General features: G+C 67.2%; 653 protein-coding genes, 9 tRNA genes, 2 rRNA genes, 1 other RNA gene and 3 pseudogenes (2 of these 668 only partly in view). 403 read left to right on the top strand and 265 right to left on the bottom strand.

Translation table 11 applies throughout. The features are described 5' to 3' along the window. From ACF66B_RS11110 to ACF66B_RS11090, 5 genes are all read left to right on the top strand, one after another. Window positions 1–1,816: ribosomal RNA gene (locus tag ACF66B_RS11110) — 23S ribosomal RNA — on the top strand (it extends 1,021 nt beyond the left edge of the window). A 130-nt stretch (window positions 1,817–1,946) separates the two neighbouring features. Then, a 5S ribosomal RNA gene (gene rrf, locus ACF66B_RS11105) occupies window positions 1,947–2,062 on the top strand. Window positions 2,063–2,101: 39 nt separating this feature from the next. Then, window positions 2,102–2,178 (top strand) — tRNA-Met (locus ACF66B_RS11100). 566 nt (window positions 2,179–2,744) lie between these two features. Beyond that, window positions 2,745–2,981 (top strand): DUF6489 family protein, encoded by a 237-nt coding sequence (locus ACF66B_RS11095; protein ID WP_111431093.1) that lies wholly within the window; start codon window positions 2,745–2,747, stop codon window positions 2,979–2,981. A 241-nt stretch (window positions 2,982–3,222) separates the two neighbouring features. Further along, entirely contained in the window at window positions 3,223–3,372 is a 150-nt protein-coding gene (locus ACF66B_RS11090) for a hypothetical protein (RefSeq protein WP_162683367.1), read from the top strand. A 313-nt stretch (window positions 3,373–3,685) separates the two neighbouring features. On the opposite strand, the gene ACF66B_RS11085 is transcribed toward ACF66B_RS11090, so the two are convergent. Both ACF66B_RS11085 and ACF66B_RS11080 read right to left on the bottom strand, forming a co-directional pair. Continuing rightward, window positions 3,686–6,256, bottom strand: a complete 2,571-nt coding sequence (locus tag ACF66B_RS11085) for an AMP-binding protein (protein ID WP_111431094.1) — start codon at window positions 6,254–6,256, stop codon at window positions 3,686–3,688. 180 nt (window positions 6,257–6,436) lie between these two features. Further along, entirely contained in the window at window positions 6,437–7,486 is a 1,050-nt protein-coding gene (locus ACF66B_RS11080; RefSeq protein ID WP_111431095.1) for a LacI family DNA-binding transcriptional regulator, read from the bottom strand. Window positions 7,487–7,731: 245 nt separating this feature from the next. Between ACF66B_RS11080 and ACF66B_RS11075 the strand changes: the two genes are divergently transcribed. The 5 genes from ACF66B_RS11075 to ACF66B_RS11055 all read left to right on the top strand — a co-directional run bounded on the left by ACF66B_RS11075 (window position 7,732) and on the right by ACF66B_RS11055 (window position 13,338). Continuing rightward, window positions 7,732–8,781 carry a sugar ABC transporter substrate-binding protein gene (locus tag ACF66B_RS11075; protein WP_111431096.1) on the top strand — a complete coding sequence of 350 codons (1,050 nt, stop codon included), beginning with the start codon at window positions 7,732–7,734 and terminating at the stop codon, window positions 8,779–8,781. A 67-nt stretch (window positions 8,782–8,848) separates the two neighbouring features. Continuing rightward, a complete protein-coding gene (locus tag ACF66B_RS11070) occupies window positions 8,849–9,646 on the top strand; it encodes a sugar ABC transporter ATP-binding protein (protein ID WP_111431097.1) in 798 nt (265 codons plus the stop codon). A 2-nt stretch (window positions 9,647–9,648) separates the two neighbouring features. After that, on the top strand, window positions 9,649–10,893 hold the full coding sequence (locus tag ACF66B_RS11065) for a sugar ABC transporter permease (protein WP_111431199.1): 1,245 nt from the start codon (window positions 9,649–9,651) through the stop codon (window positions 10,891–10,893). A 22-nt stretch (window positions 10,894–10,915) separates the two neighbouring features. Then, the gene (locus ACF66B_RS11060; protein ID WP_111431098.1) at window positions 10,916–11,644 is read left to right on the top strand and encodes an SDR family oxidoreductase; all 729 of its coding nucleotides are present in this window, start codon (window positions 10,916–10,918) and stop codon (window positions 11,642–11,644) included. A 77-nt stretch (window positions 11,645–11,721) separates the two neighbouring features. Continuing rightward, the gene (locus tag ACF66B_RS11055) at window positions 11,722–13,338 is read left to right on the top strand and encodes an FGGY-family carbohydrate kinase (protein WP_111431099.1); all 1,617 of its coding nucleotides are present in this window, start codon (window positions 11,722–11,724) and stop codon (window positions 13,336–13,338) included. Window positions 13,339–13,345: 7 nt separating this feature from the next. Here the strand turns inward: ACF66B_RS11055 and ACF66B_RS11050 are convergent, their stop codons facing one another. After that, the gene (locus tag ACF66B_RS11050) at window positions 13,346–13,762 is read right to left on the bottom strand and encodes an Rrf2 family transcriptional regulator (RefSeq protein WP_111431100.1); all 417 of its coding nucleotides are present in this window, start codon (window positions 13,760–13,762) and stop codon (window positions 13,346–13,348) included. An 86-nt stretch (window positions 13,763–13,848) separates the two neighbouring features. Between ACF66B_RS11050 and ACF66B_RS11045 the strand changes: the two genes are divergently transcribed. Further along, window positions 13,849–14,322 carry a group III truncated hemoglobin gene (locus tag ACF66B_RS11045; RefSeq protein ID WP_111431101.1) on the top strand — a complete coding sequence of 158 codons (474 nt, stop codon included), beginning with the start codon at window positions 13,849–13,851 and terminating at the stop codon, window positions 14,320–14,322. 203 nt (window positions 14,323–14,525) lie between these two features. Next, window positions 14,526–15,620, top strand: a complete 1,095-nt coding sequence (locus ACF66B_RS11040; RefSeq protein WP_111431102.1) for an HPP family protein — start codon at window positions 14,526–14,528, stop codon at window positions 15,618–15,620. 12 nt (window positions 15,621–15,632) lie between these two features. Here ACF66B_RS11040 and ACF66B_RS11035 read toward each other — a convergent pair whose 3' ends face one another. The 32 genes from ACF66B_RS11035 to ACF66B_RS10880 form a co-directional block, all read right to left on the bottom strand. Further along, window positions 15,633–19,559 carry a DUF4157 domain-containing protein gene (locus ACF66B_RS11035; RefSeq protein ID WP_111431103.1) on the bottom strand — a complete coding sequence of 1,309 codons (3,927 nt, stop codon included), beginning with the start codon at window positions 19,557–19,559 and terminating at the stop codon, window positions 15,633–15,635. A gap of 8 nt (window positions 19,560–19,567) precedes the next feature. Next, entirely contained in the window at window positions 19,568–20,893 is a 1,326-nt protein-coding gene (locus ACF66B_RS11030; protein ID WP_111431104.1) for a DUF4157 domain-containing protein, read from the bottom strand. Between the two features lie 11 nt (window positions 20,894–20,904). After that, entirely contained in the window at window positions 20,905–24,231 is a 3,327-nt protein-coding gene (locus ACF66B_RS11025) for a DUF6519 domain-containing protein (RefSeq protein WP_111431105.1), read from the bottom strand. Between the two features lie 14 nt (window positions 24,232–24,245). Next, window positions 24,246–25,883 carry a hypothetical protein gene (locus ACF66B_RS11020; RefSeq protein WP_111431106.1) on the bottom strand — a complete coding sequence of 546 codons (1,638 nt, stop codon included), beginning with the start codon at window positions 25,881–25,883 and terminating at the stop codon, window positions 24,246–24,248. Further along, complete coding sequence (locus tag ACF66B_RS11015) at window positions 25,883–28,846, bottom strand: hypothetical protein (RefSeq protein WP_111431107.1); 2,964 nt, start codon at window positions 28,844–28,846, stop codon at window positions 25,883–25,885. The genes ACF66B_RS11020 and ACF66B_RS11015 overlap by 1 nt, the downstream gene beginning before the upstream one ends. Next, on the bottom strand, window positions 28,843–30,042 hold the full coding sequence (locus ACF66B_RS11010; RefSeq protein ID WP_111431108.1) for a hypothetical protein: 1,200 nt from the start codon (window positions 30,040–30,042) through the stop codon (window positions 28,843–28,845). The genes ACF66B_RS11015 and ACF66B_RS11010 overlap by 4 nt, the downstream gene beginning before the upstream one ends. Window positions 30,043–30,093: 51 nt before the next feature. Beyond that, complete coding sequence (locus tag ACF66B_RS11005) at window positions 30,094–30,492, bottom strand: GPW/gp25 family protein (RefSeq protein ID WP_111431109.1); 399 nt, start codon at window positions 30,490–30,492, stop codon at window positions 30,094–30,096. Further along, window positions 30,489–31,310: a phage baseplate assembly protein V gene (locus ACF66B_RS11000; RefSeq protein WP_111431110.1), complete on the bottom strand. Its 822-nt coding sequence runs from the start codon at window positions 31,308–31,310 to the stop codon at window positions 30,489–30,491. The genes ACF66B_RS11005 and ACF66B_RS11000 overlap by 4 nt, the downstream gene beginning before the upstream one ends. Window positions 31,311–31,325: 15 nt before the next feature. After that, on the bottom strand, window positions 31,326–32,504 hold the full coding sequence (locus ACF66B_RS10995; protein ID WP_111431111.1) for a hypothetical protein: 1,179 nt from the start codon (window positions 32,502–32,504) through the stop codon (window positions 31,326–31,328). Beyond that, on the bottom strand, window positions 32,504–32,848 hold the full coding sequence (locus tag ACF66B_RS10990; protein ID WP_111431112.1) for a hypothetical protein: 345 nt from the start codon (window positions 32,846–32,848) through the stop codon (window positions 32,504–32,506). The genes ACF66B_RS10995 and ACF66B_RS10990 overlap by 1 nt, the downstream gene beginning before the upstream one ends. 11 nt (window positions 32,849–32,859) lie before the next feature. After that, complete coding sequence (locus tag ACF66B_RS10985) at window positions 32,860–33,483, bottom strand: hypothetical protein (protein ID WP_111431113.1); 624 nt, start codon at window positions 33,481–33,483, stop codon at window positions 32,860–32,862. After that, window positions 33,483–33,704: a hypothetical protein gene (locus ACF66B_RS10980; protein ID WP_111431114.1), complete on the bottom strand. Its 222-nt coding sequence runs from the start codon at window positions 33,702–33,704 to the stop codon at window positions 33,483–33,485. The genes ACF66B_RS10985 and ACF66B_RS10980 overlap by 1 nt, the downstream gene beginning before the upstream one ends. Next, on the bottom strand, window positions 33,704–35,077 hold the full coding sequence (locus tag ACF66B_RS10975) for an ATP-binding protein (protein ID WP_111431115.1): 1,374 nt from the start codon (window positions 35,075–35,077) through the stop codon (window positions 33,704–33,706). The genes ACF66B_RS10980 and ACF66B_RS10975 overlap by 1 nt, the downstream gene beginning before the upstream one ends. 7 nt (window positions 35,078–35,084) lie before the next feature. After that, on the bottom strand, window positions 35,085–36,101 hold the full coding sequence (locus ACF66B_RS10970) for a Pvc16 family protein (protein WP_111431116.1): 1,017 nt from the start codon (window positions 36,099–36,101) through the stop codon (window positions 35,085–35,087). Between the two features lie 3 nt (window positions 36,102–36,104). Then, on the bottom strand, window positions 36,105–37,031 hold the full coding sequence (locus ACF66B_RS10965) for a hypothetical protein (protein WP_111431117.1): 927 nt from the start codon (window positions 37,029–37,031) through the stop codon (window positions 36,105–36,107). Further along, the gene (locus tag ACF66B_RS10960; RefSeq protein WP_111431118.1) at window positions 37,028–37,852 is read right to left on the bottom strand and encodes a hypothetical protein; all 825 of its coding nucleotides are present in this window, start codon (window positions 37,850–37,852) and stop codon (window positions 37,028–37,030) included. Before ACF66B_RS10960 ends, ACF66B_RS10965 begins: the two co-directional genes overlap by 4 nt. A 7-nt stretch (window positions 37,853–37,859) precedes the next feature. Further along, on the bottom strand, window positions 37,860–38,372 hold the full coding sequence (locus ACF66B_RS10955) for a phage tail protein (protein ID WP_111431119.1): 513 nt from the start codon (window positions 38,370–38,372) through the stop codon (window positions 37,860–37,862). Between the two features lie 37 nt (window positions 38,373–38,409). Further along, window positions 38,410–40,371 carry a phage tail sheath subtilisin-like domain-containing protein gene (locus ACF66B_RS10950; RefSeq protein WP_111431120.1) on the bottom strand — a complete coding sequence of 654 codons (1,962 nt, stop codon included), beginning with the start codon at window positions 40,369–40,371 and terminating at the stop codon, window positions 38,410–38,412. 275 nt (window positions 40,372–40,646) lie between these two features. Then, window positions 40,647–41,525, bottom strand: coding sequence for a BTAD domain-containing putative transcriptional regulator (locus ACF66B_RS10945; RefSeq protein ID WP_111431121.1), 879 nt, complete (start codon window positions 41,523–41,525; stop codon window positions 40,647–40,649). Window positions 41,526–41,694: 169 nt separating this feature from the next. After that, complete coding sequence (locus ACF66B_RS10940; RefSeq protein WP_392662587.1) at window positions 41,695–42,246, bottom strand: adenylate kinase; 552 nt, start codon at window positions 42,244–42,246, stop codon at window positions 41,695–41,697. 140 nt (window positions 42,247–42,386) lie between these two features. Further along, window positions 42,387–42,803 carry a hypothetical protein gene (locus ACF66B_RS10935; protein WP_111431123.1) on the bottom strand — a complete coding sequence of 139 codons (417 nt, stop codon included), beginning with the start codon at window positions 42,801–42,803 and terminating at the stop codon, window positions 42,387–42,389. Next, window positions 42,800–44,425 carry an acyl-CoA dehydrogenase family protein gene (locus tag ACF66B_RS10930; protein ID WP_111431124.1) on the bottom strand — a complete coding sequence of 542 codons (1,626 nt, stop codon included), beginning with the start codon at window positions 44,423–44,425 and terminating at the stop codon, window positions 42,800–42,802. The genes ACF66B_RS10935 and ACF66B_RS10930 overlap by 4 nt, the downstream gene beginning before the upstream one ends. A gap of 85 nt (window positions 44,426–44,510) precedes the next feature. Beyond that, window positions 44,511–45,020 carry a xanthine phosphoribosyltransferase gene (gene gpt, locus ACF66B_RS10925; RefSeq protein ID WP_111431125.1) on the bottom strand — a complete coding sequence of 170 codons (510 nt, stop codon included), beginning with the start codon at window positions 45,018–45,020 and terminating at the stop codon, window positions 44,511–44,513. Between the two features lie 5 nt (window positions 45,021–45,025). Continuing rightward, the gene (gene fabI / locus ACF66B_RS10920) at window positions 45,026–45,850 is read right to left on the bottom strand and encodes an enoyl-ACP reductase FabI (protein WP_111431126.1); all 825 of its coding nucleotides are present in this window, start codon (window positions 45,848–45,850) and stop codon (window positions 45,026–45,028) included. Between the two features lie 85 nt (window positions 45,851–45,935). Next, on the bottom strand, window positions 45,936–46,958 hold the full coding sequence (locus ACF66B_RS10915; RefSeq protein ID WP_111431127.1) for an endonuclease/exonuclease/phosphatase family protein: 1,023 nt from the start codon (window positions 46,956–46,958) through the stop codon (window positions 45,936–45,938). 144 nt (window positions 46,959–47,102) lie between these two features. Beyond that, window positions 47,103–47,717 carry a pyridoxamine 5'-phosphate oxidase gene (pdxH, locus tag ACF66B_RS10910; RefSeq protein WP_111431128.1) on the bottom strand — a complete coding sequence of 205 codons (615 nt, stop codon included), beginning with the start codon at window positions 47,715–47,717 and terminating at the stop codon, window positions 47,103–47,105. Between the two features lie 214 nt (window positions 47,718–47,931). Then, window positions 47,932–48,999 carry an ABC transporter ATP-binding protein gene (locus ACF66B_RS10905; RefSeq protein ID WP_111431129.1) on the bottom strand — a complete coding sequence of 356 codons (1,068 nt, stop codon included), beginning with the start codon at window positions 48,997–48,999 and terminating at the stop codon, window positions 47,932–47,934. Window positions 49,000–49,004: 5 nt separating this feature from the next. Beyond that, window positions 49,005–50,000, bottom strand: a complete 996-nt coding sequence (locus ACF66B_RS10900; RefSeq protein WP_111431130.1) for a levansucrase — start codon at window positions 49,998–50,000, stop codon at window positions 49,005–49,007. A gap of 9 nt (window positions 50,001–50,009) precedes the next feature. Further along, the gene (locus ACF66B_RS10895; RefSeq protein WP_111431131.1) at window positions 50,010–50,891 is read right to left on the bottom strand and encodes a carbohydrate ABC transporter permease; all 882 of its coding nucleotides are present in this window, start codon (window positions 50,889–50,891) and stop codon (window positions 50,010–50,012) included. Continuing rightward, window positions 50,891–51,961, bottom strand: a complete 1,071-nt coding sequence (locus ACF66B_RS10890) for a carbohydrate ABC transporter permease (RefSeq protein WP_111431132.1) — start codon at window positions 51,959–51,961, stop codon at window positions 50,891–50,893. Before ACF66B_RS10890 ends, ACF66B_RS10895 begins: the two co-directional genes overlap by 1 nt. A 78-nt stretch (window positions 51,962–52,039) precedes the next feature. After that, complete coding sequence (locus ACF66B_RS10885; protein ID WP_111431133.1) at window positions 52,040–53,305, bottom strand: sugar ABC transporter substrate-binding protein; 1,266 nt, start codon at window positions 53,303–53,305, stop codon at window positions 52,040–52,042. Continuing rightward, entirely contained in the window at window positions 53,302–54,378 is a 1,077-nt protein-coding gene (locus tag ACF66B_RS10880; RefSeq protein ID WP_111431134.1) for a LacI family DNA-binding transcriptional regulator, read from the bottom strand. The genes ACF66B_RS10885 and ACF66B_RS10880 overlap by 4 nt, the downstream gene beginning before the upstream one ends. Before the next feature lie 551 nt (window positions 54,379–54,929). Between ACF66B_RS10880 and ACF66B_RS10875 the strand changes: the two genes are divergently transcribed. Together ACF66B_RS10875 and ACF66B_RS10870 are read left to right on the top strand one after the other, a co-directional pair. Next, entirely contained in the window at window positions 54,930–60,596 is a 5,667-nt protein-coding gene (locus ACF66B_RS10875) for a hypothetical protein (protein WP_111431135.1), read from the top strand. Continuing rightward, on the top strand, window positions 60,593–61,675 hold the full coding sequence (locus ACF66B_RS10870) for a S8 family serine peptidase (RefSeq protein ID WP_162683369.1): 1,083 nt from the start codon (window positions 60,593–60,595) through the stop codon (window positions 61,673–61,675). The genes ACF66B_RS10875 and ACF66B_RS10870 overlap by 4 nt, the downstream gene beginning before the upstream one ends. Window positions 61,676–61,906: 231 nt before the next feature. Here the strand turns inward: ACF66B_RS10870 and ACF66B_RS10865 are convergent, their stop codons facing one another. From ACF66B_RS10865 to ACF66B_RS10855, 3 genes are all read right to left on the bottom strand, one after another. Next, window positions 61,907–63,223: a DEAD/DEAH box helicase gene (locus ACF66B_RS10865; RefSeq protein WP_111431137.1), complete on the bottom strand. Its 1,317-nt coding sequence runs from the start codon at window positions 63,221–63,223 to the stop codon at window positions 61,907–61,909. A gap of 262 nt (window positions 63,224–63,485) precedes the next feature. Further along, a complete protein-coding gene (locus ACF66B_RS10860; RefSeq protein WP_111431138.1) occupies window positions 63,486–64,586 on the bottom strand; it encodes an alkene reductase in 1,101 nt (366 codons plus the stop codon). 104 nt (window positions 64,587–64,690) lie between these two features. Continuing rightward, complete coding sequence (locus ACF66B_RS10855) at window positions 64,691–65,275, bottom strand: TetR/AcrR family transcriptional regulator (protein WP_111431139.1); 585 nt, start codon at window positions 65,273–65,275, stop codon at window positions 64,691–64,693. Between the two features lie 222 nt (window positions 65,276–65,497). Here ACF66B_RS10855 and ACF66B_RS10850 point away from each other — a divergent pair, with 222 nt between their 5' ends. From ACF66B_RS10850 to ACF66B_RS10830, 5 genes are all read left to right on the top strand, one after another. After that, window positions 65,498–65,824, top strand: coding sequence for a transporter (locus ACF66B_RS10850; RefSeq protein WP_111431140.1), 327 nt, complete (start codon window positions 65,498–65,500; stop codon window positions 65,822–65,824). A gap of 74 nt (window positions 65,825–65,898) precedes the next feature. Further along, entirely contained in the window at window positions 65,899–66,633 is a 735-nt protein-coding gene (locus ACF66B_RS10845) for an SDR family oxidoreductase (RefSeq protein ID WP_111431141.1), read from the top strand. 244 nt (window positions 66,634–66,877) lie between these two features. Further along, window positions 66,878–67,408: a cold shock domain-containing protein gene (locus ACF66B_RS10840; protein WP_111431142.1), complete on the top strand. Its 531-nt coding sequence runs from the start codon at window positions 66,878–66,880 to the stop codon at window positions 67,406–67,408. Beyond that, window positions 67,401–67,892: a DUF192 domain-containing protein gene (locus tag ACF66B_RS10835; protein ID WP_392662575.1), complete on the top strand. Its 492-nt coding sequence runs from the start codon at window positions 67,401–67,403 to the stop codon at window positions 67,890–67,892. Before ACF66B_RS10840 ends, ACF66B_RS10835 begins: the two co-directional genes overlap by 8 nt. 62 nt (window positions 67,893–67,954) lie before the next feature. Further along, window positions 67,955–68,031: transfer RNA gene (locus ACF66B_RS10830), tRNA-Pro, on the top strand. 122 nt (window positions 68,032–68,153) lie between these two features. Here the strand turns inward: ACF66B_RS10830 and ACF66B_RS10825 are convergent. Beyond that, window positions 68,154–68,375, bottom strand: coding sequence for a hypothetical protein (locus ACF66B_RS10825; RefSeq protein WP_111431144.1), 222 nt, complete (start codon window positions 68,373–68,375; stop codon window positions 68,154–68,156). A gap of 294 nt (window positions 68,376–68,669) precedes the next feature. On the opposite strand from ACF66B_RS10825, the gene ACF66B_RS10820 reads away from it, so the two are divergent. Then, window positions 68,670–70,427, top strand: coding sequence for a pentapeptide repeat-containing protein (locus ACF66B_RS10820; RefSeq protein ID WP_111431145.1), 1,758 nt, complete (start codon window positions 68,670–68,672; stop codon window positions 70,425–70,427). 93 nt (window positions 70,428–70,520) lie between these two features. On the opposite strand, the gene aspS is transcribed toward ACF66B_RS10820, so the two are convergent. Then, window positions 70,521–72,302 carry an aspartate--tRNA ligase gene (aspS, locus tag ACF66B_RS10815; RefSeq protein WP_111431146.1) on the bottom strand — a complete coding sequence of 594 codons (1,782 nt, stop codon included), beginning with the start codon at window positions 72,300–72,302 and terminating at the stop codon, window positions 70,521–70,523. A gap of 309 nt (window positions 72,303–72,611) precedes the next feature. Here aspS and ACF66B_RS10810 point away from each other — a divergent pair, with 309 nt between their 5' ends. Further along, window positions 72,612–73,895, top strand: a complete 1,284-nt coding sequence (locus tag ACF66B_RS10810; protein WP_111431147.1) for a cyclopropane-fatty-acyl-phospholipid synthase family protein — start codon at window positions 72,612–72,614, stop codon at window positions 73,893–73,895. Between the two features lie 12 nt (window positions 73,896–73,907). Here the strand turns inward: ACF66B_RS10810 and ACF66B_RS10805 are convergent, their stop codons facing one another. Further along, on the bottom strand, window positions 73,908–74,552 hold the full coding sequence (locus ACF66B_RS10805; RefSeq protein ID WP_162683371.1) for a type II CAAX endopeptidase family protein: 645 nt from the start codon (window positions 74,550–74,552) through the stop codon (window positions 73,908–73,910). Window positions 74,553–74,745: 193 nt separating this feature from the next. Here ACF66B_RS10805 and carB point away from each other — a divergent pair, with 193 nt between their 5' ends. Continuing rightward, window positions 74,746–78,003, top strand: a complete 3,258-nt coding sequence (gene carB / locus ACF66B_RS10800; RefSeq protein ID WP_111431149.1) for a carbamoyl-phosphate synthase large subunit — start codon at window positions 74,746–74,748, stop codon at window positions 78,001–78,003. Window positions 78,004–78,100: 97 nt separating this feature from the next. After that, window positions 78,101–78,628, top strand: coding sequence for a cell wall hydrolase (locus ACF66B_RS10795; protein WP_162683372.1), 528 nt, complete (start codon window positions 78,101–78,103; stop codon window positions 78,626–78,628). Between the two features lie 15 nt (window positions 78,629–78,643). Here ACF66B_RS10795 and ACF66B_RS10790 read toward each other — a convergent pair whose 3' ends face one another. The 3 genes and pseudogenes from ACF66B_RS10790 to ACF66B_RS10780 all read right to left on the bottom strand — a co-directional run. Continuing rightward, the gene (locus ACF66B_RS10790; RefSeq protein WP_111431151.1) at window positions 78,644–79,240 is read right to left on the bottom strand and encodes a HupE/UreJ family protein; all 597 of its coding nucleotides are present in this window, start codon (window positions 79,238–79,240) and stop codon (window positions 78,644–78,646) included. 104 nt (window positions 79,241–79,344) lie between these two features. Continuing rightward, a pseudogene (locus tag ACF66B_RS10785) lies at window positions 79,345–79,674 on the bottom strand (L-serine ammonia-lyase, iron-sulfur-dependent, subunit alpha); the annotation flags it as partial. Window positions 79,675–79,714: 40 nt separating this feature from the next. Further along, window positions 79,715–79,777 (bottom strand): annotated as a pseudogene (locus ACF66B_RS10780) (hypothetical protein); the annotation flags it as partial. 171 nt (window positions 79,778–79,948) lie between these two features. Between ACF66B_RS10780 and rpiA the strand changes: the two are divergent. The 5 genes from rpiA (at window position 79,949) to ACF66B_RS10755 (ending at window position 84,538) form a co-directional block, all read left to right on the top strand. Continuing rightward, on the top strand, window positions 79,949–80,710 hold the full coding sequence (gene rpiA / locus ACF66B_RS10775; protein ID WP_111431152.1) for a ribose-5-phosphate isomerase RpiA: 762 nt from the start codon (window positions 79,949–79,951) through the stop codon (window positions 80,708–80,710). Between the two features lie 22 nt (window positions 80,711–80,732). Next, window positions 80,733–82,085 carry a glutathione-disulfide reductase gene (gene gor / locus ACF66B_RS10770; protein WP_111431153.1) on the top strand — a complete coding sequence of 451 codons (1,353 nt, stop codon included), beginning with the start codon at window positions 80,733–80,735 and terminating at the stop codon, window positions 82,083–82,085. Between the two features lie 94 nt (window positions 82,086–82,179). Beyond that, entirely contained in the window at window positions 82,180–83,388 is a 1,209-nt protein-coding gene (hflK, locus tag ACF66B_RS10765) for an FtsH protease activity modulator HflK (protein WP_111431154.1), read from the top strand. Beyond that, window positions 83,388–84,353: a protease modulator HflC gene (gene hflC, locus ACF66B_RS10760; RefSeq protein ID WP_111431155.1), complete on the top strand. Its 966-nt coding sequence runs from the start codon at window positions 83,388–83,390 to the stop codon at window positions 84,351–84,353. The genes hflK and hflC overlap by 1 nt, the downstream gene beginning before the upstream one ends. Further along, the gene (locus ACF66B_RS10755; RefSeq protein ID WP_111431156.1) at window positions 84,350–84,538 is read left to right on the top strand and encodes a DUF2065 family protein; all 189 of its coding nucleotides are present in this window, start codon (window positions 84,350–84,352) and stop codon (window positions 84,536–84,538) included. The genes hflC and ACF66B_RS10755 overlap by 4 nt, the downstream gene beginning before the upstream one ends. An 85-nt stretch (window positions 84,539–84,623) precedes the next feature. Here the strand turns inward: ACF66B_RS10755 and ACF66B_RS10750 are convergent, their stop codons facing one another. The 7 genes from ACF66B_RS10750 to tkt all read right to left on the bottom strand — a co-directional run bounded on the left by ACF66B_RS10750 (window position 84,624) and on the right by tkt (window position 93,256). Beyond that, on the bottom strand, window positions 84,624–85,949 hold the full coding sequence (locus tag ACF66B_RS10750; RefSeq protein WP_111431157.1) for a pyruvate dehydrogenase complex dihydrolipoamide acetyltransferase: 1,326 nt from the start codon (window positions 85,947–85,949) through the stop codon (window positions 84,624–84,626). A gap of 13 nt (window positions 85,950–85,962) precedes the next feature. Then, entirely contained in the window at window positions 85,963–87,357 is a 1,395-nt protein-coding gene (locus tag ACF66B_RS10745; RefSeq protein WP_111431158.1) for a pyruvate dehydrogenase complex E1 component subunit beta, read from the bottom strand. Window positions 87,358–87,370: 13 nt separating this feature from the next. After that, window positions 87,371–88,363, bottom strand: a complete 993-nt coding sequence (gene pdhA, locus ACF66B_RS10740; RefSeq protein WP_111431159.1) for a pyruvate dehydrogenase (acetyl-transferring) E1 component subunit alpha — start codon at window positions 88,361–88,363, stop codon at window positions 87,371–87,373. Between the two features lie 261 nt (window positions 88,364–88,624). Next, window positions 88,625–88,933 (bottom strand): septum formation initiator family protein, encoded by a 309-nt coding sequence (locus tag ACF66B_RS10735; RefSeq protein WP_111431160.1) that lies wholly within the window; start codon window positions 88,931–88,933, stop codon window positions 88,625–88,627. Window positions 88,934–89,033: 100 nt separating this feature from the next. Further along, window positions 89,034–89,963: a class I fructose-bisphosphate aldolase gene (locus ACF66B_RS10730; RefSeq protein WP_111431161.1), complete on the bottom strand. Its 930-nt coding sequence runs from the start codon at window positions 89,961–89,963 to the stop codon at window positions 89,034–89,036. Window positions 89,964–89,993: 30 nt separating this feature from the next. Beyond that, window positions 89,994–91,187 carry a phosphoglycerate kinase gene (locus tag ACF66B_RS10725; protein ID WP_111431162.1) on the bottom strand — a complete coding sequence of 398 codons (1,194 nt, stop codon included), beginning with the start codon at window positions 91,185–91,187 and terminating at the stop codon, window positions 89,994–89,996. Window positions 91,188–91,237: 50 nt separating this feature from the next. Beyond that, window positions 91,238–93,256 (bottom strand): transketolase, encoded by a 2,019-nt coding sequence (tkt, locus tag ACF66B_RS10720; protein WP_111431163.1) that lies wholly within the window; start codon window positions 93,254–93,256, stop codon window positions 91,238–91,240. Between the two features lie 285 nt (window positions 93,257–93,541). On the opposite strand from tkt, the gene ACF66B_RS10715 reads away from it, so the two are divergent. The 3 genes from ACF66B_RS10715 (at window position 93,542) to ACF66B_RS10705 (ending at window position 94,603) form a co-directional block, all read left to right on the top strand. Continuing rightward, window positions 93,542–93,793 (top strand): hypothetical protein, encoded by a 252-nt coding sequence (locus tag ACF66B_RS10715; protein ID WP_111431164.1) that lies wholly within the window; start codon window positions 93,542–93,544, stop codon window positions 93,791–93,793. Between the two features lie 2 nt (window positions 93,794–93,795). Then, window positions 93,796–94,239 carry a cell division protein ZapA gene (locus tag ACF66B_RS10710; RefSeq protein WP_111431165.1) on the top strand — a complete coding sequence of 148 codons (444 nt, stop codon included), beginning with the start codon at window positions 93,796–93,798 and terminating at the stop codon, window positions 94,237–94,239. A gap of 76 nt (window positions 94,240–94,315) precedes the next feature. After that, complete coding sequence (locus tag ACF66B_RS10705) at window positions 94,316–94,603, top strand: hypothetical protein (protein ID WP_162683374.1); 288 nt, start codon at window positions 94,316–94,318, stop codon at window positions 94,601–94,603. A 93-nt stretch (window positions 94,604–94,696) separates the two neighbouring features. On the opposite strand, the gene grxD is transcribed toward ACF66B_RS10705, so the two are convergent. The 5 genes from grxD to ACF66B_RS10680 form a co-directional block, all read right to left on the bottom strand. After that, window positions 94,697–95,062 (bottom strand): Grx4 family monothiol glutaredoxin, encoded by a 366-nt coding sequence (gene grxD, locus ACF66B_RS10700; RefSeq protein ID WP_111431167.1) that lies wholly within the window; start codon window positions 95,060–95,062, stop codon window positions 94,697–94,699. 7 nt (window positions 95,063–95,069) lie between these two features. Then, window positions 95,070–95,312, bottom strand: a complete 243-nt coding sequence (locus ACF66B_RS10695; protein WP_111431168.1) for a BolA family transcriptional regulator — start codon at window positions 95,310–95,312, stop codon at window positions 95,070–95,072. Between the two features lie 68 nt (window positions 95,313–95,380). After that, window positions 95,381–97,576, bottom strand: a complete 2,196-nt coding sequence (purL, locus tag ACF66B_RS10690; RefSeq protein ID WP_111431169.1) for a phosphoribosylformylglycinamidine synthase subunit PurL — start codon at window positions 97,574–97,576, stop codon at window positions 95,381–95,383. Window positions 97,577–97,783: 207 nt separating this feature from the next. Further along, window positions 97,784–98,653 (bottom strand): ParB N-terminal domain-containing protein, encoded by an 870-nt coding sequence (locus ACF66B_RS10685; protein ID WP_111431170.1) that lies wholly within the window; start codon window positions 98,651–98,653, stop codon window positions 97,784–97,786. A gap of 96 nt (window positions 98,654–98,749) precedes the next feature. Beyond that, on the bottom strand, window positions 98,750–99,112 hold the full coding sequence (locus ACF66B_RS10680; protein WP_111431171.1) for a MerR family transcriptional regulator: 363 nt from the start codon (window positions 99,110–99,112) through the stop codon (window positions 98,750–98,752). Window positions 99,113–99,190: 78 nt separating this feature from the next. Between ACF66B_RS10680 and ACF66B_RS10675 the strand changes: the two genes are divergently transcribed. Then, window positions 99,191–99,985 carry an alpha/beta fold hydrolase gene (locus ACF66B_RS10675; protein ID WP_111431172.1) on the top strand — a complete coding sequence of 265 codons (795 nt, stop codon included), beginning with the start codon at window positions 99,191–99,193 and terminating at the stop codon, window positions 99,983–99,985. 39 nt (window positions 99,986–100,024) lie between these two features. Here the strand turns inward: ACF66B_RS10675 and pyrF are convergent, their stop codons facing one another. Beyond that, the gene (gene pyrF / locus ACF66B_RS10670; protein WP_111431173.1) at window positions 100,025–100,723 is read right to left on the bottom strand and encodes an orotidine-5'-phosphate decarboxylase; all 699 of its coding nucleotides are present in this window, start codon (window positions 100,721–100,723) and stop codon (window positions 100,025–100,027) included. Between the two features lie 217 nt (window positions 100,724–100,940). On the opposite strand from pyrF, the gene clpB reads away from it, so the two are divergent. Together clpB and ACF66B_RS10660 are read left to right on the top strand one after the other, a co-directional pair. Continuing rightward, window positions 100,941–103,553 (top strand): ATP-dependent chaperone ClpB, encoded by a 2,613-nt coding sequence (clpB, locus tag ACF66B_RS10665; protein WP_111431174.1) that lies wholly within the window; start codon window positions 100,941–100,943, stop codon window positions 103,551–103,553. A gap of 424 nt (window positions 103,554–103,977) precedes the next feature. Next, window positions 103,978–104,571, top strand: a complete 594-nt coding sequence (locus tag ACF66B_RS10660; RefSeq protein WP_162683375.1) for a hypothetical protein — start codon at window positions 103,978–103,980, stop codon at window positions 104,569–104,571. Window positions 104,572–104,581: 10 nt separating this feature from the next. On the opposite strand, the gene ACF66B_RS10655 is transcribed toward ACF66B_RS10660, so the two are convergent. Beyond that, on the bottom strand, window positions 104,582–105,340 hold the full coding sequence (locus ACF66B_RS10655) for an NAD(P)-binding domain-containing protein (RefSeq protein WP_111431176.1): 759 nt from the start codon (window positions 105,338–105,340) through the stop codon (window positions 104,582–104,584). A gap of 84 nt (window positions 105,341–105,424) precedes the next feature. Continuing rightward, window positions 105,425–105,829, bottom strand: a complete 405-nt coding sequence (locus ACF66B_RS10650) for a ketosteroid isomerase-related protein (RefSeq protein WP_111431177.1) — start codon at window positions 105,827–105,829, stop codon at window positions 105,425–105,427. Between the two features lie 152 nt (window positions 105,830–105,981). On the opposite strand from ACF66B_RS10650, the gene ACF66B_RS10645 reads away from it, so the two are divergent. Continuing rightward, window positions 105,982–106,494, top strand: a complete 513-nt coding sequence (locus tag ACF66B_RS10645; protein WP_111431178.1) for a hypothetical protein — start codon at window positions 105,982–105,984, stop codon at window positions 106,492–106,494. Between the two features lie 9 nt (window positions 106,495–106,503). On the opposite strand, the gene ACF66B_RS10640 is transcribed toward ACF66B_RS10645, so the two are convergent. Beyond that, window positions 106,504–107,763, bottom strand: coding sequence for a Na+/H+ antiporter NhaA (locus tag ACF66B_RS10640; protein ID WP_111431179.1), 1,260 nt, complete (start codon window positions 107,761–107,763; stop codon window positions 106,504–106,506). A 349-nt stretch (window positions 107,764–108,112) separates the two neighbouring features. Beyond that, window positions 108,113–109,723 (bottom strand): glucan biosynthesis protein, encoded by a 1,611-nt coding sequence (locus tag ACF66B_RS10635; RefSeq protein WP_111431180.1) that lies wholly within the window; start codon window positions 109,721–109,723, stop codon window positions 108,113–108,115. Between the two features lie 242 nt (window positions 109,724–109,965). On the opposite strand from ACF66B_RS10635, the gene ACF66B_RS10630 reads away from it, so the two are divergent. The 5 genes from ACF66B_RS10630 to ACF66B_RS10610 are packed head-to-tail and all read left to right on the top strand — an operon-like array spanning window position 109,966 to window position 115,363. Further along, complete coding sequence (locus ACF66B_RS10630; RefSeq protein WP_111431181.1) at window positions 109,966–110,637, top strand: SURF1 family protein; 672 nt, start codon at window positions 109,966–109,968, stop codon at window positions 110,635–110,637. A gap of 33 nt (window positions 110,638–110,670) precedes the next feature. After that, window positions 110,671–112,065 carry a threonine synthase gene (gene thrC, locus ACF66B_RS10625; RefSeq protein ID WP_111431182.1) on the top strand — a complete coding sequence of 465 codons (1,395 nt, stop codon included), beginning with the start codon at window positions 110,671–110,673 and terminating at the stop codon, window positions 112,063–112,065. Continuing rightward, entirely contained in the window at window positions 112,062–113,324 is a 1,263-nt protein-coding gene (locus ACF66B_RS10620; protein ID WP_111431183.1) for a pitrilysin family protein, read from the top strand. Before thrC ends, ACF66B_RS10620 begins: the two co-directional genes overlap by 4 nt. A gap of 15 nt (window positions 113,325–113,339) precedes the next feature. After that, window positions 113,340–113,936: a GNAT family N-acetyltransferase gene (locus tag ACF66B_RS10615; RefSeq protein ID WP_111431200.1), complete on the top strand. Its 597-nt coding sequence runs from the start codon at window positions 113,340–113,342 to the stop codon at window positions 113,934–113,936. Beyond that, the gene (locus ACF66B_RS10610; protein ID WP_111431184.1) at window positions 113,933–115,363 is read left to right on the top strand and encodes an FAD-binding oxidoreductase; all 1,431 of its coding nucleotides are present in this window, start codon (window positions 113,933–113,935) and stop codon (window positions 115,361–115,363) included. The genes ACF66B_RS10615 and ACF66B_RS10610 overlap by 4 nt, the downstream gene beginning before the upstream one ends. A 233-nt stretch (window positions 115,364–115,596) precedes the next feature. On the opposite strand, the gene ACF66B_RS10605 is transcribed toward ACF66B_RS10610, so the two are convergent. Next, complete coding sequence (locus ACF66B_RS10605) at window positions 115,597–116,208, bottom strand: flavin reductase family protein (RefSeq protein ID WP_111431185.1); 612 nt, start codon at window positions 116,206–116,208, stop codon at window positions 115,597–115,599. 131 nt (window positions 116,209–116,339) lie between these two features. On the opposite strand from ACF66B_RS10605, the gene ACF66B_RS10600 reads away from it, so the two are divergent. Beyond that, entirely contained in the window at window positions 116,340–116,873 is a 534-nt protein-coding gene (locus ACF66B_RS10600) for a GNAT family N-acetyltransferase (protein WP_111431186.1), read from the top strand. Window positions 116,874–116,883: 10 nt separating this feature from the next. Here ACF66B_RS10600 and ptsP (ACF66B_RS10595) read toward each other — a convergent pair whose 3' ends face one another. From ptsP (ACF66B_RS10595) to ACF66B_RS10585, 3 genes are all read right to left on the bottom strand, one after another. Beyond that, window positions 116,884–119,142 (bottom strand): phosphoenolpyruvate--protein phosphotransferase, encoded by a 2,259-nt coding sequence (gene ptsP, locus ACF66B_RS10595; RefSeq protein ID WP_111431187.1) that lies wholly within the window; start codon window positions 119,140–119,142, stop codon window positions 116,884–116,886. Window positions 119,143–119,165: 23 nt separating this feature from the next. Then, a complete protein-coding gene (locus ACF66B_RS10590) occupies window positions 119,166–120,392 on the bottom strand; it encodes an aspartate kinase (RefSeq protein ID WP_111431188.1) in 1,227 nt (408 codons plus the stop codon). A gap of 95 nt (window positions 120,393–120,487) precedes the next feature. Beyond that, a complete protein-coding gene (locus tag ACF66B_RS10585) occupies window positions 120,488–120,922 on the bottom strand; it encodes a DUF1178 family protein (RefSeq protein WP_111431189.1) in 435 nt (144 codons plus the stop codon). A 146-nt stretch (window positions 120,923–121,068) separates the two neighbouring features. Between ACF66B_RS10585 and ACF66B_RS10580 the strand changes: the two genes are divergently transcribed. From ACF66B_RS10580 to phoB, 3 genes are all read left to right on the top strand, one after another. Then, window positions 121,069–122,379 carry an ATP-binding protein gene (locus tag ACF66B_RS10580; RefSeq protein WP_111431190.1) on the top strand — a complete coding sequence of 437 codons (1,311 nt, stop codon included), beginning with the start codon at window positions 121,069–121,071 and terminating at the stop codon, window positions 122,377–122,379. A 196-nt stretch (window positions 122,380–122,575) separates the two neighbouring features. Next, complete coding sequence (gene phoU, locus ACF66B_RS10575; protein ID WP_111431191.1) at window positions 122,576–123,280, top strand: phosphate signaling complex protein PhoU; 705 nt, start codon at window positions 122,576–122,578, stop codon at window positions 123,278–123,280. A gap of 14 nt (window positions 123,281–123,294) precedes the next feature. After that, complete coding sequence (phoB, locus tag ACF66B_RS10570) at window positions 123,295–123,990, top strand: phosphate regulon transcriptional regulator PhoB (RefSeq protein WP_111431192.1); 696 nt, start codon at window positions 123,295–123,297, stop codon at window positions 123,988–123,990. Window positions 123,991–124,018: 28 nt separating this feature from the next. Here phoB and ACF66B_RS10565 read toward each other — a convergent pair whose 3' ends face one another. Continuing rightward, a complete protein-coding gene (locus ACF66B_RS10565) occupies window positions 124,019–125,176 on the bottom strand; it encodes an AI-2E family transporter (protein ID WP_392662551.1) in 1,158 nt (385 codons plus the stop codon). A gap of 277 nt (window positions 125,177–125,453) precedes the next feature. On the opposite strand from ACF66B_RS10565, the gene thrS reads away from it, so the two are divergent. Then, window positions 125,454–127,424, top strand: coding sequence for a threonine--tRNA ligase (gene thrS, locus ACF66B_RS10560; RefSeq protein WP_111431202.1), 1,971 nt, complete (start codon window positions 125,454–125,456; stop codon window positions 127,422–127,424). Between the two features lie 317 nt (window positions 127,425–127,741). Here thrS and ACF66B_RS10555 read toward each other — a convergent pair whose 3' ends face one another. After that, window positions 127,742–128,815 carry a trifunctional transcriptional activator/DNA repair protein Ada/methylated-DNA--[protein]-cysteine S-methyltransferase gene (locus tag ACF66B_RS10555; RefSeq protein ID WP_111431193.1) on the bottom strand — a complete coding sequence of 358 codons (1,074 nt, stop codon included), beginning with the start codon at window positions 128,813–128,815 and terminating at the stop codon, window positions 127,742–127,744. Between the two features lie 101 nt (window positions 128,816–128,916). Then, window positions 128,917–129,213, bottom strand: a complete 297-nt coding sequence (locus tag ACF66B_RS10550) for an acylphosphatase (RefSeq protein ID WP_392662548.1) — start codon at window positions 129,211–129,213, stop codon at window positions 128,917–128,919. A gap of 162 nt (window positions 129,214–129,375) precedes the next feature. Here ACF66B_RS10550 and ACF66B_RS10545 point away from each other — a divergent pair, with 162 nt between their 5' ends. Beyond that, window positions 129,376–129,687, top strand: a complete 312-nt coding sequence (locus ACF66B_RS10545; RefSeq protein ID WP_162683376.1) for a hypothetical protein — start codon at window positions 129,376–129,378, stop codon at window positions 129,685–129,687. Between the two features lie 88 nt (window positions 129,688–129,775). Here the strand turns inward: ACF66B_RS10545 and lipB are convergent, their stop codons facing one another. Continuing rightward, window positions 129,776–130,480: a lipoyl(octanoyl) transferase LipB gene (gene lipB / locus ACF66B_RS10540; RefSeq protein WP_111431195.1), complete on the bottom strand. Its 705-nt coding sequence runs from the start codon at window positions 130,478–130,480 to the stop codon at window positions 129,776–129,778. Between the two features lie 93 nt (window positions 130,481–130,573). On the opposite strand from lipB, the gene ACF66B_RS10535 reads away from it, so the two are divergent. Together ACF66B_RS10535 and ACF66B_RS10530 are read left to right on the top strand one after the other, a co-directional pair. Further along, window positions 130,574–132,046 (top strand): peptidoglycan-binding protein, encoded by a 1,473-nt coding sequence (locus tag ACF66B_RS10535; RefSeq protein ID WP_162683377.1) that lies wholly within the window; start codon window positions 130,574–130,576, stop codon window positions 132,044–132,046. Between the two features lie 98 nt (window positions 132,047–132,144). After that, window positions 132,145–132,231: transfer RNA gene (locus ACF66B_RS10530), tRNA-Leu, on the top strand. Between the two features lie 191 nt (window positions 132,232–132,422). Here the strand turns inward: ACF66B_RS10530 and ACF66B_RS10525 are convergent. Both ACF66B_RS10525 and ACF66B_RS10520 read right to left on the bottom strand, forming a co-directional pair. Further along, window positions 132,423–133,151, bottom strand: a complete 729-nt coding sequence (locus ACF66B_RS10525; protein WP_111431197.1) for a response regulator transcription factor — start codon at window positions 133,149–133,151, stop codon at window positions 132,423–132,425. Window positions 133,152–133,233: 82 nt separating this feature from the next. Beyond that, entirely contained in the window at window positions 133,234–134,757 is a 1,524-nt protein-coding gene (locus ACF66B_RS10520; RefSeq protein ID WP_111431198.1) for a PAS domain-containing sensor histidine kinase, read from the bottom strand. A gap of 438 nt (window positions 134,758–135,195) precedes the next feature. Between ACF66B_RS10520 and ACF66B_RS10515 the strand changes: the two genes are divergently transcribed. The 7 genes from ACF66B_RS10515 (at window position 135,196) to ACF66B_RS10485 (ending at window position 144,900) form a co-directional block, all read left to right on the top strand. After that, window positions 135,196–135,954 (top strand): electron transfer flavoprotein subunit beta/FixA family protein, encoded by a 759-nt coding sequence (locus ACF66B_RS10515; protein ID WP_111432147.1) that lies wholly within the window; start codon window positions 135,196–135,198, stop codon window positions 135,952–135,954. After that, window positions 135,954–136,880 (top strand): electron transfer flavoprotein subunit alpha/FixB family protein, encoded by a 927-nt coding sequence (locus ACF66B_RS10510; RefSeq protein ID WP_392662541.1) that lies wholly within the window; start codon window positions 135,954–135,956, stop codon window positions 136,878–136,880. Before ACF66B_RS10515 ends, ACF66B_RS10510 begins: the two co-directional genes overlap by 1 nt. A gap of 20 nt (window positions 136,881–136,900) precedes the next feature. Further along, on the top strand, window positions 136,901–138,700 hold the full coding sequence (locus ACF66B_RS10505) for an acyl-CoA dehydrogenase (RefSeq protein ID WP_111431924.1): 1,800 nt from the start codon (window positions 136,901–136,903) through the stop codon (window positions 138,698–138,700). Further along, the gene (locus ACF66B_RS10500) at window positions 138,700–140,352 is read left to right on the top strand and encodes an electron transfer flavoprotein-ubiquinone oxidoreductase (RefSeq protein ID WP_111431923.1); all 1,653 of its coding nucleotides are present in this window, start codon (window positions 138,700–138,702) and stop codon (window positions 140,350–140,352) included. Before ACF66B_RS10505 ends, ACF66B_RS10500 begins: the two co-directional genes overlap by 1 nt. A 44-nt stretch (window positions 140,353–140,396) precedes the next feature. Further along, on the top strand, window positions 140,397–140,843 hold the full coding sequence (locus ACF66B_RS10495) for a MaoC family dehydratase (protein WP_111431922.1): 447 nt from the start codon (window positions 140,397–140,399) through the stop codon (window positions 140,841–140,843). A 36-nt stretch (window positions 140,844–140,879) separates the two neighbouring features. Next, window positions 140,880–143,171, top strand: a complete 2,292-nt coding sequence (locus tag ACF66B_RS10490) for a 3-hydroxyacyl-CoA dehydrogenase/enoyl-CoA hydratase family protein (RefSeq protein WP_111431921.1) — start codon at window positions 140,880–140,882, stop codon at window positions 143,169–143,171. Window positions 143,172–143,259: 88 nt separating this feature from the next. Continuing rightward, a complete protein-coding gene (locus ACF66B_RS10485; protein WP_111431920.1) occupies window positions 143,260–144,900 on the top strand; it encodes an acyl-CoA synthetase in 1,641 nt (546 codons plus the stop codon). An 88-nt stretch (window positions 144,901–144,988) separates the two neighbouring features. Here the strand turns inward: ACF66B_RS10485 and ACF66B_RS10480 are convergent, their stop codons facing one another. The 5 genes from ACF66B_RS10480 to ACF66B_RS10460 form a co-directional block, all read right to left on the bottom strand. Then, entirely contained in the window at window positions 144,989–145,924 is a 936-nt protein-coding gene (locus ACF66B_RS10480) for a pirin family protein (protein ID WP_111431919.1), read from the bottom strand. A 105-nt stretch (window positions 145,925–146,029) separates the two neighbouring features. Beyond that, complete coding sequence (locus ACF66B_RS10475) at window positions 146,030–147,853, bottom strand: glycoside hydrolase family 15 protein (protein WP_111431918.1); 1,824 nt, start codon at window positions 147,851–147,853, stop codon at window positions 146,030–146,032. Window positions 147,854–147,999: 146 nt separating this feature from the next. Next, window positions 148,000–151,209, bottom strand: coding sequence for an efflux RND transporter permease subunit (locus ACF66B_RS10470; protein ID WP_111431917.1), 3,210 nt, complete (start codon window positions 151,207–151,209; stop codon window positions 148,000–148,002). Further along, a complete protein-coding gene (locus ACF66B_RS10465) occupies window positions 151,206–152,156 on the bottom strand; it encodes an efflux RND transporter periplasmic adaptor subunit (protein WP_111431916.1) in 951 nt (316 codons plus the stop codon). The genes ACF66B_RS10470 and ACF66B_RS10465 overlap by 4 nt, the downstream gene beginning before the upstream one ends. Window positions 152,157–152,158: 2 nt before the next feature. Next, window positions 152,159–152,359 (bottom strand): DUF2892 domain-containing protein, encoded by a 201-nt coding sequence (locus tag ACF66B_RS10460; protein WP_111431915.1) that lies wholly within the window; start codon window positions 152,357–152,359, stop codon window positions 152,159–152,161. 126 nt (window positions 152,360–152,485) lie between these two features. Between ACF66B_RS10460 and ACF66B_RS10455 the strand changes: the two genes are divergently transcribed. Further along, on the top strand, window positions 152,486–152,794 hold the full coding sequence (locus ACF66B_RS10455; RefSeq protein ID WP_111431914.1) for a metalloregulator ArsR/SmtB family transcription factor: 309 nt from the start codon (window positions 152,486–152,488) through the stop codon (window positions 152,792–152,794). Window positions 152,795–152,827: 33 nt separating this feature from the next. Here the strand turns inward: ACF66B_RS10455 and ACF66B_RS10450 are convergent, their stop codons facing one another. From ACF66B_RS10450 to ptsP (ACF66B_RS10415), 8 genes are all read right to left on the bottom strand, one after another. After that, complete coding sequence (locus ACF66B_RS10450; RefSeq protein ID WP_392664856.1) at window positions 152,828–153,826, bottom strand: HAD family hydrolase; 999 nt, start codon at window positions 153,824–153,826, stop codon at window positions 152,828–152,830. Between the two features lie 108 nt (window positions 153,827–153,934). Then, the gene (locus tag ACF66B_RS10445; RefSeq protein WP_111431913.1) at window positions 153,935–155,587 is read right to left on the bottom strand and encodes an arylsulfatase; all 1,653 of its coding nucleotides are present in this window, start codon (window positions 155,585–155,587) and stop codon (window positions 153,935–153,937) included. Window positions 155,588–155,877: 290 nt separating this feature from the next. Next, window positions 155,878–156,249 (bottom strand): response regulator, encoded by a 372-nt coding sequence (locus ACF66B_RS10440; RefSeq protein ID WP_111431912.1) that lies wholly within the window; start codon window positions 156,247–156,249, stop codon window positions 155,878–155,880. 71 nt (window positions 156,250–156,320) lie between these two features. Continuing rightward, window positions 156,321–156,926, bottom strand: coding sequence for a response regulator transcription factor (locus tag ACF66B_RS10435; RefSeq protein WP_111431911.1), 606 nt, complete (start codon window positions 156,924–156,926; stop codon window positions 156,321–156,323). A 41-nt stretch (window positions 156,927–156,967) separates the two neighbouring features. Next, complete coding sequence (locus ACF66B_RS10430) at window positions 156,968–158,902, bottom strand: ATP-binding protein (protein WP_111431910.1); 1,935 nt, start codon at window positions 158,900–158,902, stop codon at window positions 156,968–156,970. A gap of 249 nt (window positions 158,903–159,151) precedes the next feature. Further along, window positions 159,152–160,948 (bottom strand): PTS fructose-like transporter subunit IIB, encoded by a 1,797-nt coding sequence (locus tag ACF66B_RS10425; protein ID WP_111431909.1) that lies wholly within the window; start codon window positions 160,946–160,948, stop codon window positions 159,152–159,154. Next, window positions 160,945–161,931: a 1-phosphofructokinase gene (gene pfkB / locus ACF66B_RS10420; RefSeq protein WP_111431908.1), complete on the bottom strand. Its 987-nt coding sequence runs from the start codon at window positions 161,929–161,931 to the stop codon at window positions 160,945–160,947. Before pfkB ends, ACF66B_RS10425 begins: the two co-directional genes overlap by 4 nt. Before the next feature lie 10 nt (window positions 161,932–161,941). Continuing rightward, window positions 161,942–164,416 (bottom strand): phosphoenolpyruvate--protein phosphotransferase, encoded by a 2,475-nt coding sequence (ptsP, locus tag ACF66B_RS10415; protein WP_111431907.1) that lies wholly within the window; start codon window positions 164,414–164,416, stop codon window positions 161,942–161,944. Between the two features lie 70 nt (window positions 164,417–164,486). Here ptsP (ACF66B_RS10415) and ACF66B_RS10410 point away from each other — a divergent pair, with 70 nt between their 5' ends. Both ACF66B_RS10410 and ACF66B_RS10405 read left to right on the top strand, forming a co-directional pair. Continuing rightward, window positions 164,487–165,935 (top strand): extracellular solute-binding protein, encoded by a 1,449-nt coding sequence (locus ACF66B_RS10410; protein ID WP_111431906.1) that lies wholly within the window; start codon window positions 164,487–164,489, stop codon window positions 165,933–165,935. After that, window positions 165,935–168,652, top strand: coding sequence for a PAS-domain containing protein (locus ACF66B_RS10405; protein ID WP_111431905.1), 2,718 nt, complete (start codon window positions 165,935–165,937; stop codon window positions 168,650–168,652). Before ACF66B_RS10410 ends, ACF66B_RS10405 begins: the two co-directional genes overlap by 1 nt. On the opposite strand, the gene ACF66B_RS10400 is transcribed toward ACF66B_RS10405, so the two are convergent. From ACF66B_RS10400 to ACF66B_RS10385, 4 genes are all read right to left on the bottom strand, one after another. Next, complete coding sequence (locus tag ACF66B_RS10400) at window positions 168,619–169,350, bottom strand: response regulator (protein ID WP_111431904.1); 732 nt, start codon at window positions 169,348–169,350, stop codon at window positions 168,619–168,621. The genes ACF66B_RS10405 and ACF66B_RS10400 overlap by 34 nt on opposite strands. Window positions 169,351–169,498: 148 nt before the next feature. Beyond that, entirely contained in the window at window positions 169,499–170,869 is a 1,371-nt protein-coding gene (locus ACF66B_RS10395; protein WP_111431903.1) for an aspartate aminotransferase family protein, read from the bottom strand. A 223-nt stretch (window positions 170,870–171,092) separates the two neighbouring features. Next, a complete protein-coding gene (locus ACF66B_RS10390) occupies window positions 171,093–172,577 on the bottom strand; it encodes an NAD-dependent succinate-semialdehyde dehydrogenase (RefSeq protein WP_111431902.1) in 1,485 nt (494 codons plus the stop codon). A gap of 122 nt (window positions 172,578–172,699) precedes the next feature. After that, window positions 172,700–173,200 (bottom strand): Lrp/AsnC family transcriptional regulator, encoded by a 501-nt coding sequence (locus tag ACF66B_RS10385; RefSeq protein ID WP_111431901.1) that lies wholly within the window; start codon window positions 173,198–173,200, stop codon window positions 172,700–172,702. A gap of 172 nt (window positions 173,201–173,372) precedes the next feature. On the opposite strand from ACF66B_RS10385, the gene ACF66B_RS10380 reads away from it, so the two are divergent. From ACF66B_RS10380 to doeB, 10 genes are all read left to right on the top strand, one after another. Beyond that, window positions 173,373–174,764, top strand: a complete 1,392-nt coding sequence (locus ACF66B_RS10380) for a PLP-dependent aminotransferase family protein (protein WP_111431900.1) — start codon at window positions 173,373–173,375, stop codon at window positions 174,762–174,764. A gap of 244 nt (window positions 174,765–175,008) precedes the next feature. Beyond that, the gene (gene dctP, locus ACF66B_RS10375) at window positions 175,009–176,013 is read left to right on the top strand and encodes a TRAP transporter substrate-binding protein DctP (RefSeq protein WP_111431899.1); all 1,005 of its coding nucleotides are present in this window, start codon (window positions 175,009–175,011) and stop codon (window positions 176,011–176,013) included. A 90-nt stretch (window positions 176,014–176,103) separates the two neighbouring features. Beyond that, the gene (locus tag ACF66B_RS10370; RefSeq protein ID WP_392662527.1) at window positions 176,104–176,682 is read left to right on the top strand and encodes a TRAP transporter small permease; all 579 of its coding nucleotides are present in this window, start codon (window positions 176,104–176,106) and stop codon (window positions 176,680–176,682) included. Between the two features lie 12 nt (window positions 176,683–176,694). After that, entirely contained in the window at window positions 176,695–177,978 is a 1,284-nt protein-coding gene (locus tag ACF66B_RS10365) for a TRAP transporter large permease (RefSeq protein WP_111431898.1), read from the top strand. A 10-nt stretch (window positions 177,979–177,988) separates the two neighbouring features. Then, window positions 177,989–178,423 (top strand): universal stress protein, encoded by a 435-nt coding sequence (locus ACF66B_RS10360; protein WP_111431897.1) that lies wholly within the window; start codon window positions 177,989–177,991, stop codon window positions 178,421–178,423. After that, complete coding sequence (locus ACF66B_RS10355) at window positions 178,402–179,187, top strand: aspartate/glutamate racemase family protein (protein ID WP_111431896.1); 786 nt, start codon at window positions 178,402–178,404, stop codon at window positions 179,185–179,187. Before ACF66B_RS10360 ends, ACF66B_RS10355 begins: the two co-directional genes overlap by 22 nt. Next, window positions 179,184–180,176, top strand: coding sequence for a hydroxyectoine utilization dehydratase EutB (eutB, locus tag ACF66B_RS10350; protein ID WP_111431895.1), 993 nt, complete (start codon window positions 179,184–179,186; stop codon window positions 180,174–180,176). The genes ACF66B_RS10355 and eutB overlap by 4 nt, the downstream gene beginning before the upstream one ends. Window position 180,177: 1 nt before the next feature. Further along, entirely contained in the window at window positions 180,178–181,167 is a 990-nt protein-coding gene (eutC, locus tag ACF66B_RS10345) for an ectoine utilization protein EutC (RefSeq protein WP_111431894.1), read from the top strand. Window positions 181,168–181,257: 90 nt separating this feature from the next. Beyond that, window positions 181,258–182,445: an ectoine hydrolase DoeA gene (gene doeA / locus ACF66B_RS10340; RefSeq protein ID WP_111431893.1), complete on the top strand. Its 1,188-nt coding sequence runs from the start codon at window positions 181,258–181,260 to the stop codon at window positions 182,443–182,445. Beyond that, window positions 182,442–183,491, top strand: coding sequence for a N(2)-acetyl-L-2,4-diaminobutanoate deacetylase DoeB (gene doeB / locus ACF66B_RS10335; RefSeq protein ID WP_392664854.1), 1,050 nt, complete (start codon window positions 182,442–182,444; stop codon window positions 183,489–183,491). The genes doeA and doeB overlap by 4 nt, the downstream gene beginning before the upstream one ends. 20 nt (window positions 183,492–183,511) lie before the next feature. Here the strand turns inward: doeB and ACF66B_RS10330 are convergent, their stop codons facing one another. Next, window positions 183,512–184,495 (bottom strand): sugar-binding transcriptional regulator, encoded by a 984-nt coding sequence (locus tag ACF66B_RS10330; protein ID WP_111431891.1) that lies wholly within the window; start codon window positions 184,493–184,495, stop codon window positions 183,512–183,514. 172 nt (window positions 184,496–184,667) lie between these two features. Here ACF66B_RS10330 and ACF66B_RS10325 point away from each other — a divergent pair, with 172 nt between their 5' ends. From ACF66B_RS10325 to ACF66B_RS10280, 10 genes are all read left to right on the top strand, one after another. Beyond that, on the top strand, window positions 184,668–186,014 hold the full coding sequence (locus ACF66B_RS10325) for a sn-glycerol-1-phosphate dehydrogenase (protein ID WP_111431890.1): 1,347 nt from the start codon (window positions 184,668–184,670) through the stop codon (window positions 186,012–186,014). Further along, window positions 186,014–186,865 carry an HAD-IIB family hydrolase gene (locus ACF66B_RS10320; protein WP_111431926.1) on the top strand — a complete coding sequence of 284 codons (852 nt, stop codon included), beginning with the start codon at window positions 186,014–186,016 and terminating at the stop codon, window positions 186,863–186,865. Before ACF66B_RS10325 ends, ACF66B_RS10320 begins: the two co-directional genes overlap by 1 nt. Further along, window positions 186,858–188,387 carry a glycerol-3-phosphate dehydrogenase gene (gene glpD / locus ACF66B_RS10315; RefSeq protein ID WP_111431889.1) on the top strand — a complete coding sequence of 510 codons (1,530 nt, stop codon included), beginning with the start codon at window positions 186,858–186,860 and terminating at the stop codon, window positions 188,385–188,387. The genes ACF66B_RS10320 and glpD overlap by 8 nt, the downstream gene beginning before the upstream one ends. 103 nt (window positions 188,388–188,490) lie before the next feature. Next, window positions 188,491–189,969 carry a xylulokinase gene (gene xylB / locus ACF66B_RS10310; RefSeq protein WP_111431888.1) on the top strand — a complete coding sequence of 493 codons (1,479 nt, stop codon included), beginning with the start codon at window positions 188,491–188,493 and terminating at the stop codon, window positions 189,967–189,969. A 79-nt stretch (window positions 189,970–190,048) separates the two neighbouring features. After that, a complete protein-coding gene (locus tag ACF66B_RS10305) occupies window positions 190,049–191,053 on the top strand; it encodes a sugar ABC transporter substrate-binding protein (RefSeq protein ID WP_111431887.1) in 1,005 nt (334 codons plus the stop codon). 75 nt (window positions 191,054–191,128) lie between these two features. Next, window positions 191,129–192,643 carry a sugar ABC transporter ATP-binding protein gene (locus tag ACF66B_RS10300; protein WP_111431886.1) on the top strand — a complete coding sequence of 505 codons (1,515 nt, stop codon included), beginning with the start codon at window positions 191,129–191,131 and terminating at the stop codon, window positions 192,641–192,643. After that, entirely contained in the window at window positions 192,640–193,638 is a 999-nt protein-coding gene (locus ACF66B_RS10295) for an ABC transporter permease (RefSeq protein ID WP_392662518.1), read from the top strand. The genes ACF66B_RS10300 and ACF66B_RS10295 overlap by 4 nt, the downstream gene beginning before the upstream one ends. Continuing rightward, window positions 193,635–194,642, top strand: a complete 1,008-nt coding sequence (locus ACF66B_RS10290) for an ABC transporter permease (RefSeq protein ID WP_111431885.1) — start codon at window positions 193,635–193,637, stop codon at window positions 194,640–194,642. Before ACF66B_RS10295 ends, ACF66B_RS10290 begins: the two co-directional genes overlap by 4 nt. Further along, on the top strand, window positions 194,639–196,222 hold the full coding sequence (locus tag ACF66B_RS10285; RefSeq protein ID WP_111431884.1) for an FGGY-family carbohydrate kinase: 1,584 nt from the start codon (window positions 194,639–194,641) through the stop codon (window positions 196,220–196,222). Before ACF66B_RS10290 ends, ACF66B_RS10285 begins: the two co-directional genes overlap by 4 nt. A gap of 113 nt (window positions 196,223–196,335) precedes the next feature. Then, complete coding sequence (locus tag ACF66B_RS10280; RefSeq protein WP_111432145.1) at window positions 196,336–198,168, top strand: thiamine pyrophosphate-binding protein; 1,833 nt, start codon at window positions 196,336–196,338, stop codon at window positions 198,166–198,168. Window positions 198,169–198,378: 210 nt separating this feature from the next. Here the strand turns inward: ACF66B_RS10280 and pcaQ are convergent, their stop codons facing one another. After that, window positions 198,379–199,302, bottom strand: a complete 924-nt coding sequence (gene pcaQ / locus ACF66B_RS10275) for a pca operon transcription factor PcaQ (RefSeq protein WP_111431076.1) — start codon at window positions 199,300–199,302, stop codon at window positions 198,379–198,381. A gap of 107 nt (window positions 199,303–199,409) precedes the next feature. On the opposite strand from pcaQ, the gene pobA reads away from it, so the two are divergent. From pobA to ACF66B_RS10135, 28 genes are all read left to right on the top strand, one after another. Further along, window positions 199,410–200,579, top strand: a complete 1,170-nt coding sequence (gene pobA, locus ACF66B_RS10270; protein ID WP_111431075.1) for a 4-hydroxybenzoate 3-monooxygenase — start codon at window positions 199,410–199,412, stop codon at window positions 200,577–200,579. Next, window positions 200,579–201,370, top strand: a complete 792-nt coding sequence (gene pcaD, locus ACF66B_RS10265) for a 3-oxoadipate enol-lactonase (RefSeq protein WP_111431074.1) — start codon at window positions 200,579–200,581, stop codon at window positions 201,368–201,370. The genes pobA and pcaD (ACF66B_RS10265) overlap by 1 nt, the downstream gene beginning before the upstream one ends. Beyond that, window positions 201,354–201,746, top strand: coding sequence for a 4-carboxymuconolactone decarboxylase (gene pcaC / locus ACF66B_RS10260; protein WP_111431073.1), 393 nt, complete (start codon window positions 201,354–201,356; stop codon window positions 201,744–201,746). Before pcaD (ACF66B_RS10265) ends, pcaC begins: the two co-directional genes overlap by 17 nt. Next, complete coding sequence (gene pcaH, locus ACF66B_RS10255) at window positions 201,743–202,465, top strand: protocatechuate 3,4-dioxygenase subunit beta (RefSeq protein ID WP_111431072.1); 723 nt, start codon at window positions 201,743–201,745, stop codon at window positions 202,463–202,465. Before pcaC ends, pcaH begins: the two co-directional genes overlap by 4 nt. Window position 202,466: 1 nt before the next feature. Further along, a complete protein-coding gene (locus ACF66B_RS10250; protein WP_111431071.1) occupies window positions 202,467–203,159 on the top strand; it encodes a protocatechuate 3,4-dioxygenase subunit alpha in 693 nt (230 codons plus the stop codon). 9 nt (window positions 203,160–203,168) lie between these two features. After that, window positions 203,169–204,002, top strand: coding sequence for a 3-keto-5-aminohexanoate cleavage protein (locus tag ACF66B_RS10245; RefSeq protein ID WP_111431070.1), 834 nt, complete (start codon window positions 203,169–203,171; stop codon window positions 204,000–204,002). A gap of 10 nt (window positions 204,003–204,012) precedes the next feature. Next, window positions 204,013–205,332: a lyase family protein gene (locus ACF66B_RS10240; RefSeq protein WP_111431092.1), complete on the top strand. Its 1,320-nt coding sequence runs from the start codon at window positions 204,013–204,015 to the stop codon at window positions 205,330–205,332. Further along, entirely contained in the window at window positions 205,329–206,351 is a 1,023-nt protein-coding gene (locus ACF66B_RS10235) for a TRAP transporter substrate-binding protein (protein WP_111431069.1), read from the top strand. Before ACF66B_RS10240 ends, ACF66B_RS10235 begins: the two co-directional genes overlap by 4 nt. A 22-nt stretch (window positions 206,352–206,373) precedes the next feature. Further along, complete coding sequence (locus tag ACF66B_RS10230) at window positions 206,374–206,904, top strand: TRAP transporter small permease (protein ID WP_111431068.1); 531 nt, start codon at window positions 206,374–206,376, stop codon at window positions 206,902–206,904. Further along, complete coding sequence (locus ACF66B_RS10225; protein ID WP_111431067.1) at window positions 206,901–208,220, top strand: TRAP transporter large permease; 1,320 nt, start codon at window positions 206,901–206,903, stop codon at window positions 208,218–208,220. The genes ACF66B_RS10230 and ACF66B_RS10225 overlap by 4 nt, the downstream gene beginning before the upstream one ends. A gap of 172 nt (window positions 208,221–208,392) precedes the next feature. Further along, window positions 208,393–209,466, top strand: coding sequence for a cupin domain-containing protein (locus ACF66B_RS10220; protein WP_392662509.1), 1,074 nt, complete (start codon window positions 208,393–208,395; stop codon window positions 209,464–209,466). Next, the gene (locus ACF66B_RS10215) at window positions 209,466–210,065 is read left to right on the top strand and encodes a maleylpyruvate isomerase N-terminal domain-containing protein (protein WP_111431066.1); all 600 of its coding nucleotides are present in this window, start codon (window positions 209,466–209,468) and stop codon (window positions 210,063–210,065) included. The genes ACF66B_RS10220 and ACF66B_RS10215 overlap by 1 nt, the downstream gene beginning before the upstream one ends. Before the next feature lie 37 nt (window positions 210,066–210,102). Further along, window positions 210,103–210,801 carry a fumarylacetoacetate hydrolase family protein gene (locus ACF66B_RS10210; RefSeq protein WP_111431065.1) on the top strand — a complete coding sequence of 233 codons (699 nt, stop codon included), beginning with the start codon at window positions 210,103–210,105 and terminating at the stop codon, window positions 210,799–210,801. Next, on the top strand, window positions 210,798–211,439 hold the full coding sequence (maiA, locus tag ACF66B_RS10205; protein WP_111431064.1) for a maleylacetoacetate isomerase: 642 nt from the start codon (window positions 210,798–210,800) through the stop codon (window positions 211,437–211,439). The genes ACF66B_RS10210 and maiA overlap by 4 nt, the downstream gene beginning before the upstream one ends. A 32-nt stretch (window positions 211,440–211,471) precedes the next feature. Continuing rightward, window positions 211,472–212,476 (top strand): TRAP transporter substrate-binding protein, encoded by a 1,005-nt coding sequence (locus ACF66B_RS10200; RefSeq protein ID WP_111431063.1) that lies wholly within the window; start codon window positions 211,472–211,474, stop codon window positions 212,474–212,476. A 4-nt stretch (window positions 212,477–212,480) separates the two neighbouring features. Next, window positions 212,481–212,990 carry a TRAP transporter small permease gene (locus ACF66B_RS10195; RefSeq protein WP_111431062.1) on the top strand — a complete coding sequence of 170 codons (510 nt, stop codon included), beginning with the start codon at window positions 212,481–212,483 and terminating at the stop codon, window positions 212,988–212,990. Next, a complete protein-coding gene (locus ACF66B_RS10190; protein WP_111431061.1) occupies window positions 212,987–214,246 on the top strand; it encodes a TRAP transporter large permease in 1,260 nt (419 codons plus the stop codon). The genes ACF66B_RS10195 and ACF66B_RS10190 overlap by 4 nt, the downstream gene beginning before the upstream one ends. A gap of 83 nt (window positions 214,247–214,329) precedes the next feature. Beyond that, complete coding sequence (locus ACF66B_RS10185; RefSeq protein ID WP_111431060.1) at window positions 214,330–215,556, top strand: 3-hydroxybenzoate 6-monooxygenase; 1,227 nt, start codon at window positions 214,330–214,332, stop codon at window positions 215,554–215,556. Between the two features lie 174 nt (window positions 215,557–215,730). Then, window positions 215,731–216,207, top strand: a complete 477-nt coding sequence (locus ACF66B_RS10180) for a MarR family transcriptional regulator (RefSeq protein WP_111431059.1) — start codon at window positions 215,731–215,733, stop codon at window positions 216,205–216,207. Between the two features lie 52 nt (window positions 216,208–216,259). Next, window positions 216,260–217,363 carry a C4-dicarboxylate TRAP transporter substrate-binding protein gene (locus ACF66B_RS10175; RefSeq protein ID WP_111431058.1) on the top strand — a complete coding sequence of 368 codons (1,104 nt, stop codon included), beginning with the start codon at window positions 216,260–216,262 and terminating at the stop codon, window positions 217,361–217,363. 63 nt (window positions 217,364–217,426) lie between these two features. After that, complete coding sequence (locus tag ACF66B_RS10170; RefSeq protein WP_111431057.1) at window positions 217,427–217,966, top strand: TRAP transporter small permease; 540 nt, start codon at window positions 217,427–217,429, stop codon at window positions 217,964–217,966. Beyond that, window positions 217,966–219,246 (top strand): TRAP transporter large permease, encoded by a 1,281-nt coding sequence (locus ACF66B_RS10165; protein WP_111431056.1) that lies wholly within the window; start codon window positions 217,966–217,968, stop codon window positions 219,244–219,246. The genes ACF66B_RS10170 and ACF66B_RS10165 overlap by 1 nt, the downstream gene beginning before the upstream one ends. Window positions 219,247–219,258: 12 nt before the next feature. Next, the gene (locus ACF66B_RS10160) at window positions 219,259–220,026 is read left to right on the top strand and encodes an SDR family NAD(P)-dependent oxidoreductase (protein ID WP_111431055.1); all 768 of its coding nucleotides are present in this window, start codon (window positions 219,259–219,261) and stop codon (window positions 220,024–220,026) included. A gap of 13 nt (window positions 220,027–220,039) precedes the next feature. Continuing rightward, the gene (locus ACF66B_RS10155) at window positions 220,040–220,807 is read left to right on the top strand and encodes a crotonase/enoyl-CoA hydratase family protein (RefSeq protein ID WP_111431054.1); all 768 of its coding nucleotides are present in this window, start codon (window positions 220,040–220,042) and stop codon (window positions 220,805–220,807) included. Window positions 220,808–220,830: 23 nt separating this feature from the next. Further along, window positions 220,831–222,708, top strand: coding sequence for a feruloyl-CoA synthase (locus tag ACF66B_RS10150; protein WP_111431053.1), 1,878 nt, complete (start codon window positions 220,831–220,833; stop codon window positions 222,706–222,708). A gap of 10 nt (window positions 222,709–222,718) precedes the next feature. Then, entirely contained in the window at window positions 222,719–223,591 is an 873-nt protein-coding gene (locus tag ACF66B_RS10145; RefSeq protein WP_111431052.1) for an amidohydrolase family protein, read from the top strand. A 137-nt stretch (window positions 223,592–223,728) separates the two neighbouring features. After that, entirely contained in the window at window positions 223,729–224,427 is a 699-nt protein-coding gene (locus ACF66B_RS10140) for a hypothetical protein (RefSeq protein WP_111431051.1), read from the top strand. A gap of 42 nt (window positions 224,428–224,469) precedes the next feature. Further along, on the top strand, window positions 224,470–226,008 hold the full coding sequence (locus ACF66B_RS10135; RefSeq protein ID WP_111431050.1) for an acyl-CoA dehydrogenase family protein: 1,539 nt from the start codon (window positions 224,470–224,472) through the stop codon (window positions 226,006–226,008). Between the two features lie 22 nt (window positions 226,009–226,030). Here ACF66B_RS10135 and ACF66B_RS10130 read toward each other — a convergent pair whose 3' ends face one another. The 4 genes from ACF66B_RS10130 to ACF66B_RS10115 form a co-directional block, all read right to left on the bottom strand. Further along, a complete protein-coding gene (locus ACF66B_RS10130; protein WP_111431049.1) occupies window positions 226,031–227,662 on the bottom strand; it encodes a molybdopterin-binding/glycosyltransferase family 2 protein in 1,632 nt (543 codons plus the stop codon). Window position 227,663: 1 nt separating this feature from the next. Beyond that, window positions 227,664–228,671: an XdhC/CoxI family protein gene (locus ACF66B_RS10125; protein ID WP_111431048.1), complete on the bottom strand. Its 1,008-nt coding sequence runs from the start codon at window positions 228,669–228,671 to the stop codon at window positions 227,664–227,666. A gap of 86 nt (window positions 228,672–228,757) precedes the next feature. After that, window positions 228,758–229,522 (bottom strand): MauE/DoxX family redox-associated membrane protein, encoded by a 765-nt coding sequence (locus ACF66B_RS10120; protein ID WP_392662498.1) that lies wholly within the window; start codon window positions 229,520–229,522, stop codon window positions 228,758–228,760. A gap of 70 nt (window positions 229,523–229,592) precedes the next feature. Then, on the bottom strand, window positions 229,593–229,925 hold the full coding sequence (locus tag ACF66B_RS10115; RefSeq protein ID WP_111431047.1) for a hypothetical protein: 333 nt from the start codon (window positions 229,923–229,925) through the stop codon (window positions 229,593–229,595). A gap of 161 nt (window positions 229,926–230,086) precedes the next feature. Between ACF66B_RS10115 and ACF66B_RS10110 the strand changes: the two genes are divergently transcribed. From ACF66B_RS10110 to ACF66B_RS10100, 3 genes are all read left to right on the top strand, one after another. Next, on the top strand, window positions 230,087–230,998 hold the full coding sequence (locus tag ACF66B_RS10110; protein ID WP_111431046.1) for a MoxR family ATPase: 912 nt from the start codon (window positions 230,087–230,089) through the stop codon (window positions 230,996–230,998). Beyond that, entirely contained in the window at window positions 230,998–231,261 is a 264-nt protein-coding gene (locus tag ACF66B_RS10105) for a hypothetical protein (RefSeq protein WP_111431045.1), read from the top strand. The genes ACF66B_RS10110 and ACF66B_RS10105 overlap by 1 nt, the downstream gene beginning before the upstream one ends. Before the next feature lie 107 nt (window positions 231,262–231,368). After that, entirely contained in the window at window positions 231,369–232,622 is a 1,254-nt protein-coding gene (locus ACF66B_RS10100) for a VWA domain-containing protein (RefSeq protein ID WP_111431044.1), read from the top strand. Window positions 232,623–232,625: 3 nt separating this feature from the next. On the opposite strand, the gene ACF66B_RS10095 is transcribed toward ACF66B_RS10100, so the two are convergent. Further along, window positions 232,626–232,964 (bottom strand): SMR family transporter, encoded by a 339-nt coding sequence (locus tag ACF66B_RS10095; protein ID WP_111431089.1) that lies wholly within the window; start codon window positions 232,962–232,964, stop codon window positions 232,626–232,628. A gap of 401 nt (window positions 232,965–233,365) precedes the next feature. Here ACF66B_RS10095 and ACF66B_RS10090 point away from each other — a divergent pair, with 401 nt between their 5' ends. Continuing rightward, window positions 233,366–234,358, top strand: coding sequence for an LLM class flavin-dependent oxidoreductase (locus tag ACF66B_RS10090; protein ID WP_111431088.1), 993 nt, complete (start codon window positions 233,366–233,368; stop codon window positions 234,356–234,358). Window position 234,359: 1 nt separating this feature from the next. On the opposite strand, the gene ACF66B_RS10085 is transcribed toward ACF66B_RS10090, so the two are convergent. Next, window positions 234,360–234,893 carry a hypothetical protein gene (locus ACF66B_RS10085; protein ID WP_111431043.1) on the bottom strand — a complete coding sequence of 178 codons (534 nt, stop codon included), beginning with the start codon at window positions 234,891–234,893 and terminating at the stop codon, window positions 234,360–234,362. Between the two features lie 426 nt (window positions 234,894–235,319). Beyond that, a complete protein-coding gene (locus ACF66B_RS10080; RefSeq protein WP_162683364.1) occupies window positions 235,320–235,532 on the bottom strand; it encodes a hypothetical protein in 213 nt (70 codons plus the stop codon). Between the two features lie 296 nt (window positions 235,533–235,828). Between ACF66B_RS10080 and ACF66B_RS10075 the strand changes: the two genes are divergently transcribed. The 6 genes from ACF66B_RS10075 (at window position 235,829) to lexA (ending at window position 240,728) form a co-directional block, all read left to right on the top strand. After that, window positions 235,829–236,419, top strand: a complete 591-nt coding sequence (locus ACF66B_RS10075; RefSeq protein WP_111431041.1) for an aminodeoxychorismate/anthranilate synthase component II — start codon at window positions 235,829–235,831, stop codon at window positions 236,417–236,419. Beyond that, window positions 236,416–237,450 (top strand): anthranilate phosphoribosyltransferase, encoded by a 1,035-nt coding sequence (trpD, locus tag ACF66B_RS10070; protein ID WP_111431040.1) that lies wholly within the window; start codon window positions 236,416–236,418, stop codon window positions 237,448–237,450. Before ACF66B_RS10075 ends, trpD begins: the two co-directional genes overlap by 4 nt. After that, the gene (trpC, locus tag ACF66B_RS10065; protein WP_111431039.1) at window positions 237,447–238,256 is read left to right on the top strand and encodes an indole-3-glycerol phosphate synthase TrpC; all 810 of its coding nucleotides are present in this window, start codon (window positions 237,447–237,449) and stop codon (window positions 238,254–238,256) included. Before trpD ends, trpC begins: the two co-directional genes overlap by 4 nt. Before the next feature lie 10 nt (window positions 238,257–238,266). Continuing rightward, window positions 238,267–238,746 (top strand): cyclic pyranopterin monophosphate synthase MoaC, encoded by a 480-nt coding sequence (gene moaC, locus ACF66B_RS10060; protein WP_111431038.1) that lies wholly within the window; start codon window positions 238,267–238,269, stop codon window positions 238,744–238,746. Between the two features lie 9 nt (window positions 238,747–238,755). Further along, a complete protein-coding gene (gene glp, locus ACF66B_RS10055; RefSeq protein WP_392662489.1) occupies window positions 238,756–239,946 on the top strand; it encodes a gephyrin-like molybdotransferase Glp in 1,191 nt (396 codons plus the stop codon). An 89-nt stretch (window positions 239,947–240,035) separates the two neighbouring features. Continuing rightward, on the top strand, window positions 240,036–240,728 hold the full coding sequence (gene lexA, locus ACF66B_RS10050) for a transcriptional repressor LexA (RefSeq protein ID WP_111431037.1): 693 nt from the start codon (window positions 240,036–240,038) through the stop codon (window positions 240,726–240,728). Window positions 240,729–240,734: 6 nt separating this feature from the next. Here the strand turns inward: lexA and ACF66B_RS10045 are convergent, their stop codons facing one another. The 8 genes from ACF66B_RS10045 to ACF66B_RS10010 all read right to left on the bottom strand — a co-directional run bounded on the left by ACF66B_RS10045 (window position 240,735) and on the right by ACF66B_RS10010 (window position 249,727). Continuing rightward, the gene (locus ACF66B_RS10045) at window positions 240,735–241,196 is read right to left on the bottom strand and encodes a DCC1-like thiol-disulfide oxidoreductase family protein (protein ID WP_111431036.1); all 462 of its coding nucleotides are present in this window, start codon (window positions 241,194–241,196) and stop codon (window positions 240,735–240,737) included. Window positions 241,197–241,554: 358 nt separating this feature from the next. Continuing rightward, window positions 241,555–242,430 (bottom strand): response regulator transcription factor, encoded by an 876-nt coding sequence (locus tag ACF66B_RS10040; RefSeq protein ID WP_162683363.1) that lies wholly within the window; start codon window positions 242,428–242,430, stop codon window positions 241,555–241,557. Window positions 242,431–243,024: 594 nt separating this feature from the next. Further along, window positions 243,025–244,362 (bottom strand): HlyD family type I secretion periplasmic adaptor subunit, encoded by a 1,338-nt coding sequence (locus ACF66B_RS10035; RefSeq protein WP_111431033.1) that lies wholly within the window; start codon window positions 244,360–244,362, stop codon window positions 243,025–243,027. Window positions 244,363–244,383: 21 nt separating this feature from the next. Then, window positions 244,384–246,189 (bottom strand): type I secretion system permease/ATPase, encoded by a 1,806-nt coding sequence (locus ACF66B_RS10030; protein ID WP_111431032.1) that lies wholly within the window; start codon window positions 246,187–246,189, stop codon window positions 244,384–244,386. A gap of 28 nt (window positions 246,190–246,217) precedes the next feature. Next, entirely contained in the window at window positions 246,218–246,859 is a 642-nt protein-coding gene (locus ACF66B_RS10025; protein ID WP_162683362.1) for a hypothetical protein, read from the bottom strand. A 461-nt stretch (window positions 246,860–247,320) separates the two neighbouring features. Continuing rightward, complete coding sequence (locus tag ACF66B_RS10020) at window positions 247,321–247,674, bottom strand: hypothetical protein (RefSeq protein ID WP_111431030.1); 354 nt, start codon at window positions 247,672–247,674, stop codon at window positions 247,321–247,323. Window positions 247,675–247,919: 245 nt separating this feature from the next. Then, window positions 247,920–248,129 (bottom strand): hypothetical protein, encoded by a 210-nt coding sequence (locus ACF66B_RS10015; protein ID WP_111431029.1) that lies wholly within the window; start codon window positions 248,127–248,129, stop codon window positions 247,920–247,922. Window positions 248,130–248,911: 782 nt separating this feature from the next. Next, window positions 248,912–249,727, bottom strand: coding sequence for a hypothetical protein (locus ACF66B_RS10010; RefSeq protein WP_111431028.1), 816 nt, complete (start codon window positions 249,725–249,727; stop codon window positions 248,912–248,914). Window positions 249,728–249,971: 244 nt separating this feature from the next. Here ACF66B_RS10010 and ACF66B_RS10005 point away from each other — a divergent pair, with 244 nt between their 5' ends. The 10 genes from ACF66B_RS10005 to ACF66B_RS09960 all read left to right on the top strand — a co-directional run bounded on the left by ACF66B_RS10005 (window position 249,972) and on the right by ACF66B_RS09960 (window position 257,084). Next, window positions 249,972–250,505, top strand: a complete 534-nt coding sequence (locus tag ACF66B_RS10005; RefSeq protein WP_162683361.1) for a hypothetical protein — start codon at window positions 249,972–249,974, stop codon at window positions 250,503–250,505. Then, window positions 250,502–250,708 (top strand): hypothetical protein, encoded by a 207-nt coding sequence (locus ACF66B_RS10000; protein WP_111431026.1) that lies wholly within the window; start codon window positions 250,502–250,504, stop codon window positions 250,706–250,708. The genes ACF66B_RS10005 and ACF66B_RS10000 overlap by 4 nt, the downstream gene beginning before the upstream one ends. 458 nt (window positions 250,709–251,166) lie before the next feature. Next, entirely contained in the window at window positions 251,167–251,439 is a 273-nt protein-coding gene (locus ACF66B_RS09995) for a hypothetical protein (RefSeq protein ID WP_111431025.1), read from the top strand. Between the two features lie 88 nt (window positions 251,440–251,527). Further along, window positions 251,528–251,779, top strand: coding sequence for a hypothetical protein (locus ACF66B_RS09990; RefSeq protein WP_111431024.1), 252 nt, complete (start codon window positions 251,528–251,530; stop codon window positions 251,777–251,779). Continuing rightward, window positions 251,779–253,293, top strand: coding sequence for a terminase TerL endonuclease subunit (locus ACF66B_RS09985; RefSeq protein WP_392662482.1), 1,515 nt, complete (start codon window positions 251,779–251,781; stop codon window positions 253,291–253,293). Before ACF66B_RS09990 ends, ACF66B_RS09985 begins: the two co-directional genes overlap by 1 nt. Next, the gene (locus ACF66B_RS09980; protein WP_392662479.1) at window positions 253,290–253,616 is read left to right on the top strand and encodes an HNH endonuclease; all 327 of its coding nucleotides are present in this window, start codon (window positions 253,290–253,292) and stop codon (window positions 253,614–253,616) included. Before ACF66B_RS09985 ends, ACF66B_RS09980 begins: the two co-directional genes overlap by 4 nt. Continuing rightward, the gene (locus ACF66B_RS09975; RefSeq protein ID WP_111431022.1) at window positions 253,609–254,865 is read left to right on the top strand and encodes a phage major capsid protein; all 1,257 of its coding nucleotides are present in this window, start codon (window positions 253,609–253,611) and stop codon (window positions 254,863–254,865) included. The genes ACF66B_RS09980 and ACF66B_RS09975 overlap by 8 nt, the downstream gene beginning before the upstream one ends. Further along, the gene (locus ACF66B_RS09970; protein ID WP_111431021.1) at window positions 254,865–255,470 is read left to right on the top strand and encodes an HK97 family phage prohead protease; all 606 of its coding nucleotides are present in this window, start codon (window positions 254,865–254,867) and stop codon (window positions 255,468–255,470) included. The genes ACF66B_RS09975 and ACF66B_RS09970 overlap by 1 nt, the downstream gene beginning before the upstream one ends. Beyond that, window positions 255,470–256,000, top strand: coding sequence for a hypothetical protein (locus tag ACF66B_RS09965; RefSeq protein WP_111431020.1), 531 nt, complete (start codon window positions 255,470–255,472; stop codon window positions 255,998–256,000). Before ACF66B_RS09970 ends, ACF66B_RS09965 begins: the two co-directional genes overlap by 1 nt. 1 nt (window position 256,001) lies before the next feature. Further along, entirely contained in the window at window positions 256,002–257,084 is a 1,083-nt protein-coding gene (locus ACF66B_RS09960; RefSeq protein WP_111431019.1) for a phage portal protein, read from the top strand. A 22-nt stretch (window positions 257,085–257,106) separates the two neighbouring features. On the opposite strand, the gene ACF66B_RS09955 is transcribed toward ACF66B_RS09960, so the two are convergent. Further along, window positions 257,107–257,640: a hypothetical protein gene (locus tag ACF66B_RS09955; RefSeq protein WP_111431018.1), complete on the bottom strand. Its 534-nt coding sequence runs from the start codon at window positions 257,638–257,640 to the stop codon at window positions 257,107–257,109. 309 nt (window positions 257,641–257,949) lie between these two features. Beyond that, on the bottom strand, window positions 257,950–258,153 hold the full coding sequence (locus ACF66B_RS09950; RefSeq protein ID WP_392664851.1) for a multiprotein-bridging factor 1 family protein: 204 nt from the start codon (window positions 258,151–258,153) through the stop codon (window positions 257,950–257,952). A 107-nt stretch (window positions 258,154–258,260) separates the two neighbouring features. Here ACF66B_RS09950 and ACF66B_RS09945 point away from each other — a divergent pair, with 107 nt between their 5' ends. The 5 genes from ACF66B_RS09945 (at window position 258,261) to ACF66B_RS09925 (ending at window position 260,853) form a co-directional block, all read left to right on the top strand. After that, complete coding sequence (locus ACF66B_RS09945; protein WP_111431016.1) at window positions 258,261–258,485, top strand: hypothetical protein; 225 nt, start codon at window positions 258,261–258,263, stop codon at window positions 258,483–258,485. After that, a complete protein-coding gene (locus ACF66B_RS09940; RefSeq protein WP_111431015.1) occupies window positions 258,482–258,763 on the top strand; it encodes a hypothetical protein in 282 nt (93 codons plus the stop codon). The genes ACF66B_RS09945 and ACF66B_RS09940 overlap by 4 nt, the downstream gene beginning before the upstream one ends. A gap of 102 nt (window positions 258,764–258,865) precedes the next feature. Beyond that, the gene (locus tag ACF66B_RS09935; RefSeq protein ID WP_111431014.1) at window positions 258,866–259,552 is read left to right on the top strand and encodes a hypothetical protein; all 687 of its coding nucleotides are present in this window, start codon (window positions 258,866–258,868) and stop codon (window positions 259,550–259,552) included. Further along, on the top strand, window positions 259,545–259,784 hold the full coding sequence (locus ACF66B_RS09930; protein ID WP_111431013.1) for a transcriptional regulator: 240 nt from the start codon (window positions 259,545–259,547) through the stop codon (window positions 259,782–259,784). The genes ACF66B_RS09935 and ACF66B_RS09930 overlap by 8 nt, the downstream gene beginning before the upstream one ends. Continuing rightward, window positions 259,777–260,853 (top strand): integrase, encoded by a 1,077-nt coding sequence (locus tag ACF66B_RS09925; protein ID WP_111431012.1) that lies wholly within the window; start codon window positions 259,777–259,779, stop codon window positions 260,851–260,853. The genes ACF66B_RS09930 and ACF66B_RS09925 overlap by 8 nt, the downstream gene beginning before the upstream one ends. 33 nt (window positions 260,854–260,886) lie before the next feature. Here the strand turns inward: ACF66B_RS09925 and ssrA are convergent. From ssrA to ACF66B_RS09910, 3 genes are all read right to left on the bottom strand, one after another. Then, window positions 260,887–261,242: a transfer-messenger RNA gene (gene ssrA / locus ACF66B_RS09920) on the bottom strand. 26 nt (window positions 261,243–261,268) lie between these two features. Continuing rightward, entirely contained in the window at window positions 261,269–261,967 is a 699-nt protein-coding gene (locus ACF66B_RS09915; protein ID WP_111431011.1) for a DUF1194 domain-containing protein, read from the bottom strand. Window positions 261,968–261,972: 5 nt separating this feature from the next. Continuing rightward, a complete protein-coding gene (locus tag ACF66B_RS09910) occupies window positions 261,973–262,401 on the bottom strand; it encodes a VOC family protein (RefSeq protein WP_392662473.1) in 429 nt (142 codons plus the stop codon). Window positions 262,402–262,477: 76 nt separating this feature from the next. Here ACF66B_RS09910 and thyX point away from each other — a divergent pair, with 76 nt between their 5' ends. Beyond that, window positions 262,478–263,386, top strand: coding sequence for an FAD-dependent thymidylate synthase (gene thyX, locus ACF66B_RS09905; protein WP_111431010.1), 909 nt, complete (start codon window positions 262,478–262,480; stop codon window positions 263,384–263,386). 3 nt (window positions 263,387–263,389) lie between these two features. On the opposite strand, the gene ACF66B_RS09900 is transcribed toward thyX, so the two are convergent. After that, window positions 263,390–263,848, bottom strand: a complete 459-nt coding sequence (locus ACF66B_RS09900; RefSeq protein ID WP_111431009.1) for a hypothetical protein — start codon at window positions 263,846–263,848, stop codon at window positions 263,390–263,392. Window positions 263,849–264,205: 357 nt separating this feature from the next. Between ACF66B_RS09900 and ACF66B_RS09895 the strand changes: the two genes are divergently transcribed. Beyond that, a complete protein-coding gene (locus ACF66B_RS09895) occupies window positions 264,206–264,637 on the top strand; it encodes a Fur family transcriptional regulator (protein WP_111431008.1) in 432 nt (143 codons plus the stop codon). Window positions 264,638–264,652: 15 nt separating this feature from the next. On the opposite strand, the gene dnaE is transcribed toward ACF66B_RS09895, so the two are convergent. After that, window positions 264,653–268,108, bottom strand: a complete 3,456-nt coding sequence (dnaE, locus tag ACF66B_RS09890; protein WP_111431007.1) for a DNA polymerase III subunit alpha — start codon at window positions 268,106–268,108, stop codon at window positions 264,653–264,655. Between the two features lie 141 nt (window positions 268,109–268,249). Between dnaE and ACF66B_RS09885 the strand changes: the two genes are divergently transcribed. The 9 genes from ACF66B_RS09885 (at window position 268,250) to ACF66B_RS09845 (ending at window position 279,526) form a co-directional block, all read left to right on the top strand. Next, a complete protein-coding gene (locus ACF66B_RS09885; protein WP_392662470.1) occupies window positions 268,250–269,377 on the top strand; it encodes an aminodeoxychorismate synthase component I in 1,128 nt (375 codons plus the stop codon). Further along, on the top strand, window positions 269,338–269,973 hold the full coding sequence (locus ACF66B_RS09880; protein ID WP_111431006.1) for an aminotransferase class IV: 636 nt from the start codon (window positions 269,338–269,340) through the stop codon (window positions 269,971–269,973). Before ACF66B_RS09885 ends, ACF66B_RS09880 begins: the two co-directional genes overlap by 40 nt. 273 nt (window positions 269,974–270,246) lie before the next feature. Continuing rightward, window positions 270,247–271,593 (top strand): FAD binding domain-containing protein, encoded by a 1,347-nt coding sequence (locus ACF66B_RS09875; protein ID WP_111431083.1) that lies wholly within the window; start codon window positions 270,247–270,249, stop codon window positions 271,591–271,593. After that, window positions 271,590–273,881, top strand: coding sequence for a xanthine dehydrogenase molybdopterin binding subunit (xdhB, locus tag ACF66B_RS09870; protein WP_111431005.1), 2,292 nt, complete (start codon window positions 271,590–271,592; stop codon window positions 273,879–273,881). Before ACF66B_RS09875 ends, xdhB begins: the two co-directional genes overlap by 4 nt. Next, the gene (gene xdhC / locus ACF66B_RS09865) at window positions 273,875–274,849 is read left to right on the top strand and encodes a xanthine dehydrogenase accessory protein XdhC (RefSeq protein WP_111431004.1); all 975 of its coding nucleotides are present in this window, start codon (window positions 273,875–273,877) and stop codon (window positions 274,847–274,849) included. Before xdhB ends, xdhC begins: the two co-directional genes overlap by 7 nt. After that, window positions 274,846–276,375 carry an ABC transporter ATP-binding protein gene (locus ACF66B_RS09860; protein WP_111431003.1) on the top strand — a complete coding sequence of 510 codons (1,530 nt, stop codon included), beginning with the start codon at window positions 274,846–274,848 and terminating at the stop codon, window positions 276,373–276,375. The genes xdhC and ACF66B_RS09860 overlap by 4 nt, the downstream gene beginning before the upstream one ends. Beyond that, window positions 276,362–277,429: an ABC transporter permease gene (locus tag ACF66B_RS09855; protein WP_111431002.1), complete on the top strand. Its 1,068-nt coding sequence runs from the start codon at window positions 276,362–276,364 to the stop codon at window positions 277,427–277,429. Before ACF66B_RS09860 ends, ACF66B_RS09855 begins: the two co-directional genes overlap by 14 nt. Next, window positions 277,429–278,388 carry an ABC transporter permease gene (locus tag ACF66B_RS09850; RefSeq protein WP_111431001.1) on the top strand — a complete coding sequence of 320 codons (960 nt, stop codon included), beginning with the start codon at window positions 277,429–277,431 and terminating at the stop codon, window positions 278,386–278,388. Before ACF66B_RS09855 ends, ACF66B_RS09850 begins: the two co-directional genes overlap by 1 nt. A 58-nt stretch (window positions 278,389–278,446) precedes the next feature. Further along, window positions 278,447–279,526, top strand: coding sequence for a BMP family ABC transporter substrate-binding protein (locus tag ACF66B_RS09845; RefSeq protein WP_392662466.1), 1,080 nt, complete (start codon window positions 278,447–278,449; stop codon window positions 279,524–279,526). A gap of 152 nt (window positions 279,527–279,678) precedes the next feature. Here ACF66B_RS09845 and ykgO read toward each other — a convergent pair whose 3' ends face one another. Next, entirely contained in the window at window positions 279,679–279,804 is a 126-nt protein-coding gene (gene ykgO, locus ACF66B_RS09840) for a type B 50S ribosomal protein L36 (protein ID WP_007255499.1), read from the bottom strand. Between the two features lie 74 nt (window positions 279,805–279,878). Then, a tRNA-Val gene (locus tag ACF66B_RS09835) sits at window positions 279,879–279,953 on the bottom strand. 115 nt (window positions 279,954–280,068) lie between these two features. Between ACF66B_RS09835 and ACF66B_RS09830 the strand changes: the two genes are divergently transcribed. Then, window positions 280,069–280,944, top strand: coding sequence for an N-formylglutamate amidohydrolase (locus tag ACF66B_RS09830; RefSeq protein ID WP_392662462.1), 876 nt, complete (start codon window positions 280,069–280,071; stop codon window positions 280,942–280,944). Window positions 280,945–281,172: 228 nt separating this feature from the next. Here ACF66B_RS09830 and ACF66B_RS09825 read toward each other — a convergent pair whose 3' ends face one another. The 3 genes from ACF66B_RS09825 to ACF66B_RS09815 all read right to left on the bottom strand — a co-directional run bounded on the left by ACF66B_RS09825 (window position 281,173) and on the right by ACF66B_RS09815 (window position 284,879). Continuing rightward, window positions 281,173–282,438: a DNA polymerase IV gene (locus ACF66B_RS09825; RefSeq protein ID WP_111430998.1), complete on the bottom strand. Its 1,266-nt coding sequence runs from the start codon at window positions 282,436–282,438 to the stop codon at window positions 281,173–281,175. 45 nt (window positions 282,439–282,483) lie between these two features. Then, the gene (locus tag ACF66B_RS09820; protein WP_111430997.1) at window positions 282,484–283,656 is read right to left on the bottom strand and encodes a serine hydrolase domain-containing protein; all 1,173 of its coding nucleotides are present in this window, start codon (window positions 283,654–283,656) and stop codon (window positions 282,484–282,486) included. Between the two features lie 323 nt (window positions 283,657–283,979). Beyond that, window positions 283,980–284,879 carry a LysR family transcriptional regulator gene (locus tag ACF66B_RS09815; protein WP_111430996.1) on the bottom strand — a complete coding sequence of 300 codons (900 nt, stop codon included), beginning with the start codon at window positions 284,877–284,879 and terminating at the stop codon, window positions 283,980–283,982. Window positions 284,880–285,129: 250 nt separating this feature from the next. Between ACF66B_RS09815 and ACF66B_RS09810 the strand changes: the two genes are divergently transcribed. The 5 genes from ACF66B_RS09810 (at window position 285,130) to ACF66B_RS09790 (ending at window position 290,654) form a co-directional block, all read left to right on the top strand. Further along, entirely contained in the window at window positions 285,130–288,546 is a 3,417-nt protein-coding gene (locus ACF66B_RS09810; protein WP_111430995.1) for an indolepyruvate ferredoxin oxidoreductase family protein, read from the top strand. Between the two features lie 19 nt (window positions 288,547–288,565). Next, entirely contained in the window at window positions 288,566–289,045 is a 480-nt protein-coding gene (locus tag ACF66B_RS09805; protein WP_162683360.1) for a hypothetical protein, read from the top strand. Window positions 289,046–289,122: 77 nt separating this feature from the next. After that, window positions 289,123–289,710: an HdeD family acid-resistance protein gene (locus ACF66B_RS09800; protein ID WP_392662457.1), complete on the top strand. Its 588-nt coding sequence runs from the start codon at window positions 289,123–289,125 to the stop codon at window positions 289,708–289,710. 24 nt (window positions 289,711–289,734) lie between these two features. Continuing rightward, window positions 289,735–290,154: a hypothetical protein gene (locus tag ACF66B_RS09795; RefSeq protein WP_111430993.1), complete on the top strand. Its 420-nt coding sequence runs from the start codon at window positions 289,735–289,737 to the stop codon at window positions 290,152–290,154. Beyond that, complete coding sequence (locus ACF66B_RS09790) at window positions 290,154–290,654, top strand: hypothetical protein (RefSeq protein WP_111430992.1); 501 nt, start codon at window positions 290,154–290,156, stop codon at window positions 290,652–290,654. The genes ACF66B_RS09795 and ACF66B_RS09790 overlap by 1 nt, the downstream gene beginning before the upstream one ends. Window positions 290,655–290,699: 45 nt before the next feature. Here the strand turns inward: ACF66B_RS09790 and yecR are convergent, their stop codons facing one another. Continuing rightward, window positions 290,700–290,948 carry a YecR family lipoprotein gene (gene yecR / locus ACF66B_RS09785; RefSeq protein ID WP_162683359.1) on the bottom strand — a complete coding sequence of 83 codons (249 nt, stop codon included), beginning with the start codon at window positions 290,946–290,948 and terminating at the stop codon, window positions 290,700–290,702. Window positions 290,949–291,219: 271 nt separating this feature from the next. On the opposite strand from yecR, the gene ACF66B_RS09780 reads away from it, so the two are divergent. Beyond that, window positions 291,220–291,471 (top strand): hypothetical protein, encoded by a 252-nt coding sequence (locus tag ACF66B_RS09780; protein ID WP_162683358.1) that lies wholly within the window; start codon window positions 291,220–291,222, stop codon window positions 291,469–291,471. A 27-nt stretch (window positions 291,472–291,498) separates the two neighbouring features. Here the strand turns inward: ACF66B_RS09780 and ACF66B_RS09775 are convergent, their stop codons facing one another. Further along, window positions 291,499–291,954 (bottom strand): hypothetical protein, encoded by a 456-nt coding sequence (locus tag ACF66B_RS09775; RefSeq protein ID WP_111430989.1) that lies wholly within the window; start codon window positions 291,952–291,954, stop codon window positions 291,499–291,501. Between the two features lies 1 nt (window position 291,955). After that, window positions 291,956–292,393, bottom strand: coding sequence for a DUF1489 domain-containing protein (locus ACF66B_RS09770; protein WP_111430988.1), 438 nt, complete (start codon window positions 292,391–292,393; stop codon window positions 291,956–291,958). 152 nt (window positions 292,394–292,545) lie between these two features. Here ACF66B_RS09770 and ACF66B_RS09765 point away from each other — a divergent pair, with 152 nt between their 5' ends. Together ACF66B_RS09765 and ACF66B_RS09760 are read left to right on the top strand one after the other, a co-directional pair. Next, window positions 292,546–295,419: an adenosylcobalamin-dependent ribonucleoside-diphosphate reductase gene (locus tag ACF66B_RS09765; RefSeq protein WP_111430987.1), complete on the top strand. Its 2,874-nt coding sequence runs from the start codon at window positions 292,546–292,548 to the stop codon at window positions 295,417–295,419. Between the two features lie 73 nt (window positions 295,420–295,492). Next, complete coding sequence (locus tag ACF66B_RS09760; RefSeq protein WP_111430986.1) at window positions 295,493–295,837, top strand: metalloregulator ArsR/SmtB family transcription factor; 345 nt, start codon at window positions 295,493–295,495, stop codon at window positions 295,835–295,837. A gap of 31 nt (window positions 295,838–295,868) precedes the next feature. Here the strand turns inward: ACF66B_RS09760 and mazG are convergent, their stop codons facing one another. From mazG to ACF66B_RS09740, 4 genes are all read right to left on the bottom strand, one after another. Then, entirely contained in the window at window positions 295,869–296,711 is an 843-nt protein-coding gene (gene mazG / locus ACF66B_RS09755; RefSeq protein WP_111430985.1) for a nucleoside triphosphate pyrophosphohydrolase, read from the bottom strand. Window positions 296,712–296,991: 280 nt separating this feature from the next. Continuing rightward, window positions 296,992–297,702: an aquaporin Z gene (gene aqpZ / locus ACF66B_RS09750; protein WP_111430984.1), complete on the bottom strand. Its 711-nt coding sequence runs from the start codon at window positions 297,700–297,702 to the stop codon at window positions 296,992–296,994. 89 nt (window positions 297,703–297,791) lie between these two features. Continuing rightward, on the bottom strand, window positions 297,792–299,000 hold the full coding sequence (locus tag ACF66B_RS09745; protein ID WP_111430983.1) for a cytochrome P450: 1,209 nt from the start codon (window positions 298,998–299,000) through the stop codon (window positions 297,792–297,794). 89 nt (window positions 299,001–299,089) lie between these two features. Beyond that, window positions 299,090–300,835 carry a bifunctional diguanylate cyclase/phosphodiesterase gene (locus ACF66B_RS09740; RefSeq protein ID WP_111430982.1) on the bottom strand — a complete coding sequence of 582 codons (1,746 nt, stop codon included), beginning with the start codon at window positions 300,833–300,835 and terminating at the stop codon, window positions 299,090–299,092. Window positions 300,836–301,142: 307 nt separating this feature from the next. Here ACF66B_RS09740 and ACF66B_RS09735 point away from each other — a divergent pair. Continuing rightward, window positions 301,143–301,217: transfer RNA gene (locus ACF66B_RS09735), tRNA-Gly, on the top strand. A gap of 132 nt (window positions 301,218–301,349) precedes the next feature. Here the strand turns inward: ACF66B_RS09735 and ACF66B_RS09730 are convergent. From ACF66B_RS09730 to ACF66B_RS09710, 5 genes are all read right to left on the bottom strand, one after another. Next, complete coding sequence (locus tag ACF66B_RS09730) at window positions 301,350–302,084, bottom strand: ABC transporter ATP-binding protein (protein WP_111430981.1); 735 nt, start codon at window positions 302,082–302,084, stop codon at window positions 301,350–301,352. Further along, window positions 302,081–302,890 carry a sulfate ABC transporter permease subunit CysW gene (gene cysW, locus ACF66B_RS09725; protein WP_111431081.1) on the bottom strand — a complete coding sequence of 270 codons (810 nt, stop codon included), beginning with the start codon at window positions 302,888–302,890 and terminating at the stop codon, window positions 302,081–302,083. The genes ACF66B_RS09730 and cysW overlap by 4 nt, the downstream gene beginning before the upstream one ends. A gap of 13 nt (window positions 302,891–302,903) precedes the next feature. Next, window positions 302,904–303,749, bottom strand: a complete 846-nt coding sequence (gene cysT, locus ACF66B_RS09720) for a sulfate ABC transporter permease subunit CysT (RefSeq protein WP_111430980.1) — start codon at window positions 303,747–303,749, stop codon at window positions 302,904–302,906. Between the two features lie 69 nt (window positions 303,750–303,818). Then, a complete protein-coding gene (gene cysP, locus ACF66B_RS09715) occupies window positions 303,819–304,844 on the bottom strand; it encodes a thiosulfate ABC transporter substrate-binding protein CysP (protein ID WP_162683366.1) in 1,026 nt (341 codons plus the stop codon). Between the two features lie 408 nt (window positions 304,845–305,252). Further along, a complete protein-coding gene (locus ACF66B_RS09710) occupies window positions 305,253–306,212 on the bottom strand; it encodes a LysR family transcriptional regulator (protein WP_111430979.1) in 960 nt (319 codons plus the stop codon). 160 nt (window positions 306,213–306,372) lie between these two features. Between ACF66B_RS09710 and ACF66B_RS09705 the strand changes: the two genes are divergently transcribed. The 10 genes from ACF66B_RS09705 (at window position 306,373) to ACF66B_RS09660 (ending at window position 315,875) form a co-directional block, all read left to right on the top strand. Next, complete coding sequence (locus ACF66B_RS09705) at window positions 306,373–307,578, top strand: muconate/chloromuconate family cycloisomerase (RefSeq protein WP_111430978.1); 1,206 nt, start codon at window positions 306,373–306,375, stop codon at window positions 307,576–307,578. A gap of 2 nt (window positions 307,579–307,580) precedes the next feature. Beyond that, window positions 307,581–307,871 (top strand): muconolactone Delta-isomerase, encoded by a 291-nt coding sequence (gene catC, locus ACF66B_RS09700; protein WP_111430977.1) that lies wholly within the window; start codon window positions 307,581–307,583, stop codon window positions 307,869–307,871. A 70-nt stretch (window positions 307,872–307,941) separates the two neighbouring features. After that, entirely contained in the window at window positions 307,942–308,880 is a 939-nt protein-coding gene (gene catA, locus ACF66B_RS09695; RefSeq protein WP_111431079.1) for a catechol 1,2-dioxygenase, read from the top strand. A gap of 115 nt (window positions 308,881–308,995) precedes the next feature. Next, a complete protein-coding gene (locus ACF66B_RS09690) occupies window positions 308,996–310,366 on the top strand; it encodes a Rieske 2Fe-2S domain-containing protein (protein ID WP_111430976.1) in 1,371 nt (456 codons plus the stop codon). After that, window positions 310,363–310,878, top strand: coding sequence for a benzoate 1,2-dioxygenase small subunit (gene benB / locus ACF66B_RS09685; RefSeq protein ID WP_111430975.1), 516 nt, complete (start codon window positions 310,363–310,365; stop codon window positions 310,876–310,878). Before ACF66B_RS09690 ends, benB begins: the two co-directional genes overlap by 4 nt. 45 nt (window positions 310,879–310,923) lie before the next feature. Beyond that, window positions 310,924–311,952 carry a benzoate 1,2-dioxygenase electron transfer component BenC gene (gene benC, locus ACF66B_RS09680; protein ID WP_111430974.1) on the top strand — a complete coding sequence of 343 codons (1,029 nt, stop codon included), beginning with the start codon at window positions 310,924–310,926 and terminating at the stop codon, window positions 311,950–311,952. Further along, complete coding sequence (gene benD, locus ACF66B_RS09675; protein WP_111430973.1) at window positions 311,949–312,734, top strand: benzoate diol dehydrogenase BenD; 786 nt, start codon at window positions 311,949–311,951, stop codon at window positions 312,732–312,734. The genes benC and benD overlap by 4 nt, the downstream gene beginning before the upstream one ends. A gap of 37 nt (window positions 312,735–312,771) precedes the next feature. Further along, entirely contained in the window at window positions 312,772–314,100 is a 1,329-nt protein-coding gene (locus tag ACF66B_RS09670) for an MFS transporter (RefSeq protein ID WP_111430972.1), read from the top strand. Between the two features lie 60 nt (window positions 314,101–314,160). Then, entirely contained in the window at window positions 314,161–315,018 is an 858-nt protein-coding gene (pcaD, locus tag ACF66B_RS09665) for a 3-oxoadipate enol-lactonase (RefSeq protein ID WP_111430971.1), read from the top strand. Then, on the top strand, window positions 315,015–315,875 hold the full coding sequence (locus tag ACF66B_RS09660; protein ID WP_111430970.1) for a 3-keto-5-aminohexanoate cleavage protein: 861 nt from the start codon (window positions 315,015–315,017) through the stop codon (window positions 315,873–315,875). The genes pcaD (ACF66B_RS09665) and ACF66B_RS09660 overlap by 4 nt, the downstream gene beginning before the upstream one ends. Window positions 315,876–316,330: 455 nt before the next feature. On the opposite strand, the gene ACF66B_RS09655 is transcribed toward ACF66B_RS09660, so the two are convergent. After that, a tRNA-Gln gene (locus ACF66B_RS09655) sits at window positions 316,331–316,404 on the bottom strand. 197 nt (window positions 316,405–316,601) lie between these two features. Here ACF66B_RS09655 and typA point away from each other — a divergent pair. The 3 genes from typA (at window position 316,602) to hisN (ending at window position 320,036) form a co-directional block, all read left to right on the top strand. Next, a complete protein-coding gene (gene typA / locus ACF66B_RS09650; protein ID WP_111430969.1) occupies window positions 316,602–318,419 on the top strand; it encodes a translational GTPase TypA in 1,818 nt (605 codons plus the stop codon). 327 nt (window positions 318,420–318,746) lie between these two features. Beyond that, complete coding sequence (locus ACF66B_RS09645; protein ID WP_111430968.1) at window positions 318,747–319,133, top strand: helix-turn-helix transcriptional regulator; 387 nt, start codon at window positions 318,747–318,749, stop codon at window positions 319,131–319,133. 96 nt (window positions 319,134–319,229) lie between these two features. After that, on the top strand, window positions 319,230–320,036 hold the full coding sequence (gene hisN / locus ACF66B_RS09640; protein WP_111431078.1) for a histidinol-phosphatase: 807 nt from the start codon (window positions 319,230–319,232) through the stop codon (window positions 320,034–320,036). A gap of 12 nt (window positions 320,037–320,048) precedes the next feature. Here the strand turns inward: hisN and ACF66B_RS09635 are convergent, their stop codons facing one another. Both ACF66B_RS09635 and ACF66B_RS09630 read right to left on the bottom strand, forming a co-directional pair. Next, window positions 320,049–321,053, bottom strand: a complete 1,005-nt coding sequence (locus ACF66B_RS09635) for an alpha/beta hydrolase (RefSeq protein ID WP_111430967.1) — start codon at window positions 321,051–321,053, stop codon at window positions 320,049–320,051. Next, window positions 321,050–321,340, bottom strand: a complete 291-nt coding sequence (locus tag ACF66B_RS09630) for an SCP2 sterol-binding domain-containing protein (RefSeq protein ID WP_111430966.1) — start codon at window positions 321,338–321,340, stop codon at window positions 321,050–321,052. The genes ACF66B_RS09635 and ACF66B_RS09630 overlap by 4 nt, the downstream gene beginning before the upstream one ends. A 63-nt stretch (window positions 321,341–321,403) precedes the next feature. On the opposite strand from ACF66B_RS09630, the gene ACF66B_RS09625 reads away from it, so the two are divergent. From ACF66B_RS09625 to ACF66B_RS09575, 11 genes are all read left to right on the top strand, one after another. Continuing rightward, window positions 321,404–322,021 carry a tetratricopeptide repeat protein gene (locus ACF66B_RS09625; RefSeq protein WP_392662437.1) on the top strand — a complete coding sequence of 206 codons (618 nt, stop codon included), beginning with the start codon at window positions 321,404–321,406 and terminating at the stop codon, window positions 322,019–322,021. A 31-nt stretch (window positions 322,022–322,052) separates the two neighbouring features. Next, window positions 322,053–325,043, top strand: a complete 2,991-nt coding sequence (locus ACF66B_RS09620) for a helicase-related protein (RefSeq protein ID WP_111430965.1) — start codon at window positions 322,053–322,055, stop codon at window positions 325,041–325,043. 8 nt (window positions 325,044–325,051) lie between these two features. Further along, on the top strand, window positions 325,052–325,366 hold the full coding sequence (locus ACF66B_RS09615) for an RNA-binding S4 domain-containing protein (RefSeq protein WP_111430964.1): 315 nt from the start codon (window positions 325,052–325,054) through the stop codon (window positions 325,364–325,366). A gap of 55 nt (window positions 325,367–325,421) precedes the next feature. Then, entirely contained in the window at window positions 325,422–325,760 is a 339-nt protein-coding gene (gene fdxA / locus ACF66B_RS09610) for a ferredoxin FdxA (RefSeq protein WP_111430963.1), read from the top strand. Window positions 325,761–326,053: 293 nt separating this feature from the next. Further along, the gene (locus ACF66B_RS09605) at window positions 326,054–326,569 is read left to right on the top strand and encodes a CarD family transcriptional regulator (RefSeq protein WP_111430962.1); all 516 of its coding nucleotides are present in this window, start codon (window positions 326,054–326,056) and stop codon (window positions 326,567–326,569) included. 279 nt (window positions 326,570–326,848) lie between these two features. Continuing rightward, window positions 326,849–328,042, top strand: a complete 1,194-nt coding sequence (locus ACF66B_RS09600; protein ID WP_111430961.1) for an RsmB/NOP family class I SAM-dependent RNA methyltransferase — start codon at window positions 326,849–326,851, stop codon at window positions 328,040–328,042. Window positions 328,043–328,206: 164 nt separating this feature from the next. Further along, window positions 328,207–330,408 (top strand): ATP-binding protein, encoded by a 2,202-nt coding sequence (locus tag ACF66B_RS09595; RefSeq protein ID WP_392662430.1) that lies wholly within the window; start codon window positions 328,207–328,209, stop codon window positions 330,406–330,408. A 126-nt stretch (window positions 330,409–330,534) separates the two neighbouring features. Beyond that, window positions 330,535–331,104 carry a hypothetical protein gene (locus tag ACF66B_RS09590; protein WP_162683357.1) on the top strand — a complete coding sequence of 190 codons (570 nt, stop codon included), beginning with the start codon at window positions 330,535–330,537 and terminating at the stop codon, window positions 331,102–331,104. A 151-nt stretch (window positions 331,105–331,255) separates the two neighbouring features. Beyond that, window positions 331,256–332,320, top strand: a complete 1,065-nt coding sequence (recA, locus tag ACF66B_RS09585; RefSeq protein WP_111430958.1) for a recombinase RecA — start codon at window positions 331,256–331,258, stop codon at window positions 332,318–332,320. 148 nt (window positions 332,321–332,468) lie between these two features. Continuing rightward, window positions 332,469–335,129 (top strand): alanine--tRNA ligase, encoded by a 2,661-nt coding sequence (gene alaS, locus ACF66B_RS09580; protein WP_111430957.1) that lies wholly within the window; start codon window positions 332,469–332,471, stop codon window positions 335,127–335,129. Window positions 335,130–335,163: 34 nt separating this feature from the next. After that, entirely contained in the window at window positions 335,164–335,448 is a 285-nt protein-coding gene (locus ACF66B_RS09575; protein ID WP_111430956.1) for a DUF1330 domain-containing protein, read from the top strand. A 33-nt stretch (window positions 335,449–335,481) separates the two neighbouring features. On the opposite strand, the gene ACF66B_RS09570 is transcribed toward ACF66B_RS09575, so the two are convergent. Together ACF66B_RS09570 and ACF66B_RS09565 are read right to left on the bottom strand one after the other, a co-directional pair. Further along, entirely contained in the window at window positions 335,482–336,120 is a 639-nt protein-coding gene (locus ACF66B_RS09570; RefSeq protein ID WP_111430955.1) for a YitT family protein, read from the bottom strand. A 5-nt stretch (window positions 336,121–336,125) separates the two neighbouring features. Next, complete coding sequence (locus ACF66B_RS09565) at window positions 336,126–337,340, bottom strand: NADP-dependent isocitrate dehydrogenase (RefSeq protein ID WP_111430954.1); 1,215 nt, start codon at window positions 337,338–337,340, stop codon at window positions 336,126–336,128. Between the two features lie 312 nt (window positions 337,341–337,652). Between ACF66B_RS09565 and ACF66B_RS09560 the strand changes: the two genes are divergently transcribed. The 7 genes from ACF66B_RS09560 (at window position 337,653) to ACF66B_RS09530 (ending at window position 345,671) form a co-directional block, all read left to right on the top strand. Next, window positions 337,653–339,887, top strand: a complete 2,235-nt coding sequence (locus tag ACF66B_RS09560) for a TonB-dependent siderophore receptor (RefSeq protein ID WP_111430953.1) — start codon at window positions 337,653–337,655, stop codon at window positions 339,885–339,887. Between the two features lie 93 nt (window positions 339,888–339,980). Beyond that, entirely contained in the window at window positions 339,981–340,763 is a 783-nt protein-coding gene (locus ACF66B_RS09555) for an RNA methyltransferase (RefSeq protein ID WP_392662424.1), read from the top strand. A gap of 117 nt (window positions 340,764–340,880) precedes the next feature. After that, complete coding sequence (gene ctaA / locus ACF66B_RS09550) at window positions 340,881–342,023, top strand: heme A synthase (protein WP_111430952.1); 1,143 nt, start codon at window positions 340,881–340,883, stop codon at window positions 342,021–342,023. Between the two features lie 109 nt (window positions 342,024–342,132). Further along, window positions 342,133–342,915 carry an AraC family transcriptional regulator gene (locus ACF66B_RS09545; RefSeq protein ID WP_111430951.1) on the top strand — a complete coding sequence of 261 codons (783 nt, stop codon included), beginning with the start codon at window positions 342,133–342,135 and terminating at the stop codon, window positions 342,913–342,915. A 77-nt stretch (window positions 342,916–342,992) separates the two neighbouring features. After that, on the top strand, window positions 342,993–343,967 hold the full coding sequence (locus ACF66B_RS09540; RefSeq protein WP_111430950.1) for an EamA family transporter: 975 nt from the start codon (window positions 342,993–342,995) through the stop codon (window positions 343,965–343,967). Between the two features lie 207 nt (window positions 343,968–344,174). Continuing rightward, on the top strand, window positions 344,175–345,161 hold the full coding sequence (locus ACF66B_RS09535; RefSeq protein ID WP_111432150.1) for a hypothetical protein: 987 nt from the start codon (window positions 344,175–344,177) through the stop codon (window positions 345,159–345,161). 243 nt (window positions 345,162–345,404) lie between these two features. Continuing rightward, window positions 345,405–345,671: a hypothetical protein gene (locus ACF66B_RS09530; protein ID WP_111431482.1), complete on the top strand. Its 267-nt coding sequence runs from the start codon at window positions 345,405–345,407 to the stop codon at window positions 345,669–345,671. Between the two features lie 154 nt (window positions 345,672–345,825). Here ACF66B_RS09530 and ACF66B_RS09525 read toward each other — a convergent pair whose 3' ends face one another. Genes ACF66B_RS09525 through ACF66B_RS09515 form a run of 3 tightly spaced genes read right to left on the bottom strand, consistent with a single transcriptional unit; the run spans window position 345,826 to window position 349,173 of the window. Beyond that, complete coding sequence (locus tag ACF66B_RS09525; RefSeq protein WP_392662419.1) at window positions 345,826–347,460, bottom strand: TRAP transporter large permease subunit; 1,635 nt, start codon at window positions 347,458–347,460, stop codon at window positions 345,826–345,828. 15 nt (window positions 347,461–347,475) lie between these two features. Next, window positions 347,476–348,030 carry a TRAP transporter small permease subunit gene (locus ACF66B_RS09520; RefSeq protein WP_111431481.1) on the bottom strand — a complete coding sequence of 185 codons (555 nt, stop codon included), beginning with the start codon at window positions 348,028–348,030 and terminating at the stop codon, window positions 347,476–347,478. Between the two features lie 57 nt (window positions 348,031–348,087). After that, window positions 348,088–349,173, bottom strand: a complete 1,086-nt coding sequence (locus tag ACF66B_RS09515; RefSeq protein WP_111431480.1) for a TRAP transporter substrate-binding protein — start codon at window positions 349,171–349,173, stop codon at window positions 348,088–348,090. A gap of 824 nt (window positions 349,174–349,997) precedes the next feature. On the opposite strand from ACF66B_RS09515, the gene ACF66B_RS09510 reads away from it, so the two are divergent. Next, window positions 349,998–350,432, top strand: coding sequence for a universal stress protein (locus ACF66B_RS09510; RefSeq protein ID WP_111431479.1), 435 nt, complete (start codon window positions 349,998–350,000; stop codon window positions 350,430–350,432). A 17-nt stretch (window positions 350,433–350,449) separates the two neighbouring features. Continuing rightward, entirely contained in the window at window positions 350,450–352,021 is a 1,572-nt protein-coding gene (locus ACF66B_RS09505) for an alanine/glycine:cation symporter family protein (protein WP_111431478.1), read from the top strand. Window positions 352,022–352,099: 78 nt separating this feature from the next. On the opposite strand, the gene groL is transcribed toward ACF66B_RS09505, so the two are convergent. Together groL and groES are read right to left on the bottom strand one after the other, a co-directional pair. After that, a complete protein-coding gene (gene groL, locus ACF66B_RS09500; protein ID WP_111431477.1) occupies window positions 352,100–353,746 on the bottom strand; it encodes a chaperonin GroEL in 1,647 nt (548 codons plus the stop codon). A 49-nt stretch (window positions 353,747–353,795) separates the two neighbouring features. Then, window positions 353,796–354,107 (bottom strand): co-chaperone GroES, encoded by a 312-nt coding sequence (gene groES / locus ACF66B_RS09495; protein ID WP_111431476.1) that lies wholly within the window; start codon window positions 354,105–354,107, stop codon window positions 353,796–353,798. Between the two features lie 219 nt (window positions 354,108–354,326). On the opposite strand from groES, the gene ACF66B_RS09490 reads away from it, so the two are divergent. From ACF66B_RS09490 to ACF66B_RS09470, 5 genes are all read left to right on the top strand, one after another. Further along, window positions 354,327–355,205, top strand: coding sequence for a TIGR01459 family HAD-type hydrolase (locus ACF66B_RS09490; protein ID WP_111431475.1), 879 nt, complete (start codon window positions 354,327–354,329; stop codon window positions 355,203–355,205). 141 nt (window positions 355,206–355,346) lie between these two features. Beyond that, window positions 355,347–355,802, top strand: a complete 456-nt coding sequence (locus tag ACF66B_RS09485; RefSeq protein ID WP_111431474.1) for a MaoC family dehydratase — start codon at window positions 355,347–355,349, stop codon at window positions 355,800–355,802. 32 nt (window positions 355,803–355,834) lie between these two features. Then, window positions 355,835–356,791: a bifunctional riboflavin kinase/FAD synthetase gene (locus ACF66B_RS09480; RefSeq protein WP_111431473.1), complete on the top strand. Its 957-nt coding sequence runs from the start codon at window positions 355,835–355,837 to the stop codon at window positions 356,789–356,791. Beyond that, complete coding sequence (locus tag ACF66B_RS09475; RefSeq protein ID WP_111431472.1) at window positions 356,788–357,339, top strand: GNAT family N-acetyltransferase; 552 nt, start codon at window positions 356,788–356,790, stop codon at window positions 357,337–357,339. The genes ACF66B_RS09480 and ACF66B_RS09475 overlap by 4 nt, the downstream gene beginning before the upstream one ends. A 60-nt stretch (window positions 357,340–357,399) precedes the next feature. Continuing rightward, window positions 357,400–357,741 carry a DUF2853 family protein gene (locus tag ACF66B_RS09470; protein ID WP_111431471.1) on the top strand — a complete coding sequence of 114 codons (342 nt, stop codon included), beginning with the start codon at window positions 357,400–357,402 and terminating at the stop codon, window positions 357,739–357,741. A 7-nt stretch (window positions 357,742–357,748) separates the two neighbouring features. Here ACF66B_RS09470 and ACF66B_RS09465 read toward each other — a convergent pair whose 3' ends face one another. From ACF66B_RS09465 to ACF66B_RS09450, 4 genes are all read right to left on the bottom strand, one after another. Then, the gene (locus ACF66B_RS09465; protein ID WP_392662408.1) at window positions 357,749–358,198 is read right to left on the bottom strand and encodes an NUDIX domain-containing protein; all 450 of its coding nucleotides are present in this window, start codon (window positions 358,196–358,198) and stop codon (window positions 357,749–357,751) included. A 4-nt stretch (window positions 358,199–358,202) separates the two neighbouring features. After that, window positions 358,203–359,267 carry a 5-(carboxyamino)imidazole ribonucleotide synthase gene (locus ACF66B_RS09460; RefSeq protein ID WP_111431469.1) on the bottom strand — a complete coding sequence of 355 codons (1,065 nt, stop codon included), beginning with the start codon at window positions 359,265–359,267 and terminating at the stop codon, window positions 358,203–358,205. Continuing rightward, window positions 359,260–359,748 (bottom strand): 5-(carboxyamino)imidazole ribonucleotide mutase, encoded by a 489-nt coding sequence (gene purE / locus ACF66B_RS09455; protein WP_111431468.1) that lies wholly within the window; start codon window positions 359,746–359,748, stop codon window positions 359,260–359,262. The genes ACF66B_RS09460 and purE overlap by 8 nt, the downstream gene beginning before the upstream one ends. Window positions 359,749–359,812: 64 nt before the next feature. Then, complete coding sequence (locus ACF66B_RS09450; protein WP_111431467.1) at window positions 359,813–360,031, bottom strand: DUF465 domain-containing protein; 219 nt, start codon at window positions 360,029–360,031, stop codon at window positions 359,813–359,815. A gap of 172 nt (window positions 360,032–360,203) precedes the next feature. On the opposite strand from ACF66B_RS09450, the gene ACF66B_RS09445 reads away from it, so the two are divergent. Both ACF66B_RS09445 and ACF66B_RS09440 read left to right on the top strand, forming a co-directional pair. Continuing rightward, on the top strand, window positions 360,204–360,623 hold the full coding sequence (locus tag ACF66B_RS09445) for an Hsp20 family protein (protein WP_111431466.1): 420 nt from the start codon (window positions 360,204–360,206) through the stop codon (window positions 360,621–360,623). A 15-nt stretch (window positions 360,624–360,638) separates the two neighbouring features. Next, window positions 360,639–360,866 (top strand): DUF1150 family protein, encoded by a 228-nt coding sequence (locus ACF66B_RS09440; protein ID WP_111431465.1) that lies wholly within the window; start codon window positions 360,639–360,641, stop codon window positions 360,864–360,866. Window positions 360,867–361,032: 166 nt separating this feature from the next. On the opposite strand, the gene trxB is transcribed toward ACF66B_RS09440, so the two are convergent. Then, entirely contained in the window at window positions 361,033–362,016 is a 984-nt protein-coding gene (trxB, locus tag ACF66B_RS09435; protein ID WP_111431464.1) for a thioredoxin-disulfide reductase, read from the bottom strand. A gap of 172 nt (window positions 362,017–362,188) precedes the next feature. Between trxB and ACF66B_RS09430 the strand changes: the two genes are divergently transcribed. After that, window positions 362,189–362,689 (top strand): Lrp/AsnC family transcriptional regulator, encoded by a 501-nt coding sequence (locus tag ACF66B_RS09430; protein ID WP_111431489.1) that lies wholly within the window; start codon window positions 362,189–362,191, stop codon window positions 362,687–362,689. Between the two features lie 21 nt (window positions 362,690–362,710). Here ACF66B_RS09430 and pgeF read toward each other — a convergent pair whose 3' ends face one another. Genes pgeF through lgt form a run of 3 tightly spaced genes read right to left on the bottom strand, consistent with a single transcriptional unit; the run spans window position 362,711 to window position 365,420 of the window. Then, entirely contained in the window at window positions 362,711–363,472 is a 762-nt protein-coding gene (gene pgeF / locus ACF66B_RS09425) for a peptidoglycan editing factor PgeF (RefSeq protein WP_111431463.1), read from the bottom strand. Then, a complete protein-coding gene (locus tag ACF66B_RS09420; protein ID WP_111431462.1) occupies window positions 363,469–364,539 on the bottom strand; it encodes an SAM-dependent methyltransferase in 1,071 nt (356 codons plus the stop codon). Before ACF66B_RS09420 ends, pgeF begins: the two co-directional genes overlap by 4 nt. After that, window positions 364,536–365,420 (bottom strand): prolipoprotein diacylglyceryl transferase, encoded by an 885-nt coding sequence (lgt, locus tag ACF66B_RS09415; RefSeq protein WP_111431461.1) that lies wholly within the window; start codon window positions 365,418–365,420, stop codon window positions 364,536–364,538. Before lgt ends, ACF66B_RS09420 begins: the two co-directional genes overlap by 4 nt. Window positions 365,421–365,555: 135 nt before the next feature. Here lgt and ACF66B_RS09410 point away from each other — a divergent pair, with 135 nt between their 5' ends. The 6 genes from ACF66B_RS09410 (at window position 365,556) to ACF66B_RS09385 (ending at window position 369,377) form a co-directional block, all read left to right on the top strand. Beyond that, a complete protein-coding gene (locus tag ACF66B_RS09410) occupies window positions 365,556–365,801 on the top strand; it encodes an accessory factor UbiK family protein (RefSeq protein ID WP_111431488.1) in 246 nt (81 codons plus the stop codon). 208 nt (window positions 365,802–366,009) lie between these two features. Next, window positions 366,010–366,513, top strand: a complete 504-nt coding sequence (locus ACF66B_RS09405; protein ID WP_111431460.1) for a YbjN domain-containing protein — start codon at window positions 366,010–366,012, stop codon at window positions 366,511–366,513. A 58-nt stretch (window positions 366,514–366,571) separates the two neighbouring features. Beyond that, window positions 366,572–367,405, top strand: a complete 834-nt coding sequence (gene proC, locus ACF66B_RS09400) for a pyrroline-5-carboxylate reductase (protein ID WP_111431459.1) — start codon at window positions 366,572–366,574, stop codon at window positions 367,403–367,405. Between the two features lie 89 nt (window positions 367,406–367,494). Beyond that, window positions 367,495–367,965: a phasin family protein gene (locus ACF66B_RS09395; protein WP_111431458.1), complete on the top strand. Its 471-nt coding sequence runs from the start codon at window positions 367,495–367,497 to the stop codon at window positions 367,963–367,965. An 88-nt stretch (window positions 367,966–368,053) separates the two neighbouring features. Beyond that, window positions 368,054–368,392, top strand: a complete 339-nt coding sequence (locus ACF66B_RS09390; RefSeq protein WP_111431457.1) for a tRNA-binding protein — start codon at window positions 368,054–368,056, stop codon at window positions 368,390–368,392. 19 nt (window positions 368,393–368,411) lie between these two features. After that, window positions 368,412–369,377 (top strand): D-glycerate dehydrogenase, encoded by a 966-nt coding sequence (locus ACF66B_RS09385; RefSeq protein ID WP_111431456.1) that lies wholly within the window; start codon window positions 368,412–368,414, stop codon window positions 369,375–369,377. A 164-nt stretch (window positions 369,378–369,541) separates the two neighbouring features. Here the strand turns inward: ACF66B_RS09385 and ACF66B_RS09380 are convergent, their stop codons facing one another. Continuing rightward, window positions 369,542–371,548 (bottom strand): alpha/beta hydrolase, encoded by a 2,007-nt coding sequence (locus tag ACF66B_RS09380; RefSeq protein WP_111431455.1) that lies wholly within the window; start codon window positions 371,546–371,548, stop codon window positions 369,542–369,544. Between the two features lie 453 nt (window positions 371,549–372,001). Here ACF66B_RS09380 and ACF66B_RS09375 point away from each other — a divergent pair, with 453 nt between their 5' ends. Together ACF66B_RS09375 and ACF66B_RS09370 are read left to right on the top strand one after the other, a co-directional pair. Continuing rightward, the gene (locus tag ACF66B_RS09375) at window positions 372,002–373,816 is read left to right on the top strand and encodes a M3 family oligoendopeptidase (RefSeq protein ID WP_111431454.1); all 1,815 of its coding nucleotides are present in this window, start codon (window positions 372,002–372,004) and stop codon (window positions 373,814–373,816) included. Window positions 373,817–373,971: 155 nt separating this feature from the next. Next, window positions 373,972–374,793, top strand: coding sequence for a transglutaminase family protein (locus tag ACF66B_RS09370; RefSeq protein ID WP_111431453.1), 822 nt, complete (start codon window positions 373,972–373,974; stop codon window positions 374,791–374,793). 28 nt (window positions 374,794–374,821) lie between these two features. Here ACF66B_RS09370 and ACF66B_RS09365 read toward each other — a convergent pair whose 3' ends face one another. From ACF66B_RS09365 to cysK, 4 genes are all read right to left on the bottom strand, one after another. Further along, window positions 374,822–375,136: a muconolactone Delta-isomerase family protein gene (locus tag ACF66B_RS09365; RefSeq protein ID WP_111431452.1), complete on the bottom strand. Its 315-nt coding sequence runs from the start codon at window positions 375,134–375,136 to the stop codon at window positions 374,822–374,824. A gap of 105 nt (window positions 375,137–375,241) precedes the next feature. After that, window positions 375,242–378,427: an efflux RND transporter permease subunit gene (locus ACF66B_RS09360; protein ID WP_111431451.1), complete on the bottom strand. Its 3,186-nt coding sequence runs from the start codon at window positions 378,425–378,427 to the stop codon at window positions 375,242–375,244. 4 nt (window positions 378,428–378,431) lie between these two features. Continuing rightward, complete coding sequence (locus ACF66B_RS09355) at window positions 378,432–379,685, bottom strand: efflux RND transporter periplasmic adaptor subunit (protein ID WP_111431450.1); 1,254 nt, start codon at window positions 379,683–379,685, stop codon at window positions 378,432–378,434. Window positions 379,686–379,777: 92 nt separating this feature from the next. Continuing rightward, window positions 379,778–380,872 carry a cysteine synthase A gene (cysK, locus tag ACF66B_RS09350; protein WP_111431449.1) on the bottom strand — a complete coding sequence of 365 codons (1,095 nt, stop codon included), beginning with the start codon at window positions 380,870–380,872 and terminating at the stop codon, window positions 379,778–379,780. Between the two features lie 226 nt (window positions 380,873–381,098). On the opposite strand from cysK, the gene ACF66B_RS09345 reads away from it, so the two are divergent. Together ACF66B_RS09345 and ACF66B_RS09340 are read left to right on the top strand one after the other, a co-directional pair. Continuing rightward, the gene (locus ACF66B_RS09345; RefSeq protein ID WP_111431487.1) at window positions 381,099–381,587 is read left to right on the top strand and encodes an HPP family protein; all 489 of its coding nucleotides are present in this window, start codon (window positions 381,099–381,101) and stop codon (window positions 381,585–381,587) included. Beyond that, on the top strand, window positions 381,587–382,162 hold the full coding sequence (locus tag ACF66B_RS09340; protein WP_111431448.1) for a TetR/AcrR family transcriptional regulator: 576 nt from the start codon (window positions 381,587–381,589) through the stop codon (window positions 382,160–382,162). The genes ACF66B_RS09345 and ACF66B_RS09340 overlap by 1 nt, the downstream gene beginning before the upstream one ends. 44 nt (window positions 382,163–382,206) lie before the next feature. Here ACF66B_RS09340 and ACF66B_RS09335 read toward each other — a convergent pair whose 3' ends face one another. After that, window positions 382,207–383,565, bottom strand: a complete 1,359-nt coding sequence (locus ACF66B_RS09335; protein ID WP_111431486.1) for a Do family serine endopeptidase — start codon at window positions 383,563–383,565, stop codon at window positions 382,207–382,209. 381 nt (window positions 383,566–383,946) lie between these two features. On the opposite strand from ACF66B_RS09335, the gene ACF66B_RS09330 reads away from it, so the two are divergent. From ACF66B_RS09330 to ACF66B_RS09315, 4 genes are all read left to right on the top strand, one after another. Then, window positions 383,947–384,021, top strand: a tRNA-Glu gene (locus tag ACF66B_RS09330). Between the two features lie 181 nt (window positions 384,022–384,202). Further along, window positions 384,203–384,277: transfer RNA gene (locus ACF66B_RS09325), tRNA-Glu, on the top strand. A gap of 148 nt (window positions 384,278–384,425) precedes the next feature. Further along, window positions 384,426–385,250 carry an aspartate/glutamate racemase family protein gene (locus ACF66B_RS09320; RefSeq protein ID WP_111431447.1) on the top strand — a complete coding sequence of 275 codons (825 nt, stop codon included), beginning with the start codon at window positions 384,426–384,428 and terminating at the stop codon, window positions 385,248–385,250. Then, on the top strand, window positions 385,247–386,410 hold the full coding sequence (locus tag ACF66B_RS09315) for a serine hydrolase domain-containing protein (RefSeq protein ID WP_111431446.1): 1,164 nt from the start codon (window positions 385,247–385,249) through the stop codon (window positions 386,408–386,410). The genes ACF66B_RS09320 and ACF66B_RS09315 overlap by 4 nt, the downstream gene beginning before the upstream one ends. A gap of 59 nt (window positions 386,411–386,469) precedes the next feature. On the opposite strand, the gene ACF66B_RS09310 is transcribed toward ACF66B_RS09315, so the two are convergent. Then, entirely contained in the window at window positions 386,470–387,624 is a 1,155-nt protein-coding gene (locus tag ACF66B_RS09310) for a hypothetical protein (protein WP_111431445.1), read from the bottom strand. A 280-nt stretch (window positions 387,625–387,904) separates the two neighbouring features. After that, window positions 387,905–388,429: a MarR family transcriptional regulator gene (locus tag ACF66B_RS09305; protein ID WP_111431444.1), complete on the bottom strand. Its 525-nt coding sequence runs from the start codon at window positions 388,427–388,429 to the stop codon at window positions 387,905–387,907. Window positions 388,430–388,508: 79 nt separating this feature from the next. On the opposite strand from ACF66B_RS09305, the gene ACF66B_RS09300 reads away from it, so the two are divergent. From ACF66B_RS09300 to ACF66B_RS09260, 9 genes are all read left to right on the top strand, one after another. Further along, window positions 388,509–389,387 carry an EamA family transporter gene (locus tag ACF66B_RS09300; protein WP_111431443.1) on the top strand — a complete coding sequence of 293 codons (879 nt, stop codon included), beginning with the start codon at window positions 388,509–388,511 and terminating at the stop codon, window positions 389,385–389,387. 75 nt (window positions 389,388–389,462) lie between these two features. Then, window positions 389,463–390,494, top strand: a complete 1,032-nt coding sequence (argC, locus tag ACF66B_RS09295; protein ID WP_111431442.1) for an N-acetyl-gamma-glutamyl-phosphate reductase — start codon at window positions 389,463–389,465, stop codon at window positions 390,492–390,494. Beyond that, the gene (locus ACF66B_RS09290; protein ID WP_111431441.1) at window positions 390,491–391,339 is read left to right on the top strand and encodes a YihY/virulence factor BrkB family protein; all 849 of its coding nucleotides are present in this window, start codon (window positions 390,491–390,493) and stop codon (window positions 391,337–391,339) included. The genes argC and ACF66B_RS09290 overlap by 4 nt, the downstream gene beginning before the upstream one ends. Before the next feature lie 31 nt (window positions 391,340–391,370). Next, window positions 391,371–391,832, top strand: coding sequence for a cytochrome c maturation protein CcmE (ccmE, locus tag ACF66B_RS09285; protein WP_111431440.1), 462 nt, complete (start codon window positions 391,371–391,373; stop codon window positions 391,830–391,832). Between the two features lie 146 nt (window positions 391,833–391,978). Beyond that, the gene (locus tag ACF66B_RS09280; protein ID WP_111431439.1) at window positions 391,979–392,590 is read left to right on the top strand and encodes a holin-associated N-acetylmuramidase; all 612 of its coding nucleotides are present in this window, start codon (window positions 391,979–391,981) and stop codon (window positions 392,588–392,590) included. After that, window positions 392,581–393,186 (top strand): holin family protein, encoded by a 606-nt coding sequence (locus ACF66B_RS09275; protein ID WP_392664767.1) that lies wholly within the window; start codon window positions 392,581–392,583, stop codon window positions 393,184–393,186. The genes ACF66B_RS09280 and ACF66B_RS09275 overlap by 10 nt, the downstream gene beginning before the upstream one ends. Before the next feature lie 95 nt (window positions 393,187–393,281). Further along, on the top strand, window positions 393,282–395,270 hold the full coding sequence (locus ACF66B_RS09270; RefSeq protein WP_111431438.1) for a heme lyase CcmF/NrfE family subunit: 1,989 nt from the start codon (window positions 393,282–393,284) through the stop codon (window positions 395,268–395,270). A 5-nt stretch (window positions 395,271–395,275) separates the two neighbouring features. Further along, the gene (locus ACF66B_RS09265) at window positions 395,276–395,743 is read left to right on the top strand and encodes a cytochrome c-type biogenesis protein (RefSeq protein WP_111431437.1); all 468 of its coding nucleotides are present in this window, start codon (window positions 395,276–395,278) and stop codon (window positions 395,741–395,743) included. A gap of 79 nt (window positions 395,744–395,822) precedes the next feature. Then, window positions 395,823–398,192, top strand: coding sequence for a mechanosensitive ion channel domain-containing protein (locus tag ACF66B_RS09260; protein ID WP_111431436.1), 2,370 nt, complete (start codon window positions 395,823–395,825; stop codon window positions 398,190–398,192). Window positions 398,193–398,246: 54 nt separating this feature from the next. Here ACF66B_RS09260 and ACF66B_RS09255 read toward each other — a convergent pair whose 3' ends face one another. Next, a complete protein-coding gene (locus tag ACF66B_RS09255) occupies window positions 398,247–399,554 on the bottom strand; it encodes a calcium-binding protein (RefSeq protein WP_111431435.1) in 1,308 nt (435 codons plus the stop codon). 289 nt (window positions 399,555–399,843) lie between these two features. Here ACF66B_RS09255 and ACF66B_RS09250 point away from each other — a divergent pair, with 289 nt between their 5' ends. From ACF66B_RS09250 to ACF66B_RS09210, 9 genes are all read left to right on the top strand, one after another. Beyond that, window positions 399,844–400,632 carry a calcium-binding protein gene (locus ACF66B_RS09250; protein WP_111431434.1) on the top strand — a complete coding sequence of 263 codons (789 nt, stop codon included), beginning with the start codon at window positions 399,844–399,846 and terminating at the stop codon, window positions 400,630–400,632. A gap of 72 nt (window positions 400,633–400,704) precedes the next feature. Continuing rightward, on the top strand, window positions 400,705–402,852 hold the full coding sequence (locus ACF66B_RS09245) for a hypothetical protein (RefSeq protein WP_111431433.1): 2,148 nt from the start codon (window positions 400,705–400,707) through the stop codon (window positions 402,850–402,852). After that, window positions 402,849–404,102 carry a glycosyltransferase family 4 protein gene (locus ACF66B_RS09240; protein ID WP_111431432.1) on the top strand — a complete coding sequence of 418 codons (1,254 nt, stop codon included), beginning with the start codon at window positions 402,849–402,851 and terminating at the stop codon, window positions 404,100–404,102. Before ACF66B_RS09245 ends, ACF66B_RS09240 begins: the two co-directional genes overlap by 4 nt. Further along, on the top strand, window positions 404,099–406,309 hold the full coding sequence (locus ACF66B_RS09235) for a hypothetical protein (protein WP_111431431.1): 2,211 nt from the start codon (window positions 404,099–404,101) through the stop codon (window positions 406,307–406,309). The genes ACF66B_RS09240 and ACF66B_RS09235 overlap by 4 nt, the downstream gene beginning before the upstream one ends. After that, window positions 406,306–407,628, top strand: a complete 1,323-nt coding sequence (locus ACF66B_RS09230) for a glycosyltransferase family 4 protein (RefSeq protein ID WP_111431430.1) — start codon at window positions 406,306–406,308, stop codon at window positions 407,626–407,628. Before ACF66B_RS09235 ends, ACF66B_RS09230 begins: the two co-directional genes overlap by 4 nt. Next, window positions 407,625–409,358 (top strand): type I secretion system permease/ATPase, encoded by a 1,734-nt coding sequence (locus ACF66B_RS09225; protein WP_111431429.1) that lies wholly within the window; start codon window positions 407,625–407,627, stop codon window positions 409,356–409,358. The genes ACF66B_RS09230 and ACF66B_RS09225 overlap by 4 nt, the downstream gene beginning before the upstream one ends. Next, a complete protein-coding gene (locus ACF66B_RS09220; protein WP_111431428.1) occupies window positions 409,355–410,689 on the top strand; it encodes an HlyD family type I secretion periplasmic adaptor subunit in 1,335 nt (444 codons plus the stop codon). The genes ACF66B_RS09225 and ACF66B_RS09220 overlap by 4 nt, the downstream gene beginning before the upstream one ends. An 81-nt stretch (window positions 410,690–410,770) precedes the next feature. Continuing rightward, a complete protein-coding gene (locus ACF66B_RS09215; RefSeq protein ID WP_111431427.1) occupies window positions 410,771–412,192 on the top strand; it encodes a hypothetical protein in 1,422 nt (473 codons plus the stop codon). 30 nt (window positions 412,193–412,222) lie between these two features. Further along, entirely contained in the window at window positions 412,223–413,038 is an 816-nt protein-coding gene (locus tag ACF66B_RS09210) for a CatB-related O-acetyltransferase (RefSeq protein ID WP_392664759.1), read from the top strand. Here ACF66B_RS09210 and ACF66B_RS09205 read toward each other — a convergent pair. Continuing rightward, window positions 413,007–414,158 (bottom strand): hypothetical protein, encoded by a 1,152-nt coding sequence (locus ACF66B_RS09205; protein ID WP_162683396.1) that lies wholly within the window; start codon window positions 414,156–414,158, stop codon window positions 413,007–413,009. The genes ACF66B_RS09210 and ACF66B_RS09205 overlap by 32 nt on opposite strands. Before the next feature lie 123 nt (window positions 414,159–414,281). Here ACF66B_RS09205 and ACF66B_RS09200 point away from each other — a divergent pair, with 123 nt between their 5' ends. From ACF66B_RS09200 to ACF66B_RS09185, 4 genes are all read left to right on the top strand, one after another. Continuing rightward, the gene (locus ACF66B_RS09200; RefSeq protein WP_111431425.1) at window positions 414,282–414,974 is read left to right on the top strand and encodes a hypothetical protein; all 693 of its coding nucleotides are present in this window, start codon (window positions 414,282–414,284) and stop codon (window positions 414,972–414,974) included. 25 nt (window positions 414,975–414,999) lie between these two features. Continuing rightward, window positions 415,000–416,238 carry a glycosyltransferase gene (locus ACF66B_RS09195; RefSeq protein ID WP_111431424.1) on the top strand — a complete coding sequence of 413 codons (1,239 nt, stop codon included), beginning with the start codon at window positions 415,000–415,002 and terminating at the stop codon, window positions 416,236–416,238. 118 nt (window positions 416,239–416,356) lie between these two features. Then, entirely contained in the window at window positions 416,357–417,226 is an 870-nt protein-coding gene (locus tag ACF66B_RS09190) for a bifunctional allantoicase/(S)-ureidoglycine aminohydrolase (protein WP_111431423.1), read from the top strand. A gap of 102 nt (window positions 417,227–417,328) precedes the next feature. Further along, window positions 417,329–418,117: a nucleotidyltransferase domain-containing protein gene (locus ACF66B_RS09185; protein WP_111431422.1), complete on the top strand. Its 789-nt coding sequence runs from the start codon at window positions 417,329–417,331 to the stop codon at window positions 418,115–418,117. A 59-nt stretch (window positions 418,118–418,176) separates the two neighbouring features. Here ACF66B_RS09185 and ACF66B_RS09180 read toward each other — a convergent pair whose 3' ends face one another. Continuing rightward, a complete protein-coding gene (locus ACF66B_RS09180) occupies window positions 418,177–418,683 on the bottom strand; it encodes an ureidoglycolate lyase (protein ID WP_111431421.1) in 507 nt (168 codons plus the stop codon). Then, window positions 418,680–420,098: an allantoinase PuuE gene (gene puuE / locus ACF66B_RS09175; protein WP_111431483.1), complete on the bottom strand. Its 1,419-nt coding sequence runs from the start codon at window positions 420,096–420,098 to the stop codon at window positions 418,680–418,682. The genes ACF66B_RS09180 and puuE overlap by 4 nt, the downstream gene beginning before the upstream one ends. A 137-nt stretch (window positions 420,099–420,235) precedes the next feature. Between puuE and uraH the strand changes: the two genes are divergently transcribed. Further along, complete coding sequence (gene uraH, locus ACF66B_RS09170) at window positions 420,236–420,589, top strand: hydroxyisourate hydrolase (RefSeq protein WP_111431420.1); 354 nt, start codon at window positions 420,236–420,238, stop codon at window positions 420,587–420,589. A gap of 119 nt (window positions 420,590–420,708) precedes the next feature. Beyond that, window positions 420,709–421,944: a urate hydroxylase PuuD gene (locus ACF66B_RS09165; RefSeq protein WP_111431419.1), complete on the top strand. Its 1,236-nt coding sequence runs from the start codon at window positions 420,709–420,711 to the stop codon at window positions 421,942–421,944. Window positions 421,945–422,261: 317 nt separating this feature from the next. Here the strand turns inward: ACF66B_RS09165 and ruvB are convergent, their stop codons facing one another. The 3 genes from ruvB to ruvC are packed head-to-tail and all read right to left on the bottom strand — an operon-like array spanning window position 422,262 to window position 424,499. Next, window positions 422,262–423,290 (bottom strand): Holliday junction branch migration DNA helicase RuvB, encoded by a 1,029-nt coding sequence (gene ruvB, locus ACF66B_RS09160; protein ID WP_111431418.1) that lies wholly within the window; start codon window positions 423,288–423,290, stop codon window positions 422,262–422,264. A 4-nt stretch (window positions 423,291–423,294) separates the two neighbouring features. Next, on the bottom strand, window positions 423,295–423,996 hold the full coding sequence (gene ruvA, locus ACF66B_RS09155) for a Holliday junction branch migration protein RuvA (RefSeq protein ID WP_111431417.1): 702 nt from the start codon (window positions 423,994–423,996) through the stop codon (window positions 423,295–423,297). Further along, on the bottom strand, window positions 423,993–424,499 hold the full coding sequence (gene ruvC / locus ACF66B_RS09150) for a crossover junction endodeoxyribonuclease RuvC (RefSeq protein WP_111431416.1): 507 nt from the start codon (window positions 424,497–424,499) through the stop codon (window positions 423,993–423,995). The genes ruvA and ruvC overlap by 4 nt, the downstream gene beginning before the upstream one ends. Before the next feature lie 229 nt (window positions 424,500–424,728). On the opposite strand from ruvC, the gene ACF66B_RS09145 reads away from it, so the two are divergent. Continuing rightward, entirely contained in the window at window positions 424,729–424,944 is a 216-nt protein-coding gene (locus ACF66B_RS09145; protein ID WP_392664750.1) for a DUF1127 domain-containing protein, read from the top strand. 9 nt (window positions 424,945–424,953) lie between these two features. Here ACF66B_RS09145 and ACF66B_RS09140 read toward each other — a convergent pair whose 3' ends face one another. Then, window positions 424,954–425,832 carry a 50S ribosomal protein L11 methyltransferase gene (locus tag ACF66B_RS09140; protein ID WP_111431414.1) on the bottom strand — a complete coding sequence of 293 codons (879 nt, stop codon included), beginning with the start codon at window positions 425,830–425,832 and terminating at the stop codon, window positions 424,954–424,956. A gap of 166 nt (window positions 425,833–425,998) precedes the next feature. Between ACF66B_RS09140 and ACF66B_RS09135 the strand changes: the two genes are divergently transcribed. The 7 genes from ACF66B_RS09135 to ACF66B_RS09105 all read left to right on the top strand — a co-directional run bounded on the left by ACF66B_RS09135 (window position 425,999) and on the right by ACF66B_RS09105 (window position 434,717). After that, window positions 425,999–426,904 carry a metal ABC transporter substrate-binding protein gene (locus ACF66B_RS09135; protein WP_111431413.1) on the top strand — a complete coding sequence of 302 codons (906 nt, stop codon included), beginning with the start codon at window positions 425,999–426,001 and terminating at the stop codon, window positions 426,902–426,904. Window positions 426,905–426,939: 35 nt separating this feature from the next. Continuing rightward, the gene (locus ACF66B_RS09130; RefSeq protein ID WP_111431412.1) at window positions 426,940–427,833 is read left to right on the top strand and encodes a manganese/iron ABC transporter ATP-binding protein; all 894 of its coding nucleotides are present in this window, start codon (window positions 426,940–426,942) and stop codon (window positions 427,831–427,833) included. After that, on the top strand, window positions 427,833–428,726 hold the full coding sequence (locus tag ACF66B_RS09125) for a metal ABC transporter permease (RefSeq protein WP_111431411.1): 894 nt from the start codon (window positions 427,833–427,835) through the stop codon (window positions 428,724–428,726). Before ACF66B_RS09130 ends, ACF66B_RS09125 begins: the two co-directional genes overlap by 1 nt. Next, a complete protein-coding gene (locus ACF66B_RS09120) occupies window positions 428,723–429,559 on the top strand; it encodes a metal ABC transporter permease (protein WP_111431410.1) in 837 nt (278 codons plus the stop codon). Before ACF66B_RS09125 ends, ACF66B_RS09120 begins: the two co-directional genes overlap by 4 nt. 125 nt (window positions 429,560–429,684) lie before the next feature. Next, on the top strand, window positions 429,685–430,041 hold the full coding sequence (locus tag ACF66B_RS09115) for a CidA/LrgA family protein (protein WP_111431409.1): 357 nt from the start codon (window positions 429,685–429,687) through the stop codon (window positions 430,039–430,041). Next, window positions 430,038–430,763, top strand: coding sequence for an LrgB family protein (locus ACF66B_RS09110; RefSeq protein ID WP_111431408.1), 726 nt, complete (start codon window positions 430,038–430,040; stop codon window positions 430,761–430,763). Before ACF66B_RS09115 ends, ACF66B_RS09110 begins: the two co-directional genes overlap by 4 nt. Window positions 430,764–431,066: 303 nt before the next feature. After that, a complete protein-coding gene (locus ACF66B_RS09105; RefSeq protein ID WP_111431407.1) occupies window positions 431,067–434,717 on the top strand; it encodes a Calx-beta domain-containing protein in 3,651 nt (1,216 codons plus the stop codon). 38 nt (window positions 434,718–434,755) lie between these two features. Here ACF66B_RS09105 and ACF66B_RS09100 read toward each other — a convergent pair whose 3' ends face one another. Beyond that, complete coding sequence (locus ACF66B_RS09100) at window positions 434,756–436,243, bottom strand: glycosyltransferase family 39 protein (RefSeq protein WP_111431406.1); 1,488 nt, start codon at window positions 436,241–436,243, stop codon at window positions 434,756–434,758. A gap of 189 nt (window positions 436,244–436,432) precedes the next feature. Here ACF66B_RS09100 and ACF66B_RS09095 point away from each other — a divergent pair, with 189 nt between their 5' ends. The 8 genes from ACF66B_RS09095 (at window position 436,433) to ACF66B_RS09060 (ending at window position 444,260) form a co-directional block, all read left to right on the top strand. Further along, window positions 436,433–437,815 carry a GntP family permease gene (locus ACF66B_RS09095; protein WP_111431405.1) on the top strand — a complete coding sequence of 461 codons (1,383 nt, stop codon included), beginning with the start codon at window positions 436,433–436,435 and terminating at the stop codon, window positions 437,813–437,815. Window positions 437,816–437,959: 144 nt separating this feature from the next. Continuing rightward, window positions 437,960–439,480, top strand: coding sequence for a 2,3-bisphosphoglycerate-independent phosphoglycerate mutase (gene gpmI / locus ACF66B_RS09090; RefSeq protein WP_111431404.1), 1,521 nt, complete (start codon window positions 437,960–437,962; stop codon window positions 439,478–439,480). Beyond that, window positions 439,477–440,592 carry a peptidoglycan DD-metalloendopeptidase family protein gene (locus ACF66B_RS09085; protein ID WP_111431403.1) on the top strand — a complete coding sequence of 372 codons (1,116 nt, stop codon included), beginning with the start codon at window positions 439,477–439,479 and terminating at the stop codon, window positions 440,590–440,592. The genes gpmI and ACF66B_RS09085 overlap by 4 nt, the downstream gene beginning before the upstream one ends. Before the next feature lie 11 nt (window positions 440,593–440,603). Next, window positions 440,604–441,953 carry a S41 family peptidase gene (locus tag ACF66B_RS09080; protein WP_111431402.1) on the top strand — a complete coding sequence of 450 codons (1,350 nt, stop codon included), beginning with the start codon at window positions 440,604–440,606 and terminating at the stop codon, window positions 441,951–441,953. Between the two features lie 17 nt (window positions 441,954–441,970). Continuing rightward, window positions 441,971–442,456: an RNA pyrophosphohydrolase gene (locus ACF66B_RS09075; RefSeq protein ID WP_111431401.1), complete on the top strand. Its 486-nt coding sequence runs from the start codon at window positions 441,971–441,973 to the stop codon at window positions 442,454–442,456. A gap of 90 nt (window positions 442,457–442,546) precedes the next feature. After that, window positions 442,547–442,972: a hypothetical protein gene (locus tag ACF66B_RS09070; RefSeq protein ID WP_392664742.1), complete on the top strand. Its 426-nt coding sequence runs from the start codon at window positions 442,547–442,549 to the stop codon at window positions 442,970–442,972. Continuing rightward, entirely contained in the window at window positions 442,885–443,718 is an 834-nt protein-coding gene (locus ACF66B_RS09065; RefSeq protein ID WP_111432154.1) for an IS5 family transposase, read from the top strand. Before ACF66B_RS09070 ends, ACF66B_RS09065 begins: the two co-directional genes overlap by 88 nt. Before the next feature lie 11 nt (window positions 443,719–443,729). Continuing rightward, window positions 443,730–444,260, top strand: coding sequence for a hypothetical protein (locus tag ACF66B_RS09060; protein WP_392664846.1), 531 nt, complete (start codon window positions 443,730–443,732; stop codon window positions 444,258–444,260). A 7-nt stretch (window positions 444,261–444,267) separates the two neighbouring features. Here ACF66B_RS09060 and ACF66B_RS09055 read toward each other — a convergent pair whose 3' ends face one another. Next, window positions 444,268–444,879: a hypothetical protein gene (locus tag ACF66B_RS09055; protein ID WP_162683449.1), complete on the bottom strand. Its 612-nt coding sequence runs from the start codon at window positions 444,877–444,879 to the stop codon at window positions 444,268–444,270. Window positions 444,880–445,479: 600 nt separating this feature from the next. Between ACF66B_RS09055 and ACF66B_RS09050 the strand changes: the two genes are divergently transcribed. Continuing rightward, window positions 445,480–446,451, top strand: a complete 972-nt coding sequence (locus ACF66B_RS09050; RefSeq protein ID WP_111431973.1) for a YihY/virulence factor BrkB family protein — start codon at window positions 445,480–445,482, stop codon at window positions 446,449–446,451. A 279-nt stretch (window positions 446,452–446,730) separates the two neighbouring features. Here the strand turns inward: ACF66B_RS09050 and ACF66B_RS09045 are convergent, their stop codons facing one another. From ACF66B_RS09045 to ACF66B_RS09030, 4 genes are read right to left on the bottom strand one after another with little or no spacing between them, the layout of a single operon-like run. Further along, window positions 446,731–448,800 (bottom strand): hypothetical protein, encoded by a 2,070-nt coding sequence (locus tag ACF66B_RS09045; RefSeq protein WP_111431972.1) that lies wholly within the window; start codon window positions 448,798–448,800, stop codon window positions 446,731–446,733. A gap of 3 nt (window positions 448,801–448,803) precedes the next feature. Further along, window positions 448,804–451,602 carry a DUF4159 domain-containing protein gene (locus tag ACF66B_RS09040; RefSeq protein WP_111431971.1) on the bottom strand — a complete coding sequence of 933 codons (2,799 nt, stop codon included), beginning with the start codon at window positions 451,600–451,602 and terminating at the stop codon, window positions 448,804–448,806. Between the two features lie 55 nt (window positions 451,603–451,657). Further along, a complete protein-coding gene (locus ACF66B_RS09035; RefSeq protein ID WP_111431970.1) occupies window positions 451,658–452,548 on the bottom strand; it encodes a DUF58 domain-containing protein in 891 nt (296 codons plus the stop codon). Between the two features lie 23 nt (window positions 452,549–452,571). Further along, a complete protein-coding gene (locus ACF66B_RS09030; protein ID WP_111431969.1) occupies window positions 452,572–453,579 on the bottom strand; it encodes a MoxR family ATPase in 1,008 nt (335 codons plus the stop codon). Between the two features lie 122 nt (window positions 453,580–453,701). Here ACF66B_RS09030 and ACF66B_RS09025 point away from each other — a divergent pair, with 122 nt between their 5' ends. Continuing rightward, entirely contained in the window at window positions 453,702–454,295 is a 594-nt protein-coding gene (locus tag ACF66B_RS09025) for a DUF1285 domain-containing protein (RefSeq protein WP_111431980.1), read from the top strand. A 184-nt stretch (window positions 454,296–454,479) separates the two neighbouring features. Here the strand turns inward: ACF66B_RS09025 and hspQ are convergent, their stop codons facing one another. From hspQ to ACF66B_RS09000, 5 genes are all read right to left on the bottom strand, one after another. Then, on the bottom strand, window positions 454,480–454,809 hold the full coding sequence (hspQ, locus tag ACF66B_RS09020; protein ID WP_111431968.1) for a heat shock protein HspQ: 330 nt from the start codon (window positions 454,807–454,809) through the stop codon (window positions 454,480–454,482). Window positions 454,810–454,964: 155 nt separating this feature from the next. Then, complete coding sequence (gene aroC, locus ACF66B_RS09015; RefSeq protein ID WP_111431967.1) at window positions 454,965–456,080, bottom strand: chorismate synthase; 1,116 nt, start codon at window positions 456,078–456,080, stop codon at window positions 454,965–454,967. A 54-nt stretch (window positions 456,081–456,134) separates the two neighbouring features. After that, complete coding sequence (locus ACF66B_RS09010; protein WP_111431966.1) at window positions 456,135–458,015, bottom strand: hypothetical protein; 1,881 nt, start codon at window positions 458,013–458,015, stop codon at window positions 456,135–456,137. An 11-nt stretch (window positions 458,016–458,026) separates the two neighbouring features. Further along, window positions 458,027–459,175 carry a CCA tRNA nucleotidyltransferase gene (locus ACF66B_RS09005; RefSeq protein ID WP_111431965.1) on the bottom strand — a complete coding sequence of 383 codons (1,149 nt, stop codon included), beginning with the start codon at window positions 459,173–459,175 and terminating at the stop codon, window positions 458,027–458,029. Next, window positions 459,175–459,783 (bottom strand): CoA pyrophosphatase, encoded by a 609-nt coding sequence (locus ACF66B_RS09000; RefSeq protein WP_111431964.1) that lies wholly within the window; start codon window positions 459,781–459,783, stop codon window positions 459,175–459,177. Before ACF66B_RS09000 ends, ACF66B_RS09005 begins: the two co-directional genes overlap by 1 nt. A 269-nt stretch (window positions 459,784–460,052) precedes the next feature. Here ACF66B_RS09000 and mbhE point away from each other — a divergent pair, with 269 nt between their 5' ends. From mbhE to mnhG, 7 genes are read left to right on the top strand one after another with little or no spacing between them, the layout of a single operon-like run. Further along, window positions 460,053–462,293 (top strand): hydrogen gas-evolving membrane-bound hydrogenase subunit E, encoded by a 2,241-nt coding sequence (mbhE, locus tag ACF66B_RS08995; RefSeq protein ID WP_392664734.1) that lies wholly within the window; start codon window positions 460,053–460,055, stop codon window positions 462,291–462,293. A 49-nt stretch (window positions 462,294–462,342) separates the two neighbouring features. Beyond that, a complete protein-coding gene (locus ACF66B_RS08990; protein ID WP_111431963.1) occupies window positions 462,343–462,795 on the top strand; it encodes an MnhB domain-containing protein in 453 nt (150 codons plus the stop codon). 4 nt (window positions 462,796–462,799) lie between these two features. Then, entirely contained in the window at window positions 462,800–463,162 is a 363-nt protein-coding gene (locus ACF66B_RS08985; RefSeq protein ID WP_111431962.1) for an NADH-quinone oxidoreductase subunit K, read from the top strand. Next, a complete protein-coding gene (locus ACF66B_RS08980; RefSeq protein ID WP_111431961.1) occupies window positions 463,162–464,646 on the top strand; it encodes a proton-conducting transporter membrane subunit in 1,485 nt (494 codons plus the stop codon). Before ACF66B_RS08985 ends, ACF66B_RS08980 begins: the two co-directional genes overlap by 1 nt. After that, the gene (locus ACF66B_RS08975) at window positions 464,643–464,987 is read left to right on the top strand and encodes a Na+/H+ antiporter subunit E (RefSeq protein ID WP_111431960.1); all 345 of its coding nucleotides are present in this window, start codon (window positions 464,643–464,645) and stop codon (window positions 464,985–464,987) included. Before ACF66B_RS08980 ends, ACF66B_RS08975 begins: the two co-directional genes overlap by 4 nt. Continuing rightward, complete coding sequence (locus tag ACF66B_RS08970) at window positions 464,984–465,286, top strand: monovalent cation/H+ antiporter complex subunit F (protein WP_111431959.1); 303 nt, start codon at window positions 464,984–464,986, stop codon at window positions 465,284–465,286. The genes ACF66B_RS08975 and ACF66B_RS08970 overlap by 4 nt, the downstream gene beginning before the upstream one ends. Then, window positions 465,279–465,659 carry a monovalent cation/H(+) antiporter subunit G gene (mnhG, locus tag ACF66B_RS08965; RefSeq protein WP_111431958.1) on the top strand — a complete coding sequence of 127 codons (381 nt, stop codon included), beginning with the start codon at window positions 465,279–465,281 and terminating at the stop codon, window positions 465,657–465,659. The genes ACF66B_RS08970 and mnhG overlap by 8 nt, the downstream gene beginning before the upstream one ends. 15 nt (window positions 465,660–465,674) lie before the next feature. On the opposite strand, the gene ACF66B_RS08960 is transcribed toward mnhG, so the two are convergent. Then, window positions 465,675–466,292, bottom strand: coding sequence for a glutathione S-transferase family protein (locus ACF66B_RS08960; protein ID WP_111431957.1), 618 nt, complete (start codon window positions 466,290–466,292; stop codon window positions 465,675–465,677). A gap of 66 nt (window positions 466,293–466,358) precedes the next feature. Continuing rightward, entirely contained in the window at window positions 466,359–468,407 is a 2,049-nt protein-coding gene (locus ACF66B_RS08955; protein ID WP_111431956.1) for a lytic transglycosylase domain-containing protein, read from the bottom strand. A 156-nt stretch (window positions 468,408–468,563) separates the two neighbouring features. Here ACF66B_RS08955 and dapA point away from each other — a divergent pair, with 156 nt between their 5' ends. Further along, complete coding sequence (gene dapA / locus ACF66B_RS08950; protein WP_111431955.1) at window positions 468,564–469,439, top strand: 4-hydroxy-tetrahydrodipicolinate synthase; 876 nt, start codon at window positions 468,564–468,566, stop codon at window positions 469,437–469,439. 60 nt (window positions 469,440–469,499) lie between these two features. Here dapA and ACF66B_RS08945 read toward each other — a convergent pair whose 3' ends face one another. Then, the gene (locus tag ACF66B_RS08945; protein ID WP_392664727.1) at window positions 469,500–471,482 is read right to left on the bottom strand and encodes a pentapeptide repeat-containing protein; all 1,983 of its coding nucleotides are present in this window, start codon (window positions 471,480–471,482) and stop codon (window positions 469,500–469,502) included. A gap of 165 nt (window positions 471,483–471,647) precedes the next feature. On the opposite strand from ACF66B_RS08945, the gene ACF66B_RS08940 reads away from it, so the two are divergent. Continuing rightward, on the top strand, window positions 471,648–472,400 hold the full coding sequence (locus ACF66B_RS08940; protein ID WP_111431953.1) for a hypothetical protein: 753 nt from the start codon (window positions 471,648–471,650) through the stop codon (window positions 472,398–472,400). Between the two features lie 9 nt (window positions 472,401–472,409). Here ACF66B_RS08940 and ACF66B_RS08935 read toward each other — a convergent pair whose 3' ends face one another. Then, entirely contained in the window at window positions 472,410–472,913 is a 504-nt protein-coding gene (locus ACF66B_RS08935) for a hypothetical protein (protein WP_111431952.1), read from the bottom strand. Window positions 472,914–473,095: 182 nt separating this feature from the next. Between ACF66B_RS08935 and smpB the strand changes: the two genes are divergently transcribed. The 3 genes from smpB (at window position 473,096) to ACF66B_RS08920 (ending at window position 476,599) form a co-directional block, all read left to right on the top strand. Beyond that, window positions 473,096–473,569, top strand: a complete 474-nt coding sequence (gene smpB, locus ACF66B_RS08930; RefSeq protein ID WP_111431951.1) for an SsrA-binding protein SmpB — start codon at window positions 473,096–473,098, stop codon at window positions 473,567–473,569. A gap of 100 nt (window positions 473,570–473,669) precedes the next feature. Continuing rightward, window positions 473,670–474,404, top strand: coding sequence for a hypothetical protein (locus ACF66B_RS08925; protein ID WP_162683446.1), 735 nt, complete (start codon window positions 473,670–473,672; stop codon window positions 474,402–474,404). Window positions 474,405–474,421: 17 nt separating this feature from the next. Continuing rightward, window positions 474,422–476,599 carry an esterase-like activity of phytase family protein gene (locus tag ACF66B_RS08920; RefSeq protein ID WP_111431949.1) on the top strand — a complete coding sequence of 726 codons (2,178 nt, stop codon included), beginning with the start codon at window positions 474,422–474,424 and terminating at the stop codon, window positions 476,597–476,599. 138 nt (window positions 476,600–476,737) lie between these two features. Here ACF66B_RS08920 and ACF66B_RS08915 read toward each other — a convergent pair whose 3' ends face one another. Further along, window positions 476,738–477,202 (bottom strand): Hsp20 family protein, encoded by a 465-nt coding sequence (locus tag ACF66B_RS08915; RefSeq protein ID WP_111431978.1) that lies wholly within the window; start codon window positions 477,200–477,202, stop codon window positions 476,738–476,740. Window positions 477,203–477,436: 234 nt separating this feature from the next. On the opposite strand from ACF66B_RS08915, the gene ACF66B_RS08910 reads away from it, so the two are divergent. Further along, window positions 477,437–478,321 carry a DMT family transporter gene (locus ACF66B_RS08910; RefSeq protein WP_111431948.1) on the top strand — a complete coding sequence of 295 codons (885 nt, stop codon included), beginning with the start codon at window positions 477,437–477,439 and terminating at the stop codon, window positions 478,319–478,321. A gap of 2 nt (window positions 478,322–478,323) precedes the next feature. Here the strand turns inward: ACF66B_RS08910 and ACF66B_RS08905 are convergent, their stop codons facing one another. From ACF66B_RS08905 to ACF66B_RS08890, 4 genes are read right to left on the bottom strand one after another with little or no spacing between them, the layout of a single operon-like run. Beyond that, window positions 478,324–479,106 carry a trypsin-like serine protease gene (locus ACF66B_RS08905; RefSeq protein ID WP_111431947.1) on the bottom strand — a complete coding sequence of 261 codons (783 nt, stop codon included), beginning with the start codon at window positions 479,104–479,106 and terminating at the stop codon, window positions 478,324–478,326. Window positions 479,107–479,111: 5 nt separating this feature from the next. Beyond that, entirely contained in the window at window positions 479,112–480,407 is a 1,296-nt protein-coding gene (gene glcF, locus ACF66B_RS08900) for a glycolate oxidase subunit GlcF (protein ID WP_111431946.1), read from the bottom strand. 13 nt (window positions 480,408–480,420) lie between these two features. Then, window positions 480,421–481,572 (bottom strand): FAD-binding protein, encoded by a 1,152-nt coding sequence (locus ACF66B_RS08895; protein ID WP_392664843.1) that lies wholly within the window; start codon window positions 481,570–481,572, stop codon window positions 480,421–480,423. 13 nt (window positions 481,573–481,585) lie between these two features. Next, a complete protein-coding gene (locus ACF66B_RS08890) occupies window positions 481,586–483,037 on the bottom strand; it encodes an FAD-linked oxidase C-terminal domain-containing protein (RefSeq protein ID WP_111431944.1) in 1,452 nt (483 codons plus the stop codon). A 201-nt stretch (window positions 483,038–483,238) separates the two neighbouring features. On the opposite strand from ACF66B_RS08890, the gene ACF66B_RS08885 reads away from it, so the two are divergent. Further along, the gene (locus ACF66B_RS08885; protein WP_111431977.1) at window positions 483,239–483,577 is read left to right on the top strand and encodes a DUF2794 domain-containing protein; all 339 of its coding nucleotides are present in this window, start codon (window positions 483,239–483,241) and stop codon (window positions 483,575–483,577) included. Window positions 483,578–483,732: 155 nt separating this feature from the next. Here the strand turns inward: ACF66B_RS08885 and ACF66B_RS08880 are convergent, their stop codons facing one another. From ACF66B_RS08880 to ACF66B_RS08865, 4 genes are read right to left on the bottom strand one after another with little or no spacing between them, the layout of a single operon-like run. After that, complete coding sequence (locus tag ACF66B_RS08880) at window positions 483,733–485,196, bottom strand: aldehyde dehydrogenase family protein (protein ID WP_392664719.1); 1,464 nt, start codon at window positions 485,194–485,196, stop codon at window positions 483,733–483,735. A 12-nt stretch (window positions 485,197–485,208) separates the two neighbouring features. Continuing rightward, window positions 485,209–486,159: an agmatinase gene (gene speB / locus ACF66B_RS08875; protein ID WP_111431943.1), complete on the bottom strand. Its 951-nt coding sequence runs from the start codon at window positions 486,157–486,159 to the stop codon at window positions 485,209–485,211. Next, window positions 486,156–487,631 carry a cytosine permease gene (locus tag ACF66B_RS08870; RefSeq protein ID WP_162683445.1) on the bottom strand — a complete coding sequence of 492 codons (1,476 nt, stop codon included), beginning with the start codon at window positions 487,629–487,631 and terminating at the stop codon, window positions 486,156–486,158. Before ACF66B_RS08870 ends, speB begins: the two co-directional genes overlap by 4 nt. 26 nt (window positions 487,632–487,657) lie before the next feature. Further along, window positions 487,658–487,825: a hypothetical protein gene (locus ACF66B_RS08865; RefSeq protein WP_162683444.1), complete on the bottom strand. Its 168-nt coding sequence runs from the start codon at window positions 487,823–487,825 to the stop codon at window positions 487,658–487,660. 195 nt (window positions 487,826–488,020) lie between these two features. Between ACF66B_RS08865 and ACF66B_RS08860 the strand changes: the two genes are divergently transcribed. After that, a complete protein-coding gene (locus ACF66B_RS08860; protein ID WP_111431941.1) occupies window positions 488,021–488,932 on the top strand; it encodes a LysR family transcriptional regulator in 912 nt (303 codons plus the stop codon). A gap of 16 nt (window positions 488,933–488,948) precedes the next feature. Here ACF66B_RS08860 and ACF66B_RS08855 read toward each other — a convergent pair whose 3' ends face one another. Both ACF66B_RS08855 and ACF66B_RS08850 read right to left on the bottom strand, forming a co-directional pair. Further along, a complete protein-coding gene (locus ACF66B_RS08855) occupies window positions 488,949–489,746 on the bottom strand; it encodes a LytTR family DNA-binding domain-containing protein (RefSeq protein ID WP_111431940.1) in 798 nt (265 codons plus the stop codon). Then, window positions 489,743–490,825, bottom strand: a complete 1,083-nt coding sequence (locus tag ACF66B_RS08850; protein WP_111431939.1) for a histidine kinase — start codon at window positions 490,823–490,825, stop codon at window positions 489,743–489,745. Before ACF66B_RS08850 ends, ACF66B_RS08855 begins: the two co-directional genes overlap by 4 nt. Window positions 490,826–491,037: 212 nt before the next feature. On the opposite strand from ACF66B_RS08850, the gene ACF66B_RS08845 reads away from it, so the two are divergent. Together ACF66B_RS08845 and ACF66B_RS08840 are read left to right on the top strand one after the other, a co-directional pair. After that, a complete protein-coding gene (locus ACF66B_RS08845) occupies window positions 491,038–493,092 on the top strand; it encodes a calcium-binding protein (protein ID WP_162683443.1) in 2,055 nt (684 codons plus the stop codon). A gap of 59 nt (window positions 493,093–493,151) precedes the next feature. Further along, window positions 493,152–493,826, top strand: coding sequence for a helix-turn-helix domain-containing protein (locus ACF66B_RS08840; protein ID WP_111431937.1), 675 nt, complete (start codon window positions 493,152–493,154; stop codon window positions 493,824–493,826). On the opposite strand, the gene ACF66B_RS08835 is transcribed toward ACF66B_RS08840, so the two are convergent. From ACF66B_RS08835 to ACF66B_RS08810, 6 genes are all read right to left on the bottom strand, one after another. Beyond that, on the bottom strand, window positions 493,778–494,173 hold the full coding sequence (locus ACF66B_RS08835) for a VOC family protein (protein WP_111431936.1): 396 nt from the start codon (window positions 494,171–494,173) through the stop codon (window positions 493,778–493,780). The genes ACF66B_RS08840 and ACF66B_RS08835 overlap by 49 nt on opposite strands. Window positions 494,174–494,383: 210 nt before the next feature. After that, complete coding sequence (locus ACF66B_RS08830; RefSeq protein ID WP_111431975.1) at window positions 494,384–494,680, bottom strand: 4a-hydroxytetrahydrobiopterin dehydratase; 297 nt, start codon at window positions 494,678–494,680, stop codon at window positions 494,384–494,386. Further along, window positions 494,661–495,854 (bottom strand): GNAT family N-acetyltransferase, encoded by a 1,194-nt coding sequence (locus ACF66B_RS08825; RefSeq protein ID WP_111431935.1) that lies wholly within the window; start codon window positions 495,852–495,854, stop codon window positions 494,661–494,663. Before ACF66B_RS08825 ends, ACF66B_RS08830 begins: the two co-directional genes overlap by 20 nt. Window positions 495,855–495,909: 55 nt before the next feature. Further along, the gene (locus tag ACF66B_RS08820) at window positions 495,910–496,797 is read right to left on the bottom strand and encodes a glycerophosphodiester phosphodiesterase family protein (RefSeq protein WP_392664711.1); all 888 of its coding nucleotides are present in this window, start codon (window positions 496,795–496,797) and stop codon (window positions 495,910–495,912) included. Next, window positions 496,778–497,242 carry a RidA family protein gene (locus tag ACF66B_RS08815; RefSeq protein WP_111431933.1) on the bottom strand — a complete coding sequence of 155 codons (465 nt, stop codon included), beginning with the start codon at window positions 497,240–497,242 and terminating at the stop codon, window positions 496,778–496,780. The genes ACF66B_RS08820 and ACF66B_RS08815 overlap by 20 nt, the downstream gene beginning before the upstream one ends. Before the next feature lie 81 nt (window positions 497,243–497,323). Further along, window positions 497,324–498,265, bottom strand: a complete 942-nt coding sequence (locus ACF66B_RS08810; RefSeq protein ID WP_111431932.1) for a carbon-nitrogen hydrolase family protein — start codon at window positions 498,263–498,265, stop codon at window positions 497,324–497,326. A gap of 193 nt (window positions 498,266–498,458) precedes the next feature. On the opposite strand from ACF66B_RS08810, the gene ACF66B_RS08805 reads away from it, so the two are divergent. Together ACF66B_RS08805 and ACF66B_RS08800 are read left to right on the top strand one after the other, a co-directional pair. Continuing rightward, window positions 498,459–499,184 carry a VacJ family lipoprotein gene (locus ACF66B_RS08805; protein ID WP_392664840.1) on the top strand — a complete coding sequence of 242 codons (726 nt, stop codon included), beginning with the start codon at window positions 498,459–498,461 and terminating at the stop codon, window positions 499,182–499,184. Continuing rightward, entirely contained in the window at window positions 499,171–499,794 is a 624-nt protein-coding gene (locus ACF66B_RS08800; RefSeq protein ID WP_162683441.1) for an ABC transporter substrate-binding protein, read from the top strand. The genes ACF66B_RS08805 and ACF66B_RS08800 overlap by 14 nt, the downstream gene beginning before the upstream one ends. A 49-nt stretch (window positions 499,795–499,843) precedes the next feature. Here ACF66B_RS08800 and ACF66B_RS08795 read toward each other — a convergent pair whose 3' ends face one another. After that, window positions 499,844–501,733, bottom strand: a complete 1,890-nt coding sequence (locus tag ACF66B_RS08795) for a transglycosylase domain-containing protein (protein WP_392664709.1) — start codon at window positions 501,731–501,733, stop codon at window positions 499,844–499,846. Window positions 501,734–502,193: 460 nt separating this feature from the next. Between ACF66B_RS08795 and ACF66B_RS08790 the strand changes: the two genes are divergently transcribed. The 12 genes from ACF66B_RS08790 to cobC all read left to right on the top strand — a co-directional run bounded on the left by ACF66B_RS08790 (window position 502,194) and on the right by cobC (window position 514,015). Then, complete coding sequence (locus ACF66B_RS08790) at window positions 502,194–502,532, top strand: P-II family nitrogen regulator (protein ID WP_392664706.1); 339 nt, start codon at window positions 502,194–502,196, stop codon at window positions 502,530–502,532. Between the two features lie 404 nt (window positions 502,533–502,936). Next, window positions 502,937–503,275, top strand: a complete 339-nt coding sequence (locus tag ACF66B_RS08785) for a P-II family nitrogen regulator (protein ID WP_392664703.1) — start codon at window positions 502,937–502,939, stop codon at window positions 503,273–503,275. 28 nt (window positions 503,276–503,303) lie between these two features. Next, window positions 503,304–504,788 (top strand): ammonium transporter, encoded by a 1,485-nt coding sequence (locus tag ACF66B_RS08780; protein ID WP_392664838.1) that lies wholly within the window; start codon window positions 503,304–503,306, stop codon window positions 504,786–504,788. Window positions 504,789–504,957: 169 nt separating this feature from the next. Then, window positions 504,958–505,296, top strand: a complete 339-nt coding sequence (locus ACF66B_RS08775) for a P-II family nitrogen regulator (RefSeq protein ID WP_111431492.1) — start codon at window positions 504,958–504,960, stop codon at window positions 505,294–505,296. Between the two features lie 34 nt (window positions 505,297–505,330). Further along, entirely contained in the window at window positions 505,331–506,698 is a 1,368-nt protein-coding gene (locus ACF66B_RS08770; RefSeq protein ID WP_111431493.1) for an ammonium transporter, read from the top strand. Window positions 506,699–506,865: 167 nt separating this feature from the next. Further along, window positions 506,866–508,665: an adenine deaminase gene (gene ade, locus ACF66B_RS08765; protein WP_111431494.1), complete on the top strand. Its 1,800-nt coding sequence runs from the start codon at window positions 506,866–506,868 to the stop codon at window positions 508,663–508,665. Window positions 508,666–508,682: 17 nt separating this feature from the next. Next, entirely contained in the window at window positions 508,683–510,173 is a 1,491-nt protein-coding gene (locus ACF66B_RS08760; RefSeq protein WP_111431495.1) for an AMP nucleosidase, read from the top strand. A 196-nt stretch (window positions 510,174–510,369) separates the two neighbouring features. Then, window positions 510,370–510,660, top strand: coding sequence for an HU family DNA-binding protein (locus ACF66B_RS08755; protein WP_111431496.1), 291 nt, complete (start codon window positions 510,370–510,372; stop codon window positions 510,658–510,660). A gap of 117 nt (window positions 510,661–510,777) precedes the next feature. After that, complete coding sequence (locus tag ACF66B_RS08750) at window positions 510,778–511,641, top strand: DMT family transporter (protein WP_111431497.1); 864 nt, start codon at window positions 510,778–510,780, stop codon at window positions 511,639–511,641. Window positions 511,642–511,722: 81 nt separating this feature from the next. Then, window positions 511,723–512,742, top strand: a complete 1,020-nt coding sequence (gene cobT, locus ACF66B_RS08745) for a nicotinate-nucleotide--dimethylbenzimidazole phosphoribosyltransferase (protein ID WP_111431498.1) — start codon at window positions 511,723–511,725, stop codon at window positions 512,740–512,742. Next, the gene (gene cobS / locus ACF66B_RS08740) at window positions 512,739–513,509 is read left to right on the top strand and encodes an adenosylcobinamide-GDP ribazoletransferase (protein ID WP_111431499.1); all 771 of its coding nucleotides are present in this window, start codon (window positions 512,739–512,741) and stop codon (window positions 513,507–513,509) included. Before cobT ends, cobS begins: the two co-directional genes overlap by 4 nt. Then, complete coding sequence (gene cobC, locus ACF66B_RS08735; protein ID WP_111431500.1) at window positions 513,500–514,015, top strand: alpha-ribazole phosphatase family protein; 516 nt, start codon at window positions 513,500–513,502, stop codon at window positions 514,013–514,015. Before cobS ends, cobC begins: the two co-directional genes overlap by 10 nt. Window positions 514,016–514,029: 14 nt before the next feature. On the opposite strand, the gene ACF66B_RS08730 is transcribed toward cobC, so the two are convergent. Then, window positions 514,030–514,542, bottom strand: a complete 513-nt coding sequence (locus tag ACF66B_RS08730; protein WP_162683399.1) for a hypothetical protein — start codon at window positions 514,540–514,542, stop codon at window positions 514,030–514,032. Window positions 514,543–514,917: 375 nt separating this feature from the next. Here ACF66B_RS08730 and ACF66B_RS08725 point away from each other — a divergent pair, with 375 nt between their 5' ends. Continuing rightward, window positions 514,918–516,462, top strand: coding sequence for a CYTH and CHAD domain-containing protein (locus ACF66B_RS08725; RefSeq protein WP_111431502.1), 1,545 nt, complete (start codon window positions 514,918–514,920; stop codon window positions 516,460–516,462). A gap of 35 nt (window positions 516,463–516,497) precedes the next feature. Continuing rightward, window positions 516,498–517,721, top strand: coding sequence for a bifunctional alpha/beta hydrolase/OsmC family protein (locus ACF66B_RS08720; protein WP_111431503.1), 1,224 nt, complete (start codon window positions 516,498–516,500; stop codon window positions 517,719–517,721). A 15-nt stretch (window positions 517,722–517,736) separates the two neighbouring features. On the opposite strand, the gene hemN is transcribed toward ACF66B_RS08720, so the two are convergent. The 8 genes from hemN to ACF66B_RS08680 all read right to left on the bottom strand — a co-directional run bounded on the left by hemN (window position 517,737) and on the right by ACF66B_RS08680 (window position 527,277). Next, window positions 517,737–519,086 (bottom strand): oxygen-independent coproporphyrinogen III oxidase, encoded by a 1,350-nt coding sequence (gene hemN / locus ACF66B_RS08715; protein ID WP_111431504.1) that lies wholly within the window; start codon window positions 519,084–519,086, stop codon window positions 517,737–517,739. 91 nt (window positions 519,087–519,177) lie between these two features. Then, window positions 519,178–520,296, bottom strand: coding sequence for a LacI family DNA-binding transcriptional regulator (locus ACF66B_RS08710; RefSeq protein WP_111431505.1), 1,119 nt, complete (start codon window positions 520,294–520,296; stop codon window positions 519,178–519,180). 176 nt (window positions 520,297–520,472) lie between these two features. Further along, complete coding sequence (locus ACF66B_RS08705) at window positions 520,473–521,213, bottom strand: Bax inhibitor-1/YccA family protein (protein WP_111431506.1); 741 nt, start codon at window positions 521,211–521,213, stop codon at window positions 520,473–520,475. Between the two features lie 175 nt (window positions 521,214–521,388). Continuing rightward, the gene (locus ACF66B_RS08700; RefSeq protein WP_111431507.1) at window positions 521,389–522,279 is read right to left on the bottom strand and encodes an alpha/beta hydrolase; all 891 of its coding nucleotides are present in this window, start codon (window positions 522,277–522,279) and stop codon (window positions 521,389–521,391) included. 69 nt (window positions 522,280–522,348) lie between these two features. After that, window positions 522,349–524,067: a bifunctional serine/threonine-protein phosphatase/kinase gene (locus ACF66B_RS08695; RefSeq protein ID WP_111431508.1), complete on the bottom strand. Its 1,719-nt coding sequence runs from the start codon at window positions 524,065–524,067 to the stop codon at window positions 522,349–522,351. Window positions 524,068–524,135: 68 nt separating this feature from the next. Continuing rightward, on the bottom strand, window positions 524,136–524,972 hold the full coding sequence (locus ACF66B_RS08690; RefSeq protein WP_111431509.1) for a formate/nitrite transporter family protein: 837 nt from the start codon (window positions 524,970–524,972) through the stop codon (window positions 524,136–524,138). Between the two features lie 574 nt (window positions 524,973–525,546). Next, complete coding sequence (locus ACF66B_RS08685) at window positions 525,547–526,560, bottom strand: calcium-binding protein (protein WP_111431510.1); 1,014 nt, start codon at window positions 526,558–526,560, stop codon at window positions 525,547–525,549. Window positions 526,561–526,611: 51 nt separating this feature from the next. Further along, the gene (locus tag ACF66B_RS08680) at window positions 526,612–527,277 is read right to left on the bottom strand and encodes a ceramidase domain-containing protein (RefSeq protein ID WP_111431511.1); all 666 of its coding nucleotides are present in this window, start codon (window positions 527,275–527,277) and stop codon (window positions 526,612–526,614) included. Window positions 527,278–527,341: 64 nt separating this feature from the next. On the opposite strand from ACF66B_RS08680, the gene ACF66B_RS08675 reads away from it, so the two are divergent. Then, complete coding sequence (locus ACF66B_RS08675; protein ID WP_111431512.1) at window positions 527,342–528,034, top strand: metal-dependent hydrolase; 693 nt, start codon at window positions 527,342–527,344, stop codon at window positions 528,032–528,034. A gap of 42 nt (window positions 528,035–528,076) precedes the next feature. Here ACF66B_RS08675 and ACF66B_RS08670 read toward each other — a convergent pair whose 3' ends face one another. Next, window positions 528,077–528,550, bottom strand: a complete 474-nt coding sequence (locus tag ACF66B_RS08670) for a DsrE family protein (protein ID WP_111431513.1) — start codon at window positions 528,548–528,550, stop codon at window positions 528,077–528,079. Window positions 528,551–528,633: 83 nt separating this feature from the next. Continuing rightward, entirely contained in the window at window positions 528,634–529,086 is a 453-nt protein-coding gene (locus ACF66B_RS08665; RefSeq protein WP_111431514.1) for a nucleoside deaminase, read from the bottom strand. Window positions 529,087–529,204: 118 nt separating this feature from the next. Here ACF66B_RS08665 and ACF66B_RS08660 point away from each other — a divergent pair, with 118 nt between their 5' ends. Beyond that, on the top strand, window positions 529,205–530,113 hold the full coding sequence (locus ACF66B_RS08660) for a pseudouridine synthase (protein WP_111431515.1): 909 nt from the start codon (window positions 529,205–529,207) through the stop codon (window positions 530,111–530,113). On the opposite strand, the gene ACF66B_RS08655 is transcribed toward ACF66B_RS08660, so the two are convergent. After that, window positions 530,103–530,306: a cold-shock protein gene (locus ACF66B_RS08655; protein ID WP_111431516.1), complete on the bottom strand. Its 204-nt coding sequence runs from the start codon at window positions 530,304–530,306 to the stop codon at window positions 530,103–530,105. The genes ACF66B_RS08660 and ACF66B_RS08655 overlap by 11 nt on opposite strands. A 421-nt stretch (window positions 530,307–530,727) precedes the next feature. On the opposite strand from ACF66B_RS08655, the gene ACF66B_RS08650 reads away from it, so the two are divergent. The 3 genes from ACF66B_RS08650 to ACF66B_RS08640 all read left to right on the top strand — a co-directional run bounded on the left by ACF66B_RS08650 (window position 530,728) and on the right by ACF66B_RS08640 (window position 533,959). After that, window positions 530,728–531,639 (top strand): 5-bromo-4-chloroindolyl phosphate hydrolysis family protein, encoded by a 912-nt coding sequence (locus tag ACF66B_RS08650; RefSeq protein WP_111431517.1) that lies wholly within the window; start codon window positions 530,728–530,730, stop codon window positions 531,637–531,639. Window positions 531,640–531,678: 39 nt separating this feature from the next. Continuing rightward, window positions 531,679–532,869 (top strand): toxic anion resistance protein, encoded by a 1,191-nt coding sequence (locus ACF66B_RS08645; protein ID WP_111431518.1) that lies wholly within the window; start codon window positions 531,679–531,681, stop codon window positions 532,867–532,869. Between the two features lie 76 nt (window positions 532,870–532,945). Beyond that, a complete protein-coding gene (locus ACF66B_RS08640; RefSeq protein WP_111431519.1) occupies window positions 532,946–533,959 on the top strand; it encodes a DUF2927 domain-containing protein in 1,014 nt (337 codons plus the stop codon). Window positions 533,960–534,437: 478 nt separating this feature from the next. Here the strand turns inward: ACF66B_RS08640 and ACF66B_RS08635 are convergent, their stop codons facing one another. Further along, the gene (locus ACF66B_RS08635; protein ID WP_111431520.1) at window positions 534,438–535,652 is read right to left on the bottom strand and encodes a hypothetical protein; all 1,215 of its coding nucleotides are present in this window, start codon (window positions 535,650–535,652) and stop codon (window positions 534,438–534,440) included. Between the two features lie 297 nt (window positions 535,653–535,949). Here ACF66B_RS08635 and ACF66B_RS08630 point away from each other — a divergent pair, with 297 nt between their 5' ends. The 5 genes from ACF66B_RS08630 to serS all read left to right on the top strand — a co-directional run bounded on the left by ACF66B_RS08630 (window position 535,950) and on the right by serS (window position 542,975). Next, window positions 535,950–537,089 carry an SPFH domain-containing protein gene (locus tag ACF66B_RS08630; RefSeq protein WP_111431521.1) on the top strand — a complete coding sequence of 380 codons (1,140 nt, stop codon included), beginning with the start codon at window positions 535,950–535,952 and terminating at the stop codon, window positions 537,087–537,089. A gap of 154 nt (window positions 537,090–537,243) precedes the next feature. After that, window positions 537,244–538,359: a primosomal protein N' (replication factor Y) - superfamily II helicase gene (locus tag ACF66B_RS08625; RefSeq protein WP_111431522.1), complete on the top strand. Its 1,116-nt coding sequence runs from the start codon at window positions 537,244–537,246 to the stop codon at window positions 538,357–538,359. Between the two features lie 3 nt (window positions 538,360–538,362). Beyond that, window positions 538,363–539,307 carry a hypothetical protein gene (locus tag ACF66B_RS08620; RefSeq protein WP_162683401.1) on the top strand — a complete coding sequence of 315 codons (945 nt, stop codon included), beginning with the start codon at window positions 538,363–538,365 and terminating at the stop codon, window positions 539,305–539,307. 90 nt (window positions 539,308–539,397) lie between these two features. Further along, a complete protein-coding gene (locus ACF66B_RS08615) occupies window positions 539,398–541,437 on the top strand; it encodes a methyl-accepting chemotaxis protein (RefSeq protein ID WP_111431523.1) in 2,040 nt (679 codons plus the stop codon). Window positions 541,438–541,682: 245 nt separating this feature from the next. Further along, window positions 541,683–542,975 carry a serine--tRNA ligase gene (gene serS, locus ACF66B_RS08610; RefSeq protein ID WP_111431524.1) on the top strand — a complete coding sequence of 431 codons (1,293 nt, stop codon included), beginning with the start codon at window positions 541,683–541,685 and terminating at the stop codon, window positions 542,973–542,975. Window positions 542,976–542,978: 3 nt separating this feature from the next. Here serS and ACF66B_RS08605 read toward each other — a convergent pair whose 3' ends face one another. The 7 genes from ACF66B_RS08605 to hemP form a co-directional block, all read right to left on the bottom strand. Beyond that, a complete protein-coding gene (locus ACF66B_RS08605) occupies window positions 542,979–544,061 on the bottom strand; it encodes a DUF1513 domain-containing protein (RefSeq protein WP_111431525.1) in 1,083 nt (360 codons plus the stop codon). A gap of 4 nt (window positions 544,062–544,065) precedes the next feature. Beyond that, on the bottom strand, window positions 544,066–545,094 hold the full coding sequence (locus ACF66B_RS08600) for an imelysin family protein (RefSeq protein WP_392664681.1): 1,029 nt from the start codon (window positions 545,092–545,094) through the stop codon (window positions 544,066–544,068). After that, a complete protein-coding gene (locus tag ACF66B_RS08595) occupies window positions 545,094–546,641 on the bottom strand; it encodes a di-heme oxidoredictase family protein (RefSeq protein ID WP_111431527.1) in 1,548 nt (515 codons plus the stop codon). Before ACF66B_RS08595 ends, ACF66B_RS08600 begins: the two co-directional genes overlap by 1 nt. A 138-nt stretch (window positions 546,642–546,779) precedes the next feature. Next, a complete protein-coding gene (locus ACF66B_RS08590; protein WP_111431528.1) occupies window positions 546,780–547,052 on the bottom strand; it encodes a (2Fe-2S)-binding protein in 273 nt (90 codons plus the stop codon). Between the two features lie 79 nt (window positions 547,053–547,131). Then, window positions 547,132–548,394 carry an imelysin family protein gene (locus tag ACF66B_RS08585; RefSeq protein ID WP_111431529.1) on the bottom strand — a complete coding sequence of 421 codons (1,263 nt, stop codon included), beginning with the start codon at window positions 548,392–548,394 and terminating at the stop codon, window positions 547,132–547,134. A gap of 21 nt (window positions 548,395–548,415) precedes the next feature. Beyond that, window positions 548,416–548,913: a hypothetical protein gene (locus ACF66B_RS08580; RefSeq protein WP_111431530.1), complete on the bottom strand. Its 498-nt coding sequence runs from the start codon at window positions 548,911–548,913 to the stop codon at window positions 548,416–548,418. Then, a complete protein-coding gene (gene hemP, locus ACF66B_RS08575) occupies window positions 548,910–549,068 on the bottom strand; it encodes a hemin uptake protein HemP (protein ID WP_111431531.1) in 159 nt (52 codons plus the stop codon). The genes ACF66B_RS08580 and hemP overlap by 4 nt, the downstream gene beginning before the upstream one ends. Before the next feature lie 389 nt (window positions 549,069–549,457). Between hemP and ACF66B_RS08570 the strand changes: the two genes are divergently transcribed. Further along, window positions 549,458–550,321 carry an EAL domain-containing protein gene (locus ACF66B_RS08570; protein WP_111431532.1) on the top strand — a complete coding sequence of 288 codons (864 nt, stop codon included), beginning with the start codon at window positions 549,458–549,460 and terminating at the stop codon, window positions 550,319–550,321. Window positions 550,322–550,372: 51 nt separating this feature from the next. On the opposite strand, the gene phaR is transcribed toward ACF66B_RS08570, so the two are convergent. Beyond that, a complete protein-coding gene (gene phaR / locus ACF66B_RS08565) occupies window positions 550,373–550,963 on the bottom strand; it encodes a polyhydroxyalkanoate synthesis repressor PhaR (RefSeq protein ID WP_111431533.1) in 591 nt (196 codons plus the stop codon). A 335-nt stretch (window positions 550,964–551,298) separates the two neighbouring features. Here phaR and ACF66B_RS08560 point away from each other — a divergent pair, with 335 nt between their 5' ends. The 3 genes from ACF66B_RS08560 to phbB all read left to right on the top strand — a co-directional run bounded on the left by ACF66B_RS08560 (window position 551,299) and on the right by phbB (window position 554,672). Continuing rightward, window positions 551,299–552,534 (top strand): alpha/beta fold hydrolase, encoded by a 1,236-nt coding sequence (locus ACF66B_RS08560; protein WP_162683402.1) that lies wholly within the window; start codon window positions 551,299–551,301, stop codon window positions 552,532–552,534. Between the two features lie 136 nt (window positions 552,535–552,670). After that, a complete protein-coding gene (locus ACF66B_RS08555) occupies window positions 552,671–553,846 on the top strand; it encodes an acetyl-CoA C-acetyltransferase (RefSeq protein WP_111431535.1) in 1,176 nt (391 codons plus the stop codon). 103 nt (window positions 553,847–553,949) lie between these two features. After that, on the top strand, window positions 553,950–554,672 hold the full coding sequence (gene phbB, locus ACF66B_RS08550) for an acetoacetyl-CoA reductase (RefSeq protein ID WP_111431536.1): 723 nt from the start codon (window positions 553,950–553,952) through the stop codon (window positions 554,670–554,672). Between the two features lie 82 nt (window positions 554,673–554,754). On the opposite strand, the gene catB is transcribed toward phbB, so the two are convergent. Then, window positions 554,755–555,390 carry a type B chloramphenicol O-acetyltransferase gene (catB, locus tag ACF66B_RS08545; protein ID WP_111431537.1) on the bottom strand — a complete coding sequence of 212 codons (636 nt, stop codon included), beginning with the start codon at window positions 555,388–555,390 and terminating at the stop codon, window positions 554,755–554,757. A 203-nt stretch (window positions 555,391–555,593) separates the two neighbouring features. Next, a complete protein-coding gene (locus tag ACF66B_RS08540; RefSeq protein WP_392664673.1) occupies window positions 555,594–555,893 on the bottom strand; it encodes an alkylphosphonate utilization protein in 300 nt (99 codons plus the stop codon). Window positions 555,894–556,088: 195 nt separating this feature from the next. On the opposite strand from ACF66B_RS08540, the gene ACF66B_RS08535 reads away from it, so the two are divergent. Next, complete coding sequence (locus ACF66B_RS08535) at window positions 556,089–556,865, top strand: gamma-glutamyl-gamma-aminobutyrate hydrolase family protein (RefSeq protein WP_111431539.1); 777 nt, start codon at window positions 556,089–556,091, stop codon at window positions 556,863–556,865. Here ACF66B_RS08535 and ACF66B_RS08530 read toward each other — a convergent pair. The 3 genes from ACF66B_RS08530 to ACF66B_RS08520 all read right to left on the bottom strand — a co-directional run bounded on the left by ACF66B_RS08530 (window position 556,838) and on the right by ACF66B_RS08520 (window position 560,461). Next, entirely contained in the window at window positions 556,838–557,515 is a 678-nt protein-coding gene (locus tag ACF66B_RS08530; protein ID WP_111431540.1) for an SDR family oxidoreductase, read from the bottom strand. The two genes, ACF66B_RS08535 and ACF66B_RS08530, sit on opposite strands and share 28 nt — an antisense overlap. Before the next feature lie 111 nt (window positions 557,516–557,626). Beyond that, window positions 557,627–560,137 carry a nitrate- and nitrite sensing domain-containing protein gene (locus ACF66B_RS08525; RefSeq protein ID WP_111431541.1) on the bottom strand — a complete coding sequence of 837 codons (2,511 nt, stop codon included), beginning with the start codon at window positions 560,135–560,137 and terminating at the stop codon, window positions 557,627–557,629. 102 nt (window positions 560,138–560,239) lie between these two features. Further along, entirely contained in the window at window positions 560,240–560,461 is a 222-nt protein-coding gene (locus ACF66B_RS08520; RefSeq protein WP_162683403.1) for a hypothetical protein, read from the bottom strand. 98 nt (window positions 560,462–560,559) lie between these two features. On the opposite strand from ACF66B_RS08520, the gene ACF66B_RS08515 reads away from it, so the two are divergent. Together ACF66B_RS08515 and ACF66B_RS08510 are read left to right on the top strand one after the other, a co-directional pair. Then, entirely contained in the window at window positions 560,560–560,826 is a 267-nt protein-coding gene (locus ACF66B_RS08515; RefSeq protein WP_392664669.1) for a DUF2312 domain-containing protein, read from the top strand. A 351-nt stretch (window positions 560,827–561,177) separates the two neighbouring features. After that, window positions 561,178–561,363, top strand: a complete 186-nt coding sequence (locus ACF66B_RS08510) for a hypothetical protein (protein ID WP_111431542.1) — start codon at window positions 561,178–561,180, stop codon at window positions 561,361–561,363. Window positions 561,364–561,493: 130 nt separating this feature from the next. Here the strand turns inward: ACF66B_RS08510 and ACF66B_RS08505 are convergent, their stop codons facing one another. Continuing rightward, window positions 561,494–561,922 carry a secondary thiamine-phosphate synthase enzyme YjbQ gene (locus tag ACF66B_RS08505; protein WP_111431543.1) on the bottom strand — a complete coding sequence of 143 codons (429 nt, stop codon included), beginning with the start codon at window positions 561,920–561,922 and terminating at the stop codon, window positions 561,494–561,496. A 191-nt stretch (window positions 561,923–562,113) separates the two neighbouring features. Here ACF66B_RS08505 and cysE point away from each other — a divergent pair, with 191 nt between their 5' ends. Further along, window positions 562,114–562,986 carry a serine O-acetyltransferase gene (gene cysE / locus ACF66B_RS08500; RefSeq protein ID WP_111431544.1) on the top strand — a complete coding sequence of 291 codons (873 nt, stop codon included), beginning with the start codon at window positions 562,114–562,116 and terminating at the stop codon, window positions 562,984–562,986. 93 nt (window positions 562,987–563,079) lie between these two features. On the opposite strand, the gene ACF66B_RS08495 is transcribed toward cysE, so the two are convergent. Continuing rightward, window positions 563,080–563,772, bottom strand: a complete 693-nt coding sequence (locus ACF66B_RS08495; protein ID WP_111431545.1) for a DUF599 family protein — start codon at window positions 563,770–563,772, stop codon at window positions 563,080–563,082. Window positions 563,773–563,995: 223 nt separating this feature from the next. Beyond that, window positions 563,996–564,178 (bottom strand): hypothetical protein, encoded by a 183-nt coding sequence (locus tag ACF66B_RS08490; RefSeq protein ID WP_111431546.1) that lies wholly within the window; start codon window positions 564,176–564,178, stop codon window positions 563,996–563,998. Between the two features lie 193 nt (window positions 564,179–564,371). Between ACF66B_RS08490 and ACF66B_RS08485 the strand changes: the two genes are divergently transcribed. The 9 genes from ACF66B_RS08485 (at window position 564,372) to uppS (ending at window position 576,220) form a co-directional block, all read left to right on the top strand. After that, on the top strand, window positions 564,372–565,193 hold the full coding sequence (locus tag ACF66B_RS08485) for an alpha/beta fold hydrolase (RefSeq protein WP_111431547.1): 822 nt from the start codon (window positions 564,372–564,374) through the stop codon (window positions 565,191–565,193). A gap of 132 nt (window positions 565,194–565,325) precedes the next feature. Beyond that, entirely contained in the window at window positions 565,326–566,447 is a 1,122-nt protein-coding gene (locus ACF66B_RS08480) for a glycosyltransferase (RefSeq protein ID WP_111431548.1), read from the top strand. A 233-nt stretch (window positions 566,448–566,680) separates the two neighbouring features. Next, window positions 566,681–568,789 (top strand): exonuclease domain-containing protein, encoded by a 2,109-nt coding sequence (locus ACF66B_RS08475; protein WP_111431549.1) that lies wholly within the window; start codon window positions 566,681–566,683, stop codon window positions 568,787–568,789. 3 nt (window positions 568,790–568,792) lie between these two features. Then, window positions 568,793–570,727 (top strand): DUF294 nucleotidyltransferase-like domain-containing protein, encoded by a 1,935-nt coding sequence (locus ACF66B_RS08470; RefSeq protein WP_392664662.1) that lies wholly within the window; start codon window positions 568,793–568,795, stop codon window positions 570,725–570,727. Window positions 570,728–570,886: 159 nt separating this feature from the next. Then, window positions 570,887–571,207: a DUF485 domain-containing protein gene (locus ACF66B_RS08465; protein WP_111431550.1), complete on the top strand. Its 321-nt coding sequence runs from the start codon at window positions 570,887–570,889 to the stop codon at window positions 571,205–571,207. Next, complete coding sequence (locus ACF66B_RS08460; protein WP_111431551.1) at window positions 571,204–572,913, top strand: cation acetate symporter; 1,710 nt, start codon at window positions 571,204–571,206, stop codon at window positions 572,911–572,913. The genes ACF66B_RS08465 and ACF66B_RS08460 overlap by 4 nt, the downstream gene beginning before the upstream one ends. A 343-nt stretch (window positions 572,914–573,256) precedes the next feature. Continuing rightward, window positions 573,257–573,520 (top strand): DUF4212 domain-containing protein, encoded by a 264-nt coding sequence (locus ACF66B_RS08455; protein WP_111431552.1) that lies wholly within the window; start codon window positions 573,257–573,259, stop codon window positions 573,518–573,520. Between the two features lie 12 nt (window positions 573,521–573,532). Continuing rightward, window positions 573,533–575,302, top strand: coding sequence for a sodium:solute symporter family protein (locus ACF66B_RS08450; protein WP_111431553.1), 1,770 nt, complete (start codon window positions 573,533–573,535; stop codon window positions 575,300–575,302). A 165-nt stretch (window positions 575,303–575,467) separates the two neighbouring features. Next, window positions 575,468–576,220, top strand: a complete 753-nt coding sequence (uppS, locus tag ACF66B_RS08445; protein WP_111431554.1) for a polyprenyl diphosphate synthase — start codon at window positions 575,468–575,470, stop codon at window positions 576,218–576,220. A gap of 148 nt (window positions 576,221–576,368) precedes the next feature. On the opposite strand, the gene ACF66B_RS08440 is transcribed toward uppS, so the two are convergent. Together ACF66B_RS08440 and ACF66B_RS08435 are read right to left on the bottom strand one after the other, a co-directional pair. Next, window positions 576,369–577,727: a GH1 family beta-glucosidase gene (locus tag ACF66B_RS08440; RefSeq protein WP_111431555.1), complete on the bottom strand. Its 1,359-nt coding sequence runs from the start codon at window positions 577,725–577,727 to the stop codon at window positions 576,369–576,371. Then, window positions 577,720–578,757 (bottom strand): substrate-binding domain-containing protein, encoded by a 1,038-nt coding sequence (locus ACF66B_RS08435; protein ID WP_111431556.1) that lies wholly within the window; start codon window positions 578,755–578,757, stop codon window positions 577,720–577,722. Before ACF66B_RS08435 ends, ACF66B_RS08440 begins: the two co-directional genes overlap by 8 nt. A gap of 200 nt (window positions 578,758–578,957) precedes the next feature. Here ACF66B_RS08435 and ACF66B_RS08430 point away from each other — a divergent pair, with 200 nt between their 5' ends. From ACF66B_RS08430 to pgi, 10 genes are all read left to right on the top strand, one after another. Beyond that, window positions 578,958–580,301, top strand: coding sequence for an ABC transporter substrate-binding protein (locus ACF66B_RS08430; protein ID WP_111431557.1), 1,344 nt, complete (start codon window positions 578,958–578,960; stop codon window positions 580,299–580,301). An 87-nt stretch (window positions 580,302–580,388) separates the two neighbouring features. Continuing rightward, a complete protein-coding gene (locus tag ACF66B_RS08425; RefSeq protein WP_111431558.1) occupies window positions 580,389–581,381 on the top strand; it encodes a carbohydrate ABC transporter permease in 993 nt (330 codons plus the stop codon). A 1-nt stretch (window position 581,382) separates the two neighbouring features. Then, window positions 581,383–582,534, top strand: coding sequence for a carbohydrate ABC transporter permease (locus tag ACF66B_RS08420; protein WP_111431559.1), 1,152 nt, complete (start codon window positions 581,383–581,385; stop codon window positions 582,532–582,534). A gap of 122 nt (window positions 582,535–582,656) precedes the next feature. Continuing rightward, complete coding sequence (locus ACF66B_RS08415) at window positions 582,657–583,745, top strand: sn-glycerol-3-phosphate ABC transporter ATP-binding protein UgpC (protein ID WP_111431560.1); 1,089 nt, start codon at window positions 582,657–582,659, stop codon at window positions 583,743–583,745. 82 nt (window positions 583,746–583,827) lie between these two features. Then, window positions 583,828–584,757 carry a carbohydrate kinase gene (locus ACF66B_RS08410; protein WP_111431561.1) on the top strand — a complete coding sequence of 310 codons (930 nt, stop codon included), beginning with the start codon at window positions 583,828–583,830 and terminating at the stop codon, window positions 584,755–584,757. Between the two features lie 16 nt (window positions 584,758–584,773). Next, window positions 584,774–586,234, top strand: a complete 1,461-nt coding sequence (gene zwf / locus ACF66B_RS08405; RefSeq protein ID WP_111431562.1) for a glucose-6-phosphate dehydrogenase — start codon at window positions 584,774–584,776, stop codon at window positions 586,232–586,234. Then, window positions 586,231–586,920 carry a 6-phosphogluconolactonase gene (pgl, locus tag ACF66B_RS08400; protein WP_111431563.1) on the top strand — a complete coding sequence of 230 codons (690 nt, stop codon included), beginning with the start codon at window positions 586,231–586,233 and terminating at the stop codon, window positions 586,918–586,920. Before zwf ends, pgl begins: the two co-directional genes overlap by 4 nt. Window positions 586,921–586,941: 21 nt before the next feature. After that, on the top strand, window positions 586,942–588,762 hold the full coding sequence (gene edd, locus ACF66B_RS08395) for a phosphogluconate dehydratase (protein ID WP_111431564.1): 1,821 nt from the start codon (window positions 586,942–586,944) through the stop codon (window positions 588,760–588,762). Further along, the gene (gene eda, locus ACF66B_RS08390) at window positions 588,762–589,403 is read left to right on the top strand and encodes a bifunctional 4-hydroxy-2-oxoglutarate aldolase/2-dehydro-3-deoxy-phosphogluconate aldolase (protein WP_111431565.1); all 642 of its coding nucleotides are present in this window, start codon (window positions 588,762–588,764) and stop codon (window positions 589,401–589,403) included. Before edd ends, eda begins: the two co-directional genes overlap by 1 nt. 3 nt (window positions 589,404–589,406) lie before the next feature. Next, window positions 589,407–591,020 (top strand): glucose-6-phosphate isomerase, encoded by a 1,614-nt coding sequence (pgi, locus tag ACF66B_RS08385; protein WP_111431566.1) that lies wholly within the window; start codon window positions 589,407–589,409, stop codon window positions 591,018–591,020. Window positions 591,021–591,091: 71 nt separating this feature from the next. Here pgi and ACF66B_RS08380 read toward each other — a convergent pair whose 3' ends face one another. Further along, window positions 591,092–591,535 carry a universal stress protein gene (locus ACF66B_RS08380; RefSeq protein ID WP_111431567.1) on the bottom strand — a complete coding sequence of 148 codons (444 nt, stop codon included), beginning with the start codon at window positions 591,533–591,535 and terminating at the stop codon, window positions 591,092–591,094. Window positions 591,536–591,571: 36 nt separating this feature from the next. Between ACF66B_RS08380 and ACF66B_RS08375 the strand changes: the two genes are divergently transcribed. Both ACF66B_RS08375 and ACF66B_RS08370 read left to right on the top strand, forming a co-directional pair. Continuing rightward, entirely contained in the window at window positions 591,572–592,249 is a 678-nt protein-coding gene (locus ACF66B_RS08375; protein WP_111431571.1) for a pseudouridine synthase, read from the top strand. 382 nt (window positions 592,250–592,631) lie between these two features. After that, window positions 592,632–593,465, top strand: coding sequence for an IS5 family transposase (locus ACF66B_RS08370; protein WP_111432154.1), 834 nt, complete (start codon window positions 592,632–592,634; stop codon window positions 593,463–593,465). Here ACF66B_RS08370 and ACF66B_RS08365 read toward each other — a convergent pair. Beyond that, window positions 593,428–595,485, bottom strand: a complete 2,058-nt coding sequence (locus tag ACF66B_RS08365) for a hypothetical protein (RefSeq protein WP_392664651.1) — start codon at window positions 595,483–595,485, stop codon at window positions 593,428–593,430. The genes ACF66B_RS08370 and ACF66B_RS08365 overlap by 38 nt on opposite strands. Window positions 595,486–595,754: 269 nt before the next feature. Further along, complete coding sequence (gene hisI, locus ACF66B_RS08360) at window positions 595,755–596,114, bottom strand: phosphoribosyl-AMP cyclohydrolase (RefSeq protein ID WP_111431727.1); 360 nt, start codon at window positions 596,112–596,114, stop codon at window positions 595,755–595,757. An 88-nt stretch (window positions 596,115–596,202) separates the two neighbouring features. Between hisI and ACF66B_RS08355 the strand changes: the two genes are divergently transcribed. Beyond that, window positions 596,203–596,649 carry an iron-sulfur cluster assembly scaffold protein gene (locus tag ACF66B_RS08355; RefSeq protein WP_111431728.1) on the top strand — a complete coding sequence of 149 codons (447 nt, stop codon included), beginning with the start codon at window positions 596,203–596,205 and terminating at the stop codon, window positions 596,647–596,649. Between the two features lie 136 nt (window positions 596,650–596,785). On the opposite strand, the gene ACF66B_RS08350 is transcribed toward ACF66B_RS08355, so the two are convergent. The 4 genes from ACF66B_RS08350 to ligA form a co-directional block, all read right to left on the bottom strand. Next, a complete protein-coding gene (locus ACF66B_RS08350) occupies window positions 596,786–596,908 on the bottom strand; it encodes a hypothetical protein (RefSeq protein ID WP_392664648.1) in 123 nt (40 codons plus the stop codon). A 97-nt stretch (window positions 596,909–597,005) separates the two neighbouring features. After that, on the bottom strand, window positions 597,006–599,096 hold the full coding sequence (recG, locus tag ACF66B_RS08345) for an ATP-dependent DNA helicase RecG (protein WP_111431729.1): 2,091 nt from the start codon (window positions 599,094–599,096) through the stop codon (window positions 597,006–597,008). A gap of 108 nt (window positions 599,097–599,204) precedes the next feature. Next, window positions 599,205–600,257, bottom strand: a complete 1,053-nt coding sequence (locus tag ACF66B_RS08340) for an HWE histidine kinase domain-containing protein (RefSeq protein ID WP_392664645.1) — start codon at window positions 600,255–600,257, stop codon at window positions 599,205–599,207. Between the two features lie 114 nt (window positions 600,258–600,371). Next, a complete protein-coding gene (ligA, locus tag ACF66B_RS08335) occupies window positions 600,372–602,480 on the bottom strand; it encodes an NAD-dependent DNA ligase LigA (RefSeq protein WP_111431731.1) in 2,109 nt (702 codons plus the stop codon). A gap of 343 nt (window positions 602,481–602,823) precedes the next feature. Between ligA and ACF66B_RS08330 the strand changes: the two genes are divergently transcribed. Next, window positions 602,824–603,663 carry a LysR family transcriptional regulator gene (locus ACF66B_RS08330; protein WP_111431732.1) on the top strand — a complete coding sequence of 280 codons (840 nt, stop codon included), beginning with the start codon at window positions 602,824–602,826 and terminating at the stop codon, window positions 603,661–603,663. 586 nt (window positions 603,664–604,249) lie between these two features. Here ACF66B_RS08330 and ctrA read toward each other — a convergent pair. Together ctrA and ACF66B_RS08320 are read right to left on the bottom strand one after the other, a co-directional pair. Further along, window positions 604,250–604,963, bottom strand: coding sequence for a response regulator transcription factor CtrA (gene ctrA, locus ACF66B_RS08325; protein ID WP_111431733.1), 714 nt, complete (start codon window positions 604,961–604,963; stop codon window positions 604,250–604,252). A gap of 105 nt (window positions 604,964–605,068) precedes the next feature. Further along, on the bottom strand, window positions 605,069–605,347 hold the full coding sequence (locus tag ACF66B_RS08320) for a DUF1153 domain-containing protein (protein ID WP_111431734.1): 279 nt from the start codon (window positions 605,345–605,347) through the stop codon (window positions 605,069–605,071). A 131-nt stretch (window positions 605,348–605,478) separates the two neighbouring features. Here ACF66B_RS08320 and mnmA point away from each other — a divergent pair, with 131 nt between their 5' ends. The 3 genes from mnmA (at window position 605,479) to ACF66B_RS08305 (ending at window position 608,805) form a co-directional block, all read left to right on the top strand. Beyond that, entirely contained in the window at window positions 605,479–606,630 is a 1,152-nt protein-coding gene (mnmA, locus tag ACF66B_RS08315; protein WP_111431735.1) for a tRNA 2-thiouridine(34) synthase MnmA, read from the top strand. 231 nt (window positions 606,631–606,861) lie between these two features. Further along, window positions 606,862–607,278 (top strand): c-type cytochrome, encoded by a 417-nt coding sequence (locus ACF66B_RS08310; protein ID WP_111431736.1) that lies wholly within the window; start codon window positions 606,862–606,864, stop codon window positions 607,276–607,278. A 147-nt stretch (window positions 607,279–607,425) separates the two neighbouring features. Further along, complete coding sequence (locus ACF66B_RS08305) at window positions 607,426–608,805, top strand: dipeptidase (RefSeq protein ID WP_111431737.1); 1,380 nt, start codon at window positions 607,426–607,428, stop codon at window positions 608,803–608,805. A 4-nt stretch (window positions 608,806–608,809) separates the two neighbouring features. On the opposite strand, the gene ACF66B_RS08300 is transcribed toward ACF66B_RS08305, so the two are convergent. From ACF66B_RS08300 to ACF66B_RS08285, 4 genes are all read right to left on the bottom strand, one after another. Further along, window positions 608,810–609,088, bottom strand: coding sequence for a hypothetical protein (locus ACF66B_RS08300; RefSeq protein ID WP_392664639.1), 279 nt, complete (start codon window positions 609,086–609,088; stop codon window positions 608,810–608,812). A gap of 130 nt (window positions 609,089–609,218) precedes the next feature. Then, window positions 609,219–610,130, bottom strand: coding sequence for a histone deacetylase (locus ACF66B_RS08295; RefSeq protein ID WP_111431738.1), 912 nt, complete (start codon window positions 610,128–610,130; stop codon window positions 609,219–609,221). A 55-nt stretch (window positions 610,131–610,185) separates the two neighbouring features. Beyond that, window positions 610,186–613,005, bottom strand: a complete 2,820-nt coding sequence (locus tag ACF66B_RS08290) for a bifunctional [glutamine synthetase] adenylyltransferase/[glutamine synthetase]-adenylyl-L-tyrosine phosphorylase (protein WP_111431739.1) — start codon at window positions 613,003–613,005, stop codon at window positions 610,186–610,188. An 11-nt stretch (window positions 613,006–613,016) separates the two neighbouring features. Continuing rightward, on the bottom strand, window positions 613,017–613,793 hold the full coding sequence (locus tag ACF66B_RS08285; RefSeq protein WP_111431740.1) for an enoyl-CoA hydratase-related protein: 777 nt from the start codon (window positions 613,791–613,793) through the stop codon (window positions 613,017–613,019). Window positions 613,794–613,947: 154 nt separating this feature from the next. On the opposite strand from ACF66B_RS08285, the gene ACF66B_RS08280 reads away from it, so the two are divergent. After that, window positions 613,948–614,169, top strand: a complete 222-nt coding sequence (locus ACF66B_RS08280; protein WP_162683428.1) for a hypothetical protein — start codon at window positions 613,948–613,950, stop codon at window positions 614,167–614,169. A gap of 159 nt (window positions 614,170–614,328) precedes the next feature. On the opposite strand, the gene ACF66B_RS08275 is transcribed toward ACF66B_RS08280, so the two are convergent. Further along, the gene (locus ACF66B_RS08275) at window positions 614,329–615,228 is read right to left on the bottom strand and encodes a PhzF family phenazine biosynthesis protein (protein WP_111431796.1); all 900 of its coding nucleotides are present in this window, start codon (window positions 615,226–615,228) and stop codon (window positions 614,329–614,331) included. Window positions 615,229–615,325: 97 nt separating this feature from the next. Here ACF66B_RS08275 and ACF66B_RS08270 point away from each other — a divergent pair, with 97 nt between their 5' ends. From ACF66B_RS08270 to ACF66B_RS08255, 4 genes are all read left to right on the top strand, one after another. Then, the gene (locus ACF66B_RS08270) at window positions 615,326–615,682 is read left to right on the top strand and encodes an ArsR family transcriptional regulator (RefSeq protein ID WP_111431742.1); all 357 of its coding nucleotides are present in this window, start codon (window positions 615,326–615,328) and stop codon (window positions 615,680–615,682) included. A gap of 38 nt (window positions 615,683–615,720) precedes the next feature. Further along, a complete protein-coding gene (locus tag ACF66B_RS08265; protein WP_111431743.1) occupies window positions 615,721–616,194 on the top strand; it encodes a YcgN family cysteine cluster protein in 474 nt (157 codons plus the stop codon). Then, a complete protein-coding gene (locus tag ACF66B_RS08260; RefSeq protein ID WP_111431744.1) occupies window positions 616,194–617,249 on the top strand; it encodes a beta-eliminating lyase-related protein in 1,056 nt (351 codons plus the stop codon). The genes ACF66B_RS08265 and ACF66B_RS08260 overlap by 1 nt, the downstream gene beginning before the upstream one ends. Window positions 617,250–617,324: 75 nt before the next feature. Beyond that, window positions 617,325–618,260 (top strand): glutaminase, encoded by a 936-nt coding sequence (locus ACF66B_RS08255; RefSeq protein ID WP_111431745.1) that lies wholly within the window; start codon window positions 617,325–617,327, stop codon window positions 618,258–618,260. Window positions 618,261–618,317: 57 nt separating this feature from the next. On the opposite strand, the gene ACF66B_RS08250 is transcribed toward ACF66B_RS08255, so the two are convergent. Together ACF66B_RS08250 and ACF66B_RS08245 are read right to left on the bottom strand one after the other, a co-directional pair. After that, a complete protein-coding gene (locus tag ACF66B_RS08250) occupies window positions 618,318–619,148 on the bottom strand; it encodes an alpha/beta fold hydrolase (protein WP_111431746.1) in 831 nt (276 codons plus the stop codon). 8 nt (window positions 619,149–619,156) lie between these two features. Beyond that, entirely contained in the window at window positions 619,157–619,756 is a 600-nt protein-coding gene (locus tag ACF66B_RS08245; RefSeq protein ID WP_111431747.1) for a 2-hydroxychromene-2-carboxylate isomerase, read from the bottom strand. A gap of 124 nt (window positions 619,757–619,880) precedes the next feature. Here ACF66B_RS08245 and ACF66B_RS08240 point away from each other — a divergent pair, with 124 nt between their 5' ends. The 3 genes from ACF66B_RS08240 (at window position 619,881) to ACF66B_RS08230 (ending at window position 624,545) form a co-directional block, all read left to right on the top strand. After that, window positions 619,881–620,903 (top strand): ribose-phosphate pyrophosphokinase, encoded by a 1,023-nt coding sequence (locus ACF66B_RS08240; RefSeq protein ID WP_392664630.1) that lies wholly within the window; start codon window positions 619,881–619,883, stop codon window positions 620,901–620,903. 178 nt (window positions 620,904–621,081) lie between these two features. Continuing rightward, window positions 621,082–622,776 (top strand): c-type cytochrome, encoded by a 1,695-nt coding sequence (locus ACF66B_RS08235; RefSeq protein ID WP_162683429.1) that lies wholly within the window; start codon window positions 621,082–621,084, stop codon window positions 622,774–622,776. Window positions 622,777–623,015: 239 nt separating this feature from the next. Beyond that, the gene (locus ACF66B_RS08230) at window positions 623,016–624,545 is read left to right on the top strand and encodes a VOC family protein (protein ID WP_111431750.1); all 1,530 of its coding nucleotides are present in this window, start codon (window positions 623,016–623,018) and stop codon (window positions 624,543–624,545) included. Window positions 624,546–624,696: 151 nt separating this feature from the next. On the opposite strand, the gene ACF66B_RS08225 is transcribed toward ACF66B_RS08230, so the two are convergent. Continuing rightward, window positions 624,697–625,236 (bottom strand): NADPH-dependent FMN reductase, encoded by a 540-nt coding sequence (locus ACF66B_RS08225; RefSeq protein WP_111431751.1) that lies wholly within the window; start codon window positions 625,234–625,236, stop codon window positions 624,697–624,699. A 96-nt stretch (window positions 625,237–625,332) separates the two neighbouring features. Next, window positions 625,333–626,277, bottom strand: a complete 945-nt coding sequence (locus ACF66B_RS08220) for a ring-cleaving dioxygenase (protein WP_111431752.1) — start codon at window positions 626,275–626,277, stop codon at window positions 625,333–625,335. 180 nt (window positions 626,278–626,457) lie between these two features. Here ACF66B_RS08220 and ACF66B_RS08215 point away from each other — a divergent pair, with 180 nt between their 5' ends. Both ACF66B_RS08215 and ACF66B_RS08210 read left to right on the top strand, forming a co-directional pair. Next, a complete protein-coding gene (locus ACF66B_RS08215; protein ID WP_111431753.1) occupies window positions 626,458–627,369 on the top strand; it encodes a LysR family transcriptional regulator in 912 nt (303 codons plus the stop codon). 190 nt (window positions 627,370–627,559) lie between these two features. After that, on the top strand, window positions 627,560–628,042 hold the full coding sequence (locus ACF66B_RS08210) for a hypothetical protein (protein WP_111431754.1): 483 nt from the start codon (window positions 627,560–627,562) through the stop codon (window positions 628,040–628,042). 52 nt (window positions 628,043–628,094) lie between these two features. Here the strand turns inward: ACF66B_RS08210 and ACF66B_RS08205 are convergent, their stop codons facing one another. After that, the gene (locus tag ACF66B_RS08205) at window positions 628,095–629,597 is read right to left on the bottom strand and encodes a CoA-acylating methylmalonate-semialdehyde dehydrogenase (protein ID WP_111431755.1); all 1,503 of its coding nucleotides are present in this window, start codon (window positions 629,595–629,597) and stop codon (window positions 628,095–628,097) included. 107 nt (window positions 629,598–629,704) lie between these two features. Between ACF66B_RS08205 and ACF66B_RS08200 the strand changes: the two genes are divergently transcribed. Continuing rightward, window positions 629,705–630,682, top strand: a complete 978-nt coding sequence (locus tag ACF66B_RS08200; protein WP_392664623.1) for a LysR family transcriptional regulator — start codon at window positions 629,705–629,707, stop codon at window positions 630,680–630,682. Here ACF66B_RS08200 and ACF66B_RS08195 read toward each other — a convergent pair. After that, the gene (locus ACF66B_RS08195; RefSeq protein WP_162683430.1) at window positions 630,646–631,389 is read right to left on the bottom strand and encodes a sulfite exporter TauE/SafE family protein; all 744 of its coding nucleotides are present in this window, start codon (window positions 631,387–631,389) and stop codon (window positions 630,646–630,648) included. The genes ACF66B_RS08200 and ACF66B_RS08195 overlap by 37 nt on opposite strands. 25 nt (window positions 631,390–631,414) lie before the next feature. Next, complete coding sequence (locus tag ACF66B_RS08190; RefSeq protein WP_111431757.1) at window positions 631,415–632,428, bottom strand: LacI family DNA-binding transcriptional regulator; 1,014 nt, start codon at window positions 632,426–632,428, stop codon at window positions 631,415–631,417. Window positions 632,429–632,580: 152 nt separating this feature from the next. Between ACF66B_RS08190 and iolG the strand changes: the two genes are divergently transcribed. From iolG to iolB, 10 genes are all read left to right on the top strand, one after another. Further along, on the top strand, window positions 632,581–633,591 hold the full coding sequence (iolG, locus tag ACF66B_RS08185; protein WP_111431758.1) for an inositol 2-dehydrogenase: 1,011 nt from the start codon (window positions 632,581–632,583) through the stop codon (window positions 633,589–633,591). Next, a complete protein-coding gene (locus ACF66B_RS08180) occupies window positions 633,588–634,415 on the top strand; it encodes a sugar phosphate isomerase/epimerase family protein (protein WP_392664619.1) in 828 nt (275 codons plus the stop codon). Before iolG ends, ACF66B_RS08180 begins: the two co-directional genes overlap by 4 nt. 84 nt (window positions 634,416–634,499) lie before the next feature. After that, window positions 634,500–635,429 carry a sugar ABC transporter substrate-binding protein gene (locus ACF66B_RS08175; RefSeq protein ID WP_111431760.1) on the top strand — a complete coding sequence of 310 codons (930 nt, stop codon included), beginning with the start codon at window positions 634,500–634,502 and terminating at the stop codon, window positions 635,427–635,429. Window positions 635,430–635,502: 73 nt separating this feature from the next. Then, window positions 635,503–636,609, top strand: coding sequence for an ABC transporter permease (locus ACF66B_RS08170; RefSeq protein ID WP_111431761.1), 1,107 nt, complete (start codon window positions 635,503–635,505; stop codon window positions 636,607–636,609). A 1-nt stretch (window position 636,610) separates the two neighbouring features. Beyond that, a complete protein-coding gene (locus tag ACF66B_RS08165) occupies window positions 636,611–637,429 on the top strand; it encodes a sugar ABC transporter ATP-binding protein (RefSeq protein ID WP_111431762.1) in 819 nt (272 codons plus the stop codon). A 78-nt stretch (window positions 637,430–637,507) separates the two neighbouring features. Then, window positions 637,508–638,608, top strand: a complete 1,101-nt coding sequence (locus tag ACF66B_RS08160; protein WP_392664615.1) for a Gfo/Idh/MocA family protein — start codon at window positions 637,508–637,510, stop codon at window positions 638,606–638,608. Between the two features lie 18 nt (window positions 638,609–638,626). Beyond that, window positions 638,627–640,543, top strand: a complete 1,917-nt coding sequence (gene iolC, locus ACF66B_RS08155) for a 5-dehydro-2-deoxygluconokinase (RefSeq protein WP_111431764.1) — start codon at window positions 638,627–638,629, stop codon at window positions 640,541–640,543. Next, the gene (gene iolD, locus ACF66B_RS08150) at window positions 640,540–642,399 is read left to right on the top strand and encodes a 3D-(3,5/4)-trihydroxycyclohexane-1,2-dione acylhydrolase (decyclizing) (protein WP_111431765.1); all 1,860 of its coding nucleotides are present in this window, start codon (window positions 640,540–640,542) and stop codon (window positions 642,397–642,399) included. The genes iolC and iolD overlap by 4 nt, the downstream gene beginning before the upstream one ends. Before the next feature lie 23 nt (window positions 642,400–642,422). After that, complete coding sequence (gene iolE, locus ACF66B_RS08145; protein WP_111431766.1) at window positions 642,423–643,331, top strand: myo-inosose-2 dehydratase; 909 nt, start codon at window positions 642,423–642,425, stop codon at window positions 643,329–643,331. 4 nt (window positions 643,332–643,335) lie between these two features. Continuing rightward, window positions 643,336–644,142 (top strand): 5-deoxy-glucuronate isomerase, encoded by an 807-nt coding sequence (gene iolB / locus ACF66B_RS08140; protein ID WP_111431767.1) that lies wholly within the window; start codon window positions 643,336–643,338, stop codon window positions 644,140–644,142. Window positions 644,143–644,190: 48 nt separating this feature from the next. Here iolB and ACF66B_RS08135 read toward each other — a convergent pair whose 3' ends face one another. Beyond that, complete coding sequence (locus ACF66B_RS08135) at window positions 644,191–645,645, bottom strand: acetamidase/formamidase family protein (protein ID WP_111431768.1); 1,455 nt, start codon at window positions 645,643–645,645, stop codon at window positions 644,191–644,193. Window positions 645,646–645,845: 200 nt separating this feature from the next. Here ACF66B_RS08135 and ACF66B_RS08130 point away from each other — a divergent pair, with 200 nt between their 5' ends. Continuing rightward, window positions 645,846–648,155 carry an acetamidase/formamidase family protein gene (locus ACF66B_RS08130; protein WP_111431769.1) on the top strand — a complete coding sequence of 770 codons (2,310 nt, stop codon included), beginning with the start codon at window positions 645,846–645,848 and terminating at the stop codon, window positions 648,153–648,155. Between the two features lie 9 nt (window positions 648,156–648,164). On the opposite strand, the gene ACF66B_RS08125 is transcribed toward ACF66B_RS08130, so the two are convergent. Continuing rightward, window positions 648,165–649,058, bottom strand: a complete 894-nt coding sequence (locus ACF66B_RS08125) for a LysR family transcriptional regulator (RefSeq protein WP_111431770.1) — start codon at window positions 649,056–649,058, stop codon at window positions 648,165–648,167. Between the two features lie 143 nt (window positions 649,059–649,201). Here ACF66B_RS08125 and ACF66B_RS08120 point away from each other — a divergent pair, with 143 nt between their 5' ends. From ACF66B_RS08120 to ACF66B_RS08060, 13 genes are all read left to right on the top strand, one after another. After that, on the top strand, window positions 649,202–649,831 hold the full coding sequence (locus ACF66B_RS08120; protein ID WP_111431771.1) for an NAD(P)-binding domain-containing protein: 630 nt from the start codon (window positions 649,202–649,204) through the stop codon (window positions 649,829–649,831). Window positions 649,832–649,843: 12 nt separating this feature from the next. Then, complete coding sequence (locus ACF66B_RS08115; protein ID WP_111431772.1) at window positions 649,844–650,248, top strand: DoxX family protein; 405 nt, start codon at window positions 649,844–649,846, stop codon at window positions 650,246–650,248. A 95-nt stretch (window positions 650,249–650,343) separates the two neighbouring features. Next, entirely contained in the window at window positions 650,344–651,165 is an 822-nt protein-coding gene (locus ACF66B_RS08110) for a VOC family protein (RefSeq protein ID WP_111431773.1), read from the top strand. Window positions 651,166–651,511: 346 nt separating this feature from the next. Then, window positions 651,512–651,991 carry a hypothetical protein gene (locus ACF66B_RS08105; RefSeq protein ID WP_162683431.1) on the top strand — a complete coding sequence of 160 codons (480 nt, stop codon included), beginning with the start codon at window positions 651,512–651,514 and terminating at the stop codon, window positions 651,989–651,991. Continuing rightward, complete coding sequence (locus tag ACF66B_RS08100; protein WP_111431775.1) at window positions 651,981–653,666, top strand: thiamine pyrophosphate-dependent enzyme; 1,686 nt, start codon at window positions 651,981–651,983, stop codon at window positions 653,664–653,666. The genes ACF66B_RS08105 and ACF66B_RS08100 overlap by 11 nt, the downstream gene beginning before the upstream one ends. Before the next feature lie 54 nt (window positions 653,667–653,720). Next, the gene (locus ACF66B_RS08095) at window positions 653,721–654,191 is read left to right on the top strand and encodes a hypothetical protein (RefSeq protein ID WP_162683432.1); all 471 of its coding nucleotides are present in this window, start codon (window positions 653,721–653,723) and stop codon (window positions 654,189–654,191) included. Window positions 654,192–654,493: 302 nt separating this feature from the next. Then, window positions 654,494–654,655, top strand: coding sequence for a hypothetical protein (locus ACF66B_RS08090; protein ID WP_392664608.1), 162 nt, complete (start codon window positions 654,494–654,496; stop codon window positions 654,653–654,655). Next, entirely contained in the window at window positions 654,652–655,239 is a 588-nt protein-coding gene (locus ACF66B_RS08085; RefSeq protein WP_392664606.1) for a hypothetical protein, read from the top strand. Before ACF66B_RS08090 ends, ACF66B_RS08085 begins: the two co-directional genes overlap by 4 nt. 76 nt (window positions 655,240–655,315) lie before the next feature. After that, a complete protein-coding gene (locus tag ACF66B_RS08080) occupies window positions 655,316–655,462 on the top strand; it encodes a hypothetical protein (RefSeq protein WP_162683433.1) in 147 nt (48 codons plus the stop codon). Between the two features lie 15 nt (window positions 655,463–655,477). Further along, entirely contained in the window at window positions 655,478–656,296 is an 819-nt protein-coding gene (locus ACF66B_RS08075; protein WP_111431777.1) for an NAD(P)-dependent oxidoreductase, read from the top strand. Between the two features lie 334 nt (window positions 656,297–656,630). Beyond that, entirely contained in the window at window positions 656,631–656,891 is a 261-nt protein-coding gene (locus tag ACF66B_RS08070) for a hypothetical protein (protein WP_111431778.1), read from the top strand. 286 nt (window positions 656,892–657,177) lie between these two features. After that, window positions 657,178–657,267: transfer RNA gene (locus ACF66B_RS08065), tRNA-Ser, on the top strand. Window positions 657,268–657,761: 494 nt separating this feature from the next. After that, entirely contained in the window at window positions 657,762–662,117 is a 4,356-nt protein-coding gene (locus ACF66B_RS08060) for a hypothetical protein (protein WP_111431779.1), read from the top strand. A 58-nt stretch (window positions 662,118–662,175) separates the two neighbouring features. On the opposite strand, the gene ACF66B_RS08055 is transcribed toward ACF66B_RS08060, so the two are convergent. From ACF66B_RS08055 to ACF66B_RS08030, 6 genes are all read right to left on the bottom strand, one after another. After that, window positions 662,176–662,568 carry a hypothetical protein gene (locus tag ACF66B_RS08055; RefSeq protein WP_111431780.1) on the bottom strand — a complete coding sequence of 131 codons (393 nt, stop codon included), beginning with the start codon at window positions 662,566–662,568 and terminating at the stop codon, window positions 662,176–662,178. Then, window positions 662,565–663,902: a recombinase family protein gene (locus tag ACF66B_RS08050; protein WP_392664601.1), complete on the bottom strand. Its 1,338-nt coding sequence runs from the start codon at window positions 663,900–663,902 to the stop codon at window positions 662,565–662,567. Before ACF66B_RS08050 ends, ACF66B_RS08055 begins: the two co-directional genes overlap by 4 nt. Then, a complete protein-coding gene (locus ACF66B_RS08045; RefSeq protein ID WP_392664835.1) occupies window positions 663,899–664,330 on the bottom strand; it encodes a DUF2924 domain-containing protein in 432 nt (143 codons plus the stop codon). The genes ACF66B_RS08050 and ACF66B_RS08045 overlap by 4 nt, the downstream gene beginning before the upstream one ends. 459 nt (window positions 664,331–664,789) lie before the next feature. After that, on the bottom strand, window positions 664,790–665,557 hold the full coding sequence (locus tag ACF66B_RS08040) for an abortive infection family protein (protein WP_111431781.1): 768 nt from the start codon (window positions 665,555–665,557) through the stop codon (window positions 664,790–664,792). Between the two features lie 14 nt (window positions 665,558–665,571). Next, on the bottom strand, window positions 665,572–666,504 hold the full coding sequence (locus ACF66B_RS08035) for an ImmA/IrrE family metallo-endopeptidase (RefSeq protein ID WP_111431782.1): 933 nt from the start codon (window positions 666,502–666,504) through the stop codon (window positions 665,572–665,574). Further along, window positions 666,501–666,824, bottom strand: a complete 324-nt coding sequence (locus tag ACF66B_RS08030; RefSeq protein WP_092763676.1) for a helix-turn-helix domain-containing protein — start codon at window positions 666,822–666,824, stop codon at window positions 666,501–666,503. Before ACF66B_RS08030 ends, ACF66B_RS08035 begins: the two co-directional genes overlap by 4 nt. A 138-nt stretch (window positions 666,825–666,962) precedes the next feature. On the opposite strand from ACF66B_RS08030, the gene ACF66B_RS08025 reads away from it, so the two are divergent. From ACF66B_RS08025 to ACF66B_RS07935, 19 genes and pseudogenes are all read left to right on the top strand, one after another. Then, window positions 666,963–667,202, top strand: coding sequence for a DUF2188 domain-containing protein (locus ACF66B_RS08025; protein WP_092763678.1), 240 nt, complete (start codon window positions 666,963–666,965; stop codon window positions 667,200–667,202). A gap of 12 nt (window positions 667,203–667,214) precedes the next feature. Beyond that, the gene (locus tag ACF66B_RS08020; protein ID WP_111431783.1) at window positions 667,215–668,402 is read left to right on the top strand and encodes a hypothetical protein; all 1,188 of its coding nucleotides are present in this window, start codon (window positions 667,215–667,217) and stop codon (window positions 668,400–668,402) included. Continuing rightward, the gene (locus ACF66B_RS08015) at window positions 668,386–669,324 is read left to right on the top strand and encodes a hypothetical protein (RefSeq protein ID WP_111431784.1); all 939 of its coding nucleotides are present in this window, start codon (window positions 668,386–668,388) and stop codon (window positions 669,322–669,324) included. Before ACF66B_RS08020 ends, ACF66B_RS08015 begins: the two co-directional genes overlap by 17 nt. A gap of 167 nt (window positions 669,325–669,491) precedes the next feature. Continuing rightward, on the top strand, window positions 669,492–669,701 hold the full coding sequence (locus tag ACF66B_RS08010; protein WP_092763684.1) for an AlpA family transcriptional regulator: 210 nt from the start codon (window positions 669,492–669,494) through the stop codon (window positions 669,699–669,701). 10 nt (window positions 669,702–669,711) lie between these two features. Next, complete coding sequence (locus ACF66B_RS08005; protein WP_111431785.1) at window positions 669,712–670,200, top strand: hypothetical protein; 489 nt, start codon at window positions 669,712–669,714, stop codon at window positions 670,198–670,200. Continuing rightward, window positions 670,197–670,493 (top strand): hypothetical protein, encoded by a 297-nt coding sequence (locus ACF66B_RS08000; RefSeq protein WP_111431786.1) that lies wholly within the window; start codon window positions 670,197–670,199, stop codon window positions 670,491–670,493. Before ACF66B_RS08005 ends, ACF66B_RS08000 begins: the two co-directional genes overlap by 4 nt. Further along, window positions 670,493–671,380 carry an ATP-binding protein gene (locus tag ACF66B_RS07995; protein ID WP_111431787.1) on the top strand — a complete coding sequence of 296 codons (888 nt, stop codon included), beginning with the start codon at window positions 670,493–670,495 and terminating at the stop codon, window positions 671,378–671,380. The genes ACF66B_RS08000 and ACF66B_RS07995 overlap by 1 nt, the downstream gene beginning before the upstream one ends. A gap of 17 nt (window positions 671,381–671,397) precedes the next feature. Further along, on the top strand, window positions 671,398–672,021 hold the full coding sequence (locus tag ACF66B_RS07990; protein ID WP_111431788.1) for a hypothetical protein: 624 nt from the start codon (window positions 671,398–671,400) through the stop codon (window positions 672,019–672,021). 14 nt (window positions 672,022–672,035) lie between these two features. Continuing rightward, window positions 672,036–673,724: a DEAD/DEAH box helicase gene (locus ACF66B_RS07985; RefSeq protein WP_111431789.1), complete on the top strand. Its 1,689-nt coding sequence runs from the start codon at window positions 672,036–672,038 to the stop codon at window positions 673,722–673,724. A 207-nt stretch (window positions 673,725–673,931) separates the two neighbouring features. Continuing rightward, a complete protein-coding gene (locus ACF66B_RS07980) occupies window positions 673,932–674,138 on the top strand; it encodes a DUF6511 domain-containing protein (RefSeq protein ID WP_111431800.1) in 207 nt (68 codons plus the stop codon). Further along, window positions 674,135–674,905 carry a PD-(D/E)XK nuclease family protein gene (locus tag ACF66B_RS07975; protein ID WP_111431790.1) on the top strand — a complete coding sequence of 257 codons (771 nt, stop codon included), beginning with the start codon at window positions 674,135–674,137 and terminating at the stop codon, window positions 674,903–674,905. The genes ACF66B_RS07980 and ACF66B_RS07975 overlap by 4 nt, the downstream gene beginning before the upstream one ends. Continuing rightward, a complete protein-coding gene (locus ACF66B_RS07970; protein WP_392664592.1) occupies window positions 674,902–677,223 on the top strand; it encodes an AAA family ATPase in 2,322 nt (773 codons plus the stop codon). Before ACF66B_RS07975 ends, ACF66B_RS07970 begins: the two co-directional genes overlap by 4 nt. A 340-nt stretch (window positions 677,224–677,563) precedes the next feature. Next, the gene (locus ACF66B_RS07965) at window positions 677,564–678,103 is read left to right on the top strand and encodes a crossover junction endodeoxyribonuclease RuvC (RefSeq protein ID WP_392664590.1); all 540 of its coding nucleotides are present in this window, start codon (window positions 677,564–677,566) and stop codon (window positions 678,101–678,103) included. Continuing rightward, complete coding sequence (locus tag ACF66B_RS07960) at window positions 678,100–678,300, top strand: hypothetical protein (protein WP_111431792.1); 201 nt, start codon at window positions 678,100–678,102, stop codon at window positions 678,298–678,300. The genes ACF66B_RS07965 and ACF66B_RS07960 overlap by 4 nt, the downstream gene beginning before the upstream one ends. Further along, entirely contained in the window at window positions 678,293–678,721 is a 429-nt protein-coding gene (locus ACF66B_RS07955) for a DUF6362 family protein (RefSeq protein ID WP_111431793.1), read from the top strand. Before ACF66B_RS07960 ends, ACF66B_RS07955 begins: the two co-directional genes overlap by 8 nt. Window positions 678,722–679,181: 460 nt before the next feature. Next, complete coding sequence (locus ACF66B_RS07950) at window positions 679,182–680,558, top strand: site-specific DNA-methyltransferase (RefSeq protein WP_111431794.1); 1,377 nt, start codon at window positions 679,182–679,184, stop codon at window positions 680,556–680,558. Then, a pseudogene (locus ACF66B_RS07945) lies at window positions 680,482–681,069 on the top strand (DNA cytosine methyltransferase); the annotation flags it as partial. The gene ACF66B_RS07950 and the pseudogene ACF66B_RS07945, both read left to right, overlap by 77 nt. 202 nt (window positions 681,070–681,271) lie before the next feature. Next, a complete protein-coding gene (locus tag ACF66B_RS07940) occupies window positions 681,272–681,673 on the top strand; it encodes a hypothetical protein (RefSeq protein ID WP_051928509.1) in 402 nt (133 codons plus the stop codon). Continuing rightward, the gene (locus ACF66B_RS07935) at window positions 681,670–681,894 is read left to right on the top strand and encodes a hypothetical protein (protein ID WP_111432085.1); all 225 of its coding nucleotides are present in this window, start codon (window positions 681,670–681,672) and stop codon (window positions 681,892–681,894) included. The genes ACF66B_RS07940 and ACF66B_RS07935 overlap by 4 nt, the downstream gene beginning before the upstream one ends. Window positions 681,895–681,947: 53 nt before the next feature. Here ACF66B_RS07935 and ACF66B_RS07930 read toward each other — a convergent pair whose 3' ends face one another. Together ACF66B_RS07930 and ACF66B_RS07925 are read right to left on the bottom strand one after the other, a co-directional pair. Beyond that, window positions 681,948–682,520, bottom strand: coding sequence for a DUF3489 domain-containing protein (locus ACF66B_RS07930; RefSeq protein ID WP_111432086.1), 573 nt, complete (start codon window positions 682,518–682,520; stop codon window positions 681,948–681,950). A 95-nt stretch (window positions 682,521–682,615) separates the two neighbouring features. Next, complete coding sequence (locus ACF66B_RS07925; RefSeq protein ID WP_111432087.1) at window positions 682,616–682,888, bottom strand: hypothetical protein; 273 nt, start codon at window positions 682,886–682,888, stop codon at window positions 682,616–682,618. 111 nt (window positions 682,889–682,999) lie between these two features. Between ACF66B_RS07925 and ACF66B_RS07920 the strand changes: the two genes are divergently transcribed. The 22 genes from ACF66B_RS07920 to ACF66B_RS07815 all read left to right on the top strand — a co-directional run bounded on the left by ACF66B_RS07920 (window position 683,000) and on the right by ACF66B_RS07815 (window position 704,732). Further along, a complete protein-coding gene (locus tag ACF66B_RS07920; RefSeq protein WP_111432088.1) occupies window positions 683,000–683,596 on the top strand; it encodes a hypothetical protein in 597 nt (198 codons plus the stop codon). Then, on the top strand, window positions 683,544–685,550 hold the full coding sequence (locus ACF66B_RS07915) for a phage terminase large subunit family protein (protein WP_392664583.1): 2,007 nt from the start codon (window positions 683,544–683,546) through the stop codon (window positions 685,548–685,550). The genes ACF66B_RS07920 and ACF66B_RS07915 overlap by 53 nt, the downstream gene beginning before the upstream one ends. Continuing rightward, window positions 685,550–685,759: a phage head-tail joining protein gene (locus ACF66B_RS07910; protein ID WP_028030714.1), complete on the top strand. Its 210-nt coding sequence runs from the start codon at window positions 685,550–685,552 to the stop codon at window positions 685,757–685,759. The genes ACF66B_RS07915 and ACF66B_RS07910 overlap by 1 nt, the downstream gene beginning before the upstream one ends. After that, window positions 685,759–687,315 carry a phage portal protein gene (locus tag ACF66B_RS07905; RefSeq protein WP_111432089.1) on the top strand — a complete coding sequence of 519 codons (1,557 nt, stop codon included), beginning with the start codon at window positions 685,759–685,761 and terminating at the stop codon, window positions 687,313–687,315. The genes ACF66B_RS07910 and ACF66B_RS07905 overlap by 1 nt, the downstream gene beginning before the upstream one ends. Before the next feature lie 4 nt (window positions 687,316–687,319). After that, window positions 687,320–689,374, top strand: coding sequence for a prohead protease/major capsid protein fusion protein (locus ACF66B_RS07900; RefSeq protein WP_111432090.1), 2,055 nt, complete (start codon window positions 687,320–687,322; stop codon window positions 689,372–689,374). 80 nt (window positions 689,375–689,454) lie between these two features. Then, window positions 689,455–689,790 (top strand): DUF2190 family protein, encoded by a 336-nt coding sequence (locus tag ACF66B_RS07895; RefSeq protein ID WP_111432091.1) that lies wholly within the window; start codon window positions 689,455–689,457, stop codon window positions 689,788–689,790. Next, window positions 689,790–690,101, top strand: a complete 312-nt coding sequence (locus tag ACF66B_RS07890) for a hypothetical protein (protein WP_111432092.1) — start codon at window positions 689,790–689,792, stop codon at window positions 690,099–690,101. Before ACF66B_RS07895 ends, ACF66B_RS07890 begins: the two co-directional genes overlap by 1 nt. Window positions 690,102–690,106: 5 nt before the next feature. After that, complete coding sequence (locus ACF66B_RS07885) at window positions 690,107–690,742, top strand: DUF6441 family protein (RefSeq protein WP_111432095.1); 636 nt, start codon at window positions 690,107–690,109, stop codon at window positions 690,740–690,742. A 67-nt stretch (window positions 690,743–690,809) separates the two neighbouring features. Further along, window positions 690,810–691,886, top strand: a complete 1,077-nt coding sequence (locus ACF66B_RS07880) for a hypothetical protein (protein ID WP_162683474.1) — start codon at window positions 690,810–690,812, stop codon at window positions 691,884–691,886. A gap of 76 nt (window positions 691,887–691,962) precedes the next feature. Then, window positions 691,963–692,382 carry an acyl-CoA transferase gene (locus ACF66B_RS07875; RefSeq protein ID WP_111432096.1) on the top strand — a complete coding sequence of 140 codons (420 nt, stop codon included), beginning with the start codon at window positions 691,963–691,965 and terminating at the stop codon, window positions 692,380–692,382. A gap of 24 nt (window positions 692,383–692,406) precedes the next feature. Further along, entirely contained in the window at window positions 692,407–693,348 is a 942-nt protein-coding gene (locus ACF66B_RS07870; protein WP_392664577.1) for a phage tail tube protein, read from the top strand. Between the two features lie 2 nt (window positions 693,349–693,350). Further along, entirely contained in the window at window positions 693,351–693,788 is a 438-nt protein-coding gene (locus ACF66B_RS07865) for a hypothetical protein (protein ID WP_111432006.1), read from the top strand. 83 nt (window positions 693,789–693,871) lie between these two features. Further along, the gene (locus tag ACF66B_RS07860; RefSeq protein ID WP_392664575.1) at window positions 693,872–694,015 is read left to right on the top strand and encodes a hypothetical protein; all 144 of its coding nucleotides are present in this window, start codon (window positions 693,872–693,874) and stop codon (window positions 694,013–694,015) included. Further along, window positions 694,008–696,425, top strand: coding sequence for a phage tail tape measure C-terminal domain-containing protein (locus ACF66B_RS07855; RefSeq protein ID WP_111432008.1), 2,418 nt, complete (start codon window positions 694,008–694,010; stop codon window positions 696,423–696,425). The genes ACF66B_RS07860 and ACF66B_RS07855 overlap by 8 nt, the downstream gene beginning before the upstream one ends. Continuing rightward, window positions 696,425–697,051, top strand: coding sequence for a DUF2460 domain-containing protein (locus tag ACF66B_RS07850; protein ID WP_111432009.1), 627 nt, complete (start codon window positions 696,425–696,427; stop codon window positions 697,049–697,051). Before ACF66B_RS07855 ends, ACF66B_RS07850 begins: the two co-directional genes overlap by 1 nt. Next, window positions 697,048–697,932 carry a DUF2163 domain-containing protein gene (locus ACF66B_RS07845; RefSeq protein WP_111432010.1) on the top strand — a complete coding sequence of 295 codons (885 nt, stop codon included), beginning with the start codon at window positions 697,048–697,050 and terminating at the stop codon, window positions 697,930–697,932. Before ACF66B_RS07850 ends, ACF66B_RS07845 begins: the two co-directional genes overlap by 4 nt. After that, a complete protein-coding gene (locus ACF66B_RS07840) occupies window positions 697,929–698,363 on the top strand; it encodes an NlpC/P60 family protein (protein WP_111432011.1) in 435 nt (144 codons plus the stop codon). The genes ACF66B_RS07845 and ACF66B_RS07840 overlap by 4 nt, the downstream gene beginning before the upstream one ends. 9 nt (window positions 698,364–698,372) lie before the next feature. Then, window positions 698,373–702,338: a glycoside hydrolase/phage tail family protein gene (locus ACF66B_RS07835; RefSeq protein WP_111432012.1), complete on the top strand. Its 3,966-nt coding sequence runs from the start codon at window positions 698,373–698,375 to the stop codon at window positions 702,336–702,338. Between the two features lie 9 nt (window positions 702,339–702,347). After that, complete coding sequence (locus ACF66B_RS07830; protein ID WP_111432013.1) at window positions 702,348–703,424, top strand: DUF2793 domain-containing protein; 1,077 nt, start codon at window positions 702,348–702,350, stop codon at window positions 703,422–703,424. A 20-nt stretch (window positions 703,425–703,444) separates the two neighbouring features. Further along, entirely contained in the window at window positions 703,445–703,732 is a 288-nt protein-coding gene (locus tag ACF66B_RS07825; RefSeq protein ID WP_036708271.1) for a DUF6127 family protein, read from the top strand. Between the two features lie 71 nt (window positions 703,733–703,803). Then, window positions 703,804–704,478: a D-Ala-D-Ala carboxypeptidase family metallohydrolase gene (locus ACF66B_RS07820; RefSeq protein WP_111432014.1), complete on the top strand. Its 675-nt coding sequence runs from the start codon at window positions 703,804–703,806 to the stop codon at window positions 704,476–704,478. Next, window positions 704,475–704,732, top strand: a complete 258-nt coding sequence (locus tag ACF66B_RS07815) for a hypothetical protein (protein ID WP_111432015.1) — start codon at window positions 704,475–704,477, stop codon at window positions 704,730–704,732. The genes ACF66B_RS07820 and ACF66B_RS07815 overlap by 4 nt, the downstream gene beginning before the upstream one ends. Before the next feature lie 463 nt (window positions 704,733–705,195). Here ACF66B_RS07815 and ACF66B_RS07810 read toward each other — a convergent pair whose 3' ends face one another. From ACF66B_RS07810 to ACF66B_RS07780, 7 genes are all read right to left on the bottom strand, one after another. Further along, the gene (locus tag ACF66B_RS07810) at window positions 705,196–708,171 is read right to left on the bottom strand and encodes a type I restriction endonuclease subunit R (RefSeq protein ID WP_111432018.1); all 2,976 of its coding nucleotides are present in this window, start codon (window positions 708,169–708,171) and stop codon (window positions 705,196–705,198) included. Next, window positions 708,158–710,236, bottom strand: a complete 2,079-nt coding sequence (locus tag ACF66B_RS07805) for an NADAR domain-containing protein (RefSeq protein WP_111432019.1) — start codon at window positions 710,234–710,236, stop codon at window positions 708,158–708,160. Before ACF66B_RS07805 ends, ACF66B_RS07810 begins: the two co-directional genes overlap by 14 nt. Beyond that, window positions 710,236–711,267, bottom strand: a complete 1,032-nt coding sequence (locus tag ACF66B_RS07800; RefSeq protein WP_111432020.1) for a hypothetical protein — start codon at window positions 711,265–711,267, stop codon at window positions 710,236–710,238. Before ACF66B_RS07800 ends, ACF66B_RS07805 begins: the two co-directional genes overlap by 1 nt. A 41-nt stretch (window positions 711,268–711,308) precedes the next feature. Then, window positions 711,309–713,105, bottom strand: a complete 1,797-nt coding sequence (locus tag ACF66B_RS07795; RefSeq protein ID WP_111432021.1) for a DUF262 domain-containing protein — start codon at window positions 713,103–713,105, stop codon at window positions 711,309–711,311. A gap of 2 nt (window positions 713,106–713,107) precedes the next feature. Beyond that, on the bottom strand, window positions 713,108–715,240 hold the full coding sequence (locus tag ACF66B_RS07790; RefSeq protein WP_111432022.1) for a class I SAM-dependent DNA methyltransferase: 2,133 nt from the start codon (window positions 715,238–715,240) through the stop codon (window positions 713,108–713,110). A gap of 10 nt (window positions 715,241–715,250) precedes the next feature. After that, entirely contained in the window at window positions 715,251–715,448 is a 198-nt protein-coding gene (locus ACF66B_RS07785) for a helix-turn-helix domain-containing protein (protein WP_111432023.1), read from the bottom strand. 535 nt (window positions 715,449–715,983) lie between these two features. Beyond that, entirely contained in the window at window positions 715,984–717,315 is a 1,332-nt protein-coding gene (locus tag ACF66B_RS07780) for a hypothetical protein (RefSeq protein WP_111432024.1), read from the bottom strand. Between the two features lie 115 nt (window positions 717,316–717,430). Here ACF66B_RS07780 and ACF66B_RS07775 point away from each other — a divergent pair. Next, window positions 717,431–717,789 (top strand): IS3 family transposase gene (locus tag ACF66B_RS07775; protein ID WP_392664565.1). Its coding sequence is split into 2 segments (ribosomal slippage): window positions 717,431–717,725 and window positions 717,725–717,789, totalling 1,311 coding nucleotides; it runs 951 nt beyond the window's last position; the frame shifts between segments, so codons are not numbered across the junction.

Here is a 717,789-nt window from a genome sequence, read left to right as displayed (position 1 = left end):
AGGCCCCCAATTCGTGGCTAAGTGGGAAAGCATGTGGGACTTCCAAAACAACCAGGAGGTTGGCTTAGAAGCAGCCATCCTTTAAAGATAGCGTAACAGCTCACTGGTCTAAACAAGAGGTCCTGCGGCGAAGATGTAACGGGGCTCAAGCCACGAGCCGAAGCTCAGGGTGTGCACTTTGTGCACGCGGTAGCGGAGCGTTCTGTCTATAAACCCTATGTCTCTTCATGGTCCTGCAAGGGATCATGCGAAGACAGAGGGTTTGCGATGAAGCCGGCGCGTAAGCGATCCGGTGGAGCATTCAGAAGCGAGAATGTTGACATGAGTAGCGACAAAGAGTGTGAGAGACACTCTCGCCGAAAGTCCAAGGGTTCCTGCTTAAAGCTAATCTGAGCAGGGTGAGCCGACCCCTAAGGCGAGGCCGAAAGGCGTAGTCGATGGGAATCTGGTTAATATTCCAGAGCCAGGAGGAAGTGACGGATCGCGGCTGTTGTCTGATCTTATCGGATTGATCAGGCCTCGAAGTGGTTCCAGGAAATAGCCCTCCATAAGATCGTACCCGAAACCGACACAGGTGGACTGGTAGAGCATACCAAGGCGCTTGAGAGAACTGCATTGAAGGAACTCGGCAAAATGCCTCCGTAACTTCGGAAGAAGGAGGCCCCGTTGGCGCGCAAGCGTTGGCGGGGGGCACAGACCAGGGGGTGGCGACTGTTTACTAAAAACACAGGACTCTGCGAAGCCGCAAGGCGACGTATAGGGTCTGACGCCTGCCCGGTGCCGGAAGGTTAAAAGGAGATGTGCAAGCATTGAATTGAAGCCCCGGTAAACGGCGGCCGTAACTATAACGGTCCTAAGGTAGCGAAATTCCTTGTCGGGTAAGTTCCGACCTGCACGAATGGCGTAACGACTTCCCCGCTGTCTCCAATGCAGACTCAGCGAAATTGAATTCCCCGTGAAGATGCGGGGTTCCCGCGGTCAGACGGAAAGACCCCGTGCACCTTTACTACAGCTTCACACTGGCATCAGGCGCGCAATGTGCAGGATAGGTGGTAGGCTTCGAAGCGGGGACGCCAGTTCCCGTGGAGCCACCCTTGAGATACCACCCTTTGTTCGCTTGATGTCTAACCGCGGACCGTTATCCGGTTCCGGGACCCTGTGTGGCGGGTAGTTTGACTGGGGCGGTCGCCTCCCAAATAGTAACGGAGGCGCGCGATGGTGGGCTCAGAGCGGTCGGAAATCGCTCGTCGAGTGCAATGGCATAAGCCCGCCTGACTGCGAGACTGACAAGTCGAGCAGAGACGAAAGTCGGCCATAGTGATCCGGTGGTCCCGAGTGGAAGGGCCATCGCTCAACGGATAAAAGGTACGCCGGGGATAACAGGCTGATACTGCCCAAGAGTCCATATCGACGGCAGTGTTTGGCACCTCGATGTCGGCTCATCACATCCTGGGGCTGGAGAAGGTCCCAAGGGTACGGCTGTTCGCCGTTTAAAGTGGTACGTGAGCTGGGTTTAGAACGTCGTGAGACAGTTCGGTCCCTATCTGCCGTGGGTGTAGGAGACTTGAGAGGAGTTGCCCCTAGTACGAGAGGACCGGGGTGAACGCACCACTGGTGGACCTGTTGTCGTGCCAACGGCAGTGCAGGGTAGCTATGTGCGGACAGGATAACCGCTGAAGGCATCTAAGCGGGAAGCCCCCCTCAAAACCAGGTCTCCCTTGAGGGCCGTGGTAGACCACCACGTCGATAGGTCGGAGGTGTAAGTGCAGCAATGCACTCAGCTGACCGATACTAATCGCCCGACAGGCTTGATCCGATCCAGTGGAAGAGAGGCACGTGCCCCTTCCCGGACAGGAAGCCCTTGACCCGGAATACGACAGGAAAGACAGTCTCGTCTCACCGAAACGCAAGCCCGAAAGACTTGCGCATACGGTGCGTTTTACTGGCTTGGTGGCAACAGCTGCGAGCGAAACACCCGATCCCATCCCGAACTCGGCCGTTAAGCGCCACGGCGCCGATGGTACTGCGTCCCAAGACGTGGGAGAGTAGGTCACCGCCAGGCCTGTAAAACGCACCTTTCTCTCTCTTCACCATGCCCTGCCGCGGGGTGGAGCAGCCCGGTAGCTCGTCAGGCTCATAACCTGAAGGCCGCAGGTTCAAATCCTGCCCCCGCAACCAGATATACTGGCAAGAACCCCGCCCCTCCGGCGGGGTTTTGTCGTTTCAACGGAAAGCGGAAGAATTCCAGCAAGATTGCCGCCCTCCGGGGCGGCGTTTGCGTTTGGATCTGCCGTGGAAGCACTCTGGAAAAAAAGCAGGGCTTCCCTGATGTAGTCTTTCGAGCCGGTTGGAGGGCGAAGGAAGGCGGCAATCCCGCCTCGGCGGCGGGCCCCTGGAGCCGGATCGGGCTTCAGAGCGGGAGTGCCAGAACCTCACATCAGGTTATCCAACCAAGGGGTGCCGGTTGAACGGCGATCAGGTGCGCTGAAAGGGGGCGGCGGGCCGTCTGAGGTCGGCCTTCTCGGCTTTGCGTGCGGTGAGGCGGTCCACAAGAGCGTGGTTTCCCAGGCCCGGCTCGATCATGTCGAGAAGGCTGGCGATGTCGCCGTGGATGGAGGGTGGCGGGCGCATGAGGACTCGGGATCTGGAATAATATGTTGCATTGTCGGGGATCTTCTCGGCGCTCTGGACGGTGAGGGGCGGGATGGGCTGAACTGGCGACTGTCCTGAGGAGGAGACGGCATATGAAAGTCACCATCGAGATAGACTGCACGCCCGAGGAAGCCCGGGACTTTCTCGGGCTGCCGGATGTCAAGCCGCTGCATGACGAGGTGATGGGCGAGATCCGCAACAGGATGCTCGCGACTGTCAAGACGATGGATCCGGCCGAGATGTGGAAGGACTGGATGCCCGGTGCGAGCGGGTATGAGCAGATGCAGGATTTCTTTGCCCTGATGACCGGAGCGAAGCGCGGAAAGTGAGCGCCGCGGGGCGTGAAAGCAGGGCGTTTCACCGTGAAAATCGAAAAACGCCACTGAAATCATTGGATTTTCGTAGTTAACATATCATGAATGCGGCTTTGGCATCCGCGCGAAGGCGGGCGGTGCCGGACCGGGTTGGCTTGTAATCCGGGAAGGGCTTTCGCTCCGTCCGGCGGGTTGCACCGCGGGCCTCTGGGCCCGAGGGTTTACCGGTTTCAGGAGCCACGCCAAGGTAAAGGCGATGCTGAAACGGGACGTTCCCGGCAATCCGGGCCCGGAGAGGCTGCGCCATGCCTGGGAGGGGAGACCTTCCGATCTGCCTCCGGCGCTCTTTTTCGCCCATCAGGGGGATCTGCTGCTCGGTTTCGGCAAGGCCGCCGGGGCTCGATGACAAGAAGCCCGGCCACGGCGGGATGACCGACCTCGGAAGGGAATTTCATCGAGGGCATGGCCGCCGATCAGGTTGCCCGGGCGAGGCTTCCCGCCGCGAACGCCTTCCGGGAAGGTCCAGCGGGATGTCTATACCGTTACCGGTATCCAGCGCGCGTCCATAACGGGGGTCGCGGGCTTCCCTGGGGTGAACGCGCGGATCAGGGCGGGGATGACTACGGCAGGACGAGCGGCTTCTTCCACAAGCTGAGGGGCGACCTCGACGCCTTCCAGGCGGCGCCGCGGCGGTTTCCGCGCCCCGCGCGGGGGCGGGGTCAGGTGGCCTTGGAGATCGGGCCGGGGTCCTGCCCGAGACGGAAGCCGGGCTCCTCCTGCGCGCCCAGGCCCGGCGCCCAGCGGAGGTGCGTGAGCCAGTCGAGCCCGCGGGCGGCGAGAAGGCCGAGGGCAAGGCCGCCGAGGATGGCGATGGTGTTCTCGGCCACAGGCGGCAGACTGAGGCCGAGGCCGGGCATCAGGTGCTCCGGGACGAGGCGGTGGAGCAGGTAGATCGGGAAGGCGGCGTTCGCGAGATGCATGACGCCGCGCACGGCCGGACGCGGCAGCCGCACCGTCTCGACATGGAGCAGCAGGGCGACGAGCACAAGCAGGCTCATGTATTTCTCCCAGGAGCCGTACCAGTTGCCGCCGAGCCAGGCGACGAGCGGCATGATGAAGGCGGCGGCGGCGAGCACGGTGGTGCGCTGCGCCGCGCCTTGCGCCAGGGCGGTGCACCAGCCGAGGGCGAAGAGGTAGAAGACCCAGGGCACCGAGAATTGCGAGCGGCCGTCGGGCAGCGGCCAGAGCTCGGGCAGGGTCACCCGGAGCGCGACGCCGAGAGCGAGCAGCGCCAGCCCGACGGTGAAGGGCGATGCCGCAAGCCAGGCGCGCATCGGGGGCGGCCGGAACAGCAGGACGAGCATCAGGCAGATCTGCACATAGGCTTCGACGAACCAGTAGAGATAGGGCAGCATCAGGTGGGTCTCGGGCGAGGTGAGCGCGAGGTTTCCGACGAGAAACACCGAGGCCCAGGGCACCTGGTGCCAGGCGATCGCGAAGCCCGCCAGCACGAGCGCATAGGGCAGGAGGACGCGCTGCACGGGGGCGAGGAAGCCCAGGGCGTCGCCGCGGATCAGCGGGCCGCGCCGGTGCCGGGCGACGCTCATGCCGAGGAGGATGACCATTGCGGCCGCGCCGCCATAGACCGGCCAGTGGGTCTGGTGCGCGACGACGACCGCGAGGATGGCGAGCGCGCGGGCCAGCATCGGCATCGCCACGCGGGCGGCGCGCGCGGGCGCCGGGCGTTCGAGCTCCGCGATCGGGCGCTGCTCCCAGCCCGGCGGCAGGCCGCCGAGCCGCCGGTCGAGCAGCAGCGAGAGCGCGACATGCTGGAGCGAGTCGCCGCCGAGGCTCTCGAAGCTGTCGGTCGGGCGCACCGGGCGCGGGGCGAAGGTGCGGGCGAAGATGGCCTCGAGGCCGGGGTCGGCGGCGGGCGGCGCGGCGCGCTCCTTCAGCGCGGGATAGTCGATCTTGCCGTTGGCGCGGCGGGGAAACACGGCGCAGGGCACCAGCGTGACATGCTGGGCCCGGATGCCGGCGAGGCGGGCGGCGTCGGCCTGCAGCGTTGCGGCGGGTGCGCGGGCCGCGACCCAGATCGTTTCATCGTCGCCCCAGACCGCCACCTCGTGCCCGGCCTCGCCGAGCGCGCGTTCGAGCGCGTCATGGCCGATGCGCAGGCCCGCGATCTTCGACATGCGGGAGCGGCGGCCGGTGATGCGGTAGAAGCCGTCGGCGCCGCGCCGGGCGAGATCGCCCGTCGCGAGTTCGCCGAGCTCGCTGCCGCGGGCGAGGTCCGCCGCGCTGTCGGCATAGCCCATCATGACATTCGGGCCGCGGTAGATCAGCTCGCCCTCGGTTTCCGGCGCGGTGATCGGGCGCCCGGCCTCGTCGCGGAGCATGAGGCTTCCGCCGGGGATGGCGTCGCCGATGGCATCCGGGGCGGTCGTGGCGCATTCGGGGGGCAGGTAGGCGATGCGGGCGGTGGCCTCCGTCTGGCCGTACATCGGCACGAAGCGGCCGCGGCGCGCGGCCATCACGCCCGCCCAGTGCCGGACCTCGGCGGCAGGCATCGCGCCGCCGGCGACGGTCATGCAGCCGAGCGCGGCGGGGAGCTGCGCGTCGGCCCCGATGCTGCGGAGCATGCGGAAATGATGCGGGACGCCGGCGAAGCTGGTGGCGCCCGAGGCGGCGAGCGCGGGCAGGAAGCCCGGGTCGAGGACCGAGCCCTCACCGAGCCAGAGGCTGGCGCCGCGCGCGAGATGGGAGTGCAGGACGGAGAGGCCGTAGGAATAGTGGAGCGGCAGCACCAGGGCGGCGCGCTCCTGCGGCCCGATCTCCAGATAGTCCGCGATCGCCGCGGCATTTGCCGCCACCGCGGCGCGGGAGAGCCGGACGCCACGCCCCTGGCCGGTGCTGCCCGAGGTGGTGAGCAGCAGGAAGAGATCGGGGTGGAGGGCCGCGGGCCGCGGGTGATGGAGGAGGCGGACCCGGCCGCCGGTGGTGCGCCAGCTCGCGGCGGGGCGGAAGCGGGCCTCGAGCCCTCGGGCGAGCTCGGGCTCGCCGGCCGGCAGCGGCAGCACGGCGTGGCCCGCCTGCAGGGCGCCGAGATAGGCCGCGATCGTCGCCGGGGCGGGCGTCATCTCGATGGCGATGAGCCCGCGCGCCTGCGGGAGCCGGGCGGCGAACCGCTCCGCGGCCTCGGCGAGCCCGGCGTAGCTCATGACGGTGGCGCCGGTGATCAGGGCCGGGCTGTCGCCATGCCCCTGCAGGCTTTCAGCGGTGTGGAACATGCAGGCTTCCCCGGCGTCTCTTCTGGCTCGTACCTGCGCGGGTATGTTTATTCGAGTGGTTTTGTCAAGAATAACGCTGCGCGCTGCGGCGCGGAGTGTTGCCGCAGCGGCGGGGGAAGGGAAGGCCAATTCAACAGGATCGGGGTGTCAAAAGCCCGGCGCAGGGTTGGCGCGCGGATTTCAGCCGGGTTGGGCCTGCGCGGGCGCGGCGGGGGCCGGTATCGGGCGCAGGATGCAGGGCACCTCGATGCGGCGGGGGCTTTCGGGCCAGGCCTCGATCATGCCGAAGACCACGTCGAGCATGCCGTCGACATCCTGCTCGGTCATGCCGACATTCTCCGGCAGCAGCGCCGCGAACGGATCCCAGTCGAAGCAGCCGAAGCGCAGGAGGCGGGGGGCGGCGCGGTCGCCGCGCTTCATCCAGTGCACGACGCCTTCGAGGCTGATCGTCGAGTTGACGAAGATGCCGAGCCGTTCGGGCAGGGCGATGCGCTCGAGGGCGGCCTCGGTCTTGCCGGGGGCGTAGCCCGCGACGATCCGGAGCTCGGGCGGGCAGGCGAGGCCCATTTCGCGGTGCGCCTCGAGAAAGCCGCGCAGGCGCTCGGAGGTGTTGTTGTCCGCGGCGCGCCCGCCGACGAAGAGCAGCGGATCGGCCGCGCCGAACTCGCTGCGCATCCGCTCGAGGATCAGCCGGGTGAGATCGCGCGCGCCGCCGAAATTGTCCGAGACGACCGAGGGGGCGCGGGTGCCGGGGAGGTCGAGATTGATCGTCCGCACGCCGGCGGCGGCGCAGAAATCCGAGATGCGGTCGGGATCGGTGGTGCCGGTGGAAATCAGGCATTCGGCCTGGAAGGAGACGAGCTCGCGCGCGGCCTCGAATTCCAGCTCGGGATCGCGCCGGGTGCAGGTGATGACGGGGAAGAGGCCGCGGGCGCGGGCCATGGTCTCGAACCGCTCGGCGATCGCGCCGAAATAGCGGTTGTCGTATTTCGGCACGATCATCCCCACCACCTTCGAGCGCTCGCGCCGCAGCATGCTCGCCTGAAGGTTCACCGCGTAGCCCTGCTCCTCGGCGATCTGCGAGATCCGGCGGGCGAGCTTCTCGCTGATTCGACGCTTCTTCCAGGTGCCGTTCAGCACCGCGCTGACCGCGCTGGGGCTGGTGCCCGCGATCTGGGCGAGATCGTAGATCGTTGGCCTTCTTGGCGAATCTCCGGTCTCGGCGCCCATCCCGCTGGCTCTCCTGCATTCGTGCCGCCTTCCATCTTGACGGCATTCGATCTCGGGAGCAATAATGCTCCATCGATTGAGCAAACTTGCGCAATCGGTGGTGCACCCGAAAACGGGGCATGGGGAGGAAGATCGACGCGCCGCCGCATGACTGCGGCCGCCCGCATCCCGCAGAAGGATGCGGCCGTTTCCGTCTCTTCCCCTGTTCCGGCCGGCGGGCGCTCGAAACCTGTGGAGGAACAGACATGACCCGGAAATTCTCGCTGCTCGCGGCGTCGGCGCTCACATCCCTGCTGGGGGTTGGCCCGGCGTTTGCGCAGGACGCCGCCACGGTGGCCTTCCTGATGCCCGACCAGGCCTCGACCCGGTACGAGGAGCACGACTTCCCCGGCTTCAAGGAAGCGATGGGCGAGCTCTGCCCGGATTGCACGGTGATCTACCAGAACGCCAATGCCGATGTGTCGTTGCAGCAGCAGCAGTTCAACTCGGTCATCGCCCAGGGCGCCAAGGTGATCGTGCTCGACCCGGTGGATTCGGCCGCCGCCGCCGCCCTCGTCGAGATCGCCCATTCGCAGGACGTGAAGGTGATCGCCTATGACCGGCCGATCCCGGACGTTCCGGCGGATTACTATGTCTCCTTCGACAACAAGGGCATCGGCGAGGCGATCGCGCAGTCGCTGGTCGATCACCTGCACGATACCGGCGTGCCGGCGGGCTCGGGCGTGCTGCAGATCAACGGCTCGCCGACCGATGCGGCGGCGGGGCTCATCCGCGACGGCATCGACGTGGCGCTCGACGGTTCCGACTACAAGACGCTTGCCGAATACGACACGCCGGACTGGGCGCCGCCCAAGGCGCAGGAATGGACCGCCGGGCAGATCACCCGCTTCGGTGCGGAGATCAAGGGCATCGTCGCGGCCAATGACGGCACCGCGGGCGGGGCCATCGCGGCGATGAAGGCCGCGGGCGTCGATCCGCTCCCCCCTGTCACCGGCAATGACGCGACGATCGCCGCGCTCCAGCTCATCATCGCGGGCGATCAGTACAACACCATCTCCAAGCCCTCCGAGATCGTGGCGCGCGCCGCCGCCGAGGTGACGACCGGCTTCCTCAAGGGCGAGACGCCCGAGGCGAAGACGACGCTCTACGACACGCCTGCCGAGCTCTTCGTGCCCGCGGTGGTCACGCGCGAGAACATCAAGGCCGAGATCTTCGACAAGGGGATCCAGGCGGCGGGTGAGGTCTGCACCGGCGAATATGCCGCGCCGTGCCAGGAACTCGGGATCGTGCAGTAAATCCGTAAAACGGCAGGCGCGGGCCCTTCGGGGCGCGCGCGGCCCTCAGACGAAGGGAGAACATGCCATGGCGATGGCCGAAGAGCCGCAGCGGGGGGAGCCCATTCTCCGGCTCCGCGGGGTTTCCAAGCAGTTCGGCGCGGTCTCGGCGCTGACGGATATCGCGCTCGACGTCCATGCGGGCGAGGTGGTCGCGCTGGTCGGCGACAACGGCGCGGGCAAGTCGACGCTGGTGAAGGTGCTCGCGGGCGTCCACCAGCCGACCGGCGGCACGATCGAGTTCATGGGCGCGCCGGTCTCGCTCGACAGCCCGGGCGAGGCGCTGGAGCTCGGCATCGCCACGGTGTTCCAGGATCTGGCGCTCTGCGAGAACCTCGACGTGGTGGCGAACCTCTTCCTCGGCCACGAGATCTCGCCCTGGTCGCTCGACGAGGTGCAGATGGAGGTCCGGGCCTGGACGCTGCTGAAGGAGCTCGCCGCGCGCATCCCGTCGGTGCGCGAGCCGATCGCCTCGCTCTCGGGGGGGCAGCGCCAGACCGTCGCCATCGCGCGTTCGCTGCTGCTCGATCCGAAGATCATCATGCTCGACGAGCCGACCGCGGCACTTGGCGTCGCGCAGACCGCGGAGGTGCTCAATCTCATCGAGCGGGTGCGCGACCGCGGCCACGGGGTGATCCTCATTTCCCACAACATGGAGGATGTGCGGGCGGTTGCCGACCGTATCGTCGTGCTGCGCCTCGGGCGGAACAACGGCGTCTTCACCGCCGAGACCTCGAACGAGGAGCTTGTCGCCGCGATCACCGGGGCGAGCGAGAACTCGGTTTCGCGCCGCCGCGCGCGCAAGCTCGAAGAAATGGACACATGACCATGACCGATCACAAGAGCGCCCCCGCCCTCGACCGTTCCGACAGCCGCGTGCGGCATGACGAAGGCATTGCCGGCGCGATCCGCGGTTTCATCGACCGGGTGCGCTCGGGCGATATCGGCATGCTGCCGGTGGTGGTCGGCCTCGTGCTCATCACCACCGTCTTCTCCGCGATCAATCCGGTCTTCCTGGCGCCGAACAACCTGGTGAACCTGCTCTTCGATGCCGCCGCCGTGGGCTGCATCTCGCTCGGGATCGTCTGCGTGCTCTTGCTCGGGCAGATCGATCTCTCGGTCGGCTCGATGAGCGGGCTGGCCTCGGCGATCACCGGCGTGCTCTGGATGAAGGCGGGCCTGCCTCTGCCGATGGCGATCCTCGCCGCCCTCGGCGCGGGCGCCCTCATGGGGCTCGTCTACGGCATGCTGCTCAACCGCTTCGGGATGCCGAGCTTCGTCTCGACGCTCTCGGGCCTGCTCGCGCTCCTCGGATTGCAGCTCTACATCCTCGGGCCGACCGGCTCGATCAACCTGCCCTATGCCTCGCCGCTGGTGCGCTTCGGCCAGATCCTGGTCATGCCGGCCTGGCTCTCGCTGCTGCTCGCGCTGGTGCCGGGGGCGCTGATGATCTGGCTCGATCTGCGCAACATGCGCCGGCGGGCGGCGGCGAACCTCTCGAGCCCGTCGCTCAGCGTGGTTCTGGCCAAGGCGGGGTTTCTGACCGTGGCGCTGATCGTGGCGGTCCAGTATCTCAACCAGGGCCGCGGCATCCCGTGGATGTTCGGCCTCTTCGTTGCGCTGGTCGTCGCGATGAACTATGCGCTCACCCGCACGAAATGGGGCCGTTCGATGTTTGCCGTCGGCGGCAATTCCGAGGCGGCGCGCCGCTCGGGCATCAACGTGAACCGCATCCGCCTCTCCGCCTTCATGCTCTGCTCGACGCTGGCCGCCCTTGGCGGCGTTCTCTCCGCGGCGCGGCTTGCCTCCTCGAGCCAGCAGGCCGGGGCGGGGGATGTGAACCTCAACGCCATCGCCGCGGCGGTGATCGGCGGCACCTCGCTCTTCGGCGGGCGCGGCTCGGCCTGGTCGGCGCTGCTCGGCATCCTCGTCATCCAGGCGATCTCCAACGGGCTCACGCTGCTCAATCTCAGCTCCTCGCTGCGCTACATGATCACCGGCGGCGTGCTCGCCATCGCGGTGATCGTCGACAGCCTCGCGCGCCAGTCCCGTGCCAGCCACGGCCGCGCCTGATACTCCCCGAAAGGATCGGAACATGGCCGAACTCATGAAGGACAAGGTCGCGGCGATCACCGGCGCCGCCTCGGGGATCGGGCTCGAATGCGCCCGCACCCTGCTCGGCGAAGGCGCGACCGTTGTGCTGATCGACCGCGCCGAGGACCGGCTCCGGGCGCTCTGCGAGGAGCTCGGGCCGCGGGCGAAGCCGCTCGTCGTCGATCTGCTCGATGGCGCGCAGGTCTCGGGGATGCTCGAGGGCATCCTCGATATCGCGGGCACGCTCGACATTCTCCATGCCAATGCCGGGGCCTATGTCGGCGGGCCGGCGGCGGAGGGCGATCCGGAGGCCTGGGACCGGGTGCTCAATCTCAACATCAACGCGGCCTTCCGCTCGGTGCGCGCGGTGCTGCCCTACATGATCGAGCGCAAGACCGGCGACGTGATCTTCACCTCCTCGGTCGCGGGGGTGGTGCCCGTGGTCTGGGAGCCGGTCTACACGGCCTCGAAATTCGCCGTGCAGGCCTTCCTGCATGCGACGCGGCGTCAGGTCTCGGTGCATGGCATCCGCATGGGCGCGGTGCTGCCCGGGCCGGTCGTCACCGCGCTGCTCGACGACTGGCCGAAGGAGAAGATGCAGGAGGCGCTCGACAACGGCTCGCTCATGCAGCCGAAGGAGGTCGCCGAGGCCGTGCTCTTCATGCTGAGCCGGCCGCGCAACGTGGTGATCCGCGATCTCGTCATCCTTCCGAACAGCGTCGATCTCTGACGCTGTGTTGCCGGGCGGGGGCGCGGTCTCCCCCCCCCTCCCTCCGCCCCCGTCCGGCCCAGATGCAAGGCAGTGCCATGACCCTCTCCAGCCAGACCGCCCCCCTGCTTCTCGGCGTCGATGTCGGCACCGGCAGCGCCCGCGCCGGGCTCTTCGATCTCGAGGGGCGCATGCTCGCGGCCGACAAGCGCGACATCACCCTCTGGCGCGAGGGCGCCGACATCGCCGAGCAATCGAGCGCCGAGATCTGGGCTTCGGTCTGTGCCGCGGTGAAGGGCGCGCTGGCGAAGGCGGGCGCCGATCCCGCGCGCGTCGCGGGGATCGGGTTCGATGCGACCTGTTCGCTCGTCGTGCTGGGCGAGGGCGGTGCGCCGCTGCCGATCGGCGCGTCGGAGGATCCGGCGCGCGACATCATCGTCTGGATGGATCACCGCGCCATCGGCCAGGCCGAGCGGATCAATGCGATACGGCACCCGGTGCTGGCCTATGTCGGCGGGGTGATCTCGCCGGAGATGGAGACGCCGAAGCTGCTCTGGCTGCGGGAGAACCGGCCGGAGACCTATGCCGCCGCCTGGCAGTTCTTCGATCTTGCGGATTTCCTGAGCTGGCGGGCGACCGGGGATCTGGCGCGCTCGACCTGCACCGTCACCTGCAAGTGGACCTATCTCGCCCATGAGGGGCGCTGGGATGCGGATTACTTCCACCGCATCGGGCTCGGCGACCTGGCGGAGGCGGGGTTTGCGCGGATCGGCACGCGGATCGTGCCGCCGGGAACGCCGCTCGGCGCGGGGCTCACGGCGGCGGCGGCGGCGGAGCTCGGGCTGGCGCCGGGCACGCCGGTCGCGGCCGGGCTGATCGACGCCCATGCCGGGGGGATCGGCACGGTGGGTGCGGTCGGTGCGCCGGAAGAGAATGTCGGCTATGTCTTCGGCACCTCCTCCTGCACGATGACGACGACGCGCGAGCCGGTCTTCGTGCCGGGGGTCTGGGGCCCCTATTTCCAGGCGATGGTGCCGGGCATGTGGCTGAACGAAGGCGGGCAGTCCGCCGCCGGGGCCGCGATCGACCAGCTGCTCGCCTTTCACCCCGCCGCCGCGGAGGCCCGCGCCGCTGCGGAAGCCGCGGGGGAACCTCTTCCGGTCTGGCTGGCGGCGCGCGCAGCCTCCGCCGCGGCGGGTCTTTCGGAGGTGGCGGCGCTGGCCGACGGGCTCCATGTCGTGCCGGAATTCCTCGGCAACCGCGCGCCCTTCGCCGATCCGCATGCCCGCGCGGTGATCGCGGGGCTGGGCATGGAACGCGGGCTCGAGAGCCTCACCGCGCTCTATGTCGCCGGGATCTGCGGCATCGCCTACGGGCTGCGCCAGATCCTCGAGGCGCAGGATGCGGCGGGTGCGCCGACCGCGCGGATCATGATGAGCGGCGGTGCGGGCCAGCTTCCGGTCGTGCGCCAGCTGCTTGCCGATGCCACGGGACGGCCCGTCCATGGCAGCCGTGCGGAGGAGCCGGTGCTGCTCGGCTCGGCCATCCTCGGCGCCGTGGCGGGCGGGCTTTTTCCCGACACGGCGGCGGCGATGGACGCGCTTTCGGCAAGCGATGCGGTGCATCACCCCGATGCCGCCTTCAAGGCGCTCCACGACCGGCGCTTCGCGGCCTTCGAGGCGCTGCAATCCGTGGCGCGCACGCTGCGGGCCTGAGCGGGCCTCAGGCGCCTGGGTGCGCGGTGAGGGCGATATCGGCGAGGGTCGAGCGGTCGAGATCGGCGAGGAACGCGGCCTCCGCGGAACGGAGCCGGGCCTTGAGGCCGCAGCGCCCGTCGATGCTGCATTGGCCGCCGCCGGGCCCGAGGCATTCGACCAGCGCCTGACCTTCCTCGAGCAGGCGCACGACATCGCCCAGACGGATCTCGGACGGAGGGCGGGCGAGCGCCGCGCCGCCGCCACCGCCGCGCCTGGTCGTGACCATGCCGCCGCGGGCGAGCTGCTGGACGATCTTTGCAAGATGATTGCGCGGCAGGCCGAATTCCTCCGCAAGCTCGGCGGTGGAAAACGCGCGCCCCGGCGCACTGGCGAGCCGCATCAGCATGCGGAGGCCGTAATCGGTGAAGCTGGTGAGACGCATGGCGGCGTGCTCCATGAATGCGCATTTACAATACCTATTAAGCCTTGTAGAGGCTGGGGCAAGCCCTTGATGCGGGAGTTTCGCCCATGCCCTCCGTTGCGCCGCCCCGGCCGCAGATCGTTTCCGCCCGGCCGGAGAGGACGGCGGCGCTCATGGCGGAGACCGGCCTCGACGAGGAGATCCTCACCCGTCTGGTGCATCGCTTCTATGGCAGGGTGCAGGCCGATGCGCTGCTCGGGCCGATCTTCGCGGCGCGGATCACCGACTGGGGGCCGCATCTGGAACAGATGGTGGCGTTCTGGTCTTCGGTTGCGCTGATGACCGGCCGCTACCACGGCGCGCCGGTGCCGAAGCATGTGGGCCTGCCGGTGGCGTGGGATGCGTTCGACCGCTGGCTCGCGCTCTTTCGCGAAACGGCGCAGGAGGTCTGCCCCCCGGAGGGCGCGCGGCATGTGATCGCCTGCGCCGAGCGGATCGCGCGCTCGCTCCACATGGCGATCGAGAGCGCGCGGCCGCACGCGGTTCCGATCCTGCGCGCGCCGGCTGCGGCGCGAAAATAGGTATGGATACGGCGCCGGGGCCGCCCCGGCGCGAACATCGTTCCGCCGCCGCCTGTTCTGCCGCGCTCTTGTCCGGTTGGACGGCGCGCAGCGGAACGCCCGGTTGCCGCGGGCGATGCCCCGGTTCCCCGATCCTGTTTTCATTTCGCTTATCCTGTGATCATTTGGGCTGAATTATGCCCGGTTGTTGAGCGAAAATGCCGATGAGTATCGCTTCCTGGACCCTTCACGCCTTCGGCCCCGTCCTGCCTGCAACGCGGCGCGGCGAGATCCTTCGTGCCGCCGCAGGGGGGCTGGTGGGGATCGCGGTCTGCATGGCGCTCGCGTGGTGGCTGCCGCAGGTCGCGGGGCTCCGCATGGGGCTCGTGGCGCCGCTCGGGGCGTCGGCCGTGCTCATTTTCGCGGTGCCGAACGCGCCGCTGGCGCAGCCCTGGTCGGCGGTTGTCGGCAACGTCGTCTCGGCGGCGATGGCGGTGGCGGTGCTGATGGTCGTGCCTGCGCCCTGGGCGCCGCCGCTGGCGGTTGGCGGGGCGATCCTCGCGATGCAGCTTGTCCGCGCGCTGCATCCCCCGGGCAGCGCCATAGCACTTCTTGCCGCGCTCAACCCGGAGGCGGTGCGCGAGGCGGGCTTTGCCTTTGCCCTCGTTCCGGTGGGGGCGATGACGCTCGCCCTCGTCCTGGCCGGGATCGTCTTCAACCGGCTGACGGGTCGGGTCTATCCCTTCCGCCAGCCGGCAAGCCTCGAACTGGCGGAGGAGCCGGATCGCATCGGCCTTTCGAATGCGGAACTCGGCGCGCTGCTTTCGCGCTTCAACCAGTCGCCCAATATCGGCGTCGCGGATCTCGGCCGTCTGCTTGCAGCGGCCGAGGGCGAGGCCGCGGCGCACCGTTTCGATGGCGTCACCTGTGCCGAGATCATGACCCGCGACCTCATCACCGCGCCGCCCGAGGCGAGCATTCCGGAGCTCGCCGCGCTCTTCCGGCGCCATGCGATCAAGAGCCTGCCGGTGGTGGACCGTACGGGCCTGTTCCGCGGCCTGATCCTGCAGGCGGACGTGATCGACGCGCTGTTGCAGCCGGTGCCGGGCCGCCGCGGACCGCTTGCCTCCGCGATCATGCGTGACCCGGAGCGCGCGGTGCCCGACGACCTCCCCGTCGGCCGCCTGCTCCACCGGCTGGCGGTGCAGGGGGCCGAGACGGTCCCGGTCACGCGGGAGGGCGTGCTTGTCGGCATCATCACGCGCTCCGACATCATCGCCCTGCTGCTGCGTGGCGCGGAGGAGCGGCTCGCGGCCTGAGGCCCGGAGCGCTCACTTCAGCAGATCGAGCGACTCGCTGCGCAGCGTGCGCAGCGTGTCCGCGACGCGCTCCACCACGCTCTGCATCTTCGCCGCCGCCTGCTTCGAGCGGTTGAGCGCCATGAAATCCTTGAGCTCGATGACATAGGCATCGCGGATCTTGGCGGTGTGGCCGGCGATCTCGGCCTCGAACTTGCCGCGCACCGCGGTCTGGAGATCGGCGACCGCGGATTTCCGCATCGCCGTGTCGGAGGGGTTGGAGACGGCGTAGTCGAGGAGTTTCGTCCGTGCGCCGGCGATCTCGGCCTCGGTCACGATCGGCCCCTTCACGCCCTGCTGCGCCGCCGTCACCTCGCGATGCACCGGACGGTAGAGTGCGACCGTGCCCGCGCGCTCGCGGTCATAGCTCCGCGCGCCGCCGGTGAAGGCCGGGCCGTCGAGGCTCGCGAGCCGGCCCTTCGCGCGTTTCTCGACTTCCGCGGCGGTCCGGCCCTTGTCGCCGTCGGTCTTTGCCTCCGCGGCGGCCTGCTCGGCGGCGCGCGCCTTGACCTGCTCGTCGAGCCCGCCCCGGAAGGCCGCATCGCCAAGCGTCAGGTCGCGCGCCTTTTCGGCCAGCGTTGCCTCGACGACATGGTCGTATTCGAGATAGTTGCCGACATTCTTGGGCTTTGCCTTGTATTCGGTCCGCAGCCCCTCGAGATCGGCGAAATCCGGCAGGCCGGAGGCCGGATCGCCCTCCATCGGCAAGTCCGAGCCGCCGGGCGCATCCGAGCCGCCGCGCTTGACCTTGGGCGGCTTGCCGGGCTCGAAGCCGAAGAGCGCCTTGTTGAGCGTGCCGAGATCGCGCATCCCCGCCCGCAGCTTGCCGCGGATCTGCTTCGTGGCCGCCTTGTCGGCGCTGTAGAGATCCGCGGTCTGGGACAGCTCGGTCTCCATCTCGGCCTGAATGCCGGCGCGCAGGGCGGCAATCTTCTCGAGCGGGCTGCTTTTCGCCTTGGCGGCGGCGATGATCTTCTTGTGGTCCGTGCGCTTCGCATCCGCCGCCGTCTTCTGGCGGTGCGCGGGCCGGTAGACGGTGATCGCGGGAAGCTGCTCGCCCTTCTTGCCGAGCGCCCGGGTGTCGATGTCGCCGAGATTGGGATCGGGGATCGGGCTGCCGTCGCGCTCGCCCTCGGCGATCTCGGCCTTGAGATCGCCCTGGACATATTCCTGAATGGCAAAGCCGAGGCTCTTCTCCGGTATATGGTCGTTCTCGTAGTAGTTCGAGAGCCGCTGCTTGCCGCGCGCGCCGAGCCCCGCCTTGCCGCCGACCGTCTCGATCGCCTTCGAGGTGACATTGCCCCGGTCGGTGTAGAGGCCGGCATCGCCCTCGATCTCGGCAATGCGGGGCTCGCGGGCGCGGATGATCGCGCCATCCTGCGGCTTGTCCTCGAAGAACGGATTGTCGGCGATGCAGGGCCCGAGCTTGGAGAGCTTCTGGCCCGCATCCGCCGTCTCGGCGGTGGCCTTGTCGGCGGGTTTCTTGGTCGAGGTCTTCTGCTGGGCCGGCTTCACCTTCTTCAGTGCCGCCTCGGCCTCGTCGACCTCGAGCTGGAAGGCTGCCTTGAACGCCTCGACGCATTTCGAATCGTCACCGAACTCGGTCGCCTTCTGGCCCTCGCCCTTCATTTCGGCCTGGGCCTGATCGGCCTTGCGCGGCTTGCCCGAAGCGATCTTGAGCACGAAGCTGTTGCCCGCCTGTTCGGGAATGAGCGCATGCGCGGCCTCGCCGATGCGGAAGCCATGCCTGGCGAGCTTGCGCTTGCGGTTCACCTTGCCGAGGATCTTCGAGAAGAGCTTCTTCGCCTTCTTCACGAAGAAGGTGACGAGCTTTTCCATCGCGCGCTTCACCGGGGCCTTGAGCTTCTTGAAGATGCCACGGATCGTATTGGTGATGCCGGTCACGGGCACGAGGGCCGCGACGAAGGCGAGAAAGACCGGGATGGTGCGGGCGATCGTGGTCTCGATGAAATCCACCGCCTGCGCGATCTGGCCGCGGGCGATGGCGCCGATCGAGGAGAAGATCGAGCTCACCAGTTCGATGATCTGCTCCATCCGCTCGAGGAAGGTCTTGATCATGTTGTAGATCGAGAGCGCGACCTTCACGATCGCCCCCACCGGGTTCGAGAGCCCGGCGATCCAGGAGAGCGCGCCGTTGATGATCGTGCCGATGACGAAATCGCGGATGCCGTCGATCACCGTGGTCTTGAAGCCCTCGATCGCCTCGAGCACCCGCTGCCAGATGCCGACGAAGCCGTCGCGCACGAGGATCTGCACGACCTCGACCGAGCGTTCGAGAAACGCGACCTTGCGCTCGCCGCCGCGCCCGAGCTTCTTCACGAGGATCTTGCGGAAATTCGCATAGGTGAGGCCGACGATCTGGAGCGCGACCGAGAGGATGCCCTTGAAGTCGAGCTTCTGCGGCATCTGGATCTCCATGCCCTGGAGCGTGCCGAAGAGCCAGGCCATCAGCCCGGACTTGATGTGTTTCCAGATGTTCTTGCCGAACTTCTGGAAGCCGCCGACCACCGCGCGAACGAGGTTCTTCGCAAAGCCCAGCGGGTCGTTCAGGATGAGCGAGATGGTCTCGCGCGCCTGCTGGATCACCTCCCAGACCCGGTCGCCCCAGCTCCCGGCAAGTTTCAGCGCGCCGTGGATGATGAACTCGAGGATCTTGTCCTTGATCTCGCCGACGAAGGTGATGATGTCCTCGACGAGCGGGCCGAAGATGCGCTTGGCGTCCTTGATCGGCGAGAGCGAGGGCATCTCGTCGATGAAATCCGAGACGAGCCCCTTGATGCGCGCCCAGGTGATGTTGAGCTCCGAGAGCCGCCGCGACACCCAGTCGAAGGCGTTCTGGAGCGCGCGGGTCTCCTTCAGCCGCTCGAAGATCAGGTTGCCGCCGGGGAGCAGCCCGAGGAAGCCGCCGATGAGGTTTTCCGCGGTGCGCGGCACCCGGTTGCCGGTGATCGGGCTCTTGCCGAGGATCACCGTCATCAGGAAATAGCCGGGCACGTTCCGTGCCACCCGCTCGGCCTTGTTGCGGAGCCAGCCGCGGCGGATCTGCGGCTCGGCCGCGCGCTGGGCGGGGGCGGCATCCTCCGCGGCGAGGCTTGGGCGGCGGGTCTGCTGCACGACATGGGTGAGTTCATGCGCCATCAGGCGCCGGTCCTCGACGCTCTCGCCCGCGCCCATCCAGATGTGTTCGCGGTGGGTGAAGGCGCGCGCCCCGATCCGGTCGGCGGCGCGCCGGTCCTCGGCGCCGTCATGGATCCGCACATCGCCGAAGCCCAGGCCGAAGCGCGGCTCCATGAAGGCGCGGACGGTGGCGGGCAGCGGCCGCCCGGCGCCGGGCTGGGCGACCTTGTGCGCCACGTCGCGCGGCGCGGGGCCGCCCTCGGCCCCGACCGCCGGGCCGTCCGGCGCGGCCTGCAGCGCGTCCTCGACCGGCGGCGTCGGCTCGCCCTCCGCGATCTCGCCGAACTCGTCCTGCTGGAGGCCCGCGGTATCGACATCCTCGGTCTTGGGGACGGTCGGGTCCTGATGATCGGCGGGAATCGGCGGGGCGCTGTCGAAGGTCGTGGTGTCGGGCTGGCTCTCCTGGTCGATCTTCGGGAAGCGCCGGGCCGCGCCTGCCGCGGCGCTTCCCGCATCGCCGCCGGGTTCGGCGGCGGGGGGAGCCGGGGCGGGCGCGGGCATCGCGACCACGCGTTCGGCCATCTGTTCCGCCTCGCGCTCGAGCGGATCGTTCGCGGCCCCGACGCGCAGCGCGGGCTGAAGAAGCCGGGCCGACGCGGCGGGATGGGCCCGCTCGGGGGCCTGCACGCGGCGCCGGACCGCCGGAACCGGGCAGCGGGGTCTTGCCCTGCGGACGACGGTATGGGTGCGCGCGTCGCCCATGGCCAGGCTCAGGGCTCGACCGTGACGGACTTCGCATTGCTCCGCGTGCCGTGGTTCACCACGACGAGCTCGACCGCCTTCGCAACACCGGGATCGGCCATCACGCCTTCGGGCACCTTGAAGGCGATGGTGACGGCGGAGGCGCCCTTCGGCTGCGCCCAGGTGTCGTAGGCGGTGATCGGCACCCCGCCCATCTCGACGCGATGATCGGCATCCTGGGTCTGGCCGAACTGGAAGCCCTTGAGGGTGATCGTGTCGCCGACGCGCACCTTGTCGGGCGACGCCTTGGTGATCCAGGGGGCGTAGAAGCCGCAGGCCTCGGTGGCCTTCTCCGCGAGGATCTCGTCCATGTCGTCGACGCTCATGTCGCAGGTGTGGAAGAGTTCGTGGAGCAGGGTTGCCGCGACCTCCCAGCGGCCGATGTCGAAGGCCTTCTGGTTGTAGGCGACCACATGCGGATCCGCCGCCACCTTGCGGATGTCGCTGAGGCCGAAGCGGTTGGTCTTGTCGGGCAGGTAGTAGACGGTCGCGGCGTCGAAGGTCTTGGTTGCGCTGTCGAGCGCCCCGCCGCTGCAGCTGTCCCGGAAGAAATCCCGGCAGCGCCTGGCCTTGATCGCGCGCTCGACGAGGCCGAGGGCGCGGGTGACGTCGGGCTTCTGCTTCTCGGGCACCTTCTTGTATTGCCCGGCGCCGTCCGCGGTGGCGATGGTCGCCCGGCGCAGCATCCGCCGCGCCGCACCCGCCCGGCCGTCGGCTGCGACATGCGCCAGCTCGTGGCCGAGCAGCCGCCCGCCGCCCCGCGCCCTTTCTCCGGCGGCGAAGGCGATGTCGCCGCCCCAGGCGAAGGCGCGTGCCCCGATGGCGCGGGCCGCCCGGTCGGCGGCAGGGCCGTCATGGAGCCGCACGGTGGAGAAATCGCGCCCGAAGCGCGGCTCGAAGAAGGCGCGGTCGGCAGGTGCGAGCGGCTTGCCCGCCCCCATGTTGCGGACCGCCGCAGAGGCGTGGGGTCCGGCGGCCCCGGCCTTTGCCCCGGCCGCCACCGCGGGCGCGCCGGCCGCGCTGCGCTTCGCTTCCTTCTTCTTCTCGTCTTCCGCCGCACATTCGGCGCATTTGCGGTGCACCGCCCCGGTTGCGGGGGCCGAGGCGGTGACGCGCGCGCCGGCCATCGCCTGGGCCGCGGCCCGGTCGGCGGCCTTCTCCGCCGGATCGAGCGCGCCGCCGACGATCACCCGCGTCTCCGCCCCTTCGCTGCGGGCGGGCGGTCCGCTGCGGCGGCCGCGCGGACCACGCGCCGCGCTCCGGAGCATCCGCCGTCTGCGCTTCTTGAGCTTCATGGCCGCGCCTCCTATCCGATCGGGGCCTTGATCGTGGTTTCCGCCGCACGCTTGAGCCGCCGCGCGACGGTGAGGTTGAGGCCCGCATCCCGCGCCACGCGCTGGAGCTCGGCATCGGGCAGGTCCGCGAGGGCGCCCAGCGTCACGATCCCACCGCCCGTCAGTGCGGCGCCGAACTCGGCCTCGCCGCCCAGCACCGCCGCGACCGGTGTCTCGCGCCGCATCGAGGTGACGACCGCATCGCGTTCCTTGGCCGCGGCCGCCAGCGCCGCCTTCTGCTGTTCGGAGATCGTGGCAAGCGTGTCCCGTGCCGCCGAGATCTCGCGGACGACCGCATCCCGCTCGGCCCGGATCCGCACCAGATCGTTCTCGGTCGCGGAGATTTCCTCGCGCCGCCGGGCAATCGCCTCGGCGAGCTCGGCCTCGGCGGCTTTCGCCTCCGCGGTGCGATCGGCGAGGCGGCCGTCGAAGGCCTCCATTGCAGCCTCGGCCCGGGCGTCGAAATCCGGCGCAGTGATCTCGCCCGCCGGGGCCGCACGCTCGAAGAGATACTTCCCGCCGCCGGTGTCGAGCTTGATGTAATCGACCGCGACGCCATCCTGGACGATGAGCGCCACCCGATCCCCGGGCGAGACACCGCCGTCATCGAGCACAAGATCCTCGGGCGCGACCCCCACGCGCGCCTCGCGCAGCTTGGTGATCGCCTCGGCATCGGCGGCGTTGATCGTCTTCGCCACCTCGATGCCGTTGCCCTCGAGTGCCGTCTTCGCCGCGTCGATGCCGAGATCGCCGATGTCGGGGCTGACCTTGTAGTCGCTGGGCGGTGTGAACCCGGTCAGGATGGCAAGGCTCTGTGCCGCGCCGTCGAGCAGCATGTTGGGGCCGAAGTCGGGCTTCAGGGCCCTGGCAACGAACGTGTCGGGTATCTTGAGGTCCGGCCGGATCCCGCCCTGCGGCTTTTCGGGCGGCGGGCAGCAATAGGTTTTCACGGTCGCCGCGAGCCCGTCGCGAAGCTCGGCCGTGTAGTATTGCACCATGCGCCAGGACATCGCCTGCTTGCGGCAGCAGTGCGGGCAGACCTCCTGCAGCCGCACCTGCCCGCCCTCGACGAGGCCGCGCAGGCAGGCGATCGGCACGAGATGCGGCGGATCGCCCGGCGTCGGGCAGCGCGGCAGCACCGCATCGCAGAGGCAGCGGCGAATGCGCTCCTCATCCGTCTCGCGGATCGCCTTGTAGACCAGTGCCTCGCGCTTGAGAAACAGCGCCTCGCGCACCGTGCCGCTGGCGTCATCCGGCCGGACGCTCTCGTCGATCTCGGCAATCCGGGCGGTGAGGCCTCGCGCAACCTCGTCGTCGCCGACGTGCCGGGTGTAGCGCCCGACCAGATCGTCGGTGTATTTCCGCGCAACGCGTTGCTCGCTCGAGGAAAGCTTCTGCCCGCCCGCAAGCTTGGGCGAGGCGGCGCCGTAGATCACCTTGTCGAGCACCGCCTTGTTCGCCTCGGGGGCCGCCACGAGATCGCCCTTGAAGTCGAAGGGCCGCTTGCGGTCGCGGCATTCGGTGAAGACGCTCAGGAAGGTCGGATCCTTCGGCCCGAAGGCGCGCGTCTCCGGGGCGAGGTGCGGCCGGATCTTGCCGCCGTCCTCGATCGAGAGCGCGAGGCAGACCTCGCCGCGCCGGAACGCCGAGGCGAATTCGTCGAGACTGGCGTAGTGAAACCCCTCGCTCTCGACGATACGGCCGATCTCCAGCTCGTCGGCCGCGACCTCGCCGAGATGTCCCGCCCGGTCAAGGATGGTGCCGGCGCTCCAGGCGATCCGCGTGTCGCTGCCGCCCTTCCGCGGGATCACGCCGCAGACCACGCCCCAGTCCTGCATCAGCCGCAGATAGCGCTCGATGCCGAAATCGACCTTGCAGAGATTGGTGAGGGCATCCTGGAGGTTGTCGACATTGTCGTAGAGCCGCGGGCATCCCGTCGGGTCGAAGCCCACATCCGAGGCATTGAGGTCGCAGAGGGCCGCAAGCGCGTCCTGCACGTTCTCCGCACCGTGGTAGAGATCGGCGCAGGTGTTCTCGAAGCTCACGTGGCTTGCGGGGAGATCGGGAAGTGCGGGGAAGGAAAGCCGCCGGCGCTCGGCATCGCTCACCGGTTCGACATCGCCATCGGTCACGCGCAGGAGCGGGCAGTAGTGATGCCGGATGCCCATGGGGGCCTCGCTCACCACCCGGATCGGTTCGGCGGCAAAGCGGCGCGTCTCGATGAGCCAGTAGTCGCCCGCGACGATGGCGCGGTCCTCGAAGTCGATCCGCGCGGTCAGCACCCCGGTCGTGAGCGCAACGCTGTCGCCGTCGAGCGCGATGCCGCCGCTTCCCATGGTGTCGGCGGTGCCGGCGGCGAAGTCGATCTCGGCCTTGCCGTCCCAGCGGCGGAGGAATGGCCCCGGAGCGTCATCGGCCGGGTTGGGCGCATCGCCCACCGCGGCAATGAAGGTCGAGCGCTGCACCTGATCCACAGCATGGTGCACGCCGAGATGCATCTCGCTTTCGAGCGTGAAGACCTCGTAGACCGCCCCGGCCCGGCCGAAATCCTCGGCGCTGATCCCGACCCGTGCGACCGCCGCGGCGTTTTCCGCCGACCAGGCCAGGGTGATCGTATCGGGCGACTGCGGGTCGCCGGTCACATGCAGCACCTCGATGCGGAAGAGGGCATTCGCGACCGTCTGCTCGGCCGCGACGGTATCGGCGCAGGGGTCGCAATCGTCGGCGATCAGGCCCGGGTCGACCGGCTCCGCCGTCAGCCGGCCGTCGCCCTGCCGGGGCAGGGGGCCGTCGGCGTCGCCGAGCTGCCCGAGTTGCGCCATGGGCGCGAACTTGATCTGCGCCATGGTGCGCTGGCGGAAGGCGGTCTCCGCGCCGTGAAAGCCTGCATCCGCGAGGAGCCCGTCCTCGAGCCGCGTGACCGTCCGCTCCCAGAGGTCGGCATAGAGGAAGAACGGCCCGTTGCCGGGCAGGGGCGGGGCTGCGGGAAAATCCTCCTGCGCGCCGTAGAGCGCGAGGGGGCCGTTGAGCGGGCCGGTGGCCCGCGTCACGCCCCGGACACCTTCGGCATAGACGGTGCCGGGCATGAGCCGTGGCCCGCCCTGGCCGAGATCCACGGTGCCGCCTGCCGCCGGCACGCCGCTCGCGGCGGTATCCCGGCCGAGGTTGTCGGCGCGGGCCCGTGCGATGATTGCCTCCTCGCAGATATTGGCATCTGTCACCATGCCGCCCTGGACCTGGAAGACCCCGGAATAGTGCTGGTCCTCCCGGTAGCTCATGCGCGAGATGTTGCCCTTCATGGCCTCGTCTCCCCTCAGACGGCCCGCGCCGGCGGGCGCGAGAGATACGGATCGTAGCGGATGGCGATCTCCTGCCCGAACGGCAGGTGATCCTCGAGCTTGAGCCGCAGGGCACGGATGCGCGCGGCATGGAAGCGGTGGTTGTAGGCGCCCATCTCGCCCTCGTTCTCGGCGCCGCGGAGCACGGCATCGGAACTGGCGAGATCGAGCACCCCGGCGCCGGGCTCGCCGAAGAGCGCGGGCCGGAGCACGGAGCCGTCGCCTTCCTCGAACCAGAGCTGGATGAAATTCGGATCGTCATCGGTGTTGGAGGGCGCGTTCTCCGCCGCGCACCCCGCGAGCGCCGAGAGATCGGGCACGCGCGAGAAGCGGATGCAGGTCGTCTCGCCCGCGCAGTCGAGATCGGGCAGCGGCCCCGCGAAGACGCAGTCCGAGGCGTGCAGCCGCTCGAGCTCGGTTTCCTCCAGAACGGTGCAATAGACCAGCTCGGCAAAGCCGACACCGCCGCGGATCGCATTGAAGAGGCAATCCTGCGCCTTCACGGCGGGCTCGTCGGTCGGGTGGGCGATCACGAGCCGGTCTATCGCGCAGCGGCGGAAGGCCGCGCGCGCCGTTTCGTCCTCGAGCCGGATCGTGCCGGCAAAGAGCAGATCCTCGCACACTAGATCGGTCCCCGCGGGCACCGTGAGATCACCGGTGAGCATCAGCCGGTCGGGCAGCACCAGCGCGCCGTCGATCAGCAGATCTTCGAGCACTCCAAGCGCCTCCAGAACCTCGCGCGGTCCGAAGACCTGCGTCCGGGTCTCCGCCGGATCCACCGCGAGATCGGCCGTGGTCGGGGCGAGCGTCCCGTTCACCCCGCGGGCGAAGAAGCCCTCGGGCGGGCGGACATGGACGAGGGTCCGGCGCGGATGCGGCCCGGTCGTGCGGGTGGGGGTCGCGCGCAGGTCGGGTGTCCTGAGCGAGGTGTCGTCGTAGGCGCCCGGAAAGCAGGGCGTGCCCCGCCGCGCCAGCGGGCGCCAGTAGACGGTCTCGGGCGCGATCGTGCGGCCGAAGCCGTCGCGGCGCGGGATGCGGATCGCGTGCAGCGGGTCGGAGCCGTCGGCATCGACGATCGCGCGGTTGATGAAGCCCTCGGGCGTGCCCTGCGGCAGGCCGGGGGCCGCGGCGGGATCGCCGTCGCCCATCGCTTCCAGCGGTGCGGTGAAGGGCGGCAGGCTCATGCGGGGCGTTGTCAGCGTCCGCCGCCAGCCCTCGACCACCACCGTCTCGTCGCCCGCGATCACGTCGGAAATCTCGTCGATCGAGCGCAGCGAGCCCTTGGACTTGTACCACGATACCGTCTCGTTGAGCTCCTGCCGCCGGGCCTCCGGATCCGGGGCGCGGAGCTCGGCGCCGACCAGTTCGGCGAGATAGGGGATCAGCCAGGGCTGGATCGCGCGGCCGTTGTCGGCAGGCTCGGCAAACGCGTCGGCATAGGCCTGTTCGGTGGTGCCGCGGATGAGATCGAGCAGATGGCCGAAGCCGTGGAGGAAGGCTTCGAGATCGCCCAGATCGCCCGCGACCGGATGCGGATCGCGGAAGCGGTATTCTTCCGGCAGCTCCCGGTAGAGGAGCTTTCCGGCCCGGCTGCGGAGTTGCGAGGGATCCATCAGAGCGCCTCCACCTTGACCGCCATGTCGGTCACCGCCGTTGCCGGATCGGCGGAAATCACCTGATGCGGATGCGGGAAATAGGCTGACCAGGCGCCGCCCGTCTTCGCCGCGCGCAGCACCGCGCCCGGGTCCGGAATGGCGAAGGTCTGCACCGTCGCCGTTTCCACGCCCTCGACGCGCTCGAGCGCCGCGGCGACCTCGGCGATGTAGACCGGCTGGCCGAGCCCGCGCCGGACAAGCGAGAAGGTCTCGATCAGCGCGGCCTGGGCGGCGGCCTGCACCTGCGTGCGGTCATGGGCCTCGACATCGACCCGGACGGTCGCCTCGATGACGAGCCGGACCTGCGTGTAGGGTTCGAGCGCCACGCGGATGCCCGGCAGCGCGCGCGCCTCGATGAAACCCCGGAGCTCGAGATCGAGCGCGGGGCCGATGCCGCCGCCATTGGCGGGCACCAGAATGAGGCCCACCGTCTCGACCCGGCCGGGATCGGTGATCGGATGGGCGCGGGCCTGCCAGATGTCCGAGCGACGGCGGCAGATCCGCTCGAAATCCTTAAGGCTGACGGCCCGGCCATTCGCGGCGAGCCGGGCCGGGGCGTTGACGCGGATATCCTCGACCGGCTCGCGCGCCGCCCCACCGGTCGCGGCGAAGGGCTGGGTGATCGCCCGCACCCAGCGGTGCTTCTTCATCGGCTTTGTAAAGCCGCGCGCGGGCACCCAGCCGCCGGGCCCCACCCCGGTGCGGAACCGGCGCACGACGACATTGTCGGTCCCGGTCGTCAGCCGCCGCCGGAAGTGGATCATCAGCGAGCCGTCCTCGGCGAGCGCGGAGGACCAGCTTTCCGTCCCGTCCGCCTCCGGATCGATCAGGTCGCGATAGGTCCAGAGCGTGCCGTCGACCGTCACGTCCATGTCGGGTGCGACCCCGGTTTCGGCGACCGAGGAGGGCACGAAGCTCACCTCGCGCTGGGCGAAGGCAAAGCTCTGTGCCGCGCGCTCGGCATCCCCCGAGCCCAGCACCTTCGGGCTCTTCGTCTCGCCATGGCCCGCAAGCAGCGTGTTGAGATTGAGCACCGTCCAGCCGCGCAGGAAGCCCGCGAGCCCCTCGGCGGGCTCGAGCGTGATCTCGAGCGCATCCGCCGCGGCGCCGGCCTCGGCCACGGCGGCGAGCACCGGGGCCAGGATCCCCCGCTCGTCCTCGATCAGCACCTTGCGCCCGAGCCGGATCAGCACCTGCGCCGCGACGGGCGGTGCCGCGAGGCGGATCTTGCGCCCCTCGAAGGCGGGCTCGGGGTTGCGGTCATGATCGGCCGGGCGCAGGCCCCGCGTCATCGGCCCATGGAACTCATGCGCATCCGGCTCGAAGCCGGAGCCGCCCGGCATCTCGGCGTAAAACTGGAGCGCATAGGCGTCCTTGCCGATGGCCACCCCCTCGATGCGCAACCCCTGCACCGGCCCGCCCGTTGCCGGGCGCCGGACCATGAGATCGCCGATGGCGAGCCCCTTCGGCGGCTTGCCCGCAAAGCTCACGATCCGCTGGGGCGCCGGTGCGTCGGGCACGACCGCCGGTGGGGCCGCGACCACCGTCGCCGCCTCACGCTTCGCACCCTTCGTCGGCATGTAGAGAAACCCGAGCGCGCTCGAGATCTCGCCGAACCGAAAGCCGAGAATGCCGACCTCGTTGTCGTCGGCATCGAGCGCGGGTTCCTCGTCGCCCTCGGTCTCAACCACCGCGCCGAGGGTATCGACGAAGAAGGCGACCTTGCCGAGTTCGTGCGAGACGATCAGATCGCCGCTGCTGGTTCCCGTCACCGGCACCAGGGTCTCGACGGTGACGGCGGTGCCGTGGTCCAGAGTGAAATCGTTGTCGGTGGCAAGTTTCAGGTGCCCGTCGGCCGTGCCGGTCACGCGCAGCTGTTCGGAATCGCCCGGGTAGTGCAGGCGGATCACGCTGTCGATCGGGTAGTTCGACGCGGTATCGAGCTTCAGCACCAGAACGCCGGGCGTCGAACGCGGCAGACCCCGGCGCACCGCCTTCGGATCGACATGCAGCACCACCGCGCCGCGGGTCCAGGCGAGCTCGGCCTCGCCGAGTGCGATCTCTGCCCGCCCGGCCGCCGCATCGCGGGCAACGCCCGTGAGGAGGACGCCGTCCACGCCCCCCGCCCCCGACGCGGCCGCCAGCACCCCGAGCGCACCGGGCGCGAGCTCGGCCTTGCCGTCGTCGAGCCAGAGATCGGGGCTTGCGAGCGGGCTCGGGTCCGCATCCCAGCCGGTCGCGCGGGCCGCGCTCAGGGCCGCATGCACCGTGATCCGCTCCAGCGTCTCGAAGACCACAGGCGCGCCGCCTTCGGGGGGCGTGTGCTTCATCGCGAGCCCGCGCGGGATCTCCACCGCGCTGCCATCCTCGGTCGGATCGACGAGGAGGCCGACGGAGGTGAGCGCCGAGCTTGGGGGTGCGGGCTGATGGTTCACCATTGCCGCGAGCCGGGCGAGGTTCTGCCACTGGGTCGCGGTGCGCAGATAGCCTTCGTTGGCCAGGGCATCGAGATGGCCGAGCAGCACATGAGAGGCCCGCGCCCCGGCGCGCAGGGTTTCCCAGCCGTAATCCCCCCGCGCCGCGCCGTATTGCGCCAGCAGGCGCGCATTGCGCCGCCGGGACGTCTCCGGCCGGTCGGGCCAGGGGCGGGCGAGGCTCGTCCAGGCAAGGGTGCGCTCGAAGGCCGCGCGCTCCTCCGCCGTTGGCCAGTCCGCGGGGTCAAGCGAGAAGCGCCCGCGCCAGGTCTCGGGCCGCCGTTCCTCCATCGGTGCCCCGCGCGCGACGAGGCCCAGCATCGCGAGGCGCAGCTCCTCGAGCCAGGTGGCGGCATCGCCATCGACATAGGTGAAGCGCGAGAGCCCGGCGCGGTTCCAGCGCGTGAGATCCATGAGCTTGTCGGGGCGCTCCGGAACGTCGCTCATCCCACCTCTCCCCCGTTGACGATCAGCCGGAAATACCCGGTCTCGGGTGCGCCGCGCCGGTTGAGGCAGCGGACGTATTCGTCATCGGCCACCGGGATGAAGCCCGCGGCGCTGCGATCGGGCCAGCCCGAGCCCACGCGCTTGAAGCGGTTGAGGCAGGCGACCGCCACGCCCTCCACCGCCATCGCCGCATCGATGATGTCCGAGGCGAAGAGATCCTCGCCGAAATCGAGCCGCCCGGGTTCGAAGAAGCCGCCCTCGTCGGCGGAAAAGACATCCGCGAGCGCCTGGCGCATCTCGCTGCGGAAATAGCCGGGCTTTGCCCGCACCGAGAGGGTGAAGGCGATGGCGGCGGGCTTCGCGGTTTCGAGAAATACCTCCGAGCCGATCATCCGCCGCCGCTCGATCAGGATGCGCAGCAGCCGCCGGGGCGTGACCGCGGCGCCCTCGGGCGGCAGCGCGAGCCCGTTGTCGAGATGGAAGTTGCGGATCGCGCCCCAGAGCAGATCGGCCTCGGCATTGGTGCCGGGCGCGGGCAGCGCCGTGTCGAGATCGCGATCGGCCTCGAGCAGGGCGGAGACCAGGATGGTGTTCCAGGCCCCGGTCCAGACCAGCCGCGCCTGGGCGCGGGCGACCAGCGGATGGGCCGACAGCACCGCTTCGCAATCCTCGAGCGTCACCATGCGCTGCTGCTCGGCGACCCGGCGCGGGCCCTCGGCGCGGGCGGCTTCCATCCGGGCCGGCTCGAGCCGCCAGAGCCGCTCGAGCTTCTCCTCGCGGCTCTCCGCCGCCCCTCCGGGCACCGGGGGCAGGGCGGCGAGCACATCGTCGCGCACCCGTTCGGCGGCGTCGTAGCCGATGAGCTTCAGCAGCCGCCGCACCGATTGCGGCCGCCGGGCGCTGTCGAGATACCGTTCGGCCTGCACCGCGTCGATGGCGTGGCTTGCCCGGTCGAAGGCGGCGGCCAGGAGCTCGACGATCACCACCTCCATGTCGGCCGGTGTCCAGCGCCGGCGCTCGGGGAAGCGGTGGGCGAGCTCCTGCATGAGGAAGAGCCGCAGGCTGTCGTAGTCCCGTGCCTTCCAGTCGAAATTGTCGGGCACGCCCGGGATCGGCGGCGGCAGCACGGCCTGCCGCTCGCCGCAGTCGGGGCAGCCGTTGTCGAAGATCAGCCTTGGGTCCGGGAGCTCTGCCATCGTCTCCTCACCGTTTCTCCGCGGGCCGCGCTTGGCCCGGTTCGCCGCGCGCTAGAGCTGGATGCTCAGGCGCTCCTCCTTCTGCAGGGCCGCGATCGTGTAGGTGATCTGCACCAGCAGCACCTCGGGCTGGCCCGGCCCGGGCCCCACCTCGACCTTGATCGTCTTCGGATCGACCTCGCCCGCCAGAGCCTCCGCAAGCGAGCCGAAGAGCCGGTTGCGCGCGAGCTCCCAGAGCGACGTCGCATTGGGCTCGAAGACATGCCGCCGCGCCCCGAAGCCGAATTCGGGCCGGAACACCCGCTCGCCGGGCGAGGTGAAGAGCACCTGCTCGACCTGGTGCCGGATATGCTCCATGCGGCTCGCCACCGCCGGCCCCTCCGCCGTCAGCCGGAACGGGAAGGCCATGTAGGCCGTGCGGGGCAGGCGGGTCTCGATCTGGCCGCTCATGACGCCACCGTCTTCGTTGTCATCGTGCCCGGTGTGAGCGGCGCGAGCGGCGGCCCGGAGGGCGAGCCCGGCGCCGTGCAGTTGTGGGTATGGGCATTGAAGAGCGCCATGAAGCTCTGTCCCTTGATGAGCGGCTCGCCCCCCGCGCCGCCCAGCGAGACCGACTGGCCTTCGATCTTCACCGTGGTGCCCGAGACGGTGACGCCGCCCGCGCTCGTCTCGATCGTGTTGCCGGAGGCGTCGGCACAGGCGATGCCCGAGGCCGAGAGGGTGATCGAATTGCCGTTCGCATCCTCGATGACGATCTCGCCGCCGCTTGCGTCGATCGTCACATGCGCGCCGGCCGAATCCGTGAGCGCGATCGACCCCTGGCTGTCCATCTCGAGCACCGCATCCGCGGCGGAGTGGAGCGTCACCAGCTCCGACCCGGAGGTGTCGTCGAAGACGAGCCGGTGGCCGCTCTCGGTGCGGAAGACCTTGGTCTCCTGCCCGGTATGCTGCTCGGCGACCTCGCTTGCGGTCCGCCAGAGCGTGCCGGTCCAGACCGGTGCCGAGGAATCGCCCTCGATGAATTCGACGAACACCGCGGCGTTGACCGGCGGCACCGCGATCCAGCCGAAACCCGAGCCGCCGCCATACGGAAAGGCCGGCTCCGCCCATTGCGAGGGGTTCTCGCCGAGCACCGATGGCACCGTCACCTTGATCCGTCCCCGGTTCTCGGGATCAGCCACATCCACGACATTGCCGCGATACTTGCCCCAGTATTTCGTCGCCTGGCGCCGGGCGGTGTCCTCGAGAAGCTGGAATTCGTCCATCATCGCGCCCCTCCCTCCCTAGAACAGCCCGGCGAGGGCCGATGCCGCGGCCGAAAGCGGCCCGGCCGCCGAGCGGCCCTCGCCGGTTCCGTTGCGCATCACCTCGAAGGTCTGGGTGTAACCCTCGATGGTAAGCTGGTGGGCAACCTTCGCCACATACCAGAGCCCGCCATAGCGCGGGCCCGCGCCGTCGATCGTCACCGGGGTGCCGGGCCGGAGCACGTGGCCGTAGACCGCGCCATCGAGCTCGCCCGAGCCGTGAAGCTTGAAGGCGTGTTCGTTGACCAGCGCCTGCGCCCGCGCCGTGCGTTCCTCCGGCGTCTCGTCGCCCTCCGCACCCACCCGCCAGACCGAGGGCGTTCCGAGCCCCGCGCCTTCCTCACCCGCCGGGCTGCTCCCCAGCACGGGCTCGTCGGGCGTGAGCGTCACCGCCTCGGGCGTCGCGCCCTCTTCGCGCGGGGCCATGTCGGCGCGCACCGCGTCGGGGGTGTCGGCGCTGTCGCCGAGTGTGAAGTTGCGGCAGTTGGTGTCGCGCCCGGCATAGACAAGGATCGGCGCCTGGGGCTCCGCTTCGAGCCGCTTCCGTCCGAACCAGATCGTCCCGTCGTGGAAGATGAGTTCGTAGCCGTTGGCCTTGGCCCGCTCGCGCAGGAACTGGATCGGCGTGCCCTCCTGCGAGAGCGCCCGGCTCGACTGGCCCTCGCCCGAAAGCGGATCGACATCGAGCCCCGCGGCGGAGGCGAGCTCGGTGAGGATCGCGCGGTCCGACATCGGCGCGTCCTCGCCCCAGACCCGGCGCATCTGCTCGCGCGAGAGCGCCGCGCTTTCGTCCTGCACCTCCAGGGTGAGCTTCGCTTCCGCCGCGTTGCCGGGATACTCGGGCGTGAGCTTGAGGATGTAGCCCGCGAGGATCACGTCCTGATGCGCGCCGAAATCGGCCGAGACCCGGATCGGGGTCCAGCGGCCGAAAAGCCCGCTGTCGGCCGCGACCCACTTGCCGTCGCTGCCCCGGCGGTCCTCGATCACGATGGTGCCGGAGGCGGCCTCCTCGAGGCTCGTCTGGATGTCGACGCTGGCGACGAGCGGGGCGACCGCGCCGATGTCGCGGCGGTCCACCCCCGCCTCGATCAGGCAGGAGGGCGGGTTGCGGAAGCCCGCATCGAGAAGCCCCGGGATCGAGAGCGAGAGCCCGACCATCACGGCACCTCCCTGCGGCGCGGCACGATCACCACCCGGCCGACGCGGGCATGGCCCATCTCGACCGAAGGATCCTCCGGCTCGGTCGCCGCGGGGCTCCAGAGCAGATCCTCGGGAAAGAGCACGTCGGGGTTCGCTTCCGCCAGCCAGCGCCAGTCGCGGCTCTCGGCGAAATATTCCTGCGCCACGCTGTCGAGCCGGTCGCGCAGCGCGACCGTGTGTTCGAGTACCGCTTCCGGGTGGCGCAGCCGCCGCGCGCGGAGGCCGCGGAACACCGTCTCGCCGCGGGCATCCGGCTCGAAGAGCGGGGTGAGCGCGTAATCGGATCCCTTGAAGAATGCCATTTCCCCCTCCCTCAGAACCCGGTTGCCGCGTTGAGCGCGGTCATCGCCGTCTGCCGGACCTTTTCGGCATTGGTGAACGGGTTGTTGCTTTCGATCACCTGCATGGTCAGCCCCATCTCGGCGCGGTAGGGCATGAGGTTCGGCAGGTGCAGCGCCTCCTTCTGGGTCACGCCCGTGAGAAAGACCGGCATGAGCTGGAGCCCCCAGGCGAAGATGAGCACCGAGGCGGTCTCCTGCCGCTCGAAGGCCCGCGCGCCCCCGCCGCCGAGGGCCGCGAGCGTCTGGAGCCCGAGCGGCCCCTGGGCCTTCGGTTCGACCATCGAGCGCAAGGTGTCGATCTGCGGCTGCACGCCGAAATTCGCCGCCACCGGATCGCCGTCGTTCATCCTGTCGGTCGCATCGAGCAGGATGTCGATCGAGAAGCCTTCGGCGGCGAGCTCGACCCCCTGCGCGACCCGCGGCGTCTCGAGCGGCGAGGTGAAGTCATAGCCCGTCCGGTTGCCCGGCGCGTCGCCCATCTTGATCGTGACATTGCGCGAGCGCGAGATCGTCTGCGGATTGAAATCGAAGATCAGCGCGAGCGGCGGCAGGCTCAGGCCGTATTCGAAGAGCATCCCCTTGACCGGAACCGCCATCAGAGCCCCCTCCGCGATCTGCCCGCAAGGCTGCGGGCCACCGCACCGCTCAGGGCGGGGCCCGAGAGGCCGCGGCCCTGCACATCGACCCGGACATGGCCCGTGGCCGCGCCGCCCTTCACGAGTTCGGCGGCAGCCTCGCCCGCGATCCGCCGCGCCTCGTGCTCGGCCATGTGCCGCAGCCGGAAGGGCAGGACGAGGGTCATCCGTCTGATGCGCATCACGCCTCCTCCTCGAGATGGGCGGCGAGCGAGCCGACTTCCGAACGCCGGATCTGCCGGTTCTCCTTGCCGAGCTCGGCCCAGACCGCGCGGGCCAGATGGCGATGCGCGACCGGCTCGCCCGCCTCGCGGGCAAGGATCGCCGCGTAATGCGCGGCATTGAGGATCGCGCCGCCCGAAAGCCGCGCCGCGCTTGCAAGCTCGGCCATGTCGAGCGCCGGATCGCGCGGTGCGCCCGGCGGGATCAGCGCGCTCCAGAGCGCTGCGCGCGCCGTTGAATCCGGCGAGGGGAAGTCGATCACCATCTGGAAGCGCCGCAGGAAGGCCGCGTCGATGTTGGCGCGCAGGTTCGTCGTGAGGATCACCGGGCCGGCATGCCGCTCGAAGCGCGAGAGCATGTGGCTCACCTCGAGATTGGCATAGCGGTCGCGGGCGTCCGTGACCTCGCCGCGCTTGCCGAAGAGCCCGTCGGCCTCGTCGATCTGCAGGATCGCGCGCCGCCCGTCGAGCGCCTCGAGCAGCCGGTTGAGGTTCTCCTCGGTCTCTCCGACGTATTTCGACATCACCCGTCCGAGATCGAGCGTGTAAAGCGCCCAGGGCGCGCCCGTCGCCTCCGACAGCTCGGCGGCGATCACCATGGCCGCAAGGCTCTTGCCGGTGCCCGAGGCGCCGGTCAGCAGCGCAAGCGGCCCACCCGCCGGGCGCCCGCCCCAGGCGATGATCTGGTCGCGGAAGCGCAGCCAGGCGACGAAATCCCTCAGTGCCGCAAGCGTGCGTTCCGGCAGCACCAGATCCCGCCAGCGCGCGCGGCGGGTTTCGAGCACGGCCCCCGGCGGCGGGGTGAGGTTCGTCACCCGCCCGAGGGCGGCGGACTGGGCAAGCGCCGTCGACCGCACCTGCTGGTAGGGCCCCTCACCGCTCATCCGAACGAGCCCTGCGGCCACCAGCGGCGCCGTTGGCGCGAGCCGGTCGTAGAGCGCCGCGACATCGGCGCCGTCGGCAAGCATCAGCAGCTCCTCGAGCACCGCGAGGCAGGGCCAGGGCCCCCCGAGCTGCGGCTGGAGCGCGTGGATCCGTGCCCCGAGTGCGGGCCGGGCCTCCGGCGCGAGCGCCGCGGCGAGGAGGTCGAGATCGAGATGCACGAAGCTCTCGAGCAACTCCGGCGCCACCGCACCCGCAAGCCCCGCCCAGACCCCGGCGGCGCGGTTCGCCGCGACACCCTCGCCGCATTCGGCAAAGCGCTCGGCAAAGCCGTCCGGGGGCTCCGCGCCGGCGCGCTCGGTCTCCACCAGGCTCACCAGCATCGCGATCCGCGCCCATTCGGCATCGAGGGCGCGGGGATCGAGGATCGGGGTTTCGCTCTGGGCGTTCATCGGCCTCTCACGTCACAGTCAGGGTCAGGGCATTTCCGAAGGCGCTGCCGGCCACGGGCGCGTTGCCCGAGGCCGGGCGCACCCGGATCGTCGCGCCGGTCGCGCCCGCGGGCACCGCCAGCCGGAGCGCGGTGCGGGCACGCGCGCTGTCGAGCCGGGGCGAGCGGATCTGCACGACATGGGCGGCCCGCGGAACCTCGCCGCCGGGCGTCTCCCAGGTGACCTGAAAGGCGGCGCGTTCGCCCGCCGGTCCGGCCAGCGCGATCGTCACCTCCGAGGTTCCGGCGGTGATCTCGGCGGTGTTGGTGAGCGTGCCGTTCACCACGAGCATCTGCACCGGCAGCCAGCTGGTCGGCGGCGGCACGATCCCGTCGCCCAGCGGGATCGCCTGCGTCCCCGCTCCCGGCAGCACGAAGGCGAGATCCGCGCCGGTCATGTCGGGGGCGGTGTCGAGCAGGACGGTGTGGGGCGGCGCGGCGCGGACCCGCGGCGCGAGCGGCTCGACGGGGATGAGCGCGAATTCGTAGACCGCCGAGAGCCGGTAGGCGAGCTCGGCCCCCTGCGTCGTCCAGATGTGGTTGATCTCCTCCATCGTCGGCGCAAGCATCACCGCCTGAAGCCGGTAATCCTTGCGCCCCGGCGGCTCGGTGATCGCTGCCCCCGGCAGCGGCGGGCCGCTCATCGGCAGCACCGGATGGCTCTGCAGCACCCGCAGCGCGTGGCCCAGAATACGGATGTCCGCGTCGTCGGCGGCATTGTCGATATCGGCGGGAAACGGTGTGAGCAGCGCCTGAATGCGCAGGAACTGGGTGTCCCCCGATCCGGCGTCGGCATGGAAGCCCGAGGGCGCGACGCGGTAGGCGAAGATGTTGAGGCAATGCGCCGTCACGCCCGCGCCCTTGGCGATCTCCGAGGCGCGCTGCGGATGGGCGACGGTGATCGTCACCTCCTCGCCGAACTGGCTGTCGAGGAAGTCCGCGACGCCCTGAACCGCGACCGAGAGTGAGGAGACGGGAACGGGCATGGCCTAGAGCCTCCGAAGGTAGCGCGCACGGATCGAGCGCGCCCGGCCCGCAGCGCCGCCACGGTTCCCGGCCGGCGCTGCGGGCTCCTGCACCAGCACGTCGAGCCGGTCGATCTGCACGCTTGGCCGCTCGAAGCTCTCGCGCCCCGCCAGCGGCGGCATCTGCAGCGCCGCCCCCGCCCCGAACCCCTCGGTCAGCGCGGGCGGCGCGGCCGGGGCCGGCGCGGCCTCGCGGCGGAGCGCCGTCACCGCGGGCGGCTCCGGCTCGTCGCGCATCTCCTCGGGCATCGGCCCGTCCTCGGGCTTTGCCCGCGGCGCCATGGCCCGGCGCAACGCCTGAGCCTCCTCCGTCTTCTTCTCGTCCTCCGCCTCGGCGCGCCGGAGCGCCTGCGCGGCCTCCTCCTGCTTCTCCGCCCCCTCATCGCCCGCCCGGCGCAGCGCCTTCGCTTCTTCCTCGCTCTTCTTGCTGTCGTCTTCCGCGGCGGTGGCGGCCGCGCGCCGGGCCGCCTCGTCTTCTGGCGGGGTGGCCTCGCGGCGGGCGGGTGCCGCCTCCTTCTGGTCCTCCGGTTCCGGCCTGTCGGCCCGGCGCAGTGCGGATGCCGTGTCCTCGTTCCTGTCCTTCTCGGGATCGCCCGCACGGCGGAGCGCTTTTGCCTCCGCCTCGTCGGGCGTCTTTTCCTCGGTGTCCTTCGCCGCGCGCCGGGCGGCGGCGGCCTGGTCCTCCTTCTTCGGATCGTCTTCCTCCGGCGCGGCGGCGCGGTGGAGCGGCCGGGCGTCGGTCTCTTCCTCCGGGCCCTCGCGGCGCAGGCTCTGCGCCGTCTCCTCCTCATCGGCCTCCGCGGCGGACGCACGGCGGACAAGGCCCTTCGGCGCGAGGCTCGAGCGCGCGGGCGCAGACCGGGCGGCGAGGCGGGTGAGAAACCCGGTCATGAGAGCCGCATCCCGCCGCGCGGACGCGCCGCCCGGCCGTCGCCATCGCCCGCGATCAGCGCCACATAGGCGCGGCGGCGGCGCGAGGGCAGATCGAGGATCGCGCGCTCGCTCCAGCGATAGGCCATCGCGATCGCATGCACCTCGCGCAGGACCGCCTCCGGCCGGGGAAAGGCGAAGGTGAGCGGATCGATCCGCACCCGAACCGGCCCGCCGCAATCGGGGCAGGCGGCATTGACCCCGTCGGCGATCTCGGGCGACACGGCTTCGAGGGCCGCATCGATCCGCTCGAGATCTGCCGCCTCGAAGCGCGCGACCTCAGCGGCCGCCTCGTCCGCCAGCCCGCAGAGCCCGGCGAAGATCCGGCGGGCGTCCCCGTCCTGCCGCGCGGCAAAAGCCTCCTCGTGATGGCCGTTCGGCGCCTCGAACCGGCGCGCGCCGAGGCTCGTTTCCACCTCGATCACCGGAAACCCGGCGCCGGCGCGCCCCTGCGGCACCGCCGTGAGGTCGAGCTCGAGATCGAAGCGCGCGCCGCAACCGGGGCAGGGCGCCTCGAACCAGCGCGTGCCGCGGAAGAACTCGAGCCCCGCGCGCTGGAGCAGCCATTCCCGCCCGGCCGCCGAGACGCGGCGCGCGCTGTCCGCGCCGCCCTCGGCCGAACCCAGACGCGCGCACATGGCCGCGAGGATCGCCGTCACTCGCCGGGGCCGGGCCATGCGCGCCTCGGCCGCCTCCGCCACCGCGATCTCGACATGGCCGTCGAGCGGGCGGAAGACCGGCTCGGGAAAATCCTCGGGCAGGGTGCTCGCCGGGCGCGCCATGGCGGCCTCAGGTCTCGGCAGGCTCGGGGATCTCGGTGTCGCGCTGGAACCCCTCGTGCTGGAGCATGATCGACTGGATGCCGACCGTGTTCATGTTGTTGGCATCGAACTCGGGCAGCGCCTGGAATTCCGAGACCCAGGCGCGCCGGAGCTTGTAGCTGATCGCCGTGACGCCCTGGAGGTTCTTCACGTTGATCACGACATCGGTGCGGTAGTTCCGGAGGCTCATGCCGGCGTCGCCATCGCGCACGTTGTTGACCGAATTCGCCCATTCCTCGAAGATCGTGTCATGGGTCAGGCCCTGCTCGAGCGCCACCGCCTCGAAGCTCGAGCCGCCGGGCATCACGCGCTGATAGGACGGATCGCCCGCCGAGCGCCATTTGACCGCCTCGGTCGTGCGCTTGAGCGCGCCCATCTTCGAGAGCCCGGCGACGGTGCGCCCGTTGATGACGATCTGGAACTTGAAGGTGCGGTAGGGATCGTAGCGGTGGGTGTTCACCGGAAATGTCGGGGCAGCCAACGGATCATCTCCTCTGGTCTGTCGTGGTCCGGCCGCCTCAGGCGGTCAGGCCGACGATCTGCTTGATCTGGACGACGACGAATTCGGCGGGCTTGAGCGGCGCGAACCCGACCACGAGACGCACGACACCGGCATCGATGTCGGCCTGGGTCATCGTGGCCCCGAGCCCGCAGCGGACGTAATAGGCATCCGAGGCCTTCTCGCCCTGGAAGGCGCCCGCCCGGTGCAGCGTATCCATGAATGCGCCCGCGCTCGCCCGGAGGCTTGCCCAGAGCCTGTCTTCATTGGGCTCGAACACCACCGCCTGCAGGGCGTTGTAGAGGCTCTCGCCGATCATGTTCTGCGTGCGCCGCACCGGCACGTAGCGGTATTCCGGCTGGGTCTTGGTCGCCCGCGTCCGCGCCCCCCAGATCACCACCGGCCCGATGATCGAGCGCAGGCAGTTCACGCCGAACTCGTTGAGGTTGTCCTGAAGATCCGCGCCGATGTCGATGTTGGGCCCCAGTGCGCCACGCACCGTCGCCTCGAGCCCCGCAGGCGCCTTCCAGACCCCGCGCCGCCCGTCGATCCGCGCCCAGAGCCCGGCGGCGAAGGAGCCGGGCGGGATGCGGAACGAACGCGGCAGGTTCGCCGCGGTATCCGGGTCGTAGAACGGGTTCGGCACATCCAGCCAGGGATAGTAGAGCGCGGTATAGGGCGAGGTCGGTGCCGCCAGCGTCTTCACGTCCGCCGGGCTCTGCAGCCGCGCCCCGCCGACCGGTTCGGGCGGATCGACCAGCACCATGCGGTTCTGCATGAACTCGGCATGGGTGATCGCGGCCTCGATCGCACCATTGTCGCCGCCGGGGGTCCAGACCTTGCCGGGCAGCATGAGGATGGTGATGTCGCGGTAGTCGCGCAGATGCGTGAGCGCACTGGTGTAATCGGCATTGCCGGGATCGCCATGATTGACGCCGCCGCCCATGGTTGCCTCGACCTCGGGTGTCCCCGCGCTCGCGACCGGCGGCACGCCGATCACCGCCGGTGCGGCGAAGCCGAGGTCATTCTGTGCCGATCCGCCGGTGATGGTGATCTGGTTGACCGTGCCCGGGTCCGCGCTCGCCCCCGGCAGGATGCGCAGCGTGCCCTCGGGCGTTGCCACGGCCGTGAGCCCGCTCCGGGCGACTTCCGCCGCCGCGCCGCGGCCCTGGCTCTCGATCTCGTCCGCGAGATCGGCAAGGCTCGCGGCCCCGCCCGGAAATGTCACGGTCACCGGGCTCCCGGCCACGGCGTCGCCTGCGAAGGTGAGCTCGAGTTCCGCGTTTGCCGCGATCGAGGCCGGGTCGAACCCGTCGGCGGGTCTGCCCTCGACCCCGACCACCGCCGATCCGGCGAAGCTGCCGCGGGGGCCACGGGCCACGGTGACGAGCTCGGAGGCGCCGTTGATCTTCGGCACGATATACTGGCCGCTCGCGCTGTTCATCACGAGGCCGGTATGGGTCTCCAGCACCGGGTCGAGCACGCCGCGGTCGTTCAGGAGGCCGATTGCGATGTCATAGGTCGTCTCGAGTGGGTTGGCGTCGGGCACCGCGAGGCTCATGCGGATCGCCATGCCGTTGGCCCAGTCGCCCTCCGAGGCCGCCGTGAAGCCGAGACCGAGCGCGCTGTCGCTCGGATCGCCCAGAACCGTCGATGCCTCCGTGCCGGCGCCGTCGCCGATCGGCACGATATAGGCCTTGGAACCGCCGTTCATGAAATAGGATTGCACCGCCCAGCCGAAGGCGTCCGGTACCGATCCGAGGTTCCTGAGGCCCCCCGCCGCGCCATCGAGCGTGCCGAACTGCGTGGCATATTGCGCCTGGCTCGATATGAAGACGGGCTTGCCGTCCTCCTTGTCCGCCGTGACCAGATCGCCCCGCTTCACCGGGCCGATGAAGGCCGCGATCGCGGTCGAGGCCGCTTCGATGGCCAGAAGGCCCGAGGGCACGTGTTCGACGTACACTCCCGGATGCTTGTACATGCCGGTTTCTCCTCCGCTGTGGACCGGTGACGGCGTTTGTCACCCGACGGCTCGGATTCGCCGATGCCTGGGAAGATCCTGCACGCAGGCCCTCTCGCAGCCCTCCTCCCTTGGCTGACCCCCGCGTGATCGCCCGCTCGTCCGCCGCTGGTCGCCGCCCCGGCCGGGCGGTCACCGGCGCGTCACCGCCCCATCACGCGCCGGGCAAGCGCCCGCGGCCGCAGACGCCGCGCCGCGGCGCGCGCGCAATCAGAGACGGAACGGAAGGGAGCGGGTCAGGAGTGGAGCCGGACGGCCCCGCGGGACTGGGCGATGGAGCTCAGGAGCTCGTCGACGCCGGGGTGGACCAGAACCTGACCACCCGGCTCGCCCTGTGTCTCCGCAAGCGCCGGCGTGCCATTCCCGGCCAGAAAGTCGCGCAGCGCGCGGGTCTCGGGCATCGGGCTGATGCCGAGTTCGCTCGCAAGCGATTCCGAAAAGGCGTCGAAGAGCTTGAGTGCCCGCACACGCTGGCCGTTCAGCGCATGGATGCAGAGCACCTCCTGCACCGCACATTCGTGAAACGGATCGTGGAGCAGGATGCGATGGCCGAAGTCCAGCGCCTCGTCATAGCGTCGGCGCTGGGCGAGAAGCCGCATGGCAATGCTGAAACCGCGCAGCCGGAACGCCTCGAGGCGCTCGCGCTCGACCTGGGCCCAGTCATCGTCGAGCCCGTCGAGGGGGGTGCCGTCACAACCGTTGAGGGTCGCGAGCAGCCGCTCGACATCCGCCTCGCCCGCGCCCGGCGCGCTCGCCGCGGCAAAGGCATCCGCGAGCGACACGGCGTCGATATCGACCTCCGGCGACCGGGTTCCGGCCATGCGCACGCATTCCGCCGTCGCGTCGATCGCAAAGGCCGCCGGCGCATCGACCGTGCGCAGCGCCTTCTTGATCCGCCAGATGGCCGAGTTGAGCGAGGAGCGCCGCCGCTCCGGGCTGGTCCCGCTCCAGAACATCTCCATGAGTTGTTCGCGGCGCGTGAGGCGGCCGGTGCAGCAGACGAGATATTGCAGCATCGAGCGCGTCGGTCCCGAGAGGCCCAGGTTGACCGGACTTCCATCGACACGGAAATCGAAGGCGCCGAAAAGCGCCAGCGTCATGCGCCGCTCTGCCATGTCTCACCTCCCCGCAGGTGCTCTTGTCGTCTTAGATCGGCACGGCTCGAACATGCGAGAGCCTAGCCCCGCAAGCGATTCCCGGCAAGTGTGCGCTCGGAAAACGCCGGAACGGAGCCTCTCGGGGTCAACCGGCGGCTGCGGAATTGCGGCAGGATCCGAGGGGGGGCTACTGCGCGAGCTGCGTCCGGCAGGCGCGCTCGCGGAAGGTCTTCACCATCTCGACCAGCTCCGCGGTCGGGCGCCCGCCATCGACCGTCAGGACCTGGCAGGTGAGCGATTCGAGCCAGACCCGATGGCGCAGCAGGCTGCGCTCCGAAAGGCCGCCACTGTCGTATTCCGCCGCCCAGCGGAGAAAGGCCTCGGTCTCGGGCAGCACGGGCCACGCCCCGCGGATCTCGCTGAAACCATGCCGCATCGCTTCGCGGCGGCGGAGCCGTTCGATGCGGGTGCTGGTCGAGGTCTGCACGAGGATCACCAGATCGAAACGGTCGGCGATCGCCGTGCCCCAGCTCTCCAGCGCCCCGCTCAGAACCCAGGCCGGGCGGTCGAGAAACATCTCGTGCATGAGCCGGAGGCGGTCCGGAATCGCACGCTTGTGGCGGAAGGGCGGGTCGGTCGGCAGCCAGTAATAGTCATCGGTATCGTGATGCGGAATGGCGAATTCACTGGCAAGCGCATGACCGAGGGTCGTGACCCCCGACCCCGACGCACCTGTCAAATGTATGCGGCACCTGTTCATGAACCCGTTTTATACGTTGATTAAGCCGGTTTCGAAAGCACCTTATGGTGCAATGCGGAAATCGCCTCCTCGCCGACGGTGCGACCGATCCGCGCGGTCAGGCACGAGCCTAACGGCGCCTAGCCTCCCGCGCCACAGGCTTCCGGCGGCCGCGCCGCATGGAAATGCCGCGCTGCACCGCCTTCGGGCGATTCGGGCAGGAGAACCAGCGCCCCTGGCCCCGCCTCGGCGATCTCGGCGCGCACCACCTCGCCCTGGCTCTCCCAGCCGAGACGTGCATCGTCGATCCAGCGCCAGGCCGAGAGCCGCATCGGCCCGCCGCAAAAGCCGTGGACGAGCGTGCCGTCCGACAGGAAGGCGAGATAGCCCGGAACCTGAGCGTCTTCTACCCAGACGCGATTTTCGATGAGCCGTGCCGTGCCCTCGTTCGCCGCTCCCGCGCCGGGCAGGTTCACCCGCGGCACCGGAACCCGGCTGCAGGCGCCCGCAGCGGCGAGGCAGGCCAGCGCGAGGGCGGCAAGCCGTCCAGCCCTCATGCCCCGGCCTCCGCCAGCACCAGCCGTGTATCGATCCGCGCCGAGAGCGCCCCTATGATCCGCCCGGCCTCGCCGCCGAGCCGGGTCGCGGCATAGGCCTCGGCCAGCGCCCCGCCCTGCCAGCGCAGCAGAACGCTGGCCGCGAGCAGGGTGGCCACGCGCTCGGCAAACCAGCGCGCCTCCGTCTCCTCCGGCAGGTCCGGCCAGCGGGCGAAGGTCTCGGCAAGGGCCGCGTCATAGGCCGGGTGCCGGCCGCGCCCGGCATCGAGCTCCTCCGCGAGCCGGGCGGCGCAGGCCGGGTCCCGACCGAGGCTGCGCAGAATGTCGAGACAGATCACGTTCCCCGAACCCTCCCAGATCGAATTGAGCGGCGCCTCGCGATAGAGCATCGGCATCGGCCCTTCCTCGACATAGCCCGCCCCCCCGAGGCATTCCATCGCCTCGTAGGTCACGGCGATGCAGCGCTTGTTGGAGAGGAACTTCGCGAGCGCCACCGCCACCCGCGCGAACGGCCCGTCGCCGGTATCGAAGGCCTGCGCGACCCGCAGCCCGAGGGCTGTCGCCGCCGCCGTCTCGAGGGCGAGATCGGCGAGAACCGCCGCCATCAGCGGCTGGTCCGCGAGCCGTTTCTGGAACACTCGCCGCGCATCGCACCACCAGAGCGCCTCGGACAGCGCCGCCCGCATCAGGCCCGCCGGCGCCATCGCCGTGTCGAGCCGCGTCTGGTGCACCATCTCGAGGATCCGCGCCACCCCGTCACCCTCCGCGCCGACGAGATCGGCGACGGCGCCGCGATACTCGATTTCCGCCGAGGCATTCGCCCGGTTGCCGAGCTTGTCCTTGAGCCGCTGGATCTCGATCGCGTTGCGCGCCCCGTCCGGTGTCCAGCGCGGCACGAGAAAGCAGGAAAGCCCGCCGGGGGCCTGCGCGAGGGTAAGGAAGGCATCCGACATCGGCGCCGAACAGAACCACTTGTGCCCGGTAAGGCGCCAGCCCGCGCCGTCGCGGACGGCCGTGGTGGTGTTGGCCCGCACATCCGATCCGCCCTGCTTCTCGGTCATGGCCATGCCGAAGGTAAGCCCGGCCTTCTCCCGGGCCGGTCTCGAGCCCGGATCATACCGCGCCGAGAGCGCCCCGCGCAGCCAGTGCCCCGGCAGCCCGCCCGCGCGCAGCAGCGGCACCGCGGCATGGGTCATCGTCATCGGGCAGCAGACGCCCGGCTCCACCTGGCTCTGGAGATAGACCATCGCGGCATGGGCGGCATGGCCTCCCGGCCCGCCCTCCCAGGCGATCGAGGGATAGCCGGCCGCGATCCCGGCGCCGAGCAACTCGTGATAGGCGGGATGAAACGCCACCTCGTCGAGCCGCCGCCCGGCGCGGTCGAAGGCGCGCAGCTCCGGCGGATGCCGTTCGGCCGCCCGCGCCGCGGCGCGCGTGTCCGCCCGGCCGAGCCACGCGGCAAATGCCGCGAGCCGCGCCTCATGCGGCCCGCCGCCCGCCGCCGCGGTGAAGCGCCGGAGCAGGGGATCGCCCTCCCAGAGGTCGAGATCCCCCCGTTCGGGCGGCTGGTTTTCGACGCTGTGGGTTTCGAGATCGGAACGCGGAGAAAGCGGCGGCGGCATGGGCGGGTCCTCCTGCCTGGAGGATACTCCCGATCAACCGTTGCGCGAAGCGCTGTTCACCGCCCAGGCGGAGAAACCGCCGGCCTCAGTCGCCGCGATAGGGCCGGACGTATTGCAGCGCCATGTCCCAGGGGAAGAAGATCCAGGTGTCCTGGCTCACTTCCGTGACGTAGGTGTCCACCATCTCCCGGCCCTTGGGCTTGGCATAGACGGTGGCGAAATGCGCTTTGGGGTAGAGTTTACGCACCAGTTCGAGCGTCTTGCCGGTATCGACGAGGTCGTCGATCACCAGGATGCCCTCGCCCTCGGGCCCCATGAACTCGGCATTCGGCGCCTTCAGCACCACCGCATCGGCCTGCTGCTGCCAGTCGTAGGACTTGACCGAAATCGTGTCGATCTCCCGGATGTCGAGCTCGCGGGCAATGATCATCGCCGGAGCCATGCCGCCGCGGGTGATCGCGATGATCCCCCGCCAGGCGCCTTCCGGGCCGGGCCCATGCTTGTCGAGCCGCCAGGCGAGCGCGCGGGCGTCCCGGTGGATCTGATCCCAGGAGACGTGAAAGCCCTTCTCATGCGGCAGGCGATCGTCGGACATCGGCGTCAGGATCCCTTGCGGCCCGAAGCAACGTCGATATCCGGCGCGTCCTCGGCCTTCATGCCCACGACGTGATAGCCCGCATCGACGTGATGCGTCTCGCCGGTCACGCCCGAGGAGAGATCGGAGAGGAGGTAAAGCGCCGACTTGCCCACGTCTTCCTGCGTCACGTTGCGCCGGAGCGGCGCATTCAGCTCGTTCCACTTCATGATGTAGCGGAAATCGCCGATGCCAGAGGCCGCGAGCGTCTTGATCGGACCGGCGGAAAGCGCGTTCACCCGGATGTTCCGCGGCCCGAGATCCATCGCCATGTATTTCACCGAGACCTCGAGCGCGGCCTTGGCGACCCCCATGACGTTGTAATGCGGCATCACCTTCTCGGCGCCGTAATAGGTGAGCGTGAGGCAGGAACCGCCCTCGCTCATCAGCGGCAGCGCCTTCTGCACGGCGGCGGTGAAGGAGAAGACCGAGATATGCATCGTGCGGTTGAAATTCGCCGCCGTGGTGTTCTCGACATAGGAGCCGCGCAGCTCGGACTTGTCGGAGAAGCCGATGGCATGGACGATGAAGTCGAGCTTGCCCCATTTCTCGCCGAGCGTTGCGAAGACCGCGTCGAGCGAGGCGTCGTCGGTCACGTCGCAGGGCAGCACGATTTCGGAGCCGAGCGTTTCCGCCAGCGGCGCCACACGCTTGCCGAGCGCATCGCCCTGATAGGTGAAGGCAAGTTCCGCCCCATGCGCGTGGCAGGCTTTCGCAATGCCCCAGGCGATCGACTTGTCGTTCGCAACGCCCATGATCAGGCCGCGCTTGCCTGCCATCAGTTCAGCCATGCCTCTTGTCCCCGCTTCTGCCCGGTCAGGCTCTGGGATTTACGCCAAGGGGAACACCCATGCAAGAATGCTCCCGCCGTTCGCCTCAGGGCGTGGCCGCAACGACATCATTATTGGGCGCGGAGCGCGCATCGGGAGCCAGCACGATATCGGAATAGATGCCGAAGTGGTTCGAGCCGTAGTTGTTCTCGATGCGGTGCGTCTCGCGGATCACGAGTGGCGGGCTCGCGAAGATGTGGTCGATCGGCACCCCCCAGCGCCCGGCCCTGATCGGCCAGGTGGCGGGCTCCTTCGGCCCCGGCCGCAAACCGGTCTCCCGCAGCAGCAGCCGCGTCGAGGGCTGGAAGATCGAGGCGTTGAAATCCCCGGTCAGCACCAGCGGCAGATGCTCGCCATCGAGCTTGTCGAGCACGCGGCGGACCTCCTGGTGCTGCACCGTCGGATGGTAGGGCTTGGAGAAATGCGCGCTCATCACCCGGAGCCGCTGCCCGTCGACGGTAATCACCGCCGAGACCATGCGGCCGATGGCCCGCATGCTGAGATTGCTGCGGAAGGCGTTCTCGAGCGGATATTTCGAGAGCATGATCGAATCACAGCGCCAGGAGCGCGGCTCGCCGGCGCAGTCGATCTGATACGGATAGACCTTCCGGAGCCGGTCGAGCTCGGTATCGAGCGGCCGCGCTTCCAGGAAGATCGCGACATCCGGATCGAGCTCCAGGACCGCGTCGGCAATCGCCGGACCGCTCTTGCGGTTCTGAGCCAGCACATTGAACGACAGCACCCGCAGCAGGCGAGGTTCGTCCCGCATCTCGGCCGTGATTTCCGGGGCATAGTGTGACGGAATGAGCAAACTGGCCCCTGTCGTGGCAAGGAGCCCTGCCAGAACGACCCAAGCCACGGCATTCCGCCGCCACATCCCGATGGCAACAAGCGCGCCCGTCGCACATAGCAGCGTGATATAGACCACGAGGCTGTAGAAGACGCCAAAGGCACGAATGTCGAACAGCAGACAGAGAATGGCGACCGCGAGACCGTCGAGCGCCGCGATCGTCAGCAGACTGCTCAGCACCTGCCGCGAAAAGTAGGAATAGCCGAAAACCCGACGCACTCCGAGGAACCTCTTAAACACATGATCACGGCGTGGAGAATGCGGTGCAACATGGCCTCCGCCAAGGCGCCGCGTATCACGTTTTCGTTCTGTCGGCGAGATGGCGCCTGCGCCGCGCAGGCTTCCCGCGGCCGGTCAGCGGCGTCAGGGATTGAGGCGCTGGATCTGCCAGGTGTCGCCCGGTGCTCCACGGGTCCAGCGGAAGCGGTCGTGGAGCCGGTGCGCGCCATCGGCCCAGAACTCGATCTCCACCGGCGTGATGCGGTAGCCGCCCCAGAAAGGCGGCCGCGGTGGATTGAGCCCCTTGGTCGCGGTGATCTTCGCCACCTCCGCCATCAGCGTCCCGCGCGAGGCGAGCGGCTGCGACTGGTGCGAAGCCCAGGCTCCGAGCCGGCTCTTGAGGCCGCGGGAGTGGTAATACTCGTCCGCCTTCGGCCCGTCTTCCTTCTCGACACGCCCCCGCACTCGGATCTGCCGCCGGAGACTCTTCCAGTGCATCACGAAGGCCGCCTGGGCGTTCTCCGCGAGTTCCTCGGCCTTCCGGCTGCCGTAATTGGTGTAGAAGACAAAGGCGGCCGTCTCGATTTCCTTGAGAAGCACCATCCGCACGTTGGGCATCCCGTCGGCACCCGCGGTCGCCAGAGCGATCGCATTGGGATCGTTGAGTTCCGTCTGCTCGGCCTCGGCAAGCCAGGCGCGTGCAATGGCGAACGGATCATCGCCTGCGAAAATCCCGCTCCGGTCCGGTCCCTCGGCCATGGTCCTGCTCCTCCGCGCATTCCGGGCCTCGTTGTGACGCAGGCTGCGGCCGAGAGCAAGGCGGTGCGACGCCCGCAACAGCGGAACGGGCGCCCGGAGATCCGCACGCCCGTTGCCGTCAGGTCTTGCTGCAGGATCCCGTTCAGGTTTGCTCGGACCTGAATGTCCCGAAGGCGCTGTTGCTTTTCGTCGAGAAGGTCTGCGCCCTGCGGCCTCACTCCTCCGCCGGGAACAGGAGCGCCCGTTCCGGATCGAACAGCAGGTCGACGCTTTCGCCCGGTCGGAACACCTTGTCCTCGCCAAAGGTCGCGATGAACTTCGAGCCGTCCTTGAGCGTCATGTCCACAACGGTCTCGGACCCGAGCCGTTCTGCGAGCGTCACCTTGCCGTGCAGCATGCCCTGACCGGGTTCGGTGGCGCGGACATGCTGCGGGCGGATGCCCAGCACCGCAGTGCGCGCTCCGTTGATGCGGTTCCTGTGCGCAACCCGGATCGGCTCGAGCGCCGCGTTGGTCACATTGGCCTCGCGCTCCGTGCGATCCGTCACCTCGACATCGAGGAAATTCATCGAGGGCGCGCCGAGAAATCCGGCGACGAAACGGTTGGCCGGCTCGTGAAAGAGCTCCATCGGGCTCCCGGCCTGCATGACCCTGCCGTCCTTGAGCACGACGATCTTGTCGGCCAGCGTCATCGCCTCGACCTGGTCGTGGGTGACATAGACCATCGTCGCGCCGAGCTGTCCGTGCAGCTTGCCGATCTCCATCCGCATGTCCATCCTGAGGGCGGCGTCGAGGTTCGAGAGCGGCTCGTCGAACAGGAAGACCTTGGGCTTGCGCACGATGGCGCGGCCGATGGCGACGCGCTGGCGCTGGCCACCGGAGAGCTGCGACGGCCGGCGGTCGAGCAGATGCTCCATCTGAAGGATGCGGGCGGCCTCGGCGACCTTCGCCTCCTTCTCGGCCTTCGAGGCCCGCGCGATGGTGAGGCCGAAGGCCACGTTCTCGCGCACCGTCATGTGCGGAAAGATGGCGTAGGACTGGAAGACCATCGCGATGCCCCGGTCCTTGGGCGGCAGCTCGTTCACCCGCTTCCCGTCGATCTCGAGCGTGCCCGAGGTGATGTCCTCGAGCCCCGAGATCATGCGCAGGAGCGTCGACTTGCCGCAGCCCGAGGGGCCGACGAAGACCACGAATTCGCCGTCGCTGATCTCCAGATCGACACCCTTGATGACGTCGACATTGCCGTAGCTCTTGCGGACGTCGGTCAGTTTCAGTGTTGCCATTGCCCTTACTCCGCCGCCTTCCGGGGGTGCGCGATCGCGAGCAGCCCGTCCTCGTTCACCACGATCGGCTCCGGCTCCATGACGTAGCCGCCGAATTGCCCGTCGGGGTCCTGATCCATGAAGCCCATGATGACCATCTTCTCGCCCACCTGCAGAATGCGCGCCGCATAGCGCCGGCAGGGCACCGCGCCGTCGAGGAACGGGCCGGGCGCGATCGACCAGGGGCCGCGGGGCCCCGCCGCGACGAGGTAGTGGTTGCCCGAAACCGGTCCGCCGGGGGTGGCGGCGGCCTGTGCGTTCGAGAAATGCTCGGCCGAGGTGCAGAACAGGCAGTACCAGCGCCCGTTCCGGGCGAAGACCTGCGGCACCTCCAGCTGGCCATAGCCGCCCGCAAAGACCGGCGGCTGCAGCGTCCAGCTGTAGAGGTCCGGCGAGGTGGCGAAGCCGATCGCGCCACCGGCATTCGCTTCGCCGGTGGCGGGGATGCGCGCGGTGAAATACATGATCCACCCGTCGCCCTCGGGATCGCGCATGACCCAGGGATCGCGCATCGCCCGATCGTGCCAGACGTCCGCCTCGTAGTCCGTCTGGTAGCCGCCGGCGTTCCCGCCCTCGAGATCGAGACAGAGCCCGCTGCCCACGCGCTCCCAGTTGTGCATGTCACGCGACGTCGCGTGGCCGATGCGCTGGTAGAGGCCGTTCTCGGAGCGCGCCGTGCCGGTGTAGAACAGGTGCCAGAGCCCATCGTCACCCTGTACGACCGATCCCGTCCAGGTCGTGTAGTCGTCCCAGGCCGGCCCCGTGGCGGGCGCGAGACAGGTGCCGAGATGCTCCCAGGTCACGAGATCGTCCGAGACCGCATGTCCCTGGCTGACGTTCCAGTGCCTCAGATCGGGATTGCCAAGCGATTTGGGCGCCTTCAGGAAGTAGCCGTGCCAGCGTTCGCCGTCATGGGCATACCAGCTGTCCCAGATCCAGTCGTTTTCGAGAGAGAGTGTCATGATTGCTCCTCAACCCTTCACGCCGGTCGATGCGATCGACGAGATGAAGGCGCGTTGCATGATGAGATAAAAGGCGATGACGGGGACGGAGATCAGCGTGAGATACGCCATGACCTCGCCCCAGGCGATCTGGAGCTGGAAGAAGTAGCCCAGCCCGACCATGACCGGACGATGCGCCTCGTCCTGCACGACGATCAGCGGCCAGAGATACTGATCGTTGTACATCTTCAGGCACTTCAGGATCGCGGCCGTGGCCAGCACCGGCCCCGAGAGCGGCATCACGATCCGCCGGTAGATCATCATCCAGCTTGCGCCCTCGACGCGCGCCGCCTCGATCAGCTCTCGCGGCAGATCCTTGAAGAACTGCACGAAGAGGAAGATCGTCAGCCCGTCCACGATCCACGGCACGATCTGCACGCGGTAGGTGTTGAGCCAGCCCCAGTGCACCCCGTCCGTCCCGAGCCAGGGCAGCTTCGAGACGAAGAGCAGAAGCGGCACGGCGATGGTCTCGAACGGGATGATCAGCGTGGCGAGGATCACGGTCAGCAGCACGTTGCGCCCGCGCCATTCGAGGAAGACGAAGGAGAACGCCGCCATCGAGCAGAGCAGGATCGACAGGATGACCGTGGTCACGGTCACGAACATCGAGTTGAGCATGAAGCGGCCGATCGGCGCCCGCTCGAATGCCGCATAGTAGTTGTCGAGGCTGATGTCGCCGACCGGCAGGAAGGCCCGCAGGCTGGAGGTGTCGCTCAGGAGCTGCTGGTCCGGCTTGAGGCTCGAGACCACCATGAAGACGAGCGGGAACATGAAGACCAGCGCCACGACGATCAGGGTCGCGTAGCGCGACGCCAGTCTCAATCCGCGGTTCTCGGCTGAAACGAGGGCCATTACTTGCGCTCCCTGGTAAGAATGCCCTGAACGGCGGAGATCAGCAGCACGAGCAGGAACAGAACCACCGAGATCACCGATCCGCCGGAGATGTCCTGCTTGCCATAACCGCGTTCGACGGCCTGGAAGACGAGGGTCTGGGTGCTGTCGAGCGGCCCGCCGTTGGTCATGACGTTGATCTGCGCGAAGAGCGCGAAGGCCTGCATGGTGATGACGATCAGCACGAGCACGGCCGTGTTCCGCAGGCCGGGCCAGGTGACGTAACGAAAGGTCTGCCACCGGCTCGAACCCTCGATGGCCGCGGCCTCGTAGAGCGTCGGCGAGATCGTCTGCAACCCGGCGAGCCAGATCACCATGTGGAACCCGACCGCCTGCCAGGCGGACATGACGATGATCGAGCCGAGCGCCGTGTCGGTGCGCCCGAGCCAGTCGACCGGCTCGAAGAGCCCGAAGCTCAGCATGCCGAGGAGGCTGTTCAGCAAGCCGTCGTCACCGTCGTAGATGAAGCGCCAGAGGAGCGAGATCACCACGATCGAGACCACCACGGGCAGGAAGTAGATCGTGCGGAACGCATTGATCCCCCGCAGCTTCTGATTGATCAGCAACGCAAGGAGCAGCGCGCCCCCACCCTGGAGTGGCACGATGAACAGCGCGAAGATCAGCGTGTTCGTCAGTGCCTTCATGAAGACGACATCCGAGGCGATCACGACCTTTGCGTTGTCGCCCGAGTGCCATCGGAACCACTCGCCCATGCCGCGATACTGCGGATTGTCACTGTTGCGGGTGATCGTGCGGACGCGCGGGTACTTGATCGCGCCGTCACTGTCCCGCTCGATCTGGCCCGCCTCGTCCCGTTCGGGCTCCAGCGTCACGACGGCGACGCTCAGAAGCTTGCGATAGTTCTCGAGGCCCACGAACTCGGCAGGGTTCGGCGACACCAGCCGCTGGTTGGTCAGCGACAGCCAGAACGCGAAGAAGAACGGGATGATGATGAACAGGAACAGGAGCGAGAAGCCGGGGAGCGCGAACAGCCAACCCGCACGGTTTGACCGTGTCAGCCTACTGGCCATCGGAAATCCTCCATGGAGTTTGGATCAAGGCAGGGGAGAGGGGGCGGCGCGAACCGCCCCACTGTCACCCGGCGCCGGTCAGTGGCCGTAGCCCTGGTTGTTCTCGATGTTGCTGTCGATCTCGTCCACCGCAGCGTCGAGCGTGTCGGCCACATCGGCACCGTTGGCGATATCGGCCAGCGCCTTGGTGAAGACCTTCGCCTGAACCACGTAGCCGGGCGTCACCGGGCGCACCATGGCCTGCTTTGCGGAGAGGTCGTAGAAGGTCGCGAGCGGCCCGCCTTCGGCATACATCTCCGTCATCTCGGCGGCGGTGGGCGTCGACGGGATCAGGCCCATGCCTTCGGAGAAGGCGGCCAGATACTTGTCGTCGAGGGCAAATTCGATGAAGGCATTCGCGCCCTCGGGGTTCGGGCAGGTCGCCGAGATGGCGTATTGCCACGAGGCGGCGCCGATGATGTTGCCATGGCCGAAATCGGGAGCCGGCAGGAAGACGACGTCATCGACTTCCGCCATGGTCGCCACCGCACGCCAGTTGCCGTTCCACTGGAAGGCGAACTTGCCGTTGATGAAGCCGGTCGCCTGGTCGGCCGGATCTTCCGCCGGGCCGGGCGCATAGCCGTCCTCGAAGAGGCTCTGCCACCATTCGCCGAATTCGATCGCCGCATCGCCGTTCAGCGCGCCTTCGGCGGTCTGGTAGGTCGTGCGATCCACGATGTCGCCGCCGAAGCTCTCCAGGAACGGCGAGAAGGCGTAGGGATACCACTCGCCCTGGTCGTTCATGCCGAGATCGAGCGGAAACTCGTATTTGCCGCTCTCCTTGGCCGCATCGAGCGCGGCCATGAACTCATCCTTGGTCCAGGGCTCGTCGACGGTCGGCATCCGGAGGCCCCATGCCTCGAGATCCGACTTGCGCGCGAAAAGCGCCACCGCCGCGTCCCAGAAGCCGATGCCGTAGAGCTGATCGTTCCAGTAGCCCTTGGTGCCGGGCAGAAAGGTCTCGATCTTGCTCTCGTCGATCTGGAGCGGCTGAAGGTATCCCGCCCAGACCCAGTTCGGTAGCACGGGGCCGTCGACATCGAGGATGCACGGCAGGTTGCCGGCAAGGGCCGCGGCGACGACGGAGTCGTTGTAGCTGCCCTGGGGAAAGGACTCGAACACGACCTTGTAGTCGTCCTGCGAGGCGTTGAAGTCCGAGATGATCTGGTTGAGCACCTTGATCTCGACATCATTGCCCGCGCCGTGGCTCCACATGGTGAGCTCGGTCTGGGCCATCGCTGCGCCTGACAGCAGCATCGAGGCCGAGACGGTGCCGAGGGCGATCCTGGTTGCGGTCCTGATCATTGAGTGTTCCTCCCTTGGTTCAGGTTATGCTTTGGGGTCATGTCGGTCACCGAAGCCCGCCAGACGACGGGGCCGGAGACCAGGGTGGGGCGTGGATCGGGCGTCTCGCCCGCGATCATGCCCATGAGGGTATCCGCCGCGCGCCGGCCCATCTCCTGATAGGGCAGCTCGACCGTGGTGAGTGGCGGGTAGAGCATCTCGGCGATCGGCCGGTGGTTGTCGAAGCCCGCGACCGAGATGTCCTCGGGGACGCGCAAGCCCCGCGTCCGCAGGATCCCGTAGACCCGCATCGCCATCTCGTCGTTGCCGCAGCAGATCACGCTCGGCGGTGTCTCGAGCTCCAGCAGTCGGTCCAGGGCGCGGGTCAGCGTGTCGCTGGCAAGCTCCTGGCTCTGGTCGTGCGCCGTGACGACGAGCCGCGGATCGTCTGCAAGCCCTGCGGCGCCGATCGCATCGCGGTAGCCCTCGACGCGAAGGTTGACGGCCGCCATCGCCGGGTCGAGGGTCAGAAACCCGATCCGCCGATGGCCACTCTCGAGGATGCGCGCGACAAGCGCGGCCTGGCAGGCGCGGTCGTCCGGCAGAATGGCTTTCGTGCCCTTCGCATCGAAGCAGTTCGCGAGCACAACGGGGCATCCGGCGATCGACAGGTCGATCGTCACCTCGCGATGATAGTCGGCCACATAGACCAGCCCCTCGACCCGGTGCTGCGCGAAGGCACGCGCCAGCGTGGGCACCTTGCCAGAGTCGCCGCCGGTGTCCGCGATCATCAGGATCTTGCCGCTTGCGGCCATCATCTTCTGGATCGCCTGCACGATGTAGAGATCGGGAAGGCCCGACGCTTCGGTCGGGTCCGGCGAACCCGAGATTGCTCCGGTGATGAGCCCCACGAGCCCGGACTGGTTCGAGCGCATCATCCGCGCGGCCTGCGACGGCACGTAGCCGAGCGCATCCATGGCGCGCATGACACGCTCGCGGGTCTTCGCGTTGACCGGGGCATCGCTGTTGAGCACGCGCGACACGGTCTTTGCCGAGACCCCGGCCTCCCTCGCGACGTCATAGATGGTTGCCAAGGCCCCCTCCGCTCCAGAGCGATCGTGCTGTCGATTCATGACACCGATGTCATGTCATCGGTGTCATAACCCGATCCGACGCGCGCTGTCAACCGGGCCCGACCGATCCTGCAGCCTGCGCCAGCACCTGCTGGACCCCTGTCGCCCGAAAGTGCGCACTCTCCCCGAAATCCCCGCCGCATCGGCAGTTTGCCGCGATGGTTGCAGGGTCAATGCCGCGGACTCTGGGGGAGGGGGCAACGCGAAGCACCAGAGCAATCTCGAAATCGGTTTGACTCGTTCACGATGGAGACCGTGGGGTCGACCCCCGCAATCACGCCCCAGGTGTCACGCAATATCGCGATGCCGGATCCTTCCTTCCTCCCGCAAATAATTCGAAATCAGGAATACGAAACGACAACGTATCGTTGAAATAAACTGTGGCACGAGGGCCAGAAAATCTTTGCAATCGAGAAATCATTATTCGACTGTCTGTTCTACACAATAAAAACTTGAGCAGCCGCCGCCCTGTTGTATCGGCCGGCGTGTTGCCGCGCGCGGGGGATTGAACGGTGTCGACCGAAATTACATTCTGCAATGCCACAGCTTTGTCCGTGGATGTGTTCTGGATCAATTTCGAGGGGGAGGAGACCCGTTACGCGAGCCTCGGACCCTACGGCCTCTACACCCAGTCGACCTATGAGGGTCACAGATGGCTGGTCCGCGACGCGGCGTCCGGGGAAAGGCTTGCCGAAACCGCGGCGCAGGCCGAGCCGAGCCGCTTCGTGATCGGCTCCGATGTCGTCACCGCCCGCACCGGCAGCGCGGTCGCGATCGCGTTCCACAACGCCTCGCCCGTGGCCGCCGGGGTCTACTGGGTCGATGGCGACGGCAAGGAAACCCTCTATGCAAGCCTCCGCCCCGGCGAGACCTACCGTCAATCCAGCTTTGCCGGACATGTCTGGCGCATCCGTTCGCTCCATTGCGGCACCGAGATCGGCTTTCACATCGCCTCCGACGCGGCGGAGCAGGCCTGCGAGATCGCGTTGAAGACATACCGGAGCGAACACGCCGTCAGTGCGACCTTCACCAACCGCTCGGCGCTGCATATCGAGGCGGTCTGGCTCGATCTCGAGGGCGCGCCGGTCGTCTACCACCGGCTCGCGCCGGGTGAGACGGTCACGCAGCCGACCTTCTCGAGCCATCCGTGGCTCCTGCGCGACCTCGTCTCGGGCACCCCGATCCGCGTCATCCCCAATCTCTTCGAGGCGGGGGAGATCGTCGAGGATGCCGCCGCCCTCCGTTCGCTGCCGGGCACGATGCCGAGCCGCACGGTCCTGCGCAATCTCTGCACACAGACCGGCCGGCTGTTCTGGGTCGGTTTCGATGGCGTTGAAAAGGACTACGCGACGCTCGATCCCGGCGCCGAGGTGACGCTCGATACCTTCGCCGGCCATCCCTGGCGGCTGCGCGATCTGGCCGACGGCGGCGAGCTGAGCCTGCTCATCGCCTCGGCCGAAACCGGCCGGCTGCGCAGCTTCGAGCCGCAGCCGCGCGAGGGCCGCGCGGTCGCGACCCTCACCGTCGCCAACCGTGCGCTGCTCACGCTCGATGTCGGCGTCGCGGGCGAGGACGGCGTCTTTCACCCGCTCCACCGTTTGCCGCATGGCAGTGAGGTGGCGCTGCGCGTCGGTGAAGGCCGCGAGATCGAGCTGCGCGATGCGATCAGCGGGCTCGTCATCCGCCGCATCCGGGGTGCCGACACCGACCTCGCTGCCGAGATCCGGCCGCTCGATGTCCGCTCGCAGCCGGAAACGGCGGAGGTGACCGTCGAGATGCGCAACGAGACCCCGTTCGACATCGACATCCTCTGGCTCGATTTCGACGGCAACGAGAAGCACTATGCCCGGCTCGGGCCCGGTGAGACCTACCTGCAGCCGACCCTGCAGCACCATGTCTGGCGGGCACGCGAACGCTTCGGCCGCCACCTCGTCGGGATCTATGCCGCGAGCCCCGAGCGCTCCCAGAGCATGGCCTTCACCATGCGCAGCCTCGAATCGCGCAAGCCGACCGGCATCCGCTTCGCCAACCGGACCCTGCTGACCGCCGATGTCTACTGGATGGACTACGAGGGCCGGCCGAAGCTCTACGCCAGCCTGCGCCCCGGCGCCTCGACCGGCTTCCGCACCTACGCGACGCATCCCTGGATCCTGCGCGACCGGCTGTCGGGCCGGGTCCTCGACTGGTCCTGGGGCGACCGGGAGGATGCGCTCATCACCCTCGACGACACGGACCTCAGGCCGCGGGAGGGCGAGGTCGCGGCCAATGTCACCTTCGCCAACAAGCTTGCCTGGACGGTGGACCTGTTCTGGATCGGCTACGACGGCAAGGAAACGCGCTATGCGACGCTCGCGCCGGGCGAGAGCGTGGCGATCGACACCTTCGAGACCCATCCCTGGCGCGTCCGGCAGGCCCACAGCGGCGACAAGATCGCGATGTTCATCACCACGGCCGAACCCCGGCAGCACCACGACATCGTGCTCAAGTCCGAGGCAAGCGAGGTCGAGACCCGCATCGAGTTCGCCAACACCTCGCCGCTCACGCTCGATGTCTACTGGGTCGACTATCAGGGCCGCGAGAAGAAATACGCCACGCTCGAGCCGCGCACCAGCCATAGCCAGCAGACCTTCATGACCCATCCCTGGATCGTGCGGGACCAGCGGAGCGGCGAGCCCGTGGGCTTCACCGTGGGGCTGCGCCAGGAGCAGCGCCTGATGCTGACCGGCGCCCCGACGCGCTCGCGCGATGGCGGTCGCAAGGTCGAGCTCACCCTCGCCAACGGCTCCGGTCTCCGGGCCGACGTGTTCTGGATCGACCATGCCGGCCGGGAGCAGGGCTTCGGGACGCTCGAGCCCGGCGCCTCGCTCGATTTCACCACCTATGCAGCGCATGCCTGGCGCCTCCGCGAGAGCGAGGGCGGCGCGGAGATCGACCTCTACATCGCCTCGGCCGAGGCGCGCCAGAGCTACCGGATCAGGAACGCGCTGGTGCGCACCCGCGAGCGGGCGAACGCCGAGCTCTGGCCCGGCGAGGTGGCGTTCTACGAGGAGCCCGAGTTCAAGGGCCGGGTCTGGATCCTCCACGCCGACACCCCCGACTGCACCCGCATCGCCGGGATGAACGATCGTGTCTCCTCGATCCGGGTCGGCCCGGACACCGCCACGATGATCTGCCGCGACGTGCGCTACGGCGGCACCAACGATGTCATCTACATGGACACGCCCTCGCTCGCCGACGGCGATGTCGGCCTCAACGCGATTTCCTCGGCCACCATCCTCTCCACGCCGCCGCTTGCAGCCTGCCGGTTCTCCGCCACCTCGCGCCTCACCGAGGACATGGCGGTGACGGGCGGTGAGGTCGTCCGCTCGCCGGTCCTGCGGACCATGCTCACCCTTCCGCCCCTGAGCGGCGCCGTCGATGTCTGGGCCACCGAGGAGCTCAGGATCCGCGCCAATGGCCAGAGCCATCTGATCGATCCGGTCCGCCCGGCGCGGCTGTCCGTCAACGAGATCGGCAAGCTCGAGATCCTCGTCGATCCCGAGGCGATCGGCGGTGGCGCCCTGATGCTGCGCACCCCTGCGATGGCGCCGCGCGAACGGGTCTTCGTCTTTCCCGATGCCGATCTCCACAGCAAGATCCTCGCCATGGAGGACGACGCGCTGTGGCGCGATCGCACGCGCCTCGGCCTGTCCGCCTCCCTCACCGAGGCCGATGCCGTTCATGCCGGACGCGCGCTCAAGTCACTCTCCTCGACCGTCCCCGCCGCCCATCGCGCCCTGTCCCACGGCACCTCCGCCGACCGCTTCACCATCGCCGACGCCATGAGCTACGACCGCTGGAAGCTCGAGCTCGGTGGCGCCGGCAAGACGCTCTTCCGCCCCGCCGGCCGGGAGGAGATCGCCGCGGCGGCCGCCGGTGCCATCCGGGTGAACGAGATGGCGGGGCAGGGCTTCCTCGACTTCCTCGAGGATGGCGCCTCGGCGGTCGGCGGCTTCTTCGTCGAGACAATCCCGAAAGCCGCAAGGACGGTCGCGAAGGAGACCGAGGAGTTCATCGTCGAGGACGTGCCCGGCGCGCTCGAGGATGCTGGCCGGACCGTGGTGCGGACCGTCACCCCGATCGGGCGCGAGATCGCGAAGACCGCCACGAAGGTCTGGGACGACTCGGTCGGCTGGGTCGAGCGCACCGCCGACGACGTGGTCGAGGGCGTCGTCGACGGCGTCAATGCCGTCAAGCGCAGCGCGAAGCAGTTCGCCTCCGACATCAAGGATGCCTATGACGAGCTCGACAAGGATGTGCTGAAAGGCCTCGCGATGGCCGCCAAGGCGGTCCTTCGGGTGACGATGGATATCGGCGGCGTCGTCTACCAGTTCATCGCCGATACGATCGAGGTCGTCGGCAAGGTGTTCTGCAAGGTGCTCGACGGCATCGGCATCGGGCTCGGCAAGCTTGTCCGCGTCTTCATGGACCTCTTCGACACCGATGGCGTGCTCGAGCTGCACGATGCGCTGATCGAGAAGATCAACGGCGGCATCGACCTGGCCGAGGGGGCAGTGCGCACGATGAAGGGCATGACCGCGACCTGGCTCGGAGACCTGCAGTCGCAGATCCTCGAAGGCTTCGATTCCGCGATCGACCAGCTCGGGGGCGGCGACATCGCCCGCATCGACCGCGACCAGCCGCAGGACCGCTCCGAAGCGATCGACAAGCTCGACTGGCTGATGTCGAAGCTCACCGGCTCCGGCGATGACGGGGGCGGCGAGGCTCCCGAGGCCAACCCGTTCCTCAAGGGCATTGCCGGGGCCGCGCCGGCGGGCGCGATGTCGAAGTTCGGGAGCGTCATCGAGCCCCTCATCGAGAAGCTCGAAGCTTTCGTCGAGAGCGACTTCGGCATCGTGCTCGATGCCTTCGGCGATTCCATCGCGCTCTTCCGCGCGGCCCTCGCCAATCCCTCCCGTGCGCCGGAGCTGGTGCTGAGCGGGGTGCTCTCGCTTGCCAAGGGGCTGGCGGTGACCGGCATCTCGCTGATCGAGGCCATCGCCGACCTGCTCTTTGACGCTTTCATCGCCGCACTCGAGCTGCTGAAGACCGCCCTCAACACCCGGCTCGAGATCCCCTTCCTCACCGCCTTCTATGAATCGATGACCGGACGGGAGCTTTCGGCCATGTCCCTCGTCGCCTTCCTCGTGGCGGTGCCGGCCTCCATCATCGGTCGCATCACGCTCGGCCGCCAGATCCGGCTCCGCAGCCAGACGGCGGCGCTGAGCCTCTCGAAGGAGGAGAAGGAGGTGCGGGAGGAAAAACAGGCCTGGGCCGTTGTCTACGGCAGCTGCCACCTCTGCCTCAACGGCTTCGACCTCTTCTATGACATCAGTGGGGCCAAGATCCAGAAAGCCCCCGCTGACAACAAGGCCTTCGAGATGCACGAGATCCCGTCGAAGGTGAACACCGGCGGTGGCGAGTGGGCGATCGCGGGCGAGGTCGTGGAGATGGTCCCGGTGGCGACGCCGGTCCCGGCCTCGCACTACCTCAACCCGCCGGCGGGCTCCCGGGCGGGCAAGGGCATGGCGCTCGCGAAGCTCGGCGTGATCGTCGTGGGCAGCCTCGCCCAGGTCGCGGGAAATCCCACCGGCGCCGTCAGCGGCCTGAAGTCCTCCGAGATCGGCAACGGCCTGCGGGGCCTTGCCCCGGACGGATCGCGCCTGCCGGCCCTCGAGGCCGAACGCGCCCGCTACGGTTCCATCATCTGGACCTACCAGTGGCTCTACGTGGCGATGGGCGTGGTGGATTTCGGCTTCTCGGCTTCCGAGGCCTTCGGCGGCAAGGGCGGCGGAAAGGCGACGGAATACGGCTTGCCGATCGCCACTACGCTCATCGGCATCGTGCATATGGGCCTGATGTCGAAATTCGTGAACACCGACCAGCATGCCGAGGAATGGAGCGCGTCCGGCAGCAAATTTACCACCCGCGTGCTCGAGCGGCGCCGATACGGCTGGCTGATGGATACCTTTCCCGCGGTCACCAAGGTCCTCGCCCTGAACGAGCTGAACCGCGGAACCCTCTACATCCCGCTCGCCATACACGCCTCGCTCTTCGTGACCTACGGCCATATCGGCGAGGCGAGCAGCTACTTCGCGCGCAGCAGGGTGCCGGTCGACGACGCAGCCTTCGACCTTTGACCACGCTGGCCCGCGCCTGCGGCCTGCCACTCGAGGACTGGCACCGGCGCGGCTGGCGCGGCGGCGGGCTGCGCATCGCCCATCTCGACAGCGGCATCGACATGGACCTGCCGCTCTTCGCCGGGCGTCTTGCCGGCGTGCTCGCAACAGGCCGGACCGGAGACATCCGCAGCAGGGAGCGGGTCGGGGACCGCACCGGTCACGGCACCTTCACCGCAAGTCTCCTCTGCCGCATCGCGCCGGAGGCCCGGCTCCTCGCCGCGGAGGTGATCGAAGGCGGCGCGACGCTCTGGCGGCTGCTGCTGGGGCTCGACTGGGCGCAGCGCCAGGGCGCGGGGATCGCGCTCATGCCACTTGGCCTGCCGGCAGGGGCCGCGGTCCTCGGCGCGGTGCTCGCGCGCCTGCGCAACTCCGGGATGCTCGTCATCGCCGCCGCCGGCAATACCGGCCCCGGGCGGATGACGCTGCCCGGGGCCCTGCCCGAGGCGCTCTCGATCGGTGCCTGCGACAGGGATGGCGGGCCGGCCCGATTCTCGGCCAGCAGCCCCGCGGGCCTCACCCCGATACGCCCCGATCTGCTGGCGCACGGTGTCGCCATTCCCGACTTCGGGTCGGGCGGTGCGCCCGAGCGGCGCTCGGGTACGTCTGTCGCTGCGGCCGTCGCGGCCGGTGCCATCGCCGTTCTCGCCGGCGCGCGGTCGGAGACGGCGCTCGAGGTGGCCGCCCGGCTCTGCGCCGGGGCGCACCCGCTGCCGACCGACCGCCGGCACCGCGCGCGCTACGGCCGCCTCGATCCTGCCGCGCTGCCCGATCCCCCGCCCGCGCGGCCGATGCCGCCGGTCGGGCCGCCGCCGCTCTGTCCGGTTCTCGAGGCCCGCCTCCGCCATGCCGATGCCGCGGCGCGGCTCGATCTCGTCGCCGCCGCCCGGCCGGGCACACCGTTGCCGCAGATCCCGGGGGCGGAAACCCTGGCGGAGCTCGGCGCCATGCGGCTCCGCCTCTCCCCCGCCGGGCTCAAAGCCCTCCGCCACGATCATCCCGCCCTCTGCCTCGCCCCGGCCAATCCCCTCACGGGATGAATTGCGCCCGAGGGGCGGATGCCGGAGACCGTGCGCCGTCGAGGCGAGGCTCGAAGCACGTGCGAGCTCTGGACTGTCACGAAGGCGGGAATCGAAAGGAGCATGACGGGGGCGATCTTCTGATCGCGGCCCCGTCATGCCCCTTTCGACGAAACGGCTTGAGGGCCGGGATCACGAGGCGGAGATCCGCGCCGCGATACCGGCCGCTGCTAAAGACCCGAGGTCGGGCGCTCAGCTCGCGTGGCTGCCGCCCTGTTGCCGGCGCGGCTGGCGGTTGCCGGCGGGTTTGCCGCCGGCCGGGGCGCCTGCATTGCGCGGGCGACGCCGCCGGGACGGACCGGGCTTGCCGCCGCCACCGGGCTTGCCCGCGCCGCCGCGCCCGGCCTCGGCCTTCGGGGCCGGTGCGGGCTGGTGCGTGAAGCCCTCGGGCAGCGGCATCACCTCGACCGCCTGCCGGGTAAGCCGCTCGATGTCGCGCAGATAGTTGCGCTCGTCGGGGGCAACGAAGGAGATCGCAAGCCCCTCCGCGCCTGCGCGCGCCGTCCGGCCGATGCGGTGGACATACTGCTCGGCCACGTTCGGGATCTCGAAGTTCACCACATGGCTCACGCCCGGCACATCGACGCCGCGCGCCGCGATGTCGGTCGCGACCAGCACCCGGCAATGGCCCGAGCGGAAGGCCGCCAGCGCCCGCTCGCGCTGCGGCTGGCTCTTGTTGCCGTGGATCGCGGCGGACTTGATGCCGTCACGCTCGAGATTGCGCACCACCCGGTCCGCGCCGTGCTTGGTGCGGGTAAACACCAGAACCCGGTCGATCGCGTCGTCGCGCAGCGTGTGGGCCAGCAGCGCCTGCTTCTCGCCCTGGGCGACGAAATGGGCGCGCTGGGCGACCTTCTCGGCGGTCGTCGCCGCCGGGGCGACCGAAACCTCGACCGGCTCGTCGAGATACTTGCCGGCAAGCTCGGCGATCTGGGCGGGCATCGTGGCCGAGAAGAACAGCGTCTGGCGCCGCCGCGGCAGCAGCGGCACGATGCGCCGCAGCGCGTGGATGAAGCCGAGGTCGAGCATCTGGTCGGCCTCGTCGAGCACCAGCACCTCGACATCGTTGAGCGTCATCGCCTTGCGGTCGATGAGGTCGATCAGCCGGCCGGGGGTCGCGACGAGCACGTCGGTGCCGCGCACCATCTGCCGGATGTGCTTGTTGATCGGAACGCCGCCGAAGGCGGTGCCGATCGAAAGCTTGAGGAACTGGCCGTATTTCTGGAACGAGGTCGCGATCTGGCCCGCAAGCTCGCGCGTCGGCGCCAGCACGAGCACCCGCGTGCCCTTGCGGGGCAGGGGGCCCGGCTTGCGCGCCAGCCGGTCGAGGATCGGCAGCGCGAAGGCCGCGGTCTTGCCGGTGCCGGTCTGGGCGATGCCCAGAAGGTCGCGGCCCTCGAGCACATGCGGGATCGCCTGTGCCTGGATCGGAGTCGGTGTGGTGTAGCCGGTGGCCTCGAGCGCCTCGGCGATCGGCGCCGCCAGCGCAAGGGTCGAGAAATCTGTCATGGTCCGCCTTCCAACGGGAAGCGCGCGTTCGGCCCATGCGCTGGACGCACGAGAAACCGCGGGCTCGATGAGAACGGCCCGCGTGAATCAGGACGCAAGAAACATGGTGTCGTGTCTGTTCGACTGGAACCCAGGACGACCACTGCCGCCGCGCTTCACGCCGTTCCGGTCCGCGCATCCCCCGATGCGCCGACACCGGGCGGATATGCCCCCGCCCGGTGGAATTGTCAAGGCTCGCGCTGTGCGGCCACGGGTAAGGGCCTCAGGCGGCCTGACTTTCGGCGAGCGTCGGGTAATCGGTGTAGCCCTTGGTGCCGCCGCCGTAGAAGGTCTCTTGGTCGGGCGTGGCGAGCGGGGCATCGGCCTTGAGCCGTTCCACCAGATCGGGGTTGGAAATGAAGGGTTTGCCGAAGGCCACGAGATCGGCCGCGCCGTGCTCGACCGCCTCGATCGCCATCTCGCGGTCATAGCCGTTGTTGGCCATGTAGACGCCCGAGAAGCGTGCCCGCAGCGCCTCGATGCTGTTGCCCTCGGCCAGGTCGCGCGGCCCGCCGGTCTGGCCTTCGACCAGATGGAGATAGGCAAGCCCGTAGGTGTCGAGCCGGTCGATCGCCGCCGAGAAGGTCGCCATCGGATCGCTGTCGGTGATTGCGTTGGCGTTGGAGAACGGCGAGAGCCGCACGCCGACCCGGCCCGGCTCCCAGGCCTCGGAGACCGCGGCCACGACCTCGTCGAGGAACCGCACCCGGTTCTCCACCGAGCCGCCATAGGCATCGGTGCGCTTGTTGGCGCCGTCCTTCAGGAACTGGTCGATCAGATAGCCGTTGGCGGCATGGATCTCCACGCCGTCGAACCCCGCGGCCCGCGCATTGCGCGTCGCCTGGCGGTAATCCTCGAGCACGCGCGGGATCTCGTCGAGGGCGAGCGCGCGCGGCTCGGAGGTCGGCACGAAGCCGTTGCCGTCGAAGGTCCGGCTCTCGGCGGCAAGGGCCGAGGGCGCCACCGGCGCCTGGCCGCCCGGCTGGAGCGAGACATGCGAAACCCGGCCGACATGCCAGATCTGGATCACGATCCGGCCGCCTTTCGCATGCACCGCATCGGTGACCTTCTTCCAGCCCGCGACCTGCGCTTCGCTGTGGATGCCCGGGGTCCAGGCATAGCCCTTGCCCTCGGGCGAGATCTGGCTGCCCTCGGTGATGATGAGGCCGGCGCTCGCGCGCTGGGCGTAATAGTCGACATGGATATCGTAGGGCGCATCGTCTTCGGGCCGGGCCCGGTTGCGGGTAAGTGGCGCCATCACCACGCGGTTCGAAAGCTCGAGGCTACCCGCCTTCAGCGGCGTGAACAGTTTCGGCAGCGTCATGGATCTCTCCTCTGGCCGGATAATTCTGGACTGACCAGTCTGAATTAGGGAGGCCGAAAGCCGGAGAGAAGGGGCGGCGCGAAAAAACTTCCGCGCGGGCCTGATCAGCTCCGGGCCGGAAAGAGGCTGCGCGCCAGATCGAGCGAGGCGCGAATCTCCTCCGCCGGCAGCCCCGCCTTGCGCAGGGTGAGCGTGCCGATCGCAAGCGAGACGAGGGTGCGGGCCGGAACCTGCGCGGCCTCGGGGGCCTCCGGCGACAGCGCGGCGGCGAACATGTCCTCGAGCGCGGCGATATGCGCCCGCCCGAGCTCCGCCACCGCCGGGTCATGCGGCGCAAGCTCGGTGATGCAGTTGACGAGCAGGCAGCCCTGCGCGCCGTCCTGCGGATTGGCGATGGCCTCGAGCATCGCCGGCACCGCGTCCGGCCCCGCCTCCGCCACCGCCCGCAGACGGGCCTGTGCCTCGGCGGCATAGCTTTCGAGCGCGGCGACCAGAACGCCATGCTTGGAGCCGAAGCAGCCATAGAAGCTCGAGCGGCTGATCTTCATCGCCGCCGTCAGATCGTCGAGCGAGGTCGCCTCGTAGCCCTGGCGCCAGAAGAGCTGGAGTGCCGCGGCCAGCGCCATCTCGCGATTGAAGCTCCGCGGACGGCCGGGGCCGGCGGAGCGGGGTGTGGTCTCGGCTTTCATCCTCCAATAGTCGGGATGCGGGGGCGGGAAATCAAGTGACAGCGCGCGCAGATCTTCGGGCCTGCTCACGGAAATCTGTGCTATGATTTGCGTTCAGTCATATTTCGAACGTAAATAGTTAGCAGGGACTTTCCTTTCCATGTCCAGTTCAGTCCTGCCCCGGCGCCGTGGGCCCGCCCGCCTTTCCGTCCCTCCGATACCGATGCCGCGGAGGGCCGGGGGATGAACGGCGTTGCTCTGGTGCTCGGGATCGTCGTCCTCAACGTGACGGGCGACTACTTCCTGAAGCTCGCCTCCGACCGGATCGGCCCCTTCGCCACGGCCGAATTCGGTCTCGGCGCGGCCTGCTATGCCTTCTCCGCCGTCGGCGTGCTCTATGCGCTCCGTCACATGCCGGTCGCGGTGATGGGGGTGTGGTATTCGGTGCTGAGCGTGCTGCTGCTCGCCGCCCTCGGCCTCATCGTCTTCGAGGAAAAGCTGGCGCCGCGCGAAATGCTCGGCCTCGCCATGGCGGTCGGCTCGCTCTTTCTCATGCGGCGGTTCATCTAGAGGGCGATTCCCGGTTTGCTTCGGGTCCGGCCTAAGTTAATGTTCGTTAACTAGGACCCGGAGCCGTCCACCGCATGCCCGACAGAAAGACCCTACTCCTCACGGGAGCAAGCCGTGGCATCGGCCATGCCACGGTCAAGGCGTTTTCCGCCGAGGGTTGGCGCGTGATCACCTGCTCCCGCCACCCGTTCCCCGAGAATTGCCCGTGGCCCGCCGGCCCCGAGGATCACATCCAGGTCGATCTCGCCGATCCCAAGGACACGATCCGCGCCGTGGAGGAGATCCGCGGCCGCCTGCGCGCCGGCCGGCTCGAGGCGCTGGTGAACAATGCGGGCGTCTCGCCCAAGGGCAAGGGCGGCGAACGCCTCGATACCTTCACCACCGATCTCTCGGACTGGGGCAAGGTCTTCCACGTCAACTTCTTCTCCAGCGTCGTCCTCGCGCGCGGGCTGAAGGACGAGCTTGCCGCCGGGCAGGGCGCCATCGTCAACGTCACCTCCATCGCCGGATCGCGGGTCCATCCCTTCGCGGGCGCCGCCTACGCCACCTCGAAGGCCGCGCTCGCCGCCCTGACCCGCGAGATGGCCAACGACTTCGGCCCACTCGGCGTGCGGGTAAACGCGATTGCCCCCGGCGAGATCGAGACCGAGATCCTCTCGCCCGGCACGGAGAAGCTCGCCGCGGCGATCCCGATGCGCCGCCTCGGCCAGCCCGAGGAGGTCGCGCGCACCATCTTCTTCCTCTGTTCCCCAGCCGCCTCCTACGTTTCCGGCGTCGAAGTCGAGATAAATGGCGGTCAGCATGTCTGAGCGATTTTCTTCGGGCCCCGCATTTGCTATCCGAGTTGCGGCAAGCTCGGGGCGGCCCGGCCGTGCAACTTTCGCAAGAAATTTGCAGACGCAACAAAGAACCCTGCCCTCAGCGGCATGTTCAAGGTTGCGTTACACTGAGGACTTGTTACGTTTAACAGACTGATTTCTGTTTGCTGAGATCGGTCGCGTTACGTGTAGTTGGATTTCGCCGACTCTCTTTTGGGGGAGGAGGCCTTGTGAGATGAGCGCCAGAATGCAGGTCCGTGGCAATGTTAAATGGTTCGACACCACCAAGGGCTACGGCTTTGTCGTTTCCGATGATGGTGACGGGGATATTCTGCTGCACGGGAACGTGCTGAGGGCCTACGGGTTCACGTCCGTTGCAGAGGGCGCCGAAATTCTCCTCGACGTGCAGACGACCGATCGCGGCCGCCAGGCCATCGAAGTGCTTGAGGTCGTTCCGGAAAAGACCAAGTCCCCCGACGCGAACGGCATGGTGCCCCCGATGCCCACCGGTGCCGCCGGGCCGCTGGAGCCGGCTCGGGTCAAGTGGTTCGACCGGGTGAAGGGCTTCGGATTCGTCAATGTCTTCGCCAAGCCCGAGGACGTTTTCCTCCACATGGAAACCCTGCGCCAGTATGGCTATGGCGAGGTCGTGGCGGGCGATGTTCTCGCCGTCCGCGTCACCGAGGGGCCGCGCGGCCCGATGGTCTACGAGGTCCGGAGCTGGGATTACGTCGCCCGGATCCAGACGGCCCCTGCCGATGGCTGAGCGGATGGCGCCTCCCGCCGCCGCTGCCTGGCTCGCCGCCGCCCTCTGCCTTGCCTCAGGAGCGGTCGAGGCCGCCGGTTGCACCCCCGGCGTGCTCGAATTGCGCGATGCCGATTCGGTGCTGCGCTTCGAGGTCGAGGTTGCCGACACCGAGCCCGAACGCGCCCAGGGCCTGATGAACCGCGAAAGCCTGCCGCGGTTCGGGGGCATGCTCTTCGTCTATCCCGAGGCGGGCCCCGTGGCGTTCTGGATGCGCAACACGCTGATTCCGCTCGACATGCTGTTCTTCGACGAGGCGGGCCGCCTCGCGCGGGTCCACGAGAACGCCAAGCCCCTCGACGAGACGCCGATCATCGGTGGCGATGCGATCCGCTATGTGCTCGAGATCAACGGCGGCATGACGAAGACCCTCGGCATCGACGAGGGCGCCGAGCTGCAAAGCCCGGCAATCGACCAGGCAACCGCCGCCTGGCCCTGCGGCTGAGGCCCGCCGCCTGCGTCTTTGCTCTTTCCTCGGCGCGTCTGCCGGGGTAAGCGAAGAGCCGTCGGGGCGTAGCGCAGCCTGGTAGCGCGACGGTTTTGGGTACCGTAGGTCGTGAGTTCGAATCTCGCCGCCCCGACCATCCCCTGAATACCCGATCACCGCAGCACGCCCGCGGCTGTCGAATCAGCCGTCGCGCCATCGATGGCGGAGCGCCCCCACCCGGTTCGCCCGGTCAGGCGCGCCCCGGCCCCGCGGTGCCGCTCAGATGTGGCTGAGGGTCGGAGCGTGGGTGCCGCGCAGCGCCACGGTCACGCGATTGGCCACCGCCTCGCAATAGGCGCGCTCGGCGGGCGTCATGCCCGGATGGCGTGCCGCGTCCCAGGCCTTTTCGTCCGCATCCTTGCCGAAGCGGCTGATGTAGGACTGGGCGGTCTTGTTGACGGCGCGCTCGAATTCTTCGGGCACTTCGTAGATCGGTCTCATATGGGGTCTCCCCTGGCAGTCTCGTGCGGACTTTCTCGCCGCAACCATAACGAAATGCTAACATCCCCCCTTGGTTTCCAGTCCCCACAGGCACGTGATCGCGCCCCTGTTGCCCTTATGCAGCACCCCTGGGGCGAGCGAATCGCCCGCACTTGCCGCATCCGCTGCGCCGCACCACTATGCGCCCGCGCCGAATTTCTTCGGGCTCCGACGCTTCCCCGCCACCTTTCCGGCCGCGGCGCCGCCTGCTAGCCTCGCCCCATTCGTTTCAGGCGCGGAGGCTCCCCGCGGATTATGACCGGCATGTTCCGGGCCGACCACACCGGCCTCACCCTCCACCTGCCCCTCCCCGAGGCGCTCCCGACCCTCCTCTGGGCCGCCGGCGCAGCGCTTGCGCTCTTCATCACCCTCGTGGCGATCCGGCATATCAACCGGCAGGGGATCACCAAGGCATGGCGCGGAACGCTTGGTTTCCTGAAGCGCCATTACCTTGCACTTTTGCTGCCGTTTGGAATCCTGGCCTTCACGTGGGCTGTCGTGACCTACGTGTGGCAGATCCCACTTCTCATAGGCCAGATGTTGCATCTGCTGAAGGCCGCTCTCAGGGCCGTCGAGGATGCGGACGCGAATACAACAACCGTCGAGAACATCCGTACCATCGCCTACACCTTCGCGGCCCTTGCCGGGATGCTCGCGATCCTCGCCACCATCCCGTTCCAGCTCGTCCGCGTCTGGATCAACGAGCGCACCGCCCGCACCCAGGAAGCCAACCTCACCACCTCGCTCATCAACACCGCCGTCGAGGGCCTCGGCGCCGAGAAGAAGATCAGCCGCATCGGCCGCCCGGTCCGCTTCACCTCGAAGGGCGCGCCAGATCGCACCGAGATCGAATGGAAGGACAGGACGCCGCCCGCCCCGCGCGAAGGCGAAATGGCGGACCCCGGCGAGTGGAAGACCTTCGAATCCACCCAACCCAATCTCGAGGTCCGCATCGGCGCGATCCTCACGCTGGACCGCATCTCCCGCGAAAACCCCGGCGAACACATCCGCGTCATGGACATCCTCTGCGCCTACATACGCGAGAATGCCCCGGCGAGCGAGGCGCCCGGCCACGATCTCGGCGACTGGCCGGCTTACCCCGAAAACCCGACTCGAGAAGATCTCGAGCACCGCGACGAGATGCGGCGGCAGCGGGGCAAAAGGCTTAAGGCCTGGAGTATGGGGCTGCCCCCGGCACGCACGGACATTCAGGTGGCTCTCGAGGTCATCGGGCGCCGGGACTCCGAGCGGATCGCGCACGAGGAGGCCCGGGTACGGCGCGGCGACGAGAGCGAGAAGGGCTACCGCCTCGACCTCCGCCACACGAACCTGCGTCGCCATGATCTCGCCCATCTCGACCTCCGCAAGGCGGACCTTAGCGGGGCACATCTGGAGGGGGCGGGCCTTTGGAGGGCGCATCTGGAGGGGGCGCTCCTCTTCGGGGCGCGTCTGGAGGGGGCGGACCTTTGGAGGGCGCGTCTGGAGGGGGCGGACCTTGGCGGGGCGCATCTGGAGGGGGCGGTCCTTAGCAGGGCACATCTGGAAGGGGCGGACCTTGGCGGGGCACATCTGGAGGGGGCGGACCTTGGCGGGGCGCATCTGGAGGGGGCGGATCTCAGCTGGGCGCATCTGGAGGGGGCGGACCTTAGGAGGGCCGATCTCAAGTCGGCAAACTGGGCGGGTGCTCACACCGGCTCACCCGCCCAGTTTGCCGATTTTCGAGGTGCCAGGGATCTGACGCAAGAGCAACTCGATCAGATGATCGGTAACGAAATGACGCTCCTGCCCAAGGATGAGGGCACCCTCACCATCCCCTCCTGCTGGAGGGGCGCGCCCGCATTCCTCGATGCGAAGATCGCGAACATGCCAGATGTGGGGGGTGGCCGGCGCGCTCCGGAAAAGGTCCGCGCCGAATTCCTCTGCCCGCCCGGCGAAGAGCCGAAGCGCACCGGCACCCGCCTGCCCCTCGACGCGGCCTATCCCGAGGGTCATCCGCTGAAGGGACGCGGTTGACCGGCCCGCGTTAACCTCTCAATCCTGAGAAGTTTGCTTGCCATATGGAATCCATACGCATTCCATATGGTTTCCAGATCGCCGGACGCGGCCTTAATCCCTTGGGATCATCCGCAGTCCGAGCTCGCGGAGCTGTTCGTTGGTGGGCTCCGACGGTGCCCCCATCATCAGGTCCTCGGCGCGCTGGTTCATCGGGAACATGATGACTTCACGGATGTTTTCCGCCCCGGCCAGCAACATGACGATGCGGTCCACACCCGGCGCGATGCCGGCGTGCGGCGGTGCGCCGAACTTGAAGGCCGAGAGCATGCCGCCGAAATGCGCATCCACGTAGTTCCGGTCATATCCCACGATCCGGAACGCCTCATACATGATCTCCGGCCGGTGGTTTCGCACCGCGCCCGAGCTCAGCTCCACGCCGTTGCAGACGATATCATACTGATAACCCAGGATTTCCAGCGGGTCCTGCGACTGCAGCGCCTCGAGCTCGCCCTGCGGCATCGAGAAGGGGTTGTGGCTGAAGTCGAGCTTGCCCGTCTCCTCGTCCTGCTCGTACATCGGGAAATCGACGATCCAGCAGAGCTCGAACCGGTCCTCGTCGGTGAGGCCAAGCTCGCGCCCGATCTGGTCGCGCGCCTTGCCCGCCACCGCCTGGAACTGCGCGGGCCGGCCGGCGAGGAAGAAGACGGCGTCGCCTTCACCCAATCCCAACTGTTCCCTGATAGCTTCGGTGCGTTCCGGCCCGAGCGCCTTGGCGACCGGCCCCGCGGCTTCCATGCCGCCGTCGTCCTGGGCGCGCCAGAAGATGTAGCCCATGCCGGGAAGGCCTTCGGATTGCGCGAAGGCATTCATCCGGTCGCAGAACTTCCGGCTTCCGCCGCCGGGCGCCGGGATCGCGCGTACTTCGTTGCCGGCCTTTTCGAGCAGCGAGGCGAAGATCTTGAAGCCCGATCCGGCGAAATGCTCCGAAACAATCTGCATTTTCAATGGGTTGCGCAGGTCCGGCTTGTCGGAGCCATACCAGAGCATCGAATCGCGATAGGCGATCCGCGGGAAGGTGCCCGTCACCGGGCGCCCGCCGCCGAACTCCTCGAACACGCCGCGCATCACCGGCTCGATCACCCCGAAGACATCCTCCTGGGTGGCGAAACTCATTTCCATGTCAAGCTGATAGAACTCGCCGGGCGAACGGTCCGCCCGCGGGTCCTCGTCGCGGAAGCAGGGTGCGATCTGGAAATAGCGGTCGAAGCCCGCGACCATGATGAGCTGCTTGAACTGCTGCGGCGCCTGCGGCAGCGCATAGAACTTGCCCGGGTGCAGGCGGGAGGGCACGAGGAAGTCGCGCGCGCCCTCGGGGCTCGAGGCGGTCAGGATCGGCGTCTGGAACTCGGTGAAGCCCGCCGCGACCATCGAGGCGCGCAGCTTCGCGATAACCTTCGAGCGCAGCACGATATTCTGGTGCAGACTGTCGCGGCGCAGGTCGAGGAAGCGATACTTGAGCCGGGTTTCCTCGGGGTATTCCACGTCGCCAAAGACCGGCAGCGGAAGCTCCTCGGCCGCGCCCAGCACTTCCATGTCGCGGATGTAGACCTCGATCTCGCCGGTCGCGAGCTTGGGGTTCACGAGCTCCGGCGCGCGCGCCTTCACGGTGCCGTCGATGCGGATCACCCATTCGGACCGCACCTTCTCGATGCCGGCAAAGGCCGGGCTGTCGCTGTCGGCCAGCACCTGGGTGATGCCGTAGTGGTCGCGCAGGTCGATGAAGAGCACGCCGCCATGATCGCGCACCCGGTGAACCCAGCCCGACAGGCGGACCGTTTCGCCGACATTCGCGCTCGAAAGCTGGGCGCAGGTGTGGGTGCGATAGGCGTGCATGGGAAACCTCGGATACTGGCGCGGCCTTCCGCGCGAGACGGCTCTTACACGCGAGCGATGGTCCGGCGCAAGGCCGCGGGCGCCGCTTCGGGGGCAGTGCGGGGCGGGTGAGTCGGGCGCGGGCGGGCCGGAGCGGGCGGCCAGGGCGGGCCTCCACTGGTATTTCATTGCCGAAAAACCGGACGGCGGCGAAAGATTCTGCTCCTGAGACAGGCAGGCGAGAGGCTATTTGCCATGCTGCCGCGGGGTCTCTTGGCGCAAGGGCCGCGTTGACTTACCCTCGACGGGGACAACGAGAATTCGCCTGTGATGCTTGAGAAACTTTTCCTCAAGGCGGTGCAGGGGCATTTCAAGGAGGGGGCCCTCACCGTCACATTGCCGTCCGGCGCGAGCGCGCGCCTCGGTGACGGAAGCGGCGCCCCTGTACATGTGCATATCCGGGATACGGGCGCGATCCGCGCGATGTTTGCCGATCCCAACCTCGGCGTGCCGGAGATGTATATCGCGGGCCGGCTAACGCTGGAGGAGGGCGATGTCTACGATCTCGTGGAGCTTGCCAAGCGCAATGGCGGCGCACAGCTTGCCACCCCGCTCGCGAAGCTCCTGCACCGCTGGCGGCGCTTCCGGGAATCGCCCCGGCTGAAGGCGATCAATCCGCGGCGCGCACGGGCCAATGTCGCGCATCACTACGATCTCGACGAACGCCTCTACCGCCTCTTTCTCGATGGCGACATGCAGTATTCCTGTGCCTATTTCGAGCATCCCGGCGTGCCGCTCGAGGTGGCGCAGCTCGCCAAGAAACGGCTGATTGCCGCGAAGCTCTGCGTGAAGCCCGGCGCCAGGGTGCTCGACATCGGATCGGGCTGGGGCGGCATGGCGCTGTACCTCGCGCAGGTCTGCGACGCCAAGGTCGTCGGCATCACGCTGAGCGAGGAGCAACTCCGGGTCTCGCGCAGCCGTGCCGCGGCGCTCGGTCTCTCCGATCGGGTGGAGTTCCGGCTGCAGGACTACAGGCTGGTCGAGGAGAATTTCGACAATATCGTATCGGTCGGCATGTTCGAGCATGTAGGCTTGCGCCACTACCCGGACTACTTCGATGCGGTCGCGCGATTGCTGAAGCCCGAGGGCGTGATGCTGCTCCATTCAATGGCGCAGCGGCATCCGGAGCCCTACAACCACCCGTTCATCGAGAAATACGTCTTCCCCGACGGCTATATTCCGGCGCTTTCGGAGGTTCTGCCCGCGGTCGAGGCGGCGGGGCTTCTGGTGCGGGATACCGAGATCCTCTCGCTGCATTATGCCGAAACGACCAAGGCCTGGCGGGAGCGTTTCCTTGCCCGTCGCGAGGAGGTTCTGGCGCTCTATGACGAGCAGTTCCTCAGGATGTGGGACTTCTACCTCGCCGGTTCGGAAGTCTCGTTTCGGTATGACGCCATCCACGTCTTCCACCTCCAGCTCGCCCGCGAACAGACCGCCGTGCCGCTGACGCGGGCCTATATTCCCGACGCCATGGCGCGGCTGAAGGAGGCGGAACGCGCCGTGCCGGACTATGCTGCGCTCCACGAGATCTCGCAGTTCGCGCGCCACGGCTGACCCGGCCCGGGCTCAGCGCCCGATCGCGCCGTGATAGAAGAAGAGGCCGAGGCCGCTGGTGAAGACGAGCATGCCGCAGACCGAATGCAGCACGCTTGCCATCGGGAAGCCGCCCCGGCGCAGATAGGCCTCGGCGAAGAGCATGCCGCCAAGGGTCGCGAGCGGCACGGCGACCCAGTTCCAGTAGGCGAGATGGGCGAGGCCGAAGACCGCACCATTGATCCCGACCGCAATCCGCCGGTCGGGGAAGAGCGCGCCGTAGCGGCGGAAGAAGAGCACGCGGAACATCACCTCCTGCGGCAGCGCCGAAAGCCAGGGATAGAGCAGGAGGATCGCGATCCAGAGCCCGGTCGCGAAGCGCGGCAGCGCCAGCGCCTGGCCAGGCAGGAGCAGCCAGACGAGGGCGCCGAGTGCGAGGGAGACGGCAAGCGCGACGCCGACGATGAGCCGGACGTCGAGCCCGCGCCAGCCCTCGAGCAGCTCGCTCCAGGAAAACCCCGGCGTGCGGGCGAGCATCAGGAGGGCGAGTGCCGTGGCCCCGAGAAAGCCCGCGGGCAGCAGCACGGAGGGGAGTGCGAGGGCAAAGACCACGGGCAGCCCGACATAGAGGAGGAGAAACTCCGCCCGGCGCCACCGAAGATCCGCCGCATCCGTCATCGGCCCGCTTCCCTCACCTCTGCCCGCCTGCGCGCGGATGGCGCAACATCGGCGGCTTGTGGACGCCGGCCGGGCCGAAGGGTCTTGCACCGCCCGAGGTGCCATCTATAACCACGGCGATTTACCGAAGTAAGGGGCGAATCCCGTCCCCCCGTTTTGCTGTGCGAAGCGGGCCAGTCGTGGCGAGGCCAAGATGCCGAAAAGAGAAGATATCCGCTCGATCATGATCATCGGAGCGGGACCGATCGTGATCGGCCAGGCCTGTGAGTTCGACTATTCCGGCGCGCAAGCCTGCAAGGCACTTCGCGAGGAGGGATACCGGGTCGTCCTGGTAAATTCGAACCCGGCCACGATCATGACCGATCCCGACATGGCGGATGCAACCTATATCGAGCCGATCACGCCCGAGATCGTTGCGAAGATCATCGAGAAGGAACGCCCCGACGCGCTCCTGCCGACCATGGGCGGCCAGACCGGCCTCAACACCGCTCTGAAGCTCGCCGACATGGGCGTGCTCGACAAGTTTAATGTCGAGCTGATCGGGGCGAAGCGCGAGGCGATCGAGAAGGCCGAGGACCGCGCGCTCTTCCGCGAGGCGATGGAGCGGATCGGGCTCGAGAACCCGAAGGCGACGATCGCCGAGTCGATCGAGGACGCCATGGCCGCGATCGAGACCGTGGGCCTTCCCGCGATCATCCGCCCCGCCTTCACCCTCGGCGGTACCGGCGGCGGCGTGGCCTACAACCGCGAGGATTACGAGCGCATCTGCAAGACCGGCCTCGATGCAAGCCCGGTGAGCCAGATCCTCATCGACGAGAGCCTGCTCGGCTGGAAGGAATTCGAGATGGAGGTGGTCCGCGACAAGGCGGACAACTGCATCATCATCTGCTCGATCGAGAACATCGATCCGATGGGCGTGCACACCGGCGATTCGATCACTGTCGCCCCGGCGCTGACGCTCACCGACAAGGAATACCAGATGATGCGCAATGCCTCGATCGCGGTCCTGCGCGAGATCGGGGTGGAAACCGGCGGCTCCAACGTCCAGTTTGCCGTGCAGCCTGAAACCGGTCGCCTCGTTGTCATCGAGATGAACCCGCGCGTCTCGCGCTCCTCGGCGCTCGCGTCCAAGGCGACCGGCTTCCCGATCGCCAAGATCGCCGCGAAGCTCGCCGTCGGCTACACGCTCGACGAACTCGACAACGATATCACGCAGGTCACGCCCGCGAGCTTCGAGCCGACCATCGATTATGTGGTCACCAAGATCCCGCGCTTTGCCTTCGAGAAGTTCCCCGGCGCCGAGCCGCTGCTCACCACCGCGATGAAATCGGTGGGCGAGGCGATGGCGATCGGCCGGACCTTCCACGAAAGCGTGCAGAAGACGCTCTGCTCGCTCGAGACCGGCCTGACCGGCTTCGACGAGGTCGAGATCGACGGTGTGGGCGAAGGAACGCCCCTGGCGGAGGTGAAGGCGGCCGTCACCAAGGCGCTCTCGCTCCGCACGCCCGACCGGCTGCGCGTCGCGGCGCAGGCGATGCGCCACGGGCTCAGCGATGACGAGATCGCGGCTGTCACCGCCTACGATCCCTGGTTCCTCGCCCGGATCCGCGAGATCGTCGACGAGGAAGCCCGCCTGCGCGAGGAAGGTCTGCCGCGTTCGGAGGCCGAACTGCGCCGGCTGAAGATGATGGGCTTCTCGGACGCCCGCCTTGCGACGCTCACCGCGCGGACGGAAACCTCGGTGCGCGCCGAGCGCCAGCGCTTCAACGTGCGCCCGGTCTTCAAGCGGATCGACACCTGCGCGGCCGAGTTCGAGGCGCAGACACCTTACATGTATTCGACCTACGAGGCCGATGCGATGGGCTTCACCGAATGCGAGGCGCGCCCGAGCGCACGCAACAAGGTGGTGATCCTTGGCGGCGGCCCGAACCGGATCGGGCAGGGCATCGAGTTCGACTATTGCTGCTGCCATGCCTGCTTCGCGCTTTCGGATGCGGGCTACGAGACCATCATGGTCAACTGCAACCCCGAGACGGTTTCGACCGACTACGACACCTCCGACCGGCTCTATTTCGAACCCCTGACGCTCGAGAACGTGCTCGAGATCCTGCGGGTCGAGCAGGAGAACGGCACGCTCAAGGGTGTGATCGTCCAGTTCGGCGGCCAGACGCCGCTGAAGCTTGCCAATGCGCTGCACGATGCGGGTATCCCTATCCTCGGCACCAGCCCCGACGCGATCGATCTCGCCGAAGACCGGGAGCGCTTCCAGCAGCTCCTGATGAAGCTCGAGCTCAAGCAGCCGGTGAACGGACTTGCCCGCTCGCCGCGGGAGGCCGAAGAGGTCGCGAAGCGGATCGGCTATCCGCTGGTGATCCGCCCCTCCTACGTGCTGGGGGGCCGGGCAATGGAGATCGTGCGCGATGACGCGCATCTTCAGCGCTACATCTCCGAGGCGGTGCATGTCTCCGGCGAGAACCCGGTGCTGCTCGACAGCTATCTGACCGGCGCGGTCGAGGTCGATGTGGATGCGATCTCCGACGGCATTGATGTGCACGTCGCAGGCGTGATGGAGCATATCGAGGAAGCGGGCGTGCATTCGGGCGACAGCGCCTGCGCGCTTCCGCCCTATTCGCTCTCGCCCGAGACCGTCGATCTGCTGAAGGAGCAGACCCGTGCGCTGGCGCTGGGCCTCAACGTCGTCGGGCTGATGAACGTGCAGTTCGCGATCAAGGACGGAGAGATCTTCGTTCTCGAGGTGAACCCGCGCGCTTCGCGCACCGTGCCCTTCGTGGCGAAGGCCGTCGGCTCGCCGATCGCCGGCCTCGCGGCGCGGGTGATGGCCGGCGAGCCGCTTGCGAACCTGCCGGTGAAATCGCCGGACATTTCCCATATCGCGGTGAAGGAAGCGGTGATGCCCTTCAACCGCTTCCCCGGCGTCGACACGATCCTTGGCCCGGAAATGCGCTCGACCGGTGAGGTCATGGGGCTTGACCGGAGCTTCAGCCGCGCCTTCCTCAAGGCACAGCTCGGGGCGGGCACCGCGCTGCCGACGCAGGGCACCGTGTTCGTTTCGGTCAAGGACAGCGACAAGGACGAGCTCATGCTCGAGGCGGCCCGCATCATGACAGGGCTCGGCTTCAAGCTTGTGGCGACCGGCGGCACGGCAAGCTTCCTGACGGAAAATGGCATCGCGGCCACGCGGGTGAACAAGGTCTATGAAGGCCGCCCCGACATCGTCGACCTGATGAAGGACGGCGGGGTGCAGGTGGTCTTCAACACGACCGAAGGCGCCCAGTCGATCGCCGACAGCCGCGAGATCCGTGCGCTCGCGCTCTCGGGCAAGATCCCCTATTTCACCACGGCAGCCGGATCGCGCGCGGCGGCGCTCGCGATGCAGAACCGGCTCGATGGCGAGCTCGAGGTCATGGCGCTGCAGGAACTCCAGGCCTGAGGCATCGGCGGATATCCGCCGATGCGAGTTCAATTGCAGAACGGTTAACGCGGTGGCACGTTGGTTCCCGAGGGTTGTATCCGAGGGGGACTTACCAATGCGCTACCGCGTCGTCCTGCCGCTTGTCGCGCTTCTGGCCATCATTCCGGCCGCCGTCATGATGAACGTGCCGCTGCGTCTCGTGCACGCGCCGATCGTGCCAGCTCCGCTTGCCCGTCCGGTCATGCCGACCGAGGCGCCCGGAGGCGAGCCGATCGCGGCAGCGACGCGCTGTCTTGCCGAGGCGGTCTATTTCGAGGCCCGGGGCACAAGCGCCAAGAGCCGCGCGGCCGTGGCCCATGTCGTGGTCAATCGTGCGCTGAGCCCGGATTTCCCCGATACGGTCTGTGCCGTCGTGCGGCAGGGCTGCCAGTTTTCCTATAATTGCGACGGAAAACCGGAGGTGCTGGCCGACCGGAAGAGCCGGGACAAGGCGATGGAAACCGCCCGTGCGGTCCTCGCGGACAGGATCCCCGATCCGACAGACGGCGCGCTCTTCTATCATGGCCGTTCGGTCAAGCCGGACTGGTCCGACGCATTCCAGCAGACCAGCGAGCTGGGCGGCCATATCTTCTACCGATACTAGGCCGCCGGGAGGGCTTCAGATGGCTCCCGCGAGGAAGCTCGCGCCCGCGATGGCGATCAGACCAGCAGTCGCGCGCGCCGCGATCTTGCCGGCAGGGTTGCGCCCGAGCAGGCCGAGGCCAAGCCCTGCGGCGTGCAGCATCGCCGTTGCCAGGAGGAAGCCGGCCGCATAGCTGGCCCAGTGCGCGCCCGCTGGCATTTCAGCGCCATGGGCGGCGCCATGAAAGAGCGCGAAGACCCCGACGGCGCCGGAGGCGAGCCAGACCGGCGCACGCAGCGCCAGCGCGGTGCAGAGACCGATCACCAGAACCGAAGCCGCAATTCCCGTTTCGAGCGCCGGAACGGCAAGCCCCGCGGCGCCAAGCCCGGCGCCCGCGGCCATCGCCGCCGGAAAGGCGAGCGGCAGGGCAAGGACGGCTCTTCCGCCGAGGAATGCCGCCCAGAGGCCCACGGCGACCATTGCTGCGAGGTGGTCGGCGCCAAGCAGCGGGTGCAGAAAGCCCGCGCCGAAGCCGCTGCCTTCGGGATGGCCGGTGTGTGCAAAGGCCGGGGCGGCGAGCGCGCAGGTCAGGGTGGCGAGGCCGACGCGATGCAGGATGGCGCGGGAGCTCATGGGCGGATACCTCCGGTCTCAGGGATGTTGCGAGACATCTTGAGGGGAGGGGGAGGCCTGTCAATCGCGCGGCGCCGCTTCTTCGGGCAGCATTCCGCAAACGCTCAACAATTGGGCACATTGATCGCGAGGCCGCCCAAGGATGTCTCCTTGTGCCTTTCGTCCATGTCGCGACCGGTCTGCCGCATCGTCTCGATACAGGCATCAAGGCTCACCAGATGCCAGCCGTCGCCCCGGAGCGCGAGGGAGGCGGCCGAGACGGCCTTGATCGCCCCGAGCCCGTTGCGCTCGATGCAGGGCGCCTGCACCAGTCCGGCGATCGGGTCGCAGGTCATGCCGAGATGGTGCTCGAGCGCGATCTCGGCTGCGTTCTCGATCTGGCGCGGCGTGCCACCCAGCACGGCGGCGAGCCCGGCAGCGGTCATCGCCGCCGCGCAGGGCTTCGAGGAAGCGGCCGGCGGCAACCATCGGCCCCATCTTATGGCTCGAGGATGGCCGGATGCCGACCTTGAAGATATCGAAGACGCTGAGGAACATGACGCTCCGCCCCGTGGTGCGAAGGCTTCGATCCTGGGGCGAAAAGCTGGCGTCGCACGCGGCGAATAGCGACATTCGCGGGCGATCGTGCGCCGCTTCGGGCCGGAATGCGCCTTCCGGTCCCCCGTCAAAGCGCCTATAAATCGCCGGTGTTTCCTCGGGAGGGACCCCATGTCGAACAGCCTGTCACCCGCCGACATTGCGAAAAGCAGCGCCGCGCGCAGGGCGTTGGAGTTGGTGGAGTCGGGCATGACGCTTGGGCTCGGCACCGGCTCGACCGCCGCGTGGTTCGTGCGTCTTCTGTCCGAGCGGATCCGCGCCAACGAGCTCGCGGTCGTCGGTGTCGCGACCTCCAGCACCACCATGTGGCTCGCCCGCGAGCTCGGTGTGCCGCTCAAGTCCCTCGACGAGGCGGGCACGATTGACATGACCGTCGACGGCGCGGACGAGTTCGATGTGGCGCTCAACCTCACCAAGGGCGGCGGGGCCGCGCTCCTTCAGGAGAAGATCGTCGCCTCCGCCAGCCGCCGCATGGTGGTGATCGCCGACCGCGGCAAGCAGGTCGAGCATCTGGGCGCCTTTCCCCTGCCCGTCGAGGTTGTCCGCTTCGGCCATCGGGTGACGGAGGCGGCCATCGCGCGCACGCTGCAGGATCTGGATGTGGACGGGCGGGAGATCAGCCTGCGCATGTCCTCGGGGCACCCGCTGGTGACCGACGAGGGGCATCACATCCTCGACCTTCACCTCGGCCGCATCGGCGATCCGCCTGCGCTTGCCCGCGCTCTCAGCCAGTTGCCGGGCGTTGTCGATCACGGACTTTTCATTGGCATGGCAGATGCCGTGATTATCGGTGATGAAAACGGCGAGAGTGAGTTGATCGAGCGAAAGTCGATATTAGATCTGGGCGAGCAAATGCGAAACGAAGACGCCTGAACCGGAGCCGAGAACGCGTGAAATGACTGATTTCGACTTCGACCTTTTCGTGATCGGCGGCGGGTCGGGTGGTGTTCGCGCTGCGCGCATTGCAGCCCAGCATGGCGCGCGCGTCGGCCTTGCCGAGGAATATCGCTACGGCGGCACCTGCGTCATCCGTGGCTGCGTTCCGAAGAAGCTGATGGTCTACGCCAGCGGGTTTCCCGATGCCTTCGAGGATGCCGCAGGTTTCGGCTGGACGGTCGGGCCGCGAAGCTTCGACTGGTCGCGGCTGATCGCGGCCAAGGATGCGGAGATCTCGCGGCTCGAGGCGATCTATCACGGCAATCTCCAGAAGACGGGCGTACAGGTCTTCGGTGCCCGCGCGCGGCTCGAGTCGCCCCACGAGATCACGCTCGCGACCGGTGCGCACTACAGCGCGAAGCATGTGCTGATCGCGACCGGCGGAACGCCTTTCGTTCCGGAGATTCCGGGCGCGGAACTCGGCATCACCTCGAACGAGATCTTCGACCTGGAGACGCAGCCACGGCGCATGATCATCGTCGGCGGCGGCTATATCGCCTCAGAATTCGCCGGGATCATGAACGGGCTCGGCACCCATGTCCGCCAGCTCTACCGTGGCGACCAGATCCTGCGCGGCTTCGATCAGGACATCCGTGATCACGTCGCCGATGCGATGCGGGCGCGCGGCGTGGTGGTCGAGATCCAGCGCGACGTGGTTACGGTCGAGAAATCCGGCGACGAGCTCGAGGTCACGCTCGACAATGGTGAATGCCACCGGGTCGATCAGGTCATGTTCGCAACCGGGCGCGTGCCGAACACGTCCGGGCTCGGGCTCGAAGCTCTCGGGGTGAAGCTCAAGGGCAATGGCGCGATCGTGGTCGATGAATGGTCCCAGACCTCCGTGCCGTCTGTCTATGCCGTGGGCGACGTGACCGACCGGGCCGCGTTGACACCGGTTGCGATTCGCGAGGGCCATGCCTTCGCCGATACGGTTTTCGGCGCGCGGGCGGTCCGGCCTGACCACCGGCTGATCCCCACGGCGATCTTCACCCAGCCCGAAGCGGGAACCGTCGGGCTCACCGAGGCCGAGGCACGCGCGGCGGGTGAGGTCGAGATCTATCGCTCCGTGTTTCGCCCGATGCTGAATACGCTTGGCGGCCGGCCCGAGCGCATGATGATGAAGCTCATCGTCTCCAAGGCGGACCGCAAGGTACTGGGTTGCCATATCGTCGGCCATGGCGCGGGCGAGATGGCACAACTTGTCGCGATCCCCATGCGGATGGGCGCGACAAAGGAAGACTTCGACGCCACCATGGCGGTGCATCCCACGGCGGCCGAAGAACTGGTCACCATGCGCTCGCCGGTTGAATGACGGATTGATTTAACACGCGAAAGCCGCGAGGTTCCCCGGGGTGCGGGAGCGGGGCGGAAAACGCGAAATAAATGAGAGAGGAGCGCAGCGGCGGATGCCATATAGCAATGACGGCGGGCCCTGGGGCAGCGGCAAGAAAGGCGGCGGCAATCAGGGCGGTGGCGGCAAGGGACCCTGGGGCGGCGGTGAACGCGGCGATCGTGGCGGCCGCGGCAACGGCGGTCCTGGCGGTCAGCCGCCGGTGCCGGACATTGACGAGATCGTGCGCAAGGGCCAGGAGCAGCTCAAGATCCTGATGGGCGGACGCTCGGGCGGCTCCGGGCGCGGCCCGTCCGGCGGCTCCGGCGGGGGCGGGGGCGGCTTCAGCCGGATCGGCATTCTTGTCGTCGTCGGCGTGCTGCTCGTTGGCTGGCTCGCGATGTCGTTCTACCGCGTGCAGGACTTCGAACGCTCCGTGGAACTGACCCTTGGCGAGTGCCGCGGCGATTGTGTCGGCGGGCCTGGCCTCAACTTTGCGCCCTGGCCGATCGTCACGCATGTGATCATTCCGGCCTTCCGGGAGCAGACGGTGGAGATCGGTGCGGGCACGGTGCGTGGTGCGAGTGCGGGCCTCATGCTGACCGGCGACGAGAACATCGTCGACATCAACTTCGAGGTGGTCTGGAACGTCCGCAATCCCGAGGAATTCCTCTTCAACCTGTCGAATCCCCAGTCGACCATCGAGGCGGTGGCCGAGTCGGCGATGCGCGAGGTGGTGGCGCGCTCCGAACTCGCGCCGATCCTCAACCGCGACCGTGGTGTCATCAGCCAGGAGGTGCAGGATCTCATCCAGTCCACCCTCGACGAATATGGCTCGGGCGTGAACATCGTCCGCCTCAACTTCGACAAGGCCGATCCGCCCGCCGAAGTGATCGACGCCTTCCGCGAGGTGCAGGCCGCACGCCAGGAGCGCTCGACGCTTCAGAACCGCGCGGATGCCTATGCCAACGAGCGCCTCGCCGGGGCGCGCGGTCAGGCTGCCGAGATCGTGCAGGAGGCCGAGGGCTACCGTGCGCGGGAAGTGAACTCCGCGCAGGGTGATGCAAGCCGCTTCAGCGCCGTGCTCACCGAATACCTCAAGGCACCGGATGTCACCCGCGAGCGCCTCTATCTCGAAACGATGGAAGGCGTGCTTGGCAGCGTGCAGATGTATCTGCTCGACACGCCCACGGGGAATGCTCAGGGCGTCGTGCCCTATCTCCCGCTCAATGAACTCCGCTCGGGCGCCGTGCCGACGACCACCAGCACCGGAGGGGCCAACTGATGCGCAAGCTTCCCGTCATCGCGATTGTCGTCGCCGTCATCGTCTTCCTGCTCGCCAATTCGATCTTCATCGTGGACGAGCGCCAGAAGGCCATGGTGCTGCAGTTCGGCCAGGTGAAATCGGTGAAGGAAGAGCCTGGCCTCGCCTTCAAGATTCCCTTCATCCAGAACGTCGTCTTCTATGATGCCCGTATCCAGGGTCTCGAGACGCAGGCGCTCGAAGTCACACCGCTCGACGACCGTCGTCTGATCGTCGATGCCTTCGCGCGCTGGCGTATTCAGGACGTCGAGCAGTTCCGCCGCGCGATCGGCGCGGGCGGGGTTTCCTCCGCCGAGCAGCGGCTGAGCTCGATCCTGCGGGCGAACATCCGCGAAGCGCTGGGTGCCGTCCGTTCCGAGGCGGTGCTCTCGCCGGATCGTGTCGGTCTGATGAACCGGATCCGAGACGCCTCGATCCTGGAGGCGCGTGCGCTCGGCATCAACATCATCGACGTGCGCCTGAAGCGCGCGGATCTGCCGGAGCAGAACCTCGAGGCAACATTCCAGAGGATGCAGGCCGAGCGCGAGCGTGAAGCGGCGGACGAGCGGGCACGCGGTAACGAGGCGGCACAGCGTGTGCGGGCTCAGGCCGACCGGACCGCGATCGAGATCGTCTCCGAGGCAGAGCGCGATGCCAACATCATCCGCGGTGAAGCCGATGCGCAGCGGAACAGCATTCTTGCGGATGCCTATACGGCCGATCCGGAGTTCTTCAGCTTCACCCGCTCGATGCAGGCCTATGGCTCGGCGCTCAAGAGCGGCAACACCACGATGATGCTCGAGCCGGACAGTGCCTTCTTCGACTACCTGAAGTCACCGCTGTCGCGTTCGGGCACGTTGCCTTCTTCCGCACAGGCGCCGGCCGCGGCGACTGTCGAGGACGCGCCTGCCGCGTCCGCCGGAGACGCGCCCGCCGTCGGGGAATGATCAGGGATCTTCTCTTCGGCCTCGGAATGGTCGCCATCGTCGAGGGTCTCGTCCTCGCGGTGGCGCCGGTCCGGCTCCAGGAACTCCTGGCGGTGCTTGCACGCATGAATCCCGAACAGCGGCGGGCCCTCGGGCTCGCCGCTGTCGCTTCGGGTGTTGCTGTCGTGTGGCTGGTCCGCGGCTGATCGAACGGCGGAAGGCCTCTTCCCGGGAGGAAGAGGCAAGGGGCTGGGCCGGCGCGGGCCCGAAGGCTGCGCCGGCCGCCGAGACTCAGGTGAGCATGGTCAGGGGCTTTTCGAGCCCGGTCTTGAGCGCGTCGAGGAACTGGGCCCCGAGCGCGCCGTCGATGACCCGATGGTCGACCGAGAGCGTGACCGACATCATGGTCGCGACCTCAATCTCTCCCGCATCCGAGACGATCGGCTTCTTCACGCCTGCACCCACCGCGAGGATGGAGGCATGCGGCGGGTTGATGACCGCGTCGAAATTCTCGACCCCGAACATGCCGAGGTTGGAGATCGCGAAGCTGCCGCCCTGGTATTCGTGGGGAGCAAGCTTGCGGTCACGGGCCCGCTTGGCAAGGTCCTTCATCTCCGCCGAGATCGCGGACATCGACTTCATGTCGGCGTCCTTGATGAGCGGGGTAAAGAGGCCGCCCTCGATCGCCACGGCCACCGCGACATCGGAGGCCTTGAACTTCAGCACCCGGTCGCCGGCCCAGACCGCATTGCAGTCCGGAACCTGCTGAAGCGCCTGGGCACAGGCCTTGATGATGAAGTCGTTGACCGAGAGCTTCACGCCCCGGTCGGCGAGCTCCTTGTTGAGCTGGCCGCGGAAGGCCAGCAGCGGATCAAGACGGATCTCGCGGCGCAGGTAGAAATGCGGGATCGTCTGCTTGGCTTCGGTGAGACGCGCAGCAATGGTCTTGCGCATGCCGTCGAGGGTGACTTCCTCGAAGCTCCGGTCGGCATACATCTTCTTGATCGCGTCGGCGCTGGGGCCAGCGGCCGGGGCCGCTGCCGCCGCCGGAGCGGAGGCCGCTGCCGCCGGGGCCGAGGCCGGTGCAGCCGCTTCGGGCTTGGCGTTCTCGACATCGGCCTTCACGATCCGGCCGTTCGGGCCGGTTCCCTTGACCTTGGCGAGATCGAGCCCCTTCTCGGCCGCGATGCGGCGGGCGAGCGGTGAGGCGAAGATCCGGCCGCCGTCCGCCGACTTGGGCGCTGCGGGGGCCGGCGCGGCAGCTTCGGCTGCTGCGGGTTTCTTCTCATCAGCGGCGGGAGCTTCCTCGGCCGGAGCCGAGGAAGAGGCTGCAGGCGCAGCCCCCGGATCGGAGGGGATGTCGTCGGCGCTCTCGCCTTCCTCGAGCATCACGGCGATCAGGTCGTTGACCTTCACGCCCGCAGTGCCCTCGGGAACGACGATCTTGCCGAGCGTGCCTTCCTCGACCGCCTCGAACTCCATCGTCGCCTTGTCGGTCTCGATCTCGGCGAGGATATCGCCGGAAGAAACCGTGTCGCCTTCCTTCTTCAGCCAGCGGGCGAGGGTGCCCTCCTCCATCGTCGGAGAGAGAGCGGGCATCAGGATGTTGATGGGCATTGTGCTCTTCTCCTCAGCGGTAGGTGACGGCCTTGACGGCGGCGATCACTTCGGCGGTCGTGACCAGCGCGAGCTTCTCGAGATTGGCTGCATAGGGCATGGGCACGTCCTTGCCGGTGCAGTTGATCACGGGGGCATCGAGATAGTCGAAGGCCTCCTGCATCAGCACGGCCGAGATGTGGTTGCCGATCGAGCAGACCGGGAAGCCTTCCTCGACGGTGATGCAGCGGTTGGTCTTCTGCACCGAGCGGATGACGGTTTCCGTGTCGAGCGGACGCAGCGAGCGCAGGTCGATGACCTCGGCCGAGATGCCTTCCTTCTCGAGTTCTTCGGCCGCCTGCATGGAATAGGTCATGCCGATGCCGAAGCTCACGATGGTGACATCCGTTCCGCGCCGCGCGATGCGGGCCTTGCCGATCGGGAGTACGAAATCGTCGAGCTCCGGCACGTCGAAGCTGCGGCCGTAGAGGATCTCGTTCTCGAGGAAGATGACCGGGTTCGGGTCGCGAATCGCCGCCTTGAGCAGACCCTTGGCATCGGCCGCCGAATAGGGCTGCACGACCTTGAGGCCGGGCACCTGCGCATAGGTGGTGGCGAAATCGTGGCTGTGCTGGGCCGCCACGCGCGCCGCGGCGCCGTTCGGGCCACGGAAGACGATCGGCGAACCCATCTGGCCGCCCGACATGTAGAGGGTCTTGGCCGCCGAGTTGATGATATGGTCGATGGCCTGCAGCGCGAAGTTGAAGGTCATGAACTCGACGATCGGCTTGAGACCGGCAAAGGCCGCACCAACCGCAAGCCCGGCAAAGCCGTGCTCGGTGATCGGCGTGTCGATCACCCGCTGGCCGCCGAACTCGTCGAGCAGACCCTGGCTGATCTTGTAGGCGCCCTGATATTCGGCGACCTCCTCACCCATCAGGAACACGTCGCCATCGCGCCGCATTTCCTCGGCCATGGCGTCGCGGAGCGCTTCGCGCACGGTCTGGGACTTGTAGGTGGTGCCTTCGGGAACTTCCGGCGTCTCCGGAACGTCCACGGCGGCGGGAACCTTGGGCTGCGCGCCCGGGCCCTCGTCCGGCAGGTCGGCACCGGCTTCCGCGGCAGGAGCTTCCTCGGCGGCCGGAGCGGCATCCGTCGACAGGTTGTCGGCGGCGGACGCGTCCTCGCCTTCCTCGAGCAGCACGGCGATGGGCGTGTTCACCTTCACCCCTGCGGTGCCCTCGGGCACGACGATCTTGCCGAGGATGCCCTCGTCGACCGCCTCGAACTCCATCGTCGCCTTGTCGGTCTCGATCTCGGCGAGGATGTCACCGGAAGACACCGTGTCGCCTTCCTTCTTCAGCCACTTTGCGAGCGTGCCTTCTTCCATCGTCGGAGAAAGCGCGGGCATGAGAATCTGTGTTGCCATCTGTCGTCCCCCCTCAGCGATACACGTCGGTCCAGAGTTCGGCCTCGGCGGGTTCCGGGCTCTCCTGGGCAAATTTCGCGGCGTCATTCACGACGGACTTGATCTCCTTGTCGATCGCCTTGAGGTCGTCTTCGGTGGCGTAGTCCGAGGAAACGAGCAGTTCGCGCACGTGGTCGATCGGATCGCGCTCCTCGCGCATCTTCTGCACCTCTTCGCGCGTACGGTATTTCGCCGGGTCGGACATCGAGTGGCCGCGATAGCGATAGGTGTTCATTTCGAGGATGTAGGGGCCGTCTCCCGCGCGGCAGTGCGCGGTGGCCTTCTGGCTTGCATCGCGCACGGCCAGCACGTCCATGCCGTCGACCGCCTCGCCGGGGATGCCGAAGGCCTCGCCGCGGGTGTAGAGCGCCGGCGTGGAGGACGCGCGGGCGAGCGAGGTGCCCATCGCATACTGGTTGTTCTCGATGACGAAGATCACCGGAAGCTTCCAGAGCGAGGCCATGTTGAAGGTCTCGTAGACCTGGCCCTGGTTGGCGGCACCATCACCGAAATAGGTGAAGGCGACGTTGTCATTGCCCCGGTACTTGTTGGCAAAGGCAAGGCCCGCGCCAATCGGGACGTTCGCGCCCACGATGCCGTGGCCGCCGTAGAATTCCTTTTCCTTGGAGAACATGTGCATCGAGCCGCCCTTGCCGCGGGAGTAGCCTCCCTCGCGGCCTGTGAGCTCGGCCATGACCCCCTTGGGGTCCATGCCGCAGGCGAGCATGTGTCCATGGTCGCGGTAGGTGGTGACGCGCTGGTCGCCTTCCTTCGCCGCCGACTCGAGGCCGACGACGACGGCCTCCTGTCCGATGTAGAGGTGACAGAATCCCCCGATCTGTCCCATGCCGTAAAGCTGCCCGGCCTTCTCTTCGAAGCGCCGGATCAGGAGCATCTCCTTGTAGTAGGTCTGGAGCTCCTCCTTGGTGGCTGAATTGGGCTTTCCGGCTGGTTTGCTGGTCGCCATGCGTTTCCCCTCACGATGGTTTAACGTTGAACCATTTTTGATTATAACGGCCTGCGGGAAATTTGGAAGGCCGGAAGCGCATTTGGTAGGCAGATTTCGGCCGGAATCGCGAAATCATGCCGCCGATCGACACAAAGCGAGAACTGGCCGGCAGGGATTGCGCGAAAGACGAAAATGCAGCGGCAGGGATGCCACAGCGCACCGGGCGATCTGTGCATCGCTTGCAACAGTCGAAGCCCTCAGAGAGCGCGCCTTCGCCGATTAGCGGATGATGATCTCGTCGGCCCGGGCGAGACCGAGCACCTTGCGGGCCTGTTCGTCGAGCAGTTCGAGATCCAGATGATCGACTGAAAGCCGCTCGGTCTTGTTCTCGATCGCCGCACGCTGTGTCTGGAGGGCTGCGAGCTCGGCTTCCAGCCGCGTCTCCTGCGCCTCGATCTGGAAGAGGCGGAAGAGGCCGTATTCGCCCTGAAGGGCTGCGAAGGTGAGATAACAGACGAGAGCGATCATGACGATCGCAAAGACCGCACTACCGGCGCTGAGGCCGCGCGATTCGAGTTCCGGGTGCATGACCTGCCACTTCTTGTTTCCTGCCCGTTCAGGAACTCTGGCAGAATTCGGGGGACATGGAAATCCCCCGAATCCGTCACATTCTAGGCGTAGGCCGGGATCAGCCCTTGCCCTTGTAGATGTCGACCAGCTTGCCGAGCATCTCGAGCGCATCTTCGCGCGAACGCTGGAAGCTGTTGCGGCCGATGATCGAGCCGTTGCCGCCGCCGTCGCGGATCGCGCGGGCGTCGTCATAGACCGCGTCGGCGCCCTTCGAGGCCCCGCCGGAGAAGACGATCAGACGACGGCCGTTGAACGAGGACTGCACGCAGTGCTTCACGCGGGCGGCGAGGGTGGAGATGTCGATGCCCTGCTCGGCATAGACCTTCTGGCACTCGGGCTGCATCACGTGATCGGTCGAGAGCTTGATCTTGATGATGTGGGCGCCGAGCAACGCCGCGATGTGGGCGGCATAGGCGCCGACGTCGACAGCGGTTTCGCCGTCCTTGGTGATACCTTCCCCGCGCGGGTAGGACCAGATCACGGTGGCGATGCCCTTGGCCGCGGCTTCCTTCCGCATCTCGACGATCTCCTCGAACATGTCGAGGGCACTGTCGGAGCCCGGATAGATCGTGAAGCCGATTGCGGCGCAGCCGAGGCGCAGCGCGTCGTCGACCGACGCCGTCACGGCCTGGTTCTTCGCCGCTGTGCCCGACATCAGCGAGTTGGCGGAGTTGACCTTGAGGATCGTCGGGATCTGGCCGGCAAAGGTGTCGGCACCGGCTTCGAGCGGCCCGAGCGGAGCGGCATAGGCGTTGAGGCCGGCGTCGATCGCGAGCTGGTAGTGGTAATGCGGGTCATAGCCGGCCGGGTTCGGCGCGAAGCTGCGGGCCGGGCCGTGCTCGAAGCCCTGGTCCACCGGCAGGATGATCATCTTGCCAGTGCCGCCGAGCTTGCCGGACATCAGCATATCGCAGAGCTTGGCTTTGACGCCCGGCGTTTCGCCTTCGTAATTGGCGAGGATCTTCTGGACTGTACGTGTCGCCTTCATGATCGTTCCTTCACAGTGGCAAATACAAACTCAGGACTGTTCGAGCGCGGCGACGCCGGGCAGCACCTTGCCCTCCAGCCATTCGAGAAATGCGCCTCCGGCGGTGGAGACATAGGTAAAGTCTTCCGCGGCGCCGCTGGCGTTGAGCGCGGCGACCGTATCGCCGCCGCCCGCGACGGTCAGCACCCGGCCGGCCTTGGTCAGCGCCGCCGCCCGCTTCGCGGCCGCATCGGTCGCCGCGTTGAACGGCGCGATCTCGAAGGCGCCGAGCGGCCCGTTCCAGACGATTGTCTTCGCCGCCTCGAAGACCAGCGCGATCTGGGCGATGGTTGCCGGGCCCGCATCGAGGATCATCGCATCCGCCGGGCAGGCATTCGCCGCGACGATCTCGTGGGGCGCATTGGCCTTGAACTCGCGCGCGATGACGACATCGGTCGGCAGCACCAGCGTGCAGTTCGCCGCCTCGCTCTTGGCCATGATCTCCTGCGCCGTGCCGGTCATGTCATGCTCGCAGAGCGATTTCCCGACATCGATGCCCTGGGCGGCGAGGAACGTGTTGGCCATGCCGCCGCCGATGACGATGCTGTCGACCTTGTCGATGAGGTTGCCGAGAAGCTCGAGCTTGGTCGACACCTTTGCCCCGCCGACAACCGCGACGACGGGCCGTTCCGGCGCACCGAGCGCCTTTTCGAGCGCGCTGAGCTCGGCCTGCATCAGCCGCCCGGCGCAGGCCGGCAGCAGGCGCGCGATCCCTTCGGTCGAGGCGTGTGCCCGGTGTGCCGCGGAGAAGGCGTCGTTGCAGTAGACATCGCCGATCGCGGCCATCGCCTTGGCGAAAGCCGGGTCGTTCTTCTCTTCCTCGGCGTGGAAGCGGGTGTTCTCGAGCAGCAGCACCGATCCTGGAGGCAGATCGGCAATCGCCTTTTCCGCCACGTCGCCGACACAATCCTCGGCAAACGCCACCGGCACGCCGAGAACCTTCTCGAGCGCCGGCAGGGTCATCCGGAGGCTCATCTCCGGCACGACCTTGCCCTTCGGGCGGCCGAAATGGGCGAGAAGCACCGGCTTCCCGCCCTTGGCGAGGATGTCCTTGACGGTCGGCGCGATCCGCTCGATCCGCGTCGCGTCGGTCACCTTCCCCGCCTCGACGGGAACGTTGATGTCGACGCGGGTCAGCACGACCTTTCCCGAGAGTTCCATATCGTCGAGTGTCTTCCAGGCCATGCGTTCCTCGCCAATCAGTTGTGTTGCCCGAACCGGACGGATCCGCTTCGTTACAGCAGGTTCTCGACCCTTTCTGCAACCGCTTCCGCCGTGATTCCGAAGTGTTTGAAGAGCTCCGGTGCCGGGCCGGAAGCGCCGAAGCCTTCCATGCCGACAAAGGCCGCCTTCTTGTCGGAGCCCCGCTCGCCGCAGAGCCAGCGGTCCCAGCCCATGGAGCCGGCCGCCTCGATGCCGACGCGCACCGCACCCGCGGGAAGGACCCGCCGGCGGTAGCTCTCGTCCTGCTCCGAGAAGAGCTCCCAGCAGGGCATGGAGACGACGCGCGTGCCGATCCCCTTCTCCTGCAGGATCGCCCGGGCCGCCATGGCCACCTCGACCTCGGAGCCGGTTGCGAGCAGGATCGCCCGCCGCCGTCCCTCGGCTTCCGCCAGCACATAGGCACCACGCGCCGAGAGATTGGCCCGGCCATGCGTCTCGCGCAGCGTCGGCAGCCCCTGGCGGGTCAGCGCGAGGATCGAAGGCCGCGCCGCGCCGGTGAGCGCGATCTCCCAGGCTTCCACCGTCTCGACCATGTCGGCCGGGCGGAAGACCGCGAGATCGGGCATCGCGCGCAGGGCGGCCATGTGCTCGACCGGCTGATGCGTCGGACCGTCCTCGCCAAGACCGATGGAGTCATGGGTGAAGACATAGACCACCCGCTGCTTCATCAGCGCCGAGAGACGGATCGCGCCACGAGCGTAATCGCTGAAGACGAGGAAGGTGCCGCCGTAGGGCACGCGGCCGCCATGGAGCGCGATGCCGTTCATCGCCGCCGCCATGCCGTGCTCGCGGATGCCGTAATGCACATAGCGTCCCGCGCGGTTTTCCGCGGCGAAGATGCCGAGCCCCTTGGTCAGCGTGTTGTTCGAGCCGGTAAGGTCCGCCGAACCGCCGATCGTCTCGGGCATGACCTCGTTGATGACCTCGAGCACCTTCTCGGAGGCCGAGCGCGTCGCGAGCTTCGGCGCGGCCTCGACCTGGGCCTTGCGGAAGTTCGTGAGCGCGGTGACGAGCTTCCGCGGCGCTTCGCCGGCGATCAGGCGGGCGAACTCGGTCTGCTTGCGCCCCGTGAGCTTCGCCAGCCGCTCGGACCAGGCCTCGCGCGCGGCACCGCCGCGAGAGCCGATGGCGCGCCAGGCCTCGAGGATGTTGCCCGGAATCTCGAAGGCGGGATGCGACCAGCCGTAGATCTCGCGAACCGTCGCGATCTCGTCGGGTCCGAGGGGCGAGCCATGCGCGCCCTTGGTGTCCTGCTTGTTGGGCGAGCCGAAACCGATATGGGTCCGGCAGTCGATCAGCGCGGGCCGGTCGGACGCCTTCGCCTCGCGGATCGCCCGGTCGATATCTTCCGGGTCGTGGCCGTCACAGGCATGCACGGACCAGTCGGAGGCCGCGAAGCGCGCCGCCTGGTCGGTGATGTCCGACAGCGAGACCTTGCCGTCGATCGAGATGCCGTTGTTGTCCCAGAAGACAATCAGTCGCGAGAGCTTCTGCATGCCGGCAAGCCCGATGGCTTCCTGGCTCACGCCCTCCATCAGACAGCCGTCTCCCGCGATCACATAGGTGTGGTGATCGACGACCTTGCGGCCGAACTGCGCCGCGAGGCTTTCCTCGGCAAGCGCCATGCCGACCGCGGTGGCGAGACCCTGGCCGAGCGGGCCGGTCGTTGTCTCGATGCCGGTGGCGTGTCCGTATTCCGGGTGGCCGGCGCATTTCGAGCCGAGCTGGCGGAAGTTGCGGATGTCCTCGATGGACATGTCCTCGTAGCCACAGAGATAGAGCAGCCCGTAGAGCAGCATCGAGCCGTGCCCGGCGGAGAGCACGAAGCGGTCGCGGTCCGGCCAGTGCGGGTCGCGCGCGTCGAATTTCAGATGCTTCTCGAAGAGGACCGTCGCCACGTCCGCCATGCCCATCGGCATGCCGGGATGACCCGAGTTGGCCTGCTGGACGGCGTCCATGGCGAGGACCCGAAGGGCGGCCGCCTTCTCCCAATGGGCGGGATGAAGTTCGCGGAGTTCGCTGATATCCAAGGTCGAGACCTTTCATGCAGATCGGTTTCGCGCCCAAGAAAGACGGCGGAACCGGAATGTGGCGCACTGATAGCAGCCCGGAAACAAGGGTCAAGGCGGTTTCGCCCCCCTCAGGCGGCCCTGGCACCGACTTTTGGCGCGATCCCACCGCTTCGGGCGGGTTTCCCGCCGGTTTCCTCGGCCGAGGGCGCGCTTGCCACAGTGTGTGGCCGGAGTGCCCTGCGCTGATTGCATTGTCACGGAGGCCTGCCTAAAACTGGTCGCACAGGTTTCGGAAGAGCACATATGGGTCAGATAAACGAACTTGAAACGCAATTCGCCCGTGCCCTCGACCGGCTGCGGGCGGCAGTGGCGGCGCGCAGGACATCGGGGGAAGCTCCGGACGATGATGCCATGCGCCAGCGCATCGCATCGCTCGAGAACGACAAGGCGAAGCTTCTCGATGAGCTCGTCGGCATCCGCGCCAAGCGCGACAAGGATGTCGCGGCGCTCGACGATCTCATCTCGCAGTTGAAACCTCTGATCGAGGAGGCCTGAGCATGCCCGAACTCATTCTCGAAATCGGGGGCCGGGTCTACGAGGTCGCCTGCGAGGCCGGCGAGGAGAAATCGCTCGAGCATGCCGCGGGGCTCTTCGATGCCGAGGCGCAGCAGGTCGTCGCCATCGGCGGCATGACCGAGAAGCGCACGCTGCTTCTGGCCGGGCTCATGCTCGCCGACCGGCTTGCCGGCATGCAGCGCCAGCTCGACGAGGCGGCGGAACATCTGCGTGCGGCGGAAGACCGGGTGCGAATCACGGAAGCCAAGGCTGCGATGCTCGCTTCCAACGCGATGAGATCCGAGAGTGTCGCGCGTCATCTGTCCGACGATGAAATCGAGCAGCTCATTGCCGAAAACGACGTGGCGGTGGGGCTTCTCTCCAAGGTTCTCGAGGACATCAACGCGCTGGCCGACGAGGTCGAGGCCGAGGCGCGCGCCGGCTGATATCACCCCTTCGAGGGCGTGACGGGGTCTCCCGAAGGTTGGGGAACCTGCCGCTGCGGTGGCGCGTTTCGTCGCCATGAGCAACATAGACATACACCCCGCCCTGCGGGCGTCGGTCGACGTTCCGCCTTCCGATCCTGTGCCTGTGCCGCCGGGGCCCGATCTTCCCGGTGAGATGCCCTCCGAGGAGCCGCCGCTGGTGCCTCCGACCGAGCCCGCGATCGAGCCGCCGGTCGAGGCGCCGCCAACCGGTCCGCAGGAAGCCCCTCCCACCGACCCCGATGTGCCGCCGGTCTCGCCGCCGCCAGATGCGCCGCAGCCGATCCCGCCCGGCCCGCCGCCGCCGGGCCCCGTGCCGATCTGAGGGTCCGCCCCGAAACGGAACCGCCCGCGCCGCGAAAGCGGGCGGGCGGTTTCAGATCGAGATTGCGCTTGGCTCGGCCTTCGCGGCGTGCGGTCAGGCGTTCGCTTCGCGGATCTTGTCGGCGGCCTCGCGATTGAAGGCGATGCCCTTGTCGGTCAGCAGCGAGTCGAGTTCGCCCGAAAGCGTCATCTCGGTGATGATGTCGCAGCCGCCGACGAATTCGCCCTTCACATAAAGCTGCGGGATCGTCGGCCAGTCGGAAAACGTCTTGATCCCGTTGCGGATCGCCTCGTTCTCCAGGACATTCACATCCTTGAAATCGATGTCGAGATAACGGAGCACCCCCGCGACGCGGTGGGAGAAGCCGCACTGCGGCGCCTGCTTGGTGCCCTTCATGAACAGGACGACATCGTTCGCATCGATATCGGCCTTGATCGTTTCATGGCTGGGGTCGGTCATTGTTCGGTTACTCCGGTGCCTTGGTCGTGAGGGCGAGCGCGTGCAACTCGCCCTGCGACCCGTCCATCCTGCCCTTGAGGGCTGCATAGACCATCTGATGCTGCTTCACGCGATTGAGGCCGCGGAATTCCTCGGCGGTGACGGTCGCGGCGTAGTGGTTGCCATCGCCCGCCAGATCCGTGATCTCGATCACGGCCGTCGGAAAGGCCTGACGGATCAGATGCTCGATATCAGACGCTTCCATTGCCATCAGTCCGCACTCCGCAAACACATAATCTTGCCCCAAAGGTAAATCCCGCAACCCGGCGCTGCAAGGTCTCAGCCGAGCAGTTTTGCAAGAGCCCGGCCGTGGCGCTCGGCGATCACCTCGAGCGCGACCCCGGCATCGCCGAGCCGGATCTCCGCCCCGCCGGCCTTGCCGAGCCGGGTGAGCGGCACGCCGGTGTCCTGCGCGGCGGCTTCGAGGGCGGCGGCGTCTTCCGGGCGGCAGGCGACGAGATAGCGGGCCTGATCCTCGCCAAAGAACCAGCCGGTCGGCGTGACCGTCGGGCTTTCCGCGATCGAGATGCCGACGCCCGATGCGAGCGCCATTTCCGCCGCCGCGACGGCGAGCCCGCCATCCGAGAGGTCATGGGCCGCCGTGACGAGGCCCGCGGCGTTCGCGGTCCGCACGAAGGTGCCGTTGCGGCGTTCAGCGGCGAGATCGACCGGGGGCGGCAGGCCTTCCTCGCGGCCGAAGAGCTCGGCGAGCAGCGCCGACTGGCCGAGATGGCCCTGGGGCGTGACGCCGACGAGATAGACGAGATCGCCCTCGGCCGGCGCCATGCCGATCGCGAGATCGAGCGAGGGCAGCAGGCCGACCGCGCCGATCGTGGGGGTGGGCAGGATCGCCTGGCCGTCGGTCTCGTTGTAGAGGCTCACGTTGCCCGAGACGATCGGCATGTCGAGGGCGGCGCAGGCGGCGCCGAGGCCCTGGATGCAGCCGACGAACTGGCCCATGATCTCGGGCTTCTCGGGATTGCCGAAATTGAGGTTGTCGGTCGTCGCGAGCGGCTGGGCGCCGCTGGCCGAGAGGTTGCGGTAGGCCTCGGCCACCGCCTGCATGCCGCCGCGCTCGGGGTTCGCCCGGCAGTAGCGCGGGTTGACGTCGGAGGTGAAGGCGATCGCCTTTTCGGTGCCGTGGACCCGGACGATGCCGGCATCCGAGCCCGGCGGGCAGGCGGTATCGGCCATCACCATCGTGTCATACTGGGACCAGACCCATTCCCGGCTCGCGAGATTGGCGCGGCCCATCAGCTCGGTCAGCGCCGCCACCGGCTCGACCACCGGCACGTCGCGGAGCGGCGGCGGGGCGGCGGGGGCGACCCAGGGGCGGTCGTATTCCGGGGCTTCGCCCGAGAGCGCCTTGAGCGGCAGGTCGGCCTTCACCTCGCCATGCATCATGATGAGGAAGCGGTCTTCCGGGATGGTCTCGCCGACGATGGCGAAATCGAGATCCCACTTGTCGAAGACGGCCTTGGCCTCGGCCTCCTTCTCGGGGCGGAGCACCATCAGCATGCGCTCCTGGCTCTCGGAGAGCATCATCTCGTAGGCCGACATCGCCTCTTCGCGCACCGGGACCTTCTCGAGGTCGAGGCGGATGCCGAGATTGCCCTTGTCGCCCATCTCGACCGCCGAGCAGGTGAGGCCGGCGGCGCCCATGTCCTGGATCGAGATCACCGCGCCGGTCTTCATCAGTTCGAGGCATGCCTCCATCAGCCGCTTCTCGGTGAAGGGGTCGCCGACCTGAACCGTCGGGCGCTTCTCCTCGATGGTGTCGTCGAATTCGGCCGAGGCCATGGTCGCCCCGCCCACGCCGTCGCGGCCGGTCTTGGCGCCGAGATAGACCACGGGCATGCCGACGCCCGAGGCGGCCGAGTAGAAGATCGCGTCCGCCTCGGCGAGGCCGGCGGCGAAGGCGTTGACGAGGCAGTTGCCGTTATAGGCGGCATGGAAGCGGAGCTCGCCGCCGACGGTCGGCACGCCGAAGCAGTTGCCGTAGCCGCCGATCCCGGCCACGACACCGTTCACGAGGCTGCGGGTCCTGGGATGCGAGGGATCGCCGAAGGAGAGCGCGTTCATCGCGGCGATGGGCCGCGCCCCCATGGTGAAGACATCGCGGAGAATGCCGCCGACCCCGGTCGCGGCGCCCTGATAGGGCTCGATGTAGGAGGGGTGGTTGTGGCTCTCCATCTTGAAGACCAGCGCCTGGCCGTCGCCGATGTCGACGATGCCCGCGTTCTCGCCGGGGCCGCAGATCACCTGGGGCCCGGAGGTCGGCAGGGTGCGGAGCCACTTCTTGGAGGACTTGTAGGAGCAGTGCTCGTTCCACATCGCCGAGAAGATGCCGAGCTCGGTGAGCGTCGGAACCCGCCCGATCAGGTCGAGGATGCGCTGGTATTCATCCGGCTTCAGGCCGTGTGCCGCGATCAGTTCCTCGGTGATCTCGGGCTCGGCGGTGAGGCTCTCGGTCATGGCAATGGATCCCGTTGCTTCGGCTTGCCCCCGTATTTACGGTGCACTGCGGCGGAGCGAAAGGCGATTCAGATCCGGGTCTTTTCACGGTGAAAGCAGGGCGTTTCACCGTGAAAATCAAAAAACGCCATTGAAAACACAGGATTTTCGTAGTTAACATATCATGAACGCGGCCGCGTGGCGGCCCGGGGCGCCGGAGCCCCGGCGTCAGGCCGGGCCGAGCAGGCGCTCGATTTCCTCGATGATATGATCCATCAGGCCGCTCGTGGCATCGCTGCCGGAGAAGCGGAGCGTGTAGCCCTCCAGCGTGCGCTCGCGGCGGATCGTGAGGCCCGGACGCGGGCGCGAAAGCCGGCGCTGGCGGAGGAAGCCGCCGTCGCCGGAGCCCTCGGCGGCCGCGTCGAGGCTCTGGCGCTCGGCCTCCTCGACGAGCGGCAGCACGGCGCGCCACTGGCTTTCGGGATCGGAGAGGCGGCATTCGGCGAGGGCGGCGCGGATCGGCTCGGCGAGGCCCTCGCCCAGCGTGGCGGCGAGCCGCAGGAGCTGCTTCTGGCTCAGCGCCTCGGGGTGGGCGAAATGGCCCTGGAAGGCCTCCGCGGCGCGGGCCAGCGCCCGGAGCCGGGAGCGTTTCGCCGCGTTGGCCGAGGGGTAGAGCGCATCGACCGCGGCCTCGATGGTCTCATGCAGGCCGATCTCGCAGGCGACGAGCGCGATGCGCCCGCGCTCCCAGGGGCTGATGTCGTCGCGGATCTCGTTTTCCTCCACCATGGCGGCGAAGGCGGCGGCGGCGCTGTCCGGGGTGCGCAGGAAGGCGTCGATCCGGGCATAGCGCGGCTGGCCGGTGAGCTCGTGGAGCGCGCGGACCGCGGTGAGGCGGCGGTAGCCGGAGATCAGGCCGTAGCGGAAGCGGCCCTCGGCTTCGCGGAAGGCGAAGAGCTCGATCGGGCTCCGGAGGCCCGACGCGGCGATGGAGAGCCGGAGCTCGGTCAGCGCCTCGGGGTCGAGGGCGACGCGGTCGCGGGCCAGCGCCTCGGCGTCGATCTCGTCGATGGGAATCTGGTGGATATCCTGGGGCAAGGGCCTCTCCGCGCGAAGGGGTCGCGGGCGGGAGAGTAGGCCGGAGGGGCAGGGTGTTGCGGAAGGCCGGGGCGGCGCGCACGGGCAGGCCGGGGCTCACGGCCCGGCGGCGGTGGCGACATCCTCGAGGTAGCGGCCGATCTCCCGGCGGCTCTGCCGGAGCGCCTCGATCCGGGCATCGAGCCGGGTCGCCTCCGCCTCGAGAGCGGCAAGGAGATCCGGGCAGGGGGTGAAATCGGGCCGGTTGCTGGTGACGCAGGGCAGGAAGCGGCGGATGAGGTCGAGCGTCAGCCCGGCCTCGTTCAGCATGCGGATGCGGCGGACGGTCTCCTCCTCCGCCGCGCTGTAGTCGCGATAGCCGGAGGCCCGGCGCGACGGGGCGAGCAGCCCCTCGGCCTCGTAGTAGCGCAGCATCCGCACGCTGACGCCGGTGCGGCGCGAGAGGGTTCCGATCTGCATGTCTTCCCTGGCTTGACCCTGACAGTGGTGTCAGACCTTAGCCTCTCCGGTGATTCGGGCAAGCAGGGAGATACGGGCATGCCATTCGCAGAGTACAAGGACGCGCGGGTTTCGTGGAGGATCGACGGCAGCGGCCCGCCGCTGGTGCTGGTGCATGGCACCGGCGGCGATGCCGAGAGCAACTGGGCGGAGCTCGTGCCGCAGCTCGGGCGGCACTGGACGGTGATCCGGCCCGAGTATTCGGGATCGGGGGCGACGACGGACGGCGGCGGGCCGCTGTCGGCGGAGGATGTCGCCGGGCAGGTGCTGGCGGCGGCGGAGGCCGCCGGGGCCGGGCGGTTTCATCTCATGGGCTTTTCCCTCGGCGCGGCGATCGCGGCCCGGATCGCGGGCGCGCATCCCGAGCGGGTGCGCGCGCTCGTGCTGCTCGCGGGCTTCCAGAGCGGCGGCGACACGCGCATGGCGCTGCAATTCGGGCTCTGGCGCGATCTGATCGCGCGGGACCAGGCGGCGATGGCGCGGCTGATCCTGCTGACGGGGTTCAGCCCCGAGGCGCTGGCGGGCTGGAGCGCGGCGGCGCGCGACGCGGCGCTTGCCGACATTCTCGCGAGCACGGACTGGGAGGGGATGGCGCGGCAGGTGGCGCTCGACGAGGTCATCGACGTGTCGGCGAGCGTCCGGGCGATCCGGGCGCCGACGCTGGTCATCGGCTGCGCAGAGGATCAGATGGTGCCGGTGGCCCATGCGCGGGGCCTCGCGCGCGACATTCCCGGCGCGGTCTATGCGGAGCTCCCGTCAGGGCATCTCGCGCCGCTGGAGCAGCCCGCGGCGCTGGCCGAGATGGTGGCGGCGTTCCTGGCGCGGCAGGCCTGAGGCCGGGCCCCGCCGCCCCCCCGTTCTGACCGCGCGCGTTCAGACGCTGGCGATCTCCTCGAGGATCGCGCGCGCGCTGGCGCGGGGGTCGGGGGCGGCCCAGACGGGGCGGGCGATCACCAGGTGGTCGGCGCCGGCGCGGAGCGCCTCGGAGGGGGTGGCGACGCGCTTCTGGTCGCCGAGGGCCGCGCCCGCGGGCCGCACGCCGGGGGTGACGATCAGCCGGCCCTCGGCCTCGGGCAGCGCGCGGATCGCGGCGGCCTCGCGGGGCGAGGCGATCACCCCGTCGGCGCCGGCGAGAAAGGCGCGGCGCGCGCGTTCGGTCACGAGGTCGGGGATCTCGCCGTCGCGGATCAGCGCATCGTCGAGATCGGTGCGGTCGAGCGAGGTGAGGATGGTGACGGCGAGGATCTTCGTCGGCGTCGCCCCGCGGCCCGCGACCGCGGCGCGGACCACATGCGGATCGCCATGGACGGTGAGGAAATCGAGGCCGAACTGGGCGAGGCCGCGGGTGGCGGCCTCCACCGTCGCCGAGATGTCGAAGAGCTTCATGTCGAGGAAGACGCGCTTGCCCTGGCCCTTGAGCTCGTTGGCAAGCGCGAGCCCGCCGCCGGTCAGCATGCCGAGGCCGATCTTGTAGAAGCTCACCGCATCGCCCAGCCGGTCGACAAGTTCGAGGGCGGCGGGGGCGTGGGGCAGGTCGAGGCCGACGATCAGGCGGTCGTCCGAGCGGGTCATGGCATCCTCCGGTCAGGTCGCCTCCGCTCAACCGGATGAGCGCCGCTCTGTCAATGACTTCCGCGCAAATCTCCTCTGCCTAAGTCTTGAGCAGTGGACGGTGTTCCCCCATATCTGTTTCAACAGGGGCAGGCCGGTCACGGGTGCCCCGGATGACGGGCCGCGGAGGGAGTTGTCGGTTGCGAGGCTCCCCGGCGGACGCTGAAAGGAGAACGACATGAATTTCGAGAAATTCTCGGAAAGGGCGAGGGGGTTCATCCAGGCGGCGCAGACGATCGCGCTGCGCGAGGATCATCAGCGTTTCCTTCCCGATCACCTTCTGAAGGCCCTGCTCGACGACGATCAGGGCATGGCGGCCAATCTCATCGCGCAGGCGGGGGGCGATCCGAAGCGGGTGCAGGCCGCGGTCGAGGCCAATATCGCCAAGGAGCCCAAGGTCACCGGCGGGGACGGGCAGATCTATCTCGACAGCCGCACCGCGAAGGTGCTGGCCGAGGCGGAGAAGATCGCCAAGCAGGCGGGCGACAGTTTCGTCACCGTCGAGCGGCTGCTGACCGCACTGGCCGTGACGAAATCCGGCGCGAACGACGCGCTGAAGGACGGCGGCGTGACCGCCCAGAAGCTCAACGAGGCGATCAACGACCTGCGCAAGGGGCGCACGGCCGACACGGCGAGCGCCGAGCAGGGCTATGACGCGCTGAAGAAATATGCCCGCGACCTGACCGAGGCCGCCCGCGAGGGCAAGATCGACCCGATCATCGGCCGCGACGACGAGATCCGCCGGGCGATGCAGGTGCTCTCGCGCCGCACGAAGAACAACCCGGTGCTGATCGGCGAGCCCGGCGTCGGCAAGACGGCGATCGCCGAGGGGCTCGCGCTCCGCATCGTCAACGGCGACGTGCCGGAATCGATCGCGAACAAGCAGCTGCTGGCGCTCGACATGGGCGCGCTGATCGCGGGGGCGAAGTATCGCGGCGAGTTCGAGGAGCGGCTGAAATCCGTGCTGAACGAGGTTCAGGCCGCGGCGGGCGAGATCATCCTCTTCATCGACGAGATGCACACGCTGGTGGGCGCGGGCAAGTCGGACGGGGCGATGGACGCCTCGAACCTGCTGAAGCCGGCGCTGGCGCGCGGCGAGCTCCACTGCGTGGGCGCCACGACGCTCGACGAATACCGCAAGTATGTCGAGAAGGACGCGGCCCTTGCCCGCCGGTTCCAGCCGGTGATGGTGAGCGAGCCGACGGTCGAGGACACGATCTCGATCCTGCGCGGCATCAAGGAGAAATACGAGGTGCACCACGGGGTGAGCATCACCGACTCGGCGCTGGTCGCCGCGGCGACGCTCTCCGACCGCTACATCACCGACCGGTTCCTGCCCGACAAGGCGATCGACCTCATGGACGAGGCGGCGAGCCGGTTGCGCATGGAGGTGGATTCGAAGCCCGAGGAGCTCGACGCGGTGGACCGCGACCTGCTGCAGAAGCAGATCGAGGCCGAGGCGCTCAAGCGCGAGAAGGACGAGGCGAGCCAGGATCGTCTGGCGCGGCTCCTGAAGGAGATTGCCGCGCTCGAGGAGACCTCGGCGGAGATGACCGCCCGCTGGACCGCGGAGCGCGACAAGCTCAAGGGCTCGGCCGAGGTCAAGGAGCAGCTCGACCAGGCGCGGATCGATCTCGAGACCGCCAAGCGGCGGGGCGACCTGCAGAAGGCGGGCGAGCTTGCCTATGGCGTGATCCCGCAGCTCGAGAAGCGGCTGGAAGAGGCCGAGGCGGCGGGCGCGCGCGCCAGTGCGGGCGGCGAGCTGATGGTCGAGGAGGCGGTGACGCCGCAGCATGTGGCCTCGGTGGTCGAGCGCTGGACCGGCATTCCGGTCGACAGGATGCTCGAGGGCGAGCGCGAGAAGCTCCTGCGCATGGAGGAGGAGATCGGGCGGCGCGTCATCGGCCAGCACGAGGCGGTCGAGGCGGTCTCGAACGCGGTCCGGCGCGCGCGTGCCGGTCTCAACGACCCCAACCGGCCGCTCGGGAGCTTCCTCTTCCTCGGGCCGACCGGCGTCGGCAAGACCGAGCTCACCAAGGCGCTGGCGGAATTCCTGTTCGACGACGACCAGGCGATGGTCCGGATCGACATGAGCGAGTTCATGGAGAAGCACGCGGTGGCGCGGCTGATCGGGGCGCCTCCGGGATATGTCGGCTATGACGAGGGCGGCGTTCTGACCGAAGCGGTGCGGCGCAGGCCCTATCAGGTGATCCTGTTCGACGAGGTCGAGAAGGCGCATCCGGATGTGTTCAACGTGCTCCTTCAGGTGCTTGATGACGGGCGCCTGACCGACGGGCAGGGCCGGGTCGTGGACTTCAAGAACACGCTCATCGTGCTCACCTCGAACCTCGGGAGCCATGCGCTGGCCGAGCCGGGCAACGTGGAGCAGGCGCGCGATCAGGTCATGGCGGCGGTCCGGGCGCATTTCCGGCCGGAGTTCCTCAACCGTCTCGACGAGATCGTGGTCTTCGACCGGCTGTCGCGCGACAACATGGACGGGATCGTCGACATCCAGCTCGGCATTCTGGCCAAGCGGCTGGCTGCGCGGAACATCACGCTCGACGTGGACGAGGCGGCGCGGACCTGGCTTGCCAACCGCGGCTACGATCCGGTCTATGGCGCGCGGCCGCTGAAGCGGGTGATCCAGAAGGCGCTGCAGGACCAGCTCGCCGAGAAGCTGCTGGCGGGCGAGGTGAAGGACGGCAACACGGTGCCGGTCACCGCGGGCGACGGCCAGCTGCTTGTCGGCACCGATGCCGGCAAGTCGCCCAAGGCCACGATGGTGCACTGAGGCCGAACGCCATCCGGCCCGCCGGGCGGGATGCAGCCTGACACGGTTTTCGGAAGGGGCCCGGCCTTGTGCCGGGCCCTTTTGCGTTTCCGAGGCGCGGGGGCGCGGCTGACGGTCCGGGCCCGGGAGACGCCGGGCCGGCTTGTCGGAGGGGTGCGCCTTCCCGTTCCGGCGCCGGAAGAGGGCGAGGCCCTGCTGTGCGAACCAGCTCGTTGTCGCGGCCTTCCCCTTCAGGGGCCGGGTCGCGGTTCGGACAGGACGGGTGGGGGATCGGGTTCCCCTGTTGCAGCCCCGGCGCCGCGGTCGTGAGCCTGCTTTCGGGCTGCAAGGGCCGTTAAGGCGGTGTTTACCCGGGCCGGACAGCCTGAGGTCTGGATGGGCCGCCCTTGCGCGGGGGGCGGCGGGCTGTGAAGGGACAGGTCGCATGACAGGGTTTCGAAACGGCAGTCTTGCCGCGCTTGCGCTATTGCTCTGCTCGGGCGGCATGGCCGTCTCGCAGCAGGCGGACGGGCCGTATCAGCTCTGCGCGGATCTCCCGGCGGGGGAGAGGGTGTCCTGCCTGGGCGCGGGACGGATCCGGATCGCGGTACTCACAGGCAATATCTTCGAGACGCCGCAGACGCTCGAGCGCTTCGTCTATGACAACGAGGGTCTGGTCGTGCGTATCGACGGCTATTTCGAGGCCACGGATGACCCGCTTCTGCCCTTCTATACCGAGGATGACGTGCCGGGGCGCGGGCTGGCGGGCGCCATCGGCGTTCCGGAGCCCTGCACCGATTGCGGCGGGATCAGCTACACCATCGCGGTGCCGCCGCACTATGACGGGTTGCGGCCGGTGAAGCCCGACGGGGCCTATTACACGCTCCGAGGCCATTTCATCCCGCGGCCGGTCGAGGGGGTGCATCAGGGCTGGATCGAGATGGTGCTCGAGCTCGTGCCCCGCAGCGTGATCCGCGAGAGCGGCCGGTTTGCGGAGTTTCTCGAGCACGGGGGAGGGCTCGCGCCCGACGTGGACTGACGGGCCGGGCCTAGTCCTGCGGCGTGAGGCGGGCGCCGATCGCCTCGAGCGTGGCGCGGAGGGCGTCATGGGCGCCGCCGTCGTGCAGGCCTTCGGTCATCTGGAGGCTGAGGGTGCCGTTGGTGGCGAGCGCGTCGCGCGCGCGGGCGAGGCTGCCCGGCCCCGTCTCCATGGCGGCGAGAAAGCCCGAGACGAGCCCGGTGGTGTAGAATTCGGCCCGGGCGGCATCGCCGGTCTGCCGGCCGAGCCAGGCCGCGCCGGTGTTCATGAGGTCGAGCAACCCGGGCACCATGGCGCAGATCGCGAAATGGGCGTTGAGCGCGGCTTCGTCGGCCACCGGGACGATCGGGTTTTCCGGGGCGAAGAGCGTCTCGAGGATGCCCGCTTCGGGGCAGGCGGCGAGCGGGCAGCCGCCCTTTTCGAGAAACCCGAGCGGGATCGTCGCGACGATTTCGCTCGCGGGGGCGCAGAGGCGGGCCAGGGTGGCAAGCGGCACGCCCGCCATGACCGAGACGATGCGCTGGCCTGCGGCAAAGCGCAGCGGCGCGAGGGCCTCGGCCGCGACCTGCGGCCTCAGGCAGAGGAAGACGATCTCGGCGCCGTCGAGCACCGCCTGGTTGCCGGCGATGCCGACGCCGTGCGAGGCGGCGAGCTCGGCCGCCACCGCGGCGTTGCGTTCGGACACGGTGACCTCATGGCCGCGCGCGGCGAGAAAGCGCACCATCGGCGCGGCGATATGTCCGGTTCCGATGAAGCCGATCCTGCTCATGGCGCCCTCCCCCCGCAGCTCTCTCCCCGCAGGGTAGCGGGCGCGGCGGGGGCTGGCCAGTGGCGCCGGGCGCGGGCGGGCGGGTTATCCGATCACCTGACGTTCCCATTCGGGGAGGTTGTAATAGGTGGTGACGCGGGTGATGCGGCCGCCCGCGATGGAGAGGAAGGCGCCCGCAGGCAGGATATAGGTCTGGCCGTTGGCCTCCGGCAGGCCGGGATCGGTGGCGAGGTAGGTGCCGTTCACCACGAACTCGACGGCGGCGCGGGTGCCGGAGGGCTCGAAGAGGAAGACCATGTCGGTCAGCGTCTCGCGGTAGCAGCGCGCCATGTGGGCGCAGAAGTCGGCGAAGGCGGCCTTGCCGGTGCGGGTCTCGCCCTGATTGACGTCGTGGCGGACATCGTCGGAGAGGCATGCGAGCATGGTCTCGGTGTCGCCTTCGTTGAAGGCATCGTAGTAACGGCGGACCAGGGCTTCGGTATCGGTCATCTGCGGCTCCAGGAGAATCGGGCCCCGATCCTAGGCGGGGGCACGGGCCGGACGCCAGCATACTTGTGTCGGCGCGGGCGGGCCTCTGGCCAGGGGGCCGCCGGGGGCGGTAGCCTCGCCGAAGCAGGATTGCGATGAGGGGGCAAGGCGGAATGGGTGCAGCGGACCGGCCAACGACGGCGCTGATCGGGGCGGCGGGCGAGCATTACGTGATGAGCCAGCTGCTGCGGCAGGGCTTTGTGGCGGCTCTTGCGCCGCAGGGTGCGCCCGGGGTCGATATCCTCGTGACGGATGCCGCGGCCGGGGTGATGCGTGCGATCCAGGTCAAGACGCGGCAGGGGGCAGCGGCGATCCCCGGCTGGCGGATGGCGGCAAGGCACGAGACGGCGGCGGCGCCGGGGCTGCTCTATTGCTTGGTGGATTTCGGCGTGGGGCTCGCGGCGCCGGTGGATGTGTTCGTGCTGCCGGCTGCGGTTGTCGCGGAGGTTCTGGCCACCTCGCACCGCGCCTGGCTCGCCGCGCCGGGGCGGGGCGGGCGGCGGCGGCAGGACAGCGAGGTGCGCCGCCTGCTGGCCGATCACTCGGGTGACTTCGGCGCGGATAGCGCTTACGGGCCGGGGTGGCTGGAGCCCTACCGCAATGCCTGGGACCGCATCGGGGCGTAAGGGCGCGCGCTAGTCTTCGGTTGCGGTCTGGCGCTCGACGCGGGCGAGGCGGCCCGCGGTGATCGCGAGGAGGGCCGCGGCGAAGGAGAAGAGCGCGCCCATCTTGGCCGAGTCCTGGACGGCGCCGGCCGGGAAGGCGACGCCTGCGACGAAGAGGGCGACGGTGAAGCCGATCGCCGCGACGCAGCCGAGCACCGGCAGGTCGGCGAGCCGCATGCCTTCGGGTAGTCCGAAGCGGCGGGCGGCAAGGGCGCCGAGCAGGCTGATGCCGAGCGGCTTGCCGAGCAGGAGGCCCGCGCAGACGAGCCAGGTCGCGCCGCCCATGGCGGTGAACTCGACCCCGGCATTGGCGAGGCCGAAGAGCAGCAGCACGAATTCGACGGGTGTCTTGAGGTGATGCTCGATCGTGTTGAGAAGATCGGTCTCGTGCGCCTCGTCGGCGGCGAAGATGCCGAACTCGATGTCGGAATGCGGGATCGCGGGGATCACCGGCAGGAGGCCGAGCGCGGGGTGGATGCCGGCTTCCTGAAAGGCGAACCAGCTGATCGCGCCCGCGACGAGATAGGGCCAGAAGCCGAGGTGGCGCTGGACCCATGCCGAGGCGGGGCGATCGGGGTGGCCGCGGTCGAGGGCGCGGGGCAGGCGGTTGGCGAGCGCCCAGGCCGCAAGGGCGGCGCCGGCGGAGGCGAGGAGCCAGACGGGCGCGAGTTCGCCCTGCGGGTAGAAGATCGCGAGCACGAGGAGCCCGGCCGCGTCGTCGGCGATCGCGAGCAGGAGCAGGAACATCACCGCCGGGTGGCCCGCGCCGAAGACGATGCGGCCGACGAGGTAGGAAAACGCGATGTCGGTTGCCGTCGGGATCGCCCAGCCATTGGCGAGAAGCGCGAACTTGCCGAGGACGGCGGCGCCGAGGAGATAGACGACGATGGGGCCGAGCATGCCGCCGCCCGTCGCGATGAGCGGGGTGAGCGCCTTGCGGCCGCGGAGCGAGCCGCCCTCGAGCGCCACGGCTTCCCAGACTTCCTTGCCCGCCATGCCGAAGAAGAGCGCCATCAGCACGTCGTTGACGAGGTAATGGAAGGTGAGCGTCCGATGGGCCTCGCCGCCGGCGCCGATGTGGAGATGGCCGATCGGCGCGTTTTCCCAGAGCTGCAGGTGGACGAAGGCGCGGTAGCTTTCGGGCGAGACGTTGGCCCAGAGCAGGGCTGCGGCGGCGCCGATCACGAGGAGGAGGGAGTAGTCCTCGAGGAATTTCCAGACCCGGTACATCGCGAACCCCCTGCGCTGCGGTGACGCCCCCGGCGCGGGCCGCCGCAGGCGTCCGGCGCGGGAGAGGGCGGAAATGCCCTAGTAGAGACAAGGAAACCAATTGCAGCGCGCTTGCCAAGGGCCGCGGCGCCATCCGGGCCGGATTCGTGACGAAAAGATGAGGAATGAGGCATTTGGCCGAGACCGTTCCGGCGTGGATCGCGGCCCGGAGGGGAAATCTGGTCTCGTCAGGACGGGGGGAGCGGCATCCGCGGATTCCGGTCGGCCCGGTCCGGAGCGTTTCCCCATCGCGCGGCAAGGGGGTGCGCGAACAGGGGCCGGGCCGGGGCGAACCCCGGCCCGGATCAGCTTACGGTGCCGCGCGGGTGCCGCGGATTTCGGCGATCTGGGCCGGGTGGAGCTGGCCGAGCCAGGTCTCGGTGAGCGGCGTGCCGTCCTTGGCGAGATAGGCGCGGACGTCGAGCGTATCGAGATCCGTCGGGCTCTTGAGATCGAAGGTCATGCGCCAGCCGGTCTCGCCCGCGATGGGCAGGACATAGGGGTTGATGACCTCGGCCTGACCGGCGGAGATCACCGGCTCGACGCCATCCTCGACGGTGAGCCCGTCGAGGCTCGGGCCCTCGAAATCGATCACGACCTTGATCTGGTCCGCGGGCCGGGGCTGGCCGGGGACGCCGCCGGCGCCGAGCCGGGTCGCCTGGGTGCGGGCGAGCTCGCTGGCATGCGGCTCGCGCAGGCCCCAGTAGATCCGGTATTCGAAGGCGCGCGCATCGCCCGCCTCGGGCAGCTCGGCGGGCATCCAGTAGGCGGCGATGTTGTCGTAGATCTCGTCGTCGGTCGGGATCTCGACGAGCTGCACCGAGCCCTTGCCCCAGTCACCCACGGGTTCGATCCAGACCGAGGGGCGGCGGTTGTAGAAGACGCCGTCATCCTCGTAGTTGTAGAATTCGCGGTCGCGCTGGATGAGGCCGAAGCCCTTCGGGTTCTCGTCGGTGAAGCTCGAGGTGACGGTGCGCGGCGGGTTGCCGAGCGGCCGCCAGATCTGCTCGCCGGTGCCGGTGACCATCGAGAGCCCGTCGCTGTCGTGGACCTCCGGGCGCCAGCTGAAGGCCTGGACGCGGTTCATCTCGGAATACCAGAACATCGAGGTGAGCGGCGCGATGCCGAGCCTCTCGACCGACTTGCGGAAATAGAGCTCGTTCTGGACGTCCATGATCTGGCCGTCGTCGTTGGCGATCGCAATCCGGTAGGCGCCGGTCACGCTCGGGCCTTCGAGGAGGGCGTAGATGATGACGTCGATCTCGGGATCAGCGCTGTCCTCGATGTAGAACTCGCTGAAGCGCGGAAACTCCTCGGGCTTGGAGAGGCCGGTGTCGATGGCGAGGCCGCGGGCCGAGAGGCCGTACTGCCGCTCGGCGCCATCGGTGCGGAAATAGGCGGCACCGAGGAAGGAGATCCAGTCGGTCTCGAGGTCGGGGCGCATGATGCGGAAGCCCGCGAAGCCCGCGTCGGCCTCGATGGCGCGCGCCGGGCTGTCCTCGGGCATGTCGAAATAGTCGGCGCTGTAGCGGATCTCGCGCGACTGGCCGTCCTCGATGACGCTCATCTTCACCGGGGCGCGGAAATAGAGGCCCATGTGGAAGAACTGGAGCGGCACGTCGCCGACAGTGACCGTCGCCTCCTTGCGGAAGCGGATCTTCCAGTGGGCGTCGTAGTCGATCTTGTCGAGAAGCTCGGGGTTCTTCTCCTCATAGGGCACGAAGGGCTGCTGGGAGAGCTCCTCGGCCTTCTTCTTCAGGATGTCGAAGGAAAAGGGTTCGCTCGGGCCGTAATCCGGCATGAAGGGCGCCTGGGCTGCGGCGCCCGAGGCCCAGGCGATTGCCGCCGCGGCAATGATCGGGCGGACGAGGCCGCTCAGGCGGTTCTGCCAGGTCGGGATGGCTGGTGCGGTCAATGGCATTCTCCAAGAAACTGCGGCAACGGAACGGAGCCTTTCCGTCAGCGTCATATGCCGTCTTGCGGGCTGTCGTGCCAGTGGCCTCATGCGCCACCGGGCTGCGCTCCACAATTTTTGCTCGCGAGGCGACAGATCAATCCCCCGGGGTTGCATTGCCGGCGGATTGCCGCTGAGACGCGCGCCGCTTGCCGCCCGCCGCGCAAGCCGCCAATAAGGCGCGAGGGCCGCCAGGGAAGGGATGCCGCATGAACCGCCGGATGATCGCACCGCTTCTGTTCGGGATCGTGGGGGTGGCGATTCTGCTCAACCTCGGTGCCTGGCAGGTCCGGCGCCTCGCGTGGAAGACGGATATCCTCGCGCGGATCGAGGCGCGGATCAGCGCCGATCCGGTGCCGGTGCCGGCCGCGCCCGACCCGGAGGCGGACCAGTACCGCCATGTGCGGGCCGAGGGCGCGATCCTGCCGGGCGAGCTGCATGTCTATACCTCGGCGCCGCCGCGGGGGGTGGGCTACCGGGTGATCGTGCCGCTCGAGCTGGCCGGCGGGCGCCGCATCCTGCTCGACCGCGGCTTCATCCCGATCGGCGAGAAGGACGCCGCGCGGCATCTGGGCGCGATCACGGTGGAGGGCGCGCTGCTCTGGCCGCAGGAGACCGACAGCTACACCTCCGAGCCCGATCTCGCGAAGAACATCTGGTTTGCGCGCGATGTCGGGAAGATGGCGGCGGCGCTCGGAACCGAGCCCGTGCTGCTCGTGGCGGAGGCCAGCGACGATCCGGGCCAGCCGATGCCGCTGCCGGTGAGCGTGAACATTCCCAATGATCACCTGCAATACGCGATCACATGGTTCTCTCTCGCCTTCGTCTGGGCGGTGATGACAGGCTATCTTCTTTGGCGTATCAAGCAGCGGACGAATTGACCGAAATTATCTGACGGAAGAACTGGACGGCACATGCATTATATCTCCACCCGCGGGAGCGCGCCGAAGCTCGGCTTCGAGGATGCGATGCTCACCGGGCTCGCGCGCGACGGCGGGCTCTATCTGCCCGAGACCTGGCCGTCGCTCACGCACGAGGAGATCGCGGGCTTCGCCGGGCTGCCCTACGAGGAGGTGGCCTTCCGCGTGATGCGGCCCTTCGTGGGCGACGCCTTCACCGATGACGAGTTCCGCGGCATCCTCTCCCGCGCCTATGCCACCTTCGGCCACGTTGCCCGTTGCCCGCTGAGCCAGATCGGGCCGAACGACTGGCTGCTCGAGCTGTTTCACGGGCCGACGCTCGCGTTCAAGGACGTGGCGATGCAGCTCATCGGCCAGCTGTTCGAGGCGAGCCTGAAGCGTTCGGGGCGGCGGGTCACCATCGTCGGCGCGACGTCGGGCGACACCGGTTCGGCGGCGATCGAGGCGTTCCGGGGGCGCGAGGGGGTCGAGGTCTTCATCCTCTTCCCCGATGGCCGCGTTTCCGAGGTGCAGCGGCGGCAGATGACGACGCCGGACGATGCCAATGTCCACGCGCTCGCCATCGCCGGCGATTTCGACGATGCGCAGGCCCGCGTGAAGGACATGTTCAACGATCACGCCTTTCGTGACGGCGTGGGGCTTGCGGGGGTGAACTCGATCAACTGGGCGCGCGTGCTGGCCCAGGCCGTTTATTATTTCACCGCCGCGGTCTCGCTCGGCGCCCCGCACCGGCCCGTGAGCTTCACGGTGCCTACGGGGAATTTCGGCGACATCTTTGCGGGCTATGTCGCGAAGAAGATGGGGCTGCCGATCGAACGGCTGGTGATCGCCACCAACCAGAACGACATCCTCCATCGCACGCTCGAGACCGGGCGGCACGAGAAGGAAGGCGTTGCGCCCTCCATCAGCCCCTCGATGGACATCCAGGTGAGCTCGAACTTCGAGCGGTTGCTCTTCGAGCTCTATGACCGGGAAGGCGCTGCGGTGGCCGAGCTCATGGGCGAGCTTTCCGGCAGCGGCGGTTTCGCGCTCTCGCAAGGCGCGCTCGAGCGGCTGCGCGAGGAATTCGACAGTGCGCGGGCCTCCGAGGCCGAGACGGCGGCGACGATCGCGGCGGTGCATGCGGAGACCGGCATGGTGATCTGCCCGCATACGGCCGTTGCGGTGAAGGCCGCGCGCGAGAAGCGGGGCGATCCTGCGGTGCCGATGGTGGTGCTTGCCACCGCGCACGCCGCGAAGTTCCCGGACGCGGTGGAAGCCGCCTGCGGCATCCGGCCCGAACTGCCGCAGCGGATGGCCGATCTCTTCGAGCGGCCCGAGCGGATGACGCGGGTGCCGAACGATCTTGCCGCGATCGAGGCGGTGGTTGGCGGGGAGAAGGTGGCATGAACGCAGAGGTCCATCGTCTTTCGAACGGGCTCCGCATCGCCATCGAGCCGATGCCGGGCCTCCATTCGGCCTCGATCGGGCTTTACGTGACGGCCGGGGGCCGGCACGAGCGGGTCGAGCAGAACGGGGTCGCGCATTTCCTCGAGCACATGGCCTTCAAGGGGACGCCGCGGCGCAACGCCCGGCAGATCGCCGAGGAGATCGAGGATGTCGGGGGCTACATCAACGCCTATACCGGCAAGGAAATGACCGCCTACTACGCCCGCGTGCTTGCCGCGGACGTGGAGGGGGCGCTCGACCTGCTCTCGGACATCGTCCTCAACCCGCTGTTCGACCAGCCCGACATCGAGGTCGAGCGCGGGGTGATCCTCCAGGAAATCGGCCAGGCGCTCGACACGCCCGACGACATCATCTTCGACTGGCTCCAGGAGACCGCGTTTCCCGAGCAACCCTTCGGGCGGACGATCCTCGGGCCCGCCGAGCGGGTCTCGGGCTTCGGCAAGCCCGATCTCGCGACCTTCGTGCGCGAGCATTACGGGCCGGAGCAGATCATTCTCGCGGCCTCCGGCGCGGTCGATCCGGAGCGCCTGCTGAAGGCGGCGGAGCGGACCCTCGGCCATCTCAAGCCGCGCGCCAGCGGCGCGGTGCTGCCGGCGCGATTCGCCGGCGGCGAGCGGCGGGAGGCGCGGACGCTCGAGCAGGTGCATTTCGCCATGGCGCTCCAGAGCCCCGCGGCGCGCTCGGACCGGCTCCACGCCACCCAGATCTTCACCACGGCCTTCGGCGGCGGCATGTCCTCGCGGCTCTTCCAGGAGCTCCGCGAGCGCCGCGGCCTCTGCTACACGATCTTCGCCCAGGCCTCGGCCTATTCCGATACCGGCCAGATCACCTTCTATGCCGGCACCGGGCAGGACAAGATCGGAGAGCTCTGCACGCTCACCATGGACGAGCTCCGGCGCGCCACCGACGGGCTTCAGCCGGCGGAGATCGAACGGGCGCGGGCCCAGCTCAAGGCGGGGCTGCTCATGGGGCTCGAAAGCCCCTCGGCGCGCTCGGAACGGCTCGCGCGGATGATCTCGATCTGGGACCGGGTGCCGACGATCGAGGAAACCCTCGCGCGGCTCGATGCGGTGACCGGCGAGGAAGTGCGGGGCGTGATCGAGAGCATCGTCGCCCAGGCCGATCCCGCGATCGTGCTGCTCGGCCCTGCCGCGGGCGCGCCCGACCGGACGGCCCTGGCCGGACGTCTCGCGGCCTGACCGGTGTCGGGCGCGCTGCTTCTCCGCCGCCGTGCGGCCCCGCTGATCGCGACCGAACGGCTTGTGCTGCGGCTGCCGGAGATGTCCGACCATGTGCCCTGGGTGACGCTGCGCCGGGAGGGCGAGGCGTTTCTGAGGATCTGGGAGCCGACCTGGTCGCCGGACCATTTCTCGCGCAAGGCGTTCCGCGCGCGCGTGAGCTGGGCGGCGCGGGCGCGGGAGGAGGGCCGGGCGCTGCCGCTCTTCATCCAGCGGCGCGCGGATGCGGCCCTGATCGGCGCGATCACGCTCGACAACATCCGCCGCGGCCCGGCCCAGTCGGGGCAGGTCGGCTACTGGATCGGGCCGGATTTCGCCCGGCAGGGCTACATGCGCGAGGCGCTGGACGGGGTGGTCCACCACGCCTTCGCGGTGCTCGACCTGAGCCGGATCGAGGCGGCCTGCCTGCCGGAGAATGCCGCCTCGCGCGGGCTGCTCGAGAAATCCGGCTTCAAGTACGAAGGGGTCGCGCAGAGCTATCTCCAGATCGACGGCCGTTGGCGCAATCACGTGCTCTACGCCAATCTCCGCGGCGACCGGCGCGGACGGGCGACGACCGGGGAGGCGCGATGATCCCGCCGGCGCTCAGGGATGCCGACGGGCCGCTGCTCGAGAGGCTGACCGAGGCGCTCGGACCGGGTGGCGTCACCGCGCCCGACCCGCGCTATCTCACCGAGCCGCGCGGGCGCTGGCACGGGCGCGCCGCTGCGGTGCTGAGGCCCGACACGGTGGCGGCGGTGGCGGCTGCGGTCAGGCTCTGCGCCGAGGCGCGTGTGGGCATCGTGCCCTATGCCGGCGGCACGGGACTTGTCGGCGGCCAGATCCTCGAGGCGGGGCCGGTGCCGGTCGTGCTTTCCGTCGAGCGGCTGAACCGGATCCGCGCGGTCGAGGTGACGGACAATGTCATCACCGCGGAGGCGGGCGCGATTCTCGCGGATGTGCATGCGGCGGCCGAGGCGGCCGGGCGGTTCTTTCCGCTCTCGCTGGCCTCCGAAGGCTCGGCGCGGATCGGCGGGCTGCTCGGCACCAATGCGGGCGGGCTCAACGTGCTCCGCTATGGCAATGCGCGCGATCTCTGCCTCGGGGTCGAGGCGGTGATGGCCGATGGCAGTGTCCATCACGGGCTGAGCTGTCTGATGAAGGACAACATGGGGTATGATCTCCGGCATCTGCTGATCGGCTCCGAAGGCACGCTCGGCCTCATCACCGCCGCGAGCCTGCGGCTTCATCCGGCGCCGGCCGAGACCGCGACGGCCTGGATGCTGGTGACGAGCCCGGAGGCGGCGCTGGCGCTGCTGGCGCTGGTGCGGGAGCGGCTCGGGGCGGCGCTGAACGCCTTCGAGCTCATGCATGTGGAGGGGATGCGCTTCCTTGCCGAGACCATTCCGCAGGTGCGGCTGCCCGCGCCGATGGGCACCGACTGGGCGGTGCTGGCGGAGGTTTCGGACGGCGCGGGCTCGGAGGTGGCGGCGCGTTTCACCGGGCTGCTGGCCGATGCGCTCGAGGCGGGGATCGCGGAGGACGGGCTGCTCGCGCAGAGCGAGGCGCAGCGGCAGAGCTTCTGGCGGGTCCGCGAATCGATTCCCGAGGCCAACCGGCACGTGGGCTCGATCTCGAGCCACGACGTCTCGGTACCGCCCTCGCGGATCGCCGAGTTCATTGCCCGCGGCCCGGCGGCGATTGCGGCGCTCGACCGGAGCCTGCGGATCAACTGCTTCGGGCATCTGGGCGACGGCAATCTGCACTACAACGTCTTTCCGCCCCGCGGACGACACCGCGACGAATTCGACACCCTGCGCGGCGCGGTGAAGGCGGCGATCCATGATCTCGTCCACGACCTCGGTGGGTCGGTCGGGGCGGAGCACGGGGTGGGGCGGCTCAAGGTCGAGGATCTGGAGCGCTACGGTGATCCGGCGAAGCTTGCGGCGATGCGCCGGATCAAGGCCGCGCTCGACCCGCTTGGCATCCTCAATCCAGGCGCGGTGATCTCGGGCGGCTGAGGCGGATCCGTGCGCCCCTCCAAACGAATTGCGCCCTCTCCTGGGGGAAGGGAGAGGGCGCTGTATCCAGACTGGAGGGTCTGAGGGTTTGCAAGCAACCGTCCTACTCTGTGGACACCCCCTTTGTCGGCCAAATTGGTTACCAAAGGTTTAACCCTGATCTGTTTGGACACGTTTAAATTGAGTTCGCCGAAAATTTTGCGTTTCGGGCGTGCAGCATCTGGCACGGGTTTTCAGGTCTGGCCGGGGCGGTTGAGCGCGAAGACCCGCTCCACGGCGGCGTAGTCGCGGTATCCGAGGCGGGAGAGCGGCTGGTAGAGGGTCACGTCGACCATGCCGTCGCGCAGGACCGATTCGTCGATATGGATGCCCACCACCTCGCCGATCACCATGAAGTCGCGGCCGTTGGGCAGGTCGATGATCTTCCAGAGCCGGCATTCGAGCGCGGCGGGCGCCGCGGCCACCCGGGGCGGCTTCACCACCTCGCAGGGCGCCATCTCGAGCCCGGCCTGCACGAATTCGTCCGCCCCGGCCGGATAGGCGCCGCTCGAGGCGTTCATCGCATCCCGCAGCGCCAGCGGCACCACATTGTGCACGAATTCGCCGGTCTCGCGGATATTGGCCAGGGTATCCTTGCGCTCGCCGCCGGGCGTCTTGCCGTTGGTGTTGCAGTACATGACCATGGGCGGGCTGTCGGCGATCGCGTTGAAGAAGCTGTAGGGGGCGAGATTGGCCCGGCCGTCGCCGTCGATCGTGGAGATCCAGCCGATCGGGCGTGGCGCGATCAGGGCCTTGAACGGGTTGTGCGGCAGGCCGTGGGGATCGATGCCGGGGCGGTAGAACATGCAGCTTTCCAATCGTTTTCGACATTTCGCCCAGATTAGGGGCGTGGTAGGTGCAGGTCCAGCGGGCGCCCCGCCCGGATGCCGCCCCCATCGCGGCCAGACGACCAGACGTTGAGCCAGCCGCCGCCCAGATGTTCCGGATCTACCGAGAGAGCCCCCACGACACCCCCGAGGTCGAGTATCTCTACGATCTCGCCTTCGCGCCCGGCCGGACGGCGCTCTCCTCCTACCGGCTGCGCGACGGGGTGGACCCGGTCAGCGAGCTCTCGCTGGTGGCGCGGGACGAATACGACGTGCTGGCGGGCGCCATCCGTTTCTGGCCGGTGCGGGTGGGGGTCAGGGGCGATGCCGCGCTGCTGCTCGGGCCCGTTGCCGTACACCCGACGCGGCAGGGCGAAGGGCTCGGCGCGCTTCTCATCAACGAGAGCCTTCACAAGGCGCTCACCACCGACTGGACGCGGGTGATCCTCGTCGGCGACGAGCCCTATTACCGGCGGTTCGGCTTCTCGCGGGCGACGGCTTCGAAGCTCTCGTTTCCGCCACCGACCAATCCCGACCGGCTGCTCGCGCGCGAGCTTGTGCCGGGGGCGTTTCGCGGGGTCGGCGGGCTGGTGCAGAACTGGGCGGAGTGGCAGCCGCGGCACGCGGGCAATTTCCGCCTCTGACGCGCCGGGATCAGTGGGCGATGCCGCGCCTGGCCAGATAGGCCTCGATGGCCGGGCGGGCGGAGCAGGTGCCCGCGGCGCGGGCTTCGGCGATCAGGGCGCGGACCTCGCCGAGATCGACCTGACGCAGCAGCGCCTTCACCGGACCGATCGAGGCCGGCCGCATCGAGAGCGTGCGGATGCCCGTCGCCACAAGCCCCAGCGCATCGACCGGCCGCCCGGCATCCTCGCCGCAGAAGGAGAGCGGCGTGCCGTGCTCGTGGCAGCGGCCGACGATATGGCCGATGAAGTCGAGAAAGCTGATGCTCAGCGTGTCGTAGCGCCGCCGCACCAGCTCGTTCTCGCGATCCGCGGCAAAGAAGAACTGCTTGAGGTCGTTGCCGCCGATCGAGATGAAATCGGTCATCTTGAAGAAGCGCCCGGGCGCATAGGCGAGGCTCGGGGTCTCGAGCATCGCGCCGATCCGCACCGTTGCCGGGATGGTGTGTCCGAGCTCCTGCTCGCGCTCGAGCACCGAGAGGAAGATCTCGCGCGCGGCCTCGTGCTCCGAGGCTTCCGCGACGAAGGGGAACATGACGTGGAGCGGGCGGCCCTGCGCGCCGCGCACCAGCGCCTGGAGCTGCATCCGCATCACGCCCTTGCGGTCGAGCCCGACCCGGATCGCGCGCCAGCCAAGGGCCGGGTTGGGCTCCTCGGGGCGCTTCATGTAGGGCAGCACCTTGTCCGAGCCGATGTCGAGCGTGCGGAAGATGACGGGCCGCTCGCCCGCCGCGTTGAGGATGCGGTTGTAGAGCGCGGCGAGATCGGCGCGACGCGGCACGGTGGAGCGGATCAGGAACTGGAGCTCGGTCCGGAAGAGCCCGACCCCGAGCGCGCCGCATTTGGGCAGGCTCGGCAGGTCCGCCATGAGACCTGCGTTCATGTGGAGCCCGATCGTGACCCCGTCGCAGGTGGTCGCGGGCTTGTCGCGCAGCGTGGCGTATTCCTCCTGAGCCTCGGCGAGCATCTCGATCTTCTCGCGGAAGGCGTTGGTGACGCTGTCCTCGGGGCGGAGGTGGACCGTCGCGAGATCGCCGTCGACGAGGATATGATCGCCGTTCTGGGCCTCCCGCGTGATGCGCTCGGCCTGGATGACGAGCGGAATGGCGAGCGCCCGGGCAACGATTGCCGCGTGGCTGCCGACCGAGCCTTCCTCGAGCACGACGCCGCGCAGCTTGCGCCCGTAGTCGAGCAGCTCGGCGGGGCCGATGTTGCGCGCGACCAGGATGGCGTCGTCGGGAATGTCGCGGCCGTTGTTGGGCTCGATCCCGGCCAGAAGCCGCAGCAGGCGGTTCGAGAGATCGTCGAGATCGTGCAGCCGCTCGCGAATGTAGGGATCGGCCACGCGCGACATGCGGGTGCGGGTGGCGGACTGCTCCTTCTCGACCGCGACCTCGGCGGCAAGCCCGCTCAGGATCGAATCCTCGATGCGCCGGACCCAGCCCTTGTCATGGGCAAACATCCGGTAGGCATGGAGCACGTCGCGGTGCTCGCCGGTCATGGTGAGGAAATCCGCCTCGAGCATCTCGTCGACCTCGGCGCGGAGCGCGGTGATCGCGGCGCGGAGCCGGGCGCATTCCTCCTCCGGGTCCTCGGAGATCGGCTGGGAGACGACGATGTTGGGCTCGTGCAGGACAACCCGTCCCTCGGCGACGCCCTCCTGGCCCACGAGACCGCGGGCGAAGAACGGCCCCTGATGCGGCCGGGCGATCTCCATCGGGCCCGGGCCGATGAAGGCGCCGAGCTCGGCCATCTCGGCGATGACCATGGCCACGACCTCGAGGGCGTAGACCACGTCGTCGGAATATTCCCGCGCCTCGCGATTCTGCACCACGAGCACGCCAAGCACTTCGCCGAGGCGCTGGATCGGAACGCCGAGGAAGGAGGAATAGATCTCCTCGCCGGTCTCGGGCATGAAGCGGAACCCGGCGGTGTGGGCGGCATCGCCGGTGTTGAGCGGCTCGGCGCGCTCGGCGATGCGGCCGACGAGGCCCTGGCCCATGCGCAGCCGGGTGTGGTGGACAGACTCGGGCTTGAGGCCTTGGGTGGCGCAGAGCTCGAGCCACTCGTCGTCGCGGCGCAGATAGACGGAGCAGACCTCCGCGACGATCCCGTTCGCGATCAGCTTCACGATACGGTCAAGGCGTTCCTGCCCCTCGCCGGGCTCGGCAAGGGTCTCGCGCAATCGTGTCAGGATGATGCGCGAATCAACAGCCTTTGAAAATGGCATCTGCAGAGCCGGTCTCCCGGATGTCAGCTGGCCTTGTCCAGCTCGAAGGCATCATGCAGCGCTTGCACCGCCAGTTCCAGATATTTGCGGTCGATGAGCACCGATACCTTGATTTCGGAGGTGGTGATGACCTTGATGTTCACCCCGTCCTTGGCGAGCGCCTCGAACATGCGGTGGGCGACGCCCGCCTGGCTGCGCATGCCGATGCCGACGATCGAGACCTTGGAGACCTCCTCGTCGCGGATCACCTCGGAATAGCTGACCGCGCCGGCCTCGCGGGTCTTCTCGAGCGCCATGAGCGCGCGCGGCACCTCGTCCACCGGGCAGGAGAAGGTCATGTCGGTCAGCCCGTCGGCGCCGATGTTCTGGACGATCATGTCCACGTTCACGCCGGCCTCGGCGAGCGGGCCGAAGATCGCCGCGGCGACGCCGGGGCGGTCCTCCACGTCGACCACGGTGAGCTTGGCCTCGTCGCGCGAATGGGCGATGCCGCTGACAACCCTGCTTTCCACGATTTCCTCCTCGTCGCAGACGATCGTGCCCTCGGTGTCCTCGAAGCTCGAGCGGACCATCAGGGGCACCTTGTAGCGCATGGCGAGCTCCACCGACCGGGTCTGGAGCACCTTGGCGCCGAGGCTCGCGAGCTCGAGCATCTCCTCGTAGGAGATCTTCGCGAGCTTGCGCGCCTTGCGGGTGATTCTCGGATCGGTCGTGTAGACACCGTCCACGTCGGTGTAGATGTCGCAGCGCTCGGCCTCGAGGGCTGCGGCGAAGGCGACGGCGGAGGTGTCGGAGCCGCCGCGGCCGAGGGTGGTGATGCGGCCCTCGGGGCTGATGCCCTGGAAGCCCGCGATCACCGCGTGCAGCCCCTCGCCGAATTTCTGGACGAGCTTGTCGGTCTCGATCGAGACGATGCGGGCCGCGCCGTGGCTCGAGTTGGTGTTGAGCGGCACCTGCCAGCCCTGCCAGCTCCGCGCCGGCACGCCCATCTGCTGCAGCGTGAGCGCCATGAGCCCGGCGGTCACGTTCTCGCCCGAGGACACGACGGCATCGTATTCGCGCGCGTCGTAGAGCACGGCGGTGTCGCGCACCCAGCCCACGAGTTCGTTGGTCTTTCCGGACATCGCCGAGACGATCACCGCGACGTCATAGCCGCGTTCCACTTCCCGTCGCACGCGTTCGGCCGCGTTGCGGATCCGGTCGAGGTCGGCCACCGACGTGCCGCCGAATTTCATCACCAGTCTGGGCATTGCCCGCAGCCCCCAATTCGATCGCGCCCTCTCTTATCGGGCAGAGGGGGGCGCTGCAAGCGCGCCGCGGGGCCGGGGGGGCGCCGGGCGGGCCGTCAATTGGTCTTGGTGCGGCTCCAGGGCAGGGGGGCGACGGAAATCCCGTCCTCGATCAGGGCCTTTGCCTCGGCGGGGCGCGCCTCGCCGATGATCGCGCGCCGCGGCGCCTCGCCCTCGTGGATGCGTCGGGCTTCCCGGGCGAAATCGCGGCCCACATCCTCGGACTCGGCCTCGATCTTGCGGCGGAGTTCGGTGAGCGCCTGTTCGGCGGGGGAGGCGGGGGCACGGAGCGAGGGGGCCTCTTCCGCGGCGGGTTGCGCCGAAGGGGCGGTCCGCACGCGCGGCGCCATCAGGTCCTTCTCGACCTCGCTCGTGCCGCAGATGGCGCAGGAGACGAGCCCGGACGCGTGCAGACGATCGAAGTCCGCGCTCGACCCGAACCAGGATTCGAAGCGGTGGTCGTTCGTGCAGCGCAGGGCATAGCGGATCATTTTCCAGTCCCGAATGCGCCTCCCGGACCGCGGGAGGCTCTCTTGTAGATATATGACGAAGCGGTGAAGACAATATTCCTTCTCGCCGAAGTGTTCGTTTGCTAGGGTGGCGCGATGCCACAAGATGTTGTGTTCGGGTCAAAGTGATGCTGCGAGGAATGCATGCCGCCGTTGCGATTCTGGTCGGTGTGGTCGCGGCGACCGCCACCGGGCTGGCGCTTTCGCCGGCCCTGGCATTCCTAGGGGCGGCGCTCATTGCCTATGTCGCGAGCCATTTCCTCCACCGGACGCTGCATGCCGAACCCGAGCCCAGGGAGGGGACGGGAGATGCGGGGGAGACGGGCGGGCGGCAAATCCCCGCCGATGTCGGCCCGCAGCTCATCGAGAAGCTGCCGGTGCCGCTTCTGCTCATCAGCCAGCGCGGCCGGCTTGGCTATGCCAATCTCGCGGCTCAGGGGATGCTGCCCCGGCTCACGCCCGGCCAGCACTTCGCCCATATCATCCGCGCACCCGCCTTCGTCGAGGCCGTGAGTGCGACGCTGCGTGACGGGCTCGAGCGCAGCTTCGAGTTCACCTCCTACGAGGGCAACGAGCGGCATTTCGAGGCGCGCGTCAGCATGCTCGCGGAATGCGAAGGGTTCGGGCCGGAGGCCCATGCGATCGTGCAGGTCGAGGATCGCACCCGCACCCATCGCATCGAGCAGCTCCGCTCCGACTTCATCGCCAATGCGAGCCACGAGCTGCGCACGCCGCTCGCCTCGATCATCGGCTATATCGAGACCCTGCAGAACCATGCGCGGGAAGATCCCGAGGCGCGCGAGCGCTTCCTTGCGATCATGGCGCGCGAGGCGCACCGGATGCAGCGGCTGGTTGACGATCTCATGTCGCTGAGCCGCATCGAGATGAACGAGCATGTCCGGCCCGTGGAGCGGCTGCCGCTCAACCGCATCGCCTGCGACTGCGCCTCGGTGTTTCAGCCGCTCGCGAGCCAGGAAGGGATCACGCTCCGCGTCGAGCTCGATCCCGACGAGGCCGACGTGATCGGCGACCGCGACCAGCTTTCGCAGGTCTTCACCAACCTCATCGACAACGCGATGAAATACAGCGCCCCCGGCGCCACGGTGACGATCCGCTCCGCACCCGAGAACCCCGCGCATCCGGGCCGCGTGGGGGTGAGCGTCTCCGATACCGGCATGGGCATCCCGCGCGAGAAGCTCCATCGCCTGACCGAGCGCTTCTTCCGGGTGAGCGTGCCGCAGAGCCGCCACAAGGGTGGCACCGGGCTGGGACTCGCGATCGTCAAGCACATCCTCAACCGCCACAAGGGCCGCATCGAGATCAGCTCGGTGCTCGGCGAGGGAAGCACGTTCACGGTGTGGCTGCCGCGCGCCACGCAGCTTCATATCGTGCCCGATGAGCCGCCGGCGGTGGCGCCTGCGTCGCGCGCGGCGCGCTGACGGCTTTTGGCGCCCGAATTTCTTTCACTTTTTCAAATTCTTATGGTGTCATAAAACCGTTTGAAAAAGTAAATATTGTTGTCGCCCTAACCCCTATAGTTCCTAACCGAGCGCAGAGGGCCGGATCCAGCTTGCGGACTCCGCCCGGAACACACCGCGGCCGGAAAAAACGGTCGCGAAAATCAGGATGAACGCCATGTCGTCGCATATCGTCGCCTCCTTCGATGAGGATCTGGTTCAGATCCAGGCCAAGATCTCCGAGATGGGGGGAGTGGCCGAGGAAATGCTCTCGAAGGCTCTCGAATCGGTCCAGAACCGCGATGCGGCCCTCGCGAGCGAGGTGATCGACCGCGACAAGGCGCTCGACGCGATGGAGATGGAGCTCGAGGAGGCGGTGGTCCGCGTCATCGCGCTGCGCCAGCCGGTCGCGAACGACCTGCGCGTCCTCATTGCGGCGATGAAGATCTCCTCGACGCTCGAGCGCATCGGCGATCTCGCCAAGAACATCGCCAAACGCGCCATCCCGCTGTCGGCGGCGCGCCCGATGCGCCTCACCACCTCGATCGCCCGCATGGGCCGCGAGACCCTCGCCCAGCTTTCCGCGGTGCTGAACGCCCATGCCTCGCGCGATGTCGATACCGCGGTCCAGATCTGGAACCAGGACTACGAGATCGACGAGATGTACAACGCTATCTTCCGCGAAGTGGTGACCTACATGGTCGAGGACAGCCGCCTGATCGGTGTCGGCGCCCAGCTCATGTTCATCGCGAAGAACCTCGAGCGGATCGGCGATCACACCACCCACATTTCCGAGATGGTCTACTACATCGTGAAGGGCAACACGCTCGGCGACGACCGTCCGAAGGGCGAGCCCACCGGCGTCAATCTCGTCGCGGGCTGAGGCAGGAGCAAGCCATGTGTGCGAAGGTGCTCGTCGTCGAGGATGAGGAGGCGATCAGCCAGCTTCTCGCCTACAATCTCGGCAAGGAAGGTTTCACCGTTTCGATTTCCGCCGACGGGGACGAGGCAATGATCGCCGTCGACGAGGAGAAGCCGGATCTTGTCCTGATGGACTGGATGCTGCCGAACGTTTCGGGCATCGAGCTTTGCCGGCGGCTCCGCACCGGCAACGATACCCGCGATATCCCGGTCATCATGCTCACCGCCCGCGGCGAGGAGGAGGACCGGGTCCGCGGCCTCGACGTGGGGGCGGACGACTACGTGACCAAGCCCTTCTCCATGTCGGAGCTCGTGGCGCGGATGCGGGCGGTACTGCGCCGCACGGCGCCGGCGCTGGCGGGCGATGTCGCCACCTTCGCCGACATCGTGCTCGACCGGCAGCTCTGCCGGGTGCGCCGCAGCAGCCGCGACGTGCATCTTGGCCCCACCGAATTCCGGCTTCTCGACGTCTTGATGCAGCGCCCGGGGCGGGTCTTCTCGCGTGAGCAGCTGCTCGACCGGGTCTGGGGCCAGGACGTCTATGTCGAGATCCGCACGGTGGACGTCCATATCGGCCGCCTGCGCAAGGCGCTCAACCGCCGCGGCGACCGCGATCCGATCCGGACCGTCCGCTCCTCGGGCTACGCGCTCGACGAGACCTACACCGGCTGAAGCCAGGGGGCCGGGCCCGGCGGCATCGTCAGCCGTCGGCGCCCTCCTCCTCTTCCGTTTCGGCGCCGCGCGCCGAGAGAAAGTGCCCGAGGCCCTCGAGCGCGGGGATGTGCTCGCAGAAGGTGCGCACCACCACGAGGAGCGGGGTGGCCACCAGCATCCCCACCACCGACCAGAGCCAGGCCCAGAGCGTGACCGAGAGGAACACCACGACGGTGTTGAGCCTCAGGCTGCGCCCGACAAACCAGGGCGTGATGAGCTGGCCCTCGATCGAGGTCAGCGCGAGATAGGTCAGCCCCACGGGGATTGCCGCCGTCTGCTCGGGCAGGGTCAGCATGGCGACGACCGAGGAGGCGACGATCCCGATCGCCGAACCCACGTAGGGAATGTAGTTGAGCAGGAAGCCCGCGAGGCCGAAGAGCTCCGGGTTCGGCATGGAGAGCAGCCACATCGAGATCCCGATCGCGATGCCGAGGCAGGCGTTGATGAGGGTGATGGTGAAGAGATAGCGCGAGAGCTTGCGCTCGATGTCGCGCGCGATCGAGATCGCCCGGCGCTTGTCGCGGAAGGTCGGCAGGACATAGACGAGCTTCTCGTAGAACATGTCGCCCGACGCGAGCAGGAAGAAGAGCAGGATCAGCGTGAATGCCCCCTGCGCCAGCACTTCGGGGGCGAGCAGCACGACCTGCGCGGTGATCCCGGGTTCTCGTACGGCCACCACCGGAACATCGGTCGTCTCGCCGCCCTTGGCGAGTTCATCGACCTGTTTCGCCGCCTCGCGGATCTGGTCCGCCGCGCCGAGCATCTGGCTGATCTTGAGGTTGATCTCGCGGCTGATTTCGGGGGCCCGATCGACCCATTCGCTGATCGGGACGGCAAGGCCGAGCGCGCCGATCGCGAGGCCCGCCAGCAGGAGACCGACGATCAGGAAGGCCGAGAGCCCGCTCGGGATGCCGCGCCGGTCGAGAAAGCGGCGGACCGGACTGAACACCATGGTGAGCATGAAGGCCAGCACCACCGGCATCAGGAAGTTCCGGGCGTAGGCGAGCGAGAAGACCAGGAGCAGGAACAGGATGCCGAGCAACGCCCAGCGGATCATCGGGTCTTTCGGCTGTGGCCCGCGCGGCTCCGCCGTCACGTCTGCGGCGTCCGGCTCGGTGAGCGCCACACGCTCAGTCTGATTCATGATGTCCGTTCTCCCCCCAGGGCGCGCAATCCTGTCTGCCTTGGCCTGTCCGCAAGGAGCCCCTCGCGGCAAGCCTTGCACGAGGCAGAAGGCGCGGACAAACGGACGGCGCCGTCGCAGTTAACGCGGCAGGTCGCGAGCCGGTTCCATGATACCCCGGATCGAGGCGCTTGACAGGCCCCTTCAAGCGGCTAAACCGGCGTTTCAACCTGAGATCCGGGCGTGCCGTTGGCGCCAAACCCGAAGGAGTGTGACGATGACCCAGCCTGCCTCCAGCATTCGGGAGGTGTCGATCACGCTTCCCGACGGCGCAATCCGACAGTATCCCGCGGGCGTGACCCCCGCCGAGATTGCCGCCGGCATTTCCAAGAGCCTCGCGAAATCCGCGCTTGCCGCGCGCATCGACGGCAAGCTTGCCGACCTGTCGCAGCCGATCGAGGCGGATGCCGCCATCGCGATCGTGACGGCCAGGGACGAGAAGGAGGCGCTCGAGCTTTTCCGCCACGACTGCGCGCATATCATGGCCCGCGCGGTGCAGGAGATCTGGCCCGACGTGAAGGTTACGATCGGCCCGGTGATCGACAATGGCTGGTATTACGATTTCGACCGCGCCGAGCCCTTCACCACGGACGATCTCGAGAAGATCGAGGCGAAGATGCGCCAGATCATCGCCGCGCGCGATCCGGTCCGGACCGAGGTCTGGCCGCGCGAGAAGGCGGTGGCGCATTACGAGGCGAGCGGCGAGCCCTACAAGGTCGAGCTCGTCGGCATGATCCCCGAGGGCCAGCCGATCCGCATGTACTGGCACGGCGAGTGGCAGGATCTCTGCCGCGGGCCGCATCTGGCCAACACCGGCCAGGTACCGCCGGATGCCTTCAAGCTCATGTCGGTGGCGGGCGCCTACTGGCGCGGCGATTCGAGCCGCCCGATGCTCCAGCGCATCTATGGCGTGGGCTTCCGCACCAAGGAGGAGCTCAAGGCCTATCTCCATCGCATGGAGGAGGCCGAGAAACGCGACCACCGCAAGCTCGCCCGCGAGATGGATCTCTTCCACCTCCAGCCGGAGGCGCAGGGTTCGGTGTTCTGGCATCCGAACGGCTTCCTGATCTGGCGGACGCTCGAAGCCTACATCCGTCGCCAGCTCGATGCCGACGGCTATGTCGAGGTGAAGACGCCGCAGCTCCTCGACGCGGGGCTCTGGGTGCAATCCGGCCACTGGGGCAAGTTCCGCGAGAACATGTTCGTGGTCCCGGACGAGATCCCCTCGACCGACGATGACGCGCCGATCATATCGGGCAAGGGCGACCTGATGGCGCTGAAGCCGATGAACTGCCCGGCGCATGTCCAGATCTTCAAGCAGGGGACGAAATCCTATCGCGACCTGCCGATCCGCATGGCCGAGTTCGGCTGCTGCCACCGCAACGAGGCCCATGGCGCGCTCCATGGCCTGATGCGGGTGCGGCAGATGACGCAGGATGACGCGCATATCTTCTGCCGCGAGGATCAGATCGAGGCGGAGACGAGCCGGTTTCTTGCGCTCTTCTCGCGGGTCTATGGCCACATGGGCATGACGGAGATCTCCTACAAGCTCGCCACCCGGCCGGAGCAGCGGGCGGGCGACGACGCGACCTGGGACCGGGCCGAGGCAGCACTCGCGGCGGCCCTCACCCATGCCGGGCTCGAGTTCGACTATGCCGAGGGGGAGGGGGCGTTCTACGGGCCGAAGCTCGAGTTCCACCTCACCGATGCGATCGGCCGGACCTGGCAGTGCGGCACGTTCCAGCTCGACTACGTGTTGCCCGAGCGGCTCGACGCGAACTACATCGGCGAGGATGGCGCGAAGCACCGGCCGGTCATGCTCCACCGCGCGGTCTTCGGCACGTTCGAGCGCTTCATCGGGCTTGCGATCGAGCATTTTGCCGGCCGCTTCCCGCTCTGGCTCGCGCCGCGGCAGATTGTGGTGGCGCCGATCGTCTCGGAGGCCAACGACTATGCCGAGGAGGTCGTCGCGGCGCTGAAGGCGGCGGGGCTCCGGGCCGAGGGCGATTACCGGAACGAGAAGATCAACTACAAGGTCCGCGAGCACTCGCTCTCGAAGGTGCCGGTGATCCTCGCCGTGGGCCTGCGCGAGGTCGAGGAGCGCACCGTCTCGGTCCGCCGGCTCGGCGACAAGGCGAGCCGGGTTGCGGAACTCGAGGCCATCGTGGCCGAGCTGCGCGACGAGGCAACGGCGCCGGATCTGCGCTGATCCGGCATGGGATTTTCACGGTGAAAACGGGGCGTTTCACCGTGAAAATCTGTTTTTGGCTTTGAAATCATTGGATTTTCGTCGTTAACATATCATGAATCGCCGGCGATGAGGCAAAGGCCCGGTCGCCTCCGGCAGGCAGTGTCGGGGCAGTCGGGCGGCTTCTGCGGGCCCCTTCGGAGAGGGGGCTGTCGTGTGGACCTGGCCGTCTCTGGATATCAGCGCGAAACCCTTCTTCAGATTGCACTTCAGCCGGAAACGGCTCTGATCCGGCCTCTGCGCAGGCCGGGCCATGGGGGGGCGCCGGTGCGGGCGGTTCAGGCCGTGGCGGCTCTCGCGGTGGTTCGCAGGTGGCGCTCGATCTCGATCAGGCGCTGCTTGCGCCAGAGGCCGCCGCCGTAGCCGGTCAGGGAGCCGTCGGCGCCGATGACCCGGTGGCAGGGGATCATCACCGCGATCTGGTTGGCGCCGTTGGCGCGGGCCACGGCCCGCGTGGCCGCGGGGCGGCCGATGCGGCGGGCGATGTCGGAGTAGCTGCGGGTCTCGCCGGCCGGGATCTCGCGCAGGGCTTCCCAGACCTGCCGTGTGAAGGCGCTGCCCGCGAGGGCGAGCGGGGTCTCGAACCGGTCCGCGCGCGCGGCGAAATAGTCGGCGAGCTCGGCCGCCGCCTGTTCCGATGGCGGCATGGCACCGATCCCGATCGCCTCCTTCGCGGCGGCCTGCAAGCGCCTGAGCTCCGCGGGCAGGGCCTTGCGGCCGACGAACTCGAGCAGGTGCAGGTGGCTGCGGCTGCTGACCGCGATCATGTCGCCGAGCGGTGTGGGGATCCAGCTTGCGCGCAGGCGCCGGTCGGGGCGCAGATCGCCGGGGGCACAGCCGAGCAGGCGCGCGAAGGCGGTGCGGAAGGCGCTGGCGGACTCGAAGCTCGCCTCGTGCTGCGCGGTGATGACCTTGCCGCCCGCGGCCAGGGTCTCGAAGCCCTCGCGCAGGCGGCGCTGGCGGGCCATTTCGAGGAAGGTCATGCCGAACTGGCGCTTGAAGCTGCGCCGGACGGTCGAGAGGTCATACCCGAGCTGCTCGATGTGGCTTTCCGACCAGCGCAGGTCGGGCCGCTCGTCGAGCGCGTGGAGGAGCGCGGCGATGGTCGGATCGGCGAGCGCCGCGGCCTGGAGCGGGTGGCAGCGCTTGCAGGGGCGGTAGCCTGCCTCGATGCATTCGCCGATGGTGGCGAAGAAGGTGCAGTTCTCCGGTTTCGGTTTCCGGGCCGGGCAGGTCAGGCGGCAGAATATGCCGGTCGAGGTGACGCAGACATAGGCCTGGCCGTCGAAACGCGCGTCGCGGGCGAGGAGGGCGGCATAGAGGGCCTGGTGGTCTGGGAGATCGAACAGCATGGCGGTCTTCTAGCCTTGCGCGGCCGCGCGGGCCGCCGGTTTCCGGGCGTCTATTCTCTTTTCTCCGGCCATTTCTCCCGCCCGGCGCCTCCTGCCGCGGGTCAGCGGAGGATGTGAAATCCCGGACGCTCCGGCGGGTCGGCGGGGGTGGTCTCGACCTGGGTCACGCGCGCGAAAGCGGGGCCGCGGTGGAGGGCCGCGAGCATGTCCGCAAGCGCCGGGTCGGGGCCGGAAATCAGGGTGCGGACCGCGCCGTCGGGCTCGTTGCGGACCCAGCCGTCGAGGCCGCGGCGCAGGGCTTCCTCCCGGGTCCAGGCGCGGAAGCCCACGCCCTGCACCCGGCCGGTGATCCGCGCCATGCGGGCGGGGGGCGAAGCGTCGTCGCTGCGGGGCGCCATGGGGGGTCTCCTTGCGTTCGGGCGGGCCGATCCTGACGCGGTGTGGCGGGCCTTGTCCACCTTCGGTCCGCGGGTTTGCGGCGGCTTTGGCGCTCACCCCTTGGAACGTGTGGGCCGCTCGCGCGTTTCCCTTGCATGATCCGAAGTCCGAAGGAGGTGCAGATGTTCCGACTGAGACATGTGATCGTCATCATGACCAACGCGGTCCTCGTGGGCGGGTTGCTGATTCTGGTGCTGAGCCTCGGGTTCGTGGGCTGGGCGCCGATCGTCGGCGCCGTCGTGATCGGGTTCCTGCTGAGCTGGCCGGCGGCGCGCTTCGTGAGCCGCTGGATCAAGGAAGAGGACCCGGCCTGGAATGCCGAGAAGGACCGCCCGGTGGCGGCCGAGCGCGCTGCACGCCTCGAGCGTGAGCACGCAAAGCACGAGACCGGCCCGACCAAGGCGGTGATCCCGCCGCAGCCGCGACACGGCTAGGGCCGGGCCGACCGGGAAACGAAGACGACGATCGGGGACCGGCCCGCCAGCCTGGCGCGGCCGGTCCCTTGCTGTCCGGCCCCTGGGGTCAGCTCCGGCCGAAGACCGCGTCGAAGTTCTTCATGAGGGCGACGTCGAGATCGGCCATCGTCACCGGCAGGCCGAGATCGACGAGGCTGGTGACGCCATAGCCGCGGATGCCGCAGGGCACGATGCCGCCGAAATGCGAGAGATCCGGCTCGACGTTGATGGCGATGCCGTGGAAGGTGATCCAGCGCCGGATCCGGACGCCGATGGCGGCGATCTTGTCCTCGGCCTCGCGGCCGTCGGGAAGCGGCGGCTTGTCGGGGCGGCGGACCCAGACGCCGACGCGGCCCTCGCGTCGCTCGCCGGTGACGTTGAACTCGGCGAGGGTGCGAATCACCCATTCCTCCAGATTGCGGACATAGGCGCGGATGTCGCGGCCGCGGGTGTTGAGATCGAGCATGGCATAGGCGACCCGCTGGCCCGGCCCGTGATAGGTGTATTCGCCGCCGCGCTGGGCCGGGTAGACCGGGAATCGGCCGGGCTCGAGCAGGTCGGCGGGATCGGCCGAGGTGCCGGCGGTGTAGAGCGGCGGGTGTTCGAGCAGCCAGACAAGCTCCGGCGCGCGGCCGGCGAGGATCTCCGCCACGCGGGCCTCCATCGCGGCAAGCGCGTCCGGATAGGGCACAAGTGCCTCCGACACCTGCCATTCGGGAGACTGCAGAGCATTTGTCTTTTCTGGCGCGGCGTCCGTAAGGGCCCGGTTCATGGATTAAGTCCTCGGAAACTGACGGGATCGTGATAATATGCTAGCCGTTGGAACGACAGTCATTAACACGAATTCATGGGAGACGATTGGGCCATGCTTAAGAAATCGTCCGTTGCCGCCGTGCTTTCCCTCTCGGTTTCCATCGCCGCACTTCCGAGCGGGGCCTCGGCCGACGGGAGCGCCTTTGTCGGCGGCCTGATCGGCGGCGCGCTGGGGTCGGCGATCGTGAACCACTCGCAGCAGCAACAGCAGAAGCGCGTCTATGTCCAGAAGCGCACGGCGCCGCGCTCGACGGTGAGCAGCTATCAGCGCGAGCAGAACCGCGAGGTGCAGACCGCGCTCAACTATTTCGGCTTCCCGGCCGGCACGCCTGACGGGGTTCTGGGCGCGAATTCGCGGGCGGCGATCCGGGGGTATCAGTCGTTCATGGTCTCGAACTACGCGCCCTACAACGTCTCCTATGGCGCGACGGGGCTGCTTTCGGAGCCCGAGCGCATCCTGCTCGTCTCCTGCTACCAGCGTGCGATGGTGGGCGGGGCCTATGTCGGGCAGCGCATCGCCACGCGCCAGATGGGGCCGCGCGGCTTCCTGCTCGACTGCCGCGACGATCAGTATGGCGGCGGCATGCAGGCCAGCGCGCCGCAGGCCCAGCCCGCGCCGATGCCCGCGCAGCAGGCGGCCCCGATGGCGCCGGTCGCTCCGGCGGCCCCGGTGATGGAGGCCGCCGCACCGGCGCCGGTCGCGCCCGCGCCGGCCGCGGCGCTGCCGGTGGCGGCCGCCGCTCTCGCGGTTGCCGCAGCACCCGAGCCCGAGGTCGAGGCGCCGAAGCCCGGCGGGGCGATGCCGAACTTCCTCCGCGGCTCCGGCAGCTCGATGGGAAGCTTCTGCAACCGCGTCAGCATGACGACCGGCACCAATGGCGGCTATGTCACCGCCGCCGCGATGACCGATCCGCAGCAGGCGCTGGGCGAGCAGTTCTGCCTCGCGCGGACCTATGCGATGGAGCAGGGCGAGAGCCTCGCCGCCGCGGTGCAGGGTTTTTCGATGGCCGAGATCCAGGAGCAGTGCGAGGCCTTCGCGCCGACGATGACGGAATACCAGGCCCGGCTCGTCACCCAGTCTCCGGCCGAGGCCGGGGCGGCGCTGCAGAATTTCGTGGTCTCGACCGGCGTCTCGCCGACGCAGCTGAGCGGCAATGCGCGGATCTGTCTCGGGATCGGCTACAGCTCCGACAATGCCGAGCTCGCGCTGGCCTCGTCGATGATTCTCGTCGGTCTCGGCGAGGAGGCCTATGCCGAGCTGCTGGGCCATCACCTGATGAACGGCTTCTCGACGCCCAAGCGGCCCGACCGGGCGGACCAGTGGTACGGGATCGCGATCGACGCGCTTGATTCGGGGGCGAGCCCGCTCGTTCCGGCGAGCGGCACCGGCCGGACCGAACTGCTGCGCGCCGCGGTCGCGGGCGAATCCGGTATGCCCGCCCAGCCGGTGCTGAAGGACGCCTCGGCCAACCCCGGCGAGGCCAAGGCTTTCCTCATGCCGATGGGCGGAGCCTCGTCGAACTGAGCGGAAAAAGGGTGGCGCAAAGGAATTTCACTTTGCGCCATTTTCCTGCGTTTCCGGCCTTGTGGGGGGCAAAAGCCTTTGCTAGAAGCGCCCGCAGTGCGGCTGTGGCGGAACTGGTAGACGCGCAGCGTTGAGGTCGCTGTGGGGTAACTCCCGTGGAAGTTCGAGTCTTCTCAGCCGCACCAATTCCCCTGCAGCGGAATTCAGGTGCGATGCACGACGGGGCTCCTACCAGGCCCCGGATCGCCGCGGCGGTGAGCCCGGCAAGGGGCGCCAGCGGCGCCCGCTCCTTCCTCTCCAGAAAATTCCCGCTCCGGAAAATTCGGGTTTCCGCGTGGTGCCGCGGCGCCGGCTCCGGCCGCCTCGCGCCGGAGGTTCAGGTCTCGGTGGCGGCGAGCCATTCGACCTTCGGGGCGAACATGTAGCCCGCGCCGTAGATCGTCTTGATGATTCTCGGGTTGCGCGGATCCTCGCGGAGCTTGTTGCGGAGCCGGGAGATGCGCACGTCGATGCTGCGGTCGAAGGTGATGGTGGCCGACATGCCGTCGCCATCCATCAGCGTCTCGCGCGAGAGCACGCGCTGGGGCAGGGAGACGAGGGCGCGCAGGAGGCGCACCTCGCTGCCGCTCAGCTCGATCTCCTCGCCATCGGGCGCGGTCAGCCGGTGGCTGCGGAAATCGACGGTCCAGCCGGAAAAGCGGGCGATCTCGGCGCCGCGCTCGGCGGTGCCTTCGGCGCGGCGCAGCACGGCACGCGCGCGGGCCACCGCCTCGCGCGGGCTGAAGGGTTTCACCAGGTAGTCGTCGGCGCCCATCTCGAGGCCGAGCACGCGGTCGGTCACCTCGGTCCAGACGCCGCTGATGATGATGACGGGGATGTTCTCGCTGTGGAGCCGGCGCGTCGCCAGATCGAGGCCGGGTCCGTCGGGCAGGCGCATGTCGATGAAGCAGAGCGCCGGGCGGACCTGACTCAGGCGGCGCTCGAAGTTGCGGATGAGCCCGAAGGATTCGACGTCGAACCCGTGTTCGCGGAAGGTCCGGACGAGTATCGTGGCGAGGTCGTGGTCATCCTCGAGAATGAACACCAGCGGCTGTCGTGTCTGCATGTCCTGGCTTTTCTCCCCCCGGGTGAGTCTTTTGTTTTTCTTCCGGCCACTCTGGCGCCGGAGCCCCGACTCATGGCGTATATCATGCTGCGGAATCCTCGATGGCGCAAATCAGCTTGTCCGGGAGGAACGGCTTGTTGAGGAGGGGGAAGGCGGCCCTGTCGGTTTCGGCATCGGCGTCGTCGACTTCCGCAAATCCCGTCATCAGGATGACGCGGAGCTCCGGGCGGAGCCGGACGGCCTCGCGGGCGAGGCTGAAGCCCGACATGCCGGGCATCACCACATCGGAGACGAGCGCGCGGAGATTGTCGAGCGCGCCGACGAGCGGCAGGGCCTCCTCGCCGCTCTCGGCCTCAATCACCGAATAGCCGGCGCCGGCGAGCTGGCGGCGGATGGTGCGGCGGAGCTCGTGATTGTCATCGACCAGCAGGACAAGGCCCTGGCCCGGCTGGGTCGCATCGCCCGCCGCTGCGGCGGAGAGCTGCCGTGACGCGGCGTCGGCGGCGAGGATGGGCAGGTCGAGCATGAAGCGGCTGCCCTTGCCGGGGCTGCTGTCGACGGCGATCGTGCCGGCGGACTGGCGGATGAAGCCCCAGACCATGCTGAGCCCGAGGCCGGTGCCCTGGCCCGCGCCCTTGGTGGTGAAGAAGGGTTCGAAGATCTGGCCGAGGGTCTCCTCGCCGATGCCCTCGCCGGTGTCGGAGATGGTCACGCCGACGAAATCGGCGCCGCCGCGCGGCGAGGGGTAGTCGATCTCGATGCCGATCCGGCCGCCCTGCGGCATGGCGTCGCGGGCGTTGAGGCAGAGGTTGAGCAGCGCGGTCTCGAACTGGCCGCGGTCGAGATGGGCCAGCGGCGGCACGCCGCGGCATTCCATGCCGACGCTGATGTCGGGGCGCAGCGTGCGCCGGAGCAGGCGGAGCATGTCGGTCACGCAGGCCTCGACATCGATCGCTTCGGGGCGCAGCGGCTGGCGGCGCGCGATGGCGAGGAGCTGGCCGGTCAGCCGCGCGCCCTGCTCGACCGCATGGATCGAGGGTTCGAGATATTCCTCCCGAATGGCGGCCTCGCCGACCAGATCGCGCAGCGGCACGAGATTGCCGTAGATCACCGCGAGCAGGTTGTTGAAATCATGCGCAATGCCGCTCGCGAGCTGGCCGACCGCGTCCATCTTCTGCGCCTGGAGCAGCGCGGTCTCGGCCTCCTTCTCGCGCGTCACGTTGAAGGAGCAGACATAGAAGCCCGCGACCCGGCCGTCCTCGGAGATGTCGGGGCGCAGGAAGGTGCGGATGGTGAGCTGGCGCCCGTCGGCATGGCGCCCGGGGTGGATGAAATCCACCGCCTTGCCGCTGTAGGCGGCCTCGAAGAACGGATTGCCAAGCTCCAGCGTGTCCTGCCAGATGAATTCGTCGGCGTGCTTGCCGACAATGCTTTCGGGGGTGAGGCCGTAGGCGGCGGCAAAGCGCTGGTTGGCGAAGCTGTAGAACCGGTCCGGATCGACATAGGCGATGCCGATCGGCAGCTTGTCGGTGATGATCCGCAGGAGGGTGTCGTCCCGCCGGCTGGCGGGGTCGTCCACCGTATCGGTCCGGGAAGGTCTGGGCATGCCTCTTGCGCTCCGCTTGCTGTCTCGCCTGCGAGGCTAGCGCGGTTTCGGGCGCCGGGAAACGTGCCCGTTGCGACGAATACAATTCGTTAAAGTCTGGCAAATCTCGCGCAACCTTTGCGGGGCAATCAGGGCTCACGCAACGAAACGTTGTGGTGGCCCGGGCCCGGGGCCGGTCGCGTCCGCACGGACATCCCCAGATCGTGCGGACGCGGCCCACTGGGCCCCCGGAGCTGCCCTGCGCCCAAAAAGACGAACCCCGGAGGACGCCCGTGATGCCAGCATCGGACATCTTGCCACCCTTGCGCCGGCCGCTCTGAGAGCGCCGCCGCCGGAGCGGTCCTTCGGATATCCCTGGCCGGGCTGCGCCGGCCGCCGACCCCGTGCGAGGCCCCTGGCGGGCCCGTTCGAGGAGAGAATGGAAGGAGACCTGCCGTCATGAAGGTCCTCGTGCCTGTGAAGCGGGTGATTGACTACAACGTTAAGGTTCGCGTGAAGGCGGACGGGAGCGGCGTTGATCTTTCGAACGTGAAGATGTCGATGAACCCGTTCGACGAGATTGCGGTGGAAGAGGCGATCCGTCTGAAGGAGAAGGGTGCGGCGAGCGAGGTTGTCGCGGTATCGATCGGCGTGAAGCAGGCGCAGGAGACGCTGAGGACGGCGCTGGCGATGGGCGCGGACCGTGCGATCCTTGTGACGGCGTCGGAGGACGTGCAGACGGACATCGAGCCCCTGGCGGTTGCGAAGATCCTGAAGGCGGTGGTCGATGCGGAGGCGCCCGGCCTGGTGATTGCGGGCAAGCAGGCGATCGACAACGACATGAACGCGACGGGCCAGATGCTGGCGGCGCTCCTCGGCTGGGGTCAGGCGACGTTTGCCTCCGAGCTCGAGATCTCGGGCGATGTGGCGAAGGTCACGCGCGAGGTGGACGGCGGGCTTCAGGTCCTGGAGGTGAAGCTTCCGGCGATCGTGACGGCGGACCTCCGCCTCAACGAGCCGCGCTACGCGTCGCTGCCGAACATCATGAAGGCGAAGAAGAAGCCGCTCGAGGAGAAGACGCCCGGGGATTACGGCGTCGATGTCACGCCGCGGCTGAAGGTGGTGAAGACCGCGGAGCCGCCGGTGCGCAAGGCCGGCGTGATGGTGGGCTCGGTTGACGAGCTGGTGGCGAAGCTCAAGGAGACGGGGGCGATCTGATGGCGGTTCTGGTCTACGCGAAACACGACAATGCCACGCTGAACGACGCGACGTCGAAGGCGATGACGGCGGCGAAGGCGATCGGCGGCGAGATCACGGTTCTGGTTGCGGGCGAGAACTGCGGCGCGGTTGCGGCCGCGGCGGCGGAGCTCGAGGGCGCCTCGAAGGTGCTCCACATCGAGGGCGCGCAGTATGCGCACCGTCTGGCCGAGCCGCTGACCGATCTGGTGATGAGCCTGGCCTCGGGTTACAGCCACATCGTCTTTCCGGCGACGACGACGGGCAAGAACGTGGCCCCGCGGGTTGCGGCGCTGCTCGACGTGATGGTGATCTCGGACATCACCGGGGTGGTGGATGCCGCGACCTTCGAGCGTCCGATCTATGCCGGCAACGCATTGCAGACGGTCGAGAGCTCGGACAGCGTGAAGGTCCTGACGGTGCGGGGCGCGAGCTTCGAGGGCGTGGGGTCGCAGGCGGCCTGCCCGGTGGAGACGGGCACGGCGGCGGCGGATCCCGGGGTCTCGTCCTGGGTCGAGGACCGGGTGCAGGCGAGCGACCGTCCGGAGCTGGCGTCGGCGAAGGTGATCGTCTCGGGCGGCCGGGGTGTCGGTTCGGAGGCGAATTTCGCCCTCATCGAGGGTCTGGCCGACAAGCTCGGCGCGGCGGTGGGCGCCTCGCGCGCGGCGGTCGACTCGGGCTACGCCCCCAACGACTGGCAGGTCGGGCAGACCGGCAAGGTCGTCGCCCCCGATCTCTACATCGCCGTCGGCATCTCCGGCGCGATCCAGCATCTCGCCGGCATGAAGGACAGCAAGGTCATCGTCGCCATCAACAAGGACGAGGAGGCCCCGATCTTCCAGGTCGCCGACTACGGCCTCGTCGCTGACCTCTTCGACGCCGTCCCCGCACTCGCCGACAAGATCTGATTTCCCCAGGAGACCGGTCCATGACCTATGCTGCCCCCCTGAACGACATGCTGTTCATCCTGGAGGATCTTTGCGGCCTCGAGGAGATCGCGAAGCTTCCGGGCCTCGAGGATGCGACCCCCGACATGGTGGCCGCCATCCTCGGCGAGGCCGGCAAGTTTGCCGGCGAAGTGCTCGCCCCCCTCAACCGGATCGGTGACGAGAAGGGCCTCGGCTTCGTCGATGGCGCCGTCACCACCCCCGAGGGCTGGCGCGACGCCTACCTGACGCTGGTGGAAATGGGCTGGAACAGCCCGACCGCCTCGCCCGAGCACGGCGGGCTCGGTCTGCCCGCGGCGGTGAACGCCTGCATCCAGGAGATGTTCGACGGCGCCAACACCGCCTTCCAGCTCTGCCCGATGCTGACGCAGGGCGCGATCGAGGCGATCGAGGGCTATGCCACGGACGCGCTCAAGGAGACCTACCTGCCCAATCTCGTGACCGGCGTCTGGACCGGCACGATGAACCTCACCGAGCCGCAGGCGGGCTCCGATCTCGCCGCGATCCGCTCGCGCGCGGTGCCCGAGGGCGATCACTACCTCGTCTCGGGGCAGAAGATCTTCATCACCTACGGTGAGCACGACATGGCGGAGAACATCATCCACCTTGTGCTCGCCCGCCTCCCCGATGCGCCGGCGGGCGTGAAGGGGATCTCGCTCTTCGTGGTGCCGAAGTTCCTCGTCAATGCCGACGGCACGATCGGCGCGCGCAATGATGTGCGCTGCGTCTCGATCGAGCACAAGCTCGGCATCCACGCCAGCCCGACCTGCACGCTCTCCTTCGGCGACACAGGCGGCGCGGTCGGCTATCTCGTCGGCGAGCCGAACCAGGGCCTGCGCTACATGTTCGCGATGATGAACATGGCGCGTCTCGGCGTCGGTCTGCAGGGCATCGGCATCGCCGAGCGTGCCGGCCAGATCGCGGCGGCCTATGCCGCGGAGCGCAAGCAGGGCGCCGCGCCCGGCATCGAGGGGTCGGCCGCGATCATCGAGCACCCCGACGTGCGGCGCATGCTCGGGCTCATCCGTGCCCGGACCCAGGCCGCACGCATCCTCGCCTACCGGGCGGCGGCAGCCCTCGATCACGCCGGGCGCAGCACCGATCCGGAGGTGGCGGCGCGCCATCAGCGCCGGGTGGATCTGCTGATCCCGGTGGTCAAGGGCTGGTCGACCGAGATGAGCATTCTCGCCGCTTCGCTCGGCGTGCAGGTCCACGGCGGCATGGGCTATATCGAGGAGACGGGCGCGGCCCAGCATCTGCGCGACGCCCGCATCACCACGATCTATGAAGGCACGACCGGGATCCAGGCGCTCGACCTCGTCGGCCGCAAGATCCAGCGCGACAATGGCGCCGCGCTCGGCGAGCTGGCCGAGGACATGCGCGGCTCGCTCGCGGCACTCGAGGGGGATCTCGGCGGCGATCTCGACTGGGGCGCGATGCGGGGCATGGTGGCCGAGGCCACCGGCATCGTCGAGAGCGCGGCCGACTGGCTTGTCTCCCAGGGCGCCAACGACGGCGCGGCGACGCAGGCGGCGGCCACGAGCGTCCTCGAGCTCTTCGGCGTCTGCCTCGGGGCCTGGGCGCATGCCGATGCGGCGGCCGCGGCGGCCCGGCGGCTCGCGGCGGGAGAGACCGGCAGCCATCTGGGCGCGGCCCTGCGGCTCGCGGATTTCTACCGCACGCAAGTGTTCCCGCAGGCTCAGGGCCTTGCCGCCTCGGCGATGCAGGGTGCCCGCTCGGTTCTCGCGCTCAGCCGTGAGGATCTCGGGGTGCCTGCGTGATGCCGGGGGGACCGGAGCGCGAGGCGGCGGACTATGACGTTGTCATCGTCGGCGCCGGTCCTGCCGGTCTTTCGGCAGCGATCCGGCTGAAGCAACTCGACGGCGACCTTTCGGTCGTCGTCCTCGAGAAGGGGTCCGAGGTCGGCGCGCATATTCTTTCGGGCGCGGTGCTCGACCCCTGCGGGCTCGATCTCCTGCTCCCCGACTGGCGTGACAGCGGCGCGCCGGTCACCACCGAGGTGCGCCGGGACGAATTCTATCTGCTCGGTGCGGCGGGGCAGTGGCGGCTGCCGCACTGGCCCATGCCGCCGCTCCTGTCGAACCATGGCAACTACATCGTCTCGATGGGCAATGTCTGCCGCTGGCTCGCGGAGCGTGCGGAGGCCCTCGGCGTCGAGATCTTCCCCGGCATGGCCTGTTCCGAACTCGTTTTCGGGCCTGGCGGGGAAGTGGAGGGCGTTGTCGCCGGCGAATTCGGCAGGTCCGCCGACGGCACGCCCTCCGACACCTACGAGCCCGGCATGGAACTGCGCGGCAAATACGTGCTGATCGCCGAGGGAGCCCGCGGCTCGCTCGCCAAGCAGCTGATCGCGCGCTTCGGCCTCGATACGGAGAGCGGGCCGCAGAAATACGGCATCGGCATGAAGGAGATCTGGGAGATCGATCCCGCGAAGCACCGCGAGGGCACGGTCACCCACACGATGGGCTGGCCGCTCGGCAAGAACGCGGGCGGTGGCGGCTTCATCTATCATGCCGAGAACAACCAGCTCTTCCTCGGCTTCGTCGTCCATCTCAACTACGCCAATCCCTATCTCTATCCCTATGGCGAGTTCCAGCGGCTCAAGGAGCATCCGCTGGTGAGGGAGCTGCTCGAGGGCGGCAAGCGGGTCGCCTACGGCGCGCGGGCCATCACCGAGGGCGGCTGGCAGGCGATGCCGAAGATGACCTTCCCCGGGGGGGCGCTGCTCGGCTGCTCGGTCGGCATGGTCAACGTGCCGCGCATCAAGGGCAATCACAACGCCATGCTCTCGGGCATCGCTGCCGCCGAGGCGGCGCAGGCCGCGATCGCGGCAGGGCGTTCGGGCGACGAGCTGCCGGATTACGAGGCGGCGGTGCGCGGCGGCGCGATCGGGCGGGACCTGAAGAAGGTCCGCAACGTGAAGCCCGTCTGGTCGAAGCTCGGGCTCAAGGCCTCGCTGCTGCTCGGCGGCTTCGACATGTGGACCAACACGGCCGGCTTCTCGCTTCTCGGCACCTGGAAGCACGGGAAGTCGGACGCGGAGGCGACGGAACCGGCGGCGCGGCACAAGCCGATCGACTATCCGAAGCCCGACGGCCGGACGAGTTTCGACCGGCTGACCAACGTGTCCTTCTCGATGACGAACCACGAGGAGAGCCAGCCCTGTCATCTGCGGCTCGCGGATCCGGACGTGCCGCTGCGGGTGAACCTGCCCGAGTTCGCCGGGCCCTCGGCGCGCTACTGCCCGGCCGGGGTCTACGAGTTCGTCGAGGACGGGGAAGGCGGCATGCGGTTCCAGATCAACTTCCAGAACTGCGTCCACTGCAAGACCTGCGACATCAAGGACCCGAGCCGGAACATCACCTGGACGACGCCGCAGGGTGGCGACGGCCCGAACTATCCCAACATGTGACGACCGGGCTCCGCAAATGCGCCCCCGAGCAAGGAACAGAGACCATGAACGAGCTCAACGGCTATGACATCGAGGATCTCGAGGTGGGCATGAGCGCCCGGTTCTCGAAGACGATCACCGAGGCCGACATCATCCTTTTCGCAGGCGCCTCGGGCGACAACAACGCGATCCACATCAACGAGAACTTCGCCAAGACGACGCCGTTCGGCGGCCGGATCGCGCATGGTTTCCTCACCGCGAGCACGATCTCGGCGGCGATTGCCAACCGGCTGCCCGGACCGGGCACGATCTATGTCTCGCAGCAGATGCGTTTCGTCGGGCCGGTGCGGCCGGGCGACACGGTGGATGCCGTGGTGACGGTGAAGGAGCTCGTCCTGGATCGGTGCCGGGCCGTGCTCGAGACGGTCTGCTCCGTCGGCAACAGCGTTGTCGTCGAGGGCGAGGCGGTGGTGAAGACCACCTCGCGCGCCCGCCGCGAAAAGGCCGCCTGACCCGAAACTGACGCCGAGACGGCGAGGACGATCCCCGTGACCGATGCACTGACCGAGGCGCCGCGCGGCGCAAGCACATCCGGCCCCCGACCAACGCCGTTCCGGCAGGCCTGGGCCGTCGCGCAGAGCGGCCTCTCCCGCGCCGCCGTCATCGGTGCGGGCAGCATGGGGGCGGGCATCGCGGCGCAGTTCGCCAATGCCGGGGTGCCGGTGGATCTGCTCGACATTCCGGCGGACAAGGGCCGGCGCGATGCCCGCGCCGAGGCGGGTATCGCGGCGCAGCTCCGCGCGGGCGGCTTCATGGGGGAGGGCCCGGTGGCGCTCGTGAGCACCGGCAATGTCGAGGATCATCTCGACAGGCTGGCGCAGGCGGACTGGATCATCGAGGCGGTGATCGAGGATATCGCGATCAAGCGCGATCTCTATGCGCGCATCGAGGCGGTGCGGAAACCCGGCGCGCTTGTCTCCTCGAACACCTCGACCCTTCCGCGCGCCGCCCTCGTGGAGGGGTTTGGCGCGGGGTTCGCGGCGCATTTCGCCATCACGCATTTCTTCAATCCGCCGCGCCACATGGAGCTTCTGGAGCTCGTGGCCGAGCCTGGCAGCCCGGCGGCGGGGCTTGCGGCGGCCGGGCGCCGCGTGCTCGGCAAGACGGTGATCGACTGCCGGGACACGCCGGGTTTCATCGCCAACCGGATCGGCTGCACCTGGATGTCGGTCTCGGTGATCGAGGCGCTGCGGCTCGGGCTCGGTGCCGAGGAGGCCGATGCGGTCCAGACGGCTTTCGGTGTGCCGCGGACCGGCGTCTTCGGGCTGCTCGATCTCATCGGCATCGACGTGATCCCGCATATCTGGGGGTCGCTCATGCGCGCGCTGCCGGACGAGGACACGATCAACCGCTTCGATCTGCCGGCTTCGGCGGCGGTTCAGGGCATGATCGCGGCGGGCCGGTTCGGCCGCAAGTCCCGCGCGGGCTTCTACCGCAGGGGCGCGGACGGCACGCGCGAGGTTATCGACTTCCAGACCGGCGACTATCGCCCGCAGGAGGCGTCGATCCGGTTGCCGGGCGAGGGGCGCGATCTTGCCGCGCTGCTGGCCGACGGCTCGGCCTTCGGCGCCTATGCCCGCGCCGTGCTCGGCTCCATCCTCGACTATGCGGTGGAGCACACGTCCTCGATCGCGCGCGGGCCGGATGCCGTCGATGCGGCGATGGAGCTGGGCTATGGCTGGCGGCGCGGGCCGTTCCGCATCCTGGCGGACCTGCCCGAGGCGGTGGTGCGCAGGGCGTTTCTGCCCGGCGATGCGGCCGGGTCCGCGCGCCTTGCGGCGGCGTGGCCGGAGGCGCGCGCGGCGCGGCTTCAGGGCGGTGCGCGCGCCGGGGCACCGAAGGACCGGCTTGCCCGGGCCCGCGCGGCGGACGACAGGCTGCTCGGCAATGACGCGGCGCGGCTCTGGGCGCTGGGCGATCGCATTGCCTGTTTCGAGATTTCGACGAAGGCGAACGTGCTCGACGAGGATGTGCTCGACACGCTCGAAGCCGCACTTGCGGTCGCGGGCCGGGCCTATGACGCGCTGGTGATCGGCAACGGCAATCCGCGCAGCTTTGCGGCGGGGGCCGATCGCGGCGCGCTCGCGGGACTGATCGAGGCCGGGGCGTGGGACGTGCTCGAGGCGCGGCTCCTGCGCGGCCAGAGGCTTTTCGGCGCCTTGCGCGGGCTCGATCAGCCGGTCATCGCCGCGATTTCCGGCACCGCCCTCGGCGGCGGTTGCGAGCTGGCGCTCCACTGCCATGGCGCGGCCGCCCATGCCGAGGCGGCGCTCGGGCTCACGCAGGCCGCGGCCGGTCTCATGCCGGGCTGGGGCGGTACGGTGCGGCTTCTGGCCTCGGCGCTGGCGCGCGACCCGGCGCAGGGCACCGCGCGTGCCTTCGAGCTGCTGTTGCGCTCGCGGCCGCTGGGCTCGGCCCGCGAGGCGCTCGCGGCCGGGCTGCTTCCGGAGGCCACGGAGATCGTGATGCACCGGGGCGACGTTCTGGAGGCGGCGGTGGCGATGGCGGCTGCGGGTGTGGCAGCGCGCCCGGCCCGTCGGACGCTCGCCATCGCGCCGGGCGGTGCGGCGGCCCGCGAGGCGCTGATCGCGCCATTCGCCGCGCAGCTCGGTGCGGCGGAGCGTGCCGCGGCGCGCGAGATCGCCTGGGTGCTGACGGGCGGCGAAGCGGCCGGGGAGGTGACGGAGGAGGCGCTGCTCGGGCTCGAGCATGCCGCCTTCATGAGACTGGCGCGGCGGCCTGAGGCCTCCGCGCGGATCCGGCCTGCACGGGCGGGATAACGGCCCCGGCGCGCCGGAAGAGAATGGATCCTGCCGCGCCCGGTATTGCGCGAAAGGCAGGCAGATTGCTGGAGGAGACACCGCAGACATGACCCACAACATCTACGAGATCGGGCTTGAGCCCAATCCGGCAAACTTCCTGCCGCTGACGCCGGTCAGCTTCATCGAGCGCACCGCGGCGATCTACCCCGACCGTCTCGCGGTGGTCCACGGCACGGTGCGGCGGACCTGGGCCGAGACCTGGGCGCGGTGCCGCCGGTTTGCGAGCGCGCTCGAGGCACGCGGGATCGGCAAGGGCGACACGGTGTCCATCATCGCCTCCAACATTCCGGAGATGTTCGAGGCGCATTTCGGCGTGCCGATGACGGGTGCGGTGCTCAACACCATCAACACCCGGCTCGACGCCGAGGCGATTGCCTTCATCCTCACCCATGCCGAGGCGAAGGTCGTCCTCGTCGATCCCGAGTTTTCGGAAGTGGCCGAGCGCGCGATCCATATCGCCGGGCTGCGCGGCTGCATCGTGGTGGACATCGAGGACGCCTCCTATGACGGCGGTCACAGGGTCGGCTCGCTCACCTATGACGAACTGCTCGCGAGCGGCCGTGAGGACTACGCCTGGGAGCTCCCTGCCAACGAGTGGGAGGCGGTCAGCCTCAACTACACCTCCGGCACCACCGGCAACCCCAAGGGAGTTGTCTATCATCACCGGGGCGCCTATCTGAACGCGCTCTCGAACATCGTCACCTGGGGCATGCCGCAGCATCCGACCTATCTCTGGACGCTGCCGATGTTTCATTGCAACGGCTGGTGTTTCCCCTGGACGATTGCGGCGACGGCGGGTGTTGCGGTCTGCCTGCGTGCGGTGCGGGCGGACGCGATCTTCGACCTCATCCGTGCCGAGAAGGTAAGCCATTTCTGCGGCGCGAGCGTCGTGCTCGCCATGCTCGTCCATGCGCCCGACGAGTTGAAGAGCGGCCTGCATGCCGGGATCAAGGTGATGACCGGCGGTGCCCCGCCCCCCGCGGCCGTCATCGCCAAGATGGAGGCGCTGGGCTTCGACGTGACCCATGTCTACGGGCTCACCGAGACCTACGGGCCTTCGGTGTCCTGCGCCTGGCAGGAGAAGTGGGACGGCCTCTCCGGGGACGAGCGGGCGCGGCTCAAGGCACGCCAGGGTGTCCAGAGCATCGCGTCGGGCGGCCTGATGATCGCCCGTCCGGGCAGCCTCGAGCCGGTGCCCTCCGACGGCGAGACGATCGGCGAGATCTTCATGCGCGGCAACAACGTGATGAAGGGCTATCTGAAGAACCCCTCGGCCACCGACGAATCCTTCCAGGGCGGCTGGTTCGCCTCGGGTGATCTCGGTGTCATGCATCCCGACGGCTACATCGAGATCAAGGATCGCTCGAAGGACATCATCATCTCCGGTGGCGAGAACATCTCCTCGATCGAGGTCGAGGACGTGCTCTACAAGCATCCCGAGGTGATGGAAGCCGCGGTGGTCGCGCGCCCCGACGAGAAATGGGGCGAGACGCCTTGTGCCTTCGTGCGGCTGCGCGAGGGATCGGCGGCGACGGAGAAGGACCTGATCGGCTTCTGCCAGCAGAACATGGCGCGATTCAAGGCGCCGAAGACGATCATCTTCGGGGATCTGCCGAAGACCTCGACCGGCAAGGTGCAGAAATTCATGCTGCGCCAGAGGGCCCGGGACCTCGAAACCGCGAGCTGAGGCGCACGGGCGGGGGCTCGTCTCCTCCGCCCTGCAAACATCACCGGGCGCCGCGCGGCGCCCGGTTTCGTGCCTTGCGCAGGACGGCTCAGCCGGGCAGGGGGATGAACTCCGCCTTGTCGTCCACCGGCAGGTCGAAGAGGCCCTTGCCCCAGTTTGCCGCCCGCCATTCCTCCTTCGCCGTCTCGATGCGGTCGCGGCTGGAGGCGACGAAGTTCCACCAGATGTAGCGCGGCCCCGCCATCGTCGCGCCGCCGAGCGCCATCAGACGCGCGCCCGCCTCGCCGGCGGCGACGGTAATCCGGTCGCCGGGGCGGAAGACCATCATCCGGCCCGCCTCGAAGACCTGGCCCGCCACGGTGACCGAGCCCTCGGTGATGTAGAGGCCGCGATCCTCGTGGTTCTCGGGTAGCGGGAAACGCGCACCGGGGGCGAGCACGACATCGAGGTAGAAGGTCTCGGAATACATCGTCGCCGGCGCGCTCTCGCCATAGGCCTCGCCCAGGATCAGCCGTGCGGTGATGCCGCCGTCCGAGATTTCCGGCAGCGCCTCCTTGCCATGGTGCTCGAAGCTCGGCGCGATGTCCTCGCGGTCTTCGGGCAGCGCGATCCAGGTCTGGATGCCGAAGAGGCTGCTGGGGCCCTTGCGTGCCGCCTCCGAGGTGCGTTCGGAATGGGTGACGCCCTTGCCCGCCACCATCCAGTTGAGCGCGCCGGGCGTGATGACCTGGTCGGAGCCGATGCTGTCGCGGTGATGGAAATCGCCGCGATAGAGATAGGTGACGGTGCCGAGCCCGATATGCGGGTGCGGCCGGACATCGATGCCCTGGCCGGTCAGGAACTCGGCGGGGCCGGCCTGGTCGAAGAAGATGAAGGGACCGACCATCTGGCGTTTCGGCGCCGGCAGGGCGCGGCGCACCTCGAAGCCGCCGAGGTCGCGGGCGCGCGGGATGATGAGGGTTTCGATCGCATCCGTGCCGATATCGTCGGGGCAGCCGGGGTCGAGGGCAGGATTCCAGCTCATGGCGCTCTCCTTGTAGCCTGACCCGAAGGTAGTCCGCCCGGCCCGCCGCTCAAAGGGCAAAGCCGTTCGCGCCCGGCGAACGCGGGGTTGCGCCGGGCGGGCCCGCTATTCGTGGGGCGGGGTGCGGTCGTTGTCGCGGCGGCGGGTGAGGATGAGCGCGGCCATCACGAGCCCCACATGACTGAAGGCCTGGGGGTAGTTCCCGAGCATCCTGCCGGTCTTCGGATCGACTTCCTCGGAGAGGAGGCCGAGATCGTTCGCGATGGCGAGGAGCCGTGCGAACAGCGCCTCGGCCTCGTCGAGCCGGTCCTGCAGCGCGTAGACCTCGACGAGCCAGAACGAGCAGAGCAGGAACGCGCCCTCGTGGCCCTCGAGCCCGTCATGGCCGTCCGTCTTGTAGCGCAGCAGGAATCCGTTCACGAGCAGCCGCTCCTCGATCGCAGCGACGGTGCCGATCATGCGGGGGTCCTTCGGTGGCAGGAAGCCCACCAGCGGCAGCATGAGCAGGCTCGCGTCGACCGTGTTCGAGCCGTAATACTGCGTGAAGGTGCCGAGCCCCGCATTGAAGCCGCATTCGCAGACCTCCGCATGGACCTCTTCGGCCAGCGCCCGGAGGCGGGCCTGTTCCGCGAGATCGCCGTCATTGCCCGCAGCCTTCGCGGCATGGTCGAAGCCGACCCAGGCCATGACCTTGGAATAGACGAAATGCTGCGGGTCGCCGCGCACTTCCCAGATGCCCTCGTCGGGCTTGTGCCAGGCATGCGAGAGGAAATCCATCACCACCTTGCGGTAATCCCCCTGCCGGCTGTGGGGCGGGAGGCCGCGGCGGGTGGCGAGCGCCAGCACATCCGCGACCTCGCCGTAGACGTCGAGCTGGAACTGGTTTGCCGCAGCGTTGCCCACCCGCACGGGCCGCGAGTTGGCAAAGCCCGGCAGCCAGTCGACCTCCCATTCGGTCAACACCCGCTCGCCCGCGAGGCCATACATGATCTGCAGCTGGTCCGGCGAGCCCGCCACCGCGCGGATCAGCCAGTCGCGCCAGGCCTGGGCCTCGCGCCGGAGGCCTGTCTCGAGGAAGGCCTGGAGGGTGAAGGCGCTGTCGCGCAGCCAGCAGAAGCGGTAATCCCAGTTGCGCACGCCGCCGAATTCCTCCGGCAGCGAGGTGGTCGCCGCCGCGGCGATGCCGCCCGAGGGAATGAAAGTGAGCGCCTTCAGCGTCAGCAGCGAGCGGAGCACCGCATCGCGCCAATCGGGGCGCATCTTGCGCGGCAGCCTGATGCGGTCGGTGAAGGCATCCCAGTAGGCGCGGGTCGCGGTGATCGCATCCTCCGCCTCCACCGGCTGCGGCTCGGCGCCGAAGGAGCGGCCGTGGCAGAGCACGAATTCCCGCACCTCGCCCGCGGCGATCTCGAAATCGCCGACGGTGCGCAGATCCTCGCCATGCATCTCGACATCGGTCTTGAAGATGAAGAGATCGGGACCGGCGATCGCGTGCCACTCGCCCGGACCGATCTGCTGGACCCAAGGCACGGTGCGGCCGTAATCGGCGCGGATGCAGAGGACGCAGGTCATCTCGACGCGCCCGGAAAGCCCCTCGACCCGGCGCACCACCATCGGCGCGCCCTGGGGCATCGCCATGAAATCGGTCACCCGGACCGAGCCCTCCGGCGTTTCGTGGACGGTCTCGAGGATCATCGTGCAGGATTCGTAGGCACGGCGCGAAGTGCTTTCGCCCTTGGGGGCGAGCAGCCAGTGGCCGTTGTCCTCGGTCCCGAGCAGGCGCGCGAAGCAGGCGGGGCTGTCGAGGCGGGGCCAGCAGAGCCAGTCGATCGAACCCGTCCGCGAAACGAGCGCGCAGGAGCGCCCATCCGCAATAAGCCCGTAGTCTCCGATCGAGGCTTGCGCCGTCTCCTGCTCCGGTTCCGCCATCTTGCCCTCACGTTTTCGCGATCCGTGACGGAGCTTTGCCAATGCGCGGCCCGGGCACAAGCCATTTGGCGGAGGAACGCGCCAGATGTGGCGTCGATCGGGTGAAATTCCGGTACCGGGCCATGTTAAAGGCCCGGTGCCGGGGCTCAGGTGCGCAGCACCCGGTAGATCGCCGGGATCACCAGCACGGTCAGCAGCGTCGAGGAGGCGAGCCCGAAGAGGAGCGAGATCGCGAGGCCCTGGAAGATCGGATCGCTGAGGATCACCGCCGCCCCGATCATCGCCGCGAGCGCGGTGAGCAGGATCGGCTTGAAGCGGATGGCGCCCGCCTCGATCAGCGTCTCGGTCAGGGTGTGATCGGGCCGCCCGCCGTGGCGGATGAAATCGACGAGCAGGATCGAGTTTCGCACGATGATGCCCGCCAGCGCGATGAAGCCGATCATGGAGGTCGCCGTGAACGGCGCGCCGAAGAGCCAGTGGCCGCCAAGGATGCCGATGAAGGTGAGCGGGATCGGGGTGAGGATCACGAGCGGCACCCGGAACGAGTGGAACTGCGCGACGACGAGAATGTAGATGGCGAGCAGTGCCACGGCGAAGGCGGCGCCCATGTCGCGGAAGGTGACCCAGGTCACCTCCCATTCGCCGTCCCAGAGCAGCGTCGGCTGGCTTTCGTCCTCGGGCTGGCCGTGGAGGCGGATCACCGGTTTCGGGAGGTCCGTCCAGTCCTGTGCGTCGAGCGCCTTCTCTACCGCGAGCATGCCGTAGAGCGGCGCCTCGAAATCGCCCGCGAGTTCGGCCGTCACCATTTCGGCCGAGCGGCTGTTGTGGCGGAAGACTGGAAAGGAGGCGCGCTCCTCGTTCACATGCACTACATCGCCGAGCTCGACGACGCCGCGATCGCCGGGCAGGACATTGGCGGGGATCGGCGTGGTGAGGAAGCGCTCGTCGAGCGTCTTGTCGCCCGCGGGCCGCTCGATGCGGATCGGAATCGGGTGGCGCCCGCCGCCGCGGTGCGAATAGCCCACGGTCTCGCCGCCGCCGAGGATGGCGAACGTGTCGAAGACATCCGATTCCTGCACGCCGTAGAACTCCGCATCATCGGTCGAGATCATGGCCCGCAGCCGACGCGCGGGCTCGCCGAAGGAATTGTCCACATCCACGATGTAGGGCACGGAGCGGAACGCCGCCTCGACCCGCGCAGCCACCGCGCGCCGGGTTTCGGCGTCGGGGCCATAGATCTCGGCGAGAAGGGTCGCCATGACCGGCGGGCCCGGCGGCGGCTCGACCACCTTCATCGAGGTGCCCGGCGGAACGGCGATCTCCCTGATGCGCTGGCGGATGTCGAGTGCGATGGCGTGGCTCGCCCGTTCGCGCTCTCCCTTCGGCACGAGGTTGATCGCGACATCGCCCATCTCGGGGCTCGCGCGCAGATAGGCGTGCCGCACGAGGCCGTTGAAGTTGAAGGGGGCGGCGGTGCCGGCATGGACCTGCGCCGAATGCACCTCCGGCAGGGCCAGCACCTCGCGTGCGACCGCCTGCGCGACGGCGTCCGTCGCCTCGAGCGAGGCGCCTTCCGGGAGATCGATCACCACCTGGAGCTCCGACTTGTTGTCGAAGGGCAGCAGCTTCACCGTCACGTGCCTGGTGTAGAAGAGCGAGAGCGAGCCGAGGGTGAGCACGCCCACGACCGCAAGGAAGATCCAGCTTCGCGCCTTGCTGGCGAGGAGTGGTGTTGCCACGGCGCGATAGGCGCGCCCGAGGGCGCCGCCGCCCGCCTGGCCGTGGTCCGCCGCGGCGTGGACGGGGGCCCGGCCCGCAATGCGCAGCATGAGCCAGGGCGTTGCCGTGACCGCGACGAAGAAGGAGAAGACCATCGCGGCCGAGGCATTGGCCGGGATCGGGCTCATGTAGGGGCCCATCATGCCGGAGACGAAGAGCATCGGGAGCAGTGCCGCCACCACCGTGAGCGTGGCGACGATGGTGGGGTTGCCGACCTCCGCCACCGCCTCGATCGCGGCCTGGCGGCGGTCCTTGCCCCCCATCGCCCAGTGCCGGGCGATATTCTCGATCACCACGATCGCGTCGTCGACGAGGATGCCGATCGAGAAGATGAGCGCGAAGAGCGAGACGCGGTTGAGCGTGTAGCCCATGAGCCAGGACGCAAAGAGCGTGAGCAGGATCGTGACCGGAATGACCACGGCCACGACGATACCTTCGCGCCAGCCGATGGCGATGACCACCAGCCCGACGATGGAGACCGTCGCGAGGCCGAGGTGGTAGAGCAGTTCGTTGGCCTTCTCGTTGGCGGTCTCGCCGTAGTTGCGCGTGACCTCGATGGCGATGTCGCCGGGGACGAGGCGGCCCTCGAGGCTCGCGACCCGCTCGAGGATCGCATCGGCCACCGTAACCGCGTTGGCGCCTGCGCGCTTCGCGATGGCAAGTGTCACCGCCGGCGCCCGGCCGCCGCCGTCCGCCGAGAGGGTCGAGACCATGAGCGCGCCGCTTTCGGTCGAGAAGCCCACATCGGCCACGTCGCGGACATATACCGGACGGCCGTCGCGGGTGGTGACGAGCAGGTTGCCGATGGCCTCGGGCGTGCGCAGGGTCTCGCCTGCGATCATCGCGACTTCCTCGCCGCCATTGCGCACGAGCCCGGCGGGGAAGGCGCGGTTCGCGCCCTGGACCTTGCCCGCGAGCTGCTGGAGGGTGACGCCGTAGAGCGCAAGCCGGTCGGGATCGGGCGCGATCCGGAGCATTTCGCCGGTCTCCCCGACGAGATAGGTGAGGCCGACATTCTCCACCTTCGCGACCTCCGAGCGCAGCTCGCGCGCGATGCGGGTGAGATCGTTCGCGCTGATCCGGCCCGCCGCCTCGGGCCTTGGCGCGAGCGTGAGCGAGAGGATGGCCACGTCGTCGATGCCGCGCCCGACGATCAGCGGCTCGGGGATGCCGACCGGAATACGGTCCATGTTGGCCCGGAGCTTCTCGTGCACGCGCAGGATCGCGGAATCGGACGAGGTCCCGACCTCGAAGCGGGCGGTGACCATGACCTTGTCGTCATAGGACTGGGAATAGATATGCTCGACGCCGTCGATCCCCTTCACGATGGTCTCGAGCGGTTCAGTCACGAGCTTGACCGCATCCTCGGCCCGGAGCCCTTGGGCCGGCACGATGATGTCGACCATGGGCACGGAGATCTGCGGCTCCTCCTCGCGGGGAAGCGAGACGAGGGCGAGCAGGCCGAAGACGAAGGCGGCAATCAGGAAGAGCGGCGTCAGCGGCGAGGTGATCATCGCCCGCGTCAGCGCGCCCGCGAGCCCGAGCCTCGGCGTGTCACTGGAATCGAAGGGTGTCATGGCAGAACGAGCTCATCTCCGGCGGCAAGCCCGGTCAGCACCTCGACGCGGTCGCCGTCGGGCTCACCGAGCACGACCGCCCGTGCGACCTCCGTGCCGGCTTCGGTCACGGTGACGAAATCGATGCCCGAGCGGGTCTCGACCGCGGTGGCGGGTACGAGGATCGCCGGGCGTTCGCCGACCGGCAGTTCGACGGGAATGCGGGCATTGACGAAGGCGTCAGGCAGGTCCGTGACCTCGACATCCGCCGTCACCCGCCCGCCCTTGATCTCGGGATAGAGCTTGGCAAGCCGGCCCTCCTGGTGACCGTCGGCGGTGCCGATGCGGATCGCCGCCCCCTGTTTCAGCATGGCGGCATGGCGCTCGGGCACCGCGAGGCGGAGGAAAAATCCGCCGGATCCAATGGTTGCCACGGGCTCGCCGGCGAGAATGACCGCGCCGCGGGTTACCGGCACGGTCAGCACCCGCCCGGCCGCCGGCGCGATCACGTCGCCCTCCTGGCCCTGCTGCACCACGACATTGCGGCTTGCCTCTGCCGCGGCGAGCTGGCCGCGGGTCACGTCCACCGCGGTGCGGAGCTGGTCGAGCTGCTGGGCGGTGACGACACCGCGCTGGATCAGGCTCTGGCCGCGCTCGAGATCGGTTTCGGCGGTGGCGAGCTGCGCCTTGAGCGCGGCGATCTGCGCGTCATAGGCCGCGATCTGGAAACCGATCTTTTCGTCATGCACGGTGGCGATGCGCTGGCCTGCCGAGACCGCGTCGCCTTCCGTCACGAGCAGTTCCTCCACCACGCCACCGATGCGGGCGCGGGCCGGCACGTCGTTGCGCGGCGAGACGGTGCCGTAGACCGCCTTCCATTCGGTGACGGTTTCGGGCGCGATGGTGACGGTCTCCGCCACCGCCGGGGCGCTGGCGGCGAGACCAAGGGCAAGGGCGAGCCAGCGCATGGTCAGAACGCCGTGCCGGGCTTGACGCCGAGTTTCCGGAACGCCATCGCCGCCGGGCAGAAGCCCGTGAAGGCTGACTGGAACATGTTGAGGCCGATGAAGACCGTGAACCAGACGAAGAGCGGAGAGACGAATGCCGTGAGCAGCACGGAAACCAGTACCATGACCCCGGCGAAAGCAAGAACGGAACGGTCGAGCGACATGTGAACCTCCATCTGTCTGTCGAAGCGGAACGGGCGGCATCCTGGCAGGGATTCGTGCCCGGCGTCGCCGCTTGACATATATATTATCATATTCTAATTTATCAATACATAAAACGCGAGGTGCCGATGGCGACGGATCCGGATGAAGGCCTCGAGGCCCATGCGGGCGAGGTGAGCACAGCCCTCCGCCTGCTTGCAAACGAAAAACGGCTGCTGGCGCTCTGCCATCTGGCGGGAGCTGGGGAGATGTCGGTGGGGGCGCTGAGCGAGGCGGTCGGCCTCAGCCAGTCAGCCCTTTCCCAGCATCTGGCACGGCTCCGCGCCGACAGGCTGGTGACGGCGCGGCGTGACGGGCAGGTGCTGCATTATCGGATCAGCGATCCACGGGTCGAGGCGCTCCTCTCGGCGCTGCGCGTCATCTACTGTCCGAAGTGACGGGCGGCGCGCCGCGCGCCGTGAGGCACGCTCTTACTGGTTGCCGGTCCAGATCTTGCCCCAGTCCTTCTCCATGTCGACGAGGAGCCAGCCATTGGCCTGCGCGTCGTCGAGCCCCTTGTCGAGCTTGCCGATATGGCTGTCACGGTCATAGGCGAACTCGCGCTTCGCGTCGGTGTGGTGCACCAGAAGGCCGAAATGCGGGCCCTCGGCGGTGGTGACATATTGCAGCATCTCGTAGTCGCCGTCGGAATTGCCGGCGGCAAAGATCGGGCGGGTGCCGATGACGCGGTTGATGCCCACGGGCTTGCCCGCCTTGTCGTCGATGAAGGTGATGCCGCCTTCCTTCATCAGGCTGGCCTTGCCGTCCTCGAAGACGTATTTCGTCGTGCCCTCGGAGCCGACCACCTGGGCCGGCGGGATATTGTAGGCCTCTTCCGAGACCGAGCGGATGAAATCTACGCCGCCGCCGGAGACGATATAGGTGGTGAACTCCTCGTCGCGCAGGTAGCTCAGCAGCTCGACCATCGGCTGGAAGGTCATGCCGGCATAGGTGAGGCCCGAGGTCGGGTGTTTCGTGGTGGTGAGCCATTCCCTGGCGCTCGCGTCGAAATCCGCCACGCTGATGTTGGCATGCGAAACGTCGAGGACCTCGATGAGCCCCTGTTCGCCGCCGGCCATCACACCCTGCATGTCGCCTTCCGCCGCGGCCTTGAGCGGCGGGGAGGTGAGGATCGAGGGATCGGACTTCGCCTTCTCCTCCACCATGTCGATGGCGTAGAGCGCCTGGAAATAGGCCGGCTGCTCGCTCCAGAGCGTGCCGTCATTGTCGAAGACGGCGATGCGCGCCGCCTCGGGCACGAAGTCGTCGCTCTCGGGATCAGTCACGCTCTCGACGAAGGCGATGATCGCGGCCTTGGCATCGGTGTCGTTCCAGGACGGAAGCGGGTCGGCATGGAGCGGCGCGGCGGCCGCGAAGCTCATCGCGAGCGCGGCAATCGGCGCTGCGAGGGCGTGGGCTGGACTGTCCATTGTCATCAGAACCTCCGGGAGTGACGGGCGGAAAAGGCAGCGCCGGGCCCTCAAGGGCCCGGCGGTGTCGGCGGGGGCGAGGGGCTCCCGCCGATTGTTCAGGCCGGATCAGTTGCCGGTGGGCATGCCGATGTTGACACCGTCCTTCGACATCTGTTCCCGCACCCACTGGAACTTCTCGTAGTTCGAGAGGGTGATCGGTCCAGTATAGCTCTCGCTCTGCAGCTTGCGCGGCGGATATTGGACGTAGGTTTTCATGAGGTTCGAGATCGCTTCGTTCGCCGAAACCAGCGTCCAGGTGTGTTCGGTGAAGTTGGTCATGAAGATGTCGTAGCGTTCCTGCGGATCCTGCAGCAGGTCGAAGACCTGCGGCACTGTCGCGACGTAGGACGACGCGCCCTTCCAGCCGAGGTTGGTGTCGACCGCCAGACCACCGGTCGGCTGCCCGTCATCGCCGCGCAGGTTGAAGACATACTTGTAATGACCCACGCGGGCCGCTCCGGGGGAGAGTTCGTCTTCGGTGAAGTAGAACCAGCTATTGCGCTCGGACGGGCCGGCGCCAGTCCAGACCGGGGTCATGTCGTAGCTGTCGAAGACGATCGGCTCGCCTTCGCGGTCGTTCTTCGGGAGTTCCTCGCCCGCCAGCGCGGCGAAGGTCGCCATCAGGTCGAGACCGCCGAGGATGTCGTCGCTCTTGGAGCCGCCGGCCACATGGCCCGGCCAGCGCACCATGCTGGGAACCCGGTTGCCGCCTTCGCGGACGGTGCCCTTGGTGCCGCGGAAGGGGGTGTAGCCCGCATCCGGGTAGACGTCCTGCCAGGCGCCGTTGTCGACGGTGTAGAAGACGACGGTGCTGTCGGCGAGGCCGAGATCGTCAAGCTTGGTCAGGACGTTGCCCACGCGCGTGTCGAGCTCGACGACCGAGTCGGCATACTTGGTCTTCGAGATCGACTTGTGCTCGAATTCCGGCGCCGGCATGTTCGGCTGGTGGTTCTTCATGAAGTTGACGTTGATGAAGAACGGGGTGCTCGTGTCCTTTGCGGCATCTTCGAGGAACTCGACCGCCGCCTGTTCGACATACTTGTCGAGGAAGGGAATGCCCACGAGGCCCTGTTCCGGCGTGTCAACGTATTCGCCGTTGACCTTGAAGTCTTCCTTGGCCTCTTCGCCGGCATTGCCGGAGAGCGCACCCTTTGTCACCTTCTGGAACATGTCAAGCAGTTCCGGGCTCATGTCCGGGAACCATTTCGGATCGGTGTAGGTGTAGGCGTTGAGGTGATAGAGGAAGGCATACTTCATCACGTCGTAGCCTTGGGCGTTCGGGAGCGCGTAGTCGCTCTCGCCGAGGTGCCACTTGCCGGTGAAGTAGGTCTTGTAACCTGCTTCCTTGAGAACCGAGGCCAGCGTCCATTCCGCATGGGGAAGACCGCCACCCTGGCCCTGGAAGGCTACCGTGGTCATGCCCGAACGGTTCGGGATGCGGCCGGTCTGGATCGCGGCGCGGCCCGGCGTGCAGGACGGCTGGCCGTAGAAATTGGTGAAGACCATGCCCTCTTCGGCGAGCTTGTCGAAGTTCGGCGTCTGCATGCCGCGTCCTTCGCCGCCGAGGTAGGGCCCGAGGTCGCCCCATCCGGTATCATCGGAGACGATGAGCAGGATGTTGGGCTTCGATCCGGCCGCCTCCGCACCGCTCGCCTCCTGGGCGAAGACGGCTCCGGCGGGCCAGACGACCAGCGCGGTGACAAGCAGTAGTTTCTTCATCAGATGTTCTCCGGCATGAAACGGGGGGCGGGACAGAGCCGGTGCCGGATCCTCGAGAGATCGCTGCAGGTCGGCTTCAAGGCTGTCACGGGATCCGCTCCCCTTCCTTCGATTGACCCGTCGCACGATGTGGCCGGGTGTGTCTGGACGCCGCACCGACCGGATCGGGGCCGCGCCGCACAAGCGGATCAGCTCCGGCCCGGTTGCGTCGACCCGTGGTGCCAGCTTGCGCGACGCCGATGCACTCCGTGAAGTTGGACCTAGTACCTACACCGCGGAAATCGCGGGCCTCAGCCTGGCGGGCTGGCCGCGAGAAGCCGTTCGAGTTCAACGCGCTGGACGGGTTTCAGGATATAGGCCACCGCTCCGGCCGCGAGGCAGGCCTGGCGAGCGCCGGGTCTGTCGAGGCCGGTCATCACCACGATCTGCGTCGCCGCGCTGCACAACCGGAGGGCCTGCAGCAGGTCGGTGCCACGCAGGCCCGGCAGGTGAAGGTCGAGTAGCACATGATCGAGCGGCATCCCGGCGGCGTCGCCGAGCAGGGCCTCGCCCGAAGCGTAGACCGCCGTACTAAACCCGAGCGACCTCACGACGCGCGACAGCGCGCGGCAGACGCTCGCGTCATCATCGACGATTGCAACGAGACGGGACTGGATTTCCATCCCGTGAACCTAGCCTGCGCGGCGCTCGCGCGACAGTTGGCCTCAGGTCCAATGCCCGGGCCGCCGCTGCGTCAGCCGCGGTGGGTCACGACCTGGCGCACGAGATCGGCGATGGTGCGGGCCTGCATCTTCTGCATCAGTCGGCCGCGATGGACCTTGACCGTTTTCTCCGCGACGCCGAGCTCGGCAGCAATCTGCTTGCTGAGCTGCCCGGCGACGACACCGTCGAGCACTTCGCGTTCCCGCGGCGTGAGCAGACCGAAGCGGTCCTCGAAGCTGGACTGCGCGGCACATGCGGCCCGCGCGTCGCGGTCGCGCGCGAGCGCATCGCCGACGGCGGCGAGCAGGGCTTCGGCCTCGACCGGCTTGGTGAGGAAATCGACCGCGCCGCCCTTCATCGCACGGACGCCTGCGCCGAGATCACCCTGCCCGGTCAGGAAGATCAGTGGTGGCGCGGAAGGGGCTGCGGCAAGCCGGGCCTGCAGGTCGAGCCCGTCGGAGCCGGGCAGGCAGAGGTCGACGATGACGCAGCCGGGTATGGCGGGATTGTGGCGGGCGAGGAATTCCTCGGCGCTGCCATGGCCCTCGCTGCGATATCCGGCCGCAGCGAGCAGCCGGGCCAGTGCGCGCCGCACCGCCGGATCATCATCGACGAGGTGCAGGACCGGTCCTGTCATACGATCCTCTGCCCGATCCTCTGGTTCGATCGTTGTCGTCGTCATGGTCCGGATGCCCTCTCTCGAATGCCTGTCTGAAATGCCTTCTGCGGCGCTGGAAGCGCCAGAATGACCCGGGCGCCGTCAATCGCGCCGGGATCGAAACCAAGCCGCCCGCCATGGGACTGCGCGATTGTGCGGCAGATGGAGAGGCCGAGCCCCAGACCGTGTGATTTTGTCGTGACGAAGGGCCGGAACGGGTCGGGTCCGAGACCGGGCGCCAGGCCGGGGCCGTGGTCGCGCACCGAGAGTTCGCGCCAGCCGTCGGGGCGGAGTCGGGTCGTGACCACCATCTGCCGGCTTTCGGCGGGCTGGTCGGCCATCGCATCGGCAGCATTCATCATCAGATTGAGCAGCACCTGCTCGAGCTGCGCGCGATTGCCGTGCACCATTAGCTCGTCGCCGGCCTTCCGCGCCTGGATCTGCACGCCGCGCAGGATGAGCTCGCTGCGGGCGAGCGTGATCGCGGAGCTCACCACGGCGTTGAGATCGACGAGCGTGAACTCGTTCTCGCCCTTTTCCATCAGGCGGCGCAGTTCGCAGATGATCCCTGCGGCGCGCCGGTCGTCCTCGGCGATATCCTCGAGAATTGCGGTGATTTCCTCGAGATCGGGTGCCGAGGCCTTCGCGAGCATCGCGCCGGCCTCGGCATTGGCAAGGATCGAGGTGAGGGGCTGGTTCAGCTCGTGTGCGAGCGCGCCCGAAAGCTCGCCAAGCTGGGCAACGCGGGAGACATGGGCGAGCTCAAGCCGCCGGGCAGAGGCTTCCCGCTGCGCGCTGCGCCGCCGCCTGTCCTGCACGACGAGCGCCGCGATCGTGCCCGACTGCATCAGGATCACCGTGACCGCGAGCAGGATCTGGATCCGGTAGCGTTCCCAGGCAGAGGGATCGTGGAAAAGGATCTCGGTGCCCGGCGGCAGGCGGTCCGGGTCGAGCCCGAAGCGCATCAGCTGGCGCCAGTCGACGACCGGGGTTTCGGCCATGAGCTCGACGGTGGCGGGCTCCGCCGCGCCCGAGAGGACGCGCAGCGCAAGTTCGGCCATCGCGGTTCCGATCGCCTCGAAGCGTTCCACGCTGCCGCCGACGACGCCACCGCCAACATGGGTGTCGTAGACGGCATAAACCGGGGCAGACGATCGTTTTGCGATCATGCTGGCGGCGTTGACCGGCGCAAATGTCTGGCCGTTGGCATCCTCGAAGACGGAGAGGATGATGACAATGGTATCCGGAGACAGGCTGGCGGCGAGGTCCTCGAACCCCGGGAGCGTCAGGCCAGAGACATAGTCGATCGAAAGTTCGGTCTCTCCGGCGAACTGGCGGCGGGCGAGTGCCTGCCAGTTGCGGTCGATCCGGCCCGATCCGGTCAGGATCACCACATGCGTCGCCTCGGGCTGGAGGGCGCGGGCAAAGGCGAGCGTGCCTGCAATCGCATGGGAGCTGGTGATGCCGTGAATGTCCGGAGGCAAGGTTTCGCCTGCAATCGCATCCGTGCCGACACCGCCGAAGATCACCGGCACGCCGGGTGCGAATTCGTCGCGATGCGCGCGCAGGAACTCGTAGGCCGTGTTGCCGAAGGCGAAGATCGCATCGAAGGTCAGGCCACTGTAACGCGCGGTGATCTGGTTGGTGAAGTTCTCGTCTGCGGCGTCACCGGGAAAGCGGAAGGCGTCGCGATACTCGCTGTAGGCCTCATAATCCGAGCCGAATGCGGCATCGAGAACCTGTTTCACGCCATCGGTTGCTTCCCGGTTGGCCGCGAGCATGCTGTGCGCGGCATAGATGAGCAGGAAGCGTTTCTGCTGCCGTCGTCCGGGGGGCTCGCTCGAATCTTGTCGTAATACGAGCGTCTCGCTCGCACGTGCCGCCGGTGCGCCGGTGAGGTTGAGCCCGAGCAGCAGGAGGCTCGCGAGCACCGCAAGGCTGGTCCGAAATGCCACGCGGGGGCGCAGCTTCGGCAGCGGTGTCGGGAGAGCCCAGGTCAACTGCGGCAAGACGGTACACCGGAACTGGAGCGGCCTCGCTGACCGCCGCCTCCAGCATAGGCACTAAGCGCTAACGCCGCCAGCCTCTCCGAGGCCGAGCGGGGCAATCGCGCCCCCGAACGCGACACGCGCCCCGGGCAGGGAGACCCGAGGCGCGTGTGCACGCGGTGTCACGATGAACCGCCGGGGCGGCTGGGGTGCCGGTCAGGCGAGCGCTTCAACCTCGACAGGCTTTTTCAGCGCCACCAGCAGGACAGTCGTGACGAGCGTTCCGACGGCGATCGAGACGGCATACATCCCGAGGTTGATCACCGCATTCGGGATGGCGAGGACGAAGATCCCGCCATGGGGGGCGACGAGCCCGCAGCCGAACATCATCGAGAGGGCGCCGGTTACGGCCGAGCCGACGATGATCGAGGGGATCACCCGGGCCGGGTCCTTCGCGGCAAAGGGGATCGCGCCCTCGGTGATGAAGGAGAGCCCGAGTACGAAGGCGGCCTTCCCCGCTTCGCGCTCCTCGATGGTGAAGCGGTTCTTCGCGACCATCGTGGCAATGGCAAGGCCGAGCGGCGGGGTCATGCCGGCCGCCATCACCGCGGCCATCGGCGCATAGGTGTCGGAGGTCAGCAGGCCCACCGCGAAGGTGTAGGCTGCCTTGTTGATCGGGCCGCCCATGTCGACAGCCATCATGCCGCCGAGGATGAGGCCGAGCAGCACGGCATTGGTGGTGCCGAGACCCTGGAGGAAGGTCGTCATCGCCGCCATCAGCGCCGCAACCGGTTCACCGACGATGTAGACCATCACCAGACCAACGACGAGTGTCGAGAGCAGCGGCAGGATCAGGACGGGCTTCAGCCCCTCGAGGTTGGTCGGCAAGTTGATGTGGTCGCGCAACCACCGGGCGACATAGCCCGCAAGGAAGCCTGCGACGATGCCGCCGAGGAAGCCCGCGTTGAGGTTTACTGCGAGCATGCCGCCGATGAGGCCGGGGGTGAGGCCGGGCCGGTCGGCGATCGAATAGGCGATGTAACCGGCGAGCACCGGAACCATGAGCTGGAACGCGGCCCCTCCGCCGATCGCCATCAGCGCGGCCGGGAGCGTGCCTTCCTGCTCGAAGGCCTTGATGCCGAAGACGAAGGAGAGCGCGATCAGCAGACCGCCTGCGACGACAAGCGGCAGCATGTAGGAGACGCCCGTCAGCAGGTGCTGGTAGGGGCCGCTCTGCTTGGCCTTGCGTGAGGCCTTGGCCTTTGCGACCGAGCTCATGTAGTCGCCACTGCCCTTGGCTCCGCCGCCCCCGAGGATCTCGCCGCCTGCGATGGCCTCGGTCAGCAGCTGGTCGGCGCGCTTCACCGCCTCGCCGACGCCGGACTTGTAGATCTTCTTGCCCGTGAAGCGGCTGTCATCGACATGGGTGTCGGCCGCGATCACCACGAGATCGGCTTCGGCGATCTGCTGATCGGTGAGCGGCGTCTTGGCGCCGACCGAGCCCTGCGTCTCGACATGAATCTCGTAGCCGCGCTTCGTCGCCGCTTTCTTCAGCGCATCGGCGGCCATGAAGGTATGCGCGATGCCGGTCGGGCAGGAGGTGATCGCGACGATCTTCATCGGTTTGCTCGAGGGGGCCTCCGCTGGGGTAGCGTGGGCTGTCGCCGAAGCCGTGGGCACGGGGGCGGCCTTCGGAGCTTCGGCAAGGCCGGCGGCTTCCAGCGCGGCCTCGATGACCTCGTCCGTCTCGCGGATCGCGCGGCTCGTCGAGACGCGACGGACCGGCTTGCCGTCGAAGCGATCGAGCGCCACGTGGATGTCGGCGGCGATGATGACGAGATCTGCTGCGGCGATCTCGGCCTCGGTCAGCGCTTGGCTCGTCCCCTCGGCGCTCTGGCGCTCGACGCGGATTTCATGGCCCATCTTGCGCCCGGTGGCCTCGAGGGCCTCGGCGGCGAGATAGGTGTGCGCGACGCCGGTCGGGCAGGCGGTGACGGCGACGATTCGTGTCATTGGGTTTCCTCCGTTCTGGGGCTCTTCGCCGGTTCGCAGAGTTCGGTGACACCGACCTGGCGGGCGAGAGCCTCTATCTTTGCTGTTTCGGGCAGGCGCGGGCCGATCTCGCCGAGCGCGCCGAGCGAGAAGGCGGTTGCGAGCGGTGCGGCCTCCGCGAGCGGCAGGCCGAGCGTTGCGGCATGGACGAGGCCTGCGACCATCGCGTCGCCCGCCCCCACCGTGCTTGCGACCGGCACGCGCGGCGGCCGGGCAAGGACCGCCGCCTCGGGCGTGACAAGGATCGCGCCCTCGGCCCCCATCGACACGGCGACCATGCTGATACCGCGGGCGTTGAGCCGCCGGGCTGCGGCGATCACTGCGTCATGATCCTCCAGCGGCTGGCTGGTGAGCTCGCGCAGTTCGGCAATATTGGGCTTGATGATATCCGGCCCGGCCAGCACAGCCGGACCGAAAGGCGCACCGCTGGTGTCGAGAGCCACGCGGATGCCGCGGCCCTTCGCCCAGGCGATGAGATCGGCATAGGCGGTGACGGGCATGCCTTCGGGCAGGCTGCCCGCGAGCACCAGCCAGTCGATCCCGCCTGCCGCGACCACCTCGAGCCGCTCGCGGATGGCCGCGAGATCGGCGTCGGCGGTCCGGATGCCCGGGAAGTTCAGGTCGGTCACCGTGTTGTTGTCGGGATCGACGATCTTCACGTTGGTCCGTGTGGCGCCAGCCACGCGCAGGCAGGCGTCCACCACGCCTGCAGCTTCGAAGTGCTGCGCGAACAGCGCTTCGTTGTCGCGTCCGAGCAGACCGGTGACGACCACTTCATGGCCGAAATGCGCGAGGAAGGAGGCGACGTTCACGCCCTTGCCGCCCGCGTCCACCCGCGCCTCGCTCACCCGGTTGACCGTATCGACGGCGAAGCCGCGCACGGTCACCGTCTGGTCGACCGCCGAATTGAGCGAGACGGTTGCGATCCTGGGTTTGCCGCTCATTTCCACCTCCTCAGCGCAGCGCGCGCACGGCGGCGGCGTCGGAACAGGCGAGAGCGCGCTTCGCAAGCGCCTTGTTCGACGCCATCGACTGCTCGCGCAGCTGGGCCTTCACCGCCGCGATCGAGGGGATCGAGACGCTGAGCTCCTTGACGCCAAGCCCGGTCAGCACGCTCACGCCGACCGGATCGGCCGCGATGCCGCCGCAGGCGCCCACCCAGATCCCTGCCGCGTCGGCCGCCGCAACCGTGCGCTCGATGAGCCGCAGCACGGCCGGATGCATGCCGTCGGCCTGCTTGGCGAGCACCGGATGCATCCGGTCCATGGCGAGCGCGTATTGCGTAAGGTCGTTGGTGCCGATCGAGAAGAAATCCACCTTGCTGGCAAGCTCGGGCGCCATCATCACCGCAGAGGGGATCTCGATCATGATGCCCATCTCAACCTTTTCGGCCCCGACCTCGGCCCGGACTTCCTCGGCGATCCGCAGGGCAGCGTCTAGCTCGTGGACCATCGAGATCATCGGGAACATGATCCGGACCGGCCCGTTTGCCGAGGCGCGGTAGATCGCGCGAAGCTGAGTGCGGAAGATCGCTTCATGGCTGAGACAGAAGCGGATGCCACGTTCGCCCAGGAACGGGTTCTCCTCCACCGGCATGCGCAGGTAGGGTATCGCCTTGTCGCCACCGACATCGAGGGTGCGGATGATGATCGGCAGGCCGTTCATGGCCTTGAGCATGCCCGAGTAGATCTCGATCTGCTCTTCCTCGCTCGGGGCTGCATCGCGATGGACAAAGAGGAATTCGGTGCGGAGGAGGCCAACGCCCTCGCCGCCGGCGTTCACTGCCGCTTCGGCTTCCGCGAGATCACTGATGTTGGCGACGACCTCGATGCGGCTGCCGTCCGTGGTGAGCGCGGGCTTATAGCAGTCGCGCTGTTCTGCCTCGCGACGGGCCTTGAGATCGACGATTGCGGCACGGGCATGCTCAAGATCGCCCTCGGTCGGGTTGGTCACTAGCAGGCCATAGCTGCCGTCGAGGAGCGCGGGTGTTCCCTCGACGAGTTCGAGCACGCCCGCGCCTGCGCCGACCACGGCCGGGATGTCGAGCGAGCGGGCGATGATCGAGGTATGCGAGGTCGGGCCGCCGCCAGCGGTGCAGAGGCCCTGAACGAGCCGCGGATCGAGCTGCGCGGTGTCGGAGGGCGTGAGATCATCGGCGACCAGGATGCAGGGAGCGGTCGGCAGCGCGCTCGCGTCCTTCTCGACGCCTGCAAGCTGGCGCAGAACCCGGCGGCCGGCATCGCGCAGGTCGACCGCGCGGCCCGCAAGCACCGGATCCTTCATGCCCGCGAGAATGTCGGCGCGTTCGCTATAGGCCTGCTCCCAGCCATAGGCCGCGCTCCGGCCCTTGCGAATGAGGGTGTGCGCCGCCTCGATCATCTCGGGATCCTCGAGGAATTCCTGATGCGCACGGAAGATCCCGGCCTTCGCGGGGCCGGATTTCTTCCAGACCTCGTCGTAAAGCTCGTCGAGCTGGCGGAATGCCGCGTGCAGAGCCTGGTCGAGCCGCTCCAGTTCAAGCGCAGGGTCGGCGGCGTCGGGCTGGAAGACAATGTGTTCGCGGGCGAACTGGAAGATCGGCGCAATCGCCATGCCCGGGGAGGAGGAGATGCCGGTGACAGTCTGCCCGGCATAATCGTAGGCCGGTGCGCCGCCCGCGGGGGCAGCTGCGCCGGCTTCGGCAGCGGCTTCGCCCTCGTCCTCAAGCCCTTCGGCAATGGCAGCCTTGAGGGCGGCGAGGGCGGCATCGGCATCGGCGCCGTCCGCGCTCACGCGGATCGTCGCCCCGCCCGCAGCGCCGAGCTTTAGGAGCGAGATCAGGCTCTTTGCATTGGCGACCGTGCCGCCATGGCTCACCCGGATCTCGGAGGCAAAGCCCTTGGAAAGTTCGACCAGCGCCGTCGCGGGTCGGGCATGGAGCCCGTGCGCCCCTTCGATCACCGCATCGAATCCGTTTGCGAATTCGTCGAGCCCGGAGCCGCTTGAAGCGGTGGCGGGCTGCTCGGTCCCGGTGAGCTTGGCGACGATGACAGCGGCATCGGGGGTCGTGGCGAGCCTTTCGGCTTCCTCCGCGTCGCCGAGAACGTCCGTGAGGTTCGAGAGAATTTCCAGATGCTCGTCCGATTTCGCGGCGATGCCGACCACAAGGCGGGCGGTGTTGCCCTGGCCCCAGTCGACGCCGCCGGGGATCTGCACCACCGCGATCGCGGTATCGCGGATCATCTCGCGGTCTTTCGGCAGGCCGTGCGGAATGGCGATGCCGTTGCCGAGGAAGGTATTTGCGACCTTCTCGCGGCCGAGCATGCTGTCGCCGTAGCGCGGATCGATCTTGCCGGCGGCGGCAAGAAGTTCGACGGCCTTGGCGATAGCCTCGGCCTTCGTTGCAACGCTCGTGCCGAGCGCAACCATGTCATTTGTCAGGATAGCCACGATTTCCTCCTTTGCATGTTCTGTGTCATGCTTCGCTGGGTCTCTTGGATATCAGGCAGATGAACGGGATATGTCGCTCCTCGCCCGCGCCGCTGTAATATTTGTAACATTCGGGCTGTTCTCCGGCGCAGCCAGTGCGGAATCCCTTCGGGTCGTGACCCGCGACGGCGCACCAATCGGCGGCCCGGCAGCGCGCTACGGCGAGAGTTTTGCGCGGGAGACCGGCATTGCCGTCGAGGTCATCCGGCGGCCCTTCGCGAGCCTTTACGGCGAGATCATGGTGGGCTTCGTGACCGGTCTCTCGGAAGCCGACGTGCTGCTCATCCCCTCGGCCTGGCTACCGGATTTCGCGCCCTATCTCGCGCCGGTGCCCGAGGCTCTTGCCGAAAGCGACCTGGTCCGCGGCATCCATCCGATCTATCGCGATGCGCTCATGCGGTGGCAGGGCAGGACGATGGCGGTGACCATTGACGGCGACCTGCTGATCGGAGCCTACCGCCGGGATCTCTTCGAGGATCCCGCAATGCGCGCGGCGTTTCATGCTGCGACGGGTCGGGCGCTTGAACCGCCTCGGAGCTGGGAGGACTACCTTGCCATCGCTGCATTTTTCGAGGGGCGGCCCGGGCCGGATGGCAAGCCGCTGGCAGGCACCCTCGAGGCCCATGCTGCCGGCGGCCAGCGGCTCTGGTCCCTCATCGGTCATGCCGCGGCCTATGCGACGCACCCCGGCGAGCCCGGCACGCTCTTCTTCGATCCGGTGACGATGACGCCTGCCATCGACAACCCGGCCTGGCAACGCGCGCTTGACGAGTATCTCGCGGCGGCGCGTCTGGGTCCGCCCGATTCCCTCGCCATCGCGAGTCACGATGTGCGCCGTCGCTTCGCCGCCGGCGAGGCTGCGATGGCGATCGACTGGTCCGACATCGGCGTGCTGGCGGCCGATCCCGAAAACTCCGCTGTGGCCGGGCAGGTGGGCTTCTTCGCCCTTCCCGGATCCCGCGAAAGCTGGAACGGCCGCACGCGCACCTGGGAGACGCTCTCGACAGTCCGCGAGGTGCCGTTCCTCGCCTTCGGCGGTTGGCTCGCGGCCGTGCCGCTCAGCGCGCGCGATCCGAAGGCCGCCTGGGATTACATCGCCTGGCTCGCGGCACCGGAGCACGCCGATCGCGATGTCACCGACGGCGCTTCGGGCTTCAATCCCTATCGCACGTCGCAGCTCGAGGATGGCCCGCTTTGGCAGGCGGTGATGGGCAAGGATGCCTCCGCCCGCTATCTCGCCGTCCTGCGCCAGAGCCTTGCCGCACCCGAAGCCGCCCGCGATCTGCGCCTGCCGGGCTATCCGGCCTATATGGACGCGCTCGATACCCAGCTTGGCCGGATACTGGCGGGCGAGGTGGCCCCCGCCACGGCGCTTGCCGATGCCGCGATCCAGTGGGAACAGATCACCGACCGCCTGGGCCGCGATGCGCAGGCCCGTCACTACCGTGAGGCAATGGGCCTCGGGGAGACAGCGCCGTGATGGCCCGGCTCTGGCCGACCGGCATCCAGCGGCGGCTCCTTCTCATTTTCGGCCTCGCTGCCCTTGCGGTCATGATCGCGAGCTTCGCGGCCCTCCGTGCGCTCGAGGATATCAGCACCCGGGTCGAGACCGTGACCGGCGAGGATATTCCGGCGGTGCGCGCCGCCCTCGGCCTTGCGCGGATCGGCGAACGGCTCCAGCAGCGGGGTGCAAGCCTGATGGCGGCCTCCGAGGGGCCGGCAAGGGCGGGGGAACAGGCCGCGATCGCCGCCGATCTCGCGGCCTTCGACCGCCAGCTCGATGCGCTGCGCACCTCCATGCCCGGCGAGGCGGTGGAGGGGATCGCCGGCCGGGCCGATGCGCTTGCCGCGAGCCTCGGAGCACTAAGCGCCCAGCTCGAGCGGCGGTCCGCCCTTGCCGCCGAGATTGCCGCCGAAGAGCTTCGTCTCCGTGCCGGGCAGGATCGCGTGCGTCAGCTCATCGGACCCTCGATCCTTGCCATCGCCGCAATCACTGCCGGGGCGGGCGAAACCGATCCTGCAATCACCCGTGCTGCGGTGCGGAGCCAGGCGCCACTCCTGACCGCCGAGCGCCTGACCGACAGCGTGGCGGGCGACCTTGTGTCGGCGCGAAGCGCGGCGCCGGGCGCGCTGGCGCAGATCGAGGCGCATTACGGCCGCAGCGCGCGCGAACTGGCCCGGGTTGCGGAGGAGATTCCCGAGAGCCTGCGTGCCGAGTTCCGCGCCGCTCTCGGCCTCATTGATCGCCAGACAGGGACCGAGGGGCTGTTTGCCCTGCGCCGCGCCGAGCTTGCGAGCCTCGCGGCAGCAGCTGGCGCGCTCGATGCGAGCCGGGGCGAGGCCGCCGGGCTCAAGGCGGGGGTCGATGCACTGGTGCTCGACGCCAACCGCGCGATCCTCGGCGTGACCGAGAGCCTGCGGGCGGCGATCGTCTCGCGCACGGGCCAGTTCATCGCGATCGGGGCGGGCGTGATCCTGCTTGCAAGCGCGTTGTCCTACGTCTTCGTCATTCGTCCGCTCGGCCGCAATCTCGCGGGCGTGACCGACGCGATGACCCGGCTTGCCCGCGGCGAGCGCGGGGCCGCGGTGCCCGGGGTCGAGCGCCGCGACGAGATCGGGGCGCTCGCCCGCGCGTTCACCGTCTTCCGCGACAACGCCTTCCGCATGGATGTGCTCGACCGCGAGCTCGCCGAAAAGTCGAGCCTCCTGCTTGCGACCTTCGACAACATGAATGACGGCTTCTCGGTCTTTGACGCTGAGCGCCGCCTGATCGCCTGGAACCCGCAATATCTCGCGCTTTACGGCTTCACGAGCGATGACGTGCCGGTCGGCATTCCGCTCGACGAGATCAACCGCACGCTCGGCGCACGCGGTGCGCGGATCGTGTTGCCCGGTGGGGCACTCGCCGGTTTCGAGGAAATGTCGCGCAGCCGCCTCCATCTCACCCAGCGCTTCGAGATGCAGCTGCCGGGCGGGCGCGTGATCGAGCTTCGCTCAAACCCGATCCCGCGCGGAGGATTCGTTACCATTCATATGGACATCACCGAGCAGCGCGCCACGGAAAGTCAGCTCCGTCAGGCCCAGAAGATGGAGACAGTTGGCCAACTTACCGGCGGTATTGCGCATGATTTCAACAATATTCTGGCAGTGATCCTCGGCAATCTCTTCATTCTCGAGCGCGAGCTTGAGGATAATCCCGCCCTGCTCGGCCGCACGCGCAAGGCACTGGGTGCGGCCGAGCGCGCCGCGGGGCAGGTCGAGCGCCTGCTGGCCTTCTCCCGCCGCCAGAAGCTGACGCCGGAGGTTGTCGATGCCAATGCTCTGGTCGCGGGCATGACCGACCTGCTCGATTACAGCCTCGGCTCGGGTGTCGAGCTTGTCACAGATCTCGCCGAGGGGCTGCCGGCTGTCCATATCGATCCGGGCCAGCTCGAGACCGCGCTGATGAACCTTGCCATCAATGCGCGTGACGCGATGGAGGGACACGGACGCATCGTCTTCTCGACCCGGCCTGCCGTGGGCGGCTTCATCGACATTGCGGTGAGTGATACGGGCGAAGGCATGACGCCCGAGGTACGCGAGCAGGTCTTCGAGCCCTTCTTCACCACCAAGCCCGTGGGCAAGGGCAGCGGGCTCGGGCTCAGCATGGTCTACGGCTTCGTCAAGCAGTCGGGGGGCTCGGTCACCATCGACAGTCGGCCGGGAAAGGGCACCACCATCACTCTGTGCCTGCCGCTTGCGGAAACCGTGCCGGCTCCGCATCCCGTCGCCCCGCCGCTGCGGGAGATCCCCCGGCCCGAAGCTTCATCGGCAGGCGAGACCATCCTTGTTGTCGACGATGATCTCGACCTTCTGGAGATCACTTCCAGCCAGCTTGCCCGCCATGGCTACCGTGTGCTCTGCGCCGACGATGCCGCGAGCGCGCTCGAGATCCTTGACGGCACGCCGGAGATCCGTCTGCTCTATACCGATGTGGTGATGCCCGGCGCTCTTGATGGAGCGGGTCTTGCCCGCGCGGCACGTGCCCGCCGCCCGGATCTCCCGGTGCTCTTCACCTCGGCCGAGCCGGGGCAGGCGGGCATCGACCGCGCTGCCCTGCTCCAGAAGCCCGTCAGCGAGGAGCATCTGCTTCAGGCCGTGCGCGCCCGCCTGGAGGCGACACCTCAGAGGCTTTCCACCTCCGCATCGAGCACATAGCCCGCGCCGCGCTCGGTCCGGATCAGGCGCGGCGCGCCGGGGTTGGCCTCGATCTTGCGTCGCAGGCGCAGGATCAGCACGTCGATGGTCCGGTCGAAGACGTCGGCGCCGTGTGCTCGCGTCTTGTCCAGGAGCTGATCGCGGCTCAGTATGCAGCGCGGCGCCTTCACGAAGGCCTCGAGCAGCAGGAATTCGGCATTGGTAAGCGAAACCGTCTCCCCCCCGGGATTTTCGAGCACTCGTGCCGTCAGGTCGATGAACCAGCCGCCGAAGCGGCGACAGTCATGGTCGAGCGGGCTTGCCGCCGCACCTGCGCTCGCGCGCGGCGTGGTCCTGGTGCCGGTCCGGCGCAGCACCGCCTTGATCCGCGCCATCAATTCACGGGGATTGAAGGGTTTGACGACATAGTCGTCCGCGCCCACCTCGAGCCCGACGATCCGGTCCACGTCGGAGCCGAGCCCGGTCAGCATGATGATGGGGATGGGCGAATTCGCGCGGAGGCGCTGGGCGATCGAGAGCCCGTCCTCGTCGGGCAGCCGGATATCGAGCAGGATGATGTCGGGGACGATGCGCTTCAATGCCTCGCGAAGGCCCGCGCCGCTGTCGGCCTCCTCGACCTCCCAGCCTTGCTGCTCAATCTCGTAGCGGACGATATCGCGCACGTCCGGGTCGTCATCGACCGCCAGTATCTTGACCATCCGTCGCGCCTCCCCGTTCCCATCCGGAGCGGCAAACTATCCCGTCCGCGCGGCGCAGGCCATGGCTTGCGGCACTGAAACGACACCGGCCCGCCCCCTTTGGGGGAGCGGGCCAGCAGTCAAGCCGGAATGCTGCAATCGGCCTGCGTCAGCCGAGCACGGATTTCACGGCGCTTGCCATGGCGGCGGTTACCCGGTCCACCTCGGCGGGTGTGATGCAGAGCGGAGGGGCGAAGCCGATAATGTCACCTTGCGGCATCGCGCGCGCGATCACTCCCTCGGCAAGCAGGGCCGCGGCGACCCGCGCGCCCACCTTCTCGGCGGCATCGAAATAGACGCGCCCGTCGCGCTCGGCGACGAACTCGACTGCGCAGAGCAGGCCCTCGCCGCGGATGTCGCCGACATTAGGATGATCGCCGATCGCCTCCGTCATCGCCTTCTTTAGGTAGGCTCCTGTCTCGCCGGCATTCTTCACGAGGCCGAGCTCGTCCACCAGCTTGAGGTTCGCGACCCCGGCCGCCGCACCGATCGGATGGGCCGAATAGGTCCAGCCATGACCGATTGCGCCGAACTCGTCCGTGCCCTGCTCCAGCACCTTCCAGACCCTGTCGCCGACGATCGAGCCCGAGAGCGGCGCGTATGCGGAGGTGAGCCCCTTCGCGATGGTGATGATGTCGGGGCGCAGACCGTAGTGATCCGAGCCCATCATCGTGCCAAGCCGCCCGAAGCCCGTCACCACCTCGTCGGCGATGAGCAGGATGTCGTGCTTCGCGAGCACTGCCTGGATCGCTTCCCAGTAGCCCGCAGGCGGCGGCACCAGCCCGCCGGTTCCGAGCGCGGGCTCGCCGATGAAGGCCGCGATGGTGTCGGCACCTTCGCGCGAGATAAGCGCCTCGAGCTCGGCCGCGCAATGTGCGACGAAATCCGCCTCGCTCATCGAGAGGTCTTCGCGGCGATAGTAGTAGGGCGCCTCGGTGTGAACAACCTGGGCGAGCGGCAGGTCAAACTTCTTGTGGAAGAGCTCGAGCCCGGTCAGCGAGCCGGTCATAAGGCCCGACCCGTGATAGCCGCGCCAGCGCGAGATGATCTTCTTCTTTTCCGGGCGGCCAAGGATGTTGTTGTAGTACCAGACGAGCTTCACGTTGGTCTCGTTGGCATCCGAACCGGAGAGGCCGAAGTAGACCTTGCTCATGCCCTTGGGGGCGCGGTCGAGAATCATCTTCGCGAGTGTGATCGAGGCCTCGGTGCCGTGCCCGACATAGGCGTGGTAATAGGCGAGTTCCCTCGCCTGGTCGGCGATGGCCTGCGCGATCTCGGGGCGGCCGTAGCCCACGTTCACGCAGTAGAGCCCGGCGAACGCGTCAAGCAGCTGCTTTCCGTCGCGATCCTCGATGAAGACACCCTTGCCGCCGGTGATGATGCGGCTCGGCGTCTCGCCACGCGCGTGCTGGGCAAGGTGGGTCGAAGGGTGGAAGAAGTTTTCCCGGTCCCACTGGGCGAGTTGGTCGTTGGTCAGCATGATCCTGTCCTCATCTTGAATTCTACGTGGAGGCACCGCTTGGGGAGCCGCGAGGGCCCCCGCGTGTCCGGTGCCGGACGGGCAGCCGCCTTTGCGGTTGCCCCGAGGCGGGCACGGCCTGCAGCCGTGAAAGGGGGAATTACTCGCCTGTTGGCGAGGCCCGATCACTGCCCGACAGGGTTTCCGCCCAAATGAATACCTTCGACGTGCGGGCGCATCCATCTCAGGCCCAGTCCCGGCAGACATACTTGATGTCGGTGAATGCCTCGAGCCCGTGGCGCGCGCCTTCCCGGGCAACGCCCGACTGTTTCATGCCGCCAAAGGGGATCGGCGCGCCGGTGACCTTGGTGCGGTTGACCGCCACCATGCCGAACTGGAGCGCCCGGCTCAGGCGATAGATCCGCCGTGGATCCTGGCTGTGGACGTAGGCGACAAGCCCGTATTCGGTGTCATTGGCGCGAGCGACGGCCTCTTCCTCGGTTTCGAAGGGCGCGATAGCAGCCACCGGGCCGAAGGTCTCCTCGTTGAAGATCAGCGCATCCTCAGGCACGTCGACCAGAACCGTTGGCTCGTAGAAGAGCGGCCCCAGCGGCGAGGTGCGCCCACCGGTCAGCAGCTTCGCCCCGCGACGGGTCGCATCCGCGACCTGCTCTTCCTGTTTCGCCACGGCCTTCGCATTCATCAGCGGCCCGAGATCGCGGTCCTCGATGCCGGGGCCGAGGGTCAGCGCCTTCACGCGCTCTGCGAAACGGGCGCAGAATTCGTCGTAGACCGGGCGCTCAACGAGGAAGCGGTTGGCCCCGAGGCAGTCCTGACCGGTGGTCGCGAATTTGGCCTTCACCGCCTCGTCGACAGCGCGGTCGAGATCGGCCTCGGCGAAGACGAGGAAGGGTGCGTGGCCGCCGAGCTCCAGCACGAGGCGCTTCACCGTGTCGGCGGACTGGCGGTAGAGCAGCTTGCCGATTTCGGTCGAGCCGGTGAAGGAGAGCGCCCGGACCCTCGTGTCTTCGGTCCAGGGCGCGACGATTACCGGGGCCTCGCCGGTCACCACATTGAAGACACCCGCGGGCAGGCCGGCGCGTTCCGCAAGCTCGGCAAGTGCGAGCGCGGAGAAGGGCGTTTCGGCCGAGGGATGTGCCACCACGGTGCAGCCGGCGGCAAGGGCCGCGGCGGTCTTGCGGGTGAGCATCGCCGACGGGAAGTTCCACGGCGTGATGAGTGCAGCAACGCCCACCGGCTCGCGCCAGAGTTCCATTTCGGCGCCGGGCAGATGCGAGGTCACGCTCTCGATGTTCGGCCGCTTGGCCTCCTCGGCATAGAATTCGAGGAAGGAGGCCGCATAGTCGATCTCGCCGAGCGACTCCGAGAGCGGCTTGCCCTGCTCGCAGGTGAGGATCAGCGCCAGATCCTCGCGCGCCTCGCGCATGAGCTTGAACCAGCGCCGGAGGAGGGCCGAGCGGGCCTGTGGCAGCATTGCGGCCCACTCCGGGAAAGCTGCATCAGCGGCATCAACCGCAGCGCGGCTTTCCGAGGCCGAGAGGTTCGCGACCCGACCGATTTCGGCGCCGGTAGCCGGATCGATGACCGGGAGCGACTCGCCGGAGCGTGCCGCAACCCAGCGGCCACCGACATATGCAAAGCTGCGCAGGAGCGACCGGTCGGCGAGACCGGACATTGGTTCGTCGTGCAATCTGGGCGCGGCAAGCATGTCGTCCTCCCTGTGGTTCATGTGCTGGCGTGAGAGGGAAGATAGCCCGGGCTGGAAGAAGGATCCTCCGAATGCCTGGTCACGCACAGAGGATCTCTCTCTTCTGCCCCCGGCGCTGCAGATCATTCCTCCGCCGGGGCGGGGTGGGTTGCGAGATGCTCGAGTGGCGGCGGATCGGCCTTCACCGCTTTGGTGACGATGTAGGAGAAGTAGCGCCGCATCCCGATCCGCGCCTCGAGCAGCGCATCAACGAGCCGCTGGTAGGCGTCGATGTCGCGGGACGTGACGCGGAGCAGGTAATCAAAACCGCCGCCGATCGCCCAGGCGTCGGTAATCTCCTCGTGCCGCCCGATTCCCGCCTCAAAGATGCGGAACGCCTCGGCCCGGTGGCTTTCGAGCTCGACCATAACGAAGACCTCGACATGGGCGGCGATCCGGGCCAGCGCGATGTCGGCATGGTAGCCGCGGATGAGCCCGGCTTCCTCGAGGCGTTTCATCCGTTCCCAGCAGGGCGTGGCGGAGAGGTTCACCCGCCGTGCCAGCTCGGTTTTCGAGATCCGGCCTTCCCGGCTCAGCACCGAGAGGATCTTGATATCGCGGTCATCAAGGGCAAGGCGGGACATGGCGGAAGCCTGAGGGTTGCCCGCGCGACTTGTCAATGGCGGGCGGGCCCGGGCAAGCGCCTTGCCGGAGGGATTCCATATCCCGGCGGCATCGCTTATCCTGCCGCGATGCCTGCCGATGCGGTGCAACCACCTCTTGTGAATTGTCCTGAAAGGCGTAGGCTGGAATATCATGACAATCTGGCTGCCAGATCCTACGACGCTGAAGCGTCCAGCCTACAGGTCCCTTGCACAAGCGCTGGTGCAGGCGATCGAGGCCGGGGAGCTGCGGGCGGGCGAGCGGTTGCCGACACATCGCGAGCTTGCCTACCAGCTTGGGCTCAGCGTCCAGACCATCAGCCGGGCCTATGAGGAACTTGTCCGGCTTGGCGTGGTCAGCGGCGAGGTCGGGCGCGGCACCTTCGTGCGCGAGAGCGTCACGGAGACGAAGACACCGTGGCACCGGCTGCGCGAGAGCGATGCGGTGATCGATTGCTCAATGCTCACGCCGGTTGGATCGGCGCTCCATGGAGAACGCCTTTCAGCGGCGCTTTCGTGTCTGGCGCAGGATCTGCCCCACGATGCGCTCTTCTCTTTTCGGCCGCGGGCGGCTCTTGCGCGTCATAGGCGTGTGGGGGTGCGCTGGCTTGCGCGCTGCGGGGTGCAGACACAACCCGATCTCGTCCTCCCCACCAATGGCAGCACCGCGGCCATGACGGTTGCGCTGATGACCGCGGCGTCTCCGGGCGACCTCGTGCTGACCGAGGAGTATGGCCATCACACCCTGCCGTCTCTCGCGCGCTATCTCGGACTTCGTCTCGCCGGTCTGCCTGTGGACGGGGAGGGAATCGAGCCCGGCGCCTTCGATCAGGCCTGTCGCCAGACGAGTGTGAAGGCGCTCTTCGTTGTGCCGAACGGCCTTAATCCTCTGGCTCGAATGATGGGTCTCGAGCGACGGCATGAGATCTGCGAAATCGCCCGCCGCCACAATGTGCTTATCCTCGAGAATGACGCGGGCGGACCGCTGAGCCCGGGCCGCCCTGCGCCGCTGACGGCACTTGCGCCCGAGCGGGTGTTCTACTTCACGGGCTTCTCCAAGTGCCTGTTGCCGGGGTTGCGTTACGGATATCTGGTGATGCCCGAGACGCTGGTTTCCGCGGCGATGAACCGACATTTGGTGACGAACTGGATGGCCACGGCGCTCGTGGCGGAGGTGGCGACGCGCTGGGTCGCCGATGGCACCGCCGCCGAGCTGCTCGCCTGGCAGCAGGCTGCACTGCACAGGCGCAACCGGATCGCGGCGCGGTGTCTCGTGGGAACGCCGCATGCCGCTGTCCCGAGCGGTCTGCATATCTGGCTATCGCTCGAGGGGCAGTGGAGCGAGGAGGCCTTTGTCGCCCATGCGCGCCACCGTGGCGTCGCGCTTGCACCGGGCGGGGCCTTCGCGACGAGCGATGCGCAACGGCATCCAGGAGTTCGGATCTGTCTTGGAGGTCCGGAGGAGGAAGAGGATCTCGCCCGTGGTCTCGGTATCGTTGCGCATTTGCTGCGCAACCAGCCGGAACCGGCGATGCTCGCACTCTAGGCCGACAGGCGGTTCTCCAGCCATGCTGGAAGCATTGTCATGGTTCAATATTGAAATTGACATGCTTTTGTCTCTGTTTCACCGTTCAGGGGAGTGAGACGTCGCCGCAGTGCTCATGGAGCACGTGACGCCGGGGAATAATGCGCAACATCCAGGTGGTCGGCTGACCGCCTTTCCCCTTTCCGGGCTTGCCCGGACAGGTGCGCAGCTTTGCAGCCTACGGAATTCAGTTCGGGAGACGAGAATGTCAGGTCGTATTCTTCTGCTGGCCGGTACCGCCATCGGCGTGATGGCAGCCGGTATCGCCAGTGCCGACACATGGCGCTATGCCTTCGAGGAAGCCATGACGGAGGTGCAGGGCGTCTACGCCCAGAAGTTCAAGGAGGAGATCGAGGCCAATTCCGATCACGAGATCCAGCTCTTTCCCTTCGGCACGCTCGGTGAAAGCGCGGACATCATGGAGCAGGCCCAGGCAGGCATTCTCCAGTTCGTGGACCAGTCCCCGGGTTTTACCGGCGCCCTGATCCCCGAGGCGCAGGTCTTCTTCGTGCCCTATCTGCTGCCGCAGGATCAGGGGCAGCTCTTCGAGTTCTTCCGCACCTCGAAGGCGATCCACGAGATGTTCCCGGAGCTTTATGCCCAGCAGGGGCTCGAACTTCTCACCATGTTCCCGGAAGGTGAGGTCTGCATGACCACGCAGGCGCCAGTACACAGCCCGGCGGACCTCAACGAGGTCAAGTTCCGGGTGATGACGAACCCGCTTCTGGTCGAGAGCTACAAGGCCTTCGGTGCGACGCCGACGCCGCTTCCCTGGGGCGAGGTCTACGGGGCGCTTCAGACGGGCATCATCCAGGGCCAGGAAAATCCGGGCTTCTTTCTCGAATCCACCAAGATCTACGAGGTAACGGACGTTGTGACCTGTATCGGGCACAACAACTTCACCACCGCGGTCATGGCCAACAAGGGCTTCTACGATGGGCTCGGTGAGGAGGATCAGACGCTGATCCAGAACGCCTCCAATGCCGCCTTCGAATACATCCTCGAGTATCAGCAGGGGCTCCAGGACGAGTCGCTCGCCAAGATCAAGGAAGAGAAGCCTTCCATGGAGATCAACATTCTCTCCGAAGAGGAGCGCAAGCCGTTCATGGATACCGCCGGTCAGGTCGAGGAGACCTTCGTCGGCATGACCGGGGACAGCGGCAAGGCCATCCTCGATCAGATGAAGGCTGACTTGCAGGCGGTGCAGTAGGGCCGCAACAGGGCGCGCGCCCTGCGCGGCTGGGCCGGGGCCAGCTGCCCGGGGCGAGGGCCTCGCAACACCGGGCCGGGAGGGCTGGGCTTGAACGATACGGAATCCCACAGTTCGCGTGACTCGACGCTGCCAGGGGTGCTCGGGGTGATCGACGGCACCATCGCGCGCATCGAATCCGTCATGCTGGCAGCCGGGGTGCTGCTGATGGCGCTCAACACCGTGGCGAACGTCGTCGGGCGTTTCGTCTTCCGATCGAGCCTCTTCTTCACCGAGGAGCTCAACAGTGTGCTGATCGTCTTCATCACCTTCGCGGGCATCAGCTACGCGGCACGCCACGGGCGGCATATCCGCATGTCAGCGCTGTTCGATACCTTCCCGCCGCCGCTGCGCAAGGCGATGATGGTGCTGATCGCGCTGGTGACGGCGACCTTCATGCTCGGCCTCTGCTGGTATGCGCTCGGCTACATCCTGACCCTCAAGGGGCAGGGGCGGATCCTGCCTGCGATGCAGATCCCGGTGTGGTGGATCTATGTCTGGGTGCCCGTCGGCTTCTTCATGACGGGCGTCCAGTACCTGCTCACAGCGATCAAGAATCTGGTCGAGAAGGACATCTATCTCTCCACGATCGTGCTGGAGGGATACGAGGAAGACGAACTCGAGATCTGAGGGGGCGGCGCATTGGCACTTACCATTTTCCTGACCATGATCGTGCTGCTCCTGCTGGGGTTTCCGATGATGATTCCGCTCATCGTCGGCTCCTTCGTGGGATTCTACTCGCTCTTCGGCGGCTTCGGGCAGCTCGAAACAATGATCCAGCAGATCCTCGCCGGCATCCGGCCCGCCTCGCTCATCGCGGTGCCGATGTTCATCTTTGCCGCCGACATCATGACCCGCGGGCAGTCCGCAGGCCGGCTCATCGACATGGTTATGGCCTTCGTCGGCCATGTGAAGGGTGGCCTTGCGGTCTCGACGGCAGCTGCCTGTACCATGTTTGGCGCCGTTTCGGGCTCGACTCAGGCGACGGTGGTCGCGGTGGGCTCGCCCTTGCGGCCGCGGATGCTCAAGGCGGGCTATAACGACAGTTTCGTGCTCGCGCTCATTGTCAACTCCTCCGACATCGCCTTCCTGATCCCGCCCTCGATCGGCATGATCATCTATGGTGTCGTCTCCAACACCTCGATCGCGGAGCTCTTCATTGCAGGCATCGGGCCGGGGCTGCTGATCCTCCTGCTCTTCTCGACCTACAGCGTGTGGTATGCAACGCGCCACGGTGTGCCGACCGAGCCGAAGGCCAGCTGGGGGCAGCGGCTGGTGGCGGTGCGGCAGGCGCTCTGGCCACTCGGCTTTCCCGCCATCATCATCGGCGGAATCTACGGTGGCGTCTTCAGCCCGACCGAGGCGGCGGCGGCCTGCGTGCTCTATGCGCTGATCCTCGAGGTGCTCGTCTTCCGCTCGATGGGTTTGCGGGCAGTCTATGCCACAGCGAAATCGACGGGCCTCATCACTGCCGTCGTCTTCATCCTTGTCGGCGCGGGTGCGGCATTTTCCTGGGTGATTTCGTTTGCCCAGATCCCGCAGCATATCCTTGAGGGCGTCGGGATTTCCGACATGGGGCCGATCGGGGTGCTCTTCGTGATTTCGATCGCCTTCTTCATCGGCTGCATGTTCGTCGATCCGATCGTCGTCATTCTCGTGCTGGTTCCGATCTTTGCGCCGGTGGTGAAAGATGTTGGGCTCGATCCAGTGCTGGTGGGCACGATCATCACGCTCCAGGTTGCGATCGGGTCGGCGACGCCACCCTTCGGCTGTGACATCTTCACTGCAATCGCCGTCTTCAAGCGGCCCTACATGGAGGTGATCCGCGGCACGCCGCCTTTCATCATCATGCTGCTTAGCGTTTCGGTCGCGCTCATCTTCTTCCCACAGATCGCGCTCTTCCTGCGTGATCTCGCCTTCCACTAGGACTTCCTGAATGTTCAAGCGCATCCTTGTCGCCTATGACGGCTCGCGCGGCGCCGAAGCCGCGCTCGAGAAGGGTATCGAGCTTGCGCGCCTCTGCGGCGCCGAGCTCCAGGTTCTGACGGTCTTCCGGCATTACAGCATGCTCGAGGCGTCTTTCTCCATGGTGCGGCCAGACGAGCCCGAGCAGATCGACGACGCGATGCGCGACTATGCACGCGATGTGGCAGATCATGCCAAGGCTCGCGCGGCGGAGCGGGGCATCAGCATCCGGGCCTTCGTGAAGAACGGCCAGCCTGCGCGCAGCATCGTTGCCTTTGCAGAGGAGCATGGCGCGGATCTGATAGTGGTCGGCAGCCGTGGACTCGGTTCGCTCGAGAGTTATCTGGTTGGCAGCGTTTCCCACAAGGTCACAGGGCTTGCGACATGTCCGGTTCTGGTCGTGTGAGCTGTGCGGTCGAGCAGGCCGCGCTGACCGTCGAATTTGCACCGGAACCCCGACGGCTGGGGCTCATCCTGCTGGCGACCGATATGACGACAGAAGGCGACATTGTGCGCGCGATCCCGCCGGATGCCGCGGCGCTGCACGGGACGCGGATCGCTTATGCGAACCCGACGACCCCGGAGAACCTCCGCGCGATGCTGCCGCGCCTGAGCGAGGCGGCGGCGCTGCTGGTCCCGGGCAGGATGCTTGCCGCGATCTGCTACGGTTGCACTTCGGCTTCTGTGGTGATCGGGGAAGAGGCAGTGCAGACCGCGATCGGCGCGGTCCGACCGGGCATACCGATCGTTACGCCCGCCGCTGCCGGTGCGCGGGCGCTGCGGGATCTCGGCGCGCGGCGCATCGCGATCATGACGCCCTATCTTCCCGAGACGACCTCGCCGGTCGCCGATTTTTTCGCTGCAGCAGGATTCGAGATCCTGCGGGCCGTCTGTCTCGGGCTCGAGGATGACCGTGAGATGGCACGTGTGGATGCGGTGACAATTCTCGCGGCGGCGGAAGCCGCCGATCATCCGGAGGCGGATGCGCTTTTCATCTCCTGCACCGCCTTGCCTGCATTTGCGCTCGCCGGGCAGATCGAGGCGCGGATCGGCAAGCCGGTGGTGACCTCGAACCAGGCCTGCATCCGCGAACTGCGTGCCGCAGCGGGGCTGGCTGCGCCGCTCGCGGGCTATGGGCGTCTGCTTTCTGGCACGTGGGTGACGGCATGAACCCGGTCGCATTGGAGGATATCCTTGCGGCGCAGGCGCGCATCCGGGGGCTCGTGCGCGAGACCCCGGTTGAACCCTCGCCTGCCCTCACGGCGCGCATTGGAGTGCCGGTCTGGCTCAAGTGCGAGAATCACCAGATCACCGGGGCCTTCAAGCTGCGGGGGGCGTCAAACGCGGTGGCGCAGCTTGGCGTGGCGGAACGGGCGCGCGGCGTCGTCTGTGCCTCAACCGGCAATCATGGGCGCGCGCTTGCCCACGCCGCCCGTGCGGCGGGCATTCGCGCTGTGGTCTGCATGTCACGGCTGGTGCCCGCCAACAAGCTCCGGGCCATAGAGGCGCTGGGGGCTGAGGTCCGCATCATCGGGCGCTCCCAGGATGACGCCCAGGAGGAGGTTGAGCGACTTGTGCGCGAGGAGGGGCTCGCGATGATCCCGCCCTTCGACGATCCGCGCGTGGTTGCAGGGCAGGGAACGCTCGGGCTCGAGATGCTCCAGGCCGTGCCGGACATGGCGATGGCGCTTGTGCCGCTTTCGGGCGGGGGGCTTATCGCGGGCGTGGCCGCGGCGCTCAAGGCGCGCAAGCCCGATATCCGGGTCGTGGGCATCTCCATGGCGCGCGGTGCGGCGATGGCTGAGAGCCTCGCCGCGGGCCAACCGGTGCAGGTCGAGGAGCTGCCTTCACTCGCCGACTCGCTCGGGGGCGGCATTGGCCTCGGGAACCAGGTCACCTTCCCGATGGTGCGCGATCTCGTCGATGAGGTCATTCTGCTCTCCGAGCCGGAGATCGCGGCGGGGATCCGGCATTGCTATGCCGAGGAGCGTCAGGTGATCGAAGGGGCGGCGGCGGTGGGCGTCGGGGCGCTGCTGGCCGGAAAACTGCAGCCCAAGGGGCCGGTGGTTGCACTGCTTTCGGGCGCAAATATCGACATGGGGCTGCATCTCCGGATCGTCTCCGGCGAGGATGTGGACCTGATGGCCGAGGAGGCATGAGATGGCAGTTCGGGTTCTGACCGAAGCGGACCTGCGCAGCCTCGTTGCTCTCGATCTTGACGTGATCGATGCGATAGAGGGCGGGTTCCGGGCGCTGGCTGCAGGTGGTGTGGTGATGCCACCGATCCTCTCGATGGAAATTGCCGATGCCAATGGCGAGGTCGATGTGAAGACCGCCTATGTCCCCGGCGTGGAGAGTTTCGCAATCAAGGTTTCTCCCGGTTTCTTTGACAATCCGAAGATTGGCCTTCCCTCGACTTCCGGGCTGATGGTGCTCTTCTCGGCCCGGACGGGGCGGGTCGAGGCACTTCTGCTTGATAACGGCTACCTGACGGATGTCCGAACAGCGGCGGCTGGTGCGGTCGCGGCGCGCGCGCTTGCGCGGAGCGATGCCCGGCGCGCGGCGATCTTCGGAACCGGGCTTCAGGCGCGGATGCAGCTCCGCGCGCTCTGCCTCGTTCGGCCGATCCGCGAGGCGGTCTTCTGGGGGCGGGACGTGGCGAAGGCCGCGGCGGCCGCGACCGAGATGATGCAGGAACTCGGGATCGCGGCCTCGGCGGAGGCGGACGCGGAAGCCGCGGTGCGCGGTGCCGATATCATCGTCACGACGACACCTGCGCGTGCCCCGATCTTGCTGGCCGAGTGGATCGAGCCGGGCCAGCATGTAACGGCGATGGGTTCGGACCAGCACACCAAGAACGAGCTCGACCCGGCCTGCCTCGCCCGCGCCGACCTCTATGTGGCTGACCGGCTGTCACAGACCCGCGCGCTGGGCGAGCTTCGCAGCGCGATTGCAGCGGGAAACGTCGCGCCCGAGTCAGATTTCGCCGAACTTGGCGACGTGCTTTCGGGCAGAACCGGTGGGCGCCCGGGGCCGGAGGCTATCACCATCGCCGATCTGACCGGAACGGGGGTTCAGGACACTGTGATCGCAACGCTTGCCCGGGCTCGGGCGGAGGCCACAGGTGCCGGGCAGGCTTTCGTGACATGACATTTCAGGCGGGCGGGGTCGTGCAGGTTTCCGCCCAGCCGCGAACACTGCGGCGTGCCGCAGGCACACAGGCAAGAGGAGGAGCGAGACATGGTCGAGCCGGTTCTGCACTTTACGCATGAGGAATATGCGGCGCGGATCGCGAAGACCCGCGCGGCGATGGAGGCGGCCGGGATCGATCTGCTGATCTGCCATGACAGTTCCAACATGGCCTGGCTCACGGGATACGACGGCTGGTCCTTCTACGTTCCGCAATGCGTCCTGCTTGCGGGCGATGGCGATCCGGTCTGGTTCGGGCGTGGCCAGGATGCGAACGGCGCACTGCGCACCTGCTTCATGAGCGAGGCCGACATCATCGGCTACCCCGACCACTACGTGCAATCGGCGGTCCGTCATCCGATGGAGTATCTCACGGGAGTTCTGGCCGAGCGCGGCTGGGACAAGGGCAGTATCGGCGTCGAGATGGACAACTATTATTTTTCCGCCCGGTCCTACGCCGCCCTCGAGAAGGGGCTGCCCAACGCTCGGCTCGTCGATGCGACGGGCCTTGTCAACTGGAAGCGGGGTGTCAAATCGGAGCAGGAGCTCGAATACATGCGTGTGGCCGCGCGCTTCGTCGAGCGGATGCACAAGCGCATCTATGACGTGATCGAGCCGGGTATGCGGAAGTGCAACCTCGTCGCCGAGATCTATGACGCGGGCCTGCGCTACGATCCGGAGATCGGAGCGGGCGGCGATTATCCTGCCATCGTGCCGCTTTTGCCCTCGGGCGCCGACGCCTCGGCGCCGCATCTCACCTGGGATGATCTGCCGATGCGCGCGGGAGAGGGGACGTTCTTCGAGATTGCGGGGGCCTATAACCGCTATCACTGCCCGCTTTCGCGCACGATCTTTCTGGGCAAGCCCACCGAGACCTTTCTCGATGCCGAGAAGGCGGTGCTCGAAGGCATGGAGGCCGGGCTCGAGAAAGCCCGCGCCGGTCTAATGTGCGAGGATATTGCCAATGCCTTCTTCGGCGTCCTGCGCAAGCACGGCATCGAGAAGGACAACCGGACGGGCTATCCAATCGGGCTCAGCTATCCGCCTGACTGGGGCGAGCGGACCTGTTCGCTCCGGCCCGGTGACAAGACGGTGCTCGAACCCGGCATGACCTTTCATTTCATGACGGGCCTCTGGATGGAGGATTGGGGCTTCGAGATCACCGAGAGCATCGTGATCGGCGAGGCAGCCCCCGAGTGCCTTGCCAATGTGCCCCGCAAGCTTTTCGTGAAGGACTGACCGCCGTGAATGCCGCTACCTCCCGCCCGGAAAACCCGATCGTCTGTACCGTGCCTTTTGATGAGGACGGGGTGCGTCACGGCTTCCTGCGTCTCCCCTACAGCCGCAATGACAGTGCCTGGGGATCGGTGATGATCCCCATCGCCGTCTTCCGCAATGGCGAGGGGCCGACGGCGTTGCTGACGGGGGCCAATCACGGCGACGAATACGAGGGGCCCGCCGCGCTTCAGGCCCTGACCTCGGAGCTTGATCCGAAGCAGATCCGCGGGCGTGTCATCATTGTCCCCTTCATGAATACGCCGGCTTTCCGCGCAGGCACCCGCACGTCGCCGCTGGACGGCGGGAATCTCAACCGGACCTTTCCCGGCCGTCCGGACGGCTCGCCCACGGAGAAGATCGCCGACTATTTTGACACAGTGCTCGCGCCGATGGCGGATTTCGTGCTCGACTTTCATTCAGGGGGCAAGACGCTCGATTTCGTGCCTTTCGCGGCGGCGCATCGGCTGGAGGCAAAGATGCAGGAGGAGGCGTGCATCGCGGCGATGCATGCGTTCAATGCGCCTTACTCCATGGTGCTGCTGGAGATCGACAATGTGGGGATGTTCGACACCGCGGTCGAGAACCACGGCAAGGTCTTCGTTTCGACCGAGCTCGGCGGCGGCGGCACGGCCACTGCGCGCTCGATCGGCATTGCGCGAAAGGGCGTGCGCAACTTCCTGATCCATGCCGGCATTCTGGATGCCGAACCCGAGTTCGCGCCAAGTGTCGAGCTCGACATGCCCGACGGCGACTGCTTTGTCTTTTCCGAGGATGACGGCCTGATCGAGCCGCTTGCCGATCTCGGCGACGAGGTCGAGAAGGGTGCGGCGATCGCGCGAGTCTGGCCAGTTGCGCGCACGGGCCAGCCCGCGAAGATCTACCATGCCCGGCGCGGAGGGTTGCTGGCGGCCCGGCATTTCCCGGGCCTCGTGAAAACCGGAGACTGCCTCGCCGTGGTTGCCGTGCGCGGCGCGGAGATCACCCCTGAGCCCGCGCGGGACGGCTGAAGCGCTCCAGTGCAATTATATCAGACGAGGGCTTCGGCCGTCGTCTGGTCCGTGATCAGAATCGTGGCGATTCGCGCGCGCAGCATGCCGCGGATCGCCTCGAACTTCGACGCTCCGCCGCCGATGCAGATCCGGCTCGGCACGCGGCGGAAATCCTCCAGCGGCATCACGACATGGCGGCTGTCGAAATCCGTGGTGACGATCCGACCCTCGATGTCGAAGAAATAACCGGAAGCGAAGCCGACCGCTCCGGCGGCGCGGTATTCCTCGATGAAACTCGGCTGCATGAAGCCGCTGTTCTGGAGCAGCGTCGGACCGTCGAGGTGCGTTACACCAAAGAGTGTCATTGTGCAGCGCCGGAGCAGCGCGAAATGCTGCTCGATCATCGGCTCCCGCATCAGGAGATCCTTCATTGCGGCGTTCGAGAGCACGCCGGGCGCATGCAGGTTCACGCAGCGGGCGTTGAGGCGGCTCGCGATGTTCGAGGTGCAAAATTCCGGTGAGAAATCGTGTGTCGCCATCGAGCTGCCGGTGAGCTGGGCGACGGTGACACCCGGATGCTGCATCGGTGAAAGCGCCTTGGAGAGAGAGAGGACAGTGCGGCCCCAAGCGACGCCGATGATGTCCTCGTCGCCAATCTTCTGCTCGACGATGCGCGCGCCGAGCCGTCCGATCCGGTCGTGGAGCGGCGTATCTCCGCCCTCGTTCGGCAGCACGTAGCACTCCGCGAGGCCCCAGAGCTCATGCAGCTTCATCGCGAGATCGGCACGTGCGATTCGCGAGGGGTCGATGGTGATGGTCACGACCCCCTCGTCGCGCGCCTTTTGCAGCAGATTGAAGACCGAGGCACGGGAGATGCCGAGACGGAGCGCGATCTCGTCCTGTTTCAGTCCCTCTTCGTAATAGAGCCAAGCGGCCCAGAGAACGAGGTCGCCGCCAAACTGCATCGGGGGCGCCATGCGCCGACGGGCGGCCTTGTCCTGGGGCTGGGCTGATCGGGCCATTGTCTCTCCTTGTCTCCACAGCACTGCCAGAGCGGGCGCGTTCTGTCCAGCGGAGCGGATTTGGAAAATGCCAAATGATAAAAACAAATGTCATTGACAAATGGCAGAGACATGTGGAAATTGTCAATCAACGACAAAGAACAACGATGCAAGACACCAAGGGAGGGTGCCCATGGAAGCGGCTGCTGCAGCCGTCCTCGCACCGGAGGGACGGCAGAACTGGACGGCACTGATCGACGACGTGACAGCGGGGCGCTGGATCGACCCCGACACGGGCGCGCGGGCGCAGGTTCCATTCGGTTGCGTGGTCATCGAGGAAAGCCTTCGCGGCGCCGAAGCTGGCCTGCTTGCGGGTGTGATGCCCGCCGAGCGCTACGCGGTGGTGGCCGATGTCGCGACCTATGACGTCTACGGCTATGCGATTGCCCGGGCGCTCGGCGCGCGCGCTGAGGTTGTGGTGCTCGAGGCGCCCCATGCCGACGAGGCTGAGGTCCGAGCGCTGCGCGAACGGACGCAGGGCGCGGACGCGCTCGTTGCGGTTGGATCGGGAACGATCAACGATCTCTGCAAATACGTCACCGCGGGCGATGGCCGCGCCTACAGCGTCTTCGGCACCGCACCCTCGATGAACGGCTACACCTCAACAACCGCCTCGATCACGCTCGACAGCGGGCTCAAGACCACGCAGCCCGCCCATGCGGCGAAGGGGGTCTTCCTCGACATCGGCATCTCGGCCGAGGCGCCGCAATACCTGATCGCGGCCGGGTTCGGTGACAGCCTCTGCCGGGCGAGCGCCCAGGTCGACTGGTATTTCTCCCATCGCCTGCTCGGCACCCGCTACGCCACTTCTCCCTACGTGCTCCAGACCGAAGACGAGGCGGCGACGATGGCGCGCTCCGCCGGGCTCGGCCGGCGCGATCATGAGGCGGTCGGCTATCTTCACCGCATCCTGACGCTGGGCGGCTTCGGCATCAGCCTCGTCGGCATGAGCCACCCCGGCTCCATGGGAGAGCACCAGATCTCTCACTGGATCGACAGCTTCGCAGGCGCGGCGCATCCGGGCACCGTCCATGGCCAGCAGGTTGGTGTCGCGTCAGTCACCATGGCGCGGCTTCAGGAGTTGATCCTGGCGCGTGACGAGGCTCCCCAAATCCGCCCCAACGATTTCGATGAAGCGGATCTGCGGCGGCGCTATCCGGACGCGGCGGTCGGTGATTGCATCAAGGCCTGTCGGGCCAAGGCGTTCGATGCCGCGCGTGCGGCGGAATTCAATGCCGATCTGCAGCGACTCTGGCCCGAGATCCGGCCGCTGCTTCAGGCCATGTCGATGCCTGCCGCCGATCTCGCTGCGCATCTGCGGGCGGCCGGCGGCGGGGCTACGGCCGAAGAGATCGGGATGGATCGCGACCTCTACCGCCAAGCGGTACGGCATTCGCGCGAGATGCGCGACCGTTACTCCATGCTCGATCTCGCGGCCGACATGGGAATTCTCGAGGCCTTCATCGAGGAGGAATGCTGATGCTCCCGCTCGACGAGCTTTCGCCTGCGGCCCTCTCCGAAGTCGTCGCCGTCTTTACAGATATTGACGACACGCTCACGACCGAGGGTCAGCTCCCCGCCGGCGCTTATGCCGCTCTCGAACGCCTCGCCCAGGCGGGCCTCGAGGTGGTGCCGATCACTGGCCGGCCTGCGGGCTGGTGCGACATGATTGCACGCTTCTGGCCGGTTGCGGGGGTGGTGGGCGAAAACGGCGCCTTCTACTTCTCCTATGACCGCGCGGCGCGGAAGATGCGCCAGCGCTTCTTCGCCACCGATGACGAGCGCCGCGTCAATCGTGCCCGCCTCGAACATCTGCGCGAGCGGATCCTGCGCGAGGTCCCAGGGACCGGCATTGCTTCCGACCAGCTCTACCGCGAAGCGGATCTGGCGATCGATGTCTGCGAGGATGTCGATCCGCTGCCTGCGGGCGAGGTCGAGCGGGTGCTCGGGATCTTCAAGGAGGAGGGGGCGATCGCGAAGCTTTCCTCGATCCATGTGAATGGCTGGTTCGGCGACTACGACAAGCTCTCGATGAGCAGGATCTTCGCGGCGGACATCCTGGGCTTCGACCTCGATGCGATGAAGGACCGGGTGATCTTCGTCGGTGACAGTCCGAATGACGGGCCGATGTTCTCCTTCTTTCCAAATTCCTGCGGCGTCGCGAATGTCGAGGAATTCCGCGGCTCAGGTCACGCGCTGCCGCGGTTCGTGGCGCACAACCGGGGCGGCGAGGGCTTCGTCGAGATTGCCGAACGCATTCTCGCAGCCCGCGGTGCGGCGCAGGCACCTGCGCCGGCCGGAGGAGCGCGCGCGGAGGCGGACCATGTCTGAGCTCTTCGACCTCGCCATCATCGGCGGCGGCATCAATGGTTGCGGCGTGGCGCGCGATGCCGCCGGGCGCGGGCTCAAGGTCTATCTCTGCGAGAAGGGGGATCTCGGCGGAGCGACCTCTTCGGCCTCGACGAAGCTCCTGCACGGTGGCTTGCGCTATCTCGAGCATTATGAATTCCGTCTGGTGCGCGAGGCGCTCGAAGAGCGTGAGCGGCTATGGTCGATTGCGCCGCATATCGTCCGGCCACTGCGTTTCGTGCTGCCACAGACGCCCGGAATGCGGCCAGCATGGATGCTCCGCGCGGGCCTCTTCCTTTACGATCATCTAGGCAAGCGGACCCGTCTGCCTGGCACGTCGCGGGTAGATTTTCATCGCAGCGAGATCGGCAGCGGCCTCCGGCCCTCGCTCCGGCGGGGCTTCGAGTATTCCGACTGCTGGGTCGAGGACAACCGTCTCGTCATCCTCAATGCTCAGTCGGCCAAGGGCCACGGCGCGGTGATCGCGCCCCACACGGTCTGCATCGCGTTGGGGTCGGATGCCGAAGGCTGGACGGTGCGGGTGCGTGACCGTGATACCGGAGCCGTTCGCGAGATCCGGGCGCGGGTGCTGGTGAATGCGGGTGGCCCCTGGGCGAACGAGCTTGCCGGCATGGCGACGGGCGGCGCTGCGAAGGCGCGCGTGCGGCTGGTGCAGGGCTCGCATATCGTGGTTCCGCAGCTCTACACCCACGACCGGTGCTTCATCTTCCAGAACCCCGACGGTCGGATCGTTTTCACCATCCCCTATGAACAGGACTACACGCTGATCGGCACGACCGATCGCGACTATGACGGCTCGCTCGACCGGATCGAGGCGAGTCAGGAGGAGATCACCTATCTCTGTCGCGCTGTCAGCGCCTACTTCATCCGGCCGGTGACGCCGGCTCAGGTGGTCTGGTCGTATTCCGGTGTTCGCCCGCTTCACGACAGTGGTGACGGTGCGGCGCAGGCCGCGACGCGAGACTATGTGCTCGACGTGCGGACGGATGGCCCCGCGCCGCTCCTTACCATCTATGGCGGCAAGATCACCACATACAGACGCCTCGCCGAGGCCGTCCTCGCGCGCCTCGAGAGCCTTCTCCCCGGCGATCGGGCGCGCGAGATCGCGGCGGGTGCGGGATGGTCGGGACGTGAGGCGCTGCCGGGCGGCGGGTTTCCGATCGAGGAATTCGGCCCGCGGCTGGCGGCATTGCGGGAAGCCTATCCCTGGCTTGGCGAGCGCCGGGCGCTCCGCATGTTCCGCCAGTATGGCACGCGGCTTCCCGAGTTGCTGGACGGCGCCCGCGCGCCCGCCGATCTCGGCACGGACTTCGGTGCGGGGCTCACTCAGGCCGAGGTGGACTACCTCGTGCGCGAGGAATGGGCCCGTTCGGCTGCCGACATTGTCTATCGCCGCAGCAAGCTCGGCCTCCGCATGACCGCCAGCCAGATCGAGTCGCTTGACCGGCATCTGGCCGGGTTGCGCCCCTCAAAGGCTGGTTAGAGACGAAAGGAGCGCTTCGGAACGGAAGCTGAGCGATGCAAACACGACAGCCGTAAATGGACAGCCCACGCAAAAAAAATGGGCGCCACAGGGAGGACATGGCATGTATCTCGGTATCGACCTCGGAACATCCGGGGTGAAGGCAGTGCTCATCGACGACGAGCAGCGCATCGTCGCCGAGCAGGCCTCACGCCCGCTCGCGGTCTCGCGGCCGCATCGGGGCTGGTCGGAGCAGGATCCGGCTCTCTGGTGGCAGGCGGTCGAGGAAAGTGTCGACGGGCTTGCCGCGACCCATGGCCGCGAGCTTTCCGCCACGCGCGGCATCGGCCTTTCCGGGCAGATGTATGGCGCGACTGCGCTCGATGCTTCCGACGCGCCGCTCCGACCCGCGATCCTCTGGAACGACACCCGCTGCGGCGCGGAATGCGCCGAGCTTGACGCCGCGGTGCCGGATCTGCGCGACATTGCGGGCCGCAAGCCGACGCCGGGCGTTACCGCGGCGAAGCTCGCCTGGCTCCGCAAGCATGAGGCCGAGACATTCGCGAAGATCCGCACCGTCCTGCTGCCCAAGGATTACATCCGCCTGTGGCTCTCGGGCGACAAGGCCTCCGACATGGCGGATTCGAGCGGCACGCTCTGGATGGATAACGCCGCGCGCGACTGGTCCGACCGGCTGCTCGAGGCGACGGGGATGGAACGGAGCCAGATGCCGCGGCTCCATGAGGGCACTGAGGCAACCGGGCAGCTGAATGCGGGGCTTGCCGCGCGCTGGGGCATGGCCAAGCGGCCGGTGATTGCGGCGGGCGGCGGCGACAATGCCTGCGGCGCCTGTGGCACGGGCGTTGTCCACGATGGCGACGGCACGGTCTCGCTCGGCACCTCGGGCGTGCTCTTCGTCGCCAATGGCGAGCCGCGCCCGAGCCACGAATATTCGATCGAGACCCTCTGCCACGCGGTTCCGGGCACCTGGCACCAGATGTCGGTCATCCTCTCCGCCACCTCCTGCCTCAACTGGCTTGCCGCGACGCTCAAGCGTCCGGCGGCCGAGCTGGTCGGCGAGCTGGGCACCGAACCGCTGCCGGCTTGCCGGGTGCTCTTCGTGCCCTTCCTCGATGGTTGCTGGTCGCCCCATGACGATCCGGAAATCCGCGGTGCCTTCGTCGGTCTCGGCCACCGGGCCGATGATGCGATGCTTACCCGCGCCGTGCTCCAAGGCGTTGCCTTCGCGCTGGCCGAATGCGCCGAAGCGTTCCGCCGGACCGGTACATCCTTCGAGCGGCTGCTCGCCATCGGCGGCGGCTCGCGCTCGGATCTCTGGCTCTCGATGATCGCGACCTGTCTCGGCGTGCGGCTCGATGTGCCGGAATCGAACCATCTGGGCGCGGCGTTCGGGGCGGCCCGGCTCGCGATGATCGCGGAGGGCAATCGCAGCACCGAGGACGTGCTGACCGCGCCGAGGATCAGCCGCAGCATCGCACCGCGGCAAGACTTTGCCGAGGGCTATGCCGAGGCCTTCCGGGAGTGGACGGCGCTCGCGCCCTCCGTCCGCCAGGCCTCGGTCGCGCTCCGGCATCTCAACTGACCAGAAGGCCCCGGAAAACGGGGCGGCAAGCCCGCGCCGCCGCGGCCATCGCGGCGCCACAGACAACAGGGAGACCACCATGACCAGCTTTTCCTTCGACCTGAACCGCCGGACGCTTCTGCGGGGCGCGGGCGCACTTGCGGCGACCAGTGTGCTCGGCGCACGCGCGGCCTTCGCGCAGGATTCCGACCGGAACTTCGCCGCCGCTCTCGGCTGGACGACCTACGATTCCGGCCGCCACCTCCAGGACGGCTTCCTCGCCGCGGTTGCCGAGCTCGGCGGCAATCTCACGACGACCGATGCCGGCTTCGATGCCAAGACCCAGGCCGACCAGATCGACTCGCTCGTTGCCTCCAAGCCCGAGGCGCTCTTCATCACGCCCGCCGATGCCGTGGCCATTGCCCCCGCCGTCCAGCGTGCGATCAGCGCAGGCATTCCCGTCTTCTGCGCCGACAGCGCGGTTCCGGGTGTGACGGTCAACACCACCGCGATGTCGAACAACTTCGGCATGGGTGAATATTCCTGCGAATACATCTGCAGGGCGCTCGGCGGAAAGGGCCGCATCGCCCGCGTGCTGCTGCCCCAGAACGAGAGCTGGGACCAGCGCACGCTCGGCATGGAATGGACGTTGCGCAAATACCCGGACATCGAGGTCGTGGCGGACTGGGCCTTCGCGCTGGCGGGCAACGTCACGCCGCGTCAGGCCGTCGACAACATTCTCACCGCGCATTCCGATGTCGATGCGGTCTGGTGCGCCTGGGATGGCGCGGCAGTTGAGGGCACGCTGGCCGCACGGTCTGCCAACCGCCCGGATCTCATTCTCACCGGGATCGATGGCGGTTCGCAGGCCTTCAACTACATTGCGGGCGGCACGCCGCTCAAGCTCTCTATGGCCCAGAGCTTCTACGAGATGGCTTACATGTGCGTCTTCTACGCCCATGAGCACCTCGCTGGCCGGAAGTCCCCACGGCTCATCATTACGCCGACCTATGCGGTCGAGCAGGACATGCTCGCCGACGGCATCCCCGATGATTTCGACGTGCCCGGACGTGCGGCGGAGCTCGGTTGGACTCGCGCGGTCTGACCGGCTCCGGGGGCGGCTCGCTGCGGCCGCCCCGCATTCGTCCAATGGCACTTCGTGATCGGGAAGGAGGGGAGAATGGCGCTGCCAGCTCTTACGGCCACATCTGTGACAAAGCGCTTCGGCCCGTTCGTCGCGCTCCATGACATCGACTTCAGCCTCGAACCGGGTGAGATCCACGCGCTTCTCGGCGTCAACGGCGCGGGAAAGTCGACCTTCATCAAGATCCTTTCCGGCATCCATGTGAAGGATGGCGGACGGATCGAACTCGCCGGCCGCGAGGTACATTTCCACAGCCCGCAAGACGCGATCCGGGCCGGGATCGCCACGGTTCAGCAGCACCCGGAGCTCGTGCCGGACATCTCGGGCTACGAGAACATCTTCCTGGGCCGAGAATCCGAGGGCGGCAGCCTCTTTGCCCGCATGGATCGCAAGGCACTGGAACGCCGCGGCCAGGCGCTCCTCAAGCGCTTTCCCGTCGAGATCGACCTGTCGCGGAAGGTGGGGGAAATGCCTGCAGTCGAGCGCGAGATCGTCGCGATCCTGCAGGCGCTCGCCGGTGAGCACATCAGGGTGCTGATCCTCGACGAACCGACCTCGACGCTCACCGAGGTCGAGAAGGATATCCTCTTCCGGCTGATGGCCAATCTCCGGGAGAGCGGCATCGCGATCATCTACATCACCCACCGGCTCGACGAGGTCTACGAGATCGCCGACCGCTTTTCCGTCTTCCGCGGCGGTCGTCGGGTTGCCACGGTCGCAGTGACGGAGGCGCGCGAGGAGCGTCTGTCGCTTGCCGAACTCATGCTCGGCGAGACCCTGGGCGAGGTGTTTCCGGAAAAGAATGCCGCGCCGAGCCGGGGCGAAGCAGTGCTCGAGGTCCGTGGCCTGGCCCGCGACGGGGCCTTCGAGGACCTGACCTTCGCCGCCCGCCGCGGCGAGATCCTCGGCGTCTTCGGTCTCGTGGGCTCGGGCATCGACGAGCTCTCCAAGGCGCTCTTCGGCGCGATGCCTCCCGACCGCGGTGCGATGCGGCTGCTGGGACAGGAGGCTTCCTTCTCCTCGCCCGGCGAGGCGCTCGCCCGCGGCATCTTCCTCGTGCCGGGTGACCGGCGCTCCGAGGGGCTTACCCTGTCGCGTTCCTCCATCTTCAACATGACGCTTGCCAAGCTCGACAAGGCCTCCCGCCGCGGCGGCCTGATGCGACGACCAGACAACCTCCGTGCCGCGCGCCGGCTTGCCGAGGAGGTCACGCTCCAGCCGCCCGACATCGGCGCGCCGGTCGGCCGCTTCAGCGGCGGCAACCAGCAGAAGGTGGTGATCGCCAAGGGCCTCTACACCGAGGCCGAGCTCTACATCTTCGTCGAGCCGACGGTCGGCGTCGACATCGGCGCCCGCTCCCGGATCTACGGTCTGATGCGCGAGCTGAGCAGGAAGGCCGCCGTCATCGTGATGTCCACCGATTGTGACGAGGTCTTCGGCCTCGCCGACCGAACCATCGCACTCTACCGGGGCAAGCGGGTGCCGGCGCCCGAAGACATGCCGCGCGGCGATCTGCTCATGGCCGGAATTCTTGGGGAGGCCCACACATGATGAAATCCGGACTGCTTCCGCACGGCGCGGGCCGCGTGCTGGCCTTTCTCGGCCTCGTCGCCGTAATGGCGACGCTTTTCACCCTGGCCGAGCCGCGCTTCCTGTCGCAGGCAAACTTCTCGGCCATGACGCGCCACATGGCAGCGAACGGGCTCGCTGCGCTCGGCCTGACCTTTGTCGTCATCGTCCGCCGCTTTGACCTCTCCTTCGCGGGCGTGGCCTGTTTCGCCGCAATGACCATCGGGTTCGCGATCGCGGGCGGCCTGCCGCTCTGGGTCGCGATCGGATCGGGCATCCTCGTCGGGGTGGTGGCCGGTGCGGTCAACGGCATTGCGATCAGCCATTTCGGCTTGCCCGATATCGTGACCACCATCGCGACGGGCTCGATCGCGGCCGGGATGGCCTTCCTCTATTCCGGCGGCCGGACGATCTTCCAGAACTTCTTCACCTCCGGCATCATCGACCTCAACGATGCCCGCGTGCTCGGCTTCAGCGTCTCCTTCGTGTTCCTGATCGCGATCTATGCGTGCGCCTGGGTGTTGATGCACCGCACGCGCTACGGCGCGGCCTTCTATGCCACAGGCGAGAATCCGGTCTCGGCCTTCTATTCCGGCATCCCGACGCGGACCTACACTGCGCTCGCCTTCGTCGCCTGCGCCGTCGGTGCCGTGCTCGCCGTGGTGCTGATCCTTGCCGAGAGCGGCACGGCCGATACCAACGAGGGCGCAAACCTGCTCATGCCCGCATATGCCGCGGTCTTCCTCGGCGCGGCGCTGATGGGCGGCACCTCGGTGCTCGCAACACTTTCGGGCACCTTCCTCATCACGATGCTGCTCGACGGCTTCGCGCTCGCCGGCATGCCCTACTACTACAGCGACGGCATCGTCAGTGCGATTCTGCTCGGTGGCGTCCTGCTCTTTGATCCTCGCGTGCGCGACATCCTTGACGACGCCGTCCGCTTCCTCATTCCGAAAAAGACGGAGACCAGACGATGACAGCCGCCATCAGTCCCGCCGTGCCCGAACGCACCGGGCCTGCCCTGCGCTCGAACCTCATCGGCCGCTTCTGGCTCGTGGCCGCGCTTCTCGCGATGATCGCCATCTTCGGAAGCCTCCGGCCGGAAATGCTCGAACCCGGCAATGTCGCGACGATCCTGCGGAGCTTCGCAATCATGGCCACCATGACCCTCGGCCTTACCTGGGTGATGGCCGCGGGCAAGATCGACGTCTCCTTCATGCAGGTGGCGGCCCTCTCCAACATGATCGCGGCGGCCCTGCTTGCCGCCGGCCACGGCTGGGGTGTCGCGAGCGCCGCGGGCCTCGGCGCGGGGCTCATCGCGGGCGCTGTCAACGGGCTCCTCATCGCTGGGCTCGGCCTGCCGCCGCTCATCGTCACCATCGCGACGGGCGGGATCTGCGCCTCGATCGCGGCGGCGCTCGGCAAGGGCACCTCGATCCGCATCGCCGAGCACGGCCTGCTGACCGACCTGCTCACCACCAACATCGGGCCGTTCCCGCTCGTGCTCTTCGGGGTGCTCCTCGTCTATGCCATTGCCTGGGTGTTCCAGGAACGGCTGACCTTCGGGCATTACATGTATGCCATCGCCCAGAGCGAGGAGGCGGTGATCGAGGCGGGCATCTCGTCGCGGCGGCTCCTCATCATGCTCTTCGTGCTGACGGGGGGGCTCTCGGCGCTCGCAGGCCTCTTTCTTGCTGCGAGCCTTTCCTCGGGCCAGCCGATGATCGGCGCGTCCTACTTCATCAACGGCCTGACCGCTGTGCTGCTCGGAGGGATGATGATCCATATCGGCAAACCCAACATCATCGGCACAGCAGTGGCGATCCTCTTCCTCGCGGTGCTCGCGAGCGGGGCCGCGCTGCTAGGCTGGGCGGACTGGAAGCGTCAGATCATTCAGGGCGCGCTCCTGCTCATCGGCATTGCAGTGGCAGTTCGCGCGAACCGGAAGAAGGGCGGACATCACGCGGAGGCAGGGCTATGAGCGCGGAACGTTATGTGATCGGCCTCGATGGCGGCACCGGCGGGGCGCGGGCTCTGGTGGCGGATCTCTCCGGCAACGTGCGGGCCATCGCAAGCTCGGACTACGCCACCACCCACCCCCACAGCGGCTGGGCGGAACAGGATCCGGCGGACTGGTGGCGGGCGGCCTGCACAGCGGTCGCGAAGGCGATCCGCATGGCCGATGTCTCGCCCCGTCAGATCGCCGCAATCTGCGCCGATGGCACTTCGAGCACACTTGTCGCCCTCGATGCAGGGCTGCAGCCGACGATGCCGGCGATCCTCTGGATGGACAACCGCGCCTCGCCCCAGGCCCGCCGCATGGCTGCCACCGGCGATGCCGCTCTCCGGCGCTCGCGGATCGGGGTGAGCTCGGAATGGGCGATCCCCAAGATCCTCTGGCTTCGGGAAACCCGGCCGGAGGTCTTCGACCGTTCGCGCTGGTTCATGGAGATGGCGGACTATCTCGCCCTGCGCCTCTCCGGCGCGCTCTCGCTCGGCCACAACCACATCACCAACCGCTGGTTCTACGATGGCCGCCGCGGCGGCTGGCCGGAAGATTTCTTCGGGCGTATCGGGCTTTCGGGCATCACCGAGCGCTTCCCTGCGCGGGTTCTGCCGCTCGGCGCCCCCGTCGGCCCGATCACGCCCGAGGCTGCTGCCGAAATGGGGCTCGACCCCGCGACGCTCGTCGTCTGCGGCGGCACGGATGCCTATGTCGCGATGCTGGGGCTCGATGTCTGTGCGGCCGGCCGGACGGCCTTCATCACCGGCTCCTCGCATCTGGTGCTCTCGATGACCGATCGCGATCTCGAGGTGCCGGGCATCTTCGGCCCGCATCCCGACTGCGTGGTGCCGGATCTTTACGTGATGGAGGGTGGGCAGGTCTCGACCGGCTCGGTCATCCGCTGGTGGCACGATCAGGTCGGTTGCCACATGCATGGGGAGGACAGCTTTGCCGCAATGATGCGCGCCGCCGAGGCGATCCCGATCGGCGCGGAAGGGCTGGTGGCACTGGATTTCTGGCAAGGAAATCGCAATCCCTACATCGACTACGACCTTCAGGGGGCGCTCTGGGGCATGACACTGAAGCACACGCCCGCCCATATCCTGCGCGCTTTGCTCGAATCCGTCGTCTATGGCACCCGCAACATCCTCGTGACCATGGCCGAGCGCGGTGTGGCGGTTGAAGAGATGGTGGGTTGCGGCGGCGCCACGCGGAGCCCCTTCTGGATGCAGATGCATGCCGATGCCGCCGGCGTACCGATCTCGGTGCCGGTCGAGGCGGAGGCGACCGCGATGGGCGCGGCGGTTGCCGCGGCCCATGGGGTCGGGGCATTCGCGAGCCTGCCCGAGGCCGCGGCGGCGATGGTGCGGATGGATTGCACGATCGAGCCAGATCCGGGCCGTCATGCGCGCTATGCAGAGCAATTCGAGTTCTATCGCGCGACCTATGAGGCGCTTCGCCCGCTGATGCACCGGATGGCGCGCCGGGGTCAGACGACCCCCGAGGATCCTGCGGCGGCTGTCAGGCCGGGGCTGGAGCCTGCCGCGGCGGTCTGAAGACCGCCGCCTGAAGAAACGGCCTGACACGCCAAACGAAACCCTGCCGCCTGCCGCGCCGGAAAAGGGCGCGGGTGGCCCCCTTTTTGCCAAGAGTTCAAGGAGACTGACCGATGCCGCATATAGGCGATCTTGTAGCGGAGATGTTGGCGCAATATGGCGTTGAGCTTGTGTTTGGGATGCCTGGAGGGCAGACGACGGCGCTGCATGACGGGATATCCCGGCGGCAGGATCGGATCCGCCACATTCTGATGCGGGACGAGCGGAACGCGGCGTATGCGGCGGATGCCTATGCGCGGCTGACGGGCAAGCCCGGGGTGTGCGACGTGACGGTCGGCCCGGGGGCGAACCTGCTTCCGGCGGGGTTTCTGGAGGCGCTGAACGCGTCGATCCCGATGGTTGGGATCGTGGGTGAGCTGCCGCTCGACTGGCTGCCGCTGAAGGAGAAGGGGATCGCGAGCCAGGGCTTCGATCAGCTTTCCTTCTTCAAGACCTGCACGAAGGATGCCTGGCTGGTGCCCTCGATCACCGCCCTGCCCGAGCTCATCCGGACGGCCTTCCGGGTGGCGACGGCGCCGCGACCGGGGCCTGTGGCGCTGATCATTCCCCATGACATCTTCGATGCGGAGTGGGACGAGGATCTGGTGAAGATCGCGGTGGACGACCGGGCGAAGGCGATCCCCTATCTGCGCTCGACGGCGCCGGGGGAGGACATCCAGGCGGCGGCGGATCTGATCCGGCGGGCGAAGCGGCCGGCGCTGGTCTGCGGCGGCGGCGTGCACGGCTCGGATGCGGCGCGCGAGGTGACGGGGTTTGCCGACCGTCTCGGCGGTCTGGTGGTGACCTCGCTCTCGGGCAAGGGATCGGTGCCGGAGACGCGGGCCTATGCGGCGGGTGTGCTGAACCCGCTCGGGTCCTGGGCGGCGATCGAGCTGATCAAGGAGGCGGATCTGGTGATCTGGTGCGGCTCGAAGGTGAGCCAGAACACCGGGATGAACTGGTCTCTGCCGACGCCGGAGCAGGCGACGATCACCATCGATTCCGATCCGCTGGAGCATGGCCGGACCTTCCGCCCAACGATCCCGCTCCTGGGGGATGTGCGCGAGATCGTGACCGCGCTCGATGCGGCGCTGGGGGCGAGCCTTGCGCCGGTGAACCGGGACTGGCTGGCGCGGATCGCGGAGGTGAAGGCCGAGGGCGAGCGGGTGAAGGCGGCGGAGACCGCCTCGGCGGCGATCCCGATCGCGCCGCCGCGGGTGATGGCGGAGATCGCCGCGCGTCTGGGCGAGGACGACATCGTGGTCTCGGACGCCTCGTTCTCGGCGGGCTGGATCGCGGGCTACATCCCGGCGAAGACGCCGGGTCGGCAGTTCCTGTTTGCCCGCGGGCAGGGGGGGCTCGGCTATTCGGTTCCCGGTGCGATCGGGGCGGCGGCGACGCGGCCGGAGGCGCGGATCGTGACGGTGGCGGGGGACGGGGCGTTTTCCTACACGGTGGGCGAGCTGGCGACCCAGGCGCAGTTCAACCAGAAGATCGTGAACGTGGTGATCAACAACGGCCGTCTGGGCTGGATCCAGCTCTGGCAGGAGATCTTCTTCAAGAACGTGCAGTCTGCGATGCTGGAGACCCAGAGCGTGCAGCCGGGCTATGCCGGGGCGGCGGAAGCGCTGGGGCTGAAGGGGATCTACGTCGAGAAGCCGGACGACATCGGGGCGGCGCTCGATGCGGCCTTTGCCCATGACGGGCCCTCGGTGGTGGAGGTCCGGATCGACGACCGGGCGACGCCGATCCACTCGTTCAAGCGGCGGATGCAGGAGGGCGAGGACACGGCGCGCCCGCGTCCGGGCACGGTCTACAAGCTCCGGGACTGGAAGATCTCGCCGGACCTTCCCGAGCCCGAAGCCCGGGCTGCGGACCCGGCGGAGACCGAACCGGCGGAGGGCTGATCGGGGCCTGCCTGCACGTCTGGAATCCGTATGGAAAGCGTATGGAATCCATATGGCAGGAAACTCCCCACCACCTGATCCCCGCGGCGCCCCGAAAGGGCGCCGCGCTCCCTCTCAGGGACACCCGCAACAGAGCGAGAACCGCCCCTCGGGACCGCACGAAGGCCTGCCCCGGCCGGTCAGGGCCCATGGTGATCCGCGAACCGCGTCTCAGGACGCCGCGAGGAACGCCTCGAGGGTTTCGAGCGCCCGGTCGACGGCGCGGCGGAGGAGCTGCTGTTCGGGGGTTTCTGCCTCGCCCGCCCGGGTCATCAGGCCGACCGGTCCCTCGGTGCCGCCGGTCGCGATGGGCAGGCGGGCGAGCCGCCCCTCGGCGATGTCGCTGGCGACGACCCCGGCGGAGATGAACCAGACCGCATCGCATTGCCGGGCATAGACCCGGCCAAAGGCGCCAGAGACGGTCTCGATACGCCATGCCGGGCGAGGGATGCCCTCGGCAATCAGCAGGCGCTCGACGAAGGGCCGGATTGCGGCCCAGGGTGGCGGGTAGAGCACCTGCCATTCGGTGATCCGGCGCAGATCGGGATCTTCGAGCAGTGGGTGACCGGGGCGGACCACCACGGCCACGTCCTCGAGATAGAGCTGGGTGAAGGACAGGCCGCGCATCGTCTCGGGTGCGCCGAGCCGGCCGAGCACCATGTCGAGCTGGCCGCTGCGGAGCTGCGTGGTCAGATGTTCGTGCGAGCCGTCGGCTATGGTGAGCCGGACCCGGTCGAGCCCGGCCATTTCCGCCGCGACCTCGGGCATGAGCCGGGTCGCGACCGACGGCAGGACGCCGACACGGATCTCGGTGGCATCCTCGCCGCCCGCGGCGGCGACGCCGGAAAAGCCGCGCTCGAGCGCGACGAGGCTCTGCTGCGCGAAGCCGAGAAAGTACTCGCCCTCCGGCGTGAGAGAGACGCCCGCGCGGCCCCGGAGCAGGAGCTGCTTCCCGGCGATTTCCTCAAGCTCGGCGAGGGTGCGCGAAATCGCGGGCTGGGTCAGATGGAGCTGGTCGGCCGCCCGCTTCAGGCTGCGCTGGCGGACGATTTCCACGAAAGCCGAGATGTGGCGGATCTTTATGCGCCGGTCCATGCAGGGAATTTTCCGATACTTGCCGATAATGATAATTATATGGCAAAATAAGTCAATTTACTTCATATTTATGTTGCGCCATTTTCCCGTCAGGGAGGACAAGAAAAATGCGCACCCAAGTCGTGATCATTGGCGGCGGGCCATCGGGCCTGCTGCTCGGCCAGCTGCTTCATGCCCACGGGATCGAGACCGTGCTGCTGGAGCGCCGCACGCGGGACTATGTGCTCGGCCGCATCCGGGCGGGCGTTCTCGAGGCTGGCTTCGTCGGCCTGCTCGAGGAGGCGGGAGTCGCCGGGCGGCTCCATCGCGAGGGCTTCCGGCACGCGGGCACCCAGATCGCCTTCGACGGCGGCATGTTCCATATCGATTTCGAAGGCCTGACCGGCACGCCCGTCGTCGTCTACGGGCAGACCGAGGTGACGCGCGATCTCTACGATGCGCGCGAGAAGGTGGGCGCGCGGACGGAATTCGAGGTGGATCATGTGGAGATCCACGGTGCCGATGGCGACGCGCCCCATGTGACCTATGTGCAGGGTGGCCGGGAGCATAAGATCGCTTGCGATTTCATCGCCGGGTGCGACGGGTTCCACGGCGTCAGCCGGCAGGCGATCCCGCTGGGCGTGCGGCGGGAATACGAGAAGATCTATCCCTTCGGCTGGCTCGGCATCCTCTCCGAGACGCCGCCGGTCCATGACGAACTGATCTACGCCAATTCCGCGCGCGGCTTCGCGCTTTGCTCGATGCGAAACGAGAAGCTGTCGCGCTACTACATCCAGTGCGCGCTGTCGGACAGTCCGGAGGACTGGAGCGATACGGCCTTCTGGCAGGAGCTGAAGCGGCGGGTGCCTGAGGAGATCGCCGAAAAGCTCGTCACCGGCCCCTCGATCGAGAAATCCATCGCGCCGCTGCGCTCCTTCGTGACCGAACCGATGCGCTGGGGGCGGCTCTTTCTCTGCGGTGATGCCGCGCATATCGTGCCGCCGACCGGCGCCAAGGGCCTCAACACCGCGGCGAGCGACGTGCATTACCTCCACACCGGGCTCCGCGCCTTCTATGAGGCGAGCGAGCACGAGGGGCTCGATCGCTATTCGGAAAAGGCTCTGGCACGGATCTGGAAGGCCGAGCGTTTCAGCTGGTGGTTCAGTTCGCTGCTGCACCAGTATCCCGATCAGAGCGAGTTCGATCTGAAGATGCAGCAGGCGGATATCGCCTTCCTGCGCGACAATGCCGCGCAGCAGAAGGCCTTTGCCGAAAACTATGTCGGGCTGCCCTACTGATGCGGGTTGCGCGGATCAATGGCGTCGGGCTGCACTATGCCGACGAGGGGCCGCAGGACGGCCGGGCCGTGGTGTTCGCCAATTCGCTCGGCACGGATCTCCGGCTCTGGGACGCTCTGCTGCCGCATCTGCCCGAGGGGCTGCGGCTGGTGCGCTACGACAAGCGGGGGCACGGGCTTTCCGAGGCGGGGCCGATCTCGATCGAGACACTCGCCGATGATGCGGCGGGGCTGATCCGGCATCTCGGCCTGCGCGACGTGGTTTTCGTGGGCCTGTCCGTCGGCGGACAGATCGGGCTCTCGCTCGCGGCGCGCCACGGCGATCTGCTGCGCGGGCTCGTTGTCTCGAACAGCGCGGCAAGGATCGGCAGCGCGGAGATGTGGCTGGACCGGATCGCGGCGCTTCGTGCCGGCGGGCTCGAGAGCATCGGTGCTGCAACGATGGAGCGCTGGTTCTCGCCCGGCTTCCGGGCGCAGGGCGGCGCGGGGCTCTGGCAGCGCATGCTCGAGCGCCAGCCGCTCGCGGGCTACATCGCCTGCTGTGAGGCGATCGCGGCGACCGATCTCAGCGCGGCGGCAGCGCAGCTCGCGTTGCCGGTCCGGCTCATCGCCGGAAGTGCCGACGGCTCGACCCCGCCCGAGGTCGTGCGCGCCACCGCAGCCCTGATCCCCGGCGCGGGCTATGACGAGATCCCGGGCGCGGGGCATCTTCCCTGTGTGGAAGTGCCGGAGGCCCATGCACGGCTGCTGACGGATTTTCTGAAGGAGGTGGGACATGTCCGACCGGTATGACACCGGCATGAGGGTGCGCCGCGAGGTGCTGGGCGACGCGCATGTCGACCGGGCCGAGGCGGCCAAGACCGGGTTCGACCAGCCGTTCCAGGATCTCATCACCACATCCGCCTGGGGCACGGTCTGGGCGAGTGACGGGATCTCGCGCCGCGAGCGCTCGATGCTCACGCTCGCGCTGCTGGCGGCGACCGGGAATTTCGAGGAGATTCCGATGCACGTCCGGGCCACCGCCCGAACCGGCGCGAGCCGGACGGACGTGCTCGAGGCATTCCAGCATGTCGCGATCTACTGCGGCGTGCCGCGCGCGAACCACGCGCTCAAGCTCGCCAGGCAGACCTATGCCGAGATGGACGCGGAAGAGGAGGCCGCCCGATGAAACCAGCCGAGTATTACCAGCGTGACCGCCGGTTGCATCCGCCCGCCCTCACCCCGGACTACAAGACGTCCGTCGCCCGCTCGCCGCGCTATTCGCTGATCTCGCTGCAGCAGTCGGTTTCGGAGGTTACCGGGCCGGTCTTCGGGCACAATGACATCGACCCGATCGACAACGATCTCATCAAGAATTACGCCACCGCGGGCGATCCGATCGGCGAGCGGATCATCGTCCATGGCCGTGTCCTTGATGAGGATGGCCGCCCGGTGCCCGGGACGCTGGTGGAGGTCTGGCAGGCCAATGCCGGCGGGCGCTACCGGCACAAGAAGGACACCTATCTGGCGCCGATCGACCCGAATTTCGGTGGCTGCGGCAGGACGATCACCGACGAGCACGGCTATTACTATTTCCGCACGGTGAAACCCGGTGCCTATCCCTGGCGGAACTGGGTCAACAGCTGGCGGCCGGCGCATATCCATGTCTCGGTCTTCGGGCGCGCGTTCAGCCAGCGGCTCATCACCCAGCTCTATTTCGAGGGCGATCCGCTGATCCCGCATTGCCCGATCGTGCAGACGATCCCGGATCCGGCGGCGATCGAGCAGCTCATTGCAAAGCTCGATCTCAACGCGACGGTGCCGCTCGACAGCGTGGCCTACAGGTTCGATATCGTGCTGAGGGGGCGGCGCTCGACGCTCTTCGAGAACCGTCTGGAGGGGAACTGACATGCCGCAGACACTGAACTACCTGCGCGAGACCGCATCGCAGACGGCGGGCCCCTACGTGCATATCGGGCTCGCGCCGGGGGCGGCGGGCTTCGACATCTACCGCCAGGAGCTCGGCCACGACATCGCCGGGCCGAACGCGAAGGGCGAGCGGATCCGGGTGGAGGGGCTGGTGATCGACGGCACCGGCTCGCCGGTCAAGGATGTGCTGCTCGAGGTCTGGCAGGCCAATGCCGAGGGCATCTACGCCCATCCAGAGGGCGGCGGCGATGTCGAGGAGGGCTTCCGCGGCTGGGGGCGCGTCATCACCGATTTCGAGACCGGCGAATGGGGGTTCGACACGGTGAAACCGGGTCCGGTGGTGCCGCGGGCGAAGATGACCTCCGGCGTGCGGCAGGCGGTGCGGGAGAGCCACCCCGACTGGATGGGCCGGGCGGACGAGGCACACGCGCCGATGGCGCCGCATCTCAACTTCTGGATCGTCGCGCGTGGCATCAACATCGGCCTCAACACCCGGATGTATTTCGAGGACGAGGCGGAGGACAATGCCAAGGATCCGGTCATCAACCTGATCGAGTGGGAGCGCCGCCGGGCAACCCTGATCGCGCGCCGGAGCCTGCGCGACGGGATCCCGGTCTATCGTTTCGACATCCGTTTGCAGGGGGAGGACGAAACCGTCTTCTTCGACATCTGAGAGCCGGACATGACACAAGCTTGCATCATCTGCGTCGCGATCACCGGCAGCGTGCCGACCAAGGAGAACAACCCGGCGCTGCCCGTGACCGTGGCCGAGCAGATCGAATCGACCCATGAGGCCTTCGAGGCGGGTGCGAGCATCGCGCATTGCCATGTGCGTGACGACGCGGGGAAGCCCACCAGCGATCCCGAGCGCTTCGCGCGGCTCAAGGAAGGCATTGAGGCGCACTGTCCGGGCATGATCATCCAGCTCTCGACCGGCGGGCGGTCGGGCGCGGGCAAGGCGCGGGGCGGCATGCTGCCGCTCCGGCCCGACATGGCCTCGCTCTCGGTCGGTTCGAACAACTTCCCCACACGGGTCTACGAGAATCCGCCGGATCTGGTGGACTGGCTCGCCGCCGAGATGAAGACCTATGGCGTGAAGCCGGAGATCGAGGCCTTCGATCTTTCCCACATCTTCCAGGCCGCGAAGATGCAGGAGGATGGCCGCCTCGAGGGCACGCCCTACGTGCAGTTCGTCATGGGGGTGAAGAACGCGATGCCGGTGGACCGGGAAGTCTTCGATTTCTACATCCATACCGTGCAGCGCCTCTTCGGCGCCGACGCGCCGTGGTGCGCGGCGGGGATCGGGCCGAACCAGATCGTCATCAACGAGTGGGCGATCGCGGCCGGCGGGCATGCCCGGACCGGGCTCGAGGACAACGTGCGGCTCGACCGCGACCGGCTCGCGCCCTCGAACGCGGCACTCGTTGCCCGCGCGGTGGAGCTTTGCGGCAAGTATGACCGCCCCGTCGCGACGCCTGCGGAGGCGCGCGCCATCCTCGGGCTTCGTGCGGCATGAGGCGGATGCGATGACACTCACCGAGGGCATGTTCGGCGACCCGGAGATTGCGGCGATCATGGGCCCCGGGGCCAGGCTCGCCGCGATGCTCGAGACGGAAGCCGTTCTGGCGGAGGTCGAGGCCGGGCTCGGGATCATTCCGGGCCCGGCGGCGGCGCGCGTCGCAGCTGTCGCCCGCGGGCTCCGGCCCGATCCGGCAGCGATCGCCGCGGCGGCAGCTGGCACCGGCATTGCCGCACAGGCGCTCGTTGCCGCGCTCAAGGCGGCCGCCGGGGGGGATGAAGGGTTCGTGCATTACGGCGCGACCTCGCAGGACATCGAGGATACCGCGCTCGTGCTCCAGCTCGGGCGCGCGCTCGCTGTGCTCGAGACGCGGCTTGAAGCGCTTGCGGCACGGCTTGGCGCGGTGGCTGCGGACACCAAGGCGCTTGTGATTCCGGCGCGCACACGCTTCCAGATCGCGGCGCCGACGACGTTCGGGGCGAAGATCGCCGTCTGGCGGGCGCCGCTGGCCCGGCATCTCGACCGGCTCGGGGAGCTTCGGCCGCGGCTCCTCAACGTCTCGCTTCACGGCGCGGCCGGGACGGGCGCGGCGCTCTGGCCGCAGGGCGCGAAGGTGCGGCGGGGCGTTGCCGGGGCGCTGGGGCTCGGAGCGCCGGATCTGCCGTGGCACGCAGCGCGGGACGCCATTGCAGAGCTTGGCGGCTGGCTCGCGCTGGTGACGGGCTCGCTCGGCAAGATCGGGCTCGATCTGGTGTTGCTCGGCCAGTCGGAGGTCGGCGAGGTTGCGGCGGGCACCGGCGGCGGGTCCTCGACCATGCCGCAGAAGTCGAACCCGGTGGCGGCGGAGGCGCTGGTGACGCTCGCGCGCCTCAATGCCGGGGATCTCGGCACGCTGCATCAGGCGATGGTCCATGCCCAGGAGCGCGACGGCAGCGCGCTCGGCATCGAGTGGCAGATCCTGCCGCAGATGCTCGAGCGCACCGGCGCCGCGCTTCGCATCGGCGGCAATCTCGCGGCAAGCCTCGCGGCGCGACCCGAGCGGATCGCGGCGCGCCTTGCGGCCGATCGCGGGGCGATGCTGGCGGAGGCGGCAGGGTTCCTGCTCGCCCGCGAGATGCCGCGCGATACGGCGCTCGGGATCGTGCGGCAGGCGCTGGCGGCCCTGGCCGAAGATCCGGGCGAAACGCTGGCCGGCGCACTCGGCCGCCTCATGCCGGGGCGGGATTGGGCGGACCTGCTCGATCCGGCGCGCCAGACCGGCGAGGCCGCGCATATGGTCGACGGAGCCACAACGACAAGACCAGACTCACAGGGAGAAAAAAGATGAAAACCAGCGCAATCGCCATCATCGCCGCCCTCGCCATGGCCGGGACCGCGCAGGCGGCCGACGTCGTGCTCAAGGTGCACCATTTCCTGCCGGCGGTGGCGCCGATCCAGACGGATGTGCTCGAACCTTGGGCCGCGGCCATCGAGGAACAGTCGGGTGGGCGGATCGACGTGGAGATCTATCCGGCGATGCAGCTTGGCGGCAAGCCGCCGCAGCTCTTCGACCAGGCGCGCGACGGCATCGTCGACATCAGCTGGACGCTACTCGGCTATACGCCCGGGCGGTTCCCGATCTCCGAGGTCTTCGAGCTTCCGTTCATGGCGGGCACCGCGGCAGAGACCACGGCGGCCCTGCAGGAGTTCCAGGCAAAATACATGGGCGACGAGCTCCGGGGCGTGCATCCACTGCTGATCCATGCGCCCGCCGCCTACAAGTTTCACATGAGGGACGAGACGGTTGCCTCGATGGCGGATCTCGCCGGGCTCAAGATCCGGGCGCCTTCGCGGACCATGACCGAGGGGCTCAACGCGCTGGGCGCCACGGCAGTCGGCATGCCGGTGCCGGAAGTGCCGCAGGCCATGACGACGGGCGTGATCGACGGCGCGGTGATCCCCTGGGAGGTGACCGGGGCGCTGCGGCTCAACGAGCTTGCCAAGACGCATACCGAGATCGGCCAGGAGAACGGCGGCATCGCGACCTCGGTGATGGCGCTGGTGATGAACCAGTCGAGCTACGACCGGCTGCCCGATGATCTCAGGCAGGTGATCGATGCCAATTCGGGCGAGGCGCTTGCCGCGATGGCCGGGGCGGCCTTCGATGCGGTCGAAAGCCGCGAGCGGCAGGCGGCGATCGACGGCGGCGCAGAGATCACAATCATCCCGGAGGCGGATCTCGGGCCCTGGAAGACCGCGACCGACGGGGTGGTGAACGACTGGGTCGCCTCGATGGACAAGGCCGGGCTCGACGGGGCCGCGATGCTTGCGGACGCGCGTGCAATGCTCGCCAACGCGGGCCAGTAGCCGGACGGCAGGGACGGACACCATGAGCGAGACCTTCGAGACGGCCTCCGGGCCCGAGACGCCCGGAAAGGTGCCGGTGCCGCGCGCGCTGGTGCTGGCCTGCCGGATCTTTGCAGGCATCGGCGGGGTCACGCTGCTTGCGATGATGCTGACGACCGTGGCGAGCGTGACGCTGCGCGGGACGCTCGGCTGGCCGATTCCGGGCGATTTCGAGCTCGTGGAAATGGGCAGCGCCATCGCGATCTTCTGCTTCCTGCCCTGGTGCCAGATCAGCGGCGGCAACGTGCTGGTGGATTTCTTCACCACGCACTCCTCGCCGCGGGTCAACCATCTGCTCGAGGCGCTGGGCGATCTCGTCTACCTGCTGATCGCGGCGCTGATCTGCTGGCGGCTGGTGCTCGGCGGCATGGAGCTGCGGGACTACGGCGAGCAGTCCATGGTGCTGCGCCTGCCGGTCTGGTGGGGTTTCGTCGTCATCGTTCCGGCCATGGGGCTTCTGGTGCTCACCTGCGCCGCGACGCTTGTCGGGCATCTGCGGAGGGCGCGGGCATGACCGGGATTGCTGCCGGGCTGGCCGGATTTGCCGTGCTTCTGGTGCTGATGGCGATCCGCATCCCCATCGGTGTGGCGATGCTGGGTGTCGGTATTGCGGGCTATGGGCTCACGAACGGCTGGATGCCGCTTCTGGCCTATCTCAAGACCGCGCCCTACTATCAGTTCTCCACCTATTCCCTGTCGGTGATCCCGCTCTTCGTGCTCATGGGCGAATTTGCGACCCATGCGGGCATGAGCCGGGCGCTTTACCGCACGGCGGCGGTGTTTCTCGGACACCGGAGGGGCGGGCTCGCCATGGCCTCGATCGGGGGCTGTGCCGCCTTCGGCGCGATCTGCGGCTCCTCGCTCGCGACCGCGGCGACGATGGGACAGGTCGCGCTGCCCGAGATGCGGCGCTACAACTACTCGGGCGCGCTCTCGACGGGGGCGCTTGCCGCCGGCGGCACGCTCGGCATCCTGATCCCGCCTTCGGTGATCCTGGTGCTCTATGCGCTGATGGCCGAGCAGAGCATCGCCAAGATGTTCGTCGCGGCGATCGTGCCCGGGCTGCTCGCGGCGTTCGGCTATATCCTCGCGGTGGCGGTCTTTGTGCGGCGCCATCCCGAGGACGGGCCGGCGGGGCCGCGGGCGAGTCTTGGCGAAAAGCTCGCGGCGCTGGGCGAGACCTGGTCGATCATCGCGATCTTCGCGCTCGTCATCGTCGGCATGTATCGTGGCTGGTTCACACCGACCGAGGCAGCGGCCGTCGGGGCGGCGGGCGCGGGGCTGCTCGCGGTGCTCCATGGCGGGATGCGGCTCAAGGGGCTGCTCGAGTGCCTGCGCGGAACGGCGACGACCTCGGCGATGATCTTCCTGATCCTGTTGGGGGCGGAGATGTTCAACGCCTTCCTCGCCCAGACCCGGTCGCCGATGCTTGCGGCCGAGGCGATCACCTCGTCGGGGCTCTCGCCGATGCTGGTGCTGATGGCCATGCTGCTGCTCTATCTCGCGCTCGGCTGCGTGATGGATTCGATGTCAATGCTGCTGCTGACGGTGCCGATCTTCTATCCGATCATTGCGGGGCTCGATTTCGGCCTTTCGCCGGAGGAGACCGCGATCTGGTTCGGGATCCTCGCCGTGATCGTGGTGGAGGTGGGGCTCATCACGCCGCCGGTGGGCATGAATGTCTTCGTCATCAACGCGCTGGCCCGCGACGTGCCGATGTCGGAGAGCTTCCGCGGGGTGTTGCCGTTCCTCGTGAGCGATTTCATCCGGATCGGCCTGCTGATCGCCTTCCCCTCTGTGACCCTGATGCTGGTGCGTCTCTTCGGCTGAGCGCGCCCACACCATCTTCAAACCGGCTTGCGGCCGTGTGCAGACCCTGCGCGCGGCCGCAAGCCTTTGATCGGAAAGGTCTTCACCAGAACACACTTCCCGGATTCCGAGTTAATTGACAAGCATGCTTATAATAAGCATACTAATTAAAAAGGGAATCAGGGAGGACCCGATGGACGACGCGATGCAACCCGAAGACACGCCGGCGCTCCGCGCGCTCTACGATGGCTTCACGGCGCAGCATCTCAACCCGCTCTGGACCCAGATCGGCGATCTGATGCCGCGCCATCCGCGGCCGAAGGCGGTGGCGCATCTCTGGAAATGGGCGGATCTCTATCCGCTGGCGAAGACCTCGGGCGATCTGGTGCCGGTGGGCCGCGGCGGCGAGCGCCGGGCGATCGGGCTTGCCAATCCCGGTCTTGGCGGCGAGGCCTATGTGAGCCCCACGCTCTGGTGCGCGATCCAGTATCTCGGGCCGAAGGAGACGGCACCGGAGCACCGCCATTCGCAGAACGCCTTCCGCTTCGTTGTCGAGGGCGAGGGTGTCTGGACGGTGGTGAACGGCGATCCGGTGCGTATGAGCCGGGGCGACTTCCTGCTCACGCCGGGCTGGAACTTCCATGGCCACCACAACGAGACTGACCAGCCGATGGCCTGGATCGACGGGCTCGACATCCCGTTCTCCTACATGAACGATGTGGGCTTCTTCGAGTTCGGCTCGGACCGGGTGACGGATTACGCCACGCCGCGCTATTCGCGGGGTGAGCGGCTCTGGTGCCATCCGGGGCTCCGGCCGCTCTCGGGGCTTCAGAACACCGTGAGCTCGCCGATCGGCGCTTATCGCTGGGAATACACGGATGCCGCGCTGACCCAGCAGCTGCTGCTCGAGGAGGAGGGGCATCCGGCGACCGTGGCGCAGGGCCATGCGGCGGTGCGTTACATCAACCCGACCACCGGCGGCGACGTGATGCCGACGATCCGGGCCGAGTTCCACCGGCTGCGCGAGGGTGTCGAGACCGAGACCCGGCGCGAGGTGGGCTCGACCGTCTTCCAGGTGTTCGAGGGCCGGGGTGCGGTGGTGATGGGTGGTGAGACCCATGCGGTCGAGAAGGGCGACATCTTCGTCATCCCGTCCTGGATCCCGTGGTCGCTGCAGGCCGAGACCCAGCTCGATCTCTTCCGGTTCTCGGATGCACCGATCATCGAGCGGCTGAATTTTGACCGCACCCTGGTCGAAGGCGCGTGATGGTGACGCTCAGCGAAGCCCGCGACGCACTCCGCGCGCGCCAGGGGAAGGGCGCGCGCTATGACGCGCCCGAGGCCCCTGCCGAGGCGCTCGGACTGGCGCGGCGCGGGACTGCCTATTTCGCGCGCGTGCTGAACTGGGTCGGGGACGATGCGCTCTACGCGCCCTCCGGCGTGCCGGGCTGGACGCGGGCGCATGTTGTGGCGGATGTCGCCTATCACGCCCGCGCGCTCTGCCGGCAGCTCGATGCCGCCGCGGCGGGCGAGGTGGCTGCGATGTATGCAAGTGATGCGGCGCGGCTCGAAGAGATCGAGCTCGGCGGGGTGCTGCCGCCGCGCGCGCTGCGCCATCTCGCCGATCATGCCGCGATCCATCTCGACGTGACCTGGCGTGATCTGCCGGGGTCGCTTTGGGCCGAGGAAGCGCCCGACAGCACAAAGCGGATGCGCCCGCTTTCCGCGACTCCGGCGGAACACGCCGCATTGCTCTGGTTCGGCGCGCTGGACCTCGCCCATGGCGCACGGCCGCGCGATCTTCCGGTGGATTTCGGCGGGGCGACGCCGCCGCGCCACAACCCGACGTCGCGGCCGCGCGCCTGAGTGCACCGCCCCGATCCCCTGACATTGAGGACTGACCATGACGACGACCCTTTTCGCTTCGCCTGCCTGGCCGACCGTGCCTGTGAAGGGCGAGACCGCTCAATACCCCGTTCACCGCATCTTCTGCGTCGGCCGCAACTATGCCGCTCATGCTGCCGAGATGGGTGTGGAGGTTGATCGCGAGGCACCGTTCTACTTCACCAAGTCGGCGCTGATGACGCAGGCGACCGACACGACGATCCCCTATCCGCCGGGCACCGAGAACTTCCACTACGAGATGGAACTCGTCATCGCCATCGGTGCGCCGGTCTTCAGGGCCGATCTCGCGCAGGCCCGCGAGGCGATCTTCGGCTTTGCCTGCGGTCTCGACATGACGCGGCGCGATCTTCAGCTCGCCGCGCGGGCGACCCAGCGCCCCTGGGATCTCGGCAAGGACGTGGAGCAGTCCGCCGTCTTCGCGCCGATCACGAAGGCCGACGAGGTCGCAGCGATCGGGCCGCAGCGGATCCATCTCGAGGTGAACGGCGCGACAAAACAGGACGCGCATCTCTCGGATCTCATCTGGAAGGTCGAGGAGATCGTGAGCCATCTCTCGGGCTATTACCACCTCGCGCCGGGCGATTTCATCATGACCGGCACACCCGCAGGCGTGGGGGCCGTGGTGGCGGGTGACGTGATCACCGGCGGCATCGACGGCCTCGACCCGGTGAAGCTCACCATCGGGGCGGCGGAATGATGCGTTTTCACGGCTTCTTCCGCTCGTCCTCGGCCTACCGCTGCCGGATCGCGCTGGGGCTGAAGGGGCTCGAGCCAGAGTTCGTGCCGGTGAATCTGCGGGCGAAGGAGCACCGCTCCGAGGCCTATCTGGCGCTGAACCCGCAGGGTCTGGTGCCGGCGCTCGAAACCGGCGAGGGCGTCCTCTTCCAGTCGCTCGCGATCATCGAATGGCTCGAGGAGACACATCCGGAGCCGCCGCTGCTGCCCGGGGATGCGCTCGGGCGGGCGCGGGTGCGGGGCTTTGCCCAGATCATCGCCTGCGAGGTGCATCCGCTCCAGAACCTCCGGGTGCTGAACTACCTGCGGGCCAGCTGCGGGCAGGATCAGGAGGGCTGCGACCTCTGGTGCCGGCACTGGATCGCCGAGGGGCTCGCGGCCTGCGAGGCGATCGCCGCGGCCGAAAGCCACGGCGGCGCCTTCACCTTTGGCGCCCGTCCCGGCCTCGCCGATATCTGCCTCGTTCCGCAGATGTTTTCCGCCGACCGTTTCGGCCTCGACACCGGCCCCTATCCGCGGCTTCGGGCGATCCGCGATGCCTGCGAGGCCCTGCCGGAATTCGCCGCCGCGCATCCTGCGCGCCAGTCCGACGCCGCCTGAGAGCGCGCGGACTTCCCATGGGAGGACCCATCATGACCAAGACGATCACATGCCCCACCCGCCGCGCACTGCTGGGGACGGCCTTCGCCGCCGCGGCGTTCTTCACTGCGGCGCTGGGCGGTGCCGCAGAGGCGCGCGAGCTTCGCATGGGGCTCATCACGCCGCCCTCGCATGTCTGGACCCGTGTTGCCGAGCGCATGGCCGAAAAACTGCCGGAGGCCTCGGGTGGCGCGCTCAGCCTCGCGGTCTTCCCCGCCGGGCAGCTCGGGTCGGAACAGGAGATGTTCCAGCAGATGTCGGGCGGGTTGCTCGACGCGGGGCTGATGACGGCGGCCATCACCAGCCTTCGGGCACCCTCGCTGCAGGGCTGGTTCACGCCCTATCTCTTCGGTGACGTTTCCGACGCGATCGCCGCAGCCGACACCGAGGCCGCCCAGGAGATGCTCGCCGAGCTCGATCGGGCGGGGCTCGTCGGGATCGGCTACACCTTCGCGGGCATGCGGCACATCCTGATGAAGGACGCGCCTGCCACCTCGCCCGAGGATCTCCAGCGCAAGAAGATCCGCATTGTGCCCTTCCCGGCGATGAAGACCTGGTGGGAGACGGTCGGCGCGGTGCCGACGCCGGTCAATCTCACGGAAGTCTACCAGTCGCTGCAGAGCGGCCTGCTCGACGGGATCGACATCGACCTCGACGCGCTGGTCGGGCTCAAGTTCGACGAGGTTGCCCACGGGCTCACCATCACCAACCACATGTCCTTTCCGGCGGTGCTGACCGTCAGCAAGGTCACCTGGATGACGCTCTCGGAGGAGGAGCGCGCGGCCTTCACAGAGGTTGCGGCCGAGGCGCTGGCCTGGGGCTCGCAGGAGCAGGTCGCGGCGGAGCGGGACAATCTCGCGGCCCTCGAGGGCAAGCTCGAGATCGTCACGCTCGAGGACGGCGGCACGGTCTTTGCGGAGGCAAACGCCGCGGTGGATGCAAGCTTCGAGGGCAATCCGGTGATCGGGAAATTCCGCACCGAAGCGGCGGGGGAGTGACGCGATGCGATCGCTTTCCGACGTGCTTGCCAGGATCGAGCGCCGGGTGAGCCAGGCGCTCGTCGCGGCCTTCGTCGGGCTCATCGTCGCCAATGTGGCGATGCGCTACCTCGCGGACCGGCCGATCGTCTTTGCCGAGGAACTGGCGGCGATCCTGCTCGTCTGGCTCGCCTTCGTGGCCATCTCGATCTCGATCCACGACAAGGCCCAGATCGGGGTCACGCTCTTCACCGACCGTCTGCGGGTCGGGGTGCGACATGTGGTGGATATTGCGGTGCTCGCGCTGGTCGCGGGCATCCTCGCAACGCTCCTCTGGGCCTCGGTCCGCTGGGTGACTTCGCCGGTCGTGGCCTTCGAGCAGGTCATCACCACCGGCTGGCCCAAGGCGCCGTTCTTCTGGATCGTGCCGATCTTCAGCCTGACCGCGCTTGTCCATGTGCTGGCCGATCTCGCCGAGGCACTTGCCGGGCGGCAGGACGTCGAGCTTGCGAATGAAAGGATGGCCGAGCTGTGACCGCGATATCCTTCGTTTCCCTCATGCTCGCGGCCATGCCGATCGCCTTCGTGCTGCTCGGCACCACGATCGTCTTCGTGCTTGCCTCGGGCAATCTCCAGATCCTCGACGCGGTGCCGCAGATCCTCTTCGGTGCGGTGGAGAATTTCGATCTGCTCGCGATCCCGCTCTTCGTGCTGCTCGGCGAGATCATGAATGAGAGCGGACTTACCCGGCGGATCATCATCGCGGTGCGGGTCTGGCTCACGAAGCTGCCGCATGACCTCGTGATCGTGAACCTGATCGCCAACCTTGCGCTCGCCGCAATCATGGGCTCGGCCACGGCGCAGATGGCGGTGATGAGCCGGGTGGTGGTACCCGAAATGGAGCGCGACGGTTATGACCGGGGCTTTGCTGCCGGGCTTACCGCAAGCGCGGGCCTGCTCGGGCCGATCATCCCGCCCTCCATGGTCTTCATCATCTACGGCGTCATCGCGCAGCAGTCGATCGCGGACCTCTTCATGGCGGGCATCGTGCCGGGGCTGATCCTCTTCGCCCTCATTCTCGGCATCGCGCTCCTGCAGGCGCGCGCCCATCACGACGGCACCAAGGCCGCTCCGGCACCGGGCGTCTCGAAGATCAAGGCGACGCTGCCGGGGCTGGCGACCATGGCGATCCCGCTGGTGATCGTGGGCGGCATCACCTGGGGGATCTTCACCCCGACGGAAAGCGCCGCGGTGGCGCTGGTCGTCGCGCTCTTCTTCGGCTCGGTGGTGTTCCGCGAGCTGCCGCTCAACCGGCTGCCCGCGATCGTCAACCGGACAGTCATCAACACGGCGGTGGTGCTCTTTCTGATCATGGCCGCGAAGGTCTTCGGCTGGGTGCTCACCTTCAATCAGGTGCCGCAGGCGGTGGCAGCGTTCCTTGCCTCGCTCACGTCCGATCCGACGATCTTTCTGCTGCTTGTCGTGGCGATGCTGGTGGTGGTGGGGATGTTCCTCGACGGGATCGCCGCGCTCATCATCCTCACGCCGATCCTGCTGCCCGTGGCGACGGCGAATTACGGCATCGACCCGATCCAGCTCGGCGTCGTGATGTCGATGACGCTGGTGCTCGGGCTGCTGACGCCACCGGTGGGGACAGGGCTCTATATCGCCGCAGCACTCTCGAACATCCCGATCCTGCGGCTTTCGCGCATCGTCGCGCCCTATGTCGGCGTGAGCGTGGCGGTGATCCTGCTGGTGGTGTTCGCCCCCGCGATCGTGCGGCCGTTCTGACGGCCGCCGCCCGAGATATCCGACCTGACAGACCAGAGAAACAGACGACAACAGGGGCCGCGCGCCCAGAGGAGGAAATGCACATGTCCGGACTTCCCGTTCTCATCGCCGGAGGTGGCATCGGCGGCCTCGCCACAGCCATCGGTCTCGCCCAGAAGGGCATCGCCTCGCTCGTGCTCGAGAAGGCGCCCGCCCTGGGCGAAATCGGCGCCGGCATCCAGCTCGGCCCCAACGCCTTTCACGCCTTCGACTATCTCGGGGTCGGCGACACGGCCCGCGCGATGGCGGTTTATATCGACAGCCTGCGGCTCATGGACGCAATGAGCGGCAGCGAAATCACCCGCATTCCGCTCGGCGATGATTTCCGTGCCCATTTCGGCAACCCCTATGCGGTGATCCATCGCGGCGATCTGCACGGCGTCTTCCTTGCCGCCTGCACCGAGCATCCGCTGGTCGAGCTGCGCACCAATGCGGAAGTGATGGATTACGAGCAGGACGGCAGGTCCGTTACCGCGATCCTCGCCGATGGCACCCGGCTTCAGGGCCGGATGCTGGTTGGCGCCGACGGGCTCTGGTCGAACGTGCGTCAGAAAGTGGTGGGTGACGGCGCACCGCGCGTCTCCGGCCACACCACATATCGTTCGGTGATCCCGACCGAGGAGATGCCCGAGGATCTGCGCTGGAACGCCGCAACCCTCTGGGCCGGGCCGAAGTGCCATATCGTGCATTATCCGCTGAAGGGCTGGAAGCTCTTCAATCTCGTCGTCACCTATCACAACGATGCTCCCTCGCCGGAAGCGGGTGTGCCGGTCAGCCATGACGAGGTGCGCAAGGGCTTCGAGCATGTGAACGCGACCGCGCGGCAGATCATCGACCGCGGCCAGAACTGGAAGCGCTGGGTGCTTTGCGACCGCGAGCCGGTGTCGAACTGGATCGACGGGCGAGTGGTGCTGCTCGGCGATGCCGCGCACCCGATGCTGCAGTATTTCGCGCAGGGCGCCTGCATGGCGATGGAGGATGCGGTCGCGCTCTCGGCGATGATGGAGCGCCATCCCGACGATATCGACGCGGTGCTCCGCAATTATCAGGAGGCGCGGCGGCTGCGTACGGCGCGGGTGCAGCTCCAGTCGCGCGAGATCGGCCTGCATGTCTATCACCCGGCGGGTGCCCATGCGGAGCTGCGCAATGCGGTAATGCGGGCGAAATCGGCGGAAGACTGGTTCGAGGCGGTGGGCTGGCTCTATGGCTCGACCGGACTGGAAGGCGCAGTTTCGCGCGAGACCGGTGCTCGGGCGCTCACGCCGGCCTGAGCGCACCGGGGGCCGGAGGCCTGTGTCCAAGCTGTGTCCGAACGGGGCTCGCGTTTCGGCGCGGGCCCCTCTTCATGTGCGCGGTGGAGGGGGACTCAAATATGATTACAAATAATAATCATTATTGAGTGTAACCATATTTTATGCCATACAGAGGGCAGGGAGGAATCGCGCATGACGCAGAACAAGACGGCAGACGAACCGGAGCTTCCGGGCGATGCATCCGATCTCGGGATGCGCGGTTTCCTCGGCTACAGTCTGAAGCGGGCCTATATCGTGCTGCATCAGGCGGCGACCGGTGCCCTTGACGAGAGCGGGCTCAAGGTCCGCTCCTTCACCGCGCTTTCGCTGATCGTGAGCAATCCCGGCGTCGCACCCTCGCGGCTTGCCGACATGCTGCGGATCGAGCGCTCCAACCTCGTGCTCATCATCGACGAGCTTGAAACGCGGGAGCTCATCAGCCGCACGCGAGATCCGCATGACCGCCGGCGCTTCGCGCTGAGCGCGACGCTCCGCGGGCGGCGGCTGCAGGAAAAGGCCGCGGCTGCGGTCAAGGCCGACGAGGCGCGCGCCGCCTCCCGGCTTTCGGCCGAGGAACAGGCGCTGCTCGTGTCGCTCCTCGAGCGGATCGAGGACGGCCCAGCCGACTAGAAGACAAACCGCCGCCGGAAAGACGGCGGCGATCCTTTGGGAGGATAACAGAATGACCAGGCATTTCGTGCCGGTGGCGCTCGCCACCGCAATGGCCTTTGCTGCGCCGATGGCAGGGGCCGACACCATACGTGCAACGAGCGGCTTCGGCCCGGCCCATCCGATCGGGGCGACGATGTATCCCGAGATCAACGAGCGGCTTCAGGAGTTTACCGATGGTGCCTGGAATCTCCGGGACACCCCCTCGGGACTGGTTGCGCCCAATGACATGAGCTCGGGTCTGCGCGACGGCGTGACCGAGTTCGGCGCGCTGCTGATGCCCTATTTCCCGGCCGAGTTCCCGGAGGCGGCGCTGCCCTCGGAGCTCTCGATCCTCGGCTCGAGCAATCTCGTGGTATCGTCGGCGGTGACCGAATACGTCGCGACCTGTGCCGAGTGTCAGGCCGAATTCTCCCGCAACGGGCAGGTCTATCTCGGCACCGACGCGACGCCGCCCTACAATCTGCTGACCGTGACGCCAGTGCGCAGCACGGCGGACATGCAGGGGCTGCGCATCCGCACCGGCGCGCCGCTCTATGCCCGGCTTGTGGCCGCGATGGGCGGCGAGGCGACGCAGATCCCGTCCTCGGAGCTTTTCGAGTCGCTCAGCCAGGGGGTGATCGACGGCACGTTCAGCGGCAACCACGAGATCATCGCGAACCGGCTTGGAGACGTCATCAGGTATGTCACCGAGATGGAGGAAGGCTTCTTCAACGGTGCGGCCTCGACGACCGCGAGTGGGCTCCTCTGGATGCGCATGTCGCCCGAGGAACGCGCGGCGCTGGCGAAGGCTTCGCAATACGGGCTCGCCAAGGGTCTCTTCGGCTTCAATGAGGATGCGGCCAAGGCGCGTGAGATTCCGGGGATCGAGTTCATCCCGATGGATGCCTCGCTCAAGGAAGCCGAGGAGGCCTACAACACCGAGCATCTCTCTCAGGCTGCCGGCATTCTCGCCGATCGCGGCGTGACCGACGCGGAGGCCAAGATCGCCCGCTACACGGCGCTGATCGAGAAGTGGGAGGGGCTCATCACCCCGGAGATGACCTACGAGGATCTCGCGGAGCTCCGCTACAACGAGATCTTCGCCAAGATCGATATGGCTGCCTACGGCCAGTGATCGACGGGCGTCCCCGCGCACCGCGCCGGGACGCCGCAAAGCAAGAACCCCAGGGAGAGAGTCATGGAGACGGTTGAACGGTGGATCAGCCGGGTGAGCATCCTGTGCGCATCGCTGATCCTGCTCGCGATGATGCTGCAGGTGGTGATCGACGTCGGCATGCGCAGCCTGCTCGGCGCGGGCTTCCCGGCCACTGCAGACATTGTCGCCCGCTATTACATGGTCGCGGTGAGCTTCCTGCCGCTCGCGATGACCGAAATCGGGCGGCGCCATATCGAGGCCACGATCTTTACCGAAGGGCTGCGGGGCGCGCCGCGCCGGGCAATCCAGGCTCTGGGTGTGACCGCGGGGCTCGTGGCCTTCGGCCTGCTCGCCTGGGGCACCGCGCTCGAGGCGCTGAGCCAGACCCGGCGCGGGGCCTATGTCGAGGCGGGTGCAATCGTCGTGCCGACCTGGCCGAGCTACTGGATCCTGCCGGTCTCGCTCGGGCTCATGGAAGTGGTGATGGTGCTCCGGCTCGTCCAGGTGATCCAGGGCCGCTACAATGACGGTGCCCACGATCCGCTCGAGGAAGTCGATGCACATCTTGGGGAGGCTCGCTGATGGAACCGTTCACCATCGGGCTTCTGGCGCTCGTCGTTCTGCTCGTTCTCATCGGGCTGCGGGTGCCGATCGGCGTGAGCCTCATCCTCGTCTCCTTTGCCGGCATCTGGGCGATCGCGGGGCTCCGTCCGGCGATGAGCCTGCTCTCGACCATCCCCTATTCTTCCTCGGCGAGCTGGACGCTGAGCTCGATCCCGATGTTCCTGCTGATGGGCTACATTGCCTATCACTCGGGGCTCACCCGCGGTCTCTTCGAGGCGGCGCGTGTCTGGTGGGGCTGGCTGCCCGGCGGGCTTGCCATCGCGTCGCTGGCGGGGGCGGGCGGCTTCGCGGCGGTCTCGGGCTCCTCTGTGGCCTGTTCGGCTGCGATTGGTCGGATCGCTATCCCCGAGATGCACCGGCAGCGCTATGACCTGCGCATCGCCACCGGCGCGGTGGCGGCGGGCGGCACGATCGGCGCACTGATCCCGCCCTCGATCATTCTCATCCTCTTCGGCATCCAGTCGAACAGCTCGATCAACGAGCTCTTCCTCGGCGGTCTGATCCTCGGTCTCGTCTCGCTCGTCTTCTACATTCTCGCGGTGCTGGTCTACTGGTGGCGCGATCCCGAACGGCTGCCCAAGGCCGAGCCCTACACGATGGGTGACCGCTGGGCGAAGACCTTCGAGATCTGGCCGGTGCTGGTGCTCATCATCGCGGTGCTCGGCGGCCTCTTCGGCGGCCTCTTCACGGCCACCGAAGCCGGCGCCTTCGGAGCCTTCATGGCGATCGTCATCGGCGTTGCGCGCCGGTCGCTGAGCTGGAAGGGCTTCCGCGAGAGCCTCGTCGACACGCTGCTCTCGGCCGGCGCGCTCTTCATCATCGCCTTTGGCGCGAACCTCTTCACCCGGCTCGTCGCGATGTCCGGCCTCTCGATGGAGGTGAGCCAGCTCGTCGAAGGCATGGGGCTAGGGACCACCGGCCTCCTGCTGATGATCGTGGTCATCTACCTCTGCCTCGGCATGTTCCTCGAGCCGATCGGGGCGCTCCTGCTGACGCTGCCGCTCTTCCTGCCGCTCATCGGGATGCACGGGGTCGACAAGATCTGGTTCGGGGTGCTGGTCGCCAAGTTGCTCGAGATCGGGATGATCACTCCGCCCGTCGGGCTCAACGTCTTCGTCATTCACTCCGTCGCGCGCGACTTCGTGCGGCTGGAGCAGGTGTTTGCCGGGATCGTGCCATTCCTTCTGGCCGATCTGGTGCTGGTCGCGCTGATGCTCGCGACCCGCGGACTGTTCTGAGGAGAACCGGACATGGATATCAACGGTGCCATTGCGCTTGTGACCGGCGGCGGCAGCGGCCTGGGTGCGGCCACCGCGCGGCGGCTGGCGGGCCAGGGCGCGCGTGTCGCGGTCATGGACCGCAGCGCGGATGCGGCCTCTGCCGTCGCGGCCAATATCGGCGGGCTCGCGCTCGCCGCGGACGTCACCGACAGCGATGCAGTCGGCGCGGCCTTCACGGAGGTGGCGGAGAAGCTCGGGGCCGCGCCGCGGATCCTCGTGAGCTGCGCCGGGATCGGCACCGCGAGCCGGATCCTGCCGCGGGATGGCGCGCTCACCATCGACCTCTTCGAGCGCACGGTTCGCGTGAACCTGATCGGCACCTTCATCCTGCTCAACCATGCGGCCCGGGCCATGGCGACGCTCGAGCCGGTCGATGCGGACGGGGCGCGCGGCGTCATCATCAACACCGCTTCGGTTGCCTATCAGGATGGCCAGATCGGCCAGGCCGCCTATGCCGCCTCCAAGGGCGGCGTTGCCGCCCTGACGCTTCCGGCAGCGCGTGAGCTGGCGCGCTTCGGCATCCGGGTGATGACCATCGCGCCGGGCCTGTTCGAGACCGCGATGAGCGCGGGCCTGCCGCCGGAGGCGCGCACCGCGCTTGAAGCCGGGCTGCCCTTCCCCTCGCGGATGGGCCGCCCCGACGAATACGCGATGCTCGTCCAGCAGATCGTCGAGAACCCACTCCTGAACGGTGAAGTCATCCGCATTGACAGCGCCGTTCGCCTGGCCCCGAAGTGAAGGAAGACATCCAATGACAGGCAGCTATACCGAAGCCCGCATCTGTGGCCAGATCGCCGAGCTCGAACTCATCCGCGAGGACAAGCGCAATGCGATGTCCGACGGGCTGCTGAGCGAGATCGAGGCCTTCTACGCGAGCCTTCCCGGGGCAGTGCGGGTGGTGATCCTGCATGGCCGCGGCGGACACTACTGCTCCGGGCTCGACCTGGCCGAGCATGTCTCGCGGAGCGCCGAGGCGGGAGTCTACCACTCGCGCAACTGGCACCGCATCATGGACATGATCCAGTTCGGCGGCCCGGTGACGATCAGCGCCATGACCGGCGCGGTGATCGGCGGCGGGCTCGAGATGGCGACGGCAACCCATGTGCGCATCGCGGAGCCCTCGGTGATCTTCCAGCTGCCCGAAGGGCGGCGCGGCATCTTCGTCGGCGGTGGCGCGACGGTCCGGGTGGGCCGGATCCTCGGGGCGGACCGCATGGTCGAGATGATGCTCACCGGCCGGAAATACGACGCCAAGGAAGGGCTTCGGCTCGGCCTTGCCCACTACAGTGTCGGCGAGGGCGAGGCGCTGCCGCTGGCGCGCAAGCTCGCGGGCAAGATCGCCGCGAATGCGCCGATGTCGAACTACTTCATGGTGAACGCGCTCTCGCGCATCGGGGACATGTCCCGCGCCGACGGCCTCTTCACCGAGAGCCTCGCCGCAGCCCTGGTGCAGACCACGCCCGACGCCGAGGAGGGGCTCAGGGCATTCCTGGAAAAGCGGGAACCGAAATTCCGCTGACCGCAACGACAGGGAGGGAAAAGATGACAATGACCGAGATCGAGAAGGCTCCGACGGGTGCTGCCCAGCGTGCCGACTGGGCGCGCCGCCACACGCTCACGCATTACCTGCCGCACAAGGTCATCCGCGAGGATCGTCCCGACGGCACGATCCTGCTTCGCTCCGGCTACGACCTGCCGCCCGTCGTTCCCAACACCGGTGCCTGGCTGCATGAGTGGGCCGAGAAGGCGCCCTACCGCGTCGCCGTTTCCGAACGACCCGCGGATGGGCCGGGCTGGCGCAACGTCACCTATGCCGAGCTGCTCGATCAGGTCCGAGCGGTCGGAGCTTCGCTGCTGGCGCGTGGCCTGGGGCAGGAGGACACGATCGCGGTGCTTTCTGGCAACGGGCTCGACCACCTGATCCTGTCGCTCGCCGCGCAGTATGTGGGCATTCCCGTCGTGCCGCTTGCCGAGCAGTATGCGCTGATCGCCGAGGCCCATGGCCGGCTCCTCTATGTGCTCGACAAGGTGAAGCCGAAGCTCGCCTTCGTCGATGATGCGACCCGCTATGCCGGGGCGCTCGCGTTGCCGGAGCTTGCAGATGTCGAGGTGGTGGCCGTGCGCGGCACGGCATCGCGCCCGGTGACGCCGTTTGCCGAGCTGTTGAGGGGAGAGCCGACCGCTGCGCTCGATGCCGCCCATGCGCAGGTGGGCCCCGACACGCTCGCGAAGATCCTCTTCACCTCCGGTTCGAGCTCGGACCCCAAGGGCGTGCTGACCACGCACCGGATGATGTGCGTGAACCAGACCCAGCTCGCCGCGGCCCTGCCGTTCCTGAACGAGCACCTGCCGCGCATCACCGACTGGCTGCCCTGGAACCACGTTTTCGGCGGCAGCCACAACGTCAACATGATGCTGGCCCATGGCGGCACGCTCACGATTGACAGTGGCAAGCCGACGGGCAAGGGCTTCACCACAACGCTCAGGAACCGTACAGATCGCCCCGGCACCCTGGCCTTCAACGTGCCAGTCGGCTGGAACATGCTGGTCGACGCGCTCAAGGGCAACCCGGCGCTCCAGCGCCACCTCTTCAAGGACCAGCAGCTCCTCTTCTACGCCGGCGCTTCGCTGCCGCAGGATGTCTGGGAGGCGCTGGAAAATTTCTGTTTCGAGGCCCGCGGCGGCTTGCCGCTGATGATCTCGAGCTGGGGGCTTACCGAAACCGCACCCGCCTGCCTGATGGTGCACGAGCCGATCGGGCGTTCGGGCGTCATCGGGGTGCCGCTCCCGGGGGTAACGGTGAAGCTCATTCCTGACGACGAGATGCGCTGCGAGATCCGCGTGAAGGGGCCGAACGTGATGACGGGCTATTTCGAGGACCCGGAGCGGACCAGGGCAGCCTTTGACGACGAGGGCTTCTTCATTACCGGCGATGCGGTGCGCTTCGTCGATCCGGACGATGCCGCGCGCGGCCTCGTCTTCGACGGGCGTGTCTCAGAGGATTTCAAGCTCGAGACCGGTACCTGGGTACAGGCGGGCGCGCTCCGGATGAAGGTGCTCGCCGAGCTCGCAGGGCTTGCCCAGGACGTTGTGATCTGCGGCCACGACCGCGGCGAGGTCGGGCTCTTCGTCTTTCCCGCGGCGGATGCGATAGGCGAGCCCGCCGATGTCACCCTCGGGGCGATCACGGACGCGCATCTGATGGCGCGGATCGAAGGGGCCCTTCGGGCGATGAACGCCCATGTCTCCGGCTCGGCCAAGCGCATCACCCGTGCGCTCATCCTTGCCGAGCCGCCCTCGCTCCAGGATCACGAGATCACCGACAAGGGCTCGCTCAACATCAAGAAGATCCTCACCCGCCGCGCCGACCTGCTCGAGCGGCTCTACGACAACGAAGACCCCGCGCTGATCCGCGTTTGAGGAAAGACCGATGATCGATTTTGCAGGCGTCCGCGCCATCGACTTCCACACCCATGCCGAAGAGCCCTGCGGCTGCCATCACGACGACGGCTACGACGATCTCCAGGCTTCCATGGCGAAGTATTTCGGCGCGCCCTGGTCCCATCCGCCAACGATCCACGAGACGGCTGCGCATTACCGGGCGCAGAACATCGCTGCGGTGATCTTTCCGGTCGATGCCGAGCGCGAGACCGGTTACCGGCGCTATTCGAACTACGAGGTGGCCGAGCTTTGCGCGGAACATTCCGACATCCTGATCCCCTTTGCCTCGATCGATCCGGCGAAGGGCAAGCTGGGCGCGCGGGAGGCCCGAGATCTGGTCGCGAACCATGGGGTGCAGGGCTTCAAGTTCCACCCCACCATGCAGGGGTTCTATCCCAACGACCGCATGGCCTATCCGCTTTATGAGGCGATCGCGGAGACCGGCAAGCCTGCGCTCTTTCACACCGGCCAGACCGGGGTGGGCTCGGGCATGCGCGGCGGCAACGGCATGCGGCTGAAATACTCCGATCCGATGTATATCGACGATGTGGCGGTGGATTTCCCCGACATGCCGATCATCCTGGCGCACCCGTCCTTCCCCTGGCAGGAGGAGGCGCTCTCGGTCGCGACACACAAGCCCAACGTCTACATCGATCTCTCGGGCTGGAGCCCGAAATACTTCCCGCCAATCCTCGTGCGTTATGCCAACACCTTGCTCAAGGACAAGATGCTCTTCGGCTCCGACTGGCCGATGATCTCGCCCGAGCGCTGGCTGGGCGCTTTTGAGAAGGCCGAGTTCCGGGACGAGGTCCGCCCGCTCATCCTGAAGGAAAACGCGATGAAGCTGCTCGGTGCGGCCTGAGAGCTCGCGTTCGGTTCAGGCAGCGGGAGACGCGCCAGCGGCGAAGGGCGCCCTGACCGAGGCGCCCGAGCTAACGGCCGGACCCGCTGGATGACGCCCCGCCGCGCCGGAGAAGCGCGCCACGGAGGAAACACGCAATGAAGATCATCATTCTCGCCGCGGTGCTCGTTCTCGGAGCAGGCAGCCCGCAATACGCCGCTGCCGAAAGCGGCTTCTCGGGCACGCGCCTCGGGGCAGGCCAGCCAAGGCCGCTGCCGAACCGTTTCAGCATGTCGACGCTGGTCGGTTTGCGCGACCTCTGGCATTCGGGCTGGATCGGTACGCCCTTCGCGCAGCGCGTCGAGCCCTTCCATGTTATCGGCGCCGTCGGCATGGCATCGAGGATGGCGCATCTGCAGGCAACCTTCGCCACGGATATCACGATCCGCGAGGCCGACGAGAACCTTCCGCCCGAGGGGATTGCCGTGCAAGCAAACGACACCGTCAATCATGCCGATCTCATCACGCCGGCGGTTGGCTATTGGGCCGCTTACGCTGGCCGTTCGGTGCCGATCTCGGGGGATACGCGCCATGACGAGGACCTCGTCGAAGCAGCCAGAGGCGCCACCCTTCTGATCGACGAGGTCATAGTGCCGAACCCGGCCATGACCGGACCCCCGGTTGCTCGGGCAACCATCGGCCACCACACGACGTCGCAGGAGGACGAGCGGCTCTCTGCGGAGGTCGAGCAGGATCTCTTCGATTTCACCCGCGAAACCTGCGACGCGCCGCTGCTGGTCGGCGAGGATGGCATGACCTTAGAAATCATGTCCGATGGCGTCGGGAGGGTCGGGTGACATGCGCCCAGATTTCAAAGTGACATCAGTGGAGGACATTCGATGACTGCATTTCACGCTCCCCTCGACGACATTCTGTTCTCCCTGCGGCATGTCGCGCGGGCCGACAGACTGCCGGACTGGGACGACGAACTTGCCGCCGAGATCATCGGCCATTTCGCATCCTTCGCCGAAGGCCGGATCGCGCCGCTCGATGCGCCCGGCGATGCTGAGGGCTGCCGTCTCGAGAACGGCCGGGTGCGGATGCCGGCCGGTTTCCGCGAGCTTTACGCCGAACTGGCCGGACAGGGCTGGCAGGGGCTTTCGATCCCGGAGGCGTTCGGCGGCCAGGCTCTCAGCGCGGCGATCCGCGCCGGCGTGAGCGAGATCTTCTCGGGCGCAAACCACGCGCTCCAGATGGTCACCTCGCTGGTACCCGGTGCCGTGAGCGTGCTGCTCAGGTTCGGTACCGAGGCGCAGAAGGCCGAGCTCATCCCGCCAATGGCGGATGGGCGCTGGCTCTCGACCATGGCGCTTACCGAGCCGGGCGCGGGCTCCGATCTCGCGGCGATCCGTACGAAGGCGGTGCGCGAGGGCGAGACATGGCGGATCAACGGCGAGAAGATCTTCATCTCCGGTGGTGACCAGGACATGAGCGAGGGCATCCTGCACCTCGTTCTCGCTCGTACCGGTGCTGCGGATTCGGGCGTGAAGGGCCTCTCGCTCTTTGCCTGCCGTTCGGAGCGCGCCGACGGCAGCCGCAATGCCGTCACCGTCACCCGGATCGAGGAGAAGCTTGGCCTCCATGCCTCGCCGACATGTCAGCTTGCCTTTGACGGCGCGGAGGGCGAGCTCATCGGCGCGGAGGGCGGCGGACTTCGGGCGATGTTTGCGATGATGAACCATGCCCGGCTGGACGTGGCGTTGCAGGGGGTTGCCCATGCCGCCCGCGCGGCCGATCTCGCGCGGGCCTATGCCGCGGAGCGGCGGCAGGGGCGCGATGCTGCGGGGCAGGTGGTGACGATCGACCAGCACGCGGATGTGGCGCGCATGATCGGCGAATGCGATCGCCTTGCGGTGGGCGGGCGGGCGCTCTGCCACCTCGTGCTCGTGGCCGAGGAGCTCGGCACCGAGCCGGATTTTGTCGAGTTCATGACGCCGGTCTGCAAGTATTTCTGCACCGAGGCGGGCACCCGTGCCGCTGATCTCGCGATCCAGGTCATGGGCGGTTACGGCTATCTTCGCGAATACGGTGCGGAGCAGAACTGGCGCGACGCGCGGATCTGCGCGATCTACGAGGGGGCTAACGGGATTCATGCCCGCGCCATGGTGACCCGTGGTCTCGCGCTCAATGGCGGGGCGGGGGCTCGAGCCTTCGCGAGCTTTCTGCGCGAAAGCGGACTGGTGGCGGAGGCCGGGGGCTGGGAGATGGAGGCAGCGTGCGTCAGCGCTTTGCCCGATCCGACGCGCGAGGCGCATGCCTTCATGGAACGGACCTGCGATCTCGCCTTCCACGCCGCCTGGGCACGGATCGCGGCAGTCGCGTCGGCCGCGCCCGATGCAGGCCGCCTGCAGGCGCTGGTGGCAGTCGCTGCCGCCTGAGCAGGGCCTCTCCCGGGTGGTGTCAGAGCGGGGCGCCACTCCGCCAGGCCGCCCAGGCTTCGGGCGTATCGAGATCGATAACAGCGCCTTCGCCCGCGGTGGCGACATCGGTCACGAACTCGCCGGCTTCGCGGACCACCTCGCGCGCGCCTCGGTCGCCCTTGAGGGCGGCAAGGCTTTCGAAGAAGCGTCGGCCGAAAAGCACAGGGTGGCCGGGGCGACCTGCCGCGCTGACCGCCCGGCAGATCTCCCGCCCTTCGACGGGATCGAAGGCCGCGATCAGCCGGTTGATATCTCCCGCCTCTACCTCCGGCATGTCGGCGAGGAGCACGATCGCGGCATCCGTTTCCGGGCCGAGGGCTGCGATTCCGGCGCGGAGCGAGGCGGCCATGCCTTCGGCGCACTCCGTTGCCTCGACGATGCGGGCGCCGGTTCCCTCGAGGGCCGCGCGGCGGGCCGCATTGCCAGGCGGGAGGACAGCAATCACCTCGTCGGCCTGGCTCGCGCCTGCCGCTTCGGCGACGGCGCGGAGCACCGGCATGCCAACGGCCACAGGTTCAAGAAGCTTGTCGGCGCCCCGCATCCGGCGGCCCGCCCCGGCGGCGAGCACGAGGACCGCGACCCGCGGCCGGGCGGGTGCGACCGGGGCTTGACGCCCGGCGCGCGGCTGGGGCCTTGCCGGGATTTCCTTCAGAAGCCCGCCGACGCCCATTGCCGCGATGTCGCGATCGCCGACGGCGAGGCCGGCCGCGAGCCGTTCGAGTACCCAGTCCGCCCCGTTGAGTGCTGGCGAGCGCGCGCAGCCCGGCAGCCCGACCACCGGCCGCCCGCCGAGATCGCCCAGAAACAGCAGGTTGCCCGGATCGACCGGCATGCCGAAGCGCGTGAGCCGCCCGCCCGCAGCCAGCAGGCCGCTCGGGCAGGTGTCGGCGACATCCGAGGTTGCTGAAGCCCCGAGGATCAGCAGGAGATCCCCCTCCGCTGCGCCCAGCGCTGCGGCGACCGCCGCCGTCTCGTGGGCGACGATGACGGGCGGGGCAAGCGTGAGCCCGAGAGCCGTCATCCGCGCCTCGATCGTCGCGGCCCCCTTGGCCAGCAGGCTCTCCTTCATCCCGGGCGTTCGCGTGAGTATCAGTGCCACCCGCCCCGGCCGGAAAGAATGGAGCCGGATTGGCGTCGGGCCGAGGCCCTCGAGCGCGCGGGTGACCTGTGCGCTCGCGACGGCGTAGGGAATGATCTTGACGGTGGCAACCATCTGTCGCGCCTGCACCCGAGCATGATCGGGCAGTGTTGCAAGCGTGATGGCCTGATCGACCGCGTTGAGCGCATCTACCGCCGCGCGCTCGACGCGCAGCACGCCCGGCGCTTCGGCAAAAAGGTTCACCCGGCCGGTGAACGGAGCCGAGATCGAAAGACCGAGTGTCGCGGCATCCGGGGCAATGGCCGCCGCAATACGGGCCGCCGCCGCATCCTCGCTGAGATCGCCGGGAGCAAGGCGCGCGACTGTCACCTCCGCAATGCCGGCCCCGGCGAGTGCCGCGATGTCTTCGGCCGAGAGTGTCCGACCCTTGCGGAGGCGGAGCCCGCCGGCGTGCAGGGAATGGGCGAGGATCGCGCCTTCGGCGGCTTCCACTGCGACGGGGCCGAACTCCATCTCAGGGCCTCGTGTCGGGATGCCGCAGGCGTTCGGTGATCTGGGCGAGGATCGAAATCGCGATTTCCGCTGGCGACTGCGCTCCGATATCGGCCCCGACCGGGGCATGGATGCGGGCGATGTCACACGTCGCAATACCCTCGGCCTCCAGACGTGCGACGCGCTTCGCATGGGTGCGGGTCGAGCCAAGGCAGCCGAGATAGAAGACGGGCGAGCGGAGTGCAGCCCGGATGGCCGGATCGTCGAGCTTGGGATCATGGGTTAGGGTCACGACAGCTGTGCGCGTGTCGAGCCCGAAGGTGCCGAGCGCGGTATCGGGCCAGTCGCCCAGAAGGGCCGTGCCGGGAAAGCGCGCTGGGCTCGCAAAGGCCTCGCGAGGGTCGATCACCGCCACGTCGTAGCCGGCGAGCCGGGCCATCGGCACAAGGGCCTGCGCGATATGAACCGCGCCCACCACCGCCATGCGGAGCGGTGGATTGTGCACGCCGAGAAACCAATCTTCGGCAAAACCGGAACGGTCCTCGACGAAGGCCGCACGAGCCGCATCGCCAAGCGGACCGGGGCTCTCGGCCCCGACGAGATGGCGCTCCCAGCTTTCGGGGTTGACTGCGTAGACCACCGGACGCCGTGCAGCGCGCGCTGCGACCAGATCAGCGATCAGCCCTTCCGACGGACCGTCGCCAACGGCGATCGGCTCGACGAGCACCCGGATCCGGCCGCCGCAGGCGAGCCCGACGGCGAAGGCATCCTCGTCGCTCACGCCGAATTCGAGCATCCGCGGCCGCCCATCCTCGAGCGCCTCGAGCGCCTCGGCCACCACTGCGCCCTCGACGCAGCCGCCCGAGACGGAGCCCGCCATCTCTGCATCTTCGGTGATCGCGAGCTGTGAGCCCCGCGGGCGTGGGGCCGAACCCCAGGTTTCCACCACGGTCGCGAGCGCCGCGCGCCGTCCGGCGCGGACCCAGGCAAGGGCGGCTTCGGGGATCTGGTCGGGTGCGGGCTCGGCCATGCGTCTCACCATGCATCGGGTGCGGGAGACTTATATACTGCGCCCGGCCCCGGTTCTCCAAGCCCGTCTGCCCCAGGCCCGGCGCGTCAGGCGCCGAGCCACATGCGCAGGGGCATCCAGATCGCCATCAGGATCATCATGAGGTTCTCGGTGAGCGAGATGAAACCGAGCGGCACGTTGGAGCCACCGCCGACGCAGGCGCATTTGAGTTCACGCTTCTCGACATAGACCGCCTTGAACACCGATACAGCTCCCACTGTCCCGATGAAGAGCGCAATCGGAGCAGCAAGCCAGATGAGCGCACCCGCGATCATGAGCAGGCCCGCCCCTGTCTCTGCGTAGGGATAGACATAGCCATAACGTACCTCGCGACGCGCCAGCAGGTCGTAGTTGAGAAACATGGTCGAGAAGCTCTCGACGTCCTGAAGTTTCTGCAGCCCGAGAAGCGTCATGCCGAAGGCGATGAAAAGCTCGAAGGTGCGAACCGCGGGAAGGGCCGCGGCCCAGCTCACGGCGATTGCCATGAGTGCCGCGACCGCAAAGATCGCGATCACCGGGCGATATGTCGTCTCGCCCTCATCTTTTACATGCTCGCCAAAGAACTCGCGCAGTTCATCATAACCACCGATCCGCTCGCCGCCGATCCAGACCTGCGGCGTCGTCTCGACGCCCTCACGCTCCTGAAAGGCCTCGGTCTCGTCATGTGTGCGCAAGGGGTGGTCCTCGATAGCATAGCCTTTGCGTTCGAGAAGCGCCTTGGCCTTGAGGCCGTAGGGGCAGACATGGTCGGGCATGACCATACGATAGAGTTTTGCGGCTTTTGCGCCGCCGGTCGTGCTGTCGAGCGGCAATTTCAATCTCCTTTCTGGTCGGGAACCTTATTTCCGGAGGGATCTCATGGGGGCATGAGCACGCCCGGGCTCAGGAGGAGAAACGACGGCCGACGTGCGCGGAGATCACCGCCGGTTTGGCCACGCGGTCGCGCCGTGAGGCTCGGGGAGAGAGGCGCGAGCGCGAGCGTCCGCGCCGCAGGGCGAGGTCGTCCGGCATCTCCTGCGTCTCTTCGCAGCTCTCGCGCGTCGGACGCAGGAGCGCCACGAAGGCGATGGCGCCGAGCCCTCCCATGACGAGAAATGTCACCGCTGCCGAGGTTCCGGCCGTGGTGCCGAAGACGGGTGTCGAGGCGGCGAGAAAAGCGAAACTTCCACCGGCGAGGCCGGTCAGGATGTGGGAAACAGGTCGCTTGTCGTTCATCTGTCCTTCCTTTCTGCTGCGCCCAGGGTTGAGTGCGATATGCGGATCAACGCGGCCGGCCGGAAAAGGTTTCTCCGCCGCGGTCCGCCTGCCACCATGGGAGGGCTTGATTTCCCTGCCTTCTCGGCTTCCATAGGGCCGGACCTGAGGAGAACACCCCCATGCACGACCTGCCGCCCTCGATCGATGCGACCCGTTCCATGCTTGCCGATGCGGGATATGTCGCCGGACGGGGGCTTGCGACGGTGGTCTATCTCAGCCTCCGCCTCGGCCGGCCGCTCTTCCTCGAGGGGGAGGCGGGCGTCGGCAAGACAGAGATCGCCAAGGCGCTCTCCGCGGCGCTGGGTCGACGGCTGATCCGGCTGCAATGCTACGAGGGCCTCGATGCGACCTCCGCGGTTTACGAATGGAATTTCCCGGCGCAGATGGTCGCGATCCGCACGGCGGAGGCTGAAGGCGGCGCCGACCGCGAGCGCCTGACCGACGAGCTCTTCTCCGACCGCTTTCTCATCCGCCGCCCGCTGCTCGAAGCGATGGAGCCGCAGGAGGGCGGGCCGCCGGTCCTGCTCATCGACGAGCTGGACCGCACCGACGAGCCTTTCGAGGCGTTCCTGCTCGAAGCCCTGTCGGATTTCCAGGTGACGATCCCCGAGCTCGGCACCATGCGCGCCGCCGAGCCGCCCATTGTCATCCTCACTTCCAATCGCACCCGCGAGGTTCATGACGCGCTGAAGCGCCGCTGCCTCTATCACTGGGTGGACTACCCGGATTTCGACCGAGAATATGCGATCCTGCGTGCGAAGGCGCCCGAGGCCACCGAGGCGCTTACCCGCCAAGTTGTGGCCTTCGTGCAGAAGCTCCGGGGCGAGGATCTCTTCAAGAAGCCGGGCGTCGCGGAAGCCATCGACTGGGCCAAATGCCTCGTCGCCCTCGATGCGGTGCAGCTCTCGCCGCAGGTGATTGCCGATACACTCGGGGCGTTGCTCAAATACCAGGACGATATCGCCAGGATGCAGGGCTCGGAAATCAAGCGCATCCTCGATGAGGCGAGCGCCGCGCTGGCGCCCGTCTGATGAACTCGGCCATCGATCATGTGGTTCTCACCATCCGCGACAGCGGGGCGACCGTGGCCTTCAATGTCCGAATGCCCGGGCTCGAGGCGGTGACCACTGATACCGAGTGCGGGCCGTTGATCGTCGATGGTCAGAAGATCAACCGGAAGACACTCGATCAGGAAAACCGCGACAATGCCTGCATCGGGTCGCGCGACCTCTGCCTGGTGGCCGACCTTCCCGACGGCACTCTGATCGAGGTGAGCCGATATGACGCGGCATAGACTAGGCCCTTGCGAACCGGACAGATCCGTCATGGATGCAGGTCTCGTCCGGGCGGGTGTCATCCCCGTTCGGGGACAGATGCGCCGCACAAGGCAAAGGTGAAGCCATGGCCCGCGTCCCCGACAGTTTCCCCGACGAAGGCAAGCTTGCTGCCAACATCACCCATTTCGCCCGTGCGCTCCGGCGGGCAGGTATCCCCGTCGGCACCGGCCGAGTGGTGGATGCGATCCGCGCCGTGGAAGCGGTGGGTTTCACGGACAAGACGGATTTCTACCACACGCTTCAGGCCTGCTTCGTCAGCCGGCCCGAACAGCGCCAGGTCTTCGCGCAGGTCTTCCGGCTTTACTGGCGCGACCCGCAGTTCATGGAACACATGATGTCGATCCTGATGCCGACGCTCAGGGGTTTCAACGATCGGCCGGATCCGGGGGCCGCCGAGCGCCGCGCCGCGGAGGCGTTGCTTGACGAGGCGGAGATGCCCGCGCCCCAGCGCCGCGAGGAGGACGAGGAGGAGATCGAAATCGATCTCTCGCTCACCGCCTCGGGCGAGGAAAAGCTCAAGACCGCCGATTTCGAGCAGATGTCGGCGACCGAGATCGCCGCGGCCAAGCGTGCCATCGCCCGGCTCGATCTGCCCGTGTCGCCGATCGCGAGCCGCCGCACCCGCTCTGACGCCCGCGGGCGTATTGCCGACTGGCAGGCGACAATTCGCGCGAGCCTGCGCGCGGGGGGAGAGGTGCAGGGGCTCGCCTGGCGCAAGCGTCGCATCCGCTGGCCCAATCTCGTGGTGCTCTGCGACATTTCAGGCTCGATGTCGGCCTATTCGCGGATGATGCTCCACTTCCTCCATTCGGTCGCGAACACCAGGGGCGCGGGCTGGGCGCAGGTCCATGCATTCACCTTCGGCACCCGGCTCACCAACATCACCCGTCACCTCCGCCGCCGCGATGTCGATGCGGCGCTCGAGGCGGCGGGCCGCGAGGCGCAGGACTGGGAGGGCGGCACCCGGATCGGGGCGTGCCTGCACGCCTTCAACCGCGACTGGTCCCGGCGGGTACTGGGGCAGGGGGCGGTGGTGCTCCTGATCACCGACGGGCTCGACCGCGACGATCCTGCGTTGCTGGCCCGCGAGATGGAGCGGCTCCACCTCTCGGCCCGGCGGGTGATCTGGCTCAACCCGCTGCTGCGCTGGGATGGCTTCGCGCCGAAAGCCCGCGGCATCCGTGCCATTCTGCCGCATGTGGACAGCTTCCGCGCCTGCCACAACATCGCGAGTCTCGAGGAGCTGGCGGGGATCCTCGCACGCCCCGATGATCCGGGCGACCGCGCGCGCCTTCAGGCGATGCTCGCGGCCGCCTGAGGCTCAGTGACCGACGGTGTTCGAGAAGACGTTGACGATCACGACGCCCGCAAGGATCAGCCCGAGGCCCAGCACCGCGGGCAGATCGAGCTTCTCGCCATGGAAGATCCAGGCGATGGCTGCGATGAAGACGATGCCCATTCCCGACCAGACGGCATAGACGACCCCCGTCGGCATAACGCGGAGCGTGAGCGCGAGCAGGTAGAAGGCAATGCCGTAGAGCCCGAGTGAGAGCGCCGTCGGCCCGAGCCGGGTGAAGCCTTCGGTGCGGGCCAGCGCGGTGGTGGCGACGACCTCTGCGAGAATCGCGAGGCCAAGATAGAGATGGTGGATCGAGAGCATGCAGGCGGCTCCGCATGTTGTGCCGGGCTGGCGCCAGTGCTGCACGCGAAGTGCGGTGGGCGCAAGGGGCGCCACGCGTGCATATACATCGCGGTGCGCACGGGCCAAGGCGTTCAGGTCCGCAGGCATATGAAGCTTCTGCGTTTCTTCCTTCCGGTCAGGCCGCTTGCCCTGCTCAAGGTGGCGCGTCTGGTTGCCATCTGCCGCGCCGGATGCGCGCCTTTATCGTCTGGGTCGCGCTGGTGCCCGGCCCGCACATGGTCTGAAGGCGCCTGCCGGAGGCCGCCAGCGATGCGGCGAATATTAGATGTATTTATTTTATGCATTTTCGGCAATTTGCAGGCTGCTCTCCCCGCTGATCGCGCTAGATTAATCGGACTACGACGAATGGAATGATGTCGATGCTGCCATACTCGCTCCTCGACCTCGCCCCGGTGCCCGAAGGCGGCACGGCGGCGGAGGCGCTCGCCAATACCCGAGACCTGGCGCGCCACGCCGAAGACTGTGGTTTCGCGCGCTACTGGCTGGCCGAGCATCACAACATGCCGGGCATCGCCTCAGCTGCCACGGCCGTCGTCATCGGCCATGTCGCGGCGGCGACGTCGCGAATTCGGGTTGGCGCGGGTGGGGTGATGCTGCCCAATCACGCGCCCCTCATCATCGCCGAGCAGTTCGGCACGCTCGCCACGCTCTTTCCCGGCCGCATCGACCTTGGTGTCGGCCGTGCGCCGGGCACCGACATGGCGACGATGCGTGCAATTCGCCGCGGCATGGATGGCCCCGATCACTTCCCCCGCGCGGTGACCGAACTTATCGGCTATTTCCGACCAGGCCGGCCGGGCCAGCCAGTGCGAGCGGTGCCTGGCGAGGGCACGGAGGTGCCGGTCTGGATGCTGGGATCGAGCCTCTATGGCGCCGAGCTCGCAGCCCACTTGGGCCTGCCCTACGCGTTCGCCTCGCATTTCGCCCCGGCCTCGCTTGCCCAGGCGATCGAGGTTTACCGTCGCGGCTTCCTGCCCTCCGAGAGCTGCGCCGCGCCGCGCTTCATGCTCGCGCTCAACGTCTTTGCCGCCGATAGCGCGGCCGAGGCCCGCTATCTCATGACCTCGATGCAGCAGGCCTTCATCAATCTCCGGAGCGGCCGACCCGGACCGCTGCCACGTCCGGTGGCCGACATCGGTGCAGTGGCGCCGCCGGGTCTGATAGCTGCCGTCGATCAGGCGCTGTCCTGCTCGGCGGTGGGCGATCCGGGCATGGTCCGGGATCAGATCGCCGCGCTCATCGAGCGCTACAGCCCCGACGAAGTCATCTTCACGGCCCAGATTCATGACCATGCCGCCCGGCTCCGCTCTGTCGAGATCGCGGCCGAGGCAATGATGTCGCTCACCGGGTAAGTCAGCCCCCCGCCTCAGCGCACACGCAGCCCGGTCTCGGGCATGGCGAAGTCGTCGGGAACGACGACGACATGCGCCGCATCCAGCCCTCGAACCCTGAGAGGTCGGAGAAGGCATCGCCGAAATATTTCGCGAGCCGCCGGAAGAGCTTCGGTCCGATCACCAGGTCCCCGAGCGTTTCGGGGTCGACTGCGAAGGTCGCGCCGCGCGCTGACGCATCGGCGGCGTAAAGCCCCGCCTGCGCGGCCCCGGCTGCCCGCGCGATCTCGGCGAGCCTCTGCGTCAGCGAGATCGGCAGCGAAAGATAGAAGAGCGAATAGGCCTTCCCCTCGGCGAGGCTGCGTACGTTGTAGCTCGCTCCGAGCCGGGCCTCGTCGAGAAAGACCTCCGTCCCATCGGGCTCTGGGGCATCGGAGAAGAAGACGAAGGCGACGATGCGCCCGTGTCCGTCGAGCCCGTTCGAGAGCACATGCCCGCGCACCGGATGACGCTCGACCGACGCGACCTTGTTGGGCCGGTCGGCCTGGAACGCCACCTTGCCGAAACCCGCGCGGGCAAGCAGGAAATCCTGTGAGGCCGTCGCGGCCGCGAGGTTCTGGTGTCGTCCGGCGAAATGGGTCTCGAGCGCATCGAGCCCCTCGAAGCGCAGATTGATCTGCCGCGGCCGTTGACGGCTGGCCTCCGCAGGCCGGGCGGCCTGAGCACTTCGGCCGCACCAGGATCATCGGGCCGGAACTTGATTGTGTTGCCGTCGGGTTCCGGGCCGTTGAGGGGTTGGTCGGGGTAGAAAATATGGAATTCGCCATTGAGCCGCTTGCAGGCCATGCGTCCTCCGAAATGATCTATCGGAAGAATTCCGGCGTCCACGCGCAAAGCTGCCGCGGCCGCAGGCGGTGAGGATACACCGCCCCGTCCGTGGTACCAGGACACGCCCTCGAGAGGGCGCCCGGTGCCCCTAGGCCTACCGCGTGCCGGGGGCGTTGCCCGGCGTTTCCCCGGGGCGGAAGAGCGAGGGCGAGCCCGCAGCACCGCCATCGAAGACATCCGGCGCGGGCGGGCGCAGCAACCCATCAAGCCCCGGCGGCACGTCGCGGGCAGGTCCCGAGATGACGAGTGGGGCGGGCGCTTCGACAAGCAGCCCCTGTGCCGCCGCGGGGGCCGGGCGTTCTGCCACGGGGGCGGGGCTCGTCAGCGCGGCAGGGGGCTCGGCGGTCCCTGGGGGTATCTCGGGCGGCAAGGTCTTCAGTGGCGGGAAGGCATAGATGAGACCCGCCGCAATCACGGCGGAAACCGCCGCGCCTGCCGCAGCACCTTGCCAGAACCCACCCCCCGCGCGCCGTTTTACATGCGCGCGTCGACCTGCTTTACTCGTTGCCACCAGCTTTCCCTTGACCCGGTCTGATCCGCGGGGCCATGTATAGCGCCCGCGCGACCCAGCGCCAATCCCGCCACAGGAGGAAAGGCCAAGAGATGCTGCTGCTGATCGATAACTATGACAGCTTCACATACAACCTTTACCATTACCTGGGGGAACTTGGGGCCGATATCGTCGTGAAGCGGAATGACGCGCTCGACGTCCAGGAAGCCATGGGGATGAACCCCTCGGCCATCCTCCTTTCGCCCGGTCCCTGCGCTCCCGATCAGGCCGGGATCTGCCTTGCCCTGATCGCCGCCGCCGCCGAAACCCGCACGCCGCTCATCGGTGTCTGTCTGGGGCATCAGGCGATCGGTCAGGCCTTCGGCGGCCAGGTGGTGCGTGCCGACCAGATCATGCATGGCAAGATGGGCCTCGTGCACCACACCGGAAAGGGCGTGTTCAAGGGACTGCCCTCGCCCTTCGAGGCCACGCGCTACCACAGCCTCGTCGTCGAGCGCTCCAGCCTGCCCGAGGCGCTCGAGATCACTGCCGATCTCGAGGACGGTACGATCATGGGGCTGCGGCACCGCGAACTGCCGATCCACGGGGTGCAGTTCCATCCCGAGTCGATTGCCTCGCAGCACGGGCATGCGCTCCTGCGCAACTTCCTCGACATCGCGGGCGTCGCGGGAGTGCCTGCATGAGTGACCGGCTGAAGCCGCTGATCGGGCGTGCGGTCGAAGGGCCTCTGTCCCGGCCCCAGGCCGAGACCGCCTTCGAGGCGATCATGGATGGCGATGCGACGCCCGCACAGATCGGGGGCTTCCTGATGGCGCTGCGCACACGTGGCGAGACGGTGGCCGAATACGCTGCCGCCGCTGCGGTGATGCGCGCGAAGTGCCACAAGGTCCATGCTCCGGCGGGCGCGATGGACATCGTCGGCACCGGCGGCGACGGCAAGGGCACGCTCAACATCTCGACCGCCACGGCTTTTGTCGTCGCGGGTGCAGGCGTCGTGGTGGCCAAGCATGGCAACCGCAACCTTTCCTCGAAGTCCGGCGCGGCGGATGCGCTGACCGAGCTGGGTATCGACGTGATGGTCGGTCCCGAGACGGTCGAGCGCGCGCTTGCCGAAGTCGGGATCGGCTTCATGATGGCGCCGATGCACCACCCGGCGATGCGCCACGTGATGCCGGCCCGCATCGAGCTCGGCACCCGCACGATCTTCAACATCCTCGGGCCGCTCACCAATCCCGCGAGCGTGCGGCGCCAGCTCACCGGCGCCTTCTCCCGCTCGGTGATCCGGCCGATGGCCGAGACGCTCGGCGCGCTGGGCTCGGACCGGGCCTGGCTCGTGCACGGCTCCGACGGCACCGACGAGATCGCCATCTCGGGCGAGACCTATGTTGCCGAGCTCGACAAGGGCGCAGTGCGCGAATTCACCATCCATCCGGAGGAAGCGGGCCTGCCCGTCCATCCCTTCGATGCAATCGCGGGCGGCACGCCGGCCGAGAATGCCGCCGCCCTCCGCGCCCTGCTGGCCGGGGAGCCCTCGGCTTACCGTGACGCGGTGCTGCTCAACGCCGCCGCCGCCCTCGTCGTGGCGGATCGTGCCCCGGCGCTCGCCGCGGGCGTTGACCTCGCGCGCGAAAGCATCGATTCCGGTGCGGCAAAGGCCAAGGCGGCGGCGCTCGCGGCGCTTTCTCCGATACGGGCCAAGGGGGAGCAGGCATGAGCATTCTGGACGAGATAAAGGCCTACAAGCTGGCGGATGTCGCCGAGCGCAAGGCGGCCCGGCCGCTGTCGGAAATCGAGGGCGCCGCGCGGGCCGCGGGCCCGGTGCGCGACTTTGCGGGCGCGCTCCGCCATGCCGCCACCACCGGTGGCTACGGCCTCATCGCCGAGGTGAAGAAGGCGAGTCCATCCAAGGGGCTCATCCGCGCGGATTTCGACCCGGCGGCGCTTGCTGCGGCCTATGAGGCGGGCGGCGCCACCTGCCTCTCGGTCCTCACCGACACGCCGAGCTTTCAGGGCGAGGACGGCTATCTCGCCGCGGCGCGCAACGCTGTCTCGCTTCCCGTGCTGCGTAAGGATTTCATCTACGATCCCTGGCAGGTCGTCGAGAGCCGCGCGCTCGGGGCCGACTGCATCCTCATCATCCTCGCAAGCGTCTCCGACGCCCAGGCGGCCGAGCTCGAGGAGACCGCGCAGGCCTATGGCATGGCGGCGCTGCTCGAGGTCCATACCCGCGAGGAGCTCGACCGCGCCTGCCATCTCAAGTCCGAGCTTGTCGGGATCAACAACCGCGACCTCAACACCTTCGTGACCGATCTCGATACCACGAAATCGCTCGCTCGCGGTGTGCCGGTCGACCGGATCACCATCTCGGAATCGGGCTTTACCGACCGCCTCGACCTCGCCCGCATCGCGCGTTATGGCGTGCGCTGTTTCCTGATCGGCGAGACCCTGATGCGAGAGGCTGATGTCGAGGCCGCGACCCGCGAGCTCCTGCGCGGCCCTTGGCGGCCGGAAGCAGAGTGACGGGGCGCTCATGTCCGGCCCGCTGACCCATTTCGACGAGACAGGCGCTGCCCACATGGTCGATGTCTCGGCCAAGCCCGCGACCGCCCGCACCGCGGTCGCGCGCGGCTCGGTCACCATGTCGCCCGAAACGCTCGCGCTGGTCATGGCCGGCACGGCGGCGAAGGGCGATGTCCTCGGCGTGGCGCGGATTGCGGGCATCATGGCGGCGAAGAGAACCTCCGATCTCGTTCCCCTCTGTCATCCGCTGGCGCTCTCCAAGGTCTCGCTCGAGTTCACCCCGGACACCACCGCGGGCAAGGTCGTGATCCAGGCGACGGTGCGCACCACCGGCCCGACCGGCGTCGAGATGGAAGCGCTCACCGCCGTTTCCGTCGCGGGTCTCACCATCTACGACATGCTGAAGGCGGCGGACCGCGGCATGGTGATCGGTGAAATCCGTCTCGCCTTCAAGGATGGCGGCAAGTCGGGCCGCTACGAAGCTGAATAGGACGTCCACATGAGCATGATCGGCGTTTCCGAGGCTCACGCCCGGCTGATCGGCCTCTTCGCGCCGCTCGGCGCCGAGGATGTGCCGCTGGCCGAGGCCGCCGGCCGGGTGCTTGCCGCAGAGATCATCGCGCTCCGCAGCCAGCCGCCTTTCCGCTCCTCCGCCATGGACGGCTATGCGGTTGCGAGCGCCGGTGCGGGGCAGGGCGCGCGTCTGCGGGTCATTGGCGAGTCCATCGCCGGTCGGCGCTGCGAGGGCCGCATGGGGCCGGGAGAGGCGGTGCGGATATTCACCGGAGCGCCGGTGCCCGACGAGGCCGATTGCGTCGTCATCCAGGAAGACACATCCCGCGACGGTGACGAGGTGATCCTCAACGCACCGGGCGTGGAGGGCGGCAACATCCGCCCTGCCGGGATCGATTTCCGCGAGGGTGCGCGCATTTCCGCGCCGCGGCGCCTCACTGGCCGTGATCTCGCCCTGAGCGCCGCGATGAACGTCGGCACGGTGCGCGTCGCTCGCCGCCCCGAGATTGCCATCATCGCGACCGGCGACGAGCTGGTGATGCCGGGCGAGACGCCGGGTCCCGATCAGATCGTCGCCTCGAACCAGTATGCGTTGAAAGCGGCCTTCGAGGCGCGCGGCGCCTGCGTTCGCATTCTCCCCATCGCGCGCGACAGCGCCGAAAGCCTCTCCGCGGCCTTTCGCCTCGCCGAGGGTGCAGATGCGATCGTGACGCTCGGGGGCGCGTCTGTCGGCGATTACGACCTCGTGCAGAGCACAGCGGCCGCCGAGGGGCTGGAGCTCAGCTTCTACAGGGTGGCAATGCGGCCCGGAAAGCCGCTGATGGCGGGGCGGCTCCGTGGCACGCCGCTGGTCGGCCTGCCGGGCAATCCGATCTCCGCTGTGGTCTGCGCTCAGATCTTCCTGCTGCCAGCCATCGACTGCATGCTCGGCCTGCCCACGGGCCTTGCGCCGCGCATCTCCGCAAGGCTTGCCGAACCCGTCGGCGCGAACCGGGAGCGGGAACACTACATGCGCGCGGAAGTTGTGCTGGGCCCGGACGGCTGGCTCTGCACCCCGTTCACCCGGCAGGACAGCTCACTGCTCTCCGTGCTGGCCGAAGCCAACGCGCTACTTGTCCGTCCGCCCCACGATCCGGCCCGCGAAATCGGGGATGTGGTGGAATTCATCTGGATGTGATAAACCTGAGATTGATCTACTCTCTTGATTCTTGACACAAAACAGGAACGTTAGTAGAACGGCTCGAGGGAGAGCCAAAGGATCGGGACATGCTGACGCGCAAGCAATACGATTTGCTTCAGTTCATTCACAAGCGGCTGCAACAGGATGGTGTGCCGCCTTCGTTCGACGAAATGAAGGATGCGCTCGATCTCCGATCGAAATCAGGCATCCACCGGTTGATCACGGCGCTTGAGGAGCGGGGCTTCATCCGGCGCCTCGCGCACCGTGCGCGTGCCATCGAGATCGTCAAGCTCCCTGACAGCATGGAGGACGCCCCCGCGACCTTCCGCCCCACCATCATCGACGGCGACCGGCCCGATTACCGCCCCGCCGCGGCGCGGCCGGTAGAGATCTCTGCTGTCGAATTGCCGGTCATGGGCCGTATCGCCGCCGGCACGCCGATTACAGCAATTCAGGAGCCCTCGCACAATGTGGCAGTGCCCGCCTCGATGCTGCGCAGCGGCGGGCGGCACTACGCGCTGACGGTCAAGGGCGATTCCATGATCGACGCCGGCATCAACAGCGGCGACATCGTGGTGATCCAGGAGCAGTCGAACGCCGACAACGGCGATATCGTCGTCGCGCTCGTGGAGGAGCAGGAGGCGACGCTCAAGACCTTCCGCCGCCGCGGCACGACCATCGCGCTGGAGGCGGCCAATCCCGCCTACGAGACCCGGCTCTACCAGGACCACCAGGTCAAGGTGCAGGGCAAGCTCGTCGGTCTCATTCGCAGCTACTGAGCCGCCTCAACGCAGGATCCGCGTCTGCAGGGCCGGATCCGGCAGGGCGCACATGTCGCTTCGCCCGAACGCGCGGCGGTTGCGTGCGACCCGGCGGTAGATCCAGTCCTGCATCGACCGGGGCAGGAACCGGAACACGCCCAGCATCCGCGCCGGGCCTCCGAGCCGCCGTCCGATTCCGGTGACCGCCTGCAGCGAACCGCAGGCCCGGCCCTCCTCGAGAAACAGCCAGCTTTCAGGATCATCCACCTCCATCCCGTAATGGGCGAGCATCGCCGTGCCGAGGGGGCTGTGGGTCGAGGCAATGCGGAACTCTCCCCGCCGGTCGAACCGGCTGATGAGCCGTGCGCCTTGTGTGCAAAGCAGGCACTCGCCATCCATGAAGACAATCGGCCTGGTGTCATCGAATGGCGGCACGGCAGGGTCCGTCCGGTAGGAGTAGGCCTCTCGCTCAATCATCCGTGCCATCGCTCCGCCTCTCCAAGCCACTCCACACCATCCACTCTAGTCTAACGGATCGGCAGGCGCGATGAACCCCCCGAAGAAGGCGGTTCCTTTCGCAAGACCTCCTACCTGTCCAATGCATGATCATGCTGTCGGAGGCTGGGATCAAACCCCTGTCGCGCCTATGCGGGCCGGTATCGTCTGCGGCTGATTTCGCCACCTGGAGGCGGGCCAAGGGCGCGCAGTTTCATGCCTTGACGATTGAAGGCCGCTTCCCATGGCATAGCCCGCAGCAGGCTCCGATCAGCTTATCGGTCCTGGTGACATGCGTTGCGGCAATGGATGGCGATCGCTGAGTGATGGGCTGATCCGTATATCCTCGCTACCTGGCCAAGGCGTGGTGCAGGTTGGATTTGTAGAGTGCGAACGGCGCGATCTTGGGCTCGACGGTCTCTTCCGTCGAGGCGCCCTGGGTGGCAAGGATCGCCGCATGCGTTCGGTTGAGCGCGCCAAGCTTCTTCATGACCTGACGGACATGGACCTTTACCGTCGCTTCCGACATTTCGAGTTCGCGCGCGATCTCCTTGTTCGAGCGCGCCCGCGTGAGACAGTCCAGCACCTCCTGCTGGCGCGCAGTCAGGTCGTTGTTGCAGGGAGGATTGAGCTGTTGTGGGCACTTCCGGTTGATCTGGTTGCGCGGCAGCTCCTTGCTGTCCCTCGACTTCTCGTCCGTCAATGCCTTGGGGCGGTCCGCTTCCACCAGGGTCGGCGCAGGCAACTGGGATGGGCCCTTTGGCGGAGTTCCTTGCGGCTGGGTCGCTACGTTGCGCAGGGCCTCCGGCGGGAAATAACCACCACCTGCCAGAATGAAGTTCAGCGCCGCAACAGCGACATCGGCGTCAATACTGGTCGCGATATAGCCGGCGATCCCGAGATCGATGGCGCGTTCGATGTTCTCGGCATCCGGACAATCGCCCAGTATGACGATCCGGCCGGACGGCTCGATCATCGACAGGATCCGATACGCTGCCACGACGTTCGGATCCGCCAAGCTTGCGCCACCGATGCTGAGAATGACCATCCTGAAACCGGTCAGCCGGCTTTGGCTCAGGGCCTCCTCGACACTGCTTGGGATAAGCTCAAGGCCTGCATCTTCGGCCCAACTCTTCAGAAACTCGGTGATGACCGTCCGCTTGAACGGCATGTCATCCAAAACCAGTACGCGATTTCCCCCTGTATGGGCTGTCTGGTCCGTCATAGCTCCCCCACTCCCCCAAAAAACTGGAGCAATCACCAGCGCCCTCTGGCGCTTGTTCTTGATGCAACAATTTTTATTTTCAAACGTTTGCACGGGAAACATCAGTAATCGCCCGTAACAAAAGAATAACATTTCGAACACCGCTTGTCTCACGGAACTGGCTCTGAGCTGTATTTTTGCGCGGGAGGAAATTCTTCTCTTTATGCGTGTGTTCTTGTTTGATTCTGTTATCGACTTGAATGCCATACGGAGCTGGATGACTGAAGCGTCCGGTCCGATTGCACGTATTGCGAATAGGTTGCAAACCAAGCGATTCAGTTGGCTTTGCCGCGTGTGCCGGACCTCCGGATGCAGGGCGCATCAACGCCGTCCGGAGCGGTTTCCTTCTGGCGACGCATGAACATCGAAGCCATCCGACTCGACGCCCTCGGCTGCAAAGGGGGCTCAAGTCCGGACCGATAGAGCCGATGACAATCTCCATCGCTCGCGGCCGTTCCGTTGCCTTGGCGCCGGTGGCCGTGGGCTCCACCCGACAGCAAAAGAGCCAGGCGATATACATCGCCTGGCTCCCAGAAAGCCGCGAAACCTTCGGGGTCAGATCTCGCGGCCTGCGCGCCAGAGTGCTTCGGTGAAGGGCTGGGTGATGTACTGAAGCAATGTGCGTTCGCGCGCGACAATCAGCACGCTTGCCGGCATGCCGACCTGGATGTTCGTGGCGCCCGCCTTTTCGATCTCGCTCTGGGCCACCTCGATGCGCGCAATGTAGTGCGGCGCGCGACTCCCGGGATCGACCCGTGTATCGGCGGAAACCTCTTTCACAATGCCGACGACCTTCGGCACAACCCTGCGTGAGAGAGCGGAGAACTGCACATGCGCTTCCATGCCGCTCTTGACGAGATCAATGTCCATCGGAGAGACCGAAGCCTCGACGATCAGCTTCTCCTGGGTCGGCACGATGTCGAGAACCGCCTGGCCCGAGCCGATGACACCGCCCTCTGTTCTGATTCGCAGGTTGTTCACAACACCGGCGACCGGTGCGGTGAGCACGGTGCGTGCGAGGACGTCCCGCCGGGCGTCCAGCATCTGCTCGATTTCCGCAAGCTCGCCGCGGATCTGGCCGGCGCGTTGTGAGGCTGCTTCGATCCGTTCGGCGTCGACTGCCATCAGCTCCACTTCCGCTTCGCCGATGCGCTGGCGGGCGGCGGCGATCGAGGCGGTATACTCGCCACGGTAGCCGCGAATCTGTGCCACTTCACGCCGGAGGCGCAGCATTTCCACCTTGAGCGAGAGCCCCTGGTCGAGCAGCACCTGCTTGTCGGCAATCTCCTGCAGGATGAGGTCGAGCTGCGCGTCGCTGCTCTCGATCTGGGCGGTGTAGCCGGCGATCTGCTGCTCGAGTTGCTGCATCTGCTGCTGCAGCATATGCTTGCGGGCCGTGATCATGTCGTTGCGGGCCGTCATGATGCGGGTTTCGGCCGCAATGACCTCGGCGCCATCCGGATCGTCCAGGAGGGCGGCGGGAAAGGTGATGGTGCTCAGGCCCAGAACTTCGGCCTCCACGCGCGCCGCCTCGGCACTGCGCGCGCGGAGGCGATCCGTGAGCGTAGCGACCTCGGACTCTGGCACGGTTTCCTGCATCTCGATTAGGGGTGCGCCCACCTCGACCGCATCGCCGTCGTGCACGAGGATGCGCTTCACGATGCCACCTTCGAGATGCTGTACCGTCCGGACACTGCCGAAGGGCGCGATCGTGCCCTGCGCGACGGTGCCGCCCGCCAGGGGCGCGAAGCCCCCCCAGCCGCCGAAGACGGCCAGAAACAGCAGGATGACGAGAAGGCCCCACTGCCGCGGTCCGCGGACCGCCTCCCGCGGCGAACCCCCGACGGCGGAGATGCCGGGCAGCATGCGGGACGAATAGTTCGCGTAGGTCATGGTCCCCAACCCTTTCAGCGGTCAGCGTGTCGATTCAGAAGCGCGCAGGTGGGACGGCTTGCCGGAAGCGTCGCCCGTGGCCTCCTTCTGGCCTTCCTTCGGCGCATCGTCCTGGTCCGGCGATGCGTTGATGCGGGCCGCCTCGCGCATGTGTTCGAGGACCTCGTTGCGCGGTCCGAACGCCTGGACCTCGCCGTCACTCAGGAGCAGGATCTTGTCCGCCTGTGCGATGGTCGAGGGCCGGTGGCCGACGATGAGCAGCGTGCAGCCGCGCTTCTTCAGCTCGAGGATGGATTCGGCGAGGGCTGCCTCACCGGCCTGATCGAGATTGGCGTTCGGTTCGTCGAGCACGATGAGCGGTGGTGTCCCGAACACGGCACGCGCCAGGCCCAGCCGCTGCCGCTGGCCGCCGGACAGGCCGATGCCGCCCTCGCCAAGCGCGGTCTCGTAACCATTCGGCAGCTTGGCGATCATCTCGTGAGCATGGGCGAGCTGCGCGGCTTCCACCACCAGCTCATCGGCGGAATCCTGCATGCGCGAGATATTCTCCCGCACCGTGCCCTCGAAGAGGCCGCCGTCCTGCGGCAAGAAGCCGATGTTCGGGCCGAGCTCCTCGGGGTTCCAGAGGCTCATGTCGACACCATCGAGACGGATCGTGCCCTCTTCCTTCGCCGCAATGCCGACGATCGCCTTGCAGAGCGTGGATTTGCCTGCGGCAGAGGGGCCGATGACCGCGATCGCTTCCCCGGCGCCGACGTCGAAGGAGACGTCGTCGAGGACGAGCCGATCGCCGACAACGACCATCAGGTGCTCGATCTCAAGGCCTCCCTTCGGCTTCGGCATGGTGACGCGGCGCGGCAGGGGCGGGAAGGCATCGGCATGCTCGGAGAGGCGGCGATACGCGTTGCGCGCGCTGTCGAAGCTCTTCCAGGTCCCGATCGCCTGATCGACCGGCGCAAGTGCGCGGCCGAGCATGATCGAACCCGCGATCATCATGCCCGCGGTCATCTCGCCACGGATCACCAGATAGGCGCCGAGGCCGAGGATGGCGCTCTGCAGAAAGGAGCGGCAGAACTTCACCGCGGTGCCAAGCACGCCGCCGCGCTGGTTCATCCGGAGGAGCTCGACCTCGGCTTCACCATTGAGGGCCTGCCAGCGGTTCTTGAGCGCGGGCAGCATTCCCATCGCCGAGACCGGTTCGGCGTTGCGGATCGTGGCGGAGGCCGTGGTGTAGGTGCGGCTCTGCAGTTCTTCGGCGCGCTGGAGTGGCGCGCGCGTCAACATGGCATTGATGATGCTGAGCGAGAGCAGCAGAAGCGCCGAGCAGAGCGCGAAGATCCCGAGCCAGGGGTGCAGCGCCCAGATGATGATGATGAAGATCGGGGTCCAGGGCGCGTCGAACAGCGCGTTCATGCCCTGCGTCGCGATGAAGGACTGGACCTTCTCGAGGTCATTGAAGGCGCGCGCACCGACCTGCTTGCCTTCCAGACGCGCGCGTACGCCGTATTCGAGATAGTGCGGCCCGACATTGCGGGTGAGCCAGGCGCCGAGCCGCACCGTGATCCCTGTGCGCAGGCCGTCGAGCGCGGCCCAGGCCCCGAAGGCCGCCGCGAGCATCACCGTCAGAAGGATCAGGGTCTCGACCTTGTAGCTGCCGAGAACCCTGTCGTAGATCTGCAGCATGTAGATCGGACCGGCGAGCACCAGCAAATTCATGCACAGGCTGAACAGCGCCACGGTTCCAAATGCGCCCCGCGTCTGATGGACGGCCTGTTTCAGGATGTTGACGTCTCCCGGGTGGGCTGAACTGCTGCCATGGCGGTACATCCGGCGTGACTCCTAGGCTGATCGTTGATCAGAGATCGAAGTGATCTCCGGCGGGATGAAGGTTCTGGATGTCGATCGCGAGTTCGGCGACCTTCTCGCCCGTTTTCGGGGAGTTGAACGACATCTTGATGAGCTTGTCCGTGTCATCCACCGTGCCGAGGTACCCCCAGGCCAGCTTCCCCTCGGCGTCGAGGCACTTCACAAGCTTGAGATCCTTGGCGAAGGCGGGCTTGAGCTTGGCGTTCAGGGTGAGCCCCTTGAGGTCAAGGTCGAAGCGGACATCGAGGTCCTTGGCCTCCTTGCCCGTGAGAAGTGGGGCCTTGCGGGGTATCCCTCTGGCGCCACTGATGCAGATCAGGAACTCGATGTCGTCCCCGTCCTTCGCATTGCCCATCCAGTCGCCGATCCCGACCTCGATCTTGTGCTTGTCGACCTTGCTGGCCTTGCCGACCGTCGACATGGTCTTGATCGAGACGCTGTGCGCGCCCGGTGCGGAAGAGGTGGAATCGGTATGTGTCGAGAGGTCGACCTTGACCTTGTCGCTGGCGAGGCCGGTCTTTCTGGCGTTCAGCTCGAGACCCACGCTCTGAGGACCGGCGGGCCTGGTTGTGCCCGAGTGATCGCCGTCGATAATGACGACGGAAGATGAACTGGAGTTTATCGAAACCATTTTGAGGCCCCCACAAGCCTGTGAAATCCGCCCCTGCGCAGGAGCGTCAGGTCTTCAGCGTGCTATAGGGCCGCGGGCCGGACAAGCTGACCTCAAGGTGAGGTTGTACCCCGAAAGAGTTATACGCGGCGGCTGGAGTCACCTCCCTGGTGGCGCAGGTGGGGGCGAATCTCTCCATGCGGAGACTGAGCACCGGTGCAGGAGGGTGAGGGCGATGGAAGAGCGCGCGGTCTGCGGCGGGGCCGGAGCATGTCGGGCAGGAGACGCCTTGCAACGCGCGGGAGGAAGCCGGAACCGGTGGTGCCCCCTCCCGTGCAGGCCTGAAGGGGCCGACGGGCGACGCAATCTTGGGGGCACGGACCGGCTCGTTCCTCGCGCCGGGGCCGGGGTGTTCCCGGCGCGCTACGCTTCATCTGTGCGGCAGACGAGGTGCCGCGGCAGAGATCCTGATTGCTGCGCGCCTAGCAGATATCGGAGACGTGCGAGTCGTGGGCGTCTTTCGGGCAGTGATCGAGTGCCAGTCGGGATGTGAAGTCCGGGCGGCCCTCCCAGATATCATGCCCGGAACCGCAACCGTAATCGGAGCCGTGATCGGGCACATGGGGCATCTTGTCGTTGAAATAGGAGCCCCAGTCCTTCTGCTTGTGGGCGGCAAGGAGGGCGGAGATGTCCAGGCCGTGATCTCCGGCGTTGCCCTTGTCGAACGAGGGCTTGTCGTGGGAGCCGTCGGTCATCTTGACATAGGTCCCCGTGACGACCTTCTTCATGTCTGGGCCGGTCGTGAATTTCTTGGTCTGCTTGGTTATCAGCGTCATGGCAGAGCTCCCGTTTCTGTTGGTGTCCCGTTCGGACGGCGACTATCGCAAAGGTTGCGCCTTCTCGCCTCGCTCGGCAAGTACACCTCAAGTATAATTTCGGAAGTAATGGATGTATCTTGCGATTTATACAATCAATTTTCTTGGATTTTGTCGTCTTCCGCAAGCGAAATAGGCCCCGCCGAATGCTCGGACGGGGCCAGGGTAGGGCAGGCTACAATATAGCCGATACCCTGAAAATTTCGTCAGATGACGACGATCGCAGTGTTGGACTGGTCGATGCAGATATCTGCAGACTTGTGAGGGGCTGCGACGACAGCATCGTTGTCCTGATCGATGCTTACCTTGGAGTCCCGGCCCGCGTAGACTTCGGCCCAGTTGTCCTGGTCAATGTCGACCTTGACCTTTTCCTTGTGCTTGAAGTCGAATTTTTTCTTCCCGCGATATTTGCCCATGGTAAAATCTCCTGATTTCGCTTTTCACCACCCCACCGGGGCAACACCAATGTTTTCAAGACGGGCCGATTTTTCCAAGCACGCAAAGGTAGATAAGACTTTCTGTTTACCATGTTTCGGTGTTCGGATGTCCGTCCTTCGGATTGCTGTCCTCCGTGTTGATCAGGTGTACAGCCATCTTGGCATGCGCACGCGGAAGTGCCCGTCTGCGCCGTTCGGTGGATCATATGCACCATGGCGCGCGTCGCCCGCTTCCCTCCCGGAGGAGGTGGCAATTCGCGTGATCGGCCTACGCCTTCTTGCTGATGCGCGCGGCGTCGAGATGGCGCGCGCGGTGCGTGTGGGCGCGCGGCGCTGGCGCCGAGATCTTGGCGGGACGTGCGGCGAGAATCGGTGGAGGCAGCCGCAAGGCGCGTCATGACGTTGCTGCCACCCGGCACGCCGACGGCCTTCGGCAAGGCGCTGTTCTCAAACGAAGCGTGCGGAAAAACCGACTGTCGTGACGGGGCCGGTCTGCAGGCCGGTCCTCTGGAAGATGCTGCTCTTGAGGGCTATGCCGTGCGAGCGCCTCTCCTGCACACCGTGCGGGACTGCGTCTCGGCTGGAGGTGGCAGGAGGCGCGGTTCGGATGGGGGCGCCGGGTCCATGGCCTGAAAACGAAGACGGACCAGACCGGCGTGGTCTGGTCCGAGCCTTGCGCCAGGACTGGAGTGTGAAGGCCGGTTCGCTTCGCCGGTTGCGGTGATCTGTGCGGGAATACGCCGGCCGGCTACGCCTTTCGTCTAGCTGGCGATCGCGTCGGCCTCGGCGACTGCCTTGACCGTGTCATCCATGGCCAGCGCCTTCACCCCCGAGTGCACCTGCGCATAATTGTCGGCTTCGACATGCACGTCGGTGGTGGCGTTGATCTTGTGGCTGTCGCCGATCTCCTTCTTCATCCGGCCGTAGAAGCTGTGATGCTTGGTGAAGACGAGATTCTTGTCGAAGACACCCTCCCAGTCGATCGCGACGAGGCATTCGACGGCCTTCTCGAAATTGCTTCCCTTGGCGTAGAAGGAGACAATCTCGCCGGTATCCACGCCTTTGACCGAGGAGAAGGTGTTCACATAGGTCTTGCTGTCGTCGCCATTGGCGGCCGCAAAGGATTCGGCGGTGCCGACAACCAGCTTGGCGCCATGCTTGGCATAGCTGCTGGCGTCGATGTCGAAGACGCCGAGCTTCACGTGGGCATTTGCCTGGGCCGCAGTGCCGGTGGCTTCTGCTGCCGCCTCGACCGTGACGCTCACCGGCTGGACGTCGGGCTTCACCCAGCTCCCGATCTTGGCCTCGATGCTGTAGACATACTTTTCGACGATATTGATCGCCTTCTCGACTGAAGCATCCGAGAACTTGCCCCACTTCAGTGTGCTGGCCACCGCCTTCTGGCAGTTCAGCATCAGCTTGGTCAGCGCCTGACCGCCGTTGTGGTAGTCACCGTGGTCGCCGTCCTTGTCGGTCCCGGGGCCAAACCCCCCTTTGTCATTGTGGCCGGAGTCTTTGAACTTCTTGTCGGAATTTGAATATTTCTTTTTGCTATTCTTGGAGCCTCTGTATGCCATCGTCCTTATCCCTCAAGAAAAGATGCCAGAATTTCCAATCATATTGGGCCCCAATGGGTCGGTAAATTAACGTGATGATACTGCTCGCACCGCGATCTAACGCCGCCGATTGATGCGGTGTCGCTTCCGCATAATCCAGAAGTATCATTTCAACAGAATCCTGCCGCGGCGTCACGCTCCGGCGCGGGGCAATATCTGGCGAACAGGGCGCGGGACCGACGATTGTCTCGGCCGCCGCGGCAGCGTGCTCGAACAGGATGGGCATGTCTTGGGAAAGTGCAGGCTTCTACGTGATCCTGCATTTATCTCACAATATCAATGCGATGCGCTTTTCAGCGGCGACCTGAACGGATGCGAACAAGTCGGGAACGGAGCGGCAACTTGTAAAGCGCACCCGGGCATTGCCCAAGAAGAAAACCCCGGCGCGCTGGCGGGCGCAACCGGGGCGGATCAGAAGAAAGCACTCAACTCTCTCGGCGAAGTCTATCCGACCGCGACTGTCGATGCAATCTCGCGGATGCGCCCTGCCATCGAGGCGTTCAATGCCCTGAGCGCCGAGGATCAGCTAATTCTGGCTGATGCGATTGAGCGGAAGTTCTCGGCCGGTGCGCCAATTCCGGCCTTCGATGAAGTTATCGCCGAGGCCCGGCTTTGGGCGTCCTGGGCCAGCCTCGCCGAACTGCGGGCATATCTTCTGGCCTCTTGGGAAGCCCTGCCGGATCTGAACCGTTCGAAGTTCCTCGCCTTCGCCGACAATGATCGGAGGGCGGCGGCATGACCTTCACAATCGAGGAACTCACCGATTTCTGGATGCCCAAAGTTGCCCGAGCCGGGAACGGATGGGCGTCGGGCTTTGCGCGCTCAATCATCCGCCAGTCCAAGCGGCCTGCGTGGGAACCATCCAGGAAGCAACTCGCGATGATGCGGCGGCTCGTCTCCGAGATGACCGCGCATGAAGATTTCGAACTGATCGAAAACTGATTTCACCCTCGCCTCCGTGCCTCGGGCGCGGTGCGGGGGCATCGATTCACCGGAGCATACCGGCACGACCGGGCACATCCTTTCAGCCGCCCTAGCCTCTGACCGTTGAGCGAAATCAGCGGGCTATGACGATCCGGGGAATGACACCCGACCCGAGAGGAAGCGGCTCCTGCTGGCTCTTCTCAGAAACGCGACACGAAACCCGCGCGGCATTGACCGGGGGCGAGACACCGGGACGACTCCCAGGACTCGTTTGGGTGAGATCCCCAAGGGAAGGCGGTTGGCCCCCGATATCAGGCATCGCGTGGATACGGATCGAGGCAGCGCAGGGCCTTCTCTCAGGAAGTGGGGGGAAGGAGCGGGTGCAGGAGTGTGCTTAATGCGAATAGGTAAGTTAAGTAGACCTTAGTATTAGGCATGTGATATAGGTAAAGCAAGCTGACCTAATGAGGATCAGGATGAACAAGATCAAAATCGTAGGCGTAACCACCGCATATGCCGAGGCGTGGGAAGACGGATCGCGGCTCGTCGGCCATGTCGATGTGCTGACCGGCGGCATTCTCATGCAGGGGTGCATTGTCATCGAGCGGCCGAATGGCAGCCACATCTGCATCCCGCCACGTGTGCCGGGCAACCGTGGACAGAACCGCGCGCTCAAGTTCGTGAGCCGAGACCTGAAGGATGCGATCACGAGCGCCGCTGTCGCCGCACTGGAACGCCTCGATGGGTGATCTGGTCCCAATGCCCCAGAATGTTGACGGGGGAGGTGTCGCGGAGCGGGCTTCTTCTCTCTCGCTGTGACAGTCGAAAGGAACGAAAATGGCAATCTATACGAACGACCCCTGCGGCCCCGCATCCGGTGTGGCCATTATTTCCCCCAATGACGTTGCCGACATCGCAGCGCCGGTGCGCGCCTTTCTGGTGAACGAGAATGGCGACGTGACCGTCACGATGATTGACGGCTCTGTGGCGACGCTTTTCGGTCTCACCGCCGGGACGGTCTACCCGTTCAGAATTCGAAAGCTGCACGCGACGGGCACGACCGTAACCGGACTCGTCGGGATGCTGTGATGAAACCAGCGACCGCCGCGATCCGCTTCATGGAAAGCCTCAAGATCCCGGAAGGCCCTCTTGCGGGCCAGCCGGTGAAGCTTGCGCCGTTTCAGAAACAGTTCGTTCGTGGCGCGCTGGCTCCCGAGGTGCAGGTTGCGGTTCTCTCGATCGGCCGGGGCAACGCGAAGACGGCACTGTCGGCAGGCGTAGCTCTTGGGGCGCTGCTTGGCGAATTCGACCGGCAGCCTCGGCGGGAGATCCTGATTGCGGCAAGGACGCGCGATCAGGCCCGCATTGCGTGGGATTTTGTCGCCGGATTCGCGCACTCTTTGCCTGACGAGAAGCAGGAGCTTCTGACCTTCCGGCGCTCGCCGCGCCTTGAAATCGAATACCAGGGCGATGGGGGCGGGCATTTCGTCCGAGCCATCGCGGCGGATGGCAAGTCGATCCTCGGCAGCGCGCCAACGCTCGTTCTCATGGACGAACGCGGGCACTGGCCGCTCGACAAGGGGAACGACCTCGAACACGCGCTTCTGTCCGGTCTCGGCAAGCGGGGCGGCAAAGCGCTGATTATTTCGACCTCGGCGGCGGATGATGCGCACCCCTTCTCGCGCTGGATCGATGATCCGCAGCCCGGAACCTATGTGCAGGAACACCGGCCCCCGCCCGGCCTTCCGGCCGATGACCGCGAAAGCCTGCTGATCGCCAATCCGGGCGCAAAGCACGGCATCGGGGCATCGCTGGAATGGCTGGAAGCAAGCGCGCGGCGGGCCATCGCGCGGGGCGGCTCCACGCTGACGAGTTTCCGGCTCTACAATCGGAATGAGCGTGTCTCCGGTGAAAGCCGCGATGTGCTCTTGACCGTTGACGAATGGATGGCCTGCCAGACCGACGAATTGCCGCCGCGCGCTGGGCCGGTGGTGATCGGCGTCGACCTGGGCGGCTCTGCCAGCATGACAGCGGCGGCGTTCTACTGGCCCGAATCCGGCCGTCTGGAATGTCTTGGCACTTTCCCCTCGATGCCGTCGCTTCTCGACCGGGGGCAGAACGACGGCGTTTCCGACCGTTACGTCACGATGCAGGACCGGGGCGAGTTGTCCGTTCTGGGCGAAAAGACCGTTCCCGTCGCGCCTTGGCTTGTCCAGGTGATGCGGCAGGTCGAGGGCGAGCAGATCGCGGCCTTGACCGCCGACCGCTACAAGCAAGCCGAGCTTGGCGAGGCGATCGACAAGGCGGGCATTCGCTGTCCGATCGTCTGGCGCGGGCAAGGATTCCGGGACGGCGGCGAGGATGTGGAGCGGTTCCGGCGGGCCTGTTTCGACGGCAAGGTGAGGTCACGGCCAAGCCTTCTCATGTCGTCGGCTTTCGCGGATGCGGTCTGCCTGCGCGATCCGGCGAACAATCTGAAACTTGCCAAGGCCCGCAGCACGGGCCGCATTGACGCGGCTTCCGCAACCGTCCTGGCCGTGGCCGAGGGCGCGCGGATGACGGCCCGGCCCGAGAAGAAATCGCGGGGTGCGGTATGGGTATGAAATGGCATCGCCCGTCTTCCGCAGTGCATCGCGACAAGCGCTGGCCCGCGTTGCGCCTGATGGCGAAGCGGCGGGACCACTTCCGCTGCGTCAAATGCTTCGGGCGCGGCAGACTTGAGGTCGATCACATCAAGCCGGTGCGCACGCATCCCGAACTGTCGTTCGATCTGAACAACTTGCAGACGCTTTGCGGGCGCTGCCACGGGGCGAAGACCCGCAAGGAAGTGGGCTTGCCCGAACTCTCCGAAGACCGCCGCGCATGGCGGGACCACGTGCAGGCAATCGCACGAAACCATCGAGCAAAAAGGAACGAAGATGCTTGATTCAGTGAAAATCTCCCGCCGCCAGTCCGAGATCCGGCAGGCGCTTGCGGGGCTGGTCGGGAAGGACAAGCCGACCGACGATGAAACCCGCCAGATGGATGAATTCGACCGCGAATACCGGTCGAACGAAACCCGATACCGCGCCGCGCTGATCGCCGAGGACGACGAGCGCCGGGAGGCGAAGGGCGAGCTTGAGACGCGTTCCGATCGCGAATGGTCCGAGATCATGGCGGGATTTGAGATGCGACAGGTCGCACTGGCGCTTGACGAAGGGCGGCAGATGGATGGCCGCACCGCTGAAATCGTCTCCGAGCTTCGCAGCCATGGCGGCTATCGCGGCGTGCCGGTGCCTTGGGAGGCTTTGGAGATCCGTGCTGGCGAGACGGTCTCGACCGCGACCCCGGCACCGCTCCGAACCGCGCCTATCATGGAGCGCTTGTTCGCATCGTCTGTTGCCGCGCGCATGGGCGGGCAGATGGTCAACATCGGTGTGGGTGAAATTGAGTATCCGGTGTCTACCTCTCAGGTGACGACCGGCTGGGCGGCGAGCGAGGGCGGCAGCGTTGGTTCTCCCACGGCTTATGAGACGACAGATCGTCCGATGAAGCCGGATCACACGCTGGGCGTTCAGATGAAGATCACTCGCAAGGCGCTCAAGCAGTCGGGGGCCGGGCTTGAACAGGCTGTCCGACGCGACATGAACGGCGCCATCGAGGAAGCGCTGGACAAGGCTGTATTTCTCGGCTCCGGGGCATCCGGCGAGCCGACCGGCATTTTTGCCGGTGCCGCTGCTTGGGGCATCGTCTCGACGGCAGTCGGCGACGTGGCGACTTGGGCAACGATCCGCGAGGAAGTGAAGGAGTTCATGCTCGGGAACGCGGCGAACAGCACGAGCGCTGTCCGGGCCATGTTCCGGCCCGAGGTCTGGAACACAATGGACGATTCCATTTGGGATGCGGGCTCCGGCATCACCGAGTGGGACAGGATGGAGAGCAAACTCGCGGCTGCCGTCCTGACGAACAACGCGCTCGCGGCTCCGACTGGCTCGCCTGCCGCATCGAGTGCCGTCCTGACGACGAGTGCGGGCGGGGTTCCGCCTTTCTTCGTTGGCACCTGGGGCGCGGTCGATCTGATTCGGGACCCCTACGCGGACGCAGCGCAGGGCGGGCTGCGGCTCACGGCGTTGGCGACAATGGACGTGACGGTCTCGCGCGCGGTCCAGACCCGCATCCTGACCGGAATTCAATAATGGATCACGGGGTTCATCTTGGGAGCCTTGAAATCCGGGACTCCGGGGACGGCTCGCGCCGTCTCCGGGGCCGCTTCCCCTATGGTAAGCGGGCGGTCATCTCTGACGGCGGAAGGCGCGGAAGGCCCCAGAAGGAGGAGTTCGCTCCGAAGGCGTTCGCCTATCGTGTCGAGAAACCCGACGAGGAAATTCACCTTCTACTTGGGCATTCCTACGACCAGCCGCTTGCGAGCAAGCTGAACGACACGCTGATCCTTGAGGATACCCCGGAGGCACTGAAATTCGAGGCCATCATACTTCCGCCGGTCCAGCGAACGACTTTCTGGATGAATTTCTGGGCCGGATTTCAGGCGGGGCTGATCGTCGGGCTTTCGCCGGGCTTTCGCCTGCCGCCGGAACGCGCCGTTCCCGCCGAGGAGGCCGAGCAGATCGAGGAGGAAGATCCCGAGGAAGGCGACGCGCTGATTCGGACGATTTTTCAAGCGCTTCTGTTCGAAATCTCTCTGGTGACGCGCCCGGCCTATTCCGAAACCGAAGTCGAGGCCCGGAGCCTGATCATGCCGCCGAGGCCGCAGTTTCGTGCCCTTGATCGCTGGAGGCTTTAATGGTCGCGACACTTCATGAAGTCGAAGCGGAACCGGCGGATTGGCCAGCCTCCCCGGCACTGGAACCGGCCGAAGCCGCACTCGATCCGGCGTTCATCTGGCAGCGCATCGAGGCTTGGGTGTCACACCGGTGGACGCCGCGCGAAGTCGTCTGGATTGTCGAGGGACCGGGCGAATGGGTGCCGCGTCTCACACCGGCCGTGATTGAATCGGTCGAGGTCTGGAGCGACGGCTGGCAGGCGGTGGCGCTCGATGCCTCGCCCCTCGGCGGTTACGCTTTGCCCGGCGAAGGGCCGTATCGCTTCACGGCGACGGCTGGCGGCGGCACGGTCCCGGCGGCGGTGAACGAGGCGTTTCGGCGGCTGGCCGAATACTTCGCCGGGCACGATGGGCGATGGAGTGGTGCGACCTCCGAAGTGGAGGAGATCGGCGAGATCAAGACGAGTTCCGAGCGTTCCGTGACCTGGCTCGCGCGGGCGATGGCTTACAGCGGCGCGGCCGATCTTCTGCGACCCTATCGGAGGCTATGACATGGGATTGATTCAGCGAATCTTCGGGAAATCGGAACCGATAGAGAAAAGGGCCAGTGCTTCCGGGTTCACGGCGGAAATCGTCGCGGCGCGGGAGAGTTACATCTCGGGTTCGCGCGGCATCGCCGAACTGACTGCGACGGCGCAGACGTGCATCTCGCTCTGGGAAAACGGGCTCTCGCTCGCGGACGTTTCCGGCACCGATCTGCTCGACCGCCGGTCTCTCGCGCTTCTGGGGCGCTCTGTGGCTCTGCGGGGTGAGGCGTTGTTTCTGATCGGGGACATGGGGCTTGTGCCGTGCAGCGATTGGGATCTTACGACGCGCAACGGCATCCCGCGCGCCTATCGCCTTTCCATCTCCGAGTCTGGCGGCGGGCGCTCGCAAACCGCTTTGGCAGCCGAAGTCATTCACCTGCGCGTCGGCTGCGACGTGGCGGCACCCTACTACGGCACCGCGCCGCTCAAGCGGGCCAGCCTGACGGCCGGGTTGCTGCAGGCGGTGGAATCTGCCTTGGCCGAAGTCTACGAGTTTGCCCCGCTCGGATCGCAGATCGTCCCGTTCCCGGAGAGCGCGGAGACCGACATGGAAAAGCTCGGCCGGGGCTTCCGTGGAAAACGTGGCCGCGTCATGTTGCGGGAGAGCGTGTCTGTTTCAGCGGCGGGCGGGCCGCAGCCCAACGCCGACTGGCGCCCTTCGGACGTGTCGCCGGACCTGTCCAAAAGCATGTCGCTGGAAGCCCTTGCCGCGGCGCGCGACGCGATTGCGGGTTCCTTCGGCGTCTTGCCGGGCCTTCTCAATCCGGCGACCACCGGCCCTATGGTGCGCGAGGCACAACGGCATCTCGCCCAATGGCAACTCCAGCCGATTGCAGCGATCCTTGCCGAGGAGGCATCCCGCAAGCTCGGAACGCGGGTGCAGATTGACACGATGCGGCCCTTGCAGGCGTTCGACGCGGGCGGGCGAGCACGGGCAATGGCGGGAATCATCCAGGCGATGGCTCAGGCGAAGGAATCTGGTGTCGACCCGGCTGCTGCACTGAAACTGGTAGACTGGACTTCTGACGGAATGAGCGATCAGACCTAAAATGATCCCGTAGCTTAACGGGTCACTTTGGACTGACCAGATCAAGAAATTCCCCCGGATCGGCGAGGAAGTGGGGGATGCACGCTTCATTCAAAGCCGCTTCCTCTGGATCTCTTGCTGCCAAACTCAAACATGCGTTGCGTTGGAACAGGAGAAATGACCGACGCTGTTCCTCTTGTCTCTCCGCCATTTCCTCGGCAAGTGCCCGCTGTTCGTGAGCCAACATACCAGCCGCACGCTGATCAATGTCGGATTGCCGCTTGAATTTGTAGTCGGAGGGATCGAAGAAGTAACTATCATCACGATAGCTGGCAGCCATGCAGGCTACACCATCGGTTGACATGAATTGTTCAAATTCTTGGTCCACCGGATATGGGAGGTCTGCGAGGGCGTTGAGCATTTGCCCTGCCACCTGAACCTTACGAGTACGCAGACATTCCTCAACAAGACTAGTGATGTTCTGCAGTTCTGGCTCATGAACTTCCGCTGCTCGGGCCACATCAACGGCGGCCATAGCAGCAAGGACCGCAATCCCTATCTTAATGGCGAAGATCATCTAACGGGCATCCAAGGTGGCTAATATTTTTTCGTTCAAGCGCTCGTGCAGACGATGCAGGCGGTCGAGAGAGGGAACGCGCTTCGACGCCTAAGAAATATTCTAAATGTTTAGCTCTCTTCTGGTAGTCTTCCCTGGCACTTTTTCCGGATTAGATCTGTAATTCCATTGTAAAGCCTGCGAGCAATCGCTTAAAATTTCAAGAAATTCCACTCTATTTTTTGATGTTACTCTTGAATGTTTGTCGGCGTTCCAGATGCTTTCAGCAATTTGCAGGGCGACTTGGTAAAGTGATCTTTCGGACATTTTTCACCTGTTCTTGAGTCGAATGCCTGGCCCGCCGCCGTTGGGATCAATAAATATTACTCCTGCGACCTCCAATGCCGATCGGATTGTCGCGACGGTGCCTTCCTTTAGTATATCGCCTCGCTCAAAACGTGCAATCGTGTTGGGCGAAACTTGCGCGAGTTCGGCGAGTTCGCGGACGCCTAGACCAAGAGCGCTCCGCGCCATTTTGCACTGAATCGGCTGCATTGGTAACATGGTTACTTTTCTGTTGCTCATTTCGTTTCGAGTGGTATAGTAACACAGTTACTAAAAATCTCACAAGGAGCAATGCAATGGCAGCCAAGACCGGATTGCCCGCGCCGCAAGATCACTTTGCCAGAATGCAGACTATCGCCCTGCGTCTTGAGATGATGCTGTCCGCCGCGAACATACTGCAGAACGAAACATGCAACCTGGGCGAGGCCATCGCGATCACCGAAGTCGCGGAGGAACTCGCCCGTGAGCTGAATGCCGGACTAGATTCAAGCCGACTTTCCAGACTTGAGGGCGTGGCATGATCCCGGATCACATTCGAAAAAACTACGAAGCGACCGATGAGAAATTAGGTCGGATCGCGATGCTCCTGCGGGGTGCGTCTTCGCTCATACAGCTCGAAAACCGCCGTAACGAGGCAGATCTCTTGATCGATCTCGCCTTGGAGGCGATGGAGGAAGCGGAAAAGCTCCGTTATTTAGAATGGGTTGGCCTCGGCGGGAAATGTCTTGACCTGCCGCCGGACGAGATCGCCAAAGCGCGCGGGGAGGAGCTTGTGCGCCCGGTGGTTGCCGAGCAGTAGCGAATATTTGGCAGACTGATCACCATTTGGATTGAGAGTCTCACATTCTACTTGCAACGCACCGTGGATTGTGGGAGTTTCATTCCAATTGGAGTGAGGCCGATGCGAGCAAAAGAACTGGTCCCAATTCTGGCGGAGATCTATGGCGTCCCGTTTGAGACGGCGTTCATGATCGACCGTTCGCTATCCGAAGCTGGGCTGCGCGCAAAAGGCCGAGGCCGGAGCCTTCCTGAGATGACACGCCGCGAGGCAATCATTTTCCTCGTTGCCTGCATGATCACGCTCAAGGCCACAAGAGCTGGGCAGGAGGTCCAGTCTTGGTTGTCCGCGGATGGCTGGATCAACGACGAAATCGATCTGGGGGTGGAAGCGCCACAGGAGATGATTGGCGAGGATAAGGCCAAGGGTCCGACCATCCGAAATTATCATATGCGAGAGGTAGTCCAACGTCTCAATTATCAACCAAAAGACGGTGACGGCTTGCCCACATACATCAACATGATCGACTGCCTTGTGGCGGTCTGCGACATGCTGGAAGCCAATCACCTAACCGGCGAGGCACTAAAATTCGAGATCAGCGTTTCGCACGGCTGGGCTGCAGTCTCGGTCAATGAGCGGTTCTCCGGGGGATACTCCGAAATCCGCTTCCAAAGTGAAGCCGGGGCGGATGATCCGATTTCCTTTGAGACGCAAATCAGCAAGTCAGCCGTGGTCTACGGTAACGCGCTTCTGGCGCTGGCGGTCCGCACCGCCCCCGAGTTGAAAGGCAAAAGGAGTGACAATGGGTAAGCGTGTCATTCTTGGCGACCGTCCACCGTCCTACGTTTCCAAGGCTACGTTGGCGGCAGAACTCGACATGAGCGAATCCACAGTGGATTCCTATGTCCAGCGCGGTTTGCTGCCAAAGCCGTTCAAGTGGGGCGGTTCCGTCCGCTGGTGCTGGGCTGATGTGGCTGCTTGTCTCAACGCGCAGGCGGGCAGTGGCAACGATCAATTCATGGCGGGGCTGGATAATGTCTAAGGTGTCCTTGCCGCGCCACGTGCATCGCGTCGCCTCTCGTGGCCGCGAATACTTCTACTATCAGGAGGGAAGGGGAACCGCGCAAGCGGGCGAGCGTATCCGCCTTCCTGATGATCCTCAGACGCCGGAATTCTGGAACGCCGTCCGGCAGGCGCAGGGCACGTTCGGCCCAACGCCGACTGATACGGTTGGCGCGCTGATTGATGCGTTTGAGGTCTCTTGGGAAACCCGTCAACGGAAGATCACCAAGGGCACGCAGGACCATTATCGGCGCTATCTCAAGCCCCCGCGCAAGGCATGGGGCGATTTGCCCGCGCGAGAACTGCGACCGCGCCATGTGGATGCGCTCGTTCGCAAGATCGGGGCTGAGAAGCCGGGGGCTGCGAACAACGTTCTGGATGCCCTCAAGGCGCTGGTCGCTTGGGCGAATGGGCCAGTGGAGCTTCTGACGCATGATCCGACGCAGGGGGTAGAGAGATTTGCGAAGGGCGAGGGGCACCACCCTTGGACGCCTGAACAGCTTGCCCATGCGGAACAGACTTTCACCGGCATGGTGCGGCGCTTCTACTTCCTGAGCCGCTACACGGGTCAGCGGATCAGCGATGTGGTGCGGCTAAACCCCACGCACGAAGACGAGGGCGGTTTCAGCTTGTCGCAAAAGAAAACCGGGGTGAAGCCGTGGTGCCCGATCTTCCCGGAGCTTGAGGCGGAAATGGCGAAATGGGAGCGCAGGCCCGGTCCATATCTCATCCAGGAGGAAGGAAAGGGCAAGGGTAAGCCATTCAGCACCAACCAGATGTGGAAAATTTTTGACCGCGAGCGACAGAAGCACCCAATACTTGCGGGTGCGGTGCCACACGGGTTGCGCGCCAATGCTGTCATCCGCTTGCGGGGCGCTGGTTACTCGGCGCTGCAAATCTCCGACATGGTGGGGATGTCTGTGGAGATGGTGGAACACTATTGCCGACATGCCGACCGGAAGGCCAGCGGGCAGGCGGTGCTGAGGGAGTTGCGTGAACGAAGCGACGACACGACTGTAAAACACTGGAAAAGTGGAAAGCAAAAATGAAGGAAAAACAGGTTCTTATGGCTCAGAAAAGGGAGTGCAGGCTTCTGTTGCCAGGTGCCTGCGAACCCCGCCAGAACCTGCTAGGATCCTGGACTTCAGAAGTCGGTCTTTGTCACTGCATTACGCAGCGACGCGAACCGGAGCGTAGTTGTCGTTGGCAACTATACTATGTGAACCGATAACGGTGGTATCTCACCGAGCGAAAGCCAACCCCTTTAGACGTCCGTCGATCCTGTTTCGGCCCCTTGTATCCCCCAACGAGGGTATTCTGGTGGAGCCGCCGGGTACCGCCCCCGGGTCCGATCCGCTTATTACGGGCGCGTTTATCGCCATAGTCCCGTTTCCGGGACACGAGGAATATAATACGTTCCACCGGCGGTTTGAAGGGGGCATCCGCCAAAGCCGGCAAGTGCCTTCAGGGGCCATCGGCCGGGAGGGCGAAGCTCAGCGCACTCACCCCCACCTCCCGCACCAGCTTGCGGCGCATCGCGCGTTCGAAGTCGGCATGATCCTCGGCGAGCTCCACGAAGGCGCCGGGCCCCTGGATCACGAACTGATCGTAGTAGATCGCCAGCACGTCCCGGTTGTGCCCGATCACCAACCCGTTCACCGTCACGTCGCGCAGCATCGGCAGGGTGTGGATGTCGCCAGGCCAGACGCCGTCGTTGTTGGTGCCGTCCCCCGAAATGTCGAGCTTGCGCTCGAGGCAGTCGGGCCCGACATCGAGCAGCCGGCCGCCGAAGGCCATCGCCGCGCCGATTGCGGTCGGGAGGTTTGCATGAGTCCGCGGCATGGCGGCAAGTCCGACGGCAATGGCCTTGAGATCCTCTGGCTCCTCGATGACCCGCCAGTTCTGCCGCACCAGCTGCTGGTGCCGACCGCTCCATTCATAGACGAGGAGCGCCACCGGCTGGCCCGGCACGGCAAAGAATGCACGCACGACCTCGGGGGCGGTCAGCGCTGCCGCCAGCCCCTGCTTCTGCAGCGCGTATTCGAACGAGTCCACCGAGGAGGAGACATCGAGGGCGAGGGCGAGCGCGAGGCGGCACCCGGCCGCCTCCGCCTTCAGGGGCAGCAGGGCGAGGAACGCCAACGCGAGAGACCGCCGCCCCATGCCACTCACCAGCTTCCGGTGTTTTCCATGCTCGCCCAGGGCTCGGCCTCGGGCAACGCCTCGCCGATCTGCAGCAGCTCGATCGAGATGCCGTCGGGCGAGCGCACGAAGGCCATGTGCCCGTCGCGCGGCGGCCGGTTGATCGTCACGCCCGCCTCCTGAAGCTTCTCGCACATCTTGTAGATGTTCTCGACGCCGTAGGCGAGATGACCGAAGTTCCGCCCGCCGGTATAGGTCTCGTCGCTGTCCCAGTTGTAGGTGAGTTCGACCGCGGCCTCCTCCTGGCCGGGAGGGGCGAGAAAGACGAGCGTGAACTTGCCCTTCTCGTTGTCGATACGCCGCACCTGCGTTAACCCGAGCAGATCGCAGTAGAAGCGCTTCGACTCCTCCAGGTCGGTCACCCGCACCATCGTATGGAGGTATTTGATCTTCATGTTGCGTCTCCTGCTGTATTCCATTCTATATGTAGACGAAACGAATCCCGATCCGGATCGTCCAAGAGGTTAACATATGTCGCTCAGTGCAGAACAAAAGGCTGAGATCGCAGCCCAGCGTGAGACGGCGCGGGAAACCCTGCGCGCCACCGCACCCGGAATCGAGCAGCATCTCCACACGGCGATCCCGGTTCTCGACCATGGTTTCGTGCGCGTCGTGGACTACATGGGCGACGATGCGGCAATCGTTCAGGCCGCACGGGTCTCCTATGGCGCCGGCACGAAGAAGGCCCGCGACGATTCCGGCCTCATCCGCTATCTCATGCGCCACTGGCACTCGACCCCGTTCGAGATGTGCGAGATCAAGCTGCATGTGAAGCTGCCGGTCTTCGTGGCGCGGCAGTGGATCCGCCACCGCACCGCCAACGTGAACGAATATTCCGCGCGCTATTCGATCCTCGATCGCGAGTTCTACATCCCGGCACCGGAACAGCTTGCCGCACAATCCTCGACCAACAACCAGGGCCGCGGCGAGATCCTCGCCCCGGAGGAGGCTGCGCGCGTGCTCGACATCCTGCGCTCCGATGCGGGGCGCGCCTACGATCATTACGAGACGATGCTCTCGACCGAGGGCAAGCAGGGCCTCGCCCGTGAGCTCGCCCGCGTGAACCTGCCCGCCAACATCTACACCCAGTGGTATTGGAAGGTGGACCTTCACAACCTCTTCCACTTCCTGCGCCTGCGCGCCGACCCGCACGCGCAATACGAGATCCGCGTCTATGCGCAGGCGATCTGCGAGGTGGTGAAGGATTGGGTGCCAGCCGCCTATGCCGCCTTCGAGGATTACCGCCTCAACGCCGTTGCCTTCTCCGGCAAGGGCATGGACTGCCTCCGCCGGATGCTTGCGGGCGAAACCGTGACCCAGGAAGACAGCGGCATGAGCAAGGGCGAATGGCGGGAGTTCGAGGCAAGCCTCGCCCGCTGACGGTCAGTCCGCGATACCGGTCAGCGCCTTGAGCCGCGTGTGATCGACGTGAGATACGAAGTCCAGCATGTAGCTGTTCACCTGCGGATCGCCGGTGAGCCCGCGCCCCGCGACCGATCCGAAGGTCGTGAAGGCCGTTTCCAGCGCGCCGGGGCCTTCGAAACGGAAAGCGTCCTGCATTTCCCCGTGGCAGGTCTCAAAGGCAAGCTTCTCGAAAAGGCGTGCCATTTTCTCGCTCACCTCGTTCGCCGTCTCCGGCGGCACCTGCGCAAGCTCGCCCACGGCGGGATTCTGCAGATAGGCCGTCACCACCCAGCGGATCAGCGTCAGCCGGTCGGCATCCGTGGCGCTGGCAACGATGCACTCGCTGAGCCTGTTCTGGTAGGGGCCGGCTTCTGACGGCGCGGAGGCGGGTATCTGCACCGCAATGGCGGCCACGAGTGTCACGAAAAATCGGGTCATCTCAAATCTCCCAGTCAATGTCTCTGGGATCACCGATGATGGATGAACAAACCGTTAACACCCGACCGCGCCGGTCAACCATTCCACGGCGCGCCAGGAACACCATCTGGAGCGAGGCGAAATCGCGCGACTCCGATGCCACGGCACGAACGCGCAGAGGCCAATGAGGCGCTGCCTTGGGGTGAACCTAGGGGCGTTCGTCCCGGGGGCGCAGTGGCCGAGGCGTTTCACGAGGCACCCGACGTGCGGCAGCAGGCTCGTCCGTCCCGGACCTTTTGCACCCGCCCGGCGTTTGGCGTAAAGTTCCTCCCGCTGCGTGAGGCCGCGCGGCGGGAGACGTGAGGAGACCTGCGCGCGATGACCAAGCCTGCCCGTGAAAGCCTCGCCGATCTCTGCCGTGAACAGGGGGTAAGGCTCACCGGCCCGCGCAAGGTGATCATGCAGGTGCTCTCGGAGGCGACCGATCATCCGGATGTCGAGGAGCTGCACCGGCGGGTGAGCGCGATCGATCCCGGCATCGCGATTGCCACGGTCTACCGGACGATGAACCTGCTCGAGCAGAACGGGCTCGTCGAGAAACACACCTTCGCCGACGGGCGGGCCCGCTACGAGGCAATCGGCCGCGGCCATCACGACCATTTCATCAATATCGAGACCGGCGAGGTGGTCGAGTTCCGCTCCGACGAGATCGAGCGCATCCAGACCGAGATCGCCCGCCGCTACGGCTTCGCGATCGTCGATCATCGGCTCGAGATCTACGTCCGCCCGCTCCCGAAACGCCCGGCCTGAGGCGCGCGGGCGGCCTCAGTATTCCTCGACATGCACGACGCCCTGCACCGCCTTCAGGGCGCCGATCACCTGCGGCGTGACCGGGAAGGGCTCGGGCAGGGCGAGTTCCACCTCGCCGGGCAGATCCGCCCCCATCAGCACGATGCTCACGGGGCCGAGCGGGGCCGAGCGCGTTTCGGACTTTATCATCCCGAGCCGCGTGGCGAGCGAGCCGAGTGCACGTTCCTCGTCGACGAAGAGCCGGAGCCCCGCGCTTGCCGTGCTCCGGAGCGCGAGGTCGATCGGCTGCGCGCCCTTGGCCTGGAGCCCCAGCTCGTCTCCCTCGGGTGTGGCCACCACCGTCAGCACCACATTGCGCCCGGGCTCGAGAAAGTCGCGGGCGACGTCGAGCACGTCGGAGAACATCCGCACCTCGTAGAGCCCCGTCGGGTCCGAGAGCTTCACGAAGGCAAAGCGGTTGCCGCGCGCCGATTTCCGTTCATCCCGCACCGAGACCGCACCCGCGATCCGCGCCACGGTCGGCGCGCCGTTCGAGACGGCCTTGCGCAAAAGCTCGGCATAGCTCAGCACCCCCTCGCGCTTGAGGGCGCCCGCGTAGTCGTCGAGCGGGTGGCCGGAGAGATAGAAGCCGATCGCCGCATGTTCCTGCGCCAGCCGCTCCATCGGTGTCCATTCGTCGGGCGCGGGCAGCCGCGGCGCAGGCAGCGCGTCCACCGCCTCGCCGAAAAGGCTCACCTGCGCCGAGGCGCGTTCGTCATGGGCCTGGCCGGAATAGGCGATCAGCGCCTCGATCGAGCGGAAGACCTTGTGCCGGTTCGAATCGAGCGCATCCAGCGCGCCGGAGCGGGCCAGCATCTCGAGCGCCTTCTTGCCCACCCGCCGCAGGTCCACCCGCGCCGCGAGATCGAAGAGCCCGGTGAATTTCCCCTTCTCGCGGCGTTCCTCGGCGATGAGCCGCATCGCATCGACGCCCACGTTCTTCAGCGCCCCGAGCGCGTAGACGATCTTGCCCTCCGCGACGGTGAACCCCGCCTCGGAGCGGTTGACGCAGGGCGGCAGCGTCTCGATCCCGAGCCGGTCGACCTCCTGCTTGTAGATGCCGAGCTTGTCGGTGAGATGGATGTCGCAGTTCATCACCGCGGCCATGAACTCCACCGGATGGTTCGCCTTGAGCCAGCCCGTCTGGTAGCTCACCACCGCGTAGGCCGCGGCATGGGACTTGTTGAAGCCGTAGTTCGCGAACTTCTCGAGCAGTGCGAAGACCTCCTCGGCCTTCTTCTGCCCGACCCCGTTGGCCTTCGAGCCGTCCACGAACTTCGGCCGCTCGGCGTCCATCGCCTCCTTGATCTTCTTGCCCATCGCCCGCCGCAGCAGGTCGGCGCCGCCGAGCGAATAGCCCGCCATCACCTGCGCGATCTGCATCACCTGCTCCTGGTAGACGATGATGCCCTGGGTTTCCTTCAGGATGAAGTCGATCGAGGGGTGGAGGCTCTCGAGCTCCTCCTTGCCGTTCTTGACGTTGCAGTATTTCGGGATGTTCTCCATTGGTCCCGGCCGGTAGAGCGCCACGAGCGCGATGATGTCCTCGATGCAGGTGGGCTTGAGCTGGCGCAGCGCCGAGCGCATCCCCGCACTTTCCACCTGGAACACCGCCACCGTCTGCGCGCTGGCGTAGAGATCATAGGTCGGCTGGTCGTCGAGCGGGATCTGCCCGATATCGACCTCCACCCCGCGAAGCTTCAGGAGGTCGAGCGCATTGCGGATCACCGTCAGCGTCTTGAGGCCCAGGAAGTCGAACTTCACGAGGCCCGCGTCCTCGACCACCTTCATGTTGTATTGCGTCGCCGGCATGTCCGAGCGCGGATCGCGGTAGAGCGGCACCAGCTCGTCGAGCGGCCGGTCACCGATCACCACGCCCGCGGCATGGGTCGAGGCGTTCCTGAGCAGCCCCTCGACCTGCTGGGCGATGGTGAGGAGGCGCTCGACCTGCGGCTCGGCCTTCGCGGCCTCGCGGAGCCGCGGCTCGTCGGCCAGCGCCTTCTCGACGCTCACCGGCTTCACGCCCTCGACCGGGATGAGCTTCGAGAGCCGGTCCACCTGCCCGTAGGGCATCTGCAGCACGCGCCCGACGTCGCGCACCGCGGCCTTCGACAGCAGCGCGCCGAAGGTGATGATCTGCGCCACCTTCTCGCGGCCGTATTTCTCCTGCACGTACTGGATCACCTCCTCGCGGCGGTCCATGCAGAAGTCGATGTCGAAGTCGGGCATCGAGACGCGCTCGGGGTTGAGGAAGCGCTCGAAGAGCAGCGAATAGCGCAGCGGGTCGAGGTCGGTGATGGTGAGCGCATAGGCGACCAGCGAGCCTGCGCCCGAGCCGCGCCCCGGCCCGACCGGGATGTCATGCTCCTTGGCCCACTTGATGAAGTCCGACACGATCAGGAAGTAGCCCGGGAAGCCCATCCGCTCGATGATGCCGAGCTCGTAGTCGAGCCGCTTCTCGTACTCCTCCACCGGGGCGGCATGCGGGATCACCTCGAGCCGCTTCACCAGCCCCTCGCGCGCCTGCCGCCGCAGCTCCTCCACCTCGTCATCGGCGAAGCGCGGCAGGATCGGCGCGCGCTTGAGCGGCCGGGCCGCACAGCGCCGGGCGATCTCGACCGTGTTCTCGACCGCCTCGGGGAGATCGGCGAAAAGCTCCACCATCTCGTCCTGGCTCTTGAAGCAATGCTCGGGCGTGAGGCGCCGCCGCGGCTCGTTCTGATCGACATAGGCCCCGTCGGCGATGCAGATCAGCGCGTCATGCGCCTCGTACATCGAGCGCTTGGGGAAATAGACGTCGTTGGTCGCCACCAGCGGCAGATCCAGATCATAGGCGAGGCCCACGAGCCCGGGCTCGGTGGCGACCTCGGGGCCCCAGAGCTGCCCGTCCTCGTCCCGGTGGCGCTGCAGTTCGACATAGAGCCGGCCGGGGAAGAGCGCCGCGAGGCTCTGCGCCAGCACCTGCGCCCGGTCCGGATGGCCGTCGCGGATGAGCTGGCCGAGCGGGCCACCCGCCCCGCCGGTGAGGCAGATCAGCCCCTCGGCATGGGCGCGCAGGGCCGCCATCGGGACATGCGGCAGTGCCTGACCGGCGTCGAGATAGTTGATCGAGGTGAGCTTCAGCAGGTTGCCGAGCCCCGTCTCGTTCTGCGCGAGCAGCACGACAGGGCGGGGCGGGGGCACCGCATCGCCCGGGTTGACCGCCTCGGCATGGGCAAGGTCGAGCTGGCAGCCCATGATCGGCTGGATGCCTGCCTTCGCCATCACCTGGCTGAACTCCATCGCCCCGAACAGGTTGCCGGTATCGGTGAGCGCGACCGCGGGCATTCCGGCCGCCTCGCAGAGGCCGGGAAGCTTCTTCACCGGCACGGCGCCCTCAAGAAGCGAATAGGCGGAATGGAGGCGGAGGTGGATGAATCGCGGCTTTGACATGGCGCGAGACTAGGGGGGGCGCGAGGCCAGGTCCACTGCCGGATTTGCGCTCCGCCGTCCGCGGCGCGAGGCCGGATCGGCATTGACACAGAGCCCGTCGCATCGCATCAGCGGCGCTTTCCGGGCGGGGATTCGCAAGCGGTGCAGGAAGGCTACATCGAGCTCGATTTCGGTCCGGCCGGGGGGGCGGCACGCTTCGCCGCGCCCGTGGCCCGGGTGACTGCCGATGTCCCCGCCGATGTGCCCGCAGCGCTCGAGGCGATCGAGGCGGCGCAGGCCGCCGGGCTCTGGGCGGCGGGCTATGCAAGCTATGAGCTCGGCTATGTGCTCGAGCCCCGGCTCGCCCCGCTCCTGCCCGCCGAGCGTCGCCTGCCGCTCCTCGATTTCTGCCTCTTCGCGGCCGCACCGGGGCCCGCGCGGCCCGCAGCGCCCGGTGGGGTACTCTCGGCCTTCCGCCCGCGTTGGAGCCGGGAGGAATACGCGGCGGCCTTCGAGCGCGTTGCCGATTACCTCCGGGCGGGTGATATCTACCAGGTGAACCTCACCATGCCGCTCGATGGCCGCTGGGAGGGCGATCCTGCCGCGCTCGCCGCCGCGCTCGCGGCGCGGCAGCCGGTCGGCTTCGGGGCGCTGGTGGCGCTTGGTGAAACCGTGCTGCTCTCGCGTTCGCCGGAGCTCTTCTTCGCGCTCGACGGGCAGGGCGGGATCGAGGCGTGGCCGATGAAGGGCACCGCGCCCCGCGACACCGATCCGGCCCGCGACGCGCACCTCGCCGCGGCCCTCGCGGTCGATCCCAAGAATCGCGCCGAGAACCTGATGATCGTCGATCTGCTGCGCAACGACATCGGCCGGATTGCCGAGATCGGTTCCGTCCGGGTGCCGGCACTCTTCGAGGTCGAGACCTACGCCACCGTGCACCAGATGATCTCGCGGGTTCGGGGCCGTCTCCGCCCCGGCACCGGCCTTGCTGGTCTCTTCGCTGCGCTCTTTCCCTGCGGCTCCGTGACCGGTGCGCCCAAGGTCCGTGCGATGGAAATCATCCGCGAGCTCGAACCCTGGCCGCGCGAGGCCTATTGCGGCGCCATCGGCTGGCTCGCGCCGGACGGCCGCGCCGCCTTCAACGTGCCGATCCGCACGCTGACGCTCTCGCCGGGCGGCGCTGCGGTGCTCAACGTCGGCGGCGGCATCGTCGCCGATTCGACGGCCGCATCGGAATACGAGGAAGCACTGTGGAAAGCGCGTTTCGCGGCCCCCTTCCCGGAGGGCTGACCCTCATCGAGACTTTCGGCTGGCGCGAGGGAGCCTTTGTCCGGCTGGAGCTGCATCTTGCGCGCCTCGAAGCGACGGCGCGTGCCCTCGGCGTGCCCTTCGAGCGCGCGGCCATCGACCGGGCCCTTGCGGCCCTCGGCGGTGCGGATCCCCTGCGCGTGCGCCTCACGCTCGATCTCGCGGGGCGGCCGGCGGTGCAGTCCGCGCCGCTCCTGCCGGGGCCCGAGGTCTGGAAGGTCGCCGTCCATGCCGAACGCCTCGACCCAACTGATCCCTGGCTGCGGGTGAAGACGAGCCTCCGCGCCCGCTACGACCGCGCCCGGGCCGCGCTGCCGGAGGGGCTCGACGAATGGCTCTTCCTCAACACCCGCGGCGAGCTCTGCGAGGGCACGATCACCAATGTCTTCCTGCGACGCGGCGGCCTGCTGCTGACCCCGCCGCTTGCCTCGGGCCTCCTGCCGGGCGTGTTGCGCGAAGCGCTTCTCGACGAGGGGCGCGCCCGCGAGGCGGTGCTCACCGAAGGCGACCTCCGCGAGGGAGAGCTCCTCATCGGCAATTCGCTTCGCGGCCTCTTGCCCGCGCGCCTGGTGCCCTGAATTTGCCATACGAATTCCATATCGATTCCATACGGATTCCATACGCCCTTTTCCGCCTGGCCGGCCCGCGGCGCCTGCGGTTGATGCGCATACTGCCCAAGCACCCGGCACGCCGATCCACCACCGCCCAAACGGCGGGCAGCCACGGGGATACCCTTTGCTCGCGCCTTGCAATCCGGCGGTTTTCATTGCCAGATGACGGCTCTAGCCAGATCCGGAGCCCCGAATGCCGAAATCCGCCGTCTGCCTCGCATCTCGTGTCCGGCACCCGTGATGGCGGTGCTGCGCTTCCGCCTCAACGGCCGCCCCGTCGAAATTCCCGACCCGGCCCCGACGCAAACCCTCCTCGACTGGCTCCGTGAGGAAAAGGCCCTTACGGGCACCAAGGAGGGCTGCAACGAAGGAGATTGCGGGGCCTGCACGGTCATGGTGACCGGCCCCTCGGGCCCCCGCGCGCTCAACGCCTGCATCCTGTTCCTGCCCCAGATCGAGGGGCTTTCGGTCCGCACCGTCGAGGGGCTCGCGGGCGAAAACGGGCTCCACCCGGTGCAGGAGGCGATGGTCGAGCATCACGGCTCTCAATGCGGCTTCTGCACGCCGGGCATCGTGATGTCGCTCGCGGTTGCCCAGATGCAGGGGCGGCAGGACTGGGACGACGTGCTCGCGGGCAACCTTTGCCGCTGCACCGGCTACGCTCCGATCCTGCGGGCCGCCGAGGCCGCCTCCGCGCTTTCCTCGCCCGCGCTCGACCCTCAGGAAGTTTCGCCGCCACGTCAGGATCTCGACGATTTTGCGGACTGGTATGCCGATCATCCCGGCGCCGTGCTCGTGGGCGGGGCGACCGATGTGGGGCTGTGGGTGACGAAGGCGCTGAGGGAACTGCCCGAAGTCGCGTTCCTCTCGCAGGTCGCCGGGCTTGATCGCATCGAGGAAACGCCGGACGGTTTGCGCATCGGAGCCATGGTCGACATGGAGCGCCTGCGTGGGGCGGTCGCGCCACATTACGCCGATCTCGCCGAGATGCTGCGGCGCTTCGCCTCGGTCCAGGTGCGCAATGCCGCGACCATCGGCGGCAACATTGCCAACGGCTCGCCGATCGGCGACAGCCCGCCCGCGCTGATTGCACTCGGGGCTCGGCTGACCCTGCGGCGGGCTGCCGTGCGGCGGGAGATCCCGCTGGAGGATTTCTTCCTTGATTATGGCAAGCAGGATCGCGCGCCGGGCGAGTTCGTCGAAAGCGTCTTCATCCCGGCCCAGCCCGACAGGCTGCGCTGCTACAAGGTGTCGAAACGCTTCGATCAGGACATTTCGGCCGTCTGCGGCTGCTTTGCCCTCACCATCGAAAGCGGCGGGATCGTCGCGGCCCGTATCGCCTTTGGCGGAGTCGCCGCCACGCCGAAGCGCGCGCGCGCCGTCGAGACATTTCTCGTCGGCAAGCCCTGGTCCGAGGCGACGATCCGCTCCGCACAACCGATCTTCGCCGAGGATTACAGCCCGATCAGCGACATGCGCGCCTCCGCTGCCTATCGCGCGCGGCTCTGCGGCAACCTTCTGATGCGCTATTTTCTCGAGACCGAGGGCGCAACGGCGATACGGCTTGCCGGGGAGGCGCTGGCATGACGGTTCATCGATCCCTCCCGCATGAAAGCGGCCCGCTGCATGTCACTGGCACCGCGCGCTATGTTGATGACGTGCCGCTGCCGCCGGGCGCGCTGCATCTCGCCTTCGGCCTCTCGGACCGGGCGCGAGCGCGGATCACGGCCATGGATCTCGACGCGGTGCGGGCCGCACCCGGTGTCGTCGCGGTGTTGACCGCGGCGGATCTGCCGGGAGCGAACGATGTCTCGCCCTCGCCGGTGCCCGAGCCGATGCTGGCCGAGGGCGAGGTGTTCTTCCACGGCCAGCCGCTCTTTCTCGTGGTTGCCGAAAGCCATCTCGCCGCCCGCAAGGCAGCGCGGCTCGGCAAGGTCAGCTACGAGGACCTGCCGGCGCTCCTGACCATCGACGATGGCCTCGCGGTGGACAGTCTGATCGAGCCGCCGGTCGAATATCTGCGGGGGGCGCCGGAACCCGCCATCGCGGCTGCTGCCCATGTCATCGAAGGCACGATGGAGATCGGCGGCCAGGAGCATTTCTACCTCGAGGGGCAGGCGGCCCACGCCGTCCCGGGCGAAGGCGACGAGATTCTGGTGCTCTCCTCGACCCAGCACCCGAGCGAAATCCAGCACAAGGTCGCCCACGCGCTGCATGTGCCCTTCAACGCCGTCCGGGTCGAGATGCGGCGCATGGGCGGCGGCTTCGGGGGCAAGGAAAGTCAGGGCAATGCGCTCGCGGTCTCCTGCGCCGTGGCGGCCCGGCTGACAGGCAGGCCCTGCGCCATGCGCTACGACCGCGACGACGACATGGTGATCACGGGCAAGCGCCATCCCTTCCAGGTGCGTTATCGCGCCGGCGTTGCAGCGGACGGGCGGCTCGAAGGGATCGTTTTCGAGCAGTTCTGCAATTGCGGCTGGTCGAACGATCTTTCGCTGCCCGTGGCGGACCGGGCAATGCTCCATGCCGACAATGCCTATTTCCTGCCGCATGTACGGATCACCTCCCACCGGGTGAAGACCAACCTCTGCTCCTTCACCGCGTTCCGTGGCTTCGGCGGGCCGCAGGGGCTCGTCGGCATCGAGCGGGTGATGGACCATATTGCCGCAAGCCTCCGGCTCGACCCGCTGAGCGTCCGGCAGGCCAATCTCTACGACAGGGAGGGGCCGCGCACCGTCACGCCCTACCACATGGTGGTGGAAGACAACGTGGCGCCCGAGCTCATCGCAGACCTGGCAGTGCGCGCGGACTATGCCGAACGGCGGGCCGGGATCGCGGCCTTCAATGCGGAAAGCCGGGTTCTGAAGCGCGGCATTGCCCTCACACCCGTGAAGTTCGGGATTTCCTTCACGCTCACCCATCTCAACCAGGCCGGCGCGCTCGTCCATGTCTATACCGACGGCTCGGTCCATCTCAATCATGGCGGCACCGAGATGGGGCAGGGGCTGCACACCAAGGTCGCGCAAGTGGCGGCGGGTGTCTTCGGCCTGCCGCTGGGCGCTGTCCGGATCACCGCGACCGATACCGGCAAGGTGCCCAATACCTCGGCTACGGCAGCCTCCTCGGGCTCCGACCTCAATGGCATGGCGGTGAAGGCTGCCTGCGACACCATCGCCGATCGGCTGCGCGATTTCGCCGCCGAACGCTGGCAGATCGATCGTGATGCGATCCGGTTCGAGGGCGGCGAGGTGGTGATCGGTGCCGAGCGGCTGCGCTTTGCAGAACTGGTCGAGGCCGCCTACATGGCGCGGGTGCAGCTTTCGGCAACAGGTTACTACGCCACCCCGAAGGTGCAGTGGGACCGGCGCGCGGGCCGGGGCAGGCCTTTCTACTACTTCGCCTATGGCGCGGCGGTGACGGAGGTCGCCATCGACACGCTTACCGGCGAATATCGCATCCTGCGGGCGGACATTCTCCACGACGTGGGAGCGAGCCTCAACCCGGCCATCGACATTGGCCAGATCGAGGGCGCCTATGTGCAGGGCGCAGGCTGGCTCACGACCGAGGAGCTGGTCTGGGACGGGCAGGGGCGGCTCCGCACCCATGCGCCTTCGACCTACAAGATCCCCTGCGCCTCCGACCGGCCGCAGGTCTTCAATGTGGCGCTCTGGGACGGGCGCAACCGGGAGGAGACCATTCACCGCTCGAAAGCGGTGGGTGAGCCTCCGTTCATGCTCGGGGTGTCGGCCCTCATGGCGATTTCCGACGCGATCGCCGCGTGCGGCGACGGAAGCCGCTACGTCGCGCTCGATGCGCCCGCAACACCGGAACGGGTACTTCGGGCGGTTGATGCCCAGCGGGGCATCGCATGGTGAGCGAGGGCTTCGACCTCGGCGCGATCACGGCGGCAGTGGCGCGCCAAGGCGCTGTTGTTCGCATCGTCGTCGCCGCGTTCCGCGGCTCGGCGCCGCGCGAAACCGGGGCTGCGATGCTGGTCTCGCGCGCGGGGCAATCAGGCACGATCGGCGGTGGCGCGCTGGAGTTCGAGGCGGCGCGTCATGCGCGAGCACTGCTGGATGCGCCACCGGAGCGCTGGGCACGGGCGCTGCTGCAGATGCCGCTCGGCCCTGCGCTCGGGCAGTGCTGCGGCGGGGCGGTGACGCTGCTGCTTGAGCGCTTCGGGCCGGAAGAGGTGGCAGCGCTGGAACAGGAAACCACGCCGGTCTTTGCCCGGCCAGTCGCCTCCGGCACCGCCCCGGAGGCTGTGCTTGGGGCGCGCCGCCAGCGCCGTTCGGCGCGTTCGGGCGAGGGGGGCCAGTCAGGGCTTTCGGACGGCCTGATGGTCGAGCGCTTCGCCGAGCCGGTGCAGCCGGTCTGGCTCTACGGCGCGGGGCATGTCGGGCGCGCCATTGTTCGGGTGGTGGAGGATCTGCCGCTTGCGGTCACCTGGGTCGATACTGCTCGCGCGCGCTTTCCCGAGGCAATCCCGGCGCATGTCACGATGCTGGTCGCCGCCGATCCGGCGCGCGCCGCACTCCATGCAACTGATGACGCGATGCATCTGGTGCTTACCTATTCGCACGCGCTCGATCTGGAGATCTGCCACACGGTGCTCGGGCGACCGTTCCGGCATCTCGGGCTGATCGGCTCGGCCTCGAAACGGGCGCGGTTTCTCTCGCGGCTCGCCGCGCTCGGGCACCCGGAGGCGGCGCTGGCGCGGCTGTCCTGCCCGATCGGCGACCGCAGCCTCGGCAAGCGGCCCGCGGCCATTGCGCTCGGGGTTGTGGCGGAGCTCGTACGGCGGGCCGAGGCCGGAACGGAACAGGAGATGCTGAGCGCATGAGTGTGCTGCTCGATCTCGACGGGATCACCAAGACCTATCCCGGCGTGAAGGCCAATGACGATGTGAGCTTCTCCATCGAAATCGGTGAGATCCACGCGCTTCTCGGCGAAAACGGCGCCGGCAAGTCGACGCTCGTGAAGATGATCTATGGCCTCGCCCGTCCGGATGCTGGCGCCATGCATCTTGGCGGGGTTGCCTACGCTCCGCATGGGCCGGTGGCGGCGCGGGCGGCCGGGGTCGCCATGGTCTTCCAGCATTTCTCGCTCTTTGAGGCGCTGACGGTGGCCGAGAACATCGAGCTCGGCATGGAAAATGCGCCGCCGCGCCGCGAGCTCGCGCAGCGGATCCGCGAGGTCTCGGCGGAATACGGGTTGCCCCTCGAGCCCGATCGGCTGATCGGCGATCTTTCGGTCGGCATCCGCCAGCGGGTCGAGATCGTGCGCTGCCTGCTGCAATCGCCGCGGCTGCTCATCATGGACGAGCCGACCTCTGTGCTGACACCGCAGGAAGTGGAGCAGCTTTTCGCGACCCTGACGAAACTTCGCGCGGAAGGGGTCTCGATCCTCTACATCTCCCACAAGCTCGACGAGATCCGCCAGCTCTGCGACCGGGCGACGATCCTGCGCGGCGGCAAGGTCGTCGCGACCTGCATTCCCGCGCAGGAAACCGCACGCAGCATGGCGGGCATGATGATCGGGCAGGAGCTGGCCCAGCCGAGCGTGCGCGACTTCTCCCCCGGCGAGGTGCTCCTTGAACTCGAGGGGCTGAGCCTGCCCGCGGCGGGCCAGTTCGGCGTTGCGCTCCATGGCATCGGTTTCCGGTTGCGGGCGGGTGAAATCCTCGGAATTGGCGGGGTGGCCGGCAACGGGCAGGACGAGTTCCTGCTGGCGCTTTCCGGCGAACGTCGGGTGGAGCCTCGCATGATCCGGCTCGCGGGCCGGCCCATCGGCGGGCGCGGCCCGGAGGTGCGGCGGGGAGCGGGCCTTCTCACCGCGCCCGAGGAGCGGCTGGGCCATGCGGCGGCGCCCGCGATGACCCTGGCCGAGAACGCCTTGCTCACGGGGCGCCGGCGGGCCGGGCTCACCCAGGGCGGTTTCCTCAGAAGCGGCGCCATCGGCGCCTTCGCTCGCCGCATCATCGCGGATTTCGACGTGCGCACGCCGGGCATCGAAACGCTGGCCCGCGCGCTCTCGGGTGGCAATCTGCAGAAATTCGTCATCGGCCGTGAGGTGCTTCAGGCTCCGAGCGTGCTCGTGGTCAACCAACCGACCTGGGGTGTGGATGCCCATGCCGCTGCCCAGATCCGTGGCGCGCTGCAGGCGCTCGCGGACGGTGGCGCGGGGGTGATCGTTATCAGCCAGGATCTGGATGAGCTGATGGAAATATCGGATACTTTTGCGGTGCTCGCCAACGGGCGCATGTCGCCGGTGCGCCCTGCCACCGGGCTCGACATCGAGACCATCGGGCGCATGATGGGTGGCGCCTTCGGGGCCGCAGATGCGGAGTTCTCCCATGCTTCGGCTTGAGCCGCGCACCAGCGCTTCGCCCCTCGTCGAGGCGATCACGCCGGTGGGCGCCGTCATTGCCACGATGGTCGCGGGTGGCTGCCTCTTTGCGCTGCTGGGCAAGAACCCGTTCGAAGCGATCCACATGATCTTCGTCGCGCCGCTGCTCGACCCCTATTCGCGGAGCGAGATGCTCATCAAGGCAACCCCGCTCGTGCTCATCGCCCTCGGCCTTTCCTTCGGCTTCCGGGCAGGGGTCTGGAACATCGGCGCCGAGGGGCAATACGTGATGGGAGGGCTTGCGGGCAGCGCGGTGGCGCTGGCCTTCTGGAATGTCGAGGGCGCATGGCTCCTGCCGCTCATGGTGCTGGCGGGCATGGCCGGAGGCTGCCTCTGGGCGATGATCCCGGCGGTACTGAAGGTCCGCTTCAACGCGAATGAGATCCTTGTGAGTCTCATGCTCGTCTATGTCGCGGGCCTGTTCCTCTCCGCCATGGTCTCCGGGCCGCTCAAGGATCCCCAGGGCTTCAATTTCCCGCAAAGCCGCCTGTTTCACGACAGCGCGCGCCTGCCCGTGCTCCTTGAGGGAAGCCGGGTGCATGTCGGCGTGCTGGTCGCCCTGGCCGCCGTCGTCCTCGCGCAGGTGCTGCTCCATCGCCATATGTTCGGCTTCAACGTCCGCTTGCTCGGCCAGGCGCCGCGCGCCGCGGCCTTCTCGGGGGTGAACGCGAACCGGTTGACGGTCATCTGTCTCGCGCTCTCGGGCAGTCTTGCGGGGCTTGCAGGGATCTTCGAGGTGGCAGGGCCGATCGGCCAGCTCCAGCCGAGCCTGCCCGTCGGATACGGCTTCACGGCGATCATCGTGGCCTTTCTCGGGCGGCTCAGCCCCATCGGCATCCTCCTCGCCGGGCTTGTCATGGCGCTCACCTACATCGGCGGCGAGACCGCGCAGTTTGCGCTTGGCATCCCCAAGGCGGCGATCTCGGTGTTTCAGGGCATGCTGCTCTTCTTCCTGCTCGCGGCGGATCTCCTCACGCGCTACCGCATCGCGCGGATCAGGCGGGGGGTAGTCTGATGGATCTCTCGGCCATTGATCCGATCACCCTCTTCGTGGGGCTGGTTTCTGCCGCAACGCCGCTGCTTTTCGCGGCAATCGGTGAGCTCGTCGTCGAGAAATCCGGCGTGCTCAACCTCGGCGTCGAGGGAATGATGATCATCGGTGCGGTCTGCGGCTTCGCGGCGGCGACCACGGCCGGCTCCTCGGCGGTGGGCTTTGTCGCCGGGGCCGCGGGAGGCGCTGCGCTCGCGCTGCTCTTCGGAGTGATGACCCAGTATTTCCTCACCAACCAGGTCGCGACCGGGCTTGCGCTCACGCTCTTCGGGCTGGGCCTCGCGGCGCTCATCGGCCAACCCTTCACCGGTATCAAGCCGCCGCCCTTCCACGGCCTCGACATCCCGGTGCTCTCGGATCTGCCGGTGCTCGGCCGGATGTTCTTCCGTTACGACATCGTGCTCTATCTCGGCGTCGGGCTCATCGCACTGGTCTGGGTCTTTCTCAATCGGACGCGCACGGGGCTCATCTTGCGCGCCGTGGGCGAGAACCACGATGCGGCGCATTCGCTCGGTTATCCGGTGGTGAAGATCCGTCTTGCTGCGATCGCCTTTGGCGGTGCCTGCGCGGGCGTCGGCGGATCCTATCTCAGCCTCGTGCGCGTGCCGCAGTGGACGGAGGGCATGACGGCGGGTACGGGCTGGATTGCGCTCGCCATCGTCGTTTTCGCCGCCTGGAAGCCGTGGCGGATCCTGCTCGGCGCCTGGCTTTTCGGTGGCGTAACGATTCTTCAACTTAATCTTCAGGCTTCGGGGTTCCTGTCGTGGCTGCAGTCGCTCGGGATCCCGATGCAGGCGCAGTACCTGTCGATGACGCCATATCTCGTCACGATCCTCGTGCTGGTGGTGATCTCGGCGGACCGCACCCGCGCGGCCCTGAACGCGCCCGGCTGTCTTGGCCGGTCGTTCACGCAATCCGGCTGAGAGGCCGGGCAATTCGGTGGCGGGGGTTCGTCCTGCCATGCAGCAAGGAGAGAATCTGGTGACGATTTTGCGGAACACGCTGGTGGCGGCCGCGCTGGTGCTTGGATTCGGAGCAGCGGCGCAGGCGCAGGACGAGGAACCGGTGCGCGTCGGCTTCATCTATGTCGGACCGATCGGCGATTTCGGCTGGAGCTATCAGCACGACCAAGGTCGGCTGGCGCTCGAGGAGACCTTCGGCGAGGCCGTAGAGACCAGCTATGTCGAGAGCGTGCCGGAAGGTGCCGATGCCGAGCGGGTGCTGCGGCAGATGGCCCAGGCGGGCAATGATATCATCTTTGCGACCTCCTTCGGCTACATGAACTCCGTGGTGAATGTCGCGAAGCAGTTCCCGGACGTGAAGTTCGAGCATGCGACCGGCTACCAGCGCGCCGACAATCTCGCGACCTACTCCTCGCGCTTTTACGAAGGCCGCCACGTGATCGGCCTGATCGCGGGTCGCATGACCAAGTCGAACGTGATCGGCTATATCGGCTCCTATCCGATTCCCGAGGTGATCCGTGGGATCAACGCGGCCTATCTGGCGGCGAAATCGGTCAATCCGGATGTGCAGTTCCGCATCGTCTGGTCGAACACCTGGTTCGACCCGGCGCTCGAGGCGGACGCGGCCAAGACCCTCATCGAGCAGGGCGCCGACGTGCTGATGCAGCACACCGACTCGACCGCGGCGATGACCATTGCCGAGGAGCAGGGGATCTTCGCCTTCGGCCAAGCCTCCAACATGGCGAACTTCGGCCCCGATGCGCAGCTGACCGCGATCATCGACAACTGGGCGCCCTACTATATCCAGCGGGTGCAGGAGGTGATGGACGGCACCTGGAGCTCGACCGACACTTGGGGCGGGATTGGCTCCGGCATGGTGGAGTTCGCCGACCTCTCCGACAAGATCCCGGCTGATGTGCAGGAAGAGGCGCGGACGGCGATGGAAGCCATGGCCGCCGGCACGCTGCATCCCTTCACCGGCCCGATCAACAAGCAGGACGGCTCGCCATGGCTCAAGGAGGGTGAGGTCGCCGATGACGCAACGCTGCTCGGCATGAATTTCTATGTCGAGGGAATCGAGGGCGTCATCCCGCAATAGGCGGCTGATTCGCCCCTGGGGCGCGGGCATTGGCCCCGCCCTTTCCCCATCCGCGGATCGCGCGTGACGCGCCGCGGAACCGGGGGCCGAAAACGACAAAGCCGCGCACGGGCGCGGCTCTGGCAGGCAATCCGGCGTGAACCGGCTACCGATCAGCCCTGGCGGGCTTTGAACTTGCGCTGGGTCTTGTTGATCACATAGACCCGCCCCTTGCGGCGCACGACGCGGCAATCGCGGTGGCGCTGCTTCAGGGAGCGAAGCGAATTGCGAACCTTCATGGCCTCTCTCCTCTATGTCGCGGCGCCGCGGACTGTGCCTGCGCCTGATTGCGGACCCCGTCTTACCGGGGAAATGGTGGGCGTAACTGGGATTGAACCAGTGACCCCTTCGATGTCAACGAAGTGCTCTCCCGCTGAGCTATACGCCCCACGTGACCGGTGATGACCACCTGCCGCGTTTGTCCGCGTGTCTATATGCGGAGCTTTCACCGGGTTCAAGTCCTTTTGCCACAAACCATGTGCGCATATTAAGAAGGTTGGCATATGTGTGAGGACGCGATGGAATCGGCGGTCTATTCCCTCTCGCTGCCGGCGGCCCGGCGGACCTGTGCGGTGTTCGATTCGCCCCATAGTGGTGCGGATTATCCGGCAGATTTCCTTGCACGCACGGCGCTCGGCCCCCTGCAAATCCGTTCCTCCGAGGATGCCTTTGTCGACGAGCTCTACTGCGACGCGCCGCGCTTCGGCGCGCCGCTGATGGCTGCACGTGTCCCGCGGGCCTATGTCGATCTGAACCGCTCGCCCGAGGATCTCGATCCGGCGCTGATTTCCGGCACGATGCGGCGCTTTGTCAGCCCGCGGATCGCGGCCGGCCTCGGGGTGATTCCGCGCGTGGTGGCCGAGGGGCGGCCAATCATGACCGGCAAGCTTACGCTCTTCGAGGCGCGCCGGCGGCTCGCGGCCAATTGGTATCCCTATCACGACCGGCTGCAGGAGCTGATACAGGAGAGCCGCAGACTTTTCGGTGTCGCGCTGCTGTTCGATTGCCATTCGATGCCGCGCGACGCGCTTGCCTCCGCACCCGAGGTCCAGGGCCGCCGCCCCGACATCATTCTGGGCGACCGTTTCGGCGTCTCCTGCGACCGCTGGGTCATGGAGGGCGCGGTGGATGTATTCCGCGAGGCGGGCTTTTCCGTCGCGCGCAACGCGCCGTTCGCGGGCGGCTACATCACGCAGACCTATGGTCGCCCGCGGCAGGGCGTCCATGCGCTCCAGATCGAGATCAATCGCTCGCTCTACATGGACGAAAAGCGCATCGAGCGGCGGAATGACTTCGCTGAGGTCGCTTCGCTGGTGCGAAGGGCGGTGGAGGGGCTGGCCAATCTCGGTGTCCGGCCGCTGCGCGTCGCCGCCGAATAAGGGATGGCTGCGCAGGATTCCGATTCTCCAAAAAAAGAGGCCGTGCGCGAAGCACGGCCCAAGTTTAGGGAGGAAACGCCCGTAGGGCGTGTATGATGCAACGCATCACGTGATCTACATTATGTCGCGCCGCAACATAGTCAACCGACCAAAGGTATTTTGCGGATATTTTTTCGCATTCCGAATGAAAATGATGAATTTATGCGCACTTGTGGCGACGCCTCCGGCCTAGCGAAAGGAGCGGCCGAACATGATCGATTTGTCACCGAATCGTGCGCGAATTTGATCTGCAAGCGTTTCGGATGCGCAAAGCCGCGCGTCGTCCGGGTCGATAAGGCCCGAGAGGCGATCGGAATCATCGGCAGCGGTCAGGTTGCTTAGGCCCAACCCTATCAACCTAAACGAGAAATTCAAATTGCTGCACTGCAGCAATAGTTTTTGTGCAACGGGAAAGATCCGGTTGGCCATCTGCGTGGGTTCGTCCAGGGAGTGGCGCCGGGTCAGCAGCCTGTGGTCGCTGTGCTTGAGTTTGAGCACTACCGTCCGGCCGCCGAGGCCTTTGGCCTTGGCGCGCATCGCGACCTTCTCCGTCAATCGCCAGAGGTGTGATTCGAGGCTGGGGATGTCCGTAATATCCTCGAAGAAGGTTGTTTCGTTGGAAATCGACTTCAGCTTGTGCTCAGGCATCACACGTCTGTGATCCTCACCGAACCCAAGATGCCACAGCCGATCGCCCAGCGCGCCGAATCGCTCGATGAGGTATTTGCGCTCGCGCAGCCGCAAGTCGCCGATGGTGCGGATTCCGTCTGCCTCAAGGGCGCGCCGGGTGGCTGATCCGACGCCCCAGAGCACGCCGATGGGTTGGCGCGCGAGAAAATCCCGGGTTTCCGCCCGCCCGATCACGGCAAACCCGCGCGGCTTGTCGAGGTCCGAGGCGATCTTGGCGAGAAACTTGTTGTGCGACAGGCCGACGGAGACGGTCACGCCGATCTCCGCCTCGATCCGATTCTGCAGCCGCACGAGCAGGGCGGCGGGCGGCATGCCGTGGAGGCGCTCCGTCCCTGACAGATCGAGGAAGGCCTCGTCGAGCGAGAGCTGTTCGACGAGCGGCGTGAGCTCTTCCTGCATCGCGCGGATCTCCCGCGAAACGGCGACGTAATGCGCCATCCGCGGCTTCACAATCACGGCTTGCGGGCAAAGCTTGCGCGCCTGAAACATCGGCATCGCGGATTTCACGCCGCGGATCCGCGCAAGGTAGCAAGCGGTGGTGACGACCCCGCGGGAGCCGCCGCCGACGATCAGCGGGACATCGCGCAGCTCGGGATTGTCGCGCTTCTCGACGGAGGCATAGAAGGCGTCGCAATCCACATGTGCGATCGCAAGTGCGCCCAGCTCGGCGTGGCGAAGCGCCCGGGGGCTCCGGCAGGACGGGCAGCGTCCGGCCCCGCTCCAGGCGGTCAGGCAGTCGCGGCAAAGGGCGGTGGCATGCTCCATCGGCGGAGAATAGCAGCCGCCGGCGCCGGAGGGGAGGGCCTCGCCTCAGCGCGTCAGGGCCTCATAGGTCGCGCGCTCGAAGTCGAGATAGCCAGCGAGCGCTTCTGGGTCCAGGAAAGGAAAGACCTGAGCCATCCAGACGCCGGCGATGCCGCTTCTGGGATCGATCCAGTAGAAGACATTCGCGACCCCCGCCCAGGCCAGTGATCCCGCCTTGCGACCGGTCGGGGCATCGGCCTCGTTGATGAGAAAGGAGAGGCCCCAGGATTTCGGCAGGCCAGGAAAGAAATCGAGGTCGTGCGAGACATTTGGCCGCACGCCGGGCAGGGGGTGAACCCCATGCGCCCCGAGCCCGCTCCGCGATGCCATCGCGATGGTTTCGGGCTTCAGGATCCGCCCCGAGGGCCCGGTGCCGCCCGCAAGCCACATGCGCAGGAACTTCGCGAAATCCCTCGCGGTCGAGTAGAGGCCATGCCCGCCCATGTCGACCTCCGGCGCGGCGGGAAGCTCGATATCCGTGGAGGTGAGGCTTCCGTCCTTGCCGCGCTGGTGGATTTTCGCAAGCCGCGCACGCATGTGCGGGCGGATGCGGAAGCCGGTATCTTCCATGCCGAGCGGGTCGAGCAATCGCTCCTGCATCGCCTCGGCAAGCGGCAGGCCGGTCACGCCCTCGATGACCTGTCCGGCCCAGTCCATGCCGATGCCGTATTCCCAGCCCTCTCCGGGGTCGAAGAGGAGCGGCGCGTCGAGGGCGGCGCGTGTGCCCGTGAGAATGGCTCGGAGCCCATGTTCGCGCGCAAAGCGGCTGAGTGTCGGGTTGAAGAAATCGTAGCCAAACCCCGCCGTGTGAAGCAGCAGCATCCGTGTGGTGATCTCGCCCTCGGCCGCCCGCAGGCAGGGTGCGCCGGCGGCATCGAACCCGGTGAGAACCTGTGCCCGGGCAAGGCCGGGGGCGTGAAGCCGGGCAGGGGCGTCGAGATCGAGCCGGCCCTCTTCGGCAAGTTGCAGGCAGAGGGTCGCGGTCAGCGCCTTCGTTGCCGAGAAAATCGCGCAGACCGTGTCCGGAGTGAAGGGGTCCGGGCTGGCGAGAGATCGTAATCCTGCTGCGCTTGCGAAGAACTCGCCCGAGGCGCTGGTGACGACGGCTGAAGCGCCAGGCACACCGGGCAGGGCGTCTGCGAGCGCGCGCTCGAGCGCGCCGGTATGTTCAAATGGCATGGCTTTCCTCCCGGTATGCGATTCTCGCCGTCCTGTGCCGCCAGGCATCCCGGCCGGGGCATGTCAGGGGTGGGCTGCCGGCGTGCGCCTTGTGGCGGCGCAGCATGGAAAGCTCCCCGCGGGTTCCCGAAATATCCTGTTGAAAAGCCAAAAAAAAGGCCGAGCGATAAGCTCGGCCCAAGTCCAACAGGGAGGTGAAGTGGGCAATGCAAAACTGCGGCCCGCCTTCGAGAACTGATATAGCTGCACAGACCTCTTGCTTCAAGAAAAAAAGGCTTGACACTTGGCATAGCAGCCTTGCGCTGAGTGCATGGCTGCCGGGCTCAATCCTCGTCTCCCGACAGCTGGCGCTTGAAAAGGCTCAGTTCCTCGAGCACGAAATCACGGAAGGCGCAGACCCGTTTCGAGTGCCGGAGCTCCTCGACGAAGGCGAGATAGACCGGAATTGGTGCACTGCAAATCTCGGGCAGCACGTTGATGAGATCCGGAAAATCCGCGGTGACATAGTCGGGCAGCGAACCGATGCCGACCCCATGGATGACGGCCTGCAGGATGCCGAAGTAGTTGTTCACCGTCAGAAGGGACGGCTGGTTCGACACCAGCGGCTGCACGAATTCGGAGCCGGCGCGCACCTGCGGCGAGTGCGGGCTCTGGGTGACGAGCCGGTGCTCGCTCAGGTCCTCGAGGCTCGTCGGCGTGCCGGCCTTCTCGAGATAGGAGCGCGTCGCATAGAAGCGGATCTGCGTCTGCATCAGCCGCCGCCGGATGAGGTCGGCTTGGCTCGGCTCCTTCATGCGGATCGCGACATCGGCTTCCCGCATTGCGAGGTCGAGCAGCCGCTCTTCGAGCATGAGGTCGATCTTGAGCTTGGGATAGCGGTCGAAGAGCCGCGGCAGGCGCGGCGCGAGCCAAAGGGTGCCGAAGCCGGTGGATGTGGTGACGCGCAGTTCGCCAAAGACGTCATCCTCGGAATCGCGGATCCGGGCCGCGGTCGCATCGAGGCGCTTCGTCATCGTTCGGGTGGCCTCGAACAGCAGTTCGCCCTGCTCGGTCAGCAGCAGCCCGCGGGCATGGCGCCGGAAGAGCGTCGTGTTGAGGCTGTCCTCGAGCGCGCGGATCTGGCGGCTGACCGCCGACTGGCTCAGATGCAGGACCTCTCCCGCATGGGTCAGGCTGCCGGCATCGGCGACGGCATGAAAGATACGCAGCTTGTCCCAATCCATCCTGTACCTCTCAAGTGCCTTCCTCAGGGCAATCGTCGCGGGGTTGCCCGCTGGCGATACCACATGTTGTGCTCAAAGCCGCGTTCATGTGCCGACAGACGGTGAATTTGTCGTGATATGTGACATGTGAAACCCCGACGACGGCAGATACTCGCGCAACGGTGCGCCCCATCCCCCTTCTTCGGTCACCCGATCTGACCTATACTAACCTCAATGGGGAACATAACTCCAACGCAAACCGGGAGGGGATATGACACTTGCCCAGGTCTCTCTGGCTGACAGGTTCGACCTTGCCAGACGCCACGTTCTTCTGAACGGCACGCAGGCCCTTGTCCGCGCGATGCTCATGCAGAAGGCCCGCGATGAAGCGGCAGGCCTGTCTACTGCCGGCTATGCCACGGGCTATCGCGGCTCGCCGCTGGGCGGTGTCGATATCCAGATGACCCGCGCGCGGAAGGCGCTCGATGCCGCTGACATCGTCTTCCAGCCCGGCCTGAACGAGGATCTCGCCGCCACCGCGCTCTGGGGTACGCAGCAGGTCGCCCTCCGCGGCGAAGGCCGTGTCGATGGCGTCTTCGGCCTCTGGTACGGCAAGGGGCCGGGCGTGGACCGCTCGGGGGACGTGCTCCGCCACGCCAACATGGCCGGAACGGCACCGCTTGGCGGGGTCGTTGCCTGCATGGGCGATGACCACACGGGCGAGAGCTCGACGGTGCTGCACCAGTCGGAATTCGCGCTTGTCGATGTGCTCATGCCGATCCTCTCGCCGGCGGGCGTGCAGGAAGTGCTCGATTATGCCATCCTCGGCTGGGCCCTCTCGCGGTATTGCGGCTGCTGGGTCGGGCTCAAGTGCGTCAAGGACACGATCGAGGTGACGGCGGTGGTCGATGGCGATCCCGACCGGCTGAAGATCGTCACGCCGTCGGATTTCGCCCTGCCACCCGATAGGCTTAACATTCGGCTCGGCGATACGCCTGTCGCTCAGGAAGCGCGGCTGCATGACTACAAGCGGTTCGCGGCCGAGGCCTTCGGCCGGGCAAACCGGATCGACAGACGCGTCTGGGGCCGCCCCGGGGCGCGGATCGGTATCGTCTCCTGTGGCAAGAGCTGGCTCGATACCCAGCATGCGCTTCAGTTGCTCGGCCTCGATGCGGCGCGGGCCGAGGCGCTCGGGATCACCACATACAAGGTCGGCATGGTCTGGCCGCTCGACATGGCCTCATTCCGCGAATGGGCGCACGATCTCGAGCTGATGATCGTCGTCGAGGAAAAGCGCAAGCTCGTCGAGGTGCAGATCAAGGAAGCGATCTTCGACGAACGCCATGGCCGCCGCGTGGTGGGCTGGAAGGACGAACAGGGCGAGACGCTGTTTTCGGTCAAGAGCGCGCTCGATCCGGTGACGATCGCCCGCAAGCTTGGGGCGCTCCTCGCTGCGGAAGGCATCGAGACCGAAGAACTCGTCACGCGGCGCGCCCGTCTCGATGAGGCCGCGCGGGCCGACAATGCCGAGGATATCGCGCTCCGGCGGCCGTGGTTCTGTTCCGGCTGCCCGCACAACACCTCGACCAGGCTGCCCGAGGGCGCGCGCGGCTATGCCGGGATCGGCTGCCACTACATGGTGCAGTGGATGGGCCGGAATACCGAGGGCTTCACCCATATGGGCGGCGAGGGGGCCAACTGGATCGGCGAGGCGCCGTTCTCGACACGGCCGCACATCTTTCAGAACCTGGGCGACGGCACCTACAACCATTCCGGTGTGCAGGCGATCCGGGCTGCACTCGCTGCGGGCGTCAACATCACCTACAAGATCCTCTACAACGATGCTGTCGCGATGACGGGTGGCCAGCCGAATGACGGCGGGCTCTCGCCCGAGCAGATCACACGCGAACTGCTGGCGATGGGCGTGCGCGAGGTTGTCGTGGTGCATGACCCGAAGGAAGGCATCGACGAGGGGGCCTTTCCCTCCGGTGTGCCGATCCGCCCGCGCGACGAGCTTGATCAGGTGCAGAAGGCCCTCGAGCGCGTGAAGGGTGTCTCTGCCATCGTCTATATCCAGACCTGTGCGGCGGAAAAGCGGCGGCGGCGCAAGCGCGGCGCCTTCCCCGACCCGGACCGGCGCGTCTTCATCAATCCGGAGGTCTGCGAGGGCTGCGGCGATTGCGGCGTTCAGTCGAACTGCGTCTCGATCCTGCCGCTCGAGACGCCCTTCGGACGCAAGCGCGAGATCGATCAGTCGAGCTGCAACAAGGACTATTCCTGCCTCAAGGGCTTCTGCCCGAGTTTCGTCGTGCTCGAAGGGGCGCGGCCAAAGAAGGAGGCCCCGACCGATCTCGACCTGCCGCATCTTGCCCGGCCGGAGCTCCCCGCAATCGACGGCACCTGGAACATCGTCATCACCGGCGTCGGCGGCACCGGCGTCGTCACGGTCGGCGCGCTCCTCGCCATGGCGGCCCATCTCGAGGGCAAGGGCGCCGGCGTGATGGAAATGGCCGGGCTCGCCCAGAAGGGGGGCGCGGTCCATATCCATTGCCGCCTCGCCGCTCGCCCCGACGACATTTCCGCGATCCGGGTTGCCGTCGGCGAGGCCGATGCGCTGATCGGCGGCGATCTCGTCGTCTCGGCCGGGGCGAAAACACTCGGCCTCACCACCCGCGGCAGAACGCGGGCCATCGTCAACACCCATGAGATCGTCACCGGCGATTTCACCCGCGACCGGACCTTCCAGCTTCCGACCGACCGGCTCGGCATTGCGCTGCGCGCGCGCCTCGGTGACGACGCCCTCGCCATGCTCGATGCGACAAAGCTGGCCGAGCGCCTGCTCGGTGATGCGATCTACGCGAATGTCCTTCTCCTCGGCGCGGCCTGGCAGGCGGGGCTCGTCCCGCTCGGGGAAGAGGCGATCCTCAAGGCGATCGAGCTCAACGGCGCCGATGCCGCGGGCAACACGCGCGCCTTCGGCATCGGACGCTGGGCGGTGGCGCATCCCGCCGAGGCCGCTGCGCGCCTTGCGCCGGAAGCCGCACCCGACGAGAGCTTCGCGGCACTGGTCGACCGCCGCGCGGTGCATCTCGAGAAATACCAGAACCGGGCGCTCGCCGAACGCTATCGCGCGCGCGTCGCCCGCGCCCGCGCCGCCGATGCCGATTTCGGCGCGGCGGTGGCGCGGGGCTATCATAAACTGCTCGCCTACAAGGATGAATACGAGGTCGCGCGGCTCCACGCCGAGCATCTCGGCCCGGCCTTGGAACGGCATTTCGTCGGGATCCGCTCCGTACGCTTCCTGCTCTCGCCGCCGATCAGCGCGCGGACCGGCCCCGACGGGCGTCCCGAGAAGCGCGAGTTCGGGCCGGGCCTGATGAAATACCTCCGCCTCCTTGCCCGCCTCAAGGGCCTGCGCGGCACCTGGCTTGACCCGTTCGGGCGTACGGAGGAGCGCCGCCTCGAACGCGCGCTCATCACCGAATACGAGCAGGACATCGACAGGCTCGAAAAGGGCCTGTCTTCTGACAACCGGGTGAGCGCCATCGAACTGGCGGCGCTGCCGCTTGACATCCGAGGCTTCGGGCCGGTCAAGATGGCGGCTGCCAGGCAGGCGGCAAAGCGGCGCGAGGAGCTGCTCGCTGCATTCGACCAAGCCGGAGCGCCGCAGGTCCACGCGGCGGAATGAGGCTGCTGGGGAGGATCCGGTGAAGGCGAGAACAATGCTTGTTGCCCTGCTGCCGCTTGCGGCCTGCGCGGGGGGCGTGCCGGTGGAAAACGTCGTCACCGTGTCGGGGGCGAAATTCGACAACGTGCAGGGCGAGGCCGATCTCGTCGTGCGCACCTTCCTGCCCGCGGAGGAAAACACCCGCCGCGAGGTGACAGGCGCGGTCTGCGAGCTCGACACGATTCTCTACGCCACCCGTTTCACCACCCCGGCGCGGCTCAAGCTGCCGAATTTCGGCCCGCAATCGCCCGAGCTCTCCATCACCTGTCAGGCGGAGGAGTGGAGCGGCCGGGCCGAGGTGCCGGTCGAAACCGACTGGGCCTATCCGCCGGGTGGCTACGCCGGTTACGGCTTGGGACCGCCGGGCTATTACTACGGTGGCCCGTGGGGCGGCTGGGGCTGGCCCGCCGGGGCGGTGCCGGTTTCGGGCTATCCGGATGTGCACGTGATGCTGCGCTGACGGCGGCGTCTGGACAGGCGCCGCAAAACGGCTAGGTTCGACACAGTATCCGGTCCGGCTGCTGAGAGGGACGCCCCATGTCGATCACCGTAAACGATGCCTCCGCGGTCCTGCGCCAGGCGGTGCGGGACACGATCCGCAAGCGCTCACTCCTCTTTCTCATCCAGGGCGGCGTCATGGTCGTGGCGGGCGTGCTCGCGCTGCTCTTTCCGGCGCTCATGAGCACCGGGCTCATCGAGGTGCTGGGCTGGCTTCTCGTCATCAGCGGCGTCTTCCAGAGCATCACCCTGATCGGCGCGACCCAAGTGCCCTATTTCTGGATGCAGCTCGTCTCGACGGCGCTCCAGATCATCGTCGGTTACCTGCTCATCTCGCACCCCGAGGCGGGCGTCGTGGCAATCACCCTGCTCATGCTCGTGCTTTTCATGGTCGGCGGCATCGCGCGCGTGGTCTTTGCCCTGATGATCCGGCCGATGCCCGACTGGGGCTGGATCCTCGCCAGCGGCCTCATCGCGATCCTCTGCGCCATCGTTCTCATCGGAAACCTGCCCGGCGCGGCGGCCTGGCTGCTTGGCATCCTGCTCGGCATACAGCTCATCACCGAAGGCGGTGCGCTCGCCTGGCTCGCCTGGCGGGTGCGCAATTCCGTCACGACGGGCCTCTGACCCGTGCCGAAAAGGACCCATCCCATGAAGCGATCCGTCTGGCTTGCGGGCCTTCTCGCCCTTTCGGCCTGTTCCGGGGCGAGCGTTCCGTTCACCGACCGCGACCTGAGCGAGGTCGTTCTGACAAATCCGGGCGCCGACATCGTCGCCCCGCCTCTGCGCTACGAGCGCATCGCGCTCCGGACCTACCGTGTGGGCGCCGATGGCGTGCAGGAAGAAATCGCCGGTGCCCGCTGCACCGTCACCACGACCCCCTACGGTGCCGTGGTCGCCGCCACGCCGGTGCTGCTCGCCGTTCCGATCCTCGAGCCGGAAACGCCGGCTCTCGTTGCGACCTGCACCGCGCCGGGGCTCTCGGGCGGAACCGAGCTGCCGCCGCAGAAGGGGCCGTTCGGCATCGGGTATCACGGCACCATCCAGGTCAACATGCTCGGTGCGAGCTGATGCGCGCTGCCGTACTTGCCCTTCTGGCCGTCGGTCTCGCCGCCTGCTCGCCACAGGAGCGCCTGCCCGCCGGGGCGAATGTGACGCGGGCGGTGCCGAAGCCGGGGGTTGCGACGCCGGCCGCTCAAGGTGAGATGGATCTTGTCGTGCGTACCTTCGCGCCGGATCGCAGCGAGATCACCGGCGCGCGCTGCGTGGCCGAATCCGGGCTCTACTCGGCCGAGACGGTGTCTCCCGCCCGCATTCTCATGCCCTATTACGGGGCGCAGTCGCCGCAGGTCTCCGTGAGCTGCACTGCCGGCTCGGCCTCGGGCCGGGTCGAGGTAGCCCCGGAGCCGTTTGCCGAGCGCGGTCTCGGTGGCTGGCCGGCGGTCGGTGTTTCCGTCGGCACCGGCGGCGGCGGCAATGGCGTGGGTGTCGGGATGGGATGGTACGGCGGCGGCTACGGCTCAAACCAGTCGAACTATCGCTACCCGTCCGCACATGTCGTGCTGAACTAGGCGCGCGGCCGGCCCGCTCCTTGGGCTTGGGCCGCCCGCATCAGCTCACTCGGTGCATTCGTAGTAGCGGGTGAGCTGCATCTCCATGCACCGGCCATGGCGGTCCCAAGCCTTGCAGAATTCGCGCGATCCGGTGAAATCCGTCGCCCGCTTGTAGCCCCAGGAGCGGCAGCGCTTGTCGGCGCCCGCCTGTGCGTCCGACCAGTCCGGCAAGAACGGGTGGAAGAGCGAGACCGTCGAGGACATCGAGACGATTCCATCGGGCTTGTAGCCGCCGCTCTCGGTTGGCGTCACGATCGGTTTGTCTCCCGAACAGGCACTCAGGATCGCCACCGCACAAAGCGGCAGCACAATTTTCAAAAAGCCCCTCATGCAGATCCCCCGAACCGCAATCCCCATTGCCAGAAAATGACTTTTACGACTGTTTTGGTCAATCAGATGGTTAGCAGAGGGTTAACCCCGCTCTGATTGATGCCGGTCAAGGCGCCCGGCGCCGCAGGGCGTAACTCTGATCCATATTCCGAGAGGAGAATCTGCCATGATTACACCGGAGGAAATTGTGGACATGACGGACCTGTCCGTCGACGAGGTCGCGGCAATCGGGGAGCATGAGCATGTGAGCGGAATTGTCGCCGCCGCGGCCATGGCGGATTACCTGATGCATCAGCACAAGGGGCCGCAGGCGGTGCAGCGGATGATCTGCGACGAGATCCGCGCGGCCCTGCACGCCGACAATCTCGACCGCGCCCGCCTGCTCTACGCGACGCTCCACCACTTCATCCGCGAGCATCCCGAAGCCGTGCACGGCTCGCTCTGAAATGAAGGGAGCCGCGACGGGTCCGCGCTAGCCCTGACCGGCATAGACGGCAAGGCGCGCGCGTAGCGTATCGCTCTTGCGCGTGGCGAAGAGCACGTCGTCGATGCGGGAGGTGCCGTCCGGCTCCGGCGTGATCACCAGATAATCGACCCAGGCGGGGGTGCCGCCCGGTCCGCCGCGGCGGATCTCGACCAGTGCGGCATTGCGGGTCGAAACCGTGCACTCCGGCACCACGTTCACATAGGTCTGGAACAGTGTCTGCGCCTCGGGAAGCCCGCCCCGCGCCGCCGCCTGACGGAGCAGCGCGACCAGCTGCGGGCTCAGAAGGGTCGCGATGCCGGCCATGTCGTTGGCGCGCGTGAGGCGGCAGAACTCCTCGCCGATTGCATCCCAGTTGTAGCCAAACGGGCTCTTCGCGGCGGCAGGCAGCGGAGCGAGAAGCAGGCCGATCGCAAGTCCGGCCGCAATTCTGAAGCGAGTCATGTCAGACAATTCCGATGGCCGCGAGCTCTGCGGCGAGGGCGGGGGGGAGGTCGTCTTCGGCGCTACCCGACAGATCCGGCGGCGCATCCTCGGGCGAAAGATAGCGCCAGCCCTGGAACGGGCGCCGCGGCCTCGGCGCGACGCGCACGATCTCCGGCTCCAGCACGATGCCACAGCGCTCGATCCCGTCCTCGCCCAAGCATTTCCGAAGCTCGGCGATCTGCTGGCGCGCCAGGATCATGCCCTTGATGACCCAGTAGAGCGAGCCGCCGCCGAGCAGCTCGTCTGCGCGCCGGGGCCACATCCGGGTCACATGCATCGGGCGCGGATCCTGTTCGGCCGCGCGTTTTTCCGCGGCGCGCCGTCTCTGCCACTCTTCGAGATCGGAGAGGGCTTCCGCGCCAACGCAGAGCTTGACGAGATGCACCTTGGCCGTCATGGCCTCAATCCCTAGATATCGATGTCCACATTCCGCACAACATAGTCGGATTTCGGGCGGCGTCATCCGGAATCGCCACGGGCGCCGGAATTGACCGGAGAGGGGCGCGGCCCTATCCTGATCCCGCAACCGCAGCACGAGGCAGCGTCTCCATGAACAAGCCGGACCTTCGGACCTTTTCCCCCGCCGCCGGCGCCGGACTCCCGTGGCAGGAGGTGAGCCTCGACGTGCTGCGCGAGAAATATGCCAAGGGCTCCGAAAAGGACCTTGATGGCCCGGAAATGGTCCGCGCCGTGCGTTTGCGGGTCGCGCGAGGGCTTGCGGAGGTCGAGGAGCACCCCGAAGAGCACGCGCAGGACTTCCTCGAGACGCTCGAGGCAGGCTTCATTCCCGGCGGCCGGATCAATTCCGCGGCCGGTTCCGGTATTCGCGCCGTCACCCTCATCAATTGCTTCGTTCAACCTGTGGGTGATTCGATCTCCGACAGGGTCGACGGCAAGCCGGGCATCTATCACGCGCTGCGCGAGGCGGCGGAAACCATGCGCCGCGGCGGCGGGGTCGGCTACGATTTCAGCTCGATCCGCCCGCGCGGCGCCCGGGTGCACGGCACCGACAGCTCGGCCTCCGGCCCGATCAGCTACATGCATGTCTTCGACCAGTCCTGCGCGACCGTCGAATCGGCTGGCGCCCGGCGCGGTGCACAGATGGGCGTGCTGCGCTGCGATCATCCCGACATCATGGAATTCGTCGGCGCGAAGCGACAGGCGGGCAAGCTCAACAACTTCAACATCTCGGTCGGCGTCACCGACGTCTTCATGGAAGCGGTCGACAAGGATGCCACCTTCGAGCTGGTCCACGAGGCCGAGCCCTCGCCGGTCCAGATCGCCAATGGCGCCCACAAGCGCGCCGACGGGCGCTGGGTCTATGCCACGATCCGCGCCCGCGAGCTGTGGCAGATCATCGCCCGCAACACCTACGAGGCCGCCGAGCCCGGCGTGCTCTTCCTCGACCGGATCAATGCCGAGAACAACCTCCACTACATCGAGCGGATCGAGGCGACGAACCCCTGCGGCGAGATTCCGATCCCCGATTACGGCTGCTGCTGCCTCGGCTCGATCGATCTCACCCGCTTCGTCTCCGAGCCCTTCACCCCCGCCGCGCGCTTCGAGGGGGAGGCCTTCGCGGCCTGCGTCACCACTGCGGTGCGGATGCTCGACAACGTGCTGAGCGCCACCGTCTGGCCGCTGCCCGAGCAGGCGGCGGAGGCCGAGAACAAGCGCCGGATCGGCCTCGGCTTCACCGGTCTCGGCGATGCGCTCATCCTCATGGGGCTGCGCTACGACAGCGCCGAGGCGCGCGACTTCGCCGCCGATGTCACCCGCCAGATGCGCGATGCCGCCTACCGGGCCTCCATCGGGCTGGCGCGCGAGAAGGGTGCCTTCCCGCTCTTCGACGCCGAGCGTTTCCTCGCCTCCGGCATGGCCGGACGCCTGCCCGAGGACATCCGCGCCGAAATCAGGGCGCACGGGATGCGCAACAGCCATCTCCTCTCGATTGCCCCGACCGGTACGATCAGCCTCGCCTTCGCCGACAACGCCTCGAACGGCATCGAACCCGCCTATTCCTGGTATTACACCCGCAAGAAGCGCGAGGCGGATGGTTCCATGCGCGAATACCGGGTGGAGGACCACGCCTATCGGCTCTGGCGCGCCCGCGGCGGCAACACGAAGGAGCTGCCGCCTGCCTTCCGCAACGCGCTCGAGATCGCGGCGAAGGATCACATGGCGATGCAGGCGGCAATCCAGCCCTATATCTGCGCCGCCATCTCCAAGACGGTGAACGTGCCCGAGGACTATCCCTTCGAAGATTTCGAGGATCTCTACCTCGAGGCCTGGAAGGCAGGCCTGAAGGGCATCACCACCTACCGCCCGAACAGCGTCCTCGGCGCGGTCCTCTCCGTCGAGGGGGAGACGCCGCAGGATCTCGATCAGTCCGAGCCCGACCGCCGCATCCGCATCGGCGACGCGCCGCAGGTGGCGCTCGCGGCGCTGCGCTGGCCGCACCGGCCGAAGCTCACCGCCGGCTCGCCCTCCTGGACCTACATGGTCGAGGCGCCGCAGAACCGCTTCGCCGTCTTCGTCGGCCATGTGGAGAACGGCCGGAACCAGCCTTTCGAGGTCTGGGTCAACGGCGAGCAGACCCCGCGCGGCCTCGGCGCGCTGGCCAAGAACCTCAGCATGGACATGCGCGCGCAGGACAGCAGCTGGCTCGCGCTGAAGCTCGACAGCCTCGCCAAGACCCCCGGTGCGCCCTACCGCGTCGCGATGCCGCCCGACGGCCGCATCCAGCCGGTGGCGGGCAATGTCTCCGCTTTTGCCCAGGTGGTGCGCTACCGCTGCGAGCGGCTCGGCGTCTTCGATGACGAAGGCCGCGGCACCCCGCTCGTCGATGCGATGTTCTCGCGCAAGGAGCCGAAATCGGGCGCGGACGGAACGCTCTCCTGGACGGTGGACATCCTCAATCCCACGACGGGTGACGATTTCGCGATGTTCGTGAAGGAATGCGTGCTGCCCGACGGCACCAAGCGGCCGTTCAGCGTCTGGCTCTCCGGCGCCTATCCGCTTGAATTCAATGGGCTCACCAAGAGCCTCAGTCTCGACATGCGGGTGATCGATCCGGCCTGGATCGGCAAGAAGCTTCGCGGCCTCAAGGATCTTCCCGAAGCGCAGGGCGATTTCTTTGCCCGTGTGCCGGGGGCCGAGAAGCAGGCGGTCCAGCCCTCCACCATCGCCTATGTCGCGCGGCTGCTCATCCATCGCTACGCCATGCTCGGTGTGCTCGATGCCGAGGGCTATCCGGTGGCGGGAGCCCCCGCGCTCTGGACGGATGCCCCGGTGCCCGAAGAGGATGACGCGCAGGTGGCCGTGGCCGGGCGGATCTGCGCCGAATGCGGACATGCTGCGGTAATCCGCCGCGATGGCTGTGACTTCTGTACGGCATGCGGATATACAGGGGCTTGCGGGTGATCTGCGCGAGCACTTCAATTCGCGTGAATAATTATCTATATTAGATGATCTTAGGCAAGAAGAGGTAGCTGGGATGGAGATCCGGGCGGCCACTGCGGAGGCTATCGGCCCTGCGCCGGATGCAAGCCTGATGGCTGAGCAGGCCAAAGCCGCTGCAGAGCTGATGAAGGCCGTTGCCCATGAGGGCCGGCTGATGATCCTGTGCCATCTGGTTGCGGGGGAGCGATCGGTAAGCGAGCTCGAAGAGTTGGTCGGCGCGCGCCAGGCGGCGGTGTCGCAACAGCTTGCGCGCCTCCGTCTCGAAGGGCTCGTGAAGAGCCGGCGGGATGGCAAGGCGATCTACTATTCGATCGGCGATGAGAAGGTGGAACGCCTGATAAGCGCGCTGCACACCCTGTTCTGCGAGGCGGATGACTGACTCTGGTGCTCGCGCATGAACGGGCGGGGCGTCAGGCCTCCCGTTCGGCGCGCTTGACCGCGTCCCAGAGCGCATCCATCTCCTCGAGGGTGCTGTCGGATGGCGTGCGCCCTTCCGCGCGCAGCGCCGCCTCGATGCCATGGAAGCGCCGGGTGAACTTTGCGTTGGCCGAACGGAGCGCCGCCTCGGGGTCGATCTTCAGGTGCCGCGCCAGATTGGCCATCACGAAGAGCAGGTCGCCGTATTCCTCGTAGACCGTCTCGGGCGAGCCGCTGTCACGCTCGGCGACGAGCTCAGCGGTTTCCTCGGCGATCTTCTCGAGCACGGCTCCGGCATCGGGCCAGTCGAAGCCGACGCGCGCGGCCCGGTTCTGCAGCTTCACCGCGCGTGTGAGCGCCGGCAGACCCGCCGCGACGCCGTCGAGCGCACTTGCGGCGCGGGCCTGCGCCTTGCGCTCGCCCGCCTTGATCGTTTCCCAGTCGCGGGTCTGATCCTCCGGCGACTTGTCGCGGCTCTCGTCGCCGAAGACATGCGGGTGCCGCCGCACCATCTTGTCCGAGATCGCCTGCGCAACGTCATCGAAACCGAAATGCCCGGCCTCGCGCGCCATCTGTGCATGATAGACCACCTGAAGCAGCAGGTCGCCCAGCTCGTCGCGCAGGTCGGCATGGTCCTGGCGCTCGATCGCATCGGCGACCTCATAGGCCTCCTCGATCGTGTAGGGCACGATGGTCTCGAAGCTCTGGACGATATCCCAGGGGCAGCCGGTCTCCGGGTCGCGGAGCCGCTCCATGATGCGCAGAAGCCGCGGCACGCCGCCGTCCGGGTCGCGGATCAGGGCATCGGAATCGGTGTGGGATGTCTCGTCCTTCATGGCCGCGAGACTAGCGGCTCGCCGCGCGCGCGCCAAGCCGGGGAGGGCGGAAATCGCGACCTGCCACCGGACCGCCCCCAGGGGGGAGGGCTAGCCCTGATTCATCTTTTGTTAATGGGTTTATTTAGTAATTTCAATGATATGGACACGTTTTCACGGTGAAAAGCCTCGCTTGCACCGTGAGGGGCCTCCCCTGAAAACCGCATGCCAACCCGCGCGGTGCGGCGGGGGCCAGGGGCGAGGGGAAAGGCGGCGCGGGCCCGCGCCGCCCCGGTCGGGATCAATCGCTGTCGAGGACAGTGTCCCAGATGAAGGCGCCGATTGCGGCGCCCACGAGCGGCGCGACCCAGAAGAGCCAGAGCTGGGAAACCGCATTGGTCTCGGCAAAGAACGCCACCGCGGTCGAGCGGGCCGGGTTGACCGAGGTATTCGTCACCGGGATCGAGATCAGGTGGATGAGCGTGAGGCAGAGACCGATCGCGATCGGTGCGAAGCCTGCCGGAGCGCCGCGCTGCGTCGCGCCGAGGATCACGATCAGGAAGAAGGCGGTCAGCACGATCTCGATGAGCAGGCAGGAGATCATGTTGTAGCCGCCGGGCGAGAGATCATTGTAGCCGTTCGAGGCGAAGCTGCCGGGCGACCAGAGCGGCGCGTCGCCGGTGATGTCGAACGGCGTGCCGGAGGCAATGACATAGAGCAGGGCGCCGGCGAGCAGGCCGCCGAGAACCTGGGCGACCCAGTAGGGGATCACATCGCTCCACTCGCAGCGGTCCGCAATCGCCAGCCCGAGCGTGACGGCGGGGTTGAAATGGCCGCCGGAGATCGGGCCGACGGCATAGGCCATGGTCAGAACGGTGAGGCCGAACGCTATCGCAACGCCGACAAAACCGATGCCGAGTTCGGGAAAGGCCGCTGCCAGAATGGCGCTGCCGCAGCCCCCGAACACCAGCCAGAATGTGCCGAGTGCCTCGGCAGACAACTTCTTGAGCACGTGTCACCTCGCGTGAGTGTGTTTGTCTTTTGGACCGGCGCCGGGAGGATTCGTTAATGAAGGCGCGGACGTCACCTGATCCGCTGCAATCAGATTCGGGTCAAGTCTGATGGCAGCGCTTCGACGCCACGGAAATGAAAACGGTCGGCAAAGCGCGGCGGCGCGGCGAGAGCGAGCTTCGGAAAACGGGCGAAAAGCGCCGGAATCGCCACGCGAAGCTCGAGGCGGGCGAGCGGCGCCCCGAGGCAGAAATGAATCCCGGCGCCGAAGGAAAGATGCGCGCCCGCGTTCCGGCGGCGGGGCAGGAACCGGTCGGGCTCGGGAAAGACCGCAGGATCCCGGTTGGCCGCCGCCAGCAGGCAGCCGACCGTCTCACCGCGCCGGAACTGATGTCCGAAGAGGGCGACATCCTCCCGCGCGATTCGGGTGAAGAGATGGAGGGGAGGATCGTGCCGCAGGATCTCCTCGCAAGTGCCCGCGATCTGCCCCGGCCCGAGGACCGCTGCGGGCTCCGGCACGACCTGCAGAAGTGTCCGGACCCCGTTGCCGATCGCATGGACGGTCGCCTCGTGGCCCGCGTTGAGAAGCAGGATGCAGGTTGCGATCATCTCTTCGGTCGAGAGGTGCTCGTTTCCGCTCTCCGCCACGATCAGATGCGTCAGCAGGTCATCGGCCGGGGCGTGCCGTCGCGTGTCGATGAGCGCGCGGAGCCAGGCAGAAAACTCCCGCGCCGCCGTGTTTGCGGCCTCCTCGATGGTCCGGTCGCGCCGCGCCTGATACATCGAGACCATGGCGTGGGACCAGGCGAGCAGCTGTGGCGCCATCGCGTCGGGCACGCCGAGAAGGCGCGAGATCACGATGACGGGCAGGGGTTCGGCAAAGTCCCTTATGAGATCAGCCTGCTCCGCCGTCGCGAGCCGCTCGAGGAGATCGGCGGCAATCCCGCCGATCTCGGGCTCGAGCCCCGCGATCCGGCGCGAGGTGAAGGCGCGCAGCACGAGGCCGCGCAGGCGGGTATGGGCGGGCGGTTCGCGGTCGAGCATGGAGAGCGTATCGACTGCGCGGAAATCCCTGAGATGCGCCGGCCCTTCCTGAGCGAGCCCGGTGAGCGGCTCGCGCCCGAAGCGGCGGTCCCTCAGAAGCAGGCTGACCTCGCGATACCCCGCCGCGCAGGGAAAGCCGTACTCCTCCCAGTCGAAGAGCGGCCCCGCGGCGCGGGCGCGCTCGTAGAACGGATACGGATCCTGCACGAACGCTGCATCGCGCGGCGACTGGTTGAGGCGAGGAAGCGGAGGCACCGTGCGATCCCGGAAGGCCGTGAGAGGGGCTTCGACTATGGCTGCGGCCCGAGGCCCGGCGCAAGCCCCGGGCCAGAACCGTTTTCGCTCTAGGCGGTGGCGCAGCGGAAGGGGCGGGCGAGGATCTGGCCCGGATCTTCCATCGGCGTGCCGATCTCGAAGCCCTGGGCATGGGTGAAGCCGATCTGGCGCACGCGCTCGAGGCAGTCGGCGGTCTCGACCCCTTCGGCCGTCACCGCGATGCCCTGGGCGCGGGCGGAGGCGACGATGGCCTTGATCACATCGCGGGTGCCGGGGTTGTCGAGATCGTCGATGAAACTCTTGTCGAGCTTGATCCGGTGGTGCGGCAGCCGCGCAAGATAGGAGAGCGCGCTGTAACCGGTGCCGAAATCATCGAGCGCAATCCGGATTCCGCGCGCGATCAGCATCCGGAGCTGCCCGAGCGTTTCCGGGTCGTCGCGCATCAGCACCGTCTCGGTGATCTCGAGCTCGAGCCGGTCGGCGGGGAAGCCGCTCAGCGCCAGCGCGGAATCGACCTGGGCGATGAAATCCGCCTGCTGGAACTGCAGTGCGGAGATGTTGACCGAAAGCCGCGTCTCGCCGGGCCACTCGGCGGCGCTGCAGAGCGCTTCGCGCAGCACCCAGGAGCCGATCGGCAGGATCTGCCCGGAGGTTTCGGCGAGCGTCATGAAACTGCCCGGCGAAAGCTCGCCGCGGCCCGGGTGCTGCCAGCGCAGCAGCGCCTCGACCCCGGCGACGCTGTCGTCGAGCAGCCGGACATAGGGCTGGTAGACGAGCCTGAGCTGCTCGGCCTTGATCGCGCCATTCAGGTCGAGCTCGAGCCGGCTGCGATCGCGAAGGGCCGCATCCTCGCAGGGATCGTGGGGCATGACCCGGTTGCCGCCCGCGGTCTTGCCGCGCTTGAGCGCGCGATCGGCGCGCATGAAGAGCGTCGCGGCCGGGATATCCTCGCCGGGCTCCACGAAGACGAGCCCGATCGTGGCCTGCATTTGCACCGGCTCGTCCCGGACCGTGAAGGGCTCCGCCACGCAGTCGAGCAGATCGATCGCGTACTGGGCCAGTGCCGCGCCGGATCTGTCGCTCAGAATCAGGAAGCGGTCGCCGCCGAGCCGCGCGAGCCGTTCACGCTCGGGGTCGATGTGGCGGGCAAGCCGCGAAGCGGTCCGCGCCAGAATGACATCGCCCGCGGTCGTGCCGAGCGCTTCGTTGATCGCGCGGAACCGGTCGAGATCCAGCATGAGCAGCCCCCGGGCGCCGCCGTCCGGAGTGCTGCACATGTCCCGGATCAGGCGCAGCGCCTCGGCATGCGAACTGGGCGCGGCATGGGCCAACGGCGCGACATTCTCGTCCGCATGCGCGGCTCCATCAGCAGGTGCCGCCGGAGAGGCCTGCTCTACCGGCGTTGGCAGCAGGCTCTGAAGCACATCCGCAGCGTCCTGAAGTGCTCCCGCCACACCCGGGCCCAACCAGCGGCGGCGGGCGCTCAGGAGCAGCAGGAAGGCTCTTGGCTCGCTGCCGGAGCAGATCGGCATGATGACGGCATAGGCGCTTTCGAGGCCGAATGCGGCCGGGTCCACCCGGCTTGGTGTGCTCCGGCCGATCTGCGTCTCGACGGCGCCGGAAATCGTCGCACCGTCGCCTGCCTCAGGGCCGGTGCCGCGCCGTTGCGACCATGTGTGCAGGAATTCGTCCGTGGCGGTGAGAAGGGCCGCGTTCGCGCCGTCGAGGAGAAACACACCGATCGCAGGCACGTCCAGTCGCGAGGCGACGAGCCTCAGAAACGCCGTTATCGTTCGGTTGTCCGAGCGGAGCATACGATTATCACCCTATCTGTACAGGCAATACAACCACAGGTGGTGTTATTCCCCTTAAGGTAGCATGACGCCTGAAGAATGCCTATCCCGAAATCAAGAGAGCAAGGGCTGGTCGTGACGAGATCTGTCGCATTACGCTCAAGAATTCATCTTTGCGTCGCGCTTGGCAAGCCGTGATTTGGTCGTGCGTTCCCCCGCGTCGGGGCCAGCTTCGCCAATGCGAAAAAAGCGCGGGATTGGTGAATTTCCCTGCGCTTTGCCTCTTGTCAGTGTCTTCCGGATTTGGTTATACACCGCTCCACGGAACGCGGGTGTAGCTCAGGGGTAGAGCACAACCTTGCCAAGGTTGGGGTCGAGGGTTCGAATCCCTTCGCCCGCTCCAAGACCACTTGGTGGTTAATCGAAAAGGCCGGTCAGATCTGACCGGCCTTTCGTTTTTTCACGACCGCTTGTTTTCGGGCCCGCTGGCGGACCCGACGTCACCTGAGGCCATGCGCGGCCGGGATGGCCGCGCTCAGCGTTCCAGCATGTCGATGCCGAGGAAATCGGCGACGAAGGATGTCGCGGGTGCGCCGCGGAGCATTTCCGGCGTATCGAACTGCTCGATCCGGCCGCGATTCATCACGGCCACCCGGTCGGCGAGCGCCCAGGCTTCCGCCTGATCGTGCGTGACGAGAATCGCGGAAACCCCGACCTTCTTCTGCAGGCTGCGCACCGAGCTGCGAAGCGATTGCCGGACCTTGGCGTCGAGCGCGGAGAACGGCTCGTCGAGAAGCAGCAGTCGCGGGTCGATGGCCAGCGCGCGCGCCATGGCGACGCGCTGGCGCTGTCCGCCCGAGAGCTGGGCTGGATAGCGGTTGCCGAGCTCGGGCATCTCGACAAGCTCGAGCAGGGCCTTCACCTTCTCGGCCCGAGCGGCGCGGCCCGGCCGCTGCGCCCGGGGCAGCACCCGCAACCCGAAGGCGATGTTGTCGGCCACGGTCATGTGCCGGAAGAGCGCATAGGACTGGAACACCATGCCGAAGCGCCGCGCGCCCGATGGCAGCCGCGTGATATCCTCGCCATCGATCTCGAGCCGGCCGCCGTCGGGCTGGGTAAGACCTGCGATGATGTTGAGAAGGGTGGTCTTGCCCGACCCGGATGGCCCGAGCAGCGCGACGAATTCGCCCTTCTCGACCGAGAGCGAGACGCTCTCGAGCACCTTCTGCCCGCCGAAGGTCTTGGCGATGTCCTGAACCACGAAACTCATGTGCGGCCTCCCGCCTCGGGATGGACGGCGGCGATCGCGCTGCGCAGCATCAGTGTGACGAGCGCGAGCGCGGTCAGCACCGTGGCGGCGGCGAAGGCGCCGGTCGTATTGTAATCGTTGTAGAGCAGCTCGACCTGGAGCGGCAGCGTCATGGTCTGGCCGCGCACCGCGCCCGAGACGACCGAAACGGCACCGAACTCGCCCATTGCACGCGCGGTGGCCAGAATCGCGCCGTGCACGAGCGCCCACAGGATGTTCGGCAGCGTCACGTGGCGAAAGATCTGCCAACCGTTCGCGCCGAGCGTCAGGGCGGCCTTCTCCTCGTCCTCGCCCGTCACCTGCAGCACGGGCAGCACCTCACGCATCACGAAGGGGCAAGTGACGAAGAGCGAAACCAGCACGATCCCGGTGAGGTTGAACATGAGCTGGATGCCCTCGTTCATCAGCGGCGCACCGACAGGCCCGTAGGCGCCGTAGATCAGCAGGAAGCAGAGCCCCGCGATCACCGGAGAGACGGCGAAGGGGATCTCGATCAGGATGAGGAGCGCGCGGCGTCCGGGAAAGCGGAAGCGGGCGATGGCCCAGGCGGCCGCGATGCCGAAGACGATGTTGATCGGCAGCACGATCAGCGCGGTCAGCACGGTCAGCCAGATCGCGTGCAGTGTTTCGGGCTCGACGATGGCCGACCACCAGGCGCCCAGCCCGTCCCCGAAGGCGCGGGTGAGGATGGCTGCGACCGGCGCGACGATCGCGATCAGCGCGAACAGCACGGCAAGGCCGATGAGCAGACGCTGGCGAAGAGACATCGTGCCCTCCATGTCAGGCGCCCTGCTCGAAGCGCCGATAGAGCCGCGTCTGGGCGATGTTGATCGCAATGAGCAGCGCGAGCGAGAGCAGCAGCATGGTTCCGGCGATCGCGGCCGCCGCGGGATAGTCGAACTCGTCGAGCCGGATCATGATGAGCAGCGAGGCGATCTCGGTCTTGAATGGCAGGTTCCCGGCAATGAAGATCACCGCTCCGAACTCGCCGAGCGAGCGGACGAAGGAAAGCCCGGTTCCGGTGAGGATGCCCGGCATCAGATGGGGCAGGATGACGCGGGCAAAGATCTGGCCGTCGCTTGCGCCCAGCGTCCTTGCAGCGGCTTCCTCCGCCGCGTCGAGCTCCTCGATCAGCGGCTGGATCGCGCGTACGGCAAAGGGGATCGAGGTGAAGGCCATTGCGATCACGATACCCCACCAGGTGTAGGCCGGCGTGAGCCCGAACGGGGCCAGCAGCCCGCCGATCCAGCCGTCCTTGGCATAAAGCGCGACCAGCGCGATCCCGGCGACGGAGGTCGGAAGGGCGAAAGGCAGGTCGATCAGCGCATCGAGCACACCCCGCCCGGCGAAGCGGTAGCGGGTGATGACCCAGGCCAGAAGCAGCCCGCCCGCGGCATTGACCAGCGTCGCCGCCGCCGCCGCGCTGATCGTCACCCGGAGCGAGGCCAGCACACGCGGATCACCCATCACGCGCAGATAGTCCGATGCACCGAGACGGGCGAATTGCCAGCCGAGCCCGATCAGCGGCAGAAGCACGATCAGGGTGACGAAGAGCAGCGTCACCCCAAGCGTGAGGCCGAGGCCGGGGAGGGGCGAACGGCGGCGCGAAACAAGACTGGCGAACATCGGACCTCAGCGCAGTTGCGCGCCGCCGGAGGGTTCAGATCCGGCGGCGCGCTTGGATCGGGTCGGGATTCAGTTGGCGAGCAGCACGTCGAGCACGCCGCCGGAGGCAAAATGCGTGTCCATCGCCTGATCCCATCCGCCGAAGACATCCTCGACCTTCACGAGCTCGACATCGGGGAAGTCCGCGGCATGGGCGGCAACGACCTCCGGATCATGCACGCGGTTGTTGAAGGACGCGAGGATTTCCTGTCCCTGGCGGCTGTAGAGGAAGTCGAGGTAGGTCTTGGCCACCTCTTCGGTGCCGCGCTTCTGCGCCACGCGGTCGACCACGGCGACGGGAAACTCTGCCAGCACCGAGAGCGAGGGCACGACGCGGTCATAGGCGCCTTCGGCCTCAGCCTTGCGGATGTTCTCCACCTCCGCCTCGAAGGTGATCAGCACATCCCCGATGCCACGCTCGACGAAGGTCGTCGTCGCACCGCGCCCGCCGGTGTCGAACACCGCGACATTGGCCAGAAGCTTGTCGACGAAGGCCTGCGCCGCGGCATCGTCGCCGCCGCTCTGCTTCAGGGCGTAGGCGTAGGCCGCGAGATAGGTATAGCGTCCATTGCCAGAGGTCTTCGGGTTCGGGAAGACGATCTGCACGTCATCGCGGATCAGGTCGTCCCAGTCCTTGATGCCCTTGGGGTTGCCGCCGCGCACCATGAAGGCGGGCAGGGAGTAGTAGGGCGAGGCATCGTTGGGGAATTCCTCGCGCCAGTTCTCCGAGACGAAGCCCGCATCGGCAAGCACCTGCACATCGGTCACCTGGTTGAAGGTCACGAGGTCGGCCTGCAGGCCCTGCAGGATGGCGCGCGCCTGCTTCGAGGAGCCGGCATGGCTCTGGTTCACGGTGAGCTCGTTGCCGGTCTCCGCGTCCCACTGCTCGATGAACGCCGGGTTGATCTGCGCGTAGAGTTCGCGGGCTATGTCATAGGAGACGTTGAGGATCTCGACCTGATCGGCCCGCGCGGGTGCGACGGGCGCGGTCACGGCAAAGGCCGCCACGGCCAGTGCGGCGGAGAGGCGGGCGGGTCTGGGCACCATGCGGAACATCGGGAGCTTTCTCATCTGCATTGCGTCTGGACGAGTTAAATGACCAACCTGCACGCCAGTGCAAGCCGGTCCGGGCACAAAAAGGCAAACATCGGTCAAGATCTGACTCGGCGAGAAACCTGTCACCCTCCCCCGCAGTGATCCGCGGAAAATATTCCTTTCACCGGGCGCGGCCAGCACCCTGCCGGAACATTCGTTCGGCGACCGCGCCGCAGCCGGGCGCCGCCTCAGCTCTCGAGGCTGTACATCGACCGGAATTTTCTGGATCAACGCGGCCCTAATCCAGGAGGAGGCTCACAGCTAGGTCATTCTCGATCCGAAAGGCTTTCAGGCTGCGGGCAGAACGGTTCCAGCGCCTTTCCGAGTCGGCTGAGTGACGCCTGACTCGCGGGCAGCCGGAACGGTAGGTCAGTTCTCCGCAGCTCCCGGGGAGCCTCCTTCGGCTGGCAGGGGGTGTATATTGTTGGCTTCAAGCCAGGGAGGGTTCTCGGCATACATGTCGCGGATCAGTTGCTTTACCAACACCAGATACCGCGAGCTGTCTCCCGCGCGATGGTTGAGAATGACCGGAGAGAAGGCCCGCGGCCCGTCGATCAACCGGTAGAGCACATCCGAACGCATCTGCCGTGCCGAGGCCGGAATGATGCTGATCCCCGAATCGGCCGCAACCAGTCCGAGCGCTGTCTGTATCTCGCGCACTTCCAGGACCTCGGAGGGGCGAACGTCCTCGTCCTGAAGCAAGGTCAGGATCTGGTCGGCATAGCTGGGACGGGGCTCCTTCGGGTAAACGATCAGCTTCTGGCCTGAGAGTGCCGCCAGCGGCAGCGGCGCGATGTCCCGCGCGAGCTCCGTGTCCTGGGCCAGTGCGGCAACGAGCCGCTCCTCGCGCATGACGGTGCTGTGGATATTCGGATCGCTATGCTTGAGGCGGCCGAAGCCCAGATCGATGCGCCCTTCCTTCAGTGCCGCGATCTGCTGGATCGACAGCATCTCGAGCAACTGGATGTCGAGTTCGGGCGCATTCTGGCGCAATTTCCTGATAAGCAAGGGCAGTCCGCCGTAGAGCGTCGAGGCGACAAAGCCGATGGACAGCACCTTGTTCCGGTGCAGGCCGACCCGGCGTGTGGCATCCTTCATCTGATCGATGCGCCCCAGAACCTGAAGCGCCTGTTCGTAGAAGAGCCGTCCGGCGTCGGTGAGCTTGATGGGGCGGCTCTTCCGATGGATCAGGGAGACGCCCAGCTCCTCTTCAAGCAGCTGGATCTGGCGGCTGAGCGGCGGCTGCGCAATGTGAAGGCGCTCCGCCGCCCGGGTGAAGTTCCGCTCGCGCGCGACGGCGGTAAAATAGCGCAGTTGTCTCAGATCCATCGTCACACCCCCGAGAAAGCGGAACAGGTCTCCATTCTGAGTATCATGCGGCGCAAAGGAGGCTGAAACTCCACGACTATGCGCTCACTATACCCTGAGGGTATGATAGTAAACGCAAACGGTGTTGGACGCAAACTGGCCTCTGGGGCAGTTTCACGCCATGAACCAGTCATTTGCACCCCTCACCCCCGCCACCGAAACCTGCGCTGTCATCACGCGCATCGAGACGGTGATCATCGATCTTCCGACCATCCGGCCGCACAAGCTTTCCGTGGCGACGATGACCGGGCAAGTCCTTGTGCTTGTTCGGGTTCATTGCAGCGATGGGATCGTGGGCATCGGGGAAGGCACGACCATCGGCGGCCTGGCCTACGGCGGCGAAAGCCCCGAAAGCATGAAGACCAATATCGACACGTGGTTCGCGCCGGCGATGGTCGGCCAGGACGCGACGCGGGTCCAGGCCCTGATGGGGCGGATCGGCTCGCTTGTTCGCGAGAACCGCTTCGCGAAATCCGCGGTGGAGACCGCGCTGCTCGATGCACAGGGCAAGCGGCTCGGCCTGCCGGTCAGCGAGCTTCTCGGCGGGCGGCGGCGCGACCGGCTGCCGGTGGCCTGGACCCTCGCCTCGGGCGACACGTCTCGCGACATTGCCGAAGCGGAACAGATGCTGGATTGCCGCCGGCACCGCATCTTCAAGCTCAAGATCGGCGCCCGCCCGATCCGCGACGATATCGCTCACGTCGCCGCAATCAGGTCGGCGCTTGGCGCGCGGGGCGCGGTCCGGGTCGATGTCAACATGGCCTGGTCCGAGCTGGAGGCGGCCTGGGGGATGGCAGCGCTCGCCGATGCGGGATGTGAACTGGTGGAACAGCCTGTCGCCTCGAGCGCGGCGCTCGCGCGGCTTGTGCGCCGGTTTCCCGTCGCGCTGATGGCGGATGAGGCGCTGACCGGCCCTGAAAGCGCCTTCGAGCTTGCCCAGGTCCAGGGGGCCGACGTCTTCGCCGTCAAGCTCGAGCAGAGCGGCGGCGCCTTCAACGCCCTGCGGGTCGCGGCCATCGCTGACGCCGCCGGCATCGGCCTCTACGGCGGCACGATGCTGGAAGGCGCAGTCGGCACCGTGATTTCCGCCCACGCCTTCGCGACCTTCGCCAATCTGCAATGGGGCACGGAACTCTTCGGCCCGCTGCTTCTGACCGAGGAAATCCTGGCCGAGCCGCTCGATTACAGCGAGTTCGAACTGAGCGTTCCCAACGGACCGGGGCTCGGCCTGACGCTCGACGAGGACCGCGTGGCCTTCTTTGCCCGCGACGGCATCCGCAAGACGATCAGTCTGCCCCCGAAGAACCTCTCAGCCGGAAAGGTCTGACAATGCTCTTTCATGTTTTCATGGACGTGAAGATCCCGCGCGACCTGCCGGCCGAAGAGACCGCCCAGATCCTCGCGCGCGAGAAGGCCTACTCTCAGGATCTGCAGAGCTCAGGCAAGTGGCGGCACATCTGGCGGGTCGCGGGACAATACGCAAACGTCAGCATCTTCGACGTGCGCGATACCGCCGAGCTGCACGAGATCCTGACGGGGCTGCCGCTCTTTCCGTTCATGGACATCAAGGTGACGCCGCTGCTGCGCCACCCGTCCGCAATCCGCGACGACGACAGCTGACCCTGCCCACGAGGACGGCGGCACAAGCCGTCCCACCCAGTTTCGAAAACGAATGAAGGAGGAAGACACCATGACCGTACAGATTTTTGACCGTCCCGATGTGCAGGCGTTCCTGAAGGAACTCAGCGGCCTGAACAACAACGACGGCAACCCGCGCATGAAGGAGATCGTCCATCGGCTGATGTCGGACCTGTTCAAGGCGATCGACGATCTGAATATCACGCCGGACGAATACTGGGCCGGCGTCGCGTGGCTCAACGATATGGGCGCAGCCGGCGAGGCGGGCCTCATTTCGCCGGGCCTGGGGATTGATCACTTCATCGACGAACGGCTCGACGCCATCGATGCCTCGCTGGGGATCGAGAACCCGACGCCGCGCACCATCGAAGGCCCGCTCTACGTGGCCGGCGCCCCGGAATCGACGGGCTTCGCGCGCCTTGACGACGGCACCGACACCAACGGCCACACGCTGATCATGCACGGCACGGTCCATGGGGCCGACGGCAAGCCGCTTCCCGGCGCGAAGGTCGAGGTCTGGCACTGCGACACGCGCGGCTTCTATTCGCACTTCGATCCGACCGGCAAGCAGGCGCCCTTCAACATGCGCCGCACGATCATCGCTGACGAGAATGGCAGCTACAGGTTCCAGAGCATCCTGCCGAGCGGTTACGGCGTGCCCCCCGGCAGCCCGACCGAAAAGGTTCTCACGGCACTCGGACGGCACGGACAGCGCCCCGCGCACATCCACTTCTTCATCAGCGCCGATGGTCATCGCAAGCTCACCACACAGATCAACATCGAAGGCGATCCGCTCATCAACGACGATTTCGCCTATGCGACCCGCGAAGGCCTGGTGCCCCACGTCATTGAGCGCACCGACGAGGAGAGCATTCACGCCAACGGGCTGAACGGCCCCTTCGCCGAGATCTGCTTCGACATTCATCTGACCGCGCTGGTCGACGGCGTCGACAACCAGGTCAACGAGCAGCGCCGCCGCGCCGCCGCCTGACCGGCATATCCCGGGCAGTCCGCCAAGGCGCGACTGCCCGACCCCACCGTCCACCCAAGACCAACATCAAGCAGGGGCCTGCCCGACAAGGGCGCGACCCCTCGAGGGAGAACTCATGTCCGCGATACTCGAAAAGGCCCGCGATCTGGATAACCTGCTGGCCACGGCCGTGCAGGACGACGCCGAGGCCGGCCTCTACCGCTGCCGGCGCGACATCTTCACCGACGAGGATCTCTTCGCGCTGGAGATGAAGCACATCTTCGAAGGCAACTGGGTCTATCTGGCCCATGAAAGCCAGATCCCCGAAATCAATGACTACTACACCACCTGGATCGGCCGTCAGCCGGTGGTCATCACCCGCGACAAGACCGGCACGCTGAACGCCGTCATCAACGCCTGCGCCCACAAGGGGGCGATGCTCTGCCGCCGCAAGCAGGGCAACAAGGGAAGCTTCACCTGTCCGTTCCACGGCTGGACCTTCGCCAACACCGGCAAGCTCCTGAAGGTGAAGGACGCCAAGACCACGCAATATCCCGAACAGTTCAACAAGGACGGCTCGCACAACCTGACGAAGGTTGCCCGCTTCGAGAGCTATCGCGGCTTCCTGTTCGGCAGCCTGAACCCCGATGCCGCGCCCCTGGAAGACTATCTGGGCGAGACCACCGTCATCATCGACCAGATTGTCGACCAGGCGCCCGAAGGCCTGGAGGTTCTGCGCGGCAATTCCTCCTACATCTATGACGGCAACTGGAAGCTGCAGATGGAGAACGGCTGCGACGGCTATCACGTGAGTTCCGTCCACTGGAACTACGCCACCACGATGGACCGCCGCAGCGAAACCGGCACCAAGGCAGTCGACGCCAACAGCTGGAGCAAGTCCGTCGCCGGCGTCTACGGCTTCGAGAACGGCCATATCCTCCTCTGGACCAACACCCGCAACCCCGAGGTCCGCCCGGTCTACAACCGCCGCGACGAGATCATCGCCCGCGTCGGCGAGAAGAAGGCGGGCTACATCGTCAACCAGACGCGCAACCTCTGCCTCTATCCGAACGTGTTCCTGATGGACCAGTTCAGCACCCAGATCCGCGTCGTCCGCCCGCTCGGCGTGGACCGGACCGAGGTCACCATCTTCTGCTTTGCTCCCAAGGGCGAAAGCGCAGAGGACCGCGCGAACCGCATCCGCCAGTATGAGGACTTCTTCAACGTCTCGGGCATGGGCACCTCGGACGATCTGGAGGAATTCCGTGCCTGCCAGACCGCCTATGCCGGCAGCCTGCACCTCTGGAACGACATGTCGCGCGGCGCGCCCCTGTGGATCGAGGGCCCGGACGAGAACGCCCGCGGCATGGGGCTCAATCCGCTCCTGTCGGGCGAACGCAGCGAGGACGAGGGCCTGTTCGTCTGCCAGCACGAATACTGGGCCCGCGTGATGCGTGAAGCGCTCGCGACCGAGAAAGCCGGCGCGAAGACGGGAGCAGCAGCATGAGCCTCGATCAGGACATCGCCAGCACCAGCCTGGACTACAGCACCATCTGCGCCTTCCTCTACCGCGAGGCGCGCCTGCTCGATGACAGGCAATGGGACGAGTGGCTGACCTGCTATGCGCCGGATGCGTCCTACTGGATGCCGGCCTGGGACGACAACGACCAGACGACCGAGGACCCGCAGTCCGAGATCTCGCTGATCTACTATCCCAACCGCGAAGGTCTCGAAGACCGCGTCTTCCGCATCAAGACCGAGCGTTCGGGCGCATCCACGCCCGAACCGCGCACCAGCCATGCCGTCCTGAACGTCGAGGTGATCGCCGAGCGGGGGGGCGAGGTGGACGTGCGCTATAACTTCCACACGCTGAACCACCGCTACAAGACCACCGACCAGTTCTTCGGAACGATGTTCGTGACCCTTCGTCAGACGGAGAACGGACCGGTGATCGCGGCCAAGAAGATCGTCCTGAAGAACGACTACATCCGCCAGGTCATCGACGTCTACCACGTCTGACGGCCACGGAGCCCAGCCACAAGAAACCGCAAGGAGGAAGCGACCATGTGCTACAGGATCGCACTGAACTTCGAGGACGGCATCACCCGCTTCGTCGACTGCAAGCCGGGCGAGAAGGTTCTCGACGCCGCATTTCGCAACAAGATCAACCTGCCGATGGACTGCTCGGACGGGGTGTGCGGTACCTGCAAGTGCCGCGCCGAATGCGGCAGCTATGATATGGGCGAGGACTATATAGAGGACGCGCTCACCGAGGACGAGGCCGCGGAGGGGCTGGTCCTCACCTGCCAGATGGTCCCGTCTTCGGACTGCGTCCTCTCGGTCCCGACAACCTCGCTGGCCTGCAAGACCGGCCAGCAAACCTTCCCGGCGACCGTGGCCCGCATCGAGCCGCACCAGGACGCGGCGGTGGTCCTGGAACTGGAGGTGGACGAGAGCGCTTCGGCGCCCGCCTTCCTGCCGGGACAATATGTCAACATCGGCGTGCCGGGCAGCGGCGAGCACCGCTCCTATTCGTTCAGTAGCGCCCCGGGTGAGCGCAATCTGGGCTTCCTGATCAAGAAGATCGAGGCTGGCCTGATGAGCGGCTGGCTGGCCCGCGCGAAGCCCGGCGACCAGCTGGACCTGACGGGTCCGATGGGCAGCTTCTATCTGCGCGACGGCGACGGCCCGCTTCTGTTCCTCGCGGGCGGCACCGGCCTCGCGCCCTTCCTGTCGATGCTCGAGGTTCTGGCCCGTGCCGGATCGACGCGGCAGATCCATCTCGTCTATGGCGTCACGCGCGATCTGGATCTGGTTCTGGTCGACGAGATTGCGGCCTACGCCAGCCGTCTGCCGAACTTCACCTTCGCGACGGTCGTTGCCGATCCGGCGTCCGATCACCTGCGCAAGGGCTGGGTGACGCAGCACATGCCCGAGGAGATGCTCGCCGCGGGCGAGGTCGATGTCTATCTCTGCGGCCCTCCGCCGATGGTCGATGCCGTGCGGCACTACCTCGATGAGAGCGGCTTCACCCCGGCGAGCTTCCACTACGAGAAGTTCACGCCCAACGTGCCCCTGAAGGCCATCGCATGACCGGGGCACATTTCGCCGGGCGCTTCGCGGGCAAGGTGCTGGTGGTGACCGGCGCCGCGCAGGGGATCGGGCGCGCGGTCGCCCTGCGCGCCGCGGCCGAAGGCGGCAAGGTCCTGTTCGTGGACCGCGCCGATTTCGTGGCCGATGTGGCCGCCGAGGCGGGCGGAGACGCTGCGGCCTTCGAGGCTGACTTGGAAACCTGGGACGGTGCCGCCGCGGCCATGCGCCACGCCGCCGAGACCTTCGGCGGCATAGATATCCTGATCAACAACGTGGGCGGCGCGATCCGCATGCGGCCCTTCGCCGAATTCGAACCGGCCCAGATCGATGCCGAGATCCGGCGCTCGCTGATGCCGACGCTCCACTGCTGTCATGCGGTGTTGCCGCACCTGCTGGAGCGGGGCAGGGGGACGATCGTCAACGTCTCGTCCAATGCCACGCGCGGCATCTACCGCGTCCCCTATTCGGCGGCCAAGGGCGGGGTGAATGCGATCACGCAGTCGCTCGCGATGGAACTGGCGCCCCGCAACATCCGCGTCGTGGCCACCGCTCCAGGCGGAACCGAAGCGCCGCCCCGCCGGATCCCGCGTAACGCCTCGGGCGACAGCGCTGCCGAAAAGGCCTGGATGGCGGAGGTCGTTACCCAAGTGGCCCAATCGGCCTTCATGAAGCGCTACGGCACGATCGAGGAACAGGCCGCCCCGATCCTTTTCCTGGCGTCCGACGAGGCGTCCTACATCACCGGGACCGTCCTGCCCGTGGCGGGCGGCGACACGGGCTGAACCAGAACTGAACCAATCAACAGGGTGGAGACAAGACATGCGCAATATCGACGTAGGCGAGGCCATCGACCAGGGCCCGTTCGGAAGCTTTCAATGGATGGTGGTCGCGCTCTGCGGAGCGCTGCTGGTGATCGATGGCTATGACGTATTCGTGGCCGGCACGGTGCTGCCGACGCTGATCGCGGAATGGGGCCTGACCAAGCCGCAGGCGGGCGCGCTCCAGGCGTGGGCGCTCTTCGGGATGATGTTCGGAGCGCTGATCCTGGGGCCGCTGGCCGACAGGATCGGCCGCAAGAAGGGCGTGGCGATCAGCTTTCTGCTCTTCACCTCGGCGACCCTGCTGACGGGGTTCGCGAACTCGCCGGAGCAGTTCAAGATTTTCCGCTTCATCGCCGGTCTGGGTTGCGGCGGCCTGATGCCGAATGCCGTGGCGCTGATGAATGAATATGCGCCAAAACGCATGCGCGGAACGATTGTTGCGCTGATGTTCTCGGGCTATTCGATTGGCGGCATGGTCGCGGCCGGCCTCGGGATCGGGCTCATTCCCAGTTTCGGCTGGAAGCCCATGTTCTTCATCGCTGCCGTGCCGTTGCTGCTGTTGCCGGTCATCCTGTGGAAGCTGCCGGAGTCTCTGGGGTTCCTGATCCGTCAGGGCAAGCAGGACGAGGCAAGGCGCATCTTCGCCAAGGTCTCGGGAACGCCGCTGGCCGCGGACGACCGGCTTGTGTTCGCGGAGACCAAGGGCGTTTCGGCTTCGGTCGCGGAACTGTTCCGCCACGGCCGCGCCCTGCGCACGCTGATGCTGTGGCTCTCGTTCTTCTGCTGCCTGCTCCTCGTCTATCTGCTGTCGTCCTGGCTGCCCAAGGTGCTGCAGGAAGCCGGTTATGCCGAACGCGCCAGCCTTCTGTCGCTGTTCTCGCTGAACTTCGGCGGCATGGCAGGGGCAATCGCGGGCGGCAGACTGGGCGACCGCTTCGGCCTCCCGAAGATCGTCATTGCCTATTTCGTGGCGGCGAGCCTGTCGATCGCGCTGATCGGCTTCAACCCCGCATCGGGCCTGCTCTTCGCGTTGGTCTTCGTCGCCGGAGCCACCACGATCGGCACGCAGATCCTGCTCTACGCCAGCGTTGCGCAGCTCTATAACCTGTCGGTCCGCTCGACCGGACTCGGCTGGGCCTCGGGCGTGGGCCGGATCGGTGCGATCGTCGGACCGACGTTCGGCGGTGTGCTGCTGGCGCGGGAACTGCCGCTCGAGCAGAACTTCCTCATCTTCGCGATCCCGGCGGCGATCTCGGCCATTGCGATGCTGGTCTTCGCGCTGAGCAGCGGGCCTGTCCGCGGCACCCCGCAGCTTGCCGCCACCTGATCGAACCATGAGAGACGGCGCGCGGTCCGGCCGCGCGCCGCATTTTCGGGAAAATCTGACATGCCGTATCTGAACCTGCCGACCCATCGTCTTCACTACCGCATCGACGAGACCTCGACGGAAAAACCCTGGCTGACCTTCTGCAATTCCCTGGGCACGGACCTGCACATGTGGGACGCCCAGGTTGCCGGTCTGTCGAAGAGGTTCCGCATCCTGCGCTATGATCGCCGTGGACATGGCAAGTCCGGCACTGCGGGGGCCCCCTTGAGCCTGGCCGATCTGGGCGGCGACGTGATCGCGCTCATGGATGCACTCGGCATCGAGCGAACCCATTTCTGCGGCCTGTCCATCGGCGGACTGACCGGGCAATGGCTGGGCATCCACGCCAGCAGCCGGCTCGACCGCGTCGTCCTCTGCGCCACTGCGGCCCGGATCGGCACAGCGGAGAGCTGGAACGCGCGCATCGGCGAGGTCGAAGCCAACGGGCTGGATGGGCTCGTGCCCGCGACCGCGGAGCGCTGGTTCACACCCGCCTTTCGCGCAGCCCAGCCAGAAATCGTGGACGGAATCCTCCACAGCTTCGCCGCGACCTCGGTCGATGGTTATGCGGCCTGCTGCGCGGCACTTGCCGGGGCGGATCTCCAAGACAGTCTTGGCAGGATCACGGCGCCCCTCCTGGCCATTTCGGGCGATGACGACCCGGTCTGCCCGCCTGCCGATCTGGAGGCGATCGCCATGGCCGTTCCGAACGGGCAGCATGTGATCCTGCCGGGGCGGCATATCATCAACATCGAAGCAGCGAGCGGGTTCAATTCACATCTGTCGGACTTCCTCTGCTCCCCCGACCCAGTAACCGATACTGCCGCATCCCGACGGCCCTTCGCCGTCGACCGGACAAGATCAGAAAGCATGTCATGACCCCCTGCATCATCTGTGTTGCCATCACCGGCTCGCTGCCGAACAAGGCCAACAACCAGGCCGTCCCCATTACTCTCACGGAACAGATCGAAAGCACGCACGAGGCGTTCGAGGCCGGTGCCGCCATCGTGCATGCGCATGTCCGCGATGAGGAGGGGAAACCCACCAGCGATCCCGAGAGGTTCGCGCGGCTCAAGGAAGGGATCGAGCGGCATTGTCCCGGCATGATCTTCCAGGTCTCGACCGGTGGCAGGTCAGGGGCCGGGCGGGCCCGTGGTGGCATGCTGTCGCTTGCGCCCGACATGGCCTCTCTCTCGGTGGGGTCCAACAACTTCCCGACCCGCGTCTACGAAAACCCGCCGGACCTGGTCGAGTGGCTCGCTGCCGAGATGGTCAGATACGGGGTGAAGCCCGAAGTCGAAGCCTTCGATCTCAGCCACATCTTCCAGGCGGCCAGGATGCATCGCGATGGCCTGATCGCAGCAACGCCATATGTCCAGTTCGTCATGGGCGTCAGGAATGCCATGCCGGTGGACCGCGAAGTCTTCGACTTCTATGTCCACACCGTCAGGCGCCTCTTTGGCCCGGATGTGCCCTGGTGCGCTGCGGGGATTGGCCGACATCAGGCGACGATCAACGAATGGTGCATTGCGTCCGGCGGTCACACCCGCACCGGCCTCGAAGACAACGTCCGTCTGGATCGGGAGACGCTGGCGCCATCCAATGCCGCGCTGGTCGCCCGCGTCGTGGATCTCTGCGAGAAGCACGAGCGCCCGGTCGCGACGTGGCAGCAGGCACGCGAGATACTGGGAGTGGAGATGCGGGCGGGCGTACTGGCAAGTTTACACTCAGCGTAGTCCTGAGCGTGCAGATCCGTGGCTGCCCTCCGGTCACGAGCCCCAAGGCCGGGTCGGTATCTGATCCGCCCCACTGAAGAGGTCCACATTATTATCTGGGAGACCTGAGGCGAACCTCACCCCGTTGCTGGTCAGGGCGCCATGCGGCCCTTAGGTCGGGCCGCAAAGGCACCCGGACTGACCGGGCCAGACAGAGGGCCTCGCGGCGGACATTGGTCTGGCGCGAGAAGCGCCAAAAAAAATCTGGGGGCCCGGTGCGCCAAACGCTCCGGCGCGCGCACCGTCAGCCAGAAAGCCTTTTCGCGTGGGCAGTGCGCCGACCCATGGTCCGGAGACGCGTTGCGCGCCGCCCGCACCTGCATGTGGCACACGTCGCGGCACGGCGCGGTGGCACAGGAGAAGCCGACACTCCGGGTTCCCGGAAGGGCATCATCAAATCATGGGGTTGGGAAAATTGGCTGGGGAACCTGGATTCGAACCAGGACTAACGGAGTCAGAGTCCGTGGGTCTACCGTTAACCTATTCCCCAGCGTTTGCGGGGCCCTCAATCGCGCACCGGGCTGGGAATGTCAAGCGCGTGAAAACGGCTTTCTTGCTCCTTTGGCCGCATTTTCTCGGGCAGCCCCGGCATTCTTCTCCCGGACAACGCGGCGTTGCGTTTTCGCTGCGCTGCATATATGGCGCCTCACGCGGGTGCCTCGACCCGTTATTCGGGATCCTACCGCTATGGACATCAGAAATATCGCGATCATCGCGCATGTCGACCACGGCAAGACGACACTTGTCGATGCGTTGCTCAAGCAATCAGGCACCTTTCGTGAGAACCAGGCTCTGACCGAGCGTGCGCTCGATTCGAACGATCTGGAGCGCGAGCGCGGGATCACCATCCTCGCCAAGGCGACCTCCGTCGAGTGGAAGGGGCACCGGATCAACATTGTCGATACGCCCGGCCATGCCGATTTCGGCGGCGAGGTGGAACGCATTCTCAGCATGGTCGACGGCGTCGTCCTGCTCGTCGATGCCGCCGAAGGGCCGATGCCGCAGACCAAGTTCGTGACCTCGAAGGCGCTTGCCCTCGGCCTCCGGCCGATCGTCGTGCTCAACAAGGTCGACAAGCCCGATGCCGAACCCGACCGGGCGCTGGACGAGGTGTTCGATCTCTTCGTGACGCTCGAGGCCGATCACGATCAGCTCGATTTCCCGGTTCTCTATGCCTCCGGCCGCGCCGGCTGGGCAGATACCGATCTCGAGGGGGCGCGGGAAAACCTCGACGCGCTGTTCCAGCTCGTCCTCGACCATGTGCCGGCGCCGAAGCAGCTTGCGCGCGCGGACGAACCGTTCTCCATGCTCGCGACCACGCTGGCGGCCGATCCGTTCCTCGGTCGCCTGCTGACCGGCCGCGTCGAGACCGGCTCGCTCAAGGCCGGGCGCACGGTGAAGGCGCTCAGCCGCGACGGCAAGGAAGTCGAGCGGTTTCGCGTCTCCAAGATCCTCGCCTTCCGCGGCCTGTCGCAGCAGGCGATCGATATTGCGGAGGCCGGGGATATCGTGAGCCTCGCTGGCATGTCGTCCGCGACGGTCGCCGACACCATCGCAGACATGGCGATCGAGGCGCCGATCCCGGCGCAGCCGATCGACCCGCCGACGATCTCGGTCACCTTCGGCATCAACGACAGCCCCCTCGCGGGCCAGGACGGCGACAAGGTGCAGAGCCGTGTCATCCGCGACCGCCTGATGCGCGAGGCCGAGTCGAACGTCGCGATCCGCGTCACGGACACGCCCGGCGGCGAGGCCTTCGAGGTCTCGGGCCGTGGCGAGCTCCAGATGGGCGTGCTGATCGAGAACATGCGCCGCGAGGGGTTCGAGCTGTCGATCTCGCGCCCCCGCGTGCTCTTCCGCGACGAGGACGGCCAGACGCTGGAACCCATCGAGGAAGTCACCATCGACGTCGACGAGGAATTCGCCGGCACCGTGGTCGACAAGCTCTCCCAGCGCCGCGGCGAACTGGCCGACATGCGCACCGGCGCCGGTGGCAAGACGCGTATCATCGCGCATGTGCCCTCGCGCGGCCTGATCGGCTATCACGGCGAGTTCCTCACCGACACGCGCGGCACCGGCGTGCTCAACCGGGTCTTCCACGACTGGGCCCCGCACAAGGGCACCATGCCGGGCCGCCGCAACGGCGTGCTGATCTCGATGGAGGACGGCGTTTCCGTGGCCTATGCGATCTTCAACCTCGAGGATCGCGGCAAGTTCTTCATCGGGTCGGGCGAAAAGGTCTACACCGGGATGATCCTCGGCGAGCACAGCCGTGACAACGATCTCGAGGTCAACCCGCTCAAGGGCAAGAAGCTGACCAACGTCCGGGCTGCGGGCAAGGACGAGGCCGTGGTGCTGACGCCGCCGACGCGGCTCTCGCTCGAGCAGGCCATCGCCTATATCGAAGATGACGAACTTGTGGAGGTCACGCCCAAGGCGATCAGGCTTCGCAAGCGCCATCTCGACCCCCACGAACGCAAGCGCAACGCACGCAAGGCCGGTTGAACCGGCCTTGCTTACCCTCCGGTTGTTGGACTGACCTCGGAAGATGTGGCAGCAATGCCCATCTTCGCGCTTCGAGACAAATCTCGGAAAATACCATTCAATCTTTTTGCAAAATGCAAAATGCTTCGCAGAAAGGGGCGACGCCTTTGACGGGAGTTTTGTGCAATGCACACGCTCGCCTCTGGATTGTGTCCCCAATTGCTCAAATTTGAGTTAAAACACCTCTGATTGAATGATGCCGCGGGACAACAGCCCATGTGAGAAGAGTTGGCACGATTCATGCTTGGGTTGAGGGGTAGCAATAGTGCGAAAAGCGGAGCAAATGGTATGAAACACCCGGTCGATGTTCATGTTGGCAAGCGCGTCCGCCACCGTCGCTGGATGGTCGGCATGACTCAGCAGCAGCTCGGCGATATCGTCGGCATCAAGTTCCAGCAGATCCAGAAATACGAGACCGGGATGAACCGCATCAGCGCGTCCCGCCTCTGGGACATCGCGCAGGCGCTGGACGTCAGCATCAGCTTCTTCTTCGAAGGCTTCGAAGGGGCGGAAGAAGGTCAGGAGACCGCGGCTCCCGCCTCCTCCGAAGCCCAGCGCGGCGACCTGCTCGCCGACAAGGAAGCGCTCGAGCTCGTGCGGTCCTACTACGCGATCCCCGAGACCCAGCGCCGCCGCCTGTTCGACCTCGCGCGCGTCCTCAGCGACGTCGCCTGAACCGCTGCTCCGGGGGGAGTGCCCATGCACTTGACCCCGGCATCCCGATGGCCGAAACCGTTCCGAGATTGACGGTCAGGGATGCGGGGGGTCGGCATGGCGATTGCGCCGGAACTGGAGGGGGCGCTCAGGGATATCGCCTGCGAGCTGGCCGACGTCGCCGCCGCGCGGTGCCTGCCGCTCTTCCGGAGTGAGGGCCTTCTGGCCGCCAACAAGGCGGCTGACGGCTTCGATCCGGTCACGGCCGCCGATCGTGATGCCGAGGCGGCAATGCGCACACTTCTGGCCGAACGGCGGCCGGAAGACGCGATCCACGGCGAGGAATTCGGCGCGAGGCCGGGCACCAGCGGCCTGACCTGGGTTCTCGATCCGATCGACGGCACCCGCGCCTTCATCTGCGGCGCCCCGACCTGGGGCATCCTGATCGGTCTGGACGCGGGCGAGGGGCCCGTGCTCGGGGTGATCGACCAGCCCCACACCGGCGAGCGCTTCATCGGCGGCTTCGGCGCGGCCGAGATGCGGCGCGGCACCGAGCGGCGCGCCATGCGCGTCCGCCCCTGCGCGGGCCTCTCGGAGGCCGTGCTCTTCACCACCTATCCGGAAGTTGGGTCGACGGTCGAGCGCAAGGCCTTCGAGACGGTGCGCGATCGCGCGCGCCTCACCCGCTACAGCCTCGACTGCTACGCCTATGCGCTCGTTGCGATGGGGCAGGCCGATCTGGTGATCGAAGCCGGTCTTCAAGCCTATGACGTGCAGGCGCCCATCGCCGTGATCGAGGCGGCGGGCGGCATCGTCACCGACTGGACAGGCGGCCCCGCGCATCAGGGCGGCCGCATCCTCGCGGCCGGCGACGCGCGCACCCATGCCGAAGCGCTCGCGCTTCTGTCCCGCGCGGCCACCTAGAGCAGGACCGCCTCAGTCCGAGGCCGTCTCATCCGTGCGGTCTTCGCCGAGGGCAGCGTCCGACTGCGCGAGAAAGCCGTCGACCTCGCCCCAGACGAGCCGCTGGATCCCCTCGTGCTCCATGAAGATCTCGTGCCGCCCCTCCGGGCATTCGACGAGCCTTGCCTGCGGTGTCCGGGCACAGCGCCGCCGGATCGCGCGGAGCGAGACGACCTGCTCCTCGCTGCCGGCAAAGACGAGCATCGGCGTCGCGGGCGAGGCCTTCAGCGCCAGCCGGCCCATTTCGGCGAAGGCGGCGCGGGTCCAGCCCGCGCTCGGCGGTCCGAGGCCGAGTTCGGGATGCGCCGCCACCTGGGCCATCGCCCGGTCGAAGGCCGCCGGATCGGAGGTGAGCGCGTTTCCGGCAAACACCCGGCTCACCTCTGTCGCATCCGAGGAGGAGCCTGCGGGCACGGTCGCCCGAACCCCGAACTGCCGCGCCCGCCGCAGCGCCTTGGCCTTGATCTCGCGGAGCGCGGTGCGGACCTGCAGCCCCCACATCGGCGCCGACATCACCGCGGCCCGGAAGATGCGGGTCTCGAGGAGCGTGCGCAGCGCGATGCAGCCGCCCATCGAATGCGCGACGAGCAGCTTCGGGGCGGGCAGCGCCAGCGCCTCCGCCGCGGCGAGCGCCACGGCGACGTCGTTCTGATAGTCCGGGAAGCTCCGCACATGGCCCATCATCGGCGCGCCCGGCGGGCGGGTCGAGAGCCCCTGTCCGCGCCAGTCGATCACCACGACCGAAAAGCCGCGCGCAAGGAGGTGTCCGGCGACAAGCCCGTATTTCTCCGCATATTCCGTCCGGCCCGGAAAGACGAAGGCCGTGCCGCGGGTGCCGCCGCGCCAGAGGACGATGCGGATGCGGAGCCCGTCGAGGGACTCGAGCCAGAAGGCCTCTGCCCCCTCGGGGGCATGGGCGACGTCGGCATGGAAGGGGGCGGCCTGCATCCCGATCCGGAGCGGCGCGCCCATGTTCATGACAACAGGCTGCCGAGCTTCATGGCCTGCCCCATGTCGCCGTCGATGCGCAGCTTGCCGGTCATGAAGGCCGATGTCGCGTTGATCTCGCCCTCGAGCAGCCCCTCGAAGGTCTCGCGGGAAGCGCTCACCACGCAATCGGCATCGGCGTCACTCGCGCGCGCACCTTCGCCGTCCACCAGAATCGAGCCCTCTCCCTCGATATCGAACCTCACCGAACCGTCGAACCCGCCGCCGCCGAGCCGCTCGTTGAGGGCCTTGACCGCGCCGTCGATCACCTTGCTCATTTTTGTCACTCCGGAAGGGGGAAGCCCCTCGCTTTCTGTCGTTCCGGCGCTAATCTATGCGTCATGACGCAGTTTCGAAAGCGCCTCCTCTTGGTTTCCGTCGCGTCGCTCTTCACCTGCGGAGCGGCGCCCGGGGCTTGGGCGCAGCCGTTCGAGCCTCTGGCGCCGGGCCCGGCCATCGCCACCCGGGACGAAGCCCCGCCGGCGGACAGGCTCGAAACGCTCTACGACCAGCTTGCCGAACCCGGCCGCGAGGACTGGCAGCGCGTCGAGAAGGAAATCCAGCGGATCTGGTCGCAATCGGGCTCGGCCTCGATGGACCTCCTGCTCGAACGCGGCAACGCCGCCCTGCAGGCCCGGGATTACGATACCGCTCTGGACTATTTCTCCGCGCTGACCGACCATGCCCCCGATTTCGCCGAAGGCTGGAACGCCCGCGCGACGACCTTCTTTCTGCTGGAGGAATATGGGCTTTCCATCTCCGATGTCGAGCATGTGCTCGTCCTCAATCCACGGCATTTCGGCGCGCTCCAGGGGCTTGCCATCATGCTCGAGGAAGTGGGCGAGCCCGATCTTGCGCTCCGGGCGCTGCGCCGGGCACATGCCCTCAACCCCAACCAGCCCGAGGTGGCCGCGGCCATCGAACGGCTTGAGCGGATGAAGGGCGCCGCCGAGCTCTGAGGGCTCGTGCCGTGCTGTGGAGGCGAATGTCATGAATGGCCTGACGGCAGGACGGGTGACGGCGGTTCTCGGGCCGACGAACACCGGCAAGACCCATTACGCGATCGAACGGATGCTCGGCCACCGCACCGGCGTGATCGGCCTGCCGCTTCGGCTGCTCGCCCGCGAGGTCTACGACCGCATCGTCGCGCTGCGCGGACCTTCCGTCGTGGCGCTTGTCACCGGCGAGGAGCGCATCGTGCCGCCGCGCGCGGCGTACTGGGTCTGCACGGTCGAGGCGATGCCGGTCGATCTCGGGGCGGAATTTCTCGCCGTCGACGAGATCCAGCTCTGCGGCGACCCCGACCGCGGCCATATCTTCACCGACCGGCTTCTGAACGCCCGCGGCCTCTCCGAGACACTGTTTCTCGGCGCCGAGACCATTCGCCCCCGCATCGCGAGCCTGATTCCCTCCGCCCAGTTCATGCGCCGCGAGCGGTTTTCGAAACTCACCTATTCCGGCCTGCGCAAGCTCAGCCGGATGCCGCCACGCAGCGCCATCGTCGGCTTCTCCGCCGATGACGTCTATGCGATCGCCGAACTGATCCGCCGCCAGAAGGGCGGGGCCGCGGTGGTGATGGGCGCGCTCAGCCCGCGCACCCGCAACGCCCAGGTCGCGCTCTACCAGAACGGCGATGTCGAGCACCTCGTCGCGACGGATGCGATCGGCATGGGCCTCAATCTCGACATCGCCCATGTCGCCTTCTCGGGCCTCGTGAAGTTCGACGGGCGGCGGCATCGCCACCTCTCGCCGAACGAGCTCGCGCAGATCGCCGGCCGGGCCGGGCGCTACACCACCGATGGCACCTTCGGGGTGACGGGCGAGGCGCCGCCGCTCGACGAGGATGTGATCGATGCCATCGAAAACAGCCGCTTCTCGCCGCTCCAGCGGCTGCAATGGCGCAATTCCCGGCTGGAATACGGCACGATCGACGCGCTGATCGCGAGCCTCGAGGCGCCGTCGGGCGAGCCCGAACTGGTGCGCGCCCGCGAGGCCGACGACCTCGCCACCCTCCGCACCCTGGGCGGCGCGCCCGAGATGCGCGACCGGATCCGCGCCGCGCCCGACGTGCGGCTGCTCTGGGATGTCTGCCGGGTGCCCGATTTCCGCAAGGTCTCGATCACCGAGCATGCGAGCCTCTGCACGCGGCTCTTCGGCTTCCTCCAGGAGGGCAAGGGCATCCCGACCGACTGGCTCGCGGCCCAGATTGCCCGCATCGACCGCACCGAAGGCGACATCGACGCACTCTCCAAGCGATTGGCGTATATTCGCACATGGACCTACGTGGCCCAGCGCAATCGGTGGGTGGACGATTCCGACCATTGGCGGGATGAAACACGTGCTGTAGAAGACCGTCTGTCGGACGCTTTGCATCTGCGTCTGACCCAGAGGTTTGTTGACCGGCGCACATCGGTGTTGATGCGGCGGTTGAAGCAGAGGGAGAGCCTGGTGGCCAATGTGACCGAAAACGGCGAGGTCTCGATCGACGACCAGTTCATTGGCCGTCTCGAAGGATTCAGGTTCCGGATCGATCCGAATGCGGATCCCGAACAGGTGCCGACCTTGCGCGCCGCTGCCATCGCCGCTCTCGCGCCGGTCTATTCGCTGCGTTCCGACAAGTTCTACAACGCCCCCGACACCGAGTTCGACATCACCGATCAGGGCGGCCTCATGTGGGGCGAGCACGCGGTGGGCCGTCTCAGCGCCGGAAACGATCCGCTGAGCCCGCAGGTCCAGCCCTTCGTCGACGAGGATGCCGCGCCGGAGATCGCCGAGAAGATCCGCCGTCGCCTCGGCCATTTCGTCGACCGCCGGATCGCGGCACAGTTCGCGCCGCTCATCGCGCTCCGCGACGACGAGACGCTGACCGGCATGGCCCGCGGCATCGCCTTCCGGCTTGTCGAGGCGCTCGGCGTGATGCCGCGCGCCGAGATCACCAGTGAGGTGAAGGCGCTCGAACAGGACCAGCGGGCCGGCCTGCGCAAGCACGGCGTGCGATTCGGCCAGTTCACCGTCTTCATGCCGCTCCTGCTGAAGCCGGCGCCGACGCGCCTGCGCCTGGTGCTCTGGGCGCTCAGCTCCGGGCTCGACATCTTCCCCGAAGCCCCGCCGCCGGGCCTGGTGACGGTTCCGGCCGTGCCGGACGCGCCGAAGGGCTACTACCCGCGTGCGGGCTACCGGCTTGCGGGCGACCGCGCGATCCGCATCGACATGCTCGAACGTCTCGCCGACATGCTCCGCCCGCTCGATGCGCGCGAAGGCTTCGAGGCGACCCCGGACATGCTCTCGATCAGCGGCCTGACGCTCGATCAGTTCGCCAAGCTCATGCAGGGCCTCGGCTATCAGGCGACTCCGGGCTCCCGGCCGAAGAAGAAGCCCGAGCCCGAAACCCCCGCCGAAGCCCCCGCACCCGAAGCTGCTGCCGAAGCTCCGGCTGACGCAGCCCCGGCTGACGCAGCCCCCGAATCCGCGGCCCAGGAAACTCCCGCCGCAGAAACTCCGGCCGCCGAAGCGCCAGAAACCGAAGCGCCCACAGCCGAAGCGCCAGCCGCCGAAGCACCCGCAGAGGACGCCGCCCCCGCCGACATCGAGCCGGAGGCCGCCGCCGCATCCGAAGTCGAGGCCGAGGCCCCCGCCGCAGCGGCAGAGGCCGCGCCGGAGCCCGCAGGGGCAGGGGCAGCTGCCGAGGAAGAGCTCGAAAGCTTCTATGTCTTCACCCGCGCCCCCCGGCGCCGTCCCGAGCGCGCACCGCGCGAAGGCGGGAGGCCGCGTGGCGCCGCGGCGAAGGGCGACGAGCCGCAGCGGGCCCGCGGGCCGAAATCGCAGCACGGCGGCAAGCCGGGCGGCGGCAAGGGCAAGCCGCGGGACGGTGGGCCGAAGCCGCAGCAGGGCGGCGGACGCAACCGGCCGCCGAAGGTCGAGAAGCCGATCGATCCCGACAGCCCCTTCGCCGCTCTGATGGCGCTGAAGCTCAAGAACTGAGCCGGGACATGCTGCCGCCGGAGCCGCCACTGTCGCTCAGACTCGACAAGTGGCTCTGGCAGGCGCGCTTCTGCAAGACCCGCAGCCTCGCCGCCCGCCTCGTGGCGGACGGCAAGGTCCGGGTGAATTCCCAGCGCGTGACCAAGCCGGCAACGGCGATCCGGATCGGCGACGGCATCGTGCTGGTGCTGGGCGGGCAGATTCGCGCCGTGCGCGTCGCGGCCCTCGGCTCCCGGCGAGGCCCGGCCACCGAGGCGCGCGGGCTTTACCTTGACCTTGATGCGCCAGCGCCCCTTGAACATGGGGCAGAGCCTGATAAATAGCGCCCTGCGAAGTGTGACAGGCTTTGCGGACGGATCAAGGACAAGGCTGCGACCCATGACTTATGTCGTGACCGACAATTGCATCGCCTGCAAGTACACGGACTGCGTGGAAGTATGTCCGGTGGACTGCTTCTACGAAGGCGAGAACATGCTTGTCATTCACCCCGACGAATGCATCGACTGTGGCGTGTGCGAGCCGGAATGCCCGGCGGATGCGATTCGCCCTGATACCGAGCCGGGAATGGAGAACTGGGTTGAATTCAACCGCAAGTACTCCGAACAATGGCCTGTGCTCGCCATGAAGCGCGATCCTCTGCCGGATGCGGAAGAGCGCGACGGCGAGACCGGAAAGCTCGAGAAATACTTCTCGGAAGCGCCGGGCGAGGGCGGCTAAGCCGCCACGCCCACTTGGAGGCCGGCGGAAATCGGCTCATTTCGGACCTGAACAAACGTTTACAGGGCCCGCATTCGCGTCGGATCAAGGCGCCCCAGGACGATGAGGCTTCCCTTATCGGCCCTTTTCTGCTACAAGACAGGCGATATGAATTCGCTGGGGTCCCCACCGGTCGCAAGTCGACGTGCCAAAAATCCGTCCTGAAGGTGATTCGTTCTCCGGGTTGTTAAGCAACCGCGGGTTTCTTTTCGCCGCAGGTGGGGCCTGAGACACAAAAGGAAAAGACGCAAGACATGAGCAAGTCCAGGAAGCTGGCGGAGTTCCGCCCGAACGACTTTGTTGTCTATCCCGCACACGGCGTCGGTCAGATCGTCTCGATCGACCAGCAGGAAGTTGCTGGCCTGAGTCTCGAGATGTTCGTGATCTCCTTCGAGAAGGACAAGATGACCCTGCGCGTGCCGACGGCAAAGGCGAGCGCGGTCGGCATGCGTCCGCTCAGCTCGTCCGACATCGTCGAGCGGGCCCTGGAAACGCTGAAGGGCCGCGCCCGCGTCAAGCGCGCGATGTGGTCCCGCCGCGCGCAGGAATACGAGCAGAAGATCAATTCCGGCGACCTGATCTCGATCGCGGAAGTCGTGCGCGACCTGCACCGCAACGACGATCAGCGCGAGCAGTCCTATTCCGAGCGTCAGCTCTATGAAGCCGCCCTCGAGCGCCTGACCCGCGAAGTCGCGGCCGTCAACGGCATCGAGGAAGTGAAGGCGCAGCAGCACGTCGACAGCGTGCTCGGCGGTCGCGTCGCGGCCTGATCCTGCCGCCCCGGAGCGCCGGGGCAGGGCAGCAAACCTTTCCGAACGGCCCCGGATCTCCGGGGCCGATTTCGTTTGGGCCGGTCGTTTGGGCCCGTCGCGCAGGCCGCGGTGCAGGCGTTCCGGTCCCGCAGCCGCACCGGGGCGGGTCAGCCGCCTCTCGCGCCCGATCCGGCCCCCCCCCACCATCCTGCCCGCTCGCCTCCACCGGCCCCCAGCCACCGCGGAAGGAGGCGCTTTGCCTTGCGCCCTGCGGGATTTGCGGGCAGATGAGCGTCGATGACACCCGGAGCCCGCCTGTCTGCCGCGATCGCCCTCCTGGACGCGATCCTTGCCGGAGAACCCGCGGAGCGGGCTCTGACCCGATGGGCGCGCGCCAGCCGCTTTGCCGGCTCCAAGGACCGCGCCGCGGTGCGCGACCTGGTGTTCGACGGCCTGCGGCGCCGCCGCTCGCTCGGCTGGCTCGGCGGCGGGGATACCGGCCGGGCCATCGTCCTCGCGGGCCAGGCCCAGGCGGGCGAGCCGCTCGCCGGCCTCTTCACCGGCGAGGGCTACGATCCGGCGCCGGTGACCGGGGCGGAGACGGAGAGCTTCGCCCGCGATCTCGCCGGGGCCCCGCCGGGCGTGCGGGCCGACGTGCCCGATTTCCTGCTCGAGGATCTCGCCGATTCGCTCGGTCCGGATTGCGACGCGATCCTCGCCGAGCTGCAATCCCGCGCCCCCGTCGATCTGCGCGTCAACACCCTCAAGGCCCGCCGCGAAGCCGCCATCGTCGTGCTCGCCCGCGACGGCGTCCACGCCACGCCGCTGCCCCAGCTTCCCACCGCGCTCCGCGTCGTGGAAAACCCGCGCCTCGTCGCCGCGAGCCGCGCCTACACCCAGGGCATGGTCGAGCTGCAGGATGTCTCCAGCCAGCTGGCGGCGGCTTTCGCCGAGGCAGAGCCCGGCATGACCGTGCTCGACTACTGCGCCGGCGGCGGCGGCAAGACGCTTGCGCTCGCCGCGGCGATGGAGGGCGAGGGGCGGCTCATGGCCTGGGATGCCAACCCCCGCCGCCTGCGCGACCTGCCGGGCCGGGCGCAACGCGCCGGCGCCCGCATCGAGGTGCTGGAAACCCCGGCCCGCAAGGCGCTCGGTGCCGTCTGCGATCTCGTCTTCGTCGACGCGCCCTGCTCGGGCACCGGAGCCTGGCGGCGCAAGCCCGAGGGCAAGTGGCTGCTCGATCCCGAGCGGCTCGCCGGCTTCCCACCGCTGCAGGACCGTATCCTCGACGAGGCCGCGGGTCATGTCCGGCCGGGCGGCTGCCTTGCCTACGCGACCTGCTCCTTCCTGCGCATCGAGAACGAGGCGCGTGTCGCCGCCTTCCTCGCCCGTCATCCCGGCTGGCGCCTCGAGGAAGACTGCCGCCTCAGCCCGCTCGAGGGCGGCGACGGATTCTACGTCGCGCGCCTGATCGCGCCGGGCAGCGCCTGATCCAGGCGTCATGCGAGAGTTAATCAGACGTTAACATTGCCTATGGTTGAAATATGGTGTTTGCGCTAAACTGCGCACATCAACCGGAAGGCGAACCCTTGCAGGACAGTGGCCAGTCACGAGGTGCAGCGGCCCCGACGGAAGGCCGATCCGGGCTTATCCTGATGCTCGCAGGGCTTTGCCTGTTCGCCAGCACCCTCACCACGCTCTGGTCCGGCTCGATCGTGGTGCCCATCGCGATCGCCGTGGCGCTGGTCGTCTTCGGAACCTATCTCCTCACGCTCCGCGCCGGCCTCTTCACGGGCGCCAGCCGCCGTCCGCGCGGCGGCATCGCCTTCTTCGAGAGCGACATCGCGCCGGTCTATGTCACCGATCTCGGCGGGCGGGTGCTTGCGCGCAACCCCTCGGCGGGCCCCGCCGGCTTCATCGAGCGCTGGCTGCCGGATGCCGGCTCGGTCGTCTACCGCATGTCGCGCGAGGCCGAGACCAATGGCCACGCCTCCGAGCTCTCCTCCGACGGCCGCTACAGCGTGTCGGCCTGGCGCTCCGGGCCGCGCGCCCTTCTCTGGCGGGTCGAGCGCACCGCACCGGTGGCGCCGCCGCCGCCCGATTTCTCGCACAGCGCCGCCCCCTGGTTCCGCATCGACGACGAAAACCACATCATCTCCTGCAATCATGCGGCGCGGGAGCTCTCGGGGGGCGAGGCCGAGACGCTCGACGCGCTGCTCCTCGATCCGCCCTTCCAGCCCGGCGCGATCCAGGTGATGGAGCGCAGCGGACGGGCCGTGCGCTCCTTCCCGCTCGATGATGCCGAAGGCCTCCGCGACGTGCTGATGATCCCGCTCGAAAGCACCGAGGTCTCCGGCCTCGCGCCGGATCACTTCCTCGAGGAGCTTCCTGTGGCGCTCGCCCGGCTCCGCGGCGATGGCGTGCTCACCTTCGCCAACCGCGCCGCCCGCGCGCTTCTGGGCGCGGCCGCACAGCCCGACAAGAACATCACCGAGCTGATCGAGGGCCTCGGCCGCTCGATCTCCGAGCGCCTCCAGGACACGCTCAAGGGCCGCGCGCTCGGGCGCTCCGAGGTCGCCCGCGGCCGCGTCGCCGGGCACGAGATCTTCCTTCAGGTCGCCTTCACCCGCACCGTGCACGAGGGCGCGCAGTCGATCCTCGCGGTGATGAGCGATGCGACCGAGCTCAAGACCCTTGAGGCCCAGTTCGTCCAGAGCCAGAAGATGCAGGCGGTGGGCCAGCTCGCCGGCGGCGTCGCGCATGACTTCAACAACCTGCTGACCGCGATCAACGGCCACTGCGACCTCCTGCTGATGCGCCATGACGTCGCGGATGTCGAACATGGCGACCTGATGCAGATCCGCCAGAACGCCAACCGCGCCGCGGCGCTCGTGCGCCAGCTTCTCGCCTTCTCGCGCAAGCAGACCCTGCGCCCGACGATCGTCAACCTCCAGGACACGCTCTCCGAGCTCACCCACCTGCTCAACCGCCTCCTGAGCGAGAAGGTCACGCTCCGCATCGACAATGGCCCCGATCTCCTGCCCGTCCGCGTCGACGAGCGCCAGCTCGAGCAGGTCATCATGAACCTCGTCGTGAACGCGCGCGACGCGATGCCCCGCGGCGGCGAGGTGCGCATCACCACCCGCAACGTCCATCTCGACGAGGATCTCCACCGCGACCGCGCCGTGGTCTTCAAGGGCGAGTATGTGGTGATCGAGGTCGCCGACAGCGGCAACGGCATCCCGGAGGACAAGCTCCACAAGATCTTCGAGCCGTTCTACACCACGAAACAGGTGGGCGAGGGCACCGGCCTCGGCCTCTCCACCGCCTACGGCATCATCAAGCAGACGGGCGGCTTCATCTTCGTCGAGAGCCCGCCGGGCAGCGGCGCGATCTTCACGATCTATCTGCCCGCCTACGAGACCAGTGGCGACGCTCCGGTGCTGCCGCCGCCCGAGCCCGAGATCCGCCAGCCGCGCGACCTCACCGGCCGCGGCCTCGTGCTGCTGGTCGAGGATGAGGACCCGGTGCGCTCCTTTGCTGCGCGCGCTCTGCAACTCCGGGGTTATACGGTGATCGAGGCGGCCTCGGGCGAGGAGGCGCTGGAGACCCTGAGCGACGACGATCTCCATGTCGACATCATGCTCTCCGATGTCATCATGCCCGGCCTCGATGGCCCGGCCTGGGTGCGGGAGGCCCGCAAGAAACGCCCGGATGTGAAGGTGATCTTCATGTCCGGCTATGCCGAGGAGGCCTTCGCGGGCGACGGCGGCATTCCCGACGCCGCCTTCCTGCCGAAGCCCTTCACGCTTCCCGAACTCACGCAGAAGGTGAAGGACACGCTCGAGCAAGCGTAAGGGTTGCCCTGCACCGCCGAAAGCCTTGCTGCACTGCCCATATCGCCTTGTGGCCTGCGCGGCATTCCGCGATACCTGAGTGTGCACGAAGGTGTGATCGCGTGCGGTTCGGGCAGGGGGACCTCGATGAGACAGCCATCTCCGGCGCGCAGAAGCGCCCGTGCCGCGGCCGTGGCGCTGGCTCTCGCGCTCTCTGCCGGTGCAGCGCCCGTCGCGGCCAGCGGTATCGCGCTCGAATTCACCGCACCCGGCAATCCCTATGCCGTCCCGGCGCGCGAAGCCGCCTTCGCCGCCCGGCTTTCCGCCAACGCCCTCCATCGCCGCGAGGCCGCGAAGCGCTTCGGGGCCGGCGCCTGGTCCAGCGGTCCGGGCCGCTGGGAGGAAACCCTCCGCCGCTTCGCCGCGCCCGCCGGGCCGCCACCCGCCGCGACCGGCACCGCCGTGCCGCTCACCGGCAAGGTCCTCGGGCACCGGGCCGCCATGCCCGCCGGTCCGCAGAACCTATCGCTCAGCGTGCTGGTCGCGGCCATGCTCGAATTCCCCTCCGGCTGGAGCGGCCTAGCGAGCGGCGATGCGAGGCGCCCGGGCTGGCGGCTCGAGGTCGTGCCGCTGCCGCGCCCCGCGGGCCTGCTGCTCGCCGGTCTCGCCGCGCTCGGCCTCGCCGCCGGCCTCCGCCGGAGCTTTACGCTTTCTTAACCGTTGCACGCGGATTCTCGGCATACGTCGAAAATTCGCATTGCAATGTTCTTGTTTTGACCCCATGTTCCCGACAGGAACAAGTAGCGAACATATCCGCCATCACCAGCGTCGTTGCCGGCATCGGGCAAACGTGGAATAAGGGGCCGAAATGAGTTCTTCCATCCTCAATCTTTCCGAAAGGCGCGGCATGGACAAGCAGAAGGCGCTGGAATCCGCCCTCGCACAGATCGAGCGAAGCTTCGGCAAGGGCTCCATCATGCGCCTTGGCCAGACGCCCGCGCTCGACATCGAGGCGATCTCCACCGGCTCCATCGCGCTCGACATCGCGCTCGGGATCGGCGGCCTGCCCAAGGGCCGCATCGTCGAGATCTATGGCCCCGAAAGCTCGGGCAAGACCACGCTCGCGCTCCATGTCATCGCCGAGGAACAGAAGCTGGGCGGCATCTGCGCCTTCGTCGACGCCGAACACGCGCTCGACCCGGTCTACGCCAAGAAGCTCGGCGTCAACATCGACGAGATGCTGATCTCCCAGCCCGACACCGGCGAGCAGGCGCTCGAGATCACCGAGACGCTGGTCCGCTCCGGCGCGGTTTCGGTCGTCGTGGTCGATTCGGTCGCGGCCCTCACGCCCAAGAACGAGCTCGAGGGCGACATGGGCGACAGCCAGGTCGGCGCCCAGGCCCGCCTGATGAGCCAGGCGATGCGCAAGCTCACCTCCGCCATCTCGCGCTCGCATTGCATGGTGATCTTCATCAACCAGATCCGCATGAAGATCGGCGTGATGTTCGGCTCGCCCGAGACCACCTCGGGCGGCAACGCGCTCAAGTTCTACGCCTCCGTCCGCCTGGACATCCGCCGCATCGGCTCGATCAAGGATCGTGACGAGGTCGTCGGCAACGCAACCCGCGTGAAGGTGGTGAAGAACAAGGTCGCGCCGCCCTTCAAGCAGGTCGAGTTCGACATCATGTATGGCGAGGGCATCTCCAAGCGCGGCGAGCTGATCGACCTTGGCGTGAAAGCCGGCGTGGTCGAGAAATCCGGCGCCTGGTATTCCTTCAAGGACCAGCGCATCGGCCAGGGCCGGGAGAACGCCAAGAACTTCCTCAAGGACAATCCCGACATCGCGATGCAGATCGAGGACAAGATCCGCGCCGCCCACGGCCTCGACTTCCACATGCAGGACGAGGACAAGGAAGAGATCCTGGACGAGTAAAGGCTCCTCCGGGGCCGCTTTCGCCCGCTTCGCCCGCCCCTCGGCCACGCCAGCCGTGGACAGGGGCGGTCTCTGGCGCTAACACCGCAGACTGAATGATCGGGGCTGCGGATTCCCGCCGCCCGCCAGACCTGCGGAACGAGATGCCATGGCGAGCCTGAACGACATACGCTCCACTTTCCTCGACTTCTTCGCGCGGAACCAGCACGAGGTCGTCCCGAGCTCGTCCCTGGTGCCGCGCAACGACCCCACGCTCATGTTCACCAACGCGGGCATGGTGCAGTTCAAGAACCTCTTCACCGGGCTCGAGACGCGCGACTATGTCCGCGCCGCCACCAGCCAGAAATGCGTGCGCGCCGGCGGCAAGCACAATGACCTCGACAATGTCGGCTACACCGCGCGGCATCACACCTTCTTCGAGATGCTCGGCAACTTCTCCTTCGGCGACTATTTCAAGGACGCCGCGATTCCCTTCGCCTGGGAACTGCTGACGAAGGATTTCGGCCTGCCGGCCGAGAAGCTCCTCGTCACCGTCTATCACGACGACGACGAGGCCGCCGATCTCTGGAAGAAGGTCGCGGGGCTCCCCGACGAGCGGATCATCCGCATCGCCACCTCCGACAATTTCTGGATGATGGGCGCCACCGGCCCCTGCGGGCCGTGCTCCGAGATCTTCTACGACCACGGCCCCTCGATTGCCGGCGGCCCTCCGGGCAGCCCGGACGAGGACGGCGACCGCTTCATCGAGATCTGGAACCTCGTCTTCATGCAGTTCGAGCAGCATGAGGACGAGAGCCGCGTGAACCTGCCGCGCCCCTCGATCGACACCGGCATGGGGCTCGAGCGCATCGGCGCCGTGCTCCAGGGCAAGCACGACAACTACGACACCGATCTCATGCGCAGCCTGATCGAGGCGTCCGCCAACGCGACCGACGGCGCGCCCGACGGGCCCGGCAACGTGCATCACCGGGTGATCGCCGACCACCTGCGCTCGACCTCCTTCCTCATCGCCGATGGCGTGCTCCCCTCCAACGAGGGCCGCGGCTACGTGCTCCGCCGCATCATGCGCCGCGCCATGCGCCACGCCCATCTGCTCGGCGCCAAGGATCCGGTGATGTATCGCCTCGTTCCGGCGCTGGTCGCCCAGATGGGCCGGGCCTTCCCCGAGCTCACCCGCGCCCAGTCGCTGGTCGAGGAAACCCTGCGCGCCGAGGAAACCCGCTTCAAGATAACGCTCGATCGCGGCCTGAAGCTGCTCGACGACGAGCTCGAGCACCTGCCCGAGGGCGCGGAGCTCTCCGGCGAGGCCGCCTTCCGGCTCTACGACACCTACGGCTTCCCGCTCGACCTCACCCAGGACGCGCTCCGCGAGAAGCACCGCGCCGTCGATGTCGCGGGCTTCGATGCCGCGATGGCCGAACAGAAGAAGAAGGCCCGCGCCGCCTGGGCCGGATCGGGCGAGGCCGCCGACGAGGCGATCTGGTTCGACCTTGCCGAGAAGCACGGGCCGACCGAATTCCTCGGCTACGACAGCGAGGCCGCCGAGGGCCAGATCCTCGCGATCCTGAAGGACGGGAGCCCGGTGGCCGAGGCCGGCGCGGGCGACGCGGTGCAGATCGTGCTCAACCAGACGCCGTTCTACGGCGAATCGGGTGGCCAGGTCGGCGATGCCGGCCGGATCCGCACTGACCGCGCCCGCATCGCGATCACAGAGACGCGCAAGAAGGCCGGCGTCTTCGTCCATGTCGGCACCGTCGAGGAGGGCACGGTCGCAACCGGCGCCGCGGCGCAGCTCGAGGTCGATCACGGCCGCCGCGGGGCGATCCGCGCCAACCATTCCGCGACCCATCTGCTGCACGAGGCGCTCCGCCGCGCGCTCGGCGATCATGTCGCGCAGCGCGGCTCGCTCGTCGCGCCCGACCGTCTGCGCTTCGACTTCGCCCATCCGCGGGCGATGAGTCCGGCCGAGCAGTCCGCGGTCGAGGCCGAGGTCAACGCCTTCGTCCGCCAGGACAGCCCGGTCGAGACCCGAATCATGACGCCCGACGACGCCCAGGGCCTCGGGGCCCGCGCGCTCTTCGGCGAGAAATACGGCGATGAGGTCCGCGTCGTCTCCATGGGCCGCGCGCCCGGCAGCGGCATCGGGGCTGCGGGCGACACCTATTCGCTCGAGCTCTGCGGCGGCACCCATGTCGGGCGCACCGGCGAGATCGGGATCTTCAAGATCGTCTCCGAAGGCGCATCGGCGAGCGGCACGCGCCGGGTCGAGGCGCTGACCGGCGCGGCCGCGCTCGCCCATGTCGCGGCCGGCGAGGCCGCCCTCGGCGAGGCCGCGGCGCTGCTGAAGGCGCGGCCCGACGAGCTGCCCGAACGCATCCGCGCCCTGCTCGACGAGCGCAAGGCGCAGACCCAGGAGCTCGCCGACCTGCGCCGCAAGCTCGCGCTCGCCGGTGACGGCGGCGCGGCGCCCGCCGCGGCCGAAAGCGTCGGCGGCGTGCCCTTCCTCGCCCAGTCGCTCTCGGGCGTCTCGGGCAAGGATCTGCGCGGGCTCATCGACGAGCACAAGACACGGCTCGGCTCCGGCGTTATCCTGCTCGTCGCCGATACCGGCGGCCGCGCGGCGGTGGCGGCGGGTGTGACCGACGATCTCACGTCGCGCATCTCCGCCGTGGATCTGGTGCGGGCGGCGGCCGAGGCGCTCGGCGGCAAGGGCGGCGGTGGCCGGCCCGACATGGCGCAGGCCGGCGGCAGCGACCCGGCCCGGGCGCCGGAAGCGATTGCTGCGGCCCGGGCGCTGCTTGGCGCCTGAGGCGGGCCGCGGCGGCAATGAGGGGAGACTTGACATGCCTGCCTACTGGATCGCGCACGTCGATGTGAGCGACGCAGCAACCTACGCGCAATACGCCAAGGCGGCGACCAGCGCGATCGCCGCGCATGGCGGCCGCTTCCTCGCCCGCGGCGGGCGCAGCGTGACGCTCGAGGGCAAGGGGCGCGCCCGCAACGTGGTGATCGAATTCCCGAGCCTCGAGGCCGCGGAAGCCTGCTACCACTCCGATGCCTATCAGGTGGCGCTCGGCTTCGCCCATGGCGTCTCCGTGCGCGATCTCGTGGTGGTCGAGGGCGTCTGAGCCACGGGGGGCGGGGCCACCGCCCGCCGCCGCCTACATCGCGATGTAGCGGTCGCGGCGGTGGTTGATGGCGATGACGAGATTGAGCGCGACCGCGCCGAGCACCGAATAGAACACGGCCCCCGGGGGCAGGGTGAAGACGGCCAGCGCGAAGACGCCGGCATCCACGATCATCTGCGTCCAGCCCGCCCGGAAGCCGTAGCGGTCCTGGAGATAGAGCGCGAGCACGCCGACGCCGCCGAGGCTCGCGCGGTGGCGGAAGATCGCGAGCAGCCCGGCGCCCGAGACGATGCCCGCCACAAGCGCCCCCACCGGCGGCGACACCGTCCCGAAGGTCAGGAGCTTCGGCTGCACCATCGAGAAGACGGTGATGAGCAGCACGGCGGCAAAGGTCTTGAGGGTGAAGGCCCAGCCCATCCGCCGGATCGCGAGCCAGTAGAAGGGCAGGTTCAGACAGAAGAAGACCGGGCCGAAACCGAGCCCGGTCCAGGTTGCGACGAGCAGCGCGAGCCCCGCGATCTGCCCCGTCGCCAGCCCCAGATGCTGAAGAAGCGCAAGGCCGAGCGAGACCATCACGGTCCCGGCAAAGAGGCCCTGGGCATCCTCGAGCGCGCTGTGGCGCGGGGCGGCGGGCCCCTCCGGCCGGTTCTCCGGGGAAGGGCCCGCCGCCATGCCGGTCAGCCCGCCAGGGCCTTGTTGAGGTTCTCGTCGACCTTCTCGAGGAAGCCCATGGTGGTGAGCCACTTCTGGTCCGGCCCGACGAGGAGCGCGAGGTCCTTGGTCATCGAGCCCGATTCGACGGTGCTCACCACGACCTTCTCGAGCGTCTCGGCGAAGTTCAGCAGGGCCGAGTTGTCGTCGAGCTTGGCGCGATGCTTGAGGCCGCCGGTCCAGGCGTAGATCGAGGCGATGGAGTTGGTCGAGGTCTCCTTGCCCGCCTGATGCTGGCGGTAGTGGCGCGTCACCGTGCCGTGCGCGGCTTCCGCTTCCACCGTCTTCCCGTCCGGCGTCATCAGCACCGAGGTCATCAGGCCGAGCGAGCCGAAGCCCTGGGCCACGGTGTCGGACTGCACGTCGCCGTCGTAGTTCTTGCACGCCCAGACATAGCCGCCGTTCCACTTCATGGCGCAGGCGACCATGTCGTCGATCAGGCGGTGCTCGTAGGTGATCCCGGCCTTCTTGAACTTGTCGGCGAATTCGGCGTCGTAGACCTCCTGGAACAGATCCTTGAAGCGGCCGTCATAGGCCTTGAGGATGGTGTTCTTGGTGGAGAGATAGACCGGCCAGCCGAGCGAGAGGCCGTAGTTCATCGAGGCGCGCGCGAAATCGCGGATCGAATCGTCGAGGTTGTACATCGCCATGGTGACGCCGGCCGAAGGCGCATCGAACACCTCGCGCTCGATCGTCTCGCCATCCTCGCCCACGAACTTGATGGTGAGCTTGCCCTTGCCGGGGAAGCGGAAGTCGGTGGCGCGATACTGGTCGCCGAAGGCATGACGGCCGACGACGATCGGCTGGGTCCAGCCCGGCACGAGCCGCGGCACGTTCTGGCAGATGATCGGCTGGCGGAAGATCACGCCGCCGAGGATGTTGCGGATCGTGCCGTTCGGCGAGCGCCACATCTTCTTGAGGCCGAATTCCTCGACGCGGGCCTCGTCGGGGGTGATCGTGGCGCATTTCACGCCGACGCCGTATTCCTTGATCGCGTTGGCGGCGTCGATGGTGATCTGGTCGTCCGTCCGGTCACGCTCTTCGATGCCAAGATCGTAATACTTCAGGTCGATATCGAGATACGGCAGGATCAGTTTCTGCTTGATGAAATCCCAGATGATCCGGGTCATCTCGTCGCCGTCGAGCTCGACGACCGGATTATCGACTTTGATCTTGGTCATGGGCAGCCCCTTCGCATCCTGAATGGTGGGTTGGCGAGGCTTCTCTAGACGATTGCGGCAGCAAATGGAAGTCCGGTATACAAGGGTATACGTAAAAAAATGCCTCAATCGCCCCGTCCCGCCGGCAGGTTCCGACGGGCGGCTTCGTGCCTCGCTCCGGCCGGCACCGTAGCACGCTCCCGTGGCGGAGGGGTAGGCTTCGCTGCGGGTCCGCGCCGACACTGGACGCCCCCGGCCGCCGCTGATAGTTTCCGGCCCGCGCCAGCCTTTCGCCAGCCATCGAGATGTCTCTGAAGAGAAGCGAGGGTTGGAATGACGACAGGGGACGCACGGGATGTGCGCCGCAGGCGGCGTGTACGCGCCGCACTGATGGTGGGAACGGCGATGGGGCTCGCGGCCCCGCTCCAGGCTCAGGACATGGTGGAGGACGACGCGCCCGGCGCGGCGGCGCCCTCCGTGCCTGCGCCGACGCAAGAGGCGCCCGGCGGCGCGATGCTCGTGCTCGACACGATCGACGTGACGGCCGCGGCGGGCACCACCACCGAGGGCACCGGCTCCTGGACCACCGACTGGATGCGGTCGGCCACCGGGCTGATGCTGCCGCAGAAGGATACGCCGCAATCGACCTCCGCGGTCACCTTCGGGCTCATGCAGGACAAGAACCTGACCGACGTGACCGACGTGATGGAAAACGCCACCGGCATCACGGTGCAGAAATACGACAGCGAGCGGACCCTGTTCTTCTCGCGCGGCTTCCAGATCACCAACTACATGTTCGACGGCGTCCCCACATCGGTCGATTCCGCCTATCAGTATGGCGATGCCGTGGTGGACATGGCGATGTACGACCATGTGGAGCTCGTGCGCGGCGCCACCGGCCTCATGGTCGGCGCGGGCGAGCCGGGCGCCTCGGTCAACTTCATCCGCAAGCGCCCGACCCGCGACTTCCAGGCCAGCGCCGCCGCCACCGCCGGCACCGAGGACTATGTGCGCGGCGAGATCGACATCTCCGGCCCGCTCGCCTTCGACGGCCGGCTCCGGGGCCGCTTCGTCACGGCGGGGCAGACGACCGGCAGCACCCAGGATGTGTGGGAGGAACAGCGCTCGATCTTCTACGGCATCGTGGAGGCCGATCTCGGGCCCGACACCACCCTGAGCGTCGGTGCGAGCCACCAGGACACCGACCCCTCGGGCACGACCTGGGCCGGCCTGCCCGCCGTCGACAGCACCGGCGCGCTCATCGACTGGCCCGATGGCGCCACCACCGGCTCCGACTGGACGCAGTGGGCCACGCGCACGACCGAGGTCTTCGGCGCGCTCGAGCATGTCTTCGACAACGGCTGGGCCGGCCGGATCGGGCTCAACCACCTCCACAACGACAGCGACGCCAAGCTGATGTATTTCTACGGCAATCCCGATCCGGAGACCGGCCTCGGCTACGGCACCTCCACCACCCGCTATATCGGCGAGCGCACCCAGAATACCGCGAACGCGACGCTCAACGGCGATTTCACCGCCCTCGGCCGCAACCACCAGTTCGTCCTCGGCGCCTTCGCGAGCCACGCCGAGACCGAGCAGGACGCCTACAGCCCCACCGAAACCGCGCCGCTTCCGAGCCTCTGGGGCTGGGACGGGTCCTATCCCGAACCCGACTGGCCGTCGGAGCCCGGATCCACCGACGAGAGCGAGACCACCCAGTATGCCGTCTACGCCACCGGCGATTTCGCCGTCACCGAGGCGCTCCACCTGATCGCCGGCGCCCGCCTCAATTACTGGGAGGGGCGGCAGAACGCCTTCGAATACGATTATTCCGGCGAGGTGACGCCCTATCTCGGCGTCACCTACGATCTCGGCGACACCTACACGCTCTATGCGAGCTACACCAACATCTACTATCCGCAGGTCGTGCAGGATGCCGCGGGCGACTATCTCGACCCGACCCAGGGCAACAACTACGAGATCGGCGCCAAGGCCGGCTGGTTCGGCGGCGCGCTGAACGCCTCGGCCGCGCTCTTCCAGACCGATCAGTCGGATTACGCCAACTACCTCTACTGGGATGCCGACACCAACCGCGGCGTCTACGAGGCGATCGACGGCATCCGGACCCAGGGCTTCGAGATCGAGCTCGCGGGCGAGATCCTGCCCGGCTGGAATGTCTTCGGGGGCTACACCTACCGCTATTCGCGCGACGACGACGGCGCCGAGGTCAACACCAACCAGCCGCGCAGCAGCCTCAAGCTCAACACGAGCTACGACCTGCCCGGCCGGTTCTCCGATTTCACCATCGGCGGCGGCCTGCGCTGGCAGAGCAAGACCCGAAGCCTCACCACCGTGCCGGGCGAAAGCGCCTTCGACACCGACATCGTGCAGGACCCCTACACGCTCGTGGACGCGATGGCCGCCTGGCGGATGACCGAGGCGGCGACGCTGCAGCTCAACGTCACCAACCTCCTCGACGAGAAGTACTACCAGACGACCGGCTTCTACGACAGCGTGATCTATGGCCAGGGGCGCCGCGCCGAGATCACGCTCCGCGCCAGTTTCTGACGCCCCGGCGGCGCCCCCCGTCGGGCGCCGCTTTGCATCCCGCGCCCTTTCCGACTATCACCCCTCCCGCGACAGCGGGAGGCAGGAGCCAAGGTGACAGACGCGAATCAGGATACGGGCGAGGGCCCGCGGCCGGGACCGGCCTTCATCCTCGTCGGCCCCCAGATGGGGGAGAACATCGGCGCGGCGGCGCGCGCGATGTGGAACTTCGGCCTCGACCGGATGCGCATCGTCAACCCGCGCGACGGCTGGCCCAACCCGAAGGCCGTGGCGATGGCGAGCGGGGCGGGGCGGCTGCTCGACGAGGCGATGATCGCGCCCACCACCGCCGAGGCCTGCGCCGATCTCACCCAGATCTTCGCCACCACCGCGCGCGACCGGGCGATGACCAAGCGCGTGCTCACGCCCGAGCGCGCCATGGAGGAGGCCCGCGCGATGATCTCGGCGGGCGAGCGCGTCGGCATCCTCTTCGGCCCGGAGCGCTCGGGGCTCGAGAGCGCCGACGTGATCCGCTCCAATGCCGTCATCACCGTGCCGGTCAACCCGGCGTTCTCCTCGCTCAACCTCGCGCAATGCGTGCTGCTCATGGCCTATGAATGGGGCCGGGGCGAAGTGCCGGCCGAGGCCGAGGAATACCGCCTCGCGGGCACCCGCCTCGCCGAGACCCGCGAGATCGACCGCTTCGTCGAGCGCCTCGTCGCCCGGCTCGATGGCGCCGGTTTCTTCTGGCCCGACGAGAAGCGGCCGAGCATGGTCGCCAATCTCGACAACCTCTTCCGCCGCGCGCCGCTCACGGATGCCGATGTGCGCACGCTCCACGGCGTCATCCGCGCGCTGTCCGAACCGCCGCGGGCGCGCGGCACCGAGCAGGGCTGAGGCCCCCCGCGCCGCGCTCCAACGCCCTGAACTGGCCGGAATCCCGCCTCAGATTGCGTTTCAATCCGGGGCGGTTTTGGTCTAGCACGGTGCCTGAGATCCTTGCCGGAGGTGGGCATGAACCGCAAGACACGCAGCATTTTCGAGGAAGTGGGGGAGAAACCGGCCCCCGCCGCCGCCGCCGTGCCGGCAAAGCCGCGCCGCCCGTCGCCCGCGCGCCGCGCCATCGCGCTCTGGCTCACCCTCCTCTTCCTGCTGGTGGCCGCGATGATCGTCATCGGCGGCATGACCCGGCTGCGCGACGCGGGGCTCTCCATCACCGAATGGAAGCCCGTCCTCGGCGCGCTGCCGCCCTCGGGCGCGGCCGCCTGGGAAACCGAATTCGCCCGCTACCGCGAGATCCCGCAGTTCGAGCTGGTCAATCCCGGCATGACACTTGCCGAGTTCAAGGCGATCTACTGGTGGGAATGGGGCCACCGCCAGCTTGGCCGCGCCATCGGCCTCGTCTGGGCGCTGGGCTTCTTCTGGTTCCTCCTCCGGCGGCAGATCCCGCCCGGCTGGACCCCGCGCCTCCTCGGCCTCGGCGTGCTCGGCGGGCTCCAGGGCGCCATCGGCTGGTGGATGGTCTCCTCCGGGCTCGGCGGCGAGATGGTCGCTGTCGCCTCCTACCGGCTCGCGGTCCATCTCGGGCTCGCCTTCACCATTCTCGGCCTCATCAGCTGGTATGTGCTCCGCCTCCGCCGCGAGAGCGCCGAGCTGCTGCAGGCCCGGCGCCAGCGCAACGAGGCGCTGATGCGCTGGGGCGCGGTGCTGACGGGCGTCGCCTTCGTCCAGATCCTGCTCGGCGCGCTGGTGGCGGGCATCGACGCGGGCCGCGGCTATACCGACTGGCCGCTGATGAACGGCGCCATCCTGCCGCCCGAAGCCTTCGAGATCACGCCGCTCTGGCGGAATTTCCTCGAGAACGCCGCGCTGGTCCAGTTCAACCACCGCGTGGTCGGCTACCTGCTGGTGCTGCTCGCCGCCGTCGCCTGGGTCCGCAGCCGCAAGTCCTCGATGCTCCACATCCGCAGGGCCTTCGATGCGATGGGGCTCGCCCTCCTTGCCCAGCTCGCGCTCGGCATCTTCACCGTGATGCATGGCGCGCCGTGGCAGATCGCGATCGTCCATCAGGTGGGCGCGGTGGTGGTCTTCACCCTGATCCTGCGCGCGCGCTTCTCGGCCCAGTTCCCGATCGCCCAGAAGATCGCACGCGGCTGACCGGCCATCCCGGGCGCCCGGCCACAGAGCGCCGGGCGATCCCGCCCCCGAAGTCCCGCACACCCGAAGCCCCGCCCCCCGGAAGTCCCGCACCGAGCAAGGTCGCGCCATGAACCCGATGCCCCTGCCGCGCCTCGAACAGCGCTCCTACGCCGCCGGAGCCGCGCGTCACCGCCACGATTTCCACCAGCTCGTGCTGCCGCGCGCGGGGCTGATGCAGATCGAGATCGCCGGCCGCGCGGGCACCGTCAGCCGGCAGGGCGCGGCCTTCATTCCCTCCGGGCACGCGCACGCCTTCGAGGTGCGGGGCGATCACGGCTTCCTCGTGGTCGATCTCGCGCGGGACGGGCTGGCCGGGGGGAGGGGGGCCAGCGCCGCCATCGACCAGCTGGCCGACAGGATCTTCTTCCCGATGAGCCCCGCGCTCGATCATCTCGTCGCCTATGCCGCCGGATTTGCCGGCCAGCGGCTTCCCGACCCCTCCGCCTGGGTCGATCTCCTGCTGGCCACCGCGGCCCCTGCCGCCGAGCGCAGCGCCTCGGGGCCGGTCTCCCGGGCGCAGGCGCATATCGAGGCCAATCTCGACAGCCCGCCCAGCATCGCGGTGATCGCGCGGGCGGCGGGCGCCAGCCCGCGGCGGCTCCACCGGCTGTTCCGCGAGGAGCTCGGCACCACGCCGCACGCCTATCTCGCCCGGCGCAGGGGCGAGCGCGTCCTCGACCTCCTCGCCCGGACATCGCTCCCGATCGCCGAGATCGCCCACCTGACCGGCCATGCCGATCAGAGCGCGCTCACCCGCGCGCTCAAGCGGTCGCACGGCGTCACCCCGGCGGCCTATCGCCGGCGCCACGGCGGCCGGGGCGATGCGGAAACGGCAGGATCGGACCAGTAACCGGCAGGCCCGGCCCAAGACCCGGCGCGCGGGCCGGCCTATGCCCGGAGGGACACTCGAAACCTCCCGGCCCCTCCATGCGCACCCCTCCGACCCCCTCCGCCCCCGAGCCCCTCTCCGGCGCCGGCCGCGCCACCGCCATCGGGATCGTCGCCATCGCCTGCTGGTCGGCGCTCGCCCTGCTGACCCGCTTCGCGGAGCCGCTTCCGCCCTTCGAACTTCTCTCGCTCAGCTTTGCCGTCGCCTTCCTCTCCAACAGCGCGCTGACGCTGCGCCGCGGCCGCCGCGGGCTCGCAAGCTGGCGCCAGCCGCCCGCCGCCTGGGCCTTCGCCTTCGCCGGCATCTTCGCCTACCACGCCTTCTACTTCACGGCGCTCAGCCTCGCGCCCGCGGCGCAGGCCAGCCTGATCGCCTATCTCTGGCCGCTGCTGATCGTGCTCCTCTCGACGCTGACGGCGCGCGGCGCCTTCCGGCTGCGGCATCTGGTCGGGGCCGGCCTGGGCTTTCTCGGCATGGTGGTCGTGATCCGGGCCCCCGCCGGGGCGGGCGGCGTCACGGCGGGGGAATACCCCCACGCATGGCTCGGATATGCCGCCGCCGCGGCCTGCGCGCTGGTCTGGTCGGTCTACTCGGTCGCGAACGCGCGGTTCCGCGCCAGCCCCAGCGGCATGATCGGCGGGGTCTGCGGCCTCGTCGCCCTGGCGGGGGGCGGGCTTCACCTCGCGCTCGAGCCCACCGTGGTGCCGACCGCCGGCCAATGGGCGGCGATCGTGCTGCTCGGCATCGGCCCGGTGGGTGTGGCCTTCCTCGCCTGGGATCACGCGACCAAGCATGGCCACATGCCCCTGCTCGGGGCGCTCTCCTACCTCACGCCGCTGGTCTCCACCATCCTGCTGATCGCGGCGGGCCTCGCGCCCATGAGCTGGGAAATCGTCGCCGCCGCCGCCCTCGTCATGCTCGGAGCGGCCGTCGCGGCCGCGCGGCGCGGCAGAGGCGCACCGCCCACCGAGGGCCGGAGCGGCCAGATCGAGGTCCCCCGGCCTGTCGAATAGTCACATTCGAATTCTTGACAGGGATACCCCTTCCCGCGCCATGATCCTCGCGGGAAGGGGTATTGGTCATGAAGTCACTGGGGGGCCGCAGATCGTGTGGGCGTCCCTCCCAACTCAACAGTCTCTCTGACCCTGGAGTATCGTCTTCCGCCCTGGTCAAAATAGTCCCACATTCTGGCAGACGGACTGATGAGAGAGACGGTTGTCATGAAGTGGACGGAGAGAAGCGTTAGAGAGCTTGCTCGTATGATCTGCGGGGACGATGAGGCGCGTCAGTACTTTCCGTATCGGTCCAGCTCCCGCCTCACGGAATTCTTCGAGGATTGCGATCTTGAGTATGTTCATTATGGCAGCACGCGTTGGCGCTGGGTCTCGGATCGGCTGAAGGAAGTCTTGGCGCTTCCTCAGCAGTCGCCACAGCTTCCTCCCGATCCGTTCCTTCGCATTATTCAAACTTTGCTCGACACGCGGGAAGCGCAGACGGGTGACGAAGACCGCGCTAATGCGCTGGCCGCCGTCAATACGGTTCTCAAACAAGAAGGTTGGGAGGCGTTCTACGATGAGGACTCCGTCGCCCGGCTGCGACACATCAAGACGAAGACGAGCGCCCAACCCATAAATCCTCATCGTCCCCTGTCGTCAGAGGAGATCACTCGCAGAAAGCATCTGTCCGACTACCTGGATCGGTGTTCCGAGGATGAGTTAATCGAGGGAGTGCTCCTGCCCTTGTTCCGAAATCTCGGATTTCGCCGCATCACGGCGGCAGGGCACAAGGACAAGGCCTTGGAGTACGGCAAGGACATCTGGATGAAGTATACGCTTCCGACAGGTCACGTTCTATACTTCGGAATTCAGGTAAAAAAGGGAAAGCTGGATTCATCTGGGGTAAGCAAGTCGGGAAACGCTAACGTTGCGGAAATCCACAACCAAGTCAGCATGATGCTGGGTCACGAAATTTTCGATCAGGATTTGAACCGAAAGGTCTTGGTGGACCATGCGTTCATAGTCGCCGGTGGCGAGATTACGAAGCAGGCCATGAACTGGCTCGGCGCACAGCTCGACGCGCCGAAGCGCTCGCAAATTCTGTTCATGGATCGAGGCGATATTCTCGATCTCTTTGTCACGACGAACGTGTCCCTGCCTGCCGGCGCGCACCCTGAACAATCTGATGAGGATGAAGAGCTTCCTTTCTGAGAGTTGTGCCCTTGCTCGTCAGGCGGCCCGGAAGATGTCAGAGCGCTGCACGCCAGCGATTCGCACCTCCAGCCATTGGATGAAGCCATCGAGCGCGGCCGCGCGGCGCGGCAGAGGCGCACCGCCCGCCGCGGGCCGGAGCGGCCACGTCGAGATCCCCCGGCCCGTCGAATAGTCACATTCGAATTCTTGACAGGGATACCCCTTCCCGCGCCATGATCCTCGCGGGAAGGGGTATTGGTCATGAAGTCATTTGCACTTGTGCGAGCACTCGCCGTGCTCGTCGCACTCCTGTCCGCGCCGGTCGCGCAGGCGGGCGAGGGGGCGCCGCCGCTGGCGGGTCTCGAGCCCGCCGCCATCTGGGATGGCCTGCGGCAGCGATCCGCGCCGGAGCGGGTCTTCGAGGCGGCCTGCTGCAAGACCTGCCACAAGGGCAAGGCCTGCGGCGACAGCTGCATCAGCCGCAACTACACCTGCCACAAACCGCCCGGCTGCGCCTGCGACGGCTAGGCCGGAGCCGCGCGCCGGCACGGGCCTCTCCCGCCCGCGCGCCCGCCCCGGTTCGAAGGCGGCATTCATGATATGTTAACTAGGAAAATCCAATGAAATCAGCGCCGTTTTTCCGTTTTCACGGTGAAACGCCCCGATTTCACGGCCCGGAGCCCTACTCGAAGACCAGCGACGGGAGCCATGTGGCCAGCGCCGGAAACGCCGCGACCACCCCCAGCATCACCAGCTGGAGCAGCACGAAGGGCGCCACGCCGCGATAGATGTCGAGCGTGCGGACCTCGGGCGGCGCCACCCCCCTGAGATAGAAGAGCGCGAAGCCGAAGGGCGGCGTCAGGAACGAGGTCTGCAGGTTCACCGCGATCAGCACCGCGACCCAGACCGGATCGAAGAAGACCGAGCCGTCGGGGTTCGAATAGGAAAAGAGCGCGGGCGCCATGATCGGCACCACCACGAAGACGATCTCGAGGAAATCGAGGAAGAAGCCGAGGATGAAGATCACCAGCATCACCGCCGCCAGCGCCCCCCAGGCCCCGCCGGGCAGCGCGTCGAGGATCTCCTGAACCGTCTCCTCGCCCCCGAGCCCGCGGAAGGTGAGGTTGAAGAGCTGCGCCCCGATCAGGATCACGAAGACCATGCAGGTGACCCGCGTCGTCGATTGCATCACATCCGTGAGCACCGGCCTGCCGGTCTCCGCCGTCTTCCGCCGGAGGGCGGCGAGCAGGCTCGAGCCGATCCCGAGCGCGATCAGCGCGCAGCACGCGCCGGCCGCCCAGATCGCGATCCGGTCGGCGGGCTCGATGACCTCGCGGGTGACGCGGAGATCGAAGGAATTGCTGAGCAGCAGCGCCCCGGCGATGCCCGCGAAGGCCGCATACTGCGGCCAGGCTCCGCCCTCGCGAAACCGCGCCCCCGCCAGCAGGATCGCGCCCACCGCGCCCACCGCCGCCGCTTCGGTCGGGGTGGCGATGCCCGCGAGGATCGAGCCCAGAACCGCGACGATGAGGGCAATGGGCGGCACCAGCACCCGCACGATCTGCCCCGCCGAGGCCCGCCCGGTCTCCTCCAGCCGCATCGGCGGCGCGGAGGCGGGCGAAAGGATCGCAACCGCCGCCTGATAGAGGAAATAGAGCCCCACCAGCATCAGCCCCGGCACCATGGCGCCGGCAAAGATGTCGCCCACCGAAACCGGGTCGGGCGCCCAGTCGCCCGCGTTCCGCCGCGCCTCGATATATTCGTTGGAGATCGCATCGCCGAGGATGACGAGGACGATCGAGGGCGGAATGATCTGCCCGAGCGTGCCCGAGGCCGCGATGGAGCCGCAGGCGAGCGAGCGGGAATAGCCGTGCTTGAGCATCGAGGGGAGCGAGATCATCCCCATCGTCACCACCGTCGCCCCGACAATGCCCGTCGAGGCCGCGAGCAGCATGCCGACGAAGGTGACCGAAAAGCCGAGCCCGCCCGGAAGCTGCCCGAAGAGCCGCCCCATGGTCTCGAGCAGGTCCCCCGCGATCTGGCTCCGCTCGAGCATCACCCCCATGAAGATGAAGAGCGGCACCGCGACGAGCACCTCGTTGGTCTCGTCCATGATGCCGAAGATCCGGCTGTAGAACGGCTTGAGAAAGCCGAGATCCCCGGTCGCGAAATAGCCGATCTCGAACCAGGCCCCGAGCAGGGCAAAGACCAGCCCGATCCCCGCCAGGGTGAAGGCGACCGGGTAGCCGCGCAGCAGCGCCGCGATCGCGACGACGAACATCAGAAGGTCGAGATGGGTGAGCAGAACCTCGGTCACGGGCGGGGTATCTTTCTAGTCGAGGCTCTTTTCGCCATGGAAGGGATCGTGCACCTTGTGCCCCGCCAGCCGCAGCGCCGACTTGAGCGCCGTCGAGAGGCCCTGAAGCGCAAGCAGCACGGCCGCGGCCAGCACGGTCGATTTGAGCAGATAGCGGTAGGGAATGCCCGAAGCTTCGGGCGAGCCTTCGTGCATGGTCCAGGACATCGCCACATTCGGCGCCGCCGACCACCACATCACCCAGCAGACCGGCAGCAGGAAGAAGAGCGAGCCGAGAAGGTCCGTCCAGTCCCGGACCCTGTCCGAGGCCTCGGCATAGAAGATGTCGACCCGCACATGCCCGTCATGCAGCAGCGTGTAGCCCGCGCCCAGCATGATGAGGCTGCCGTGGAGATAGATGATCGATTCCTGCCACCAGAGCGAGGAGACCCCGAGGAAGCCGGGGGCCGCGAAGACATAGCGCAGAAGAACGACGAGAAACTGGATCAGCACCATCAGAAGCGTGAACCAGGCAATCACCCGGCCGATGGTTTCGCTGATCCCGTCGAGGATCCTGTAGACCTGCTGCATCACCCGCTCCCCCCCGCGGACCCGCGCCGCCGGACCCTGCCGGCGGCGCGCGGTGCCTCAAAGTTCGAGGTTTGCGTCCCGCGTGTCGAGATAGGCCTGCTCCGAGAGCCGCGACCAGCCCGCGATGAGCTTGCGGAAATCCTTGTAGCTGGCATAGACCCGCTCGCTCATCGGATCCCCGGACCCGACCTCGGCAACGACGTTCTCGGACGCGGCGGCAAGCTCCTTCAGCACGTCATCGGGATATCGGTGAAGCTGAACCCCGTGCTCGGTCAGGAGCGTGTTGAGCGCGACCGAGTTCTGGTAGTTGAATTCCGAAAGCATGATGTCGAGCTCGGCCGCGCAGCAGCTGCGGATGACGGCCTGATCGGTCTCCGAAAGCGCGTCCCACCAGCCCTTGTTCATGCCGAGCGCGATGCCCGAGCCGCCTTCCTGAAAGCCCGGATACATGTAGTTCTTCAGGATCTTGTAGAAACCGAAGGCGAGGTCGTTGTAGGGGCCAACCCATTCCACCGCGTCGATCGCCCCCGACTGCAGCGCCGGAAAGATCTCGCCGCCCGGAAGCGCCACCGCGCTTGCGCCGATCTGCCGCATCACCTCGCCGCCGAGGCCGGGAATGCGGATCTTGAGCCCCTTCATGTCGTCGATCGAGGTGATCGGATTGCGGAACCAGCCGCCCATCTGCGCGCCGGTGTTGCCGGTCATCTCGCATTTGACGTTGAACTGCCCGGCGAGCTCGTCCCAGAGTTCCTGCCCGCCGCCGAAGCGGATCCAGGAGTTGAGCTCCTGGCAGGTGAACCCCATCGGGACGCCGGAGAAGAAGTTGAACGCCTTGTGCTTGCCCTGCCAGTAGTAGTCGGGCGCGTGATACATCTCGGCCGCGCCGGAGGAGACGGCATCGAAGCTCTCGAAGGCCGGCACCAGCTCGCCCGCAGCGAAGAGCTTCACCTCGATCCGCCCCTCGGAAACCTGGGTAATCCGGTCGGCGAGGCGCTGGGCGCCGGTGCCGAGGCCGGGGAAGTTCTTCGGCCAAGTGGTCACCATCTTCACGACCTGCCGGTCCTGGGCAATGGCGGGCGCCGCGAGGGCGGCGGTTCCGGCCGCGCCCGTGGCAGCGGCCCTGATGAATGTGCGGCGATCCAATCCGTCCTCCCGTGATTGCTCTGGTTCGGTGCCGTCTCCGGATGCGGCCCGTTCGGCCCATGCCACCCGGCGCTCCGGCAAGGCATCGGCCATGGCCCCTTGGGGCGCCGCATATACTCTCGAACGCGGTGGGGTTTTCAAGGCGTTTCGGAAGGGTAACGTGCGCAAGGGAGACAAATCCGGGGCGGAGAGGCGTTGCATCAAATTTTGCACCTTTTCTCCGGGGTTTTCTGCACCCGGCCCGAACAGGTCCCGCTGGAGGGCGCCATGCTCCATCTGGATCCGGCATGCCGTGACGATCACTACATGTGGTGGGACCGGGCCGGTTTGGCGCCGGGAGGCAATTGTCGCGGGGGATGAGCCGACGTTCCGGCCCCGGTGCGGAGGTTCGCGGTAACGACGCCTTAAACATTCGGCCGCAGGTTGCACAGGCGTCGCGTCGACCGGAGGAGTTACGGGATGACAGTCGGGTTTCTGGAGTGTGTTTCGGCAGGCCTCGTCCTGCTGCTTATGGCTGCTGCGTTCGGGGGTCGGGCAGCTTCACCGCGCCCGGTTCCGATACGCATATCTCGTCGACTCCCGGTCGGCGCGGCGCACTCGAGGGCCGAAAGGCTCCGGGATCACTGAAATCCGGGCTTTTGCCCGGATTTGCCGCATGGCGATCACGTTCGCAAAAGTATCTGACAAATCTGGATAAATTCTGTGCGCTTCTGCGCATTTGCGCTCTTTGTGAGCAAAAAATGCAGGCGCGCGGTCGGTTTGTCTTGTCGTAACGCCCTCTCGGCCTTCACAATTCCGTTGTGAACCAGCTGGGGGTTACATTTATGACTTGCATACTTGTCGGGCTGGATGGCTCGGCGGCCGGCGAACGGGCCTTGGCACATGCCAAGGCGCTTTCGCGACTGATCGGGGATTGCGAGCTGGCGCTCGCTTTCGTGATCGACTGGTCGCCGTATTCCTTCCACACACCGGAGGAGCTCGCCGAGCGCCACAAGCGGCGCGAGCGCGAGATCGATCAGGCGCGGGACTATATCCTTGCGCCCGCAGCCAAGGCGCTCGAAGCCGAGGGCTTCAAGGTCTCTACCGAGGTGCGCCACGGTGATCCCGCCGAACTTCTCGAAGCGATGGCCAAGGCAAAGGGCGCCGAGCAGATCGTGATCGGCCGGGTCGGCGAGCGCGGGCTGCGCGAGCGGATCTTTGGTGGCGTGACGGGCAAGCTCGTCGCTGCTGCGACCGTGCCCGTGACCATCATTCCATGAACGAGGAGGCGAAACGCATGCGACTTATTCCAATCGTATCGGGCGCCCTGGCGCTCATGGCCGCGGCCGGTGCCGCGATGGCGCAGGAAGCGGGGAGCTTCGATGCGAAGGTGAACGACATATTCGCGAGCTCGACGGGCTGGTTCGTGAACCTCATCTTCGCGCCGCTTCCCGGCACCGGGGGCTTCCCCTGGATCGTGGTCTGGCTGGTGAGCGGCGCCGCGATTTTCACCATCTACTTCCGCTTCATCCAGTTCCGCGCTTTCGGCCACGCGATTTCGCTGGTCAAGGGGGACTATTCCGATCCCAACGACGCGGGTGAGGTCTCGCATTTCCAGGCGCTGGCAACCGCGCTCTCGGGAACGGTCGGCCTTGGCAATATCGCCGGTGTCGCCGTTGCGGTGGGGATAGGTGGCCCCGGTGCCACCTTCTGGATGATCATCGCCGGCCTCATGGGGATGGCCTCGAAATTCACCGAATGCACGCTCGGGGTGAAATACCGCAACGAATACCCCGATGGGACCGTCTCCGGCGGGCCGATGTACTACATGACCAAGGGCTTCAAGGAGCGCGGCGTCGGGGGCGGGCGCTTCATGGCGATCCTGTTCTCGATCTTCTGCATCGGCGGCTCGTTCGGCGGCGGCAACATGTTCCAGGCCAACCAGGCGCATGCGCAGCTGGTGAACGTCATGGGTGGCCCGGGCAGCTTCCTTGACGGCAAGGGCTGGATCACCGGGATCATTCTTGCCGCGATCGTCTTCGCGGTCATCATCGGCGGCATCAAGTCGATCGCCAACGTGACGGAGAAGGTCGTGCCCCTCATGGGCGTCATGTATGTCGGGGCCGCCCTGATCGTGCTGATCATGAACGCCGACAAGATCGGCTGGGCCTTCGGTCAGATCTTCGAGGGGGCCTTTACCGGGCTTGGCGTTGCCGGCGGGATGGCGGGTGCGCTCATCCAGGGCTTCAGGCGCGCGGCCTTCTCCAACGAGGCCGGCGTCGGTTCGGCGGCGATTGCGCATTCCGCGGTGCGCACGAAGGAGCCGGTGACGGAGGGCACCGTTTCGCTGCTCGAACCCTTCATCGACACGGTGGTGATCTGCACGATGACGGCGCTGGTGATCTCGATCTCGGGTGCCCTGGTGATCGATCCCGAAACCGGTCTCTATGTCGTCGAGAACGGCGTGATCCAGACGGTGAACGGCGTTTCCGGCGTCGAGCTGACATCGGTCGCCTTCGCACAGGGGCTTTCGTGGTTCCCCTATGTGCTCGCGCTTGCGGTGCTGCTCTTCGCCTTCTCGACGATGATCTCCTGGTCCTACTACGGCCTCAAGGCCTGGACCTATCTCTTCGGCGAGGGGAAGACCAAGGAGCTCGTCTACAAGCTGCTCTTCTGCTTCTTCGTGGTGGTTGGCGCGGCCGCACAGCTCGGCGCGGTGATCGACTTCTCGGATGCGATGATCTTCGCGATGGCGGTGGTCAACATCATCGCGCTCTACGTGCTTCTGCCGATCGCGGGGCGGGAGGTGCGCTCCTATTACGACCGGCTGAAATCCGGGCAGATCCGGAAGTTCGTCGCGGCCGAATAGGGCGCGTCCGGACCACGGACCTGAAACGAGAAAGGGCGCCCGGAGGCGCCCTTTCCGCATTCCGCAACAGCGGGCAGATTACATCATGCCGCCCATGCCGCCCATGCCACCCATGTCGGGCATGCCGCCGCCCTGGCCCTTCGGCTCGGGCTTGTCGGCGATCATGGCTTCGGTGGTGATGAGCAGGCCGGCGACCGAAGCCGCATCCTGAAGCGCGGTGCGCACGACCTTCGCGGGGTCGATCACGCCGAACTTGAACATGTCGCCATATTCTTCGGTCTGGGCGTTGAAGCCGAAGGCCGGATCATCGGATTCGATGATCTTGCCGGCGACAACCGCGCCGTCGACACCGGCGTTCTCGGCGATCTGGCGCAGCGGCGACTGCAGCGCGCGGCGGACGATCGAGATGCCGGCGGTCTGGTCGGGGTTCGCACCCTCGATGCCCGTGAGCTTCTTCGACGCCTGGACGAGCGCGACACCGCCGCCCACGACAACGCCTTCCTGAACGGCAGCGCGGGTCGCGTTGAGCGCGTCGTCGACGCGGTCCTTGCGTTCCTTCACTTCCACTTCCGAGGCACCGCCGACGCGGATCACGGCAACGCCGCCCGCGAGCTTCGCAAGACGCTCCTGGAGCTTCTCGCGGTCATAATCGGAGGTGGTGTCGTCGATCTGCTGGCGGATCTGGCTGACGCGCGCTTCGATCTCGGCCTTCTCACCGGAACCGTCGACGATCGTCGTCTCGTCCTTGGTGATGGTGATCTTGCGCGACTTGCCGAGCATGTCGAGGCTGACATTCTCGAGCTTCATGCCGAGGTCTTCCGAGATGACCTGGCCGCCGGTCAGGATCGCGATGTCCTGCAGCATGGCCTTGCGGCGGTCGCCGAAGCCCGGTGCCTTCACGGCTGCGATCTTGAGGCCGCCGCGCAGCTTGTTCACGACGAGGGTCGCGAGCGCTTCGCCGTCGACGTCTTCCGCGATGATGAGGAGCGGCTTGCCGGACTGGATGACAGTCTCGAGCAGCGGCACCATCGGCTGGAGCGAGGAGAGCTTCTTCTCGTGGAGCAGGATGAGGCAGTCTTCGAGTTCTGCAATCATCTTGTCGGCGTTGGTGATGAAGTACGGCGACAGGTAGCCGCGGTCGAACTGCATCCCTTCGACGACTTCGGTTTCGGTTTCGAAACCCTTGTTCTCTTCGACGGTGATGACACCCTCGTTGCCGACCTTCTGCATCGCGTCGGCGATCTGCGCACCGATCTCGGTCTCGCCGTTGGCGGAGATGGTGCCGACCTGGGCGACTTCATCGGAGCCGGAAACCGTGCGGGCCTTCGACTTGATCTCGGCGACGACGATTGCCACGGCCTGCTCGATGCCGCGCTTCAGGTCCATCGGGTTCATGCCGGCGGCGACCGACTTCATGCCTTCGCGCACGATGGCCTGAGCCAGGACGGTCGCGGTGGTGGTGCCGTCACCCGCTTCGTCGTTGGTGCGGGAGGCCACTTCGCGGACCATCTGCGCACCCATGTTCTCGAACTTGTCTTCGAGTTCGATTTCCTTCGCGACGGTGACGCCGTCCTTGGTGATGCGCGGGGCGCCGAAGGACTTGTCGATCACGACGTTACGGCCTTTGGGGCCGAGGGTCACCTTCACCGCGTTGGCAAGCAGGTCGACGCCGTGCAGCATGCGATTGCGGGCGTCGGTATCGAACTTGAGCTGTTTTGCACCCATGTCGGGATACTCCTCGTGAATTCAGTTTTGCGACGAACGGCGGTCGGGCTCAGGCGGCCTTGACTGCTGCCTTGTCGGTCATGATGCCGAGGATGTCGCTCTCCTTCATGATGAGCATGTCCTCGCCGTCGATCTTGACCTCGGTGCCGGACCACTTGCCGAAGAGGATGCGGTCGCCCGCCTTGACGGCCATCGGGATCAGCTCGCCCGAATCCTTGCGCGCGCCTTCGCCAACGGCGATGACTTCGCCCTCGGAGGGCTTTTCCTTGGCGCTGTCGGGGATGATGAGGCCGCCCTTGGTCTTCTCTTCGCTCTCGATGCGGCGAACCAGAACACGGTCATGCAGCGGGGTGAATTGCATTGGGATCGCTCCTTGTTGCGTTCCAACCTTTACGGGTGGGCTGGTTGATCTTGTTAGCACTCGCCACCCGGGAGTGCTAGCGCATCGCTTACCTAGGCAGCGCCCCGAGTCGTGTCAAGCGGCGCTCCACAGAAAAACCTGGCGGGCGGGGCGCTTTGATTTCACGCGCGGAATCGGCTACTCCCCGGGCAGCGGCCATTGGGCTGGAAAGGGGAATTCATGACCAAGATCATCCGGACCCTCGACGAGATCGATCCCGGCTACAATGCAGTTTTCTGTGATCTCTGGGGCTGCCTCCACGACGGCACCCGCGCCTTTCCCGCAGCGGTCGCGGCGCTCGAGCGGTTTCGCGCGCGGGGCGGAACCGTCCTGCTGCTGACGAATTCGCCGCGGCCCGAACGGGATGTTGCAGTGCAACTCGAAGCGCTCGGCGCGCCAGCAAGCTGCTACGATCTTATCGTGACCTCGGGTGATGCGGCGCAGGAAGCGATGGCCTCGGGCGCCTTCGGCCGCAAGGTCTATCACATCGGGCCGGAGCGGGATCTCGGCTTCTTCGTCGGGCCGAACGGGCAGCAGATCGACGTGGAGCGCGTGCCGCTGGAGGAGGCGGAGGGCATCGTCTGCACTGGCCTTTTCGACGACCGCAGCGAGACGCCGGAGGATTACCGGGCGACGATCCTCTATGGCAAGACCAAGGGGCTGAAGCTCCTCTGCGCCAACCCCGACGTGGTCGTGGACGTGGGCGAGCACCGGATCTACTGCGCTGGCGCAATTGCAAAAGCTTACACGGAGGCGGGCGGCAAGAGCTTCTATTTCGGCAAGCCGCATCCGCCGATCTACGCGCTCGCCCGCGAGAAACTCGCCCGGCATCTCGGTGCGCCGGCCGACACCCAGGACATCCTCTGCCTTGGCGACGGCATTGCCACCGACATCCAGGGCGCCATGGGCGAGGCCCTCGACTGCGTCTTCATCAGCGGCGGTCTCGCGGCGGAAGAGACCGCGACATCCCGGAGCAGCGGGCCGGATCCGGAGTTGCTGGAGCGCTTCCTGCGGGCCGCGCGCTTCTCCCCGAAGTTCGCCATGGCCTATCTGGGCTGAACCGGAGGGGCGTTAACCGAGAGCAACATAATTACTACCTTGGTCCTGTATCGTGCTGAAAGTTGCGCGCGCCTGTTGCGCGATGCGGCGTTTTCGCGTATATGTATCGCACTGCAACACTGTAGGCGGAGCGAGAGAGTGATGTTGGACGCACGGGACCACAATCTGCCGGTTGGCACGATTTGCATCGAGGATCTCGAAATCGGCATGACCCGGTCCGTGTCGAAGACGATCGGAGACAGGGAGATCGAGATGTTCGCCGAACTCTCGACCGACCACAATCCGGTGCATCTCGACGATTCCTATGCGCAGGACACGATCTTCGGCGGCCGCATCGCGCACGGCATGCTCACCGCGGGGCTGATCTCGGCGGTCATCGGCGAGCAGCTCCCGGGCCACGGCACCGTCTATCTCAAGCAGGACCTCAAGTTCCTCGCCCCCGTGCGCCCCGGCGACCGCGTCGAGGCGATCGTCTCGGTCAAGGATATCGACCACTCCAAGCGCCGGGTGACCCTTGAATGCCTGTGCCGGGTCGGCGATACCGTTGTCGTGAAAGGCGATGCGCTGGTCCTGGCGCCGAGCCGCAAGTTCGACTGACGAGAGGGCCTCTTCCTGCGGCCCGGAGGGCCATGAAGAGACATTTCGGCTATTTGGGCATCCCGGCGGAGGACCGCGGCGCAGCGGCGGCCATCGGCAATTTCGACGGGGTGCATCTCGGCCACCAGTCGGTGCTGGCGCTCGCCCATGCAGCGGCGGCGGCACATGATGCGCCTTTCGGCGTCGTCACCTTCGAACCCCATCCCCGCAGCTTCTTCCAGGCTGATGCGCCGCCCTTCCGGCTGATGACGGCCGATGCCCGTGCGCACCGGCTCGCCAAGCTCGGGGTCGAGCAGCTCTACGAACTGCATTTCGATGCGGACCTGGCGCGGCTCGAGCCCGAGGATTTCGTGCGGGAAGTTCTCGTCGGCGGGCTCGGTCTCTGCCATGTCGTCGCTGGCGAGGATTTCCGTTTCGGCCGCAACCGGCGCGGCGATATCGGTCTCATCCGCGAGATCGGCCCCGCGCTCGGCCTCGGCGTGACGGCGGCCCCTCTCGTCTGCGACGACGCGGGAGACTATTCCTCCACCGCGATCCGCAAGGCGCTCGCCGAGGGCCATCCCGAGGAGGCGGCGCGGGTGCTCGGCCACTGGCACCGGATCGAGGGCGTTGTCCAGCACGGGGACAAGCGCGGCCGCACGCTCGGCTTTCCCACCATCAACCTCTGGCTCGACGCGCTGCACCAGCCGAAATTCGGCGTCTATGCAGTGATCGTCGATGTGCTCAGCGGTCCCTGGCAGGGCAGGTGGCCGGGCTGTGCCTCGATCGGCGCGCGGCCGACCTTTGGCGAGAACCGGCCCAATCTCGAAGTTCATCTGATCGACTTTTCCGGTGATCTCTACGGTGCCGAGGTCTCTGTCGCCCTGGTGAGCTGGCAGCGGCCGGAGCTGCGGTTCGAGAGCGCCGAGGCGCTGGTCCGGCAGATGGAGCTTGATGTCCGTGAGGCGCGGGTATTGCTCGAGCCGGTGCTCGAGGGGCGCGCCAGATGATCAAGACCGAGCGGCTTCTGCTCCGGTGCGGGCAAGACGCCGATCGGGATGCCTTCGCGGCGATGAGCGCCGACCCGGAAGTGATGGCGCATTTTCCCGCTCCGCTCAGCCGGGCGGAAAGCGACCAGGTCTTTGACCGGTTGCTCGCGCGATGGCGCGCCGAGGGAATCTGTTTCGCTGTGGTCGAGCGGCGCGCCGACGGTGCCTTTCTCGGAATCGCAGGCCTCGCACACGTTCGCTATGATGCGCCCGTCCGGGGGATGGTCGAGATCGGCTGGCGGTTCGCGCGCGCCCACTGGGGCAAGGGCTACGCGAGCGAGGCCGCACGCGGCTGGCTCGGCTACGGGTTCGGCACGCTGGGCTTCAGCCGGATTGTTGCCTTCACAGTGCCCGCAAACCTTCCATCGCAGGCCGTGATGCGGCGGATCGGCATGCGACGCACCCCGGAGCTCGATTTCGAGCACCCGCTTCTGGAGGCCGGTCATCCGCTGCGCCCGCATGTGGTCTTTTCCCTGGACCGCCCGTCGCCCGAGAGAGCGCCTGCTTGACGCAATTCTTCGCTGCGCGCAGGCTGTTGTGACAAGAAACGGCGCTACGGGAGGAAAATCATGGGAAAACGCGATGATCTGATCGCGCAGTATGCCGAGGATCTGCGTGTCAAATGCGGGGTCTCCCCGGACAGGGAGCTGCTCACCAAGGTCGCGATCGGGCTTGGGCCGGCCATCTACAATGAGGATTCATCGACGGTGGCCGGAACGGACCCCGCCGAGATTGCCACAATCCGCAAGAATTTCCTGGTGAAGAAGCTCGGTCTGGCCGATGGGCCGGAGCTCGACGCGGCGATCGAGACGGTGCTCGATCAGTATGGCCGTTCGAACCGCAACAAGTATCGCGCCGTGGTCTACTACCTGCTTGCGCGTCATTTCGGCAAGGAAGCGGTCTACGCCTGACCGCAGGTCAGGGCACGATCGGTTCAAGCGGGTCGTAGAGCGCAGGCGCGGGGGTGCCGAAGGCAAGCTCCGGCAAGATGTCGGGCTTGAAGCGGAGCGCGGCCATGTCGGCTTTCGCCGCCCAGCGGAAGCGATTCACGACGCCTTCGGTGTCGGCCCAGGTCGCACTTGGCGCGCCTCCGGTGATCCTGGCGGCGAAGAAGAGCTCGACCTGATGGAAGTCTCGCCCGGGATCGTGGAATTCCGACACGGCGAGCGGCGCGCCGATGCGGACGGCAAGGCCGGTTTCCTCGTAGACCTCCCGGGCGAGGTTCTCGGGCAGGCTCGCATGGGGTTCGACTCCGCCGCCCGGTGCGCACCAGAGATCGCTCTGCGCGCCGGGATAGGCATTGACGAGCAGCAGCCGTCCGGCCTCGACGATTACCGCGCGAACGGCGAGGCGGAGGCCGGAATACACCCGCTCAGCTCCGTGGCGAGATACGGTTGACGTGTCCCATCTTGCGCCCCGGCCGCGCCTCTCCCTTGCCGTAGAGATGCACGGCGGCGCCGGTGAGCTGCGGCGCACCGTCGACCTCATCTCCGAGCAGGTTCAGCATCTCCGCATCCGAGTGGCGGCTGCCGTCGCCGAGCGGCCAGCCGCAGATCGCGCGGACATGCATCTCGAACTGGTCGATCAGGCAGGCATTCTGCGTCCAGTGGCCGGAATTGTGTACCCGGGGCGCGATCTCGTTCACCACGAGCCCGTCGGGCGCCACGAAGAGCTCCACCCCGATCACGCCCACGTAGTCGAGCGCGTTGAGGATGCGCCCGGCCAGCAGCACCGCGTCCTGCGCCAGCGAGGGCGGGATGGCGGCGGGCACGGTCGTGCGGCGCAGGATGCCGTTCTCGTGCTGGTTCTCGCCGGGATCGAAGGCCGAGACATCGCCGTCGAGGCCGCGCGCGGCGATCACGGAAATCTCGCGCTCGAAGCTGACGAAGCCCTCGAGCACCGCAGGCCGCGCGCCGATCGCCTCCCAGGCATCGGAAGCACCGCCATGGCCCATGATCCGCGCCTGGCCCTTGCCGTCATAGCCGAAGCGGCGGGTCTTGAGGATCGCGGGCGTGCCAACATGCTCCATCGCGTCTTCGAGCTCGGAAAGGCTCGATACCGCGGCATAGGGCGCGGTGCGCAGACCGAGCCCGGAGAGGAAATCCTTTTCGGCGATGCGGTCCTGGCTTACCTCGAGCGCCCGGCGGCCGGGGCGGACCGGGACGAGGGGCGTGAGCGCATCCACCGCGGCGAGGTCGATGTTCTCGAATTCGTAGGTCGCGACATCGATCGAGGCGGCGAAGGCCTCGAGGGCGGCGCGGTCGTCATAGGCGCCGCGGGTGAAGGCGTCGGCGACCTGCGCGGCGGGCGGAGCGTCCGCATTCTCGTAGATATGGCAGCGCAGCCCGAGGCGGGCGGCGGCGAGCGCAAGCATCCGGCCAAGCTGGCCGCCGCCGAGGATGCCTATGGTGCTGCCGGGGGCGAGGGGCTCAGACATCTTGCGGCGCGTCCGCAACGGCGTCGGTCTGGGCGGCGCGCCAGGCTTCGAGACGGGTGGCGAGGCCCGCATCGTTCACCGCGAGCATGGCGGCGGCGAGAAGGGCGGCGTTCGCCGCGCCCGCCGGGCCGATCGCAAGCGTGCCGACCGGAATGCCCTTCGGCATCTGCACGATCGAGAGGAGCGAATCCATGCCCGAGAGCGCCTTCGACTGCACCGGCACACCGAGCACCGGCAGGCGGGTCTTGGCGGCGAGCATGCCCGGAAGATGTGCCGCCCCGCCCGCACCGGCGATGACGACGGCAAGCCCGCGGGACGCCGCGGTCTCGGCATAGGAAAACAGGCGGTCCGGCGTGCGGTGAGCCGAAACGATGCGTACCTCGTGCGGCACGTCGAGCGTTTCGAGGATCTCCGCGGCCCCGCGCATCGTTTCCCAGTCCGACTGGCTGCCCATCACGATGCCGACAAGGGGATCAGGCATTTGCTCCCTCCGGATTTGCGCAAAGCCGCCTTATAGCCGAGCCGCGCGGGCGCGCAAGGCCGGTTCAGGCGATGATGTCGGGGGTGATCTCGTCGGAAATGCGGCGGATCTCGTCCTTGAGCAGGAGCTTGCGCTTCTTGAGGCGGCGGACGGTCAGCGGATCGGCGCGCCCCTCTGCATCGAGGGCGGCAATCGACTCGTCGAGATCCCGGTGTTCGCGTTCCAGAAGTTCCAGGCGGATGCGAAGAACCTCCTCGCGCTTCATGGTGGGCGAACTGTTCATCTGCCGGCCTCTGAAAGTTTCACGCCCCCGTTATACCCGGAGCGGGGTGCACCGGAAAGTGGCCTGACCCCATGACAGCCCTTGTTTTTCCGCAGTTTGTGCCCATCTTGTTCTCGTGTGGCCGCCGTGACGGGGCCGCTGGCAAAGTCGCTTCTGCAAGGGCTTGGAGAACATGAGCAAGGTTACATTCGCGTCGCATCCCTACCTGCTCGGTTTCGAGGATCTCGACCGGCTGGTGGAGCGCACCGGGAAATCCGGGAAGGACGGCTATCCGCCCTACAACGTGGAGCAGAGATCCGCGTCGGCCTATCGCATCACGCTCGCGGTGGCAGGCTTCGCGGAAGAGGACCTCGCGATCACCGTCGAGGCCAACCAGCTCGTGATCCGCGGCCGCCAGTCCGAGGACGATGAGGGCCGGGTGTTCCTGCACCGTGGTATCGCAGCCCGCCAGTTCCAGCGCAGTTTCGTGCTGGCCGATGGCGTGGATGTGTCCGGCGCCGAGCTCGAAAACGGGCTTCTGCATGTGGATCTCGAGCGGGTCGAACCCGAAACCGTGGTCCAGACGATCAAGATCAACGGCAAGCGCAGCTGAGGAAAGGGCCCTGCCATGACGGATTATCCCAGTTTCCCCGCGGGCGGTGAAAGCCGCATCGTCTATGTTCGCGACGTGAAGACCGCCGACCTTCCGGCCGAGCTCCGCGCCCAGACCGGCGGCCAGGAACGCATCTACGCGATCCACGCCGAATCAGGTGAGGTGCTCGCGCTGGTCCCCGACCGGGATCAGGCCTTCATCGTTGCCCGACGCAACGAGCTTTCGCCCGTCAGCGTTCACTGACGACCTCCATGAATCGCCGGGGCGGACGCCCCGGCCACCGCACTGACCTGCGAGGCGCATGTCCGCGCGAACGAAAAAGGCCTGCCACGGATGGCAGGCCTTTTTCGTTCTTGCCGTCGCGCTGCCTGGCGCGCGTGATGCCGGGCGCCGGGCTGCCCCGAAGGGCTCAGGCCTTGACGGACACGCGCGTCGCTACCTCCGCAGGTTCGGCCTCCACTGCAGCGAGGAAGCGCTCCGCGTCGAGGGCCGCCATGCAGCCCATGCCCGCCGAGGTGACGGCCTGCCGGTAGATCGGATCGGCGATGTCACCCGCGGCGAAGACGCCGGGCACCGAGGTTGCCGTGGAGCCCGGCTGCGTCTGCACATAGCCGCCGTGATGGGTCTCGAGCTGGCCCGCGACGAGTTCCGAGGCGGGGGCATGCCCAATCGCCACAAAGACACCGGTGCAGGGGATTTCGCGCTCCGAGCCGTCGCGAATGTCCCGGAGCCGCACGCCCGTGACGCCGAGCGGCTTCTCGCTGCCCAGAACCTCGTCGAGGACGTGATGCCAGACCGTCTCGACCTTGGGGTGCTTCAGGAGGCGGTCCTGCAGGATCTTCTCGGCGCGCAGCTCGTCGCGGCGATGCACGAGCGTGACCTTCGAGGCGAAATTGGTGAGGAACAGGGCTTCCTCGACCGCGGTATTGCCGCCGCCGATCACCACGACTTCCTGGTTGCGATAGAAGAACCCGTCGCAGGTGGCGCAGGCCGAGACGCCGAACCCCTTGAACTTTTCCTCGGAGGGCAGGCCGAGCCAGCGGGCCTGCGCCCCGGTCGCAAGCACCAGCGCATCCGCGGTATAGACGGTGCCGCCGTCACCCACGGCGCGGAAGGGGCGCGCGGAGAGGTCGAGGCTTGCGATGTGATCGGCAATGATCTCCGCGCCGGTGGCCTTGGCGTGTGCCTCCATGCGGACCATGAGGTCCGGGCCCTGGATTTCCACCTCGCCGGGCCAGTTCTCGACCTCGGTTGTGATCGTGAGCTGCCCGCCGGGCTGGATCCCCTGGATCAGCACCGGCTCGAGCATCGCCCTTGCGCCGTAGACCGCCGCCGTGTAGCCCGCCGGTCCGGAGCCTATGATGAGAAGCCTTGTGTGCCGCGTTTCGCTCATGCGATGCCCTTCCGCTCGTTGGGCGCCCTATATAGGTGCGGTGCAGCGGCCTGTGAAGCGCACTGCCGCGCAAGACTGACCCTTTACACTTGCCGGTGCAATTGCGAAAGATAATTGCGTTACGAGCCTCGCGCCCATAATGATCGGCCCAATCATACGGACAGACGCAGAGATGCCCACATTCAAGCTGGATCCCATTGACAGGAAGATCCTCGCGGAGCTTCAGGCCGACGGCCGCATGACCAACGTCGAATTGTCGCGCCGCGTCGGAATTTCTGCGCCACCATGCCTGCGACGGGTCCGGACCTTGGAGGAACAGGGGCTGATCCGGGGCTATCACGCGGATATCGACGCCCGTGAGCTGGGCTTCGAGGTCCAGGTCTTCGCGATGGTCGGGCTCGCGAGCCAGGCCGAGGCGGATCTTTCGTCGTTCGAGACCCGCGCGCGGTCTTGGCCGCTCGTTCGCGAATGCCACATGCTGAACGGCGAGATCGACTTCATCCTGAAATGCGTCGCGCCCGACCTGCCGACCTTCCAGAATTTCCTGACCCGGGAGCTGACCGCCGCGCCCAATGTCGCGAGCGTGAAGACGAGCCTAGTGATCCGCTGCGCCAAGGATACCCCCGGCGTGCCCTTCGAGATCTACGAGGCCCGGATCGCCGCGCAGGGCTAGGCGCCTGCGCGATCAGGAGCGTCAGAGCGTGATGGCGGAGATGAGCCGGCCGTAATCGGGCTCGCCCAGATGCGTCGTGCGCCGAAACGAGAAGAAGCGGTCGGGTTCGGCATAGGTGCAGGCCCGGATCCATGTCGCCGAACCGACTCCGGCGCCGCGCAGCCGCCAGAGCACGAAACTGGGAAGATCGAAGCGGTATTTCCCCTCGCGCGTGCCATGCGTGAAGAAGCGGCCATGGTCCGGATCTTCGTCCATGAAGCGCTCGAGGAAGTCCTGCCCGACCTCGTAGTTCCGCTGGCTGATCGTCGGGCCGACGACGGCGCTGATCTCGTCACGCCGCGCGCCGAGCGCCTCCATGGCATCCACCGTCGCTTCAAGCACACCGTCGAAGGCCCCGCGCCAGCCCGCATGCGCTGCGCCGATCACGCCTGCATCGGCGTCGGCGAAGAGGACGGGGGCGCAATCCGCGGTGAGGATGCCGAGCGCAATCCCGGGCGTGGTGGTGACCGCGGCGTCGGCCTTCGGCCGCTCGCTCCAGCCCTCGGGTCCGGCAACGACCACCTCGGCCGAATGGATCTGATGCAGTGAAAGCAGGTTTTCCGGCGTCACCCCCATCGCTTCGGCGACGCGGCGGCGGTTCATCGTCACGGCCTGCTGCTGATCAGAGGAGCCGGGGCCGCAGTTGAGCCCCGCATAGATGCCGGAGGAGGCGCCCCCCCTGCGGGTGAAGAAGCCATGGCGTATGCCGTTCAGGTCGTCGGAAGTCAGGATTTCGAGCGTCATGTCTCAAAGCCGGGCGGTTGTGCCGCCGTTTCGGGCAGAAGGGCGAGCACCTGAAACAGGTTTCCCATTTCCGCAGGGTGGGTCAAGCGCCGATGTGCCGCCGCGATTGACTGAAATGCCGCGCCGCTCTTCCCCCGGGCGAGGGACTGAGCTCGGGCGGTGATGCCGAGCCGTTCGAGAAACACGCCCTGAGCCACCGTGCCATGGGTCCGGGCTGGCCCGGCGGTCTCCGCCAGCGCGCGGAAGCGGACATGGGCCGTGAGATCGGCGCATCCGGGATCGCCCAGAGGGTCGACCGGCTCATGCGCGCGCAGGGCCTGCAGGGTATCGCCGGTGCCATCCCAGGCGCCGTAGTCGATCACCAGGGCGGCGCCGCCTTCCGCCGCAATCCGCGCACCCAGCCAGCCCGCGATCGAGGCGCCGACCGGATTCGTCTCGACGATCGCCCCATCCGGCACCGGCCCGAAGGCCTGATCCAGTTCGGGTCCGGCCTCGGGCCGCGCCCATGTGAAGGCGAACCCCTCGCCATCCGGGGCGAGTCCGACGCGGCGCTCGCGCCACAGCGGATCCGTGCGCTGGAACTGCCGGATCGGCAGCGCGTCGAAGAACTCGTTGGCGAGAACGAAGAGCGGCCCCTCGGGAAGCTCCTCCACCCGCGAGGCCCAGGCGGGCGCAGCCTCCGCGAGCGTCTCCGCCTGCACCCCGCGCAGCACCGGGCTCGTCTCGACGAGCCAGAGCGCGGCGGCCTCGCGAAAGCCGGGCATCCGACCCGCCGCCCGCAGCGCATCGCGCAGGAGCGTGCCGCGCCCGGGGCCGAGTTCGGCAAGGACGAAGCGGGAGGGCCGCCCCTGTTCGAGCCAGACCCTCGCCAGCCAGGCGCCGAGAAGCTCGCCGAACATCTGGCTGATCTCGGGCGCCGTGGTGAAATCGCCGGCCGCGCCGAGCGGATCGCGGGTCATGTAGTAGCCGTGTTCGGGATGGCCCAGGCACCAGGACATGTATTCCGCGAGCGCGATCGGCCCGGCCTCGGTGATGCGGGCCCGGATCAGCGCCGCAAGCGGGGTCATGCCCGCCGTCCCGACCAGAGCAGCAGGCCGAGCCCGACCGCGACCATCGGCAGCGAGAGAAGCTGGCCCATGGTGAGGCCGGCGTCCGCACCGAACCGGATGATATGACCGTAGGGGTTGCCGGGGGTGATGTATTGCCCGTCCGCGAGCCGGAAATGCTCCACGAATGTCCGCGCGAGCCCGTAGCCGATGAGAAAGAACGCGGTCACCCGGCCGGGGCGGCGGAGCGCGCCTGATCTCACCGCCAGTGCGAGCAGGACGAAGAGCAGCAGGCCCTCGAGACCCGCCTCGTAGAGCTGCGAGGGGTGCCGGGTGCAGGGGCCCACCCAGCCTGCCGGGCAGCTCTGCGCCGCCTCGCCGGGAAAGGCCACGGCCCAGGGGGCGGTCGAGGGCCGGCCCCAGAGCTCGGCATTTATGAAATTCGCGATCCGCCCGAAGAAGAGGCCGATCGGTGTCGCGGCGGCCACCGCGTCTCCGACCCGCAGCGGCGGAACGCCATTGCGGAGCGCGTAGCCGAGGAGGGCGACCACCACGCCGAGGAAACCGCCATGGAAGGACATCCCCCCCTCCCAGACGGCGAGGATCGCGGCGGGATGTGCCGCGAAATAGGCTGGCTGGTAGAAGAGCGCGAAGCCGATCCGTCCGCCGAGGATCACGCCGAGGATCATCCAGGTGAGCAGATCGTCGACCTGTTCCACCTTCATCGGTGGGGTTCCGCCCCAGAGAGCGGGCCTGCGGCAGAGGGCAGCGACATAGCGCCAGCCGAGCAATAGCCCGGCGATGTAGGCGAGCGCATACCAGCGGATGGCAAGCTCGAGGCCGAAGAGGTGGATCGAGACCAGGACGGGGTCGATATCCGGGAAGGGAAGGACGAGCGGCATGGGGGCTCCCGTAGCGGCGGCGGCCCCTGCATCTAGAGGCATGCCCGGCCTGTCAAGCGGGCTTGGCCCGTGGCGCGACCTTGGCATTCCTTCCCGCTGTGTCCATATAACAGGCAACGCAGGATGGAGATCGGAATGCAGACCCGGAACAAGGTTTTCGACGACATGGCGCAGCTCTTCTCGAACGCGATGGGCGTCGCTCAGGGCGCCAAGGCGGAGGCGGAGACCGCGCTGAAGAGCATGCTCGACCGCTGGCTCGCCGATCGCGACTTCGTGACGCGCGATGAGTTCGATGCGGTGCGCGCCATGGCCCAGAAGGCGCGCGAGGAGAACGAGGCGCTCAAGGCCCGCATCGAGCAGCTCGAGACAGGCAAGAGCTGAGCCTTCGGCACATCGGCGGGAGATTGCTGAAACGTTAAGCGATGTGGGAAATCCTGGGCCTGGGCAAAAATTTTTTTCTTTACAGGTCTTTTCCCTTCTCCCACCATATTTGGTAGATCGGTGCGGTCATGCCGTCCGATCTATTGTCAACCTCACAGCCCCCGCGCGGGGTTCGCTCCGCCGGAGGCCAATACGAGAGGCATCGGGTATGAGCTTTGTCGAGCGTGACTTTGACTGCGAGGAACTCCATCCCATCGATATCGTCGAAACTCTCGCCGAAGAGCGCGAGTGGGATTTTGACCGTATCGGGGACGACCAGATCGCCATGGCGATCGAAGGTACCTGGAGCACCTATTCCGTGACCCTCGCCCTTTCGCGCCAGGATGAGAGCCTGCGCCTGATCTGTGCCTTCGAGATGGAGCCGCCCGAAGAGCGGCTTCGCGACCTCTACATGCTCATGGGCCTTGCCAATGATCGCTGCTGGAACGGGGCGTTCACGCTCTGGATGGACCAGAATCTGATGGCCTACCGCTACAGCCTCAACCTCGCGGGCGGTGCCCAGGCCTCCTCCGCCCAGATCAACGATATGATGCGCAGCGCCATCGCGATGTGCGAGCGCTTCTATCCTGCCTTCCAGCTTGTCGTCGCGAAGGACGAGAAGCCGGAGAATGCGCTTGGAATCGCAATCTCCGAAGCGTACGGTCGCGCCTGAAGGCGGCCTCTCCCCGTGTCCGGCTCCTGATGCGTTGGGGGCCGGAAAGGGGGGAAGAATGGATCTTTCGGAAATTCGATCCCGCGGCTTGGTATTGCTCGGTTGCGGGAAAATGGGATCGGCAATGCTGGAGGGCTGGCTGGCCCAGGGGCTGCCGCCCGGCGCCTTCACGGTGCTTGATCCCAAGCCGGGGCCGCGCCTGATCGAGCTTGCTGCCGAGGGGCTGCATCTCAACGAGGACCCGCCCGCCGATCCCGCCATCGCGATCATTGCGGTGAAGCCGCAGATGATGGGCGATGCCCTGCCACGGCTCGCACCGCTCGGGAACGGCAAAACGATCTTTCTCTCGATTGCCGCCGGCACGCCGATCGCCGCCTTCGAGGCGGCCTTCGGGGCCCGCACACCCGTGATCCGCGCCATGCCCAATACGCCGGCCGCCGTCGGCCGCGGCATCACGGCACTCATCGGAAACGCCGAGGTGACCGAGGAGGCGCTCGAGCTGGCCGAGACACTCCTGCGAGCGGTCGGACAGACAGTGCGGCTCGAGAACGAGGCACAGATGGATGCCGTCACCGCGGTGTCCGGCTCGGGCCCGGCCTATGTCTTCCTGCTGATCGAGGCGCTTGCTGCCGCGGGCGAGGCGCAGGGGCTTGCGCCGGATCTCGCTCTGGCGCTGGCGCGCGCGACAGTCGGCGGAGCGGGGGCCCTTGCCGAGAATTCCGGCGAAACCCCGTCCCAGCTCCGCGTGAACGTGACGAGCCCGGGGGGCACGACGGCTGCGGCGCTCGAGGTTCTGATGCGCCCAGAAGCTGGTCTTCCCGCGCTTCTCGACGAAGCGGTCGGGCAGGCCGCCGCGCGGAGCCGTGCTCTCGCCGGACCGCCCGGACCATAAAAATGCTGCACTGCAACATGACGTCTTGACTTTTATGCTGCACTGCACAATATTTCACTTATCGAAAGCGCAAACCGGAGGAAACCCAGATGTTCGACCCGAAAACCTTCTCGTTCGACCCCGAAAAGCTCACCGAGTTCTTCAAGCAGAACGATTTCACCAAGCACCTCTCCAACATGAAGCTGCCTGGCGTTGACGCCGAGGCGATCATGGCTGCTCAGCAGAAGAACATGGACGCCCTCGTTGAAGCCAACAAGGCTGCAGCTGCCGGCTACCAGGATCTCTTCAAGAAGCAGATGGCGATCTTCGAAGAGACCATGTCCGAAGCCCAGAAGTACATGGCTTCGCTCGACGCGACGAAGCTCGACCCGGAAACCGCCAAGGCTCAGGGCGAACTTGCCAAGGCTGCCTTCGAGAAGGCGATTGCCAACATGCAGGCTCTGGCCGAAGGCGCCCAGAAGGCGAATTCGGAAGCCTATGAAATCGTGTCGGCCCGCATTCAGGAAAGCCTGAACGAACTGCGCGACTTCGCTTCCAAGCTCTCGACGTCGGCCTCCTGATTCCTGGGCCACTCCTCTGCCGAGACGAAACCGCTTGCTCTGACCGGGCAAGCGGTTTTTGTTATGCGCGGGCCCAAGAGGAGCGCGCATGTCCGAGATCTCTTTCGATGATTTCCTGAAGGTCGACATCAGGGTCGGCCGGATCACGCGCGCCGAGCCGTTTCCGGAGGCGCGCAAGCCCGCGATCAAGCTCTGGATCGATTTCGGCGCCGATATCGGCGAGCGGAAATCTTCGGCACAGATCACCCGCCATTACGCGCCCGAGACCCTTGTCGGCCGGCAGATCATGGCGGTGGTGAATTTTCCGCCGCGGCAGATCGGGCCGGTGCGCTCGGAGGTTCTCGTGCTGGGAGTTCCGGATGCCGAGGGCGGAATCGTTCTCCTCGCCCCGGACCAGGACGTCCCCCTCGGCGCCCGAATGCACTGAAACCTTCGAGGCGATCCCCATGACACGCCCCCGCATCATCGTGACCCGCAAGCTTCCCGACGCCGTCGAGGAACGGCTCCGGCAGCGATTTACCGTCGCGTTCAACACCGCCGATACGCCGTTTTCCAGCGAGCGGCTCGTCCGGGCGCTCCAGGTGGCCGACGGGTTGCTGTGCACCGTCACGGATCTGTTCGACGAGCAGATCCTGCAGGCGGAAGGCAAGCTCAACGCGAAGATTCTGGCGAATTTCGGGGTCGGGGTGAACAATATCGACCTCGATGCCGCGGAGGCCCAGGGGCTCGTCGTGAGCAATACGCCCGGGGTTCTGACCGATGCGACGGCGGATATCGCGATGGCGCTGATCCTTGCCGCGACCCGGAGGATGAGCGAGACCGAGGCGATGCTCCGGAGCGGGAACTGGACGAGCTTCAGCCCGACGGGGATGCTCGGGACCGGCATTCAGGGCAAGACGCTCGGGATCATCGGCATGGGCCGGATCGGGCAGGCGACCGCACAGCGTGCGCAGGCGGGGTTCGGGATGAAGGTGATCTATTTCAACCGCTCGAAAACCGGGCCGTTCGATTTTCCGGCCGAGGCGCGGGATTCGATCGAGGCGGTGATGCGGGAGGCCGATGTGGTCTCGCTGCATCTGCCGGGCGGGGCGGCGAACCGGGGCACGATCTCGGCGGAACGGATCGGGCTGATGAAGAAGACCGCCTTTCTCGTCAACACGGCGCGGGGCGACGTGGTGGACGAGCCGGCGCTGATTTCGGCCCTGAAGGAGGGGCGGATCGCGGGGGCGGGGCTCGATGTCTTTGCCGCGGAGCCGACGGTGCCGCAGGCGCTGATCGATCTGCCGAACGTCACCCTTCTGCCCCATATCGGCAGCGCGACGGTCGAGACCCGGACGGCGATGGGGATGCTGGCGGTGGACAATCTCGAGGCCTTCTTCGACGGGACGGATCTGCCGAGCCGCGTGGTCTGAGCGCCGGTTTTCGGGGGCGTGCCATCACGGTGAAAAGGGGGCTTTTCACCGTGAAAATGAAAAAACGGCTTTGAATTTACTGGATTTTCGTAGTTAACATATCATGAATCCGGGGGTGGCGCCGTCGCTTCGGAAGACCCGGGAGCGTGCCGCCCTGGGCTGCGCTACGGCGAGCCGGTTTCCTTATCCTCTTTCCCGACCCAGGGCGCGATGTAGAAGGCTGGAACGGCCGATGCCCGCTCACAGCCGTCATCGAGGTCGCGCCCCGGATCATTGAAGAAGGCGGCTGTCATGTCGCCGACACAGGGCTGGTAGAGAATCGCGCCATGACCGGCTTCGGCGATGAACACGCTCCGGGCATTGGAGAGACCCTCTGTCGCGCTCTCGGCCCAGCTCGCCGCCGTCTGCACGTCCCAGCCGCTGCCGATCGAAAGCACCGGGATGTCGCTTTCAACGACGGCGTGAAAGTCGGTGCGCTCGACCGGCTTGAACGCTGAGCAACTGGCGAAGATTTCTGCCGCAGCGCTGTCCGTCATCGCCGAGAAATCGAATGGCAGCGCCGCCGTCACCGCGTCGTAGCCCTGGAGATTGTTGTAGGGAATGTCTTCCTGGCAGGCGTAGAGCAGAAGGTCGACGCTTTGCTGGAAGTCGAGTGTGCGGCGTTCGACCGCTTCGCGAAGATCGCTGTAGACCGCGGAAATCTCGCTTTCCGTCATGGCCTCTACAATCCGCAACAGACGCCCGAGGTGGGGGCCATCGAAGTTCTTCTCGATGAAAGCCATGAGGCGCTCGCGCGTCGGGTCTCCGATTTTCAGGGCCGCGTACTCCTTCGCGGCCGCCGCGGCCGCCTCCGGTGTGGCAATCGTGTCCGGCAGCGCGGCCGAAAGCTCCGCATCCAGCAGGGAGGGGAGCGGGCCGAGTTCGCGGTCGCGCCGCAGCTTCGCCCGGAGTTCCGTCACCGCGAGGCCGAATGCCTCGCCAGCCATGTCTGAAACCTGCGCATTCTTGAGCGCCTGGGATAGCGCCTCCATCTGCGGCTCTGTCAGCGCCGCGCTCGCCTGGGCCTGGAGCGTTTCGACCGTCGGCAGCGGCGGCGCCATCTTCCAGTCCCCGACAACCAGTTCAAGCGTGGGCCTCTCTCCTTCGCGATGAAGCTCGTAGAACATGGCCGGGAGGTAGGGGGTCAGCGAGCCCTTCAAGGGGTTCTCGTTCCGGGCCGCAATGAAGGTCAGGGGCGTCGCCGGTGGCAGCGTTTCGCCGTCGAACGTCAACTTGCCTTCCGAGGCCAGGGCGATGACCTCGGAGATCACCCTGCCCAGATCGGGATAGGCTGCGGCGCAGGCCGCATCGGCGGCACAATCGTCGACAAGTCGCTGTGTGGCCTCGGAGAAAGGAAGCGCCAATGTGTCGTAGAGTTTGACGATCGGCGGCGCGACACCATCGATAACGGCCGACCGCGTGCCCTCCGGCGCCGTGCGCAGGACTTCCAGCGTCAGCTTGGTGCCGTAGGAGATGCCGTAGAGATTCCAGGATTCGTAGCCGAGGGCCTGCATGACCACCGGAACATCGAGGGCGTTCTGCCGGGTGTTGTATCGGGAAATATCGGTGCCGTTCTCCGCCAACTCCGCGAGACAGCCGGTCAGGAGCGTGGTCGGCGCGAAGGCGGCATCCTCATCCTGTTCGGCGAGGCTCGCCCGATCCAGCGCGATGTCCACGACGTTGGCGGTGAGCGCGTCCTGGCACGCCACGCTGCTGCTCGAAATGCCGGCGGCGCGCTGATCGAAGATCACCACGTCCCGGTTGGTTCGGAACTTGTCGAAAACGCGCGCCAGCCCGGCCAGACCCGAATGCAGGTTCCCCATGCCGGGGCCGCCGTGGAGATAGGCGACGGGGTCTTCGGCAGGATAGGTCGAATGGGACCGGAGGATCGCGAAGGACAGCTCCACCGAATTCGTTCCATCGGCAGCATCATGGTCTTCCGGAACGGTGACCGTGCCGCAGATCACTGTCTGGCGCTCGATTTCGGTCGGGGCCAGCGGGCGACGGCAGGGGGTGATCGTGATCGGGGTTGCCGCGACGGGGCCGCCGTCGAGAAGAGGTGCGAAATGGCGGCTGTCGGGTTCCGGTGCGATCAGGGCGGCCAGGAAAGCCAGGGTCTCTGCGAATGTCATTCCGGCGCCTCCGGGGCATGGCGTGAGGGCTCAAGGGTAGGCTGGGGGCAGTCGAACGCGCAAGCGCAAGCGCGGAGGCGGGCGGGCGCACGCCGGGTCTCATGGCCCGAAAGTCTCCCCCGCGCGCTCTTCCAGCCCTGGTCGCCGCGGACAAGGCCGGCAGTTCGGATGCAAGCGGTCCGGCCCGTTGGCCGGACGCCGTTTTCCCCCGCCTGTTGGCGGGGCCCCGTTTCTGCCCGATAGGGTTTCTGCCAGTATGAATACCTCTGCCGGGTGGGCCATGGCCGGCCGGCGGGAGCAGGGCCGGGCGGGTCCGGGGAGCGGGAGCGGCCTCAATGTCGCCGCTTCGCCCTTGCTGCGGCTGCGCGGAAGGACCATGTTGGGCGGTGAAGCCGGCTCGGGCGTTCTCGCCGGGCCAGACAGACCGGCCCTCGGCAATCCCAGGGAGACCTCATGCCTCAACCCGTATTCGATGCCCGTGATCCCGCTGCGGCGGCGGATCTCGGATCCTTGCCCGAATGGAACCTCGACGATCTCTACCGCGGCCCCGATGCGCCGGAGCTGGCGCGGGACATGGACTGGCTGCGGACGGAATGCGCCGCCTTTGCCGCCGATTTCGAGGGCAAGCTCGCGGCGCTCGATGCGGCCGGGTTGCTGGGCGCGATCCGGCGCTACGAGAAGATCCAGGGCATATCGGGCCGGATCATGAGCTATGCGGGCCTGCGCTACTATCAGAACACCATCGATCCGGCGCGGAGCAAGTTCTTCGGCGACAAGCAGGGCGAGCTCACCGACATTTCGACGCCGCTCGTCTTCTTCACGCTCGAGCTCAACCGGATCGAGGATGCCACGCTCGATGCACGGATCGCCGAGAGCGCCGAGCTGGCGCGCTACAAGCCGATCCTCGACCGCATCCGGGCGATGAAGCCCTATCAGCTTTCCGACGAGCTGGAGAAGTTTCTCCATGACCAGTCGGTGGTCGGCGCGGCGGCCTGGAACCGGCTCTTCGACGAGACCATGGCGGGGCTGAGCTTCGAGGTGGAGGGCGAGCGCCTGCCGCTCGAGGCGACGCTCAACCTTCTGACCGATCAGGATCGGGCGAAGCGTCAGGCGGGGGCCGAGGCGCTGGCGCAGGTGTTCCAGGAGCATCTGCCGCTCTTCGCGCGCATCACCAACACGCTCGCGAAGGAAAAGGAGATCGAGGATCGCTGGCGCAAGCTGCCGACGCCGCAGGCTGCACGGCATCTCTCGAATGACGTCGAGCCCGAGGTGGTGGAGGCGCTCCGGAACGCGGTGGTCGCGGCCTATCCGAAGCTCTCGCACCGCTACTATGCGCTGAAGGCGAAGTGGCTGGGGCTCGAAACGCTGGAGGTCTGGGACCGGAACGCGCCGCTGCCGAAGGAAGACGAGCGGGTGATCGGCTGGGGCGAGGCGAAGGAGACGGTGCTCGGCGCCTATGCGGGCTTCGATCCGAAGATGGCCGAGATCGCGGCGCCCTTCTTCGAGAAGGGCTGGATCGATGCGCCGGTGAAGCAGGGCAAGGCGCCCGGCGCCTTCGCGCATCCCACCGTGACGGATGTCCACCCTTATGTGATGCTCAACTATCTCGGCAAGCCGCGCGACGTGATGACGCTCGCCCATGAGCTCGGCCACGGGGTGCATCAGGTGCTGGCGGCGGGGCAGGGGGAGCTACTCTCCTCGACGCCGCTCACGCTTGCCGAGACCGCGAGCGTCTTCGGCGAGATGCTGACCTTCCGGCGGCTGCTCGATGCGGCACCGGACGCGGCGGCCCGCAAGATCCTGCTCGCGGGCAAGGTCGAGGACATGATCAACACGGTCGTGCGCCAGATCGCCTTCTACGATTTCGAGTGCAAGCTGCATGCGGCGCGGCGGCAGGGCGAGCTCACCCCCGACGACATCAACGCGCTCTGGATGAGCGTGCAGGCCGAGAGCCTCGGGCCGGTCTTCACCTTCATGGAGGGCTACGAGACCTTCTGGTCCTATATCCCGCATTTCATCCACTCGCCGTTCTACGTCTATGCCTATGCCTTCGGCGACGGGCTGGTGAATGCGCTCTATGCGGTATACGAAGAGGGTGATCCGGCCTTTGCCGAGAAGTATTTCGCGATGCTGAAGGCGGGCGGGTCCAAGCACCACAAGGAGTTGCTGGCCCCGTTCGGACTCGACGCATCCGACCCGAAGTTCTGGGACAAGGGCCTTTCGCTCATCTCGTCGATGATCGACGAGCTGGAGGCCATGGAAGGCTGATACAGGGAACCGTGCAGGCGCTCGCGCGTTGTAGACTGCACTACACCCGTAGCACTGGCGGCCTCGCCCGGAGGATCTCTGCGATCCGACGGCGGGGTCGTTCTTTTGATAGCATTCGCCGTTTTTTTTGACACCATTCGAGGAGAGGGATCCCGATGCTGCTGCGCCTTGGCTGCGAACTCGACTACAAGCTGCCCCAGCCTACCCCGATGATCGTGATCCTGAACGTGCATCACTCGCGGGTCGCCTATCTCGAACGGCCGGACCTGCTGACCACCGATCCGCCGGTGCCGATCGAGAACTATCGCGACAGTTTCGGCAACTGGTGCTGCCGGCTGGTTGCGCCCACCGGGCAGTTCCGGATGCGCACAGACGGGGTGATCCGCGACGACGGCCTGCCGGACCCGGTGGCCTTCGACGCCGTGCAGCATCCGGTGGAGGAGCTGCCCGCGGACACGCTGCTCTATCTGCTCGCGAGCCGCTACTGCGAGACCGACGTGCTGATGAACGAGGCCTGGCGGCTCTTCGAGCATGCCCCCACCGGCTGGGGGCGGGTTCAGGCGATCTGCGATTTCGTGAACGGGCACATCACCTTCGGCTATGAGCATTCGCGCCCCACGCGGACGGCGGCGGAGGGCTATTCCGAGCGGCGCGGGGTGTGCCGCGACTTTGCCCATCTCGCGGTCACGCTCTGCCGCTGCATGAACATTCCGGCGCGCTACTGCACCGGCTATATCAGCGACATCGGCGAGACGCCGCCCTACGGGCCGATGGATTTCGCGGCCTGGATGGAGGTCTATCTCGGCGGGCGCTGGCATGTCTTCGATCCGCGCAACAACGCGCGGCGGATCGGGCGGATCCTGATTGCCCATGGCCGCGATGCCGCCGATGTGCCGCTCACCCATACCTTCGGGCCGAACGAGCTTGCCGGGTTCCAGGTCTGGATCGACGAGGTGGCGGCGGACGGGGCGGTTTGAGGCGCCCCGGCCTGCCGGGCCGCGAGGGTCAGCCGGCGAGGCGTGACTTCACGTCGGCGGCGAAATCCTCGTAGCGCCGGAGCGCCTTGACCTCGACATTCACATACTGGCCCATCTTCTTCATGATCGGCAGGTCGAGCAGGATCTGATCGAGCGTGTCGGGGCCGTCGACATCGACGACGACGAAGACGCGGCGTTCGCCTGCGACCTTCCAGAGATCGACCACGGCGCCAGCATCCTTGGCGCCGAGGGCGACCACGGCTTCTTCGGCCCAGATGCCGAAGAGGTCCTGCTGGGACATGTCGGCGCCGTATTCGACGTTGAAATCCAGATGGTACAGCATGGTGTTCTCCCTGTTTTCATTGCTGACGGTTATAGGGCCTCACGGAAAGAGGGCGCCAGCGATTTTCATCGCGGGCGCCCTTGACCTTCGGGCCGTCGGCCGGGCTCAGGCGCGGGCTTCGCTGCCGGGTGCCGGGCCGGTTTCGGGCGGGGGTGCGGCGGGTTCGAGCGGGGTGTGGATGCCGTTGTAGCGCCGCTTGGCCCATTCGCGGGCGGCCTGCAGCGCCACGTAGAGCACGGGCACGAGCAGGATGCCGAGGGTGCAGGCCGCGAGCATGCCGCCGAAGACGGCGATGCCGATCGAGCGCTGGCTGGCCGCGCCCGCGCCCGAGGCGATGACGAGCGGAATGACCCCGAGCAGGAAGGAGAGCGCCGTCATCATCACCGCGCGGAAGCGGAGCGTCGCGGCCTCGACGGCGGCGGCGTAGATCGAGGCCCCCTTCGCGCGGGTCTCCATGGCGAATTCGACGATCAGGATCGCGTTCTTCGCCCCGAGGCCCACGAGCATGATCATCCCGATCTGGGTGTAGAGATTGGCGTCCGTCCCGGCGACCCAGACCGCGGCATAGGCGCCGAAGAGCGCGACGGTGACGGTGAGCAGGATCGCCACGGGCATGGTCCAGCTCTCGTACTGGGCGACGAGGAAGAGGTAGGCGAAGATGATGGCCAGCGCGAGGATGAGGGCGACGAGGCCGCCCGCCTCCTGTTCCTGCACCGCCGAGCCCGTCCATTCGTAGGCATAGCCGGGCGGCAGGGCCTCCGCCGCGACCTCCTGCAGCGCCTGGATCGCCGAGCCGGTGGAATAGCCGGGAGCGGGGTTGGCGGTGACGCTGGCGGCGCGGAACATGTTGTAGCGGTTGAGGTTCATCGGGCCGAGGATGTTCTCGACCGTCACCAGCGTGCTCATCGGAACCATGTCGCCGCTGCGTGAGCGCACGTAGAGCCGGCCGATGTCGTCGACCTGATCGCGATAGGTGGCGTCGGCCTGGAGCATGACCTTGTAGACGCGGCCGAAGAGGTTGAAGTCGTTCACGTAGTAGGAGCCGAGATAGGCCTGGAGCGTGCCGAAGACCTCGGCGACATCCACGTTGAGCGACTTGGCCTTGTCGCGGTCGAGATTGACGAAGACCTGCGGCACGTTGGCGCGGAAGGTCGAGTAGGCGACCGCGATCTCGGGGCGCTGGTTGGCGGCGTAGACCATGCCGCCGATGGCGGAGGCGAGATCCTGCGGCGTGCCGCCGCCGGTCTGCTGCACCTTCATCTCGACGCCGCCGGTGCTGCCGAGGCCGGGAATCGGCGGCGGGTTGAAGACGATGATCGAGGCCGAGGGAATGGTGTTGAACTGGCCCGAGATCTTGCGCAGGAGCGCGCGGGCCGAGAGCGCGGGATCGGCGCGCTCCGCCCAGGGGGTCAGCGTGATCGCCATGAAGGCGGAGTTGGTCGAGGAGCCGCCGTTCAGCATCGAGAAGCCGTCCACCGTCACCACATGGGCCACGCCCTCCATGCCCTCGAGCATCTTCTCCATCTGGCGGGTGATGACCTCGGTGCGGTTGAGCGAGGCGCCCTCGGGGAGCTGGATGTCGGCCATCAGGTAGCCCTGGTCCTCGTCAGGCAGGAAGCCCGAGGGCACGATGGCCGAGAGGCCGCCGATCGAGGCGACGGCGGCGGCGACGGCAACGAGGCCGATCACCGAGATGCGGGCGAGCCGCGCCACGATCGCGACATAGCCGCTCCGCGCCGCGCCCACGCCCCTCTCGAAGACGGCGAGCAGGCCGCGGGGGCCGCCCTTGCGCGGCCGCAGGATCAGCCCGCAGAGGGCGGGCGAGAGGGTGAGCGCGTTGATCGACGAGATGACCACGGCGGCGGAGATCGTCGTCGCGAACTGGCTGTAGAGCTTGCCGGTGATGCCCGGCATCACCGTGACCGGCACGAAGACCGCGAGCAGGACGAGGGTCGTCGCGATCACCGGCGTGGTGATCTCGCCCATCGCGACGCGCGTCGCCTCCTTCGGGCTGAGCCCGTCGGCGATGTGGCGCTCGACGTTTTCCACCACGATGATCGCGTCATCGACCACGATGCCGATGGCGAGCACGAGGGCGAAGAGCGTGACGGTGTTGAGCGACATTCCGAAGGCGAACATCACCGCGAAGGCGCCAATGAGCGAGACCGGGATCGCCACGGTGGGAATGAGGGTGGCGCGGAGGTTGCCGAGGAAGATGAAGACCACCGAGATCACCAGCGCGAAGGCGATGAAGAGGGTCTCGATCACGTCGTCGATCGAGCTCTGCACGAAGGCGGTGGTGTTGAAGGGCACCTCGTAGGAGACGCCTTCGGGGAAGCGGGTCTTGAGCTGTTCGAGCTCGGAGAGCACGCCGGTGGAGACATCGAGCGCGTTGGCGCCCGGAGCCTGGTAGACCGCCAGCACCGTGGCCGTCTGGCTGTCGTAGCGGCCGTCGAAGGCGTAGATCTGCGAGCCAAGCTCGACGCGGGCCACGTCGCCCACGGTGACGATGGCGCCCGACTCGCCGGTGCGCAGCACGATCTGCTCGAATTCCTTCGGATCGGTGAGCCGGCCCTTGGCCTTGACGGTATACTGGAACTGCTGGTCGGGGCCCGCGGGCGGCGCGCCGATCTGGCCTGCGGGCACGATGGCGTTCTGGTCGGAGATCGCGCTGACGAAATCCGAGGGCGTCATGTCGAGGCTCGCCAGCCGGTCGGGATCGAGCCAGATCCGCATCCCGTAGGAGAAATCGGTCATCACGTCGACGCGGCCCACGCCGGGCACGCGGCCGAGCGCGTCCTTGAGGTTGATCGAGGCGAAGTTGGAGAGGAAGACCTTGTCGTATTCGCCGTTCTCGGAAAAGACCGTGACCAGCATCAGCATGTTGGTGCTGGATTTCTGGGTCGAGACGCCGTTCTTGTTGACCTCCGCCGGGAGCTGGCTCACCGCCTGGCTGACCCGGTTCTGGGTGTTGACGGTGGCGAGGTCCGGGTCGGTGCCGACCTTGAAGGTCACATCGAGGCTGTAGCTCCCGCTGTCGGCGCTGTTGGAGCTCATGTAGATCATGTCGTCGACGCCGTTGACCTGCGCCTCGATCGGCGCGGCGACGGTATCCTCCAGCGTCTCGGCGCTCGCCCCGGTGAAGCTCGCGGAGACCCGGACGACGGGCGGTGTGATCTGCGGGAACTGCTCGACGGGCAGCACCAGGTAGGCGATGCCGCCGATGATCGAGATCACGATCGAGATGACGAGCGCGAATTTCGGCCGGTTGATGAAGGTGGCGGACAGCATCGGCTCAGTTCCCTTCGGCCGGGGCGGTATCCGTCGCGGCGGCGTCTCCGGTGGCTTCGGGGGTGGCGGCGGCGGCGCCGGCTTCGGCGCCCGCGGGCGGGGGGGATGCCTCGACCGCGTTGACCGCGACGCCCGGGCGCACGCGCTGGAGCCCCTCGACGATGACGCTCTCGCCGTCCTGGAGGCCGGACTTCACGACGAAGTCGGTGCCGTCGGGGTTGCCGAGCTCGACGTAGCGCTGGGCGACCGTGCCCTCGGCGCCGACGACGAGCACGAAGCTGCCCTTCTGGTCGCGCTGGACGGCGGCCTGCGGGATGACGAGTTGATCCTGGGACTGGGACTGCGCGATCTGCACCGTGACGTAGATCCCCGGCGCGAGCAGGATGTCGCTGTTCTCGAAGCGGGCGCGCATGCCGATCGTGCCGGTGGCGGGGTCGATGGCGTTGTCGATGAAGTCGATGCGGCCGGTCTCGGAGAACTGCGAGCGGTTCGGCAGGATGAGGTGGACGGGCGGGCTGGTGGAGGAATCCCGGGTGCCGATCGCCTCGGTGCCGAGGTGTTCGAGCAGCGAGATGTAGATCCCCTCGCTCAGCGAGAAGGCGACGTCGATGGGCGAGAGGCTGACAAGGTGGGTGAGGGTGACGCCGGGGCCGACCGTGTCGCCGACGCTGACCGGGATGTTGCCGATGCGGCCGTCGAAGGGCGCGCGGATCGTCGTGTAGCCGAGGTTGAGCTGGGCGAGATCGACCTGGGCGTTGGCGGCCTCGAGCTGGGCCTTGGTGGCGTTGCGCTTGGCGAGCGTCGCGTCGTATTGCGCCTGGGCGATGGTGTTGGATTTCAGGAGCTTGGTGTCGCGGTCGAGCTCGATCTCGGCCAGCGCCAGCTCGGCCTCCTTCTGGGCCGCGGCGGCCTTGGCGCCGGCGAGGTCGGCCTCGTACTGGTCGGGCTCGACCTCGAACATGAGTTGGCCCTGCTTGACCATCGCGCCATCCGCCACATCTCTCTTGGCGAGAAAGCCCTGGACGCGGGGGATGATGTCGAGGGAATCGACGGCCTGAACCTTGCCGACGAAGCTGTAGACGCTGGATATCTGGCGTGTGGTGACGCCCGCGACGGTGACGCTGGGCGCCGCCGTCTGGGCCGCGGTGTTGGAGCCGCCCGTGTCCTCGTCGTCACAGCCGGCGAGGCCGAGGCCGGTTGCGATGAGCAGACTGCCAGCGACAAGCGCCTGCCGGATGCTTGTGAGACCTATTTTCATGGGAACCCCGTTCAGCGCCGTTACCTGTCTGGATCAGTCGTAACAGCCGGGGTGCATCGGCGCGAGATAATTGTCCCGCGCCGGGGCGCGTGTCAGCCCATCTGGTAGCCCGGGGTCGAGTGCGAGATGGCGATCTCTTCCTCGTTCATCTCGGCGCCAAAGGGCTCGAAGAGCGGCGTCGAGAGGTAGCGCTCGCCGGTGTCGGGGAGCATCGCGAGGATCACCGAGCCGGGCGCGGCCTTCTCGGCGACCTGGCGCGCGACGGCGAAGGTCGAGCCGCCCGAGACGCCGGTGAAGATGCCTTCCTTCGCGGCGAGCTCGCGGGCCCATTTCATGCCGTCGGGGCCGGCGACGGGGATGAGCTCGTCGTAATAGCCGCCGTCGATCGCTTCCTGCAGCACGTAGGGGATGAAGTCCGGGGTCCAGCCCTGGATCGGGTGCGGCTGGAAGGCCGGGTGGCTGGCGGCGGGGCCGTTGTCGTCCGAACGTTCCTGGGCGGTGCCGGAGCCGAGGAGCTGGGCGTTGGAGGGCTCGGAGAGCACGATCTTCGCGTCGGGGAAGGATTTCTTCAGCACGCGGCCGACGCCCGCGACGGTGCCGCCGGTGCCGTAGCCGGTGACGAAGTAGTCGAGCTTGCGGCCCTCGAAATCGGCGAGGATCTCGCGGGCGGTGGTGTTTTCGTGGATGTCGGCGTTGGCCTCGGTCTCGAACTGGCGGGCGTAGAACCAGCCGTTGGCCTCGGCGAGTTCCCGCGCCTTCATGTACATCCCCGTGCCCTTCTGTTCCTTGGGCGTGAGGATGACCTTGGCGCCGAAGTAGCGCATGACCTGGCGGCGCTCGACCGAGAAGCTCTCGGCCATGGTGATGACGAGCGGGTAGCCCTTGGCCGCGCAGACCATGGCGAGCCCGATGCCGGTGTTGCCGGAGGTCGCCTCGACCACGGTCTGGCCGGGCTTGAGCCGGCCCTCGCGTTCGGCGGCCTCGATCATGTTGAGCGCGAGCCTGTCCTTCACCGAGGAGGCCGGGTTGAAGAACTCGCACTTCACGTAGAGCTCGACGCCTTCGGGTGCGAGGCGGTTGATGCGCACCACCGGGGTGTTGCCCACCGTCTCGACGATGCTGTCGTAGAGCCGGCCCCGGCCATCCGTCTGGCGGGTCGTCCCGCCGCTTCCGTCCGCTGCAGCCATGTCGCTCCCCTTTTCGTCCTTGTCCCTGCAAAAACCACACCGGGCTTCTGTGAGACGGCGCCGGCGGGGTGGTCTCCCGTGATACACCCGGCGTTTCTGAATCTCCACGTTGAATGAGCGCCAATGGCTAACACGAGGCCGTGCGGCGCGGGGCGTTGACAGTATCGCACCCAAACCTGTAATGATCGGTAAAGAATGGAACGATCATTACAGGATTCGGAACGGCATGAAGAGATTTCTGGCGCGCCCGCAGCCGAGGCCCTCGCCGCGGCTCGTGTTGATGGCGGGGGCGGGCGGGGTGCTCGCGATCGCCTGCCTCGGGCTGATGACCGACCGGGCGCAGATGCCGCTGCTGATGGCGCCGTTCGGGGCGAGCTGCGTGCTGCTCTTTGCGGTGCCGGGGAGCCCGCTCTCGCAGCCGGCGAACGTGGTGGGCGGGCATGTGCTCTCGACGCTGGTGGGGCTCCTGCTGCGGCTCGCGCTGCCCGATGCCTGGTGGGCGGTGGCGCTGGCGGTGGGGGCGGCCATCGCGCTGATGACGGCGCTGCGGGTCACGCATCCGCCCGCCGGCGCCGATCCGCTCGTGGTCTTTGCCGCCGATCCGGGCTTTCACTTCCTGCTGTTTCCGGTGACTTCGGGCGCCGTGGCGCTGGTGGCCATCGCCGCGGCCTTCCACCGGCTGAGCGGTACCGCCTATCCGGCGGAGACGCGGTGATGGCGCGGAGCGTCGCGGAGCGGGCGGATGTGGTGCCGGTGCTGGCGGAGGTCTTCCGCCGGCACGGCTTCGAGGGCGCGAGCATCGGCCTCATCGTCGAGGCGACCGGGCTCGGGCGCGGCAGCCTCTATCACTTCTTTCCGGCCGGAAAGGCCGACATGGCGGCGGCGGTGCTTGCCCATGTCTCGGCCTGGTTCGAGACCAACATCTTCGAGCCGCTCGAGACCCGGCCACCGGTCGAGGCCATTCCGGCGATGTTCGAGGCGGTGACGGCCTATTTCGAGGCGGGGCGGCGCATCTGTCTGGTGGGGGCCTTCGCCCTCGATGACACGCGCGACCGCTTCGCCGCGGCGATCGAGGGCTATTTCCGCCGCTGGCTCGAGGCGCTCGGCGGCTGCCTCGCGCGGGCGGGCTGGCCGCCGGAGGCGGCGGCGCGGATGGCGAACGAGGCGGTGGCGGGGATCCATGGCGGGATCGTGCTGGCGCGGGCGACCGGGGAGCCGGAGCGCTTCCGGGTGGTCCTTGCGCGGCTCGGCGGGGCCTGCACCGGGCCTGCGCCCGCGGGCGGTGCCTGACCGCTCCGGGCGCGGCCCAGATGGACCGCGCCCGGAGGTGAGTCTCAGCGGCTGAGATTGAGCGCGACGAAGCGCGGCGCGCCGTCGCGGCGGACGAGGAGCAGGATCGAGTTGCGCCCGGCGGCCTCCGCGGCCTCGATGCGGCGGTTCATGTCCTGCGGGGTCGTCACGGCTTCCTGTCCGACCTCGCTGATGACATCGCCCTCGCGCATGCCCTTGGCATAGGCGTCCGAGCCATCCTCGACCGAAAGCACCACGAGGCCGCCGCGCACGTCCGCGCCGATCCCGTACTGGTCGCGGAGCGCGTCGGTCACGGCGACGACCGACATGCCGAGCACGGTTTCCTCGCTCGGTGCGGCCTCGTCGGGGGTGTCGACGCTGGCCGCGGCAAGGGTCGGTTCCTCCTCGAGCCGGCCGATATCGACCTTCAGCGATTTCTCCTCGCCGTTGCGGAGCACCACCACATCGACCGAGCGGCCGACCGCGGTATCGGCCACGATGCGCACGAGCTCGCGGGTGTCGTCGATATGCTCGCCGTCGAAGGTCAGGATCACATCGCCGGTCTGGATGCCGGCGCGTTTCGCCGGGCCGTCGGGCACGTCGGTGACCATCGCGCCGTCGGTCGACTTGCGGCCGAGCGCCTCGGCCATGTCGGGATCGACGTTCTGGATGCGCACCCCGAGCCAGCCGCGGCGGGTCTCGCCAAAATCGCGGAGCTGATTGACCACGCGCTCGACCACCGCCGAGGACATGGCGAAGCCGATGCCGATCGAGCCGCCGTTGGGCGAGAGAATCGCCGTGTTCACGCCGATCACCGCGCCATCCATGTTGAAGAGCGGCCCGCCCGAGTTGCCGCGGTTGATCGCGGCGTCGGTCTGGATGAAGTCGTCGTAATTGCCCTGAAGCGTGCGGTTGCGCGCCGAGACGATGCCGGCGGAGACCGAGAAGCCCTGGCCGAGCGGGTTGCCGATGGCGAGCACCCAGTCGCCGACGCGGGCGGCATCGCTGTCGCCGAAGGGCACGAAGGGCAGGGGTTCCTCGCGATCGACCTTGAGGAGCGCTATGTCGGTGCGCGGGTCGACGCCGACGATATGGGCATCGAGCAGCTCGCCGGAGAACAGCTCGACGCTGATCTCGTCGGCGCTTTCGATGACGTGGTTGTTGGTGACGATGTAGCCGTCCTCGGAGATGAGAAAGCCCGAGCCGAGGGCGCTCGAGCGGCGCTGCTGGCGCTGGCCGCCCTGCTGCCGGTCGAGAAAGTCGCGGAACAGATCCTCGAAGGGCGAGCCTTCGGGGATGATCGGCCGCAGGCTCTGGTCGGGCGTGGCGACATTCGTCGTCGAGGTGATGTTGACCACCGCGGGGCTCAGCCCTTCGGCGAGATCGGCGAAGCTGTCCGGCATCACGGCGCGGGACCAGACGGGCCCGGCGAGGCTGCTTGCGATGGCGAAGGCGAGCGCGAAGAGAAGACCGAGCGAGAGGAGCGCGGTGTCATCCGACGGCCGTTCCCGCGTCCGGGCCTCGGCGATGAGCGCTGTCGAATGTCTCAAGTCTTGTCCTCCTTGCTGGCAGCGGTCCCGCGTTCAGGTTTGTTCTGTTCGCGAAAGTCTAACCGGCCTCCCGCAGCCTGTCTTCCCTGATCTCGCGGGCAGGGTTCACGACGGGTTGACAGAAGGGGGGCGGAGCGCCCGGGGTCCGCACGGAAGGGCCGGCACTTTTGTCGCAAAAAGGTGAAAAAGGCGCTTGAACCGGCCGGCGGCCGAAGATAGATAACCCCCGTCCACGCGCCCTTCGTCTATCGGTTAGGACGCCAGATTTTCATTCTGGAAAGAGGGGTTCGATTCCCCTAGGGCGTGCCAGGACTTCCCCCCATGACATCGGTCTGATCTTCTGGCGCCTCGCGCTGCGGATATGCGCGTCTCCGCGCGTCTCGGGGGCTGGTGCGGCCTCCGGCCGGGCGGGATGCATCTTTCCGCTCTCCCGCCTGCATTATCGCTCTTGCGGAGCCCGGTGGCTGGCGATAGATAGCCGCCCGTCCACGCGCCCTTCGTCTATCGGTTAGGACGCCAGATTTTCATTCTGGAAAGAGGGGTTCGATTCCCCTAGGGCGTGCCAGGACCTCCCCCCATGACATCGGTCTGATCTTCATGCGCGGACGGCGGCAATTGCGCGATGGGCCGCCTTCAGGCATCCTTTGCGGTCAAGAGGGCATGAGCCCCTGGCCCGCAGGCGGGCCTTTTCGTGGACCGGAGGCGGAGCAGCTATGGCCATCGGCATTTTCGACAGCGGTCTGGGCGGGCTGACCGTCCTCGACGCGCTCACCGCCCGTCTGCCCGGGCAGGATTTCGTCTATCTCGGCGATACGGCGCATGCGCCCTACGGGATGCGCCCGGCGGCGGAGATCTATGATCTCACGGTCGCGGGCGTGCAGCGGCTCTTCGACGAGGGCTGCGGGCTGGTGATTCTCGCCTGCAACACGGCCTCGGCCGTCGCGCTGCACGATCTGCAGGTGAACTGGCTCGATCCGGCGGCGCACCGGGTTCTGGGCGTGTTCGTGCCGGTGATCGAGCATCTGACGCGGCGGGACTGGGGCGACAATTCGCCGCCCACCCATACCGGGCTGCGCGATGTCGCGCTCTTTGCCACGCCCGCGACGGTGGGCTCGGGCGCGTTTCCGCGCGAGCTGCGGTTCCGGGCGCGGGACGTCCGGGTCGAGGCGCAGGCCTGCACCGGGCTCGTCGAGGCGATCGAATCAGGCGATCTCGGCCGGGCGCGGGAGGTGGCGGCGGCGCATGTCGCGACGCTCCGGACCCGGCTGCCGGTGCCGCAGAGCGCGGTGCTCGGCTGCACCCATTACCCGCTGGTCGAGGCCGCGTTCCGCGCCGCGCTGCCGCCGGAGACGACGCTTGTCTCGCAACCCGAGCTCATCGCGGCGAGCCTCGGGGATTATCTCAAGCGCCACAAGGGCTTCGCAGGCGGGAGCGGCGCGGTGCGCTATCTCACCACCGGCGATCCGGCGCGGGTCGGCGCGCATGCCGGCATCTTCATGGGCCGCGCGCTCGCCTTCGAGAGCGCGGCGGCGGCGTGAGAGATCCCGAGGAGGAAACGGCATTCGGGCCCGGGCTCGATGCCGCGATCGATCTCGCGCTCGCCGAGCGGCGCCTCGTCGGGACGGTCGTGCTCGTGGCGCGGGACGGGGCGCTGGTCTATGCCCGCGCGGCAGGGTTTGCCGACCGGGCGGCGGGGCGCGCGGTGGCAGAGGATACGATCTTCCGGCTCGCCTCGGTGACGAAGCCGATCACCACGGCAACGCTGATGGCGCTGGTCGAGCGCGGAGCGGTGGCGCTTTCCGATCCGGTGACGCGGTTCCTGCCGGAATTCCGGCCACGGATGCGCAACGGGCGCGAGCCGGTCATCACCATCGCGCAGCTTCTGACCCACAGCTCGGGGCTCGGCTACCGCTTCCTGAAGCGCGGCGGGAGCTACGAGGCGCTCGGGATCTCGGACGGGCTCGATCAGCCGGGGCTCTCGATGGCCGAGAACCTCGCGCGGCTCGGCCGGGCGCCGCTCGCCTTCGCGCCGGGCGCGAAATGGCGCTACTCGCTGGCGATCGACGTGATCGGCGCGGTGATCGAGGCGGCATCGGGCATGGGCTTCGCCGAGGCTGTGGAGCGGTTCGTCACCGGGCCGCTCGCGCTGCGGGACACCGCCTTTCGCGTGACGGATCCGGCGCGGCTTGCGGTCGCCTACATGGGGGCGGCACCGGAGCCGCGGCCGATGGGCGATCCCGAGGCGGTCGAACTCTGGAGCGGGGAGGTGCGGTTTGCGCCCTCGCGTATCCTCGATCCGGCCTCCTATCCGTCGGGGGGCGCGGGCATGGCCGGCACCGCGCCCGAGATCCTGCGCTTTCTCGAGACGATCCGCAGCGGGGGCGGAGAGATCCTGCGGCCCGAGACGGTCGCGCTGATGATGGAGAACCATGTGCGGCCCGATGCGAGGACCCTCGGGCCGGGGATGGGATTCGGCTACGGCTGGGCGGTGCTGCTCGATCCGGTGGCGGCGGAGACGCCGCAATCGCCCGGCACGATCTCCTGGGGCGGGGTCTATGGCCATCGCTGGTTCATCGATCCGGCCGAGCGGCTGACGGTGGTGGCGCTGACCAACACCGCCTTCGAGGGCATGGAGGGCCGCTTCGTGACCGATGTGCGGGATGCGATCTACGAGGGCTTGCCAGCTCTGGCGGGCTGAGGGCTGCGCCGCCCCCTCCCGCCACTCCGCGCAGGGTATTGCCGGGGCGCCCCCGGGGGTCAGATCAGCAGGTCGAAGAAATCGCTCGTGCCGAGGCCTTCCTGATTGTTCATCACATCGAGGCAATCCGCCAGTTCGGAACCGAAAGCGGTGTCGTAGCTGCCGCCCGAATACGCCGTCTGCACCGCACCGATGACCTCGGCTGACTGCAGCACGCCGTCGTGGTTGTCGTCGACGCCGCTGAGGAAGGCGAAGCACTGGTCATATTGCTGGTCGATCAGCGCCTGGTCCGCGGCGTCGTCGATGCCGTCGGTCGGATCGATCCCGGTCTTTCGGGCAATCGCGTCCTTCATCGTGTCGGCGTCGGCATAGCTGAAGTTGCCGATGTCGTGGTCTTCGTCGGCCGTGGCGTTGAGGACCGCCGCGGTGGCCGCGCGCGCAAGCGCCATCTGGCCACCGCCGCCGGTGCCGAGGGCCTGGAGCAGGGTGGCGTCGACTATCACCGTGGCGGTCCTGCCGGACCCCTGGGTGAGGGTCGCCTGGATGCCGAAGAAGTCGTCGTATTCGGTGGTCGAGATGTCCTGCCCGAGGACGGCGTTGGCGACATCGACATGGTTCTTCCAGTAGCCCGGCGTGAGGCCGGTGCCCGGATCGGTGTGGTGCTCGTCGTCGTCGCACTCGTTGAGTTCCGGGGCGGTGCCGGTGGTTTTCGAGCTGTCGCCGGCATCATGGGCCTGCCCGCGCAGGAACCAGTCGGTGTTGTCGAGCAGCGCCTTTGCGTTGATGTCGTTCAGGTCATCGCTGATGACGAAACTGATCGCCGTCAGATTGCCGGTGCTATCGCCGCTGTCGGCCGAAAACGTGACGTCGAAGGGCGTCGTGGTCTGCGTTGCTGGCTGGACGTTGAAATCCGCATCGGCGTTCTGCTCGGCCACGTCGATGACCAGCGGGCCGGTGTAGGAGGCGTTCGTGGTGACCTGCCCGATCTTCATCGAGCCATTGACGAAGAGGTCGTCGACATCGCCGTTGAGGTCGAATCCGAGCCCCTCGATGTCGCCTGGCGCCGTGGCCCCCGGGGCGAGCTGGATCGTGACCTTGACGTCCTCGAGGCCGTCTCCGGTGAAATCCTGACAGTAGTCGAAGGTGATGGTGTAGCTCGCGCCGAATGAGCCGACCTGTGTATTGGCCGTCCATACCGTCTGTTGTGCGGACATGAGTTTTCCCCCTAAAAAACCCACATCCATAATCTGAAAATATACGGAAAACCGATTCTGTTATCGGGTAAAACAATACTTATCTGTGGGCCGATATAGTATTCATATGGAAGTAAGTATCACTCAAGTGATTATTTTCTGTGCAATAATTCTCATCTTTTGGTTGATATCGTCGTCGTGCAGGAGTGGCTGCAGCGGAGCGGCTGACGGTGGTGGCGCTGAGCAACACGGCCTTCGAGGGCATGGAGGGGCGCGTCGGGACCGATGTGCGGGATGCGAGCTACGAGGGCTTGTCGGTGCTGGCGGCGGGACGGTCTGCGGGCGCTTCGAGGGCGGCGAGCCAGGTCCTGAGCAGGCTGTCGAGGGCGGCGCGCTCGTCGGGGGTGAGCCCGGCGACGAGCGCATGCTGGTTTGCGACGTGCTCGGTCACCACCGCGTCGACAAGCGAAAATCCCTTCTCGGTCAGAACGATCAGCGCGCCGCGGCCATCCTCGGGGTTCGGGCGGCGCTCGACGAGGCCGTCGGCGGCGAGCCGGTCGAGGCGGTTGGTCATCGTGCCCGAGGTGACCATGGTCCAGCCGATCAGCTCCGAGGGGGTGAGCGCGTGGGGCGGACCCGCGCGCCGGAGTGTCGCCAGCACGTCGAAGCTTGCCGGGGTCAGGCCGTGGGCGGCGAAAACGCGGCCTGTCCCGGCCGAGAGCCGGTCGTGCAGGCGCTTGAGCCGCCCGAGAAGGCCCATGGGCTGCACCTCGAGATCGGGGCGTTCACGGCGCCACTGGGCGAGAATGCGGTCAACCTGATCCATGCCGCGACGTTCTAGCGGAATCTGTCTTGACGTCAAGGTATCTGGATATATCTTGACGTCAAGATAAAGGAGATCTGCCATGTCCCGGCCGCTCGACACCTTGCTTGCCGCCGTCGCCCCGGTCATCTGGGGCAGCACCTATATCGTCACCTCGCAGATGCTGCCGCCGGGGTATCCGCTGACCGATGCGGTGCTGCGCGCGCTGCCCGCGGGGCTGCTCCTGCTCGCCATCACCCGGACGCTGCCGCCGCGGCGCTGGCTCGGGAAGCTCGCGGTGCTCGGCGCGCTCAATTTCGCGATCTTCTGGGCCGCGCTTTTCGTGTCGGCCTACCGGTTGCCGGGGGGCCTCGCGGCGACGCTCGGGGCGGTGCAGCCGCTTCTCGTGCTGCTGCTGGCGCGGCTGCTGCTGGAAACGCCGATCCGGCCGCTGGGGCTTCTGGCCGCGGTCGCGGGGCTTGGCGGTGTCGCGCTGCTGCTGCTCGGGCCGGGGGCGCGGCTCGACGGGCTCGGGGCCGCGGCGGCCCTGCTCGGGGCGCTCTCGATGGCTGCGGGCGTCGTGCTCACGCGCAAGTGGCATCCGCCGGTGCCGGCGCTCACCTTTACCGCCTGGCAGCTCACCGCCGGGGGCCTGCTGCTGCTGCCGGCCGCACTCCTCTTCGAGCCGGCCCTGCCGCCGCTCACGGCGGTGAATGTCGCGGGTTTCATCTGGCTGGGGCTCTTCGGCGCCGCGCTCACCTATTTCCTGTGGTTCCGGGGCATCGCGCGGCTCGGGCCCGCGGGCGTTACCGGGCTCGGGTTCCTCAGCCCGCTCACCGCGGTGCTGCTCGGCTGGGCGGTGCTGGGCGAGGCGCTTGCCCCGGTGCAGCTCCTCGGTGCGGCGGTGGTGCTCGGGAGCGTCCGGCTGAGCGGGCTGGCCGCGCGCCCGGTGGCCCTGCCGGCGGGAGCGCGGGCTGCATGAGCCCGGGCGCGCGGCGATTGAATGCCGCCGCCCCATGTTCTAGATCGTCAGGGGAGCATGCACGAGGGTTATGACATGGACAGGGTTTACGAGATCGCGGTTCTGGGGGCGAGCGGCTACACGGGCTCCGAGCTCGTCCGACTCATCGCGACCCATCCGGGATTGCGCATCCGCGCCCTGAGTGCCGACCGCAAGGCCGGGCAGACGATGGGCGAGGTGTTTCCGCATCTCCGGCATCTCGACCTGCCCCGGCTCGTCACCATCGACGAGGTGGATTTCGGCTGCATCGATCTCGCCTTCTGCGCGCTGCCGCACGCCACGAGCCAGGAGGTGATCTCGAAGCTGCCGCGCGCGCTGAAGGTCGTCGACCTCTCGGCCGATTTCCGGCTGCGCGATCCGGCGGTCTACGCGAAATGGTACGGGCACGAGCATCTTGCCCTCGATATCCAGGAGGAGGCGGTCTACGGGCTGACCGAGTTCTACCGCGAGGAGATCCGGGCCACCCGGCTCTGTGCGGGCACCGGCTGCAATGCGGCGACGGGGATGTACGGGCTCATGCCGCTCCTGAAAGCGGGTGTGATCGATCCCGAGACCATCATCATCAACCTCGCGACCGGGGTTTCCGGCGCGGGGCGCTCGCCCAAGGAAGGGATGCTGCATTCCGAGGTTTCCGAGGGGTTCCGGGCCTATAACGTCGCCAAGCACCGGCATCTGGCGGAATTCGATCAGGAATTCTCGAAGGCGGCGGGGCGCGAGGTGGCGGTGACCTTCGTGCCGCATCTCCTGCCGCAGAACCGCGGCATTCTCGCGACCATCTATGTCCGGGGCGAGGTGGGCGAGGTGCATGCCGCGCTCTGGGAGGCCTATGACGAAGAGCCGTTCATCCATGTGCTTCCGATCGGCGAGGCGCCGGCGACCCAGCATGTGCGCGGCTCCAACTTCGTCCATGTGGGCGTGATCGCCGACCGCAGGCCGGGCTGGTGCATGGTGTTTTCCGCGCTCGACAACCTGGTGAAGGGCTCCTCGGGGCAGGCGATCCAGAACGCCAACCTCATGCTCGGCCTGCCCGAGACCATGGGGCTGCTGGCAGCGCCGTTGTTTCCGTGAGGCGGACCAAGCACTTCTTTGTCATCCTCTGGGACGCGATCACGCGCTTCAACCGCAACGACGGCTCGGCGATGGCGGGCTATGTCGCGTTTTCCGGGCTGCTCTCGATCTTTCCGTTCCTGATCTTCGCCACCACGCTCATCGGGGTGCTCGTGGGCCAGGAGCGGACGGGCGAGATCGTGGATGCGCTCTTCGAGATCGCGCCGGCCCATGTCGCCCGCACCCTCGAGCCGGTGGTGACGGAGGTGCTCTCGGGGCGGAGCAGCGGGCTGCTGACGCTTTCGGCCGTCTTTGCGATCTATGTCGCCTCGAATGCGGTCGAGGCGCTCCGGCTCGCCTTCGACCGCGCCTATGCGGTCGAGCCCGATTCGTTTCTGGTCAACCGCCTGCGCGCGATCGTCGTTGTCTTCGTGGGGGCGATCGTCGCGGCGCTTCTCGGGCTCACCATCCTGCTCGCGCCGCTGATCCTGCGGCTGACCGCGCAGTTCACCCATCTCCAGATCCCCTCGGCGACCGGCCTGCTCAGCACCGGCTTCGGGCTTCTGGTCTTCGGGTTCTTCACCTTCGGGATGCACCGCTACCTGCCGGGGCGGCGGATGGAGCCGATGACGCGCGTCTGGCCCGGCGTCCTGCTGACGGCCTTGCTCTGGATCATCGCGGCGACCGGGTTTTCGACTTATCTCTCATTTGCGCCGAGCTATACGGTGACGTATGGAACGCTTGCGGGGGTCATCATCACGCTGATGTTCTTCTACATCACCGGGCTGGTGATTATATTCGGCGCAGAGTTCAACGCCGCGCTCAACCGGTTGCAGACGCCTGCACGAAGGCACTTCACCGGCTAGAGGGCAAGACCGGGGGAGACCGACCGTGGCGATGGGAGTGAAGAAGAGACGTCGCATCCAGCTCATCGCGATCGGTGCGGTGATGCTCGTGCTGGCCACGGGGCTGATCGGCTACGGCATGCGCGACGGAATCGAGTTCTTCCGCAGCCCGAGCCAGCTTGCCGAACATCCGCCGCGCGAGGGCGAACGGTTCCGCATCGGCGGGCTTGTCGAGGACGGTTCGCTCGAACGCGGTTCCGGCCACGAGGTGCGCTTCACGGTGACGGACGGCGGCGCGACGGCGGAGGTGGTCTTTGCCGGCATCCTCCCCGATCTCTTCCGCGAAGGGCAGGGGGTGGTCGCCACCGGCCGGATGGAGGACGGCGTCTTCGTCGCCTCTGAAGTGCTCGCCAAGCATGACGAAAGCTACATGCCGAAGGAAGTGGCCGACGCGCTGAAGGAACAGGGCCTCTACCGCCCCGGCGCCGGGGTCAATCCGCAGCCGGGGACCTGACCCGGGCCGCTCGCCGCGTGGATTCGGGAGCGGATCTTGCCGGACTGGACAGCGGCGGGGCTCGACCGCACGCTGCATGAACCCAATTTTAGGCGAATTGGGGGAAACTCGTCGTTCTTTCACCGCAATGACGGGACAGACGCGAGATGCATTCAGTCGAGAGCATCGCGGCGGAGATCGTGCGCCGCGAAGGAGGATATGTGAACGACCCGGACGATCCGGGCGGGGCGACCAATCACGGGGTCACGATCCACACGATGCGTGCGCTGGGGATCGACCTGACGGGGGACGGCAAGGTCACGGCCGAGGACGTGAAGGCGCTGACGCCCGAGCAGGCGGTGCAGATCTACAAGACGCATTATTTCGAGAAGACCGGCATTTCACGGCTGCCCGCGCCGCTGCAGCCGAGCGTCTTCGACATGCAGGTGAACTCGGGCGCCAATGCGGTGCGCATCCTGCAGGCGCTGATGGCGGAGTTCGGCCTGCCGCTCTCGGTTGACGGCGCCATCGGTCCGATCACGGCGGCGACGGTCGGCCGCGCCATGCAGCTCGCGCCCGAGCATCTGGTCGATGCCTATGGTGTGGCGCGGCGGAATTATTACTACCGGCTCGCCGACCGGCGTCCGGCAAGCCGGAAATACGCGCGCCGCAAGGATGGCGGCAAGGGCGGCTGGATCACGCGCGCCGAGGAATTCATCGCCCCGCGCTTTCACTTCACCCGCGAACAGCATGACGAGAGGGTTGCGGCATGGGACTGATGGGAACGGTGCTCGGCATGGGGCGGGTGGCGGAACGCGTCGGCGGCGTTGCCGAGGTCTTCGTCGGCAATCAGGCGGAGCGTGATGCGGCCGATCTCGAACGCGCGACCAGGACGCTCGAACAGTTCAAGGGCGAGTTCGAGCAGACGCCGGACGGCTTCTTCGACCGTTTCGTCAATGCGATGAACCGGGTGCCGCGGCCGCTGCTCTCACTCGGCATCATCGGCCTCTTCATCTACGCGATGATCGAACCGGCGGGCTTTTCGGAGCGCATGGAGGGGCTCGCGCTCGTGCCGGAGCCGCTCTGGTGGCTGATGGGCGCCGTGGTCTCGTTCTATTTCGGGGCGCGCGAGCTGCATCATTTCCGCAACCGCGGCACGCTGACGGCCCGCGCGTTGCTGAATTCCGGCGAGACGGCGGCCTCGGTGACGGCGGAGACGCCGCTCGAGGGCGGGGCCGAGGCCGCACCCTTCCTTGGCGGGCCCGTGCGGCGGCTCGCGGGCGGGACATCGACCGGCGCGGTCGAGGTGGCGGTGCGTGCGAGCGATCCCGATTTCAACGCGCCGGTCGAGGAATGGCGGCGCAGCCGGCGCTGATCCCGATCTTGCGCGGTCTTCGACCTTTGTTGATTTGATCCCCCTTGCATTTCGACGCATAACCGGGGGCGTCGCCAGCAGTGGGAGCCCGCGCAATGATCGTCGAACTGGGGCATCTGGCCCTGATCCTCGCCTTCCTCGTCGCTGTGGTGCAGATGATCGTGCCGATGGTCGGGGCATCCCGGGGATGGTCGGACTGGATGCGGGTCGCGGTGCCCGCGGCCTCCGTGCAGTTCGGGCTCACCCTCGCGGCCTTCGCGGCGCTGACCTATGCCTTCGTGGTCTCGGACTTCTCGGTGAGGCTCGTCACCCTCAACTCGCATTCCGCCAAGCCCATGCTCTACAAGATCGCGGGTGTCTGGGGGAACCACGAGGGCTCGATGATGCTCTGGATGCTCATCCTGACCCTCTTCGGGGCGATGGTCGCCTGGTGGGGCAAGAACCTGCCGCCGACGCTGCGCGCGCGGGTGCTCTCGGTGCAGGCGACGATCGCCGTCGCCTTCTTCGGCTTCATCCTGCTGACGTCGAACCCGTTCCTGCGTCTTGCCCAGCCGCCGCTCAACGGTGACGACCTCAACCCGCTGCTGCAGGATCCGGGCCTCGCCTTTCATCCGCCCTTCCTCTACCTCGGCTATGTCGGGCTCTCGATGGCCTATTCCTTCGCCATTGCGGCGCTGATCGAGGGAAGGGTGGACGCCGCCTGGGCGCGCTGGGTGCGGCCGTGGACGCTGGTCGCCTGGGTGTTTCTCACCATCGGCATCGCGATGGGCTCGGTCTGGGCCTATTACGAGCTCGGCTGGGGCGGCTGGTGGTTCTGGGATCCGGTCGAGAACGTGAGCTTCATGCCCTGGCTCATTTCCTGTGCGCTGCTGCATTCGGCGATCGTGGTGGAGAAGCGCGACACGCTGAAGAGCTGGACGATCCTGCTTGCGATCCTCGCGTTCTCCTTCTCGCTGATCGGCGCCTTCATCGTGCGCTCGGGTGTGCTGACGAGCGTGCATGCCTTTGCCAACGATCCGGAGCGCGGCGTGTTCCTGCTCTGGATCCTCGGCGCCTTCATCGGCGGCTCGCTGATGCTCTATGCCTGGCGCGCGCCGGTGCTGCGGTCGAATTCGGTCTTCTCGACGGTGAGCCGGGAGAGCGGGCTCGTCATCAACAACGTGCTGCTGGTGGTGGCGACGCTGGTCGTCTTCTTCGGCACGATCTGGCCGCTTGGCGCGGAGCTGCTGTTCGGGCGCAAGGTCTCGGTCGGCGCGCCCTTCTTCAACCTCGCCTTCACGCCCTTCATGGTGGCGATCGCGGTGATCCTGCCGCCGCTTGCCATCCTGCCCTGGAAACGGGGCAAGCTCGGCCGCGCGATGCAGCCGCTCTGGGGTGTGCTGGCGCTTTCCATCGCGCTCGGGGCGCTCGCCTGGACGCTTCAGACCGGGACCTCCATGCTGGCGCCGATCGGCATCACGCTCGCGGTCTGGCTGGTGCTCGGGGCCGTGGCGGATGTGACGAGCCGCACCAAGCTCGGCCATGCGCCGCTGGGGGAAACCCTGCGCCGGATGCGCAACCTGCCGCGGGCCGACTGGGGCAAGACGCTCGCCCATTCGGGCCTCGGGATCAGCATCTTCGGCATCGCCTGCATCACGGCCTGGGCAAGCGAGGACATCCGGGTCGTGCATGCGGGCGACCGGATCGAGATCTCGGGCCATACGCTCCGTTTCGATGGTGTCGATCACGGGCAGGGGCCGAACTACAGCTATGACCGCGGCCATGTGGCGATCCTGAAGGGCGAACGGGTCGTGGGGCTGCTCGATCCGGAAAAGCGGCTCTATCCGGTCCAGCGCATGCCGACGACCGAGGCCGGGATCAACCGTGGCTTCACCCGGGACATCTATGTCGCGCTCGGCGATCCGCAGCCCAACGGCGGCTGGGCGCTCCGGACCTATGTGAAGCCCTTCTCGAACTGGATCTGGGCCGGGGCGCTCATCATGGCCGGCGGCGGCATCGTGAGCCTCAGCGACCGCCGCTACCGGGTGGGGGCGCCCAAGCGCCGAACCGCGGCCTCCGGTCCGGCACCGATGCCGGCGGAGTGACCCTGATGCGTCGTCTTCTTGCCATTCTCGCGCTCTGCCTGCTGCCGGTGGCGGCGCTCGCGGTGCAGCCCGACGAGATCCTTCCCGACCCGGCGCAGGAAGCGCGGGCGCGGGCGATCACCAGGGAGCTGCGCTGCGTCGTCTGCCAGAGCGAATCGATTGACGATTCGAATGCCGACATCGCCCGCGACCTGCGGCTGCTCGTGCGCGAGCGCATCACGGCGGGCGATACGGACGAGCAGGCGCTCGATTTCGTCGTGGACCGTTATGGCGAATACGTGCTGCTGCGCCCGCCGTTCAACGCCTCGAACGCGCTGCTCTGGCTCTCCGGGCCGATCCTGCTGCTCCTTGGCGGGGCGATCGCCTTCGGCTTCATCCGTGGACGCGCGCGGGCCGCACGGCCAGAGGCGAAAGCGCCGCCGCCGCTCAGCGCCGCGGAGCGCCAGAGGCTCGAGGCCCTGCGATCGGAGTGAGGGGATAGCGGCACTTTTGCATGGGACTCCACGGGCTTCGATGTCAGAAGATGGCAAGGCCATTCGGGGACGCCCTGCGATGACATCTTCTGCCGCTGTTTTCCTGACGAGGCTCTGGGCCATCGCCCTCGCGCTGCTTCTCTCCGTGGGGGCTCTGCAGGCGCAGGACGAGGCGGTGGCCCCGCCGCCGGCGGCGCGGACGGCGCCGCAGAACCTGCTCGACGTGATCGGCGGCGAGAGAGCCCGCAGCGAGATCCTGGAATCCGTCCGGACCGATGCCGCCGAGGGCCTGAAGGGACCGCCGGTGCCGGATGCGATGACCGAGGCGAGCGCGCGGGCCTCGCCCCAGGCGGCGGTGGATGCCGCGGGCGCGCCGGAAGGGCGGGACGATCCCGTCGGCGCGCGCCTCATAGATTTCGTCCTCGAGACCGGCTCGGGATTCTTTTCGCAGTTCGGGGAGGACTTCCGGGCTGCGCGCACCAATCTCCGCCGCCTCACCGCGCTTTCGGCCATCGATCGCGAGGCGTTCCTCCGGCTGTTGCCGGAGCTTCTGGTGATGGTGCTGGCGGCGACCGCGGTGGCGGTGCTCTTGCGGCTGCTCCTGCGGCCCTTCTTCCGGCGGGTCGGCGTCTATGCCTCAAGCAAGGGGCCGATCACGCGGCTGCTGCTTGGCATCTTCTGTGCGGTGGTCGATTTCCTTGCCATGTGCCTCGGCGTGCCCGCCGCGCTGATCGCCGTCGGCCTCTATGGCGCGAGCGATGACATGGAGCGGGTGCGCGCGGCCTTCCTCGGGGCCTATTTCGTCGCGGCGCTCCTGATCGTCGCCATGCGCGCCTTTCTCAGCCCGGCCTCGCCGCAGATGCGCATCTTCCATTTCGGGGACGACCGGGCGCGCTACTGGACGCGGCATTCGATCGCGATCATCTGCCTGCTGACCTTCGGGACCGTGATGGTGAGCACCATGGTTTCGGAGCTCGGTTCGCCCATCGCGGCCAAGGCTTCGGTGGTTGCGATCAACGTGCTGACGATCCTCTATGTCGCGGTGCTGGCGATCGCCAACCGAAAGGCCCCGGCGGCCTATTGCGAGTGGCGCGCGACGGAGGACGAGGAGAGCATCCTCTTCCCGCTGCTGGCGGCGATCGCGCCCTTCTGGCTCTGGGTCGCGCTGCCCTATCTCGCCTTTCTCTTCCATCAGGCGGTGACGCTCGGGGGCGAGGGGATTCCGCTTCTCCTGGCGACCTCGCAGATCGCGGCGGCCTTTACCGTCGGCGTTCTCGTCCTCGACGGTGTGCGGGGGGTGGCCGAACGCGGGGTGCGTCTGCCCGAGCGGCTGCACCGGCAGCTCCCCGAACTCCAGCCGCGCATCAATGCCTTCGCGCCGCCCTTCCTCAAGCTCACGCGCTGGATCATCTTCCTGCTCTGGCTCGGCTTCGCGCTGCAGGTGGTGGGCGTGGTCGCCCTCTGGGACTGGGTGGAGCTTCGCCTCGGGGTGGACGTGTTCGGCGCGGTGACGAGCCTCGTGCTGATCGCGATGGCGGGGTTCGCCGCCTGGCTGGTGGTGAACGGCTGGATCGACTACCGGCTGGCGTCGCATCGCGGGCATGTGCCGACGGCCCGCGAGCGCACGCTGCTGGCACTCCTCCGCAATGCCTCGCTCGTTGCCATCATCCTGCTCGGGCTCATCTATTCGCTCTCGGAAATCGGTGTGAGCGTCGCGCCGCTGCTGGCCTCTGCCGGGGTGGTCGGGCTCGCGATCGGCTTCGGGTCGCAGAAGCTCGTGCAGGACATCATCACCGGCGTCTTCATCCAGTTCGAGAACGCGATCAATGTCGGCGACGTGATCGAGGCGGGCGGCAAGATCGGCACGGTGGAGAAGCTCACCATCCGCTCGGTGAGCCTGCGGGACGTGGAGGGGGTGTTTCATGTCATCCCCTTCTCCTCGGTCGATCTCGTGTCCAACCACATGATGGGCTACAGCCATCATCTCGCGGATATCTCGATTGCCTATGGCGAGGATATCGACGCGGCGAAGGACGCCATACTCGCGGCCTATGAGGATCTGCAGGCCGATCCGCTCTGGAGCACCAAGCTTCTGGGCGGGATCGAATGGTTCGGGGTGCAGGCGCTGGCCGATTCGGCGGTGATCCTCAGGGCGCGCCTCAAGACGCGGCCGGGGGAGCAATGGGCGGTGGGCCGGGCCTATTCCGAGCTGGTGAAGAAACGGCTGGATGCCGCCGGCATCGAGATCCCGTTCCCGCAGCTCACGCTCTGGTTCGGGCGGGGCCGGGATGGCCGCGCGGCGCCGGCACATGTGCTTTCGGTCTCGGAGCGGGGGAAGAAGGAGGGGCGGCGCCCGCGCAAGTCGCGCCCTGTTGCCGGGGCGGAGCGCGTGGCGCCGGGCCAGCCGACCGATTCGGATTTTGCGGAAGGGGACGGGGACGATACCTGAGGCCGGGATCCGCGGGGCCTTGCGCCGGCCCGCGGATCCGGCCGCGAGGTCGGATCAGAAGTATTCGATTCGATCCTGAAGCAAATTCCCGAGCTCGCCCGCATCGACACCGAAGAAGAGGATGCCGTTGCTGCCGCCGAGATCGAGCCATGCGCCGTCGCCCATCGCTTCGGTGCGCGCCGCGAGCGCATCGGCACTCAGGTCGCCGAGCCCGTTGATTTCGCGCCCGATGCGCAGGATGTCCTCCTCGGAGAAATCGAGGATCATGTCGACGCCATGCTGGCCGCGGATCTCGAAGACATCCGAGCCGCTGCCGCCGACGAGGACGTCGTCGCCCGCGCCGCCGTTCAGGATGTCGTCGCCGTCGCCGCCATCGAGGTAGTCGTCCTGGCGGCCGCCATGCATCCAGTCGTTGCCGCCTTCGCCGAAGATCACGTCGTCGCCGCGGCCGAGCTGGTCGATTGCGCCAACGAAATCATCGCCATCGCCAAGATGGATCACGTCGTCGCCATGACCGCCGTCGATCCAGTCGTCGCCGGCACCGGCCTCGATCGAATCGTTGCCCCAGCTGCCGCGGATGATGTCGCGATCGTCGCCGCCGGTGATGGTGTCATCGCCCGAGCCTGCCTCGATCCGGTTCCGGCCGCTGCCCCCGTCGATGAGGTCGTCGCCGCGCCCGGCGTCGATCGTGTCGTCGCCGGCGCCGCCCAGCAGCGTGTCCGCGCCGTTGCCGCCGGAGAGGACGTCGTTGCCCTCGCCGCCGTCGATGAGGTCGTCGCCGTCCTGGCCGCGCAGGTGGTCGTCGCCCGCATCGCCATGGAGCAGGTCGCGGCCGAAGGATCCCTCGAGCGTGTCGTTGCCGTCGCCGCCATGCATCTCGTCCGTGGCGAGCTCCTTGGCTGCGCGCCAGTCTTCGGCCGATTCGCCCGCCCCCGCCTGTGCGGCATAGGTCGACCAGCGCACGTCGAGCAGGTCGTCTCCGCCCCCGCCGAAGAGCAGGTTGGATCCGCCACCGCCATGGATGATGTCGTTGCCGGTTCCGCCCGCGATGGTGTCGTTCCCCGGGCCGCCGAGCAGGTTATCGTCCTCCGTGCCGCCATGGATCACGTCATTTCCCGCCCCGCCCAGCAGCGTGTCGCGGCCCAAGCCGCCCAGGAGGACATCATTTCCGCCGGTTCCGTCGAACCGGTCGTTGCCCATCGGGTCGAAATAGAGGTCGCTGCCCGGACCGCCGGTAAGATTGTCGTCTCCCCAGGATCCGAGAGTCAGGCCGAAGGCCCCGAAATCGAGGACCCGCACGACCCCGGCTCCGAAGAGCCGTTCGATCAATGCATCGGGATCCTCGCAGAACTCGTTACGCATTTGGCTTGCTCCCTTTTTTGCGTCGCGATGGAACGGGGCATGGCCTCGCGCGCCGGGGCCTCTCGGTTGCGCGTCGGCCGGATTTGCGATCCGCCCCGCGTAACTTGAAGCGCAAGCTCGGTATAAGGCGCGTTAACGGCTGAGGAGTGCAGCGCAACAATATGTTAGGAATTTGAACCGCGATTGCTGAAAGTCGCAACTATATTGCGCCTGCTAATTAAGGTCCTGTTTACGCCCGGACCCCCATCCAGTTCCCAGCGACACGATCGCGGAAACGGAGGGAGTATCCATGGCAACTATCCCTGGAGGGGCATTCAACGACTTCGTGTTTGGCACGTCGGGGGCGGATTTCATCGCGTCGGGGGACGGTGATGACTTTGCCTTCGGTGGAAGCGGCGACGACGTCATTGACGGCGGCGCGGGCTTCGACACGCTGAATGGCGGCTCGGGTGACGACACCATCGCGGGCGGCGATGGCGACGACATGGTCATTGGCGGTTCGGGGGACGATCACCTGACCGGCGACGCGGGGGCGGACACGCTGCTCGGCGGATCGGGTGACGACGACGTCTCGGGCGGAGACGGCGACGACATGCTGGTTGGCGGAGCGGGGGACGATCACCTCGCAGGCGATGCCGGCGACGACGTCATCCTGGGTGGCGCTGGCGCCGACACGCTTCTGGGCGGCGAGGGAGACGACCGGCTCGAGGGGGATGCCGGTGACGACGTTCTTCTCGGCGGCGACGGCGACGACATCCTGAAAGGCGGCGCGGGCGACGATGTGCTCGACGGCGGCGATGGCGACGACGTGCTGTTCGGGGGCGGAGGCAACGACCTCTTCGTCTTCTCGGGCGGTGGCGACGTCATCATGGATTTCAGCGATGGCGACATGCTGCAGATCTCGCACAGCCTCGAGGGCCTGACGCTGGAATCGGTCGCGGACGTGGCGGATTACGCCATCGACCTCGGCGATGCCGGCACCCTGATCGACTTCGGGCAGGGCGACAGTGTCCTGCTCTCGGGCGTCTCCTACGACGAGGTCTCCGCCGACCCGTCGAAATTCATCACGCTCGTCTGAACCTGATCCGGGCCGGCCGTCATTCGGCCGGCCCGGATTCCTCGCGATCGCAGCCAACTGGGCCAGACCGTCATGAACATCCGCGCAGACAGTCTACATTTTTCAACCCGTGCGCGCCCGGGCGCGCCGGATTGTGCGACCTTCCGCAACCCGGCAGGGGCGGCGCGCCGGACGCAGGCGGCGGTGGTGCCGCTCGCGGGCGAGGTCACGGCGGTGGTCTTCGACGAGAAGGCCCGCCCCGAGGGCGCGCCACGGCGGCGGCGGATCGAGGCGCGGCTCGAGGGGGCGCCGGTCGGGCGGCCGTTCCTCGCGACCGAGCTCGAGCTGGTCTCGGGCGGGCTGCGCCATGTCCTGATGCTGGGGCGCCGGGCCGAGGAGATTGCCGCAAGCCGGATGGAGATCACCATCGAGGGCGCGCCGACGGCGGGGCTCGATCCCGAATGGCTGCAATCGCCGGTGGCCGACAGCTCCGCGCTCATCGACGGGCTGGCGGAGGCCGGGCGGCGGCGGCTGCTCCGGCTCATCATGACAACGGGAGCCTCACTCTTCGGATTTTCCGACGAGACCGGCTACGGCGCGGTGACCCGCGAGCTGCTGGCGCTTCAGGGCGGGCTGCGCCAGGCGCTCGGTTCGGTCTGTCCGGTCGGCGGCGCGGGCGTGGTGCTGAGTTACCGGTTGCCGAAGGAGAGCGGCAGGGCGGAGTTCCGCACGCTGGTGCTCGAAACCCGCGACCGCATCGTCAACATCAAGGGCTTCGAGACCTGCGTCGAGGAGACGCCACGCGGCTATCTGTTGCATCTCTTCTGCCCCGGGCGGCTGCCGGACGGGGCAGAGCTCGTGGCCCTGGCCGACACCCCGCTGGTGCTCGAAGGACCGGGCGCCGGGCACGAGGCGCAATCGCTCGTGCCGTGGATGGCGCGGCGCGATGCCCATGCCGCGGCCTGGCTCGAGGGGCTGGTGGCGGCCTGGGCCGATCGCGACGCAGGTGCAGCAGCGATTGCCCGCGAGCTCGGCGCCTCCGGAGAGGCCGAGCCTCTCATTGCATTGCAGCATCTTTCGGCCACATCGCAGGGTCTGCTTCATGCCTTCGAGCTTCGCGACGGGCTCGGGCTCGTGCGGGCGCTCCGGGTGGACTGCGGCGGCGAGAGCCGCGAGATCGACCTTGCGGGCGATGCGGCAGTGCCGGGGCTTCGGGGCGGCTATCTGCCGGGGCTTTCGGCGGCGGGGGCGCCCGCGGCATCCTGGCGGCTGCGGCTCGTCTATCGCTCGGGCCGGGTCCATACCATTCACGAAGGGCCGGTGCCGCGCTTTGACGGCGCGGTTCCCGAATGTTTCTCGCGGCTTGGCCGAGAGGTGGCGGCCGAGAGCATCGCACTGGCCCGGCTTGACGGGGCTGAGGCGCCGGCGCGGAGCATCGTCGAGCGCTTTGGCCCGAGCACGGTGCGGCCGCGGCTCAGCATCGTGGCGCCGGCGAGCGCCAGCGGTGACATCCTGCGCGCCCGTGCCGCGCGGATTTTCGGCGAACGGCAGGCCGGACAGGTCGAACTCGTCCACCATGTCCGCGAAGGTGCGGAGGCCGAGGCGGCGCGAAAGCGCCTCGCGGAGATCCACCGCACCTACGGGATCGCGATCAAGCTTGTCACGCTCATCGGTGCACCCGGGCCGGCGGCAGCGCTCTGCGCGGCGCTCGAGGCGGCGGAGGGCGAGCTCACCCTCGTGCTCGGGGCCGAGGTGATGCCCGCGAGCCGCGGCTGGCTTGCGGACTGGCTGCGCTGCTTTCAGGCCGGAGCCCGCAAGGCAGCGGTGCTGGGCGGCACGCTTTGCGCTACCGACGGCTCGGTGCTCGACGCGGGCGGCCTCGTCGAAGACCGCGGCGCGCTCCGGCGCCGTCCGGTCGGAATCCCGGCCACCGATCTGCCGGGGGGCGCAACCGCCGCGACCGGCCTCGCGACCTGTGACTGTGCCGGATTCACCGCGGAGGCCAAGGCGGCCTTTCTGGCCTCCCGCCGCAGCCATCCCGACCCGGACATCCGGCTGGCCGAGACGATCGGCCGGCTCGAGGCGCGGGGAAATGCGGCGCGCACATCCTTCCGCAACCTTTTCATCCGATACAGCGCACCGGGGGCAGCCGATCCGATCTCGGCGGCGGCCGACCGGATCGCGATCGGGGTGGTCGCGCGGGCCGGCGAGGGCCCTGAAACCGCCAGGGGGAAGGCATGAGCAAGTTCCGAATTCTGGAGATCGCCCACGATCATCCGGCCTGGACGACGGGCGGGACCGAGCATGTCGCGCAGGATCTTGCGCGCGGGCTCGATGCCCGCGACGGGGTCGCCGCGCGGCTGCTGGTCGCCGCGACGAGCCTCCAGCGTCCGGGCGCGGCACCGGGCTCGCTTCAGGCGATCGGCGAGGACTTCGTGCTCTGCACCGGGCGCTATGACCGCTTTTCCATGCTGCGCGAGGATGGCACGGACTGGCTTGAGGGGCTCGGGCAGGTGCTCGAGATCACCCGGCCCGATCTCGTGCATCTCCACGGGCTCGATCGGCTCGGCGCCGAGATCCTCCCCGCGATCCGCCGGATGCGACCGCGGGCGCGCATCGTGCTCACGCTCCATGACTATCAGCTCATCTGTCCGGGCGACGGCCTGCTGCTGACGCGGCCCGAGGGCATGAGATGCCCGGGGATGGATGCGGACCGCTGCCGCAACTGCTTTCCAGAGATCGAGCAGGCGCGCCATGCGCTCCGCCGCGCGCATCTTCAGGCGCTGCTCGACTGCGTCGATCTCTTCATCGCGCCGAGCACCTTCCTCAAGGACCGCTTCGTCGACTGGGGGCTTGCGGAGAGCCGCATCCGTGTCGTGCCGAACGCGGTGGTTCAGGCCGGGATCTCCTGGGATTCGCCCGCGCCGCGCGCCCGGCGCGACCGCTTCGCCTATTTCGGCAATATCCTGCCGCACAAGGGTGTGCTTGTGCTGCTCGAGGCAGCCGCGCGGCTGCGCGAGACCGACAGCACGCTCCGCGTCAATTTCCATGGCGGCCTCGGCTGGGCCGAACAGGATTTCCGCAGCGCGTTCAAGGCGGGGCTCACGGCGGCGGGGCAGATCGCGCAGCATCTCGGCCCCTACGACCGGGGCGATCTGCCGAACCTGCTCGCGCGGACCGACTGGGTGGTGATGCCCTCGCTCTGGTGGGAGAACGCACCGCTCGTCATTCTCGAGGCCCGCGCGGCCGGGATCCCGGTGATCTGCTCGGGCGTCGGCGGCATGGCCGAGCTGGTGCGGGACGGCATCGACGGGCTGCATGTGCCGCCGGGCGATGCCGCCGCCCTTGCGGAGACCATGGTGCGTGCCGCCACCGAACCCGGGCTCTGGGAGAGGCTCGCGGCTGCGCCCGTCGCGCCGGTCTCGCACGAAGCTTTCGTCTCGACCCATCTCGATCTCTTCAACGCTCTCTTCAATCGGGTGGCAGCATGACTCCGGCAGATGGCAGCGATTTTCCGCAGCGGGACCTGTCCTGGTCCACGCTTCACCGTACCCGCGCAATCCTGCTCCATGGCGGACGAACGCTTCTGCTGTTCGAAGGCGCCGAGCACGCGCTTCCGCTGAGCGGCAGTCTCGTGCAGGGCGGCCGGATCCTGCCCTGGCGGGCAAAGTGCTGGCAGGCGGGCGGCGGTGAAACCTGGTGCGGCATCGCGGTGCTCGATGGGCTGCCCCAGGCAGGCGCGGAGATCCATGACCCGGCCTCGGCGCGGGCGTGGCGTTTCGCCGCGTTGCCGACGGTCGATGTCTCACCGCAGCCTCTGGCCGATCTCGTGCGCACCTCCGGCGTGGACGGGCGCGACATCTTCAACTTTCTCACGCTGCATCTTCTCGACGCCGGAGCCTCGGCCGAGGAGGCCCGGGCCTACGAGGATTTCGCGCGGAGTTTCTTCACCGCTGCCGCCGAGCGTGACGGTTTCATCGAGATCCTCGGCCGGCCGGAATGCGGCGGCCTCTTCGCCCAAGGCTGGTCGATGTCGCTGAAGGCGGGCACGGCGACGCTTGCGAGTGTCGCCGGCGGGCTTTCGGTGCGCGAGGTCGAGGTTGCGGTGTTCGACCGTGAGGACATCCTGCCGCCGGGGCAGGGCGTCGCCTTCTTCTGCCGCGACTGGCGCGATGCCGATCTCCAGTCCGTCGATGCGGTCTTCTTCGAGCGCGACGGACGGCTTCTGCGGCTCGACGTGGTGCGGGGCAACCTGCTGCGGCTCGAGGGCACGCCGGCGGACGCCCATGTCCGCCACATGCTCGACCGTTTCGAGGGGCCAGAGAGCACCCGCCGCGCCTTCCGCCGCATCTGCCGCCCGCGCTTTTCGGGCGAGAACACGCTGGCGGGCACGAGCCTGCCGATCGCGGCGGCGTTCGACAGCCTGCTGCAGGCACCCGACGGCGGGCTGCTCGCGGTGGGCTGGCTGCTCGATCCCTTGCGCCGCGTCGAGCGGGTGCTGCTGAAGAGCACCGGCAATCTCTATGCGCCGCTCGACAAGGCCTGGTGCCTGCTGCCGCGGCCCGATCTCAACAACGGCTTCGGCCAGGACCCGCGCTTTGCCGATCTGCTCGGGCCGGGCGACGTGATGCACGGCTTCATCACCCATGTGCCCGCCGCGCGCGACAAGGTGGACGGGGCGGAGGTCTATCTCGAGCTCGTGCTCGATGACGACAGCTGCCTGTTCCGGCCGCTCACGGTCGCGCCCTTCACCTCGAGCGAGCGCCTGCCGCAGATCGTCGGCGCGATCTCCCCGAGCGATCCCGAGCTTGGCCGGATCGTCGAGGAGCATCTCGCGCCCTTCCTCGCAAGCGTCGAGCCCGCCTCGAAGGGCGGCCGTCGCGGCCGGGAGCGGCGGATGATCCCGCTCGGCAGCCGTGCCGCACAGCGGCCGGTCTCGGCGGTGATGCCCTTCCGGCGCATGGCCGAGCTCCAGCCGATTCTCGGGGTGCTGGCCGGCTCGGAGGAGGCGCGGCTGCTCGAGCTTGCGCTTGTCACCACACGTGCCACCGCCTCCGAGCATCTCCGGGCGCTCGAGGATGCGTTCCGCTTCTATGGGCTGCAGGGCGGCGTCGTCGTGACGCCTGACGACTGCACCATCACCGGCCAGCTCGATGCGGGGGTCGCGGCAACGACGGGGGCGCATGTGCTCTGCTGGTTGCCGTCGGCGCTGCCGAAGGCGCACGGCTGGCTCGGCGCGCTGCTCGGCGAGGCCGAGCGGCTGCCGGCGCCGGGGCTCGTCTCGCCCGCGCTCACCTATGAGGACGACTCGATCTATTACGGAGGCCCGCGGCTCGATCCGGCGGGGGCAGAGGCGGCCTGTGCGCTCTCGGGCTATGGCGCCGAATGGCTGCCGCGGGGCGCGCCCGAAATGGTCACGTCGGGGGCGGCCGAAATCGCGCTCGTCGGGCGCGCGCAGCTCGAACGGGCGGGCGGTTTCACCGGCCATCTCTTCAGCGATTCCTATGCACATGTGGATCTCGCCTCGCGCCTCCGCCGTCTCGGTTCGGGCGCCTGGTGTGCGGGCGCGGTCGAGTTCTGGATGCTCGACGAGGTCCATGCCGCGGAGGATCCGCCCTTCGCGCGCCTGATGAAGAAGGTCGACGCAGCCCTGCTCGGCCGCAGAACACGTCACGAATCCGGAGGACTGTCCGCATGAAGGCCCTGTTCCTCAGCCACGCGCATCCCGCCTTCTCGATCGGCGGTGCGCAGGTCGCCTCCTACAACGTCTTCCAGGGCATCAAGCAGCAGGAAGGCTGGGAGTCCCATTATCTCGCGGGCGTCGCGCCGCCGGTGATGCGCCACAAGGCGACGCCGCTCATGTCTCTGGGCCAGGGGCCGGACGAGACGCTCTACTGGTCGAACGATTACGACTGGTTCCATCTCGCGACCAACGGGATGGACGACCTGATGCGGCATTTCGAGCGCTTCCTCGCCGATCTCAACCCGGATGTGGTGAACTTCCACCACATCATGGGGTTCGGCATCCAGGCCATCCGGGCGGCGCGTCGCGCGCTGGGCGATGTGCCGATCGTCTACACGCTTCACGAGTATCTGCCGATCTGCGCCCATCACGGGCAGATGATCAAGGCAACGAACGGGGCGCTCTGCACCAAGGCATCGCCCTCGGACTGCGGCGTCTGCTTTCCCGAGATCGGAGCGGCGAACCTGCTCCGGCGCGAGATCTTCATCAAGAGCTTCCTGACCGAGGTCGATGCCTTCGTCAGCCCGTCGAAATTCCTGCTCTCGCGCTTTGCCGACTGGGGGCTGCCGCCAGAGAAGCTGGTGATGATCGAGAACGGGCTCGAGGGCGGCCAGGTCGCGCCCGCACGGCCGGTGGCGCCAGGGGGGCGGCGCAACCGGTTCGCCTATTTCGGCCAGCTCAACCCGTTCAAGGGGATCAAGGTGCTGATCGATGCGGTGACCCGCGTGCCTGCCGACGTCTGGGGCGATTCGATCCTCTATGTCTATGGCGGCAATCTCGAGCACCAGCCGGAGGATTTCCAGGCGGCGGTGAAGGAGCTCTTCCGCATCGCCGGGCGCCGGGTCCGCTTCATGGGCTCCTACAAGAGCCCGGATCTGCCCAATCTCATGCGCGAGGTCGACTGGATGATCGTGCCGTCGACCTGGTGGGAAAACAGCCCCGTGGTGATCCAGGAGGCCTTCTTCCACGGCCGGCCGATCATCGCGTCCGATATCGGCGGCATGGCCGAAAAGGTGCGTGACGGCATCGACGGGCTGCACTTCCGCGCCTCGAATGCCGAGAGCCTTGCCGAGAAGCTCGCCCGCGCCATCCGCGAGCCCGAGCTCTGGGACCGGCTGCGCAGCAATATCGAGCCGCCGATGACGGCGATCGAGACCGGACGGCAGCACGCGCGCCTCTTCGAGCGCCTGATCGAGCGCCGGAACCGTAGAGCCGCCCTCGCCGCGCACGACACGGCGGCGGAGGCCCAGGCTCCGCAGCAGGCCGCGGAATGAGCGTGCGCCCGCCCGAGGACGCCTGCCGCGCCACGCTGCGCGACATTGCCCGCGGTGCGGCCGCCGCGGGCGTGATCGGGCTTTTCCTCAACCTCATGCATCTCGCGCTGCCGCTCTACACGATCCAGGTATACGATCGGGTGCTCTCGAGCGGCAGTCTCGAGACGCTCGGCGCGCTCGCGACCCTCGTTGCCGTGGTGCTGGTCTTTCAGGCGGCCATAGACTTCCTCCGCTCGCGGATCTTCGTGATCCTCGGCGGGCGGCTGGTCTCGCGGCTCGGTCATCCGGTCTTCCGCTCGGCGGTGGAGACCACGCTGCGCCAGGGACCGCTTGCGGCCGCGGGCGTGATGCGGGACGTGAGCGATCTGCGCAATTTCATCGCGGGCGGCGCCATCGCGCTCCCGATCGATCTCATCGTCGCGCCGATGTTCCTCTTCGTGCTCTTCCTGCTGCACCCGATCTACGGGCTCGTCGGGCTCGCGGGGGCGATCGTGCTCACCGGCATGGCCATCGCAACCGAGATCATCGTGCGGCGGCCGAGCGCACGGGCCTCGCAGGCCACCAACCGTGTCCAGTCCGAGACCTCCGCGGCGATCCGCAATGCCGAGGTCATCACCGCCATGGGGATGCTGACCGAGGTGACACAGCGCTGGCGCCAGGCACAGGCAACCGCGGTCGATGACACCGAGCGCGGCCGGGCGGCGGCGCGGGCGCTTTCGGCGGTGGCGCGCACGCTCCGCGTCGGCTTCCAGATCGGCATCATCTCGACGGGCGCGGCACTCGTGGTGAGCCGCGATGCCTCGGCGGGCACGATCATTGCCGCCAATGTGCTCATGTCGCGCCTGCTGCTCCCGTTCGAGCACCTGATCGACGGCTGGCGGCAGTGGGTGGATGCGCTTGCGTCCTATTCGCGGATCCGCACCGTGGTCGAAAGTGGTGCGACACAGCGCTCCGAGCTGCCGATCGAGGTGGGTTCGGGCAAGCTCGTGGCCGACCGTGCGACCTTCATGCCCCAGGGCGGCGACAAGCCGCTCCTGCGCAACATCTCGTTCCAGGTCGAGAGCGGCGAGCTCATGGGAATCATCGGGCCGTCGGGGGCGGGCAAGTCGACACTCGCCCGGCTCGTCGTCGGCCTCTGGGCCCCGAGCGCGGGGGGCGTCTTCCTTGACGGGCAGAGCACCTACGCCCACGAGCGTGCGAGCTTCGGAGCCGCCGTCGGATACCTGCCGCAGGAACCGACGCTCTTCGAGGCGAGCGTGAAGGACAATATTGCGCGGTTTCGGGATGCGCCGATGGAGGATGTGGTGCGTGCGGCCCGCGCCGCCGGGATCCACGAGCTCATCGGCGGCCTGCCGCAGGGCTATCAGACCAGGCTCACCGATGGTGGTGTGCGGCTCTCGGGCGGCCAGAGGCAGCGGCTCGCGCTCGCCCGCGCGCTTTTCGGCGACCCGAAGCTGCTGGTGCTCGACGAGCCCAACTCCAACCTCGATGCCGAGGGCGAGGCGGCGCTCGTCCGGGCCATCGAGATCGCGCGCGAGCGCGGCGCGACCGTGCTGGTCGTTGCCCAGCGCATGTCGATCCTCTCGAAGGCCGACAAGCTGCTCATGCTCCGGGAAGGGGCGGTGGCGCAGTTCGGCCCGCGCGCCGAGGTGCTGGCGGCGATCGGGCCGAAACGGCCCGCGCGGCCCGAAGGCAACGGCGTCGTACCGATGCGGGAGGCCGGCCGATGACCGCCATCACCGATCCCGGGCATCTTGCCGGCGATGGGCCGTTGCCGTCCTATCGGGGCGTGTTCCTGACCGCGCTTCTGGCCATCGTCTGCCTCTTCGGCACCGCGATCGGCTGGGGGATGTATGCCCGGCTCGATGCAGCGGTGGTGACGCAGGGCGTGCTGCTCGCAGAGAGCCAGCGCAAGACGGTGGAGCATCTCGAGGGCGGCATTCTCGAGAAGCTCTGGGTGAAGGCGGGCGACCGGGTCGAACAGGGCCAGATCGTCGCCACGCTCGATGCGACCCAGACCCGCGAGGCTCTGGCGCAGTTCGAGACGGATCATACCGCGCTCATCTTCGAGATCTGGCGGCTGCGCGCCGAGGAGGCGGGCGCGACCGCGCTCGACCGTGCCGATCTGCCCGAGGCCGCCGCGGCCGTGCCGGAGGCCGAGCGGGCCCGGCGCATCGCCGCGGAAGAGCGCCTCTTCGATGCGCGGCTTCGCGCCCATGCGGGCCAGCTCAACGGGCTCAACCGCCAGATCGACCAGCTCGCCGCGCAGGTCTCCGCCGACGAGGCGCAGGCCGCCTCCTCCGAGCGTCAGGCCACGCTCTGGCGCGAGGAGCGTGACTGGACCGAGACCCTGGTCAAGAAGGGCGCGACACCGCGCCAGAAGCTGCTCGAACTCGAGCGCACCATCGCAGCCCTGGAGGGCGACCGCGACGAGTATCACGGCCTTGCCGAGGCCGCGCGGCAGGACATCGCGCGGGCACGCGCCGACATCGGGACGCTCGAGAGCCAGCGTGTTGCCGAGGCCGGCACCCGTCTGGCCGAGGCGAGCCGCGAGATGGAGGGGCTCGAGAGCCGCATCCGGGCCGGGCAGGACGTGCTCGAACGCCACCGGCTGCGCGCGCCGCAGACCGGCCGGGTGGTGGAGATCTTCACCATCACGCCGGGTGCCATCGTGGGGTCCGGCGCGCCGATCATGGACATCGTGCCCGGGGAGGATCAGCTCGTCATCGAGACGCGCCTTGCGCCCGATGCCATCGACACCGTTCACGTCGGCCGGCCCGCCACCGTGCGGCTCACCGCCTACAAGCGGGCGCGGGCGCCGATGATCGATGGCGAGGTGAGCTATGTCTCGGCCGACCTGCTCACCGATCCGAAGGATGGCTCGAACTATTTCGAGGCGCGGGTGACGCTCGACGCCGAGGAGGTCGCGAGCCTCCAGGACGCCGAACTTGTGCCGGGGATGCCGGTCGAGGTGTCGATCCGGATCGGCGAGCGCCGGGCGGGGGAATACCTGCTCGAGCCGCTGCTGCGGCATGTGCGCAAGGCCTTCCGGGAGGAGTGAGCCCGGATGCGCCTCGTCCGTTCACCTTCGGTCAATCCTCCCGGTGCTAGGCTTTCCCTTCAGGGAGAGGGGGACAAACCCATGACAAGACGCGCGATTATCCAGATCGGTACGGAGAAGACAGGCACGACCAGCCTGCAGGCGTTTCTCGCCGCCAACCGCAGCCGGCTCGCGGAGAAGGGGTTCGTCTATCCCCGCTTCTGCGGCGAGGTGAACCAGACCGGGCTCGCGGCCTTCGCCATGTCCCCGATGCGGATGGATGCGATCCGGGCGCAGTGGGGGATCCATGCCCCGAGCGATGTCCGGCCGATGCGCGAACGGATGCGTGCGGCGGCGAAGGCCGAGCTCGACGGCACGCGCACCGCGATCTTCTGCAACGAACACTGCCACAGCCGCCTCACCAGCCCCGACGAGGTCGAGACGCTGCGCCGCTTTCTCGCACCGCATTTCGACGAGATCCGCATCTCGATCTATCTCCGCCGCCAGGATCAGGTCGCCGTCAGCCTCTACTCCACCCGGCTGAAGAGCGGCGGGACCGAGGGCGATATCCTGCCCCGCACCAATGGCGAGGATCCCTACTTCAACTACGATCGCTCGCTCCGGCTCTGGGAGGATGCCTTCGGCCGCGAGAACGTCACCGTGCGCCTCTTCGATCGCAAGCGGCTGAGCGGCGGCTCCGTGGTGCAGGACTTCCTCGAGACCTGGGAGATCGGGGCGCCGGAAGAGTTCATTGCCACCGGCAACCAGAACGAATCGGTCAATCCCGCCGCGCAGGAATTCCTGCGCCACCTCAATGGCCATGTGACGCCGATCGAAGGCCTGCCGCTCGATGCGGTGCTCGGCCCGCTGTCGGCAAGCCTTGCCGAGCATTTTCCCGGCAGCGGCGCCAAGCCTGCCCGCGCCGCGGCAGAAGCGTTCTATGCGATGTTCCGGGCCTCGAACGAGGCGGTGCGCGTGCGGCACTTCCCGGATCTTGCGAGCCTTTTCCCGGAGGATTTCAGCTCCTATCCCGAAACCTGTGGCGGGGCGGCGGCGACGCTCGGGGATTTCGCCGCCATCGCCGCGGCACTCCAGGTCGAGAACACGCGGCATATCCGGCGGCTCGAGGCGGAGATCTGCATCCGCGACGCGCGGCTTGCCTGGGACAAGGGCGAGACGGCGCCGGCGATGGCAGCCCTCGGCCGCGCGGTCTCGTGGCTTCCGCATCATGCGCCCACGCACCGGATCCGCGGCGAATACCTGCTCCGTTCCGGCTGCGCGGCCGAGGCGGCGGAGGCCGCGCGGGCGGCCACGGCGCATGCGCCGGAGAACTTCGAATACTGGCATTTCCTCGGTGTGGTGTTGCGGAGCCTCGGCGATCTCGAAGGCGCGCGCGATGCGCAGGCCCATGCCGTTGATCTCAATCCCGCCCATGAGCCGAGCCGCACCTGCCTCGAGCAGATCGAGCAGGCGCTCGCGGTCCAGCCGGAGGCGCCGCCTGCATCCGTTGCGCGAAGCGCCTGACGCTTCCGCGTTCCATTTCAGAAGCATGCCGTGAGTAGACCAGTGACAGATCACCTTGCAGAGATTTCCGTGACCCGCGCGCTGCGCGCAGCCCTCGAACCCGCCGGTGTGAAGCTCGCCGGGCTCGCCCAGGTGCGGCGCCTTCACCCGAACTCCCGCATCGAGACACCGGTGGCGATCCTCTCGACCGTCACCCCGGGGGCGTTTCTGGATGTCGGGGCCTTCTGCAATCTCTCGGGCGGAACGATCAACAACCTTCGGGCCGGACGCTACTGCTCGATCGCCAGCGGCGTGGTGATCGGAGCCCACGAGCACCCGACCGATTGGCTCACCACCTCGCGCACCGCCTATTATCCGCAGGTGAACGGCTGGGACGCGCTGATGGCCGGGCCGAACCTGCCCTTCGTGCGCGCCAACCGACGGCCCTTCCCCGACAGCTGCCCCATCACCACGCTCGGCCCGGACGTCTGGATCGGGCAGGGGGCCTTCATCAAGTCGGGCGTGACCATCGGTGCTGGCGCGATCATCGGGGCGCGGGCCACCGTGGTCAGGGACGTGCCGCCCTATGCCATCGTGGTCGGCACGCCGGGCCGGGTCCTGCGCCTGCGTTTCCCCGATGCCATCGTCGAGCGGCTGCTGGCGCTCCAATGGTGGAACTACTCGATCTACGATCTTTTCGCGGCGCCCTTCGACGATGTGGAGACGGCGCTCGGCATCCTCGAGGAGAAGATCGGCTCGGGGGCGGTGAAGCCCTTCGCCGGCCGCGTTCTCACGCCTGCCGATCTCGCCGATCCGGAGGCGCTTGCGGCCTCCTTCAAGGCCGATCCCATCCGTCAGGCAGGCTGACCGGATAGCGCAGGAGATCCCGCTCGGGGCCGACGGAGCAATCCTCCCCGAGCGGCATCCGCACCAGATAGAGCCAGAAGCCGCCCTCCACCACGTCGAGATTGGCCGAGGGGCCATCGCCGTCGAGGAACGAGGGATAGGCATAGGCCGCCTCCGCCCCGCAGTCGCGGCGCCAGAGCAGCGGCACCGCGAGGAGCAGGCGCGGGCGTGCCCAGTCGATCAGGTTTGCCGATTGCGTCCACCAGATACCGCTCTGCCGGACCCCATCGCCATCCTCGAGCGTCGCCGGCGTCACGGCGAGAAAGCGGCCGCTGCGCCCGTCTTCGACCACGCTGGAGATCGTGCTGCGGATCCCCGGCACGGGCTCGCAGACATGGGCGCCGGGGTCGCTGATGGCCTGCCGGTAGGGATCGGCGAAGGCGCGGGTGAAGCCCGCACCGTCCCAGGCTCGCCAGTCGCCTGGCCCCCCACCGACCGGGCGCCGCAGAAGGCAGGCGCCGCGCTTCTGCGCGCCCGTCGCCTCGGCGAAGACGAAGACGTAGAGATAGTCGCCCCGGCGGAAGATGTTGCTCGGGCTGAAATAGCCTGCCCGCTTTCCCGCCCCTTCGGGGTAGGGATAGGGGAGCGCGGCGACGAGGCCGCGGCGGGTGAAGCTCTGTCCGCCGTCCTCCGAGACGAGCTCGAGGATCGCGTTGCGCCAGCAGGCCATGTAATCGCCCGCCGGGCAGCGCCCGGGCCGGAGATGGCCGTGATACTCCACATGAGCGAGGGCGATGACCCGGGTGCCTTCGGCCCAGGTGGCCGCGATCCAGGCCCGGTCGTCATAGGCGGCGGGATCGTCGCGCTCCGCGCCCTCATAGGCCACGCGGCAGCCGTGGCGCAGGGTCGCGAGCGAGAGACCCTCGGCAATGCGGCTGCGTTCCGATCCCGCGACGAGGCGAACCCGGCCGGAGGGCGTGCGCCAGGCACGCGCCGGAGTGTCGGGGATGTCCCAGGTTTCGCAACGCGCCGCGGCCCAGTCGAAGACGGTCTCGGGCGACCCGGCGATGACGGGCTGGCCTGCCGCGAGCCCCGGCGCCGCGGCGAGAAGCCCTGCGAGCGCGCCCGCGGCAATCTTCACAATACTCCGCATCCCGCACCCGCACCTTGCCGGATCGTTAACCCGCCCGCGCTAGGCAGGGGGTGAGACCCCGATTGGGGTGACAAACCGTTACGTTTTTCTGAAGGAGGCAGCAGAGGCGCCATGCTGGACAACGATTCCCCCGAAAAGGCGAGCCCCGATCCCGCGTCCGCCGAGGAGGCATCCTCCGGGGCCGCGCAGGGCTCCGGCCCCCGGCTCAACGGTGTCATCGACGTCTCGCGCCCCGGCCGTGTCGCGGGCTGGGCAATCGACCGCTCGGATGCTAGCGTCGCCGTCGATGTGGAAATCTTTCGCGAAGGCCGGCTCGTCGCCACGGTCCGCGCGGACCGCCATCGTGAGGATCTGGTGAAAAACGGCATCGGCACCGGAAAATACGGTTTTGTCGCGGAGATCGATCCGCCGGTCGAGCCGGGCATGGCCTTCGCGGTGACGGCGATCGCGCGCGCCCCCGATGGCGCCCGCGGCGTGCTCAGGCCGATCGGCAAGGCCGGGCCCTCCTCCGATCCCGACCGTCGGGTGACGGAGCGGGTCTTCGAGGAGGTGATCGCCCTCCGCACGGAGCTCGCCCGCTTCCGCAAGACGGCCGCCGCCGGCGCCGACGAGGCCGCCATCGAACGGTTCCGCGAGATGCTCGAGCGTGTCGAGGTGGTGCAGGCCCGTCTCGAGGCGCGGCCCGAGCGTGCCGCGGATCTGGAGACGGGCTCCGACCGCGGCCTCCGGGCCATCGCCATCTCAGCACTCGTCATCGCGCTCGGCTCGCTCGGCTTCGGCATCCTCTCCATGTGGTTCGGCTGATCGCGAACACGGAACAGAGAGGACCATGGCCCGCACACCGCGCATCCTGTTCATTCACGACAACTTCCCTGCGCAGTTCGGGCGTTTCGGACAATGGCTTGCGGGCCGCGGCTGGGAGATCTCCTTCGCGACCGAAGCGAAGGGGGCAGCGGCCGAGGGGATCCGGGTGCTGACCTACGCACCACATCGCGAGCCTTCGCCCGAAACGCACCCCTATGCGCAGCCGATGGACAAGGCGGTGCTGAAGGCCCAGGCCTTCGCACGCACGGGTTTCGAGGCGCGCAAGGCGGGATACCGCCCCGACCTCGTGGTCGCCCATTCCGGCTGGGGGGCGGGAATGTTCGCAGCCCAGGTCTTTCCGGAGGCCCGCTTCGTTGCCTATTGCGAATGGTGGTACCGCCATCCCGGCGCGGATGTGGAATACCTTTCGGAACTCACCGGCGAGCCGGTGCCCGCTTCGCTCGAAGGGGCGATCCTCGAGCAGTCGCGCAACGCGCCGATCGCGATGGATCTGGCCGCCTCGAGTGCCGCCCTCTGCCCGACGCGCTTTCAGGCCTCGCAGTTTCCGCCGATCTTCGGCCGGGCGCTGACCGTGCTGCACGACGGGGTCGATACCACCTTCTTCAGCCCCGACGCGGCGGCCCGGCGCGCGACACTCGGGGGGCTCGTGGCCGAAGGCGCCCGCGTCGTCACCTATGCGACCCGCGGCATGGAGCCGCACCGGGGCTTCCCGGATTTCATGGCCGCGCTGCCGGAGATCCTCGCGTCCGATCCGAAGGCGGTGGCGCTCATTGCCGGCGAGAACCGCGTCGCCTATGGCGGCAGCCGCCAGCGCAAGACCGACTGGAAGGCCAAGGCGCTGGCCGAGCACGACCTCGACCCCGCCCGGGTGATCTTCACCGGGCGGCTTTCCTATCCCGACTATCTCGCGCTGCTCCGCCGATCGGATGCGCATGTCTACCTGACCGTGCCCTTCGTCCTCTCCTGGTCGATGCTCGAGGCGATGAGCACCGGCTGCGCAATGGTCGTCTCCGACACGGCCCCCGTGCTCGAGTTCGCCGACGAGAGCTCCGCCCGGCTCGTCGATCTCCGCGAGGCGGGGGCGCTCGCCGCCCGGGTCATCGAGACGCTCCGCGATCCGGAGGACAGCGCGGCCCGCCGCGCCGCGGCGCGCCAGCGTATCGTCTCGGATCTCGACATGCAGGATCTCTACCTCCGCAAGGCGCAGTTCCTCGGCAAGGTGATGACCGGCGGCCGAGGTTGAACTGTCGGGGTCGGGTGGTCTAAGGACGGGAAACGCGCGGCGCGCGGAACTCTCCGCCCGCTTCCCCATGGCGTTGCGCTGCGCCCGAAACCGGAAGTGTCCGGAAGAGACTGATACCATGTCGAAGCACAAGTACTATCCCTCCATGGGCGGCCTACCGCCCCAGTCGCAGCTCCTGTCCGGGCGCGCGGTCTTCACCGAAACCCATGCCGTCATCCCGAAGGGCGTGCTGAGCTCCATCACGGCAAGCCGCCTGCCGCATTGGGAAAACACGCTTGCCTGGGTGCTGGCCCGGCCGATGTCGGGCTTTGCCGAGACCTTCGCGCAGTATCTGATGGAAGTCTCGCCGGGCGGCGGTTCGGACCAGCCCGAGCCGGATCCGGGCGCCGAGGCCGTGCTCTTTCTCATGGAGGGCGAGCTCGACCTCACCATCCGCGGCGAGAAACATCATATCGTGCCAGGCGGTTATGTGTTCCTGCCGCCGGGCTGCCCCTGGTCGCTGCGCGTGGCGGGGCAGGGCACGGCGCGGTTCCACTGGATCCGCAAGCGCTACGAGGCCGCCGAGGGGATCGACCTGCCCGATGTCATCCTGGCCAACGACAACGACATCGCGCCCGAGGTCATGCCCGACACGGAGGGCCGCTGGTCCACCACCCGCTTCGTGCACTGGTCCGACATGCGCCACGACATGCATGTGACGATCGTCAACATGGAGCCGGGCGCGGTCATCCCTTTCCTCGAGACCCATGTGATGGAGCACGGGCTCTATGTGTTGCAGGGGCGCGGCGTCTACCGGCTCAATGACGAGTGGGTCGAGGTCGAGGCCGGTGATTTCATGTGGCTCCGCGCCTTCTGCCCGCAGGCCTGCTACGCCGGCGGGCCCAGCACCTTCCGCTACCTGCTCTACAAGGACATGAACCGCCACGCCCCGCTCGCCCTCCGTGCGCCGGCCCTTGGCGGCGCCGCACTGCCGAGGGCGGCCGAATAACGGAAGGGGGCTCCCCCGAGCCCCTCTCCGGGCAGGCAGGCCACGGTCTTCACTCCCTGCGCCGGGGCGGCGCATCGTCATGCGCAAGCGACACCTCCAGAGATGACTGTCGATCGGAATGGCAAGCTCAGCACGGTGGAGGACCGCCCCTTTCAGGCCGCGTTCCGTCCGGTGCTCGAGGCGGTCTCGTCGCAGCTGACGGATGCTGCCCCTTCGCCCCTTCACAGCCTTTATGTCTACGGCAGCGTGGCCGCGGGGGTGGCGCGACCGGGGATATCGGATCTGGACCTCTGCCTGGTCCTGAAGGCGCCGCCCACGGAGGCGGAGCGGGCGGACTTCGAGAGGATCCGCAGGGCGATCGAGGCCGAGCACCCCGTGGTCAGCAAGATCGATTTCGATATCGGCTCGATCGAGGACGTTTTCGCCCCGGACACGCGCCTCGCATGGCAGGTCTGGCTGAAGCACTATTGCCGGTGTCTCGCGGGCGCCGATCTGCGTGACGCACTTCCACTCTTCCAGCCCTCCCGTGCAGTCGCCGTGGCGATCAATGGCGATGTCGCACAGGTTCTGGAACGCTATCTGGGCCGGATTGCAGAAGAGCCTGCCCCGGAGCATGCCCGGCGTGTCATCCGGGCCGCCGCCCGCAAACTCATCCGGTCCACCAACATCCTGCGGCACCCGTCCGACACGGACTGGCCCGAAACCCTCGAGGATCATGTCCGGAAATTTCAGGCGCGCTTCCCGGAACAGGGGCGGGAGATCCTCTATCTGCTTGAGCAGGCGACCACTCCCGATGCGCTGGATCCTGACCGGGTGGCGGATCGTCTGCGCGCGTTTGCGACGTGGCTGCGCGCGCGTTCGGACATGGACGGAGGCGCGCGGCCCGAATAGCCGGGGCCGCGCACGAGAGTGAAAACGGCATTGGTCCGGCTCCGGAGCGGCGCCGCGGCTCAGCCCGCGACCACGTCCCAGGGCCGGTCGAACCAGTGCTCCTCGAGATTGGCTCCGTCGCCGATCCGGTCCACCACGGCAAAGAGGCCCGGCGCGTGCAGGGGTGTCAGCACCCCGTGCCAGGTGCCGCGGTGGAAATTGATCGCCTGTCCCGCCGCCGTGACGAAGGCCCGTGGCCGCCCTGGGCCCGCGGGCGTATCCGGGGCGACGATCACCAGAAACGGATGCCGGCTCATCGGCACGAAGGCCTGCGAGCCGCGCGGATGCCGCTCGACCATGTCGAGCCGGTAGGGCAGGCGCCTCGGCTCGGCCTTGAAAAGGTTCAGCCCCGCCCGGCCATCCGGTCCGAAATCGAGCTGCGCCCGGTCGTGCCAGCGCCCGCAGAGCCCGCGGTTGATGATCCGGTCGGGCGCGCCCTCGGCTTCAAGCACGTCGCCGAAGGGGGCGAAGGCTTCGGCCGTCAGCGGCTCGCTGCGGATCGTGTCGTCCTCGCCACTACCGCTCATGCCGGCAGCAGGTCCGCGAGTCGCAGCTCGGCGATGCGCTCGACCTGGGCGCAGGCGGTAGCCATTTCGGTCTCGCGGCTGTTGCCGAGCCGGGTGCGGAATGCCTCGAGGATCGAGGCCTTGGTGTTGTCGCGCACCGCGATGATGAAGGGGAAGCCGAACTTCGCGGTATAGGCGTCGTTGAGCTCGGTGAAGGCCGCACGCTCGGCATCCGTCAGCGCATCGAGCCCGACGGAAGCCTGCTCGGCAGTCGACTCGGCGGTGAGCCGTTTGGCTTCGGCAAGCTTCCCCGCCAGATCGGGATGCGCGGTCAGCACCCCGAGCCGCGCCTCGGGGCTCGCGCTCCGGAAGATGCGGGTGAGTGCGTTGTGCAGCCCCGCCGCCGTGTCATGCGCCGGCCCGAGCTCCAGCGCCCAAGCGCCCTCGGCGATCCAGGGCGAGTGCTCGTAGATCCCGCCATAGGCCGCGACGAACGCCTCGCGCGTCATTTCGGAGGGTCGCTCGCGGCGGTCGGGCGGAAAGGTCGCGATCCAGTGCTCGGCGATCTCGATCCGGCGCGCGAACCAGACATCGGCGTGGCTCTTGGCATACTCGAGGAAGCGGCGGAGCGCCATGACCCGCCCCGGCCGTCCGATCAGGCGGCAGTGGAGCCCGATCGAGAGCATCTTCGGCGCGCCGTCAAGCCCCTCGGCATAGAGCGCGTCGAAACTGTCCTTGAGGTAGGCGAAGAACTGGTCGCCCGCGTTGAAGCCCTGCGGTGTTGCAAAGCGCATGTCGTTGGCGTCGAGCGTGTAGGGGATGATGAGCTGGTCCCTTTCCCCGAAACGGCTCCAGTAGGGCAGGTCATCGGCGTAGCTGTCCGAGACATAGGCAAAGCCGCCTTCCTCGGCGGCGAGCCGCACGGTATTGGCCGAGCAACGGCCGGTATACCAGCCGCGCGGGCGTTCGCCCGTCACCGCCTCGTGGAGCGCGATCGCCTCCTGCATGTGGGCGCGCTCCGCCTCCGGCTCATAGGCCTTGTATTCGATCCACTTGAGCCCGTGGCTCGCGATCTCCCAGCCCGCCTCCTGCATCGCCCGCACCTGCGCGGGGCTCCGGGCCATCGCTGTCGCGACCCCGTAGACCGTCACCGGCACGTCCATTTCCGTGAAGAGCCGGTGGAGGCGCCAGAAGCCGGCCCGCGCGCCGTATTCGTAGATCGATTCCATGTTCCAGTGCCGCTCGCCCGGCCAGGGCGCGGCGCCGACGATCTCCGAGAGGAAGGCTTCGGAGGCGGCATCGCCATGGAGCACGGCGTTCTCGCCGCCCTCCTCGTAGTTGATGACGAACTGGAGCGCGATCTTCGCGCCCCCCGGCCATTTCGGATCGGGCGTGCGGGCACCATAGCCGTGCATGTCTCGGGGGTATCGCTTCATCGGGGTGTCTCCGTCACGCTTCGGGTCGGTGGCATCGGCCGGCTCCGGGGCCATACCGCATGTCATCGCATTTCCTTTCGCGGTGCAATACGCTCGCTGCCGAGCCACAGGACCGCAGTTCAGGAAAGGAAACAGCAATGGCCGGATATCTCACCACCCATGTGCTCGACGCCGCCCGCGGAACGCCCGCCGCCGGGATGGCGGTGGCGCTCTACCGGATCGAAGGCGAGGATCGCACGCTTCTGCGCGAGACGGTGACGAATGCGGATGGCCGGACCGACGCCCCGATCCTGCCCGAACCCGAGTTCGCCCCCGGCACCTACGAGCTGGTCTTCGCCGCCGGGGCCTATCTGGATGCGACGGGGGCGCCGGGCGAAACTCCGCGCTTTCTCGACATCATCCCGATCCGCTTCGGCATGGCCGATCCGACGCATTATCACGTGCCGCTCCTGCTCTCGCCCTACAGCTTCTCGACCTATCGCGGCAGCTGAAACCCCGGGCAACTGCCCAATATTGCCGCAGTGCAACGAATCTGCCTTGGCACGGGCAGGTTCACCACCCCATACTGCCGGCGAGACCGTGTTCTGGGCCCGAAGCGTGGGGAGTATGGATGTTCGAAGCCGCCATCATCTGGGAATGGATCGCCTTTGCCGTCAGGTGGACGCATGTGATCACGGCAATCGCCTGGATCGGATCGTCCTTCTACTTCATCGCCCTCGATCTCGGGCTCCGGAAGCCCCTCGTGCCGACGCTGGCCGATGGCGAGGAATGGCAGGTCCACGGCGGCGGGTTCTACCATATCCAGAAATACCTGGTCGCGCCCGAGAACATGCCCGATCATCTCGTCTGGTTCAAATGGGAGAGCTATTCGACCTGGCTCTCGGGGGCGGCGCTGCTGATGATCGTCTACTGGGCGGGGGCGAAGCTCTTCCTGATCGACCCGGAAAAGGCGGATCTGGCGGTCTGGCAGGGGATCCTGATCTCGGCGGCCTCGCTCTCGATCGGCTGGCTGATCTATGACCGGCTCTGCAAATCGCCGCTCGGCGAGAAGCCCACGCTGCTCATGCTGCTCCTCTTCGGGCTGCTGCTCGTCATGGGCTGGGGCTACAACCATGTCTTCACCGGCCGGGCGGTGATGCTGCATCTCGGGGCCTTCACGGCGACGATCATGACAGCGAACGTGTTCTTCGTCATCATGCCCAACCAGCGGATCGTTGTGGCGGATCTCAAGGCAGGTCGGGCACCGGATCCGAAATACGGCAAGATCGCGAAGCTTCGCTCGACCCACAACAACTACCTCACGCTGCCGGTCGTGTTCCTGATGCTCTCGAACCACTACCCGCTCGCCTTCGCCACCGAATACAACTGGCTGATCGCGGGGCTCGTGTTCCTGATGGGGGTCACGATCCGGCATTATTTCAACACCATGCATGCCCGGAAGGGCGAGCCGCGCTGGACCTGGCTTGCGACCGCGGTCCTCTTCATCCTCATCATGTGGCTGTCGACCCGGCCGATGTATTCGGAGGATTCGCTCGACGTCTCCGAGGCCTTGCCGCTCAGCGGCACCGAGCTGGTCCTGGCCGAGACGCCGGGATTCGAGGAGGCCCGCGACGCGGTGCTGGGGCGCTGTTCGATGTGCCATTCCCGCGAACCGTTCTATGAGGGCATCCACTGGCCGCCGCGCGGGATCGTGCTCGAGACCGATCACGACGTGCTCCGGGCCGCCCGGCAGATCTACATCCAGGCGGGTGTGACCCATGCCATGCCGCCGGCCAATGCCTCGTTCATGGAACAGTCCGAACGCGATGCGATCGTCCGCTGGTATCGCGCCGCACGGGAGAGCTGAGAGGCGGGTTTCCGGGAGCTTGCCGGAGGCGCGTTCACGGTGAAAACAGGGCTTTTCACCGTGAAAATCTGATCAACTATCTGATATCGCTTGAAATAGTGGTTAATGTTGCATGAATGGCCTGTGGTGGAGCCGTTGCCGCGGGTGCGCGGCTGCGGGGAGGGCCGCCATGTCGTCTGACGGTTTGCCGTCCGGGGCGCACCTGGAATCTGGCCTGGAGCCGCAGCCCGGCCGCGGGGCGTGATGGCACCGTTCGTGCCGCCGGGTTTCCGGGAGGAGGGGCGCTGTCGGGCGCTGGGGGTGTCGGACCGTCGCGGCTATTCGAAGAGATCGTCCTGACGGGACTGGGCGCGGGGGGGCTCGAGGCCGAGGTGCTGCCAGGCGCGGGCGGCGAGCATGCGGCCGCGCGGCGTGCGCTGGATGAGGCCCTCCTGCAGCAGGAAGGGCTCGATGACTTCCTCGACCGCGTCGCGGGCTTCCGAGAGCGCGGCGCAGATCGTCTCGACCCCCACCGGCCCGCCGCCGTAGTGCTCGGCGAGGTGGCGGATGTAGCGCCGGTCGGCGCCGTCGAGGCCGAGATCGTCCACGCCGAGGCGGTTGAGCGCGGCGTCGGCGATGGCGCGGTCGACCTTGCCGTTGCCCTCGACGATGGCGAAATCGACCACCCGGCGCAGCAGGCGGCCGGCGATCCGGGGTGTGCCGCGGGCGCGGCGGGCGATCTCGCGGGCGCCTTCGGGGGTTGCGTCGGCCTGCTGGAGGCGCGCGGCGCGGGTGACGATCTCGACGAGCTCGGCCTCGTCGTAGAACTCGAGCCGGACGGGAATGCCGAAGCGGTCGCGGAGCGGCGTGGTGAGAAGCCCGAGACGGGTCGTTGCGCCCACCAGCGTGAAGGGCTGGAGCTCGATGCGGACGGTGCGGGCCGCAGGGCCCTCGCCGATCACGAGGTCGAGCTGGAAATCCTCGAGCGCCGGATAGAGGATTTCCTCGACCGCCGGGTTGAGGCGGTGGATCTCGTCGATGAAGAGCACGTCCCGCGCGTCGAGATTGGTGAGGATCGCGGCAAGATCGCCGGCGCGCGCCAGTACCGGGCCGGAGGTCATGCGGAAGTTCACCCCGAGTTCGCGGGCCATGATCTGGGCGAGCGTGGTCTTGCCGAGGCCGGGGGGCCCGTAGAAGAGCGTGTGGTCCATCGCGCGGCCGCGGCGCCGGGCGCTTTCGATGAAGACCTGGAGATTGGCGCGCGCGGCCTTCTGGCCGATGAACTCGTCGAGGCTTTGCGGCCGCAGCGCGCGGTCGGCATCCTCGGGCAGGGGCTCCGGGCGGAGGGTCGGATCGGGCTCGCTCATCGGCTCATCCCTTCGGCGCGAGGAGGCGGAGTGCGGCGCGGATCAGCCCGGTGGCATCGTCGATCGTTGGCATCTCGGCGGCCTCCGCGATCGCCGCGGCGGCCTCGCCCTGGCCGTAGCCGAGATTGACCAGCGCCGAAAGCGCATCGGCCTGGGCGGCCGCATCGAGCCCGGCGGCGGGGACGGGATGTTCCGGCAGCGGGGCGTCTTCCTCGTCGATGAGGGCGACGGGGTCGGGGGCGGCGCGCCGGGGGGCCGCGGCGGAGAAGGCGGGGGCGGAGCCGGCCGCGCCCATCGCCATCACCTGCGGCGCCTTCGATTGCAGCTCGAGCACGATGCGCTGGGCGAGCTTCGGCCCGATGCCGGGTGCGGCGCGGATCGCGGCGGCATCGCCGAGCGAGAGCGCGCGGCCGACGCCTTCGGCGCCGAGGATGCCGAGGATCGCCAGGGCGCCCTTCGCGCCGACGCCCTGCACGGAGGTGAGCAGCCGGTGCCATTCGCGTTCGGCCAGCGTCCGGAAGCCGAAGAGCTGGAGCAGGTCCTCGCGCACCAGAAGCTCGGTGAAGAGCGCCACGGCCTCGCCGGGGGCGGGCATGGCGGCGAGCGTGCGCTCGGAGCAGTAGACGATATAGCCGACGCCACCGGTGTCGATCAGCACATGGTCGGTGCTGCGGTAGTCGAGGCGGCCCGCGATCTTGCCGATCATGCCCGTGCCCCCGCGATCGCGGCGGCGAGCCGGCCCTGGAACTGGGCGTGATGGGCATGGCAGAGGGCGATGGCCAGCGCGTCGGAGGCATCGGGGCCGGCGAGCTTCACCGGACCGAGCTGGAGCTTCACCATGTGCTCGACCTGGGACTTTTCGGCATGGCCGACGCCGACCACCACCTTCTTCACCGCATTGGGCGCATATTCCGCCACCGGGAGCCCGGCCTGGGCCGGCACGAGCAGGGCGATGGCGCGGGCCTGGCCGAGCTTGAGGGTGCCGGCGGCGTCCTTGTTGACGAAGGTCTGCTCGACGGCGGCGGTTTCCGGGGCATGGGCGTGAAAGACGGCGGTGAGCTGGGTGTGGAGGCTCAGGAGGCGCGTGGCGAGATCCTCGCCCTCCGAGGCGCAGACGCCATTGGCCACATGGGTGAGCGAACCGCCCGCGACATCCACGATTCCCCAACCCGTCCGGCGCAAACCCGGATCGATCCCGATGACGCGCATTTGCTGCCGTCCTTCTTGCTGCTCGACGATGCCATACCACGGGGGCTCGGATGCCGCCAAGTCCAACACGGGCCGCGTGAACAAAATGCTAACTCCCTTGCGCCCATTGCATGACAGCCATGCTGCCACACAGCTTGCTCGGGATAGGCAAGAGGCTTATCTGCATCGCGCTACGGGGTGCATCACGCACCCCGATTCTACTTAGACGTGAGTGCAGAAAATGTTTGCGTTGCAGAGTAACCGTTCCGTGCCGATGGGCGCCATCACCACCTATCAGGTGATCGACCTGTTCGACCGGGGCCTTGCTGTGGTTCGGGCCTGGATCGCCGCCCGCCACACGCGTGCGTGTCTCGAGTCCCTGAGCGATGCCCAGCTGGCCGATGTCGGCCTCAAGCGTGGCGATATCGATGCGATCGCCGCCCGTCTGGCGCGGCATCATGCATAAGCCGCCGCGTCAGCGCGCCGGCTTTCTCAGCACGAGTACCGACCATTCGCCGCGGCGCACGAGCTGCTGCCGCGCGAAACCCCAGCCCCGGTAGACCCTCTCGACCGAGATCGCCTGCCGGGTCAAGATCCCCGACAAGACCAGAATTCCGCCCGGCGCCAGATGCGAGCGCATGTCCGGTGCAAGCCGCTTGAGCGGACCGGCGAGGATGTTCGAGAGAATCAGGTCGTAGGGTGCGTTCTCGCGCAGCGCAGGATGCCGGAAGCCCGGCGCCGTGACGCAGCGGATCCGCCCGGTCAGGTCGTTTGCCCGCACATTCGCTGTCGCCGTTATCGTTGCGAGCGCATCGATGTCGGAGGCGATGATCCGCGCCGCCGGGAAGACCCGCGCCGCCGCCATCGCCAGCACGCCCGTGCCGCCGCCGATATCGGCGATCCGGCGCGGCGCGATCCTCTGCCGCACCAGCCCGTCGAGCGCGAGAAGGCAGCCCTGGGTGGTGGCGTGATGGCCGGTGCCGAAGGCGAGAGCCGCCTCGATCTCGAGCCCGATCAGGTTCGAGGGGATCGTGTCGCGATCATGGCTGCCGTAGACGACGAAGCGGCCGGCGCGCACCGGGGAGAGCCCGGCGCGGACCTGGGCCATCCAGTCCTTCGTGCCGACCGGCGCGACGCTGAAGGCGGGGGCGCCGTTGGCGGCGGCGAGGAGGGCGAGCATCGCCTCGTCGGGCGCGCCCTCGAAATAGGCGCTCACCTCCCATATCCCGCTGCCGTCGTCGCGGTCATGGGTGCCCGAGGCCTTCGGGGCCGGATACATCTCGTCGAGCGCGTCGAACAGCGCCTCTGCGGTGGCGCGGCCGGTGACCGCGGTGACGGCGTGATAGAGGGTCAAGGCACACTCCCGTTTGTTGCCGCCGATTAGGCGCGCACCGCGCCGGGGTCAAGGCGCTTCCCCGCCCGTTAGTTGCGAATGAATCGCAACACAGTTGACAATTGCGAATCGTTCGCAAAATGATGTGGCTTGTGGCACAACGCCAGTCAGGAACAAGGATGATCCGATGACACGCCTGCCCGTCCGGCTTCTCGCGACGACGACATTGACGATGCTTTTCGCCCATGCCGCCTCCGCCGACGCGGACCGGCTGAAGGCGGTCACCTCCTTCACCGTGCTGGCCGACATGGCGCAGAACGTGGCGGGGGACGCCGCCGACGTGGTCTCGATCACCCGGCCGGGCGCGGAAATCCACGGCTACGAGCCGACGCCGCGCGACATCGTGGGGGCGGCGGATGCCGATCTCATCCTCTGGAACGGGCTCAACCTCGAGCTCTGGTTCGAGCAGTTCCTCGTCAATCTCGGCGACATTCCCTCGGTCACGCTCTCGGAGGGGATCGAGCCGCTGCCGATCGCGCAGGGCTCCTACGCCGGCAAGCCCAACCCGCATGCCTGGATGGGGCTCGAGACCGCGCTCGTCTATGTCGACAACATCGCCGCGGCCTTCTCGGAATACGATCCGGCGAATGCCGCGACCTATGCGGCCAATGCCGAGGCCTACAAGGCGGAGCTGCGCGCGGCCATCGAGCCGATGCGCGCGGCCATCGCCGAAGTGCCGGAGGAAAAGCGCTGGCTGGTGACCTGCGAGGGCGCCTTCAGCTATCTCGCCCGCGATTTCGGCTTGCGCGAGCTCTATCTCTGGCCGATGAACGCCGATCAGGTCGGAACGCCGCAGCAGGTCCGCGCGGTGATCGACGGGGTGCGGGAGAACGACATCCCGGTGGTCTTCTGCGAGAGCACGGTCAACACCGCACCCGCGCAGCAGGTCGCGCGCGAGACCGGCGCGGCATACGGCGGCGTGCTCTATGTCGACAGCCTCTCGGACCCCGACGGCCCGGTGCCGACCTATCTCGATCTGCTCCGCGTCACCTCGCAGACCATCGCCGACGGCCTGACCGGCGGAACGGAGTGAGCCCCGCCCGAAGAGGAAACCCGCCCGTGCCCGCCATGACAGATCCCCGTCCGGACGCGCCAGCCGCCAATGATCCCGGCGGCGGCATCCGCGCCCGGCACCTGACCGTCACCTACCGCAACGGCCATACCGCGCTGACGGATGCGAGCTTCGAGATCCCGAAGGGCACGATCACGGCGCTGGTGGGCGTGAACGGCGCCGGGAAATCGACGCTCTTCAAGGCCATCATGGGGTTCGTGCCGGCCGCGCGCGGCGAGATCCAGCTGCTCGGCCGCCCGGTCCGCCAGGCGCTCCGGGAGAATCTCGTCGCCTATGTGCCGCAGGCCGAGGAGGTCGACTGGGCCTTTCCGGTGCTGGTCGAGGATGTGGTGATGATGGGCCGCTACGGCCACATGGGCTTCCTGCGGCGTCCGCGGGCGGCCGACCATGCCGCGGTCGACGCGGCGCTGCAGCGGGTCAACATGCAGGATTTCCGCCGCCGGCAGATCGGCGAGCTCTCGGGCGGGCAGCGCAAGCGGGTATTTCTCGCCCGCGCGCTTGCCCAGGAGGGGCGGGTGATCCTGCTCGACGAGCCGTTCACCGGCGTCGATGTGAAGACCGAGGCGCAGATCATCGAGCTTCTGCGCGCGTTGCGCGACGAGGGGCGGGTGATGCTGGTCTCGACCCACAACCTCGGCTCGGTGCCGGAATTCTGCGACCGGACCGTGCTGGTGAAGGGCACCGTGCTGGCCTATGGCCCGACCGAGACCACCTTCACCGCCGCGAACCTCACCCGCGCCTTCGGCGGCGTGCTGCGCAGCCTGACGCTCGGGGGCGCCGATCTCCACGACGACGACGACCCGCGCAAGCTCAGCATCCTCACCGATGACGAGCGACCTTTCGTGCAATACGGCGAGGAGACCCAGCGCCAGGAGCGCGCCAAGCCATGATGGCCCATCTCCTCGAGCCCTTCTCCTATGGCTACATGACGAATGCCATGTGGGTCTCGGCGCTGGTCGGCGGGGTCTGCGCCTTTCTCTCGGCCTATCTCATGCTCAAGGGCTGGTCGCTCATCGGTGATGCGCTCTCGCATTCGGTGGTGCCGGGCGTCGCGGGGGCCTACATGCTGGGCCTTCCCTTCGCGCTCGGGGCGTTCATCGCGGGCGGCCTGGCCGCGGGGGCGATGCTCTTTCTCAGCGACCGCTCGGGGCTCAAGGTCGATGTCATCATCGGCCTCATCTTCACCGCCTTCTTCGGCCTCGGGCTCTTCCTCATCTCGATCAACCCGGTGTCGGTGAGCGTCCAGACCATCACCATGGGCAACATCCTCGCGATCACGCCGGCGGATACGGCACAGCTCGCGATCATCGGTTTCGTCTCGCTCGCGATCCTGCTCGCGAAGTGGAAGGACCTGATGGTGACCTTCTTCGACGAAACCCATGCCCGTTCGATCGGCTTGCGCCCGGGTCTGCTCAAGGCGGTGTTCTTCGTGCTGCTCTCGGCCTCCGTGGTGGCGGCGATGCAGACGGTGGGGGCGTTTCTCGTCATCGCCATGGTGGTGACGCCGGGGGCGACCGCCTATCTGCTCTGCGACCGGTTTCCGCGGCTCATCGCACTTTCGGTCGCGATCGGGGCACTGACCGGGTTCTTCGGCGCCTGGGCGAGCTATTTTCTCGACGGTGCGACCGGGGGCGTGATCGTGACGCTGCAGACCGCGATCTTCCTCACGGCCTTCATCCTCGCCCCGAAGCACGGGATTCTCGCCGCGCGCCGCAAGGCCGCGCGTGGCCTGCGCGAGGCCGATGCGGCGGCGGCGGCCGGGGCGGAGGAGGCGGCGCCATGAGCGAGGGCCTGCTGCTTCCCTTCCAGTTTCCCTTCATGCTGAATGCCTTCTGGATCTGCGCCATCGTCGCGGTGCCGACCGCGCTGCTCTCCTGCTTCCTGGTGCTGAAGGGCTGGGCGCTGATGGGCGATGCGATCAGCCATGCGGTGCTGCCGGGGATCGTGCTGGCCTATATCACCGGGGTGCCGCTCATCCTCGGCGCGTTCGGCGCCGGCATGATCTGCGCGCTGCTCACCGGGTTTCTCGCGAGCAACAGCCGGGTGAAGCAGGATACGGTGATGGGCGTCGTCTTCTCCGGCATGTTCGGGATCGGCATCATCCTCTACACCTCGATCGAATCCGGCGCGCATCTCGACCACATCCTGTTCGGAAACCTGCTTGGCGTGGGGCCGGAGGATCTGCGCACGGCGGGCGCGATCTCGCTCGTGGTCTCGCTGCTGCTCGTGCTGCGCTGGAAGGATCTGCTGCTCCATGCCTTCGATCCGGCGCAGGCGCGGGTCTCGGGGCTGCCGGTGGCGCTGCTTCACTACGGGCTGCTGACGCTGCTTTCGATGACGATCGTCGCGACACTCTCGGCCACGGGGCTGATCCTTGCGGTGGGGCTGCTGATCTCGCCCGGCGCCATCGCCTTCCTGCTGGTGCGGAGTTTCGGGCGGATGCTTGCCGTGGCGGTCGCGGTCAATCTCGCGGCGATGCTCGGCGGCACCTATGCGAGCTTCTTCATCGGGAGCGCGCCGGCGCCGACGATCATCCTGATCCTGACGGCGATCTTCGTGCTGGCCTTTCTCCGCCGCCTCCACCTCGCGCACAGGGCCGGGCAGGGCGCGGCATAGCGCGGGAGAGGGGCTTGCGGCCGGCGGGCCTGCGGGCGTATCCCGCGGGTCTTCCACGGCCCATTGCCTCGCTGCGCGCGCGGGGGCACTCTGGGGCCGGTTTCCCACACGAGGTTCATCAGGACATGATTCAGGCGCTCAGCCTCCTCTTTCTCTGCCAGCTGGCCGGCGAGGTGGCCGTGCGGCTGACCGGGCTCACCTTTCCCGGCCCCGTGCTCGGCATGGGGTTTCTCTTCATCATCCTGCTTCAGCGCGGCCGCACCGGGCCGGGGCTCGATGCGGTGACCGACACGATCCTGCGCAATCTCTCGCTTCTCTTCGTGCCGGCCTCGGTCGGCGTGATCCAGCAAGCGGGGCTCATCGCCGCCAACTGGTTCGCGATCAGCGTCGCGGTGGTGATCTCGACGCTCGTCACGCTCACGGTGACGGTCTGGACCTTCCGCGGGGTGGCGCGGCTTCAGGAGCGGAGGCGGGCGCAATGAGCGGGGCGGCGGGCAATATCACCGGGGTCTGGGTCTATCTCTCCGAAACGCCACTCTTCTGGCTCACGGCGACGCTGGTCGCCTATCTGATCGGCGATGCGTTCTCGGCGCGTTGCGGGCGGCATCCGCTGGCGAACGCGGTGGTCGTCGCCGTGGTGCTGCTGGTCGGGGTGCTTCTGGTCACCGGCACCCCCTACAGCACCTATTTCGAAGGGGCGCAGTTCGTGCATTTCCTGCTCGGCCCCGCCACCGTCTCGCTCGCGGTGCCGCTCTGGCGCAACCGGATGGCGGTGAAGCGCAACCTGCTGCCGATGTGCATCGCCCTCGTCGCGGGCTGCCTCACCGCGATCGTCTCGGCGGTGGGGGTCGCCTGGGCGCTGGGCGCTCCGGCGCCGATCCTCGCCTCGCTCGCGACGAAATCGGTGACGGCCCCCATCGCCATGGCGCTGACCGACACGATCGGAGGCATCCCGCCGCTCGCCGCGGTGCTGGTGATGTTCACCGGCATCTTCGGCGCGGTGGTGGTGACGCCGCTCATGAACGCGATGCGGATCCGCGACTATGCCGCGCGGGGGTTCGCCGTCGGGGTGGCGAGCCATGGTATCGGCACGGCGCGGGCGTTTCAGGTGAGCGAGGAGGCCGGCACCTATGCAGGCATCGCCATGGGGCTCAACGGCGCCCTGACCGCGCTCGTCTTCCTGGTGCTGCCGCTGCTCTTCTGAGCTTGGGGGCGCGCCGGGGAGGCTGCCGGCGCCCGCTCGCGAAAAAGTTAATAAAAGGTTGACCGATGGCGTGTCATCGGCATGATTTCGCTCATGTGATTTGAGCATCAGGGGAGCCTGACCGGATTCTGGCGCTGCAAGAGGCGGCCGCATCGATTTTCATGTTCTGTTTTCCCTTGGCGGCCTCGACGAGGCCGGGGTTGCGCCTCGTAAGCTCAGTCCGTTCCCGGCCTCTCCGTTGCTTGAAAGGGCCACTCACGTCTCCGCCGCGGGCGGGCGGCGGCGGACAACGGGGGAAGAAACATGCCGGACATCAGCGTAACGAGCATCTCGACGGTCGAGGGCAGCTCCGACTATCTGGAATACACCATCTCGCTGTCGTCGGAATCGACCGAGCCGGTGACGGTGGGCTATCGGCTGCTGCCGGGCACCGGGCTCTCGGGGGCGGGATTCGACTATTACGGCAGCTCCGGCACCATCACCTTCAATCCCGGCGAGACACTCCAGACGGTTTCCGTGCGAAGCTATTCCGACCGGCTGGCGGAGACCGACGAGGCGGTGGTCCTCGAGCTCTTCGATCCGACCAATGGCGATCTTCCGGCGGGAATGGCCACCTTGCGCACCACCGGCTGGATCCTCGACGACGACAATGCGGGTGTGACGCGGGCCATGTTCGTCGGAAACCCGCTCATCCGCGAGGGCGATTCGGGCGGGCGGGATGCGGTTTTCACCATCGGCGTCTCGGAAGCCTATACCACCGATGTCACGCTGAGCTACCGGACCGTCGCGGGCACGGCCACGGCGGGCGAAGATTTCGTCGCGAAAAGCGGCACGGTGAGGCTTCCCGCCGGCGAGACGGAGGTGGAGGTTTCGGTGCGTGTGCTCGGGGACCGCGCCGTCGAGACGAGCGAGACCTTCTTTCTCGACGTGACGCCGCCCTCCGGCGTCGGAAGCGGCGCCACGGGCACGGTGGGCGAAGCGCGCATCATCGATGACGACAGCGCGAGCGGCTTGCCGACGCTCTCGATCGAAAGCCAGAATACCTCCGAGATCAGCAACACCTATCTGAACTACACCGTGACGCTCTCGGAGCCGCACACGGAAACGGTTACTGTCGGCTACCGCAGTCTCCCCGGTTCGGCTTGGGCCGGTCCCGATTACTACCACACCTCGGGCACGCTTATCTTCGCGCCTGGCGAGACCTCGAAGCTCATCAGCGTCCGCGCGTACAACAACCGGGAAAGCGAGGCGGACGAGTCGGTCGTTGTCGAGCTCTTCAACCCGACGGAGGCGAAATTCGCGGGCGACATGCCGCGGGCGCGCGCGACCAGCTGGATCCTCGACGACGAGAATCCGGGAACGACGCGGGCGATCTCGGTCAGCGATGCGCAGGTCGTGGAGGGCGGTGGCACCCGCACTGCCGAGTTCACCGTGAGCCTCTCGGAAGCCTTCACGTCCGACACCACGATTTCCTACACCACGAAGGACGGGCTCGCGCGGGCGGGCAAGGACTACCAGAAGACAGAGGGCAGCCTGACGTTTCTGGCGGGCCAGACAGAGGCGGCGGTGCAGGTGAACGTGCTGGGCGACCGGCAGCATGAGGGGGCCGAGGATTTCTTCCTCGTGCTCGACATACCCTCAGGTGTCGCGCCCGGCAGCACGGGAACGGTGGGCAAGGCCACGATCCTCGACGACGATGCCCCGGGCCGCCTGCCGTCGATCAGTATCGACAGCACACCGGCTTACGAGAACGGCGATTACCTCTACTACACCGTCACGCTCGCGGAAGCCTATCGCGAGACCGTCACGGTCGTCTACAGGAGCCGCAGCGGGTCTGCGCTGGAGGGCGCTGACTACTATGCGGTCAGCGGCACGCTTTCCTTCGCTCCGGGCGAGACCTCCCGGACGGTGGCGGTGCGAGCCTACAATGATCGGCTGAACGAGTCCGATGAGAGCGTTTTCCTGGATCTCTACAATCCGACCAACGGTGTCCTGAGCGGCGGAGCGCCCACACTGAGCGCGACCAACTGGATCCGCGACGACGACTACGTCGGAACGACGCGGGCGCTGCAGGTCTCCGATGCCGAGGTCGTCGAGGGGAATGCGGGCACGAAGCTCGCGGCATTCCGGATCAGCCTGTCGGAAGCCGCCGCGACGGATCTGAGCTTCGACTACAAGACGGTGGACGGCTCGGCTCAGGCGAAAAGGGACTACGTCCCCACCTCCGGCACGTTGACCTTTGCCGCCGGACAGACCGAGGCGGTGGTGACCGTCGCGGTCAAGGGCGACCGTCTGATCGAGGGCAGCGAGGATTTCTTCCTCGCGCTCGACCCGCCCGGAAGCGGTTTCGGCAGCGGCGCCGAGGGCGCGGTCGGCAAGGCGGTGATCCTGGAGGATGACAGCAGCGGGCGTTTGCCCACGATCACGCTCGAGGGCGCCAAGGCGCAGGAGGGGGATGCCTATCTGCCCTTCACCCTCACGCTGTCCAAGGCCTCGAGGGAAACCGTCACTGTGGCTTACCGTACGGTCGATGGCACCGCAGGTGACGATTATCCTCTCGACTATTATCCGAGCACCGGCACGGTCAGCTTCGCTCCCGGGGAGACGTCCAGGACGGTCAGCGTGCGGACCTTTGACTACGAAACAGATGAAATCGACGAGTACATGACCCTTGAGGTCTTCGATGCCAGGAACGCGGTGCTTGCGGGCGATGGCACTCGCCTTTCGGCCACGGGATGGATCTTTGACAAGGACAATCTCGGGACGACGCGGGCGCTGGCGATCTCGTCGCCGGTGGTGGAGGAGAGCAATGTCTCGGGGCAGACCTTCGCCGTCTTCAACGTGAGCCTCTCCGAGGCGGCCGACAGCCGCATCCGGCTCCGCTACGAGACGCTCGACGGCACGGCGAAGGCCGGGCGCAACGGGGACTACCAGGCGACATCGGGGGCGCTCGTCTTCGAGCCGGGTCAGACCGAGACGAGTGTCCGGGTCGCGATCAACATGGACGGCAAGCTCGAGGACACCGAGACCTTCCGTCTGCGCATCGTGCCCTCCTCGATCGGCAGCCTGATCGCGAGGGGCACGGATGGCGCCACGGCGACCGCGTTCATCCAGGACAGCACGATCCATGGCACGGGCCGCAATGACCGGCTCACGGGCACCGCGCTTGCGGATGCGATCTTCGGGCAGGGTGGCAACGACACACTGAGAGGTGGGGTGGGCAACGACACGCTGAACGGCGGCACCGGCAGCGACCGGCTGGACGGCGGCCCCGGCGCCGATCAGATGGTGGGCGGCAGCGGCAACGATCTCTTCTATGTCGACAATGCCCGCGACCGGGTGGTCGAGACGGCGAGGGGCGGCCGGGACACGGTGCGGAGCTCGGTCGACCACACCCTGGCGCAGAATGTCGAGGCGCTGGTGCTCACCGGCAAGCGGCCAATCGACGGCAGCGGCAATGATGGCGACAATACCCTGGTCGGCAACAATGCGGCCAACCGGCTGCTGGGCGGGGCGGGCAGTGACGTTCTCTCGGGCCAGAACGGCGGGGACGTCCTGCGCGGCGGCAGCGGCCACGACCGGCTGAAAGGGGGTGGCGGCAACGACATCCTCGACGGCGGTACCGGGCGGGACACGATGGATGGCGGCGCCGGCGCCGACACCTTCGTTTTCCGGAGCGCAAACGAGAGCGCCGTCGGCCGCAACCGTGACGTGATCCAGAGCTTCGACAAGGCGCGCGACGTGATCAACCTCTCGGCGATCGACGCCGACGTGACGCAGAGGGGCGATCAGAGCTTCGATTTCATCGGCCGCGACGGATTCTCGGGCCATGCAGGCGAGCTGCGCCTCCGCAACGGGCTGTTGCAGGCCGACACCGACGGCGATGGCCGGGCGGAGTTCGAGGTCTCGGTCTCGGGGCACGCCTCGCTGTCGGACGATCACTTCATCCTCTGAGCCTCCGGGCCTGCGCCCCGGCCGGGGCGCAGGCGGGCTCAGGGGCGGCTCACCGCAAGCGGGGTCACCTCGATGCCGAAGGAGACCTTCGGCTGCGGCGGGAAGGGGGCCTCCAGCGGTTCCGATGCGCCGGGGCTCACCGTGCTCTCCCAGAGCGCGGAAAGCCGCGCGGCGATGTGTTCGACCGAGCCCGGCTTTTCCCGCCAGGTGAGAAGCAGCACCGGGCCCGCGGCCGCATCGGGCGGGGGCCCCGGATGCTGCGGGCTTGCCACCGGCAGGTCGGGGCGCCAGTAGATCAGGCTGCCCGCGAGCCAGTCGGGGGCTGCAATGATGCGCGTGGGCGCCGGGTGCCGGGCGAGCGCGGCCGCGGCGAGATCCGCGACGGGCGCGCGGCGCAGCGCGGGATGGCCGGGATCGCCGTAGCGGATATGCACGGCGAGCGCGACGGCCACGAGGCAGACAAGCCCGGCGATTACCCTGACAAGGATCCGCCGCCCCGCGGGGCCGATCCGCCGCAGTGCGACGAGCGCCAGGAGCGGGGCGCCGAGATAGATCACCGGAAGGAGCCAGATGTCGCGGACATGGGTGGTTCCGGTCGCGGCGATCCCGAGCGCGGTGAACCCGACGCCGATCAGCAGCACGCGCAACAGAAACCCCTCCAGCGGCCCGGCCACCGCATCGGCCATCGGCGGGGCCGCGCGCCGCCAGCGGATCAGGCCGAGGATGAGGCCGGCCAGGGCAAGGCAGCCGAGCAGATCCTTGCCGAGCTCGATGAGGCCGCGCCCGGCGATGGCCGGGGACCACGCGGCGCGCTTGAGTTCGCCCGCCGAGGAGAGCGCGAGATCGGGGTGGAGGACCGCCCAGCCGTAGGGGGGAGCCATGATGAGCACGGCGACCCCGGCCGCGATCAGCAGCCCCTTGCCCGCGAGCCGGGTGCGCAGCCCGGGGGTGAGAAGGGCCGCGCCGAGGAGGCTTGCGGGCACGAGCGCGAAGTTCACCTTGGACAGCATGCCGAGCCCGACAAGGAGGCCGAAAAGCGCCCAGCCGCCGCGCCGGCCCTGCAGCGTGCGGGTCCAGAAGGCGAGCGTGGTGAGCGCCGCCATGGTCAGCACCAGCACGGAATGGGTCATGTCGCGCTGGCAGTCCCAGGCGATCTGCGGCACGAGGAAGAGCCCGAGGGTGGCGAGCCCCGCCACGTCGGGGGGGTGGGTGCTGCGCAGAAGCCGCCAGACGGCGAGATAGAACCCGGCGAGCAGGATGTTCTTGAGAATCGCGAGGGCAAGCAGCGGATCGCCGACCAGCCCGAGCACGCCCCATTGCAGCCAGGAGTAGAGCGGTGGCTGCGGCCCGTAGCCCCAGGCAAGCTGCTGGCTCCAGAGCAGCATCTGCGCCTCGTCAAGCCCGAGCCCGCCGCCGAGCAGCCGCCGCCAGGCCACCTGAAAGGCGAAATAGAGGCAGATCACCAGCGGCCAGACCCAGGGGCCTGGCCCGGCGTTTCGTTCGGTATTCGAGGCGGTATCCGTCATGACACGCCGCCTACAGCAATGCGCGGGCCGGGAAAAGCGGCGGCGTTCCGTGCACTGCGGCAAAGCGATGCGGCAAGTGCGTTGCTCGCCACCCGATCCCGCTCTAGTTCTTGTGAAGCCGAGGGATGTGGGATCCCGCCCGGTCCGGCCGCAGGCCGGGGCGGACAGGCATAAAAGGGAGACAACCGTATGGGCCTTTTCGGCATTATCCTATCGCTCCTGTTGCTCATGTACCTCGCCTACAGGGGCATCAACGTTCTGATCCTCGCTCCGATCCTCTCGCTTCTGGCGGTGCTGCTGTCGGGCAACATTCCGGTGCTCGCGACCTATACGCAGGTCTTCATGAAGGCGCTCGGGAACTATCTCATCACCTATTTCCCGCTCTTCATGCTCGGCGCGATCTTCGGCAAGCTGATGGCCGACAGCGGCTCGGCGCGCGCCATCGCCGAGTGGTGCGTGCGCAAGCTCGGGGCGCATAACGCCGTCGTCGCGATCGTGCTCTCCTGCGCGATCCTGACCTATGGCGGCGTCTCGCTCTTCGTGGTGGCCTTTGCGGTCTATCCGATTGCCGCAGCCCTCTTCCGCCGCTCCGACATCCCCAAGCGCTTCATTCCGGCCGCCATCGCGCTCGGCTCGTTCACCTTCACCATGACGGCTCTGCCGGGCACGCCCGCGATCCAGAACGCGATCCCGATGCCCTATTTCGGCACCACGCCCTTCGCCGCCCCGGTCTTCGGCACGTTTGCCGCGCTCATCATGTTCTTCGGGGGTGTCTACTGGCTGCGCTTCCGCATCGCGCGGTCGGGCGCACGCGGCGAGGGCTATGGCACGCACCCGCGGGTCTCGGCCGACAGCGACCTCGCCCAGGATGCCTCGCTCCCGAGCTTCGCGGTGGCCATCGCGCCGACCGTCCTCGTGATCGTGCTGAACGCGGTGCTCACCTATCTCATCATTCCCAATCTCGACACGAGCTATCTCGCCGAGGCCCGCTATGGCGAGACCGACGTCACCAAGGTCCGCGGGATCTGGGCGATCATCGTCGCCCTCGTCGCCTCGATCCTCCTGCTGATCGTGCTCAACCGCAGCCGGCTCCAGCACCTCAAGGACAGCATCAACACCGGGACCATGGGCTCGTTGCTTCCGGTCTTCAACACGTCCTCCGAGGTCGGCTACGGCGCGGTCATCGCCTCGCTTCCGGCCTTTGCCGTGGTGCGCGACGCGGTGCTGAACGTCTCGTCAAATCCGCTCATTTCGGTCGCGGTTGCGACCAACGTGCTTGCGGGCATCACCGGCTCGGCCTCGGGCGGCATGTCGATCGCGCTGCAGACGCTCGGCGAGCAGTTCAACCAGCTCGCGATCGAGAACGGCATCAGCCCCGGCCTGATGCACCGGGTGACGGCCCTCTCCTCGGGGGGCTTCGATGCGCTGCCCCATAACGGCGCGGTCATCACTCTGCTCGCGATCTGCGGGCTCACGCACCGCGAATCCTATTTCGACATCTTCATCTGCGCGGTGCTGATCCCGGTCTTCGCGACGATCTGCGTCATCATCCTCGGGTCGATGGTGTTCTGAGGCCGAATGGCCCCGGCGCCGTCCGGGAGAGAAGACGGCGTGGTGCCGGGAGGCTTCCCGGCACCCGTAATCCGGGCCGACTGGCCATTTGCCAATGCGGCAACGGATGGTTAATGCTCGGAGCTATAGCATTGCGAGGTGATCATGCGGCCGGTTGTTCTCATCATTCTTGACGGTTGGGGGCTCAGCCCCTCGCGCGAAGCCAATGCCGTCGCGCTCGGCAACACGCCGAATTTCGACCGGATCTGGGAGACCTGCCCGCACAATACGCTCACGGCCTGCGGCAATGCCGTCGGCCTGCCCGAAGGCCAGATCGGCAATTCCGAGGTCGGGCACACCAATATCGGCGCGGGCCGGGTGGTCTGGATGGATCTTCCCAAGATCGACAAGGCGATCGAGGACGGGAGCTTTGCGGCGAATGCCGCGCTCAAGACCTTCATCGAGAAGGTGAAATCCTCCGGTGGAGTGGCGCATATCGCGGGGCTCGCCTCGCCCGGAGGGGTGCATTCGCACCAGCGCCACATCGCCGCGACCGCCGCCGAGATCACGCGGGCGGGCGTGCCGGTGCTGATCCATGCCTTCCTCGACGGGCGCGACGTGCCGCCGAAATCCGCCGCCGGTCAGGTTGCCGATCTCGAGGCCGCGCTGCCCGAGGGGGCGAAGATCGCCACGGTTTCGGGCCGCTTCTACGCCATGGACCGCGACAACCGCTGGGATCGGGTCGAGCAGGCGGTGAAGGCTATCCTGCGCGCAGAGGGCGAGCACGCCGCCAGTGCTGCCGAGGCGATCGCGGCCGGTTACGCACGCGGCGAGACCGACGAGTTCGTGACCCCCACGGTCATCGGCGACTATGCGGGCGCGAAGGACGGCGACGGGCTCTTCTTCGCGAATTTCCGCGCCGACCGGGCGCGCGAGATCCTCTATGCCCTCGTCGATCCGGAGTTCGACGGGTTTGATGCCGGAACGCGCCCCGCCTGGTCGGCCAAGCTCGGCATGGTGGAGTACTCCAGCAAGCTCAACACGTTCCTCGAAGTGGTCTTCCCGTCGGAGGAGATCGTCAACACGCTCGGCGGCTGGCTCGCGGGCAAGGGGCTCAAGCAGTTCCGCATCGCCGAGACCGAGAAGTATCCGCATGTGACCTTCTTCCTCAACGGCGGGGTCGAGGTGCCGGAGGCGGGCGAGGAGCGTTACATGGCGCCGAGCCCGAAGGTGCGGACCTATGACATGCAGCCGGAAATGTCGGAGCCGGAGGTCGCAGAGCATCTGGCCGCGGCGATCCGCTCGGGCGAATACGCGCTCATCGTCTGCAATTTCGCCAACCCGGACATGGTCGGCCATACCGGCGATCTGGCCGCGGCGATGAAGGCGGTCGAGGCGGTGGACCAGGGCCTCGGCGAGGCGCTCGAGGCGATCAAGGAGATGGGCGGATCGGTGATCGTGACCGCGGATCACGGCAATTGCGAGGTGATGGTCGATCCCGAGACCGGCGAGCCGCACACGGCGCACACGCTCAACCCTGTGCCGGTGATTCTCGTTGGCGGGCCCGAGGGCGCGACGCTGCGCTCGGGGGGCGTGCTGGGCGATCTCGCGCCGAGCCTGCTCGAGCTCATGGGGATCGAGAAGCCGGCCGAAATGACCGGCAAGAGCCTGATCGTCCCTGCATGAGGCCGCGGCTCCGCATCGCTGCGTTCACGCTGGTGGCCGGTCTCGCCGGGGCCGGCGGGTATCGCGCGGCGACCCCGGAGGCGGTCGAGACCGTAGGCGAGCGGCTGGCGGCGGCGGGGCAGGCGCTCGACGCCGCCCGCAATTCCGGTGCCGCGCCGGAGGTGGTGGCCGAGGCCATCAGCCAGTACGATCGCGCGCTTTCGGCGATGCGGACGGTGGTGATGCAGGCCGGAGCACAGGAAAACGACGTCCGGCTCGGGCTGGCGCGCGACCAGCTCGAGATCAGCCGCCTGCTCGCGGCGCTCGAACGGGTCTCGCTCGAGCGCGACGCGCCGATCGATCTGCATCCGGGCGGGCCGCTGGCGGCGGCGCGGGCCCAGATGATGAGCAAGGCGCTGGAGCCTGCGCTGGCAGAAAAGGCGCAGGGCCTTTCGGAGCGGCTCGCCATGATGCGGGCCGCCCGGCAGGTGCAGGAAGACGGTGTTGCCGATCTCGAGGACGGGCTCGGCCGGCTGGCGCTCGCGCGCTCCGAGCTCGTCGCGCACATGCAGTTCGTCCAGCTCGGCGGCACGCCGGTGGATGCGGCGACGGCGGTGGCGCTGCGCGAGGCGAATTCGCTCGCCGATCTCAGCCGGGCGCTCGACACCAACGCTTCGCCCGCTTCGGCGGACGACCGCCCGGCCACGCCCTATCTCTGGCCGGTGGACAGCGACATCCTGCGCGGCTTCAACGAGACCGACGCCGCCGGGGTGCGCTGGCCCGGGGTGGTGATGAGCGCGCCGCCGCTCTCGCTGGTGCGGGCGCCGGCGGATGCGAAGATCCGCTACGCCGGCCCCTTCATCGACTATCAGGGCATCGTCGTTCTGGAGACGGCGGACAAGGCGCTCGTCCTTCTGGCCGGCCTCGCGGAGCTCAATGTCCGGACCGGCGAGCGGGTCACGCGCGGATCTCCGCTCGGAATGCTCGGCGGGCGCTCGCCCGACGTTGAAGAATATGTGATGCTGCGCGATCTGGAAACTGGCGCTGGTCTGCGGGAAGCACTCTATGTAGAAATCAGGCACGGACGGGGCCCTGTTGATCCTGTCGCCTGGTTTGTCGCCACAAACGGATAGGATACCCGAGCATGAAAAAGATCTGGCTGGCAGGACTCGTGGGTGCCACTGCGGGCATTGTCTTCAGCACCCAGTTCGCCGGTCCAATCGTCGCTCAGGAGGCGGACAAGGAATCGAGCGTCTATGAGCAGCTCGACCTGTTCGGCGACATCTTCGAGCGGGTCCGGTCCTCCTATGTCGAGCCGGTGGACGAGAAGGAACTCATCCAGGCGGCGATCAACGGCATGCTCTCCTCGCTCGATCCGCATTCGAGCTACCTGCCGCCCCAGGATTTCGACGACATGCGCGTCCAGACCCGTGGCGAGTTCGGCGGGCTCGGCATCGAGGTGACGCAGGAGAACGGCTTCGTGAAGGTGGTCTCGCCCATCGAGGGCACGCCCGCGGAGAAGGCCGGCATCCAGCCCGGCGATTTCATCACCCATGTCGACGGCGAGAGCGTGCTCGGCCTCAACCTCGACGAGGCGGTGGACCTGATGCGCGGCCCGGTCGGCTCCGATATCACCATCACCGTGACCCGCGAGGGCTCGCCCGAGCCCTTCAACGTCAAGATCACGCGCGAGACGATCAAGATCTCGGCGGTGCGGTCGCGGCTCGAGAACGGTGTCGTGGTGCTCCGCATTACCACCTTCAACGAGCAGACCTTCCCGAACCTCGAGGAACAGCTCAAGCAGCGCGTCGAGGAAGCCGGCGGCATGGATGCGGTGACGGGCTTCGTCATCGACCTGCGCAACAACCCGGGGGGCCTGCTCAACCAGGCGATCTCGGTGGTGGATGCCTTCCTCGAGTCGGGCGAGATCGTCTCGACCCGCGGCCGCGACCCGCGCGACAGCGAGCGCTACAACGCGACGCCCGGCGATCTGGCGGAGGGCAAGCCCATGGTCGTCGTCATCAACGGCGGCTCGGCGAGCGCCTCGGAGATCGTTGCCGGCGCGCTCAAGGATCATCGCCGCGCGGTGATCGTCGGCACCAAGAGCTTCGGCAAGGGCTCGGTCCAGACCATCATGCCGGTGCAGGGCGACGGGGCGATCCGGCTGACCACGGCGCGCTACTACACGCCGTCGGGCCGTTCGATCCAGGCGCTCGGGGTGGCCCCCGACATCATCGTCGAACAGCGCCAGCTCGACGATCCGAATGCGGAGGACAATGCCGAGGACGCGCTGCCCGCGGCCCGGTCGGAGGCCGATCTGCGCGGCTCGCTCACCAATGACAGCCTCACCGAGGACGAGAAGAAGATGATGGAGGAGGACCAGAAGCGGCAGGAGCAGACCGATGCGCTGCGGCAGGAGGACTACCAGCTCTCCTACGCCATCGACATCCTCCGCGGCATGTCCTTCCGTCAGGACGAGATCGAGGACAAGTGAGCAGGAAGGCGCGGCCGATGACCGAGGCCGAGATCCTCGCGCTGCCCTACCGGCCCTGCGTCGGGGTGGTGCTGCTCAACCCGGCGGGGCTCGTCTTCGCCGGGCAGCGGATCGACAACCCGACCCCGGCCTGGCAGATGCCGCAGGGGGGGATCGACGACGGCGAGAGCCCGGAGGCGGCGGCGCTGCGCGAGCTCGGCGAGGAGACGGGGCTCGCACCCGCCTCCGTCGAGATCCTCGGCCGCACGCCCGAGTGGCTGACCTATGACCTGCCGCACGAGATCGTGCCGCGGATCTGGAAGGGGCGCTTCCGGGGGCAGAAGCAGCTCTGGTTCCTGATGCGCTTTCTCGGGCAGGATGCCGAGATCGACATCGCGAGCAAGCATCCCGAGTTCAGCGAATGGACCTGGATGGCGCCCGAGGCGATCGTGGAGAGCATCGTGCCGTTCAAGCGCGAGATCTATGTCTCGGTCTTCGAGGCCTTCCGCGACCGGCTGGGATGACGGAACGCCCCGGTGAAAACCGGGCGTTTCACCGTGAAAATCAAAAAACGCCTTTGAAAAAATTGGATTTTCGTAGTTAACATATCATGAATGGCGGGGGTGGGCCCAGCGCTCGCCTGTGCACGATCGCTGACAGCGTTTCCCATTTGTGCAAGCGGACGTATCCCGATGAGCTTGTTGCGCGAAATCCAACAGTCTTTGATGCAAGAAAAAAGCCCAATTGGGCCGGTGCTTCTTAAACTTCGTTTCTTGGCTTCGCGGCTCGGAAGTGATGTTCTGGAGGAGTGGATCAAATATGAGAGCGAAGGCTATCCCAGCTCCTCAGAGGTTCCTGACTACAGAAAGCTCTTAGAGCCCACCCGGAAAAGAGTTGAGCGTCTTCAGTTGGTTGTGGTTCCGTTCGGTTTGCACGCTGAATGGAGCCGACAATGCCCTGGACTGAAGCCGCTCGACGGGAGTATCGGCGGGAATGCCCGCGTTATGCAAGCGACCTGTTGGATCGGGAATGGGCGTTGATCGAACCTTTCCTGCCACCGCCGAGCCGCCTCGGTCGCCCGCGCACGACGGATCTGCGCGAAGTGATGAATGCGTTGCTCTACATCGCTTCCACGGGGTGTCAGTGGCGTATGCTGCCGAAGGAGTTTCCTCCGGTCTCGACGGTGCAGGGCTATTTCTACGACTGGCGTGACAGCGGCCTGCTGCAGACGATCCGTTTCGCGCTGACGATGGAGACCCGGGACCTGGAGGGGCGGGAAGCCAGTCCGAGCGCGGGCGTGATCGACTCCCAAACCGTGAAAACCACTGAAAGCGGGGGGATTTCCGGTTTCGATGCCGGCAAGAAGGTCAAGGGGCGCAAGCGCCATATTGTCGTGGACACCTTGGGCCTGCTCTTCGGAGTAGTCGTTCATTCCGCCGATATCCAGGATCGGGACGGGGCGCCGGCGGTGCTCAGGACGATCCGCCATGCCTGTCCCTGGCTCCGTCACATCTTCGCCGACGGGGGCTATGCCGGACCGAAGCTGCGCGGCGCGCTCAGACACATGGGCGAGTGGACGGTCGAGATCATCAAGCGCTCTGACACCGCAGACGGCTTCGAGGTCTTGCCACGCCGCTGGGTCGTTGAACGGACCTTCGCCTGGCTCGGTCGATGCCGCCGTCTCGCCAAAGATTGGGAGAAATCCGTCGCCTCCGCCGAGGCCTGGATCAACATCGCCCATATCCGTCTCACAACCAGGCGCCTCGCAAGGTATTGCTATGTTTGACTGAGTTTTGAATCAGGCTCTTAGTAACCTATAACGGTACGTTTTCTGGTCCCTTCGGGGCAGGTATTCAAAATGCCCCAATTCCGTCTGCTTTGATTGAACGGCACTGCGGCAAGAAATGGGTAAACTATGAGTTCCGCCAGAGTGTGGCCGCGATCGACAGCCTTTTGGCTGGTTGTAGCGACGGAAGTTTAATGCTCAACTCTTCAGACCTCATGTTACTTTTGCAAGGCAAAGTGTATCCAAAAATGTCGTGCAATAGCGTCGTAGGGATCTTGTCAGAAGCAGCATTGGTTGAGCTTCAATACAACGTTCGATCGAAGATCCTGGAACTGACAATCGAACTGGAAAAGAGGATTCCGGCAGCAGTGGACGTAACAATCGGTGCGCTGGAGCCACTAAGCGAAAATGACACCAAAGCAGTCACGCAGCTGACCCAACAGATTTTCCACGGAAGCGTTACGAATATAAACAGCAGTGGCGGCGCGAACTCTCGCGTCAATCTAAATTCAACTGACAACTCAGCCAACATGGCAGATTAGGCGCGCCTTACAACAGCCTTGCAATCAGGCTAATGATACCTGCCGCGACGAGGTTTCCTGATGCGCCCTCTGCAACTGACTTGATTGATCGCAGTGCAGAAATTACCCGCATTTTTGCCGGTGTTGGTTTTTCGGCTTCTTCTTCAATTGCGATAAGCTGCCCTTCTATTAACTCTCGGCTGCCTTCCGGGAGCTGAGGAAGAACTGATTTTACCTGTTTAATGAAGTCGCGCAATTGATCAGATGAAAAATCCGACGATATATTAATTGAGTTATCGGTGGAGTTGATGTTCACGCGAGAATTGGGGCCCGTGAAATTGTTAGTGATGCCTTGGACCACCGCTGTCTGAGCTTGCGATTTACCGGCTCGTACCACTTCAATTTGGAAGTGCGCGGGAATGACATGCCCTGCGTCGTAGTATTGTGGGTTCCTGACTTCGTATTTTTCTACCAACCCATTCGGAATGTTTCGCAGTAGATAATCGCCCACTTCAACAGGAAGTTGAATGTCGGTTGTATAAATCATGTTCGCTGTGACAAGTGCTGATACGTGCTCTTTTGCAACTGAGCCATCAGTTTTAACAAGTGTTATTTTATCTTTGTTGAAGTCTCGTAACATATAGATACCTTGATGGGGAGCGAATTGGTTGGACAACACAGAGTGATAATCTTTACTGATTAACCCATAACTCGCATACCACCCACTTAGCACCTAAAAACTTCAGAAGAGCGTGCGAGATAAATCTCGTGCAGCCTGTGGTCTGTTTGTGTGTCTTCTTGCCTGAGCTTTTCAAAGACCCCCTTTCCCGCGCGCTGCGGCGGACGGCGGGCCGCGCTGTCCCGCCCGGGCTTAGTCACTAGCCTCCGCGACGCCCGGCGAGAAAGGGGAGCGTGCCCGCGAGGAGCAGGAGGCGTCAACCGGGGGCGAGGGCGACCTGGCGGACGTCGCGCAGGAAACGAAGGTGCTTTTGGCCTTGGGCGCGATCGCTCGATGATCTCGTCACGGACGTCACGTGGAGGGGGATGCGACGCCTTTTCCTGCCGCTGACAGGTCCCCAGGGCCTTTTTTCCATGGCTTCACTTGTCTCGCCATCGGATCAGTCGATATGTCCCCCACCCCATGCCATGTCAGAGAGGGTGCCTGCTGGTTCCAGAGGCTGGAAAAGCTCGGAATGCAGACCCCAAGCGCGCGCATCACAGGGATCATGGACGAAAGTGAATGATGGATCAGACCCCGAAAGTTACTGCGGAAAATGTCGAGCGCGGCCGGTTTGCCGGGAGGCCGGGCCGTTTTTCCGCAAGGGCCTGGGGCGCGGTCTTGCGGCGGGTATGGCTTGGGATCGGCAATGACAACCTGTCAATCGTCGCCGCTGGCGTTGCGTTCTTCGGGATGCTGGCGATATTTCCGGCGATAACCGCTCTGATCTCCATCTACGGTCTCATTCGGGATCCGAATGATATCCTGTCGAGCCTGTCGAGCGTCAGAGCCTTTCTGCCTGGCGATGTCTTCGATCTGATCCAGAACCAGATCAGCCAATTGATTTCCGCGGGCACGGGAACCCTGGGCCTTGCCGGCCTGATATCCATATTCTTCGCGCTCTGGAGTGCGAGGGCCGGCGTCACTGCTTTGATGACCGGCTTGAATATCGTCTACAACGAACGTGACGATCGAAATATAGTGGTTCAGTATATATCTTCGCTGCTATTGACCTGCCTGTTCGTATTCATGGCCATAATATCGGTTGCGACCGTTGTCGTGCTGCCCGCTCTTTTGCCGCTTTCGGATTTTGGCGCCATCGGAACCAGCGTTGCGCGGGTCTTGCCGGTGTTCATCCTGGGATGTGGCATCATATTCGTGATTGGCGCCCTCTATCGCCTGGCGCCGCATCGGCGGAGCGCAAAACTGCAATGGGTGACTCCGGGCGCTGCCTTTGCGGCCTTGCTGTGGATTGTCGTCTCCATGGCGCTTTCGACCTACTTTTCCAACTTTGCCGACTTCAACAAGACCTATGGTTCGCTTGGTGCAATCATGGCCGTGCTGTTCTGGTTGTATGCCAGCGCCTTCGTGGTTCTGCTGGGCGCGGAACTGAATGCGCAACTTGAGTTGCAGACCTCGCGGGATACCACGAGCGGACCCCAGCGCCCGATCGGAGAAAGACAGGCGTTTGTGGCCGATCATGTTTCCGAGTAGCTTCTCGCTGCTCTGATGTGTGTGAGCCCGCGCGCCGGGGTTTGATTGATCGGGCCTCCTGAACTTCGGAATTTAGTATGTTCGAGCTGTCGATCCGTTCCGGGGAGGCAGCTCGATGCGACGGGAAAGCCGGCCCAGGCAGGGTCGCGCCGGTGAGGCGCGATGGGCCGATCAACGGCGACAGGTTCGAAGCCCACACATGCCATGGGCTGCTCCCCGATCCTGCGACACGGTGATGTCTCGCCTCTCGCGCCGCCAGCGGGTTGCGGCCCCGCTCCGTTACCGGCCCTCGCGGCGCCAGGCGAGGACGACGAGGGAGGCGGCGAGCAGCAGGAGGAGCCAGCCGGGGGCGAGGGCGGCCTGGCGGACGTCGCGGAGCTGGTAGGCCTCGCGATCGACGAGGCCGAGCCAGCCGCGGCCGGCCGCGACGCGGTCCTCGCGGGTGAGGCGGAGATCCACCGCCCCCTCCTCGGCGCGCAGGATGCCGCCGCCGGTCGCCTCCGCGAGGGGGGCGAGGATCGCGCCGGTCGAGACCGGATCGGCGAATTCCTTCGGCTGCGAGGGGCCGACCACGGCCACGGCCTTCAGATCGCCGTTCTCGAGCTGCCAGACGCCGTTCTCGCTGGCCTCGATCCGGCCTTCCCAGTGGCCGGGCGAGACCTCGGTCATCTCGACCTCGGTGCTCTCGCCGCCGGGGCTCGTGGCGCGCACCGGCGGGATCTCGGCCTCGATGGTGCGGCGGGTGATGCGGAGATCGCCCTTCTCGCCCTGGCCGCGCAGCACCTCCTCCTCGAGCTCGGGCTCCTTCATCAGCCAGTGGGCGAGGCGGCGCAGCAGCTCCATCTGCGGCCCGCCGCCCTCGAAGCCACGGCTCCAGAGCCAGGCATGGTCGGAGGCGAGCACGGCGATGCGGCCCTCGCCCTGGCGGTCGAGCACGAGGAGCGGGCGGTCCTCCGGGCCGGTCATCACCGTCTCGCCGTGGAGCGCGGTGGTGTCGACGAGGCGGAACCAGCGGCCCCAGCCCGGCGTGCCGTCCTCGGCGGGGGGCTTCGGGGCGTGCTGTTCGAGCCCGGCCGTCACCGGGTGGCGGGCGCCGGTCTCGGAGATGCGGGGGGTGTAGCCTTCCTCGATCACCCGGGCGGTCGGCTCGACGGGCAGCACCTCGCGGAGCGGCGAGCGCGAGAGGCTTTCGGCCCCGGCGAAATCGCTGCCGGTCGCGATCAGGAGCGCGCCGCCGTCGCGCACGTAGCGGGCGATGTTGGCGAAATAGCCGTTCGGCAGGATGCCGCGGCGCTTGTAGCGGTCGAAGATGATGAGGTCGAACTGGTCGACCTTCTCCATGAAGAGTTCCTGGGTCGGGAAGGCGATGAGCGAGAGCTCGAAGACCGGGACGAAATCCTGCTTTTCCGGCGGGCGGAGGATGGTGAAATGCACCAGGTCGACCGAGCTGTCGGACTTGAGCAGGTTCCGCCAGGTCCGCTCGCCGGGGTAGGGTTCGCCCGAGACGAGGAGGACGCGCAGCCGGTCGCGGACGCCGTTGATCGAGACCACCGCCTCGTTGTTGCGCGGCGTGAGCTCGCCCGCGACCTCGGGTGTCGAGATCTGGAGCACGTTGATGCCGCCGCGGGTCAGGGTGACGGGCAGGGTCACGGAGCGGCCGACCGGCACGTCGAAGCGCAGCGGCTCCTCGCCGTCGAGCGAGATGAGGAGCGGCGCGCTGTCGCCGGCCGCGGGGGGCGTGGCGCCGAGATCCTCGACCTTGAGCACGAGCGAGACCGGCTCGTCGACGATGGCGAAGGCGGGCGCCGTCTCGATCACCACGCGGCGGTCGCGGTCGGTGGCATGGCCGGTCAGCAGCACGTGGACCGGGGCGGGGAAGCTCGCCAGCGCCTCGGGGTCGTGGATCTCGCCGTCGGTCAGGAGGATCGCGCCGGCGATGCGGTCGGAGGGGAGGCCGGCGGCGGTTTCGGCGAGCGCGGAGAGGAGCTCGGTGCCGTCCTCGCCGCCGTCGATCACATGGACCTCGCGGACCTCGACACCCTCGCCGAGGCTCGCGAGTTCGGCGGCGAGGTTGTCCTGGAGCGCCCGCATCTGTTCGGGGCGCCCGGCGATCTGGTTGCTGGCGCTGTCGTCATGGACGACGATCGCGATGTTGGAGACCGGGGTGCGGTCCTCCTCGCGGATCGAGGGGCCGAGCAGGGCCGCGAAGATCACCAGCGCCGCGAGCGCGCGCAGCCACCAGCCGCGGAGCCCGCGCCAGGCGGCGAGGGCGACGGTGAGCGCGAGGAGGGCGGCGAGGCCCGCGATCAGCGGCAGCGGCAGGAGCGGGTCGAGAACGATGCTGCGCATGGTCTATTGCCCCAGCCGGTCGAGCAGGGCGGGGACATGCACCTGGTCGGATTTGTAGTTCCCGGTCATCACGTGCATGACCAGATTGATCCCGAAGCGGTAGGACATCTCGCGCTGGCGCTCGCCGCTGAGGCCGCGGCCGACGGGAAAGAGCGGGCGGCCGTCCTCGCCGATGGCCCAGGCCGAGGCCCAGTCGTTGCCGCCGATCACCACCGGGGTGACGCCGTCGTTGAGGTTGCGGAACGGCAGGCCCTCGACGGTCTCGGCCTCCTGCGGCGCCTCGACCCAGACGGGGGCGTTGAACCAGCGGCCGGGGAAATCCTGCAGCAGGTAGAAGGTGCGGGTGAGCACGTGGTCGGGCGGCACCTGCACCAGCGGCGGGATGTCGAGCTTGAGCGCGATGCGCTGGAGCGCGCGGCCGTTCGGGGTCGTGCCGCCGTAGCTCGCGGCGATGTCGCTGTCGCGCGTGTCGAAGAGGATCATGCCGCCGTGGCGGAGGTATTCGTTGAGCCGGGCGTAGGCCGCATCCGAGGGCGGCTGCTGGCCCTCGGTGACCGGCCAGTAGAGCAGCGGCAGGAGGGTGAGGTCGTCGGTCTCGAGATTGATGCCGACCGGGTCGGCCGGGTCGATGGCCGTGCGCTCGAAGAGCTCGCGGCTGAGGCCCTTGAGCCCGGCCTCGCTCACCTGATCGACGCGGGTATTGCCGGTGCGGACATAGGCGAGCACGGTGTGGTTCGCCTCGTAGAGCGCCATGGCGTCGTCGGTTTCCTGCGCCGCGGCCGCGCCCGGGCCGCCGGGCAGGCCGGCGAGCGCGCCCGCGGCGATCAGCAGGACGGCGGCGGTGGCGCGGCGCGTGCTGCGGCCGAGGCGCGAGAGCCGCCCCGAGACCCGGAGCGTGACGAGGAGGTCGGTCGCCAGCAGCAGCAGCGCGAGCGCGAGCAGCCAGGGGCCGATGAAGGTTTCCTGCGGCGTGTCCATGCCCTCCACTACCACGCCCTCCGGCATCGGGGGCAGGGGGACGAGGGTCGCATCCGCCGCCATCACGTTGAGCGCGGTGCGCCGGGCGCCGCTGGCGTAGAAGCCGGGCGGCACGTCGCGCGAGGGGCGGCCCTCGGCCAGTTTCTCGCCGGGCACGCCGGCCAGCAGGCTCGGGGTCTGCAGCTCGCCGAAGCCGTCGAGCACCCGGACCGGGGTCCAGACCGCGCCGTCGAGGCCGGCATCGCCCGCCTCGCCGAGGCCGCCCGCGCTTTGGGTCAGGCGCTCGAGCATCTGCACGAAGAGGCCGGAGAGCGGCAGGTTCGACCAGTCCGCGCTCGCGGTGACGTGGAAGAGCACGACACGGCCCTCGCCGAGCGGGGCCGAGGTGACAAGGGGGGTGCCGTCCTCGAGGCTCGCGATCACCCGGTCGGGCAGGTCGGGGTCGGGCTGGGCCATGACCTGGGCGCGGATCTCCACATCGCCGGGAAGCGGCAGGCCCGCGAAGGGGCCATCCTCGGCGAAGGGCTGGAGGTGGCGCGGCGCGCCCCAGGACATCGCCCCGCCGACCGAGCGGCCGCCGGCGCGGAGCCGCACGGGGAGCAGGGGATCGGCCTCGAGCTGGCCCGCACCGGAGCTCGCGAGCCGGGGGCCGGCGAAGCGCACCAGCACGCCGCCCTTCTCGACCCACTCGGTGAGCGCGGCGCGCTCGCTGTCGGCGAGATTGCCCACATCGGCGAGGATGAGCATGTCGGGCGAGGTCAGCAGCATCTCGGGCAGCGGCGCCGCGATGGTCTCGGCAAAGGGCTCGAGCGCCTTGCGCAGGTAGTTGAGCGGATCGACGAGATCCTGGGCCTCGCTGCCGGCGCTGCCGGACAGGATGCCGACCTTGCGCCGCCGCAGCGCATCGTCGACGAGGGCGACGCCCGCCGCGGAGCGCCCGGCGGCAAGCTGGATCCGCGCGACACGGTTGCGGAGCTCGACCGGCATCTGGATCGCGATGTCGGTGCTCCTGGCGGCGGTCTCGAAGGCACCGGTGCCGCGGCCGAGCGCGCGCTCGACGCCGTTGGGATCGGGGCCGAAGGCGGTGACGGTCACCGGCATCGCGGTGCCGTCGGGCACGCGGAGCGCGGTGACCTGGAGCGCGCCCTGCTCGAGCCGGGGCGGCGTGAGGGCGCGCGGCAGGCTGGCGGGGCGGATGATCGAGACCGGGCCATGGGCCAGGAGCGCGCGGGCCAGCGCGGCTTCCTCGCCATGGGCAAGGCCGTCGGAAAGCCAGAGGGTCTCGAAATCCTGGTCCTGCGCGCCGATCCAGTCGATCCAGCCGCGGGTTTCCGGGGACCAGGGCCGGGGCGCGAGCCCGGCCAGCCGGTCGGCCCAGTCCGGCGCGGCGCGGAGCGGCAGGGATTCGGCGGGCGGGCCGTCGGCGAGCGAGAGCACGGCCACGGGGCGGCCATCGCGCTCGGCCTCGGTCAGCTCGCCCGCAATGCGGCTCATCCGCGCGGGCCAGTCGGGGGCATCGCCCCAGCCGCCGTCGATGAGGACGAGGAGCGGCCCCTCGCCGCGCTCGGCGCGCGGGTTCAGCACCGGCTCGGAAAACGCGAGGATCGCTGCGGCGAGCGCCACGATCCGCAGCAGCAGCAGCCACCAGGGCGTCCGCGCCGGCATCCGCTCCTTCTCGTCGAGATCGAGCAGCAGCCGCACGCCGGGAAAGGGCAGGCGCCGCGCCGCCGGGGGCACGGCGCGCAGCAGCCACCAGAGCACCGGCAGCACCACGAACGCTGCCAGGAGCCAGGGGGTCAGGAACGCAAGGGGACCGATACTCATCGCCGTGACGTACTCTTCTCCAGAATGCGGGGCCGTGCCCCAGGGGAGGCGCGGCTCACGCGCGGTCCCCGATGGCCATGTAGAGCCAGAGCAGCGCCTGTCTCGGGCTCACGCTCGTGCGGTGGTGGAGCACGCGCCAGCCGAGGTGGCGTGCCATCTCGGCCAGCCGCCCGCGCCGCTCCGCGAGCCTTGCCTGATAGGCCGCGCGCAGGCTCCGCGCGCGCTGGGCCTCGAATTCGGTGCCGCCCCCCATGCTCTCGAAGATCATCCGCCCGTCGAAGGGGAAGACCTCCTCGCTCTCGTCGAGCACCTGCACGAAGCAGCCGGTGACGCCGCGATCGGCGGCATGGGAGAGCGCGGGGACGAGCGCGGCCGGATCGCCGAGGAAGTCCGAGAAGAAGATCGCCCGGCCGCCGCGGGCCATGCGGTCGCTGGGCGGAATGCCGTAATCCGGGCGCTCCTCGGGCCGGTCGCCGCCGAGCGCCATGGCGATGCGGTTGATCTGGGCGCGGCCCGAGCGGGGCAGGGTCGCGCTGGTGCCCATGAGCGAGACGCGCTCGCCGCCCTTCATCAGCAAGAGCGAGATCGCCAGCGCGAGCAGGGCGGCGCGTTCGTATTTCGAGCGCTCGCTGCCTTCGCTGCGGTAATCCATCGAGAGCGCATCATCGACCCAGAGGCTGACGGTCTGCGCGCTCTGCCATTCCATCTCGCGGATGTACTGGCTGTCGGAGCGGCCGGAGCGGCGCCAGTCCACCATGGAGCGCGCATCGCCGGGCACCGCCTGGCGGTATTGCCAGAAGGCCTCGCCGTGCCCGGCCCGCCGCCGCCCGTGATCGCCCTGCGAGACGGTGGCGGCGAGGAGCTCGGCCTCGGCGAGAAGCGGCGGCAGCGCGCCGCCGATCTTCTCGGCATCGCGCCGGAGCCCGACCGGCCCCTGGGGCTTCATCCGCCCGCGGGGGCGGGGGGCATTCACGCTGCGGCCTCCACGTTCATCACGTCGGTGACGAGGCGGGAGATGAGCCCGTCGAGGGTCTGGCCCTCGGCGCGGGCGGCAAAGCCGAGCGCCATGCGGTGGATGAGCACCGGCCGGGCCAGCGCCGCGACATCGTCGAGGTCGGGCACGAGGCGGCCCTGGATGAGCGCGCGGGCGCGGATCGCGAGCATGAGCGCCTGGGCGGCGCGGGGGCCGGGGCCCCAGCTGACCGCGAGATCCACCGCCGGGTGCGCATCCGGGGTGCCGGGGCGGGCGGAGCGGACGAGATCGAGGATGCGCTCCAGCACGCTCTCGCCCACCGGCAGGCGGCGGACCAGCCGCTGGGCCGCGATGAGGCTGGCGGCGTCGAAGACCGGCTGGACCTGGACCTCGGTGGCGCCGGTGGTCGAGAGCACGATCTCGCGCTCGTCGTCGCGGTCGGGATAATCCACGTCGATCTGCAGCAGGAAGCGGTCGAGCTGCGCCTCGGGCAGCGGATAGGTGCCCTCCTGCTCGATCGGGTTCTGGGTCGCGAGCACGTGGAAGGGGCTCGGCAGCAGCCGGCGCTGGCCCGCGACCGAGACCTCGTGCTCCTGCATCGCCTGCAGCAGCGCCGACTGGGTGCGGGGGCTGGCGCGGTTGATCTCGTCGCCCATCAGCAGCTGGCAGAAGATCGGCCCGTCGATGAAGCGGAAGGCACGGGTGCCGTCGGCGCCGGTCTCCAGCACCTCGGCGCCGAGGATGTCGGCGGGCATGAGGTCGGGGGTGAACTGGATGCGGTGGGCGACGAGGCCGAGCACGGTGCCCAGCGTCTCGACGAGGCGGGTCTTGGCGAGGCCCGGCGCGCCGACGAGCAGGCCGTGGCCGCCGCAGAGGATGGCGATCAGCGTCTGCTCGACCACATCCTCCTGGCCGACGATGCGCCGGGCGATCATCTCGCGGGCCCGGATGAGCTGGGCGCCCGTCGCCTCGATTTCCTGCATCAGGTCTTCGCTGTCGGTCATGCGGCGGATCCTTCAAGCCCCGGCGCGGACGCGGGCGGCCCGCCGGGAAATCTGAAACTCAAGGTTGACAAGCGAGCATACCGCGGGGAAGCCTCATCACAATGGGCAAAGACGATCACAATATGGATAATGCCGCACGCGGTGCCGCGGGCACCACGGCGGATTCGGTTGCCGCGGCGGCGCGCAAGGCCGGGCGCCGCGGCCCGCCGCCGGTGCATCTCTGGAATCCGCCGTTCTGCGGCGATCTCGACATGCGCATCGCGCGGGACGGCACCTGGTTCTATCTCGGCACGCCGATCGGCCGGAAGCCGCTGGTGAAGCTCTTCTCCTCGGTGCTGAAGCGCGAGGGGGACAGCTATTTCCTCGTGACCCCGGTGGAGAAGGTCGGCATCACCGTCGATGACGCGCCCTTCGTCGCCATCGATTTCCGCATCGAGGGCGAGGGGCGGGCGCAGCGCGTGATCTTCACCACGCAGGTCGATGACGAGGTGACGGCCGGGCCGGAGAACCCCATTCGCGTCACCCGCGACCCCGAGACCGGCGAGCCCGCGCCCTATGTGATGATTCGCGCCGGAATGGAGGCGCTCATCGACCGCAAGAGCTTCTACCGCCTGGTGGAAATCGGCACCGAGGCGGAGACCGGCGGCGTGGAGCAGTTCGGCATCTGGTCGGATGGCGTGTTCTTCCCCTTCATCCCCGCGGCCGAGCTCGTCTGAGCGCGGCCGGGCGGCCGGCGCCGCGTTCCCCCAAAGCCGGTGATTTCGGGCCGCGCCGTGGGGCGCCGGGGCGATGACGATGCGGTGGAAGTGGAGGGGTGCAGGGAGGGGGCAATCGCTCCGGGCAGGGAGGGTTGCGCGCATCGCTGCTGACGGGCGGCCGCGTACGGCCTGATCCCGCGGTTCAGTGGAGGTGGCCGTCCACGTCGTAGCGGCCGCTCTCGCGCATCGGGCCGAACATCTCGGACACCTCGGGGTGGTCCACCGGCTCGCCCGAATCATCGCTCTCCAGATTCTGCTCCGAGACATAGGCCACGTAGTAGGAGGTCTCGTTCTCGGCCAGCAGATGATAGAAGGGCTGATCCTTGCGGGGACGGTTCTCTTCCGGGATCGATTCCCACCATTCATCTGTATTGCTGAAGGTTGCATCGACGTCGAAAATCACCCCGCGGAACGGGTGATGCTTGTGGCGAACCACTTGCCCTACGGCAAACTTTGCTGAAGTCGTCATCATAATCACAAGCCCGCACTCTCGTATTCCGCATCGCATCATACAGAGAGGCCCGGTTTCTGTCCACATGCGGGCGGGCAGACCCCATCAAAGGGTTAAGAAACACACAGTCTGCGACTGGCGCGCCACGGGTGGGCAGCGCGCGGCGCCGGGCGGGGTCAGCCCGCCGCCTGCGGTCCGATCCGCCCGCGATTGCCGCCCGTCTGGCCCCGGTGGAGCAGCAGGTGGTCGAGAAGCACGCAGGCCATCATCGCCTCGCCCACCGGCACGGCGCGGATGCCGACGCAGGGATCGTGCCGCCCCTTGGTCACGATCTCCGTCTCCTCGCCCTCGAGGGTGATCGTCCGGCGGGGGCTGAGAATCGAGGAGGTGGGCTTCACCGCGAAGCGCGCGACGATCTCCTGGCCGGTCGAGATGCCGCCGAGGATGCCGCCGGCGTGGTTGGAGGAATATTCCGGGCCGTCCGGCCCCATGGTGATCTCGTCGGCATTCTCGGTGCCGGTGAGCTCGGCCGCGGCCATGCCGGCGCCGATCTCGACGCCCTTCACCGCATTGATCGACATCATCGCTGCGGCGATCTCGGTGTCGAGCTTGGCGTAGACCGGCGCGCCGAGGCCCGCGGGCACGCCGGAGGCGCGGATCTCGATCACCGCGCCGACCGAATTGCCGGATTTGCGCAGCCCGTCGAGCGCCTCGGCCCATTCCGCCGCGGTGGCCGCGTCGGGGCACCAGAACGGGTTCCGCGGCACCTCGTGCCAGTCCCAGCGGGCGGGGTCGATGCCATGGGGGCCCATGCGGACCATGGCGCCGCGGATCGCAATGCCGGGAAGGAGCGTGGCAAGCGCCGCGCGGGCAACGCCCCCGGCCGCGACGCGGGCCGCGGTTTCGCGCGCGGAGGAGCGCCCGCCGCCGCGATAGTCGCGGATGCCGTATTTCTGCCAGTAGGTGATGTCGGCATGGCCGGGGCGGAACTTCTGCGCGATGTCGCCGTAATCCTTCGAGCGCTGGTCGGTGTTGCGGATCATCAGCTGGATCGGCGTGCCGGTGGTCTGGCCCTCGAAGACGCCCGAGAGGATCTCGACCTGATCGGGTTCGCGGCGCTGGGTGGTATACTTGTTCTGGCCGGGCTTGCGCGCATCGAGCCAGGGCTGGAGCAGGGCCTCGGTCAGCGGCACGCCCGGCGGGCAGCCGTCCACCGTTGCGCCGAGCGCGGGCCCGTGGCTTTCGCCCCAGGTGGTGACGCGGAAGATGTGACCGAAGCTGTTGTAGGACATGGGGGCCTCCCTTTGCCGCATCCCCTAGCGCAGGCGGGCGCGGGAGGGAAGCCGTCAGCCCCGGTCCTGCCGGATGATCCCGGTGACCGCCGCCGCCCCGAGCGCCGTGACGATCCAGCCGGATGCGGAGAGGAGCCACCGCCCCCACCAGAGGCCCCAGCCCCAGGGCCCGCGATCCTTCGAGGGCGCCCAGGCGGCGGTCTGGCCGAGATCGAGGATCGGGATGACCAGATCGGCGGCATAGCCGAGCGGGTTGAAGCTGTCCCAGTCCGCACCGGGGGCACCTTCCGCCGACCAGGAAGCGGCAGGGTTCGGCAGGCAGCCGATCGCTCCGTTGAGGCTCAGGCAGTCCCGGGCGTCGTAGGCCTTCCAGTCCTCCGAGACGAGCACCGGCCCCGAGTTCGGCGCGAAACTGCCCTCGGTCCAGGCGCGGTCCGCGAGAAACGTGGCTGCGAGGAACAGCGCCAGGAGCGCGACGAGGCTCCGCCAGGGCTGGTAGCCGTAGCCGGTCAGGTGCTGCAGGAAGAGGAATTCGAGCGACGCGCCGAGCCATGTTGCCGGATATACAAAGCAACGCCTGAACACTGTGTGCAGGTTGCTTTTCGAAGCCTTGCGGGCATCTTTCCGCGCCTGCCGCCGGATCAGGCATTCCCGCTCCATCAGCACGCGCCGGGCGGCGCGGTCATGCCCCATCTCGCGCAAGACCTTGGCAAGCTGGGTGTAGGGTTGCGGGAAGAACTCCCCTTCCCAGCGGGTGCCTCGACGCAGCCACTCGAGGCGCCTTGGCGCGTCGATGAAGGCACCGGAAATCCGGTCATACGTGAAGCCGTCGAGATCTATGCGCCCCCCGCAAGGCCAGCTCTCGGGCTCATCTGCGAGATCGCTCACATGGGCGGACGCGAAGTACAATGATCCTTCGCTGACCTCAACCTGCTGCCAAATGAGCCCCTGTGCAACGTGCAGTCGCTGTGCGTTGAGCGCTCTGCCTTTGCTCTTGCGGAATCGCGCTTCCGAGCATTCGAGCTGGCCGCAGATCCGAGCGCCCGAGAGGAGGACTACTCCCTCTGCCTGCGCCTTGGTGAGAAAAATATCTCCAGTCACCGCACCTTGTGCGCTAAGTGCCGTGCCTTCGGGATTACAAAACGTCGCCTTCGCGCAGGATAGCTGGCCGCTGATCTGTGCGCCTGAAAAGCTAACTTCTCCAGTGGCTTCCGTTTCGTCGAGGACGATATCATCCATGATTCGCGTGCCTTGCGCATTGAATGCAAAGCCCTTGGGATTGCAGAGCCGCGCCTTGGCGCAGGAGAGTTGGCCGCTAATCTGCGCTCCCGCGAAGTTAATTTCGCCTCTAGCCGTTAGGCAATTGAGGAAAACACCGCAGGCCATCGTTGCGCCCTGAGCATTCAGCGCTTTCCCCCTGGCGCTACTGAACTGAGCACTTTCGCATGAGAGCGGCCCTATGATCTGCGCGCCATAAAGGTTTATCTCCCCTATAGCCTTCGCTCCATTGAGAAAGAAGCCGCCGGACACCAGTGCGCCCTGCGCAACTAATCCGAAAAAGGCGGATCCGGTCAGGTTCAGGAATTCCAGCCTGGTCTGCAACGCGTAGAATTTCTCGGTCAGGCAGCAATTGACGAGCGCGGTGAAGCCGCGCGCCGTGCTGAAGCTGATGTCGAGCTTGCCGGTCACATAAGCGCCCACCAGTCGCACGCCCCATTCGTCTGTGCGGCAGGCCTCGCAGCCGCCGAGGATCAGGTAGCGCAGGAGGGCGGCGCGGATGCTGCGCTCAGGGGAGGGGGCGTCGGGGCGGGTGCCGTCGCCGAGGATGCATCCCTCCCCCGTCTTGCAGCAATCCACGAGGTGGCGTTCGGCGGGGGTGAGGGCGTCTGCGCCTTCCAGTTTCTCCCACTCTGCCCATGTCCGGAGGCGCGCCATGCCCTTGCCCCTCACTCTGCCAGCAGGGCGGCGCGGTCGAGGGTGAAGTCGGAGGCGATCCATGTGGCTTCGAGGGCGCGGAGGGCAGTGCCGAGTTCCGGGCCGGAGAGGGGCAGGTCGGCGGCGCGGAGCGGGAAGCGGGCGGCGGCGCCGCGGGCGAGCTCGGCCTCGAGGTGGGGATCGGGGGGCGCGCCGAGGCTTGCGGCGAGGATGAGGGCTGCGTCGCGCGCGGCCTCCGCCCCGAAGCGGTAGGCGCCTTCGGCGGGCCGCGCGCCCGCGTCGAGGGCGGCGCGCACCGCCTCGAGCGCCTTGCGGTCGGCGCGGGAGAGGCGGAGGCGTTCGGGCCAGTCGGCCTCCGCGCCGAGGGCGGCGAGGCGGCGCTGCCAGCGGGGCGTGGCGGCGGCCAGGGTCTCGATGTGGACGAGAGGGGCGAGGGCGGCGGCTTCGGCGCCGGGGAGGACGCGGGCGAGGATGCCGGTTGCGGCCATCGAGGCGACGGAGGGCGCGGGATCGGGGGCGGCGAGGAGCTTGGTGATCTCCGCCCCGACGCGCTCGCGGGAGAGGCCGTCGAGGCCCTCCTGTCCTTCGGCGCAGGCGGCGAGCGCCGCGGCGTCGATCCCGCCCTCCGGGTCGCCATACCAGGCGTGGAAGCGGAAGAAGCGCAGGATGCGGAGGTAGTCCTCGGCGATGCGCTGGCCTGGATCGCCGACGAAGCGCAGCCGCCGGGCGCGCAGATCGGTCAGGCCGCCCATCGGGTCGATCACCTCGCCCTCGGGCGTGGCGTAGAGCGCGTTCATGGTGAAATCGCGGCGCGCGGCGTCCTCGGCGATGTTGGTGGAGAAGGCGACGGTGGCGTGGCGGCCGAAGGTCTCGACGTCGCGGCGGAAGGTCGTGACCTCGAAGGGCCGATGATCGGAGACGAGGGTGACGGTGCCGTGCTCCACCCCGGTCGGCACCGCCTTGAGGCCGCAGGCGGCGGCGCGCGCGATCACCTCCTCGGGGCGGGCATCGGTCGCGATGTCGAGATCGGCGACGGGCCGGCCGAGCAGCGCGTTCCGCACGCAGCCGCCGACGAGATAGACCTGCCAGCCACCACCCGCGAGGCACTCGAGCACGGCGCGGGTGCCCGCGGCCCGGAGCCAGGGCGCCTCGATGCGCATCAGGCGCTGCGGACCCGGTCGCCGAGCGCCTTCAGCATCCGCGCGGTCGCGCCCCAGATGTAGTGGGGCCCGTAGGGGATCGCGTAGTAGTGCCGCCAGTGTCCCATGCGGCGGAAGCGGTGGATCTGGAGGTTCGCGGGATCGAGCAGGAAGGCGAGCGGCACCTCGAAGGTCTCGTCCACCTCCGTGCGGTCGATCCGCGGCTCGAACGCCGGCGAGACGAGGCCGACGAAGGGCGAGATGAGGAAATGCGTCACCGTCTCGTGGGCGTCGAACGTGCCGAGCACGGTGACGTCGCCGGGCTCGAGCCCGATTTCCTCGTGGGCCTCGCGGAGCGCGGCGGCCAGCGGCGAGGCATCGCCCGCGTCCTGCTTGCCGCCGGGAAAGGCGATCTGGCCGGGATGGTGCCGCAGCCGCGCCGCGCGCCGGGTGAGGATCACGTTCATCGACGTGCCCCGCTCGACGAGCGGCACCAGCACCGAAGCCGGGCGCAGCGGCTGCGCACGCCGCGGACGCGCGTCGGGGTTCAGATCGTAATCCGACGATCCGGGACGGGGCGCCGCGAGGGCGCGTTCGAGAAACGAGGGGTTCAGGGCTGGCCGATCCATGGCGATAATCTGGCCTCTGGCCGCGCCGGGCGCAAGATGTACGGATCGTGACCGGATCTGGAGAGATCGTGATCGTGGCAAAAGCTATGCTTGAATCGACTGCCCAAGCCCTTATTAATTCTAAACGAGGGATAGGTGCGGCGGTCACGCCGCAGGGAGCAACAGGGAGCCGGCGGCGTTCGTTCGCGACAGCTGGCCAATAAAACAAGAAGAGTGAGAGCGCATTGGCTGAAGCCGGCCCCGAGACGGTACTGGTCAGAAAAACGGTCTTGTCACATGGAGCGGGTCTCTGGCGGTTCATTCCGGCACTGGTTGCCGCCGCCGCGACGCTCTGGTTCGCGCAGTTCATCGGACCGGTGTCGCACGGAGACATCCCCGAATACGTGGCCTCCTGGGTGCCGCAGCTGGGCATATCCTTCGCCTTCCGGCTCGACGGGCTGGCGCTTGCCTTCGCGCTGCTGATCTGCGGCATCGGGGCGATGGTCTTCCTCTACGCCTCGGCCTATTTCCGAAGCGACCGGCGGCTTCTCTCGCTGCAGCTCTCGCTCATGGCCTTCGCCGTCTCGATGGTGGGCCTCACCACCGCCGATGACGCGATCACGCTCTTCATCTTCTGGGAAGGCACCACCGTCACCTCCTTCCTGCTGATCGGGTTCGATCACGAGAAGGAGAAATCCCGCCGCGCCGCGATCCAGGCGCTCATCATCACCGGGGCGGGCGGGCTCGCGCTCTTTGCCGGGCTGCTGGTGATGGGAAGCCTCGTCGGGAGCTTCCGGCTCTCGGAAATGAACCTCGCCGGCGACGTCATCCGGGCAAGCCCGCTCTATCCGGTGATCTTCACCCTGGTGATCCTCGGCTGCTTCACCAAATCCGCCCAGTGGCCGTTCCATTTCTGGCTTCCCGGCGCGATGGCGGCGCCGACCCCGGTCAGTGCCTATCTGCACTCGGCCACGATGGTGAAGGCGGGCGTCTTTCTCATGGCCCGCTTCACGCCCGCGCTCTCGGGTACCGATCTCTGGACCTGGACGCTCGTGCCCGTCGGCGCCTTCACGATGATCCTCGCCTCGGTCTGGGCGATGCGGCAGACCGACCTCAAGCTCATGCTCGCCTTCACCACCGTGATGGGGCTCAGCATGATGACCATGCTGCTCGGGATCGGCGGACCCTATGCGGTCGCCGCGGCCATGACCTTCCTGCTCGTCCACGCCTTCTACAAGGCCGGGCTCTTCCTGTCGGTCGGCATGATCGAGAAGGGGTCGGGCTCGCGGGACTACACCGAGATCTCGGGGCTTGCGCGGGCCATGCCGCACACCGCCACCGTGGTGATGCTCGCCGCGCTCTCGATGGCGGGGATGATCCCGTTCTTCGGCTTCATCGGCAAGGAGCTGATCTACGAGAGCACGGCGCATGCGCATTTCGCCCCGCAGGCGGTGACGGCGGCGGCGATCCTCGCCAATGCCCTGATGTTTGCCTGTTCGGGCATGGTCGCGATCCGGCCGTTCTTCTTCCGGCCGCGCGCCTGCCCCAAGGACAAGCCCGCCGATCCCGGCTGGGCGCTCTGGCTCGGGCCGACGATTCTCGCGGCCCTCGGCCTGCTCTGCGGCCTCTTCCCCTCGGCTGTCGAGCACGTGCTCGTCGCGCCGATGGTGCAGGCGGTGGCGGGCGAGGGGCTGCCGGGGCATCTCGCGCTCTGGCACGGGCCGGGCCTGCCGCTCTATCTCAGCCTCGCGACCTTCGCCCTCGGCTTCGTGCTCTACCTGCTGCTCGATGCCATCCACACCGGGCTCGCCGCGGCCGAACCGAAACTGCCGCGCACCGAAAGCTGGTATGACGGCTTCATGCGCGGCCTCGGCAAGGTCGCGCGCCGGACCTCGGTCCTGGTGCAGAACGGCAACATGACGAGCTACCTGCGCCGCACCTTCCTCGCGCTGGCCGCGGTGATCTGGATCGCGCTCCTCGCGGGCACCGCCTCCTGGCCGGGCTTCCGTCTCAGCGTCGAGGCGATCGACTGGGCGATCTTCACCATCATCACCGCCTCGATCGTGGTGGTGCTCCGCACCGCCTCGCGGCTCACCGGCATCACCGCGCTCGGCGGCATCGGCTCGGGCATCGCCATCATCTTCGTGATCTACGGCGCGACTGATGTCGCGATGACCCAGCTCTTCGTCGAGATCCTCGTCGTCATCTTCATGGCGATCGCGATGGTGCGGCTGCCGCGCACCGGGGGCGTGCCCTTCGTGCCGCTCAACGCGGTCGTCGCGGGCATCCTCGGCGTCGCGGTGAGTGTCACGCTGCTCATGGTGCTCGGCACCGGGCTCGATCTGTCGCTGACCGAGTTCTTCGAGGAGAACAGCGCGCCGGTGGCGCTCGGGCACAACATCGTCAACGTGATCCTCGTGGACTTCCGCGGCCTCGACACCATGGGCGAGACGGCGGTCATCGCGATTGCGGCGATCGCGGCCTATGCCGTGCTGATGGCGGGGCGGAAGCGGGCAAGGGGGGGCGAATGACAGAGCTGACACCCTGCATGCCGCGCCGGAGCCAAGGAGCCGCCTTCCCATGAATTCCCTGATCCTGCGTACCGCAAGCCGGCTCCTGCTGCCGCTCATCCTCGTGCTCTCCGTCTTCGTGTTCTGGCGCGGCCACAACGAACCGGGGGGCGGGTTCATCGGCGGGCTGCTCGCCGCCATCGCCTTCGCGCTCGTCGAGAAGGCCCAGGGGCTCGAGGCCGCCCGCAAGGCGCTGCATTTCCGGCCCCAGTCCATCGCCGCGGTCGGGCTCGGCTGCACCGTGCTGGGCGGGCTCTGGGGCGCCTTCGCCTACGGCTATTTCCTCAAGGGCGTCTGGCCGCTCATCGAGAAGCTGCCGGACGGCTCCAAGACGGGGCTGCCCTTCGGCTCGATCATGCTCTTCGATTTCGGCGTCTTCCTCGTGGTGCTGGGAGGGGTCTGCGGCATCCTCTTCGCGCTCGAGGACGTGGTCGCCAACGAACGCGACGACAAGGAGGACTAGGCCCATGGAAATCATGATCGCCCTCCTTGCGGGCTTTCTCGTCGCCGCCGGCGCCTATCTGATGATGAGCGGCAAGACGCTGCCCTATCTCTTCGGGCTGACGATGATCTCGAACGCGGCAAACCTCATCATCTTCGCCTCGGGCCGGCTCACCTTCGGCAAGCCGCCGCTGATCCCCGAGGGCGCGCACTCGATCGAGGGGGCCTCCAACGCGCTGCCACAGGCGCTGATCCTCACGGCGATCGTCATCGGCTTCGGGCTGCTCGTCTTCGCGCTCGCGCTGGCCTACCGCTCCTATTACGTGCTCGGCACAACCAAGATGGATCACATGAACGCCTCCGAACCCGGCACGGAGGTCGGCTCCTGATGCTCCTCTTCTGGCCCATCGTCATCCCGCTCCTGACCGCGGTCCTGACGCTCCTCGCCTGGCGCTCGACCGAGATGCAGCGGGGCATCTCGCTCATGGGGGCGCTGGCGCTCCTGCTCGCCGCGCTCGCGATCTTCTCGCAGGTGGTGGAGACCGGACCGGTCTCGGCCCAGGCGGGCGGCTGGCCCGCGCCCTTCGGCATCACCCTGGTCGCGGATCTGCTCTCGGCCATCATGGTGCTGCTCACCGCCATCGTCGCGGTCACCGTGGTGATCTTCAGCTTCAGCGACGTGACGGTGGAGGAGGAGCATTTCGGCTTCCACCCGCTCACGCATTCGCTGCTCACCGGCATCTGCGGCGCGTTTCTCACCGGCGACATCTTCAACATGTATGTCTGGTTCGAGGTGATGCTGATCGCCTCCTTCGGCCTGCTGGTGATCGGCGGCGGCAAGACGCAGTTCGACGGCACGGTGAAATACGTCGGCCTCAACCTCATCGCCACGGTCGCCTTCATCGCCGGGGTGGGGCTGCTCTATGGCACCGCCGGCGCGCTCAACATGGCCGATCTCCATGGCAAGCTGGCCGGGCGGTCGGGCGAGGCGGTCGTGCTCGCCTCCGCGGCGTTCCTGCTTTTCGCCTTCGGCTCCAAGGCGGCGCTCTTCCCGGTCTACTTCTGGCTGCCCGCCTCCTATCACACGCCGGCCTTCTCGACCTCGGCGCTGTTCTCGGCGCTGCTGACCAAGGTGGGCGTCTATGCGATGCTCCGGGTCTTCACGCTGGTCTATGACATCGACGGCACGGTCTTCGTGCCGATCCTCATCGTTCTCGCCGTGCTCACCATGTTCTTCGGCGCGATGGGCGCGCTCAGCCAGAACAGCCTTCGCCGCGTGCTCGGCTATTCGATCATCGCCTCGATCGGCTTCATGGTGCTGGGTCTCGCGATCGGCACGCCGCTCGCGCTGGCGGGCGCGGCCTTCTACCTCTTCCAGGACGTGCTGGTGAAGACCGGGCTCTTCCTCGGGGCGGGCGTGACGGCGCGGCTGACCGGCTCCGAGCTCTTCGCCCGCTCGGGCGGGGTCTGGCGCGCGCGGGCCGGCTTCTCGATCCTCTTCCTCATCCCGGCCCTGTCGCTCGCGGGCGTGCCGCCCTTCGCGGGCTTCTGGGCGAAGCTCCTGCTGGTGCAGGCCGCGCTCGACACGAACGCCTGGTTCCTGACCTTCGCCGCGCTCGCCACCGGCTTCCTGCTGCTCTATGCCATGGGCCGGGTCTGGGCCGCGGTCTTCTGGTCGGCGCATCCGGGCGGTGAGAGCGCGATCACGGCGCCGCTCGGCGCAACGAGCCTGCTGCCGGTGGCGGTGATCGCGATCCTCGTCACCTATCTCGGCCTCTCGGCGGGCACCTTCGTCGATCTGGCCCTGCGGGTCGGGGCGGAGCTCACCGACCCGAGCGCCTATGTCCAGACCGTTCTCGGAGGCGCACCATGATAACCTTCCTCAAGCGCTGCATGTGGTTCGTGGTGCTTTTCGTGCTCTTCTGCTGGGACCTCGTCGTTTCGAGCGTCCTGGTCGCCGCCACGGTGATCGCGCCGACAGGCCGTTCGAAGCCGCGGCTGGTGACGATTCCGCTCCAGGTGAAGTCCGACGCGGGCATCACCATGGTCGCGAACTTCATCTCGCTCACGCCCGGCACGCTCAGCGTGGACGTGAGCCCCGACCGATCGACCCTCCTCGTCCACTCGCTGCTGGCGGGCGAGTCGAGCGAGGAGACCCGCCGCGAGGTTCGCGAGGGGATCGAGGCGCGCGTTCTGAGGGTGACAGGGACATGATCATCGAATCCGTCGTTACGGGCGTCTTCGGCACCGCCCTCCAGATCACCGTCGCCTGCCTGATCGTGTCGCTGCTCGCGGCCGCCTATCGGCTTCTGGTCGGCCCGACGCTCGCCGACCGCGTGGTCGCGCTCGATCTCGTCTCGATGCTGCTCGTGGTGTTTCTCGTGGTCTTCAAGCTCGTGAGCGGGGTCAACGCCTATATTTACGTGGCCATCGGGCTCGCGCTGATTTCCTTCCTCGCGACCGTCGCCTTCGCCCATTACATCGAGCGCGCCAGGGGAGAGATGGATGAGTGAGTGGATCGCAAGCGCCTTCCTCGTCGCGGGTGGCCTCTTCTGCCTCGTCGCGGGCCTCGGCGTGCTGCGCCTCAATGACGTCTTCTCGCGGATGCATGCGGCGACCAAGGCCGGCACGCTCGGCCTCGCGCTCATCTGCGTCGCGGTGATGATCATGGCGACGGACTGGCTCCATGTCCTCGAGGCGCTTTTCGTCTTTCTCTTCATGATCGCGAGCGCCCCGGTCGGCGCGCATCTGATCGGCCGCGCCGCCTTCCGCATCAACCAGCCGATGGCGCCCAATACCCGCGAGGACCCCGACGCCGAAAAGTTCCGCCGCTACGGCCGCGAGGACAGGGGCATCCCGCCGGAGGCGGCGGAAGAGACGCTCTGAGCGCGGCGCGCCGGCTCAGCCTTCGGGGAAGAACGCTTCGGGGGCTTTCATCGCGGGCAGTCCGCGCATCCGCGCGATCCAGTCCGCCATGACCGGGGTCGGCTCGACGCCGGCCTGCTCCAGCCACTGGACATAGCCCCAGATCGCGCAATCGCCGATCCCGGGCATTTCGCCGTGAAAGAACGGGCCGTCGCCCAGCAGGAGCGCGAAGCGGCCGCAATCGGTCTCGTAGCGCAGGCGCAGCCAGTCCACCGCGCGCTGCAGGGGGCCTTCCTCCGGCACCCGGCGCGCCTCGATGAGCTGCGGCAGGCACATGCCGATGCGGTTGGCCTCCCACATCAGCAGCTCGCGGCCGCGGCGGATCCCGGCGGCGCTCTCGCCGCCGAGGCGGCGGTGCCGGACCGCGATCTCGATCAGGATCGCGCCGGACTGCATGTGCGGCGTGCCGTCGATCACCAGAAGCGGCACCTCGGCGAGGGGGCTTGCGGCAAGAAACGCGGCGGGGCGCGTCTGCGGCTCGGCCCAGATGTCGATGCGCACCGGGCGATGGGCCAGGCCCGCGAGGCCGAGGGCCAGCGCCACCTTGCAGGCGTGGCCGGACTCGGGATGTCCGTAAAGGACCAGTTCGCTCATCTGCCGCGCCTCCTGTCTTTTCGCCAGCCTGACGAAAATGGCGCGGCGCGTAAAGCCCGGCGGTGCTCAGCCGGTGCGGTTCATCTCGGCCGCGAGCCGGATCGGACCGGCGCGACCCTCGAGCCGGGCGCGGTAGACATGCAGGCTCTCGAGCACCCGCATCACGTAGTTGCGGGTCTCGTTGAAGGGGATCGATTCGATCCAGAGGATCACGTCGGTGCCCTTGCTGCGCGGGTCGCCAAAGGTCTGGAGCCACGCATCGACCCGGCCCGGCCCGGCATTGTAGGCAGCGGTCGCGAGCAGGTAGGAGCCGTCGTAGCGGTCGAGCATCCGCTGGAGATAGGCGGTGCCGAGGCGGGCGTTGTAGACCGGATCGCGCACGAGGCGGGTCTCGCTGTAGGGCAGGCCGATCTGACGCGCGACATGCTGGGCGGTGGCGGGCATGAGCTGCATCAGACCGCGCGCCCCCGCGGGGCTTGCCGCCGCGGCGTTGAGCTCGGATTCCTGCCGGGCGATCGCGAGCGCGAATTCCGGCGGCACCGGCCAGGCGCCGCGCTCGAGATCGGGCAGGGGGTAGTATTGCGCGGGCAGGATGACGCCCTCGCGCGCCGCGTCCTTGGCGATACGCACGCCGACATGGGTGAGGCCCGCATCGATCGCCATCTGCGCCAGCGCGGCGCGGCCCGCCGGCGGCTGGGTCTCGGCGGCGTGGCGCAGGAACTGGGCCGCGCGCCCGTCCTGGCCGGCCGAGATGAAGAGCTCCGCGGCCTGCACGACGCTCGAGGCCGCGAGATCGGGCGCATCCGCCGGGTCCGGCCCGTCATTGCCGGTGATCGAGCTGTCGGCGGGCAGGCCCGCGCGCTCGGCGGCAAGCTGGCCGTAGAAACTCGTCTGGTGCATCGCGCCGAGGCGGTAGGCCTGCGCCGCGGCTTCGGGCTGGCCGGAGCGCTCGAGCGCAAGGCCGAGCCAGTATCCCGCCCGCCCGAGGCTGATCGGGGTCGAGACGGATTCGCGGAAATGCTCGAAATGCTGCGCGGCGAGGCTCGCGTCGTTCATCTCGGTGAGCGCGATATAGCCCGCGAGCCATTCGGCCTCGGCATAATCGGCGCCTCCGGTGCCGAAATTGTTCGCCGCGAGCCGGTAGGCGCGGGCAAAATCGCCGCGCCGGAGCGCTTGCCGGGCGAGGCCCGCGCGCCGCTCCATCCAGAAATCCGGCCGCCCGAGGCTCTGCTCCGAGGCCGAGTTCTCGTAGAGCATCTCCTCCGCCTCGTCCCAGCGGCCCTTGTTCACCCGGTAGAGATAGCGCTCGTAGGCCAGGCCCGGATCGTTGCGGAGCTTGGCCGGAACCGCCCAGATCAGGAGCTGGAGCCCTTCGGAATCCCGCCGTGTCGCGATGCGGGCCTTGGCGAGCGCGGCCCATTCGGGCGGCACATCGGCGAGCATGGTCTCGGCTTCGCGCATGTAGCCGTTCCAGAGCAGCATATCGAGGCGCTCGACCGTGTGGCTTGCCACCAGATCGCCGTATTCCGCGCGGATCGCGGCGCGCTCGGGGGCCGACATCGGCAGCTCGAGCCAGGCCCGCAGGATCACCTTCTCGGCGGCGGGCTGGCGGCCCGTCTCGGTGAAGGCCTCGGCGAGGCGGAGCGAGCCGGTGCCGGTCTGGGGCAGGCCCGCGAGGAAATAGCGGCCGACCTCGCCGGGCGAGAGGCCGGGCGGCATCAGGTGCTCGCCCGCGCGCCGCAGGCTCGCAAGCCCCGGCCAGTCGCCGTTGCGGGCGAGGAAATCCTTGTATTCGGCCCAGGTGCCGATCCCCTCGCGCAGCCGCGACCAGAGGATCACATCCTCGGCCACCGGCGCGCCGGTCTGGGCGGCAAAGCCGCGCGCCTCGGCCCAGTGGCCCCCGGCGGCGGCGGCGAGCGCGCGGTTGAACTGACCGGCCTGCCGGGCCTCGGGCGTGAGCGCGGCCACCGGCACCGGCGGCGCCGGGGGAGGGGCCTCGAGCACGGCATCGAGCCGGTTCGCGCGCGGCATCGGCTCGAGGGCGAGCGCCGGGGTGCCGGACGTGAGGAAGGCAGTCAGAAGGAGCGGAGCTGGAGCCATCGCGCGCATGTTCATGCCTTGTCAACGAATCTTACCGGACCGTTATGGGCCGGAAGCCTTACCATAGCGTATATCGTGCGCGCCCAGAAAGCCGAGCTTGCGGCGGCCCGCATTCACGATTAGGTTCGCGCGGCTCGAAAACCAGCCGATCTTCTGCCCCGGAGGCACACCATGTTCAAAGGCTCCATTCCCGCGCTTGTCACCCCGTTCCGCGACGGCAAGGTCGACGAAAAAGCGCTTGTGGATCTGGTGAACTGGCACGTGGCGGAAGGTTCCCACGGGCTGGTCGCGGTCGGCACCACCGGCGAGACGCCGACGCTCACCCACGAGGAACACGAGCATTGCGTCGAGGTCGTGGTGAAGACCGCCGCAGGCCGCATCCCGGTGATCGCGGGCGCAGGCTCCAACAACACCGACGAATCGGTCCGGCTGATGGAATTCGCCCGGCAGGTCGGCGCCGATGCCGCCCTCGTGGTGACGCCCTATTACAACAAGCCGAACCAGCGCGGCCTCTACCACCACTTCCGCACGCTCCACGACGCCGTGGACCTGCCGATCCTGATCTACAACATTCCCGGCCGCTCGGTGATCGACATGACCCCCGCGACCATGGGCGAGCTCGCGAAGCTCCCGCGGATCGTCGGCGTGAAGGACGCGACCGGCGACGTGACCCGGGTGAGCGAGCAGCGCATCACCTGCGGCCATGATTTCGTGCAGATTTCCGGCGAGGATGCGAGCGCGCTCGGCTTCAACGCCCATGGCGGGGTCGGCTGCATCTCCGTGGTCGCCAACATCGTGCCGCGGCTCTCGGCGGAGTTCCAGGAGGCGATGCTGGCGGGCGATTACGCGAAGGCGCTCGGCTATCAGGACAGGCTCATGCCGCTCCACCGGGCCTGCTTCGCCGAGCCCAACCCGGCGCCGACCAAGTATGCGCTCTCGCTCCTCGGCAAGTGCACCGAGGAGGTCCGCTCGCCGCTGGTGACGCTCGAGGATGCGACGAAGGAAAAGATCCACGCCGCGATGCGCCACGCCGGCGTGCTCGACTGAGCCGCGGGCGAGGCGACCGCTTGCGGGCGAGCCCCGCCGTGGCGTGGGCGCATCGGCGGATCAGTTCTCTGCCAGCGGATGACCCTCAGGGTAGGGCGCGTCGAGGGAGAGGCGGATGCCGGTTTCGATGGGGGGATGACGCTGGCAGAGAAACTCTTCGCTGATCTGCCATTCATCGAAATCGAAACGCTTGTGCCATATCCGAACCATGCTGTCGTAGAACCGGGGCTTGCGCTCCCAGCAGGTCCTGAGCCTTGGCACGCTGCCGTCGCTCAGCGTCTCCGGAAGCAAGGTCATCGCGTTGCCGATCATGTAATCAAGCTGGTCTTGCGTCAGCTCTTGTGCGCCGCGAAGATCCGCGAAATGGGCGGGTGAGCCTGTTCGAGCACCCGCCCATTTCGCGGATCTGAGCTGCGCCCTTATAAGGTCCGCCCCCTCCATCTGCGCCCCACTGAGGATCGCCCCCTCCATCTGCGCCCCTATGAGGAACGCCCTCTCCATCTGCGCCCCACTGAGGTCCGCCCCCTCCATCTGCGCCCCACTGAGGATCGCCCCCTCCATCTGCGCCCTTATGAGGACCGCCTCCTCCATCTGCGCCCTTATAAGGTCCGCCCCCTCCATCTGCGCCCCACTGAGGACCGCCCCCTCCATCTGCGCCCCACTGAGGATCGCCCCCTCCATCTGCGCCCTTATAAGGTCCGCCCCCTCCATCTGCGCCCCTGTGAGATCCGCCCCGACGAGCAAAGCGCGCGGTGCGGACATTCTGCGGAGGTCCTTTCGCGACAGATCAAGGGAAGGAAGGCTTGCCCGGAGGGACGCGCGCTCCTGCAGCCACTCCCGGTCGAACCGGGTGTCGAGGCTTGCGAACGCAGTCGGGCAGGGATCGCCCGCCGCGATGCCGTTTGCCTGGCAATATGCTGTGCGGGCCGTCGCGACATGGGGTGGGGATGGGCGATCCCCGTCGCTGTGATGATCACAGATCGTCATGTCGAGCCCCTCGCGCCTGCACCAGGCTTCGCGGAAGCCACGTCGGGCGATCTGGAAGTTCCGCCAATCCGGCGGCAGCGGGACGAGGGCATCGTCCGCAAGGTCAGTCTGCGCCAGCGGCAGCCAGTTGTCGTCCAGCCAGCGGCCGAAGTGCCTGCGGAGGCTTCGGACAAGCCGGTTGTCGTCTCCCGGAACCATGCGTGCAATGCGGATCGCGCGGACTTCGTCGGGGGCGCGTTTCTTGCCCCGTTTGTCGTAGCAATCCTGGATCTCCGGCAGGTGCGGGCCGAGGATGTCGCCCCAGGGCTCACATCCTTGCAACAGGCGGGTTTCGGCGCCCCGCAGCCTGTCGATCTGATCGATGACCCATGCGGTGGTCGGTGCGAATCCTCCCTCGGTGCGGAGCCAGCTCGTGCCGAGCAGCAAGGCGCCGACCCCTGCGGCCAGCGGCGGGCGCCACCAGCGGCGCCAGGGGGAGCTTCTGTCGAGCCGGCGCTGGCGCAGCCGCTCCCAGGCTGTCCACCAGCTGGTGAAACCCGCCAGAAGCGAAAGGCCGAGACATAGGGCGATGAGCAACGTCAGCCATTCGTTGTGGGCGGGCATCGATCGCCACCAGGCGTAAGTGAGTACGATCGGGCCCGCGAGCCAGACGAGCGCGCGGGTGGTGAAGCCGGTGAGCCAGCCGAGCGGGCGGCGCAGGACCTTCGGGTCGCGGCGCAGACGCAGGGCAAAATCGTTGACGAGCCAGTTGTGGAGCGGATCCTCGGCGCGGCTGCCGGCCTCCGCGTGGGCCTCCCAGAGCTTGATGAGGAAGAGATGCAGATAGACATAGAGCGCCGCGCCGAGCACGGGGGCGGTCACGAAGAAGCTCGCGGTGGGGATGGAGACATTGACCAGCGGCAGCTGGGTCTGGCGGGAGGGAACGAAGAAATCGGCATCCTCGACGCCGAGGAGCGTGATGCCGACGAAGACGAGATAGCCGAGAAGCGAGAACCACGCCGTGCGGGCGAGCTGGGAGATCTCGTTGATCCGTTCGATCTGGGGATCGGAAGCCATGCGTCCTGCAATGTCTGTCGAACAATCGCGAGACGTTAACACATCGGCGGGATTCGCGAAGCTTGGAGGCCCTTCACCGTTTGCTAACCCGCGCGGGGTGAGGCTGCTGGTCTTTGCGGCCGTCGCCTCCTCTCGGGCGGGCCGCGGCGAACGGGGGGAGAGGCCATGCGGCGTCATCATCTGCCTGCGGCGATCCTGCCGCTCCTGCTCCTGTCTGCGCCGGCGTCGGCCCTCGAGGATGTCGGGGAATGCTACGCGGTGGTCGAGGCCTACGATCAGGCGCTGTCGGAGGGCGGCATCGAGGAGGGCCGGGCGGTGGCGCTCGACGCAGCCCTGGGGGCTGGGCTCTCGGCCTGCGAGGCGGGCGATCTTGCCGGTGCGGAGGGCCGTTTCGCCGAGGCCCAGGCCCTCTATGCCGCGCTGGACGCTCCGCCCGGCGGAACCGCAGGGGTCAGCGACGCCGATTTCTGGCAGCTGGCCGATTACATGTGGGGCAACCGGTCCTACCGGAAGGGGGTCGATGTCCTGCACTTCGACATGACCGGCGACGGCGATCCGGATTTGATCGGCTCTCTCGAGGATCGCGACAATCCCGACGGCCCGTTCTTCCAGGTGCTTGTGGTGTCGCGGCCCGCAGGTGGCGGCGATCTGCAGTATGGCTTCGTGAGTCTGCCCTACAATCGCGAGACGCAGTTCTCGCTCTGCCGTTTCGAGGACGGCGCGACCGCCACGGCCCTGCGTCCCCGGCAGTTGGGCCCGGAGGAGCTTGCGGCCTTCTCGATCCCGGTTTCCGCCAATGCCGCCGAGATCGACGATTCCCTGTGCGACACGCTTCGGCTGCTCTGGCCGCTCGGCGCCATGGGCTACCCGGAGGACGGCCTCGGCATGCGCGTCGATCTCATCCTCGATCGCAACTAGCGCCCGGCTTCACGCCCAGGCGGTGTCGGTCTCTTCTGCCAAAAGCTGGCGGATGCCCGCGAGCAGCGGCGCGGTATCGGTCCGGCCGACGCCCACGTGCAGGCTGATCCGGCCCCGGATCGCATACATCACCCGCGGCCATCCATGCGGCAGCGGCGTGTGGGTGTTGCTCGCGCCGATGAGCGCGATGAGCATCTGGACCGCAAGCTTCTGGTCGGAAATCCGCAACAGGATGCTGATTTCCTCGCAGGTCTGCGCCGGGGTGAGGCCGCGGGCACGGGCCATCGGCATCAGCTTCTGCTCGTCCGGGAGCGGCGGCACGGGTTTCCATTCCGGGACCCGGCGCCGGCGCTCGGCCCGCAGCGGCAGGGCCAGCGGCTCGCTTGCGCGTTCGGGTATCGCTACCGGCCGCAGGAACTGGCGGATCTCGCAACCGCGGACCGCGACGATCGCGGGGATGCTCTCGCCCGCCTTGCGCGCCCGTTCGATCGGAAAACTAATCACACTGCTCATCGGCCCCCCCTCCGACTGCTGCCACCCTGAGCCGGGTGTCCCGGCCGCTACGGCGACGGGCTACCCGCATGACGGAAGTTTTAACCTCTTGTTTACCCGTCCGGGAAGTGACTTCGTTAGCGTTTCGTTAATGACATGGTCCATCTGGACGCGAACAGGCCGGACGACTACATACGAGCGTCATGGCACCCAAGACCGATCCGAAGCTCAAGATTGTCGCAGAGAACCGCCGGGCCCGGCACGATTACTTCATCGAGGATGACCTCGAGGCGGGGATCGTGCTCGAGGGATCCGAGGTGAAGAGCCTGCGCACCGGCAAGGCCAACATCGCCGAGAGCTATGCCTCGGTCGAGGACGGCGAACTGTGGCTCATCAACGGCTACATCCCCGCCTATGCCCAGGCCAAGACCTTCGGCCATGACGAGCGCCGTCGCCGCAAGCTTCTGGTCAATCGCCGCGAGCTTGCCAAGCTCTGGCAGGGCACGGCGCGCGAGGGCATGACCATCGTGCCGCTCCGGCTCTACTTCAACGAGAAGGGCCGGGCCAAGCTCCAGCTCGGCATCGCCAAGGGCAAGAAGATGGCCGACAAGCGCGCGACGGAAGCCAAGCGCGACTGGCAGCGTCAGAAGGCGCGGCTCCTGCGCGAGCGGGGATAGGCTCTGGCGCCCGCAGGGCGCGGGCGGCTCCGGGAGCCTGTGACGGAGATGTCGTGACGTCGTCATCGAACCGTCAGGCACGGCCGCTAGCTGGATGCAGATGCAGCAAGTGGAATCGGATGTCCCGCCCGAAATGCTTCCGGCTCTCCGCCACGGCCTCGCGCCGCCCATCGCCCGGATCCGCCGACGGACGCGCCAGCAGATCGCGGCCGCGATCTGCGTCATCGCCATGCTTCAGGCCGCCTCGGCGGTCGGGGCGCGCAACGAACGGCTCGGAGACAGCATCCAGATCGCGCTGCCGGTTCTCGGCACCGCCTGCGCCGTGCTGCGCGGGGATTTCGGAGATTATGCCGCGCGGTTTGCCGGCAACATGGCGGTGGTGCACGGGCTGAAGAACGGGCTCGGTGCCGCGGAGATCAATCTCCGCCCTGGCGGTTCGACCCGAGGCTTTCCCTCCGGCCACACTGCCGCGGCGGTCCATGGCGCGAGCTATCTGGTGCGCGAATGCGGCGCCTTCGTGCCCTATGCCGGCCCGCTGCTCGCGCTGGGCGCCGGATCGTCCTTGCCTGGCGCCGGCTGCAGCGCCGCCATCGCGTGTTCCGTCCGCGTGTCGCCTGAACTCGGTATGACCCGCCTGCGCCCTGCCGCCGGGATCCGCATCGGCGCGAGCCCTGCGATCACCGGCCGCTGGCAGGGCTTCGCGGCACACGAGGGCACCCGCGCGCGCCGCGACGTCCAGTTGCGGGGGCCGCGCACCGGCCATTGCCCTGACGACACCGAACTGACACGAAGGCGTCATGAGGGTGTCGCACGTGGCACCCAAGAGAAGCGCTGACCGAGAAGGAGTTCCCCATGCAAATGAAGCTCGCCGGGGCCGTGTCCCTGGCCGCTCTCGCGGCCGCGCTGCCCGTCCGGGCCGAAACGGCCTTCAACCGCATCGCGACCTTCGCCGTGCCGGAGAATCTGGCCGCCGATGCCGATCCGATGACCGAGACCTCGGCGGAGATCATCGCCGCGACCGAAGACGGCATGACCCTCGTCTATAGCGACAGCCCGCAGGGCGCGATCGGCTTCGTCGGCATCTCCGATCCGAAGAAGCCGGTGGCGGGCGGGTCACTCGCGATGGGCGGCGAGCCCACGTCCGTCGCGGTGCTCGGCAACGACACGGCCTTCGTCGCGGTCAACACCTCGGAAAGCTACACCGCGCCCTCGGGGCATCTCGCCAGCGTCGCGATCGGCCAGAAGACGATCACCGCGACCTGCGATCTCGGCGGCCAGCCCGACAGCATCGCCATCGCGCCCGACGGCAGCTTCCTCGCGGTCGCGATCGAGAACGAGCGCGACGAGGAGCTCGATGACGGCGCGCTGCCGCAGCTTCCGGGCGGGTATGTCGCGATCGTGCCGCTCAAGGACGGCGCGGCGGACTGCGGCGGGCTGCTGAAGGCCGAGCTCACCGGCCTTGCCGATATCGCCGCCGAGGATCCGGAGCCCGAGTTCGTCGACATCAACGCAAGCGGCGAGATCGCGCTGACGCTGCAGGAAAACAACCACATCGTGATCCTCGCGCGCGATGGCACGGTGCTCTCGCATTTCTCCGCAGGCGCGGTGGATCTCGACGGCATCGACGTGATCGAGGACGGCACCCTCGATTTCACCGGCAGCCTCCAGGGCGTGAAGCGCGAGCCCGACGCGGTCAAGTGGCTCGGCACCGGCCAGCTCGTGGTGGCGAACGAAGGCGACTACCAGGGCGGGTCGCGCGGCTTCTCCATCTTCAACCGCGACGGCAGCCTTGCCTTCGAGAGCGGCACCGAATTCGAGCGCGCCGCGGTCGAGACCGGCCACTATCCGGAGACGCGCAGCGAGAACAAGGGCGTCGAGCCGGAGGGGCTTGCGACCGGCAATTTCGGCGGCGAGGACTACGTCTTCGTGCTCGCCGAGCGCGCCTCCATCGTCGGGGTCTACCGGCTCGAGGATGGCGCCCCGGTCTTCCAGCAGATCCTGCCCTCGGGCATCTCGCCGGAAGGCGCGGTGACGATCCCCGCGCGCAATCTCCTTGTCACCGCCAACGAGAGCGATCTGGTCGAGGATGGCGGCGCGCGGTCGCATGTGATGCTCTACGAGCTCCAGGATGCCGCCGCCGAATATCCCTCGATCACCTCCGCCGGGCTCGCGCCGCTGACCGGCTGGGGGGCGCTCTCGGGCCTGGCCGCCGATCCCGCGGAGCCCGGCAAGCTCTATGCGGTCAACGACAGCTTCTATGGCGGTCAGCCGACGATCTTCGAGATCGACGCCAAGGCGACGCCCGCCCGCATCCTCCGTGCGATCCGCGTGACCCGCGACGGCGTTCCGGCCGCGCATCTCGACCAGGAGGGCCTCACGCCCGACGGCAAGGGCGGCTTCTGGATCGCGAACGAGGGCAATGCCGACAAGCAGGTGCCGCACGCGATCTTCCATGTCGATGCCACCGGCGCGATCACCGACGAGATCGATTTCCCCGAGGAACTGCTCGCCAACGAGACCCGCTTCGGCTCCGAAGGCATCGCCTCCGCAGGCCCGGTGCTCTGGATCGCGATCCAGCGCGAATGGGCCGATGACCCGAAGGGCGCGGTGAAGCTTCTCTCCTACAACCTCGAGAACGGGGAGTGGGGCGCGGTGCGCTATCCGCTTGACCAGACCGACAACGGCTGGATGGGGATCAGCGAGATCACCATCTACGGCGAGGATGCCTATATCGTCGAGCGGGACAATCAGACCGGCGCGGCGGCGAAGATCAAGAAGCTCTACCGCGTGCCGCTGGCCGAGATGCGGCCCGCGCCGCTCGGGGGCGATCTGCCGCTGGTGACGAAGACGGAGGTGCGCGACTTCCTGCCCGACCTCAAGAAGGCCGCGAAGGGCTATGTGGTCGACAAGATCGAGGGCTTCACGGTCGATGCCGCGGGATATGCCTATGCCGTCACCGACAACGACGGCGTCGACGACAGCTCGGGCGAGACCCACTTCCTGAAGCTCGGCCCCATCGAGGGGATGTAACCTGCGCCCCGTACCGCGGGCGGGGCGGCCGAGGCCAGACGAAAAAGCCCTGCGGAGGACGCTCCGCAGGGCGCATTCATGTCAGGAGATGAGGGTGCCGGGACCGGCTTCCGGTCCCGCCGCCCGTGAGCCGCCGCCTCAGGCGGTCGTCGAGGCGCCTTCGAGGGCGGGCTGCTTGCGCGCGATCTCGATCTTGCGCGGCTTCAGCGCTTCGGGAACCTCACGCACGAGGTCGATGTGGAGCAGGCCGTTCTCGGTCGCGGCCTCCACGGCGCGCACATGGTCGGCAAGCTGGAACCGGCGCTCGAAAGCGCGGGTCGCGATGCCGCGGTGCAGGAAGGTGCCCTTCTTGTCCTCTTCGGTCTCGGTCTTGCGACCCGACACAACGAGCTGGCCTTCACGGCTCTCGATCGTGAGCTCGTCTTCGGCGAAGCCCGCGACCGCGATCGTGATACGATAGGTCGCATCGCCGGTCTTCTCGATGTTGTAGGGCGGATAGGTGTTCTGGCTCACGTCACCGGCCATCACCTGGTCAAGCACATTGGCGAGACGGTCGAAACCGACGGAAGAGCGATAGAGCGGGGTAAGGTCAAAATGGCGCATGGTCTGCATCCTCTGAGAAGCGATACATCTGATCGGACCTTCCATCCGGACAGGTCCTCGGGTCGTCCGCCCGGCCCGTTCCTTCGGCGCCGGACAGTGCGCATGTGGGAACAGTCCCCCGCCTTATCAAGAGCTTCCGGCGGCGCGCGGCAGAATTTTTTGCAGCTCCCGAGCGCCGCAGCGGGCCGGAAACGGACGCGTGCCTTCCGCCGGCGCCCGGCATAGGCGCGGGGCATGGAGGGAGACCGCCAGACCGCGCGCGCCACGGCAATCGTCTTCGCCACCGGCGCGTTCTGGGGGCTCTACTGGCTTCCCGTCCGCGCGCTCGACGCCCTGGGTCTCGCCGGCGCCTGGGGCACGGCGGCGATCACCCTTGCCGCAGGCCTCCTGCTCGCCCCCCTCGCGATCCGGCGCCGGCGGGCGCTGGCGGCGGCGCACCCCCTCGCGCTCGCCTCGGTCGCGCTCGGGGGCGCAGCCTTCGCGCTCTATTCCGTGGGGCTCGTCCATGGCCGCGTGGCGATCATCATCCTGCTCTACTTTCTCACCCCGGTCTGGAGCACGCTCATCGGCCGCTATGTCATGGGCTGGCAGACGCCGCGCCTGCGGATCGTCGCCATCGCCGTCGGCCTTCTCGGCCTTGTGGTGATGCTCAGCGCCCGGGGCGAGGCGCCGCTGCCGCGCAGTGCCGGGGAATGGATGGCGCTGCTCGCGGGGCTGCTCTGGTCGGTGGCGACCACCGGCATCCGCACGAAATCCGATCTCGGTCCGGGCGAGGCGGCCTTCGTCTTCGCCGCAGGCGCCGCCGCCGCAGCCCTGCTGCTCGCCCCCGCCCTGGCGCCCCTTCCCGCCGCGGCGGGGCTCGAAAGCCCCTTGCGCGCGTTCGGGCTTGCCGCCGCGACGGGCGGGATCTGGTGGGCGCTTTCCATTGCCAGCCTGATGTGGGCGACCGTCCGGCTCGAACCCGCGCGGGTCGGCATCCTGCTGATGGTCGAAGTGCTGGTCGGGGCCGTGTCGGCGGCGCTGTTCGCGGGCGAGCATCTCGCGCCCCTCGAGATCGCGGGCGGCGCGCTCGTGCTCCTCTCGGGGCTGCTCGAGGTCTGGCCGGTGCGAAGCGCCTGACCCTAGTCCGGCGCAGGCCCGCTCACGGGCCAGATGGCCTGCGCCGCGATCCTGCGCAGGGCCTCGAGCCGGGCGGGGTCGGCCTCGACCGCGAGCGTCGTGGCATGAAGCCCGCCCTGCGCCTCGCCAAGGGCCGAGACAACGGCGACGAGCCGGAGCGGGCCGGTCTCCGGCCCGGCCAGCACCGGGGCGCCCGAGGCGCCGAAATCCACCCGGCAGTCGAGCGCGATGAGCCGCGGCTGCCAGGGGATCGAGCGGCAGGGCCCGAGGCGCGAGGGGGCCTGCGAGCGGTTGCGGGCGTAGGCCACGATCGCCAGCAGGCCGTCGGCCTCGGTGCGCGGCCCGCCGAAGGCGAGCGGCACCGCGTCCTCCGCCGCGACCGGCGCATCGAGGAGGAGCAGGGCGAGATCGTCCGCGAGTGTCCGGTCGGGCGCCGTGCCGTCGAAGCGGAAGCCCGGCGTCACCGCGGCCCCGACGATGCCCCGGAGGGCGGCATAGCGGCCCCGGTCGAAGCCCGCCACGAAGCGCAGGCCCGAGAGGCGGCGCGGGGCGCCGGTGCGCGCCTCGAAGAGGCAGTGGGCGGCGGTGACGGCCTCGCGCGGCGAGACGAGCGTCGCGGTGCAGAAGCCCGCGCCGCCGAGGTTGAGCCGGCCGACGGCGCGATAGGCGCCCGCTTCGCCCGGCTCGAGCATCCGGCCCCGGGTAAAGGGCTGCGCGCCGGCCGGTCCGCCGCCCGCGCCGGCTGCAAGCAGCAGGAGCGCGAGCCCGGCGATCGCCCGGCGCATGGGCGTCAGACCGCCAGCCCGGCCAGCGCCGGCGGGCGCGGTCCGCCCGTCGCCCAGTCGAGCAGCTCGGCGGTATGGACCACCGGCACCTCCGTCCCCGAGCCGATCTGCATCATGCAGCCGATGTTTCCCGCCGCCACGATCTGCGGCTCCAGCACCTCGAGGGTCGCGACCTTGCGCTCCCGGAGCTTCGCCGAGATCTCCGGCTGGAGCAGGTTGTAGGTTCCGGCCGAGCCGCAGCAGAGATGCGCATCGCGCGGCTCCACCACCTCGTAGCCCGCCGCGGCGAGCAGCGCCTTCGGGGCGCCGGTGACGCGCTGGCCGTGCTGGAGCGAGCAGGCAGCGTGATAGGCAACGCGCAGCTTGCGCGGCGTCGCGGGCGTCTCCACCCCGAGCTCGACCATCAGCTCGACCACGTCGCGCGCCCGTTCGGCGACCCGCCGGGCCTGCGGCTCGAGCGGGTGGCCCTCGAAGAGCGTGCCGTAATCCTTCACCACCGTGCCGCAGCCGGAGGTGTTGATGACGATCGCATCGAGCCCCTGGCCCGAGATCTCGCGCATGAAGGCCCGGATCGTGCCCGCGGCATGGGCGCGCGCCTCCTCCTCCTTGCCCATGTGATGGGTGAGCGCGCCGCAGCAGCCGAGCCCCCGCGCGATCACCACCTCGCAGCCGTGCCGGGTCAGCAGCCGGATGGTCGCCGCGTTGATGTCGGTGTTGAGCGCGCGCTGGGCGCAGCCGGTGAGCAGCGCCACGCGCCGCCGCCGGGTGCCCTCGGCGGGAAAGACCTGCGGGTCGTCCATCCGGCTCGGCGGCGGCAGCGAGCGGGGCGCGAAGCGGATCATCGCCCCGAGCGTGCGGGGCAGCAGACGCGCGAAGGGCCGCGCGATCCAGGCGCCGAGGATCGCGAAGCGGAAGCGCCTGGGATAGGGCAGGATGCGCGCGAGCAGCCAGCGCATCGCCCGGTCGGGCAGCGGCCGGCGGTAGGTCCGCTCGATATGCACCCGCGCATGGTCCACGAGATGCATGTAATCCACCCCCGAGGGGCAGGTCGTCATGCAGGAGAGGCAGGAGAGGCAGCGGTCGATATGCCGCACGGTGCGTTCATCCGCGGGCCGCCCCTTCTCCAGCATGTCCTTGATGAGGTAGATCCGCCCGCGCGGGCTGTCGAGCTCGTCGCCCAGCACCTGATAGGTCGGGCAGGTGGCGGTGCAGAACCCGCAGTGCACGCAGGCCCGCAGGATCTTGTTCGACCGCGCCACCTCCGGGTCGGCAAGCTGCTCGGCGCTGAAATTCGTCTGCATGTCGCTCTCCGCCTCAGGCCACGGCCGCGCGGGAAGGCCGCGTGTCCATCAGCCCGGGATTGAGGATGCCCGCCGGGTCGAAGCGCGCGCGGAGCCCGGCCGAGAGCCCCGCGACCGGCGCGGGGGCGGGGTGGAACGCGCCCCAGCGGGCGAAGGTTTCGGGCGCGCCGCGCAGCAGCGTCGCATGGCCGCCGATGCCGCCCATGAGCGCGCGCAGGTCGAGATCCTCCGGCACCAGCGCCCAGACGAGCCCGCCCGCCCAGTCGAGGATCAGTTCCGCGCCCCCGAGCCGCGCGGCCAGCAACGGCCCGTCGGTCGGCCGGACCGAGATGCGCCAGACCGCACCGAGGCGCCCGCCGAAACCGCCCGCGTCGCGCACCAGCGGCCAGTGCCCCGCGCCCTCGATCCGCCGGGTCGGCCCGAAATGGCGCAGCACCGCCGAAAGCTCCTGCGCCCGGTGCGCCACCGAGGTCTCGAACCCCTCGAGCCGCAGCATGGTGAGCGGCGCGCCGTCCGGCCCGTCGGGCAGATGCGCCGCGCCGGTCACGTCATAGGGCGTCGCCATCGCCGTCGTCATCGCGCGGGCCGCGGTGGCGATGTCGAGCCCGTCGATCACCACGCTCGCCACCGTCTCGGGGCAGGGGAGCAGCTTGAAGGCGATCTCCGTCATCACCCCGAGCGTGCCGTGGCTTCCGGCCATGAGCTTCACCAGATCGAGGCCGGTCACGTTCTTCATCACCCGGCCGCCATTGCGGATCACCCGCCCGGTGCCGTCGACAAAGCGCACCCCGATCATCGCATCGCGACAGGCCCCGGCCTGGATGCGCCGCGGCCCGGAGGCATTGACCGCCGCCATGCCGCCGACGGTCGGAACGCCGTTCCGTCCGGAAAAGCCGCGCGGGTCCCAGGGCTCGAAGGCGAGCCTCTGGCCCTCCGCCGCCAGCGCCGCCGTCACCTCCGCGAGCGGCGTGCCGGCACGGACCACGAGCGTGAGCGCGCCCGGCTCGTAGAGCGTGATGCCGGTGAGCCCCGCGAGCGAAAGCACATCCTCGGCCGCGGCCCGGCCGGCCTCCCGCGTGCCGCCGCCCCGGATCGCAAGGCCCCGCCGTTCCGCGGCAGCCGCGGCCACCGCCTCGGCAAGCTCCGCCTCGTCCTTCGGAAGGATCTCCGCCATCGGCTCAGGCCACTGGCGCGGCCGCGCGGCGCCGCCGGCTTTCGCTCGCCGCGAGCGGGAAGACCTTGGCCGGGTTCAGCAGCCAGTCCGGATCGAACACGTCCTTCACCCTGAGCTGCGCCTCGAGATCGTCGGGCCCGTACTGATGGCTCATCAGGTCACGCTTCTCCACCCCCACGCCATGCTCGCCGGTGAGACAGCCCCCCACCTCGACGCAGAGCCGGAGGATGTCGGCCCCCAGCGCCTCGGCCTTCTCCAGATCGCCCGGCGCATTGGCATCATAGAGCAGCAGCGGGTGGAGATTGCCGTCCCCGGCGTGAAAGACATTCGCGACCCCGAGGCCGTACTCCGCGGTCAGCTCGGTGATCCGGCGCAGCACGTAGGGCAGCTCGCTCACCGGGATCACCCCGTCGAGACAGATGTAGTCCGCGATCTGGCCCATGGCGCCGAACGCTGCCTTGCGCCCCTTCCAGATCAGCGCCGATTCCGCCGCCGACCGGCTCTCGCGCAGCTCGCGCGGCGCATGCCGCCGGGCGATGTCGCTGATCCGCGCGAGCTGCTCGTCGATCTCCGTCTCCGAGCCCTCGACCTCGACGATCAGCAGCGCCTCGACATCCGGATAGCCCGCGCGCGCGAAATCCTCGCAGGCCCGGATGCTCGGCCCGTCCATGAACTCGATCGCCACCGGCAGCAGCCCCGCCTTGATGATGTCGGAGACGCAGGCGCCCGCCACCTCGCTCGAATCGAACCCGATCAGCACCGGCCGGGCGCCCTCGGGCTTCCGCAGGATGCGGAGCGTCGCCTCCGTCACCACGCCGAGCTGGCCCTCCGAGCCGCAGATGACGCCGAGAAGGTCATAGCCCGCGGCATCGAGATGCGCGCCGCCGAGCTCCACCACCGTCCCGTCCATCAGCACGAGCGTGACGCCGAGCAGGTTGTTGGTGGTGACGCCATACTTGAGGCAATGCGCGCCGCCCGAATTCATCGCGATGTTGCCCGCGATGGCGCAGGCGAGCTGGCTCGACGGGTCGGGCGCGTAGAAGAAGCCGTCCGCCTCCACCGCGCCGGTGACGCTGAGATTGGTGCGCCCCGTCTGCACCCGGATGAAGCGGTTCTCGTAATCGGTCTCGAGCACCTGGTTGAGCCGCGCCACGCCGAGCAGCACGCAATCGGCGGTCGGCAGCGCCCCGCCCGCAAGGCTCGTCCCCGAACCGCGCGGCACCACCGGCACGCCCTCGCGATGGCAGAGCTCGAGCACCGCGGAGACCTCCGCCGTGCTCGCGGGCAGCACCACGGCGAGCGGCGGGCAGCGATAGGCGGTCAGCGCGTCACATTCGTAGGCGCGCACCTCTTCGGGCTCGGAAATCACCGCGCCCCTGGGCAGGATATCCTCGAGATGGGCGACGATCGCCGCCTTGCGCCTCAGGATATCCGGATCCGGTTCCGGCATCTGCATGGCTGTTCCTCCCCCGGGGAACCCGTCGCACTGGTTTTGCCCGGAGCCTAGGCGTCTTCGCGCCCGCTGCCAAGCCTTGGCTGCGGACGGGGGGCAGGGCCGGGGGCATCCCGCGCCGCGGGCTCGGCCCGATCCCGCCCAAGCGCCCGCCCGCGCAACGAAAACTTGCCAACGGCCCGGATCGCGGCCATTCTGGACGCCATGGTGCACTCCGCGGATATCACGCCGTTTCCCCAGCCTCCCGAACGCGTGAGCTTTCACCGAACGGAGCTTTCCGTCATTCTCGGTCTCTACGGCCGCATGGTCGCGGCCGGGATCTGGCGCGATTACGGCATCTCGATGCTGCGCGATGTGGCGGTGTTCTCGGTCTTCCGCCACACCGCCGAGCACCCGGTCTACCGGATCGAGAAGCGCCCGCGCCTTGCCGCCCGGCAGCAGCAATACGCCGTGCTCGGCATGGACGGCCGCATCCTCCGCCGCGGCTCCGACCTCGCCACCGTGCTGCGCGTCCTCGAAAAGAAGCTGATCCGCCCGGTCTGACCCGCGCGGCCCGGAGGCCGCGGCGCGGCATTTGCCGACATCAGGTCGGAATGTCGCAGTCTCCCCGCCGCCGTTTTCTTGCCCGATCCGGTTTCGCCGGGCAGGGCCAGCCCTGCGGCCGGCCCCTTCAACCCTCAGGATGGCGGTCCCCCATGTCAGGCCGTGGCGGCGGTTCTGGTGGTGATGAATTTCTTCTGCCGGTAGGCCTCGAGGCCGGAGGGGCCGAGTTCGCGGCCGATGCCGCTGGCGCGGAAGCCGCCCCAGAGCGTCTCGGGCAGGATCACCTGCGGCGTGTTGATCCAGATGTGGCCCGCGTCGATCCGCTCGGCGATCGCTCCGGCGCGCTCCGGGTCTCCGGACACGACGGTGGCGGCGAGGCCGAAATCCGTGTCGTTCGCAAGCCGGATCGCTTCGGCGTCGTCGCGGCAGCGGCGCACCGCGAGGACGGGGGCGAAGAGCTCCTCGCGCCAGAGAAAGCTCGCCGCCGGCACGTCCTCGTAGATCGTCGGCCGGACGAACTGCCCCGCCGGATCGCCCTCGGCCGCGCCACCGGTCAGGCAGCGCGCGCCCTCCTGCCGCGCGCGCGCGAACATGGCAGAGACCCGAAGGTAGTGCGGCCGCGTGGTGAGCGGCCCCATCTCCGCCGTCTCGGGCGCGCCGAGCGCGAGGTTTTCGGCCCGCTCGACCAGCGCCGCGACGAGCGCCTCCGCGACCGGCTCCTCGACGATCAGCCGCGAGGTGGCCGAACACATCTGGCCGCAATTGGTGAAGATGCCGCCCGCGACCAGATCGGCCGCGAGTTCGAGATCGGCATCGGCCGTCACCACGATCGGCGACTTGCCCCCGAGCTCGAGCGAAACCGGCACCGTCCGCGCCGCCGCCGCCGCCATCACCGCCGCACCGACGCCGTTCGAGCCGGTGAAGGAGAGCTTGGCGAACCGCGGATCGCTCCCGATGGCGCGCCCCACCTCCGCGCGCCCCGTGACGATGTTGAGCACCCCCGCCGGCAGGCCGATCTCCTGCGCGATGTCGCCATAGGCCAGCTCCGCGAGCGGCGTCATCTCGGACACCTTCAGGACGGCGGTGCACCCGGCGGCAAGCGCGGGCGCGATCTTCCAGGCGCTGGTGACCAGCGGGAAGTTCCACGGCACGATGAGCCCCACAGGCCCGATGGGCGCATCGGCGCGCCGCCCGGCGAAGTGCGGATCGGAGAGCGTCTCCGCGGCCCGCGGGGCGTCGAGACCGCGGGCGAGGCCCGCGTAATAGTCGAAGCAGGCCGCCGCATCGTCGAGATCGGTCTCGGCTTCCGCCCGCGGCTTGCCGTTGTTGCGCATCTGGAGCGCGACCAGCACCGGCTTCCGGGCGCGGAGCCCGGCGGCGAAGCCGTCGAGCAGGGCGGCGCGATCCGCCGCCGCCGTCCGGCGCCAGGTCGCGAAGGCCCGCGCAGCGGCTTGGGCGGCCGCGCTCACCTGTTCCGCCGAGGCGGTTCCGGTCCGGGCAAACGGCGCGCCGGTGCAGGGATCGCACACCTCGATGGTGTCCGCGCCCTCGGCCCGCCGCCAGTCCCCGCCGATGAAGAGGGGACGCATGCGCGCCGTGAGATCTTCAAGCGTTTCCAAGCTGTCCTCCCGTCACGCCCGCCGGTCCGGCAGCACGCAGAGCATCTCGTAGAGCAGGTTGGCCGCGATCAGCGCCGTGTTGCCGCTCGGATCGTAGGGCGGCGAGACCTCGACCAGATCGCAGCCGACGAGATTGAGCCCAGCGCAGCCCCGCACGATCTCGTAGGCCTGCCAGGTGGTGAGCCCGCCGGGCTCCACCGTGCCGGTGCCCGGCGCGAAGGCCGGGTCGAGGCTGTCGATGTCGAAGCTGAGGTAGCAGGGCGCGTTGCCGATGGTCTCGCGCACCTGCGCCATCAGCGGCTTCAGCGACTGATACCAGCAAGCCTCGGCCTGAACCACGGTCCAGCCGTTCCGCCGGCCCCAGTCGAAATCGTCCGGGGCATAGCCGGTGGCGCGCAGCCCGATCTGGAACACCTTGTCGTTCCGGAGGCAGTCCTCCTCCCAGGCGCGGCGGAACGGGCAGCCATGCGCGACCTTCTCGCCGAACATCTCGTCGTTGATGTCGGCATGGGCATCGACATGGATCAGGGCGACGGGGCCATGCACCTCGCGCATCGCGCGCAGGATCGGCCAGGTCAGCGTGTGATCGCCGCCGAGCGTGAGGGGCACCGCGCCGTGCGCGAGGATGCCGCGATAATGATCGGCGATGATCTCCACGGATTTCTTCAGGTCGAAGGTGTTGATCGGCACGTCGCCGATATCGGCCACCTGCATCCGCGCGAAGGGGGCGGCCCCCGTCGCCATGTTGTAGGGCCGGATCATCCGGCTTTCGTCGCGGATCTGCCGCGGCCCGAGCCGGGTGCCGGGGCGGTTGGAGGTGCCGATATCCATCGGGATCCCGACGAAACAGGCGTCGAGCCCTTCGGCGGTTCCGGCGGCCGGCAGGCGCATCATCGTCGCCGGGCCGCCGAAGCGCGGCATCTCGTTGCCCCCGAGGGGCTGGTTGAAGGTCCGGGCGGTCATCGGGCGGTTTCTCCGGCGAAGGGTGTCGCGCTGCTCCGGGGGGCCGCGGTGCGGTAGCCCCCCTTGCCGAGCGGGATGACGATGGCGCGGGTCAGCACGTAGTGGCAGGCGAGCGCCGCGAGCATGGCGGGAAGCGAGGCGGAGGTCGCCGAGAAGCTGAGCTTGCCGACGAGATTGTAGGGATCGAAGAGCGCCGCGAAGACCGCGATCCCGAGCCCGAGCGAGGCGAGCGCCGCGACATTCACCCGGCCCCAGAAGTGATAGCGGCTGCCGGCGCCGAGATCGTAGAGCGCGGCGAGGTCGAGCCGCTGGCGGCGCAGCAGGTAGTAATCCGCGATCACCACGCCGATGCCGGAGACGAGCACCGCCTGCGTCCAGGCCACGAAGACGAAGAACCGGTCGTAGAGGGCGGTCGCGGTGAAGAGGATCAGGAGCGCACAGATCCCGAACATCGCGCCGGTGAGCCGGACCCAGCCGAGCCGCTGGGTCCAGGCGCCGAGATGCTGGGTGAAGCACTGCGCGCCGGAATAGACGAAGCTCGCCATGGAGGTGAGGTTCGCGAAGGCGAGGAAGGCGAGCAGGATCGAGCCGACGAGCGGGCCGACGATCGGCATCATCCAGACGGTCGGGTCGCTGTCGCCCATGACGAGCGCCGCCGTGAGGCCGACCATCTGCGCGAGCACGGCCACGGGCACGAGGCCGATGAAGCTGCCCCAGGTCGCGGCGCGCTGGGTCTTCGCCCCGCGGGCGATGTTGCCCACGGCCCCCCACCAGCCGGCACCCGCGGCGATGTTGAGCTCGATCGCGAGCATCAGATCCGTCGCGCGATCGCCCGTCGGGTCGATGGCCGGCGCCGCCACGATGTCGGCGAAGGGAACCTGGCTGAAGATGGTGCCCAAAAGGATCGCACTCATGGCGATGAGGCCCGGCGCGATGAAGCGGTTGAGGATGCGCACGGCCTTCTCGCCGTTCGCGACGATCCACCAGCCGAAGGCGAGCGCGCCGAGGGCGATGAGCGTGACGGCGATCGAGGTGTCGGCGGTCTCGGCGCCCGTGAGCGCATTGCTGACCTGCACCGCGGCGCGGCCGAACATCAGCGCAAGGATGGTGGTCCAGCCGAGGATGAAGGGCGCGATGAGGCCGATGACGAGCACCAGCACGCCGAGCGCGCCGTAGATCGCGCGCTGCATCACGAAATGCTCGGTGCCCCATTTGCAGGTCATGATGGCGGAGGCCATCATCATCGCGATGGCGCCGAGGCAGTTGCCCACCAGCATGGTCCAGAGACCGTCCCAGAAGCCGACGAAGAGCGCCGTGACGCCGCCGAAGAGAAAGGCCCAGGTGGCGATGGCGAGGCCCGACTGGACCCAGATGAAGTCGAAAAGCCCCCACTGGCGCTCGCGCGCCAGCAGTGGCAGGCAGTCCTTCAGGGCGATGTCCTGAGCCGTGCCGTCGATGTGATCCGTCTGCACTGTGTTCACTCCGTGTGGCATGCGTCTCAGAGCCCGACGAGGGCGAGCGCGACGAGGGAAACCGCGAAGATGGCCGCGAGGGCGGCCCAGTCGGCGGCGGGAAGCGGGCGGTAGGCCGGATCCTCGGCAAGCTCGCGGGACTTCTGCGCGAGCCGTTCCTCGAGTTCGGCAGTCATTCGGTCTGACAGGTACATGGCGACCTCTCCTGAAAAGGCGGGTTGGCATTGCGTGGCAGGCGGGGGCGGATCGGGATGCGCGCCAGGGCACATCGAACGAATGCCGCAAATTCGGTATTGGGGAGAGCCTAGCAGCCGGATGCGCCCCGGCCCATCACGCGGGATCGATAAAAAGGTTTGATCGGGATCGAAGCTTTTGGGAAAGTCGGCGCCATGCTCGCCTCGCTCTCCGCCGCCGATCTCAGGGCGCTTCACGTCTTCCGCACCATCAGCCGCTGCCGGAGCTTCGCCGGGGCGGAACGCGAGCTCGACATCAGCCAGTCGACCATCTCGGCGCAGCTCTCGGGGCTGGAGCGGCGTCTGGGCTTTCGTCTCTGCGAGCGCGGGCCCGGGGGTTTCCGCCTCACCGAGCGCGGCCGGACGACGCTCGACGCCTATGCCCGCCTCGAAGGGGCGATGAACGAGTTCCTCCAGACCACCTCGGACCTCTCGCACCGGGTGGTCGGCACGCTCCGGCTCGGCATGCTCGATCACACCTCGACCGACCCGGGCTTTTCGGTGGTGGGGCTGGTGCGCCTCTTCCACGAGCGCGCGCCGGATGTCCGGCTCGAGATCACCCAGGACATCCAGACGGTTCTGGCGAGCCGGATCGACGCGAAATCCCTCGACCTCGCGATCGGCGCCTTTCCGGTCGGGGACGACCGCTTCGACACCGTGCCGCTCTATCTCGAGCGGCAGCACATCTATTGCGGCCCGCCGCACCCGCTCTTTCGCGACCCCGAGGCGCCGGTGGAGGCCGCCGTGCTGGAGGCGGCGGACTGGGTCGGCCGCAGCTACGATCTCGCGCCGGCGGATGGCGAGGCGCCCCGCCTCGGCAGGGTGGCGGCGAATGCGGCCAATCTCGAGGCGGTGACCGTGATCCTCCGGGCGCTGCCGACGCTCGGCTATCTCCCCGATCATGTCGCGGCGCCGCTCGTGGCGCGCGGGGAACTGCGCCGCCTCACCGACCGGTTCGCGATCTCCTACCAGATCTCGCTGCTGTCGCGGCGGGGCCGGCGCGACACCGCGCCGATGAAACGGTTCCGGGCGCTGGCAACGGCCGAGGCGCAGTCCCGCGACGGATGAGGCGGTCGGGGGCTGGCTACTCGGCGGCCGGTCTCACCCCGAGCGCGCGCTGGACGCGCTGGGCGTGGCTGCGGCCGACCGGCAGCTCGGTGCCGTCCGGGAGCCGCGCCACGAGCCCGCCGCAGCGGCGCCGGCCGAGGCCGCGCACGGCCGCCTGCCGCACCAGCAGGCTGCGGTGGATGCGGAGAAAGCCGAAGGCCGCGAGCCGTTCGGCGAGCGCGGCGATGGTCTCGGGGATCAGATGCGACTGGCTGCCGATGACGAGGCGGGCATAGTCGCGCTCGGCGCGGATATAGTCGATGCTGTCGATGAGAATGCGCTGGTGGCCGAGGCGGCCCTTGACCCAGAGATCGCGTGAGGGCGCCTGCGCCTCGCGCGGTGCGGCGCGCAATGCGGCGACCGTGGCCTGCAGCTCGGCGATCCGCTCGGCCCGGTCGCTTGCCGCGATCCAGGTCCTTGCGCGCGACAGGGCGGCGGCGAGGCGCGGCAGCTCGACCGGCTTCGTGAGGTAGTCGAGCGCCGCGGCCTCGAAGGCCCGGAGGGCGTAGCCGTCATGGGCGGTGACGAAGATCACCGGCGGCAAGGCGCCCGCGAGGCGGTCGACCACCGCAAAGCCGTCACCGCCGGGCATCTGCACATCGAGGAGCAGGAGGTCGGGGCGGAGCGCGCGCACCGCGCCGACCGTCTGATCGCAATCGCCCGCCTCGCCGACCAGCTCGACCCCGCCCAGCCGGGCAAGCGCCCGCGCGAGCCTCCGCCGCGCGATCGGCTCGTCATCCGCGATCAGGGCGCGCAGGGGCGACGGGCCTGTCATGTCCGGAAGGGCATCCTGAGTTCGACCCGCACCCGGCCCGGCCCGGCGGGGCCGAACGCGCAGGAGGTCGCATGGCCCGGATGGCGCGCCGCCAGCCGCTCCGCCACGTTCCTGAGCCCGATCCCCAGCCCGGTCGCGGTCGCCCCGCCCGCCTCCGGCACCGGGTTCTCGACCCAGATCGCGAGCGTTTCGCCCGGCTCGATGCGGGCGCCGATCTCGAGCTCGGCCCGGCCGGGGGTCCGCGCCACGCCATGGCGGATCGCGTTCTCGATGAGCGGCTGCAGCAGCAGCGCCGGCACAAGCGCCCGCTGCGCCGCGGGCGCGACGTCGATCCGCACCGACAGGCGGTCGGAAAAGCGGGTCTCCTCGATCCGCAGATAATCCCTCTGCAGCGCGATCTCCGCGCCGAGCGGCAGGTCCGACAGCGGATCGAGCGCCAGCGTCCTGCGCAGGAACCCGGCCAGCCCCAGCACCATCTCGTTCGCGGGCCGGTTCTCGCCCTCCTCGATCAGCCCGGAAATCGTGTTGAGGGTGTTGAAGAGGAAATGCGGATTGACCTGATACTGCAGGGCGCGGAGCTGCGCCTCCGTCGCCTGCTGCCGCACCGCGGCCAGATGCCGCTCGGAGGCGCGGACCTGGGCGCTGTATTGCAGGGCGAGATAGAGGCAGGACCAGCCGAAGAGCTCCGATGTGGTGAAGACCACCACCTGGGCGAAATATTCCGGGTTGAACGGCACCGGCTCGGGATAGACGCAGACGGCATGGAACCCCCAGTCGATCAGGGCGGAGACCGGCGCCGCGGCCAGCGACATCGCGATCGCGGCCAGCGCCTTCAGCCCGAGCGAGAGGCGCCGGATCCGCCACAGCACCAGGGTGATGGTCACCGCGAGGAGCGCATCGCCCAGGATGCCGACCAGCTTCGGGATCGCGGTCTCGACCGGATCGATGCCCGCGAGCCCCCAGACGATGCTGGCGATCACGAACAGCACGAGCGCGAAGGACAGCCCGAGGATCTTCACCTCGCGGCTGAAGGCCGACATGGGGCCGGGACCGGGCCTGTGATCGAAGGCAATGCTCATGCGCCATTTTCTCCGGCGCCGGGCGCGCTGTCGAGCGGCGTTCGCAGACGAAATCCCGCCGTTCGTCGATTGCTCCGGTCATTCGTCCGCCGGGCCACACCGTCCGTCGAGAGCCGATTGCCGGAGCCCGCCCCAGCCGGCACCAAGCCCGTCACCGCCCGCCCGCGCGGCGCGGAGGATCTTGTGTTCGACGTCTGTATCGGGAGATGTGCATGGCAATCTACGGCACCCAGGGCAACGACACCCTGCTTGGCACCGCCTCTGGCGACTGGATCTACGGCTACCCGGCCGGGACCGGCTTTCCCGACGAGGAAACGGGCAACGATTCCCTGCGCGGCGGCGAGGGCAGCGACCGTCTCTACGGCGGCGGCGGCAACGACACGCTGCGCGGCGACGAGGGCTATGACCGGCTCTATGGCGGCGCGGGCAACGACGTGCTGCAGGATGGCGGCACCGGGCTCGACGAATTCGACGGCGGCGATGGCGACGATCTCTTCCTGGTCTCGGGCTCGGGCAACGACACCTTCCTCGGCGGCGCGGGCGATGACACGCTGCGGCTCGAGGCCGATGTCACCTGGTCGCGCCTGATCCTGGACAGCGCGGCGGGCGTCGAGACGCTGGATCTCCGCGCCGGCACCCTGCGCGGCACGAGCGGCAATGACACGATCGACCTCTCGGGCCTCGAGAGCGTCGCCTGGGGCGGCCGCGCCATCGAGATGGCGGCGGGCAACAACACCTTCATCGGCCACGCGGGCGCCGACTCTGTCCTGACCTCCGGCGGCACCGCAAAATTCACCGGCGGCGCGGGCAACGACACGCTGCGCGCCGAGGGATCGCTGGTGGAATTCGACGGCGGGGCGGGCGACGATCTGCTGCTCCTTTCCGGCTACGGCTGGAACGACACCATCCTCGGCGGCGCGGGCCAGGATACGGTGCGGCTCACCGGGGACGCGGACCGCCACAACCTGATCTTCGACGCCGCCTCAGGCATCGAGGTCTTCAGCCGCGCGGGCCTTGCGCTGACCGGCACCGCCTATTCGGACACCTTCGACTTCTCCGGCCTCGCGAAATTCGGCGATACCGGCCCGCGGATCGACATGGGCGCCGGCAACGACAGCTATCGCGGCTGGTCCGGCGACGACAAGGTGTCGGGCGGCAGCGGCACCGACACGCTGATCGGCGGCGCCGGCAACGACATCCTCGACGGCGGCAGCAGCACCGACACGATGGTGGGGGGCGCGGGCAACGACCGCTACGTGGTCGACCGCGCCTCGGATCTGGTGGACGAGCGCGACGGCAGCGGCCTCGACACCGTGGCAAGCGCCGTCAGCTTCAGCCTCGCCCCCTCCGCCAGCCTGCGCGGCGCGGTGGAGAACCTCGTGCTGACGGGCACCGCCGCCATCGACGGCGCCGGCAACGGGCTCGACAACCGGATCTCGGGCAATGTCGCGGCCAACGCGCTCTCGGGCGGCGCGGGCAGCGACACGCTGATCGGCGGCGCCGGCAACGACCGGCTGGACGGCGGCACGGGCATCGACCTGATGATCGGCGGCAAGGGCAACGACACCTACGTGATCGACGGCGACACCATCACCATCGACGACTCCATCGACCGCGTCATCGAGCGGCCCGGCGAGGGCGTGGATCTGGTGCTCGCCTACACCAACGTGCGGCTCGCGGCCAATGTCGAGAAGCTCGTGCTCCGGGGCGAAGCCGTCGCCGGCTGGGGCAACGGGCTCGCCAACAGCATCACCGGCAATGCCGAAGCCAACCAGCTCTGGGGAGAGGGCGGCAACGACCGCATCAACGGCCAGACGGGCCACGACACGATCAGCGGCGGCACCGGCAACGACACGCTCTCGGGCAGCGCGGGCGATGACCGGCTCTCGGGCGGCGCCGGGCGCGACCAGCTGGCGGGCGGCAGCGGCCAGGACCGGCTGACGGGCGATGCCGATGCCGACAGCTTCCTCTTCGCCGAGGCCCTGCGCGGCAGCAATGCCGACCACATCACCGATTTCAGCCGCGGCGAGGGGGATCGCATCCTCCTCGCGCGCGACATCTTCACGGGCCTCGGCGCCGGGCAGCTCGACACCGCCGAGTTCCACCTCGGCACCGCCGCGTCCGGCGCCGGGGCGCAGATCGTCTACGACCGCGACAGCGGCCGGCTCTGGTTCGACGCCGACGGCGCGGGCGGCGCGGCAAAGGCGCTGATCGCCACCCTCGACAATCACGCCCATCTCTCCGCCGACGACATCTTCCTGGTCTGAAAGAGCCCGGCGCGCGCCCGGTGTTCCGGGCCGGGCCGGATCATGCTACGCCTCGCGGCATGACCTCGCAGAGCGGATACCACAGCTGGCGCTTCCGGGCGGAGGCCCCGGATCGGCACATCGTCTTTCCCGATGGCTGCCGGGACGTGCTGCTGATCCGCGGCCCGGACTGTAGCCGCCGCAGCGCGCCCCGGATCCGTCTGACGGCCTTCGACCTCCGGCCGCGCCCCGTCGTGTTCGCGGCCGGCACCGAGATCCTGGGCTACCGCCTCCGGCCGGGGGCGGCCCTCTCCCCGCGCCTCCTCGCGGCGATCGCAGCGCATCCCGAGCGCGCCGGATCGATCCTCGCCGAGGAGGGCGGGGCGTGGGGCGAGCGCGACGATGCGATCCTGGCGCTGACGGCGCCCGGCGCGACCGTGCGCTCCGTGGCCCGCACGCTCGGGGTCTCGGCGCGCACGATAGAGCGGCATTTCCTGGCCGAGGGCCTGCCGTCGCCCGAATACTGGCGGCTTCTCGCCCGGGCCCGCCGCGCCGCCCGGCGGCTCGCAGAGCCCGGCGCGCTGGCGGAGATCGCCATCGAATGCGGCTTCAGCGATCAGGCCCACATGACCCGCGACTGCGTCCGCTGGTTCGGCATCCCGCCCGCGCGGCTGCGCCGGGACGCGGTCTCGCTCGCCCTCCTGGCTCAGCCGGCGCTCGGCAACTGGACCGGCGAGCAGATCTCCACCAGATAGCCGTCGGGGTCCGCCACATAAGCCGTCCTCTGGCCCCAGGGCTCGTCGCGCGCCGCCTGCACCGGCCGCGCGCCCGCCGCGACGGCGCGCTCGAAGGCGGCGCCGACATCCGCCGTCTCGAAGGCGATCTCGAAGACCGGAGCCTCGGGCCGCGCCCGGCCCGGCGCCTTGCCGAGCTGCCGCATCAGCGCGCGCGACGAGAAGGCAAGCTTCGTCTCGCCGGTCGCGAGCTCGCCATAATCGCCGCTCTCGTGCAGGAAGCCCCGCGCAAGCCCGAAGGCGCGTTCATAGAAATCGAGCGCCGCCGCGACGTCGCCGACATAGAGGATCGTGTATCTGAGGAACATGGCGTCTCTCCGCACTCCCTGAGCCTTGCACCTCATAGGCCGGGCGGAGGGCCCGCGTCTTGAAACATCACGACAGCGGCCCCGCCACAGGCCGCCTCCGCCCGCGTTCATGATATGTTAACCAGGAAAATTCAATGAAATCAGCGAGATTTTTCCGTTTTCACGGTGAAACGCCCCGCTTTCACAGCCTTCAGCCCCCGAGCCCGGCCCTTATCCGGCGAGCGCGTCGAGCTTCTTCGCGAGCTTCACGTCGAGCCCGGTGAGCCCGCCCGCGTCATGGGTCGAGAGCGTCACCTCGACGGTGCGGTAGACGTTGAACCATTCGGGGTGGTGGTTCCATTTCTCCGCCCAGAGCGCTGCGCGGGTCATGAAGCCGAAGGCCTCGACGAAATTCCCGAAGGTGAAGGTCTTCGCGATCGCGTCGCGCCCCGTTACCGGCTGCCATCCCTGCGCCTCGAGCGCGGGCAGTTCCGCCGCGCGCTCGGCCTCATTCAATCTCTCGGCCACTGTCTTCTCCCGGGCTTCTCCTGAACGGCCCCATCGTGGTCAGGACCTCGATTTCCTCGTCCATCGCCATCGCCTCGGCGCGGAGGAACTGCGCCACCGCCCGCGAGAAGGCCTCGTTCGAGAACCAGTGCAGCGAATGCGTCTCCACCGGCAGATAGCCGCGCGCGATCTTGTGTTCGCCCTGCGCCCCGGCCTCGACCCGGGCCAGCCCGCGCGCCATCGCCGCCTCGATGGCCATGTAGTAGCACATCTCGAAATGCAGGCAGGGATGATCCTCGAGACAGCCCCAGTAGCGCCCGTACAGCGCGTCCGCCCCGATGAAGTTGAGCGCGCCCGCAACCCAGCGCCCGTCCCGCCGGGCCATGAAGAGGAGGATGTCGTCGCGCATGGTCTCGTGGATGCAGTCGAAAAAGGCGCGGGTGAGATAGGGCGTGCCCCATTTCCGCGCCCCGGTATCCTGATAGAACGCCCAGAACGCCTCCCAGTGCTCGGGCGCGATCTCGTTCCCCCGGAGCGGGACGATCTCCCCGCCGAAGGCCTGGGCCTTCGCCCGTTCCTTGCGGATCGCCTTGCGCTTGCGGGAGGAGAGATCGGCGAGAAAGGCGTCGAAATCGCCGTAGCCGCGATTGTGCCAGTGATACTGCCGCGTCGTCCGCCCAAGCAGCCCCACCGCCTCGCCCCAGTCCCGCTCCTGCCCGGTGCAGAAGGTCACGTGCAGGCCCGAAAGGTTCTCGCGCGTGGTGAGCTCGATGCAGCCCTGGAGCAGCGCCGCCCGCCCGCTGCCCTCGCGGCCGGGCCGGGTGAGGAAGCGGCGTCCGGTTGCGGGCGTGAAGGGCACCGCCGACTGGAGCTTCGGATAGTAGCGCCCCCCGGCGCGGGAATAGGTGAAGGCCCAGTTGTGGTCGAAGATGTATTCGCCGTGGCTGTGGCTCTTGGCATAGAGCGGCATCACGGCCAGCACGATCCCGCCCTGCCGCGCCACCAGATGCTGCGGGTTCCAGCCGGTCCCCCGGCCGACGCTGCCCGAATCCTCGAGGGCGGCAAGAAAGCGATGCGTGGTGAAGGGATCGGCCGGGGGTCCGCCGCCCGGCACCGCACAGAGATCCCATTCATCGCAGGGAACATCCCGGATGGAGTTCAGAATCGTGATCTCGACGTCGCCGCAGCCGTCCACCGCATTCTCCCAAGGTGAGGCCCCCGCGCAGTGTTCTCCATGCGCCGGGCTTGCGTCAATGGCCTCTTGGCCCGGCAGGCTGCCGGTGCGGCCGGCGGCGCCAGCCCAGGCCGCCGGGACGCGGGTCGGGAGCCGGCGAGGGAGCGCTCTGGCCGGGCGCGTCCTCCGGCACCTCGGCCAGATAGCCCTCGAAGGTCACGTTGTCGGCGAGCGCCCGCGCGATGCGTTCCTCCCGCGGGCTGCGCACCGTCCAGCAGAGCACGGCGCGACCGGCCGCCTTCGCCGCGAGAACGGCGGGGCTCGAGAGGTCTCGCCACTGGTGGGAGATGAAGGCGGCCCCGAGCGGCTCGAGATCGCGAAGCGCGGCAAGGGCCGCCCGCCGCTCCGCCGGAACCCTGGGCCAGTGCTCCGCGGTGAAGTCGCAGGTGATGAGCCCGCGCGGGATCCGCGGCGCGGCCTCCACGAGGCTTGCGAGCGCGGCGGGGTTGAAGCTCATCACCGCGACGGGGCCGGCATACTCGACGAGCAGCTCCGCGATCCGGTCGCCGAGCGGGCCGACATCGGGCCCGAGCGCGCCGTCCTGATCCTTGATCTCGATGAGAAGCGGCGCCCGCCCGTCCACGAGGGCAAGGATCTCGCCGAGTGTCGGGATGGTCTCGCCGCCGCTGGCCGTGAGCGCGATGCGCCCGAGCGCCTCGGCGCTCCGCTCCCGCACGGCGCCGGTTTCGGCAGTCAGGCGGTCGAGCGTATCGTCGTGAAACACCATCGCCTCGCCGCAGGCGGCGGGCTGGATGTCGATCTCGATACCGTAGCCCGCCTCGATCGCGGCACGGATCGCGCCGCGGCTGTTCTCGATGACGCCGCAGGCGCGGTCATGCAGGCCGCGATGGGCGATGGGGGCGCCGAGAAAGGCGCCCGGAAGATCAGGCGATCTGGAAGACACCTTCCACCTCGACGGCCACCCCGAGCGGGAGCGACACCGAACCGACGGCGGCGCGGGCATGGCGCCCGGCATCGCCGAAGACCTCTACCATGAGATCCGAGGCCCCGTTGATGACCTGCGGATGCTCGGTGAAATCCGGGCTGGAATTCACGAAGCCCGAGAGCTTCACCACACGCTTCACCCGGTCGAGATCGCCGCCGCAGGCCGCCTTGAGCTGCGCGACGAGGGCCAGCGCGCAGGTCCGGGCGGCCTTGGCTCCGGCGGCGCTGTCGAGATCACGGCCGAGCTGTCCGGTGATGAGCCCGCTGTCGTCGCGGCTGATCTGGCCCGAAATGAAGACCATGTCGCCTGCGACCACGAAGGGCACGTAGTTGGCCGCCGGCGCGGGTGCGTCCGGCAGGGAAATTCCGAGCGCTTCGAGGCGCTCTTCGATTTTCGATGTCATATGCTGTTATCCCCGGTAGTCCTGCGCCCGAACATATCTGAGCCGTCGCGCGAGGCAATGGCAAAGGCGGTGCAGGCGGGATCAACCCTCGCTGAAGACGACGGGCGTCTGCGGCGCGCGGTTGACGTGAAGGGTGAACACGTCCGGGCGGGCGTAGTGGCCGCAGGCGTCGAACTTGCGCCGTGAGGCCCGCGCGGCCGCGATGTCGATCTCGCCGAACAGCAGCCCCTTCTCGCGGTGCATCGGCCCGGCCGCGCACCCGCCGAACGGCCGGTAGAGGACCGCATCGCCGGGATTGATCCATTCCCCGGCTTCGGGAAAGAGCGCATCGCGCCAGGGCAGGTCGGCCGGTATGTCGCCGGCTTCGAGGGTCGTGGCATAGCCCGCCACCCAGCATCCGCCCTCCCGAGCGATGTGCTGCATGGTCGCATGCCAGGTCTCGCCGCTGTCCCAGGTCGGCGCGAGATAGATGTCGATCGCCTGGGCATAGAGCGCGTAGCGGGCGAGCGGCATGTAGTTTTCCCAGCAGATCAGCGCGCCGATGCGGCCGACCGCGGTCTCGACAACCCGGAGGGTCGAGCCATCGCCGAACCCCCAGACCATGCGCTCGGGATTGGTGGGCATGAGCTTGCGGTGATTGTTGAGGAGGCGCCCGTCGGCGTCGATGATCGCGACGCTGTTGAAAAGGGTGCTGCCGCTCCGTCCGCTGTCGATTTCCTGATGGCCCATCGCCACGACGACGCCATGCTCCCGCGCGGCCTCCCGCACCGGGGCGAGGTCGTCCCGGGCGAGATCGACGGAGTCGGCTTGCGAGAGCGCGAACAGCTCGTCGGTCTGCCGCATGTCGGCGCCGGGCCGGAGGCGCCAGACATAGGTCGGATAGCCGGGAAGCCAGACTTCGGGAAAGGCCACGAGCCCAGCCCCCTGCGCAGCCGCCTCCGCAATGAGGCTGGCGGCCCGGTCGAGCGAACGCTGTTTGTCGAGATATACGGGTGGTTGCTGGACGATCGCGATCTTTGTCATCGGTTTGTCCCCTTGCCGGAAAAGACACTACCACATCTCGCAAAAACCGGCAAACCGACGCGCCGGCGGCTGGCGGTCGACCGGCAGGTTCGGCCGGATTTGCAATCCCGGTGCGGGCGTCTGATAAACGTCCGGTCGGGGTGCCTGTCGAATCCCGACAGGGGCCAGCAAAGGAGAGACGCACTTGGGTTCAGTGAAACGGTTCTGCCTCGCCCTTCTTGCTCCGGCCGCGCTCGCGGCCTGTGCCGCCTCTCCCGATCCCGAGAGCCTGTCCTTCGATCCGTTCGCCACGGAGAACCGCGCAACGCATGACGCGAACCTGACGATCGACCGCAACGCCTACCGTCCGGCGGCGATCGCCTATGGCAAGGGGGTGCCGGAGCCGCTGCGGCGCGGGGTCAGCAACCTCGAGAATACCTGGGACAGCCCCGGCTATGTGGTGCAATACATGCTTCAGGGCCGCCCGGAGCTCGCGGGCACCGCGATGATGCGCTTCGGGGTCAACACGCTCTTCGGCTTCGGCGGGCTCATCGATCTCGCGAGCGAGCTCGGCATGGACTACCGCGACACCAATGTCGACGAGACGCTCTTCCGCTGGGGCGTGCCGGAGGGCGGCTATCTCGTGGTGCCGTTCGGCGGGCCGGGAACCCAGCGCGACTGGTCCGGCTGGGTGCTCGACTATGCGCTGGATCCGGTGCAGCTCTTCCTGCCGACGGCGGCGGGAACCGCGCTGATCGCGGCCTCGGGGGTCGATCTGCTCAACGACCGCTACGAGCTCGACACCACCCTCGACGAACTCTTCTACCAGTCCGAAGACAGCTATACCGCCACGCGCATCAGCTATCTGCAGAACATGCGGGCCCGCCTGAAGGGCGGTACCGGCCTCGATCTCCTGGAGGATGTCTATGATGACTACTGATCTCGGCACCGGCCTCGCGCGCCGGGGCTTCCTCGCCGCCACCGCGCTGCTCGCGGGCGCCGCCGCCCTGCCGCGGCCGCTCCTCGCGCTCACCGTGCCGCAGGCGCAGGCCTTCGTCGGGTCGATCTCGGGCGAGCTCGACCGGCTGGTGAACTCCGGGCGCAGCGGCAGTCAGCTCTACAGCCAGTTCGAGCAGATCCTTGCCCGCTACGCCGACATGCCGGTGGTGGGCGCGAGCGTGCTCGGGCCGCCCTGGCGGAGCGCCACGTCGGCGCAGAAGAGCGCGTTCATCTCGACCTTCCAGAGCTATCTCGCCCGGAAATACGGCAGGCAGTTCGAGGAATACCGCAATGCGCGGATCCAGGTGACGGGCGGAAAGGACGCGGGCCGGGCCGGGGTGCTCATCAACACGACCGTCGTCCGGCCGGGGCGCGAGAACATCGGGGTCGACTGGCAGATTTCCGACCGCAGCGGTTCGGCCAAGGCGGTCAATCTCATCATCGAGGGGGTTTCGCTGCTCGCGACCGAGCGGGCCGAGATCGGTGCGATCCTCGATTCCCAGGGCGGCAGCATCGACAAGCTCATCGCCGAACTGCGGCGCCGGAGCTGAGAGCGCACAGCGCCGCGCGGGGAGAGCGCTTTCCCCGCGCGGTGCGAACTCAGTTGCTCCGGCCGCCGAAGATCCCGTGGAGCACGTTCTCGAACACGGTCTGCACCGCGTTGCCGACATTCTGCACCACCTGGCCGGGATTGGCATTGGGCAGTGCGACCTGCACCCCGCGCGGTTCGGGCACCCGCATCGGCAGCGGCCGCGGCGGCACGCCGTCGCTCACCCGCGCCATGGTCTCGTGCCAGATCTCGGCGGGAAGGCCGCCGCCGGTGACACCGGTCAGCGGCGTGTTGTTGTCATAGCCCATCCAGACGCCGGTCACATAGTTGCCGGTGAAGCCGATGAACCAGGCGTCGCGCGCAGCCTGGGTGGTGCCGGTCTTGCCTGCGGCTTGCCGGTCGGCGAGTTGCGCGCGCGCGCCGGTGCCCTGATTGACCACCTGGTTCAGCATCCAGACCAGCTCGCCCGCAGCGCGCTCGTCGAGCACGCGCACGGGCTGCGGGCGGCTTCCGGCCATGAGCGGCTTGCCATCGAGCTTGAGGCTGATGTCGGAGATCCCGTAGGGGGTCGAACGGAACCCCTGGTTGAGGATGCCGGCGTAGGCGCCGGTCATCTCCAGGAGCGTCGCCTCCGAGACACCGAGCGCCAGTGCGGGCCCGTCGGCGATCGGGGACGAGATGCCGAGATCCTGCGCCAGCGCCTTCACCCGCGCCCGGCCCGTCGCTTCGGAAACCCGCACCGTCGCGGTATTGACCGAATGGGTGAGGGCATCGGCGAGCGTGATCTCGCCGCGGTAGGCGCGCGAATAGTTCCGCGGCGACCAGGGGCCGGAGCCCGGCACGTTGAGCGTGAGCGGCGCGTCGAGCACCTCGTCGTAGGGATTGGCGCCGGCCTGAAGCGCCGCGGCGAAGACGAAGGTCTTGAAGAGCGAACCGGTCTGGCGCCGGGCCTGGGTCGCGCGGTTGAACTGGCCTTCGGTGCCGCCGAGGTCGCGGCCGCCCACCATCGCGCGCACCGCCCCGTCGGGGGACATGACCACGATCGCGGCCTGGGCCTTGGAGCCGGGCTTCACCTTGTTCTCGAAGATATAGGTGAGCGCATCCTCCGCCGCATGCTGGATGCGTGAATCGAAGGTCGTACGGACGACGATGTCCTCGGTGGTGTTGCGGGTGAGGAACTGCGGGCCGCTCGACATCACCCAGTCGGCGAAATCGCCGCCCGCCTTGTCGGCCGCGGCCTTCGAGAGCACCGCGGGCCGGGCATGAGCCACCGCCGCCTGCTGCGGCGTGAGGTAGCCCTGATCCTCCATGAGGGTGACAATGGTGTCAGCGCGGGTCTGGGCGCGGGCGAGGTTGTTCGTCGGCGCAAAGCGCGAGGGCGCGCGGAGGAGGCCTGCAAGCATTGCCGCCTGGGCCGGATCAACCTGGGCGGCCGTTATGCCGAAGTATCGCTGGGAGGCGGCCTCGAAGCCGGTCGCGCCCGCGCCGAGATAGGCGCGGTTGAGATAGACCGAGAGGATCTCGTTCTTGGAGAACTTGAGCTCTAGGGCGAGGGCGGCGGGAATTTCCTTGAGCTTGCGCGAGAGGGTGCGCTCGTTGTCGAAGAAGACGAGCTTCGCGACCTGCTGCGTGATCGAGGAACCGCCCTGCACCGTGCCGCCGGCGCGGTAGTTGACGAGCGCCGCGCGCGCGAGCCCGCGCAGGTCGAGCCCGAAATGGCTGTAGAAGCGCCGGTCTTCGGTGGCGACGACCGCATGGACCAGATGCGGCGAGACATCCTCGGCGCGGGTGATCCCCTGATGGCTGCCCCGCCAGGCGAAAACATCGCCGTTGTGGTCGAGGAAGGTGACCGAACCGCGGTCGCGCGCGTCGAGCAGACCCTCGAAATCCGGAAGCTGCGTATAATAGTACGCGGTCGAGAGCCCGAGGATGACCGCCAATGCGATCGATCCGCGTATTCCGATCCACCATAAGATGCGGAAAATGCTCGAAAATGCGCCACGAGCCAAACGCTCGGGCAGGCTCAATCGCGTCTTCGCGCGCGGTCTGCGGCGCGACGGGGTCTTTCTGGCTTTTTTGGCCATGCTTTGCGGCCACCTGCTCGTTCTGTTTCGGCCACCTTACGGAACTTGGCCGGGGCATTCCAGTGTATAGAGGGCAGTGCACGGGCCTGAGGGCTTCAACACGTGTACAAATTTTGGTCAGCGTCTGCCGCATTTCCGGTTTTCTGCCTGAGAAACGGGCGAGCGAAATCGAATCTCACCGGCCGCGCAGAAGAACCGTTTTCGTATCAACGTGTTGGGAAAATATGGTTAGCGCGGCACGGATCGTGCTTCTCCACCGGCGATGCTCTTCGGCGCGGGCACGTGACGCAACAATAAACTCAAGTGAGGAAACTCGATGAAACTCATCATAGCCGTCATCAAGCCCTTCAAGCTGGAGGAGGTCCGCGAGGCGCTGACCACCATCGGCGTGCAGGGGCTGATGGTTTCCGAGGTGAAGGGATACGGGCGGCAGTCCGGTCACACGGAGATCTATCGCGGCGCCGAATACGTCGTGAACTTCGTGCCGAAGATCAAGCTCGAGATGGTCGTTTCCGACGCGATCGCGCCGCAGGCGGTCGAGACCCTCTCGACCACGGCGAAGACAGGCAAGATCGGCGACGGGAAGATCTTCGTTCTCGATGTCGAGCAGGCGATGCGGGTCCGCACCGGCGAGACCGGCGAAGAGGCGCTCTGAGCCCGGCGCGGGCTCTGCCAGACGATCCGGATGCGGGACATGATGAGATCCTTCGAGACAGACACGCTTTTGCGCCGCGCGGCGCCGGGCCCGGTGGCCCGGCGCGCAGGGTGCATTGCGGCGCGTTCGTCCCGCCCGTCGTGTTCCGCTCCGCTCCCCGGCCCCGATCTGCTCCGGCAGGCGCGGGCAGGGCTTCCTGTCGCCGCCGGTCTTCTCCGGCTGCGGGGCGTCTGCCGCTTTCGCAGACCATCGTGGAGGCGGCCCGTCTGCCTCCCCGCCCTGATGTCGGCTCCGGGCAGGCCCGTCCGACCTGACGTCCGGCCTGGGCCCAGCCCCCGCCGTACGGGCAACGCGAAGGGTCCGGCGCAAGACACGGCCCGCGCAGGCATAGCGAGAGGAAGAACATGAAACTGATCCTAGCCGTCATCAAGCCCTTCAAGCTGGAGGAGGTCCGCGAGGCGCTGACCACCATCGGCGTGCAGGGGCTGATGGTTTCCGAGGTGAAGGGATACGGGCGGCAGTCCGGGCACACGGAGATCTATCGCGGCGCCGAATACGTCGTGAACTTCGTGCCGAAGATCAAGCTCGAGATGGTCGTCCCGGCCGCGATTGCGCCGCAGGTGATCGAGACCCTCGCGGCCACCGCCCGGACCGGCAAGATCGGCGACGGCAAGATCTTCGTGCTCGATGTCGAGCAGGCATTGCGGGTCCGCACAGGCGAGACCGGGGAAGAGGCGCTCTGAGATGACAGGTTCCGATATGTTGCAGGGAATGCCGCGGACGCGCGCCCTCGCCACCCCCCTCCGGGGACTTGCCTGGGCGCTGCCGGCGCTCGCGCTCTGCGCGTTGCCCGCCGTGGCCCAGGACATGCCCGATCCGGTCGTCGACAAGGGCGACGTCGCCTGGATGACCGTCTCGACCGTCCTCGTCCTCCTGATGACGATCCCCGGGCTCGCGCTCTTCTACGGCGGCCTCGTGCGCGCCAAGAACATGCTTTCCGTGCTGACCCAGGTGTTTGCGATCACCGCGCTCATGGCGGTGATCTGGGTGATCTACGGCTATTCGCTGGCCTTTACCGATGGTGGGCTCCTCGATCCCTGGGTCGGCGGGCTTTCCAAGGCCTTCCTTCGCGGGGTGAACCTCGAGACGCTGTCGGCGACCTTCTCGAACGGCATCTATCTGCCGGAATACACCTACGTCTGCTTCCAGATGACCTTCGCCTGCATCACGCCGGCGCTGATCGTCGGCGCCTTCGCCGAGCGGGTAAAGTTCGGCGCGCTGCTCGTCTTTGTCGTGCTCTGGGCGACCTTCATCTACTTCCCCATGGCGCACATGGTCTGGTGGTGGGGCGGACCGGACACCTTTGCCGCCGCCGCGACCGCGCTGGCCGATGCGACATCTGCCGGCAACCAGGCGGCCATGGACGCCGCCAATGCGGTGCTCGGGGCCAACGGGATGCTCTTCAACTGGGGCGCGCTCGATTTCGCCGGGGGCACGGTCGTCCACATCAATGCCGGGATCGCGGGCTTCGTCGGCTGCCTCGTGATCGGGCCGCGCATCGGCCACCTCAAGGAACCGATGCCGCCGCACTCGCTCACCATGACGATGATCGGCGCCTCGCTGCTCTGGGTCGGCTGGTTCGGCTTCAACGCCGGCTCAAACCTCGAATCGAACGCGGTCACCGCGCTCGCCGTGATCAACACGTTCGTCGCGACCGCTGCCGCGGCGCTCGCCTGGCTTTTCGCCGAATGGTATTTCAAGGGCCATCCGTCGCTGCTGGGTCTCGTCTCGGGCGCGGTTGCGGGCCTCGTCGCGGTGACGCCGGCCTCGGGTTTCGCAGGCCCCATGGGCTCGCTCGTCCTCGGCCTCGTCGTCGGCCCGCTCTGCCTCGTCTTCTGCTCGACGGTGAAGAACGCCTTCAAGTATGACGACAGCCTCGACGTCTTCGGCGTGCACTGCGTCGGCGGCATTGTCGGCGCGATCGCGACCGGCATCCTCGTGAATCCCGCCCTCGGGGGCGCGGGCATCCCGGACTACACGACCGAGCCCGGAACGCTCCTCGTCGCCGACTACGACTTCGTCACGGCCGTCCTCGCCCAGGTCAAGGCGGTGGTCTTCACGCTGCTCTTCTCGGGCATCGGTTCATTCATCCTGTTCAAGCTCGTCGACCTCGTCCTGGGTCTGCGTCCGGCCACGGACGTCGAGCGGCAGGGTCTCGATATCGGGGAGCACGGCGAGCAGGCCTACAACATGTGATCCCCGTCCACCACGGCATCGCGCCGCCGCCCATGCCGCCGGCCCACTCAGGGGACCGGCGGCAACCCAGCGGCAAGGCGATGTCCGCCACTCGCGCCGAGGGACCGGCGCGGACCCCATCAGGAGCGCTGCACCGGTGTGCGGCCTCGACCACGAAGTGAGAGAGCCCATGAAACTAGTGATTGCCGTCATCAAGCCCTTCAAGCTGGAGGAGGTGCGCGAAGCGCTGACCTCCATCGGCGTACAGGGCCTGATGGTTTCAGAGGTCAAGGGATACGGGCGCCAGTCCGGCCATACCGAGATCTATCGCGGCGCCGAGTACGTTGTGAACTTCGTCCCGAAGATAAAGCTCGAACTCGTCGTTCCGGAAACGATCCTCGCCCAGGTGATCGAGACACTCTCGACCACGGCGAAGACCGGCAAGATCGGCGACGGGAAGATCTTCGTTCTCGATGTCGAACAGGCAGTGCGGGTCCGCACCGGCGAGACCGGCCAGGAAGCTCTGTGATCGCCAGAAATACCAGGAAAGGGTAACCAAGCAGATGAACAAGTACTTCAAGTATACCGCGCTGACGGCGATCGCGCTCGCCGCGGCGGCCCAGGCGGGTCACGCGCAGGAGGCCGTCACAGAGGTCGCCGAAGTCATCGCCAGTCCGGAACCGTCCGAATACACCGTCTGGATCCTGAACTCCCTGCTGCTGCTCATCGGCGGCTTCCTCGTGATGTGGATGGCCGCGGGCTTCGCCATGCTCGAGGCCGGCCTCGTGCGGTCGAAGAACGTCACGATGCAGCTCTTCAAGAACATGGCGCTCTTCTCGATCGCCGCGATCCTCTACTACCTGATCGGCTACAACCTGATGTATCCGGGTGATGCCTGGATCGTTCCCGGCTATTTCGGCAACATCCACGTCGCGGTGATGGAGGCCGTCGGTCTCGCCCCCGAGAACGCGGATGCGATCGATTACGCCTCCACCGGCTCCGACTTCTTCTTCCAGGTGATGTTCTGCGCCACCACGGCCTCGATCGTCTCGGGCACGCTGGCCGAGCGCATCAAGCTCTGGCCCTTCCTGTTCTTCATCGTGATCCTGACCGGCCTCATCTACCCGATCGCGGGCTCCTGGAAATGGGGCGGCGGCTTCCTGGATGCCGACTTCGGCTTCCTCGACTTCGCAGGTTCGACGATCGTCCATTCGGTCGGCGGCTGGGCCGCGCTTGCCGGTGCCCTCGTGCTCGGGCCGCGCCTTGGCAAGTATCCCAAGAACGGCGGCGTGCATCCCTATCCGGGCTCGAACCTCGCGCTCGCGACGCTCGGCACGTTCATCCTCTGGCTCGGCTGGTTCGGTTTCAACGGCGCCTCGCAGCTTGCGATGGGCTCGATCGGTGACATGGCCGACGTCAGCCGCATCTTCGTCAACACCAACATGGCTGCCGCCGGCGGCTCGGTTGCGGCGATGGTGATGACCCAGATCCTCTACAAGAAGCCCGACCTCACCATGGCGCTCAACGGCGCGCTGGCCGGTCTTGTCTCGATCACCGCGGAGCCGCTCTATCCGACGCTCGGCATCGCAACCCTGATCGGCATGGTCGGCGGCGTGATCGTGGTCTTCGCGGTGCCGTTCCTCGACCGCATCAAGATCGACGATGTGGTGGGCGCCATCCCGGTCCACCTCTGCTGCGGCATCTGGGGCACGCTCGCCGTCTGCTTCACCAACCCCGACGCGACCTGGATGGGCCAGATCATCTCGATCGTCATCATCGGCGTCTTCGTCTTCGTGGTCTCGCTGGTGCTCTGGCTGATCCTGAAGGCAACCGTCGGTATCCGCGTGAGCGAGCAGTCCGAGATCGACGGGCTCGACCTCGATGAGCTCGGCATGGAGTGCTACCCGGAATTCGTGGCCGCACGCGCCTGAGGTTCCCTCCCGGGCGGAGCCTCGGCTCCATCCGGAAACCTGGCCCGGATCGCAGGATCCGGGCCTTCTTTTTTGCACGGCTGCCACATCGGGGGATCCAGGTGAATTTTTTGCATCGCCTACACGCCAGGGCTTGATTGCCGCCGCCCTCCCGGCACACTTGGCGCATGACAGAGCCCCTCCGCCCCTGGTCCTCCGTGGCCCCCGAGCTTGTCGCCGTCGCCGCCCGGAGGGCGCCCGCCGACATGGTGATCCGAAACTGCCGCTGGGTGAACGTTCACAGCCGCGAGGTGATCCCCGCCACCGATATCGCCATCAAGGCGGGTCGCTTCGCCTATTGCGGCCCCGATGCCGGGCCGATGGTGGGGCCAGAGACCGAGGTGATCGAGGCAGGCGGGAAGTTCCTGGTCCCGGGCCTTTGCGATGCGCACATGCACATCGAATCCGGCATGCTGACGGTCAGCCAGTTCACGCGGGCGGTGATCCCGCACGGCACCACCTCGATGTTCGTCGATCCGCACGAGGTCGCGAATGTGCTCGGGCTCGCCGGCGTGCGGCTGATGCATGACGAAGCGCTGGCGCAGCCCGTCAACGTCTTCGTGCAGATGCCCTCCTGCTGCCCCTCGGCCCCGGGTCTCGAGACACCGGGTGCCGAGATCGGCCCGGAGGATGTCGCCGAGGCCATGGGCTGGCCCAACATCATCGGGCTCGGCGAAATGATGAACTATCCCGGCGTGGTGGCGGGGGACCCGAAGATGCTGGCCGAGATCGCCGCGACGCAAGAGGCGGGCAAGACCGTCGGCGGCCATTACGCAAGCCCCGATCTTACCGATTTTCCGGCCTATGTGGCCGGGGGCCCGGCCGACGATCACGAGGGCACGCGCGAGGAGGATGCCATCGCCCGCGTACGTCAGGGCATGCGCGCGATGCTCCGCCTCGGCTCGGCCTGGTATGACGTGAAGGCGCAGATCACCGCCGTGACCGAAAAGGGTCTTGATCCGCGAAACTTCATACTCTGCACCGACGACTGCCATTCCGGCACGCTGGTCCACGAGGGCCACATGAACCGCGTGGTGCGCCATGCCATCGCCTGTGGGCTCGACCCGCTGATCGCGCTCCAGATGGCAACGCTCAATACAGCCTGCCATTTCGGCCTCGAGCGCGAGCTCGGCTCGATCACCCCGGGCCGCCGCGCGGACTGCATCCTGACCTCCGATCTGGTGACGCTCCCGGTCGAGACGGTCATCGCACGTGGCCGGATCGTTGCGCAGGACGGGCTCTGCCTCGCGCCCGAGCCGGCGTTCCGCTGGCCCGACAATGCGCGCGCGACCGTGAAGATGGGCCGCACGCTGGCGGCCGCCGATTTCGAGATCCCTGCGCCGGAGGGCGCCAACGGCGTGCGCGCCCGCGTGATCGGCGTGGTCGAGAACCAGGCCCCGACGAAGGCGCTTGAGGCCGAGCTGCCGGTGACGGACGGTCGGGTCGAGATGGATCTAGCGCAGGATGTCTGCCAGATCGCCCTTGTCGAGCGCCATCGCGGCACGGGCGGGGTGGTCAATGGCTTCGTCTCGGGCTTCGGCTATGACGTGCCCTGCGCGGTGGCCTCGACCGTGGCCCACGACAGCCACCACATGATCGTCGTCGGCACCAGCCGCGCCGACATGGCGCTGGCGGCGAACCGGCTCGGCGAGGTCGGCGGCGGCGTCACCGTCTGGCGCGAGGGCGAGGAGCTGGCACTGGTGCCGCTGCCGATCGCGGGGCTGATGTCGGATGCGCCCGCCGAGGAGGTCGCGGATGCCGCAGGCCGGATGGTCGCGGCGATGCAGGCCTGCGGCTGCGAGCTCAACAACGCCTACATGCAGCATTCGCTGCTCGCACTCGTTGTCATCCCCGCACTGCGGATTTCCGATCTCGGGATCATCGACGTGACCCGGTTCGAGAAGACCGACCTCTTCATCGCTGACTGATTGCCGGGAGCCGCCAGATGGACAACCGTACGCCGCTCTCCGAGCTCCGGCTCATCACCCCGCCCGCCGAGCCCGCGCTGCTGCTCACCGATGCCGCCGAGGCGGTTGCCGAGCTCAAGCGCCGCTACAAGGCCGCAACCGGCTTTCTGCAGGAGAAGTTCATTGCCGTGATGGCGGGGGCGATGCCCGAAGGGCATTACCGGGCCTATTATCCGGCGGTGGGCATCACCACCAACAGCTTCGCCGCGGTCGACAGCCGGCTCTCCTTCGGCCATGTCGCCGAACCCGGCAGCTACGAGACCACGATCACCCAGCCGGATTTCTTCGAGGGCTATCTCACGCAACAGATCGGCCTCCTGATCCAGAATCACGGCGTGCCGGTGCGGATCGGCATTTCGGACACGCCCATACCGCTGCATTTCGCCATGGACGAGGACGCCTATGTCGAGGGCGCGATCGAGGATGTGCTGCACCGTCCCTTGCGCGACATCTTCGACGTGCCGGACCTCAACACCACCAACGACCAGATCGTCAACGGGCTGACCCAGCCATCACCCGACATGCCGCGGCCGCTCGCGCCGTTCACCGCACAGCGGATCGACTACTCGCTCGCCCGGCTCGCGCATTACACCTCGACGAGCCCGTCCTGGTTCCAGAATCACGTGATGTTCACGAACTACCAGTTCTACATGGACGAGTTCGTGGCCTTCGCGCTGCGCGCGCTCGAGGACCCGCATTCGGGCTACGACGCCTTCGTCGAGCCCGGCAATGTGGTGACCCGCCGTGGCGGACAGCGCGGCGTGCCCTCAGGGCGCCAGCCGCAGATGCCCGCCTATCACCTGATCGGCCCGAACCACTCGGGCATCAGCATGGTCAACATCGGCGTCGGACCATCGAACGCCAAGACCATCACCGACCATGTCGCGGTGCTGCGCCCGCATGTCTGGCTCATGCTCGGCCATTGCGCCGGGCTGCGGAATTCGCAGTCTCTCGGGGATTACGTGCTCGCACATGCCTACATGCGCGAGGATCATGTGCTCGACGACGACCTGCCGCTCTGGGTGCCGATCCCGGCACTCGCCGAGGTGCAGGTCGCGCTCGAACAGGCGGTGGCGCAGGTGACGGGCCTCGTCGATTACGGCCTGAAGAAGATCATGCGCACCGGCACTGTGGCGACGATCGACAACCGCAACTGGGAGCTTCGCGACCAGTCGGGCCCGGTCCAGCGCCTGAGCCAGGCGCGCGCCGTCGCTCTCGACATGGAAAGCGCGACGATCGCCGCCAACGGATTCCGCTTCCGGGTGCCCTATGGCACGCTGCTCTGTGTCTCCGACAAGCCGCTTCATGGCGAACTGAAACTTCCGGGCATGGCGACGAGTTTCTACAAGCGCCAGGTTGCCCAGCATCTGCAGATCGGCGTGCTCGCGCTCGAAAGTCTTCGTGACATGCCTTTGGAAAAGCTGCATTCCCGCAAGTTGCGCAGCTTCGACGAAACGGCGTTCTTGTGACATCGCCATGACGCGCGCGGCGAAACGGCTGGCACATTTCTGCAGCATTCCTGCCACGACTGCACGAAAACCCGTTGAAAACAGGCAGTCAATGCAATCTTAGATTGAGTTTTCTGAAATCGGGAGGTTAGGCTTTGCCACAGGCCGTATTTCCGGCGCATTGCACCCCAGTTCCGGATCCAAGAGGGAGACACAGATGACCCAGAAACCCATGACCAAGACCCAGCTCATCGCGGCCATCGCGGAAGAGGCGGCGCTCGACAAGGCAACCGCCAACCGCACCCTCGAGGCCCTGACCAACATCGTGACCAAGGAAATGGCTGCCGGTGGCGCGGTGACGCTTCCCGGTCTCGGCAAGTTTGCCTGCCGCGCGCGCCCCGAGCGCACCGTGCGCAATCCCTCGACCGGCGAGCAGATCCAGAAGCCTGCCGATCGCGTCGCCAAGGTGACCATCGCCAAACAGCTCAAGGACGTCATCAACGCCTGAGCTCCGGGCCTCGCGCGCGGGGCCGGCAGACGGCCGTCTCGACAAGGCGGCCAACCCCCGTCATACCGATCCGAGCCGCGCCCCTTGCGCGGCTTGTCCGTTTGAGGGGGGACCGAGATGAACTGGCGCGCGCTCATGCTGGGATTGCTCTTCGCTGCCGCGTGGAGCTCCGCCTTCACCTCGGCACGCATTGTCGTGGCCGACGCGCCGCCCTTCCTCGCGCTTACCGTCCGCTTCCTGATCTCGGGCCTGATCGCGCTCGGCATCGGTTTCGCGCTCGGCCAGCGCATCCGGCTCGACCGCCGCGCCTGGCAGGGGGTCATCCTCTTCGGTCTTTGCCAGAACGCGCTTTATCTCGGCCTCAATTTCGAGGGCATGCGCACGGTGGAGGCAAGCCTTGCCTCTGTGATTGCGAGCATGCTGCCGCTCATCGTTGCCGCGCTCGGCCGGATCACCGGCGAGCGGCTGGCGCCGAGGGCGCTCGCGGGCCTTGCCGCGGGCTTCGCGGGCGTGCTCATCATCATGGCCTCGCGGATCGGGCAGGGGGCCGACCCGTTCGGCATGGCGCTCTGCCTCATCGGCGTCTTCTCGCTCTCGGTCGCGACACTGCTCGTGCGCGGAGTGTCGGGCGGCGGCAATCTCTGGATCGTCGTTGGCCTCCAGATGCTTGTGGGCAGCGCAGCCCTGCTGCCGGTCTCGCTCGTGCTCGAGACGTGGCATGTGAACTGGACGCTGCCGATGGTCACCGCGTTCATCTACACGACCCTCATTCCCGGCGTCGGGGCGACGATGATCTGGTTCGTGCTGGTGGGCATGATCGGTGCGACCCGGGCTGCGACCTTCCACTTCCTCAACCCGTTCCTCGGTGTTGCGACAGCCGCGCTCATCCTCGGCGAGCGGGTGGGGCTCCGCGATGTCATCGGCGTTGTCATCATCATGGCGGGGATTCTCGCCGTGCAGACCGCGCGACAGAAGGGCTGATCCGGCCTGACGGAAACCCTCTGGCATTCCCCGCGCGCCGGAGGCAATAACGACCTCGACGCGAGACGGCAGGAGACAGCAATGGACCGGCAGATCGGCGACACCGCGCTTGGCGAGGAGATTCGCCGCGCGATCGACAGCAAGACCAAGCCTCTGGGCGCGCTCGGCCAGGTCGAAGCGCTCGCCGAACAGGTCGCCCGGCTTCAGCGCAGCGTCCGGCCGCGGCTCGAGAGCTGCGAGCTCACGATCTTCGCCGCCGATCATGGCATCGCCGCAGCGGGCGTTTCGGCCTATCCGCAGGAAGTCACACGCCAGATGGTGCTGAATTTCCTCGCCGGGGGGGCTGCGTCCAACGTCTTTGCCCGCAGCTTCGACATTGCGGTCCGCGTGGTGGATGCCGGCGTCGCCGGCGCGCCACTCGAGGACACTCGCCTGCTGTCGCGGCGCATTGGCGCGGGCACCGCAAGCTTCCGGGACGGCCCCGCCATGTCCGCCGCGGAGGTCACCCGCGCCCTGGCGGAGGGTCGGGCGCTCGGGGCGGGCGCCCCTCATGTCGCCGCAGCCTTCGGCGAGATGGGAATCGGCAACACCGCCTCCGCAGCAATGCTTGCCCACAAGATCGCGGGCCTGCCGCTTGCGGATCTCACCGGTCGCGGCACCGGGCTCGACGATGCCGGGCTTGCCCGCAAACGCGAGATCCTCAAGACCGCTGCGCGCCGCACGCCAGAGCGCCTCGCCCCGAAGGTCGCGCTAGCCGAGTATGGCGGGTTCGAGATCGCGATGATGGCCGGCGCGATTCTGGGCGCGGCCGGTGCGGGCCGTATCGTGCTCGTCGATGGCTTCATCGCCTCCGCGGCCGCCCTCGTTGCCGAGGCGCTCGAGCCCTCGGCCCGGGCGGCCTTCGTCTTTGCCCATGTCTCTGCCGAACGCGGCCACCAGGCGCTGCTGCGCTGGATGGGAGCCGAACCCCTGCTCTCGCTCAACATGCGCCTCGGGGAGGGCACCGGTGCGCTGCTCGCCTGGCCGATCGTCAAGGCGGCGGTCGCGATGCTCAACGAGATGGCGAGCTTCGAGAGCGCCGGGGTGAGCGGCCCCGCATGAGGGCGCGCCTCGCCGAGGAGGGGGCGATCTTTCTCCTCGCGGTCCAGTTCCTGACCCGCCTGCCGGTGCGCTCCACACGCCTCTACAGTCCGGCGCGCCTCGCCGCGACACCGCGCTGGCACCCGGCCGTCGGCCTCATTGTCGGCGCAATCACGGGCCTTGTCTTCGTTGCCGCCGCGCACGTCTTTCCGCCCGCGCTCGCGGCCCTGCTCTCGACGGCCGCCGGGCTCATGACCACCGGCTGTTTCCACGAAGACGGCTTTGCCGATGCCTGCGACGGGCTCGGCGGCGGCGCGACGCGCGAACGCGCGCTCGAGATCATGCGCGACAGCCGCCTCGGCACATACGGTGCGGCGGGCCTCGGCCTGATGCTCGGCGGCAAGATCCTCGCGCTTGCCGCGCTTCCCGTTGGGCTCGTCCCATGGGTGCTTCTCGCCGCTCATGCCGCGAGCCGGGCCTCGAGCGTGCTTGTCATGGCGACCAGCCGCTACCAACGCGATCACGGCACCGGCAAGCCGGTCGCAGACGGCATTACGGGCGGCAGCCTCGCGGTTGCGCTTGCAACCGGCATTGCGGGGCTCGCGCTCCTCATTCCAGCCGCCGGGCTGCTCCCGACGCTGGGGGCGGCGGCCGGTCTCGCGCTGGGGCATCTGCTCATGCGGAGCCGCTTCGAGCGCCGCCTCGGCGGCTACACCGGCGATTGCCTCGGCGCGGTGCAGCAGGCGAGCGAGATCGGCTGCTACCTTGGGGTGCTGGCATGTCTCTGACCCTGCTGCGCCACACCCGCCCGGATATTGCCGACGGCATCTGCTACGGCCGCAGCGATCTTGCGCTCGCCGCCTGTTTCGAGGCCAGCGCCGCCGCTGCGCTCGCGGGCCTGCCGCAGGTCGGTGAAGTGGTCTCGAGTCCGCTTTCCCGATGCCTGCGCCTTGCCGAGCGCATCGCCGAGACCCGCCGCCTGCCACTCTGCATCGAGCCGCGGATCGTCGAGATGGATTTCGGCTCCTGGGAGGGGCGGCCCTGGGCGGAGATCCCGCGCGCCGAACTCGACGCCTGGGCGGCGGATTTCGAGGCGGCGCGGCCCCATGGCGGCGAAAGCCCGGCGATGCTGGCGGCGCGTGTGTCGGAGGCCCTCGAGGAAACCGGTCCGGGTCCGGTCCTCTGGGTCACCCATGCGGGTGTCGTGCGCGCGGCCTGCGCGCTGGCCGGCGCGCGGGAGGGCTGGGAGACGCGGCTCCCGTTCGGGGCCTTCCTGACGCTCGAGCGCGCCTGAAACGGCGTGCCGGTCTAGCGCCAGAGCAGCCCTGTTTTCGGATCCTTGCCCCAGGGCCCGACCACGACGTTCTGGGTCTCGAGCTCCTTGCGCGCAGTGCTGCTGCCCGACCGTGCGCGGTCGATGAGGATGCGGCTGTCGTCGGAGCTGCTTTCGGCCGCACTCGCGATCACGTCGCGCATCGGCATGAAGCCATAGGCCTGTTCGGTCATGTCCGCGGCGTCATAGGTCATCTGACCGAGCCCGACATAGTGCCGGATCGCGCCGGCGCGGCGCAGGCGCGCCTCGAAGAAGGCGCAGGCGATGAGGCATTCATCGGCCAGGGCCCGGATCATGTCGCGCGACGCGCGCGCGTCCATCGCCTCTGTGATCCTGACGGTGAGCAGATCCACCCGGATTGTCTCGCCCATGAAGCGGGCGAAAGTGATCGAGAGATAGGCCTCGAGGTTCTCGGTGAGCGGAACCCCGGCCTTTTCCATGCCGGTCTTCACGAAATCGGAAGCGATGGCGAGTTGAGATGGGTTCATATGCGATCCTGTCGTCGTTAGCGTCCCCCGCGGAAGGCAGGCGTTTCCGCCTTCCGTCCTGTTCTGAGCTTGCCCTCGACGCGACCGTTCATGTCACCTCATCCAGACGTTTCCCCGTGATCCATGCTGCCAGAGTTCTTGCTCATTTTTCCTTAACGCCGCCCGGCGCGAACGAAGCCGCGCGCCGGAGGAGACCGGTGCAACATGGATGTCGTTTGTTCGTGGCTGCAGCCGATGGCTGACGGGGGCGGAAATCTACCTTGCACCCCCGTAGAAAAGCCGTATAAGTAGCTCGCTCCACATCGATATGCTAACACGAAGCGCCCCGGCGACCAAGACTGTCGTGGCGGTGTGAAAGAACGGAGCGTCCCCCAATTGGTTGAAACCGAACTGAAGATCCTGATGGATGCAGACCAGGAAGCGCGCGTCCGGCGCCATTCCGGCCTCGCACGGCTGAGGGTCGGCAATCGCCGCAACCAATCGCTCGTCTCCGTCTATTACGATACCAGTGATCATGCCCTCTCGGCGGAAGGCATCGCGCTCCGCCTGCGCAAGGTGGGGCGTTCCTGGGTCCAGACGGTCAAGTTCGGCAAGGGCGGAGGCAATGGCCTGTTCTCCCGCGGCGAGGTGGAGATACCCGCCCCAGGCGGCCGGCTCGTGCTCGATGGGCCGGATCCGGAGGGCATGTTTGCCGAGATCGCCCGCATCGTCGGCGGCGCGGCGCTTTCGCCGGTCTTCGAGACCCGGATCCGCCGCATCACCGACCATCTGAAGCTCGCCGACGGCAGCGAGGTCGAGCTTGCCCTCGACCATGGCGAAGTCGTGGCCGGGGAGGAAAGCCGCGCGATCCACGAGGCCGAGATCGAGCTCGTCTCGGGCGAGGTGACCGCGGTCTACGATGTGGCGCAGATGCTCTTCGAGGCCGGCCCGGTGCGCTTTGCCCCTGACAGCAAGGCCGCCCGCGGCTATCGGCTTGCCCGCGGCCAGAGCGAGAGCGGTCCCGCCCCCCGCAACGCCGGCACGCTCGACTTCGATGGCAACGCCACGGTCGAGAGCGTCGCCCGCGATGTCTTCCGCGACTGTTTCGCCCAGATCGCCACCAACATGCAGGTGGTGGCCGAAACCGATCTGATCGAGGGGCCGCACCAGCTCCGCGTCGGCCTGCGGCGAATCCGCACCGCCTTTTCCGTCTTCAGCGAGGCGCTCGGGAGGGATACATTCACCGCGCTGTCGGACAGGGCGCGCGATCTCGGCCAGGTGGTGGGTTCGCTCCGCGACATCGACGTCCTTATCGACGAGCTCGTCGCCGACCGGTCCGAGGGGCTCGACGAGGCCGCGCGCAGTGCGCTGGTCTCTGCGCTCGAGACGCGGCGCAGGATGGTGCGCAAGGAGGTGCGGGCAGCCCTTGTCACACCGGAAAGCATCGCCTTCCTCTTCGATCTCGGCCGGCTCATCGAGGGCCGAGGCTGGCTCGTGCCCTCCGACTATTCCCAGACCGCGCGCCTTGCCCAACCTGTCTCGGAGCTGGCGCCGAAGCTCCTGGACAAGCGCTACACCAAGGTGATGAAGAAGGGCCGCAAGATCCGCAAGCTCGAGGCCGAGGAGCTGCACGAGCTGCGAAAGGAGCTCAAGAAGCTCCGCTACACCGCGGATGTGCTCGACTCGATCTATCCGGGCAAGAAGGTGAAATCCTACATCAAGGCACTGAAGGCGCTGCAGGATCAGTTCGGCAGCCTCAACGATGCCGCGATGGCGGAGGAATACTTCACCGCGCCCGAAGCGCCGGGCCGCAAGGATGCGGCGGCGCAGCGCGCAGTCGGCTGGATTCTCGGCGCGCTCCACATCCAGATTGGCGACGACCGGCCCAACCTCTACGATTGCTGGGACAGTTTCGCAAAGGAGCAGCCCTTCTGGAGCTGATATCCGCAGGCGGAAAGCCAGGGGAGGGCGGGCCGATGACGGAGTTCACCGAGACGCTGGAGTTTTCCGGCGCGGAAGGGCGCCCCGTCATGGCGCGGCTCGATCTGCCGGCGGGTCCGCCGCGGGCCATCGCGATCTTCGCCCATTGCTTCGCCTGCGCGGCAGACACGATCGCAACGGCGCGCATTTCCCGCGCGATGGCGGAGCGCGGCATCGCCGTGCTACGCTTCGACTTCACCGGCCTCAGCCATGACGACTTTCCGGGCCACGCCTTTTCTGCCACCGTTGCCGACATCACGGCCGCAGCGCGAGCGCTCGCGGCGCAGGGCCGCGCACCTTCGATTCTCGTCGGCCATTCCCTCGGCGGGTCGGCCGTGCTGGCTGCGGCCGGTGACATTCCCGGCATCCGCGCCGTCGCGACGATCAATGCGCCCGCCGATGCCGCCCATGTCTCCCGTGTCGTCACCGGCCTCGGCGCGGAGACGGGGGCGGATGGCGCGCGTGAGCTGCGTCTCGCCGGGCATTCCGTCACCATCCACCCGGACTTCCTCGAGGATCTCGCCGCCGCTCGGCTCGAGGCGCGCATCGCCGCACTCCGCGTGCCGCTTCTCGTTCTGCACGCGCCGCGGGATGCGGTGGTGGGGATCGACAATGCGGCGGCGATCTTTGGCGCGGCGAAGCACCCGAAGAGCTTCATCTCGCTCGACGATGCCGATCACATGCTGAGCCGGGCCGAGGATGCCGATTATGCCGCGGGCGTGCTTGCCGCCTGGGCCGCGCGCTACGTGCCCATCCCGGAAGCCACCAGACCGGGAAATCTCGTGCATGTCACCGAGACGGGCCGCGGGCGTTACCAGCAACTCGTCGAGGTGCACGGCCACAGCCTGCTCGCCGACGAGCCCGCCGCGGTCGGGGGAGAGGGCTCCGGGCCGAACCCCTATGATTTCCTTGCCATCGCGCTCGGAACATGCACGGCGATGACCCTGCGCATGTATGCCGAGAAGAAGAAGCTTGCGCTTGGACGGGTGAGTGTTGCCGTCGACCATGCCAAGGTTCATGCCGAGGATTGCGCCGATTGCGAAGGGCGTTCCGGGCGGATCGATCGGTTCGAGCGCGTGCTGACAGTCGAGGTCGCGCTCGATGCCGCCCTCGCCGAAAAGCTGGTGGAGATCGCCGGGAAATGCCCGGTCCACCGGACATTGGAACAATCCTCCGTGGTCGTCACCCGGCTTGCGGAGACGCCGCCGGAGGAGAGCTGAGCGCCCCCGAGAGGCTCAGACCGCGACCGAGTGGCGGGCCTCCGAGCGGGTGAGATAGGCGTCGAAGACCGAGGCCACGACGCGCGAGAGCGCCCTGCCGCTTTCGGTCAGCACCACCCGGCTGCCCTCGAGCATCACCAGGCCGTCGCGGGCGAAGTCTGCAAGCCGCTCCATCTCGTCTCGGCACCAGTCCGCGGGCTTGCCGCAGGCTGCCGCGATCGCCGCGGTATCGACCATGCCGTCGCACATCAACCGCTCGATCACCCGGCCGCGCAGCCTGTCATCGTCGGTGAGCGCGATGCCCTTCGCGACCGGCAGATGCCCCGCGCTAACCGCGCGTGCCCAGGCGCCTGTCTCGGAAATGTTCTGGATATAACCCCCCGGCGTGCGGCCGATGGAGGTCGCGCCGAGCCCCAGCAGTGCCCGGGCGCAATCGGTGGTATAGCCCTGAAAATTGCGGTGCAGCCGCCCCTCGTGCGCGGCAATCGCCAGCGTATCATCGGGCCGGGCGAAATGGTCGAGCCCGATCGCCTCGTAGCCATGGGTGATGAGCGCGTTCGCCGCCATCTCCGCCTGCGCCTGCCGCGCCGCGCCGTCGGGCAGGGCATATTCCGGGATCAGCCGCTGGTTCTTGGCCATCCAGGGCACATGCGCGTAGCCGAAGAGCGCGATGCGGTCCGGTGCCATCCGCCCGCAAAGCTCGATCGTCTCGATCAGGCTCTCTTCCGTCTGATAGGGCAGGCCATAGATGAGGTCGAAATTGATATGGGCGACCCCGGCGGCGCGCAGCGTGTCGACCACATGGGCGACCATGTCCGGCGGCTGGATGCGATTGATCGCCGCTTGCACTTCCGGGTCGAATTCCTGCACACCGAAGCTCGCGCGCGTGAAGCCCAGCCGGCCGATCTCGGCGGCCATCTCGTCGGTGAGGGTGCGCGGATCGCATTCCACCGCGATCTCCGCGTCCGGCATCCGGTCGAAATGCGACCAGACCCGGTCCATCGCCCGGCGCATGTCCTCCGGCGTGAGGACGGTCGGCGTGCCTCCGCCCCAGTGAAGATGCGATACCTTCATCCGTCCGGGCAGCGCCGCGGCAAGCAGGTCGATCTCGTCGAGCAGATGCTCGAGATATTCCGCCACCGGTTCGTAGCGTGACGCGAGCTTCATGTTGCAGCCGCAATACCAGCACATCTGCTTGCAGAAGGGGACATGGAGGTAGAGCGAGATGGGCCGTGTCGGGTCGAGCTCGGCGAGCCAGCTTCGATAGGTCACTTCGGGAAAACCGGGACGGAAATGCGGCGCTGTAGGATAGCTCGTATAGCGCGGCACGGACCGACTCGCGTATCGGGCCTGAATCTCGTTCATGCGGTTCCCCCCAGATAAATTTTGACCGAAACGATACTCTTTCCGTTCGGATTTGCAAAATGACTCAAATCAAGGCATCGGAGACGGCAATTCAAGCCGGCTGGCTTTCGCACAGCGCCGCCCCGGTCGTGCCGGCCCGCGGCGCCGGCCCGTGGCTGCTGCGGATCACCAGCCGCGGCCGCAGCACGCGGGCAAGCGGTGGCGCAGCGTCGGGGCCGGCCTCGATCCGTTCGGCCAGCAGCTCCGCGGCGCAGCTGGCACAATGCACGGGATCGGCGTCGAAGGTGGTAAGGCCGGGGCGGAAATGCGCGGCGGCCGGGTCGTTGCCGAAGCCGATGACCGAAAGGTCGCGGGGCACCGAAAGCCCGAGGCGCTCGGCCTCCTCCATGACGTCGAGAGCGGCGGCATCGGTGAGGCCAAGGACTGCGGTCGGCCGCGCGGGCCGCGAAAGCAGGGCGCGTATTGCCCGGCGGCTGCGACCGATATCGTCGCCGTGCAGCGCGACGCTGCCGACCTCTATGGACGTGTCGCCCGAGCGCGCGATTGCGGCGAGAAGCCCGTCATGGCGGCGGCGGCAGGAGGGCGACGGATCCGAAGGCCCGACCAGCCCGAACCGGCGATGCCCGAGCCCGCGCAGGAGGGTGAAGGCGCGCTCGAAGGCGGCAAAGCCGTCGGTGTCGACCCAGGGCTGGTCGGGCGCTCCCCGAGGGGGGCTTCCGAGCGTCACAAACGGGAACCGGCGCTGGGCGAGAAAGGCGAGGCGTGGGTCGTCGTCCCCTGCCGCGAGAAGCAGGAGGCCGTCAGCCTTTCGCGCCCGCACGATCTGTTCGATCACTGCAAGTTCCGATTGTCCCGGCGGCACCGAGGCCAGGAAGAAATCCATGCCGATCTGCGCGCAGCCCGCGCTCAGGGCCCTGAACAGCCCCGGCGGGACGGCCTCTCCTCCGGCCTCCTCTGCGGGCAGCACCATCGCGGCAAAGCCAGACCGGCCGGATACGAGCGCCCGGGCCGCGCGATTTGGAATGTAACCGATCTCGCGTGCTGCGGCTTCGATCCGCGCCCGTGTGGACTTCGCAATCCTGTCATGGCCGGCGAGGGCCCTCGACACCGTTGCGATCGATACGTCCAGCTTTTCCGCCAGATCCTTTAAAGTAGCGCCCCCGTGTGACACGGGATCCTCCCATGGACTGCTTAAATAATAACCGCGCATCAAAGCGCCGCCAATGGATTAAACGCCGGCGACGGTGGCCGGGTTGCGAAGTTGTCGCTATGCGGCAGAGAGCTATAGAATTATGCTCGTAATACGAACAAAGGCCCGCCGCAATCCCGCGACGGGCCTCGTGTCTGGCGGGGTGGCCGGATTCTGCCGGCCCCCGGGGCGCTCCGTTATTCGCGGTTTCCGAACAGCGAGAGCAGCATCATGAACATGTTGATGAAGTCGAGATAGAGGCTCAGCGCGCCCATGATCGCGGCCTTGCCCAGGAACTCCTCGCCTTCGGTGGCGCGCATCTGCAGATAGGTCGTCTTGATCTTCTGCGTGTCATAGGCGGTCAGGCCCGCGAAGATGAGCACGCCGAGGATCGACACCGCGAAGACCAGCGCCGGCGACTGGAGGAAGATGTTGATGAGCGAGGCGACGATGAGGCCGATAACGCCCATGATGAGGAACGAGCCCCAGCCGGAGATGTCCTTCTTCGTGGTGTAGCCCCAGAGGCTCAGGCCCGCAAAGGCGATCGAGGTCACGAGGAAGACCTGCGCGATCGACATCCCGGTGAAGGCCTGGAAGATCCAGGCGATCGAGAGGCCCATCACCGCGGCGAAGGCGTAGAAGAAGAGCTGAAGCCCGGACGTCGAGAGCCGGTTCACCATGCCGCCCATCGCGAAAACCATGATCAGCGGGGCGAACATGATGATCCAGCCGAGGATGTTCGGCTGGAGCGTTTCGGGGTTGCGGAAGACCGAGAGGAGTTCCGGGCTCGAACCCACGGCCCACGCAACAGCAAAGGTTACGAGGGTCCCCACCGACATGGTCCCGTAGACCTTGTTCATGTGGGTGCGCAGACCTTCGTCGATCTGCGCCGTTCTTACGCCGGCGCCCGTCCGACGAATAGTCTCGAATTCGGCCATGTTATCCTCCGTACAAACCAGTTTTCCAGCCACCTCTGATCGGCAATGCTGGCAGTCTTGCGAAATATCGGGAATCGCTTCGTTGTTTTCAACGGTCAGACGCGCCGGGAGCGGACAAAAAAACGCGAGTTTTCCGCAATTTCCGTTCGCGCGCCCCGCATTTTGATCTTTCCGTTCAGTCCGCGCCTGCGCCGAAGAAGCCGATGAGCGCCGCGGCGGTTTCCTCCGGCGCCTCCTCGGGCAGGAAATGGCCGCAATCGAGCGCCTTCCCGCGCACATCCCGCGCCTTTTCCGCCCAGACCGCCGGCACGTCGTAAAGCCGTCCGACAAGCCCGCGCGCGCCCCAGAGTGCGAGCAGCGGTGAGCTGATCCGCGCCTCCGCATCCGCCGCGTCATGGTCGAGGTCGATCGTTGCCGCTGCGCGGTAGTCCTCGCAGGTCGCCGCGATGCAGGCCGGATCGCGGAAGGCCTGCCGGTAGTCCTCCAGCACCTCTGGGGCGTACGCCTCCATTCCCGAGCGACCCCAGGCGGCGAGCTTGCTCTCGAGATAGAAATCCGGGTCCGCCCCGATCAGCCGCTCGGGCAGCGGTGCGGGCTGGATCAGGAAGAACCAGTGGTAATAGCCGGTCGCAAACACCCGCTCGGTGCGGGCATACATCGTTGCTGTCGGCGCGATGTCGAGCACGGCCATCCGCGCGACCGCCTGTGGATGGTCGAGTGCCAGCCGGTGCGCGACGCGCCCGCCGCGGTCGTGACCCGCGAGATGAAAGCGCGGATGCCCAAGCCGCTGCATCAGTTCGACCTGATCGGCGGCCATGGTGCGCTTCGAATAGGTCTCGTGCGGCGCCGCGGAGGCAGGCTTGTCCGAGCCGCCGTAACCGCGCAGGTCGCTCGCCACCACGCGGAAGCCGGCCGCGACAAGCCGCGGGGCGACCAGATGCCAGCAGGCGTGAGTTTGCGGGTAGCCATGGAGCAGAAGCACCGACGGCCCGTCCCCCGCCGCGCGCACCCGGAGCGTGAGCCCGCTTGCCAGCGTGATCCTCTCGTCGCTGAAGCCCTCGAACATGCCGTCCTCCCTCTGCCGGTCCGTGCGCAAGAATGGCCGCGCATGCGCCGGAAGGGAACCGGTGTCGTCTCAGCGCGCGAGAAGATAGACGATCACGCCCGCAAGGCAGAGCGAGACGATCTGCCAGAACCGGACCGGGTCGCGCTCGGCCAGGGGCGGGCGCGGCGCGCCCGCGTGCCGCCGGTCGGGCCGGGAGAGATCGGCGACGAATTCCGAAAGCGCCTCCTGCCGCCGCCGCGGATCGGGATCGACCGCCCGGCGGAGGGCTGCATCCATCCACTCGGGCACCGGCCGCGCGCCACGCTGTGCGCTCGCATAGACGAGCCGGCGCTGGGCGGCGCGGCTGCGGGCGCGCGCAGCGGCCGCCCCGTACGGCAGGCGCCCGGTCAGCATCTCGTAGACGATCACCCCGAGCGCGTAGAGATCCGAGCGCCAGCTCCCTGCGGCGCCGAGGAAGAGCTCGGGCGCCACATACTGCACCGCGCCCAGAACCTCGGCGGCCTCGGGCTGCACCACCGTTTCGGCCACCCCGGCAATCCGCACCGAACCGAAATCGATGAGCTTCACCGTGCCCGTTCGGTCGATCATGACATTCTCGGGGCGCAGATCCTGATGCACCATGCCGCGGCGGTGAAACGCCCGGATCCCGCGCGCGATCTGCCCGGCAATGTCGCGCACCGCAGCGAGATCGGGCTGCGGATTGTCGTGCATCCATTGCCGCAGCGTGCGGCCCTCGACATGTTCCGTTACCACGTAGAGATATCGCCTCGGCCGCGCGGGTGGCACGGCCTTCAGTACATGCGGGCTCGAGAGCCTGCGGGCGATCCATTCCTCCATCATCATCCGCCGCAGATGCGCGGGGTCCTCGCGCAGCTCGGGCGCGGGCAGCTTCAGCGCCACCTGCCGCCCCGTCGCCGTCTCCACCGCGACGAAGATCCGGCTCCGCGCATTGCCATGGATCTGCCGCAGCAGCCGGTAGCCGTCGAACTCTGCCGGGGCCTCGACCGGCGGGGGCAGCGGCAGGCGCGCCGCCGCGCCCATGAACTCCTCGGCACTCCCGTCGGGCAGCGCCTCGATACGCACCACCTGCGCGGTGAGATTGTCCTCGCTTCCGGCCGCGAGCGCCGCCGCGACAAGCGCAGATGCCGCCGCCTCCGGTTCCCCCGCCTCCGCCACGATCCGCGCCATCGTGCCGGGGCCGAGCGGCTCGTGGACGCCGTCCGTGGTGAGCAGGAAGGTATCGCCCGGCGCGAGCTCGATCACGCGCTGGTCAATCTCCACCTGCGGCGCGAGCCCGAGCGCCCGGCCGAGATAGCTCTCGCCGCCGGGAAGCGCGATGCGGTGATCTTCGGTGAGCTGCTCGAGGCTTGCGCCCGCGACCCGCCAGATCCGGCTGTCGCCGACATGGAAGACGTAGCCCCGCCGTCCCTTCAGGATCAGGCCCGAGAAGGTGCAGACGTGGCCGCGGTTCGGGTCCGCGCCGAACTGCCCGCTGGGGCTCTGGGCATGCAGCCAGGCATTGGCCGCCGTGAGCACCGTGCGGGCGGCGGTCTTCACCTCCCAGGTCTCGGGGCTGCAATAGTAGTCGTCGAGAAAGCTGCGCACGGCGGTCTCGGCCGCCACCCGGCTCACCCGGCTGCTCGAGATCCCGTCGGCCAGCGCGAGCGCCACGCCCTTGAGGGCAAGCACGGTGCCGTCGGGCAGGATGGCGCCGTGAAAGTCCTGGTTCTCGGCCTTCCGGCCGCGGTCCGAGGCCTGTCCGAGGCAGACGGAGAGGGTGGGGGCCATGCCGGTCTCCGGGAGAGCGCGCCCCGCGCCGCCCGGCAAGCCGGATGGAGCGGGGCTGCCGTCCGGGCTCATTCGGCCGGAAGCCCCTCGGGTGCCGGGGCGTTCCGCTGCGGCGAGGTCTTGTAATGCGTCGAGTAGATCATCGCGCCGACGAAGGTGAGCCCGCCCACGAGATTGCCGATGACGGTCGGGATCTCGTTGTAGAGGAAATAGTCGGCCCAGGTGAACTGGCCGCCGAGCATGATGCCGCTCGGGAAGAGGAACATGTTCACGATCGAATGCTCGAAGCCCATGTAGAAGAAGATGAGGATCGGCATCCACATGGCGATGACCTTGCCCGAAACGGAAGTCGACATCATCGCCGCAACGACGCCGGTCGAGACCATCCAGTTGCACATCACCGCGCGGATGAAGAGCGTGAGCATGCCGCCCGCGCCTGCCGCGGCATAGCCGAGGGTCCGGGCCTCGCCGATATGGCCGATCTTCTGACCGACATCGTTCGGATCCTGGGTGAAGCCCATGGTGAAGATGATCGCCATGAAGACGGCGGTGGTCATGGCGCCCGCGAAGTTTCCGACGAAGACGAGGCCCCAGTTGCGCAGCACGCCGCCCCAGGTGCAGCCCGGTCGCTTCGCAAAGACCGCAAGGGGCGCAAGGGTGAAGACCCCGGTGAGGAGGTCGAACCCGAGCAGGTAGAGGGTGCAGAAGCCCACCGGGAAGAGCAGGGCACCGACGAGGAACTGGCCGGTGTTGACGGTGATCGTCACCGCGAAGGCTGCGGCAAGCGCGAGGATCGCCCCGGCCATGTAGGCGCGGATGAGCGTGTCCTTGGTCGACATGAAGATCTTGGATTCGCCGGCATCGATCATCTTCGCGGCGAATTCCCTGGGCGTCACGTATGACATCTGAAGGTCCTTTTCGAAGGTCTGGTTCGGGAGAGGATCTGAAGGGTCAGGCGTTCGGTCCTTGGCGCGGCACGAGCGGGTTCGACCGGCCGCGATCAGCGGCCAGGGCGGGTCGGGTCAGTCTGTCCCTGAAGATGGCGTGGCGCATCTTCCGCTCCTCGGGAGTCCGGCATGGGCCATCGCGGGCATGGCCGGAGGTTTCCTGTTGCGGAACGCGGAAATAGGAAAGGCGCCGCGTTCCGGCGATCCGGCCCCGAAAGGACAGATCACGGGTCACACAGCGTCATTGCTGCTTGCCACGAAGGGCATGTGTCAGGATACGCCGCGCCATTGCGGCTCGTTTCCCATCAGGTCGGCGTGTAGCCGAACCCGCCTGCGGGAATCGATATACACGAAAGCGTGTAAACCGCCTGCGCTCTTCGCGCAAGCAAAAAGCCGGAAGGTGGGGCGGGCGCGACGCCAGACCAGGACCATTCTGGATGGAGCGGAAATCTCAAAAAGGGAACCTGGTCTCCTTTGGAGGTCGGAGCGCGATGCCGGGTGCGGACTGTTTCGGTCCGCACCGCACTTGCGCCTAGAGAATGAAATCGTCGTCGAGATACCAGCCCGCGCCGCGGCGTCCGTCCTCGATCTCGATCTTGAAATCCCAGCCGTCGTCCCGGTCCACATTCGCCAGGACCAGCGTGTCCGAGCGGCTGTTGACGACATAGACCATGCCGATCTCACGTTCGCCGCCGTCATAGACGCCGCCCCACCGGAAGGCCTGATCGCCGGACCACGTCTTGTTTGCGTCGATCCCCGAGAGGTCGATGAGATCGCCATCCTCGAAGGCAGGGGCAGCAGGGCTCGCATCGGCCAGCGTCGCGCGGATCTGGTCGAAGAGCGGCCTCCGCCCCGAGGTTCCGGGCTGGGAGTGCCCGGCCGTCTCGAAGACGAAAACGTCGTTTCCAACCCCGCCGACCAGCACGTCGCCGCCTGCGCCGCCGATCAGTGTGTCGTCACCATTGTTGCCACGCAGCACGTCATAGTTGGTCCCGCCGGCGACAAGATCGTTCCCCGCGCCACCGAAGAGCGAGTCCCGGCCGGGACCACCGCGGACCTTGTCGTTTCCATCGCCGCCCTGAATGGTGTCATTTCCGGCCTCGCCGTGGGCGTAATCGTCGCCCGCGTCACCGTTGATTTCGTCGTTACCGCTCGCGCCATGAAGCGTGTCACGCCCGCCACCGCCGCGGAGGCGATCGTTGCCCCTTCCACCATCGAGCCAGTCGTGGCCATTGTCGCCCAGCAGCAGATCGTTCCCGTCATCGCCCGACAGCCGGTCGTTGTCGCCGCCGCCATGGATCGTATCGTCGCCCGGATTGCCGTAGAGAACGTCGTTGCCCGAATCGCCAAAGATCCGGTCATTCCCCTTGAGACGGGGATCGTGCTCGTGGTCCCCCGCGATCGTGTCGTCGCCGCTGCCGCCATAAAGCGTGTCATCCGCGACGCGGCCTGAGATGTAATCGTCACCGCCAAAGCCTTCGATCCTGTCGTTCGCGTTGGTGCCGAGAAGCCGCTCCGGACCGGAGGTGCCATAAATGGTTGCCATGCTGAAATCTCCTTCACGATGCCGGGATCCTCGCCGGTCCGACCGTCGGGATCAAGCGCTTCGCAGGGCTTCGGGTTCCCGGTCGCGCACCATCACCCGGATCATCCAGCCGAGCAGGACCGCGTTGCAGAGATGCCAGAGGAAATGCGTGCCGGAGGGCACCGCGCCGCAGACCGCCTGGTCGATCGAGCGGAAGAGGAGCGAGAGGCAGAGGAGTGCGGCGCCGAGCGCGAGCCCTCGCGCCGTCTCGGGGCGGCGGCGCGCGAGCAGGCCCGCGTAGAGAAAGATCAGAGTCGGCACCGGCACGTAGCTCATCGAGCCGTTGAGCGTACCGACCAGTGGTGTAAGCCCCCGTTCGATCAGCATCGACCAGGGGAAGTAGAGCGCAACGGCAAGCGCTCCGGCCCAGGCGGGCAGGGCGAAGAAGCGCACCGTCGCGAGAAAGACATAGACAAGGATGAAGACGAGGATCGGCAACACGTCCGCCATCATCGCCCAGACCTGCGCATGGGTGTGAAAGAGCCAGGAGCCGATGCCGATCGCAACGAGGATCGCCGCAAGCAGCCGCCCACCCCGGTCGCCCGCCCGCCCGGCGTGGCGCCAGGCCCAGAGCCCGGCCGCCACGAAGGCGAGATTTGTCAGCGCGTTGACCGGCTCCGACCAGTAGCCGGGGCCGGTGCGTTCGCAATAGCTGTTGACCTCACGAAACCAGTCCATGGAAACTCCGAGCGGGCGAGGGCCGTTGGTCCTTGATCGAAGCAGACTTCCGGAGGGAATTGAAATGAAGATAACGTGGCTTGGTCATTCGGGCTTCCGCATCGAGATCGCCGGCGAGGTGCTCCTTGTCGATCCGTGGCTGAAGGAGAACCCGAGCTTTGACGAGAGCCGCCGGGAAGAGGCGATCGCGGGTGCCACCCGCATCCTGCTCAGCCATGGCCATTTCGACCACGCCAACGACGTGATCGAGATCGCCAAGGCGCTGGGCGTGCCGGTGGTCGGGATCTTCGACCTCATGTCCTTCTGGGCCGAGAAGCACGGCATCGAGACCGTGGGCTTCAACAAGGGCGGGACGGTCACGCTCGGCGAGGTTTCCGTGACCATGGTGCATGCGACCCATTCCTCCTCCTACGGCGGCAGCGAGGGGCCGGTCTATGCCGGCTCGGAGGCCGGCTACATGATCGCGGGCGAAGGGAAGACGATCTATTTCTCGGGCGACACGGACGTCATGGCCGACATGGGTCTCTTCGAGGAACTGCATCACCCCGAGATCGGCATCCTTTGCGCCGGCGGCCATTTCACCATGGACATGAAGCGCGCGGCCTTTGCGGCGAAGAAGTTCTTCAACTTCAGGACCGTGATCCCCTGCCACTACAAGACCTTCCCGCTGCTCGCGCAATCGGCCGACGATCTCAAGGCGGGCCTGCCGGGGGTCGACGTGAAGACGCCCGAAGTCATGGAGACACTGGAGTTGTGAGGTCTCGCGTGCCCGGCGGCGCCCTGCCGCCGGGCGGGCCGTTCACGGCCTGAGGTAGCTGTAGCCCTGCTCCTGAAGCTCCATGAGCCGCACGACGCCCGACGGCACCACCTGCGCCTCCGGCAGCAGCTCGACCGGCTTGCCGGTCGTCTTCTCCACTGCCGCGATGGTGTTCGCGCAGGCCGAGAAGGACAGATGATCGATCGTCTCGCTCATGTGCGCGATCTGGGCGCCGACCGGCGAGAGATCCTTGCGCAGCATGGTGACACCGGGCCCGAAGGTCACGACCTCAATGTCCACTTCCTCGCCCTGCTCGGCATAGTAGCGGTGGATGTTCTTCACATTGTTCAGTGCCATGGTCATCTTGACCGGGTCACTTTCGTCGACCTGGATCGCCACATGCACGGGCTCGCTTGCCCCGGCCGCCTGTGCGCCCGTCGTTGCGGCCAGCGTGAGCGCTGCAGCCGCGAATAGCGGCGCGGACGCCGTTTTCGCCTTCTCAAACAAGGATTTCATTCCTGCTCTCCAACCCCGGGGTATTCCGCCCGTCCGCAAGAGTATGTGGCAATGCTGCGGCGAGGCAAACGGCCCCGATGCGCTCAGCGCCGCTCCGCAAAGAAAGCGCGCAGCAAGGCCGTGCACTCCGCCTCGGCAACGCCTGCCACAACCTCCGGCCGATGGTGCGTCTGCGCACGGTCGAAGACCCGCGCCCCCTGTTCAACCCCGCCGGATTTCGGATCCGCCGCGCCGTAGCAGACCCGCGCGATCCGGGCCGCGGCGATCGCTGCGGCGCACATCGCGCAAGGCTCGAGGGTGACGTAAAGCGTCGCGCTGCCGAGCCGCTCCGAGCCCGACGCGGCGCAGGCCGCCCGGATCGCCAGCATCTCGGCATGCGCCGTCGGGTCGGAGAGCTCCCGCGTGCGGTTGCCTGCACGGGCCAGCAGCCGGCCGTCCGCGCCGACGATCACCGCGCCGACAGGGGTCTCGTCGCGGTCGCGCGCGGCGCGGGCCTCGGCAAGGGCGATGTCCATATGCGGTGCGAAGCGGGTCATCCGCGTCTCTTGGCGCGGCGCGGGCGCGGCTTCAAGCCTCTTGGCCGACCGGGGCAGGGTACGCCCGCACGGGATTTCGCGATTGCGCGTGCCGCGCCCGCCCGTGTAGGAGCAGGAAATGAGCCAGAACGATGACAGTTCCGAACGTATCGCCCGCCGCCTCTCGCGCGCCGGAATCGCCTCGCGCCGCGACGCCGAGGCGATGATCGCGGCCGGCCGGGTGCGGGTAAACGGCAAGCTGATCGACAGCCCCGCCCTCAACGTCACCGCCGCCGACCGGATCGAGGTCGATGGCGCGCCCGTCGCCGCCGCCGAGCCGACCCGGCTCTGGCGCTACCACAAGCCCACAGGGCTCGTGACCTCGGCGCGCGACGAAAAGGGCCGCCCGACGATCTTCGATAAACTGCCCCCGGAGCTGCCGCGTGTCATGAGCATCGGCCGGCTCGACCTCAATTCCGAAGGTCTGCTTCTGCTCACCAACGACGGTGCGCTCAAGCGCCGCCTCGAGCTGCCCGCCACCGGCTGGGTGCGCAAGTATCGGGTCCGCGCCAAGGGCACGGCCACCGAGGAAAGCCTCGAGCCGGTGCGCCGCGGCGTAACTGTCGACGGCGAGCGCTTCCAGCCGATGGGTGTCACCATCGACCGGGTGCAGGGGGCGAATGTCTGGCTGACCGTGGGGCTACGTGAGGGGCGCAACCGTGAGGTGCGCCGGGCGCTCGAAAGCGCGGGGCTGCTCGTCAACCGCCTGATCCGGATCTCCTACGGCCCCTTCCAGCTCGGCGATCTCGCATCGGGAGCGGTCGAGGAAGTGCGCGCGAAGGTCTTGCGCGATCAGCTTGGTCTTCGCACGGGCGAAATGCAGCCGGAAGGGGATTCCGCCGGTTCGGGTTCAAAGGCGGGCGCAAGAGCGCCGGGGGGCGGAAAGCCGAAGGAAAAGGGCACAGGAAAGCGCCACGAACCTGAATCCGGAGCGCCGGGACGGCCCCGCGGGGCCGCGAGGAGACGCGGACCGCGCCTCAGATCTTGAGGTCGCCGGCGCTCTTGCGTCCGTCGCGGCCGTCGATCAATTCGTATTCGATCGGCTGGTTGTCCTTCAGGGATTGCAATCCGGCGGCCTGAACTGCCGTGATATGGACGAAAACGTCCTTGCCCCCGTCACTGGGCTGGATGAATCCATAGCCCTTTTCGGTGTTGAACCATTTCACCGTGCCCTTGGCCATTCGGTTAAGTCCTTAAGTCACTGCCAACCCAGACCCCGCGCCCGGGCTTCTTCGACGTCACGTCCCCTCGGACGCGGCGCACGGTCAAGCTGCAGCATCGGGTTACGAAACTTCGTAAGCGAATCTTTAACGCGAATCGCGGTGCAAAAAAAGCTTGTACACAACCTGTGCAGGGGTCTACGATGAAGCAATCAGCGCAATTGGTGCAGTCTGCCCTAAATCATAACACTTGATGAACAATTCGCGACCGACGGGGCTGGTTTCAGCTCTCGACGACGACTATCTTTCGCCCACAAGGGACGAAAAATTGGACATCGTTGATGGGAAATTCCGGAATACGGCTGGTCGGATTCGTCATTCTGGCGGCGATCGTGCTGACCACGAGCTTCGGAGCACTGGGCGCGGGCCCGGGTATTTTCTGATGGCGCAACAGAGATTTGGTGGGAAATACTCTCCGGGCGCGCAACCTTCGGGCGGCACGCGCGCGGGCAGCCCCGCCCCCGCGCCTTTCCGCAACCGCCGGGCGCGCAAGGTTTCGATCCGGGCCCGGCTCCTGTTCGTCATGCCTCTGCCGCTGCTCTTTGCCGCGGTCGGCTCGATCCGGCGCGGCAGCGCCACGGAGACCATCGCGGAGGTCGGCGGCTTTGCGGGCCTCGCGCTGGCGGCCTGGCTTCTCGCCGAGGGGCTGAAGGCTGAAGCAGCCTTCGAAGCCCGCAAGATTGCTCGTCCTCCGAGTATTCCGCGCAAGCTCTTCGCAGCTGCACTCACCGGCGCCAGCATCACCCTCGTCGGGGCGCTGAGCCTGGGGCAGGGGCTGCTGACGGCACTCGCTTTCGGGGTGATCGCGGCGGGCGCCCATGTCGTCGCCTTCGGGCTCGACCCGATGAAGGGCAAGGGGCTCGAGGGCGTCGACGAGTTCGCCTCCGACCGCGTGGCGCGCGCGATCGACCGGGCCGAGGCCATGGTGCGCGAGATCGCGGGTGCCGCGGGTCGGATCGGCGATCCGCTGCTCGAGGCCCGCGTCGAGCGGCTCTGTGATCAGGCCCGCGAGGTCTTCCGCGTGGTCGAGGACGACCCCCGCGACCTGCCGCGGGCCCGCACCTTCCTCTCCGTCTACCTCATGGGCCTGCGCGACTCGACGTCCAAGTTTGCCGAGATCTACGCCCGCAGCCGCGACACGGAGAGCCGCCGCCAGTACGAGGCGCTGCTCTCCGATCTCGAGACCAGCTTCGCCACCCACCGCGCCGGCCTGCTGAAGGACGATCGCAGCGACCTCGACGTCGAGATCGAGGTGCTGCGGGAACGCCTCCGCCAGGACGGCCTCACCACATGATCACACCCGGACACGGACAGCAGCAGGAGACCTGAGCCCATGGCAGAAGATACCCGCGCGAAGGCGGCAGCGGCGCTCCAGGAGGTCGAGGCGGTCAGCGCCCATCTCCTGCCCGAGCCGAAGGGGGAGATCGTCCCGGCCGCGATCGGCGATCCTGCGCTCCAGGCCGAGATCGACCGGATCAAGGCCGAGATCGACCTCTCGAGTTCGCAGTCGATCATCCGCTTCGGCTCCGGCGCCCAGGCCGAACTGCAGACGATCAGCCAGGACATGCTGTCGGGCGTGCGCAACAAGGATGTCGGCCCTGCGGGCAGCTCGCTCCGCGAGATGGTCACCTCCCTCCGCGGCTTCTCTGTCGCCGAGCTCGATCCCGACCGCAAGCAGAGCTGGTGGGAGCGGCTCATGGGCAAGACCAAGCCCATGGCCGAGTTCATGGCCCGCTACGAGACGGTGCAGGGCCAGATCGACAAGATCACAGAGGAGCTGCTCGTCCACGAGCACACGCTCCTCAAGGACGTGAAATCCCTCGACAAGCTCTACGAGAAGACCCTCGAATTCTACGACGAGCTCGCGCTCTACATCGCTGCGGGCGAACAGAAGATCGCCGAGCTCGACGAGACGGCGATCCCGGCCAAGGAGGCCGAGGTCCAGGCCGCGCCCGAGCAGGAAGGCGTGATGAAGGCCCAGGAGCTGCGCGATCTGCGGGCCGCCCGCGACGATCTCGAACGCCGGGTGCATGACCTGAAGCTGACGCGACAGGTCACGATGCAGTCGCTGCCCTCGATCCGGCTCGTCCAGGAGAACGACAAGAGCCTCGTCACCAAGATCAACTCGACCCTCGTCAACACCGTCCCGCTCTGGGAAACCCAGCTCGCCCAGGCCGTGACGATCCACCGTTCGCGCGAGGCAGCCGAGGTTGTGCGTGACGCCAACGACCTCACCAATGAGCTGCTGACCTCCAACGCGAAGAACCTCCGCGAGGCCAATGCCGCGATCCGCACCGAAATGGAGCGCGGTGTCTTTGATATCACGGCCGTGGAAAAGGCGAATGCCGATCTCATCGCCACCATTGAGGATTCGCTGAAGATCGCCGATGAGGGCAAGGCGAAGCGTGCCGAAGCCGAGCAGGCGCTCATCCGCATGGAGGGCGAACTCAAGACGGCGCTCTCCGCGGCGAAGTCGCAGGCGACCGGGCTCGGCGACACCGTCGGCGGCAGCGTCGTCCGATAGCGGCCGGGCGCGCGGCAGACGAGGCTTGTAACGGGCAGAATTGTGTAGCGGGTTCGGATTGGGAAAAACGGTTTGCATGGGGCGGCGCGCTCCGGGCTTCGGCGCCGGACAGGTCCCTCGTGCCGCCGCACCGCTCCGGCTCGCCGCCGTCTGCGGTCTTGCTGCGCTCCTCTTTGCTGCGGGCTGCACCTCGCGGGTCCCGAGCAGCGAGCCTGACCGCCCGATCCCGCCCGCCCCGACCGACCAGCCGGAGGGGCCGAGCGAGTCCGAGCAGCTTGCCGAGCTTTACGCCGCCGTCGAGACCGAGCTCACATCGAGCGGCCGGATGCGCCGCGAGATGGCCCCGGCCGACGCCCCCTATACGGTCGACGATCTGGTGCGCGATTTCGAGCGTGTCGCGCTCTATGACGAATATGTCGATGTGAACGGCCGTTTCCTGCGCTCGGAATCCCCGGCCTACCTGCGCCGCTGGGACAGGCCGGTACGGGTCGGCGTCATGACCGGCCCCTCGGTCCCGGCGGCGGAATCCGCCCGAGACCGGGCGAATGTCGCGGGCTTCACCCGGCGGCTTGCGCGGCTCACCGGGCTCGACATGCAGGTGAGCGACGGCGACGACGTGAATTTTCTCGTGCTCTTCATGAATTCCGACGAGCGCCAGGCCTTCGCCCGCGAGGTCGGCGCCCGCTTCCCGGGCTTTGCGCCGGCCGTCACCAACGCCATCGGCGATTCCGCCGTCGATACCTTCTGCACCGCCTATGCCTTCAGTGATCCCGCGGACAAGGCGCGCTATTCCGCGGTGATGATCCTCATCCGGGCCGAGCATCCCCCGCTCACCCGGCTCTCCTGCGTGCACGAGGAAATGGCCCAGGCCATGGGGCTCCCCAACGACAGCCCCGAGGCCCGGCCTTCGCTCTTCAACGACGATCTCGAATTCGCGCTGCTGACGGAGCATGACGAGGTGCTGCTCCGCATGCTGTATGACCCGCGCCTGAAACCCGGAATGACCGCCGAGGAAGCCCGCCCGCTGCTGCCCGCCATCGCGCGCGATGCCATGGTCGCCGAGCAGGCCCAGCCCCGCGCAGGCACCTAGCGCGACAATGGTCCGGGCCGAAACAGCCCGAACCCCGGATTTCGCTCTCACCCTGTCGATTGCCCCAGCCCCCCAAGCGCCGGGGCAACGGCTCCTCCTCGGCCTGCGGGTCAGGTGTCGTCCGCGCCCCGGCCCTGTCCCTTGCCGCCGGCCTCGCCGAAACCCTCGAACTCGCAATCGCTGCACACGCGTGGCGCCCCTTCTCCGACCTCTTCCGCCTCGGGCGCCCCGCGCCGCACTCGCTCCTCATCTGCGTCTACCGCTTCGGGCAGAAGGGCCTGATGAGTGCCAGCCGCCACGGCCCCGTTCGGGTGAACCGCGGCTGGCAGGACGGCCGGCTCCCCGTCTCCGAAGCCTGCGCGCGAGACCGGCGCAGAGCATCCCGGCCTGCGCGACGCCGCTGTCCTGCGCTCTGCCACAACCGTGCGCGACAACGGGGAGGGCGCATGCGAGCCGGGGCCGCAGGAGGAGAGGGCTATCAGGCCCGCCACGGCCCAAATGCAGCGGCGGCAGCGGGCCCGGACGCACGGCGGGGCGATGCCGAAGGTCTGCGGCGCCAGCCACTCACCGCGCTGGCGTCGGCCTTGCGGTGGCGGCGCCTTCTGCAGTTGCCCGGCTCGAGAATGAGCAGGAGCGCGGCCGGATGATCCTCGAACCGGTCGCAGCACCAGGTGGTCAGCCGCACCGGCCGGGGCCGCTCGCCCTCGGCAAAGCGGAGCAGCGCGGGCTTGCGCTCGAAGCTCACGCCGCGCAGGGCCAGTGTGACGAGATCGCTCTCGCCCACGCTCCCGAACGGAGACGCAGATGCCGACGCGGGCTCGTCGCAGGCAAGAAGCACGGCGCCCCGCGGCCAGTTCGCCGGAAGCGCAAGGGCTGGCGCGGCCAGAAGCGCGCGCGCCGTCTGGTTGAGCGAGACGATGCGCCCCTCCGCCGAGAGGCCGATGACCCCCTGCGGCAGCGTCTCGAGCATGCCGAAATACTGCGTCACCCGCGCACTCAGTGCCTTGCGCGCGAAGTTGTAGCGCTCGCGCGCAATCACGAACCCGGCCGCGAGCAGAGCCGTCCCGATCGCCGCGGCGAAGTTGCTGAGCGTCTGGATGCCGTCGCTGATATCGGCAGTCTTGACGAGGGCCTGCTCCGCAATCGTGGTGATGAGCTGGCTCAGGTCGTCGAGCGCCTTCATGTCATTCACCCGCAGGAGAAGGTCGAGTTCGCGCGCGCCGAGCGCGGTTATGTCCTCCTGCTTGAGCGTGATGAGCCGGTCGCTGTAGGTGTGCAGCGTCTGCCGCAGTCCCTCGATCGTAATCGGGATTTCGTCTCCCCGGACGGCCAGCTCGATCCGGCGCAGGAGCCGCAGAGCCCGTTCGAGGTTTTCCTCGGCCTTCTCGATGTTGCGCGGCTCACCCGGCCGCAGCACCGCGTTCTTGTAATTGTGGATGAACCCGCCATAGCCAAGCTCGCCTTCGAGCCGGATCATGTCGAGTATCAGCATGGTGTTTTTCGTCGTGATGTTTTCCTGCCTGTGCCGCAGGTCGGCGATGCGCGCGCCGAAGGCGATGCTCGCGAAGATGAAAGTCAGGACGATCGACATCAGTGCCGCATTCCACAACACGATTTGAAGGCGGGCGACGCCGCCGCCGGGGCGCAAGAGCTTCTGGTCGGGGTGGCGGGCAAGGATATCCGAAAATGTCATTGGACTGCTCGATGGTCCTTTTCTGGCCGCGTGGGGGCGAGCTGGCCGGGCTCGGATCTATCTGGACACAATGGGGAAATGCGCGCCCCGGGCTGGGGCGGTGCGGGGGCGCTGGGGCGTCCTGAACATTGTTACCCCGCGTCCGGGGGGAGTTGCGCGCATCGTCGGACGGCCGACCGGAGCGCTTCGCGGCGCGGGCGAGGTCGTCCTCCGGCTTGGCGTTTGGCCCGCGCCGTGCCTATATTCCTCACCGTGCGCGGCGCTTTTCCGCCCGAGCCCCTATCTGCGCGAGGCCCCATGTCCCTCTTCGACCTCTTCCGCGGCGAGTTCATCGACGTCATCGAATGGACCGACAACACCCGCGACACCATCGTCTGGCGCTTTCCCCGCCGCGACAACGCGATCAAATACGGTGCGAAGCTCACCGTCCGCGAGGGGCAGTCCGCGGTCTTCGTCCACGAGGGCCAGCTCGCCGATGTCTTCTCGCCCGGCCTCTATCAGCTCGAAACCAACAACATGCCGGTGCTGACCACGCTCCAGCACTGGGACCACGGCTTCTCGAGCCCGTTCAAGTCCGAGGTCTATTTCGTCAACACGCGCCAGTTCACCGATCTCAAGTGGGGCACACGCAACCCCATCATGTGCCGCGATCCGGAATTCGGCCCGGTCCGGCTCCGCGCCTACGGCTCCTACACGATGCGGGTCGCTGATCCGGGCAAGTTCATGGTCGAGATCGTCGGCACCGACGGCGAGTTCACCACCGAGGAGATCTCGTTTCAGATCCGCAACATCATCGTCACCCATTTCAGCCAGATCATCGCCGCCTCGGGCATCCCGGTGCTCGACATGGCGGCGAACAACCTCGATCTCGCGAAGCTTGTGCACGAGAAGATCGCGCCGATGGTCGCCGCTTACGGCCTTGAGCTGCCCGCCTTCATGATCGAGAACATCTCGCTGCCCACCGAGGTCGAAGCCGCGCTCGACAAGCGCAGCTCCGCTTCCGTCGCGGGCGACCTCTCGCGCTACACCGATTTCTCCGCCGCCGAGGCGATGACGAAAGCGGCCGAAAATCCCGGCGGAGGCGGGGGGATGGCGGCCGGAATGGGCATGGGGATGGGCATGGCGATGGCCGAGCGCATGGCACGCTCGGGGCCCTGGGGCCCGATCCCGAACGCGGCCCCTGCGGCCCAGGCCGGAACACCCGCACCGCCGCCCCCGCCCGCCGCCGAGCCGCGCTGGCACATCGCCGAGGGCGGCGCGACCAAGGGCCCCTTCACCCAGCTCGAGCTGGAGAAGATGGTCGCCGCAGGCAGCCTTACCCCCGAGACCTATGTCTGGACCCCGGGCAGCGCGGGCTGGGCGCATGCGGGCAAGATCGCCGAACTCGCGCCGATCTTCTCGCAGATCCCGCCGCCCCCGCCACCGCCCGCGGGCTGAGCTCCGGCGCGTCCCTGGCCCGGCGGCCCGAGGCCGCGGGCCGCCGGGCGACACCGCCACCGCTCTCACATCTGCGAAGATCCCCTTGTCAGGGCAGGCGTTTCGGGGCAGGTGGGGAACGTCACCGCGTCATCCGCCCGAGGGATCTCAGCCCGTGTCAGACACCGCGCCCGGCGCTTCCATCCTCGAGGAACACCGCTTTCCCTGCCCGGCCTGCGGTGCCGATCTGCGCTTCGCCCCCGGCACCGACGCGCTCCGGTGCCAGCATTGCGGCCACGAGGAACCGATCGAGGCACCCCGCGGCAATATCGCCGAGCTCGACCTGCGCGCCGCCGAGCGCGACGATCTCTCAGCCGTCGACATGGAGGAAACCCGCACCGCGCGCTGCGAGAGCTGCGGGGCGGAGGTGGAATTCGCGCCCGGCATCCACGCCGAAAGCTGCCCGTTCTGCGCCTCGCCCATGGTCACGGGCACCGGCACGCATCGCCACATCCGCCCCCAGGCTCAGCTCCCCTTCCTGCTCTCCGAGCCCGAGGCCCGGGGGGCGATGAAATCCTGGCTCGGCCGGCTCTGGTTCGCCCCCTCCGACCTCAGGAAATATGCCTCCGCCGAGCGGGCGATGGACGGGATCTACGTGCCCTACTGGACCTATGATGCCGAGACGCGCACCGCCTACACCGGCCAGCGCGGCACCGTCTATTACGAGAACCGGGTGGTGCCGGTCATCCAGGACGGCAAGCGCCGCATGGTGAACCAGCAGGTGGCGAAGGTGCGCTGGACCCCGGTGCGCGGCCGCGTCGCGCGCGATTTCGACGATGTGCTCGTCCTCGGCTCCCGCAGCCTGCCCAAGCGCTTCACCGATGCAGTGGCCCCCTGGGATCTCTCCGCGCTGCTCCGCTACGACCCGCGCTACCTCGCAGGCTTCCGCGCCGAGGCCTACGGCATCCCGGTCCACGAGGCCTATGGCGAGGCCCGCGAGATCATGAACGGCGTCATCACCGAGGATGTCCGCCGCGACATCGGCGGTGACCGCCAGCAGGTCGGCAAGCTTTCCACCGAGGTGGGCCGGCTCACCTTCAAGCATGTGCTCCTGCCGATCTGGGTCGCGGCCTACCGCTACCGCGGCAAGAGCTACCGCTTCGTCGTCAATGCCCGCACCGGAGCGGTGGAGGGCGAGCGCCCGTATTCGCCGGTCAAGATCGCCATCGCCGTCCTGATCGGCCTCATCCTCGCGATCGCCATCGCCTGGCTCCAGATCAAGCAGAGCTGACCCATGCCCCGCCGCGCCCCTCCCACCTCCGCCGCCCTCACCCTCCTGCTCCTTCTCGCCGCTCCCGCCCGGGCCGAGCCGCCCGCAGGCGTCTTCGAGGCGACCGAGGGGGCATTCGCTGCCTGCGAGGCGCGCGGCGGCGTCGCCCGCATCCTCGACGGCTACGAGACCTCCGCCGATCTCAACGGCGACGGAAAGCCCGATTTCGTCACCGATCTCGCGCGCATTGCCTGCGGTGAGGCCGATGGCGCCTTCTGCGGCCCCGACGGCTGCGCGGCGACCCTCTGGCTCTCCAAACCCGGCGGGGCCTACCAGAGCCTCGATCTCGGGGCGGTCACGGGCATCGAGCTGATGCCGCCTGCGGGCGCGGAGGGCGGCCCGCCGGTGCTCCGCACGCTCCATGGCGCCACGACCTGCGCTGCGGCGGGCCTTGCGAGCGCAACCTGCATCCGCGACTGGCGACTGGCCGACGACAGTGCGCCCGTGCCGCCGCCCTTCACGACGCTCGCCGTCGAACGGCCGCTGCCACGCCCCGCGCCCGAACAGCTCCGCCGCTTCGTGCCGCAATCGGGCTGGACGCTGCGCGCCGTGCCCGACGGCAGCCCCGTCGCCTTGGGCATCGGCCCGGGCAACCTGCTCTCGATCGGTGCCTTCTGCCTTGCCGACGCGCCCTTCCTCGCCCTCCGCTTCCGCGAGCCGCCCGAGGGCCCGGCGCTCACCGTCCGCTTCGATTTTCCCGCCGGTGCGGTCGAGACCGAGGCGCTCTACGAGGAGACGGCGGGCGGCGCCTTCGTCGTCGATCTCGCGGACTCGCCGCTGGCCCGCCGCCTCGCCGGGCGCGACGCCGAGGTTCCGATCGATATCGACGGCCGCCGCGAGGGCCTGCTTTCGCTCACGGGCTCGACCGCGAGCCTCCGCGCCGCCCTCGGGGCCTGTTACGCCTTCTGAGCCCGCCGGCGCAGCGTCAGGCAGCTTAATCACATTTCAACCAAATGTTCGGAGGCTTTCCGAAAGATTAATTTTTTCGGGAGGCATGCGGTGCTGGAGAACCTGTCCGCAGGTCGCAAGATCCTTCTCTCGTTCGCGGCCTTCGCCTCGGTGGCGGGGTCGGGAACCGCCATTGTTCTTGTCCTGCTTGTCATCATCACGCAGAGCGGCGTCGGCCTTGGCCAGCGGCTCACACCGCTCAATACCGCGGTTATGGAAATGCAGCTCTCGGCCGCCGCGGGCGTGCGCGCCGCCAACGCGGCCTTCACCGGCAACGGCAGCGTGACCGCCCGCCTCACGGTTGCCTCCCGCCTCTCCAGCGCCCAGGCAGAGGCCGAACGGCTCCGTGACGGCATCGCCGCCGCCGGTCGCACGCTCCCCGCCGACACGGCCGCCGCGCTCACGGAGGCAACCGACACCGTGCTCACCCGCATCGGAGCCCTGCGCGAGGCCACCGACGCAGCGCTCGCCCGCGACGCGGAGCCGGCGACGATCCACACGGTGGACAAGGCCTACAACCAGTTTGTGTCCGATGCCCGCGCCACCCAGAGGGTCGTGAACGATGCGATCGCCACGAGCGTCGCGCACCTGCAGGCCAGCCGCAACATTGCGCTCGGCATCATGGCTGCCGCCGCCATCGGCCTCTGCAGCGCGATGTTCTTCTCCTGGCGCTGGCTCGAGCGCGCGCTGGGCCGGAGGCTTCGCGATCTGGCCACCGTCATGCGCCGGCTTATCGCGGGCGATCTCGAGGCCGAACCGCCCGCCTGGCATTCGGGAGATGAGGTCGGGGTCCTCCGGGAAAGCGTCAGCGGCCTTCGCGACGCGCTCAGGCGCCAGAAGCAGCTCGAGGCGGAATCCCGCGTCGAGCGCCAGCGGGCCGAGGCCGAGCGGGCCGATGCGCAGCAGGCGCGCGCCCGCGCCGAGGAACAGAGCCGCGAGGCAACCGAGCAGCGCGCCCTGTCCGAGCGCCAGCGCGAAGAGGCCGTGGCGCGCGCCGAGGCCACCGGCCGCTTCGTCGAGGAATTCGGCACCGTGGTCAGCCGCGCCGCCGAAGGGCGCTTCGATGGCAGCATCGCCAGCCGCTTCGAAGACCCCGCCCTGGCCGAGCTTGCCCGCGGCATGAACCGGCTGGTGGAGGAGGTCGATCGCGGCATCGGCGAAACGATGCGTTCGGTGTCCCGCCTGGCCGAGGGCGACCTCACCGACATGATGGAGGGGGATTTCGCCGGGGCCTTCGCCGATCTCAAGCGCGACGTGAACGGCACCGTCGATACCCTCCGGCGCATTGTCGCCGATATCACCGGCACGACCGAGGCGATCGTCCGCGACACCCACCGGATCTCGGAAAACTCGGGCGCGCTCGCGCAGCGCGCCAATGCCCAGGCCGATGCCCTGCGCGAGACCTCCGCCACGATGACCGGCCTCGCCGCCACCGTGCGCGCCAACTCCGAAAGCGCCGAGAAGGTCGCGGGCCGGATCCGCGAGGCCGCCGCCACCGCCACCAACGGCGGCAGCGTGGTCAACGATGCCGTCGCCGCGATGTCGCAGATCGACGCGAGCGCCCGGCAAGTGACCGAGATCATCGAGGTGCTGAACGACATCTCGTTCCAGACCAATCTTCTCGCCCTCAACGCGGGGGTCGAGGCCGCGCGCGCGGGCGAGGCGGGCCGGGGCTTCGCCGTGGTCGCAAGCGAGGTCCGCGCGCTCGCCCAGCGTGCCGGCGAGGCGGCGGAAAACATCCGCGGCCTGATCGCGAAAAGCTCGCTCGACGTTGCCGAGGGCGTCCGCCTCGTCACCGACACCGGCACGTTCCTCCAGGACATCGTGCGTGCCATCGAGGACGTGGCGGCCACCACCGACGAGATCAGCGAGGCAAGCCACAGCCAGACCCTCGGCATCGAGGAGGTGACCTCCGCCATATCCGAGATGGACGCCCTCACCAGCCAGAACGCCAGCATGGCCGAGGAAAGCGCGAGCTCCGCCCGCACCCTCACCGAGCTCTCCGAACGCCTCGAGGATCTCGTCCGCTTCTTCCGCACCGACCGAACCGCCCGCACCAGCGCGCCCGCCCGGAACCGCTCCGCCGCCTGACATGCCGTCAGGACGCCGCCTCCGGCCTGCTCCCGTGCCAATGGAGCGCGGAGCGGATCCCGGCGCGGTCCGCCGGGGGAAGCCGCGCCCTGAATCGTTAAGAATTCACGTTCCGTTCTGCCATATGGATTCCATATCGATTCCATATGGATTCCAGATAGCTGCCAGAGGGGAAAAACCCCTTTGAACCGCCCCGCCCGATCCGGCATAAGCGCCCCACCGAAAACCGCCCGGGACCGTCCGACATGCACGATATCCGCGCCATCCGCGAAGCGCCCGAAACCTTCGACGCAGGCCTTGCGCGCCTCGGGGCCGAGCCCCGTTCCGCCGAGATCCTGGCCCTCGACGGCAGCCGCCGCGCCAAGATCGCCGCCGCCGAAGCCGCCCAGGCCGAGCGCAATGCCGCGAGCAAGCAGGTCGGCGCCGCCAAGGCGCGCGGCGACGAGGCCGAGTTCGAGCGTCTTCGGGCGCTTGTCTCTGAAAAGAAAGACGAAATATCCCGCCTCGAGGAAGAAGCCAAGGCTGAGGACGCCCGGCTCAACGAGCTTCTCATGGGCCTCCCGAACCTGCCGCTCGAAAGCGTGCCCGTGGGCCGGGACGAGACGGAGAACGTCGAAATCCGCCGCTGGGGCACACCCCGCGCCTTCGCCTTCAAGCCGCTCGAACACTTCGAGATTCCGGGCGCGAAACCCGGCTTCGATTTCGAGGCTGCCGGCCGCCTCTCCGGGAGCCGCTTCGTCGTGCTCAAGGGCGCAATGATCCGCGTCCACCGCGCTCTTGCCCAGTTCATGCTCGATCTTCACGTGGAAGAACATGGGCTTGTTGAACACTGGACCCCAGTTCTCGTCCGCGACGAAGCGATGCTCGGCACCGGTCAGCTGCCGAAATTCGCCGAGGACAGTTACCAGACCACCACTGGCTGGTGGCTCATCCCGACCTCCGAGGTCACGATGACGAACCTCGCCGCGGGCCGGATCCTCGAGGCGAAGGATCTGCCCATGCGCATGACCGCGCACACCCAATGCTTCCGCTCCGAAGCCGGCTCGGCGGGGAAGGATACCTCCGGCATGCTGCGCCAGCATCAGTTCGAGAAGGTCGAGATGGTCTCGATCACCCGGCCCGAGGAAAGCCTCGCCGAACATGACCGGATGACCGCCTGCGCCCAGAACGTGCTGGAAAGGCTCGGTCTTCCCTATCGGACCATCGTGCTCTGCACCGGGGACATGGGCTTTTCGGCCCGCCGTACCCACGATCTCGAGGTCTGGCTGCCCGGGCAGGACACCTATCGCGAGATCAGCTCGGTCTCGGTCTGCGGCGATTTCCAGGCCCGCCGGATGAATGCGCGCTTCCGCCGCGAGGAGGGCGCCCGGCCGGAGTTTGTCCATACGCTCAACGGCTCGGGCCTCGCCGTCGGCCGCTGCCTCATCGCGGTCCTTGAAAATGGTCAGGAAGAGGACGGTTCGATCACGCTTCCCGAAGCGCTTCACCCCTACCTCCGGGGCCGCACGCGCGTCACCGCAGAGGGCGAGCTCGTCTGAGCCTCAGACGTTCAGCCGGACGAGGTGGTTGTCCCAGGCCACCTCGGCCCGGCCCTCGTCCGTCACCTTGCCGCCGGGTACGATCACCCGGCAGCCACCGGTGCCGTCGGTGGTCACGAAGCCCAGGGCGTGCGCCGCCAGCCCGCAGACATCGGCCTGTGCCAGGGCCTCGGCGAGGCCGCCGTCTGCCACCCGAAAGAAATGCACCATGCTACCCCGGGGCGAAGTGATGCCTGCAAAGCGCCCGTCGCCCGAGAAGGCCACACTCCCGGCATAGCCGCGCATCCTGGGTTGCTCCATGCCGGCTTCCAGCAAGCGGGGCGCTGCGCCGCGGCGGTGAAGCCCGAGAAGCGGCGGATTCCGTGTGGGATCACCCTCCCACTGCATTGCGAAAGCAACCAGCCCGTCATCATGGATGGCGAGATGGCGGATCGAGTTCTGGTGCAGCTCCGGGGCGAGCTCGACCGTCTCGAGGATCGAGCCGTCTTCGTCGACATAGGTGAGATTTGGCTGCATCGTGTCGATGTTGAGCTTGATCCGGCCGGTATCGGGATGGGTGCGGATGCCACCGTTGGCGATCACCTTTACCTCGCTGCCGGGCAGGCGCTGGATGTCATGGGGCCCTATGCCGCCGGAGTCGAAATCCCCGAGCCGGGCATACCCGTTGGAGGCATCCCAGACCCCGATGCGGCCAGCGCCCTCGGCATAGAGGTTCTCTGGCGTGAAGAGCAGCCGCCCGTCGCTCGAGAAGCAGCCATGGCCGTAGTAGTGGCGGCCTTCGGGCGCATCGAGGCGGCGCTTCACCTGGCCCGAGACGCAGTCGAGCACAATGGCGAAGGTGCCGGGGCGCCGGGCGAAGGCAACCGCCTCGGGACGCCTCGGATGCGCTGCCGCCGCATGGCCGCGGGTGGGCAGCGGCAGCGAGAAGATCTCGCTACCGGTCTCGCTGAGGCCATAGAGCCAGAAGGCGCCATCAGGCCGCCGCGCAGCCGCAAGATAGGCGGGGCTGCCGGCATCGGCCCAGCTCAGCGCGGGAAGGGTCGAGGCAACGAGGAGCGACTTGAGGAAGGTCCTGCGGCTCGTCATGGGGTCAGTCTCCATCGAGGGAATTGAAGCCCTGGCTCACACCGAGGGCCGGGCCGATCACTGCCTGCGAGGCGTCGCGCACATCGTTGACCGCCTGCTGCAGCACCTCGATGCGCAGCCGGCCGGTCGGGGTCTCAACGCCTGTGAAGATCGGGTCGTCGAGCCGCCCCGCGAGCCGCCCGGCGCGCTCGACCGCCACATCGAGCGGCGCACGCGTCTCCTCGGGCACATCGGACGCCAGGATCTCGGCAAGCGCGCTGGTCGCTGCGATGGAGATCTGCACGTCGCGAAGCGAGCGCCCTGAGCGCCAGGCTTCGGCGCGCTTGGGCCGTGGCTTCTCGAAGGTGCCGAGCGGACGGCCGAGCCGGCTGTCGGCGGTGAACTCGAGCCCCGTCATCAGCGCCTTGTAGAGCTCCTGCAGCGCCTCGAGATCGGAGAGATAGATCGGGTTCTCAGGGCCGGGATGCAGGATGAGTTCGGCATAGGCCGGATCCCAATCCGCCTCGATGGCCGCAGCGGTGGTCGCGATGTCCCGGGTGATGGCGCGGACGAGACGGCAGGAGTAGCCGGGATCGCCCTCGGACAGCGAGCCGTCATAGAGCATCATCTCGAGCGCGAAGAAGCCGCGCGCAGCGATCGAGACATTGCCGAAGCTCTCGGCATCGTTGACCACCGGATCCTCCTCGCGGATGAGGCCGGCCAGCGTCTTGCGTGAGGCGCCGCGGTCGTCGGGCCAGAAAGCCAGGGCAAAGGCGCGGTTGTCCGTCTCGCTCGGCCCGAACCGCAGATGCGAGACGCCGATCCAGGCGTCGAAGGCGGAATTGTAGGCATCACGCAGCGTCTCGCCTTCGGGATCGCAATCCTCGGCGGCCGCAGCATCGAGCTCGGCCGAGGCAGCGGCAAGCGTCTCGTAGCCGGGCAGGATCTGCACATCGACGGCCTTGGCCACGAGATCAAGGTCGTCTCCGCCGGCGGCAGCTGCGGCGAGCGGCCAGAGGGCGAGGCAGAGGGCGGCGGCTGTCTTGCGGCACATCATAGGCTTTCCAGAAACTTGAGAAGGGCGTCACGATCGGCTTTCGGCATGTCGACCACCTGCATCTTTGCAGGCTCGGCCTCGCCACCATGCCAGAGAATGGCTTCGAGGAGCGAGCGGGCGCGGCCGTCATGCAGGAAATAGCTGTGGCCGCTCACGTCCTGCGTGAGGCCGATCCCCCAGAGCGGGGCGGTGCGCCATTCGGTGCCGGTCGCCCGCGCCTCCGGGCGGTGATCGGCCAGCCCCTCGCCCATGTCGTGAAGCAGCATGTCCGTATAGGGCCAGATGAGCTGGAAGCTCTGCTCGGGCTGGTCCGCGAGGCGGTGGGTGACGAATTTCGGGTTATGGCAGGCGGTACAGCCGGTCTCGTAGAACACCTGCTTGCCGTGGAGCACCTCGGAATCGTCGACGCCCCGGCGCATCGGAACCGCCAGGTTGCGGCTGTAGTAGGTCACGAGATCGAGACCCTCCTGGTCGATCTCGAGGTCCTCTGCGCTGCCCGAGCCGCCGTCGGGCATGGCGCGGCACGCGGTTTCGGCTGTAGTGCACTCGCCCCAGCCGGCGCGGTTGATCGGGTTCGAGATGCCGATATCGCCCGCGAAGGCATCGGCCGATTGCTGGCGGATCGTCGCCGTGCCCGCCTTGTGGCCGAACCGCCCGAGCATCGGCCGTTCGAATTCCTTCGACCAAACGATGTTGGCCCGCCCCGAAATCCCGTCGCCATCGGTGTCATCGGGATCGGAGAGCGCGAGGATGTCCTCCGCGGGCACAGCTTCGAGCAGGCCGAGGCCGATCATCTGCGGGGCGACACGCGGCGAAAGCATCGCGTCCGGGTGTGGCTGGCCGTAGCCTGGCTCGCCGAGGGCATAGGTGGGCTTTCGCAGATGCGCGACCTCGCCCTCCGAAAGCGGCACCTCGATCTCCTCGTAGGAGATCTCCATCTTCGCCTCGGCGGGCAGGCCAGGCAGGGCGGTGTCCTGGATCTGGAGCCCGTAGGTCGGATCGGGCAGGGTGGCGATGTAGTCCTCGATCCCCTTCACCGCATCCTCCGGCCCGCCGGGGATCGAGATGCGGAGAAACATCGATTCGGCACTGTCGTCCGCGTTTTCCGGCGGATGGCCGCGGCCGTCCTTGAGATGACAGCGCTGGCAGGAGCGGGAGTTGTAGATTGGGCCAAGCCCGTCGGAGGCAAGCGTCGAGGAGGGGGCCGAGACCCAGACCTTGCGGAAGAGGCCGTTGCCGAGCTTGAAGTCGAGTTCCTTCTCGAAGCTCATGTTGGCCGAGGAGTGCGAATAGGAATCGCGGTTCACCATGGCCTTTGAAGTGGCGGCGCCGGCCTGCAGTGTCTCGAAGCGCTCCGGCTTCGTGAAATCGGTGATAGGGGCGACGACCGGTGCGATGCGCGCGCGCTCGGCCGCGGTGCGGGGTACAGTCTCGAGCGGGCTGCTGGGGATCTCGGGGGGCGCCGCGCTGGCGGCGGCGGGGAGGGCGGAGAGCGTTGCAGCCGTCAGGAACCTGGCGATCTGGCGGGGAAGGCGGCGTGTCATGATGGGGCAGGCAGTCTTTGCAGCGGCGCGCGATCCAGAAGGCGGCGGCGCGCTCGTGGGAGGGGGCGACCCATGGGCGGACCCCGGGGTCGGGAACGGGCGGGCGTCAGGAAGGTCGGCCCTGCGCCTTGGCGCCGATCAGCCCGGGCCGTCGCGCCAGAGGCTGTGCAGGTTCCGACCGCGGCGGCTCTCGCCCCGCAGGTTTCGGAGTTCGAAGGGCACCGCAAGATTGTCGTTCCGCTTCATCGTGTCGACGAAAAGCCGCACGCAGCCGCCGCATTCCGCGGACTTGCCGAGGGCATGGAACACCTTGCCGGGCGTGATGACCACCGCGGGATCGGCGGCGCGCATCCAGTCGATCGCGGCGTCGATGTCCCGGTCGGTAATTTGCATGCAGTGGCAGACCATCATGGTCGTCGTCCCCCTGTCTGGCTTCCGGGGCTGCGGCGCCCCGGCGTTTTGCATCAGCCCCGGCGGGGCAGGGTCGCGGTCACTGGAAGACTGCGTCCGGATTGTCGAGGCTTTCCGAGCCCTCGAACTGGATCGTATCGAGCTCGAGCGCCGAGACCGCGCGCTCGATCGATTTCGTCTGGGTCACGAGAGCATCGACCGCTCCCATGAGCAGCGCGCCACCGGCGGCATTGTTCCGGTCGAGCATCTGATCGTAGGACATTCCGGCCTCGGCGGTGGTCTTGATCCGGAGCAGTGCCATGACCGTCGCATCGAGGTCGGCCCGGAGCCCGACATCCACCTCGCCATCGGCCTCTGCGACCAGATCGGAAACCGACGCGCCCGAGATGAGCGTGCCGTCCACCCGCACATACTGGCCGTGGTAGATGTTCCACATGCCCAGCCCGTCGTAGAAATGGCTATTGTAGGTGTTGTCGGAGAAGCAGTCCTGTTCCTCTTCCGGGTCATTCAACATCAGGCCGAGCCGCATCCGCTCGCCCGCGAGCTCGCCATAGGAGAGCGAGCCCATGCCAGTGAGGATGGTTGCGACGCCGGTCGTCTCGTCGGACAGCACCGAGGCACGCGCGGCCCCGCCTTCGGCCCAGGCGCCAGCCATGTCGCCGAGATCTGCGATCAGCAGGTCGGTCGCGGCCTTGAGATATTCCCCGCGTCGGTCGCAGTTGCCGTGCGTGCAGGCGTCACCCGCGGCATAGTCGGTCCAGGGGCGGTTGCCTGCGCCCGGTCCGGTCCCGTTGAGATCCTGGCCCCAGAGCAGGAATTCGATCGCGTGATAGCCGGTCGCGACATTGGCCTCGATGTCGTCGGCCTCGTGCAGCGTGTTGGCAAGCAGCTCCGGCGTGATCCGGCTCGCGTCCACCTCCTCGCCCGAGAGGGTGAAGGACGGATGCGCGATCACGTTCACCGTGGCGTATTCGTTCTCGTCGGTCGGCCCGCCATAGGCGGCATCGACATAGTCGATGAGACCCTCGTCGAGCGGCCATGCGTTCACCTTGCCTTCCCAGTCATCGACGATCGGGTTGCCGAAGCGGAAGACCTCCGTCTGCATGTAGGGCACGCGGGCCTGAAGCCAGGCGGTCCGTGCCGCCTGCAACGCCTCGGCCGAGGGATTGGCGAGAAGTGCATCCACTGCGGCACCGAGCCGCTGTGCGGTCACCAGACTGTCGCCATAGGCCGCTTCGGCGATGTTGACGTAGGTCTCGAGCACCTCCGTCCTGTCGGCCGCGGCGGCGGGGCCGACACCGGCAACGCCGAGGGCGACGCTGGCGAGGAGGGTTCTTTTCATGAGGCAGTCCTTTCGCATTCTCTAGTGCCTAGCGGCAGTCTGTATCGTATGGGTGACGCGGTGCCCGTCCGGCGCGGGCGATTTGCCGTGTCGCGGGAACATGCGCGCAAGCCCGGTCCCGAGCGCCCGGGCGAGCCCGGTGATCCGGGTAACGGAGCCGCGCTCCATCAGCAGGGCGGCGAGCAGTTCCGCATCCTCGTGTGCGCCCTCGGCTGCGGCGGCAACGAGATGAGCGAGCGCACTCTCGTCGGCCCCGAGGCAGCGGCAACGGATCTCGTGCCGGATGAGCGGGCGGCGCGCCGAAGCCGCGGCGGCAGCGCAGAAGGTCTCGAAGAGGTCAAGCATCTGCGCGCCGCCTTCGGCCCCGAGCGCCCGGTTGAAATCGCAGGCCACCTCATGGCGGGCGGCCGGGCTCGTGTGCCAGAGCCGGATGTAGAGCACGAGTGCGGATTCGAGCGGCGGCAGTTCGCCCAGAACGCCGACGGCGGCCGCGCCGCGCTGGAAGGGGGCGGCGCTCATTTGGTGAGGATGAGCTTGCCGGCGCGGGTGATGCGCAGGACATAGGGCTGACCGTCGAGCACGATCACGGCCGTGCTGCCGCCCTCGGTCAGGGAACGGGCGTCGTACACGGGGGGATCGTCCGGCGTGTCCGGCTTGCACTCCGTCGCAGGCATTTGGCTCATGCGGCGCGCTCGCAACGGTCAATCAGGGCCTCCAGCGGAAGATTCGCGGCGCCGCGCCCATCGAAGGCGGCAAGAAGCGCCTCGCGGCGCGACACGCCGGGGCTGCTCTTGGTCCGATCCTGTTTTTCTGCGGCATCGTGGTCTCGGTCCGGCACCGTTGTCCTCCTGAAGCTGGGATCGTCATAATTCTGGCTTCCCCGGGCGCTTCCGAAGGTGGCTTGAGATTCGGCCTTATCCTGACTGGTTTGCTTTGGAATTGCAATTCCGACTTTTTTCGTTGGACAAACTTTGGCGAAAATTCACGAACATTTAAGGAACATCGAATTAATTATGCCTGCAACCGCCTTCCCTCTGGCGGTCCTTCGAGCGAGATAGGCCCCATGCGACCGAAGACACAGATCGATGCCTTTCAGCTGCTCGGCCGAAGCGCGCCGAGGCTGCCCGATGTTGCCATGACCCGTATCGAAGCCAATGCGCGCCTGCGCTTCACCGTGGCCCAGGCGCTCGCCCAGAACCGGGTGGTCTTCCATTACCAGCCTGTCGTCTGCGCCTCGGATCCGCGCGTTCCGGCCTTTCACGAGATGCTTGCCCGGCTGCGCCTGCCGACCGGTCAGATCCTGCCCGCCGGGGCGTTCCTGCCCACGATCGAGGATTGCGAGATCGGCCGGGCGATCGACCGCCGCGCGCTGCGCACGGCGCTTGCAGCGCTCGCCCGCAATCCTGCACTGCGTCTCTCGGTCAATATCTCGCCGCTCTCGATGGGCGACGAGGAGTGGCTCGCGATCCTGTCTGCAGCCCACCGCGGCGGCAGCGGTGTCTGCGGGCGCCTAATCCTCGAGATCACCGAAAGTCAGGCGATCGAGAACTCCGACCAGACTATCGAGTTCATGGCTTTTGTGCGCGAGATGGGCCCGGCCTTCGCGCTCGACGATTTCGGCGCGGGCGCGACCGGCTTCCGCCACTTCCGTGCGTTCCGCTTCGACATGGTCAAGATCGACGGATCATATGTTCAGGGCGTGCATGCCAACCCTGATGCCCAGGTGCTCGTCGAGTGCCTGCTGCGGCTCTCGCGCCATTTCGACATGTTCAGCGTCGCAGAGCGGGTGGAGGCGCCGGCCGATGCGCGCTGGCTTTGTGACGCGGGTGTCGATTGCATGCAGGGTTATCTCTACGGTCGCCCGGCGGAGGCACCGGTCAGCAGGCCGCAGGCTGGCCGTACTGATTCGGGCCGCGCAGCAGGCTGAGCCCCGCCGCAGGGCTGCGACGCGGGGCGCGTGCGAGGCGGCGTTGCCGCCTCACTTGTCCTTGACGATCTTCGAGAGCTGTTCCTGCATCGCGGCGAGCTGGCTCTTGAGTTCCTCGAGCTCGACTTCCTTCTTGCTGTCGAGTCGGGAGTTGTCGCCCGCCTTGCCGCCGATGCCGCTCGCGAAGGGCGCAAACATGCGCAGTGCGTTCTCGAACCACTCCATGTTGGAGCGTGCCAGCGCCTCGAAATTCGCGAGCGCGGGGTTGGCCTCGAACGCCTTCTGCACCTGCTCGCGCATCTGCTCCTGGTTGCGTGAAAACGTTTCCATCGACGCTTCGAGATACCCGGGCACAAAACCCTGAAGCGTATCGCCATAAAGGCGAATCAACTGGCGCAGGAAGTTTGCGGGCAGCATCGTCTGCCCCTTGGCCTCTTCCTCGAAGATGATCTGCGCAAGCACGGAACGGGTGATGTCCTGCCCCGACTTGGCATCGTTGACGACGAAGTCCTGCCCCTCGCGGACCATGTGCGAGAGGTGGTCGAGCGTCACGTAGCTCGACTTCGCAGTGTTATAAAGCCTGCGGTTGGCATACTTCTTGATGATGATTGGCTCGGCCGTCTTGTCGTTCTTCTCAGCCACGCTCGTCTCCTAGTGAACATTTCCTCCACCCGGTGTAAGCTTATCCGCCATGCATCAAAGCCGAAAGCGCTTTTTGCGATTGCGAATGGGCTAGGTTAATGAAGGAGCCGGCCGGCGGACATGGCCATAGAGACACAAGAAGAACTTCCCGGGGAGGAAGCCCTGAATCGCCGACGGTTAGAGCGCCGAAGGGCCTCGCGTTATCTCGATCTGTGGGAGCGCCACGTGACCGTTTCGGCGCTGCACGGGCGGTATCTGCCATCCCCGGTTCCGGCTTCGGACAGCACCTGGGCGCCGGATCGGGACTGGGAGCCGGATCCAGAGCCGGACATCTGATGGTGCAGCCGGCACCGCAGAGGGTCGGTCAGCCGAGCCCGCTCGTCTTCCATCTCGGAGCAGCGCTTGCAGCCTACAGTCAGGCGTTGTTGGCGGCGCCCCGGGCAGATTGCGCGAGCTTTCCCTGGGTGGACGGCTTGGGTGAACTTGCCGCGCGCCTCGGCCCCGACCTTGATCGGATCGAGATCGCCTGCGAGCTCGCCTCGCGGCTGCGCGAGACCATTGAGGGGCTCGAGATCTGGCAGAGCCATCCCTACCGGCGCACGCTCGAGGATCCACCTGCCATCTGGTCCGAGGGCTGCTCACGGCTGCTCGATTTTGGCCAGGTATCGGAGGCCAGCAACCCGGAGGGCGAGCCGCTCCTGATCGTGCCGAGTCTCATCAACCGCTCCTACATTCTCGATCTCGCGCCGGGCCGCTCGCTGCTGCGCTGGCTGGCGGGGCGCGGCTTTCGGCCACTCATGCTCGACTGGGGTGCGCCCGGCCTCGCGGAGGCGGGCTTCGGTCTGGAGGAATACGGCGCCTGCCGCCTCGCCCCGGCGCTCGCCCATGTCGCTGCCCTCACCGGCCGGCCGGTGCCCGCGATCGGCTACTGCATGGGCGGTACGCTCGCCGCCGGGCTCGCCGCGCGGCGCCCCGAAGGGCTCTCGCGTCTGGTGACCATCGGCGCGCCGTGGGATTTTGCCTCGACCGATGGCCTTGCCGGCACGCTCCGGGCGATGATGCGGAGCGATGGCGGGGCCGAGAAGGCACAGGCCTTCCTCCGCGCGCTTGCCGACGCCTTCGGGTTCGTTCCGGTCGCGGTCTTCCAGATGCTCTTTGCGCTCATCAACCCGCTCCAGACCGCGCTCAAGTTCCAGAAGCTCGCCCGCATGGCGCCCGACGGCGCCGGCGCGCAGTTCTTCGTCGCGCTCGAGGACTGGCTCGCCGACGGCGTACCAATGCCCTGCGGCGCGGCACAGGATCTCCTCGTCGGGTGGCAGGTCGAGAACCGCACCGCGATGGGGCGCTGGGATTTCCTCGGCGGTCCGGTGCAGCTCGACAAGATCGAAGTCCCCGTCCTCAGCTTCTGCGGCCGCTCCGACAGTATCGCGCCACCCTCGCTCTCCGAGGCGCTGCCCTGCGCGATCCCCGATGCCCGTCTTATCCGGCCGCGAACAGGGCATGTCGGAATGGTGGTGGGAAGCGGTGCGCGGACCGCGGTCTGGCAACATCTGGCGCAATTCCTTGTTTAACCATGGCGGTTGAGCAATGACGGGCTTTGTGCCACCACATGCGACGTGCGCGTGAGCGGCTGATTCGGGTCCCGGCGATCCGCCCGGCGCACCGTGATTTGGGGGCGGCTCCCGGCGGGCCGCAATGGAGGATCGGATGACGAATGTCGTTATTGCGTCCGCGGCACGCACGGCCGTGGGCAGCTTCAATGGAAGCTTTGCCAACACACCGGCGCATGAGCTTGGAGCCTCGGTGATCAAGGCCGCGCTTGAGCGCGCCGGCGTTGAGGCCGGGGAGGTCTCCGAAACGATCCTCGGTCAGGTTCTGACCGCAGGTCAGGGCCAGAACCCCGCTCGCCAGGCGCATATCCTTGCAGGCCTGCCGCAGGAAAGCTCGGCCTGGAGCATCAACCAGGTCTGCGGTTCGGGGCTCCGGACCGTGGCGCTCGGCGCTCAGCACATCGCACTTGGCGACGCCGAGATCGTGATCGCTGGCGGCCAAGAGAGCATGTCGCTGAGCCCGCATGTCGCGCATCTGCGCGCGGGGCAGAAGATGGGCGACATGAAGTTCATCGACTCGATGATCAAGGACGGCCTCTGGGATGCCTTCAACGGCTACCACATGGGCCAGACTGCCGAGAACGTCGCGCAGCAGTGGCAGATCTCCCGCGACATGCAGGACGAGTTCGCCGTCGCCTCACAGAACAAGGCCGAGGCCGCGCAGAAGGCCGGCAAGTTCGACGATGAGATCGCGCCCTTCACCGTCAAGACCCGCAAGGGCGAGACCGTGGTCGACAAGGATGAATACATCCGCGCCGGTGCTACCATCGAGGCGATGCAGAAGCTCCGCCCGGCCTTCGCCAAGGACGGCTCGGTCACCGCGGGCAACGCGAGCGGCATCAACGACGGTGCCGCGGTCACGCTGCTCATGTCCGCCGAGAATGCCGAGAAGCGCGGCATCGAGCCGCTGGCGCGCATCGCGTCCTACGCGACGGCCGGCCTCGATCCGTCGATCATGGGCGTGGGCCCGATCTACGCCTCGCGGAAGGCGCTGGCCAAGGCGGGCTGGAAGGTCGAGGATCTCGACCTTGTGGAGGCCAACGAGGCCTTCGCCGCGCAGGCTTGCGCGGTCAACAAGGATATGGGCTGGAACCCCGAGATCGTGAACGTGAACGGCGGCGCCATCGCCATCGGTCACCCGATCGGTGCCTCGGGCTGCCGCGTCCTCAACACGCTGCTCTTCGAAATGAAGCGGCGGGATGCGAAGAAGGGTCTCGCGACGCTCTGCATTGGCGGCGGCATGGGGGTCGCTGTCTGCGTCGAGCGCGACTGATCCCGATGAGTGAGGCGGGCGGGAATTGATCTCCCGCGCGCCTCCTGCATGACTGCAAGACACGAAAACAGAAGACTTCAATTTCCGAGGAGGAGGGAACTCTATGGGACGCGTTGCTCTGGTTACGGGTGGCTCGCGCGGTATCGGCGAGGCAATTTCGAAGGCTCTGAAGGCGGAGGGCTACGAAGTGGCCGCCACCTATGCCGGGAATGACGAGAAGGCGAAGGCCTTCACCGAAGAAACCGGCATCAAGACCTACAAGTGGAACGTGGCGGATTACGAATCCTCCAAGGCTGGCATCGCCCAGGTCGAGGCCGATCTCGGCCCGATCGAGGTCGTGGTGGCCAACGCCGGCATCACCCGTGACGCGCCCTTCCACAAGATGTCCCCGGAGCAGTGGAAGGAAGTCATCGACACCAACCTCACCGGCGTCTTCAACACCATCCATCCGATCTGGCCCGGCATGCGCGAGCGCAAGTTCGGCCGCGTGATCGTGATCTCCTCGGTCAACGGCCAGAAGGGCCAGTTCGCTCAGGTGAACTATGCCGCCACCAAGGCCGGCGACATCGGCATCGTGCGCTCGCTGGCTCAGGAAGGCGCGCGGGCCGGGATCACTGCCAATGCGATCTGCCCCGGCTATATCGCGACCGAGATGGTGATGGCGGTGCCCGAGAAGGTACGTGAATCGATCATCGCCCAGATCCCCGCGGGCCGTCTCGGCAAGCCCGAGGAAATCGCCCGTTGCGTGGTCTTCCTCGCCTCCGACGACGCGGGCTTCGTCAACGGCTCAACGATCTCGGCCAACGGCGCCCAGTTCTTCGGCTGAGCTTCTTTCGCAGGACGCGTCCTGCCAGCCGCCCCGGCCTCCGGGGCGGCCTTTTTCATGCGCAGGCCTGCATGGTGCCAGATCAGCTGGCCGGGGCCGAAGCTGTCCAGTACCGGTGCAGCCCCTCAATATCGCGGCTGGTCAGAAGCGGCATCGCGTCACGCAGCGCCTCATCTGGCCAGTCCCACCAGCGCATCTCGAGCAGTAGCCCGATCTCTGCCTCGTTGAAGCGCTTGCGGATCTCCCGCGCCGGGTTGCCGCCGACGACCGCATAGGGCTCGACGTTCTGTGCGACCAGCGCCCGGGCGCCGATGATCACGCCGTCACCTATACGCACGCCGGGCAGGATCATTGCCTCGGAGCCGATCCAGACATCGTTGCCGACGATCGTGTCGCCCGCCGGGCGGTAGCCGTTCTCCGCCTCCGCAAAGGCCGCGACCTCGGGCATCCAGGCGAAGGGGAAGGTGCTGATCCAGTCGCTCCGATGGCCCTGGTTCCCGGCCATGATGAAGGTGGCGCCTGAACCGATCGAGCAGAAGCTCCCGATCACCAGCCGGTCGGCGCCCGCGTCGGGCACAAGAAAACGGGCGCAGTCGTCAAAGCCGTGCTCGTGATAGTAGCCTGAGTAGTAGCTGTAGCGGCCGACGCGGATGTTGGGATTGGTGACCTGACGGTCGAGCGGGATGCCGCGAAACGGGCTTTCGAAGTGGTTTTCCATCTGAGGGTCTCCGAACAAAGGTGAGCCGGCTTGCTCGCGCAAGCAGAAATGGGCGCAAATGCCGCATGGCATCGCGCCTCGGGCCCTCGGCGGCGTTGCGCCGGGGCGGGATTCAGCTCGTTCGGTGGGTGGCCTTCATGGGAAATTACCGGAATTCTAGTGTGCCCGCCCGGTTTACCCCCCGGGCGGGCCGCGTCAAGCGATCAGCGCTTGCGGACGAATTCGGTCCGGAGCACGAGGCCCTTGATTGCATCGTGGCGGCAGTCGATCTCCGCGACATTGTCCGTCAGTCGGATCGACCTGATGACAGTGCCCTGCTTGAGCGTCTGGTTGGCGCCCTTCACCTTCAGATCCTTGATGAGGGTGACGGAATCGCCATCCGCGAGCAGATTGCCCGCCGAGTCCCTCACCTCGCGTGCGGCGCTGGCGGCGGCCGCCATTTCCGACGCTGGCCGCCATTCGCCGGTGGCCTCGTCATAGACATACTCGTCATCGTCGGCCATCACGCCTCTCCTTGTCTCGGTGCCCACTGGTCCACGCCGCGGTCAGCGGCGTCCGGAGGGCAGGGCGGTCGTAGCCGGTGCCGGGGCGGGGTGCAAGCGCCGGGTCCGGCTCTTGCAGCAGGCCGCCCCAAGGTGCACATCCTGTGTCGGAGGGCCGCAACGGGCGGCGCCGCTCGGCAAGGATGGAGGACCGGGGTGAAGATCGGCATTCTGGAAACCGGAGAGGTGCGGCCGGAACTGCAGGGGCGTCATGGCGGCTACCCGGCGATGTTCGAGCGCCTGCTCGGCGCGGTTGATCCCGACCTCGAGTTCATCACCGTGCGCGTGGTCGCGGGCGAGATGCCTGCCTCTCTCCACGACGCGGACGCCTGGCTCGTCACCGGCTCGCGGCACGGTGTCTACGACGGCCTGGCCTGGATCGAGCCGCTGAAGGCCTTCCTGCGCGCCGCCGTCGAGGCACGTGTGCCCGTGGTCGGCATCTGCTTCGGCCACCAGATCCTTGCCGAGGCGCTCGGCGGGCGGGCGGAGAAATCCGCCGCAGGCTGGCGGCTCGGGGTGGAGGACTACCGGCTCACGGCGCGGCCCGCCTGGCTCGAGGGCCTGCCGGAGCAGTTCGCAATGCGTGCCGTGCATCAGGATCAGGTGACGCGGCTTCCCGAGGGTGCGCATGTGATCGCGGGCTCCGAGCTCTGCCCTTATGCCGTACTCGCCTACGGGCCGCTTGAGGCGCCCGATGCGATCACGATCCAGCCACACCCGGAATTCGATGCCGCCTATCTCGACGAGCTGATTGCGCTCGGCACCGGTGCCGTCTTCCCTGCCCCGCTCGCGACCTCGGCCCGCGCCTCGCTGAGCCGGCCGGTCTCGAACGATGCCTGGGCCCGGCTCATCGTCGGCTATCTGCGCGAGGCCATTGTCGCGCGGGCGGGCAGGGCTCCTGCCGCTCAGAACGGGATCGGATTGCCGAGGTAGTCCTCGAAGATTCCCGAGGTTTCGGAAGAAAGTTCGGCAAATCGCTCGAGCAGCCCGGTCGCACTGTGGTTGAGATCGACCGGCGCGGCCCCGGTGCCCATGTCTGTGCGCACCCAGCCGGGATGATAGGCGCCGACGGCAATCCCAAGCGGCGCAAGCTCGACAGCGAGGTTGCGTGCCAGATTGACCGCCCCTGCCTTAGAGGCCCGGTAGATGTAGGAGCCACCCGCGGCATTCTCACTCGAGCCCATCGCCGAGGAGATGATCGCGACCTTCGCCCGCCCTGCGAGCCGCAGGTTGGGCAGAAGTGCGCGCACGGCAAAATAGGGACCCGCGACATTTGTCATCAGGCCGATGAACCAGTCCAGCTCCGTGCATTGCGCCTCGCGCAGCCCGCCGCGGCCGGGAAAGACCCCCGCGCTGCAGACCAGCAGATCGATCGCCACTCCCTCCATCTGCCGGGCAAGCTCGGCGTGGGCATCGGTCTTCGTGACTTCGAGTGGCAACACCTCGATTTCGGGTGGCAGCGCCGGGGAGGCATGGGGCGCACGCATCGTCGCGATCACGCGATCGCCGCGCTGCTGAGCCTGGATCGCAAGCTCGCGGCCAAGGCCGCGGCTCGTCCCGGTGATAAGTATGGTTTGTGGCATGCCGGACAGGGCTCTTTCGCGTTGAATGTGACCCTAGACGAAGCGGAACAGCAAGCGCAACTGGCCCAAAGGTAGTATTGCGGAGGCGTCTTCTCTCCCTGAGCGAGAGCCCTATTCCGCTGCTACCCGTCTCTCGCCGTGCGCGCCCCTGCGCGTCGCGGTGCCGGGTCGGAACATGGAGACGAGCTCGAAAAGATGCGCGCCGCTCTCCGCGAGGTTGTCCATCAGCTCGGCGGTGCGAAGTACCAACTCGCCGTTGCTCTGGGTCACCGTGTCGATCTCGGTCATTGCGCGGCCGAGCTCGCGGATCCCCGTGGCCTGTTCCTGGCTTGCGCCTGAGACGCGTTCGACGAGGGTGATGACCTCGGCCGTCGCCTCCTCGATACGGTTGAGCGCCAGCCCGCTCTCGCGCACCTTGTCGGCGCTCGACTGGACCTCACGCACATTGCCCGCGATCAGCTCGCCGATTTGCTTGGAAGCCTCGGCGCTACGTTCGGCGAGCAGCCGGACCTCCGCCGCGACGACCGAGAAACCCTTGCCGGATTCGCCCGCGCGCGCCGCCTCCACCGAGGCGTTGAGTGCAAGCAGGCTGGTCTGGAAGGCGATCTCGTCAATAACGTTGATGATCTCGGCCATCTCGCCCGAGGTGCTCTCGATCCCTTCCATCGCGGCGATAGCCTCGCCCGAGATCTTCGCACCGTTCTCTGCATGGATGCCAAGCTGCCGGGTAAGCTCGCGGCCGGTGTCCATGCTGTCGGCATTGCCCTGCACGGTTTCCGCCAGCCGCTCGGTGGCGTTGGCCGACTTCTGCACCGTCTCGGTCTGCCGCTCGGTCCGCATGGCGAGATCGTCTGTCGCGCTGCGGATCTCATCGGCAGTTCGCGCCACGAGTGCCGATTGCTCCTCGATGTCGTTCATGATGCGCGAGAGATTGGCCAGGGTCTCGTCGAGCGCCGTCTGTATCTCGGCGTAGAGCCCGTGGAACTCGCCATTCATCCGCTGCGTGAGGTCGCCCTTCGCAATGGCGGCGAGGCTCTTGCGGATCTGTTCGAGCCCGCTGGCGGCGGCATCGGCAATGCCGTTCACGCCAAGCGAAAGCTCGCGGAAGACGCCCTCCTTGCCATCTACCGCGATCCGGGCCGAGAAATCGCCACGTGAACAGGCCGCGACGATCGAGGCAATCTGGTCAGCCGCGGCGGCCTGGAGTTCCGCCTCGCGCTCGCGTGCGCGCAAGGCCTCGCAATGGGCAGCCTCGTCGCGCGCCTGCTGGGCCGCGACCACTTCTTCTGCCGTTGAGAGGATCGTATTGAGCCCCTCGCCAATGAGAAGGGCGACGCCCTTCAGGTCGCGCAGGCGCAGGCGGGCGGAGAAATCATGCTGGCGTACCTGGCTCAGCACCCGCTCGATACCCTTGCCCGATCTCCGCTGCAGCGCCTCTTCCTGTTCCTCGGCGGCCTGGCGGGCGCATTCCTTGCTGCAGAAGGCCGACAGCGCCTCGGAAACCTTCGCAAGATCCGGGATGCGGTTTTCCGGCACCGGGCTCCGGATGTCTCCGTGGGAAAGCGCATCAAGCCGTGTCGTCGTCGCATGGACTTCCTGGGCCACAGTGCGGGTGATCAGAAGCACCATGATGCCGGCGAGGGCCGAGAGCGTCAGCAGCAGCGCGACATGGAAGATCGTTCCGCTGGTGACCGAGGCATGTGCCGCGTCCACCTGGGCGCGGATCTCGGCCGCACTCGCCATCTCGACGTTCTTGAGCGCGTTGATCTTGTCGGTGATCGTATCGAACCACGCCGTGCCTGAAACGCCGAGAATGACGTCGGGATCGCCGGAGGCCGCGATCTGGCGCATGCGCGCCACCTCTTGCGATGGCGAACTCCGGCGCATCGTGTCGAGCGCGGTGGCAAGCTCCGGCGTCGCGGTCAGGGCGAAGGCATCAAGGAGGGTTTCCTGGGTGAGGGCGAGCGCATTGAACCGGGCAAGAACGTCGGGGGGGAAGACGCCGCCGTTCCCGGCGGCCACCGCGAAGCCCGCCGCGCCGGTCGCCCGCTCGAGCCCGGCCAGATCCTTCCCGGCCAGCAACAGGCTGTGGCGCAGGGCGGCCCGCGCCGTCGGGGCGTGGTTCATTGTCTCGGCAATGTGCGGCACAAGATTGATGAGCGTGGTATCGAGATCGGTTATCGAGCTGACGGCATCGGTGCGCGCAATCGCGACGGCGTCGATCTGCCTGCGGAGGTCCGGGAGCTTGGCGATCTTGCGTTTGGCTGCCTCATAGTCGGCCGGGAGTTGCTGGCCAGAGGCAATCAACTGAGCGCCGCCGGCAAGAAACAACTCCGCCGCCGCATCGGTGAGCTTGCGCTGATCTGAAAGCCGCGCGGCAAAGGCGGGATCGCCGCTTGCCAGAAAGCCGGAGGATTCCCCTCGCTCCCTCTGGAGTTCGTGAACAAGATTCCCGATTGTGACCGTGAGCCCCGAAAGTTCCCGATTCATTTCGATCTGCTTCCGCTTTTGCAGATCGCCGGAGATGTCGATGGCGGCAAATATATAGGCAACCGCGAAGCCGGCGGTGGCAACAATCCACATCGCCTGGGTGAGGGAAGGTCTGCGCGAAATTAACGCCATTTTGCCACCAAGCTCCTCGAATTCCCAAAAATATCAGACAGGAACGAAGCTCATGTCTCCGCGCCACCCTCTAATATTTGGTGAACGCGGGCGGTGAGGTGGTCAGAAGGAGAGGCCGACAAAAAGGAGGATGAGGCCGAACGTCGCGAGGGCCATCGAGCCGAGATTGACCGCGATCAGCTTTTGGAGCTGGGAGCGGGCCTCCTCGGGTGAAAGACCGGCCCGGCGGATCCTGAAACCGCGTAGAATGCAGAATCCGAGGCCAAACAAACCTGATACAGTCAGGATCGCCCCGGCAATTTGCAGTAAAATCAAAGCTCTCACTCCGCACTTTCCCGAATGCATAGTCGAGGCGTCTCGGGCTTGCAAGCCGGGCCGCGTGACGGGTAGGAGAACCCGGCAGGATGGCAGGAGGCAGAGCCATGGAAGAGATGATCGAGGACGAGGCCCAGACCCAGTACCGGGTCACCGCGGGCGAGCTGCGCCAGTTCGTGGAGCGCTACGAGCGGCTCGAGCAGGAGAAGAAGGACATCGCCGACCAGCAGAAAGAGGTGATGGCCGAGGCCAAGGGGCGCGGATACGATGTGAAGGTGCTCCGCAAGCTCATCGCGCTGCGCAAGCGTGACGCTGAGGAGTTGAGCGAGGAAGAGGCTGTGCTCGAGCTTTACAAGCAGGCGCTCGGCATGTGACTCGCACCTGCAGGCGGCACGGTCCGTGCGTGTCGGCGGAATGATGTGGCCGTTGCATGTTTTTTAAGCATGACGAATGATCACGGTTCGCTGAATTCGATTCTTCTGCCATATGAGGCACTTGAGCTCAGACAGCATCGTCCTGCGGCCTGAAGTCCGCCCTTTTTCGGGTGCGGATCGGCGAAAATCCCCGCATCCCGCGGGGTCCGGGCTTCCATTTGGAACCGGACAGCACGATGTCGTTGGAGGGAGGGTGCGCGCCATGATATATTCGGAGCGCGAAGTTACACGTTTTGCGTGCATTCCGTCGCCAGAAGCGGTCCGCGCAGGCAAGGTGCAGGAGTTGAGAGTATGAACGAAGTGAGCGAAGCGCAGGTTCAGGCGCTGATCGAGGAGCAGCTGGGCGAATTCCGGCAGCTCGAGAGCCTTCCCGCAACGGAAATCGAGGCGATGGCACTGCGCATCACGCGCACCATTTCCACCTACCTTGGGGAAGTCTGCGACGCCTGCGGCGGCAGCCATCGCAGCGCGGCCTGACGGCCACCAGGATCGTGGCGGAAAGAGTCAGCGACCTCATCATCATGGCGATGGCCCCGCGATGCGGGGCCATCGCGCATTCGGGCCGATCCGCGCTGCTCAGTGCGACGAGATTTCCGGGGCGCGGGTCCTAGCGCGCTGGAGCATCCGCGGCGAAATGCGCCGCCACCTGTCGCTGGTGCGGCGCGTGCCTGTGCTCGAAAAGATAGATCCCTTGCCATGTTCCGAGGAGCAGCTTGCCGCGCGCGACCGGAATTGACAGCGAAACCGGCGTGAAGGCGGCCTTGATATGGGCCGGCATGTCGTCCGGTCCTTCCATCGTATGGATGATCCAGCGCATCGAGGGATCGTCTGATGCCGGCACCAGGCGACGGAAGAAACCGTCGAGATCGGTCTGCACATCCGGATCGGCATTTTCCTGGATCAGCAGCGAGCAGGATGTGTGGCGCACGAAGAGCGTGAGCAGTCCTTCGCCATGGCCTTCCGTCCAACGGCGCACCTCGCGCGTGAAGTCGTAAAGTCCCGGTCCAGTTGTCGAAATCGTGAAGATCGTCTGCATGAGGCGAAGATTAATCTCCCTATTCGTCGTGCGAAAGCCTCCGAATACGGAACAAGACTTGTTTTTTTTCACATACCGATTAGCAAGGTAGGGGTGGGTGTGATTCACGTTAATGATATCTTGCAGGCAGGGTTGAATCCGGCGCTGATCCGCCCAATCTGAACCGAGTTGTGTATCCGGGAGCCGACGGCATGCAGCAGGTAAAAGCGAGTCTGACCAGTATCGACCCGGTCTGGACGACGATCCGCCGCGAGGCGGAAGAGATTGCGCGCGACGAGCCGTTGATGGCGAGCCTCGTTCATGCCGGTGTGCTGCATCATCGCAGCCTTGAGCGGGCCATGAGTTTCCGCATCGCCCAGAAGCTCGCTTCGCCCGAAATGAGCGATCTCATCTTGCGCGAGATCCTCGATGGCGCCTATCAGGATGACGAATCTCTCGGCGTCGCGGCGCGGGCTGACATTCTTGCGGTCTACGACCGTGACCCGGCCTGCCACGCCTATATTCACCCGCTTCTCTTCTTCAAGGGCTTCCAGGCGCTGCAGTGCTTCCGCATCGCGCACTGGCTCTGGCAGGAGGGGCGGCAGGACATGGCACGCTTCATCCAGATGCGCACCTCCGAGTGCTTCGGCGTCGATATCCACCCCAATGCCCGGATCGGGCGCGGGGTGATGATCGACCACGCCCATTCCATAGTGATTGGTGAAACAGCCGTCGTGGGCGACAATGTCTCGATGCTGCATTCCGTGACCCTCGGCGGCACCGGAAAGGAAGATGGCGATCGCCATCCGAAGATCGGCAACGGCGTGATGATCGGCGCCGGCGCCGCCGTGCTCGGCAACATCGAGGTCGGTCACTGCAGCCGCATCGCTGCGGGTTCCGTCGTGCTCGAGCCCGTGCCGCCGATGACCACGGTCGCGGGCGTGCCAGCCAAGGTGGTCGGCAAGGTCAGTTGCGCCGAGCCCGCGCGGATGATGGATCAGACGCTTGGTGAAGGCCCCGACATCAAGGCGCCGCTCGGCAAGCCGATCTGCGGCTCCAGTGGCTGCGGCGGCTCGCAGGGCTGACCCCGAAGCGAAGCCCGAAGCCCGATCCAGCAGATCTTTCCTGGCAGCGTCTCCCCGAGGGAGGCGCTGAAATCGTCTTTAGTTCCTCAAAGGTCAGGATTTACCGGCGTCCGCCGCGCCGGCCACGTCCATGTCGCGCGGCACGAGTGGGGCGAGTTCGTGGATCCGCTGCGCCGTAGCTGAATAGCACTGTCGCCAGATCAGGAAGCCCGCCGCGGCGACCGCGCCCACCATCAGCGCAAGCGGCCCGAGCATCCAGAGTGCGGCGGCGGCGGCGAAGTAGTAGTTTCGCACGCCCGCGCTGAACGAACTCAGGGCACGGCTCAACATCGCGGCGAGGGCAGGGGCCCAGGTCGGCCAGCGCTCCGACTGGTCGGGGTGCGGGCTCGAGGCCATCGCAGCCAGGAAATAGTTGAGTTGTCGCACTGACCAGATGAAATCGAATAGGCCCCGCACCAGCGGCACCAGCAGCAGCAGAGGCTTGGAGGCGTGGATCTCTACACCGGCAGCCACGTCGGAGGCCGAGAAAACCGCCCCGCCGATTCCGACGATCACGATGAGGTTCGCCGAGCCGAAGAACGAGGCGGAATTGATCGTGTGCCCGACGATCTGCGCATCGACCAGCAGGAGGTTGCGGCGCAGGAGCTGCCGCATCCAGGCCTCGCGGACGGCCTCCATGTCCGAGGTTATGTTCGGCCGGCGCCGGCCAAGCCAGACAAGGCCCTGCTCGAGCCCGAGCCAGAAAATCAGGAAGACGGCGACCGCCGCGTAGTCGAGAGATGTCATCGGCAGCCCTCCGCCTCGCTTGCCCGGCAAATGCCACGAGCCCTCAAGGGGTACGCGCCTGCCCGAGGCCGAGAGATGCACGGAACCGTGCCCGGGTTCCAGCGGCTTTTGGCCCGTACGTGGGTCAAGGCGGTCAGCGGGCGGAAGGCGGACCTTGCGGTCCCGGCCGCCCGCACCTGTCATTGCGCCGGAGCGAATGCGCCCCGGCGGCGTCCGTGCCGGATCAGCTCACGTTCGGGCCGCGCAGGATACGGATCTTCTCGCGAACCTTGCGCCACTGTTCGGCCTCGTCCGACTGACCGGCCTCTTCACAGCTCTTGGCCTTCTGGGCGGCTTCGTATTCCGCCCGATCGCCATGCGCGGCGAAGAGACGGTTCGCGTAATCGTCCACTAGCGTCATGTTCATGAGGCGTCCTCCTGGGTTCTCGGGTTGGGCGAGCACCGTAGCACAGAGCAACCACAGGTGGCACCCCTTAACCCTTACCCGGCGAGATGGCCATTTTGGCTGACGTTTCAAGGCGGGAAGCCGCCGGAAAGACGGGGTTGCGCCTCGACACCGGCGGCGGGATCGCGCTAGATCTGGCTCAAGGAGATCAGCCATGGCCGAACCGCCACCCATTCTCTTTCTGCACGGAGCCTTTGCCGGACCCGAGGTCTGGACCACCTTCATTGCGCCTTGGTTCGCGGACCGGGGTCATCGCGTTTCCGCGCCGCGGCTGCCTGGGCCCACGCTCGGCCCGGCGCGCCTCCGGGACTACGTGAAGCGGGCGCGGGAGGCCGCGGATGAGCTTGGCGGTGCTCCGATTGTCGTGGGCTACTCGCTCGGCGGGCTCGTGGCGCAGCACCTCGCGGCGCAGGGTTGCGTTTCGGGCGCGGTACTCGTCTCCTCGCCCGGCCCATGTGGCCTCGGCCCATCACTCTGGCAGCTCTCCTCGCAGGCGCCTGACGTTCTCGCCGCGACGCTTGTCGCCCAGGCGGGCGCGGGCGATCTGCTCGGGATCGACCTCATCCGCCGTGCACTCTTCACCGAGGAGACGCCGGAGGCCTGGATACGCGAGGTCTTCACCCGCCCGCTCACCCCAGAAAGCCCGCAGGCGCTCTTCGACGGCCTTACCTGGGATCTCCCGGCCTGGCCCTTCGCCCGGCTGGTGCCGACCCTCGCGATCCAGGGCGACCGGGACGCCTTCGTGCCGATCACCGATCTCTGGGCGCTCGGCCTCGTATATGGCGCCGAAACCCAGCTTCTGCGCGGCGTTGCCCACGGACTGCCCGTCGATCCGGCCTGGAAAAGCCTGGCCTGGCGCATCAACGCCTGGATCGATGAACGCAGTATCGGCCAGCGTCGTGACCGTGTGCTCGCCTCCCGTGCCCGGGGCCGCATGGCATGGCGGCCGACGGGTGAAACCGCCGCCGCTCACTGAACTGTGGCCCGGTGAGCACGATGCCGCCGATACTGTGCGAGGCCCGTCGAAAACGTCTCGCCAAGCCGGAGCCGATGCGCTAACGACTCAAGCTATCAGCTTCATACAACAATCCTTTGCGAGCATGGTCGAATGAGCGCTGCATCGTTGCCGATGACGTTGCAGGGTGTGTTTCCTTACGCCCTGGCAGGTTTCCTGGTAAGCCTCCTCGCCTGCATCGGCCTTATCCTGACGCAGCGCTGGCACGGACATTTCACTCACGATCACCTCGTCGGTGTCCAGAAGTTCCACAAGCGGCCGACCCCGCGCATCGGCGGTGCGGCGATTGCCGCGGCCTATTGCGGGCTCGCGCTCTTTCTGCCCGACGAGTTGCGCCGCGACTGGATCCTCGTCGGTGTCGCCGGAACCCCGGCGCTCGCCGCGGGGCTGATCGAGGACATCACCCGCAAGGTCGGCGTCCAGCGGCGCCTCATCGCCACCATGGGGGCTGGCCTCCTCTTCGCCATCCTCACCGGCTACGTGATGGACAAGGTCGATCTGCCCGGCGTCGACTGGCTGCTCGCCTTCACACCGGTGGCGGTGCTCTTCACCTGCTTCTCGATGGGCGGGGTTGCCAACGCGATCAACATCATCGACGGCTTCCACGGCCTCGCCTCCGGCTCGCTCATCATCATGTTCGGTGCCTTCGCCTTCGTCGGCTGGCAGGTGGGGGATCCGCTGGTCTTCTCGCTCGCGATCCTCTTCGCCGCCCTGGTGGGCGGCTTCTTCGTGGTGAACTTCCCGCTCGGCCGGATCTTCATGGGCGATGGTGGGGCCTATTTCTGCGGCTTCCTGCTCGCTGCCCTCGGTGTGCTGCTGCCGTCGCGCAACCCGGATGTCTCCGCCTGGACGGCGCTTCTCATCTGCGCCTATCCGGTGATCGAGACGCTCGCCTCCATGCGACGCAAGTCTCGCCGCGCGGGCCATAGCATCGGCCAGCCCGACCGCGTGCATTTCCACATGCTGGCCCACCGTCGTTACGCGCGCCGCCTTGTGCCCAAGAACCGCCGCCGGATCGAACTGCGCAATCCCGCGACCAGCATCATCACCTGGCTCCTGCCGGCACTCACGGCGATGCTCGCCGCCGTCGGCTACCACAGCGCACTCCTGAGCGCGGTGTTTTTCTTCTTCACTGTCTATGTCTACAGCCAAGTTTACCGTGTGATGTCGCTCAATGCACCGAACCTGCCCGTGGTAATCGCCCGCCTGCTCTGACCGGCGCCTGCACACCCAACTCCCTCTTTTCCGTGTAGAACTGCTGCGCCCCCTCGCGTATCGTCGGGCCGTCCGGGGCAGCCTAATCTTGCGGAAGGTCCGGATGCAGGCCCGATGGGACCGGACGCGAAGATCCGGCCGCTTGTCCTGGATCAAGGCCCGCCGGGGCCGGAGCGGGCAAGGCTCGCCCAAAAACGAACGGGGGAGGCGGCGCGATCCGCGGCGACAGCAACGTGACGGACCGATTCACATTCATCACTGCGAGCGCCGCGGCCGTGACATGCGGCGCGGTTTGGGCTGCAGCCCGCTTCGTCCCGCCCGATCCTGCCTGGCTGCCCGGACTCGCCTGCGCCGCAGCGGCCCTGATCGCGCCGGGGGCGCTGCTTGCCGCTCATCACCGGCTCGCCGCCGCCCCGGCCCAGCGGCTCGCCCGCGGTTTGCGGCTGATTCGCGAGGCCCGTACTCGTGACCTGCCGCTCGAAATCACAAATGCGGGCGGGCTCGAGGGCCTCTCCCGCGAATGCGCCGCCCTTGTCGAGACGTTGCGCGAGACCCGCCGCGAGGTCCGCAGCTTCGCCGAGGCCGAGGCGGCGGAGGCGGGCAACCAGAAGGCCTGGCTAGAGTCGATCCTGCAGAACCTCAACGAAGGGGTCTTCGTCTGCAATCACCAGCACCGGATCATGCTCTACAACGCCGCCGCGGTCTCGCTTGTCGGTGCCCCGGAGCATGTCGGGCTTGGCCGCGATCTCGGCGCCGTGCTCGACATCGGCCCGCTCGGCCACAGCCTCAGCCGGCTCGAGCTGCGCCTCGAGGCCGATCCTGAGGCGCGGCACGAGATCTCCGCGCCCTTCGTCTGCTCGACCCGCGACGGGGCCCAGGTCTTTCACGGCCGTATGGCGCTCCTGATCGCGCCGGGCGGCTCGATCTCGGGCTATCTCGTGACGCTTGTCGACGGTTCGCAGGACCATGCGCTGCTCGCTGGCGGCGATGCCATGCGGCACACGCTCTCGGGTGAACTCGCGCCGCGGCTCGACGAGATCCGCCGCGCTGCCGAGCGGCTGGTGAGCGACGCGCTGACCGCGGGGGAACGCGAGATGCTCGCCCGCCTCGCCGCCGATGCGAGCCGCGAGGCCTCCGAGATTACCCGCGCGGTCTCCGCCGGCCTGCGCGAGCTCCTGCTCGGCCATGCGACCATGGTCGATGTCTACGCGCTCGATCTCGCGAAGCTCGTCGCGCGCAAGCTCCCGCCTGATGCCGGGGTCCGCACCACCCTGATCGGCACGCCCGAATGGCTGCTCGCTGACAGTCTTGCCCTGGTGGAGGCGCTCGAGACGCTGGTGCTCCAGATTGCCGAAAGCCGCGGCGTGGAGGAGGTCTTCCTCGAGACCGTCGCCACCTCCGGCGGCGGGGTTGATCTGGAGGTCTCCTGGCGTGGCGATCCCGCGACGGAGGCCGAGCGCGCGGCCTGGTGCGAGCTCGACTGTTTTGGGGCCAAGGATCATCAGCGCCTCGGCAACGTGCTCGATCGCCATGGCTCCCGCCTCGAGGCGGCACCGGCCCGCCGCCCGGGCAATGCCATGCTGCGGCTTCCGCTCCGCGCGCCCCAGCGGCGGCGCCAGACCGGCGAAGCCGCCCGCCGTCCCGCAGCCCGGGCCGAGTTCTACGACGCGAACCTCATGGCGGCGCATCAGGGCGACGCCGAGCTCGCCCAGCGCCGCATGCGCGACCTGCACTTTGTGGTCTTCGATTGCGAGATGACCGGTCTTCAGCCGGGGCAGGGCGACGAGATCATCCAGATCGGTGCCGTCCCTGTGGTGCGCAACCGCATTCTCTCGGGCGAGGCGACGGAATGGCTGGTCAATCCCGGCCGCCCGATCCCGCCCGCCTCGATCCAGTTTCACGGCCTCACCGACGCCGATGTCCGCGACAAGCCCTCGATCCTCGAGGTGCTGCCCGAGTTCCGCACCTTCTGCGGCGACGCGGTGCTGGTCGCTCACAACGCCGCCTTCGACATGCGCTTTCTCACCATCAAGGAGAAGGCCGCGGGCGTGCGCTTCGACAATCCGGTCCTGGACACCATGCTCATCTCGCTGCTGCTCGACGGGCCGAAGGAGGATCATTCGCTCGACGGGCTCTCCGGACGCTACGGCATCTCGATCACCGGCCGGCACACCGCGCTCGGCGACACGATCGCGACGGCGGATCTGCTGGTGAAGATGATCGAGCGTCTGGAGGCGAAGGGCTTCGGCACCTTTGGCGACGTGATGCGGGAAACCAACATGGCAGCGGAGCTGCGCCATCGCGGCGCGGTCTTCGCCCACGGAACGGGAGCAGGTGGCTGAGGCATGGTGGACATGGCATTTGAGGGCGGCGGTACAGGCAATTCGGGCAAGGATGGGCTGGACACGCGGGGTTTCCTGCTGCAGCACCCGCCCTACGACCGGATGGACCCGGCCCATCTCGATTTTCTGCTGGCGCGGCTGAAGCCCATCACCTTCGCAGACGGCGCCGCGATCACCGATCCCGCTGCCGGGCCCGCCGAATGGTTCTACATCCTCCGCTCGGGCCTTGTTGTCGGCGAGGAAAGTGCCGAAGACGAGCGCATCTCCGGCAATGCCTTTGAGCTCGTGCCGGGCGAGTGCTTTCCGATCGGCGCGCTGGTGGCGAATCGGCCGATCCGGAATGTCCAGCGCGCGGTCGGCGATGTGGTCTGCCTCACCATGCCACGCGCCGAATTCAATCGGCTCCGCGACATCTCGACAGCCTTCAACCAGTACTGCACCCACCGCCTCTCGGGCCTTCTCGAGAAGGTCAACCGCACCGTTCGCGCCGAGGCCGCCCGCGATCTCGGTGACGACAGCTCGCTCAGCGTCTCGCTGATGGAAAAGCGCCTGCGCAAGCCGATGACGAGCGGGCCGGATGCGCCGATCTCCGAGGTGCTCGCGCGCATGAGTGGCGCGCGCATCGGCTCGATGCTCATCATCGACGCGAGCGGCGCGCCCATCGGCATCTTCACGCTCCGCGACCTCATGAACCGCGTGGCGCTCAAGGGCGTGCCCTATTCCGAGCCGATCCGGAAGGTGATGACGCCCGATCCGCTCACCATCTCCCGCTCCGCCTTCGCCTTCGAGGCGGCGATGAAGATGGCCCATGCCGGGATCCACCATCTCGTCGTGGTCGAAGGCGGGCAGCTCGTGGGCGTCGTCTCCGAGCGCGATCTCTTCTCGATGCAACGCGTCGGGCTTGTCAATCTCACCAAGTCCATCTCGACGGCGGAGAATGTCGAGGAGCTTGTCCACCTCGCCGACGACACCCATCAGCTCGTCGCACAGATGATCGCCCAAGGCGCAAAGATCGGCCAGATCGCCCAGATCATCACCCTTCTGAACGACCAGATCACCGAGCGCGTCATCGAGCTCGCGCTGGAGGATGCGGAGCTCCCCGAGGGCCTCACCTTCACCTGGCTCGCCTTCGGGAGCGAGGGCCGCGCTGAACAGACGCTCAAGACCGATCAGGACAACGGCATTCTCTTCACCCCGCCCGATGGCATGGACGCCGAAACGGCACGCGCCGCGCTCATCCCCTTCGCCGACCGGGTGAACCACGATCTCGATGCCTGTGGCTTCACGCTCTGCCCGGGCAACATCATGGCGCGCAATCCCGAGTGCTGCCTCACCTACGAGGAATGGCGCCTGCGCTTTGCCCGCTGGGTCAACCAGAGCACGCCGGAAAACCTGCTCAACGCGACGATCTTCTTCGATTTTCGCCCGCTCTGGGGCCCGCGCGAGCCAGTGCGCGAGCTGCGCCGGGCGATGTTCGGGCTCATCGGCCCGAACGGGCTCTTCCGCCGCCAGATGGCCGCCAACGCGATGCGCAACACGCCACCCCTCGGCATGATCCGCGACTTCCGCCTGAGCGGCAAGGGCGAGGAGGCCAACACGCTCGACCTCAAGGTGAATGGCGTCACCCTCTTCATCGATGCCGCCCGCATCCTCTCGCTCGCGCATGGCGTCGATGCGACCAACACGGTGGAGCGAATCGCGGGCGTGGTGCGCGCAGGCGGCATGGACCGCAACGACGCCACCGCCTGGATCGACGCCTACGACTACATTCGTCTGCTCCGGATGCGGGTGAACGAGCTCCAGGCCCAGGCCGGACAGCGGCTTTCGAACCGGATAGACCCCTCCAGGTTGAGCGAGCTTGACCGGCGCATCCTGAAGGAGGCCTTCCGGGAGGCAAAGCGCCTGCAGGCTAAACTGGCGCTTGACTACCAGCTCTGAACTCACGCAGATGTGAATGCCCGACTAATCCGTGTAAATTGACGCAAATCATGGCACCCGACGGCCTTCCCGGTGTTTGGATGGATTGCCCGTCGTGTCCGCCATCGGAGTGGACGGGCGCGACAATTGGGGGAGACACCACATGGGACCGGAAACACCGTGACCGCACCAGTTACAGATTCCGCATATGAGAAGATCAGCAGTAACCCGAAATTCCAGGAACTGATCGCACAGCGTGCCAAACTTGCGCGCATCCTGTCGATCCTTATTCTTGGGATCTATTTTGGCTTCATTCTGCTTGTGGCCTACGCGCCCGGCTTTCTTGGCACTCCGCTCGGCAGCGGTGTGACGACCATCGGCGTTCCCGTCGGGGTCTTCGTGATCGTGGCTGCCTTCGTGCTTACAGGCGTCTACGTGGCCAAGGCCAATACGACGTTCGACCAGATGAACAAGGAAATCCTGGAGGACGCCCAGAGATGACGCGCGCAGCACGCAACCTCGTCGCGACACTCACGGTGCTCGCGACCTCGGCGCCTGTACTGGCGCTGGCCGACACGATCCAGGGCGGCGAGAAGCGCTCCTCGGTGAACGTGACCGCCATCATCATGTTCCTGATCTTCGTGAGCTTCACCCTCTTCATCACCAAGTGGGCGGCCTCCCGGACGAAATCTGCGGCGGATTTCTACACCGCCGGTGGCGGCATCACCGGCTTTCAGAACGGCATGGCGATCGCGGGCGACTACATGTCGGCGGCTTCCTTCCTCGGGATCTCCGGCCTCGTCTTCGTCTCGGGCTATGACGGCCTGATCTACTCGGTGGGCTTCCTTGTCGGCTGGCCGATCGTGCTCTTCCTGATCGCGGAACGCCTGCGCAACCTCGGCAAGTTCACCTTCGCAGACGTCGCCTCCTACCGCCTGCAGCAGACGCCGATCCGCCTGCTCTCCGCGGTCGGGACCCTCACCGTGGTGGCCTTCTACCTGATCGCGCAGATGGTTGGCGCCGGCAAGCTCATTGAGCTGCTCTTCGGTCTGCCCTACGGCATCGCGGTGATCCTCGTGGGCGTGCTGATGATCCTCTACGTGACCTTCGGTGGCATGCTGGCGACCACTTGGGTGCAGATCATCAAGGCCTGCCTCCTGCTTGGTGGCGCAACCTTCATGGCGCTGATGGTGCTCGTCGCCTTCAACTTCAGCCCCGAGGCGATGTTCAAGGCCGCGACAGAGGTGCATCCCAAGGGTATCGACATCATGAAGCCCGGCGGCCTCGTGCATGACCCGATCTCTGCGATCTCCCTCGGGCTGGCGCTCATGTTCGGCACCGCGGGCCTGCCGCACATCCTGATGCGCTTCTTCACCGTCGCCGACGCCAAGGCGGCCCGGAAGTCCGTGTTCTATGCCACCGGCTTCATCGGCTACTTCTACATCCTCACCTTCATCATCGGGTTCGGCGCCATCACCTTCCTGATGAACAACCCGAACTACTTCAATACCGAGGTGGTGGACGGCGTCACGACGTGGGACAAGCTGACCGGCCTCATCGGCGGCAGCAACATGGCGGCAATCCATCTCGCCGACGCCGTGGGCGGCTCGCTCTTCCTTGGCTTCATCTCGGCGGTTGCCTTCGCAACCATCCTCGCGGTGGTCGCGGGTCTCACGCTTGCCGGCGCTTCGGCGGTCAGCCACGACCTCTATGCCTCGGTTTTCGCCCGTGGCCGCGCCACCGACGCCGACGTGATCCGGGTCTCCAAGATCTCGACGGTCAGCCTTGGCATCATCGCCATCATCCTCGGCTATCTCTTCGAGAAGCAGAACGTCGCCTTCATGGTCGGCCTCGCCTTCTCCATCGCCGCGAGCTGCAACTTCCCGGTTCTGCTCATGTCGATGTTCTGGTCGAAGCTGACGACCCGGGGTGCCTTCATGGGCGGGCTCATCGGCCTCCTCTCGGCGGTGATCATGGTGATCCTGTCGCCGGCGGTCTGGGTGAAGGTCATGGGCAACCCGGAAGGCACCGCGCCGTTCCCCTATGACAACCCGGCGCTGTTCTCGATGTCGCTGGCCTTCATCGGGATCTACGCCTTCTCGATGATCGACCACAGCCGCAACGCGGCGAAGGAGCGGGCCGCCTTCCCGGCGCAGTTCGTCCGGTCCAACACCGGTCTCGGGGCGGAAGGCGCTTCCGCGCACTGACCTCTGGTCGATCGGTCTTCTGGATGCCCCGCCCCGTGCGGGGCATCTTTTTTTGTGCCCCTCTCCGGCCGCACCGATCCCTCCGCCCGCCACATCTTGTGCACCGCAGCAACCGGGTGTGGCCAGTCCGGCCGCCGGGGCGGGCAAAACATTGGCAGATCTGCCCTGAACCCCATGAAATGCCTCATATGTCTCGCTGAATCGCAGCGTAAAGGATGATTTTTCTAGACGTGAGGTGTAGAAACATTTACGAAAAAACCACGTCAGAGAACGTAACAAAATGTCGGGCATGTTCGCCTCCGCGGCGCACTGGCCGTCACTCTGATACAAACTGGGGAGAAAAATGAGCGCTCAAAAAAAAGATGTCGGGGAATACTGGAGCCGGAATATCGGCATCATTGTTCCGTGCCTGGTCATCTGGGCATTAGTGTCGCTGGGGGCAGGGATCCTCTTCGCGCCGATGCTCAACGGGATCCATCTCGGGGGCTATCCGCTGGGCTTCTGGTTTGCCCAGCAGGGAGCCATCTACGTCTTCATCCTCCTGATCTTCTATTACGCCTGGCGCATGAACGGGCTGGATCGGGAATTCGACGTCAACGAAGAGTGAGGAACGCCCATAATGGATCTGCAGACCCTTAGCCTTATCGCGGTGGGCCTCACGTTCGTGGTCTATATCGCGATCGCGATCTGGTCGCGCGCTGGCAGCACCGAGGAATTCTACGTCGCCGGCGGCGGCATCCACCCCGTCGCCAACGGCATGGCCACGGCGGCGGACTGGATGTCGGCGGCCTCCTTCATCTCCATGGCCGGCATCATCGCCTTCCTCGGCTACACCGGCGGCGCCTACCTGATGGGTTGGACCGGCGGCTACGTGCTGATGGCACTGCTGCTCGCGCCCTACCTGCGCAAGTTCGGCAAGTTCACCGTGCCGGAATTCATCGGCGACCGCTTCTATTCCACCACCGCCCGCGCGGTGGCTGTGATCTGCCTCCTGATGATCTCGCTCACCTACGTGATCGGTCAGATGCGCGGCGTCGGCATCGCCTTCTCCAACATTCTCAACCTGCCGATCGAGCTTGGTCTCGTCGTGGGTATGGTGATCGTTGCCGTATATGCCGTTCTCGGCGGCATGAAGGGCATCACCTACACCCAGATCGCCCAGTACGTGATCATGATCTTCGCCTATTCGGTGCCCGCGATCTTCATCTCGCTGCACCTGACGGATACGGCCCTGCCGCAGTTCGGCCTTGGCGGAACGCTCGCCGACCGGCCGGACACCCACCTGCTGAGCGCCCTCGATCAGACGCTGCAGGATCTCGGCTTCGGCGCCTATACCGACCGGCCGGGCATGGGCATGTACAACATGTTCCTGCTCACGCTCTCGCTGATGATCGGCACCGCGGGTCTGCCGCACGTGATCGTGCGCTTCTTCACCGTGCCGAAGATCTCGGATGCGCGCAAATCGGCGGGCTATGCGCTCATCTTCATCGCGCTGCTCTACACGGTTGCTCCGGCGATCGCGGCGATGGCGATCTACAACTTCTCCAACACGATCCAGACCGGCCCGGTCGGCGATCCGGAAGCCAACCTGCCCTATGATCAGAAGCCGGCATGGATGGATCGCTGGGAGAACACCGGTCTGCTCATCTTCGAAGACAAGAACGGCGACGGCCGCATCCAGTACTACAACGACAAGAACCCGGACATGGTCGCCAAGGCCGACGAATGGGGCTGGAAGGGCAACGAGCTCGTGAAGTTCGACAACGACATCATGGTGCTCGCCAACCCGGAAATCGCGGCGCTCCCGAACTGGGTTGCTGCTCTGGTGGCCGCCGGCGGTATCGCCGCTGCGCTCTCCACCGCGGCGGGCCTCCTGCTCGCGATCTCCTCCTCGGTCAGCCACGACCTGCTCAAGGGCATCTTCATGCCCAAGATCAGTCCGAAGGCTGAGCTCACGGCGGCGCGCATCTCGATGCTCGTGGCCATTGCGATCGCGGGGTATCTCGGCCTCAATCCGCCGGGCTTTGCCGCTCAGGTGGTGGCGCTCGCCTTCGGTCTCGCCGCATCCTCGCTCTTCCCGGTGCTGATGATGGGGATCTTCTCCAAGCGCATCAACAAGGAAGGCGCGATCTCTGGGATGCTCGTGGGTCTCATCTCCACGATGGTCTACATCTTCCTCTACAAGGGCTGGTTCTTCATCCCCGGCACCGAAACTCTGCCGGACGACCCGAGCGGCTGGCTGCTCGGGATCAACCCGTCGGGCTTCGGGGTTATCGGTGCGCTGCTGAACTTCCTCACCGCCTATGTGGTCTCCGGCATGACCAAGCCCACGCCGGTCGAGATCCAGAAGCTCGTCGAGAACGTCCGCGTTCCGCGCGCCCAGGTCTGACCCTCAAGGCGGCCGGTTTCCGGCCAGACGCTTCCCGAAAGGCCCGCTCAGGCGGGCCTTTCACTTTTTGTGTCGGTTGCCGTCACGAGGATTACAAATTCCCTGCGCCTGTTGCGCATTGCAGCAAAGACGCCTATGCAATGGGCTTGGGTACATGAGTCATAAATGCATTACACGGATCGCCCGGCGCTCCATGTCGGGATCATCATGGATGGCAATGGGCGCTGGGCCAAGTCGCACGGCCTTGCGCGGGTCGCAGGCCACGCCCGCGGGGCGCGCCGCGTCAGCGAGATCGTCCGCGTCTGCCCGGACCTCGGCATCACCCATCTGACCCTTTATGCCTTCTCGACCGAGAACTGGCAGCGTCCGCTGACCGAGATCGACGGGCTCATGCGGCTCTTCGAACAGTATATCTGCGGCAAGATGGCGGCGCTCCGCAGCCACGATGTCCGCGTACGCTTTGTCGGCATGCGCCACCGGGTGCCCGAAGGCCTGCAGAAGCTCATGGCAAGGCTCGAATCCCATACCAGCGGTTGCAGCCGCCTCAATCTAACGATCGCCATCGACTACGGCAGCCGCGACGAGATCACCCGCGCCGTGCGCAACCTCGCGGGTCAGGCTGCAGGAGGAGGGCTCCGGCCCGAGGCGATCGACGAGGCCCGTTTCGGTGGCGCCCTAGACACCGCCGAGCTGCCCGACCCGGATCTGATCATCCGCACGTCGGGAGAGCAGCGCGTGTCGAACTTCCTGCTCTGGCAGGGGATCTATGCCGAATACACTTTCCCGCCCGAACCCTGGCCGGAATTCACCGCGGCACATCTGCGCCGCGAGATCGAGGCCTTCGGCCACCGCCACCGCCGCTTCGGCCTCGTCGATGAGCCTGAACCCGGCCCGCAGCTCGGCGGCGCCTCGGGATAACGGCCAGCTCCGGGCCGATGGCGCACGGGAAAGCGTGAATACCGACAGGCCATTACCCGCGATTTCCTCCGATCTCCTGGCCCACTTCAAGGGCTCGTCGTGATCTTCACGGTGAAGGTCCTGCTCCCACCGTGAAGAATGAACGCCGCTACCTGGCCTCCTGCGCCGTGACTGGCTCCCGCTCCATCGCCCTGCGGAGCGCATGCCAGCTTGCCTTGGGGGTCCGCTCCAGCGTCTCGAAATCGACATGCACCAACCCGAAGCGCTTCTCGTAGCCGAAGGCCCATTCGTAGTTGTCGAGAAGGGACCAGATGAAATACCCCGCGAGCGGCACCCCTTCCGCTATCGCCTGCCGCGCTGCTCCGAGATGCGCCTCGAGATAGGCGATCCGTTCGCGATCCTCGAGGGGTGTCGCCGCCGCGAGCCCGTTCTCCGTCACCACGATCGGCAGCCGGCCGCTCGTGAGGTCTTTCAGCCGGGTGAGAAAATGGAGCAGGCCATCTGGGCAGATCTCCCAGCCCATATCGGTTGTCGGCAGCGGCCCGGGCGCCTCGCGAAGTCCTGGCCAGGGGCTCTCCGGGTTCGCCGCGAGCCGCTTGCAGGTGTAGTAGTTGATGCCGATCCAGTCGAGGTCCTGCCCGATCAGGGCCATGTCGTCCTGCCAGCCGTCCGGCATGTGCGGCCCGAGCCCCTCCAGAACATCCTCCGGATAGGCCCGCTCGAGCACGCCGCCGACAAACCAGCGGTTGTAGATCCCGTCATAGAGCCGCGCGGCGTGTTCCGATTCGGCGCTCTCGTCGGCGGGCAGCGCATATTCGAAGTTCATCACCGCGCCGAGATTGCCGAGCCCCAGCCCCCGCATCACCTCGATCGCCCGGCCATGGGCCAGCAGCACGTGATGCATCGCCCGTGCCGCAGCCCGGATGTCGCGCAGTCCCGGCGCGTGATGGCCGAGGAAGTGACTGAGCCAGGCGACGCACCAGGGCTCGTTGACCGGGGCCGTGGCGTGGATACGGTCCCCGAGCCGCGCCATCACCAGCGCGGTGTAATCGGCGAACCATCCCGCCACGTCGCGGTTCCGCCAGCCGCCGAGATCGGCCAGCGCCGCAGGAAGCTCCCAGTGATAGAGCGTCGCCCAGGGCGCGAGCCCGCGTGCGAGCATGCCGTCAACCAGCCGATCGTAGAAATCCAGCCCCTCTGCATTCGGTGTGCCGCGCCCCTCAGGCATCACGCGGGCCCAGGAGATCGAGAAGCGATAGGCATCGAGCCCCGCATCCCGCACGAGATCGAGATCCGCGGGCCAGCGGTGGTAGTGGTCGCAGGCGAGCCGTCCGTCCTCAGCCCGGACGGTGTTGCCCGGGGTCGCGGCGAACGTGTCCCAGTGCGAGGGGCCGGCGCCCCCGAATCGCGCGCCCTCGATCTGATAGGCCGAGGTCGCGGCGCCGAAGGTGAAGCCTTGCGGAAAATCGGCGCGGCGAAAGCCGAAGCCGGTCGTGGTGTCAGGCATGGGTCTGTCCTCTGGGCGCCGGCCCGGTCGAAAGGCCGAGGGTAAGCTCGACCTCCCAGAGCTCCTGGCGGGGGCCGCTTTCGGGGGTCGAGATCAGGTCGATGAGCATCCGTGCGGCTTGCCGCCCGGCGGCCCGTACCGAGGAGCGCGTTGCGGTGAAGAGCGGCACCTCCCCTGCGTTGGGCAGGAACGAGAGGTCGTCATCGTGGGTGGTGATGGAGAAATCCCGCCCCGCCTGGCGGCCGAGCTCGCGCATCGCCCGCAGCACACCATGGGCCGTGATGATCGAGGAGGTGAGGAACGCTGTCGGCGGATCGGCGAGCTGCATCATGCGGGTCGCCGCCGCGTAGCCCAGCGGCTCCGTCATCTCGCTCTGATGGGCGAGGTCGGTGTCGAAGGCGATCCCTGCCTCGATCAGCGCCTCTTCGTAGCCGAGGCGCCGCCGCGCGGCGAAGGAAAGCTGCTCCTGCCCGTTCAGCAGCGCGATTCGCCGGTGGCCGAGATGGGCAAGGAGCTCCGTCGCGCGGCGGAAGGCCCGGCGGTTGTTGATGTCGATCCAGGAATAGCCTGCCTCGTCGGGCCCGGTGCGGCCATGCACGAGAAAGGGCAGGCCGAGCTCGGCGAGCAGCTCGATGCGGAAATCGACGACCTTCGGTCCGGACACCAGAATCCCGTCCACCTTCCGCTGCCGCGCCATTTCCCGGTAGGCCTCGGCCTCCTGCTCGGCGGGCACGATCGAGAGCACGGTGTCGTAGCCCGCTGCCGAATAGGTCTCGCCGGCGCCGGCGAGAAAATCGGCAAAGACCGGGTTGATCATCTGGTGCTCGGCGATCGGAATCACGTGCCCGATGGCGAGCGTCCGGCCTGTGGCAAGCCGCCGCGCCACCTGGTTCGGGGCATAGCCATGCAACCGCGCCGCCTCTGCCACCCGTTCCCGCGTCGCGGCGCTCACCTCCGGATAGCCGTTGAGCGCACGGCTCACGGTCGTGGTGGAAAGGTCGAGGAGGTTTGCGAGCTCTCTCAGATTCATGGTGATCCAGCATTCAAAGCGCTTTGGATTTTGACAAGCCTTGTCCGGCCTGACAATGGGGTAGGGGGAATATTTTCGGCATTGCTTGACAGTTTCCGAGGGCTGTCGCATGGTTCGAGCATTCAAAGCGGTTTGGCATATGGGTCAAACTGGCAGTTCAACGCGGCCCGTTCGAGGCTGGAGGATTGGGGAGAAAACGCATGAGAGCGTGGTACTGCGCGAGCGCAGCGGCTGGATTGTCGCTGTTTGCCGGCGTCGCCGGAGCACAGGATCTGAAATTCGCGCCGGGTGAAGATGCGCGGTTCAACTGGGCGAGCTACGACGAATTTGCCGCAAGCCACGACCTCTCGGGGCAAACCCTGTCGATCTTCGGGCCCTGGCTTGGCCCCGACAAGGAACTCATCGAGAGCGTGCTTGCTTATTTCGAGGCGGCTACCGGCGCCGATGTGCGCTATGCGGGCTCCGACAGTTTCGAGCAGCAGATCGTGATCGATGCCCAGGCGGGTTCGGCCTCGAATATCGCGGTCTTCCCGCAGCCCGGCCTGCTCAAGGATCTCGCCGCCAAGGGACTTGTCACGCCGCTCGATTCCGCCACTGCCGACTGGGTGCGCGAGAATTACGCTGCTGGCGACTCCTGGGTCGATCTCGGCAGCACCAACGGCGAACTCTACGGCTTCTTCTACAAGGCCGACCTCAAGTCGCTCGTCTGGTATGTGCCCGAGAATTTCGAGGATGCGGGCTACGAGGTGCCGGAGACCATGGAGGATCTGCTCGCACTCTCGCAGCAGATCGTCGACGATGGCGGCACGCCTTGGTGCATCGGGCTCGGGTCGGGCGATGCAACCGGCTGGCCCGCCACCGACTGGGTCGAGGATCTGCTGTTGCGGCTCCAGTCGCCGGAAGTCTACGACGGCTGGGTAACCAACGAGATCCCCTTCGATGATCCGCGTGTGGTCGAGGCGATCGACGCCTTCGGCACCTTCGCGCGCAACGACGACTGGGTCGCAGGCGGCGCCGCTGCCGTTGCCACAACCGATTTCCGCGACAGCCCGCAGGGCCTCTTCCAGTCGCCGCCGGCCTGCTACCTGCACAAGCAGGCAAGTTTCATCCCGAGCTTCTTCCCTGCCGGAACCGAAGTCGGGCTCGATGCTGATTTCTTCTACTTCCCGGCCTGGGAGGAAAAGGATCTCGGCAAGCCGGTGCTCGGCGCCGGCACGGTCTTCGGGATCACCAACGACAGCCCCGCCGCGCATGCCTTCATCGATTTCCTCAAGACGCCGATCGCGCATGAGGTCTGGATGGCGCAGTCGGGCTTCCTCACACCGTTCAAGGGCGTCAATCTCGATGCCTATGCCACGGACAGCCAGAGGCAGATGGGCGAGATCCTGCTCGGTGCCACCACCTTCCGGTTCGACGCTTCCGACCTCATGCCGGGCCGAGTCGGCGCCGGGGCGTTCTGGACCGGCATGGTCGATTATGTCGGCGGCGAGGATGCCGAGGCGGTCGCGAAGAACATCCAGGGTGTCTGGAACGCACTGAACTGATCCCGGCAAACGGGACGGCTGCAAGCCCGCCGGGCGCCTGTCGAGGGTGCCCGGAAGGGCTCGGGCGGAAAAGGAGGGGAAGGGACGATGGGCCAGATTCTGTCCGCGCTTGGCGTGGTCATTCTCGGGGTCGCCGCATGTGCCGGCTATTTCTGGGGCAGCAACGTGATCCTCGACCGGATCTACCCGCCGCGCGGGCCGAACGCGGGGGCGAACATCATGAGGGCCAATACCATCCGGCCCTGGCTCTTCGTCGGCCCCGCGCTCTTCGCGCTCACCATCTACCTCATCTACCCGGTCTTCGCCTCGGTCTGGCTCTCGCTCCATGACCGCAGCGGCGAAACCTTCGTGGGCACGTCGAACTACACCTGGATGCTCAACGACCCCGAATTCCGCCAGAGCTTCCGCAACAACATGCTCTGGCTCCTGATCGTGCCCGCGGGCGCGACCTTCTTCGGCCTGCTCGCGGCGGCGGTCACCGACCGGATCTGGTGGGGCAACATCGCGAAATCCCTCATCTTCCTGCCGATGGCGATCAGCTTCATCGGCGCCTCGGTGATCTGGAAATTCATCTACGACTATCGCGGCGAGGGCCAGCCGGAGATCGGCCTCCTCAACGCCATCGTGGTGGGGCTGGGCGGCGAGCCGCACGCCTGGATCACCATGCCGTTCTGGAACAACGTTTTCCTCATGGTGATCCTGATCTGGATCCAGACCGGGTTCGCCATGGTGATCCTCTCCGCCGCGCTGCGCGGCATCCCGGAGGAGACCATCGAGGCGGCCGTGCTCGACGGCGCCTCGCCGCTGCAGATCTTCTTCAAGATCAAGGTGCCGCAGATCTGGGGCACCATCGCCGTGGTCTGGACCACGATCACCATCCTCGTGCTCAAGGTCTTCGACATCGTGCTCGCGATGACCAACGGGCAGTGGAACACCCAGGTGCTCGCCAACCTCATGTTCAACTGGATGTTTCGCGGCGGCGGCGATTTCGGCCGCGGGGCGGCGATCGCCGTCATCATCATGGTCCTCGTCATTCCGATCATGATCTGGAACATCCGCAACGCCTCGAAGGAGCAGTGAGATGGAAGGCATCGCCGGACGCAATCCGCTCGTCACCTGGCTCGTCCACATATCGGCGGCGCTGCTCGTCATCATCTGGACCGTGCCCACCATGGGGCTCTTCATCTCCTCGCTCCGCGACAAGGACCAGATCGCCGTCTCGGGCTGGTGGACAGCGCTCTCGGGCTCCGAGCAGAACCTCGTCGAGCGCACCGCGGCCCCTGACGAGGCGGTCGAGCGCGATGGGACATGGGTGCTCGAGGGCAATCTCTTCGGCGAGAACGAGGGAACGGTCTCGGCCTTCGGCTGGCGCGCCCAGGAGCCCGCGGCCTTCCAGCCCGGCGAGACGGCCGAGCTCCGCGGCGGCGAGACACTCACCGTTGAGAAGGACGGCACCTACATCCTCTCGAGCGTCGAGCAGCCCGAGGGCAAGCGCGGCCAGCGCATCTTCTTCACCTCGCTCCAGCCGCCGAAATTCACCCTCGACAACTATCGCAACGTGCTCTTCTCGCAAGGCATCGGGCGGTCCTTCATCAACTCGCTGACCGTCACCATCCCCTCGACCGTCATCCCGATCCTGATCGCGGCCTTCGCGGCCTATGCGCTCGCCTGGATGCCGTTCCCGGGGCGCGCGCTTCTGCTCGCGACCGTTGTGGGCCTTCTCGTCGTGCCGCTCCAGATGTCGCTCATCCCGCTCCTGCAGATGTACAACAGCGTCGGTGGTTTTCTCGGGGTGCCCGCCAAGACCTATGCCGGGATCTGGCTCGCCCATACCGGCTTCGGCTTGCCGCTCGCGATCTATCTGCTGCGGAACTACATGGCGGGGCTGCCGCGCGAGATCATAGAGAGCGCGCGCGTCGACGGTGCCTCGGATTTCGAGATCTTCGTGAAGATCATCCTGCCGCTCTCCTTCCCGGCGCTCGCCTCCTTCGCGATCTTCCAGTTCCTCTGGGTGTGGAACGATCTGCTGATCGCGATGGTCTTCCTCGGCAACAACGAGGAGCAGCTCGTGCTCACCGGCCGCCTGCGCGAACTGCTGGGCAGCCGCGGCGGCAATTGGGAGATCCTCACGGCCTCGGCCTTCGTGACCATCATCATCCCGCTGCTCGTGTTCATCACGCTCCAGCGCTACCTGGTCCGCGGGCTTCTGGCCGGCTCGGTGAAGGGGGGCTGAGACCGCGCGCGCCCATATCCTCCGTGCCGCGGCCATCGGGGCCGCGGACAGGGGGTGGGGGCGCCGGTCCCGAACGGATGCAGCAGACAGGCGAGAACAAGAATAGTGATTGGGGGAAATAGATGGCCGAACTCAAACTGACCAAGGTCGGCAAGGCCTACGGTCCCGTCGAGGTGCTCCGCGACATCGACCTCGATATCGACACGGGCGAGCTCATTGTCTTCGTCGGCCCCTCGGGCTGCGGCAAGTCGACGCTGCTGAGGATGATCGCAGGCCTCGAGCGCATCACCTCCGGCACGCTCGAGATCGACGGCAAGGCGATGAACGACGTGCCGCCCGCGCAGCGGGGCATCGCGATGGTCTTCCAGTCCTACGCGCTCTATCCGCACATGACGGTGCGCGACAACATGGCCTTCGGCATGAAGATCGCCAAGAAGCCCAAGGCCGAGATCGACGCCGCCGTCGACAAGGCCGCGAAGATGCTCCAGCTCACCCCGTATCTCGACCGCCTGCCCAAGGCGCTCTCTGGGGGGCAGCGCCAGCGCGTCGCCATCGGGCGGGCGATCGTGCGTGATCCCAAGGTCTTCCTCTTCGACGAGCCGCTCTCGAACCTCGACGCCGCGCTGCGCGTCGCCACCCGCATCGAGATCGCCCAGCTCAAGGAGCGGATGCCGGAATCGACGATGATCTACGTGACCCACGACCAGGTCGAGGCCATGACGCTCGCCACACGGATCGTGGTGCTCAATGGCGGCAATATCGAACAGGTCGGGCCGCCCCTCGAGCTCTACGAGCGTCCCGCGAATGTGTTTGTCGCCCGCTTCATCGGCTCGCCCTCGATGAACATCTTCGAGGGCCGGATCACCGGCACCGGCGCCCAGACCCGCGTCGAGCTCGACCAGGGCGGCGGCGCCGTGGTGCCGGTGGCGAGCGGTGAGCGCGACATGGGCTCGAGCGTAAAGCTCGGTGTCCGCTCGGAAGATCTCGTGCCGACCACCGGCGAGGCGCTCATCGAGGGCCGTGTGGAAATCGTCGAGGGGCTTGGCGAAACGACGCTGCTGCATCTCGAAAGGGTGGGCGAGGCCGAGCCGACGATCGCGAAGCTGCCGGGCATCCACAGCATCTCGCGGCACGAGACGGTGCGCCTTGGCGCCGATCCGGCAAAGCTGCACCTCTTCGATGTGAAAGGGCGGTCCTTCCATTATCGCTGATCCGATGTCTGTGGGGGGTTGAATAAATCACGTAGACTGATTTATAAGCCTCGCAACAACAAGACTGGGGAGGATTCGGCTGATGTTCCTTGTGTGCGGAGAAGCGCTTTTCGACTTCTTTCTGGAGCGGGAGCAGGGGCCGGGTCAGGCGAGCTATGATGCTCGCGCCGGCGGCTCGCCCTTCAACGTGGCGATCGGGCTTGCGCGTCTTGAGCGCTCCGTGGGGCTCCTGACCGGGCTCTCGACCGATCTCCTCGGTCAGCGGCTGCGCCAGGTGCTCGAGGCGGAATCGGTCTCGACCCGCTATTCGGTCTCCACCGCGCGGCCGACGACACTCAGCCTCGTCGGTCTCGATACCGCCGGTGTGCCCGCCTACCAGTTCTACGACGCCAATTCCGCGGGCTCCGGCATGACCGATGTCGAGGTGCCCGAGATCGGGCCGGAGGTCACGGGCTTCCACTTCGGCTCGTTCTCGCTGGTGGCCGAGCCGGCGGCGGATGCCTTCGCGTCTCTCGCCCGGCGCCATAAGGATCTCTTCATCTCGCTTGACCCGAACATCCGCCCGACCGTCGAGCCGGACATGGCCGTCTGGCGCCGCCGCCTCGCCGGGCTCTATCCGCTCGCCAATCTCGTGAAGATCAGCGCCGAGGATCTCGAGCTCCTGCATCCGGGCCGAACGGCTGAGGATTTTGCCGCGGAGGGTCTGGCCAACGGAGTTCAGCTCGTTATTGTCACCGACGGGGGCGAACAGGCGAGAGGCTGGATGGCCGGTGGGGTGAGCGCAAGCGCGACGCCGCCAAAGTCCGAGGTGGTCGACACCGTCGGAGCCGGCGACACCTTCCAGGCAGCCCTTCTCGCCACGCTTCTGCGCGGGCCGCAGGGTCCGGCCGAAACACTCGGCGCGATGGACCGGGAGGGTCTGGCCGCGATGCTCGCCTTCGCCGCCCGCGCCGCCGCTGTAACATGTACCCGTCGCGGCGCCGATCTGCCGCGCGCTTCAGAACTTGTGTGAGGAGAAGGAAGCCAGGATGGTCTCCACCGTCATTCCCGTTCCGTCCTTCGATCTGGTGATCTTCGGCGCCACCGGCGATCTTGCCCGGCGCAAGATCCTGCCGAGCCTCTACCGCCGGCTCGCCGTGCAGCAGATGCCGTCGGACGCCCGGGTCATCGGTGCCGCGCGCTCCAAGATGAGCCGCAGCGAATTCCGCAAGATGATTTCCGACGCGCTGACCGAATTCGTCGAGCCGAAGCTGCTCAACCCCGCCACCGTCGAGACCTTCCTCGGCTGCATCGACTACGTGATGGTGGATGCGACCGGCACCAACGGCTGGTCCTCGCTCGCCAAGAAGCTCGAGGAACGCCCCGAGGTCACCCGCGCCTTCTACCTCTCCGTCGCGCCCTCGCTCTTCGAGCAGATCGCCGCCAAGCTCTCCGAAAGCGGCATCGCCACGCCCGAAAGCCGGATCGTGATCGAGAAGCCGCTCGGCCACGACCTCGCCTCGGCCATGAAGCTCAACGCCTCGCTCGCCCGCAGCTTCGACGAGGGCCAGATCTACCGGATCGACCATTATCTCGGGAAGGAGACGGTCCAGAACCTGATGGCGATCCGCTTCGCCAACGCGCTCTTCGAGCCGCTCTGGAACTCGGGCTTCGTCGAGCATGTGCAGATCACCGTGGCCGAGAGCGTCGGCGTCGAGGGGCGGGGCAGCTACTACGACCACTCCGGCGCCATGCGCGACATGGTGCAGAACCACATGATGCAGCTCCTCTGCCTCACGGCCATGGAGCCGCCCTCCCGCTTCGACCCCGACGCGGTGCGCGACGAGAAGCTCAAGGTGATCCGTGCGCTCGACCCGCTGAAGATCGGCGACACCGTGCGCGGCCAGTATCGCGCCCGGGGCAACGAGGGAAGCTATCACGACCACGTCGGCAACCCTCAGAGCCGCACCGAGAGCTATGTCGCGATCCGCGCGCATATCTCGAACTGGCGCTGGTCCGGCACCCCCTTCTACCTCCGCACCGGCAAGAAGCTCGGCGCGCGGATGTCCGAGATCGCCGTGGTGTTCAAGCACCCGCCGCACACGATCTTCCCGCAGGTGGACGATCTCAAGGGCAACGCCCTCATCATCCGCCTCCAGCCCGACGAGGGCATCACCATGCGGGTGACGATCAAGGAGCCCGGCCCGGGCGGCATGCGCCTCGTCGAGGTGCCGCTCGACATGACCTTCGCCGATGCGCTGGGCGAGGACGGTGGCACGATGCCCGAGGCCTACGAACGCCTCATCATGGACGTGATCCGCGGTGACCAGACCCTCTTCATGCGCGGCGACGAGGTCGAGGCCGCCTGGGCCTGGACAGATCCGGTCATCGATGCCTGGGCCGAGAGCGGCTCGAAACCGCTGCCCTACGATCCCGGCAGCGGCGGGCCGGTGGACGCCTACAAGCTCACCTCGCTCGACGGGCACCTCTGGCGCGAGATCACCACATGAGCGAAGCGGCCTTCACCCCCTATCCCGACCGCGACTCGCTGATGCGCGGGCTGGCCGAGCTCGTCGCCGACCAGCTCCGCGCCGCGGTGGCGACCAAGGGCCGGGCAACGCTCGCCGTGCCCGGCGGCACCACTCCGGGCCCGTTCCTCACATGGCTCTCCGAGGCCGATCTCGGCTGGGAGAATGTCGCGGTCATCCTCACCGACGAGCGCCAGGTGCCGGAAACCAGCGAGCGCTCCAACACCAGACTGGTGCGCGAGACGCTGATGCAGAACGCGGCCATCGCGGCGACGCTCGTCGATTTTCTCGGTGCCGACGGCACGGACGAGGCGCTCGCCGCGATCCGTGACCGCCTCGCGCCGGTCCTGCCGATCGACGTGCTCGTGACCGGCATGGGCGGGGACATGCACACCGCCTCGCTCTTCCCCGATGCGCCGGAACTTGCCGCGGCCCTCGATCCCGACGCGCCGATCCTCCTCGGGATCAGCCCCGCGGGTCAGCCCGAGGCGCGCCTCACCCTTACCGCCCCCGTCCTCAGCGCGGCCGCCGCCGCGCATGTCCTCATCACCGGCCCCGAGAAGAAGGCGGCCCTCGAGCATGCGCTCGCGGATGGCCCTGCCGCCGAGGCCCCCATCCGCGTCGTCCTGTCGGCGCCGTGCCCCGTCACGGTGCACTATGCCGACTGACGGCCCTGCCAGGAGTTCGACATGAGCCTGAACGCAACCGTCGCCCAAGTCACCGACCGCATCGTCGAGCGGTCGAAACCCCTCCGGCGGCCCTATCTCGACCGCATGGCGCGGGCACGCGACGAGGGTCCGAAACGCGCCCATCTCACCTGCGGCAACCAGGCGCATGCCTATGCCGCGATGGGGTCGCGCGACAAGAAGTCGCTTGCCACCACCAGCGCCGGCAATCTCGGCATCATCACCGCCTACAACGACATGCTCTCGGCGCATCAGCCCTACGAGACCTATCCCGATCTCATCCGGCGCGCGGCCCGCGCGGCGGGCGGCACGGCACAGGTCGCGGGCGGCGTCCCGGCGATGTGCGACGGGGTGACGCAGGGCCAGGCGGGCATGGAGCTTTCGCTCTTCTCCCGCGACGTGATCGCCATGGCCGCGGGCGTCGCGCTCAGCCACGACGTGTTCGATGCGACCGTCTATCTCGGCGTCTGCGACAAGATCGTGCCGGGGCTCGTGATCGCCGCGGCGACCTTCGGCCACCTTCCGGCCGTCTTCCTGCCCGCCGGCCCGATGACATCGGGCATCCCCAATGACGAGAAATCGCGGGTGCGCCAGCAGTTCGCCACCGGCGAGGTCGGCCGCGACAAGCTGATGGAGGCCGAGATGGCCTCCTACCACGGTCCCGGCACCTGCACCTTCTACGGCACCGCCAACACCAACCAGATGCTGATGGAGTTCATGGGGCTCCACCTCCCCGGGTCCTCCTTCGTCAATCCGGGCACGCCGCTCCGCGAGGCGCTCACCGTCGAGGGGGCGAAGCGCGCCCTCGCGATCTCCGCGCTCGGCAACCAGTATACCCCCGCCTGCGACGTGCTCGACGAGCGGGCCTTCGTGAACGGCATCGTCGGCCTCAATGCCACCGGCGGCTCGACCAACCTGCTCATCCACCTCATCGCCATGGCGCGCGCGGCGGGCATCGTGCTCGACTGGCAGGATTTCGCGGAGCTCTCCGACGTGACCCCGCTGATGGCGCGGGTCTATCCCAACGGCCTCGCCGACGTGAACCATTTCCACGCCGCGGGCGGGCTCGGCTACATGATCGGCGAGCTGCTCGAAGACGGCCTGCTGCACCCCGACACCCGCACCGTCGCGGGCGAGGGGCTCGGGCGCTACACCGAGGAGCCGAAGCTCATCGACGGCGCGCTGGTCTGGGACAAGGGCGCGGGGGAAAGCCTCAACGACAAGATCCTGCGCCCCGCCTCCGATCCCTTCCAGCCCACCGGCGGCCTCCGCCGCCTCACCGGCAATCTCGGCACCGGCGTGATGAAGGTTTCCGCCGTCGCGCCCGAACGCCATGTGATCGAGGCGCCCGCCCGCGTCTTCCACGACCAGGAAGAGGTGAAGGCCGCCTTCAAGGCCGGCGAGTTCACCTCCGACACCGTCGTCGTCGTCCGCTTCCAGGGCCCGAAGGCCAATGGCATGCCGGAGCTTCACAGCCTGACACCGGTCCTGGCGGTGCTGCAGGATCGCGGCCTCAAGGTCGCGCTGGTGACCGATGGCCGCATGTCCGGCGCGTCCGGCAAGGTGCCCTCGGCGATCCATGTGAGCCCCGAGGCGCTCGATGGCGGCCCGCTCGCGCTGCTGCGCGACGGCGATCTCGTGCGGGTCGATGCCGCAAGCGGTGCGCTCGATGTGCTGACGCCCGGCGTCTTCGACCGCCACCCGGTCCGCGCCGATCTGTCGGGCAATGAAACCGGCACCGGACGCGATCTCTTTTCCACCTTCCGCCGCGCGGTCGGCCCGGCCGAGGCCGGCGCCTCGAGCCTGATTTCGGAGATGCACTGATGACCCCTGAGGAAGCTTCGGCCACCGCGCGCGAGGTCTGCGGCCTCGCCCCCGTGATCCCCGTTCTCGTGATCGAGGATGTCGCCCATGCGGTGCCGCTCGCGGAAGCGCTCGTCGCCGGCGGCCTGCCCGCGCTCGAGGTGACGCTCCGCACGCCCGCGGCGCTCGACGTGATCCGCGCCATGGCCTCGGTCGAGGGCGGCATGGTCGGGGCAGGCACCTTGCTCACGCCTGAGGATGTGCGCGCCGCCAAGGAAGCGGGCGCGCGCTTCGGCGTCTCTCCCGGCATTACCGACCGGCTGGTCGCTGCCTGCGAGGAGGCCGACCTGCCGCTCCTCGGCGGTGTCGCCACCGTCGGCGAGGCCATGGGCATGCTCGAGCGCGGCTACAACGTCTGCAAGTTCTTCCCCGCCGAGGCCAATGGCGGTGCGAAGGCGCTGAAGGCCTTCGCCGGTCCCCTGCCGCAGATGAATTTCTGCCCCACCGGCGGCGTCACGCCGGAGAATGCGAAGGACTACCTCTCGCTTCCCAACGTCCTCTGTGTCGGCGGCTCCTGGATCGCCAGCAGCGACCTTGTAAACGCCGGGAAATGGTCGGAAATAGAAGAACGTGCTCGGGTGGCGAGCGGTCTGAAAGGGTAAACCATGCGCGAAAGGACGGAGATCTGGCAGGATCTCGAGGCATCGCTGGGCAAGATCGGTGCCCGCCGCATCGAGGACCTGTTCGACGCCAATCCCGACCGGTTCGAGGAGTTCTCCGCCCGCCTGGGCGACATGCTCTTCGACTTCTCGAAGACCAATATCGATTCCCGCGTGCTCACGCGCCTCGTCGAGCTGGCCGAGGCCTGCGGCGTCGCGGCCCGGCGCGACGCGATGTTCGCGGGCGAGAAGATCAACACCACGGAAAAGCGCGCGGTGCTCCATGTCGCGCTCCGCAATCGCGCCAACACCCCGATCTTCGTCGACGGCCACAACGTGATGCCCGACGTCAACGATGTGCTCGACCGGCTCTCGGCCTTCGCCCGCGGCATCCGCGACGGCTCCATCGCCGCCTCCGACGGCAAGCCCTTCACCGATGTCGTGAACATCGGCATCGGCGGCTCCGACCTCGGCCCGGTCATGGCGACGCTGGCGCTCGCGCCCTATCACGACGGCCCGCGCCTCCACTACGTCTCCAACGTCGACGGCGCCCATGTCCATGACGTGCTGAAGGGCCTCGACCCGGCGCGAACCCTTGTCATCATCGCCTCGAAGACCTTCACCACCATCGAGACGATGACCAACGCCCGCACCGCGCAGGCCTGGATGAAGGCCGCCCTCGGCAGCGATGCCGCCGACAGCCACTTCGCCGCCGTCTCGACCGCGATGGACAAGACCGCCGACTTCGGCATCGACCCGGCCCATGTCTTCGGCTTCTGGGACTGGGTCGGCGGCCGCTACTCGGTCTGGGGCGCGGTCGGCCTGCCGCTGATGATCGCCATCGGCCCGGAGAACTTCGTCGAATTCCTGCGCGGCGCCCACGAGATGGACCGCCACTTCGCCGAAGCGCCGCTCTCGCAGAACCTCCCCGTCCTGCTCGCCCTCGTCGGCATCTGGCACCGCAACGTCTGCGGCTACCAGTCCCGCGCCGTGCTGCCCTACGACCAGCGCCTCTCGCGCCTGCCGGCCTATCTCCAGCAGCTCGACATGGAATCGAACGGCAAGGGCGTGAACCTCAAGGGCGCGACGCTCCCCCGCGCCAGCGGCCCGATCGTCTGGGGCGAGGCGGGCACCAACGGCCAGCACGCCTTCTACCAGCTCATCCACCAGGGCACCAACGTGATCCCCTGCGAGTTCCTCGTCGCCGCCAACGGCCACGAACCCGAGCTCCGCCACCACCACGAGCTGCTGCTCGCCAACTGCCTTGCGCAGTCCGAAGCCCTGATGAAGGGCCGCAACCTCGCTGCGGCCATGGAAACGGTGAAGGACCCGGCTCTCGCCCCCCACAAGGTCTTCCCGGGCAACCGCCCCTCGACCACGCTCATCTATGCCAAACTCGACCCGGCCACCTTCGGCCGCATCGTGGCGCTCTACGAGCACCGCGTCTTCGTCGAGGGCACGATCTGGGGCATCAACTCCTTCGACCAGTGGGGCGTCGAGCTCGGCAAGGAACTCGCCACCGCCCTCCTGCCGCTCATCCAGACCGGCGAAGGCGTCGCCGGGAAGGACGGCTCGACCGCGGGCCTCCTCGGCGCGCTGAAGGCGCTCTCGTCCTCCTGAGGCCGGCCAGCCGCCACAGCCTCGCGCGCTTCAGGCCGGACACCCCGGCCTGAAGCCGCACACCTTGCGCCTCAGAACGCCAGCAGCTTCGTGCGCTCCACGATCACCGTGCACTGCGCATGGCGCACCACGCGCGCTGCCGTCGAGCCGATGAGGTAGTCGCGGAAGTCCGGCCGGTGCGAGCCCAGCACGATCGCATCGGCCTTCATCATCTCGGCCACGCGCAGGATCTCGGGCGAGGGGCTGCCCTCGTCGAGGATCGCCTTGCCGTGCGCCACACCGGTCCGCTCCAGCAGATCCTGGAGCGCGCCGAGCGCCGCATCGCGATTCTCCTTCAGCCGGTCCTGGAACGCCTGCTCGCGCACATAGCCCGCGATATAGCTCGGCAGTGGCTCGATCACCGACATGACCGTGATCTGCCCGCCCTCGTCCAGAAGCGTCTTGGCAACCTCGACCATGCGGTCGGCGACTTCGCCATGGGCCGGGTCGACGGGCACGAGGATGTTCTTGTACATGGGGGGATGCTCCCTTCAGGATTTATGGGCCAATACATGCAACGGAAACCGGCGGTTGGGATTGATGCAGATCACGGGATACCGCTGCTCGCGCCAGAGATGATGATCCACAGCGATACACATCTCCTGATCCTGAACAAGCCCTCGGGCCTCCTCAGCGTTCCGGCCAAGCCGCCGGGGCCGCAGGATTGCCTGGAGGCGCGGGCGAAGGCGAGCGATCCCGGCGCGCTCCTCGTCCACCGCCTCGACATGGACACCTCCGGCATCATGGTCTTTGCCCGCACAAAGCTCGCGCAGCGCCACCTCAACTGGCAGTTCGAGCGGCGCCAGGTCCGCAAGACCTACATCGCCCGCGTCGCCGGGGTGATCGAGGCCGACGAGGGCCGCGTCGAGCTCCCGCTCATCTGCGACTGGCCCAACCGCCCGCTGCAGATGGTCTGCTTCGAGCGCGGCCGCGCGGCGCTGACCGACTGGCGTGTGCTCGCGCGCGAGGCGAACGCCACCCGCGTCGAGCTCCGCCCCCGCACCGGCCGCAGCCACCAGCTCCGCGTGCACATGAAGGCGATCGGCCACCCGATCCTCGGCGACAAGTTCTACGCCCCGCCCGACGTCCTCGCCGCCGCCCCCCGCCTCCAGCTCCACGCCCAGACCCTCACCTTCATGCACCCCGACGGCGGTGCCTGGACCACGTTCGAGGCGGCGGTGCCGTTTTGAGGGAACTGGAGTCTCGGATCGGGCGGCGTCCAGATCTTATACTTCGGGCATAGTATAAATTAAGGCTATGGCTACTTGCGGGAACTGCTCTCTACCCAACGTGTCTTTCGACGTCTAGATCGCTGCGCCCCTATTACGCCAGCGCCTTCACATCCGCATATAGTTGGCGCAAATGGGTCTCACCCATGTCAATGATCGGCTCGTACATGAACGAATTGAGATGGATGTTCTCAGGCGTCATGAGCGCGACGCGATCTAAGATGCCGATAGCTGCCACCTCGCTTGCAAACTGCTTCTTGAACTTAGAGCCCACCCGGAAAAGAGTTGAGCGTCTTCAGTTGGTTGTGGTTCCGTTCGGTTTGCACGCTGAATGGAGCCGACAATGCCCTGGACTGAAGCCGCTCGACGGGAGTATCGGCGGGAATGCCCGCGTTATGCAAGCGACCTGTTGGATCGGGAATGGGCGTTGATCGAACCTTTCCTGCCACCGCCGAGCCGCCTCGGTCGCCCGCGCACGACGGATCTGCGCGAAGTGATGAATGCGTTGCTCTACATCGCTTCCACGGGGTGTCAGTGGCGTATGCTGCCGAAGGAGTTTCCTCCGGTCTCGACGGTGCAGGGCTATTTCTACGACTGGCGTGACAGCGGCCTGCTGCAGACGATCCGTTTCGCGCTGACGATGGAGACCCGGGACCTGGAGGGGCGGGAAGCCAGTCCGAGCGCGGGCGTGATCGACTCCCAAACCGTGAAAACCACTGAAAGCGGGGGGATTTCCGGTTTCGATGCCGGCAAGAAGGTCAAGGGGCGCAAGCGCCATATTGTCGTGGACACCTTGGGCCTGCTCTTCGGAGTAGTCGTTCATTCCGCCGATATCCAGGATCGGGACGGGGCGCCGGCGGTGCTCAGGACGATCCGCCATGCCTGTCCCTGGCTCCGTCACATCTTCGCCGACGGGGGCTATGCCGGACCGAAGCTGCGCGGCGCGCTCAGACACATGGGCGAGTGGACGGTCGAGATCATCAAGCGCTCTGACACCGCAGACGGCTTCGAGGTCTTGCCACGCCGCTGGGTCGTTGAACGGACCTTCGCCTGGCTCGGTCGATGCCGCCGTCTCGCCAAAGATTGGGAGAAATCCGTCGCCTCCGCCGAGGCCTGGATCAACATCGCCCATATCCGTCTCACAACCAGGCGCCTCGCAAGGTATTGCTATGTTTGACTGAGTTTTGAATCAGGCTCTTAGAGAGCAATTTCTGCGTCTGATTTGATGCAATTCCCGCAAGGAAAGCTTCATCCGCAATTTTTTCCGCCATATAGCGCTCCGCGCGCATCCTGATCGCCAGCGATAGCACCACCTTGCTCAAGAGGAGCAACCCTGGAGGTCGTGCCTCAGCAGCGTCACCCACCTCGTCAATCAGATCAATCACCTTCTTTTCAGGTTCATGGGACGCGCCGCACTCATCGCACTCTTTTCTAAATATGTCATCGAGATCGGCTACTTTCAGAGTGTCCGTGTCACGCTTCCAGTGAACCATTGATGTAAGGGTGATGTAATGCGCGGCGGTCTCGCCTCGGCTGAATTCCACCAAGTTGCGGAGAAATGGAATGCAGGCAACCTTTTTCGCGTCATCTAGGAAGAACCAGCCCTTCCAGTCTTTCACGAAGATGTTCTTGATACCCGACGCCTTCTCAAGAACGATGCCGGTGTCCGACTTTTGAGCCATCAGGCAATTGCTGTAAGTGACAAAACGCCCTTCGATTGTCCGCAAAAAATCAAAATTGTGCGTCAAGATAATCTGTTTAAAAATATCATTTTCGCTAATGTCGCGAAGATACTGAACAATCGCATATTTGTTCTGATAATCAAATGAATCTGCGATGTCATCTACTACGATCAGAGTGTCCTGTTTGTTTTCCACCCTTGTCTGAATTTCGAAGATCACGTTTAAAATGTAGAGGGCCTTGCGCTCCCCTGTGCTCAGAGCCTGAAGGAGGTTTTTACGATCAATCTCGACGGGGCCGTCTCCATCGTCGTAGGTAAAGCCGAGATCAATGAAATCCTCTCTGCCAAGTATGACTTTGGTTTTGTTTTTCGCCTCCAGCTTGAATGGCACACTGAAGCGGCTATTAAATATGTCGATAGCCTCTTGCCACTTGGTTGCCTGCTTGCTGGCTTCATCCTCGATTTCTTTCTTGCGGACCTCTGCTTTTTCGTATGTCTCCATGAGCGCGAGATAAGCCTCCTCGTGCTTCTTTAAGTATGATTTCAGGACGTTTTCCTTGAAGAGGTCGAGATTGTCGAGATGTGGAAGTATGTGCTCGTTTCTCTGAAGATATGTCCGCAATGAGCGAACATCAACGTTCTTTCCTAGCTGCTTATCAACAGCATCGAACGCCTTTCGAAGTTTGTTATCTTTGAGTATATCATTTTTTTCTTTTGTAATTAGGTCAACAAGCTGTTCCTGATTTTTGATCTCAATACTCTTATCTACAGACCTGAGCGTTGCTGTGTGTCCAGCCCTGAAGAAGCCGTTTGCGTTAAGATTTCTCGCGATCTCCTCTGCGTTATAATAGTCGAATGTTCCTTTTTGAAAGTAGGTGGATTTATCTAGAAGTTCATTGTATCTTGTAATGTAATCCTCAACGAGCTTGCCAAGATCTTTGGTTTTGAGTGCGTTCAACACCTTTTCGCCGAAGATCACATCGTAATTGACCTCAGCAAACGGAGCGTCTGTCTGCTTTGTGAGTTCGGCTTTAATGCGGGTCAATGCTCCCTCAAGGTCATCGCTCGTCTTCATGAACGCGCTGGAGATTTCCCGCTCGAGGTTGGCCCTCGATCCGGCCTGCTTCTTCACGAGATCTAGTAGCGTGCCTTTCGCCTTCTCCGTGTCGGAAACAAGCTTCGCGTACTCCTCCCGCCGGCCTGCGTCGACAAGCAGGGTACAAGTTCTCTCCGATAGGCCAAATTCTTCGTCGTAGGGGAGGACGACCAAGACGCGATCCATCGCTATCGCCTGACCATCCTCATCAACTACAATGCACTTGGCTTCCCGTTCAGGATATATGCGGTCGCCTGGCTGATTGCCTCCTTGCAAGTCTTTGAAAGTCTTTGCCAGTGACGATTTCATCATGCCATTGGGTGCATAGATTGCGTATGCGCTGCGCTTCTCGAAATCGAAGTCGTACTTTAGCGTCCTTATGCCATAGCAGTGCTCAAGCTCGACTTTGACGCACTTCATCCCTTTATCTCCTCAGGCCAGCCGAGATGGCATCATGGCGGCTTGGCGAGATGCGGTAAAGCGGAGCATGGACGTAATCTATGCTATAAAAAGTGAATAGAGGGGCCGACTGGACCGCTTGTTCAATGCCTGCGCTCTCGCGGCGCTGAAATGCCCGTCAAACATAGTTTTAATGATATGTTTACCACTTTATTCAAACAAATCAGTGCGTTGATTTGCTTTTCACGGTGAAACGCCCTGTTTTCACCGTGAGGCCGACCCCGGAAAACTCAGGCCATCGGCTCGGAGAGGATCACTTCCTCCCCGTCCCGCAGGGCCGTGTAGAAGCAGCTCCGGCGGTTGGTGTGGCAGGCGGGCCCGGTCTGCTCGACGATCAGCAGCAGGCAGTCCCGGTCGCAGTCGATCCGGAGCTCGATCAGCCGCTGGAGGTGCCCCGAGGTCGCCCCCTTCCGCCAGAGCTCGCCTCGCGAGCGCGACCAGTAGGTCACCTCTCCGGTCTCGAGCGTGACCCCGAGGCTTTCGGCATTCATCCAGGCCATCATGAGGATTTCCCCGCTCCGATCCTGGGCGATGGCGGGGATCAGGCCCTGCGCGTTGAAACGGAGGCTTGCGGGGTCGAAGGCGGGCATGGAAAGGTCCTCCTTTCGGAGCCCTTTTCGGGCGTGAGGTTTCGGCCTATCTAGGGGAGGAGGTCCGGGAATGCAAAGGGACGCGCCCATGAGTGGCAACGAAGATCTGGTAAAGCTCTACTCTGGGCGCATTCTTGCGCTGGCGGCCGACATTCCGCATGCCGAGCGTCTGGCCGAGCCACAGGTGACGTCAAAAAAACGCTCCCCCCTCTGCGGCTCGACCGTGACCGTCGATCTCGTGCTCGAGAACGGCCGGATCAAGGATTTCGGCCAGGACGTGAAGGCCTGCGCCCTCGGCCAAGCCTCGGCCGCCATCCTCGGCCAGCAGGCCATCGGCCGGACCCGCGAGGAGATCGAGCGCGCCCGGGACCAGCTCAAGGCCATGCTCAAATCCGAGGGCCCGATCCCCGATGCCCCGTTCGAGGGCTACGAGGTTCTCCTGCCCGCGCGGGACTACAAGAACCGCCACGCCTCGATCCTGCTTGCCCTCGAGGCCACCCTGGCGGCCTTCGACGAGGCCTGCGCCTCGGTCTGAGGGCTTCCGGAAAATCAGGGAAAAGGGACGCCGCACTCGTTCGGGAGATGCGGCGCCCAGGTATCGGCGCCCTTTCGGCAGGTTCCAGAGGAACAGGCAGCGGATCTGGAACAGGCGCCGCAGACGGTCCCGACCCTCAGTACTGGGCCGGCAGGCAGAACATTGCGATAATGGCGGAACAGATCACCGCGAGGCCCAGAACCTCTCGGATCAGAACGTCGAGATCGGTAGTCAGAAGCAGGCGAATGGCGTCTCGCATGGACTTATCCCCAGATCGAATCGAGTTGTTCCTGTAATGTTCCTACTTTATTCGCAATCGGTCAACAGGTTTGGAACATTAGCGGAACATGCGGCGTTCAGCCGACCCCGAGCATCCGGATCGCTTTTTCGCGCTCCAGCAGATGGAGCAGGATGCGCATCGCCTGGCCGCGGGAAGAGATGAGATCGGGGTCCTGGTCGAGCAGGAGGCGCGCGTCGTCCCGCGCGAGGGCAAGAAGGCCAGCCTGGCGCTCCAGATCGGCGACGCGAAACTTCGGCAGGCCGGATTGCTGGACACCGAGCAGGTCTCCCGCCCCGCGGAGGCGCAGGTCTTCCTCCGCGATCTCGAAGCCGTCCTCGGTCCGGCGCATGGTCTCCAGCCGCGCGCGGGCGGTCTCGCCCAGCGGCGGATCGTAGAGCAGCAGGCAGGTCGACTTGCCGCTGCCGCGCCCGACGCGGCCGCGGAGCTGATGGAGCTGCGACAGGCCGAAGGCCTGTGCGCCTTCGATCACCATGATCGTGGCATTGGGTACGTTCACCCCGACTTCGATCGCGGTGGTGGCGACGAGGAGGCGAATGCCGCCATCGGCGAAAGCGGCCATCGCCGCGTCCTTCTCGGACGGGGGCAGCTGGCCGTGCACGAGCCCCACATGTTCCGCGCCAAGCGCGAGCTTCAGGGACTCGAAGCGCTCCTCGGCCGCAGGGCCTTCGGCCGTTTCGGATTCGCCGACGAGCGGGCAGACCCAGTAGGCCTGATGACCCTCGGCCAGCGCCTTGCGCAGATGTTCGATCACCTCACCGGTGCGGCCGGCGGAGACAAGCGCGGTCTCGACCGGCTGGCGGCCGGGGGGCTTCTCGTCGAGGATCGAGAGATCCATGTCGCCATATTGCGCGAGGGTGAGGCTGCGCGGAATGGGCGTGGCCGTCATCACGAGGATATCGGGCGCGCGGCCCTTGGCACCGAGCTCCATCCGCTGCCGCACGCCGAAGCGGTGCTGTTCGTCGACGATGACGAGGCGGAGATCGGAGAACACGACATCGGCCTGAAAGAGCGCATGGGTTCCGACAAGAATCCGGATCTCGCCTGCGGCAAGGGCCGCAAGCTTGGCGGCGCGCTCGGACCCCTTGTCCCGGCCGGTGAGCAGCTCGATCCGAAGCCCTGCGGGCTCCACGAGCGGCGCGAGGGAGGCGAGATGCTGCCGGGCGAGGATCTCGGTCGGGGCCATCATCGCCGACTGCCCACCGGCTTCGGCACAAGCCAGCATGGCGAGGAGCGCGACGAGGGTCTTGCCGGCCCCGACATCGCCCTGGAGCAGACGGTTCATCCGCAGCGGCGCCGCCATATCGGACGTGATTTCGGCCACCGCGCGGGTCTGGGCCGCGGTGGGGGCGTAGGGCAGGGCGGCGAGCACCTGGGCGCGCAGGTGGCCATCGCCTACCGTCTCGAAACCCTTGGCGCGGCGGACCTTCGCGCGGGCGAGTGCGAGCGTCACCTGATGCGAGAGCAGCTCGTCATAGGCGAGCCGGATGCGGGCGGGTGCGTCGGGCTCGATATCGGCGGCGGAAGTGGGCGCATGGGCTGCGCGGACCGCGTCGTGCCAGGAGGGCCAGCCCTCGCGGCGCAGGAGGCCCGGCTCGATCCATTCGGGGAGATCGGGGGTGCGGGCCACGGCGGATCGGGCGGCGCGGGTCATGGTGCGGAGCGTGAGGCCCTGGGTCAGCGGATAGACCGGCTCGAACTCGGGCATCTCGCCGGCCTCATCCGGCCGGAGGATGTGATCGGGATGCACCATCTGCGCAAGGCCGTCGAAGATCTCCACCCGGCCCGAAACAATACGGCGCTGGCCCGCAGGCAGGGTCCGGCGCAGCCAGTCCTCGCGGGGGTGGAAGAAGACGAGCTGAAACTCGGTGGCGGCATCGCGCACGAAGACCCGGTAGGGGCGGCCCTTCGCCGCGGGCGGCTGGTGCAGGCCGACCTCGACCTCGACGGTGGCAATGCCCGGCACGGGCAGGTCCCGGATCGTCGGGCGCAGGCGGCGGTCGATGCCGGAGGCCGGGAGTGTGAGGAGGAGATCGGCGGGCTTGGTGATGTCGAGCCGTTCGAAGAGCTTCGCCGTCTTCGGCCCGACGCCATCAAGGCTGGTGAGATCGGAGAAGAGCGGAAAGAGGATCTCGGGGCGCGGGCTCATGGGGCAGGACCGATCGGCAGGGCCCCGGCGGGGCAGGCGGCGGGGCGGGCGGGCAAGCCGCGGCTCGATCCCTCATAGCGCTCCGATCGCGGTTTCGCAAAGCGGGCGTCAGCCCTTTTCGGCCAGGCTGCGCACAAGATTTCGGGCATCGGTGCTGAGGGTAAGATGCAGCCCAGAGGGCGCATAGTCGATTTCCACATCGCCCTCGAACTGCGCAGCGAGCGCCTTGTCGATGAGAAAGCTTCCGAAGCCGCGCCGGGTCGGTGTCGAAACAGGCGGACCGCCATTCTCTTGCCACGTCAGGCGGAAACGTCCGGGCGTAACGGAGTTGTCGATCTCCCAGCGCACGGCAATGTGGCCGTCGGGAACGCTCAGGGCGCCGTATTTTGCGGCGTTCGTGCCGAGCTCGTGCAGCGCCATGGCAAGCGCGATCACCTGTTCGCTGCCCAGACGAATATCCGGGCCATCGGCAGAGATCGCCCCCTCCTCATGTTCGAAGAGCGTGAGCGCGCCCTCGATCACCTGCCGGATTCCGGCGCCGATGCCACGGGTGTCGGCAAGCACGTTCTGTGCCCGGTTGAGCGAGGACAGGCGCTGGAGGATCTTGGCCTCGGCCTCCTCGAGCGTCTCCGAACTGCGGTGGGTCTGCTTGATGAGCACCGAGACGACGGCAAAGGAGTTGCGCGAGCGATGGATGAGCTCGCGGTTGCGCAGTTGCGCCCGATGCTCGGCCCGCACGGAGTCCGAGGTTTCGATCACCGTGTCGAGCATGCCGCAGACCTTGCCGGTCTCGTCGCGTATCGGGCTGTAGCAGAAGGTGAAATAGGCGGTTTCGGCATGACCGAAGCGGGCGATCTCGAGCTCGAAATTCTCGATGAAGGTGGCCTCGCCCGCCAGGGCGCGCGCGGTCATGGGGCCGATCGTGTCCCAGGCCTCGCGCCAGATCTCCTCGAAGGGTTGTCCGAGGCAGGGGTGCTTGCGGCCGAGGATCTGGATGAAGGCATCGTTGTAGATCGAGATGAGCGTGTCGCCCCAGCAGAGGCATTTGGGAAAGGCCGAGTTAACCATCGTGCTGATCGCGATGCGCAGCACGGGCGGCCATGTCTCGATCGGGCCGAGCGGCGTTCTTGACCAGTCATGCGCTTCGATGGCCTCGGCCATGGCTCCGCCGCCGTCGAGAAATCGATAGGGACTCTTCAGCGCATGGCTCCTTGTGAGGTGCATCGTCCGGCGGCGTCGGATTCGGGTGCAAGATCTTTCGATGCGGCAAAAAGCCTATCCAATCAAGTCCAGCCATTCATCTTCGCTAAGAAGCGTGAGGCCGAGCTCGCGCGCCTTCTTTTCCTTGGAGCCGGCACCGGGACCCGCGACGACATAGTCCGTCCTGGCCGAGACCGAGCCTGCGACCTTGGCTCCAAGCGCTTCGGCGCGGGCCTTGGCCTCGGCGCGGGTCATCTTCTCGAGCGTTCCGGTGAAGACGACGGTCTTGCCCGCGATGGCGCTGCCCTCCGTCGAGGGGGCCTCGACATCCTCGATGGAAAGCTCGGCGACGAGGCGCTCGATGGCGGCGCGGTTCGCGGGGTCGTGGAAGAAGTCGACGAGGCTCGCGGCCATGACAGGCCCGATCCCGTCGATGTTGTTGAGCGTCTCCCAATCCTCGCCCTCGTGTTCGCGCGCCGCCTCCATCGCCATCTGGAAGCGCGCCCAGGAGCCGTAGCTGCGGGCGATGAGCCGGGCCGCGGTCTCGCCGACATGGCGGATGCCGAGGCCGAAGATCAGGCGGTTGAGCGGGATGGACCGGCGCTCGGAGATGCCGCGGAAGAGGTTCGCGGCCGATTTCTCGCCCCAGCCCTCGCGCTTGCGCAGGCTTTCGCCGTGGCGGACCTCCAGCGTGAAGATGTCGGCAGGCTCGCGGATCCAGCCTTCCTGGAAGAAGGCCTCGACCTGCTTGGCGCCAATACCCTCGATGTCGAAGGCGTCGCGGGAGACGAAATGCTTGAGCTTCTCGACGGCCTGCGCCGGGCAGATGAGGTTGCCGGTGCAGCGGTGGACCGCCTCGCCGGGCTCGCGGATCGCGTCGGAACCACAGACGGGGCAGGTCTCGGGGAAGCTGTAGGGCTGGCTTTCCGCCGGGCGGCGGGTGAGGTCCACATCCTCGATCTTCGGGATCACGTCACCGGCGCGGTAGACCGTCACCCAGTCGCCCACCCGGATGTCGCGGCCCTCGCGGATCGGATTGCCCCGCGAATCCCGCCCGGCGATGTAGTCGGCATTGTGGAGTGTCGCGTTCGAGACGACGACGCCGCCCACGGTCACCGGCGTGAGGCGGGCGACGGGGGAGAGCGCGCCGGTGCGGCCCACCTGGATCTCGATGGCCTCGAGCAGTGTGGTGGCGCGCTCGGCGGAGAACTTGTGGGCGATGGCCCAGCGGGGCGTGGCGGAGCGGAAGCCGAGGCGGGCCTGCAGGTCGAGCCGGTCGACCTTGTAGACGACGCCGTCGATATCGTAGCCGAGCGTCGCGCGCCTAGCCTCGATGGCGCGGTAATGGGCAAGCAGATCCGCGATACCCTCGCAGCGGATCATCAGCGGATTGGTCGAGAAGCCGAGTGCGGCGAGGCGCGCGATCGCGCCCGACTGGGTGTCGGCAAGCGGTTCGGAGATCTCGGCCCAGGCATAGGCGAAGAAGCGCAGCGGGCGGGCGGCAGTGATCGCGGCATCGAGCTGGCGGAGCGAGCCGGCGGCGGCATTGCGCGGGTTCGCGAAGGTCTTGCCTCCCGCCGCCTCCTGGCGCTCGTTGAGCGCGGCGAAGTCGGCGTGGCTCATGTAGACCTCGCCGCGGACCTCGAGCACCTCGGGCGCGCCTTCGAGGCGGTGCGGAATGTCGGCGATGGTGCGGGCGTTGGCGGTGACGTTCTCGCCGGTCTCGCCGTCCCCCCGGGTCGCGGCCTGCACCATCTCGCCGTTCTCGTAGCGGATCGAGAGCGAGAGTCCGTCGATCTTCGGCTCGGCGGTGAAGGCGAGCGGGGCGTCCGCAGCGAGATTGAGAAACCGGCGGATGCGCTCGGCGAAATCGGTGATGTCGGCATCCTCGAAACCGTTCGCGAGGCTCAGCATCGGCACGGAATGCCGTATCTTGGCGAAGGCTTCCGACGGAGCCGCGCCCACCCGGTCGCTCGGGCTGTCCGGACGCTTGAGCTCCGGAAACCGCGCCTCTATGGCGGCATTGCGCCGTTTCAGCGTATCGTAATCTGCATCCGGCATCACCGGAGCGTCGGCCTGATGATAGGCAAGATCGGCGGCTGCGATCTCGCGGGCAAGCATGGCAAGCTCCGCCTTCGCCTGTGCCGATGTCAGCTCCTCAACGGCCCGCCGCACTGGTCCCATCGCCTTATCCTCGTACCGGAAACCGCACTTGGGTAATACGTCGCCGGGCCGCCGTCCAGCGGCGCGGAACGCCTCGGGCGGCGCAAGCCAAGCCGGAGCGCCCAGCGGTAAAGCGTACGTTTGCGGTGCCAGCGGCGGGCACGGTCGATGCGCGCGCGGATGATCTCGGCTTCCGACGGCGGGCGGCCGTCGGCGGGAACGGGGCGTGGAGGCAGTACGATGGGCAGCATGGGGCAGTTTCCATTTCAGTTTTGAAATACCTGACGAGAGATCCTACCGTGCATGAAGGGATGCAGCCCAAATAGCGGCGATATCCGCAACAGGAGTTTCGAAATTGAAAGTTATGCCCAGTCTCGACGATATCCGGCTGTTTCTGGCAGTGGCGGATTGCGACGGGTTGAGCGGCGCCGCGCGGGCGACGGGTACACCTCTGCCGACGCTCAGCCGCCGGATGAACGGGCTCGAGCGGCTGACCGGGCGGCGGCTCTTTCTTCGCGGGCCGCAGGGTTATCGGCTCACCGCCGAGGGGCGGGGATTGGCCGAGGAGGCCGAGGCGCTGCGGGCAGCGGCCGGGCGGATCGAGCGCTGGCAGACCGGGGCGCGGGCGAAGCTCCGCGTGCGCATCACGGCAGGCTCCTGGACCGCACGGCATCTCGCGCGCGGGATCGGCCGGGTCTGGTCGCCGGAGGATGACTGGATGCCGGAGTTTCTGGCCTCCAATGCCGTGCTCGACATCGCCCGCCGCGAGGCAGATATCGGCGTGCGCAACCGCCGCCCTGAGCAGGCCTGGATGGCTGGCCGGCGGACGCGGAACCTCACATACGGGATCTATGCTGCCGGGCCGGAGGTGGCGGGCTATGTCTCTCTCGGCGAAGGGATGGCGACTACGCCTTCGGAACGATGGCTGCGCGCGCAGCATGCCGACGAGATCGTGACGACCGCGAGCACCGGTCTGATCGCGGTCGACATGGCGCGGGCGGGGCTCGGGCGGATCGTCATGCCGTGCTTTGCCGGTGATCGTGAGCCGGGGCTCACGCGCGTTGGCCCGCCGATCGCGGCTCTCACCCATGACGAGTGGCTCGTCTGCCATCACGATGCGCGCCATGATCCGCCGATCCGGGCCGCGCTCGAGGCAGTCCGCCGGCTGCTGACGGCGCCTCAGTCCGAGGCAGAGGGCCGGTAAGTGTGCCGGACGCTGCCCTCGGGATTGTGGATGACGAATTCGCGGCTGTCCCAGGTCGGACGGTTGCTCTGTGAGCTGCTCAAGCTGCGCGGCCTCGGCATTCCTCATTGGGGGGCTAGGCAGCAGGCCAGATCAAGGCGTACGGGAGCGCTGCGCTTGGCAAGCGGATTTATCCGGCCGGTGATCCCGGGAAGTATCATGGGCAGCGCGTGCCAAGCGGTGTGTCGATGATCCGGAAACAGGCCGCGGTGCCGCTCTGCGGGATCAGGATAGAGCCCGGATGAAGCCCGGCAGGAACGCGCCCCAGCCAGTGGTGCTGCCCGGCAAGAGAGACGATCTCCAAACTCTACGTCTGGAGATCGGCAGATGGAGGGCGGCGAGGGAGGAGACGTCTGTCCTGCGGCCGCTCGGGCTCGGCGTCTGCTCCAGGTAGAGCCAGGCGTGGCGCGCGGCGCCTCCTTGGCGCAAACGCGAATGACCCGGAGTCGCACCGGCCGGAGCCGGGCGTCTTCCGGGGAAAGCACGCTCTGGTTTCAGGCAGAGAAAGATCCTGCGGTCCGAGCCGCAGGGGTCGGTCGGGGCCGCCTCAGGCTCCGACCGCCAGTTTACGTTTCGCTTCACCACTCGAGGGGTCGCGGAGGACATAGCCACGCCCCCAAACTGTCTCGATATAGTTCTCGCCCCCGGTGGCCTCGGAGAGTTTCTTCCGGAGCTTGCAGATGAAGACGTCGATGATCTTCAGCTCCGGCTCGTCCATGCCGCCATAGAGGTGATTGAGGAACATCTCCTTGGTGAGGGTCGTGCCCTTCCGCAGAGAAAGCAGTTCCAGCATCTGGTACTCCTTGCCGGTGAGATGCACCGGCGTTCCGTCGACCTCGACCGTCTTCGCATCGAGATTGACGGTAAACTTTCCCGTCGTGATGATCGACTGGGCGTGACCCTTGGAGCGGCGCACGATCGCATGGATGCGCGCGATGAGCTCCTGCCGGTGGAACGGCTTGGTCATGTAGTCGTCGGCGCCGAAGCCGAAGCCCTTGAGCTTGTTTTCGGTGTCGTCTGCGCCGGAGAGAATCAGGATAGGTGTCTCGACCTTTGCAAGTCGAAGCTGCCGGAGCACGTCGTGCCCGTTCATGTCCGGCAGGTTCAGGTCGAGCAGGATCAGATCGTAGTCGTACAGTTTGGCCAGATCGATCCCTTCTTCCCCCAGATCCGTCGCATAGACGTTGAGGTTCGCGTTCTGGAGCATCATCTCGATGCTCTTGGAGGTCGTTGGGTCATCTTCGACCAACAGGATACGCATGTGCAGCTCTCCGTCTCTGCCAACCAGGCCCTCGCTAATCTAAGTTAATTCTAGACAGGGATTGGTTAATGACTGATTACGACAGCTTCACGTTACGACCTCGCCTTAAAGTTGTCTATACTTTTGTATGGCGGTGACGCGCAGTGCTCCGGCACCGTGTTTGTGCACGGCATCGCGCCACATCGACAATTCCTCGTCGGAAAGATGATACATGGAGCAGGCTTCGGCCGCATCGATCAGGCCAAAATCCACTGCGGCAACAACAGTTGCCTTGCGACGCGCCACCCAACGCTTCGTGTTTGACGGCGGAAGATCGGACCGCGTCAGCTTGCTTCCATCCGGAAGAACGACGTAGACTGGTCCCTTCTCACGGCGAATATACATCTCTAACTCCCAAGCTCGCTACTCACCCGTGAGAACATCTAGCGACCGCGTCTTAAGGGCCGGTGAACCAAACTCTTGAAGATGTTGCGGATTTTACTATATTCGCGCCCATAGCCTCCAACAGGACCGTCATGCAGAGCGCAGCCGTCGAATCACGGCCCAATTCGCTGGGCCTTCCGAAGCCCCCGCAGGAAACGCGGGTGGTTGTCGCCATGTCCGGTGGCGTCGACAGCTCCGTCGTGGCGGCCATGCTTGCCGAGGAGGGATATGACGTCGTCGGCGTGACGCTTCAGCTCTACGATCACGGAGCGGCGCTGGCGAAAAAGGGTGCCTGTTGTGCCGGGCGGGATATCCACGATGCGCGCCGGGTGGCGGAAACCATGGGCTTTCCGCACTACGTGCTCGACTACGAGAACCGTTTCCGGGAAAGCGTGATTGACGAGTTCGCGGATTCCTACCTTGCCGGGGCGACGCCGGTGCCCTGCATCCGCTGCAACGAGCGGGTGAAGTTCCGCGACCTGCTCGAAACCGCCCGTGATCTCGAAGCCGATTGCATGGCGACCGGACATTACATCCGCCGTTTCGACGGGGGGGCGGGGCCTGAGCTGCACCGCGCGGCCGATCCGGCACGGGACCAGAGCTATTTCCTGTTTTCCACGACGCCCGAGCAGCTGTCCTACCTGCGCTTTCCCCTCGGGCACCTGAAATCCAAGGCCGAGACCCGTGCTCTTGCTGCCCGCTATGGCCTGCCGGTTGCCGACAAGCCCGACAGCCAGGACATCTGCTTCGTGCCGAACGGCTCCTATGCCGCGGTGATCGAGAAGCTGCGCCCCGGCGCGGCCGATCCCGGCGACATCGTTCATATCGACGGCCGCGTGCTCGGCCGCCACGAGGGTGTGATCCGCTATACCGTCGGTCAGCGCCGGGGGCTCGGCATCGGGGGCACCGTCGATCCGCTTTTTGTCATCCGCCTCGATCCCGACACGCGTCAGGTGATCGTCGGACCTCGCGAGGCGCTCGCGAGCCGCCATGTGCCGCTCGCTGAAGTGAACTGGCTTGGCGACACGCCTTTCGAGGCAGCTCCTCCCGAGGGCTGGGAGGTCGCTGTGCGTGTCCGGTCAACCCGCCCGCCGAAACCTGCTCGTGTGCGCCCTGAACCGGGCGGCCGTGCGACGGTCGAGCTGCTCGATGCCGAGGAGGGCGTTGCCCCCGGTCAGGCCTGTGTCTTCTATGCCCCGGAGGGCAGCCGCGTGCTGGGCGGCGGCTGGATTCAGCGGAGCTGACGTCTGCCTTCAGGCGTGCCGGGGGCCTTCAGCCCCCGATCCGGGCAGAAAGTTTCCCTGAGACATGTGATGCGGAAATCGTTTGCGGTCAGGCGTTTGACGTGGTGGACGCGCCCGCCGGCCCTTGCTGCCTCCGACCAAAGCAGTAGGCGCAAATTGAGCGAAATCAATCGACTAAGGGGGGGCTCGCAGTATTGTTATCGCTGCTCGCAGCCAACGAAAGGGGCATCGATGAAACGCCACCACACGCCAGCAGGCGTCCTAGCCGCAGCACTGTTCGGGCCGTGCCTGCTCGCCGGAGCGGCGCAGGCGACCGACACGTTCGAACAGGCCAAGATTACCGCAGGACAGTCGCTCTTCAACCAGGAATGCCGCCGCTGCCATGCGCCGGATGCCGATCACGCCAGCTACGGTCCGCCGCTTGCCGGTGTCGTCGGGCGGAAGGCCGGCACCTATCCGGACTTCGAATATTCCGAAGCGCTGGCCAACTCCGGCATCGTCTGGACGCCTGCCGCGCTTCGGGCCTGGATGGAGGACAATACCGGCTTCATGCCCGGCACCCGCATGCGCCATGTGGGCATCACCGATCCGACGGTGCAGGACTTCATCCTCTCCTACCTGGAATCGCTTCCCCCGGCGACCCAGTGAGGGGCTGAGGCTACCGCCCGGCGCCGGCGCTTCGGCCCGGTGCCGGGCCGGGCTGCAAGGGGGTGCATCCGAGGCCGTCGCAGTGCTCTTGCGTCTGGTCGTCAAAGGGCTAGGGTCGCCTTCGACGCACCGAAAAGGACCCCGGCCATGACCCTCTCCGCCGTTCTGGACCGCATCGACGCCGATCTGCCGCAGGCGCTCGACAGGCTCTTTGACCTCCTCAGGATCGACAGCGTCTCGACCGACCCGGCCCATGCGGCGTCGTGCCGCACGGCGGCGGACTGGCTTGTGGCGGAGCTCTCGGGCATGGGGTTCGAGGCGAGCCGGCGCGATACGCCGGGCCATCCGATGGTCGTGGCCCATGGCGGCGGCGAGGGGCCGCATCTGCTGTTCTACGGCCATTACGACGTTCAGCCCGCCGATCCTCTCGAACTCTGGGAGACGCCACCCTTCGAGCCGGTCCTGCGCGACACGCCGGAGGGCAAGGTGATCTCGGCCCGCGGCGCCTGCGATGACAAGGGTCAGCTCATGACCTTCGTCGAGGCGCTCCGGGCCTGGATCGCGGTGGAGGGCAGCGTGCCGACGCGTATAACGTTCCTTTTTGAAGGTGAGGAGGAAAGCGGCTCGCCGTCGCTCGTGCCTTTCCTCGAAGCCAATGCAGAGGAGCTCCGCGCCGATCTTGCGCTCGTCTGCGACACGGGCATGTGGGATCGGAAAACCCCCGCGATTTCAACGATGCTGCGCGGCCTTGCCGCCGAGCAGGTGACGATTCAGGCCGCGTCCCGCGATCTGCATTCGGGGATGTATGGCGGGCCCGCCATGAACCCGATCCGGGTGCTGACGCGGATCCTCGGCCAGCTTCACGACGAGACCGGCCGGGTGACGCTGCCCGGGTTCTACGAGGGCGTGGCGGAGCTTTCGCCAGAGATGAAGGCGCAGTGGGAGAGCCTTGCCTTCGATGCGGAGGGCTTTCTCGGCGCGGTCGGACTGAGCGTCCCCGCAGGTGAGGAAGGCTACAGCGCGCTCGAGCAGATCTGGGCGCGGCCGACCTGCGACATCAACGGGATCTGGGGTGGATATACCGGCGAGGGCTTCAAGACGGTATTGCCGGCGGAGGCACATGCCAAGGTGAGCTTCCGGCTGGTGGGGGATCAGGATCCGGAGAAGATTCTCGAGAGTTTCCGGGCATTTGTCGCGGAAAACCTGCCTGCGGATTGCTCCGCGCGCTTTGCCATGAAGGAGCCGTCGCGGGCGACGGTGCTGCCGGTCGAGGCGCCCGAATTCGCCCGTGCCCGAGCGGCACTCTCGGAGGAGTGGCCGAAGCCGGCGGTCTTTGCCGGATGCGGCGGGTCGATCCCGATCGTGGGGCATTTCAAGGAGATCCTCGGCATGGATTCGCTCCTCATCGGCTTCGGCCAGGAGGACGACGCGATCCATTCGCCAAACGAGAAATACGACCTCGCGAGCTTCCACAAAGGCATGCGGAGCTGGGCGCGCGTGCTCGATGCGCTGACCTCAAAAGCCTGAAGTTTCAGGGAGATTCGCCGCGCCGGCCGCGGGCGCCGCCCCGGCGGCGCGGTGTTTCGGAAAGGCCCGCAAGGCCTTCATGGAGCACGGCGGTCATCGGATGGCCGGGAGTCTCGCCGGCATGGCGGGCGAGGAGCGCGCGGATCTCGGGTGCGCCAGCCCCCTCGGGTGCGCCCAGCAGCCAGTCGAGGAAGATCGTGCGGCAATCGGCGGCCGACAGCTCCATCCGATAGGCTTCGGCGATGACGCCGCGGGGGTCTTCGGGGTGGGGCGTCCGGGCCAAGGGCGTCTCCTTCGGGCTCTCCTGCGCGCTCGGTAGATCCGCCGGGGGCAGGCGTCAACCGACCCGAACGGGGCGTCTGGAATCGATATGGAAACCGTATGGAATCCATATGGCAAATCGTATGGCAGGATCAGGCGGCCATGGCCCTTGCCGCTTCCTCGAAAAGGAGCGCATGGCGCGCGGCGAGGCGTTCGGGATCGTCGTCATAGCCGCCACCAAGCACGCCCGCGAGCGGCAGGCCCCGGCCGCGGGCGAAGGCGATCACCCGCGCCTCGCGGGCGCGCAGCCCCTCGGAGCTCAGCGACAGGCGGCCGAGCCGGTCAAGCTCGTGCGGATCGACGCCAGCGTTGTAGAAGACGATGTCGGGATGGAAAGCCGCAGTCCGCGCGAGGGCATGGTCAAGCATTTCGAGATAGGGCGTGTCGCGCAGCCCGTCGGGCAGGGGGAAGTCGAGATCGGACTGCGCCTTGTGGACGGGGTAGTTCTTCTCGGCATGGAGCGAGAGGGTGAAGACGCGCGGATCGCCCGCGAAGATATGCGCGGTGCCGTCGCCCTGATGCACGTCGAGATCGATCACCAGCACGCGGCGCACCAGCCCCTCGTCGAGCAGTGCCCGCGCGGCGATGGCGACATCGTTGAAGACGCAGAAGCCCGCGCCGCCCTCGGGGCCGGCGTGGTGGGAACCGCCCGCCATGTTGCAGGCAAGCCCGTGCTCGAGCGCGAGGCGGGCGGCGAGCAGGGTGCCCGCCGAGGAGAGGAAGGCGCGGCGCGAGACGGGCGCGGTATTGGGCAGGCCGATGCGGCGGGTTTCCTCGGCCGTGAGGCCGATATTGGCAACGCGTTCGACGTAGGCGAAGGCGTGCACCCCGGCGGCCTGACGGATCGAGGCCGGTGCGGGCGCCAGAAAGCCGCCTGTCTCGGGCAGGAGGCCGCGTGCGGTGAGCGCCTGGCGCAGGTAGCCGTATTTCGACATCGGAAAGCGGTGGCCGGGCCGGAGCGGGGCGACGTAATCCGGATGATAGACGATCGGCAGCGGGGTCATGGGCCGCTGCCGGAAGCCGGCGCCACGCGCCGGGCGGGGTGGTTTCGCGCGCCGCTCATGCCTTTGCGAGGCGCGCGGTGATGATCGCGTCGCATGCGGCAGCCTCGGCGGCAAGATCCTCCCGCAGGCTCTCGATGTCCTGGCCGCCCGTCACCCGGAGCAGAAGCTGCGTATAGCCCTCGCCGCCCTCTTCCGGGTCGATCGGGCGGTCGCTCGCGAGGCGGGCGACCTGCTGGAGGGCGGCGAGCCGGTCGAGCGAGCGGCCGAGGCGGGCGCCGTCTTCCTTGCCGATCCAGCCGAGCTTCACCAACCGGTCGAGCATCCGTTGCGGACGGCGCAGGCCGGTGAGCCCGTGGACGAGAACGCCGGTCTGGGCGAGGAGCTCGATGTCCATCATCCGGCCCGGCCCGTGCTTGGTCGCCCAGGGGAAGGCGGCTTCCTTCTCGTTGGCCTCGGCAAGGCGGCGGCGCATGTCGCGGGCGTCGGCGAGGGTCTTTTCGGGGTCGTGGGGCCGGGCGAGGATCTCGCGGACCGCGGCTTCGACGCGGCGGCGGAGCTCCTGCCGGCCCGCAACCAGCCGGGCGCGGGTGAGGGCGAGATGTTCCCAGGTCCAGGCCTCGGATTCCTGATATTTGCGGAAGGCCGTCAGGCTGGTCGCAACCGGCCCCTGGCGGCCGGAGGGCCGGAGGCGCATGTCGACCTTGTAGAGGATGCCGTCGGTCATCGGCGCGGTGAGGGCGGAGATCACCGCCTGGGTGAGGCGGGCGTAATAGGCCGAGGCCGAGAGCGGGCGGCGGCCCTCGGAGCTGTCGCCGTCGTCGGCGTCGTAGATCACGATGAGGTCGAGATCGGAGGAAACGGTCATCTCGCGGCTGCCGAACTTGCCCATGGCGAGCACGGCGGCCCCCCGGCCCGGCGGCCTGCCGTGGCGCTCGGCGAAGTGATCGACGACATGGGGCAGGATGGCGTCGAGCACCGCCTCGGCGACGGCGGAGTAGGCCGCGGCGGCCTCGTCGGGTTCGGAGAGCCCGCGCAAGAGGTGTACGCCGATGCGGAAGTGGTGCTCCTTCATCCAGATCCGCGCGCGGTTCAGCACCGTCTCGTAGTCCTCGGCGCCCTCGAGGGCGCCGGTGATGTCGAGGAACAGGGTGCGCGAGGTTTCGAGCGGGCCGAAGAAGTCGGGGTTGATGACCGCGTCGAGCACGCCCGGGTTGCTGCCGAGGTAGCGCGCGAGCTCGGGCGTGGTGCCGCAGATGTCGACGAGCAGGTCGAGCAGGGGCGGGTTGGCCTCCATGAGCGAGAAGAGCTGCACGCCCGCAGGGATCCGCGCGAGGAAGGCGTCGAGCGAGCGCAGGGCCTCGTCGGCGTCGTGCGCCTTGGCCATGCGGCGGAGCAGTTCGGGCTCGAGGCGGCGGAAGATGCCGCGGGCGCGGCTGGTGCGGAGCGCGGGCAGGCGCTGCCAGTCGGACATGATGCCACGCGCCCGCTCCGGGTCGGAGAAGACCTCCCAGACCGAGGGGGCGGGCGCTTCGGGCGGCGCTTCGGGAGCGAAGAACGGCTCCGTCAGGGCATGGACCGTCTCCAGCGTCCCGAGAAGCTCTGACTGGAAGCTCTCGCAGTCCGGCGCCCCGGCAAAGCAGGCGAGGCGCTCGAGCCCTTCGCGGGTCGTGGGCATGCGGTGGGTCTGGGCGTCGTCGAGCATCTGCAGCCGGTGCTCGATGGTGCGGAAATCGACATAGGCGCGCGTCAGCGTCTCGGCGGTGCTTTTCTCGACCCAGCCTTCGGCGGCGAGGGCCGCGAGCGCATGCAGCGTGCGGCGGTCGCGGAGCTGGGGGTTGCGGCCGCCGAGAATGAGCTGGCGCGTCTGGGTGAAGAATTCGATCTCGCGGATGCCGCCGCGGCCGAGCTTGAGGTTGTGGCCGGGCACCTCGATCGGACCCGCGAGCCCCTTGTGGCTGCGGATGCGCACGAGCATGTCGTATGCGTCCTCGATGGCGGCATAGTCGAGGTGGCGGCGCCAGATGAAGGGGCGGAGGCGGGAGAGGAACTCGCCGCCGGCGGCGCGGTCTCCGCCACAGGGGCGGGCCTTGATGTAGGCCGCCCGTTCCCAGGTCCGGCCGAGGCTCTCGTAATACTGCTCCGCCGCTTCGGCCGCGATCACCACCGGGGTCGAGGACGGGTCGGGGCGGAGGCGGAGGTCGGTGCGGAAGACGTAGCCTTCGCCGGTGCGCTCGGAGAGGAGCTTCACGAGGCGCTGGGTCACGCGGATGAAGCTGCGCCGGACCTCGCCATAGAGCTCGGGGTCGTGGCGGGTCTCGTCGAAGAGCATGACGAGGTCGATGTCGGAGGAATAGTTGAGCTCGCCCGCGCCCATCTTGCCCATGGCGAGCGCGAAGAGCCCGGCGCCGTCGGCGGCATCCTCGGCGGTGCAGCCGGGCAGCTTGCCGCGCTCGATCTCGGTGGCGACGAGGCGGATGAGGGCCGTGTGGACCGCGGTGTCGGCAAGGCGGGTGAGGGCGTCGGTGACCTCGCCGAGCTGCCAGACGCCGCCGAGATCGGCCAGCGCGATGAGGAGCGCGCCGCGGCGCTTGGCCCGGCGGAGCGTATCGGAGAGCGCCGACGGGTTTTCCTCGGCGCGGATCTCGGCGAGGAGCGCCTCGAACGCGTCCTCCGGGGCGGTGGCGACCGCCTCGCGGAGCCATTCGGTCTCGCGTTCGGCAAGGAGGCCGAGATAGCCCGAGCAGGAGCCGGTGGCCGCGATCAGGTCGCAGGCCGGCGCGGGGAGGTCGGAGAACCGGGCGGCGAGGGCGGCGGCATGGGCGGGGTCGTGCGGGCGGGGGCTTCGGGTGATGCGGTCGGCAAGGCTCTGGGTCATGGCGGTGGCGCTCAGCGGCCCTCGTAGCGGGGCGGGCGTTTTTCGTGGAAGGCGAGCACGCCTTCGCGGAAGTCGCGGGTGGCGGCGGCCTCGCCCTGAAGGCGGGCTTCGAGGTCGAGCTGGGCGGCGAGATCGTTGGAGGCGCTCGCATGCATCGCCTGGCGGATGAGGCGGTAGGCGGTGGTGGGCCCGGCGGCGAGGGTCGCGGCGCGTGCGCGGACCACCGCATCGAACTCCGCATCCGGCACCGCCTGCCAGATCATGCCCCAGGCCTCGGCCTGACGCGCGCTCACCGGCTCCGCGAGGAGGGCCGCGCCCATCGCGCGCGGCAGGCCGATCTGACGCGGCAGCCAGTAGGTGGCGCCCGCGTCCGGGATGAGGCCGATCCGGGCGAAAGCCTCGATGAAGCGCGCGCTTTCGCTGGCGATCACGATGTCGGCGGAAAGTGCGAGGCTGGCTCCCGCGCCCGCCGCGGTGCCGTTCACGGCAGCGATCGTCGGCACCGCGCAGTCGGCGAGGGCTTGGAGCATGGGTTCGTATTCCTCGCGCAGGATGCGCTCGATCTCCGAGCCCGGCACGCCGCGCGCATCGCCCAGATCCTGACCGGCGCAGAAGGCGCCGCCCGTTCCGGTGAGCACGACGGCGCGGGCGCGTTCGGGGGCATGGCGGAGCGCGTGGGTGATCTCGAGGCGCATCTGGGCATTGAGGCCGTTCATCTCCTCGGGGCGGTTGAGGGTGATGGTCGCGACTCCGTCGGCGATCCCGAGGAGAATTGTTTCGTAACTCATGGTCGTCCGCTCCCTTGCCCGCCGGGGCGACGATAGCGGCGCGGAGGTGGGCTGGAAACCCGAAACGGCGGTGGAGGGTGCGCGCCACCAGGGATCGTTGCGGGGCCTTCGGCGCGGGTGTATAGTGCCGCACGCGCGACAAAGGGAGGATGTCGTGAGGAATCTCAACCTCAAGATTGACGTTTCGGACGAGGAGGCCGCCGCCATCGAGGCGGAGCTCAGATCCGGCGAGTTCGCCTGCGTGTCCGAAATGGTGCGAACGGCGGTAAGGACGTATCTCGACCGCAGACACCTGTCGGATACGCGGAGCATCGCGCGCGACGTTGCGCATTACCGCCAGGAAATCGCCTCGCGCGCGACGCTGATCGAAGGATAGAAGGCGCATTCGCGTCCGGCGTGGCCTGTGTCTGGAAAGTGACCGGACATGGACCGCGCCCTGCTTCGATCGGCATGAGCGGACAGGGTTCAGGCGCCCCGGGGAGATGGGGCGCCTGCCGTCTTATCCACCCGCGCCGCCATCGGGCAGCGCCCTTCCTTAATCCGGAAAATGCAGATGCCCCGAGAGCACGGGCACGGCGCTGCCGCCGATTCGGACTCGCGATGCGCCGGGCGCCGGGCAGTCGGCCGCTGCGGTGATGCGGCTCGGGCGGCCCATCTCGGTCCCTTGCGAAATCGTGAGCTCGACCGGCGCGCCGTCACAGGCGCAGAGCAGGGCGGCAAGGGCCGCAGCCGCGCTGCCGGTGGCCGGATCCTCGTGAGTGTCATCGAGCGGAGCGAAGACCCGGAGCGCGGCGTCGCCCGCCGCTGCGCGATGATAAAGGGCAATGGAGAGAAAGCTCTCGCCCTGGCGGTCGCGAAGCGCCGCGAAGGCCGCATGGTCCGGTGCGGCGGCGGCAAGATCGGCCCGGCTTGCCGTTTCGGCAATGACGAAGGGCAGCCCCTTGGAGGCCATCACCGGCGCGTGCCGTGCGGTCGAGAGGGCGGTTGCGGGCAGGTTCGTGCAGGCGGCGACCGCGGCGGGGTCATATTCCCCGAGCCGCTCGAAGGGCGCATTGGTGGTGAAGGCCGCGTGCCAGAGGCCATCGCGTTGCAGCGTGGTGCAGGTGATCGGGCCGATGCCTTCCTCGATCACGGGGTCGGCGGAGACCGTGTGGCCGAAGGCCGTGCCTGCGCGCGCGAGGCTGATCGCCGCCCCGATCGTCGGATGCCCGGCGAAAGGAATTTCGCGGCCGGGAGTGAAGATGCGGAGCCGGATCGTGCCGCCGGCCTCCGGGGGCAGCATGAAGACCGATTCCGAGTAACCGAACTCGCGGGCGATTCTCTGCATTCCTGCCGTATCGAGGCCGCGGGCATCGGGCACGACGGCAAGCTGATTGCCGCCGAAGGCCACATCGGTGAAAACGTCCCAGATTTCGCAGGCGATGTCGCGGACCATCCCGGTCTCCTTCGTCTCATGCGCCAAAACCGACTTTCCCTGCGGCGGTGGCCCGGCTAGGCTGTTTAGGAAATAGACTATATAGGTATCTGGCTATATGGATGCGGATGACGAGTCAATCCTCGCCTTCCTCAAGGCGGTGTCGAGCCGGCACCGGCTGCTGATCCTCACCTGGCTGCTTGCGCCGCGGCAGCACTTTCCGCCGCAGCGTGACGGCGATCTGGTGGAGGATGGTGTCTGCGTCGGCTTCATCACCGAGAAGATCGGCATGAGCCAGCCGACGGTCACCGGGCACATGCAGATCCTTGCCGAGGCGGGGCTTGTCACCTCGCGGCGGATCAAGAACTGGGTGTTCTACCGCCCCTGCCGCGATGTGATCGCCGCCCGGCTTGGCGGGCTCGAGGGGCTGCTCGGAGCCGCGGCGCCGGAGGGGGGCGGGCCGGATGCGCAGTGAATTGCGCGCAAGCGCCGGCCCGTGTAAGGCCTCTGCCCATGACAGCTGACAGCAAGGATGCCGGTGCGCTCCGGCCGCGTTTCTGGGAGCGCCATGCGCTCGAGGATCTCAACCGCGCCGAGTGGGAGGCACTCTGCGACGGTTGCGCGAAATGCTGCCTCATCAAGCTCGAGGACGACGAGACGGGTGAGGTGAGCTATACCGACGTCGCCTGCAGGCTGCTCGATCTCGGCACCTGCCGCTGCGGCAACTATGCGCTGCGCCGCCAGCTCGTGCGGGATTGCAACATCCTCAACCTCGAGAACTTCGAGCGGATCGCCGAGTGGCTGCCCTCGAGCTGCGCCTATCGCCGCGTCCACGAGGGGCGGGGGCTTGAGGCCTGGCATCACCTGATCTCCGGCGACCGCGAGAGCGTCCATGCCGCGGGGATCTCGCTGCGCGGGCGGATGCGCTCGGAATACGATGTCGACGAGGAAGACTGGTCCGATTTCATCATCGAGGAAGAGATCTGATGTGGTTCGTTTCGGACAATGCCGCCCCGGTGGCGCCCGAAGTGATGGCCGCCCTCGTGCGTGCGAACGCCGGTCATGCCGGTTCCTATGGCGGGGATGAGGCGACGGCGCGGGTGGTGGCCCGGCTCCGCGAGATCTTCGAGGCGCCCGCGGCGGCGGTCTTTCTCGTCGGCACCGGCACGTCGGCGAATGCGCTGGCGCTTGCCTGTCTCTGCCCGCCCTGGGCGACGGTCTACTGCCACCGCAACGCCCATATCGAGGAGGACGAGTGCGGCGCGCCCGAGTTCTACACCGGCGGGGCCAAGCTCACGCTTCTGGACGGTGCGCATGGCCGGATCGACGCCGCCGCGCTTGAACAGGCCATCGCCTTCACCGCGCGGGCCGGTGTCCACAATGTCCAGCGCGGGGCGCTCTCGCTTACCAATTCGACGGAGCTCGGCGCGGTCTACAGCCCCGATGCCGTGGCCCGGCTCGCAGGGCTTGCAAGGGCGCGCGGGCTGCCGGTTCACATGGACGGGGCACGGTTTGCCAATGCGCTCGTCTCGCTCGGCTGCACCCCGGCGGAGCTCACCTGGAAGGCGGGTGTCGATGTGCTCTGCCTCGGGGGCACGAAGAACGGGCTGATGGGGGTCGAGGCGGTGATCTTCTTCGACCCGGCGCGCGCCTGGGAATTCGAGCTCCGGCGCAAGCGGGGTGGGCATCTCTTCTCCAAGCATCGCTATCTCGCCGTGCAGATGGAGGCCTGGCTTTCGGACGGGCTCTGGCTCGAGCTGGCCAGCCGGGCCAATGCGCGGGCCGCGGCCCTTGCCGCCGGGATCGCGGCGCTGCCCGGCGCCCGGCTCGATCATCCGGCTGAGGCCAATGCCGTCTTCGCGGCCTTTCCGCGCGCCGGCCATCGGGCGCTGCAGGCGGCGGGCGCGCGCTACTACCTCTGGCCGGGGCATCAGAGCCTCGAGGGGCCGGGCGAGGTGCCGCTTTCGGCGCGGCTGGTCTGCGACTGGAGCACCGAGGCCACAGAGGTCGAGGCGCTGCTCGCGGTGCTTGCCCGCGCCTGATCCGGCGGGCCATGTTGCGCAGACGTGGGGCGCGCGGCATGTTGCGGCGCGCGGGCCGTCGAAACGGGGAACCAGATGCAGGACGAGCGGATCGATCCAGCGGCGCTTGCCGCCTTTCTCGAGCGGCTGAGCGCGGAGATCCTGGAGCGCGGCGACTGGGGCAAGGTGGCCGACTACATCCCGGAGCTTGCCGCCATTGATCCGGCGCAGTTCGCGATTTCGGTGGCTCTGGCCGACGGCACCCTGGTGTCGGCCGGGGCCGATCGGGTGCCGTTCTCGATCCAGTCGGTCTCCAAGGTCTTCACCCTGGCCTGCGTGCTCGGGCGGCAGGGCGGGCAGATCTGGCAGCGGGTGGGTCGGGAGCCCTCCGGCTCGCGCTTCGATTCGATCCTGCTGCTCGAGCTCGAGCGCGGCAAGCCGCGCAATCCCTTCATCAATGCCGGCGCCATCGTCACGACGGATGCCCTCCTGGAGGGGCGCGAGCCGAAGGCGGCGCTGAGCGAGATCCTGACCTTCCTCCAGAGCGCCTGCGAGGATGTGACGGTGCGCATCGATCCGGCCGTGGCGCGCTCGGAGCTCGAGACCGGGTTTCGCAACATCGCGCTTGCGAACTATCTCAAGTCCTATGGCAATCTCAGGAACCCGCCCGAGCTGACGCTCGGGACCTATTTCCATCAGTGCGCGATCGAGATGACGACACGGCAGCTCGCGCAGGCGGGACGGGTGATCGCCGGTCTGCCCGGCGCGCCCAAGATCCTCTCGGTGATGAATGCCCGGAGGCTCAATGCGCTGATGATGACCTGCGGCCATTACGACGGGTCGGGGGATTTCGCCTATCGCGTCGGCCTGCCGGGCAAGAGCGGGGTGGGGGGTGGCATCCTGCTGATCGCTCCCCGGCGGGCTTCGATCGCAATCTGGTCGCCGGGGCTCAACGGCTACGGCAATTCCCAGATGGGCACTTTCGCCGCCGAGCAGCTCGCCCGCTTTACCGGCTGGTCGAGCTTCGGATAGCGCGCGCGCCCGTTTCGGGTTGCGATCCTGTCTGAAACGTCCCGGGCTCGCGCCCGGTCAGCCGCCGCAGGGGCGGGCGTGCCGGACGGAGCCGGGGGCGATCATGTCGAGGATCGCGTCCGCCACACGGTCGGGATGGGTGATCGGTCCCATGTGATCGACGCCCGGAAGGCTGAGGCTGCGCGCGCCGGGAATGCGGCCTGCGATGACTGCATTGATCCGGCGGACGACCGGAGGGGACGCGCCGCCGGCAAGCAGCAGCACCGGGCAGCGGATGCGGCCGAGATCGTCGGGGTGAATTCGCGCCACCGCCGGGTCGAGCAGGCAGAGATTGCTTTCGAGCGTGAGCGGCAGGGCCTTCATGATCGAGGCGGCGCGTTCGGTGGGCAGGCTTTCCCAGGGCGTGCCCCAGCGGTCGAGGAAGGCCCGCGCCGCGGTTTCCCAATCCTCGTCGAGCGCGGCCTCGAGCGCCTCGGCCGCATCGCGCCGTTCCTGGGCATGGGCCTCCGGGTCGGTCTCGGCGAGGAGCGAGAACTGCACCGGCTCGAACAGTGTGAGCGAGGCGACGCGCCCGGGATGCTCCGCTGCGAGCCGGAGCGCCACGGTGCCGCCGAAGGAATGGCCGATCACATGGGCGGGCGCCTGGCCCTCGAGGAGGCGGAGCGCGTCGGCCAGCGCCTCGTCCTGCGTGGGAACGGCCGGATCGTGGGTGGTGGCGCCGTGGCCGGGCAGGTCGGGGGCGCGCATGGCGAGATGGGTGGAGAGCCGGGCCATGACACCCGCCCAGGCACCGGAATGGGCGAGGCTGCAATGGAGCAGGAGCGCGGGCGGCCCTTCGCCCGCCTCGCGCCAGGAGAGGGTGCGGCCTCCGAATTCAAGACTGGGCATCGGCGGGCTCAGGCGCCGAGCGACGCGAGATGGGCCTCGAGATGCGGGAGCCGGTCCTGGCCCCAGAAAAGCTCGTCGCCCACCGCATAGGTCGGTGCGCCGAAGACGCCGAGGCGAAGCGCTTCGTCGGTGTTGCGCTGGAGCGTCTCGACACCCGAGAGCATGCCCTTGTCGGCAATGCCCGCCTCGAAGCCCGCCGCGGTCAGGCAGTCGCGGACCACCACGTCGTCGGCGATGTCACGGTCTTCGGCCCAGACGGCCTTCAGGAAGCCATGCGCGAGCTGGCCGAGGTCGCCGCCGCCGGCTTTCGATGCCGCGATGAGGGCGACGGAGGCGGGCACCGGGTTGGTCGGGAAATAGAGCGGCTGGAGGTTGATCGGCAGGCCCTCGAAGCGCGCGACGCGGGCGAGATCCCTGAGCCGGTAGGCCTTGCGGCTCTCATGGCGCTCGGCAAGGGGCGCGGTGCCGGTCTCGGCGAAGATGCGCATGAGCTCGACCGGGCGGTAGGCGATCTCCGCGCCATGCCGGGCCGCAATTGTCTCGAGCTTCAGCCCCGCAAGATAGGCGAAGGGCGAAAGGGGAAAATAGTAATAGTCGATCGTGGTCATGAACCTGCGCTCCGGAACGGCTTCGGGTGCAAGGTGAAGGACAAATCTGGGGGTTTGCAAGGGGGGCCCACGGTGATAACCCACGCGCCAAGTCAGGATCCCTTCGCGTGAGGCAATGCCCGTGATGAACCCCATCTTCAAGCCCAAGCTCATCGCCGGCAATTCGAACCAGACGCTGGCGCGCTCGATTGCCCGCCGGATTTCCATTCACCGCGGTGAGCCGGTGGATCTGGTGCACGCCCGCGTGGAGCGGTTCAACGACCAGGAGATCTTCGTCGAGGTCTTCGACAATGTGCGCGGCGAGGACATGTTCATCATCCAGTCGACGTCGAACCCGGCGAACGACAACCTGATGGAACTGCTCATCATGTGCGATGCACTGCGCCGTTCCTCGGCGCACCGGATCACCGCCGTGATGCCCTATTTCGGCTATGCGCGTCAGGACCGCCGCTCCAAGGCCCGCACGCCGATCAGCGCGAAGCTCATCGCGAACCTCCTGACCCAGGCCGGCATCGCGCGGGTGCTCACGATGGATCTGCACGCCGCCCAGATCCAGGGCTTCTTCGACATCCCCGTCGACAACCTCTATGCCGCGCCGGTCTTCGCGCTCGACATCAAGTCCAATTTCAAGGATCTAGACCGGCTGACGGTGGTGTCGCCCGACGTTGGCGGGGTGGCCCGTGCCCGTGAGCTGGCAGAGCGAATCGGTGCTGACCTCGCCATCGTCGACAAGCGCCGCTCGGCGCCGGGCGAGATTGCCTCGATGACGGTGATCGGCGACGTGCAGGACCGGATCTGCATCATCGTCGATGACATCTGCGACACGGCCGGCACGCTGGTGAAGGCTGCGGATCTGCTGAGCTCGCAGGGCGCCTCGGAAGTCCACGCCTACATCACCCACGGGGTGCTCTCGGGGCCGGCGGTGGAGCGGGTGCGCAATTCCTCGATGAAGAGCCTCGTCATCACCGACTCGATCGCGCCGACCCAGGAAGTGCGGATGACGCCGAATATCCGCATCGTGCCGGTGGCGCCGCTCTTCGGGCAGGCGATCCTCAACATCTCGAACGGCACCAGCGTTTCCTCGCTCTTCGGCGCCGACACGCTCGAGCCGATCTACGAGGCGCTCTACCCGACCGCCGCGGCCTGAGCGCCCGGCCTCGGACCACGCAGGCGGCCTGCCCGCCGGACGTGGTACTGGACATTTAAATTCCAGAATTGCAATGTGCGGATGGATTGGGGAGTCCATCCGTGCATTTCGGCATGCGATCGCCATCCAGACCCAGCAGCGCAGATATCTCGCGCGCCGTCAGGACAGGAGAAGGACCATGCCGGATCACGCAGCCCTCAAAACGACGCCACCAGAGTCCAGGAGACCGGCGGCCGGCGCGGGGTGGACGGGTCTCCTGACGCTGGCCATCGCCTTCTTCGGGCTTGGCGCCGCCGCGCATGCGGAGGTGGATGTGACGGCGCTCGTCACCGAGGGCACGGACATGGTGCCGGCCTGTTCAAGCTGTCACGGGGTGGACGGACTGGGCGATGCCGATGTCGGTGCCCCGATGATCGCGGGGATGAACGCGGAGTATCTGGCCGCGATGCTTGCGGCCTTCGCGGATGGGACGCGGGTCGGCTACACGATGAACGGGATCGCGCCCGAATTGAGCGCCGAGGAGATGGCCGGGCTTGCGGCGCATTATGCGGCGATGCCTGCCAGCTCGAAGGACTGGGAGATTGACGCGGCCGCGGCGGAAGCGGGCGGTGCGATCGCCCATAACGGAATCGTTGCGGCCGGGGTGCCCGGCTGCGTGTCCTGCCATGGGCAGAACGGGGAGGGCACGGGCGGGGTCTTTCCGCGGATCGCCGGGCAGTTGCCGGACTACATGACGGCGCGGATCGAGCTCTGGAGCACCGGCGAGGATGAGCCGGACACGCCGGAGGAGGCGATCATGGCGCGGATCGCCACGTCCGCGCCCGCCGATGCCATGGCCGAGGCGATCGCCTATTTCGCCGGGCTCGATCCGGCGGCGGGTCCGGACCTGGGCTATCCCGTGCTCGACACCGAATGGCCGGTCCAGAGCTACAACACCAAGCCGCTGCCGGACGAGATCATCTGGTCGAAGGCCGAGGCGGCCTATGCGGCGCAGGAGAAGCGGCTGGCGGATCCGAACCTCTACGAGCACGTGCCGCCCGCGTTCTCGGAGATCCCCGAGGGCGATCTGGGTGACATGATCCGGCTGGGCCGGGAGATCTTCACCAATACACAGGCCCTGAAGGGCACCTTCGTCGGCAACGACCTCACCTGCAGCAACTGTCACATGAATGCGGGTGCAAACCCGAACGCGGCGCCGATCTGGGCGACGGCGGTCGATTTTCCGGCCTATCGCAGCAAGAACAAGCATGTGAATACCCTGGCGGAGCGGATCGCGGGCTGCTTCCGGTATTCGATGGACGGGACCCCGCCGCCGGCGCAGCACAAGGTGATGGTGGCGATCGAGAGCTACATGACGTGGCTGGCCACCGGCGCGCCCCTGGGGGCGGTCCAGAAGGCGCGGGGCTATGTCTATCTGCCCATGCCGGGCGAGACTCCGGATTACGCGCGCGGCGAGGCGGTCTATGCGGAGCGCTGTGCGGTGTGCCATGCCGAGGACGGCTCCGGTCTGAAGCAGGGCGACCGGGTGGTATTCCCGCCGGTCTGGGGGCCAAACTCCTACAACTGGGGCGCGGGCATGCACCAGATCGAGAAGGCGACAGGCTTCATCAAGGCGAACATGCCGCTGGGCAACGCGAATCTCACCGATCAGGAGGCCTGGGATGTGGCGCTTTATATCGACAGCCAGGAGCGTCCGCAGGACCCGCGCTGGCTGGGCAGCGTCGAGGCGACGCGCTGGGCGTTCCACAACAATGTCAGCACCTATGGGCTCGAGATGCCCAGCGGTCTGATGGGCGACACTGGCGCGCCGCTCGAGAAACCCGCGCCGCAGCCCTGGGCCAACTGGAGCAGCCCCTGGAAGCCGGCCGAGTAGGAGGCGGGGCCCGGGGTCGGCCCCGGTTGGCAACATGCATGAGGGGCGGAGATCGCCCCGCTTGCCCCGGGCCGGAGGGAAGGGTGCAATGCCGCCCGGGCTGAGGCCGCTTGGCTGCGGCGAGCCCTGCGCGTTCCGGTTTCGGCAACGCGCGGTTTCGCGAACGCCCCCTGCCGCGCCCGGCCCGCGCGCCTATCTTCCGCAGAGCGCCGATCTGACGGCGGGACGGGAGAGAGGGCATGACCTCGGGACTTCACCACGTGACGCTCATCACCCGACGGGTGCAGGCGAATGTCGACTTCTACGCGGGCTTTCTTGGCCTGCGGCTCGTCAAGCGCACGGCCGGGTTCGAGGATGGCGAGCAGCTTCATCTCTTCTACGGTGACGGCGGGGCCTCGCCCGGCTCGCTGGTGAGCTTTCTCGTCTGGGAGGACGGGGCGCCGGGGCGCGTCGGCCATGGCCAGGTGGCGGAGATCGCCTTCGCGATCCCGCCTGCGTCGGTGGGCGACTGGCTCACCCGGGCGCTCGATCACAGGGTGCGTTCCGACGGTATCTCGCGCGAGTTCGGCGAGACGGTGCTGCGGCTTCGTGACCCCGACGGGGTGATCGTGAAGCTGGTGGCGGCGGATCTGCCGCCCGATGTGCCCTGGGGCCGGGCGCCTGCGCGGCTGCGCGGGGTGACGCTCTGGTCGGAGCGTCCGGCGGAGACGGCGGCGTTTCTTGCGCGCTTCGGCTATCGTGCGGGGCCGGTGGAGGGGGGCGTGCAGCGGCTGGTGTCGCAGCGGGATGCGATCGACATCCGCGATGCGGGGGGCTTTGTCGAAGGGCTTCCGGGCACCGGAACGGCCGATCACGTGGCGTTGCGGATGGCCGATGATACGGCTCTCGCGGCGGCGCAGGCGGCCCTCACCGCCGACGGGCCGGTGACAGCGCACGACCGGCTCTATTTCCGCTCGCTCTATGTGCGGGAACCTGGGGGCGCGCTGATCGAGCTTGCAACCGACGGGCCGGGATTTGCCGTGGACGAGGCCCCGACGGCACTGGGGCAGACGCTCCGCATTCCGCCCCACATGACGGACCGCGCGGCGGATCTCGCCGCGATGCTGCCGCAATTCGCCCTGCCGGGCGAGGAAAGGAGACCCATGCGAGACCTGCCGTTCGTTCACCGCTTTCACACCCCCGACGATGCCGATGGCTCGGTTCTGCTGCTGCTCCACGGTACGGGCGGCCATGAGGCGAGCCTGATGCCGCTCGCCCGGCGGCTCGCGCCGCGTGCAACGCTTCTGGGCGTGCGGGGCCGGGCCACCGAGGAGGGCATCGCGCGCTGGTTCCGGCGGATCACTCCGACCTGCTTCGATCAGGCCGACATCCGTGCCGAAGCGGAGGCCTTCGCGGCGTTCCTGGAAGGGGCAGTTGCGGGCTACGGGCTCGATCCGGCGCGGATCACCGCGCTGGGCTATTCCAATGGCGCGAACTTCGCCGCTGCGCTGATGGGGCTCCATCCCGGCCTGCTGCAACGGGCGATCCTGCTCCGGCCGATGGCGGCGCTCGACGATCTGCCGGAGGCCGATCTCGCCGGCGTGGAAGTGCTGAGCCTCTCGGGAGAGCGTGACCCTTACGGGCGGTTCGCGCCGCGGCTCGAACAGTGGCTCGCCGCACGGGGGGCGGATCTCACCGCGGAGGTGCTGGCCGCGGGGCATGAGCTCACGGATGCAGATCTTGCGCGGGCCGGGGTCTGGCTCGCGCGGACAGGGGCCGCTGCGGCGTGACCCAAGAGATGCCTTCACCGTGAAAATGACGCTTTTCACGGTGAGGTTCCGACGCCCCGGTTGAAGGGGCTGGAATTTCTGCGAAGACCGGCCTGCAAAGGGCCGGTCTTTCGCGTCTCGCGTTTGCTTTTTCGGGGTGGCTCGAGGTGCCTCAGAGGCTTGTGGCGAAGCCCGCGAGGAAACTCCTGAGCTGGTCGCGGATCGCCTCGTCGGCGAGCGCGCCGCTATCGTCGAAGACCTTGCCCGCGCGAGAGACCATGAGCTTCTGGCCGAACCAGGGCCGGGTGCCGAGGGTGCGCAGGACCGGGAGCCAGTGGGCCTGGGCGAGCACGGTGCCGAAGCCGCCGGGCGATGCGCCCATCACTGCGACGGGCTTGTCGCGGAAGGCCGCGCCGCCGTCGCCGCGCGACATCCAGTCGAGCGCGTTCTTGAAGACGCCCGGCACGCCGTTGTTGTATTCCGGGGTCACGAGCAGCAGGCCATCAGCGGCGGCGAGCTGTTTCTGGAGGGTCACGACCGCCTCGGGCAGGCCGTCGCGGGCCTCGTCATCGGCATTGTAGAGCGGCACGCCGGCGATCGAACCGATCTCGATCTCGACGCCCTCGGGGGTGGCTCCGGCGGCGGCGTGCAGGAGCGCCGTGTTGTAGGAGCCTTTCCTCAGGCTGCCACTGAGGCCGAGAATGCGGGTCATGGTCGTCTCCTTGTCATGCGCCGTCCGGCGCGGGCGCCGGGGCAGGTGAACAGCACCCGGGGGCGGGGCGCAAGGGCCGCCGCCCCCGGGCGGGGTTCAATCGAGCGGTTTCAGCCGCGCCTCGATCCGGGCGCGCTGGTCTTCGAGGAAGGGGGGCAGGGAGAGGCCCTCGCCCATCGTCTCGCGGGGCTCGTCCACGTCGAAGCCCGGTCCGTCGGTCGCGATCTCGAAGAGGACGCCGCCCGGTTCACGGAAGTAGAGCGAGCGGAAATAGTAGCGTTCGACTTCACCGGAATTCGGCACGCCGAGCTCGCGGAGCCGGGTTGCCCAGGCGGTGAGCGTTTCCGGGTCCGGGGTGCGGAAGGCGACATGGTGCACCGCGCCTGCGCCCTGCTGCGCCACCGGCAGGCCGGGATCTTCGGTCACGTGGATCTCGGCCGCGGCGCCGCCCGCGCCCGTCTCGAAGATGTGGATCACCGGCCCGCTGCCGCCGGGGGCGGCGCACTCGCCCTTGCGGCGGAAGTTCATCACGCCGGTGAGGACGGCTTCGGTGGGGGCAAGCCGCGGCACCGACAGGGTAACGGGACCGAGGCCGAGGATCTGGTGCTCCATCGGAACCGGGCTTCGTTCCCAGGGGTGGCCCGGGCGGCCCGGATCGGCGGTGAAGCGCAGGCGCTGGCCTTCCGGATCCTCGGCGTCGAGCGTGGCGCGCCCGGCGGTCTCGGTAATGGCGCCGGGCGAGAGGCCGGCGTCGCGCAGGCGTGCCGCCCAGTAGTCGAGGCTCGCCTCGGGCACGCGCAGGCCGGTGCGGCCGATCGCGCGGGTGCCGCGGCGTTCGGGGCCGACGGGCCAGTCGAAGAAGGTGATGTCGCTGCCCGGGCTGCCGGCACCATCGGCGAAGAAGAGGTGATAGGCGGAGGTGTCATCCTGGTTCACCGTCTTCTTTACGCGCCGGAGCCCGAGGGTGCCGGTGTAGAAGCGGTTGTTGGCGGCGGCGTCGGCGGTGATCGCCGTGAGGTGGTGAAGTCCTGTGAGTTCCATGGGTGGTCCTCCTTTCCCGACTTGAATAAAGCGCGATGCGGCGCCTTGTGCAGGGGGCGGCGGGCCAACCGGGTGTTCGCGCGGGAGAAACGGCGGGGTCTTGCCCGGCGTGGCCGCACCGGGGCGATTTCCTGCGCGGAGGCAATTCCCCCGGTGGCGGTTTTGCGGCAGGCTTGCGCCATGAAATGGACGCTCAATGATATCGAGACCTTTTTGGCGGTGATCGAGGCCGGGAGCATTTCCGGCGCGGCGGCGCGGGCCAATCTGGCGAAATCGGTGGTGAGCAAGCGGGTGAGCGCCTTCGAGCAGGCGCTGGGCACGCCGCTTTTCACCCGCCATGCCGGGCGCATTGCGCCGACTGACGGGGCGCTCGCGCTGGCGGAACGGCTGCGCCCGGCGCTGGCCGAACTGGTCGCCGCGGCGGAAGGGGCTGCCTCGGGGCCGCGCGGCCTGCGCGGGCGCCTGGCGATCTCGGCGCCGATGAGCTTCGGGATCCGCCATCTCGGGCCCGTCGTCGCGGATTTCGCCGTCGCGCATCCCGATCTCGAGATCGTGCTCGATTATGACGATCAGATCACGCGGCTGGCCCCGGCAGGCTTCGATGTCGCAGTGCGGATCGGGGTGCTGGCCGACAGCACGCTTGTCGCGCGCAAGCTTTGCGAGGACCGGCGGGCGGTGGTGGCGAGCCCCGGATACCTTGCGCAGCATGGGGCGCTCGAGTCTCCGGCGGATCTCGCGCGCCATCGGGCGATCAACTATCTCAACCTCAGGCTCGGCGATGTCTGGAGCTTTCCGGCGGAGGTGCCGCTGCCGCAGCCCGGCCGTATCAGCACCAACAACGGCGAGGCGATCCGCGACATGGCGCTCGCCGGGCTCGGCCTCGCGCTGCTGCCGCTCTTCATCGTGCATGATGCACTGGGGTCGGGCCGGCTCGTGCAGGTGCTGCCGGAGCTCGCGCCCGAACCGCTGCCGATCAGCGCGGTCTGGCCGCCCGCCCGGCCGATGCCGGGCAAGGTGAGGCTCTTCGTCGATCACCTTGCCGGAGCCTTCGGCGGCACCCCGCCCTGGCAGGTGGCGGCAGGTCAGGGTTAACCGCTCGCATCTTTACCTTTGCTCAATCTTTGAGGACCTGAGTGGATGGCACTCCGGCGCGGTCATGCCCCGAACGCCGGTTATTTCAGAAGACCATTTTTGCCGGACGAAGGAGATTTTCGATGAGCAGAGTCCGCTGCCGTGGAGGCAGGCCATCCGGGATCGTGCAGAAGGGGAGCGGGGCGGGCTCGTGGCCGCGCACCGCGCGCCGGGGGCCGAGGCCGTGAGCGTCTTTCGCATCGTCTTTCAGTCGATCGTCGGCCTGCTCTTCGCCGGGCTCGCGATCATGGCGCTTTCACCGCTCATGGCGGGGTTCGCCGATGGGCAGGGGGCGGTCTGGCTGATGCTGTTGCCGCTGGCGGCCGTGACACTCCTCGTGGGCCTTGCCCCCACGCTCCGCCAGGCCTTCGGACGGGGGTGTCTTTGCGTCGGCGGCGCGATCTTCCTGCTGCCGATCTCGACGATGATCCTTTCGAGCGTTGTCTTCGTCGAGACTGTGGATGTGGCGGATAGCGCCGACACGGCCGTCGCGGCGGCCGGGGGCGCGCTTGCGGGCGGCATGATGACGGGGCTCGCCGGGGTCGTTGGCTTCTTCCTTGGCGGGTTCCTCCTGCTCCTGGGGCTCGTGCTGTCGCTCGGCGGGCGCAGGGAGGTCCTGGTCTTTCGGGGATGAGGCCAAGGTTCGAGCCGCGGCTTGCGCCGCGGCCCGGTTTTCGTGGGAAAGGTCAGCCGAGGGTCGGCATGACGAACTCGGCATCGGTGCGCTGGCCGGTGGGCCAGCGGAGCGTCGTCGTCTTGATGCGGGTGTAGAAGCGGATGCCTTCCATCCCGTGGATCGCGTGATCGCCGAAGATGGAGGCTTTCCAGCCGCCGAAGCTGTGGAAGGCCATCGGCACCGGGATCGGCACGTTCACGCCCACCATGCCGACCTCGATGTCCTGGGCGAAGGCGCGCGCGGTGTCGCCGTCGCGGGTGAAGATCGCGGTGCCGTTGGCATACTGGCAGGAGGAAATGAGATCGACCGCCTCCTGATAGCTGTTGCTGCGCACGACCGAGAGCACGGGGCCGAAGATCTCTTCCTGCCAGACCGACATCTCGGGGGTCACGTTGTCGAGGAGCGTGCCGCCGATGTAGTAGCCGTTCTCGTAGCCCTGCTTGTCCTGACGGAAGCTACGACCGTCGGTGACGACCTTGGCGCCTTGGGCTTCGCCCTTGTCGATCAGGCCGCGGATGCGCTCAAGCGCCTGCTGGGTGACGATCGGACCCATCTCGGAGGCGGTGTCGGACGCCGGGCCGACCTTCAGCGCCTCGATCTTCGGCACGAGGCGCTCGATCAGCGCGTCCGCCACCGCGTCCGTCACCGGGACCGCGACGGAGATCGCCATGCAGCGCTCGCCCGCCGAGCCGAAGGCTGCGCCCATCAGTGCGTTGGCCGCCATGTCGAGATCGGCGTCGGGCATGATGACGGCGTGGTTCTTCGCCCCTCCGAGCGCCTGGACGCGCTTGCCGTTGGCGCTGCCGGTCTCGTGGATGTACTTTGCAATCGGGGTCGAGCCCACGAAGGAGATCGCGGCGACATCGGGGTGGTGGAGCAGGGTGTCGACGGCGAGCTTGTCCCCCTGAATGACGTTGAAGACGCCTGCGGGCAGGCCCGCTTCGGTCAGCCATTCCGCCATCAGCAGCGAAGCGGAAGGATCGCGTTCGGAGGGCTTCAGCACAAAGGTGTTGCCGCAGGCCAGCGCCACCGGGAACATCCACATCGGCACCATGGTCGGGAAGTTGAAGGGCGTGATGCCCGCGACCACGCCGAGGCTCTGGCGGATGTTGTAGGTGTCGACGCCGGTGCCGACGTTTTCGGAAAAGTCGCCCTTGAGATGCGTGGGCACGCCCACAGCGAACTCGACGACCTCGAGGCCGCGGGTCACTTCGCCGAGTGCATCGTCATGCGTCTTGCCATGTTCGGAGGAGATGGCGCGGGCGAGCTCGTCGGCGCGCTCCCAGAGGATCGACTTGAAGCGGTCGAGGATACGCGCGCGGCGGAGCGCGGGGGTCTTCGACCAGGCTGGCCAGGCAGCGCGGGCGGACGCAACGGCGGTATTCACTTCCTCGACAGAGGCGAGCGCCACGGTTTTGCTGCTCTCACCGGTCGCCGGGTCGAAGACCGGCTGGCTGCGGCCCGAGGTTCCGGCCACGCGGGCGTTGTCGATATAGTGGGCGATCTCGATCATTGGTGCGCTCCCTTTGCGATCCTGTGTCGTCTGGGGCGGAAGGTATGTTTGCAGCGGTGCGGGGTAAATGGTAGTCTTTGGAAGTTAGTTATGCGTATTTGCATAACATGGCGCTTGCAGAGCATGGCAGCGGAGGCCGGGCGGCGATGGACTGGGAGGATGCGCGGCTGTTTCTGACCGTGGCGCGCGAGGGCCGCCTTCTGGGCGCGGCGAAGCGGCTCGGGATCAACCAGTCGACGCTGAGCCGGCGCCTCACGCATCTCGAGCGCGATCTTCAGACCACGCTGGTGGTGCGGGGGCCGCAGGGCTGTGCGCTGACCGCGGAGGGGCAGGCCCTTGCCCAGCGGCTCGAGCGGGCGGAGGATGCCCTGCTCGAGGGCGAGGCGCTCTTTCGCGACCGATCGACGCGGGTTTCGGGCACGGTGCGGATCGGTACTCCGGATGGCTTCGGGGTGCATTTTCTCGCCCCGCGGCTCAATTGGCTCGCCACCCGGCACCCGGACCTCGCCCTGGAGCTGGTGCCGGTGCCGCGCAGCTTCTCGCTCTCGCAGCGGGAGGCGGATGTCGCGATCATCGTCGGGCGGCCGGAGCGCGGGCGGGCGGTGGTGAGCCGGCTCACGGATTATTCGCTCGGGCTCTATGCGGCGCAGGACTATCTCGCGGAGATGGGCGCGCCCAAGGCGCCGGAGGATCTCGCGGCCCACCGGCTCGTGGGCTACGTCGAGGATCTGCTCTATGCCCGTACGCTCGACTATGCCGCGGAGTTCTTCGGTGCCTTGCCGCCGCGGATCGCGATCTCGAGCGCGCTCGGGCAGTTCGAGGCGGTGCGGGCGGGGGCGGGCGTCGGTGTACTCCACGACTATATCGCGCGGAAAGAAGCCGGCCTCGTGCGGCTCATGCCGGAGATCTCGGTGCGGCGCTCCTACTGGCTCGCCTATCACGAGAGCCAGCGGGCCATTCACCGGGTGCAGGCGGTGGTAAGCTTCATCAAGGCTGCGGTTGCGCGCGAGCCGGGCTGGGTGATCGACGGGAGCGGGGGGCCGGGCGCTCAGGCGAGCGCGGCGAGACCTTCCCAGACGAGATAGACCGAGAGCACGAAGAGCGTCACCTGGATGAAGGCGATGTAGATCCGGTCGGGCAGCCACTGGGTGATCTTGCGACCCGTCAGAACACCCGCCGCGGCGATGGCCGCCATGGCGAAGAACCCCTTCCAGGCGAAGTCATGCATCAGGCCGACGGCGGCATAGGCCGGCAGCTTGCAGAGATTGACCGCGGCAAAGACGATGGTGACGGTGCCGGCGTAGTTCATCTTGGGCAGGCCCTGGGGCAGCACGAAGGCCTGGAAGGGCGGGGCCCCCGAATGCGAGATGAAGCTGGTTATGCCGGTGAGGATGCCCCAGAACACGCCCTTGCGCGCATCAAACGGATGCGGCGCCGTCTGGGCGCGCAGTTTTCGCACCGTGGCCTGGATGCAGTAGGAGAGGCCGATCGCGCCGGTCAGGAGCGTTGCGAGCGGCCCCGAGAGCCAGCCTGCGAGCAGAGCCGCGATGGCGACGCCCGCGGCGCCGGCAGGGATCAGCACCTTGAGGTTCGGCGTGGAATATTCGTGGCGGTAGAGCCATACGCCGAAGACGTCGCTCGCGATATAGACCGGCAGCAGCACGCCCGCTGCGGTGAGCGGGTCCATCCAGATCGAGAGGAGCGGGATCGCCAGCGCAGCGGCGGAAGAGAGCCCGCCCTTCGAGGTGCCGACGATGAACGCCGCGAGTGCGTAGAGCGCGAAATGGTCCAAGGAGGAACGCTCCGTGTCTGGGGGGTCAGGTGCTCGAGCGCGCGACGAAGAGGCCGGGCAGGATCGCATCGCCGCTCCGTTTGCCCTCGAGGATTTCGACCAGCGCCTCGGCCATGTTGGTGATCGGCTGGCGGTAGGTGGTGAGCCCATAGGCGGGCGAGGCCGCGAGCGGGATGTCGTCGAAACCGGTGACCGCGATGTCCTCGGGCACGCGGAGGCCGAGCCGATGGCGCAGGCCGTCCATCGCGCCGATGGCGATGATGTCGTTCTCGCAGACCAGCACATCGGGCATCTCGGCCGGGGCGCGGCCCTCGAGCGCGGGCAGGATGCCGTCGATCGCGCAGAGGAAATCATACTGGGAGACATGGATCGCGGGCGGAGTCGTGCCGGTCCTTTCACGCCAGTAGGCGAGGAAGCCCGGCTTGCGGTCGAGCTTGGCGCTCTGGGTATCCGGGCCGGCGACAAAAAGCGGCCGGCGGCGGCCTCGGGCGAGCAGGTGATCGGCAATCGCGCGCATGGCGGCCTGGTCGTCGCAGGCGATGTTGAGCGTGTTGGGGTTCTGGCTCAGGCGGGCGAAGATGATGAGCTTCTTCACCCGGCGCGCACCGAGTGCGGTGTGAAGCGCGCGGTCGTCGAAGCGGGTGCCGATGACGACGGCGGCATCGACGCGGCGCTGGCTCGCGGCGAGGAGCGCAGAGGAAGCGTCGGCATCGCCCGTCATGTTGACAAGCAGCGTGCCCCAGCCCTCGCGGCGCAGGATGCGCGTGAGCCGCTCGAGCATGACGAGCTTGTGGGGATTGGAGAAATCGTCGGTAACGATCGCAACGAGGTTCGAGCGGTCGGAGGCAAGCGAGGCGGCGAGCAGGTCCGGCGCATAGCCCAGACGCTCGGCTGCGGCGAGTACCTTCTGTCGGGTCTTCTTGGAGATCGAGGCGTCCTTCTTGAAGGCGCGCGCGACCGTCCAGCGCGAAACGCCCGCTTCGGCGGCCACATCGTCGGCGGTCACCGTGTCGCTCTCAAAGAACCTGCTGTCGTCCATGCGCTCTCCCGTTGGGGGCAGGATAGCCTGCGGGGCGGGGCGCGGAAAGGAGTTTGCACGCGAGTGCAAATTATTCTTGCACGCGCGTGCAGATTCGGCGATGGTTGGAAAAACGAGATGCAGAAGCATCTGAATCGGGAGGTATCGCTAGAATGCTCGGGGTCGCCCTGCTCGGGGCTGGTCGTATCGGCCAGGTCCATGCAAAATCCATCACCGCGAACGAAGGCTGCCGGCTCATCGCCGTGGCGGACGTGTTCGAGGAGGCCGCGCGGACGCTTGCGGCGGCCTATGGTGCCGAGGCGCGGAGCGTCGAGGCGATCCTCGCCGATCCGGCGGTGGAGGCGGTGCTCATCGCCACCTCGACGGACACCCATTCCGATCTGATCGAGGCCGCGACCGCCGCCGGCAAGGCTGTGCTCTGCGAGAAGCCGGTGGATCTCTCGCTCGAGCGTGCGCTTGCCTGTCTCGGCCGGGTCGAGGCGTCGGCGCGGCCGGTGATGGTTGGCTTCAACCGCCGGTTCGATCCGAATTTCGCCGCGCTCAAGGCCGCATTCGATGCGGGCGAGATTGGCAAGGGGGAGCTTCTCTCGATCACCTCCTTCGATCCCGCGCCGCCCCCGGTTTCCTACATCAAGGTCTCGGGCGGGCTTTTCCGCGACATGATGATCCATGACTTCGATATGGCCTGCTGGATCATGGGCGGGGCGCCCGCGACCGTGAGCGCCGTCGGCTCCGCGATCGTCGACCCGGAAATCGGTGCGGCGGGTGATGTGGATACCGCGGTGGTGACGCTCACCTGGGCCGACGGGCGGATTGCCGTGATCCGCAATTCGCGCCGGGCGGCTTACGGCTATGACCAGCGCGTCGAACTGCTGGGCTCCGAGGGGTTGCTCGCGGCGCAGAACGTGCTGGAGAACACGGTGGAGAAAACCACCGCGGCGGGGAAGGTTTCGGCCAAGCCCGAGTTCTTCTTCCTCGAGCGCTACATGCGGGCCTATGAGATCGAGTGGACGGCTTTCGTCGAGGCGCTGAAGGCAGGCGCGGCGATGCCGGTTTCGCTGGCCGAGGGGGTCGCGGCGCTGGCCTGCGCCGAGGCGGCGACGCGCTCGGCGGCGACGGGCGCGCGGGTCTCGATCACGCCGGACATGCTGGGAGCCGCATGATGCGCGCGGTCGGCTGCTGCACCTGGATCTTCGGCGGGGAGCCGCTCGAAGCCGTAGCCGAGCGCGTTCGGCGCGCGGGGCTCGATGGGGTGGAGCTGCATGGGGACATGGCGGGGATCGACCCGGCCGCGGCGCGCACGATCTTCCGAGACTGCGGCCTCCGGATCTTCTCGATCACTCCTGGGGATGCCGACATCTCGCATCCCGATCCGGCGCTCCGCGCAGAGGCGCTCGGCTATTACACGCGACTGGTCGACTGGGCTGCGGAACTGGGGCGGGGGGCAGAGCTGCCGCGTGTCTCCTGTCACGGGCAGGTGACGCGGATCCGGCCGGTCTCGAGCCAGGCGGAGGAGGATGCGCTGCTCGTCGGGAGCGTGCGGCAGATTGCCGCGAAGGCCGCCGGGCGCGGCCTTGAGGTCGTCTTCGAAATCCTCAATCGCTACGAGAGCCATCAGGTGCGCACCGTGGCCGAGGGGCTTGCGCTTCTCGAGGCGGTGGGGGCGGAGAACCTCGCGCTGCTGCCAGATGCCTATCACATGAACATCGAGGAGGCGGATCCGGCGGCGGCGCTGCGCGCGGGCGGAGCGCGGATCGGGCTCTATCACGCGGCGGATTCGAACCGCGGTGCGGTGGGCGACGGTCATACGGATTTTGCCGCCCAGATCTCGGCGCTCGATGCGATCGGCTATGATGGACCGATCATCCTCGAGCCTGCCGCCCCCGGTCCAGACCCCTTCAATACCGACAAGGGCGCGGGCTTCCGGGACGTGCTCGAGGCCCAGCTCGCGCGGTCGGCTACGGCCCTGCGCGCGCTCGGTACCTGAATTCGGCTCCGGCCGGATCCGCGGGGCCGGGAACGGCCGGGCCTGCGGCAGACTAAAAACTGAAGAGTTCCTAGGGAGGGAATCATGAAGAAAACCATTGCAGCCTTGCTGGCGGCGACGGCAATCGGCGCCGCGGCCCCGACGCTTGCCGCCGACATCATCGTCGTGGCCCATGGCCAGGCGAACGACCCGTTCTGGTCGGTGGTGAAGAACGGCGTCGAGAAGGCGGCGCAGGACACCGGTGCCACGGTCGATTACCGCTCGCCCGAGACCTTCGACATGGTGGCGATGAGCCAACTCATTGATGCGGCGGTCAACCAGGAGCCGGACGGGCTCGTGGTCTCCATTCCCGATGCCGATGCGCTCGGGCCTTCGATCCAGCGCGCTGTCGAGGCGGGCATTCCGGTCATCTCGATGAACTCGGGTTCGGATGTCTCCAAGGAGCTCGGTGCGCTGCTCCATGTCGGCCAGGACGAGCGCGACGCGGGCGAGATCGCCGGTCAGGCGCTGGCGGAAATGGGCGGCACCAAGGGGATCTGCGTCAACCAGGAGGTTGGCAACGTCTCGCTCGACCTGCGCTGCGAGGGCTTTATCGAGGGGTTCGGCGGCAATGCGGTCGTCCTGCCCACCGGCAATGATCCTTCCGAAGTCGAGGCCAAGGTGCGCGCAGCCCTGGAGGCTGACCAGGACATCGACACGGTGTTGGCGCTCGGCGCATCGACGGCCGGCGAGCCCTCGGTCGCGGCGGTGAAGGCGGTCGGACGGGGCGGCGGAGACGTGAAGGTCGCGAGCTTCGACCTCTCGGCGGGCTTCCTTGAGGCGGTTGACGCGGGCGATGCGGCCTTTGCGATCGACCAGCAGCAGTTCCTCCAGGGCTACCTGCCCGTGGCCTTCCTCGCGCTCAATGCGGAATACGGCCTTATTCCGGGTGGCAACGTTCCCTCCGGCCCGAACCTCATCACCGCCGACAAGGCCGCCCAGGTGATCGAGCTCTCGGCCCAGGGCATCCGCTGATCGAGAAGATCCGCGCCGGGCGCGGGCGGCCCTGACGCCGCCCCGCCCCACGAGAACCCCAGGGAGGATACCCATGTCTGCGGATAGCGCACCCGTAACCGATGAGCGGCTACGGGAGGAAACGACCATTGCCCGGCTGATGAAGCGGCCCGAACTCGGGGCGATCGCGGGCCTTATCCTCGTCACCGGCTTCTTTCTGGTAACGGCGGACCGGACCATGTTCACGCTTTCGGGTGTGATGAACTTCCTCACGCCCGCCGCGCAGCTCGGCATTCTGGCGATCGGTGCCGCGATGCTGATGATCGGCGGCGAGTTCGACCTCTCCATCGGTTCCATGGTGGCGTTTGCCGGCATGATCTTCGGCGCGCTGGTGGTGAACGCGGGCCTGCCGCTCATCGTTGCAATTCCGCTCACGCTCTGTGCGGCGGCGCTGATCGGCGTCATCAACGGCCAGCTCACGATCCGCACCGGACTGCCCTCGTTCATCGTGACGCTCGCCCTCCTCTTCATCCTGCGCGGGCTGACGCTCGTCGGGCTCAAGTTCCTGACCGGCGGCTCGACCCAGCTTCGCGGCGTGCGCGATGCAGTCGAGGGTGATTTTCTCGCCCCGCTCTTCTCGGGGGAGGCCTTCAAAGGCCTGTTCGTGATGCTCGGGAAGATGGGGCTTGTCGATACCTTCAAGTCGGGCCTGCCGAAGGTGCCGGGCGTGCCGGTGGAGATCCTCTGGTTCGTGGGGCTTGCGCTCGCCGCCACGTGGGTGCTGCTGCGCACGCCGATCGGCAACTGGGTCTTCGCCTCCGGTGGCGATGCAAATGCTGCGGCCAATTCGGGCGTGCCGGTACGCAAGGTGAAAGTCGCGCTCTTCATGTTCGCCGCCTGCTGCGCCGCGCTTCTCGCGATCATGCAGGTGATGGACGCGGGTTCGACAGACGCGCGCCGGGGCTTTCAGAAGGAGTTCGAGGCGATCATCGCGGCGGTGATCGGTGGCTGCTTGCTCACCGGCGGCTACGGCTCGGCGATCGGCGCCTTCTTCGGGGCGATCATCTTTGGCATGGTCGTGATCGGGCTCACCTACACGGATATCGACCAGGACTGGTTCCAGGTGTTCCTGGGCGGAATGCTGCTGCTCGCCGTGATCTTCAACAACGTGATCCGCAAGCGTGTGACGGGGGAGCGCTGAGATGACCCAGGATTCGGCCTTTCACCACGGCGACGCGACGGATGCGAAGCCCATTGTCGAGATGCGCGACATCGAGAAGCACTTCGGCAACATCATCGCTCTGGCGGGCGTGAGCTTCGATGTGCGCGCGGGCGAGTGCCACTGTCTGCTGGGCGATAACGGCGCGGGCAAGTCGACCTTCATCAAGACCATGTCGGGGGTCCACAAGCCTACCCGTGGCGAGATCTACTTCGAGGGGCGCCACATGAATTTCGACAGCCCGCGGGATGCGATGGAGGCGGGTATCGCCACCGTCTTCCAGGATCTCGCGATGATCCCGCTGATGAGTGTTTCCCGCAACTTCTTCATGGGGCGGGAGCCCACGAAGGGCGTGGGGCCGTTCAAGCGGCTCGATATCGCCAAGGCCAATGCCGATACGGTGGAGGCGATGCGGCAGATGGGGATCAATCTCCGTGGACCGGACCAGGCGGTGGGCACGCTCTCGGGCGGTGAGCGGCAGACGGTGGCGATCGCGCGGGCGGTCTATTTCGGGGCCAAGGTGCTCATTCTTGACGAGCCGACCTCGGCGCTCGGGGTGCGGCAGACCTCGAACGTGCTCGCGACCATCGACCGGGTGCGCAAGCAGGGCGTCGGCGTGGTCTTCATCAGCCACAACGTGCGCCATGCCCTTGCGGTGGGCGACCGGTTCACCGTTCTCAACCGCGGCCGGACGCTCGGCACGGCGAAACGCGGCGAGATCCGGGCCGAGGAACTGCAGGACATGATGGCCGGCGGCCAGGAGCTCGCGCAGCTCGAGGGCTCGCTGGGCGGCACGATCTGAGTCCGGCGTTCCTCCGGGGGGTGGGTCTCCTGGGCGCCTTTTCAGCAGAGAAACGGAAGATCCGACATGATCCGTCCCATGCCAAAAGAACCTCTTGGCGTCGCGCTGATCGGCAGCGGCTTCATGGGCAAGTGCCACGCGATGGCCTGGCGCAACGTCGCGGCCGTCTTCGGCGGGGCACATCCCCGGCTCGAGATCCTCTGCGATATGCCGGAGGCGCACGCCCAAGCGCAGTCGCGGCAGTTCGGCTTTGCCCGGGCCACCGCGGACTGGACCGCGGCGGTCTCCGATCCGGCAGTCGACGTCATCTCGATCACGCTGCCGAACGGCTTGCACCGGCCTGTCGCCGAGGCGGCCCTCGCGGCGGGCAAGCATGTCTGGCTGGAAAAGCCGATGGCGCTCACGCTTGAGGACGCCGCGGCGATGGCAGAGGCCGCCGCTGCCCGGCCCGGTCAGGTGACCCTTCTGGGCTACAACTACCTGCGGTCGCCGGCCTTCCAAGCGGCCCGGAACCTCGTCGCGGGCGGCGCGATCGGACGGCCGCTGGCCTTCCGCGGCATCTACGATGAGGACTATTCCGCCGACCCCTCCCTCCCCTGGTCGTGGCGGATGACTCACGAGGGCGGTGGGCTCGGGGCGCTGGGCGACCTCGGCTGCCACCTCGTGAGTCAGATGCTGGCGCTGATGGGGCCGGTTGCTGAGGTCACGGCGCTCACCCAGATCGCGGTCGCGGAGCGCCCCTCTCCCGAGGGGATGAAGGCGGTCGAGAACGAGGACGCGGCGCTTGCGCTCCTCCGCTTCGCCTCGGGCGCGCAGGGCTCCTTCGCTACCTCGCGGGTGGCGCGCGGGCGCAAGTGCCGTCTGCAGTGGGAGGTTCACGGCACGGAGGGCACGCTCGTCTTCGATCAGGAGAACATGAACGAGCTCTGGCTGCATCGGGCGGGCGACGCCGGGTTCACCCGGCATCTGACCGGGCCAGACCAGCCGGACTTCGCTGCATTCTGTCCGGCGCCAGGGCATAATTTCGGCTTCAACGAGCAGAAGGTCATCGAGGCGCGCGACCTGCTGTCGACGATCGCCGGCGGGCCGGCGGCCGGGCCGGACTTCGCAGCCGGGCTCGCGATCGAGCGCATCATTCACGCCATGGCGGCCTCCGGGGGCCGTCCGGTCCGTCTCTGAGGCGGGAAGGGGAACAGGATGAAGACACTGGATGTGATTACGATTGGTCGTTGTTCGGTTGACCTCTACGGGAGGCAGGTTGGCGGCCGTCTCGAGGACATGGGGTCCTTCGAGAAGTATATCGGCGGATCGCCGACGAACATTGCGTGCGGGACATCTCGGCTGGGTCTGCAGACCGGGGTGATCACCGGGGTTGGCGACGAGCACATGGGCCGCTTCATCCTCGAGGAGCTGGCACGCGAGGGTGTGGACACGCGGGGCGTGAAGGTGGACCCGGAGCGTCTGACGGCGCTGGTACTGCTGGGGATCAGGGACGAGACGCAGTTTCCGCTGATCTTCTACCGCGAGAACTGTGCTGACATGGGGCTCTCGGAGGCCGATATTGACGAGGATTTCATCGTCGGGGCACGGGCGGTGGTGGCGACGGGGACGCATCTGAGCCATCCGCGGACGGAAGCTGCGGTTCTGAAGGCGCTGGCGCTGGCGCGGAAGCATGGGGCCCGCACCGCGCTCGACATCGACTACCGTCCGAACCTCTGGGGGCTTGCGGGCCATGGGGCGGGCGAGAGCCGGTTCGTCGCGAGTGCGGCGGTGACGGAGAAGCTGCAGGCGCATCTGCCTCTCTTCGACCTGATCGTGGGGACGGAGGAAGAGTTCCACATCGCGGGGGGCACGACGGATACGGTGGCAGCGCTCCGCGCGGTGCGGGAGGTGTCCGATGCGGTTCTGGTCTGCAAGCGGGGGGCCGCAGGGGCGGTGGCCTTCGAGGGCGCGATCCCGCCGTCGCTCGACGCGGGCGAGCGGGGGCCGGGCTTTCCGATCGAGGTCTTCAACGTGCTCGGCGCCGGCGACGGCTTCTTCTCGGGCCTGCTGAAGGGCTGGATGGAGGACGCGCCCTGGCCGCGGGCGCTCGAATACGCCAATGCCTGCGGGGCGTTCGCGGTCTCGCGCCACGGCTGCACTCCGGCCTATCCGAGTGCGGCGGAGCTTGAGTTCTTCCTGGCGCGCGGGGTGCGGCGACCGGATCTGCGCAATGATCCGGAGCTCGCGCAGCTCCACTGGTCGACGACGCGGCGGGGGCACTGGCCGGCGCTGCGGGTTTTTGCCTTCGACCATCGGGCGCAATTCGAGGAGATGGAGGGGGCGAGCCCGGCAAAGATCGGCGCCTTCAAGGCGCTCTGCCTCAAGGCGGCGCTCGAGGTACAGGAGGGGCGACCGGGCTATGGCATCCTCTGCGACAACCGGCTGGGGCGGCGGGCGCTCCATGCCGCGAGCGGCAGCGGGCTCTGGATCGGGCGACCCTGCGAGGATCCGGGCTCGCGGCCGCTGGCCCTCGAGCAGGAGCTTGGGCTCGACTGCGGCGGGCTCTCGGAATGGGCGAAGGAGAATGTCGTCAAGGTGCTCTGCTTCTGCCACCCGGAAGATGCGCCGGAACTGAGGGCTTGCCAGGAGCGCGAGGTGCGGCGGCTCTGGGAGGCGGCACGGCGCAACCGGCTGGAGTTCCTGCTCGAGATCATCCCCTCGAAGGTGGGGCCCTGCGACGAGACGACGGTGGCGACGCTGATCGGTCAGTTCTATGCCGCAGGCATCTATCCCGACTGGTGGAAGCTTGAGCCGATGACCACGCGGGTGGCCTGGGAGAATACGATCGCGGCGATTGAGGCGCACGATCCGCATACCCGCGGCATCGTGGTGCTGGGGCTCGATGCGCCGGAGGCGGAGCTCGGGGCGAGCTTCTCCGTGGCGGCGGGCTTTCCGCTGGTGAAGGGCTTTGCGGTGGGCCGGACGATCTTCGGCAGCGTGGCGCGTGCGTGGATGAGGGGCGATCTGGACGACACGCTGGCGGTGGCGGAGATGGCGGAGCGGTTCCGGCGGCTCTGCGGGATCTGGGACGGGGCGCGGGCGGCAGCCGCGGCGCAGGAGGAACTGGCATGACGACGACACGGCTGACCGCGGCGCAGGCGATGATGCGCTGGCTTTCGGTGCAGATGATAGAGCCCTCGAGCAGCGAAGCGGAAGGGCAAGGAGATCCCGAGAGGTTCATCGAGGGCGTCTGGGCGATCTTCGGGCATGGCAACGTGGCGGGCATCGGCGAGGCGCTGCACGGGATCGGCGACGCGCTCCCGACCTGGCGAGGGCAGAACGAGCAGACGATGGCCCATGCCGCCATCGCCTACGCCAAGACGAAGAAGCGGCGGCGGGCCCATGCCGTGACCTCCTCGATCGGGCCGGGCTCGACCAACATGGTGACGGCGGCGGCCCTTGCGCATGTGAACCGCCTGCCGGTGCTGTTTCTCTGTGGCGATGTCTTCGCCAACCGCCGGCCGGATCCGGTGCTGCAACAGATCGAGGATTTCGACGACGGCACGGTTTCGGCGAACGACTGCTTCCGGCCGGTGGTGCGCTACTTTGACCGGATCCAGCGCCCCGAGCATCTGCTCACCGCCCTGCCGCGTGCACTGCGGGTGATGACGGACCCGGCGAACTGCGGCCCGGTCTGCCTCGCCTTCTGCCAGGACGTGCAGGCGGAGGCCTTCGACTGGCCGGAGAGCTTCTTTGCGCCGAAGGTCTGGCGGATCCGCCGGCCCGAGCCCGACCCGGTGGAGGTCGCGGAGGTGGCGGCGCTGATCCGGGCGGCCCGGGCGCCGGTGATCGTCTCGGGCGGGGGGGTGATCTATTCCGGGGCCGAGGCCGATCTCGCGGCCTTCGCGGCGCGCCACAACATTCCCTATGCCGAGACCCAGGCGGGCAAGGGGGCAAACGCGGCGGCGGACACGCGCAACTTCGGCTCGCCGGGGGTGACGGGCTCGGACTGCGCCAACGCTCTCTCCGCGCGCGCCGATCTGGTGATTGGGGTGGGCACGCGGTTCCAGGACTTCACCACCGGGAGCTGGACGGCCTTCACCAATCCGGAGCGGCAGCTCGTCTCGATCAATCTCCATGGCTATGACGCCAACAAGCACGGCGCGACGGGCCTCGTGGGGGATGCCAAGGCCTGCCTTGCGAAGCTCACCGCCGCGCTCGGAGATCACCGGGCGCCAGCCTTCGACGCGGGCTCCCGGCTTGACTGGCTGGCGGCGGTGGAAGCGGTGACGGCTGCCCGAGAGGCCCCGAACGCGCTGCCGTCGGATGCGCAGGTGATCGGCGCGGTGCAGCGGGTGGCGACAGAGGCCACTGTCGTGATGTGTGCGGCGGGCACGATGCCTGGGGCGCTGCAGGTGCTCTGGCAATCCGCGGCGGGCGGCTACCACATGGAATACGGCTATAGCTGCATGGGTTACGAGGTGGCAGGCGCGATGGGGATCAAGCTCGCGGCCCCGAAGAAGGAGGTGATCTGCTTCGTGGGCGACGGAAGCTACATGATGGCCAACTCCGAGCTCGCCACCGCGGTGATGCGGCGCATCCCTTTCACCGTCGTGCTGACCGACAACCGCGGCTACGGCTGCATCAACCGGCTGCAGCAGCAATGCGGCGGGGCCGAGTTCAACAACCTGTACAAGGACAGCAACGTCGCGGTTCAGCCCGAGATCGACTTCGTGGCGCATGCGGCCGCCATGGGGGCACATGCGGAGAAGGCCGCCGACATCGCCGAGCTCGAGGCGATGATCGTGGACGCGCGTAGCCGCGACGTGCCGAGCGTCATCGTCATCGAAACCGAGGCGCTCACCGGCGCAGGGGCGGGCGGGAGCTGGTGGGATGTGGCCGTTCCGCAGGCGGGCGGGCCGGAACGCCTCGAGGCGGCACGCGAGAGCTACAATGCCCGGCGGCAGATGCAGCGCATCTGCGACTGACCGTGGCCCAGGGAGACAGACAGATGATCCTCTACGGAACCAACCCCATCGCCTGGTCGAATGACGACGACCGGAGCATCGGCGCGCATCTCTCGCTCGACGACTGCCTGGGCGACTGCCGGACGATCGGCTTCGACGGCATCGAGAAGGGCCACCGGATGCCGGATGACGGCGCGGCGCTGAAGGCCAGGCTCGACGCCTACGGACTACGCTTCATTGGAACCTGGCATTCGACGAACCTGCTGGTGAACGATCTCGAGACGGAGAAGGCGGCGCTCCGGGTTACGATCGACATGGTGCGCGCGGCGGGGGGCGATCATGTCAACGCCTGCGAATGCTCCAACACCGTGCACGGCAGAGACGATGTGGCGGTGAACGACCGGCCGGTGATGAGCGACGCTGAATGGGCGCGGTTCTCGGCCGGCTACGAGGCGCTCTCGGCCTTTGCCGCGGCGCAGGGCATGGCGATGGGCTATCACCATCACATGGGCACGATCATCGAGAGTGCCGAGGACATCGACCGGTTCATGGCGATGGCCGGGCCCTGCACGCGGCTTCTGCTCGACACCGGGCACTGCACCTTCGGCGGCGCCGATCCGGCGGAGGTGGCGCGCAGATACATGGACCGGGTGAGCCATATCCATGCCAAGAACGTCCGGCCGGAGATCATGGCGGAGGTGCGCGCCCAGGGGCTCTCCTTCATCGAGGGTGTGCGGCGCGGGGCCTTTACCGTGCCGGGCGATCCGGAGGGCTGCGTCGCCTTCGCGCCGGTGCTGGAGATCGCGGCGGCGGCGGGCTATTCCGGCTGGCTGGTGATCGAGGCCGAGCAGGACAGTCTCGTGCGCACGCCGCTCCATTACCAGCGCATGGGTTTCGAGGCCCTGAAGGCGATGGCGCGGGCCTCGGGGCTCGACCAGAGCGTGGAGGCCTGAGGCGATGGCGGATCTGTTGCGCAGACCCTTCGGCACCCACGGCAAGGTGCACGAGATCACACCCGCCTCGGCTGGCTGGCGTCATGTCGGCTTCTCGCTTTACCGGCTCCGGGCCGGCGAGCGCGCGGCGGAAACCACCGGTGGCAACGAGGTGATCCTCGTGATGGTCGAGGGCAGGGCGGCGCTCTCGGGGGCCAGGCAGGACTGGGGCGTGCTTGGCGAAAGGATGGATGTCTTCGAGAAGACGCCGCCGCACTGTCTCTACCTCCCCGATGGCTGTGGCTGGGAGGCGACGGCCGAGACCGACTGCACCATCGCGGTCTGCGCCGCGCCGGGGCGGGGCGGGCACGGGCCGCGCCGGATCGGACCCGATGGCATCACGTTGACCGCGCGCGGCCAGGGCACCAACACGCGGCACATCAACAACATCGCCATGGAGGCCGAGGACTACGCCGACAGCCTGCTGGTGACGGAGGTCTTCACTCCTGCGGGCCATTGGTCGTCCTATCCCTCGCACCGCCACGACGAGGACGATTTCCCGCGCATCACCTATCTCGAGGAGACCTACTACCACCGCCTCAACCCGGCCTCGGGCTTCGGCATCCAGCGCGTCTATACAGATGACGGCAGCCTCGACGAGACCATGGCGGTCCACGACGGCGATGTGGTCCTCGTCCCCCGCGGCCACCACCCCTGTGGCGCCCCCTACGGCTTCGAGATGTATTACCTCAACGTCATGGCGGGCCCCCGCCGCAAGTGGCGTTTCGTCCCCGCCCCCGAAGTCGAGTGGATCATGAAACGGGACGCGTGAGAGGGGAGGGCCACAACGGCATCCCGAGGGCCACCCCCATCACCCGCGTCAGCTGACGCGCGCGGCGAAGACCTCCTTCTTCACGATGGCATGGACCCCCCAGTTGCCGTCGACGACCTGCGTGATGCCGAAATCCACACCGATCGACATGAGCGAGATCGCTTCGTCTTCCGTGAGATCCTTCGTTGTCATCAGGAAGTGACGCATCTTGCGGAAGGCGTCGCGCAGGGCGAGATCGACCGAGCTTTTCGAGTAGATCACCGACTGTGCGTCGGGGCCGAGATCTGCGAGGTAGTTCGGGTAGGAAAAGCCGTGGACCAGCCATTCTGTCTGGGTTTCGAGCATCGGATAATCGAGCTCCTCCAGAGGCGTGCCGGCGAGGTCGGCCTTCTTGTGGAGGACAAGCTGGAACGTGCCGGTGAGCGAGCATTCGATTGCGGTGCCGCAGAGCTCGCTGTCGCCCTGACTCGCGTGCGGGTCGCCAACGGAAAGCAGCGCGCCCTCGACCGAGACGGGGTAATACATCACCGCGCCCTTGCCGATACGCCAGTTGTCGATGTTGCCGCCGGTATAGCTCGGCGGGATTGTGTCGACGAAGTCGGCTTCGGCCGGCGCGAGGCCGAGTGTGCCGAAATGCGGGCGGATCGGCAGGCGGACACCCTTCAGCACATCGAAGTTGCGGCTGGTCTTTGAGTGATCGACGGGTACGCCGGGGTAGTCGATGGTGGTGTGGGTGACGCCGAAGGGATCGGTCTGCGGCACCCATTTGAAGTTGTAGACCGCCTCGGCCCAGCTTTTCGCACCGGTCACATCGACTTCGTAGATCGTCACCACCTCGCGCTTCTGGCCGCCGAGGAGGTCGTTATACTGGAAACCCCAGTTCGCGGCAGCGTTGGAGCCGAAGGCCTTGCCGGCAAAATCGGGATTGGCGGAGGGGCGTGGTTTCACGTCGAGGATGCGCACCTCGAGGATGTCTCCGGGCTCGGCGCCCTTCACATAGACCGGGCCGGTCATGATGTGGACGCCCTGGCCCTCGCCGGAGCCCTTCTTGTAGACGGCTGGATCGGTCGGTCCGGCGCCGCGGCGGTCGACGCCCTTGGTGTCCTTGGTCCAGAGATAGACGCTTTCGGCTCCCTCGTCGCCCTGGACCATGCGCTCGAGGTCATCGCCCGCGTGGTGGGTGAGGGTTTCGATCGTCACGATGTCGCCGCTCTCGATCTCGACGCGCGGCGGCAGCGACTTGCTGAAATAGCCCCAGTGCACGGTCTCGGCATTGGCGGGCAGGTAGTGATAGGCGGGCTGGCCGGGGGTGCGGGCGGCGGTCGCCTGGGCGAGTGCGGGGGTGACGAGGCTGAGCCCGCCCGAGCCGCCGACCGCGGCGAGCCCGCCTGCGGCGAAGAGGCCGCCCTTGAGGAAGCCGCGCCGCTCGGCGCTCAGGTCCTCGCGGAAACTGCGGTAGTGCTTCTCGAATTCGGGGCAGTTCACATCGTCACCGCGGCACATGGGGCTTGTTCTCCTGACAAGAGTTGCTGGTGATGCGAGCCTTGGCGGGCGGGGCTGGCCGCACAATGCGCGCAATACTCATGCGTTCAGAAGACAAGATTTTGTTCACTTCCAGTCAAACGCCGTTGTCCTGATGCTGTTATAGTGGGCATTGTCTCTTGAGTGCCCATGATTGGGCAGGCGTGCCGTCCGGAGGGGTCATGCATATCTCCCGCATCACTGCAGATGCCTTTCCCGCTGCCGCGCAGCATCGTGTCTGGCTTGAGGCGCTCGCCGGGATCTCGCTCCGGGTCGAGGCGCCGGGGCCGGGTGGGTGGCTTGCAGTGCAGTCTGCGCCTTCGGGGGCGCGGCTGGTGATGCTGGCCGGCGGGCCGCAGATTTTCGGGCCAGATGTGACCGAGGCTGCACCGGTCATCATCGCGCTGATGCTGCGAGGCCGGGCGCAGCTTCGTGCGGGCGGGCGGCGGATCGAGTGCGTGGGCAATGATCTGGCGGTGATGGATGCGGGCGTCGACTGGCGGCTCGAAGCGCGGACGGATGTCGAGCTGGTGCTGCTCGAGATTGCCCGCGCGCCGCTGGCTGCGCGGCTTGGGCGCAATGCAGGCGGGCTCGGCGCGGGCGTGCTGGGGGCCACGGTGGCAGGGCTCGCGGCCAAGCCGCTGCTGCGGACGCTGGCCCAGAACTTTGCCGAGATCGAGCCCGCGGATCTTGCCGCAATCGAGGTGGCGCTCACCGAACTGGTGGCAAGCGCGCTGCTGGCGGAGACGACGGCGGGCGAAGGTGGCCTCAGCCAGGCGCAGGCGGAGCATTTCCGGCGGATCGCGGCGACGATCGAGGCGCGGCTCACGGATCCCGATCTGGGGCTGCGCGAGATTGCCGCGCTGGAGGGCTTCTCGGTGCGGTATGTGCAGCAGCTCTTCAAGGGCCAGGGCGGGAGCTTTTCGGAACATCTCCGGCGGGAGAGGCTCGAGCGTTGCCGAGCCGATCTCGCGGATCCGGCACATGCGCGGGAGGGCGTCGCGGCAATTGCCTATCGCTGGGGGTTTCGCGATCAGGCGCATTTCACCCGAGCCTTCGGCGCGGCCTTCGGAATCACACCAACAGAGGCGCGCAAGCCCGCATCGGAGAGCCTGGATTTGCCAGCCTTCCGCGGGTTGCCGCGAGGCGCAACCCGGCGGCGGCGGGCCTCGCCCGCGGCGGCGCCGGTCGCGGGATACGGGCCGGACGGCCTGGCCACGCTGCCGTTGCGCGAGCCGGTGGCGGACACGCATCATCTGCCGGCCCACGCCGATACGGTGCACTGGGGCTATCTCAGCCATGCCCAGCCGCCCGCGCTCCGGGTCGAACCCGGCGCGGTGGTGACGGTTGAGACGCTGACGCAGCATGGCGGCGATGATCTGGCACGCTTCGTCACCGGCGATCCGGGCGCCGAAAGTGTCTTTGCCTGGACGCGAGCGCACAAGGCAGTGGACCGCCGCGGGGCGGGGCCAATGAACGCCGCGATCTTCGGGCGCGGTGCGGGCGAGGGCTTCGGAGTGCATATCTGCACCGGGCCGATCTATGTGCGCGGTGCGGCACCGGGCGACGTTCTGGAGGTCGAGATCCTCGATATCCAGCCGCGGCCCTGCGCCAACCCGGAATTCGCGGGCAAGGCCTTTGCCTCGAATGTCTCGGCCTGGTGGGGATATCAGTATGACGATCTGCTTGCGGCGCCCGCGCGGCACGAAACGGTGACGATCTACGAAATCGACCTCGCCGATCCGGAGGTTGCGCGCGCACTTTACAGCTATCGCTGGACACCACAGACTGATCCTTTCGGTGTGGAGCACGCGACAATCGACTATCCTGGCATTCCGGTCGATCCCGCGACGATCGCGCCGCGGCATAGGGTGCTTGCGGGGGTGGAAATACCTGCGCGACCGCATTTCGGTTTTGTGGGGGTCGCGCCGCGTGAGGCGGAGCTGGTGGACACGATCCCGCCGGGTTACTTCGGCGGCAACATCGACAACTGGCGGGCCGGGAAGGGCGCTCGGCTCTTCCTGCCGGTCTCGGTCGAGGGAGCGCTGCTTTCGATCGGCGACGGGCATTTCGCACAGGGCGACGGTGAGATCGACGGCACCGGGCTCGAATGCTCGCTGACCGGGCGGGTTCGGATCGGGCTCCATAAGGCAGACGCGCTCCCCGATCACCTGCGCGGATTGCCTGCACCGTTGATCGAGACACCGACGCACTGGGTTGTGCAGGCCTTCAGCTTCCAGAACCATCTGCGCGATCTCGGCGCCAATGCGCAGGCGGAGGTCTATGCCCGCTCGACGGTCGATCTCGCGCTGCGCAATGCCTTCCGCCAGACCCGGCGCTTCCTGATGGATGCCTTCGGTTTCAGCGAGGACGAGGCAGTGTCGCTGATGTCGGTGGCGGTGGACTTTGGCGTGACCCAGGTTGCGGACGGCAATTTCGGCGTCCACGCGACCATCGGCAAGGCGATGATCGGCCGTGGGCCGCGAGGCTGAAGGCGCGCCTCAGCCAGTGCGCATCGCGGCGGCAGCGAAGTCGATCAGAGCGCGAACCTTGCGTGGCAGCACTGCACCGGCGAGATAGACGGCGTTGACGTCGAAGGAAGGTGTTTCCTCGGCGTCGAGCAGACGGACGAGCCTCCCGGCTGCGAGATCCGGACCAAGGACAAAATCAGGGCAATAGACGATACCCTCACCCTCGGCGGCGAGATTGCAGGCAACGCGGGCGCTGTTGACCATGAAGCGGGTGGTGATCGGCACCTCGCGTGGCGCGCCCGCGGGGCCAAAGCGCCAGCGCAGACTGTTGCTGCGGCGAGCGTTGGTGTCGTGGATGCAGGCGTGGTGCAGCAGATCCTCGGGATGATCCGGTGCGCCATGGGTGGCGATATAGCCGGGGGCTGCCGCGACGATCATGCAGATCTGACCCAGGCGGCGGGCCCGGAGGGAGCTGTCGGTGAGCGTGCCGATGCGGATGGCGAGATCGATGCCTTCGGCGGCGAGATCGGCGTAGGCATCCGAGAGGCGCAGGTCGATGGTGAGGTCGGGGTGCGGGGCGGCGAAGCGGGTGAGAAGCCCTGTTACATGACTTTCGCCGTAGGTGAGCGGTGCGGAGACGCGGAGCGTGCCCTTGAAGCCGCGCGCGTCCTCGGAGACCGAACCAAGGAGATCCTCAAGCTCGTCGAGCCAGGCGGGCGCACGGCCAAGCAGGCGTTCGCCGGCAGGGGTAAGACCCACCCGGCGGGTCGTGCGCTGGAGCAGGCGTGCGCCGAGCTGCGCCTCGAGCTCGGCCACATATTTCGAGGTCAGCCGGTTCGAGATGCCGAGCCGTTCGGCCGCGGCGGTGAAGGAGCCTGTCTGCGCCGTAGCGACAAAGGCGCGGAGGCCATCGATGAGATCCATTTTATTGCGAATACTATGTGGAAGGTAATTCCATATAATCTCCATTTTATTGGCAAACGCAATCTCGGATATTGCGGGCATGGAACAGCAGGCGGGCAGCGCCCCGCCGCATATCTGGGCAAGCGACGCCAGGAGATGAGAGAATGCAGATCGCAATCATCGGCACAGGCAATATCGGATCGGGACTTGCTTCGGTCCTGGGGCGGACCGCGCATGACGTGACCGCCGGCGACCGGTCGGACGGACGTACAGCAGCGGAGAAGCTCACGGGCGAGGGTACGCGAGTTTCTGCCGCGAAGATCGGTGGAGCGGTCGTCGACGCCGATGTCGTGATCCTCGCAACCCCGTTTGGCGCGCTCAAGAGCATCGCTCAGAAGGCCGATTTCGCCGGCAAGACGGTGATCGATGTCTCGAACCCCGTGACCGAGGATTTTTCCGCGCTTTCGGTCGGCCATACGACTTCCGCCGCGGAGGAGATTGCTGCAGCGCTTCCCGGCGCGGTGGTTGTGAAGGCCTTGAATACTGTTTTTGCGGAGCATTACGCCTCCGGTCTTGGTGCCGGTGGTCAGCCGATCCAGACCTTCGTCGCCTCTGACGATGATGCGGCGCGTGCCGCTGTCATCTGCCTTGCGGGCGAGATCAGACTCGAGGGCGTCGATGCCGGGCCTCTTAGCAACGCACGTTATCTGGAGCCTCTCGGCTTCATGAACATCACCTTCGGCTACATGAGCGGGCGCGGCACCGGTATCGCGCCCGTCTGGCGCTCGAATTGAGGAGATAGTGACATGATCGATACGCGTACCGCCTCCTACGGCATCTTCCTTCTGCGGCTCACCACCGGCGCGCTTTTCGTGACGCACGGGCTGACCAAGCTACTTGTCTTCACGCCCGGGGGGACAATGGGCTTCTTCGAGTCGCTGGGGCTTCCGGGCTGGCTCGGGATTGCGACCATGCTCTTCGAGATCTTCGGCGGCGTGGCTCTTGTGCTCGGGGTCTGGGCCCGGCTCGTCTCGGCGCTCGCCGTGCCGGTGCTGCTCGGGGCCGCGCTGACCGCGCATGTGCCGAACGGGTTCGGCTGGGCAAATACCGGAGGTGGCTGGGAATACCCCATGATGTGGGCAGCGGTGCAGGCCGCGCTCGCCCTCCTCGGTGAGGGCAGCTACGCACTCCGGCCGTTTGGCCGCAGATGAAGCTGGCCCTTGGAGCATTCCGCTCCACGGGCAAGGCAAGACCCAGGCCCGGCCACGCTCTGCGGGCGGCGGGCCGTATTCGGAGATAAAACGAGATGTCCAGCAATGCAGCGCCGCTCGAGATCGGCCGGGTGACCCTGACGGTCCGCGATCTCGCGGCAACCGGCGCGTTCTACGAAAATGTCATCGGCCTCGAGCAGCTCGAGGCGGACACGACCCAGGCCATCTACGGTGCGGGCGGGCGACCGCTGGTGGAGCTTCGGGGTGATCCAGCGGCACGGCCGGCATCGCGTCAGGACGCAGGGCTTTTTCACACCGCTTTCCTGTTGCCCTCCAGGGCCGATCTCGGCGCGTGGCTCGGACGTGCCGCGGCGTCGGATGTTCAGCTCCATGGGGCATCCGACCACTTGGTCAGTGAGGCGCTATATCTTGCTGACCCGGAAGGCAATGGTATCGAGATCTATGCCGATCGTCCACGCAGCTCCTGGCAGCATCAGGGCACCGAGGTGATGATGGCGACCGAACGGCTCAATCTGCGAGATCTTGCAGCTTCGGCGAAAGCGCCCTGGGGTGGCGCGCCGGACGGCACAGTTGTCGGGCATGTCCATCTTCAGGCCGGCGATCTTGTCGCAGCAGAAGGCTTCTATGCCGATACGCTCGGATTTCCGGTGACCTGCCGTTATCCCGGCGCGGTTTTCTTCGGTTCGGGCGGCTATCACCATCATCTGGCGGCGAATGTCTGGAACAGCCGTGGCGCGCAGGTGCGCGACGAGGGCGTGGCCGGGCTGGCCGCGGTCGAGGTCCTCGGGGCGCCCGAGGAGATCGCCGGGCTCGGGCAGCGGGCCGGGGCAGAAGCGCGGGATCCGTGGGGTACACGGTTTGTTTTCCGGGGCAAAGACACGGCAGATGCTGGCTGATGGCAAGTGGGTCGCGGAGTGCAGCCGGTTCGGAAATCCAACGGGATGGGGTGCTTTGTGCGACGGGACTCAAGCTTGCGCAACTGTATTACCCCAGACGGGCGTCCGGGGCTAATGGGGCAGGGCAGAATCCATTCTCAAACGACGAGAGGAAATCAAGGCCAAGACCATCGAGAAGCGCCGCTTGCTGCAAAACCAGGCTGCGGCATGAAGTGAAACCTCAACGAGCCAGCCCCTCCCAAATGGTTCAATCCCTCGTCTCCCAAATCATCTGATGCGGGACAGGCGCTCCCGGGTGCGACCGGCACATCCTCGGCAGATGCGGGCAGACCGCGGCATTATTCCTTTGGCCATCGATCTGACCGAGCGCGACGAGTTCCGCACGGTCATCGAGGATCTGAAGATCGACGCGCTAGCTCACGCAGCGCTGCGTTGTTCCGAGTCGACCAGGTTCCGTGCCCAGAAGGACGCGGACATCGACATGAGCCTGGAGGTCAAACTCTCGGCAATAATGCGGCTTACCAACGCGGTGGTCCGCTTGATGATGGCGGAAGGGCGCCGCAGCATCCTGATATTGAAGCCGGACCCCGGGGACGGATTGCTGAAGAGAAGGGCCGAAGACGCAACCCGCACCTCCATCGAGGCGCTCGGGGTCGACGAGGCAGGTATCGCGGTTGCCTGTGCGAGGCTTGGACAGGTGCCTTTCGAGGACATAGCACACGAAGTTGCCGAGACGCTCGCAGCCGGATTGGAAAATACGTCGACTGATGACACACCCGAAGCTGTGGCGCATCGGCAGAAAGTGAGGAAGCTTCATGAAGCGTAACGGAGGACGGCTCCTTGTCGATAGCCTTGTTGGCCTTGGGGCGACGAAGAGCTTCGGCATTCCCGGAGAGAGCTATCTCGCGGTGCTCGATGCACTGCACGACACTGTCGGCGAGCTCGACTATGTTCTGTGCCGCAACGAAGGCGGTGCCAGCTTCATGGCAGCTGCCTATGGCAAGCTGACGGGCACGCCGGGGATCTGCTTCGTGACGCGCGGTCCGGGTGCGACCAACGCCTCGATCGGGGTTCACACCGCCATGCAGGACAGCGCGCCGATGCTGCTCTTCGTAGGGCAGGTCGGGACCGACATGAAGGGCCGCGAGGCGTTCCAGGAGATCGATTGCAAGGCGGTTTTCGGCACGATCGCGAAATGGGCCGTCGAGATCGACGATGTCGACCGCATCCCGGAAATCCTGTCGCGCGCCTGGACCCAGGCTACAACCGGCCGGCCTGGCCCGGTGGTTGTCGCCCTGCCGGAGGACATGCTGACGTCGCTGAGCGAAAAGGAGCCGCTGGCCGGCCCCATCGAAGTAACCGAGCCCGCGCCGACCACGAAGACCATGAGCCGCATCCGCGGGATGCTGGCGGGGGCGGAGCGTCCGCTGATCGTCATCGGCGGCTGCAACTGGAGAGCCGGCAGCACGGCCGCGATCCAGACGTTTGCCGAAGCCTCCGACATCCCGGTGGCGGCGATCTTCCGCTACCAGGACCAGTTCGACAACAATTCGCCGGTCTTCGTCGGCGACATGGGCGTGGGCATGACCGCGAAGATGCGCGAGATGGCCACCAACGCCGACGTGATCCTGGCGATCAACAACCGCTTCGGCGAGATGTCGACAGATGGCTACACGCTCTTCGACGTGCCGCAGCCGACGCAGAACGTGATCCATGTCCACGGCTCGGATCTCGAGATCGGCAAGGTCTACCGCCCGGTTCTAGGCGTGCATGCTGGTCCGAACGTCTTCGCCGAGGAGCTCGGGGCGCTCGAGCCGGTGAAGGGCGACTGGGCAGCCTGGCGCGCCGAGGCGCGTGCCGCGTACGAGCAGGGCTTTGATCCGCCTGATCTGCCGTCGCCGGTCGACATGGCCAAGGTCTGCGCCTTCCTGCGCGACAAGCTGCCCGAGGATTTCGTGCTGACGAACGGGGCCGGCAACTTCGCCGTGTGGCCGGGCAAGTTCTTCAAGTATGGTCCCAAGGCGCGGCTCCTCGGCCCGCAGTCTGGCGCGATGGGCTACGGCGTTCCGGCGGCGATCGCGGCGAAGCTTGCCTGCCCCGAGCGAACCGTCATCTGCTTTGCGGGCGACGGCGATTTCCAGATGAACAGCACTGAGCTCGCCACCGCGCTCCAGCACGACGCGCAGCCGATCATCCTGCTGCTCAACAACGGCATCTACGGCACGATCCGCGCCCATCAGGAGCGGAACTACCCCGAGCGCGTGTCATGCACCACGATGACCCGGAACCCCGATTTCGTGGCCTTCGGCAAGGCCTACGGGTTCCACGCCGAGCGTGTCGAGACCACGGCCGATTTCACCGCCGCCTTCGAGCGCGCGCTTGCCTCCAAGACTGGCGCACTCCTCGAACTCATAATCGCGCCGGAAGCGCTCACCCCTCTCAAAACGCTCAGCGAAATGCGTGCAGACGCCCTGAAAGAAAAATGCATGAAGAGCCGCTAGGACGTCTGCCTTGGCGCCGATAACGGTGCTGACTTCACGGACATCGCGCTCCGCTTGTGCGGAAAGCTGCGTCTCAAGCCGATGGCGGCCGCCTTCGATGTCGTCGAGGTGGTTGACGATAGCATCGCCGATGCGGCCCGCGTCCACTCGGTCGAGAACGGCAAGAACATCTCGGGAAATGCCGCGATTGCAATCGGCGCCGCCGCGCTGCTCCATGACGTGCGACACTACGAGAAAACCGGTGTTGACGGCTGCCTTATTCCCCCGCGGTGCGGGCGTGGTCTCGGCATCTGCTTCCTCAAGACGCCCTTCGTCTACGAGGCGGTTGCCTCGCGGATGAGCAAGAGCTCGAGCCTGCCATTGTTCCGCGTGAGACGCTCTTGCCGGGCAGTCGCGTTCAGGGCCCGGTTGTCATCGTCGAGCGGGAAACCTCGACAATCGTCACCTCTCTCTTCAATGCTGTCATCCAGGCTGATCGAACCATCGTCGTGGTTCGGAAAGGGCTTGCGGCATGAGCCAGCTTGACGAAATTAGCATGTTGGTCATGTGAAACAGCCTGGTCTCGGTCGTCAAGGAACAGGCCTCGCTCTTATGCGCACCGCGTTCCAGAACTCTATATGTGAAGCGGGCAACCTCTCGGCCGGTGTCGTCAACGCCAAGGGCGTGACACTTGCCCAAGCCCTTATCCGCACGCCCGGCCATGTGAGCATCATGACCGAAGCGGTCATGCACCTCATCAACGAGATCCTGCGGCAGAACATGTTTCCAAGCGAGACTATCGCACGAATGACCGCCGGAAGGGTGCGGGTCACCTGCATGATGATGCGATGGTCTCGCCGGTCTTCAAGGGTGGCGAGCTGATCGGCTTCTTCGCCTGCACCGCGTATGTCGTTGCCGTCAGCAGCCGCGGCTTCGGCGCCGACGTCAGGTCGGTCTGTAACGAAGGTATCCAGATCCCGAAAAAGACGCAGCCGAGCGCGGCGAAGTGAACCATGGCCTGATCAACGTCCTGAGGCTCAATTTGCGCAAGTCGAAGCAGGTCATCGGCGACCTCTTCTCGCTCGCGGCCTGTAGCCATGCCTGGCACAAGCGCCTGATCGAGCTTCTCGACGTGATCGCGGTTGCGAACTGTGCGGAAGCTGATCATCTTCAGCGCCCTGATGGCGACCGTGCAGGAGGGCGACGAGGCGATCCCGCCCGCGTCCGATTTCGTGTCCTATCCGGAGGTGGCAAAGCGCTGCGGCGATGTTCTGGTCAGGTGCGCCTGTCCTGCGGAAGCCGGTTTCTGGCGGATGCCGGTCGTGTTCGAGGCTGCGATCGGGCCGAAGACGCGCTGGCCTTTCCTCAACATATCCGACTACCTGTCGGGCGCATCTTCTCGCGCGAAGAGCTGGAGGCGCTCGGCGCGGTCTTGGCGAAATACCCGCAGATCCTCTTTCCCTCGGACGAGATCCAGGTGCACATCATCTTCGACAATCGGGAGTTCGTCTCCTCGGGGCGGCTTGCCCGGGCCGAAGGCGCTAGCCAACGCGCTCGCCCTCGATTCGCCGGAAGGTGCATTCTATACCTATAACGGCTGGGCGGCGGTGATCGGTGCCAAGAGGCCTGCGGGTAGCACATTTGCCGGCGACGTGGCAGTGACGAAATACATGCTGGACGAAGCGTATGTCGGGTCGGTAGCCGGGTTGGCCCATGGCCTTTCGCCCTTCGTCCGCATCTCGACAGACAGACCAGACGATGTGCTGAGCGACACCGTGAACCGCATTGCGGCAGCGATCAGCAGCCTCGATATCTGAGGGGAAAGACTGATAATGAGCAGACCATTCAAGCGCATTCTCATCACCGGCGCCGCGGGGCGTCTCGGCACGCAACTCCGGCGGGGGCTTGCGCCCCTTGCCGACACGCTCCGCCTTGCCGACCGGGTCGAAGTGACGGAAGTCAAGGCGAACGAAGAAGTGGCGGTTTTCGACCTCGCCGACGAAGCGGCCGTCATGGCCGCTGTCGAGGGCTGCGACGCAATCGTCCATTTCGGCGGTGCGCCGCTCGAGCGTCCCTGGAACGAGGTCCTCGAAAGCAACATCCGCGGCAGCTACCACATCTATGAAGGTGCCCGGAAATTTGGTGTGAAGCGGGTGATCTACGCCAGCTCGGTCCATGCGATCGGCTACTACAAGCTGGAAGATCACATCAGCGGCAACGCGCTCGGCCGTCCCGACAGCCTCTATGGCGTTTCGAAGGTTTTTGTCGAGGGGCTTGCCTCACTTTACTGGGACAAGTTCGGCATCGAAAGCACCTGCGTGCGCATCTTCTCGTCTTTTCCGGAACCGGCCGACCGCCGAATGCTATGGTCCTGGCTCAGTTTCGACGACTGCGTGCGTCTCGTGAGCTCGGCCCTGACCGCGCCCTACATGGGCTTCACGATCACCGTCGGCATGTCCGACAACAAGGTGAAGCCGGTCGACAACTCGCTCGCCGGGCATCTGGGCTATGTTCCGCAGGACAGCTCCGAACCCTATCGTGAGAAGGTCGAGGGCTCCACCGTTCCGCTCGGCCCGAATTCCCCGGCCGTCCGCTATCTCGGCGGCTGGTTCACCGAACTGGGCCACCCCGATGACGAGGAAAATAAATGAATGAAAGTTGCGGCGTCGTGACCGTCCGCGGGGCAATCATCGGTTCCGCCGCTGCATCTTGCCTGACCGCGGACCTCGATTTTGGGCCTTTGTGCCGGTGGTCAAGCAGGTTCAAACTCTGTGCGAGAATTACGAGGTTCAGAGGTTCTGTGGCGTCGACGTAGTGCTCCGGTTGCCAGAAGAGGTTGAGCAAGCCGTCCCGCATCTGAATGTCGAGGACGTTGCGGTTGCTTCCTGTGGCGGACCCGGCGAGGGTTAGTTCAACAACACTAGCTTGATGTAGGGCTTCCGCAGCAAGGAGCCCGGCCAGGGTGCGCAATACATCAAGTACGACGTGATCGGCATCTGGCGCGAGGGCAATCAGGTGACCGCTGCGGTTCTGAAATCCGGCGTCGAGGTCAAGAGAGGCAGGATCGTGAATGCCTCCAGCCCCCATGAAGCGCTGACCGCATGCGTGGATGGCCTCGACATTCCGGTGGAGCCACGGACGCGCACGCAAGATGCGCCTCTCCTGTCGCAGGTTGCCGGCCACTGGTACGCGTGCCGGACCGGCATTCCCGGTTCGGCATTGCGCATTGCGAAACCGGCAATTTGACGCCCTCCACATGTGGGGTCGCTGGAGCGCGGTTCCGCCTTCCTCCCGGAGCCTTTCAAGCCCGCACCATCATTCGATCTCCCACCATGGATTTCCCGTGGCCGCTAGCGCCGTCTTGGCGCCAGCGGTGAAAACCCGTTCCACCGAATGGCCCCACAGGCATGCCAGGGACACCGGCCTCCGGCGTTTCGGCCAGAATGATGCATCGGACACAAATTTGCACAAAACCTGCCAGCGTGCCTCTTGCGGTTCCCGCGCACTGCGAATATGGCTGTCCGCCGAAAGTGGAGAGATGCCGGAGTGGTCGAACGGGGCGGTCTCGAAAACCGTTGTGGGGGCAACCCCACCGAGGGTTCGAATCCCTCTCTCTCCGCCATCATCACGTTGCGAACTCCGAACGGCGCGTCTCAAGCGCCGGATTTCTCCCAAGTTTCAAAGGGGTTTGCTGGAGCCGCCCGAACCTCGGAGACTGGCGCTGCGCCTAATTTCGGTCTCTGAACGGCTTTCGTCTCTAACCGAGCGAACCTCGACGAAATCGGTTCGGCTTCGCGAGAACTAACGTTTTCAGTCACTTCCGTTCACCGCTCCGGTGCATTTTCTGCGGCCATGCTCCCGGCTGGCGTCGTCACCAAGAGAACGCGAAGTAGGCGTTATGAGGCGAAATGCGACGCAGTCTGAGCGGGAGAAACGTCACGCGTCAAGACGGTCGCCTGCGAAGGCGGGACACCGTCGCTCGCCTCGTCAGCAAAGGATGTGTCAAGATCTGTTGCTTGGTGCCTTGGCGGACATAGACCAGCATGTCTGAAACGGAATTTTTGCGGTACGTCTTTAGACTGACCCCTTTCGACGATTCCTTCGAGTACCCCCCCTGTGGCGAAGAACAATAGAGACGACTTCTCAGAGAAGACGAAGCTCCAGATTGCAAAGCGCGCTGGCTGGCTGTGCTCGTTTCCGACCTGTCGTACGCCGACGGTCGGTGCAACGTCGGACGGAGAAGGCGAAATCAACATCGGCACGGCGGCCCACATCTGCGCGGCTGCACCCGGCGGCCCGCGCTACGACGAGACGATGTCGCCGGGGGAGCGCTCCTCCACGAAAAACGGAATCTGGATGTGCCGCGATCATGGCAAGGCCATCGACTCCACCGATCCGGAATTCACTGTCGAGCGGCTGCGCGAATGGAAGAGACAGGTGGAAATCGAGTCGTGGCGTCGTGTGCTGCGCGACGAAACGTTGCGCAAGCCAACGGTTGCCACGGACATGGAGTTGGCGGCGCGAATTCGGACCGCCGCAAAAGCAGATCTCAAGGTCTTCCGACAGACCGTGAAATGGCCGTCCACGTCAGTCGCTCTCACGTTGAAAGTAAACGGGTTCGACGACCCAGTGACGACAAGCGTGCTGGCGGGGGCGGTTACTTCGCTGGACGATCTGATCCTCGTCGCGGGCCCCGGTATGGGCAAGACCACAACACTCTTCCAGATCGCCCAAGGCGTGCTGGCTACCGGCAACGGCATGCCCTTCGTCGTGCCGCTCGGCGATTGGGCGACGGAAGGCGCGACGGTTCTGGAGTCAATCCTCAAACGTCCGGCGTTCCGTGGAATCTCGGAAAATGACTTCCGCGAGGCTGCCGCCCAGCCCGGCGTCGTGCTGCTGCTCGACGGCTGGAACGAGCTAGATGCCCAAGCGCGGACCCGCGCGCGCGTGCAGGTCGCCAGGCTCAAGGCGGAGTTGCCCGAACTCGGCCTCGTCATCTCGACACGCAGGCAAGCCCTCGACGTTCCTTTCGGAGGAACGCGCGTCGATCTCCTGCCGCTCAACGAAGAGCAGCAAATGCAGATCGCGGTCGCGATGCGCGGCGACGCCGGCGCCAAGATCGTAGATCAGGCGTGGCGCACGGCGGGTGTGCGCGAGCTTGTGACAATCCCTCTCTATCTCACGGCGCTTCTATCGCTCCCCGAAAACGCCCCGTTCCCGACGACCAAGGAGGAGGTGTTGCGGCACTTCGTGTCTGCGCACGAAAGGGACGCGAGCCGCGCCGAAGCGCTGCGCGCCACCGTGCAAGGGTTCCAGCAGGACTATCTCGGTGGTCTCGCCGTCTTCGCCACGCAGACCGCGAACACGGCCATTGCCGATAGTAACGCGCGGCGATCGATCTTCGAGACGGAAACCCTTCTGGCCGACAACTGGCAGATCACGATCAAGCCGCAGCCCGACACGGTGCTCGATGTGCTTGTCAGCAACCACGTGCTGACGCGTATGGGCGACACGCCTGGCTATTCGTTCCAGCACCAGCAGTTTCAGGAATGGTACGCCTCTCATTCGGTCGAACGGCGGATCATCGCCGAGATCGCCGATCCCAAAGCGCGCGAGGCATTGAAGGCAGAAGTGTTCAACCTCCCCGCCTGGGAGGAAGCCATCCTCTTCGCGATCGAGCGTTTGGCACGAGGCGACGTGCACCAGCGTGCTGTGTGTGGCAAGGCGATTATCGCCGCGTTCGAGGTTGATCCCATCCTCGCCGCCGAAATGATCTTCCGCTCCACGGAAGAAGTCTGGGCGCAGATCACTGTGACCATTCAAGGACTCGTGGCGCGCTGGCACGCGCCCGGAAAAGTGGATCGCGCTTTCCGCTTCATGCTCACGTCGGGCCGTCCCGAATTCCTCGATGCTGTCTGGCCGCTTATCACCAACGAAAACGAGCAGATCAGCCTCAAGGCTTTGCGCAATTGCAGACGATTCAGGCCTTCAATCCTCGGAGCTGATGCCGGGACGAAGATCAAAGCCTTGCCTCAGAAGGCGCGAACGGTGCTGTTGTACGAGATGGCCTCGAATAGCGGCATGGACGGCCTCGATCTCGCGACCGCGATTGCGAAGGACGACCCTGATACGGAAGTGCAGGCCTCTGTCGTCGATGCGCTGACGTTCCGGCGCGCCGATCGCCACGTCGCGGAGGTCTTGAGGGAGGCGAGCGACAAAACTTTCGACCTAGTCGCGCGCAAGGGCCTCGTAGATGAAGTGAAGGACGAACAGGTCCGAAAAGGACTCGCGGCGGCACAACAGCGGCAGAAGGTGGAAAAAGCATCGCTCGCTGATCGGTTGCGTGTGATCGTGTACGCGCAGGGCACCGACGACCACAGTGCCGAGCTGTCCCACATCATCAGCGCGATGGAAATCGATCAGCGGCAAGACACCAAGCTGCAACTCACCTACGAGGCGCGCAGCCGCTATCCCCACGCGGTCGCGGACGGGCTGCTGGCGCGCGTCCGCGCGGGCCGTACACTGTTCTATGGCGCGGACGATATTCTAGCGTCCGCCGGGTTCACTCTGGAAGACGAGGCGCTGCTTCAACTGGCGCTGGCCGATCCCGCCCGCCATGACGATCGCGCCGAAGCTGCCGCGTCAGTGCTTGGGCCGGAGACCGTCGGTCGCCTGGTTGACGCATTGCTCGACGTTGGATCGCGCCTGCGAATTGACGGCACGTACGACCAAGCGGCTGGTGAAACTTACAGGGGGCTGGAAACCCGCATCGCACATGTGCCGGGTCCAAGCCTCGTTGCCGCCGTCCTTGCGCGCTCGGCGCAGGCGGACAATGAAGGGGTAGCGCGGTTGGCGGATCTGCTCTCACGCCATCCCGACGGCGAGACCGATCGCGGTAGGCCTTTCGACGCGGACTCGGTTATGGCTATTCAAAACCTGGTCGAAGACTGGGGCAACCGCCTGCTTGCCTCAGGCGACGCGAAGCGCTGGCAGAAGGCCAACGTCGCGACGCTTGCCAGCCACGTGCCATCCGTGAGCCTATTGCCCATCTTGAAGCAGCTGCTGGACGACAATCTAGAGCGCTACCGAGCTTTCCGGAGGGAAGCTGAAGCCGCCAGATGGCGGCCGTGCGAGGCCGTGAACGAGGCTCGCATGCCGATGACACATGAGTATCAACGTGCATTCTTGGCGATCAAAACGCCGGAGACGGCCGCCACGATGCAAGAGTATCTGGCTGACGAGCATTTCGGTGCGCTCGCCGCGCGGGTGCTTGCCGACCAATGGCGGACCGTGAACGAGCCGCCGAAAGCGAAGCGCTTTCTCGGAGGCGTTGACCTCTCGGGTGTGAAGGAGAAGCGGGCCCGTCTCGCTACTGATCCTGACGAGACTTCCGCGGAGGCGGAATTAGTATTCGCCGCAATCGAGTCGCTGATCGCGGAAGGCGCCACGAACGAGTCGAAGAAGCTCGGCGTCGAACTAGGCATCGCCGCCTCGCAGCTGCCGCACGGAAGGCGCGATAGCACCATCCAGAGTCTCATCGCCCTGGCGCCGAGGCGAGCACGCGCCGATCTGCTCCTTAGCCTCGTACTCTCTGGCGAGGAAATCGACACAAAGGTTGTGGTCGATGGCATTGCCGAGACCTTCGAGGCGGCGAAGACTGAGACGTGGATCCTGACCCAAAGCGAGGGCTATGAGCTAAAGGCATGGCTGCGCCTTCTGCCGTTCGGAAACCGCCCCGCAGAGGCGTTGGCTGTCATTCACGGCATGCCTCCCGCGCAACGTGAACCGCGCTTCCTAGAGGAAATGGTGGGAGCCTTCGCCGATTCTCCTTCCGATCAAGCGGAAGATGTCTTGTTCAAGCTCGCCGAGGAAGACGCAGGCTTCTATGCAAACCATCACTGGCGAGCGACTGCCTTGCGGCTCGGAACACGATCTTCAGCGCGTCGTATCCTCGACCTGACTGCCGAAGGCGTCTTTGAAAGCAGTTCCATGGATAGCTGGCATCTTGCAAGGGAGCTTGGGAGCCTGGTTGATGCTCACCCCGATTTGCGCGTTCATGTGTACGGCTTGTTGAAGGACGGGCCAACCTCACCCGGACTTGCGACGCTCGCCGACGCCGTTGCCGAAAACCCGGATGAAGAGGGACTACTGCTGCTGGTCAAGTTTGAGAATGATCTGAAGCGCTCGCTTGTCGGTTGGCGCACAATTGAAAGCGTGATCACCGAACAGGTTCCTTCGGAAGATTGGAAGGCCGCGTACAACGTCGTGCCTGTTCCTGCCGGCAGCTTGAGACAAAAGCTGTTTGCGCTGACGACGGACGGGGGATCCGCGGACGCCGCTACCCGCTGTCTTCGCCAGATCGACTTGATCAGGGATGACCACGGGATGCCGGAGGCCGAGCCACGTCACCCCGATCTGCTGTCCGGTAAGCCCTGGCCGATCCTGGCGCCAGACCCGAACGCGACAACGTAGGGATCCGTGGCGGCGATATCGGTTATCGGGGCCGCAGCCGACCTTCCGAGCGGCGCTACTATCGCGATGCCTCAAACACAATCCCCATCTGCTCCGCCCATGGCCGGTCGGCGACAGCGATGAGGTCGTTTAACGAAAGCGCCGGTGGCACGCGCCTGATGACGAGGTGATCGAGCACCTCGGGCGACAGGTAGGCGAGCCGCATCATCCGGCTCACGAACCTGTCGGAGACCTTCTCGGCCGCGGCGATGTCCTGGATGGTGGAAGCGGCGCCGGTTTCCAGCTGCCGCCGCCAGTTCCAGGCGCGGGCGATGGCGCGCAGCACATGCGGATCCTGCGCCCGGCCGTTTCGCACGTCCACATAATCGGGCGGAAGGATCTTCGGCCGCCCGTTGCGTTTGCGGATCGTCAGCGGAATGACGACGCGGATAGTGTTACCCGTGCTGGTCATGCGCAGGCCTCCGTTTGGCGGGGCGCCATCATGTCCCGAAGGACCGAGCCCAGCCCCTCATGGCGCAGATCGACGGCGATGCCGTCTTCCCCGACGGTCACACGCTCGACCAGAAGCTGGACGATGCGGGTCTGCTCCGACGGATAGAGCGCCGCCCAAAGCTGATCGAACTCGCCGAGCGCTTTCACGACCGCCTTCTCATCGACGGTTGGGCTCTCCTCGCGAAGGGCATTGATCGTTCGGGCCACGATCTCGGGCGCGCGGATCATGCGGCGGATTTCTCCGATGACGGCATCCTCGACCATACCTGCGGGCAAGCGCAGCGGGCCACAAGTCTCTCCGGTGGGGCGGTTTCGGATCAGGTCCATCGATGCGTAGTAGCGATAGAGGCGCGTGCCCTTCTTTGTCGCTGTCGGCGTCATCGCCGCGCCTGTCGCGGTGAAAATGATCCCTTTCAGCAGGGCTGGTGTCTGGCGCCGCGTATTCTTTGCCCGCAGCCGCGGGCTTTCCTGCAGGATGCTGTGCACCTTGTCCCACAGGTCACGGTTGATGATGGCTTCGTGTTCGCCGGGATAGGCGGTGCCCTTATGGACGGCTTCGCCGAGGTAGACCTGGTTGTTGATCAACTTGTAGAGGAAGCCTTTGTCGATCAGCTTGCCGCGCTTGTTCAGCACGCCTTCGGCCGCCAGCGCTTTCGCCAGCGTAGTCGCGGAGCCCATTTGCACGAACCGCTCGAAGATCATCCTGACTGTCGCGGCTTCGGCTTCATTGATCACCAGCTTGCGATCGCGCACGTCGTATCCCAGTGGGACGTAACCGCCCATCCACATGCCGCGCTTGCGCGAGGCGGCGACCTTGTCGCGGATGCGCTCGCCGATCACCTCTCGCTCGAACTGAGCGAAGCTGAGGAGGATGTTCAGGGTCAGCCGCCCCATCGACGTTGTGGTGTTGAACGACTGCGTGACCGACACGAAGGTCACCTGATTGCGGTCGAAGATCTCGACCAGCTTGGCGAAGTCCATCAGGGAGCGCGACAGCCGGTCGATCTTGTAGACCACGATCACGTCGATCAGACCGGCCTCGACGTCCTGGAGGAGGCGCTTCAGGCCGGGACGCTCCAGCGTGCCACCGGAGAACCCGCCGTCATCATAGCGTTCGCGGATGGCGGACCAGCCTTCCGCCTTCTGGCTCGTCACATAGGCTTCGCAGGCCTCGCGCTGGGCGTCGAGGCTGTTGAACTCCATGTCGAGCCCTTCCTCGCTCGACTTGCGGGTATAGATGGCGCAGCGCTGGCGGCGCGGCATGATCGCGACGGTTTCCTGCAGGCGGCTCATCGGTCGTCCTTCCGGGCTTCGCGCAGGCCGAAGAAGCGGTAGCCATTCCACTGAGTGCCGGTGATTGCTCGCGCCGCCGCCGACAGCGATTTGAATTTGCGCCCCTGCAAGTCGAAGCCGTCCTTCATCACCGCGACGGTGTGCTCCACCCCGTCCCATTCGCGCACCAACCGCGTGCCGACGACCGGATTGCGGGAATCTGCGATGATCGCCTTTCTCCCGATCCGGCCTTCGATCTCGTCGGCCAGCAGGTCCAACGTCCGTCGCGTCTCGCGCGAAAGCCCGCCGAGGGTCAGTTCCTGAATCCGGTAGCCGAGCCTCAGCTCAAGGTAGCTGCGGCTGTTATTCGGAGCGGACGAGCCGAAGAGGCTCTCCCACCTCGTCTTCAGCTCCACGACCGTCATTTGCTTGAGCGCTGAAAGCTGCATGATCACGCTCGCTTCCGCCGAGGCGCATTCGCCCGGCCGCCCCGGCGGGCGATCAATCTTTCTCTTTGTTCCTGGCATCATTGCCCTCCATCTCGGTTGCTCGGTTTGCGACGACCAACACGGCGTTTGAGGGCGAGAATGTCGAATGAACTGACTTCGCCGACTGCAGATAAAGAACTGGACTGCTCTGGCAGAATACGCCTCAGCCCCGCCGCAATAATGCACGCGAGTTCATTGAGGCGTTCATCCGCCGACAGACGGGCGGGCAACAGAGGGTTCGGGCCGGATCGAGATTCTTGCATGAGACCGTTCGCAACAAAAGATGATCAGCAAACGGTAGTCGCGAAACGGCTATATGCAATCTATTTCAATGACTTAACGTGGTTGCGCGCAATCATTCGAAGCGTGACGCAGATCGTATGGTCCTTGTCGGTGACTGCTTCCTTCTGAAAGGGACGGTCAGTCATCGAATCGAACGGTATCGATGCTCTTGACGAAACGTAGCACCGCGCACACCGAGTCAAAGATGAACCGCGCCTCCGCCTTGTCGAGCAGCTCATTGTCATGAGCGAGGCTCTGATTATTCCGAACGTGATTGAACTTGTCGAAGACACCGATCGAATTCTTGATGATCTGCTCCGTCATTTCCCGGAGCTCCCGCTCCTGTTTCAAAGCCTTGACATACTTGCCGACGCGGCTGTGGAGGGGCTCGGTCCGATCCCAGGTGATGCCTCTCCGGTCGAGCAGGTGCCCAAACTTCTTTGCGCAGTAGGTATGTAGGCGATCCAAAGCCGCTGCGGGGCGATCGGCAATGATGTCGCGTTCTATAGCGGCAACCAGCTCGTCGAGAGTCTGGTCGACGGCGAATCGTTCGATCGCATCCGTTCGAGCGATTGTACCGCCGCCTTCTATACGTGAGAGAAGGTCGAAAAAATTTACTCCAATCTCACCGTCGCGCGGACCCGGAGACCGGGTTGCTTCACGGTACTGCCACAGGCTACGCAGCACTCGCGAAACGGTAGCCGGGGGTTCAACACGACAGAATGCCCGCAGACGGTTCATCTTCGATGTTCCGTTGGACTGGTACTTTCGATCATCGATATCGATTTTGAACTCGTCCTCGAAATATTCTCGAAATGTCCGGTCAGAGAAATTGAGGACATAGCCGGGGTCGGCCTGGAAGGCGTTATCGATAATTCGGATATCAGAATGCTTGAGATCAACCATATTTGCGTCCACCGTTATTCTCTGACGCCAGCAATGAACTGGTCATAGCTGTCCCACGGCTCCTCCTCTTCGGTGTCCGCTCCTCCACCGCGACCGTCGAACTGCAAAAGAGAAACCGAAATGCCAAGGCGGTCAGAAAAGAAAGCGAGTTCGCGGACGGGCTCCGAGCCCCGGCTGAATGACCAGATGCCATCAGGCAGCGTGGTAGGTCGCTGTGAGCCGGAGTGCTGCGAGGTGGGACCCATCGCCATCACCGAACCATCCGGGATCGGCATGCCGGAACGGATGAACACGCCACTTTTGTAAGCGCTCGTGCTGGCCCGGCCCCAGAGGGCGAAACCGTCACGCGCTACCACCATGGCCGCCCGGGTGTCGGTGAACTCGATCCACTTGCGCGTTGCGGCGAGAAGCGAAACCCCATATCGATCCGTGACGTGGCCGAGGAGATCGCGCGTCATTTCCTGGCCGCCAATCTGGTTGCGGTAGTCGTCGATGGGCATCAACAGGAAGGAGGCGAACGTGTCGGCCTCTTCCTCGCGCTCCCTCTCGGCGTCCTTCCAGTCGTTGGATTGGAGCGGAAGGCACTCGAAATCGTAGTCGTCGGACAGCTCGCCATCACGGTAGTGGTCGGCGGTGAGCGGGCGCCGATGCAGCAGGTAGTGCCCGAACTCGTGAGCCAACGTAAAACGCTCGCGCCCGCGGTAACGCGGCTGCGTATTGTAGAGAATCTGCCAACCGGGCTTCTTGCGCCGCGCGCGCAGCATGCCCTCGAAGCCGTCTATCTCGACACCCTTTACGGCCGTGATCGGATCTTCATGATTGCGCGAGACCTCGAACGCCAGCGCTTCGACGTCCACCGGGAATCGGTCCTCCCCCAACACGGTTCGGAGTAGAACCGTCAGATCGTTGGCAGCCCGCCGGGGCGTTTTTCGGGCTCTATCGGTCATTCATCCTCGTCGTCCAGGATCCTCAGCATCTCTCGAAGTCGCTCTTTCCCCTTGGGGTTCATCCTCTGATACTTGCGAAAGAAGGCCGTGTCGTCGGCATCGGCCTCAGTGACGGCTTCAGTGGTGAGCAGATAGTCAGTGGTCGTTTCCAGAGCCAAGGCGATCTGCTGCAGTTTCTCCGCAGATGGCCGCGTAACCTCCTTGTTCTCGATCTCCCACATGTAGCTCTTGCTCGATCCGACCCGCTCGGCCAGCGCTTCCAAGGTCAGACCTCGCTTCAGTCTGAGCTCTCGAACGCGCTCTCCCAATGGTGTTGGCACCGGTGTCCTCCTGTTTTTCAACGAGTTCGTTGTCGCGATACATCTAGTGCTTGACACGCCATACGCGCAATCCCTATCTTCCGCAGAAGTTCGCAAGAACGAACTGTAGTTAGCGCTTTTACAAGACAGGAGGCCGTCATGGCAAAAGGCAAAGGGTCAGGAACCCATCACGTAGTTCCCAATTCCGGCGGCGGTTGGGACGTTCGCCGCGGCGGGGCCGACCGCGCTAGCGGGCATTTCGACACGAAACGGGAGGCGATCGACCGCGGGAGGGAGATGAGCCGCAACGCCGGGACGGAGTTCAAGATCCACAACCAGGATGGCCGTATCGGCCAGTCCGATTCGCACGGGAACGACCCGCGCACCATCAAGGGCTAAGGAGCACCGATCATGGCCTCAGTGACGAGTTTCATCCGCAACATGCCTGCTTCGTCGCTGCAGGCCTATTTCCACCATACCGGCATTGAGCTTCCGACCGAGGTCGATTGGGAGGCGCCTGAGCCGGAGGTGGTTCGCGTCACGCTCTGCGCCGTCGACGAGATGGACGACGAAGCCCGCGCGCGCATCGTCAATGATGCCGACCGTGTTGGAGCTCTCGCCGACGATGCCGGGCAGACTGCACTCTATAGTGTCGTCTATGACCGCACGGGTCTCGACGAACTCGCGAATGGTCACGCCCGCTCGCTCTGGATGTTCCTGAACGAGCCGATTCGGTTCCGTCACGCCGAAGAGGTCCGCTACACCGACGAGCGGCGGCGCGGCCGGAGTTGGGACGGGTTCATCGGTGAGCCGCACCTTGACCTGCGCCGCGACGAGGCATCCCTCGATTCCTTCAAGGCGGCGCTGCGCGAGCGGTTCGCTTCCAACAATATCCACATCGACATTTTCGGGCGCTACCGGCCGACCTTTGACGGCGAGGATTGCGAGCTGGTGCAGATCGCAATCTACCGCGAGGGGCTGCTGGACGACTTCCTAGCGTTCGACGATGGCGGCGCGCTCGTCCGTCGCGCCCGCCGCCCAGTGTTCGAGGCAGCGATGACCTACGAGCCGGCAACCGGCGTCATCGAGGTCGTGGCCAATGACCGTGAAAGCCGCGAGGAGATGGTGCGCTTCATGGCGCGGGACCTGCTCGGGATTGAATTCCAGAGTGAAAAGGTGCCGTTCCGGAATTACGATCTGGATGTTCTCCTGCACCCCTTTGCCTTCCCGACAGAGCCGGAGGACGGGATCGAATCCGTCGAGGTCAAGCAGCTGCGTTTGATGCCCATCGACAATAACGCCGAACGCGCCACCCTCGAATGCCTTCGGAAAGCCGACCGCACCATCTGGAGCATGTCGGCAGAGCGGTTCGGCGCCAACGATCCACTAGCCGGCGGATGGATCGCGACGCAGGCGAAGCTGACCATCAAATTCCACCCCAAGGGTGACGCGAAGCGGGGCCGGACGCTGCCGCTGACGATCACCATGCCGCATGGCTGCAATCTCAAGGACCAGACCGAGGAGGAGCAGCTGATCGGCGAAAAGTACCTGCGCCGTTGGGGCATTCTTTCCGGGGCAGATAGTGCCGTCGTCGATTGATCGAAAGGCGGCAGACCTGCTGCTGTCTGTGATCGAGACGCCGGATGCGGTCATCAGCGGCTCGGTCCTCGACGGCTACTATGGGCGCGTCGCGCCAGCGCTGAAGGCGGCAGGGATCCTTCAGCCGAAAGATCACTCGCGGGCGGCTGTTTCACTCGTCGACCATGAAGACGAGCCCGTAAATCTGACTTGGTCATCTGAACATCGGGCATATGGGTATTTCAGCCCGTCAGCGGGTTGGGTGAATGTCCCCGGTGATCAGTTGGCGACGTACCGTGTCAACTTCAACACGTTGCTCGAACAGCTGCTGGAGCGGCTGGATCTGTCGCCGCGAACCGGCCCAGTCGAACTCGTGCCCGACCATCTGTGGGAGGTCGGCGACGCGCGACTTCCAGGACGCAGCAAACGTACATCCGTCTGGATTGGCCGTCGGCTCTGCGAACCAGGGATTTGGAAAAGTTTCATCGATACTGCCCGCAAGCGTCCGGCGCCCGGCTTGCGAATCGTCCTGAGCTTCACGCCTGGGAATCGCCTGCCGACTGACGTGCACCTCGGTCATACGCTGATCGCCGTTCGAGATGTCGCCGATCACAACGGTCATGCTGTCGTTCCCGACCTATTGGCTGCCCGTGTTGCGGCAGGCTCACAGCTGAACGACGACCTGATCACCATGGCGGCCGACGGCGCGTCCCTCACAGTTCGCGGAACACGGCATGCATTCTCTGGATCGAAACAGCGCGCAATCATCCGGCAATTGTATGATGCTTGGAAATCCGGCCATCCGGAACTTCTGACCGCCGAGGTTCTGGAGAGCGCCGGATACAGCACCAGCGTCAACACGCTGGCGAAGGCTTTCTCCGGGAGAGCTGAATGGCGTGATTTCATCAGAGAGGAGAATGGCCGCTGTTGGTTGTTCCTCTGATGCGCTGAATCTCTCAACTGCAAGGCCGCCCGATGGGGCGGCTTTTTTCATTTCTGAGCCGGTTTTTCCGAATCCTACCTTGAGCCCTACCTGGCTCCTCCCCGGCTCCTACCCGCCCGGTAGCCATCCTCTCCGCAGGTTTTCGACAAGAACCCAAGGAGACACAGATGGCTACGAAACATCTCAACCAGATCGACCTGGCTGCGCGCTGGAACATCAGCCACCGCACGCTTGAGCGGTGGCGCTGGACGGGCGAAGGCCCGCGCTTCGTCAAACTCGGCGGTCGGGTCGTGTACCGCCTCGAAGACGTCGAGGAGTACGAGCGCGAGCAGATCCGCGCGAGCACCGCCGACACCCCTGCCAAGCCTGCGGCGTGAGGGGGCGGTGATGACGATTTCCAACCGCATCTCGCTCGATGAGCTCCGGCACATGGCCGTCGGCGATATCGCCGCTATGCCCGCTGAGCAACTCGCCCTCCTGCAGGACGAGGCCGCCGATGCCCTGCGTCGCGCCAAGACGATCTGCGACTGGGTCGATGGTGCCGTCGCGCTCAAGTACGTCGATCGTGCCCACGCGGCACGCCAGGCCGCCGGCAAGGACACCGGCACGATCCGCCTCGACGATGGCACGGTCACCGTGATCGCCGACCTGCCGAAGCGGGTGGACTGGGACCAGGACAAACTCGCCGCCCTTGTCGATCGCATCCGGGCCGAGGGCGACGACCCCGCCGAATACGTCGACGTCGCGATCAAGGTGCCCGAACGCAAGTTCGCGGCCTGGCCGAGCCGCATCCGCTCTGCCTTCGAGGACGCGCGCACCGTCCGCACCGGCAGGCCCAGCTTCCGCCTTTCCCTGACCAACGAGGTGACGTCATGAGCATCACGAAGAAACTCGCGGTGCTCCGCGAGCGGCATTACGGGCTGGACAAGCTACCCGAGACGATCCGGGTGCCGGCCCTTGGCGAACGTCGCGACGATACCCTCAAGCCGGTCGGGACGGCGTCGATCGACGACCTGGCGTTCGCCCTCATCGGGCTGAACGAGCGGGCGTCGGCGCTCTACCGCGAGATCGACGCCGTGCGCACCCTTCACGACGAGGGGCGCAAGGCCGGCGCGCTGGGTGCGGACATCGCGATCGATGCCCTGATCGCGGCGAAGGGAGGCAAATGATGGCTCTCCCGATCATTTCGGCCGATCAGCGTCTCGCCGAGCCGCGCGGCATCAAGGGTACGATCTTCGGCAAGTCCGGGATCGGCAAGACCAGTCTTCTCTGGACACTCGACCCCGCCACTACGTTGTTCATCGATCTGGAAGCGGGCGACCTTGCCATCGAGGGATGGTCCGGCGACAGCGTCCGGCCCCGCACCTGGAAGGAATGCCGCGACTTCGCGGTGTTCATCGGCGGGCCGAACCCGGCGCTGCGCGAGGACCAGCCTTACAGCCAGGCGCATTTCGACGAGGTCTGCGGGCGCTACGGCGATCCGGAGGTGATCGGGAAATACGAGACCGTTTTCATCGACTCGATCACCGTGGCCGGGCGGCTCTGCTTCCAATGGTGCCGCGGCCAGCCCGAGGCGTTCTCGGACAAGACCGGCAAGCCCGACGTCCGCGGCGCCTACGGCCTGCACGGCCGCGAGATGGTCGCGTGGCTCACCCATCTCCAGCACACGCGGGCGAAGAACGTCTGGTTCGTCGGGATCCTCGACGAGAAGCTCGACGACTTCAATCGGCGCGTTTTCCAGCCGCAGATCGACGGCTCGAAGACCGGCCTCGAACTGCCGGGCATCGTCGATGAAGTCCTGACGATGGCGGAGATCAAGGACGAGTCCGGCACGCCGTACAGGGCCTTCGTCTGCCAGACGATCAATTCGTGGAACTTCCCCGCGAAGGACCGCTCCGGCCGCCTTGACCTGATCGAGGAGCCGCATCTCGGCCGACTGATGGCGAAGATCCGCGGACCCGTGAAGCCCGCATCCGAGCGGCTGGCATATCGCAGCCCGCCTGCGACCGCGACCGCGCCGACCACCGGTGCTCCCACCCATTCCGAAAACACCTGAAAGAGGAGACCCCAGTCATGTCTGGATCCTGGAACGACTTCAACTCTGCGCAATCCAACACCAACGTCATCCCGAAGGGCACCCTCGCCAAGGTGCGCCTGACGCTCCGCCCGGGCGGCTTCGATGACCCCTCGCAGGGCTGGACCGGCGGCTGGGCGCGCCGCGCCGCCACCGGCGCCGTCTATCTCGACGCCGAATACACGGTGCTCGAGGGGCCCTATGCCCGGCGGAAGGTCTGGTCGCTGATCGGCCTTTACAGTCCCAAAGGCCCGGACTGGGCGAACATGGGGCGCGGCCTGATCCGCGGAATCCTCAACTCGGCGCGCGGCGTATCCGACAAGGACAACTCGCCCGAGGCGCAGGCCCGCCGCCGCATCAACGGGTTCGGTGATCTCGACGGCGTCGAGTTCATCGCACGCATCGACATCGGCACCGACACCAACGGCGAGGACAAGAACGAGATCCGCGCTGCCGTCACCCCCGATCATCGCGATTACGCCGCGCTGATGGGCACGGTCGCGCCGCAGTTCACCGCCGCCCCGGCGCAGGGGCACGCCCCGCAGCAGCCCACCACGGCCACCCAGCCCAGCCAGCCCGCGTCCGCCCCCGGCGCCGCCGGTCGGCCGAGCTGGGCGCAGTAAGGGGGAGACCGGCCATGCGCCTGCGCCCCCGCCAGAAGACCTTCGTCGAGCGCAGCGTTGCTGCGCTCGCTTCCCGCGGCAACACGCTGGGCGTGGCGCCCACCGGTGCGGGCAAGACCATCATGCTCTCGGCGGTCACCGGCGAGATGATCGGCGAAGGCGCGAAGGCCTGCGTGCTGGCCCATCGCGACGAGTTGACGGCGCAGAACCGCGCCAAGTTCCAGCGCGTGGTGCCGGGCGTCGCCACCTCGGTGATCGACGCCACGGAGAAATCCTGGGGCGGCCAGGTCGCCTTCGCCATGGTGCCGACGCTGGCGCGGACCTCGAACCTCGCCGACATGCCGCGCCTCGACCTGCTGGTCGTGGATGAGGCGCACCATGCCGTCGCCGACAGCTACCGCCGCATCATCGACCGGGTGCGCGAGGCCAATCCCGACGCCCGCATCTTCGGGGTCACGGCGACGCCGAACCGGGGCGACAAAAAGGGTCTGCGCGAGGTCTTCGATAATGTCGCCGACCAGGTCCGGCTGGGCGAGCTCATCGCCTCTGGCCACCTCGTGCCGCCCCGCACCTTCGTCATCGATGTCGGTGTCCAGGACGAGCTGCGCTCGGTCCGCAAGACCATGTCGGATTTCGACATGGCGGAGGTGGCGGGCATCATGGACCGCGCTCCCGTCACCGACGAGGTGATCCGGCACTGGAAGGAGAAGGCAGGCGACCGGCAGACCGTGGTGTTCTGCTCCACCGTCGCGCACGCCGAACACGTCACCGACGCCTTCAGGGCGGCGGGCGTTTCCGCCGCGCTGATCCACGGCGATCTGGCGGCCGAGACGCGGAAGGCGATCCTCGCCGACTATGCGGCGGGCAGCATCCGCGTCGTGGTTAACGTGGCCGTGCTGACCGAGGGCTGGGACCATCCGCCCACCTCCTGCGTCGTGCTGCTGCGGCCCAGCTCCTACAAGTCCACCATGATCCAGATGGTCGGGCGCGGCCTGCGCACCGTTGATCCCGAGGAACATCCTGGCATCGTGAAGACCGACTGCGTCGTGCTGGATTTCGGCACCTCGAGCCTGATCCACGGCACGCTGGAACAGGATGTCGATCTCGACGGCAAGACCGAAACCGGCGAAGCGCCGACGAAGACCTGTCCTGCCTGCGAGGCGGAGATCCCGCTTGCCGCCACCGAATGCCCGCTCTGCGGCGAGGCGTTCCCGCGGGAGGACGAAGAGACAGGTGAAGGCGGCGGTGCCGCGCCGCTGTCGGGCTTCATGATGACGGAAATCGACCTGCTGAAGCGGTCCAGCTTCGCGTGGGTCGACCTCTACGGCACGGACGATGCGCTGATGGCCACGGGCTTCGCGGCCTGGGGCGGCATCTTCTGGCTGGACGGGTTCTGGTACGCAATCGGCGGGGCCAAAGGCGAACGCCCGCATCTGCTCGGCGTCGGCGAGCGCACGGTCTGCCTCGCGCAGGCGGACGACTGGCTGAACACCCACGAGACCGACGAAAGCGCCTTCAAGACCCGCTCCTGGCTGCGCCAGCCGCCGACCGAGAAGCAGCTGCAGTATCTGCCGCCCGAGTGTCGACATGACTTCGGGCTGACGCGCTACCGCGCCTCGGCGCTTATGACCTTCGGCTTCAACAAGCGCGCGATCCGGCAGCTGATCGACGCTGCGGCTGCACCCGAGCGGAGGGCGGCATGACCCATGATGCCCGTCACATCCATCAACGCCGAGGACCGGCGGCGGCTCTGGCATCCGCGTGGGACGCTCTGTGCTGTCTGCCGGCAACCCACCCGTGGTTTTGGCTGGTTCGATCCGCACCGAATGAGGCGGCCCCGGCCTTCGGTCTGGTTCTGCTCGATGCCCTGCCAGTCCTTCTGGACGCGCTTGGCCAGGGAGCGTTTCGCCATGGTTGACCTGACCGAGGAAGAGCGCGCCGCGATCACCGCCACCATGAAGCGCGTGGCGCTGCTGATGGACGAGATCGGCTGGGCCACCCCGCTGGCCGGTCTGACCGAGGCGCAGGTCCGCGCCCTGATCGAGGAAGCCGTCGAGGGTTTCCGCGAGGCCATGTCCGACATCGTCCGGGCGCAGACGCCGGAGGTGCCGTTTTGACCCTCGATTACAATCATCGGCCCAGCTTCGCCGAGCAGGTCAACGCCGCTGTCGATCGGGCGCTCACCGCTGATCAGGCCACGCGGCCGCCCCGCGACTATCTCGGCGGCTCGCGCCTCGGCCATGCCTGCGAGCGCGCGCTGCAGTTCGAGTTCACGGCCACGCCGAAGGACGAGGGCCAGGACTTCAGCGGCCAGTCGCTGCGCATCTTCGCCATCGGCCACGCGCTCGAGGATCTGGCCGTCGCCTGGCTGCGCGGCGCGGGGTTCGACCTCTACACCCGCAAGGGCAACCGGCCCGATGGCGGCCAGTTTGGCTTCTCGGTCGCTGGCGGGCGCATCCGCGGTCATGTCGACGGCATCATTGCCGCCGGGCCCGAGGGCTTCGGTCTCGCCGTTCCCGCGCTCTGGGAATGCAAGACGATGAACGCGAAGAACTGGCGCGCTTGCGTCAAGGACGGCGTGACCAAGTCGAAGCCGGTCTACGCCGCCCAGATCGCGCTCTACCAGGCCTACATGGAGGCGACGGTCCCCGGCATCTCGGCCGCGCCCGCCGTGTTTACCGCGATCAACAAAGACACGGCCGAGATGTACCACGAACTGGTGCCCTTCGACGCCGATCTCGCGCAGCGCATGTCCGACCGGGGCGTGCGGATCCTGCAGGCGACCGACGCGGGCGAGCTTCTGCCGCGCGTCGCCACCACGCCCGACTTCTTCGAATGCCGCTTCTGCCCGTGGTCCGAGCGCTGCTGGGGGCTGCCGGCATGAGCGACGACGGCATCCTGCACTTCAACCCGTGGATGGACTTCAACGACGGGCCACCGTCCGAGAACCCCTTCGGCTGCGACCCCGACCCCGAGCAGATCGCCGTCTTCCTCGACACCGTGTTCAGCTGGTGCGAGGGGCTGATCCCGCTCCGCGGCTTCGTCGACAAGGGTCAGGGCCGGGACGGCAAGCCGCACAACATCTGGATCCCCGCCGACGACACCGCGCCCGGAAAACTCGCGACCTTCGCCGCGTGGGCGAACCGCGAGGGCGCCGCTGTCTATGTCATCCCCGGCACTGTCGCCGAGCAGGGTCAGGCCCGCGCCGCCGATGTGCTGCAGATGCAGGCCATCGTCGTCGATCTCGACGCGGGCGACATCCCGGCCAAGCTGGACCATGTCACCCACCATCTTGGTCCGCCGACGCTGATCATCGAAAGCGGCGGGCGCACGCCCGAGGGTGCGGCCAAGCTCCATGTCTGGTGGAAACTGACCGAGCCCGCGGAGGGCGGCGACCTGGCCACTCTCTGCCGCCTGCGCGGCGAGATCGCCGTGAAGGTCGGCGGCGACACACATTTCCGCTCGGCGCACCAGCCGATCCGGGTGCCAGGCACGGTCTATCACAAGCACGGCCACCAGCGCCTCGTGCAGATCCGCGAACAGCGCGACGTCGAAGTCGACCTTGCGGACTTCGCCGAGAAGGTCGCCGAGATGCCGCCGCTGCCCGGTGTGGGCTTCGCCAGCGACGTTGCCGCGCCGACCGCGAAGCCCGGCATCGACGCGGTGCTCACCACGCCGGTGCGCGAGGGCGCTGTTGACGACTGGTCCCGGTTCCAGGGGGCAAGCGCCGCCATCGGCCATTACGTTCGTTTGGTGCACGAGGGCCGCCTCGACCCCTTCGCAGGCTGGGAGGCGATCTGCGGCTACAACGCCGCCATGCTGCGCCCGTCCTGGCCGCTCGATCGGCTGATGGCCGAGTCCGAACGGCTCTGGGAGCTGCATGTGAAGCGCAACGGTCCGGCGCTCCTGCGCGCAGCGCACGTCGATGCCCCGGCCAGCCCGCTGCCGACCTTCAGCCTCGGCGCGCTGCTCGACGACACGAGCCCCATGCCCGAGGACGTCATCGGGCCGCGCGTGCTGACGCCGGGCGGTCTCCTGGTGCTGGGCGGCGCGCCCAAGGTCGGCAAGAGCGACTTCCTGATCTCCTGGCTCGTGCACATGGCCGCTGGCGTGCCCTTCCTCGGCTTCACGCCGCCGCGGCCGCTGCGCGTGTTCTATCTGCAGGCCGAGATCCAGTATCACTATCTGCGCGAGCGCATGCGGCAGATCGCGCTGCCCGCCGCCGTGATCGCCGCCGCGCGCGACACCTTCATCGCCACCCCGAAGTTGAAGCTGTTGCTCGACGCGGAGGGCGTCGCCCGCGTGGCCGAGGCGATCCGGGCCGCATTCGCCGACGCGCCGCCCGACGTCCTCGTCATCGACCCGATCCGCAACCTCTTCGACGGTGGACCAGACGGCGGCGGCGAAAACGACAACACCGCCATGATGTTCTTCCTGAAAGACCGTGTGGAGCTTCTCCGTGAGGCGGTCAATCCGGACGCGGGCGTGATCCTCGCCCACCACACCCGCAAGGCCACCAAGCACCAGGTCAAGGACGATCCCTTCCTCGCGCTCTCCGGCGCCAGCGCGCTGCGCGGCTTCTACACCTCGGGGTTGCTCATGCACCGACCCGACGAGGACAGCAGCGTCCGCAGGCTGGAGATCGAGTTGCGCAATGGCCCCGCGCTGCCCGGCAAGCTGATCGACAAGGTGAAGGGCGAATGGGTCGAACTGAACCCGATGAACGAGCGCCTGGTGCGCAAGGAGGTCGGCGCCAGGCTCGATGCCGAACGGCTGCGAAAGCACGATGTCATCCTCGGTATGCTGCTGGATGAGGCTGCGAGCGAGCGCCTCTACACCGCCATGCAGTTCGCCGAGACCTTCGAGAACCGGGGCGGTCTGGGCAGCAAGCACACCATCCGCGAGCGCCTCAGCGTGCTGGCGACCAAGGGCTTCGTGAAGTTCCTGCGCGACCCCTCGGGGTTCGGCTTCCCCGTCACCCGGTCTCGGTTCGGCTACCTCTGCGTGGAAGGCATGCAGTTCGGCGCGCCCGTCGAGGAGGTCGATTCGGACACCGGCGAGGTCACCACAAGCGCCAGTCCGGTCCTGCCCAGCCACTTCAAATGCCCCCAGTCCGGGCTCTGCCTGCAGGTCGAAAACCCCGCCGTCTGGGTCTACCCGGAGGGGCTGGAAGACGACCCAACTCATATGAGTGAGGCCTGACTCATATGACAGCGCCAACTGTGCACTCAACGAAATCAACGGGTTACGGGGAAATAAGAGTTAGGTCCCTGACTCATGCCCGAAGACTTCATGAAGTCTTATTCCGCAATGATTTCAGCCACTTGTCCTCCTCGGAACAGTTAGGTGTCAAACCCCCATACTACGTATGGGAGGGCCACCCCACAGGGTTGGCCACTCCTCCCATACGTCCGGGCCAGCCGCGCGCGCCGCCGTCACCCTCCCTTGTGCTTTCCGATCCGACGACGGCGGCCCCGTACCGCCAAGCACCAGACCGCCGTCGTCTTCCACCACCACAGGCCACCGGCAAAGGAGACCCATCATGGCTCAGCCGACTCTGATCCCGAATTGCGACGGCGCAAGGTTTGAATCGCTGCCGCTCGACGCCCCCCGCAACCGCTGCATCCTCGCGCTCGACCTCGGCACCTCAACCGGCTGGGCGATCCGTGGCCATGACGGCCTGATCACCAGCGGCACCGTCTCGCTGCGTCCCGGCCGCTTCGACGGGGGCGGCATGCGCTACCTGCGCTTCACCAACTGGCTGACCGAGATCGACCGGCTGTCCGGTCCTGTCGCCGCCATCTGGTTCGAGGAAGTCCGCCGCCACGCTGGCACCGACGCGAGCCACATCTACGGCGGGCTCATGGCCACGCTGACCGCATGGGCCGAACTGCGGGGCGTGCCCTACGAGGGCGTCCCGGTCGGAACGATCAAGCGCCACGCCACCAGCAAGGGCAACGCCGATAAGGCCGCGATGATCGCCGCCGTCCGCGCCCGCGGCTTCAGCCCCGCCGACGACAACGAGGCCGACGCCATCGCCATCCTGCTATGGGCGATCGAGACGAACGGGGGTGTCGCATGAGATGGCATCCCCACGGTTACGGCGGCCAGCGCCGGGATCCCGAACAGGTCAAGCGCGAGGGCTGGCGCGAGCAAGGACTGCTTGCCGTCTCGCTCGAGGACGCACGCCTGACATGGCCGGAACGCGAACTCGTCCGCCAGCTGGGTGAAAAGCTCTATGGACCGCCGCCCTCCAGCGTGGGAGGGCGCCATGGATAAGTGGACCCCGTCCCTCGTCGAGGCCCGTCTTGCCGAAGCGGCCCTCGTGCTGAAGCGCCTGCCCGAGCCGCGACGGCAGGGCTACTTCAGCACATGGCCCGAGATCGTCCACTCCTTCGCCGACAAGGTAGGCCAGGAGCCGAAGCCCATGCACGTGCTGCCCTCGCCGCAGGCGATCAGCCGGATGGAGGAGACGCTGACCTGGACCGCGTGCCTCGACCCTGTCGATGGCAAGATCGTCTGGATGCGCGCCCATGGCGAGCGGTGGAAGACCATCTGCTGGACGGTCGGTCTGCAACGCTCGGCCGCCAACCAGCACTGGCTCTACGGGCTCTGCGTCATCTCGCTGAGACTCAACCGGCGTCGGTTCAATCGCAACCTGTCGAAGCGGAAGGTGATCGAGCTTGCCGGTGGCGCGTGACCGTGCGCACCACAGGGGAAGGTGTGCGGCGGACAGTTTTCGACGGGACAGAAAAGCCGCTCGCGAGCTAGGTTCGGGATAAGCTCGGGAGAGGCGCGCGCGGCGCGATCCCGAACGAAACCATCCTTTCGTTGGCAGGTCCGTTGGAAAAGGAAAGGCGCTGATCCTTTCCTTTCGGGCCGCTGTCCGCCCCTGCCAAGCCCCCTCGGCCGAGTTCGCGGTTCCTTCTGCGCGATATTCGTATGCTGGCGGGCGAAGCGCGGGACATCGCCAGCGACAGGGCCGGATTTTTGGGAAGCCACCCCGAAGCCGGAGCCTCGCGCGCACCGCGCAAACACCAATGAACGCTTGCGTTCCGACCGGACACCGCAGGTGGCCGCTGGACCCCGTGTGGAGTCCAGCGTGGCATCCGGAGTCCGGAAGCCACCGGCATCCACACGACCGAGGAACCTTGCCCACCATGACGCTGAGCTTCGCCCCGGACGCGATCGAGACCTGGCCGCTTGCGCGCCTGCAGCCCTACGCGAAGAACGCGAAGGCGCACGGGCCGGACCAGGTTGCGAAGATCGCCGCCAGCATGGCCGAGTTCGGCTGGACCGTGCCCTGCCTCGTCGCCGAGGACGGTGAACTGATCGCTGGCCATGGCCGCGTGCTGGCCGCGACGCAGCTCGGGCTGACCGAGGCACCGGTGATCGTGCTGGGGCATCTGACGGAGGCGCAGCGCCGGGCGTACCGCATCGCGGACAACAAGTTGACCGAACTCGGCACCTGGGACGAGACGCTGCTCTCGGCGGAACTGAACGACCTGCTGGCCGAGGATTTCGATCTGTCGCTCGTGGGTTTCTCCGACGGCGAACTCGACAAGCTGCTGGCCTACGTCGCGGAAGACGACGGTGAAGAAGGTGGCGCCGGGGGCTCCGTGCCGCCGGTGACCATCCCCGAGCCGCCGCGCAATCCAGCCTCGCGGACCGGCGATCTCTGGATCCTTGGCGACCACCGGTTGCTCTGCGGCGACAGCACCAGCGCTGCCGACGTGCGCCGCCTGATGAACGGCGAGCGGGCGATCCTGTTCGCGACCGACCCGCCATACCTCGTCGATTACGACGGCTCGAACCACCCGACTCGCAACAAGGATTGGTCGGCGTCCTACGGCACGACCTGGGACGACAGTTCGCAGGGCGCAGAGCTTTACGACGGCTTCATCTTGGCGGCCGTGGCCGAGGCGATCACCGAGGATGCGGCCTGGTACTGCTGGCACGCGTCGCGCCGCCAGGCGATGCTGGAGGCTTGCTGGGAAAAGGCCGGCGCCTTCGTCCACCAACAGATCATCTGGGTGAAGGACCGGGGCGTCCTGACCCGCTCCCATTACCTCTGGAAACACGAGCCCTGCTTCATGGGCTGGCGCCGCCCCAACCGTCCGCCGAAGGTGGCCGAGGAAACGCTGCCATCGACATGGGCGCTGCCCAGCTTCGCCAAGGACGAGCGTCCCGACCATCCGACGCCGAAACCGCTCGACGCCTTCGGCATCCCGATGCGCCAGCATGTGGCGCGCGGCGGGCTCTGCTACGAGCCGTTCTGCGGCTCCGGCTCGCAGATAATGGCGGGCGAGGCGAACGGCCGGCGCGTCTTCGCGATGGAGATCAGCCCGGCCTATGTCGATGTCGCCGTGGAGCGCTGGCAGGCAGAGACCGGCCGCGAAGCAATACTCAACGGCGACGGACGGACCTTCGCGCAGCTGAGGACCGAGCGGCTGGGCGACGATGCCGTACCCCCGGCCGATACGCCAGAAACGGACGCCGCCCCCGAACCCGCGCGAAAGCGCAAGACCGCTGCGTGACATGCATGACCTGGCTTTACCTTCCTCCGGAAGCGCTTCCGGAGCCGGAGACGCATGCCTGTTCGGCCTCTCCCTCTGCTCCGGCGCGGGCGGGCTCGACCTCGGGCTCGCCATCGCCATCCCCGGATATCGTGCTGTGGGCCATGTCGAACGGGAAACCTACGCCGCAGCCACTCTCGTGGCGCGGATGGAAGACGCGTCCCTGGATCAGGCTGTTGTCTGGGACGACGTTGGAACCTTCGACGGCCGCCCGTGGCGCGGCGCGGTGGACATCGTCACTGCGGGCTATCCGTGCCAGCCGTTCTCGGTCGCTGGCAAGCGCCGGGGCGCGGACGACCCGCGCCATCTCTGGCCGCACGTCGCCCGCATCATCGGCGAGGTCGAGCCGCCCTTCGTGTTCCTCGAGAATGTCGCCCATCATCTCCGCCTCGGCTTCCCCGAAGTCGCTGCAGGACTGGTCCGCATGGGCTACCGCCTTGCGGCAGGCCTCTTCACGGCGGCGGAAGTCGGCGCGCCCCACAAGCGAGAGCGGCTCTTCATCCTCGCGATCCGCGGGGGGGACGAGCTGGCCGACCCCGCGCGCCTGCTCTGGCACCCGGTCGAGTGGCGGGAACCGGACCGAGCTGCTGCAGCTGTGGCCGACGCCCCGCGCCAGCGCCAACGAGAACCGGCAGACCAAACCGACGCCATCGCAGGAAGCAGGCCAGCACGGGATGAACCTCGCGACGACGGCCGCGATGTGGCCCACGCCGATGGCGAACGATGGCTGCAAGCCGAGCGCGGGCAACCGGCGGTTGGCCGACCTTACCCATTCGGCGGGGATGTGGATGACGCCGACGGCGCGGGATCACAAGGATGGGGCTACGACGTTGGCGAACACGCCGGTGAACGGCCTGCTTGGCCGCCAGGTCCTGGTGACGCCGATGGCTGGGAGCGATACCTCCGAGCCGCGCCGGACCTTGAACCCGCTGTTCGTCGAGGCGCTGATGGGCTGGCCCACCGGGTGGACCGGCTTCGCCTCTGTGGCAACGGCGTGGTCCCGCTGGTTGCGGCGCATGCGCTGCGAACTCTCGCGGCTGAACTGCTGGCCAATCAATGACGGGGCACCAGCATGAAGCAATCGCGCACCATGTCGCTGGTTGAATCCGTCACCAACGTGATCGTCGGCTACGGCGTCGCGGTGGTCACGCAGATCCTGATCTTCCCGATCTTCGGACTGCACACGACGCTGGCCCAGAACCTGAAGATGGGTGCGGTATTCACCGTTGTGAGCATCGCGCGCTCGTTTGCATTGCGGCGGGTGTTCGAGGCGATCCGGATGCGGAGCGCCAAATGATCGACCGCCGCCCCGGCGGGACGGCGGCCATCAACTTGTTGGGGTCTGGTGCGTCAGGCTGCGGGGAGTTTGTACACGCGCCCCCGGTTCTCGACCTTCTCCGAGGTGACCTCGAGCCCGAGCTTCTTCTTCAGCGCCCCGGCCATCGCGCCGCGCACCGTGTGCGACTGCCAGCCCGTCGCGGCCATGATCTCCTCGATTGTCGCGCCGTCCGGCGCACGCAGCATGGCGATCATGGTGGCCTGCTTGGTGCCCTCGCGCGGTGTGCGCGTCTTGGGTGCGGCCTTCGGTTCGGTGGCGGTGTCCGGCGCGGCCTCCTCGGTAGGTGCGTCCGTCGCGCCCGCAGGCGCGGGGTTCGCGTCCTCGGTCTCGATCCCGATGGCGGCAAGGCCCGCGTCGGTGGCGACCAGCGTGACGCCGTGGCCGTCTCCGGTCTCGCGCCACATAAGCTCGCCGTTGCGCGTGTCGGCGTCGACCTCCTGCAGGAAGTTCTTCGCGAGCATCGCGCCGACCACCTTGGCAGCGGCGCCGCCGCGCAGGCTCTCGGGCAGCGGCAGGGCGATGCGGTCCTCGCGCTGTGCGGCGGCGCTGAGGATGATGGCTTGGGTGTCAGAAAGCTTGGTCATGGGGTCGTCTCCGTATTCGGGCCCGCGTCATGCGGCGCCTCCTACGACCCCGAGCCGCGCAGGGCGCGCGGCGGGAGTTCCGGCAGTGCCGGAGATCAGCGGGCGTGCTCGCCCTCGCCGAAGGCGCTGTCGGTAATGCGCTTCAGGAGGCTGGCGTAGTGTTCGAGGGTGCCGACCATTGCCCAGCCCGCCTCGTCGGGGGCGCAGTTGAAATGGTCGTCGCTGAGCGCCTGCAGGCGCGCGAGCATCTCGTCGATCTCGACTTTCTTGCCGATGAAGGCCGCGAGCGCGGCTTCCTTGTTCCGGCGCGCCTTCTCGGCGCGGAGTTCGTGGCGCGGGGTGGTGATTGGGTTCAGGTGGGTGGTCATCGTGGTGGCTCCTTGGTGAGTTGCATCGCTTCGTTGGAGTGACATTCCCTCTGTCCGCGAGGCTTATCAACTCGATAAGCACATGAATCTGAATGATAAACGGAGCCGTCGATGCAGGGCATGAGCGAGCGCCAGTACGCCGCCCATGTCGGTCTGTCGCGGGGCGCGATCCAGAAGGCGAAGACGGCCGAGCGGCTGGTTCTCTATCCGGACGGCAGCATCAACGCGGCGGCCAGCGACGCCAAGCGTGCCGAGACGACGGACCCGTCCAAGACGAGAAAACCGCCCGCGCCGAAGCTGAAGCCCGTCCCCGAGGCGGCGGTGGCCGCCGTCGGCGACACGCTGCGCGAACAGGGTCTGTCGGTCCCCGCCGTCGGCGGTGGCACGACCTTCCTGCAGGCGAAAACGGCGAACGAGGTGCTGAAGGCACAGGAGCGGCGCATCCGGCTCCAGAAGCTGAAGGGGGAGTTGATCGAGCGGGCCCGCGCGCTGGTGCTGGTGTTCCGGCTGGCGCGGGAGGAACGGGACGCATGGGTGAACTGGCCCGCGCGTGCGGCGGCGCTGATGGCGGCTGAGCTGTCGGCCTCGTGCAGCGACGCGACAGGCTCGCAGATCACCGTGGAGCCAGCCGCGATGCAGAAGGTCCTGGAGAAACATGTACGCGCCCACCTCGACGAACTCGCCGAGGTCCGGCCCGACTTCCGGTGAGAGCGGCGATGGCCTGACGGACTTCGACGGCGCGGGCGAAATCCTGCGCGCCTGGGGCAACGGGCTGCGGCCCGACCCGGACCTGACCGTCTCGGAATGGGCGGACCGGCACCGGATGCTGTCGGGCCGCGCCTCGGCCGAACCCGGGCGGTATCGCACGGTGCGCACGCCCTACATGCGCGAGATCATGGACCGGCTGTCCCCGGGCGATCCGACCCAGCGGATCGTGTTCATGAAGGCCGCGCAGGTCGGGGCGACCGAGGCAGGCAACAACTGGATCGGGTTCGCCATCCACCAGGCGCCGGGCCCGATGCTGGCGGTCCAGCCGACGGTCGAACTCGCCAAGCGCAACTCGCGCCAGCGGATCGACCCGCTGATCGACGAGAGCCCCGAGCTGCGCGAGCGGGTGAAGCCCGCGCGCTCCCGCGACGCGGGCAACACCATGCTGTCGAAGGAGTTCGCGGGCGGCATCCTGATCATGACCGGGGCGAACTCGGCCGTGGGCCTACGGTCCACCCCGGCGCGGTACATCTTCCTCGACGAGGTCGACGCCTATCCGGCCTCGGCCGACGAGGAAGGCGATCCGGTCACGCTGGCCGAGGCCCGGTCGCTGACCTTCGCACACCGGCGCAAGGTACTGCTCGTGTCGACGCCCACCATCCGGGGGCTGTCGCGCATCGAGCGGGAGTTCGAGGCGTCCGACCAGCGCCGGTTCTTCGTGCCGTGCCCGCATTGCGGGGCGATGCAGTGGCTGAAGTTCGACCGGCTGCGCTGGCAGAAAGGCCGCCCGGAGACGGCGGAATATCACTGCGAGGGCTGCGAGACGCCCATCGCGGAACACCACAAGACGGCGATGCTGGAGGGCGGCGAATGGCGGGCGACCGCCACGGCCGCCGATCCGACCACGGTCGGGTATCACCTCTCGGCGCTCTACTCGCCGATCGGCTGGCTGAGCTGGGAGCGGATCGTGCGGGCATGGGACGCGGCGCAGGGGTCCGACGAGGCAATCAAGGCGTTCCGTAACACCATCCTCGGCGAGACATGGGTCGAGACCGGCGAAGCGCCCGACTGGCAGCGGCTCTACGACCGGCGCGAGCGCTGGACATCCGGCACGGTGCCTGCGGGCGGGCTGTTCCTGACCGCGGGGGCCGACGTGCAGAAGGACCGGATCGAGGTCGATGTCTGGGCCTGGGGTCGCGGTCTCGAAAGCTGGCTCGTCGATCATGTCGTGATCGAGGGCGGGCCGGATCGGCACGACGCCTGGTCGGAGCTGACCGCGCTGCTGGACAATAGCTGGCCGCACGAACGCGGCGCGCATCTCAGGATCGCGCGGCTCGCCATCGACACCGGCTACGAGGCCCCGGCGGTCTATTCCTGGTCACGGGCGCAGGGGTTCGGCCAGGTATCGCCGGTCAAGGGCGTCGAAGGGTTCAACCGCTCGAGCCCGGTCTCGGGGCCGACCTTCGTCGACGCGACCGAGGGCGGGAAACGCCTGCGGCGCGGCGCCCGGCTCTGGACCGTGGCAGTCTCGACCTTCAAGGCCGAGACCTACCGCTTCCTGCGACTGGCGCGGCCGACCGAGGAGGAGATGGCCGACGGGGCGGCGTTCCCGCCCGGGTCGGTGCACCTGCCGCACTGGGTCGAGAACGAATGGCTGAAGCAGTTCGTCGCCGAGCAGCTGGTGACGGTGCGCACCAAGCGCGGCTTCGCCCGGCTGGAATGGCAGAAGCTGCGCGAGCGCAACGAGGCGCTGGACTGCCGGGTCTATGCCCGCGCCGCCGCCTGGATCGCGGGCGCGGACCGCTGGCCTGACGAGAAATGGCGCGACCTTGAGGATCAGCTCGGGGCGGCCCCCACCGACACCGATCCTGCCGGGCAGATCAACCGGCCGGGACAGGCCCCGCAGGGCAAGCGCCGCTCCGACTGGCTCGGGCGGCGCGGAGGATGGTTCTGATGACGGACTGGACGGAAACCGAGCTTTCGGCGCTGCGCCGGGCCTATGCCAGCGGCACGACCCGGGTCAGCTATGACGGCAAATCCGTCGACTACGGCTCGGCCGAGGACCTGCTCGCCCGCATCCGCACCATCGAGCGCGCCATCGCGGGGACCACACGGCCGCTGCCGGTGGCCGGGCTCGCTGGCTTCTCGCGCGGGGACCGGTGATGTCCGTGACCTGGTTCGATCACGCCATCGCCACGGTGGCGCCGCGCATGGCGGCCCGCCGCGTGATGGCCCGTCAGGCCTTCGAGACCTTGACGCGCGGTTATGACGGTGCCGCGCGCGGGCGGAGGACGGAGGGCTGGCGCGCGCCGGGATCCTCGGCAGACACCGAGATCGGCGTGGCCGGGGCGCTCTTGCGCGACCGGATGCGCGATCTTGTGCGGAACAACCCGCATGCGGCCAAGGCTGTGGCGGTGCTGGTCAACAACATCATCGGCGCGGGCATCATGCCCCGTGCCGCGAGTGGCGACGACACGCTGGACCGCCAGGTCGACGCGCTGTTCGAGCGCTGGACGGCGGACTGCGATGCCGATGGTCAGCTCGACTTCTACGGCCTGCAGACGCTGATCTGCCGCGAGATGGTCGAGGCGGGTGAGGTCCTGGTCCGTCGAAGGCTGCGGCGCGCCAGCGACGGTCTGCCGGTCCCGCTGCAGCTGCAGGTGCTGGAGGCCGACTTCCTGGACGCGACGAAGTCCGGCGCCCTCGGCGCGGGTCGCCTCGTCCAGGGGATCGAGTTCGACCCGGTCGGCAAGCGCCGGGCCTACTGGCTGCACGCGGAGCACCCGGGCGACGCTTACGGGGCTTTGCAGAACGGTCTGCAGAGCCGCCCGGTCCCGGCGACCGAGATCGCCCATGTCTACGAGAAGCAGCGCACGCAGGCGCGCGGGGTTCCCTGGGGCGCGCCGGTGATCCGGTCCTTGCGCGATCTCGACGACTACGAGGTGGCCGAACTGGTCCGCAAGAAGACCGAGGCCTGCGTCACCGCCATCGTCTTCGGCGACGACGAGGCGCAACAGGGCATCGCGCCCTCCGTGGTCGACGCCGATGGCAACCGGGTGGAGCAGTTCGAGCCGGGGCTGATCGCCTATGCGCGCGGCGGCAAGGACATCCGCTTCAACCAGCCCTCGGCCACCGGCGGCTACGGCGAATACAAGCGCGCCAGCCTGCACACGATCTCGGCCGGGTTCCGGGTACCCTACGAGCTGCTGACCGGCGATCTCAGCCAGGTGAACTATTCCTCGATCCGGGCGGGGCTCGTCGAATTCCGCCGCCAGATCGACGCCGTGCAGTGGCAGCTCTTCATCCCGATGTTCTGCGCGCCGGTCTGGCGCTGGTTCACGGAAGCGGCGTGGGCGGCGGGCCAGATCCCGTCGCCCATCGTGCCGGTCGAGTGGTCTCCGCCGAAGTTCGAGGCGGTCGATCCACAGAAGGACGCGATGGCGAACCTGCTGTCGATCCGCTCCGGCACCATGACGCTGGCCGAGGTGATTGCGAAGCAGGGCCGCAACCCGGATGCGGTGCTGGCCGAGATCGCCGCCACCAACGCCAAGCTCGACTCGCTGGGGCTGGTCCTCGACAGCGACCCGCGGCGTGTCACCAAGACCGGCAGCGCACAGACCGGCGATCCGGCGACCGATCCGGCCGCCGACGAACCGGACCCCGACGACCCGGCCGCCGATGCGGAAACCAACCCGGCGCAGGCCGACCAACAGGACTGACCCCATGGACACGATGATCGAACTGCCGGCCATGCGTCGGTCGGCGGAGCTTGCGCCGAACACGGCCGACGCCGACAGCCGCACCGTCGAGGTGGTCTGGTCGGCAGGCGCACGCGTCCGCCGCGCGACCTTCTTCGGGGAACCCTATGACGAGGAGCTCAGCCTCGACCCGTCCCATGTTCGGCTCGACCGGCTGAACGCGGGCGCGCCCTTCCTGAAGGTGCACGAGCTCGACACGCTCGACGCGGTGATCGGCTCGGTCGTGCCGGGCTCGGCCCGGATCGAGAACGGCCGCGGCATCGCGCTGGTGCGGATCAGCGAGCGTGCCGATGTCGAGCCGATCTGGCGCGACATTCAGGCAGGCCACATCCGGGCGGTTTCCATCGGCTACCAGGTCCACCGCTTCGAGGTCTCGAAACCCGAGGCCGCACGCGAACTCTGGCGCGCCGTCGACTGGACGCCCTTCGAGGTCTCCGCCGTCGCGGTGGGCGCCGACCCCGCCGCGGGCTTCCGCGCCCAGCATCCCCTTCACGACTGCGTCCTCCACCGCCGGGACGCCCCCACACCGCAAGGAGCATCCCCAATGACGGACAAGACCGAAACCCCGGCGAGCGACGCCGCAACCCCCGCCACCACCCAGCCGACCGAGCCGGTCGCAACCGAGGACACCCCCATGACCGAGCCGAAACCGGCTGCGCCCGACCCGAAGGTCGCCGCAGTGGAAACCCGCACCCAGCCGAAGACGCAGGCAATCCCTGCGCCCGATACGGAGGCGGTCGCCACCCGCGCCCGCGAGGCCGAGCGCGACCGCGTCTCCACCATCTACGACCTGGCAGGCCGCCTGAACCTCGAGCGCGGCTTCGCCGAGGATCTGGTCAAGCGCGGTATCAGCGTCGACGAGTCCCGCCGCCTGATCCTCGATCAGGTCGCCGCAAAGTCGGACGAGACCCGGACCTTCCCCCATGTCTCCGTCCCGCTCGGCGGCCGGGACGAGCGCATCACCCGCCGCGACGCGGTGGCCAACGCGCTGCTGCACCGCTACAGCCCGACGCTGTTCCAGCTGGAAGACGCCGCCCGCCAGTACCGCGGCATGACGCTGCTGGAACTGGCCCGCGAAAGCCTCGGCAATGCCGGGGTCAACACGCGGGGGCTCTCGCGCGACGAGGTGGCGACGCGGGCGCTGCACTCGACCTCGGACTTCCCCGAAATCCTCTCGGCGGTCACCAACAAGACCCTGCGGCAGGCCTACGAGGCCTATCCCCGCACGTTCATGCTGTTCTGCCGTCAGGTGCTCGCGACCGACTTCAAGGCGATGCACCGGGTCCAACTCGGCGAAGCGCCGCAGCTGCTCGAGGTCGGCGAAAGTGGCGAGTTCAAGCGCGGCACGCTGGGCGAGAGCAAGGAGAGCTACAAGGTCAAGACCTATGGCCGGGTGGTCGCCATCACCCGCCAGACGCTGATCAACGACGACCTCGACGCCTTCACCCGGATCCCCGCGATGTACGGCAACTCCATCGCGCAGCTGGAGTCGGACGTGGTCTGGGGCATCATCACCGCCAACCCGGCCATGGCCGACGGCAACGCGCTGTTCCACACCACCCACAAGAACCTCGCGGGCACCGGCGCGGCGCTCGATGTCGGCAGCGTCGGTGCGGCGCGCGCGGCGATGGCCAAGCAGACCGGCCTCGACAAGAAGACGGTGCTGAACGTCCGGCCCGCCTTCCTGATCGTACCCGCCTCGCTGGAACTGAAGGCCGAGCAGCTGGTCGCCCAGAACCTCGTGCCCGCCGCGACGTCCAGCGTGGTGCCGCAGTCGATCCGCACGCTGGCGCCGATCAGCGAGCCCCGGCTCGACGCCGCCAGCGAGACCGCCTGGTATCTGGCGGCCAGCCCGAACCAGATCGACACCATCGAGTACGCCTATCTCGAGGGCCAGCAGGGCGCCTACATCGAGACGCGCAACGGCTTCGACGTCGACGGGGTCGAGATCAAGTGCCGCCTCGACTTCGGCGCCAAGGCCATCGACTGGCGCGGCCTCTACAAGAACCCGGGCGCGTAACCTGCACCCCAACATGCTGAACCCTGACACCCGGGCGGTTCTGACGGGCCGCCCTTCGTCGTTCCACGAGGATCACCCCCATGAAAAACTACATCCAGCCCGGCAACACCATCACCCTGACCGCGCCCTATGCCGTCGCCTCCGGCGATGGCCTGCTCGTCGGCTCCATCTTCGGCGTCGCGTCAGGCACCGCCGCCCTCGGCGAGCCCGTCGAGACCGCGCTCGTCGGCGTGTTCGACATCACCAAGGTCGGCTCGCAGGCCTGGACCGTGGGCGCCAAGGTTTATTGGGACGACACCAACAAGCGCTGCACCACGGTCGCGACCGACAACACCCTCATCGGCGTGGCCGTCGAGGCCGTGGCCAGCGGCGCGGGCGACACCATCGGCCGGGTGCGCCTGAACGCGACCTTCTGATGAGCGCCTTCGCCGCCGCCGTGGGCGCGCTCTTTGCCGATCCCAATGTCGGCCGGAACGCGGTCTACATCGCCGACGGCGGCGCGCCCGTGCTGGTGCGCGTCGTCGCCCGGCGCGCTGACGCCATATCGGACCTCGGCGATGCGCGCCTCTGGTCCGAGACCACCCGCATCGATCTGCGCGTCGCCGAGGTGGCGAACCCGCGCCCCAGCGACAGGATCGAGATCGACGGCGAGGCCTTCCTCATTCAGGGCGAGCCGGTCCGTGACCGCGAGCGGCTGGTCTGGACCGTCGATCTGAGGCCGGCGTGATGGCCATGAAACTGAAACTCGACATCGATCCCGACATCGTCGCGATGATGGCGGCGGAGGTGGCGGCCGGGGAGCGCGCCGTCACCGCCGCCATGCGCGAGGCCGGGTCCGGGCTGAAGAGCGCATGGCGGTTGCAGATCACTGGCGCGGGGCTCGGCACACGGCTGGCCAACTCGATCCGGAGCCAGAACTTCCCGAGGTCGGGCGAAAGCCTGGAAGCCGCGGCGCTGGTCTGGTCGAAGGCGCCGGTCATCGTGGGCGCGCACGACACGGGGCCGCTGATCCGCTCGAAAGACGGGTTCTGGCTCGCCATCCCGCTGCCCGCCGCAGGCAAGTCCCTGCGGGGGGGCAGGATCACGCCCGGCGAATGGGAGCGCCGCCGTGGCCTGCGCCTGCGCTTCGTCTATCGCCGGACGGGCCCGAGCCTGCTGGTCGCCGAGGGGCGGCTCAACACGAAAGGCCAGGCGGTGGTGTCGCGGTCGAAGACCGGCCGCGGCAAGGTCACCGCGCCGATCTTCCTGCTCGTGCCGCAGGTCAAGTTGCCGAAGCGGCTGGATCTGGCGCGGGACGCGGACCGGGCATTGGACAGCGTGCCGGGATTGATCGTGGCGAACTGGGTAGAGGGACGGATTGGCAAATAGAGAGGTGGCGGTTGCGCACTTGCCTCACGCAAAGTCATGCACGAGGATGACGCTCAGGAGGCTGAAGATGGCGTTTTTCAAGTGGTTGTTCGGACGAGAGAGATCGAGTTCGGCTCAGTCGCCGAGCCCTGCCAATCGGTGGACGGTCTCGGAGAACGGAAACCGGACGTTGGTCGAGGGTGCGACGCGCATAACGGTCTTTCAGCAGGATCGCGGTTGGAAATACTGCATTGCGGACGTCGGCGATCGGGAAGACCCACACTTCTCTGACGCGTACGCTACCGAAAGAGAGGCGCAGGAAGAAGCGCTGGCCCACTTCCGAGGCGAACCATCTCGCCACCAGTCCCTTTCCGCATCCTCCACTGAGGATCGTCGGCAGCGCTGGGAAGCGCACATCCAGGAACGCTCGCTTACGATCGAGGAGCTGCAGCGATTTCTCGCGGAGCACAACGATCTCGGCATCACGGCCCTCCGAAAGCCCGAGGCCAAGATCGCGAGTCATCTGAAGCAGCTGGATTGGCAGATCGCAGAATACCGGAACGCCGGTGTTTCAGCGAACCTCATTTCTCTGGCTGAGCGACAGAAACCCGCGCTCGCAAGGCTCGCCGAAGAAGTCGCAGCGAGGATCGAAATCAAACAGGCGAAGCGACCGCCAAAAAGAACGCCTGTGTCGAACAGTCAGCTATCGACCGAGCTCTCTCGGAAAGTCGATGATCTGATCCGACTGTTCGCCGACAACCCCGTAGTGGATCCGAGTGAGGTGGAAAGGCGATACAGTCGCGCGATGCGTGACGCCACCACGAAGATGCTCGACGGCGGAACCACCTACGGTCGGGCATCCGGAGCGCCGGAGTTCCTGAGCCAGGACGAGGAAACCTTTCGAGCTTTCATGAAGGAGGCTGATCAGGATCTCGCATGGCAATGCAGTACGGTTTCGGACGCGTTCAAGCGCTATCTCGAAATCGGCGAGACGCCGGCACCTCACTATCCGATGCGTGTGGCCGTGCTTCTCAGCAAGGCCAAGGACCTCGACCGAGAGAAGCAGTTTTTGGCGGCGTGGTGCATGCATTTTCCATCCGGGAACGGCGTGAAATATGCTGCACTCATTGAAAGAGCGAAGAAGGTAGGCGCAATTCCCGCCTGACAGTGGAACCGGAAGGCTTCGGTTCAGACCGGAACAAAGATCGGTATTCCGATCCAACCTCAGTTTTGTGGTCGCCATGCCCACCCCTCGCGAAACCATCCTAACCGCTCTGCACGCGCGGCTCTCGGCGCTGCCCGCCACGGCTCTGCGGGGCGACGTGCTGCCAGAGCGCGTGCCGGCCGAGGGACTGCTGATCCTGCGCGATGGTGAGCCGGGGGAGCCGGAGGTCACGCTGTCGCCGCTGGCCTATCATTACCAGCACCGCGCCGAGATCGAGGCGGTCGTGCAGGGTTCCGATCGTGACGCCGCCTTCGACACGCTGACCGCCAGCATTGGCACGGCACTCGCCGCCGACCGCACGCTGGGCGGGCTCTGCGACTGGGTCGAGGCGGAAGCGCCGCGGCCCGTGGACCTCCCGGTCGAAGGCGCGGCGAGTTTGAAGGCCGCCGTGGTCCCGGTCGTGCTGCACTATTCCACGGCCGATCCGCTGGCCTGACCCCGACAACCCGAGGAGAACACCATGGCACGAGCCCAGGGGGCGCGGGCGCAGATGGCGCTTGCGTTCGAGACGACCTATGGAACGCCGCCCGCGAGCGGCTTCACCCGCATGCCCTTCGCCAGCACCTCGCTCGGCGCGGAGCAGCCGCTGCTGAACTCGGAGCTTCTGGGCTACGGCCGCGATCCGCTGGCGCCGATCAAGGACGCGGTGACAGCGGACGGCGATGTCGTGGTGCCGCTCGACGCCGAGGCCTTCGGCTTCTGGCTGAAGGCGGCCCTCGGGACACCCACGACCACGGGTGTAGAGGCCCCGTACAGCCACGAGTTCCAGTCGGGGTCCTGGACTCTGCCCAGCATGTCGATCGAGACCGGCATGCCGGAGGTGCCGCGCTACGCGATGTATTCCGGCTGCGTCCTCGACCAGATCACCTGGCAGATGCAGCGCTCGGGGCTGCTGACCGCCACGGCGCGGCTGGTGGCGCAGGGCGAGACGGTGGGCACGACCACCAGCGCAGGGACGCCCGCCGCGCTGGAGCTGAAGCGCTTCGGCCATTTCAACGGGTCGATCACGCGCAACGGAACGGCGCTCGGCAACGTGGTCTCGGCCGAGATCACCTATGCCAACAACCTCGACCGGATCGAGACGATCCGCTCGGACGGCCGCATCGACGGGGCGGACCCGTCCATCGCTGCGCTTACGGGCCGGATCGAGGTGCGCTTCGCCGACCAGACGCTGGTGACACAGGCGATCAACGGCGAGGCCTGCGAGATGGAATTCGCCTACGTCCTGCCGTCCGGCGAGAGCTTCACCTTCACCGTGCACGCCGTCTACCTGCCGCGCCCGCGGATCGAGATTTCCGGGCCGCAGGGGGTGCAGGCGACGTTCGACTGGCAGGCGGCGCGCGACAGCGTGGTCGGCCGGATGTGCACGGCAACCCTGATCAACGACATCGAGGTATACTGAGAATGCTCACGCTCGACCTGACCAACGCCCCACGCTGGCACGACCTGGCGCCCCGGGTTCGGGTTCAGCTGCGCCCACTGACCACGGCGCTAATGGTGGCGACGCGCAGCGATCCGGCCGTCGAGGCTGTGCCTGAGGAGGCATCCGACGAGGAGCGCGCGGTCGCCTTCGCCAAGGCGCTGGCGCGCCGCGCGGTGCTCGCCTGGGAGGGCATCGGCGATGCCGACGGCAATCTCATCGACCCGAGCCCGGAGGCCATCGACGCGCTGCTCGATGTCTGGCCGATCTTCGAGGCCTTCCAGCTGACCTATGTCTCGAAGGGCCTGCTGCTGGAGCAGGAAAAAAACGCCTCCGCGCTCTCGCCGAATGGTCCTTCGGCGGGGGCGAGCGATACTGCGAAGCCTGCGCGCAAACCTGCCCGGACTGCCCGGCGCGGCTGAACCGGCCGGAAACGCTGGAGGGCTGGCAGGTCTGGGACCTGGTCGGTCGCCTCGGCGGTCAGCTGCGTGTCCTGCCCGGCGCGGTGATCGGCTGGGACATGTCGGCGGCGCTGGCGCTCGGTGACGCGCTCGGCGTGCCGCCGCTCGCCATGGCCGAACTGCTGCCCGTCATCGAGGCGGTGATGGTCACCAAGCTCAACGAACAGATGGAACTTCCCAATGGCTGAAAAGCGTGTGTCCGTCCGCCTCGCCGCGGTCGGCGGCAGACAAGTGCGCGCCGAACTGGAAGGCGTGGGCGAAGCCGGATCGCGTGGCTTCGGAAGACTGAGCCGGGAGATGGAGGCGGCCAACGCCCGGCTCGCGGCGTTTTCGCGGCGGGTGCGCGTGGCCGCGGCTGCTGCGGTGGCTGCGGCCACGGCGGCCGGTGTCGCCATGGTCCGCTCCGGCCTGCAGACGGTCGATGCGCAGGCCAAGCTGGCGCAGTCGCTGGGCACCACCGTCGCCTCGATCCAGACGCTCGAGCGGGCGGGGGAGTTGGCGGGCGTTTCCATGTCCGGCATCGAACAGGCGACGAAGGATCTGACGCGTCGGCTCAGCCAGGCCGCCGCCGGGAGCGGTCCCGCCGCCGACGCGCTCGACCGGCTCGGGCTTTCCGCCACCGACCTGATTGCGCTGCCGCTGGATCAGCGCGTGGGCGCGATCAACGCCGCCATCGAGAGCTTCGTGCCCGCCGCCGAGCGCGCGGCGGTCGCGGGGCAGCTCTTCGGCGAGGAAGGCTCCATCGCCATGTCGCGGATCGACACCGCGACGCTGCGCCAGGCGACGGAGGACGTCCTCGCCTTCGGCGTCGTTGTCTCGGAGCAGGACGCTGACCAGATCGAGCGCACGAACGATGCCATCTCCCGGCTTGGGCTGATCTGGCGCGGGCTGTCGAACCAGCTCGCCGTTGCCGCAGCGCCCGCGCTGGAAGCGGTCGCGGATGCCATGGCGGCGGTCGCCAGCCGCACCGGACCGCTCGGCATCGCGATCCGCGGTCTCTTCGAGAACATCGGCCGCCTGACCACCTATGCCGCCACCTTCGCGGCCTTCCTCGCCGGTCGCTGGGTCGCCGGCATGGCCGCCGCCGCTCTCTCCGTCCGCGGCCTCGCCACGGCGCTGGTCGTCCTGCGTGGCGCGCTGATCCGCACCGGCATCGGGGCGCTGATCGTCGGCGCGGGTGAGCTCGTCTACCAGTTCACGCGCCTCGTCTCCGGCGCTGGCGGCTTCGGCGAGGCGATGTCGCTCCTGAAGGACCTTGCTGTCGAAGTCTGGGAGCGGATCAGGATGGGCGCGGCGGCGGCGGGCGCGGCCGCCACGGCGATGTTCTTCGACCTGAAGGCCGATGCCGCGTCGGGCATGCAGAGCGCCATCGAGAGCGTCGTGGCGTTCGGCAACTCGGCGGCGAACACCTTCGAGGGCGCCTACGAGGCAATCAAGGCGATCTGGGGTCTGCTGCCCGCCGCCATCGGCGATCTGGCGTTCCAGGCGGCCAACAGCCTGGTCGATGGCGTCGAGGCGATGCTGAACGGCGTGGTCTCGCGCATCAACGGCTTCATCGGCGGCATCAATCAGGGGCTGGAAGCGCTCGGGTCCGAGCGCCGCATCTCGCTGGTGCCCGACCTCGACCTCGGCGAGATCGAGAACCGCTTCGAGGGCGCGGCAACGGCCGCGACGACGGCCGCGCAGACGGCGTTCGACCGGGCTTTCGAGGACAACCCGCTCACCGCACCCGACCTCGGTCTGACCGAGGCGGCGAACCGGGCGCTCGAGTCCGCGAACCTCTATCGCGGCGCGGCCCGCGATTTGGCGGAAGGCGTCCGCGCGCCGCTCGAAAGCTGGCAGGCCCTGCGCGACGCGGTGCGCGGCACCGATGAAGGCAGTGCGGATGCGCTGACTGAGGCTACCGGTGCGGCCGAGCGGCTGGAGACGGCGCTCGGCGATGCCGGACGCGCCGCGACGGGTGCGAGTGCGGCAGCCGGAGCTGCCGCCGCTGCAGCGGAGCCCGCGACCGAGGCTGCCGTCACCGGCTGGCAGGCGGTCACGGCGGCGCTCTCCGACTATGCCAGCAAGGCGCGCGAGATCGGTGGCGATATCGGCCAGAGCCTCGTCGGTGCCTTCCAGTCGGCAGAGAACGCGGTGGGCCAGTTCGTGAAGACCGGCAAGCTGAACTTCCGCGACCTCGTCACCTCGCTGCTGGCTGATCTCGCCGAGCTGGCGGCGCGGCGGTTCATCCTCGGGCCGATCGCAAACGCGCTCTCCGGCGTGTTCTCAGGGGCGGGCGGCATCTTCGCCAATGTCCTGCATGCGGGCGGCATGGTGGGGTCCGCGGGGCCCTCGCGCATGGTCCCGGCCATGGCCTTTGCCGCCGCGCCCCGGATGCATTCAGGCGGCATGGCCGGGCTTCGCCACGACGAGGTGCCCGCGATCCTGCAACGCGGCGAGCGCGTGCTGTCGCGGCGCGAGGCACAGAGCTACGGCGCGGGCGGCGGGGTCAACGTCACCATCATGGCGCGCGACGCCGAGAGCTTCCGCCAGTCGCGCACGCAGGTCGCGGCCGACATTGCCCGCGCCGTGTCACTCGGGCGGAGGGGCATGTGATGGCGTTTCACGATGTCCGGTTCCCCGACAACATCAGCCGGGGCGCGCGGGGCGGGCCGGAGCGGCGCACCCAGATCGTCGAACTCGCCTCGGGCGACGAGGAGCGCAACGCCAGCTGGGCCAACTCGCGCCGCCGCTACGATGTGGCCTACGGCATCCGCCGCGCCGACGATCTGGCGGCCGTGGTCGCCTTCTTCGAGGCGCGCAACGGGCGACTGCACGGCTTCCGGTTCAAGGATTGGGGCGACCACAAGTCCTGCCTGCCCTCGGGCACGCCATCGCCCACCGATCAGTCGATCGGCACCGGCGACGGCACGACGTCCGCGTTCCAGCTGGTGAAGCGCTACGCCTCGGGTAGCCAGACATGGGTGCGGACGATCACCAAGCCCGTCGCGGGCACGGTGCGCGTCGCCCTCGACGGCGCGGAGCAGCTCGGCGGCTGGACCGCTGACACGACGACCGGCGTCGTGACCTTCGACAGTGCGCCCGCCGAGGGCGTCTCGGTCACCGCGGGCTATGCCTTCGACGTGCCCGTCCGCTTCGACACCGACGCGCTCGACGTGACGCTCGACCTCGAGCGGCTCGGCTCGATCACCTCCATTCCGCTTCTGGAACTGCGCCGATGAAGCCCCTCAATCCCGCCCTGCAGGCCCATCTCGACGAGGGCACGACGACGCTCGCCTGGTGCTGGCGGATCACTCGGGCAGACGGCGTCACCTTCGGTTTCACGGATCACGACCGGACGCTGAGCTTCGACGGGGCCGACTTTGAGCCGGAAAGCGGGCTGACGGCGTCCGAGGTCCGTTCCGGCTCGGACCTCTCGGTCGATGCGCAGGACGCCGAGGGCGTGCTGACCTCCGACCGGATCACCGAGACCGACATCCTCGACGGCCGCTGGGACAATGCCGAGGTCGAGGTCTGGCGCGTGAACTGGGCCGACACCGGCCAGCGCGTGCTGATGCGGCGCGGGGCCATCGGCCAGATCCGGCGCGGGCGGCTCGCCTTCGTCGCCGAGGTGCGCTCGCTCGCGCATGTCCTCGGCCAGACGGTGGGGCGGACGTTTCAGGCAACCTGTGATGCCGTACTCGGCGATGCGCGCTGCGGTGTCGATCTGGAGAACACGGCGTTCAAGGGCACGGGCGCCGTGATCGATCTTCTGCGGGACCGCGCCTTCACCGCCTCGGGGCTGGGTGCATTCATCTCTGGCTGGTTCACCTTTGGCACCATCGAATGGACCAGCGGCGCTAATGCGGGACGGCGGACGGAGGTGCTCGGCCATGACGTCACGGACGGCGTGGCGATCCTGACCCTGCTCGAAGCGCCGGTGCGCGCAATCGCCGAGGGCGACGGCTTCACCATCCGTGCGGGCTGCGACAAGCGGATGGAGACCTGCGGGGCGAAGTTCGCGAACACCGCCAACTTCCGCGGTTTCCCGCACATCCCCGGCCAGGACGCGGTGCTGCGCTATGCCACGAAGGACGGTGGGCACGAGGGAGGCGTGCTGTGACCTCCGCCGATCCCCTGGGCGTCATCGCCATCGCACGGTCCTGGCTCGGCACGCCGTACCACGACCAGGCGAGCCTGCGCGGTGTCGGCTGCGACTGCCTTGGGCTCGCCCGGGGCGTCTGGCGCGAGGTCGTCGGCCCCGAGCCGTTCCCGATCCCCCCCTACAGCCGGGACTGGGGCGAGACCGGCCCGCGCGAGGTGCTGGCCGAGGGCGCGCGGCGGATGATGATCGAGGTGTCGCCCGCCGAGGCTGGTCCCGGCGCGCTGGTCCTTTTCCGCATGAAGCCCTGTGCCATCGCAAAGCATGTCGGGATCCTGACCGCGCCCGACAGCTTCCTCCACGCCTATGAGCGGCTCGGCGTGATCGAGGAACCGCTCACCCAAAGCTGGCGGCGGCGCATCGCCTTCGCCTTCCTGTTTCCGCAAACCTGAGACCCGGACATGGCCACCCTCGTTCTCGGCGCGGCCGGCGCTGCCATTGGCGGCAGCATCGGCGGCGCGATCCTCGGCGTCAGCGCCGCGACCATCGGCGGCTTCATCGGCTCCAGCATCGGCTCGGTCGTCGACAGCTGGATCATCTCGTCGCTGGCGCCGACGCAGCGCATCGAGGGCGCGCGGCTCGACACGCTGCGCATCACCTCGGCCACCGAGGGCGCGGTCATCCCGCGGCTCTACGGCCGGATGCGCATGGGCGGCAACATCATCTGGGCGACCGATTTCCGCGAGGAGATCAAGACCACCACGCAGGGCGGCGGCAAGGGCGGCGGGGGCGGCAAGGTCAAGACGACCGAGTACCTCTACTATGCCAGCTTCGCCGTGGCGCTCTGCGAGGGACCGATCACAGGCATCGGGCGCATCTGGGCGGACGGCAAGCCGATGGACCTCTCCGGCGTCACCTGGCGCTGGTATCCGGGCGACCAGGCGCAGACGGCGGACCCGTTCATCGCGGCGAAAATGGGCGCGGCCAAAACGCCTGCCTATCGCGGCACCGCCTATGTCGTCTTCGAGGAACTGGCGCTCTCGACCTACGGCAACCGCCTGCCGCAGCTGTCCTTCGAGGTGTTCCGCCCGCTCGCCGATCCCGACACCGCCGAGGGACTGACCCGCGCCGTCACCATGATCCCGGCCTCGGGCGAGTTTACCTACGCGACGCAGGCCATCCGCAAGACCGATGGCGGCGCGACGGTGCCCGAGAACCTGAACGCGCTGGCCGACTCCACCGACATGGTGGAGGCACTGGACCGGCTGCAGGCGATGGCGCCCGCGGTCGAGAGCGTCAGCCTCGTGGTCGCGTGGTTCGGCGACGATCTGCGGGCAGGCTCCTGCAAGGTCCGGCCGGGCGTCGAGGTGTCGGCCAAGTCGACCACGCCAGTCAGCTGGTCGGTCAATGGCGTGAGCCGCGCCAACGCCTTCCTCGTAAGCCGTGACGATCAGGATCGCCCGGTCTACGGCGGCACGCCGTCCGACTTCGCGGTGGCCCAGGCGATCCTGGAGATGAAGGCCCGCGGACTGCGCGTCACCTTCTATCCGTTCATTCTGATGGACGTGCCGCCCGGCAACACGCTGCCGAACCCCTACAGCGACAACGCCGCGGAGACGGGCCAGCCTGCCTTCCCGTGGCGGGGGCGGATCACCTGTTCTCCCGCGGCGGGATATGCGGGATCGGTCGACAAGACGGCGACGGCCGCCACGCAGGTGGCGGCGCTGTTCGGCGCGGCCACGCCCGCCAGCTTCAGCGTCTCGGGCGAGAGCGTCACCTGGACGGGGCCATCCGGCGACTGGGGCCTGCGCCGCATGGTGCTGCACTACGCCCACCTCTGCGCGGCAGCGGGCGGGGTCGACGCCTTCCTCATCGGCACCGAGATGCCGGGGCTGACGACGATCCGCTCGGGCGCCAGCATTTATCCGGCGGTGCAGGCCTATCGGGACCTCCTCGCCGATGTCCGCACGATCGTCGGGTCCGGGACGAAGATCGGCTATGCCGCCGACTGGTCGGAGTATTTCGGGCACCAGCCGGGCGACGGCAGCGGCGACGTGTTCTTCCACCTCGACCCGCTCTGGGCCGATCCGGAGATCGATTTCGTCGGGATCGACAACTACATGCCGCTGTCAGACTGGCGGGACGGGTTCGAGCATGCCGACGCGGCCGAGGGCTGGCCCGCGATCTACGACCGGGCCTATCTGCAGGGCAACATCGCGGGCGGAGAAGGCTTCGACTGGTTCTATGCCAGCGCGGCCGATCGGTCGGCGCAGGTGCGGACCCCGATCACCGATGGCGCGGCCAGCAAGCCGTGGGTCTTCCGCTACAAGGATCTGCGCGCCTGGTGGTCGAATGCGCATTACGACCGCCCGGGCGGGGTGGAGAGCGGCACGCCCACGGCGTGGGCGCCGCAATCGAAGCCGATCTGGTTCACCGAGCTGGGCTGCCCTGCCATCGACCGCGGCACCAACCAACCCAACGTCTTCTTCGACCCGAAGTCCTCGGAGAGCTTCACGCCGCATCTCTCGCGGGGCTGGCGCGATGACGCGATCCAGCGCGCCTATCTCGAGGCGACGTATCTCTGGTGGGGTGAGGCCGCGAACAACCCGGTGTCCTCGGTCTACGGCGGCCGGATGGTTCATGTGCCGGAATGCGCCGCCTGGACCTGGGACGCGCGGCCCTATCCGTTCTTCCCGGCACTGACCGACGTCTGGACGGACGGCGCGAACTGGCGGCTCGGGCATTGGCTGACGGGGCGGCTCGGGGCGGTGTCGCTGGCCGCACTGGTCCGCCATCTCTGCCAGCGGGCGGGGCTCCCCGAGGACCGCATTGACGTGACCGGCCTCTGGGGCGCGGTCGAGGGCTACGCCATCACCGCGCTGGAAAGTCCGCGCGCGTCCATCACCACGCTGTCGCGGCACTTCGGGTTCGACGCCTTGGAGACCGAGGGCGTGATCCGCTTCATCATGCGCGGCCGGGCCTCGGTCACCACCCTCGGGCCCGACGATCTTGTGGCCCCCCGCGAGGGCGACGTGCTGGAACTGACGCGCGGCCAAGAGACCGAGCTGCCGCAGGCGCTGAAATGGCAAGTCGCGCGTGCCGACGAGGATTACGACGCGGCCCTCGTCGAGGCGCGGCGCATCACGGTGGACACGACGCGCATCGCCTCCGAGTCCTTCCCGATGGCGGTGCCGCCTGAGGAGGCCGAGCGACGCTGCCGCCGTGCGTTGATGGAGGCGTGGGTGGGCCGCGAGACGGCGGCGTTCCGTCTGCCGCCCTCGCGGCTCGCGCTCGATCCGGCCGACGCGATCCGGCTCGCCCATGACGGGCGGCTGGTCGATCTGCGGCTCGTTTCCATCGCCGACGCCGAGGCGCGCGGCATCGAGGCGGTCCGCCAGGACCGCGCGACCTACGACCTGCCGCCCGGCGACCCCCGAGCGGCGTCACTGACGCGGGCCGTCGTGTTCGGCGCGCCGGATGCGGTGCTGATGGACCTGCCGCAACTGACCGAGGACCAGCCTGCGCATCGACCGCTGATCGCCGCGCACGCGGTTCCCTGGCCGGGCGAGATGGCGGTGTTCCGCAGTCCTTCGACGGACGGGTTCGAGTTACTGACCACGTTTGGCAGCCGCGCTCGGATCGGGATGCTGGTCTCGGATTTCTACGCAGGGCCCACGTCGCGCTTCGATCTCGGAAACGAGCTGGTGGTCGATTTGCTGACCGGCACCCTCGAAAGCGTCACGGATCTGACGCTGTTCGGTGGGGCCAGTGCGCTGGCCATCGAGAGCGCGCCCGGAGCTTGGGAGATCGTGCAGGCAGGCGCGGCCGAGTTGCTCGCGCCCGGCCGATACCGCCTGACCCGGCTCCTGCGTGGCCAGCGGGGTACCGAGGGCGCGATGGGCAACCCGGCGCCTGCAGGCACGCGGGTCGTCGTGCTGGACTCTGCGCTGGCGTCCCTGCCGATTGCCGAGGCTGATCTCGGATTGCCGTGGAACTGGCGCATCGGCCCGGCGAGCCGTCCGGTCAGCGACGAGACCTATGTTGCGCAGGCCTTCACGCCCGCAGGCATGGGGCTGCGGCCGTTCTCGGTCGCCCATGTCGAGCAGCCGTGGCGCAGGCCAGGCACGCCCGGGGATCTGACGATCCGCTGGACGCGCCGGTCGCGTGCACTCGCGGCCGACAGCTGGAGCGGGCTCGAGGTGCCGCTCGGAGAAGAGCTCGAAGCCTACGAGGTCGAGATCCTCGACGGCGCGAGCGTGAAACGTGTGCTGAGCGCATCCACGACCAGCGCCGTCTACACCGTCGCCCAGCAGACCGCCGATTGGGGCGCGCCGCTCGCCCCTGGCGACACGCTCGACATCCGCATCTTCCAGCTCTCCGCCCTCGTCGGGCGGGGCGCGCCGAAAACCGTCACCCTCACGTTCTGAGGCCATCCCATGTCCGACGCCACGACCCATCTCCTGTTGCCCTACATTCTTGCGGCGCAGGCCCAGAAGCATGTCACCCACAACGAGGCGCTGCGGATCCTCGACGGGCTCGTCCATCTCTCGGTTTTCGACCGGGACCTGACCGCGCCGCCCGGCTCTCCGGCCGATGGCGACCGCTACATCGTCGCGTCGGGCGCGACCGGTGACTGGACGGGCTGGGACCTGAACGTGGCGCTCTGGACGGACGGCGCATGGCTGCGTCTGCCGCCCCGGACCGGCTGGCGGGCTTGGGTCGAGGACGAGAGCCTGCTGCTGGTCTACGACGGCGCGGGCTGGATCGGGACGACACCGGCCGCGCTGCAGAACCTCACTCTGCTGGGGCTGGGGACGACGGCAGATGCGTCAAACCCGTTTTCAGCCAAGCTGAACGCCGCGCTCTGGACGGCGAGGACCGTCGCCGAAGGCGGCACCGGCGATCTGTTCTACACCATGAACAAGGAGGCTGCGGGCGACGATCTCGGCCTGACACTCCAGACCGGCTTCGTGACCAAGGCGCTGGTCGGGCTCTTCGGCTCCGACCGCTTCCGGCTCGCGGTATCGGCCGATGGCAGCACCTTCTTCGACGGGCTCAGCGTCGACAACGCGACCGGCATCGTCGATCAGCCCCGGCTGCCGCGCTTCAAGGCGTACACGAACTACGACAACTATGTCGGCGTCGGGACCTGGACGAAGATCGGCCTCAACAACACCGACTATAACGAACAGGGCGCCTTCGACGCTGCCAATAACTACTTCGTCGCCCCCGTCGACGGCACCTACCTCTTCGGCGCGACGCTGCTCTACAAAATCAACGCCAGCGCCACGGCCCGCATGCGCGGGCGGCTCGTGCTGAACGGCACGACCGAAATCCGCGGCTCGCTCGGCGAGATCTCCGCCACCCACGTCTCGCTCGCCACCGCGATCTGGCTGCAGACCATGGTGCCGCTGACTGCTGGCGATACCGTCGAACTGCAGGGGTATTTCCGGGTCGCGGACGGCTACTTCGCGGCCGACCACACGTCCTTCTGGGGCTGCAAGGTCGGCTGAGCGGCGGAAGGAGGATCCCGATGAACCCACCCCGATCCGAGGGCTTCGTCCGCATGCCCGACGCCGAGTTCGAGGCGATCCTGACCCGGGCGGCGGAGGAAGGCGCGAAGCGCGCGCTGGCCGATGTCGGTCTCGACGGCGACGAGGCCGCGCTCGACATCCGCGATCTGCGCTCCCTGGTGGACTGCATCCGGCTGGTGCGCCGCACCGCGATGCAGACCGCCGTCCGCATGATCACAACCGGCGTCATGCTGGCGCTGCTCGCCGGCATCGCCATCAAGCTCAAGATCTTCGGCGGCAGCCCGTAGCCGCCCACCATTCCATTCATCGGCCCGCAATGACCCGCCCTCGAGGCGGGTTTTTCGTTTTGGAGGACCCCATGACCACGACATTCCATCGCCATTGGCGTGACGTGCCGGAAAGCGCATGGCGCTGGCGGAATTTCAGCCCGGCAGAGATTGCCTGCCGGGGCACTGGCAAGCTGCTCATCAACGAACCCGCGCTCGACAAGCTGCAGGCGCTCCGCGACCGGCTGGGCAAGCCGCTGATCGTCCGCTCGGCCTATCGAAGCCCCGAGCACAACCGCGCCGTCGGCGGTGCCACGCGGTCGAAGCACCTCGACGGCGCGGCCTTCGACATCGCGATGGCGAACCACGACCCGGTGGTCTTCGAGGCGGCGGCGCGGGAGGTCGGGTTCCTCGGTTTCGGGTTCTACCCGCGCTCGGAGTTCATCCATGTCGATCTCGGGCCCGCGCGGCAGTGGGGCGAGCGGTTCCCGGTCCGGGCGACTGCATTTGCGGCCGAAACGCCGCCCGCGCGGGAAGTGCTGGCCGACAGCCGCACCATGAAGGGTGGTGGCGCGGCGGGCGTGGCGACACTTGGCGCGGCAGGGGTCGAGGTCGCGCAGAGCGTCCTGGCCGAGACCCAGACCGCCATCCTGCCGCTGGTGCCGTATCTCGACACGTTGCGCTGGGTGTTCATCGCCGTGGCGCTCGGCGGGATCGCGATCACGATCTACGCGCGGCTGGACGATTGGAAGCGGGGCCGCCGATGATTGGTGCGCTCCTCGCTGGGTTCGCCACCAACCCGTGGGCCCGGACGGCTCTCCGCTACGGCGCCATCGCGCTCACAGTGCTCCTGTTCCTGTTCGCACTCCGGCGCTCCGGTGAACGCACGGGCCGCCTCGCCGAACGTCTCGAAACATTGGAGGAAACCAATGATGTTCAACGCCGGATGCTGGATGCGGCGGCTCGCCGTCCTCGCGACCGCGACGAGCTTGCTGACCGGCTGCGCAACGGTCGCTTCTGAACCGCGCCTCGCAACCGTCTGCCCTCCCGTCATCGAGTACAGCCGTGAGTTCCAGGCGCGCGCGGCCGACGAGCTCAATCTACTGCCGGAGGCGTCGGCTATCGCCGAGATGATCGCCGATTACAGCGTTATGCGGGATCAGGCGCGTAGTTGTCGCAGCCGAAGCACTTAAACACGGCAATGGAAAAGCGCGAAAAAAATCGCCTTATCCTGTTGATAATAATGAATAAACGAGCGTTCTAGGCTTCGTACCTACTGCGCTGGAGGAGCCGGTCAATGCCCCCCAAGTATCCAAACATAACAGTCCAGCTGACAGGACACGACAGCAATGCCTTTATGATCCTCGGCTTGTGCCGACGGGCCGCAAAAGAAGGGGGCCTCTCGCAGCAAGAGATCGATGCGTTCTACCAAGAGGCTACAAGCGGGGATCATGACCATCTGATCCAAACCGCCATGCGCTGGTTCAGCTGCGAGTAGCAGCCGAACCGGCCTGCGCCGCCTTGTCAGCATAGGTCGCCGCGAAAATCGTCTCCGAAAGCCATTTCTTGAACGATGGATTGTCGCTGAACTGTTTGAACAGCTCGGTATGGTCAGATAGCAGCTCGATGACTGCGCGCTCCAGTGCCTTGTCATGCTCGATGCGGGCGTTCTGCTTGTCCGAATTCTGCATGGCATTCTGATAGGCTTTGTCGGCCGCGACCTTCGTGGGCAACTCCTCAGCTATCACCTTCCCGATCTTGTCGGCGTCCTTCCAGTCGATGTTGCCGAACATCTCGTTGAACGTCTTGAGGATGTTGCTGAGCAGGTCCAGTTCCGGCTCAGGCTTGCGACCGCCTCCGCCCAACGGCACAGGGCCGATTTCCGCGTCGGCATCGGGAAGCGCAATCGCCATCGTCGCCTGCGCCTCGACCCTGTAGCTGTCCATGTCGATGGCCTCCAGAATGCCCTTCGACAGGTCCTGCTCCTCCGGAGCAGGCAGTTTCGGCGTCAGGAAGTTCAGGAAAATCGAGAGCTTCTCCCACTCCGCGTTCGTATAGGGCAGGATGGCCGCGAGAAATCCGTAGGTGCGCGTGAATGCCTTCGCCTTGCCTTTAAAGTCGACCTGGCCATCTTCATCGAGATCGGCTTTGTAGACCGCGACGCACGCATCGAGGATCGGGTCGAGCTTGTCGCGGTCGGCGCCACCGAGATACAGCGCCACGAGGTCCTCCACCTGCTCCCAGGAATAGACCTGATAGCCATCGAGCCGCGCTTTCAGGTCGTGCAGCTTGTTCGGATCGGTCTCTTCGCTCAGGATCGTCGTGCGGTAATAGTCCTCGAACGACGCCTTGATGCCATCCACATCGTTCATGAAATCCAGCACGAAGGTGTCGTGCTTCTGCGGATGTGCCCGGTTCAGGCGTGACAACGTCTGGACGGCCTTGATGCCCGACAGCGTTTTATCCACGTACATCGTGTGCAGCAGCGGCTCATCGTAACCAGTCTGGAACTTGTCGGCGACGATGAGAAACCGGTACGGGTCCTTCTGGATCAACTCCTCGATCTTGTTACTGGGAAAGCCATTGAGCGACGCCTCGGTGACCTTTTGGCCGCCATATTCGTGCTCGCCCGAGAAGGCGACGATGGCCTCGTACGGGCTCTTGCGCTCCTTCAGATACTCCCCGAAGGCGTGAAAATACTGGATTGCGCGGTGAATTCCGCTCGTCACCACCATGGCGCGCGCTGCTCCGCCGATTTTGCGATGGGCCATAACCTGGTCGTGGAAGTGGTCGACCATGATCTCAGCTTTCTTGCGGATGGCATGGTCATGGGATTCGACATAGCGGCGGAGCTTCTTTTGCGCCCGCTTGGCGTCGAACTGCGGGTCGTCCTCCACCGTCTTCATGAGCCGGTAATAGCTCTCGACCGGCGTGTAGTGCTTCAGCACGTCGAGGATGAAGCCCTCTTCGATGGCCTGCTTCATCGAATAATTGTGGAAAGGGACGTGCCTGACTTTCCCGCCCTCGGGGACCGCCGTGCCGAAAATCTCCAGCGTCTTGTTCTTGGGCGTGGCGGTGAAGGCGAAATAGCTCGCGTTCGGCAGAACCTTCCGCGCCTCCATCAAGCGGTTGATGGTGTCCTCGACGGTTTCGTCTTCCTCCTCGGCACCATTCGCGGCAAGCGCGATGTTCATCTTTGCCGAGGTCCGGCCGCCTTGGCTGGAATGCGCCTCGTCGATGATGATGGCGAAGGTTCGCCCGCGATGGCTGTCCCCGATTTCGTCCAGGATGAACGGGAACTTCTGCACCGTGGTGATGATGATCTTCTTGCCCTGCTGCAGGAACGTCCGAAGCTGCTGCGAACCTTCCGTGACCGCTCCGACGATGGAAGATACCTGTGCGAACTGCTTGATCGTGTCGCGAATCTGTTTGTCGAGATTGCGCCTGTCGGTGACAACGATGACGGTGTCGAAGGTCGGCTTGCCACCAGTCGCCAGCCCGATCAGCTGGTGGCCGAGCCAGGCAATCGAGTTGCTCTTGCCCGAACCTGCCGAGTGCTGGATCAGGTACCGCCGCCCGGCGCCGGAGGCCTCGGCGTCAGCCAGCAGCTTGCGCACCACGTCGAGCTGGTGAAAGCGCGGGAAAATCTGCTTCGGCGGCTTCTTCTTTCCGCGCTCGTCCGTTTCCTCGACCACCTGCGCATAGTTTTCCAGGATGTCGGTGAGGTTGCGCTTGGTCAGGACCTGCTTCCAAAGGTAATCCGTCTTCAAGCCATGCGGGTTCGGTGGGTTGCCCGCGCCGTCATTCCAGCCCTTGTTGAAGGGCAGGAACCACGATGCCTTGCCTTTCAGGTGGCTGCACATCCGCACCTCGTGGTCGTCCACGGCGAAATGGACGACGCAGCGGCCGAATTGGAACAGCAGCTCCTTCGGGTCGCGGTCGCGCTTGTACTGCTCGATCGCGTCCTCGACCGTCTGCTTGGTCAGGCTGTTCTTCAATTCGAAGGTGGCGACGGGCAGGCCGTTGATGAACAGCGCCGCGTCGAGCGACAGCTTGGTCGCATCCTTGGAATAGTGCAGCTGCCGGGTGACGCTGAAGACGTTGGCGGCGAACAGCTCTTCGGCCTTGGCGTTGCCGGGGGTCGGCGTCCCGAAGAACAGCTCGACCGATCCGGGGCCGTGTTTCACGCCGTTGCGCAGCACGTCGATGACACCGCGCTTGGCGATCTCGCCTTGCAGCCGGTGCAGAAATTGAAGCCGCTTTGGCCCGTCTTCGCCGATGCCGAGGGCTTCGACAGCCTCGGGCTGCGTGGCGTTCAGGAAGGCGAACAGTTTCGCCAGGTCGATGGCGTGGTCCCGGTCAAAATCCTTCGAGTTGCCAGCGACGTAACCCGCCTCGTCGATTAGCGAGCGGACGATGAGGGCTTCGAGGCCTTTTTCGCTGGTGTCAGTCGTCGGCATCGGCCCCCTCCATCACCTCGGCGTCGTCGGCCTCCAGTTCCTCCTCCAGTGCATCATCCTCGTCGGAAATTTGATCGTCCGCAGGCGCCGCGATCTCGACATGGCGCACGTCCAGCCTGCCGGTGACAACATCGGCGATCAGGCGTTCGCGGTACTCCAGAATACGGTCGGTCTCTGACCGAAGTCTCCGTCGAACCGAGGCCTCTAGTTCCACCAGACGCTTGACCCGTTCTTGCTCTTCAAGCGGAGGGATCGTGATTTTCTCTTTGCGCAAAGACCTTACATTGAGAGGCCGGTTCCGGCCGGCGGCCCCACGAGAATGCAAATCCAGCAACAAGCCACCGTAGTCGGATCGGAAGAACGCCAGTAGATACGCAGTATCGACCATCCCCGTTGTTCCTCTGAGGATGGGATAACGATGCGAGGCGATACAGCCGTGTGCGTCATCGTCTGCCAGTGCAACAGCACCCTCCCAGGCAAACTGCCCGCTAACAATTAGGTCGCCTGCTTCGATCCAAAAGAAATCCGAATCTCCGAGTTCGTCTCCCGGCGTTTCTGGCTTCTTGAATAGGCCCCGCCCTCGATTGTAGAGGCCCACTGGAGTGAAGCTCTCGGCCTCAGTGCGTCGAACGGGTCTGCTGACGAGTGTGGTTGCCACCTCAAGCCTCGCCTCATACGCGTCCGACGACGTCATGGCGTCGTGAGTAGCCAGTTTAAGGCGCTCCGATGCAAGTTCAGCAATTCGCCGTTTGCTGCGGATTAAGCGGCGTACTTGAGCGTCCTTGGCTCGCAGGAATGCTATTATGCGCGTCTGTTCATCGCGCGGCGGGCAAGGAAGCGCGATGTCGAGGAACTCGTCGGGATAGAGCCGCAGCCGCGATGCTCGAATGCCGGTTGAGCGGCAGATGTACTCCCACCGCAGCATCGGTGTGCGCAGGAGGTAGTCGACGTACTCGGGCAGAAAATCGTCCGAGTTCAGCGGTCGATAGACGCCGTAGGCCGGACTGACGATCCCCACGTTCTTCGAGACACCAAGCGCCGACATCCACGCCCACATCGTGTTGATGACGACATCATTGGGCCGTGCGACCTTGTGCCCGACGTAGGACTCGGCCTTGAACATCGTCACGTTTTTCTGGCTTCGCGGTGTCACGCCGGTGGTGTGGGAGACCGAGAGCAGCTCCTCCTCGCTAGTTTGCGAACGCTCGTCGATCTCACGGAAGAAGTACTTCGCGCGCTTCTCCGACCAGTGCGCTGGGATTTCGCCCAGCCAATGCACTTTTGCCGCTTTGTAGGCGGGGTAGCGGCCGGGCTCGGCGGCCGCTTGGTCGGACGCGGTGGATTGACGGGACTCTGTGGCTCGTTCACTGGAAATCATTGGCTGCTCAAATAGGGATGGCTGGGGGTCAATTCGCGGTGTCGCAGCGGTATCGGCCTGCGACGGCCGCCGAGGGGTCCAGCCGGGGATCTCGGCATTCGGCGCGGCCTGGACCGCTTCGATGGGCTGACCGAACAGCAGGAACTCGGAGATCGCCAGCGGCTCGATGAACCGGAGGCTCTCCGCCTCGTCACCCTTCAGCTGCTCGCGCAACTCCATCAGCAGCCTCCCGAGCACATTCATGCCGACGAGTGTGCCGTCCGGCTGTTCGGTGGCGCCCCAGAAATCCTTGCGGCGCACCTTCTTCTCGACGATGGGTCGATCCCCGGTGGACAGGAGGAGCCGTCCGAAGCTGGCCCAGTTCTGGGCCAGCTTCACGCGCAGGCACCAGCGCATGATCTTGACCCGTACGCCATCCCAATCCGGTCGGGACGCCCGATGGTAGGGTTTGCTGCGCATCTTGGCTGTCATCGGGCTCCGCTCCCCGATGATCATGCGCTGCACCTCCGGCATGTGGGGGAACCGGCAGGACTGGTAGAGCGCTTCCGACGTCCGGATCCGGACACCGTTCACGACAAGCGGGAAGCCAGGCGCCATGTTCGACAGCCCGCCAAAGCGCTCGTTCGTCTTCAGGAAGACAGCGCTTTCGGTGGGGACATATGTGCGAACTTGGCTGGGCTGGGACATTAGAAGTCTTCCTGCGCCAGCATGGCCATGAACCTGCGCATTGAGGTGTCGCTGTTCGTAGTGCGGGGGAACAAGGGGACCCAAGGATCGCCTGCCCAAAGCGCGAGGGGCGCGTTGTTCGGACAGTTCCGGAAGGTGACGATCAACGAGCCGAAGCCCAGCGTGTCGAGGATCATGTTCCCCAGCGGTCGCTGATATTGGTTCAGGTGCGGGCACATCTGCCGGATCCGCACGCCCGCCTTCAGGAACTCCGTTTCCAGAAGCTGGCGACCGGCATCGCTGGAGAAGATGCCGCTACCGCCGACATGACCAGCAGTGCGCAAATGGGGTGGGAAGCGCATAGCCGCGACATACGCCTTCACGTCCTCATCGTCCGGGATGGCGACCGGTCGCAGAACATCAGATGTTGTGGTGTGCGCCTTGCGGTCCTCAAGCTCGACCGACCGCCACCAATGGACATCAATTGATTTGCCGGAAGCCTTTATGGCCTGTCCCACTCGGTTGCGATTGAAGTAGGAGCTTTGGTGCGTGGCGATGACGATAACGTGGATCGTCGCTTTTTTCGGGGCATGCGTCTCGATCCAGCCGGCGAGATCGCTGCTTACGCGTCCTCCAGAGAATATCGCATCGTCGAGATAAATGAACGTGTCCGGATTAGCGCCGCAGTCCTCGATCTTGAAGCCACACTTATTTTCCAGGAGAACGCTGAAAAGCGCCAACATTTCTTTCTGACTTGCACCGCCGCCTTGAATATCGAGGAACTTGACGCTCCTCCAGAACGCGCACGGATCTTCGCCCACCAGTTCTTCGGTCTTGAACAGCCCTGCTAGGAACTTTCTTGTATTCGTGCGGGAAAAGTATGTCTGCTTCAGAACGTGGTCCATCTCGCGCAGAATCGGCAGCCGCACTGCGCCGTCGAACTGGCCAATCCAACGCTCAATACGCTCGGGGGTCGGTGCCTCCCCATCGGCCTCACGATAGTCGACTGTTGTCGCTGCGATCGACGCGAGAAGTTCGTCCAGTTCAGCCATTTCTCGCCCTTCCACTTGCGCAGCGTTTCTCCGACGGCATTTTACAGCCCCTCGAAGTAGGTCTTGATCTTCTGGGCCATCAGCTTGCGGCGCTGTTCCAGGAAGTCATCAAAGGATGGGATCTCTCCGTCCAGCATGCACTCCGGCAAGCAGCTCATCCGAAGATTGGCCCGCATCTCCTCAATCGTCGTGATGCCACCATACTTCTTGGCGCCGCCGTTGCACTGGTCCGCTAGCTCAGCGAAGTAAGTCTTCGGGTCGCGGTCACCGATGCCAATGTTGATCTCGCTCTGGGCCAGGACGAAGTTGGCGATCTGGTTGTAGCGGCCGCGTGTGAGACCTTGGCCCTTGAGGTGATTGCGCGGATAGACGTGATGCACGTCGCTCCGGTTCAACAGCAGGTCACGCACGGTGATGTCTCGAGACAAGAACCCGAGGTCGCCGAGCTTCACCTGCGCTGCCCGATAGACGAGGAAATAGGGGCTCGAGGCGGACGATGTGTCCATCTCCTGCGGCAGCAGAGTGTTCCAGAAGCTTTCGGGCAGCTCCGCGTCGATCACCGCATCGGTGTATGTGGCCAGGCCGCGGGACTCGATCTGACGGATATCGAAATCGAAGGCCGTTTCGGGGCTGCCCGAATAACGCCCGCGCAGTAGCGACATGACGTACCAGCGCCGGACGAGACGCTCGATGTCGGCGGCCGGCATGCCTTCGGCGCGGCCACGAAGGTAGAGGATGTACGCAAAGTTGATGGCGTTCTGGCTGCGGATCAGGCCGGAGGTGACGAACCCGGCCGAGCGCAGGATCATCGTGAGCCTGTCAAAGTGGGTCTTGTTGATGAAGTTTAGGACACCGGCCTTCAGCTTGTCGAAGGCCTCCTCGGCGACCGCTTCCTCGTACTGCTTCGTCTCGAAGTTACGTCCCGACAGCAGGGCGACCAAATCCTGCAGCTTGCCCCTGCGGAACTCCGACGTGAACGCCACGCGCAGCATGTCGGTGTAGGACGGGTCGTAGAGGTCGTCGTTCACGTCCTTTAGCCAACGCATCTTCGGCAGGAACTCGGAAGCGGCGAATGCCTTGTCGCCCTTCTCGATGCGAGGCAGGAATTCGGGCGCGATGGCGAGGTGGCAGAAATAGTCGATCGCCTTGCGCAGCATGTTGCCGCCATAGGTGTCGTTCGCCGCGATTTTCGACATGGCGAAATCCGCCTGGCTGAGCGATGCCCCGGCCGAATTCACCCGGATGAAGATCTCGGTGACCGTCTCGATGTCGAGATCTTCGGCCAGCTCGATGATGCCGACCTGATTGTTGATGATCTTGCGGACCTTCTCCAGCACTAATGAAATCTGGTCCTGATCAACGTCCGGATTGCGCGCTGTATATTCGCGCGTAAGCTTGGTCAGGCTGGCGTCAGGCGCGAAGACCGTTGCCAGGTCGGGGATCCACGAGGCGTCCTTCTGGATGGCCGGGTTCGAAACCTCGAAGCGCTCCTCGACCGGGTGGAACGCGATCCGAATGCGTACGGTCTCGTAATCCTTGGTCAGCACCTCCTGGCCGAGCAACGCGGCCATAAGCGCGGTGACGCGCTGTTGCCCGTCGATCAAGATGCGCTTACCCGAGGATGTGGAACCGTCTTTAAGCCTGACCGACGGGTTCCGCCAGGCGATCAGATAGCCAACTGGGTAGCCCTGATAGAGCGAGTCCAGAAGGTTGCGGACCTTGGTCGCATCCCAGACGAAAGGGCGCTGGATTTCGGGTATCGCGATCTCGCCGGACTTCACCCAGGTGAGAAGGGTTTCGATCGGATGGGGGGTGACGGAGTAGCGTTGGGTGGCCATGCTCAGCGGCCTCCCGTTAGCACGTCTTCAAGAAGGCCTTCGGTTTCCTGCTCAAGCGCCCGGATGTCGGCTTCGATCTCCTGAAGTGTCCGCAGCGGCTGTGGCTTGTAGAAGTGCCGCGTGAAAGAGATTTCATAGCCGATAACCGTCTTGGACGGATCGATCCAGGCGTCGGCCGCATGAGGCAGAACCTCGCGACGGAAGAACGCCTCGATACCGCCGTCTTCTAAAAACGGCACCTGTTCGGTATCCCTCAACTCCGTGTCCGGCTCGAATTCGACGATCGCTGGTTTGCCACCGACGGTCCGATGGTAGTTGCCGTACAGCGCATCAGATTCAGCATCGGCGCCCGGCTTGATCTTGGACGCCTTCTTGATGACCGGTTCCGCCCCGGGATCCTTGATGCCCAACCCTGCCATCAGGAGCTTCTGGCGCTTGGCCGTCATACGGACGCCGCGCTTGCCCGCCACAGCTTCGGCTTCTTCAAGGAAGCGGTTGAAATCGAGATGGGGGCCTTCGCCAAGCCGCTCGGCCACCGCTTCCACAACGCCAATGAGGGGCTCTTCAGCAGCCTCCGCGCACGTCTTCGCGAAGCGACGTTGCGCGCTCGCGGTTAGTTCGACCTTCAAGCGCAAGGGCCGCTCGACCGTCACCTTCCAGTAACCGAACGCCGCGTTGGAGAAGATCTTCGACTGCTCGCTTTCCTCGCTGTTGAGGAAGCTGTCGCAGATGCGCTTGATGTCATCCGGCCCGAGAATGCAGTTCTTCTTGCCGAGGTTTTTCCGCAGAGGTTTCAACCACGCCGTCGCGTCAATCAGCTGGACCTTGCCCTTGCGGGCCTCTGCCTTGCGATTGCTGAGCACCCAAATGTAAGTCGCGATACCGGTGTTGTAGAAGATGTTCAGCGGCAGCGCGATGATGGCCTCAAGCCAATCATTCTCGATGACCCAGCGCCGCACATTGCTCTCACCCGATCCCGCATCGCCCGTGAACAGAGATGAGCCATTGTGGACCTCGGCGATCCGGCTGCCGACCTTGGTGGCCTTCTTCATCTTGCTCAGCATGTTGGCTAGAAACACCATCTGGCCATCGCTCGAGCGCGTGATCAGGCTGTACTCGGGATCGCCATCGTGCTCGATCACGAAGCGGGGGTCGGTGATGTCCTTCTTGCCGCCGAGCCGGTCCAGATCGGATTTCCAGCTCTTGCCGTAGGGAGGGTTCGAAAGCATGAAATCGAACTCACTCGATGGGAATGCATCGCTGGAGAGCGTCGAGCCATACTTCATGTTCTCGGCTTCGGCCCCTTCACCCTTTAGGATGAGGTCCGCCTTGCTGATGGCGAATGTCTCGGGATTGACCTCCTGCCCGTAGAGGTGGACCGACACCTCTTTCCCGTGGTCGGTCGCCAACTTGATCAGCGTCTCTTCCGCGACCGTCAGCATGCCTCCCGTGCCGCAGGCACCATCGTAGACGAGATAGGTGCCGGACTGAATTTCATCCGCGATCGGCATGAAGATCAGGTACGCCATGAGCTCGACCACGTCGCGAGGCGTGAAGTGTTCTCCGGCCTCCTCGTTGTTCTCCTCGTTAAACCGCCTGATCAGTTCCTCGAAAATTGTTCCCATGGAGTGATTGTCGAGACCCGGCAGACGCACACTGCCGTCCTGGTGCAGCACAGGCTTGGGGCTGAGATTGACCGACGGGTCGAGGAACTTCTCGATCAGGAAACCGAGCGCGTCCGCTTCGACGAGCGTCGGGATCTGATTGCGGAACTTGAACTTGTCGAGTACCTCCTGGACGTTCGGGGAGAACCCGTCGAGGTAGGCCTCGAAGTCTGACTTCAGCTGCTGGCGGCGCGCGCGCGAGGTAAGGTCGCGAAGCCGAAATTGGGATGTGTTGTAGAATGCCTCGCCGGACGCCTGACACAGAGCTGCGTGCTGATTAGCGACTCCTGCCTTGTCCAGCTGCACCTTCATGGCCAAGACCGCATCCTTGGTCGGTTCAAGCACGGCATCTAGCCGACGAATGACCGTCATTGGCAGGATGACGTCCCGGTATTTGCCGCGAACATAGACATCGCGCAGAACATCGTCGGCGATGTTCCAGATAAAATTGCTGATGTTCAGATCGCTCACTCGGGCCCCCTCACGGTTTGGTCTGTACAGCTTTCTTCTGCAGATCGATCCAGCTATCGAGGTCCGATCTCTTGAAGCGCCATGCGCCGGCCACCTTGAACCCCGGCAGGTCGCCACGCTTGGCGAGCCGGTAGACCGTCTTCTCGTCGACGTTCAGGTAGCCAGCCACATCCCGGACGGTCATGGCCTGGTCCGGCGAATCCGCCATCGTCGAGCCCTCGCTGTTTTCTAGACCATAGCAGGGGAAACCAGGGCAAACTAGTCCATACTGGGCAAGGGCAGGTGAAGGCATCCCTGACGGCTATGTTCGGGGACTACAAGTAGTGGCCCATAGCGGCCGGACCTCGGCTGGGGCATTAGCGCGGCAGCATGAGCGAAGAGCAGAGCAAAGCCGATCTGCGCGCCAGTTCGCTCAGACACCAACCGAATGCGAAGCGCTCCGCCGAGCGAGTTTGTGGAAGAGTCCTCTCCCTCCGCCAACATCCCGACACAACCCGTTCTCCGCCTGTTCACATGGCCGAAATTTCTCGTTAATTTCAAGGGTTGTAGCCGGGAGGCTCTTCACCTTCGCGGCCCCTGAGCAGCTATGAAGCCGGTCTCTCCGCGCCAATACTCTCCGAACCTCTTCACCTCGGGGTCCAAGGTGAAGAGGTTCAAGTCGCTGAATTGTCTTCATCTTTTTCGCACCGTTTTCCGGCCAGTTGGCGCAACCTGTTGGGTTCCGAGCTAACCCCGCATCTAACTCAGGAAAAAGATTCCAAGGCAGCTTGCGCTCTGCCGCACGTCTGCCACAAATGTGGCTCGATATCGAGCAATACGCCCAGATGAAACGCAAGTGTTTCGGCGTCTCCAGGGGTTATGTCATCGAACGCCAACTCAGTAACCCACTCGCCAACAAATGTGGACCAGGCGTTCAGCTCTTCAAACGCGGCAGCGGCGATCATCAAGATGCGAAGCTCGTTCACAGGTGAAAGGACGGCTCTGGATCGTCGCCGAATAACCCGCGCTAGTATTCGTACCTCTCGGGCGAGTTCGCCACTTCTCGCGGCCGACGCTGCGGTGGCCAGCCCGGAGAGCATGGCGAATGCGTCCGCGTCTCCTTCTCCTGCCCTGATAAGGTACTGAGCTTCCCGGATGGTCTTGGCGGCAAGCGCGACCGACTCCAGGCTAATACTAAAGAGGGGCGTGAAATTTACGAGAGCAATAAAGGACCTAAAGTCGCCGTCGGCGTTCTCCAGATCCTTCCGGATTAGCTCTTCGATCTCAGACGGTGGTGCCCTGTACACCGCACACGCGCCTTCAAGCGGGCCCGGCAAGAACGCGAAAGGAACCGCCATCCGCCTCTTTAGGCTATCCGGCGAATCTCCTACGACCAGCTCGAGAAGTTCGCCGGGCTTGATGCTCTCGAGGTCAGCTTCCACCGCCCCTACCACGCGTCCGACGAGTTCGTTGTGCAGTCGCCCCGGCCCAATGAAGTCTGGTAGCCAACGCGGCTCCCGCCGTAAGTCAATCAGCGTCTGTTCGTAAAAATACGGCCCTCGGCCGAGGTTCGAGAACTCCTCGGCGATCGACAAGTCGACGCCGCCCTCGACAATATTCTGCTCAATCAGGGACGCTTGGGCAATGGCTGCCATCCGACGCCAGAACGGTGGCCGAGACCTCAGGATGCCCGCACGCGCGATCGTGCCGTCGACAAAGGCCACAAGACTGGACAAGAGCTGCATGCGCCCTTGCTCTGCATTCGGGTCGTCATCCCGAAGCTGCCGGGCGATGCCCGTGAGGCTGCCGGCAAGGCCGGGGCAGGTCGACAACAATCTGATCCCTAGTTCAAATCCTCCCACCTGTGAGACCCGATCACCGCTCTCGGCGAGTCGGGCAAAGACGTCCTCAAGAGTTTGAGGCGGATAGTCGGACAGGTCTATCTGCTGTTGAACATGAGGATGAGAAGCCATCAGGAGAGCGAATTTGAGCCCGAGGGGCTGATCCCAGGAAAGCAGATCCTCTATATGCCTTCTTGCTCCCCCGGATAAGTAGTCGGAGAGCGACAACTCATCTTCGAGCGAACTGTCCGCCATCAGCGCTCCTGGGACATCTGAGTTGGCTTTGTAACGGAGGGTTTCAGGCTCATCGAAGCCACCAAGGAGTGGAGATGAGACAGAACCCGGAACATCGAAGCCTACAGCTGAGGCGATGGTTAAGGACATTCGCCGGCGCACACGGAAGCACCATTCGTCCGAGGAGAAGATCCGCATCGTGCTTGAAGGGCTGCGTGGCGAAGACAGCATCGCCGAGCTCTGTCGGCGCGAAGGGATCGCGACGAGCCTCTATTACAGCTGGTGCAAGGAGTTCCTCGAGGCCGGCAAGAAGCGGCTCGCCGGTGATACGTCCCGCCAGGCGACCAGCCCCGAGGTCAAAGAGCTGCGTCAGGAGGCGTCAGCGCTGAAGGAGGCCGTGGCCGATCTCACGCTGGAGAACCGCCTTCTCAAAAAAAGCATGCTTGGGGATGGGGGAGACCAGGAATGAGATATCCCGCGTCCGAAAAGCTCGAG

This window comes from Amaricoccus sp. B4 (genome assembly GCF_043226085.1).
Lineage (GTDB): Bacteria > Pseudomonadota > Alphaproteobacteria > Rhodobacterales > Rhodobacteraceae > Amaricoccus.
This window is presented reverse-complemented; position numbering and strand designations above follow the sequence as displayed.

Coding starts and splice junctions, on each gene's coding strand:
- ACF66B_RS11095 (WP_111431093.1), top strand. CDS start 2,745: ATGAAAGTCACCATCGAGATAGACTGCACGCCCGAGGAAGCCCGGGAC.
- ACF66B_RS11090 (WP_162683367.1), top strand. CDS start 3,223: ATGCTGAAACGGGACGTTCCCGGCAATCCGGGCCCGGAGAGGCTGCGC.
- ACF66B_RS11085 (WP_111431094.1), bottom strand. CDS start 6,256: ATGTTCCACACCGCTGAAAGCCTGCAGGGGCATGGCGACAGCCCGGCC.
- ACF66B_RS11080 (WP_111431095.1), bottom strand. CDS start 7,486: ATGGGCGCCGAGACCGGAGATTCGCCAAGAAGGCCAACGATCTACGAT.
- ACF66B_RS11075 (WP_111431096.1), top strand. CDS start 7,732: ATGACCCGGAAATTCTCGCTGCTCGCGGCGTCGGCGCTCACATCCCTG.
- ACF66B_RS11070 (WP_111431097.1), top strand. CDS start 8,849: ATGGCGATGGCCGAAGAGCCGCAGCGGGGGGAGCCCATTCTCCGGCTC.
- ACF66B_RS11065 (WP_111431199.1), top strand. CDS start 9,649: ATGACCGATCACAAGAGCGCCCCCGCCCTCGACCGTTCCGACAGCCGC.
- ACF66B_RS11060 (WP_111431098.1), top strand. CDS start 10,916: ATGGCCGAACTCATGAAGGACAAGGTCGCGGCGATCACCGGCGCCGCC.
- ACF66B_RS11055 (WP_111431099.1), top strand. CDS start 11,722: ATGACCCTCTCCAGCCAGACCGCCCCCCTGCTTCTCGGCGTCGATGTC.
- ACF66B_RS11050 (WP_111431100.1), bottom strand. CDS start 13,762: ATGCGTCTCACCAGCTTCACCGATTACGGCCTCCGCATGCTGATGCGG.
- ACF66B_RS11045 (WP_111431101.1), top strand. CDS start 13,849: ATGCCCTCCGTTGCGCCGCCCCGGCCGCAGATCGTTTCCGCCCGGCCG.
- ACF66B_RS11040 (WP_111431102.1), top strand. CDS start 14,526: ATGAGTATCGCTTCCTGGACCCTTCACGCCTTCGGCCCCGTCCTGCCT.
- ACF66B_RS11035 (WP_111431103.1), bottom strand. CDS start 19,559: ATGGGCGACGCGCGCACCCATACCGTCGTCCGCAGGGCAAGACCCCGC.
- ACF66B_RS11030 (WP_111431104.1), bottom strand. CDS start 20,893: ATGAAGCTCAAGAAGCGCAGACGGCGGATGCTCCGGAGCGCGGCGCGT.
- ACF66B_RS11025 (WP_111431105.1), bottom strand. CDS start 24,231: ATGAAGGGCAACATCTCGCGCATGAGCTACCGGGAGGACCAGCACTAT.
- ACF66B_RS11020 (WP_111431106.1), bottom strand. CDS start 25,883: ATGGATCCCTCGCAACTCCGCAGCCGGGCCGGAAAGCTCCTCTACCGG.
- ACF66B_RS11015 (WP_111431107.1), bottom strand. CDS start 28,846: ATGAGCGACGTTCCGGAGCGCCCCGACAAGCTCATGGATCTCACGCGC.
- ACF66B_RS11010 (WP_111431108.1), bottom strand. CDS start 30,042: ATGGCAGAGCTCCCGGACCCAAGGCTGATCTTCGACAACGGCTGCCCC.
- ACF66B_RS11005 (WP_111431109.1), bottom strand. CDS start 30,492: ATGAGCGGCCAGATCGAGACCCGCCTGCCCCGCACGGCCTACATGGCC.
- ACF66B_RS11000 (WP_111431110.1), bottom strand. CDS start 31,310: ATGATGGACGAATTCCAGCTTCTCGAGGACACCGCCCGGCGCCAGGCG.
- ACF66B_RS10995 (WP_111431111.1), bottom strand. CDS start 32,504: ATGGTCGGGCTCTCGCTCTCGATCCCGGGGCTTCTCGATGCGGGCTTC.
- ACF66B_RS10990 (WP_111431112.1), bottom strand. CDS start 32,848: ATGGCATTCTTCAAGGGATCCGATTACGCGCTCACCCCGCTCTTCGAG.
- ACF66B_RS10985 (WP_111431113.1), bottom strand. CDS start 33,483: ATGGCGGTTCCGGTCAAGGGGATGCTCTTCGAATACGGCCTGAGCCTG.
- ACF66B_RS10980 (WP_111431114.1), bottom strand. CDS start 33,704: ATGCGCATCAGACGGATGACCCTCGTCCTGCCCTTCCGGCTGCGGCAC.
- ACF66B_RS10975 (WP_111431115.1), bottom strand. CDS start 35,077: ATGAACGCCCAGAGCGAAACCCCGATCCTCGATCCCCGCGCCCTCGAT.
- ACF66B_RS10970 (WP_111431116.1), bottom strand. CDS start 36,101: ATGCCCGTTCCCGTCTCCTCACTCTCGGTCGCGGTTCAGGGCGTCGCG.
- ACF66B_RS10965 (WP_111431117.1), bottom strand. CDS start 37,031: ATGACCGGGTTTCTCACCCGCCTCGCCGCCCGGTCTGCGCCCGCGCGC.
- ACF66B_RS10960 (WP_111431118.1), bottom strand. CDS start 37,852: ATGGCGCGCCCGGCGAGCACCCTGCCCGAGGATTTTCCCGAGCCGGTC.
- ACF66B_RS10950 (WP_111431120.1), bottom strand. CDS start 40,371: ATGTACAAGCATCCGGGAGTGTACGTCGAACACGTGCCCTCGGGCCTT.
- ACF66B_RS10945 (WP_111431121.1), bottom strand. CDS start 41,525: ATGGCAGAGCGGCGCATGACGCTGGCGCTTTTCGGCGCCTTCGATTTC.
- ACF66B_RS10935 (WP_111431123.1), bottom strand. CDS start 42,803: ATGAGGGCTGGACGGCTTGCCGCCCTCGCGCTGGCCTGCCTCGCCGCT.
- ACF66B_RS10930 (WP_111431124.1), bottom strand. CDS start 44,425: ATGCCGCCGCCGCTTTCTCCGCGTTCCGATCTCGAAACCCACAGCGTC.
- gpt (WP_111431125.1), bottom strand. CDS start 45,020: ATGTCCGACGATCGCCTGCCGCATGAGAAGGGCTTTCACGTCTCCTGG.
- fabI (WP_111431126.1), bottom strand. CDS start 45,850: ATGGCTGAACTGATGGCAGGCAAGCGCGGCCTGATCATGGGCGTTGCG.
- pdxH (WP_111431128.1), bottom strand. CDS start 47,717: ATGGCCGAGGGACCGGACCGGAGCGGGATTTTCGCAGGCGATGATCCG.
- ACF66B_RS10905 (WP_111431129.1), bottom strand. CDS start 48,999: ATGGCAACACTGAAACTGACCGACGTCCGCAAGAGCTACGGCAATGTC.
- ACF66B_RS10900 (WP_111431130.1), bottom strand. CDS start 50,000: ATGACACTCTCTCTCGAAAACGACTGGATCTGGGACAGCTGGTATGCC.
- ACF66B_RS10895 (WP_111431131.1), bottom strand. CDS start 50,891: ATGGCCCTCGTTTCAGCCGAGAACCGCGGATTGAGACTGGCGTCGCGC.
- ACF66B_RS10890 (WP_111431132.1), bottom strand. CDS start 51,961: ATGGCCAGTAGGCTGACACGGTCAAACCGTGCGGGTTGGCTGTTCGCG.
- ACF66B_RS10885 (WP_111431133.1), bottom strand. CDS start 53,305: ATGATCAGGACCGCAACCAGGATCGCCCTCGGCACCGTCTCGGCCTCG.
- ACF66B_RS10865 (WP_111431137.1), bottom strand. CDS start 63,223: ATGACAGATTTCTCGACCCTTGCGCTGGCGGCGCCGATCGCCGAGGCG.
- ACF66B_RS10860 (WP_111431138.1), bottom strand. CDS start 64,586: ATGACGCTGCCGAAACTGTTCACGCCGCTGAAGGCGGGTAGCCTCGAG.
- ACF66B_RS10855 (WP_111431139.1), bottom strand. CDS start 65,275: ATGAAAGCCGAGACCACACCCCGCTCCGCCGGCCCCGGCCGTCCGCGG.
- ACF66B_RS10850 (WP_111431140.1), top strand. CDS start 65,498: ATGAACGGCGTTGCTCTGGTGCTCGGGATCGTCGTCCTCAACGTGACG.
- ACF66B_RS10845 (WP_111431141.1), top strand. CDS start 65,899: ATGCCCGACAGAAAGACCCTACTCCTCACGGGAGCAAGCCGTGGCATC.
- ACF66B_RS10840 (WP_111431142.1), top strand. CDS start 66,878: ATGAGCGCCAGAATGCAGGTCCGTGGCAATGTTAAATGGTTCGACACC.
- ACF66B_RS10835 (WP_392662575.1), top strand. CDS start 67,401: ATGGCTGAGCGGATGGCGCCTCCCGCCGCCGCTGCCTGGCTCGCCGCC.
- ACF66B_RS10825 (WP_111431144.1), bottom strand. CDS start 68,375: ATGAGACCGATCTACGAAGTGCCCGAAGAATTCGAGCGCGCCGTCAAC.
- ACF66B_RS10820 (WP_111431145.1), top strand. CDS start 68,670: ATGACCGGCATGTTCCGGGCCGACCACACCGGCCTCACCCTCCACCTG.
- aspS (WP_111431146.1), bottom strand. CDS start 72,302: ATGCACGCCTATCGCACCCACACCTGCGCCCAGCTTTCGAGCGCGAAT.
- ACF66B_RS10810 (WP_111431147.1), top strand. CDS start 72,612: ATGCTTGAGAAACTTTTCCTCAAGGCGGTGCAGGGGCATTTCAAGGAG.
- ACF66B_RS10805 (WP_162683371.1), bottom strand. CDS start 74,552: ATGACGGATGCGGCGGATCTTCGGTGGCGCCGGGCGGAGTTTCTCCTC.
- carB (WP_111431149.1), top strand. CDS start 74,746: ATGCCGAAAAGAGAAGATATCCGCTCGATCATGATCATCGGAGCGGGA.
- ACF66B_RS10795 (WP_162683372.1), top strand. CDS start 78,101: ATGCGCTACCGCGTCGTCCTGCCGCTTGTCGCGCTTCTGGCCATCATT.
- ACF66B_RS10790 (WP_111431151.1), bottom strand. CDS start 79,240: ATGAGCTCCCGCGCCATCCTGCATCGCGTCGGCCTCGCCACCCTGACC.
- rpiA (WP_111431152.1), top strand. CDS start 79,949: ATGTCGAACAGCCTGTCACCCGCCGACATTGCGAAAAGCAGCGCCGCG.
- gor (WP_111431153.1), top strand. CDS start 80,733: ATGACTGATTTCGACTTCGACCTTTTCGTGATCGGCGGCGGGTCGGGT.
- hflK (WP_111431154.1), top strand. CDS start 82,180: ATGCCATATAGCAATGACGGCGGGCCCTGGGGCAGCGGCAAGAAAGGC.
- hflC (WP_111431155.1), top strand. CDS start 83,388: ATGCGCAAGCTTCCCGTCATCGCGATTGTCGTCGCCGTCATCGTCTTC.
- ACF66B_RS10755 (WP_111431156.1), top strand. CDS start 84,350: ATGATCAGGGATCTTCTCTTCGGCCTCGGAATGGTCGCCATCGTCGAG.
- ACF66B_RS10750 (WP_111431157.1), bottom strand. CDS start 85,949: ATGCCCATCAACATCCTGATGCCCGCTCTCTCTCCGACGATGGAGGAG.
- ACF66B_RS10745 (WP_111431158.1), bottom strand. CDS start 87,357: ATGGCAACACAGATTCTCATGCCCGCGCTTTCTCCGACGATGGAAGAA.
- pdhA (WP_111431159.1), bottom strand. CDS start 88,363: ATGGCGACCAGCAAACCAGCCGGAAAGCCCAATTCAGCCACCAAGGAG.
- ACF66B_RS10735 (WP_111431160.1), bottom strand. CDS start 88,933: ATGCACCCGGAACTCGAATCGCGCGGCCTCAGCGCCGGTAGTGCGGTC.
- ACF66B_RS10730 (WP_111431161.1), bottom strand. CDS start 89,963: ATGAAGGCGACACGTACAGTCCAGAAGATCCTCGCCAATTACGAAGGC.
- ACF66B_RS10725 (WP_111431162.1), bottom strand. CDS start 91,187: ATGGCCTGGAAGACACTCGACGATATGGAACTCTCGGGAAAGGTCGTG.
- ACF66B_RS10715 (WP_111431164.1), top strand. CDS start 93,542: ATGGGTCAGATAAACGAACTTGAAACGCAATTCGCCCGTGCCCTCGAC.
- ACF66B_RS10710 (WP_111431165.1), top strand. CDS start 93,796: ATGCCCGAACTCATTCTCGAAATCGGGGGCCGGGTCTACGAGGTCGCC.
- ACF66B_RS10705 (WP_162683374.1), top strand. CDS start 94,316: ATGAGCAACATAGACATACACCCCGCCCTGCGGGCGTCGGTCGACGTT.
- grxD (WP_111431167.1), bottom strand. CDS start 95,062: ATGACCGACCCCAGCCATGAAACGATCAAGGCCGATATCGATGCGAAC.
- ACF66B_RS10695 (WP_111431168.1), bottom strand. CDS start 95,312: ATGGCAATGGAAGCGTCTGATATCGAGCATCTGATCCGTCAGGCCTTT.
- purL (WP_111431169.1), bottom strand. CDS start 97,576: ATGACCGAGAGCCTCACCGCCGAGCCCGAGATCACCGAGGAACTGATC.
- ACF66B_RS10680 (WP_111431171.1), bottom strand. CDS start 99,112: ATGCAGATCGGAACCCTCTCGCGCCGCACCGGCGTCAGCGTGCGGATG.
- ACF66B_RS10675 (WP_111431172.1), top strand. CDS start 99,191: ATGCCATTCGCAGAGTACAAGGACGCGCGGGTTTCGTGGAGGATCGAC.
- pyrF (WP_111431173.1), bottom strand. CDS start 100,723: ATGACCCGCTCGGACGACCGCCTGATCGTCGGCCTCGACCTGCCCCAC.
- clpB (WP_111431174.1), top strand. CDS start 100,941: ATGAATTTCGAGAAATTCTCGGAAAGGGCGAGGGGGTTCATCCAGGCG.
- ACF66B_RS10660 (WP_162683375.1), top strand. CDS start 103,978: ATGACAGGGTTTCGAAACGGCAGTCTTGCCGCGCTTGCGCTATTGCTC.
- ACF66B_RS10655 (WP_111431176.1), bottom strand. CDS start 105,340: ATGAGCAGGATCGGCTTCATCGGAACCGGACATATCGCCGCGCCGATG.
- ACF66B_RS10650 (WP_111431177.1), bottom strand. CDS start 105,829: ATGACCGATACCGAAGCCCTGGTCCGCCGTTACTACGATGCCTTCAAC.
- ACF66B_RS10645 (WP_111431178.1), top strand. CDS start 105,982: ATGGGTGCAGCGGACCGGCCAACGACGGCGCTGATCGGGGCGGCGGGC.
- ACF66B_RS10640 (WP_111431179.1), bottom strand. CDS start 107,763: ATGTACCGGGTCTGGAAATTCCTCGAGGACTACTCCCTCCTCCTCGTG.
- ACF66B_RS10635 (WP_111431180.1), bottom strand. CDS start 109,723: ATGCCATTGACCGCACCAGCCATCCCGACCTGGCAGAACCGCCTGAGC.
- ACF66B_RS10630 (WP_111431181.1), top strand. CDS start 109,966: ATGAACCGCCGGATGATCGCACCGCTTCTGTTCGGGATCGTGGGGGTG.
- thrC (WP_111431182.1), top strand. CDS start 110,671: ATGCATTATATCTCCACCCGCGGGAGCGCGCCGAAGCTCGGCTTCGAG.
- ACF66B_RS10620 (WP_111431183.1), top strand. CDS start 112,062: ATGAACGCAGAGGTCCATCGTCTTTCGAACGGGCTCCGCATCGCCATC.
- ACF66B_RS10610 (WP_111431184.1), top strand. CDS start 113,933: ATGATCCCGCCGGCGCTCAGGGATGCCGACGGGCCGCTGCTCGAGAGG.
- ACF66B_RS10605 (WP_111431185.1), bottom strand. CDS start 116,208: ATGTTCTACCGCCCCGGCATCGATCCCCACGGCCTGCCGCACAACCCG.
- ACF66B_RS10600 (WP_111431186.1), top strand. CDS start 116,340: ATGTTCCGGATCTACCGAGAGAGCCCCCACGACACCCCCGAGGTCGAG.
- ptsP (WP_111431187.1), bottom strand. CDS start 119,142: ATGCCATTTTCAAAGGCTGTTGATTCGCGCATCATCCTGACACGATTG.
- ACF66B_RS10590 (WP_111431188.1), bottom strand. CDS start 120,392: ATGCCCAGACTGGTGATGAAATTCGGCGGCACGTCGGTGGCCGACCTC.
- ACF66B_RS10585 (WP_111431189.1), bottom strand. CDS start 120,922: ATGATCCGCTATGCCCTGCGCTGCACGAACGACCACCGCTTCGAATCC.
- ACF66B_RS10580 (WP_111431190.1), top strand. CDS start 121,069: ATGCTGCGAGGAATGCATGCCGCCGTTGCGATTCTGGTCGGTGTGGTC.
- phoU (WP_111431191.1), top strand. CDS start 122,576: ATGTCGTCGCATATCGTCGCCTCCTTCGATGAGGATCTGGTTCAGATC.
- phoB (WP_111431192.1), top strand. CDS start 123,295: ATGTGTGCGAAGGTGCTCGTCGTCGAGGATGAGGAGGCGATCAGCCAG.
- ACF66B_RS10565 (WP_392662551.1), bottom strand. CDS start 125,176: ATGAATCAGACTGAGCGTGTGGCGCTCACCGAGCCGGACGCCGCAGAC.
- ACF66B_RS10555 (WP_111431193.1), bottom strand. CDS start 128,815: ATGCTGTTCGATCTCCCAGACCACCAGGCCCTCTATGCCGCCCTCCTC.
- ACF66B_RS10550 (WP_392662548.1), bottom strand. CDS start 129,213: ATGGCGCCCCGCAGCGACGACGCTTCGCCCCCCGCCCGCATGGCGCGG.
- ACF66B_RS10545 (WP_162683376.1), top strand. CDS start 129,376: ATGTTCCGACTGAGACATGTGATCGTCATCATGACCAACGCGGTCCTC.
- lipB (WP_111431195.1), bottom strand. CDS start 130,480: ATGAACCGGGCCCTTACGGACGCCGCGCCAGAAAAGACAAATGCTCTG.
- ACF66B_RS10535 (WP_162683377.1), top strand. CDS start 130,574: ATGCTTAAGAAATCGTCCGTTGCCGCCGTGCTTTCCCTCTCGGTTTCC.
- ACF66B_RS10525 (WP_111431197.1), bottom strand. CDS start 133,151: ATGCAGACACGACAGCCGCTGGTGTTCATTCTCGAGGATGACCACGAC.
- ACF66B_RS10520 (WP_111431198.1), bottom strand. CDS start 134,757: ATGCCCAGACCTTCCCGGACCGATACGGTGGACGACCCCGCCAGCCGG.
- ACF66B_RS10515 (WP_111432147.1), top strand. CDS start 135,196: ATGAAGGTCCTCGTGCCTGTGAAGCGGGTGATTGACTACAACGTTAAG.
- ACF66B_RS10510 (WP_392662541.1), top strand. CDS start 135,954: ATGGCGGTTCTGGTCTACGCGAAACACGACAATGCCACGCTGAACGAC.
- ACF66B_RS10505 (WP_111431924.1), top strand. CDS start 136,901: ATGACCTATGCTGCCCCCCTGAACGACATGCTGTTCATCCTGGAGGAT.
- ACF66B_RS10500 (WP_111431923.1), top strand. CDS start 138,700: ATGCCGGGGGGACCGGAGCGCGAGGCGGCGGACTATGACGTTGTCATC.
- ACF66B_RS10495 (WP_111431922.1), top strand. CDS start 140,397: ATGAACGAGCTCAACGGCTATGACATCGAGGATCTCGAGGTGGGCATG.
- ACF66B_RS10485 (WP_111431920.1), top strand. CDS start 143,260: ATGACCCACAACATCTACGAGATCGGGCTTGAGCCCAATCCGGCAAAC.
- ACF66B_RS10480 (WP_111431919.1), bottom strand. CDS start 145,924: ATGAGCTGGAATCCTGCCCTCGACCCCGGCTGCCCCGACGATATCGGC.
- ACF66B_RS10475 (WP_111431918.1), bottom strand. CDS start 147,853: ATGGCGGAACCGGAGCAGGAGACGGCGCAAGCCTCGATCGGAGACTAC.
- ACF66B_RS10470 (WP_111431917.1), bottom strand. CDS start 151,209: ATGACACCCTTCGATTCCAGTGACACGCCGAGGCTCGGGCTCGCGGGC.
- ACF66B_RS10465 (WP_111431916.1), bottom strand. CDS start 152,156: ATGCGCTGGCTCGCCCTTGCCCTTGGTCTCGCCGCCAGCGCCCCGGCG.
- ACF66B_RS10460 (WP_111431915.1), bottom strand. CDS start 152,359: ATGTCGCTCGACCGTTCCGTTCTTGCTTTCGCCGGGGTCATGGTACTG.
- ACF66B_RS10455 (WP_111431914.1), top strand. CDS start 152,486: ATGGCGACGGATCCGGATGAAGGCCTCGAGGCCCATGCGGGCGAGGTG.
- ACF66B_RS10450 (WP_392664856.1), bottom strand. CDS start 153,826: ATGGACAGTCCAGCCCACGCCCTCGCAGCGCCGATTGCCGCGCTCGCG.
- ACF66B_RS10445 (WP_111431913.1), bottom strand. CDS start 155,587: ATGAAGAAACTACTGCTTGTCACCGCGCTGGTCGTCTGGCCCGCCGGA.
- ACF66B_RS10440 (WP_111431912.1), bottom strand. CDS start 156,249: ATGGAAATCCAGTCCCGTCTCGTTGCAATCGTCGATGATGACGCGAGC.
- ACF66B_RS10435 (WP_111431911.1), bottom strand. CDS start 156,926: ATGACAGGACCGGTCCTGCACCTCGTCGATGATGATCCGGCGGTGCGG.
- ACF66B_RS10425 (WP_111431909.1), bottom strand. CDS start 160,948: ATGACACGAATCGTCGCCGTCACCGCCTGCCCGACCGGCGTCGCGCAC.
- pfkB (WP_111431908.1), bottom strand. CDS start 161,931: ATGAGCGGCAAACCCAGGATCGCAACCGTCTCGCTCAATTCGGCGGTC.
- ACF66B_RS10410 (WP_111431906.1), top strand. CDS start 164,487: ATGTCGCTCCTCGCCCGCGCCGCTGTAATATTTGTAACATTCGGGCTG.
- ACF66B_RS10405 (WP_111431905.1), top strand. CDS start 165,935: ATGGCCCGGCTCTGGCCGACCGGCATCCAGCGGCGGCTCCTTCTCATT.
- ACF66B_RS10400 (WP_111431904.1), bottom strand. CDS start 169,350: ATGGTCAAGATACTGGCGGTCGATGACGACCCGGACGTGCGCGATATC.
- ACF66B_RS10395 (WP_111431903.1), bottom strand. CDS start 170,869: ATGCTGACCAACGACCAACTCGCCCAGTGGGACCGGGAAAACTTCTTC.
- ACF66B_RS10390 (WP_111431902.1), bottom strand. CDS start 172,577: ATGCTTGCCGCGCCCAGATTGCACGACGAACCAATGTCCGGTCTCGCC.
- ACF66B_RS10385 (WP_111431901.1), bottom strand. CDS start 173,200: ATGTCCCGCCTTGCCCTTGATGACCGCGATATCAAGATCCTCTCGGTG.
- ACF66B_RS10380 (WP_111431900.1), top strand. CDS start 173,373: ATGACAATCTGGCTGCCAGATCCTACGACGCTGAAGCGTCCAGCCTAC.
- dctP (WP_111431899.1), top strand. CDS start 175,009: ATGTCAGGTCGTATTCTTCTGCTGGCCGGTACCGCCATCGGCGTGATG.
- ACF66B_RS10360 (WP_111431897.1), top strand. CDS start 177,989: ATGTTCAAGCGCATCCTTGTCGCCTATGACGGCTCGCGCGGCGCCGAA.
- ACF66B_RS10355 (WP_111431896.1), top strand. CDS start 178,402: ATGTCCGGTTCTGGTCGTGTGAGCTGTGCGGTCGAGCAGGCCGCGCTG.
- eutB (WP_111431895.1), top strand. CDS start 179,184: ATGAACCCGGTCGCATTGGAGGATATCCTTGCGGCGCAGGCGCGCATC.
- eutC (WP_111431894.1), top strand. CDS start 180,178: ATGGCAGTTCGGGTTCTGACCGAAGCGGACCTGCGCAGCCTCGTTGCT.
- doeA (WP_111431893.1), top strand. CDS start 181,258: ATGGTCGAGCCGGTTCTGCACTTTACGCATGAGGAATATGCGGCGCGG.
- ACF66B_RS10330 (WP_111431891.1), bottom strand. CDS start 184,495: ATGGCCCGATCAGCCCAGCCCCAGGACAAGGCCGCCCGTCGGCGCATG.
- ACF66B_RS10325 (WP_111431890.1), top strand. CDS start 184,668: ATGGAAGCGGCTGCTGCAGCCGTCCTCGCACCGGAGGGACGGCAGAAC.
- ACF66B_RS10320 (WP_111431926.1), top strand. CDS start 186,014: ATGCTCCCGCTCGACGAGCTTTCGCCTGCGGCCCTCTCCGAAGTCGTC.
- glpD (WP_111431889.1), top strand. CDS start 186,858: ATGTCTGAGCTCTTCGACCTCGCCATCATCGGCGGCGGCATCAATGGT.
- xylB (WP_111431888.1), top strand. CDS start 188,491: ATGTATCTCGGTATCGACCTCGGAACATCCGGGGTGAAGGCAGTGCTC.
- ACF66B_RS10305 (WP_111431887.1), top strand. CDS start 190,049: ATGACCAGCTTTTCCTTCGACCTGAACCGCCGGACGCTTCTGCGGGGC.
- ACF66B_RS10300 (WP_111431886.1), top strand. CDS start 191,129: ATGGCGCTGCCAGCTCTTACGGCCACATCTGTGACAAAGCGCTTCGGC.
- ACF66B_RS10295 (WP_392662518.1), top strand. CDS start 192,640: ATGATGAAATCCGGACTGCTTCCGCACGGCGCGGGCCGCGTGCTGGCC.
- ACF66B_RS10290 (WP_111431885.1), top strand. CDS start 193,635: ATGACAGCCGCCATCAGTCCCGCCGTGCCCGAACGCACCGGGCCTGCC.
- ACF66B_RS10285 (WP_111431884.1), top strand. CDS start 194,639: ATGAGCGCGGAACGTTATGTGATCGGCCTCGATGGCGGCACCGGCGGG.
- ACF66B_RS10280 (WP_111432145.1), top strand. CDS start 196,336: ATGCCGCATATAGGCGATCTTGTAGCGGAGATGTTGGCGCAATATGGC.
- pcaQ (WP_111431076.1), bottom strand. CDS start 199,302: ATGGACCGGCGCATAAAGATCCGCCACATCTCGGCTTTCGTGGAAATC.
- pobA (WP_111431075.1), top strand. CDS start 199,410: ATGCGCACCCAAGTCGTGATCATTGGCGGCGGGCCATCGGGCCTGCTG.
- pcaD (WP_111431074.1), top strand. CDS start 200,579: ATGCGGGTTGCGCGGATCAATGGCGTCGGGCTGCACTATGCCGACGAG.
- pcaC (WP_111431073.1), top strand. CDS start 201,354: ATGTCCGACCGGTATGACACCGGCATGAGGGTGCGCCGCGAGGTGCTG.
- pcaH (WP_111431072.1), top strand. CDS start 201,743: ATGAAACCAGCCGAGTATTACCAGCGTGACCGCCGGTTGCATCCGCCC.
- ACF66B_RS10250 (WP_111431071.1), top strand. CDS start 202,467: ATGCCGCAGACACTGAACTACCTGCGCGAGACCGCATCGCAGACGGCG.
- ACF66B_RS10245 (WP_111431070.1), top strand. CDS start 203,169: ATGACACAAGCTTGCATCATCTGCGTCGCGATCACCGGCAGCGTGCCG.
- ACF66B_RS10240 (WP_111431092.1), top strand. CDS start 204,013: ATGACACTCACCGAGGGCATGTTCGGCGACCCGGAGATTGCGGCGATC.
- ACF66B_RS10235 (WP_111431069.1), top strand. CDS start 205,329: ATGAAAACCAGCGCAATCGCCATCATCGCCGCCCTCGCCATGGCCGGG.
- ACF66B_RS10230 (WP_111431068.1), top strand. CDS start 206,374: ATGAGCGAGACCTTCGAGACGGCCTCCGGGCCCGAGACGCCCGGAAAG.
- ACF66B_RS10225 (WP_111431067.1), top strand. CDS start 206,901: ATGACCGGGATTGCTGCCGGGCTGGCCGGATTTGCCGTGCTTCTGGTG.
- ACF66B_RS10220 (WP_392662509.1), top strand. CDS start 208,393: ATGGACGACGCGATGCAACCCGAAGACACGCCGGCGCTCCGCGCGCTC.
- ACF66B_RS10215 (WP_111431066.1), top strand. CDS start 209,466: ATGGTGACGCTCAGCGAAGCCCGCGACGCACTCCGCGCGCGCCAGGGG.
- ACF66B_RS10210 (WP_111431065.1), top strand. CDS start 210,103: ATGACGACGACCCTTTTCGCTTCGCCTGCCTGGCCGACCGTGCCTGTG.
- maiA (WP_111431064.1), top strand. CDS start 210,798: ATGATGCGTTTTCACGGCTTCTTCCGCTCGTCCTCGGCCTACCGCTGC.
- ACF66B_RS10200 (WP_111431063.1), top strand. CDS start 211,472: ATGACCAAGACGATCACATGCCCCACCCGCCGCGCACTGCTGGGGACG.
- ACF66B_RS10195 (WP_111431062.1), top strand. CDS start 212,481: ATGCGATCGCTTTCCGACGTGCTTGCCAGGATCGAGCGCCGGGTGAGC.
- ACF66B_RS10185 (WP_111431060.1), top strand. CDS start 214,330: ATGTCCGGACTTCCCGTTCTCATCGCCGGAGGTGGCATCGGCGGCCTC.
- ACF66B_RS10180 (WP_111431059.1), top strand. CDS start 215,731: ATGACGCAGAACAAGACGGCAGACGAACCGGAGCTTCCGGGCGATGCA.
- ACF66B_RS10175 (WP_111431058.1), top strand. CDS start 216,260: ATGACCAGGCATTTCGTGCCGGTGGCGCTCGCCACCGCAATGGCCTTT.
- ACF66B_RS10170 (WP_111431057.1), top strand. CDS start 217,427: ATGGAGACGGTTGAACGGTGGATCAGCCGGGTGAGCATCCTGTGCGCA.
- ACF66B_RS10165 (WP_111431056.1), top strand. CDS start 217,966: ATGGAACCGTTCACCATCGGGCTTCTGGCGCTCGTCGTTCTGCTCGTT.
- ACF66B_RS10160 (WP_111431055.1), top strand. CDS start 219,259: ATGGATATCAACGGTGCCATTGCGCTTGTGACCGGCGGCGGCAGCGGC.
- ACF66B_RS10155 (WP_111431054.1), top strand. CDS start 220,040: ATGACAGGCAGCTATACCGAAGCCCGCATCTGTGGCCAGATCGCCGAG.
- ACF66B_RS10150 (WP_111431053.1), top strand. CDS start 220,831: ATGACAATGACCGAGATCGAGAAGGCTCCGACGGGTGCTGCCCAGCGT.
- ACF66B_RS10145 (WP_111431052.1), top strand. CDS start 222,719: ATGATCGATTTTGCAGGCGTCCGCGCCATCGACTTCCACACCCATGCC.
- ACF66B_RS10140 (WP_111431051.1), top strand. CDS start 223,729: ATGAAGATCATCATTCTCGCCGCGGTGCTCGTTCTCGGAGCAGGCAGC.
- ACF66B_RS10135 (WP_111431050.1), top strand. CDS start 224,470: ATGACTGCATTTCACGCTCCCCTCGACGACATTCTGTTCTCCCTGCGG.
- ACF66B_RS10130 (WP_111431049.1), bottom strand. CDS start 227,662: ATGGAGTTCGGCCCCGTCGCAGTGGAAGCCGCCGAAGGCGCGATCCTC.
- ACF66B_RS10125 (WP_111431048.1), bottom strand. CDS start 228,671: ATGGCCGAGCCCGCACCCGACCAGATCCCCGAAGCCGCCCTTGCCTGG.
- ACF66B_RS10115 (WP_111431047.1), bottom strand. CDS start 229,925: ATGAACGACAAGCGACCTGTTTCCCACATCCTGACCGGCCTCGCCGGT.
- ACF66B_RS10110 (WP_111431046.1), top strand. CDS start 230,087: ATGCACGACCTGCCGCCCTCGATCGATGCGACCCGTTCCATGCTTGCC.
- ACF66B_RS10105 (WP_111431045.1), top strand. CDS start 230,998: ATGAACTCGGCCATCGATCATGTGGTTCTCACCATCCGCGACAGCGGG.
- ACF66B_RS10100 (WP_111431044.1), top strand. CDS start 231,369: ATGGCCCGCGTCCCCGACAGTTTCCCCGACGAAGGCAAGCTTGCTGCC.
- ACF66B_RS10095 (WP_111431089.1), bottom strand. CDS start 232,964: ATGCTCTCGATCCACCATCTCTATCTTGGCCTCGCGATTCTCGCAGAG.
- ACF66B_RS10090 (WP_111431088.1), top strand. CDS start 233,366: ATGCTGCCATACTCGCTCCTCGACCTCGCCCCGGTGCCCGAAGGCGGC.
- ACF66B_RS10075 (WP_111431041.1), top strand. CDS start 235,829: ATGCTGCTGCTGATCGATAACTATGACAGCTTCACATACAACCTTTAC.
- trpD (WP_111431040.1), top strand. CDS start 236,416: ATGAGTGACCGGCTGAAGCCGCTGATCGGGCGTGCGGTCGAAGGGCCT.
- trpC (WP_111431039.1), top strand. CDS start 237,447: ATGAGCATTCTGGACGAGATAAAGGCCTACAAGCTGGCGGATGTCGCC.
- moaC (WP_111431038.1), top strand. CDS start 238,267: ATGTCCGGCCCGCTGACCCATTTCGACGAGACAGGCGCTGCCCACATG.
- glp (WP_392662489.1), top strand. CDS start 238,756: ATGAGCATGATCGGCGTTTCCGAGGCTCACGCCCGGCTGATCGGCCTC.
- lexA (WP_111431037.1), top strand. CDS start 240,036: ATGCTGACGCGCAAGCAATACGATTTGCTTCAGTTCATTCACAAGCGG.
- ACF66B_RS10045 (WP_111431036.1), bottom strand. CDS start 241,196: ATGGCACGGATGATTGAGCGAGAGGCCTACTCCTACCGGACGGACCCT.
- ACF66B_RS10040 (WP_162683363.1), bottom strand. CDS start 242,430: ATGACGGACCAGACAGCCCATACAGGGGGAAATCGCGTACTGGTTTTG.
- ACF66B_RS10035 (WP_111431033.1), bottom strand. CDS start 244,362: ATGACCTACGCGAACTATTCGTCCCGCATGCTGCCCGGCATCTCCGCC.
- ACF66B_RS10030 (WP_111431032.1), bottom strand. CDS start 246,189: ATGTACCGCCATGGCAGCAGTTCAGCCCACCCGGGAGACGTCAACATC.
- ACF66B_RS10025 (WP_162683362.1), bottom strand. CDS start 246,859: ATGGTTTCGATAAACTCCAGTTCATCTTCCGTCGTCATTATCGACGGC.
- ACF66B_RS10020 (WP_111431030.1), bottom strand. CDS start 247,674: ATGACGCTGATAACCAAGCAGACCAAGAAATTCACGACCGGCCCAGAC.
- ACF66B_RS10015 (WP_111431029.1), bottom strand. CDS start 248,129: ATGGGCAAATATCGCGGGAAGAAAAAATTCGACTTCAAGCACAAGGAA.
- ACF66B_RS10010 (WP_111431028.1), bottom strand. CDS start 249,727: ATGGCATACAGAGGCTCCAAGAATAGCAAAAAGAAATATTCAAATTCC.
- ACF66B_RS10000 (WP_111431026.1), top strand. CDS start 250,502: ATGACCTTCACAATCGAGGAACTCACCGATTTCTGGATGCCCAAAGTT.
- ACF66B_RS09995 (WP_111431025.1), top strand. CDS start 251,167: ATGAACAAGATCAAAATCGTAGGCGTAACCACCGCATATGCCGAGGCG.
- ACF66B_RS09990 (WP_111431024.1), top strand. CDS start 251,528: ATGGCAATCTATACGAACGACCCCTGCGGCCCCGCATCCGGTGTGGCC.
- ACF66B_RS09985 (WP_392662482.1), top strand. CDS start 251,779: ATGAAACCAGCGACCGCCGCGATCCGCTTCATGGAAAGCCTCAAGATC.
- ACF66B_RS09980 (WP_392662479.1), top strand. CDS start 253,290: ATGAAATGGCATCGCCCGTCTTCCGCAGTGCATCGCGACAAGCGCTGG.
- ACF66B_RS09975 (WP_111431022.1), top strand. CDS start 253,609: ATGCTTGATTCAGTGAAAATCTCCCGCCGCCAGTCCGAGATCCGGCAG.
- ACF66B_RS09970 (WP_111431021.1), top strand. CDS start 254,865: ATGGATCACGGGGTTCATCTTGGGAGCCTTGAAATCCGGGACTCCGGG.
- ACF66B_RS09965 (WP_111431020.1), top strand. CDS start 255,470: ATGGTCGCGACACTTCATGAAGTCGAAGCGGAACCGGCGGATTGGCCA.
- ACF66B_RS09960 (WP_111431019.1), top strand. CDS start 256,002: ATGGGATTGATTCAGCGAATCTTCGGGAAATCGGAACCGATAGAGAAA.
- ACF66B_RS09955 (WP_111431018.1), bottom strand. CDS start 257,640: ATGATCTTCGCCATTAAGATAGGGATTGCGGTCCTTGCTGCTATGGCC.
- ACF66B_RS09950 (WP_392664851.1), bottom strand. CDS start 258,153: ATGGCGCGGAGCGCTCTTGGTCTAGGCGTCCGCGAACTCGCCGAACTC.
- ACF66B_RS09945 (WP_111431016.1), top strand. CDS start 258,261: ATGGCAGCCAAGACCGGATTGCCCGCGCCGCAAGATCACTTTGCCAGA.
- ACF66B_RS09940 (WP_111431015.1), top strand. CDS start 258,482: ATGATCCCGGATCACATTCGAAAAAACTACGAAGCGACCGATGAGAAA.
- ACF66B_RS09935 (WP_111431014.1), top strand. CDS start 258,866: ATGCGAGCAAAAGAACTGGTCCCAATTCTGGCGGAGATCTATGGCGTC.
- ACF66B_RS09930 (WP_111431013.1), top strand. CDS start 259,545: ATGGGTAAGCGTGTCATTCTTGGCGACCGTCCACCGTCCTACGTTTCC.
- ACF66B_RS09925 (WP_111431012.1), top strand. CDS start 259,777: ATGTCTAAGGTGTCCTTGCCGCGCCACGTGCATCGCGTCGCCTCTCGT.
- ACF66B_RS09915 (WP_111431011.1), bottom strand. CDS start 261,967: ATGGGGCGGCGGTCTCTCGCGTTGGCGTTCCTCGCCCTGCTGCCCCTG.
- ACF66B_RS09910 (WP_392662473.1), bottom strand. CDS start 262,401: ATGAAGATCAAATACCTCCATACGATGGTGCGGGTGACCGACCTGGAG.
- thyX (WP_111431010.1), top strand. CDS start 262,478: ATGTCGCTCAGTGCAGAACAAAAGGCTGAGATCGCAGCCCAGCGTGAG.
- ACF66B_RS09900 (WP_111431009.1), bottom strand. CDS start 263,848: ATGACCCGATTTTTCGTGACACTCGTGGCCGCCATTGCGGTGCAGATA.
- ACF66B_RS09895 (WP_111431008.1), top strand. CDS start 264,206: ATGACCAAGCCTGCCCGTGAAAGCCTCGCCGATCTCTGCCGTGAACAG.
- dnaE (WP_111431007.1), bottom strand. CDS start 268,108: ATGTCAAAGCCGCGATTCATCCACCTCCGCCTCCATTCCGCCTATTCG.
- ACF66B_RS09875 (WP_111431083.1), top strand. CDS start 270,247: ATGGCGGTGCTGCGCTTCCGCCTCAACGGCCGCCCCGTCGAAATTCCC.
- xdhB (WP_111431005.1), top strand. CDS start 271,590: ATGACGGTTCATCGATCCCTCCCGCATGAAAGCGGCCCGCTGCATGTC.
- xdhC (WP_111431004.1), top strand. CDS start 273,875: ATGGTGAGCGAGGGCTTCGACCTCGGCGCGATCACGGCGGCAGTGGCG.
- ACF66B_RS09860 (WP_111431003.1), top strand. CDS start 274,846: ATGAGTGTGCTGCTCGATCTCGACGGGATCACCAAGACCTATCCCGGC.
- ACF66B_RS09855 (WP_111431002.1), top strand. CDS start 276,362: ATGCTTCGGCTTGAGCCGCGCACCAGCGCTTCGCCCCTCGTCGAGGCG.
- ACF66B_RS09850 (WP_111431001.1), top strand. CDS start 277,429: ATGGATCTCTCGGCCATTGATCCGATCACCCTCTTCGTGGGGCTGGTT.
- ykgO (WP_007255499.1), bottom strand. CDS start 279,804: ATGAAGGTTCGCAATTCGCTTCGCTCCCTGAAGCAGCGCCACCGCGAT.
- ACF66B_RS09830 (WP_392662462.1), top strand. CDS start 280,069: ATGTGTGAGGACGCGATGGAATCGGCGGTCTATTCCCTCTCGCTGCCG.
- ACF66B_RS09825 (WP_111430998.1), bottom strand. CDS start 282,438: ATGGAGCATGCCACCGCCCTTTGCCGCGACTGCCTGACCGCCTGGAGC.
- ACF66B_RS09820 (WP_111430997.1), bottom strand. CDS start 283,656: ATGCCATTTGAACATACCGGCGCGCTCGAGCGCGCGCTCGCAGACGCC.
- ACF66B_RS09815 (WP_111430996.1), bottom strand. CDS start 284,879: ATGGATTGGGACAAGCTGCGTATCTTTCATGCCGTCGCCGATGCCGGC.
- ACF66B_RS09810 (WP_111430995.1), top strand. CDS start 285,130: ATGACACTTGCCCAGGTCTCTCTGGCTGACAGGTTCGACCTTGCCAGA.
- ACF66B_RS09800 (WP_392662457.1), top strand. CDS start 289,123: ATGTCGATCACCGTAAACGATGCCTCCGCGGTCCTGCGCCAGGCGGTG.
- ACF66B_RS09795 (WP_111430993.1), top strand. CDS start 289,735: ATGAAGCGATCCGTCTGGCTTGCGGGCCTTCTCGCCCTTTCGGCCTGT.
- ACF66B_RS09790 (WP_111430992.1), top strand. CDS start 290,154: ATGCGCGCTGCCGTACTTGCCCTTCTGGCCGTCGGTCTCGCCGCCTGC.
- ACF66B_RS09780 (WP_162683358.1), top strand. CDS start 291,220: ATGACGGACCTGTCCGTCGACGAGGTCGCGGCAATCGGGGAGCATGAG.
- ACF66B_RS09775 (WP_111430989.1), bottom strand. CDS start 291,954: ATGACTCGCTTCAGAATTGCGGCCGGACTTGCGATCGGCCTGCTTCTC.
- ACF66B_RS09770 (WP_111430988.1), bottom strand. CDS start 292,393: ATGACGGCCAAGGTGCATCTCGTCAAGCTCTGCGTTGGCGCGGAAGCC.
- ACF66B_RS09765 (WP_111430987.1), top strand. CDS start 292,546: ATGAACAAGCCGGACCTTCGGACCTTTTCCCCCGCCGCCGGCGCCGGA.
- ACF66B_RS09760 (WP_111430986.1), top strand. CDS start 295,493: ATGGAGATCCGGGCGGCCACTGCGGAGGCTATCGGCCCTGCGCCGGAT.
- mazG (WP_111430985.1), bottom strand. CDS start 296,711: ATGAAGGACGAGACATCCCACACCGATTCCGATGCCCTGATCCGCGAC.
- ACF66B_RS09740 (WP_111430982.1), bottom strand. CDS start 300,835: ATGCTCCGCTCGGACAACCGAACGATAACGGCGTTTCTGAGGCTCGTC.
- ACF66B_RS09730 (WP_111430981.1), bottom strand. CDS start 302,084: ATGAGTTTCGTGGTTCAGGACATCGCCAAGACCTTCGGCGGGCAGAAG.
- cysW (WP_111431081.1), bottom strand. CDS start 302,890: ATGTCTCTTCGCCAGCGTCTGCTCATCGGCCTTGCCGTGCTGTTCGCG.
- cysT (WP_111430980.1), bottom strand. CDS start 303,749: ATGTTCGCCAGTCTTGTTTCGCGCCGCCGTTCGCCCCTCCCCGGCCTC.
- cysP (WP_162683366.1), bottom strand. CDS start 304,844: ATGTTCCGCATGGTGCCCAGACCCGCCCGCCTCTCCGCCGCACTGGCC.
- ACF66B_RS09710 (WP_111430979.1), bottom strand. CDS start 306,212: ATGGATCTGAGACAACTGCGCTATTTTACCGCCGTCGCGCGCGAGCGG.
- ACF66B_RS09705 (WP_111430978.1), top strand. CDS start 306,373: ATGAACCAGTCATTTGCACCCCTCACCCCCGCCACCGAAACCTGCGCT.
- catC (WP_111430977.1), top strand. CDS start 307,581: ATGCTCTTTCATGTTTTCATGGACGTGAAGATCCCGCGCGACCTGCCG.
- catA (WP_111431079.1), top strand. CDS start 307,942: ATGACCGTACAGATTTTTGACCGTCCCGATGTGCAGGCGTTCCTGAAG.
- ACF66B_RS09690 (WP_111430976.1), top strand. CDS start 308,996: ATGTCCGCGATACTCGAAAAGGCCCGCGATCTGGATAACCTGCTGGCC.
- benB (WP_111430975.1), top strand. CDS start 310,363: ATGAGCCTCGATCAGGACATCGCCAGCACCAGCCTGGACTACAGCACC.
- benC (WP_111430974.1), top strand. CDS start 310,924: ATGTGCTACAGGATCGCACTGAACTTCGAGGACGGCATCACCCGCTTC.
- benD (WP_111430973.1), top strand. CDS start 311,949: ATGACCGGGGCACATTTCGCCGGGCGCTTCGCGGGCAAGGTGCTGGTG.
- ACF66B_RS09670 (WP_111430972.1), top strand. CDS start 312,772: ATGCGCAATATCGACGTAGGCGAGGCCATCGACCAGGGCCCGTTCGGA.
- pcaD (WP_111430971.1), top strand. CDS start 314,161: ATGCCGTATCTGAACCTGCCGACCCATCGTCTTCACTACCGCATCGAC.
- ACF66B_RS09660 (WP_111430970.1), top strand. CDS start 315,015: ATGACCCCCTGCATCATCTGTGTTGCCATCACCGGCTCGCTGCCGAAC.
- typA (WP_111430969.1), top strand. CDS start 316,602: ATGGACATCAGAAATATCGCGATCATCGCGCATGTCGACCACGGCAAG.
- ACF66B_RS09645 (WP_111430968.1), top strand. CDS start 318,747: ATGAAACACCCGGTCGATGTTCATGTTGGCAAGCGCGTCCGCCACCGT.
- hisN (WP_111431078.1), top strand. CDS start 319,230: ATGGCGATTGCGCCGGAACTGGAGGGGGCGCTCAGGGATATCGCCTGC.
- ACF66B_RS09635 (WP_111430967.1), bottom strand. CDS start 321,053: ATGAACATGGGCGCGCCGCTCCGGATCGGGATGCAGGCCGCCCCCTTC.
- ACF66B_RS09630 (WP_111430966.1), bottom strand. CDS start 321,340: ATGAGCAAGGTGATCGACGGCGCGGTCAAGGCCCTCAACGAGCGGCTC.
- ACF66B_RS09625 (WP_392662437.1), top strand. CDS start 321,404: ATGACGCAGTTTCGAAAGCGCCTCCTCTTGGTTTCCGTCGCGTCGCTC.
- ACF66B_RS09620 (WP_111430965.1), top strand. CDS start 322,053: ATGAATGGCCTGACGGCAGGACGGGTGACGGCGGTTCTCGGGCCGACG.
- ACF66B_RS09615 (WP_111430964.1), top strand. CDS start 325,052: ATGCTGCCGCCGGAGCCGCCACTGTCGCTCAGACTCGACAAGTGGCTC.
- fdxA (WP_111430963.1), top strand. CDS start 325,422: ATGACTTATGTCGTGACCGACAATTGCATCGCCTGCAAGTACACGGAC.
- ACF66B_RS09605 (WP_111430962.1), top strand. CDS start 326,054: ATGAGCAAGTCCAGGAAGCTGGCGGAGTTCCGCCCGAACGACTTTGTT.
- ACF66B_RS09600 (WP_111430961.1), top strand. CDS start 326,849: ATGACACCCGGAGCCCGCCTGTCTGCCGCGATCGCCCTCCTGGACGCG.
- ACF66B_RS09595 (WP_392662430.1), top strand. CDS start 328,207: ATGCTCGCAGGGCTTTGCCTGTTCGCCAGCACCCTCACCACGCTCTGG.
- ACF66B_RS09590 (WP_162683357.1), top strand. CDS start 330,535: ATGAGACAGCCATCTCCGGCGCGCAGAAGCGCCCGTGCCGCGGCCGTG.
- recA (WP_111430958.1), top strand. CDS start 331,256: ATGAGTTCTTCCATCCTCAATCTTTCCGAAAGGCGCGGCATGGACAAG.
- alaS (WP_111430957.1), top strand. CDS start 332,469: ATGGCGAGCCTGAACGACATACGCTCCACTTTCCTCGACTTCTTCGCG.
- ACF66B_RS09575 (WP_111430956.1), top strand. CDS start 335,164: ATGCCTGCCTACTGGATCGCGCACGTCGATGTGAGCGACGCAGCAACC.
- ACF66B_RS09570 (WP_111430955.1), bottom strand. CDS start 336,120: ATGGCGGCGGGCCCTTCCCCGGAGAACCGGCCGGAGGGGCCCGCCGCC.
- ACF66B_RS09565 (WP_111430954.1), bottom strand. CDS start 337,340: ATGACCAAGATCAAAGTCGATAATCCGGTCGTCGAGCTCGACGGCGAC.
- ACF66B_RS09560 (WP_111430953.1), top strand. CDS start 337,653: ATGACGACAGGGGACGCACGGGATGTGCGCCGCAGGCGGCGTGTACGC.
- ctaA (WP_111430952.1), top strand. CDS start 340,881: ATGAACCGCAAGACACGCAGCATTTTCGAGGAAGTGGGGGAGAAACCG.
- ACF66B_RS09545 (WP_111430951.1), top strand. CDS start 342,133: ATGAACCCGATGCCCCTGCCGCGCCTCGAACAGCGCTCCTACGCCGCC.
- ACF66B_RS09540 (WP_111430950.1), top strand. CDS start 342,993: ATGCGCACCCCTCCGACCCCCTCCGCCCCCGAGCCCCTCTCCGGCGCC.
- ACF66B_RS09535 (WP_111432150.1), top strand. CDS start 344,175: ATGAAGTGGACGGAGAGAAGCGTTAGAGAGCTTGCTCGTATGATCTGC.
- ACF66B_RS09530 (WP_111431482.1), top strand. CDS start 345,405: ATGAAGTCATTTGCACTTGTGCGAGCACTCGCCGTGCTCGTCGCACTC.
- ACF66B_RS09520 (WP_111431481.1), bottom strand. CDS start 348,030: ATGCAGCAGGTCTACAGGATCCTCGACGGGATCAGCGAAACCATCGGC.
- ACF66B_RS09510 (WP_111431479.1), top strand. CDS start 349,998: ATGACTTGCATACTTGTCGGGCTGGATGGCTCGGCGGCCGGCGAACGG.
- ACF66B_RS09505 (WP_111431478.1), top strand. CDS start 350,450: ATGCGACTTATTCCAATCGTATCGGGCGCCCTGGCGCTCATGGCCGCG.
- groL (WP_111431477.1), bottom strand. CDS start 353,746: ATGGGTGCAAAACAGCTCAAGTTCGATACCGACGCCCGCAATCGCATG.
- groES (WP_111431476.1), bottom strand. CDS start 354,107: ATGCAATTCACCCCGCTGCATGACCGTGTTCTGGTTCGCCGCATCGAG.
- ACF66B_RS09490 (WP_111431475.1), top strand. CDS start 354,327: ATGACCAAGATCATCCGGACCCTCGACGAGATCGATCCCGGCTACAAT.
- ACF66B_RS09485 (WP_111431474.1), top strand. CDS start 355,347: ATGTTGGACGCACGGGACCACAATCTGCCGGTTGGCACGATTTGCATC.
- ACF66B_RS09480 (WP_111431473.1), top strand. CDS start 355,835: ATGAAGAGACATTTCGGCTATTTGGGCATCCCGGCGGAGGACCGCGGC.
- ACF66B_RS09475 (WP_111431472.1), top strand. CDS start 356,788: ATGATCAAGACCGAGCGGCTTCTGCTCCGGTGCGGGCAAGACGCCGAT.
- ACF66B_RS09470 (WP_111431471.1), top strand. CDS start 357,400: ATGGGAAAACGCGATGATCTGATCGCGCAGTATGCCGAGGATCTGCGT.
- ACF66B_RS09460 (WP_111431469.1), bottom strand. CDS start 359,267: ATGTCTGAGCCCCTCGCCCCCGGCAGCACCATAGGCATCCTCGGCGGC.
- purE (WP_111431468.1), bottom strand. CDS start 359,748: ATGCCTGATCCCCTTGTCGGCATCGTGATGGGCAGCCAGTCGGACTGG.
- ACF66B_RS09450 (WP_111431467.1), bottom strand. CDS start 360,031: ATGAACAGTTCGCCCACCATGAAGCGCGAGGAGGTTCTTCGCATCCGC.
- ACF66B_RS09445 (WP_111431466.1), top strand. CDS start 360,204: ATGAGCAAGGTTACATTCGCGTCGCATCCCTACCTGCTCGGTTTCGAG.
- ACF66B_RS09440 (WP_111431465.1), top strand. CDS start 360,639: ATGACGGATTATCCCAGTTTCCCCGCGGGCGGTGAAAGCCGCATCGTC.
- trxB (WP_111431464.1), bottom strand. CDS start 362,016: ATGAGCGAAACGCGGCACACAAGGCTTCTCATCATAGGCTCCGGACCG.
- ACF66B_RS09430 (WP_111431489.1), top strand. CDS start 362,189: ATGCCCACATTCAAGCTGGATCCCATTGACAGGAAGATCCTCGCGGAG.
- pgeF (WP_111431463.1), bottom strand. CDS start 363,472: ATGACGCTCGAAATCCTGACTTCCGACGACCTGAACGGCATACGCCAT.
- ACF66B_RS09420 (WP_111431462.1), bottom strand. CDS start 364,539: ATGACCCCGCTTGCGGCGCTGATCCGGGCCCGCATCACCGAGGCCGGG.
- lgt (WP_111431461.1), bottom strand. CDS start 365,420: ATGCCGCTCGTCCTTCCCTTCCCGGATATCGACCCCGTCCTGGTCTCG.
- ACF66B_RS09410 (WP_111431488.1), top strand. CDS start 365,556: ATGCAGACCCGGAACAAGGTTTTCGACGACATGGCGCAGCTCTTCTCG.
- ACF66B_RS09405 (WP_111431460.1), top strand. CDS start 366,010: ATGAGCTTTGTCGAGCGTGACTTTGACTGCGAGGAACTCCATCCCATC.
- proC (WP_111431459.1), top strand. CDS start 366,572: ATGGATCTTTCGGAAATTCGATCCCGCGGCTTGGTATTGCTCGGTTGC.
- ACF66B_RS09395 (WP_111431458.1), top strand. CDS start 367,495: ATGTTCGACCCGAAAACCTTCTCGTTCGACCCCGAAAAGCTCACCGAG.
- ACF66B_RS09390 (WP_111431457.1), top strand. CDS start 368,054: ATGTCCGAGATCTCTTTCGATGATTTCCTGAAGGTCGACATCAGGGTC.
- ACF66B_RS09385 (WP_111431456.1), top strand. CDS start 368,412: ATGACACGCCCCCGCATCATCGTGACCCGCAAGCTTCCCGACGCCGTC.
- ACF66B_RS09380 (WP_111431455.1), bottom strand. CDS start 371,548: ATGACATTCGCAGAGACCCTGGCTTTCCTGGCCGCCCTGATCGCACCG.
- ACF66B_RS09375 (WP_111431454.1), top strand. CDS start 372,002: ATGCCTCAACCCGTATTCGATGCCCGTGATCCCGCTGCGGCGGCGGAT.
- ACF66B_RS09370 (WP_111431453.1), top strand. CDS start 373,972: ATGCTGCTGCGCCTTGGCTGCGAACTCGACTACAAGCTGCCCCAGCCT.
- ACF66B_RS09365 (WP_111431452.1), bottom strand. CDS start 375,136: ATGCTGTACCATCTGGATTTCAACGTCGAATACGGCGCCGACATGTCC.
- ACF66B_RS09360 (WP_111431451.1), bottom strand. CDS start 378,427: ATGCTGTCCGCCACCTTCATCAACCGGCCGAAATTCGCGCTCGTCATC.
- ACF66B_RS09355 (WP_111431450.1), bottom strand. CDS start 379,685: ATGAAAATAGGTCTCACAAGCATCCGGCAGGCGCTTGTCGCTGGCAGT.
- cysK (WP_111431449.1), bottom strand. CDS start 380,872: ATGGCTGCAGCGGACGGAAGCGGCGGGACGACCCGCCAGACGGATGGC.
- ACF66B_RS09345 (WP_111431487.1), top strand. CDS start 381,099: ATGAAGAGATTTCTGGCGCGCCCGCAGCCGAGGCCCTCGCCGCGGCTC.
- ACF66B_RS09340 (WP_111431448.1), top strand. CDS start 381,587: ATGGCGCGGAGCGTCGCGGAGCGGGCGGATGTGGTGCCGGTGCTGGCG.
- ACF66B_RS09335 (WP_111431486.1), bottom strand. CDS start 383,565: ATGCCGGACAGCTTCGCCGATCTCGCCGAAGGGCTGAGCCCCGCGGTG.
- ACF66B_RS09320 (WP_111431447.1), top strand. CDS start 384,426: ATGGCCATCGGCATTTTCGACAGCGGTCTGGGCGGGCTGACCGTCCTC.
- ACF66B_RS09310 (WP_111431445.1), bottom strand. CDS start 387,624: ATGTCCGCACAACAGACGGTATGGACGGCCAATACACAGGTCGGCTCA.
- ACF66B_RS09305 (WP_111431444.1), bottom strand. CDS start 388,429: ATGGATCAGGTTGACCGCATTCTCGCCCAGTGGCGCCGTGAACGCCCC.
- ACF66B_RS09300 (WP_111431443.1), top strand. CDS start 388,509: ATGTCCCGGCCGCTCGACACCTTGCTTGCCGCCGTCGCCCCGGTCATC.
- argC (WP_111431442.1), top strand. CDS start 389,463: ATGGACAGGGTTTACGAGATCGCGGTTCTGGGGGCGAGCGGCTACACG.
- ccmE (WP_111431440.1), top strand. CDS start 391,371: ATGGGAGTGAAGAAGAGACGTCGCATCCAGCTCATCGCGATCGGTGCG.
- ACF66B_RS09280 (WP_111431439.1), top strand. CDS start 391,979: ATGCATTCAGTCGAGAGCATCGCGGCGGAGATCGTGCGCCGCGAAGGA.
- ACF66B_RS09275 (WP_392664767.1), top strand. CDS start 392,581: ATGGGACTGATGGGAACGGTGCTCGGCATGGGGCGGGTGGCGGAACGC.
- ACF66B_RS09270 (WP_111431438.1), top strand. CDS start 393,282: ATGATCGTCGAACTGGGGCATCTGGCCCTGATCCTCGCCTTCCTCGTC.
- ACF66B_RS09265 (WP_111431437.1), top strand. CDS start 395,276: ATGCGTCGTCTTCTTGCCATTCTCGCGCTCTGCCTGCTGCCGGTGGCG.
- ACF66B_RS09260 (WP_111431436.1), top strand. CDS start 395,823: ATGACATCTTCTGCCGCTGTTTTCCTGACGAGGCTCTGGGCCATCGCC.
- ACF66B_RS09255 (WP_111431435.1), bottom strand. CDS start 399,554: ATGCGTAACGAGTTCTGCGAGGATCCCGATGCATTGATCGAACGGCTC.
- ACF66B_RS09250 (WP_111431434.1), top strand. CDS start 399,844: ATGGCAACTATCCCTGGAGGGGCATTCAACGACTTCGTGTTTGGCACG.
- ACF66B_RS09245 (WP_111431433.1), top strand. CDS start 400,705: ATGAACATCCGCGCAGACAGTCTACATTTTTCAACCCGTGCGCGCCCG.
- ACF66B_RS09240 (WP_111431432.1), top strand. CDS start 402,849: ATGAGCAAGTTCCGAATTCTGGAGATCGCCCACGATCATCCGGCCTGG.
- ACF66B_RS09235 (WP_111431431.1), top strand. CDS start 404,099: ATGACTCCGGCAGATGGCAGCGATTTTCCGCAGCGGGACCTGTCCTGG.
- ACF66B_RS09230 (WP_111431430.1), top strand. CDS start 406,306: ATGAAGGCCCTGTTCCTCAGCCACGCGCATCCCGCCTTCTCGATCGGC.
- ACF66B_RS09225 (WP_111431429.1), top strand. CDS start 407,625: ATGAGCGTGCGCCCGCCCGAGGACGCCTGCCGCGCCACGCTGCGCGAC.
- ACF66B_RS09220 (WP_111431428.1), top strand. CDS start 409,355: ATGACCGCCATCACCGATCCCGGGCATCTTGCCGGCGATGGGCCGTTG.
- ACF66B_RS09215 (WP_111431427.1), top strand. CDS start 410,771: ATGACAAGACGCGCGATTATCCAGATCGGTACGGAGAAGACAGGCACG.
- ACF66B_RS09200 (WP_111431425.1), top strand. CDS start 414,282: ATGCTGGACAACGATTCCCCCGAAAAGGCGAGCCCCGATCCCGCGTCC.
- ACF66B_RS09195 (WP_111431424.1), top strand. CDS start 415,000: ATGGCCCGCACACCGCGCATCCTGTTCATTCACGACAACTTCCCTGCG.
- ACF66B_RS09190 (WP_111431423.1), top strand. CDS start 416,357: ATGTCGAAGCACAAGTACTATCCCTCCATGGGCGGCCTACCGCCCCAG.
- ACF66B_RS09185 (WP_111431422.1), top strand. CDS start 417,329: ATGACTGTCGATCGGAATGGCAAGCTCAGCACGGTGGAGGACCGCCCC.
- ACF66B_RS09180 (WP_111431421.1), bottom strand. CDS start 418,683: ATGAGCGGTAGTGGCGAGGACGACACGATCCGCAGCGAGCCGCTGACG.
- puuE (WP_111431483.1), bottom strand. CDS start 420,098: ATGAAGCGATACCCCCGAGACATGCACGGCTATGGTGCCCGCACGCCC.
- uraH (WP_111431420.1), top strand. CDS start 420,236: ATGGCCGGATATCTCACCACCCATGTGCTCGACGCCGCCCGCGGAACG.
- ACF66B_RS09165 (WP_111431419.1), top strand. CDS start 420,709: ATGTTCGAAGCCGCCATCATCTGGGAATGGATCGCCTTTGCCGTCAGG.
- ruvB (WP_111431418.1), bottom strand. CDS start 423,290: ATGAGCGAGCCCGATCCGACCCTCCGCCCGGAGCCCCTGCCCGAGGAT.
- ruvA (WP_111431417.1), bottom strand. CDS start 423,996: ATGATCGGCAAGATCGCGGGCCGCCTCGACTACCGCAGCACCGACCAT.
- ruvC (WP_111431416.1), bottom strand. CDS start 424,499: ATGCGCGTCATCGGGATCGATCCGGGTTTGCGCCGGACGGGTTGGGGA.
- ACF66B_RS09135 (WP_111431413.1), top strand. CDS start 425,999: ATGACACGCCTGCCCGTCCGGCTTCTCGCGACGACGACATTGACGATG.
- ACF66B_RS09130 (WP_111431412.1), top strand. CDS start 426,940: ATGACAGATCCCCGTCCGGACGCGCCAGCCGCCAATGATCCCGGCGGC.
- ACF66B_RS09125 (WP_111431411.1), top strand. CDS start 427,833: ATGGCCCATCTCCTCGAGCCCTTCTCCTATGGCTACATGACGAATGCC.
- ACF66B_RS09120 (WP_111431410.1), top strand. CDS start 428,723: ATGAGCGAGGGCCTGCTGCTTCCCTTCCAGTTTCCCTTCATGCTGAAT.
- ACF66B_RS09115 (WP_111431409.1), top strand. CDS start 429,685: ATGATTCAGGCGCTCAGCCTCCTCTTTCTCTGCCAGCTGGCCGGCGAG.
- ACF66B_RS09110 (WP_111431408.1), top strand. CDS start 430,038: ATGAGCGGGGCGGCGGGCAATATCACCGGGGTCTGGGTCTATCTCTCC.
- ACF66B_RS09105 (WP_111431407.1), top strand. CDS start 431,067: ATGCCGGACATCAGCGTAACGAGCATCTCGACGGTCGAGGGCAGCTCC.
- ACF66B_RS09100 (WP_111431406.1), bottom strand. CDS start 436,243: ATGACGGATACCGCCTCGAATACCGAACGAAACGCCGGGCCAGGCCCC.
- ACF66B_RS09095 (WP_111431405.1), top strand. CDS start 436,433: ATGGGCCTTTTCGGCATTATCCTATCGCTCCTGTTGCTCATGTACCTC.
- gpmI (WP_111431404.1), top strand. CDS start 437,960: ATGCGGCCGGTTGTTCTCATCATTCTTGACGGTTGGGGGCTCAGCCCC.
- ACF66B_RS09085 (WP_111431403.1), top strand. CDS start 439,477: ATGAGGCCGCGGCTCCGCATCGCTGCGTTCACGCTGGTGGCCGGTCTC.
- ACF66B_RS09080 (WP_111431402.1), top strand. CDS start 440,604: ATGAAAAAGATCTGGCTGGCAGGACTCGTGGGTGCCACTGCGGGCATT.
- ACF66B_RS09075 (WP_111431401.1), top strand. CDS start 441,971: ATGACCGAGGCCGAGATCCTCGCGCTGCCCTACCGGCCCTGCGTCGGG.
- ACF66B_RS09070 (WP_392664742.1), top strand. CDS start 442,547: ATGGCGGGGGTGGGCCCAGCGCTCGCCTGTGCACGATCGCTGACAGCG.
- ACF66B_RS09065 (WP_111432154.1), top strand. CDS start 442,885: ATGCCCTGGACTGAAGCCGCTCGACGGGAGTATCGGCGGGAATGCCCG.
- ACF66B_RS09055 (WP_162683449.1), bottom strand. CDS start 444,879: ATGTTACGAGACTTCAACAAAGATAAAATAACACTTGTTAAAACTGAT.
- ACF66B_RS09050 (WP_111431973.1), top strand. CDS start 445,480: ATGATGGATCAGACCCCGAAAGTTACTGCGGAAAATGTCGAGCGCGGC.
- ACF66B_RS09045 (WP_111431972.1), bottom strand. CDS start 448,800: ATGCGCAGCATCGTTCTCGACCCGCTCCTGCCGCTGCCGCTGATCGCG.
- ACF66B_RS09040 (WP_111431971.1), bottom strand. CDS start 451,602: ATGAGTATCGGTCCCCTTGCGTTCCTGACCCCCTGGCTCCTGGCAGCG.
- ACF66B_RS09035 (WP_111431970.1), bottom strand. CDS start 452,548: ATGAAGCCCCAGGGGCCGGTCGGGCTCCGGCGCGATGCCGAGAAGATC.
- ACF66B_RS09030 (WP_111431969.1), bottom strand. CDS start 453,579: ATGACCGACAGCGAAGACCTGATGCAGGAAATCGAGGCGACGGGCGCC.
- ACF66B_RS09025 (WP_111431980.1), top strand. CDS start 453,702: ATGGATAATGCCGCACGCGGTGCCGCGGGCACCACGGCGGATTCGGTT.
- hspQ (WP_111431968.1), bottom strand. CDS start 454,809: ATGATGACGACTTCAGCAAAGTTTGCCGTAGGGCAAGTGGTTCGCCAC.
- aroC (WP_111431967.1), bottom strand. CDS start 456,080: ATGTCCTACAACAGCTTCGGTCACATCTTCCGCGTCACCACCTGGGGC.
- ACF66B_RS09010 (WP_111431966.1), bottom strand. CDS start 458,015: ATGGCGCGCCTCCGGACATGGGCAGAGTGGGAGAAACTGGAAGGCGCA.
- ACF66B_RS09005 (WP_111431965.1), bottom strand. CDS start 459,175: ATGCGCATCGAGGCGCCCTGGCTCCGGGCCGCGGGCACCCGCGCCGTG.
- ACF66B_RS09000 (WP_111431964.1), bottom strand. CDS start 459,783: ATGGATCGGCCAGCCCTGAACCCCTCGTTTCTCGAACGCGCCCTCGCG.
- ACF66B_RS08990 (WP_111431963.1), top strand. CDS start 462,343: ATGAATTCCCTGATCCTGCGTACCGCAAGCCGGCTCCTGCTGCCGCTC.
- ACF66B_RS08985 (WP_111431962.1), top strand. CDS start 462,800: ATGGAAATCATGATCGCCCTCCTTGCGGGCTTTCTCGTCGCCGCCGGC.
- ACF66B_RS08980 (WP_111431961.1), top strand. CDS start 463,162: ATGCTCCTCTTCTGGCCCATCGTCATCCCGCTCCTGACCGCGGTCCTG.
- ACF66B_RS08975 (WP_111431960.1), top strand. CDS start 464,643: ATGATAACCTTCCTCAAGCGCTGCATGTGGTTCGTGGTGCTTTTCGTG.
- ACF66B_RS08970 (WP_111431959.1), top strand. CDS start 464,984: ATGATCATCGAATCCGTCGTTACGGGCGTCTTCGGCACCGCCCTCCAG.
- mnhG (WP_111431958.1), top strand. CDS start 465,279: ATGAGTGAGTGGATCGCAAGCGCCTTCCTCGTCGCGGGTGGCCTCTTC.
- ACF66B_RS08960 (WP_111431957.1), bottom strand. CDS start 466,292: ATGAGCGAACTGGTCCTTTACGGACATCCCGAGTCCGGCCACGCCTGC.
- ACF66B_RS08955 (WP_111431956.1), bottom strand. CDS start 468,407: ATGAACATGCGCGCGATGGCTCCAGCTCCGCTCCTTCTGACTGCCTTC.
- dapA (WP_111431955.1), top strand. CDS start 468,564: ATGTTCAAAGGCTCCATTCCCGCGCTTGTCACCCCGTTCCGCGACGGC.
- ACF66B_RS08945 (WP_392664727.1), bottom strand. CDS start 471,482: ATGGCTTCCGATCCCCAGATCGAACGGATCAACGAGATCTCCCAGCTC.
- ACF66B_RS08940 (WP_111431953.1), top strand. CDS start 471,648: ATGCGGCGTCATCATCTGCCTGCGGCGATCCTGCCGCTCCTGCTCCTG.
- ACF66B_RS08935 (WP_111431952.1), bottom strand. CDS start 472,913: ATGAGCAGTGTGATTAGTTTTCCGATCGAACGGGCGCGCAAGGCGGGC.
- smpB (WP_111431951.1), top strand. CDS start 473,096: ATGGCACCCAAGACCGATCCGAAGCTCAAGATTGTCGCAGAGAACCGC.
- ACF66B_RS08925 (WP_162683446.1), top strand. CDS start 473,670: ATGCAGCAAGTGGAATCGGATGTCCCGCCCGAAATGCTTCCGGCTCTC.
- ACF66B_RS08920 (WP_111431949.1), top strand. CDS start 474,422: ATGCAAATGAAGCTCGCCGGGGCCGTGTCCCTGGCCGCTCTCGCGGCC.
- ACF66B_RS08915 (WP_111431978.1), bottom strand. CDS start 477,202: ATGCGCCATTTTGACCTTACCCCGCTCTATCGCTCTTCCGTCGGTTTC.
- ACF66B_RS08910 (WP_111431948.1), top strand. CDS start 477,437: ATGGAGGGAGACCGCCAGACCGCGCGCGCCACGGCAATCGTCTTCGCC.
- ACF66B_RS08905 (WP_111431947.1), bottom strand. CDS start 479,106: ATGCGCCGGGCGATCGCCGGGCTCGCGCTCCTGCTGCTTGCAGCCGGC.
- glcF (WP_111431946.1), bottom strand. CDS start 480,407: ATGCAGACGAATTTCAGCGCCGAGCAGCTTGCCGACCCGGAGGTGGCG.
- ACF66B_RS08890 (WP_111431944.1), bottom strand. CDS start 483,037: ATGCAGATGCCGGAACCGGATCCGGATATCCTGAGGCGCAAGGCGGCG.
- ACF66B_RS08885 (WP_111431977.1), top strand. CDS start 483,239: ATGGTGCACTCCGCGGATATCACGCCGTTTCCCCAGCCTCCCGAACGC.
- speB (WP_111431943.1), bottom strand. CDS start 486,159: ATGACCGCCCGGACCTTCAACCAGCCCCTCGGGGGCAACGAGATGCCG.
- ACF66B_RS08865 (WP_162683444.1), bottom strand. CDS start 487,825: ATGTACCTGTCAGACCGAATGACTGCCGAACTCGAGGAACGGCTCGCG.
- ACF66B_RS08860 (WP_111431941.1), top strand. CDS start 488,021: ATGCTCGCCTCGCTCTCCGCCGCCGATCTCAGGGCGCTTCACGTCTTC.
- ACF66B_RS08855 (WP_111431940.1), bottom strand. CDS start 489,746: ATGACAGGCCCGTCGCCCCTGCGCGCCCTGATCGCGGATGACGAGCCG.
- ACF66B_RS08850 (WP_111431939.1), bottom strand. CDS start 490,825: ATGAGCATTGCCTTCGATCACAGGCCCGGTCCCGGCCCCATGTCGGCC.
- ACF66B_RS08845 (WP_162683443.1), top strand. CDS start 491,038: ATGGCAATCTACGGCACCCAGGGCAACGACACCCTGCTTGGCACCGCC.
- ACF66B_RS08840 (WP_111431937.1), top strand. CDS start 493,152: ATGACCTCGCAGAGCGGATACCACAGCTGGCGCTTCCGGGCGGAGGCC.
- ACF66B_RS08835 (WP_111431936.1), bottom strand. CDS start 494,173: ATGTTCCTCAGATACACGATCCTCTATGTCGGCGACGTCGCGGCGGCG.
- ACF66B_RS08815 (WP_111431933.1), bottom strand. CDS start 497,242: ATGACATCGAAAATCGAAGAGCGCCTCGAAGCGCTCGGAATTTCCCTG.
- ACF66B_RS08810 (WP_111431932.1), bottom strand. CDS start 498,265: ATGACAAAGATCGCGATCGTCCAGCAACCACCCGTATATCTCGACAAA.
- ACF66B_RS08800 (WP_162683441.1), top strand. CDS start 499,171: ATGATGACTACTGATCTCGGCACCGGCCTCGCGCGCCGGGGCTTCCTC.
- ACF66B_RS08790 (WP_392664706.1), top strand. CDS start 502,194: ATGAAACTCATCATAGCCGTCATCAAGCCCTTCAAGCTGGAGGAGGTC.
- ACF66B_RS08785 (WP_392664703.1), top strand. CDS start 502,937: ATGAAACTGATCCTAGCCGTCATCAAGCCCTTCAAGCTGGAGGAGGTC.
- ACF66B_RS08780 (WP_392664838.1), top strand. CDS start 503,304: ATGCCGCGGACGCGCGCCCTCGCCACCCCCCTCCGGGGACTTGCCTGG.
- ACF66B_RS08775 (WP_111431492.1), top strand. CDS start 504,958: ATGAAACTAGTGATTGCCGTCATCAAGCCCTTCAAGCTGGAGGAGGTG.
- ACF66B_RS08770 (WP_111431493.1), top strand. CDS start 505,331: ATGAACAAGTACTTCAAGTATACCGCGCTGACGGCGATCGCGCTCGCC.
- ade (WP_111431494.1), top strand. CDS start 506,866: ATGACAGAGCCCCTCCGCCCCTGGTCCTCCGTGGCCCCCGAGCTTGTC.
- ACF66B_RS08760 (WP_111431495.1), top strand. CDS start 508,683: ATGGACAACCGTACGCCGCTCTCCGAGCTCCGGCTCATCACCCCGCCC.
- ACF66B_RS08755 (WP_111431496.1), top strand. CDS start 510,370: ATGACCCAGAAACCCATGACCAAGACCCAGCTCATCGCGGCCATCGCG.
- ACF66B_RS08750 (WP_111431497.1), top strand. CDS start 510,778: ATGAACTGGCGCGCGCTCATGCTGGGATTGCTCTTCGCTGCCGCGTGG.
- cobT (WP_111431498.1), top strand. CDS start 511,723: ATGGACCGGCAGATCGGCGACACCGCGCTTGGCGAGGAGATTCGCCGC.
- cobS (WP_111431499.1), top strand. CDS start 512,739: ATGAGGGCGCGCCTCGCCGAGGAGGGGGCGATCTTTCTCCTCGCGGTC.
- cobC (WP_111431500.1), top strand. CDS start 513,500: ATGTCTCTGACCCTGCTGCGCCACACCCGCCCGGATATTGCCGACGGC.
- ACF66B_RS08730 (WP_162683399.1), bottom strand. CDS start 514,542: ATGAACCCATCTCAACTCGCCATCGCTTCCGATTTCGTGAAGACCGGC.
- ACF66B_RS08720 (WP_111431503.1), top strand. CDS start 516,498: ATGACGGAGTTCACCGAGACGCTGGAGTTTTCCGGCGCGGAAGGGCGC.
- hemN (WP_111431504.1), bottom strand. CDS start 519,086: ATGAACGAGATTCAGGCCCGATACGCGAGTCGGTCCGTGCCGCGCTAT.
- ACF66B_RS08710 (WP_111431505.1), bottom strand. CDS start 520,296: ATGCGCGGTTATTATTTAAGCAGTCCATGGGAGGATCCCGTGTCACAC.
- ACF66B_RS08705 (WP_111431506.1), bottom strand. CDS start 521,213: ATGGCCGAATTCGAGACTATTCGTCGGACGGGCGCCGGCGTAAGAACG.
- ACF66B_RS08700 (WP_111431507.1), bottom strand. CDS start 522,279: ATGTTCGAGGGCTTCAGCGACGAGAGGATCACGCTGGCAAGCGGGCTC.
- ACF66B_RS08695 (WP_111431508.1), bottom strand. CDS start 524,067: ATGGCCCCCACCCTCTCCGTCTGCCTCGGACAGGCCTCGGACCGCGGC.
- ACF66B_RS08690 (WP_111431509.1), bottom strand. CDS start 524,972: ATGTCATACGTGACGCCCAGGGAATTCGCCGCGAAGATGATCGATGCC.
- ACF66B_RS08685 (WP_111431510.1), bottom strand. CDS start 526,560: ATGGCAACCATTTATGGCACCTCCGGTCCGGAGCGGCTTCTCGGCACC.
- ACF66B_RS08680 (WP_111431511.1), bottom strand. CDS start 527,277: ATGGACTGGTTTCGTGAGGTCAACAGCTATTGCGAACGCACCGGCCCC.
- ACF66B_RS08675 (WP_111431512.1), top strand. CDS start 527,342: ATGAAGATAACGTGGCTTGGTCATTCGGGCTTCCGCATCGAGATCGCC.
- ACF66B_RS08670 (WP_111431513.1), bottom strand. CDS start 528,550: ATGAAATCCTTGTTTGAGAAGGCGAAAACGGCGTCCGCGCCGCTATTC.
- ACF66B_RS08665 (WP_111431514.1), bottom strand. CDS start 529,086: ATGACCCGCTTCGCACCGCATATGGACATCGCCCTTGCCGAGGCCCGC.
- ACF66B_RS08660 (WP_111431515.1), top strand. CDS start 529,205: ATGAGCCAGAACGATGACAGTTCCGAACGTATCGCCCGCCGCCTCTCG.
- ACF66B_RS08655 (WP_111431516.1), bottom strand. CDS start 530,306: ATGGCCAAGGGCACGGTGAAATGGTTCAACACCGAAAAGGGCTATGGA.
- ACF66B_RS08650 (WP_111431517.1), top strand. CDS start 530,728: ATGGCGCAACAGAGATTTGGTGGGAAATACTCTCCGGGCGCGCAACCT.
- ACF66B_RS08645 (WP_111431518.1), top strand. CDS start 531,679: ATGGCAGAAGATACCCGCGCGAAGGCGGCAGCGGCGCTCCAGGAGGTC.
- ACF66B_RS08640 (WP_111431519.1), top strand. CDS start 532,946: ATGGGGCGGCGCGCTCCGGGCTTCGGCGCCGGACAGGTCCCTCGTGCC.
- ACF66B_RS08635 (WP_111431520.1), bottom strand. CDS start 535,652: ATGACATTTTCGGATATCCTTGCCCGCCACCCCGACCAGAAGCTCTTG.
- ACF66B_RS08630 (WP_111431521.1), top strand. CDS start 535,950: ATGTCCCTCTTCGACCTCTTCCGCGGCGAGTTCATCGACGTCATCGAA.
- ACF66B_RS08620 (WP_162683401.1), top strand. CDS start 538,363: ATGCCCCGCCGCGCCCCTCCCACCTCCGCCGCCCTCACCCTCCTGCTC.
- serS (WP_111431524.1), top strand. CDS start 541,683: ATGCACGATATCCGCGCCATCCGCGAAGCGCCCGAAACCTTCGACGCA.
- ACF66B_RS08605 (WP_111431525.1), bottom strand. CDS start 544,061: ATGACGAGCCGCAGGACCTTCCTCAAGTCGCTCCTCGTTGCCTCGACC.
- ACF66B_RS08600 (WP_392664681.1), bottom strand. CDS start 545,094: ATGTGCCGCAAGACAGCCGCCGCCCTCTGCCTCGCCCTCTGGCCGCTC.
- ACF66B_RS08595 (WP_111431527.1), bottom strand. CDS start 546,641: ATGACACGCCGCCTTCCCCGCCAGATCGCCAGGTTCCTGACGGCTGCA.
- ACF66B_RS08590 (WP_111431528.1), bottom strand. CDS start 547,052: ATGATGGTCTGCCACTGCATGCAAATTACCGACCGGGACATCGACGCC.
- ACF66B_RS08585 (WP_111431529.1), bottom strand. CDS start 548,394: ATGAAAAGAACCCTCCTCGCCAGCGTCGCCCTCGGCGTTGCCGGTGTC.
- ACF66B_RS08580 (WP_111431530.1), bottom strand. CDS start 548,913: ATGAGCGCCGCCCCCTTCCAGCGCGGCGCGGCCGCCGTCGGCGTTCTG.
- hemP (WP_111431531.1), bottom strand. CDS start 549,068: ATGCCTGCGACGGAGTGCAAGCCGGACACGCCGGACGATCCCCCCGTG.
- ACF66B_RS08570 (WP_111431532.1), top strand. CDS start 549,458: ATGCGACCGAAGACACAGATCGATGCCTTTCAGCTGCTCGGCCGAAGC.
- ACF66B_RS08560 (WP_162683402.1), top strand. CDS start 551,299: ATGGTGCAGCCGGCACCGCAGAGGGTCGGTCAGCCGAGCCCGCTCGTC.
- ACF66B_RS08555 (WP_111431535.1), top strand. CDS start 552,671: ATGACGAATGTCGTTATTGCGTCCGCGGCACGCACGGCCGTGGGCAGC.
- phbB (WP_111431536.1), top strand. CDS start 553,950: ATGGGACGCGTTGCTCTGGTTACGGGTGGCTCGCGCGGTATCGGCGAG.
- catB (WP_111431537.1), bottom strand. CDS start 555,390: ATGGAAAACCACTTCGAAAGCCCGTTTCGCGGCATCCCGCTCGACCGT.
- ACF66B_RS08540 (WP_392664673.1), bottom strand. CDS start 555,893: ATGGCCGACGATGACGAGTATGTCTATGACGAGGCCACCGGCGAATGG.
- ACF66B_RS08530 (WP_111431540.1), bottom strand. CDS start 557,515: ATGCCACAAACCATACTTATCACCGGGACGAGCCGCGGCCTTGGCCGC.
- ACF66B_RS08525 (WP_111431541.1), bottom strand. CDS start 560,137: ATGGCGTTAATTTCGCGCAGACCTTCCCTCACCCAGGCGATGTGGATT.
- ACF66B_RS08515 (WP_392664669.1), top strand. CDS start 560,560: ATGGAAGAGATGATCGAGGACGAGGCCCAGACCCAGTACCGGGTCACC.
- ACF66B_RS08510 (WP_111431542.1), top strand. CDS start 561,178: ATGAACGAAGTGAGCGAAGCGCAGGTTCAGGCGCTGATCGAGGAGCAG.
- ACF66B_RS08505 (WP_111431543.1), bottom strand. CDS start 561,922: ATGCAGACGATCTTCACGATTTCGACAACTGGACCGGGACTTTACGAC.
- cysE (WP_111431544.1), top strand. CDS start 562,114: ATGCAGCAGGTAAAAGCGAGTCTGACCAGTATCGACCCGGTCTGGACG.
- ACF66B_RS08495 (WP_111431545.1), bottom strand. CDS start 563,772: ATGACATCTCTCGACTACGCGGCGGTCGCCGTCTTCCTGATTTTCTGG.
- ACF66B_RS08490 (WP_111431546.1), bottom strand. CDS start 564,178: ATGAACATGACGCTAGTGGACGATTACGCGAACCGTCTCTTCGCCGCG.
- ACF66B_RS08485 (WP_111431547.1), top strand. CDS start 564,372: ATGGCCGAACCGCCACCCATTCTCTTTCTGCACGGAGCCTTTGCCGGA.
- ACF66B_RS08480 (WP_111431548.1), top strand. CDS start 565,326: ATGAGCGCTGCATCGTTGCCGATGACGTTGCAGGGTGTGTTTCCTTAC.
- ACF66B_RS08470 (WP_392664662.1), top strand. CDS start 568,793: ATGGTGGACATGGCATTTGAGGGCGGCGGTACAGGCAATTCGGGCAAG.
- ACF66B_RS08460 (WP_111431551.1), top strand. CDS start 571,204: ATGACGCGCGCAGCACGCAACCTCGTCGCGACACTCACGGTGCTCGCG.
- ACF66B_RS08455 (WP_111431552.1), top strand. CDS start 573,257: ATGAGCGCTCAAAAAAAAGATGTCGGGGAATACTGGAGCCGGAATATC.
- ACF66B_RS08450 (WP_111431553.1), top strand. CDS start 573,533: ATGGATCTGCAGACCCTTAGCCTTATCGCGGTGGGCCTCACGTTCGTG.
- uppS (WP_111431554.1), top strand. CDS start 575,468: ATGCATTACACGGATCGCCCGGCGCTCCATGTCGGGATCATCATGGAT.
- ACF66B_RS08440 (WP_111431555.1), bottom strand. CDS start 577,727: ATGCCTGACACCACGACCGGCTTCGGCTTTCGCCGCGCCGATTTTCCG.
- ACF66B_RS08435 (WP_111431556.1), bottom strand. CDS start 578,757: ATGAATCTGAGAGAGCTCGCAAACCTCCTCGACCTTTCCACCACGACC.
- ACF66B_RS08430 (WP_111431557.1), top strand. CDS start 578,958: ATGAGAGCGTGGTACTGCGCGAGCGCAGCGGCTGGATTGTCGCTGTTT.
- ACF66B_RS08425 (WP_111431558.1), top strand. CDS start 580,389: ATGGGCCAGATTCTGTCCGCGCTTGGCGTGGTCATTCTCGGGGTCGCC.
- ACF66B_RS08420 (WP_111431559.1), top strand. CDS start 581,383: ATGGAAGGCATCGCCGGACGCAATCCGCTCGTCACCTGGCTCGTCCAC.
- ACF66B_RS08415 (WP_111431560.1), top strand. CDS start 582,657: ATGGCCGAACTCAAACTGACCAAGGTCGGCAAGGCCTACGGTCCCGTC.
- ACF66B_RS08410 (WP_111431561.1), top strand. CDS start 583,828: ATGTTCCTTGTGTGCGGAGAAGCGCTTTTCGACTTCTTTCTGGAGCGG.
- zwf (WP_111431562.1), top strand. CDS start 584,774: ATGGTCTCCACCGTCATTCCCGTTCCGTCCTTCGATCTGGTGATCTTC.
- pgl (WP_111431563.1), top strand. CDS start 586,231: ATGAGCGAAGCGGCCTTCACCCCCTATCCCGACCGCGACTCGCTGATG.
- edd (WP_111431564.1), top strand. CDS start 586,942: ATGAGCCTGAACGCAACCGTCGCCCAAGTCACCGACCGCATCGTCGAG.
- eda (WP_111431565.1), top strand. CDS start 588,762: ATGACCCCTGAGGAAGCTTCGGCCACCGCGCGCGAGGTCTGCGGCCTC.
- pgi (WP_111431566.1), top strand. CDS start 589,407: ATGCGCGAAAGGACGGAGATCTGGCAGGATCTCGAGGCATCGCTGGGC.
- ACF66B_RS08380 (WP_111431567.1), bottom strand. CDS start 591,535: ATGTACAAGAACATCCTCGTGCCCGTCGACCCGGCCCATGGCGAAGTC.
- ACF66B_RS08375 (WP_111431571.1), top strand. CDS start 591,572: ATGCAACGGAAACCGGCGGTTGGGATTGATGCAGATCACGGGATACCG.
- ACF66B_RS08370 (WP_111432154.1), top strand. CDS start 592,632: ATGCCCTGGACTGAAGCCGCTCGACGGGAGTATCGGCGGGAATGCCCG.
- ACF66B_RS08365 (WP_392664651.1), bottom strand. CDS start 595,485: ATGAAGTGCGTCAAAGTCGAGCTTGAGCACTGCTATGGCATAAGGACG.
- hisI (WP_111431727.1), bottom strand. CDS start 596,114: ATGCCCGCCTTCGACCCCGCAAGCCTCCGTTTCAACGCGCAGGGCCTG.
- ACF66B_RS08355 (WP_111431728.1), top strand. CDS start 596,203: ATGAGTGGCAACGAAGATCTGGTAAAGCTCTACTCTGGGCGCATTCTT.
- ACF66B_RS08350 (WP_392664648.1), bottom strand. CDS start 596,908: ATGCGAGACGCCATTCGCCTGCTTCTGACTACCGATCTCGACGTTCTG.
- recG (WP_111431729.1), bottom strand. CDS start 599,096: ATGAGCCCGCGCCCCGAGATCCTCTTTCCGCTCTTCTCCGATCTCACC.
- ACF66B_RS08340 (WP_392664645.1), bottom strand. CDS start 600,257: ATGGCCGAGGCCATCGAAGCGCATGACTGGTCAAGAACGCCGCTCGGC.
- ligA (WP_111431731.1), bottom strand. CDS start 602,480: ATGGGACCAGTGCGGCGGGCCGTTGAGGAGCTGACATCGGCACAGGCG.
- ACF66B_RS08330 (WP_111431732.1), top strand. CDS start 602,824: ATGCCCAGTCTCGACGATATCCGGCTGTTTCTGGCAGTGGCGGATTGC.
- ctrA (WP_111431733.1), bottom strand. CDS start 604,963: ATGCGTATCCTGTTGGTCGAAGATGACCCAACGACCTCCAAGAGCATC.
- ACF66B_RS08320 (WP_111431734.1), bottom strand. CDS start 605,347: ATGTATATTCGCCGTGAGAAGGGACCAGTCTACGTCGTTCTTCCGGAT.
- mnmA (WP_111431735.1), top strand. CDS start 605,479: ATGCAGAGCGCAGCCGTCGAATCACGGCCCAATTCGCTGGGCCTTCCG.
- ACF66B_RS08310 (WP_111431736.1), top strand. CDS start 606,862: ATGAAACGCCACCACACGCCAGCAGGCGTCCTAGCCGCAGCACTGTTC.
- ACF66B_RS08305 (WP_111431737.1), top strand. CDS start 607,426: ATGACCCTCTCCGCCGTTCTGGACCGCATCGACGCCGATCTGCCGCAG.
- ACF66B_RS08295 (WP_111431738.1), bottom strand. CDS start 610,130: ATGACCCCGCTGCCGATCGTCTATCATCCGGATTACGTCGCCCCGCTC.
- ACF66B_RS08290 (WP_111431739.1), bottom strand. CDS start 613,005: ATGACCCAGAGCCTTGCCGACCGCATCACCCGAAGCCCCCGCCCGCAC.
- ACF66B_RS08285 (WP_111431740.1), bottom strand. CDS start 613,793: ATGAGTTACGAAACAATTCTCCTCGGGATCGCCGACGGAGTCGCGACC.
- ACF66B_RS08275 (WP_111431796.1), bottom strand. CDS start 615,228: ATGGTCCGCGACATCGCCTGCGAAATCTGGGACGTTTTCACCGATGTG.
- ACF66B_RS08270 (WP_111431742.1), top strand. CDS start 615,326: ATGGATGCGGATGACGAGTCAATCCTCGCCTTCCTCAAGGCGGTGTCG.
- ACF66B_RS08265 (WP_111431743.1), top strand. CDS start 615,721: ATGACAGCTGACAGCAAGGATGCCGGTGCGCTCCGGCCGCGTTTCTGG.
- ACF66B_RS08260 (WP_111431744.1), top strand. CDS start 616,194: ATGTGGTTCGTTTCGGACAATGCCGCCCCGGTGGCGCCCGAAGTGATG.
- ACF66B_RS08255 (WP_111431745.1), top strand. CDS start 617,325: ATGCAGGACGAGCGGATCGATCCAGCGGCGCTTGCCGCCTTTCTCGAG.
- ACF66B_RS08250 (WP_111431746.1), bottom strand. CDS start 619,148: ATGCCCAGTCTTGAATTCGGAGGCCGCACCCTCTCCTGGCGCGAGGCG.
- ACF66B_RS08245 (WP_111431747.1), bottom strand. CDS start 619,756: ATGACCACGATCGACTATTACTATTTTCCCCTTTCGCCCTTCGCCTAT.
- ACF66B_RS08240 (WP_392664630.1), top strand. CDS start 619,881: ATGAACCCCATCTTCAAGCCCAAGCTCATCGCCGGCAATTCGAACCAG.
- ACF66B_RS08235 (WP_162683429.1), top strand. CDS start 621,082: ATGCCGGATCACGCAGCCCTCAAAACGACGCCACCAGAGTCCAGGAGA.
- ACF66B_RS08230 (WP_111431750.1), top strand. CDS start 623,016: ATGACCTCGGGACTTCACCACGTGACGCTCATCACCCGACGGGTGCAG.
- ACF66B_RS08225 (WP_111431751.1), bottom strand. CDS start 625,236: ATGACCCGCATTCTCGGCCTCAGTGGCAGCCTGAGGAAAGGCTCCTAC.
- ACF66B_RS08220 (WP_111431752.1), bottom strand. CDS start 626,277: ATGGAACTCACAGGACTTCACCACCTCACGGCGATCACCGCCGACGCC.
- ACF66B_RS08215 (WP_111431753.1), top strand. CDS start 626,458: ATGAAATGGACGCTCAATGATATCGAGACCTTTTTGGCGGTGATCGAG.
- ACF66B_RS08205 (WP_111431755.1), bottom strand. CDS start 629,597: ATGATCGAGATCGCCCACTATATCGACAACGCCCGCGTGGCCGGAACC.
- ACF66B_RS08200 (WP_392664623.1), top strand. CDS start 629,705: ATGGCGCTTGCAGAGCATGGCAGCGGAGGCCGGGCGGCGATGGACTGG.
- ACF66B_RS08190 (WP_111431757.1), bottom strand. CDS start 632,428: ATGGACGACAGCAGGTTCTTTGAGAGCGACACGGTGACCGCCGACGAT.
- iolG (WP_111431758.1), top strand. CDS start 632,581: ATGCTCGGGGTCGCCCTGCTCGGGGCTGGTCGTATCGGCCAGGTCCAT.
- ACF66B_RS08180 (WP_392664619.1), top strand. CDS start 633,588: ATGATGCGCGCGGTCGGCTGCTGCACCTGGATCTTCGGCGGGGAGCCG.
- ACF66B_RS08175 (WP_111431760.1), top strand. CDS start 634,500: ATGAAGAAAACCATTGCAGCCTTGCTGGCGGCGACGGCAATCGGCGCC.
- ACF66B_RS08170 (WP_111431761.1), top strand. CDS start 635,503: ATGTCTGCGGATAGCGCACCCGTAACCGATGAGCGGCTACGGGAGGAA.
- ACF66B_RS08165 (WP_111431762.1), top strand. CDS start 636,611: ATGACCCAGGATTCGGCCTTTCACCACGGCGACGCGACGGATGCGAAG.
- ACF66B_RS08160 (WP_392664615.1), top strand. CDS start 637,508: ATGCCAAAAGAACCTCTTGGCGTCGCGCTGATCGGCAGCGGCTTCATG.
- iolC (WP_111431764.1), top strand. CDS start 638,627: ATGAAGACACTGGATGTGATTACGATTGGTCGTTGTTCGGTTGACCTC.
- iolD (WP_111431765.1), top strand. CDS start 640,540: ATGACGACGACACGGCTGACCGCGGCGCAGGCGATGATGCGCTGGCTT.
- iolE (WP_111431766.1), top strand. CDS start 642,423: ATGATCCTCTACGGAACCAACCCCATCGCCTGGTCGAATGACGACGAC.
- iolB (WP_111431767.1), top strand. CDS start 643,336: ATGGCGGATCTGTTGCGCAGACCCTTCGGCACCCACGGCAAGGTGCAC.
- ACF66B_RS08135 (WP_111431768.1), bottom strand. CDS start 645,645: ATGTGCCGCGGTGACGATGTGAACTGCCCCGAATTCGAGAAGCACTAC.
- ACF66B_RS08130 (WP_111431769.1), top strand. CDS start 645,846: ATGCATATCTCCCGCATCACTGCAGATGCCTTTCCCGCTGCCGCGCAG.
- ACF66B_RS08125 (WP_111431770.1), bottom strand. CDS start 649,058: ATGGATCTCATCGATGGCCTCCGCGCCTTTGTCGCTACGGCGCAGACA.
- ACF66B_RS08120 (WP_111431771.1), top strand. CDS start 649,202: ATGCAGATCGCAATCATCGGCACAGGCAATATCGGATCGGGACTTGCT.
- ACF66B_RS08115 (WP_111431772.1), top strand. CDS start 649,844: ATGATCGATACGCGTACCGCCTCCTACGGCATCTTCCTTCTGCGGCTC.
- ACF66B_RS08110 (WP_111431773.1), top strand. CDS start 650,344: ATGTCCAGCAATGCAGCGCCGCTCGAGATCGGCCGGGTGACCCTGACG.
- ACF66B_RS08100 (WP_111431775.1), top strand. CDS start 651,981: ATGAAGCGTAACGGAGGACGGCTCCTTGTCGATAGCCTTGTTGGCCTT.
- ACF66B_RS08090 (WP_392664608.1), top strand. CDS start 654,494: ATGGTCTCGCCGGTCTTCAAGGGTGGCGAGCTGATCGGCTTCTTCGCC.
- ACF66B_RS08080 (WP_162683433.1), top strand. CDS start 655,316: ATGCTGGACGAAGCGTATGTCGGGTCGGTAGCCGGGTTGGCCCATGGC.
- ACF66B_RS08075 (WP_111431777.1), top strand. CDS start 655,478: ATGAGCAGACCATTCAAGCGCATTCTCATCACCGGCGCCGCGGGGCGT.
- ACF66B_RS08055 (WP_111431780.1), bottom strand. CDS start 662,568: ATGACCAGCACGGGTAACACTATCCGCGTCGTCATTCCGCTGACGATC.
- ACF66B_RS08050 (WP_392664601.1), bottom strand. CDS start 663,902: ATGAGCCGCCTGCAGGAAACCGTCGCGATCATGCCGCGCCGCCAGCGC.
- ACF66B_RS08045 (WP_392664835.1), bottom strand. CDS start 664,330: ATGCAGCTTTCAGCGCTCAAGCAAATGACGGTCGTGGAGCTGAAGACG.
- ACF66B_RS08040 (WP_111431781.1), bottom strand. CDS start 665,557: ATGGTTGATCTCAAGCATTCTGATATCCGAATTATCGATAACGCCTTC.
- ACF66B_RS08035 (WP_111431782.1), bottom strand. CDS start 666,504: ATGACCGATAGAGCCCGAAAAACGCCCCGGCGGGCTGCCAACGATCTG.
- ACF66B_RS08025 (WP_092763678.1), top strand. CDS start 666,963: ATGGCAAAAGGCAAAGGGTCAGGAACCCATCACGTAGTTCCCAATTCC.
- ACF66B_RS08020 (WP_111431783.1), top strand. CDS start 667,215: ATGGCCTCAGTGACGAGTTTCATCCGCAACATGCCTGCTTCGTCGCTG.
- ACF66B_RS08010 (WP_092763684.1), top strand. CDS start 669,492: ATGGCTACGAAACATCTCAACCAGATCGACCTGGCTGCGCGCTGGAAC.
- ACF66B_RS08005 (WP_111431785.1), top strand. CDS start 669,712: ATGACGATTTCCAACCGCATCTCGCTCGATGAGCTCCGGCACATGGCC.
- ACF66B_RS08000 (WP_111431786.1), top strand. CDS start 670,197: ATGAGCATCACGAAGAAACTCGCGGTGCTCCGCGAGCGGCATTACGGG.
- ACF66B_RS07995 (WP_111431787.1), top strand. CDS start 670,493: ATGGCTCTCCCGATCATTTCGGCCGATCAGCGTCTCGCCGAGCCGCGC.
- ACF66B_RS07990 (WP_111431788.1), top strand. CDS start 671,398: ATGTCTGGATCCTGGAACGACTTCAACTCTGCGCAATCCAACACCAAC.
- ACF66B_RS07985 (WP_111431789.1), top strand. CDS start 672,036: ATGCGCCTGCGCCCCCGCCAGAAGACCTTCGTCGAGCGCAGCGTTGCT.
- ACF66B_RS07980 (WP_111431800.1), top strand. CDS start 673,932: ATGGTTGACCTGACCGAGGAAGAGCGCGCCGCGATCACCGCCACCATG.
- ACF66B_RS07970 (WP_392664592.1), top strand. CDS start 674,902: ATGAGCGACGACGGCATCCTGCACTTCAACCCGTGGATGGACTTCAAC.
- ACF66B_RS07965 (WP_392664590.1), top strand. CDS start 677,564: ATGGCTCAGCCGACTCTGATCCCGAATTGCGACGGCGCAAGGTTTGAA.
- ACF66B_RS07960 (WP_111431792.1), top strand. CDS start 678,100: ATGAGATGGCATCCCCACGGTTACGGCGGCCAGCGCCGGGATCCCGAA.
- ACF66B_RS07955 (WP_111431793.1), top strand. CDS start 678,293: ATGGATAAGTGGACCCCGTCCCTCGTCGAGGCCCGTCTTGCCGAAGCG.
- ACF66B_RS07950 (WP_111431794.1), top strand. CDS start 679,182: ATGACGCTGAGCTTCGCCCCGGACGCGATCGAGACCTGGCCGCTTGCG.
- ACF66B_RS07940 (WP_051928509.1), top strand. CDS start 681,272: ATGAACCTCGCGACGACGGCCGCGATGTGGCCCACGCCGATGGCGAAC.
- ACF66B_RS07935 (WP_111432085.1), top strand. CDS start 681,670: ATGAAGCAATCGCGCACCATGTCGCTGGTTGAATCCGTCACCAACGTG.
- ACF66B_RS07930 (WP_111432086.1), bottom strand. CDS start 682,520: ATGACCAAGCTTTCTGACACCCAAGCCATCATCCTCAGCGCCGCCGCA.
- ACF66B_RS07925 (WP_111432087.1), bottom strand. CDS start 682,888: ATGACCACCCACCTGAACCCAATCACCACCCCGCGCCACGAACTCCGC.
- ACF66B_RS07920 (WP_111432088.1), top strand. CDS start 683,000: ATGCAGGGCATGAGCGAGCGCCAGTACGCCGCCCATGTCGGTCTGTCG.
- ACF66B_RS07915 (WP_392664583.1), top strand. CDS start 683,544: ATGTACGCGCCCACCTCGACGAACTCGCCGAGGTCCGGCCCGACTTCC.
- ACF66B_RS07910 (WP_028030714.1), top strand. CDS start 685,550: ATGACGGACTGGACGGAAACCGAGCTTTCGGCGCTGCGCCGGGCCTAT.
- ACF66B_RS07905 (WP_111432089.1), top strand. CDS start 685,759: ATGTCCGTGACCTGGTTCGATCACGCCATCGCCACGGTGGCGCCGCGC.
- ACF66B_RS07900 (WP_111432090.1), top strand. CDS start 687,320: ATGGACACGATGATCGAACTGCCGGCCATGCGTCGGTCGGCGGAGCTT.
- ACF66B_RS07895 (WP_111432091.1), top strand. CDS start 689,455: ATGAAAAACTACATCCAGCCCGGCAACACCATCACCCTGACCGCGCCC.
- ACF66B_RS07890 (WP_111432092.1), top strand. CDS start 689,790: ATGAGCGCCTTCGCCGCCGCCGTGGGCGCGCTCTTTGCCGATCCCAAT.
- ACF66B_RS07885 (WP_111432095.1), top strand. CDS start 690,107: ATGAAACTGAAACTCGACATCGATCCCGACATCGTCGCGATGATGGCG.
- ACF66B_RS07880 (WP_162683474.1), top strand. CDS start 690,810: ATGGCGTTTTTCAAGTGGTTGTTCGGACGAGAGAGATCGAGTTCGGCT.
- ACF66B_RS07875 (WP_111432096.1), top strand. CDS start 691,963: ATGCCCACCCCTCGCGAAACCATCCTAACCGCTCTGCACGCGCGGCTC.
- ACF66B_RS07870 (WP_392664577.1), top strand. CDS start 692,407: ATGGCACGAGCCCAGGGGGCGCGGGCGCAGATGGCGCTTGCGTTCGAG.
- ACF66B_RS07865 (WP_111432006.1), top strand. CDS start 693,351: ATGCTCACGCTCGACCTGACCAACGCCCCACGCTGGCACGACCTGGCG.
- ACF66B_RS07855 (WP_111432008.1), top strand. CDS start 694,008: ATGGCTGAAAAGCGTGTGTCCGTCCGCCTCGCCGCGGTCGGCGGCAGA.
- ACF66B_RS07850 (WP_111432009.1), top strand. CDS start 696,425: ATGGCGTTTCACGATGTCCGGTTCCCCGACAACATCAGCCGGGGCGCG.
- ACF66B_RS07845 (WP_111432010.1), top strand. CDS start 697,048: ATGAAGCCCCTCAATCCCGCCCTGCAGGCCCATCTCGACGAGGGCACG.
- ACF66B_RS07835 (WP_111432012.1), top strand. CDS start 698,373: ATGGCCACCCTCGTTCTCGGCGCGGCCGGCGCTGCCATTGGCGGCAGC.
- ACF66B_RS07830 (WP_111432013.1), top strand. CDS start 702,348: ATGTCCGACGCCACGACCCATCTCCTGTTGCCCTACATTCTTGCGGCG.
- ACF66B_RS07825 (WP_036708271.1), top strand. CDS start 703,445: ATGAACCCACCCCGATCCGAGGGCTTCGTCCGCATGCCCGACGCCGAG.
- ACF66B_RS07820 (WP_111432014.1), top strand. CDS start 703,804: ATGACCACGACATTCCATCGCCATTGGCGTGACGTGCCGGAAAGCGCA.
- ACF66B_RS07815 (WP_111432015.1), top strand. CDS start 704,475: ATGATTGGTGCGCTCCTCGCTGGGTTCGCCACCAACCCGTGGGCCCGG.
- ACF66B_RS07810 (WP_111432018.1), bottom strand. CDS start 708,171: ATGCCGACGACTGACACCAGCGAAAAAGGCCTCGAAGCCCTCATCGTC.
- ACF66B_RS07805 (WP_111432019.1), bottom strand. CDS start 710,236: ATGTCCCAGCCCAGCCAAGTTCGCACATATGTCCCCACCGAAAGCGCT.
- ACF66B_RS07800 (WP_111432020.1), bottom strand. CDS start 711,267: ATGGCTGAACTGGACGAACTTCTCGCGTCGATCGCAGCGACAACAGTC.
- ACF66B_RS07795 (WP_111432021.1), bottom strand. CDS start 713,105: ATGGCCACCCAACGCTACTCCGTCACCCCCCATCCGATCGAAACCCTT.
- ACF66B_RS07785 (WP_111432023.1), bottom strand. CDS start 715,448: ATGGCGGATTCGCCGGACCAGGCCATGACCGTCCGGGATGTGGCTGGC.
- ACF66B_RS07780 (WP_111432024.1), bottom strand. CDS start 717,315: ATGGCGGACAGTTCGCTCGAAGATGAGTTGTCGCTCTCCGACTACTTA.